Origin of the sequence: Streptosporangium sp. NBC_01469 (assembly GCF_036227305.1) — a bacterium.
GTDB lineage: Bacteria > Actinomycetota > Actinomycetes > Streptosporangiales > Streptosporangiaceae > Streptosporangium.
Genome location: NZ_CP109465.1, coordinates 7,581,631 through 8,504,376 on the forward strand (window position 1 = coordinate 7,581,631; position 922,746 = coordinate 8,504,376).

At 70.0% G+C, this 922,746-nt stretch carries 722 protein-coding genes, 7 tRNA genes, 8 pseudogenes and 3 riboswitches; of the genes and pseudogenes, 307 read left to right on the forward strand and 430 right to left on the reverse strand.

Features of this window, described 5'->3' with window-relative positions:
- Positions 1–71: 71 nt before the first annotated feature.
- The 9 genes from OG587_RS33325 (at position 72) to OG587_RS33365 (ending at position 14,109) form a co-directional block, all read left to right on the forward strand.
- Positions 72–227 carry a transposase gene (locus OG587_RS33325; protein ID WP_329430027.1) on the forward strand — a complete coding sequence of 52 codons (156 nt, stop codon included), beginning with the start codon at positions 72–74 and terminating at the stop codon, positions 225–227.
- A 1,492-nt stretch (positions 228–1,719) separates the two neighbouring features.
- Positions 1,720–1,962: an AbfB domain-containing protein gene (locus tag OG587_RS33330; protein WP_329082389.1), complete on the forward strand. Its 243-nt coding sequence runs from the start codon at positions 1,720–1,722 to the stop codon at positions 1,960–1,962.
- A gap of 153 nt (positions 1,963–2,115) precedes the next feature.
- Positions 2,116–4,845 carry a beta-L-arabinofuranosidase domain-containing protein gene (locus OG587_RS33335; protein ID WP_329082392.1) on the forward strand — a complete coding sequence of 910 codons (2,730 nt, stop codon included), beginning with the start codon at positions 2,116–2,118 and terminating at the stop codon, positions 4,843–4,845.
- Positions 4,846–4,886: 41 nt separating this feature from the next.
- Positions 4,887–6,884 (forward strand): family 43 glycosylhydrolase, encoded by a 1,998-nt coding sequence (locus tag OG587_RS33340; protein WP_329082394.1) that lies wholly within the window; start codon positions 4,887–4,889, stop codon positions 6,882–6,884.
- A gap of 16 nt (positions 6,885–6,900) precedes the next feature.
- The gene (locus OG587_RS33345; protein ID WP_329082396.1) at positions 6,901–8,400 is read left to right on the forward strand and encodes an endo-1,4-beta-xylanase; all 1,500 of its coding nucleotides are present in this window, start codon (positions 6,901–6,903) and stop codon (positions 8,398–8,400) included.
- 29 nt (positions 8,401–8,429) lie between these two features.
- Positions 8,430–9,884, forward strand: coding sequence for a non-reducing end alpha-L-arabinofuranosidase family hydrolase (locus OG587_RS33350; RefSeq protein ID WP_443075288.1), 1,455 nt, complete (start codon positions 8,430–8,432; stop codon positions 9,882–9,884).
- A 406-nt stretch (positions 9,885–10,290) separates the two neighbouring features.
- A complete protein-coding gene (locus OG587_RS33355) occupies positions 10,291–12,102 on the forward strand; it encodes a family 43 glycosylhydrolase (protein ID WP_329082398.1) in 1,812 nt (603 codons plus the stop codon).
- A 12-nt stretch (positions 12,103–12,114) separates the two neighbouring features.
- Positions 12,115–12,453 carry a cellulose binding domain-containing protein gene (locus OG587_RS33360; protein WP_329082400.1) on the forward strand — a complete coding sequence of 113 codons (339 nt, stop codon included), beginning with the start codon at positions 12,115–12,117 and terminating at the stop codon, positions 12,451–12,453.
- Between the two features lie 12 nt (positions 12,454–12,465).
- On the forward strand, positions 12,466–14,109 hold the full coding sequence (locus OG587_RS33365; protein ID WP_329082401.1) for a glycoside hydrolase family 27 protein: 1,644 nt from the start codon (positions 12,466–12,468) through the stop codon (positions 14,107–14,109).
- Positions 14,110–14,158: 49 nt separating this feature from the next.
- Here the strand turns inward: OG587_RS33365 and OG587_RS33370 are convergent, their stop codons facing one another.
- From OG587_RS33370 to OG587_RS33390, 5 genes are read right to left on the reverse strand one after another with little or no spacing between them, the layout of a single operon-like run.
- A complete protein-coding gene (locus OG587_RS33370) occupies positions 14,159–15,223 on the reverse strand; it encodes a glycoside hydrolase family 68 protein (protein ID WP_329082403.1) in 1,065 nt (354 codons plus the stop codon).
- Positions 15,220–16,074, reverse strand: a complete 855-nt coding sequence (locus OG587_RS33375) for an ROK family protein (RefSeq protein WP_329082404.1) — start codon at positions 16,072–16,074, stop codon at positions 15,220–15,222. Before OG587_RS33375 ends, OG587_RS33370 begins: the two co-directional genes overlap by 4 nt.
- On the reverse strand, positions 16,071–16,895 hold the full coding sequence (locus OG587_RS33380) for a carbohydrate ABC transporter permease (protein WP_329082406.1): 825 nt from the start codon (positions 16,893–16,895) through the stop codon (positions 16,071–16,073). The genes OG587_RS33375 and OG587_RS33380 overlap by 4 nt, the downstream gene beginning before the upstream one ends.
- Positions 16,892–17,782 (reverse strand): carbohydrate ABC transporter permease, encoded by an 891-nt coding sequence (locus tag OG587_RS33385; protein ID WP_329082407.1) that lies wholly within the window; start codon positions 17,780–17,782, stop codon positions 16,892–16,894. Before OG587_RS33385 ends, OG587_RS33380 begins: the two co-directional genes overlap by 4 nt.
- Before the next feature lies 1 nt (position 17,783).
- A complete protein-coding gene (locus tag OG587_RS33390) occupies positions 17,784–19,145 on the reverse strand; it encodes an ABC transporter substrate-binding protein (RefSeq protein ID WP_329082409.1) in 1,362 nt (453 codons plus the stop codon).
- Positions 19,146–19,252: 107 nt separating this feature from the next.
- Between OG587_RS33390 and OG587_RS33395 the strand changes: the two genes are divergently transcribed.
- The 4 genes from OG587_RS33395 to OG587_RS33410 all read left to right on the forward strand — a co-directional run bounded on the left by OG587_RS33395 (position 19,253) and on the right by OG587_RS33410 (position 25,339).
- Positions 19,253–20,287, forward strand: coding sequence for a LacI family DNA-binding transcriptional regulator (locus OG587_RS33395; protein ID WP_329082410.1), 1,035 nt, complete (start codon positions 19,253–19,255; stop codon positions 20,285–20,287).
- A gap of 124 nt (positions 20,288–20,411) precedes the next feature.
- The gene (locus OG587_RS33400; RefSeq protein ID WP_329082411.1) at positions 20,412–21,536 is read left to right on the forward strand and encodes a hypothetical protein; all 1,125 of its coding nucleotides are present in this window, start codon (positions 20,412–20,414) and stop codon (positions 21,534–21,536) included.
- Positions 21,537–21,683: 147 nt separating this feature from the next.
- Positions 21,684–22,871, forward strand: a complete 1,188-nt coding sequence (locus tag OG587_RS33405) for a tyrosine-type recombinase/integrase (RefSeq protein WP_329082413.1) — start codon at positions 21,684–21,686, stop codon at positions 22,869–22,871.
- A gap of 221 nt (positions 22,872–23,092) precedes the next feature.
- On the forward strand, positions 23,093–25,339 hold the full coding sequence (locus tag OG587_RS33410) for a site-specific integrase (protein WP_329082415.1): 2,247 nt from the start codon (positions 23,093–23,095) through the stop codon (positions 25,337–25,339).
- Between the two features lie 52 nt (positions 25,340–25,391).
- On the opposite strand, the gene OG587_RS33415 is transcribed toward OG587_RS33410, so the two are convergent.
- A complete protein-coding gene (locus OG587_RS33415; protein WP_329082417.1) occupies positions 25,392–27,851 on the reverse strand; it encodes an AIPR family protein in 2,460 nt (819 codons plus the stop codon).
- 144 nt (positions 27,852–27,995) lie between these two features.
- Between OG587_RS33415 and OG587_RS33420 the strand changes: the two genes are divergently transcribed.
- Positions 27,996–28,805, forward strand: a complete 810-nt coding sequence (locus tag OG587_RS33420) for a hypothetical protein (protein WP_329082419.1) — start codon at positions 27,996–27,998, stop codon at positions 28,803–28,805.
- A gap of 129 nt (positions 28,806–28,934) precedes the next feature.
- On the opposite strand, the gene OG587_RS33425 is transcribed toward OG587_RS33420, so the two are convergent.
- Both OG587_RS33425 and OG587_RS33430 read right to left on the reverse strand, forming a co-directional pair.
- Positions 28,935–29,567, reverse strand: a complete 633-nt coding sequence (locus tag OG587_RS33425) for a hypothetical protein (RefSeq protein WP_329082421.1) — start codon at positions 29,565–29,567, stop codon at positions 28,935–28,937.
- 214 nt (positions 29,568–29,781) lie between these two features.
- Complete coding sequence (locus tag OG587_RS33430; RefSeq protein ID WP_329082423.1) at positions 29,782–30,783, reverse strand: hypothetical protein; 1,002 nt, start codon at positions 30,781–30,783, stop codon at positions 29,782–29,784.
- A 492-nt stretch (positions 30,784–31,275) separates the two neighbouring features.
- On the opposite strand from OG587_RS33430, the gene OG587_RS33435 reads away from it, so the two are divergent.
- Both OG587_RS33435 and OG587_RS33440 read left to right on the forward strand, forming a co-directional pair.
- The gene (locus OG587_RS33435) at positions 31,276–32,583 is read left to right on the forward strand and encodes an IS256 family transposase (protein ID WP_329082425.1); all 1,308 of its coding nucleotides are present in this window, start codon (positions 31,276–31,278) and stop codon (positions 32,581–32,583) included.
- An 88-nt stretch (positions 32,584–32,671) separates the two neighbouring features.
- The gene (locus tag OG587_RS33440) at positions 32,672–32,839 is read left to right on the forward strand and encodes a hypothetical protein (protein WP_329082426.1); all 168 of its coding nucleotides are present in this window, start codon (positions 32,672–32,674) and stop codon (positions 32,837–32,839) included.
- Positions 32,840–33,210: 371 nt separating this feature from the next.
- Here OG587_RS33440 and OG587_RS33445 read toward each other — a convergent pair whose 3' ends face one another.
- From OG587_RS33445 to OG587_RS33455, 3 genes are all read right to left on the reverse strand, one after another.
- Entirely contained in the window at positions 33,211–38,256 is a 5,046-nt protein-coding gene (locus tag OG587_RS33445) for a hypothetical protein (RefSeq protein WP_329082428.1), read from the reverse strand.
- A 296-nt stretch (positions 38,257–38,552) separates the two neighbouring features.
- Positions 38,553–39,434 (reverse strand): IS3 family transposase, encoded by an 882-nt coding sequence (locus OG587_RS33450; RefSeq protein WP_329082430.1) that lies wholly within the window; start codon positions 39,432–39,434, stop codon positions 38,553–38,555.
- Complete coding sequence (locus tag OG587_RS33455) at positions 39,431–39,742, reverse strand: transposase (protein WP_329082432.1); 312 nt, start codon at positions 39,740–39,742, stop codon at positions 39,431–39,433. Before OG587_RS33455 ends, OG587_RS33450 begins: the two co-directional genes overlap by 4 nt.
- Positions 39,743–40,094: 352 nt before the next feature.
- On the opposite strand from OG587_RS33455, the gene OG587_RS33460 reads away from it, so the two are divergent.
- Positions 40,095–40,745 (forward strand): DCL family protein, encoded by a 651-nt coding sequence (locus OG587_RS33460; protein ID WP_329082434.1) that lies wholly within the window; start codon positions 40,095–40,097, stop codon positions 40,743–40,745.
- 113 nt (positions 40,746–40,858) lie between these two features.
- Here the strand turns inward: OG587_RS33460 and OG587_RS33465 are convergent, their stop codons facing one another.
- The 3 genes from OG587_RS33465 to OG587_RS33475 all read right to left on the reverse strand — a co-directional run bounded on the left by OG587_RS33465 (position 40,859) and on the right by OG587_RS33475 (position 43,269).
- The gene (locus tag OG587_RS33465) at positions 40,859–41,617 is read right to left on the reverse strand and encodes a sulfite exporter TauE/SafE family protein (RefSeq protein ID WP_329082436.1); all 759 of its coding nucleotides are present in this window, start codon (positions 41,615–41,617) and stop codon (positions 40,859–40,861) included.
- A gap of 717 nt (positions 41,618–42,334) precedes the next feature.
- Entirely contained in the window at positions 42,335–43,063 is a 729-nt protein-coding gene (locus tag OG587_RS33470) for a hypothetical protein (protein ID WP_329082438.1), read from the reverse strand.
- Positions 43,060–43,269 carry a hypothetical protein gene (locus OG587_RS33475; protein WP_329082440.1) on the reverse strand — a complete coding sequence of 70 codons (210 nt, stop codon included), beginning with the start codon at positions 43,267–43,269 and terminating at the stop codon, positions 43,060–43,062. Before OG587_RS33475 ends, OG587_RS33470 begins: the two co-directional genes overlap by 4 nt.
- Positions 43,270–43,490: 221 nt before the next feature.
- Between OG587_RS33475 and OG587_RS33480 the strand changes: the two genes are divergently transcribed.
- Complete coding sequence (locus OG587_RS33480; RefSeq protein WP_329082442.1) at positions 43,491–45,860, forward strand: SEL1-like repeat protein; 2,370 nt, start codon at positions 43,491–43,493, stop codon at positions 45,858–45,860.
- A gap of 639 nt (positions 45,861–46,499) precedes the next feature.
- On the opposite strand, the gene OG587_RS47350 is transcribed toward OG587_RS33480, so the two are convergent.
- The gene (locus OG587_RS47350) at positions 46,500–46,595 is read right to left on the reverse strand and encodes a hypothetical protein (protein WP_443075289.1); all 96 of its coding nucleotides are present in this window, start codon (positions 46,593–46,595) and stop codon (positions 46,500–46,502) included.
- Between the two features lie 910 nt (positions 46,596–47,505).
- Here OG587_RS47350 and ltrA point away from each other — a divergent pair.
- Positions 47,506–48,822: a group II intron reverse transcriptase/maturase gene (gene ltrA, locus OG587_RS33485; RefSeq protein ID WP_329082443.1), complete on the forward strand. Its 1,317-nt coding sequence runs from the start codon at positions 47,506–47,508 to the stop codon at positions 48,820–48,822.
- Positions 48,823–49,139: 317 nt separating this feature from the next.
- Here the strand turns inward: ltrA and OG587_RS33490 are convergent, their stop codons facing one another.
- Positions 49,140–50,513, reverse strand: coding sequence for an IS1380 family transposase (locus tag OG587_RS33490; protein WP_329082445.1), 1,374 nt, complete (start codon positions 50,511–50,513; stop codon positions 49,140–49,142).
- Positions 50,514–51,647: 1,134 nt separating this feature from the next.
- On the reverse strand, positions 51,648–52,787 hold the full coding sequence (locus OG587_RS33495; RefSeq protein ID WP_329082447.1) for an IS701 family transposase: 1,140 nt from the start codon (positions 52,785–52,787) through the stop codon (positions 51,648–51,650).
- A 752-nt stretch (positions 52,788–53,539) separates the two neighbouring features.
- Here OG587_RS33495 and OG587_RS33500 point away from each other — a divergent pair.
- The 5 genes from OG587_RS33500 (at position 53,540) to OG587_RS33520 (ending at position 58,065) form a co-directional block, all read left to right on the forward strand.
- A complete protein-coding gene (locus OG587_RS33500; protein ID WP_329082449.1) occupies positions 53,540–53,890 on the forward strand; it encodes a trypco2 family protein in 351 nt (116 codons plus the stop codon).
- Between the two features lie 502 nt (positions 53,891–54,392).
- Positions 54,393–55,706, forward strand: a complete 1,314-nt coding sequence (locus OG587_RS33505; RefSeq protein ID WP_329082451.1) for an HlyD family secretion protein — start codon at positions 54,393–54,395, stop codon at positions 55,704–55,706.
- A 64-nt stretch (positions 55,707–55,770) separates the two neighbouring features.
- Entirely contained in the window at positions 55,771–57,432 is a 1,662-nt protein-coding gene (locus tag OG587_RS33510; RefSeq protein WP_329082453.1) for a hypothetical protein, read from the forward strand.
- A gap of 119 nt (positions 57,433–57,551) precedes the next feature.
- A complete protein-coding gene (locus OG587_RS33515) occupies positions 57,552–57,872 on the forward strand; it encodes a hypothetical protein (RefSeq protein WP_329082455.1) in 321 nt (106 codons plus the stop codon).
- A 16-nt stretch (positions 57,873–57,888) separates the two neighbouring features.
- Positions 57,889–58,065, forward strand: coding sequence for a hypothetical protein (locus OG587_RS33520; protein ID WP_329082457.1), 177 nt, complete (start codon positions 57,889–57,891; stop codon positions 58,063–58,065).
- 386 nt (positions 58,066–58,451) lie between these two features.
- On the opposite strand, the gene OG587_RS33525 is transcribed toward OG587_RS33520, so the two are convergent.
- The 6 genes from OG587_RS33525 to OG587_RS33550 all read right to left on the reverse strand — a co-directional run bounded on the left by OG587_RS33525 (position 58,452) and on the right by OG587_RS33550 (position 61,939).
- Entirely contained in the window at positions 58,452–58,952 is a 501-nt protein-coding gene (locus tag OG587_RS33525; protein ID WP_329082459.1) for a hypothetical protein, read from the reverse strand.
- Complete coding sequence (locus OG587_RS33530) at positions 58,952–59,704, reverse strand: hypothetical protein (protein WP_329082461.1); 753 nt, start codon at positions 59,702–59,704, stop codon at positions 58,952–58,954. Before OG587_RS33530 ends, OG587_RS33525 begins: the two co-directional genes overlap by 1 nt.
- 125 nt (positions 59,705–59,829) lie before the next feature.
- On the reverse strand, positions 59,830–60,222 hold the full coding sequence (locus tag OG587_RS33535) for a hypothetical protein (RefSeq protein WP_329082463.1): 393 nt from the start codon (positions 60,220–60,222) through the stop codon (positions 59,830–59,832).
- Between the two features lie 118 nt (positions 60,223–60,340).
- Positions 60,341–60,586 (reverse strand): tyrosine-type recombinase/integrase, encoded by a 246-nt coding sequence (locus OG587_RS33540; protein WP_329094088.1) that lies wholly within the window; start codon positions 60,584–60,586, stop codon positions 60,341–60,343.
- 3 nt (positions 60,587–60,589) lie between these two features.
- Positions 60,590–61,369 carry a hypothetical protein gene (locus OG587_RS33545; protein WP_329082464.1) on the reverse strand — a complete coding sequence of 260 codons (780 nt, stop codon included), beginning with the start codon at positions 61,367–61,369 and terminating at the stop codon, positions 60,590–60,592.
- 264 nt (positions 61,370–61,633) lie between these two features.
- Entirely contained in the window at positions 61,634–61,939 is a 306-nt protein-coding gene (locus OG587_RS33550; RefSeq protein ID WP_329082466.1) for a hypothetical protein, read from the reverse strand.
- A 195-nt stretch (positions 61,940–62,134) separates the two neighbouring features.
- On the opposite strand from OG587_RS33550, the gene OG587_RS33555 reads away from it, so the two are divergent.
- Positions 62,135–63,279, forward strand: a protein-coding gene (locus OG587_RS33555) for an IS3 family transposase (protein WP_329083762.1) whose coding sequence is annotated in 2 segments (ribosomal slippage) — positions 62,135–62,348 and positions 62,348–63,279 — 1,146 coding nt in all. Because the reading frame shifts where the segments join, the coding sequence is not laid out codon by codon here.
- Positions 63,280–63,319: 40 nt separating this feature from the next.
- Here the strand turns inward: OG587_RS33555 and OG587_RS33560 are convergent.
- Complete coding sequence (locus tag OG587_RS33560; protein ID WP_329082470.1) at positions 63,320–64,159, reverse strand: IS5 family transposase; 840 nt, start codon at positions 64,157–64,159, stop codon at positions 63,320–63,322.
- Positions 64,160–64,620: 461 nt separating this feature from the next.
- On the opposite strand from OG587_RS33560, the gene OG587_RS33565 reads away from it, so the two are divergent.
- Together OG587_RS33565 and OG587_RS33570 are read left to right on the forward strand one after the other, a co-directional pair.
- A complete protein-coding gene (locus tag OG587_RS33565) occupies positions 64,621–65,460 on the forward strand; it encodes an IS5 family transposase (RefSeq protein ID WP_329082472.1) in 840 nt (279 codons plus the stop codon).
- Between the two features lie 33 nt (positions 65,461–65,493).
- Positions 65,494–65,940: pseudogene (locus tag OG587_RS33570) on the forward strand (transposase); the annotation flags it as partial.
- A 140-nt stretch (positions 65,941–66,080) separates the two neighbouring features.
- On the opposite strand, the gene OG587_RS33575 reads toward OG587_RS33570, so the two are convergent.
- Complete coding sequence (locus tag OG587_RS33575) at positions 66,081–66,335, reverse strand: helix-turn-helix transcriptional regulator (protein WP_329082473.1); 255 nt, start codon at positions 66,333–66,335, stop codon at positions 66,081–66,083.
- Between the two features lie 143 nt (positions 66,336–66,478).
- Between OG587_RS33575 and OG587_RS33580 the strand changes: the two genes are divergently transcribed.
- Both OG587_RS33580 and ligA read left to right on the forward strand, forming a co-directional pair.
- Positions 66,479–67,846: a hypothetical protein gene (locus OG587_RS33580; protein ID WP_329082475.1), complete on the forward strand. Its 1,368-nt coding sequence runs from the start codon at positions 66,479–66,481 to the stop codon at positions 67,844–67,846.
- A 561-nt stretch (positions 67,847–68,407) separates the two neighbouring features.
- Positions 68,408–70,516, forward strand: coding sequence for an NAD-dependent DNA ligase LigA (ligA, locus tag OG587_RS33585; RefSeq protein ID WP_329082477.1), 2,109 nt, complete (start codon positions 68,408–68,410; stop codon positions 70,514–70,516).
- A 94-nt stretch (positions 70,517–70,610) separates the two neighbouring features.
- On the opposite strand, the gene OG587_RS33590 is transcribed toward ligA, so the two are convergent.
- From OG587_RS33590 to OG587_RS47365, 15 genes are all read right to left on the reverse strand, one after another.
- A complete protein-coding gene (locus OG587_RS33590) occupies positions 70,611–71,087 on the reverse strand; it encodes a VOC family protein (RefSeq protein ID WP_329082479.1) in 477 nt (158 codons plus the stop codon).
- A gap of 37 nt (positions 71,088–71,124) precedes the next feature.
- Positions 71,125–72,684 carry an acetolactate synthase large subunit gene (locus tag OG587_RS33595; protein WP_329082481.1) on the reverse strand — a complete coding sequence of 520 codons (1,560 nt, stop codon included), beginning with the start codon at positions 72,682–72,684 and terminating at the stop codon, positions 71,125–71,127.
- Positions 72,681–73,673: a quinone oxidoreductase family protein gene (locus OG587_RS33600; RefSeq protein ID WP_329082482.1), complete on the reverse strand. Its 993-nt coding sequence runs from the start codon at positions 73,671–73,673 to the stop codon at positions 72,681–72,683. Before OG587_RS33600 ends, OG587_RS33595 begins: the two co-directional genes overlap by 4 nt.
- Entirely contained in the window at positions 73,661–74,575 is a 915-nt protein-coding gene (locus OG587_RS33605; RefSeq protein ID WP_329082484.1) for an LLM class flavin-dependent oxidoreductase, read from the reverse strand. Before OG587_RS33605 ends, OG587_RS33600 begins: the two co-directional genes overlap by 13 nt.
- A 98-nt stretch (positions 74,576–74,673) precedes the next feature.
- Complete coding sequence (locus OG587_RS33610; protein ID WP_329082486.1) at positions 74,674–74,829, reverse strand: hypothetical protein; 156 nt, start codon at positions 74,827–74,829, stop codon at positions 74,674–74,676.
- A gap of 44 nt (positions 74,830–74,873) precedes the next feature.
- Positions 74,874–76,049, reverse strand: coding sequence for an alcohol dehydrogenase catalytic domain-containing protein (locus tag OG587_RS47355; RefSeq protein ID WP_443075290.1), 1,176 nt, complete (start codon positions 76,047–76,049; stop codon positions 74,874–74,876).
- Between the two features lie 13 nt (positions 76,050–76,062).
- Positions 76,063–77,013, reverse strand: coding sequence for a hypothetical protein (locus tag OG587_RS33615; protein ID WP_329082487.1), 951 nt, complete (start codon positions 77,011–77,013; stop codon positions 76,063–76,065).
- Positions 77,013–77,477 carry a VOC family protein gene (locus tag OG587_RS33620; RefSeq protein WP_329082489.1) on the reverse strand — a complete coding sequence of 155 codons (465 nt, stop codon included), beginning with the start codon at positions 77,475–77,477 and terminating at the stop codon, positions 77,013–77,015. The genes OG587_RS33615 and OG587_RS33620 overlap by 1 nt, the downstream gene beginning before the upstream one ends.
- A gap of 71 nt (positions 77,478–77,548) precedes the next feature.
- Positions 77,549–79,258 carry a carbamoyltransferase N-terminal domain-containing protein gene (locus OG587_RS33625; RefSeq protein WP_329082492.1) on the reverse strand — a complete coding sequence of 570 codons (1,710 nt, stop codon included), beginning with the start codon at positions 79,256–79,258 and terminating at the stop codon, positions 77,549–77,551.
- A 14-nt stretch (positions 79,259–79,272) separates the two neighbouring features.
- A complete protein-coding gene (locus OG587_RS33630; protein ID WP_329082494.1) occupies positions 79,273–80,172 on the reverse strand; it encodes a class I SAM-dependent methyltransferase in 900 nt (299 codons plus the stop codon).
- A gap of 204 nt (positions 80,173–80,376) precedes the next feature.
- On the reverse strand, positions 80,377–92,118 hold the full coding sequence (locus OG587_RS33635) for a non-ribosomal peptide synthetase (RefSeq protein ID WP_329082496.1): 11,742 nt from the start codon (positions 92,116–92,118) through the stop codon (positions 80,377–80,379).
- On the reverse strand, positions 92,115–101,705 hold the full coding sequence (locus OG587_RS33640) for a non-ribosomal peptide synthetase (protein ID WP_329082497.1): 9,591 nt from the start codon (positions 101,703–101,705) through the stop codon (positions 92,115–92,117). The genes OG587_RS33635 and OG587_RS33640 overlap by 4 nt, the downstream gene beginning before the upstream one ends.
- A gap of 476 nt (positions 101,706–102,181) precedes the next feature.
- Positions 102,182–103,468, reverse strand: a complete 1,287-nt coding sequence (locus OG587_RS33645) for an MFS transporter (protein WP_329082499.1) — start codon at positions 103,466–103,468, stop codon at positions 102,182–102,184.
- A 518-nt stretch (positions 103,469–103,986) separates the two neighbouring features.
- Positions 103,987–104,493, reverse strand: a complete 507-nt coding sequence (locus OG587_RS47360; protein WP_443075642.1) for a transposase — start codon at positions 104,491–104,493, stop codon at positions 103,987–103,989.
- 19 nt (positions 104,494–104,512) lie between these two features.
- Positions 104,513–104,677, reverse strand: coding sequence for a winged helix-turn-helix domain-containing protein (locus tag OG587_RS47365; RefSeq protein WP_443075291.1), 165 nt, complete (start codon positions 104,675–104,677; stop codon positions 104,513–104,515).
- 475 nt (positions 104,678–105,152) lie between these two features.
- Here OG587_RS47365 and OG587_RS33650 point away from each other — a divergent pair, with 475 nt between their 5' ends.
- The 4 genes from OG587_RS33650 (at position 105,153) to OG587_RS33665 (ending at position 110,059) form a co-directional block, all read left to right on the forward strand.
- On the forward strand, positions 105,153–106,652 hold the full coding sequence (locus tag OG587_RS33650) for an ISL3 family transposase (RefSeq protein WP_329081150.1): 1,500 nt from the start codon (positions 105,153–105,155) through the stop codon (positions 106,650–106,652).
- A gap of 643 nt (positions 106,653–107,295) precedes the next feature.
- A complete protein-coding gene (locus OG587_RS33655) occupies positions 107,296–108,513 on the forward strand; it encodes a reverse transcriptase domain-containing protein (RefSeq protein ID WP_329082501.1) in 1,218 nt (405 codons plus the stop codon).
- A protein-coding gene (locus tag OG587_RS33660) for an IS3 family transposase (protein ID WP_329082503.1) occupies positions 108,396–109,528 on the forward strand; the annotation gives its coding sequence in 2 pieces (ribosomal slippage) (positions 108,396–108,597 and positions 108,597–109,528; 1,134 coding nt in all). Before OG587_RS33655 ends, OG587_RS33660 begins: the two co-directional genes overlap by 118 nt.
- A gap of 174 nt (positions 109,529–109,702) precedes the next feature.
- Positions 109,703–110,059: a group II intron maturase-specific domain-containing protein gene (locus OG587_RS33665; protein WP_329082505.1), complete on the forward strand. Its 357-nt coding sequence runs from the start codon at positions 109,703–109,705 to the stop codon at positions 110,057–110,059.
- Positions 110,060–110,323: 264 nt separating this feature from the next.
- Here OG587_RS33665 and OG587_RS33670 read toward each other — a convergent pair whose 3' ends face one another.
- The 4 genes from OG587_RS33670 to OG587_RS33685 are packed head-to-tail and all read right to left on the reverse strand — an operon-like array spanning position 110,324 to position 115,024.
- Entirely contained in the window at positions 110,324–110,812 is a 489-nt protein-coding gene (locus tag OG587_RS33670) for a hypothetical protein (protein WP_329082507.1), read from the reverse strand.
- Between the two features lie 40 nt (positions 110,813–110,852).
- Positions 110,853–113,240, reverse strand: coding sequence for a tyrosine-type recombinase/integrase (locus OG587_RS33675; protein WP_329082509.1), 2,388 nt, complete (start codon positions 113,238–113,240; stop codon positions 110,853–110,855).
- A gap of 37 nt (positions 113,241–113,277) precedes the next feature.
- A complete protein-coding gene (locus OG587_RS33680) occupies positions 113,278–114,369 on the reverse strand; it encodes an IS630 family transposase (RefSeq protein WP_329082512.1) in 1,092 nt (363 codons plus the stop codon).
- Between the two features lie 43 nt (positions 114,370–114,412).
- Positions 114,413–115,024 carry an IS630 family transposase gene (locus tag OG587_RS33685; protein WP_329082513.1) on the reverse strand — a complete coding sequence of 204 codons (612 nt, stop codon included), beginning with the start codon at positions 115,022–115,024 and terminating at the stop codon, positions 114,413–114,415.
- 398 nt (positions 115,025–115,422) lie between these two features.
- On the opposite strand from OG587_RS33685, the gene OG587_RS33690 reads away from it, so the two are divergent.
- The 4 genes from OG587_RS33690 to OG587_RS33705 all read left to right on the forward strand — a co-directional run bounded on the left by OG587_RS33690 (position 115,423) and on the right by OG587_RS33705 (position 127,659).
- Complete coding sequence (locus OG587_RS33690; protein ID WP_329094089.1) at positions 115,423–116,412, forward strand: helix-hairpin-helix domain-containing protein; 990 nt, start codon at positions 115,423–115,425, stop codon at positions 116,410–116,412.
- A gap of 645 nt (positions 116,413–117,057) precedes the next feature.
- On the forward strand, positions 117,058–120,240 hold the full coding sequence (locus OG587_RS33695) for a LamG-like jellyroll fold domain-containing protein (RefSeq protein ID WP_329082515.1): 3,183 nt from the start codon (positions 117,058–117,060) through the stop codon (positions 120,238–120,240).
- Positions 120,241–120,433: 193 nt separating this feature from the next.
- A complete protein-coding gene (locus tag OG587_RS33700; protein ID WP_329082517.1) occupies positions 120,434–126,517 on the forward strand; it encodes an RHS repeat domain-containing protein in 6,084 nt (2,027 codons plus the stop codon).
- A 377-nt stretch (positions 126,518–126,894) separates the two neighbouring features.
- Positions 126,895–127,659 (forward strand): S1 family peptidase, encoded by a 765-nt coding sequence (locus OG587_RS33705; RefSeq protein WP_329082519.1) that lies wholly within the window; start codon positions 126,895–126,897, stop codon positions 127,657–127,659.
- Positions 127,660–127,667: 8 nt separating this feature from the next.
- On the opposite strand, the gene OG587_RS33710 is transcribed toward OG587_RS33705, so the two are convergent.
- The gene (locus OG587_RS33710; protein ID WP_329082521.1) at positions 127,668–127,796 is read right to left on the reverse strand and encodes a hypothetical protein; all 129 of its coding nucleotides are present in this window, start codon (positions 127,794–127,796) and stop codon (positions 127,668–127,670) included.
- A 212-nt stretch (positions 127,797–128,008) separates the two neighbouring features.
- On the opposite strand from OG587_RS33710, the gene OG587_RS33715 reads away from it, so the two are divergent.
- The gene (locus OG587_RS33715; RefSeq protein ID WP_329082522.1) at positions 128,009–128,296 is read left to right on the forward strand and encodes a hypothetical protein; all 288 of its coding nucleotides are present in this window, start codon (positions 128,009–128,011) and stop codon (positions 128,294–128,296) included.
- 72 nt (positions 128,297–128,368) lie between these two features.
- Here the strand turns inward: OG587_RS33715 and OG587_RS33720 are convergent, their stop codons facing one another.
- The 6 genes from OG587_RS33720 to OG587_RS33745 form a co-directional block, all read right to left on the reverse strand.
- Entirely contained in the window at positions 128,369–128,923 is a 555-nt protein-coding gene (locus OG587_RS33720) for a sarcosine oxidase subunit gamma (RefSeq protein WP_329082523.1), read from the reverse strand.
- A 127-nt stretch (positions 128,924–129,050) separates the two neighbouring features.
- Positions 129,051–132,215 (reverse strand): 2Fe-2S iron-sulfur cluster-binding protein, encoded by a 3,165-nt coding sequence (locus tag OG587_RS33725; protein WP_329082524.1) that lies wholly within the window; start codon positions 132,213–132,215, stop codon positions 129,051–129,053.
- Positions 132,212–132,490 carry a sarcosine oxidase subunit delta gene (locus OG587_RS33730; RefSeq protein WP_329082526.1) on the reverse strand — a complete coding sequence of 93 codons (279 nt, stop codon included), beginning with the start codon at positions 132,488–132,490 and terminating at the stop codon, positions 132,212–132,214. Before OG587_RS33730 ends, OG587_RS33725 begins: the two co-directional genes overlap by 4 nt.
- 13 nt (positions 132,491–132,503) lie before the next feature.
- Complete coding sequence (locus tag OG587_RS33735; RefSeq protein WP_329082527.1) at positions 132,504–133,724, reverse strand: sarcosine oxidase subunit beta family protein; 1,221 nt, start codon at positions 133,722–133,724, stop codon at positions 132,504–132,506.
- A gap of 147 nt (positions 133,725–133,871) precedes the next feature.
- A complete protein-coding gene (locus tag OG587_RS33740) occupies positions 133,872–136,298 on the reverse strand; it encodes a GcvT family protein (RefSeq protein ID WP_329082529.1) in 2,427 nt (808 codons plus the stop codon).
- Between the two features lie 403 nt (positions 136,299–136,701).
- Positions 136,702–137,277: a hypothetical protein gene (locus OG587_RS33745; RefSeq protein WP_329082531.1), complete on the reverse strand. Its 576-nt coding sequence runs from the start codon at positions 137,275–137,277 to the stop codon at positions 136,702–136,704.
- 527 nt (positions 137,278–137,804) lie between these two features.
- Between OG587_RS33745 and OG587_RS33750 the strand changes: the two genes are divergently transcribed.
- Both OG587_RS33750 and OG587_RS33755 read left to right on the forward strand, forming a co-directional pair.
- A complete protein-coding gene (locus OG587_RS33750) occupies positions 137,805–138,143 on the forward strand; it encodes a hypothetical protein (protein ID WP_329082533.1) in 339 nt (112 codons plus the stop codon).
- Entirely contained in the window at positions 138,140–138,427 is a 288-nt protein-coding gene (locus OG587_RS33755; RefSeq protein ID WP_329082534.1) for a hypothetical protein, read from the forward strand. Before OG587_RS33750 ends, OG587_RS33755 begins: the two co-directional genes overlap by 4 nt.
- Positions 138,428–138,730: 303 nt before the next feature.
- Here OG587_RS33755 and OG587_RS33760 read toward each other — a convergent pair whose 3' ends face one another.
- The 6 genes from OG587_RS33760 to betA form a co-directional block, all read right to left on the reverse strand.
- The gene (locus OG587_RS33760; protein WP_329082535.1) at positions 138,731–139,726 is read right to left on the reverse strand and encodes an ABC transporter substrate-binding protein; all 996 of its coding nucleotides are present in this window, start codon (positions 139,724–139,726) and stop codon (positions 138,731–138,733) included.
- Between the two features lie 111 nt (positions 139,727–139,837).
- A complete protein-coding gene (locus OG587_RS33765) occupies positions 139,838–141,832 on the reverse strand; it encodes an ABC transporter permease (protein WP_329094091.1) in 1,995 nt (664 codons plus the stop codon).
- A complete protein-coding gene (locus tag OG587_RS33770; protein WP_329082536.1) occupies positions 141,832–142,956 on the reverse strand; it encodes a quaternary amine ABC transporter ATP-binding protein in 1,125 nt (374 codons plus the stop codon). The genes OG587_RS33765 and OG587_RS33770 overlap by 1 nt, the downstream gene beginning before the upstream one ends.
- Before the next feature lie 45 nt (positions 142,957–143,001).
- Positions 143,002–144,459 (reverse strand): aldehyde dehydrogenase family protein, encoded by a 1,458-nt coding sequence (locus OG587_RS33775; RefSeq protein ID WP_329082538.1) that lies wholly within the window; start codon positions 144,457–144,459, stop codon positions 143,002–143,004.
- Between the two features lie 86 nt (positions 144,460–144,545).
- Entirely contained in the window at positions 144,546–145,349 is an 804-nt protein-coding gene (locus OG587_RS33780; RefSeq protein ID WP_329082540.1) for an IclR family transcriptional regulator, read from the reverse strand.
- Positions 145,350–145,642: 293 nt separating this feature from the next.
- The gene (betA, locus tag OG587_RS33785; RefSeq protein ID WP_329082541.1) at positions 145,643–147,283 is read right to left on the reverse strand and encodes a choline dehydrogenase; all 1,641 of its coding nucleotides are present in this window, start codon (positions 147,281–147,283) and stop codon (positions 145,643–145,645) included.
- Positions 147,284–147,413: 130 nt separating this feature from the next.
- On the opposite strand from betA, the gene OG587_RS33790 reads away from it, so the two are divergent.
- Both OG587_RS33790 and OG587_RS33795 read left to right on the forward strand, forming a co-directional pair.
- Positions 147,414–148,214, forward strand: coding sequence for an IclR family transcriptional regulator (locus OG587_RS33790; RefSeq protein ID WP_329082542.1), 801 nt, complete (start codon positions 147,414–147,416; stop codon positions 148,212–148,214).
- An 808-nt stretch (positions 148,215–149,022) separates the two neighbouring features.
- A complete protein-coding gene (locus OG587_RS33795; RefSeq protein ID WP_329082544.1) occupies positions 149,023–149,880 on the forward strand; it encodes a hypothetical protein in 858 nt (285 codons plus the stop codon).
- A gap of 243 nt (positions 149,881–150,123) precedes the next feature.
- Here OG587_RS33795 and OG587_RS33800 read toward each other — a convergent pair whose 3' ends face one another.
- Positions 150,124–151,137, reverse strand: coding sequence for a hypothetical protein (locus tag OG587_RS33800; RefSeq protein WP_329082546.1), 1,014 nt, complete (start codon positions 151,135–151,137; stop codon positions 150,124–150,126).
- Positions 151,138–151,223: 86 nt separating this feature from the next.
- Between OG587_RS33800 and OG587_RS33805 the strand changes: the two genes are divergently transcribed.
- Complete coding sequence (locus tag OG587_RS33805) at positions 151,224–151,838, forward strand: TetR/AcrR family transcriptional regulator (RefSeq protein WP_329082548.1); 615 nt, start codon at positions 151,224–151,226, stop codon at positions 151,836–151,838.
- On the opposite strand, the gene OG587_RS33810 is transcribed toward OG587_RS33805, so the two are convergent.
- The gene (locus OG587_RS33810) at positions 151,827–151,970 is read right to left on the reverse strand and encodes a hypothetical protein (RefSeq protein WP_329082550.1); all 144 of its coding nucleotides are present in this window, start codon (positions 151,968–151,970) and stop codon (positions 151,827–151,829) included. The genes OG587_RS33805 and OG587_RS33810 overlap by 12 nt on opposite strands.
- A 108-nt stretch (positions 151,971–152,078) precedes the next feature.
- Here OG587_RS33810 and OG587_RS33815 point away from each other — a divergent pair, with 108 nt between their 5' ends.
- Positions 152,079–152,882 (forward strand): helix-turn-helix domain-containing protein, encoded by an 804-nt coding sequence (locus OG587_RS33815; RefSeq protein WP_329082554.1) that lies wholly within the window; start codon positions 152,079–152,081, stop codon positions 152,880–152,882.
- Complete coding sequence (locus tag OG587_RS33820) at positions 152,873–153,088, forward strand: DUF397 domain-containing protein (RefSeq protein ID WP_329082555.1); 216 nt, start codon at positions 152,873–152,875, stop codon at positions 153,086–153,088. The genes OG587_RS33815 and OG587_RS33820 overlap by 10 nt, the downstream gene beginning before the upstream one ends.
- Before the next feature lie 9 nt (positions 153,089–153,097).
- On the opposite strand, the gene OG587_RS33825 is transcribed toward OG587_RS33820, so the two are convergent.
- Together OG587_RS33825 and OG587_RS33830 are read right to left on the reverse strand one after the other, a co-directional pair.
- Positions 153,098–155,404, reverse strand: a complete 2,307-nt coding sequence (locus OG587_RS33825; protein ID WP_329082556.1) for an FdhF/YdeP family oxidoreductase — start codon at positions 155,402–155,404, stop codon at positions 153,098–153,100.
- A gap of 994 nt (positions 155,405–156,398) precedes the next feature.
- Entirely contained in the window at positions 156,399–157,475 is a 1,077-nt protein-coding gene (locus tag OG587_RS33830; RefSeq protein WP_329082558.1) for an ISAs1 family transposase, read from the reverse strand.
- A gap of 629 nt (positions 157,476–158,104) precedes the next feature.
- Here OG587_RS33830 and OG587_RS33835 point away from each other — a divergent pair.
- Positions 158,105–158,473: a hypothetical protein gene (locus tag OG587_RS33835; RefSeq protein ID WP_329082560.1), complete on the forward strand. Its 369-nt coding sequence runs from the start codon at positions 158,105–158,107 to the stop codon at positions 158,471–158,473.
- 210 nt (positions 158,474–158,683) lie between these two features.
- Here the strand turns inward: OG587_RS33835 and OG587_RS33840 are convergent, their stop codons facing one another.
- From OG587_RS33840 to OG587_RS33850, 3 genes are all read right to left on the reverse strand, one after another.
- Positions 158,684–159,814, reverse strand: a complete 1,131-nt coding sequence (locus tag OG587_RS33840; protein ID WP_329082561.1) for an aromatic ring-hydroxylating oxygenase subunit alpha — start codon at positions 159,812–159,814, stop codon at positions 158,684–158,686.
- 23 nt (positions 159,815–159,837) lie between these two features.
- Positions 159,838–160,185, reverse strand: coding sequence for a bifunctional 3-phenylpropionate/cinnamic acid dioxygenase ferredoxin subunit (locus tag OG587_RS33845; protein ID WP_329082563.1), 348 nt, complete (start codon positions 160,183–160,185; stop codon positions 159,838–159,840).
- Positions 160,186–160,403: 218 nt separating this feature from the next.
- Entirely contained in the window at positions 160,404–161,147 is a 744-nt protein-coding gene (locus tag OG587_RS33850) for a sulfite exporter TauE/SafE family protein (RefSeq protein WP_329082564.1), read from the reverse strand.
- 287 nt (positions 161,148–161,434) lie between these two features.
- Here OG587_RS33850 and OG587_RS33855 point away from each other — a divergent pair, with 287 nt between their 5' ends.
- From OG587_RS33855 to OG587_RS33865, 3 genes are all read left to right on the forward strand, one after another.
- Positions 161,435–162,184, forward strand: a complete 750-nt coding sequence (locus OG587_RS33855; protein WP_329082566.1) for a carotenoid biosynthesis protein — start codon at positions 161,435–161,437, stop codon at positions 162,182–162,184.
- Positions 162,185–162,254: 70 nt separating this feature from the next.
- Positions 162,255–163,724 (forward strand): phytoene desaturase family protein, encoded by a 1,470-nt coding sequence (locus tag OG587_RS33860; protein ID WP_329082568.1) that lies wholly within the window; start codon positions 162,255–162,257, stop codon positions 163,722–163,724.
- The gene (locus OG587_RS33865) at positions 163,721–164,890 is read left to right on the forward strand and encodes a glycosyltransferase family 2 protein (protein WP_329082570.1); all 1,170 of its coding nucleotides are present in this window, start codon (positions 163,721–163,723) and stop codon (positions 164,888–164,890) included. The genes OG587_RS33860 and OG587_RS33865 overlap by 4 nt, the downstream gene beginning before the upstream one ends.
- Here the strand turns inward: OG587_RS33865 and OG587_RS33870 are convergent.
- Positions 164,841–165,437 (reverse strand): glycerol-3-phosphate acyltransferase, encoded by a 597-nt coding sequence (locus tag OG587_RS33870; protein WP_329082571.1) that lies wholly within the window; start codon positions 165,435–165,437, stop codon positions 164,841–164,843. The two genes, OG587_RS33865 and OG587_RS33870, sit on opposite strands and share 50 nt — an antisense overlap.
- Positions 165,438–165,477: 40 nt before the next feature.
- Here OG587_RS33870 and OG587_RS33875 point away from each other — a divergent pair, with 40 nt between their 5' ends.
- Positions 165,478–166,122: a spheroidene monooxygenase gene (locus OG587_RS33875; protein WP_329082573.1), complete on the forward strand. Its 645-nt coding sequence runs from the start codon at positions 165,478–165,480 to the stop codon at positions 166,120–166,122.
- Between the two features lie 233 nt (positions 166,123–166,355).
- On the opposite strand, the gene plsX is transcribed toward OG587_RS33875, so the two are convergent.
- From plsX to OG587_RS33910, 7 genes are all read right to left on the reverse strand, one after another.
- A complete protein-coding gene (gene plsX, locus OG587_RS33880; protein WP_329082575.1) occupies positions 166,356–167,327 on the reverse strand; it encodes a phosphate acyltransferase PlsX in 972 nt (323 codons plus the stop codon).
- A gap of 154 nt (positions 167,328–167,481) precedes the next feature.
- The gene (locus OG587_RS33885) at positions 167,482–168,381 is read right to left on the reverse strand and encodes a phytoene/squalene synthase family protein (RefSeq protein ID WP_329082576.1); all 900 of its coding nucleotides are present in this window, start codon (positions 168,379–168,381) and stop codon (positions 167,482–167,484) included.
- On the reverse strand, positions 168,378–169,838 hold the full coding sequence (crtI, locus tag OG587_RS33890; RefSeq protein WP_329082578.1) for a phytoene desaturase family protein: 1,461 nt from the start codon (positions 169,836–169,838) through the stop codon (positions 168,378–168,380). The genes OG587_RS33885 and crtI overlap by 4 nt, the downstream gene beginning before the upstream one ends.
- Before the next feature lie 463 nt (positions 169,839–170,301).
- On the reverse strand, positions 170,302–172,026 hold the full coding sequence (locus OG587_RS33895) for a S8 family serine peptidase (RefSeq protein ID WP_329082580.1): 1,725 nt from the start codon (positions 172,024–172,026) through the stop codon (positions 170,302–170,304).
- A gap of 288 nt (positions 172,027–172,314) precedes the next feature.
- Entirely contained in the window at positions 172,315–172,635 is a 321-nt protein-coding gene (locus OG587_RS33900) for a protealysin inhibitor emfourin (protein WP_329082581.1), read from the reverse strand.
- Positions 172,636–172,696: 61 nt separating this feature from the next.
- On the reverse strand, positions 172,697–173,788 hold the full coding sequence (locus OG587_RS33905; protein ID WP_329082583.1) for a M4 family metallopeptidase: 1,092 nt from the start codon (positions 173,786–173,788) through the stop codon (positions 172,697–172,699).
- A gap of 137 nt (positions 173,789–173,925) precedes the next feature.
- Positions 173,926–174,165, reverse strand: a complete 240-nt coding sequence (locus OG587_RS33910) for a zinc-binding dehydrogenase (RefSeq protein WP_329082585.1) — start codon at positions 174,163–174,165, stop codon at positions 173,926–173,928.
- Between the two features lie 172 nt (positions 174,166–174,337).
- On the opposite strand from OG587_RS33910, the gene OG587_RS33915 reads away from it, so the two are divergent.
- From OG587_RS33915 to OG587_RS33925, 3 genes are all read left to right on the forward strand, one after another.
- Positions 174,338–174,754: a hypothetical protein gene (locus tag OG587_RS33915; protein ID WP_329082587.1), complete on the forward strand. Its 417-nt coding sequence runs from the start codon at positions 174,338–174,340 to the stop codon at positions 174,752–174,754.
- Positions 174,755–175,435: 681 nt separating this feature from the next.
- Positions 175,436–176,275: a metallophosphoesterase family protein gene (locus OG587_RS33920; RefSeq protein WP_329082588.1), complete on the forward strand. Its 840-nt coding sequence runs from the start codon at positions 175,436–175,438 to the stop codon at positions 176,273–176,275.
- Complete coding sequence (locus tag OG587_RS33925; protein ID WP_329082590.1) at positions 176,272–176,922, forward strand: 4'-phosphopantetheinyl transferase family protein; 651 nt, start codon at positions 176,272–176,274, stop codon at positions 176,920–176,922. Before OG587_RS33920 ends, OG587_RS33925 begins: the two co-directional genes overlap by 4 nt.
- A 91-nt stretch (positions 176,923–177,013) precedes the next feature.
- On the opposite strand, the gene OG587_RS33930 is transcribed toward OG587_RS33925, so the two are convergent.
- Both OG587_RS33930 and OG587_RS33935 read right to left on the reverse strand, forming a co-directional pair.
- Positions 177,014–177,658, reverse strand: coding sequence for a response regulator transcription factor (locus tag OG587_RS33930; RefSeq protein ID WP_329082592.1), 645 nt, complete (start codon positions 177,656–177,658; stop codon positions 177,014–177,016).
- A gap of 14 nt (positions 177,659–177,672) precedes the next feature.
- Positions 177,673–178,947, reverse strand: coding sequence for a sensor histidine kinase (locus tag OG587_RS33935; RefSeq protein WP_329082594.1), 1,275 nt, complete (start codon positions 178,945–178,947; stop codon positions 177,673–177,675).
- Positions 178,948–179,266: 319 nt separating this feature from the next.
- On the opposite strand from OG587_RS33935, the gene OG587_RS33940 reads away from it, so the two are divergent.
- Positions 179,267–180,799 (forward strand): alpha/beta fold hydrolase, encoded by a 1,533-nt coding sequence (locus OG587_RS33940; protein WP_329082595.1) that lies wholly within the window; start codon positions 179,267–179,269, stop codon positions 180,797–180,799.
- A 168-nt stretch (positions 180,800–180,967) separates the two neighbouring features.
- Here the strand turns inward: OG587_RS33940 and OG587_RS33945 are convergent, their stop codons facing one another.
- Positions 180,968–182,065 (reverse strand): lytic polysaccharide monooxygenase auxiliary activity family 9 protein, encoded by a 1,098-nt coding sequence (locus tag OG587_RS33945; protein WP_329082597.1) that lies wholly within the window; start codon positions 182,063–182,065, stop codon positions 180,968–180,970.
- Between the two features lie 213 nt (positions 182,066–182,278).
- On the reverse strand, positions 182,279–184,582 hold the full coding sequence (locus tag OG587_RS33950) for a polysaccharide lyase 8 family protein (RefSeq protein ID WP_329082599.1): 2,304 nt from the start codon (positions 184,580–184,582) through the stop codon (positions 182,279–182,281).
- A gap of 204 nt (positions 184,583–184,786) precedes the next feature.
- Between OG587_RS33950 and OG587_RS33955 the strand changes: the two are divergent.
- A pseudogene (locus OG587_RS33955) lies at positions 184,787–184,981 on the forward strand (DUF6082 family protein); the annotation flags it as partial.
- Between the two features lie 168 nt (positions 184,982–185,149).
- Here the strand turns inward: OG587_RS33955 and metH are convergent.
- Both metH and OG587_RS33965 read right to left on the reverse strand, forming a co-directional pair.
- Complete coding sequence (metH, locus tag OG587_RS33960; protein WP_329082600.1) at positions 185,150–188,839, reverse strand: methionine synthase; 3,690 nt, start codon at positions 188,837–188,839, stop codon at positions 185,150–185,152.
- Positions 188,840–188,853: 14 nt separating this feature from the next.
- Positions 188,854–188,929, reverse strand: a riboswitch (S-adenosyl-L-homocysteine riboswitch).
- A gap of 44 nt (positions 188,930–188,973) precedes the next feature.
- The gene (locus OG587_RS33965; RefSeq protein ID WP_329082602.1) at positions 188,974–189,276 is read right to left on the reverse strand and encodes a hypothetical protein; all 303 of its coding nucleotides are present in this window, start codon (positions 189,274–189,276) and stop codon (positions 188,974–188,976) included.
- Positions 189,277–189,483: 207 nt separating this feature from the next.
- Between OG587_RS33965 and OG587_RS33970 the strand changes: the two genes are divergently transcribed.
- On the forward strand, positions 189,484–190,524 hold the full coding sequence (locus tag OG587_RS33970) for a trypsin-like serine peptidase (protein ID WP_329082604.1): 1,041 nt from the start codon (positions 189,484–189,486) through the stop codon (positions 190,522–190,524).
- A 91-nt stretch (positions 190,525–190,615) separates the two neighbouring features.
- The gene (locus OG587_RS33975; RefSeq protein ID WP_329082606.1) at positions 190,616–191,062 is read left to right on the forward strand and encodes a MarR family winged helix-turn-helix transcriptional regulator; all 447 of its coding nucleotides are present in this window, start codon (positions 190,616–190,618) and stop codon (positions 191,060–191,062) included.
- 36 nt (positions 191,063–191,098) lie between these two features.
- Here OG587_RS33975 and OG587_RS33980 read toward each other — a convergent pair whose 3' ends face one another.
- Positions 191,099–192,265, reverse strand: coding sequence for a ThuA domain-containing protein (locus tag OG587_RS33980; protein WP_329082608.1), 1,167 nt, complete (start codon positions 192,263–192,265; stop codon positions 191,099–191,101).
- 66 nt (positions 192,266–192,331) lie between these two features.
- On the reverse strand, positions 192,332–195,217 hold the full coding sequence (locus tag OG587_RS33985) for a carbohydrate-binding protein (RefSeq protein WP_329082610.1): 2,886 nt from the start codon (positions 195,215–195,217) through the stop codon (positions 192,332–192,334).
- Positions 195,218–195,604: 387 nt separating this feature from the next.
- Here OG587_RS33985 and OG587_RS33990 point away from each other — a divergent pair, with 387 nt between their 5' ends.
- Positions 195,605–197,233, forward strand: a complete 1,629-nt coding sequence (locus OG587_RS33990) for a phospholipase D family protein (protein ID WP_329082612.1) — start codon at positions 195,605–195,607, stop codon at positions 197,231–197,233.
- Between the two features lie 75 nt (positions 197,234–197,308).
- Here the strand turns inward: OG587_RS33990 and OG587_RS33995 are convergent, their stop codons facing one another.
- Positions 197,309–198,364, reverse strand: coding sequence for a hypothetical protein (locus OG587_RS33995; RefSeq protein ID WP_329082614.1), 1,056 nt, complete (start codon positions 198,362–198,364; stop codon positions 197,309–197,311).
- A 541-nt stretch (positions 198,365–198,905) separates the two neighbouring features.
- Positions 198,906–199,913 carry a helix-turn-helix domain-containing protein gene (locus tag OG587_RS34000; RefSeq protein WP_329082616.1) on the reverse strand — a complete coding sequence of 336 codons (1,008 nt, stop codon included), beginning with the start codon at positions 199,911–199,913 and terminating at the stop codon, positions 198,906–198,908.
- A gap of 381 nt (positions 199,914–200,294) precedes the next feature.
- On the opposite strand from OG587_RS34000, the gene OG587_RS34005 reads away from it, so the two are divergent.
- On the forward strand, positions 200,295–204,041 hold the full coding sequence (locus OG587_RS34005) for an nSTAND1 domain-containing NTPase (RefSeq protein ID WP_329082618.1): 3,747 nt from the start codon (positions 200,295–200,297) through the stop codon (positions 204,039–204,041).
- Between the two features lie 209 nt (positions 204,042–204,250).
- Here the strand turns inward: OG587_RS34005 and OG587_RS34010 are convergent, their stop codons facing one another.
- From OG587_RS34010 to OG587_RS34050, 9 genes are all read right to left on the reverse strand, one after another.
- A complete protein-coding gene (locus tag OG587_RS34010; protein WP_329082619.1) occupies positions 204,251–205,054 on the reverse strand; it encodes an SAM-dependent methyltransferase in 804 nt (267 codons plus the stop codon).
- Between the two features lie 351 nt (positions 205,055–205,405).
- Positions 205,406–207,169 carry a discoidin domain-containing protein gene (locus tag OG587_RS34015; protein ID WP_329082621.1) on the reverse strand — a complete coding sequence of 588 codons (1,764 nt, stop codon included), beginning with the start codon at positions 207,167–207,169 and terminating at the stop codon, positions 205,406–205,408.
- A 144-nt stretch (positions 207,170–207,313) separates the two neighbouring features.
- Positions 207,314–211,276, reverse strand: a complete 3,963-nt coding sequence (locus OG587_RS34020) for a cellulase family glycosylhydrolase (protein WP_329082623.1) — start codon at positions 211,274–211,276, stop codon at positions 207,314–207,316.
- A 580-nt stretch (positions 211,277–211,856) separates the two neighbouring features.
- Positions 211,857–213,014, reverse strand: a complete 1,158-nt coding sequence (locus OG587_RS34025) for a hypothetical protein (protein ID WP_329082626.1) — start codon at positions 213,012–213,014, stop codon at positions 211,857–211,859.
- Positions 213,011–214,270: a glucarate dehydratase family protein gene (locus tag OG587_RS34030; protein ID WP_329094093.1), complete on the reverse strand. Its 1,260-nt coding sequence runs from the start codon at positions 214,268–214,270 to the stop codon at positions 213,011–213,013. The genes OG587_RS34025 and OG587_RS34030 overlap by 4 nt, the downstream gene beginning before the upstream one ends.
- A 2-nt stretch (positions 214,271–214,272) precedes the next feature.
- Positions 214,273–215,169: a 5-dehydro-4-deoxyglucarate dehydratase gene (locus OG587_RS34035; protein WP_329082627.1), complete on the reverse strand. Its 897-nt coding sequence runs from the start codon at positions 215,167–215,169 to the stop codon at positions 214,273–214,275.
- Positions 215,170–215,174: 5 nt separating this feature from the next.
- Positions 215,175–216,035, reverse strand: a complete 861-nt coding sequence (locus OG587_RS34040) for a carbohydrate ABC transporter permease (RefSeq protein ID WP_329082629.1) — start codon at positions 216,033–216,035, stop codon at positions 215,175–215,177.
- A complete protein-coding gene (locus tag OG587_RS34045) occupies positions 216,035–216,967 on the reverse strand; it encodes a carbohydrate ABC transporter permease (RefSeq protein ID WP_329082631.1) in 933 nt (310 codons plus the stop codon). The genes OG587_RS34040 and OG587_RS34045 overlap by 1 nt, the downstream gene beginning before the upstream one ends.
- Entirely contained in the window at positions 216,967–218,265 is a 1,299-nt protein-coding gene (locus OG587_RS34050) for an ABC transporter substrate-binding protein (RefSeq protein WP_329082632.1), read from the reverse strand. The genes OG587_RS34045 and OG587_RS34050 overlap by 1 nt, the downstream gene beginning before the upstream one ends.
- Positions 218,266–218,385: 120 nt before the next feature.
- Here OG587_RS34050 and OG587_RS34055 point away from each other — a divergent pair, with 120 nt between their 5' ends.
- The 4 genes from OG587_RS34055 to OG587_RS34070 all read left to right on the forward strand — a co-directional run bounded on the left by OG587_RS34055 (position 218,386) and on the right by OG587_RS34070 (position 223,119).
- Positions 218,386–219,162 (forward strand): IclR family transcriptional regulator, encoded by a 777-nt coding sequence (locus OG587_RS34055; protein ID WP_329082633.1) that lies wholly within the window; start codon positions 218,386–218,388, stop codon positions 219,160–219,162.
- A 1-nt stretch (position 219,163) separates the two neighbouring features.
- Positions 219,164–220,048, forward strand: coding sequence for an NAD-dependent epimerase/dehydratase family protein (locus OG587_RS34060; RefSeq protein ID WP_329082636.1), 885 nt, complete (start codon positions 219,164–219,166; stop codon positions 220,046–220,048).
- Positions 220,049–220,352: 304 nt separating this feature from the next.
- Complete coding sequence (locus tag OG587_RS34065; RefSeq protein ID WP_329082638.1) at positions 220,353–221,597, forward strand: ROK family transcriptional regulator; 1,245 nt, start codon at positions 220,353–220,355, stop codon at positions 221,595–221,597.
- 244 nt (positions 221,598–221,841) lie between these two features.
- The gene (locus OG587_RS34070; protein WP_329082640.1) at positions 221,842–223,119 is read left to right on the forward strand and encodes an L-dopachrome tautomerase-related protein; all 1,278 of its coding nucleotides are present in this window, start codon (positions 221,842–221,844) and stop codon (positions 223,117–223,119) included.
- Between the two features lie 106 nt (positions 223,120–223,225).
- On the opposite strand, the gene OG587_RS34075 is transcribed toward OG587_RS34070, so the two are convergent.
- The 4 genes from OG587_RS34075 to OG587_RS34090 all read right to left on the reverse strand — a co-directional run bounded on the left by OG587_RS34075 (position 223,226) and on the right by OG587_RS34090 (position 230,772).
- Positions 223,226–225,442 (reverse strand): S9 family peptidase, encoded by a 2,217-nt coding sequence (locus tag OG587_RS34075; protein WP_329082641.1) that lies wholly within the window; start codon positions 225,440–225,442, stop codon positions 223,226–223,228.
- Positions 225,442–227,229 carry an N-acetylglutaminylglutamine amidotransferase gene (locus OG587_RS34080; protein ID WP_329082644.1) on the reverse strand — a complete coding sequence of 596 codons (1,788 nt, stop codon included), beginning with the start codon at positions 227,227–227,229 and terminating at the stop codon, positions 225,442–225,444. The genes OG587_RS34075 and OG587_RS34080 overlap by 1 nt, the downstream gene beginning before the upstream one ends.
- Before the next feature lie 76 nt (positions 227,230–227,305).
- Positions 227,306–229,843 (reverse strand): carboxylate--amine ligase/circularly permuted type 2 ATP-grasp protein, encoded by a 2,538-nt coding sequence (locus tag OG587_RS34085; RefSeq protein ID WP_329082646.1) that lies wholly within the window; start codon positions 229,841–229,843, stop codon positions 227,306–227,308.
- Between the two features lie 386 nt (positions 229,844–230,229).
- Positions 230,230–230,772: a hypothetical protein gene (locus tag OG587_RS34090; RefSeq protein ID WP_329082648.1), complete on the reverse strand. Its 543-nt coding sequence runs from the start codon at positions 230,770–230,772 to the stop codon at positions 230,230–230,232.
- Between the two features lie 297 nt (positions 230,773–231,069).
- Here OG587_RS34090 and OG587_RS34095 point away from each other — a divergent pair, with 297 nt between their 5' ends.
- Entirely contained in the window at positions 231,070–231,693 is a 624-nt protein-coding gene (locus tag OG587_RS34095) for a class I SAM-dependent methyltransferase (protein WP_329082650.1), read from the forward strand.
- A 143-nt stretch (positions 231,694–231,836) separates the two neighbouring features.
- Here the strand turns inward: OG587_RS34095 and OG587_RS34100 are convergent, their stop codons facing one another.
- The 8 genes from OG587_RS34100 to OG587_RS34135 form a co-directional block, all read right to left on the reverse strand.
- Complete coding sequence (locus OG587_RS34100) at positions 231,837–232,298, reverse strand: cupin domain-containing protein (RefSeq protein WP_329082651.1); 462 nt, start codon at positions 232,296–232,298, stop codon at positions 231,837–231,839.
- Entirely contained in the window at positions 232,298–232,816 is a 519-nt protein-coding gene (locus OG587_RS34105; RefSeq protein WP_329082652.1) for a flavin reductase family protein, read from the reverse strand. The genes OG587_RS34100 and OG587_RS34105 overlap by 1 nt, the downstream gene beginning before the upstream one ends.
- Before the next feature lie 116 nt (positions 232,817–232,932).
- Positions 232,933–234,024, reverse strand: coding sequence for an LLM class flavin-dependent oxidoreductase (locus OG587_RS34110; protein ID WP_329082655.1), 1,092 nt, complete (start codon positions 234,022–234,024; stop codon positions 232,933–232,935).
- Between the two features lie 11 nt (positions 234,025–234,035).
- Positions 234,036–235,511 (reverse strand): oligopeptide/dipeptide ABC transporter ATP-binding protein, encoded by a 1,476-nt coding sequence (locus OG587_RS34115; protein WP_329082657.1) that lies wholly within the window; start codon positions 235,509–235,511, stop codon positions 234,036–234,038.
- Complete coding sequence (locus OG587_RS34120) at positions 235,508–236,524, reverse strand: ABC transporter ATP-binding protein (protein WP_329082659.1); 1,017 nt, start codon at positions 236,522–236,524, stop codon at positions 235,508–235,510. Before OG587_RS34120 ends, OG587_RS34115 begins: the two co-directional genes overlap by 4 nt.
- On the reverse strand, positions 236,514–237,638 hold the full coding sequence (locus tag OG587_RS34125) for an ABC transporter permease (protein WP_329082661.1): 1,125 nt from the start codon (positions 237,636–237,638) through the stop codon (positions 236,514–236,516). Before OG587_RS34125 ends, OG587_RS34120 begins: the two co-directional genes overlap by 11 nt.
- Positions 237,635–238,720: an ABC transporter permease gene (locus OG587_RS34130; protein ID WP_329082663.1), complete on the reverse strand. Its 1,086-nt coding sequence runs from the start codon at positions 238,718–238,720 to the stop codon at positions 237,635–237,637. Before OG587_RS34130 ends, OG587_RS34125 begins: the two co-directional genes overlap by 4 nt.
- A complete protein-coding gene (locus OG587_RS34135) occupies positions 238,717–240,249 on the reverse strand; it encodes an ABC transporter substrate-binding protein (protein ID WP_329082665.1) in 1,533 nt (510 codons plus the stop codon). Before OG587_RS34135 ends, OG587_RS34130 begins: the two co-directional genes overlap by 4 nt.
- 133 nt (positions 240,250–240,382) lie before the next feature.
- Between OG587_RS34135 and OG587_RS34140 the strand changes: the two genes are divergently transcribed.
- The 9 genes from OG587_RS34140 (at position 240,383) to OG587_RS34180 (ending at position 246,835) form a co-directional block, all read left to right on the forward strand.
- On the forward strand, positions 240,383–241,192 hold the full coding sequence (locus OG587_RS34140) for an IclR family transcriptional regulator (RefSeq protein ID WP_329082667.1): 810 nt from the start codon (positions 240,383–240,385) through the stop codon (positions 241,190–241,192).
- A 537-nt stretch (positions 241,193–241,729) separates the two neighbouring features.
- Positions 241,730–242,857, forward strand: coding sequence for a right-handed parallel beta-helix repeat-containing protein (locus OG587_RS34145; protein ID WP_329082669.1), 1,128 nt, complete (start codon positions 241,730–241,732; stop codon positions 242,855–242,857).
- Between the two features lie 368 nt (positions 242,858–243,225).
- On the forward strand, positions 243,226–243,429 hold the full coding sequence (locus OG587_RS34150; protein WP_329082671.1) for a hypothetical protein: 204 nt from the start codon (positions 243,226–243,228) through the stop codon (positions 243,427–243,429).
- Complete coding sequence (locus tag OG587_RS34155; RefSeq protein WP_443075296.1) at positions 243,423–243,656, forward strand: helix-turn-helix transcriptional regulator; 234 nt, start codon at positions 243,423–243,425, stop codon at positions 243,654–243,656. The genes OG587_RS34150 and OG587_RS34155 overlap by 7 nt, the downstream gene beginning before the upstream one ends.
- Positions 243,653–244,606: an NAD(P)-dependent alcohol dehydrogenase gene (locus OG587_RS34160; RefSeq protein WP_329082672.1), complete on the forward strand. Its 954-nt coding sequence runs from the start codon at positions 243,653–243,655 to the stop codon at positions 244,604–244,606. Before OG587_RS34155 ends, OG587_RS34160 begins: the two co-directional genes overlap by 4 nt.
- Before the next feature lie 118 nt (positions 244,607–244,724).
- Positions 244,725–244,901 carry a hypothetical protein gene (locus OG587_RS34165; RefSeq protein WP_329082674.1) on the forward strand — a complete coding sequence of 59 codons (177 nt, stop codon included), beginning with the start codon at positions 244,725–244,727 and terminating at the stop codon, positions 244,899–244,901.
- Between the two features lie 117 nt (positions 244,902–245,018).
- Entirely contained in the window at positions 245,019–245,405 is a 387-nt protein-coding gene (locus OG587_RS34170) for a YciI family protein (RefSeq protein ID WP_329082675.1), read from the forward strand.
- Positions 245,405–246,607 (forward strand): RNA polymerase sigma factor, encoded by a 1,203-nt coding sequence (locus OG587_RS34175; RefSeq protein ID WP_329082676.1) that lies wholly within the window; start codon positions 245,405–245,407, stop codon positions 246,605–246,607. Before OG587_RS34170 ends, OG587_RS34175 begins: the two co-directional genes overlap by 1 nt.
- Before the next feature lie 63 nt (positions 246,608–246,670).
- Positions 246,671–246,835 (forward strand): hypothetical protein, encoded by a 165-nt coding sequence (locus tag OG587_RS34180; RefSeq protein ID WP_329082677.1) that lies wholly within the window; start codon positions 246,671–246,673, stop codon positions 246,833–246,835.
- A 174-nt stretch (positions 246,836–247,009) separates the two neighbouring features.
- Here OG587_RS34180 and OG587_RS34185 read toward each other — a convergent pair whose 3' ends face one another.
- Positions 247,010–247,579 carry a TetR/AcrR family transcriptional regulator gene (locus OG587_RS34185; protein WP_329082678.1) on the reverse strand — a complete coding sequence of 190 codons (570 nt, stop codon included), beginning with the start codon at positions 247,577–247,579 and terminating at the stop codon, positions 247,010–247,012.
- Between the two features lie 97 nt (positions 247,580–247,676).
- Between OG587_RS34185 and OG587_RS34190 the strand changes: the two genes are divergently transcribed.
- Entirely contained in the window at positions 247,677–248,603 is a 927-nt protein-coding gene (locus OG587_RS34190; protein ID WP_329082681.1) for an NmrA/HSCARG family protein, read from the forward strand.
- Positions 248,604–248,764: 161 nt separating this feature from the next.
- Here OG587_RS34190 and OG587_RS34195 read toward each other — a convergent pair whose 3' ends face one another.
- Positions 248,765–249,142 carry a MerR family transcriptional regulator gene (locus OG587_RS34195; RefSeq protein WP_329082683.1) on the reverse strand — a complete coding sequence of 126 codons (378 nt, stop codon included), beginning with the start codon at positions 249,140–249,142 and terminating at the stop codon, positions 248,765–248,767.
- A gap of 110 nt (positions 249,143–249,252) precedes the next feature.
- Between OG587_RS34195 and OG587_RS34200 the strand changes: the two genes are divergently transcribed.
- Complete coding sequence (locus OG587_RS34200; RefSeq protein WP_329082685.1) at positions 249,253–250,326, forward strand: alkene reductase; 1,074 nt, start codon at positions 249,253–249,255, stop codon at positions 250,324–250,326.
- 439 nt (positions 250,327–250,765) lie between these two features.
- Here OG587_RS34200 and OG587_RS34205 read toward each other — a convergent pair whose 3' ends face one another.
- Entirely contained in the window at positions 250,766–251,215 is a 450-nt protein-coding gene (locus tag OG587_RS34205; protein ID WP_329082687.1) for a VOC family protein, read from the reverse strand.
- 180 nt (positions 251,216–251,395) lie between these two features.
- Here OG587_RS34205 and OG587_RS34210 point away from each other — a divergent pair, with 180 nt between their 5' ends.
- Positions 251,396–252,406 carry a helix-turn-helix transcriptional regulator gene (locus OG587_RS34210; RefSeq protein ID WP_329082688.1) on the forward strand — a complete coding sequence of 337 codons (1,011 nt, stop codon included), beginning with the start codon at positions 251,396–251,398 and terminating at the stop codon, positions 252,404–252,406.
- 52 nt (positions 252,407–252,458) lie between these two features.
- Here the strand turns inward: OG587_RS34210 and OG587_RS34215 are convergent, their stop codons facing one another.
- A complete protein-coding gene (locus tag OG587_RS34215) occupies positions 252,459–252,734 on the reverse strand; it encodes a hypothetical protein (RefSeq protein WP_329082690.1) in 276 nt (91 codons plus the stop codon).
- Between the two features lie 52 nt (positions 252,735–252,786).
- Positions 252,787–253,401: a TetR/AcrR family transcriptional regulator gene (locus OG587_RS34220; protein WP_329082692.1), complete on the reverse strand. Its 615-nt coding sequence runs from the start codon at positions 253,399–253,401 to the stop codon at positions 252,787–252,789.
- A gap of 97 nt (positions 253,402–253,498) precedes the next feature.
- Here OG587_RS34220 and OG587_RS34225 point away from each other — a divergent pair, with 97 nt between their 5' ends.
- The gene (locus OG587_RS34225) at positions 253,499–254,806 is read left to right on the forward strand and encodes an NADH:flavin oxidoreductase/NADH oxidase family protein (RefSeq protein ID WP_329082693.1); all 1,308 of its coding nucleotides are present in this window, start codon (positions 253,499–253,501) and stop codon (positions 254,804–254,806) included.
- 89 nt (positions 254,807–254,895) lie between these two features.
- Here OG587_RS34225 and OG587_RS34230 read toward each other — a convergent pair whose 3' ends face one another.
- The 7 genes from OG587_RS34230 to OG587_RS34260 all read right to left on the reverse strand — a co-directional run bounded on the left by OG587_RS34230 (position 254,896) and on the right by OG587_RS34260 (position 260,658).
- Complete coding sequence (locus OG587_RS34230) at positions 254,896–255,408, reverse strand: bacteriocin immunity protein (protein WP_329082695.1); 513 nt, start codon at positions 255,406–255,408, stop codon at positions 254,896–254,898.
- A 60-nt stretch (positions 255,409–255,468) separates the two neighbouring features.
- Entirely contained in the window at positions 255,469–256,038 is a 570-nt protein-coding gene (locus OG587_RS34235) for a dihydrofolate reductase family protein (RefSeq protein WP_030925166.1), read from the reverse strand.
- Positions 256,039–256,538: 500 nt separating this feature from the next.
- Positions 256,539–256,838 carry a hypothetical protein gene (locus OG587_RS34240; RefSeq protein ID WP_329082700.1) on the reverse strand — a complete coding sequence of 100 codons (300 nt, stop codon included), beginning with the start codon at positions 256,836–256,838 and terminating at the stop codon, positions 256,539–256,541.
- A 326-nt stretch (positions 256,839–257,164) separates the two neighbouring features.
- Entirely contained in the window at positions 257,165–257,509 is a 345-nt protein-coding gene (locus OG587_RS34245; RefSeq protein WP_329082701.1) for a site-specific integrase, read from the reverse strand.
- A 282-nt stretch (positions 257,510–257,791) separates the two neighbouring features.
- Positions 257,792–258,340 carry a hypothetical protein gene (locus OG587_RS34250; protein WP_329082703.1) on the reverse strand — a complete coding sequence of 183 codons (549 nt, stop codon included), beginning with the start codon at positions 258,338–258,340 and terminating at the stop codon, positions 257,792–257,794.
- Between the two features lie 330 nt (positions 258,341–258,670).
- The gene (locus OG587_RS34255) at positions 258,671–259,888 is read right to left on the reverse strand and encodes an MFS transporter (RefSeq protein ID WP_329082704.1); all 1,218 of its coding nucleotides are present in this window, start codon (positions 259,886–259,888) and stop codon (positions 258,671–258,673) included.
- A 173-nt stretch (positions 259,889–260,061) separates the two neighbouring features.
- Positions 260,062–260,658 (reverse strand): TetR/AcrR family transcriptional regulator, encoded by a 597-nt coding sequence (locus tag OG587_RS34260; protein ID WP_329082706.1) that lies wholly within the window; start codon positions 260,656–260,658, stop codon positions 260,062–260,064.
- A gap of 205 nt (positions 260,659–260,863) precedes the next feature.
- On the opposite strand from OG587_RS34260, the gene OG587_RS34265 reads away from it, so the two are divergent.
- Positions 260,864–261,922 carry an LLM class flavin-dependent oxidoreductase gene (locus OG587_RS34265; RefSeq protein WP_329082708.1) on the forward strand — a complete coding sequence of 353 codons (1,059 nt, stop codon included), beginning with the start codon at positions 260,864–260,866 and terminating at the stop codon, positions 261,920–261,922.
- 86 nt (positions 261,923–262,008) lie between these two features.
- Here the strand turns inward: OG587_RS34265 and OG587_RS34270 are convergent, their stop codons facing one another.
- From OG587_RS34270 to OG587_RS34315, 10 genes are read right to left on the reverse strand one after another with little or no spacing between them, the layout of a single operon-like run.
- The gene (locus OG587_RS34270) at positions 262,009–263,796 is read right to left on the reverse strand and encodes an ABC transporter ATP-binding protein (protein ID WP_329082710.1); all 1,788 of its coding nucleotides are present in this window, start codon (positions 263,794–263,796) and stop codon (positions 262,009–262,011) included.
- The gene (locus tag OG587_RS34275) at positions 263,793–264,569 is read right to left on the reverse strand and encodes an ABC transporter permease (protein ID WP_329082712.1); all 777 of its coding nucleotides are present in this window, start codon (positions 264,567–264,569) and stop codon (positions 263,793–263,795) included. Before OG587_RS34275 ends, OG587_RS34270 begins: the two co-directional genes overlap by 4 nt.
- Positions 264,570–264,622: 53 nt before the next feature.
- Complete coding sequence (locus OG587_RS34280; protein WP_329082714.1) at positions 264,623–265,627, reverse strand: ABC transporter permease; 1,005 nt, start codon at positions 265,625–265,627, stop codon at positions 264,623–264,625.
- Entirely contained in the window at positions 265,624–267,165 is a 1,542-nt protein-coding gene (locus tag OG587_RS34285) for an ABC transporter substrate-binding protein (RefSeq protein WP_329082716.1), read from the reverse strand. The genes OG587_RS34280 and OG587_RS34285 overlap by 4 nt, the downstream gene beginning before the upstream one ends.
- Complete coding sequence (locus OG587_RS34290; protein ID WP_329082718.1) at positions 267,153–268,103, reverse strand: class I SAM-dependent methyltransferase; 951 nt, start codon at positions 268,101–268,103, stop codon at positions 267,153–267,155. The genes OG587_RS34285 and OG587_RS34290 overlap by 13 nt, the downstream gene beginning before the upstream one ends.
- A 31-nt stretch (positions 268,104–268,134) precedes the next feature.
- A complete protein-coding gene (locus OG587_RS34295) occupies positions 268,135–269,328 on the reverse strand; it encodes an MFS transporter (protein ID WP_329082719.1) in 1,194 nt (397 codons plus the stop codon).
- On the reverse strand, positions 269,325–270,332 hold the full coding sequence (locus OG587_RS34300; protein ID WP_329082721.1) for a dipeptide epimerase: 1,008 nt from the start codon (positions 270,330–270,332) through the stop codon (positions 269,325–269,327). Before OG587_RS34300 ends, OG587_RS34295 begins: the two co-directional genes overlap by 4 nt.
- Positions 270,329–271,384, reverse strand: coding sequence for a PLP-dependent cysteine synthase family protein (locus OG587_RS34305; RefSeq protein WP_329082723.1), 1,056 nt, complete (start codon positions 271,382–271,384; stop codon positions 270,329–270,331). The genes OG587_RS34300 and OG587_RS34305 overlap by 4 nt, the downstream gene beginning before the upstream one ends.
- Entirely contained in the window at positions 271,381–272,190 is an 810-nt protein-coding gene (locus OG587_RS34310; protein WP_329082725.1) for a Rossmann-like domain-containing protein, read from the reverse strand. The genes OG587_RS34305 and OG587_RS34310 overlap by 4 nt, the downstream gene beginning before the upstream one ends.
- Complete coding sequence (locus OG587_RS34315; protein WP_329082727.1) at positions 272,187–273,437, reverse strand: ATP-grasp domain-containing protein; 1,251 nt, start codon at positions 273,435–273,437, stop codon at positions 272,187–272,189. The genes OG587_RS34310 and OG587_RS34315 overlap by 4 nt, the downstream gene beginning before the upstream one ends.
- A gap of 161 nt (positions 273,438–273,598) precedes the next feature.
- Here OG587_RS34315 and OG587_RS34320 point away from each other — a divergent pair, with 161 nt between their 5' ends.
- Positions 273,599–274,561: an endonuclease/exonuclease/phosphatase family protein gene (locus OG587_RS34320; RefSeq protein ID WP_329082729.1), complete on the forward strand. Its 963-nt coding sequence runs from the start codon at positions 273,599–273,601 to the stop codon at positions 274,559–274,561.
- Between the two features lie 237 nt (positions 274,562–274,798).
- On the opposite strand, the gene OG587_RS34325 is transcribed toward OG587_RS34320, so the two are convergent.
- Both OG587_RS34325 and OG587_RS34330 read right to left on the reverse strand, forming a co-directional pair.
- Positions 274,799–276,055, reverse strand: coding sequence for an MFS transporter (locus OG587_RS34325; RefSeq protein WP_329082731.1), 1,257 nt, complete (start codon positions 276,053–276,055; stop codon positions 274,799–274,801).
- Between the two features lie 419 nt (positions 276,056–276,474).
- Positions 276,475–277,281, reverse strand: a complete 807-nt coding sequence (locus OG587_RS34330; RefSeq protein ID WP_329082732.1) for a UTRA domain-containing protein — start codon at positions 277,279–277,281, stop codon at positions 276,475–276,477.
- Positions 277,282–277,842: 561 nt separating this feature from the next.
- On the opposite strand from OG587_RS34330, the gene OG587_RS34335 reads away from it, so the two are divergent.
- From OG587_RS34335 to OG587_RS34350, 4 genes are all read left to right on the forward strand, one after another.
- Positions 277,843–279,555, forward strand: coding sequence for an ABC transporter ATP-binding protein (locus tag OG587_RS34335; protein WP_329082734.1), 1,713 nt, complete (start codon positions 277,843–277,845; stop codon positions 279,553–279,555).
- Entirely contained in the window at positions 279,552–281,492 is a 1,941-nt protein-coding gene (locus OG587_RS34340) for an ABC transporter ATP-binding protein (protein WP_329082736.1), read from the forward strand. The genes OG587_RS34335 and OG587_RS34340 overlap by 4 nt, the downstream gene beginning before the upstream one ends.
- Before the next feature lie 404 nt (positions 281,493–281,896).
- Positions 281,897–282,481 (forward strand): DUF305 domain-containing protein, encoded by a 585-nt coding sequence (locus OG587_RS34345; protein ID WP_329082738.1) that lies wholly within the window; start codon positions 281,897–281,899, stop codon positions 282,479–282,481.
- Positions 282,482–282,718: 237 nt separating this feature from the next.
- Positions 282,719–283,789 carry a s-methyl-5-thioribose-1-phosphate isomerase gene (locus OG587_RS34350; protein ID WP_329082740.1) on the forward strand — a complete coding sequence of 357 codons (1,071 nt, stop codon included), beginning with the start codon at positions 282,719–282,721 and terminating at the stop codon, positions 283,787–283,789.
- Positions 283,790–283,965: 176 nt separating this feature from the next.
- Here the strand turns inward: OG587_RS34350 and OG587_RS34355 are convergent, their stop codons facing one another.
- Positions 283,966–284,097 carry a hypothetical protein gene (locus OG587_RS34355; protein ID WP_329082741.1) on the reverse strand — a complete coding sequence of 44 codons (132 nt, stop codon included), beginning with the start codon at positions 284,095–284,097 and terminating at the stop codon, positions 283,966–283,968.
- A 273-nt stretch (positions 284,098–284,370) separates the two neighbouring features.
- On the opposite strand from OG587_RS34355, the gene OG587_RS34360 reads away from it, so the two are divergent.
- Positions 284,371–285,798 (forward strand): Ig-like domain-containing protein, encoded by a 1,428-nt coding sequence (locus OG587_RS34360; RefSeq protein ID WP_329082743.1) that lies wholly within the window; start codon positions 284,371–284,373, stop codon positions 285,796–285,798.
- 238 nt (positions 285,799–286,036) lie between these two features.
- On the opposite strand, the gene OG587_RS34365 is transcribed toward OG587_RS34360, so the two are convergent.
- The 5 genes from OG587_RS34365 to OG587_RS34385 all read right to left on the reverse strand — a co-directional run bounded on the left by OG587_RS34365 (position 286,037) and on the right by OG587_RS34385 (position 290,415).
- On the reverse strand, positions 286,037–286,981 hold the full coding sequence (locus tag OG587_RS34365) for a sulfite exporter TauE/SafE family protein (protein ID WP_329082745.1): 945 nt from the start codon (positions 286,979–286,981) through the stop codon (positions 286,037–286,039).
- A 127-nt stretch (positions 286,982–287,108) separates the two neighbouring features.
- Complete coding sequence (locus OG587_RS34370; RefSeq protein ID WP_329082747.1) at positions 287,109–287,537, reverse strand: RrF2 family transcriptional regulator; 429 nt, start codon at positions 287,535–287,537, stop codon at positions 287,109–287,111.
- A 434-nt stretch (positions 287,538–287,971) separates the two neighbouring features.
- Positions 287,972–288,208, reverse strand: coding sequence for a hypothetical protein (locus OG587_RS34375; RefSeq protein WP_329082749.1), 237 nt, complete (start codon positions 288,206–288,208; stop codon positions 287,972–287,974).
- Between the two features lie 61 nt (positions 288,209–288,269).
- On the reverse strand, positions 288,270–289,106 hold the full coding sequence (locus tag OG587_RS34380) for an aldo/keto reductase (protein WP_329082751.1): 837 nt from the start codon (positions 289,104–289,106) through the stop codon (positions 288,270–288,272).
- Between the two features lie 49 nt (positions 289,107–289,155).
- A complete protein-coding gene (locus OG587_RS34385) occupies positions 289,156–290,415 on the reverse strand; it encodes an MFS transporter (RefSeq protein ID WP_329082753.1) in 1,260 nt (419 codons plus the stop codon).
- A 92-nt stretch (positions 290,416–290,507) separates the two neighbouring features.
- Between OG587_RS34385 and OG587_RS34390 the strand changes: the two genes are divergently transcribed.
- The 3 genes from OG587_RS34390 to OG587_RS34400 all read left to right on the forward strand — a co-directional run bounded on the left by OG587_RS34390 (position 290,508) and on the right by OG587_RS34400 (position 293,933).
- Positions 290,508–291,068: a TetR/AcrR family transcriptional regulator gene (locus tag OG587_RS34390; protein ID WP_329082755.1), complete on the forward strand. Its 561-nt coding sequence runs from the start codon at positions 290,508–290,510 to the stop codon at positions 291,066–291,068.
- Positions 291,069–291,238: 170 nt separating this feature from the next.
- Positions 291,239–292,321, forward strand: coding sequence for a hypothetical protein (locus tag OG587_RS34395; protein WP_329082757.1), 1,083 nt, complete (start codon positions 291,239–291,241; stop codon positions 292,319–292,321).
- A 265-nt stretch (positions 292,322–292,586) separates the two neighbouring features.
- The gene (locus OG587_RS34400) at positions 292,587–293,933 is read left to right on the forward strand and encodes a cation:proton antiporter (protein WP_329082759.1); all 1,347 of its coding nucleotides are present in this window, start codon (positions 292,587–292,589) and stop codon (positions 293,931–293,933) included.
- 17 nt (positions 293,934–293,950) lie between these two features.
- Here the strand turns inward: OG587_RS34400 and OG587_RS47370 are convergent.
- Together OG587_RS47370 and OG587_RS34405 are read right to left on the reverse strand one after the other, a co-directional pair.
- Positions 293,951–294,178, reverse strand: a pseudogene (locus tag OG587_RS47370) (DUF488 family protein); the annotation flags it as partial.
- Positions 294,179–294,255: 77 nt separating this feature from the next.
- Complete coding sequence (locus OG587_RS34405) at positions 294,256–294,651, reverse strand: RidA family protein (RefSeq protein WP_329094096.1); 396 nt, start codon at positions 294,649–294,651, stop codon at positions 294,256–294,258.
- A gap of 130 nt (positions 294,652–294,781) precedes the next feature.
- On the opposite strand from OG587_RS34405, the gene OG587_RS34410 reads away from it, so the two are divergent.
- Positions 294,782–295,756 (forward strand): helix-turn-helix transcriptional regulator, encoded by a 975-nt coding sequence (locus tag OG587_RS34410; RefSeq protein WP_329082762.1) that lies wholly within the window; start codon positions 294,782–294,784, stop codon positions 295,754–295,756.
- Positions 295,757–296,030: 274 nt separating this feature from the next.
- Here the strand turns inward: OG587_RS34410 and OG587_RS34415 are convergent, their stop codons facing one another.
- Genes OG587_RS34415 through kdpF form a run of 6 tightly spaced genes read right to left on the reverse strand, consistent with a single transcriptional unit; the run spans position 296,031 to position 303,993 of the window.
- Positions 296,031–296,699, reverse strand: coding sequence for a response regulator (locus tag OG587_RS34415; protein WP_329082765.1), 669 nt, complete (start codon positions 296,697–296,699; stop codon positions 296,031–296,033).
- On the reverse strand, positions 296,696–299,257 hold the full coding sequence (locus tag OG587_RS34420) for a DUF4118 domain-containing protein (RefSeq protein WP_329082767.1): 2,562 nt from the start codon (positions 299,255–299,257) through the stop codon (positions 296,696–296,698). The genes OG587_RS34415 and OG587_RS34420 overlap by 4 nt, the downstream gene beginning before the upstream one ends.
- Positions 299,254–300,090 carry a potassium-transporting ATPase subunit C gene (locus OG587_RS34425; protein WP_329082769.1) on the reverse strand — a complete coding sequence of 279 codons (837 nt, stop codon included), beginning with the start codon at positions 300,088–300,090 and terminating at the stop codon, positions 299,254–299,256. Before OG587_RS34425 ends, OG587_RS34420 begins: the two co-directional genes overlap by 4 nt.
- Entirely contained in the window at positions 300,091–302,223 is a 2,133-nt protein-coding gene (kdpB, locus tag OG587_RS34430; RefSeq protein WP_329082770.1) for a potassium-transporting ATPase subunit KdpB, read from the reverse strand. It lies immediately after the preceding gene.
- Entirely contained in the window at positions 302,223–303,884 is a 1,662-nt protein-coding gene (gene kdpA / locus OG587_RS34435) for a potassium-transporting ATPase subunit KdpA (RefSeq protein ID WP_329094098.1), read from the reverse strand. Before kdpA ends, kdpB begins: the two co-directional genes overlap by 1 nt.
- A gap of 19 nt (positions 303,885–303,903) precedes the next feature.
- On the reverse strand, positions 303,904–303,993 hold the full coding sequence (gene kdpF, locus OG587_RS34440) for a K(+)-transporting ATPase subunit F (protein WP_329082772.1): 90 nt from the start codon (positions 303,991–303,993) through the stop codon (positions 303,904–303,906).
- Positions 303,994–304,348: 355 nt separating this feature from the next.
- Here kdpF and OG587_RS34445 point away from each other — a divergent pair, with 355 nt between their 5' ends.
- Together OG587_RS34445 and OG587_RS34450 are read left to right on the forward strand one after the other, a co-directional pair.
- The gene (locus tag OG587_RS34445; RefSeq protein WP_329082774.1) at positions 304,349–304,822 is read left to right on the forward strand and encodes a carboxymuconolactone decarboxylase family protein; all 474 of its coding nucleotides are present in this window, start codon (positions 304,349–304,351) and stop codon (positions 304,820–304,822) included.
- Positions 304,823–304,947: 125 nt separating this feature from the next.
- Entirely contained in the window at positions 304,948–305,871 is a 924-nt protein-coding gene (locus OG587_RS34450) for an RNA polymerase sigma-70 factor (RefSeq protein ID WP_329082776.1), read from the forward strand.
- 157 nt (positions 305,872–306,028) lie between these two features.
- Here OG587_RS34450 and OG587_RS34455 read toward each other — a convergent pair whose 3' ends face one another.
- The 3 genes from OG587_RS34455 to OG587_RS34465 form a co-directional block, all read right to left on the reverse strand.
- Complete coding sequence (locus OG587_RS34455; protein WP_329082778.1) at positions 306,029–306,313, reverse strand: MoaD/ThiS family protein; 285 nt, start codon at positions 306,311–306,313, stop codon at positions 306,029–306,031.
- An 8-nt stretch (positions 306,314–306,321) separates the two neighbouring features.
- Positions 306,322–307,437: a WD40/YVTN/BNR-like repeat-containing protein gene (locus OG587_RS34460; protein ID WP_329082780.1), complete on the reverse strand. Its 1,116-nt coding sequence runs from the start codon at positions 307,435–307,437 to the stop codon at positions 306,322–306,324.
- 188 nt (positions 307,438–307,625) lie between these two features.
- Positions 307,626–307,952, reverse strand: coding sequence for a hypothetical protein (locus OG587_RS34465; RefSeq protein WP_329082781.1), 327 nt, complete (start codon positions 307,950–307,952; stop codon positions 307,626–307,628).
- Positions 307,953–308,065: 113 nt separating this feature from the next.
- Here OG587_RS34465 and OG587_RS34470 point away from each other — a divergent pair, with 113 nt between their 5' ends.
- Both OG587_RS34470 and OG587_RS34475 read left to right on the forward strand, forming a co-directional pair.
- Complete coding sequence (locus tag OG587_RS34470; RefSeq protein WP_329082783.1) at positions 308,066–308,419, forward strand: hypothetical protein; 354 nt, start codon at positions 308,066–308,068, stop codon at positions 308,417–308,419.
- Complete coding sequence (locus OG587_RS34475) at positions 308,406–309,062, forward strand: SGNH/GDSL hydrolase family protein (protein ID WP_329082785.1); 657 nt, start codon at positions 308,406–308,408, stop codon at positions 309,060–309,062. The genes OG587_RS34470 and OG587_RS34475 overlap by 14 nt, the downstream gene beginning before the upstream one ends.
- A gap of 102 nt (positions 309,063–309,164) precedes the next feature.
- Here the strand turns inward: OG587_RS34475 and OG587_RS34480 are convergent, their stop codons facing one another.
- The 13 genes from OG587_RS34480 to OG587_RS34540 form a co-directional block, all read right to left on the reverse strand.
- Positions 309,165–309,560 (reverse strand): nuclear transport factor 2 family protein, encoded by a 396-nt coding sequence (locus tag OG587_RS34480; protein ID WP_329082787.1) that lies wholly within the window; start codon positions 309,558–309,560, stop codon positions 309,165–309,167.
- A gap of 114 nt (positions 309,561–309,674) precedes the next feature.
- Positions 309,675–310,211, reverse strand: coding sequence for a PaaI family thioesterase (locus OG587_RS34485; RefSeq protein WP_329082789.1), 537 nt, complete (start codon positions 310,209–310,211; stop codon positions 309,675–309,677).
- A 34-nt stretch (positions 310,212–310,245) separates the two neighbouring features.
- The gene (locus OG587_RS34490; protein WP_329082791.1) at positions 310,246–326,289 is read right to left on the reverse strand and encodes a type I polyketide synthase; all 16,044 of its coding nucleotides are present in this window, start codon (positions 326,287–326,289) and stop codon (positions 310,246–310,248) included.
- Positions 326,286–340,043, reverse strand: coding sequence for a type I polyketide synthase (locus tag OG587_RS34495; RefSeq protein WP_329082794.1), 13,758 nt, complete (start codon positions 340,041–340,043; stop codon positions 326,286–326,288). The genes OG587_RS34490 and OG587_RS34495 overlap by 4 nt, the downstream gene beginning before the upstream one ends.
- 91 nt (positions 340,044–340,134) lie before the next feature.
- Positions 340,135–341,397 carry an FAD-dependent oxidoreductase gene (locus tag OG587_RS34500; RefSeq protein ID WP_329082796.1) on the reverse strand — a complete coding sequence of 421 codons (1,263 nt, stop codon included), beginning with the start codon at positions 341,395–341,397 and terminating at the stop codon, positions 340,135–340,137.
- A 166-nt stretch (positions 341,398–341,563) separates the two neighbouring features.
- Complete coding sequence (locus tag OG587_RS34505; RefSeq protein ID WP_329082798.1) at positions 341,564–341,977, reverse strand: RidA family protein; 414 nt, start codon at positions 341,975–341,977, stop codon at positions 341,564–341,566.
- Positions 341,978–342,016: 39 nt separating this feature from the next.
- The gene (locus tag OG587_RS34510; protein ID WP_329082800.1) at positions 342,017–342,754 is read right to left on the reverse strand and encodes a hypothetical protein; all 738 of its coding nucleotides are present in this window, start codon (positions 342,752–342,754) and stop codon (positions 342,017–342,019) included.
- Positions 342,729–343,268 carry a hypothetical protein gene (locus OG587_RS34515; protein WP_329082801.1) on the reverse strand — a complete coding sequence of 180 codons (540 nt, stop codon included), beginning with the start codon at positions 343,266–343,268 and terminating at the stop codon, positions 342,729–342,731. The genes OG587_RS34510 and OG587_RS34515 overlap by 26 nt, the downstream gene beginning before the upstream one ends.
- Positions 343,269–343,427: 159 nt before the next feature.
- A complete protein-coding gene (locus OG587_RS34520) occupies positions 343,428–360,242 on the reverse strand; it encodes a type I polyketide synthase (RefSeq protein ID WP_329082803.1) in 16,815 nt (5,604 codons plus the stop codon).
- A gap of 59 nt (positions 360,243–360,301) precedes the next feature.
- On the reverse strand, positions 360,302–362,197 hold the full coding sequence (gene asnB / locus OG587_RS34525) for an asparagine synthase (glutamine-hydrolyzing) (RefSeq protein ID WP_329082805.1): 1,896 nt from the start codon (positions 362,195–362,197) through the stop codon (positions 360,302–360,304).
- 201 nt (positions 362,198–362,398) lie between these two features.
- The gene (locus OG587_RS34530; RefSeq protein WP_329082807.1) at positions 362,399–362,611 is read right to left on the reverse strand and encodes a hypothetical protein; all 213 of its coding nucleotides are present in this window, start codon (positions 362,609–362,611) and stop codon (positions 362,399–362,401) included.
- A 150-nt stretch (positions 362,612–362,761) separates the two neighbouring features.
- Positions 362,762–363,832 carry a ParB N-terminal domain-containing protein gene (locus tag OG587_RS34535; RefSeq protein ID WP_329082809.1) on the reverse strand — a complete coding sequence of 357 codons (1,071 nt, stop codon included), beginning with the start codon at positions 363,830–363,832 and terminating at the stop codon, positions 362,762–362,764.
- A gap of 1,510 nt (positions 363,833–365,342) precedes the next feature.
- Positions 365,343–365,750, reverse strand: coding sequence for a RidA family protein (locus OG587_RS34540; RefSeq protein WP_329082812.1), 408 nt, complete (start codon positions 365,748–365,750; stop codon positions 365,343–365,345).
- Positions 365,751–366,402: 652 nt separating this feature from the next.
- Here OG587_RS34540 and OG587_RS34545 point away from each other — a divergent pair.
- On the forward strand, positions 366,403–367,488 hold the full coding sequence (locus OG587_RS34545) for a Gfo/Idh/MocA family protein (RefSeq protein WP_329082813.1): 1,086 nt from the start codon (positions 366,403–366,405) through the stop codon (positions 367,486–367,488).
- 83 nt (positions 367,489–367,571) lie between these two features.
- On the opposite strand, the gene OG587_RS34550 is transcribed toward OG587_RS34545, so the two are convergent.
- The 13 genes from OG587_RS34550 to OG587_RS34610 form a co-directional block, all read right to left on the reverse strand.
- A complete protein-coding gene (locus tag OG587_RS34550) occupies positions 367,572–368,948 on the reverse strand; it encodes a nucleotide pyrophosphatase/phosphodiesterase family protein (protein ID WP_329082814.1) in 1,377 nt (458 codons plus the stop codon).
- Positions 368,945–370,072: a metabolite traffic protein EboE gene (gene eboE / locus OG587_RS34555; protein ID WP_329082816.1), complete on the reverse strand. Its 1,128-nt coding sequence runs from the start codon at positions 370,070–370,072 to the stop codon at positions 368,945–368,947. The genes OG587_RS34550 and eboE overlap by 4 nt, the downstream gene beginning before the upstream one ends.
- A complete protein-coding gene (locus OG587_RS34560) occupies positions 370,072–370,929 on the reverse strand; it encodes a TatD family hydrolase (RefSeq protein WP_329082818.1) in 858 nt (285 codons plus the stop codon). The genes eboE and OG587_RS34560 overlap by 1 nt, the downstream gene beginning before the upstream one ends.
- The gene (locus tag OG587_RS34565) at positions 370,929–371,540 is read right to left on the reverse strand and encodes an EboA domain-containing protein (RefSeq protein WP_329082820.1); all 612 of its coding nucleotides are present in this window, start codon (positions 371,538–371,540) and stop codon (positions 370,929–370,931) included. Before OG587_RS34565 ends, OG587_RS34560 begins: the two co-directional genes overlap by 1 nt.
- Complete coding sequence (locus OG587_RS34570; protein ID WP_329082822.1) at positions 371,537–372,412, reverse strand: sugar phosphate isomerase/epimerase family protein; 876 nt, start codon at positions 372,410–372,412, stop codon at positions 371,537–371,539. Before OG587_RS34570 ends, OG587_RS34565 begins: the two co-directional genes overlap by 4 nt.
- Positions 372,409–373,302: an SCO3242 family prenyltransferase gene (locus OG587_RS34575; RefSeq protein ID WP_329082823.1), complete on the reverse strand. Its 894-nt coding sequence runs from the start codon at positions 373,300–373,302 to the stop codon at positions 372,409–372,411. Before OG587_RS34575 ends, OG587_RS34570 begins: the two co-directional genes overlap by 4 nt.
- Entirely contained in the window at positions 373,302–374,450 is a 1,149-nt protein-coding gene (locus OG587_RS34580; RefSeq protein WP_329082825.1) for an inositol-3-phosphate synthase, read from the reverse strand. Before OG587_RS34580 ends, OG587_RS34575 begins: the two co-directional genes overlap by 1 nt.
- 393 nt (positions 374,451–374,843) lie before the next feature.
- Positions 374,844–375,851: a sugar phosphate isomerase/epimerase family protein gene (locus tag OG587_RS34585; protein WP_329082829.1), complete on the reverse strand. Its 1,008-nt coding sequence runs from the start codon at positions 375,849–375,851 to the stop codon at positions 374,844–374,846.
- On the reverse strand, positions 375,848–377,008 hold the full coding sequence (locus tag OG587_RS34590; RefSeq protein WP_329082830.1) for a Gfo/Idh/MocA family protein: 1,161 nt from the start codon (positions 377,006–377,008) through the stop codon (positions 375,848–375,850). The genes OG587_RS34585 and OG587_RS34590 overlap by 4 nt, the downstream gene beginning before the upstream one ends.
- A 35-nt stretch (positions 377,009–377,043) precedes the next feature.
- Complete coding sequence (locus OG587_RS34595) at positions 377,044–378,105, reverse strand: substrate-binding domain-containing protein (RefSeq protein WP_329082832.1); 1,062 nt, start codon at positions 378,103–378,105, stop codon at positions 377,044–377,046.
- Positions 378,106–378,137: 32 nt separating this feature from the next.
- A complete protein-coding gene (locus OG587_RS34600; protein ID WP_329082834.1) occupies positions 378,138–379,166 on the reverse strand; it encodes an ABC transporter permease in 1,029 nt (342 codons plus the stop codon).
- Positions 379,163–380,692 (reverse strand): sugar ABC transporter ATP-binding protein, encoded by a 1,530-nt coding sequence (locus tag OG587_RS34605; RefSeq protein ID WP_329082836.1) that lies wholly within the window; start codon positions 380,690–380,692, stop codon positions 379,163–379,165. The genes OG587_RS34600 and OG587_RS34605 overlap by 4 nt, the downstream gene beginning before the upstream one ends.
- A gap of 221 nt (positions 380,693–380,913) precedes the next feature.
- Positions 380,914–382,227 carry an ROK family transcriptional regulator gene (locus OG587_RS34610; protein ID WP_329082838.1) on the reverse strand — a complete coding sequence of 438 codons (1,314 nt, stop codon included), beginning with the start codon at positions 382,225–382,227 and terminating at the stop codon, positions 380,914–380,916.
- A 243-nt stretch (positions 382,228–382,470) separates the two neighbouring features.
- On the opposite strand from OG587_RS34610, the gene OG587_RS34615 reads away from it, so the two are divergent.
- Positions 382,471–383,754, forward strand: coding sequence for an ROK family transcriptional regulator (locus OG587_RS34615; RefSeq protein WP_329082839.1), 1,284 nt, complete (start codon positions 382,471–382,473; stop codon positions 383,752–383,754).
- A 40-nt stretch (positions 383,755–383,794) separates the two neighbouring features.
- Here OG587_RS34615 and OG587_RS34620 read toward each other — a convergent pair whose 3' ends face one another.
- Entirely contained in the window at positions 383,795–384,010 is a 216-nt protein-coding gene (locus OG587_RS34620; protein ID WP_329082841.1) for a hypothetical protein, read from the reverse strand.
- Positions 384,011–384,316: 306 nt separating this feature from the next.
- On the opposite strand from OG587_RS34620, the gene OG587_RS34625 reads away from it, so the two are divergent.
- Positions 384,317–384,769, forward strand: coding sequence for a hypothetical protein (locus OG587_RS34625; RefSeq protein WP_329082843.1), 453 nt, complete (start codon positions 384,317–384,319; stop codon positions 384,767–384,769).
- 372 nt (positions 384,770–385,141) lie between these two features.
- Positions 385,142–385,645 (forward strand): NUDIX hydrolase, encoded by a 504-nt coding sequence (locus OG587_RS34630; RefSeq protein WP_329082845.1) that lies wholly within the window; start codon positions 385,142–385,144, stop codon positions 385,643–385,645.
- A gap of 45 nt (positions 385,646–385,690) precedes the next feature.
- Here the strand turns inward: OG587_RS34630 and OG587_RS34635 are convergent.
- From OG587_RS34635 to OG587_RS34645, 3 genes are all read right to left on the reverse strand, one after another.
- Positions 385,691–385,763 (reverse strand) — tRNA-Leu (locus OG587_RS34635).
- 134 nt (positions 385,764–385,897) lie between these two features.
- Positions 385,898–385,970 (reverse strand) — tRNA-Pro (locus tag OG587_RS34640).
- Between the two features lie 121 nt (positions 385,971–386,091).
- Positions 386,092–386,163 (reverse strand) — tRNA-Gly (locus OG587_RS34645).
- A gap of 764 nt (positions 386,164–386,927) precedes the next feature.
- Here OG587_RS34645 and OG587_RS34650 point away from each other — a divergent pair.
- Positions 386,928–387,902 (forward strand): alpha/beta hydrolase, encoded by a 975-nt coding sequence (locus OG587_RS34650; RefSeq protein ID WP_329082846.1) that lies wholly within the window; start codon positions 386,928–386,930, stop codon positions 387,900–387,902.
- Here the strand turns inward: OG587_RS34650 and OG587_RS34655 are convergent.
- Entirely contained in the window at positions 387,844–388,989 is a 1,146-nt protein-coding gene (locus OG587_RS34655; RefSeq protein WP_329082848.1) for a helix-turn-helix domain-containing protein, read from the reverse strand. The genes OG587_RS34650 and OG587_RS34655 overlap by 59 nt on opposite strands.
- Before the next feature lie 95 nt (positions 388,990–389,084).
- Positions 389,085–390,401, reverse strand: a complete 1,317-nt coding sequence (locus OG587_RS34660) for an FAD-binding oxidoreductase (RefSeq protein ID WP_329082850.1) — start codon at positions 390,399–390,401, stop codon at positions 389,085–389,087.
- Between the two features lie 205 nt (positions 390,402–390,606).
- Between OG587_RS34660 and OG587_RS34665 the strand changes: the two genes are divergently transcribed.
- Positions 390,607–394,065, forward strand: a complete 3,459-nt coding sequence (locus tag OG587_RS34665; protein ID WP_329082852.1) for a BTAD domain-containing putative transcriptional regulator — start codon at positions 390,607–390,609, stop codon at positions 394,063–394,065.
- A 36-nt stretch (positions 394,066–394,101) separates the two neighbouring features.
- Here OG587_RS34665 and OG587_RS34670 read toward each other — a convergent pair whose 3' ends face one another.
- Entirely contained in the window at positions 394,102–395,079 is a 978-nt protein-coding gene (locus OG587_RS34670) for an aldo/keto reductase (protein WP_329082855.1), read from the reverse strand.
- 89 nt (positions 395,080–395,168) lie between these two features.
- Positions 395,169–395,363, reverse strand: coding sequence for a DUF1918 domain-containing protein (locus tag OG587_RS34675; protein WP_329082856.1), 195 nt, complete (start codon positions 395,361–395,363; stop codon positions 395,169–395,171).
- Positions 395,364–395,528: 165 nt separating this feature from the next.
- Between OG587_RS34675 and OG587_RS34680 the strand changes: the two genes are divergently transcribed.
- Positions 395,529–395,840, forward strand: a complete 312-nt coding sequence (locus OG587_RS34680; RefSeq protein ID WP_329082859.1) for an ArsR/SmtB family transcription factor — start codon at positions 395,529–395,531, stop codon at positions 395,838–395,840.
- A gap of 26 nt (positions 395,841–395,866) precedes the next feature.
- On the opposite strand, the gene OG587_RS34685 is transcribed toward OG587_RS34680, so the two are convergent.
- The 6 genes from OG587_RS34685 to OG587_RS34710 form a co-directional block, all read right to left on the reverse strand.
- Complete coding sequence (locus tag OG587_RS34685; RefSeq protein ID WP_329082860.1) at positions 395,867–396,319, reverse strand: VOC family protein; 453 nt, start codon at positions 396,317–396,319, stop codon at positions 395,867–395,869.
- 39 nt (positions 396,320–396,358) lie between these two features.
- Positions 396,359–397,273, reverse strand: a complete 915-nt coding sequence (locus OG587_RS34690) for an ABC transporter permease (RefSeq protein WP_329082862.1) — start codon at positions 397,271–397,273, stop codon at positions 396,359–396,361.
- On the reverse strand, positions 397,270–398,481 hold the full coding sequence (locus OG587_RS34695; protein WP_329082864.1) for an ABC transporter permease: 1,212 nt from the start codon (positions 398,479–398,481) through the stop codon (positions 397,270–397,272). Before OG587_RS34695 ends, OG587_RS34690 begins: the two co-directional genes overlap by 4 nt.
- Positions 398,478–400,226: an ABC transporter ATP-binding protein gene (locus OG587_RS34700; protein WP_329082866.1), complete on the reverse strand. Its 1,749-nt coding sequence runs from the start codon at positions 400,224–400,226 to the stop codon at positions 398,478–398,480. Before OG587_RS34700 ends, OG587_RS34695 begins: the two co-directional genes overlap by 4 nt.
- A 1-nt stretch (position 400,227) precedes the next feature.
- Positions 400,228–401,337, reverse strand: a complete 1,110-nt coding sequence (locus OG587_RS34705) for a BMP family ABC transporter substrate-binding protein (protein WP_329082868.1) — start codon at positions 401,335–401,337, stop codon at positions 400,228–400,230.
- Between the two features lie 114 nt (positions 401,338–401,451).
- Complete coding sequence (locus OG587_RS34710; RefSeq protein WP_329082870.1) at positions 401,452–401,574, reverse strand: hypothetical protein; 123 nt, start codon at positions 401,572–401,574, stop codon at positions 401,452–401,454.
- Here OG587_RS34710 and OG587_RS34715 point away from each other — a divergent pair.
- Positions 401,573–402,058, forward strand: a complete 486-nt coding sequence (locus OG587_RS34715) for a ribosomal protein L7/L12 (protein ID WP_329082872.1) — start codon at positions 401,573–401,575, stop codon at positions 402,056–402,058. The genes OG587_RS34710 and OG587_RS34715 overlap by 2 nt on opposite strands.
- A 56-nt stretch (positions 402,059–402,114) precedes the next feature.
- On the opposite strand, the gene OG587_RS34720 is transcribed toward OG587_RS34715, so the two are convergent.
- Positions 402,115–402,870, reverse strand: coding sequence for a FadR/GntR family transcriptional regulator (locus OG587_RS34720; RefSeq protein ID WP_329082873.1), 756 nt, complete (start codon positions 402,868–402,870; stop codon positions 402,115–402,117).
- A gap of 103 nt (positions 402,871–402,973) precedes the next feature.
- On the opposite strand from OG587_RS34720, the gene OG587_RS34725 reads away from it, so the two are divergent.
- Together OG587_RS34725 and OG587_RS34730 are read left to right on the forward strand one after the other, a co-directional pair.
- Positions 402,974–403,843: a carbon-nitrogen hydrolase family protein gene (locus tag OG587_RS34725; protein WP_329082875.1), complete on the forward strand. Its 870-nt coding sequence runs from the start codon at positions 402,974–402,976 to the stop codon at positions 403,841–403,843.
- 2 nt (positions 403,844–403,845) lie between these two features.
- Complete coding sequence (locus OG587_RS34730) at positions 403,846–405,255, forward strand: APC family permease (protein ID WP_329082877.1); 1,410 nt, start codon at positions 403,846–403,848, stop codon at positions 405,253–405,255.
- A 67-nt stretch (positions 405,256–405,322) separates the two neighbouring features.
- On the opposite strand, the gene fdhA is transcribed toward OG587_RS34730, so the two are convergent.
- Positions 405,323–406,546, reverse strand: a complete 1,224-nt coding sequence (gene fdhA, locus OG587_RS34735) for a formaldehyde dehydrogenase, glutathione-independent (RefSeq protein WP_329082879.1) — start codon at positions 406,544–406,546, stop codon at positions 405,323–405,325.
- Positions 406,547–406,843: 297 nt separating this feature from the next.
- Here fdhA and OG587_RS47375 point away from each other — a divergent pair.
- Both OG587_RS47375 and OG587_RS34740 read left to right on the forward strand, forming a co-directional pair.
- A pseudogene (locus tag OG587_RS47375) lies at positions 406,844–407,017 on the forward strand (transposase); the annotation flags it as partial.
- 61 nt (positions 407,018–407,078) lie between these two features.
- Complete coding sequence (locus OG587_RS34740) at positions 407,079–407,318, forward strand: hypothetical protein (RefSeq protein ID WP_329082881.1); 240 nt, start codon at positions 407,079–407,081, stop codon at positions 407,316–407,318.
- 281 nt (positions 407,319–407,599) lie between these two features.
- Here the strand turns inward: OG587_RS34740 and OG587_RS34745 are convergent, their stop codons facing one another.
- Complete coding sequence (locus tag OG587_RS34745) at positions 407,600–408,259, reverse strand: potassium channel family protein (protein ID WP_329082883.1); 660 nt, start codon at positions 408,257–408,259, stop codon at positions 407,600–407,602.
- A gap of 93 nt (positions 408,260–408,352) precedes the next feature.
- The gene (locus OG587_RS34750) at positions 408,353–408,688 is read right to left on the reverse strand and encodes a hypothetical protein (RefSeq protein ID WP_329082884.1); all 336 of its coding nucleotides are present in this window, start codon (positions 408,686–408,688) and stop codon (positions 408,353–408,355) included.
- A 488-nt stretch (positions 408,689–409,176) separates the two neighbouring features.
- Between OG587_RS34750 and OG587_RS34755 the strand changes: the two genes are divergently transcribed.
- Entirely contained in the window at positions 409,177–411,021 is a 1,845-nt protein-coding gene (locus tag OG587_RS34755) for an APC family permease (RefSeq protein ID WP_329082886.1), read from the forward strand.
- A 218-nt stretch (positions 411,022–411,239) separates the two neighbouring features.
- Here OG587_RS34755 and OG587_RS34760 read toward each other — a convergent pair whose 3' ends face one another.
- Complete coding sequence (locus OG587_RS34760; RefSeq protein ID WP_329082888.1) at positions 411,240–412,097, reverse strand: alpha/beta fold hydrolase; 858 nt, start codon at positions 412,095–412,097, stop codon at positions 411,240–411,242.
- A gap of 46 nt (positions 412,098–412,143) precedes the next feature.
- Entirely contained in the window at positions 412,144–412,605 is a 462-nt protein-coding gene (locus OG587_RS34765) for a GbsR/MarR family transcriptional regulator (RefSeq protein ID WP_329082890.1), read from the reverse strand.
- A 419-nt stretch (positions 412,606–413,024) separates the two neighbouring features.
- Between OG587_RS34765 and OG587_RS34770 the strand changes: the two genes are divergently transcribed.
- Together OG587_RS34770 and OG587_RS34775 are read left to right on the forward strand one after the other, a co-directional pair.
- Positions 413,025–414,023, forward strand: coding sequence for an NAD-dependent epimerase/dehydratase family protein (locus OG587_RS34770; protein ID WP_329082892.1), 999 nt, complete (start codon positions 413,025–413,027; stop codon positions 414,021–414,023).
- A gap of 43 nt (positions 414,024–414,066) precedes the next feature.
- The gene (locus OG587_RS34775; RefSeq protein WP_329082894.1) at positions 414,067–415,218 is read left to right on the forward strand and encodes an FAD-dependent oxidoreductase; all 1,152 of its coding nucleotides are present in this window, start codon (positions 414,067–414,069) and stop codon (positions 415,216–415,218) included.
- An 80-nt stretch (positions 415,219–415,298) separates the two neighbouring features.
- Here the strand turns inward: OG587_RS34775 and OG587_RS34780 are convergent, their stop codons facing one another.
- The 7 genes from OG587_RS34780 to OG587_RS34810 all read right to left on the reverse strand — a co-directional run bounded on the left by OG587_RS34780 (position 415,299) and on the right by OG587_RS34810 (position 422,825).
- Complete coding sequence (locus OG587_RS34780; RefSeq protein ID WP_329082896.1) at positions 415,299–415,472, reverse strand: hypothetical protein; 174 nt, start codon at positions 415,470–415,472, stop codon at positions 415,299–415,301.
- A gap of 295 nt (positions 415,473–415,767) precedes the next feature.
- Positions 415,768–417,714 (reverse strand): SelB domain-containing protein, encoded by a 1,947-nt coding sequence (locus OG587_RS34785; RefSeq protein ID WP_329082898.1) that lies wholly within the window; start codon positions 417,712–417,714, stop codon positions 415,768–415,770.
- Positions 417,715–417,834: 120 nt separating this feature from the next.
- Positions 417,835–419,124 carry an L-seryl-tRNA(Sec) selenium transferase gene (gene selA, locus OG587_RS34790; protein WP_329082900.1) on the reverse strand — a complete coding sequence of 430 codons (1,290 nt, stop codon included), beginning with the start codon at positions 419,122–419,124 and terminating at the stop codon, positions 417,835–417,837.
- Positions 419,125–419,195: 71 nt separating this feature from the next.
- Complete coding sequence (locus OG587_RS34795; protein WP_329082902.1) at positions 419,196–421,604, reverse strand: excinuclease ABC subunit UvrA; 2,409 nt, start codon at positions 421,602–421,604, stop codon at positions 419,196–419,198.
- A gap of 109 nt (positions 421,605–421,713) precedes the next feature.
- Positions 421,714–422,124 (reverse strand): VOC family protein, encoded by a 411-nt coding sequence (locus OG587_RS34800; RefSeq protein ID WP_329082904.1) that lies wholly within the window; start codon positions 422,122–422,124, stop codon positions 421,714–421,716.
- Between the two features lie 5 nt (positions 422,125–422,129).
- Complete coding sequence (locus tag OG587_RS34805) at positions 422,130–422,588, reverse strand: helix-turn-helix transcriptional regulator (protein ID WP_443075643.1); 459 nt, start codon at positions 422,586–422,588, stop codon at positions 422,130–422,132.
- A gap of 141 nt (positions 422,589–422,729) precedes the next feature.
- Positions 422,730–422,825 (reverse strand) — tRNA-Sec (locus tag OG587_RS34810).
- A gap of 85 nt (positions 422,826–422,910) precedes the next feature.
- On the opposite strand from OG587_RS34810, the gene selD reads away from it, so the two are divergent.
- On the forward strand, positions 422,911–423,957 hold the full coding sequence (gene selD / locus OG587_RS34815; protein WP_329082908.1) for a selenide, water dikinase SelD: 1,047 nt from the start codon (positions 422,911–422,913) through the stop codon (positions 423,955–423,957).
- A 212-nt stretch (positions 423,958–424,169) separates the two neighbouring features.
- Here the strand turns inward: selD and OG587_RS34820 are convergent, their stop codons facing one another.
- The 7 genes from OG587_RS34820 to fdh form a co-directional block, all read right to left on the reverse strand.
- Positions 424,170–424,805, reverse strand: coding sequence for a maleylpyruvate isomerase family mycothiol-dependent enzyme (locus tag OG587_RS34820; RefSeq protein WP_329082910.1), 636 nt, complete (start codon positions 424,803–424,805; stop codon positions 424,170–424,172).
- Positions 424,802–425,005, reverse strand: coding sequence for a hypothetical protein (locus tag OG587_RS34825; RefSeq protein WP_329082912.1), 204 nt, complete (start codon positions 425,003–425,005; stop codon positions 424,802–424,804). The genes OG587_RS34820 and OG587_RS34825 overlap by 4 nt, the downstream gene beginning before the upstream one ends.
- A gap of 88 nt (positions 425,006–425,093) precedes the next feature.
- Positions 425,094–426,425: an RNA polymerase sigma factor gene (locus OG587_RS34830; protein WP_329082914.1), complete on the reverse strand. Its 1,332-nt coding sequence runs from the start codon at positions 426,423–426,425 to the stop codon at positions 425,094–425,096.
- On the reverse strand, positions 426,422–426,745 hold the full coding sequence (locus tag OG587_RS34835) for a YciI family protein (RefSeq protein WP_329082915.1): 324 nt from the start codon (positions 426,743–426,745) through the stop codon (positions 426,422–426,424). The genes OG587_RS34830 and OG587_RS34835 overlap by 4 nt, the downstream gene beginning before the upstream one ends.
- A 40-nt stretch (positions 426,746–426,785) precedes the next feature.
- Positions 426,786–427,889, reverse strand: a complete 1,104-nt coding sequence (gene nrfD, locus OG587_RS34840) for an NrfD/PsrC family molybdoenzyme membrane anchor subunit (RefSeq protein WP_329082917.1) — start codon at positions 427,887–427,889, stop codon at positions 426,786–426,788.
- A 166-nt stretch (positions 427,890–428,055) separates the two neighbouring features.
- Positions 428,056–428,838 (reverse strand): 4Fe-4S dicluster domain-containing protein, encoded by a 783-nt coding sequence (locus OG587_RS34845; protein ID WP_329082918.1) that lies wholly within the window; start codon positions 428,836–428,838, stop codon positions 428,056–428,058.
- The gene (gene fdh, locus OG587_RS34850) at positions 428,831–432,016 is read right to left on the reverse strand and encodes a formate dehydrogenase (RefSeq protein ID WP_329082920.1); all 3,186 of its coding nucleotides are present in this window, start codon (positions 432,014–432,016) and stop codon (positions 428,831–428,833) included. Before fdh ends, OG587_RS34845 begins: the two co-directional genes overlap by 8 nt.
- A 192-nt stretch (positions 432,017–432,208) precedes the next feature.
- On the opposite strand from fdh, the gene OG587_RS34855 reads away from it, so the two are divergent.
- Positions 432,209–434,821, forward strand: coding sequence for a helix-turn-helix transcriptional regulator (locus OG587_RS34855; RefSeq protein WP_329082922.1), 2,613 nt, complete (start codon positions 432,209–432,211; stop codon positions 434,819–434,821).
- Positions 434,822–435,071: 250 nt separating this feature from the next.
- Positions 435,072–436,037 carry a dienelactone hydrolase family protein gene (locus tag OG587_RS34860; RefSeq protein ID WP_329082924.1) on the forward strand — a complete coding sequence of 322 codons (966 nt, stop codon included), beginning with the start codon at positions 435,072–435,074 and terminating at the stop codon, positions 436,035–436,037.
- 208 nt (positions 436,038–436,245) lie between these two features.
- Here OG587_RS34860 and OG587_RS34865 read toward each other — a convergent pair whose 3' ends face one another.
- Positions 436,246–438,384, reverse strand: a complete 2,139-nt coding sequence (locus OG587_RS34865) for an amylo-alpha-1,6-glucosidase (RefSeq protein ID WP_329082926.1) — start codon at positions 438,382–438,384, stop codon at positions 436,246–436,248.
- A gap of 176 nt (positions 438,385–438,560) precedes the next feature.
- Here OG587_RS34865 and OG587_RS34870 point away from each other — a divergent pair, with 176 nt between their 5' ends.
- From OG587_RS34870 to OG587_RS34895, 6 genes are all read left to right on the forward strand, one after another.
- Positions 438,561–439,679 carry a LacI family DNA-binding transcriptional regulator gene (locus tag OG587_RS34870; protein WP_329082928.1) on the forward strand — a complete coding sequence of 373 codons (1,119 nt, stop codon included), beginning with the start codon at positions 438,561–438,563 and terminating at the stop codon, positions 439,677–439,679.
- Positions 439,680–439,754: 75 nt separating this feature from the next.
- Entirely contained in the window at positions 439,755–441,026 is a 1,272-nt protein-coding gene (locus tag OG587_RS34875; protein WP_329082930.1) for a sugar ABC transporter substrate-binding protein, read from the forward strand.
- 68 nt (positions 441,027–441,094) lie between these two features.
- Positions 441,095–442,204: a carbohydrate ABC transporter permease gene (locus tag OG587_RS34880; protein ID WP_329082932.1), complete on the forward strand. Its 1,110-nt coding sequence runs from the start codon at positions 441,095–441,097 to the stop codon at positions 442,202–442,204.
- Entirely contained in the window at positions 442,201–443,088 is an 888-nt protein-coding gene (locus tag OG587_RS34885) for a carbohydrate ABC transporter permease (protein WP_329082934.1), read from the forward strand. The genes OG587_RS34880 and OG587_RS34885 overlap by 4 nt, the downstream gene beginning before the upstream one ends.
- A 27-nt stretch (positions 443,089–443,115) precedes the next feature.
- A complete protein-coding gene (locus OG587_RS34890) occupies positions 443,116–443,346 on the forward strand; it encodes a zinc-ribbon domain-containing protein (RefSeq protein WP_329082936.1) in 231 nt (76 codons plus the stop codon).
- 168 nt (positions 443,347–443,514) lie between these two features.
- Positions 443,515–445,044 (forward strand): golvesin C-terminal-like domain-containing protein, encoded by a 1,530-nt coding sequence (locus tag OG587_RS34895; RefSeq protein ID WP_329082939.1) that lies wholly within the window; start codon positions 443,515–443,517, stop codon positions 445,042–445,044.
- Between the two features lie 141 nt (positions 445,045–445,185).
- Here the strand turns inward: OG587_RS34895 and OG587_RS34900 are convergent, their stop codons facing one another.
- The 7 genes from OG587_RS34900 to OG587_RS34930 all read right to left on the reverse strand — a co-directional run bounded on the left by OG587_RS34900 (position 445,186) and on the right by OG587_RS34930 (position 453,704).
- Positions 445,186–446,010 (reverse strand): carbohydrate ABC transporter permease, encoded by an 825-nt coding sequence (locus OG587_RS34900; protein WP_329082941.1) that lies wholly within the window; start codon positions 446,008–446,010, stop codon positions 445,186–445,188.
- On the reverse strand, positions 446,007–446,981 hold the full coding sequence (locus OG587_RS34905; RefSeq protein WP_329082942.1) for a carbohydrate ABC transporter permease: 975 nt from the start codon (positions 446,979–446,981) through the stop codon (positions 446,007–446,009). The genes OG587_RS34900 and OG587_RS34905 overlap by 4 nt, the downstream gene beginning before the upstream one ends.
- Positions 446,978–448,378 (reverse strand): ABC transporter substrate-binding protein, encoded by a 1,401-nt coding sequence (locus OG587_RS34910; protein ID WP_329082944.1) that lies wholly within the window; start codon positions 448,376–448,378, stop codon positions 446,978–446,980. The genes OG587_RS34905 and OG587_RS34910 overlap by 4 nt, the downstream gene beginning before the upstream one ends.
- A gap of 472 nt (positions 448,379–448,850) precedes the next feature.
- The gene (locus OG587_RS34915; protein ID WP_329082946.1) at positions 448,851–450,710 is read right to left on the reverse strand and encodes a substrate-binding domain-containing protein; all 1,860 of its coding nucleotides are present in this window, start codon (positions 450,708–450,710) and stop codon (positions 448,851–448,853) included.
- 106 nt (positions 450,711–450,816) lie between these two features.
- A complete protein-coding gene (locus OG587_RS34920) occupies positions 450,817–452,082 on the reverse strand; it encodes an enolase C-terminal domain-like protein (RefSeq protein ID WP_329082948.1) in 1,266 nt (421 codons plus the stop codon).
- A 25-nt stretch (positions 452,083–452,107) separates the two neighbouring features.
- Positions 452,108–452,983 (reverse strand): NAD-dependent epimerase/dehydratase family protein, encoded by an 876-nt coding sequence (locus OG587_RS34925; protein WP_329082950.1) that lies wholly within the window; start codon positions 452,981–452,983, stop codon positions 452,108–452,110.
- Positions 452,984–453,272: 289 nt separating this feature from the next.
- Positions 453,273–453,704 carry a DUF6223 family protein gene (locus OG587_RS34930; protein WP_329082952.1) on the reverse strand — a complete coding sequence of 144 codons (432 nt, stop codon included), beginning with the start codon at positions 453,702–453,704 and terminating at the stop codon, positions 453,273–453,275.
- A gap of 228 nt (positions 453,705–453,932) precedes the next feature.
- Between OG587_RS34930 and OG587_RS34935 the strand changes: the two genes are divergently transcribed.
- Together OG587_RS34935 and OG587_RS34940 are read left to right on the forward strand one after the other, a co-directional pair.
- Complete coding sequence (locus OG587_RS34935; RefSeq protein WP_329082954.1) at positions 453,933–455,060, forward strand: sensor histidine kinase; 1,128 nt, start codon at positions 453,933–453,935, stop codon at positions 455,058–455,060.
- The gene (locus OG587_RS34940) at positions 455,057–455,719 is read left to right on the forward strand and encodes a response regulator transcription factor (protein WP_329082956.1); all 663 of its coding nucleotides are present in this window, start codon (positions 455,057–455,059) and stop codon (positions 455,717–455,719) included. Before OG587_RS34935 ends, OG587_RS34940 begins: the two co-directional genes overlap by 4 nt.
- A 142-nt stretch (positions 455,720–455,861) precedes the next feature.
- Here the strand turns inward: OG587_RS34940 and OG587_RS34945 are convergent, their stop codons facing one another.
- Positions 455,862–456,911 carry an aldo/keto reductase gene (locus OG587_RS34945; protein WP_329082958.1) on the reverse strand — a complete coding sequence of 350 codons (1,050 nt, stop codon included), beginning with the start codon at positions 456,909–456,911 and terminating at the stop codon, positions 455,862–455,864.
- Positions 456,912–457,011: 100 nt separating this feature from the next.
- Here OG587_RS34945 and OG587_RS34950 point away from each other — a divergent pair, with 100 nt between their 5' ends.
- Positions 457,012–457,443 carry a MerR family transcriptional regulator gene (locus OG587_RS34950; protein ID WP_329082960.1) on the forward strand — a complete coding sequence of 144 codons (432 nt, stop codon included), beginning with the start codon at positions 457,012–457,014 and terminating at the stop codon, positions 457,441–457,443.
- A gap of 429 nt (positions 457,444–457,872) precedes the next feature.
- Positions 457,873–459,135, forward strand: a complete 1,263-nt coding sequence (locus OG587_RS34955; RefSeq protein ID WP_329082961.1) for an alginate lyase family protein — start codon at positions 457,873–457,875, stop codon at positions 459,133–459,135.
- A 117-nt stretch (positions 459,136–459,252) separates the two neighbouring features.
- Here the strand turns inward: OG587_RS34955 and OG587_RS34960 are convergent, their stop codons facing one another.
- Positions 459,253–460,566, reverse strand: coding sequence for a hypothetical protein (locus OG587_RS34960; RefSeq protein WP_329082962.1), 1,314 nt, complete (start codon positions 460,564–460,566; stop codon positions 459,253–459,255).
- A gap of 377 nt (positions 460,567–460,943) precedes the next feature.
- Between OG587_RS34960 and OG587_RS34965 the strand changes: the two genes are divergently transcribed.
- From OG587_RS34965 to OG587_RS34980, 4 genes are all read left to right on the forward strand, one after another.
- Positions 460,944–461,912, forward strand: coding sequence for an aldo/keto reductase (locus OG587_RS34965; protein WP_329082963.1), 969 nt, complete (start codon positions 460,944–460,946; stop codon positions 461,910–461,912).
- Between the two features lie 414 nt (positions 461,913–462,326).
- Positions 462,327–463,607, forward strand: coding sequence for a GTPase domain-containing protein (locus OG587_RS34970; RefSeq protein ID WP_329082964.1), 1,281 nt, complete (start codon positions 462,327–462,329; stop codon positions 463,605–463,607).
- A gap of 14 nt (positions 463,608–463,621) precedes the next feature.
- The gene (locus tag OG587_RS34975; RefSeq protein ID WP_329082966.1) at positions 463,622–464,431 is read left to right on the forward strand and encodes a hypothetical protein; all 810 of its coding nucleotides are present in this window, start codon (positions 463,622–463,624) and stop codon (positions 464,429–464,431) included.
- Positions 464,432–464,853: 422 nt separating this feature from the next.
- Positions 464,854–465,930 carry a methyltransferase domain-containing protein gene (locus OG587_RS34980; protein WP_329082968.1) on the forward strand — a complete coding sequence of 359 codons (1,077 nt, stop codon included), beginning with the start codon at positions 464,854–464,856 and terminating at the stop codon, positions 465,928–465,930.
- A gap of 55 nt (positions 465,931–465,985) precedes the next feature.
- Here OG587_RS34980 and OG587_RS34985 read toward each other — a convergent pair whose 3' ends face one another.
- Together OG587_RS34985 and OG587_RS34990 are read right to left on the reverse strand one after the other, a co-directional pair.
- Positions 465,986–468,220, reverse strand: a complete 2,235-nt coding sequence (locus OG587_RS34985; RefSeq protein ID WP_329094099.1) for a sigma-70 family RNA polymerase sigma factor — start codon at positions 468,218–468,220, stop codon at positions 465,986–465,988.
- A 48-nt stretch (positions 468,221–468,268) separates the two neighbouring features.
- A complete protein-coding gene (locus tag OG587_RS34990; protein ID WP_329082970.1) occupies positions 468,269–468,601 on the reverse strand; it encodes a YciI family protein in 333 nt (110 codons plus the stop codon).
- 290 nt (positions 468,602–468,891) lie between these two features.
- On the opposite strand from OG587_RS34990, the gene OG587_RS34995 reads away from it, so the two are divergent.
- Positions 468,892–469,581 (forward strand): DUF998 domain-containing protein, encoded by a 690-nt coding sequence (locus OG587_RS34995; RefSeq protein WP_329082972.1) that lies wholly within the window; start codon positions 468,892–468,894, stop codon positions 469,579–469,581.
- A gap of 135 nt (positions 469,582–469,716) precedes the next feature.
- On the opposite strand, the gene OG587_RS35000 is transcribed toward OG587_RS34995, so the two are convergent.
- Positions 469,717–470,127, reverse strand: coding sequence for a DUF998 domain-containing protein (locus OG587_RS35000; RefSeq protein ID WP_329082974.1), 411 nt, complete (start codon positions 470,125–470,127; stop codon positions 469,717–469,719).
- 54 nt (positions 470,128–470,181) lie between these two features.
- Between OG587_RS35000 and OG587_RS35005 the strand changes: the two genes are divergently transcribed.
- The 4 genes from OG587_RS35005 to OG587_RS35020 all read left to right on the forward strand — a co-directional run bounded on the left by OG587_RS35005 (position 470,182) and on the right by OG587_RS35020 (position 474,593).
- Entirely contained in the window at positions 470,182–470,616 is a 435-nt protein-coding gene (locus tag OG587_RS35005) for a hypothetical protein (protein WP_329082976.1), read from the forward strand.
- A gap of 557 nt (positions 470,617–471,173) precedes the next feature.
- On the forward strand, positions 471,174–471,989 hold the full coding sequence (locus OG587_RS35010) for an SAM-dependent methyltransferase (RefSeq protein ID WP_329082978.1): 816 nt from the start codon (positions 471,174–471,176) through the stop codon (positions 471,987–471,989).
- 577 nt (positions 471,990–472,566) lie between these two features.
- The gene (locus OG587_RS35015) at positions 472,567–473,223 is read left to right on the forward strand and encodes a gluconokinase (RefSeq protein WP_329082980.1); all 657 of its coding nucleotides are present in this window, start codon (positions 472,567–472,569) and stop codon (positions 473,221–473,223) included.
- On the forward strand, positions 473,220–474,593 hold the full coding sequence (locus tag OG587_RS35020) for a GntP family permease (protein ID WP_329082982.1): 1,374 nt from the start codon (positions 473,220–473,222) through the stop codon (positions 474,591–474,593). Before OG587_RS35015 ends, OG587_RS35020 begins: the two co-directional genes overlap by 4 nt.
- Before the next feature lie 103 nt (positions 474,594–474,696).
- Here the strand turns inward: OG587_RS35020 and OG587_RS35025 are convergent, their stop codons facing one another.
- The gene (locus OG587_RS35025; protein WP_329082984.1) at positions 474,697–475,491 is read right to left on the reverse strand and encodes an SDR family NAD(P)-dependent oxidoreductase; all 795 of its coding nucleotides are present in this window, start codon (positions 475,489–475,491) and stop codon (positions 474,697–474,699) included.
- Positions 475,492–475,676: 185 nt separating this feature from the next.
- Between OG587_RS35025 and OG587_RS35030 the strand changes: the two genes are divergently transcribed.
- The gene (locus tag OG587_RS35030; protein WP_329082985.1) at positions 475,677–475,844 is read left to right on the forward strand and encodes a hypothetical protein; all 168 of its coding nucleotides are present in this window, start codon (positions 475,677–475,679) and stop codon (positions 475,842–475,844) included.
- A 58-nt stretch (positions 475,845–475,902) separates the two neighbouring features.
- Here OG587_RS35030 and OG587_RS35035 read toward each other — a convergent pair whose 3' ends face one another.
- The 3 genes from OG587_RS35035 to OG587_RS35045 all read right to left on the reverse strand — a co-directional run bounded on the left by OG587_RS35035 (position 475,903) and on the right by OG587_RS35045 (position 477,862).
- Positions 475,903–476,412 carry a DUF4396 domain-containing protein gene (locus tag OG587_RS35035; RefSeq protein WP_329082987.1) on the reverse strand — a complete coding sequence of 170 codons (510 nt, stop codon included), beginning with the start codon at positions 476,410–476,412 and terminating at the stop codon, positions 475,903–475,905.
- 99 nt (positions 476,413–476,511) lie between these two features.
- On the reverse strand, positions 476,512–477,084 hold the full coding sequence (locus tag OG587_RS35040) for a carboxymuconolactone decarboxylase family protein (protein ID WP_329082989.1): 573 nt from the start codon (positions 477,082–477,084) through the stop codon (positions 476,512–476,514).
- A gap of 322 nt (positions 477,085–477,406) precedes the next feature.
- A complete protein-coding gene (locus tag OG587_RS35045; protein WP_329082990.1) occupies positions 477,407–477,862 on the reverse strand; it encodes a winged helix-turn-helix transcriptional regulator in 456 nt (151 codons plus the stop codon).
- Positions 477,863–478,007: 145 nt separating this feature from the next.
- Here OG587_RS35045 and OG587_RS35050 point away from each other — a divergent pair, with 145 nt between their 5' ends.
- Complete coding sequence (locus OG587_RS35050; protein WP_329082992.1) at positions 478,008–478,718, forward strand: SDR family oxidoreductase; 711 nt, start codon at positions 478,008–478,010, stop codon at positions 478,716–478,718.
- Between the two features lie 40 nt (positions 478,719–478,758).
- Here the strand turns inward: OG587_RS35050 and OG587_RS35055 are convergent, their stop codons facing one another.
- From OG587_RS35055 to OG587_RS35095, 9 genes are all read right to left on the reverse strand, one after another.
- The gene (locus tag OG587_RS35055) at positions 478,759–479,517 is read right to left on the reverse strand and encodes an MBL fold metallo-hydrolase (RefSeq protein WP_329082994.1); all 759 of its coding nucleotides are present in this window, start codon (positions 479,515–479,517) and stop codon (positions 478,759–478,761) included.
- A gap of 250 nt (positions 479,518–479,767) precedes the next feature.
- Positions 479,768–480,316, reverse strand: a complete 549-nt coding sequence (locus tag OG587_RS35060; RefSeq protein ID WP_329082995.1) for a hypothetical protein — start codon at positions 480,314–480,316, stop codon at positions 479,768–479,770.
- On the reverse strand, positions 480,313–480,780 hold the full coding sequence (locus tag OG587_RS35065) for a hypothetical protein (protein WP_329082996.1): 468 nt from the start codon (positions 480,778–480,780) through the stop codon (positions 480,313–480,315). Before OG587_RS35065 ends, OG587_RS35060 begins: the two co-directional genes overlap by 4 nt.
- 39 nt (positions 480,781–480,819) lie before the next feature.
- The gene (locus tag OG587_RS35070) at positions 480,820–481,602 is read right to left on the reverse strand and encodes a hypothetical protein (RefSeq protein ID WP_329082997.1); all 783 of its coding nucleotides are present in this window, start codon (positions 481,600–481,602) and stop codon (positions 480,820–480,822) included.
- A gap of 25 nt (positions 481,603–481,627) precedes the next feature.
- Positions 481,628–482,110 (reverse strand): hypothetical protein, encoded by a 483-nt coding sequence (locus OG587_RS35075; protein ID WP_329082998.1) that lies wholly within the window; start codon positions 482,108–482,110, stop codon positions 481,628–481,630.
- A gap of 48 nt (positions 482,111–482,158) precedes the next feature.
- On the reverse strand, positions 482,159–483,700 hold the full coding sequence (locus tag OG587_RS35080) for a hypothetical protein (protein ID WP_329082999.1): 1,542 nt from the start codon (positions 483,698–483,700) through the stop codon (positions 482,159–482,161).
- Positions 483,697–485,271 (reverse strand): pyridoxal phosphate-dependent decarboxylase family protein, encoded by a 1,575-nt coding sequence (locus OG587_RS35085; protein WP_329083000.1) that lies wholly within the window; start codon positions 485,269–485,271, stop codon positions 483,697–483,699. Before OG587_RS35085 ends, OG587_RS35080 begins: the two co-directional genes overlap by 4 nt.
- Positions 485,268–485,498: a hypothetical protein gene (locus tag OG587_RS35090; RefSeq protein WP_329083002.1), complete on the reverse strand. Its 231-nt coding sequence runs from the start codon at positions 485,496–485,498 to the stop codon at positions 485,268–485,270. The genes OG587_RS35085 and OG587_RS35090 overlap by 4 nt, the downstream gene beginning before the upstream one ends.
- Positions 485,499–486,126: 628 nt before the next feature.
- Positions 486,127–486,717 (reverse strand): phosphoribosylanthranilate isomerase, encoded by a 591-nt coding sequence (locus tag OG587_RS35095; RefSeq protein WP_329083004.1) that lies wholly within the window; start codon positions 486,715–486,717, stop codon positions 486,127–486,129.
- A 256-nt stretch (positions 486,718–486,973) separates the two neighbouring features.
- On the opposite strand from OG587_RS35095, the gene OG587_RS35100 reads away from it, so the two are divergent.
- Positions 486,974–488,008, forward strand: coding sequence for an aldo/keto reductase (locus tag OG587_RS35100; RefSeq protein ID WP_329083005.1), 1,035 nt, complete (start codon positions 486,974–486,976; stop codon positions 488,006–488,008).
- Between the two features lie 97 nt (positions 488,009–488,105).
- Here the strand turns inward: OG587_RS35100 and OG587_RS35105 are convergent, their stop codons facing one another.
- The 8 genes from OG587_RS35105 to OG587_RS35140 all read right to left on the reverse strand — a co-directional run bounded on the left by OG587_RS35105 (position 488,106) and on the right by OG587_RS35140 (position 501,559).
- Positions 488,106–489,761, reverse strand: a complete 1,656-nt coding sequence (locus OG587_RS35105; RefSeq protein WP_329083007.1) for a penicillin-binding transpeptidase domain-containing protein — start codon at positions 489,759–489,761, stop codon at positions 488,106–488,108.
- Positions 489,762–489,923: 162 nt separating this feature from the next.
- The gene (locus OG587_RS35110; RefSeq protein ID WP_329083009.1) at positions 489,924–490,742 is read right to left on the reverse strand and encodes a PIG-L family deacetylase; all 819 of its coding nucleotides are present in this window, start codon (positions 490,740–490,742) and stop codon (positions 489,924–489,926) included.
- Between the two features lie 267 nt (positions 490,743–491,009).
- Positions 491,010–494,813, reverse strand: a complete 3,804-nt coding sequence (locus OG587_RS35115) for an NB-ARC domain-containing protein (protein WP_329083011.1) — start codon at positions 494,811–494,813, stop codon at positions 491,010–491,012.
- Between the two features lie 742 nt (positions 494,814–495,555).
- Positions 495,556–496,062, reverse strand: coding sequence for a lytic polysaccharide monooxygenase auxiliary activity family 9 protein (locus OG587_RS35120; protein ID WP_329083012.1), 507 nt, complete (start codon positions 496,060–496,062; stop codon positions 495,556–495,558).
- Between the two features lie 276 nt (positions 496,063–496,338).
- On the reverse strand, positions 496,339–497,628 hold the full coding sequence (locus tag OG587_RS35125; RefSeq protein WP_329083014.1) for an aminotransferase class V-fold PLP-dependent enzyme: 1,290 nt from the start codon (positions 497,626–497,628) through the stop codon (positions 496,339–496,341).
- A gap of 181 nt (positions 497,629–497,809) precedes the next feature.
- Positions 497,810–500,035: a 5-methyltetrahydropteroyltriglutamate--homocysteine S-methyltransferase gene (gene metE / locus OG587_RS35130; RefSeq protein ID WP_329083015.1), complete on the reverse strand. Its 2,226-nt coding sequence runs from the start codon at positions 500,033–500,035 to the stop codon at positions 497,810–497,812.
- A gap of 109 nt (positions 500,036–500,144) precedes the next feature.
- A riboswitch (cobalamin riboswitch) is annotated at positions 500,145–500,356 on the reverse strand.
- A 193-nt stretch (positions 500,357–500,549) separates the two neighbouring features.
- Positions 500,550–500,744 carry a DUF397 domain-containing protein gene (locus OG587_RS35135; RefSeq protein ID WP_329083017.1) on the reverse strand — a complete coding sequence of 65 codons (195 nt, stop codon included), beginning with the start codon at positions 500,742–500,744 and terminating at the stop codon, positions 500,550–500,552.
- Positions 500,735–501,559, reverse strand: coding sequence for a helix-turn-helix domain-containing protein (locus OG587_RS35140; protein ID WP_329083019.1), 825 nt, complete (start codon positions 501,557–501,559; stop codon positions 500,735–500,737). The genes OG587_RS35135 and OG587_RS35140 overlap by 10 nt, the downstream gene beginning before the upstream one ends.
- Positions 501,560–501,736: 177 nt before the next feature.
- Between OG587_RS35140 and OG587_RS35145 the strand changes: the two genes are divergently transcribed.
- Both OG587_RS35145 and OG587_RS35150 read left to right on the forward strand, forming a co-directional pair.
- Complete coding sequence (locus tag OG587_RS35145) at positions 501,737–502,066, forward strand: hypothetical protein (RefSeq protein WP_329083020.1); 330 nt, start codon at positions 501,737–501,739, stop codon at positions 502,064–502,066.
- On the forward strand, positions 502,063–502,350 hold the full coding sequence (locus OG587_RS35150; RefSeq protein ID WP_443075305.1) for a hypothetical protein: 288 nt from the start codon (positions 502,063–502,065) through the stop codon (positions 502,348–502,350). The genes OG587_RS35145 and OG587_RS35150 overlap by 4 nt, the downstream gene beginning before the upstream one ends.
- Positions 502,351–502,932: 582 nt before the next feature.
- On the opposite strand, the gene OG587_RS35155 is transcribed toward OG587_RS35150, so the two are convergent.
- From OG587_RS35155 to OG587_RS35165, 3 genes are all read right to left on the reverse strand, one after another.
- Entirely contained in the window at positions 502,933–503,532 is a 600-nt protein-coding gene (locus OG587_RS35155) for a DUF6461 domain-containing protein (protein WP_329083021.1), read from the reverse strand.
- A gap of 66 nt (positions 503,533–503,598) precedes the next feature.
- Complete coding sequence (locus OG587_RS35160; protein WP_329083023.1) at positions 503,599–504,702, reverse strand: NucA/NucB deoxyribonuclease domain-containing protein; 1,104 nt, start codon at positions 504,700–504,702, stop codon at positions 503,599–503,601.
- 442 nt (positions 504,703–505,144) lie between these two features.
- The gene (locus tag OG587_RS35165) at positions 505,145–506,041 is read right to left on the reverse strand and encodes a hypothetical protein (RefSeq protein WP_329083024.1); all 897 of its coding nucleotides are present in this window, start codon (positions 506,039–506,041) and stop codon (positions 505,145–505,147) included.
- 304 nt (positions 506,042–506,345) lie between these two features.
- Here OG587_RS35165 and cutA point away from each other — a divergent pair, with 304 nt between their 5' ends.
- Positions 506,346–506,597, forward strand: coding sequence for a divalent cation tolerance protein CutA (cutA, locus tag OG587_RS47380; protein WP_443075644.1), 252 nt, complete (start codon positions 506,346–506,348; stop codon positions 506,595–506,597).
- A gap of 71 nt (positions 506,598–506,668) precedes the next feature.
- Here cutA and OG587_RS35170 read toward each other — a convergent pair whose 3' ends face one another.
- Positions 506,669–507,814, reverse strand: a complete 1,146-nt coding sequence (locus tag OG587_RS35170) for a helix-turn-helix transcriptional regulator (protein WP_329083026.1) — start codon at positions 507,812–507,814, stop codon at positions 506,669–506,671.
- A 141-nt stretch (positions 507,815–507,955) separates the two neighbouring features.
- On the opposite strand from OG587_RS35170, the gene OG587_RS35175 reads away from it, so the two are divergent.
- Together OG587_RS35175 and OG587_RS35180 are read left to right on the forward strand one after the other, a co-directional pair.
- Entirely contained in the window at positions 507,956–508,378 is a 423-nt protein-coding gene (locus OG587_RS35175; protein WP_329083028.1) for a hypothetical protein, read from the forward strand.
- Positions 508,375–508,590: a hypothetical protein gene (locus OG587_RS35180; RefSeq protein ID WP_329083030.1), complete on the forward strand. Its 216-nt coding sequence runs from the start codon at positions 508,375–508,377 to the stop codon at positions 508,588–508,590. Before OG587_RS35175 ends, OG587_RS35180 begins: the two co-directional genes overlap by 4 nt.
- 169 nt (positions 508,591–508,759) lie before the next feature.
- On the opposite strand, the gene OG587_RS35185 is transcribed toward OG587_RS35180, so the two are convergent.
- Positions 508,760–509,551, reverse strand: coding sequence for an MBL fold metallo-hydrolase (locus OG587_RS35185; protein WP_329083032.1), 792 nt, complete (start codon positions 509,549–509,551; stop codon positions 508,760–508,762).
- A 345-nt stretch (positions 509,552–509,896) separates the two neighbouring features.
- Here OG587_RS35185 and OG587_RS35190 point away from each other — a divergent pair, with 345 nt between their 5' ends.
- On the forward strand, positions 509,897–510,811 hold the full coding sequence (locus OG587_RS35190; RefSeq protein ID WP_329083034.1) for an SDR family NAD(P)-dependent oxidoreductase: 915 nt from the start codon (positions 509,897–509,899) through the stop codon (positions 510,809–510,811).
- Between the two features lie 171 nt (positions 510,812–510,982).
- On the opposite strand, the gene OG587_RS35195 is transcribed toward OG587_RS35190, so the two are convergent.
- Positions 510,983–512,470: a sulfatase family protein gene (locus OG587_RS35195; RefSeq protein ID WP_329083036.1), complete on the reverse strand. Its 1,488-nt coding sequence runs from the start codon at positions 512,468–512,470 to the stop codon at positions 510,983–510,985.
- 401 nt (positions 512,471–512,871) lie between these two features.
- Here OG587_RS35195 and OG587_RS35200 point away from each other — a divergent pair, with 401 nt between their 5' ends.
- Together OG587_RS35200 and OG587_RS35205 are read left to right on the forward strand one after the other, a co-directional pair.
- Positions 512,872–512,994 carry a hypothetical protein gene (locus OG587_RS35200; RefSeq protein WP_329083038.1) on the forward strand — a complete coding sequence of 41 codons (123 nt, stop codon included), beginning with the start codon at positions 512,872–512,874 and terminating at the stop codon, positions 512,992–512,994.
- Between the two features lie 109 nt (positions 512,995–513,103).
- A complete protein-coding gene (locus OG587_RS35205; protein ID WP_329083040.1) occupies positions 513,104–515,143 on the forward strand; it encodes a cellulose binding domain-containing protein in 2,040 nt (679 codons plus the stop codon).
- Positions 515,144–515,401: 258 nt separating this feature from the next.
- On the opposite strand, the gene OG587_RS35210 is transcribed toward OG587_RS35205, so the two are convergent.
- The 7 genes and pseudogenes from OG587_RS35210 to OG587_RS35235 all read right to left on the reverse strand — a co-directional run bounded on the left by OG587_RS35210 (position 515,402) and on the right by OG587_RS35235 (position 523,172).
- A complete protein-coding gene (locus tag OG587_RS35210) occupies positions 515,402–516,478 on the reverse strand; it encodes a DUF6461 domain-containing protein (protein WP_329083041.1) in 1,077 nt (358 codons plus the stop codon).
- 278 nt (positions 516,479–516,756) lie between these two features.
- Positions 516,757–517,626 (reverse strand): fibronectin type III domain-containing protein, encoded by an 870-nt coding sequence (locus OG587_RS47385; RefSeq protein ID WP_443075645.1) that lies wholly within the window; start codon positions 517,624–517,626, stop codon positions 516,757–516,759.
- 315 nt (positions 517,627–517,941) lie between these two features.
- Positions 517,942–518,931 (reverse strand): annotated as a pseudogene (locus OG587_RS47390) (glucuronyl esterase domain-containing protein); the annotation flags it as partial.
- A gap of 553 nt (positions 518,932–519,484) precedes the next feature.
- Positions 519,485–520,354, reverse strand: a complete 870-nt coding sequence (locus OG587_RS35220) for a hypothetical protein (RefSeq protein WP_329083046.1) — start codon at positions 520,352–520,354, stop codon at positions 519,485–519,487.
- Between the two features lie 74 nt (positions 520,355–520,428).
- The gene (locus OG587_RS35225) at positions 520,429–521,652 is read right to left on the reverse strand and encodes an RNA-guided endonuclease InsQ/TnpB family protein (RefSeq protein ID WP_329083048.1); all 1,224 of its coding nucleotides are present in this window, start codon (positions 521,650–521,652) and stop codon (positions 520,429–520,431) included.
- Positions 521,544–522,443 carry a S8 family serine peptidase gene (locus tag OG587_RS35230; protein WP_329083049.1) on the reverse strand — a complete coding sequence of 300 codons (900 nt, stop codon included), beginning with the start codon at positions 522,441–522,443 and terminating at the stop codon, positions 521,544–521,546. Before OG587_RS35230 ends, OG587_RS35225 begins: the two co-directional genes overlap by 109 nt.
- Positions 522,444–522,611: 168 nt before the next feature.
- Positions 522,612–523,172 (reverse strand): GNAT family N-acetyltransferase, encoded by a 561-nt coding sequence (locus OG587_RS35235; RefSeq protein ID WP_329083050.1) that lies wholly within the window; start codon positions 523,170–523,172, stop codon positions 522,612–522,614.
- A gap of 292 nt (positions 523,173–523,464) precedes the next feature.
- Between OG587_RS35235 and OG587_RS35240 the strand changes: the two genes are divergently transcribed.
- A complete protein-coding gene (locus OG587_RS35240; RefSeq protein ID WP_329083052.1) occupies positions 523,465–524,427 on the forward strand; it encodes an acyltransferase domain-containing protein in 963 nt (320 codons plus the stop codon).
- Positions 524,428–524,648: 221 nt separating this feature from the next.
- Here OG587_RS35240 and OG587_RS35245 read toward each other — a convergent pair whose 3' ends face one another.
- Together OG587_RS35245 and OG587_RS35250 are read right to left on the reverse strand one after the other, a co-directional pair.
- Positions 524,649–525,437: a hypothetical protein gene (locus OG587_RS35245; RefSeq protein ID WP_329083054.1), complete on the reverse strand. Its 789-nt coding sequence runs from the start codon at positions 525,435–525,437 to the stop codon at positions 524,649–524,651.
- A gap of 200 nt (positions 525,438–525,637) precedes the next feature.
- The gene (locus OG587_RS35250; RefSeq protein WP_329083056.1) at positions 525,638–526,570 is read right to left on the reverse strand and encodes a glycosyltransferase; all 933 of its coding nucleotides are present in this window, start codon (positions 526,568–526,570) and stop codon (positions 525,638–525,640) included.
- Between the two features lie 83 nt (positions 526,571–526,653).
- Between OG587_RS35250 and OG587_RS35255 the strand changes: the two genes are divergently transcribed.
- Positions 526,654–527,244 carry a TetR/AcrR family transcriptional regulator gene (locus tag OG587_RS35255; protein WP_329083058.1) on the forward strand — a complete coding sequence of 197 codons (591 nt, stop codon included), beginning with the start codon at positions 526,654–526,656 and terminating at the stop codon, positions 527,242–527,244.
- Between the two features lie 459 nt (positions 527,245–527,703).
- Here the strand turns inward: OG587_RS35255 and OG587_RS35260 are convergent, their stop codons facing one another.
- A complete protein-coding gene (locus tag OG587_RS35260; protein ID WP_329083060.1) occupies positions 527,704–528,363 on the reverse strand; it encodes a class I SAM-dependent methyltransferase in 660 nt (219 codons plus the stop codon).
- Between the two features lie 428 nt (positions 528,364–528,791).
- Here OG587_RS35260 and OG587_RS35265 point away from each other — a divergent pair, with 428 nt between their 5' ends.
- Complete coding sequence (locus tag OG587_RS35265; protein ID WP_329083062.1) at positions 528,792–529,859, forward strand: hypothetical protein; 1,068 nt, start codon at positions 528,792–528,794, stop codon at positions 529,857–529,859.
- 532 nt (positions 529,860–530,391) lie between these two features.
- On the forward strand, positions 530,392–531,216 hold the full coding sequence (locus tag OG587_RS35270; RefSeq protein ID WP_329083064.1) for a S1 RNA-binding domain-containing protein: 825 nt from the start codon (positions 530,392–530,394) through the stop codon (positions 531,214–531,216).
- On the opposite strand, the gene OG587_RS35275 is transcribed toward OG587_RS35270, so the two are convergent.
- A complete protein-coding gene (locus OG587_RS35275) occupies positions 531,213–531,593 on the reverse strand; it encodes a hypothetical protein (RefSeq protein ID WP_329083066.1) in 381 nt (126 codons plus the stop codon). The genes OG587_RS35270 and OG587_RS35275 overlap by 4 nt on opposite strands.
- Positions 531,594–531,644: 51 nt before the next feature.
- The gene (locus OG587_RS35280; protein WP_329083068.1) at positions 531,645–532,061 is read right to left on the reverse strand and encodes an NUDIX domain-containing protein; all 417 of its coding nucleotides are present in this window, start codon (positions 532,059–532,061) and stop codon (positions 531,645–531,647) included.
- A 440-nt stretch (positions 532,062–532,501) separates the two neighbouring features.
- Here OG587_RS35280 and OG587_RS35285 point away from each other — a divergent pair, with 440 nt between their 5' ends.
- The 3 genes and pseudogenes from OG587_RS35285 (at position 532,502) to OG587_RS35290 (ending at position 533,952) form a co-directional block, all read left to right on the forward strand.
- Positions 532,502–532,918, forward strand: coding sequence for a hypothetical protein (locus tag OG587_RS35285; protein ID WP_329083070.1), 417 nt, complete (start codon positions 532,502–532,504; stop codon positions 532,916–532,918).
- Between the two features lie 318 nt (positions 532,919–533,236).
- Positions 533,237–533,377: pseudogene (locus OG587_RS47395) on the forward strand (DUF4158 domain-containing protein); the annotation flags it as partial.
- On the forward strand, positions 533,323–533,952 hold the full coding sequence (locus OG587_RS35290; protein ID WP_329083072.1) for a Tn3 family transposase: 630 nt from the start codon (positions 533,323–533,325) through the stop codon (positions 533,950–533,952). The pseudogene OG587_RS47395 and the gene OG587_RS35290, both read left to right, overlap by 55 nt.
- 354 nt (positions 533,953–534,306) lie before the next feature.
- Here OG587_RS35290 and OG587_RS35295 read toward each other — a convergent pair whose 3' ends face one another.
- The 9 genes from OG587_RS35295 to OG587_RS35335 all read right to left on the reverse strand — a co-directional run bounded on the left by OG587_RS35295 (position 534,307) and on the right by OG587_RS35335 (position 543,152).
- Positions 534,307–535,542: an iron-containing alcohol dehydrogenase gene (locus tag OG587_RS35295; protein ID WP_329083074.1), complete on the reverse strand. Its 1,236-nt coding sequence runs from the start codon at positions 535,540–535,542 to the stop codon at positions 534,307–534,309.
- Position 535,543: 1 nt separating this feature from the next.
- The gene (locus OG587_RS35300) at positions 535,544–536,032 is read right to left on the reverse strand and encodes an Ldh family oxidoreductase (protein WP_329083076.1); all 489 of its coding nucleotides are present in this window, start codon (positions 536,030–536,032) and stop codon (positions 535,544–535,546) included.
- Positions 536,029–537,489 carry an NAD-dependent succinate-semialdehyde dehydrogenase gene (locus OG587_RS35305; protein WP_329083077.1) on the reverse strand — a complete coding sequence of 487 codons (1,461 nt, stop codon included), beginning with the start codon at positions 537,487–537,489 and terminating at the stop codon, positions 536,029–536,031. Before OG587_RS35305 ends, OG587_RS35300 begins: the two co-directional genes overlap by 4 nt.
- Positions 537,490–537,565: 76 nt before the next feature.
- Positions 537,566–537,739, reverse strand: coding sequence for a hypothetical protein (locus tag OG587_RS35310; protein WP_329083079.1), 174 nt, complete (start codon positions 537,737–537,739; stop codon positions 537,566–537,568).
- Positions 537,740–537,774: 35 nt separating this feature from the next.
- Complete coding sequence (locus OG587_RS35315) at positions 537,775–538,851, reverse strand: ABC transporter ATP-binding protein (protein WP_329083081.1); 1,077 nt, start codon at positions 538,849–538,851, stop codon at positions 537,775–537,777.
- Positions 538,851–539,918: an ABC transporter ATP-binding protein gene (locus OG587_RS35320; RefSeq protein ID WP_329083083.1), complete on the reverse strand. Its 1,068-nt coding sequence runs from the start codon at positions 539,916–539,918 to the stop codon at positions 538,851–538,853. The genes OG587_RS35315 and OG587_RS35320 overlap by 1 nt, the downstream gene beginning before the upstream one ends.
- Positions 539,918–540,829 (reverse strand): carbohydrate ABC transporter permease, encoded by a 912-nt coding sequence (locus tag OG587_RS35325; protein WP_329083085.1) that lies wholly within the window; start codon positions 540,827–540,829, stop codon positions 539,918–539,920. Before OG587_RS35325 ends, OG587_RS35320 begins: the two co-directional genes overlap by 1 nt.
- Positions 540,829–541,779: a carbohydrate ABC transporter permease gene (locus tag OG587_RS35330; RefSeq protein WP_329083087.1), complete on the reverse strand. Its 951-nt coding sequence runs from the start codon at positions 541,777–541,779 to the stop codon at positions 540,829–540,831. Before OG587_RS35330 ends, OG587_RS35325 begins: the two co-directional genes overlap by 1 nt.
- Positions 541,776–543,152: an extracellular solute-binding protein gene (locus OG587_RS35335; RefSeq protein ID WP_329083088.1), complete on the reverse strand. Its 1,377-nt coding sequence runs from the start codon at positions 543,150–543,152 to the stop codon at positions 541,776–541,778. The genes OG587_RS35330 and OG587_RS35335 overlap by 4 nt, the downstream gene beginning before the upstream one ends.
- A 441-nt stretch (positions 543,153–543,593) precedes the next feature.
- Here OG587_RS35335 and OG587_RS35340 point away from each other — a divergent pair, with 441 nt between their 5' ends.
- The 7 genes from OG587_RS35340 (at position 543,594) to OG587_RS35370 (ending at position 549,533) form a co-directional block, all read left to right on the forward strand.
- The gene (locus tag OG587_RS35340; protein WP_329083091.1) at positions 543,594–544,337 is read left to right on the forward strand and encodes a GntR family transcriptional regulator; all 744 of its coding nucleotides are present in this window, start codon (positions 543,594–543,596) and stop codon (positions 544,335–544,337) included.
- Between the two features lie 97 nt (positions 544,338–544,434).
- Complete coding sequence (locus tag OG587_RS35345) at positions 544,435–545,004, forward strand: DJ-1/PfpI family protein (protein WP_329083093.1); 570 nt, start codon at positions 544,435–544,437, stop codon at positions 545,002–545,004.
- A 19-nt stretch (positions 545,005–545,023) separates the two neighbouring features.
- The gene (locus OG587_RS35350; protein ID WP_329083096.1) at positions 545,024–545,845 is read left to right on the forward strand and encodes an alpha/beta fold hydrolase; all 822 of its coding nucleotides are present in this window, start codon (positions 545,024–545,026) and stop codon (positions 545,843–545,845) included.
- Positions 545,846–546,403: 558 nt separating this feature from the next.
- On the forward strand, positions 546,404–547,084 hold the full coding sequence (locus OG587_RS35355; protein WP_329083098.1) for a TetR/AcrR family transcriptional regulator: 681 nt from the start codon (positions 546,404–546,406) through the stop codon (positions 547,082–547,084).
- On the forward strand, positions 547,081–547,296 hold the full coding sequence (locus OG587_RS35360) for a ferredoxin (RefSeq protein ID WP_329083100.1): 216 nt from the start codon (positions 547,081–547,083) through the stop codon (positions 547,294–547,296). The genes OG587_RS35355 and OG587_RS35360 overlap by 4 nt, the downstream gene beginning before the upstream one ends.
- Positions 547,283–548,557 (forward strand): cytochrome P450, encoded by a 1,275-nt coding sequence (locus tag OG587_RS35365; protein WP_329083103.1) that lies wholly within the window; start codon positions 547,283–547,285, stop codon positions 548,555–548,557. The genes OG587_RS35360 and OG587_RS35365 overlap by 14 nt, the downstream gene beginning before the upstream one ends.
- 193 nt (positions 548,558–548,750) lie before the next feature.
- Positions 548,751–549,533, forward strand: coding sequence for a S1 family peptidase (locus OG587_RS35370; protein ID WP_329083105.1), 783 nt, complete (start codon positions 548,751–548,753; stop codon positions 549,531–549,533).
- Between the two features lie 24 nt (positions 549,534–549,557).
- On the opposite strand, the gene OG587_RS35375 is transcribed toward OG587_RS35370, so the two are convergent.
- The 4 genes from OG587_RS35375 to OG587_RS35390 all read right to left on the reverse strand — a co-directional run bounded on the left by OG587_RS35375 (position 549,558) and on the right by OG587_RS35390 (position 553,232).
- On the reverse strand, positions 549,558–550,868 hold the full coding sequence (locus OG587_RS35375) for a hypothetical protein (protein ID WP_329083107.1): 1,311 nt from the start codon (positions 550,866–550,868) through the stop codon (positions 549,558–549,560).
- A gap of 9 nt (positions 550,869–550,877) precedes the next feature.
- Positions 550,878–551,264 carry a hypothetical protein gene (locus OG587_RS35380; RefSeq protein ID WP_329083109.1) on the reverse strand — a complete coding sequence of 129 codons (387 nt, stop codon included), beginning with the start codon at positions 551,262–551,264 and terminating at the stop codon, positions 550,878–550,880.
- Between the two features lie 143 nt (positions 551,265–551,407).
- Complete coding sequence (locus OG587_RS35385) at positions 551,408–552,232, reverse strand: copper resistance CopC family protein (RefSeq protein ID WP_329083111.1); 825 nt, start codon at positions 552,230–552,232, stop codon at positions 551,408–551,410.
- A 568-nt stretch (positions 552,233–552,800) separates the two neighbouring features.
- Positions 552,801–553,232: a cold-shock protein gene (locus OG587_RS35390; RefSeq protein ID WP_329083113.1), complete on the reverse strand. Its 432-nt coding sequence runs from the start codon at positions 553,230–553,232 to the stop codon at positions 552,801–552,803.
- A gap of 364 nt (positions 553,233–553,596) precedes the next feature.
- Here OG587_RS35390 and OG587_RS35395 point away from each other — a divergent pair, with 364 nt between their 5' ends.
- A complete protein-coding gene (locus OG587_RS35395; protein ID WP_329083114.1) occupies positions 553,597–554,568 on the forward strand; it encodes a threo-3-hydroxy-L-aspartate ammonia-lyase in 972 nt (323 codons plus the stop codon).
- 244 nt (positions 554,569–554,812) lie between these two features.
- On the opposite strand, the gene OG587_RS35400 is transcribed toward OG587_RS35395, so the two are convergent.
- Positions 554,813–555,211, reverse strand: a complete 399-nt coding sequence (locus tag OG587_RS35400; protein WP_329083116.1) for a hypothetical protein — start codon at positions 555,209–555,211, stop codon at positions 554,813–554,815.
- Between the two features lie 219 nt (positions 555,212–555,430).
- On the opposite strand from OG587_RS35400, the gene OG587_RS35405 reads away from it, so the two are divergent.
- Positions 555,431–557,593: an ATP-binding protein gene (locus OG587_RS35405; RefSeq protein ID WP_329083117.1), complete on the forward strand. Its 2,163-nt coding sequence runs from the start codon at positions 555,431–555,433 to the stop codon at positions 557,591–557,593.
- 79 nt (positions 557,594–557,672) lie between these two features.
- Here OG587_RS35405 and OG587_RS35410 read toward each other — a convergent pair whose 3' ends face one another.
- Positions 557,673–558,623 carry a glucosyl-3-phosphoglycerate synthase gene (locus tag OG587_RS35410; protein WP_329083119.1) on the reverse strand — a complete coding sequence of 317 codons (951 nt, stop codon included), beginning with the start codon at positions 558,621–558,623 and terminating at the stop codon, positions 557,673–557,675.
- A 131-nt stretch (positions 558,624–558,754) separates the two neighbouring features.
- Between OG587_RS35410 and OG587_RS35415 the strand changes: the two genes are divergently transcribed.
- Complete coding sequence (locus OG587_RS35415; protein WP_329083121.1) at positions 558,755–560,872, forward strand: hypothetical protein; 2,118 nt, start codon at positions 558,755–558,757, stop codon at positions 560,870–560,872.
- 17 nt (positions 560,873–560,889) lie between these two features.
- Here OG587_RS35415 and OG587_RS35420 read toward each other — a convergent pair whose 3' ends face one another.
- Complete coding sequence (locus tag OG587_RS35420; protein ID WP_443075309.1) at positions 560,890–562,359, reverse strand: helix-turn-helix domain-containing protein; 1,470 nt, start codon at positions 562,357–562,359, stop codon at positions 560,890–560,892.
- Positions 562,360–562,743: 384 nt separating this feature from the next.
- Here OG587_RS35420 and aceA point away from each other — a divergent pair, with 384 nt between their 5' ends.
- On the forward strand, positions 562,744–564,036 hold the full coding sequence (aceA, locus tag OG587_RS35425; RefSeq protein WP_329083123.1) for an isocitrate lyase: 1,293 nt from the start codon (positions 562,744–562,746) through the stop codon (positions 564,034–564,036).
- Between the two features lie 239 nt (positions 564,037–564,275).
- Here aceA and mihF read toward each other — a convergent pair whose 3' ends face one another.
- Positions 564,276–564,584 carry an integration host factor, actinobacterial type gene (gene mihF / locus OG587_RS35430; protein WP_329083125.1) on the reverse strand — a complete coding sequence of 103 codons (309 nt, stop codon included), beginning with the start codon at positions 564,582–564,584 and terminating at the stop codon, positions 564,276–564,278.
- 163 nt (positions 564,585–564,747) lie between these two features.
- Between mihF and OG587_RS35435 the strand changes: the two genes are divergently transcribed.
- Together OG587_RS35435 and OG587_RS35440 are read left to right on the forward strand one after the other, a co-directional pair.
- A complete protein-coding gene (locus tag OG587_RS35435; RefSeq protein ID WP_326640877.1) occupies positions 564,748–564,921 on the forward strand; it encodes a hypothetical protein in 174 nt (57 codons plus the stop codon).
- 352 nt (positions 564,922–565,273) lie between these two features.
- On the forward strand, positions 565,274–565,561 hold the full coding sequence (locus OG587_RS35440; RefSeq protein WP_030909250.1) for an HU family DNA-binding protein: 288 nt from the start codon (positions 565,274–565,276) through the stop codon (positions 565,559–565,561).
- 546 nt (positions 565,562–566,107) lie between these two features.
- Here the strand turns inward: OG587_RS35440 and OG587_RS35445 are convergent.
- The 4 genes from OG587_RS35445 to OG587_RS35460 all read right to left on the reverse strand — a co-directional run bounded on the left by OG587_RS35445 (position 566,108) and on the right by OG587_RS35460 (position 570,867).
- Positions 566,108–566,842 carry a DUF7873 family protein gene (locus OG587_RS35445; protein ID WP_329083137.1) on the reverse strand — a complete coding sequence of 245 codons (735 nt, stop codon included), beginning with the start codon at positions 566,840–566,842 and terminating at the stop codon, positions 566,108–566,110.
- Between the two features lie 76 nt (positions 566,843–566,918).
- Positions 566,919–567,734 carry an ABC transporter ATP-binding protein gene (locus tag OG587_RS35450; RefSeq protein ID WP_329083139.1) on the reverse strand — a complete coding sequence of 272 codons (816 nt, stop codon included), beginning with the start codon at positions 567,732–567,734 and terminating at the stop codon, positions 566,919–566,921.
- Positions 567,735–567,818: 84 nt separating this feature from the next.
- The gene (locus tag OG587_RS35455) at positions 567,819–569,468 is read right to left on the reverse strand and encodes a serine/threonine-protein kinase (RefSeq protein ID WP_329094102.1); all 1,650 of its coding nucleotides are present in this window, start codon (positions 569,466–569,468) and stop codon (positions 567,819–567,821) included.
- A 241-nt stretch (positions 569,469–569,709) separates the two neighbouring features.
- Positions 569,710–570,867, reverse strand: a complete 1,158-nt coding sequence (locus tag OG587_RS35460; RefSeq protein ID WP_329083141.1) for an alpha/beta hydrolase — start codon at positions 570,865–570,867, stop codon at positions 569,710–569,712.
- 430 nt (positions 570,868–571,297) lie between these two features.
- Here OG587_RS35460 and OG587_RS35465 point away from each other — a divergent pair, with 430 nt between their 5' ends.
- The 5 genes from OG587_RS35465 (at position 571,298) to OG587_RS35485 (ending at position 576,385) form a co-directional block, all read left to right on the forward strand.
- Positions 571,298–571,963, forward strand: coding sequence for an ABC transporter permease (locus tag OG587_RS35465; protein WP_329094104.1), 666 nt, complete (start codon positions 571,298–571,300; stop codon positions 571,961–571,963).
- A 124-nt stretch (positions 571,964–572,087) separates the two neighbouring features.
- Complete coding sequence (locus tag OG587_RS35470; protein WP_329083142.1) at positions 572,088–572,873, forward strand: ABC transporter permease; 786 nt, start codon at positions 572,088–572,090, stop codon at positions 572,871–572,873.
- A 3-nt stretch (positions 572,874–572,876) separates the two neighbouring features.
- Positions 572,877–573,626 (forward strand): ABC transporter ATP-binding protein, encoded by a 750-nt coding sequence (locus OG587_RS35475; RefSeq protein ID WP_329083144.1) that lies wholly within the window; start codon positions 572,877–572,879, stop codon positions 573,624–573,626.
- A 438-nt stretch (positions 573,627–574,064) separates the two neighbouring features.
- On the forward strand, positions 574,065–574,895 hold the full coding sequence (locus tag OG587_RS35480; protein ID WP_329083146.1) for a helix-turn-helix domain-containing protein: 831 nt from the start codon (positions 574,065–574,067) through the stop codon (positions 574,893–574,895).
- Positions 574,892–576,385, forward strand: coding sequence for a HAMP domain-containing sensor histidine kinase (locus tag OG587_RS35485; protein WP_329083148.1), 1,494 nt, complete (start codon positions 574,892–574,894; stop codon positions 576,383–576,385). The genes OG587_RS35480 and OG587_RS35485 overlap by 4 nt, the downstream gene beginning before the upstream one ends.
- A gap of 143 nt (positions 576,386–576,528) precedes the next feature.
- Here OG587_RS35485 and OG587_RS35490 read toward each other — a convergent pair whose 3' ends face one another.
- Positions 576,529–577,005 (reverse strand): hypothetical protein, encoded by a 477-nt coding sequence (locus tag OG587_RS35490; RefSeq protein ID WP_329083150.1) that lies wholly within the window; start codon positions 577,003–577,005, stop codon positions 576,529–576,531.
- Between the two features lie 130 nt (positions 577,006–577,135).
- Between OG587_RS35490 and OG587_RS35495 the strand changes: the two genes are divergently transcribed.
- The 3 genes from OG587_RS35495 (at position 577,136) to OG587_RS35505 (ending at position 580,232) form a co-directional block, all read left to right on the forward strand.
- Positions 577,136–577,660, forward strand: coding sequence for an MFS transporter (locus OG587_RS35495; RefSeq protein WP_329083152.1), 525 nt, complete (start codon positions 577,136–577,138; stop codon positions 577,658–577,660).
- A gap of 42 nt (positions 577,661–577,702) precedes the next feature.
- Positions 577,703–578,446 carry a YcnI family copper-binding membrane protein gene (locus OG587_RS35500; protein ID WP_329083154.1) on the forward strand — a complete coding sequence of 248 codons (744 nt, stop codon included), beginning with the start codon at positions 577,703–577,705 and terminating at the stop codon, positions 578,444–578,446.
- 427 nt (positions 578,447–578,873) lie between these two features.
- Positions 578,874–580,232, forward strand: coding sequence for an ABC transporter substrate-binding protein (locus tag OG587_RS35505; RefSeq protein WP_329083156.1), 1,359 nt, complete (start codon positions 578,874–578,876; stop codon positions 580,230–580,232).
- An 81-nt stretch (positions 580,233–580,313) separates the two neighbouring features.
- Here the strand turns inward: OG587_RS35505 and OG587_RS35510 are convergent, their stop codons facing one another.
- From OG587_RS35510 to OG587_RS35520, 3 genes are all read right to left on the reverse strand, one after another.
- Positions 580,314–581,327, reverse strand: a complete 1,014-nt coding sequence (locus OG587_RS35510; RefSeq protein ID WP_329083158.1) for an ABC transporter permease — start codon at positions 581,325–581,327, stop codon at positions 580,314–580,316.
- A complete protein-coding gene (locus tag OG587_RS35515) occupies positions 581,314–582,399 on the reverse strand; it encodes an ABC transporter ATP-binding protein (RefSeq protein WP_329083160.1) in 1,086 nt (361 codons plus the stop codon). The genes OG587_RS35510 and OG587_RS35515 overlap by 14 nt, the downstream gene beginning before the upstream one ends.
- Positions 582,400–582,639: 240 nt before the next feature.
- Complete coding sequence (locus tag OG587_RS35520) at positions 582,640–583,848, reverse strand: LolA family protein (RefSeq protein ID WP_329083162.1); 1,209 nt, start codon at positions 583,846–583,848, stop codon at positions 582,640–582,642.
- Positions 583,849–584,010: 162 nt separating this feature from the next.
- Between OG587_RS35520 and OG587_RS35525 the strand changes: the two genes are divergently transcribed.
- The 5 genes from OG587_RS35525 (at position 584,011) to OG587_RS35545 (ending at position 590,494) form a co-directional block, all read left to right on the forward strand.
- The gene (locus tag OG587_RS35525) at positions 584,011–584,685 is read left to right on the forward strand and encodes a response regulator transcription factor (protein WP_329083164.1); all 675 of its coding nucleotides are present in this window, start codon (positions 584,011–584,013) and stop codon (positions 584,683–584,685) included.
- Positions 584,675–586,261, forward strand: coding sequence for a sensor histidine kinase (locus OG587_RS35530; protein WP_329083166.1), 1,587 nt, complete (start codon positions 584,675–584,677; stop codon positions 586,259–586,261). Before OG587_RS35525 ends, OG587_RS35530 begins: the two co-directional genes overlap by 11 nt.
- A gap of 59 nt (positions 586,262–586,320) precedes the next feature.
- Positions 586,321–586,965 carry a TetR/AcrR family transcriptional regulator gene (locus OG587_RS35535; protein WP_329083167.1) on the forward strand — a complete coding sequence of 215 codons (645 nt, stop codon included), beginning with the start codon at positions 586,321–586,323 and terminating at the stop codon, positions 586,963–586,965.
- 169 nt (positions 586,966–587,134) lie between these two features.
- Entirely contained in the window at positions 587,135–588,565 is a 1,431-nt protein-coding gene (locus OG587_RS35540) for a pyridoxal phosphate-dependent decarboxylase family protein (RefSeq protein ID WP_329083168.1), read from the forward strand.
- 150 nt (positions 588,566–588,715) lie between these two features.
- Complete coding sequence (locus OG587_RS35545; protein WP_329083169.1) at positions 588,716–590,494, forward strand: S8 family peptidase; 1,779 nt, start codon at positions 588,716–588,718, stop codon at positions 590,492–590,494.
- A 347-nt stretch (positions 590,495–590,841) separates the two neighbouring features.
- On the opposite strand, the gene OG587_RS35550 is transcribed toward OG587_RS35545, so the two are convergent.
- The 3 genes from OG587_RS35550 to OG587_RS35560 all read right to left on the reverse strand — a co-directional run bounded on the left by OG587_RS35550 (position 590,842) and on the right by OG587_RS35560 (position 593,448).
- Positions 590,842–591,459, reverse strand: a complete 618-nt coding sequence (locus OG587_RS35550; protein WP_329083170.1) for a VOC family protein — start codon at positions 591,457–591,459, stop codon at positions 590,842–590,844.
- Between the two features lie 188 nt (positions 591,460–591,647).
- The gene (folP, locus tag OG587_RS35555; protein ID WP_329083171.1) at positions 591,648–592,481 is read right to left on the reverse strand and encodes a dihydropteroate synthase; all 834 of its coding nucleotides are present in this window, start codon (positions 592,479–592,481) and stop codon (positions 591,648–591,650) included.
- 97 nt (positions 592,482–592,578) lie between these two features.
- Positions 592,579–593,448 (reverse strand): LysR family transcriptional regulator, encoded by an 870-nt coding sequence (locus OG587_RS35560; RefSeq protein ID WP_329083172.1) that lies wholly within the window; start codon positions 593,446–593,448, stop codon positions 592,579–592,581.
- Between the two features lie 726 nt (positions 593,449–594,174).
- Here OG587_RS35560 and OG587_RS35565 point away from each other — a divergent pair.
- Complete coding sequence (locus OG587_RS35565; protein ID WP_329083173.1) at positions 594,175–595,278, forward strand: neutral zinc metallopeptidase; 1,104 nt, start codon at positions 594,175–594,177, stop codon at positions 595,276–595,278.
- A gap of 356 nt (positions 595,279–595,634) precedes the next feature.
- Positions 595,635–597,491, forward strand: a complete 1,857-nt coding sequence (locus tag OG587_RS35570) for an LCP family protein (protein ID WP_329083174.1) — start codon at positions 595,635–595,637, stop codon at positions 597,489–597,491.
- Between the two features lie 311 nt (positions 597,492–597,802).
- Here OG587_RS35570 and OG587_RS35575 read toward each other — a convergent pair whose 3' ends face one another.
- Complete coding sequence (locus OG587_RS35575; RefSeq protein ID WP_329083175.1) at positions 597,803–599,872, reverse strand: spermidine synthase; 2,070 nt, start codon at positions 599,870–599,872, stop codon at positions 597,803–597,805.
- 171 nt (positions 599,873–600,043) lie between these two features.
- On the opposite strand from OG587_RS35575, the gene OG587_RS35580 reads away from it, so the two are divergent.
- Positions 600,044–601,402: a S8 family serine peptidase gene (locus OG587_RS35580; protein WP_329083176.1), complete on the forward strand. Its 1,359-nt coding sequence runs from the start codon at positions 600,044–600,046 to the stop codon at positions 601,400–601,402.
- Positions 601,403–601,680: 278 nt separating this feature from the next.
- Here the strand turns inward: OG587_RS35580 and OG587_RS35585 are convergent, their stop codons facing one another.
- The 6 genes from OG587_RS35585 to OG587_RS35610 all read right to left on the reverse strand — a co-directional run bounded on the left by OG587_RS35585 (position 601,681) and on the right by OG587_RS35610 (position 607,144).
- Positions 601,681–602,967 (reverse strand): cytochrome P450, encoded by a 1,287-nt coding sequence (locus tag OG587_RS35585; RefSeq protein ID WP_329083177.1) that lies wholly within the window; start codon positions 602,965–602,967, stop codon positions 601,681–601,683.
- Positions 602,967–603,572 (reverse strand): GTP-binding protein, encoded by a 606-nt coding sequence (locus OG587_RS35590; RefSeq protein ID WP_443075312.1) that lies wholly within the window; start codon positions 603,570–603,572, stop codon positions 602,967–602,969. The genes OG587_RS35585 and OG587_RS35590 overlap by 1 nt, the downstream gene beginning before the upstream one ends.
- Positions 603,553–603,912, reverse strand: a complete 360-nt coding sequence (locus OG587_RS35595) for a DUF742 domain-containing protein (protein WP_329083178.1) — start codon at positions 603,910–603,912, stop codon at positions 603,553–603,555. Before OG587_RS35595 ends, OG587_RS35590 begins: the two co-directional genes overlap by 20 nt.
- The gene (locus OG587_RS35600; RefSeq protein ID WP_329083179.1) at positions 603,909–604,319 is read right to left on the reverse strand and encodes a roadblock/LC7 domain-containing protein; all 411 of its coding nucleotides are present in this window, start codon (positions 604,317–604,319) and stop codon (positions 603,909–603,911) included. The genes OG587_RS35595 and OG587_RS35600 overlap by 4 nt, the downstream gene beginning before the upstream one ends.
- 83 nt (positions 604,320–604,402) lie before the next feature.
- The gene (locus OG587_RS35605; protein ID WP_329083180.1) at positions 604,403–605,851 is read right to left on the reverse strand and encodes a sensor histidine kinase; all 1,449 of its coding nucleotides are present in this window, start codon (positions 605,849–605,851) and stop codon (positions 604,403–604,405) included.
- 210 nt (positions 605,852–606,061) lie between these two features.
- Positions 606,062–607,144 carry a phosphotransferase gene (locus tag OG587_RS35610; RefSeq protein ID WP_329083181.1) on the reverse strand — a complete coding sequence of 361 codons (1,083 nt, stop codon included), beginning with the start codon at positions 607,142–607,144 and terminating at the stop codon, positions 606,062–606,064.
- Positions 607,145–607,582: 438 nt separating this feature from the next.
- On the opposite strand from OG587_RS35610, the gene OG587_RS35615 reads away from it, so the two are divergent.
- Positions 607,583–607,828 carry a hypothetical protein gene (locus OG587_RS35615; RefSeq protein WP_329083182.1) on the forward strand — a complete coding sequence of 82 codons (246 nt, stop codon included), beginning with the start codon at positions 607,583–607,585 and terminating at the stop codon, positions 607,826–607,828.
- 350 nt (positions 607,829–608,178) lie between these two features.
- Here OG587_RS35615 and OG587_RS35620 read toward each other — a convergent pair whose 3' ends face one another.
- Positions 608,179–608,910 carry an ABC transporter permease gene (locus tag OG587_RS35620; RefSeq protein WP_329083183.1) on the reverse strand — a complete coding sequence of 244 codons (732 nt, stop codon included), beginning with the start codon at positions 608,908–608,910 and terminating at the stop codon, positions 608,179–608,181.
- On the reverse strand, positions 608,907–609,701 hold the full coding sequence (locus OG587_RS35625; protein ID WP_329083184.1) for an ABC transporter ATP-binding protein: 795 nt from the start codon (positions 609,699–609,701) through the stop codon (positions 608,907–608,909). Before OG587_RS35625 ends, OG587_RS35620 begins: the two co-directional genes overlap by 4 nt.
- Before the next feature lie 75 nt (positions 609,702–609,776).
- Between OG587_RS35625 and OG587_RS35630 the strand changes: the two genes are divergently transcribed.
- Both OG587_RS35630 and OG587_RS35635 read left to right on the forward strand, forming a co-directional pair.
- Positions 609,777–610,451 (forward strand): TetR/AcrR family transcriptional regulator, encoded by a 675-nt coding sequence (locus tag OG587_RS35630; protein ID WP_329083185.1) that lies wholly within the window; start codon positions 609,777–609,779, stop codon positions 610,449–610,451.
- Between the two features lie 305 nt (positions 610,452–610,756).
- Complete coding sequence (locus OG587_RS35635) at positions 610,757–611,770, forward strand: ion transporter (protein WP_329083186.1); 1,014 nt, start codon at positions 610,757–610,759, stop codon at positions 611,768–611,770.
- Positions 611,771–611,778: 8 nt separating this feature from the next.
- Here OG587_RS35635 and rpsD read toward each other — a convergent pair whose 3' ends face one another.
- Positions 611,779–612,393, reverse strand: coding sequence for a 30S ribosomal protein S4 (gene rpsD, locus OG587_RS35640; protein ID WP_329083187.1), 615 nt, complete (start codon positions 612,391–612,393; stop codon positions 611,779–611,781).
- Positions 612,394–612,480: 87 nt separating this feature from the next.
- On the opposite strand from rpsD, the gene OG587_RS35645 reads away from it, so the two are divergent.
- The gene (locus OG587_RS35645) at positions 612,481–613,206 is read left to right on the forward strand and encodes a DUF2470 domain-containing protein (RefSeq protein WP_329083188.1); all 726 of its coding nucleotides are present in this window, start codon (positions 612,481–612,483) and stop codon (positions 613,204–613,206) included.
- Positions 613,207–613,519: 313 nt separating this feature from the next.
- On the opposite strand, the gene OG587_RS35650 is transcribed toward OG587_RS35645, so the two are convergent.
- Positions 613,520–614,098 carry a ClpP family protease gene (locus tag OG587_RS35650; RefSeq protein WP_329083189.1) on the reverse strand — a complete coding sequence of 193 codons (579 nt, stop codon included), beginning with the start codon at positions 614,096–614,098 and terminating at the stop codon, positions 613,520–613,522.
- Positions 614,099–614,615: 517 nt separating this feature from the next.
- On the opposite strand from OG587_RS35650, the gene OG587_RS35655 reads away from it, so the two are divergent.
- Positions 614,616–614,810 carry a CsbD family protein gene (locus OG587_RS35655; protein ID WP_329083190.1) on the forward strand — a complete coding sequence of 65 codons (195 nt, stop codon included), beginning with the start codon at positions 614,616–614,618 and terminating at the stop codon, positions 614,808–614,810.
- Between the two features lie 155 nt (positions 614,811–614,965).
- On the opposite strand, the gene OG587_RS35660 is transcribed toward OG587_RS35655, so the two are convergent.
- Complete coding sequence (locus tag OG587_RS35660) at positions 614,966–615,364, reverse strand: hypothetical protein (RefSeq protein WP_329083191.1); 399 nt, start codon at positions 615,362–615,364, stop codon at positions 614,966–614,968.
- Positions 615,365–615,478: 114 nt separating this feature from the next.
- Between OG587_RS35660 and OG587_RS35665 the strand changes: the two genes are divergently transcribed.
- From OG587_RS35665 to OG587_RS35680, 4 genes are all read left to right on the forward strand, one after another.
- A complete protein-coding gene (locus OG587_RS35665) occupies positions 615,479–615,844 on the forward strand; it encodes a hypothetical protein (RefSeq protein WP_329083192.1) in 366 nt (121 codons plus the stop codon).
- Between the two features lie 4 nt (positions 615,845–615,848).
- Positions 615,849–616,238, forward strand: a complete 390-nt coding sequence (locus OG587_RS35670; RefSeq protein ID WP_329083193.1) for a hypothetical protein — start codon at positions 615,849–615,851, stop codon at positions 616,236–616,238.
- A 70-nt stretch (positions 616,239–616,308) separates the two neighbouring features.
- Positions 616,309–616,575, forward strand: a complete 267-nt coding sequence (locus tag OG587_RS35675; RefSeq protein WP_329083194.1) for a hypothetical protein — start codon at positions 616,309–616,311, stop codon at positions 616,573–616,575.
- 301 nt (positions 616,576–616,876) lie between these two features.
- Entirely contained in the window at positions 616,877–617,476 is a 600-nt protein-coding gene (locus tag OG587_RS35680) for a hypothetical protein (RefSeq protein WP_329083195.1), read from the forward strand.
- A gap of 79 nt (positions 617,477–617,555) precedes the next feature.
- Here the strand turns inward: OG587_RS35680 and OG587_RS35685 are convergent, their stop codons facing one another.
- The 4 genes and pseudogenes from OG587_RS35685 to OG587_RS35700 all read right to left on the reverse strand — a co-directional run bounded on the left by OG587_RS35685 (position 617,556) and on the right by OG587_RS35700 (position 621,077).
- Positions 617,556–617,810 (reverse strand): hypothetical protein, encoded by a 255-nt coding sequence (locus tag OG587_RS35685; protein ID WP_329083196.1) that lies wholly within the window; start codon positions 617,808–617,810, stop codon positions 617,556–617,558.
- Positions 617,811–618,043: 233 nt separating this feature from the next.
- Positions 618,044–618,481, reverse strand: a pseudogene (locus OG587_RS35690) (winged helix-turn-helix domain-containing protein); the annotation flags it as partial.
- Positions 618,482–618,610: 129 nt separating this feature from the next.
- Positions 618,611–619,558: a prolyl aminopeptidase gene (gene pip / locus OG587_RS35695; RefSeq protein WP_329083198.1), complete on the reverse strand. Its 948-nt coding sequence runs from the start codon at positions 619,556–619,558 to the stop codon at positions 618,611–618,613.
- Between the two features lie 190 nt (positions 619,559–619,748).
- The gene (locus tag OG587_RS35700; protein WP_329083199.1) at positions 619,749–621,077 is read right to left on the reverse strand and encodes an ROK family protein; all 1,329 of its coding nucleotides are present in this window, start codon (positions 621,075–621,077) and stop codon (positions 619,749–619,751) included.
- 203 nt (positions 621,078–621,280) lie between these two features.
- Between OG587_RS35700 and OG587_RS35705 the strand changes: the two genes are divergently transcribed.
- The 10 genes from OG587_RS35705 (at position 621,281) to egtD (ending at position 632,032) form a co-directional block, all read left to right on the forward strand.
- Complete coding sequence (locus OG587_RS35705) at positions 621,281–622,498, forward strand: ABC transporter substrate-binding protein (protein ID WP_329083200.1); 1,218 nt, start codon at positions 621,281–621,283, stop codon at positions 622,496–622,498.
- 51 nt (positions 622,499–622,549) lie between these two features.
- Complete coding sequence (locus tag OG587_RS35710; RefSeq protein WP_329083201.1) at positions 622,550–623,485, forward strand: carbohydrate ABC transporter permease; 936 nt, start codon at positions 622,550–622,552, stop codon at positions 623,483–623,485.
- Entirely contained in the window at positions 623,482–624,330 is an 849-nt protein-coding gene (locus tag OG587_RS35715) for a carbohydrate ABC transporter permease (protein WP_329083202.1), read from the forward strand. Before OG587_RS35710 ends, OG587_RS35715 begins: the two co-directional genes overlap by 4 nt.
- Complete coding sequence (locus OG587_RS35720; RefSeq protein WP_329083203.1) at positions 624,327–626,180, forward strand: DUF2264 domain-containing protein; 1,854 nt, start codon at positions 624,327–624,329, stop codon at positions 626,178–626,180. The genes OG587_RS35715 and OG587_RS35720 overlap by 4 nt, the downstream gene beginning before the upstream one ends.
- A 226-nt stretch (positions 626,181–626,406) precedes the next feature.
- Positions 626,407–627,057 carry an RNA polymerase sigma factor gene (locus OG587_RS35725; RefSeq protein WP_329083204.1) on the forward strand — a complete coding sequence of 217 codons (651 nt, stop codon included), beginning with the start codon at positions 626,407–626,409 and terminating at the stop codon, positions 627,055–627,057.
- A gap of 51 nt (positions 627,058–627,108) precedes the next feature.
- A complete protein-coding gene (locus OG587_RS35730; RefSeq protein ID WP_329083205.1) occupies positions 627,109–627,423 on the forward strand; it encodes a zf-HC2 domain-containing protein in 315 nt (104 codons plus the stop codon).
- 132 nt (positions 627,424–627,555) lie between these two features.
- Positions 627,556–628,800, forward strand: coding sequence for an ergothioneine biosynthesis glutamate--cysteine ligase EgtA (gene egtA, locus OG587_RS35735; protein ID WP_329083206.1), 1,245 nt, complete (start codon positions 627,556–627,558; stop codon positions 628,798–628,800).
- A gap of 99 nt (positions 628,801–628,899) precedes the next feature.
- Positions 628,900–630,249 carry an ergothioneine biosynthesis protein EgtB gene (gene egtB, locus OG587_RS35740; protein ID WP_329083207.1) on the forward strand — a complete coding sequence of 450 codons (1,350 nt, stop codon included), beginning with the start codon at positions 628,900–628,902 and terminating at the stop codon, positions 630,247–630,249.
- Positions 630,250–630,966: an ergothioneine biosynthesis protein EgtC gene (gene egtC, locus OG587_RS35745; protein WP_329083208.1), complete on the forward strand. Its 717-nt coding sequence runs from the start codon at positions 630,250–630,252 to the stop codon at positions 630,964–630,966. It abuts the gene before it with no gap.
- Between the two features lie 85 nt (positions 630,967–631,051).
- On the forward strand, positions 631,052–632,032 hold the full coding sequence (gene egtD, locus OG587_RS35750) for an L-histidine N(alpha)-methyltransferase (RefSeq protein WP_329083209.1): 981 nt from the start codon (positions 631,052–631,054) through the stop codon (positions 632,030–632,032).
- A gap of 195 nt (positions 632,033–632,227) precedes the next feature.
- On the opposite strand, the gene OG587_RS35755 is transcribed toward egtD, so the two are convergent.
- Complete coding sequence (locus OG587_RS35755) at positions 632,228–633,088, reverse strand: aminoglycoside phosphotransferase family protein (protein ID WP_329083210.1); 861 nt, start codon at positions 633,086–633,088, stop codon at positions 632,228–632,230.
- A gap of 150 nt (positions 633,089–633,238) precedes the next feature.
- The gene (locus OG587_RS35760) at positions 633,239–634,081 is read right to left on the reverse strand and encodes an SDR family NAD(P)-dependent oxidoreductase (protein WP_329083211.1); all 843 of its coding nucleotides are present in this window, start codon (positions 634,079–634,081) and stop codon (positions 633,239–633,241) included.
- 341 nt (positions 634,082–634,422) lie between these two features.
- On the opposite strand from OG587_RS35760, the gene OG587_RS35765 reads away from it, so the two are divergent.
- Positions 634,423–635,028, forward strand: a complete 606-nt coding sequence (locus OG587_RS35765; RefSeq protein WP_329083212.1) for a helix-turn-helix transcriptional regulator — start codon at positions 634,423–634,425, stop codon at positions 635,026–635,028.
- Between the two features lie 297 nt (positions 635,029–635,325).
- On the opposite strand, the gene OG587_RS35770 is transcribed toward OG587_RS35765, so the two are convergent.
- Positions 635,326–636,867 carry a methionine--tRNA ligase gene (locus OG587_RS35770; RefSeq protein WP_329083213.1) on the reverse strand — a complete coding sequence of 514 codons (1,542 nt, stop codon included), beginning with the start codon at positions 636,865–636,867 and terminating at the stop codon, positions 635,326–635,328.
- Positions 636,868–637,186: 319 nt separating this feature from the next.
- Here OG587_RS35770 and OG587_RS35775 point away from each other — a divergent pair, with 319 nt between their 5' ends.
- Positions 637,187–637,420, forward strand: coding sequence for a hypothetical protein (locus tag OG587_RS35775; protein ID WP_329083214.1), 234 nt, complete (start codon positions 637,187–637,189; stop codon positions 637,418–637,420).
- A 182-nt stretch (positions 637,421–637,602) separates the two neighbouring features.
- On the opposite strand, the gene OG587_RS35780 is transcribed toward OG587_RS35775, so the two are convergent.
- Positions 637,603–637,893 carry a hypothetical protein gene (locus OG587_RS35780; protein ID WP_329083215.1) on the reverse strand — a complete coding sequence of 97 codons (291 nt, stop codon included), beginning with the start codon at positions 637,891–637,893 and terminating at the stop codon, positions 637,603–637,605.
- Between the two features lie 331 nt (positions 637,894–638,224).
- Between OG587_RS35780 and OG587_RS35785 the strand changes: the two genes are divergently transcribed.
- The 4 genes from OG587_RS35785 to OG587_RS35800 all read left to right on the forward strand — a co-directional run bounded on the left by OG587_RS35785 (position 638,225) and on the right by OG587_RS35800 (position 643,404).
- Positions 638,225–639,517 carry a hypothetical protein gene (locus OG587_RS35785; protein ID WP_329083216.1) on the forward strand — a complete coding sequence of 431 codons (1,293 nt, stop codon included), beginning with the start codon at positions 638,225–638,227 and terminating at the stop codon, positions 639,515–639,517.
- A gap of 196 nt (positions 639,518–639,713) precedes the next feature.
- Complete coding sequence (locus OG587_RS35790; protein ID WP_329083217.1) at positions 639,714–640,256, forward strand: flavoprotein; 543 nt, start codon at positions 639,714–639,716, stop codon at positions 640,254–640,256.
- Between the two features lie 402 nt (positions 640,257–640,658).
- Positions 640,659–641,990 carry a glycosyltransferase family 4 protein gene (locus OG587_RS35795; RefSeq protein ID WP_329083218.1) on the forward strand — a complete coding sequence of 444 codons (1,332 nt, stop codon included), beginning with the start codon at positions 640,659–640,661 and terminating at the stop codon, positions 641,988–641,990.
- Positions 641,991–642,231: 241 nt separating this feature from the next.
- Positions 642,232–643,404 carry an AI-2E family transporter gene (locus OG587_RS35800; RefSeq protein ID WP_329083219.1) on the forward strand — a complete coding sequence of 391 codons (1,173 nt, stop codon included), beginning with the start codon at positions 642,232–642,234 and terminating at the stop codon, positions 643,402–643,404.
- Between the two features lie 140 nt (positions 643,405–643,544).
- Here the strand turns inward: OG587_RS35800 and OG587_RS35805 are convergent, their stop codons facing one another.
- Entirely contained in the window at positions 643,545–645,089 is a 1,545-nt protein-coding gene (locus OG587_RS35805) for a S1 family peptidase (protein ID WP_329083220.1), read from the reverse strand.
- A gap of 407 nt (positions 645,090–645,496) precedes the next feature.
- Here OG587_RS35805 and OG587_RS35810 point away from each other — a divergent pair, with 407 nt between their 5' ends.
- Both OG587_RS35810 and OG587_RS35815 read left to right on the forward strand, forming a co-directional pair.
- Positions 645,497–647,104, forward strand: coding sequence for a S1 family peptidase (locus OG587_RS35810; protein WP_329083221.1), 1,608 nt, complete (start codon positions 645,497–645,499; stop codon positions 647,102–647,104).
- Between the two features lie 363 nt (positions 647,105–647,467).
- Positions 647,468–648,967 carry a S1 family peptidase gene (locus OG587_RS35815; protein ID WP_329083222.1) on the forward strand — a complete coding sequence of 500 codons (1,500 nt, stop codon included), beginning with the start codon at positions 647,468–647,470 and terminating at the stop codon, positions 648,965–648,967.
- Between the two features lie 168 nt (positions 648,968–649,135).
- On the opposite strand, the gene OG587_RS35820 is transcribed toward OG587_RS35815, so the two are convergent.
- The 5 genes from OG587_RS35820 to OG587_RS35840 form a co-directional block, all read right to left on the reverse strand.
- Complete coding sequence (locus OG587_RS35820) at positions 649,136–650,917, reverse strand: glycoside hydrolase family 71/99-like protein (protein ID WP_329083223.1); 1,782 nt, start codon at positions 650,915–650,917, stop codon at positions 649,136–649,138.
- Between the two features lie 149 nt (positions 650,918–651,066).
- Positions 651,067–652,587, reverse strand: coding sequence for an ROK family transcriptional regulator (locus tag OG587_RS35825; protein ID WP_329083224.1), 1,521 nt, complete (start codon positions 652,585–652,587; stop codon positions 651,067–651,069).
- A 150-nt stretch (positions 652,588–652,737) separates the two neighbouring features.
- Positions 652,738–653,148: a hypothetical protein gene (locus OG587_RS35830; protein ID WP_329083225.1), complete on the reverse strand. Its 411-nt coding sequence runs from the start codon at positions 653,146–653,148 to the stop codon at positions 652,738–652,740.
- A gap of 343 nt (positions 653,149–653,491) precedes the next feature.
- A complete protein-coding gene (locus OG587_RS35835) occupies positions 653,492–654,427 on the reverse strand; it encodes an SDR family oxidoreductase (RefSeq protein ID WP_329083226.1) in 936 nt (311 codons plus the stop codon).
- A 160-nt stretch (positions 654,428–654,587) separates the two neighbouring features.
- Complete coding sequence (locus tag OG587_RS35840) at positions 654,588–655,850, reverse strand: MFS transporter (protein ID WP_329083227.1); 1,263 nt, start codon at positions 655,848–655,850, stop codon at positions 654,588–654,590.
- A gap of 79 nt (positions 655,851–655,929) precedes the next feature.
- Here OG587_RS35840 and OG587_RS35845 point away from each other — a divergent pair, with 79 nt between their 5' ends.
- On the forward strand, positions 655,930–656,829 hold the full coding sequence (locus OG587_RS35845) for a LysR family transcriptional regulator (protein ID WP_329083228.1): 900 nt from the start codon (positions 655,930–655,932) through the stop codon (positions 656,827–656,829).
- Positions 656,830–656,960: 131 nt separating this feature from the next.
- Here the strand turns inward: OG587_RS35845 and OG587_RS35850 are convergent, their stop codons facing one another.
- From OG587_RS35850 to OG587_RS35870, 5 genes are read right to left on the reverse strand one after another with little or no spacing between them, the layout of a single operon-like run.
- Complete coding sequence (locus OG587_RS35850) at positions 656,961–657,557, reverse strand: DUF1349 domain-containing protein (protein ID WP_329083229.1); 597 nt, start codon at positions 657,555–657,557, stop codon at positions 656,961–656,963.
- Positions 657,554–658,546: a Gfo/Idh/MocA family protein gene (locus tag OG587_RS35855; protein ID WP_329083230.1), complete on the reverse strand. Its 993-nt coding sequence runs from the start codon at positions 658,544–658,546 to the stop codon at positions 657,554–657,556. Before OG587_RS35855 ends, OG587_RS35850 begins: the two co-directional genes overlap by 4 nt.
- Positions 658,543–659,553 (reverse strand): zinc-dependent alcohol dehydrogenase, encoded by a 1,011-nt coding sequence (locus tag OG587_RS35860; protein ID WP_329083231.1) that lies wholly within the window; start codon positions 659,551–659,553, stop codon positions 658,543–658,545. Before OG587_RS35860 ends, OG587_RS35855 begins: the two co-directional genes overlap by 4 nt.
- Before the next feature lies 1 nt (position 659,554).
- Positions 659,555–661,543, reverse strand: coding sequence for a N,N-dimethylformamidase beta subunit family domain-containing protein (locus tag OG587_RS35865; protein WP_329083232.1), 1,989 nt, complete (start codon positions 661,541–661,543; stop codon positions 659,555–659,557).
- Positions 661,540–662,730 (reverse strand): galactosyltransferase-related protein, encoded by a 1,191-nt coding sequence (locus OG587_RS35870; RefSeq protein ID WP_329083233.1) that lies wholly within the window; start codon positions 662,728–662,730, stop codon positions 661,540–661,542. Before OG587_RS35870 ends, OG587_RS35865 begins: the two co-directional genes overlap by 4 nt.
- Positions 662,731–663,037: 307 nt before the next feature.
- Here OG587_RS35870 and OG587_RS35875 point away from each other — a divergent pair, with 307 nt between their 5' ends.
- Genes OG587_RS35875 through OG587_RS35900 form a run of 6 tightly spaced genes read left to right on the forward strand, consistent with a single transcriptional unit; the run spans position 663,038 to position 670,808 of the window.
- The gene (locus OG587_RS35875; RefSeq protein ID WP_329083234.1) at positions 663,038–664,231 is read left to right on the forward strand and encodes a radical SAM protein; all 1,194 of its coding nucleotides are present in this window, start codon (positions 663,038–663,040) and stop codon (positions 664,229–664,231) included.
- 15 nt (positions 664,232–664,246) lie between these two features.
- On the forward strand, positions 664,247–666,328 hold the full coding sequence (locus OG587_RS35880) for a DegT/DnrJ/EryC1/StrS family aminotransferase (RefSeq protein ID WP_329083235.1): 2,082 nt from the start codon (positions 664,247–664,249) through the stop codon (positions 666,326–666,328).
- On the forward strand, positions 666,325–667,518 hold the full coding sequence (locus OG587_RS35885; RefSeq protein ID WP_329083236.1) for a hypothetical protein: 1,194 nt from the start codon (positions 666,325–666,327) through the stop codon (positions 667,516–667,518). The genes OG587_RS35880 and OG587_RS35885 overlap by 4 nt, the downstream gene beginning before the upstream one ends.
- Positions 667,519–667,562: 44 nt before the next feature.
- Positions 667,563–668,645 (forward strand): hypothetical protein, encoded by a 1,083-nt coding sequence (locus OG587_RS35890; protein ID WP_329083237.1) that lies wholly within the window; start codon positions 667,563–667,565, stop codon positions 668,643–668,645.
- Entirely contained in the window at positions 668,645–669,514 is an 870-nt protein-coding gene (locus OG587_RS35895; protein ID WP_329083238.1) for a phytanoyl-CoA dioxygenase family protein, read from the forward strand. Before OG587_RS35890 ends, OG587_RS35895 begins: the two co-directional genes overlap by 1 nt.
- Complete coding sequence (locus tag OG587_RS35900; protein ID WP_329083239.1) at positions 669,501–670,808, forward strand: MFS transporter; 1,308 nt, start codon at positions 669,501–669,503, stop codon at positions 670,806–670,808. Before OG587_RS35895 ends, OG587_RS35900 begins: the two co-directional genes overlap by 14 nt.
- A 427-nt stretch (positions 670,809–671,235) precedes the next feature.
- Here the strand turns inward: OG587_RS35900 and OG587_RS35905 are convergent, their stop codons facing one another.
- The gene (locus tag OG587_RS35905) at positions 671,236–672,438 is read right to left on the reverse strand and encodes an ROK family transcriptional regulator (RefSeq protein WP_329083240.1); all 1,203 of its coding nucleotides are present in this window, start codon (positions 672,436–672,438) and stop codon (positions 671,236–671,238) included.
- 146 nt (positions 672,439–672,584) lie between these two features.
- On the opposite strand from OG587_RS35905, the gene zwf reads away from it, so the two are divergent.
- From zwf to OG587_RS35955, 10 genes are all read left to right on the forward strand, one after another.
- The gene (gene zwf / locus OG587_RS35910; RefSeq protein WP_329083241.1) at positions 672,585–674,060 is read left to right on the forward strand and encodes a glucose-6-phosphate dehydrogenase; all 1,476 of its coding nucleotides are present in this window, start codon (positions 672,585–672,587) and stop codon (positions 674,058–674,060) included.
- 68 nt (positions 674,061–674,128) lie between these two features.
- Entirely contained in the window at positions 674,129–676,024 is a 1,896-nt protein-coding gene (edd, locus tag OG587_RS35915; protein WP_329083242.1) for a phosphogluconate dehydratase, read from the forward strand.
- A 151-nt stretch (positions 676,025–676,175) separates the two neighbouring features.
- A complete protein-coding gene (locus OG587_RS35920; protein WP_329083243.1) occupies positions 676,176–677,132 on the forward strand; it encodes a glucokinase in 957 nt (318 codons plus the stop codon).
- Positions 677,129–677,740 carry a bifunctional 4-hydroxy-2-oxoglutarate aldolase/2-dehydro-3-deoxy-phosphogluconate aldolase gene (gene eda / locus OG587_RS35925; protein ID WP_329083244.1) on the forward strand — a complete coding sequence of 204 codons (612 nt, stop codon included), beginning with the start codon at positions 677,129–677,131 and terminating at the stop codon, positions 677,738–677,740. The genes OG587_RS35920 and eda overlap by 4 nt, the downstream gene beginning before the upstream one ends.
- A 294-nt stretch (positions 677,741–678,034) precedes the next feature.
- The gene (locus tag OG587_RS35930; RefSeq protein ID WP_329083245.1) at positions 678,035–679,279 is read left to right on the forward strand and encodes a TIGR03118 family protein; all 1,245 of its coding nucleotides are present in this window, start codon (positions 678,035–678,037) and stop codon (positions 679,277–679,279) included.
- Positions 679,280–679,980: 701 nt separating this feature from the next.
- Positions 679,981–680,601, forward strand: coding sequence for an AAA family ATPase (locus OG587_RS35935; protein ID WP_329083246.1), 621 nt, complete (start codon positions 679,981–679,983; stop codon positions 680,599–680,601).
- Between the two features lie 67 nt (positions 680,602–680,668).
- A complete protein-coding gene (locus OG587_RS35940; protein ID WP_329083247.1) occupies positions 680,669–680,995 on the forward strand; it encodes a cupin in 327 nt (108 codons plus the stop codon).
- A gap of 391 nt (positions 680,996–681,386) precedes the next feature.
- On the forward strand, positions 681,387–681,761 hold the full coding sequence (locus OG587_RS35945; protein ID WP_329083248.1) for a hypothetical protein: 375 nt from the start codon (positions 681,387–681,389) through the stop codon (positions 681,759–681,761).
- Positions 681,758–682,216 (forward strand): hypothetical protein, encoded by a 459-nt coding sequence (locus OG587_RS35950; protein WP_329083249.1) that lies wholly within the window; start codon positions 681,758–681,760, stop codon positions 682,214–682,216. The genes OG587_RS35945 and OG587_RS35950 overlap by 4 nt, the downstream gene beginning before the upstream one ends.
- A 14-nt stretch (positions 682,217–682,230) precedes the next feature.
- Positions 682,231–684,300, forward strand: coding sequence for a tetratricopeptide repeat protein (locus OG587_RS35955; protein ID WP_329083250.1), 2,070 nt, complete (start codon positions 682,231–682,233; stop codon positions 684,298–684,300).
- Between the two features lie 48 nt (positions 684,301–684,348).
- Here the strand turns inward: OG587_RS35955 and OG587_RS35960 are convergent, their stop codons facing one another.
- The 3 genes from OG587_RS35960 to OG587_RS35970 form a co-directional block, all read right to left on the reverse strand.
- Positions 684,349–685,518 (reverse strand): hypothetical protein, encoded by a 1,170-nt coding sequence (locus OG587_RS35960; RefSeq protein WP_329083251.1) that lies wholly within the window; start codon positions 685,516–685,518, stop codon positions 684,349–684,351.
- Positions 685,515–686,015: an RNA polymerase sigma factor gene (locus tag OG587_RS35965; protein WP_329083252.1), complete on the reverse strand. Its 501-nt coding sequence runs from the start codon at positions 686,013–686,015 to the stop codon at positions 685,515–685,517. The genes OG587_RS35960 and OG587_RS35965 overlap by 4 nt, the downstream gene beginning before the upstream one ends.
- Before the next feature lie 143 nt (positions 686,016–686,158).
- Positions 686,159–686,650, reverse strand: coding sequence for an Lrp/AsnC family transcriptional regulator (locus tag OG587_RS35970; RefSeq protein WP_329083253.1), 492 nt, complete (start codon positions 686,648–686,650; stop codon positions 686,159–686,161).
- 113 nt (positions 686,651–686,763) lie between these two features.
- On the opposite strand from OG587_RS35970, the gene OG587_RS35975 reads away from it, so the two are divergent.
- Positions 686,764–687,234: a DUF2000 domain-containing protein gene (locus OG587_RS35975; protein WP_329083254.1), complete on the forward strand. Its 471-nt coding sequence runs from the start codon at positions 686,764–686,766 to the stop codon at positions 687,232–687,234.
- 134 nt (positions 687,235–687,368) lie between these two features.
- A complete protein-coding gene (locus tag OG587_RS35980; RefSeq protein WP_329083255.1) occupies positions 687,369–688,295 on the forward strand; it encodes an inositol monophosphatase family protein in 927 nt (308 codons plus the stop codon).
- 120 nt (positions 688,296–688,415) lie between these two features.
- On the opposite strand, the gene OG587_RS35985 is transcribed toward OG587_RS35980, so the two are convergent.
- From OG587_RS35985 to OG587_RS36020, 8 genes are all read right to left on the reverse strand, one after another.
- The gene (locus OG587_RS35985; protein WP_329083256.1) at positions 688,416–689,372 is read right to left on the reverse strand and encodes an ABC transporter ATP-binding protein; all 957 of its coding nucleotides are present in this window, start codon (positions 689,370–689,372) and stop codon (positions 688,416–688,418) included.
- Positions 689,357–690,169: an ABC transporter ATP-binding protein gene (locus OG587_RS35990; RefSeq protein ID WP_329083257.1), complete on the reverse strand. Its 813-nt coding sequence runs from the start codon at positions 690,167–690,169 to the stop codon at positions 689,357–689,359. The genes OG587_RS35985 and OG587_RS35990 overlap by 16 nt, the downstream gene beginning before the upstream one ends.
- Positions 690,166–691,032 carry an ABC transporter permease gene (locus tag OG587_RS35995; protein ID WP_329083258.1) on the reverse strand — a complete coding sequence of 289 codons (867 nt, stop codon included), beginning with the start codon at positions 691,030–691,032 and terminating at the stop codon, positions 690,166–690,168. The genes OG587_RS35990 and OG587_RS35995 overlap by 4 nt, the downstream gene beginning before the upstream one ends.
- Entirely contained in the window at positions 691,029–691,994 is a 966-nt protein-coding gene (locus OG587_RS36000; RefSeq protein ID WP_329083259.1) for an ABC transporter permease, read from the reverse strand. The genes OG587_RS35995 and OG587_RS36000 overlap by 4 nt, the downstream gene beginning before the upstream one ends.
- 76 nt (positions 691,995–692,070) lie before the next feature.
- Positions 692,071–693,618, reverse strand: a complete 1,548-nt coding sequence (locus OG587_RS36005) for an ABC transporter substrate-binding protein (RefSeq protein ID WP_329083260.1) — start codon at positions 693,616–693,618, stop codon at positions 692,071–692,073.
- A 260-nt stretch (positions 693,619–693,878) separates the two neighbouring features.
- Positions 693,879–695,255: a purine-cytosine permease family protein gene (locus OG587_RS36010; RefSeq protein ID WP_329083261.1), complete on the reverse strand. Its 1,377-nt coding sequence runs from the start codon at positions 695,253–695,255 to the stop codon at positions 693,879–693,881.
- On the reverse strand, positions 695,252–696,208 hold the full coding sequence (locus tag OG587_RS36015) for an isopenicillin N synthase family dioxygenase (protein ID WP_329083262.1): 957 nt from the start codon (positions 696,206–696,208) through the stop codon (positions 695,252–695,254). The genes OG587_RS36010 and OG587_RS36015 overlap by 4 nt, the downstream gene beginning before the upstream one ends.
- Entirely contained in the window at positions 696,205–696,666 is a 462-nt protein-coding gene (locus OG587_RS36020; RefSeq protein WP_329083263.1) for a nucleoside deaminase, read from the reverse strand. Before OG587_RS36020 ends, OG587_RS36015 begins: the two co-directional genes overlap by 4 nt.
- Positions 696,667–696,759: 93 nt before the next feature.
- Between OG587_RS36020 and OG587_RS36025 the strand changes: the two genes are divergently transcribed.
- A complete protein-coding gene (locus OG587_RS36025; RefSeq protein ID WP_329083264.1) occupies positions 696,760–698,265 on the forward strand; it encodes a PucR family transcriptional regulator in 1,506 nt (501 codons plus the stop codon).
- A 13-nt stretch (positions 698,266–698,278) separates the two neighbouring features.
- A complete protein-coding gene (locus OG587_RS36030) occupies positions 698,279–698,455 on the forward strand; it encodes a hypothetical protein (RefSeq protein WP_329083265.1) in 177 nt (58 codons plus the stop codon).
- Between the two features lie 37 nt (positions 698,456–698,492).
- On the opposite strand, the gene OG587_RS36035 is transcribed toward OG587_RS36030, so the two are convergent.
- On the reverse strand, positions 698,493–698,945 hold the full coding sequence (locus tag OG587_RS36035) for an Lrp/AsnC family transcriptional regulator (protein WP_329083266.1): 453 nt from the start codon (positions 698,943–698,945) through the stop codon (positions 698,493–698,495).
- Between the two features lie 110 nt (positions 698,946–699,055).
- Between OG587_RS36035 and OG587_RS36040 the strand changes: the two genes are divergently transcribed.
- Positions 699,056–702,544, forward strand: a complete 3,489-nt coding sequence (locus tag OG587_RS36040; RefSeq protein WP_329083267.1) for an indolepyruvate ferredoxin oxidoreductase family protein — start codon at positions 699,056–699,058, stop codon at positions 702,542–702,544.
- Between the two features lie 76 nt (positions 702,545–702,620).
- Here the strand turns inward: OG587_RS36040 and OG587_RS36045 are convergent, their stop codons facing one another.
- Entirely contained in the window at positions 702,621–703,685 is a 1,065-nt protein-coding gene (locus OG587_RS36045; RefSeq protein WP_329083268.1) for a LacI family DNA-binding transcriptional regulator, read from the reverse strand.
- A gap of 294 nt (positions 703,686–703,979) precedes the next feature.
- On the opposite strand from OG587_RS36045, the gene OG587_RS36050 reads away from it, so the two are divergent.
- Positions 703,980–705,269 carry an ABC transporter ATP-binding protein gene (locus OG587_RS36050; RefSeq protein ID WP_329083269.1) on the forward strand — a complete coding sequence of 430 codons (1,290 nt, stop codon included), beginning with the start codon at positions 703,980–703,982 and terminating at the stop codon, positions 705,267–705,269.
- A 78-nt stretch (positions 705,270–705,347) separates the two neighbouring features.
- Here OG587_RS36050 and OG587_RS36055 read toward each other — a convergent pair whose 3' ends face one another.
- The 13 genes from OG587_RS36055 to OG587_RS36115 form a co-directional block, all read right to left on the reverse strand.
- Positions 705,348–706,100, reverse strand: a complete 753-nt coding sequence (locus OG587_RS36055) for a hypothetical protein (RefSeq protein WP_329083270.1) — start codon at positions 706,098–706,100, stop codon at positions 705,348–705,350.
- 233 nt (positions 706,101–706,333) lie between these two features.
- Entirely contained in the window at positions 706,334–706,972 is a 639-nt protein-coding gene (locus tag OG587_RS36060) for an amino acid-binding protein (RefSeq protein WP_329083271.1), read from the reverse strand.
- Between the two features lie 94 nt (positions 706,973–707,066).
- On the reverse strand, positions 707,067–708,332 hold the full coding sequence (locus OG587_RS36065) for a right-handed parallel beta-helix repeat-containing protein (protein WP_329083272.1): 1,266 nt from the start codon (positions 708,330–708,332) through the stop codon (positions 707,067–707,069).
- Positions 708,333–708,514: 182 nt separating this feature from the next.
- Complete coding sequence (locus OG587_RS36070) at positions 708,515–709,546, reverse strand: methyltransferase (RefSeq protein WP_329083273.1); 1,032 nt, start codon at positions 709,544–709,546, stop codon at positions 708,515–708,517.
- A gap of 157 nt (positions 709,547–709,703) precedes the next feature.
- Positions 709,704–711,020, reverse strand: a complete 1,317-nt coding sequence (locus OG587_RS36075) for an MFS transporter (protein ID WP_329083274.1) — start codon at positions 711,018–711,020, stop codon at positions 709,704–709,706.
- Entirely contained in the window at positions 711,017–715,891 is a 4,875-nt protein-coding gene (locus OG587_RS36080) for a non-ribosomal peptide synthetase (protein WP_329083275.1), read from the reverse strand. Before OG587_RS36080 ends, OG587_RS36075 begins: the two co-directional genes overlap by 4 nt.
- Positions 715,891–716,565, reverse strand: a complete 675-nt coding sequence (locus tag OG587_RS36085; RefSeq protein ID WP_329083276.1) for a DUF6875 domain-containing protein — start codon at positions 716,563–716,565, stop codon at positions 715,891–715,893. The genes OG587_RS36080 and OG587_RS36085 overlap by 1 nt, the downstream gene beginning before the upstream one ends.
- Positions 716,562–718,046, reverse strand: a complete 1,485-nt coding sequence (locus tag OG587_RS36090; RefSeq protein ID WP_329083277.1) for an FAD-dependent oxidoreductase — start codon at positions 718,044–718,046, stop codon at positions 716,562–716,564. The genes OG587_RS36085 and OG587_RS36090 overlap by 4 nt, the downstream gene beginning before the upstream one ends.
- Positions 718,047–718,494: 448 nt before the next feature.
- Entirely contained in the window at positions 718,495–719,592 is a 1,098-nt protein-coding gene (locus OG587_RS36095) for a LacI family DNA-binding transcriptional regulator (RefSeq protein WP_329083278.1), read from the reverse strand.
- Positions 719,582–721,198 carry a glycoside hydrolase family 13 protein gene (locus OG587_RS36100; RefSeq protein WP_329083279.1) on the reverse strand — a complete coding sequence of 539 codons (1,617 nt, stop codon included), beginning with the start codon at positions 721,196–721,198 and terminating at the stop codon, positions 719,582–719,584. Before OG587_RS36100 ends, OG587_RS36095 begins: the two co-directional genes overlap by 11 nt.
- A 50-nt stretch (positions 721,199–721,248) precedes the next feature.
- Positions 721,249–722,127: a sugar ABC transporter permease gene (locus tag OG587_RS36105; RefSeq protein WP_329083280.1), complete on the reverse strand. Its 879-nt coding sequence runs from the start codon at positions 722,125–722,127 to the stop codon at positions 721,249–721,251.
- Positions 722,124–723,116, reverse strand: a complete 993-nt coding sequence (locus OG587_RS36110) for a carbohydrate ABC transporter permease (RefSeq protein WP_329083281.1) — start codon at positions 723,114–723,116, stop codon at positions 722,124–722,126. The genes OG587_RS36105 and OG587_RS36110 overlap by 4 nt, the downstream gene beginning before the upstream one ends.
- 24 nt (positions 723,117–723,140) lie before the next feature.
- Entirely contained in the window at positions 723,141–724,433 is a 1,293-nt protein-coding gene (locus OG587_RS36115) for an extracellular solute-binding protein (RefSeq protein WP_329083282.1), read from the reverse strand.
- A 365-nt stretch (positions 724,434–724,798) separates the two neighbouring features.
- Here OG587_RS36115 and pulA point away from each other — a divergent pair, with 365 nt between their 5' ends.
- Complete coding sequence (gene pulA, locus OG587_RS36120; RefSeq protein WP_329083283.1) at positions 724,799–730,672, forward strand: pullulanase-type alpha-1,6-glucosidase; 5,874 nt, start codon at positions 724,799–724,801, stop codon at positions 730,670–730,672.
- 201 nt (positions 730,673–730,873) lie between these two features.
- Positions 730,874–732,604: a carbohydrate-binding module family 20 domain-containing protein gene (locus tag OG587_RS36125; protein ID WP_329083284.1), complete on the forward strand. Its 1,731-nt coding sequence runs from the start codon at positions 730,874–730,876 to the stop codon at positions 732,602–732,604.
- 175 nt (positions 732,605–732,779) lie between these two features.
- On the opposite strand, the gene OG587_RS36130 is transcribed toward OG587_RS36125, so the two are convergent.
- The gene (locus OG587_RS36130; RefSeq protein WP_329083285.1) at positions 732,780–733,277 is read right to left on the reverse strand and encodes a hypothetical protein; all 498 of its coding nucleotides are present in this window, start codon (positions 733,275–733,277) and stop codon (positions 732,780–732,782) included.
- Here OG587_RS36130 and OG587_RS36135 point away from each other — a divergent pair.
- Together OG587_RS36135 and OG587_RS36140 are read left to right on the forward strand one after the other, a co-directional pair.
- A complete protein-coding gene (locus OG587_RS36135) occupies positions 733,276–733,743 on the forward strand; it encodes an NUDIX domain-containing protein (protein WP_329083286.1) in 468 nt (155 codons plus the stop codon). The genes OG587_RS36130 and OG587_RS36135 overlap by 2 nt on opposite strands.
- Before the next feature lie 75 nt (positions 733,744–733,818).
- Positions 733,819–734,694, forward strand: coding sequence for an AEC family transporter (locus tag OG587_RS36140; protein ID WP_329083287.1), 876 nt, complete (start codon positions 733,819–733,821; stop codon positions 734,692–734,694).
- Positions 734,695–734,846: 152 nt separating this feature from the next.
- On the opposite strand, the gene OG587_RS36145 is transcribed toward OG587_RS36140, so the two are convergent.
- The gene (locus OG587_RS36145; RefSeq protein WP_329094106.1) at positions 734,847–735,260 is read right to left on the reverse strand and encodes a TetR/AcrR family transcriptional regulator C-terminal domain-containing protein; all 414 of its coding nucleotides are present in this window, start codon (positions 735,258–735,260) and stop codon (positions 734,847–734,849) included.
- Positions 735,261–735,369: 109 nt separating this feature from the next.
- Positions 735,370–735,867: pseudogene (locus tag OG587_RS47400) on the reverse strand (GntR family transcriptional regulator); the annotation flags it as partial.
- A 96-nt stretch (positions 735,868–735,963) separates the two neighbouring features.
- On the opposite strand from OG587_RS47400, the gene OG587_RS36150 reads away from it, so the two are divergent.
- Both OG587_RS36150 and OG587_RS36155 read left to right on the forward strand, forming a co-directional pair.
- A complete protein-coding gene (locus OG587_RS36150; protein WP_329083288.1) occupies positions 735,964–736,575 on the forward strand; it encodes a GNAT family N-acetyltransferase in 612 nt (203 codons plus the stop codon).
- A gap of 97 nt (positions 736,576–736,672) precedes the next feature.
- A complete protein-coding gene (locus tag OG587_RS36155) occupies positions 736,673–737,506 on the forward strand; it encodes an alpha/beta hydrolase (protein ID WP_329083289.1) in 834 nt (277 codons plus the stop codon).
- 415 nt (positions 737,507–737,921) lie between these two features.
- On the opposite strand, the gene OG587_RS36160 is transcribed toward OG587_RS36155, so the two are convergent.
- Both OG587_RS36160 and OG587_RS36165 read right to left on the reverse strand, forming a co-directional pair.
- Positions 737,922–738,488: an SRPBCC family protein gene (locus OG587_RS36160; protein ID WP_329083290.1), complete on the reverse strand. Its 567-nt coding sequence runs from the start codon at positions 738,486–738,488 to the stop codon at positions 737,922–737,924.
- Positions 738,395–739,618 carry an RNA-guided endonuclease InsQ/TnpB family protein gene (locus OG587_RS36165; protein WP_329083291.1) on the reverse strand — a complete coding sequence of 408 codons (1,224 nt, stop codon included), beginning with the start codon at positions 739,616–739,618 and terminating at the stop codon, positions 738,395–738,397. Before OG587_RS36165 ends, OG587_RS36160 begins: the two co-directional genes overlap by 94 nt.
- A 22-nt stretch (positions 739,619–739,640) precedes the next feature.
- Here OG587_RS36165 and tnpA point away from each other — a divergent pair, with 22 nt between their 5' ends.
- Positions 739,641–740,057 (forward strand): IS200/IS605 family transposase, encoded by a 417-nt coding sequence (gene tnpA, locus OG587_RS36170; protein WP_329083292.1) that lies wholly within the window; start codon positions 739,641–739,643, stop codon positions 740,055–740,057.
- A gap of 15 nt (positions 740,058–740,072) precedes the next feature.
- On the opposite strand, the gene OG587_RS36175 is transcribed toward tnpA, so the two are convergent.
- The 4 genes from OG587_RS36175 to OG587_RS36190 all read right to left on the reverse strand — a co-directional run bounded on the left by OG587_RS36175 (position 740,073) and on the right by OG587_RS36190 (position 745,661).
- On the reverse strand, positions 740,073–740,480 hold the full coding sequence (locus OG587_RS36175; protein WP_329083293.1) for an ArsR/SmtB family transcription factor: 408 nt from the start codon (positions 740,478–740,480) through the stop codon (positions 740,073–740,075).
- Positions 740,481–740,589: 109 nt separating this feature from the next.
- Entirely contained in the window at positions 740,590–741,306 is a 717-nt protein-coding gene (locus OG587_RS36180; protein WP_329083294.1) for an MgtC/SapB family protein, read from the reverse strand.
- Positions 741,307–741,514: 208 nt separating this feature from the next.
- Positions 741,515–741,784, reverse strand: coding sequence for a hypothetical protein (locus OG587_RS36185; protein ID WP_329083295.1), 270 nt, complete (start codon positions 741,782–741,784; stop codon positions 741,515–741,517).
- A gap of 355 nt (positions 741,785–742,139) precedes the next feature.
- A complete protein-coding gene (locus OG587_RS36190) occupies positions 742,140–745,661 on the reverse strand; it encodes a S8 family serine peptidase (RefSeq protein WP_329083296.1) in 3,522 nt (1,173 codons plus the stop codon).
- 299 nt (positions 745,662–745,960) lie between these two features.
- On the opposite strand from OG587_RS36190, the gene OG587_RS36195 reads away from it, so the two are divergent.
- From OG587_RS36195 to OG587_RS36215, 5 genes are all read left to right on the forward strand, one after another.
- The gene (locus OG587_RS36195; protein ID WP_329083297.1) at positions 745,961–746,923 is read left to right on the forward strand and encodes an alpha/beta hydrolase; all 963 of its coding nucleotides are present in this window, start codon (positions 745,961–745,963) and stop codon (positions 746,921–746,923) included.
- A gap of 337 nt (positions 746,924–747,260) precedes the next feature.
- Positions 747,261–749,318: an N-acetylneuraminate synthase family protein gene (locus OG587_RS36200; protein WP_329083298.1), complete on the forward strand. Its 2,058-nt coding sequence runs from the start codon at positions 747,261–747,263 to the stop codon at positions 749,316–749,318.
- A 29-nt stretch (positions 749,319–749,347) separates the two neighbouring features.
- Positions 749,348–750,274 carry a glycosyltransferase family 2 protein gene (locus OG587_RS36205; protein WP_329083299.1) on the forward strand — a complete coding sequence of 309 codons (927 nt, stop codon included), beginning with the start codon at positions 749,348–749,350 and terminating at the stop codon, positions 750,272–750,274.
- Positions 750,274–751,560 carry an alpha-2,8-polysialyltransferase family protein gene (locus OG587_RS36210; RefSeq protein WP_329083300.1) on the forward strand — a complete coding sequence of 429 codons (1,287 nt, stop codon included), beginning with the start codon at positions 750,274–750,276 and terminating at the stop codon, positions 751,558–751,560. Before OG587_RS36205 ends, OG587_RS36210 begins: the two co-directional genes overlap by 1 nt.
- 595 nt (positions 751,561–752,155) lie before the next feature.
- A complete protein-coding gene (locus tag OG587_RS36215) occupies positions 752,156–754,282 on the forward strand; it encodes an alpha-L-fucosidase (protein WP_329083301.1) in 2,127 nt (708 codons plus the stop codon).
- 54 nt (positions 754,283–754,336) lie between these two features.
- Here OG587_RS36215 and OG587_RS36220 read toward each other — a convergent pair whose 3' ends face one another.
- The gene (locus OG587_RS36220) at positions 754,337–755,524 is read right to left on the reverse strand and encodes a DUF6716 putative glycosyltransferase (protein ID WP_329083302.1); all 1,188 of its coding nucleotides are present in this window, start codon (positions 755,522–755,524) and stop codon (positions 754,337–754,339) included.
- A gap of 130 nt (positions 755,525–755,654) precedes the next feature.
- On the reverse strand, positions 755,655–756,593 hold the full coding sequence (locus OG587_RS36225) for a hypothetical protein (protein WP_329083303.1): 939 nt from the start codon (positions 756,591–756,593) through the stop codon (positions 755,655–755,657).
- A gap of 275 nt (positions 756,594–756,868) precedes the next feature.
- Between OG587_RS36225 and OG587_RS36230 the strand changes: the two genes are divergently transcribed.
- From OG587_RS36230 to OG587_RS36270, 9 genes are all read left to right on the forward strand, one after another.
- Entirely contained in the window at positions 756,869–757,750 is an 882-nt protein-coding gene (locus OG587_RS36230; RefSeq protein WP_329083304.1) for an oxidoreductase, read from the forward strand.
- A gap of 15 nt (positions 757,751–757,765) precedes the next feature.
- Positions 757,766–758,344: a TetR/AcrR family transcriptional regulator gene (locus OG587_RS36235; RefSeq protein WP_329083305.1), complete on the forward strand. Its 579-nt coding sequence runs from the start codon at positions 757,766–757,768 to the stop codon at positions 758,342–758,344.
- A gap of 882 nt (positions 758,345–759,226) precedes the next feature.
- A riboswitch (cyclic di-AMP (ydaO/yuaA leader) is annotated at positions 759,227–759,365 on the forward strand.
- An 18-nt stretch (positions 759,366–759,383) separates the two neighbouring features.
- Positions 759,384–760,079, forward strand: coding sequence for a CHAP domain-containing protein (locus OG587_RS36240; protein WP_329083306.1), 696 nt, complete (start codon positions 759,384–759,386; stop codon positions 760,077–760,079).
- 442 nt (positions 760,080–760,521) lie between these two features.
- Positions 760,522–761,871: an ABC transporter substrate-binding protein gene (locus OG587_RS36245; RefSeq protein WP_329083307.1), complete on the forward strand. Its 1,350-nt coding sequence runs from the start codon at positions 760,522–760,524 to the stop codon at positions 761,869–761,871.
- Positions 761,872–761,954: 83 nt separating this feature from the next.
- Positions 761,955–762,932: a carbohydrate ABC transporter permease gene (locus tag OG587_RS36250; protein WP_329083308.1), complete on the forward strand. Its 978-nt coding sequence runs from the start codon at positions 761,955–761,957 to the stop codon at positions 762,930–762,932.
- Positions 762,933–763,024: 92 nt separating this feature from the next.
- A complete protein-coding gene (locus OG587_RS36255; protein ID WP_329083309.1) occupies positions 763,025–763,831 on the forward strand; it encodes a carbohydrate ABC transporter permease in 807 nt (268 codons plus the stop codon).
- On the forward strand, positions 763,828–765,252 hold the full coding sequence (locus tag OG587_RS36260; RefSeq protein ID WP_329083310.1) for a GH1 family beta-glucosidase: 1,425 nt from the start codon (positions 763,828–763,830) through the stop codon (positions 765,250–765,252). Before OG587_RS36255 ends, OG587_RS36260 begins: the two co-directional genes overlap by 4 nt.
- 34 nt (positions 765,253–765,286) lie before the next feature.
- Positions 765,287–766,294: a LacI family DNA-binding transcriptional regulator gene (locus OG587_RS36265; protein ID WP_329083311.1), complete on the forward strand. Its 1,008-nt coding sequence runs from the start codon at positions 765,287–765,289 to the stop codon at positions 766,292–766,294.
- Between the two features lie 81 nt (positions 766,295–766,375).
- Entirely contained in the window at positions 766,376–767,374 is a 999-nt protein-coding gene (locus tag OG587_RS36270; RefSeq protein WP_329083312.1) for a phosphotransferase family protein, read from the forward strand.
- A 48-nt stretch (positions 767,375–767,422) separates the two neighbouring features.
- Here the strand turns inward: OG587_RS36270 and OG587_RS36275 are convergent, their stop codons facing one another.
- Both OG587_RS36275 and OG587_RS36280 read right to left on the reverse strand, forming a co-directional pair.
- Positions 767,423–767,830, reverse strand: a complete 408-nt coding sequence (locus tag OG587_RS36275; RefSeq protein WP_329083313.1) for a YkvA family protein — start codon at positions 767,828–767,830, stop codon at positions 767,423–767,425.
- 156 nt (positions 767,831–767,986) lie between these two features.
- On the reverse strand, positions 767,987–768,595 hold the full coding sequence (locus tag OG587_RS36280) for a TetR/AcrR family transcriptional regulator (protein ID WP_329083314.1): 609 nt from the start codon (positions 768,593–768,595) through the stop codon (positions 767,987–767,989).
- Positions 768,596–768,726: 131 nt separating this feature from the next.
- Here OG587_RS36280 and OG587_RS36285 point away from each other — a divergent pair, with 131 nt between their 5' ends.
- Positions 768,727–769,497: an SDR family NAD(P)-dependent oxidoreductase gene (locus OG587_RS36285; protein ID WP_329083315.1), complete on the forward strand. Its 771-nt coding sequence runs from the start codon at positions 768,727–768,729 to the stop codon at positions 769,495–769,497.
- A gap of 63 nt (positions 769,498–769,560) precedes the next feature.
- Here OG587_RS36285 and OG587_RS36290 read toward each other — a convergent pair whose 3' ends face one another.
- Together OG587_RS36290 and sigK are read right to left on the reverse strand one after the other, a co-directional pair.
- Complete coding sequence (locus tag OG587_RS36290; RefSeq protein ID WP_329083316.1) at positions 769,561–770,346, reverse strand: anti-sigma factor; 786 nt, start codon at positions 770,344–770,346, stop codon at positions 769,561–769,563.
- Entirely contained in the window at positions 770,343–770,906 is a 564-nt protein-coding gene (sigK, locus tag OG587_RS36295) for an ECF RNA polymerase sigma factor SigK (RefSeq protein WP_329094108.1), read from the reverse strand. The genes OG587_RS36290 and sigK overlap by 4 nt, the downstream gene beginning before the upstream one ends.
- Before the next feature lie 121 nt (positions 770,907–771,027).
- On the opposite strand from sigK, the gene OG587_RS36300 reads away from it, so the two are divergent.
- Together OG587_RS36300 and OG587_RS36305 are read left to right on the forward strand one after the other, a co-directional pair.
- Entirely contained in the window at positions 771,028–772,245 is a 1,218-nt protein-coding gene (locus tag OG587_RS36300; protein ID WP_329083317.1) for an FAD-dependent oxidoreductase, read from the forward strand.
- 65 nt (positions 772,246–772,310) lie between these two features.
- A complete protein-coding gene (locus OG587_RS36305; protein WP_329083318.1) occupies positions 772,311–773,642 on the forward strand; it encodes a class II 3-deoxy-7-phosphoheptulonate synthase in 1,332 nt (443 codons plus the stop codon).
- Positions 773,643–773,728: 86 nt separating this feature from the next.
- Here the strand turns inward: OG587_RS36305 and trxA are convergent, their stop codons facing one another.
- The gene (gene trxA, locus OG587_RS36310) at positions 773,729–774,100 is read right to left on the reverse strand and encodes a thioredoxin (RefSeq protein WP_329083319.1); all 372 of its coding nucleotides are present in this window, start codon (positions 774,098–774,100) and stop codon (positions 773,729–773,731) included.
- 290 nt (positions 774,101–774,390) lie between these two features.
- Positions 774,391–774,825 carry a MerR family transcriptional regulator gene (locus OG587_RS36315; protein ID WP_329083320.1) on the reverse strand — a complete coding sequence of 145 codons (435 nt, stop codon included), beginning with the start codon at positions 774,823–774,825 and terminating at the stop codon, positions 774,391–774,393.
- Positions 774,826–774,872: 47 nt separating this feature from the next.
- On the opposite strand from OG587_RS36315, the gene OG587_RS36320 reads away from it, so the two are divergent.
- Positions 774,873–775,670 carry an MBL fold metallo-hydrolase gene (locus OG587_RS36320; protein WP_329083321.1) on the forward strand — a complete coding sequence of 266 codons (798 nt, stop codon included), beginning with the start codon at positions 774,873–774,875 and terminating at the stop codon, positions 775,668–775,670.
- A 313-nt stretch (positions 775,671–775,983) separates the two neighbouring features.
- Here the strand turns inward: OG587_RS36320 and OG587_RS36325 are convergent, their stop codons facing one another.
- From OG587_RS36325 to OG587_RS36335, 3 genes are all read right to left on the reverse strand, one after another.
- A complete protein-coding gene (locus OG587_RS36325) occupies positions 775,984–776,244 on the reverse strand; it encodes a hypothetical protein (protein ID WP_329083322.1) in 261 nt (86 codons plus the stop codon).
- A 471-nt stretch (positions 776,245–776,715) separates the two neighbouring features.
- Positions 776,716–777,501, reverse strand: coding sequence for a HAMP domain-containing sensor histidine kinase (locus tag OG587_RS36330; RefSeq protein ID WP_329094110.1), 786 nt, complete (start codon positions 777,499–777,501; stop codon positions 776,716–776,718).
- Between the two features lie 285 nt (positions 777,502–777,786).
- Positions 777,787–778,077, reverse strand: a complete 291-nt coding sequence (locus OG587_RS36335) for a hypothetical protein (protein WP_329083323.1) — start codon at positions 778,075–778,077, stop codon at positions 777,787–777,789.
- A gap of 161 nt (positions 778,078–778,238) precedes the next feature.
- Here OG587_RS36335 and OG587_RS36340 point away from each other — a divergent pair, with 161 nt between their 5' ends.
- Positions 778,239–779,300 carry a pentapeptide repeat-containing protein gene (locus OG587_RS36340; protein ID WP_329083324.1) on the forward strand — a complete coding sequence of 354 codons (1,062 nt, stop codon included), beginning with the start codon at positions 778,239–778,241 and terminating at the stop codon, positions 779,298–779,300.
- A gap of 104 nt (positions 779,301–779,404) precedes the next feature.
- Here OG587_RS36340 and OG587_RS36345 read toward each other — a convergent pair whose 3' ends face one another.
- The gene (locus tag OG587_RS36345; protein WP_329083325.1) at positions 779,405–780,241 is read right to left on the reverse strand and encodes an alpha/beta fold hydrolase; all 837 of its coding nucleotides are present in this window, start codon (positions 780,239–780,241) and stop codon (positions 779,405–779,407) included.
- A 166-nt stretch (positions 780,242–780,407) separates the two neighbouring features.
- On the opposite strand from OG587_RS36345, the gene OG587_RS36350 reads away from it, so the two are divergent.
- Complete coding sequence (locus OG587_RS36350; protein WP_329083326.1) at positions 780,408–781,097, forward strand: permease prefix domain 1-containing protein; 690 nt, start codon at positions 780,408–780,410, stop codon at positions 781,095–781,097.
- A gap of 71 nt (positions 781,098–781,168) precedes the next feature.
- On the opposite strand, the gene OG587_RS36355 is transcribed toward OG587_RS36350, so the two are convergent.
- Positions 781,169–781,498: a PadR family transcriptional regulator gene (locus OG587_RS36355; protein WP_329083327.1), complete on the reverse strand. Its 330-nt coding sequence runs from the start codon at positions 781,496–781,498 to the stop codon at positions 781,169–781,171.
- A 166-nt stretch (positions 781,499–781,664) separates the two neighbouring features.
- Between OG587_RS36355 and OG587_RS36360 the strand changes: the two genes are divergently transcribed.
- The 4 genes from OG587_RS36360 to cydC all read left to right on the forward strand — a co-directional run bounded on the left by OG587_RS36360 (position 781,665) and on the right by cydC (position 787,412).
- Positions 781,665–782,849: a cytochrome ubiquinol oxidase subunit I gene (locus OG587_RS36360; RefSeq protein ID WP_329083328.1), complete on the forward strand. Its 1,185-nt coding sequence runs from the start codon at positions 781,665–781,667 to the stop codon at positions 782,847–782,849.
- An 18-nt stretch (positions 782,850–782,867) separates the two neighbouring features.
- Positions 782,868–783,638 carry a cytochrome d ubiquinol oxidase subunit II gene (locus tag OG587_RS36365; RefSeq protein ID WP_329083329.1) on the forward strand — a complete coding sequence of 257 codons (771 nt, stop codon included), beginning with the start codon at positions 782,868–782,870 and terminating at the stop codon, positions 783,636–783,638.
- A gap of 16 nt (positions 783,639–783,654) precedes the next feature.
- Positions 783,655–785,472 carry a thiol reductant ABC exporter subunit CydD gene (gene cydD, locus OG587_RS36370; protein ID WP_329083330.1) on the forward strand — a complete coding sequence of 606 codons (1,818 nt, stop codon included), beginning with the start codon at positions 783,655–783,657 and terminating at the stop codon, positions 785,470–785,472.
- 188 nt (positions 785,473–785,660) lie between these two features.
- Positions 785,661–787,412, forward strand: a complete 1,752-nt coding sequence (gene cydC / locus OG587_RS36375; protein ID WP_329083331.1) for a thiol reductant ABC exporter subunit CydC — start codon at positions 785,661–785,663, stop codon at positions 787,410–787,412.
- Positions 787,413–787,629: 217 nt separating this feature from the next.
- Here the strand turns inward: cydC and OG587_RS36380 are convergent, their stop codons facing one another.
- The 8 genes from OG587_RS36380 to lon all read right to left on the reverse strand — a co-directional run bounded on the left by OG587_RS36380 (position 787,630) and on the right by lon (position 798,280).
- Positions 787,630–788,286: an acyl-homoserine-lactone synthase gene (locus tag OG587_RS36380; RefSeq protein ID WP_329083332.1), complete on the reverse strand. Its 657-nt coding sequence runs from the start codon at positions 788,284–788,286 to the stop codon at positions 787,630–787,632.
- Positions 788,287–788,781: 495 nt separating this feature from the next.
- The gene (locus tag OG587_RS36385) at positions 788,782–790,149 is read right to left on the reverse strand and encodes a S1C family serine protease (protein WP_329083333.1); all 1,368 of its coding nucleotides are present in this window, start codon (positions 790,147–790,149) and stop codon (positions 788,782–788,784) included.
- Positions 790,150–790,388: 239 nt separating this feature from the next.
- On the reverse strand, positions 790,389–791,924 hold the full coding sequence (locus OG587_RS36390; protein WP_329083334.1) for an acyl-CoA synthetase: 1,536 nt from the start codon (positions 791,922–791,924) through the stop codon (positions 790,389–790,391).
- Positions 791,925–792,145: 221 nt separating this feature from the next.
- The gene (locus OG587_RS36395) at positions 792,146–792,751 is read right to left on the reverse strand and encodes a hypothetical protein (protein WP_329083335.1); all 606 of its coding nucleotides are present in this window, start codon (positions 792,749–792,751) and stop codon (positions 792,146–792,148) included.
- Positions 792,752–792,920: 169 nt separating this feature from the next.
- Complete coding sequence (locus OG587_RS36400; RefSeq protein WP_329083336.1) at positions 792,921–793,577, reverse strand: methionine ABC transporter permease; 657 nt, start codon at positions 793,575–793,577, stop codon at positions 792,921–792,923.
- Positions 793,574–794,536, reverse strand: a complete 963-nt coding sequence (locus OG587_RS36405; protein ID WP_329083337.1) for a methionine ABC transporter ATP-binding protein — start codon at positions 794,534–794,536, stop codon at positions 793,574–793,576. Before OG587_RS36405 ends, OG587_RS36400 begins: the two co-directional genes overlap by 4 nt.
- An 89-nt stretch (positions 794,537–794,625) precedes the next feature.
- Positions 794,626–795,753 carry a Fic family protein gene (locus tag OG587_RS36410; protein ID WP_329083338.1) on the reverse strand — a complete coding sequence of 376 codons (1,128 nt, stop codon included), beginning with the start codon at positions 795,751–795,753 and terminating at the stop codon, positions 794,626–794,628.
- Positions 795,754–795,913: 160 nt separating this feature from the next.
- The gene (lon, locus tag OG587_RS36415; RefSeq protein WP_329083339.1) at positions 795,914–798,280 is read right to left on the reverse strand and encodes an endopeptidase La; all 2,367 of its coding nucleotides are present in this window, start codon (positions 798,278–798,280) and stop codon (positions 795,914–795,916) included.
- Positions 798,281–798,549: 269 nt separating this feature from the next.
- Between lon and OG587_RS36420 the strand changes: the two genes are divergently transcribed.
- Positions 798,550–799,863, forward strand: a complete 1,314-nt coding sequence (locus tag OG587_RS36420; RefSeq protein WP_329083340.1) for a sensor histidine kinase — start codon at positions 798,550–798,552, stop codon at positions 799,861–799,863.
- Between the two features lie 49 nt (positions 799,864–799,912).
- On the forward strand, positions 799,913–800,710 hold the full coding sequence (locus OG587_RS36425) for a response regulator transcription factor (protein WP_329083341.1): 798 nt from the start codon (positions 799,913–799,915) through the stop codon (positions 800,708–800,710).
- Between the two features lie 36 nt (positions 800,711–800,746).
- Here the strand turns inward: OG587_RS36425 and OG587_RS36430 are convergent, their stop codons facing one another.
- Positions 800,747–802,141: a VanZ family protein gene (locus OG587_RS36430; protein ID WP_329083342.1), complete on the reverse strand. Its 1,395-nt coding sequence runs from the start codon at positions 802,139–802,141 to the stop codon at positions 800,747–800,749.
- 282 nt (positions 802,142–802,423) lie between these two features.
- Between OG587_RS36430 and OG587_RS36435 the strand changes: the two genes are divergently transcribed.
- From OG587_RS36435 to OG587_RS36445, 3 genes are read left to right on the forward strand one after another with little or no spacing between them, the layout of a single operon-like run.
- Entirely contained in the window at positions 802,424–803,164 is a 741-nt protein-coding gene (locus tag OG587_RS36435) for an alpha/beta hydrolase (protein WP_329083343.1), read from the forward strand.
- On the forward strand, positions 803,157–804,296 hold the full coding sequence (locus tag OG587_RS36440; protein ID WP_329083344.1) for an acyltransferase family protein: 1,140 nt from the start codon (positions 803,157–803,159) through the stop codon (positions 804,294–804,296). Before OG587_RS36435 ends, OG587_RS36440 begins: the two co-directional genes overlap by 8 nt.
- A gap of 60 nt (positions 804,297–804,356) precedes the next feature.
- Complete coding sequence (locus OG587_RS36445) at positions 804,357–805,010, forward strand: biliverdin-producing heme oxygenase (protein WP_329083345.1); 654 nt, start codon at positions 804,357–804,359, stop codon at positions 805,008–805,010.
- 204 nt (positions 805,011–805,214) lie between these two features.
- On the opposite strand, the gene OG587_RS36450 is transcribed toward OG587_RS36445, so the two are convergent.
- Positions 805,215–805,586, reverse strand: coding sequence for a DoxX family protein (locus tag OG587_RS36450; protein WP_329083346.1), 372 nt, complete (start codon positions 805,584–805,586; stop codon positions 805,215–805,217).
- A gap of 91 nt (positions 805,587–805,677) precedes the next feature.
- On the opposite strand from OG587_RS36450, the gene OG587_RS36455 reads away from it, so the two are divergent.
- On the forward strand, positions 805,678–806,334 hold the full coding sequence (locus OG587_RS36455; protein WP_329083347.1) for a TetR/AcrR family transcriptional regulator: 657 nt from the start codon (positions 805,678–805,680) through the stop codon (positions 806,332–806,334).
- A gap of 65 nt (positions 806,335–806,399) precedes the next feature.
- Positions 806,400–807,032, forward strand: a complete 633-nt coding sequence (locus tag OG587_RS36460) for a TetR/AcrR family transcriptional regulator (protein ID WP_329083348.1) — start codon at positions 806,400–806,402, stop codon at positions 807,030–807,032.
- A gap of 121 nt (positions 807,033–807,153) precedes the next feature.
- Here the strand turns inward: OG587_RS36460 and OG587_RS36465 are convergent, their stop codons facing one another.
- Together OG587_RS36465 and OG587_RS36470 are read right to left on the reverse strand one after the other, a co-directional pair.
- Positions 807,154–808,266 (reverse strand): STM4014 family protein, encoded by a 1,113-nt coding sequence (locus OG587_RS36465; RefSeq protein WP_329083349.1) that lies wholly within the window; start codon positions 808,264–808,266, stop codon positions 807,154–807,156.
- 112 nt (positions 808,267–808,378) lie between these two features.
- Entirely contained in the window at positions 808,379–809,335 is a 957-nt protein-coding gene (locus OG587_RS36470; protein ID WP_329083350.1) for an STM4015 family protein, read from the reverse strand.
- A gap of 174 nt (positions 809,336–809,509) precedes the next feature.
- On the opposite strand from OG587_RS36470, the gene OG587_RS36475 reads away from it, so the two are divergent.
- On the forward strand, positions 809,510–810,937 hold the full coding sequence (locus tag OG587_RS36475) for an MFS transporter (protein WP_329083351.1): 1,428 nt from the start codon (positions 809,510–809,512) through the stop codon (positions 810,935–810,937).
- 3 nt (positions 810,938–810,940) lie between these two features.
- Here the strand turns inward: OG587_RS36475 and OG587_RS36480 are convergent, their stop codons facing one another.
- Positions 810,941–812,170 carry a cytochrome P450 gene (locus OG587_RS36480; RefSeq protein ID WP_329083352.1) on the reverse strand — a complete coding sequence of 410 codons (1,230 nt, stop codon included), beginning with the start codon at positions 812,168–812,170 and terminating at the stop codon, positions 810,941–810,943.
- A 95-nt stretch (positions 812,171–812,265) separates the two neighbouring features.
- Here OG587_RS36480 and OG587_RS36485 point away from each other — a divergent pair, with 95 nt between their 5' ends.
- Together OG587_RS36485 and OG587_RS36490 are read left to right on the forward strand one after the other, a co-directional pair.
- Positions 812,266–813,687, forward strand: a complete 1,422-nt coding sequence (locus OG587_RS36485) for an FG-GAP repeat protein (RefSeq protein ID WP_329083353.1) — start codon at positions 812,266–812,268, stop codon at positions 813,685–813,687.
- A gap of 198 nt (positions 813,688–813,885) precedes the next feature.
- The gene (locus OG587_RS36490) at positions 813,886–815,100 is read left to right on the forward strand and encodes an ROK family transcriptional regulator (RefSeq protein ID WP_329083354.1); all 1,215 of its coding nucleotides are present in this window, start codon (positions 813,886–813,888) and stop codon (positions 815,098–815,100) included.
- 33 nt (positions 815,101–815,133) lie between these two features.
- Here the strand turns inward: OG587_RS36490 and OG587_RS36495 are convergent, their stop codons facing one another.
- From OG587_RS36495 to OG587_RS36505, 3 genes are all read right to left on the reverse strand, one after another.
- Positions 815,134–815,649: a hypothetical protein gene (locus tag OG587_RS36495; protein ID WP_329083355.1), complete on the reverse strand. Its 516-nt coding sequence runs from the start codon at positions 815,647–815,649 to the stop codon at positions 815,134–815,136.
- Between the two features lie 43 nt (positions 815,650–815,692).
- Complete coding sequence (locus tag OG587_RS36500) at positions 815,693–817,234, reverse strand: alkaline phosphatase D family protein (protein WP_329083356.1); 1,542 nt, start codon at positions 817,232–817,234, stop codon at positions 815,693–815,695.
- Between the two features lie 278 nt (positions 817,235–817,512).
- Positions 817,513–818,346, reverse strand: coding sequence for a hypothetical protein (locus OG587_RS36505; RefSeq protein WP_329083357.1), 834 nt, complete (start codon positions 818,344–818,346; stop codon positions 817,513–817,515).
- A gap of 238 nt (positions 818,347–818,584) precedes the next feature.
- On the opposite strand from OG587_RS36505, the gene arfB reads away from it, so the two are divergent.
- Entirely contained in the window at positions 818,585–819,007 is a 423-nt protein-coding gene (arfB, locus tag OG587_RS36510) for an alternative ribosome rescue aminoacyl-tRNA hydrolase ArfB (RefSeq protein ID WP_329083358.1), read from the forward strand.
- 111 nt (positions 819,008–819,118) lie between these two features.
- Positions 819,119–819,565, forward strand: a complete 447-nt coding sequence (locus OG587_RS36515) for an NUDIX hydrolase (RefSeq protein WP_329083359.1) — start codon at positions 819,119–819,121, stop codon at positions 819,563–819,565.
- 130 nt (positions 819,566–819,695) lie between these two features.
- On the opposite strand, the gene OG587_RS36520 is transcribed toward OG587_RS36515, so the two are convergent.
- From OG587_RS36520 to OG587_RS36535, 4 genes are all read right to left on the reverse strand, one after another.
- Positions 819,696–821,084, reverse strand: a complete 1,389-nt coding sequence (locus OG587_RS36520) for a glycosyltransferase family 39 protein (RefSeq protein ID WP_329083360.1) — start codon at positions 821,082–821,084, stop codon at positions 819,696–819,698.
- A gap of 187 nt (positions 821,085–821,271) precedes the next feature.
- Positions 821,272–821,904, reverse strand: a complete 633-nt coding sequence (locus OG587_RS36525) for a hypothetical protein (protein WP_329083361.1) — start codon at positions 821,902–821,904, stop codon at positions 821,272–821,274.
- Between the two features lie 150 nt (positions 821,905–822,054).
- Complete coding sequence (locus OG587_RS36530) at positions 822,055–822,837, reverse strand: HAD-IIA family hydrolase (protein WP_329083362.1); 783 nt, start codon at positions 822,835–822,837, stop codon at positions 822,055–822,057.
- A gap of 187 nt (positions 822,838–823,024) precedes the next feature.
- Positions 823,025–823,924 (reverse strand): TIGR03619 family F420-dependent LLM class oxidoreductase, encoded by a 900-nt coding sequence (locus tag OG587_RS36535; RefSeq protein WP_329083363.1) that lies wholly within the window; start codon positions 823,922–823,924, stop codon positions 823,025–823,027.
- Positions 823,925–823,981: 57 nt separating this feature from the next.
- Here OG587_RS36535 and OG587_RS36540 point away from each other — a divergent pair, with 57 nt between their 5' ends.
- Positions 823,982–824,941, forward strand: a complete 960-nt coding sequence (locus OG587_RS36540; protein WP_329083364.1) for a phosphotransferase — start codon at positions 823,982–823,984, stop codon at positions 824,939–824,941.
- Positions 824,942–824,986: 45 nt separating this feature from the next.
- Positions 824,987–825,283, forward strand: coding sequence for a TFIIB-type zinc ribbon-containing protein (locus tag OG587_RS36545; protein ID WP_329083365.1), 297 nt, complete (start codon positions 824,987–824,989; stop codon positions 825,281–825,283).
- 164 nt (positions 825,284–825,447) lie between these two features.
- Here OG587_RS36545 and OG587_RS36550 read toward each other — a convergent pair whose 3' ends face one another.
- The 15 genes from OG587_RS36550 to OG587_RS36620 form a co-directional block, all read right to left on the reverse strand.
- The gene (locus OG587_RS36550; protein ID WP_329083366.1) at positions 825,448–826,410 is read right to left on the reverse strand and encodes a hypothetical protein; all 963 of its coding nucleotides are present in this window, start codon (positions 826,408–826,410) and stop codon (positions 825,448–825,450) included.
- Between the two features lie 296 nt (positions 826,411–826,706).
- Complete coding sequence (locus OG587_RS36555) at positions 826,707–828,158, reverse strand: bifunctional phosphatase PAP2/diacylglycerol kinase family protein (protein WP_329083367.1); 1,452 nt, start codon at positions 828,156–828,158, stop codon at positions 826,707–826,709.
- 171 nt (positions 828,159–828,329) lie between these two features.
- Positions 828,330–829,115 carry a polyphosphate kinase 2 family protein gene (locus tag OG587_RS36560; protein WP_329083368.1) on the reverse strand — a complete coding sequence of 262 codons (786 nt, stop codon included), beginning with the start codon at positions 829,113–829,115 and terminating at the stop codon, positions 828,330–828,332.
- A 224-nt stretch (positions 829,116–829,339) separates the two neighbouring features.
- Positions 829,340–831,340, reverse strand: coding sequence for a CehA/McbA family metallohydrolase (locus OG587_RS36565; protein ID WP_329083369.1), 2,001 nt, complete (start codon positions 831,338–831,340; stop codon positions 829,340–829,342).
- A gap of 353 nt (positions 831,341–831,693) precedes the next feature.
- Positions 831,694–832,335, reverse strand: coding sequence for a GTP-binding protein (locus OG587_RS36570; RefSeq protein ID WP_329083370.1), 642 nt, complete (start codon positions 832,333–832,335; stop codon positions 831,694–831,696).
- Positions 832,316–832,702 (reverse strand): DUF742 domain-containing protein, encoded by a 387-nt coding sequence (locus OG587_RS36575; protein WP_329083371.1) that lies wholly within the window; start codon positions 832,700–832,702, stop codon positions 832,316–832,318. The genes OG587_RS36570 and OG587_RS36575 overlap by 20 nt, the downstream gene beginning before the upstream one ends.
- Entirely contained in the window at positions 832,699–833,130 is a 432-nt protein-coding gene (locus OG587_RS36580; RefSeq protein ID WP_329083372.1) for a roadblock/LC7 domain-containing protein, read from the reverse strand. The genes OG587_RS36575 and OG587_RS36580 overlap by 4 nt, the downstream gene beginning before the upstream one ends.
- Positions 833,131–833,229: 99 nt before the next feature.
- Entirely contained in the window at positions 833,230–835,950 is a 2,721-nt protein-coding gene (locus tag OG587_RS36585) for a sensor histidine kinase (RefSeq protein ID WP_329083373.1), read from the reverse strand.
- Between the two features lie 212 nt (positions 835,951–836,162).
- Positions 836,163–837,830, reverse strand: a complete 1,668-nt coding sequence (locus tag OG587_RS36590; protein WP_329083374.1) for a prenyltransferase/squalene oxidase repeat-containing protein — start codon at positions 837,828–837,830, stop codon at positions 836,163–836,165.
- Entirely contained in the window at positions 837,827–838,801 is a 975-nt protein-coding gene (locus OG587_RS36595) for a terpene synthase family protein (protein ID WP_329083375.1), read from the reverse strand. Before OG587_RS36595 ends, OG587_RS36590 begins: the two co-directional genes overlap by 4 nt.
- Positions 838,798–840,156, reverse strand: a complete 1,359-nt coding sequence (locus OG587_RS36600) for a cytochrome P450 (RefSeq protein WP_329083376.1) — start codon at positions 840,154–840,156, stop codon at positions 838,798–838,800. Before OG587_RS36600 ends, OG587_RS36595 begins: the two co-directional genes overlap by 4 nt.
- A 507-nt stretch (positions 840,157–840,663) precedes the next feature.
- Positions 840,664–841,650 carry a methylmalonyl Co-A mutase-associated GTPase MeaB gene (gene meaB / locus OG587_RS36605; protein ID WP_329083377.1) on the reverse strand — a complete coding sequence of 329 codons (987 nt, stop codon included), beginning with the start codon at positions 841,648–841,650 and terminating at the stop codon, positions 840,664–840,666.
- A complete protein-coding gene (gene scpA / locus OG587_RS36610) occupies positions 841,634–843,817 on the reverse strand; it encodes a methylmalonyl-CoA mutase (RefSeq protein WP_329083378.1) in 2,184 nt (727 codons plus the stop codon). The genes meaB and scpA overlap by 17 nt, the downstream gene beginning before the upstream one ends.
- On the reverse strand, positions 843,814–845,658 hold the full coding sequence (locus OG587_RS36615) for a methylmalonyl-CoA mutase family protein (RefSeq protein WP_329083379.1): 1,845 nt from the start codon (positions 845,656–845,658) through the stop codon (positions 843,814–843,816). The genes scpA and OG587_RS36615 overlap by 4 nt, the downstream gene beginning before the upstream one ends.
- A 111-nt stretch (positions 845,659–845,769) precedes the next feature.
- Positions 845,770–846,540: a peptidoglycan recognition protein family protein gene (locus OG587_RS36620; protein ID WP_329083380.1), complete on the reverse strand. Its 771-nt coding sequence runs from the start codon at positions 846,538–846,540 to the stop codon at positions 845,770–845,772.
- A 272-nt stretch (positions 846,541–846,812) separates the two neighbouring features.
- Here OG587_RS36620 and OG587_RS36625 point away from each other — a divergent pair, with 272 nt between their 5' ends.
- A complete protein-coding gene (locus tag OG587_RS36625) occupies positions 846,813–848,312 on the forward strand; it encodes a serine/threonine-protein kinase (protein ID WP_329083381.1) in 1,500 nt (499 codons plus the stop codon).
- Here the strand turns inward: OG587_RS36625 and OG587_RS36630 are convergent.
- The gene (locus OG587_RS36630; protein WP_329083382.1) at positions 848,278–849,243 is read right to left on the reverse strand and encodes a DMT family transporter; all 966 of its coding nucleotides are present in this window, start codon (positions 849,241–849,243) and stop codon (positions 848,278–848,280) included. The two genes, OG587_RS36625 and OG587_RS36630, sit on opposite strands and share 35 nt — an antisense overlap.
- Before the next feature lie 70 nt (positions 849,244–849,313).
- Between OG587_RS36630 and OG587_RS36635 the strand changes: the two genes are divergently transcribed.
- The 4 genes from OG587_RS36635 to OG587_RS36650 all read left to right on the forward strand — a co-directional run bounded on the left by OG587_RS36635 (position 849,314) and on the right by OG587_RS36650 (position 852,210).
- Positions 849,314–850,198: a LysR family transcriptional regulator gene (locus OG587_RS36635; protein WP_329083383.1), complete on the forward strand. Its 885-nt coding sequence runs from the start codon at positions 849,314–849,316 to the stop codon at positions 850,196–850,198.
- A gap of 76 nt (positions 850,199–850,274) precedes the next feature.
- The gene (locus OG587_RS36640) at positions 850,275–851,399 is read left to right on the forward strand and encodes a DUF5925 domain-containing protein (RefSeq protein WP_329083384.1); all 1,125 of its coding nucleotides are present in this window, start codon (positions 850,275–850,277) and stop codon (positions 851,397–851,399) included.
- Positions 851,400–851,462: 63 nt separating this feature from the next.
- Positions 851,463–851,906, forward strand: coding sequence for a DUF1622 domain-containing protein (locus tag OG587_RS36645; protein WP_329083385.1), 444 nt, complete (start codon positions 851,463–851,465; stop codon positions 851,904–851,906).
- A complete protein-coding gene (locus tag OG587_RS36650; RefSeq protein ID WP_329083386.1) occupies positions 851,899–852,210 on the forward strand; it encodes a hypothetical protein in 312 nt (103 codons plus the stop codon). The genes OG587_RS36645 and OG587_RS36650 overlap by 8 nt, the downstream gene beginning before the upstream one ends.
- Here OG587_RS36650 and OG587_RS36655 read toward each other — a convergent pair.
- Positions 852,192–852,368 (reverse strand): hypothetical protein, encoded by a 177-nt coding sequence (locus tag OG587_RS36655; RefSeq protein WP_329083387.1) that lies wholly within the window; start codon positions 852,366–852,368, stop codon positions 852,192–852,194. The genes OG587_RS36650 and OG587_RS36655 overlap by 19 nt on opposite strands.
- A 1,070-nt stretch (positions 852,369–853,438) precedes the next feature.
- On the opposite strand from OG587_RS36655, the gene OG587_RS36660 reads away from it, so the two are divergent.
- The 7 genes from OG587_RS36660 to OG587_RS36690 all read left to right on the forward strand — a co-directional run bounded on the left by OG587_RS36660 (position 853,439) and on the right by OG587_RS36690 (position 864,360).
- Entirely contained in the window at positions 853,439–853,822 is a 384-nt protein-coding gene (locus tag OG587_RS36660; protein ID WP_329083388.1) for a histone-like nucleoid-structuring protein Lsr2, read from the forward strand.
- A 146-nt stretch (positions 853,823–853,968) separates the two neighbouring features.
- Complete coding sequence (locus OG587_RS36665; RefSeq protein WP_329083389.1) at positions 853,969–855,249, forward strand: M20/M25/M40 family metallo-hydrolase; 1,281 nt, start codon at positions 853,969–853,971, stop codon at positions 855,247–855,249.
- Positions 855,250–855,546: 297 nt separating this feature from the next.
- Positions 855,547–857,073, forward strand: coding sequence for a lipopolysaccharide biosynthesis protein (locus tag OG587_RS36670; RefSeq protein WP_329083390.1), 1,527 nt, complete (start codon positions 855,547–855,549; stop codon positions 857,071–857,073).
- Between the two features lie 57 nt (positions 857,074–857,130).
- Complete coding sequence (locus tag OG587_RS36675) at positions 857,131–858,303, forward strand: DegT/DnrJ/EryC1/StrS family aminotransferase (RefSeq protein ID WP_329083391.1); 1,173 nt, start codon at positions 857,131–857,133, stop codon at positions 858,301–858,303.
- Positions 858,304–858,589: 286 nt separating this feature from the next.
- The gene (locus tag OG587_RS36680; RefSeq protein ID WP_329083392.1) at positions 858,590–859,681 is read left to right on the forward strand and encodes a GNAT family N-acetyltransferase; all 1,092 of its coding nucleotides are present in this window, start codon (positions 858,590–858,592) and stop codon (positions 859,679–859,681) included.
- 20 nt (positions 859,682–859,701) lie between these two features.
- Positions 859,702–860,925 carry a DegT/DnrJ/EryC1/StrS family aminotransferase gene (locus tag OG587_RS36685; RefSeq protein WP_329083393.1) on the forward strand — a complete coding sequence of 408 codons (1,224 nt, stop codon included), beginning with the start codon at positions 859,702–859,704 and terminating at the stop codon, positions 860,923–860,925.
- A gap of 183 nt (positions 860,926–861,108) precedes the next feature.
- Positions 861,109–864,360 carry a BTAD domain-containing putative transcriptional regulator gene (locus OG587_RS36690; protein WP_329083394.1) on the forward strand — a complete coding sequence of 1,084 codons (3,252 nt, stop codon included), beginning with the start codon at positions 861,109–861,111 and terminating at the stop codon, positions 864,358–864,360.
- A 110-nt stretch (positions 864,361–864,470) separates the two neighbouring features.
- Here OG587_RS36690 and OG587_RS36695 read toward each other — a convergent pair whose 3' ends face one another.
- Together OG587_RS36695 and OG587_RS36700 are read right to left on the reverse strand one after the other, a co-directional pair.
- Positions 864,471–865,280 (reverse strand): ABC transporter permease, encoded by an 810-nt coding sequence (locus OG587_RS36695; protein ID WP_329083395.1) that lies wholly within the window; start codon positions 865,278–865,280, stop codon positions 864,471–864,473.
- Positions 865,277–866,227, reverse strand: a complete 951-nt coding sequence (locus OG587_RS36700; RefSeq protein ID WP_329083396.1) for an ATP-binding cassette domain-containing protein — start codon at positions 866,225–866,227, stop codon at positions 865,277–865,279. The genes OG587_RS36695 and OG587_RS36700 overlap by 4 nt, the downstream gene beginning before the upstream one ends.
- Positions 866,228–866,480: 253 nt before the next feature.
- Here OG587_RS36700 and OG587_RS36705 point away from each other — a divergent pair, with 253 nt between their 5' ends.
- Together OG587_RS36705 and OG587_RS36710 are read left to right on the forward strand one after the other, a co-directional pair.
- Entirely contained in the window at positions 866,481–866,801 is a 321-nt protein-coding gene (locus OG587_RS36705; protein ID WP_329083397.1) for a hypothetical protein, read from the forward strand.
- 47 nt (positions 866,802–866,848) lie between these two features.
- Positions 866,849–868,039, forward strand: a complete 1,191-nt coding sequence (locus tag OG587_RS36710; protein ID WP_329083398.1) for a DUF6745 domain-containing protein — start codon at positions 866,849–866,851, stop codon at positions 868,037–868,039.
- Here the strand turns inward: OG587_RS36710 and OG587_RS36715 are convergent, their stop codons facing one another.
- Genes OG587_RS36715 through OG587_RS36735 form a run of 5 tightly spaced genes read right to left on the reverse strand, consistent with a single transcriptional unit; the run spans position 868,040 to position 873,167 of the window.
- Complete coding sequence (locus OG587_RS36715; RefSeq protein WP_329083399.1) at positions 868,040–869,008, reverse strand: STM4011 family radical SAM protein; 969 nt, start codon at positions 869,006–869,008, stop codon at positions 868,040–868,042.
- Positions 868,995–870,281 (reverse strand): STM4012 family radical SAM protein, encoded by a 1,287-nt coding sequence (locus OG587_RS36720; RefSeq protein WP_329083400.1) that lies wholly within the window; start codon positions 870,279–870,281, stop codon positions 868,995–868,997. Before OG587_RS36720 ends, OG587_RS36715 begins: the two co-directional genes overlap by 14 nt.
- The gene (locus tag OG587_RS36725) at positions 870,278–871,084 is read right to left on the reverse strand and encodes an STM4013/SEN3800 family hydrolase (RefSeq protein ID WP_329083401.1); all 807 of its coding nucleotides are present in this window, start codon (positions 871,082–871,084) and stop codon (positions 870,278–870,280) included. The genes OG587_RS36720 and OG587_RS36725 overlap by 4 nt, the downstream gene beginning before the upstream one ends.
- Positions 871,081–872,253, reverse strand: a complete 1,173-nt coding sequence (locus OG587_RS36730; RefSeq protein ID WP_329083402.1) for an STM4014 family protein — start codon at positions 872,251–872,253, stop codon at positions 871,081–871,083. Before OG587_RS36730 ends, OG587_RS36725 begins: the two co-directional genes overlap by 4 nt.
- Positions 872,250–873,167 (reverse strand): STM4015 family protein, encoded by a 918-nt coding sequence (locus OG587_RS36735; RefSeq protein WP_329083403.1) that lies wholly within the window; start codon positions 873,165–873,167, stop codon positions 872,250–872,252. Before OG587_RS36735 ends, OG587_RS36730 begins: the two co-directional genes overlap by 4 nt.
- 438 nt (positions 873,168–873,605) lie before the next feature.
- On the opposite strand from OG587_RS36735, the gene OG587_RS36740 reads away from it, so the two are divergent.
- A complete protein-coding gene (locus OG587_RS36740; RefSeq protein WP_329083404.1) occupies positions 873,606–874,931 on the forward strand; it encodes a phytase in 1,326 nt (441 codons plus the stop codon).
- A gap of 134 nt (positions 874,932–875,065) precedes the next feature.
- Here the strand turns inward: OG587_RS36740 and OG587_RS36745 are convergent, their stop codons facing one another.
- The 4 genes from OG587_RS36745 to OG587_RS36760 form a co-directional block, all read right to left on the reverse strand.
- Positions 875,066–875,506 (reverse strand): ATP-binding protein, encoded by a 441-nt coding sequence (locus tag OG587_RS36745; RefSeq protein ID WP_329083405.1) that lies wholly within the window; start codon positions 875,504–875,506, stop codon positions 875,066–875,068.
- A 165-nt stretch (positions 875,507–875,671) separates the two neighbouring features.
- Positions 875,672–876,490, reverse strand: a complete 819-nt coding sequence (locus tag OG587_RS36750; RefSeq protein WP_329083406.1) for a DUF1206 domain-containing protein — start codon at positions 876,488–876,490, stop codon at positions 875,672–875,674.
- 37 nt (positions 876,491–876,527) lie between these two features.
- A complete protein-coding gene (locus OG587_RS36755) occupies positions 876,528–877,460 on the reverse strand; it encodes a Ppx/GppA phosphatase family protein (RefSeq protein WP_329083407.1) in 933 nt (310 codons plus the stop codon).
- Positions 877,461–877,490: 30 nt separating this feature from the next.
- Positions 877,491–878,189, reverse strand: coding sequence for a class I SAM-dependent methyltransferase (locus OG587_RS36760; RefSeq protein ID WP_329083408.1), 699 nt, complete (start codon positions 878,187–878,189; stop codon positions 877,491–877,493).
- A gap of 176 nt (positions 878,190–878,365) precedes the next feature.
- Between OG587_RS36760 and OG587_RS36765 the strand changes: the two genes are divergently transcribed.
- Positions 878,366–879,319, forward strand: a complete 954-nt coding sequence (locus tag OG587_RS36765) for an NADP-dependent oxidoreductase (RefSeq protein WP_329094112.1) — start codon at positions 878,366–878,368, stop codon at positions 879,317–879,319.
- Positions 879,320–879,754: 435 nt separating this feature from the next.
- Positions 879,755–881,593: a tetratricopeptide repeat protein gene (locus tag OG587_RS36770; RefSeq protein ID WP_329083409.1), complete on the forward strand. Its 1,839-nt coding sequence runs from the start codon at positions 879,755–879,757 to the stop codon at positions 881,591–881,593.
- 368 nt (positions 881,594–881,961) lie between these two features.
- Here OG587_RS36770 and OG587_RS36775 read toward each other — a convergent pair whose 3' ends face one another.
- Both OG587_RS36775 and OG587_RS36780 read right to left on the reverse strand, forming a co-directional pair.
- The gene (locus OG587_RS36775; RefSeq protein ID WP_329083410.1) at positions 881,962–882,963 is read right to left on the reverse strand and encodes a phosphotransferase enzyme family protein; all 1,002 of its coding nucleotides are present in this window, start codon (positions 882,961–882,963) and stop codon (positions 881,962–881,964) included.
- Between the two features lie 13 nt (positions 882,964–882,976).
- Positions 882,977–883,912, reverse strand: a complete 936-nt coding sequence (locus tag OG587_RS36780) for a class I SAM-dependent DNA methyltransferase (RefSeq protein WP_329083411.1) — start codon at positions 883,910–883,912, stop codon at positions 882,977–882,979.
- 278 nt (positions 883,913–884,190) lie between these two features.
- Between OG587_RS36780 and OG587_RS36785 the strand changes: the two genes are divergently transcribed.
- Together OG587_RS36785 and OG587_RS36790 are read left to right on the forward strand one after the other, a co-directional pair.
- Positions 884,191–884,610, forward strand: a complete 420-nt coding sequence (locus OG587_RS36785; protein WP_329083412.1) for a GlcG/HbpS family heme-binding protein — start codon at positions 884,191–884,193, stop codon at positions 884,608–884,610.
- A gap of 145 nt (positions 884,611–884,755) precedes the next feature.
- Positions 884,756–884,899: a hypothetical protein gene (locus tag OG587_RS36790; protein ID WP_329083413.1), complete on the forward strand. Its 144-nt coding sequence runs from the start codon at positions 884,756–884,758 to the stop codon at positions 884,897–884,899.
- A 195-nt stretch (positions 884,900–885,094) separates the two neighbouring features.
- On the opposite strand, the gene rbsK is transcribed toward OG587_RS36790, so the two are convergent.
- The 3 genes from rbsK to OG587_RS36805 all read right to left on the reverse strand — a co-directional run bounded on the left by rbsK (position 885,095) and on the right by OG587_RS36805 (position 887,962).
- Positions 885,095–885,991 (reverse strand): ribokinase, encoded by an 897-nt coding sequence (gene rbsK, locus OG587_RS36795; RefSeq protein ID WP_329083414.1) that lies wholly within the window; start codon positions 885,989–885,991, stop codon positions 885,095–885,097.
- Positions 885,992–886,073: 82 nt separating this feature from the next.
- A complete protein-coding gene (locus OG587_RS36800) occupies positions 886,074–886,721 on the reverse strand; it encodes a response regulator transcription factor (RefSeq protein ID WP_329083415.1) in 648 nt (215 codons plus the stop codon).
- Positions 886,712–887,962, reverse strand: coding sequence for a sensor histidine kinase (locus OG587_RS36805; protein ID WP_329083416.1), 1,251 nt, complete (start codon positions 887,960–887,962; stop codon positions 886,712–886,714). The genes OG587_RS36800 and OG587_RS36805 overlap by 10 nt, the downstream gene beginning before the upstream one ends.
- A 300-nt stretch (positions 887,963–888,262) precedes the next feature.
- On the opposite strand from OG587_RS36805, the gene OG587_RS36810 reads away from it, so the two are divergent.
- The 5 genes from OG587_RS36810 (at position 888,263) to OG587_RS36830 (ending at position 894,185) form a co-directional block, all read left to right on the forward strand.
- Positions 888,263–889,519, forward strand: coding sequence for an acyltransferase family protein (locus OG587_RS36810; protein ID WP_329083417.1), 1,257 nt, complete (start codon positions 888,263–888,265; stop codon positions 889,517–889,519).
- A gap of 72 nt (positions 889,520–889,591) precedes the next feature.
- A complete protein-coding gene (locus tag OG587_RS36815; RefSeq protein WP_329083418.1) occupies positions 889,592–890,332 on the forward strand; it encodes an SDR family oxidoreductase in 741 nt (246 codons plus the stop codon).
- A 127-nt stretch (positions 890,333–890,459) separates the two neighbouring features.
- Positions 890,460–892,952 carry a DEAD/DEAH box helicase gene (locus tag OG587_RS36820; RefSeq protein WP_329083419.1) on the forward strand — a complete coding sequence of 831 codons (2,493 nt, stop codon included), beginning with the start codon at positions 890,460–890,462 and terminating at the stop codon, positions 892,950–892,952.
- Between the two features lie 173 nt (positions 892,953–893,125).
- Positions 893,126–893,644: a DUF2087 domain-containing protein gene (locus OG587_RS36825; RefSeq protein WP_329083420.1), complete on the forward strand. Its 519-nt coding sequence runs from the start codon at positions 893,126–893,128 to the stop codon at positions 893,642–893,644.
- A 79-nt stretch (positions 893,645–893,723) separates the two neighbouring features.
- The gene (locus OG587_RS36830; protein ID WP_443075314.1) at positions 893,724–894,185 is read left to right on the forward strand and encodes a hypothetical protein; all 462 of its coding nucleotides are present in this window, start codon (positions 893,724–893,726) and stop codon (positions 894,183–894,185) included.
- Positions 894,186–894,259: 74 nt separating this feature from the next.
- On the opposite strand, the gene OG587_RS36835 is transcribed toward OG587_RS36830, so the two are convergent.
- From OG587_RS36835 to OG587_RS36860, 6 genes are all read right to left on the reverse strand, one after another.
- Positions 894,260–895,414 carry an alpha/beta hydrolase family protein gene (locus OG587_RS36835; RefSeq protein WP_329083421.1) on the reverse strand — a complete coding sequence of 385 codons (1,155 nt, stop codon included), beginning with the start codon at positions 895,412–895,414 and terminating at the stop codon, positions 894,260–894,262.
- A gap of 12 nt (positions 895,415–895,426) precedes the next feature.
- The gene (locus OG587_RS36840) at positions 895,427–896,845 is read right to left on the reverse strand and encodes a S41 family peptidase (protein ID WP_329083422.1); all 1,419 of its coding nucleotides are present in this window, start codon (positions 896,843–896,845) and stop codon (positions 895,427–895,429) included.
- Complete coding sequence (locus tag OG587_RS36845; RefSeq protein ID WP_329083423.1) at positions 896,842–897,897, reverse strand: ABC transporter permease; 1,056 nt, start codon at positions 897,895–897,897, stop codon at positions 896,842–896,844. Before OG587_RS36845 ends, OG587_RS36840 begins: the two co-directional genes overlap by 4 nt.
- On the reverse strand, positions 897,894–898,784 hold the full coding sequence (locus OG587_RS36850) for an ABC transporter ATP-binding protein (protein WP_329083424.1): 891 nt from the start codon (positions 898,782–898,784) through the stop codon (positions 897,894–897,896). The genes OG587_RS36845 and OG587_RS36850 overlap by 4 nt, the downstream gene beginning before the upstream one ends.
- Positions 898,781–899,173 (reverse strand): GntR family transcriptional regulator, encoded by a 393-nt coding sequence (locus tag OG587_RS36855; RefSeq protein ID WP_329083425.1) that lies wholly within the window; start codon positions 899,171–899,173, stop codon positions 898,781–898,783. The genes OG587_RS36850 and OG587_RS36855 overlap by 4 nt, the downstream gene beginning before the upstream one ends.
- An 814-nt stretch (positions 899,174–899,987) precedes the next feature.
- Positions 899,988–901,052 (reverse strand): sulfite oxidase, encoded by a 1,065-nt coding sequence (locus tag OG587_RS36860; RefSeq protein WP_329083426.1) that lies wholly within the window; start codon positions 901,050–901,052, stop codon positions 899,988–899,990.
- Between the two features lie 286 nt (positions 901,053–901,338).
- Here OG587_RS36860 and OG587_RS36865 point away from each other — a divergent pair, with 286 nt between their 5' ends.
- Positions 901,339–902,790, forward strand: coding sequence for a serine hydrolase (locus OG587_RS36865; RefSeq protein WP_329083427.1), 1,452 nt, complete (start codon positions 901,339–901,341; stop codon positions 902,788–902,790).
- A 75-nt stretch (positions 902,791–902,865) separates the two neighbouring features.
- Here the strand turns inward: OG587_RS36865 and OG587_RS36870 are convergent, their stop codons facing one another.
- From OG587_RS36870 to dusB, 3 genes are all read right to left on the reverse strand, one after another.
- Complete coding sequence (locus OG587_RS36870) at positions 902,866–903,846, reverse strand: TAXI family TRAP transporter solute-binding subunit (protein WP_329083428.1); 981 nt, start codon at positions 903,844–903,846, stop codon at positions 902,866–902,868.
- A complete protein-coding gene (locus OG587_RS36875) occupies positions 903,843–905,804 on the reverse strand; it encodes a TRAP transporter permease (protein WP_329083429.1) in 1,962 nt (653 codons plus the stop codon). The genes OG587_RS36870 and OG587_RS36875 overlap by 4 nt, the downstream gene beginning before the upstream one ends.
- Before the next feature lie 338 nt (positions 905,805–906,142).
- Complete coding sequence (dusB, locus tag OG587_RS36880) at positions 906,143–907,264, reverse strand: tRNA dihydrouridine synthase DusB (protein ID WP_329083430.1); 1,122 nt, start codon at positions 907,262–907,264, stop codon at positions 906,143–906,145.
- 91 nt (positions 907,265–907,355) lie between these two features.
- Here dusB and OG587_RS36885 point away from each other — a divergent pair, with 91 nt between their 5' ends.
- The 4 genes from OG587_RS36885 to OG587_RS36900 all read left to right on the forward strand — a co-directional run bounded on the left by OG587_RS36885 (position 907,356) and on the right by OG587_RS36900 (position 908,474).
- Complete coding sequence (locus OG587_RS36885; RefSeq protein ID WP_329083431.1) at positions 907,356–908,018, forward strand: amino acid-binding protein; 663 nt, start codon at positions 907,356–907,358, stop codon at positions 908,016–908,018.
- A 196-nt stretch (positions 908,019–908,214) separates the two neighbouring features.
- Positions 908,215–908,286: transfer RNA gene (locus OG587_RS36890), tRNA-Gly, on the forward strand.
- A gap of 25 nt (positions 908,287–908,311) precedes the next feature.
- Positions 908,312–908,382, forward strand: a tRNA-Cys gene (locus tag OG587_RS36895).
- Positions 908,383–908,399: 17 nt separating this feature from the next.
- Positions 908,400–908,474: transfer RNA gene (locus OG587_RS36900), tRNA-Val, on the forward strand.
- 345 nt (positions 908,475–908,819) lie between these two features.
- Here the strand turns inward: OG587_RS36900 and OG587_RS36905 are convergent.
- Positions 908,820–909,443: a hypothetical protein gene (locus tag OG587_RS36905; RefSeq protein ID WP_329083432.1), complete on the reverse strand. Its 624-nt coding sequence runs from the start codon at positions 909,441–909,443 to the stop codon at positions 908,820–908,822.
- Positions 909,444–909,795: 352 nt separating this feature from the next.
- Positions 909,796–910,308 (reverse strand): hypothetical protein, encoded by a 513-nt coding sequence (locus tag OG587_RS36910; RefSeq protein WP_329083433.1) that lies wholly within the window; start codon positions 910,306–910,308, stop codon positions 909,796–909,798.
- A gap of 293 nt (positions 910,309–910,601) precedes the next feature.
- Here OG587_RS36910 and OG587_RS36915 point away from each other — a divergent pair, with 293 nt between their 5' ends.
- The 7 genes from OG587_RS36915 (at position 910,602) to OG587_RS36945 (ending at position 920,878) form a co-directional block, all read left to right on the forward strand.
- Positions 910,602–912,278 carry a metallophosphoesterase family protein gene (locus OG587_RS36915; RefSeq protein WP_329083434.1) on the forward strand — a complete coding sequence of 559 codons (1,677 nt, stop codon included), beginning with the start codon at positions 910,602–910,604 and terminating at the stop codon, positions 912,276–912,278.
- A gap of 219 nt (positions 912,279–912,497) precedes the next feature.
- On the forward strand, positions 912,498–913,154 hold the full coding sequence (locus tag OG587_RS36920; RefSeq protein WP_329083435.1) for a hypothetical protein: 657 nt from the start codon (positions 912,498–912,500) through the stop codon (positions 913,152–913,154).
- Positions 913,121–913,939, forward strand: a complete 819-nt coding sequence (locus OG587_RS36925; RefSeq protein WP_329083436.1) for a nickel/cobalt transporter — start codon at positions 913,121–913,123, stop codon at positions 913,937–913,939. Before OG587_RS36920 ends, OG587_RS36925 begins: the two co-directional genes overlap by 34 nt.
- Positions 913,940–914,303: 364 nt before the next feature.
- A complete protein-coding gene (locus OG587_RS36930) occupies positions 914,304–914,744 on the forward strand; it encodes a hypothetical protein (protein ID WP_329083437.1) in 441 nt (146 codons plus the stop codon).
- Between the two features lie 232 nt (positions 914,745–914,976).
- Positions 914,977–919,191: a Pls/PosA family non-ribosomal peptide synthetase gene (locus OG587_RS36935; RefSeq protein ID WP_329083438.1), complete on the forward strand. Its 4,215-nt coding sequence runs from the start codon at positions 914,977–914,979 to the stop codon at positions 919,189–919,191.
- Positions 919,192–919,216: 25 nt separating this feature from the next.
- Entirely contained in the window at positions 919,217–920,509 is a 1,293-nt protein-coding gene (locus OG587_RS36940) for a M1 family metallopeptidase (RefSeq protein ID WP_329083439.1), read from the forward strand.
- Between the two features lie 54 nt (positions 920,510–920,563).
- Positions 920,564–920,878 carry an L-rhamnose mutarotase gene (locus tag OG587_RS36945; protein WP_329083440.1) on the forward strand — a complete coding sequence of 105 codons (315 nt, stop codon included), beginning with the start codon at positions 920,564–920,566 and terminating at the stop codon, positions 920,876–920,878.
- A gap of 251 nt (positions 920,879–921,129) precedes the next feature.
- Here OG587_RS36945 and OG587_RS36950 read toward each other — a convergent pair whose 3' ends face one another.
- Together OG587_RS36950 and OG587_RS36955 are read right to left on the reverse strand one after the other, a co-directional pair.
- The gene (locus OG587_RS36950) at positions 921,130–921,729 is read right to left on the reverse strand and encodes a dihydrofolate reductase family protein (protein WP_329083441.1); all 600 of its coding nucleotides are present in this window, start codon (positions 921,727–921,729) and stop codon (positions 921,130–921,132) included.
- Positions 921,730–922,219: 490 nt separating this feature from the next.
- Positions 922,220–922,696, reverse strand: a complete 477-nt coding sequence (locus tag OG587_RS36955; protein ID WP_329083442.1) for an ester cyclase — start codon at positions 922,694–922,696, stop codon at positions 922,220–922,222.
- Positions 922,697–922,746 lie beyond the last annotated feature (50 nt).

Here is a 922,746-nt window from a genome sequence, read left to right on the forward strand (position 1 = left end):
GAAGCGGTCCGCTGTCGGAGCGCGGGAGGTCGTCGATGATCGAGACGCGTGTCACATACCGACCGGCCTGAGTGACGTCGAGTGGGAAGCTCTTGCTCCGTCGATCCCGCCGGTCGAGGTGGGTGGGCCTCCGGCGACTGTATGAGCGGCGTGAGATCGTCAACGCACTGGCGTACCGGCTTCGGGCCGGGTGCGCCTGGAGGCTGCCGCACGGCTTTCCACCGTGACAGACGGGTCCATCGCCACTGGCGGCTGTGGCGGATCGAGGGTCGTTGGTCAGGAGATTCCGGCCGTGCCGCGAGAGCGAGAAAGCACTCGGCAAGACCGGCTTCCGCGCCGTTGGGTGGTGGAAGGGACCTACGCCTGGCTGGGCCGCCACCGCCGATCGGCCAAGGACCACGAGTGTCTGCCGACCACCTCGGAGAACACCGTCTATCTGGCTATGAGCTTCACCCTGCTCCACCGGCTCACCCGAGCACCAAACCTAACGACTTTTCAGACGTCCTCTAACTATCGGGAACACCCGACCGCGGTGTCTTTTCCCCGTATTCCAGCTGCCCCTCACCAACGCTAGGTCCGCGTTACGGCGGTGTCAATCGTTCACACGCCAGAAACTTACACAAGATCCAAGTAGGATTTCGGCTCTCCCCAAAAGCCACCATGCTCTCGCTGACGACAAGCTCGACCTCCGGTTCGAGAGCCCCCGCTCCGGACCAGGCTGATCGCCATGGCGGCCTTCGTGCGGTGCCCACCTCGATCAGCGGTCGGCGCCAAGCCGGTGACGGAGGTTCGTTGGCCGGGATCATATCGGAAGCGTATCGGGATGCCGCACGCTTCCTGATCATGACCGTTTTCGCTGTTCCTGGCCGTCGTGGGCGCTTTCCTTCGAGTGGCGGACCGGTCGTGATCCGACGGGTGTCGGAAGTCAACCGGACGGGGAGCCGCTACATCTGACAGCCAGGTCACGAAAATTGGCTGGATTCGGTCTGAAGTTTACGGTTGCCAAGTCGTAACTTCTGTGAAACTTTCACTTGCGCAGGCGCCGTTAGGTGATCTCTCTCCGGACGAATGTCCAGGCGGGGAAGCATGCCAACGGCAATGCCCAGGTCAGCGAAGCCCACAGCTCGTTGACGCCGGTCGACCAATCGGATGTACTCCGCGACATCACCCCCCTCAGGAGCAGGCCATGAAGATCTGGAACCTCGAATGTTAGCGATAACAATTCTTCGTGGCCGACGCCTGACCTCTGACCAGCCCAGGAGCATCGGATGCCTCTCCTCCCCGGACACCCGCCCGTCACGGAACCGCCGCCGGTCCCTCGCCGCATCGGCGGCCGGCCGTCCTCATGACGCCGGTCTTGGCGCTCGGCGCCGCCGCGCCGTCCGCCTTCGCCCTCAACGAGAGCACCCGCACCCGTGCATGCCCGTCGGCGGGAGAGCCGTCTGCCCGGTGCCGAAAGCCTCGGTGGACGACGGCCCGTCACCGTCCAGCGGCCAGGTCACCGCGCGCAGCGTCGGTCACGACGCGGCGACACCTCCGGCGGCTCGGTGAGCATCGGCTTCCAGGCCGATACAGCGGCGATACCGGTGAATCCTCACTATTCGCCCTCAACGGCCGGACCTGCGGTGTGACCTGACCTCACATCGCACCCGGGTCTCGTCACCTGCCAAAGGACGGGACCGAGCACCCCCGCCTGTACCCCCGGAGAAAGGAACACTCGTGTCCCTGAGCCGCAGGCAGTTCGGCAAGGCCGCCCTGACATCGGCCGCCCCCGCCACCACCGGCGTGGTCGGCTTCCCCCGGGTCGCGGGGCTCGCCGACGGGAACCGGTCGTCGTTCCGCTCCCACGACTTCCCGCCCCACCACCTGCGACACCAGGGCTACGTGCTGCGCATCGACCCCATCAGTTCGTCATCAAGCGCCGCCGACCACCTGGGCGCGACCTTCCGGGTTATCTCATGAGTGAAATGTTATCGCTAACACTTCGTCCGGGCGCGGCATCTCCGCACCGGAAGCCGTGGTCAACCGCTCCAACGACCTGACCACGTGAAACGGGTGGTCGACCGTGATGGCTTCGGCCGACCACCTCACCCCCCATCCCCAAGGAGCCTCCCCATGCCCTTGAGCCGTCGCCAGCTCTTTCGGGCCGCGGGCGCGACCGCCGCGCTCTCGGCCGTCGGCCAGGTGGTGGGCACGTCCCACGCCCTGGCTGCGCTCCCGTGGGTCAGATCCGAGATCGGTGCCCTAGCCTACGAGTTCGACCTCGGCCAGGTCCGGCTGACCTCCGGCCGCTGGCTGGACAACCAGAACCGCACTCTCAACTACCTGCGCTTCGTCGACGTCGACCGGCTGCTGTACGTCTTCCGCGCCAACCACCGCCTGTCCACCAACGGCGCGGCGGCCAACGGCGGCTGGGACGCGCCCAGCTTCCCGTTCCGGTCCCACATGCAGGGCCACTTCCTGACGGCCTGGGCGCAGGCCTACGCCGTACTCGGAGACACCACCTGCCGGGACAAGGCCAACCAGATGGTCGCCGAGCTGGCCAGGTGTCAGGCCAACAACGGCGCGGCCGGGTTCACCACCGGCTACCTGTCAGGCTTCCCCGAGTCCGACATCACCGCGGTCGAGAACCGCACGCTGAGCAACGGTAACGTGCCGTACTACTGCATCCACAAGACCCTCGCCGGGCTGCTGGACGTGTGGCGGCACATCGGCAACACCCAGGCCAGGACCGTGCTCCTCGCCCTCGCCGGGTGGGTGGACACCCGGACCGGCCGCCTGTCCTCCAGCCAGATGCAGGCGATGCTGGGCACCGAGTTCGGCGGCATGAACGCCGTGCTCACCGACCTGTACCAGATGACCGGGGACTCCCGCTGGCTGGCGGTCGCGCAGCGCTTCGACCACGCCGCCGTGTTCGATCCGCTCGCCGCCAACCAGGACCGGCTCAACGGCCTGCACGCCAACACGCAGGTGCCCAAGTGGATCGGCGCCGCGCGGGAATACAAGGCGACCGGGACCACCCGCTACCGCGACATCGCCGCCAACGCCTGGGCCATCACGATCAACGCCCACACCTACGCCAACGGCTCCAACAGTCAGGCCGAGCACTTCCGCGCCCCCAACGCCATCGCCGCGCACCTGACCAGGGACACCGGCGAGGCCTGCAACACCTACAACATGCTCAAGCTCACCCGGGAGTTGTGGACGCTGTCGCCGACCCGGGCCGACTACTTCGACTACTACGAGAACGCCCTGATCAACCACCTGATCGGCCAGCAGAACCCGGCCGACAGCCGCGGCCACGTCACCTACTTCACCCCGCTCAACCCCGGTGGGAGGAGAGGCGTCGGCCCGGCCTGGGGCGGCGGCACGTGGAGTACCGACTACAACTCGATGTGGTGCTGCCAGGGCACCGGCATCGAGACCAACACCAAGCTGATGGACTCGATCTACTTCCACAACGGCACCACGCTGTTCGTGAACCTGTTCGCGCCCTCCACGCTCAACTGGTCACAGCGCGGCATCACGGTCACCCAGACGACGTCGTATCCGGTGAGCGACACCACGTCGTTGCAGGTCATCGGCAATGTGAGCGGGTCATGGACGATACAGGTCCGCATCCCGGCCTGGACCCAGGGCGCGACGATCAGCGTCAACGGCGTCCAGCAGAACGTCGTCACCACCCCGGGCACCTACGCCTCGATCACCCGGTCGTGGACGTCGGGCGACACGGTGACCGTACGGCTCCCGATGCGGGTGGTCCTGAAGGCCGCCAACGACAACCCGAACCTGCAGGCCGTCACCTACGGCCCGGTCGTGCTGTCGGGCGACTACGGAAGCACATCCCTGTCGTCGGCGCCGACACTGACCCCCTCGACGATCGTCCGGACCAGCACCTCGGCACTGGCGTTCACGGCCACGGCCAACGGGGCATCGGTGAACCTGGGTCCGTTCCACGACGCCGCCAACCACAACTACGTCGTCTACTGGAACGCCACGGGGCAGGGCGGCGGGGGCGGCGGGGCGAGCTTCCGGCTGATCAACGCGGCCAGCGGGCTGGCACTCGGCATCCAGAACATGTCGACCGCCGACGGCGGCCTGGCGTTGCAGTGGACCGACAACGGCACCGCCGACCATGACTGGGTGCCGATCGTGGACGGCAACGGGCTGCGGTTCCGCAACGTCAACAGCGGCAAGGTGCTGGGCGTCGAGAACATGTCGACGGCCGACAACGCCCGGGTCCTGCAGTGGGGTGACACCGGCACCGCCGACCATCGGTGGACGATCACCGACGTCGGCGACGGCTCGGTCAAGATTCGCAACGCCAACAGCTCGAAGCTGCTGGGCATCCTGAACGGCTCGACCGCCAACGGCGCCCAGGCGGTGCAGGACCCCGACAACGGCTCGGCCGACAACCAGTGGCGGTTCGTGCCCAACGGCGCGCGCCGCGTCCAGAACGTGGCGACCGGCATGGTGCTCGGGGTCACCAACATGTCCACCGCCGACGGCGCGCTCGTCGTCCAGTGGGGTGACACCGGCACCGCCGATCACCTCTGGACGGCCGTCGTCGACACCGGCGGTTACCTGCGCCTGCGCAACTCCAACAGCCAGAAGGTGCTGGGGGTGGAGAACGCCGCCACCGCGGCGGGTTCCCGGGTCGTGCAGTGGGCCGACAACGGCACCGGTGACCACCGCTGGCGGCTGCGCTACGGGAGCGGCGCCACCTTCCGCATCCAGTGCGCCAACGGCGGCCGGGTCCTCGGCCTGGCCGGCACCGCCCAGGGCGCGCAGGTCGTACTCGCCGACGACAACGGCTCGAACAACAACCTCTGGAGGTTCTTGTGAGACGTGTGCTCGCGGTTCTCTCATCTCTGCTCCTCGTCGGCGTGTTTCTCACGATCCAGTCCGCGAACGCGGCGACCGTCGACACCAACGCCTGGTACGTGCTGGTCAACCGCACCAGCGGCAAGGCCCTGGACGTCTACAACCTGGCCACGGCCGACGGCGGCCGGATCACCCAGTGGGCCCGTAACAACGGCAACCAGCAGCAGTGGCAGTTCGTCGACTCGGGCGGCGGCTACTACCGCGTCAAGTCCCGCCATTCGGGCAAGGTGCTGGACGTCAGCGGCTTCTCCACCGCCAACGGCGGCGCCGTCGTGCAGTGGGCCGACCTCAACGGCACCAACCAGCAGTGGCGCCTGGCCGACTCCGACGGCGGCCACGTCCGCCTGATCAACCGCAACAGCAACAAGGCCCTGGAGGTCCAGGGAGCCTCCACCGCCGACGGCGCCAACATCGTCCAGTACGACGACTGGGGCGGCAACAACCAGCAGTGGCAGTTCGTCCAGGTCGGCACCGGACCGAACCCCACACCGACGCCGACCCCAGGCGGCAACTACACCAACCCCGTGGTCTGGCAGGACTTCGCCGACGGCGACATCATCCGGGTCGGCGACGCCTACTACTACTCGGCCTCGACGATGCACTACTCACCCGGCGCGCCGATCCTGCGCTCCTACAACCTGGTCGACTGGGAGTACGCGGGTCATTCGGTGCCCAGGCTCGACTTCGGCTCGAACGCCTACGACCTCAACGGCGGACGGGCCTATGTGAAGGGCATCTGGGCCTCGACGCTCAACCACCGGCCGAGCAACAACACGTTCTACTGGATGGGCTGCGTCGAGTTCAACCGCACCTACGTCTACACCGCCTCCGCCGTGGACGGGACCTGGACCAAGCGCTCACAGATCAACAACTGCTACTACGACGCCGGCCTGCTCGTCGACGACGACACCATGTACGTCGCCTACGGCAACGGCACGATCAGCGTCGCCCAGCTCTCGGCCGACGGCCTCAGCCAGGTGCGCGCCCAGCAGGTGTTCCAGACTCCCTCCAGCGTCGGCACCCTGGAGGGCGCCCGCTTCTACAAGCGCAACGGTTACTACTACATCTGGCTGACCCGCCCCGCCAACGGCCAGTACGTGCTGCGTTCCACCAGCCCGTTCGGCCCGTACGAGATGCGCCAGGTCCTGTTGAACATGCCCGGCCCGATCTCCGGCGGCGGCGTACCGCACCAGGGCGGGCTCGTGCAGACGCAGAACGGCGCCTGGTACTACATGTCGTTCGTCGACGCCTACCCCGGCGGCCGGGTTCCGGCCCTGGCGCCGATCAACTGGAGCACCGACGGCTGGCCGACCGTCCAGACGGTCAACGGCGGCTGGGGCGTCAACTACCCGAAGCCGAACATCCAGACCACCAAGACCGTGGCCTCGATGATCGGTCCGGACTCGTTCACCTCGGCCAGTCTCGGTCATCGGTGGGAGTGGAACCACAACCCCGACACCAGCCGCTTCTCCACCGGCAGCGGCCTGCGGCTGCAGACCGCGACCGTCACAGGCGACCTCTACAACGCCCGCAACACCCTGACCCACCGCATCCAGGGCCCATCGTCCACCGCGACGATCGAGCTCGACTACTCGACGATGAGCAACGGTGACCGGTCCGGGCTGGCGATGCTGCGCGACTCGTCGGCGTGGATCGGCGTCAAACGCGACAACGGCACCAACCGGGTGGTGATGACCAACGGCCTCACCATGAACAGCAGTTGGCAGACCACCGGAACCGGCACCGAAGCCGCGAGCGCCGGCATCTCCGGCGGCCGGATCTGGCTGCGCGTCAACGCCGACATCCGTCCGGGGTCCGGACGCCAGGCCCGGTTCTCCTACAGCACCGACGGCGTCACCTTCACCCCCCTCGGTCCGGCCTTCACGTTGAACAACGCGTGGCAGTTCTTCATGGGCTACCGCTTCGGAATCTTCAACTACGCCACCCAGTCTCTGGGGGGCGCGGTGACAGTGCGCCGGTTCGACCTCACCACACCATGAAACCGAAAGGCATCCCGTGACGAACCCTCCAAGCCGCTCGGCCCGGCCTTCCGGGCGCACACGGCTACGGAAACTCCTGTCCCTCCTGAGCGCCGGCGTGGTCGCCATCGGCGTGTCGGCGGCGATCTCCGCTCCGGCGGACGCCGCCTCCACGCTGGGCGCGTCGGCGGCCGAGAGAGGTGGTCGCTACTTCGGCGCCGCCGTCGCCGCCGGCAGGCTCGGCGACTCCACCTACGTCAACATCCTGAACCGCGAGTTCAACTCGGTGACCGCCGAGAACGAGATGAAGTGGGACGCCACCGAACCCCAGCGCGGTAACTTCACCTACACCAACGCCAACCGGATCGTGAACCACGCCCTGGGACAGGGCATGAGGATCCGCGGTCACGCCCTGCTTTGGCACTCCCAGATGCCCGGCTGGGCCCAAGGCCTGTCCGGCTCGACACTCCGCAGTGCCGCCATCAACCACGTCACCCAGGTCGCCACCTACTTCCGGGGCAAGATCCACTCCTGGGACGTCGTCAACGAGGCCTTCGCCGACGGCGGCTCCGGCGGCCGACGCGACTCCAGCCTCCAGCGCACCGGCAACGACTGGATCGAAGCCGCCTTCCGCGCCGCTCGGGCCGCCGATCCCGGCGCCAAGCTCTGCTACAACGACTACAACACCGATGGAATCAACGCCAAGAGCACCGGCATCTACAACATGGTGCGCGATTTCAAGTCGCGCGGCGTGCCGATCGACTGCGTCGGCTTCCAGTCCCATCTCGGCACCTCGGTGTCGAGTGACTACCAGGCCAACCTCCAGCGCTTCGCCGACCTCGGCGTCGACGTCCAGATCACCGAACTCGACGTCGCCCAAGGGTCCAACCAGGCCAACGTCTACGCCACCGTGACCCGGGCATGCCTGGCGGTGTCCCGGTGCACCGGCATCACCGTCTGGGGCATCCGCGACAGCGACTCCTGGCGCACCGGAGAGAACCCGCTGCTGTTCGACGCCTCCGGCAACAAGAAGGCCGCCTACACCAGCACGCTCAACGCCCTCAACGCCGGCAACAACCCCAATCCCACGCCGACCCCGGGCCAGATCGACACCAACGCCTGGTACGTGCTGGTCAACCGCACCAGCGGCAAGGCCCTGGACGTCTACAACCTGGCCACCAACGACGGCGCCCGCATCACCCAGTGGGCCCGTAACAACGGCAACCAGCAGCAGTGGCAGTTCGTCGACTCGGGCGGCGGCTACTACCGCGTCAAGTCCCGCCACTCCGGCAAGGTGCTGGACGTCAGCGGCTTCTCCACCGCCAACGGCGGCGCCGTCGTGCAGTGGGCCGACCTCAACGGCACCAACCAGCAGTGGCGCCCGGCCGACTCCGGCGGCTACCTCCGCCTGATCAACCGCAACAGCGACAAGGTCCTGGAGGTCCAGGGAGCCTCCACCTCCGACGGCGCCAACGTCGTCCAGTACGCCGACTGGAACGGCGCCAACCAGCAGTGGCAACTCGTCCGTATCGGATGAAATCGGAGCACACCGTGAAAATCAGACCCTTGGCCGTCATCACCGCGGCGGCCACGTTATTGGTGAGCCTCTTCGTGGCCATCCAGTCCGCCAACGCGGCGACCGTCGACACCAACGCCTGGTACGTGCTGGTCAACCGCACCAGCGGCAAGGCCCTGGACGTCTACAACCTGTCCACCAACGACGGCGCCCGCATCACCCAGTGGGCCCGTAACAACGGCAACCAGCAGCAGTGGCAGTTCGTCGACTCGGGCGGCGGCTACTACCGCGTCAAGTCCCGCCATTCGGGCAAGGTGCTGGACGTCAGCGGCTTCTCCACCGCCAACGGCGGCGCCGTCGTGCAGTGGGCCGACCTCAACGGCACCAACCAGCAGTGGCGCCTGGCCGACTCCGACGGCGGCCACGTCCGCCTGATCAACCGCAACAGCAACAAGGCCCTGGAGGTCCAGGGAGCCTCCACCGCCGACGGCGCCAACATCGTCCAGTACGACGACTGGGGCGGCAACAACCAGCAGTGGCAGTTCGTCCAGGTCGGCAGCGGGCCCAACCCGACGCCGACGCCGACGCCGCCCGGTACGTGCAATCTTCCCTCGACGTACCGCTGGACCTCGACCGGAGTGCTGGCGACCCCGAGGTCGGGATGGGTCTCGCTCAAGGACTTCACCGTCGCCCCCTACAACGGCAGGCAACTCGTCTACGCCACCACCCACGACAACGGCACCTCATGGGGCTCGATGAACTTCGGCCTGTTCACCAACTGGTCGGAGATGGCCTCGGCCAGCCAGAACGCCATGTCCTCCGCCACCGTCGCCCCCAGCCTGTTCTACTTCGCCCCCAAGAACATCTGGGTCCTGGCCTACCAATGGGGCGGACCCGCCTTCTCCTACCGCACCTCCACCGACCCCACCAACCCCAACGGCTGGTCCTCACCCCAAACCCTCTTCTCCGGAACCATCACCGGCTCCGGAACCGGACCCATCGACCAAGCCGTCATCGGCGACGGCACCACCATGTACCTGTTCTTCGCCGGCGACAACGGCAAGATCTACCGGGCCACCATGCCCATCGGCAACTTCCCCGCCAACTTCGGCACCACCTCCACCGTCATCATGAGCGACACCACCAACAACCTCTTCGAAGCCGTCCAGGTCTACAAACTCCAGGGCCAGAACCGCTACCTCATGATCGTCGAAGCCATCGGCTCCCAGGGCCGCTACTTCCGCTCCTTCACCGCCACCAGCCTGGGCGGCACCTGGACCCCACAAGCCGCCACCGAAAACAACCCCTTCGCCGGCAAAACCAACAGCGGCGCCACCTGGACCAACGACATCAGCCACGGCGAACTACTACGCACCAACGCCGACCAGACCATGACCATCGACCCCTGCAACCTGCAACTGCTCTACCAGGGACGCAGCCCCAACTCCGGCGGCGACTACGGCCTCCTGCCCTACCGCCCCGGCCTGCTCACCCACCAACGCTGACAGAGCGACACCCATCCGGCCCGAGCGTTCCCGACGCTCACCGCGAAGCCGTACACCCCACCGGGTGAGCCCGATCACGGCACGCCACCGGGACCGGATGAAGCCGAAACGGCGGGCTCGGCACAAGACCGAGCCCGCCCAGGTCACACGGAGACGTCAGCGCTCACATGACGACGGAACGCGGGATCGGGCACACGCTCCCCTGCCTGAGGTCCACCCTCGAAAGGATCACCATGAGATCCGCACCATCACGCCGCCCGCCTTGGCGCATGGGCCTGCCGGCCCAGACCGACTCTCCCTGCTGATCACCCCTTGAGCCGGGTTCCGGGCGCGGGGGAGGGAGCGCTCACCGCGCCCGGGACCCACTAACACCCCCCGTAGAACGCGTGTCCGAGGGAGACGACAGGTGAGACCTGCTCTGCGCACGGCCCTGTGCACCGTGGGCCTGCTTCTGGCGACCATGCTGTTCCCGTCCCCGGCCGGGGCGGACAACCCGATCGTGCAGACCATCTACACCGCCGACCCGGCGCCGCTCGTCCACAACGGCCGCGTGTACGTCTACACAGGCCACGACGAGGACGGCTCGACCTACTTCACCATGCGCGACTGGCGGGTGTACTCCTCCACGGACATGGCCAACTGGACCGACCACGGCTCACCCATGAGCCTGGCCACCTTCGCCTGGGCCGACGCCAACGCCTGGGCCGGCCACGTCATCTTCCGCAACGGGAAGTTCTACTGGTACGTGCCGGTGCGGAACCGGGCGACCGGCGGAATGGCCATCGGCGTCGCGGTCGGCGACAGCCCCACCGGGCCCTTCCGGGACGCGCTGGGCCGCCCGCTGGTCGAGAACGGCGAGATCGATCCGCACGCGTTCATCGACGACAACGGCCAGGCCTACCTGTATTGGGGCAACCCCCGCCTGTGGTATGTCCGGCTCAACACCGACATGATCTCCTTCTCCGGCAGCCCGACCCAGATCCCCCTCACGGCCGCGGGCTTCGGCGCGCGCAGCGGCAACGCCAGCCGTCCCACCCTCTATGAGGAGGGGCCCTGGATCTTCAAGCGCAACAATCTCTACTACAACGTGTTCGCCGCCGAATGCTGCTCGGAGTTCATCGGCTACTCAACAGCCCCCAGTGCCACCGGGCCGTGGACCTACCGGGGAACGATCATGCCCCGCCAGGGCGGCAGCTTCACCAACCACGCCGGGATCATCGACTTCGCCGGAGGATCGTACTTCTTCTACCACAATGGCGCCCTCCCCGGCGGGGGCGGTTACACCAGGTCAGTGGCCGTGGAGAAGTTCACCTACAACGCCGACGGCACCATCCCGACCATCAACATGACCACCGCCGGACCACCGCAGGTCGGCACCCTCGACCCGTTCGTCCGCCAGGAGGCCGAGACCATCGCCTGGGCATCCGGGGTGGAGACCGAAGCCTCCGGCGAGGGCGGCATGAACGTCGGCTTCATCGAGAACGGCGACCACATCAAGGTCAAGGGCGTCGCCTTCGGCACCGGAGCCTCCTCCTTCACCGCCCGCGTGGCCTCGGGCACCGGCGGCGGCCGGATCGAGGTCCGGCTCGGCAGTGCCACCGGCACCCTCGTCGGCACCTGCACCGTCCCCGGCACCGGTGGCTGGCAGAACTGGACCTCGGTCACCTGCCCGGTGTCGGGCGTCACCGGCACGCGCGACCTCTACCTCCGGTTCGCCGGAGGCGGCGGCTACCTGCTCAACCTCGACTGGTGGCAGTTCACCCCGAGCGGCGGCAGCGGCGGGAACCTGCTGACCAACGGCACGATGGAGGACGGCACGACGGGCTGGACCGGTTCCGGTGGCACCCTGTCCTCCGCCGCCGACGTGGCTCACGGTGGCAGCCGGTCCCTGCTCAACTCCGGCCGTACGGCCGCCTGGCAGGGCCCCCACCAGAACGTGACCGCGCAACTCACCAACGGCAGGAGCTACACCACGAGCGTCTGGGTCCGCTCGCAGGGCGGCACTCCCAGCGCGAAGGCGACCCTGACACTCACCGCGAACGGCACGACGAACTACGTCCAGCTCACCCCGGCGCAGACGGTCAACGCCAACGGGTGGACCCAGCTCACCGGCACCGCGACGGTCTCGTGGACCGGGACGCTGACCAATGCCTCCCTCTACGTCGAGACGGCCGCGGGCATCGACGGCCTCTACGTCGACGACGCCTCCTTCCAGTGACAGGAGTCGTACATGCCAGGACACCGATTCCAGGGGGAGGTCACCGTGCGCGCGGGCACCTCCGCGGTCAACGGCTGGACCGTCGGCTGGTCCTGGCCCGGTTCGCAGACCATCACCCAGAGCTGGGGCGACATGCGCTCGGGTTCGGGTGCCAACGTGACCGTTCGCAACGAGACCTGGAACGGTTCGCTCGGCACCGGCGCGAGCACGACCTTCGGCTTCCTCGCCAACGGCGCACCGGCCACCCCGGTGGCCACCTGCGCCGGCCTGCGATCCCGGCACGTTCTCCGGCCGAGCAACCCGTCGGGCCCACGGGGCGGTAACCCCGCAGGCTCGACCCCCATCCACTGAGGAGCGATGTCCATGAGAAGGAAACGAACGCGCGCGCTGCTGACCGCCGCGGTGTTGGCCATGGTGGCGGTCATCCCCGCCGTTCCTGCGCAGGCGCTGAACAACGGCGTGGGCCGAACCCCGCCGATGGGGTGGAACACCTGGAACACCTTCGGCTGCAACATCAACGAGACCCTGATCCGGCAGACGGCCGACGCCCTGGTCAGCAACGGCATGCGCGACCTGGGATACCAGTACGTCGTCGTCGACGACTGCTGGTTCGACCCCAACCGCGACTCCGCCGGGAACCTCCAGGCCAACCTGTCGCGGTTCCCGAGCGGGATGAAGGCGCTCGGTGACTACCTGCACGCCAGGGGCCTGAAGTTCGGCCTCTACCAGGCGCCCCTGGACAAGACCTGCGCCCAGTACTTCGGCGCCTACCCGGGCGCGACCGGCAGCCTCAACCACGAGGTCCAGGACGCCCGGCAGTTCGCGGCCTGGGGAGTCGACTATCTCAAGTACGACTGGTGCTCACCCACCGGCACCATCGACGACCAGGTGCGCACCTTCGCCAAGATGCGGGACGCGCTGGCGGCGACCGGGCGGCCGATCCTCTACAGCATCAATCCAAACAGCATCCACGACAAGACGGGCCCTCGGCGCAACTGGGGCGACGTCGCCAACATCTGGCGCACGACCGAGGACATCACCAACGCCTGGAACACGGGTCAGACCAACGGCTACCCGATGGGCATCCAGAACATCGTCAACGTCAACGCGCCGCTGTCGGGCTACGCCGCGCCGGGGCAGTTCAACGACCCCGACATGATGGTGGTCGGCCGGGGCGGCATGACCGACACCGAGATGCGCAGCCACTTCGCCCTGTGGGCCGTCATGGCCGCACCCCTCATCGCCGGGAACGACGTCCGCAACATGGACAACGCGACCGCCACGATCATGAAGAACCAGAACCTGACCGCCATCAACCAGGACCCGCTCGGCCTCCAGGCCACCCAGATCGGCAACGACGGAACCCGCCGCGTCCTGGCCAAACGGCTGAGCAACGGCGACGTCGCGGTCGCCCTGTTCAACCAGGGCGGCACCACCACCACGATCAGCACCACCGCGTCCGCCATCGGTCTGTCCGGCAACTCCTTCAACCTGCGTGACGCCTGGACGAACGCCGTCACCACGACCACCGGCGCCATCTCGGCGAGCGTCCCGTCCCACGGTACCGTCGTGTTCCGGGTCAGCGGCGGCACGCCCAATCCCACGCCCTCGCCTTCCCCGTCCGCATCTCGCATCCAGGGCGTGGGGTCGGGCCGGTGCCTCGATGTGACCGGCGCCTCCCAGGCCAACGGCACCCAGGTGAACATTTGGGACTGCAACGGCCAGAACAACCAGCAGTGGAGCTCCACATCCGCCGGTGAACTGCGGGTCTACGGTAACAAGTGCCTGGACGTCAACAACAACGGCACCGCCGACGGAACCGGCGTCATCATCTGGGACTGCAACGGCCAGAACAACCAGAAATGGCGCTTCAACACCGATGGCACCATCACCGCCATCGGTGCGAACAAGTGCCTCGACGTGCCCAGCAGCTCCACCGCCAACGGCGTCAAGCTCCAGATCTGGACCTGCAACGGCGGCACCAACCAACGCTGGACCAGCCTGTGATCTTCTCGTCCGCATGTCGCCGCCGGCGCCGTGAGCGGGTTCCCCGTCCTCAGCCGAGCGGTTCGAGCCGGGTACGGGGGCCTTCCAGGCGCAGTCTCAACATCGGGGCGGGTGTCCCGCCGAAGTGGGCCCGCTCGACCGGGCCCCGGTAGTCGAGGAAGCTGACCACGCGCAGGTCGTCGAGCACCATCCAGGCGTAGGCCTGGTCGGGCTGGGTTTGCGGGTTCCCGATGACCAGGCCGGAGCCGTTCAGGGGTTCGTAGGGGCCCTCCAGCGTCGTGGAGACGAAGCCGTACAGACCTGTCGGGGCGGCGCCCTCCGGTTCGAACGACTGGCGGTGGGTGCAGAAGAACAGGTAGTGCAGGCCGCCGTGGACCACGATGTGCGGGCGTTCGATCTCGCGGTTGATCCCGTCGGCGACCAGGAGCGGCGGGCGCAGCGGCCGGCCCTCGGCCTCCGGGCCGGCCAGCGCGACGGCGCCCATGTGGTGGTCGCCCCACGGGACGGAGGCGGCGATCAGCAGGTGGCCCCGGAACCAGGCCGGGTCGCGGAAGGCCCGGATCCTCCCCGGCCCGCCTTCGCGTTCGTCGGCCGGGAGGTAGAACTCGCCGCCGGAACGTACGATCTCCCGATGCTCGGCCGATCTCGGCTGCCCGGGCTCCCCGTCGAGCGGCAGACGTGCCTCGAACACCCGCTGGACGAAGGTGGGCCGCTTCTCGTCGCGGTGCCCGGTCACCGTGTAGAAGACCGAGACCGTGCCGTCCGTACGCCGGATCGCCGTGCCGGACCACTCGCGGCTGCCCGGTGATTCGCCGTCGGGGAAGAGGTTTCCGAGGTCGATCCACTTCCCTTCGTCCAGGCCGAGCAGGCGGATGCGGGCGACGTCGTGGCGGCCCTCCGGATGGCCGGCCGCCGGGGCGGTCAGGCCCATCCAGAGTTCGCGGCCGTCGAAGAGGGCGGTGGCACCGCTCTCTTCCTGGATCGGCCACATGTCCCACAGGTCCAGACCGGGCAGCGCCGCCTCGACGGGGCCGAGGATGGGCGGTGCGGTCATCGCCGGGTCCTCGGTGATCAGGTCGAGGTGGCGCCGCGTCCACCGGGTCGTCGTGCTCACTCGTTCTCGTTTCCGCTCAGGGCCGCTCGGGCCAGTTCCACCGCGCCGGTGATCCCGGACAGATTTCCGAGCCCCGGCGCGGTGATGACGGTGTCCAGGGGATAGCCGCCGGCCAGTTCGGTGGCGCGGGCCCGGACCAGGCCGAGCAGGCCGGGCCGGCCGCCGACCCCGCCGCCGATGATCACCGCCTGCGGGGACACGACGGCGGCCAGGTTGTGCACGGCCAGCGCCAGATACTCCGCCTCCAGTTCCCAGGGTTCGCCGTCCTCCAGTTCCTGCGCGGGCCGCCCCCAGCGCCGCCGCATCGACGTCCCCGAGGCCAGCCCTTCGAGGCAGTCGCCGTGGAAGGGGCACACGCCGGGGAAGGGATCGCGTGCGGTGTCGTGGGGCACCCGCATGTGCCCGGCCTCGGGGTGGGTGCGCCCGTGCAGCGGGCGCCCGCCGACGATCACGCCGACCCCGATGCCGGTGCCGACGGTCATGTAGGCGAGCGTGTGCAGCCCCCGCCCGGCGCCGTGGCGCAGCTCACCGATGGCGGCGCCGTTGACGTCGGTGTCGAGGCCGACCGGCACCCCGAGCCCCTCCCGGAAGGGCGTCACCATGTCGGTGCCCGACCAGCCGGGTTTGGGGGTGGTGGTGATGCGCCCGGCCGCCAGGTCGACCGGCCCGAAGGTGGCGACGCCGACCGCCGCCGGGGCGGGATGGCGGCGGAAGAAGCCGACGGCGGCCGGGATGGTCTCGTCGGGGGTCGTCGTCGGGACCACCTCGGTGGCCACGATCCTTCCGTCGGTGTCGGCGAGCGCGCACACCCATTTCGTGCCGCCGGCCTCGACCGCTCCGTACATGGTCATCCCTTCAGTGAACCCTGAAGCAGGGCCGTGACGAAACGCCGCTGGAAGATCAGGAACACCGCGAGCGTGGGTGTCAGGATGAGCAGCGAGCCCGCGCACAGCAGCGGGATGTCGGTGCCCCACTGTCCCTGGAAGGCCCCCAGAGCCCCGGACATGGTGCGTTGCAGCGGGTCGTCGACCAGCACGATGGCCAGCAGGAACTGGTTCCAGGTCCACAGGAACAGCAGGATCGCCAGCGACGAGGTCGCCGGGGCGGCCAGCGGCACGTGCACCCGCCAGAAGAGCTGCCAGGTCCCGGCGCCGTCGATGCGGGCGCTTTCGGACAGTTCCTCGGGCATGTTCACGAAGTGGGCCCGCATCCAGAACACCGAGAACGGCATGAACAGCCCGATCAGCGGCAGGATGATCGCCCACCGGGTGTTCAGCACGCCCATGTCGCGCACGAGGTAGTAGAGCGGTGTGATGATGCCCTCGAACGGCAACGTCAGCCCCAGCAGGAACGCCACGAAGACGAACCGCCGCCCGGGCATGCGCAGGTGCCCGATGGCGAATCCGGCCATGGTGGCCACGACCAGCGAGATCGGCACCACCCCGAGCACGATCAGCACGCTGGACTTGAGCAGCTCGGTCATCCGGGCGGCGGTGAACGCGGTGACGAAGTTGCCCCACTGCGGGTCGTCGGGCCATTCGAGACCCAGCGGGTAGCTGCCCGAGGGGTGGAGCGCGGTGACGAGGAGACTGACGAACGGCATCAGCGTGGCCGCCATCAGCACCAGCAGCAGCACCCGGCCGGTCCAGGCCTCACGACGATCGAAGATCATGATTTACGTTCCCTGGTGAGCCACTGGATCGGCAGGGCGCACGCGATCACCAGCACGGTGAGGACCACCGCGAGGGCCGAGGCGAGGCCGACCTGGCGTTCGGAGAAGGCCAGGTAGTAGATCTCCAGGCCGGGCACCATGCTGGCGTTGCCGGGCCCGCCCTGGGTCGAGATGTAGACGATGTCGAAGCTGGCCAGCGCGGCCACGACCGTGACGGTGACGCAGACCCCGATCTCCTGCCGCAGGCTGGGCAGGGTGATCGAGAAGAACTCCCGGAACGGGCCGGCGCCGTCGAGGCGCGCGGCCTCGTACAGGGCTGGGTCGATCTTGCTCATCCCGGCCAGCATCAGGAGCGTGCACAGTCCCAGGAGCACCCAGGCGCCGATCACCCCAACTGCCGGCAGGGCCGTCGAGAAGTCGCCCAGCCAGGCACGGGTGATCTTCTCCAGTCCGATGGACGTGAGGATCTGATTCACCAGCCCGGTCGAGGACAACAGCCAGCTCCAGGTGATCCCGGCCGCGACCAGCGGGATGACCTGCGGCAGGAAGATGACCGTGCGGGCCACCAGAGCCAGGCGGCTGGTGGCGATGCGACGGATCGTCGCCGCGATGACCAGCCCGAGCACGACCGGGACCGCGCTGAAGAACACGATCAGCTTCACCGCGTTGAGGATCGAGGCGAACAGGTCGGGGTCGGTGAAGACCCGCAGGTAGTTCTGCACCCCGGTCCAGGTGGCCACGCCGATGCCGTCCCACTTGTAGAGGGAGTACTGCACCGTCATGGCCAGCGGCTGGATCACGAACACGACGTAGAACGCGGCCGCGGGCAGCACGAACAACCAGCCGACCCATCTCGACCCGCTCCGCCGTTTCACGGCCGCCTTCACCTCAGCCTCCCTTGACCTGGCTCTGGTAGTCGGCCTGCACGCTCTTGAGCAGGCCTTCGGGGGTCTGCTCCCCGCCCACCAGCTTCTGCAGGTTGGGGGTCCAGCTCTTGGCGTAGATCGCGCCGGTGGCGTTGGCGATGAAGTCCATCGCGCCGTTGTCCTTCGCGATCTGCGCGCCCGCCGCCAGGGTGCTCTGGGTGACGCTGCCCTCCGCCACCGGCGGCATCGACCCGTCGGCCGGGCCCATCGGGTGGGAACCGCCGACCTCGACGCCGATCGTGCGCGCCTGCGTGTCGGTGGCGACCCAGTCGAGGAACTCGGCGGCGCAGTCGGCGTTCTTGGCGTTCGCCCCGATGCCGAACGCCAGCGGGGCCGACATGGTGGCCCGCTTGCCGCCGGCCTGGGCCGGTGGCATCAGGAAGAAGCCGATGTCGCCCGCCATCTTCTTGTCGAGGTTGCCCGACTCCCAGTCGCCGTTGAACATGAACAGGCCGTCGCCGTCGATGAAGCGGCTCATCATCGTGGCGTAGTCGACGGCGTTGACGTCCTTCCAGAAGTATCCGGCCTTGATCCACTTCTCCAGGTGCTGGGTCGCCTGGAGGTTGGCCGGGGTGTCGATGGTCGCGCCGGACTTCTGGTAGATCCAGTCGTTGATCGGCGCCGACGGGCCGTAGGAGGCCATCAGGTCCTGGAGCGGGAAGGCCAGGCCGCCGGTCGCACCGCCGTTGAACTGGGCGATCGGGACCAGGCCCGCGTCCTTGGCCTTGGCCAGGGCGGCGTCGAGGTCGGCGAGGGTCTCCGGCGGAGCGGTCATGCCGATCCGCTCGGCCAGCTTCTTGTTGTAGAACACGCCGGTCATGGAGAAGTTCAGGCCCATGGCGTAGAGGGAGCCCTCACCCCGCACGGCGCCGCCGGGCGCCAGGCGCATCTGTTCGAGCTGGGAGGCGGGCCACTTGTCCCAGCCGTAGACCTTGGCGTACCCGTCGAGGTTCTTGAGCAGGTTGTTCTTGACCAGTTCGGAGACCTGGGGCAGGCGCATGAGGTCCGGCGGGTCGTCGGCCAGCACGCGCGGGGCGTTCTGGGTGATCACCGCGAACTGGTCCTCGCGGATGTCCCAGGTGACGTTCGGATGTTGCTTGGTGAACTCCGTGGTGAGCGCCTTGGGCAGGGGGAATCCCGTTTCGAAGTAGCCCTTCAACGTCACCGGCGCGGTGCCGCAGGTAGGCGCGGCCGACAACGACGACGCGGCGGCCGTCGGCTGCGCGGTGCCGCTTCCCGGCGCCGCGCAGGCGGCGGCCAGGCTTCCCCCCAGGATGACCACCATCGCCACGCGGCTCCGGCGGGAGTGAACTCGATGAGACATAGTGCGTCTCCCTTTGCTAAATCGGATTAGCGATGCGATAGTCTCACCGCACGCATCCGACGGTGTCAAGGCCCCGTAACTCGGTTGGAATGTTGGAGGTCTCTGCCGTGAGTCGACGTCGGGTCACCTTGGCCGATCTGGCCCAGGCGGCCGGAGTGTCCCGTACCACCGCCTCGCTCGTGATGACGGGCAGGGGCCGTGAGCTGCGCATTTCCCACGACGTCGAGCAGAGGGTACTGCGTGCGGCGGACGAGTTGGGCTATCGCCCGAACGCGGTCTCCGTCGGATTGCGGACCGGAACGAGCCGGACGATCGGCTTCGTCTCCGACACCGTCGCGACATCCCGCCTCGCCGGAGACATGATCAAGGGCGCCCTGGAGGCTGCCCGCGAACGCGGCGTGATGTTGTTCATCGGTGAGACCGAGGGCGATCCCGAGCTGGAGCGCGGCCTGCTGCACGCCATGCAGGACCGCCAGGTCGACGGCATCATCCTGGCCGCCATGTACACCCGGACGATCAAGGTCCCGAAGGACATCGGCCCCGCCGTGCTGCTCAACGCACTGCCCAAGCCGGCCTCCGCCCTGCCGTCGATCGTGCCCGACGAGGTCGAAGCCGGTCGCTCGGCGGCCCGGGTGCTCCTGGAGGCGGGCCACCACGAGGACGTCTACCTGATCGGGGCCGGACCGAGGTCGCGCGACGTGCCCGCCACCAGCGTCGCGGCGGTGGAACGCCTGACCGGCATCGAGGAGGCCGGCCTGAGGATCGCCGGAGCCCGCGTCTGCGCCGACTGGCAACCCGAAGAAGGCCTGGCCGCGACCCGATCCCTGCTCGCCGACCACCGGCCCCGGGCGCTGATCTGCCTCAACGACCGGCTGGCTCTGGGCGCCTACCAGGCGTTGAGCGACGCCGGGCTCTCGGTTCCCGAGGACGTGTCAGTGGTGTCGTTCGACGACCACCCCATCGCGTCGTGGATGCGGCCCAAGCTGACAACCGTGGCATTGCCGCACTACGAACTGGGACGCAAGGCGGTGGAGGTGTTGTTCGCCCAGATGGGCGAAGAGACCGAACCCGGCCAGGTGCACCGGGTCACCATGCCGGTGAGACACCGGGAGTCGGTCGCGCCGCCGACCAGACCCTGCTGATCGGCTGAGGCGACGAACCAGCCGGTGCGGCCCTCGTCCGCGGCCGCGCTCGGGAGGGATGCTCCGGCTCGGGGTCGCGTTCCGCGAGCCGAAAACTGTCGGTGCCTGACGCGATGATGGGATCATGACCGACGCGCCCCCCAGCACTCTCTTTGCTGATCAGACTGCCTACACCGAAGCCGTTCAGCTCGCCCTGGACGCCGCCGCCGCTTATTACGGAGACGGCACGTCCACTCTGGACGACGACGCCTACGACCGGCTGGTCCGGGGCATTCAGGCGTATGAGGCCGAGCATCCCGACGAGGTGCTGCCGTCCTCGCCGACGGGCAAGGTGGCCGGTGGCGCGGTGGTCGGCGACGTGCCGCACACGGTGCCGATGCTGAGCCTGGACAACGTCTTCAGCGCCGAGCAACTGGCCGACTGGGCCGCGTCGCTGGAACGCAGGCTGGGCAGGCCGGTCACGGAGTGGAGCGTGGAGCCGAAGCTTGATGGGCTGGCGATCGCCGCGCGATACCGCGGCGGGCGGCTGGTGCAGTTGGTCACCCGGGGTGACGGCACCAAGGGTGAGGACGTGAGCCACGCGATCGGCACCATCGTGGGACTGCCCGACCGGCTGGCCGAGCCGGTCACGGTGGAGCTGCGCGGCGAGGTGATGATGACCGCGTCGCAGTTCGAGCAGGCGTGCGCCAAGCGCCAGGCACACGACGGCACCACGTTCGCCAACCCGCGCAGCGCAGCCGCCGGCACGCTGCGCGCCCAGGACCGGCCGTATATGTGCGAGCTGACGTTCTTCGGCTACGGCGCGCTGCCGTACCCCGACGACGTCTCCGAGCCGGCGGTGCGGCTGCGCGAGTCGCCGCACAGCGAGGTCATGGCGTGGGTCGCCGCGCAGGGGGCGCAGACCCCGGCCGTCACCGACGTCGGCGGGATCGTCGCCACCACCCTGGAGCAGATCCAGGAGCGGGTCGAGCAGATCGCCGCCAAGCGGGCCGAGCTGCCCTTCGGCATCGACGGCATCGTGATCAAGTGTGATCTCGCCGCCGATCAGGCACAGGCCGGCTTCGGCACCCGCGCGCCCCGGTGGGCGATCGCCTACAAGCTGCCCGCCACCGAGAAGATCACCAAACTGCTCGACGTCGAGTGGAACGTCGGCCGCAGCGGCATCATCGCCCCGCGCGCCGTGCTGGAGCCGGTTGTGCTCGACGGCAGCACCGTCACCTACGCCCCGTTAACTGAACTAACGAGATAGTTTTCCCAGTTCAGAGGCATACTTGTCTGATCTTTGCTAGCGTCCCGCTCCATGGCTGATTCAAGTACCGATCGGGACCTGGCGTCGTTAGCGGTACGGAGGGTGGGACGGCTCGCTCCAACGGGTGACCCATGGGAGCCGTTCCGTTTGCTGAACAGTAGCGGAGAAGTTGTCGAGCCGGTGGCGGCTTTCCTGCGCGAATTACAGGCCGAGGACCTGTCCGAGGCGACGTTGCGGTCCTACGGCAACGACCTGCTGCTGTGGTGGCGGTGGCTGGCTGCGATCGGGGTGCCGTGGAACCAGGTGACCCCGGCCGAGGGCCGGGACTTCGCCAGGTGGATGCAGATTGCAGATAAGCCGTCGAAGACGCACTGGCGTCGCCGTAATGGCCAGCCTGACGGGACTGACAAGCGTGGGCAGGGCGCGGCGAGGCCGCGAGCGGGAGCGGTGAACCCGGTGACGGGCAAGGCGCGGCCTGGCAAGAAGTTCTCCCGGGCGTCATGGGGGCATGCCGAGACGGTGCTGCGCCGGTTCTATGACTTCCATCTCGAGAGCGGGACAGGCCCGATCGTGAACCCGTTCCCGCTGGATCAGTCGCGGCGCGCAGGCCGCGCGAACGCCCATCACAACCCGATGGAGCCGTTCCGGCGCGAGCGGGCTGGTCGCTACCGGCCGCGATTACCATCCCGGATCCCCCGGCGGATCCCCGATGATCAGTTCAACGAGATCTTCGCCGCGCTGAAGTATCACCGCGACCGCGCCCTGCTGGCGTTCTGGGTCTCGACCGGGGCCCGGGCTGAGGAACTACTCGACTCCGTGCAGGCCGATCCGGATCCGGGCGAGCAGGTCATCAGCGTGACCCGCAAGGGCAGCGGGGCCACCCAGCTACTGCCAGCCTCGCCGGACGCGTTCGTGTGGTTACGGCTCTACCAGGAGGAGGCCTGGCGCAAAGGCGCTCCCCGAGGCCGCCGTCAGCCGCTCTGGGTCACGCTCCGGCGGCCCTTCCGGCCGCTGACCTACTCTGCCGCCCGCGCCATGTTCGCCCGCGCGCAGGAAGCACTGAGCTCGGACTGGACGATCCACGATCTCAGGCATTCTGCGGCCTGGCGAATGGCGCAGGACCCGAACATGGCGATCACCGACGTTCAGTGGATTCTCGGTCACACGAGCTTGAACACCACGCAGCGCTACACCCTCCCTAGCCAGGACGAAGTGATCGCCCACGCCCTCGCTCATCACGACCGCAGAAGACAGCAGTCGCTTACCCCGGTCGCGCCGCCGACCGCCGGCTACAACCCTCGCTCCCTGGACATCCTTTTCGGACGGGACACATGACGGCACGAACTGGCACCACAAGCGGACGATCCGTTAAGACCGGAACTTTCGGCTCATCCCTAAGCGGTGAGTCGATCAAGAAGCTGCGGGCGAAATTCTCCGCGAGGCAGCCGTCAGTCGTCTGGTCGGCAACCATGCTATCTGAGCAGCAGATCATCGATAAGTTTGACCGACATCCCCGCCGGACCGCCGACCCCACCCACAGTCAGAAAAGACGCGCAGTGAGACACCTGCTGCTATGGCTCAAGGGCTTCCCTGGTGAAACTTGGCAGCAGCGCTGGTGCGCGACACCTGCTCACTCGCTAGGACGGCGGTGGGAAGAGGAGAGCCATTCCTGGTTAGCAAGCCGGGGGACGGCCGCCCAGATCAGGTTCTTAACGGCCGGACTTCTTTGGCTCGTTTGTGCCGACGTTCTGCGCCCGGACCTGGAGTGGCTCTCGACGATCATTCGGTCCCGCTACTGGCAGATCGCGATGGCTACCTATCGAGATCCCTCTGGCTTCGATCGACTGAACGCCGCTGCTGATCGTCAGGAGATCGATGACAAACGAAGGCGTACAGCCCTCATCCAAATCGCGACCATCATGGCCGCCAAGGGCGGTAAAGTTGCCGATATCACCGTTGGTGACTGCCTGGAGCTACGCGATGCCGAGTCCCGCACGCGCGCGGGCAGCGGCAGGGGATACTTCTACGACCTCCTGCAGCATTTGGAGATCTTCCCCGCGGACGCGCCGCCCACGTTCCGGATGTTAGGCGCGCAGGCAGGCCAGGTGAGCCCGAAACAACTGGTGGACCGCTATGCCCTTGAGTGCGGCCCCGTCCGCGATCTGATCGTCGGATACCTGACCGAGCGCCAGCCCGTTATGGACTACAACAGCCTGCAACAACTCTCGCGGGCTCTGGCTCTGAACTTCTGGAAGAGCATCGAAACGCACCACCCGGGCGCCCGTTCTCTCCGCCTTCCTCCCGATGTCATCACCGACTGGAAGAGTAGGCTTCAGTTCAAGACAGTCCGGAGACGACAGTCTGACGGCAGCATCCGCGAGGTCACCAGCCCGCGGAGCAGCTACATCGACATGCTGACCTACGTCCGAGGATTCTACCTGGACATTGCCCAGTGGGCGACGGAGGACCCAGCTCGCTGGGGGCCATGGGCAGCACCCTGCCCCATCACCGCAGCGGAAATCTCCACCGGAAAACGTGATGCGAGGCGCAAAGCGCGGATGGACCAGCGCACTCGGGAACGATTACCCGCCGTCACCGCCCTAGCTCAGATCGCTCACCAGCAGCGCGTGGATGCACAGGCGCGCTTGGACGCACTTCGCAACGCAGCTCCCGGCCAGACCTTCACCGTCCTGAACGAGACCTTCGTCAAGGCTCTCGGAAACACCGGCCAAGCCACGGGAAGCAACTGCGCCTACGACGCTACCGGACGACTCCGGCAACTCGCCATGGCCGAAAACCGAGCATTCTGGACCTGGGCGGCGGTGGAAATTCTGCGTCACACCGGGATCCGCATTGAGGAGATGCTGGAGATCGGCCACCAGAGCATCACCCAATACGTCACCCCCGGCACCGGCGAACTGGTTCCCCTGCTCCACATCGCCCCTTCGAAAACTGATCAGGAACGCCTCTTAGTCGTCGACCTTGAGCTCGCCGACGTCCTCGCCATGATCGTTTCCCGGGTTCGGGATGACACGGGCACCGTTCCGCTGGTCTCCATCTACGATCTCCATGAGAAGATCTGGACCCCTCCGATGCCCATCCTGTTCCAGTGGCGAACTGGGGGAGAGAACCGCCCCATCACCCCAAGGATCATCCGCAGTGGTCTCGAGGAACTGCTGGTCGCTAGCTTCACCGATGCCACGGGGCAGCCCTTGCGATTCCAGCCTCATGACTTTCGGAGAATCTTCACTACTGAGGCGATCTTGAATGGGATGCCACCCCATATTGCTCAATTGATTTTAGGGCACAAGTCGATCGACACGACCATGGGGTACCACACGGTCTACCCCCAAGAAGTGATCAATGGCCACCGGGCCTTCATCGCCCGCCGCCGGACTATGCGTCCCAGTGAGGAATACCGAACCCCCACCGACGAAGAGTGGGAGGAGTTCCGCGGCCACTTCGAACGCCGGAAGATGGCTTTGGGTGATTGCGGTCGCGCCTACGGTACCTCTTGTCAACATGAGCACAGTTGCATTAAATGTCCGCTTTTGCGGGTCGCCCCAGCTGACCGACCCCGCCTGGAAGAGATCCGGGGCAATCTGATTGTCCGCACCGCCGAAGCCAAACACCAAGGATGGCTCGGCGAACTCGAGAAGCTGCGCATCTACTTGGCCTCCGCCGAGGGTAAGCTCGCTCAACTCGACGAGCGGGCCCGCCGGGCGACCACGATCAATCTCGGTATGCCGTCCTTCCCGGAAATCGCCGGGCAAACCGCCACGCTGCCCGGCCAACGACCATGATCCTGTCCTACTCCCGGAAGTATTGTGTGCGAAGACCAGCGTCAGCGCGACCTCAACTATCAGGCGCAGAATCGGCCTCGCCTTGCTCGGGTGCGCACCCTTTGCGGATCGCCTGCTGGGTAAGGTCAAGCGCTAGGAAGTCATGTGGCATGACGGGATACTGAGCGTTGGCCGCGCGGGCGATTTCGGCTTTGAAATCGCTCGGACTGTTCTTCGTTATGATGACCTTCACGGACACATAGGCCCTGGCCGCCATTTCGGGGGCCTCCTGCATCGCGGCGTGGATAGCCGCGACCGTCTGGGTTCCGTTGACGACACATGCGCCCGTGAGCTCAAGAGCGATCGGCATTCTTGGAGCATGGCTCCACTGGTGCCTTACAGCCGTCTCGCACAGCACAGTGATGCCGTTATTGAAGTACCAGAAGTTCTCTGGCTTAGTGGCCAGGGTGTCGACAATGCTCTGAGTATGGGTGCGGCGGAGCGTTGTGCGGATGTTCTGCGCGAATAAGCGGTCGTGATGCTCTTCATACCATTGGGCGACGTCGGCAACGGACATCTTTCCTTGGTATGCCTCGAAAGGATCGGCCAAGTGGATCCATTCCGTCATATTCGCGGAGACCTTAATTTCCGGTGCGATGTCATCTCGAATGGCTTTCCAGACGCGTCGAGCGTCCCAGACCTCGTAGTCCAGAATGTTACCGAAGGAGTTGAATTCCTGCTTCATGCGCTCAAGGCCAGCGACCGCGCCGGGGTCCAAGTGGGCATGGCCCACAGTCACTATGATCATTTTTATGGTGCAGGCGGGGTGAGCCAAAGCGTCCGCGACTTGGTCAGCGTGGCGTTGAAACTTCGTGTTGAATTGGTCATATTCCTCGGAAATGAGGAGTCGAAGCGCCTGCTCGAACTTCAACACGTCAGTGAGACCGAAGATCTTCCGCCCAGATCTGCCCCAGTCCCATTTGCTCTGGACTAGCAGGATCTCAGGCTGGCCGTCGGAGACCGCAATGGCGTCAAGACCATTGTCGTTGATTCCGTCGACAATAGAGGCTGCCGCCATCGCGCTCCCGCACCGGAGTTGTCGTCGTACGACGAGAGCGGCGAGCGCACGAGCAAGGAAGAACACATCCAGATCCGAGGACGACCCCATGTCGCCCATGTCGATCAGCCCGCTGAATTCCTTTTCCAATGCCCGACGGATTTGAAGGATTTCAAGAGGTTCACTATGTTTGGCCTTCTTCGCTCCTCGCCGGTCGCTGGGCTCTACACGCTGGAACTGCTGAAGGATCGCTTCGGCGAGGCGGGCTCCGCTAGGGGGCCAGTGTCCGTCTCTGAGGCGGCGGGTGAGATCGTCCTGACTCATGGAAAGCTGAATGACGCCTCGGGTGGAACCCTTTGGCGTCGCTACGCCCTTGGATATAGCATCACTGCGGGAGAGCAACGACTCCTGCAACAGCGAGTACATGCTTTCAGGCTCAGGTCGGATCGTGGAGAGTGAGCACACTAGCGTCAGCAACAGAGGATTCGGCCTTATCCAGGAAGTCGATGCGATCTGTCGCAGGAACTCCTCTTCCTCGTTATGGTTTCGCTCAGGTTCGTCACCCATGGACGCGAACCACGCGCGCACGAACGTAGCAGTCTGCCGGTCGTTGAATTCCTCTAGCGTGAAACGCGAGAAACCCGTCAGGCCGTGGCCAATTCGCTCGGCCTCGAGGGGACGGGAGGTGATCAGGATGCGAGCGAGCGGATGTTGCGTAGCGAAAGCGTCCACGATCGCAGTCGCACGCCGTGCCTCCTGAGGAATATCGGCCTCATCCAATCCATCGAAGATCACCAGGGGTGAGCCGTTGAGGAGCAGACGCTCGACGAAGCCGTGCGGGGGGCGTGCCTGTAGAGCCACCTCTAGTTCGAGTTCTATGAGCTCCGTGACGAGTGAGGGCAAGCTCGATGGCGGAACGAGGTCGCGGACCGACAGCAGGAACACCACATCATCGCCTCGTGCCGCATGGGTGTACATGAGATGTTCACACAGGGTGCTCTTACCGCTACCGGGAGCGCCTAGAAGGAGTGCCTTACCAATCCGTTCCTCGAACTCCGCCTGCTGCACCTCCTCGAATGTCTCACCAGAGCGATCGACAATTGTGAGGGGCACATAGATGTCACGGAGGCTGATCTCCGGATGGAGGCCAGGAACGGCCGGAATGAGGGACTCGTATCTACGGAGTACGTACCTACGGTAGAGATCGGTGTACTCGGTATCCCTGCGCTCCTCATCAGTGAGCACGGGAGGCGTGTCGGCGGCGGCCTCCCTCCATAACCGCTGGAACAGCGCGGTGTCGCCGTGCAGTGCGTCGACGATGCGCTGCACGACTTCCCAGCGGGGAACTACACGGCCCTTGAAGGCTGCGGCGATCGTAGTGTGACTGACCGCCTGGCCGGTCATATCGGCGAGTTTGCGAAGGGACGGGGCGCCAGCCGCCATGCGAAGGCTATTGAGCTCGCCGGCAAGAGCCACCAGGCCTTCATTCCGTGTGCTCGGCCTTCTATCGCGATCCATGCATCCCCCGGCCCGCAACTGTTGTAAAGTGTCCGACCATTACGATCTTTACACTACTCCTTCAAGCAAACCCATCACGTCGAACAGGCGGATACCCCCACCATGTCGGAGTCCATCGCACCACGAGACATCGCGCTGCGCGTCGTCTGGAGCTACATTCGGGCCAACGGTTGCCGGCCGACGGCTGGCGAGGTCGACCGGGCACTGTATCGGGATCATTCCGTCCGCACCGAGCTGGTCTCAGCTCTGCCTGCAGAGCTGTTCACGATCACTCCAGCTCCGGTCGACGGACGGGTCAACGACGACGCCCTGATCGGCGTGACGGTCGCAGGCGTGGACGCCACAGGTGAAGGCAGACGCGTGCTGGAACTGTTCCTCACAGCCATCCGCCAGGCCGCCGACAGGGAGAGGGAGTTCGAGCCTACTTTCCCAAGAGACGCGGCCAAACTCACCTCCGCGGACTTCTCCGCGTTCAACCTCCTGGCCAGTAGCGGAGCAGACGAGCTTCTCCCCTGTGTCGGAGAACTCCTTCGTGCGGAGCCGTGGGGTGGAACGTGGGTCGAAGAAGCGGAACCGATATGGACGTTCGAGATCGGTCGGGGCGTCCGCCGATTCGCGGAGGTGCCCGACCTCGCGACCTATCTTCGACTGCGTGGTCGGCGCCGTCTCGCGCCTAAGCCGCGGTTCGATTCTGCCTTCTGGACGGCCCTCGCCAGCGTTTTCACCATTCTCGGTGTACTCGTGGCGGCCTTACAGCAATGGCAAATCGAGCGAGCACTAAGCCTCGTGATCGCTGCGATGGCGACCGTGCTGGCTTTTCACCGACATCACCTTGACCGCTGGTCGTACATCTACACGATCCTCGCAGGCATCGCCGCTCTGTGGTTCGCCACGACGCTCCTTCATCGGTAGCGATTTGTTAAGCGGTTAAAGCGGCTGTCGATGAAGATAATGCGTCTCGAGTTCTATGGAGTTGGCTTGTTGACTCACATACCAGGTGGGTGCTCGGGGAGAGCAAGGCTCCACGAAACTCGGGGCTATTCACGTATCGGGGACCCACCGCTGCCATCTGACGTGCACGTCAACAATCTGCGACTCCGCAGCGACCGTCCAGGACGGCTGGCCGCAGCCGTGAGACGCGATCCACCCGGCACTGCCCTCGGCCACCTCGGCGATCGGGATGAAATCCGGCGACGCGACCACCTGAACCCTGACCTGTTCCTCGCCGAGTGTCCGCCACCGCACGAAGAACTGCTGGTGAGCGCAGCCGTTCATCGTCGCCGGGAACCCGTCGACGACAGCGGGCCCCTGGCCGCCAAAGATCCGCACCGATGTGGACCCTTCGCTGTCGTACCGATAGCCGGGGTAACTGACCGGCCAACCCGGCAGAGCCTCAAGACGACCAGTTTCAGTGACCACGCCCCCGCCCCCCCATTGGTTGTCGGCCTCCGCAGTAGGGGCAGCCCGGCGCTGATACAGCCAACTGAGGCCTGAGATGCTGGCCAACAGCAGGCCGAGGGCCACAGCGGTGACGCTGCTGATCTTGTCGGCCCGGTCAAGGCCCGCGTTGATCATTAGCCATGTGAACCCGGCACTGGCGACGAGCATCCCAACGACGGCCGCTGGCAGCAGCCAACGCGGATGGGTACCGGCCTGCGGCACGCTCTCGGGCACGAAATCCTCCGCCAGATCTATCGGGGTGGGTGTCGCGGTACACAACCGCATGCCGCGCGTGGCAGACGAACTAAACAAATAAGAAAGCGGCAACGGCAGTTGGTGGAGGTCATGAGTATGGTCGAGCCGCCGTGATGACGGATGCCAGAAGATCGCTTTCCAGGCCGAATCTGATCGTTTCCCAGGATCAACGAACTAGTCACCCAACTCTGTACTAATTGTCGTAGCGGCTGGTCACCACGAACGTCGTACTTTCGAGCGCATCGCCGCTAGGAGTCACCGCCCAACCCGCCAGTTGCTGAGCTTTCCCGTAACTAAGATTCAGCACTTCTATGAGTTCGGAGGCGGTAGGTGAGGTTGCTCGAACGCAGCGAAGAATTGGCTCTCCGGTTGCGGAACCGTCCTCATCCTCTGGGTCATCGGGTATCCACTGCCCGATCTCCAACTGCCAGTCGTTGCCATCATCGCTGGGCATTGGGGCGGAGATGTTGAGGAAGTAGCGGCCCGGTTCGTCCCATGGCTCATGTTCAATGAACAGAGAGCCGTCGATGATCAGGTTCGCCTCACCGTTGTTACATCGAGCATAGGCGTCGTAGAGGAGTCGTAGGTCATCAACTGCCCGTTCAAGGCGCTTGCGGGAAGCGCCGTGTTCGAGGTGGTCGAGGCGGGAGCGTTCGCCTTCCAGACAGTGAGGATCGCCAAAGAAGACGTTCCCCCGATTGCTATCGAAGGTGACAAACGGATTGTCAAACTCGCACAAGCGCATATCTTCCGTCTCCTCGGGGTCAAGGTTCCCTGAAGAACTGGTCAGTGCGCCCGCCTCCGCTTCGATCTCGGCTTCGACTGCGGTCCGGATAGGTGCGGGCACCGAAGACGTCGCAGCATCAAGATCGACCAGCGCCTGGTGAAGCAGTAGCTTCACGTACTCATACCAGAGGCTGTGCGCACCCTTCAGTAGATCCTCTCTCGCGTTCTGGTCAACGAGCGCGGCAAGGTGGTCGGCGGGATAGCGCGCCACACGCTCTCCGCGTTCGTCCCACACAGTGATAGGGACGGTGGCATAAGCGGAGATCCTGTTGAGTGCATTCACCAGAGGTGTTGCAAGCGCGGTGTTCTCCACGCTTGTCACGGTCACTGACCGAACGCCGTCCGGCGCACGATAGGTGGCCAGAATCTGCGCTTTTCCGCGATTCGCGTGCTGGGAGTAAATAGTCATGGAGATGTGCCCTTTCAGCCGAAAGGGCACATCAGGTCCAATCGACTCGAGGAGAGGAGGATGCGGTGCCTGGTCACACATGATGAGACCAGCACCTCAAAGCGTGTCGGCGGTGGCTCAGATCCAATTCCGAACTCCATACCTGCTCGAAAGATACGCGCCCTTGGCTATCGGGACAACCTGATCGCACTTTCCTGATCCTCGGCTGAGTGCCCCTCGTCCCAGGACGACTGCACCGTGATCTCCAAGATGCCCAGTCCCAGCACCATGGTGACCTTACGGGGTGATTTTCCATTCCGATCGCAGGTCGGAGTACGCCGCCTGCTACCAGGCCGAATGTCGTCGGTATGGGGATGGCTCAGTCGATGGGCTGGGTCGGTTGAAGTTGTCCCGTAGCTCGTAGAACTTGAAGTGGCGGTCCCCGCCTCGGGGCCTACCTGGTGGTAGGTCTCGGGCAATCGCCAAATCACTCCGAGCAAGGAGACGGGGACCGTGAGTAAGACCTACCAGACCAAGCGCCGGCATGCCCGGCAAGCCGCCGAAGACGTGGCCGTCCCACACACTGTGACCATGGCCATGCAGCACATCGCTGCCTCGATGAAGGACGGCCTGCTCGCACTGGCCGTGCAGTCCGGACTGGGGGTGATGTTCGCGCTTTTGGAAGAAGACGTCAGCGCCCTGTGTGGCCCGCGCGGCAAACACAACCCTGACCGCAGCGCGGTCCGGCACGGCCACGACGCCGGATCAGTGGTGCTGGGCGGGCGCAAACTGCCGATCCGCCGCCCCCGCGTCCGCACCGCCGACGGCACCGGCGAGATCGCGATCCCGGCCTATGAATTGTTCTCCTCCACCGAGATCCTGGACGAGATGGCCCTGGGCAAGATGCTCGGCAAGCTGTCGACTCGCCGCTACCGGCTCGGCTTGGAACCGGTCGGAACCAGCGTGGAGCAGGCCTCCACCGGCACCTCCAAATCAGCGATCTCGCGGCGGTTCGTCGCCGCTACCGAGCACGCCCTGGCCCAGATGATGAGTGCCGACCTCTCTGAGCTGGATCTGGCCGCTCTGATGCTGGACGGCGTGCACTTCGGCGAGCACACCTGCATCGTGGCACTCGGGATCGGCATCGATGGGACCAAGTACCCGCTGGCGCTGGTGGAGGGTTCTACCGAGAACGCCACCCTGGCTCGTGAGCTCATCGTCGGCCTGCGTGAGCGCGGTTTGGACGTCACCGGCCCGATCCTGGTGGTCCTGGACGGCTCCAAGGCGCTGCGCCGGGCCGTGCTGGATGTGTTCGACCATCCGGTGATCCAGCGCTGCCAGCTTCACAAGATCCGCAATGTCCGGGACAAGCTCCCTGAGAAACTACGCGCCGCCGTCGAGAAGCGGATGCGCGAGGCCTATCACGCCGACACGCTCTTGGCCGCCGAGGCCGGGCTCACCGCTCTGGCCGCCGAGCTGGACACAAAGTATCCCGGGGCGGCGGCCTCGCTGCGTGAAGGCATGAACGAGACGCTGACCGTCTTGCGGCTGCAGGTGCCGCCGACGTTGGCGCGTACGTTGCGCTCGACCAACCCGATCGAGTCGATGATTTCCATCTGCCGCGATCATGCTGTCAACGTCAAGAACTGGAAGAACGGGCAGATGGCCCTGCGCTGGTGCGCGGCCGGCATGGCCGAGGCCGCCAAGCAGTTCCGCCGTGTGAACGGCTTCCTGCATCTGCCCAAGCTCAGGGTCGCGCTCGAACGGCACGTCACGCCCCAGAATGCCACTTCAAGCTGCTATAACGAGAACGTCGCCTGATCGCGGGACCGCTCGTCAAGTTCCACGAGCCGCGGGACATCCTCGGGTCGGTTGCGCGCTTGACAATGCAGCCCCCGCAGACGCGCTTTTGGCCAGCTTCGAAACCGCCCGGCGGTTGCGCGATGACCTGGAGGAGCAACCCCTGTCAGCCGACCAGCGGATCGAGTGGATGGAGAAACTGACCAAAGCTAACAGCACCGCCGAGGCCAGCGTCGGTGCTCTGCAGCAGGTCGATGCGTTAATCCTCCAGCTGTAGTTCCGGCGAGGTCTGGAGGCCCAAGCCGTGCCCTGCGTGCCAGGTTGACCGCTTACAGATGCTCGGCGAGCGTACTGCCCGGCAACCGGTACAGCTCGATCTGGTGAGCGATCATGACGCGGACCGCCCTCGCCTCCTCCGTTCCAGGACTCCCCGCTCTGGACCGGCTGGCCTTGCTCTTCGCCCCTGGCGACCTGTCCGCCTATGGTGCGATCGAACGCAGAAGGCCACTCCCAATCTCTAGAGAGTGGCCTCTGACCTGGATGGAGGTAAGGGATTCAACCTTTGCCCCTTCGATGCGAACCCCAGTGGGCGTGCCGAGCCTGCTCGCTGGCTCCGCTCGGCCACTCACCAGCCGCGACGCACGACGCTCACACCGAGTAGCGCGCCAGCCTCTGGTTGCCCGCCACGACGAGGTGGTCAACCAGTCGCTGCCATTCATGCAAGTGGCCGAACGCTTCGGTGTGCGGATGAAGTTCGACGAGCCACTCGTCGAGCAACCGCGCCCGATAGACGCCAACATTGCGTTCCCGGACACAGATGTCCGCGACCCATCGGAGGCTGAGCTCAACTTGCTCCCGAATACTCAGCCTTCGAATCAAGCTGATGAGGTCGTTGAGGCACCGCCGGCTGCCATGGGCGAGCTGCACCCACTCCGGGATTGCCTCAAGCAGTTCCTCAGGAACGACCCAGTCGATCGGGTTTGCGTCGGTCTCGTTGAACAGGCCGTTGCTCCACACCAGCGGCTGTGGGATAAGAGCCGCAAGCGCCCACTCACCCCACGAGTGCTCGATGAACGGGTTGGGTTCAGTATCGGCGAACGTCATGACGTGCTTCATCACGGTGGGCCAGACTCCGCGAGCGCTCTCAGCCAGCGCCGCGGTTTCCGCACCTGCGGCGCTAAGCTGGTGCAGGAAGTTGCTGAGCAGGAAAGCGTTGCCTCTGAGTGCGGTCAAATGGCCGACCAGGGCATCTCTATCGGCGCCGCCGGAGCTGGTATGCAGGAGCGCACGGGCAGTGACGAGCGACTGCGCTTCACGGTCGTCCACCGACCATCCACTTTCGTTTTGGACCAACATCCCTTTGCGTTGGGCCTGGATGAGGACAGCGAGCTGCTCGGCGGCCTGCTTGGAGACACAGCAGCCCTCTGCAGCGGCAGCCCCATAGCTGCGGATGGCTGCGTCGAGGACAGGCGTATCGATGGAGTCGCCGTCCAAATCTGCGAGCCGTTCCGTGAGATCGCCGTCGATTCGCACACGGGTGCGGGTTTGGCCTTCGGCGTCCCACGGGCCGATCTCGGTACCGCGTGCCGCCTCTGTAACCCACTTGAATGCGATGGTGTGGATACACGGTTCGCCGGTACACGACGCCCGCCAGACGCTGTCGCATCCGCGCGCCAAATGCAGCCGCGTCTCCAGCGAGCTCTTACTGGCCACTGCTAGAGCGGCGGTGTTGACTTGAATCCGCGTAAAACCGGCGTCGGTGAGGGCGGTCTCAAGGACGGGGAGCAGAAGGCACGGGAGGGCGGTGGCAACCGCGCGGTCAGCACCGAAGTCGAAAACTTGCTCATCGTCGGTCCCGTCTTCGCAATCCTCAAAGCCGGACGCGATCGTCGTGATGAGTCCCACCGTGTAGGCGGCGTTCTCGCCGAACGCGGCGGGCTCGCCGTTAGCCGCGTACCGTATCGCCGTGGAAGCCACATGCGCTGCCCCGCGCGTCGGATCAGAAGCGGTAAAGGCAGATGGCGACTCAAGCAGGTCCTTCACCTGAGCGAGGTCAGCTGCGATCTCCTCACCCGTTGGCGGCACGTATCCAGTGCCGACGTTTCGGAGCGCAGCCCAGTAACGATTCTGGATGCGTAGCACGTTGCTGTTTCGTTCGTGCTCGCGTGCCCGCTCCGCCTGGGACTTCGCCAGTTCCTCCGGCGGGCTGACCTCGACCACCAGTTGCTCGTTTTCCGAGCGAACTTGGAAACGAGAGGCGTCCAAGCAGATGGCCCAGTTCGCGACATCGTCGGCCATTCCCACTTCCTGACCGGCAGCCAAGAGTTCCGTCCCGAGGCGGCGAAGCTCCTCGCGCCGCCTCTCGTCCCCACCTAAGACCATCACCATGCAGACATCGCGAAAGGTCCAAGTGCGACGCTCCGCGTTCACCAGACCGTCCGATGGTGCGCCTCGAAGCCCCATCTGCTCTTGAACCGTCCGCTCGAATTCCAGATGCCAGACAAGCGGCTCGCGAAGGAAGGAGTCAATGACGCCATCGGCCTTGCCCAGGTGGCGGACCATGATGCCTACGAGCAGCGCAGGCACCGCGAGGTTCTTGCAGCCATCAAGGAGCACTTCGACGACCCTGGATATCGAAGCGCCACGCTCGAGCCAGCCGTCGATGATGCGTTCCATCGCCTGGAGCGCACTCATGCACGGATACGGACCGCTAGATGCTCCCCGGTACCAGGCCCACATCTGAGCGTCGCCCATGTAGTTACGTGCCTCTCCGGAGATGCGCAGCGAAACTGTGTAGCTCTCGAAGTCGTCACCGGCAGGTGCTGAACCATATTCACGGCGCTTGGACAGGTTCTCGACCTGACGCCGAGCAGCGTGGTTCAATATCTTGTTGAGAAGCGCTGCCGATTGCACCGGATCGGCGTAGTTGAACAGGGACCAGAAGGCACCGAAGTAGAGCGCCGCAAACGGCGGCGAATGATGCCATCGTCCCTGATGTCTGCGGATGCCCCGGTCCCGGAAGCCCCAGCTGTTCGGAGTGTTGTCGATGTAGTATTCCTCGACGAGTTTCACTAGCAGGTTGATGCTGTGTTGGGCAATGCCTCGGGCGCTTAGCGGAGAATCGACGGCGGGCGCAAGATACTCCGGTGCATCGTCGGCAATCTCGGTGAGACAGCGTTCGATGTCGTCGTCGATGTCTAGGCCCAGAAGCGCGAGCAGTTCAACGAACTTCTCTTGCCTAAGCCTGTAGTCCAGGTTCCGCCGCCGGCGCCCGCGCTGACCGAGATTGCGGGACACAGCGCCGCTGTCGACCGTGAGCGGAACGTCTAGCCCTTCGCGTGTGGGAGGTGCCGATGTTTGGTGCGCTGTCCAGTAGGCGAGCAGCTTGCTTCGCAGAACCTCGCGGGTGATGTTCCCGGTGGGTTCATTCGCCACGATCATTGATTGGAGCCATCCAGCGGTGGTCTCGAAGGCACGCTCGGACAGCAGCCAAGGCGCATCGTCCTGCTCAAGCAGGACGCGGACAACCGCCTCACCACACTGCACTTCCGTCAGGCCGTTGACGGTGTGGCGCTGCTCGACCACCCGCATCACGTCTTCCAGACCTGGCGCGAAAGCCGAGGCGGCACCGGGCTGCACCGACTTCAAATACTCAAATGCCTGCGGCGACTCCAGCGCGGCCTCGATCGGCACATCTGCCCACCTGGCACCATGCTCGATGCCAACGGTCATAAACGCGGCTGCAGCCTGGGTGAAAGCCGTACTTGGGTCCGCGTTCCCTCGAACAAACTGACCATGGCATGCCAGCTGGGCAGCGGACATCGCCCAACGCGGTACGCCCGCCCTCTTAAGCATTCCAGTGATGTCCCTCGCGCGAAACAGAGTCAACGCGGTCGCGTACCGCCGCACCTCATCGTGAGCGAACTGCGGGCGCGAGTCGTAGACGCTCGACGGTGCGAGAAGGTGATCCCGTCGCAGCGCGTCCACTGCGGCGTGGTCCGGCGAAGGGTGCTGGCGAGCGACATCTGGTAGCTCGAGTTCGTCCTCGACAAGCGCCAGAAGCGCGCGTTCGCGGGCCTCCGGTGAACCGAATTCGGCGCTCTCGTTCCGCCGCACGAGACCCTTCCAGACAACTTCAAGGCAAGCCCAGTCGGTCATTGAACTGCCGAGCGTGAGGCCTGTGCGTGAGAGGAGATCAAGCACAACCAAACGTCTCAGCAGCGACTGCTCCGGCAGATCGCGCAGCAGCCCAACCATTTGCGGGATACCAGCGGCGATCGTGGCGATCTCAGCATCGTCGAGCACCGGGACCGTGAACGGGCGAGGATCGTTGTAGCTTCGCTTGACCTGGTCGGTGACGAACTCGACCGCAGTATCCGCCGTGACTACGACCAAGCCAACGTTGGCATGGCGAGCCTCGGAGGCGATCTCAGCCAACAACGGACCTTGCCCCTCCAGAGCACCGTCCGCGCCGTCAACCACAAGGACACGAGATGGAGCTGACAGGTCCTCCAGAAACTCCCGGAGGCCACGCCCAAGCACACTCGTCAGCTCGGGGACGCTGCCGGGAAGTCGCCGAAGATTCACCACAAGTGCCTCGAACGACTCCGCCTTTTCGGCCTCCAGTGACTTGACCACTGAGGAGACCAGACTGCTCTTCCCGGTGCCTGAGTCACCGCTGACGATGACCGCCTGGCTGTTCGCTCCGTTATTCAGCAGCGTATCGGCCAGCTGAACGTGCAGCTTGGCGCGGTTGATGGTGACCGATGCGCCGCCATCAGAGTCGGGGCCGAGCGTATACCGCACCGCCTCGTACGCATGACGTTTCATGCTGTCGAGGACAGCCCATCCTGGCTCGCGGCGGATAGCGGTCGCTTTGAGTAACGTGTGCACCTCTCGGCGAACCACTCTCATATCGACTGCAGTGCCGAGCGAGTCGAACTGGGTGCAGCAGACCGCGAGCCGGTCGCGCAGCCTGGCGCCGGTGAGCCCCTCCCGCACCAGCCGGTTCAACGAGTTCGCGATCTGCGACCAGTCCGACTCATCCGCCGCTTCGACCCGAAACTGGACGACCCACAGACGCCTCAGCAGCCGCCAGGTCAATAGACGCGCATTATCCTCGGTCGGCGTTGACAATCGGCCGTCGCTGACGAGGCTCTTGAGGTAGCCGTAACGATCTCGGGCCTTACCATCCCAGCGGCGTTCCGTGTGAAGCTGGGTGTAGAACGCGCCCTCGTCGGCGTTACCCCGTGCCAGCTCCGCCAACTGCTGAACCTGTTCATACTCGGCTTTCCAATCCGCCACCGCCACGACGACACGCGCACGCTCGTCGTCACCGGCTGCCTCGACTTCCAGCATCAGCGACGCGACCAGCTCACGAGTCTTCACATGACTGGTTACAAATTTCGGCGCCCTCCGGGCAGCAACGCTGAGCCGAACCTCATCGCCACCGGTACCCGCGATGACCAGTAGGTCGTCGACGTCATGTTCGGGATTCGTCTGGAACTCCACCCGCATGACCGGCAGATCGTCAGTCTCGGTCCGCCCCTCACCGAGCAGCCCGTGTGCCACATAGATGGCTGCAACACGATGCCCGAAAGTACTTCCCCCGCCACCGGCGGCATAGGGGCTACTCGCTTGTTTCCTTACCTCGGGCGCGCCGCAGGCCGAAGTGGCGGCTTTGGGCTCACTCACGTGCCGTACCTTCTAACTCCAACAGCGTGGGGACACTAAGACGGACAGAGCTTCGCCCGACGAAGCTTTCAGAGGCCTCAACGGCTCCTGGCATGGCGTGGTCATGACCACTGCCGGCCCAGCGTCCCATAACCAGCCACAGTTCGTAGTGCAGGAGCCATTCTGAGGTCCACGGCAGGATCGTGTCGGCCAGGAGCATGCTCTCCTTCCACTGCCCCGGCACGTACAACCACAGTTCGTCACCGGAATAGACCATTGAACTTGCTCCGCTTCGGCGGACACCATCGTTGTGGTGGTCAGGCCGCTGCGGCGGCCTCGTAGACGGCAGGGCTACGGTAGCCCAGGCTGCTGTGCAGGCGGTGCAGGCGGTGCAGGTTGTACCAGCCCTCGATGAACTCGAAGATCGCGCTGCGGGCGGCGGCTCGGGTGGGCCAGGGCTGGATGTCGAGGAGTTCTCCCTTGAGGGTGGCGAAGAACGACTCGGCCAGCGCGTTATCCCAGCACTGGCCGGTGCGCCCGACCGACAGCCGCACCCCTAGCTGCATGGCCGGCTGGGCGTAGGCGGCGCTCGTATATTGACAACCACGATCCGAATGGAAGATCACCGGCTTGCTCGGCCGACGACGGGCGCAGGCCTGCTGCAGGGCCTCGGCGACCAGATCGGTACGTAGGTGAGCGGCGGTCGCCCAGCTGACCACCCGGCGGGAGGCGATGTCGATGACGGTGGCCAGATACAGCCAGCCCTCCTCGGTCGGCACGTATGTGATGTCGCCGCACCAGCGCGTATCGATGGCCGCCGCGTCCGGCATGAAATCGCGCTCGATCAGGTCTGGCCGCAGGCTCGCGTACGGATCGCAGATCGTGCTCTGCCGCCGGCGGCGCCGATACTGTCCGGCCAGGCCGAGCGTGCGCATCAGCCGGGCCACCCGCCGCCTGCCACATCGCTGCCCGTCCTGCTGCAACTGCGCGTGCACCCGCGGTGCGCCGTAGCTGCCCCGCGAGCGCATGTGCACCTCGGCGATGCGCTCGGCCAGTTCCGCATCACGCACCGCGCGCGGACCGGGCAGCGCGCTGCGGCGCGAGTAGAAGGCGGCACGGGAGACTCCCAGCAGCTCACACGCCCGTTTGACGCTGTGGTCGCCCTGCTTCTCCGCCTCGATGAACGGGTGCACGCTCATCGGGTCTCCCTCACGAAGAAAGCCGTCGCCCGCTTGAGCACGTCGACGTCTTGGCGAAGCCGCTGGTTCTCCCGCCGCAACGCCTGCAGCTCCTGCCGTTCGCTGCTGGTCAGCCCGTCCCTGTCGCCGGCATCGACCTCGGCCTGGTGGACCCATTGCCGCACCGCGGTCTCGGTCAGATCGAAGTCCTTGGCCACCTGCCCTACCGAGCGGTCACCGCGCCGGCACAGCTCGACGATCTCAGCTTTGAACTCCGGCGTGAACGAGCGGCGAGGACGCGACTTCTTCTTCCCCACGCTCTCCATCATGGACATCCTTCCGGGGACGAGCCCCTGATCTCGAATGTCCGTCAAACCGGATCAAGCCCACGAACAGTGCCTCGCGGGTCAGCCCGGTGCGCTCGGCAACCATGCCGATCAGTTGGTCATCCGCTGTGATCATGACGAGGCTCTTCTTTTCGGCGCGGCCGCTGTTCGTGACGAGCCTACGGGCCCAGAAGGCATGGCCAACATCGAACGCACGATGAGGGCGTGTTGCTCTCGCAAGTTTTCAGCTGCCCAGCCTGAACCGAGCCCTAAAATGGGCGCAGGGCAAGCCGCGCGCCCCCGGGCCGTCGATGAGGTCCCACGCCTCCGCCGACACCGCAGAAGGGACGATCAAATGCCAGCATGCTGGATCGGTGATCGTGAATATCGGTCGAAGGCACAAGCCAGGGCGGCCGTGCAGGCCATCCTGCGCGATCACTCCCCCGGGACCGAGCTGACCGGCGAGCAGTTCAGCCTTATCCGTGATCTCCTCGACATGCACCCCCGCGCGGAGGCCAAGATCGGGCCCGGCGTGGCCGACATCCGGATCGTCGCCTTACCGCTCGGCGGACACCACGGGTTCGAGCTGATCCGCACCGATGGCACCCCAATGGACTTCTCCTACCAAGGCTGCCTGGACCACCCGAGCCCGCGGACCAAAGCCCACAACGCAATGCGGTTCGAGGTCGAGGAACTGAAAAGCGCCTATTTCGAAGAGCGCTACGAAGCGGGCACCTTCACCTCCGACGCCTCCGGAGTACCGTTGCGGCGCGACGACACGGACGTGAGCTACTTCCAAGGCCCGTCGTTCGCCCAGATCGCTGACGACTTCGCCGAGCTCGAAGGTGGCTGGTCCCAGATTCCGCTCACCCCGGCCGAGCAGAAAGGCCGTACCGCGCTGGCCGATCACGCTCAAGCCGATCGCTGGCGGGCCCGCTGGAAGGAGCGCGCCGTGCTGGGCTTGTTGAGGAGAGCGGAGAACAACTCCAGCGGCCAGCACATCTAGACGGCAACGGGCGGCCGGTGTAGAGCCGGATGCGACGTCGGTCGGCTTTCGGTGTCACCGACCGCTCCCGGTGTCATCCGTCGGCATCTGCTCCGACGCGGTCGGGCGCCCAGTCACAGGCTCCACAGTCCTTTGCCCAGCGTGGTGAGCCCACCGGTCAGCGCGAGCAGCAGCACGATCAGCCGGGCTGGCCTTTCCGGCACCCGCTGGGCGAGCGCTTGGCCGATCACCAAGCCTGCCGCGATCGCGGCCGCGATCAGCAGCCAGACCGGCGTGGTGAGCTGGGGCAGGCCCTTGGCCGCGACGGAGAGCGCGTTCACCACGAGTCCGTAGAACTGCGCGTTCGGCACGAACTCCCGCACCGTCCAGCCCACGTTGACCGCGTACAGGGAGACCACGGGGCCGCCCACCCCGGCCGAGGAATTCATGAACCCGCTCGCGGCACCGGCGGCCACCGCACCTGTGGCGCCGCGCAAGGCGGGCACCCGGGCACCCCACATCACCAGCATCGCAGCCACACTGACCAGCAGCCCCGTACCGGCCAGCAGCACTAGCTCGGGCAGGCGGGTGGCCACCCAGGCCCCGGCCGGCACCGTGCAGGAGGCCGCGACGACCAGCGGGATCATCGCGGCCAGGCGCACCTGACGCCAGGTGTCGGCGAGCCCGGCCGCACTGATGACAGCGGCCGCGCAGTTGGCGAGCACCACCCCCTCAGCGGGACCGAGCAGCATCACCAGGGCGGGCACCGCCACGAGCGCGAACCCGATCCCCGCCAGCCGCTGCACCGACGCGCCCACCACCACGATGACGCCCAGCACGACGACAACAGCCCAACTACTCGCCACGAACGACTCCTCGCGGGTGCTCTCCATCGTTCCGTCTGAGCGGATTGTCCAGGGGAATGTTCATCTCCCACAGGTGATTCACACCCCGTGCGCGGGGGGCGGGGGCATGCCCCTCTTTGGGCAGGTTCTCCGCCCAGCTCACGGCCGGTTTCGGCGGTGGCCGCCCACACGAGGTAACTTCCTCTGGAAGGGGCGCCGGATCAATCCTGGCCGAAGGCGGCCCTCGGCTCCGCAGCGCTCCAGGACGCGACGACCGCTGCACGCTACCGCGGGTGATGTTCTCCTCCGACGAGGAGAGCCACCCTGGGGCGGCCGGTGTGTAGCCGGGTGCGACATCGGTCGGCTCGCGATGGTGCTGACCGCTCCCCGGTGTCGCCCACCGTGAACGCCACGCAGGTCAGGCGCAAGTCACCAGCCGCAGGCGGGGGTGTTGGTTATCGTGGTGATGTTCTCCTCCGACTTGGAGAACCACCTGTGGGCGGCCGGCGTGCGATCGATGGTGCGTCAGGTGTCGGCCGCCCCTGGTGCCCCCACGAAAGCCGGTGTGCCCACAAGGGCAACGCAGTTGAGAAGAACATCGGCAGAGGCACACTGCTGTCGAGCGCGTCGCGCTCGATCTGAAACAGCAGGGAGCTGCCCCGGCTGGAGGGGGGGTGTCATCCCCCTTCCGGTGTCCTGTGTCGGCCGTCTCTTCCTGCCCGTCGTGGCGGCGGGGTCGCGGCCACGCCTGCGGCGAAGATCGCGCTAATCAGCGCCGCCACCTTGGGTTCCGCGTGGTCGACCAGTCAGTCCATATGGCCCGCACGGCTCACCCGGACGGCGCCTTCTCCCCTGCGGGGTGAAGGCGAAGGTGTCGCTGAGCGCTCCTGTTCCGTGGCGGATCGCAAGCAGAATGGGCTCGTCGTAGACCAGCGGACCAGCCGGCTCAGTACCGGCACCTGGGGCGGAGGCGGTGCCGTTCCACAGGTGGAAGAAGACCATCGGTGCGCCGGCCCGCTCGGTGAGGTAGCCGAGGGTTTTGCCGTAGCGGGGATTGGTGGCACCGAAGGGCACCGAGGGCGGACCGAAGGTCTCCAGCACCTCGCTGAGCGTCCGATCCCTGTCACCCCAGCCGTTCAGCTGTCGGTGCATCGCCGCGTATTCGGTGGCGCTGAGTATCCGGTCGGCGTGCAGCCACCCGCGCTCGTGGATGAACTCGGCGTACAGCGATGCCACAGCGCCCTCCTCCTCACCGGGCAGCAGGGCCTCGAGCGCTCCTCGCGCCCCGAGCGCGTTGAGGGCTCCGCGAGCTCGCATGCTCTGCTGCTCGGTGGCCCAGGCCTGCTCCTGGTGTTCGGCGTAAGCCAGGAGGTCAAGTAGCAGCCGCAGTGCGATCTCCCCGCCGTACATGCCCGGACGGCGAAGCGCCGCATTCAGCTCGTCGACGAGGTGGGCACGAATCTCGACGCTGGAGCGTGGCCCGGATGCCATCATGCCTCTATCTTCGCCGCGGCAGAGGAAGCGGGTGCGGCGGGAGGGCGACGCAGCAGCAGGGTGAGGGTCGCGCGGGCGTCGCGGCGCCGGGCCGGGGTGCGAGCGAACACCGACGCGGCGGCCAAGACGGTGATGGTGAGGCCGTACAGCAGGCCTCCGGCACCGAGCGCGATCGCGGCGGGCAGCAAGCCGGTCAGGACGTTCACGTGAGACGCTCCCGAAGGGGTTGGGCCCTGGCTGGGTAAGCGGGCCGGGGCGGATGGGAGCGACTGCAGCGGTCCGGCCGGTTTCCGGCGATCACTCCGCCTGGGTGCGGACGGGCCTCTAGGCTGGCAGGCATCGGGGAAGCGAGTATTCCGGTGGGGGTCCGGTCCGGACCGCTCACCGGACGTCCGACGTCCACGCACGCGCTTGCAGGAGCCGCTCGGTGCCAGCCACTCCCCCCGCCTCGCCTGCGGCCGGTGATGAGAAGCCGGAATTCTCCCGGGCACTGGCACAGCTATATGAGCAGGCCGGCGAGCCGACCTACGCCGAGCTGATCCACCAGGCCGCCGCTCAGCAGCCGCCGGTGACGATCGGGAAGTCCTCGTTGGGCGACTGGCTGAGCGGGAAGAGCATCCCCTCCTCGGCCCGGGTGGTGGAGGTGCTGATCGCCTGCTTACAGGCCAAAGCCACCCGCCGCGGCCACTCACCGATGGCGCCAGGCTGGTGGGAGGCGCAACGGACGCGAGCGCATCGGGCGCGCCACGCCAACCGTGGCGGACGTCCCGCCCGCCGCCCGGTGCCCGGCGACGACCCGCGCGCCGGAGGAGACACCCCGGCGCCGGGCGGGCTGGGGTGGCCGGTTAAGCAGGTGGATCCGATCGCGCTGGACCTGGGGGTGCATCCGGCGATCGACGCTGGAGCGGCCGCCGCCGGGCTGAGCGCGTTGCCCACCTACCTTCCCCGCGCCCATGACGCGGCGCTGGCCGCCGTGGTGGATGAGGTACAGGTTTGCGGGCGCAGCCGGATGGTGGTGCTGGTCGGCGGGTCCTCAACGGGCAAGACCCGCGCCTGCTGGGAAGCGATCCGTAGCCTGCCGGCACCGTGGTGGTTGTGGCATCCGATCAATCCCGGGTGGGCGCAGGCCACGCTGGCCGGCTTGGAGGCGGTGAAGCCGTACACGGTGGTATGGCTGAATGAGACCCAGCACTACCTCACTACCCCCGGTGATCCGGCCGGAGAACAGGTCGCGGCCGGGTTGCGCGAGCTGTTGCGCAGCCCAGAGCGGGGCCCGGTGCTGGTATTAGGCACCTTGTGGCAGTCCTACTGGGCGAAGCTGACCGCCGTTCCTCGTCCGGACGACCCGGACCCGCACGCCGGAGCGCGGGTGCTGCTGGCCGGGACCGCGATGGAGCTCCCGGAGGCGTTCACCGACGACGACCTCGCAACTGCGGCCGCAGCCGGGATGCTGGCGGATCCGCGGACAGCCGAAGCGGTGAAGCAGGCACCCAGCGGGCAACTGACCCAATATCTGGCGGGCGGGCCCGCACTGATCGAGCGCTACCGCACCGCGAGCGTCGAAGCCCGCGCGGTGCTGGAGGCGGCGATTGACGCCCGCCGCCTGGGGCACAGCCTGAAGTTGCCGCGCCTGTTCCTGGAAGAGGCTGCTGCCGGATACCTCAGCGACGAACAACACGACCTGCTGGCCGACAACTGGCTGGAGCAAGCGTTCGCCTACCTCACCGACCCGTTGCCCTGCCGGGGCGCCCGTGCTCCGCTGACTCGCATCAAAAACCGGCCCGGCCCCTCGACTGCGGCGGGGCAGCATGAGGACGAGCCGTCCTACCAGCTGGCCGACTACCTCGAACAACATGGCGCCCATACCCGCCGTTGGAAGTGCCCTCCTGCCGGATTCTGGGAGAGCGCCGCCCGCCACGCCAGCGCCACAGATCAAACCGCTTTGGCTAAGGCCGCACACAGCCGGGGCCGCTACCGCCATGCAGCGATCCTTTGGCACCGTGCCGCCGACGCCGGAGACACTCTCGCCCTGGACTACCTTGCTCAGATGCGGGCGCAGGCCGGGGACTGGGAGGAGGCCGAGCGCTTGGCTTGCAGGGCCGCCGACGCCGGAAACACGTCCGCACTGCACTACCTATCCTGGGCGCGGAAGCTGACCGGGGACAGGAAGGAGGCCTCTCGGCTCTACCGGCTGGCCACTGATGCCGAAGACCTCTCCGTACCACGCACCCTGACCCTGATGCAGGAACCGGCCGTGGATCAGCAGAGGGGAAAGCATCCGACCTTCACCGTATACACCTCCGTGCTCGGCAACCTGGCCAAGATGCGCAAAGAGGCAGGAGACCATCAAGAGGCCGAGCGGCTTTATCAGCTGGCCGCCGATGCTGGAGATACCTACGCACTAAGCAACGTGGCCGAGATACGGGAGCAGGCCGGGGACCGACAAGGCGCCGAGCAGTTCTATCAGCTGGCCGCCGATGCTGGAGACACCTCCGCGTTGTGGGCCCTGGCGCGGATGCGAGAGCAGGTAGGCGATGGGGCGCAAGCCGAGCGACTGGCCCGCAGCGCCGCCGACGCCGGAGATCCTTCTGCACTGCACAAACTGGCCCAAATGCGGGAGGCGGCTGGGGACCGTCGAGAAGCCGAGCGACTTTGCCGGCTGACCGCCGACATCGGTGATCCCCTCGCGCTGAAGGAAATGGCTGGGCTGCGACAGCGAGCCGGAGACGAAGAGGGAGGGGCACGTCTGGTGAGGTTCGGACTGGAGGCCGACGGCCGAATCGCCGATCCCTGGTGAAACAGTCGACCTCTTCTCCTGCTGCGGGAGCCAGTCGAGCGTGTCACAGGAGAAGACGAACAACGTTGAGGCAGCTGAGCGCCCTAACTGAGAGAGCACGGCGGCCGGTTACGGCTTCGCACTCCTGAAGCTCGCTGAGATGCGAGAGGCGGCGGGGGATCGCCAGAGAGCCGAGCGGTGTATCGGCAGGTGGCCAAGCAGAGGAGACTCCACCGCGCTGACAGGGGTGAGGCGGCTGTGAGAGAAGGCCGGTGACCAGGAGGAGTCCGAGCCACTGGTGACCGAGACGGTGGCCGGAACGGTGGCCGGGAAGAGCCCCGGCAACCTGCGGCCCGGTTCGGGCCCAGTCCGGCGCGGCCACTCGACGCGCCGACCGCCGGGAAGCGGCGAACCCGTCGAAGGCATCACTTCCGCGGGCGCGGATCAGTCCGCTGCCAGATGGTGAGGTTGTCCTCCTGCGTTGACGGCCCTTGAGCGACATTGGAACGGTCAGTGGCGTTAGTGGGCCGACTCGGGCGGAGTTACCTTCCTTCGCCTTCCTGAGGCGCAGGTGTCGTAGCCACCTGCACCTCAGGAAGACAAGAGGCAGTAACTCCGCTCGCGTTGGCTCCTTAATGCCACTGACCGTTCCAATGTCGATCAAGCCCCGATCCTGCACGCTGAGCAGCGCTGACTCGTGTACACAGGGTTGATCTTTTGAACTCGGCCCGGAGCTTTCTGCTCCAGCCGGGTCACGAGCCGTCCCAAGCCCGGGTAGCCGCGAAAACGCTAACTACCCGGTCTTAGGTCAACTTCAAAAAGGCGTGATGTGACCGCTTGTCACGGATGAAAACGTCGGATCTTAAGGGCCTTTGACCAGGCTCAAAACCGCTTACCAGTATCGGCTCTTCCGTTGTTCTCCGAGGTCGATGACCCGCCAAATAGTCATGGATGTTCACTGGTCGGGTTAGAACAACTTGTTGAGATGACGTAACGCTTAGCCTCGATCTTTCGTGCGCCCAGCAGAACGGGGAGGTGAAGCTGCGTGAGTAGCTGATCTTTCTGTTCGTAAGCTCGTCGTCGCCTGCCGGTGGAAGTCCGGTCCGGGTAGCTGCCAGGAGGCCCGGTAGCAGGCTGGCGGCTTCGTCTGGAAACGGGCGGGGTCGAAGCCCAGCGTCAAAGGCCCTGTAAGGGGGAGCGACGATGCGGTCCGTAGCATGAAGCGAAGCCTGCGGCGTCGTTAGAGGTCCCGGCTGCAAGGCCGGGAACAGGGAGAGCCGAGCCCCCGAATCCAGGGTGAAGGCCATGGAAGCGGTGTAGAGCCTGGAAGCGCAGCCGCGAAGAACTCCCCGGCGTATGGGGCGCGGAACGCATCGATGGTGGCGGCGGGAACTGGGGAGGCCCTCCCCGGCCCGGTGACCTGCGGAAGGTGTCACCGGAGCGACGTGCCTTATAACCGATGATCTCGGGAAGTGGGTGGCGTGCCGGGTGGGCGTCGGAGGCGGCCGTAGTACTGCTTGAGCCGACCGGACAACATAACCGGCGGTGAGGGAAGGGCCGCTGCTTCGTCGATGCGCAGCGTCTGTATGGAGGTGGCCCGGTGAGTGCCGGTTCGGCTAGTCCCGCCGCTTTGGGGTCGCGTGTTCCACGTGATCCGGTCCGTGCCTTGCAGCATGCGCTCTACCGGGCGGCCAAGGCCGACCCCGGACGAAGATTCCATGCGCTGGTGGACAAGGTCTATCGCAGAGACGTCCTTTGGCGCGGGTGGGCCGCGGTGCGCGCGAACAATGGCGCACCGGGCATCGACAAGATCACGCTGGCGCAGGTCGAGGAGTATGGCGTCGTCCGTCTCCTTGACGAGTTGGCCGCTGAGCTGAAGGAGGGGCGCTATCGGCCGTTGCCCGCGCGAAGGGTGCTGATCCCCAAGCCCGGGTTGAGGGATGAGTATCGTCCGCTGTCTATTCCTTCGGTTCGTGACCGGATCGTGCAGGCCGCTTTGAAGATCGTGCTCGAGCCGGTCTTCGAGGCCGACATGCTGGACTGTTCGTTCGGGTTCCGCCCGCGGCGGTCTGCGCACGATGCCCTGCAGGTGCTCGTTGATGAGTGCTATCGGGGCCGCCGCTGGGTGGTCGAGACGGACATCGCCAACTGCTTCTCGGCGATTCCGCATGTTGAGTTGATGCGAGCGGTCGAGGAACGCGTCTGCGACCGGAGCGTCTTGAAGCTGCTGCGTGCGATTTTGCGCGCCGGGGTGATGGAGGACGGGCAGGTCCGGCAGGCGGTCACCGGAGCTCCACAGGGCGGCGTTGTTTCACCCGTCCTGTGCAACGTCTACTTGCACCGACTCGATCGGGCATGGGACGAGGCAGACGGGGTTCTGGTCCGTTATGCCGACGACGCGACCGTCATGTGCTGGTCCCGTAGCCAGGCTGAGCGGGCGCTTGCGCGCCTGGTCAGTCTGCTGGCCGAGCTCGGGCTGGAGCCCAAGACGGCCAAGACTCGGATCGTGAACCTGCAGGTCGGCGGTGAGGGCCTGGATTTCCTGGGTTTTCATCACCGGCTGGTGCGTTCTCCTGGGTTGAACGGGAAACGGCCCGTGACGTTCCTGGCCCGCTGGCCCGCGGGCAGGGCCATGCAACGCGCGCGTGACCGGGTCAGGGAACTCACCCTGCGGTCGCGGTTGTTGTTGCCGGTCGAGGTGATTGTGGCGGATCTGAACCGGTTCTTGAGCGGCTGGGCCGCCTACTTCCGGTTCGGGAACTCCGCGAGGTACTTCAACGAGATCGGGAGCTATGCGCGGATGCGGCTGGCGCTGGTGATCGCCAAACGTCATCGGCGTTCGCGGGAGTTCGGCTGGTCGGTGGTCGCCTTCCAGTCCCCGAACCAACTCGGGCTGGTCACGCTGTCTGGAATGGTCGTCGCGCCCAGGCCCTTTCGGGACTGGCGGGGAAGACCGAATGCCGGCGGTGAACGACGTCGGTAAGCCGTGTGCGGGAGAACCGCATGCACGGTTTGACGGGCGGGGACTGGAAACGGGGCAATGAACCTGGCCACGGTCACTGGGGTGGCACAACCGACCGGGAAACCGGCGGAACATGAAGGCCTCAGGCCCTACCGCCAGGAGACGCTACCGCGCCAGTCCTCGACCCTACGTGATCTTTGTGTGGTCGGCTGAGGCATTCGGCTGAGAGTTATTTTCGCGTCTTGGTCAGCGTGGTGGCCCGGCTGTCGCGCCGGGTGGGCGGGGTTCCACGGGCCCGTGGGTGTCCTTTCTGGGGTGGTTGGGCGGATTGGTGCTGGTCAGGTTGGTGCGGGTAAGGCTTGCAGGCGGGTGACGGCGGTGATGATCTGTGGTGCCCAGGGCCAGCGGGTGGCGATGCGCAGCCGGAGCCGTCGGCCGCCGCGGACCAGGCGCCCGGCGATGGCGAACAGGCGCAGTCGCAGACGTTTGGGTTCCCAGCGGCGGGCGGGACCCTCCAGGGCGAGCAGTTGCGTCCACGCGATGAGGTCGCAGGCCAAGGCGACGATCTCGCACCAGATCTGGTTTGGGGCGAAGTCGTGCAGCGGCAGGTTGCGCAGGCCGGTGTCCTTGGCGGTGCGGATGCGGTCCTCGGCTCGGGCGCGGCGGCGATGTCGTAGTTCCAGTTCGGGAAGTTGCCCGCCAGGGGTGTTGGTGACGAAGCACGTGAAGCGGTGTCCGCCGGGGTCGGTGAAACGCGGCCGCGCACCGGGATGCGGGCGTTCTTTGCGGACGATGAGGCGCATCTTGGCGGGCCAGGAGGTGAGGTTGAGCATGGCGGTGATCTCGGCGACCCAGGCGCCGTGCCTTACCTGCCCCTCGGCGTCGTAGGCGGGGGTCCACGCTGTGGCGGGCAGGCGCAGGATCGCCGCTTCGATGTCGTCGGTGATGGTGAAGCCGATGGAGTACTTCAGCCACCGGCCCGGACGCGTCAGCCAGGTGAGGAACTCATGCGTGCCGCCGCCGGAGTCGGTGCGGATCAGGACCTGGCGGCGGCGGATCTTGGGGAGTTGGGCCAAGGCCAGGCGGGTGGCGGTGATGTGGTCGGCGGCGGTGTTGGAGCCGGCGTTGCCCGGCCGCAGCACGATGGCCAGTGCTTCTCCGGTACCGCCGCTGCCGTGGTCGGCGAAGGCGGTCATGGGGTGGAAGCCGAAGGTCTTCTTCCAGGTCGGGGTGGCGTTTTCCTTGTCGGAGTGGGCGATGACGATGGTGGCGTCCAGGTCGATGGGGATCAGGTGGCCGTCGGCTCCGGGCGCGGCCGGTCCGGTCAGGGTCCAGGCGTGTTCGCGGGCGATGGCGCGGGTGGTGCGGATCGCGGTGAGGGCTTTGGTGGTGTCGGTGGCGAGCCGGTCGATCAGCCGGGAGACGGTCGGATCGGAGGCGACGGGGCCGAACAGTTGTGGTTGGGAGCGCAGGGTGGCGATGTCGGCCAGGCAGTCGCCTCCCAGGGCGAGGCTGACGGCGAGATCAGCGATGATCTTGCCGGGGTCGTGGATCGCGCGGGCCGGTCGCCATCGCCGTAGTTGCTCTGAGAGGGCCTGGTCCAGGCCGGTGACGCGCAGTGTTTCCAGTAACAGCAGTGCGCCTGAGTGGGAGATGAGCCCAGAACCGTCGGAAGACATGACGATCTTGGGTCGCGAAGCGGTAGTCTTCACGTGAAAAGTGCCTCTTGAGCTGGTGTGGACGGGACCTTAGATAAGTCCGATCATCCCAGTTCAAAGGCACTTTTCTCATGTAAACGATCAAGGCCGACGATATTCGCCGTGAAAGCCCCAGGTTAGTGAGTCCGGGCCGATAAGTCCTTGGATGTCGGTGGTGCCGGCGAGCCGTTGCCCGCTCTGATGTCCTCACTTGAACGTTCATCAAGCATGGTGTCGTGAGGTCAGGAGCAGCGGGTGGACCAGCGGGGCGGGCAGCGGCCTAAACCGCCTGAGCCAGGCCCTGCTGTCTTATCGCCTGATCGGATGGTCGCCGCCCAGAACGGTGCGCGCGCCTGGGTGGGTCAAGCAGCAGCCGTGTCGGCGCGAGGGCTGGGGTGGGTGACGCCGCGAGCGCTGCTGGCGGGGTTGTGCGCCAGCGCGCTGGCTCCGCTGGCCGTGGTGGAGCCGGACCCAGAGGCGGCGGTAGCCGGGATCCTCGTGCTCGGCTCCGTCGGAGCGAACCTGCTGTCTGATGTCATCGGCGCCTCCCTGATCGCTGCCCGCGCCAGAACCCGAAGCAATATCCAAGCCGACCCACCCCCTCTCAGCGACGGTCCAAGCGACGCTGACAGTGAGGAGGCCGCCGCTGAGCTGGCCGGACGCATACAGCAGGTGGAGCAGGAGCTGGCCGCCCGTTTGGAGGAGATCTTGCACAGCGATGACGCCCGCGCTCAGGCGCTGGCCGAGACGCTGGCTGTGGTGCTGGGCGAGCTGCAGGTCACGCAGGTGGTGATCACAGAGGCGGTCGCCTCCGGCGATGAGCGGCTACTGGAGGAGATGGTCGCGGGATTCGCCGCGCTCGGCGAGCAGACGGCGGCGCTGACGCCGATGCTGGGACGGCTGGACGCGGCGGCCGGCCGGATCCAGCAGACCTTGTATCGCCAGGACGCCGAGCACCGCTTCGACCGCACCCAGCGTCAACGGCAAGAAGCGCTGCTGGTGGTGATGCGTGAGCAGCTGAGCGAGAAGCTGACCGCCCTGGAGCGTCGTCTTCGTACTGAGCCGGGCCCGCTGCCGGAGACCGAAATCCAGGATCGGGGCCGGTGGCGATGGCGGCGGCGGGGTGGTGTGAGCGACGGGGTGTCCATATCAGGGGCTGGCGCCGCTGTGTTCCAGGCTGGTCGTGATGGCCAGCAGCGCGTAGGCGATCATGCTGATCAGGCTCCATCGGTGCCAGGAGGTCCAGCTGGTGACCTGTCCCTGGTCCAGCCCGGTCAGGCCCTTGGCGGCTTGGAAGTCCTCCTCGATCCGCCATCTGCGACACACCATGCTTACCAGTTCGTGCAGTGGTTGGGGCGTGGCTGACCAGCACCGATAGAACGACAGGGTGCCGGTGTAGCGGTGGCGGCGGACCAGCAGGGTGCTCTGCCCGGCCTGGTGGTCGTCGGGAATGTCGTCGGCGAGCACGTCGATCATCGCCCAGTCGCAGTGGCGGTCGCCTTTGGTGCCGCTGCCGGTCCGCAGTCGCTGCCAGGACCGGGTGGGCAGGCGTTTGACCAGGTCGGTGACGGTGGAGGTGTCGGCCGGGGTCCTCACCCGGTGGTCGGTCTTGACGGCGATCACATAGCGGTAGGCCAGGTCGCGGATCGCCGTGCGGGTTTCCCGGCCGCCGTAGACCTCATCGGCGGTGCCCCAGGCGTCGCTGCCGCCGTCGGTGGGCAGGCGGGCGAGCATGTCGACGGCGAGTTGGGGCTTGGTCGCGAACATCACCTCCTCAGGGACCCCAGTCAGCTGGCGGCGTTCCTCGTCGGCTGCCCATGCGCTGGGCAGGAACAGGCGCCGATCGATCAGCGTGTGCCCGGCCGCCGTGGCGTACGACAGATGCACGGCCACCTGGCACAGGCCGACCCCACCCAGCGCGCCGGAGTACTGGCGGGCCGCACCGACGGCATCGGTGGAGGATTTCTCATCGCCGGTCGCATCGACGACGAGCACCATGTTCAGGTCGCCGAGCCGGTCGACCGCCCAAGTGGCGACCCGCTCGCGGACGGCGTCATCCTTCCAGCGGGCCCGGGACAAGAAATGGTGCAGCATGTGCGGGCCGCGGTGACCGATCGCCTCGCTCAGGGTCCAGCAGTTGGCCGTCTCGTTGACCGCCAGCATCGCTTTGATCATGTTCCGGCAGGTCAGCCGGGTTTCTCTGCGTGGGAAGCAGTCGGCGAGCTGGTCCATCAGCCCTTCGAAGCAGACCGGCCAGCGTTCATGCGTTACGGGGACCCCTGCGGCCACCGTATCTGGATTTTTTCTCACAAACGATCAGGATGCTGGTGGCCGTTCTCATGCCCGCAGTCACCCCCGCGATCATCACAGCCTCAAGATCCCGATCTACAGCTGCCGTAATTGATCTGGAGGATGCCGTGCGGGATTGTTCGGACCACGTTCACCGGGCTCAACGGCGCGTCACTTCAGAGATGAACCTGGATTGAGGCTGGCCTCGGAAGCCTGGCCAATGTTCATGGTCAGCGCGCTAGCCTGAGTTTCCCAGCTTTCATGATTGTTTTGCATGTCGGCGTTGCAAATACTGGTATTCGGGCTACTTGAGGTGTATTACCTAGATGTGGCTTCGGTCGTGGGTAAGCGGATCAGCGGGAAGACGTACTACTACCTGGTCGAGTCCGCCCGGATGGACGGCAAGTCGCAGATTGTGTCGTAGCAGTATCTGAGGAGCGCGGAGGAGATCGCGGCGAGATTGGCTGGTGCCCAGTCTGGTGCTGGTATCTGCTCTCAGCACAAGGGATTCGGTGACGTCGCGGCGGTGTGGGGCGTGTTGCAACGCCTTGACGTGGCCGGGATCGCCTTCTTGCTTTTATGACTAAGGACGGAGGACGATTACATCTGGTCCGAATCACATGACTAGTTTCGTGCGCATCAAGTCAGGGAATGAAAGTGATGCGGCGATCACCCACTTCGCTTGTTGCTCAGATTGTGCTTGCCGGCTCGTCATTCGGTGCTTCGGCGGCTAAGGAAATCGGAGGATCGTGATGTCTGAATGGTCTGATGGTCGACTCCGTCTGGCAGAGTATTTGACGGGATTACGCACCGAGCTGAGCAGGTCCCGCGCTGAAGCCGACAAGGACGATCTCAAGTTTGATGTGGATGTGGCCACGCTTGAGGTCGATATTGCGTATTCGCTCGCGCGATCCGAGGAGCCGGAATTTTGGGTGCTTGCGCCGGCACAGCAGGAGGCGAGGGACGAACCGGGATCCGCCAACCGGGACAGGCAGCGCCTCACCGTACGACTAACGCCGTGGCATGACGCAGCGTCGGGTCGCGAAACGTCCGAGCCCGTCTCGGCGACCTTGCCAGACTCCTCTTCTCCGGAAGGTCAATAAGATGGAACAGCAGGGAAAGAGCCCGGACCTGATTGGGACTTTCCGAAGAGCTGGATGCGGTCCTCTAAGCAGATATTCAATGGGTCGACGATATTCATCAGCACCCATATGCTTCACCATCCCCATCGCTCCTATCCTCGCCTACCGGAGCGCTTCGGGATGGATTCGATGAGACTCGGAGAGCCAAACGACCTTTGGAATTCATCGGCTTACTCGGTCACAGTGCGTGGGCTGAGATACCTCTGGGGATCAGCCGGAATCACCCAAAATCTGACATTCGAAAATCCGTTAATCCTCCACGTCGCGAACGATCGCGCGGGGGAGCCGGTCACGATCGGAACGCAGGTCGCAGCCGGAGCCAAGACAGACTTGGGAACGCTTCAGCCAGGTGAATACCTGTCGCTTCCGGTGAACGACATTTCGGGCGTCTACGCCGACTGCGCTCTCGATTCAATCGTGCACTGTTTGATTTACTGAGAATTCGCATGAAGGGAACGTCTCAATGGGCACTGCAAACGCTATTTCCATGATCGCGCAGCCGGTGCACGGATCTTACCTTTGCTTCGAAATTGGCGGCATTCTGAATACTTTCGATATCCATTTGGGCGACACCGTGAAAGCTATTCCGTATGACAAGCTTGCCTACTTGGTGAAGGCCTCAGGAACAATCGCTGGAGACCCTTCTCGTCTCGTATGCGATACAAACGGCGTTCTAAGTATCATTCAGCCGTTCTTGGTAGCCTCGCTTCGGAACGAGGACAGAAAAGCTTCTCTGGATAGCGCCGTCAATTCTCGACAGAATATCTATTTCTCGAAGCATGCGAATGCGAGTTCCCTGATTTCAACAATCAAGGGGTCTTACGACAAAGGGTCGCCAGCCTCGAATCCCAACCTGCTCGATCGGTTAAGCGACCTCGCGAACCAACAGCTGGGGGAACTGGACGAGGCTTATAGGACGGACGAGCGAACAGGCGTTGTGAAATCGACAAGCAGCTGCACTGTGTTAAAAACCGGAGGTAAAACCGGTTCGAATCGCGCCAGTAAATTTTACCAGGAAAGTGTGGGCCTATATACTGACCGTGGAACGGAGGTTCCTCGCCCCCTCCCAATCCCGTGGGAGGGGCACCCGGACCACATGTGGAGCGGATATCAGCCACGCTTCACCTCGTCTGAAAAAACCGGCGCGCCGGTGACAACGGGGGTCAATTTTGAAGAAACCAAGGGCTACAACAATGTGAAAGGAACGCAGTCCACAAACCATGTCGACTACGAATACCGAACTCCTTATATAGAAGCGCACGCGCGCGCTCTCCGTGCGCAAATCAGCCTAACAAATCAGCAATTTGCAGCATACATGTTCTCGCAGAACATTCCCTATTTGGAAACAATCTTTGCAAACGAACTTGGATCGGTAGACAATGATGTCTACCAACTTCAAATCGCGTTGTTACGGTCGTTTCTTATCTCGCCCATTGAGGGCGTTGTAACCGGTGTCTACAAGGGCCTAGGCGAGGCAGTGAACGCCGGTGAACCCGTGATCCGCGTCGAAGATAACAGCCTCGTCCATTTGTTGGCTAACCTTGTACATGTCGGTCCGATCCTGATTGGAGCGACCGCGACCTTGACAACGATGTTGGCGGGCGCTGGGAATCCAACAACATCCTTAAATGGGACCGTCGTTTCTGCGCGGGGACTGGATAGCGGCACGCGATGGGAAGTCATCATTAGGGTTAATAACGTTGACGCTGGTGGACAATACGTTCTTCCACTTGGCTACGTATTTGACCCGGAATACACAGACATTTCCATAGCATAATGCGACATGATCCGGGGCTGCTTAGTGCTGCCCGTAGAGAAGCTTTCGACGCGAGGAGAGTCTTATGTCTGGTGAGGGTGAGGGCGGCGGGGGAGGCGGCTACACTAGTACTGGATCAGGAGACTTTGGCGGGGGCGACATCGGCGCCATTCTTGGCTATTTGAATCATCAGAGTTTTGGCACAGACGGGGACCTCACCGGCAACGCAGGCTTCAGCGGCGATAACACCGGCCCCGTTGGCTCCAAGGTGCCAGAAAAGGACCAGGATCTCTCAGTCACGCCGATCGATGCCCTAACGATACCACCGTGGGAAATACGTGGAAAGCCGTATATACGGGACAGCCAGAACGACCGGTCTTGGGTAATCGGACCATACGGTGGCATGGGTGGACAGGCTCTTCTCGCTTTCGTCGGCGAAGAGGTCGATGCCTTTTCTGGCCTGCGTTTTGGCATAGACAATCCCGATCCCTTCACGGGTTTCCCTGCCTCTGATCCTTTTATCGGTGAATGGCCGGATCGTGCGAGAAACGTGACGGCGCCGTTCGCGGCTCTTCGGCAAACTAACCTGCTGTCGTCCCCTGACCTGCTGGCCGACAACGATGTGACGACTTGTAATCCCAACCGGACGTCATGCCTGCCGGAGGCGAAGAGCGACGCCAATCAATCCAGCCTTGCAACCTTGATCCAGGCCGACATGGACGAAAGCTATGTCGCGATCCAGGCCGTCATGGAGGGCAGGACGAAGATCGTCGGCGATACCGAAGTCGACATGCAGAAGATGGCCTCAACCGCCGCGCAGGTGGCGCGCAGCGACGAATACAAGCTCGGATTCATCGTCAACCAGCTGCGCGACCATCCACTCGAAATTCAGCACTCCGCTGTTCTCACTGGTCTGGGGCACTTAGTTGTGGGCAGCGCCGCTATGACGGCCTCGGGTTTCATCATCTACGGCTCCGGCGGCCTCGCGTTGCCGCTGGTTGGCGCAACAGGATTCGCCGCAGGCGCTGGCGAGGCTTTCTCGGGTTTGGCATTGGCCGCAAGTGGCGCGGACAGTACCGAAACGGTTCGAATGAGCGGTCAGCTCGACTATGTTTTTGCGCTGACATCGTCGCCCACCTCGCTGGTATTCGGAACCACTGGACTCGTCCTGAGCGGCGGGGATGTCGGCATATCCCATCGGTTTGCCATCGTCGGCGGCATTGCGGAAGGCATGACAGCCTTCCGCAGCGACCCTTCCAAGCTCTACTCGACCCTGTTGCCAGGCGTAGGAACGAAGACCGAAAAAGCCGCCTCTGCCCTTCTAGTCAAGGACGTGGCTGCGCTCGGCCACACGGGGGTGAGCGAAAGTATCAGCGTGGCTGCCGCGAAGCTGAACAGAGATTTCACGGTCGCTGATCTCCTGGGGATCGAAGCCTTCCGCGAGGAAATGGCGAGCACGGGCAGACTCGATCTCGCAGGTATAGCGGGTCATGAAGCGGCCGGAGCAGCGCCGCGCGGAGTGGATTTCTTCAAATACAATGGCGCTTTCCAGCAGGAGCTGAAGTTTCACGGTCCCTACACACCCCTTTACAGTCTCTTACTCGACAAGGCTTGGAACCAGAGCCTCACCTACAGCATCAAGTACCAAATGGAGACCCTCGCACGTGGTGGGGTGCAGTTAGTTCCTCTTCGATCAGTCAAGCATATATGGGTCAGCCCGACCGAGGCCATCAGACTCATACGATAGCCGAGCGCCGGCCGCAACCGCGTCGGAACACCGCACTAGAGTCGTCGCATTTTGACGATTCCGATCGATTCGAGTGCGGGTTTCACCCGATGAGATGACCAAGGGAAAAGGAGCACGCCGTGTCGCAATCGATTCGAATCCTCTACCGCAACCAGCGGGGCCGGATATGGCATAATTTTAACTGGGGTTCAATTACAAAGCGGTCGGCAGTTATTGTCACCGCGGCGGAGTGGTCCGCCGGACGGGACCCTTTCGACGCGACAGGCCGGCCAAATCCTGGCGACGCGGACGTCTATGTAACCAATATTGGCCCTCATGATCCGGAAGGTGATACCGGCGGCGTCGAGTTTTGTCTGCACGTCGATTGGCGCAGTCCTTTGCACGTGCAGGTGACGATCACCGTTCTCGACCCGATCGAGGATTTTATGGTTGTAGAATAGGTTGCTTTGGCCCGGCGTGAGCGGGTTCCTGCTCAAGGTCTCGCCGCCCGAGCAGTTCGTCGCGGCGGTCCGCACGGTGGCGGCGGGCGGTGGTCTGCTCGACCCTGCGGTCACGCTGCGTGTCATCGAGTCCTTCGCCGCAGCGTCGTTGCCGCGGACCTGTACCGCGCCAAATCGAGATCGGGGCCCGTGAGCTGTGTATTCACGGGTGAGGTCACGCGGCGCGACGGTGCTCGTTGATCGCGCCGCCAAGGATGCGTCGGCAGCGTACGAGCGTGGTGCCAGTCGGACGAGAGGCTCAGGCGGACGCGATCCGCCACCGCCCCACTCTAGGGCTCTCAGCCGTGTCGCCGCCACAGGCCCGACTGGCTGAGCAGGAGGCCGGCTCGCTGAGCGCGGCGCGCTCGGCGGCACTCAGCCAGCGCCGCACCCCCGAGGCGGGCCGCTCGACGACTCCGGAGCAGAACTCCAGAAATAGAGCAGCGAAGTTCACCCAGAACAGCGCCGCGAGATGCCCCGGCGGCAGGCTATCGCGCCGGGCCCTGGCCGGGCAGCGCCGGGAGGTTGCCGATGCTCTTGCTACTGCTCCTCGCCCGGGGCCGCCGCGGGCAAGGGCTCCACGGTGCTGCCGTCCAGTTGGGCGCGAGCGTCGACGGCGTGCCCGTTGCAGACTGGCTGCCTGGTGCCGTGCCGATCGCGCACCATCCAGCGGATGGGCTCGGGACACGGCAGACTCCGCCGGTCGGACTCCCAGGTGCGTGCGCAGGCGAAACACCCGGTCCAGCGGCCGCTGGGGATCAGCGTGTTGCCATGCTCGGGGCATACCCCCCAGGCGACGCCACAGGCCCCGTCAGGCCGGCCAGTGATCCGCGCCAGGTCCGATGCGGTGATCAGCAGGTCGTCGGCGAGACGCTGCAGCGTGCCAGGGAGGCCGAGCAGGCGAAACGATCGGCGCCGTACCTCCGTGTCTTCCTCGTCGTGCAGCAACTGGTGGGTGGCGTCGACGTCCGCGGCGAGCGTCTGCGCGCGGTCGGCCAACTCGCGCAGCGACGCGGGCGTGACCGGCGGCGTAACTGCCATCAGATCCCTCGCCGGTCGTTGAGCCGCACGGCCATCTCCCGAGCCAGCTGGCCAAGGGGCTCGCCCGGGTAGGTGCCCGCAAGCTCGTCCAGCAGGGCGGCCACCACGAACGCCTCTCCCCCGTCGAGAAGCGGGAGCCGGTCGGTGTTCTCCTCCCGGCCCATCCACTGGCGCAGGAAGTTCTCGTAGTCCGCGCGGGAGATGGGGCGCCCACTCGGGTCGATCGCCGCGGCGGTGACGGGCGGAGCCGCAGGGAAGGCGTACAGGCCGGCTCTGCGTCCGGCCCGCAAAAACCGCACGGCGTCCGACATGGCTTCACTGCGTTCCTCTGCGGTCAACTCCTGCCAGGACAACGCGGTGGAGTGCACGTCTTCGGTGGCGATCTGGTGACGGGCCATGGCGAGCCGCTCGGCGTCCTCGCGCTCGGTAGCGTCGGCGTAGGCGACGTTGACCATGAGGTGGACCTGTCGGCTGGCGCGGCCGGTGCCCTCGCAGTGCGCACACTGGTCGGGTCCTCCGCCCGCCGCACAGCGGCGGGTCGCAGTCTCGGCCTGCACCAGATCCCGCAGCATCGCCAGCTGGCTGAGGCGCAGCGCCATCGCACGCAGCTGATGCCCTGTCCCACGATCGTGGATCACCAAAGTCAGCTCCGGGGGATCTCCTTGCGGCGGGCGAGAGTCGGCCGAGCCGGTGTGCAACAGCTCGCGGAGTACTTCGGTCAGCTCGTGGATCACGCTGGCGTGGTCGCTCACGGGGATCTCCTAGTCGGGCATGTCCCGGCGATTCTGATAGTTACAGAAAGTTACGTGTGGTCGTGGCGCCGGGAGTGGGGGGCTACCAGGAAAAACTCTGCTCATTGGGGCCGGTGACGCAAGCGTCACCGGGCTATCCGCTCAATCGCCGGGCCGTCCCAGCCGTCGCGGACCAGGCCGGTACACCGCACGGCCAGATACCCCTCGATCTCGCGGGGCGTCCCGGTGAACACCAAATGATCCTCCGTAAGGATCTCCTCGGCGGGGGGTTCGACCCACGGGCACGCGCCCTCCCAGGAGATCGCGGAGCGCCGCTCTTCGCGAACGATGCCGTTGTCGACGGTGATGATCAAGGTTGCCGCGAAGGTGATGGCCGATCGGCTCTTCAGCACGATCCGCCGCCCGATCTCTTCGGGGCCAGCGTAGACGTATCTGGTTACTCCGGTTTCGTCGCGTTCACGGGGCGGCCGAAGGTGCTCCGGCCGGGCCCGGCCCGACAGGGGTGTCTCACGGGTCACGGGGTCTCTCCTCGGGTTACGCGCGGGCCGCCCCGGTGTCCCGGGCCGGCCTGTCTCACTCCATCTGAGGCAGTCTCATCCAAGCCTCCTCGCTCAGGGTGCAGAGAGAATTCTCCATTCACCAGCCGTAACTCTTTTGCAGCTTGTGAATCGGGTGGTCGGCGCCCACCACCTCGTCGCGCCTCCAGTACCGCAAGGTGGTGTCGGACGAGGCATGCTGCACGATGACCTGCACCTCCTGCACGGGAAGTTCCTCCAGCAGGCGAGTGATGGCAGTGGCCCGCAGCATGTGCGGGTGGAGCTTCGCAGCACGCGCCTCGGGGATGCCGCCGGCGCGGGCTGCTTGGCTTAGCCCGGTGGAGATCCATCAGCGGTCGACCGAAGAGCCGTCGTCCTGGGTGAACAGCGGCAGATGGCGGGCGCGCTGACGTAAAGGCGCGATCAAGGCCGCGGTGGCTGGCGGCACCGGCAGCTTGTGGTGGGTTCCGCCTTTGACCCGGATGGTGACGATGGTGTGCGTGCCATGACCGTCGGCGTCTGGTTGTTCGGTGATGTCGCCGACGGTGAGGTGCTGCAGTGATCCGGCTCGTGCTCCGAGCGCGGCACCCAGAGCCACCGCCGCGGCGCGGGCCGGGTCGATGAGGGCCAGCTTCATGACGCCGTCTCGCAAGGCGATCTGCTCGGTGCGGCTGAGCGGCAGGGTGCTGCCCTTGCGGGAGACCGGCGGCACCGATACCGCCTCGGCCGGGTTGTCAGCGATGACCTTCCGCCGGCGGGCATAGCGGTAGAAGCTCTTGAGGTTGTTGATTCGTTTGGCAACGGTCGCGGGCCCGAGCGGTTTACCGGGAATGCGTACTCCGGCCGACAGGGTGCCGGTAGCGGCGGCGTCCTGGTAGGCGACCAGGTGATCCTCGGTGACCGCCAACAGGCCGAGCCCCGGGGCAGCGCCCTCCAGCCACAGCAGAAACGCCGCCAGCGCCTCCAACCTGGTCTGGCGGGTACTGGCCGCTGTCGAATCGTTGAGCCAAGCCGCGGCGACCGGCCACGCCTCCTTCTCCAAGGCGTCGACCCGATCGACGGCGGCCGCGGAGACCTCCCCGCCGTCGCCACGCTGGCGGCGCGGTCGCAGCCCGGCGATCTGCCCCACGCTGTGCACTAGCGGAGCAGAGGCCGGCTCACCTCAGCGGCGACGCGACGGCTCAGCGTCCCTTCGGCTTCGCCGCCGGGGGCATGCCCTCGCGCAAACTGGCCGGGCAACTCCGGGGACCGCCGCCCGGCGGCCCCAGGCGGGGAAACCTCATGGGGCAGATACACCGCGGTGGGCTCGATCGGCGCGCTGCTCATAGGAGTTCCTCCCTCAGCCGAGTGCCCGGTACCTGCGCTCGGAGACCTCGGGGGTGTTCGCGCGACTTCACGGTGCTTCGGCCGGGAGAAGCGCGTTGATACGGTCTTCGTCGGCGCGCACTCGTGCGCGTTCTTGGGCCTCAGCCTCACCCGTGTGAGCCAAGGGGATACGGCAGCAGGCTACGCGAACCCGCCCCAGGCGATCAGGATTGGGCTTCAGCCGCCAGTTGGCCGTGGCGGGGCTGTCGAGGATCTCCTCAAAGCTCGCGCGCGGGTCGGCGTCGACGTAATGGCTGCTGATGCAGGCGGTCAGCCGGATAGCGGTCTCCGGCTTTCGGAGGTGGGGAAACTCCTCAGCCAGGGCGTCCACCACCGCGGTGGCGTACGCGAGGCCCCGCTGCTGCGCGCGCTTCTTCCCTATCCGCCACCTCAGAGGGCGTTTGATTTGCGTTGTTTGCCCTAGTGGAGTTGGCCCGGTTTGGTGGACACCTGACCTCTGGGGAACCCTGGTTCCCGAAAGAAGGAGTTCACTGTGCCGAACAACTATCCGCCGGAGTTTCGCCGGCAGATGGTGGAGCTGGTGCGCGCGGGACGGTCGCCGGAGGAACTCGCCAAGGAGTTCGAGCCCTCCGCGCAGTCGATCCGTACCTGGGTGCGCCAGGTCGACCTCGATGATGGCCGCCGCCAAGACGGCCTGACCAGCGCTGAGAAGGACGAGCTGGTCCGGCTGCGCCGTGAGAACAAGATCCTCCGCGAGGAGAAGGAGATCTTGCGTAAGGCCGCGGTTTTCTTCGCGCGGGAGACGGATCGGCCGAGATGAAGTACCGGCTGATCGATGCGGAGAAAGACCACCACGATGTCTCCCTGCTGGCCCGGGTGCTGGGTGTGTCGCGCCAGGGCTACTACGCCTGGGCCAAGCGCGGCCCGTCCACTCGCGCCTGTCGTGATGCCGAGCTGACTGAGAAGATCCACCGGCACCATACGGCCTCTGATGAGGTGTATGGGGCGCCGCGCATCCACGCCGACCTGCGTGAGATCGACGGGGAGAAGGTGGGCCGCAAGCGAGTGGCCCGGCTGATGCGTGCGGCCGGGCTGGCCGGTGTCTCCCGGCGTAAGGGCTGCCGCACGACGATCGCGGATCGGCGGGCTGCAGCCGCGTCGGACCTGGTGAAGCGGAAGTTCGAAGCGGACGAGCCGAACCGGATCTGGACGGCCGACATCACGTATGTGCCGACCTGGCAGGGTTTCGTTTATCTCGCTGTGGTCTTGGACGTGTTCTCCAGGCGGATCGTCGGCTGGGCGATGGCCGACCATATGCGGACTGAGCTGGTGACCGACGCGCTGGCGATGGCGATCCATCAGCGCCGCCCCAGCGCCGGGGTGATCCATCACAGCGACAAGGGCAGCCAGTACACCTCGATCGCCTTCGGCCAGCGATGCGAGCAGGCAGGAGTTCGCCCCTCGACGGGTAGGACCGGGACGTGCTTCGACAATGCGATCACGGAGAGTTTCTTCGCCTCGCTGGAGTGTGAGCTGATCGACCGGCGGACCTTCCGTACCAGATCAGAAGCCGAACGGGCCGTGTTCGCCTACATCGAGGGCTTCTACAACCCACGCCGCCGCCACTCCGCGAACGGCCAGCTCAGCCCCACCGAGTACGAACGCCGACACGCCCTTAAGAGCATTCAAGAAGACGGCTATGCTGCCGCGTAGCCGAAAGCCCTGACGTGTCTACTGAACCGGGGCAACTCCACTAGTACGTCCCTCGCCAGGTTGGTGTGGCTTCGTTGGTTATGCGCTTGCTGGTGTTGTCGATCATTGCGATGTGGATCATGGCTTCGGAACTGGCGGGTAGGGTCTCGTAGTCGCGGGCCAGGCGGCGGTGGAGCATCAGCCAGCCGAACGTCCGCTCGATGACCCAGCGGCGTTTGAGGACATGGAAGCCCTTGATGTCGGAGTTGCGGGGAACGACCTCGGCGTCGATGCCCAGAGCGGCGGCGTGTTCGGTGAACTGGTTCTTGAATCCGGCGTCGATCCAGGTCTTGGTGAGCGTGGGGTGGTCGGCTTTGGCCTGGTCCAGCACCTGCATACCGGCTTGATTCTCCGAGACCGAGGCGGCGCAGACGGTGACCGCCAGGAGCAGGCCGAGCGCGTCGGTCGCGACGCTGCGCTTGCGACCCACGATCTTCTTGGCCGCGTCCGTGTCCTGGGTCGTGGTCGGCGGGTTGGTGGAGGTCTTCACGCTCTGGGTGTCGATGACCGAGGCCGTCGGCTCCGCGTCGTGCCCGGCCTTCACCCGGGCCAGGCCGGTCAGATCCTGGTTGAGCCGCGCGAACATGCCCTCGTCGCGCCAAGCGGCGTAGTAGGAGTAGACGGTGGCGTGGGGCGGGAAGTCGTGCGGCAGGTACTTCCAGGCGATTCCCGTCCGGTTGACGTACAGGATCGCGTCGAAGATGTCACGGAGGTCTGTAGGGGCAGGGGCTCCAGTGGGACGTCGGTCGAGCCGGACCTGCCGCCAAGCGGTCAGGGTCGGTTCGATCAGCGACCAGCGGGCGTCAGAAAGATCGGAAGGGTACGCGCGTCGGGGGGACATACCCGAGCCTTACGCTTCGACCGCCATGGCTCTCCGCACCTGTCGAAACACGGCGCGTCCCGGGCAAGTCCACGCCAGACGGAATCTGGGTTAGGTCATCTAACGAAATGGACATCGAAGCGATCTCGCCTCGGCACATAGATGCACAGATTCCAGATGAACCCGCGCGAATGCTCCACTGGACATAAGCATCTAAGCCCTACAGTCCATGCCAAAACGCCCTCTTAGAGGGCGTTTATCTACGTTCTCTGGGGAGACGTCGCCTTTGAGGTTACTGATTTTTGGGGTGCTTCGTCCTGTAGAAGTGCATTTATGCGGTCCGCAGTGGCGACCGGAGCGCCCATTTGATTGTCATATGTAGCTCCGATTCCGTCTGGTTTATAGATGGCCCAGAAACTCCCAACCCGTCGTGGGGTGTCGAGGGGCATCGCCGATCATGCATTTCATGTAAAAGTTTTGCCATGACTGAACGGAAACCATACCCCAGCGATCTATCCGATGCCCGCTGGGCCTTAATCGAGCCCACCTTAACCGCCTGGCGGCAGGCCAGACTCGATCGCCGGCCCACCGGTCAACCGGCCTCGGTCGAACTACGAGAGGTCTTCAACGCGATCCTGTATATCAACCGCACGGGCATCGCCTGGAAATACCTTCCCCACGACTTCCCGTCGTACAACACCGTCTACGCCTACTATGCAGCCTGGCGCGATGAAGGAATCCTCGCACAGCTCAATTACGAGCTGACCGGGCTGGCCCGCGTCAAGGAAGGCCGCAAGGCCGAACCGACCGCGTGCGTAATCGATACCCAGAGCGTGAAGACCTCCACCAACGTGCCCCTCACCAGCCAAGGAACCGACGCAGGGAAGAAGATCGTCGGCCGCAAGCGAGGCATTGCCACCGACACGCTCGGCCTTATCCTCGCCGTGGTGGTCACCGCTGCCAGCCTCTCCGACAACGCCATCGGAATACGGCTACTTGACGAGGCCAAAGACACCCACCCGGCGATATCTAAAACCTGGGTCGACACCGGATTTAAAAACGCTGTGATCGAGCATGGAGCAAAATTGGACATTGACGTCGAGGTCATATCCAGAAAGGCCGAGCCCCGCGGCTTTCACGTCGTCAAACGCCGATGGGTTGTCGAACGCAGCCTGGGCTGGCTCATGCTGTACCGCCGATTAACCCGCGATTATGAGACCCTCCCCGCCAGCTCCCAAGCCATGATCCACATCGCATCGATCAACAACCTCACCAAGCGCATAACGGACGAGAGCACCCCAACCTGGCGAGGCACTTACTAGGACATAAGCCGCAATCTACTCAAATCAAATGCCCTCTTATATCGCTACATCACCCAGGGCCGCGCCGAAGGCAACCGCCCGCCCATCTCACCGCGCCACCTGGCCCGGCTCCTGCTCACCCGGCCCGGTAACCTCACCGGCAAGCAGCAGAACCTGCTCGACGAGCTCACCGCCACCTGCCCCGAGATGACCGACTTGGCCGGGTTGGTGCGCGCCTTCGCCGACCTGCTCCGACCGCGCGAGGACAACGCCGACCGCCTCGACGAGTGGATCACCGCCGCCCGCGCCGCCGAACTCCCTCACCTGCACGCCTTCACCCGCGGCCTCGACCAAGACCGCGACGCCGTCCGGGCTGCCGTCACCTTGCCTTTCCATAACGGCAGCACCGAAGGCGTGAACACCAAGACCAAGCGCATCATGCGCCAGATGCACGGCCGCGCCGGATTCGACCTCCTTCGCCACCGCATCCTCTTGGCCTAACGCTCCGTCACCACCGAAAGAGAGACAGAGCCGAAAACCGTACAGTCCCTATTTGATCTTCATTCCGATGCTAAGGCGGACTTTGATAATGATCGATGTGGTGGCGCTGCAGGCTGTCGTGATCGCCGAAGAAGGGGGCTTTACTCGTTGGGTGAGACGCCGTGTGCGATGAACAGTTCCTTGATTGGAATGTCGAGGGCGTCGGCGATCTGGAAGACGTTGTCCAGCCGGGGGCTGTACATGCCGTTCTCGATGCGGTTGATGGTTTTGCGGTCGACCTCGGCGAGTTCTCCGAGGCGTTCCTGGCTGAGTCCTTGACCTTCCCGCACGTCGCGCAGCCGCAGGCCGAACTGTCTGCGCAGCTCAGCGAGGCGTGGCGTGATCGGGGCGGGCACTTACCCACGGTGACGTGCATGATCCTCAAAGGTCTGTACCAAGTTTGGTACATATCACGGAGGGTGATCAGCGCCCGCCCCCGCCCAGCCGGGAAGCTGACGGCGACCCCTTTGCTCACCTCGGCAAACCTGAAGAGGCAACCATGATCACAACGGAGTCGCGTCGCCCCGCACGAACGGCCCCTTTGCCGCGCCGCAACCACCACGGCGGCCACTCACCCGCCTGGCTGCTGGTCCAAGCCGCCCAGCTGTCGTGGGAGATCAACTCCATCCTGTCCCTCATCCACGGCGCACGCCTCAACCTCACCGAAGAGCTCTCCATCCAGCACGAAGCGACCCAAGCCCTGATCAACGCCGCCCACGCCGGCGTCATCGTCGAATCCCGCCTGCCGCTGGCCCCCTCCTGGAGCAGCGGGGTGCCACGCCCGCGCTCGGTGTTCGCCCAAGCCCGCGAGGCCGGCAGCGACCCGCAGGCGGTCATCCCGGAGATGTACGCCCCCGCCAAACCCGACATCCCCGCCGAACACCTGCAGGCGCTGAGCGAGGCCTCTCGCCCCGACCTCTTCCCGCACGCCCAGTGCTCCGGTGTCAACCTCAAAGGGGTGCGCTGCGCCAAGCGCATCTTCACCGGCATCGGCGCCGAGCACTGCCACGTGCATCTGACCACCGCCGAACAGCAGCGGCGCGAGCAGCTGCGCGCCGCCCGCGACAAGGTCCGCCAGGCCGAAGAAGACGCCATCGAGTGCCAGCGGGTGACCTTGGCCCACGACTGGATCGACCGCTACGGCCGCCGCCCCCACCGAGTGGAGCTGCCCACGCTGCCATCGCGGCCGCATCAGATCACCCTCACCCACCCCGGCATCCCGCGGCCGGCGGATGCGCCTCATGCGGTCATCGGGGTGTACGAGACCGGCTGGCTGGCGATCTGCCCCCGCGCCGGTGAGATCATCCGGGCCTTCCTTGACGCCCCGCACACCTCAGTGCAGGAGATCGCCGCACACGCCGCGGCCCAGACCCCTGGACGATGGGACGACGGCGAGCAGTGGCTGACCTCCTGCGTCTGGGACGGCATCCAGCCGCCCCTGGACTGCATACCGGCTGCCGGTGAGATGCCCGAGTTGGACGAATACCCCGGCATTTACACGTTGCGGCTGCAGATGATCGGCGATGAACGCAGTTGGGCCCACTGGGACAGCGGATTCTCCGCACTGGTTCAAGCTTGCGGCCACCCGGAGGTGGAAACCATGGCGGATCTGCTGGCGTTCTGGCAGCACGTGGGCATCCTGACCCAAACCCAAACCCAAAGCACCGACACCGACTCGTGCGCCGAGCCACAGCTGATGATCGGGACAACGGTGCGCTCGCCCTGGCGGGTCCTGCACGCGGCGGGGCACCCCGAGGCTCCATACGCGCTAATGGGGGCGGTGCGCTTCCTGACCGAGGTGGCCACCCCGTGGGATCGCGAGATCTCTCCGGGGGAGGTCTTGGAGTTGGCCCGCGTCGCCATATAGAGGTGCACTGCGGGCATTGCACTAGGTTCTGTTTTGTGGATCGTCTGAGCCAGATCAGTAGGCAGGCGATGGTCACGGCCGATCGGCAGTGGGCGGCGAGTTTGTCGTAGCGGGTCGCGATGCCTTTGAAGTGCTGAGCCGATTGAAGCAACGTTCGACGACGTTGCGCCGCTTGTAGCGGATCGGGGCAAAGGCGTGGCGGCGGTGTCCGCGGCGAACTCGTCCGGCCACTTGATCGGCGCGCTCGGATATGGTCGCGCCGATCCCGCGTCAGCGTAGGTAGGTGCGGATGGCGCGGGAGCTGTAGCCCTTGCTGGCGGTTACATGAGTGGGACGAGTGCGTGGTCCGCCGGCGCGGGGCACGCGGAGGCCTGCATCACGGCCGTGGAATGGATGCAGTCGTTGATATTGCCGCCGGTGAGGACTGGTGATTGGCTGATACGACGGGCCGCCCCCTCCAGTGCGGCATCTCTCCGACGGTCATACCCGAGAGGGATACTCCGGCTCGGGGTCGCGTCCCGGAGGCCGAAAATTGTCGGTGCCGGGCGCGATGATGGGATCATGACCGACGCACCCCCCAGCACTCTCTTTGCTGATCAGAGCGCCTATGCCGAAGCTGTTCAGCTCGCCCTGGACGCCGCTGCGGCGTACTACGGTGACGGCACGTCCACACTGGATGACGACGCCTACGACCGGTTGGTCCGGGGCATTCAGGCGTATGAGGCCGAGCATCCCGACGAGGTGCTGCCCTCTTCGCCGACGGGCAAAGTGGCCGGTGGCGCGGTGGTCGGCGACGTGCCGCACACGGTGCCGATGCTGAGTCTGGACAACGTCTTCAGTGCGGAGAAGCTGGTCGACTGGGCCGCGTCGCTGGAGCGCAGGCTGGGCCGGCCGGTCACCCGGTGGAGCGTGGAGCCGAAGCTCGACGGGCTGGCGATCGCCGCACGATATCGCGGCGGGCGGCTGGTGCAGTTGGTCACCCGGGGTGATGGCACCAAGGGTGAAGACGTGAGTCATGCGATCGGCACCATCGTGGGGTTGCCCGCCAGGCTGGCCGAGCCGGTCACGGTGGAGTTGCGCGGCGAGGTGATGATGACCGTGTCGCAGTTCGAAGACGCGTGCGTCAAGCGCCGCGCGCACGACGGCACCACGTTCGCCAACCCGCGCAGCGCCGCCGCCGGCACGTTGCGCGCCCAGGACCGGTCGTATGTGTGCGAGCTGACGTTCTTCGGCTATGGCGCGCTGCCCGCCCCCGACGACATCTCCGAGCAGGCCGCGCGGCTGCGCGTGTTGCCGCACAGCGAGGTTATGGCGTGGGTCGCCGGGCAGAGCGTGCAGACCACTGACGCCACTCCGGTCACCGGAATCGTCGCCGAGACGCTGGAGCAGGTGCAGGAGCGCGTTGAGCAGATCGCCACGCTGCGGCCGAAACTGCCGTTCGGCATCGACGGCATCGTGATCAAGTGTGATCTTGCCGCTGACCAGGCGCAGGCCGGTTTCAGCTCGCGCGCTCCCCGATGGGCGATCGCCTACAAACTGCCCGCCACCGAAAAGATCACCAAACTGCTCGGTGTGGAGTGGAACGTCGGCCGCAGCGGCATCATCGCCCCGCGTGCCGTGCTGGAGCCGGTCGATCTAGAAGGCAGCAAGATCACTTACGCAACCTTGCACAATGTCGCCGACATCACCCGTCGGGGCCTGATGCTCGGCGATTCCGTGGTCGTCTACAAGGCCGGCGACGTGATTCCCCGGGTCGAGGCCCCGGTCGTGCACCTGCGTACCGGCGACGAGCGGCCGATCCCGATCCCGCGGGTCTGTCCGTTGTGTGGCGACGAGATCGATGCCTCCCAGGAGCGGTGGCGGTGCGTGCGCGGGCGCGCCTGCCGGGTGATCGCCTCCATCGGCTACGCCGCCGGCCGCGACCAGCTCGACATCGAGGGCCTGGCCGAGAACCGCATCCGGCAGATGCTGGACGCCGGGCTGATCGCCGACTTCGCCGACCTGTTCTTCCTCACCCGCGAGCAGGTGCTGGGCCTGGAGCGGATGGGCGAGACCAGCACCGACAACCTGCTCGCCGCCATCGAGCGGGCCAAGGCGCAACCGCTCAGCAGGGTCTTCTGCGCGCTGGGCGTGCGCGGCACCGGCCGCTCCATGAGCCGCCGCATCGCCCGGCACTTCGGCAGCATGGACGCCATCCGCGCGGCCGACGCCGAGGCGATCGAGGCGGTCGAGGGCCTCGGCCCGAAGAAGGCACCAGGGGTGGTGGCGGAACTGGTCGAGCTCACCGGCCTCATCGACAAGCTGATCAGGGCTGGGGTCAACATGACCCAGCCGGGCTGGACGCCCCCCGCCGCTCCTGACACCGATGCCAAGGCCGACACAGACACCAACGCGGGCCCGGAGCCGGGCGACGCGTCCGAGCTGCCGCTGGCCGGGATGTCCGTCGTGGTCACCGGCTCCATGAGCGGGGCGCTGGAGGCGCTGACCCGCAACCAGATGAACGAGCTGATCGAACGCGCCGGGGGCAAATCATCCTCCAGCGTCTCGAAGAAGACCAGCCTGCTGGTGGCCGGGGAGAACGCGGGCTCCAAGCGAGCCAAGGCCGAAACCCTGGGCGTGCGGATCGTCGGCCCGGAGGAGTTCGCCGGCCTCGTCGGTGAACTCCTCTGACCGGAACCGAAGCCACCGGAGCGGAGAGCGGACCAGCGGCCACAACCGTCGACCACGGGCTGGTCAGCTCACTCACGGGGGCCCTGATAGTCGTCTAATCCTGCTTTTCAAAAAGGAACGAAGCAGTAGGCCGGACTGAGCGCACCATCAGGGTCACGCCAGCGCCTTCTTGGGTGTCGAAGTAGGTGAAGCCGGTGCCGTTCGGTCTGCGTCCGCGCATCAGTGCCGCGAGGCCAAGCGCCAGTCCTGCACGCTCACTGCTTTCAACGTTTTCAACTGCAAAACCGATATGGAAGACGCCCTCACCGTGCTCGTCAAGAAATCTGCGCTGCGGACAGTCGAGCGGTGGCGGCTGGCACAATTGCAGCTGGATGTTATCGAGTTCAGCGCACTTGTACCGCAGGGTAAAGAATGCCGCGCGGTGAGGCACCGACAGCTCGGTCAGGGCCGCAGGATTCGCGAAGTCCGACCATGGGCCGATCCCCAGGCGTTCGTAATACTCGACGGCCTCCTCAATGTCGTGGACCACGATGCATACATGATGGAGCGCTCGGAACGGAGAGGTCATCATCGCATCCTTCTCTTCGTTGTTCGGACGATGGCGGGTTTCAGTCGAGAAAGGATGACTGGGACGGGACGACGGCTTCAATAAGACAGGGACCGGGCTCCGTCAGCGCCCTGCTCAGCTGTTTGGCGAGGTCATCGGCAGTGATCGCACGCGAGGCGGGTACGCCCAGGCCCTCGGCGAGGGAAACGAAGTCCAAGCCGGGCAGGCCAAGCAGGGCTCTTGCCCGCCCGTCCGTGCTGGGCCGGGTCCCGACGCGGCCCAGTTCCATGCCGAGGATGGCGTAGGAGGCATTGCTGAAGATCACCGTGGTGACGTTGAGACTTTCTCGTGCCTGCGTCCACAGGGCCTGCAAGGTATACATAGCGCTGCCGTCCGCCTGGAGGCTGATCACTGGTCGGTTGGGGCATGCGATCGCGGCGCCGGTGGCCAGCGGTATGCCCTGACCGATAGCACCGCCTGTGAGGGTAAGCCAGTCGTGCGGAGGGCAGCCGACGGTGGCCTGTGGCAGCCACCAGCCCGAAGTGACCGCCTCGTCGGAGACGATTGCGGCCTCCGGCATCAGGGCGCCGATGACGGCTGCGGCTTTCTGCGCCGTCAGCGCACCATTGGGCAGCCCGGGCCGTTGCGCAGAGATGGTGACTGGCCGCACACCCGGCGCAACAAGGTGTGCCAACTCCTCAAGTGCCATTGGCACACCACCCAGATCGAGTACGGCACAGCCCGTCGGTACCAGGTTGCTCGGTTTGTTTGGGTAGGCGAAAAACGACACTGGGGAGCGTGCTCCGGCGAGGACGAGATGCCGTACGCCCGTCAACTGGGCCGTGGCCTTTTCACCCAGGTAAGCCAGGCGCTCCACGAGCGGGATGCCTGCTCCCCGTTCCTGTCGGGCCGGGGTGTTCTCGGCCAGGATGCGGGCGCCGGTCGCCGCTGCGATACGGCTCGCCGCCTCAAGGCCCGGCCGCCGCATCAGATCACCCCCGATCAGCACGACGGTGTGCTTGCCCTCGCGGTTCAGCAGCCGAGCCGCCTCCTCCAGCACGTTCTCGTCTACCGCAGTGGTCTGACCGGGAGTAACTGGGGCGGCACACGCGCCGCGCGACCAGCAGACATCGGCGGGAAGGATCAAGGTGGCCACGCCACCGGTGGCTTGTGCGGTTGATCCAGCGGCGGCGATTGTATTGGCCGTGTCCTGACCTGCGTCGCGCACGCTAACGCAGCGACGCACCCATCGCGACACCGTCCCTGCAGCGGCCTCGATGTCGGACTCCAGCGGAGCATCGAAGACCTTGTGATGTGTGGCGTGGTCACCCACGATGTTCACGACCGGGGTGCCAGCCCTGCGTGCGTTGTGCAAATTGGCCAGCCCATTGCCCAGCCCTGGACCCAGATGAAGCAAGGTAGCTGCAGGTCTGTCCGCCATCCGGGCATAGCCATCGGCCGCCCCCGTCGCCCCGCCTTCGAAGAGACAAAGCACGCCACGCATCTGAGGGACTTCGTCCAGGGCTGCGACGAAATGCATCTCCGACGTACCAGGGTTAGTGAAACAGACATCCACGCCGCCGCCAGTGAGCGTTTCGAGGACCGCGCGCGCACCGTTCATAGGCACCAGTTTTCGGACTGCTCGGGAATCAGGAGTAATTTACCGACGGACCGGCGGTGCTCGAGATCCTCGTGCGCCGTGCGGGCGTCCGCGAGGGGATATCGGCGCCCAATGTGGACGCGCAGCTTTCCTGAACTCACCCAGCGCAGTACGTCACCGGCCCGCCACAGCAGTTCTTGGCGGTTAGTCAGGTAAGAGGGGATCAGGGTGGGACGGGTCAGGAACAGCCCGCCGCCCTCTAGGAGCCGCATCGGGTCGAAGGGCTCCACGGGCCCGCTCGCCCCTCCGTACAACACCATCAGACCGCGGGTACGTAGGCTCGCCAGACTGCCGTCGAAGGTGGCCCGCCCCACCCCGTCGTAAACCACGGGCACGCCCTCGCCGTTAGTCAAATCACGTACGGCCTTGGCGAAGCCCTCGTATCTGATCACTTCGTTGGCTCCGGCTTGCCGGGCCCGCTGCTCCTTTTCTAGGCTGGAGACCGTACCGATTACCCGTCCACCAAGCATCCTGACCATCTGGGTCAACAGCAGCCCTGTACCCCCGGCTGCCGCGTGAACCAGGACCGTGTCACCGGGTCGCACTTGATAGGTGGAGTGGGTCAGATAGTGTGCAGTCATACCCTGCACCATTGCCGCTGCAGCTATCTCCAAGTCCGTGCTCCCCGGAACCGGGACCGCCCGCGCGGCCGGGATGACCGCTTTGGTGGCGTACGACCCGAGAACCCCACTGGCCCAGGCCACTCGGTCCCCTACCTCGAAGTCCGTGACGTCAGCACCGACTTCGGCCACGACACCGGCGCCTTCGCGGCCCGGAACGAAGGGAACGTCGACCGCGTACCGGCCTTCGCGCTGGTAAATGTCGATGAAATTGACACCGGCGGCAGCGACGTCGATCAGCAATTCACCGGCGCCTGGCACCGGATCGGGATGCTGCCCGTATTTCAGTACCTCGGAGCCGCCCGCCTCGACCGCTGTTATCGCGTACATTCGTTCTCCCCATTTTTTCTCGACCCCTCCAGCTCAGTAGCCGCGAACTCCTCCAGCACCTCTTCACGAGCCTGATACGGAAATTCAGCCCGCGGCCATGGAACGACCAAATCAGTTATCCCAATCTCTTGGAAAAGACCCGACGCATCCCGATAACTTTCGACGGAGTCAAGTACTCCGCCAGCCGAGACTCCGGCGACTAGTAAGCGGCGCAACGACGCCGGATCGCGTCCGGCGGCCGCACAGGCATTGTCCACCTCTTGGAGGTGGACTTTGAGAAATGGCAGCAGCTGCTCGTAGCGTTCCGGACTTCCTCTGCCTGGCACGCCGGTGGTCACCCAGATCTCCGCGTGCCGAACAGCCAAGGCCATCCCTTTGGGGCCTGAGCCCGCGATAGCTAGAGGTACCCGCGGCCGCTGCACGAACCCCGGCTCCATTCGCACGCCCGCCGCCGTAAACCAGTCCCCACAGTACTCAGTGAAAGATTGCCGGAGCAATTGGTCGAGAAGTTCAACGAACTCACCGAACCGCGCCGCCCGCTCGACAGGGAGCAGCGGGTGATCTCCGCGTATACGGGTATCAAAACCCTCCGCTCCTGCTCCCACTCCGCAAATAATTCTGCCACCAGATATGTCGTCAAGCGCCATAAGTTCCTTGGCGAATTCTACCGGACTGCGGAAGTTTGGGCTGGCCACCAGAGGCCCTAGTCGTATTCGCGAGGTAACCATCGCAGCTGCGGTCAGTGTAGGTAGCGCCGGAAACCACGGCTTGTCTCTCAGCCACCGCCACATCAGGTGGTCGTAAGTCCAGGCGTGTTCATAACCCAATCGATCGGCCTTTTCCCACAAATCCCGGGCACGGCTCCAACGATGCTCGGGCAGGATTAGCACACCATGGCGCATCGGCGTTCTCCGTTCGAGCCCCCAAAGCGACCCCATCGGCCTAGAGTGAGGTATCCCCACGCCACTGACCGCTGTTGGTGGCATACTTTTTAATTTCGTCAGTATCGGGTCAGTACTTTCAAGGCCATACGTTCGTCCATGGCTTTGTAGCCTCCGAGCGCGCCGTCAAGACTGACCGTTAGATCGAAACCCGGCAACGGGTTTATCGCCCCATCTAGGATATCCGGCGGCAGTTCCGGAATGTAGGCTCGCACCTAAATGACGCCACGCAAAGCGATCTTCTGCTCGAAAAGCTCTTTCAGGGCCAAGTCCGGGTCCCTTCTGTGCGGCACGCCAACGCAGCCAATCGAGCCTCCTTCCCCTGCCGTCCACATAACTTGTTTAATCCACACCACCTTGATTGCCGCAGGGGCGCCCGACTGCGTATTAGCTCGTGCACGGCCTCGACTGCGGCGTCTCCGCGCTCTGCGAAAATGTCTGTCGCGCCGAATGTCCTGGCAATGTCCGTACGCACTTGGTGGCGCTCCAGAGCGATTATCCGGTCGGCGGCGAGACGCTTCGCGGCGAGAACCTTGCAGAGTCTGACTGCCCCGTCGTGCCGGGATGCGCCACCGCCGCAAGTGCGGCGTGATGACGGGTGCACAGCACGTTGGACAGGTAAAAAGTGCGGTGAGCAGTCGCTGGGGTGGAAGCCTGCCGAGCGCACTGTCTGCGTACGGCACCTGTACCGCTTCGCCCTGAGCGCCGTCCGATCCCGGCGTCCCCAAAATCCGTCGTGTTCGCAGGACGTGGTAAGGCCTTTCGTGCAGTAGCCGCACACGTCGTCCGACCAGACGAACGGCGCGATGACCGGGTCATCGACGGTGTAGTCCGTGACGCTCACGCCGGCTTCCTCAATAATGCCGAGGAATTTGTGCCCGATACGCCGACCCGGCTCACAAGGGGAGGCGCCGTGGTAAGACCACAAATCGGTTCCGCAGATACAGGACAGAACGAATCTCACCACCGCGTCGCTCGGGAACTGAATCATCGGGTCGAGTACCTCCTCACACGGATATCGTGTGAGGCGTGAATGACGGTGGCGTGCATGCGCATTGTCCTTCCTGCTGAAGTTTTGCCGACAATGACGCGGCGCAGTGCGGCACAGCTGCCTTGGGTTCATGGCCGCCGACGGCTTACATCGCCAGCCAGGGCCGGCTGGCATGAAAAGCGGGGCGAAAGGAGTCGAACACTTCATCCGCCGCGGCAAACAGCAACAGGACCTAGGAAACGCCCATGACGAGGGTCGCCCTGCGCGCTCCCATCCAGTTAAGAGGCGACCCAGGTGAATTGAGAGGGGAAGCCGTACCAGCCCCGCCCCGATCTGCGCAACGGGAGGCTCGATGTACCGGGTGAAGTAGATCGCGCTGCCCGAGACGTACGTTCTGAAGCCAATACTTGCGAGGAAGTTCACTATCGCCAGTGGCAAGAGCATTCAGACATGGCCGTCATGCTGCCGGGGTGGTGGCGACTTCAGCGACCTCGTGAAGGATACGGCCGATCCGCTTCTCGCAAACCGCCATCTCGGCTATCAGTAGTTCCTCGGGCCGGTCCTCACCATCGCGGCCGACCGGGTAGAGGCCGTGGCTGGCGACGTCCTGTGCCACTGCGCGCAGTCTACGCAGGAGTTGGGCGGCGATGCCGTCGTGGTCTATGGGGGCACGCAGGGTCAGGAAGAAGTTGTCATAAATGATCGCCATGCGCTCGGAGGGACGTACAACGGTTTCGGCCATAGCCTGCTGGAGCAGCGACTGTTTTCCAGGCACAAGCCGTGCGGCGACCCCGTCATGGATGACCTTGTGGATTGCCACGGCATGGGCGAGACCGACCGCCTCCGGCGCGTCTCCGCGTGCGGGGCCGCGCCCGCGGAACAGGCTGCGCACCGGGCCGAAGTCGGACGCCCAGGCCCCGCTGAAACTTCGGTGCTGGAGGAACATGCGCGGCCTGATCAGGGTCTGGTACAGGTCGAGTGGGCACGATCCGGTGTAGAGCAGCATGGCACTGTAGCCGTGCGTATACGTCTCTAGTTTCGCGAGCGCCGCACGGTCCGGAGCCTCCCGATCTCCTGTTAGTTTCAGCAGTTTTCCCATCAAATGCCAGATAAGGAAGGAAATTTGATGCCCTGTGATCCAGCGGAACCAAAACAGCTGGTCGTCCGTGATCTCGTCCGCGGTGGCGGGCGAAAACAGAGGTTCACTGTTCGCAAGGAGGCGCAGCTGAACTAGGGTGAGGTCCTGATCGTACGGGCGCACCATATGCAGGGCAGTGGTGGCGCTCGAGGCGATGTTATGGCCGACCGGTGGCATGGTCAACGGTTCCAAGCCGTAGGGGAAGTCACCGAAGTCCCATTCACCAGTGTGCAGATTTGTGGTGAGGGTGCCGTCGCTCGAACTCTTCATCAGCGACCGTCCGGTATGTAAGCGAGTTCGTATTCGAGGCCGTTCACGTCATAGAAGTAGAAGCTCTGCACCCCGTTGTCGTCGACAACGATCTCGGTGGGCAGATCGGGGCGAACAAACTTATAGTGACCCGACTTGTATAGGTCGATCCACTGACGGCGTTTGGCGATGAGATTGTCCGGCATATCAACTTGGATGCACACGTGCTGGAACAGATAGCCGTTTTCGTCGGCCTGGTTTCTGCTGTGGTCCGCGCGGTCGAAGAGGTGGAGACGCATGTCTCCGACGACGATCTCGATCAACCGGCCAATGCCCGGCAGTCTGTTAAGCGTGAGATCGGAGAACCGGTCTATTTCCCACTTCTTTTCGGCGCCGAGGAATTCCTGGTACCAGGCAAGACAGTTGTCGAGGTCTGCAGTCTGTACACCCAGATGGTGGATTTTGGGTTTGATCAGCTGATGCACTACGGTATCTCCCTTTCGGGGTACAACCGGTCGGGGCCGATTGCTCGTTCCGTTGCTGGCGCCGACATCCGTCAGACTTTGCTATAGAGCACTCCATCGGCCCAGACATGATCGGTTCGGCCCCATTCCATCGCGGAGGCGGCGTCCGGGAAAAATCCGCTGCCGTTCAGGTTGGCGCTCGTGTTACATAGGATCGGAATCCCGCTCAGCTCGTGGTAAGCGCACAGGATTTCGGCGAGAACCGGGTCGTCCTGCGGGCTAACGGTCTGCAGCCGAGCCGTGCCGTCGAGGTGGGTGATCGCGGGCACACGGTCCAGCCAATCTGGGCGAACATCGTGGTCGAAGAGCATGTATGGATCCGGCGTGCCGGGGTCGAAGATCTCGGGGGCGTGCTCGGTCAGGCATATGGGCGCCACGGGACGATAGTGCTCGCGACTCTTGATGTCGTTGAGAAGATCCTTCATGGCAGGGTCGTTGGCCGGCGCGATGATGCTGCGGGCACCGAGCGCACGGGGGCCAAGCTCGGCCCGTCCGCGCAGGAAGACCAGAGGCTTGCCGCTTTCGTGCAGGAGGCGGGCGACCTCCACCGGGGTGCATTCCCGGGTGCTCCAGCCTTCTGGGATCCGGGGCGTGGCGACCAGGTCCGGCCCCAGGCGCGCGTGCCACCGGACGGCCGAAACGCCCTTGGCATACGCGTACTCGGCGCACGCAGTGCCGATGGCGGATCCGGAGTCGTCAGGATATGGGGGCACCCAGACGTCGTTGAAGAGCGGGTGGGCGCGCAGAGCGCTATTCCACTTGATGTTCAGGGCGCAGCCTCCCGCGAAACTAAGGTTCCAGGGACCATCACCCTTCCAACGCCGGATCTTGTCGACGATCCGTTCGACCAGCAGCTCCTCCATGAACTGGTGCATGCTGGCGAGAACGTCCTCGTCCGACACCCCGAGCTCAGCGATGCGCTTGGCGGCATCGCTGAGGTAGGCGTGCACGTAGCGGTGCGAGGGCTCACCATTGCTGCCGCATCCAGTCACTGTGTTGCGGTACTCGGCGACGGCCTGGGTTGGCGCTTCGAAGTTCCGGTGGAAGGCATCACGGATAGCTTCCTGGACGACGTCCCTCGGCGTTCCGAGCGCGATGTAAGCCATCAGCTTGCCGGCAACGGAGAGGTCGTCGACGACTTGGGATCGGTCCTCCCCTTTGCGAACCCACGGCCCGAAGTACTGGGCTGCCATAGCGTACGAGTGGCCAATCAGTGGGAAGACCTCGCCGCCGTTCTCCACTGTGCCGCGCGCACCGTTCACGAAGTAAAGACGCGGGAAGCATCCTCCGTCCCAGACCAGCACGAAGGAGTCCTCACCACGCGCTGCGAAGGGGCTGGAACAGTAGGCGGCAGCAAAATGGCTCGACATGTGGACGTAGCTGTTGTAGGTCACCATGCCCCCGCCGATGGGGATTTGGCCGACCACGCCTGGACGGACCAAGCTGTTGATGGTGTCGTTCTCGCGGTAGGGCGCAACCTTCAGTTCCAGAGGCCTGCCGTGATCTAGCACGGAGAGACGGCCGAAGTCCACGCCATCCCAGCCGTCAAGGGCCCAGTTGTCAACGTCGGACACCTTGAAGCCGTGCTCGGCGAGGATCTCAGGGATGAGACGGAGATCGGCGACGGAGCTGTAGCGGGCGTTGTTCTCCCGCTTCTGCACTTCGATGTTGAACAAGAGCTTGTCGTCCTCCAACAGAGCTAGTCCACCGCTATGCGTGAGTTTGAGACCAGCTGTGATCATGTCGCGTCTCCCTACTAAGTGTTCATGCGGAGAAGGTTGGCATTGCGTACATTGGTGCGGGTCCGCTCCGTGCACCTCTCAAGGCCTGAGGCGTTGCCGGACAGCAAGGTGAAACCTGTGGGGCGCAGTTTGAGCTCGACGCAGTGCAGTTGGGCGCTAGCGTCCATGCCGACGAAAATTTCGCGCAGCCGCGTGTTCTTGAACAGGTCTGTGCTTGTGAAGGTCCCAAACCCGCCCTCGGACCAGTCACCCGAGTTAATGAGGCTGGAGCCGCCATCCCAGTTGATGCCGTGAACGACAGTCCAGTCGGTGCCGCCCTGGAAAAAATCGGCAGCTTCCTGGAACCGGTAGGCATTGACGATGGGGTGAAGATAGGCGTCAACGTCTGCAGCGAGTTGCGTTTCCGCCGATACCTCCGCGAAGGAGGTGCGGGTTCCGTACTGCTCTACCGAGAGAGCAAGCCCCAGGTCTTCCAGAACAGTTCCCGAGATATCCTCCGCAGAATTGTTCAGAAGGACATGAACGAGTTCCCGGCTCAATAAACGATCGAATTCACCATAAGGGTGATAGTACCAAGTGTACGCGATTCCGTCGTCTTCGAGATGCCGATAGAGCCATTGTACACCATTTGAGGGATCTGCCAGATGGTGAATTACTCCAGTACTCGTGATGAGATCGAAGCGGCGTCCCAGATGTTCGCCACCGATCTCGGCATGCTGGAAACTAACATTGTCGCAATTGTGGTTTTGGGCCAACTCGCGCGCCACGGACAGCGAGTGCTCGCTGAAGTCTACGCCGAGAAATTCCGTATCTGGGTACTGCATCGCCAGGCCGACCAGGCGATGCCCGGTGCCACATCCGGCGTCGAGAACCTGGAATCCATCCATGGAATGAATCACCAGATCCAGTCCCATGGCTAGATCATAGATGGGGTCTACGCTTGAACTCGGCAACGGGTAAGGGAATTGTTCGTACAGTGCACGCACATCATTTGAAGACGCGGATGGGGAAGTCATGAATCGACCCCTTTGGTTGCATGGAAACTTTCGAAGTCCGCTATCCCGTGAATATCTAAACAAGGATTCCAGCATTCCCGTAATGCGCTAATGCAGGCCGTTTTAAGTGCGCTTCACAATGGCCCTGGTAATCTCCTTGGCCATGGAACCCGCGTGGGCCGCGCGCATAAATGTGAGGTGGTCTCCCGGTGTCAGCCAGGCATTCAGCTCGGTGACGAAGGGCGACCAACTGTCGGCGATCGGTGCCGCCCAGGGCGAGCTCTCCGCCTGATAGAGCAGCACCGGGCAGGAGACCGTTGGGGGCTGGTAGTGAAACAGCGACCGGGTATGCGCCTCCATGGCCCTGAGGTGGTCGACCAGCCCAGACCGGCGCAGAGCGAGCATGTCGGCGGGCAAGTTCAGCTCAGTCATCAGCTCGACAACAGCCTCAGACCACTCCAGGTCGCCTTGTGCAACATCGGCTTCGGCCAGTCGCCTGAGCAGGTCGGTGGTGGCCAGGTAGTCCCGTTCGACGAGTTCCATGGCACCAGGAACGGGCAAGCAGGAATCCAGGGCGATGAGCAGATCGACGCAGTCACCGGCCTCCTCGATCAGACGGGTGGTCTCTATGGCCAGTGCTCCGCCGAAGGAATAACCAGCCAGCAAGTATGGCCCCGTGGGCTGGATCGCGCGGATCGCTTTCCAGTACTGGCGTGCCATCACCGCCACGTCCGCTTCCGGCTCGGCACCAAACGCCACGCTGCGGGACTCGATGCCGATGACCCGTACGGTCGAGGCCAGCGCCTCGGCGAGGTGCACATAGCCGCTGACGTTGCCCGCGCCCTCATGGAAGGCGAACAGCGTCCGTTCCGCCGTGCTCCGGTTGAGCATGACGGTGGACACGCGGGTGTCCAGTTCCGGCGTGACCGTTCCGAACACTGCGAACTGCTGTCCGGGGGCCGCTGTTTGCCGCACTACGATTGAAGTGCTCGACGTGCTGGAGGCACTGGAGGTAGCCGGTTCGCGGTGCTCGGTCGCACACGTCGCCAGTTCCGTAATCGTCGGGTTCTGAAAGAGCAGTCGCGGTGTGATCCTGACGCCGCCGCGACGCGCCTTGGCGATAACCTGCATGCCCAGGAAGGAATCGCCGCCGAGTTCGAAGAAATTGTCGTTCGCGCCGACTTGGTCGACCGTTAGTACCTCGCACCAGATCTCGGCAAGGAGTTTTTCGGCCGGTGTCGTGGGGGCTACATATCGAGTAGCCACCTCGGAGCGTCCGGCCTGGGGGGGCGGGAGTGCCTTGCGATCTACACCCTTGCCGTTGGCTGTAACGGGCAGTGCGTCCAGGAAGACGAACACGGTGGGTACCATGAAGTCGGGCAGCCCGCGCGCGCACCATTCCCGCAGATCAGAGACCACCGGACGTTCTCCGGGCGCGGCCAGGCAATACGCCACCAGGCGGCGCACGCCAGGGTCGTCCTCACGCAGCAGCACCACGCCGGCCGTGATCCGGGGGTGGGCGGTGAGCGTCGACTCGATCTCGCCCAGCTCGATGCGAAAGCCACGCAGTTTGATCTGGTCGTCTATGCGACCGAGGAAATCGAGCTGTCCGTCGGGTAGCCAGCGCACCAGGTCACCGGTCCGGTACATGCGTACAACCGTGTCATCAGAACGCGGGTCATTCACGAAGCGCTCATCCGTCAGCTCAGGCCGGTTCAAGTATCCGCGAGCCACCCCCTTGCCGCCAATCCAAAGCTCTCCGGGAACGCCGACGGGCGTCGGGCGCCAGGTACCGTCGACGACCAAAACATCGGTATTCGCCACCACAGCGCCGATAGGTACGGTCGCCGAGGGCTCGGTGAGTAGGCATGTGGTTATGTTGACGGTGGTCTCGGTCGGTCCGTAGATGTTGAACAGTGGCACGGACGTCCGCTCGAACCACCGTTTCACCGATGCCGGCAGGACCCGCTCGCCGCCCATGCTCATCAGGCGCAGCTGCTCACCGAGGTCAGCGGGATCGGTGAACTGAGATATCAACTCGTTCCAGACGAACGGTGGCAGCTGGCAGACCGTGATGTTCTTGGTCCGGATGGTTTCCAAGACCTTGGCCGGGGTCCAGTCGTCGCCACGGGGAACAAGCCGTGCCCCGGCGATCAGGGTTGGGAAGATCTCCCCTACCGAACCGTCGAAAGTCACCGAGGAGAACTGCAGATAAGCGTCCTCGGGCGAAAGCTGGTATTGGCGCTGCATCTCCTGCACGCGGTCGCTCATCGACCGGTGCTCGATCATCACACCCTTGGGCTTACCGGTGGAGCCGGACGTATAGATCACGTACGCGAGATTCTCCGGGCCGGCTAGTGGCTCAGGATCGCTCGTCGGAGCAGAGCCGAGCAGGGCCAGGTCAGCGTCTCGATCCAAGCAGAACAGTCGCACGGACGCGCCGGGGAGACGGCCGGTTAGGTGTTGCTGGGTGATGACGACGGACAGGGCCGTGTCCTCGATCATGAACGCGAGCCGCTCCGGCGGGTACTGCGTGTCAAGCGGCACGTAGGCCCCGCCGGACTTCAGGATGCCGAGCAACGCGACGATCATGTCGAGACCGCGCTCGAGGCACAGGCCGACCATCGCCTCGGGGCCGATTCCCAAGGCGCGCAATTGATGGGCCAGTTGGTTCGCTCGTTCGTTGAGCCCGCGGTAGGTGAGGGTCTCGTCGTCGAATTCGACGGCGACCGCGTCGGGCCTCTGGCGTGCTTGCAGCTCGATCAGCGCGTGCACCGGTACATCGTCGGGGTGGGGGAGCTCGGGCCCGTTCCATGCGGCGAGCTGTGCTTGTTCCGCTTCGGTGAGCAGCTCCACGGCGCCCACCTTCTTCTCCGGATCACCGTCAAGGATTTCGGCAAGGATCCGGAGAAGATGACTGGCCATGCGTTGCGCGGCCTCGTCGTCGATCAAGCCGCGGTCATGAACGATATGCAGGTCCAGCCGGCTGTCCGTATAGGCGGCTCCGAGCACCAGCGGATAGCCAGTCCGTTCAACGTAGCGCAGACGTCTGCGCGTGAGACCCTGCGGGAGATCGTCTTCGCTGAGCAGCTTCGGATAGTTCTCGAAAATGAGAATCGAGCGAAACAGCGACTTCTGGCTGGGGATCTCGCTCCACCGCTGGATGTCCACCAAAGCGCTGTACTCGTACTGGCGGAGCTCCACATGCCTTTCCTGCAGGGTCCGCAGCCAGTCAATCACGAACGCTTCGGCTGGCACAGCAGCGCGAACTGGAAGGGTATTGATAAACAGGCCGACCATTGACTCGACGCCGGGCAGGTCAGCGGGCCGCCCAGAGACGGTGGAGCCATAGAGGACGTCCTCGCTGCCGCTGTAGCGGGACAGTAGCAAGGTCCACATACCCTGAATGATCGTGTTGACTGTAAGGCGGTTGGTCTTCGCGAACTCACCGAGTCGGCCGGCGAGTTTAGCCTCCACGGTGAACTCCACGTCACCGAAGCCGGTCAGTTCGGTCTCGCGGTCAACACCCAGGGCCGTAGGCTCCGTGACGCCAGCGAGGTTGTCACGCCAGAACTTCTCGGCCTCCGTCTGCGAACGTTCCGCCAACCATGCGATGTAACGGGCGTACGGAACCGGGACGGGTAAAGTCGTGGCTTCACCGGTGAGTGCCGCCCGGTAGCGGGTGTAAAACTCCTGCTGGACCAGCTGGGCGCTCCACCCATCGAACAGCAGGTGATGGAACGACCAGACCACAACTGTCCGATTGTCGGCGACTCGTGCCACGACAAACCGCATCAACGGCGGCTGTGCCAGGTCGAATCCACGTCGCCGGTCGTCGTCGAGCAGCCGCTCCAGCCGCTGTTGTTGAGTGCCCGGGTCGGTGTCGCGCCAGTCGACCTCGTTGAAGGGGATCACGGCCCGTAGCCGCACCCTCTGCAGCGGGCCGCTATCGCCGTCCGTGGTGAATACGCTGCGCACAATGGTATGCCGGTCCACGACTTCCTGCCAGCTGCGACGGAAGCAGGCGACGTCGAGTGGCCCAGTGAACTCGTCAACGAACTGCACGACATAAGGGCGTACCTCGGATACGTCGGCCGTATCGGCCAGCGACTGGAAGAGCATGCCAGCCTGCATGGGGCTCAGTCCATACGCCTCGCGCTCTACCTCGTGCGGGTTCGCGACCGACGCTTCCTTCCTGGCTGCCTCGACGAGTGTACGAAGGGCGGCGGCCATGTCTTGCGCGAGCTTCGCCGCCGTCTGCGTCTTATGGACGTTCCTGCTGTAGGAGATGCTGAGCGACATGAGGCCCTCGTGAACGCTGGCAGTGATGTCGATCAGATGGGCACGCTCTCCGTCCGGGCCCACGGACCCTCCCCTGGGTTCGGCTTCGTCGGCCAGGCGACCAAAGCCGGAGGCCTCGCTGTCGAACTGCCCAAGGTAGTTGAAGCTGATCTCGGGCCAGGCCGCAGCACGCAAACTGTCCTGGGTCCGATCCGTGCCCCAGTAGCGCAGAATCCCGTATCCCACTCCGTGGTGGGGTACCTCCGCCAGTTGCTCTTGGACGCTCGCCAGGCACTCCACCAGGCCGCTTTGGGCCGCCAGGCGAAGTTCGATCGGAAAGATGCTCGTAAACCAGCCCACAGTGCGGGACAAGTCGACGTCGTCAAAGAGGTCCTCTCTGCCGTGGCCCTCCAACGCGACCAGGGCGGCTGGTTCACCCGTCCATGTCCGGATGGCGTGCGCGACAGCCGTCAGCAGTAGGTCATTAATCCGGGCATCGAAGACACGCGGCACATCGCGCAGCAGCGATGCGGTCTCGTCACTGTCCAGGGTAACCGCCACCGAGTCGAATGAGGCGATGGTGTTCTCGCCGGCGCGGTCTCGAGGAATCAGCGTGGCGCTGCGCGGCCGAGTCCAGTAGGCGAGCTCGCCGGACGCTGCGGCGGTGGTCGCATAGTGCTGGAGTCGGGCGGACCACGCTTGGTAGGAGGTGGTTTTCAAGGGGAGGATCACGCGCTCGGACGCTGCCAGAGAGCGGTAGGCGTCGGCTAGGTCTTGAAGCAGGATCCGCCAGGAGACTCCGTCGATGGCGAGGTGGTGAACCGCTAGTAGGAGCCGCTGCCCGCGCCCAGTTCCTAGGTTGAACAATGCTGCACGCAGCAGCGGACCTGACATCAGATCCATACCCTGCTGCACCTCGTTGGCCGCGGTACGGACCCTGTTCCATACGTCGGCCTCGGGCAGCATGGAGAAGTCGTGGCACGCAAGGTGAAAGGACACCTCGTTGGCGGCGTGGGTCTGGGTCCAGCCGCCAGGTCCTTGCTTGAACCTCAGCCGCAGCGCGTCGTGGTGATTCAGGAGAAGCCCGAGAGCCTCTTCCAGAGTCGCGGGATCGAGACCTTCGGTCTCCAAGAGCCGTGACTGGTTGAAGTGTGCGCGGTTCGGCATGTTCAGTTCGAAGAACCACTGCTGGATTGGGGTCAGCGCCGCTTCTCCGTGGACCGGCCCCTGCTCCGCCCAAACCACGGTGCCCTCTTCGGAGTGTCGTGCGATTTCGGCGACGGTCTGGTGTTTGAAGATCATGCGCGGGGTGAGATTCAGGCCGTATCGCTTGGCCCGGGAGATCACCTGGATCGCCAGGATCGAGTCGCCGCCGAGTTCGAAGAAGTTGTCGTGAACGCCGACCCGGTTTACGCCCAGGACCTCGGTCCAGATGCGGGCGATGGCCTCCTCAACCTCGGTACACGGGGCCACGAACTCCGTGCCCATGCGCGGCCGGGCTCCGCCAGGGGCGGGCAGGGCCTTTCGGTCTACCTTTCCGTTGCCGGTCAGCGGGATCTCGTCCAGGAATACAAACGTGCCAGGGACCATGTGGTCGGGCAGGGTCTGGCCGCACCAATCGCGCAGCGACGTAACGCTGGGCTCCGGGTAGTCAGCCGTCGGCACCGCGTAGGCCACCAGCCGCTTTTCTCCTGGTACATCCTCGCGTGCGACGACGGTGACGGTCTCCAGGCCGGGATGTTGGACGAGTGCCGTTTCCACTTCGCCGAGTTCGATGCGGTGGCCCCGGACCTTGACCTGGTCATCTAAGCGGCCGAGGTATTCAAGTTCACCGTCCGCCATCCACCGCACCAAATCACCCGACCGGTACAACCGCCGTGTCACACCGGCAAGCTCTCGCGTAACGAATCGCTCGGCAGTCAGCTCCGGACGATTGAGATAGCCGCGCGCCACCCCCGTACCGGAGATCCACAATTCGCCCGCCACACCGACCGGCGCCACCCGCCCAGCCGCATCCAGCACATACGCACCCGTATCCGCGAGTGGACGCCCGATCGGTGACAGCGCACCCCGAACCGAGTCTGTCTCTGTGATCTCCCGGGCCGTTACGTGCACCGTCGTCTCGGTGATCCCGTACATGTTCACCAGCCGCGGACCGTTTTCCCCAACTGCCTCCCACCAAGGACCCAGCCGAGCTGGCTGCAACGCCTCACCACCGAACACCACCAGCCGCAACGCCAGCCGACCGGCCCGCTCGGCCCCGATCACCTGCTGCAGCAGACCGAACGCCGACGGCGTCTGGTTTAGCACCGTCACCCCCCGATCCACCAATAGATCCGCAAACGCATCGGCGTTGCGCACCGTCTCCGCATCCACCACCACCAGTCGCCCGCCATACGTCAACGCGCCCCAGATCTCCCACACCGAGAAATCGAACGCGAATGAATGGAACAGCGTCCACACGTCCTCCGGCCCGAACCCGAAATCACCGTCCGTACCTCGCAGCCGGTTCACCACACTTCGGTGCTCCACCAGCACACCCTTCGGCACACCCGTCGAGCCCGACGTATAGATCACATACGCCAGATCATTCGGAGCGCTCTTTGATGCCGGGGCGTCGGCCGGCTCTCGGCCGATGACCGAACGGTCGGCGTCTAGAGCGACGGTCGTGAACCCGCCGTCTGGCAGCCTGTCCCGCAGGCCCGCATGGGTGACCACTACCGGTGCCGCGGTGTCGTCCAGCAGAAACGCCAGGCGCTCCGCCGGATACGCCGGATCCAAAGGCACGTACGCGCCACCGGCCTTCAATACACCCAGCAACCCAACTACAAGATCCAGCCCACGTTCCAGACACACCCCCACCAAAGAACCCGAACCAACGCCCAACCTTCGCAGATGATGAGCGAGCTGGTTAGCACGGATGTTCAACTCTCCATACGACAGAGTCGCTTCGCCATAGACGACCGCCGTCGCCTCGGGATGCTCCCGAGCCCGCTCCTGGACGAGGCCGTGCAGCGTCGCCGCATCGTCGATGCCGGTTACCGCCTCGTTCCACTCCACCAGCAACTGCCGGCGTTCCGCCACGCTCAGCAGTTCCAAATCGCCCACCCTGGCTCCCGGATCAGCCACCAGCGACGACAGCAGCTCACCGAAATGCCCAGCCAGCCGCTCAACCGCGGCATGCTCAAACAGGCTCCGGTCATAGGCGATGTTCACCTTGAGCCGCTCGCTGTCGTACACGATGGCGGTGATCGGATAACCGGTTCGCTCGACGTCTAAGCGGGAGATCCGGACGAGCCCATCGGGTAGTTCGTCGTCGCCCAATCCAGGGAAGTTTTGGAAGACGAGGATTGACTTGAAGAGCTGCTTGCCCTTGGGGACTGCGCTCCACCCTTGGGCGTCCACCAGTGAGGTGTACTCATACTGACGCAACTCCACATGCTGATCTTGGAGTTCATGCAGCCACTCGGCGACCGACAGCTCGACCGGGACCCGGGTGCGCACCGGAAGCGTGTTAATGAACAAGCCGATCATCGACTCAGCGTCGGACAGGCCGCAGTGACGGCCGGACACAATCGATCCGTGGACGATGTCGTCGCTACCGCTGTAGCGGGAGAGCAACAACGCCCAGGCACCTTGCACCACAGTGTTCATGGTCACCCGATGGGCCCGCGCAAACTCACCCAGCGCGACGGACGCTTCGGCGTCGAGCCGGAACTCCACGTCGTCGAATCCATGTTTGCCGGTTGGCCCGCCGATGCCGAGGTCTGTGGGATCGGTGAAGCTCCCAAGGCGTGCCCGCCAGAACTCCTCGGCCTGTTCGGTCGACTGCTCGCCCAGCCATTCGATGAAGCGCGCGTAAGGAACCGGGTCGGCGAGCCGCACGTCGGAGCCGTCACCGGACGTGCGGTATAGGACGAACACTTCCTTCATGACGAGCTGGGCGCTCCACCCGTCGAGCAGCAGGTGATGGAATGTCCACAGGACCATCGTTCGGTCACCCGTGAACCGCACCACCGTCAGCCGCAGCAGCGGCGCTGACCCCAGGTCGAATCCACGGACCCGGTCCTCCTCGACCAGTTCCTCAAGGCAACGCTTCTGCTCCGCCGTCGGCCGGGAACGCCAGTCCAACTCCTCGAAGGGGAGTTCCACACGACGCTGCACCACCTGCACCGGCTCGTCGAGCCCTTCCCACACGAACACACTGCGCAATGCCGAATGACGGTCGACCACCGCCTGCCACGCCAAACGCAGACGCTCCACATCCAAAGGCCCGACAAACTCATCGAGGAACTGAACGGTGTAGGGATGCACATCGGACGAGTCATACAGACTGTGGAAGAGCATCCCGGACTGGAGGGGGGAAAGTCCGTATCGGGTTGGCACAGGCCGCGGCAAGGCCTCCGCGTCCTGTGACTTGTCCGGGGTGGCTGCCAGCTGTTCCTGCTCGAAGATTTCGGCGACGGTCTGGTGTTTGAAGATCATGCGCGGGGTGAGATTCAGGCCGTATCGCTTGGCCCGGGAGATCACCTGGATCGCCAGGATCGAGTCGCCGCCGAGTTCGAAGAAGTTGTCGTGAACGCCGACCCGGTTTACGCCCAGGACCTCGGTCCAGATGCGGGCGATGGCCTCCTCAACCTCGGTACACGGGGCCACGAACTCCGTGCCCATGCGCGGCCGGGCTCCGCCAGGGGCGGGCAGGGCCTTTCGGTCTACCTTTCCGTTGCCGGTCAGCGGGATCTCGTCCAGGAATACAAACGTGCCAGGGACCATGTGGTCGGGCAGGGTCTGGCCGCACCAATCGCGCAGCGACGTAACGCTGGGCTCCGGGTAGTCAGCCGTCGGCACCGCGTAGGCCACCAGCCGCTTTTCTCCTGGTACATCCTCGCGTGCGACGACGGTGACGGTCTCCAGGCCGGGATGTTGGACGAGTGCCGTTTCCACTTCGCCGAGTTCGATGCGGTGGCCCCGGACCTTGACCTGGTCATCTAAGCGGCCGAGGTATTCAAGTTCACCGTCCGCCATCCACCGCACCAAATCACCCGACCGGTACAACCGCCGTGTCACACCGGCAAGCTCTCGCGTAACGAATCGCTCGGCAGTCAGCTCCGGACGATTGAGATAGCCGCGCGCCACCCCCGTACCGGAGATCCACAATTCGCCCGCCACACCGACCGGCGCCACCCGCCCAGCCGCATCCAGCACATACGCACCCGTATCCGCGAGTGGACGCCCGATCGGTGACAGCGCACCCCGAACCGAGTCTGTCTCTGTGATCTCCCGGGCCGTTACGTGCACCGTCGTCTCGGTGATCCCGTACATGTTCACCAGCCGCGGACCGTTTTCCCCAACTGCCTCCCACCAAGGACCCAGCCGAGCTGGCTGCAACGCCTCACCACCGAACACCACCAGCCGCAACGCCAGCCGACCGGCCCGCTCGGCCCCGATCACCTGCTGCAGCAGACCGAACGCCGACGGCGTCTGGTTTAGCACCGTCACCCCCCGATCCACCAATAGATCCGCAAACGCATCGGCGTTGCGCACCGTCTCCGCATCCACCACCACCAGTCGCCCGCCATACGTCAACGCGCCCCAGATCTCCCACACCGAGAAATCGAACGCGAATGAATGGAACAGCGTCCACACGTCCTCCGGCCCGAACCCGAAATCACCGTCCGTACCTCGCAGCCGGTTCACCACACTTCGGTGCTCCACCAGCACACCCTTCGGCACACCCGTCGAGCCCGACGTATAGATCACATACGCCAGATCATTCGGAGCGCTCTTTGATGCCGGGGCGTCGGCCGGCTCTCGGCCGATGACCGAACGGTCGGCGTCTAGAGCGACGGTCGTGAACCCGCCGTCTGGCAGCCTGTCCCGCAGGCCCGCATGGGTGACCACTACCGGTGCCGCGGTGTCGTCCAGCAGAAACGCCAGGCGCTCCGCCGGATACGCCGGATCCAAAGGCACGTACGCGCCACCGGCCTTCAATACACCCAGCAACCCAACTACAAGATCCAGCCCACGTTCCAGACACACCCCCACCAAAGAACCCGAACCAACGCCCAACCTTCGCAGATGATGAGCGAGCTGGTTAGCACGGATGTTCAACTCTCCATACGACAGAGTCGCTTCGCCATAGACGACCGCCGTCGCCTCGGGATGCTCCCGAGCCCGCTCCTGGACGAGGCCGTGCAGCGTCGCCGCATCGTCGATGCCGGTTACCGCCTCGTTCCACTCCACCAGCAACTGCCGGCGTTCCGCCACGCTCAGCAGTTCCAAATCGCCCACCCTGGCTCCCGGATCAGCCACCAGCGACGACAGCAGCTCACCGAAATGCCCAGCCAGCCGCTCAACCGCGGCATGCTCAAACAGGCTCCGGTCATAGGTTATTTCGGCCAGCAGTTGTTCCCTGGTGTGGCCGACGGCAATGGTGAGAGGGTAGCCAGTCCGAGCGATGCCCTTCTGGTGACGTACGGTGAGGTCTTCGGGAAGGTCGGAGTCGCCGATCACCTTCGGATAGTTCTCGAAGACGAGGATTGACTTGAAGAGCTGCTTGCCCTTGGGGACTGCGCTCCACCCTTGGGCGTCCACCAGTGAGGTGTACTCATACTGACGCAACTCCACATGCTGATCTTGGAGTTCATGCAGCCACTCGGCGACCGACAGCTCGACCGGGACCCGGGTGCGCACCGGAAGCGTGTTAATGAACAAGCCCACGATTGATTCCGCGTCGGTGAGTGCGGCGGGACGTCCTGAAACTGTGGATCCGTGGACGATGTCGTCGCTGCCGCTGTAGCGGGAGAGCAACAACGCCCAGGCACCTTGCACCACCGTGTTCACGGTCACCCGATGGGCCCGCGCAAACTCACCGAGTCGTTCGGCCAGTTCTGGGCCGAGGTTTCGCTTGACGTCACCGAAGTCGCTCTCAGCAATTGTCGCGCCGATACCGAGGTCTGTCGGAGCTTCGAAACTGCCTAGGTAGCGCCGCCAGAATTCTTCGGCGCGTTCCTTGGACTGCTCACTCAGCCATCCGATGTAGCGCGCGTAGGGGATGGGCTCGGCAAGTCGTGCGGGCGTGCCGTCAGTGGCGGCGCGGTAGAAGGCGAACACTTCCTTCTGCACCACTTGAGTGCTCCACCCGTCGAGCAGCAAGTGATGGAACGTCCACAGGACCATCGTTCGGTCACCCGTGAACCGCACCACCGTCAGCCGCAGCAGCGGCGCTGACCCCAGGTCGAATCCACGGACCCGGTCCTCCTCGACCAGTTCCTCAAGGCAACGCTTCTGCTCCGCCGCCGGCCGGGAACGCCAGTCCAACTCCTCGAAGGGGAGTTCCACACGACGCTGCACCACCTGCACCGGCTCGTCGAGCCCTTCCCACACGAACACACTGCGCAATGCCGAATGACGGTCGACCACCGCCTGCCACGCCAAACGCAGACGCTCCACATCCAACGGCCCGACAAACTCATCGATGGACTGGGCAACATAAGGGTTCGCGCCTGTTGAGTCGTACAGGACGTGGAACAACATTCCGGATTGGAGAGGCGTCAGCTTGTAGATGTTTTCGACGTTGGTCACTGTGAGAACCTTTCAAGAACTGACGCCAGAGCTGTCTCGTCGAGTCCCGCGAGGGGAAAACTTGCGGTCGAGAGCACGTTCTGGTTCTCACCGGATGTCTCGTCGACCAGATGCATCACGTAGCTCCGCAGGCTATCGGCGAGTGCTTCGATCGTTTTCTTGGCATAAAGGTCGGCCGCATAGCCGATCTCCAGGGACAGCGCTCCGTTCTGGAGCACGACGACCACATCGAGAATGTGATCGCGGGTACCTTCCCTGTCTATGTACGTCCTCGTGGATTCGGGGAGTTGGGCGTCACTGCCGAGCCCGGATGGGGGTTCACGGCGCGGGCAGTTGATGCTCAGCTTCACTGCAGGCCGTTGGTTTCCGCCTCCGCCGACGTGTAAGAGGCATCCAACGGTGCGAGTGAGATCCATGCCGTCGAGCGGATTTTCTCGGCCGCTCTCCAGTAGCCCGATCCTTACCGGCCCACCGGCCCAGTCGTGCAGCGCTGACTCCAGCGCCTTCAGGGTGATTTCGGTGAGACGGGGCCGATGTTCGTTTCCTGTGCCATACGCCAGCGATCCGATTTCGTCCGGTCCCAGGCGTATCCGCACGCACGCCGTGGAGGCGATGCCGTTCGCGCCGTCGTAGTCACGGGGCAGCGTAGTGTTCGAAGTCCCATGAGCGATCTCCCCGGCCAACCCCGCGATCTGTTGCGGCTGCTCTGCCAGTTGTGACGCCCACGACGTGAAGGATGTGCTCTTCAGCGGCAGTACGACATCCTTGCCGGAGGCCAACGCTTGGTAAGCGGTACTTACGTCCTCAAGAATGATGGGCCATGACTCCTCGTCGACCGCGAGTCGGTGGGCCACAAGGAGCAATTGCCCACCCCGGTCTACGCCCAAGTCGAACAGAGCGCTGTGCAGCAGCGGTCCTTCGAGTGGATTTAGCCCTGCTCGCAGTTGCTTGACCGCCTTTTCGATGGCCGCTCGTCCGGCGTCTTCCGTCCGGTCCGATAGGTCATGGTGAAGCAGGTGCGTAGAGGACTCCCGTTCGCTGGTCACACGCATGCGCCAGCCGTCCTGACCGGGAGTGAAGCGCAGTCTTAGAGCATCATGATGGTCGACGACCGCCGTGAGCGCCCGCCGCAGCAGTTCTGGGTCGAGCGCGGGAGTGGTGATCAAGCGAGCAGAGGTGTCGCGGTCCCTGCTGGGCTCCCCCCTGCCGAGCAGGGAGCGCTGGTACAGGGTTGGCGGAATGTTCCCAATCACCGACGTGTCTGCGACATCGCGAGGAGCAGTGTGCGCCACCAGCTCTTCGATCGTGGGGTGGCGGAACATCATCGGCGGCGTCAACTCAAGGCCGAATTTGCGGGCGCGAGCGATGACCTGGATACTGAGGATCGAGTCGCCGCCGAGTTCGAAGAAGTTGTCGTGGATTCCGACCCGATCCACACCGAGCACATCGGCCCAGGCCTGGGCTACCACCTTTTCCACTGGGCTGCGCGGTGCGACGTAACGCTCTTCGAGCTCTGGCCGCTGCCCCTCGGGCTCGGGCAACGCCTTGCGGTCCACTTTCTTGTTCGCCGTCAGCGGCAGCCGATCCAGGAAAACGAAGGAACTGGGCACCATGTACTCGGGCAGGCTCAGCCCGCACCACGCCCGCAGCGCAGTAACATCCGGCTGCTGGGTGCCCGCGTTCGCCACGCAGTAGGCGACGAGCCGCTTGGTTCCGGGCATGTCCTCGCGTACAACTACCACGGCGGAGTCGACAGCGGCGTGCCGCACGAGTGCAGACTCCACCTCGCCGAGTTCGATCCGATGTCCGCGGATTTTAACCTGGTAGTCCATTCGGCCCAGATACTCAACAGTGCCGTTAGGCAGCCACCGGACCCGGTCACCTGTACGGTAGACGCGCGCATCGGGGTCGGCGGAAAATGGATGGGGCACGAAGCGCTCGGCGGTGAGCTTGGGGCGATTCAGATAGCCACGAGCGACCCCCGCTCCACCAATCCATAATTCCCCCGGAACACCGATAGGGACCAGGTGCCCATACCTGTCCATCACGAAGAGTTCGGTGTTGGCGATGGGTTCGCCGATCGTGACGATCTTCGCATCGGGTTCAAAGTCCGCCGCGAGGGACCAGATCGTGGTTTCTGTCGGTCCATACAAATTGGTAACGCGGACAGCCCGTTGCGATAGGCGCCTTGCGAGGTCCAGGGAAAGTTCCTCTCCACCGGAGAGTATGTGGAGATCGCCGGGGTTCTCCGGCATGGTCTCCACCAGCATCTGCCATACCGACGGCGTCGCCTGCATGATGGTGATCTGGTGTTCCGTCAGGAGTGCCGCGAGCTTTTCCGGGGCGCGCGTCTGCTCCTTGCTTGCGATGACTACCCTAGATCCAGCGATAAGGGGGACGTATAGCTCCAGGTTGGCAATGTCGAACATGATGGTCGTGACGGACAACAAGCGATCCTTGGGCGTCACGCGAAGCCGGTCCCGTAGGCCGACGAGTAGGTTGGTGAGGGCCTTCCTGGGGATTCCCACGCCCTTGGGTGTGCCAGTGGAACCGGAGGTGTAGATGACGTAAGCGAGATCATCGGGAGTCGCCTCGCCTATCGGGTCCTCGATGGGCTGTTGCGCTAGGGTCATCGCGTCCGTATCCAGGCACACGATTTCGGCCCTGCTGTCCGGCAGCCGTCCGCGCAGGCTCCGCTGCGTTACGACGATGCTGGCTGCCGTGTCCTCTAGCAGGAACGTGAGGCGCTCTGCCGGGTACTCGGGATCCAATGGCACATATGCGCCACCGGCTTTCAACACACCTAGCAGCCCGACCAACATGTTCAGGCCGCGCTCAAGGCACACCCCGACCAACGAGCCAGCGCCGACATTCAACGACCTGAGGTATGCGGCCAGTTGATTGGAGCGCGTATTCAACTCCCCATATGAGAGCGATTGTTCGTGGCATACCACCGCCACCGCGTCGGGACTCTCCCGCACGCGCTCCTCGAAAAGGTCGGGAACACCGCGGTGCGCAGGAAAGGGGACCGCCGTGTCGTTCCACTCCACCAACAGTTGATGCCGTTCGGCGCCGGGGAGTATCTCCAACTCACTGACGCGCGCACCGGGGTCGGCCGCCGCAGAGGCGAGGAGCACGCCGAAGTGAGCAGCCATCCGCTCAATCGTGGTGCGGTTGAAGAGATCGGTGGAGTACTCGACACGGGCCGTGAGGCGGTGTGCGTCTTCGCGGATCGACATGGTCATATCGAGGGCGGAGGTGGCCGCTTCCAGCCGCAGAGACTCGGTGTCGAGGCCCTTGAACTCCCAGCTTTCCTCCGGAGTGTCCTGCAAGGTGAGCATCACCTGAAATAACGGGGTACGGGAGAGCTCGCGCTCAGGGGCGAGCTCCTCCACCAAGCGCTCGAAGGGAACATCCTGATTGTCGTACGCGTTGAGGGCGCGGTCTCTGACCTGCTTCAGGAGGTTACGAAAGGTCGGGTTGTCCGCGAGGTTAGCGCGCATGACGAGGGTGTTGACGAAGAACCCCACCAAGCCTTCGGTTTCCGCCCGGTTTCGTCCGGCGATCGGCACACCAACCGCCACGTCACTCTGACCGGAGTACTTACCGAGCAGGATCTGGAAGAGGCCGAGAAGCACCATAAACAACGTGCATCCCTCGCGCTGCGCCAGCTCCCGCAGTTCCTTCACCACCGATTCCGGGACGTCGAACTCGATGCTCGATCCGCGTCCCGTGCGGATCGGGGGCCGTGCCCGGTCTGTGGGCAGCTCCAACGGCTCCAAGCCGTTCAACTCATTGCGCCAGTAGTCGAGCTGGCGTTCGAGCGCCGCGCCGCGCAGACATTCACGTTGCCATATAGCGAAGTCGCCGTACTGCACGGGCAGCACGGCAAGATCTGCCGTCCGGTGCTCGCGAGCGGCCGCGTACAATTGGGGCAGTTCCTCCGAGATCAGCTTCATCGACCACCCGTCCGATACGATGTGGTGTAGCACGATCAGGAGTAGGCACTCATCGCCCGCTACCCTGACCAGCACCGCTCGCGTCGGTGGTGCCGTCGCCAGATCCATCGGTCGGAACGCCTCGCGCCGTACCACACCCAGCGGATCCAGCCCACCGTCCAGTTCCTCTAGGGAGAACTCGCCAGAGGCGTCTACCACCTGCCGCGGTTCGCCGTCCGTCCCAGCCACGAAGCGCGTGCGCAACACCTCATGCCGTTCCAGGAGTCCCGAGAAGGCGCGTCCGAGCGCGTCCGTGTCTAGGTCGCCGCGCAATCGGACGACGAGGGGCAGCAGGTACTCGGCTGAGTCGGTGAAAAGTTGGTCGAGGAACCAAAGGCGTTGCTGCCCGAAGGACAGCAGCAAGTCCCGATCGGCCATGCGCGGCACCAGGGGCACCGGATTCTCGCCGGCCGCCGCCGCATCCACCCGTCCCGCGAGCTTCGCGACCGTCGGATGTGCGAACAGCTCACGCACCGGCACGGCCACTTTCAGCTGGCTCGCGAGACCGTTTACGACTCGCATCGCTAGCAACGAATGGCCGCCGAGTTCGAAGAAGTTGTCGTGGATTCCGACCCGATCCACACCGAGCACATCGGCCCAGGCCTGGGCTACCACCTTTTCCACTGGGCTGCGCGGTGCGACGTAACGCTCTTCGAGCTCTGGCCGCTGCCCCTCGGGCTCGGGCAACGCCTTGCGGTCCACTTTCTTGTTCGCCGTCAGCGGCAGCCGATCCAGGAAAACGAAGGAACTGGGCACCATGTACTCGGGCAGGCTCAGCCCGCACCACGCCCGCAGCGTGGCCGCGTCCAAGTGACGCTCGGCCATGGGGACGCAGTACGCCGCGAGCCGCTTATCCCCGGGCTCGTTCTCCCAGTCGATCACCACGCAGGACGCCACGTCCTCGTGCTCCATGAGGACCGACTCGATCTCGCCTAGTTCGATGCGGATGCCTCGCACCTTGACCTGCTGGTCGATGCGGCCCAGGAACTCCAAAGTGCCATCGGGCAGCCACCGCACGAGATCGCCGGTGCGGTACATCCTGGCTCCTGGTGGACCGTTGGGGTCCGGCAGGAACCTTTCGTCCGTGAGTTCCGGGCGCCGCAGATAGCCGTGGGCAACGCCGATGCCGCTCGCATACAACTCGCCTGTCACCCCCGGTGGTACGAGGTGACCGTGTGGGTCGAGGACATAGATGCGCGTGTTTCCGACGGGCCGGCCGATTGGTGCGATGCCAGGCCACCGTGTGACATCGGCCGGTAGGGCGTAATCAGTTACGCCATGCGTCTCGGTTGGCCCATATCCGTTGTGCAGGACGCACCAGGGGTGGCGGGTGTGGAAGGCACGGGCGGAGTCGCCCAGCACATGTGTGTCGCCGCCTTGTGCGATGACACGCAGCTCAGGGAGTACGGCACCCATTACGTTGGCTGCCTTGTAGAACTCCTCCAAGACGAGATTTGGGGCATTGAGTTCGTGGATCGCGTGCCGCTCCAGCCACCTCACCAGCGAAGCAGGGTCAATGCGGACACTCTCTGGGGCGACGACCAGGCACTTCCCGTACAGGAGCGCGCTCAAGATCTCGTACGGGGCGATGTCGAAGCTGATTGTGGCGAACTGAGCTATACGGCCGTGCGGTTCACCGGGAGTCGCCGCACGCAGCCAGGACGTCAGATTCACCAGTCCTCGCCCTGGCATCACTACACCCTTGGGGTGCCCGGTGGAGCCCGAGGTGTACATGATGTAGAAGGGAGTATCCGGTGTGACGGGGCTGAGCCGCTCGCTATCGGTTGGGTTGGTGACGGGACGGGACGCGAGCGCCGCCACGCACTCCGGGTCATCCAGCACCATCCGGTGCGGCCCTGCCGGCAGGGCGGCCTGGACGGCCATGTCGGTCAGTACGCAGGAAGGCCGAGCGTCCTCGATCATGTAAGCGATGCGGTCGGCCGGATAGCCGATGTCGATCGGAAGGTAGGCAGCACCGGTCTTGGTGATCCCGATGAGGGCGGCGACCAGATCTACGGACTTGGGTAGGGCGAGGGCCACTACATGGCCGGGGCCGACGCCCATGGCGATGAGCCAGTGAGCAATCCTGTTGGATCGGGCGTTCAGTTCGGCGTAGGTGAGCTCGAGATCCTCATACACGATGGCGGGCGCGCCCGAGGCCGCCGCCACTTGGCGTTCGAAGAGGGCCGAAACACTGTCGGCGGGCACGGGGTGGTCGGTCTGGTTCCACTCCATCAGTAGTTGGTGCCGGTCGGCGTCGCTGAGCATATCGAGTTGGCTCAGCCGGTCCCCAGGGTTATCGACCACTCGGGCCAGCAGGTTCTCGAAGTGCCGGGCCATCCGCTCGGCCGTCGTCCGGTCGAAGAGGTCGCTGCTGTAGCTAAGCAGGCCCTGGAACGTGTCGTCGGCCTCCTGAAGGACCAGGGTGAGGTCGAACTGCGCGCCGTCCATGTCTGTCTGGAGCACGTTGCTCTCCAGACCGGGGAGGTCCCACACCTCATCCGACAGGTTCTGCGGGGTGATCATAGCCTGGAAGAGGGGGGTGCGGCTTAGATCCCGTTCCGGAGCGAGGTCTTCCACAAGCCGTTCGAAGGGGACATCTTGATGAGCATAGGCTCCCAGCGCAGATTCCCTGACCCGCTGCAGGAATTCCTCGAACGTCGGATCTCCTGACAGGTCGGCGCGCATTACAACGGTGTTCACGAAGAATCCGATCAGCCCTTCAACCTCGGCTCGGTTCCGCCCGGTCGCCGGTACACCAACAGCCACGTCCTGTTGGCCGCTGTATTTACCCAGAAGGAGTTGGAAGACCGCGAGGAACGCCATGAAGGGGGTCACGTCTGCGCGACGTGCCAACTGCCGTAGCGCGGCTGACACGGCGGCTGACACAGTGAACTCGACGCTCGCTCCGCTGCCCGAACGCTGTGGTGGCCGGGTCCGGTCGGTGGGCAGTTCTAAGGGCTGCAGCTCAGCCAGCCGGTCGCGCCAGTAATTGAGTTGACCATCGAGGAGTTCGCCGCTTAGCCGTGCGCGTTGCCAGACTGCGAAGTCCGCGTATTGGACCGGCAGGGCGGGCAATTGCGGTTTCCGTTTCGCGACGGCTGCTGCGTAGAGTTCCCCTACCTCCTTGGCCAGGACGTGGACCGACCAGTCATCGGAGACGATGTGGTGCAAGACCACCAGGAGTAAGTACTGGTCGGCAGCTTCTCTCACAAGGAGAACCCGCATCAGCGGTCCTTCCTCGAGGTCGAGGGGCCGCTTGGCTTCTTCGCGTACGAGCCGTAGGGCGTCCTCGTGGTCGTGGGCTTCTCGGCGCTCGATCGGTAACGCGCAGGCTGGGCCAATGAGTTGCCGCATTTCTCCGTCGAGGTCGGCGACGAAGCGGGTACGCAGCACGTCATGCCGCTGGAGCAGTCCAGCGAAAGCGACCTCTAGGGCTTCGAGGTCCACGGCGCCACGCAGGAGCACCAGCCGATGGGTGAGCAACTGGTTACTGTCCGGGGTGAGTCTGTGGAGGAACCAGAGGCGCTGTTGTCCGAACGACAGGGGAGCGTCCTGGTCGGGCTGCTCGCGTGGTACTAACGTGGCTATTGCCGAACTCGTCGAGTTCTCCATTCGCTCGGCGAGCGCGGCGACCGTGGGATAGGCGAATAGGTCTCCCACGAACAGTTCCGACCGCAGTTCACTCCCGATCTGGTTGATCACGCGCATCGCCAGGAGGGAGTGCCCCCCAAGATCAAAGAAGTTATCGTGGACGCCCACCGTGTCTACGCCCAGTGTGTCCACCCAGATCCGGGCGAGCGCAACCTCCGCTGAGGTACGTGGCGCAACGTACGTGTCGTCGAACTTCGCGCGTAGCCGGTTCGGCTCGGGCAGCGCCTGCCGGTCTACTTTTCCGTTGGCGGACAGCGGCAGTCGCTCCAGGAAGACGAAGCCATTGGGTACCATATGTGCCGGGAGCTGCTCTGCGACATGGCGGTGTAGCAAAGCGTGTAGCTCGGCTTCCTCGTCGGCCCCTTCGTCGATGACGTCGGCCGTCCTGTTCCGTTGCGTGCCCAGAGCGTCGCAGACCACATACGAGACTAGGCGCTTATCGCCGGGCCGATCCTCGCGCACCACAGTGACCCCCTGGGCCACGGCCGGATGTGACATGATGGCGGCATCGATCTCGCCGAGTTCGATCCGGTAGCCCCGGATCTTCAGTTGGTGGTCCATCCGTCCGAGGAACTCGATGTTCCCGTCCAGCAGCCACCGGACCAGATCGCCCGTACGGTAGACGCGCGCATCGGGGTCAGCGGAGAACGGATGGGCTACAAAGCGCTCGGCGGTGAGCTCTGGGCGGTTCAGATAGCCACGGGCGACGCCCGCTCCACCAATCCATAGTTCCCCCGGAACACCGACGGGTACCGGGCGGCCGTACCCATCCATTACAAAAAGTTCGGTATTCGCCATAGGCCGACCGATGGGCAGGGTAGTACCAGGCACCAGCTTCGTGGCGTCGACTTCATAGAGGGTAGCTCCCACTGTCGCCTCAGTAGGCCCGTACTCATTGATTAGGACGGTGTGCGCCGCACACCGTTTGATCACTACCTTCGCCAGATCCGAACTGAATGGCTCGCCCGCGACAACTAGGGTGCCGACATCCAATTGGGTGTCTGTCCCTGCCATGCGTTCCAGGAGTAGTTCAAGGTGGGACGGGGTGAGCTTCACTGTGCTGAACGACTCGCCCCGCTCGAAGGCTGCCGCGAGCATGCCTACACCAGCGGCACCTGGTGCCTCCATGACGACCACGGCCTCGCCTTGGAGCAGCGGCAGGAAGACAGAGGGGATCGGCAGGTCGAAGGCGATGGATGATAGGAGGACGGAACCGTAGCCTCGGCCGGTGCAAGGGAATGCTGCGTCGGCGCTGTGCAGAAAGTCCGCGAAGTTGCGATGGCTTACCTGAACGCCCTTGGGCGTCCCTGTTGATCCAGATGTGTAGATGACGTATGCAAGATCGTCAGGTCCAACCATCGATTCCACGTTTTTCTTGGACAGTGCGGCGACGGTGGGCCAATCACTGTCCATGCACACGACACGGTGCCCTTCGAAGGGCAGCCGCCGGCGCAGGCCCTCCTGACTTACGACAACTGAAGCTGCGGTGTCATCGAGCAGAAACGACAGACGATTCTCCGGATAAGTTGGGTCTAGGGGCACATAAGTAGCGCCCGCCTTCAGGACACCCAGCAGCGCGACCACCAGCGGAAAGCCATGCTCGACACAGACTGCCACCAGGCTCCCAGGGCCCACCCCCAGGTTCCCGAGGTGCCGCGCCAACTGGTTAGCCTGCGTATTCAATTCTCGGAAGGAAAGAGAGAATCCTTTGTCGACGACGGCCGTAGCCTGTGGTGTACGGGCCGCCTGCTCAGTGAACATTTGGTGCACAAGCGCGTCAGCCGGATACCTGGACTTAGTTTCGTTCCAATCCACCAGGATCTGTTGACGCTCGACTTCCGTCAGTATGTCGAGTGCGCCAACACAGGCGGTCGAGTCCGCAATGAGCGAAGCCAGCAGCGTTTCAAAGTGTCCAGTTACCCGCGCGGCTGCCATCGGGAGACCAAACATCTCCAGAGCGGCACTATTGAAGCGGACGGTACGGCCATCGGCGCTCAGGGCTACGGGCGGTGGGGATAAGAGGCCGGCCTGTGCCGGTTCTGTAAGCCACGCGCTAATGGAGGTATCGGCGTCTGGGAGGGCAGGAGCACCGTCCTTGTGGCCGCTGTACCGCGCAATCAGTAGAGCCCCAGCTCTCTCGATAACGGTATTCAGGGTCAGGTCAAGGGCGTGAGCGAACTCGCGTACTGCCTCCAGGAGTTGAGCCTCTAACGGCAAGAGGATTGATCCAGCGAAGCTTTCACTGCCCATAGCCATCGATCCGATAACCCCTTCTATGCATGAAAAGCCGTCCTCGCTGCGCACACAAATGTTTCACCCAATTTTTCCGGACATGGTCGTGTCGCACAACGAACAGTTTTCAATGATGATGCAGTTACCGGATTGAGAATCCGGCTGATTGTGATGGATCACTACGCAGCTGGTTGTTGTACTGCAGAGCACCGGTGCTTACCGAGCGCAGTCCGTGTCTGGCGACGGACCTCCCGCATATTGCGCAACGGCGACACAAAAATCGGTATGAAGGCCAAACAGGAAGCAGCCGCACAGACGAAAAGTGCTTCACGCGGCCCCAACCAACCGGCCGCTGCGCCGCCCAGCATGGAACCGATCGGCATTACACTCCAAGTGAGGAATCGCATTGTGGCATTGACCCGGCCGAGAAATTCATCGGGAGTCAAGACCTGAGTGCAGCTTACCTGAGTAACGTTGTATACGACAGTCATGAATGCGGTAATTCCGTTGGCGCAGGCCGCCAACCAGAGAGTCCAGCCAGATCCCGCAAAGGGAAGCGCTAGAGCAAAAGGGGATCCTAGGAAGAGGATCAACCACATGGCGGGGCCAGCACCGAGCTTCTCGGATATGCGTCGAGAAACAAAAGCTCCAAGAAGTCCACCTACTCCCGAGACGCTCAAAAAAAGACCGATCAAGCCGGGAGAAAGATTAAGGGTTCGCGCCAGAAAAAGCATGGTTACGGTATAGACGGCATAGGATGTCAAATTCAGCAAAGCAGTCGATCCAGCGATTGCGAGAAGTCGGGTGTTCCGACGGACCTGATAAAGGCCGGCCCTGATTTCCCGTAGCATTCGAGATTCTGTCTTGCGGACAGGCTCCTTTTCCACAGTACGAATCCGCAGGATGCATAGCGAGGAGATCGCAAGTCCGATACTGGTTACCACAAAGGAGACCGGCGCAGTGAGCAGACCCACCACTTGACCACCGATTGAGGGTCCACCTACTGCGAATACTTGTTGAACACCCGTTAGTTTAGCGTTACCTTCCAGCACCTTCTCTCGACCTATGAGGCTGGGTAGATAGCTTTGATAAGCAACATCGAAAAATACATTACATGCGCCAAAGAGCAGAACAATGATATAGAGCTGCCAGATTGAGAGGGAGTTCATCCACCAGGCAACAGGAATGAAAAATAGAATGAGCGCCCTTCCGAGTTGACATAAAACAAGAATGCTTCGCCTTCTCAGGCGATCAACCCACACTCCGGCCGGCAGTCCAACCAGAAGAAAAGGAAGGGTCAAAAATGTTGAAACCAGCCCTACTTCAAATTCGCCAACATTCAGCGCCATAACAGCAACGAGCGGGATTGCTATCCTTGCCACACTAACACTTGCTGCACTTGTGGCTGTAGCTGCAAATAGATTTCTAAATCCCTGATCGCTCAATATTCCCGAACGTTGAAACATGAATTTAACATATCAGCCACAACTAACGACATGCAAGTGATCCAAATCACACATGAGCCGACCTGCCACTGACTATAGGTTTGACAAGATCTTTCTCGTCACGTAAGATGCGCGGCTTTGCCCGCTGGGCCGACGCATCATTCCTTCGAAATGGACCATTTTGGCTTGACTTTCAGTCCATTCGCCACTTTTGGAGTCGATTTAACAACGGCTGTAGATCCAACGAGTAAAGCTCTGACCTGGAGTTTTGGTGTTTCGCTGACCGTAGCCAATCTCTGCCGTCACAGTCCGTATTGGCTCCAGCACTTTATGAGTGCTAAGAGGGGTCAGTCGAGTTCTTCTCCGATAATCAAGTCAAGCGGTTACGGTCGCTCTCGGTGGGTATATGAGGCATTCGACTGAGAGTTGATTGCGCTTCCTGGTCAGCGTGATGGCCCGGCTGGCGCGCTGGGTGGGCGGGATTCCAAGAGCCCGTGGGCGTCCTTCCTTGGTTACTGAGGATAAAAAGCGTGGTGTCGTCATGGTGGGGCGGGGACGAGTCCGGTGCCGATAAGGCAGCCGTCGAGGATGTCGTGGCGGTGTTGGAGTCGGCGTAAGCCTTGGCGGATTGCGGTGATCAGGTCGTGGGGGTCGGTGAAGGCGCGGTTGGCCTGGGTGGTGCGTCGCAGTACCGACCAGACGCCTTCCACGGGGTTGAGGTCGGGGGCGTAGGTGGGGAGAGTTGGTAGACGGTGAGCCAGTCCCGCTCGGCGATGTAGCGGCGCATCCCTGCGGTCAGGTGGGTGTTGAGGTTGTCCCAGACCAGCATGATCGGGCCGCCGAGTTGATGGTGGGCGGCCTGGATCAGGCCGCGTTAGTCGGTCCAGGCGAAGCTCTTTCGCCCGTCGGGGCGGGCGCCGGGACAGGGCCGGTAGATCAGGCGGGATGGCTGTCCGGGTTTGTAGCAGGCTAAGGCGGCTACCGATAATCGGTGCTGGGAGCGGCCGTGTACTCGCACGATCGGGGTGGCCCCGCGCCGGGACCAGGTCCTAGTGATCGGCGGCGTCATCGAGAACCCGGCCTCGTCTTCGAAGACGATCCATGCTCCAAGCGCCGCCGCGGTTCTTCCACCTGGGGCCATGTCTCCTTCATCCAGCCGGCCGCCGCCTCATCTCGCTCGGCAGCCCGGCGTGCCGGCACCTGACACGACCAGCCGTGCCGCTTGAGCAATGCGGCCCCCCTTGAATGGTGTAACTCTTGTGGAACCGTCGGCCGATCAACGTCTTGATTCGCTGCAGGGTCCAGGTCTGGTCCGGCCAGCCGTGCGTCACCAGCCCTTTGTTCAGTTCGGTCTCCAAGACGGTGAACAGCTCATCGCTCAGTAGTGGTAGCGAGGCCGGGCCGGTGGAGACCAGCGCCCGCTCGCCGCCTTGTGGCCAAGCTTTACGCCACCGCTGCACCGAACGCACACTTACCCGCAGATCATGGGCGATGACCGTGTTGTCCTGCTCGGCAACGAATCGCTCGGCCGCCTAAAACCGCAACCGTTCGCGGAAGGCCCACCGCTCGGCGGTCAGCCCGACCCTGGGGTCTGTCCAGTTACCGGTGCGCGGGTCTGTCCAGTTAACGGCTCTGGCACGAATCCGGTGGTGACGGAGTGTACGGGCTGGCAAGGTGACCTTGGTGTGCCTCGAAAGTCTTGAAGATGCTGTTCCCGCAGTTGGCCGACGTGGTCCTCGAGCAGGTGATCACAGAGCAGCAGATCGTGCGGGTACGAGCCCGAACACGATCGGTAGCAGCATCCTGCCCCGCCTGTGGAGTCCCGGCCCGGCGAGTGCACGCCTACCACACGCGGCGTCTGGCGGATGTGCCGGTCGGCAGCCACACCGTGGTCGTTGACCTGCGCGTACGCCGACTGGTGTGCGAGGCCCGCGGTTGTGTGCGGCAGACGTTTCGTGAACAGGTTCGGCAGGTGGCGGCTCGTTATGCGCGTCGTACTGTGGGGTTGGCCGCGCTGATCGTGGACCTGGCAGTGGTGCTGGCCGGTCGCGCCGGCGTGGCTGTGCTGGCCCGGCTGGCGGTGAAGGTCTCGCGGACCACGGTGCTGCGCTTGTTGATGAGCGTTCCCGCCCCCGCCGGGCCGGTGCCCGCAGTGCTGAGCGTGGACGACTTCGCGCTGCGACGAGGCAACAGCTACGCGACCTTGCTCATCGACGCGGTCACTCACCGCCGCATCGATGTGCTGCCTGACCGCAAGGCCGCCACATTGACCGCATGGTTACGCGAGCATCCCGGCGCCCAGGTCGTGTGCCGTGACGGCTCAGCCGCCTACGCCGAAGCCATCCGCCAGGGAGCACCGGACGCGGTACAGGTCAGCGACCGCTGGCATCTGTGGCACGGCCTGGCCGCCGCAGTGGAGAAGACCGTGGTCGCCCACAGCCGCTGCTGGCACACCGCAGGGCCCCGCCGCACCGGCGCGCTCACCGAACGGACCCGCCGCAAGCATGCGCAGGTCCACACCCTCCTCGACCAGGGCCTCGGGCTGGGCGAATGCGCCCGACACCTGGGCTGGGGATTCAACACGGTCAAACGCTACGCCCGCGCCGCCTCGGCCAACGACCTCCTGCGCCCGCCCAAGTACGGCGCCACTCTGGTTGATCATCACCGCGAGCATCTGCGACGCCGCTTGGCCGAAGAGCCCGGCGTGGCGGTCACCCATCTGCTGGCCGAGATCCGCGAGCGCGGCTACACCGGCAGCGCCAACCTGCTGGTGCGCTACCTCAACCAAGGGCGCGCCGACCCCGACCGCACCCCGCCCTCACCACGCCGGCTGGTCTCCTGGCTGATGAGCCGTCCCGACGACCTGCCACCGCATCGCCGCCGCCACCTGGAGGAACTGATCCCCGCATGCCCACACCTAACGGCCCTGGCCGCGCGGGTGCGCGAGTTCGCCGCCATCCTCACCCAGCGTCGCGGTCACGACCTTGACGACTGGATCAGCACAGTACGCGCCGATGACCTGCCCGCCCTGCACAGCTTCACCCTCGGCCTGGAAAAGGACAAACAAGCCGTCATCGCCGGACTGACCCTGCCCTACAGCAACGGCCCCATGGAAGGCACCAACACCAAGGTCAAGCTCCTGAAACGCCAAATGTACGGCCGAGCCGGCTTCGCCCTACTCCGACAGCGGATCCTGCTCTCCTAGCAACGCTCTGTCACCACCGGATTCGTGCCAGAGCCGAAAACCGTACAGTCCCGCGTGCCCGTGAGGCGCTGTGATTTGAGCGGAGGTGGGAGACCTTCGCCTTCGGCCTGTCGCAGCAGGTCGGTGGAGCTGAGGGCAGCCTGATCTGGGTGATGCCGGGGAGGGCGGGAGCAGCCCTGACAAAGCCGGGACGTGCCAGTACTGCCAGATGGTGCGGGTCCGGTGAGCGTGATGGAGAGGAGTACGAGAGGAACCGACGTCGTTAAGTCCCTCCACTGGACGCCTGCTCGAACCTGGTGGATGTGGGCAGGACGCGGTGCGCACCCGCTGGCCGAGGGCCGGAGGGGAACTCCTGGGCCGGTTTGCCATTGCCGGCAAGGAGGCCATGAGGAAGGTCTGCGGCGTACTCATGGCGAGACCGCAGGGACAAAGTCGGGCTCCTCCTTCGTCGAGCGAATCACAGTGAACACGGGAACCACCCGGTCGCAACTCCTGGCCGTGGGCATCCAGCCCACTGGCCGGGATAGGTGCATCGACCACTGAACGGGTCGGGTGGGGCGGAGCCGCCGTAGTAGTCCGAGGCCGGGAAAGCCGGTCACATGGCGAAGGGCGGTAGCGGTTTCGAGAAGGGATGGAGGCTGCAATGCCGAAAGACGCGCCGCCGAATGGCGGCGCCTGGCCGGAGGCGGTCCCGCTGGGGCCGAGTCGGCGGGTATCGGAGATGCAGGCCAAGCTTCACCGTTGGGCGGCGGCTGATCCGGTCCGCCGGTTCGACGACCTGTTCAACTTCGTGCATGACCCGGCGACGCTACTCGTGGCGTTCGATCGGGTCGCGGGCAACCGCGGAGCACGCACTCCCGGCGTGGACGGCCTGACGGCCACCGACGTCGAGGAGCGCATCGGTGTTCCGGGGTTCCTGGACGACCTGCGAACCTCTCTGAAGGATGGTTCGTTCCGGCCTTTGCCGGTGCGGGAACGTAAGATCCCCAAACCGGGTGGGTCAGGAAAGGTCCGTGCCCTCGGGATTCCGACGGTGGCCGACCGGGTCGTGCAGGCCGCGCTGAAACTCGTACTGGAACCGATCTTCGAGGCTGACTTCGAGCCGGTCTCTTATGGGTTCCGGCCCAACCGGCGTGCTCAGGATGCGATCGCTGAGATTCATCATTTCGGCACCCGAGGCTATAGGTGGGTGCTGGATGCGGACATCGAGGCGTGCTTCGACCGGATCGAGCATGCGGCCCTGATGGAGCGGGTGCGTTGCCGGGTGAAGGACAAACGCGTTCTGGCGCTGGTCAAAGCGTTCTTGAAAGCCGGGATCTTGACTGAGCTCGGTGAGAACAAGAGCACCACGACCGGGACGCCGCAGGGCGGCATCTTGTCTCCGCTGCTGGCCAACATCGCCTTGTCGGTGCTCGATGAGTATCTGATGGAGCCGTGGAAGAGCAGCGGGTCGATGTCGAGCGAGGGTAAACGCGGATACCGTCGCCGCAAGGGTCTGCCGACATGGCGGCTGGTCCGCTATGCCGACGACTTCGTCGTCTTGGTCCATGGGACCGAGCACGACACGCTGGCGGTGCGCGAGGACATCGCGAAAGTGCTGGAACCGATCGGGCTGCGGCTGTCACCTGGAGTTGGCCCGGTTTGGTGGACACCTGACCTCTGGGGAACCCTGGTTCCCGAAAGAAGGAGTTCACTGTGCCGAACAACTATCCGCCGGAGTTTCGCCGGCAGATGGTGGAGCTGGTGCGCGCGGGACGGTCGCCGGAGGAACTCGCCAAGGAGTTCGAGCCCTCCGCGCAGTCGATCCGTACCTGGGTGCGCCAGGTCGACCTCGATGATGGCCGCCGCCAAGACGGCCTGACCAGCGCTGAGAAGGACGAGCTGGTCCGGCTGCGCCGTGAGAACAAGATCCTCCGCGAGGAGAAGGAGATCTTGCGTAAGGCCGCGGTTTTCTTCGCGCGGGAGACGGATCGGCCGAGATGAAGTACCGGCTGATCGATGCGGAGAAAGACCACCACGATGTCTCCCTGCTGGCCCGGGTGCTGGGTGTGTCGCGCCAGGGCTACTACGCCTGGGCCAAGCGCGGCCCGTCCACTCGCGCCTGTCGTGATGCCGAGCTGACTGAGAAGATCCACCGGCACCATACGGCCTCTGATGAAGTGTATGGGGCGCCGCGCATCCACGCCGACCTGCGTGAGATCGACGGGGAGAAGGTGGGCCGCAAGCGAGTGGCCCGGCTGATGCGTGCGGCCGGGCTGGCCGGTGTCTCCCGGCGTAAGGGCTGCCGCACGACGATCGCGGATCGGCGGGCTGCAGCCGCGTCGGACCTGGTGAAGCGGAAGTTCGAAGCGGACGAGCCGAACCGGATCTGGACGGCCGACATCACGTATGTGCCGACCTGGCAGGGTTTCGTTTATCTCGCTGTGGTCTTGGACGTGTTCTCCAGGCGGATCGTCGGCTGGGCGATGGCCGACCATATGCGGACTGAGCTGGTGACCGACGCGCTGGCGATGGCGATCCATCAGCGCCGCCCCAGCGCCGGGGTGATCCATCACAGCGACAAGGGCAGCCAGTACACCTCGATCGCCTTCGGCCAGCGATGCGAGCAGGCAGGAGTTCGCCCCTCGACGGGTAGGACCGGGACGTGCTTCGACAATGCGATCACGGAGAGTTTCTTCGCCTCGCTGGAGTGTGAGCTGATCGACCGGCGGACCTTCCGTACCAGATCAGAAGCCGAACGGGCCGTGTTCGCCTACATCGAGGGCTTCTACAACCCACGCCGCCGCCACTCCGCGAACGGCCAGCTCAGCCCCACCGAGTACGAACGCCGACACGCCCTTAAGAGCATTCAAGAAGACGGCTATGCTGCCGCGTAGCCGAAAGCCCTGACGTGTCTACTGAACCGGGGCAACTCCACACCGGCCAAGACCCAGATCGCGCATCTGAGCGATGGGTTCGACTTTCTGGGGTTTCGCATCCAGTGGCGCCGCAAGAGGGGAACCGATAAATGGCACGTCTATACCTTCATCGCTGACCGGCCCATCCGGTCGTTGAAGGCCAAGATCCGTGCCCTGACCCACAGGAAGTCACAACAAGACCTGGGATCCGTGCTGATCAGGCTCAACCAGATCATGCGCGGCTGGGCCAGCTACTTCAAGCACGCCGTGGCCAAGGACCGGTTCTCCGCACTTCACCAGTTCGTGTGGTGGAGGCTGATCCGGATGCTGCAGGTCCGGCACCGCTGGAGCTGGAAGGACGTCCGACGCCAGTTCACCACCCCGACCGGGCGGTGGCTGCCCATCACGGCGGCGGGCGGGACCGAGTTGTTCGATATCGCCACGGTGGCGGTGACCCGCTACCGCTGGCGCGGCAACAACATCCCCAATCCCTGGAATTCACCCATATGACGGCAGAGACCGTGGAGAGCCCGTTGCGTTGAGAGGCGCACGGCGGGTTCGGCGAGCGGCTTGAGGAGACGGGTTCAGAGAAATCTGAACACCGCGCCTCAAGCCGACTCGACTCTGGCCCACTTTCGGTGGTGACGGAGCGTGTTAGCCGAGCAGGATGCGGTGGCGGAGGAGCGCAAAGCCGGCTCGGCCGTACATCTGCCTTTTGATCATTTTCGTTTTTATGTGGAATCTGTTTTGTCAAGCCGCGCCGATCGGTCGCGGTCAGTTGGGTGCCGGATCTCCGAACAGAACAACCTTGCTGACAACGGGATCGAAACCGAGGACCGGGTGTTCTTGGCTTCCGCCTTCCGAGGTCATCAGCACCGGCTTGCCGAGTTCGCTCCCGATCGCCCGCAGGAAGTCGCAGAGTGTGTCGACCCCTTGTTGACCTTGTAGTTCACGAAGATCGATATCGAAGTCGATCTCGGTCTCCGATATGAGCCGGAAGATCGCGAGCACGCCCGGAACGGGCCAGACTCGCAGCGACACCGTCTCAGCTTCGGGTGGACGCGCGAGCACTTCGGCTGCGGTGGGCAGCGGCAGCACCGTGTCGCCTTGCGAGTACTGCCACTGCCATCCACGCGTTCTAAGCAAGTCCAGGACGGTCTGCCAGTCCTCGACGGTGGCGTCCGGGACAAGGAGGTCCGGCAATGCGCCCATCAAGTCGGGATCGAAGAATTCCCTGACCTCGTCCCATCGGAGATCCGTCATGCCGTCATGCTGCCTGGTCGCGGGGCTTGCCGCAGCTTGATTACGTCGGCTTCTGGTTGACAGCGATGACCGGAAGCAGCGTTGCCTGGGCCGGAATATCGATCTGCCGCGGGGTCGCACCGGACGGCGTGGGGACGTCGGCGAGACGTTCCAGAAGCTGGTCAAGGGCGGCCTGGCCGTCGTCGACCGCGGCCCGCTCGTCGTCGGTGAGCGGGACGGTGGCAAGCATGCGCTGCAGATTGTCCTTAGCCTCCAGCAACAGAGCCTTGGAGGAGTCCTTCGGGGTGTAGAAGTCGCACTTGGCGCAGGCCATCCGGTGCGGGCACTGTTCGAAGAAGGTGTAGTTGCAGAACCCGTGTCCCAGGTCGTAGTACTGCCAGGGTTCTCCGACTGCCGCGGCTCCGCTCTCGACGGCGTCTCGGTCGATGAGGACCTCGATGGTGCGGACGTTGCGTTCGAAGTATCCGGCGTCGGTGTAGGCCCGCGTCAGCGTTGTCGGGGTGATCTTGGCGTAGTACTGGGTGGACTGCGGAGAGCAGTGGCCGAGCCAGGCTTGCAGCTCGAACAGCGTCATCGGCTCCTTGGCGTTGTAGAGCTGGCTGGCGATGGTGGAGCGGGCCCGGTGGCTGGTGATGTTCCCACGGACGTCGGCAGCCGGGACGCCGGCCTTGCGGCAGAGCATGGGGATGACGGTGTTGTTGATGTAGGAGGAGGAGACACGGCGGGCTCGGAAGGCGAACAGCAGGTTCACCTGCTCGCCGGTGCGGCGGTCGACGAAGAGCGGCTGGTCGGGGCGGACGGCCTGCCAGGCGTCGATGGCCTGGCCGAGGATCGGGTCGACAGGTTTGGTGAACGCGGTTCCGGTCTTGTGCGGGGGAACGTCCAGGAGGCAGACCGCGTTGCGGGCCAGGACCTGGTCGGAGTCGCCGGAGATTGGGGCGTCCTGGTGCTGCCAGCGAATGCATCCGAGGCGCAGCCGGGCGATCTCGTCGCTGCGCAGCCCGCTGAACAGCCAGGTCACGGTGATCGCGCGGACGAGCTCGATCGGATAGAAGTGCCCCGACTTGGTCTGCGGCAGGTCTTCCTGGTTGAGGTTCAGGCCCGCCCATAACAGCTTGGCCCAGATCTCGTCAGCGATCACGCGGGGGTTCGGGCCGAGCAGCGCAGCGATGCTGCGCGGGGTCGCCAGCGCGCGTTGCGGGTCGAAACGGCGGGGCAGCCACTCCCATTCCTGGCAGTCGGTGAAGAACCTGCGCAGCGCGGCGAGCTGCCCCTCCTTGCTGCTGGCTTCGAGCGGCTTGCCGACACGGTCTTTGAGACCGACGGTGCGCTGGACGTAGTCACCGACGTTCATCCGGTCGAGCGCGGCGACCCAGGCCGCGCAGGTCTGCCGGGTCCAGTCCGCCGGGTCGGAGGCGTCGGGGTGTTCGGCCTGGAGCCAGCGGCCGACTTTGAGCAGGTTGGAGCGGACGCCGCTGCAGGTGCGGGGCGTCAACGTCGAGGTGGCATGCCAGCGGTCGACCCACCGCTCCCATTCTGGCGCGCCGCCGGTGGCCCGGGCCGAGTGACGGCCGTTGCCCTGCCGGGGCGGATCGCAGAACCCCAGCGCGCTCACCGCCCGTTGCAGGGCGTGCAAGGTGTTCATCTGCGTGCCAGGCAGCAGACGCTCGCGCCGGACGCGATCGAATAGCTCAGTGGTCAGGTGGTCAATGTGAGGGCTGCGGTTGAGCAAGAACAGCCGGCAGGCCACCATCGGCAACAACGTGTCGTCGTCACGGCCAAGCCGGTAACCCCACTCGTCCAGGATGGCCCGAACCTGGGCGATCTCGTTATTCAATCGGTCACGCCCGAAGATCTGCCGGGCCAGGGTGAGGCCTTGGAAGCTGCCGAGGCGATCGAAGCCGGTGAACGAGCCCAGCAGGTAGGCGTGCGCCGCCAGGTAGGGGCGGACCTCGTCACCGGCCCAAGCGGGTGCGTTGCGATGAAAGTCGGTCTGGTCACGGCCGAGCAGGTGGGCCCATTCGTCCTCGGTCCAGCCCCAGAAGGTCCGGCCCTCCTTGGCGCAGCGCAGCAGCAACAGTGCGACGACATCCAGCATGGCGCGTCGCCGATGCTGCGTAACCGGGCCGTCCAGCCCGGCGTTGACGACCTCCAGCGGACGCAGGAGCCGTTTGACCGTCGTCCAGCCGGGCGCGGACCGGTCGTGATACTGCAGCCGCCGCAGGTTGCGGACACCGAGTTCGGCGAGGCCTCGCATCTCGTCGGCGCGAACCTCAACCGTCGTATCGAAGCGGTGATCGACAAGGGGTGAGTACCAGCGGGGCGCGGGAACCTCGGCGGTCCCGGGGAGCGCGGCCGTCACCGCGATGTTCCCGTCGTCGTGGTCGCTGTGGAGGCGTCGATGCCGGTGAGCATCGCGATGCGCCACGCATGAATGTGTTCCATGCTGCGGCTGAGCTTGTCGGCTAGTGTGCCGCGCCAGAAATTCGTTGTAGATATCGGGCGAGGGAGTCGAGGATCTCTTCGGCGGTCTTCTTCCATACGAAGGGCTTGGGGTTGGCGTTCCAGTCGGTGATCCAGGCGCGGATGTCCTTCTCCAGAGCCTGGACACTCTTATGGGCACCGCGGCGGATCTTCTGTTCGGTCAGGTAGCCGAACCACCGCTCCACCTGGTTGATCCAGGAGGAACCGGTCGGGGTGAAGTGCATATGGAACCGGGGATGGCGCGCCAGCCACGCCTTGACCGCAGGGGTCTTGTGGGTGCCGTAGTTGTCGCAGATCAGGTGGATGTCCAGACCTTCGGGCACGGTCTTGTCGATGGTGAGCAGGAACTTCTTGAACTCCACCGCCCGGTGCTGGCGGTGGAGTTCACCGATCACCACTCCGTCGGCGACGTTGAACGCGGCGAACAGGCTCGTGATGCCGTTACGGACGTAGTCGTGGGTACGCCGCTCGGGCATGCCGGGCATCATCGGCAGCACCGGCTGAGACCGATCCAGCGCCTGGATCTGGGACTTCTCATCCACGCACAACACCACCGCCCGCTCGGGCGGGTGGTGATACAGACCGACGACGTCGACGACCTTCTCGATGAACAACGGATCACTCGACAGTTTGAACGTGTCGGCCTGGTGCGGCTTGAGTCCGAAGTCCCGCCAGATCCGCCCGATGGTCGACTTCGACAGCCCGGACCGCTGGGCCATCGACGCCCGTGACCAGTGCGTGGCGTTCCTCGGCGTCTTCTCCAGCGTCGCCACCACCACGTCTTCGACCTGATCCAGCGTGATCGACGGCGGCCGGCCCGGACGCTCCTCATCCTGCAAGCCCTCCAGCCGCTCAGCCAGGAACCGGCGCCGCCACTTGCCCACCGTGCTCACATGGACCCGCAACTCGGCGGCCACCTCAACATTCGACCGGCCCTCCGCGCACGCCAGCACGATCTTCGACCGCATCGCCAGCACCTGCGAGGACTTCGCCCGCCGCGCCCAGCGCACCAGCGTCTCGCGTTCTTGTCCCGTCAGCTTCACCTCGGCCGTGGGCCGTCCAGTCCTTGCCACATAGGCATTCTAGACTTCTGAGCCGAATTTCTGGCGCGGCACACTAGCAGCGTTGCGTTGATCGTCTGAATCTAAGCAGTTCACCGATGACGGTGCCGTCGGCGACGTTGAAGGCGGCGAACAGGCTGGTGATCCCGTTGCGGACGTGGTCATGGGTGCGCCGCTCGGGCATACCCGGCAGCACCGGCTGTGAGCGGTCCAGGGCCTGGATCTGGGACTTCTCGTCCACGCACAACACCACGGCCCGCTCGGGCGGGTTGTGATACAGCCCCACGACGTCGACGACCTTCTCCACGAACAGCGGATCGGTCGACAGCTTGAAGGTGCCGGCCTGGTGGGGCTTGAGGCCGAAGTCGCGCCAGATCCGCCCGATCGTGGACTTGGACAATCCGCTTCGGGCGGCCATCGAGGTCCTCGACCAGTGGGTGACGTTCTTCGGCACCTGCTTCAAGGTCGCCACCACCACCTGCTCGACCTGATCCAAGGTGACTGAGGGCGGGCGGCCGGGGCGCTGCTCGTCCATCAGCCCCTCCAGCCGGAGCCGGACGAACCGCCGCCGCCATTTGGAGACCGTGTCGCGGTGAATCCGCAGGGTGGCGGAGATCTCGATGTTGTCCAGACCATCCGCGCACGCCAGCACGGTCTTCGACCGCATCGCCAGGACTTGTGAGGACTTCGCACGCCGGGCCCAGCGTTCTAACGTGGCACGCTCATCAGCGGAAAGCGTCACCGGAGTCTTGGGCCGTCCCGTCCTCGCCATGCAGCCCATTCCAGACTTAGCCGACGAACTTTAGACGCGGCACACTAGCTCTGGGGGCCACCGGCCTGCGCGGTATGCGAGCGGCACCCAGCCAAAACCGCTGGGGAGACGGCCCCCCTTACGACCGGGACACCTACACTGCAGCCACGGCGACCACCTGGGCCGAACTCAACCAGACACCCGAAGCGATCACCCGCCGCCTTTTCGGCCCTCTTCTTCGAGCCCTCAACACCGAGAGCTACTACTCGTCAGCTCTCACCGACCCAGACATCCAGTAGTTCAGAGAAGCCACTCTGCACAACGTCGCCGACATCACCCGCCGGGGCCTGATGCTCGGCGATTCCGTGGTCGTCTACAAGGCCGGCGACGTGATCCCCCGGGTCGAGGCGCCGGTCGTGCACCTGCGCACCGGCGACGAGCGGCCGATCCCGATCCCGCAGGTCTGCCCGCTGTGCGGTGACGAGATCGACGCCTCGCAGGAGCGGTGGCGGTGCGTGCGCGGGCGCGCCTGCCGGGTGATCGCCTCCATCGGCTACGCCGCCGGCCGCGACCAGCTCGACATCGAGGGCCTGGCCGAGAACCGCATCCAGCAGATGCTGGACGCCGGGCTGATCGCCGACTTCGCCGACCTGTTCTACCTGACCCGCGAGCAGGTGCTGGGCCTGGAGCGAATGGGCGAGACCAGCACCGACAACCTGCTCGCCGCCATCGAGCGGGCCAAGGCCCAACCGCTCAGCAGAGTGTTCTGCGCGCTGGGCGTGCGCGGCACCGGCCGCTCCATGAGCCGCCGCATCGCCCGCCACTTCGGCAGCATGGACGCCATCCGCGCGGCCGACGCCGAGGCGATCGAGGCGGTCGAGGGCATCGGCCCGAAGAAGTCGCCGTCGGTGGTGGCCGAGCTGGCCGAGCTCGCGCCGCTCATCGACAGGCTGGTCGCGGCCGGGGTCACCATGACCGAGCCCGGCTGGACGCCACCCGCCGCCCCTGACACCGGCACCGCCGATGCCGGTGCCGAGCCGGGCGGCGCGTCCGAACTGCCGCTGGCCGGGATGTCCATCGTGGTCACCGGCGCGATGAGCGGGGCGCTGGAGGCGCTGACCCGCAACCAGATGAACGAGCTGATCGAACGCGCCGGAGGCAAATCCTCCTCCAGCGTCTCGGCGAAGACGTCACTGCTGGTGGCCGGGGAGAAGGCGGGCTCCAAGCGTGCCAAGGCCGAGAGCCTGGGTCTGCGGATCGTCGGCCCGGAGGAGTTCGCCGGCCTCATCGGCCCGTTCATCTGACCAGGGCGTGCATCCGAGCTCACTCATGTCCTGTCTCTGGCGATGGAGATCGTCTGCCAGAGACAGGCGGATGGCACCATGCTTCGGGGCCACTCGCCCTCGGATCAACCCCCGAGGTGGCCGTTGGCGGAGTGGCTGTGGGGATTGTAGAACCCCTCGATACAGGCGAACACCGCCCGTTCGGCCTCGGAAGTCACTCCGCACCAGGTCGGGGATGTCGCGAAAGAGGAGTCCCTTGATCGAAGATTCGCGGATCAGGTCGTCCGGGCATGATTTTCGCGCTCATGTTCGCGTCCGATACGTTCGCGTTCGTCGGCTGGTTACTGTGCCGCCGCTCAGTCTCCTTGATCGGATGTGGGCATGAGCAGGGAGTGACGGAGACATCGCTCATCTGGCGGATATCTTCACACCACTCAGATCCCTGAAGAAATCTTTAAGAAGAATGACCAAAACTCTGGACGAACGGTTGGGGTCGAGTGAAGATTCGATCATCACTCGGAGATCGTGGAGACGCCGGGCAGGTGGTCCGTCCCGCGCGTAACTCCTGCTTACCTTGGGCGAGGACGTATGCGGGTACTGCCTGGGCTGCTCACAACGATGTTGATCATAGCACTCTCTCCGATGACATCCGCCCGGGCGGACGATGTGCCAGAGCCGCCAAAGACCGTCCAGGAGCAACCGGCGACCGAGAGTTCCGCGGTCGCGGCGGCCCTCCGCACCGGGCAGCCGGTCGAGATCGAGTCGATGCGTACGGAGACCCGCCAGGTCTTCGCCAAGCCGGACGGCACCCTCACCCTGGAGCAGAACGTACGCCCGGTACGCGTACGCCAGTCCGGCGGCTGGGTCCCCGTCGACACCACCCTCCGCCTCAACCCCGACGGCACGGTCAGCCCGGCGGCGGCGGCGGTCGGGCTGACGTTCTCCGGCGGCGGCGGCGTCCCGCTGGCCAAGCTGTCACGCGGCGCCAAGTCCCTGGAACTCGGCTGGCAGGGCACCCTGCCCAAGCCCACGCTGAAGGGCGACACCGCCACCTACGCCGAGGTCATGCCGGGCGTGGACCTCCAGGTCACCGCGGACGTGGATGGCTTCTCCCACGTCCTGGTGGTCAAGTCGCGAGCCGCCGCGGCGAGCATGACGGAGCTGACGTTCCCGCTGTCCGTCTCCGGCCTGTCGGTGGAGTCGGACAAGGCAGGCAACATCGAGGCCGTCGACAGGAACGAGGGCACGATCTTCACCGCGCCCACTCCGAAGATGTGGGACTCCGAGGGGATCACGAGCCCGCAGGCGCTCAAGGAGGGCCGCTCCCCCGAGGCCCGCGAGGCCACGATGGGCGTGGAGCTGACGGGCAGGCAGCTGCGGCTCAAGCCCGACAGGAAGATGATGACGGACCCGAAGACCCGGTTCCCCGTCTACCTGGACCCGTACTTCTCCGCCGCGCGCAACGCCTGGACCGCGGTCTGGAGCAACTGGCCCGGTTCCAACTACCTCAACTCCAGCGACGTCGCCAGGACGGGCCACGTCGACTCGCAGAAGAACCGCTCGTTCTTCCAGATGAACACCGGCTCGACCATCCACGACAAGCAGATCATCAAGGGGACGCTGCGCACGTACGAGACGTGGTCGTACTCGTGCAGCGCCCGCAAGGTCGAGGCCTGGGCGACCAACCCCATCAGCAAGAGCACCACCTGGAACAAGCAGCCCACGTGGGTCAGGCTGCTGTCCACGGTGAACGTGGCCAAGGGCTGGGGTCCGTCGTGCATGCCCGGCGGCGTCGAGTTCGACGTCACCTCGCAGGTCGTGGACGCCGCCGCCAAGAAGTGGCCCAACCTCACCATCGGCCTGCGCGCCACCAGCGAGACCGACGTGTACGCCTGGAAGAAGTTCAAGAACAACCCGAGCCTGGTCATCGAGTACAACTCGCTGCCCGCGAACCCGGTGGCCGCCGACGCCTGGTCGGACCCGGGCGGCCCCTGCGTCTCCGGGGATGCCCGGCCGATCATCAGCACCGCCACGCCGAAGCTGTGGGCCAAGCTGAAGGACGTCGACAACTCGGTCCGGGGCCGGTTCGAGTGGTACAACGCCGCCGGGGTCAAGACGGGCGAGTACCTCACCGCGACGGGCTCGACGGGCACCGCCTTCTACGCGACGATCCCGCTGAGCCTGTACTCCGACGGCGCGCTGATCCGCTGGCGGGCCCGCGCCGAGGACGGCAAGGCCAACAGCGCGTGGAGCCCGTGGTGCGAGGCCACCGTGGACGCCACGGCCCCCGGCAGGGAACCGGAGATCTCCTCGCCCCAGTACGCGGAGAACACCTGGAGCGACGGGGTCGGCCTCCCCGGCACGTTCACGTTCGCCCCGAACGGCGTCCCCGACGTCGCCGCCTACGTCTGGGGCCTCGACTCCGCGCCCAAGGCGGAGGTCGCGCCCGGCCAGGACGGCAATGCCACCATCGCGGTGACGCCGCGCCACGACGGCCCCAACGTGCTTTCGGTACGCAGCAAGGACCGCGCGGGCCAGCTCGGCCCGATCCGCACCTACGTCTTCAACGTCAACGCGGGCAAGGGCCCCAGCGGCCACTGGAAGCTGGACGAGGGCCAGGGCACCGTGGCGGCCGACAGCGTGGCGGCTCACCCAGCGACGTTGTACGGGGCGACCTGGACCTCCGGCAGGACCGGCACGGCGCTCAAGCTGGCCGGCACCTACGCCCAGACCTCCGGTCCCGTCGTCGACACCGGTCGCAACTTCACCGTCAGCGCCTGGGCCCGCCTGACCGGCACGGCCGCCTCCGCCACCGCCGTCACCCAGGAGGGCGGCAGGACGGGCGCGTTCTCGCTGCAGTACGTCAAGGCCAACGACCGCTGGGCGCTGACCGTGGCGGGCTCGGACACGGACGGCGCGCCGGCGGTGCGCGCCCTGTCCTCGGCCGCGCCGAGGCTGAACGAGTGGACCCACCTGACCGGCGTCTACGACTCGGCGGCGGGCCAGATCTCGCTCTACGTGAACGGCAAACTGGAGTCCACGGTCGCCGTCACGCCGCCGTGGAACGCCACGGGCCCCCTGACTATCGGCCGCGGGAAGGTCAACGGGGCGGCTTCCGACCACTGGTCCGGGGACGTCGACGAGGTGCGGGTCTACGGCCGCGCCCTGTTCGCCGACGAGATCACCGACCTGGTCAACAGCGCCGCCACGCTGGTCGGCCACTGGGAACTGGACGAGGAGTCCGGCTTGTCGGCGGCCGACGCCTCGGGCCGGGCGACGGCCGCGACGCTGTCCGGAGCCGCCTCGTGGACGTCGGGCTGGCTGGACGGCGCGCTCGCGCTCGACGGCGTCAACGGTTACGCCCAGACGACCGCGCCCGTGGTCAACACCAGGAACGGGTTCACCGTGGCCGCCTGGACCCAGCTCGACTACCTGCCCACCCGTGACACGACGGCCGTGGCACAGCCCGGCAGCAGGGCCGCCGGGTTCCAGCTCGGCTTCGACAAGGAGCAGGGGCGGTGGACCCTCGGTATGGCCACCGCCGACACCGACACCGCCGCCCTCGTCCGCACCCGCTCCGACGACATCCCCAACCCGTTGGAATGGACCCACATCGCCGGCGTGTACGACCCGCTGGCCGGTCAGCTCCGCGTCTACGTCAACGGACGCCTGTCCACCACCACCGTTACCAACCATCTGAGCGCATGGAACGCCGCCGGCCCTCTCCAATTGGGCCGGACCAAGACCGCGGGCGTCTTCACCGGCTTCTGGCCGGGGACGGTGGACGACGTCCGCGCATATGACGGTGTGTTGAGCGCCGAACAGATCGCCCAACTAGCCGCCCAGTAATTCCCGCACCACAACTCCCGCACCACACCCCCCAAACTGGGAGAGGTTCATGGATCTGCCGGATGAGTTAGAGCTGCCCGAATCCCGCTGGCATCGTGTTCCACCACCCGAAATCCCTGATCTTCCCGACTCCTCCTGGAACCTTTTCCAGGGCTCCAAGCTCGAGTCTTCCTGGCCACGCAGGCTCGCGACCGTGTTCTCCGTCCTCATGGTCGTGCCGCTGGTGCACGCCATGCCCGCCTCGGCCGCCGCCCGCCCGGCCCCGACCGTGCAGCAGGAGACGCCGGTCAAGGGCAAAGCGGTCCCGGTCCTGCCGGCGATGGCCGACCCCGTGCAGAAACAGGCATGGAAGACGCCACCGAACGTCACCTGGCCCAAACCTCAGAAGGCTGAGCTGGGCGGCGGCGCCACCACCCTGGCGGCCGACTTCCCGGTGAAGCTGGCCCCCCGCGAAGGGGAGGCCAGAGCGGCCGCGGCCGCCGAGCCGGTGAGCGTGGAACTGCTCGACACCGACCGGCTTGGCCTGACGATGCGCGTCTCCCCCGGCCAGGGCGTCGCGACGGCCAGGGCGGCGAAGAAGACTCGCCTGCAGGTCGACTACTCGGGCTTCCGTTACGCCTACGGGGGCGACTACGGTGCCCGGCTTCGAATGGTCAAGCTGGACGAATGCGCGCTCAACACCGCTGCGACGAAGTGCCCGCAGCCGCAGACGGTGAAGAGCGAGAACGACGCCAAGGCGGGCACCCTGACCGCCGAGGTCGAGACCGGCGCCGTGTACGCGCTCACGGCCGCCGCCTCCGGCCAGTCCGGTGACCACTCGGCCACCTCGCTGTCCCCCTCCGCCGACTGGAGCATCGGCGCCCAGACCGGCGACTTCACCTGGGGGCACGAGATGCGCACGCCGCCCGCGCTGGGTGGCGACGAGCCGGAGATCTCACTGGCCTACTCCTCGCAGAGCCTGGACGGCCGCACCGCCTCCACCAACAACCAGGCGTCATGGGCCGGTGACGGCTTCGAGCTGAGCCCCGGCGGCTACATCGAGCGCCGCCACAAGTCCTGCATGATCGACGGTAAGAAGACCGGCGACCTGTGCTGGGACCAGGACAACGCCACGCTGGCCCTCGGCGGCTCCGCCGTCGAGCTGGTCAAGGACGCCACGACCAAGCAGTGGCGGCCCAAGCGCGACGACGGCACCCGCATCGAGTACCTCACCGGGGCCACCAACGGTGACAACAACGGGGAGTACTGGCGCATCACCAGCGCCGACGGCACCCAGTACACCTTCGGCCTCAACCGCCTGCCCGGCTGGGTGACCGGCAAGCCGGAGACCAAGTCGGTCCAGACGGTGCCGGTGTTCGGCAACAACAGCGGCGAGCCCTGCTACTCCAGCACCCCGGCCAACGCCTGGTGTCAGCAGGCCTACCGGTGGAACCTCGACTACGCCCTGGACACCCACGGGAACGCGACCACGTACTGGTACGAGCGCGAGACCAACTACTACGGCCGCAACTCCAAGCCCGAGCTGGGCACCCAGTACGTCCGGGGCGCCTACCTCACCCGTATCGACTACGGCTACCTGCAGAACGAGCTGTTCACCAAGTCCCCGGCGGCCCGCGTGCTGTTCGAGGTGGCCGAGCGCTGCCTGCCCAGCGGCACCGTCACCTGCGCCTCCGACCAGCTCAAGAAGGAGACCGCCAGTCACTGGCCGGACGTCCCGTTCGACCAGATCTGCGACTCCGGTGTGAAGTGCACCGACCGCCTGGCGCCGACGTTCTTCACCCGCAAGCGGCTGACCAAGGTCACCACCCAGGTCCTCAACCGCTCCGGCCAGTACTACGCGGTGGACTCCTGGGCGCTGACCCACCAGTTCCCCGCCACGGGTGACGGCCTCAGCCCGTCGCTGTGGCTGGCCTCGATCCAGCAGACCGGTCACGTGGGCGGCACGATCGCGCTGCCCAAGACCACGTTCGCCGGCATCCAGCTCCCCAACAGGGTGGACGCGAACGAGGGCCGTGCCCCGCTGGTCAAGTGGCGCGTCCAGTCGGTCGACAACGGGACCGGCGGCGAGCTACGGATCAACTACGCCCCCGCCGAGTGCAAGCCGGGCGAACTGCCGGCGGCCGACAAGAACACCAAGCGGTGCTTCCCGCAGCGCTGGGCGCCGCAGAACGAGACCGAGGTGACCGACTGGTTCCACAAGTACGTGGTGTCACAGACGGTCGAGGTGGACCGCGTCGCGGCCTCGCCCAACGCGGTCACCAGCTACGAGTACCTGGACGGCGCCGCCTGGCACTACGCCGACAACATCCTCGTCAAGCCCGAGCACCGCACGTGGTCGGACTTCCGCGGATTCGGCCGGGTACGGGTACGCGAGGGCGACGGGCAGGACACCAAGCGCACGCTTACCGAGTTCCGGTACTTCCGCGGCATGCACGGCGACAAGCAGGCCGACGGCTCCAAGCGCAGCGCGCAGGTCGAGGACTCCGAGGGAGTCAAGGTGGACGACCTCGACCAGTACGCCAGTCTCGAGCGCGAGGAGATCCTGTACGACGGCGACGGCGGGGCCATCCTGAAGGCGGCCGTCGAGCAGCCGTGGTCGGTGAAGACCGCGGAGTCCACGCAGGGCGGCGTCACCAAGACCGCGTACGTGGTCGAGGCCAAGTCCATGGTGACCCGTACCGCGATGCCCGGCGGTAAATGGCGGCGTACCGGCGAGGAGCGCTCGTACGACACCAAGGGCCTGCTCACCCAGGTCGAGGAGAAGGGCGACCTGGCCTCGACCAACGACGACAGGTGCGTCAACTACACCTACGCCCGCAACGACGCGAGCTGGATGCTCGACTACCCCAGCCGCGTCCAGAAGGTCGCCGCGAGCTGCGGCACCACCACGTCCACGCTGATCTCCGACGAGAAGGTCCAGTACGACGGCAAGGCGTACGGCCAGGCGCCGAGCAAGGGTGATGTGACCCTGGTCCAGCAGCTCGTCTCCGGGGACGGCGCGACGATCACCGACAGCACCCACACCTACGACGTGTACGGTCGCGAGACCAGCGAGACCGACGCGATCGGCACCCAGTCCGTGACCGCCTACAGCCCGGCCACGGGCGCCCTTCCCAACGAGGTGACCGAGACCAACGAGCTCGGCCACGTCAACCGCACGATCCTCGAACCGGCCTGGGGCGAGCCCGTCGCCGAGGTCGACGTGAACAACCGCCGCGTCGACATCGAGTACGACGCGCTCGGCCGCCTGACCAAGGTCTGGCAGCCCGACCGCAGCAAGGCGGGCGAGCAGTCGCCCAGCACCGAGTACTCCTACGTCATGCGCGCCGACGGCCCCAGCGTCGTCACCACGAAGACGCTGCGCGCCGACGGCGGCTACACCGCCAGCCACGAGCTGTACGACGGCCTGACGCGCGAGCGCCAGACCCAGGAACCCGCGCCCAGGAACGACCAGACGCAGGATCCCGCGCTGCGTGACGGCCGCACGATCACCGACACCTTCTACAACTCGCTGGGCGAGCAGTCCAAGGCCAACACCGGCTACTTCGCCACCGGGGCGCCCTCCACCACCCTGCTGGCGGTGGCCGACACCGACGTGCCCACGCAGGTCGTGTCCGTCTTCGACGGGACGGGTGACGTCAACGTCCAGATCCTCAAGGCGAAGGGCGTGGAGAAGTACCGGGTCTTCTCCGAGGAGGAGGGCGACAGGGTTCACGTCACGCCGCCTCCGGGCGGCACGGCGACCACCCGCATCGGTGACGCCGAGGACCGCCTGCTCGAACTGCGCCAGTACAAGGGCGAGACCCCGACCGGCGAGTACGAGGCGACCAAGTACACCTACGACCACGCCGGACGGCTGTCCACGGTGACCGACCCGGCGGGCAACGTGTGGCGCCACCACTACGACGTGCGCGGCAGGGAGATCAAGACCGAGGACCCCGACAAGGGCGTCACCACGATGACCTACAACGACGCCGACGAGCTGATCAGCACCACCGACGCCCGCGGCAAGACCATGTGGTACGTCTACGACGAGCTGGGCCGCAAGAAGGAGCAGCGTGAGGGCTCCGCGACCGGTCCGCTGCTCGCCGAGTGGAAGTACGACGCGCTGGCCAAGGGCCACATGAACGCCAGCATCCGGTACGTGGGCGGGCAGGCGTACAAGGCGGAGATCAACGCGATCGACGCCGACTACCGCCCGCTGCGCGAGACCGTCACCATCCCCGAGCGGGAGGGCAAGCTGGCGGGCTCGTACGTGCTCAACACCCGCTACACGCTCGACGACCAGGTCCAGTCCGTCACCTTCCCCGCCGCGGGCGGGCTGGCGGAGGAGTCGGTCGCCTACACCTACGACGAGCTGAGCCAGCCGACCAAGGTCACCGGCCTGTCGCCGTACGTGAGCGCGACCCGCTACTCCAAGCTGGGCGAGACCCTGCAGTACGAGCTGGGCACCGGAGACAAGAAGACCTGGCTCACCTATACCCATGACGAGTCCACCCGCAGGCTGACCAGCATGCGACTGGACAGGGAGGGCACAACCGCGACCGACCTGGACCTCAACTACACCTACGACGCGGTCGGCAACGTCACCAAGATCGCTGATAGGGGGGCGAGCGGCCAGGACACGCAGTGCTTCGACTATGACCAGATGCGCCGCCTGACCTCGGCCTGGACGGGCACCGACGACTGCGCGAGCCAGACACCCACAGCCGGCAAGATCGGCGGCGTGGCGCCGTACGCGACCAGCTACGCCTACGACTCCATCGGCAACCGGACCAAGGAGACCAAGCACGCCTGGGGCGGCATGGGCGAGACGGTCCGCAACTCCACCTACCCGCAGGCGGGCGGCAAGCGGCCGCACGCGCTGCAGTCCGTCGGCACGGACCTCTTCGAGTACGACGCCGCGGGCAACACCACCAGGCGCAAGGTCGGCGCCGTGGACCAGGCCCTGGTCTGGGACGCCGAAGGCAACCTGGAGTCGGTGACGGAGGCGGGCAAGACCACGTCGTTCGTGTACGACGCGGAAGGCGACCGGCTGATCCGCAAGACCCCGACCGACGCCACGCTCTACGTCGACGACATGGAGCTGCGCTTCGACTTCGCCAAGGACGCCGTCGAGCAGACCCGCTACTACACCATCAACGACCAGCCCATCGCGGTGCGCACGCCGGACAACAAGGTCTACCTCCTGGCCAACGACCACCAGGGCACCGCGCAGGCCGCGGTGAACGCCGGCAACGGCGACCTGGCCGTACGGAGGATGACCCCGTTCGGCGAGAACCGGGGCGCGCCACCTCCGTGGTGGCCCGGGGAACGCGGATTCGTCGGAGGCACGCAGGATTCGACGACCGGGCTCGTCCACCTCGGCGCCCGCGAGTACGACCCCAAGAACGGCCGCTTCCTGTCGGTGGACCCGATCATCGACGATGTGGATCCGCAGCAGCTCAACGCCTACGCCTACGCCAACAACAGCCCCGTCACCATGAGCGACCCCGACGGGCAGTGGGTCTGGATCCCGGTCGCCATCGGCGTCCGGTTCGGGGCCCGCTACCTCATGAAGAAGGCGGCCGAGCGCGCCATCAGGCGGAAGATGCTCCAGCGCATCCGGGAGGCGGCCAGGAAGCGTGCCCTGGCTGAGGCCAGGAAGAAGGCCCTGGAGGATGCCAGGAAGAAGGCCCTGGCGGAGGCCAAGAAACGGGCCGCCGCCGAGGAGAAGAGGAAGCGGCTGGCGGCGGCCAGGAAGAAGATGGCCGAGGTGGCCAGGAAGGCGAAGGAGGCCGCGGCGAAACGAAGGGCCGCGGCCGCGGCTAAGAGAGAGGCGAGGAGGGCGGCTCGCGAGGCGGTCGCCAAGAGAAAGATGGCGCAGGCGGCTCAGAGGCGGAACCGCCAGGCCGGCAGGCTCCCCAGGGGAATCCAGGAGGCGCGCTCACGCGCGGCGAGGCGGCCGACCAGCCACAGGGCGGCGCGGCGGCAGTCACCGCCCAAGGCGAACCGGCAGCCGGCGCGGCCACGGCCGAGCCAGGTCTACCGGAACGACGGCTCCGCTCAACCGACCCAGTCCTACACCGTCTACGGCAACGGCCGGATGTATCCACAGGGGAGGCCACCGTCGAGCCTGCCGCGGAACGGCTCCGGCCAGGGTGAGAAGCAGATCTTCAAGCCGGAGAAGTACGAGATCGAGGCGAACCGGAGGGGAGGCGCGACCGCCGAACTCGGCGCCCGAGGCCAGAAGATCGCGGACAACATCATCGATCTGTTCGACACCTGGTTCGGTTAAATGAGCTGACAGCGCTTTCTTCCGCTGAACACTGACCGGCGCGGGGCCCTCGTGGTCCCGCGCCGGTCCCGTCTCAGCGGAGCACGTCAGCCGTCAGCCCGTGTCGCACGCCGGTTGCGCGTCACGGTCTCCTTGGCGTCACGGTCTCCATGGCTACGGCAAGCCGCTACCCGGTTGATCGTCGGGGCCTTGCGAACGGGGGCGCGATTCCACGCCGAGTGCCGAGATCATCGACAGCCGGAGCGGGCGTGGTACCGGCCGCGGACCGCGGACCGCCGGAGGCGGCTCGGCAAGCAGCGAGTAGATCTTTCTGCGCCCTGTATCAAATGCACCTCTCGGGCAGTTACAGTTCCCGCGTGCGTTTCATCCCTTTTGTCATGATTTCCGTTGCGCTCACCGCGACCGCCGTGTCCCCCGCCTCCCCCGCGCGGGCCATCACGAACGGCTCGCCCGACCTGACCGTTCACCCGCAGGTGGGAGCCATCATCGGCGACAAGCCGAACGGTGATGGCACCTGGTCCTACTGCACCGGCACGCTCATCTCGCCGACCGTCTTCCTCACCGCCGCCCACTGCTCGGAGCCGGGGCAGAAGACCGCCCGGGTCTCGTTCTCCAGCCGCTACCAGCCCGGGGACAAGGTCTACACCGGCCGCTACATCCCCGACTCGCGGTACAAGGACGAGTCCGATCTTCATGACATGGCCGTTGTCGTCTTCGGCACGGCGATCTCGGACATCGAGCCCGCCAGACTGCCCGCCGAGGGCCTGCTGGACCGCCTCGAGGCCGACAAGACCCTGAAGACGATGCGCTTCACCCCGGTCGGGTACGGCGCCATGGCAACGGCCAAGGGGAAGCGTAAGACGCGGCTGACCTACAACGACACCCGTCACCAGACGTCCATCTCCTTCGAGGATCTCACCCGCGGATGGCTCAAACTGTCGCTGGATCCCGCCAAGGACGACGGCAGCACCTGCTTCGGCGACTCGGGCGGCCCGAACTTCCTGGGAGGCCCCACCTCGGACCTGCTCGTGGCCACCACGATCAGCGGAGACGACGACGCGTGCAAGAAGACCAACTACGACTACCGCCTGGACACCCCTCAGGCCCGGAGTTTCCTCAAGAAGTTCGTCACGCTCCCCTGACCGGGTGATCACCCCGGCGGGACGCCGCCCCCTGCCGGGGACGGCATCGTCTTCGACACGCCCCGCGTCAACACCGACGACAACGCGAACGGCCGCGTCCACGAGCCGGTGACGACCTCGGCCTCCACCGACGTCACCGAGGTCACCCCGGCCCGGCACCGTGGCCACAGCTGTTCCGGCGACTCGGCCACGACCGGCAGACCGCCGAGATCCCGGCCCGCGTCCAGGCGACCGGCTCCCGCTTCGACGGAGCCGACGACTCGGCCCCGGACGGCGCCCTCACCCGGGCCGAGGTGAACGCGGTCCTCACCCTCTCGATCCGCCGATCCGAGCTCCTCCGGGCCCAGGGGTGGCCGACAACCAGATGGGGCTGGCGTCGGGTCTCTACAACTCGAACCGCCGGCTCGGGGTCGGCCTGTGCCTCGGCGTCGCGGTGGCGGTGGCGTCACTGGCCGCCGGGTCCGGACAGGGGATCTCCATCGGCGGGATCCAGACGGCGTTCTGGCTCTCCATCGCGCTTTCCGTGGTGATCGTGATCATCTCCGCGACCGTGCTGCCGACGGTGCGCACACCGGCTCCCGCCGCTCCGGCCGCTTCCGTCCCTGAGGCCAAGTCCGCCTCCGTGGCCGGCGCGTAGGTCTCCGCACGTTCGAGGGCCGGTCCCGGCACCCGCCGGGACCGGCCCTTCGCCGTTCGTCCGCGGATCGCATCAACCGCCCAGATACTCCCCCGCCGCGTCGAGGAGCCAGGCCGCGAGGTAACCCGCGAAGGACGAGCGTACGAAGATGTGGAACTCGTCGCCCTCGCCACGCGCGAGGACGACCTGGGCACGGGCGAGCGTGGTCTGGGCGCAGCGGCCGGGGCCGAACGCGCGGGGGTGCAGGTCGAGGGCGCAGCCGTGGGAGAGCAGGTCGCGGGTCCTGGGTCCGGTCACGAGCAGTACGGTCCGCTGGGCGGAGACGTCGGTGACGGCGGCGTGACCGGTTCCCGCGGCGGCTCGCAGGCGGGCCTCCAGACCGGTGTCGCCCGGAGGAGCGACGACCAGCCACTCGTCGGGGCCGAGCCACAGCACTCGGGTGCCGCTCACGGCCGTACCGGATGGTGGCACCTCGCCGCCGATACTCGCGGAGGTACCGGGTTCGGCGGGGAGCGGGACGCCGAGGGCGCGGGCGATGTCGGCGGCGGTGCCGCTCCCGGGCTCCACCCGCAGGTCGACCTGGGTGAGGAACGGCAGCTCCGCGATGCGAAGGTCCGGGCTCGACACCGGTCGCAACCGGGCGAGCGGGCTCAGCCGCCCGGACGGCTCCGTTCCCGGCGGTTCCGCTGCCGAGGGCTCCGTTACGGACCACCCCGCTCCGTACGGCGGGCTCGGTCGTGGCCCGGTCGGTGGCTCAGCCATCGCGGCGCGCTCCCTCGGGGTCGTAGAGGACGTGGTGGGTGACGGTGACGGGCAGCAGTTCCCGTCCGACGGGTACGTACAGCCGCTCGCCGACGCGTTCGCGCCCGCCGCTGACGAGGGCGAGGGCGAAGGTCCTGCCGAGCGCGGCGCTGCGGTAGCTGGAGGTGACGTGGCCGAGCATGGGGACCGGCGGCTCGGGCAGCCGGTCGACGGCCACCAGGTGGGAGCCCTCGGGCAGCAGGACGTCCGGGTCGAGCGGCAGCAGGCCGACCAGGTGTTTGCGGTCGGGCCTGGCGGTGTCGGCGCGGGCGAAGGAGCGCTTCCCGATGAAGTCGGCCTTCTTCTTGGACACCACCCACTCCATGCCGAGGTCGGCGGGGGTGACCGTGCCGTCGGTGTCCTGGCCCACGATGGGGTAGCCCTTCTCGGCCCGCAGCACGTGCATGGTCTCGGTCCCGTACGGGGTGACCGCGCCGGTGGCCTGGAGGGCCTTCCACAGGGCGAGCCCGTCCCAGGCACTGACGTTGATCTCGTACGCCAGCTCGCCGGAGAAGCTGATCCGGCACACCCGCGCGTCGAGGCCGGCCACCCGGGTGTCGCGCCACGTCATGAACGGGAAGCTCGCGTTGTCCACGGCCAGGTCGGGGGCGAGTCCGGCCAGCACCTCGCGGGAGCGCGGCCCGGCGAGCGCGACCGTCGCCCACTGCTCGGTGACGGAGGTGCAGTAGACCCGTAGCGAGGGCCACTCGGTCTGCAGCCACTCCTCCATCCAGTCGAGAACGGCGGCGGCGTTGCCGGTGGTGGTGGTCACCAGGAAACGGTCCTCGGCCAGGCGGATCACCGTACCGTCGTCGAAGACCATCCCGTCCGGGCGGCACATCACGCCGTAGCGGATCGAGCCGACCTTGAGGGTGCTCATCATGTTGGTGTAGAGCCGGTCGAGCAGTTCCGCGGCGTCCGGCCCCTGGATGTCGATCTTGCCGAGCGTGGAGGCGTCCATGGCTCCGGCGGCCTCCCGCACGGCCCGGCACTCGCGCAGGACGGCGGCCTCCATGTCCTCGCCCTCGCGGGGGTAGTACCAGGGCCGCCGCCACTGGCCGACGTTCTCGAACGGCGCCCCGTACGCCACGTGCCACTCGTGCAGCGCGGTGACCCGGACGGGGTCGTGCAGCGCTCCCCTGTCGCGCCCGGCGAGGGTCGCGAAGGAGACCGGCACGTAGGGGGCGCGGAAGGTGGTGGTGCCGAGCTCCGAGACGTCCACGCCGAGGACGTGGGCGACGACACCGCTGGTGAGCACCCCGGAGGTCTTGCCCTGATCGTGCGCGGTCCCCGCGGTGGTGTAACGCTTGACGTGCTCGACCGAACGGAGCCCGGCCCCGGTGGCGCGCATGACATCGGCGACGGTGACGTCGCGCTGCAGGTCGACGAAGTGGGTCCGGTAGTCGTCGGCGGGGACGAGCCACACGTGCTCGGCGGGGGTGGCCCCGGGTGCCCCTCCGGTGTTCGGGACCACCTCCGTGTCCCGCGCTCCCCCGGCCTGCGGGCCCTCCGTGTCCGGAGACCCCTCCCCTGCCCTCGGAGCCCCCGTGTCCTGGGGTGTCTCCCCCGCCCTCGAGGCCTCTGTGTCCGGGGAAGTTTCCCCTGTTCCCTGGACGGATGAGCGGGGGGCGGTCGAGGGCGCTCGGAAACCGGTCGCCTCGGCGGCTCGCGCCCCGGCGGCGGCGCCGTCCTCCAGACAGGCTGCCAGGGTGAGGAGCCCTCTGGCGGCCCCGGCGACCTCGACGGCCTGGCGGCTGCTCCCGGGGACGAAGGAGCCGAGCACCTCGTCGTAGCGGAGCGTCCCCCCGGCCTGGCTGAACAGGTGGACGGCAGGGTTCCAGCCGCCCGAGACGAGCAGCAGGTCGGCCTCGATCACGCGCCCGGTGGAAGCGACCGCCCTGGAAACGGCCATCTCAGAAGTGTCCGTTCCGGAAGCGACCATCCTGGAAACAGCCATCTCCGAAATGGCCCTCCCTGAAGCGGCCAGCCCAGAAGCGGCCGGTCCGGAAACGGCCGGTCCGGAAGGTGTGCCGTCCTCGGCGGGTCTTTCCGAGACGGTCACGGAGGTGACCCCGTGCTCGCCGTTCACGCGGGTGACGAAGTGACCGGTGAGCACCTCGGCACCGCCCAAGCCACCCAAGCCGCCCGGACCGCTCAAGCCGTCCAGACCGCTCAAACCACTCAAGCCGTCCAGGCTGCCCAGGCCCTGGGCGACGGCGGCGGCGCGCGTGTCCACGACGGCGGCGATCTCGACGCCCGCGGCGGCCAGGTCGCGGGCCGCGGCGTAGGCACTGTCCCCGGTGGTGAACACCACCGCGCGGCGGCCGGGCAGGACCCCGTACCGGTTCACGTAAGCGCGTGCCGAACCGGCGAGCATGACCCCCGGCAGATCGTTGCCCGCGAAGGCGATCGAGCGTTCGTGTGCGCCCGTGGCGAGCACGACGCGGCGGGCCCGGATGCGCCAGACGCGCTCGCGGGAGGAGGCGTTCTCTCCCCTGCGTTCCACGGCGACCAGGTAGTTGTCGTCGTAGTAGCCGAACACGCTGGTACGGGTGAGTACCCGCGTCTCCGGGTGGATCTCCAGCGCGGCCAGCGCGGTGGCGGCCCATGTCGTGCCCGGGACGCCGTCGACGGTCTCGCCGGTGTCGGGCAGGCTGCCGCCGGGCGAGGGACGGTCGTCGGCGAGGATCACCCGGGCGCCCGACCCGGCCGCCGCGGTCGCCGCCGCCAGGCCCGCCGGGCCCGCGCCGACCACCAGGACGTCGCAGTGCGCGTACACGCCGTCGTAGCGCGCCGGGTCGGGCTCGGCGGCGAGCCTGCCCCTGCCCGGCAGGCCGGTGGCCACCAGTCCGGCGTACAGCTCGACGACGGTGGCCTGGAGCATCGGCTCGGGGAAGGGCTGCTCGATCTGGACGACGGCGTTGGGCTCCTCGGTCCAGGCGGCGAAGATCCCGCGGGGGCGGCCCAGCGCGACGCTCGTCGCGACCGTGCGAACACCGTTGGCGAGCAGCGCGGAGGCGAGCGTGTCGCCCCGGTACCCCTCGTAGTCGCGGCCGTCGAACCGGAACGGCAGCGCCTCCCCGCGATGGCCCGCCCGGCGGAACGGCTGCCCGCTCACCGGCCCACCGGCCTTGGCTCGCCCGCGCGGTAGACGGCGTGGAACTCGTTGGTGGCGGTGTCGCGGACCGCGTTGAACCAGCGGCGGCATCCGGCCGCGTGGTGCCAGCGCTCGGCGAACGGCCCCTTCGGGTTGTCGCGGAAGAACAGGTACCGGGCCCACTCCTCGTCGGAGAGCGCGGCGGGGTCGCCGGGGTAGGCGACGTGGGCCTGCCCGCCGTAGTGGAACTCGGCCTCGTCCCGTGGCCCGCACCACGGACAGGGAATCAGCAACATCGGTCGGGCTCCTTCAGTGGGCCACCGCGGCGGCGCCGTGCTCGTCCACGAGCGCCCCGGTGGTGAATCGTTCGAGCGTGAAGGCGGCGTTGAGGGGATGCGGCTCGCCGTGGGCGATCGTGTGCGCGTAGCACCACCCGACGCCCGGGGTGGCCTTGAAGCCGCCGGTCCCCCATCCGCAGTTGACGTAGAGGCGGTCGACGGGGGTGAGCCCGACGACGGGCGAGGCGTCGGGGGTGACGTCGACCACCCCGCCCCAGGTACGCAGCACGTGGGCCCGCGCGAAGACGGGGAACAGCTCCAGCGCCGCCGCCATCTGCCGCTCGATGATGTGGAACGCGCCGCGCTGCCGGTAGGAGTTGTACGCGTCGATGCCCGCCCCCATGACCAGCTCGCCCTTGTGAGCCTGGCTGACGTAGACGTGCACCGCGTTGGACATGACCACCGTGGGGTGTACGGGCTCCAGCAGCTCCGAGACGAGGGCCTGCAGCGGGTGGCTCTGCACCGGCAGTTCCACCCCCGCCATCCGGCCGACGACCGAGGAGTGCCCGGCCGCGCACATCGCGACCCTGCCCGCGGCGATGCGACCCCTGCTGGTGCGTACGGCCTCCACCCGCCCGTCCACGACGTCGATGCCGGTGACCTCGCAGTGCTCGATCAGGTCGACGCCCATCGCGGCGGCGGCGCGGGCGAATCCCCAGGCCACGTAGTCGTGCTTGGCGATCCCTGCGCGCGGCTGGTAGGTGGCGCCGAGGACCGGGTAGCGCGTGTCGGGCGAGACGTTGATGATCGGGCAGACCTCCTTCACCTCCTCGGGGCCGAGCCATTCGGCGTCGACGCCGTTGAGGCGGTTGGCGTTGACCCGGCGGACGCCCTCCCTGACGTCCTGCAGGCTGTGCGCGAGGTTGAGCACGCCGCGCTGGCTGAACAGGAGCGGGTAGCCGAGATCCTCCTCCAGCCCCTCCCACAGCTTGAGCGAGTGCTCGTAGATGCCCGCGCTCTCGTCCAGGAGGTAGTTGGAGCGGATGATGGTGGTGTTGCGGGCCATGTTGCCGCCAGCCAGCCAGCCCTTCTCCAGCACGGCCACGTTGGTGATCCCGTGATTTTTGGCCAGGTAGTAGGCGGTGGCCAGGCCGTGACCTCCGCCGCCGACGATCACCACGTCGTAGGAGGCCTTCGGCTCGGGGCCGCTCCAAAGCCAGTCGGGGTGCTCGGGCAGCTCCTCGGTGCTCATCGTCGTCCTTTCTCGGTCCCGCCGACGGACCCCGGCGTGGTGGGTTCCGACGTGATGGGTGCCTGCGTCAAGAAACCCGGCGTCACGGACATCGGGTCCGCCGGGTTCACCGGGCGCATGGGCGTGTCCCTCCGTCCTGGCGGCCCGCTAGCCACGCAGGCGCTCCATCGCCGGGTCGTACAGCGGCTCCTCGGCGACGACGGCGGCCACCCGCCGGTCGAAGTAGCCGATGTGCAGCTCCCGCCCCGGCACGGACAGCGCGGCGGGCAGCCAGGCGTAGGCGATGCCCCTGCCTATCGTGTAGCCGTAGGCGGCGCTGGTGACGTATCCGACGGGGGACGCGCCGTCGTACACCGGCTCCTTGCCCATGACGACGGCGGCCGGGTCGTCGACGGTGAGGCAGGTCAGCCTGCGCCGGGTGGCCGCGCCGCGCTCGGCCACGGCCGCGCGGCCGATGAAGTCGCCCCTGTCGGCCTTGCGCACGGCGAAGCCGAGACCTGCCTCGTACGGGTCGTGCTCGTAGGTCATGTCGGTGCCGAAGGAGCGGTAACCCTTCTCCAGGCGCAGGCTGTTGAAGGCGCCGCGGCCCCCCGCGATGATCCCGTGCTCCTGTCCCGCCTCCCAGAGGGTGTCCCACAGCTTCGCGCCCATGTCGGCCGTCGTGTAGAGCTCCCAGCCCAGCTCCCCGATGTAGGAGAGCCGCAGCGCGGTGACGGGCACGGTGCCGACGTACGCGCGCGTGCCCCGGAAGTAGCGGAACCCGCCGGGGCCGAAGGCGGGACCGGCGAGCGGGGCCACGACCTCTCTGGCCCGGGGACCCCAGACGCCGACGCAGCAGGTTCCGGACGTGATGTCGGTGACGGTGACCGACCCGTCGGCGGGCAGATGGCGGTGGAACCAGTCAAGGTCCAGGTTGCCGTTGGCGCCGACCTGGAACAGGTCGCGGCCCAGCCGGGCCACGGTGATGTCGCTGCGGATGCCGCCGTCGTGGTCGAGCAGCAGGCAGTACGTGACCGAGCCGACGGACTTGTCGACGTCGCCCGTGGACATCCGCTGGAGGAAGGCGGCGGCCCCTCGGCCCGCGACCTCGATCCGCTTGAGCGCGCTCATGTCGTAGAGGGCCACGGTCTCGCGCGAGGCCTGGGCCTCGGCACCGACGATCGGCGACCAGTGGCGGGCGGCCCAGTCGTTGGGACGGGGGATGTCGCGGCCGTCGAGCAGGGGCGCGTTGGCGCCGTACCACTGGGGGCGTTCCCAGCCGGTGGCCTCCAGGAAGTACGCGTCCAGCTCGCGCTGGCGGGTGTGGAAGGGGCTGGTGCGCAGCGGGCGCAGGTTCTCGGCCGGTTGGAGCGGGTGGATGATGTCGTAGACCTCGACGAAGTTCTGGCAGTCGCGGGTGCGGACGTACTCGGGGGCCAGCTGGTGGGCCTCGAACCGGTTGACGTCGCACTCGTGCAGGTCGAAGGACGAGCAGTGGCCGTCGGCCAGCCACTCGGCCATGGCGCGGCCCACTCCGGCCGAATGGGTGACCCACACGGCCTCGGCCACCCAGAAGCCCCGCACGTCGCGCGACTGCCCGAGCAGCGGCATGTTGTCGGTGGTGAAGGAGAACAGGCCGTTGACGCCCGCTTCGAGTCCGGCCTCCCCGGTGGCGGGCAGCAGCGACCTCGTCTCGGCCCAGGCGGGGGCGAAGTCGTCGTCGGTGAACGGCAGCACCGACGGCATGACCTCGGCGTCGGCGATCGGGAGGATCTCCTCGGCGGTGATCGGCATCGGGCGGTGGCCGTAGTAGCCGATGCCGAGCCGCTCGAACCGCTCCCGGTAGTACAGGTCGGCGTCCTGGTGGCGCAGGATCGGCCGGACGGCCTCCTCGGCCTGCCCGGCGAGCGCGGGGAGGGGACCGGTCCAGGCGAGCTGGTGGGCGAGGGGGGTGAGCGGCAGTGCCATGCCGACCATGCCCGCGACCTTGGGGCCCCAGATCCCGGCGCAGCAGACCACGAGGTCGGCGGGGATCTCGCCCCGGTCGGTGACGACGGCCGCGACCCGGTCGTCCTCGACGCGGATGTCCAGCACCTCGTGCCGGTCGAGGACGCGGACGCCCCGTTCCCGTGCGCGCGCGAGCTGGACCTCGACGGCGCGCACGGCTTTCGCCAGGCCATCGGTGGGGACGAACAGCCCTCCGAGGACCCTGGCCCGGTCGAGCAGGGAGTGGCGCTCCACGCACTCCTGGGGGGTGAGCAGGCGCGCCTCGATCCCCCAGGCGACGGCCCAGCCGTGGCGGCGGTGCAGCTCGGTGAGCCGCTCGGGCGTGGTGGCCACCTCCAGGCCGCCCACCTGGAGGAAGCAGTCGAGGTCGACGAGCTTCTCGACGGTGTAGCGGGCCAGTTCCGTCATGGTCTTGGAAGGGTTGGTCTGGAAGACCAGGCCCGGCGCGTGGGAGGACGATCCCCCGGTGGCGGGCACGGCGCCCTGGTCGACGACGGTGATGTCGTCCCAGCCCCTGGCCGAGAGCTCGTCGGCCAGCGCCGCCCCGACGACCCCGGCTCCGATGATGACGACGCGCCGGCCCGCCATACCCACCTCCATCGTTGCGCATTCCGAAACGAAGTGCGCTTCCCGCAACAGATTGTCCTCCCGTCGACAACACTGTCAAGGACGGGCCGACGGTCTTCCACGGGAAACGGCGAACGGGAACAGCCGGGCCCGCTCCGTCCCCTCGCGTTCTGAATCGCTCCAGGTCTGATGGAGGCTCTGATGTGCCCCTGGTCTTGTAGAGGCGGGTTCTTGGATTCTTGTGCCACTCGTTGAGAGGAGAGTGGCATGGGACGGCGTGGCTACCCGTCGGAGTTCCGGCGTAAGGTGCCAGATCTCGTTGAGGCGGGCCGCAAGGTCACCGACGTGGCCCGTGACCTGGGCGTACGGTCCACGCCCGTCCACCGTTGTCCGCCCCCGTCCGGGGTCGTTGTCACCCAGTTGGTCACCCAGAACTGGCGCTCTCCGCAGGCTTTCGCGGCTCCTCCGCCCAGACGTCCCGGCCGTTGCTCCACAGCTCGGAGGCGTGATAGCCGAACCGGTCGAACAGTCCGTCGTCCTGGTAGCGGCGCAGGTGCATCATCGGCGAGTCGTGGCCGACGAGCTTGGCCAGGTGCGGCGTCACGAGCATCTCGGAGTCGAAGCGGAAGACGCTCATCGCGATGTGCTCGTCTCCGAAGCGCGCTTCGATGCCGGGTACGTTCCGAACCTGCTCGATCTCCGAGAGGGTGATCCGGATGCGGGTGGAGACCGTCAACGGGACGTTCTCCACCTCCTCCCTGCGGCGGGTGACCTCGCTGTCCGGGTCGCCGATCAGGAATCGGATCTTGCACCCTTGCTCGGCCTTGCGCTTGAGGACCTTGGCGAGGTTGGGGTGTTCCAGCCACAGGAAGTAGTTGGTGTACCCGGCGAAGACGATCTCGTTGCGGGCCGAGGTGATCAGGTTGCGCCAGATCGACTTGGGGCAAGCCGACCGATAGGGGTAAACGGTCAGAACCTCTCGATCCGGACCGGTCTTCACGGTGTTACGGATAGCCTCTGGCCACAACACGGACGTATCAACTCCTAATGCCTCGGCGGCGGCCAACTGGTGCCGGAGGTGCGGAACTCGTGCCTCATCCTGTAACCAGCGTTCCACCGTCTTAACATCCACCTCGCAACGGTCCGCCAGGTTCTGGTTGCTCAGCTTCGCCTCGAGCATGGCGCGGCGTAAGGGGACGTTGGCCACGGTGCACCTCGTGGAGTGAGGACGTCAGGGACGTTTTCGACTCTAACTTTGAAACGTCCTGGACGTCTCTGGAACGCGGCGGGTTCGTCACCCAAATGGAATGACGCTTACTCCATGTCAACCCCCGTAATTCTGGAAGACCTCCAGGCGGCTTTTCCCGGATGGTGTATTTGGCGTAGTTCTGCGGGTCGTTTGTGGGCCACCCGGAACGGTCGGCACCTTACCGACGAAGAGGTGAACCGTGGCCTCTATCGGACAATCGACGCCGACGACGTTGCCGAACTCGCCCAGCAGCTCCGCGACCAGGAGGGGCTGGAGTCATGAGCACCCTCGACAGGAAAGAGCCGGCTCAACGATGCCCGGCCGCCCTGGCTGCCGAGCGCCTGCGGATCGGCCTCGAACACTGCGGCGTCTCAGCCGACGTCCACCAAGGCCACGGCGTCTCCCTGCTCTCCGTCTGGACCAACCTCGTGGTCTGGACGGACGGGCTTGCCTACCGCTGGTGGACAGGGAAGATCTCAGCGAAGACGGGCCGCCGCTTGTACCGGGTCTACGGCGTGGACAACCCGATCACCGTCGCCCACTGCATCGCCCAGCGGTACGAAGAACTCCGCAAGGCTTCCCACTGGTCCAAGGGTGTCGCGGAGCGCACGTCGTGATTCTGCTCGATGAGTGCCTGAGTCCGCATGTGGTGATGCCGCAGCGAGATCACATCCGTCTGGATTGGCGAGAGCCGTACCCGACGCTTGAACGGGCACGCTCGGTGGCCTGGACCTGCTGGTGCCGCGCCACGGTCTACGAACTGTGCGAGGGCGGCGGTCGAGCGTTCGTCCGGCGAACCCTGCAGCTTGATGACGGCCATCAGGTCTATGAGACCTCCACCTGGCCGATCGGCGAAGCTCGGGCGATATGGACGGCGTTGCTGTCCGGAAGAGCCCGGTAAGACGGGCGTGGCGGCGTGAGATCTGGAGGGACCCATGTCGCCACGCCTCCCAAAGGAAGCAGATCAATCGATAACAAGATCGAGGGCATTTCACGGCTGGCCGGCCATCGGAACACGGTGGTCACGGAGGCCGTCTATCGAAAGTAAATCCGGCCGGTGCTCATACAGGGCGTGAAGGCCATGGATGACATCTTCGAGAGTTAGTCACTCACGCCCCGTTCCGAAGATCAGGAACGGGGCGTTTTGGCTGGTGGGCACTACTGGGTTCGAACCAGTGACATCTCGCTTGTAAGGCGAGCGCGCTCAGGAGGTGGGGAGCCAGGCTTTCACCTTGTCGGGGTTGTCGCCGACCCACTTCTCCGCGGCCTCCTCGGCCGTCATCTTGTCCTCGGAGATGTACTTGGCCACGAGGTTCTGGTCCTCGTTCGTCCAGGTGAAGTTCTTGACCAGGTCGTACGCCGGGCTGCCGGAGTCGGCGAACTTCTTGCTCACGATCTTGTCGAGGTCGTAGAGCGGGTAGTCGCAGGCCACCTTCTCCGCGTCGGCGTCGCAGCCCTCGGTGTACTCGGGCAGCTTGACCTTGACGAGCTTGACCTCCGACAGGAACCACTGCGGCTCGTAGAAGTAGCCGAGCATCGGGGTCTTCTGCTTCTCGGCCTGCCTGAACCCGGTGATGAGCGCCGCCTCGCTGCCCGCGTAGACGACCTTGTAGTCCAGCTTCAGGTTCTTCACCAGGGCCGCGTCGTTGGTCACGAAGGAGGGGTCGCCGTCGAGCAGCTGCCCCTTGCCCCCGGACTCGGAGGTCTTGAACAGGTCGGCGTACTTGTTGAGGTTCTTCCAGTCGGTGATGTCGGGGTACTTCTCGGCCATCCACGGCGGCACGTACCAGCCGATGACGCCCTTGTTGCCCGTCGATCCGGCCGAGACGGCGACCTTCTGGTCCTCGATGTACTTCTTCTTCAGGTCGTCGTGGGCCCAGTTCTCCACGATCGCGTCGACCTCGCCGGTGGCGAAGCCCTGCCAGGCGATCTCCTCCTTGAGGTCCTTCTTGGTGACCGAGCAGCCGAGGTCCTTCTCGGCCACGTGGGCGATGACCGCCGCGGTCGCCTCGTACCCGACCCACGGGTTGATGGCGATGTTGACCGTGCCGCACTCCTTCTTGCCGTCCGCGCTCGAGGCTGCCGGGGCGGCCCCTCCGTCGCTCTCGCCGACCTTCGCCCCGCCGCACGCGGAGACGAGGAGGCCGGTCGCGACCAGGAGCGCCATCGCCCGCGGTCGCCCGATCCTCGAAACTGTCACCAGGTCCTCCTGTATTGGTGTCGTGTGCCGTGTTCGGTTCCGCCCGGCGGGTGTCCGGCCGCGCCCGGTTTCTCGGTACGTCTCTCCCTGCTTCTCGCTGCTTTCAAGTTCTCAACGGGCGCCGTGCGCCTCGGCGTCGGCCCGCCGTGCCGCCGTCCTGGTGATGCGCTCCAGCATGATCCCGAGTACGACGATCGCCACGCCCGCGGCGAGTCCCTTGCCCCGCAGCTGCAGCTGGGAGAAGCCCGCCACCACGTCGTAGCCGAGCGCGCCCGCGCCGACCAGGCCGCCGACGACGACCATGGCGAGCACGTAGATGAGCCCCTGGCTCGCGGCGAGGGTGAGCGCGCTGCGCGCCATCGGCAGCTGCACCTTGGTGATGAGCTGCCAGGTGCTGGAACCCGCGGCCGTGGCGGCCTCCACCGCGCTCGGCGCCACGCCGCGGATGCCGTCCGCGGTGAGTTTGACCGCCACCGGGGCGGCGTAGACGACCGCGGCGATGATCGCGGTGATCCGGGTGGCGCCGAACAGGCCGAGGATCGGCACCAGGTAGACGAACGGCGGCATGGTCTGCCCGGCGTCGAGGACGGGCCGCACCACTTGGTCGACGCGGTCGCTGCGCCCCATCCAGACGCCGACCACCACTCCGAGGACCATCACCAGGACGGTGGCCACGAGCGTCGAGGCGAGCGTCACCATGCTGTCCTGCCACAGGCCGAGCCCGACGAGCAGGGCGACGCAGACCGCGGTGACGAGCACGACCCTGACGTTCGACAGGATCGCGGCGAACGCGATCAGCACGGCGCCGACCAGCCACCACGGCGAGCCGGTGAGCAGCGCCTCGAACGGGTTGAGCAGGCCGTAGGAGACGGCGTTCCTGAACGCGCCGGTGTAGACGGCGAGGTTGTCCTGCGCCCACAGGGTGGCCGCGTCGACCCCCTGACGGACGTACCGTCCTATGTTCGCCTCGCTCGGGAACTCCGCGGCCCACACGTAGACGTGGGAGAGGTAGGCCAGCACGCCGGTGACCGCCAGGACCGCGCCGATCTCCGCGCGGCGGCGGCCGGGTCCGCGCGAGCGTCCGGCCCGGTGCCGGATCTCGACGCGGCGCCCCGCGGCGGAGGTGACCCGGTCGAGCACGATGGCCATGACGACGATGGCCAGGCCCGCGTTGAAGGCACTGCCGACGTCGAGGGTCTCCAGCGCCTTGACGACGGTCTTGCCCAGGCCGGGGGCGTCGATCAGCGCGGCGATGGTGACCATGCACAGCGCGGCCATGATGGTCTGGTTGACGCCGACGATGATGGTCCGCTTGGCCAGCGGGAGCCGTACCTTCCTCAGTGACTGCCAGGCGGTCGAGCCGAGGGAGGCGCTGGCCTCCAGGGTGGCGGGCCGCACCTCGCGGATGCCGTGCGCGGTGATGCGGATCGCGGGCGGGACGGCGTAGATGACGGTCGCCACGGTGGCGCTCGCGGGGCCGATGAGGAAGAACAGGGTGAGCGGCGCGAGGTAGACGAACGTCGGCATCGTCTGCATGAAGTCGAGCAGCGGGGTGACCAGGCGGTTGAACCGGTCGTTCACCCCGGCCCAGACGCCGAGCGGGATGCCGATCAGCAGCGAGAGCGCGACGGCGGCCAGGGTGAGGGCGAGGGTGTCCATGCTCTCCTCCCACAGGCCCAGCAGGCCGAAGGAGGCGAAGCCGATCGCGGTCAGCAGGGCGACCCGCAGGTTGCCCCACAGCAGCGCGATCGCCGTGGCGAAGGCGACCACGCCCAGCCAGCCGACGACCGGCAGCGGGCGCCCGAAGGACGGCCGGCTGATCAGCGCCTGGACGAACGTGACGGACTCGTCGAGGAAGAGGCGGATGTAGTTGATGAAGTACAGGAAGAACGGGTTGTCGTTCCTGCTGTTGTCGATGACCTCGCTGCCCTCGTTGATCCGTACGTGCAGCGGGGTCAGTTCCGCGCCGCCGAGCTGGAAGGTGTCGCGGCCCTGGACGAACACCCAGATCAGCACCCATGCCGCGACGACGGCGGCCAGCAGGTAGCGGCGGGGCCAGGCGGGCAGGCGCCGCAGGCCACCGGCCGGGGTGGCCTGGGTGGCCATCACCTCTGCTCCCCGGACCTGACGGGCCCGGCGGGCCTGCCGGGGGTTCCCTCGGGAGCCGGCTCGGCGAGCACTCCGAGGACCTCCTCGGCGGTGACGACCCCCAGCAGCTCACCGCCCTCGACGACCTTGACCGGGCGCGTCGCGCGCAGGACCGTGTGCACGACGTCGCGTACGACGACGTCCGGCCCGACCTCCGGACCGTCCAGCGGTTCGTCCGGCCGGGGCGGGCGCATGATCCAGCGGGTGGTGAGCACGTTCGAGCGGGGCACGTCCCTGACGAACTCGCGCACGTAGTCGTCCACGGGCGCCCCGACGACCTCGTCCGGCGTGCCCATCTGGACGAGCTCGCCGTCGCGCATGATGAGGATGCGGTCGCCGAGCTTGAGCGCCTCGCTCAGGTCGTGCGTGATGAAGATCATCGTCTTGCCGACCTCGCGGTGCAGGCGGATGACCTCGTTCTGCATGTCCCGCCTGATCAGCGGGTCGAGCGCGGAGAACGGCTCGTCGAAGAAGAGCACGTCCGGGTCCACCGCGAGGGCCCTGGCCAGCCCGACGCGCTGCTGCATGCCGCCCGACAGCTGGTCGGGGTAGGAGTCTTCGGAGCCCGACAGGCCGACGAGCTCGACCATCTCCCTGGCCCGCTCGTAGCGGGCCGCCTTCCCCGTGCCGCGGATCTCCAGCCCGTAGGCCACGTTGTCCAGGACCCGCCGGTGCGGCAGCAGCCCGAAGTTCTGGAAGACCATGGCGAAGCGGTGGCGGCGCAGCTCGCGCAGCTGCCTGTCGCCCGCCTTGCGGATGTCCTCGCCGTCGAACAGCACCTCTCCGGCCGTCGGCTCGACGAGCCGCGTCAGGCAGCGTACGAGGGTGGACTTGCCGGAGCCGGACAGCCCCATGACGACGAAGACCTCCTGGGGCCGCACGCTGAAGGAGACGTCGCGGACGGCGGTCACGCAGCCCGTCCTCGCCCTCAGCTCACTCCGCGAGAGCTCCGCGAGCGGGGTCCCGACGATCCGGTCCGGACGCGGGCCGAAGACCTTCCAGAGACCTCGCACGTCGAGGACGGCCCGGTCCTCGCTCCGCGCGGCGGCTCCCGGCCGCACCTGCTGGGTCGGTGACGTCATGGTGGTGACCACCTCACGGGTCGTCTGGTGACGGGGGTTGGTCCGTCAGCTGCGGAACCACCGCTGCGGGCGGGGGCGGACGTTCTGCCACACGTGCTTGGTCTCCCGATACTCGGCCAAGCCCGCCGGGCCCAGCTCGCGGCCGATCCCCGACTGCTTGAAACCGCCCCACTCCGCCTGCGGGACGTAGGGGTGGTAGTCGTTGATCCAGACGGTGCCGTGCCGGAGCCGCCCGGCGACCCGCTGGGCTTTCCCCGCGTCCTGCGTCCACACCGCCCCGGCCAGGCCGTAGTCGGTGTCGTTGCCGAGGCGGACCGCCTCGTCCTCGTCGCCGAAGCGCTCGACGGTGAGGACGGGCCCGAAGGACTCCTCGCGGACCACCCGCATGCCCCGGTGACATTCGTCGAGGATGGTCGGCGGGTAGAAGTGGCCCTCGCCGGGGAGTCTCTCCCCGCCGCAGCGCAGCACCGCGCCCTCCGCGACGCCGGACGCGACGTACGCCTCGACCTTGGCCAGGTGCGCGGCGGAGATGAGCGGACCGGTCTCGGCCTCGGGATCGAAGGGGCCGCCGAGGCGGATGCGGGCGGCGCGGCGTACGAGCTCGTCGACGAAGGTGTCGTGCAGGGAGTCCTCGACCAGCAGGCGGGCACCGGCCGAGCAGACCTGCCCGGAGTGGAGGAACACCGCGGTGAGGGCGAAGTCGAGGGCGGTCTCGACGTCGGCGTCGGCGAAGACGATGTTGGGGTTCTTGCCGCCGAGCTCCAGCGCGACCCTCTTCACCGTGGCCGCCGCCGACGCCATGATCGTACGGCCGGTCGCGAGGCCGCCGGTGAACGAGACCATGTCCACGTCGGGGTGCTCGGCCAGCGGGGCGCCGACCTCGGCGCCCGCTCCGAGGACGAGGTTGCCGACGCCCGGGGGCAGCCCGGCCTCCTCCAGCAGGCGCATGAACATGATCGCGGTGGACGGGGTGAGCTCGCTGGGCTTGAGGACGAAGGTGTTCCCCGCGACCAGCGCGGGGGCGACCTTCCACGAGGCCTGCAGCAGCGGGTAGTTCCAGGGGGTGATGAGGCCGCACACCCCGACCGGTTCGTGGACGACGCGGCTGATCGCGTCGTCGCGGCCGGTGTCGATCACGCGGCCCGCGTCGGTCCCGGCGATGCCGCCGAAGTAGCGCAGGCAGGCCACCACGTCGGCGACGTCGTACTCGCTCTCGACGAGCCGCTTGCCGGTGTCGAGCGACTCGGCCCTGGCCACGTTCTTGACGTCTCGTTCGAGCAGGTCGGCGACCCTCAGCAGCAGCGCGCCGCGCTCGCGTTCGGGGGTGGACGCCCAGCTGCCCTCGTCGAACGCCGTGCGGGCCTCGGCGATCGCGATCTCGGTGTCGGCCCGGGTGGCCTCCGACACGGTCGCCACGAGCCCGCCGTCGGCCGGTGAGCGGATCTCCCGGTGGCCGCCCGCGACGGGATCCCTCCAGGTGCCACCGAGGTAGAGATCTGACACGAACGGCCGTCCTTCCGGCTACCGCATGATCCGTTGCGTATGACGCATCGGAATGCTTAACGAGGAACAGAATCGACCCTTTTTGTTCATGCAGTCAAGGCTTTGCGGTCTTCATTACCGTGCCAGCCCAATCGTGAGGAAACCTCATCCGCGGCCGCCATCACCTGCTCGGCCACCTTGGGGAGTCGCTCGGACGGCAGCCGGAAGGTCGGCCCGGACACGCTCATCGAGGCGACGACGGCGCCCTCGACGTTGAAGATCGGCGCCGCCACCGCGGTCAGGCCGATCTCCAGCTCGTCCGCGGCGGTGGCGTACCCGCGCCTCCTGACGGCGTCGAGTTCCTCGCGCAGCAGCCCGGCGTCGGTGACGGTCAGGTCGGTGAACGGGCGCAGCGGCCCGGCGGCCAGCTGCTCGAACCGCTCTTCCGGGGCGTGGGCGAGCAGCACCTTGCCGTTGGACGTCGCGTGCAGCGCCACCCGCCGCCCCGCCCAGTTGTAGGCCTGCAGGGCCGAGGGACCCGCCATCTGGTCGACGTACAGGGCCTCGTCCCGATCGAGGATGGCCACGTTGACGGTCTCGCCGACCGCCGCCGCGAGCCGCTCACCACTGGCGCGGCTCTCCCGCACCACGTCGAGCCTGACGGTCGCGGCGCCCGCGAGCCGGACGATCCCCACTCCCAGCCGGTACTTCCCCCGGTCGGCGGTCTGCTCGACGAGCTCGTGCAGCTCCAGCGTCATGACGAGGCGGAACGCCGTGGAGCGGTGCACCCCCAGCTCCGCGGCGATCTCGCTGACGCCCAGGTCGCCGTGCCGGGCGAGCAGCCGCAGGACGGACAGCGCACGGTCGACGGACTGCACCGCAGCGCCATCTCTCTCCAGCTCGTTGCTCATGACACAACTTTAAGCGGGTTACGCACAAGCTCGGCCTCCGAGACGCCCCGGCGCCTCGTAGAACTCCAGGGTCTCCTCCACCGACGCGCACGGCATCAACGGCACCGTCGTCTCGTTCGGCCGAACCGTGGCCTCACTCACGTCATCCCACCTTCCGGGGTCGTCCGACGAGGCTCGCACCCTTCGGTGAGACTCGCAGATGGATCGTTCCATCACGGAAGGCGGCCGGTTCAGCCGGCGACCTTCGCCGGGGTCACCGCCGGAGCGAGCCTTCGAGGCCGCGCGAGACGCGGTCAGCGGGGGGAGCCGTCGCGGTGCCGGTAGAAGTCGGCGTGCTCGGCGGCGAGCGGGGTGTTGCCCAGGATCAGGTCGGCCGCCTTCTCCGCCACCATCATGACCGGCGCGTAGATGTTGCCGTTGGTCACGTACGGCATCACCGAGGCGTCCACCACGCGCAACCCGTCGAGGCCGTGGACCCGCATGGACAGCGGGTCCACCACGGACAGGGGATCGACGCCCATCCTGGCGGTGCACGAGGGGTGCAGCGCGGTCTCGCCATCCCTGGCCACCCAGTCGAGGATCTCCTCGTCGGTCTCGACCCCGGGGCCCGGCGACAGCTCCCCCGCGTTGAACGCGTCCATGGCGGGCTGGTTCAGGATGTCGCGGGCGACCCGGACGGCCTCCACCCACTCGCGCCGGTCCTGGTCGGTGGACAGGTAGTTGAAGCGCAGTGCCGGGTGGACCTTGGGGTCGGTGCTCTTGATCTTCACCGAGCCGCGCGAGTCGGAGTACATCGGCCCGATGTGCACCTGGTAGCCGTGCCCGCCCGCGGGCGCGGAGCCGTCGTAGCGGACCGCGATGGGCAGGAAGTGGAACATCAGGTTGGGGTAGTCGACGTCGTCGTTGCTCCGGGTGAAGCCGCCCGCCTCGAAGTGGTTGGTCGCGCCGGGGCCGCTGCGCAGGAACAGCCACCGCGCGCCGATCAGCGGCCGGTTGCGCCACCTCATCGCGGGCTGCATCGACACCGGCTGCTTGCAGCCGTACTGGATGTAGACCTCCAGGTGGTCCTGGAGGTTCTCGCCGACGCCCGGCAGGTCGTGCACGACGTCGACGCCGAGGGCGCTCAGCTCCGCGGCGTTGCCCACCCCGGAGAGCTGGAGCAGCTGCGGGGAGTTGATCGCGCCGCCGCACAGGATCACCTCGCCCGCGCGGACCGTCCGGCCGTCGTACTCGACGCCGACGGCACGCTTTCCCTCGAAGAGGACCTTGGTGACGTGCGCCCGCGTCCTGACCTCCAGGTTGGGACGGTTCATGACGGGGTGCAGGTAGGCGCGGGCGGCCGACAGGCGGCGTCCCCTGCTGATGTTGCGGTCGAAGCGGGCGAAGCCCTCCTGGCGGTAGCCGTTGACGTCGTCGGTCAGCGGGTACCCGGCCTGCCGCACCGCCTCGAAGAAGGCGCCGAACAGCGGGTTGCGCACCGGCCCGCGCTCCAGCACCAGGGGGCCGCCCCTCCCCCGCCAGGAGTCGGCGGGGTCGGCGGCCAGGCAGTTCTCCATGCGCTTGAAGTAGGGCAGGCAGTGCGCGAAGTCCCAGGTCCCCATGCCCTCGTCGGCGCCCCAGCGCTCGTAGTCCATCGGGTTGCCGCGCTGGAAGATCATCCCATTGATGCTGCTGGAGCCGCCCAGCACCTTGCCCCTGGCATGGTAGATCCGGCGGCCGTTCATGTGCGGCTCGGGCTCGGACTCGTACTTCCAGTCGTAGAAACGGCTCCCGATGGGGAAGGGCAGCGCGGCGGGCATGTGGATGAAGACGTCCCACGGGTAGTCCGGGCGGCCCGCCTCCAGCACCAGCACCCGGTGGGCGGGATCGGCGGACAGCCGGTTCGCGAGGGCGCTTCCCGCCGAACCGCCCCCGACGATGACGAAGTCGTACATGTCTGCCTCGCCTCGTTCAAGCAGGAGGTAATGACCGAAATTGTAGCGAATAGCGCAATGCGCTGCACCATTCGCAACGATGATTGTTGCCTCGATGGCGTTCGTTGCTCTGAGCGCCTACAGTCCCGCTATGGGCAACGATCCCCTCGGCGGCCGTACCGCCGACAGCAGTGGCGGAGTCCAGTCCGTCGACCGGGCCATCACCATCCTGGAGATCCTCTCCGAGCGCCGCGAGGCCGGGGTGAGCGAGATAGCCCAGGAGATATCGGTCCACAAGTCGACGGCGTTCCGGCTGCTGGGCGCGCTGGAGTCGCGCGGCCTGGTCGAGCAGGCCGAGGAACGGGGAAAGTACCGCCTCAGCTTCGGGATCATCCGCCTCGCGGGCGGGGTGGCCTCCCGGCTCGACCTCACCCAGCAGAGCCGCCCCGTCTGCCGCCGCCTCGCCGAGGAGATCGGCGAGACGGTCAACGTCGCCGTCCTGCGCTCCCACTACGCGGTCAATCTGGACCAGGTACGCGGCCCGGCGGCGGTCACCACCCACAACTGGGTCGGGGAGCTCACCCCGCTGCACGCCACCTCCAGCGGCAAGGTCCTGCTGGCCCACCTGGACGAGGTGCACCGGGCCCGGCTGGTCGCCGCGGGCGGGCTGGAGCCGTACACCCCGAACACGATCACCTCGGCCGACGCGCTGGACGAGCAGCTTCTCCAGGCCCGCGAGCGGGGCTACGCCGTCACCGTCGAGGAGTACGAGATCGGGCTGAACGCCGTCGCCGCCCCCATCCGCTCCCACGACGGTGAGATCGTCGCCGCGGTCAGCGCCTCCGGCCCGGCCTACCGCTTCAGCGAGGAGCGGCTGCACGAGCTGGCCCCGGTCATGATCGCCGGAGCCCTGGACATCAGCCACCGCCTGGGCCACACCGGACGGGCCTGACCTCCCGGCGGTCACACCGGACGAACCCGCGGCCCACCGAGGCCGGAGTCGCGTTCCCGTCGACTCGCGTTCCCGTCGACTCCGTACGCGTCGACGGGAGAGCCCGGCTCCTCCACGTTCTCCGGCTTCCCACCCCGAAGGCGACAGGACCGGGAAGACCCCTCCTTCCCAGGTCGAACGATTCGCCCCTCGGGAAGGGGCAATGGATATGAGGCCGGAATCGATACGCGGATCCCCTGCCATATCCGTCCCCACTGACGGGGAGGCTCCGGCGCGCCGTCCCGAAGTTCCAACCTGACGTAAATCTCGGTTCTGCTCGAGAAAGAACCGGCGACGTTCGGATTGTTCGAACCGGCCTCGGCCCGCGAACTTCCATCGGGAAGTATTTCATGCCGGAAAGGAGGGTCCATGGTCCCCCACGCCCCCTCGACTTCGGCTATTCGACGGCGGGGCGAGGTGGCACCGATGCTCTCCGGCCAGGGCTTCAGATCTTGGCCCACTGCCGCCTTACCGGGATCCCGCCCCCAGGTCAACCCATCCCATGTGTATCCGTCTCGATCCGCGCCATCAGGTCGGCAGAGCCTCAACAAAGCCACCGCGTTCCGATTAACGGCGAGCTAACAACGCTTTTATACCCGGTGTTAAATCCCTGGACCATCGGCCCGAATTCTGCATATAACAAAAAGTGGCAGTTATATTGAAAGTCCGGTCGCGGCGGCACACACTCGGCGTTGAGAAGGCCCACCCCCCAGCTTTTGGAGCCTCAATGGACCGATCCGTAACCGGAATTCGCGGGCGTAGAAAAACGATGCTCCGGCGCCTCACCTCCGCCGCCGTCGCGATCCTCGCCGTGGCATTCCTGTGCGTGCCGCCCGCCAGTGCCCTCGCGCTGCCGACGCCGAAGGATCTGACCGCCTACCTCGACCTCGAATGCTTCAAGACCAGCCCGTACCAGCCGCCCGCCGCCACGCTCACCCTGCGGCACCTCAACCCCGTGCTCAGCACCCTGCCGACCGAGACCGTCATCCTCGGCGAGCGTCAGCAGCTGTGCGTCCCGGTCGCCAAGAACAACCAGACACCGCCGTCGACCGTGCTCAACTTCATCAGGTTCATCGACCTGGCCTGCTACAAGATCTCCGGCACCACGGTGACCACAGGGCTTGTGCTCAGCCACCTCAACCCGCTGTTCCAGAGCCTGCCGCGCACGCAGATCTCCATGAACACCCCGCAGCAGCTGTGCGTGCCGGTCATCAAGAACAACGTGTTCCCACCCGACGAGGTGCTGTCGCTCGTCCGCCACATCGACCTCAAGTGCTACGGCATCACCCCCAACACCTCGCTGAACCAGCAGCTGTCCCTGCGCCAGCTCAACCCCGTCCTGACCCCGATCATCCCCACGCACGGCGCGCAGGTCCTCAACGCCCGCCAGCTGTGCGTCCCGGTGCAGAAGGCCGGCGACAACATCCCGGAAGAGGTGCTCAAAATCGTCCGGTGGATCGACCTGGAGAAGTTCGACATCGTCACCCCGGCCCTGCCCGCGGTCTCGCTGAGCCTGCGTCACATCAACCCCGTCCTCGCCGGTCTCCCGCCCGAGCCGGCCGTCCTCAGCGGCGCCAGCCAGCTGGCCCTGCCGGTCGCCAAGAACGGCAACTTCCCCCCGGGCTGATCCCCTGATACGGAACCCCTGATATGGAGCCCCTCCACCCGTTCCGGTGGAGGGGCTTCGCCATTGCCCGGCCGCGAACGGGACGCCTTCGTCAACGGCGTGAAGACCGGCGGGTCCGACACCGGCCGAGGGCACCTCGCGGGAAACCCGCCGTCGTTCCGTGGCCCGCCGGCAGGGGACGGGACTGGATCCGGCGGCCCGTGGCGCCCCGGCCCCCGACAGGTCGGGGCGCGCGGGGGCGGTTCAGCGATCGCCCGGGGCGTCGGCGAACGTGGCGCCGATCTCCACCATCCGCTCGACCGCGTAGGCGGGGTCGATCAACGCCTCGGGGGTGTGGATGCCCGGCGCCACGGCTTCGCCGCGCAGGCCGAGCAGTCGTTCGACACCGAGGGCGACGCCGAGCGCGGTCAGGGGATTCTGCCCCGCCGGGTGGAGGAGGTGGCGGATCCTCCTGAGCGGTGCGCCCGTGTGATCCTCTCCTTCGAGGTCGATCCCGACCTCGGTGGAGGCGGGCCCGCCGCGGCGCCTGCCCGCGGACTCACCGACCGCGAACGCGAAGCTGACGTTCGGCGCTCCCGTCGCGACGGCCAGGCTCGGAACGTCAAGGGTGGGGATGAGCCGGCCGGGCAGGACGGTGCCGTCGACGCTGGAGACCTCCACCTGCGTGCCGGGGTCGCCGACCCAGCTGAAGACGCCGTCGCGGCGGACAAGCCCCGCCGAGGTGGCGGCCATCAGGCGTTCCATGTCCGCTGTCGCCGCGGGCCCGCCGACGTCCGACTCGTCCAGTACGGCGCCGACCCGGATGGTGTCGATCCGGCCGAACTCCCTGGCGAGGTCCAGTGTCGCGAGGACGATGACACCGGCGTACCAGTGGCTGGCCAGCAGGATCGGCGCGGCGCCGGCCCGCTGGCCGCCCGCGACGACCTCGGGGGCGATATCCGTCAGACCGCTGGAGAGGCTGAGGTACGGCAGCCCGCGGTCCTGCGCGTAGCGCAGTCCGTGCAGGTGGCTGTCCCACAGTGCCGCCACGACCGCCGAGTGGTCATGGCCTGCCGGGAGGCCGAGATCGCCGCGCCGCAGATCGATGGTCACCGCCGTCGCGGCGCCGAGCTCGTCGGCGACACGCCGCGCGCGGTCGAGATCGCGGCCGGCGATCGTCAGCGGCAACGTCGGGTACCACCGGCGCAGGACGGCGGCGGCCTCCGCGCCCGCCTGGCCCGAACCGCCCATGATCAGTACCGATTTCGAGTGTTCCATCGTGTTTTCCTCTCACGTCCCCGTTAAGCTACATTTTGTAACCTACACTTTGTAGCCTAGGCTGGACGGTAACGCAAGGGAGGGCGATGACCACCGCGACGACCCGCCTGTCCAAGCAGGCGAGGCGGGAGCAACTGCTCGACACCGCCCTGACGATCGTGCGCGCCCAGGGCGCCGACGGCCTCACCCTGCTCACCCTCGCGGAGGCCGCCGGGGTGAGCAGGCCGATCGTCTACGACCACTTCGGCACCCGGCCCGGCCTGCTGCTCGCGCTCTACCAGCGACTCGACGAACGACACCGGACCGCGTCGGCACAGGCGTTGCGGGAGGCCGCACCCACCCCCGACGAGATAGCCCGCGTCCTGAGCACCGCGTACTTCGTGTGCGCCACCGACATGCCGGAGTGGAACGCCGTCTCAGCCGCGCTGAAGGGAAATCCGGAGATGGAGGCGATCGAGCACGAGATGATCGACGGCTACACGGACCTGATGGCCGCGGCGCTGCTGCCGCACTCCGGCCTCACACCGGAAGCCCTTCGACTGCGCTGCGTCGGCGCGCTGGGCGCGGCCGAGGCGATCGCCACGGAGCTGCACCGGGGACGGACCACCGTCGCCGACGCGGTCACCGCGCTCACCGACCTGATCGTCGGCAGCATCGACACCGGGACCGGCCGATCGGCGATCGACGGTTCACGGCTGTAATCCACACCTCAGGGCGGACGCGACATTTCTCGGTTCGCGCGGTATCCACTTCTTCCCCAGCAGGAAAAGCCCGAAATTCATCGTGTAGCGATATTCGGTCAGGGCCACGCTCGCCTTGAGTGCCTCTTCCATGTTTTCTCTCTTCGCCTCGGATTTCGTATGTTCAGCGTGCCAAGACGCGACTACTCTTGGTAGCCGAATGGTTACGAAAGATACGAGCTGGAGTTCGCGGGTCTTTTGTTGAACTCCGACAAGGAGGGCATCATCTCCAATCTCTATACACCCCAGGCGATCTGGGGCAGGGAGCTGCGCCACTACCGGAAGGCGGCGGGCCTCACCCAGGGCCAGCTTGCCGAGCGGATCCACTTCAGTGAGTCCCTGATCAGCGGGGTGGAGACGGGACAACTCCCGGCCAGCCCGGAGTTCGCCGAGACCTGCGACGCGGTCCTCGGCACCGACAGCGCGCTGTCTCGGCTGCTCGACTGGCGCAAGGGGCAGGTCTTCCCCGCCTGGTTCGGGAGGTGGAGGGATAAGGAACAGGAGGCGACCGCGCTACGCGCCTATGAACCGCTCGTCTTTCCCGGCCTGCTCCAGACCGAGGCGTACGCTCGGGTGCTGCTGCGCGGAAACGAGACGGCAGTGGAAGCTCGTCTGGACCGTCAAAGCATCCTCACCCGGAAGGACCCCCAGCCCCCGACACTCCGCTGCGTGGTGGACGAAGCGGTTCTTCACCGCCCGATCGGCGGCCCCAAAGTGATGAAAGAGCAACTGGAGCACCTCATCTCGGCGGTCAATCCACGACTGAGCTTTCAGGTGATCCCTCATGGAATGCACTCGGGTTTGATGGGCGGATTCGCAATCGCCACACTGGACGGAGGAGGCAACGTACTGTATGCGGAGACGGCCGTTCGCGGCATCACCACGAGCGATCCGGAAGACGTCACGGCGGCCGTGGAGCGTTTCGAGGCAATCCGGACCGAAGCGCTGCCGATAAGCATGTCCATCGATCTCATCCAGAAAGCGGTATCAGAAAAATGGACCTGAGCAACGCCACATGGGTCAAGTCAAGTTTCTCCGGAGACAACGGCGGAAACTGTGTCGAGGTCGCGAACCTCAGGGACACCGCCGACCACCCCGACCTGATCGCCGTACGCGACTCCAAGGACCCCGAAGGCCCCAAACTCCTCTTCACCCCCACCAAGTGGAACGCCTTCCTCAACGGCGTGAAGGCCGACGAGTTCGGCGGCTGAGGTCGCGCCTCAGGCACCGTCCGCGGCACGCTTGACGAGTCTGACCACGACGCTCTTGGAGGTGGGGGTGTTGGAGGTCTCCGCGACCGAGTCGAGTGGCACCAGCACGTTCGTCTCGGGGAAGTAGGCGGCGCAGCAGCCGCGGGCGGTCGGGTAGGCGATGGCGCGGAAGGACTCCGCCCGGCGCTCGCCGTCGGGCCACTCGCTGACCAGATCCACCATGTCGCCGTCGGCCAGACCTCGCTCGGCCAGGTCGTCGGCGTGCGCGAAGACCACCCGGCGGCCGTTGCGCACGCCCCGGTAGCGATCGTCCATGCCGTAGATCGTGGTGTTGTACTGGTCGTGGCTGCGGACCGTCTGCAGCAGCAGCCGCCCCGGCGGGACCCGCAGCACCTCCAGGTGGTTGACGGTGAAGTTGGCCCTTCCCGTCGCGGTCGGGAAGCGGCGCTCGTCGCGGGGCGCGTTGGGCAGCGCGAAGCCGTCCGGGAGACGGACCCGCACGTTGAAGTCCTCGAACCCGGGGATCACCCGGGAGATGCGGTGGCGGATCACGTCGTAGTCGGCCGAGAACTGCTCCCAGGGCACGTGCGGATCGGCGCCGAACAGCTCTGTCGCCAGGCGGCAGACGATGTCCACCTCGGAGAGCAGGTCGTCGGAGGCGGGGGGCAGGTTGCCCCGCGAGGCGTGGACCAGGCCCATGGAGTCCTCGACCGTGACGAAGCGGCCCGCGCGGCCACCGCGCGCGACGTCGCGTTCGGTGCGTCCCAGCGTGGGAAGGATGAGCGCCTCCCGGCCGCACACCGCGTGGGAGCGGTTGAGCTTGGTCGACACCTGCACCGTCAGCCTGGCCCGGCGCATCGCCTTCTCGGTCACCGCCGTGTCGGGGGTCGCGGCCACGAAGTTGCCGCCCATCGCGACGAAGACCTTCGCCCGCTCCGACCGCAGCGCACGGATCGCCTCCACGGTGTCGAAGCCGTGGTGGCGGGGCGGCTCGAAACCGAACTCGGCGCGCAGCGCGTCGAGGAACCAGGTCGGCGGTCTCTCGTAGATGCCCATGGTGCGGTCGCCCTGGACGTTGGAGTGGCCACGGACCGGGCACACCCCCGCCCCCGGGCGACCCACGTTGCCGCGCAGCAGCAGGAAGTTGACGACCTCCCTGATGGTGGCGACGGAGTTCTTGTGCTGGGTGAGCCCCATCGCCCAGCACACGATGACCGACTTCGCGCCCAGCACCTCCCGTACGGCGTCCTCGACGGCCGGGCGGTCCAGCCCGGTCGCCTCCTCGACCTCCGCCCAGTCCAGGGAGCGCAGGTCCTCGGCCCACTTGTCGAAACCGTGGGTGTGGGTCTCGACGAAGTCGCGGTCGATCACGGTGCCGGGGGCGGCGTCCTCGGCCTCGAGCAGGAGCAGCGACATGGCCTGGAAGAGCGCGAGGTCACCGTTGAGGCGGATCTGCAGGAACCGGTCGGCCAGCGTGGTGCCCTTCCCCACCAGCCCGGAGGCCCGCTGCGGGTTCTTGAAGCGGAGCAGCCCGGCCTCGGGCAGCGGGTTGACCGCGATGATCCTGGCGCCGCCGCGCTTGGCCCGCTCCAGCGCCGACAGCATGCGCGGGTGGTTGGTGCCGGGGTTCTGGCCGACCACGAAGATGAGGTCGGCCCGCTGCAGGTCCTCCAGCGAGACGGTGCCCTTGCCGATGCCGAGGGTCTCGTTGAGCGCCGAGCCGCTGGACTCGTGGCACATGTTGGAGCAGTCGGGCAGGTTGTTGGTGCCGAACCTGCGCACCAGGAGCTGGTACGCGAACGCGGCCTCGTTGGAGGTGCGGCCGGAGGTGTAGAACAGCGCCTCGTCGGGGCTGTCGAGGGCGCGCAGCTCACGGGCGATGATGGCGAACGCGTCGTCCCAGGTCACCGGCACGTAGTGGTCGGACCCCTCTGGCCGGTGCATCGGCTCGGTGAGGCGTCCCTGCTGACCGAGCCAGTAGTCGGTGTGCCGGGCCAGGTCGTCCACGGTGTGCCCGGCGAAGAAGTCGCGGGTGACCCTGCGGACGGTGGCCTCCTCTGCCACCGCCTTGGCGCCGTTCTCACAGAACTCGGCCGGGCTGCGGTGCCCGCCCTCGGGCCAGGCGCAACCGGGGCAGTCGAAGCCCTCCTTCTGGTTGACCACGGCCAGGGTGCGCAGGGTGCGGCCGACGCCCATCTGGGCGTTCGCGGCCAGCAGCGACCGGGTCACCCCCGGGATGCCGGCGGCCCACTCCTTGGGCGGGCCGACCTCGAGGCCGTCCTCGTTGACGTCGTCGCGCGGAGCCTTCCTGGCCATCTCGCGCCTCCTTCCGCTCACCCCGACCCTCTCAGAAGGCGGGCCGCGCACACTATAGGCCCTCCGTTCGAATCGCGGTGCCGGGCGGTGCCGGCCGGGCGGTGTCGGTCAGTGTTGGTCGGCGCCATCGGCCGCGAGGTGACTCCGGGTGATCGTGTTCCGGTGCCGGCAGCCCCGGGCCCGGGCCGACGCCCCGCCGTCGCGGGCCCGGCTGTATCCGGTCCCGAGGCTCCATGGTTCCCGGTTGAGGTGCCGGTCCCGGTGGCCGGGGTTGTGTCCACGGAGGTGGTGTACGAGTTTCCCCAGGTAGTGGGCGTGGCGCCGTGAAATGAGGCCGTACATCCTTGCCTACTCCTCGGTCGACCATTCCACGCCTCCATCAGGGGATACGGGCCGAAGTGGCGGCGCGGCAGTGGTTTTAAGGAATAACCCCACAGTTCCCTGAGCCCTCCGTCGTCGCCATAGCTCCAGGACCTGGGCGTTCTCCGTACAGAGCACGCCGCTCCTGCGGTTGAAGGGATCTCGGGATCGGTGAAGCTTCTTCCTCTTCGTTGAGGTTTTTGTAGTGGTGATGAAGCCGAGGAGTCGTATGCCGGCCCCAGTCGAGGATGACTCGGTCCGGTGCTGGGCGCCGCCCTGGAGAGGACGCCTGCTCACGCGGGGGTTGGCTCCGTACACCAGCTCAGGCGCCTCAACTGCTCGCTGGGCCGGAGGGCCTCGCGTCGCCGGGTCCTGGGCGCCGCCCGGTGCCGCTCCGGGAACGGCTGACCGTAGACGGCCTGGGGTTCCCGCGAACCCAAGGGTGCACAACCTCCCAGACCACCCCAACAGTCTGGACTCGACCCTTGGGTTCGCGGGAACTCTGGGGTTTCCTGGGGGCCAGCCCAAGTACGAGAGAAAGGGGCAGCGTCCCGTTCCGCCCTGACGAAATTGCTGGTCAGTGGGTCACGGCCCCGGCATGTTGAAGATGTACTCGCTCGTGGGTGATTTGAGTTCATAGGTCGAACAGGGTGAGCAGGCGGCGAGCGTCGTTTCGGTAGTGTCGCCGGGCGTAGGCCATATTGACGTGTCCGACGTGGCGGAATGCGCCGGTGGCGAGATTTCTGCAGGTCGCCATCACCTGGGGTGGCGCACCGGTGCGGATCCGGCCGGCATCTTCGCCGAAAGTGACGTCTCGCACGTAATGCGCACGGGTTTCCACTCCCCAGTGCCCGCGGACGTAGGTGCCCAGATGGGCGGGTCCGGCCAGGTGGACGGGCAGGTTCGTGATGGCGTAGACCACCTCTTTGCTACTGCCCGAGCCGTGCAGATCGGCGACGTGCCGCACGATCCGCATGACCTGGACCACGCAGGGGAAGTCGATGCCGTCTGCGGGGGCGGTACGAATGGTGCGGCGTTCGCTGCGGCCGTGACCCCGGTCGATCTCGGTGTGCCCGGTACCGGCCCGTTCATGCTCGGCGTCGGTCCCATCAGCCAGTGCGGCCATCGTCGTGACCAGGAGCGCGGGCTGATTGTGCTTCAAAATCAGGACATAGTACGCGTCAAGGTCCTCGGCTAGGTGTCGGGCGGTCTCGCGGACGGTATGCAGCGCGTCGGCGGTCAGGACCGTGCCTGCCGGCTCCACTTCGGCTATCAGTGGTTTGAGTTCGGGCACCTCGCTGGTCTTGGTGTCGATGGCCCGCTGGGCGAGCGTCGTGTGGCGGGTGTGACAGAACAGCGACAGCAGTTGGGGACGGCGGCCGTCAGGGCGGAAGGTCCGCTCGCTGGGCGGCACATGCAGTCCGGTGAACGGATCGCGCCACACCTTCAGTTCGGCCAGTACTTCCTGCGGGCAGGAGTCGAAGGCCCAGTGCCAGACCGCGATGATCGAGTCTCCGCCGACCACGGCCACCCCGCACGCGGCCAGTGCCAGGATCGAGGCCAGCGGATGCCGGACGTTTCGGGTGGAGCGGTGGTCGGAAATCCGGCGGAAGCGGGCCAGCAACCCTTCGCGGGTCACCCGATCGGGCACCGATCCCGTTGTGTTGCCGCTCTCGATCGGGCTGATCAGCGATGATAGGGCCACGGGCACGGCTTCCTCCCGGATCGGTTGGTGTGAGAACCTCGATCTTCGGGAGCCGTGCTGCCCGTTTCCATGTCCAAAATGGATCAGTTATTACCAGCGTCGGAGGCACAGCCGTTCGCACGCAAGGAATCAAACCCGGTCAAAACTTCGAGATGCCGGGGCCATGGGCGCGACGGGGCTTGGCACACGATCTCGCAGAGATGTTCCTCAACTCCCTGCTCCGAAAAAGACAGCAGCGACGGATGGGTTCCGAGCTCGCACCGGGACCGACTCGGACCGTCGGGGATGCCTCGCGTCGTCGTTGCGCACCCGGATGACGTCGTCGCTCGGCGGCACGCCGACTCCTTCGTCGTCGGTGTGGTGTCGAGCGCCGTCGACCGTCACGGCGAGCACCGAAGTGGCGATCGCGAACGGTTCCAACGTCATGGCGAGCACCGAAATGGCGGCCGCTGAGACGGTTTCCAAAACCGGCCCTGTGCCCCTGTACGTCGGGCTGTAGCCCTCCCCGAAGGCCGACAGGCGGGTGATCAGCGCAGGCTGAAGCCCCAGGTGCGGGGCACCCTGGAACCTTACAGGTTTCGAGATCTTCCCCTCTGATCTTGAATGAAGCAATGCGACAGAGACTCAGCAAGCTAATGACTTTTGGGAAGACGCCCCGCGTCCTCGCGGCCGGTCTCGCGGCAGGTCTCGCGGCCAGCGCGCTGTGGACGGGTACCGCCCAGGCGGCCACCACGGTGAACTGCGTGGTAAACGCCGGAAATTCCGGGTGCATCACCGCCACCATTCCCGCGAGCAGCGCCCACAAGATCAACTTCTATGCGGAAGGCGGCTTCTTCTGCGCTCAGGCTGACATCCAGATCATCGACGCCGCCAACAAGGCGGTCGTCTACCACCGCCACATCGGCGCGGGGACGGTGAGCGGCACCGTAGGGGGCCTCTACGGGTCTTACTACCTCCGTGTCTACTGGAGCTGCGGCGGCGCCAGCGGGAAGATTTCCAACTGACCACTCAAGCACACCTGACCGATGCAGATCTTCTGGGCGGACCGCCGGCCCCGCCTTCTGGATCTGCTCCCGGGTAGCCCTCCCTGCCGACATGGTCCGGCGGGAAAACGCCGGACCATGTCGGCACCGTCGCGGGAGGGCTGCCAAGGGGCGCGAGGTGCAGGCGGCCGGGGACCATGGACTGAGGGCCTGCGGGCGTTCCTGTCGGCGTCAGGCGGGACCGGCCTCCAGTCTGCCGAGCACCCAGTCGTGGAAGGCCCCGATGTGGTGCTCGCTGGGCACCAGCACCCCACCCTGGGCGTACGCGCGGGAGTTCATCGCGGGCTGGCAGCGTTCGCAGGCCTCGAAGTCCTGCACATTGACACGGTGGAAGAGCTCGACGGACGGGCCGAGGTCCCTGCCCGAGTCCACGACGTCGCCGAGGAAGAGCCAGTCGCACTCCACGATCGTCCGGTCGGCCGCCAGCGGGAACATCCGGTGCAGGATCACGTGGTCGGGCACGAGGTTGACGAAGACCTGCGGCTTGATGGTGATCGCGTAGTAGCGGCGGTCCTGGTCCTCGCCCACCCCTGGGATGCGGTCCACTCCCTCGGAGCCGTCGACGGTGAACCCCTGGATCTCCTCGCCGAACTCCGCGCCGTGCCCGACGAAGGACTGCGCCGCGTACCCGTCGGCGAACTCCGGCAGCACCTCGGTGAGCTCGGGGTGGATGGTGGCGCAGTGGTAGCACTCCATGAAGTTCTCGACGATGAGCTTCCAGTTCGCCTTCACGTCGTAGACGATCCTGCGGCCCACCCGGAGATTGGCGATGTCGTAGTTCTCGATGGACCTCTCGTCGCCCAGCCTGTGCGTCGCCTCGGCGATCACGTCCGCCTCGAACGAGGGCGGCTCGTCGGACAGGCACACCCATACGTACCCGAGCCACTCGCGCACGTGCACATTGATCAGCCCGTACTCCACCCGGTCGATGTCGGGCATCCTGGTGAGGTTCGGGGCGGCGATCAGTTTGCCGTCGAGGTCGTAGGTCCACGCGTGGTACGGGCACTGGAAGGACCGCTTGACCTCGCCGGACTCCTCGGTGCGTATCCGGGCGCCCCGGTGGCGGCACACGTTGAGGAAGGCGCGGATCGAGTCGTCCCTGGCCCGGGTGACGAGGACGCTCTCGCGGCCCACCTGTACGGTCCTGAAGGCCCCGGGCTTGCCGAGGTCGGACGCGCGGGCGACGCAGAACCACATCGTCTCGAAGACGCGGGCCTGCTCCAAGGCGAAGATGTTCTCGTCGGTGTAGTAGCCGCCGGGCAGGGTGGCGATCACGCTGGGGGGCAGGCTTCTCGCGGTCACGATCTGCTCCTCTTCACGCGGTTCTACGCGGTGCTCGCGCGGACGCCGGGCGGCAGGTTCGGGGGCTCCTCGGAGGGGATGACGTAGACGGTGCCGTCCTCGACCACCACCCGGTGGGTGCGCAGCGGCAGTTTGGCGGGAGGAGAGCTCGGCCGTCCCGTCCGCAGGTCGAAACTCGACGAGTGCAGCGGGCACTCGATCTCACAGCCCTCCAGCCACCCGTCCGAGAGGGAGGCGTCCTGGTGGGTGCAGGTGTCGTCCACGGCGTAGATCTCGCCGTCCTCGGTGTGGAAGACGGCGATGGGCGGGTCGGCGTCGAGCCGGTGGGCCTCGCCCGGCGGAAGGGCCGCGAGGGGACAGGCAGGGATCATCGCAACAAACCCCAGTTTCGGAGGGCGGAACAGGCAGCGCTATACGCAACAGCGTGACCCCAGGAAATCCCGATGTCAAGGGTCGGTATCGGGGTCTCTCCCATGGTCACGCAGAGTTCCCGCCGCCGAATGCCGCCGACGTTCCCGGCGAGCGATCGGCGCGTCTCCGAGGCCCGGCCGCCGACGCGACCTCCACGGCATGAGTCCCCGCGGGCGGCTCACGCGTAGGCGTCGAGGCCCAGTTTCACCGCGACGAGCAGCCCGCAGGCGGCGGTGCCGAGCCGGAGCGCGCGGCCGGGCAGGCGGCGGGCGATCGGCGGCCCGAGCAGGCCGCCCAGGAAGAATCCCAGCGCGAGCGGCGCCACCGCCGACCACTGCACCGGGCCGAAGAGCGCGAAGGAGACCGAGGCCACCGCGTTCGCCAGCGAGGACACCACGGACTTGATCGCGTTGACCCTGACCGGCGTCTGGTCGAGCACGGCCGAGAGCACGGCGAACATCAGGATCCCGCCCGCGGCCCCGAAGTAGCCGAGGTAGACGGCGACGCCGAACAGCGCGGCGCGTGCCATCCAGCCGTCCTCGCCGCCGAACCCTCCCGCCGCCCTGGGCGGGCGGACCAGCAGCAGCGAGGCGACCACGATCAGCCAGGGCGCGATCACCTCGAACGTGTCGGAAGGGGTCATCAGCAGCAGCGCCGACCCCACCGCCCCGCCGATCAGGGTCATCGTGCCGAGCCGCAGCACCCTGCCGCCCTGCCCGGCGAGTTCGGGCCGCGACCCGAACGCCGCGCCCACCCCGTGGAACGTCAGCGCCACCGTGTTCGTGACGTTCGCGGTCAGCGGCGGCAGGCCGAACGCGAGCAGCGCGGGGTAGGAGACGATCGACGCCAGGCTCACCACCGTGCCGACCACCCCGGCCAGCGTCCCGGCCCCGAGCAGCCCCAGCACCTCAGCGACGTCCACGGGGGCACAGCCAATCACACGCCCCCGCGCCGCGAGACACCGCCCGCCCCTATGCCGACGCCATGGCGCAGGAGCACTTCAAGGACGGGCCCCTGTCGGGTGAGGGCGAACCCTCGTTCGCACCGGCTCCGGCCCGGACTCGCCGGAGATCGCGACGTCAAAGTGAATCTGACCGCGCCCGGCCGATCGAATGACCGTGCATGGGGCACAGCTATCAGGTGAGCAGCGGACGACCCGGGCGCGGCGCGGTGCGGGAACGGCCTTCGCCCGGGAGACCGCGAGCACGCGTGGCGAGCGTGCTCGGCGCGGCACTGCTGGCCGCGATGGTCGTCGCGCAGGTCGCCTCGGGACCGCAGCCCCGGCCGATCGTGCTGACCAGCGTGGTCGTCCTGCTGCTGGCGGCGAGCGCGCTGGCCTTCGCCTCCGCGACCCACTCCCCCGCCAGGGCCGTCGCGGCGTTCACGGCCGTGGTCGCGACCGGGTACGCCGCCGAGTGGGTCGGGATCAGGACGGGCGTGCCGTTCGGCGACTACCACTACACCGGCGTTCTCCAGCCCGCGCCCGGCGGGGTGCCGGTGATCGTGGCGCTGGCGTGGGGCGGCATGGGGCTGGCGGCCCACGCGGTGGCCGCCGCCGTCGCACCGGGGAGCCGGGCGGCGCGGATCGTCACGGGGGCGCTGGCCCTCACCGCCTGGGACCTGTTCCTGGACCCGCAGATGATCCGGCTGGGCCTGTGGGTCTGGCACGACCCCGGCCCCTACCGGGGCGTTCCCTTCAGCAACTTCGCGGGCTGGCTCGTCGTCTCCCTGCTGGTCATGGCCCTGCTGGAGCGCATGCCGGCCGAGCCCGCGGCGTGGAGCGCCGGGCTGGTGTCGATCTACACGGTGATGGCGGTGATGGAGACCATCGGCTTCGCGGCCGTCTTCGTCCCGCCGGACCCGCTGGTGGCCACGGCCGGTGGACTCTCGATGGGGCTGTTCACCCTGCTCGCCTGGAGACGCGGAAGACCGCCATCGCCCGAGGCAGAACGAGCGTGATGGTTACGACCGTCGCCCAAGACGGGACGAGCGTGACGAAGACGGCTTCACCCACCGGAGGGGGACGCGGATGCCTGAGGTAACGGTGATAGGCGGCGGCGTCGGGGGCATGGTCTCCGCCCTGCTGCTGGCTCGGCAGGGGCATCGGGTGCGCCTGTACGAGCGGCTCCCCCGGCTGGGCGGCAAGCTCGCCGAGCACACCAGGGACGGCTTCACCTTCTCCGTCGGCCCCTCCCTGCTCACCCTGCCCGGCGTCTTCACCGATCTCGGGCTGGAGCTCGACCTCGTGGAACTCGACGAGCTGTGCCACTACCGCTTCGCCGACGGCTCGACGCTGGCGGCGTACCGCGACCCGGCCCGGATGGCCGCCGAGGTCGACCGGCTCGCTCCCGGCGAGGGCCGCGCCTGGCTGGCCTTCCACGACTGGGCGCGGGGCTGCCTCGACGCGTCGCGCCGCACCTTCTTCACCGGGCCGCTCACCCGGCCGCCCACCGAAGCCCGCCTGTCGGACCTGCTGGCGGTGGCGCCGACCCGGACCCTCGACGGCCTGGCCCGCCGCTTCTTCACCGACCCGCGCCTTCGCCAGTACGTCGGCCGCTACGCGACCTACGCGGGCTCCAGCCCGTACCGCGCCCCGGCCGCGCTGGGGTGCGTCCCGGCGATCGAGCACGGCGAGGGCGGCTGGTACGTCCCGGGAGGGCTGCCCCGCATCGCCGACGCCCTGGCCCTGATGCTGGAGCGGGCCGGGGTGGAGGTCGTCCTGGGCGCGGAGGTGGCCCGGGTGCTCGCCGACGGCGAGCGGGTCAGAGGGGTGCGGCTCGCCTCCGGGGAGCGCGAGCGCGCCGACGTCGTGGTCGCCAACACCGACGCCGCGGCGTTGTACGGGCGGCTGCTGCCCGACCGGCGGCGGCTGCGGCGCATCGCCGGGCTCGGCACCTCCTCCTCGGCGTTCCTGCTGCTGGCCGGGGTGGAGGGCAGGACCGAGGGGCTGGCGCACCACTCGATCGTCTTCTCCGGCGACTACGAGCGGGAGTTCGGTGACATCTTCCGGCGGCGCAGGCCACCGGAGGACCCGACCGTCTACATCGGCTGCTCGGCCGTGGACGACCCGTCGCAGGCCCCGCCGGGCACCGAGAACTGGGTCATGCTGGTCAACGTCCCGGCCCGCGACCCCGGCCGGTGGCCGATGTCCCCCGAGGCGTACCGGGACCTGGTGCTCGACCGGCTGGCCTCCAGGGGGTACGACCTGTCGGGGCGGCTGCGCTTCGTGGACCTGTTCACCCCCGCCGACCTGCGCGACCGGTACGGCGCGTGGGGCGGCTCGATCTACGGCGGCGCCTATTCGGGCAGGCTCTCGCCCTTCCGTCGCCCCGGCAACCGGGGTCCCCGGCGCGGCCTGTACCTGGTGGGCGGTTCGGCGCATCCCGGCGGCGGGCTGCCGCTGGTCGCGATGGGCGCCCGCATCGTCGCCTCGCTCGTACGGGAGGACTTCCCCGCAGGTTCCCCGAGACGGCCCACCGTCGAGAGGGCGCGGCGATGAGACTCCTGACCGCGCTGCAGGCCGCCGCCGCGCTGGCCGTGGCGGTGCGGCTGGCCCGGGGGCGGAGCCGCCTGCCCGCGCTCGCCCCCGTCGGGACGGCGCCGCCGCGCGTCTCGGTGGTGATTCCCGCCCGCGACGAGGAGGCCCGCATCGGCCCGTGCCTGTCGGCGGTGCTCGCCGATCCGGACGTCGCGGAGGTCCTCGTCGTCGACGACGAGTCGCGCGACGGCACGGCGCGGCTGGCGTCCGGGCTCGGCGCGAAGGTCGTCACGGGGGCGCCGCTGCCCGAGGGCTGGGTGGGCAAGCAGTGGGCGCTGACGCAGGGGGTCGAGGCCGCGGGGGGTGACGTCGTGGTGACCCTGGACGCGGACGCCCGGCCCTCGCCGGGGCTGTTCGGCGCTCTCGCGGCGGCCCTGGGAGAGTACGACCTGGTGAGCGCGGGTCCCCGGTTCGTGTGCGAGGGGACGGCCGAGCAGGCGTTGCACGCCTCGTTTTTGGCGACGCTGGTCTACCGCTTCGGCCCGATCGGGCCGTCCGCTCCCCCGGCCCCGCACCGCACGATGGCCAACGGCCAGTGCACGGCCTTCCGCCGCACGGCGATGCTGGACGCCCGCGGGTTCGCGCGGGTACGCGGGCACATGGCCGACGACGTGGCGCTGGCCAGGACCCTGGCGGCGGACGGGTGGGCCGTGGGGTTCCTGGACGCCGGGGGCCTGCTGGAGGTCGACATGCACGATTCGGCCGCCGGGGTGTGGCGGGAGTGGGGGCGGTCGCTGTCGCTGCGCGACGTCACCGGGCCCGGCCGGCAGGCCGCCGACCTGGCCGTGATCTGGCTGGCCGCCGCGCTGCCCGTGCTGCGGCTGGCGGCCGGCCGTCCCACCCGGCTCGACCTGGGTCTGCTGGCCGTACGGCTGCTGCTGGCCGGTGCGCTGCGCGGCAGCTACACGCGGCCGGGTCCAGGCGTACTGCTCTCCCCGCTGCTGGACCCGCTGGCGGCCCTGCGGCTGACGCAGGCCACGCTGCGTCCGGTGCGCGACTGGCGGGGCCGCGCCTACCCGGCGGCCACGACGGCCTCCCGCCTCGGCTTCGGCGGGACGGACACGGGGCCGGGCCGGGTCACGACGGGCGGGCGCTCCGCGCCGCCTGACCGAAGCGCAGCCCGATGAGGCACATGAGCAGGCCGGTCCCGGCCACGTACGCGACCGGCGCGAAGAGCAGTTGGAAGAGCGGGATGCCGAAGACACCGACGCGCGCCCCGATCGCGAAGGACCGCGTCACCACGGCGACCGCGACCAGGGCGGCCACCCCGAGCAGGAAAGCCGGCGGGCAGATGACGGCGAAGCCACCCGCGAAGGTGAGGACCGACCGGCCGCCCCTGAACCCGGCGAAGACCGGCCAGGCGTGCCCGGCCATGGCGGCGGCCACCGCCAGATACACCGGCACCGCGCCGCCACCGCCCACCCCGCCGGGCCAGGTGAGGTGCGCGCCGCCGGCCCACAGGCCGAGCAGCCCCGCCAACGTGCCCTTGAGCATGTCACCCGCGAAGACCGGCGCGGCGGCCCGCCGGCCGAGCCGCTGCCTGACGTTCCAGAAGCCGGGGTTGCGGTCGCCGACCTCGCGGGGGTCGAACCCGTACGCGCGGGCGACCGGCACGGCGACCGGTACGGATCCGAGAAGGTAGCCGCCGATGACCGAGACGAGCAGAGGAACCATCGTTTCCTTCCATCTCACGAGATATGCGGATCTGGGGGCCATGCGGTACATGGCATTCGACCGGCCGGTGCTGGGGAGCACGCCGGGGCTGGTGTTCTGGCGGCTGCTCGGCTCCGGCCGCGGCGCGTCGACGAGCATGGGCGCGGACCTGCACCGCTGGGCCCTGCTCGCGGTGTGGCGCGACGAGCGGGCCCTGGACCGCTTCCTGGGCGACTCCCCGGTGGCGGAGCGCTGGCGGAGCGAGGCGCGGGAGTCCTGGCAGGTGCGGCTGGCTCCCGTCGCCTCGCGTGGCAGGTGGGACGGGGTGGACCCGTTCGGCCCCCTCCCCTCGGGCGCGCCCGGGATCGATCCCGGCGGCCCCGTCGCCGTGCTGACCCGCGCGTCGATCCGACCCTCCCGGCTGGTGGCGTTCTACCGCTCGGTCCCCGGGGTGGACCGCCTGCTGGCGGAGCAGGACGGCTGCCTGGCCTCGGTCGGCGTCGGCGAGTGGCCGCTGGCCCGGCAGGGCACGTTCTCGCTGTGGCGCGACGCCGCCGCGATGCGGACCTTCGCCCACCAGGGGTTGGCACACCGGCGGGTGATCGGCAGGACGCGCGCGGAGAACTGGTACTCCGAGGAGCTGTTCGCCCGGTTCTCCCCCTACGCCAGCGAGGGCACCTGGGACGGCGCCGATCCCCTGGCCTGACCCGCCCCGATCCGCCCGGCACCCCGGCCGAGATTCCGCTCCCGTCTGAGGGACGCGTTCCGCGACCAGGCTCAAGACCCCCGGCCCGCCCACGACCGCTCGACGGACGCGTTGGGCGGTGAGCTGCCAGCACCACGGGCGGGGACACCCCCCGACCACCCTCCCGGCGGACGCCTTCCCCGGTGAGGTACCGGCGCACGCGGGAACGCGAGCCCCCGGCCGCCCGCGCCCGCTCAACGGGCGGGTTCCGCGGTGAGATGGTCCCCGAAGCGGGTGACGACCCCGCCCTCGGCGAGGTCGTGCGCCACCGCGCAGGCGCGCGCGATCGTCGCCGCCCGCGAGGAGCCGTGCGCGACGACGACGGTGCCGCTCAGCCCGAGCAGCGCCGCCCCGCCGTGGGTCTCGGGGTCGTAGCGGCGGGCCACTTCCCGCAGTTCCTCGGCCCCGGCTATCCCCGAACGCGCCACCAGCGTCAGCGCGGCCCGTACGGAACCCTCGACGTTCTTGAGCACCACGTTGCCGGTGAAACCGTCGGTGACGATCACGTCGACGGTGCCCGCGAGCACGTCGTGACCCTCCACGTTGCCGTGGAAACGGAACGGCAGCCCGGGAAGCAGCTCTCCGGCCCTGCGGGTCAGCCGGTTGCCCTTGCCCGGTTCCGAGCCGATCGACAGCAGGCCCACCGACGGGTCTGCGACGCCGAGCACGAGCTGCGCGTAGGAGACGCCGAGCAGCGCGAACTGGGCGATCATCTCCGGTGTGGGGTCGGAGGTCGCCCCCGCGTCGATCAGCACGGTGGCGCCGCCGGTGACCGAGGGCAGCGCGATGGCCAGCGCGGGCCGCAGGACACCCGTGGCGCGGCCGATGCCGCGGATGGCGCACGAGACGACCGCGCCCGTGGATCCGGCCGACACGAAGGCCGACGCCGCTCCCCGCCGTACGAGGTCGCAGCCGACCGTCAGGCTGGTCGTGGTGGAGAAGACCGCTCCCGCGCCCCGCTCGGCCATCGGGACGACGTCCTCGGCGTGCACCACGCCGACCTCGGCGACGGCGCCGTGGCGATCGAGCTCGGCACGGATGTTCCCCGCCCTGCCCACCAGCACCACGGGGATCCCCAGCTCGCGCCGGGCCGCCACCGCCCCGGCGACCGTCTCGACCGGTCCGTGGTCTCCGCCCATCGCGTCGACGACCACAGGCTCCGACATCACACCCTCCCGACGGCGGCTACGACAGCGTTGAACGGTCTCTCACCGGACGCCCCCGCGCCCGGCGCTCCCGCACCGGACGACCTCACCCGTGGCGGCCTCACACCGGACGGCCTCACACCGGACGGCCTCACGACACGTCCGCCCGGCCGGTTCAAGGAATCTCGGCGATCAGGCGACGCTCGGCGCGGTCGGCCGCGGACGCCGCGAGCAGATGCCGCGCGAAGATCGCCAACCGTCGCCGCCGGGGCACGACGGCCCTCGCGCCGAGGACGTCGTGGCGGGCGGCCTCGATCCGGTCGAGGATGCCTCCGTACAGCTGGAAGGCGGCGCGAACACACGGCCGGGAGGAGGGGGTCAGCATGTCGAACCCCTCCTCGGCCCGCGCGTAGTGGTCCCTGGCCCGCCGGGTCTGGAAGGCCAGCAGCTCGCGCAGTGCCGGGGTGGGGGCGCCGCGCCCCAGGTCGGCCACCTTCACCCCGAACCCGTCCAGGTCCTCCAGCGGCAGGTAGACCCGGCCGCGTTCCAGGTCCTCGGCGACGTCGCGCAGGAAGTTGGTCAGCTGGAAGGCCAGTCCCAGCTGGCGGGCCGGTTCGCGGGCCTTGTCCTCCATGCCGGGCAGCGGTTCGAGGACGGGCAGCATCATGGTGCCGATCACCGCGGCCGAGCCCTCCATGTAGACGAGCAGGTCGTCGTAGGTCGCGTAGCGGGTGACGGTCAGATCGGTCCGCATCGAGCGCAGGAACGCGTCGATGTCGCCGTGGTCGATGCCGAAGGAGCGCACGGTCTGCGCGAACGCCGGGAGCACCGGGTCGTCGGTGGTCCCGCCGTCCAGGGTGGCGGCCAGCCGGGTGGTCAGGCCGTCGAGCGCCCGCGCCCTGTCGCCGGTCATCGTGAAGGAGTCCACGATCTCGTCGGCGTAGCGCGCGAAGCCGTACAGGGCGTGCACGTGCGGGCGCTTCCAGGCGGGCAGCAGCAGGGTCGCCAGGTAGTAGGAGCGGCCGTGACGGGCGTTGAGCCTGCGGCAGAGTTCGTAGCTGGCGGTCAGGGTCATCGGGAGGTCTCCAGTACGCGTTCCGCGGCGAGCCGGCCGGAGATCAGCACCGGTGGCACCCCCACCCCCGGCGCGGTGTACATCCCGGCGAAGTGCAGCCCCGGCACGCGCCTGGCCGCGCCCGCCGGCCGGAACCAGGCCGTCTGGGTGAAGCGGTGGTCCAGGGCGAAGGGGGTGCCCGCCGAGTGGCCGAGCCGCGCCCAGGCGGGCGGGTCGAGGGTGAGCCTCGGCGCGGAGGACAGGTCACCGTAGCCGAGGTCGGCGAGCCTGCCGAGCAGCCGGTCCTCCAGCCGCGGGGTGAGCCGGTCCCAGTCGGCGCCGCCGCGCAGGTTGGCGGTCGGTTCCAGCACGGTGAGAGTGGCGTGGCCGGACGGCGCGGCGCCGGTGTCGGACTCGGGGTAGGTGACGAGCAGGTTCGGGTCGGGCTGTGGCCGCCCGGCCCGCAGCGCGGCGAAGGTGGCGTCCCACTCCCTGCCGAAGTGCAGGGTGTGGTGCGCCTGCCCGGCCAGGCGGCGGTCGAGGCCGAAGTGCAGGACCAGGCAGGAGGGCGAGTAGCGGGGGCGGCGGAGCCGCCAGTCGCCCGCGCCCTTCGGGAGCAGCCCGGTGTGGGCGCGGGACAGGTCGCAGGCGACCACGACGTTCCCCGCCGCCAGGCGCTCCCCGGTGTCGAGCCTGACCCCGGAGACGCCGGAGGACCCGGCCTCGACCCTGACGGCGCGCACCCCGTACCGGAGGCGCGCGCCCGCCTTCTCGGCCAGCGCGGCCAGGGCGAGCGGGATGGCGTGCATCCCGCCGACGCGCGGGAAGAAGACGCCGCCGACGGTGTCCATGTGGGCGATGACCGCGTAGATCCCGAGTGCCTGCCGGGGTGGCAGGCCCACGTACAGGGCCTGGAAGGTGTGCGCCTTGACCAGCCGGTGGTCGGTGAGGTGGCTCCTGACGAGGGAGTCCAGGCTGCGGAAGCCGCCCAGGGCCGCCAGGCGCGCCAGGACGCGGGGCTGGACGAGGTCGCGCAGCCTCGTCATGTCGCGGTCGATGAACGCGGGCCACTCGGCGTCGAACAGCTCGCCGAGCCTGGCGCGGAAACGCCGGTATCTCTCGGCCTCCGCGGCGCCGCTCAGCGCGCGCACCCGTTCGGCCATGGCGTCCTGCCCGGCCACCACGTCCAGGTGGGAACCGTCGTGGTAACGCAGCCGGTAGTACGGGTCCAGGCGCCGCAGCGGGAGCGTGCTCTCCATGTCCTCCCCGGCGGCGGCGAAGACGTCGGCCAGGACCTCCGGCATGGTCAGCACCGAGGGGCCGGTGTCGAAGCGGTACTCACCGAGGACGGCCGTACCGCAGCAGCCGCCCGGCACGTCGTTCGCCTCCACGACCGTGACGTCCCGCCCGGCGGCGGCCAGCCGGACCGCGGCGGCCAGGCCGCCGAGACCGGCGCCGATCACCACGACCGGGCTCACGCGCTCCTCCTCGTCGCCGGGCTCCCCGGGCCCTTCACGCCCTCCGGCGGCGCACCGGCCCGGATACGGGCGGGCGGGGGCGCCTTACGTCCCGGATGGGGGTCCATCCGCTCACGGGGCCGATCGATCTCACGCGTGACGGCGGCCACGGGCATCACTCCTTCGCGTCCACAGAGGACTTCGCAAGCGAGACCGCGTCCGGATGCGTTTGTCCGACGGCAGGCGTACGACCCGACCGATGGCGACCGATGGCGTCTGACGATCCATCCCCGGACCGGGCCGCCGGTAAATCAACCCATCACGCAAGAAGGCGTAAAAACGGCACGGGGCCGGCGCCCGCCTTCCGCGCGGGCGCCGGCCCCATCCGGCCCGTCCAGCCGGTTCGACCGGTTCGACCGGTTCGGTTCGTACCGCCGGGTGCCCGGCGTCCGCCGCGATGCGGACGCCGGGCACCCGGTTCAGGTCAGCGGACCGCCCGGAGGGCGTCGACGATCCCGTAACCGTAGAAGCCGTTACGCAGCACGCTTCCCTCGCACGTGTGCGTCGAGGTCGCCGTGGTGCCGTCCGGCAGGTGCCTGGTGTAGGTGTAGGCGGGCGGGGTGGGGCAGGCCGTCCTGGTCGCGGTGCCCTTGAGGACCGTCTCCACGACGGCGGGGTGGAGCTTCTTTCCGCCGTGCACCCGGTCGCGCTGGCCGTACTTGCTCACGATCAGCGCGGCGACACCGGCGGCGCGGGGGGAGGCCATCGAGGTGCCCTGGAGATACTCGTAGTAGGCGCAGACGCTGCCCTTGCAGCTGCGGACCACGTTGGTGACGTTGGGCGTGCCGTCGGGGTTGAGCTGGCCGCGCGCCTCGGCCAGGGACTTGGGATAGGCCGCCAGCGTCGCCCTGGTGACGTCGCGGGTGTTGCCGGGGGTGTCGTAGACGTCGCCGCCAGGGGACGAGACGTCGACGTAGCCGTTGCCGTGGTCGGAGTAGTACGACTTGCGCTTGCTGATGCCGGTCGAGGAGACCGAGATCACGTGCTTGCCCTCGCTCGGCATGGAGACGCAGCTCGTGGGGATCGTCCGCGAGTAGGGCACCTCGCCGGGGACGCTGGCGAAGTCGGGGCTGGAGGCGTCGACGAGCGTCTTGGTGTAGTCGCTGGCGCCGTTGCCCGCCGCGGACACCAGGGTCACGCCCTTGCTGTACGCGTAGTCGAGCGCCCGCTGGGTGGCCTTGATGATCGTGGCCTGCTCCTGCCGATCGGCCGGGGAGTCCGCCGGGTTGTCGACGCAGTTGAACAGCCACGGGTCGATGTAGTAGCTCATGTTGACCACGTCGACGCCGACGTCACCGGCGTAGGTCAGCGCGTCGATGCTGGGCTGCAGGAAGAAGTATCCGGAGTCCTGGCCGGCCCGCAGGTTCACGATCGAGACCTTGGGCGCCACGCCCGCCGTGCCGAGCCCGTTGAGGGGCGAGGCGATGGACGACGCCACGTGCGTGCCGTGCTCGTTCTCGTCGACGTCCGCCGGGTCGTTGCAGGAGCGGTCCGGCTCCGCCTCACACGGGCCGTCGACCTCGTTGCCGTCGGCGTCGACGGGGATGTCGACGGTGAAGTTGCGGCTCAGCCGCCGGTTGAAGTTCGGCGCGATGTCGGGGTGGGAGCCGTCGACGCCGGTGTCGATGACGCCGACCAGCACGCCGGGGTCGCCCTGCTGGTGGCGGTAGGAGCCGTCGACGGTCGCGTGGATCTGCTTCATGTCCCACTGGAGCTCCGACAGCGGCTCCGCGGCAGGCGCGGGCCCACCGAAGGTGGAGGCGGCGGGAGCGCCGTCACCGGCCTTCTCCACGGCCCTCGCCTGCACGGTCGCGCGGCCGGCGGCTCCCCTCCTGGCGGAGGGCACACTGCCGATGGACCGGTTGTGGGCGATGTCGTCGATCGAGGCGGCGTCGCGCACCGCCTCGGCGAAGCGGGTGTTCGTCGTCTTGACGGTGGCGACGCCGACCGCGGTGTTCTCCTTGAGGATGTTTCCGCCCGCCGCCTTGATGGCCTGCTGGGCGTCCGCGAGGCGCGCGCCCTCCGTGTAGAGGACGACGTACTCGGCTTCCGCGCCCGGTTCGGCGATCACCTGCCGGGCCTGCGCCGGGGGCACCAACGCGGCTGCCACGAGGGTGACGACGGCCGCAGTGATGATGACGCGTTTCACATATACCTCCGTATATCCGAAGAGCTCCCCGCAAATGTGGTTTCATGCGCGCCAACAATCCAGGCATGCACACATTTGCCGCCAAGGTGTAATAAAGCCAACAGGCGCCCGGGAATCCCGCCGCTTCTGTGACCTGCACACATTGGCGAATCATGCCATCAGTGAACCGTTACATGGGAATACTCGCGCCAAAACCGGTGACAGCGTGGAGTTTCGTGTGGTCAAGCCCGCTTTGAAGCGGCCGGAACGAGCCTGAAGAGGCCGGGGCGGAGAGGCCGGGACGGGAGGTCAGCCGGGCGGGCCGACCCGCTCCTGCCGTCCCGGCAGCGAGGTCACGTACGAGATGAGCGCGCGGAGCGGGCCGGGGAGGTCGCCCTCGCGTGCGCGCGTCGTGAGCACGCGGCCGCCGTCCTCGACGGTCAGCTCGTAGTCGAAGCGGTCGGGCTGTCCCGCCGGGGAGCCCGGCCGCTCCGGCGTGCCGGACAGCCCGGCCCGCTCCACCCGGGCGCGCAGCTCGGCCTCCTCGTCCGGCGCCAGCGACGCGGAGTCGACCGTGGTGACCGTGACGAGGCCGGCGATGCCGCCACCCCGGACGATCGAGACCTTCATGGGAACGATCCTAGACCGGCCCGCGCGACCCGGCCGGTGCCGCGCCGCGACCGGCCCCTCCCTACAGGACCCCGACCTGCTGCCACGCGGCGCGTACCTTCCGCTGCTCGTCCCCGTCCGCGCCGAACAGCTCCCCGGCCACCTCCACGGTCGCCTCCGCGGCCTCCCGGAAGTCGGAGCGCGGCCGGAGCCGCTCGGTGAGCGTGACGTACCAGACGCGCCCGGCGCGCTCCCAGGCGTGGCCGCCGATGGCTGTGGCGGCGAGGTAGAAGGCGTGATTGGGGATGCCCGAGTTGATGTGGACGCCCCCGTGGTCGTTGGAGGGGTTGCCGTCGTCGGGCAGGTCCACGTAGTCGCGCATGTGCCCCGGCTGGCGGTCGCGGCCCCCGGTGGGGGTCGACCAGGCGGTGCCCGGCGCCTTCATCGACCGCAGGGCCGTCCCCCGCAGGGCGCTGCCCAGGATGCCCTCGCCGATGAGCCAGTCGGCCTGCTCCGCGGTCTGCCCCCGGCCGTACTGCTTGGCGAGCGACCCGAAGACGTCGGAGAACGACTCGTTGAGGGCGCCGGGCTGCTTGCTGTAGACCAGGTTCGCGGTGAACTGGGTGATGCCGTGGGTCAGCTCGTGCGCCACGATGTCGACGGCCTTGGTGAGAGAGCCCTTGGTGAAGACCTGCCCGCTGCCGTCACCGTAGATCATCTGGAAGCCGATCCAGGCGGCGTTGTCGTAGTCGGTCCCGTAGTGGACCGAGGAGACGATCTCCAGCCCCCGCCCGTCGATGCTGTCGCGCTCGAAGACCCGCCGGTAGAAGTCGTAGGTGACGCCCGCCCCGTCGTAGGCCTCGTCGACCGCCGCGTCACCGGACGGCTGGTCGCCCTCCCCGCGCCTCCTGCGCCCGGGGAGATCGAAGTCGCCGCCGTTCTCGACGTCGTAGACCGTGCGCACCATGCCGGGGGCGGGCTCCACGTCGGCGACGGTGAGACTGAGCTGGCGCAGCGCCCCGGCGAACGACGCGCGCTGCGCACGGGCGGTCTCCGAGGTGACCAGGGTCCTGAGCGCGGCCTCCCGCTCCTCGGGGGTTCCCTGTTCGGCGACCGCCTCGAGCAGGTCGGGGGGTGCGATGCAGCACGGGGGCATGCTGTCGTATGTCGTCATACGTCAAGAATCGCCGCCGTCTCCGGCGGGCGCACGGGTATGGCCTTACTCATATGGAAAGCCAAGGCCGCAAAAAAGGGTAATTAATCCCTTTGTTCGCTTTTCTCCCTATCCTTCGCACCCCGGTGTGACCGGGCTCAGAAGACCAGCACGACCTTGCCGGACAGCTTTCCTCGCAGGAATCGCTCATACGCGGCCCGCACGTCACGCAGGCCGTACCGCGAGTCGATTCGCGGTCGCGCCTGCCCCGCATCGACGATCGCGGCCAGTTCGGCAAGCCCCGCGCCGTCCTCGCGCACCTGGTTGACGGTGGTGCGTACCTTCCGATGAGTCGAAGGCCTCCCCTCGCTCCGCGTGACTCGGAGGGATGGTGTCATGGGCGTCCCACCTCGCGACCAGGAACAATGATCACGGCGGGGGCCGTCTCGCGTACCTGCGCGCGATCTCGCCCAACCTCACGATGTGCGGCCGGAGTACTATTTTTACCCAAATTTGGGATGTTCGGTATGGTGACTCGGTCAAGATCAAGTCACCCTATGAGGTTGAAACATGAACTATAAGAAGCTTGCGGCCGTCTTGCTCGGCTCCGCCGCTGTGACGGCCGCGCTGCTGACCCCGGCAACGCCCGCCTCCGCACAGGCGGGCACCGCACAGACCGGCGCGGCCACCACTGCGACGAGAGCCGCCACGGCGTTGGTCGAGCAAGCCAGCGTCAGATGCTCCAAGCCCAGTGGCAAGCGGGCCAACTACTCCTGGGGCGAGGGCACCACGACCGTGACCATTTACTTCAACAACCACTGCAGCCACAAGGTCAGTGTCAAGATCTCGTTCGAGAGGAAGGGCTCGAGCGGCCCCACGGTCTCCACGTCCCGCTGCATGACGGTGAACGCCAACACCAAGGGCAGCAAGAAGTTCTACGCCGCCCGCTACAAGCCCTATTCCGTGACCCGGGTCTCAAGCTGCTAGTTGGAACTTCCTTCCGTAGCCCACGGCTCGTACGGTCCGCGATCGAACCGGTTCGCGCGCAGGATGTCAGGAGTTCGAATCTCCTCAGCTCCACTCCGCGTCAGAGGCCATCTTCATGATCAGGAAGTGGCTTTTTTGATCTTGTGCAGCAGCAGGACACAGCGACGGCTACGTATCGGGGCTGTTCGTCGAGTCGGATGAACGCCATCCGTGTGCCCTTGGCGGGAGAGGCCGTCGTAAGGCCTGGCCGTCTTGATCCTCCAGCCCTCCGCCTGTCCCGGGGTCGCAGTCTTCGGGAATGAGGGGTGAGCCAGGACGGCGTTTCCAGGGCGCCCGGCCACCCCGGTGAGTGACAGTTCCGGCCCATTGGCTGGGGGACTGTCACCCACCGGGGCCGTGGACTCGCCGTTTCGCGGCGGGGTGGGGTGTGCCTCTGGGAGCGATCGTGAGAGGGTTCTTTTTGCTCGGCGATCACGGGTTCGTGACCGCGCCCGGGGATGCGGGCGAGACGGAGGCGGCGGTGTTTGGGAACGTGGCAACGAACGAGGAGAGAGCGGGGGCACTCACGGTGCCGATGCTCGGCGGACGGCCCGCGTCTGTCATCAGGCCCACGGCGGCCACCGGTTCACCCGGGACGGGACGCGTGCCGGGGGGCACCGGTTCGCGGAGGACGGGCCGCGCATGACGTCACTGCTGGCCATCAGCGACCTGCACATCGGCTACCAGGAGAACCGCAGCATCGTCGAGGAGCTGCGGCCCACCTCCGCCTCCGACTGGCTGCTGGTCGCCGGGGACGTCTCCGAGAAGGTCTCCGACGTCGAGTGGGCCCTGGGACTGCTCGCCGGACGGTTCGAGAAGGTGGTGTGGGCGCCCGGCAACCACGAGCTGTGGACCCATCCCAGCGACCCCGTCCAACTGCGCGGCGAGGAGCGCTACCGGCACCTGGTCGAGGTGTGCCGGAACCTGGGGGTGGCGACGCCCGAGGACCCCTACCTCACCTGGACCGGCCCCGGCGGCCCGGTCACCGTCGCCCCGCTGTTCGTGCTGTACGACTACACCTTCCGCATGCCCGGCGTGGCCACGAAGGAGGAGGCGCTCGCCCGCGCGTACGACAAGGGGGTGGTCTGCACCGACGAGATGCTGCTGCACCCCGATCCGTACCCCACCAGGGAAGCCTGGTGCGACGCCAGGATCGCCGAGACCGAACGGCGCCTGGAGGCCAGGCCGGCCGGGATCCCGACGGTGCTGGTCAACCACTACCCGCTGGTGCGCGAGCCCACCCTGATCCTGTGGCACCCGGAGTTCGCGATCTGGTGCGGCACCGAACGCACCGCCGACTGGCACCTGCGCTTCGACGCCGCCACGGTCGTCTACGGCCACCTGCACATCCCCCGGACCACCTGGCACGACGGTGTCCGCTTCGAGGAGGTCTCCTTGGGCTATCCCCGCGAATGGCGTCCCCGCTCCACCGCGCCCGGCCAGCTGCGGCGCATCCTGCCCAGCCCACAGCCCGTCGCATGATCGAGAAGATCCTGCCGCCGTGGGTGGCGAGCTCGGAGTGCTTCGAGGACCCGCCGGACGTCATGCTGTTCCCCGAGGAGGAGGCGGCCATCGTCCGCGCGGTGGAGAAGCGGCGGCGCGAGTTCCGCACCGCGCGCCACTGCGCCCGCCAGGCCATGGCCCGTCTCGGGGTGCCCCCGGCACCGATCCTGCCCGGCGAGCGCGGCGCCCCCGGATGGCCGGACGGGGTGGTGGGCGCCATCACCCACTGCGCCGGATACCGCGCGGCGGCCGTCTCCCTGGAGGCGCTGACCGTCGGCATCGACGCGGAGCCCCACGGGCCGCTCCCCGACGGCATCCTGCCCTCGGTCTCCCTGCCCGAGGAACGGGCCGCGATCGCGCGGCTCGACGACGGCGTGCACTGGGACCGGTTGCTGTTCAGCGCCAAGGAGAGCGTCTACAAGGCGTGGTTCCCGCTGGCCAGGCGCTGGCTCGGCTTCGAGGACGCCCACCTCGTCTTCTCCCCCTCCGGCACGTTCACCGCCCGCCTCCTCGTCCCTGGCCCCCTCGTGGAGGGCCGGGAGCTGACCGGTTTCACCGGCCGCTGGCTGGTGTCCGACGGCCTGGTCGTGACCGCCATCGCCGTACCCGGGAAACCCTCGTCCTGACCGCGTACCGCCCCGGCCCGCCGCCCGGTCCCGCGGGCACGCCGCGCAGGTGCTGACCTGGCTGCGCGACCACCGGTGAGGCCGCGGCGCGTCAGGACTCCAGGTACCGCAGCACGGCGAGCACGCGGCGGTGGTCGCTCTGCGACGGCGGCAGCCCGAGCTTGGTGAAGATGTGCGTGACGTGCTTCTCCACCGACCCGTACGACAGGAACAGCGCCTCGGCGATCGCGCCGTTCGACCGTCCGTCGGCCATCATGACGAGCACCTCGCGCTCCCGGGGGGTGAGGGTGTCGAGAGCGTCGGCGCGCCTGCCGGTCGCCATCATCCGGGTGACGACCTCCGGGTCCAGCACGGTCTCGCCCGCCGCGATCCGGGAGAGCGCCATCAGGAAGTCTCCGACGTCGGCGACCCGCTCCTTCAGCAGGTACCCCACCCCCCGCGAATCCTCGGCGAGGAGCAGGGTCGCCGAGCGCGTCTCCACGTACTGGGAGAAGACCAGCACTCCGACGCCGGGATGGTCGCGCCGGATGTCGATCGCGGCGCGCAGGCCCTCGTCGGTGTGCGTCGGCGGCATGCGCACGTCCACGACGGCGACGTCCGGCCGGTGCTCATCCACCGCGGCGCGCAGCGCGGTCCCGTCGCCCACGGCCGCGGCGACCTCGTGCCCCCGCGTGGTGAGCAGCAGGGTCAGCCCGGCTCTGAGCACCGCGGAATCCTCGGCGACGACGACGCGCATGCGATCTCCTCCGTTCAGGTGGGAAGCGGCACCTCCACGGTGACCACCGTAGGTCCTCCGGGAGGACTGTCGATCTCCAGCCGCCCGTCCACCACGCCCACCCGGGCCGCCAGCCCCGGCAGTCCCGTCCCCGGGCCCACCGAGGCGCCTCCCGTCCCGTCGTCGCCGACGTGCAGCCGCAGCAGGCCGTCGTGTCCCCGTACGTCGACGATCGCCCGCCGCGCGCCGCTGTGCCTGACCACGTTGGCGAGCAGTTCGGCGGTGCAGAAGTAGACGATCGTCTCCACCACGGCGGAGGGACGGCGGGGCAGGTCGACACGGAGGTCGACGGGCAGCGCGAAGCGCGTGACGAGCGTGGCGAGCGCGACCTCCAGCCCCTGGTCCAGTACGGGCGGGTAGATGCCGTGGATCAGCAGGCGCAGGTCGGCGATGATCTCCTTGGTGTCGCGGTGGGCGGCGTCCACCAGGTCGCGCGCCCGGTGGAGCCGGTCCTCCGGTGAGGAGTTGTCGGCGAGCTCGTCCTTCGCCATGCCCAGGCTCATCGCCAGCGCCACGAGGCGTGCCTGCGGCCCGTCGTGCAGGTCACGCTCGATCCGGCGCAGGGTCGCCGTGGAGTCCTCGGCCATCCGGGCCCGCGTCGCCTCCAGGTGGCCGACCCTGACCGAGGTCCTGGTCGGGCCGAGCAGGGCGCGCGCGAGGAACCGTTCGGGGAGCAGCGCGACCCGCAGCGCGAGGGGGGCGAGCGCGAGCAGCGGCAGACCCGCCGCGCCCAGCAGCAGGGCACCCGGCCAGGTGCCGGCGTGCGGGCCCCACGCGCCGATGGGTACCGGCGACCACCGGGCGGGGTAGGAGAGCAGAAGTAGGCCGCCGCCCCAGAACCCGGCGGCGGTTCCGAGGGCGAGCAGCGCGGTCAGGGGCTTGACCAGAAGGTAGGCCGCCGCCCGCCACCCCACGTCGTCGCCGAGTGCCGACGTGAACCAGCCGACCGGCCCCGGACCCGGCCTGAAGGGAGCGGGGGCCGGGGTCCGGACGTCCAGCAGCAGGCGGGCCAGGCCGAGGTGGACCGCCCCCAGATACCGGGCTCCCCTTACCGTGGCGGCCAGCATCGGGAGACCGACGAGTGCCGTCGACCACGACGCGGCCAGCAGCAGGGCGAGGATGAGGAGCAGGCCGACGACGGCCAGCGGCGGCGCGGCCAGCGTGTGGCCCAGCTCGCGCCAGACCCGCCCCGGCCTTGACCTCGGCTGCGGTTCCGGCCTCGGTGGGACCTGATCCGTCGCCGAGGACACCGGCGCCGGAAGCGGGGCGGGGGACGGAACCGGGGCGGGAATCGCCGGAGGGACGGGCTCGGGGACCGGGGACGAGGGTGGGGGCGGCACCGCCGGGGGTGGAGGGCCGGAGGGAGGGCGGCTCATTCCTCCAGCCTGCCGCACCCCGCTCCTGCGGGACATCCGGGGGGCCCGTGGGGGATATCCCGAGGTTTCCCGGCGGACGTCCCGGTGGCCCTCGGCGGACGGAGCCGCGACGGTGGAGGGGAGCCGGTGTTCCCGAACCGGCGGGAGACACCGTACGGCGCACCGGCCGCCGTCCAGACAGAAGGAGCCACGGATGTACGGAAAGATCGGATCGTTGTTCACCGGACTGGTCGCGGCGTCGGCGCTGCTCGTCCCGGTGGGAGCGCCCTCCCACGCGGCGGGATCGGCGCGGGCGTTCTCGCCTGCCACGGAGTCTGCGCGGGCTCCGGCCCTCGTGTCACCGGGAGCGGTCTCACGGCTGAAGTGGAAGGCGTGCGCGGGTGAGAACCTCCCGGAGGGGATCCGGTGCGCCACCGTCACGGTGCCGGTGGACTGGAGGAAACCGCGCGGGCGGAAGATCACCCTGGATCTGGCGCGGCTCCCCGCCACCGACCCGGCGAACCGGATCGGGAGCGTGCTGCAGATCCCGGGAGGACCCGGGGCCGAGGGAGTCACGGACCTGAAAGAGTCGGCGCCCGGCCTCACCGAGTTACGCCGCCGCTTCGACCTCGTCGGCTACAACCCGCGCAACACCCGGATCAGGGAGAGACTGCCCGCGGTGTGCTCGGAGATGGGTCCGCAGCTACTCGAACCCCGCGACCGTGAGGAGTACCGGGTCCTGGCGGCGCGCCTGGAGGCGGCGGCGCGCGAGTGCCGGGACGCGGACTCCAGCGGCCTGTTCGACAACCTCGACTCCCTGTCGGTGGCACGGGACATGGAGGCGGTCCGCAAGGCTCTGGGCGAGCGGCGGCTGAGCTTCATGGCCAACTCCTACGGAGGGGTGCCCGCCGCGGCGTACGCGCGCCTGTTCCCCGAGCGCGTCCGGGCGATGTACCTCGACGGGGCGGCCGACCAGGTCAACGGGTGGAGCGACCTGGCCCTGGCCCAGGCCCCCGCCGGCGAGCGGATGTTCGGGCGTTTCACCTCCTGGTGCGCGGCCGACAGCGCCTGCGCTCTGCACGGGGAGGACGCGGGCGCGGTCTGGCGAGCCCTCACCGAGAAGCTGGACCGCTCCCCGATCCCGATCTCGTCCCCGGAGTTCGGCGAGGGGAAACTGACCGGCTGGCACCTGAGGATGCTGGGCTTCCTGGCGAACCCGGGCCCGGACAACGCCGCGTGGGCGGCCTTCGCCACGGCGGTGGACAAGGCCCGGAACGGGGACGGTTCCGGTTTCGGGGAGTTCGTCATCGGCAACATGCGGGTCTGGACGATCCCGGCCCTGCGGGCGATAACCTGTCCCGACGACCGTGGCTTCACCGGCTACGCCCAGTTCCGCGACGTCTCCCGCCGGATGCGGGAGGCCTCCCCCAACCTGGGCGCCGCGCCGTTCGACATGCTGACCTGCGCCGGCTGGCCTCGGCCGGTCGCCAACCCGTCCCGCCCGCTGCCGGTCCGCGGCCTGCCGCCGTTCCTGGGGGCCGGGTCCTGGAGCGACTACACCATGACCGCGAGCCTGGCCGGGACCGTGCCCGGTTCGGTCACCGTCCGGTACGACGGTCCCGGACACGTCCTCTACATGCCGGGCAACGGCGGGCCCGCCAGCCGGTGCGTGATCGGGCACGCCACCCGCTACCTCGTCGACCTGACGCTCCCCGCCCTCGGCACCGTCTGCCGCCCCGGGGAGTGACGCCTCCCCGTCCCCTGCCGTCTCACGCGTTCCCTCCCGGGAGCGGTTCCGGAAAACGGTCGTGAGAAGCCGGCCGGCCCGCCAGGGGGCGCGGGCCGGCTCGGTGCCGGAAACCGGCCCGCCACCGGAAGGTGGCGGGCCGGATCGCGCGTGCCCGGCGGGAGGGGATCAGGTCGCCGTGCAGGTGAGGGTGGGGGTGCCGCTGGTGCCGGAGCCGAGGAATCCGAAGGTGGCGGCGGCGCCGGCGCCCAGTGAGCCGTTGTGGGCGACGTTGCGGGCGCTGACCGCAGACCCGCCGGCGGTCACGGTCGCGTTCCACGCCGAGCTGACCCGCTCACCGCCCGCGAAGGTCCAGTTCACCGTCCAGCCGGTGATCGCCCTGGAGCCTGCGGTCACGCTCACGTCGGCCTGGAAGCCGCCGGACCACTGGGAGGTGACGCGGTAGGTGGCCGAGCAGCCGCCGGGGACCGGGGTCGGGGTGGGCGTGGGGGTCGGGGTGGGAGTCGGCGTGGGCGTGGGGGTCGGGGTCGGGTTGGGGTTCGTACCGCCGGTGAAGTTGACGTCGCTGCAGAAGTAGTAGGACTGGTCGAGGTGGCTGGCCTGCCAGACGGTGTAGACGATGTGGTGGCCGGTACGGCCGGGCGCGTTCACCGGGATGGGCGTGGTGGTACCGGTGGGCCTGCTGCCCAGCTGGTTGACGAGTTCCAGGTCACTCCACCTCAGCGGCTGGGTCTTGGGGTTGAAGCCCTGTTTGGTGACGTAGACGCGGATGTAGTCCGCGCCGTGCGAGGCCTGGTCCAGCAGGTTCATCGTGAACGAGGCGGGACGGTCCACCGTCTTCCACGCGCCCACCGTGTCCATGGAGTTGTAGCGGCCGCCTTCGGTCCGGCCGCCGCTGCACAGCTGCCCGTCGGGGATCGCGGCCTGGTGATTGCCGCCGACGCCCTCGCGGAACAGCCCGTTCCAGTTCCACATCGCGTTGGTGTTGCTCTGCCAGGCCTGCCAGCACATGGGGTCCTGCTGGGCCATGGACGGGTTCTGGAAGTCACTCCCCCAGCGCTCCCAGCAGCCGTAGTTGCGCGAGGGCGGATCGCTGATCGAGCCGTGCGCCGCGGCGGGGGCCGCCATCACGGTGGTGAGCATGAGCGCTGTCGCGACCGCGACGGCGGCCGCGACAACCATCCGCCAGACCGGGGTCCGGTGGAGGGATGCGACGCCGGACACGTGGGCCTGGTCGCGCAGGAGTCGGAGCGTACGTGACCTCATCGGGTACAGGTCTCCTTTTCGAATGCCGGGGACGGGTCCTGGCGCGCCGAGTGAGGGAGGGGTCCTCACGCCAGAGAGTCCCCACCGTCGCCCAATCCGCATCGGGGGGCAATGGTGGCTCCCGGCTCTCGAAGGGGGACGGGCCCGGAGCTGGCCAAACCTCGCAAAGCGGATGAAAGGTTCATTTCCGAATGGTTTCCCTGGGGGCAGGAGTCAGACGCGCACCTCCGCGGTGTGGGCGTACCCGCGGCTGCCACCCACTTCCACCTTGAGCGCGGTCCTGGCCCTGCGCACGCTGCGGTCGCTTTCTCTGACCGATTTCACCGGCCAGGGCAACCTGATCTTCACCTCGTCGATGGTCCTGGACGGGTCGGACACCGCGAGCCGTACCCGCTTGCCGGCGCGGCGGACCAGCAGCGTGCAGGGGCCGTCGACGGCGAGCGGCCCATCCGCGGTCTCGACGGTCCCCGCACGCCAGAAGACGGCGGCGATCACACCGTCGCGCGAGATGGCCTGCACCGCCGCGGAATTGGCGAGGATCTCGATCCGCCCCTCATAGGCCTCCATCTGCGTGATGGAGGCATCAGGCAGTACGGCGTAGGCGTAGCGGGCCTTGCGGGGATCGACGCCGTGGTCGATGAGGATCGTCGTGTAGTGCCTGGTGACAGGGGATGTGTCGCCACCGGTGGTGGCGCCCTTGTCGATGTCGCGCCAGCGGCCGGTGCGCTCCTTGCGGATCACCTTCGCATCGGCGCCGTCGAGCAGCGCGTAGCCGGCCACGCCGGACAGGTGGATCCAGCCGTCGCCCCGGGTCAGCGGCGGATGCCGGTCGTGGGTGTTGCGGTTCTCCAGGATGGTCTCGACACGGCGGCCGTCGGAGGCGGTGATGCCGGCGCCGAGGGCGATCACCGCGTCGTCGAGCAGGAACCACGCCTTCTTGGCCCGCAGCGAGGAGCCACCGGCGATCAGCCTCATGGCGGCCACGCCGTACTCGCCGTCGAGTGCCACGCCGCCCGCCCACGGGGTGGGGGGCAGGCGACGGTGGTCGTGCGGAAGATCGGCGCGTCTGCGGGTGTCGACCGTCGTGCCCGGCAGCCGGTACGGGTCGATCGTGGGCCACAGGTCGTCGTTCCAGTGGGTGAGGTCGCCGGTGTAGAGGTAGGTCATGCCGTCGCCGGTGTACCAGCCGTGCAGATTCTCCCGATTCATGGCTTCGGCCGCGCCGATGCGCTTTGAGCTCATCGCGATCGCGTACGCCCAGGTGGGACGGCGGTGCACGACCCGGTCCATGTCGGCGAAGACGTACGTGCCCGTCGTGCGCGGGCCGACCGGCACCGATGGGTCGGCCAGCAGGGCCGTGGCCCTCGCGATGCTCGCCGGCGGTGCGAACGCGCCGTAGGGGGTGGCCTGGTTGCGGGTGAGCCAGCCTTTGACCAGCGGTCGCCAACGCCGGGCATGGCGCTCGGGCGCCGTTTCCAGCAAGGTGAGGACGGCCTCGACGGCCTTGTGTCCCGAGTGGTGGTCACGGTGGCCCTGCACCGAGATCTGCCGGCCGCGTACGCAGTCCATCATCAGCCCGTCGAAGACGAACGGCACGAACGAGCGATCCACGAGGTCGTAGACGTTACCGACGCCGGTGATCTCCCACGGTGACCCGGCGAGCATGGCGATCAGCTTGGCCACGCTCTCCAGGTAGTCCACGCCGTAGCTGCCGGTGTAGGGGTACACGTCGTGCTGGATGAACGATCCGTCACGGTAGAAGCCGTCGCCTGGGCCCCTTGTCGGCCGCAGCAGATCGGAGACCGCGTCCCTGGCCCGCCTGACGAGGCGTGCGTCGTGGGTGAGCACTCCGCGCATCGCCACCGCCATGGCCTTGCCCGCACGGTTGGCGCCGGTCTCGACGACGCCGGGGTGACTGACACGGCGCTCCGGGTCGGGGCACCAGCGGCGCAAGGGACGCAACCAGCGCTCGAGGCGGCCTGAGGGCAGGCCGTCGTACAGCAGGGCGCAGGTGTCGGTCAGCGCGCGGGGGACGCCGATCTCCCACCAGAACCAGTTGCTGCCCCGCCGGTCGAGCCCTTCGTGGTAGGCGTGCTCGTAGAGGAAGTCCAGCGCCCTGACAGCGGTCTCGGCGACCTGGCTGTCCCGATGCATGGCGGTGCCCGGCGTGGCCCAGGCCAGCGCCAGTGTGCGCATGCGGTTGTAGGAGCGGTTGAAGTTACCCGTCCGGGGGTCCGACAGCGGCAGGTCGGGCCACAGGCTCGGGCGACCGGCAGCGGGCTTCAGCTTACGCAGCACCGCATTGGCCGAACCCTCGAGCGCCCGCGTCCTGTCGGTATAAGCCCTGTCGGTATGAGCGGAGTTGTATGCCCCACCGGCCAGCAGGCTCACCCACCGCTCACGCGCGGCGTCGAACACGGCGGCGCCGACCGCCTCGGCCGGTCTCTCCCACAGGGCGAGACCGGCCACTGTCGCGGCGCTCAGCAGGGCGGACCGCCGACTGAGGGGGTGGGTCATGAGGACTCTTCCGGCGATAGAGCAATATCAAAAAAAGATCATAGGGCGACATACGAGTGGGCTGTTCAACTCCGGTGACGGTGAGTGGGCGTACGAACGTCGCCGGGAACACGCCGCACACCGACCTGATGCGGATGGCCACGGAGGACCCGGTGTGCCGGGCCTGCCGGGGCGCGTTCTTCACCTCCGAGAACACCGGCGAACAGCGCGCACATGTGCGTCAACATGATCGCCAACCACTGGCTGATGATGTGGGAGCCCCGCTCCATCACCGAGACGCACCCGCGCTCGATCGCCGACGTCGTCCTCGCCAGGCCTGTCGGCTGGAGGTTCTGGACCGATGCCAGGAAGAGACGACTGCTGAGCGCCGAAACCCACGAGAACGACACTTCACCCTGATCCTCGACGAGGTCCACCGCACGGTTCCCGCCCCACCCGCTCGAGCAGCCGTCTGATCCTCTCGCCCCTCCCCGACTTCCGCCGCGGGTCATCGGGATGAGGCGCATTCCCGTTCAGCCTCCCGCCGGTCGGGCCACCAGCGGGAGACAGCCCCCGTACCGTCAAGGATCAGCTCGGTTCGTAGGCGAGGTTGGGGCGCAGCCAGCGCTCGACCTCGGCAAGGTCGAGGCCCCGGCGCTGGGCGTAGTCCTCGACCTGGTCCCTGCCGATACGTCCCACAGTGAAGTAGCGCGACGACTCGTGGGCGAAGAGCAGCCCGCTCACACTGGCGGCCGGGGTCATCGCGAAGGACTCGGTCAGGCCCATGCCGAGCCGGTCGGCGTCCAGCAGGTCGAACAGCTCCCGCTTCTGGCTGTGGTCGGGGCTCGCGGGATAGCCGAGCGCGGGACGGATGCCGCGGAAGCGCTCCGCGTGCAGGTCCTCGATGAGGGGATCGGCGTCCGGCTCGTACCAGCCCCGCCGCGCCTGTAGGTGGATGTGCTCGGCGAACGCCTCGGCCAGGCGGTCGGCGAGGGCCTTCACCATGATCGACCGATAGTCGTCGTTCTGCGCCTCGTAGAAGGCCGAGAGCTCCTCGGCGCCGTGCACGGCCACGGCGAACCCGCCCAGGTGGTCTCCGGCCGGAGCCACGTAGTCCGCCAGGCTCCGGTTGGGCCGACCCTCGGGCTTGGCCGTCTGCTGGCGCAGCATCGGCAGCCGAAGACCCTCGCCGGGACCGTCGATCACGATGTCGTCGCCCTCGGAGTGGGCGGGCCAGTAGCCGTAGGCGCCCTTGGCCTGGAAGCTCCCCTCGGCGATGATCTGGTCGAGCATGGTGTTGGCGTCGTCGAAGAGCTCGCGGGCCACCGGCTGGTCCAGGATGGCCGGGTACTTGCCCTTCAGCTCCCAGGCCAGGAAGAGGAACTGCCAGTCGATCATCGCGCGGAGGGTGCCCAGGTCCGGCTCCACGACGCGGACGCCGGTGAAATCGGGGACGGGCAGGTCCTCGAAGGAGACCCGCTCGGGGTTCGCGCGGGCCTTCTCGACGGTCAGCAGGGGGGTGCGCTGCTTGTTCGCGTACTGCTCGCGCAGGCGCTCCTGGTCGGCGCGGTTGCTCGCCTCCAGTATCTGGGCCCGGCCGCCGTCCAGCAGGTCGGAGACGACGCCGACGACGCGGGAGGCGTCGAGCACGTGGACCGTGGGGTTTTCGTAGGCGGGGGCGATGCGGACCGCGGTGTGCTGGCGCGAGGTTGTGGCGCCGCCGACCAGCAGGGGCAGCTTCAACCCGCGGCGCTGCATCTCCGCGGCGACGGTGACCATCTCGTCCAGCGACGGGGTGATCAGCCCGGAGAGCCCGATGACGTCGGCTCCCTCGGCGAGCGCGGTGTCCAGGATGACCGAGGCCGGGACCATCACCCCGAGGTCGATGACCTCGTAGTTGTTGCAGCCGAGGACGACGCCCACGATGTTCTTGCCGATGTCGTGCACGTCGCCCTTGACGGTGGCGAGCACCACCTTGCCCTGGCCGCGGCCGGTGTCGAGGCGTCCCTCCAGCCGCGCCTGCTCCTTCTCCGCCTCCATGTAGGGCTCGAGGTAGGCGACCGAGCGCTTCATCACCCGCGCGCTCTTGACCACCTGCGGCAGGAACATCTTCCCCGCCCCGAACAGGTCGCCCACGATCTTCATCCCGTCCATGAGCGGCCCCTCGATCACCTCAAGGGGGCGTTTCCTGCTCTGGCGGGCCTCCTCGGTGTCGGCCTCGATGAAGTCGACGATGCCGTGCACGAGGGCGTACGACAGGCGCTCCTCCACCGGGGCGTCCCGCCAGGCCAGGTCCACGACGCGGCGCGTGCCGGAGCCGCTCACGGTCTCGGCGAAGGTGACGAGCCGGTCGGTGGCGTCGTCTCGCCGATCGAAGATCACGTCCTCGACGAGTTCGAGCAGGTCGGCGGGGATGTCCTGGTAGACCGCGAGCTGCCCCGCGTTGACGATGCCCATGTCCAGCCCGGCGCGCACCGCGTGCAGCAGGAACGCCGAGTGCATCGCCTCGCGCACGACGTCGTTGCCTCGGAAGGAGAACGACAGGTTGGAGATGCCGCCGCTGGTCAGCGCCCCCGGGCAGCGCTCCTTGATCAACGGCAGCGCCTCGATGAACGCCTTGGCGTACCCGTTGTGCTCGCTGATGCCGGTGGCGACCGCGAGCACGTTGGGGTCGAACACGATGTCCTCGGGGGCGAACCCGGCCCGCTGGGTCAGCAGGTCGTACGCGCGGGCGCAGATCGACACCTTGCGCTCGGCGGTGTCGGCCTGCCCCTTCTCGTCGAAGGCCATCACCACCACGCCCGCGCCGTAGTCGCGGATGATCCGGGCCTGCTCAAGGAACGCCTCCTCGCCCTCCTTGAGGCTGATCGAGTTGACGACGCCCTTGCCCTGCACGCACTTGAGCCCGGCCTCCAGCACGCTCCACCGCGAGCTGTCGATCATGACCGGGATGCGGGCGACCTCCGGCTCGGTCGCGATCAGGTTCAGGAAGGTGGTCATGGCCTGCACGCTGTCGAGCAGGTCGGCGTCCATGTTGACGTCGAGCAGGTTGGCCCCGCCGCGTACCTGCTCCAGCGCGACGTCGACGGCCGCCTGGTGATCGCCGCCCTCGATCAGGCGCCGGAAGCGCGCCGAGCCGGTGACGTTGGTCCGCTCGCCGATCATGACGAACCCGGTGTCCGGGCCGATCTCGAAGGGCTCAAGGCCGCTGAACCGGGTACGGGCCGGCGGTTCCGCGACCTTGCGCGGCGGGAGGCCGGACACGGCGGCCGCGATCCGCTCGATGTGCTGCGGCGAGGTCCCGCAGCACCCGCCGACGATGTTGACCATCCCCGAGGTGGCGAACTCGCCGAGCAGCGCCGCCGTCTCCTCCGGGGTCTGGTCGTAGCCGCCGAACGCGTTGGGCAGGCCCGCGTTGGGGTGGCTGGCCGTGTAGGTGCCGGCGAGGCGCGCCAGTTCGGCGACGTGCGGGCGCGCCTCCTCGGCGCCCAGCGCGCAGTTCACGCCGACCACGAGCGGTTCGGCGTGCCGGATCGCGCTCCAGAACGCCTCGACGGTCTGTCCCGACAGCGTGCGCCCGCTCAGGTCGACGATCGTCACCGAGATCCACAGGGGCAGGTGCGGGGCGACGTCGCGGGCGGCGGCGATCGCGGCCTTCGCGTTGAGCGTGTCGAAGATCGTCTCGATCAGCAGCAGGTCGACCCCGCCCTCGGCCAGCGCGCTGATCTGCTCGGCGTACGTGGCACGGACCTCGTCGAACGAGACCGCCCGGTAGGCGGGGTCCTCGACGCGCGGGGACAGCGACAGCGTGACGTTCAGCGGGCCGATCGAACCGGCCACGAACCGCCCGCCCGCCTCGTCCGCGGCCTGGCGGGCCAGCTGGGCGGCCCGCAGGTTCATCTCCCGCACCAGCGACTCCAGCCCGTAGTCGGCCTGGCCGATGCTCGTGGCGGTGAAGGTGTTGGTGGTGGTGATGTCCGCGCCGGCCGCGAGGTACTGCCGGTGGATGTCCAGGATGACGTCGGGGCGCGTCAGGTTCAGCAGGTCGGGGTCGCCGGTCACGTCGCGCGGGTGATCGAGGAACCGGTCGCCACGGTAGTCGGCCGGGGTGAGCGAGGCTCCCTGCAGCATCGTGCCCCAGGCTCCGTCGAGCACCAGGATCCGCTGGCCCAGCAGCTCCCGCAGGGCCTCCGCGCGGTCGCCGGCCCCCGGCGTGCCGTCCGCGGGACGCGCACCACCGGGCGCGTGCTCGTCGTCGTGCCTCAAGGATCCGTTCATCGGTCCACCTCCCGTCGTGGGAGGCGCCCTTACCGAAAGATCCAGACCGAGCGTGGCGGACCTGGGTCCGTCGCAGCGCCTCTCGGCCTTGGGATCAAGAATACCGAGCGCGGTAACAAGACGCCAAACATCGGTCATAAGTCTAGAAAAGTCTCACGATCTCGGTACGGCGGGCCGGAGCCCCGCCGACGCCGGGGCCGCGTCACCATCGCCACCACCGTCGGCTTCACCGTCGCCGCCGTCACCCGCCGCCGACGCGACCCCCAGGCTGCGAGCTGGTGGGCCGCGTAGCCGAGCCACGCGGAGGCACGAGTCCAGGCGGTGGGTTCCGGCAGCTTCCAGTAGTACCAGGAGGCGCCCTGGTCGGGCAGCAGCCGGACGCCCTGCAGCCGCTGGCCCAGCAGCCACACCAGCCCGGTGAGAACCGCGCTGGCCACGATCCCCAGGAGAAGGGTGCGGCTGGCGCTCGGGCAGCCCGGCGGCGGCCAGACCCTCGCCTCCCGTATCGAACATGTGATCTAAAACTCATGGAAACAGGGCCTTGCCCGAGGTTACGATCTTGCTGTTCGCCGGCCGGGTCGACCGGTCGGCTCTCCACACCGAACAGGGCGCGAAGACGCCCATGCCTGGATGGGAGATCAAGCTTGAGACGTGCACTGATCGTGTTGGGTGTCGGTCTGAGCGTGTTGGGTTCCACCGTCGTCGTCGCACCGGCACAGGCCGCGAACGTGGTGATGGTCCGGCTGGCCCCCACCGCGCCGGAGGCTCAGGAGGTCGCGAGGTTCTGGTTCGCCGACGGGGCCGCCAACCTGAGGAACGCCACACCGTACGCCGTGCGGACGGCGGCCGGCGGGGAACGCCTGTCCACGGACATCGTCCCGGCCGGTCCCCAGTTCTCCCTCCCACCCCTGGAGGGACCGGCCTCGCCGGAAGGGGCGATGCCCACGACCTTGGGCAAGGTGTTCTTCATCGGCGGCGACCTCCAGCCGCACTGGTGCACCGGCACGTCCGTGTACTCGAAGTACCGGAACATCGTCGCGACGGCGGGTCACTGCCTGCTGGACACCGAGGCCCCGGCCGGTCCGCTCGACAAGTGGGTCTTCGTCCCCGCCTACTCCGAGGGCACGGCCCCGTACGGCCTGTACGTCGGGAAGGCGAGCTTCGTGCACCAGGACTTCGACGACATCCGGGACTACGACCGCGACCTCGCCTTCGTCAACGTGTACCGCGGTGTCGCCTCCCCTTCTCCGGACGTGCTGACCAATGTCGGGATGCTGGCCGAGAACGTCGGCGCTCAGGGGATCACGTTCAACCAGCCGCTCACGCCCGCGGCCGACGTCTTCGGCTACCCCGCCGGTCCCCACCCCGACGGCGACCGGCCCTACACGGGCGAGACCCTCGAACGGTCGACCGGACCGACGTCCGCGATGGAGGTCACCGGCCTCCCCACGGACCGGCCCGTCGGCGTGGACTCCCCGTTCACCGGTGAGGGCTCCCTCGGTTCCTCGTGGCTGACCGGCTACACGAGCGACAGCCGCGTCGGCTATCTCAACGGCGTCACGATCAGCGTTTCCGACACCGACGGCGACGGCCGGTACGACACCGGCGTCTCACCGTACTTCGACACCGAATTGTGCCAGGTCTACCGGAAGGCCGAGTCCTTCTGGACCGGCGTCGTCGCCTAGACGGCCCCATGCCCGCCGCGTCCGCCCGGAGGGGCGGGCGCGGTGTCATGTCCAGGAGTTCCGCGGCCTTCGCGTCTGGGACAATGGGCGAGTGGCCGAGGGAGATGAGCACCGAGTCGCTCCGGATCCGCAGGCGATGCGCGCGGACATCCGTTCCTGGCCCACGGGCCGGCTGCTGTCGGTGGCCGCCCGCATGGTCGAGGGCCGCTTCCACGACTTCCTCACGGCGCACGGCCTCACGCACGCGGGCCTGATCGCCCTGCACCACGTCGTCGAGGGCCGGCTGGCGCAGCGCGAGCTCGCGACGCTGTGCCGGGTGACCGACCAGACGATGAGCCGGACGGTCGAGGGGCTGCACCGGGCCGGATACGTGGAGCGCGCGACCGACGAGCGCGACCGGCGGCGCGCCCTCGTCGAGATCACTCCCGCGGGCGGGAGGCGGTGCCGGAGACCGCGCGCCGCGAGGAGCGCGGCTCCGGCGTCCCGCCGGGGGCGGTCGGCGAGTACGACCACTTCCGCGGGCAACCGATCAGGTTGATCACGATCGTGAGAGGCACTCGCCGACCGCCGGGAACTACCTGGTGATGGTGAAGGTGTCCACGTCGAACAGCGAGCCGGAGCCGCCGCTGAAGGTCAGGAACACCGGCCCGGAGCCCGTCCCGGTGAGGTTGGTGGAGATGGTCCTGAAGGTGTCCCAGCTACCGGTGTTCGGCACGGTCACCGTGCCGAGCACCGTCCCGGTCTGCGAACCGGCGCGGACCCGGATGGTGCCGCCGGCACCCGCCGAGGAGACGCGGGCGCTGAAGGTCTTCGCCCCGGAGGCGTTCACCGACGCGTACCCGGCCCAGTCGCCGTTGTCGATGTAGCCCACCGTCCTGCCGCCGCTGGCCGTGCCGTGGCCGGCCGGCTGCACGCCGAAGTTGGAGGTGTAGGCCTCCCCCTCGACCGTGGTGGAACCGCCACCGCCGGTCCTCGGGCTGCAGTCGGCCGCGACCTGTCCCGCCGCGTACTTGATGCCGCCGAGGAGCAGGCTGCGGAAGGCCGGTTCCGCATAGGACTGGATGGTGTGGCCCAGGCCCGTGTAGAAGGAGCGGCCAGAACCCTGCGGGTGGCACCAGGTGATGGGGTGGTCACCGTTCATGGTGCCGCCGCTGTAGGTGCCCTCGTCGAGAGACTGCAGGACGCGCGCGGTGGAACGGGGGTTGGTGCGGTAGTTGTACCACTCGTCGCTGCGGCTCCAGGTGGCGCCGAGGTGCGAGGTGGCCGGGTGCGTGTTGTCCTCGGTCTTCACGGTGGCCTGCTGGATCGCGGGGTGGCCGCTGAACCAGGCGCCGACGAGCTGGCCGTAGTAGGCCCAGTCGTACTCGGTGTCGGCCGCCGCGTGGACGCCGAGGTAACCGCCGCCGCCGTTGACGTAGTTCTGGAAGGCGGTCTGCTGGGTGGCGTTGAGGACGTCACCGGTGGTGCTGAGGAAGACCACGGCCTCGTACGTGGCCAGGTTGGACGCGTTGAACGCGTTCGCGTCCTCGGTCGCGGTGACGGTGAAGCCGTTGGCGGTGCCCAGGTCCCGGATGGCCTGGATGCCGGTCGGGATGGAGTCGTGCCGGAATCCGGCCGTCTTGGAGAAAACCAGCACCTCGTACGGGGCGGCGGCGTGGGCCGCGGCCGGGACGAGCACGGTCGCGGCCGCCATGGTGGCCGCCGCGGCTGTCGCCAGCCCGCGTGCGATGAGACTACGCATCGCTGTCCTTTCGTGTGCGGGAAGATCCCCGGTGCGGCGGTCTCCCGCCGCACCGGGGATTCGTCACTACTTGGTGATGGTGAGGGTGTCGACGTCCAACAGGGCGCCGGCACCACCGGTGAAGGTCAGGAAGATCGATCCTGAACCCGTCCCGGTGAGGTTGGTGGTGACGTTCTGGAAGGTGTCCCAGCTACCGGTGTTCGGCACGGCCACCGAGCCGAGCACCGTCCCGGTCTGTGAGCCCGCGCGGACCTGGATGGTGCCGCCGGGACCGCCCGAGGAGACGCGCGCGGTGAAGGTCTTCGCTCCCGGCGCGGTCAGCGTGGTGTAGCCGGCCCAGTCACCGTTGTCGATGTAGCCCATGGTGGTGCCGCCGCTCGCCCCGGCGTGGCCGGCCGGCTGCACGCCGAAGTTGGAGGTGTAGGCCTCCCCCTCGACCGTCGTGCTGGTGCCGCCGCTGCCGCCGGTGTTCAGGGTGAAGGCGTCCAGGTCGTAGAGGTTGCCCTGACCCGTGACCCCCTTGAAGACGAGGAACAGCGTGGTGGTGCCCGAGGGCGCGTTGCTCAGGTTGGCCGAGACGTTCTGGAAGTTCTCCCAGCCGCCGGTGACCGGCACGGTGGCCGTACCGAGCAGCGTGCCGGTGGCCGACCCGGCCCTCACCTCGAGCGTTCCGCCGACACCGCCGGAGGCGACGCGGGCGGTGATGGAGGTCGCGTTGCCGAGCGCGTACGGCGTGAAGGAGATCCAGTCGCCGTTGTCGATGAACCCGGCGGTCTTGGCGCCCTCGGCGGGGCCGTGCTCGGCGATCTGGATGCCGGACTGGGCGCCGAAGTGCTCGGCCTGACGGTGGCGAGGCTGCAGGGTGCGGGTGTTCTCGGTGGTCAGGCCGCCCTTGTCGGTGTAGCTGGCGACGAAGACGCCGTAGATGTTCGCGGCGCTGTCGTGCTCACCGTCGGTCGGGACCGCGATGGTTCCCGAGCAGCCGTTCTTGCTGGTGATCTCGTGTGCGTGGCTGTCGTGGCCCAGCAGGTAGGTGACCTTGACCTTGGTGCAGTCGATGGTCCCGTCCTCGGGGTCGCTCACGTTGACCTGGAAGGGCACCGTGTCGCCGAAGGAGAACAGCTGCCCGTTGACGGGCTGGGCGAGGTTCACCGTGGGCGCGGTGTTACCGACCGTGATGGTCACGTTGGCCGTGCCGGTCAGCCCGCCCGAGTCCCGCACGGTCAGCGTCGCGGTGTAGGTGCCGTTGGCCGTGTAGGTGTAGGTGGGGTTGGCCGCGGTGGAGGTGGCTCCGTTGCCGAAGTTCCACGAGTAGGTCAGCGCGCCGCCCTCGGGGTCGGAGCTGCCGGCCGAGGAGAAGGTGACGGCCAGCGGGGCGGCCCCGGAGGTCCTGTTCGCGGCGGCCTTGGCGATCGGGTTGCGGTTGCTGCCCCCGATGTACTCGACGCGGAACAGCGTCTGGTTGCCGGAGCCGGTGCCGTAGTCGAGCACGTACAGGGCGCCGTCGGGGCCGAAGGTCAGGTCCATGACCTGGGTGCCGGTCCACGGGAAGGCCTCGATCACGCCGGGCGCGCCGGAGGCGGTGACCTCGATGGCCTTGATCCAGCGGCGGCCGTACTCGGCGGCGAAGAAGCGGCCGTTGAGCGAGGCGGGGAACTTGATGGCCGAGTTCAGGGCCGCGTCGTAGCGGTAGACCGGGCCGCCCATCGGCGACTCGGAGCCGCCGCCGAACTCCGGCGGGGAACCGGCCTCGCCGCCGTAGCGGATCCAGCTCGGCTTGGCCGCGGGCAGGGTGGGCAGGCCCGTGTTGCGGAACGAGTTGTTCGTCGGGCCGCCGGCGCAGTTGTACTTGGCCTGGGACGGTCCGGACGGGAAGGTGTACTCGTTGTAGGTCTCGGCCGTGGTGTTGGTGCCGGTGCAGTACGGCCAGCCGTAGTTGCCGGGGGCCGTGATGCGGTTGAACTCCACCTGGCCGCCGGGGCCGCGGGTGGCGTTGGCGCCGCCGGCGTCCGGCCCGTAGTCGCCCAGGTAGACGATGCCGGTGGCCTTGTCGACGCTCATGCGGAACGGGTTGCGGAAGCCCATCGCGTAGATCTCGGGACGGGTCCTGGCCGTGCCCGGGGCGAACATGTTGCCGCTGGGGATCGTGTAGGTCCCGTCGGCCTGCGGCTTGATGCGGAGCACCTTGCCGCGCAGGTCGTTGGTGTTGCCCGAGGAGCGCTGCGCGTCGAACTGCGGGTTGCGGTCGGTGCGCTCGTCGATGGGGGTGTACGAGCTCGACTCGAACGGGTTGGTGTCGTCGCCCGTGGTCAGGTACAGGTTCCCTGCCGCGTCGAAGTCGATGTCACCGCCCACGTGGCAGCACTGGCCACGGTCGTTGGGCACCTGCAGGACGACCTTCTCGCTGGCCAGGTCCAGGGTGTTGTCGGCCTTGAGGGTGAACCTGGATAGGTTCAGGTGTCCCTTCCACTGCTCGAAGGTCGCCGCGCTGCCGCTGGTGGGCGCGTCACCGCCGGGGGTGTTCAGCTTCGGCGAGTAGTACAGGTACACGTAGCGGTTGGTGGCGAAGGCAGGGTCGATGGCGATGCCCTGCAGCCCCTCCTCGTCGTGCGTGTAGACGTCGAGCTTGCCGGCGGTCGCGGTGGCTCCGGCGGCGGTCGTACGGCGGATCGTGCCGTCGCGCGCCGTGTGCAGGATCGACCTGTCGGGCAGCACCGTCAGCGACATGGCCTCGCCGAGCTCGCTCGGGCCGGTGGCGAGGGAGACCTGCTGGTAGTCGGAGGCCGGGATGTCGGCCATCGCGCGGGCCGCCGCGCCGGTGGCCGACCCGGAGGCCGCGGAGGCCGTCGATCCGGGGGCCGCGTGGGCCGCCGGGCCGGTGGCCGCGGCGCCGGTGGTGATGAGCAGGGCTGCGGTCAGCAGCCTGGCCCACGGCCGAGGGCGTGGGGACATTGAGGGTCCTTTCCTGACTTGGGGGGGTCAGTCAGGCAAGGCGCGCGCCGCCGCGCTTATGCCGCCGGCAACGCTGTTACGCGCTGCCGGTGATACCGGGTTTGTTCGTGCGGTGGTGCGATGATGCGCGCAGTCCCGGAGGGTGCCGTCTCCGGGAACAGAGCTGTGAGAACCAGCGGTGCTTGCGAGAACTAACAGTCTGCTTTTTTCGCGACTCGATGTACGAGTTACAGATTTTTAACACGCAAGCAACTTCGTGTAAACCCCCTGTCAGAGCTTCCCAGGTCAGTCCCCTGATACGGGAGCGCCGGGAGTGCCACCGTCCCGCGCCCGGGAGCCAGGGGACGGGAGCCGGACCGGTGATCGTCCTACCCTCAGGGTGAAAACATGCAAAAATCGGGTAGATCGGGCATGGTGCTCGAAGACAACTGGTTTCTTGACCGCGAGGAGCGCGGCAACCCGGCGTCCCGGATCGACACCCGGCACGACGGCGGGACCGCCTGGTCGCACGGCAACGCCGTGCGACCCATACCCCACGGCGCGCCCTACTTCACCGAGCTGCTCGCCCGCGTCCGCGAGCTGCGCTCCGGGGACCTGCTGATGTTCACCGACTGGCGCGGAGACCCCGGGGAGAGGCTGGACGGCCCCGGCACGGAGGTCGCCGACGTGTTCGCCGAGGCCGCTCGGCGCGGCGTCGTGGTCAAAGGCCTCCTGTGGCGCTCGCACTGGGACAAACTCTTCTTCAGCGCGGAGGAGAACCGCCACCTCGGCGACATCATCGAGGCGGCGGGCGGCGAGTGCCTGCGCGACATGCGCGTCCCCCTCGCCGGCTCGCACCACCAGAAGCTCGTGGTTCTGCGCCACCGCGACGACCCCCGGCGCGACATCGCGTTCGTCGGCGGCATCGACCTGTGCTGGAGCCGCCGCGACGACTCCTCCCACGAGGGCGACGCGCAGGCCGCGCCCATGGCCAAGGTGTACGGCAGCCGCCCGCCCTGGCACGACGTGCAGGCCGCCATCCAGGGACCGGCCGTCGGCGACGTCGAGACCGTCTTCAGGGAGCGCTGGGAGGACCCCCAGCCGCTGACCCGCAACCCCGTGCACCGCGTCGCCGACCTGGTCCGGCGCGAGGACACCCGGCCGGATCCACTGCCCCCGCAGCCGCCCGACCCGCCCGCCTGCGGCCCGCACGCCGTACAGCTCCTGCGGACCTACGCCCACCGCAGGACCCGCTACTCCTTCGCCCCGCGCGGAGAGCGCAGCGTCGCCCGCGGCTACCTCAAGGCCCTTCGCCGCGCCCGCAGCCTGATCTACATCGAGGACCAGTACCTGTGGTCCCCCCAGGTCGCCGAGTCCTTCGCCGAGGCGCTGAAGGCCAACCCCGAACTGAGGATGATCAGTGTCCTGCCGCTCCACCCCGACCAGGACGGCCTGATCAGCGGTGTCCCGCAGATCCTGGGCCGCAACCAGGCGCTGGACGTGCTGAAGCGCGCGGGCGGCGACCGGGTCGCGGTCTACGGGGTCGAGAACCGGGAGGGCACCCCGGTGTACGTCCACGCCAAGGTCTGCGTCATCGACGACGTGTGGTCGACCATCGGCTCCGACAACTTCAACCGGCGCTCCTGGACCTACGACTCCGAGCTGACCTGCGCGGTGCTCGACGAGACCCCCGACGGCCGCGAACCCCTCGACCCCGGAGGGCTCGGCGACGGCGCCCGCCGCCTGCCCAGGGACCTGCGGCTCACCCTCGCCCGCGAACACCTCGACCGGCACGGAGGCTCCGACGCGGACCTGCTCGACCCCGCCTCCTTCTTCGACGCCTTCGCCTCCTCGGCGGCGGAGCTCGAACGCTGGTACGCCGGGGGCCGCCGGGGCCCCCGCCCGCCCGGACGGCTACGCACGTACGAGGTGTCACGGATGTCCCCGTGGACCACCGCCTGGGCCACCCCGTTCTACCGGTTCCTCTGCGACCCCGACGGCCGCCCCCGTGCCATGCGCCGCGCCGGGAACTACTGACACGCGGTCCGCGGGCGGTCGCACGGTCAGGTGCCGCCCGACCGCCCGCGTACCCGGCCTCTCGGGCCGGTACGGCTAGGGCAGGCCGTTCCTGTCCTTGTAGTCGTTCCAGACCCGCACGCAGTAGGCGTGGCGCCAGTCCCCCGAGGGCAGGTGACGGCAGGCGTAGGCGGCGCTGATGCCGGCGCTCCCGCCGCCTCCGGTGGCCGGCGGCCTGCTCCTGGAGGCCGAGGGCGACGGCGACCTGGTGACCGGTGCGCCCGTCCTGCCCGCCCGGGGCTTTGACCTGCCCTCCTGCGCCCCGGAACCGGAACGCGACCGTCCCGCCGTCCCGGCGTCCCCGCCGGTGTTTCCCGCCCCCCTCCCGGTGCTTCCATTCCCCCGCCCGCTCTCCTGCCCGGCGCTCCTGCTTGTCCGCCCGCTCTCCTGTCCGGCGCCTCCGGTCCCCCGCCTGGTGCCGCTCTCCGGCGTGGCGGCTCCCGTCCCTCCCGACCCGGCGGCGGCCCGTGCGGAGCCGCCGCCCTCGCGGTGCCGGCGGGCCCGATCGACCGGCTTGACCGGCCTCTTGACAGACTTGGCCCGTTCCACCCGCTCGACCCACTCGTCCCGGGTGTTTCCGGCGGCGGCGGAAAGGGCGCGTTCCGCCGGAAGCACCCGCACCGGGTCACGGCCCGGGATTCTCCTCTCCCCGCCGGCCCCCTCCGCATCCGATCCCCTCCGGCCCTCGGGAGCCCTCCGCTTCCCCGCCGGAGCCTTCGCGTCCACCCCGGCCGCCACCGGGCCCCGCGAGGGTGTGATCACTACGTCGTGCCCCTCGAAGCGGCGTTCCCCCGGAGGCGCGGGCGACGTGCCCGCGGTGGGCACCCCCTCCCACGGGGACCAGCCGGACGACCAGACGCCGACTCCCGCGGCGGCGAGGAACCCGGCGATCAGCGCGGGCCTCAGGAGCTGGTCGCGCGAGAGCCGCGACCACGGCCGCCGCCACGGGCTGGGAGGCGGGGGCATGGAGAACGGCCTGCTGTCGAGGTATGTCCGGGAGCGATGGACCGGTGAACACGTGACAGCGTTGTCGGCGTCGTCGGCGTCGTCGGCGTCGTCGTCCTTCCGGTGCCGCGCGGGCCCGCGCGGCACCCTCGCCCCCTCCCCCTCGCGCCGACCCGGCCACTCCACGGGAAGCGCCTGCCCCGCCGGCGTCCGGGACTCCGGAGGCCGTAAGGGCCGCGGGACTTCGGCCGGCTCCGGAGGCCGTACGGATCGTGGAGGTTCGGCCGGCTCCGGAGGGCCCGGAAGTCCGGTGGCGTGCGGCGGCTCGGCGGGCGACGGGGGCTGCCGGAGCGGCGGGTCGCTGTACGGCATGCGTCCCCGCGGTCTCGCCCTGAGGCCGTGGCCGTGAGTCCGATCGTGCTCACCGTGCATCTCGCCTCCCGTGTCGCGTCTGCCTCCCCACCCTGGCAAAATCACCCACTGTATGCGGCCGATGACAGTACGGTCTTACCGATCTGTTATCAGCACCAGTCCGCAAAGACAAAGAAATGCGGTGAAAGACGGCCCTTACCGAGATCTTCGATCTCCATCGGGCGGCGACGGCACTCCCCGCCCGCGCGGTGATCTCCCGTGCGCGACGACCTGCCGGTTCGTGACGCCGGGAGAACCCTCCCGCCGGGCGGGCCGGTCAGCGTCCGGCCATCATGTCCGGCGATTTCCGCAGGGTGTGCCGGTAGGTCGCGGGCGGGGCGCCGTACGCGGCACGAAAGATCCGGTTGAAGTGCGACTCGCTGGTGAAACCCCAGCGAGTGGCGATCACGCGGACCGGCAGGCCGTCCTGCGCGGGATCGGCCAGGTCCCGGCGGCAGCGTTCGAGCCGGCGCCGCCGGATCCAGTTCGCCACGCTGAGTCCCTGCTCCTCGAACAGCTTCTGCAGATACCGGGTGGAGATGGCGTGGGCGGCGGCGATCCGCGAGGGCGACAGGGCCACGTCGCCCAGATTCCGCTCGATGAACGCCTGGACGCGCACGGTCAGGACCGCCCGGGAGGCGTCCAGCTCCCCGGCCCGCCCCGCGGCGAGCCGCTGGGACAGCAGGGCCGCCACCAGGTCGAGGACGACCATGGAGACCTGGACGGCCTCGGCGGACGACAACGGGTCACGCTGCTTGATCAGCTGGTGGAGGATCCCGGACAGCAGCGCGCCGACGCCGTCCTGCCCCGGCAGCCGCACCGCCGGGAGCCGTGCGACCTCGGTGGCGGCGAGGGGCAGGATCTCCTGGGGAAACTGCAGGATCAGGCCGTCCGCCGGTTCCCCTGGACACCCGTTCCGCGTGCGCGCCGGATCGTCGGCCACCATCCAGGCGTCGAAGGGGAGAGAGGTGTCGTACAGGACCAGATCCGTCGGTGCGAGCCCCGCGCCCCGGGCCTGCCTCCAGGGCTCGGGGGATTCAGCGAGGGGCAGCGACAGCTGGTACAGGCCCGGCCCCGGCCGACGGACCCGGCGCCGGGCGTGCCGCGCCTCGAACGAGGCGTGGCGCACCCACGTCAACCGCACCGCGCCCAGGTCGACCAGGTGCATCTCGGCCCAGAAACAGTGCCCTCCGAAGCCGGGTGCCCCCGCGTGGACCACCGGCCCCGCGACGGCCCCCCGGCCACCGAAGCGTTCACCCGCGGGAGATTCGTCGAGGCGCGTCATAAAGAAAACCCCCTGTTTTCTCGCAGCCTTCTCATGGGACCCCTGTGCTCCGCGACGAGACTGTGTCGTGCGGATACCTGTGTCCCTGTGTAGAGGCGGACGGATTGTTTGGCACCCCGTTTCACCGGCCCAAACAAAAACCATCGCCGGATGCGCGCACCTGCCAGGCCGTGGGCCGGGGAGTCGGAATCGTGAATGTGCGGGCCGGAGTCGCGGCGGGTGAGCCACACTTTCCGGTGTGGGAGCCGAACGCGCGGGCATGCGGGTCGAGGAGGTGGCCGGTGCCGGTCGGGGTGGCGCGGTTCTCACGCCACGCCGGCGTTCACCGCACGCGGGTCGTCTTTCTGTGACGGTCGGGCCGAGCGAAGGAGAACATCGGGAGTGAGCCGTCGTGAGGTGCCGGTGGATCCCGCGGCCGGGCCCGTCCAGCGTTTCGCCTACGAGCTGCGAAAGCTGCGGCAGGAGGCGGGTCCCGTCACCTATCGCGAAATGGCCCGGCGGGTGGACTACTCGGTCACGACGTTGTCGCAGGCCGCCGCCGGTGAACGTCTGGCGTCACTGCCGGTCGTTCTCGCCTATGTGCGGGCGTGTGGCGCCGATCCCGCGGAGTGGGAGGCGCGCTGGAGAAAAACCGCCGGGGAGGTCGTCGCCGAGGCCGTCTCCGACGACGTGACCGACGCGCCGTATCTGGGACTGGCCTCCTACCAGGCGCGGGACGGCGACCGTTTCTTCGGGCGGGATCGCCTGGTGGCCGAGCTCCTGGAGCTGGTGGGCCGCCACCGGTTCACCGGGCTGTTCGGCCCCTCGGGCAGCGGCAAGTCCTCCCTCCTGCGAGCCGGCCTGGTGCCGGCCCTCCGGCTGCCGTCCGGCGGGGGGAACACCGGGATCCAGGTGCTCACCCCGGGCGACCGCCCCCTGACGACCCACCGCGACCGCCTCCTCGCCTGCGGGAACGGTTCCGAGGCGGACGGGGCCGACCCCGAGACGGGCGAGACCGATTCCGGGACCGGTGGGGACGGACCCCGGACCCTGGTGGTGGTCGACCAGTTCGAGGAGCTCTACACGCTCTGCGGTGACCAGGACGAACGTGCCGGGTTCATCGACCTGCTGCTCGCCTCCCGCCGTCCGGGGAGCCGGTTCCGGGTGGTCGTCGCGGTGCGGGCCGACTTCTACGGGCGATGCGCCGAGCACCGCGAGCTCACCCTGGCCCTGCGGGACGCCACCTTGCTGATCGGGCCGATGAGCCGGCAGGAGCTGCGGGAGGCGATCGTCAAGCCGGCGACGGGCGCGGGCCTGATCGTGGAACGGGAGCTGAGCGCGAGGATCGTCGAGGAGGTCGCCGACGAGCCCGGCGGCCTGCCGCTGATGTCGCACGCCCTGCTGGAGACCTGGCGCCGGCGCCGGGGCCGGGCCCTGACCCTGGCAGGGTACGAGGCCGCCGGTGGTGTCAGCGGCGCGATCGCGCACACCGCCGAGAAGGTCTACACCCGGCTGTCGCCCGCCCAGGCCGTACACGCCAGACGTGTCCTGCTGCGGCTGGTCAACCCGGACGGGGAGGGCCGGCACACCCGGCGCCCGGCCGTCCGCGCCGAGCTCGACCCGGGCGGGTCGGCCGACACCGCGCTGGTGCTGGAGCAGTTGGCCCAGGCCCGGATGATCACCCTGTACGAGGACACCGTCGAGATCGCGCACGAGGCGCTCATCGCCTCCTGGCCACGACTGCGCGAGTGGATAGACGGCGAGCGCGAGCGGCTGCGCCTGCAGCGCGACCTCACCGAGGCGGCCAGGACCTGGGAGGAGCTGGGCCGCGACCCCGGCGCCCTCTACCGGGGGACGCGCCTGGCCACCGCCGGTGCGCTGCTCACCCGGCAGGAGGACCTCACCGTACCGGAACGCGCCTTCCTCACCGCCTCCAACCGGGCGGCCTCGCGCGCCGAGCACGCCGCCTCGCGACGGAGAAGGCTGGCGCGCGTCGCCGTCGCCGCGCTGGCCGTCCTGACGGTCATCGCCTCGGCCGCGGCCCTGACCGCCGTCGAGGCGGCGGGCCGGGCCGACGCGCGGGAGAAGGAGGCCCTGTCGCGCCTGGTGACGATACACAGCGAGGGGCTCGCGGACACCGACCCGGTCCTGTCGGGCCTGCTGGCCGCCGCCGCGTGGCGTTTCCTGCCCACCGACGAGGCCCGCTACGGCATGGTCACGGCCCTGGCCACCTCCGTGAAGGGCGTCCTGAACGGTCACACCGCCTCCGTCACCGCGGTGGCGTTCAGCCCCGACGGCAGGACACTGGCCACCGCAGGCCAGGACAGGAGCGCCCGCCTGTGGGACGTGGCCACCCGCCGCCCGATCGGCGCGCCCCTCACCGGCCACGACGGCTGGATCACCGCGCTGGCGTTCAGCCCCGACGGTAAGACGCTGGCCACCGCGGGCGGTGACGGCACCGCCCGCCTGTGGGACCTCGCCACCCGCCGCCCGATCGGCGCCCCCCTCACCTCCCGGACCGGCCGTCCCGGTCTTCTCACGACGGTGGCGTTCAGCCCCGACGGCAGGACGCTGGCCACCGCCGGGGTCAACGACGCCATCCGGCTGTGGGACGTCGCCACCCGCCGCCCGGCGGGCCTCTCCCCCACCGGGCACGGCGACTGGACCAACGCGCTGGCCTTCAGTCCCGACGGCAGGACGCTGGCCACCGCGGGCGGCGACGGCACCGCCCGCCTGTGGAACCTAGCCACCCGCCGCCCGATCGGCGACCCCCTCACCGGGCACGGCGAGCGGATCAACGCGGTGGCGTTCAGTCCCGACGGCAGAAGGCTGGCCACCGTGGGCGGTGACGGCACCGCCCGGCTCTGGGACGCCGGCACCCGCCGCCCGGCCGGGCCGCCCATCACCGGCCATCCCGGGGCGCTCATCGCGGTGGCGTTCAGCCCGGACGGCACCACCCTGGCCACCGCGGGCGGCGACGGCACCGCCCGCCTGTGGGACGCCGGCACCCGCCGCCCGGTCGGACCGCCGCTGACCGGGCACACCGCCACCGTGACCGCGCTGGCGTTCAGCCCGGACGGCACCACCCTGGCCACCGCGGGCGGCGACGGCACCGCCCGCCTGTGGGACATCGTCGTCCGCCGCCCGGTCGGACCGCCGCTGACCGGGCACACCGCCACCGTGACCGCGCTGGCGTTCAGCCCGGACGGCGGGCTGCTGGCCAGTGCCGGTGGCGACGGCACCATCCGGCTGTGGGAGGCGGCCGCCCACCGCCCGGCCGGGCGACCGCTGACCGGTCACAACGGCCCCGTGACCGCGCTGGCGTTCACCCCGGACGGCGGAGGGCTGGCCACCGTCAGCGGCGACGGCACCGTCCGGCTGTGGAACACCGTCGGCCGCGCTCCGGCCGGCATCTCCTTCGCCGGTTACGTCGGTATCGCCGAAGGAGTGGCGTTCGCCCCGGACGGCCGGACGCTGGCGACCACCGGAGACGACGGCACCACCCGATTGTGGGACGTCATCACCCGCCGACCCATCGGCCCGCCCCTCACCGGACACACCGGCCCCGTCACCTCGGCCGCGTTCAGCCCCGACGGCCGGATACTGGCCACCGCCGGAGACGACGGCACCGCCCGCCTGTGGGACGTCATCACCCGCCGACCCATCGGCGCCCCCCTCACCGGACACACCGGATCCGTCACCGCCCTGGCGTTCGCCCCGGACGGCCGGACGCTGGCGACCACCGGAGACGACGGCACCACCCGATTGTGGGACGTCATCACCCGCCGACCCATCGGCCCGCCCCTCACCGGACACACCGGCCCCGTCACCTCGGCCGCGTTCAGCCCCGACGGCCGGATACTGGCCACCGCCGGAGACGACGGCACCGCCCGCCTGTGGGACGTCGCCACCCGCCGACCCATCGGCGCCCCCCTCACCGGACACACCGGATCCGTCACCGCCCTGGCCTTCAACCCCCACGGACACGCCCTGGCCACCACCGGCGACGACGGGAGCGTCCGGCAGTGGAAGGTGGACATGCCGTTGGACCCGCTCTCGTCGATCTGCGCGGTCGCGGGGCGCTCCCTCACACCGGTGGAATGGCAACGGTACGTACCGGGCCAGACCTTCCAGAAGACCTGCCCGTGACGGGCCTCGCGAGGACGGCGAGGGGGACGGCGCCTGGCGGAGGCCGCGAAGGCGCACAGGAAGGTGCTCACACCGTCGCGGACCGTGTCGGCGAGGTCGTCCGGGCTGACCGGGCCTTCTCCCTGCGGGTGACAGCCCAGTCCCTTTACAACGTAGATTTTTAAGATGGAGGAACGGGGAGGGCCTGCGCAGGCCCTCCCCTTCGAATGTCAGCGCTTGTAGGCGATCCCGCCGTACATGAGCTGCTGGCCCACGGTCAGCCTTCTCGGGACGGATCCTTCTGGCCGCCACAGGGGCAGCGGGACGAGGCCCGGTTCGAGCAGTTCGAAGCCGTCGAAGAAAGCGGTGATCTCCTCCGGCGTCCGGAACCGGCCGGTACCGAGCAGCGCGAGATACTTCTGCTCCGCGTCGCGCGACTCCTGGGTGGAGGCGCAGAAGTGGGTGATGAAGAGGTAGCTGCCCGAGGGGACCGCCGCCATGTAGGCCTCGACGATCCCTCGGGGGTCGTCGTCGTCGTGCAGGTGGTGCAGGACACCGACCAGCATCACGCCCACCGGCCGGTCCAGGTCGATGAGCCGCTTGACGGCCGGGTCGGCGAGAATCGCCGCCGGGTCGCGCAGGTCGGAGGGGACGACGGCCGTACGGTCGTTCTCGGCCAGCAGTGCCCGCCCGTGGGCCAGCACCATCGGGTCGTTGTCGACGTAGACGACCCGCGACTCCGGATTCGCGCCCTGCGCGACCTGGTGGGTGTTCTCCACCGTCGGCAGCCCCGAGCCGAGGTCGATGAACTGGGTGACGCCCTGTTCCGCCAGGAACCGCACCCCCCGGCCGAGGATCTCCCGGTTGTAGGTCGCCACGTCGTAGATCTCGGGGACGACCTTCACGATCTCGGCGACGAAGGCGCGGTCGACCTCGAAGTTGTCCTTGCCGTTGAGGACGACGTCGTAGGCCCTGGCGATGCTCGGTCGTGTCGTGTCGATGCCGCTGTTCCGCTCATCCCGCTTGTCGGTCACAGGGGTCCTTCCTCGCGATCTCGGGGCGATCGGGATGATCATATGGCCTTAAAGGCCGATGTAGGCGACTTTTCGACTATGACCGAGGTCTGGCATCCGGACATCCCGAATCCGTCACCGACTCCTTTTCCCGGACGTGCCCCCGGGTGCCGCTCTATGGATCTTTGCCAGCGGCTCGACGGTCCTCGTCCACGTAAAGCGTCGGACCTGACGGATGAGAAGTGAAGACGACCGACGCCGTTATGTATATGCGGCGAAAAGCGTTGAATGACCGATCTGGCCTCGGGATCGGGAAAGGCCGCCTCCGACGATCGGAGGCGGCCTTCGGCCCGCGCGGGCGGACCGGGTGGATCAGGGGGTGACCGGAATGTTGGTCAGCCCGGAGCGGGCGTTGGTGACGGTGTTGGAGGAGTACACGACGTTGGGATTGCCGCTGCACTTGGAGGTGGAGGTGATCCTGATGGCGTAGGCGCCCACGCCGCCCAGGTCGGAGCGGTTCGCCCGCCACACGTTGCCGCAGCCGTTGGCGAACGACGGGGTGGTCGACGGGTTGTGGGTCTCATAGCCGTTGACGAAGGTACCGGGAGAGGAGAAGGTGCCGGTGTTGCCCTCGATCAGATAGCCGATGCCCTTCGCGTCGATCCAGGAGTCGGCCGAGTTCTGTCCCGATATCCCTCTGCCGTTGAAGGTGTTGCCCCGGATGACGCCGTCGAAGGTGCCCTCCTTGATGTCGACGTGCTCGGCGGCGACGTTGGGGCCGATGACGTTGTTGAGCACCTTGACCCGGTCGCTGCGGTCGACCCCGCCGGAGTTCCCGTGGCAGGACCAGTTGGAGTTCGCCGAGCCGATGTAGACGGCCTCCCCGTATCCGGCCTGCACCAGGCCGGTGTTGTCGATGCGGGAGTTCTGGATGACGCCGTCGTAGGAGGACCTACGGAAGTGCACGGCCTCGTCGTCGGTGTGGTGGACGTAGACCTGGTCGATGGTCACGTGGTGGGAGTTGTCCAGGACGATCCCCTTCTTGGAGTCCTTGACGGTGAAGCCGGTCAGCTTCCAGTAGGGCGCGCCGTACAGCCACAGGCCGTAGCCGGAGTCCCACCCGTTGCCGGGAGCGGGGCATGAGGGGGCCGTTCCCGACGGGCCGTCGTTGACCAGGACGGCGCCGGCCGGCCCGGTCAGCGTGATCGGCGCGGACGCCGTACCGGCGCGCTGGGTGGCGAAGGCGCCGCGATATTCGCCGGCCGCCAGGCGGATCGTCTGCCCCGGCTGGGCGCCGGCCAGCGCGGCGACCAGCTGCGCGGAGGTGGCGACGTCCACCGTCGAGCCTCCGCCGCCGCTTCCGGTCTGGGCGGTGACGGCCGCGCCGGCCGCCGAGCGGTTACCCGCCGCGTCGCGGGCACGGACGGTGTAGGTATAGGAGGTCAACGCCGTCAGACCCGTGTCGGTGTGACTCGTACCGGCCACCGTCGCCACCAGCGTGCCACCCCGGTAGACCTCGTAACCGCTCACCCCGACGTTGTCGGTCGCCGCGTTCCAGGCCAGCGACACACTGTTCGCCGTCGTCCCCGTCGAACGCAGGCCGCCGGGCACGCTGGGGGCGACGGTGTCGCCCCCGCCCCCGGCCGGGGAGCCGTAGACCTCGAACTCGTGCAGCGAGTAGCCCCAGGCGGTGCCCCGCGCGGTGCCGTACACCCGCACGTAGCGGCCGGTCCCCGACACCGTCAGGTCGTCGATCGTGCCGTCGCCCGAAGTGGTGGAATACACGCTGGTCCAGTCACTGCCGTTGGGAGAGACCTCGATCCGGTAGGCCGAACCGTAGGCCGCCTCCCAGTCCAGCCGCACCCGGGAGATCGTGTACGAACCCCCCAGGTCGACCTGGATCCACTGCGGGTCACTGCCCTCCGCCGACGCCCACCGGCTGGAGGTGTTCCCGTCCACCGCCAGGCCCGCCTCCAGGCCCGCGGCCTCGATGGAGGAGGCCGTCGCGGGCCTGCCCTGGGACACCAGCGAGTCGGCCGACGTCCGAGACGAGCTGGATGCGATCGCGGCCGTCGGCAGTGACGCCGCCAGCGCGACCACGAGTGCGAGGGTCCTCGCACGTGCACTTCGTTTCACGAATGCTCCGATTCCTCCGGCGCGCCGTGGGCGCGCGGGTCGTACCGCGTATCGCGGTCGGAATTTCCTGCTGACTTCCGGGTGGTTCGCGCGAGGGCGCGTCCGTCAAGGGGCGCCCTCGCGCGTTCCGTAGGACTTTCCGGATCAGAAGTCGTCGGCGGTGCGGATCCGGTCACGGATCCAGACGCCGGCCTCCTTCAACCTGCTCGTCCCCGCGTACGGGCCGTTCGGGCAGGTGCCCGCGGTGAAGACCGCGCCGGTACGGGAGTCGTCGGAGTAGTTCCAGTTCGTCCAGCTGATCTTCTTCTGTGCCATCAGGTCCAGGTACTGCTGGGACCTGCTGAAGTTGTTGCCGCCGTCGCCGGAGGCGGTCTGGGTGCCGAACTCGGTCACGAAGATCGGCAGGAGGTCGGCCGCCCGGGACAGCGCGTTCAGGTACTCGGTGCCGTGCGAGGCCGCGTAGAAGTGGAAGGTGTACATGATGTTCGTCCCGCTGACCGGGTTGGCGCGGATGGTGTCCGTCGCGTCGCCGTCACCCGAGACACCGAGCGAGGACCAGTCGGGGGTGCCGACCAGGATCGGGGCGTCGGGGTCCTGCTGGCGGATCACCGGGACGAGCTGGTTGGCGTAGTTGCGGATGACCGACCAGGTGACGGACGAGCCGTTCGGCTCGTTCGCGATCTCGTAGATCACGTTCTTCTTGCCGTTGTGCCGCTGGGCGATCTCGGTGAAGAACGTCCTGGCCCGGCTGAGGTTGTAGTTCGGGTCGCCGGGGGTGAGCATGTGCCAGTCCACCAGGGCGTACATGCCGCGCGCGGTGGCCATCTCGATCAGCTGGTGGACCCGGTCGGTGAACGCCCTGGGGTTGGTCTCGTAGCCGCCCTCCTGGATGTACATCGAGATCCGGAGGATGTCGGCCTTCCAGTCTGTCGCCAGGGCGTCGAGCGAGGCGTTGTTGAGGCACTGGTCGTACCACTGGATGCCGTGGGTGCTCATGCCGCGCAGCTGGATCTGCTTGCCGGCCTCGTTGCACAGCCGGTTGCCGCACACCCGGAGCTGGCCGTTGGCCGCGGCCGGGGTGCCGCCTCCTCCGCCGCCGGTCGTGGTCTGGGCGGTGACGGCCGCACTGGCCGCCGAACGGTTGCCCGCCGCGTCGCGAGCACGGACGGTGTAGGTGTAGGACGTCGACGCCGTCAGGCCGGTGTCGGTGTGAGTGGTGCCGGACGCCGTGGCCACCAGCGTGCCACCCCGGTAGACCTCGTAACCGGTCACCCCGACGTTGTCGGTCGCCGCGTTCCAGGCCAGCGACACACTGTTCGCCGTCGTCCCCGTCGAGCGCAGGTTGCCCGGGACGGAGGGGGCGGTGGTGTCGTCGCCGGGACCGCCGCCGTTCGAGCGGCCGTAGACGTCGAACTCGTGCAGCGAGTAGCCCCAGGCGGTGCCCCGCGCGGTGCCGTACACCCGCACGTACCGGGCGCTCCCCGACACCGTCAGGTCGTCGATCGTGCCGTCGCCCGAAGTGGTGGAGTAGACACTGGTCCAGTCGGTGCCGTTGGGAGAGACCTCGATCCGGTAGGCCGAACCGTAGGCCGCCTCCCAGTCCAGCCGCACCCGGGAGATCGTGTACGAACCCCCCAGGTCGACCTGGATCCACTGCGGGTCACTGCCCTCCGCCGACGCCCACCGGGTGGTGGTGTTCCCGTCCACCGCCAGACCGGCCTCGAACCCCGGCCCCTCGATGGACGACGCCGTGGCGGGCTTGCCCCTGGAGATGAGCTGGTCCTCGTTGCCTCCGCCGCCGCTTCCGGTCTGGGCGGTGACGGCCGCGCCGGCCGCCGAACGGTTGCCCGCCGCGTCGCGGGCGCGGACGGTGTAGGAGTAGGAGGTCGACGCCGTCAGACCCGTGTCGGTGTGACTCGTACCGGCCACCGTCGCCACCAGCGTGCCACCCCGGTAGACCTCGTAACCGCTCACCCCGACATTGTCGGTCGCCGCGTTCCAGGCCAGCGACACACTGTTCGCCGTCGTCCCCGTCGAACGCAGGTTACCCGGGACGGAGGGCGCCACGGTGTCGTCGCCGGGGTTGCCGGGACCACCGCCCGACCTGAGGAAGAGCGAGCCCGAGGCGTCCGTCATCGTGGCGTTGACCCCGGAACCCGGGGAAGCGGTGTAGTTCACCGTCTCCCGGCTCGCCCAGTCGGGGATGGTGGCGCCGTTGACCGCGAGGTGCTGGAACTTCGACGGGTCCGACGCGGAGCTGCCGAACTGGTAGACGCGCTGCCGGTCGGCGTAGTACGGCTGGTACGCCCCGCCCTGCGTGGTCTGCTTGGTCAGGTCGTTGTTGTAGAAGACGTTCTGCGGGCCGCTCGACCCCGACCACTTGGCCGCCTTCGGGCCGGCCGCCCACCAGATCGGCCACCAGGAGGAGTCGTCCGGCGTGCCGCCGCCCTCGTCGCCGCAGTTGGTGCGGCAGTTCTTCGAGGCGTGCTGGAACGGCACGGCCACCTTGTTGTTCTCGAACAGGTTGCGCCGCTCCCAGCCGCCGTGGACGTTGAGGTCGGAGTCGAAGTCGTTGCCGACGACGACGTTGTTCGAGGCCGACCACTGGAACGTGAAGTGGCGCAGGTTCCGGCTGGTGTTGTAGGCGTACAGGGAGTCCCAGACGCGTGAGCCTCGGAAGTAGCCGTTGCCGCCCTTGCCCTTGTTCCACGAGCCGTCGAAGGACGACTCCTGGACCTGGATGTTCTTCGCGCTCTCGGTGACCACGGCGTGCGAGCCGGTCATCTCGGTGCCGACCCGGCGGATCCAGCTGTTGGCCGCCCACTTCAACACGATGCCGTGCATGGCGTACTCGGGGGCCATGTTCCCGTAGTCGTGCACGGCGTCGGCCCGGTTCAGGTTGTAGGTGCCACCGCCGAGCTTGGGCATGTTGGTCATGTCCTGGGTGATGGTCAGGTCCTCGATCCCGACCCCCTGGACGACCTTGAGCGGGGTGACCCGGCTGGGGTAGACCGTCCCGGCGATGGCCGCGGAGCCGTCGGAGGTGGAGTCGAGGGGGAGGTCGTACTCCAGGGGTTTGTCGATGGTGACGTTCCGGCCGGCGGTGTCGACCGCGGTGATCTGGAAGATCTGCTGCCGCATGTGCAGGTTCATGTACTGCGCGGTGTTGGTGACCGTCTGCTGCTGGTAGAACTTGACGCTGTTGGCGGCACCCACCCACAGGTGGCCGCCGACCTTGAACCGGCTCATGTCGGCGCTGGTGGCCAGCCTGATCACGTTGGTTCCGATGGCCGAGGCCTCCCGCAGCGGGACACCGGTGGCCCAGTGCTGGTTGGCGCTGCCCTCGAAGATGTCCTTGCGGTTGGCGGGCGCGGAGGCGTACTCGGCGGCGTACCTGCTCGCCACCTCCCTCGTCTGCACGCGGAGCAGGCCGCGGCCGGGCCAGGTCCAGCCGCCCTTGCCCGAACCGTGCGTCGCGCCGTCCTCGTCCCAGTCGCTCCCGTCGGCTGTGAGTGTGTCGTAACGGGTGTTGGCGTCCGGGCGGAAGACGAGGACCGTCCTGCCCATGCCCGCGCCCTTCAGCACCAGGTAGTCGGCGTCCAGGCCGAGCTGCCTGGTGACGGTGATCCGGCCCTCGGGCAGGGTGATGGACGACAGCCGGGTGTAGCCCGCCGCCGGGCTGCAGGCGGTCCGGATCTGGTCGATCGCGGCCTGGAGGCCGCCGGTGGCGTCGGAGCCGTCGGCCCGTACGCCGAACTGGGCGGCGAGTTCGGCCGCGGTGATGTGGCAGGCGGCGTCGGGACTGGCCTGGGCGGCCTCCGGCAGGGCCACGCCGCCGCGATAGCCCGCCTTGCTCCAGTCCGGCAGCCCCGGGACGGGCGCGCGGCGGTTGGCGGCGGTCAGATCGGGAATCGCGGCGGCGCCCACCGCGGGAGCGGCGGCGGCGCCCGCGGGGGCTGTGGCGGTCGCGGCGGTCGCGGCCTGGGAGGCCGTGCCGACCAGTGACGGTACGGCGATCGTGAGCACCGTCGCGGCGATCGCCACCAGTGAGCGGCGGCGTCTTGGACGATCTTGAGTGGGGGGTAGCGGGTGCACCTTACGTAACATTGGCGCTCCTGGCGGAGGGGGATGGGGGGTGCGGGCGAAAGCCCCGAGAAGGGCAGGGCGTTTCCCCGGGCATTCCTTCGTTAGGAAGGTTTCCTAACTATGGCGGAGCGTAAATGGCCGCTCGCCGTTACACAAGAGGCAATCTTTCGGTAGGACCGCGTTCCGTGTGGCGTGCGTCATCGAGCCGCCGGCGGACGGCAGGCGAGAGAATCGGATCGACCCGGAGGGGTCGCGAGAGTTCCGGGCAGGCTCACGCCGACAGGGCACGCAACCATTCCGAGCTGCGGCGATGGCCGTACGGCGGGCATGCCAAGGGTGCGTGTCGCCCGCGAAGGCGTCGGGTCCGCCCGGCGGGCGCGTCAGGGTGCGTGTCGCCCGCGGGGGTGTCGAGTCCGGCCGGCGGCCGGGCCACCGGCGCCGGATGGTCGAACGAACCGTCTCCCGGCTGTTCGGCTACCGGCGCCTGTCATTCCGGTATCACATGGTCGGCCTTTCTCACGTCGTCGCGGCCATGACCTGTCGCGGGCGTCGTTTCCGTCTCACCGTGTGTGACACGGTCCGATCCCGGAGGTCGTGGAGGTCACGGCGCGCCGGGGTTTGCAGTGTTTGCAGTGTTTGCGATATTCGAACACGCGTTTTGGCCGGCCCCGGATCCGAAGGAGCGCAGGGTGTCGGTGATCGTGGCCAGACGGGATCGGGAGGCCAGGCCCGCGTGGTAGACGTGGATCTCGCCGGCTCCGGCCGAGTGGTAGGCGGCCAGGGTCTCCGGATTCAGGGTGGCGGGTGGGAGGGCCAGGACGGACGCGCCGAGGCGGGTGCCGGGGGCGGCCAGGGCGCGAAGCCGCCGGAGGCGCGCGGTGCCGGAGGCGGGGTCGTCCCAGCAGTTGGCGACGAGGACGTCGGCGCTCGGGGCCGCGGAGACCTGGCTGAAGGCGCCGGCGGCCCAGGGGTGGGGGTTGGCGTGCAGGGTGACCGGCAGGCCGGCCGCCTCCAGCCGCAGCGTGTGCTGCAGTTCCCGGCCGAGGCCGGCACGCAGCTCCTGGACGACAGGGGCCAGATCGCCGAGGGCGGCCTCGACCGACGGGGAGGCCGTGTCGACTCCGGTTCGAACCCGCTCACGGGTTCCCGCCGGGTAGCGCCGGGCGCAGACCGTGCAGAAGCACAGGGACAAGAGGTCGAGCTGAGCCGCGGTCCAGTCGGCGCCGTCGGTTTTCTCGTGCGTGCCGGCGTGGCGGACGCCGAGCGGGCCGCAGGCTTCGAGGACGAACCCGTCGGGGGCGCCGAGTTCGGCGATCTCCCGGACCAGGATCCGGCAGTAGTCGACGACGTCGGGGTGGGACGGGCACAGGGCGTAGGGATAGCGGTCGCCGAAGGCGTTCCGGACGGCCAGGGACGGGTGGGCGGTCCCGAGGTGGGAGTTGTGAGTGAGGACGGTCCAGGCGTGGACGGCGAGTCCCGCCGCGCGCAGCGCGTCCGCGGCCTGGACGAACGCGTCGGGGGCCGTCCAGGTGGGGGCCGCGGGGACGAGCCTGCCCCAGGAGCCCGCGCGGACGGGGACGTAGAGGGCGGGCCTGGCCTCGACGAGCCGGTGGGCGGGGTGGAACGGGGTGGCCGCCCGCACCGAGTGGTACGAGGCGGCCAGCGCCACCGTGTCCGCGCCGAGCCGGGCGAGGCGTTCGGGGGCGGAGGGGTCCCCGACGACGTCCCAGGGGTAGGCGTAGATCACTTTCACGGTCACCAGCGGGGCCGTACCGGGGAGAAGTCCGGCTGGAACATCCGCATGTAGGAGGTGTCGTCTCGTTCGGTGAGCCCGCAGGCGAGGTACTGCTCATGCATCGCCTCCAGGGCGTCGCGGTCGAGTTCGATGCCCAGTCCGGGCCCGGACGGCACGGGGACCGCGCCGTCGACGAACCGCAGCGCGCCCGGCCTGACGACGTCCTGCCCGGCCTGCCAGGGCGTGTGGGTGTCGCAGGCGTGGGCGAGGTTCGGCACGGCCGCGGCGAGGTGGGTCATCGCGGCGAGGCTGATCCCGAGGTGGGAGTTGGAGTGCATGGACAGTTGCAGGCCGAAGGTGGCGCAGAGCCGGGCGAGCTGGGTGCTGCGGACGAGCCCGCCCCAGTAGTGGTGGTCGGACAGCAGCACGCCGACGGCCCCGTCCCGGATGGCGGCCGGCAGGTGGTCGAAGGTGACGACGCACATGTTCGTGGCCAGCGGCATCGGGACTCGCGCCGCCACCTCGGCCATCCCGGCGAGCCCGAGGGTCGGGTCCTCCAGGTAGTCGACCGTCCCGGCCAGCTTGTGGCCGACGTCGATCGAGGTGGGCACCGACCACGCCCCGTTCGGGTCGATCCTCAGCGCGGCGTCCGGGAAAGCCTCCCGCAGCGCGAGGACGGCGTCGATCTCCACCTCGGGCGGGAAGACACCGCCCTTGAGCTTGATCGACCGGAAGCCGTACTCCTCGACGAACATCCGCGCCTGCGCGATCAGGCCGTCGGCGTCGAGCGCCGCCCCGAACTCGTCGTCGGGCTCGCCGGGGTGCGCGGCCCACTTGTAGAACAGGTAGGCGCTGTAGGGCACCCTGTCGCGGACGGGTCCGCCGAGCAGGTCGCAGACGGGACGGCCGAGGGCCTTGCCGCGGATGTCCAGGCAGGCGACCTCGAACGGGGAGAACACCCGGTCAAGGGTCTTCTCCCTGGTCGCGACCCCGGTCAGGCCGTGCTTGTCGGTCACGACGTCGCCGCCGACGACCCGGCCGACCGCGGCGTAGAGGGCGTGGTGGTGGTGGACGTCGATTCCGACGAGTCGCCGGGCGGCGGCCTGGACCTTCGTGAGGTGGGCGAGGTCACCGTAGGTCTCGCCGAGCCCGCTGAGGCCGTCGTCGGTGTGCACCTCCACGATCGTGCGCAGCGCCCAGGGCTGGTGCACCCCCGCGGCGTTCAGCAGCGGCGGGTCCCGGAACGCGACGGGCGTGACGCGGATGTCGCTGATCAGCATGGTCACGCCCCCACGATCCGCAGGCCGGTGCCGATCAGTTTTTCGAGGAGGGCGACGTGCTCGGGCGCGGCGTCGACCAGGGGCGGTCTGACCGGGCCGGCGTCCAGGCCCCGCAGCCGCACCCCGGCCTTGACCAGCGAGACGGCATAGCCCGGGACGAGGTCGCGCAGCTCGACGAGCGGCCCGTAGAACTCCCGGAGCAGGTCCGTGACGAGCGTGTCGTCGCGGGCGGTGACGGCCTTGTGGAAGGCGAGCGCGATCTCGGGGGCGAAGCAGAACACGGCGCTGGAGTAAAGATCGACCCCGAGGGCGCGGTAGGACAGGACGGTCATCTCGGCCGTGGGCATGCCGTTGAAGAAGGTGAAGCCGGGCCGGTCGACTGCCAGGATGATCCGTTGGAGCAGGTCGAGGTCGCCCAGGCCGTCCTTGAAGCCGACCACGTTGGGGACGGCGGCGAGCTCGGCGACGGAGCCGGGGGTGAACCGGGCGTTGCCCCGCTGGTAGACGATGATCGGCAGGTCGGTGGAGGCCGCCACCTGCCGGACGTAGGCGACGAGCCCGGCCGGTGGCGCGTCGACCAGGTAGGGAGGCAGCAGCAGCAGCCCGGCGGCGCCCTGCGCGGTGGCCTGGGCGGCGAACTCGCGGGCGAGGGGCAGCGCGCCGCCGGTCCCGGCCACCACGGGTACCCGTCCGCCGGTCGCGTGCACGCTCTCCCGGACGATCCGGCCGTACTCGGCGGGGTCCAGGGCGTTGAACTCCCCGGTGCCACACGCGGCGAACACCGCGCCGGCTCCCGCCGTGACCCCGTTTCCCACGTGTTCGGCCAGTGCCGGAAGATTCGGCTCACCGTCGGGGCCGAACGGGGTGACGGGAAAGAAGAGGACACCATCGAGGTCCACGGTTTTCAACCCTTCACGGCGCCGGCGACCAGTCCCGAGAGGAACGCGCGCTGGAACGCCAGATAGACAATCAAACTGGGCAGCAGGGCGAGGAGGGCTCCGGCGAGCAGCGCGCCGGGCCCGACGAGCGGGTCGGAGCGCAGGGAGGCGAGCGCCACCGTCAGGGTGTAGTCGTCGGGGGTGCGGGCGACGATCAGGGGCAGGAGATACTGGTCCCAGATCATGTTGAAGCCGAAGATGACGATGACGCCGATGCCCGGCTTGCACAGCGGCAGGATGATCTGCCCGAAGATCCGCAGTTCGCTCGCGCCGTCGCAGCGGGCGGCCTCCTCCAGCTGGCGCGGGATCTCCTTCATGAACTCACTGAGCACGAAGATGGAGAAACCCCAGCCGCCCAGGGGGAGGATCACGCCGAGCAGGGTGCCGCGCAGGTCGAGGCCCAGGACGGGCAGGTCGCCGATGACCAGGGACAGCGGGATCGCGATGACCTCCTCGGGGAGCATCATGGTCGACAGGATCGCCAGCAGCACCAGCGCCTGCCCGCGAAACCTCCTGCGCGCCAGGGCGTAGGCGGCGAACACGCTGACGCTCACCTGCAGCAGCAGCGCGCCGCCCGCGATCACGACGGAGTTGAAGAAGTACCGCCACAGGCCCTGCTCAGCGGCGACCTGGAAGTTCTCCAGGGTCGGATCGCGGGGGTAGAGGGACATCCTGCTGGGGTCGGCGGCGTTGTCGAACGCGCCGGCGAACACCGAGACGAGCGGCCCGCAGAAGACGACGAGGACGATCGCGTAGAGCAGGACGCGCAGGCCGGTGGCGACGGGGTGCTTCCTTCCCCAGCCCCAGCCGAGCGTGGTCTCGAACATCAGATCTCCTTTCGCCTGCGGTAGAGGGTGACGCAGACGGTCAGGGTGAGAATGCCGAGGAACAGCAGGACCGAGGCGGCCGAGGCGAACCCGATGTCGCCGGACTGGAAGCCGAGGGTGTAGATGCGGGTCATCACGACGTCGGTGGAGCCGGCCGGGCCGCCCGCGGTCAGCACGAACACCTCGGTGAAGATCCGCAGGCCGCGGATGCACGCGAGGGTGACGAGGATGGTGACGACCGGCCGCAGCGCGGGCAGGGTGACGAAGCGGATGCGCTGCCGGAGGCCCGCGCCGTCGAGGGCGGCCTGCTCGTAGAGTTGCCGGTCGATTCCGGCGAGACCCGCCAGGATGATCATCATGTCGTAGGGGGCGTGCTTCCAGATGCCGACGACGCTCACCCACCACAGTGCGGAGTCGGGGTCGTCCAGGAAGCCCTGCGGGCCGATCCCGAACCAGCCGAACACGTTGTTGAGCATGCCGTCCGCGGCGGGGAAGTAGAGCAGCCGCCAGACCTCGCCGACCACGGCGATCGCCGAGACGACGGGCAGGAACGCGGCCGAGCGGACGAACCACAGCGTGCGCGCCCTGCCTTCCAGCAGCAGGGCCAGGCAGAACCCGATGAGCATCGCGCCGCCCGTCTGCACCACGGCCAGGTAGAGGGTGTGGCCGATCGCCGCGCGGAAGCTCTCGTCGGTGAAGACCTGGCGGTAGTTGTCCAGGCCGACCCACTCGTCGCCGAGGAACGGCTGGACCTTGAAGAAGCTGAGCCAGACCCCCTTGGTCATCGGGATGTACTTGAAGTACAGGAAGATGATCAGCGCGGGGGCCAGGAACAGCCAGGGCAGGAGCCCAGGGCGGCCGGGCCCGCGACGGCGTGGGGAGGCCCCCGGGCCGCCGGCGGCGGCCCGGGGGCGGGACGTGGTCAGCGTCATCAGCCGGCCTTCTGCTTGGCCAGTTCGGTCTTGAACGAGCCCGCCAGCTTGGTGAGTTCGGCCTGGACGTCGGCGCCGCAGTTGGCGAAGATCGAGTTGAGGGTCTCCGACGCCTGCTGGCGCAGGGGTGTCCAGTTCGGCACCTGTGGGAACAGTCGCCCGTTGTCCCGGTAGATCTCCTTGATCGTCGCCCACCGCTCGTCCTTGCGCTCGGCGACGACGTCGACGGTCGTGTTGACCGGGAGCCGGACCACCGGGTTCGGCTGGTTGGTGTTCATGCCGATCCGCTGGCCCTCGGCGCTGATGAGGAACTCGGCGAGCTGCTTCTGCTGCGGCTGCAGCTTCGAGCCCGCCATGAGGTAGATGTTCTCGCCCTCGCCCAGCACGCCCTGTCCGCCGGGACCGGCCGGGGAGGGGATGACCTCGTACTTGTCCTTGCCGAGGCTCTTGTCGAAGCGGCCCATCATCCAGGGGCCGGTGAGGTAGACGCCTGCCTTGCCGGTCTCGAAGAAGGGGTGGGCGTCGTCGGTGATGAGGGTGAGGGCGCCGGGGACCACGACCTTGTCCTTGCAGAACAGGTTCTGCATCCACTTCACCGCCTCGACCGACCGGGGCTGGTCGATGGCGGGGGTGAACCTGCCTCCGGACTCGGTGAGGAAGTCGCCGCCACCCTGCCACAGGTAGGAGGAGGCCCACCAGGCGGTGTAGCCGCGCTCGGTGGAGGCGGGGACGAGCATGCCGTAGGTGTCGTCCTTGCCGTTGCCGTCCGGGTCGTCGTTCTGGAACGCCCTGGCGAGGGCGTCGAGCTCGGCCCAGGTCCTGGGAACGTCCTTGCCGAGCTTCTCGCGCCAGTCCTTACGGATGAACGTGGCCACCGCCTGGGTGGAGAACGGAACGCCGTAGTACTTGCCGTCCGCGGCCCTGGCCTGGTTCCAGGCCCGGTCCAGGGTGTCGCCGGCACCGGCGATGCCGGTGCGGTCGACCGGGGTGATCAGGCCCTGGGAGAGGCCGGTGCCGAGCAGGCTGACGTCGTTGATGACGACGTCGGGCAGGTCCCTGGCGGCGGCGGCTTCCTGGATCTTGTTCTCGAAGTTCTCGTAGATCGGGACGTAGGTGACCTTCACTCCGGTCTTCGCGGTGTAGGCCGCGATGACCTTCTTGTAGACCTCCGCGGAGGCCGGCGTGGATCTGGTCCACAACTCCAGGCCGGTGGCCTCGGACTTCGACTCTGATCCGCACGCCGTGGTGGCGAACAGGAGCAGGGTGAGCCCGGCGATGATGCGTCGGGGGGCGGGCATCTACCACTCCATTCACATATGTAAACCGTGGTTTAGGTTGTGAACAACGTGCCGCAACTGTAAAAATCACTAACAACGCTGTCAATAGGTGTATGAAGCCGAGCCGGTGAGGGGTGTGGGTTGTCAACAGGTGAGCATCCGGCCGAGAAACGTCCCGTCAAATCAGCCGATCGGACGATCGAGCTGCTCGAAGCACTGGCCCGGGCGGAGCGGCCTGTCACGCTCACCGAGCTTCAACGGGATCTCAGCTATCCGAAGTCGAGTCTCTACATGCTGCTGCGGACCCTGATCGGCAGAGGCTGGGTCGAGACCGACCGGCACGGCATGACGTACTCCGTCGGAGTACGGGCCCTGCTGGTCGGCACCTCCTACCTCGACCGCGATCCCGTCGTCAGGGCGGCGGCGGTGGTGCTCGAGCAGGTCCGCGCCGACATCAACGAGACCGTCCACCTGGCCCGCCTCGACGGGGCCGACGTGGTGTACCTCGCCAGCCGCGAGTCCCTGCACCACCTGCGGTTCACCTCCCGCGTGGGCCGCCGGCAGCCGGCCTGGGCGACCGCGCTGGGCCGCGCGGTCCTGTCCATGCGCGACGACGGTGAGAAGCACATCCCCGACGTTCTCGCACCGCTGACCAAGCACACCGTGACCAGCCGCCCGGACCTGATACTGGAACTGGAGAACGCCCGGCTGCGCGGCTACGCCGACGAGAAGGAGCAGAACACCCCCGGCCTGGGCTGCGTCGCGGTGCCGCTCCCGTACACCTCGCCGGTGACCGACGCGATCAGCGCGTCCGTCCCGCTGGTACGGCTCGACGAGACACACCACGCGCAGATCGTGACGGTGCTCAGCGAAGCGGCCCGCCAAATCGTCCAGCTCTTCCGGCAGGAGGCACTCTGACGTGCGGATCCTCCTCACCGGCGCGGCCGGCGCGGTGGCGACCGCGCTCCGGCCCCGGCTCGCCAGGTCCGGCCGGACGCTGCGGCTCGCCGACGTCGTCCCGGTCGCGCCGGTCGCGGCCGGTCAGGTCGGCTCAGTCGAGCCGGTCACGCCGGTCACAGCCGGTCAGGTCGGCTCAGTCGCGGCCGGTCAGGTCATCCCGGTCGCGGCCGGTCAAGCCCGCGAGGAGACGATCCTCGCCGACCTGACCGACGAGAACGCGATGGCCGAGGCGATGAAGGGCGTCGACGCGGTCGTCCACCTGGGCGGGCTGAGCCGCGAGCATCCTTGGGCGGACATCCTGCGCGTCAACGTCCACGGCACGCAGGTGCTCCTGGAGGCGGCCCGCCGGGAGAACGTCCGGCAGGTCGTGCTCGTCGGCAGCCACCACGCGGCCGGGTTCCACCCCCGTCCGGACGCCCCCGACGGCCTCTCCCCCAGGCCGGACACCTACTACGGCTTCAGCAAGGCCGCGATGGAGGCGCTCGGCAGTCTCTACCACGACCGGTTCGCGATGAACGTCGTGGCGATCCGGCTGGGCTCGTGCTCCGAACGGCCCCGCGACCTCCGGGGACTGTCGACCTGGCTGTCGCACGACGACTGCGCCCGGCTGGTCGAGGCGTCCCTCACCGCCCGGGGCTTCCACCTCGTGTGGGGCATCTCGGCCAACACCCGCCGCTGGTGGTCGCTCGACGCGGCTCGCGCCCTCGGCTACGCCCCGCGCGACGACGCCGAGCTCCACGCCCCGCGGCTGCTGGCCGAGTTCGGCGAGCCCGACCTGACCGACCCGGTCCAGAACCTGGTGGGGGGCGCGTTCTGCGGCCGGGAACTCGGCGCCTTCTGGTGACACCCACCTCTCCCCACGGCCTTCTCCCCCGCGGCTTTCTCGCCGGGCCCGCGGCGGCGGGCGGCACTCGGCGCGGGCAGCGGGTGACGGGCAGCGGGCAGCGGGCAGCGGGCAGCGGGCAGCGGGTGACGCCCGGCGCGAGAGACCTCACCGGCCGAGGCAACGGGGAAATGCTCCCGCGGCCACCGGCCGGTGTTCCCGCGGTGTGACAGGATCTGTTCCAGTGCTCTCGGCCGGCGTGGCCGCCCCGCCCCGCCGTCGCGGCGCGCAACGATGGCAGGCCCCGAGTCGTCAGGACCCCACGATGCTGAAAGCCGGTCCGTCCCAGGAGGAGATTCGCCGGCACAACCTCGGCGCCCTCCTCCGGCACGTGCACCTGGGCGGCCCGCTCTCCCGTACGGCGCTGGCCGACCGGATGGGCCTGAACCGCAGCACGATCATGGGACTCACCGGCGAGCTCACCTCGGCGGGCCTGGTCCGCGAGGAGCTCCCCAAGGACACCGGCAGGGCGGGCCGGCCGTCGCTGGTGGTCCGCCCGGAGTCCGGCCGGGTCCACGTGATGGCCTTCGACGTCCGGGTGGACCGGCTGGTCGCGGCCAGGGTCGGGCTGGGCGGAACGGTGCTGGACCGCAGGGAGGCGGTACGGCCGCGCGCCGGGGCCGACCTCGACGACGTGGTCGGCACCCTCGCCGGGTTCGCCCGCGAGATGCACCGCGAGACCCCCTCGGACTCGGTGTGCGTCGGGGTCGGCGCGGCCTACTGCGGCATGATCCGGCCCGGTGACGGGATGGTGCGCTTCGGGCCGAACATGGGCTGGGTGGACCAGGCCTTCGGTACCGAGCTCGGCCACCGGCTGGGGCTCGGGCTACCGGTGGCCGTGGGCAACGAGGCCCACCTGGGCGCGCTGGCCGAGCACGAACGCGGGGTGGGCGTCGGCTTCCAGAACCTGGTTTACCTGCACGGGGACGTCGGCGTGGGCGGCGGGATCATCGTCGGCGGCAAGCTGCTCGACGGCGACGGCGGGTACGGCTGCGAGCTCGGGCACATGATGGTGAACCCGTACGACGGGCGGCCCTGCGGGTGCGGCTCGCGCGGCTGCCTGGAGGCGGAGGTCGGCGAGCAGGCCCTGATCGACGCCGCGAGCCGGTCCGCCGAGCTGTCCGGCCGCGAGGGCGCGCGGGCCGTGGTGGACGCCGCCGGCAGCGGGGACGTCGCGGCCCAGGACGCGCTGCGCCGGATCGGCGACTGGCTCGGCATCGGGGTGGCGAACCTGATCAACCTCTTCAACCCCGGCCTGGTGATCTTCGGCGGGATGCTGCGCGAGGTCTACCAGGGCTCGGCGGCCCAGGTCCACAACCGGGTGGAGGCCAACGTGCTGGTGATCTCCCGGGAGAGGGTACAACTGCGCACCGCCGCTCTCGGGGACGACGCCACCCTCATCGGCGCGGCCGAACTCGCCTTCTCCGACCTCCTGGCCAACCCCCTGGAGGTACTCGCCCACGGTGTCGCCCGGACCGGGCCCGGCACACCGCCGATCCGCTCATTGTGAGGCTGGGACCGTGTGAGCAGGAGGACATCGAATCTCCTCCTCGGGTGAGGAACAGACCGTTCGCCTTCATGATGGGTCGCCGAAGGGAAAAGGTGGCCGGGCTCCGAAATAACCACAAGACCCACGACGAGTCCGCCGCCTTCCCGTCGAATTAGCAGTGGATCGCCATTTCCTTACCTGGTGGGTGCAATGACCTGCTGGAAACCCGAGTGATCTCTGCTGGGGAGGAAAGGGCGTTCCGCGTATGCTCCAGATCTTGATTTGCGTCAAGGGCAAGACCGCATCCACATCTCGCCCGAACGGGCGTGGACGGCCTTCCGCCCCGCGGTGTCGCTTCCAGGACCACCTCGCGACGTTCCGTAGCGGAGCATCGACTCATCCTGAGCAGAGGGGGAATACGGTCATGGCGGCAAACGATCACAAAGATGCCGGGGAGCAGACCGACCGGCCGTTCGGCACGCTGGAGTTGGTGCACGCCTTCAGGGAAGGCCCGATGCCGACCGGCGTCACGGTGTCGCACACTGGCCGGATCTTCGTCAACTACCCGCTCTGGGGCGACGACGTCGCCGCCACCGTGGTCGAGCTGCGCGACGGCGAGGCTGTGCCGTTCCCGGACCAGGCGTGGAATGCCGGGTCTGGTGACTTGTCCAAGAGGCTGGTGTCGGTGCAGAGCGTGGTGATCGATCCGGCCGACCGTCTGTGGATCCTGGACACCGGCAGTCCGCTGTTCAAGCCCACCGAACCGGGCGGCCCCAAGCTGGTCTGTGTGGATCTGCGGAGCGACACCGTGGTTCGGGTCATCACCTTCGAACCCGATGTGGCGCCGAGCACCTCCTACCTCAACGACGTCCGCTTCGACCTGCGCAAGGCAGCCGAGGGCGTCGCCTACGTCACCGACTCCTCCGGCAACGGTCCCAATGCCGTCGTCGTGGTGGACCTGGCGACCGGACAGGCATGGCGGCGACTGGACGACCACCCCAGTACCAAGGCCGAAAGCCCGCCCGCCTACCTGCCGATCGTCGAAGGCCGCGTCTTCATGGAACGCCCGAAGGACGGCCCGCCCAAGCCGGTCCTGATGGGCGTCGACGGCATCGCCATCTCGGCCGATGGCAAACGGCTGTTCTACTGCCCGCTCATGTCACGGCACCTGTACAGCGTGTCGGCCGACGTCCTGGCCGACCGCTCGGTCAGCGAGGAGGAGGTGGCGGCCACGGTCGTGGACGAGGGAGACAAGGGCGGCTCGGCCGACGGTCTGGAAACCGACGACGCCGGACGCGTTTACATCACGAACTGGGAGCACAACGCCATCATGCGCCGCCTCCCGGACGGAACCTTCGAGACTTTCGTGCACGCCCCGAGACTGCTGTGGCCCGACACCATGTCGGTCACCCAGGGACACCTCTATGTCACCTCCAATCAGCTTCACAGGCAGGCGGATTATCAGAACGGGCAAGACCTGCGCCGTTACCCCTACGCGCTGTTTCGCACGCCGATCGACGCCGGCCCCGTTCGGCTGCTCTGAGAGCTCCGCCAGGATCCCGTTCCGCCACGCGGACCTCCAGGATCACCTCGCGTCCCGATACGGTCAGCGGGCCGACCGATTTCCGGGAACCGGAAGGGCATGAGCGTCACGCCGGGTCGGGGACCGCCAGGTGCCATCTGAGCCATTCGACGACGTTCTTGACGAAGGTCACCCGGTTGGCGATCTGCCGGATCTCGTGTCCCTCGTCCTCGAACAGCAGGAGCTCGCAGGGCACCTCACGGGCCCGCGCCGCCTGGAGCACCTGCTCGGCCTCGTACAGGGGGACGTTGGTGTCGCGGGCACCGTGCACGACCAGCAGCGGGGCGGCCAGCCGGTCGAAGGAGTGCAGGGGCGACAGGGCCCGCAGCAGGTCGCGGTCGGCGACGGGGTGGCCGTACTCGCTGACGGCCGCCGCGGCGATCCACGGCTCGGTCCGCTCGTAGAAGGTCTCGAAGTCCGCCATGCCGCAGACGTCGACTCCGGCGCGGAAGAGGCGCGGGTGGGTGACGAGGGCGGCCAGCGTCAGGTAGCCGCCGTACGAGCGTCCCATGCAGGCGATCCTGGCCGGGTCGGCGAGGCCCGCCCGCGTCAGCTCCAGGGCGCAGTCGGCGACGTCGTTGATCGCGTCGAAGCGGAGGGCGTGGTTGTCGGCGTTGCGGAAGGCCCGCCCGAACCCCGACGAGCCTCGGATGTTCGGCGCGAGCACCCCGATCCCGGCGGCCAGCAGGTTCTGGAACAGCGGGTTGAAGGTGGGCCTTTCCTGGCTCTCGGGACCGCCGTGCAGGTAGACGACGAAGGGCGCGGGTCCACGGGCGCCCGGGACCCGGTAGAGCCAGCCGGTCAGCTCCATGCCGTCGCCCGCCTGGAAGCGCACCAGCTCCGCGCCGGCCGCGTCGGGGATCCGCCCGGATCCCGCGATCCGCCGGTAGCCGCCGGTCGCCAGGTCGCAGAGCAGCACGTGGGAGGGGTGGCCGGGCCCCTCGGCCGCCAGGACGGCCAGGCTGCCGTCCAGGGACACCCTGATCGAGGACACCACCTCGGCGGGCAGGGGCGGGAGCGGGCGCGTCTCGCCGGTGTCCAGCTCGATCACCTCCAGCTCCGAGCGGCCGGAGTCGTTCCACACCAGGACCGCGAGGCCGCCGTCGGCGCTCAACGCGAACTGGTCCAGCTCTGCGTCGGAGCGCTCGGCCAGCACGACGCCCACACCGTCCTCGCCCACCGCGACCAGCGCGGCCCGGTCGCGGCCGACGTCGGACAGCAGGTAGGCGGTCGTCCCGTCCGGAGAGAGGATGCCGTAGTCGGTGGTGCCGGTCAGCCCGGCCAGCAGCGGCCGCTCCCCGTGGCCCGGCAGGTCACCCGCGGCCTCGTCGGGAAGGCTCGCGGGGAGGCCGGGCGGGACGTCGGAGAGATGTCCCGGCGTGAGATCGGCGCGGATCCCGGCGGGAGGACCGGAGGAGAGGTCGTGGGGAAGCCCCGGCGCGAGATCCTGGGGAAGATCGTGCTGGGGGTCGCCGGGAAGGCCCGGGACGAGAGCGCCGAAGACGGTCTGGCCGGGCGCCCCGTGGGCGGAAAGGTCACCGGGGCCGAGAAGACCCGGGGCGAGGCCTCCGGGACGTACGGGCGAGAAACCCGCGGGATCGCCGGGACGGGCGGCCGAAAGGCCCGCGGGATCGCCGGGATGAGCGGGAGGAAGGTCCCCGGAAAGGGCGGGAAGGTCGGCCACGTACATCCGGCGCACGCCGCGTGGGCCGCGCCGCAGCAGCATCCGCCGGTGGTCGCGGCTGACCGCGGCCGGGTGCATGAGGGCCCCGCCCGCGATGACCTCCCGGCTTCCGGTGCCCGCGTCGATCAGCACCGCGTCCGTACGACCCGACGAGGAGACCTCCGCGACGAGGAGGACCTCTCCGTGGCCGGTCCAGCGCACGAACGCCGCCGAACCGCCCTCGGGCGCGGACAGCGGGCGCAGGTCGCCGCCGTCGGGCCTGACCGTCCATACCTGCGTGTGCTCCCCGCCTCCCGGTACGACGAGGACGGCCAGCCGCCGGGCGTCGGGGGACCAGCTCACGTCGGCGACGGGCTCGGATCCCGTGTCGACCGGCCGGGCCTCCGGGTTCTCCCCCTGGGGCTCCTCCGGGGTCCGGCCCGGGAGCCACGCCTCCAGGTCCCTGCCGAGGGGCTGGATCCAGACGCGCGGCGAGCCGTCCCTGTCGCCGACGAAGGCGACGGCGCTCAGGTCGGGCGCCAGCGCGGGCGCCCGGCAGCTCCAGGCGGTCAGGCCCGTACCCGTCGAGGGGCGGGAACGGGCGCCGAGAATTTCGGTCATCAAACTCCTTGTGCCTGCAACCACAGCTCCAGGAGTCCGAGTTGCCACAACGCGTTGGCACCCAGGGTAGTGCGGTGTTCGTCCGGAGCCGCGAGCAGCTTGTCGACGTACGGCTGGTCGAACAGGCCGCGGGACCTCGCGGCCGGATCGGTCAGCGCGTCCCTGACGAGTTCCAGGAACGGGCCGTGGATGTGCCTGATGGCGGGGACCGGAAAGTATCCTTTGGGCCGGTCGATGATCTCTGCGGGCAGCAGCTTGCGGGCGGCGTCCTTCAGGACGCCCTTGCCGCCGGAGGCGAGCTTGAGCTCAGGCGGGCAGGCCGCCGCCAGCTCGACCAGTTCGTGGTCGAGGAACGGGGTCCTGGCCTCCAGCCCGAAGGCCATGGTCATGTTGTCCACGCGCTTGACCGGGTCGTCGACGAGCATGACGTTCGTGTCCAGGCGCAGCGCCGCGTCGAGCGCGGTGTCCGCGCCGGGCCGCGCGAGGTGGCGCCGGACGAAGTCGCCGCTGACGTCCTCGGCCGGCATGTACTCGGGTGACAGGATCGCGGCCAGCGTCCCGTGCGAGCGGTCGAAGAACTCCCTCTCGTACGTGGCAGCGGCGTCCTCGCGCGACACGCCGGCGAGCGGCGGGTACCAGCTGTAGCCGGCGAACACCTCGTCGGCGCCCTGGCCGGACTGGACGACCTTGACGTGCTTGGACACCTCCTCCGACAGCAGGTGGAAGGCGACGCAGTCGTGGCTGACCATCGGCTCGCTCATGGCCGACACCGCGTTCTCCAGGGCGGGCAGCATGCGGGTGTCGTCGACGGGGATGCGGTGGTGGTCGGTGCCGAATTCCCTGGCGACCAGGTCGGAGTAGGCGAACTCGTCCCCCTGCTCCCCTCCCACCGAGGGGAACCCGATGCTGAAGGTCGACAGGCCCGCCTGCCCCTCCTCGGCCAGCAGCGCGACGATCAGGCTGGAGTCCAGGCCTCCGGAGAGCAGCACGCCCACGGGCACGTCCGCGACCATGCGCCTGCGCACGGCCGTCCGCAGCCGGTCGAGCACGGCCTCGCGCCACTCGTCCGGGGTGAGCCCGGCGTACTCGGGCAGGGCCGACCGGGTGTGGAGCGGCCGCCAGTAGAGGTGGTCGGTGACGGTGCCGTCGGGCTCGACGGTGCGTACGGTGGCCGGGGGGAGCTTGCGCACCCCGGCGAGGATGGTGCGCTCGGCGGGCACCACCGAGTGGAAGGTCATGTAGTGGTGCAGGGCCACCCGGTCGATGCCGGTGTCCACCCCTCCCCCGGCGAGCAGCGCGGGCAGCGACGAGGCGAAGCGCAGCCGCCCGGCGTCCTGGGAGACGTACAGCGGTTTTATCCCCAGCCGGTCGCGGCCGAGGGTGAGCCTGCCGGTGTCGCGCTCGGCGACCGCGAAGGCGAACATGCCCTTGAAGCGGTCGACGCAGCCGCCTCCCCAGCGGTGGAAGGACTTCACCAGCACCTCGGTGTCGGAGGTGGAGAAGAAGCGGTAGCCCAGGCCCTCCAGTTCCCCGCGCAACTCGCGGTAGTTGTACAGGCACCCGTTGAAGACCCCCGTCAGGCCCAGGTCGCTGTCCACCATCGGCTGGGCGCCCCGGTCCGACAGGTCGATGATCCTCAGGCGCCGGTGGCCGAGGGCTACCGGCCCCAGCGACCACAGGCCCGCCCCGTCGGGCCCCCTGTCGTGCATCACGTCGTTCATCCGGGCCACGGCGGCGACGTCCGCCGGGCGGCCGTCGAACCGGAGCTCACCGCTCAGACCACACATCGAAACCCCCCGGTGACCGGCTCACCGCTCCGGTCACCCATCGCACACGTCTCACATACCGGGCCCACGCCTGAGCTCACCGCTCGGGCCGCGCCTCGGCGGTCCCTCTCTGGAGCCAGGTGTCCTTGGAGCCACCTCCCTGGGAGGAGTTGACGATCATGCTGCCGGCCGGGGCGACGCGGGTCAGCGCCGTCGGCGGCACCGTCGCCGTCTCGCCGAAGCAGACGAAGGCCCGCAGGTCGACCACGCGCGGGCTCAGCCGCCGCCCGTCGAAGGTCGGGTGCGTCGACAGCCGGATCGTCTCCTGGGCGACCCAGCCCTCGGGCGCGGCGAGGATCGTCTTCCTGACCTGTTCGAGCTCCTCGGCGGAGGCGTCGGGGCCGACGACCACGCCCTGCCCGCCGAACCCGTCCACCGGCTTGACGACCAGCTCGGCCAGCCGGTCGAGCACCTGCTCGCGGTCCTCGGCGTCGCGGCACAGGTAGGTGGTGACGTTGTCGATGAGGGGCCGCTCGCCCAGGTAGTACTCGATGAGGCGCGGCACGTACCGGTACAGGCACTTGTCGTCGGCGACGCCGTTGCCCGGCGCGTTGGCCAGGACGAGCGCGGAGCGCTCGACGGCGTCCATGATCTCCAGACCGAGGTGGCCGTCGAGCAGCACGCTCTCGTCGATCCTGCGGTAGAGCACCTCGATCCTGCGCCCGTCGATCTCCAGGTAGCCGTTCTTGAAGGACAGGTCGGCCGGTACGGCCAGGACCGCCCCCAGCTCCTCGGCGAGCATCCTGTGCTCGTAGTAGGCGGAGTCCTCGGGTCCCGCCGAGACCACGGCGAGGGCCGACGGGTCGCCGGATCCTGCCGCGAGCAGCGCCTCCCGCAGTGTCCGCAGGCCCTCCATCGGGTCGGCGACCCCGTCACCGGGAACGAGTTCCGGCATCAGCTCAGTGATCAGCCGCCTGTTGGTCACGGCGTACCCGAGGCCCGAGGGCACCCGCAGGTTGTCCTCGAGCACCGCCCAGCGGCCGACGTTGTCGCGGACCAGGTCCAGCCCGGCCACGGCGCAGCGCACGGTGCCCTGCGGCACCCTCCGGCCGGGTTTGCGGTAGCCGGGGGACTCGTCGACCACCCACGCGGGGATGGTGCCGTCCCGGATGATCTCGCGCCCGTCGTAGATGTCGTGCAGGAACGCCTCCAGCGCGCGCACCCGCTGCGGCAGGGCCCGCTGGATCCCGGCCCACTCCCCGGCCTGGACCAGCCGGGGGACCAGGTCGAACGGGTAGATCTGGCTCTCGCCGCCCCCCTCGACCTGGAAGGTCATGCCGTTGCGGCGCTGGTAGGCGTCGCGCTTCTCCTCCCGGTCGCGCAGTCCCTCGGCGCCCAGGCGGTCGAGGGCCCGCAGCACCGGCTGGTAGGACTCGCGCACCGTGCCCTCGATGATCGCCTCGTCGCCGGGGGCCTCGTAGCCGTCGAGGAGACTGGTGTGCATCCTCGGCGTCGGACCGCCGAAGGCGGCCTCCCACTCCTCGGACCGCGTCTCGGCGATGACGAGGTCGACCACGTCGGCCAGCCGGCCGCTGCGGGCGTACGCCTCGCGCTGGCGGGCCGCGGAGCTGCCCCTGGCCAGCGACTCCCGGGCCAGGGAGGTGACGAGCTCCCAGTCGCCGCACTGCTCCAGCTGCGGGCGCAGGCCGTTCACCATCCGCCGGATCACCTCGGCGGCCGGGGCCGGGGTGCCGTCGACCGGGTCGACGAGATCGCCCTCCAGCCCGGAGCGCGACGCCCGCCACGACGCGGCGCGGACCATCTCCAGCCGGACCGTGCGCTCGGGGCCGTTCTGCGCCGCCTCCAGCTCCCTGGCCACCAGCGCCCTGAACAGCCCGGCGATCAGCACGATGTCGCCCACGCGGGGGCAGGCGTCGCAGACCCGCAGCTCGATGGTGGGCAGGTGTGCCGAGGGCCGGATGTCGAAGTAGATCATGCCGGGGTCGGTGATCACCCCGGAGGCGACGAGGTCCCGCACCACCTGGTCGTACTCGGCGGCCGACTCGAACCGGGGCACGGGACCGGCGGTGGGCCAGCGCTGCCACAGCAGCGGGCGGTAGCTGGCGTACCCGGTGTCGGAGCCCAGCCAGTACGGCGAGCTGGAGCTGAGGGCGAGCAGCGGGGGCAGCCAGGGGGCGAGGCGGTGGGCGACGGCCACGGCCAGGTCGCGGTCCTCGACGTCGGCGTGGAACTGCGTCCCGCAGATCAGCTGCTCGCGGGTGAGCAGCTGATAGTCGGCGAGCATCTGCTCGTAGCGGGGATCGGGGGAGATCTTCAGCGCCTCCAGATCCACCAGCGGCACGCTGCCCGCCGCCACGATGCCCAGGCCGAGGCCGTCCGCCGCCTGGATCACCGTGCGACGCAGCGCGGTCAGGTCGTGCCCGAGGTCCTCCAGGTGCATGAAGGGCCTGCTGTTGGCCTCGACCACCGAACGCTGCAGCTCGTGGGTGAAGCGCTCCGCCGGCAGTTGCTCCAGCAGGACTCCGGCCCGTGGGACGAGGTGCCGGGTGTCGACATCGACGACGTGAAACTCCTCTTCGACACCGACCGCGATCGGCCCCGCCAGACCCGCCATTTCATCACTCCTGAAGTACGCCGGATTCATCGGGTTTTTTATTCTTTGCCCGAAAAAAGGAGTTCCGCACTTCACGGGGCACTTTGGGCGAAAGTGAAACCGTGAACTCGTTCCCCGCGCTCGAGACAGACCCGCTTCCCCTCCGGCGGAAGGACTCACCTTTTCACCCGGAAGATCTCATAAGTATTCGGACGGGACACCACCGATGATCGGCGGGCCGGACACCCCGGCCCCGGCCGAGAGGCTCGGGCCGAGAGGCTCGGGCCGAGAGGCTCAGTCCAGGAGGCCCCGTCCGATGATCTCAGTCCAGGGATCTCGGGCCGAGGGCGGGTGCGGCCGTTCACGCCCGGCCCGGCAACCGAGGGTGACCAGAGAGTGACCAGAGCCTACGCGGGCTGCGGCCCGGCCGGGGACCCGTCGTGTCCTGACGGCCCGGCTTCCGGCCGCTCCCGCACCGGGGACGCCCCGGACGGGTCCGAGGGATCGGAGGTGCCCGGGAGCGGCCCGGCCCCGTCCGGCCGCGACTCGATCATGCGCGGTGGCCGGGGCGCGTCCTCCGGCGGCGGCCCGAACGTGTCGGGAAACGCGCGGATCCCGAGCGCCTCCGGGCGCTCGCCCGACGGGTCGGGCGGATCGAGGAGCTGCCGCATGGGCGGGCTGTCGAGGAACGTGGAGACCGCGTCGACCACCCCCTCCCCCAGGGGACGGAACGCGTCGACCACGGCCTGGGCGGGCGGCCCGAGGCGGGTGCCGACCTCTTGAAGGAGGTCTTCCAGCACCTGCGGCAGCGGCGGCACCGGCAGGCCGAGCTGGGGCTTCGGCCGCGCCTTCTCCGGCGGCGTCCAGCGCATCGAGTCGTCGCTCATGGCGAGCCATTCGTCGACGGCGCCGTCGATGGAGTCGAGCACGTGATCGGAATCGTCTGGCATGGCGGCTCCCCTCATGACCGGGATCCGATAAGACGACGGTACCTCGCCCACCCGCCCCCGGGCAGGGGCGGGTGGCAACCGTCACCGGTGGCGGAGCGGGCCCGCCGCCGTGATATCCGTTCCCGACCGGCGGACCGGCACCTGTACGGCGGCTGTACGGCAGCCGTACGGCGGCGGAAGCTCGATCATCAAAGCCCGTTAATCTGGCATAACCCCCTCAACAGGGGGAATAAGCTGTCGATGCTCTCTCAAACTCGTCCTGCCGGTAGTGACACGCTCACATTCCTCGGTGCGATCATGCGTAACCCCCATCAGCTGGGGGCGATCGCTCCCAGTTCGAAGGCCGTCGCACGTCTGGCGGCCTCGATCGTTCCCACAACCCCCGGAGCCGTGGTCGTCGAACTCGGCGCCGGCGGCGGTGTGATCAGCGACGCGATCCGCGACCGCCTTCCCCCGGGGGGACGGCAGCTCGCCGTGGAGGTCAACGAGGGCATGGTGGACCACCTGCGGCGCAGCAGGCCCTGGCTGGAAGTGATCTCCGGTGACGCGGGTGACCTCGGCAAGCTGCTGCGGGAGGCCGGGCTGTCCCAGGCCGACGCGATCGTCTCCTCGCTTCCCTGGACCCTGTTCGAGGAGGCCCAGCAGAAGCGCGTTCTGGAGGAGATCGCGGCCTCCATCGTCCCCGGCGGCTCCTTCAGCACCATCACGACGCTGACCGTGATGCCCTTCCAGCGCTTCCGGAACTTCCGCGGCCTCATGAACAGCACGTTCGCCACCGTCGCCACCCTGGGCCCGATCTGGCGCAACATACCGCCCGCCCTGGTGTACGCCGGGGTCGTGGCGGACGACCGGCTGGCCGGGGAGGTGGCCGGCGGCTGGGCGGCCGACGGGCGACCGGCCGGGGACACCGGCGGCGAATGAGGCGAACGAGGCGAGTGAACGGCCGGCCGGAGACCCGTCCGGCGGCCGGATGAGCGAGGAGCTGCGGCCGGGATGATCGGCCGGGGACCGTCCGGCGGGCACGTGGTCACCTCACGGTGACGACGGCCCGCCGTGGCCCGTCGTCACCGCGAGGTCAGGACCGGTCCCGTCCAGGTGAGGTCGTCCAGGTTGACCACGATGGCGTCCTGGGTGCTGCGGGCGATGACCACGATCGCCTCCAGGTCGGGGTCGGGGTTCTCCTCCCTGTGCGGGACGAAGGGCGGCACGAAGATGTAGTCGCCCGGTTTGGCGTCGATGCGCACCTCGACGGGCTCCTCCCCCTCGATGTCGGCGAAGACGAACGAGGGGTTGCCGCTGACGACGTAGATGGCGGTCTCGGAGTCGCCGTGGTGGTGGTTCGCCGAGGCGGTGGCGGGCGCCACGTGGGTCTGCCCCATCCACAGGCGGCTGGAGCCGACGGTGGCGCCGCTGATGGCCGCGCGGCGGCGCATGCCGCCGGTCTGGGCCGTCTCGGAGGTGAGACCGCCTGGCCCGATGTGATGCAGGCGGCGGTGGAACGGGTCTTCGGGAAGGACGATCGGCATCAGTCGCTCCTGGTTCGGTCGGAAGGGTGCGGCGCGAGCGCGCCGAAACTTCCATCGTGGTACAGCAGCGGAGGGTGGGCGGGATCGGTGTGCCCCTCCACGACCCGGCCGACGACCAGCCGGTGGTCCCCCGCGATGAACCGCTCCTGGGTGCGGCAGAGCAGCCACGCGGCCGCCCCGTACAGCAGCGGCTCCCCTCCGGGGAGAGATTCCCAGCGCTCCGGGTCGGCGAACCTGTCGGCGCCCTTCCTGGCGAACAGCTCCGCCACGTCCCGCTGGTCTCCGGCGAGAATGTGGACGACGAACCCGTCCGCGTCGCGGATCGCCGGCCAGCTCGACGAGCCGACCGAGATGCCGAACGACAGCAGCGGCGGGTCGAGCGACATCGAGGTCAGCGAGGTGGCGGTGAAGCCGACGGGACCGGGGGCGGTGATGACGGCGACCCCGGCGGCGTGCCTGCGGAAGGCGGACAGGAAGACGTCTCGCGGCTGGCCGCCGCCGACCGCCTCCGCGCTCATCGAGGTACCTCCCGTGCCGTGTCCGGGGTGATCGGTTCGCCGGGAGTACCCGGCCCTGCCCGGCCTGATGCGGCCGGGCTGCTCGGGTCCTGCCCCCTTGGCCGCGCGGGTCGCGCTCACGCGCCCACGCCCGCGGGTTCGCGCCGCTCGGCACCCTGCCGGAGCAGCGGCACCAGCTCGTCCCCCCACCGCACGACGTCGTCCACCGGGTCGAAGCCGCGGATGAGGAAGGTCGTGACGCCGAGGTCGTGATACTTCAGCAGCGCCTCGGCGACCTGCTCCGCGGTGCCGACCACGGCCGTGGAGTTGCCGCCGGGACCGATCAGGTTGGTCACGCCGTACCAGAGCCGCTCGTCGTGCACCTCCCGCTCGGCGCCCTGCTCCTGGAGCCTGGCGGCCCCGACGGAGGTGGACTCGCTCTTCCCCTTGCCCCAGCGCAGCCCGCCGCCGGAGGTCCGTTCGGCGGTCGCCGCCCTGATCCGCTCGGCCCGCTCCCAGGCCTCGGCCTCGGTCGCGGCGACGATCGGCCGGGTGGACAGGCTGAAGGTGATCTCGCGGCCGTGCCTGGCCGCCTCCTCCCTGACACGCCGGATCCGCTCGGCGGTCTCGGCCAGCGGCTCGCCCCACAGCATGTAGACGTCGGCGTGCTCGGCCCCGGTCTGGACGGCCGCCGGGGAGGCTCCGCCGAAGTAGAGCGGGATGTCGGCCCTGACCGAGCTGTACGCGCCCTCGAACCGGTAGAACTCGCCCTCGTGGTCGAACGGCTCGGCCGAGGTGAGCGTACGGCGCAGCACGGACATGAACTCGCCGGTACGCCGGTAGCGGGCACCGTGGTCGAGGAAGTCGCCGTCGCGACGCTGGTCGGCCTCGTCGCCGCCGGTGATGTGGTGGATGGCGACCCTGCCTCCCCCGGTGAGCTGGTCGAGGGTGGCGAGCTTCCTGGCCACCACCGTCGGGGCGACGAAACCGGGCCGGTGCGCGATCAGCACGCGCAGCCGCTCGGTGGCGTGCAGCACCGACGCGGCGACGGCGAACCCGTCGGGTGAGGAGGACCCGTAGCCGATCAGTACCCGGTCGAACCCGGCGGCCTCGTGAGCGCGGGCGAACCGGGCCAGGTAGGGAACGTCGATGGGCGGGCCGTCGATGAAGGACCCGTGGGTCTCTGAGAAATCCTTCGTACCGACCATGCCGAGAATCTCGATGGACATGCGTGTGCTCCTTAACGGGCGACGAAGCGGGAAACGGCACCGGCGACGGACTCGGGGACGGGACCGGCGGCGGGGTCCTGACCGGAGCCGGAACCGGGGGGCGGGGTGGACTCGGGGGCGGGGACGGGACCGGAGGCGAGCTCAGGACCGGAACCGGAGGCGGGGACGGGGACGGGACCGGAGGCGGGGACGGGACCGGAACCGGAGGCGGAGGCGGAGGCGGGACCGGAGGCGGAGGCGGAGGCGGAGGCGGAGGCGGAGGCGGAGGCGGAGGCGGAGGCGGAGGCGGACTCCGGAGCGGAGCCAGGGGCGGGACCGGGGACGAGGTTGAGGTTGAGGGCGGGACCGGGGATGGGCTGGGGCGCGGCGGCCTGGGCGGGCCAGGTGCCGGCGTGGTGGCAGGCGACCGCGCGCCCGCCCCGGACGACCGGCTCGGGAACGACCGAGCAGGCCTCCGTGGCGAACGGGCAGCGGTGGGCGAAGACGCAGCCGCCGGTGGCACCGACACCGGTCGGTGCCGCCCGCAGCCGCTCCAGGGAGTGGCGGGCGATACCGGCGACGCGCGGGGCGGAGGCGACGAGCAGCGCGGTGTAGGGGTGGCGGGGGTCGTCGAAGACCTCGCCGATCGGCCCCTCCTCGACGATCCGGCCCCGGTAGAGGACCGCGACCCGGTCGGCGACGCCCGCCAGGGAGCTGAGGTCGTGGGAGATGACGACGACACCGGCGCCGAGCCGCCCGCGCAGGTCGTCCAGGAGTCGCAGGATGTGGTTGCGGTTGGAGGCGTCCAGCGCGCTGACCGGCTCGTCGCAGATCAGCAGTGACGGCTCCGACACGATCGCGCGGGCGATCGAGACGCGCTGCCGCTGGCCGCCGGAGATCTGGCCGGGCGTCCTGGTCGCGAGGGCGGGGTCCAGACCGACGAGTTCCAGCGCCGCCCGTACCCTGGCCGCGCGCTCGGCCGGGGGAACGCGCCGCACGGCCAGGCCCTCGCCGACGACGGTCCCCACGCTGTGGTCGGGGTCGAGCGAGCGGAGCGGGTCCTGGAAGACGAACCGCACCTTCCCGGTACGGCGGTGTGCCCGCAACGCCTTCCCCCTCAGTGAGGAGATCTCGACGCCCTCCACCTCGACGGAACCGGAGTCGGGGTGGACCAGGCCGACGACGGTCCTGGCCAGGGTCGTCTTGCCGGAGCCGGTCTCCCCCACGATCCCGACGATCTCCCCGGCCCGGACGGTGAGGTCGACGTCGCTGAGGATCCGCACGGCGGGCCTGCCGAGCGACACGTTCACCCCCCGCACGGCCAGCAGCGGCGCGCTCACCTGACCGGTCACGGAAGCACTCACGGAACCGGTCGCGACGTTGTTCGCGGAGCCGGTCGTGGAGGTGTTCGCCGAACCAGTCGCGGGGGTGCTCGCGGGGCCGGTCGCGGGGGTGCGCTCGGGGCCGGTCGCGGAATCGGTCGTGGAGGTGTTCACGGAACCGGTCACAGGTCCGTCCCCCATGCTCCGGCGCCGGCGGTCACCGCGTCGCGGCCCGCCGCCTCCGGGCGCAGGCAGCGGACCTCGCGCCCGCCGGGATGGGCGGTGAGGGGAACGGGAGCCGCCGAGCAGGCCTCTTCGGCGAAGGCGCAGCGGGCGGCGAAGCGGCAGCCCGGCAGGGAGGCGCCCGCTGGTGGCGGCTGACCGGGGATGACCTCCAGGGTCCGCCTGCCCCAGTCGCCGACCGAGGCGACCCGCAGCAGGGCCTCGGTGTAGGGGTGTCCGGGCCGGGCCAGGACCTCCCGCGTCGGCCCCGACTCGACGATCTCGCCCCCGTAGAAGACGATGATCCGGTCGCAGAGCGCCGCGATCACCGCCAGGTCATGGGAGACGCACACGATCGACAGGCCGCGCTCGGCGCGCAGCCGGGCGAGGAGTTCGAGCACCTCTGCCTGGACGGTCACGTCGAGCGCGGTGGTGGCCTCGTCGGCGATCAGCAGTTCGGGGTCGCAGGAGACGGCGATGGCGATCAGGACACGCTGGAGCATGCCGCCGGACAGCTCGTGCGGATACTGGCCGTGGACACGGGCCGGGTCGCGCAGGCCCATCGCGTCCAGCAGTTCGACGGCGCGATCGCGGGCCGCGCGCCGTCGCAGTCCGAGCTTGACCCGCAGCACCTCGGCGAGCTGGCCGCCGACCGGCAGGGACGGGTTCAGGTAGGAGGCCGGGTCCTGGAAGACCGCGCCGATCCTGCTCCCGCGGATCCCGAGCCACTCCCTCCGGCTCGCTCCCGTCAGGTCGTGGCCACCGAACTCGATCTCGCCCGAACTCACCGAACAGCCGGGAGCCAGAGCGCCGAGGACCGCGCGGCAGGTGAGGGTCTTGCCGCTGCCCGACTCACCGACCAGGCCGACGGCCTCGCCGGGGGCGACCTCGAAGGAGACGCCGCGCACGGCCTCGGCCCGGCCTCCCGAGACGGTCACGCGCAGGTCGCGCACGCTCAACAGCGCTTCAGCGGGCATGGAGCTCCTCGCTCTCGTCGATGCGGAGGCTTTCGGGATGAGTGCCCTCCACACGGGGACTCTCGGTACGGAGGCTCCCGGCGCGGTGACTCCCGGTACGGAGGCTCCCGGGGTGAGTGCCCTCTGCCCGGAGGCTCCCGGTGCTTTCTGCGTGAGTGCCGTCAGTGCCGTCAGTGCCGTCAGTGCCGTCAGTGCCGTCAGCGCTGCCAGCGCTGCCAGCGCTGCCAGCGCTCTCGGCGCTCTCGGCGCTCTCGGCGCTCTCGGCGCTCTCGGCGCTCTCGGCGAGGAGGCCATCCGTGTGAAGGCCGGTCGTGTCGCGTACCGCGTCGGCGAGGGCGTTGAGCGCGCCGACGGTCAACATGATCACGAGGGCGGGCGCGAGCGGGGCCAGTGGCCGCTGGTGGAGATAGCCCAGGTCGCTGGCGAGCATCCCGCCCCAGGTAGGGGCGGGGGGTTCGACACCGATGCCGAGAAAGGCGAGGGAGGAGACGACCAGCAGCGCCGCCGCGGACGCCCCGGCCGCGGTCACCGCGACCGTCGGCAGCACCTTGCCCGCGATGTGGGTGCGCAGGATCCTGGAGCGGGACGCGCCGAGCAGTTCGGCCGCCTCGACGTACTGGGCCCGGGTGAAACCCAGCGCCGCGGTGCGGGTGACCCGGTAGAACACCGGCGTGAGCAGCAGCCCGATGGCGGCCATCGCCTGGTGCAGGCCGTTGCCGAGGATCCCGGCGACGGCGATGGCGAAGATGACGAACGGCAGCGTAAGCAGCGCGTCCACCAGCCGCATCGTCGTCCACTCGAAGACCCTGCCGAAGAACACCGAGGCCAGGCCGGGGATCGCGCCCAGGACCAGCCCGACGGCGACCGCCTCCGCCGCCCCGGCGACCGAGAGGCCGGTCCCGGCGAGCAGCCGGCTGAGCACGTCGCGGCCGAGGTAGTCGGTGCCGAGGAGGTGCTCCCCCGACGGCCCCAGCAGGCGCAGCCCGGGGTTCTGCGCGATCGGGTCGTACGGGGCGAGCACACCGCCGAACACCGCGACGAGGAGCACGGCGGCGAGGATCGCCACGGACAGCTTGACGGAGGGCAATCGCCACGCCCCGCGGAAGGAAGTCATCGCGCACCCCGCAGCCTGGCGACGGCCGCGTTGACGGTGACGTTGGAGACGAGCACCAGCGCGATGGTGGCGAGCAGCGCGCCCTGGATCACCGGGACGTCGTGCTTGAGCGCGGCCTCGCCGGTCAGCTGGCCGAGACCCGGCAGGGCGAACACCGCCTCGGTGACCACCGCGCCGCCGATCAGGCGGGGGATGTGCACCCCGAGCACGGTGAGCGCCGGGCCCGCGGCGTTGCGCAGCGCGTGCCGGAACAGCACCCGCCGGGCCGGGAGTCCCCGGACCACCGCGCCGGTCACATAGTTCTCCCGCAGCGCGGCCACCAGGCCGGTACGGAGCTGCCTGGCGAGGTCGGCGGCGGCGTCGAGGCTGAGCGCGATCGCCGGGAGGGTGATCAGCCGCAGCCATTGGACGGGATCCTGGGAGAACGGCACGTACCCGCCGGAAGGGAACACCGGGACGATCACGGCGAAGAGCACGATCAGCCCGATGCCGACGACGAACGCCGGCAGGGTGGAGGCGACCGCGCAGACGGCGGTCACGATCCGGTCGAACCTGCCGCCGTTGCTCACCGCCGCCCCGATCCCGGCCGCGCCCCCGGCGACGACCGCGATGAGCACGGCCAGGCCGGTGATCGACAGGTCGACGGGGAGACGCTGCGCGATGCTCTCGGCGACCGGGATCTGGGTGAACCAGGAGCGGCCCAGGTCTCCGGTGAGGGCGTTGCCCAGCCAGGTGACGTACTGCTCCAGGAACGGACGGTCGAGCCCGAACTCGTGGCTCATCCTGGCGATGTCCTCGGGGGTCGCGGTCTCCCCCAGTACGGCCGCCGCCGGGTTGGCGTCGCCGAGCGCGCCCAGCCCGTAGGTGATGAAGGTGGAGGCGAGCGCCACGACCACCAGGGCGGCCGACCCGCGCGCCACCGCGCGCCACCGGGCCCTCCCCGCCGTACGACGGGTGCGGGGGGCCGGGCCCGCCGTCACGACGGGCCGGCGGATCTCTCCGCCCTCCCCGGCTCCCCTGTTCTCCCTGTCTTCGCGGGCTCCCCGCGCGGTCGCGGGGGCGCGTGATCCCAGCGCGGTCACGGGTTCGCCACCCGGACGCCGTCGAAGCGCTGCACCGCGAGGTTGGCGGGAAGCTCGGAGACCCTGGGGCTGCGGGCGAAGATGCGCGGCGTGGTGAACAGCCAGACGTTGGGCAGCTCCTTGACGCCGATGGCGACCGCGTCCTGGACGGCCTTGGCGTAGCCGGGGTCGTCCGGCGGCGTGGTGCGGATCCTGTCGAACTGCTCCAGCAGTGCCTTGGGCGTGTTGCGGCCGGGGTTCATCAGGCCCTCGGGCCCGTAGACGACGCCGAGCGCCTGCAGCGGCGACTCGCGGCCGACGAAGCCGTCGGGGGCGAGGGCCACGTTGTGCTGGACGTAGACGAGCTGGGTGTGCTGGGCCGGGGCGATGAGCTTGATGGTGGTCCTGATCCCGGCGGCCTTGAGCTGCTCCTGGACCTGCTCGGGCAGGCCCTCGGGGGTGGCGGTGGTCAGCGGGATGTCGACGCCGTTGGGGAACCCGGCCTCGGCGAGCAGCTTCCTGGCCTTGGCGGGGTCGTACGGGTAGAGGTTCTCCAGCCCGGGGTTGTAGCCGAGGTGGCCCTTGGGGAACGGCTGCGTGTTGACCTCGCCGACGCCGAAGCCGGAGGTCTCCAGCAGGGCCGCGCGGTCGACCGCGTACTTCAGCGCCTCGGTGACCTTGGGGTTGTCGAACGGCGCGATCCTGTTGTTGACGTCCAGGACCCGGACGGTCAGCGACGGGATGAGGTCGACCTTCAGCCCGGCCGCCTTGGCCGCGTCGATCTGGGCGGCGGGCAGCATCGCGACGTCGAACTGGCCGGACTGGAGCCCGGCGACGACGGTGGCGGGCTCGGAGACGGTCTTCAGCTCGAATTTGGCCAGGTGGATGTTCGCGACGTCGTAGTAGGACGGGTTGCGGTCCAGGTTGGCGTGCGAGCCGGGAACGAGCTGAGTGAGGGTGAAGGGCCCGGCGCCCGCGGGCTTGGCGCCGACGGCCTTGGCGTCCGCCTCGAAGGCCCGGGGGTTGACGATCATCCCGGTCTTCCCCGCGAGCAGGTTGGGGATCTGATAGTCGGGCCGGTCGAGCAGGATCCTGAACTCGGTGGGCGAGACGACCTCGATGTCCTTCACCCCGCGCAGCTGGGAGGCGATCAGCGAGTCCTTCTGGTCCCGGCCGCGCAGGACGCTCCTGCGCACGGCCTCGGCGTCTAGCGGGGAGCCGTCGGAGAAGGTCAGCCCGGCCCTGAGGGTGAAGGTGACGCTCTTTCCCCCGTCGGCGTACTTCCAGGCGGTGGCCAGGCCGGAGACGGCGTCGCCCGTGTCGTCCAGACGGGTGACGGCGCTGTAGACGAGGGACAGGGCGTTCACGTCGTTACCGGCGCTGGAGGTGACCGGATCCCACGTTGTGGGAAGAGTCCAGCCCCACTTGAGGGTGCCTCCCTCGCTGCCGGAGCCGGTGGTGGCCGACTGGGTGCCGCCGCCACAGGCGGTCAACGCGAGAACGACCGAGACGAGCAGGGCCAGCGGTCGCAGAAGCCGACGGACAGGCATGACGGGGGTCCTCTCAGGGAAACGAGCCAGATCCCACATGGCAAGATCTTCATTCCACATAGTAGTAATACCCCAAAAACCCGTCAAGAGTGTAGGGAATAGCTTTTCACCCTAAGCTGGGATGGTGGACCTGATGAAGCCGAAGCTTGAAGACGCCACCCGCAGGGGCACCCAGGCGATCGAACGCGCCATCGCGGTGCTGCGCGCGTTCGAGCGGTCGGTGACCCTCTCCCCCACCGAGGTGGCTCAGCGCCTCCACCTGTCGGTCAGCACCGCCCACCGCATCGTCCGCGCCCTGCACGCGGCGGGGATGCTCGGCCAGGACCCGGTGACCGAGCGCTACCACCTCGGGATCACCACCGCCACGCTGGGCCGCCTGGCCCTGGAGCGCCTCGGCGCCACCACGATGCTCCCCGAGCTGGAGGCCCTGCGCGACCTGACCGGGGAGGCCGTGAACCTGGGCGTGCGCATCGGCGACGAGGTGGCCGTGCTGCTCCAGGTCCCCTCGCGGCAGCCGCTCCGCTACGAGCAGGAGCCCGGCCAGCGCAACCCGATCCACGTGTGCGCGATGGGCAAGGTCCTGCTCGCCTTCGGGGATCCCAGGGTGGGCATGGAGGAGCCCTTCGCCCGCTACACCGACACCACGATCACCACCCGCGCCGGGCTGGAGACCGAGCTCGACCGCATCCGCGCCCGGGGCACGGCCATCAACTTCGAGGAGCGCGTCGCCGGGGTCCGGGCCGTGGCCGTGCCGGTCCACGACGGCCACGGCAACGTGCTGGCCGCGCTGGCCATCCAGGGCCCGGCCGTACGGCTGGGCGACGACCGGCTCCCCGAGCTGACCGCCCGGCTCGCCGCCACCGCCCAGCGGCTCAGCTCCGGCCACGACCTCCACGTCGCCTCACCCGCGCACGCCTCACACGTCACCGCGGGCGGCTCCTGAAACGCCTTCCAGTACTTACCGGTCATGTCACCAACCCGCCGGCGTCACGTAACGGCTCTGGACATGACCGTCGAGCGATCGCCGGCAGACGGGCGGCCGTCCCGCCCGGACAGGTCCGGCCACGGCGGCCCAGCGCATCGGCGTGCGGGTGCCGTACCCTCCGCTGAGAATTCCGGGTGGGGTGCGGCTCGATTGCCGGCGAAGACCGCAGCACGGTAACCGATATTTCCTCGATCTTGCAGCGGCCGCCGGTGAAAGCATCCATGATTGCAGCGTTGATCATCCTGGTATGACCGGCAGGCGGTGTTCGTGGTGGAGCGGGCGGGTTCGGTACGGCGATTGCCGTTCGTAGCGGAGCCGTGCGATGGCGAATCGTTCTCGTCGCGGGTGGGTCGGATCGCTGAGTAGTACACGCGTTCCGGGTAACACCGACCTTTGATCATCGGTAAGCGTCACCTCAAGAGTTTTCGCAACAAGGCAAGTCTTGTGTTCCCGGTGAAGTAATCGTCTGTCGACCCCCGGAAAGGGAGACGAGTTATGAGGATCGATATCAAGTTAGGCGCCGGGCTGGTGGGCCCGCTGGTCATGGCCACGGGGCTCTGGCTGGTGACCGGTGGCAACGAGGGCATGGACCTTGGGAACGGCGCCGACACCGGCGGTTACGGAAACAACGGCGGGTACGGCGGGGACAGGGAGGCGAGCGACCTCAAGGGCTTGAGGATGGTGTCCGTGTCCGCTCCCGCACCGGTCACGACCGTGCCGACCGGCCCCGGCACGGTGCGCTGCCCGCGGCCGACCAAGACCGTCGGCAGCGCCGACGAGCTCCAGCAGGCGGTCAGGGCGGCTCGGGCGGGCGACGTCATCCGACTGCGTCCGGGCACCTACCAGGGCAAGTTCGTCGCCCAGAGGTCGGGAACACGGGGTAAGCCGATCTTTCTGTGCGGCAACGCCCAATCGGTTCTGGACGGCGGCGGCATCAAGAAGGGCTACGCCTTCCACCTCGACAAGGCCAGTTTCTGGCGGTTGGTGGGCTTCACCGTTCAGAACTCCCAGAAGGGCGTCATGGCAGACAGGACCAACGGCTCGATCATCCAGGGCCTCACCGTGCATGACATCGGCGACGAGGCCGTCCATCTGCGCAATTTCAGTACCGGCAACATGGTGCAATACAACAAGATCTACAACACTGGCCTGCGTCGTGCGAAGTTCGGCGAGGGCGTCTATCTCGGATCGGCGGAGTCGAACTGGAAGCAGTACTCCGGCGGGCAGATGGACAGGAGCGACAACAACCTGGTGCGCGGAAATGTGATCCGGGCCACGGCTGAGGCCGTGGACATCAAGGAAGGCACCAGCGGGGGCCGCATCGTCGGCAACATCTTCGACGGGTCGGCACTCGGCGGGGACAAGCTCAACGACTCCTGGGTCGACGTCAAGGGCAACAACTATGTGATCGAGGGCAACACCGGAAAGAAGACGCCACAGGACGGCTTCCAAACCCACGAGATCGTCGATGGCTGGGGCACCGGCAACGTCTTCCGCAAGAACAGCATCGATCTCGCCGGCGGCAGGGGCGTCGGCATCAACGACACCGTGGGCGGCAACACGATTGCCTGCGACAACAAGGTCATCGGCGGTCAGCTCACCAAGAAGGGCAGCTGTTCCTGACGCTCCGGCGGCGGCATCGAGCTGAGGTGGGTCGGCGGATTCGCCTGCGTCGTCGCGGACGCCGCCGACCTCGTCGTCTACGACGTAGACATCACAGTCTTCCCCGCGCGTCGGGTAAGCAACAGTTCTTGAGTTGAGGGCGTTGGACCCTCCTCGCCTTGCACGCTCGCTGCCTGCGAACTGCGTCTTCTTCCGATGAGGGCGGGCCGGTGCGACCTGCGCCGTCCGGGGCCGACCGTGGACGTCTTGTAGCAACACCGCGCCGGGCGCCATGGCGTCGCCGACCGTGTGTGTAAATAAACTTTGACATGGTGTCCAGGGTGCTTTACATTGGTTGATGTCAGCTTTGTTTTACATGAGGAGCGGGCATGGCCTTCGAGGAAAAGCGCGCCTGGGTGATGATCGTGGTCTCCGTCAGCGCGTACACGATCTACGTGGCGACCGTCCTGAGCCGGGCCGGCAACGGCCCGCTCACCGACGTCGCCTACACGGGAACTCTCGTGCTGTCCTCGGTGCTCAGCTCGTTTGCCAAGATCAGGGCGTACCGCAAGGGCGGCTTCCAGACGTGGTGAAGCCGACGCGGGTCACCAACGCGATCCGGGCCCTGCGGTTCGCGCACGACGAGATGACCCAGGCCGAGCTGGCCGACCGGGTCGGCGTCACCCGCCAGACCATCATCGCGATCGAACAGGGTCGCTACTCCCCCTCGCTGGAGATGGCGTTCCGCATCGCCCGGGTGTTCCGGGCCGGACTCGACGACGTCTTCCAGTATCCCGACACCGAAGGAGACCCCTCATGAGGGCGATCGTCCAGGACGAGTACGGCCCGCCGCACATGCTGAGCCTCGGCGAGGTCCCGATCCCGACGCCCGGCGCCGGCGATGTGCTGATCCGGGTGCACGCGGCCGGCGTCGACTACGGCGTGTGGCACATCATGACCGGGCTGCCGCTCGTCGCCCGCCTCGGCATCGGCCTGCGCCGGCCCCGCAACCGCGTGCCCGGCATGGACGTGGCCGGCGTCGTGGAGTCCGTCGGCGCCAACGTGACCGCGTTTCGCCCCGGCGACGAGGTGTACGGCGAGGCGACCGGCGCGTACGCGCAGTTCGCGCTCGCCCGCCCGGGCAAGCTCGCCCGCAAGCCCGCCAACCTGAACTTCACCGAAGCGGCGGCCGTACCCGTGTCAGGGATGACCGCGTTGCGGGCCGTCGGCCAGGTCACCGCCGGCGAGAAGGTGCTGGTCATCGGCGCCGGCGGCGGAGTGGGCAGCTTCGCGACGCAACTCGCGGTCGCCGGCGGCGCCCACGTCACCGCCGTGTGCAGCACCGCCAAGGCCGACCTCGTCCGGTCGCTGGGCGCCCGGGCCGTCATCGACTACACGCGCGAGCCGCTCACCGGGACGTACGATCTGATCATCGACATCGCGGGCATCCGGCCGCTGGCCCTGCTGCGCGGGCTGCTCACCGAGCGCGGTCGGCTCGTCATCGTCGGCGGCGAGGGCGGCGGTCGGTGGTTCGGCGGGATCGGCCGGATGCTGGCCGCCCGGCTGATCACCCCGTTCACGCGCCAGCGCCTGGACGCGCTGATCGCGCTGACCCGCACCGCCGACCTGGACGCGCTGCGCGACCTCATCGAGGCCGGGGCCGTGCGACCGGCCGTCGGGCGCACGTACCCCTTGGCGGAGGCCTCCGCCGCGGTGGGTGACCTGGCGGCGGGCAACGCGCCCGGAAAGCTCGTCATCACGGTTGACTGACCCCGGGGCGCCGGGATCAACATCGCTCATGTACGTGGCAATGGATCATGTATCACGTACATGAGCCGCCGGCCGCCGTGGTCGAGCAGGCGATTCGCTCCCCGTCAGAGACCTGGAGGTGGCGTCGCAGGCGCACGGGTCACAGTGCGACGTCGGCGTCCCCGGCGCGGTCCTGCTGCGCATGGCCGCCGAAGACCCGTCGTGCGATGGCATCCTGGTCAACAGCGCTACTGAGCTGACCAGCATCATCAGCAGCGGGGCGTCCGCGTCAGCCATCGCTCAGGGGCCGGTCTGACGGGATCGGCTGTGTCGCGGCGAGAGATTTCTCCGGGGCCGTGTCGATCAGCGGGCCGCTCGTTCGACGTATGGGGGCGAGGGCCGAGGGGCGGCCCCGCCGGACGAGGAGAACGCGATGCCGAAATACCTGCTGATCATGCGGGGCACCGATGAGACGAACGCGGCCATGATGGCTGATCTCGACGAGATGATGGCCACGACCCGCCGGTTCATCGAGGACATGATGAAGGCCGAGGTCCTCGTCGCGGCCGAAGGGCTGGACGATCCGGGCCGGGGCGTCGTGGTCGACTTCAGCGGCGAGGCGCCGGTGGTCACGGACGGGCCGTACGGCGAGACCAAGGAACTGTTCGGTGGCTACTTCCTGCTCGATGTCGCCACGAAACAGGAGGCGGTCGAGTGGGCCAAGCGGGTTCCGGCGGTCCGCGGGTCCAAGATCGAGGTCCGGCGGGTGGCCGGGGCCGACGAGGTCCCGCAGGGCAGCGAGAGCAGCGGCCAGATCTGATGGGTACGGCCGACGTCGAGGCCGTCTGGCGGATCGAGTCCGCCCGGATCGTCGCCGCGCTGACCCGGTTCACCGGCGATTTCGGGCTGGCCGAGGACGCGGCCCAGGAGGCGGTGGCCGAGGCGCTGGTGTCGTGGCCGCGTGCCTCTCCGGCCAATCCGGCCGGCTGGCTGATGGCCACGGCCCGGCGGCGGGCGATCGACGCGATCCGCCGCCGGACCGCTCTCCAGGACCGATACGCCCTGCTGGCGGCCGACCGGGAAATCGACCCCGACAAGATCGACGACGACGTCCTGGCGCTGATGTTCGTCAGCTGCCACCCGGTGCTCTCCCGCGAGGCCCGGGTGGCGCTGACCCTGCGCGTGGTCGGCGGCCTGTCCAGCGAGGAGATCGCCCGCGCGTTCCTGGTACCCGTGCCGACCGTGCAGGCCCGCATCACCCGGGGCAAGAAGACGATCGCGGCGGCCGGGGTGCCGTTCGAGCTGCCGCCGGCCGGCGAGCGCCGGGAACGGCTGGGCGGCGTGCTCAGCGTCCTCTACGTGATCTTCACCGAGGGGTCGACGGCCACGTCGGGCGACCGGCTGCTGCGCCCCGACGTCGCGTACGAGGCGATCCGGCTGGCCCGCACGCTGGCCGCGCTGCAGCCCGACGAGCCGGAGGCGCACGGTCTGCTCGCGTTGTGCGAGCTGACGGCCGCGCGCTTCCCGGCCCGGACCGGCCCGGACGGCACGCCGATCCTGCTCGAGGACCAGGACCGGCGGCTGTGGGACTTCTCGGCGATCCGCCGGGGGCTGGCCGCGCTGGCCAGGGCCTCGACCGGCAGCCTCGGCCCCTACGGCCTGCAGGCCGCGATCGCCGCCGCCCACGCGTCGGCGCCCTCGGTCGAGGCGACCGACTGGGACCGGATCGTGCTGCTCTACGAGGCGCTCGGCCGGGTCGCGCCCTCGCCGGTGGTCGAGCTCAACCGGGCCGTCGCCGTGGCCATGGCCTCGGGTCCGGCGCAGGCCCTGGCCATCGTGGACGAGCTGATCGCCTCGAACCGGCTCCCCGGTTCGCATCTGGTTCCGACCGTACGCGGGGAACTGCTGGCCCGCCTCGGCCGGCGACCGGAGGCGCGCGCCGAGCTGGAGCTGGCCGCCAGGCTGTGCGCCAACCAGCGCGAACGCTCAGTGCTGCTGCGCAAGGCGGCCGCGCTGGACTGACTTCCTCGGCTCGACCGTCCCGTCAGGACGAAACTCGCCGGTGTAGGCGTACAACCCGCCGGTGTGCTGCAGCAGCATCCGCACCGTGATCCGCCGGTCCAGCTTGACGAGGCGTACGGGCTCGACAACCCCGTGGGGAAACGGCCGGCCAAGACAGCGACGTTCCTGGAACGCGTCATCGTGGACATGATCGAGTCGGCCGACCGCTGGCGCCCCCTCCTGACGTGATCAGGAAATCGCCTTCCGCGACGTAACAGCCGGCGAACTCGGCCGTGACGTCGTCGCCTTCGACGCGGCCGCGAGGCCCCCGACGGAGCCTCCGACGATCAGCGTTCCGAAGGCGTCCCGTTCGTGCGTCCCTTTTCCCCGACTCGCATTTCCCAAGTAACCGGCGCGGATCGCTCACCCTCGAAGGGGGCTGATTCCCGTGATGGTCAGGCCGAGCAGCCGCTTCGCCTCGGCCGCCGGGTCCGGGTCGTTCTCCGTGGCCAGGGCGATGCCGGTGACCAGGGCGAGCACGTCCGTGACGGTCACTCCCGGGGTCAGCGTGCCGGCCTCCGCCGCACGGCGGACCAGGAGGTCGCCCGCCTCGGTGAGCTGCGCCGACGCGCAGTGCTCGTGTGCCACGTCGGGGTCGCTCACCCGGTCCCTGGTCAGGGCGATGGCCAGCCCCCGGATGGTCGCGGCGGAGGCGGTGACCGCGTTCAGCCACTCCAGCAGGGCGGCGCGGGTGTCGGGCCGGGCGGTCAGGTCGCGGGCGTGGGCGCACAAGGTCTCGACGCGCTCGCGAAAGACCGCCTCCAAGAGGGCGTGGCGGGTCGGGAAGTGCCGGCGCACGGTGCCCGAGCCGACTCCCGCGAGGCGGGCGATCTGTTCCAGGGACGCGTCGGCGCCGTGGACGGCGATCTCCTCCTCGGCCACGGCGAGCAGGCGCGCGTAGTTGCGGCGGGCGTCCGCGCGCTGGGACGGCATGGGCTTCACCTCGATGTTGCTAAGCGGCGGGGGCCTCCGTATTGTAGCGACCACAGAAGCGGCGGGGTCCGCCGTTTAATGCCGTCGTAGGAGTGCCATGTCTGCTGATTCCGCTCCCGTCCTGGTCACCGGCGCCACCGGGCAACAAGGGGGCGCCACCGCGCGGGCCCTGATCGCGGCGGGTGTTCCCGTGCGGGCGCTGGTCCGCGACCCGGCGACCGACCGGGCCAAGGCCGTCGAGGCGCTCGGGGCCGAGCTGGTGACCGGCGACCTCGACGACCGTGACTCGCTGGTCAAGGCCGCGGACGGTGCCCGTGCCGTCTTCTCGGTGCAGATGCCCGTGATGAAGGAGGGTGTGCTCGACTTCGACGGTGAGCTGGGCCAGGCCGTCAACCTGATCGAGGCGGCGAAGGCCGCCGGAGTGCCGCAGTTCGTGCACACGTCGGTCTCCGGCGCGGGTCAGCACACGCGGGCCCCCGGCTGGGCCGATGGCCGCTGGGCGGCGCTGGAGCCGTACTACAACACCAAGAGCGGCATCCAGGATCGGGTGCGCGAGGCCGGCTTCCCCCACTGGACGATTCTCAAGCCGGGCTGGTTCATGGAGAACTTCCTGCCCGCCGCGGCCTACCTGTTCCCCCGAGGCGTCGAGGGCGGGCTGGTGACGGTGCTACGGCCCCAGACGCGGCTCTCCCTCGTCGCGGTCCAGGACATCGGCCGGGCCGCCGCCGCCGCGATCGCCGAACCCGAACGGTTCGACGGGGTCGAGCTGGAACTGGCCGGCGACTACCTGCCGATGACAGAGATCGCCGAGGTGCTCTCCGCCGCGCTGGGCACCCCGCTGGCCGCGCCCGACCTGACCGAGGAGGAGGCGCTCGCCGCCGGCATGCCGGTGTGGGCGGGGGTCCCGCACGAACGCATGAACGTGGCCGGGCAGCCGGCCCGGCCGGAGTTCGCGCGGGCGCTCGGCATCCCGCTCACGACCTTCCGGGAATGGGCGCACGAACGCCTGCAGGAAACCCGGTAGCAATCGCGGAAAATCCAACGAACCCTGCTCCGACCTGGTCTCTCACGAAAGGCGGTCCCACTCGCCCGCCCCACGTTGCGGTAAAGACGTTGCAGGTCGAAGCAGGGTTCGTTGGATTGGCGGCCAGCACTCTCGGCTACCCGCTGGGCTGCCGGCGGTGGTCAGCCGGCCAGCGGTACCCGCAGCTGCTCACGGTGCGCTCGGTTCGTGGCCATCAGCCCGTCGAGTGCGTCGCGGGTGCGGATGAGGTCGCCGATGTGCGCGGAGAGCCGGTCGCGCTCCTGTGCCATCCGTTCCAGGGCGGCGTCGGAGTTCTCCGTGCTGGGCGAATCGGTGCACGGGAGCAGTTCGGCGATGGTGCGGCTGGACAGACCCGCGGTGTACAGACGCTGGATGAACGCGACCCGCTCGACCTCGTCGTCCGTGTAGTGCCGCTGTCCACTGGAGCTGCGGGTACTGGTCAGCAGCCCCTGCTCTTCGTAGTAGCGCAGCGACCGGACACTGACCCCGGTCCGTGACGCGAGCTCACCGATGCGCACATCGCCCTCCCACTGTGATCTGCGACACAAAGCTTGCCTCTGACATGGGTGTGAGCTTCTAGCGTACTCGCCGTACCCGCAATCCGGGATCGACGACCACGGAGGACGACGTGACGACCCTTTTCGACAGCTATCGACTCGGCGACCTGACGCTACCCAACCGGATGGTGATGGCCCCGATGACACGAGTCCGGGCCGCCGTCGGCGGTTTGGCGACGCCGTCGATGGCGACGTACTACGCTCAGCGCGCGACGGCCGGGCTGATCATCTCCGAGGGCGTGCAGCCGAGCCTGATCGGACAGTCCAACCCGGGCACGCCGGGACTTCACACCGATGAGCAGGCCTTCGCGTGGCGCCCGGTGACCGCCGCCGTACACTCCAACGGCGGGCGGATCTTCGCTCAGATCATGCACGGTGGACGAGTTTCCCATCCCGCTACCACCGGTATGCAGCCGGTCGGACCCTCGGCGGTCCCGGCCATCGGCGACGTGTTCACCCCATCCGGGCCCCGGCCCGCGCCGACGCCACGCGCCCTGGACACCGCCGAGGTGCCCGAGCACACCGAGTCCTACGGCCAGGCCGCCCGCCGTGCCGTCGAGGCCGGCTTCGACGGCGTGGAGTTGCACGGCGCGAACGGCTACCTGATCTCGCAGTTCCTCTCATCGAACGCCAACCTGCGCACCGACCGCTACGGAGGCTCGGTGACCAACCGGATCCGGTTCGCCGTCGAAGCGGTGTCCGCGACCGCCGAAGCCGTCGGCGCGGCCAAGACCGGGATACGCCTCTCCCCGGGCGGGACGTTCTGGGGCGTGCAGGAAACCGATGTCCCGAAGCTGTACACCGCGCTGCTGACCGAGCTGTCCCACCTCGACCTGGCCTACGTCCATCTCGAGGCCACCGCCGACGAAGAGGTGCTGATCGGGCTGCGCCGCGCGTGGCCGGGCACCCTCGTCCTGAACCCGGTGCTGCCGATGGGCCCGAAGCAGACCGGACGGGCCGAGGCCGACCACTGGCTCGGCCTGGGCGCCGACCTCATCAGCTTCGGCCGCGGGTTCCTCGCCAACCCCGACCTGGTCGAGCGGCTGCGTACCGGCCTCCCCATCGCTCCCGTCGACGAGGCGACGTACTACCAGGGCGGTGACGCGGGCTACCTGACCTACTCGACATACCAGTACACCGCCTGATGTCGCTCCGCCGCCAACCGAATCACGCGGCCTCGTCCGTCCCTGCGCGGGTCACCTACGCGCCACGCTGCAACAGGACAGCCGCGCGGTGCGGCCCCGTCTCGCGGGGCACCGGCGGGTGTTCGGCGCTGGTTGCCATGCCCGGACAGTCCGCGCTTGCCCGCGCTCTTTGGCTGAGGGCTTCGTGTCGCGCTACCCACCCACGAGCGGACCGGCCGCCATCATGGCGTCTGGCGCGACATCGTGGTCATCAGCGCTTGGGCAGCGGCCCGGTGAAGGACAGCGCGTTCAACCTCAGGAGTTTCTCCTCCTACATCCTCGACCTCGTGGCCGACGTGCCGAACCTCCTGCGTCTGACGCCTCCGGGTCTTCCGTAGTGCCACCCGAAGCTCAGTACTCAGGGACTTTGCGCTCCTGCCGGTGGTCGTGGGCAGGCACGTCAGGTGGCGACGTCGAGGATCCAGGTGACGCCGAAGCGGTCGGTCAGCATCCCGAAGCCCGGGGCCCACCGCGAGGGGCCGTACTTCTCGATGAGGTCGGCGCCGTCGGTGAGCTTGTCCCACAGCGCGCCGACTTCCTCGGCGGTCTCGCCGCGGACGGAGACGAAGAACCGCTCGCCGGTCAGCGTCATGCCGTGCTCGCGGGTGGTGGCGGCGGGCGCGGCGGCGGCCGGTGCCTGGCTGGGTACGTCGTAGGCCATGATGCTGAAGCCGTTGTCGGCCGTGACCTGGCCGAAGACGATCTTGTCGGCGTCGGGCAGTTCCTTCGGCATGCCGAAGCCGCCGTAGGCGATGGTGGTGAGGTGGCCGCCGAACACGGTCTGGTAGAACTCCAGCGCCGCGCGGGCGTCGCCGCGGAAGTTCAGGTGGGTGGTGGTGGAGATGGCCATGCTGGTGACTCCTCGCTGATTTTCCGGGCGCGGTACGCCCGGTATGGGGTGTTAGGTCTCGTTTGAGAGAACCAGGGAAGGGGTGTCGGACGGCCGAATCGGCTGGCTGACCGGCTCGAGACGAAGATTCGCAGGGGTAGGTGACAGGGTGTGGCACCTACCGTGGGCAGAATCAGGTTCATGCCGAAAACCTCTGCCCGACTGCTGGCCCTGCTGTCTCTGCTGCAGACCCGCCGGGACTGGTCCGGCACGGTGCTGGCCGATCGCCTGGGCATCAGCCTGCGCACCGTGCGCCGCGACGTCGACCGGCTCCGCGAGCTCGGCTACTCCATCGCCGCCGTCAAAGGCCCTGACGGCGGCTACCGGCTCGGCGCCGGCACCGAACTACCCCCGCTGCTGTTCGACGACGAACAGGCCGTCGCCCTCACCATCGCCCTGCAGATCGCCGCCACCACCCCCGGCAACGGCCTCGCCGAACCCGCCGAACGGGCGCTGAACACCATCCGGCAGGTCATGCCCTCCCGGCTCCGGCACCGCATCGACGCGCTGCGCGTCACCGCCGTCGAACGACCCCTCACCCGGCCGGCCACCCCGGTCGACGGCGACGTGCTCCTGAGCATCAGCGCCGCCGTCCACGCCCGCGAGATCCTGCGCTTCGACTACGGTGGCGAGGCCACGGACAAACCCCCGCGCCGCGTCGAACCCCACCACGTCATCACCTGGGACGGACGCTGGTACCTCATCGCCTGGGACCTCGACCGCGACGACTGGCGCACCTTCCGCGCCGACCGGATCACCCCGCGCACCCCCAACGGGCCCCGGTTCACCCCCCGCGTCCTGCCCGGAGGAGACGCCGCCACCTTCGTCACCGGCACGTTCCGCGGCTCCGGCGACGCCTTGGGCAACTGGCCCTGCCAAGGCACGGTGATCCTCGACCTGCCCGCCGCCACCGTGGCCCTCTACACCCGCGACGGACTCGTCGAGGAAATCGGCCCCTCCCGCTGCCGGCTCACCCTCGGATCCTGGTCCTGGCCCAGCCTCGCCGCCGCCATCGCCCGCTACGACGCCGACATCGAAGTCATCGGCCCCGACGGACTCACCGACGCCTTCGAACACCTCGCCCGCCGATTCACCAGAACCACAGCCGGCCACGACATCACATCACCGACATCGCGTGAAGTCGCGGGGTAACGGGTTCGCGACGCCGAGGTCAGCGCCAGTAGTCACGTTCGGGCAGGCGCAGTCAGACGTCGGGCGGCCCGATGACCGCGCGAGTGTCAATCATCCGTAAGCCCGCATAGGCGCAGGAGTAGGCCACCGCGTTGTACCGGTAGAGGCAGGAAAAGAAGACCTCCAGGGGCCCGTCGTCCTCCCACGGGGTTCCGCCCGGGTGAAGGTCCCAGCCGACGATCTCACCGTCGCGAAGGATGCTGCCTTGACTGCCGCTCGCCGGGTTGTCGAACAGGTCCGGTTCTGAGCCGGCCAGGCTGAGGCGTCCGGGAGACCAGCCACTCATCATCGGCCTCCAAGGAGCGGGCTAACGCCGGAAAAACTCCCCGGATCGATCTGTTTCACTGCGCCGTGTTGGTAGGCGGCAGACCCTCGATCACCATGAATTTCGCCGCCTCGATGGTGGCCCGGACCACGCGGGCCACGTACGCATCGGTCCCTTCGTCGCTGCCGGGGTGCACATTGCCCGCGACGATCAGGGAGCTGAGGCCGTGGGTGAGTGCCCATATGCCGGTGCATAGTGCGGTTGCTTCCTCGATGTCGCAGGATGCGTCGAGACCGACGGCTCGCACGATGGCTGCCTGAACGGCGTCCATTGCCGTCCGTACCGAGGGCCGAGTGCTGCACACGCTGCCGCCCATCAGCCGGAACATCTGTGGCCGTTCCAGAGCGAACTGAACTCCCAGTTGCACTACGGCGACCAGACGATCCCGGGCGGTCTGCCCGTTGGCCACGGCGATGCGGTTGACCAGGTCCGCGCAGCCGTGCTCAGCGAGGGCCGCGAGGAGGTCGTCCTTGTCGGTGAAGTGGCGGTAGGGCGCGTTCGCCGAGACTCCTGCGGCTCGCGCGACGGATCGCAGCGAGAGCCTGTCGGCCCCTTCGACCTCGACGAGTTCGGCGCCTGCCCGTAGCAGGGTTGCGGGCAGGTCGCCGTGGTGGTAGCTCTGGCGACTCATGTTGACATCATACACATTGCTTCATAATGTGTGCCTCGTCAACATTGGGCGCACTGTCCCTGGGCAGCGCATATCGCCGCACGAGATGAGGACACCCATGACGGATGCCGGGGCGCCGCTGGCGCTCGCACACGGTCAGCCGCTGCCGAACCGGATCGCCAAGCCGGCCATGGAGGAATTCCTGGCCGACGAGGAAGGTCTGCCTAGCGAAACCATGGTCCGGCTCTACCAGCGCTGGGCCGCGGGCGGGGCGGGCCTGCTCATCACCGGGCACGTCATGGTCGACCCCCGAGCGATGGCTGACCCCCGCGATGTCGCGCTCGTGGAGGGCACGCCGCTGGAACCGTTCCGACGGTGGGCCGAGGCCGCGAAATCCGGCGGTGGCCGGGTGTGGATGCAGATCAACCATCCAGGCCGGATCGTGCAGACCGGCCCTTGCGGCACTGCGTGGTCGGCATCGGATGTGCCAGTCGATCTCGGGCGGTGGTCCCGCATGTTCCCGCGTCCCATCCCCATGACACCGGAGCAGATCGCGTACACCGTCGACCGGTTCGCCTCCACTGCGGGGCTGGCGCAGGAGGCAGGGTTTGACGGAGTCGAGATCCACGCCGCACATGGCTACCTGCTCAGCCAGTTTCTCTCCCCGCGCACCAACCGGCGCTCGGACGCGTGGGGCGGTCCGCTGGAGAACCGGGCCCGGCTCCTGCTCGACGTGGTGACCGCCGTGCGGGAGCGCGTCGGAGACACCTTCTCGGTGGCCGTGAAGATCAATACTGCGGACTTTCAGCGCGGGGGCTTCGCCGAGGACGATGCCCGCGGCGTCGTCACCATGCTCGCCGAACGTGACGTGGATCTGATCGAGCTCTCAGGCGGGTCGGTGGAGAGCCTGGCTACCCTGGGCTACCGAGCCGACGGCCGGACGCTGGCGCGCGAGGCGTACTTCTTGGAGGCCGCCGGGCAGATCCTCGCCGAGGCTACCGTGCCGATCATGCTTACCGGCGGAATCCGCCGGTTGACGACGCTCCACCGGGTCATCGAGGGTGGCGCGGATGTCGCGGGCGTCGGCACGGCCCTCGCCGTGGATCCCGACCTGCCCCGTCGCTGGCTGGCCGGCGAGGAGGCCGAGGCGACCCCCGTGCAGGTCCGCTGGCGGGACAAGACCATCGTTGCTGCGGCGACCTTGGCCATCGTGCACCGCCGGTTCGTGGACCTCGCCCGCGGCGGCGAGGCGCACCGCATTCCTCGTCCGGTCGCGGCGTTGATGGCCGACCGTCTTCAACTGCGCCGCACCGTGCGTCGCCAGCGAGCCCGCCGACAGCTGCCGAAGCCCCGTAAGTTCCGTCGTTGTCAGGTCCGCTGCATGGTTTCGGGGGAATCCGGCGTGACCTGCGGCTCGACAAGTTAGTCCGGACGGGGGGCTCATGGTCGTCCGGACTAACTTGTCGGTTTCTGCTGTCCGTTCCCAGGTGATCTGTTTCAGCTCCTGGCCCGCGCTCACAACGCGATGGGGCGATACTTGAGAGCGGCTTCAACAATCTCCTCGGCTGTGGCGTCCTGTAATTCTTCCGGCGGCCAGAAGATCAGATCACTGACGCGTGGATGGAGCACATTGGCCTCTAGCAGGCGTAGGTAGAAGTCGGAGTCCGGGTCTGCCTCCATGATCCTGCGGACAATTTCGGCGAGTTCTTCCTGGGTGATGTCCGATACCTTGAGCCGCTCCGGGCGGGCGGTGGCTATGTACGTGAGTTGCGGAGGCGTTTGTTGCTGGGGCAGGGAAGGCGGCTTCGTGTGGTGAGGGGTGATGTCGCCGAGTTTTGACGGCAGTGGGGTTCTTGCGGTGGGAGAGTCGGTGTGCTTCTCCCGTTTGGGGCCCCATGCGCATATCGGCGACCAAGGTCGAGCTGTATACGGCGATTCGCAACGTTTGCCCTGTCCGCTACCGGCACCTCGGGGCGATGTCCCCCGTCGATATGTCCGCGCGTTCGGGGGCACGGCCAGCGCGGCCAACGCGACTCCGAGCCGTCGTTCCGTCGCGAGGGAGCGGCCAACGTGCCAGGATAAATCATGTCAAGCCGTAACTCGCGTGGGCCGGTATCGCAGGGCGACCGCCCCCGACCGGAACTCACGGCGGTCCACGGGCTCGAGCTGGATGCGCTCGCGCAGACCGGCGAGCAACGTCGGCCCGTGTCCGGCAAGGACCGGCTGCACAAGGAACTCGTACTCGTCGATCAGTCCCAGATCTGCCAACGCCAGGGGGAGCGTCACGCCACCCACCCACAGGCCCTCGCCTGACTCCTGCTTGAGCCGCTGAACCGCTTGCCCGAAGTCGCCTCGCACCAGCTCGGCATTCCAATCGACCGCGCTCAGCGTGCTCGACACAACGTACTTCTTCGCCCGGTCGATGGTCTCGGCGAACGGGATCTGCCACTCATCCATCCAGTCAGGCCACGTGTCCGTGGCCGGCTTCCGCCACGCCGACTCCATCATCTCGTAGGTCACCCGGCCGAATAGCAGGGCATCGGCTCGCTCCATCTCAGCGGTCCAGTAACGCATCGACTCCTCGTCCGGGGGGAGCCCTGCCTCGTGATGGCAGCAGCCGTCGAGCGTGACGTTGATCGAGTATCGAAGTGGTCTCATCTCGTTGCTCTCCCTTGATGCGCGCAGCGCGTTTTCACCGGACGTCTACTTAGACGACTGTCGGCGCCATTTCTCATCGGCGCCCGATCCCACCTACTCAACACCGTCGTGATGCGAACCAGACCGCAGACTGAGCGCGCGACCGATTCGGGCGCTCGGGGCGTTCAGGTTCACAACGGGACGGCGCTCATAACGCTCGACTTCGATGCACGGTGCCACGTCACCTACCGTCGGCTCAGGGCCAACGACGAACGTCGCAAACGTTGCCTGACGCGGCACTAGCTGCGATAACGCCAGCTTCTACACACTTCTCGGCATCCGCGAGGCCATCCACCACGCCGGCGGCAGCCTCATCCTGGCCAATCCCAGTCCACCCGTCGAACTCGCACTGTCTCGAAGCGCCCTGCGAGACCTACTGCCCCTCCACGACATCCTCGCCAAACAGCCACCGCCCGGCCACCCAGACAGCCCGGAGTGACGTCAAAACTCACCGACATTGATCAAGGAATCGGCCCCCAACCGCCTCCCGAAGTCAGCGACAAACGCCTCCCGAAGAACCCAACACAGCCACGGGCGGCATCCCGGGCGAGGTCCTCCAGTCTCTGCGATTCCCAGTACGCGGCGAAATCCGACGGCTCGTAGGTGTGTCCAGTCTGCATGTTGAACGCGGCGACGGCCTCGCGTGCCTCCATCAGCCTGCCGGTTTCTATAAGTTCCGCGATCCGGTCGATCTCCCTCCCCAACTGCTCCTGGCGCTCCTGGGAGACAGACGGGGGAAGCAGCTCCGGTCGTAGATCCATGCCAGGCATTCTGCATGCCTCATGTACGCGGGACTACCACCCGGATGCCTCACCTCTGCAGATCGCACCGGCAGCGCGTGGATGATGACGAGTCCGCCGAGGGGTCGCCGTCGGCCCCATCTCGCGGGTTACCGGCAGGTGTTCGGCGCCGGTCGGTATGCCCGGTTGATCCGTCCTTGCCGACGACCCCCTGCCCCACCAACTCGCCGACGTCGAGCGCCTCTTGGCCGACCTCGCCGCGACCGTCCCGGCCGGCTGCTGCCTGGTCTGCGCCCAGCCCCTGGCCGCGATGAACTTCACCACCGCCAGGATCCGCCGCTACTGCTCTACCTGGTGCAGCCAGCGCGCCCGCGGGATGTTCCAGAGGGGAACGGGCGGGCCGCCCGGGCGGTTTTGGGGGTTAGTAGTCGAGGGCGCGGTCGACCAGTTCGGCGACTTCGGTGGGGGGAGGCGCGGAAGTAACGGGCGGTGGTCCCAATAGAGGTGTGGCCGAGGAGGGCTTGGACCTGGGCGTGGTCGGCGCCTGCTTCGCGCAGTCGGGTGGCGTAGGTGTGGCGCAGCCGGTACGGGCGCAGACCGGGTAAGTCGGCGTCCTTACCGACGGCGCGCACGATGTCGGTGACGCCGTCGACCGACAGCCGTCCGCGCCGGCCAGCAGGTGCCGGCGCCAAGCGGTGACGGCGGCTTCGGCGCCGACCAGGTCGACGAACGCATCCGCGTGCTCAGCTGCCCGCGCGAGCAACCACTCCCGGTAGGCGAAAGCCTGGCGCCGGCGGGGAGTTTTTCCGGCGTTAGCCGTGCCTCTGCCCAGAGGTTATTTGGAGAGATCCTGCCGGGACTCCCCGGATAACCTGACTTACCCAGAAACCTCAGAGACGGAGGGTCGAAGACCCCGAGGAGGCGTGAGCGGTCGACGTTTCGCCTTGCGCTCGGCATCACGGACGTCCTGCAAGTCAGCGGAAGTACGCGCCGGCCGCCGGGGTCGCCAGGAGGATGATGACGAGGAGCGAGCCCAAGGTCGCCAGAGGAAAGCGTGCCAGGACGAGGGGGCGCAGCCAGGAGGGGAAGCCGGTGTTCGCAGCGGCGATCACGGCTCGTACGTCGATGTTCCGCACGGTGTGGTCACCGGACTTCCTGAAGGCGGCCTCGGTATAGCGGGTGGCGAACACCTGGCCGGCGGTGACGAAGCCGACGCCGAGCAGAACGACCGGCTCGATGATCCACGACAGGATGCGGCCGGTCCCGTTCGCGGCGAGGTTGAGCAGGGCCAGCGCCGTCAGGCACCCGGCGATGCCGAGGGCGAGCGCGAATTCCCAGGCCTGCTCTTTGAACCTGATTCCGTGCTGCGCGAGGATCGCGGGCGGGCGGCCCTGCCGGACGATTTCCGCTTCGGCCGCGCGCTGGGCGCTACCTCCGGTGATCCAGGCGGCGATTGGGACGATGAGGAAGGTCGCGGCGAGCAGGAGCTGCAACGTGACGGCGACGGCGACGGGAAGCGGCATGGTGAACCTCCGGGGGCGAACGTGCGCTGAGTTCGAACGGGCACCACATCGACTTGCACTAAGTTCAAGCCGAACGTAGGCATCTCTTGAACAAAGTGCAAGAGATTTTTCGAACTAGGCACAGGACGACTCGGATGCCCTGGCGTAACCGCGTACCGCGCGACACGCCGATCACCGAACAGATCGTCCGTACCGCGATCGAGTCGCCGACCTCGCCGCGGGAAGATCGCGGAATGTGCGCCTGAACCAAAATCTCCCCGGGACCGCAGAGACCCCGTAAAGAGGGCCGTCGTGCTCCACGACCCCCGACACGCGATCTTCATCGACCTTCTAAACCACCTGTTTGCGGATGTCCGCAGCGAGCCCCTCCCGGGTGGCGGGCGCGCTGGACGCGGGTGCGGACCCGGCGGCGGAGCGGCGGGTGAGTTCGGGGAGGAGTGCCAGGATCCCGAGCGCGGCCAGCGCGGCACCGAACCACAGCGGGGCTCGCAGGCCGAAGTTGTCGATGGCCACTCCCCCGGCAAAGGAGCCGATGATGACGCCGAGGGTGATGAAGGAGGAGTGCACGGTGTTGACCAGTGGCCGGGTGTTGCCGGCTCGCTGGACGCGGATGGCCATCGCCGGATTCATGGTGACGCCGACCAGGCCGATGCCGAGCATGAACACCACGGCGGGGACGCTGAGGTGGGCCAGCAGCGCGAACCCGGTCAGGAAGATCAGGTTCAGGGCCAGCCCCCACAGCTGGACGCCGGCGGTGTGCTTGTCGGCGAGGCGTCCGACGATGTTGTTGCCGATCACGGTGGCGGCGCCGTAGGCGATGAGCAGAAGCGGGACGGCTCCGGCGCCGAATCCGGTGACCTGGGTGAGGATCGGGTTGAGGTAACTGAAGGCGGAGAAGGTCGCGCCGATGATGAGGGTGCTGGTCGCGAGCGCCAGCCACAGTCTGGGGTTCCTGAAGACACGCATCTCCTGCCGGAAGTCGCCACCGTCGCCTTCCGCACGCTCCAGCCGACGTACGCCGATCATCGTGGCGAGCGCGGCGAGGACGGTCAGGGCACTGATGGCCCAGAAGGCGGCGCGCCAGCCCAGACGCTCTCCGATCAGTGTGGACAGTGGCAGCCCCAGCAGGGTGCCCACCATCAGCCCGTTCATGACCATCGCGATGGCTCGGCCGCGTACCTGCGGAGGTGTCAGCTGAATCGCCAGTGAGACGGCGAGTCCGAAGAACGCCTGGGAGGCGATGCCGCTGATGATCCGCGCCGCCATCATGACCGGGTAGGAGGGGGCGGTCGCGGCCAGCAGGTTACCCGCCAGGAAGATCGTGAACAGCACCATGAGTGCCGGTTTGGGGCACAGTTTCAGCACCGCGATGGTGAGGAGCGGCCCGCCGGCGGCCATCGCGACCGCGAAGGCGGTGATGAGATAGCCGATCTGCGGGATGGTGGCGTTCAGTCCGTCGGCCATCTGCGGCATCAGGCCGGCGACGGCGAACTCGCTGGTCACCATGGCGAAGATTCCGAGGGCCAGCAGGTATACGGCACGGGGCATGGTAGGGGCTCCTGTGTCGGTGAGTTTTACATCGATCGATGCAAAATGAGGGCATGCGGACGCGGCACGGACGGCCCGCGGCGCGCCGGCGGGGATGGGGCGGGTCAGGACGTCAGAGACAAAGGGTCAAAGCGTCAGGAGGGTCAAAGGACCAGGGGGCAGGGGTCGAAGCGTCATGGGGTCAGGGTGTCCACCGCCGTTGCCGCGATGGCCTCCAGGACGGTGCGGTCGGCGCCCCCCTGGGCGGCCACCCGGATTCCCGCGATCACCGCGTTGAGGAACCAGGCGAGCGAGTCCGGGTCTCGCGGAGAGGTGATGTCGCCATCGCGCTGCCCGGTCGCGATGACGGTCTTGAAGCACTCCAGTCGCCGGGCCATGTCGCGATCCAGCAACCGGGCGATCTCCGGGTCGCGTCCGGCGAGTTCCACCGTGGTGTTGACGGTCAGGCAGCCGCGGCCGTGGCCGTCCCGCCGGTTCGCGGACTCGATCTCGAGGATTCCGGAGAGCAGCGCGCGGATCCGCTCGACGGCCGACCGCTCCCGGTCCTCCAGGATCTCCAGTTGGGAGGCGGTCGTGGTGTCGATGTAGCGGGTCAGCGCACGCTTGAAGAGTTCGCGCTTGCTGGTGAAGGCGTTGTAGACGCTGCTGCGGTCCAGGCCGAGAACGTCGCACAGGTCCCGGGTCGAGGTGGCCTCGTAGCCGTTCGCCCAGAAGACGCGCATCGCGGCCTCCAGGACCCGGTCCTCGTCGAATGTCCGCGGTCGAGCCATACGGGCACGCTACACGTTTTACATCGATCGATGCAATATGGAACCCGGCCCTCTGCCATCCACTCCGAAGACGTGCTTGCCCCGCGCTCGCGCCTGCCCGGCCATGGCCGCGGCGGCGACCGGGCGGCCACCGACCAGGTAGGGGGAAGATCGATCTCAGGTGGTCGACAGAAATAAACCTCTGCTCCGCCTGGTTGCCGCCTACATGGCTGATGACGACATCCGCGGGACGGCCCGCGGCTCCTCCGAGGTACCCCTGTCGATCCTGGAGCTGGCGACCGTCGGTTCGGGAGTGACACCCACCGAGACCCTGGCGGCGAGCACCGAGCTGGCCAGGCGCGCGGAGGAGTGGGGCTACCACCGGATCTGGGTGGCCGAGCACCACGGCATGCCGTCCGTGGCAAGTTCCTCGCCCGCCGTGTTGATCGCCCATCTGGCCGCCGCGACCAGGAGCATCCGGCTGGGGTCCGGCGGCGTCATGCTGCCCAACCACGCCCCGCTGGTCGTCGCCGAGCAGTTCGGCACCCTGCACGCGCTGCACCCGGGCCGCATCGACCTCGGGCTCGGCCGGGCCCCCGGCACCGACCCCGCCACGGCGAGGGCCCTGCGCGGGCGGCACGGCCTGGACGCCGACGACTTCCCCGAGCAGCTGGCCGAGCTGACGGCCTTCCTGGACGGCACGTTCCCGCAGGGCCACCCGCTGGAGCGGGTCGTCGCGGTGCCCCGCTCCCCCGAGTCGGGCCGCCCGCCGATCTGGCTGCTCGGTTCCAGCGGCTTCAGCGCCCAGCTCGCCGGGATGCTCGGCCTGCCTTTCGCGTTCGCGCACCACTTCAGCGGGAACAACACCATCCCGGCCCTGGAGCTGTACCGGTCGTCCTTCGAGCCCTCCGCCGTCCTCGACCGGCCGTACGCGATGATCGGCGTCTCCGCGATCGCCGCCGACACCCCCGAGCAGGCGCTGCGCCTGGCCCGCTCCGGCGGGCTGTCCATGCTGCGGCTGCGGCGCGGGGCGCCGCAGCCGATCCCCACGCCCGAGGAGGCCGAGAGCTACCCGTACAGCCCGATGGAGCGGGACTTCCTCGACGACTACCTGTCCAAGGTGGTGATCGGGGACGCCGTCGGGACGCGGCAGGGGTTGGAGGATCTCCGCAAGCGCACCGAGGCCGACGAGTTGATGATCACCACGATGGTCCACGATCCCGCCGCCCGGACCCGCTCCTACGAGCTCGTCGCCCAGGCGTACGACCTCACCGGCGGTTCCTGACCGGGGGCGCCCGTCCCCGAGTGCCGCCCGCCGCCTTCGTCTCGGCCCCTCCCTCCGCGCGCTCGGCGCCGGCCCGGCCCTGTCCTTCAGCCACCCGCCCGGCCCTCCGTCCGCACCGCCCTGCCGGGCCGGGTGTCGCCGCTCCGCGGGGTCTCGGAGCGCGGGGTCTCGGAGCGCGGGGTCTCGGAGCGCGGGGTCTGGAAGTACTCGTGGGCACCGTCGCGGGCGTCGTGGGCCGACGTCGCCGGTGACCACCAGAACGCCTCGGCCCCCTCCTCCACGACCCTCCCCCCTGAGAGGATCACGACGTGGTCCGCCAGCCGCGCCACGACACCCATGTCGTGGCTGATCAGTACGAGGGTCAGCCCGGACTCTCGGCGCAGTTCGTCGAGCAGGTCGAGCACCCCGGCCTGGGTGATCGTGTCCAGCCCCGAAGTGATCTCGTCGCAAACAAGGACCTCGGGGGAGGCGAGCAGCGCGCGGGCGAGCGCCGCGCGCTGGAGCTCCCCTCCGGACAGCCCGGTAGGTCGGCGGGCCGCCGACGCGGCGCCGAGCCCGACGCGTTCGAGCATCTCCAGCGCCGCGTCCCGCGCCGCACCGGACCTCAGGCCGCGCAGCCGCACGGCGGTGCGGCTCACCTGGTCGGCTACCGTCCGGTTCGGGTCGAAGGAGGCGTGCGCGTCCTGGAAGACATACTGAACGCGGGCCACGTCCTCGCGCCGCCGCCGTGACAGTGCCCCCGCCAGCGGTCTCCCGTCGAGCAGCACCGCTCCCCTCGCGGGCTCGTGCAGCCCCGCGACGCAGCGCGCGAGGGTCGTCTTCCCGCTTCCCGAACGCCCGACCAGCGCCAGGCACCGCCCGGCGGCCACCCGCAGCGACACGTCGTGAAGCACCGGCACCGAGCGGTGCCTCGCCGTCAGTCCGACGACGTCGAGCCGGACCGGCCCCGGCACGGCGTTCCGGGGTGACGCCGCCTGCCGGGAAGGCCGGCCCGCCTCACCGGAGAACAGGCCCCATCCCCGGCCCGTGGACGAGTTCACCGCACCGGGAGACGGAACCACCTCCCCGGAGGACGGACTCCCTTCCTGACCGGTGGACGAGCTCATCGCACCGGGAGACGGAACCACCGGACCGGAGGGCGGGACCGCCGGGAGCCGGGCGGCGAGCAGGCGTCGGGTGTAGTCGTGCCGGGGCCGGGCGAGTACCTCCCCGGCCGGACCGCTCTCCACCGCCCGGCCGCCGCGCAGTACGACGACATGGTCGGCGAGCGTGCGCACCACGTCCAGGTCGTGGCTGAGCAGGACCAGCGCGATGCCCTGCCGTACGAGGTCCGCCAGTGCGTCCACGACCTCCCGCTTGGTGATGGCGTCCTGGCCGGTGGTGGGCTCGTCCGCCACGATCGCCGACGGCGCCGTCAGCAGCGTCTGGGCGAGCACCAGGCGTTGCTGCTGCCCGCCGGAGAACTCGTGCGGGTAGCGGCGCGCCACCCCTTCACCGGCGGGCAGGTCGACGCGGCGGAGCACGGACGAGATCCGGTCCGCCACGGATCCGTTCATCACGGCCCCGCCAGGCACGGCCCCACCAGGCGCGTGGCGCCCGGCGACCTCGCGCAGCACCGCGCCGGCGCGGCGGACCGGATTGAGCGCGGACGCGGGGTGCTGCGGCAGGTAGCCCACCGTCCCGGCCACCTCGACCGTCCCCGACAGGACCACCCCGGGCGCGTGCTCGCCGAGCAGCGCCCGCCCGATGGTGGTCTTGCCACTGCCCGAGGCCCCGACCAGGGCGAGCACCCGGCCGGGTGCGAGCTGGAAGGAGACGCCGTCGACCAGCGTGCCGCCACCGGCTTCGGCGCGCAGTCCCACAACGCGGATCACGCGATCTCCCCCCTGCGCCGCACCCCGTCGAAGAGCAGGTTCAGCCCGACGGACAGCGCCACGATCAGCAGCGCCGGGACGAGCACCGCCCAGGGCTGAAGGAACATGCCGGTCCGGTTGCGGTCGACCATCACCGCCCAGTCGCCGGAGTCCGGGGAGACGCCGACGCCCAGGAAACTCGCCGTCGCGACAAGGTAGAGCGCGCCGACGACGCGGACGCCCAGGTCGGCCAGGAGGGTACGGAGCATCGACCGGCCCACGTAGCCGACCGCCCGGCGCCACCAGCTCTCACCCTGGAGCCGCATCGCCTCCATGGCGGGCCTGGCGGCGATCTCCAGGGCCGCCGCGCGGGATATCCGGGCCACCTCCGGCAGGCTGATCACCGCGACGATGACGACCAGGGTGACGGGTCCTGGCGGAACGGTGGCGGCGAGCAGGATGAGCATCAACAGCGAGGGGACGGCCAGCAGCAGGTCCAGAGGTCTCATCAGCAGCTCGTCGAGCCACCGCCGCCGGGTCATCGCGGCCAGCAGCCCCAGCGGCGTGCCCACCAGGAAGGCCAGGGCGGTGGCGGCCAGGGCGACCACCACGACCGTACGACCGCCGAGAAGCACCTGCCGCCACACGTCCCGGCCGACGAAGTCCGTGCCCAGGAAGGGGCCGGAGCCGAACGGGACACCGCGAAGACCCGGCTCGCCCGCGAACCACGGACCGGCGAGGGCGATCACCAGCGGCACGCCCAGCAGCACCCCGCCCGACCCCCACCTCGGCACCGGCCCGGATCCCCGCTCAGATCCCCGCTCCGGCCCCGGTTCCCGTCCCGGCCTCATGTCGCACCCGCCGCGCGCGGGGCGAGACGGAACGCGGCGACGTCGGCGGCGAGGTTCACGACCACGGTGGTGGCCGCGAAGACCAGGGCGAGTCCCTGGATCACCGGAATGTCGCGGGCGGAGACCGCGCTCACCAGGGAGGTGCCGAGGCCCGGGATGACGAAGACGGCCTCCACGGTGATCACACCGCCGAGCAGCCAGTCGGTGGTCCTGGCGAGCTGCTGCACGGCCGGCGCCACCGCGTTGGGCAGGGCGTGCGCCACGACGACTCTCCGGCCCGAGAGCCCGAGCCTGCGGGCGTGGCGGACGTACTCGGAGCTCAGAGCGTCGATCATCCCGGCCCTGACCAGCCTGCTGATCGAGCAGATCGGCCGGGCGAGCAGGACCAGGAGGGGAAGCACCAGCACGGCCGGCTGTGCGAGCAGGTTCGGGCCGACGCCCACCGCGGTGGGCGGGAACCAGCCGAGCCGCAGGGCGAACAGCGCGACCAGAAGCACGGCGAGGGCGAACTCCGGCACCGAGTACAGGGCGATGCCGGCCGAGGTGAGGATCCGGTCGAGCAACCGGCCCTCGCGGATCGCGGCGACGACGCCCGCGGCCACCGCCAGCGGCACCAGGAGCAGCAGGGTGATCGCGGCGAGCTGGAGGGTCGGCCCGCCGGCGTCGGCGAGGAAACCGGTGACCGGGCGCCCGGCCGTCAGCGACGTGCCGAGGTCGCCGCGGAACAGGCCGAGCAGCCATTCGGCATAGCGGACCGGCGCGGGCCGGTCGAGCCCCAGCTCCTGGCGGATCCGCTCGATCCGCACCGGGTCGGGCGTGTCCCCGGCCAGCACCACGGCGGCGTCTCCCGGCAGTGCCTCGGTGAGGGCGAACACCAGTGCGGTGACCGCCACGACCTGGGCCAGGCCGAGCAGCAGGCGCCGTGCGGCGTACCCGGGCAGGCTCCTCCGGCCTCCGGAGCGGGAGTACCAGGACGACGGGGCGAGTCGGAGGTGCGTCAAGCCAGCCACACTTTGTCGAACCGGGCCCAGTCGAGGGTGTTGGCCGGGGCGTCGGCGACGCCCCCCACCCCGGGCGCGGTCGCGACGAGCCAGTCGGCGAAACCCCAGACGAGGTAGCCGCCCTCGGCGTGCTGGGCGCGCTGCATCTCGGCGTACACGTCGCGGCGCGCCTTCTCGTCGGCGAGCGAGACGGCCTTGGCGTAGAGCTCGTCGAACTCCGGGCGCTTCCACTTCGTGATGTTGGTGGTGGACGTGCTGAGCAGACGCTGCGCGAAGTGGGACTCGATGGGCATCGCGCCGGACCGGAAGCAGCACAGCGTGCCCTTGTCGAGGACGTCCTTCCAGTAGGTGTCCTTGTCGCCCACCGCGACCTCGACGTCGAGACCGGCCTGGCGCATCTGGTCGGCGAAGACGCTCGACGATTCGACGAAGCCGCTGGCCGCCGCCGATGTGTCGAGCCGCACCTTCAGCCCCTTCGCACCGGCCTTCTCCACCAGCCACCTGGCCTTGTCCAGGTCACGGGCACGCTGCGGGATCTCCTCGGCGTAGTACTGGTAGCCCCTGCCGAAGAGGTCGTTGCCGATCTGCCCGGCGCCGGCCAGCACGGTGTCGACCAGTTCCCTCCGGTCGGCCAGCAGGAACATCGCCTCGCGCAGGTTCCGGTCGTCGAAGGGCGGGCGGTCGAGTTTCATGGCGAACGCCTGCATGCCGCTGTTGGTGAGCCGGGTGACGGCCAGGCGGTCGTTGCCCCGGTAGGTCCTGGCGGTGGTCGCGGTGATGTCGTGGGCGTAGTCGGCCTGTCCGCCCAGCAGGGCGTTGACCCGGGCCGACTCCTCGTTGGCGATCAGGTACTGCAGCTCGTCGACATGGGGCGCGCCCTCCCAGTAGTCGGGGTTGCGCTTGAGCAGCAGGGAGCGGCCAGGTTCAAAGGAGCCGAAGGTGAACGGGCCGGACCCGATCGGTTTGGTGAAGTCCTCGGCGCCCTCGGGGACGACGAACACGCCGAAGGCGGCCAGCACGTTGGGGAACTCGGCGAACGGCTGCCTGAGCGCGAACTCGACCGTGCGGTCGTCGACGGCCCTGCTGGCGGCCAGGTCGATGACCGCCAGGGTGGACCTGGCGCGGAAGGCGCGGGCGGGGTCGGCGATCCTGGCGTAGCTGTAGAGGACGTCGGCGGCGCGCACCGGCCTGCCGTCGTGGAAGGTCGCCCGGCGCAGGGTGACCCGCCACGTGGTGAGGTCGGCGGAGGGTTCCCAGCGCTCGGCGAGGCGCGGCACGACCGACAGGTCGGGACCGTAGTCGGCGAGCTTGTCGAACAACGCCTTGGACCGGGACGCCTCGACGAACAGGTTGGACAGGTGCGGGTCCAGGGTCTCCTGGGCTCCGCCCCCCGCGAACGCGACACGCAGCCGGCCCCCCGCGCGAGGCTTGCCCGCCGTGGTGCCCCCGGCGGTGGGACCGGTGCCGCACCCGGCGAGCAGGGCGGCGGACAGCCCGGCGGTGGCGCCGAGGAAGCCGCGGCGATTCAGGGAGTGCATGGGAGAGGGGTCCTTTCATCGGTTGTGCCGGTTGTACGGCCGGCCGCGCGAACAGCCGGACGATCGGCGCTGACATCGGCTCTGACATCGGCTCTGACATCGGCCGGGCAGGCGGCCGGGCAGGCGGCCGGACGATTCCCGATACGGTCGTGTGGGCCGCCGGGCGGGGGACGCAGGCGGGCCACGACATGGAGCCGGTCGCCGGACAGGCCGTCCGACGGCGGCGCACCGGGGGTCCACGGGGGTTGGGTGCGCGGTCCCGGCCCGCCGAACAGGGCCAGTACCTCGAAGCCGGCGACGTCGAGGAAGTACTCCAGTTCCCGGGGGAAGAGCAGCCTCCAGGCCGAATACTGGTGCAGCGGCCCGGCGCGGCCCGGCCACTCCCAGGTGCGGTGCCGGCGCAGCAGCTGGGCGGCATGGTCGATCCACAGGCGGGTGCGGGAGGTGTACGGCACGCCCTCCCAGAGCACGGACCCGGTGACCGTCCCCTCCAGCAGCTCGGTGTTGCCGAGGAAGAACGCGCCGTTGCGCATCTCGGCGACGAGCAGCCCGCCGGGCGCCAGGTGCGCGCGGCAGCGGGACAGGAACGCGGTCAGGTCGGCGTTCTCGTGGCAGTAGAGCAGCGCGCTGTCCAGGCAGGTGACCACGTCGAACCGGCGGCCGAGGTCGAACGACCTCATGTCGGCGTTGACGAACTCCACACCCGGATACCGGCCGCGCGCGTGGGCGAGCATCGGCTCGGAGACGTCCAAGCCGGTGACGGTGTAGCCGTCGCCGGCCAGGTGACCGGCGTCGCGGCCGGTGCCGCAGCCGATGTCGAGCAGCCGGGTCCCGCCACCGAAGCGACGGGCGAGGTCGTCGGCGAACCGGGCCGCGAGATGACCGGGGTCGGGGAACCGCAGCTCGTACAGCTCGGGGTTGTCGGTCAGGAAGTTCACGGCCGCGCCGTCCTCTCCGGTGCCGGGAAGTTCACGGCGCCTTCTCCGCCGCCGGGAAGTTCCCGGGGGAACCGCTCTCCGGCACACCGGCGCGGCGCACCGCGATCGCGGAGCCCAGCCCGAGCGCGGCGCAGAGCGGCCAGGCGAGCCAGCCCGCCGTGTCGCCCGCCCAGCCCACGACGACGTTGCCCACCGCGGCGACCAGGCCCGAGGCGAGGTAGAACATCCCGAAATAAGTACCGATGACGCCCTCCCTGCCAAAGGAGGGAATCAGCTCCAGCACGAACGGCTGCGCGATCATCACTCCCAGGGCCAGCCCGAACACGGTGAACAGCACCGGGGTCAGACCGGGCAGCAACGGGGCGAGGAAGGCCGCGCCCATCACCGCCAGGCCGAGCGCGATGGCGGTCCCCCCGCTGAGACGGTCCCGCAGCCACCGGGTGACCCGTACCTGCAGCAGCAGGGTGGCGACGGTGGAGACCAGGAACAACGCCGCCACCGAGGCGGCGGAGCCGGTGACCTCCTCGGCCCGCATCGGCAGGATCAGGTAGAGCTGGTTCTGCAGGGCGAACATCCCGCTCAGCGCCAGCGTGAAGGCGACGAACCGGCGGTTGGCCAGGCACTCCCGCCAGTCGGCGAGCACCGACCCCCCGCCGGGCGGCACGGGCCGCGACGGCAGCGTCAGCGCCTGTGCCACCGTCAGCCCGGCGAAGATCAGCGCTGCGGCGACGGCCGCCACCCGGAAGTCGACCAGCAGCAACGCGCCGCCCAGCAGCGGGCCGAGCAGCGCCCCGGTGCTGGCGAACACGTTGAACAGGGAGAACGCCTCCGCGCGGCGGTCGCCCGCCTCGACGGCCAGGTAGGAGCGGACCGCCGGGTTGAACAGCGCCCCGGCCAGACCGGACAGGACCGAGGCGCCGAGCAGCACGGGCAGCGAGCCGCCGAACGCGAAGAGACCGAAGCCGACGGCGCGCAGCGCGCACCCCGCGATGATGACCGTGCGAGCACCGAGCCGGTCGGAGGCCGTCCCGCCGATCAGGAACAGGCCCTGCTGGCTGAGGTTGCGCACACCGAGCACCACCCCGACGGCGGCGGCCGACATGCCCAGGCTTCCGCCGAGGTAGCCGGCGAGATAGGGGATCAGCAGGTAGAAACCGGTGTTGACGCCCATCTGGTTGACCAGCAGGAGCCGTACGGACAGCGGAAAGGACCGGAACGTCCTCATGTCGCCGGCCGCACGCCGAGGCCGGGGAGGCCGGAGAGCCGCAGCACGCCGTCCTCGCCGCCGATACCGGTCCAGGGGTCGCGCTCCAGCAGTAAATGGCCGTCGAGGTCGACCCAGCGGGCCTGCCCGGCCAGGTGGGCGGCGGGGGCGATGCCGAGCGAGCTGGACACCAGGCAGCCGAGCATGACGTCCATGCCGTGGCGCCGCGCCGCGTCGATGACGCCGAGCGCGGCCAGCACGCCGCCGCACCGGGCGAGTTTGACGTTGACCCCCCGGACGGCTCCCGCCAGCCGCTCGACCTCGGCCACTCCTCCGGCGTCCTCATCGGCTATCACCGGCATCGATACCCGCCGGCCGACCCAGGCGAGCAGGTCGGGACGGCCCGGCGCGATGGGCTGCTCGACGGCGTCCACGTAGGGCATCCGCTCCAGCAGCCGGACGGCCCGCTCGGCGCTCCAGGCGCCGTTCGGGTCCAGCAGCAGGCGCGCTCCGGGGGCGGCTCTCCTGACCGCCTCGATCCGCGCCACGTCGTCGGCCGGGTCGGGCGACCCGGCCTTGACCTTCAGCACGGTGAAACCTCGGTCGCGCAGGTCACGGGCGGCTCCGGCCGCCCGCTCCGGCCCGCAGATCCCGATCGTGTACGCGGTGGGCACCGGCCGCCAGGAGGGGGATCCGGTGAACCGGTGGACGGGCAGCCCGTCGCGCTTGCCCGCCAGGTCCAGCAGGGCCGCGTCGAGGCCGGCGAGCACCCCCGGCGGGCACGGCAGGTCCGGCAGCTCCGCGAGGAGTGTCTCCGGGTCGGGCCGACCGGCCACCCGCTCCAGCGCGGCCGTGATTCGGGGCACGTCCAGCCCGAGGTAGGCGCTGGACACGATCTCGCCGTACCCGGTCACCCCGTCGTGGCGCAGCGCGATCCGGACGGCGTCGCGCGCGGCCATCACCGAGCGGGAGATGCGGAAGGGCTCGCGCAGCCGCAGCGGGACCACCTCCCAGCCGAGCCTCATGCCGGGACCTCCACGGCGCGCAGCGGGTCGGCGACCCGGCGGCAGCGCGCCCAGCCCGTCACCTCGACGGCATCGGAATCGGCGATCTCCAGTGGCCGGGTCACCGGATGTCCGGCCAGCCCGCGGGAGCGCCGGTAGTCGTCGTTGAAGATCGAGTCGAGGTAGCGGTGCGGCCCGTCGGGGAAGACGGTCACCACCCGCGCGCCCGTCTCCACCCGCGCGGCCCAGGCCGCGACGAGCGCGACGGCCCCGGTACTCCAGCCTCCGGTGACGAAGGCGTGCCGGGCTAGGCGCCGGCAGGTGTCGGCGGCCTCCGCGGGCCCGACCCAGTGCACCTCGTCGAACTCCTCGTAGGCGACGTTGCGCGGGTGGATGCTGCTGCCGAGCCCGCGCATGAGGCGGGGGCGCGCCGGCTGCCCGAAGATCGTCGAACCGACCGTGTCGACCCCGATGAGCCGTACCTCCGGCCAGTGCCGGCGGAGTTCGGAGATCACGCCGGCGCTGTGCCCGCCGGTCCCGACACTGCACACGAGCACATCCGCCGCGCCCAGCTGGGCGACCAGCTCGCGTGCCAGCGAGGCGTACCCGGCGCGGTTGTCGGGGTTGTGATACTGGTTCGGCCAGTACGCGCCGGGCAGCCGGTCCATGACCCGGTCGAGCCGGTCCAGCCGGGCCTGCTGCCACCCGCCCACCGGGTGCGGCCGGTCGACCGTCTCCAGCCGTGCCCCGTACGCGGCCAGCAGTGCCCGCATGCCCGGTTCCAGCTCGGCGTCGACGACGAGCACCACCGGGTGGCCCAGGGCCTGGCCGGCGAAGGCCAGCCCGACGCCGAGGGTGCCGCTGGTGGACTCCACCACCGGCGCCCCCGGCCGGAGCTCGTTCCTGGCCCGCGCCCCGAGCAGCATCGACACCGCGGCCCTGGCCTTCATGCCGCCCGCGCCGAGGCCTTCGAGTTTGGCCCAGAAGCCGGGATGGGCGTGCGGCAGCGGTGTCCCGATCCTGGCGACAGGGGTGTTGCCGAGCAGGGTGAGCAGGTCCGGTGCGGAGGTCACCTGGCTCCTTCCGACCGATAGCGGTAGATGAGGGTCGGGCCGCCGTCCAGCCAGAAGAACGGGTACGGCTCCGCGGAGAGGGCGGTGACCCCGGCGCCGACGAACCGCCGGAGCACGGCGCTGCCGGTCTGGGCGAAGAGCACCAGGGGCTTGCCGGTGTCGCGCGCGTGGCGCAGCAGCGGATCGAAGGTCCCGTTTCCCAGCGTCATTCCGGAGGCGAGCACGGCGTCGCAGCCCTCCAGCGCGGCCCCGGCGTCGGTGACGTGCGGCTCGCCCCATTCGGTCTCGCCGCCCCGCAGGTCGCACGGCACGTAGCGGAGGCCGCGTTCCCGCAGGCGGTGCAGGAGCGAGTTGACCACGCCGACCACCAGTACCCGGCCCCCGGCGGGGACGGGGAGGAGGTCCACCACCATGGCGGCCCGGGCCATCGACTTGTCCAGGGAGGACCCGGCGGGCACGGCCACGGCGTCGGCCGGGTCGTGGGGATGCTCGCGCATCAGGTAGGCGTCCAGGGCGGCCGTGCGCACCGCGGCCAGCGGGTGCGACAGCAGCGTGGCCACGTCGCGGCCCACGCAGTCGTACACCACGTCGTCGGGTATCGCGTCCGGTTCCACCGCGCAGGACCCGACCGCCTCGCCGAGCCGGAGACTGATCACGTGGTTGCGGTAGCCGCGGCCCCGGGTGGCGTGGTGCGCGCCCTGCTTGGTGACGAATCCGACGCTGATCCGCTGCCGGGCGGGGTCGGAGCCCGCCCGGCAGGCCAGCACGTCCGCGACCAGCCCGCCGAGCCCGGCCGACGGCTTCACGCGTACTCCACGGTCAGGCCGGCCACGAGTTCCTCGGCCCGGGATCGGGCGCCGGAGCCGGCGGTGTCCGCGACCATCACGTGGCCGAGGTAGCCGTTGTTGCTCGTCGGCTCCCCCGCGCGGAATCCGGCGGTCTTGACCTGCCACTCGACGACGTCGCCGGCCTCGGCGAGCCGCCGGGTGCCGTGGACCGCCGAGAGCGTTCCCGGCCCCGGGGGCAGCAGGAAGGCGATGGCCGCGCTGCGCACCCCGGTGTCGGCGGGTGCCAGCCAGGGCCGCTCTCCCAGCGCGAGCTGGGCGTAGGCGGTCGGTATGTCCACGCCCGTCACCCGGCGGACCAGCTCGGTGATCTGGTTTCCCGCGGGCCGGGGATTGATCTCGACCACCCTCGGCCCGTCCGGGGTCAGCTTCAGCTCCGTATGGGCCACGCCGTGGTCCAGTCCGACCGCGGCCAGCGCGGCGAGGGCGGCCTCTCCGGCGGACCGCACCGTGCCGGGGTCGAGCGCGGCCGGGAACATGTGGCCGCTCTCCACGAACCACGGCTCGCCGGTGAGACTCTTGTCGGTCATGCCGACGATGCCGGTCTCGCCCTCGAAGGCCACCGACTCGACGCTGATCTCGGGGCCGGTCAGGACCTCCTCCAGCAGGACGACGGGCAGCCGCCGCTGCTGTCGCGCGTTGACGGGGAATCCCTCCAGCGCCAGGTAGGCCTCGCGAAGCTGCTCCCGGTCGTCCACTCTGCGCACGTACATCCCGGCGCACAGGTCGACCGGCTTGATCACCAGGGGGTAGCCGATCTCCTCGGCGCGCGAGGCCGTCTCGGGCCAGCCGCCCGTGACGGCGAAGGCCGGTCCCGGCAGCCCCGCCTTCCGCAGCGCCTCCCGGGTGAGGTCCTTGCGGTAGGCCCGCTCGACGGCCTCGGGACCGGCCCCCGGCAACCCCAGGTGGGCGGCGAGCCGGGCGGCCGTCGCGAGGTAGTAGTCGCACGAGGAGATCACCCCGTCGAAGCCGAGGGCCTCGTGCAGCCGCTCGACGTACCTCAGCAGGGCCGGGACGTCGTTGGTCTCCGCGGTGACCACGTTGTCGGCGGCGAGCAGGGGGTGCGCGAGGGCCCCTGACGGGGCGCGCAGGTAGTGGTGCAGATCGCGGGTGAGGAAGGTGAACCGGTGACCCGCCTCCCGGATCGCCCTGGGCAGCAGGGAACTCATCGATCCCACCCAGCTCTCGACCATCAGCAGATGCCCCAAGACAGCCTCCTTCATCACAAGACCAGATGGAAGGAATGATAATCACTTTCATTTTCTTTGCAACACGATAAGACCCCTTTGATCCGGATCTGATGCATCTGCGCCGGTAAAGGCCTCAATCTCCACCGAAACTGCACAGGTGACCACTACGCTCCGGGTGCATGATCAGATCGAGATGGGTGAGCCTGCTGGTCTGGTCGGCGGTGCTGCCCTTCGCGGCCTGGGCGCTGCTCAGGGCCGGCGGGTGGACCCCCGTCTGGCAGTGGGTCGCCCTGGTGGCGTTCACGCCGTACGTGGCGGCGGCCTCGGCGATCCCGCTGCTCCTCGCCCTGGGCCTGCGCCGCTGGGCGGCCGCGGCCCTCGCCCTGGTCACGAGCGCGGTGCTGGCGACGACCGTGCTCCCCCGCTACTTCGGCGACGGCGACCGGCCCGCCGCCGACGGGGGGCGGCTGCGGGTGCTCGCCGCGAACCTCGCCGTCGGCGCGGGCGACACCGACGTCCTGATGAGGCTCGTGCGCTCCCTCGACCCGGACGTGCTGGCCCTCCAGGAGGTCACCCCGGCCGCGCGCGACCGTCTGGAGGCGGCCGGGTTGCGCGAGCGCATGCCCCACGTCGTGGACCGCGCGGTCGACGGGGTGTGGGGCTCGGGCATCTACTCCAAGCACCCCGTCACCGAGAGGCCACTGATCGCGCTGGGCAGGTTCCGGCAGGCGCGAGGGGTGATCAGGCACCCGAGCGGCCACGAGATCGAGGTCGTCTCGGTCCACCCCTGCGCGCCCCGGTACGGCGACAGGGTGCCGTGCTGGGAGCAGGGACTGCGGGCGCTGCCCAGGGCGGGCGGGCAGCTGCGGGTTCTCGCCGGGGACTTCAACGCCACCCTCGACCACCGGCTGGTGCGCGACCTGCTCGACAGCGGCTACCGCGACGCGGCCGACGTCACCGGGCACGGCCTGACGGCCACCTGGCCGCAGCAGGGCTGGGAGCCCGTCCCCGGCGTGACCATCGACCACATATTCGCCGACTCGCGCATGGCGATCAGGACCTTCGGCGTCCACCACCTCCCGGACACCGACCACCGCCCGGTCTTCTCCGAGCTGGGCCTGCCCCGCTTCACGAAGCGCTGAACCCGGCTCGATCCGCCACGCCGACCCCGGCCGGGACCGCCCGCACGGGCCGGTGAAGAGGCGGGCTCCGGCCGGGACCGCCCGCACGGGCCAGTGAAAGGGCGGGCTCCGGCCGGGACCACTCGCACGGGCCGGTAGGGGCGGGCTCCGGCCGGCGCGGGGCCCGCCCCTCACCGGTTCGGGCCGATCAGCCAGGACCGGCCCGAACCGACCGACCCGACCGGCCCGCCTCACGCCTCACGGATCGCCGAGCGGGGCCCGGACGGTCTCGGCCCTCCGCGAGCGGGACCCGCCGAGGAACAGGACCAGGGCGAGGACGGCGTACGGCACCGCGGAGGCGGTGAAGATCGCGGCGTGACCGGTCAGCGCCGAGGCCGCGGCGTAACCGCCGTAGACGAGGACGGCGCCCACTTCGGTGCCCACCCCGGCCAGCGAGGTCACGGTGGCGCGGGCCGGGCCCGTGATGCTCTCCTGCAGCCGCACGTCGGCCAGCACGCTCGCCATCTGGAAGACGCAGAAGGCCACCGCGAGGGCGACGAACCCCGCCGCGACACCGCTGACCGCGCCCGCGCCGAGCGCCAGCGCCCCGAACGCGAGGAGCGCGGCGAACTCCCGGTCCGTGAAGCTCCGCCCGGCCGCCGCGAGCAGGCCACCGGCCGCGATGCCCACGGAGACCAGAAGCACCAGGAGCGGCACGACGTGCGTGGCGACGCCGGTGCCGATCGCGAGCAGCGGGGTGTACTCCTCCAGCGACCCCCACAGGGCCGTCACCGCCGGTACCAGCAGCAGCGCCCGGCGCGTCGACCGGTCGGCACGCGCCGCCCGTAGCCCCTCGCGCAGGATCGCGGCGTAGCCGCCCTCCGGCGTCTCCCCCTCACCGGCCGCCTCGGCTTCCCTGCCGGGGCTTACGCGATGCTCGGGAAAGGCCAGCGCGGCCACCGCGGCGAGCACACACGCCAGGACGCTGCCCGCGGCGACCAGCGAGTAGCCGCCCACGGCGAACACCGGGGCGGCCACGGCCATGGACACCATGGCCGCGCCCGTGCCGACCGCGCGGGCACGGCCCATGATCGCGGCATAGCGGCCGGCCGCGCCCAGGTGGTCGAGCTCGGTGTAGACCAGCGCCTCCAGTGCGCCCGACTGCAGCGCTCCCGAGGCGCCCCACAGCACGAAGCCCACGGCGAACACCCAGTAGGAGGGGGCCGCGCCCCACAGGCCGAAGCCGACGGCGGCGAGCAGCGGCGCCAGGGCGAGCAGCGCGCGCCGCGAGACGGCGTCGGCCCACACCCCCGAGGGAACCTCCAGCACGACGGAGGTGACCGACCAGATCACCAGGAGCGAGGAGATCTCGGCGGTCGACAGACCCGTATCGACGAACAGCAACGCGTAGAACGGGTAGAACAGGACGAACTCATCAAGGAGGGTGTAGGCGTAGAGCGTCGCGGCCAGGCGCTTCGCACGCCCTTCGGGCGCACGGGAAAAAGAAGTGGTCATGAGGTCCTTCTCGCGGGGACTGTGCGGACTCGGGATGCTCGGCATCTCCGGAGGTCCACGGCAGCTCGCGCCGGACCGACCGATCGTTGAGGATCAATGTCGCCAGGTCATACCGCAGACCCTACAACCGCCGCGTCCACTACGACCTCCCCTTTTTCCCGGCCCTCGTCTCCGGCCTGCTCCGGGCTTCCCCGGGACATCGCGCATGCCGTGTGGCCGGGGCGGAGGCGCTCCGGGCTTCTCCGGGCGGGACACCTCCAGCCGCAGGCGCGGCGTCGTGCTCTCGCCGTCGCGGATGTCGCGGGCACGGCGCGCGGCGCGCGGCCGGGCCCGCCCCGTCTCCGTCCGTCCGTCCGTCCGGACATGACCGGCTCCGGCCGGGCAGGAAACCGGCCGGGTGGAAAATCGGCCGGGGCCGGTCAGAACTCGTCGTGCCCGGAGACCTGGCCGATCGGGAAGACGTGCCTGTTCGCGGCGCAGATGGTCTCCAGGACGTGAACGGGCGTGTCCTCGTCGGAGTAGCTCGCGCGCAGGACCTGGACGACCCACTCCCCCGGTTCGAGCTCCAGGGTCTCGTACTCGAAGGACGTCGGCGGGCGGGCCGTCAGGTTCTCCTCGGCGTGGCCGAAGGTGTGGCCGAGGGCGATCAGCGCCGACTGGAGTGACGGTTCGACGAACCCGGGCTCGGCGAGGCGGGTCCCCCCGAACAGGTCCGCCCGGAAGTAACTGGTGGCGACGCGCACCGGGATCCCGTCGGCCGTCATCATCTTCCGGCGGGCGATCACCTCGGCGCCCGGTTCGACGCGCAGGCAGGCGGCCACGTGTTCACCGGCCGGCTCCGGGCCCACGTAGAGCATTCTGCGGCCCGGCGTGACGCCCTGCCTCTCCGCCTCGGCGAGGAACAGGGACGCGGAAGCCCGCACGGCGGGGTCGGTCGGCAGCGCCCGCCGTACCAGGACCCTCGGCGCGCGGACCGCGGGTCCCTCAGGGGCACGCGCCGCCGGCCCCTTCCTCATCTGGGAGATGCGGCCCGGGGACACACCCAGGCGGGACCCTATGTCCTCCAGGCTCATCCCGGAGTCACGGGCCTCGGCGATCGCCTGGCGACGCATCTTCGCCGCCTCCGCGACAAGCTCCTGCTCCTCGGCCATGAGACGGCTCAAAACCAGCGCGCGCTCGATAGGGTCGCTCAGCTCGGAAACATCGTGCAGCGTCTTCAGGTCCATCGGGGGCCGCCTCCTCGCGCTCGACACCACCGGGCATTTTAGCCCCCCTATTACGGCGCTGCGACAATGCCCGTCCCAGCGGGCCGGAAAGGCCGTCGCCCGCGCCCGTCCCGGAACTCGAACCGTTTACTCCGGAAGAGGATCCGTGGTCAACGGGCACTCTGGCCTGGAGGTCACATCATGCCGACCGTCAAATCAGTTGCCGACGCCGTACCCGGGTGCGGAAACTGGATGGTCGCCCGTGTCACGCGGGTGGCGGTGATCCGACGGGGCGCCCACCGGGAGCGGTGGCACGGGTGAGACCGGCTGAGAGGGGATGGCGTTCCGGCCTGCCATGCCCCGGACGGCTCTCACCCCGTCAGAACACCGTGAGGAGCGTGCCGCCTGCCGATGCCCCCTGACACCGGAACCACCACAGCCAGTGCCAACAACGCAGACAATACAGACAACACAGACACCCTGGCCACCGACACAGCGTCCTCGACGTCCTCGACATCCTCGACATCCCCGGCCTCGCGGCCCCTCCCCGCGCGCCGTGCCGGGGCGGGCTCCCTGTGGCGGTTGAAGTCCTACCTCCGCCCGTACGTCACCCGCCTGGTCGCCATCTGGGTGCTGTCCTTCGCCGCGGTCGCGATCGGCATCACCATCCCGCTGATCGGCAGGGAGATCATCGACGGCCCCGTCGCCCGGGGCGACACCGGGGCCGTGGCACCCCTCGCACTGCTCGCCCTGGGACTGGGCGTGATCGAGGCTTTGCTCGTCTTCCTGAGGCGGTGGCTGCTGGCCGCCGCCGTCCTCGGCCTGGAGACCAGCATCCGCGACGACCTCTACGGCCATCTGCAGCGGCTGCCGATGGGATTCCACGCCTCCTGGCAGTCGGGCCAGCTGCTGTCGCGGGCGACGACCGACCTGTCGACGATCCGGCGCTTCCTCGGCTTCGGCCTGCTCTTCCTCGTGCTGACCACCGTCCAGATCGTGACGGTGACCGGGCTGCTGCTCCACATGTACTGGCCGCTCGGGCTGCTGGTCGTCGCCTCGGCGGTGCCGATCGTGATCACCACCCTGCGCTTCGAGCGCAGGTACATCACCATCTCCCGCCGGGTCCAGGACGAGCAGGGCGACCTCGCCACGGTCGTCGAGGAGTCGGCGGCCGGCATCCGTACCATCAAGGCGTTCGGCCGAGGGCCGTACGTCTCCGGGGTCTTCGAGGAAGGAGCGCTGAAGGTCTACCGAACCTCGATGGAGAAGGTCCGTCTGTCGGCCAGGTTCTTCACCTTCCTCGAGGTGATCCCGAACATCACCCTCGCGCTCGTGCTGCTGCTCGGCGCCCTGGCGGTCGGCTCCGGCACGCTGACGCTGGGCACGCTGGTGGCCTTCGCCACCCTGATGCTGCAGCTGGTCTGGCCCGTCTCCGCGCTCGGCTTCATCCTGACGATGGGCCAGGAGGCGATGACCGCGGCGGACCGGGTGATGGAGGTGCTCGACACCGAACCGGAGATCGTCGGGGGCACCGGCGTGATCGAACGGCCCCGGGGGCACCTGCGCTTCGAGGGGGCGGGCTTCACCTTCCCCGGCGACGAGGACCCGGTGCTCCGCGACGTCTGGCTGGAGGTACGGCCGGGAGAGACCGTGGCGGTCGTGGGCGCGACGGGTTCCGGCAAGACCACGCTGACCTCCCTGGTGCCGCGACTGCACGACGTCGGCACGGGCCGGGTCACGATCGACGGGGTCGACGTCCGCGACCTGCCGCTGCCCACGCTGCGCTCGATGGTCGCCACGGCCTTCGAGGAACCGACGCTGTTCTCGATGAGCGTGAGGGAGAACCTCACGCTGGGGCGGCACGACGCGAGCGAGGAGGAGATCGCGGAGGCGCTGCGGATCGCCCAGGCCGGGTTCGTCCACGCGCTGCCGTGGGGGCTGGAGACCCGGATCGGCGAGCAGGGCATGTCCCTGTCCGGTGGCCAGCGCCAGCGGCTCGCGCTGGCGCGGGCGGTTCTCAGCCGTCCCAGAATCCTCGTGCTGGACGACACGTTGTCGGCCCTGGACGTCGAGACCGAGGCCCTGGTGGAGGAGGCGCTCCGGCACGTGCTGCGCGAGGCGACCGGGATCGTCGTCGCCCACCGGGCCTCCACCGTACTCCTCGCCGACAGGGTGGCCCTGCTGCTCGACGGCACGATCGCGCACGTCGGCGAGCACCACGAGCTCATGGCGAGCGTGCCCGAGTACCGCGCGCTGCTGTCGGCGGACCCGGACGCCGAGGAGGCGCGGCTGTGAGCGTGTCCGAACCTTCCACCGAACCTTCCGGGCCCGCCGAACCCGCCACCGGACCTTCAGGACCCGCCGCCACGGACCCTTCCGGCGCCGAGGCCGCGAACGGGTCCCGGGAGTGGCGGGGGGTCGCGGCGGAGAACCAGGACGAGCTGTCGGCGCAGGTGTCGTTCCTGCTGCGCGACAGGTCCAGGCGGCTGCTCGGCGACCTGCTGCGCCCGTACCGCAGGGAGATCATCCTGCTTGTCGCGATCATCGTGACCTGCAACGTCGCCTCGCTCTCCATCCCCTACCTGGTAGGGGTGGGCATCGACGCGGGCATCCCGCCGATGGTGGCCGGTGCGGGACCGCGGACGCTGGTGACGGTCGTCGCGGCGATCCTGGCGGCGGCGGCCGTCCAGCTGGTGACCCGGCGGATATTCCTCAGGATGGCCGGGCGCATCGGCCAGAGCATCCTGCTGGAGCTGCGGCGGCGGGTGTTCGTCCACTTCCAGAGGCTGTCGCTGTCGTTCCACGAGGACTACACCTCGGGCCGGGTCGTCTCCCGGCTCACCTCCGACATCGACGCCATCTCCGAGATGCTGCAGTCGGGTTTCGACGACCTCGTCACCGCCGTACTGACACTGGTCGGCACGGCGGTCCTGCTGCTCGTCCTGGACGTCCACCTCGGCGTGGTCGCGCTGCTGCCGCTGCCGGTCCTGATGCTGTTCACCGGCTGGTTCCGGCGGCAGTCGAGCATCATCTACCGCAGGACCCGGGAGACCGTGGCCCTGGTGATCGTCCACTTCGTGGAGTCGATGGCCGGCATGCGCGCGGTCCAGGCGTTCCGCGGGGAGCCGCGCAACCAGGAGATCTTCTCCCAGCTGAACGTCGACTACCGCGACGCCAACCGGCGGAGCATGCACCTGATCGCGATCTTCTCACCGGGCGTCAAGCTGATCGGGAACGTGACGATCGCGGCCGTCCTCCTCTACGGGGGCACGCTGGCGATCCAGGACGAGGTCACGGTGGGCGTGCTGGCCGCCTTCCTGCTCTACCTGCGCCAGTTCTACGAGCCGATGCAGGAGATCAGCCAATTTTATAACACGTTCCAGTCCGCCGGGGCCGCGTTGGAGAAGCTCTCCGGCGTGCTGCAGGAGCGTCCCGTGGTGGCCGAGCCCGGCGACCCGGTGACGCTGGAGCGGCCACGCGGGAGAATCGAGTTCCAGGGCGTGGAGTTCTCCTACCTGGACGGCACCCCGGTGTTGCCCGGGCTGGACCTGGTGGTCCCCGCCGGGCAGACCGTGGCGCTGGTCGGCACCACCGGGGCGGGCAAGACCACGCTGGCCAAGCTGGTCTCCAGGTTCTACGACCCGGTGGCCGGGCGGGTGCTGCTGGACGGGGTCGACCTGCGCGACCTCGGCGAGGAGTCGCGGCACGCCGCGGTGGTCCTGGTCACCCAGGAGAACTTCCTGTTCAGCGGTTCGGTGGCGGACAACATCAGGTTCGGCCGGCCGGGCGCGAGCATGGCCGACGTCGTGGCGGCGGCCCGCTCGATCGGCGCCGACGCGTTCGTCTCCGCGCTTCCCGAGGGGTACGACACCCAGGTCGGCAAGCACGGCGGCCGGCTGTCGGCCGGGCAGCGGCAGCTGGTGGCGTTCGCCAGGGCGTTCCTGGCCGACCCGGCGGTGCTGATCCTCGACGAGGCGACGTCCAGCCTGGACGTCTCCAGCGAGCGGCTGGTGCAGCGGGCGATGCGGACGATCCTGGCGGAGCGGACGGCTCTGATCATCGCGCACCGCCTGTCGACCGTCGAGATCGCCGACCGGGTGCTGGTGATGGACGGCGGCAGGATCATGGAGGACGGTCCGCCCGGCGAGCTCGTCGGGCGGGCGGGCCGCTACGCCGACCTGCACCGCGCCTGGCTCGACAGCATCTCCGACCACCGCGACGTCCCCGGCTGACCCACCCGGCGGCCGGGGACGCTCCGTACTCCCGCGTTCCCGCGCCCGCCAGGTCCCGGCCCCGCGTCGCCTCCCATCAGGGCGGCGCGGGGCCGGCCCGTCGGCGAACGGGTGCCCGGGAACCGGGGCATGGCCGGGCCGGAGCACACCCCGAACCGGAGCACATCCGAAACAGAGCGCGTCCGGGAATCGGGGCCCGTCCCGAGCCGGAACACATCCGGAACCGAGCACCTCCCGAGCCGGAGCACGTCCGAAACCGAGCACCTCCCGGGCCGCGATCCGGCGTCCGGAATCCGGCACGCGATTTACGACGGACCCTGAACCCCGGGAACGGTGCCCGCGTATCTCAGGACGGAACGGCACGAATGGTCCTTCCCACCCGCAGGAAAGGGGCAGTGATTTCGATGAGCACCCGGCGGTCGCGCAAACGACGGTCCCTGACCGCCACCTTGCTGGTCTCCGCCATACTGGTCGCCGGGTGCTCGTCAGCGGCCGTGACCACCGGAACCCCCATCCAGGCGGTGGGACTGGCCGGTGATCGGGCCGACGCGGACGTCCGTTTCTCCCAGGAGATGATTCCGCACCATCGCCAGACGATCCAGCTCGCCGACCTGGTGGCCGGCCGGAGCGAGAGCCCGTACGTGCGCGACCTCGCCGCGAAGATCAAGAAGAAGGAGTCCGCCGACATCGACCTGATGTCCGGCTGGCTGCGGTCGTGGAAGGTCGAGGTACCGGCGGAGGGCGACCACGCCGCGCACAACATGCCGGGCATGCTGTCCGCCACCCAGATCTCCTCCCTGGAGGGACGGTCGGGTGCCGCCTTCGACAAGCTGTGGCTGAGCGTGCTGGGCAAGCACCTCAACAGCGGTGTCCAGATGGCCCAGGTCGCGATCGCGCTGGGCAGGCACCGGCCCACCACCCAGCTGGCGGAGAAGATGGTCACCGAGCAGCGCGCCCAGATCACCGAGATCGGCAAGAAGCTCGCCTGAGTCATCTCCGGCTGGTGGCCGAGTCGACTCGGCGTCCACTCGGAGTCCACTCCGGGTCGTCGTTCACTCGGACGGCGGGCCGTCCGGGAGCGACCCGTCATCCGGGGATACGAAGCCCCCAAAAAGGGGCATAAGCGCGAGGCACAACCGGGTCGCGGTGATGGCGGTGACGCCAAGCGGCGCCCGGTGTGGCGAGCAGAGCGGCGGCAGACCGCCCGATCCCCCGCTGGAGGTCTCATGAGCACGCCCGGAAGGCGCCCTGTCCTCGCGGACTCCGTCCGGATCACCGAGGACGCCGTGGAAATACTCGACCGCCGCGTCTATCCCTTCGAGCACCGCTGGGTGCGCTGTGCCACCAGCGAGGAGGTCGCGGTGGCCATCGAGCGGATGGTCACGCAGAGCACCGGCCCCTCGTTCGCGGCGACCGCCGGGATGACGCTGGCCGCCCGTGAGGCGCGGGGCGAGCCGCCGGGCCTGGCTGCGGCGCGGCTGCGCAAGGCGGGCGACCGGCTCATCGCGACCCGGCCCACGAACAACCACATCCGCGACGCCGTCGAGACCGTCCTGGCCGCCACGGTGGACGGGCCACTGCCCGAGGCGTACGGGGACGAGCTGGTGGAGGCCGTGACCCGGGCGGCGGCCGAGCACGACGCGGCCTACCTGGCGAGCAGCGCGGCCATGGGCAGGCACGCGGCGGCGCTGCTCGACGACGGCGCCCGCGTCCTCACCCACTGCTGGGCCGACGCCTACCTGATAGCCACCGTCGAGGCCGCGCAGGAGGCGGGCAAGCGGCTGGAGTTCATCTGCACCGAGACCCGGCCCTATCTGCAGGGGGCGCGGCTGACCGCGCCGACGCTGGTGGAGATGGGTTACCGTCCCACCCTCATCACCGACGGGATGGTCGCCTCGGTACTGTCCGACGGGCTCGCCGACGTGGCACTGACCGCGGCGGACCGGGTGACGATGGACGGGCACGTGGTGAACAAGGTCGGCACGCTCGGGGTGGCGCTGGCCGCCCGCGCCTTCGACGTCCCGTACTACGTGGTGATCCCGGCGCCCGATCCGCAGGCTCCGGGTATCGACGACGTCGTCATCGAGCAGCGGAACGGCGACGAGGTCCTGCACGTTCTGGGGAGGCGCACCGCGGGCGAGGGCGTGACCGGCCACTACCCCGCCTTCGACGCCACGCCGCCGCACCTGGTGACGCGGATCGTGACCGAGCACGGCGCCTATCCCGCCGACCGCGTGTCGGAGCACTTCGGGCCCGTGGGGCGTTCCGGGGCGCCGAACGGCACCGCCCGCCCGTGACGGGCGACACCACCCGCCCATGACGGACGGCATCGCCCGCCCGTGACGGGCGATGCCGCCCGCGCATGACGAACAGCACCGCCCGCTTCTGACGGGCGGTGCCGCTCGCGCATGACGAGCGACATCACCCGCCTGTGACGGCGGTGCCGCTCGCGCCTGACAAACAGCACTGCCCGTCACGCGCGTGACGGGCAGTGCCGCTCGCGCATGACGGGGAGTGCCGCTCGCGCCCGTCTCAGCCCGAAGGCGCGGACGATCGTCTGCTGGACGGCGTGTCCCTGGCACCCGCGCACGACGCCCTCCCGCACGGCGGGCACCCGGCGACCCGCCCCCGGACCGCGCGACGAGCCTCCACCACGGGACGGCACATCGTGAAACGAGCGGAACAGTGGGCACGTTCGGCGCCGAGCGCGATCACGGACGAGGTCCCCCAGACACTTCCGGCGATCACGGGCACACCCGGGATGCGACACGGGGACCACTCGCACACCTGGCGTGACAGATCGACCACAGAGAGTAGTGTGCGCTGTGAAGTTGATCTACGAGGACATCCCTCACGACAGAATGGGAGTTCAGCGTTGGTGTCACAACGATCGAGATCCGCGCTCGTCGCGTTGACCTGCGCCCTGCTGGCACTACTGGCCGCACCGGGGACGCCGGCGGTGGCCGACACCGGTGCGCACACCGCCACCACCGCACGGCAGGCTGTCACGGGAGCCGCCACGCCCTGTGTCCGGCCGGGGCAGACGACCTACCCCGTGGACTACTACTGGAAGAACGTGCTCGGCATGAGGCTGGGCAACGGGTCGGTCTCGGTCAACACCTCCCCATCCCTGTGGGGCGGGCAGATAACGCCGGGCGGTACCTTCACCCTCACGCTGGCGCACCGCACGGCCCAGTGGCCGTTGCTGGTCAGGAGCTACACGACCACGTGGGACCTGTCGTCACTGCTGGCCTACGCCGACGTCGTCGGCCAGTCGGGGGCCGGCACCATCAGCGGCACCACCCTGACGATCGCCTCGTCGGGTACCAAGACCGACCCGTCCCCGAAGGTCATCACCTTCCAGGTCAGGCAGGGCACCGTCGGGGGCGCCATGACCATCCGGCCGACCGGGATCAGCAGCGTCATCGCCGCTCCGGGCCAGCTCGGGAACAACACGCCCGCCCCGCCGATCCAGATCGCCGACGGGCAGTCCATCTCGCCCACCAGGGCCGCCGACGACACCGTCACCACCAAGCAGGGCACGGCCGTCAGCGTGCCCGTCCTGACCAACGACACCGCGACCGCACCGACGATCAGCGGCGTCACCCAGCCTGCCAACGGCACCGCGACGATCTCCGGCGGCAACGTGGTCTACACACCCGCCGCGGGCCTCGGCGGCACCGACACCTTCACCTACACCGTCACCACCGCCTGCGGAACCAGCACCGCCACGGTCACGGTCACCGTCACCTGCGCCTACGCACCGGTCAACCTGGTCAACGGCAGCTTCGAGGCGCCGCCCGTGGCCACGATCGACTGGTCCATCTCCGACGCCTCCGTCAACCCGGGTGTCGGCTGGCGTACCACCGCCACCGACAACAAGCTGGAGTTCTGGCGGGGCGGCGCGAGCGGGGTCCCGGCGGCCGACGGCCAGCAGTTCGCCGAGCTCAACGCCAACCAGGTCTCCACGCTCTACCAGGACGTACCCACCGTTCCGGGAACGCCGATGACCTGGTCGCTGTATCACCGAGGCCGCCTCGGTACCGACGTGATGCGGGTGCTCATCGGCGCACCGGGCGCGACCGTGGCCCAGATCCCCGCCGGAGCCTCCTCCCCGGACATCTCCGACGACGACACCGCCTGGCGCCAGTACACCGGGGTGTACGTCGTACCTCCGGGGCAGACCATCACACGGTTCGCCTTCGACTCGGTGTCGGCCGCGGGCGGCACCCCGACGGCCGGCAACTTCCTGGACGGTGTGATGTTCCAGACGCCGCCCTGCCTGCCCATGACCAAGCGCCCATGACCAGAAGCAGGTGAGGGCGGAACCCCGAGGGGGCGCACCGCGGCCCGACCGACCGCCGCCCCGCGACCGCCCGGGTCCCTGACCGTCACACGCGGCACCCGGCCGGAAACCGGCCGGACGGAAGCGGACAGGAACGGGACGAGCGGCAGGGCTCCTGCCGTACACGGCACGAAGGCCCCTCTCGCCGAAGCGAGAGGGGCCTTCGTGCGTACGGCGCACCCGGAGGGCGCCGTCGGGATCAGCTGGCAGTGCCGGCGGTCTCCTGCTCCGCGGCGCGGCGCCTCTCCTCCTCCTCGATCGCCTCGACCGTCTCGTTGTCGCGGTCGCGGCGGTACTCGCGGACCGAGTAGGCGATGGCGGCGGCCCAGATGACGGCGATGGCGATGTAGGCGATGGTCTGGACGCCGCTGGAGGCGTCGATCCAGTCGCTGCGCAGCAGGGTCCGGACGTTGGTCAGGATGATGACACCACCGACGGCGGAGCCCAGGATGCGCGGCGGGATGTGGCGGACCAGCCAGGCTGCGATGGGGGCGGCGATGACGCCACCGATCAGCAGGACGGCGACCCAGGAGAAGTTGATGTTCTCGGAGCCGATGCCGATGAAGAAGCCGATGCTGGCGGCGATGGCGACCAGGAACTCGCTGGCGTCGATGGAACCGATCACCTTGCGCGGCGCCAGGCGTCCGCTGGCGAGGATCGCCGGGGTGCCGACCGGGCCCCAGCCGCCGCCACCGGTGGCGTCGACGAATCCGGCGACCAGGCCGAGAGGCGCGAGGAAACGCTTGCGCAGCGGCTTGCCCAGGTTGCCGCGCGGGAGACCGAAGGCCGTGAACCGGATCAGGACGTAGAGACCCAGCACGAGCAGGATGATCGACATGACCGGGGCCGCGACCTCGGTGGAGAGGCCGGACAGGAAGGTCGCTCCCGCGAACGCGCCGACGGCGCCGGGAACACCGATCTTGGCGACGACTTTCCAGTCGATGTTGTTGAAACGCCAGTGGGAGATGCCGGAGGCGAGGGTGGTGCCGATCTCGGCGAGGTGAACGGTGGCCGAGGCGGCAGCGGGGTTGGTGCCGATGGCCAGGAGCAGCGTCGTCGAGGTGACACCGTAGGCCATGCCGAGGCTGCCGTCGACGAGCTGTGCCGCGAAGCCGACCAGGCCTAAGAGGATGAGCGCACGCACAACGCCCCCCTTCCTGTTTTTCCTACTCTGTTGATAGGAATTATGGTGATTGAATGCCAAGGCCGCGTCAAGTCACGTTTCGAGCAAGGCGTCTCAAGGTATGGGAATCTTCATCCCACGTGCAGGGTCAGCCCCTGCGTCGCCTGCCCGCCTCGGCCACCGGCGACAGGAGAGCGGCCAGGCTGACGGTGTCGACGATGGCGCTTATGGAGGTCTCGATGTTCAGCCACACGGTACGCAACCGCACCGCCTCCCCGAAGTACGCCACGTCGCTGGTCGGCAGCCCCCTCACCGAGGTCAGCTCGCCCGCGACGGCGCGCAGGACGTCCCCGACCGAGATGTCGACGGGCGGCCGGGTGAGCGTGAAGCCTCCCTCGTGACCCCGCTGGGCGAAAACGAGGTCGGCGCGGCGCAGATCGGTCAGGATGCCGCGCAGAAAACTCGCCGGTATCTCCTGCGCCTGGGCCATCGTCTCCGACTTGACCGGGGCGGGATCGCTCAGCGCGATGACCAGCATCGCTCTTATGGCGTAGTCGCTCCGGGCCGTGATGTGCATCCGAAAGTCCCCCCGACGGTGCGCCTCTGCCTCTGACCGATGGCCTCATGTGGGCCGGTCTCGATTAAATCTACTATCTCTATAGGTTAACTGTGAATTATTCTCGCGGTCAGGCATGCCGGCGAGAGCTCCACTCATCCCTCCGGGCGCGCGGACGACCCCGCGTCAGGGGTACGCACTCCCGGGGCGCGCGTGTTCTCGCAGGTGGGGGCCCGAACCGGCGCGGGGACGGCCGGAGGCGTTCGCCGTGAAGCGTGAAACCGGAGGGCCGGAACCGGGGCGGAGGCCGTCGAAGGCGTTCGCCGTGGAGGCGGAGGCGGCGCGGCAGCCGGGCGTCGTGGGCGGCGGCGGCGGTGTTCGTCCTGCCGGCGCCCCCTGCCGCTGCGGCGTGCGACCCGGCGGGGCGCACGCCGCAGCGAGGCGAGGGCGATCTCTCAGCAGCAGCCGGTGCTCGCCGCGGCGCTGACCGTCTGGGGCCGCCCGTCGGCCTTCTCCGCGCTCGGGCCGCAGACACACGGGGCCGCGGGCTCCTGGATGGCGCTCACGGACTTGCCCAGGACGTCGGCGTCGGCCTTGACGACGTAGACCTCCTGGCCGGTGGCGCGGGCTCGCCTGCTGCTCGCGTACGGCATCTGGCTGAGGAGGGCCGGGCACAGGCGGAGGGCTGACATCCTCACCCGTGACCGGGCTCGGCTCCGCGGGCCGTTCCGCCGGACGACTTCCCGGGAGAGGTCAGTGGCCGACCGAGTCGGAGTCGGTCGCCGCGGCCTCGCCCCGGTCGAGGGAGGACAGCTCCGCGACCTCCGCTGGGGTGAGGGTGAAGCCGAAGACGTCGGCGTTGGCCCGCATCCGCTCTGGGCTGGACGACTTCGGCACGGTGATCAGGCCGAGCTCGATGTGCCAGCGCAGCACGATCTGGGCGGGGGTCCTGCCGTGCCGCTCGGCGGCGGCCGTGACGACCGGCTGTTCCAGCAGGTCGCCTCCCTGCCCGAGGGGCCCCCAGGACTGGGTGGCGATCCCGTGCTCGGCGTCGTAGGCGCGGGGCTCGTCACGGGTGAAGAACGGGTTGAGCTGGATCTGGTTCACGTCGGGCACCACGCCGGTCTCGGCCAGCAGCCGGTCGATGTGGGCCGGTTTGAAGTTCGACACGCCGATCGCCCGCACCCGGCCGTCCCGCAGCAGCTTGACCATGCCCTTCCACGCCTCCACGTAGCGGTCCTCGCGCGGCAGCGGCCAGTGGATCAGGTAGAGGTCGGCGTGGTCGAGGCCGAGCCGGTCCAGGCTGGCCTGGTACGCCTCCTGCGCGGCGTCGTACCCGTGCCACTCGCCGTTCAGCTTGGTGGTGACGAACAGCTCCTCCCTCGGCACGCCACTCGCCCGCAGCCCGCGCCCCACCCCGGTCTCGTTGCCGTACGCGTAGGCGGTGTCCACCAGCCGGTAGCCCATCTCGACGGCATCGGCCACCGCGACCTCCGCCTCCTCGTCCGACATGGGCCATGTGCCCAGGCCGACCTGCGGGATGTCCGCGCCGTTGACCAGCTTCACCGTTGGGATGTCCAGAACAGTCATGGTGGACAGCCTTCCACGGCGGCCCCGCCTGGCCGCCGCCGGGGAGCGGTCACGCCGGGCGCGCCGCCACGGGGAGACGGTCGCGGACGAGGAACGTCCCGGCCAGAGCCGCCAGGGCCAGGGCGGCGAGGACGATCCCGTAGTACGTGGTGAGCTCGGTGAGGGGTAGGTGGCCCGCGGCGATCCCGGCGACGGTGGCGGGGATGCTCATGGCGAGGTAGCTGACGATGTAAAAGGCGGCCATCAGCCCGGCCCGCTCGTGCGGGGCCGCCGCCGGCAGCAGGGTGCGCGCGGCGCCCTGGAAGCCCGTGCCGAAGCCCAGTCCGGCGACAACCGTACCCGCGAAGAACAGCACTCCCGAGCCGGTGTTCACGCCGAGCAGCGTCACGATCACCCCGAGGGCCAGCAGCACGGAGGCCACGCGCATGGCGCGCAGGGCGGGGACCGCCCGCATGGCGAGAATCGCGACGGTTCCACTGAAGGTCAGCGCGGAGACCAGCAGCCCGCCCACCACGATCGACTTCGAGCCGGTGACGCCGCGGGCCAGGGACGGCCCCAGGGACAGGTAGAACCCGCCGAGCGCCCACCCGGCCACGGTGATCGGGGTGACCATCAGCAGGACCCTGCGCGCCCCGGCGGGCACGCTGACGTGCGGGCGCAGCGAGGCCAGCGCGCCCGCCCGGCGACCGGCGGACTCCGGCAGGAGGAGGATCGCGGCGCCCTGCAGCACGAACGCGACGATCAGGACGACGAACACCGTCCGCGTCGGCGCGGGCAGGTACTGCACGAGCAGGCTCGATCCCAGGCCGCCCGCCGCCAGGCCCAGGGCGGGGGCCACGCTGTTGATCAGCGGGCCGCGTGTCCGGTCGGCGTCCAGCAGGCCCGCTCCCAGCGCCCCGGTCGCGGCCCCGGTGGCGAAGCCCTGCAGGACGCGCGCGACCACCAGGGCGGGCACCCCGTCGGCGGAGGCGAAGATCGCCATCGCGACCGTTTCGAGCGCGACCGCCCCGAGGATCACCGGGCGGCGCCCGACGTGGTCCGACAGGGAGCCGACGGTGAGCAGGGCCATCAGCAGGCTGACGGCGTAGACGGCGAAGACCGCGGTCAGGACGCTGGAGGAGAAGCCCCAGTACCCCTGGTACACCGCGTACAGCGGGGTGGGCGCGCTGGCGGCGGCCATGAACGTCGTCAGGGTCACCGCCAGGAGCACCGCGGCCGCGCCGCTCCCCAGGCGGACCCGGCGGGCGGGCGACGTCGACGTCGCGGGGGACGTGGGAGAGACAGCGGACGCAGGGGACGCGGAGGGCATGGGAACTCCCGAAGCTTTAAAGCAAAGGATTTGCGTTAGCAACGTACACACCTGGGGCCACTGAAGCAAATATTTTGCGTTAAGATCGGCTCATGGGTACGAGGCAGGCGGTTCGCACCGGGGGCCGGAGCGCGCGGGTGCAGCAGGCCGTCCACGACGCGGTCCGGCAACTTCTGACCGAGCGCGACCGCGCCGACCTGACCGTGCCCCTGGTGGCCGCCCGCGCGGGCGTGACCCCCTCGACCGTCTACCGCAGGTGGGGTGACCTGCAGGAGCTGCTGGCCGATGTCGCCCTGGAACACATGCGGCCCGACGGCCCCCCGACCGACCTCGGGAACCTGCGCGACGACCTCGCGGCATGGGCCGAGGAGTGGCTGGAGGAGATGTCCTCCCCCACCGGGCGCGCGGTCGCCCGCGACGTGGTCGCCGGCGACGGCGGCGGCAGGAGCACCGGGCAGTGCTGCGCGTACGCCAGCAGCCAGATCGAGGCCGTCCTCACCCGCGCCGCCGGGCGCGGCGAGGACGTGCCCGCGCTGGACGCGGTGCTGGACCACGTGCTCGCGCCGATGATGTACCGGGTCCTGTTCATCAGCGACTCCCTCGCGCCCGGATACGGCCGCGCCCTGGTCGACACCCTGCTGGGCCCCCGATGACGGTTGAGTAGGGGGCTACTCAGGTATCCCGCGCCCCGCACGGTCCATCATCGCCCTACCGGGCGAAGGAGCCGTTCGTGGCGAGCCGTTCACGACAAGACACGAACCCCCTGAGGCGCGTCCCGTCCCGGTGGAGAACCAGCATCCCTCTCCCCGGTAAGGAAGTGGTCATGGAGGAGGCGCCCACGCTGCGCGTGCGACTGGAGAAGAGGTCCGCGGGCCGGCACAGGGTGACCCTGGAGGTGCCGCATCGGGACCCGGGACGGCGGTGGAGCGCGTCCTGGCCCGCCCGGCTGTTCGGCGTACCGGGCGAGGGAACACCGGCCGGCGAGCTCCCCGACGACGGGTTCACCGTGCCGGGGGAGGTCCTGCGCGCGGTCGGCGGGGCACTGGAGGCGGGCGGGAGCGACGGGACCCCCCGGCTCTGGCTCGACGTCCGGCAGCCGCGCGGCCACCTGCACCTGCTTCCCTGGGAACGGCTGCTGTCGACGTCGCTGGCCAGGACCGTCCTGCGCACGCCGTACCTCACGCCGCGCCCGCCGACGCCCGGCGACCGGCCGCGGGTGGTGCTCTGCGCCGGCGGTCCCGTGTTCGCGCCCGACCTGGCGGACCTCGCCGAGCAGTGGCACGACGGCACCGGCCACCGGGCGAGCGTGCACGTGTTCACCGGCCGGGACTGCGCGGGGCGGGTACGCGGGCTCGTGGCGGGCCGTCCCGGCGTCGTGGTCCACGACCCGCCGGTGGCCCTGGCCCCGCGTCCCGGTGACCCGTGGCTCAACTGGATCGGGGCGGCACTGGCGGGAAGGCCGGTGGACGTGGTCCATTTCGTGGGCGCGGGCCGGCTCGCCGGCGACCGTGGCGAGCTGGTGTTCCCCGGCTCCCCCGCGGGCGACGGCGTGACACGCGCCGTGGACGGGGCACGGCTCGCGCGGTTCGTCGGTGACGTGGGCGCCTGGTTCCTCGCCCTGACGTCGCCGCCGTCCGCCGGCTCCCCTACCGGGCTCGTCGGGCTGGCCGACGCCGTCGCCCGGACGCGGCCCGCGACGGTGCTGGTGCACGACCTCGGCCTGGACCGCACCGGCGAGCTCCCCGGCATCCTGAAGATGATCTTCCGGGGCGACGCTCCCGACGGGCCCACCCCCGCGGTCACCTGCTGGGCGCGTCCCGCGGACCGCGAGGTCGCGGCCCGATCGGCGCGGACGGGAGACGGGCACTCGGCACCGATCCACTCCGCGGCCCGGCGGGGGGCCTGAGCGCGGGGCCGCGCCCCTCCCGGCCGAGGCGGGACTCCCCGCTCCGGCGACGCCTCCCGGTTTCCCTCGCCTCCGCCGATTTCCACAGGTGAAACGCGATTGGCCGTGTGATGTCCCCCACAGGACATGCGACACACGTGACGACGCATATTTCAGGCGACTCTTCAAGAATTGATTGCCGATCTTCGTCTTGTCAGGCTCTACGTCGTACCGTCCTGACTGGGGAGACAGGGTGGTGCCTTGTGAGAGACCGAAGGGGTCTGTCGTGCTCATCCCGCTCGCGGCGCCGGTGGCGCCGATCGCCGCGCACCAACTACTGATCTTCTTACTCCAGGTCGGGCTGCTCCTGCTGCTCGCCCTCGTCTTCGGTCGCCTCGCCAGGCGGCTCGGCATGCCCGCCGTCGTCGGCAAGTTGTTCGTCGGCGTGCTCCTGGGCCCGTCGTTCCTCGCGCATGTCGCGCCGGGCCTGTCCACCTGGCTGTTCCCGCAGGACAGCGCCCAGTTCCACCTGCTCGACGCGGTGGGGCAGATCGGCGTGCTGCTGCTCGTCGGCATCACCGGAATCCACATGGACATGGGGCTGATCCGGCGCCGGGGCGCCACGGCCGCCGGTGTCAGCGCCGGCGGGCTGCTGGTGCCGCTCGCGTTCGGCATCGGCGCCGGCTTCCTGCTCCCGGCCACGCTCGTTCCCGCCGGAACGGAGACGCTGGTCTTCGCGCTCTTCCTCGGCGTCGCGATGTGCGTCAGCGCCATCCCGGTCATCGCCAAGACCCTCATGGACATGGGGCTGCTCCACCGCAACGTCGGGCAGCTCACGCTGGCCGCGGGAATGATCGACGACGCGTTCGGCTGGTTCATGCTGTCGATCGTGTCGGCCATGGCCACCACCGGCCTGCGCGCCGGGAACGTGCTGATCTCGCTCGCCTGCCTGCTGGCGGTCGTGGTCTTCGCGCTCACCCTGGGCCGTCCGCTGGTACGGCACGCGTTTCGGCTCACCTCCCGGGGCGAGGACCCCGGCTCGTCCGTCGCGACCGCGGCCGTGCTGATCCTGCTCGCCGCGGCCGCCACGCACGCGATGGGGCTGGAGGCCGTCTTCGGCGCCTTCGTGTGCGGCATCCTGATCGGCTCCGCGGGCGGCGTCTACCCGGCGCGGCTCGCCCCGCTGCGCACGGTGGTGCTCTCCGGATTCGCGCCGATCTTCTTCGCCACCGCCGGGCTGCGCATGGACCTGACCTCCCTGACCGACCCGATGGTCCTGCTCGCCGGGCTCGGCATCCTGGCCGTGGCGATCATCGGCAAGTTCGTCGGGGCGTACGCGGGAGCGCGCGCCAGCAAGCTCAACCGGTGGGAGGCGCTGGCGCTGGGCGCGGGGCTCAACGCGCGGGGCGTGATCGAGGTGGTCGTGGCCATGGTGGGCCTGCGGCTGGGCATCCTCAGCATCGAGGTCTACACGATCATCGTGCTGGTGGCGATCGTGACCTCGCTCATGGCGCCACCGATCCTGCGCTGGGCCATGGCCAGGGTGGAGCAGACCGCCGAGGAGGAGCTGCGCGGGAACGAGCAGCTCGCCTGGGCGAAGCAGTCCCCGGCGAACAACTCGGAACCGCTGTAGGGCGTGTTCTGTGGATCGTGGTCGAGCCGGCGTAACTCGGTGGTCGGAGCGAGCTCGGGGTGGTGCTCGTAAGCGATCCCGGCATGAGCGAGGGCCGCCTGCAGCCGGAGTGAGTTCGCCCAGGCGTACTCGGATCCACGGACACCACGGCGCTGACGTACGTCGAGCAGCAGACGGACGTCCGCCTGCCGCAGCCGTTGCGGAAAGGACTCGCCGTCGAAACCGTAGACGCCGATTGTCACCATTCTGAGCACCGGAAATCACCCACCTGCCTGCTGATGGTGCCGCCTCCGGCAGCCCTGCCGGAGGCGGCGAGGTCGCATCACGCGACGGCGGTCCCCTCGAGCTCGACCATCAGGTCGGGGATCGCCAGCCGTGTCACTCCGAGCATCGTGGTGGACGGTGCCACCCTGGCGGCGCCCAACCGCGACGCCAGCACGCCGTAGTGCTGGAAGAGGCGATCGACGTCGGTGGTGTAGACGTTGAGCCGGACGAGGTTCGCGAGGGACATGCCGGCCTCGCCGAGCACGGCCTCCACGTTGTCGAGGCTCAGCGCCAACTGCGCCGCCATGTCATCGGCATGCTGGGGCTTGCCGTCGCCGCTCATCGCGGTCTGCCCGGAGACGTACAGGGTCCGGGTGTGCCCGGAGACGATCTCACCCTGGTTGTACCCCAGCTCCGTCGACCACGCCCACGGGTTGACCGCCGTTCGCTGCATCGCCACATTCGCTCCATTCGATTCGTCGACATCACGTATGTCGATCGGCTCGGTAGCCTTTTGGTCGCGTTGATGAGCCTCCCAACCAATCACGACATCTTGTGTCGTATATTCCGGTTAAAGTTCTCGCATGCGCGCCGACCGGTTGGTCTCGCTGGTGCTGCTGCTGCGGCAGTACGGTCGGCTGTCAGCGGCGACGCTCGCCCGCGAGCTGGAGGTGTCCACCCGCACCGTGCTGCGCGACATCGAGGCGCTGTCCGCAGCCGGCGTCCCGGTCTACGCCGAACGCGGCCGGCACGGCGGTTTCGCGTTGTTGCCCGGTTTCCGGACCGAGCTCACCGGGCTGAATCCCGACGAAGCCCTTGCCCTGCTGGTCGCCGGATCGCGGCGCGGCGCGCAGGCATTCGGCCTCGGCTCGGCGCTCGCTTCGGCGATGCTCAAGGTGGTTGACGCGCTACCCGAAAGCTATCGGGACACCGCGGCCGGCGCGGCCGAGCGATTGCTCATCGACCCGGAGACCGACCTCCTCTCGCGTCGGCTGGTCGATGAGGAGGTGCCCGACGCCATAGCGGCCGAGGTCCTGCGCGCGGTGTTCGCCGGACACAGGCTGCGGATCCACTACGCGGCTGTGGACCAGACCCCGAAGTGGCGCACGGTGGACCCGATCGGCCTGGTCACCATACGTGACCGGGGCTACTTGCTGGCCACGAGGTCTGGCGCGGACCGCACCTACCGGCTGTCCCGGGTCTTGGCCGCCGAGGAACTCACCGAACCCGCGCAGCGACCAGACCGGGTCGATCTGGACCGGGCCTGGCAGGAACGCAGCACGCGGTTTCGGGCCGGCGGCGACCAGGTCTCCGTGCTGGTACGGGTGGACCCGGCGCGGCGGGAGGACCTGCTGGGCACCGCGCTGGCCGTCCGCGCCGAAGAGGCCGACTCAGACGGCTGGCTGCGGCTGGAGGTGACCTTCCAAGATCCGAGGCACGCCGAATGGGCGCTGTGGCAGCTCGCCACGAACGCGGAAGCCCTGGCACCGCAGTGGTTGCGCGACTCCCTGCGCAGCCGCGCCGCCGCGATCGCCACCCGCTACGGAGTGTCATCCTGAGAGCCGTCGCCTTCCACGACTGGGCGAGGAGATCGACCGCCTGGCCGACGAGGGCGAGGGCGGGGACGACGTCAACTGGCACCGGGCCCTGGACGCCTACGACGCGGCCAAGAACGCGCTGGCCGCCGCCCGCGACATCGACGAGGTCAAGGCCGTCGACCTCATCGTGGCCCGGGGGCGCGACGCCCTGAGGGGACGCCCCGCACGGTAGGAGCCGGCCTTACGGCGGGGACCCGCGGGGATCTGGCACGAGCCCGGGACCTCGGAGACCTCTTCAGGGCTGGAAGCGGTACCCCATGCCGGGCTCGGTGAGCAGGTGGACCGGGCAGGCCGGGTTCCGTTCCAGTTTCTTGCGCATCTGGGCCATGTACTGGCGCAGGTAGTGGGTCTCCCTGAGGTATTTGGAACCCCAGACCTCCGTCAGCAGCTGCCGCTGGGTGATGAGCTTGCCGGGGTTGCGGACCAGGATCTCCAGCAGGTGCCACTCGGTGGGCGTCAGCCGCACGCCGTCGGAGACGGTCTTGTCGACCAGGTCCACGACCCGGTCGCCGATGCGGATCTGGGCGAGTTCCGCGTCGTGCAGCGCGGTGCGCCGGGAGACGGCCCGGATGCGGGCGAGGAGCTCGTCGATGCCGAACGGCTTGGTGACGTAGTCGTCGGCTCCGGCGTCCAGCGCGTCGATCTTGTCGGATCCTCCCGTACGGCCGGAGAGCACGATGATCGGGACGGTGGTCCAGCCGCGCAGGCCGTGGATGACGTCGATCCCGTCGAGGTCGGGCAGGCCGAGGTCGAGCACGACCAGGTCGGGGTGCCAGTCGGCGGCCTGTCGCAGGGCCCCGCCGCCGTCGGGGGCCACGGCCACGTCGTAGTGGCGCGCGGCGAGGTTGATGCGCAGGGCGCGCAGGAGCTGGGGCTCGTCGTCGACGACGAGGACGCGGGTCACGGTCGTTCCAGCGCGGGACGCGCCCGCGAGCGGGAGGAAACGGGAAGTGTCAGGATCATGGTGAGACCACCCCCTGGTGTCTCGTCCGGTAGCAGGGTGCCGGCCATCGCCTCGGCGAGCCCCCGGGAGAGCGCGAGGCCCAGGCCGACGCCGGTGTGGTTGTCGCGGTCGCCGAGCCGCTGGAAGGGCATGAAGACCCGGTCGTAGGCGTCGGGCGGGATGCCCGTACCGCGGTCGACGACGCGGATCTCCACGTGGTCGTCGTACTCGCTGGCCGTGACGAGGACCTTCCGGTCCTCGGGGCTGTAGCGGACGGCGTTGGACATGAGGTTGACCAGGATCCGTTCCAGCAGCGCCTGGTCGGCGACGACCTCGGGCAGCTCGGCGGAGAGGTCCGTCTCGATCCGCCGGGAAAGGTGGCCGAGGTCGTCGACGGCGCGCGGCACGATGTCCTCGAGCGCGGTCGGCTCCAGTGTCAGCCCGAGCACCCCCGCCTGCAAACGGCTCATGTCGAGCAGGTTGGCGACCAGGCGGTCCAGCTTGGCCAGGGACTCGTCGGCGGTGGCGAGCAACTCCTCCCTGTCCTGCGGCGACCAGTCGATGCCGGTGTTGCGCAGGCTCTCCACGGCGGCCTTGGCCGAGGCGAGCGGGGTGCGCAGGTCGTGGCTGACCGCGGCGAGCAGCGCGGTGCGCATCCTGTCGGCCTCGGCCAGCGGCCTGGCCTGCTCCGCCTCCGCCGCCAGCCGGTCCTGCCTCAGCGCCACCGCAGCCTCGGCGGCGAACGCCTCCAGCACCCGCCGGTCGGACGCCTCCAGCAGCCTGCCCCGGATGGCCAGGACGAGCCGCTCGTCGATGACCACGTCGGTGTCCGCGCCCCCCGGGCAGGTGCAGGGCGCGTCACCGGCGGTGGCCACGATCCGCCACGCCTCGGGGTCGGACTGGTCGTCGGGAGCCGGGTCGTCGGTGCGTTCCAGCAGGGTGACCGAGGCCAGCCCGAAGGTCTCCCGCAGGCGGGCGAGCAGCGAGGCGAGCGCGTGTTCGCCGCGGAGCACGTGCCCGGCCAGGGTGGAGAGGACCTCGGCGTCGGCGCGGGCGCGGGCCGCCTCCCGGGTACGGCGGGCGGCGACGTCCACGACCGCGCTCACCATGACGGCCACCAGCACGTAGACGCTCAGCGCGAACAGGTTCTCCGGGTCGGCGATGGTGAAGCGGTCGACCGGCGCCGTGAAGAAGTAGTTGAGCAGCAGGAAGCCGAGCACGGCGGCGGTGACGGCCGGCCACATGCCGCCCGCCAGGGCGACCACGACCACCATGAGCAGGAAGAGCAGTATGTCGCTCGGCAGGTTCACGTCGCCGCGGAAGGGATGCAGCGCCAGCGTCAGGAGCGGCAGCCCGAGGATCGCGAGGAGCCAGCCCGCCACCCGGCGGGTGCGGGTCAGCGCGGCCCGCGACGGAGCGCGCTCGCGCCCTCTCTTCACCCCGCCGTGGGTGATCATGTGGACGTCGATGGACCCGGACCGCGCGGTCGTGGTCACCCCGACCCCCCGGGAGAGGATCTGGGCGAACCGGCCGCGCCGGGACGCCCCCAGCACCAGCTGGGTGGCGTTGACGCCGCGTGCGAAGTCCAGCAGGGCGCTCGGTACGTCGTCGCCGACGACCTGGTGGTAGGTGCCGCCCAGGTCCTCCACCAGCGTGCGCTGGCGGGCCGTGCTCGCCGGATCGGCCCCGGTCAGGCCGTCGGCGCGCGTGACGTGTACGGCCAGCAGGTCGGCTCCCTTGCTCCTGTCCGCGATCCTGGCGGCCCGCCGTACCAGCGTGTCGCCTTCCGGGCCGCCGGTCAGCGCGACGACGACGCGCTCGCGCGCCTCCCAGGTGCCCGCGATGCCGTGCTCGGCGCGGTAGCGGTCGAGCTGGTCGTCGACCTTGCCCGCCACCCACAGCAGCGCCAGCTCGCGCAGCGCGGTCAGGTTGCCGACCCTGAAGTAGTTCGACAGCGCCGCGTCGACCTTCTCCGGCGCGTACACGTTGCCGTGCGCCATCCGCCGCCGTAGCGCCTCCGGGGCCATGTCCACCAGCTCCACCTGGTCGGCGCGGCGCACCACCTCGTCGGGTACCGTCTCGCGCTGGATCACCCCGGTGATCTCCTCGACCACGTCGTTGAGCGACTCCAGGTGCTGGATGTTGACGGTGGAGACGACGTCGACGCCCGCGTCGAGGATCTCCTCGATGTCCTGCCAGCGCTTGGCGTTGCGCGAGCCCGGCACGTTGGTGTGGGCCAGCTCGTCGACCAGGGCGACCCTGGGCCTCCTGGCGATGACGGCGTCCACGTCCAGCTCGGTGAACGCGCTCCCCCGGTAGGCCATGCTCCTGCGCGGGACGACCTCCAGGCCGTCGAGCAGCTCCGCGGTGCGGGGGCGGCCGTGGGTCTCGACGAGGCCCACGACGACGTCGGTGCCCCTCGCGAGGCGGCGGCGGCCCTCGCAGAGCATCATGTACGTCTTGCCGACGCCCGGGGCCGCCCCGAGATAGACGCGCAGCCGCCCCCGCCCCCTGTTCATCGGTCGAGGGCCAGGTTGAGTTCGAGGACGTTCACCGCCGGTTCGCCCATGAAGCCGAGGGGGCGGCCGGTGGTGTTCGCCGCGATCAGCCGTCTCACCCTCTCCACGGGTACGCCGCGCTCCCTGGCCACCCGGGCCGCCTGGAGCTCGGCGTACGCGACGGAGATGTCCGGGTCGAGGCCGGAGCCACTGGCGGTGACCGCGTCGGCGGGCACCACGGCCCTGGCCGTACCGCGGACCGGGACGGTGCGCCCGGCCGCGTAGTCCTCGCCGGGCCTGCCGCACTCGACCCTGACGCCGCGGTACTCGGCGACGAACGGGGTCGCGGGGCAGGCCTGGTTGACGCTGACGACCCGGGTGGGGGCGCCGACTGTGGGGAAGACCTTCAGCACGGCGCCGACGCCGTCGGGCGTGCAGTACGGCCGGGCGCCGCTGACCCCCTCCAGCTCCCCGACGGCCCTGGAGCGGGCGCAGACCTGGGTGAGCAGGCTCTGTCTCCCCTTGGCCCCGAGGATGTCCACGACGTCCTCGGGCCCGAGGTTGCTCGCGGCGGTGGCGAGCATGTCGTAGCCGTCACCGGCCACCGACGGCCGGCTCTGGAAGTAGCGGCCGACCGGTTCGCCACCGGCGCCGGTGAAGCTCTGGCCGACGATCGCGCTTCCCACGTCCCTGCCGTCCTTCTGGACGAGGGAGCCGTTGGCCCCGGCGTTGAACACGGTCTGGGCGACGCCGGTGACCACCAGCGGGTAGACGGCCCCGGTGACCAGGGTGAGGACGAGCAGTGCGCGGAGCGCGGCGAGATGCCGGCGGATCCAGCTGGGCAGGCGTTCCATTTAAGACATCCCCGGAAGGAACTGGATGAGCAGGTCTATCAGCTTGATGCCGACGAAGGGCACGACGATGCCGCCCAGCCCGTAGACGTAGAGGTTGCGGCTGAGCAGCTTCGACGCGCTGGAGGGGCGGTAGCGCACGCCGCGCAGGGCGAGCGGTATCAGCGCCACGATGACGAGCGCGTTGAAGACGACCGCGGACAGGATCGCCGACTGCGGGCTGGACAGGCGCATGACGTTCAGCGCGTCCAGGCCCGGGTAGACCGCCGCGAACATCGCGGGAATGATCGCGAAGTACTTGGCGACGTCGTTGGCGATCGAGAAGGTCGTCAGCGCGCCGCGGGTGATGAGCAGCTGCTTGCCGATCTCGACGATCTCGATGAGCTTGGTCGGGTTGGAGTCGAGGTCGACCATGTTGCCGGCCTCCTTCGCGGCCGAGGTGCCGGTGTTCATCGCCACCCCGACGTCGGCCTGTGCGAGCGCGGGCGCGTCGTTGGTGCCGTCGCCGGTCATCGCGACCAGCCTGCCGCCCTCCTGCTCCGACCTGATCAGGGCGAGCTTGTCCTCGGGCGTGGCCTCGGCGAGGAAGTCGTCCACCCCCGCCTCGTCGGCGATGGCCCTGGCCGTCAGCGGGTTGTCGCCCGTGATCATGACGGTGCGGATGCCCATCCTGCGCATCTCGTCGAAGCGCTCGCGCATGCCCTGCTTGACGACGTCCTTGAGGTGGACGACCCCCAGGACGCGCGCCTTGCCCTCGACCACCTCCCCGACGACCAACGGGGTGCCGCCGGAGCCGGAGACGGCGTCGACGATGCCGCCGACCTCGTCGGTGGGGTGGCCGCCGTGCTCGCGTACCCACTTCATGACGGCGGTGGCGGCGCCCTTGCGGACCTGGCGGCCGTCGAGGTCGACGCCGCTCATCCGGGTCTGCGCGGTGAACCCGATCCACTCGGCGTGGACGAGCTCTCCGGGCCCGCGCTCTCTCAGGCCGTACGCCTGCTTGGCGTAGACCACGATGGAGCGGCCCTCGGGGGTCTCGTCGGCGAGGCTGGCCAGCTGCGCGGCCGTCGCCAGCTCGTCGGCGGAGACGCCGGGGGCGGTCAGGAACTCCGACGCCTGCCGGTTGCCCAGCGTGATGGTGCCGGTCTTGTCCAGCAGCAGGGTGTTGACGTCTCCGGCGGCCTCGACCGCCCGGCCGCTCATCGCGAGGACGTTGCGCTGGACCAGCCGGTCCATGCCCGCGATGCCGATCGCCGACAGCAGTGCCCCGATGGTGGTCGGGATGAGGCAGACCAGCAGCGCGACCAGTACGACGCCGGTGACGCCGTCCCCGGTCAGGGCGAGCGAGTCCGGTACGCCGGGGTTCTGGGCCTTGGCGTAGATCGCCAGCGGCTGCATGGTCGCGACGGCGACCAGGAAGATGATCGTCAGGGCGGCCAGCAGGATGTTGAGGGCGATCTCGTTGGGCGTCTTCTGCCGGTTCGCGCCCTCGACCAGGGCGATCATCCGGTCGATGAAGCTCTCGCCGGGCCGCTGGGTGATCTGGACGACGATCCGGTCGCTCAGCACCTTCGTGCCGCCGGTCACCGCCGACCTGTCGCCGCCCGACTCGCGGATGACCGGGGCGGACTCGCCGGTGATCGCCGACTCGTCCACCGAGGCGATGCCCTCGACCACGTCGCCGTCCCCGGGAATGATCTCCCCGGCCTCCACGACGACGAAGTCACCCCGCAGCAGTTCGGGGGCTCCGACGACGTCCCACTCGGTGGAGTCGCGTCCGCGCAGCCGCCGCGCCGTGGTGTCGCGCTTGGCGGCGCGCAGGGTCGCCGCCTGGGCCTTGCCGCGCCCCTCGGCGACGGCCTCGGCCAGGTTGGCGAAGATCACCGTCAGCCAGAGCCACACCACGGTGGCCCAGGCGAAGAAGGACGGGGTGAGCACGGCGAGCACCGTGGTGAGGGCCGCGCCGATCTCGACGATCAGCATCACCGGGTTGCGCCAGAGCGTGACCGGGTTGAGCTTCCCGACCGCCTCGGGCAGCGACGTGACCAGCTGCTTGGGGTCGAGGAGGCCGCCGCCCACCTTTCCGTCCCTGGGGGCGGGGGTACGGCCCGGCGCGTCGAGCGTCTGGGGGGACATCACTGGATTCCTTCCGCGAGCGGTCCGAGCGCCAGGGCGGGCAGGAAGGTCAGCGCGACGAGGATCACCGTCACGCCGACGACCATGCCGACGAACTGCGGACGGTGGGTGGGCAGCGTGCCCGCCGAGACGGGCACCGGCGCCTGCCCGGCCAGGGATCCGGCCAGGGCGAGGACGAAGACGATCGGCAGGAAGCGGCCGAAGGCCATGCACAGGCCGAGGGCCACGTCGTACCACGGCGTGTTGACGGTGAGGCCGCCGAACGCGGAGCCGTTGTTGTTGGACGCGCTGGTGAAGGCGTACAGCACCTCGGAGAAGCCGTGCGGGCCGCCGTTGAGCATGCTCGCCCGCTGTTCGGCCGAGCCCATCGCCAGTGCCGTGCCGGTCAGCACCAGCAGCGGCGTGACCAGGAAGTACATCGCGGCGAACTTGATCTCGCGGGAGCCGATCCTCTTGCCCAGGTACTCGGGGGTGCGGCCGACCATGAGCCCGGCCACGAAGACCGTGATCACGGCGAGGACGAGCATGCCGTACAGGCCCGCGCCCGCGCCGCCGGGGGCGACCTCGCCGAGCATCATGTTGAACATCGTGAGCATGCCGCCGAGCGCGGTGAACGAGTCGTGGAAGGAGTTGACCGCCCCGGTGGAGGTGAGCGTGGTGGCGGCGGCGAAGGTGCCGGAGTTGGGCACGCCGAAGCGCACCTCTTTGCCCTCCATCGCCGCGCCCACCGCCTGCGGGACCGTACCGCCGTGGGCGACCTCCAGCCCGGTCAGCAGCGCGACGCTCGCCAGCGCCAGGGTTCCCATGATCGCGACGATCGCGTAGCCCTGCCGGGTGTCGCCGACCATGCGGCCGAACGTGCGGGGCAGCGCGAACGGGATCAGGAAGATCGCGAAGATCTCGAACCAGTTGGTCCAGGCGGTGGCGTTCTCGAACGGGTGGGCCGAGTTCGTGTTGTAGAACCCGCCGCCGTTGTTGCCCAGCTCCTTGATGATCTCCTGGCTCGCCACCGGGCCGCCGGTGATCGCCTGGGTGCCGCCGGTCAGGGTGGTCACCTCGTGCGGGGAGGTGAAGTTCTGGATCAGGCCGCCCGCCAGCAGCACGACCGCGCCGACGAGGGCGAGCGGCAGCAGGACGCGGACGGTGCCGCGGACCAGGTCCACCCAGAAGTTGCCGAGCTCCTCGGTCTTCTTACGGGCGAAGCCGCGGACCAGCGTGATCGCCACGGCCATGCCCACCGAGGCGGACACGAAGTTCTGCACCGCCAGGCCGGACATCTGCACCAGGTAGCCCATGGTCGACTCACCCGAGTACGCCTGCCAGTTGGTGTTGGTGACGAAGCTGACGGCGGTGTTCCAGGCGACGTGGTCGGGCACCGGGGCGAAGCCCAGCGACAGGAACAGCCTGTCCTGCAGCCGCTGCAGGCCGTAGAGGAACAGGACGGAGATCGCCGAGAACGCCAGCAGCGCGCGGGCGTAGACGCCCCACCTCTGCTCGGTGTCCGGCCGGACGCCGACGAGCCGGTAGATCACGCGTTCGGCGGCGAGGTGCCTCGTACCGGTGTAGACGCGGTACATGTAGTCGCCCAGCGGCCGGTGGACCAGCGCGAGGGCGGCGACGAGGGATCCGATGAACAGGATCCCGGCCATGGTCGAGGACATCATCGGAAGCGCTCCGTCATCAGAAGCGCTCCGGGAAGAGCAGGGCCGCGACCATGAAGATCACCAAAGCGGCGACCACGACCAGACCGGTGGCGTTGACGGCGTTCACAACCGTTCCACCGCCCTGACGACCAGCCCGAGGATCACGAAAACCGCGACCGTCAGGGCGACGAAGATGACGTCTGCCATCCCCACTCCTCGAATCCGGGGTTTGTCCGTCACCACCCGACGGGTGGGACATAAGTAAGAAAACCGCTGTTTTCCGCCCTTCTTGCGTGTCTTGACGGGTTCCATACGCCCCGGCCCCAAGGCTTGACGCCTCCCCTACGCGAGCCCTGGACACCCTCCCCGGACGGCCTTCCGGGGGCTGCCGGGAGACACAGGTCACATCCGTCCGTGTCACAGGGGGCCGGGCTACCTCGTCTCAGGAGGTGTAGCCGTCAACGACCGCGGAGGAGAACATCATGGACGCGCGACTGAACTACTTCGCCGACCCGAGCGTCGGCAAGGTCATCAAGCACTTCATGTCGGCGGGCAAGGCGCTCAAGGACCTGCCGCTGCCGGCCACCACGCAGGAACTGGTGGCGCTTCGGGTGAGCCAGATCAACGGCTGCGCCGTATGTCTCGACATGCACACCAAGGAGGCCGCCGCCGCCGGCGAGACCTCGGTGCGGCTGAACCTGGTCGCGGCGTGGCGGGAGGCCACGGTCTTCACCGAGGCCGAGCGTGCCGCGCTGAGATTGGCGGAGGAGGGGACCCGGGTCGCGGACGGGGCCGGCGGGGTCGGCGACGAGGCGTGGGCGTACGCCGCCAAGCACTACGACGAGGGGCAGCTCACCGCCCTGGTGATCCTGATCTCCTTCATGAACACGGCGAACCGGCTGAACATCATCACCCGGCAGCCGGCCGGCGACTACGTGGCCGGGCAGTTCCACTGAACGGCGCCGGCAGCCGCCCCGGGGGCCGGCTGCGGGCTTCGAGCCTCCGGCCCGGGGCGTCGCCCTGGCGTGCCGGTGACCAGGATGATCATCAGAAGACGCCCGCGCCGGCGAGAGGGGTTCAAGTGAGCGAGGTCGAGGAGTTCGAGGAGCTGCGGCCGCTGCTGTTCTCGATCGCCTATCGGATTCTGGGCAGTGTGGGTGAGGCCGAGGACGCGGTGCAGGAGACATGGCTGCGCTATGACGGCCTGGAGACCCGGCCCACGTCGACCAAGGCCCTCCTGTCGGCCGCGGTGACGCGGATCTCGATCGACGTGCTGCGCTCCGCGCGGGTACGGCGGGAGGAGTACGTGGGCCCCTGGTTTCCCGAGCCGCTGCTGAGCGATCCGTACCAGGATCCGGCGCGGTCGGTGGAGCTGGCCGACTCGGTGTCGATGGCGGCGTTGCTGCTGCTGGAGCGGCTCAGCCCGCTGGAGCGGGCGGTGTTCGTGCTGCGGGAGGTGTTCGGCTTCGGCTTCGACGAGGTCGCCACGGCGGTGGGGCGGTCGGAGGCGGCGTGCCGGCAGCTGCTGGTGCGGGCGCGGCGGCACATGGAGGCCGGGCGGCCGCGCTTCGAAGCGGTCCGCGAGGAGCGGGAGGAACTGGCGTCGCGGTTCTTCGACGCCCTCCGCGAGGGCGACGTCGCCGGCCTGCGCGACCTGCTCGCCGCCGACGTGTCGATGGTCGGTGACGGCGGCGGCAAGGCCCCGCAGCTGGCCAGGGCCGTCGTCGGCGCCGAGAACGTGGCCCGGCTGCTCGCCCTCCTCTTCCCCCGGATGGCCCGGGTCGACGTGACGTTCGAGCCGCACGAGGTCAACGGCGAGCCGGGCGCGATCTTCCGCGACCGGGACGGCAGGGTGCTCCACGTCCTGGCGCTCGATGTACTCGACGGGCAGATCCAGACGATCCGCTCGGTGATCAACCCCGACAAGCTCGGGCACGTGGGCCCGGTGGCGGACGCCTGGGCGATCGACCGCGAGGTGAGACAGGCACGCCGGCACGCGGAATGACCGCGACGGCCGGGCCGGTGGTGTGGCGGGACATGTGGTCCGAAGGCCCGTGGACGGCGCGGGTGTCGACGATGCCCGGACCCACCTGGCACGCCTCGGCCACGATCGGCGCGCACAGGCCGGCGGCGAAGTTTTCCACGGGGGGCGGTGCCGGTGCCTACCCGCCCGCCATGGCACCCACGACCATGAACGGCTCGGCCCCCGTCGCGACCGGCTCGGGCAACGGGGCGTCCGGCGGCTCGTGGGACAGGTCTCGCTCGCAGGCGAAGAACCGCACGAACGGTCGGCGCCGCTGCGTGACGTGATCACGGATCGTCCCGCGCAACATCGGATAGCGGGCCTCGAGCGCGTCGAGGACCGAGCGTTGCGTGGCCTGCCCCCGAATGTGGAGCGTCACCTCGCTCTCGACCCGCGCGAGGTTCCGCAGATGCGCAGGGAGCACGACACGGATCATGGCAGCGTCTGGACTTCGACGGACAGCACGGCCGGAAGATCCCGGGCGATGGGCGCCCAGCCGTCGCCGGCGTCGGCCGACGCGTACACCTGGCCGCCGGTCGTACCGAAGTAGACGCCGCACGAGTCCAGCGAGTCGACGGCCATCGCGTCGCGCAGCACGTTGACGTAGCAGTGGCTCTGCGGCAGCCCCCTGGTGAGCGGCTCCCATTCGTTCCCGCCCGTCCGGCTGCGGTAGACGCGCAGCCTTCCCTCGGGCGGGTAGTGCTCCGAGTCGCTCTTGATCGGAACGACGTAGACGGTGTCCGGCTCGTGCGCGTGGACCGCGATCGGGAATCCGAAGTCGCTGGGCAGGTCACCGCTGATCTCGTACCACGACCCGCCGGCGTCGTCACTGCGCATGACGTCCCAGTGTTTCTGCATGAAGAGCACCTCTGGACGCGACGGGTGCGTCGCGATGTGGTGGACGCAGTGGCCGACCTCGGCGTCCGGGTCGGGAATGCCCTCGGACCGCAGACCGCGATTCATCGGCTGCCAGCTCTTGCCGGCGTCGTCCGTCCTGAACACACCCGCGGCCGAGATCGCCACGACGATACGCCCGGGATCACGCGGGTCCGGGACGATCGTGTGCAGGCACATCCCACCGGCACCCGGCTGCCAGGAAGGCCCCGAGCGATGCTCGCGCAGCCCGGACAGCTCCTGCCAGGTCTGCCCGCCGTCCGTCGAGCGGAACAGGGCCGCATCCTCGACCCCGGCGTAAACCGTGTCCGGATCGGTCGGCGACGGCTCGAGATGCCAGACCCGGGTGAACTCCCACGGGTGCGGCGTGCCGTCGTACCACTGGTGAGTGCCGGGGACGCCCTCGTACCGGAACTGGTTGCCGACCGCCTCCCACGTCGCGCCGCCGTCGTCGGAACGCTGGATCAACTGCCCGAACCAGCCGCCGGACTGCGACATGTACAGCCGAGACGGGTCGGCGGGGGATCCCGTGAGGTGGTAGATCTCCCAGCCCCCGAAGTGGGGGCCACTGATGTCCCACCGCTCGCGCCTGCCGTCCGACGTCAGGATGAACGCGCCCTTGCGCGTGCCAACCAGTACGCGTACACCACTCATCGGCGTTCCTCTCCGGCCTTGGCGCCGATCCGTGTCGGCACCGCGGCCACATTCCCGATCGTCCGAGCGGGATCGGAGCCGGCTCCGTCCACGACATGCCCGCCACGGTCGTGGCTACCGACGCTACGACAGCCCCCCGACAAAACCGCCGCCCAACACTCGCTGGAACCCCGTCGGTGCCGAGGTGGTTAGTGGCTGTGGTCTTTGCGGGGGCGGTTGAGCAGCAGGTCGGCGGCGCGGGCAAGGACCTGAGCTCGGGTGCGGTCGCCGTGGTCGGCGGCGAGGAAGTGCGCACCGATCGCCACGCAGAAGGCGAGCATGCTGCGGGCCTCGACCTCGTCGGCATCGGAGCAGAAGGTGCCGATCATCTCGCGCAGCAGCGCCATGCGCCGGTTGTCCACCCGTCGCAAGCGCTCGGCGACCGCCTCGTCGCGCCGGGCCCAGTCTCGGATCGCGAGGTCGATGGGCAGCAGGCGGTCGCTGGAGAAGGTGAGGACGCCCGCGCGGGCGATCACCGGGCACCGTGGCCGGATGGCAGATCGGCGAACGGGGCGAAGACTGGATCCGGCTCAAGGCCGCTTCCTGGTTTCTGACCGGCAACCTCCTTGTACAGACAGCCGATGGGCGGGTGTCACTGGGGACCTTCCTGCGCTATGACCGGCGCCTGGGCCATGGCGTGTGGCCTCCCCTGTCCGCCGTCCATCGCCGACTGGTACCCGGGCTGCTCCGCGACACCGCGGCAAGGATCGCACAGCTCACGGAGCGAGCCGCCTTCGCCGACGCGAAGGCCGAACTGTCCGGCGGGCTGCCGCGGCGGATGCGCGGAGACAGGAGCGGGGAGGAGTCCCTGCGCCACGGTGAACGGATCGGCCCCTACCTGACCCGCCTGCGCGGCCTCGCCTTCGAGCAGGGCAGCCGAGTCCGGTGCCGCCAGAGCGCCGCGATCCTGCGGGAAAGGCGGACCTCTCATGCCCGGCTGTGACTACCTGCGCTACGTCGCCCTGGGCGACAGCCAAACCGAAGGGCTCGGCGACGGCGACGACAGCACCGGCCCGCGCGGATGGGCCGACCGGCTCGCGGTGGGCGGCCCCACTCTCCAGTACGCCAACCTGGCCGTACGCGGACACCTCGCCGCCCAGGTCCACGCCGAACAACTTGGCCCCGCCCTCGCCCTGCGCCCCGACCTGGCCACCGTCGTCGCCGGAGTCAACGACCTGCTCCGGCCCCGGTTCGACGCCGACGAGGTGGCCGGCCACCTGGAGGCGATGTTCGCCGCGCTCACCGCACAGGGCGCCCACGTGGCGACCCTCACCTTCCCCGACATCGCGAGGATCACCCCGCTCGCCCGGCCGCTCAGCCCCCGTGTCGCCGCGCTCAACCACCGCATCCGCGCCGCGGCCCACCGCCACGGGGTCGTCGTCGCCGAAACCTCCCACCACCCGGTCGTCACCGACCCGCGACTGTGGAGCCAGGACCGGCTCCACGCCGGCCCCCTCGGACACGAACGGATCGCCGCGGCCGTCGCCCACGCACTCCAACTGCCCGGCAGCGGCGATTCCTGGACCCACCCCCTGCCCTCGCCGGTGGTCACCCTCTCCGGCCGCGTAGGGACCGGAGGGATCTGACGGCCGGACCGATCCGTGTGGGACGGGCGAGCCCCCCGGGCCGGCCGGATCGGCGGCGACGTGGACGTTCATCCCCGACGACCGCTCGACGAAGGACGCGCCTCAGCGGGCGGGCGCCGGGGTGATCTGGAACAGGGCGGCCTTCCATTCGCCGTCGCGGCGGGTCAGCGCGGTGGTGGCGAAGACCTTCATGGTCTGCTTGTCCGTGCCGTTGACGAGCACGTCGATCTCCACGGTGACGGTGTGGACCGCGCCGCCTTCGCCCAGCACGGTCACCCGGTGGTCACTCAGATCCGTGCGCGTGTACGGGTTGCGGTTCTCGGCGAACCCTTTCAAGATCGCCTCCCGGTCGTCCACGATCCCCCACGGCGACACGCTCAGTGGCACCTCGGTGAGAAAGCGGTCGTAGAACTTCGCCTCGCCGTTCCTGTTGGCCTCCCAGGCCCGTTCGGACAGTTCGATCAGCTCACGTTCGATCGACTCACGCTCAGGGCCCATCGCCGTACTCCCTCTCACTTGACACCGGTTTAACCGGTGTCAGTGTTGCACTTGATCCACGACCCTGGCAAACGCCATGGAGCTCGCCCCGCTCGGTTGAACTCCATGAGGGTGTCACCGGTGATCGTCAGCTACCCCCATCCTCAGAAAGCTCGCGGTGGCATGCGCGTATCGCCGCCCCGAAGCGTCCTCCAGCCAGGACTCGGCGGTCGCCGTCGACCGGCCCATGTGAAGCGTCCGCGCCACCGCACGCACCGGCCCCGATTCCCGGGACAGCCGCCGGATGAAATGCAGGTTCATGTTCACGGTGCTCACCATCGACCCGTCCACCAGCGACGACTGGACGGCGATCCACATCGCGGCGTCCAGGCAGGAGGCCGCCACTCCCCCGGCGACCAGGCCGATGACGTTCTCGTGCCGCTCATCCGGCACGAGTTCCACGACCACCCGGCCCACCTCGGCCTCCACGACCCGGAAATTCAACAGCTGGGCTATGGGCGGATTCGGCAGAGCTCCGGAGACCATGCTCTTCAGCAGTTCGTCCCGCGACAGCTGGGACGCGCGCAGAGCGACCGCACGAGGGTCGGCCCAGCTGACCTCGAGCGTCCTCGTATCATCGCCCGTTCCCGCCGGAACGCTCCTATCCGTCATCTCACAACCTTCTCGTCGAGCTCGTCGGGGACTGTCAGGCGATGGTCTTGTCGATCAGCGCGAAGATCTCGTCAGCCGTGGCCGACTCGACGTCGGCGGCCGTGACCTCCACCGTGGGGGCACGCTCCTCAAGCACTTCGGCGACGAGTGCCCGGATCTGCTTCGCCAAACGCGCCTTCTCGGTACCGGACGTGATCTCCGACAGCAACGATCGCAGCGATTCGACGTGATGGTCGAGGGACGTGTCCGGTCCCGCGTCCTCGATCCGCGACAACATCAGGTTCGCCACCGCCGCCGTGGTGGGGTAGTCGAACACCAGGGTCGACGGCAACGACAATCCCGCCGCCTTCGCCAGCCGGTTCCGGAACTCGACCCCGCCCAGCGAGTCGAATCCGAGCTCCATGAACGGCGCTCCGGCGGGAATCGTCTCGCGGGACGCATGACCGAGTACCGCGGCGGCCTGGTCGCGGACGAAGTCGACGAGGACGGCCTCTCGTTCGTCCCGCGGCGTCGAGGCGAGCTTCCGCGCCAGTTCCCCGGCGCCGTTCGCCTGCCGCTCGGACGCCGGCACGAGTCCCCGCAGGATGGAAGGCAGCAGTCCGTCGCGGGCTTGAACCGCCAGCCGTGCCCGGCTGAACCGCACCCCGGCCACGACAGGCCGTCCAGCACCGACCGCCAGATCGAACAGCTCCAGCCCGTCGTCGTCGCCGAGCGCGTCCAGGCCCAGCCGTTCCAGCCGCGACAGCCCCGCCTCCCCCAGCCCGCTCGTCATGCCCGAGTCCTGCCGCCACGGGCCCCACGCCACCGACACGGCGGGCAGGCCGCTGCCGACGCGGCGGCGGGCCAGGGCGTCGAGGAAGCTGTTGGCCGCCACGTAGTTGCCCTGCCCCGGTGAGCCGAGCAGAGCCGCCGCCGAGGAGAACAACACGAACGCCGACAGGTCGTGATCTCGGGTCAGCTCGTGCAGGTTCACCGCGGCGTCGATCTTCGGCGCCAGCACCCGGTCCACCTGCTCCGCGGTCAGGGTCTCGATCGTGCCGTCGTCGAGGACGCCGGCGGAGTGCACGACCGCGGTCAACGGGTTCTCGGCGGGTAGCGCGGCCAGGAGATCCCTGAGCGCCGCGCGGTCGCTCACATCACACGCCGCCACGTCCACCTCGGCACCCGCCTCGCTCAACAGGGCCACCAGTTCGGCGGCGCCGTCGGCCGCCATGCCCCGCCGCGACACCAGCAGCAGCCGCCGCACGCCGTGGGCACCGACGAGGTGGCGAGCCACCACCGCGCCCAGGCCACCGGTACCGCCGGTGATCAACACGGTTCCGGACCCGAACGACACCTCTCCGGCGGCTCCGCCGACACGCGTGAGCCGTGGCACCAGCAGCCGCCGTTCACGAAGCATCAGCTCGGGCTCGGCGGTGCCCAACGCCCGCGTCACCGTTTCGGCGGAGAGGTCACCGTCGTGATCCAGAAGCGTGATGCGATCCGGATGCTCGGACTGTGCGCTGCGTACCAGCCCCGCCACCGCGGCCGCGACCGGCGTCGGCACCTCTCCGGGCAACGCCGCCGCGTTCCGGATGGACACCACCAGCCGTACCCCGAGGAACCTTCTCTCGGACAACCATTCGCGAAGCATCCGCAAGGCCGCCTGTACGGCTGTGTGCGCTGTCGCGGCGGTCTCGTCACCATCGGGGCACACCGAGTCGGCCGCCCACACCACCGCGTCCGGAACCGACTCCGCCGCCGCGAGTTTCGCCGGATCGAAGTGCCGGTCCGCGACCCCGGCCACCGTCGCCGATCCGAGCACCGCGAGTGACGGAACCTGCCGTGGGGCACCGGAAGTGTCGGCTTCGACCCACTCGACGTCCAGCAGCGACCCGTTCGGGCGTCGCGTCATGCCTCCCAGCGAGCGTGCCTCGACCGGACGCGCGCGCAGCGACTCGACGGTCAGCACCGCCGATCCGGTCTCGTCGACCAGCTCGATCCGGGCCTCGTCATCGCCCGCGCGGACAATCCGGGCTCGTACCGCCGATGCGCCGGTCCGGTACAGCCGGACCCCGGCGAACGAGAACGGGAGCGGAAGCCGTCCCGGCGGCATCGCCTGTGCGAGACCGTCGATCACGGCATGCAGGCCGGCGTCGAACAACGCCGGATGGATACCGAAGCCCACCGCCGACGCGCGGGTGGTGTCGTCCAGCGCCACCTCGGCGAACACCTCGTCTCCGCGCAGCCACGCCGCCGACACTCGCTGGAACGCCGGTCCGTACTCGAAACCGAGATCCGCCAGGCGGCCGTACAGGTACTCACCGTCCAGGGGTTCGGCGTCGACCGGTGGCCAGCTCGCCACCGTGGGGGCAGGCCGCCCGGTCGCGTCAGCCGGTACCAGTACCCCTCCGGCGTGCAGCAGCCACTCCTCGTCGTCGGCGACCAGGTCGACGCTCGCCGCTTCTCGCCGGGAGTGCACCGTGAACTCACGGCGTCCCGAGGCGTCCACCGGACCGACGCGCAGCTGCACGTCCACGGCCGTGTCGGCGGCCAGCAACAGCGGCGCCTCCAGCAGCAACTCCTCGATCATTCCCGTACCGAGCCGGTCGCCGGCGTTCAGCGCCATCTCCACGAATCCGGTGCCCGGCAGCAGCACCGACCCGAGTACCGCGTGGTCGGCGAGCCACGGGTGGGTGCGCCACGACAACCGGCCGCTGAACAACCACTCGTCCCGGCCCGCCACACGTACCGCCGCCGTCAGGAACGGGTGGTCGAGCGCGGTCAACCCGGAACGGCTCACGTCCCCGGTCGCAGGCGGGTCGGGCTCAAGCCAGTACCTCTCGTGCTGGAACGCGTATGTCGGCAGCGGCACCCGCGACACCCCGCGGCCGGCGAACAACGGCGCCCAGTCCACCTCGACCCCGGAGGTGTGCGCCTGCGCGAGGAAGGTCATGAACTGCTCGGCCTCGTCATGACCGCGCCGTGCCGCCGCGGCCACCAGCGACCGCGCCTCGATATCCTCCGGAAGGCACTGCCGGGTCATCGCGGCCAGCACCGCATCCGGCCCGACCTCCAGAAAGCGCCGCACCCCCGAAACGACAAGCCCCTCGACGCCCGGCGCGAACCGCACCGCCGCCCGCACCTGCCGCACCCAGTACGACGGCTCCAGCACCTCATCCCCGGCAACCTCACCGGACAGGTTGGACACCACCGGAATCCGCGGCTCGCTGTAGGTCAACCCCTCCGCGACAAGCGCGAACTCCTCCAACATCGGCTCCATCCGCGCCGAATGAAACGCATGAGACACCCGCAACCGCGACGTCTTCACACTCCGGCCCGCGAACCACCGCTCGATCTCACCGACCGCGTCCTCATCACCCGACACCACCACCGAAGCCGGCGCGTTCACCGCCGCGACCGACACCCGATCACCGAACCCGGCGATCGCCGCGACCACCTCCCCCTCGGCCGCCGCCACCGCGAGCATCGCCCCACCCTCGGGCAGAGCACCCATCAACCGACCCCGCGCCGCCACCAGAGCACACGCATCCTCCAGCGACCACACCCCGGCCATATACACCGCGACCAGCTCTCCGATGGAATGCCCGATCACCACATCCGGGGAGACCCCGAACGACTCCAGCAACCGGAACACCGCCACCTCGAACGCGAACAACGCCGCCTGCGTGAACTCCGTCCGACCCAGCACATCCCCGCCGCCCTCACCGGCGAACATCACCTCCTTCAACGAGCAGCCGAGCAGCGGATCGAACCCGGCGCACACCTCGTCCAGCGCGGACGCGAACACCGGGAACGCCGCATACAACCCGGCCCCCATGCCAGCTCTTTGCGCCCCCTGACCGGTGAACAAGAAAGCCGTCCTGCCCGAGCCGGCCACCCCCTCAGCCACTCCGGACGACACCGAACCGGCAGCGAGTTCGGCCAGCCGCGCCAACACCTCACCACGGCCACCGCCGACAACCGCACCCCGCCACTCCAGCCGCGCCCGCGAAGACACCAGCGAATACGCCACATCGGCCAGATCCACCTCAGGATGATCCGCCAACCACCCACCCAACCGCACCGCCTGCGCCCGCATACCGGCCTCACTCCTGGCCGACACCAGCAACGGCAGCACATCACCGGCGATCGGCGTTCGGGGGGCAAGCCCATCGCCGTCCACGACCGATGCCGCAGGCTCCGCCGGTGCCTCTTCGAGAATCAGGTGCGCGTTGGTGCCGCTGATCCCGAACGAGGACACGCCGGCCCGGCGTACCCGGTCCCCGACCGGCCACGGCTCGGCCTCGGTCAGCAACCGCACCGAACCCGCCGACCAGTCCACATGAGACGACGGCTCGTCCACATGCAACGTCCGCGGCAACACCCCGTGACGAAGCGCCTGCACCATCTTGATCACACCGGCCACACCCGCGGCGGCCTGCGTGTGCCCGATGTTCGACTTCAACGACCCGATCCGCAACGGCTCGTCGCGATCCTGCCCGTACGCGGCGATCAACGCCTGCGCCTCGATCGGATCACCCAGCGTGGTCCCGGTACCGTGCGCCTCGACCACATCGACGTCGACAGGCGTCAGACCGGCGTTGGCGAGCGCCTGCCCGATCACCCGCACCTGCGAAGGCCCGTTCGGCGCGGTCAAACCATTACTCGCACCATCCTGGTTCACCGCGCTACCACGAATCACGGCCAGAACATCGTGCCCAAGCCGCCGCGCGTCCGACAACCGCTCCAGCACCACCACACCGACACCCTCGGACCACGCCACACCATCGGCCGAGGAAGAGAACGCCTTGCACCGCCCATCCGGGGACAGCCCCCGCTGCCGGGAGAACTCCACGAACAGCAACGGCGTCGACATCACCGTGACACCACTGGCCAGCACGAGAGACGTCTCGCCCTGGCGCAACGCCTGACACGCCAGATGCATCGCCACCAGCGACGACGAACACGCCGTGTCGATCGTCATCGCGGGCCCTTCCAGACCCAGGCTGTACGCCACCCGCCCCGACACCACACTGCCCGCCGAACCAGTCGCCACATAGCCTTCGGAGGCCGACGCCGCTGAGCGAGCGGTGTGTTCGTAGTCCTGGTACATCACGCCCGCGAACACACCGGTGTCACTGCCCCGCAACGACATCGGGTCGATCCCCGCGTGCTCCAGCGCCTCCCACGACGCCTCCAGCAACAACCGCTGCTGCGGATCCATCGCCGACGCCTCACGCGGCGAGATACCGAAGAATCCCGCGTCGAAATCACCGGCGTTACGGAGGAATCCAGCCTCACGGGTGTATACGGTGCCCGGCTTGTCCGGATCCGGATCGAACAGGTGGTCCAGATCCCAGTCGCGATCCGATGGGAACGTGCCTATCCCGTCGCCACCGGATGCGACAAGATCCCACAGCTGGTCCGCTGACTCGACACCGCCGGGATACCGGCAACTGATCCCGACGATCGCGATCGGCTCGTCCACCCGCGCACGACGCGCGACCTGCCGAGCGCCGGTACCCTCACCCTCGATCCGAGAGCGCAGGTACTCGGCCACCGCCACCGCGGTCGGGTAGTCGAACACCAGCGTCGACGGCAACGACACTCCGCTCGCCTGTGCCAGCCGGTTCCGGAACTCCACCGCACCCAGCGAGTCGAAACCGAGCTCGCTGAACGGCACCTCCGCACCGACCGCGTCCGCGGAGGCGTGTCCCAGCACGGCCGCCGCGTGTTCACGGACGCCGTCGAGAAGGATCGCGTGGTAGCCGTCCCGAGGCGCGGCCGCCAGGCGCTGTGCCAGCGTCGCGGCCCTCTCGGCGCGGCGTGCCGAAACCGGTGCCACCGACCGCAGAACATCGGCCAGTGACTCGGCGCGGGCCTGGACCGCCAGCGTCGCGAGGTCGAACTCGACACCGGCCACCGCTGCAGCACCGGCCCGTAAGGCCTGGCTGAACAGTTCGAGGCCGTCGGCATCGGCCAGCGGGCGCAATCCCATTCGCTCAAGCCGGGCCAGGCCGCCCCGGCCCAGGTCGCGGGTCATCCCGCCGTCTGAATTCCACGGCCCCCAGCCGATCGACACCGCGGGCAGCCCGGCCTCGGTGCGGCTCCGCGCCAGGGCGTCCAGCACGCTGTTGGCCGCCGCGTAGTTCCCCTGGCCGGGCGAGCCAAGGATGGCGGCGACCGAGGAGAACATCACGAAGGCGGACAAGTTCATGTCCCGCGTGAGTTCGTGCAGGTGGAGCGCCGCCTCGGCCTTCGGCGCCAGTACCCGGTCCACCTGCTCGGCGGTCAAGGACTCGATGGTGCCGTCGTCCACGACACCGGCAGCGTGGATCACCGCGGTCAACGGGAACTCCGCGGGGATCTCGTCCAGCAGCGCCCGTACCGCATCGCGATCGGACACGTCGCACGCGGCCGCTCGCGCCCGTGCGCCGAGGCCGGTCAGCTCCATCACCAGCTCGGCGGCGCCGTCCGCCCGGTCACCTCGGCGCGAGACCAGCAGCAGGTTCGCCGCACCGTGCACGGTGACCAGGTACCGGGCCAGGCGAGCACCGAGTCCGCCGGTGCCGCCGGTGATCAGGACCGTACCCGCCCCGAGAGTGGTTCCCGTCTCCACGGCCGGTGTGGCGCCGCGCATCAGACGCGGCACCATGAGCCTGGTGCCCCGAACCACGACCTCGGACTCGCCGACGTCCATGGCCGCCGACACCACGTCGGCGGACACCTCGCCGTCGTGATCGAGCAGGACGATCCGGTCGGGATGTTCCGACTGCGCGCTACGCACCAGCCCGGACACGGCCGCCGCCGTGAGGTCGGGCTCCTCTCCCGGCAGCGCGACCGCCCCTCGGGTGACCACCACCAGCCGGGTGCCGGCCAGACGGTCTTCCGCCAGCCAGGCCCGTATCGTTGACAGGGTCGTGTGCACACGACCACGCATCACGTCCGCCATCGACCGGTCCGCGGTCTCGGTGCCGCCGTCGACGGTCCACACCAGAACGTCCGCGGGGACCTCGGCGCGGGCGGCGTCGGCCGGGCCGGTGTGGTACTCGACGGCGGCCGTCACGTCCGGCGAGGCGATCGCGGCGATGCGCAGCGCGGATGTGGCGGCAGGTTCGGCGTCGATCCACCGCAGTTCGTACAGCGGTGCCCGGCCGGCCGTACGGGTACCGCCCAGCGTCTTGGCGTCCACCGCGCGAGCGTGTAGCGCCTCGACCGTCGCCACGGTGGCCCCGGCTTCATCCACGGCCACTATCCGCACGGTCTCGGCGCCGGTGCGGCTGATCCTCGCGCGGACGGCCACCGCCCCACGGCGATGCACCCGCACACCGGTGAACGAGAACGGCAGTGGCACCCGCCCCGCGGGCATGTCCCGCGCCAAACTGTCGATCGCGGCGTGCAGCGTCGCGTCCAGCAGCGCCGGGTGTACTCCGAACCGCGCCGCCGTGTCGCCGGTGGTGTTGTCCAGGGCGACCTCGGTGAAGACGTCCCGATCACGGTGCCACACCGCCCGCACGCCCTGGAAGGCCGGGCCGTACACCACGCCCAGTTCGGCCAGGCGGTCGTACAGGTCGTCCACCGAGACCGGATCCGCGTCGAGCGGAGGCCAGGTGTCCTCGTCGGCGCCGGGGTCACCGGCATCGGGAGCCGTGGCCAGGACACCGTTGGCGTGCGAGATCCATTCGGTGACATCGGCGTCACCGTCGCCCGTGGTCGGCGCCGAGGCGGCACGAGAGTGGATGGCGAACGACCGGCGGCCGTCGTCGTCGGCGCGGCCCACGGTCACCTGCACGTCCACCGCTTCGTCGTCGTCGAACACCAGCGGCGACTCCAGCAGCATCTCGTCGATCACCGCCGCGCCGAGGCGTTCCCCGGCGGCCAGTGCCATCTCCACGAATCCCGTGCCCGGCAGCAGCACCGACCCGAACACCGCGTGGTCGGCGATCCAGGGGTGGGCGCGGAGTGACAGCCGGCCGGTGAACACCCACTCGTCCTTACCGGCCACCGGCATCACACCGGTCAGCAACGGGTGACCGAACCGATCACCGGCACTGTCGGAGCGTGGCTGCAACCAGTACCTCTCGTGCTGGAACGCGTATGTCGGCAGCGGCACCCGCGACACCCGGCGGCCGGCGAACAACGGCGCCCAGTCCACCTCGACCCCGCCGGTGTGCGCCTGCGCCAGGAAGGTCATGAACTGCTCGGCCTCGTCATGACCACGCCGCGCCGCAGCGGCCACCAACGACCGCGCCCCGACATCCTCCGGAAGGCACTGCCGGGTCATCGCGGCCAGCACCGCATCCGGCCCCACCTCCAGGAACCGCCGCACCCCCGAAGCAACAAGCCCCTCAATACCCGGAGCGAACCGCACCCCCGCCCGCACCTGCCGCACCCAGTACGACGGCTCCAGCACCTCATCCCCGGCGACCTCACCGGAAAGGTTGGACACCACCGGAATCAACGGCTGACGATAGACCAGCCCCTCGGCGACAGCCGCGAACTCCTCCAGCATCGGCTCCATCCGCGCCGAATGGAACGCATGAGACACCCGCAACCGCGACGTCTTCACACCCCGGCCCGCGAACCAGCCCTCGACCTCACCGACCGCGTCCTCATCACCCGACACCACCACCGAAGCCGGCGCGTTCACCGCCGCGACCGACACCCGATCACCGAACCCCGCGACAGCCGCGACCACCTCCCCCTCGGCCGCCGCCACCGCCACCATCGCCCCACCCTCAGGCAAAGCACCCATCAACCGACCCCGCGCCGCCACCAGAGCACACGCATCCTCCAGCGACCACACCCCGGCCATATACACCGCGACCAGCTCACCGATCGAATGCCCGATCACCACATCCGGGGTGACTCCGAACGACTCCAGCAACCGGAACAACGCCACCTCGAACGCGAACAACGCCGGCTGCGTGAACTCCGTCCGACCCAGCACACCCCCGCCGCCCTCACCCGCGAACATCACGTCCTTCAGCGAGCAGCCGAGCAGCGGATCGAACCCCGCGCACACCTCGTCCAGCGCGGACGCGAACACCGGGAACGCCGCATACAACCCGGCCCCCATGCCGGCTCTTTGCGCCCCCTGACCGGTGAACAAGAAAGCCGTCTTCCCCGAACCGACCACACCCGACACCACACCCGACGACACCGAACCGGCAGCGAGTTCGGCCAGCCGCGCCAGCACCTCACCACGGCCACCACCGACAACCGCACCCCGCCACTCCAGCCGCGCCCGCGAAGACACCAGCGAGTACGCCACATCGGCCAGATCCACCTCAGGATGATCCGCCAGCCACCCACCCAACCGCACCGCCTGCGCCCGCATACCGGCCTCACTCCTGGCCGACACCAGCAACGGCACCACGGTGGCCACGTCGGTGGTCGGTGTGGTGGCGACCAGGTCCGAGGCGGGGGGTTCCTCCAGGATCAGGTGCGCGTTGGTGCCGCTGACCCCGAAGGACGACACCCCGGCCCGGCGTACCCGGTCCCCGACCGGCCACGGCTCGGTCTCGGTCAGCAACCGCACCGAGCCCGCCGACCAGTCCACATGCGACGACGGCTCGTCCACGTGCAACGTCCGCGGCAACACCTCGTGACGAAGCGCCTGCACCATCTTGATCACGCCACCCACACCCGCGGCGGCCACCGTGTGCCCGATGTTCGACTTCAACGACCCGATCCGCAACGGCTCATCGCGATCCTGCCCGTACGCGGCGATCAACGCCTGCGCCTCGATCGGATCACCCAGCGTGGTCCCAGTACCGTGCGCCTCGACCACGTCCACATCCGCGGGCGACAATCCCGCGCTCGCCAGCGCATGAGCGATCACCCGCTCCTGCGAGGGACCGTTCGGCGCGGTCAGACCATTGCTCGCGCCATCCTGATTCAGCGCGCTACCACGGATGACGGCCAGCACGTTGTGCCCACGCCGCCGCGCGTCCGACAGGCGCTCCAGGACCACCACGCCGACGCCCTCGGAAAACGCCACACCATCGGCCGAGGACGAGAACGCCTTGCACCGCCCGTCCGGAGAGAGACCCCGCTGCCGGGAGAAGTCGACGAAGATGTCGGGCTCGGCGGCCACGGTGACACCACCGGCGAGCACCAGGGAACTGTCCCCCTGGCGCAGCGCCTGGCACGCCAGGTGCAACGCCACCAGCGACGACGAGCACGCGGTGTCCACCGTCACCGCAGGCCCTTCCAGGCCGAACGCGTACGCCACCCGCCCCGAGATGACGCTGTGCGAGGTACCCGTCAGCCGGAACCCCTCCAGATCGCCGACCACCCGATCCGCGTACCCCGACGCGCACGCACCGGCGAACACCCCGGTGTCGCTGCCCCGCAACGACGTCGGGTCGATTTCCGCGTGCTCCAGCGCCTCCCACGACGCCTCCAGCAGCAACCGCTGCTGCGGATCCATCGCCGACGCCTCACGCGGCGAGATACCAAAGAACCCGGCATCGAAATCGCCCGCACCGCTGAGGAATCCGCCTTCGCGGGCGTACACGGTGCCGGGCTTGCCCGGATCCGGGTCGAACAACCGCCGCAGATCCCAGCCGCGATCGGACGGGAACCCGCCGATGGCGTCCGCGCCCTCGGCGACCAGACGCCACAGCTGCTCGGGCGACTCGACTCCACCGGGATATCGGCAGCTCATCCCCACGATCGCGATCGGCTCGTCCGAGGACACCCGCCGCGGCACCGGCCGCGACCGGATCTGCGTCTGCTCGCCCTCGATCAGGGAACGCACCAGTTTCGCCACCGCCGTGGGGGTCGGATAGTCGAACACCAGGGTCGACGGCAACGACAGCCCGGTCCCCTTCGCCAGCCGGTTCCGGAACTCCACCCCACCCAGCGAGTCGAAACCGAGCTCGGTGAACGGTATGTCCACCTCGATCGCATCGGAGGAGTCATGGCCCAGCGCCGCCGCCGCGTGCTCACGGACGAACTCGACGACCAGCGAGTCCCGTTCGTGTTCGGCCGCCGAGATCAGCCTGTGCGCCAACGCGCCCGCCGTACCGGCACGCCGCGCCGGTACCGGGACGAGCCCGTGCAGGACGGCGGGCAGGAGACCGGCTCTCGCCTGCAACGACAGTGCCGCGCGATCGAGGTCGACCGCGGCGAGCAGTGGTTCGGCGGCGGCGACCGACAGATCGAAAAGCCGCAGGCCGGATTCGGCGTCGAACGGGCGCAATCCCATTCGTTCCAGCCGTGCGAATCCGGTCCGGCCGAGGCCGCCGGTCATGTCGCTGCGCTGCTGCCATGGGCCCCACGCCACCGACAGGGCCGGCAACCCGGCGCTGTGCCGGTGTCGCGCGAGCGCGTCGAGGAAGCTGTTCGCCGCGGCGTAGTTGCCCTGGCCGGGTGATCCCAGCAGCGCCGCCGCCGACGAGAACAGCACGAACGCCGACAGGTCCCGGCCGAGGGTGAGTTCGTGCAGGTTGATCGCGGCGTCGACCTTCGCCGTCAGCACACGATCCACCTGTTCGGCGGTGAGGTTCTCGATGGTGCCGTCGTCCAGCACACCGGCCGAATGGATCACCGCTGTGAGCGGATACTCGGGCTCGATCGAATCCAGCAGAGCCGCGACGGCGGTCCGGTCGGCCACATCACAGGCGGCTACCCGGACCCGGGCGCCGCGATCGATCAACTCCGCCACCAGTTCCGCGGCGTCCTCGGCCTGGTCACCACGCCGTGACACGAGCAGCAGATGGCGCACACCGTGCACGTCGACGAGGTGCCGGGCCACCAGCGAACCCAGTCCGCCGACACCACCGGTGATCAGCACGGTGCCCGATCCGAACGACGGCCCCGCGTCCGCTACGGGCACACGTCCGAGACGCTGGACGTACAGCCCGCTCCCGCGAACCGACACCTGTGGTTCGTCCACGGCCAGCGCCGTCGCGATCGTGTCCGCCGTGACCGCGTCGGCGTGGTCGATCGACACGATCCGGCCCGGATGTTCGGACTGCGCGCTCCGCACCAGTCCTCGGACGGCGGCCGCGGCGAGATCCGGGGACTCACCGGGCAGACCCGCTCCGTTCCGGGTGACCACCACGAGTGCCGATCGTGCGAAGCGCTCCTCGGCCGGCCAGGCGCGCAACACGGCCAGCGCCGCGTGCACCCGGGCGCGTACCTCGGCCGCGACCGGTCGATCGTCCTCGGCCGATTCGCCGCCGACGGTCCAGACCACCGCGTCGGGCGCGTCCTCCTCAGGGTCCCAGGACGCGAGAAGCGCGTCCAGATCGGCGTATCCGTGCTCGATCCCAGGCACGGGCGCGATCCCGAGCGACACCATCCGCGGCCGGGTCACCGGTGCGGACGGCGCCACCTCCACCCACCGCGGCAGATGCAGTGCCTGCCGGGAGTCACGATGGGTGTCGCGCAGGGTGTCGGCATCGATCGGGCGGGTGCGCAGCGCGTCGACGGTCACCACCGCCTCGCCGACCTCGTCGAACGCCGCGATCCGGACTCGTTCCCTGCCGACACCGCTGATGCGGACCCGGACAGCTGCGGCGCCGGACCGGTGCAACCGTACTCCGGCGAACGAGAACGGCAGCGGCAGCTTCCCCTGCTCCCATTCACCGATCAGTCCCAGGCCGTGCAGTGCCGCGTCGAACAGCGCGGGATGGATACCGAACCTGCCCGCCTGCTCGGCGGTGGTGTCGTCCAGCGACACCTCGGCGAAGACCTCGCCGTCACGCCGCCACGCCGACGTCACCCCCTGGAAGGCGGTGCCGTAGCCAAAACCCATCCCGGCGAGGCGGTCGTACAGCGCCTGGCCGTCGACCGGTTCCGCGTCCTGTGGCGGCTGCGGATCGTCGGCCCATTCCGGTGATTCGGCGCCGGCGGCCGGGGTCAGCACACCCTCCGCGTGGAGCACCCACTCGGCGGAACCACCGTCGCCGGGGGCGGCGCCGGTGCGGGAGTACACCGTCAGCGCGCGCCTCCCACGGTCATCGGGTTCGCCGACGGCGACCTGCACGTGGACGTCGTCCTCACCGTCGACGACGAGCGGGGCCTGAAAGGTGATCTCCTCGACGACGGGGCAGCCGAGTTTCTCTCCCGCGCACAACGCCATCTCGACCATCGCCGTGCCCGGCACCACCACGGTGCCGAACACCACGTGGTCGGCGAGCCACGGGTGGGTTCTGTGGGTGATCCGGCCGGTGAACAGCCACTCGTCCCGGCCGGCCAGCTCCGCCGCCGCACCCAGCAGCGGGTGGTCCGGGAACACCAGACCGGCATGTGTGACGTCACCGGCGCCGGCGCCCGGCGCCTCGGTCTGGACCCAGTACCGCTGCCGCTGGAAGGCGTACGTCGGCAGGTCCACCCGGGACACGGCCCGATCCGCGAACCACGGCTCCCACCGCACCGGCAGACCGGCCGAGTAGGCCTGCGCCATCGCGACCGTGAACTGCTCGGGTCCGCCCTGTTCCCGTCGCAGCGACCCCATGATGCTCACCCTGTCGGCCACTCCCGCCGCCTCGGCGGTGGCCATCAGCCCGACCGTGAGCACCGGATGGGGACTGGCCTCGACGAAGCCCGTGAAACCGGACCGCATCAACGTCGCGGAGGCGGCGGCGAACCGGACCGGTTCACGAAGCGCCCGATACCAGTACTTCGCGTCCAGCTCCGAGGTGTCGAGGTAGTCGGCGTACACGGTGGAGAAGAACGGCACCGTACCCGGCCTCGGGGTGATCGGCGCCAGCTCACGCAGCAGCCGATCGCGGAGCCGTTCGACCGCCTTCGAGTGAGAGGCGTAGTCGACCGGAATCCGTCTGGCCCGCACGCCGTCCCGTTCGCACGCGGCGAGGAGTTCGTCCATCGCGTCCAGGTCCCCGGACACCACGGCCTGCACGGGACCGTTGACCGCGGCCAGCGAGAGCCGGTCGCCGAACGGCTCCAGCCGCGCCCGGACGGCCTCCTCGCCGAGACCTATCGAGGCCATCGTCCCCGTACCGGAGAGTTCGTCGGCGACGGCGCGGCTGCGCAGGGCGACCACCCGGGCCGCGTCGTCGAGGGTGAGCGCGCCGGCCACATACGCCGCGGCGATCTCTCCTTGTGAGTGGCCGATGACCACATCGGGTTCGACACCGTTGGCCTGCCACAGCTTCGCCAGCGACACCATCACCGCGAACAGCGCCGGTTGGACCACATCGACCCGGTCCAGTGACGGCGCGCCGTCCGCACCGTGGAGCACCGCCGTCAGCGACCAGTCCACGTACGGAGCCAGCGCGGCCTCGCATGCCGCCATCGATTCCGCGAACGGGCCACCGGCCGCGAGCAGACCGAGCGCCATCCCTCGCCACTGGCTGCCCTGTCCCGGGAACACGAAGGCGACCTTGCGTGTCGTCGCGCGGCCGGTTACCACATTGTCGGCGGCGCCGGCCGACTCCGGTTCGGCCAGCGTCGCCAATCCGGCGAGCATCCCGTCCCGATCGCCCGCCACCACCGCGCCACGCCACTCCAACGAGGCGCGGGTGGTCAGCAACGAGTAGGCGATCTCGTCCACACTCACTTCGGGACGTTCCGCCACCCACTGCCGCAGCCTGGCCGCCTGCGCGTGGAGCCCGGCCTCGGTTTTCGCCGACACCAGCCACGGGGCGGTCCCCGGCATGGCGGTCCGCGCCACGAGAACGGCGGGTTCGTCCGCCGATTCGGGGCCGGCGGGGTCGTTGGGGGCCTCCTCCAGGATCAGGTGGGCGTTGGTGCCGCTGGCGCCGAACGAGGACACGCCGGCCCGCCGCACCCGCTCCCCGGCCGGCCACGGCTCGGCGTCGGTCAGCAACCGCACCGATCCTTCCGACCAGTCCACATGCGGGGTGGGGGCATCCACGTGCAGCGTGGCGGGCAGCGTCTCGTGCCGGAGCGCCTGCACCATCTTGATCACGCCGCCGACACCGGCCGCCGCGGACGTGTGCCCGATATTCGACTTGAGCGAGCCGACACGCAGCGGATCTCCGGCCCGGCCTCGGCCGTAGGCGGCGATCAGCGCCTGCGCCTCGATCGGATCACCGAGGGTGGTGCCGGTGCCGTGCGCCTCGACCGCGTCGACGTCGGCGGGCGTCAGACCGGCGTTGGCGAGCGCCTGGGCGATCACCTTCTCCTGGGAGGGACCGTTGGGCGCGGTCAGACGGTTGCTGGCACCGTCCTGGTTGACCGCGCCGCCGCGGATCACCGCCAGGACGCGGTGTCCTCGGCTGCGCGCGTCGGACAGCCGCTCGACCACTAGCATTCCCAGGCCCTCGGAGAACCCGGTTCCGTCCGCCGCCGCGGCGAACGCCTTGCACCGCGCGTCCGGCGACAGGGCGCGCTGACGTCCGAACGCGATCAGCAGGGTCGGGTCGGACATCACGGTGACGCCCCCCACCAGCACCAGTGACGTATCCCCCTGGCGCAGCGCCTGGCAGGCCAGGTGCAGGGCGACCAGGGACGACGAGCACGCGGTGTCCACCGAGATGGCCGGGCCCTTGAAACCGAACGTGTACGCCACGCGGCCGGACAGGACGCTGGCCGAGACACCCAGGTAGGCGTGGCCCTCCGATTCAGCCGTCAGGGCCGGCGAACCCACGCGGTGACCATAGGCCTGATGAATGACGCCGGCGAACACACCCGTGTCGCTGCCACGCAGTGACGCCGGGTCGATTCCGGCGTCCTCCAGCGCCTCCCACGCCGATTCCAGGAACAGGCGTTGCTGCGGGTCCATCGCCGCCGCCTCGCGCGGGCCGATCCCGAAAAATCCCGCGTCGAAATCGCCCGCCGCGTCCAGGAAGCCGCCTTCTCTGGTGTAGACGGTTCCCGGCGAGTCGGGGTCGGTGTCGAACAGCCGCTCCAGGTCCCAGCCTCGGTCGGGCGGAAAGGGCCCGATGGCATCGGTTCCGGACGCGACCACGTCCCACAGCTGCGCGGGGGTGGCGACGCCACCGGGATAGCGGCAGCTCATGCCCACGATCGCGATCGGTTCGCGGGAACGCTCCTCAAGCTCGTGGATCTGTTTGTTGGCCGCGCGAAGATCTCCGGTGAGCTTCCTCAGGTACCGGCTGAGCCGTTCCTCATTACTCGTGCTGGGGGTGCTCATGCTGGGCCAAACTCCTTGTCGATCAGATCCAAGAGTTCGTTGTCGGAATGGAATTCGAGATCGTGGTAATCGCCGCCCGGCCACGGGGCCAGGTAGGTGCTGAGGCGGTCGTTGACACCCCGCAACCCGGTGACGGTCTCGTCGTCGCCGCCGTTGTTGGCGATGATCCGCTCCAGCAGGGCGTTGAGCCGGGCGATGTCCCCCTGGATCGCGGAGTCCGGCTCCTCGGGTGCCGTGACGACGGTCCGCTCCAGCAGATAGCCGGCCATCTCGCCCGCCGACGGGTAGTCGAACACCAGCGTCGACGGCAGCGACAGCCCCGTCACCTTGGACAGGCGGTTGCGGAACTCGACCCCGCCGAGGGAGTCGAAGCCCAGCTCGTCGAACCCGCGATCGGGCCCGATGTCGTCGGCCGACCCGTACCCCAGGACCACCGCCGCCTGTTCCCGCACCAGTTCGAGGACGACTCCGCGCCGCTTCGCCTCCGGCACACCATGCAGCCGCTCACCCAGCGAGGCCGGGCCCTTCGAGACCGCTGCCGACGGTCGTCGTGATCGGACGAATCCGCGCAGCACCGCCGGTACCGAAGCGGTCTGCGCTTCCAGCCGCAGATCGTCGGCGTCGAACCGCAGCAGTGCCGGTACCGGATCCGGCGCGGACAGCGCCAGGTCGAACAGTCGCAGGCCGTCGACCTCGTCCAGCGGGTGCAGACCCAGCCGCGCCAGTCTGGCCACCCCGGTCCGATCGAGGCCACCGGTCATGCCGATGCCCTGCTGCCACGGCCCCCAGGCGAGTGACACGGCCGGTAGCCCTTCGGCCCGGCGACGCACCGCCAAGGCGTCCAGGAAACCGTTCGCCGCGGCGTAATTGCCCTGTCCCGCCGAACCGATCAGACCGGCGATCGAGGAGAAGAGCACGAACGCCGACAGGTTCGCCTCGCGGGTCAGCTCGTGCAGGTACCACGCGGCATCGGCCTTGGGTGCGAACACCCGATCGACCTGGTCAACGGTGAGGGTGTGCACCGTGCCGTCGTCGAGCACACCGGCGGTGTGAACGACGCCGGTCAGTGGACGGTCCGCGGGCACGGCGCGCAACAGGTCGCGCAGCGCGTCGCGGTCTGTGACGTCACACGCGGCGATCCGGGCCTCCGCGCCGGCTCGGGCCAGTTCGGCCACGAGTTCCGTCGCGCCGTCGGCCTGTTCGCCGCGCCGGGACACCAGCAGCAACCGGCGCACCCCGTGCTCGGCGACGAGGTGACGGGCCAGGAGCGCGCCCAGCCCGCCGGTGCCGCCGGTGATCAGCACGGTCCCGGTTCCGAACGACACCGGCGCGGTGGCCGAGGACGACGCGGATTCCAGGCGCGGCACCAGGATGCCGTCGCCGCGTACGGCCACCTGCGGCTCGCCGGTCGCCAGCACGGCCCGTACCGAGTCGCCCCAGACATCCGAGCCGCCGGGTTCGCCGCTGTCGAGCAGCACGATCCGTCCGGGATATTCGGTCTGGGCGCTGCGGACCAGTCCCCACACCGAGGCCGCCGCCATGTCCGGCACCTCACCGGGCAGGGCCGCCGCCGCACTCGCGGTCAGGACGATCAGCTTCGACCGCGCGAACCGGTCGTCGGTCAGCCAGCGTCGGACCGTGTGCAGGGCGTCGTTCACCAGCTCGTGGGTCGCCGCCGTCGTATCGTCCCGCCGCACGGCGGCCGCCGCCCACACCACGGCATCCGGTACGGCGGGGGCCGCGGCGAGCGCCTCCAGATCCGGATACCGGTCCTCGATTCCGGTCACCGCTGTGGCGCCGAGCACCGCCATGCCGGTGGCGGGCGGGCGTTCGGCCTGGGCGGTGACCTTCGTCCACTGCAGTCCGTACACTCCCGCGCCGCCTCCCGGCAGCGCGGCACGGAACTGCTGGACGTCATAGGAGCGCATGACCACCTCGTCGATGGACACCACCGGGTTCCCGTCCTGATCGACGGCCACGACGGCGATCGCCTCGCTGCTGCGCCGGACGGCCATCACCCGCAGCGTCTTCACCCGCGACGTGGTGTGGAATCGTGTGCCACCCCAGCGGAACAGAAGTTTGCCCTCGGCCGGGTTGCCTTCGTGGTCCGGCCAGATCAGGCAGGCGAGCCCGGCGTGCATCACCATGTCGAACAGCGCCGGATGCAGCTGGAACCGCTCGGCCGGGGTGTCCGGGTCCAGGGTGATCTCGGAGAACACCGTGTCACCGCTGTGCCATGCCGCGTCGACACCGATGAAGGACGTTCCGTACTCAAGTCCGGCGGCGCGCGCCACCTGGGCCGGAATCCAGTCGGTGGCGACCGCTTCGGCACCGACCGGCGGCCACGGCTCGTCGCGGAGCATGTCCAGGAGCCCGGTGTCGGCGGGCCGGCTCCCGCTCAGCGCGCCACTGGCGTTGCGACTCCACTCGCCGGCCGCCCCGTCGGCGGCCCGGCGGTGGTGGAACGTGAACGGCCGGCGCCCCGACGAATCCGGTTCCTGGACGAGGACCTGGAGTTCGACGTCGCCGTCCTCCGGCGGGAAGATCGGTGCCTCAAGGGTGAGTTCGTCCACGGCCGGGCTGCCGATCCGGCGTCCGGCGACCAGCAGCATCTCCATGAGGGCGGCACTCGGGACCAGCACGACACCGTAGGTGGTGTGATTGGCGATCCACGGGTGGGTGCGCAGGGAGAGCCGCCCGGTGAACAGCCACGCGTCCCGGTCGGCCACCCGCACCACGTCGGTGAGCAGCGGGTGCTCCGATGTGGCATGGCCTTGCCCGTCCGGGGCTGGTTCGAGCCAGTACCGCTGGTGCTGGAACGCGTAGGTGGGCAGAGACACCGCCGACGCGGGACGACCGGTGAACACCCGCGCCCAGTCCACCTCGACCCCGGCGGTGTGCGCCTGCGCCAGGAAGGTCATGAACTGCTCGGCCTCGTCATGGCCGCGCCGTGCCGCCGCGGCCACCAGCGACCGCGCCTCGACGTCCTCCGGAAGGCACTGCCGGGTCATCGCGGCCAGCACCGCGTCCGGCCCGACCTCCACAAACCGCCGCACCCCTGAAGACACCAGAGCCTCGATACCCGGCGCGAATCGCACCGCGGCCCGCACCTGCCGCACCCAGTACGAGGGATCGAGCACCTCGTCCCCGGCGACCTCACCGGAAAGGTTGGACACCACCGGAATCCGCGGCTCGCTGTAGGTCAACCCCTCCGCGACAAGCGCGAACTCCTCCAGCATCGGCTCCATCCGCGCCGAATGGAACGCGTGACTCACCCGCAGGCGGCTCGTCTTCCGGCCCACCCCCACGAACCAGCCCTCGACCTCGGCGACGGCATCCTCATCACCCGACACCACCACCGAAGCCGGCGCGTTCACCGCCGCGACCGACACCCGATCACCGAACCCCGCGATCGCCGCGACCACCTCCCCCTCGGCCGCCGCCACCGCGAGCATCGCCCCACCCTCAGGCAGAGCACCCATCAACCGGCCCCGCGCCGCCACCAGACGACACGCATCCTCCAACGACCACACCCCCGCCACATGAGCCGCGACCAACTCACCAATCGAATGCCCGATCACCACATCCGGGGAGACCCCGAACGACTCCAGCAACCGGAACAACGCCACCTCAAACGCGAACAACGCCGGCTGCGTGAACTCCGTCCGCCCCAACACCTCCCCGCCCTCACCGGCGAACATCACCTCCTTCAACGAACAACCCAGCAGCGGATCGAACCCGGCACACACCTCGTCCAACGCCGCCGCGAACACCGGAAACGCCCCATACAACCCGGCCCCCATACCGGCCCGCTGCGCCCCCTGACCGGTGAACAAGAAAGCCGTCTTCCCCGAACCGACCACACCCGACACCACACCCGACGACACCGAACCGGCAGCCAACTCCGCCAGACCCGCCAGCAACCGCTCACGATCCCCGGCGACAACACCACCCCGCCACTCCAGCCGCGCCCGCGACATCAACAGCGAACGCGCCACATCCACCACATCGACATCCGGACGCCGAGACAACCAGTCACGCAACCTCGCCGCCTGAGCACGCAACGCCTCCGCACTCTTACCCGACACCAGCAGCGGCACCGGGAACACGTCACGCTCGACGATGGCCGCGGAATCCTTTTCCCGCTGTTTCTCACCCACCGCCACCGGCACAGCAGGTGCCTCTTCGATGATCACGTGCGCGTTGGTGCCGCTGACCCCGAACGAGGACACGCCGGCCCGGCGCACCCGGTCCCCGACCGGCCACGGCTCGGCCTCGGTCAGCAACCGCACCGAACCCGCCGACCAGTCCACATGCGGCGACGGCTCGTCCACGTGCAACGTCCGCGGCAACACCTCGTGACGGAGCGCCTGCACCATCTTGATCACACCGGCCACACCGGCGGCCGCCACGGTGTGCCCGATGTTCGACTTCAACGACCCGATCCGCAACGGCTCCCGATCCCCACGATCCTGGCCGTACGCGGCGATCAGCGCCTGCGCCTCGATCGGGTCACCCAGGGTGGTCCCGGTGCCGTGCGCCTCGACCGCGTCGACGTCGACAGGCGTCAGACCGGCGTTGGCGAGCGCCTGCTCGATCACCCGCACCTGCGAGGGGCCGTTCGGCGCGGTCAACCCGTTGCTCGCACCGTCCTGGTTCACCGCGCTACCACGGATGACGGCCAGAACGTTGTGCCCAAGCCGCCGCGCGTCCGACAACCGCTCCAGCACCAGCACACCGACGCCCTCGGAGAAGCTCACGCCATCGGCGGAAGCCGAGAACGCCTTACACCGCCCGTCCGGAGAAAGACCCCGCTGACGCGCGAAGTCCACGTACAGATACGGGCTGGCCGCGACCGTCACACCACCGGCGAGCACCAGCGAACTCTCTCCCTGGCGCAGCGCCTGACACCCCAGATGCAATGTCACCAGCGACGACGAACACGCGGTGTCCACCGTCACCGCCGGCCCTTCCAGGCCGAACACATACGCCACCCGCCCCGAAACCACACTGTGGGTGGTGCCGGTCAGCCGGAACCCCTCCAGATCGCCGACCACCCGATCCACGTACCCGGACGCGCACGCACCGGCGAACACCCCGGTATCACTGCCTCGCAACGAGGCCGGGTCGATCCCGGCGTCCTCCAGCGCCTCCCACGACGCCTCCAGCAACAACCGCTGCTGCGGATCCATCGCCAGCGCCTCACGCGGCGAGATACCGAAGAACGCGGCATCGAAATCAGCCGCGCCGCTGAGGAATCCGCCACCGCGACTGTAGACAGTGCCGGGCTTGTCCGGATCCGAGTCGATCAGCCGCTCCAGGTCCCAACCTCGGTCGGCCGGGAAAGCCGTGGTCGCGTCGATTCCGGACACGACCAGCTGCAACAGCTGCTCCGGCGTTTCCACGCCACCGGGGAAACGGCAGCTCATGCCGACGACCGCGATGAGTTCGTCCGCTCGTACCCTGCGCGACGCCCGGGTCACCCGGGGCCTGGAGTCCGTCCCCTCGATCTTGGAGTACAGCAGGGTCGCGACGGCCGTGGCGGTGGGGTGGTCGAAGACGAGGGTGGACGGTAGCGACAGCCCGGTCGCCTTGGACAGCCGGTTCCGGAATTCGATGCCGCCGAGGGAGTCGAATCCCAGTTCGTCGAACCGCTGATCGGGGTTGACGTCCTCGGCGGAGCCGTGACCCAGTACCGAGGCGGCATGCTCGCGCACCAGTTCCCGCACCACCTCCGCCCGTTTGGCCTCCGGCACCTGGCTCAACCGCGCGCCGAGTGAACTCGATGCCGCGGCCGTCGGCCTCGTGGCGCGGCGCACGAATCCGCGCATCACCGCCGGTACCGCACCGGCCTGGGTCTCCCGCCGGAGTTCGGCGGCGTCGAACCGGATCGGCACCAGGTGCGCGTCGCCGCGGGCGACGGCCTCGTCGAACAGCCGCAGGCCTTCGGTCTCCGCGATGGGATGAAGGCCGAGCCGCTCCCAGCGCGCGACGGCGGTCCGGTCCAGCGCGCCGGTCATGCCGTTGCCCTGGTTCCAAGGTCCCCAGGCCAGCGACGTCGCGGGCAGTCCTTCGACTCGGCGCCGACGTGCCAGCGCGTCGAGGAAACCGTTGGCCGCCGCGTAGTTGCCCTGTCCGGCCGAACCCAGTTGCGCGGCCACGGACGAGAACAGCACGAAGGCCGTCAGATTCGCCTCGCCGGTCAGCTCGTGGAGGTGCCATGCGGCGGCGGCCTTCGGGGTGAAGACCCGCTCCAGCTGTTCGGGCGTGAGACCCGCGATGGTGGCGTCGTCGAGAACGCCTGCCGCGTGCACCACACCGGTCAACGGGTGATCCGGGTCAATGGAGGCCAGCACGGCCCGCAGGGCCGTTCGGTCGCCCACGTCGCAGGCCGCCACGCGCACGTGGGCACCGGCCTCGGTCAGTTCGGACACCAGTTCCATCGCGCCGTCCGCCGCGTCTCCGCGCCGGGACACCAGCAGCAGCCGCCGGACTCCGTGGGTGGCGACCAGGTGGCGCGCCACGAGCGCGCCGAGACCGCCGGTGCCCCCGGTGATCAGCACGGTGCCGGTCCCGAACCGCTCACCCGGCTCGGACACGGGATGCCCTGTGCTCCGGGTCAATCGGGGCACGAGCAGCGTTCCGCCGCGCGCCGCCGCCTGTGTCTCGTCCGCACCGAGGACCGCACCGACGAGTGCCGGATCGATCGCGGTCGCCGCCGGATCGACATCGATGAGGACGAACCGGCCAGGATTCTCGGATTGGGCGCTGCGCACCAATCCCCAGATCGCCGACGCGGCGAGATCCGACGCCTCGCCCGCGAGCCCGGCACCGTTCGCGGTCACCACGACCAGTCGCGAATCGGCCAAGCGGTCCTCGGCCAGCCACGCCTGCACCGTCGCGAGTACCGTCTCCAGGTGCCGCCGGATGTCCGCCGGATCGCCGGTGGTCGTGCCGGCCGCCGGATGCCAGATCACGGCGTCCGGAATTACCTCTGCCGTGATGAATTCGGCGGGAGTCGAGTATTCGGCTTCGACTCCGGCCACCGGGGTCGATCCCAGCACCGCCATCCGCTCCGCCGGCACCCTCACCACGGCTTCCGCGGCCGGAACCCACTCCACCTGGTACAGATCGGTGTCACCACCGGACAGCGTGCCGCGTAGCTGTTTGACGTCGTAGGGACGCATCACGACCGCGTCGACCGAGACCACGGGTCGCCCGGAATCGTCCACGGCCGCCACCGAGATCGTCTCCGGCCCGCTCGCCACGGCGAGGACCCGCAGTGCGGTCGCCTTCACCAGCGGCTGGTGCAGTCGTGCCCCACCCCAGCGGAACAGCAGTCGGCCGGTATCCGAATCGCTGTCCTGATCGTGCCAGATGAGCCCGGCCAGGCCGGCGTGCATCACCAGGTCGAGCAGCGCCGGATGCAGATCGAACCGTTCCGGCTCCGGTGCGGCGGCCACATCCAGGGTGATCTCCGAGAAGACGGTGCCCTCCCGCTGCCACGCGGCGTCGACACCGAGGAACGCGGGACCGTATTCGAGTCCCGATCCCTTCGCGATCCGCTCCGGAATCCAGACGGTGTCCACGGGTTCGGCATCGACCGGCGGCCACGGCTCATCCCGCAATCGCTCCAGCAGAGTGTCGCCGCCGAGCCAGTCACCGGCGAGTACTCCACTGGCGTTGCGGACCCATTCGCCCGCACCGCCGACGACCTTGCGGAAATAGAAGGTGAACTGCCGCCGCCCGGTCGAGTCCGGCTCCTGCACCGCCACCTGGAGTTCGACCTCGTCGCCCTCGGACGGCAGGATCGGTGCCTCCAGCGTCAGTTCCTCGACGACACCGCAGTCGATCCTGTTGCCCGCCACGAGCAGAAATTCGACAAGGGTCGCGCTCGGCACCACGACGGTGCCGTAGGTCATGTGGTCGGCGACCCAGGGGTGGGTGCGGAGTGACAACCGGCCGGTGAACACCCACTCGTCCTTACCGGCCACCGGCATCACACCGGTCAGCAACGGATGATCGAACCGATCACCGACACTCTCAGCGCGCGGCCGCAACCAATACCGCTGATGCTGGAACGCGTATGTCGGCAGCGGCACCCGCGACACCCGGCGGCCGGCGAACAACGACGCCCAGTCCACGCCCACACCGGCGGTGTGCGCCTGCGCCAGGAAGGTCATGAACTGCTCGGCCTCGTCATGACCGCGCCGTGCCGCCGCGGCCACCAGCGACCGCGCCTCGATATCCTCCGGAAGGCACTGCCGGGTCATCGCGGCCAGCACCGCGTCCGGCCCGACCTCCACAAACCGCCGCACCCCTGAAGACACCAGAGCCTCGATACCCGGCGCGAATCGCACCGCGGCCCGCACCTGCCGCACCCAGTACGAGGGATCAAGCACCTCATCCCCGGCGACCTCACCGGACAGGTTGGACACCACCGGAATCCGCGGCTCGCTGTAGGTCAGCCCCTCCGCGACAAGCGCGAACTCCTCCAACATCGGCTCCATCCGCGCCGAATGAAACGCATGCGACACCCGCAACCGCGACGTCTTCACACCCCGGCCCGCGAACCACCGCTCGACCTCACCGACCGGATCCTCATCACCCGACACCACCACCGAAGCCGGCGCGTTCACCGCCGCGACCGACACCCGATCACCGAACCCCGCGATCGCCGCGACCACCTCCCCCTCGGCCGCCGCCACCGCGAGCATCGCCCCACCCTCAGGCAGAGCACCCATCAACCGACCCCGCGCCGCCACCAGAGCACACGCATCCTCCAACGACCACACCCCCGCCATATGAGCCGCGACCAGCTCACCGATCGAATGCCCGATCACCACATCCGGGGAGACCCCGAACGACTCCAGCAACCGGAACACCGCCACCTCGAACGCGAACAACGCCGGCTGCGTGAACTCCGTCCGCCCCAACACCTCCCCGCCCTCACCGGCGAACATCACCTCCTTCAACGAACAACCCAGCAGCGGATCGAACCCCGCACACACCTCGTCCAACGCCGCCGCGAACACCGGAAACGCCTCATACAACCCAGCCCCCATACCGGCCCGCTGCGCCCCCTGACCGGTGAACAAGAAAGCCGTCTTCCCCGAACCGACCACACCCGACACCACACCCGACGACACCGAACCGGCAGCCAACTCCGACAAACCAGCCAGCAACTCCTCACGATCACGACCGAGAACCGCACCACGCGAATCCCACTGCGCCCGCGAAGACACCAGCGAGTACGCCACGTCGGTCAGATCCGCGTCAGGGTGATCCACCAGCCATCCACGCAGCCTCGCCGCCTGCGCCCGCAAACCGGCATCACCCTTACCCGACACCAACCACGGCGTCGGGGACACGTCACGCTCGACGATGGCCGCGGAATCCTCTTCCCGCCGTTCCTCACCCGCCGCCACCGGCACCGGCACAACGGGCGCCTCTTCAACGATCACGTGCGCGTTGGTGCCACTGATCCCGAAGGACGACACGCCGGCCCGGCGTACCCGGTCCCCGACCGGCCACGGCTCGGCCTCGGTCAGCAACCGCACCGAACCCGCCGACCAGTCCACGTGCGGCGACGGCTCGTCCACATGCAACGTCCTCGGCAATCGCTCGTACCGCAACGCCTGCACCATCTTGATCACACCGGCTACACCGGCAGCCGCCACGGTGTGCCCGATGTTCGACTTGATCGACCCGATCCGCAGTGGCTCGTCGCGATCCTGGCCGTACGCGGCGATCAACGCCTGCGCCTCGATCGGATCACCCAGCGCGGTACCGGTGCCGTGCGCCTCGACCACATCCACATCCGCGGACGTCAACCCGGCACTCGCCAGCGCATGAGCGATCACCCGCTCCTGCGAGGGACCGTTCGGCGCGGTCAAACCATTACTCGCACCATCCTGGTTCACCGCGCTACCACGAATCACGGCCAGAACGTCGTGCCCAAGCCGCCGCGCGTCCGACAACCGCTCCAGCACCACCACACCGACACCCTCGGACCACGCCACACCATCGGCCGAGGACGAGAACGCCTTACACCGCCCATCCGGCGACAACCCCCGCTGCCGCGAGAAGTCCACATACAGATACGGGCTGGCCGCGACCGTCACGCCACCGGCGAGCACCAGCGAGCTTTCCCCCTGGCGCAGCGCCTGGCACGCCATGTGCAACGCCACCAACGACGACGAACACGCGGTGTCCACCGTCACCGCAGGCCCTTCCAGGCCGAACGCATACGCCACCCGTCCCGAGATGACGCTGTGCGAGGTGCCCGTCAGCCGGAACCCCTCCAGATCACCGACCACCCGATCCGCGTACCCCGACACACAAGCACCGGCGAACACCCCGGTATCACTGCCCCGCAACGACATCGGGTCGATCCCGGCGTCCTCCAGCGCCTCCCACGACGCCTCCAGCAACAACCGCTGCTGCGGATCCATCGCCGACGCCTCACGCGGCGAGATACCAAAGAACCCGGCGTCGAAATCGCCCGCACCGCTGAGGAATCCGCCTTCGCGGGTATAGACGGTCCCTGGCTTGTCCGGATCGGCGTCGAACAATCCCTCAAGATCCCAGCCACGATCGGCGGGGAACCGGCCCATCACGTCCCGGCCCCCCGCGACCACGTCCCACAGCTGCTCGGCGGATCCCACACCACCGGGAAAACGAGCCCCCATCCCGACAATCGCGATCGGCTCCTCCGACGACACCCGCCGCGACACCCGCCGCTGCCCACCGCCGGTTCCCGCGATGCGCGCGTGGAGCAGCGCCGCGACCGCGGTCGCCGTCGGATGATCGAAGATCAGTGTTCTCGGCAACGGCACACCGGTGCCCCGCATCAGCCGATTCCACAGCGCCACACCGCTCACCGAGTCGAACCCGAGATCCGTGAACGGCAGTTCGGGATGAATCGATCGGGCCGATTCGTGGCCGAGCACGGCGGCGGCGTGCGCGCGCACGACATCGAGGACGACCGTCTCGCGCTGGTACTCGGGGGTCGCCAGCAGCTGACGCGCCAGCGGCCCGTCCGCCCACGCCGCGGCCTGCCCGTCGTCCTCGGGAACCGGCGGTTCCTCGGGTGCCCCAACGGGTTGGACCGCGTCGACGGCGATACCGGCGGTGGCCGACGCGCCGTTCCAATAGGTACGGCGCTGGAACGCGTAGGGCGGCAGATCGACCCGCGATCCGCCGGAGACCAGCGCCCGGAGGTCTACCCGCAGGCCGGCGCAGTAGGCGCGCGTCAGCGCGGCCGTGAAGCGCCGCGGTCCGCCCTCGCCCCGCCGCAGCGATTCGATGACGCTGACGCGACCATCCGCGCCCATCGCCTCGGCCGTCACGCCGATCCCCATCGTGAGCACCGGATGCGGACTGGCCTCGACGAATCCCGTGATCCCAGACTGGATGAGCGCGGTGGCGGCATCCGCGAAACGGACCGGTTCCCGCAGCGACCGGTACCAGTATTCGGCGTCCAATCCGGCCGTGTCGAAACGATCGGCGAAGACCGTGGAGAAGAACGGCACCGTCCCGGACCGGGGACGGATCGGTGCCAGCTCCTCAAGCAAACGGTCCCGAAGCCCTTCCACCGCTTTGGAATGCGATGGGTAGTCCACCGGAATCCGGCGGGCCCACACCCCGGCGCGGGCGCAGTCGGCGAGGAAGTCCTCCATCGCCGCGACCTCACCGGCGATCACACTCTGCTGCGGCCCGTTCACGGCTGCCAGCGACAGCCGATCGCCGTAACTCGACAACCGTTCCCGGACCGCGTCCGCGCCGAGCCCGATCGAGGCCATACCGCCCTGCCCGGCCAGTTCCTCGGCGACGGCCCGCGACCGCAGCGCCACCACGCGGGCGGCGTCCGGCAGCGAAAGTCCTCCGGCGATGTAGGCGGCCGCGATCTCGCCCTGGGAGTGGCCGATAACCACATCTGGCTCGACCCCGGCGGCCCGCCACATCCGGGCCAGAGACACCATCACCGCGAACAGCGTCGGCTGGATGACGTCCACCCGGTCCAGCGAGGGTGCGTCGTCCGCGCGGCGCAGTACCCCTGTCAACGACCAGTCGACGTACTGTGCCAGGGCGGCTTCACATTCCGCGATGGATTCCGCGAACACCCCGCCCGCGTCCAGCAGGCCGAGTGCCATCCCCTCCCACTGGCTGCCCTGCCCGGGAAAGACGAAGGCGACCCGGCGCTCCGCCGCCTGCTCGGTCGTCACCTCGACGACGTCGGCGGGCACCGCCGGGTCGGCGAGGGCCGCCAGCCCGGCCAGGAGCTCGTCGCGATCCCGTCCGGCGACGGCACCCCGCCACTCCAGTTGCGCGCGGGTGGTCAGCAGCGAGTGCGCCACGTCGGTGGCATCCAGCTCCGGGTGGCGGATCAGCCACTCCCGTAGCCGCGCCGCCTGGGCGTGCACGCCCTCCTCGGTGCGCGCCGACACCACCCAGGGCCGCACATCCGCGGCGCCGTCGGCCGCAGGTTCGGCCACACCCACCTGGGGGGCCTCCTCCACGATGACGTGGGCGTTCGATCCCCCCATGCCGAACGAGGACACGCCCGCGCGCAGGACCGTGTCCGCCGACCAGGTCTCGGCGCCCGTCACCACCCTCAGGCCCAGCTCATCGAGCGGAATGCGCGGATTCGGCGTCTCGAAGTTCAGGCTGGCGACCAGTTCCCGGTGCTTCAGGCAGAGCACGGCCTTGATGAGGCCGGCGATGCCGGAGGCACCTTCGAGATGCCCGATGTTCGTCTTGACCGATCCGACGGCCAGCGGCGCGTCCTGCGTCCGGTCCGCGCCGTAGGTCGCGCCGAGCGCCGCGGCCTCCACCGGATCACCGGCGGGTGTCCCGGTGCCGTGCAGTTCGACGTACTGCACCGACGACGGTTCGACACCGCCGGCGGTCAGCGCGGCTCTGATCACCGCGGCCTGCGCGTCCTGGCTCGGGGCGCTGAGTACCCGGCGTTCGTTGCCGGTGTTGATCGCGGTCCCGCGGATCACCGCGTGGATCCGGTCGCCGTCGGCGATCGCCCGCGCCAGCGGTTTCAGAACGACGATGCCACCACCCTCGCCACGCACGAACCCGTCGGCGTGCGCGTCGAACGTGGAGCACCTGCCGAGCTCCGACCGCGCGCCGAACTGGTCGATCCGCGCACCGCTGGTCGGCGACAAGATCAGGTTCAGGCCACCGGCCATGGCCAGGTCGCTCTCACCGCTGCGCAGGCTCTCGCAGGCAAGGTGCACCGCCACCAGCGAGGATGCCTGGGCGCTGTCGACCACGATGCTCGGGCCGCTGAACCCGAAGTAGTTCGAGATCCGGTTCGCGATGATGCCCCGCCCGACACCCCACAGCGAGTGCCTGCCGACCCCCTGCCCGCCCTGGGAGGCCAGGATCTCCGCGAAATCCGTGCCGGTGCAACCGAGGAACACCCCGCAGCGCGGGACGTCGTGGGTCGTGGCTGCCATGCCCGCGTCCTCAAGTGCCTCCCAGCCCAGCTCCATGGCGAGCAGCTGCTGTGGATCGACGGCGCGCGCCTCGTTGGGTGAGACACCGAAGAAGTCCGCGTCGAAATCACCGACGGTGTCGAGAAAACCGGCCCGCTCGGTGATGCTTCCACGTCCGGGCCGGACGCTCCCGATCTCGTCGCGCCCGTCCCGGAGCAGCTGCCAGAAGCTGTCGGGATCGGCCGCGCCCGGCATTCTGCAGGACATGCCGACGATGGCGACGTCATATGCCGATCCGGTCATCTGTAGCTTCCTTTCCACAGTGCGCACCGCGCCGCCCCGCCGGGGAGGTCCAGCGGGCGGTCGATGTGCGGTAGAGCTGAATTCGACGAGATCACTTGGCGAGTTCTGCCACCGAGGTGTCGGGGCTGGCGGCCCGGGTCTTGCGGGCGGCGATCGCCGCGCGGGCCAGATACGTGGGCGCGAACAGTGAGAACGGCGACCGGCTGCGAGTCACCACTCCGGCGTAGCGTTCGGCGACCTTCACATCCGATACCGCGCCGGCGAGGATCATCCGGATCACCGGCGGCAGCACCTTTCGCTTGCTGAGGTCCGCGATCGTCAGGTGGTGGCCGAACAGCTGACGGCGGTGCCGCCGCTGATAGCCGCGCAGGGCCTTGTCCACCGCGGCACCGTCGCCCGCGCGCAGCGCACCGGTGACCGCGTCGCACAACCACTCCGCGGACTGGAAGGCGAACCCGCAACCGACTCCGCTCACGGGGTCGTTCACCATGGCGGCATCGCCGATGAGCGCGAGACCGGGAGCCACGATCCGCCGCCGGTTCATGTTCGGATAGTCCCGGGTTCCGACGACGTCGCTGACCCGCTCCGCATTGGACATGTCCGGCGCGTCGGGCAGGTTACCGAAGGCGCCGAGCAGGAATTCCTCCCGGTCCTTGTCGAATTCCGCGATACTCCGCTTGTCGGGGGCCACGGCCATGACCGTCGTGCCGTCACCGAAGCTGGCCAGGAGAAAGATGTCCGGCATGACGAACCAGGCTCGCAGGGTCTCGGTCGGCCGGATCTCGACGTTCCGGTAGTGGGCGAAGAAGATGAAGCGGCCGTTCTCCGACTCCTTGCTCTCCAGGCCGGCCAGATCCGCGACCGTCGACGAACGCCCGTCCGCGCCGATCACCAAGCGGCTGCTGAACAGCTGTTCCTTGCCCTGCACCTTGGCGACGACCCCGTTGACCCGTCCGTGCGGACCCCGCGACAGCTCGAAGGCCTTGGCGCCCAGCACCATCTCGACCCCGGGTGTCTCCGCGGCCGCCTGCCGGACCAGCGGATCCAGCTTCGCTCGCTGCAGGTTGTAACCGTGTTCCTGCCGGTCGGACGCGCCCGAGTCGAGGATCCAGCCGAAGTCGCCGTGGAACGCGTCGTAACACGGCATGCCACCCGCGTCTGCGATCTTCTTGTCCAGCCCGAGGCGCTGCAACGTCGGCAGGGCGCTCGACCGGATGGTGGCGGTGCAGAGACGTTTGTAGTAGTTGGGGTCCTTGTGAGTTTCCAGCAACGCCACGCGAAAGCCGGCGCGGCCCAACAGAATTGCCGCCGAGCATCCGGCGAGACTGCCACCGACGATCGTCACGTCGTACATAGCGAAATTCACCTGATCCGTCGAGATTGGTATGGGGATTTTCAGGGCCTTTTCGATTGAAGCCGAATAACAGCGGCGACGACGTCGAAAATGGGCAGCACAAGACAACCAGCGATACTCAATGCGGCGGCGCCGGGTCCGCTCTCGGTGTTACCTTGACGATCGGCTATCGATCGGCAGATTCGACGACGGCGACACCGTCGACTTCGATCAGATGCTCCGGGGTGAACAGGCTGGCCACGCCGACCAGTGTCACCGCCATTTCCGGAAACGAGTATTTCCGGCTCGCCGCCTCACCGCCCGCGGTCAGTTCACTGAACAGCTCCGCCTTCCAGTTCACGACGTAGAACCGAACACTGACCAGGTCTTCCGCCTGTGCACCTGCCGCCTCGACCGCGCGGCAGAGGTTGATCAGCGCCTGCTCGGCCTGAGCGGCGAGCCCGCCGGGAACCACTGCCCCTGATTCGTCGACGCCGACCTGACCGGAAACATGAACGATGTCGCCACGCGCTCGCGTCGCATGACTGAAACCGGGCGCAGGCGGTGGAGTGTTCGGGGGGTTGAACGACAGCACGGCCATTTCGAAATCCTAACGAATCGATTAGGTCGGGGACAGTGGTCACGAATGATGGGTGCCGGGCCGGCGCAATTCCTCTGCGGCGAGTCTCGCCGCCGCCGCGGGGTCACGACCGTCCCATGTGCCCGAGGACTCGACCATGCGGAATCGCGCCGAGAAGTTCTGGGTCTGCCATTTCGTCAGCGACGGCTTGATGACCGCCTTGTGCGCGGGCGATTTGCGGTAGGCGAAGTCGACGAGATCGGCTTGGCTTCGCCAGATCGACAGGGTGCTGGTCGCGGTGAAGTCGTCGGCGATGCCGAGCTGCGCGATCAACCCGTCGTCGTCGGTTTGCTCGTCCACCACACGTTTGTTGTTCATCAGGAACGACGGCACATACCTGGTACGGACGCGGCTGTAGGTCATCGACAGCACCGGCTCGGCATCATCGTGCGGTATCGGATCCACTTCGGGTCGCCACCCTCGCCAGGTGCCGCGCCCGACCCTGGTCGGGCGCAGCGAGGCCCGCCAGACCTCGCGAGCCCGGTCGGTGAACATCTCCATCGAATGCGACTGCTCGAATTCTTTCAGCGCCTCATCCGATTCGAATACCGTGAACAACGCCCAGCGCCGGAAGACGGGCGCGCCACCGATCGGTGGTCGCAGGTTTCCCGTTCCGAACACTCGGCCCTCGACGAAACCGGGCACGCCACGGATATCTTTGTTGATGCGCGATATCCGGGTTACCAGTCTGGCCCATCCGCGCGGCGGATAACTAGCGAGAACGATCGATACGGGCATTTCCGGCCTCCTCCGACGGACCTTCGCTCGCCATCTTCTCGGCGAGCTTCTTGAAGGTGCGGAACTGCTTGTGCACCATCACCAGTTCGACCCACGGGAAGAGGTACTTCCGCACCTGGTACAACCCGGTCGACTTCGCGAACCGGCTGGGCCGGTCGTGCACGGTCATGATCATCCGGAGCCGGCACCCCTCCGCCTCATCGGAGTCCGCGACCCGGAAGGTGCAGCACGTATTGCCCCAGAACCAGCGCAGACCAGGCCGGACCTGCACCGTGATGTGATGGTCGCGCTCGAATCCGACCACCTCGAAGAGCACCAGGATCCGCTGGCCGATCGCCAGGTTGTCGGCGCCGAGTGTGAGTTTCCGAGGGCTGGTGCGACCGAAGTTGTCGACCCAGTCGTAACTGTAGGGAGCGACACGCATCTGGCAGAGCCAACGCCACACGATCGCGCGATCCGCGTGAACCGTGATACCCCGATAGTACGTATCGAGGGGCGCCGGAACGTATTTCATACATTCTTCTGTTCCGATTCGCTCGGCTTCCGTGGTGCCCCATGCGCGTCGAACGAAGTGGATGTCGTCGAACTTCCGCCTCAGCCAACGGCGCGCCGCACCGCCTCGTCCCGGGCGCTGATCACGGTTAATTGTCATGGTTTCCGTTCCACAATCATCTTATCGGCGGATTGTCGAATCGAGCCAGCTTCGTATGCGCGTCGCCGTGAGCGGTGATTCCTCCTCGATGATCGAAAAATGGTTCGCGTCGATTTCCACCACCGAGCCGGTGTGCTGCCAGGCGGGCACCGGCTCGGGGATGTGGGTGCCGCCCAGTGCGGCGGTCGCGCGCAGATTCAGCGTGGGCGCCGAAATGGGCAGCGGCCTCCGCTCTCCGTAGATGCGCACGTAATTTCCCATGGCGACAAGACCGTGGTCGTCGACCAGCGTCATCGCCTGTTCGTGATCCAGCAGCGCGCCGAGCGCGTCGGCGAGCACCGCGTGGTTCAGGTCCATGTCGTCCGGCGAGTAGGTGTCGATCATCACCACCCCGGCCGCCGCGGTGCCCTGTTCCTCCAGCCGGCGTGCCACCGCATGCGCCATCGCACCGCCGATCGAATATCCGACGAGTACCAGCGGCTCGCGAACCAGATCACCGGCGACGCATGCCGCCAGGTACTCGATCGCGCTGTCCCACGACCGCGGCACCGCCTCTCCGGGACTCGTTCCCGGCAGCCGCAGCACGGACACCGCGTGGTCGGCGCCGAGCTCACGGGCCAGGCGGGCGAACTGGTGCGGACCCGACCCGGCCAGGAAGGACGGGACGCAGACCAGCGACGGCGCGGAGGTGCCCCGGGACAACGGCATCGCCCCGGGCCGGCGGCTCAGTTCGTCGACAGTCTCGAACGAGGGGACCAGTTTGGAACTCTCGATCAGCAGCGGCATGGCGGCGTTGACCTCACCCCGCCGATGAGCGGCGAGAACCAGTTCGGTGATGGTTCCCCGCGCTCCGGCCGTTGGCCGTGTCACCTGCCCGGTCACCTGCCCGCCGCTGTCGGCGTCCTCGATCCGGGAGAGCACGAACTTCGCGACCTCACGCACCGTCGGGTGGTCGAACACGAGAGTGGACGGCAAGGTGAGTCCGGCGGCCTTGGCCAACCTGTTGCGAAACTCTATGCCGCCGAGCGAGTCGAATCCGAGTTCGGTGAACGGCGCCTCAGGATCGATCACATCGGCCGAGCTGTGTCCGAGCACCGCGGCCGCCAGAGCACGGATCTCATCGAGGGCGTGGCGTTCACGGTCGTGGTCGGAAACGTTCGTCAGGCGCTGCGCCAGCGAACCGCTCTCGATCCGGTGTTCCCGTGCCGGCACCCGGACGATGCTGCGCAGCATGCTGGGCAGCATCCCGCCGAGGGCGAGTGACGCCAGGGCCGCGTTGTCGAGGAGAGCGGTCAGGACGACCGGCTCGTCCGTCGCCAGCGCACCGTCGAACAAGGCCATCCCCTGTTCCGCGCCGATCGGATTGAGACCGAGGCGAGTCCGGATCTGCCGCGCCAGATGCTCGCTGCCCGCCCGTCCCAGCACTTCGGCCATGCCGACCTTCCAGAGCCCCCACGCCAGGGAGTGGGCGGGCAGGCCCTCGCTGTGGCGTCGCCTGCTCAGCGCGTCGAGGACGCAGTTCGCCGCGGCGTAATTGCCCTGCCCCTGGCCGCCGAGCAGTGGTGCCGCCGAGGAGAACACCACGAAAGCCGACAGCTCGCAATCGCGGGTGAGCTCATGCAGATGCAGCGCCGCGTCGACCTTGGGCGCCAGCACCCGGTCCACCTGCTCGGCCGTCAAAGTCTCGATCGTGCCGTCGTCCAGTACGCCGGCCGCGTGCACGACCGCGGTCAAAGGCGCGTCGGCCGCGATGGTGCCGAGCAACCGCCCCAGTGCCTCCCGGTCGGTGACGTCGCATGCCGTCACTCGCGCGGTGGCGCCCATCTCGGCCAGCTCCGCGACCAGATCGTCCGCGCCGGCGGCGGCCCGGCCGCGCCGCGATACCAGCAGCATGTGCCGCACCCCGTGCGCGGTGGCGAGGTGGCGGGCGACCACCGCCCCCAGACCACCTGTACCGCCCGTGATCAGTACCGTTCCACCGCCGAACGACACGGCGGCATCGCGTGACCTTGTGGTCCGGCTGAAGCGAGGCACCAGAAGACCACGTGGACGCACCGCGACCTGGGCCTCGTCGATGCCCGTCAGCGTCGCCACCGCGTCCGCCGTGAGGCCGGAGACCTGATCCACCACCACGAATCGGCCGGGGTGTTCCGACTGTGCGCTGCGCATCAGGCCCCACACGGCGGCGTCCGGCAAGTCCGGCGTTTCCGTGGGCAAGCCCGCGGCGTTGCGGGTCACGACCACGAGCCGGGTACCGGCCAGCCGATCCTCGGCGAGCCAGCCGCGCAACACCTCAAGCACGGCGTTGACCCGCGCACGCGTGGCCTGTGCCAGGTCATCGGTCACCGGGCAGGATTCCTCGGCGTGCCAGACCACGATGCCGGGAATCGTCTGGGCGGCGACGAGGTCCGCCACGGTCGCGTAATTCTGGTCGACTCCGGGTATCCGGGTCGATCCCAGGACCGCCGTCGTCGCCGCGATGGCATGCGCCGTCGCCGCGGCGGGAGCCTCGATCCACTCGATGCCGAACAGCGCCGGACCGGCGCCGCCCCGCGCGCTGTTGATCATCCCGGCATCGACCGGACGCGCCAGCAGGGAATCGACCGTGAGGATCGGGGCTCCGGTGTCGTCGACGGCGTCGATGCGCACCTGCTGCCCGCTGTGGCGTATCCGGGCACGCACGGTATGGGTGCCACGGCGGTACACCGTGACTCCGGAGAAGGAGAACGGCAGCGGTATCCGTCCCGAGCCGGCGTCCTGAGTGAGCGCGTCGATGGCGGCGTGCAGCGTCGCGTCGAGCAGGGCCGGGTGAATACCGAACCCGGTCGCGCTCGCGGCCGTGGCATCGTCGAGCGAGACCTCGGCGAACACCTCGTCACCACGTGTCCACGCCGCGAGCACCCCCTGGAACACCGGGCCGTAGCCGAATCCCAGGGCCGCCAGCCGGTCGTAGAGGAACTCGCGGTCCACCGGATCGGATCCCGCCGGCGGCCAGCTGTCACCGCCCCACACCGGCCTGTCGGCCACATCGGCGGGGACCAGCACGCCGCTGGCATGCGACGCCCATGCCACCGGGGCATGCGCGCCGAGTCCCGGCTCGGCGGGTGAGTCGTCGACCGCGCGGGAGTGGAGCGAGAACCGCCGGTTCCCCTCCTCGTCAACCGGGCCGACGGTCACCTGGATATCGACCGCTCCCTCGTCGTCGAGTACCAGCGGCGACTCCAGCAGCAACTCCTGAACCGATTCCAGGCCCAGGTGGTTTCCGGCGGCCAAGGCCATTTCCACGAATCCGGTGCCCGGCAGCAACACCGACCCGAACACCGCGTGATCGGCGATCCACGGATGGGTCAGCAGCGACAACCGGCCGGTGAACACCCACTCGTCCTTACCGGCCACGGGTACCACACCGGTCAGCAGCGGATGGCCGAACGAACCACCGGCGACCCCGTCGGGGGTGGGGTGCAGCCAGTACCTCTGACGCTGGAACGCGTAGGTGGGCAACGCGACGTGTGACGCCTGACGACCGGCGAACAACACATCCCAGCGAATATCGACACCCGCCGTGTGCGCCTGGGCCAGGAAGGTCAGGAACTGCTCGGCCTCGTCGTGGTCGCGCCGTGCCGCCGCCGTCACCATCGACCGCGCCGATATGTCATCGTCCAGGCACTGACGGGTCATGGCTGTGAGGACAGCGTCCGGCCCCACCTCCAGGAATCGGCGCACTCCCAGCGCGAAGAGGGTTCGCACCCCGGGCGCGAACCGCACCGCCGCGCGCACCTGCCGCACCCAGTACGACGGCTCCAGCAACTCATCCCCGGCGACCTCACCCGAAAGATTGGACACCAACGGAATCCGCGGCCTGCCGTAAGTGAGACCCGCAGCCGTAGCGGCGAACTCCTCCAGCATCGGCTCCATCCGCGCCGAATGGAACGCATGAGACACCCGCAACCGCGACGTCTTCACACCCCTGCCCGCAAACCAGCCCTCGACCTCACCGACCGGATCCTCATCACCCGACACCACCACCGAAGCCGGCGCGTTCACCGCCGCGACCGACACCCGATCACCGAACTCGGCGACAGCCTCGACCACCTCCCCCTCGGCCGCCGCCACCGCCACCATCGCCCCACCCTCAGGCAAAGCACCCATCAACCGACCCCGCGCCGCCACCAGACGACACGCATCCTCCAACGACCACACCCCCGCCACATGAGCCGCGACCAACTCACCAATCGAATGCCCGATCACCACATCCGGGGAGACCCCGAACGACTCCAGCAACCGGAACACCGCCACCTCAAACGCGAACAACGCCGGCTGCGTGAACTCCGTCCGCCCCAACACCTCCCCGCCCTCACCGGCGAACATCACCTCCTTCAACGAGCAGCCCAGCAGCGGATCGAACCCGGCACACACCTCGTCCAACGCCGCCGCGAACACCGGGAACCCCGCATACAACCCGGCACCCATACCGGCCCGCTGCGCCCCCTGACCGGTGAACAAGAAAGCCGTCTTCCCCGAACCGACCACACCCGACACCACACCCGACGACACCGAACCGGCAGCCAACTCCGACAAACCAGCCAGCAACCGCTCACGATCCCCGGCGACAACACCACCCCGCCACTCCAGCCGCGCCCGCGACATCAACAGCGAACGCGCCACATCCACCACATCGACATCCGGACGCCGAGACAACCAGTCACGCAACCTCGCCGCCTGAGCACGCAACGCCTCCGCACTCTTACCCGACACCAGCAGCGGCACCGGTACGGCAACATCGTCGTCGGCCGAGTCCACTACGGCGGTGACGGCGGGCGTTTCGATCCGACGGGCCGAATCGGGTTCCGGTGCCGTCGACGCAGGCGCCTCCTCAAGGATCAGATGCGCGTTGGTGCCGCTGATCCCGAACGAGGACACGCCGGCCCGGCGTACCTTCCGGCCGACCGGCCACGGCTCGGCCTCGGTCAGCAACCGCACCGAGCCGGCCGACCAGTCCACATGCGGCGACGGCTCGTCCACGTGCAACGTCCTCGGCAACACCTCGTGACGAAGCGCCTGCACCATCTTGATCACGCCACCCACACCGGCGGCGGCCTGCGCGTGTCCGATGTTCGACTTGATCGACCCGATCCGCAACGGCTCGTCGCGATCCTGCCCGTACGCGGCGATCAACGCCTGCGCCTCGATCGGATCACCCAGCGCGGTACCGGTGCCGTGCGCCTCGACCACATCCACATCCGCGGACGTCAACCCGGCACTCGCCAGCGCGTTGGCGATCACACTCTCCTGCGACGGGCCGTTCGGCGCGGTCAACCCGTTGCTCGCGCCGTCCTGGTTCACCGCGCTACCACGGATGACGGCCAGAACGTTGTGCCCAAGCCGCTGGGCGTCCGACAGACGCTCCAGCACCACCACACCGACCCCCTCGGACCAGGCCACACCATCGGCCGAGGACGAGAACGCCTTACACCGCCCATCCGGGGACAGCCCCCGCTGCCGGGAGAACTCCACGAACAGCAACGGCGTCGACATCACCGTGACACCACTGGCCAGCACCAGCGACGCCTCGCCCTGGCGCAACGCCTGGGCCGCCATGTGCATCGCCACCAACGACGACGAACACGCCGTGTCGATGGTCACCGCCGGGCCCTGCAGCCCAAGGGTGTACGCGACCCGGCCGGACACCACGCTGCCCGCCGAGCCGGTCGCCAGGTATCCCTCCGCCGCCGCAGCCGACCGCACCGAGTATCCGTAGTCCTGGTACATCACACCGGCGAACACGCCGGTGTCGCTCCCCCGCAACGACGTCGGGTCGATTCCCGCGTCCTCCAGCGCCTCCCACGACGCCTCCAGCAACAACCGCTGCTGCGGGTCCATCGCCGACGCCTCACGCGGCCCGATACCGAAGAACGCGGTATCGAAATCGCCCGCGCGGCTGAGGAATCCGCCTTCGCGGGTGTATACGGTGCCAGACTTGTCCGGATCCGGGTCGAACAACCGCTGCAGATCCCAGCCGCGGTCGGACGGGAACCCTGTGATCGCATCCGTCCCCGAGGCGACCAGATCCCACAGCTGCTCCGGGGATTCGGCACCGCCCGGATACCGGCAGCTCATGCCCACGATCGCGATCGGTTCGTGTACCCGCGCCCTGCTCACGACCCGCCGGCCACCGGTGGCCGCCCCATCGACACGAGAGCGAACGTATTGCGCGACCGCCACCGCCGTGGGGTAGTCGAACACCAGCGTCGACGGCAACGACAGTCCGGCGGCTTTCGCCAGCCGATTCCGGAACTCCACCGCGCCAAGGGAGTCGAATCCGAGCTCGCTGAACGGCACCTCCGGACCGATCGCGTCCGACCCCGGATGCCCGAGCACCACCGCGGCGATCGACCGAACCTCGTGGAGTACCGTCTCGTCCCATTCGGTCTCGGGTACGTCGGCCAGGCGCTGCATCAGCGAACTGTGCTCTGTCCGCCGTCCATGTGCCGGAACGTGAATGATGGTGCGCAGCACCGCGGGCAGCAGACCGATCCGGGCGAGCGAGGCCAGTGCGGCGTTGTCGACGGCCGCCGTCAGGAGCAACGGCTGGTCCGTGGTCACCGCCCTGTCGAACAGCTCCATCCCCTGTTCCACCGACAGTGGGACCAGCCCGAGGCGCGTGCGGATCTGCTGGGCCAGGTGCTCGTTGCCCTCGTGCCCGAGAGCCGCGGCCATGCCGACCTTCCACAGCCCCCAGGCAAGGGAATGCGCGGGCAGCCCCTCGCTGTGGCGCAGACGGCACAGGGCATCCAGAACAGCGTTCGCCGCCGCGTAGTTGCCCTGTCCCTGGCCACCGAGGAGCGGCGCCGCGGAGGAGAACAACACGAAGGCCGACAAGTCGAGTTCGCGGGTCAGCTCGTGCAGACTCCACGCGGCGTCCACCTTCGGCGCCAGCACACGGTCAACCTGCTCGACGGTCAACGTCTCGATCGTGCCGTCGTCGAGCACACCGGCCGCGTGGATGACCGCGGTCAGCGGACGCTCCGCGGGAATCGTTTCCAGCAGTTCGCGCAGTGCCTGGCGGTCGCTGACATCACAGGCCGCGACCCGCGTGTCCACCCCGTACGCGGCCAGCTCCGTCACCAGTTCGGCGGCACCGGAAGCCTCCGCACCACGCCTGGACACGAGCAGCAAATGCCGCGCCCCGTGCGCCGAGGCCAGGTGCCGGGCCACGATCGCGCCGAGTCCACCGGTGCCGCCAGTGATCAGCACCGTGCCGGCACCGAAGCTCGACCGTGCCTGCCCGGACTCCCGCGCCGGTGCGACGCGAACCATACGCGACACCAACAGGTTCCCCGCGCGGACGGCGACCTGTGGTTCGTCGATCCGCAACGCGGTGTGCACCGCGTCCACCGGCAAGCCCGCGTCGTCCCGATCGATCAGCACGATCCGGCCCGGGTTCTCCGACTGCGCACTGCGCACCAGACCCCACACCGCCGCGGCGGCGAGATCGGGGACCTCATCGGGCAGACCCGCGGCGTTCCGGGTCACGACGATCATCCTGGACTCGGCGAAACGTCCGTCGGTCAGCCATACGCGCAGCGTCGCCAACGCCGAGTGCACCTCGGCGCGAACGGTCTCTGAGACATCGCCGCTCGACGGCTTCGAACCGCCGACCGACCACACGATCACATCCGGCGCACCGCCGGGATGCTCCGCCGCCGCCAGGTCCGCGAAGTCCGCGTAGTGCTCGTCGACCCCGGGGGTCGGCGAGCCGATACTCACCGACCGCGTGCCGATGTCGCCCACCGGCTCTACCGATGGGGCCGCGACCCACTCGAACGCGAACAGGGGGCTACGGCCGCCCACTCGGGCGCTGTCCAGTGTCCGCGCGTCGACCGGGCGGGCGAGCAGGGCGTCGACGGCCAGTATCGGCGCACCGGCGTCGTCGGCGAGGTCGACACGTACCGTCTCGGTCCCGGAGCGCCTGATCCGGGCGCGGACCGAATCGGCCCCACCCCGATACAGGCGGACACCGGCGAAGGAGAACGGCAACGGCAGCCGCCCCTCCGGCAGGTCCGCGATGAGGCCGTCGATGGCCGCGTGGAACGTCGCATCGAGCAGCGCCGGATGAATACCGAAGTTCGACGCCCGCGCGCCCGAGGTCTCGTCCAACGACACCTCGGCGAACACCTCGTCGCCGCGCGTCCACGCCGAGGTCACTCCTTGGAACACCGGTCCGTAGCCGAAGCCCGACTCCGCCAGCCGGTCGTACAGCGACTCCGACTCCACCGGCGTGGCTCCGGCGGGCGGCCAGTCCTCGCCGGTCCATGTCGTGCCGGCGGTCTCGTTCTCGGCGGCGAGCAGCCCCGTCGCGTGCAGTTCCCACACACCCGAGCCGGTTCCGACGGCGTCCGCGTCGGCACCGCGGGTGGCGACGGAACGCGAGTGGATCGAAAAGCCACGCCTGCCCATGTCGTCGAGTTCGCCGACCGTCAGCTGGACGTCGACCGGACCGGCGCCGTCGAGCACCAGTGGCGCCTCCAGCACCAGCTCCTCGACTACCGGAACCCCCAACTGAGCTCCGACGGTCAGGGCCAGTTCCACGAATCCGGTGCCCGGCAGCAGCACCGACCCGAACACGACGTGGTCGGTCACCCACCCGTGCAGCCCCGCGGACAGCCGGCCGGCGAACAACCACTCGTCCTTACCGGCCACCGGCGCTGCCGCACCAAGCAGCGGGTGGTCGAGCGAGATCAGACCCACTCGTCCCAGATCCCCGAGAGCCCCGGCGGCCGGTTCGAGCCAGTACCTCTCGTGCTGGAACGCGTAGGTGGGCAGAGACACCGCCGACGCGGGACGACCGGTGAACACCCGCGCCCAGTCCACCTCGACCCCGGAGGTGTGCGCCTGCGCCAGGAAGGTCATGAACTGCTCGGCCTCGTCATGACCACGCCGCGCCGCCGCGGCCACCAACGACCGCCCCTCAACCTCCTCCGGCAAGCACTGCCGGGTCATCGCGGCCAGCACCGCATCCGGCCCGACCTCCACAAACCGCCGCACCCCCGACGACACCAGAGCATCAACACCCGGCGCGAACCGCACCCCGGCCCGCACCTGCGACACCCAGTACGACGGCTCCAACAGCTCATCCCCGGCAACCACGCCGGACACATTGGACACCACCGGAAACCGCGGCTCGCTGTACGTCACACCCCGTGCGACAGCCGCGAACTCCTCCAACATCGGCTCCATCCGCGCCGAATGGAACGCATGGCTCACCCGCAACCGCGACGTCCGGACACCCTGGCCCGCGAACCGCCGCTCAACCTCACCGACGGCATCCTCGTCACCGGAGATCACCACCGAGGTCGGACTGTTCACCGCCGCGATCGACACCCGATCACCGAACCCCGCGACAGCCTCCACTGCCGCCGCCTCGGTCGCCGCCACCGCCACCATCGCCCCACCCTCAGGCAAAGCACCCATCAACCGGCCCCGCGCCGCCACCAGACGACACGCATCCTCCAGCGACCACACCCCCGCCACATGAGCCGCGACCAGCTCACCGATCGAATGCCCGATCACCACATCCGGCACCACACCGAACGACTCCAGCAACCGGAACAACGCCACCTCGAACGCGAACAACGCCGGCTGCGTGAACTCCGTCCGCCCCAGAAGATCACCGCCACCGAACATCACATCCTTCAACGAACAACCCAGCAGCGGATCGAACTCGGCACACACCTCATCCAGCACGGACGCGAACACCGGGAACCCCGCATACAACCCGGCACCCATCCCGGCCCGCTGCGCCCCCTGACCGGTGAACAAGAACGCCGTCGTCCCCGAACCGACCACACCCGACACCACACCCGACGACACCGAACCCGCGGCCAGCTCCGCCAGACGCGCCAGCAACTCCTCACGATCACGACCGAGAACCGCACCACGCGAATCCAGCTGGGCGCGTGACCGGACAAGCGCACGACCCACATCCACCGGATCGACCTCAGGCCGATCCACCAGCCACGCGCGCAACCGCGCCGCCTGCGCCCGCAAACCGGCATCACCCTTACCCGACACCAGCCACGGCACCACGGTGACCGGGGCAGCGGGCGACGTCGCGGCGACCGGCCGTTCGGCGGGGGCTTCTTCCAGGATCAGGTGCGCGTTGGTGCCGCTGATCCCGAACGAGGACACGCCGGCCCGGCGTACCCGGTCCCCGACCGGCCACGGCTCGGTCTCGGTCAGCAACCGCACCGAACCCGCCGACCAGTCCACATGCGGCGACGGCTCGTCCACATGCAACGTCCTCGGCAACACCCCGTGACGAAGCGCCTGCACCATCTTGATCACACCGGCCACACCCGCGGCGGCCTGCGTGTGCCCGATGTTCGACTTCAACGACCCGATCCGCAACGGCTCGTCGCGATCCTGCCCGTACGCGGCGATCAACGCCTGCGCCTCGATCGGATCACCCAGCGTGGTCCCGGTACCGTGCGCCTCGACCACATCGACGTCGACAGGCGTCAGACCGGCGTTGGCGAGCGCCTGCCCGATCACCCGCACCTGCGAAGGCCCGTTCGGCGCGGTCAAACCATTACTCGCACCATCCTGGTTCACCGCGCTACCACGAATCACGGCCAGAACATCGTGCCCAAGCCGCCGCGCGTCCGACAACCGCTCCAGCACCACCACACCGACACCCTCGGACCACGCCACACCATCGGCCGAGGAAGAGAACGCCTTACACCGCCCATCCGGCGACAGCCCCCGCTGCCGGGAGAACTCCACGAACAGCAACGGCGTCGACATCACCGTGACACCACTGGCCAGCACCAGCGACGCCTCGCCCTGGCGCAACGCCTGGGCCGCCATGTGCATCGCCACCAACGACGACGAACACGCCGTGTCCAGAGTGACCGCCGGGCCTTCCAGCCCCAGGCTGTACGCCACCCGCCCCGACACCACACTGCCCGCCGAACCGGTTACCCGGTATCCCTCGGCGGACGAATCCACCGGCTGCTCCGCGAATCCGTAGTCCTGGTACATCACACCGGCGAACACACCGGTGTCGCTGCCCCGCAACGACGTCGGGTCGATCCCCGCGTCCTCCAAGGCCTCCCACGACGCCTCCAGCAACAACCGCTGCTGCGGATCCATCGCCGACGCCTCACGCGGCCCGATACCGAAGAACCCGGCGTCGAACTCCGCCGCGCTCGACAGGAATCCACCCTCCCGGGTGTATACGGTGCCGGGCTTGTCCGGATCGGGGTCGAACAACCGATCCAGGTCCCACCCTCGATCCGACGGGAATCCCGTAATCGCATCCGTCCCCGAGGCGACCAGATCCCACAGCTGCTCCGGGGATTCGGCACCGCCCGGATACCGGCAGCTCATGCCCACGATCGCGATCGGCTCGTCCATCCGCGTCCTGGACGCCCGACGCCGGGCGCCCGCCCGCTTCTCCGTACCTTCGATCCGGGATCGGACGAACGTGGACACCGCCAGCGCGGTCGGGTAGTCGAACACCAGGGTCGACGGCAGGGTCAGTCCAGTGGCTTTGGCCAGCCGGTTCCGGAACTCCACCGCGCCAAGGGAGTCGAATCCGAGCTCGCTGAACGGCACCTCGGGGCCGATCGCCTCCGCCGAGTCGTGTCCGAGTACCGCCGCGGCCTGTGTGCGGACGAAGTCGAGCACCGCGGCGTCTCGCCGGTCATCGGAGATCGTCGCCAGCCGCTGCGCCAAAGCCGCGTCCGCGGCCGTGCGCCGCGCGGGAACGGGCGCGAGCGTACTCAGGATGGCGGGCAGCAGGCCGGACCGCGCCTGGGCCAGCAGCGCCGGACGGTCGAGGTCGACGAGGGCGAGCAGCGGGGCGCCGTCGCCCGGAGACAGGGCCCGGTCGAACAGTCCCAGGGCGTGCCGGTCGTCGAGCGGACGGATCCCCAGCCGCTCCATTCGTGCCAATGCCGCGCGGTCCAGATTTCCGGTCATACCGCTGTTCGGGCTCCACGGGCCCCAGGCGAGCGACACCGCAGGAAGCCCTTCGGTGTGCCGCAGCTGTGCCAGCGCGTCGAGGAATCCGTTCGCCGCCGCGTAGTTCCCCTGTCCGGCCGCACCGAGCATCCCGGCGACCGATGAGAACAGCACGAAGGCGGCGAGATCGTCCGTGCGGGTCAGTTCGTGCAGGTTCCAGGCCGCGTTGACCTTCGGTTCGAGTACGCGAGTCACCTGTGCGGCGGTCAAGGTCTGGACCGTGCCGTCGTCGAGAACACCCGCGGCGTGCACGACACCCTTGAGGCCGTGCTCCGGCGGGATGGTGTCGAGCAGATCCCGAAGTGCCGCACGGTCACCGACGTCGCAGGCGGCCACTCGTGCGTCGGCCCCGAGCTCGGTCAATTCCCGTACCAGGTCCGCGGCCCCGTCGGCCTGTTCGCCACGGCGGGACACGAGCAACAGCCGCCGGACACCGTGGGAGGTCACCAGATGCCGGGCCACCCGGGCTCCGAGTCCGCCGGTACCACCGGTGACCAGCACCGTGCCCGAACCGAACGCCCCGGCCGCCTCGCCCGCCTTGCCCGGCGCCGAGCTCGTTTCGGCGACGCGAGGAACCAACAGCCGGTGCCCGCGCACGGCCACGTGGGTTTCCTTCAGCGCGAGAGCGGCCGACACCGTCTCCGCCGCGAGTTCGCCGCCATCGTGGTCAAGCAGGACGATCCGGCCGGGATGCTCCGACTGCGCGCTACGCACCAGCCCGGACACGGCCGCCGCCGTGAGGTCGGGCTCCTCTCCCGGCAGCGCGACCGCCCCTCGGGTGACCACCACCAGCCGGGTGCCGGTCAACCGGTCTTCCGCCAGCCAGGCGCGCAGCGTCTTCAGGGCCTCACGCACTCGGTCATGCGTTGCCGCCACGACATCGACGCGTTCCGCGGCGTCGCCGGCCTCGATCGGCCACAACACACGGTCCGGAATCGCCTCGGCGGCGACAAGGTCCGCCAGGTTCGGGTAGCGGCGCTCGATCGCGGGCAGGGCGCCGCCCAGCACGGCCGTCGACTCAACCGTCGAAGACGCGTCCGGAGCGGCCGCCTCGATCCACCGCACGCCGAGTACGGTGCCGCGCCCATCGCCGTGGGCGACGTCGAGCGATCGGACGTCGATCGGCCGCGCGAGCACCGATTCGACGGTCAGAACACCTGCCCCCGTCGCGTCGACGGCCTCGATGAGGATCTTGTTCGCGCCGGTGCGGACGATCCGTGCCCGGACCGAGTCGGCGCCACGGCGATGGACGTGCACGCCGGAGAACGAGAACGGCAACGGCAGCTGTCCGGCGGGGAGGTCCCGCACGAGCATGTCGATGGCGGCGTGCATGGTCGCGTCGAGCAGCGACGGATGGATTCCGAACCGCGAGGCCTGCTGTGCGGTGGTCTCGTCCAGCGAGATGTCGGCGATGATCTCGCCGTTGTCTCGCCACGCGGCCGTCACACCCTGGAATGCGGGCCCGTACCTGAATCCCAGCTCCGTCAGCCGGTCGTAGAGCGCGTCACCGGTGATCGGTTCGCCCATCTCGGGCAGCCAATCCTCGCTGTCCGGCGGCGCCACCGCGCCTGATTCGGAATCGGCCAGGACACCCTCGGCGTGCGACGTCCACCCGGCGCCGTCCGCGTCACCCTCGACGCGGGAATGGACGGCCACGGGCCGGGCGCCATGGGCGTTCGCGGCGCCGACGGTGACCTGCAGTTCGGTCGCGCGGTCGTCGCCGAGGATCATCGGCGCCTGGAACGTGAGCTCCTCGATCACCGAGCAGTCGATCATGCTGCCCGCGCACAACGCGATCTCCAGCAGAGCCGCCGCCGGCATGACCACCGTGTCGCCGACCACGTGGTCCGCGATCCAGGGGTGGTTCCGCCGCGAGACGCGGCCGGTGAACAGCCACTCGTCCCGGCCCGCGAGTTGCACCGCCGCACCGAGCAGCGGATGGTCGGGGAACACCAGCCCCGCCTGGGTGACATCACCGATCCGGGCGTCCGCCAAAGCGGGGTCGTGCCAGTACCGCCGGCGTTGGAACGCGTAAGTGGGCAGGGAAACCCGGGCAACCTCACGCCCGGAGAACAGCGGCGTCCAGTCAACGTCCACACCGGACGTGTGCGCCGCGGCGAGTAAGGACAGAACCCGCTCGGCCTCGTCCTGGCCGCGCCGCGTGGCCGCCGCGACGAGCGACCGTGCCTCAGCCTCCCCTGGCAGGCACAGACGGGTCAGCGCCGACAGGACCGCATCGGGCCCCATCTCCAGGAACCGCCGCACGCCCAGGTCGCGGAGGGTCTCGATACCCGGGGCGAACCGCACCGCCGCCCGCACCTGCCGCACCCAGTACGCCGCGTCCAGCAGCTCCGCTCCGGCGACGGCACCGGACACGTTGGACACCACCGGTATCCGTGGCGGATGGTAGGCGATCCTCCGGGCGATCGACTCGAACTCGTCGAGCATCGGTTCCATGTGCACCGAATGGAAGGCGTGGGAGACCCGCAACCGTGACGTCTTGTGTCCCTCGGCGGACAGCCGCCGCTCGATCTCGGCGACCGCGTCCTGGTCGCCGGAGATCACCACGGCCGCGGGCGCGTTCACCGCGGCGATGGACACCCGGCCGTCGAATCCGGCGATCGCCTCGGCCGCCGCGGTCTCCGGGACCGCGATGGCGAGCATCGCACCCCCCTCGGGCAACGCCGCCATGAGCCGTCCCCGCGCGGCGACCAGCGCGCAGGCATCCTCAAGCGTCCAGAGCCCGGCGATGTGGGCGGCGACGAGCTCTCCGATGGAATGCCCGATCACCACATCCGGGGTGACACCGAACGACTCCAGCAGCCGGAACAGCGCCACCTCGAACGCGAACAACGCCGGCTGGGTGAAGTCGGTCCGATCCAGCAGATCGCCGCCCTCGCCCCCGAACATCACGTCCTTCAGCGAGCGGCCGAGCAGTCGATCGAACTGGACGCAGACCTCGTCCAGCGCGGACGCGAACACCGGGAACGCCTCGTACAGACCGGCCCCCATGCCGGCTCTTTGCGCACCCTGGCCGGTGAACAACAGCGCCGTCTTCCCCGCCTCGACGGCCCCCGCGACCGCACCGGAGGACGTCGAACCGGCGGCCAGTTCGGCCAGGCGCGCCAGCATTCCGTCCCGGTCCGCGGCGACCGCCGCACCGCGATGGTTGAGGTGCGCCCGCGAGTTCACCAATGAGTAGGCGACCTCGGCGAGGTGCGCCTCCGGATGGTCGAGCAGCCAGCGATGCATCCGCTGCGCCTGCGCCCGCAGCCCTTCCTCGCTCTTGGCCGACACGGGCCACGGCATCACGTCGGTGGCGATCGCCACCGGAGCGGCGGCCTCGGCGGACGCCTCGCCCGGACGCGGTCCGGCATCGGTCGCATCGCCGTCGGGCGCCTCCGGCTCCACCGGCTTCGCGGGCGCCTCCTCAAGGATCACATGCGCGTTGGTGCCGCTGATCCCGAACGACGACACCCCGGCCCGGCGCGCCCGGTCGGCCGCCGGCCACGGCTCGGTCTCGGTCAGCAACCGCACCGAACCCGCCGACCAGTCCACATGAGACGACGGCTCGTCCACGTGCAACGTCCTCGGCAACACCCCGTGACGGAGCGCCTGCACCATCTTGATCACACCGGCCACACCCGCGGCGGCCTGCGTGTGCCCGATGTTCGACTTCAACGACCCGATCCGCAACGGCTCGTCGCGATCCTGCCCGTACGCGGCGATCAACGCCTGCGCCTCGATCGGATCACCCAGCGTGGTCCCAGTACCGTGCGCCTCGACCACATCCACATCCGCGGACGTCAACCCGGCACTCGCCAGCGCCTGCCCGATCACCCGCACCTGCGAGGGACCGTTCGGCGCGGTCAACCCATTGCTCGCGCCATCCTGATTCACCGCGCTACCACGGATGACGGCCAGCACATCGTGCCCAAGCCGCCGCGCGTCCGACAGGCGCTCCAGCACCAGCACGCCGACACCCTCGGACCAGCCGACACCGTTGGCCGAGGAAGAGAACGCCTTGCATCGGCCGTCCGGCGACAGCCCCCGCTGACGGGAGAACTCCACGAACAGCAACGGCGTCGACATCACCGTGACGCCACCCGCCAGCACCAGCGACGCCTCGCCCTGGCGCAACGCCTGACACCCCAGGTGCAACGCCACCAGCGACGACGAACACGCCGTGTCCAGGGTGACCGCCGGGCCTTCCAGCCCCAGGCTGTACGCCACCCGCCCCGACACCACACTGCCCGCCGAACCGGTGCCGACATATCCCTCGGTGGCAGTCGATTGCGCGGCGAATCCGTAATCCTGGTACATCACACCGGCGAACACACCGGTGTCGCTCCCCCGCAACGACGTCGGGTCGATCCCCGCGTCCTCCAACGCCTCCCACGACGCCTCCAGCAACAACCGCTGCTGCGGATCCATCGCCGACGCCTCACGCGGCCCGATACCGAAGAACCCGGCGTCGAACTCCGCCACGCTCGACAGGAATCCGCCCTCACGCGCATAGGACGTGCCTGTCTTGTCCGGGTCCGGATCGAACAACCGGTCCAGATCCCAGCCTCGGTCCGGCGGGAACTCCGAAATCGCGTCCCGGCCCGAGGCGACCAGGTTCCACAGCTGGTCCGGGGATTCGACGCCACCCGGATACCGGCAGCTCATGCCCACGATCGCGATCGGCTCGTCCATCCGGGCCTGAAGCCGCTCCAGCCCATCACGAGTCTCAAGAAGTTCCAGCGTTACTTTCTTCAGGTATTCCAGAAGCCGGGTTGACGACTGATCCTCAACAACGTTTTCGTTCACGACCTACCCACACCTGATCTTCGAAGTTCGACGCTGGGACCGTGCCCGTCCGGAAGTGCTCAGGACAGTGGGCTCATATCCACCTGGTATTCCTTGATCCAGGCGTTGGCTCGAAGCACGCTTTCGGTGCGCAGGCGGTTCCAGGTTCCACCGCCGGCCGAATCGGTGCCGTCGATGATCTGCTGTGCCGCCTCGGGGTTGATGAAGGGACGAATCGGTTCGTCGTCTCCGTTGTCCACAATGCTCTTCAGGCCCTTGCGGAGCATTTCGTCGTATCCGGTGTCGAGCGTCGCCGGGAAGGCCGATTTCGGACGCTGGAGCACCGACTCCGGCAGAAGATCGCCCGCGGCCTCACGCAGCAGCCACTTTCCGACGCCGTTCCGGCTCTTCATCGACCACGGAACGTTGAACATGTACTCGATCAGCCGGTGGTCGCAGAAGGGGACCCGGACCTCAAGCCCCAGGGCCATGCTCATGCGGTCTTTCCGGTCGAGCAGTGCCCGCATGAACCGGGTGAGGTCCAGGTAGTTCACCTCACGCATGCGTGCGTCCCGAGGTGATTCGCCGTCGAGGCGGGGAACCTCGGCCAGCCCCTCGGCGTACATGCCGCCGAGCCGCTCCATCATGCCCGTCCGCTCAATCACGTCGGAGCTGAACAGACTGAACGGGCCCGGTGTCCCCCGCAGCACCTGGAAAGCCATCCAGGGGTATATCGGAATGTCGAGAACCTTGTCGTCGTGCACCCACGGGTAGCCCCCGAAGACCTCGTCGGCGCCTTCGCCGGATATCGCGACGGTGCAGTACTCACGCACGGCGCGGAACAGCAGATAGAGCGAGACGTCCATATCGCCGAGATGGTTGGGCAGATCCCATGACGCGAGCACCTCGCGACGGACATCCCGGTCGCTGAGCCCATGTGTGTCGACGGCCACGGACTTGTGCAGGCAGCCGACGTAGTCCACCACCTGCTGGATGAACGGGCCGTCATCGGTGGTGCGCAACCCGTCCGCGGCGGCGTTGAAGGAGTCCGAGTACCCCACGAAGTCGATCGAGAACGAATGCAGGACGTCGTCGCCGTTCACCTGGGCGGCGAGCGCGGTGAGCAGGCTGGAGTCGACACCTCCCGACAGGAGCATGCCGAGCGGGACATCGGACACCAGCTGTCGCTCGACGATGTCCTCCATGAGCGACCGCACCTTCGCGACGGTCGTCTCCAGGTCGTCTTCGTGGGGCCGGGCCTCCAGCCGCCAGTAACGCCGCTTGTCGATCCCGTTCCTGCTCACCCGCAGATACTCACCGGGCTGCAGTTCGTACATCCCGTCGAACAGCGTCTGCCCGCTCATGTTCGCCTGGAGCATGAGGAAACTACTGAACCCGTCCGGGTTCACCTTCCGGGGTACCGCGGGGTTGGCGAGAATCGCCTTCGGCTCGGAGCCGAAGGCGATGCCGTGTTTCGTCGGGTAGTAGTAGACGGGCTTCACGCCGACCCGGTCCCTGACCAGCAGCAACTGCTCCTTTTCCGTGTCCCAGATGGCGAACCCGAACATCCCGTTGAGGCGGTTCACGAAGTCCTCGCCCCATTCGAGATAGGCGATGGCGACAACCTCCGTGTCGCTGTTCGTCGTGAACCTGTGTCCCTTGGCCGTGAGCTCACGTCGCAGTTCGCGGAAGTTGTACACCTCACCGCTGTAGACCAGGACCGCGTTGCCCCGCACCATCGGTTGTGCCCCGCCGGCGGGGTCGATGACGGCGAGCCGCCGATGGCCGAGCGCCGCGTGCGGCGCTATCCACGTGCCGCCGTCGTCGGGCCCGCGCAGTGCCATCGTCTCCGTCATCGCCTCGATTGTCGCGCGGTGCAGGCGAAGATCCGACTCGAAATCCACGAAGCCGGTTATTCCACACATGATTAAACCTTCCGACAATCGAGCCACGCCCAGCATTCGACGCAACGACATTTATTCGAGCAGCGAGATTCTTCGAAATACCCCCGGCGGCAAACGGTTCACTCCAGAAACTACCCGAGTAACACCGGCCGGAACAGGAGTCCGCGTAGCCGTTCAGCTGTTTGCGCGGGCGCACTCGACTCGATTCAGAGCGGCACGAGCGATTTCGCGCGCCATCTATCCCATACCGGATACACCAAAGCTCATCTCGGCTCAGGTGTCGACAATACGGCCACGCCACCATCGGGCGAACCGAATGCTTAACCCAGATTTAACCAGCGGATCCGCCTGCCAGGATGACTCGAAAGCGAGGCCGGCCTTGGCCGGGCAGTCGTTAATCAGGTGGGGCCGGCATCGAATCTTCTTGAGTCCGCGTTTGATTATTCCGGGCGGGCCGGTCACATCCGGGTTGACGAAATTGGTCATGGCACGTTTCGGAAGCGACCGATGACCTCGGCGGAATTGAGCTCGGGGGGCGCAGGCGGGCGGCTGGACGATGCGCGGCCAGGTGCGCCGGCACCCGCACCGACCAGCCGTTCCGGCCCGGCGGCTTGGACACCTGCGAGTCGAATCCGGTTAAGCGCCGACGTCCCGGGAATTGACACGTTCGGTCAGTGACTCCGCCAGGATCTGCCAGCCCTTGGCCTGGTGCCGCGCCAGCTCCGCGAGCATCGGTGCGCAGTGGATCGGAAGGTTCGTCGCCATCGACGTCCAGTCCGCCGGATGTGATGTCGAGACATCCAGCATCCGCAGCATTTTTCGGCCCACCTCGGTGAACCTGAGCGAAGGATCGGCTCGCAGCCGCTGGACCACGACCGACAGGTCCGGGAGCTCCGGGCGCACCCCGCTGGAACGTTTCTCGACCGCGCGGCCGCCGGACTCACCGTCCCGGGTCCGTCCGTCGTCCGGCCCCGTCGCCTTCCCCTGTTCCTCTTCGGCACCGCGCAGCTGTCTTCGCACGTCCTTCGCCGTGGTGAGCGAGATGCTCGCGGCGAGCGCCACCTCCCGCGCCGATGTCTCAGGATTCGCTTCGAGGAAAGCCAGCGCACGACTACGACCTTCGGCCGCCGCGATCGGGTAGGCCACCCCGTCACGCCCCAGTCTCACTGAGGTCGGGTGCGGAATTTCCGCACCCGGCCTTCTCCGGAGCGCGGCGATCGTCTTGTCCGACAGGCCCGCGACCTCACCCAGCCGCCGGTTGGACCAGTCCGGGAAGTCGGTGAGCATGCGGATGGCCGCGGCCTTGCGGTCGGCCAGGGAGAGCGGCAGACCGTGGCCACTGTTCAGCCGGACCGCCAGCACGAAGGCTTCCCGCTCATCGCCGTTGAAGAACACGACACTCATGAACGAGGCGCCGCCGCGCTCAGCGGCTCTGAGCCGATGCACGCCATCGATGACCGTCATTGTTCTTCGGTGAACCACTATCGGCGGCAGATCGGAGGAAATCTCAGCGAGTGCACTGATGTGCCGTAGGTTCTCGCCAGTCGTTCTCGGCGAACCCGAGACGCGGATTCGGCTTATCGGAACTTTAACGATCTCAGATAGAAGTCCACCATGGCATGAGTCAGGGTGGACCACGTCGAGCGGTATCAATTTTTTTGCGGCTGCATAAACTGGATCCATCGATTCTTCCTTCCTGACGATCAAGGAATCAAGTCAGGCGGCCTGATCATTCACAGGACGAGCACAGGAAGAACCGCAAGATAAGTGCAGCGATTCGGAGAACACATACAACAAGCTACATGACATCGAGCCTGCCCCTCGTGACGCGATGTGGAGAACTGTCCTACTACATTGCCAGGACCGTCGAAGCAACGCAAGTACCCCCTTTGGAATCATCTGCCCCGCCATGACAAGGCTCCTGTGGCCGGCGCCGTGACAGGAAGTTCCCGATAATAGTCATGACACTGCGTGGAAAATTACTCTCTGCAGTCGGCACGGAAATCACCGATCGCCGATCACCGATTCACCATGAAACAATTTTTCTCACTGATTTTCAGCTGATGTTTACGCATGCGAAATGAGCGAGAAACGGGGGCAGCGCAGGCGAGGTCGCTGATTCGGCTGGGGCCGGAGGGTGTCCGCGGGGCGGTCCAGCGTCCGGTTTCGGCTGAGGCCGGGAGAGTGCGCCACGAAACGGTCCAGCGTTCGGCGAGTAGCGCGAATCCACGTTCGCCGAGGCGGCGCGGGGCGCGTAACGGATGGTTGCGGATGCGCTCCCGATGCCGAGGACGTTGCCGTCGGCCGGCCGCGTGAACGATGTGTGCACGCCGTGACCTGTGCCCTGGCAACCGGGATCGGCGAGGATCGGCGGGGCGCACGGTGCGGGCACAGGGGATCGGCGGGGCGCACGGTCCGGGCAGGGGATCGGCAGGGCGCACGGTCCGGGCACAGGGGATCGGCAGGGCGCACGGTCCGGGCAGGGGATCGGCGGGGTGCACGGTCCAGGCACAGGGACAGGTGGCGGGCAGGAGGTGAGCGCGGGCGGCGGCGTCGACGTCAGCCGCGAGATGACCCGCGCCAAGGACCTTCGGTCTGCCGAGGGCTTTTCGCGCCTCGGCTCGCGGTGCCTCTGACAGAGGGTAGCCGCGAGTTCGGGCGGCCTGTTCGTCCTCAAGCAGGTGCTCGCGGCCGAGACCTGACTTCATGTCGGCCCCGCGCGGCTCCCAACGGCGCGCAGAGGGCACTCACAGGGCACGGACAGGGCACAAACACCACCTGTCCGAGCCCTTCACATGTCCGGCGGGCGCTCGTGTTCGCGGCGAGGCCCGTGCCGATGTGGCCGCGGCGCTGCTCAAGGGCGGCCATCTGGAGCGGCCGTGGCCGACGGGCGCCGGGCGCCGGCTGCCTGGACCGGCCGGGGAGCCGCACGCCCGGCCGATCGATCCGCCCCCAAGGGAGGGCTTGATCCATTCATGTGACGTATGAAGCGGTTTACCCCTTTGAAAAGGCTGCGCTCCGTCATGGACGCGACTCTGTGCGCCGACCGCGCCGGCATCCCGGCGCTACTCGCCGCACGACCTCCCGCCATGGGCCACGGTCTACGACTACTTCGCCCTCCGGCAGAAGGAAGGCACCTTCGCCCGACTCAGCGGCCTGTCGCGTCGACCGGCCCGCACCGCCGCAAGAGGAGTCGCGAGACGCGTCGTGTCTCCGGCTAGTCCAGCACCGCGATGGCCTCAACCTCGACCATGATGTCCGGCTCGCCCAACGCCGAAACACCGAGCAGCGTGATGGGTTTCACCGGGTCCACCCCCAGCTTCTCGGCGGCACGGGCGACCCCCTCGCCCAGCAGCGGGTACTTCTCGGGGCTCCAGTCGACGACATAGATCGTCAGCTTCGCCACATCGTCGAACGATCCACCGATCTCGGTCATCGCCCTGCCGATGTTCAGATAGGCCTGCTCCACCTGCGCGGCGAAGTCACCGGCGCCCACCGGACGACCTTCGGCATCGCGGGCCACTTGGCCGGCCAGGAACACGATCCTGGATCCCTCCGCGATCGAAAGCTGCCGATATACATCTGGTTTCGGCAGCCCATCCGGATTGAACAGCTTAATGGCCATAATCACTCTCCGTTGTCGTCGTGCGCGTCTTCGCCGAACAATAGCAACGTTGCGCACCGTTGCGCCATGTCGAGGATCAAGGACCGGGGGCGCACTCCCCGCCGATTCCCCGAACTGCCCATATGGCGAGAGTACGGAATCGGCACGGTTTTCTCAGCACGTCATTTCGGTCATTCGGGTAGTTGAGGGATCAAGACTAAAGTTATAGGGAGACACGCGGACATATGCATAGCACCCTCCAGGCCGGCCTCGAAGGTCGCTCCCCGGTCCAGACTCGTGATCACGGGTAAGGCCTCGAGGCGACTCCGGACACTCTTGACGTCGCACGATTTCAGGACCTCGTAAGTCGTGCGACGGAGATAGGCGACGCCGGGGAGGGCGCCGTTTCATCCTGAAGCCGCAGGTCAAGGCATCCGATCAGAAAACACCGTCATTGGCGGCAAAGCTGGTATTCACCTGGTTTCCGCGTCGAGAAATTCAACCCCCACACGGCGTACATCGAGACCGGAGCCGGAGCGGTGGACCGAACCGCTCCGGAGGTGCGTGAACGATCCAAGTAGTCTCCTGTTCGATACCCACATCGTGACGCGCGGGGCCTGACGACTCGTCCGGCCAGGTTGCGACGTGGACACCCCTTTTTCAAGGAAGTGTGATGAGTTCACAGTCAGCGGGCCGTTTCGGTCTGGTCGGCAGCGGGTGGCGTTCGGAGTTCTTCGTGCGCCTGGCCAGGCAGTTGCCGGAGCGGTTGTCGGTGTCCGGCGTGGTGACCAGGTCGCGTGAGCGCGGCGCCGAGGTCGAGGCCGCCTGGGGGGTGCCGACGTTCCGTTCCGTCGGGGAGATGCTCGCGGCCGGACGTCCCGAGTTCGTCATTCCCTCGGTGCCGTGGCCGGTCACCCCCGAGGTGACGAAGGAGCTGGTGGAACTCGGCATGCCGGTGCTGGCGGAGACGCCCCCGGCGGCCGACCTGGACGGGCTGCGCGACCTGTGGTCGGTCGTCGGGTCCAGCGGCTTGGTGCAGGTCGCCGAGCAGTACTCGTACATGCCGGGGCACGCGGCGAGGCTGGCGCTCGTCCGCGAGGGGGTCATCGGGCAGGTGACCTCCGTGCAGATCTCCTCGACGCACCTCTACCACGCCGTGTCCCTGATCCGGCACCTGCTCGGGGCCGGTTTCGGCGAGACCACGGTGACGGCCAGGTCGTTCACCGCCCCGCTGGCCGACCCGCTGTCCAGGGACGGCTGGACGGGCGACTCCACGCCGAAGGAGGCGGCCACCACGATCGCCACCCTGGAGTTCGCCGAGGGGATGGGACTCTACGACTTCACCGACAACCAGTGGTGGAACCCGCTGCGCGCCCGGCGCGTCGTCGTCCGGGGATCGCTGGGCGAGATCGTGGACGACCGCGTGGTGCGCCTGGCCGACCCGAGGACCCCGGTGGAGTCGCAGCTCACACGGCGCCAGACCGGGATCGACCTGAACCTGGAGGGCCGCGAGCTGGACCACATCAGCTTCGACGGGCGCGTGGTCTACCGCAACGACCACCGGGGCGCGCACTTCTCCGAGGACGACCTGGCCGTCGTCTCGCTCCTGTGCCGGATGACGTCCTGGTGCCGGGGTGAGGCCCCGGAGCCCTACTCCCTGGCCGACGGCTGCCAGGACCATCTGATCGGCCTGGCGATCGAGGAGTCACTGCGTACCGCGACCGGTGTCACCACCGGCCGCGAGGCCTGGGCACGGTAGGCCCGAAAAAAAGCGAGGTGGAGAGCGCCGCCCGCCCGGCGGGGGGTGAAAGGCACAGGCGGGCGGCGCCGTTCAGGGGCGGCTCAGCTCAGGGAGAGCCGGAGCAGCAGATCCTTGACCTCGGTGGCGGCGATCCGGTCGGCGGCCACGGACGGGTCCGAGCAGAGCAGCACCGGGCCGTCGAGGGGGTTGTCGGGCAGTCGGCCGTGCGAACCCCGGATGGCGCGGGCGCCCGCGTCGAGGCCGACCACGTTCATCGTGTAGCGCATGCCGGTCTTCTTGCGCAGCAGCGCCATACCCGCCCTGCGCTTGGCGGCACCGGGGTCCGCGGGGTCGAAGAGCAACTCGGCGGGATCGTAGCCCGGCTTGCGGTGGATCTCCACCAGGTTGGCGAAGTCGGGGGCGTGGGCGTCGTCGAGCCAGTAGTAGTAGGTGAACCAGGCGTCGGGCTCGGAGACGAGAACCAGCTCTCCGGCGCGGGAGTGCGCCAGCCCGTTCCTCGCCTTGCCCTCCTCGTCGAGCACCTCGGCGACCCCGGGCAGGCCGGCGCAGAGCTTGGCGACGGCCGGGATGTCGGCGGGGTCGGCGACGTAGACGTGGGCCACCTGGTGGTCGGCGACGGCGAACGCGCGGGACGTCCAGGGGTCGAGATACTCCATGCCGTCCTGGGTGTAGACCTCCAGCAGTCCCTCGGTCCGCAGCAGCCGGTTGATGTCGACCGGGCGGGAGACGTCGGTGATGCCGTACTCCGACAGGGCCACCACGGTGGTCCCGCGCGCGGCGGCGGCGTCCAGCAGGGGGGCCAGCACGGTGTCGAGCTCGGAGGCGGCGGCGGCCGAGCGCGGGTCGGACGGGCCGAACCTCTGCAGGTCGTAGTCCAGGTGCGGCACGTACGCCAGGGTGAGGTCGGGGTTGTGGTCCTTCATGATCTGCTCGGTGGCGCGGCAGATCCAGGTGGACGAGGCGATTCCCGCCCCCGGGCCCCAGTAGGTGAACAGCGGGAAGGTGCCCAGCTTTCCGGTGAGCTCATCGTGCAGGCCCGGCGGGTAGGTGTAGCAGTCGGGGTCCTTGCGCCCGTCGGCCCGGTAGATGGGTCGGGGGGTGACCGTCCAGTCGACGTCGGCGCCCATCGCGTACCACCAGCACACGTTGGCCACGGTGAAACCGGGCCGCTCGCGCCGGGCGGCGTGCCACAGCTTGTCCCCGCCGACCAGCGCGTTGTGCTGGCGCCACAGGAAGACCTCGCCGAGCTCGCGGAAGTACCAGCCGTTGCCGACGACGCCGTGCTCGGTGGGGGCGACGCCGGTGAGGAAGGTCGACTGGGCCGAGCAGGTGACGGCGGGCAGCACGGTGCCGAGTTCGGCCTGGAAACCGCCGTCGGCGACGGCGCGCAGCCTCGGCATGTGCGCCAGCAGCCTCGGGGTCAGCCCCACTACGTCGAGGACCAGCAACGATGTCATGCTTTCACTCCAAGGTCGCGCATCTCGGCGCGGGCGAAGTCCAGCTCGTCGGCGATGCCGGCCGCGAGCTGGCCGGGGGTCTGCGGGCGCAGCGCGGGTGGCAGCACGCCCCAGGTGTAGGTCTCCACGTCGAAGTGGTCGCAGAGCGGCTCGGAGCCGCCGACCAGCTCCGCGAGGGCCTCGCGGAGCACCGGAACGGTGGTGCCGAGCGGCGCCTCCGGTGCGACGTGCAACGGTACGTGGTAGTGGACCCGCCACGGTCCTGGCAGCTTCCGCTCGAACGCCTCGTCGAGGTCGTCGGCGTCGTCGCCGGCCGCGTTGCGGGTCTGGTGCAGGAAGCGCGGCTCGACGTACTCGCGCAGGGTCTCCGGGTCGTCGCTCTCCAGGGCCGCGGAGACCTGGACCTTGACGATGGGCAGGCCCGCCTCGGCGTACCGGCGCAGCGCGTCGGCGGGCCGCTCCCAGGCGCACGCCAGGTGGGCTAGGTCCAGGCAGATGCCGAGCCGGTCGGTGTCGACGCCGGACAGGGCGCGCACGGCCTGATCGGTGGTCTCCACCACGCAGCCGGGCTCGGGTTCGAACGCCACCCGGATGACGCGGCCGGTGGCGGACTCGACGGCGGCGAGCCCGGTGGCGAGCTCGTCGAGCCTGCGCGTGGCACGGTGGGACATGTCCTCGTCCCAGGGGTCGCGCCAGGCGAGCGGGAGCGTGGAGATCGATCCCCTGGCGGCGTCGTCCGGCAGGAGGACGGCGAGGATCCGCGCCAGGTCGAGGGTGTAGGTGAGCCGTTCGGAAGTCGTCCAGTCGGGGTGGTAGACCGCGTGCTTGACGACCGGGTCCTGGAACGAGCGGTAGGGGAAGCCGTTGAGCGTCACGACCTCCAGCTCCCGCGCGTCCAGCTCGCGGCGGAACCCGGCCAGCAGCGCGGGGTCGGCGGCGAGCGCGGCGGCGACGGGCGCGGCCAGCCAGAGCCCGAGCCCCAGCACCTCGGTGCCGAGGCGGGCGCGGATCGGCACCGCGTACGTGTCGAGCTGCTCGACGATGCCGTCGAGGTCCTCGGCCGGGTGCACGTTGGTGCAGTAGCTCAGGTGCAGCGCCCGTCCACCGGGGTGGCGTAGCCGCATCAAGACCCTCCGCGCTTGATGGAGCTGCCCTCGAAGGTGGGTTCCGCCGCCCCGGCACCGACGCCCGACAGGTCGAGGCGGCCCGACTGGGCGTAGAACTCCACGGGGTTGCGCCACAGCACCCGGTCGACGTCGTCCTCGCTGAACCCGGCCTCCAGCATCGCCCTGCCGGTCTCCAGGGTGAGCAGCGGGTCGGACACGCCCCAGTCGGCGGCGGAGTTGACCAGCACCCGCTCCAGGCCGTGCTCGCGCAGGATCTCCACCATGCGGGGCGGCGACATCTTGGTCTCGGGGTAGATGGAGAAGCCCATCCAGCAGCCCGAGTCGTGCACGATCCCCGCGGTGACCTCGTTGAGGTGGTCGACGGCGACCCGTCCGGGCGCGATGCCGGACGCGGCGACGACGTCGAGGGTGCGCTGGGTGCCCTTGGCCTTGTCGCGGTGCGGGGTGTGCACGAGCGCGGGCAGCTCGTGGTCGACGGCCATCGCGAGCTGCCGTTCGAAGGCGTCGTCCTCGTCGGGGGTCATCGAGTCGTAGCCGATCTCGCCGACCGCGACGACGCGGTCCTTCTCCAGGTAGCGCGGGAGCAGGTCGAGCACGGGCCGGCAGCGCGGGTCTCCGGCCTCCTTGGGGTTCAGCGCGATGGTGGCGTGGTGCAGGATGCCGAACTGCCCCGCGCGGTACGGCTCCCAGCCGATCAGCGAGTCGAAGTAGTCGGTGAACGAGCCGGGGTTGGTCCGGGGCTGGCCCAGCCAGAAGGCGGGCTCCACGATGGCGAGCACCCCGGCGGCGGCCATCCTGGCGTAGTCGTCGGTGGTGCGCGACGTCATGTGGATGTGCGGGTCGAAGATCCGCATCAGGCCTCCTTCTCGCTGGTCAGACGGTCGAGCAGTGCGATCGCGTCGTCGGGGGTGTGCCGCCCGGCCGCCGCGCGTTCCTCGGCGAACGCGGCGAGCATCCCGGCCAGCTCGGCGTCGGCCCGCTCCTCCAGCCGGTCCACGGCGGCGAGCGGCACGCCCATGAACACGCACTTGAGCACCGCCTGCCGCCACATGGTCTGGTCGAGGTGGCCGGCGTACGGGCCGAGGGCGGCGGCCACGAGGCGGGTGTCGTTGGTGCGGATCGCGTCGTGCAGGAGCGGCACCGCCTCCGCGCCGACGGGCAGCATCGGCAGGGCCTTGAGGACGGCGCGCTTCTCGTCGGCGTCGCCGTACCGGTAGAGGTCCGCGACCTGCCCGGCCACCGCGTCCGGCGGCAGCGCGGCGAGGAGGACCGCCCTGGCCGCCTCGTCGGCGGTCCAGCCGGGGGCGTCCGGCAGCGGTGCCCGTCCGGCGCGCCGTCCCGCGGAGGCGAAGTGCCGCGTGACGCTCCCGGGTTCGGCGGCGACGCCCTCCCGGGCGGCGGCGAGCCACTCCTGGTCGAGGGCCGCCAGCAGGCTGTCCGTCCGGGTGCTCGGTTCCGGTGTCATGCGTTCGTCCCTTCGGCGGCGGCGCGCAGGAAGTCCAGGGATCGGGCGGCCACCTGCGGCGCGGCGTGCGAGTGGCGGGGCAGCTCGACCGCGACCAGGCCCCGATAGCCGCACTCGGCCAGGGCGCGCAGCACGGGAGGGAAGTCGATCTCCCCTTCCCCGAACTCCAGGTGCTCGTGCACCCCGCGGCGCATGTCGTCGATCTGCACGTTGACCAGGTGGCCGGCGACGGCCGTGACGCAGTCGGGGACCGGGTCCGGTTCGAGACAGCGGCAGTGGCCGATGTCCAGCGTGATGCCGAACCCCGGCGGTTCGCCGAGTTCGGCGTGGAGCTTCCGCCATCCGGCGATCGTCTCGACGAGCATGCCGGGCTCGGGCTCGAAGCCCAGCGGCACACCGGCGGTGTCGGCCTTCTCGGCGATCCGGGCGCAGCCGTCGACGAGCCTGGCCCAGGCCGTGGCCTCGTCGACCGTCTCCGGGCGGACGCCCGCCCAGAACGACACCGCCTCGGCTCCCAGGTCGGCGCCCATCGCGACCGCCCGGCTCAGGAAGTCCAGGCGCGTCTCGCGCTCGTCGTGCAGCAGCGTGGGGGCGTGCTTGCGCCACGGGTCCAGCAGGTAGCGGGCCCCGGTCTCGACGACCACGCCGAGGCCGAGGTCGCGCAGCAGGTCGGCCACGGCCGCGACCCTGCGCGCCACCCCCTCCTCGTACGGGTCCAGGTGGTCGTGGTCGAGCGTGAGGGCGACCCCCTGGTAGCCGAGGTCCGCGATGACCCGGAGCGCGTCGGCCAGCCGGTGGTTGGCGAACCCGTTGGTGCCGTAGCCGAACCTCGGCCCGGCACCCGTGCTCGTTTCGGTGCTGCCGGGGCTCATGTGGGGGACACCTTCCTGGCGAGGGCCCGGCCGAGCGGGACGGCCGCCGCGACCGCGATGCCCTCGCGGATGGCGCCGCTGCGGGCGACGAGCGCGCCCTGCAGGGCGGGCAGCGCGACGATGCCGGTACCGACGGCGGCCCGCAGCCGGGAGGCCGACGGCTCGGCGACCGCCTGGGCCTGGGACAGGCCGAACCTGGCGGCGTACCAGCCGGTGAGCCCCGCCTGCACGGTCCGCACCACCTGTGCCGCGCGCGCGGTCTGCGGCTCGCGCGAGGCGTCGCCGCGCCCCAGCACGGTGGCCACGGCGAGCGCGACGGTGCCCGCCAGGGTCGCCGCGGGGAGGCTGCGGTCGGAGCCGGACACCTCGGCGCGCGACAGCGCGGTGAGCAGGTAGGTGTGGGCGGCGACGGTGAGGGCCGAGGGCAGCGCGTCCGCGACGCTCCGGCCCGGGGTCGCGCCCAGCAGCACGTCGAGGCCGCGGCAGAGCGCCATCGCCAGCGGCCCCGCCGCCGTGTTCTTGGCCACCAGGTCGTACGACCAGACGGCGGCGGCGAGCGGGACGGCGACCGCCAGGGCCCGGCGACCGCCGGAGAGCCCTGCGGCCGCCAGACCGGCGACGGTGAGACCCGCGGCCACCTTGAGCGCGGCGTCCGGCGACACCCGGCCGGACGGGATCGGCCGCTCCGGGCGTTCCACCGCGTCCAGGTGGCGGTCGGCCCAGTCGTTGGCGGCCATTCCCGCCCAGTACAGGCAGACCGAGGAGCAGGCCAGGCCGAGGGTCCTGCCGCCGAGCACCTGCCCGGCGGCGGCCCCGGCGACGACGTCACCGGGTACGGACAGGGCGGCGGGGGCACGCACGAGCTCGGCGAGGTCGCGCAGCGACGGCATCAGACCGGTTCCTCTCCGCCGAGGGTGCCGGCGAACTCGCGGAGCACCCGCCACTGGTCGGCCAGCGCGTGCGGCACCGCCCCGAGCGGGTCCTTGAAGAAGAAGGCCAGCTCGCCCAGCGGCCCGGTGCGGCCGGAGCGGTGCGCCGCCGACGTGAGCCTCGCCAGGTCCAGGACCAGGGGCGCGGCGAGGGCGGAGTCGCAGCCGTGCCAGGTGAACTCCATGCGCATGGGCGTACCGAGGAAACCCTCGAAGGTGACGAGGTCCCAGGCGGTCTTGAAGTCGCCGATGTCCTCCACGTATTCGATGCGGGTCTCGCCCTGCGGGGTGTAGCCGAGCGTCTCGCCCAGCACCCGCTGCTTGCTCGCGGCCTTGGCGGCGTTGGCGGCGGGATCGGCGAGGTTGGCGCCGTCTCCCCCGCCGAGGAGGTTCATCCCCGACCAGGTGCGGACCCGGAGGTTGCGCTGGGCGAACATCGGGGCGAGCACCGACTTGACCAGCGTCTCACCGGTCTTGCCGTCGTGGCCTCCGTACGGCAGCCCCATCAGGCCGGCGAGCCGGTCCAGGGCGGGCAGCCGGGCGCCCGTCGACGGGGTGAAGTCCACGTAGGGACAGCCCGCGCGTAAGGCGGCGTACGCCGTCAGGGCGCTGGGCGGCAGCAGGTCCCGCGAGGTCGCCAGCTCGGCCTCCAGCAGCTCCAGGTCGGCGTGGGCCGGATGGGGCGCTGGGAACGGCTCGGTGGTCGAGACGTTGATGACGACGACCCGTTCCAGGCCGTGCCGCAGCCGGAACTCGGTGATGTCGGCGCCGATCAGCTCCGCGGTCGCGGCCTGGTTCTCGGCGAGCGGCACCTGCCTCAGGTTCTCCTCGACCCGGGCGAGCTCGTCGCGCAGGGGCTCGAGCAGCCGGGCCGGTATGATCCCGGCTCCGGCCAGCGCGGCCGCCTTCTTCTCCAGCGGGGTCGGCACGATGTCGTGCCCGCCGAACACCAGGTCTCCCAGACCTGGCAGTCCGGCGCCGCGGAACTCGGGGAGTTCCGTCACGCAGCCCGTCGGCTGGGCGAGACCGGCGCGCACCGCTAGCGCTCCGATGATGCTCGTGACGGCGACGGACCCTCGTGCTCCTACCAGCCACACTCCCGTACGCATCTGGCCTCCTGTGGTGAGTCGACTCCTGGGGGATGACGGTTTTCATCCGCCCGGCCGAGACCGGACGGCGCCGATGACATCACCATTGCGGCCGTCCGGTCGGAGGGGATGTCACGGCGGGTATTACGTGGTCGTTAAAACGGAGGAGACGACCCCGCGGCGGGCCGGACCGGGTAGTCCGACCCGCTTGTGCAAGGAATCGTACGTTATGCGGATATTACGGATATATGTCTCAGCGCTATATGTTTCCGTCAGACCAGCTCAACCTGCGAAATTCAGTCAGAGAGTCCCGTCAGAAAGTTCAGTCCGAGGAGTTCGGCCTGGGAATTTCAGTCTGGGCTCCGGTCCGAGTCCGGTCTGCGGAGTACGGTCAGAGATTCGCTCCGGGGGGTTTCAGTCCGAGGAGAAGGCGGCGTCGAAGGCGGTGGAGGGCGGGGTGATGGCGTTGAGTTTGCGGATGACGGCCAGGGCGTCGGGGGCGCCGTCGAGGCGGTCCATGCCGGCGTCCTCCCACTCGATGGAGATCGGTCCGGCGTAGCCGATCGCGTTGAGGGCGCGGAAGCAGTCCTCCCAGGGGACGTCGCCGCGGCCGGTGGAGACGAAGTCCCATCCGCGGCGCAGGTCGGCCCAGGGCAGGTGGGAGGCGAGGCGGCCGCGGCGGCCGTCGCCGGTGCGGACCTTGGCGTCCTTGCAGTCGACGTGGTAGATGCGGTCGGCGAAGTCCAGGATGAAGGCGACCGGGTCGATCTCCTGCCACACCATGTGGGAGGGGTCCCAGTTCAGGCCGAACGCGGGGCGGTGGCCGATGGCCTCCAGGGTGCGCACGGTGGTGTGGTAGTCGTAGGCGATCTCGCTGGGGTGGACCTCGTGGGCGAAGCGGACGCCGACCTCGTCGAAGACGTCGAGGATCGGGTTCCACCGGTCGGCGAAGTCGGCGTAGCCGTCCTCGATCATCTGGGGCGGGACCGGGGGGAACATGGCCAGGGTGTGCCAGATGGAGGAGCCGGTGAAGCCGACCACGGTGTCGACGCCGAGTTTGGCGGCGGCGCGGGCGGTGTTCTTGATCTCTTCGGCGGCGTTGCGGCGGACCTGTTCGGGGTCGCCGTTGCCCCAGAGGCGGGCGGGCAGGATGCCCTGGTGGCGGGCGTCGATGGGGTTGTCGCAGACGGCCTGGCCGACCAGGTGGTTGGAGATGGTGTAGACGGACAGGTTGTGCTTGGCGAGCAGTTCCTGCTTGCGGGGGATGTAGTCGTCGTCGCTGAGGGCTTTGTCGACCTCGAAGTGATCGCCCCAGCAGGCGATCTCCAAGCCGTCGTATCCCCAGCCCGAGGCCAGGCGGCAGACCTCCTCGAACGGCAGGTCGGCCCACTGGCCGGTGAACAAGGTGATCGGCCTGCTCATGTCCCCTCCACAGATGTAAGACGGCTCTGGTCGGCGGCGCTGCGCTCGACCGCGGCCAGCACACGCTGAACGTTCAACCCGTCGTCGAACGACGGCGCCGGAGCGATACCCGACGCGATCGCCTCGACGAAGTCCTTCACCTCGTGAGTGAAGGTGTGCTCATAACCCAGGCCATGACCCGGCGGCCACCACGCCCCCGCGTACGGATGCCCCGCCTCGGTGACCAGCACCCGACGGAAACCCGCCTCCTCGGCAGGCAACGCGTGATCGTGGAACCACAACTCGTTCATCGCCTCGAAATCGAACGCCACACTCGCCTTCGACCCGTTGACCTCGATCCGCAACGCGTTCTTACGCCCCGTGGCGAACCGGGTCGCCTCGAACGACGCCAACCCACCACCACTGAGCCGACCCACGAACAACGCCGCGTCATCGACGTCGACCTCACCCATCTCCGCGCCCGAACCGTTGCCGGTATCGGCCGACAACCCGGCCGACACCCCGGCCAACGGGCGGTGCGTGATGAACGTCTCGGTCAACCCCGACACCTGCGTCAACCTCTGACCGGTGATGAACTGCGCGGTGTCGATGATGTGCGCGCCGATGTCACCCAGCGCCCCCGAACCGGCCAGCTCCTTTCGCAGCCGCCACACCAGCGGGAACTCCGGATCGACGATCCAGTCCTGCAAGTACTGCGCCCGCACGTGCCGGATGGCGCCCAGCCGGCCCTCGGCCACCCAGCGGGCGGCCTGAGCGATGGCCGGCACCCGACGGTAGTTGAACGCCACCATCGCATACACCCCCCGCTCAGCCGCTGAGCGCGCCGCCGCCGCCATCGCCTCAGCCTCGGCGACCGTGTTCGCCAGAGGCTTCTCACACAACACGTGCTTACCGGCCTCCAACGCGGCGATCGCGATCTCGGCATGCGAGTCACCCGGCGTGCAGATGTCCACCACAGCCACGTCGTCGCGGGCGATCAGCTTGCGCCAGTCGGTCTCGGTCGCCGCCCAGCCCATCTGCTCGGCCGCCGCCGCCGTCCCGTCCGCCGACCGGCCGCACAACGCGGCCATCACCGGCCGGGCCGGCAGATCGAAGAACGCCGACACACTGCGCCAGGCCTGGGAATGCACCCGGCCCATGAAGGCGTACCCGACCATGCCGATCCCCAGCGTCGGCCCATCGGATTGACTCATCAGGACTCGAATCCCAGCGGCAGGTACTCGGCCACGTTCTCCTTGGTGATCGTCTCCGACGCCAACGTGATCGATTGGGGCACCTGGTTCTCCAGCAGGTCACTCATGCCCTTGCCCTGGGCGATCAGACGCGCCAGCTTGATCGCCGAGGACGCCATCGTCGGGCTGTAGGTCACCGTCGCCTCCAGCACCCCCGACCCGGCCTGGATGTCACGCATCGCGTTCGCCGACCCGGCGCCGCCGACCATGAAGAACTCGCTGCGCCCGGCCTCCTTGATCGCGGCCAGCACCCCGATCCCCTGGTCGTCGTCGTGGTTCCAGATCGCGTCGATCTTCTTGTGCGCCTGCATCAGGTTGGCGGCCACCTTGGTACCCGACTCCACGGTGAACTGCGCGTCCTGCTTGGCCGTCACACTGAACCCATACGTCTTCAGCGCGTCCTCGAACCCCTTGCTGCGGTCCTGGGTCAGCGGCAGGGTCGCGATGCCCTGGATCTCCAGGATCACCGGGCTGGCCACCCCCTTGTCCTTGAGCTTCTTACCGATGTAGTGACCGGCCGCGACCCCCATGCCGTAGTTGTCGCCACCGATCCAGGTCCGGTAGGAGAGCTTGTCGGGGAAGACCCGGTCCAGGTTGATCACCGGAATACCGGCGTCGGAGGCCTGGCGGGCGATCTGGTTGAGCTGCTGGCCGTCGTTGGGCAGGATCACCAGCGCGGCGACCTTGGCCGCGATCAGCGACTCCACCGCGGAGATCTGCGCGTTGATGTCGTTGGTCGGCTCGACCGGCTTGAACTCGATGTCGGAGTACTCCTTGGCCGCGGCCTCGGCGTTCTTCGCGATCGCGGCGATCCAGCCGTGGTCGGCCGCGGGCGCCGAGAAACCGATGACGACCTTCTCACCGGGGGCGTCGTTCCCGCCGGTCGCGGCCGGAGCCGGCGCCGGAGCCGAAGCCGCCGCCGGAGCCGCCGCCTCGTTACCCGTGCACGCCGTCACCAGCGCACCCGCACCGATAACCGCACCGCCGACGAGGAAACCCCTACGAGCTAATGGGTTGGACATGTGATTTCTCCTTGATATTTAAGGGATGACGATCAGGTAGGGGAACGTAGGGAACGTCGCTGGAGCAGCACGGCCGCCACGATGATCAGGCCCTTGGCCACCAGCTGGTCGCTGGTGTTGAGCCCGTTGAGGATGAACAGGTTCGTGATCACGGTGAAGATCAGCAGACCCAGGATCGACCCGATGATCGATCCCCGGCCGCCGGTCAGCAGCGTGCCGCCGATGATGACCGCGGCGATCGCGTCCAGCTCGTACAGGTCCCCGTGGGTGGAGGAACCCGTCGTCGTCCTGGCCATGATCAACACCGCCGCGATACCGCAGCACAACCCCGACAGCCCGTACAACATCACGGTGTGCCGGCGCACGTCGATACCGGCCAGCCGGGCCGCCTCGGGGTTACCGCCCACCGCGTAGGTGCGCCGGCCGAACGTGGTGCGGTTCAACAGCACCCACCCGGCGATCACCACCAGCGCGAAGATGTAGACCAGCAGCGGAATGCCCAGCACCCGGCTGGTCGACAGCTCCACGATCATCTCGTTGCCCTGCTGCACCAGCTGGGTCCGCCGGTCCGACATCCGCTGCGCCAGCCCCCGGGCGGCCACCAGCATCGCCAAAGTGGCGATGAACGGCACCATCCGCCCGTAGGAGATCAGCAACCCGTTGACCAGGCCCGCACCGGTACCGACCAGCACCGCGCACACGATCATCACGAACGGGCCGTAGGACTGGGTGGCCAGCGTGGTCGCCCACACCGACGCCAACGCCATGATCGCGCCCACCGACAGGTCGATACCCCCGCCGATGATCACGAACGTCGCACCGACGGTGATCACCCCGATGGTCGCGGCCAGCGACAGGATGCTCACCATGTTGGAGGTCGTGGCGAAGGTGTCGGGCACCGTGAAAAGGCCCACCGCCGCCAGCAACACCAGCGCGACCACCAGGCCCAGGTGCGGGACGTTGCCCAGCCTGGCCAGCGGCCCCTCCCCCGCGACGGGTTTACGGGCCTGCTTATCAACTCGCACCTGCTCGTCCACAGACGGCAGCCGAGGCTCGCTCATACCGGACTTCCTTCCATGATCATGTCGAGGACGGCGTGCTCGTCCAGCTCACCGGCACCGGCCTCACGAATGACCCGGCCCTCCCGCAGAACCAGCACCCGATCGGCCAGCCCCAGCACCTCGGGAACCTCGCTGGAGACCAGCAACACCCCGATCCCCTCATCGGCCAGCCGCCGCACCACCGCGTACAACTCCGCCCGAGCCCCCACGTCCACCCCGCGGGTCGGCTCGTCCAACAGCAACAACTTGCGGTTGTTCAGCAACCACCGGGCCAGCACCGCCTTCTGCTGGTTACCGCCCGACAACGTCTTGATCGGCCGCTCCGGATCAGCGGGCCGGATATCGAGGGCCTGCACCATCTCCCGCGCGTCGGCCGCCTCCCGGCGCCGGTCCATCCAGCCCAGCCGCGAATACCGGCCCAGACTCGCCAGGCTGATGTTGCGCGACACGCTCTGGTCCAGCAGCAACGCCTGAGCCTTACGCTCCTCCGGCGCCAGACCCATACCCAGCCGCACCGCACCCGTCGTGCCACCACCCCGGCGCACCGGCTTACCCTCCAAAACCACCTGACCGGAGAACCGCCGCGCCCCGTACACCGCCTCGATGATCTCCGAACGGCCCGAACCGACCAGACCGGCCAGCCCCACGATCTCCCCCGCCCGCACCGAGAACGACACGTCCGAGACGCGGCCGGGGATGCTCAGGTCACGGACCTGCAGCACCTCCGCCTTGCCCTCGTGGCTGCCGGGGGCGGGTCGCTTGGGGAAGACGTACTCGACGTTGCGGCCGGTCATCAGCGACACCACCTGCGAGGTCGGCGTCTCCTTCGCCGGCAGGCCCACCGCGACCGTCCGGCCGTCCTTGAGCACCGTCACCCGATCCCCGATCTCGCGGATCTCCTCCAGCCGATGCGAGATGTAGACCACCGCCACCCCTTGGGCGGTCAACTCCCGGATGATCCGGAACAGGTTGCCCACCTCGTCATGGGCCAGCGCCGCCGACGGCTCGTCCATGATGATCAACCGGGTGTCGTGCGACAACGCCCGCGCCATGCTCACCACCTGCTTGGCCGCCGGAGACAGTCGCCCCACCTCCGTCGACGGACGGATCTCCCCGTGCCCCAGCCTGGCCAGCAACTCCCGCGTCGCCCGCGCCGCCTCACCCCGGCCCACGAACCCCATCCGGGACGGCTCATGACCCAAGAACACGTTCTCGGCCACACTCAACCCGTCCACCAGGTCAAGCTCCTGATACATCGTGGAGATCCCGAGCCTGATCGCCGTGATCGGGCTCGACAACCGCACATCCTCACCGTTCAACGTGATCGTCCCCTCGTCGGGCTGGTGAGCGCCCGCCAAGGTCTTGATCAAAGTGGACTTCCCGGCACCGTTCTGGCCGAGCAGGCAGTGCACCTCGCCCGCGCGGACCTCCAGGTCGACGCCGTCGAGGGCGCGCACTCCGGGGAACTGCTTGACGATTCCTCGCATCACGAGGAGGGGTGCCGAGTCGGTTGACGGCTCCGGCATGGGGGGCCTCCGTGGATCTTTACGACAGAATCTCGATGGGAACTTCGCTGGAAACTTCGATGAAAGAGAGTGAAGGGGATCCCGCCCGTCCGGCCGGGCCGGACAGCACCAGCGTGGCGCCGCCGAGGTCGGCGTGAACGACGGCGTCACGAATCCGGTTCTCCGGTCGGACGGACGGGATGTTTGGGGGGCGATACCGGGTTCTCACGAGGTATGGCGTCTCATTCGCGCTCCTTCTCGGGTGCCGGTGCCGCCAGGCGGACATCGATGGCAGTGGGGTTGGAGAGCACCCTCTCCGTGACGATCCCGGCGGCGCCGCGCGAGGCCGCGCCGAAGCCGAGGTCGGAGGCGACGAAGTCGCAGCGGGCGACGGATCCCTCCACGCCCAGCCGCTTCAGCTCCGCCTGCGCCACGGGGATGAGCCGGTCGGCGAGCTTGGCGAAGTAGCCGCCGATGACGATGACGCGCGGGTTGAAGAGGTTGACCAGTGTGGCCGAGCCTCGCCCGAGCCAGCGGCCCACCTCGCCGATCGCCAGGTCGACCCGGGGATCGCCGGCGGCCCAACGCAGCTCGATCTCGGCCAGCCGCTCCTCCGGGTCGCGCATCACTCCGTCGTGCATGCCGTAGGCGTGGTCGGGGGTGGCCATCCGGACCAGCGCGGCCAGGCCGACCTTCGTCTCCCAGCAGCCGATCCGGCCGCAGCCGCAGCGCTCGCCGGAGGGGTCGACCATGACGTGGCCCACCTCTCCCGCGAAACCGTCGGCGCCGCTCAACAGGCGCCCTCCGGAGATCACGCCGCCGCCGATGCCCACCTCGCCGGTGAGGTAGACGAGATCGGACGTGCCGGAGGCGACGCCGCCGGTGAACTCGGCGAGGGCCGCGAGGTTCGCGTCGTTGTCCACACTGATCGGCACGTTCGGGGGAACGCCGGCGCGTACCAGCCACTCGGCCACGGGGACGCCGTACCAACCGAGGTTGGGGGCGACGTCCACGGTGCCGGTGGCGGTGTCGACGAGACCGGGAACGGCCACGGTGATCCCGGCGACCCTGACCTCCAGGAGGTCGAGCTCGGCCATGGCCTCCCCGATCACCCGGGCCAGCTCCGTCAGGGAGCGGTCGGAGTCGCACCCCATGGCGTCGAAGCTCACCCGCCGGTCGATCAACACCCGGCCACCCAGGTCGGTGGCGAAGGCGGCGATGTAGTCGACGTTGACCTCGAGGCCGAGGGCACCGACACCGGACCCGTCCAGGGCGAGGGCGAGCCCGGGGCGGCCGACGGCGCCCGCGTGCTGCGGCCCGATCTCCTTGAGGAGGCCTCGGGCCTGCAGCTCGCCGACGAGGCTGGTGACCGTGGTCTTGTTCAGCCCGGTCTCCATGGCGACGACCGACCTGGAGCGCGGGCCGTACTCGCTGACGTGACGCAGCACCAGGGACAGGTTGGACCGGCGCACCGTGGCCTGGTCGGCGGGGGTGCCGGCCGACCTGTTCGAACTCGTCGAACCGCCGTTGCGACTGCCGGTCCAGCTACGGTGCACGTCACTCCCCTCAATTAATTTGCATGACTGGCCGAATTAAAGGCTCAGTTGCGACGGGGGCGCAAGGTCCGAAACGTTTCAATCTACGTAACGTTTTCGTAACACGGTCGCGCGTTTAGCACGTGTATGTCACGTGAACGACAGATACCGAGTTGTTACCGGCTCCGTAGTGCGCGACGGGACACCTCTGTGTTACAAATCCAATTAATTTCTATCCGATACAAATAAAAACCAGGTGGCCGCGTGATCCAGGAGCAGCACCAGGCCCGTACGGTGGGCGGCACGCCCCAGGCCGCGGGCCACGCCTCGCTCCGCCGGACGAACCTCTCTCTGGTCCTGCGCCACCTGCGTGAGCACGGCTCCACCTCCCGGTCCGACATCGCGGAGGCCACGGGCCTGCACCGGGCCACCGTCTCCAACCTGATGGTCGAGCTCCTCGACCGGCGGCTGGTCCAGGAGGTGGGCGTCGACCACGCGGGCGCGGTCGGCCGCCCCAGGCGGGCGGTGGCGCTGCACGGCGCGCACATCGGCGCCCTCGGGCTGGAGATCAACGTCGACTACGTCGCCGCCCACGGCGTCGACCTCGGAGGCAACGTCTTGGTCGACCGCCGCCTGGGCTTCGACGCGGCGGGCAGCGGCCCCAGCCGCTCGCTCCGCGAGCTCGGCCTGACGGCCCGCGAGGCCATCGAGGAGATGACACGCGCCGGGGCCACCCCCGCGGGCATCGGGGTGGCGGTCCCCGGCCTGGTCGACGTCGACCACGGGGTGGTGGCCTTCGCCCCCAACCTCGACTGGCACGACGTGCCGCTGGCCGCCCGGCTGTCCTCCGCCCTCGGCCCGCTGCGCGTGCCGGTGACGGTCGACAACGACGCCAACCTCGCCGCCCTGGCCGAGTACACCTCGGGGGTCGCGGCCGGTACGGCCGACATGGTCTACCTCACCGGCGAGGTCGGCGTGGGCGGCGGCATCATCGTGGACGGCAGGCTGCTGCGCGGGGCGGACGGCTTCTCCGGCGAGGTCGGGCACCTGCCGGTCGACCCGAGCGGCGGGCGCTGCGGCTGCGGGCGGTTCGGCTGCTGGGAGACGAAGGTCGGCCTGGCCGCGCTGGTGCGCATGGCGACCCCCGAGCGGGCGTACGGACCGGGCTCGGGCCCGGTGCCCGACCCCGAGGAGCGGGTGGCCGAGATCGCCCGCGACCTGGCCGCCGGCGACCAGCAGACGCTGGTCGCGGTCGCGGAGGTCGGCCGCTGGCTCGGGCTCGGCGGCTCGATCCTGGTCAACCTCTTCAACCCACGTGTGATCGTCGTGGGCGGTTACTTCGCCACCCTGGCCGGATGGCTGCTCCCCTTCGCCCAGGCCGAGCTGGAGCGCCTGGTCGTCGCGGGCCCCGCGGCCCGCTGCCGTTTCGTCGCCTCCGACCACGGCTTCGGCGCGGCCTCCCGGGGTGCCGCGAACGTGGTGATCAACCAGATCGTGAACGACCCCACCGCGATCATGTGGCCCGTACCGCAGCCCTCCGGGTCCTGAGGCTCGCGGTCCCCTCGGGACGTGCTCTCCCCGGGAAAGGTCAGAGCACGTCCTCCCGCAGTCGCGGGAAGACCTTGGAGACCTTGACCAGGAGACATTCGCCGTAGGTTCCGGTGAAGCCGTAGGTTCCGGTGAGGGCGCGCAGGTCCTGGCCGTCCCAGCGGGCACGGCCGCCGCCGGCGACCTCCCGCGAGAGCAGCGAGGGCTGTGCGGAGGGCCGCTGGTTCGTGGCGTTCACCTGCGAGATCGACCGCACCGAACACACCCCGACCAGGCCGGCCCCCGCTCACCAGGCACATCATCGGACGGATCCCGCAGGACGTGCCAGCCGTCGGCTGGAGTGGTGTTACCGGATGCTCCGGAAAGCACCACGGCTCCGGGCCGCCTGAATTACCCGCATAAATCATCATCAACTCCGCGCGAACTTGCGGGCCGCATCCCGCATCTAATCACGCGGAACATGATCCCTTGGAGGGCGTCGATCCGGCTCGTCTCACGGTGAGAAGCGGCCGGCGGCGGCCGCCTGACGGGGTCCGACACGCGAACACGCTGGAGGAAGTCTGTGAAGAGAACGTTGGGTGTCGCGCTCGCCGCCGGGGCCGTACTCGTTTCCATGGGGGTGACCGCTCCGGCCGCGTCGGCGCGGAGCGCCGTGGTGTCCAAGAGCGTGGCCTTTTCCGCCAAGACCTTCACGGTGAACGGGCAGGTGCGGGCCAGGCTGAGGAACGGGGTTGTCACCTGGCACAAGAACACCGCCGACGGGTTCCGCTGGGTGACGATCAAGGCTCAGATCATCGACACCGGTCCGGGCGACGGCCACTGCGCCAGGCTGAGCACGGACGTCCTCGGGGACACCGACCCGACCGCGAAAGAGTGCAACGGAGTGTGGACCACCCGGACCCTGAGGACCCATGAGCAGTCCTCCGTCTACGTCTACCTCTACACCAACCCGAATCTGCAGGGCTCCTCGCTCCGGACGATCGGCTGGTCCGTCACCAAGCCTGCGGGCTTCTAGGAGGGGTACGGCCGGCACGGCCCCCGCGTTCCGGCCGTACCCCATGAGTGGCTTTGTCAACGCATGGGCGGCGGCGATGTGATCCCGTCCAGAGGCTCCGTCGTATCAACGAGGTGTTGAGGATGGATCCGTGGCCGACCGGCGCAGCCGAGCCCAAGGGGTGCGGTATCGGGCGAAGCCGGCCACGAGAGCGAGGGCGAGAAAGAACGCGCCGCCGTCGGTGATCACGGTGGGCAGGATGCCGGCCGGACCGTACAGCTCGATCGAGCTCCGGTAAACCACCGGGGGGATCACGCCGAACGGACCGGCTGAGGACCGGCGTGCGAGGGGCCGGGCCGCGAGACGGGGGCGACCTCTTCTACGATCGGGGACGTGACCTCCCCGATCTCACGTTCCACTGCCCGGATCCTGCTGGTCGACGCCGACGACCGCCTCCTGCTGTTCCGGTATCCGGCACCCGCGAGCTGGCCCGTCGAGCACTACTGGATCACGCCGGGCGGAGGGGTGGACGACGGCGAGACGCTGGTCGCCGCAGCGGTCCGCGAGCTGCGCGAGGAGACGGGACTGGACGTCACCGAAGAGCGCATGGGGTCCGTCGTGGCCCGCTCCTCCGGCCTCACCTGGTTCGGCGACGTCCGGATCGCCGCCGTCGACTCGTTCTTCTTCCTGCGCGTCGACGGCCACACCGTTGACGCCTCTGGACAGGAGGAGCTGGAGCGCTCGGTGATCTCGGCGCACCGCTGGTGGTCCCGGCACGACCTCCTGACCACCCGTGAAACGGTCTTCCCCCTGAATCTGGGGGCCCTGCTGCCCGGTTTCCTCGCCGGTGACCTCCCCGCCGAGCCCATCCCGCTGCCCTGGCACCTCGACGAGTAGTGCCCGGCCGACGGCGGGCGGGTGCCCGCCCACCGCCGTGTCACGTGCCGCCCCAGGGATTCGAACCCTGATCACCCAGGTCCTGAACCTGGTGCCTCTGCCGTTGGGCCAGAGCGGCCGGGCGTGCCGTACGGCACGCCGGTGTCACGATGTCGCCTGCGTCGCTGTGCTTCTTGTGTCGCCGTGTCCCGTGCTTCTCGTGTGGCCGTGTGGCCGTGTCGCTGCTCCTTGTGTCGTCGTGTCGTCGTGTCGTCGGAACGGCAGGGCTCGAACCTGCGGCCTTCCGGTCCCTGGCCGGATGCTCTTCCTGCTGAGCTACGCTCCGTCACGCGTCCGGGCCGGTTGGCGTGGGCCGTACCGGACGCGCCGCGGGCCTGCCGACCGGGCGGGGGTCGCCACTCCCCTCGCCGAGTCCCAGTCCCATTGCCCCTCTCCTGCGAGGGCAGAGCCGCAGCGGGGGTTCGAACCCCGTCCTGCCGGGTGGAAGCCGGCTGCCTTACCGATTCGGCCTCTGCGGCGTGTCTCCCGGGATCTCCCGGAGGTGAATCCTTTCGCGCCTTCCCGGAAGGAGGCGTGAACGGATTCGCGTTCAATGTGCTGCACTGTGGATTTGTGGAGAGCGGGAAACGGGCTCCCGCGGACGGCGGCCGAAGCGGTCTCACATGGTTCCGGAAATGCTCTGGAAATGGAGAAGCCGCCTGGACCAGTGTCTCGGGCGGCTCGGCGGTTTCCCTCGTAAGGGTTATCCACCTGGCCGTCCGGGAACCAGGACACCGCCTCTGATCAGCGGAAACGTCTCAAGACTTCCCCGCCACACCGGTGATGCGCCGTGCTTCATCGTCGGTCCTTTCCAAGGTGTGGAGCGGTTGCCCCGGCCTTTTCTCCATTGAAGGGCAAAGGTGGTCTCCGAGGCCAATGGTTTTATCCGTGTTTCCCTGGGCGGTGTTTTCCGCGGCCGGCCGATGTGGAATTCACCTGCCGTCGATTTCCCGCGCGCAAGGCCGGGCCGTCTCTGCGATCTCCCCGCCACGGGCCCGTCTCACCGGCCCCCACCCGCGCGGGCGCCCACGGTCTCGGGCCGCTCCGAGTGACTTCGAGCGGCTCTGCGGTCGGAGCGGAGTCACCGGCCCCACCCGCGCGGGCGGCAGACCGCCGGTTGGCGGGTGGCGGGCCCCTCATCGCGGCCACCTTTCGGTTGTGGGGCGGCGCGGGCTCACGCATGATCGATGGAAAGAGCCGATCGCGCGAACCGGCGTCCCCGTCTTCTGATTAGGTGAGTGACATGGCACTTCATCCGAATATCGATCCCGGACTGGCCGCCGCCCTCGAGGCGACACCCCTGCCCGCCGTGGACATGGGCTCCCTGCGAGTGGAGGACCTGCCCGGCATCCGTCTCCAGATGGACGCGGCGCGTGCGGCGATGGCCCCGCTCGCTCCGGACGAGCGGGTCACGATCGAGGACCGTATGGTCCCCGGCCCCGACGGCGATCCCGACATCCGGCTGCGGATCTATCGCCCGGCCGCCGGGCAGGAGGGGGCCGTCCCCGGCCTGTACTGGATCCACGGCGGCGGGATGGTCATCGGCGATGTCGAGATGGAGGACACGCGCCTCAACGAGTACGTCGCCGAGCTGGGATGCGTGATCGTCTCGGTCAACTACCGCCTCGCGCCGGAGAACCCGGACCCGGCGCCGGTCGAGGACTGCTACGCGGGCCTGGTCTGGACCGCCAAGAACGCCGCCGAGCTGGGCATCGACCCGGAGCGCATCGCGGTGGGCGGGATCAGCGCGGGAGGCGGTCTCGCCGCGGGAACCGTGTTGCTCGCGCGCGACCGCGGCGGCCCGGCCCTGGCGTTCCAGCTCCTGATCTGCCCGATGCTGGACGACCGCAACACCACCCCCTCCAGCCACGAGTTCGTCGAGGCGGTCGTGTGGAACCGGGGGGCGAATCTCCTGGGCTGGAAGGCACTGCTGGGTGAGCGGGCGGGCGGCGACGACGTCTCCCCGTACGCGGCCCCGGCCAGGGTGGCCGACCTGTCGGGCCTGCCCCCGGCGTACATCGACGTCGGCGAGCTGGAGGTCTTCAGGGACGAGTGCTTCGACTACGCCCTGCGGCTGGTGCGGGCGGGCGTCTCCACCGAGTTCCATCTCTACCCGGGGGCCTTCCACGGCTTCGACGGGATGATCCCCGAGGCGGAGATCAGCCGCCGGGCCGCCGCCGAGCGGGTGGTCGCGCTGCGCCGGGCCCTGCTTCGCTGACGGCGGGACGCAGGCGTACCAGCCGCATGGCCAGGTGAGCCCGGAGCCTGCCCGCGGAGTCGGCGAGGGAGAAGCCGAGAACGGCCTCCGCCCGCGCGATGCGCGCGGCCAGCGAGCTGTGGTGCAGGTGCACGGCGACGGCGGCCCTGCGGACCGTGCCCTCGGCGCACAGGGCGCGCACCGCCTCCAGCGCCTCGGTGCCGTACGGCCGCCGGGAGAGCTCCTCGACGGCCCGCACGTCGGCCAGGGCGGCGATCTCCTCGTCCGGCACGTGGGTGGCGAACAGGGCCAGCGCACCGAGACCGGCCCAGTCGACCACCCGGTCCGCCGGGTGCGGGCCGGTGAAGCGCAGGGCGGTGCGGGCCGCCGCCCAGGATTCGGCGGCACCGGCACCGCGCGTCTCCGGCCCGATGCCGACGCGCCAGGTGTCCGGCACCCCTGGCAGCTCTCCGGGCCCGCCGATCGCGGGGCTGACCAGCAGCGCCACGGTGTCACCGAGCCGGGCGGCGCGAACGTGGCGGTCGGCGACCCGCAGCCGGCCGGCCACGTCGGCCCCGTCGCGGCCCTCCCGATCGTCGTCGGCGAGAACGGCGAGCACCTGCAGCGGGGTGGCGGGGCCGAAGCCGAGCAGCCGCAGGGCGCGCGCCCGTTCGGCCTCCCCGGCGTCGGCCGACAGGACCAGCTCCACCAGGGCGGGGTCGGTGCCGGCCTGGGCCTGGGCTGCGGCCCGCTCCAGGATGACCTCCGCCGCGCCCGCGAAGCGCTCCAGGACGATCTCGTCGAGGCCGTGCGCCGGCCCCTCACGCTCCATCCACACGGCGCCGAGCTCCGAGCCGAGCCGGCGGTGGATCGCCGGGCCCGGCGGCTCCTCGCACGGCTCGGGCGCCCCGCCGGGAGCGACCCGCGTCCGCCTGCCGGTGACCGCGTCGACGAGGCCGACCGGGCACTGCGCCAGGCGTGCGGTGGCCTGGAGCAGCACCGGGACGCCGGCGTGGTTCCGCACCAGCACGTCGAAGTAGGCGATGACGCGGACGGCGCTCTCCGCGTCGGAGTCCAGCGCCGACAGTCGCAGCAGTAGTCCCTGCACGGCTCCACACTAGGTCGCCAGGTCGCCGCCCGCATTCCCGGCCGGAACAGCGCACCCCAGACAGCGCGCACCGGGTGACGGATCGGACGGCCCGCTCAGCGCAGCACCGGGTAGTTGGCGCGGATGAGGCCGTGCGGGTCGCGGGAGCGCTTGAGGTCGCGGAGCCGGGCCAGCACGTCGACGGGGAACGCGGCCGCGGCCCGCTCACCGGGGCTCAGAGAGGTGTAGGGCTTGCGTCCGCTGGTCAACGGGACCAGGGCCGTGGAGATCTCTTCCTGACGGGCCCGTACGGCGGCGGCGGCCTCGGGCGAGGGCGCGAGGCCGAACATGCCCAGCATGTAGGGCTCGGCCAGGTGCCCGCAGGCGCCGCCGTCCCGGGCCGGGCGGGACAGGGCGCCGCCGAGGTGGCGGATCTGCACGCTCAGCAGCGGGGCGATCGGCGCGGCCAGCAGCGCCGCCGCGACCGCGTCGTCCAGGCCGGTCAGCAGTTCTCCCCGGTTCACCCCGGCTCCGGGGGCGAGGGGCTCGGCGCAGACGGAGCCCAGCTCGGCCACCGGCAGCGGGCCCCGGCTGTCGGAGATCACTCCGTCGATCTTGTCCAGGCTGCGCAGCAGGTCCTGGGCCTCCCCCGTCTCGCCCAGGAACGTCACGTCCACGGCGACCATGGGCGCCGCCCCGGGGAAGTTCAGCAGGTCGAACCAGACGCTCAGTTCCTCGGGGGCGTCGGCGGTGATCTCCCGGAACGCCTGGAGCACGCGCGGGGCGCTCTCGCCGGGCCACAGGACGCGTCCCCCGTACAGGTGCGGCGCCGGGTGCAGGTCGAACTCGACGGCGGTCACCAGGGCGAAGTCGCCGCCTCCGCCGCGCAGCGCCCAGAACAGTTCGGCGTCGGAGGTGGCGCTGACCGTGGCCCGCACGCCGTCGGCGCCGACCACGTCGAAGGCGCGCACGCTGTCGGCGGCGAAGCCGTGGCGGCGGCCGAACCAGCTCAGGCCCCCGCCCAGGGTGTAGCCCACCACGCTGGGTCCCGGGGAACTGCCGGCCAGCCCGGTCAGCCCGTGCGGTCCGGCGGCGGCGAGCACCTCGTTCCACCTCACCCCCGCCCCGACCCGTGCGGTGCGCCGTTCCGGCCGCACGTCCACCCCGCCCAGCCGCCCGGTGCGCAGCAGGATCACGCCCTCCACGTCGCCGCTCGCGCCGTGTCCCAGGGGCTGGGCGGTCACGCTCAGCCCGGCCAGGCGGGCCCAGGTGACCAGGGCGGCCACGTCGTCGGCGTCCTCCGCCTCGACCACCGCCAGCACCGGCTGGTCGACCGCCATGTTCCACGGCCGCCCGGCCCGCTCGAACCCCTCGTCACCGGCCGCCAGCACCGGCCCCCTGACCGCGCGCCGCAGGTCGTTCCCGATCGTCATGATTGTTTTTCTCCCTTTCGCCGGACCCACTGTCGAACGACCGGGCTGGGATCGAGCTGAGGTCGAGCTGGGATCCGGGCATGGACCGTCGGCCACCACGGCGTGGAAGGTGGTCGCGCCGGACAGGCCTCGGTCGCCGGATCCACCGGCCACGGAATTGACGGTGGGAGAACGTAGGCTTCCGGCTGCCATGGAAGGAGGACGCATGCCGACGAGCCTGACCTTCCGGCTGTTCGGCCCGCTGGAGGTCGCCGACGAGGCCGGTCACCCGCTTGACCTCGGCACCAGGAAGCAGCGTGCCCTGGTGGCGATGCTGGCGCTGGAGCCGGGCAGGGTGGTCTCGCTGGACCGCCTGATCGACGAGCTGTGGGCGGGTGAGCCGCCCTCCGGCGCGACGAGGACCCTGCAGGCCTATATCGCGCACCTGCGCAGGGTGCTGGAGCCCGGCCGCAGGCCGCGTACGCCGCCGAGGGTGCTGCTCACGCGCGAGCCGGGATACCTGCTGGCCGTTACCCCGGGCCAGGTCGACCTGGCGCGCTTCGCGGCGGGCGCGGAGGAGGGCCGCAGGGCGCTGGCGCGCGGCGACCACGGCGAGGCGCGCCGGGTGCTGGAGGAGACGCTGGGGCTGTGGCGGGGTGAGCCGCTGGGTGAGTTCGCCGGTCAGGAGTTCGTCCGGCCCGCCGTCGCGCGGCTGCGCGAGCTGCGCGACACCGCCGTGGAGGACCGGTTCGAGGCACGGCTGGCGCTGGGCGATGGCGGCGCCTGCGTGCCGGATCTGGAGGCCCTCGCCGAGGCCCACCCCTACCGGGAGCGGCTCTGGGGGCTGCTGGTGCTGGCGCTGTACCGGGCCGGCCGGCAGGCCGACGCGCTCGCCGCGCTACGCCGGGTTCGCGCCCTGCTCGCCGACGAGCTCGGCATCGAGCCGGGGCCACAGTTGCGGCGCCTGGAGCGGGCGGTGTTCGAGCAGGCCACCGAGCTGGAGATCTCCGACGCCGATCCCGGCCTCCCCGGTCACCGGCGGCCCCCCACCGCACCCGGCCCGCCTCCCGGTCAATGGCGGCACCCCGCCGTCCCCGCGCCGCTTCCCGGTCACCGGCGGTCCCTCGTCGCACCCGCCCCGCTCGCACCGGCCCCACCCTCCGCCCCGGCCCCGGCCGGGACCGCGACCGCGACCGCGACCGCGACCGCGACCGGGGAGCTTGTGGCCGGTGAGACCCTGGTCGCCAGGGAGGCGCAGCTGCGCCTGGTGGCCGAGCGGCTGGCCGCGGCGCGGCGCGGGGACGGCGGGGTGCTGCTGGTGACCGGGGAGGCCGGGATCGGCAAGACCCGGCTCGCGCTGGCCGCGGCCGACGAGGCCGCGGGCCGGGGGTTCCGGGTCGCCTGGGGACGCTGCGTGGACGGCGCGGCTCCCGCGTTCTGGCCCTGGACCCAGGTGCTGCGCGAGTGCGGCGGGACGAACCCGTTCCCCGGCAGGGCGGCGTCAGCGGACGGCGGCCCCGACCCCGACGCCGCGCTGTTCGAGCTGTACGAGCGGGTGGCGGCGACACTGACCTCCACCGGCGGCCCGCTCCTGGTGGTCCTGGAGGACCTGCACTGGGCCGACGCCTCCTCGCTGCGGCTGCTGGCCTTCGTCGCGGGCGAGCTGGCCCGCCACCCGGTGCTCGTGGTGGCGACCCTGCGTCCCGAGCCGGGCGACCACCCCGCGCAGTTGCGCGACACCCTCGGCGCGCTGTCCAGGGAGCGGGGGACCGAGCGCGTGGAGCTGGCCCCGTTCGGCGCCCGGGACGTGTCGTCGTACCTGCGCCTGCGGCGGGTCCCCGAGGATCCCGGGCTGGTCGGCGTGCTGCTGGAGCGGACCGGCGGCAACCCCTTCTACCTGGGCGAGCTGCTGCGCCTGCGTGAGGGCGAGGGCGAGGGCTGCCTGGCGGCCGGACTGCCCGCCGGGGCGCGCGACGTCATCGAACGCCGGGCGGCCAGGCTTCCCGAGGAGACGCGGGAGCTGCTGCGGGCGGCGGCGGTCACCGGGCGCGAGGTGGAGATCGACGTGCTCGAGGCCGTCACGGGCATCCCCGCCGAGCGGGTGATGGCCCTGCTGGAGCCGGCGGTGGCGAGCGGGCTGCTGACCGAGCCGCCCGGCGGCCCCGACTACCGCTTCTCCCACGCCCTGGTGCGCGACGCGCTGCTGGCCGGGCTCGGCCGCCTGGCGCGGGCCCGGCTGCACCTGCGTACGGGCGAGTGCCTGGAGGCCAGGCCGGGCACCGAGCCCGCCACGCTGGCCCATCACTTCGCCTCGGCCGCCAGGGTCGGCGGCGCGTCCAGGGCGGTGGAGCACGCCTCCCGCGCGGCCGGGCGGGAGGCGGCCCAGCTCGCGTACACCGAGGCCGTCGAGCTGTGGGAGCTGGCCCTGAACTCGCTGCCGGCCGACGGCGGCGACGGCAGGACCAGGTGCGCGCTGCTGACCGAGCTGGGGCAGGCCCGCCGTACGGTGGGAGACGCCACGGTGGCCCGCCGGGACCTGGACGAGGCGATCGAGCTGGCCCTGCGGCTGGGCGACAGAAAGGCCCTGATCTCCGCGATCACCGTCGCCGGCGGGCTCGCCCTGTGGCTGTGGCGCCCGTACGGGGTGGTCGACGCCGCGATGGTCGCCGTGCTGGAGAACCTGCTGGCCGGGCCGCTCGACGACCGCGACCGGGCCGCGCTGCTGGGCACCCTGGCCGTGGAGCTGCACTACGGGGGTCCGCGCCGCGCCGAGGGCGAGCGGCACGCGGCGCGGGCCGTGGAGATCGCCCGCGGCCTGGGCGACCCCGCGCTGCTGGCGCGGACCCTGAACAACTACCTGCTCTCCTGCTGGGTGCCGGGCCGCAACCCCGAGCGGCTGCGGGCCGCGGAGGAGATGCTGGCCCTGCCGCGCCTGCCGCGCGCCACCGAGCTGGTGGCCCGGGTGTTCCGGATGGCCTGCCTGATGCGCGCCGGTGACCTGACCGGCTGGGATCTCGACCTGGCCCGCTGCGAGCGACTGGTCGAGGAGGTACGCCGCCCCGAGCTGGAGGCCATGGTCCGCATCGCCCAGACCGGCAGGCGCACCCTCGAAGGCCGCTGGGCGGACGCGGAGTCGCTCGCCACCCGTTTCGGGAAGATGGGGTACGGCTCCAGCGTCTGGGGGCAGGAGTTCCGGCTGCTGTTGACGACGTTCACCTGCGATCGGGGGCGCGGCCGGGTCGCGGAGACCCTCGACGGGCTGCTGGCCTCGGCGGAGGACCCGTCGCTGGCGCCGCTGCGCCCGATCGCGGTGCTGGCCGCCCTCGACTCCGGCCGTCCGGATCTCGCCCGCGAGCTGATCGCCCGCTGGGGCACCGAGGTCGCGGACGACTGGATCGCCGACTTCCTCATCCCCGTCTGGGGCCTGGTCGCCGCCGAGCTCGGTGTCCCCGACCCCGGGGAGCTGTACGACAGGCTCGCCCCGCACGCCGACCAGCTGATCGTCGCCGGGACGGGCAGCGCGGCGTGGGGTTCCACCCACCTGGTCCTCGCCGAGCTGGCGGCGCGGCTGGGCCGCGCCGGCCGGGCTCGTGAGCACGCCCGCGAGGCGGCCGAGACGCACCGGCGGCTCGGCCTGGCCCACCTGGAGGAGCGGAGCCTGCGGCTGCTGGCCCGCCTGAGCTGATCCGGCCTGTTCCGAGCCGTTCCGGCCGCCGGTCGGCTACCAGCGCTGGTGGACCTGCGGGCGGATCAGCTCGTCGTAGATCTCCCGCACGCCCGCGAGGGTGGCCTCGGGCAGCGGGTCCACGGCGGCGGCGGCCGCGTTGGCGCGGGCCTGCCCGGGGTTGCGGGCACCGGGGATGACCACGGAGACGCCGGGCTGGTCGATGATCCAGCGCAGCGCGAACTGCGCCATGGTGGTCTCCGGCGGCACCAGCGGGGCCAGGCGGCGGACCGCCTCCAGGCCGGTGGCGAAGTCGACCCCGGAGAAGGTCTCGCCGACGTCGAAGGCCTCACCGTGCCGGTTGTAGGTGCGGTGGTCGTCGGCGGTGAAGACGGTGGACTCGTCGTACTTGCCGGACAGCAGGCCGCTGGCCAGCGGGACGCGGGCGATGATGCCGACCCCGGCCTCGGCCGCCGCCGGGAGCACCTTCTCCAGCGGCTTGAGCCGGAAGGCGTTGAGGATGATCTGCACGGTGGCCACGCCCGGCCGGGCGATCGCGGTCAGTGCCTCGTCGCAGGTCTCCACACTCACCCCGTAGGCGGCCACCCGGCCCTCCTCGACGAGCGTGTCGAGGTCGTCGAAGACCCTGTCCGTCGCGTAGACCGGGGTGGGCGGGCAGTGCAACTGCACCAGGTCGAGGGTGTCGACGCCGAGGTTGGCGCGGGAGCGGTCGGTCCACGCCCGGAAGTTGTCCAGGGTGTAGGCCGACGGCTCCTGGGCGACGCGGCGGCCCATCTTGGTGGCCACGGTCAGCCCCGGCCTGTCCTTGATCAGCCGCGAGACGATCTGCTCGCTGCGCCCGTCGCCGTACACGTCGGCGGTGTCGACGAAGGTGACTCCGGCGTCCACGGCGGCGTTGAGGGTGGCCAGGGCCTCGTCCTCGCCGACCTCACCCCAGTCGGCCCCCAGCTGCCACGCGCCGAGCCCGACGACGCCGACCTGCCTGCCTGTTCTGCCCAATTCGCGCTGTTCCACATCAGCGATCGTAGCCCGCACCGCACGGTCGGGAACCACCGGCACCCGGGGGCGGCAGGCCGGCGGGACGGTACCGCGCGGGGTCCGGCCTACCTCGGAACGCCCGGCACGATGTGGGCGTCGGGACCGGGGAAGACGAGGCTTTCGTGCTCGTCGCCCTCCCAGCGGACCACGTAGGGCGGGCTTCCGTCCTCGTTGCGCAGCTCGATGATGAATCCGATCTTGCGGGGAGCGCCGTCGTGGGCGCTCTCCACGATCAGCTTGTCGCCTACGGTTGCCTTCATGGTGGCCTCCCGGATCAACAGGGTGCCGGTTCTCCGGCCATCCTCCCCTTCCATGGCATCACCCTGCGGCGTATTCGTCCAGGTGGGAGGCGCAGTAAGGCCGGCCGGAAGGCCTCGTCGGCTTCAGACTTTACTTATATAAGTCGATACTGAGACAGTGAGGCCATGCACGCGCTTGACGTTCTCGGCGATCCGGTCCGGCGCCGGATCCTGGAGCTGCTCGCCGACGGCGAGCGGGCGGCCGGTGAGATCGGCGCCGTGGTGCAGGAGGAGTTCGGGATCTCACAGCCCGGCGTCTCGCAGCACCTGCGCGTGCTGCGCGACAACGGTTTCGCGACCGTACGCGCCCAGGGAACCCGGCGGCTGTACGCCGTCGACCCCGCCCCGCTGCGGGAGGTGGACAGGTGGCTCGACCGCTACCGGCACTTCTGGAACCAGCACCTCGACGCCCTGGGCACCGAGATCGCGCGGGGTTGAGCCTCTCCCCGCAGGTGGACTCCCGCTCAGGAGGGGTCCGCCCACAGTTTGCGTACCGTGGCGAAGACCCGCTGGTTGTGGGAGATCTCGACGACGTTCCCGTCCGGGTCCTTCAGGGCGCAGATGTAGCCGACCGGGCCGGGCATGTCACGGGGCTCCCAGTGCAGGCTGCCCAGCTCGCGCGCCCGCTCGGCGGTCTCCTCCACGTCGGCGCGCTCGGGCACCTCGATGCCGATGTGCGCGAACGGCGTCAGCAGCCCCAGCCTCCCGCCCCTGTCCTTGTCGAAGGAGACGAGCACCAGGACCATCGGGGTCTCGGCCTGCCCGTCGTTGGAGAGCCAGGCGCTCTCGCCGTCGGCGTCCCGGAAGCGCTCGACGACCACCAGCGGCGTCAGCGACGTGTAGAAGGCGATCGCCTTGTCGAGATCGCCCGTGGGCAGGGCGACGTGCGTCCACCGTGCCCGGGTCAGATCACTCATGAAGATCCTCCACTTCCTCCCCCTCGGTCTCCGGGAGCCTCAGGTGGAGCCCCGTTCGAAGGGCCGTCCCAGCGCCCCCGGCTCGCGGCGCCGGTTCGTGAAAAGCAGCATCGCGAGCAGGGCGAGCAGGTACGGCGCCACTATGAGCAGTTGCGAGTTCAGCGTCAGGCCCAGCGCGGGCAGCGCCAGGCGCATGGCGTCGGCCAGGCCGAAGATCACGCAGCCGAGCAGGGTGCGTCCCAGCCGCCAGCCGCCGAAAATCACCGCCGCGATGACGATGTACCCACGTCCGGCCGTCATGTTCTGGTTGAACGAGCCGACTTCGCCGACCGCGAGGTACGCGCCGCCCAGCCCGGCCAGCGCACCGCACCACAGCAGGGCCTGGCGGCGGCGCGCGTTGACCCGGATGCCGGTGACGTCGGCGGCCTGCGGCCGCTCGCCGACCGCCCGCAGCTCCAGGCCCCACCTGCTGCGCTCGACCAGCCACCAGGTCAGCGGGATGATGACGACCAGCAGGTAGACCGGCCAGCGCTCGACGAACAGCGGGGGCCCGATCAGCGGGATGTCGCGCAGCCAGGGAACACTGACCTGCGCCACCTGGTGGGAGTCGAAGTCACCGATCGTGATCAGATAGCCGGTCAGCCCGAGGACGAGGGCGTTGAGCACCAGGCCGACCACAAAGGTGTTGATCTCCAGCCGGTGGGAGAGGTTGCCGTGGACGAGACCGGTCAGGAGCCCGATCAGCACACCGGCGGCCAGCCCGATGGCGGCACTGCCGGTGGCGCTGGCCGTGGCGACGGAGCCGAACGCGGCGCCCAGCATCATCGCCTCGACGGAGATGTTCATGGCACCGGCCCGCTCGGCGAGATACTCCCCGCACGCCGCGAAGGCCAGGGGCACGGTGAGCCGTACCCCGCTGGACAGGATGGTGGAGACGTCGTCCGCGGCGATCACAGGGCGGCCCCCTCGGCGACGGGCACGGACCGGTGCCCCGCGTGCGCGACGCGGGCACCGGTCTCACGGCGGCGGATCACGGCGATGACGGCGGGCGGGGCGACGAAGGCCAGCACCAGCAGGACCTTGACCACGTCCACGATGAACGGGGGCACGCCGGTCGCGGCGAGGAAACCGCCGCCGGAGCGCAGCACGCCGAACAGCAGGGCGAAGAGCACGGCCGGCACCGGCCGGTTGCGGGCGACCAGGGCGACCAGCAGGCCGTCCCAGCCGATGTTCATCGCCATACCGGGCTGCAGCCGGTGGACGCCGACCGGGCTGGTCAGCAGCACGGCCCCGGCCAGCCCGGCGAAGGCGCCGGAGACGGCCAGCGCCGCGCCGCCCAGCGCGCCGACGCGTACCCCCGCGTGCCTGGCGGCGAGCGGGTTGAGTCCGAGCATGGTGAGCCGGAACCCCCACCGGGTGCGGGCGATCGCCGTCGCGACGACCACGGCTCCGGTCACCGCGATCAGCAGGCCCCCGTTGACCTGCAGGTCCGGGTACTCCCCGATCGAGCCGAGCAGGGCGCTCTCCGGCAGCGGGTTGGACTGCGGCGCGACGACGGCGTCACCGACCCGCGACTCCTGCAGCAGCCACGGCGTGTTCACCGCGAACGCGACGAGCTGCTGGGCGACGAAGGTCATCAGCAGCGTGCTGACCACGACGTTGACGCCGCGCAGCCGGTACATCAGCGAGCTGAGACCGGCCCACGCGCCCCCGGCCAGCGCGGCGATCGTCAGCACGACCACCAGCAGCGCCGGACCGGTGACCGCCAGGCGCAACCCCACCCAGGCGGCGAAGAGGGCGCCGACGAGCACCTGGCCCTCCTGCCCGATGTTGAACACGCCGGACCTGGCGCTGACGCACGCGCCCACGGCGACGAGCAGCAGCGGCGCCGCGTACAGCAGGGTGGAGGTCCAGGCCGTCCAGTCGGCCACGCTGCCCTGGAAGAGGGCTCGCACCGACGCGAGGGGGGATCCGCCGGTCACGGCGATCAGCAGCGATGACAGGGCGAGCGCCACGACCACGCCCGCGACGGTCGCCAGGCCGGTCTTCCAGCCTGACCCGCCGGGGTTCCGGGCGAGAAGTGCGAGCAGGCGACGGCCGGACGGGTCCCGGCCGGGGTTTCGGGGGGCGGTACCGGCGGGGTTCCGGGGGGTTCCGTTCACGCGGCCACCCCGCCCACCAGCATTCCGAGCCGCTCGGCCGTGGCCTCCCCCGTGGAGAGGACGCCGGTGATCCTGCCCGACGAGATCACCGCGATCCTGGAGGCCAGCGTCAAGACCTCCTCCAGCTCGGTGGAGATCAGCAGCACGGCCACCCCCGCGGACGCGACGTCGCGCAACCGCCGGTACGTGTCCTCGACGGCGCCCACGTCCAGCCCGTACGAGGGCTGGGCCACGACCAGGGCGGCTGGGCGGGCCGAGAGCTCGCGGGCGAGCACGACCCGCTGCCGGTTGCCTCCGGACAGGTCGCGCGCCGGGGTGTCCATCGACGGGGTGACGATGCCGAACTCGGCCACCAGGCGCCGGGCCACGGCGTGCGCCTTCCGCCGGTTGAGGAACACCCGGCCGCTCACGGCGTCCAGCGACTTCATGACCAGGTTCTCGGCGACGCTCATGTCCAGCACCAGCCCGGAGCCGTGCCGGTCCTCGGGCACGACGCCGAGGCCGGCGGCGTGCAGCGCGCCCGAGCGGTTCAGGTCGACCGGCCTGCCGGAGATCTCAACCGACCCGGAGTCCGGTACGACGAGCCCGGACAGCAGGTCGCCCAGGTCCGACTGGCCGTTGCCCTCGACCCCGTACAGGCCGACGATCTCGCCGGGGGCGACGTCCAGGCCGAGATCGGACAGGACGGGCACGCCGTCGACGGTGAGGGTCAGACCGCGCAGCCGCAGCGCGGGTTCCCTGGGTTCCGTGGGCTCCGTGGGCTCCGTGGGCTCCGTGGGCTCCGTGGGCTCCGTGGGTGTCGCGGGTTCCGTGGGTGTCGCGGGTTCCGGGAGACCCGCCCTTTCCGCGCCCGCCTCACCGGTCCCGGTCTCACCGGTCCCGGACTCAGCCGTCACGGCCATCCCGGACCCGGCCTCACCGGTCGCGGATCCGTACGTCCCGGAGGGTTCGGCCGACGGCAGACCGAGGGCGGCGGCCTCGGTGCCCGGGGAGATCTCCCTGCCGACCATCTGCCGGGCCAGCTCCCGCGGGCTCGTCTCCGCGGTCGCGCTCCGGAAGACGACCCTCCCCCCGCGCAGTACGGTCACCCGGCCGGTAGCCGCGACGATCTCGTCCAGCTTGTGGCTGATCAGGATGACCGCGCGGTTCTCCGAGCGGACCACGCGGCGCAGCACGCCGAACAGTTCGGCCGACTCCGCCCGGGTCAGCACGGATGTCGGCTCGTCGAGGATGAGCACCGACGGGTCCCCGCGCAGGCACTTGATCAGCTCGACCCGCTGCCGCTCGCCCGCGGAGAGCCGCGCGACCCTGGCCAGCGGGTCGACCGGCAGGCCGTAGCGGCGGGAGATCTCCAGCACCTGGTCGCGGGCTGCGGCCCTGTCGATCCTCCCGGTGTCGCCCAGGATGACGTTCTCCCAGACCGTCAGCGGGTCGATCAGGCTGAAGTGCTGGTGCACCATGCCGATGCCGAGCGCCGCGGCCTCCCTCGGACTGCCGATGTCAACGGGCTCGTCATGGTGCAGGACGGTTCCGGCGTCCCGCCGGACGAGTCCCAGCAGGATCTTCATGAGCGTCGACTTGCCGGCCCCGTTCTCGCCGAGCAGGCCGTGGATCTCGCCCCGGTACACGTCGAGGTCCACGGCGTCGCAGGCGACGACCGGACCGTAGCTCTTGCTGACTCCCCGCAGCCGGAGCGCGGGCACCGGTGGCGGGGCGAGCTCCCTCGCCCGTTCGTCCTCCGCCATCTCAGGAACCGAGCCTCTTCACTTCCGCCTTGGGGTCGATCTTCCCGCTCCCGACGTCGGCGATGAACGTCTCCAGCCTCTCCTTCTGCTCGGGGGTGGGCTCGCAGATCTTCACGGTGGGGAACGGATCGACGCCGAGCTTCCAGACCTTCTCCACGCCCATCCGCAGCTTCGCCACGGCGAATTCCTCCAGCGCGGCCCTGAAGTAGTCTCCGGGGCTGAAGAGCACCGAGATGTCGAAGGTGGGCCCGGTGGAGGCGCACCGGTCGGTGCCCGGGGTGAGGGTGAGCACGCCGTTGGCGTTGGCCAGCTCCGCCGACGCGTCGGTGGCACCGCCCAGGTAGGGGTAGACGACCTTGACACCCTGGCTGATCTGGGCCTGGGTGGCCTCCTTGGCCTTGGCCGAGTCGTTGAGGTCGCCGCTGTAGGTGACCGTCAGCGTGGCCTCGGGGACCACCAGCCGGATGCCCGCCCTGAAGGCCCTGGCCGCCGTGGTGGTGAAGTCGACCTCGGGACCGGTCACGAACCCGGCCCTGGTCTCGCCCTTCTCCTTCATGAGCAGGCCCGCCGCGTACCCGGCGGCCAGCAGGCTCTGGTTCGCCTCGTCGGTGGAGAGCATGATCCTCGGGGTCTGCGGGATGTTGTCGGACGAGGGCACGTACCAGGCGGTGTTCGCGCACACCGGCTCCTCGGAGGCGGGGATCGCGTCCCTGAGGTCCGCGGCGCCGAGGGCCACCATGTCGACCTCCTGCCTGCAGAGCGCCCGCGCGGCGCTGAGCGCCTCGCTGGTGTTGACGCCGCCGCGCTTGATGATCGTCCAGCCCTTCGAGGTGGCGAACCGCTCCGCCGTGTCCACGAAGCTCTGGTAGTAGCCCTTGTCGTTGATGTCACCGGGGCTCAGCACCCCGATGACGACCTTGCCGTCGCCGTTGACGTCCGGCTGGCCCGCGAGCACGGTGCCGCCGTCCGTCTTCGCCCCCGTGCCGGCCGGGGCGGGGGAGGCGGCCCGGGGCGCCGTGGCGTCGCCGCTCGCGCACCCGGCGAGCGCCACCGTGGCGAGACAGGTGGTCAGCGCGGCCGTGACCCGGCCCGTTCGATGGTATGCGGCCATGACGATCCTCTCGATCTGATGCGCACGCGCCGCCCACCGGGCGCGAGCGGGGAAGGGACCCTGGTCGCGGGCAGGGGGTACGGGGTTGTCGTGGACAGGTTGGGACGCTGCCATTTAACAGCCGTCACCGCTCGTCGTGTCCACCGCCTGCCGGATGAGGCGGAACTCTCCGGCGGCGGATACCGGCCCGTCGCCGCCCCGCACGACCCGCGCGGATCCGGCGTACGATGCGGACATGCCGAACCTCGGGCCCGTGGAGCTGCTGATCGTCGCCACCGTGCTCGCGGTGATCCTGATGATCGTCATCGGTGTCGTCATGGCGGCCAGGAAGGGGGGCCGGGCGATCGCCGGCGTCCGTGCGCCCGTCATGCCGCCGACGCCCCAGGGGCTGCACGAGACCGTCACCCGGCTGACGCGCCAGGGGCGCAAGATCGAGGCGATCAAGGAGCTGCGCCAGTACACCGGGCTCGGCCTGAAGGAGTCCAAGATGATCGTCGACGCCGTGGCCATGGGGCACGACCTGTGGGGCCACCACCTCATGGCCCGCTTCCAGCCCTCCCGCCCCATGGTCTCCCCGAGCGCCGGTGTCTCCGGTCCCGACCTGGCCACTCGCGTGCGCGAACTCAAGGCCGCGGGCCGCACCGAGCAGGCCATCTACCTGGTACGCGGCGAGACCGGCATGGGTGAGCACGAGGCCGAGCTGTTCGTCGGAACCCTCTAAACCCCCCGGAACCCTCTCCCTAGCCCCTCCGGAAGCCCCTCCGGCCCCCGGAGCTCTCAGCCCGGCTCGGCCGGGTGGTCCCCGAGGCCGACGAACATGGTCCGGTGCAGCACCTCGACGTGGCGGCGGGTGATCTCGACCGCCTTCAGCGGGTCGCCCGCGGCCAGGGAGGCGACGAGCTCGGCGTGCCCTCGGTTGGACTCGCGCAGATAGTCGAGGGGGAAGGGCAGGTAGTAGCGGTAGAGCTCCCGCACGACCGAGCCGTACTGCTCCGCCGCGGGTGGCAGGCCGGTGGCCGCGGCCACCGCCAGGTGGAAGCGCTCGTCGCAGGGGCGGAACTCGGCCCAGCTGGAGGCGCGGTCCATGCACGCCACCAGTTCCTCCAACTCCTCCAGCTCCTCCGGCCGCCGCGGGCCCGGGTTCGTCGCGGCCAGGTGCGCGATGCCGCACTCCAGGAGCAGCCGCTGGTCGATCAGCCGATGGACGTCGGCCGCGGCCGACCGGTAGGCCTCGATCTCGCGCACCCCGCCGGTCGCGGGCCGCTCGGACACCATGGTGCCGCCGCCGCGCCCGCGCCGCCGCTTCAGGACACCCTGGTCACAGAGTGAGACGAGTGCCCTCCGTACAGTGATCTCACCGACGCCGAGGGCGCGGGCGATCTCGCCGACGGGCGGCAGCCGCTCCCCCGGCCTCAGCAGGCCCAGCTCGACGGCCATCGCGATGCGGGCACGGACCGTGTCGAGCGCGTTGAGCCGCCGGATGCCGACCAGGGCGGGGGCTTTGAGCACTATGAGGGGGCTGCCGGACGACATGTCACCACCGTACTCGCCGAAAAATAGATCATAGTGATCAAAATTGCTCTAAATGCTCATAATGAGATATTTTTTTATTTCGTAGCCGGGAAGTAGGTACGCCATGTCACGTCCCTTCTCCATAGCGCTCGCCCAGGCGGCTCCCCGGCGGGCCGGGGAGCCGATCTCGGGCTTCGCCCGAGAGGTCGAGGAGCTCGCCGGGAGCTTTCCCAGGGTGCGCTTCGTGGTCTTCCCCGAGTTCCACCTGCACGGCACGCGCGGCCCGGCGAGCGAGCGGGCCGCCGAGTTGGAGGCGTCCGCGGAACCGCTGGACGGGCCGCGCTCGAAGGCCCTGGCCGAGCTCGCCGGGGATCTGGGGATCTGGCTGGTGCCCGGCAGCGTGTGCGAGCGCGGTCCCGACGGCGCGTTCTACAACACGGCCCTGGCCTTCTCTCCCGAGGGCCGGCTCGCCGCCTGGTATCGGAAGATCTTCCCCTGGCGGCCGTACGAGTCGCACCGGCCCGGTGACCGTTTCGTGGTGTTCGACGTCCCGGAGGCGGGCCGGTTCGGCTTCGCGATCTGCTACGACATCTGGTTTCCCGAGGTCGCCCGCCATCTCGCGTGGATGGGCGCGGAGGTCATCGTCAACCCGGCCCTGACGACGACCTGCGACCGCCCCCAGGAGCTGGTGCTGGCACGCGCCGGCGCGATCGTGAACCAGGTGTACGTCGTCGGCGTCAACACGGCCGCCCCGGTGGGCACCGGGCACAGCCTGGTCGTCGACCCCGAGGGCCGGGTCAGGACCGAGGCGGGCGAGGCCGCCACGGTGCTCACCGACGTCCTCGACCTGGACGACGTCACGCGGGTCCGCAGGTACGGCACCGCCGGCGTCAACCGCATGTGGAACCAGTTCACCGAGGCCGACCAGCCGATCGACCTCCCCCTCTACCAGGGACGAATCGATCCTTCCCGCTGGACTCCAGCGGGAGGCTGACCATGCGACCCAACGAACCGACTCTGAGGCGCGCTCTGACGCTCGGCGAGGTCGCGATGTTCGGCCTGGCCTACATGACGCCGCTGATCGTCCTGGGCATCTTCGGCATCGTGTCGGAGACCACCGGCGGCGCGACCGCCGTCGCGTACGCGCTCGCGCTGGTGGCCATGCTGTTCACGGCCTTCAGCTACGGCAAGATGGCCGCGGTCTACCCGATCGCCGGATCCGCCTACACCTACGTGCGGCGGACCATCGACGCGCGGGCGGGCTTCCTGGTGGGCTGGGCGGTGCTGCTCGACTACTTCTTCCTGCCCATGGTCATCTGGCTGATCGGCGGCGCCTACCTGTCTGCGCAGTTCCCCGGCGTCCCGTCGTGGGTGTGGATCGTCGCGTTCATCACCGTGACGACCACGCTCAACGTGATCGGCATCAAGGTCGCGGCCAGGGTGAACCTCCTGCTGATGACCTTCCAGATCACGGTCCTGCTCTTCTTCGTGCTGCTGTCGATCGGCTACGTGGCCGGCTCGTGGGGGCCCGGCGCGGTGTTCGACACGGCGCCGTTCGTCAACCGGGCCACCACGGTCTCCAACGTCGCGGCGGGGGCCGCCATCGCCGCCTACGCCTTCCTGGGCTTCGAGGCCGTCACCACCCTCGCGGAGGAGACCATCGAGCCGGAGAGGACGATTCCCCGGGCGATCCTGCTGACCGCGTTCCTCGGCGGCATGATCTTCATCGTGGTCGCGTACTTCACGCAGCTCGTGCATCCCGGCGGCGTCTTCGAGAACTCCTCGTCGGCGGCCTTCGAGATCGCCAGGATGATCGGCAGCAGCCTGTTCGGCGCGGTCTTCCTGGCCGGCCTGGTCGTCGCCCAGTTCGCCTCCGGCCTCGCCGCGCAGGCCAGCACCTCGCGGCTGCTGTACGCGATGGGGCGCGACGGAGTGCTGCCCCGTAAGGTGTTCGGCTACCTCTACCCCAGATGCCGCACGCCCGTGTTCGGCCTGGTGATCACCGGCGCCACCGGCCTGATCGCACTGCGGCTGGACATGGCCACCTCCACGTCGTTCATCAACTTCGGCGCCTTCACCACTTTCGCCTTCGTCAACTTCAGCGTCATCGCCCTCTACTTCAGGGAACGCCGCGCGGGCCGGCCCCTGGGGGTGATGCCGTACGTCCTGGCCCCGGCGATCGGGGCGGCGGTCAACCTGTGGCTGCTCAGCCAGCTCGACGCTCACGCCCTCACCCTCGGCCTGATCTGGCTCGGCCTGGGGGTGATCTACCTCGCCTACCTCACCCGCATGTTCCGGCTTCCCCCGCCCGACCTGGAGTTCGTCGAGGAGGCGCCCATCACCGCGGGCACCGGCGACGACCAGCCCCGCTTCGACGACCCCTCCTCGTGGAGGCGTGAAACGTGAGGGTGGCGCGGCCCCGGCCGGGCCGCCTCGCGCGTGTCGGTCCGCCCGATGATCCGTACGAAACCGCCTAGCCCGATGTCCCGAGCAGGCCGTTCGGGTCGAGCACGAACTTGGACGCGGCGCCCTGGTCGAACTCCTCGTACCCCTGGGGTGCCCGGTCCAGCGGGATCGGCACGGCGTTGACCGCCTTGGCGATCTGTACCCTGTCGTGCAGGATCGCCTGCATCAGGTAGCGGTTGTAGCGCATGACGGGGCACTGGCCCGTGCCGAAGGTCAGCGACTTGGCCCAGCCGAGGCCGAGCCGGATGGAGAGCGACCCCTGCTTCGCCGCCTCGTCCCGGGCACCCGGGTCGCCGGTCACGTACAGGCCGGGGATGCCGAGCGCGCCGCCGGCGCGGGTGATCTCCATGAGCGAGTTGAGCACGGTGGCGGGCTGCTCCTCGCCGGAGTCGATACCGTGGCCGTGCGCCTCGAAGCCCACGGCGTCGACGCCGCAGTCGACCTCGGGCTCGCCGAGGATCTGCTCGATCTGCTCCTTCGGCTCGCCCCGCGACACGTCGACGGTCTCGCAGCCGAAGCTGCGGGCCTGCTCCAGGCGCTCCTTGTTCAGGTCGCCGACGATGACCACGGCCGCCCCGAGGAGGAAGGCCGAGACGCCCGCGGCGAGCCCGACCGGTCCCGCGCCCGCGATGTAGACGGTCGATCCGGGCCGCACCCCGGCGGTGACGCAGCCGTGGAAGCCGGTCGGGAAGATGTCGGTGAGCATGGCCAGGTCGAGGATCTTCTCCATCGCCTGGCCCCTGTCGGGGAACGTGAGCAGGTTCCAGTCGGCGTAGGGCACCAGGACGTACTGCGCCTGCCCGCCGACCCAGCCGCCCATGTCGACGTAGCCGTACGCCGAGCCGGGCCGGTCGGGGTTGACGTTCTCGCAGATCCCGGTCTTGCCCTCCTTGCAGTTGCGGCAGCGGCCGCAGGAGATGTTGAAGGGGACGGAGACGAGGTCGCCCACCTTCGTGAACTCCACGTCCGGGCCGAGCTCGACGACCTCACCGGTGATCTCGTGGCCGAGGACGAGGCCGACGGGCGCGGTGGTACGGCCACGGACCATGTGCTGGTCGCTGCCGCAGATGTTCGTCGCGACGGTCTTGACGATCGCGCCGTGCGGTACCTTGCGGCCCACGTTGGCCGGGTTCACCCCGGGCCCGTCCTTGAGCTCGAACTCGGGATAGCCGATCTCCTGGACCTCCACCTTGCCCGGCCCCTGGTATGAGACGGCCCTGTTGCTCGGCATGACGTCCTCCCTGCTTCCTCGTGGTGCCCTTCCGCGCGACGCCGGCGGAGTAGCCGGTCGCCGTCCGCGAGGGGACGTGAGGGGGACGGTGACGGCCGAGTCCGACCCAAAGGTGATTTTTCACCCTTTTTCACCATATACCTGTTGGTCACAGCGGCATCGGGGAGCCGTACCCTCCTCGGACACCAACCAAATCCCCAGGGGATTCACCAGGCGGTGCGGGATCGAGGTTCACCTCGGCCCGCACTTTCTTGTTCTCGGGATCGAATTCGGCGCGTAGGTCGATACTTCGTCCGCATGGTCCTGGAAGGCAGTCGCACCGTCGCCGAGGTGGCCCGCGAGTTCGGGATTCACGACACCACCTTGGGAAATTGGGTGCGTGTCTACAAACACCAGCACGATGGGGAAGAAACGCCGTCGTTGTCGGGGCCGGAGCGTGCGCGGCTGCGCGACCTGGAGCGGGAGAACCGCGAGCTCCGGGAGAAGGTGCTTTCCCTGAATCTAAGGCGGCCTTCTTCGCGGGCGAGACTCGGTGAGGGCCAGGTTCGAGCTCATCGACGCGGAGAAGGCCGACCATGCGATCGCGAAGATGTGCGCGTGGCTGGAGGTGTCGAGGTCGGGGTACTACGAGTGGCGCGATCGGCCGGCCTCGGCGACCACCCGGCGGCGCGCGCACCTCGCACAGCTGATCGGGCAGATCTTCGTCGCCGAGCATGAGACCTACGGCTACCGTCGCGTGCACCGGGAACTGGGCCGCCGCGGCGAGGAGTGATCATGCCGAGCAGCATGCGGATCAGGGTTGCCTTGCCCGCGCCGTTGAGCCTCAGCAGGGCGTAGATCTCCGCCGGCTCGACCCGTAAGGAAGACCTCGTCGACCGCGAGGACCTGGCCGTAGCGTTTGGTCAGGTCGGCGGCCTCGATCGTGGACACCGGCTCACTCTCTCCTGAATCGGCGCCCGTTGGTAGGGCCTGATCGTGGTGGACCCCGGAGGGCTGGCGGTTCAGCAGCCAGCGGGCGCCGGGGCGAATCGTGTCGTTGCCCCAGGGATGCGGTCAGCTGTCAGGCCGTTGGGTGAAGGCGTTGATCCGCTCGGTGTGGCCGCAGATGAGGATGACGTCGGCGGCGGACAGCTCAGTGGTCGGAGAGGCGTGGGTGAACTGCCCGTCTTCGTGTTTGACCGCGATCAGGGTGATGCCGTACCGATCGCGTAGGTGGAGGGCCGGCAGTGCGACCCCGAGCCGATCCAGTGGCGCTCTGAGCGTGGTGATGGTGAGGTTCTCGTCGGACGGCATGCGGTCTGGAGGTTGCCCGTCGAGCAGGTGCGCGAGGCGTACGCCCGCCTCGCGTGCGGGGGTGAACACCTGGTGAGCGCCGATCCGGCGTAGGAGCCGCTCGTGGGCAGGGCCGACCGCTTTGGCCCAGATCTCGCCGATGTTCAGCTCTACCAAGGCGCTGACCAGCAGGACGCTGGTCTGCAGGTCGGTGGCGGTGGTGACGACCACCCGCCGGTAACCTGCCACGCCGAGCTTGCGCAGCACTGCGGGATCGGTGGCATCGGCTACGGCGCACGTCACACCGGGTCCTTTCGCGGCGTGGGCCGCCTCGCGCCGGGTGTCGATGGCCAGCACCTTGACACCTCGCCGGGTCAGCCGTGTCGTCAGTGAGCCACCGAACCGGCCGAGCCCTACCACCACGACCGCGTCCCGGTTCATCTCACCCGCACCTTTCGCGCCCGGGGCTTGCCCGCCGCCTGGTCTACGGCGGCCGAGATCGGTGCCTTCCGACAGGAGGCGGGGCGGGGGGTCTCAGGCACCGGGTCGCCGTAGCCGCGCGCGTCCGGTCACGGCGGCGACCACCAGTAGTGCGCCGCACAGGCCCAGGCCCAGCGTCGTCATCGCGGCCAGCGCCGAGCCTTCCTCGATCGACAGGGATGCCAGCCCGGCCAGTCCCGCCGCGACCCCCGCGGCCGTGATCCACGGCTCGATCTCCTCGTGGGTGATCGCCCACGACCGCGCGTCTCCCAGGCCGATCCTGGCCGCCAGCCCGCCCCAGCCACGCACCGGCCCAACGTTGACGCGCCGGGCGAGAGCGAACAGGGCGAGGCCGACGCCCAGCAACCACAACCCCGCGACCTCGTTCACGACACCCTCCAGCAAGCGGTGGATCCTGGCCCGGCGACACCTCACGACGTCGCCCTTTGCGGTCCCATGGTGAGCCGGTCTCCGGGCCCATCACCATGGCTTTGACGCGATCCATACGCCTTTGCCGGATTTCCTGACGCCTTTACCGGCGGCACCGCGCCACATTTTCCAATGCCGTCTACAAGGTGGCGGGGTCCGGGGGTCCCGTCTTGGTTCCCGCGGATTTCCTCGCGGTGAGCCGTTGCCGGGCGCCGAGGGCCCTGGAGCGCAAAAGCGCCCCGCGTGTCCGGCCCGCCTGATCACCGGGCCGGGAATGGGCGGCCGCTTCGAATCCTGGCCTCTCCTCACGCGGTGAGCCGTTGCCGTCACGTCACCGTGGGGAGCGCATGGTTATTCACGGCAAAGGCGTCAAAGGGTCGTATAGGTAGACGATTGCCTCCTGGGTGGGGGGTGACGATGAGGTGTAGCCCTCGTACAGGAGTGACGTGATGTCCGCGCTGTTGACCCCCGCTCGCCCCCAGGAGCCTCCCGATCCCCCCGATAGCGGTGATCGGCACCGGCTGACGGTCACCGGCGGCCTGGCGGCCCTCTCTCTGGACGCGATGGCCTCGGTGGCCTACGGTCCTGAGGCCATCGTCTTGGTATTGGCCGTGGCCGGTGGTGCGGGGCTCGGTTTCACCCTCCCGGTCACGCTGGCCATCGCGGCCCTGCTGGGGGTGCTGACCTTGTCCTACCGGCAGGTCGTCGCCGTCTTCCCCGAGGGCGGGGGCGCCTACGGTGTGGCCACAAGGCACCTGGGACGACGGGCGGGCCTGGTCGCGGGCGCCTCACTCATCGTGGACTACGTCTTGAATGTGGCGGTCTCGGTCGCCGCCGGGGTCGCCGCGCTGACCTCGGCCTTTCCCGAGTTCCTCCCCTACACCGTGTGGCTGTGCCTGGCCGTGCTCGCGGCGATCACCGCGATCAACCTCAGGGGCATCACCCGCAGCGCCCGCGCCTTCATCGCGCCGGCCGTCCTCTACGTCGGCGCCATCGCGCTGGTGATCGTGGTCGGCCTGATCCGCCACGAGCCCGCCGTCTACGCCGAGCACACGCCCCACGCCCTGCAGACGGTCGGGGTGTTGCTGCTGCTCAAGGCGTTCGCCAACGGCTGCGCCTCGCTCACCGGCGTCGAGGCGATCGCCAACGCGGTGCCCTCCTTCAAAAAGCCGCGGGTCAAGCGGGCCCAGCGCGCGGAGGTGGCGCTCGGCGCTCTGCTGGCCGTGATGCTGATCGGCATCGCCGTCCTGATCGAGAAGTTCAAGATTGCCCCCGCTGAGGGGGTGACCGTGCTCTCGCAGGTCACCCAGGCGTCACTGGGAGATGGCCCGCTGTTCTACCTGGTGCAGTTCTCCACGGTCGTGCTGCTCGCGCTGGCCGCCAACACTTCCTTCGGCGGCCTGCCGGTGCTGGCCCATCTGCTGGCCAGGGACAACAACCTGCCGCACCTGTTCGCGTTACGCGCCGACCGGCACGTGCACCGGTACGGCATCGCCTTCTTGACCATCACCTCGGCCCTGCTGCTGCTCCTGGCCCGGGGCGAGATGAACCTGCTGGTGCCGCTGTTCGCGATCGGGGTGTTCGTCGGCTTCACCCTTTCGCAGGCCGGCATGGTCAGGCACTGGCTTGGCGACCGGCCCGCGGGCTGGCGGTGGCGGGCGGCCCTCAACGGCTTCGGCGCGCTGCTGACCTTTGTCGCCGCCATCGTGGTCACGATCTCCAAGTTCACCGAGGGCGGCTGGCTGATCGTGGTCGCGATACCGCTGGTGGTGGCGGCCATGCAATGGGTCAACCGCTCTTACGCTCGCATCGGCGAGCGCCTGGAACTGGGCAAGACCCCCCTGCCGCCGCGGCCGCGCCGCTCGCTCGTGGTGGTGCCGGTGCACGCGATCACCCGCCTGACCTGCGAGGCACTCGCCGCCGCGCTCTCCTTGGGCGACCGGGTGGTCGCGGTCAACATCACCCACCCCGAAGACGAGCCGCAAGCCCGGAAGTTCGTCGAGGACTGGGAACGCTGGCACCCCGACGTCGAACTGGTGCAGGTCTTCGACGCCCACCGGCGGCTGGACACCCCCCTGATCGAATACATCAACAGCGTGCCCGACCGGCACGTGTTCGTCCTCATCCCCGAGATCGAACCCGAACACCCCTGGCAGCGCATCCTGCAAAACCAGCGCGGCGCGGTCCTCGCCCAAGCCCTGCGCCGGCGCAGCGACGCCGTCGTCTGCCGGATGCGTTTCCGGATGAGGGCCACCGCCCACCATCACAGCCAAGGCGCCGGTCCGGTCTGGTGACGGACTACCGGCATCACCGTCGGCCGGGCCACGGCCTGTGGCGCCGGAACACCGGAGCCGCTGCTCAACGCGCAGGCGGGGATGACCACCGACGCCCGGGCCAGACAGTGCGAGCCAGACGGCGGCGCGGCCGGGGTGACCACTTTCCCCTGCGGGAGCCGGTGAGGCTAGATGGCCCTGTCCTGGTTTCGTGGAAGTACGGTGATCCGCAGTGCTTTCTACCCGGCGGTGAGGAACTCCTCGATCCGTGCCGCGATCGCGGGATAGTCGGGGGCGAACCAGATCATGTGGCCATCGGCCCGGCTTTCCACCAGCTCGGCCCCGGGGATGGTCGCGGCGAGGGATTCGGCGTGGGCGAAGGGGACCGAACGGTCGGTGCGGCTGGCGATGACCAGGGCCGGCTGGGTGACCTGCCCGGCGCAGTCGGGCACGGCCAGCATGTCGTTGACGAAACCCTCCCCCGAGCGCATCAGGGTGAACAACGCGATCAGCTCGGCCCGGTCGCGCTCGCTCAGGCCGGCCACGACGTGGCGGACGGGCCGGGTGGACAGGTCGCGCAGCAGCAGCCGCAACCCTGCTTGCGGTGCGACGCGCATCAGCAGGCGGACGGCCGCCCAGGTCGCGGCCTCGGCGCTCACGTTGAACACCAGGCGGCCCCCCAGGCGGGTGCGCCGGTCCGGCCAGGGCAGGAAGGCGACCGCGCTTTGCAGGATCACCCGCTCCACCAGGTGCGGATGACGCGCCGCCATGGTGAGCGCGGTGCGCCCGCCCGCTGAGATGCCCACCACCGCGGCGAGTCGGCCGATGCCCAGGTCGCGGCACAGGTCGGCGGTGACGTCGGCGAAGGCGGCCGGGGTGATGCCGGTGGCCAGGGGCGTGCGGCCGTAACCGGGGCGGGAGGGGATGAGTACCCGATACCCCGAGGTGGTGAAGACCTCTTCACCCAGGATCAGCCCGGCCCGCATGTGGCCCCCGTGGAACACAACGACCACCTGCTGCCCTTCGCCGTCCAGCCGGTACTCCACCACGCCTGCCGCCAGGCGGGCAGTGATCGTGTCTTGCTCCGAGGCCGTCATAAATCGTCATGCTCGCATATCCGCTCAAGACGGAGAGGGACCCTGATCAGCCGAGCTGTTGCTGTTGCCAGCGGTGCAGCAGGGTGGGGATCTCACCGAGCATGAACTGGTAGAAGTCGCGCATCTGGATCAGTCGCCGGTGGGCAGGGTCCTCCGGCGCGGTGGTCTTGATCCCGATTTCGGCGGCGTGGAGCATGGTCTGGGTGAGGGTGTTCTGGGTGGAGAACAAGGTGGCCCAGGCGTCGTCGCGCATCCGGTAGTGCTCGCGGCGGCTGCCGGGGGCCGGCAGCCGCTCAAGCAGGCCAACTGACAGCAGTGACTTGAGAGCACCGGAGACCGAGCCGGCGCTGACGCCGAGCTGGTCGGCGATCTCGCCCATAGTGACCGTCTCCTGGTCGGTGAACAGGAACACCGCCAGCGTCCGCGCGGCCATGCGCTGCAATCCGCCCTCGGTCAGGGCCAGGGCCAGCCGTTCCGCGGCCTGCCACTGCTCTTTCCTGTCGTCCACGTGCCACCTCCTGTGGATCACAGGGTAGCGGAGAAACATTAGTGTTCAGAAATTTCCGAAAGTTCGCTATGTTGCTCACTATCGGACTTCGTGAAGAAGACCGGTGGTGTGCCGGGAAGCCTGGTCGGCGATGGAGATACAACCGCCTCGACCAGGAGATGACCCCGATGACCAGCCCAGCGGCCCGTACCGGCCTACGGCGCGAGTGCGTCCCCGCACCGCTCGGCCACTCACCCACCGTTTCGGGCGCGGCCACCGGATCAGGTCGCACATCTTCAGCGGCGTCCAGCCTCGCTTCGGCTGCGCCGCGGGAGCCCGCGAGCCATCGGCGATGCGAACGCTGCGCCCGTCACGCCACGAAACCTTCCCCAGCCACGATCGCCTCTCGGCGTTGTGGCTTCCCATCTCTGTGGAGCGTCATGAAACTACTTGTCCTCGGCGGTACCCATCACGTGGGACGCGCCATCGTGGAAACCGCGCTCGGCCGCGGCGATGAGGTGACCGTGCTCAACCGGGGCATCAGCCGCCCACCGGCCCCCGGCACCCGAGCCCTGATCGCCGATCGCACCGACACCGAAGCCGTCCACACGGTGCTGGGGCAACAAGCCTGGGACGCCGTCATCGACACCTGGGCGTGGGCGCCGCGCGTGGTCCAAGACAGCGCGCGGCTCCTGGCCGACCGGGCCGGACACTACGGGTACGTCTCCAGCCGTGGAGTTCACCGCTGGCCCTGGCCACCGGCCGCGGACGAACACGCTCCGCTGGTCGACGGCGACCCGGCCGGCGACGACAACACCGACTACGCCGCCGCCAAGCGCGGCGGGGAGTTGGCCGCCATCGAGGCGTTCGCCGAGCGCGCCCTGCTGGCCCGGGCCGGAATGATCCTGGGGCCGTATGAGGACGTCGGCCGCATCCCGTGGTGGCTGCGCCGTCTGGAAAGAGGCGGCCGGGTGCTGGCCCCCGGCCCGGCCGACATGCCGTTGCAGTACATCGACGCCCGCGACATGGCCGCCTGGATGCTCATCGCTGCCGAGCGCGGCATCGGTGGCGCCTTCACCGTGACCGGCCGCCCGGGTGCCGTCACGATCGGAGAACTGCTGGAGACGGCGCTGGAGGTGACCGGGTCCGACGCCGAGCTGGTGTGGGCGCCCGCAGAACTGCTGCAGGCGGAGGGCTTGACGCTGGGTATGGAACTCGGGCTCCGATTCCCGCATGACCCCGCGCCGACCGGCCTGCACGACGCCGACGTCACCGCCGCCTTCGCCGCAGGACTGACCTGCCGCCCGCTGCGGGACACGATCACCGACACCTGGGCCTGGCTGCAGGCCGAAGGAGATCCCACACCGCGCCCCGACGCACCCTCGCCGAATACCTGGCTCGATCCCGCCAAAGAGCAGCACGTTCTCGACCGGCTCTGAGGCCAACCCAGATCGTCACCCAGATAAACAGCTAAGGAGCCTCATGCGCGTCATCATCATCGGAGCAGGCATCGCCGGCCTGGCCGCCGCTCTGCGGCTGCGCCAGATCGGCTGGGAAAGTCTCATCATCGAGCGTGCGCCCCAGCGTCGCGGCGGTGGTTACGGGGTTGCCTTCGGCGGCATCGGCTACGACGCCGCCGAGCGGATGGGCATCCTGCCCGCGCTCAAGGACAAGGCCTTCATCACCAAAGAGCTGGTGTATCACAAGGCCAACGGGGAGCGGAGCTTCTCCCTGACCCGCGAAACCATCGCGGCCACCATGGGCAACCGGTCGATGAACATCCTGCGCGGCGATGTGGAGACCGTCTTGTACGAGGCGGTCCGCGACACGGCCGAGATCCGTTTTGCCACCACCATCGATGCCGTCGACCAGGACGAGCGGGCGGTGCATGTCACCCTCAGCGATGGCACGATCGAACACGCCGATCTGCTCATTGGCGCCGACGGCCTGCATTCGGCCACGCGCGCGCTGGCCTTCGGCCCCGAAGAGGACTATCGCCTCGATCTTGACCACATGGTCGCCGTCTACATGCTCAAAAAGCGGCCGGCTGCCATCGCGGAGGGAACCACCGGCACCCTTTCCGCGGGCGGCCGCACCGTTGCCGTCATCAGCGTCGCAGACGGCAGGAATGTCGCCTTCTTCGGCTACCGCACCGATCGCAGCGCCGGCACACTGGCCGACGGCCCGCACAAGGCGCTGCCCCGCATCTACGGCGACATGGGCTGGGTGGTGCCCGAGGTTCTGGCGGGCCTGCAGACGGCGGATTCCATCTACTTCGACACGATCAGCCAGATGGTGGTTGACACGTGGAGCCGTGGCCGGGTGGTGCTGCTCGGCGACGCCGCCTGGTGCGTCACGCTGTTCGCCGGATACGGCTCCTCGCTCGCCGTCGGCGGCGCCGACCTGCTGGGCACCGCACTGGAGAGCAACCCGGGCGACATCCACGCGGCCCTGGCCCAATGGGAGGCCGGGCTCCGCCCGGAAGTGGAGAAGAAACAGAAGCTGGGCCGCCGGGTCAAGGGCGTCTACGCCCCCGCCAACCCCTTCGTCCTGTGGCTGAGCCAGGTGCCCCTGCGCCTGGCATCCCTGGGCCCGGCGCGCCGCTACATGGCGCGCCGCTACATCAAGGGCTGAACACCAACCCGGGCTCACCGTCCCGTTCCTACCAGACCCCACAGTCCAGGGTCGGTGAGGTCGCCGCGTGCTGGCGGTACTCACCTTCCTCCAGTCGCAGCGTCCTTCGACAACCGGTCGAGAACCTGGTCGAAGACCGTGACGTCCTTCTCGTCGAGACCGGCGTTCAGCCGCTGGTCGAAGGCCATCGCCGCACCTCGGAGCCGATGGAACAGGGTCTGGGGGTCTAGGTCCACGTGTTTGGGGTCGGTCATGACTCCAGCATCGCGAGTAGGTGCTGAACTGCTTGAGGTCAGCTCGGGCCAGGATCCTGATGATCGCTGGGCTCACCGGTTCACCTGCCATGAGCTGCGGCTTCAGGATGAGAAATGCTCCCGCTTGCTGTCGTGATAAGACGAACCCAGCAGTTGGCCTGAGAAGTAGCCATCCCGGCTCGCCCCTCCCGGCCGACGAGAAACTCGGTCGAGACGGCCCATTGGGATTTGGTTGGTGTCGGCCCGGAAGACCTCAGCCCGCCGGGCCCGGCGACCGGTGCGATGCCGGGAATCGCTATCCGGCGGGAGGCCGGCAGCGGCGGTGGATCTCGTCGACCCGCTCGGTGAGCCCCCTGCGGTCGAGGTGTTCCAGGAGCGGCACCGCGACCCTGCGGCTGGTGCCGAGGGCCCGCCTGGCCTGGCTGACCGTGAACGGCTGCGGCAGCCGGGCGAGCACCCGGCCGGCCAGGACATCCGCGCCGGGCAGCAGCACGATCCCGTCGGCCACCCGGAGCAGCGTCCCCGCCCGGACGGCGGCCGCCAGCTCGCGGGGCCCCAGCCCCAGCTCGGCCAGCCTGCCCGCCTCCGGCGCCAGGAAGGGGCGCGCGGACAGCTCGGCACCGAGTCGCTCGACGGCCCGGACGACCGGCGCGGGCAGCACCGCACGGTCGGCGGGGCCGCTCACGATCCGCCCGGCGTCGAGGGCGAGCGGAGGGCGCACGAGCGCCACGACCAGCCGCCGCTCGGGCAGGGCGAGCTCGTGACGGGCCGCCTCCACCGGCATGCCGGGCTCCAGCGGACGCGCCGAGGCGTGGCGCCGCACCGCCTCGGGGAGGCGCTCCCCCAGCCGCGACCAGTGCGCGGGATCGGCGTGCCAGTCACCGCACACCGGCCTTCCCGGGACACATCCCATGGCGACCAGGTCACCGGTACGCAGCAGCAGGTGGGTCCTGAGCAGGGAGGCCGCGTCCGGCGGGGCCGTCGCCAGCTCGGCCGCCCGCTCCCGCGCCGCACCCCGGCGGCGCAGTCCCGGCGGGCGCGGGTCGAGCACGCTCGCCCGCGCGAGAACCCGCACCTCACCCCGGTCGCGCCCGGGATCGCGCAGCAGCAGCACATCGCCCGCGTGCAGGGGGAGCCGCCCGGCCAGGCGTAGCCGGGCGATCCGCCCGCCGAGCGGCCGCAGCGCGCACACCACCGCCGCGGAGCCGATGTGCGCGGTCAGCCGCCCCGGAAGATCACCGGCGTCCCAGTCCCCGGCGCGCCCCACACCGCCGGACGGCAGGGGGTTCCGCTCCCGGGATCCCCCCGGCCGCTCCGGCCCGCCGCCTCCGGAGCCGCCGGGCCGCCACGGGTCACCGCCTTCGTCCCCGTCCGCACCGGGCCCGCCGGCCTGCCACGGGTCGCCGCCTCCGGCTCCTGACGGGCTCAGGCGCACGTCGACCAGGTCGGTGTAGGTCCACCCGCCCGGGGTGACCAGGGCCAGGCCACGCCCGGGGGCGCCCTGGCCGCGCAGGTTGAGCGCGACCCTGGCCACGCCGGTCACCGAGGTCACCGGCTCCTTCAGGCACTCCAGCGCCCGTACCCGCGCGGGCACGCCGTCGAGATCCAGCTCGTCCCCGGCGGTGATCGTGCCCGCGGGCAGGGTCCCGGTCACGACCGTGCCACTGCCGCGTACGGTGAACGCCCGGTCGATCCACAGTCGCACCGGCGCCCCGGGATCGGGTACGGGCAGCCCGGCCACCAGCCGGTCCAGGGCCCGCCGCAGCTCGTCGAGGCCCTGCCCGGTGCGCCCGCTCACGGCCAGCGCCTCGGCCCCGCCCAGGCCGCCCGCCGCCAGGCGGGCCCGCGCCCGCTGCACGGCCGGCGCGGGGTCGGCGAGGTCGGCGCGGGTCACCACGAGCAGGCCGTGCCGCACCCCCAGGGTCTCCAGCGCCACCAGGTGCTCCTCGGACTGCGGCATCCAGCCCTCGTCGGCCGCCACCACGAACACGACGGCGGGCGCGGGGCCGACCCCGGCCAGCATGGTGGCGAGAAAACGCTCGTGGCCGGGTACGTCGACGAAGGCCAGCCGCTCCCCCGAGGGCAGCTCCGTCCAGGCGTAACCGAGCTCGATCGTCAGCCCCCGCCGCCGCTCCTCGGCCAGCCGGTCGGGCTCCATCCCGGTGAGCGCCCGCACCAGGGTGGACTTACCGTGATCGACATGGCCCGCCGTGGCGACGACGTGCATCAGCCGCCGACCCACGTCACACGCGTCAGCCGGCCGTCCGGGCGACCGTCCGCACCACGCGGCGACCGGCCACCCCCGCCACCGTTCACACCACGCGGCGACCGGCCACCCCGGCCACCGTCCGCACCGCGCACGTCAACCCCCCACCCCGAGGACGGCCCGCAGCACGTCGTCGTCCCGGTCGGCGGGCACGGCACGCAGGTCGAGCAGCAGACGGCCGCCCTCCACGCGGCCGACGACCGGAGGCTCCCCGGTCCGCAGCGGCACGGCGAACCGCTCGGGCAGGCTGATCGCGGCGCTCGGCAGCGTCACGCCCGGCGCCCCGCCGCCGCCCACCGCCGCCTCCCCCGGCACGGCCCTCGCGTCGACCCCGGCCTCGGCCAGCCTGCCCGCGAGCGCGGCGGCGCGCTCGCCGAGCAGTCCGACATCGGCATGCAGGGCCTGATGGACGGGGGTGGCGGGGCCGCGCAGGGTGGCCTCCAGCGCGGCCAGTGCCAGCTTGTCCACCCGGAGCGCGCGGGCCAGCGGGTGTCTCCTGCACCGCTCGACCAGGTCGCGGCGGCCCAGCAGCAGACCGGCCTGCGGGCCGCCGAGCAACTTGTCGCCACTGGCGGTGACCAGGTCGGCCCCGGCCGCCAGGGCGCTCGCCGCGTCGGGCTCGCCGGGCAGCAGCGGCTCCCGCGCGAGCAGGCCGGAGCCGATGTCGGCCACCACGGGCACGCCGAGCGCGGACAGCTCGGCGACCTCGACCGAGCCGGTGAAGCCCTCGATCAGGAAGTTCGACGGGTGGATCTTGAGGACGCACCCCGTCTCCGTCCCCACGGCCGCCCGGTAGTCGGCGTACGAGGTGCGGTTGGTGGTGCCCACCTCGCGCAGCCTGGCGCCGGTGGAGACGAGCAGGTCGGGGATGCGGAACCCGTCGCCGATCTCCACCAGCTCGCCTCGGCTGATCACGATCTCCCGCCCGGCGGCGAGCGCGGTGGCCACGAGCACGAGCGCGGCGGCGTTGTTGTTGACCACGTGCACGTCTCCCGCGGCGGGCACGGCCCGCGCGAGCGCGGCCATCGTGCCCCGTCCCCGGCGGGCGCGGGCTCCGGTGGCCAGATCGAACTCCACGTCGGCGTAGCCCGCCGCGGCGGCCGTGGCCTCCACCGCCGCGGCCGACAGCGGCGCGCGGCCCAGGTTGGTGTGGACCAGCACCCCGGTCATGTTGATCACCGGCCGCAGGCTCGCCGGGTACGGCGGGAGCGCCGCCACGGCCGCGTCCGCGACCTCCCCGGGATCGAGCCCGCCCTGCCGCGCACGCCGCTGTGCCCGCACCACGGCGTCCTTGACGACCGTCCGCCCGAGCCGCCCCGCCGCCGCGACCAGCCGCGGGTCGGCGAGGACGGCGTCGGTGCGCGGCACGAGCCTGCGTGGGTCCACTCTCCGAACATAGGCGGAGACGGACCGGAATCGAATCCGCCTGGCCGAGGACCCCGGCCAGGTCAGGCGGGTCAGGTGCCGACGTAGGCCGCGAGGTGCTCGCCGGTGAGGGTGGAGCGGGCGGCGACGAGGTCGGCGGGGGTGCCCTCGAAGACGATCCGGCCGCCGTCGTGACCGGCGCCGGGCCCGAGGTCGATGATCCAGTCGGCGTGCGCCATGACCGCCTGGTGGTGCTCGACGACGATGACCGACTTGCCGGAGTCGACGAGCCGGTCGAGCAGGCCGAGCAGTTGCTCGACGTCGGCGAGGTGGAGGCCGGCGGTCGGCTCGTCGAGGACGTAGACGCCGCCCTTCTCTGACATATGGGTGGCCAGCTTGAGCCGCTGCCGCTCGCCACCGGACAGCGTGGTGAGCGGCTGGCCGAGGCTGAGGTAGCCGAGCCCGACGTCGGCGAGCCGGGTGAGGATGGCGTGTGCGGCCGGCGTGCGCGCCTCTCCGGCGCCGAAGAACTCCCCGGCCTCGGTCACCGACATCGCGAGCACCTCGCTGATGTCGCGTCCGCCGAGGTGGTGGTCCAGTACCGACGCCTGGAACCGCTTCCCCTCGCACTCCTCGCAGGTGGTGGTGACGCCGGCCATCATCGCCAGGTCGGTGTAGACGACGCCGGCGCCGTTGCAGCCGGGGCAGGCGCCCTCGGAGTTGGCACTGAACAGCGCGGGTTTCACGCCGTTGGCCTTCGCGAACGCCTTGCGGATCGGGTCGAGCAGTCCGGTGTACGTCGCCGGGTTGCTCCGTCGCGAGCCGCGGATCGCGCCCTGGTCGATCGAGACCACACCCCCGCCGGCCGGGATCGACCCGTGCACGAGCGAGCTCTTGCCGGAGCCGGCGACGCCGGTGACGACGACGAGCACCCCGAGCGGGATGTCGACGTCGACGTCGCGCAGGTTGTGCGCCGTCGCACCGCGGATCTTCAGCGCGCCGGTGGGCGTCCGCACCGTCTTCTTGAGGGCGGCCCGGTCGTCGAAATGGTGGCCGGTGATCGTACCGCCGGTCCGCAGCCCCTCGACGGTGCCCTCGAAGCAGACGGCGCCGCCCGCCGTACCGGCGCCGGGACCGAGGTCGACGACGTGGTCGGCGATCGCGATCGTCTCCGGCTTGTGCTCCACGACGAGCACGGTGTTGCCCTTGTCCCGCAGCCGTAGCAGCAGGTTGTTCATCCGCTGGATGTCATGGGGGTGCAGGCCGACGGTGGGCTCGTCGAAGACGTAGGTGACATCGGTGAGCGAGGAGCCGAGGTGGCGGATCATCTTGACGCGCTGCGCCTCGCCGCCCGACAGCGTGCCCGCCGGCCGGTCGAGCGAGAGGTAGCCCAGCCCGATCTCCACGAACGAGTCGAGGGTCCGCGCCAGCGTGGCGAGCAGCGGCGCCACCGACGGCTCGTCGAGGTCGCGGACCCATCCGGCCAGGTCGCTGATCTGCATCGCACAGGCGTCGGCGATGTTGATCCCGCCGATCCGCGAGGAGCGGGCCGCCTCGCTGAGCCGGGTGCCGTCGCACTCGGGACAGGTGGTGAAGGTGACCGCCCGGTCCACGAACGCCCGGATGTGCGGCTGCATCGCCTCCCGGTCCTTGGACAGGAACGACTTCTGGATCTTCGGGATCAGCCCCTCGTAGGTGAGGTTGACGCCGTCGACCTTCACCTTGACCGGCTCCTTGTGAAGGAAGTCGCGGAGCTCCTTCTGGGTGTACTCGCGGATCGGCTTGTTCGGGTCGACGAAGCCCGACTCTGCGTAGACCCGCACGGTCCAGAAGCTGTCCGACTTCCAGCCGGGGATGGTGAAGGCACCCTCGGCGAGCGACTTGGAGTCGTCGTAGAGCTGGGTGAGGTCGATGTCGGTGACCGCGCCCCGGCCCTCGCAGCGCGTGCACATGCCGCCGACGCGGGTGAAGGTCGCCTTCTCGGTCTTGCGATCACCGCGTTCGACCGTGATCGCACCGCTCGCCCGGACGGTGGCGACGTTGAAGGAGAAGGCCTGCGGCGAGCCGATGTGCGGCTGCCCGAGCCGGCTGAAGACGATGCGCAGCATCGCGTTGGCGTCGGTGGCCGTGCCGACCGTGGAGCGGGGGTCGGCGCCCATCCGCTGCTGGTCGACGATGATCGCGGTCGTCAGCCCTTCGAGTACGTCGACCTCCGGCCGCCCCAGCGTCGGCATGAAACCCTGCACGAAGGCGCTGTAGGTCTCGTTGATCATCCGCTGCGACTCCGCGGCGATCGTGCCGAACACCAGGGAGCTCTTGCCCGAGCCGGAGACGCCGGTGAACACCGTCAGCCGGCGCTTCGGGATCTCGACGCTGACGTCCTTGAGGTTGTTCACGCGCGCCCCGTGTACGCGGATCAGGTCGTGGCTGTCGGCGACGTGCGGCTCGGGCGGCTGCGTGCCCGTCCTCGTGTCCGTACTCGCCGTGCTCGCCGTGTCCATCGTGTCTCCATCTGTTACGCGGGACCGCCTTCGCGGTCTCCGTCGGCGTCGTGCGCGGGCTCCTTCACGGTGCCGCCCGTACGGGTCATGGCTGCGGCGGCCGGACGGCTCAGCGCAGCTCCTGGATGCGGATCAGGTTGCCCGCGGGATCGCGGACGGCGCAGTCGCGAACGCCGTACGGCTGCTCGATCGGCTCCTGGACGATCTCGGCGCCGCCGGCCTGCATCCGCTCGAAGATGCCGTCGAGGTCGGCGGTGGCCAGGACGATGCCGGCGTAGGTGCCCTTGGCCATCATCTCGGCGATGGTGCGGCGCTCGTCGTCGGTGACGCCGGGGTCGGCGACCGGCGGCTGCAGGACGATGGACGTGCCGGGCCGGTCGGCGGGGCCGACCGTGATCCAGCGCATCCCCTCGTATCCGACGTCGTTGCGGACCTCGAAGCCGAGGAGGTCGCGGTAGAAGGCCAGGGAGGCACCCGGGTCGTCATGCGGAAGGAAACTCGCGTGAATGGTGATGTCCATGGCGGTCACGCTAGACGTGACCCGGTGACCGGCGCTTCTCGATTCCTGACCGGTCTGGTCATCTGTTTCACCACGCACGACGGCATCCCCGCCGTCGCGCCCGCCGCCCGGCGCCGGTAGACGCTGGGCGGCACCCCGACCAGCTCGGTGAAGCGGGTGCTGAAGGTGCCCAGCGACGAGCAGCCGACCGCGAAACAGACCTCGGTGACGCTGAGGTCGCCACGACGCAGCAGCGCCATCGCGCGCTCGACGCGCCGCGTCATCAGGTAGCCGTACGGTGACTCACCGTAGGCGAGCCGGAACTCGCGGCTGAGGTGCCCGGCCGACATGTGCGCGCCGCGGGCGAGCGCCTCGACGTCCAGCGGCTGCGCGTACTCCCGGTCGATCCGGTCGCGGACCCGGCGCAGCCGCGCGAGGTCGCTCAGGCGCCGCGCCGGGACGGGTCTGCTCGTCACATGCGAGATAGTACGTCGCGCCTGGGTTTCCCAGCGCCGCCGGCGTCCCACTCCGTGCCCGCTCCGTGCCCACTTCGTGCCCACTTCGTGCCCGCTCCGGCGCCTGGACCGGCGCCTGGACCGGCGCTCCCGGCTCAGGTGTTCGCCACCTGGCGGAGGCGGACGGGAATCGAACCCGCCAGGCCGAGAACCTCGGCCTCGACGATTTTGAGGACCGCGGGGGCCACCAGGCGCCCATACGCCTCCGAGGGAGAACATACCCGCGAGCGGGTACGTGCACTGGGACGGCATGCCGGACGGCGGCATGCGGATCCACCAGGGGGAATGCGGCATGGCGGAGACCACCGCGGAGCGGGGCGCCTCTCCTCAGGGGCCGGGCGCGGTGCGGCTGACCCGGTACGCCCACGGGGGCGGCTGCGCCTGCAAGATCCCGCCCGGCGAGCTGGAGGCCGTCGTCGCGGGGCTGCTGGAGGAGGCGGACGGGCCGCGCCCGCGCTTCAACGGCGAGCTGGTCATCGGGTTGGACGACGGCGACGACGCCGCCGTGGTCCGCGTCGAGGGCGGCCGGGCGATCGTGGCCACCGCGGACTTCTTCACCCCCGTGGTGGACGACCCCCGCGACTGGGGGCGGATCGCGGCGGCCAACGCCCTGTCGGACGTGTACGCGGTGGGCGGGGAGCCGCTGGTGGCGGTGAACCTGCTCGGCTGGCCCCGGGACGTACTGCCGATGGAGCTGGCCGGGGAGGTGCTGCGCGGCGGCCTGGAGGTGGCGCGGGCGGCGGGCTGCCACGTCGCGGGCGGGCACAGCGTCGACGATCCCGAGCCGAAGTACGGGATGGCCGTCACCGGGCTCGCCGATCCCGGGCGGCTGCTACGCATCGACGGCGGCCGGGCGGGCCTGCCGATCTCCCTGACCAAACCGCTCGGCGTCGGCGTGCTCAACACCCGGCACAAGGCGACCGGCGAGGTCTTCCCACAGGCGGTGGCCGCGATGACCACGCTGAACCGCGACGCCTCCCGGGCCGCGCTGGCCGCGGGCGCCGGGTGCGCCACGGACGTGACCGGGTTCGGCCTGCTCGGCCACCTCTACAAGCTGGCCAGGGCGAGCGGCGTCACGGCGGTGGTCGACGTGGCGGCCGTACCGTACCTGGCCGGGGCCCGCGAGGCCGTGCGGGACGGCTACGTCAGCGGCGGCACCGGCCGCAACCTGGCGTGGGTGGTGCCGCACCTGGACCCGGGCCGTTTCGGCGAGGAGGACCTGCTGCTGCTCGCCGACGCCCAGACCTCCGGCGGCCTGCTCGTGGCGGGCGAGATCCCCGGCGCACCGGTCGTCGGCGAGCTCGTCCCCCGCGAGGGCCCGCCCCTGCGGCTGCGCTGACCCACCCGGCCCGGCCCGGACGCGACCCGACCCGACCCGACCCAAGCCAGACCTGACCGGGCCTGACCGGGTCGGGCCAGGCCGGGCCAGGCCCGGCCGGGGCAGGCCGGGGCAGGCCGAACCCGAGCCAGGCCCCGGATCAGCCCGGATGGACCAGCCCGGACCGAGCCGGTCCGGGCCCGGGCACGCCGGTCCGGGCGACGAAGTGGCCGCTACGCGACGAACCGGTGACTCGGCTCGCCGCGCAACCGCCCCTCCGGCAGCTTCCGGCCGCACAGGACCAGGATGAGATCCTGCGCGGCTCCGTACATCGGCGTCCCGTCCCCGATGGACCAGTCGAGGTCGTCGGCGCGCAGTTCGATTCCCCGGATGTCGACCCCGAAGAACTTGAGGCTCTTCGACGCCTCGAAGCCCCCCAGGACGATGCGCAGCCGGTCCTCGGGGACGCGCCGGTCGAGGCCCAGGGGCACGGTGAAGTCCAGGCCGTGGATCACCTCGTGGGTCAGCGCGCCCTCGAACCCGCCCCCCGGCGGCTTCCACGCGTAGTCCGCGTTGTCCCTGAGCAGCGCGGCGAGTTCGCCGGACGACAGGGATGCCGCGTCGCGCCGGGCGCTCCGGTCGGCCATCCTGTTGAAGTTCCCCCGCGCCCTGAGCATTCCGATCATGAAGCGCGCGGCCGAGTAGTGGAACGGCATCGTCATGTGGGCCACGACCTCCCGTACCCGCCATCCGGCGCACAGGGTCGGCTCGTCCCACGTCCGCCCCGGCAGGCCGGTGAGCACGTCCGCCAGGTCGCGGCGCTCGGCGGCGATCGCCCTCCTGACCTCGGCCTCCGTGGCCCCCGTCATCGCCGCTCCCCCGATCGCGTGAGCCCGGCGGCCCACTCCCCCGGCCGCCGGATCCCATCGCCCGCCGGTTTTCCCGGCGGGCGGACCGACCGGCCGCTGAACACTCCGATCGCGAAGACCGTCGGCGGGTCGTCGCCCGGCCGGCCGGAGGCGACGGCGATGCCGTCGCGCGGAGTCGCCGCGTCCCTTGGTATGTCCATCGGTGTCCTCTTTTCCAGGTTCCCGGGAGTTCCGGGAAGGTGTTCGCCCTACCGACGAACGAACCTGGCGCCAACGGACACCCTGGGACTACGAACCGGCCACCTCGGCGAGCCGGCGGCCGAGGTAGCGGCGTTCGGTGTCGGTCGCCGCCAGCTTCAGCGCCTCGCGGTAGGCGGCCTCGGCCTCCGCGGCGCGGCCCAGGCGGCGCAGCAGATCGGCCCGGGTCGCGGGCAGCAGGTGGTATCCGGCCAGCGCCCCCGACTCCCGCAACGCCTCCACCAGTTCCAGTCCCGCGGCCGGTCCCGCGGCCATCCCCACCGCCACCGCCCGGTTCAGCTCCACCACCGGAGACGGCGTGAACCGCGCGAGTTGCCCGTACAGCGCGGCGATCTGCGCCCAGTCGGTGCCGGCCGCGTCGGTCGCGGTGGCGTGGCAGGCGGCGATGGCGGCCTGCACCTGGTACGGGCCCGGGTGGCCGCGCCGCAGGGCGCGGCCGAGCAGCGCCTCGCCCTCGGTGATCGCGGCGGTGTCCCACAGGCCGCGGTCCTGCTCCTCCAGGGTCACCAGGTCACCGGCCGCGTCGAGCCGGGTGGCGCTGCGGGCGTCGTGCAGCAGCATCAGCGCCAGCAGCCCCGCCGCCTCGGGTTCGTCGGGCATCAGCCGGGTCAGGACGCGGGCCAGCCGGATCGCCTCGGCGCTGAGGTCGGGCCGCAGCAGGTCGGCGCCCGCCGTGGCCGAGTATCCCTCGCCGAACAGCAGGTACAGCACGGCCAGCACGGCGGGCACGCGCTCCGGCAGCAGGTGCTCGGGCGGCACCCGGTACGGGATCCCGGCATGCCGGATCTTCAGCTTGGCCCGGAGCAGGCGCTTGGACATCGTCTGCTCGCCGACCAGGAACGCCCTGGCGATCTCCGCGGTGGTCAGCCCCGCCAGGGTGCGCAGGGTGAGCGCGACCCGAGCCTCCAAGGCCAGCGCCGGGTGGCAGCAGGTGAACATCAGCCGCAGCCGGTCGTCCGGCACGCCGCCGCCGTCCTCCGGCTCGGGTTCGTACGACATGGCGGCCACCTCCCGCAGCTTGGCGGCGCCGACCGCTTCGCGGCGCAGCCTGTCCACGGCGCGGTTGCGCGCGACCGTGGTGAGCCACGCACCGGGCCTGCGCGGAACCCCGTCCTCGGCCCAGCGCCGCAGGGCCAGCGCGAAGGCGTCCTGCGCGCACTCCTCGGCGAGGTCCCAGTCGGCGGTGATCCGGATCAGGGTCGCCACGACCTGACCCCACTCGTCCCGGAACGCCTGGGCGACCGCCGCCTCGACCTCCGTCGTCATGCCGGCCGGGCCGGTCGTACCGGCCGGGTCGGTCGTAGCGGCTGGGTCAGTTGTACCGTTCGGGTCGGTCGTACCGGCCTGGTCCTCCCCGGTCACGACGGCAGGAGCGGCCGGATCTCGATCGAACCGTAACCTGAGGCCGGGTGCTTCGAGGCGATCTCGATGGCCTCGTCGAGATCGGCGCACTCGATCATGCAGAACCCGCCCACCTGCTCCCTGGTCTCGGCGAACGGGCCGTCGGAGAGCAGGACCGCGTCGTCGCGTACCCGCACGGTCGTGGCGTCGGCCGGTGGCCGCAGCCCGGCGCCGCCCCGCAGCACCCCGCGACGTCCCATCTCCTCGGTCCACCCGCCGCAACCGTCCATGGCATGGGCCTCCGCGGTCTCGTCACCGCAGATCAGCAGCATGTACTTCATGGCCCCGATGGTAGACGGTCATGGTCTCGCCAAGTGGCCGTCAAGCCCCCAGCTCAGGGGCCTTGGCGGCCTCCAGGCGCTCCCGCTGCGGCACCACCGTGTACTTCGGGTCGGCGGCCGAGGCCCTGCCCGCGGCCAGGACGCCGAAGCGGGTGCAGAGAGCACCGGCGGTGAGGGCGAGACCGGACAGCGCGCCGAGGGCACGGCCGCGCCCGGCGACCGTGGCGAGCAGGGCGCCGCCCACCGTGAGGGCGCGGGCCGTCCGCATCAGACGGCCTGACCTGCCCAGCCGGTACGACTCGCCGACCAGGCCGAGCCGGTGCTCCATCACCGCGCCCGCGACCGTCTCGACGGCGGCGCCCAGCACGGCGGCGGCGCGGGCCGGGCCCGCCTCGCGGCGCGGAGTGGCCAGCATGGCCACGGCGCCCGCGCTCGCCAGCGCGCTCCCGGCGAACAGGAACGGCAGCTCACGGTGGGCCTCGTGCCAGGCGGGCACGGCGGTGTCGGCGACGAGCACGGCGGTGTAGGTCGACATCAGCGGCCCGGTCAGCACCGCCGCCAGGGCGGCCGCGTCACCGGCCGCAGGCAGAATCCGGGCGATCCGGGCGATCCGGGCGATCCAGCAGGGAAGAGCCACAGCGATTTTGGCGTGCGGGACGGGGACGGTTCGCGCGGCCCGGACGGCGGACGAGGCCATGATCCTCGCGGGTGGAAAGCCGGTGATCCCCGGGCCGTGCGGGACGGCGACGGCGGAGACGGCCGCGAGGGTCGTCAGACCGCTGTGGGCCGCGAGGAGCCAGGAGCCGACGCTCATCGGCGAGGTGGGCTTGAACACGCGCAGCATGTTGAGGAAACGCTCCGGCCTGCCGAGCTCGGCGACCAGGAAACCGGCCCCGGCCGCGGCGCCGGCGGCCGCGGTGACCCTGGCGGTGAGCGCGAGCCGGTCTCGCCCGGTGAGCGTCGCCACGGCGGAGATCACCGACGCGGCACCGGACGTTCCGCCCAGGTAGAGGTAGAGCGGCATGTGGGGTTCGTGCCAGATCGGGGATTTGATGATCGGCTGCCCGTAGTAGGAGCGGAACTCGGCCTCGGGCACCATCATCTCCTCGCCGCGCCTCACCGCGACCACCCCCGTCCTCTCCACGGACGTCCACGACCGCCCACGCGGCCCCCGAACAGGCGTGCCACCGCTGCCTCCCCGTCCCGGGCGACAACACCCCGACCGCGAGGAAACCCGTACGAGCGCATCACCGCCCCCTCCCCACCTCCCGCGACAACACCCCGACCGCGAGGAAACCCGTATGAGCGCATCACCGGATCCTCCCCCCGTCCAGGAAGGACACCGCCACCACCCCGACCATGGAGAGCGCCGCCCCCGCCGCCCAGCGCCACATGGCGGGCAGGTCCCTCGTGGTGACCACCGGGTCGGGCGGCAGGCCGTACACCTCGGGCTCGTCGAGCAGCAGGAAGAAGGCCCCGTCCCCGCCCACGCCGTCGCCGGGGTCCGCCCCGTACAGGCGGGCCTCCGGCCTGCCCTCGCCGTGCAGCAGCTCCACCCTTTCCCGGGCGCGGGCCCGCAACTCGTCCAGCGGCCCGAACTGGATGGAGTCGGTGGGACAGGCCTTGGCGCAGGCCGGTTCCAGCCCGCCGAGCTGGCGGTCGTAGCACATGGTGCACTTGAACGCCCGGCCGTCGCGCTCCCTGCGGTCGATCACGCCGTACGGGCAGGCGGGCACGCAGTAGCCGCAGCCGTTGCAGACGTCGGCCTGCACCACCACCGTGCCGAACTCGGTGCGGAACAGCGCCCCGGTCGGGCAGACGTCCAGGCAGGCGGCGTGCGTGCAGTGCTTGCACACGTCCGACGACATCAGCCATCCCTCGACGCCCTCCTGACCGCTCCCGCCGCCCGGCTGCTCGATGAAGGCCACGTGGCGCCAGGTGTCGGCCCCCAGGCTCCCCGTGTTGTCGTACGAGGTGGCCCGGAAGACGAACCCGTCGTCGGGAACGTCGTTCCACTCCTTGCAGGCGACCTCGCAGGCCTTGCACCCGATGCAGATGCTCGTGTCGGTGAAGAACCCCATCCGCTCAGCCATCGCGGTACTCCTCGATCAGGTCGAGCAGCGCCCTGCCCGTGGGGCGCCTTCCGGGTCGCAGGTCGCAGGTCATGGCCTTGCCCTCCTGGATGTAGACGTTCGGGTCGAGCACGATGGGCAGCAGGTCGTTGACGGCGTCGCCGGTCACCAGGCCGCCGCTGCCCCAGCCCCAGTGGTAGGGGAGGCCGATCTGGTGGATCGTCCTGCCTTGCAGGCGCAGCGGGCGGACGCGCCCGGTCACCAGGACGCGGGCCTCGATCGCGGAGCGGGACGTCACGATCGTCGCCCAGCCGCCGTTGACGAGTCCCAGCTCGGCGGCGAGCTCCGTCGACACCTCGCAGAACAGTTCCGGCTGCAGCTCGGCGAGGTAGGCCAGCGGGCGGCTCATGCCTCCGGCGGTGTGGTGCTCGGTGAGCCGGTAGGTCGTGAGCACGTACGGGAAGCGCGGCGAGCCCGGCGGGTTGTAGGGGCTCTCGGGACGCCGGTAGATCCGGCGCGCCGGGTTGGCCCGCTGCCCGTACAGCGTGTTGCGCACCGGCGACTCGTGCGGCTCGTAGTGGGCGGGCAGCGGCCCGTCCGCCAGGCCCGCCGGGGCGAACAGCCAGCCCTTGCCGTCGGGCTGCATGATGAACGGGTCGGTCCCGGCCAGCGCGGCCTCGGCCAGGGCGCCCTCGGGCGGCAGGTAGCCGGGCGGTTTGTCCCTCTCGCAGTCCGGCACGTCGAGACCGGTCCACTCCCCCTTCTCTCCCTTGTCAGGGTCCCACCACACGTAGGCCTTGCGCTCGCTCCACGGGCGGCCCTCGGGGTCGGCGGAGGCCCGGTTGTAGAGGATGCGCCGGTTCGCGGGCCAGGCCCAGCCCCACTCGGGCGCGACCCTGCTCTGCTCGCCCCCGGGCCTGCGCCGGGCCGCCTGGTTGACCTCGTCGGCGTGGACCCCGCAGTAGATCCAGCAGCCGCACCGGGTGGAGCCGTCGGGCTTGAGCTCGGTGTACGCCGACAGGGTCCGCCCGTCGGGGCCGGTACCGTTGATCTCGCGCAGCACGGCCCGCGCCGACGGGTCGGCGTGCTCGCCCTCCTCGGGGTAGTCCCAGGTCAGCTCGCGGACCGGCCGGTCGATCTCGTCGTCGGTCATCCGCTCCCTGATCCGCTTGCCGAGGTGGTAGTAGAACGACAGGTCGCTGCGGCAGTCGCCCGGCGGTTCCAGCGCCTTCTCCCGCCACTGCAGCAGCCGCTGGGTGTTGGTGAAGGTGCCGTCCTTCTCCACGTGGCTCGCGGCGGGCAGGAAGAACACCTCGGTGGCGATGTCCTCGGTGCGCGTCTCCCCGGTTTCGAGCTCGGGGCCGTCCTTCCAGAACGTGGCCGTCTCCACCAGCGTCAGGTCGCGCACCACCAGCCAGTCGAGGTTGGCCAGGCCCCGGCGTTGCGCCCGGCCGCCCGAGGAGCCGACCGCCGGGTTCTCACCCACCACGAAGTAACCCTTGACGGTGCCGTCGATCTGTCCCATCACGGTGGTGAAATGGCCGTGGTCGCCGGTCAGGCGGGGCAGGTGGTCGAAGCGGAAGTCGTTCTCCTCGGTGGCGGCGTCGCCCCACCACGCCTTGAGCAGGCTCACCATGTAGCAGCGCTTCCTGCCCCAGAAGCCGGTGTCGGCCCCGGCCTTGGCCAGGTAGTCGTCGAGTCCCTCGTGCCGGTGGGCGTGCGGCATCGGCAGGTATCCCGGCAGGAGGTTGAACAGGGTGGGGATGTCGGTGGAGCCCTGGATGCTGGCGTGGCCGCGCAGCGCGAGGATGCCGCCGCCGGGGCGGCCGATGTTGCCCAGCAGCAACTGCAGGATCGAGGCCGTGCGGATGTACTGCGCGCCCACGGTGTGCTGGGTCCAGCCGACCGCGTACACCCAGGCGGTGGTGCGCTCCCTGCCCGAGTTCGCGGTGATCGCCTCGGCCAGTTCGGCGAAGCTCTCCGGGGGGATGCCGCACAGTTCCGACACCATCTGCGGGGTGTAGCGGGCGAAGTGCCGCCGCAGGATCTGGTAGACGCAGCGCGGGTGGCGCAGCGTCGGGTCGGCGGGCGGCCTCGACGGCGCGGCGGCACCGCCGGAGCCGTACTGCTCGGGGCCCGCCGCCTCGGCGTGGTGGAGTCCGCCCTCCAGGTGCTCGCCCGCGACGCGTCCCGTTCCCTCGTACGACCAGCTCGACGGGTCGTAGGCGCGCGTCTCCGGGTCGAAGCCGGAGAACAGTCCGTCCAGGTCCTCGGTGTCCCTGAAGTCCTCGGAGACGATCGCCGAGGCGTTGGTGTAGGCCACCACGTACTCGCGGAAGTCCAGCTCGTTGACGAGCACGTGATTGATCAGCGCGCCGAGCAGGACGATGTCGCTTCCCGCCCGGATCGGCAGGTGGCGGTCGGCGATCGCGCTGGTGCGGGTGAAGCGCGGGTCGATGTGGAACACCTTCGCCCCGCGCGCCCTGGCCTCCACCACCCACTGGAATCCCACCGGGTGGCATTCGGCCATGTTGGAGCCCTGGATGACGATGCAGTCAGACTCGGCCAGGTCCTGCTGGAAGTCCGTGGCACCGCCACGCCCGAAGCTGGTCCCCAGACCGGGGACGGTGGAGGAGTGTCAAATGCGGGCCTGGTTCTCCACCTGGATCGCGCCGAGGGCGGTGTAGAGCTTCTTCATCAGGTAGTTCTCTTCGTTGTCCAGCGTCGCCCCGCCCAGGCTCGCGATGCCCATGGTGCGCCGGACCGTCCTGCCCTCGTGCTCCTGCTGCCAGGTCTCCCGCCGGGTCCGCACCACCCGGTCGGCGATCATGTCCATCGCCGTCTCCAGGTCGAGCGGCTCCCAGTCGGTGCCGTGCGGCCGCCGGTAAAGAACGCGCGTCTGCCGGCCGGGGTGGGTGACGAGCTGCTTGCTCGCCGATCCCTTGGGACAGAGGCGCCCACGCGAGATGGGCGAGTCGGGGTCGCCCTCGATCTGGGTGACCCGGCCGTCCTTGACGTAGACCAGCTGGCCGCAGCCGACCGCGCAGTACGGGCAGATCGACCGCGCGACGCTGTCGGCCTCCTCGGTGCGGGGCCGCAGCGCGTCGGTGCGCGCCGAGCGCGCGGCGTCGCCCCTGGCGTCCTCTCCCCTGAGCTGCCGGACCACCGGCCAGCGGGAGATCCTTCTCCCCCACGTCACGTTCCGGGCCCTACCCCGGCCCCACCCCCGCCAACCACCTCCCCCGGCACGCCCGCCCCGGCCTGGCCCGCCCCGGAATCCGAGTCGCGGCGCCCCGGCGATGTCGTACGCGCCGGGGCCGGGCGTGATCGTCGCGGTCACCTTCGCCTACGGAACCCGGTGTGGGATGCCGGTAAATTTGTACTATTAGGCGTGAAACTGCTGTGGCCGTTGACCGGCCGGTCGGAGGAGCTGCGTTCGGTCGAGAACACGGTCTTCAGCCGGGACGAGCCCCGGGGCGTGGCGCTGGCGGGGGCCGCCGGGGTGGGAAAGACCAGGCTGGCCCGCGAGACCCTGAGCAGGGCCGGGAAACGAGGTCTGACCACGTTCTGGATCGTGGCGACCGGCTCGTCCAGAGGGCTTCCGCTCGGCGCGTTCGCGCCGCTGGTGGGAGCGGTCAGTGGCACTCCCGCCCAGGTGATCCGGCAGGCGGCCGACGCCCTGACTCCCCGTACCCCCGCGGGGGTGATGATCGGGGTGGACGACGCCCACTTGCTCGACGACATGTCCGCGATCCTGATGCACCACCTGGTGATGCGGCGGATGGCCACCGCGGTCGTCACAGTGCGCACGGGAGAGCCGGTGCCGGACGCGGTACGCGCGCTGTGGAAGGACGGGCACCTGGAGCGGATGACGGTGCGCCCCCTGTCGAAGACGGAGACCGGCACCCTGCTGGAGACGGTGTTGGGCGGGCCGGTCGACCAGCTCGCCGGTGGCCGCGTCTGGGCGGCCACCCGCGGCAACACGCTGTTCCTGCGGGAGCTCGTCATCGGGGAGGTCGACGCCGGCCGGCTGCACCGGGTGGGCGGGGTCTGGCGCTGGGCGGGGGCACCCGAGCTGTCGCCTGCGCTGACGGAGCTGGTGGAGGCCCGGATGGGCCGGCTGCCCGAACCCCTGCGCGCCGTCGTCGAGTTCCTCGCCCTCGGCGAGCCGCTGGGCACCCCCCTGCTCGGCCGGCTCACCTCCCCGGAGGCGGTGGAGGAGGCGGAGACCCGCGGTCTGGTGCAGGTGGAACACGACGGGCGGAGGCTGCAGGCCCGGCTGGCCCACCCGTTGTACGGCGAGGTGCGACGCGCCGGTATGCGAACGCTGCGGGCCCGCAGGCTGCGAGGTGAGATCGCGACAGCGCTGGCCGGTACCGGCGGGCGCCGCGCGAACGACACCCTCCGCCGCGCCGTGCTCGCCGTGGACTCCGACCTCACCGCGGATCCCGCGCTGCTCGTCGAGGGCGCGGGGCACGCGGCGCGGTTCTACGACCTCATGCTGGCCGAGCGGCTCGGCCGGGCGGCGGTGCCCGCTGGAGGCGGTTACCGGGCACAGCTGCTGGTCGCGTCGGCGCTCATCGGCCTGACCCGCTTCCACGAGGCCGACGTGGAACTGGCCGTGCTCAGGACGCTGGCCACGACCGAGGATGAGCGGATCAGGGCTGTCCTGCACCAGGTGATCAACCTGGCGTGGATGACCGCCCAGCCGGTAGAGGCGATGGAGATCCTGGCCGAGACCGAGGGGGGTGTGGCCGACGAGGCGGCCCGGCTACGGCTCGCCGGGCTGCGCGCGGCCCTGGAGTCGACCCTCGCCCGGCCGGAGGTGGCGGTCACCCTGGCGACGGCCGTGCTGGCCTCCCCGGAACCGCCCGGGGAGGCCGTCGTCCTGGCGAGCTACGGGCTCACCATCGCGCTGGGCGTGCTCGGGCGGGCCGACGAGATCGGCGCGGTCGCCGCCCAGGGCTTCGCGGCGGCGTCCCGCTCGGCGGAGGTGGCGTACTTCCGGATCCCACTGGCCGCCATGCAGGTGCTGGGGCTCAAGGCGGCGGGCTATCTGCGGGAGGCGGCGGAGGTCGCCCATGAGTGCAGGGCCGAGAACAGCGAGGCCGCGTTCTCGTCGGAGGTCACCGGCGTCCTGGTGGGCGTGGTGGAGCTGGACCGGGGACGGGTGGCCGGCTCGCTGCGGTGGCTTCGCGAGGCCCGCGCCGCCATGGCCGCCTACGGGCAGGCCGGTGGATGGATGCACGGCTGCCTGATCGGCCTCACCCGCGCGCTGGCGATCTCCGGCGACGTCGCCGCGGCCAGGCAGGCGCTGGCGGACCTTCTCGCGCAACGGCATCCGACCCTTCTGTTCATGGAACCGGAGATAGGACTGGCCCGCGCCTGGATAGCCGCCGCCGAAGGCGCGGTCAGCGGCGCCGTCGCCCTCGCCCACGAGGCGGCGGCCCTCGCGGCTGGCCGCGACCAGCCCGCCCACGAGGTGCTCGCACTGCACACCGCGGTCTGCTTCGGCGATCGCACCGTCGCCGGGCGCCTGGCGAAGCTGGCCGACCGGGTGGACGGCCCTCGCGCCCCCGCCGCCGCCGCGCACGCCGCGGCGCTGGCCGCGGACGACGGCCACGCGCTGCACGAGGCGTCCCTGCTCCTCGAACAGATGGGGGATCTCCTGTCAGCGGCCGACGCGGAGGCGCAGGCCGTGCTCGTCCACACCCGCCATGGCCGGCGCGGCGCGGCCCTCGCCTCCGCGGCCCGGTCCCACCGGCTCGCCCTGGCCTGCGAGGGCGCCCGCACCCCGGCGCTGGCGGTGGCCGCCCGACCGTTGCCGCTCACCCCCCGTGAGCGTGAGATCGCCACCCTGGCCGACCAGGGCCTGTCCAACCGGGACATCGCCGAACGGCTGGTCGTGTCCGTGCGAACCATCGAGAACCACCTCTACCGGATCAACATCAAGCTCGGCACCACCAACCGCTCGGAGTTCGGGGCGTTTCTCCGCGACAGCTGAACGGCGCGGGAGCCCGCCGGCCCATCGGGTCGTTCATCGGGCCGAGACCGGCGAGGAGCGGCCGGGCATGACGCCGTCCTCGTCGGTGAACTCGACGTCGTCGACGAGCACTCCGGCCAACGGCGCCGGGGCCGGTTTTACAGTGGCTTTCACCTGTTGGCGGCGGGCCCGAAGACCGTGAGCGGTGACCGGCGACGGCGCGTGGCCCGGCTTTGCCGTGGCTTTCACCGGCCGGTCCTACCGTGTGCTGGTGACGTCTTTTCACCGGTACCTCGCGGAGGAGGTCGCGGTCGACCACGCCGAAGGGCTCATCCCCCGGCGTGAGGCGCTGCACCGCCTGACCCTTCTCGGGCTGGCGGCACCCGCCGCCGGCGCACTGCTCGCGGCCCGGGGAACCGGCCGGGGGAACGCGACCACCCCGGCCGGCCCGGGAGCCGGTACGCCGTCCGCCTCGGCGACGTCCGGCGCGGCGTCCGGTACGGCGGCGTCCGGTACGCCACCGGACGGGGCCCCACCCGCGGGCCCCCCGCCCCTTTCGACCGAGGAGATCATCTTTCCCGGCGCCGAGAGCGGCGTCACCCTCCGGGGCGCCTGGGCGGCGCCCGCGGATCCGCGGGGCGCGGTGCTGGTCATCCACGAGAACCGCGGGCTCACCGACCACATCCGGTCGGTGGCCGGGCGCCTGGCGGCCGACGGCTACTGCGCGCTCGCCGTCGACCTGCTCTCCCGCGAGGGCGGGACCGCCTCCTTCGAGGACCCGGCGCAGGCCACCGCGACACTGGGACGCCTCTCCCCCGAGCGCTTCGTCTCGGACATGAAGGCCGCCCTGGGCGAGCTGGAGCGAGGCGCCCCCGGCAAGAGGCTCGGCGTCGCCGGTTTCTGCTTCGGCGGCGCCATGACCTGGCTGCTGCTCTCCTCGGACGAGCCGCGCCTGTCGGCGGCCGTCCCGTTCTACGGCCCGCTGCCCGACGACGCCGACCTCTCCGGGTCGAGGGCCGCCGTCCTCGCGATCTACGCCGAGCGGGACGACCGGGTCAACGCCACCCGCGACCAGGCCAGGACCGCTCTGGAGAGGGCGGGTCTGGAGCACGAGATCGTGACGTTTCCCGGCGTCAACCACGCCTTCTTCAACGACACCGGCCCGCGGTACGACGCCGGCGCCGCCGCCGAGGCCTACCGGCGCGTCCTGGACTGGTTCGGCCGCCACCTGGGCTGACTGTCCCGTCGCCCGCCGCCGACGACCGGCGACAGGCGCCGTGGGGTCGGCGGTCGCCCGCTCCCGCCGCCACCCGGCCCGAGCGTCTTGTCACCCACCCGCCGCCGACGATCGACGACTCGCGGTGGCGGTCGGCGGTCGCCCGGTCTGGACGTCCCGTCGGCCGGGCGCGCCCGCCCGCCTCCGCGGCCCGGCGGGCGCGCCCGGCTCATGTCCGGGCCCGCTCGGTGGAGATCCCCCCGGGCAGGCCGGTCACGACGACCTCGCCTTCCCGGTCGACGGCCGCGCTCACCTCCGCTCCGGCGACCCGCAGGCCGCGTACGGAGACCGCGCCCAGGGGGGCGCCGGCGAGCGGGCGCAGCAGCATCCGGCCCTCGGGCACGTCGGGGTAGAGGCCGAGTGCCGCGTGCACGACGGTCACCGCGGCGGCGGCGGACCACGCCTGCGGGCGGCAGGCGGCGGGGTAGGGCACCGGGCGCCCGAGCGCCGACCGGTCGTCGCCGCCGAACAGCTCCGGCAGCCGGTAGCCGAACGTCTCGCCGGCCGCGAGCAGCCCCTCGGCGAGGGTCGCCGCGTGCGTGGCGAATCCGGCGCGGGCCAGCCCGGCGACCACGATCGCCGTGTCGTGCGCCCAGATCGACCCGCAGTGGTAGGACAGCGGGCTGAAGCCGCCCGCGTCCGCCGACATCGTCCGCAGGCCGAAGCCGCCGGCCATCTCCGGGGAGACGAGGAGGTCGGCGATTCCGGCCTCCTCGGCTTCGGTGAGCAGGCCGGTGCCGAGCAGGTGCCCGATGTTGCTGGTCAGCGCGTCGACCGGGCGCTTGTCCCGGTCCAGGGCCAGGGCGGGGAACCTCCCTCTCGGCCCGTCCACCCAGAACCGGGCCCGGAAGCGCTCGGCCAGCGCCGCGGCGTGCTCGCGCCAGCGGGCCGCGCCGGGGCGGCCGAACGCCTCCAGCAGGTCGGCACCCTGCCAGGCCGCCTGGTGGGCGTAGCCCTGCACCTCGACCAGGGCGATCGGCGGCTGGGCCTGGCGGCCGTCGTGGAAGCGCAGCGCGTCGCCGGAGTCCTTCCAGCCCTGGTTGGCCAGGCCCCGGCCGCTGGTGTCGACGTACTCGATGAAACCGTCCCCGTCGGGGTCGGCGTGCCCGCCGAGCCAGCCGAGGGCGGCCTCCAGGTGGGGCAGCAGCGCGGCGATCTCCGCGGTGGGGGCGCCCCAGCGCCAGGCGTCGTGCAGCAGGCTGATCCACAGCGGGGTGGCGTCGATCGTGCCGTAGTAGGCGGCGGGCAGGTGCAGGCCGTTGCCCTCGACGGCGAACTCGTGCCGGCGCAGCTCGTGCATGATCTTCCCGGGGGCCTCGCCGGAGCCGGGATCGACCTTGGTTCCCTGCCTGCGGGCCAGTGTCCTGAGGGTGCCCATGGCCAGCTCCGTGCCGAGCGGCAGCAGCATGCGGGCGGCCCAGATGCTGTCGCGGCCGAAGAGGGTGAGGAACCAGGGCACTCCCGCGCCGAGGAAGGTGTCGCCGGGGGTGGCGGTCTCGGCCAGCCGCAGCGAGCGCAGGTCGTCCATGGACTGCTCGAAGAGCCTGCTCAGCCGGTGGTCGGTGGCGACGATCCGGGGTGCCCCCTCCCCCACCGCCCACTCGGCGGGGCGGTCGGGCGCGATCACCACGGCCTGGGGGTCGCGCACCTCGACCCTCCAGGACAGGGTGACCCGGCCGCGGGGCGCCAGTTCGACCGGCCAGCGCAGGAAACCCGTGCGCGCGTACTCGGCGAACTCGGCCCGCGCGCCCGTACCGGTCACCACGACCCGGACGCCGCCGGAGTTCCAGGAGATCTCACCGGACGCGGTGCACTCGGCCGCGGCCTCCGCGGTGTCGCCGCCGGACTTCACCACCTCGATGGGTGCGAAGTCGCAGCCCAGCTCCAGGCTCACGACGGTGGCGACGGGGACGCCGGCGCTGGAGACGATCTCGACACGCTCCTCCATGCCCCCCGGTACCACCTGCCGGAATCGCTCGATCCGTACAGTGGGATCGGGGGCGGGATCACCCAGCCATCGGGCCAGCGCGACGAACCTGGTGGCACCGGGCCCCTGCGGGGCGTGGCCGACGGTCTCGAGCTCCCGGCCGTCGACCGTCAGGATGGCCTGCGACAGGGCGCGGGAATCCGCATGGAACACGCCCTGGACACCGGCCGGGCGGATCTGCCCGTCGCCGCCGCTCAGCGCGACGGTCGGCGCCTGCACGGTGCTGACGAGGTCGTGCAGCAGGGGCTGGAGGCGGTAGGCCGCAGTGGAACCGGCCGCCGTGACCGCCTGAGGGGTGGGGGATGAGGCGTCGTCGAGCACGACTGACTCCCTGAGATCGTGTCGAGCCGGTGACGCCTTGACAGACGACGGCCGGGGGGTGCACATTGCGAAACACTCTCTTTACTTGAACGATCCAACCATTACGCTCCGTTTACTTGAACGATCCAATCATGCACTATGCCCCTTTGAGCGTTCAAACCCTCAGAAAGGTTCACATGGCCACGAAGGTGACGATCACTGACGTCGCGCGTCGCGCCGGGGTGTCGCGCCAGACGGTGTCGAACGTGCTCAACAGCCCGGAGCTGGTCCGCGAGGAGACCCGGGACCGGGTGCGGGAGGCCATCGAGGCGCTCGGCTACCGGGCCAGCCAGGCCGCGCGGCAGATGCGGACCGGCCGCTCGCGGCTGATCGCCACGCGTATCGAGCCGGACCGGGACGGGATCAACGGCTCGGTCCTGGACCGGTTCCTGCACGGGCTGACCGCGTCGGCGGCCAGGGCCGGATACCGGATCCTGCTCTACGCGGCAGGCGACGAGCGTTCGGAGATCGACACCTTCGACGACCTGGTCGGGAGCCACGAGCCGGACGCCTTCGTGCTCACCAGCACCTATCACGGCGACGGCCGCCCCGCGTGGCTGCGCGAGCGGCGGCTGCCGTTCGTCACGTTCGGGCGGCCCTGGGGAGAAGCGGGCGGGGAGGTGGCCGACGATCCGGGGCACCCCTGGGTCGACGTGGACGGCGCGGCGGGCACCGCGGCGGCCACCCGCCACCTGCTCGACGCGGGTCACCGGCGGATCGGGTTCCTCGGCTGGCCGCCCGGTTCCGGCGTGGGCGACGACCGCAGGTCCGGCTGGGCCAGGGCCCTCACCGGCGCCGGGATCGACCCGGACGGCCTGGACCAGGCCACGGACGACGGGGTGGCCGACGGTGAGAAGGCGGCCCGCGACCTGCTGCGCGCCGAGCAGCCGATCACCGCGCTGGTCTGCGCCAGCGACTCGCTCGCCCTCGGCGCGCTGCACGCCGTCCGCTCCCTCACGGCCTCGGGACAGCTGACCGCCTCGGGACGCCTGACAGCCGAGGGACGTCTCACGGTCGCGGGCCAGGCCGGCGGCGAGGAGGGCCTCCCGGTCCGCGTGATCGGTTTCGACGACACGCCGGTGGCGAAGGCGGTGGGGCTCAGCAGCGTCAGCCAGCCGCTGGCCGAGGCCGCGGCCGGCTGCGTCGGCCTGCTCACCCGGCTGTTCGACCCGCCCTCCCCCGGCGCCCCCGAGGCCGGTGGGCCTCGCACACACGTACTGCTCCAGCCGTCCCTGGTCCTCCGGCAGTCGTCATGACCCGGCAGTCGTCATGACCGCATGACCACCTGACCTCTCCTTCAGATCACCCCCCAGGAAGATTGGAAAAGCACGATGAAACAGCCGATCAAGCAGCACAGCCTCCGTACCGCGGCACTCGCCGCGCTCGCCGTGGGCACCCTGGCTACCTCGGCCGCCTGCGGCAGCGGTTTCGACGACTCCGCCGGGCAGAGCAGCGCCCCGCAGAGCAGCGGGCCCGCCAGCCTGCAGGTGCTCATCGGCTCCTCCGGCGACGCGGAGACGAACGCGCTGCGCGCCGCGGCCCAGACGTGGTCGGCGTCCTCGGGCAGCACCGCGACGATCACTCCCGCCCAGGACCTGACCCAGCAGCTCGGCCAGGCCTTCGCCGGGAGCAACCCGCCGGACGTGTTCTACGTCGACGCCGCGCGCTTCGCCGACTACGCGAGCGTCGGGGCGCTGGAGCCGTACGCGGACAAGATCTCCGACGCCGCCGACTTCTACCCCGGCCTGCGCGAGACGTTCACCTACAACGGCACCTTCTACTGCGTGCCCAAGGACTTCTCCACGCTGTCGCTGATCGTCAACGACGACCTGTGGAAGAAGGCCGGGCTCACCGACGCCGACGTGCCGACCACCTGGGAGCAGCTCACCGAGGTCTCCAGGAAGCTCAAGGACAAGCAGCCGGACGTCACCCCGCTGGTCATCGGCGACACGCGCGACCGGGTCGGCGCGTTCATGGTGGAGGCCGGCGGCTGGATCGTCAGCCCCGACGGCAAGAAGGCGACCGCCGACACCCCGGAGAACGTCGCGGGCCTGAGCTACGTGCAGGGCCTGCTGAAGGAGAAGCTCGCCCAGTTCCCCAAGCAGCTGGACGCGGGCTGGGGTGGCGAGGCCTTCGGCAAGGCCAAGGCCGTGATGACCATCGAGGGCAACTGGATCAAGGGCGCGATGAAGGCCGACTACCCGGACGTCAAGTACAGCGCCCACGAGCTGCCGGCCGGTCCCAAGGGCAAGGGCACCCTGTCCTTCACCACCTGCTGGGGCGTCGCCGCCAAGAGCAAGTTCAAGGAGCAGGCGATCGCCTTCGTCGAGGCGATGGCCAAGGCCGACCAGCAGATGGCCTTCGCCAAGGCGTTCGGCGTGATGCCCTCGCGCCAGTCGGCCAAGGACGCCTTCATCCAGGCCTTCCCCGAGGACGCGCCGTTCGTCGACAGCGCCGAGTACGCCCAGGGGCCGGTCAACGCCCCCAAGATGGACAGCGTGCTGGCCGACTTCGACACCGCGATCCAGCAGCTGCCCGCGGGTGACCCCAAGAAGATCCTGGCGAACCTGCAGAAGAACACACAGGCCGCGCTCGGCAACTGAGTCAGACCGGCGCGCGGCCCCGGCCCGGACGGGTCCGGGGCCGCGCGCCGGACGTGAGGGAGACTGACGTGGCCGAGACAACGACCGCACCACGGCGCCCCGCGCGCCGCCTTGGCGACAGGGCCAGGGAGAACATCGCGGGCTGGCTCTTCGTGGCGCCGGTGGTGGTGATCCTCACCGTTTTCTTTCTGGTGCCGATCCTGATGGCGCTGTGGGTGAGCCTCACCGACTGGAACGGGCAGGGCAGCCCGTTCCGCGCGCAGGTGCCGTTCGTCGGCGTGGACAACTACACCAAGCTGTTCACCCAGGACGACCTGAGCCGCCTGAACTTCATGACGAGCCTTCGCAACAACTTCTACTACGTGCTGATCGTGGTGCCCGCCCAGACGATCCTGGCACTCGGCCTGGCGCTGATCGTCAACCGCCGGATGCTCAAGGGCAAGATCTTCTTCCGCACCGCCTTCTTCTTCCCCTCGGTGACCAGCTCGGTGGCGATCAGCGTCCTGTTCCTGTTCATCTTCAGCAACTCCGGCGCGGTCAACAAGCTGCTCGCGATCGTCGGCGTCGGCGGGCCCCCGTGGTTCTCCGACGCGCGGGGCGTGCTGCACCTGCTGCTGGGCTCCGTCGGCCTGGTCGATCCCGAGGCGCCCCCCGAGGCGCTGACCGGCGGCGGCCCGTTCGGGCTCTCGTGGTGGGACTGGCTGTCGGGTCCCAGCGTGGCCATGTGCACGATCATCATCCTGGTCGTCTGGACCACCTCGGGCACGTTCATGCTGATGTTCCTCGCCGCGCTCCAGGACATCCCGGTCACCCTGGAGGAGGCGAGCATGCTCGACGGCGCCAACTCCCGCCAGCGCCTGCGCCACGTGACGCTGCCGATGCTCAAGCCGACCCTGTTCCTCGTCCTCACCCTCGGCCTCATCGCCACCTGGCAGGTCTTCGACCAGGTGTACGTGATGAGCCAGGGCAAACCCGCGAAGACCACCCTGACCCCGGCCTTCCTGTCGTACCAGACGGCCTTCAAGGAGCTGGACTACGGCACCGGCGCCGCCATCTCGTTCGTCCTGTTCGTGCTCATCGTGGTGCTGGCGGCGTTCCAGCGGTGGGTCATGCGCGACAGGGACGCCAAGGACGGCGGGACCGCGAAACGCCGCGCGCCGCGCCAGAGGAGGACATGATGCCCGCGGCCAAGACTCGCGTCGTCCCCGCCCGCCCCGAGGGGCGGGGCGGGATCGGCTCGCTGCTCTCCAGTTTCGGCGGGTACGCCGTCCTGGTCTTCTTCTCGCTGGTCTTCCTCTACCCGTTCGTCATCCAGGTCGCCAACTCGTTCAAGACCGAGCCCGACGCCGCGGCCAACCCGCTCTCGCCGATCCCCGACCCGGTGACGCTGGCCGGTTTCGAGCGCGTGTTCGTCGACACCGGCATGCCGCTGTGGCTGGGCAACTCGCTGCTGGTCACCGTCGTCATCACCGTCGGCCGGGTGTTCCTCGACTCCCTGGCCGGATACGCGCTCGCCCGGCTGCGCTTCCGGGGGCGCAAGGCGCTCTTCACCGCCATCGTCGCGATCATCGCGGTCCCGGGGGTGGTGCTGTTCATCCCGAAGTTCCTGGTGCTGAACCAGCTCGGCATCTACGACAGCTACACCGCGCTGATCCTGCCGATCATCGCGGACGCGGCCGGGGTGTTCATCATGAAGCAGTTCTTCGAGTCGATCCCGGTGAGCGTGGAGGAGGCGGCGCGGATCGACGGGGCGGGCCGTTTCCGCATCTTCTGGTCGGTGGTGCTGCCGATGGGACGCCCCGCCGTCATCACCCTGACGATCATCTCCTTCCAGAGCAGCTGGAACGAGTTCCCGCACACCCTGGTGGCCGTCCAGGATCCCAGCCTCTTCACCCTGCCGCGCGGCCTGGCCGACCTGGTCAGCGGCTCCCTCGGGACCGGCAGCCAGTATCCGCTCAAGCTCGGCGCCGCGGTGCTCGCCACCATCCCGGTCGCGATCATCTTCGTGATCTTCCAGCGCTACTTCATCCGCGGTGCCAACGAGGGCGCGGACAAGGGATAGCGGACCCGTATCGGGTATGTGTGGGTGATGCTCATCTTCGGTTTGCGTACGGTGGCCCATCGGCTCGGGGTGGTGACCCTGGTCTGCCGCAACTGCGGCAACGCGGCGGCGCAGGTGCTGTCGCGGCGGGTCACCAAGTTCAGCCTGTTCTTCATCCCGCTGTTCCCGGTACGGACGAGACACGAGATGCAGTGCACCTTCTGCGGGGCCTCGTACCCCGTCTCCAAGGACGAGGCGAACCGGCCGGCGGTCCGCTGACACCCCCACCCACCTGCGCATATAGCGGCCTATCAGATTAAAGAAGGGATTTGCCGGAAACAAACAAAGAAGTGTTAATTATTTACACTTGTCGTGTTTCTGCTTTACGGTGCCGAATCAGCCGGTGTCCGAATGGGACCCGGACCCCCGATTCCCCGAGGAGGCTCCGTGCAGAACGCCCGGCCGCGCCCGTACCGCCGGTCAGCCGCGATCCTGTCCGCCGTTCTCGCCGTCCTGCTCCTCGCGCCCGCCCAGGCGGCGAGTGCCCGGTCGGCGGGCCCCCTGGCGGACGCCTTCGCTCGCGCCGCCGCCGCGTACGACGTGCCGCGCGACCTGCTCGTGGCGCTCGCGTACGCGGAGACGCACCTCGACGGGCACGACGGCGAGCCGAGCGCGAGCGGCGGGTACGGGGTCATGCACCTGGTCAGCAACCCCGCCGTGCGCGCCCTGGAACGCGCGGCCGAGCTCACCGGCACGCCGTCGGCGACGCTGAGGAAGGACGACGCGGCCAACATCCTCGGCGGCGCCGCGGTGCTGCGCTCCCACGCCGACGCGCTCGGCCTCGACGCCGCCGCCAGGAAGGACGCCGGGCGGTGGTACCCGGCCGTGGCCAGGTACGGCAACGCCTCCGGCTCCGAGACGGCCAGGCTGTACGCCGACACCGTCTACGATCTCCTCGGCAGGGGCGTCCGGGCCACCGTCGCGGGCGGCGAGGTCGTCACCGTCGCGGCCGTGGAACTGCAGGCGGACCGCGGCGTCTACGAGGGCGTGCGGGAACTGGCCGCCAAGGCCCCGAGCCAGGACTACCCGGCCGCGAGCTGGGTGGCCGCCAACGCCGGCAACCGGGCCGTCGCGAGCAGGCCGGGAAGCTCCAAGATCGACCGGGTCGTCGTCCACGTCACCCAGGGGGCGTACGCGGGCACGATCTCCTGGTTCCAGAACCCCGCCGCGAAGGTCTCCGCGCACTACGTCGTCCGCTCCTCCGACGGCGACGTCACCCAGATGGTCCGCGACAAGGACGTCGCCTGGCACGCCGGGAACCGGTCCTACAACACCAGGTCGATCGGGATCGAGCACGAGGGGTTCGTCAACAACGCCTCCTGGTTCACCGACGCGATGTACCGCGCCTCGGCGGCCCTGACCCGCGCCCTCTGCGACAAGTACGGCATCCCCAAGGACCGCTCGCACATCATCGGGCACAACCAGGTCCCCGGCGCCACGCACACCGACCCCGGTTCCAACTGGGACTGGGCCAAGTACATGCGGTACGTCACGGGAAACACCGCCCCCTGGTCCGCGACCGTCGACAACTCCACCTCCGGCGCGTTCACCGCGAGCGCGAACTGGACCGCCTCCACCGCCACCGCCGGGCGCCACGGCCCCGACCACCGGCAGGCCAAACCGGTGACCTCGAGCGACGTCGCCTGGTACCGGTTCGCCGTCCCCGCCGCGGCCACCTACCAGGTCGAGGTCTGGTACCCGGCCGCCCCCGGCCACAACGGCTCCGCCCCGTACATCGTCGCCACCTCCGCCGGGAGCAGGACGGTCTACGTCGACCAGCGCGCCGGTGGCGGCGCCTGGCGAAGTATCGGGACGTTCGCCCTGAGGGCCGGGACGTACAACGCCGTCGGCGTCAGCCGGTGGACCTCCGGCACGGGACTCGTCGTCGCCGACGCCGTGCGCCTCACCCGGCTCTGAGCTCCCCGGACCGTACGCCCCACCCGGCTCCGAGCTCCCCGAACAGTCGCCGACGCCGTACGCGTCAACCGGCTCCGAGCCCCCCTGGCAGGCGGGCGGCCCGCCCCACCCCGCCGGAGGCGGGCCGCCCTGCCCTGGGGATCAGCCCTTGACAGCCCCCACGAGGCCGTTGACGAAGTAGCGCTGCAGGAGGAGGAAGAGCGCGATGACCGGGATGACGATGATCAGGGACGCGGCCATGACCTCGTTGTAGTGCGGCACGTTACCCGACAGCAGGGTCTCCAGGCCGAGCGGCAGGGTGTAGAGGGAGGGGTCGTTGAGGGACACCCGCGTCAGGACGTACTCGTTCCAGGTCGGCACCGCCGTCAGCACCGCGACCGTGATGAGGGTCGGGCGGGCCAGCGGCAGGTAGACCGACCAGAAGATCCGGAACTCCCGCGCCCCGTCCGCACGGGCGGCCTCGCGCAGCTCCCGGGGGATCGAGCCGAAGCCGTTGGTGAGCAGCAGCACCGTCAGCGGGGCGGTGCCGTTGACGAACGGCAGGACCAGCCCCAGGTGCGAGCCCAGGATGCCGAGGTCCTTCTCCAGGATCACCACGGGGAGCAGCACCGTGATGCCCGGGACGAACAGCAGCGAGACGAAGAACCAGAAAAGCACCTTCCTGCCGGGGAAGTCCAGCACCGCGAAGGCGTACGAGGCGAGGCTGTAGACCACCAGCACCCCGACGACGGTCATCGCGGTGACCTGGAGGCTGTTGAGGAAGTAGTCGAAGAAGTGCAGGCGGCTCCACGTGGACACCAGGGTGTCCAGGGTGGGGTTCTCCGGGATGAGGTTGCCGCTCCGCAGGATCTCCTCCCTGGTCTTGAAGGCGCCGGACAGCATCCACAGGAACGGGTACAGGCTGATGAGCGCGTACACCACCAGGGCGGTGCGGGCGATGGTCTTCACGATGCGCGACCCGATCATCGGATCCTCCTGAGCAAGCGCGCGTTGACCAGGGTGAGCAGCAGGGCGCCGGCGAAGAGCATCCAGCCCAGCGCGCTGGCCATCCCCAGGGTCTGGGCGAGTTCCTTCATGAACGAGAGCCGGTAGACCTGCAGGCCGAGCACGTCGGTGTGCCCGCCGGGCCCGCCGTTCGTCATGATCAGGAAGATCTGGAAGCCGTGCAGCGCGTCCCGCACGCCGAGCAGCACGATGGCCGCGGTGAGGGGGGTCAGCAGCGGCCAGACGATGCGGCGCAGCACCTGGCGCGGCGCGGCCCCGTCGATGTGCGCGGCCTCGATCACGTTGGGGTCGATGGCCTGCAGCCCGCTGAGGTAGAGCAGGGTGGCGACGGGAACGCTCGACCAGACCAGGACCAGGATCAGCGTGGGAAGCGCGGTGTCCGGATTGCCGAGAAAGCCCTGCGGCTGCGACAGGCTGCCCAGGCCGACGGACCGCAGGAGCACGTTGATCGCCCCGTCCGGCTCCAGCACGTAGCGCCAGGCGTAGTAGACCGCGATGCCGGTCGTGACGTAGGGCAGGAAGTACACCGAGCGGAGCACCCCGCGCAGCCGCCGGACGGAGTTCAGCGCGACCGCGAGCGGGAGCGAGATGGCCACCGTGAGCGCCGGGACGGCCACCATGACCTGGAAGGTGTTCCAGGCGGCCCGGCGCAGCTCGGGGGCGAGCACCGGGTCGACGTACAGCAGGTCGAGGTAGTTCTGGAAGCCGACCCAGATCCACTCGGGGGTGAGCCCGTTCCACTTGGCGAAGCTCAGCGCCAGGCCGGTGCCGATGGTGTAGACCCCCATCAGCAGGAACAACGCCACCGCAGGCAGGACGAAGGCCCACCCGGTCAGCCACCGCCCCCAGCGGCCCCGGCCGCGACCGGGGCCGCGGCGGGGCGACTCCACAGGGAGCCGCCCCGCGCGATCCTCAGTGGTGAGGGTGCTCACTGTGTGGACTTCCACATGGAGCCCATGACCTTGTCCATCTCCGACCCGGCCTGCTGCGGGGTGACCTCCTTTAGCGGCGTCAGCCTGACCATCAGGTTCCCGGGCTTGACCTGGTCGTAGTCGGAGGGGAAGAGGGTGGTGTCACCGGCGTCGTAGGTGGCCTCCGGGGCGCCGGTGAAGTACTTCTGCAGCGACGCGAGGTCGGGCCCGAGCAGAGTCTCCGCCTCCGTGCCCAGGTCGGTCGCCGGCAGGTCGAGCGAGGTCTTCGCGACGATGCCCGCGCCCTTGGGCGAGGTCACGAAGTCGAGCCACTTGACCGCCGCCTCCCGGTTCTTGCTGGTGGCGGTGACGCCGAGGGAAGTGAGCGCCAGGGGCGCCATCACGATCTCCTTGTTGAGTCCCTCGGTGGACGGCGGGATCGGGAAGGCGAGCACCTTGTCGGGGGTCATCCCGTTCTGCGCGAGGAACGCCAGGGTGAAGGTTCCTCCGACGTTGAAGGCGGACTTGCCCTGCGCGAAGGCGACGTCCGCCTCGTCGATGCCGAGCGATGTCGTACCGGGCATCCAGTACGGGGTGAGCTTGCTGTACAGGTCCAGCGTCTTGACCCCGTCGGGCGAGCCGAAGCCCTGCGCGGTGCCCTTGGCGAACAGCGCCCGGAACCTCTCCTTGCCCAGGTAGGAGTAGGCGAGTGGCTGGTAGGCCCAGTTGTAGCCGGTCTGGCTGACCTTCAGGCCCAGGGAGAGGCCGCCCTGCTTCGGGTCCTTGTCCGTGGTCGTCTTGAGCGCGGCGAGGAAGTCCTCCCACGTCTTCGGCGGCGTGTCGGGGTCGAGTCCGGCGGCCTTCAGCTTCTCCTTGTTGGCGTAGACGATGCCGAACGCGCCGGCCGTGAACGGCACGCTGAACAGAGTGCCCGCCTTGACCTGCTTGTACGGCGAGTCGTTGGCCGCGAGGTCGATCCGCTGCTGGGTCATCAGCCCGGCATCGCGGGTGGTCGGCAGCAGCCGCTGCTTCCAGGCGTCGGAGACGTCGGCGGCCAGATCGACCAGCAGCCCCGAGGAGCCCATCTCAAGGTCCTCGCCGCCCGCGTGCATCTCCAGCACGTCCGGCAGGTCGCCGGTCTGCGCGGCGCTCTGCACCTTGCTGACGAACACGTCGTCGGGGGTGACCGCCTCGATGGTGACGGAGATGCCCGTCTCGCTCTTGAACTGCTCGGCCGCCTTGGTCAGGGCGTCGGCGTGAGTCCGCTTGAACGTCCACATCTTCAGCGTCTGGCCGGCCGCCTGCCCGCCCTGATCACCGGTCTGGCCACCGCTCTGCCCGCCGCCCGCGCAGGCGGCCGCGGTGAGTCCCACCGCGAGCGCCAGTGCGGTGGTGAGGACCCGCTTGCCTGCTCTCATGTCGATTCCTTCCCCACTGCTGCGATGCGTGCGGCACGGTCCGCACAGGACGGTCCGGTGCTCAGGTGTCTGGCGGGCTCCGGCACCCGGCGGGCGCGGTCAGGTGATCGGTACGGGCCGGTTGGCATCGGCATCGTCACTTCCTCGGGGGGTCGCGGAGGATGAGTCCGGGCTCTCGCCCGTGCCCCGGCGGGAATCCGGATCACGAGGCGATGTCCACGCAAATCGTTAAGATTTAAGATTGGTTCCGAAACTTACACGCAACACAGCGCGTGTCAAGGGTCACACCGGAGCGAAGGAGGGACGGCCGGGCACCCGGCCATGCGCCCGGCTGGTCGCGGCGGAACACGGTGCGGCCGGGGCGGCCCCGGCGAGGACGACGCCGCCGCTCCCGGCCGGGGCCTCGCGGGCACGCCAGCGCACCCCGGCCGCACGCGCGACGAAGCGTTCGGCAGCACGTACGACGGCGTGTTCAGGCCGACCGGCGGCGAACCAGCCGGGCCGGGATGACCGTCTCGGCGGAGGACTCCGCCGTCCCGCCCCGCAGCCGTTCCAGCAGGCGGCGGGCACAGGCCTGGCCGATCTCCCTGGCCGGGTTGGCCATGGTGGTCAGTCCCGGCGAGACGAGGCTCGCCGCCTCGATGTCGTCGAACCCCATGACGGCCAGGTCCGCGGGCACGCGCAGCCCCCGTTCCCCGGCCCTGTCGAGCGCGCCGATGGCCATGATGTCGTTGGCGCACAACACGGCGTCCGGGGGGTCCGGCAGGTCGAGCAGCCGGGCGGTGCCCGAGGAGCCGCCCGCCCGGCTGAAGTGCGTGTGCGCCACGAGCCGGGGATCGGCGTCCGCGCCGGCGGCCAGCAGCGCGGAACGGTAGCCCGCGACGCGCTCGGCCGCGGGCCCCTCCGCGTGCGGGCCACAGACGAAGCCGATCCTGCGGTAGCCGCGTTCCAGCAGGTAGCGGGTGGCCTCGGCGGCCCCGCCCTCGTCGTCGCTGTGCACGACGTCGACACCGGCCTGGACCAGGCGGCCCCCGAGCCGCACGACGGGGATGCCCGCCCCGATGACGGGCAGCAGGTCCTCGGCGTGCGTGTGGAAGACCGCGAAGGCGAGGCCGTCCACCTGCCGGGCGATCATCTGCTCGATGGCGGCGCGCTCCATCTCCCGGTCGCCGTCGGTGTTGCTGATGATCTCGTCGTAGCCCGCCGGTCCCAGCACGTCCTGAAGCCCGCGTGCCAGCGCCGGGTAGAAGGGGTTGGTGATGTCCGGGATGATCAGCCCGATCGTCTGGCTCCTGCTCGTGCGCAGTCCCCGGGCGAGGACGTTGGGCCGGTATCCCAGCTGGTCGATCGCCGCCAGCACCCGCCGCCGCGTCTCCTCGGCCACCGGCCGGCGCCCGTTCAGCGCGTGCGACACCGTCGTCGCGCTCACCCCCGCGAGCTGCGCGACCCTGGTGATGCTGGGACGGTCGCCGCGGATCGGCGCGGGGACGCCCCGTCCTCCGGCGCCGGCCTCCCCGCCTCCCGCCGGAGCCCGCCCGTCCGCCCCTCGCGCGGGCCTGTCCGCCCCTCGATCGGGCCCGCCCGCCTCGTTCGCCGGGAGCCGCGCCGCCTCCCCCGGCGGGACCCTCCGCGATCCGCCACGCGCGAGGTCCGGCGGGGCGTGGTCGGACGGGTCTCGGTCCGGCGAGCCGTGGTCGGGCCGGTCATGGTCCGGCCGGTCGCGGTCCGGCGAGTCGCGGTCCGGCCGGTCACGGGAAAGCAGGTCGAGTGCCGCGCCCAGCTCGCGGCGCCCGAGGGTCGCCGCGTCCTCGAAGGCGGCGCCGGCGGCGATCCTGAGCAGGGTGGACTCCCAGACCTCGCGGACGGCCGCCAGGATGAGCGCGGCCACCACCCCGGCCCCGAGCCCTCTTCCCGCACCGGGTTCCTCCGCGCCGGCACCGGACTCGATCGCCTCGCGCAGCGCGCGTTCCTGTTCCGCGAACATCTCCCTGGAGTACGAGCGCAGCGCGGGACTGTCGCGGTAGACCCGCGCGTGGACGGCGACCGCCCCGGCGTCGGCCACGCCCTCCCCGGCGTCCGTCGCGGGCCGGGACATGACGCGGCGGATCGCGTCGACGGGCCGCTCCCCCGTCACGCGCTCCCGCAGGGCCCGCTCGGGAGCGGGCCACCCGAGCGGGTCGGTCTCGAAGAAGATCTGCTCCTTGACCGGGAAGTGGTTGAAGACGGTCTTGGCCGAGACGTCGGCCACCGCCGCGATCTCGGCCACCGTCACGCTCTCGAAGCCGCGCTCGGCGAACAGGCGGCGGGCCGTGCCCGCGATGGCACGCCGCATCTCCCCTTTCCTCCGCTCACGCCGCGTGGGGGGTCGCTCCTCGGAGGGTGCCGGGACCATGGGCAGATCTTACATCGACACACTCCTTACACCCACTATAAGTTTCTCAGGGCGGCTCGATGCCGCCGTCGGGCCGGCGCACCCGGGCCGACCAGCGCTCGTGGAGGTGCTCCAGCGGCGGATACTTGGCCGCCAGCGTCTCGTCCAGGTCGACCCCCCAGCCGGGCGCGTCGTTCGGGTAGAGGTATCCGTTGACGGGGCCGATCGTGCCGGGGAAGACCTCGTGGACGGCCTCCGGATAGATGTGCCCCTCCTGGATCTGGAAGGCGGGGGTGGTCACGTCGAGCGCCACGTTGGCGGCGGCGCCCACCGGCGAGACGTCCGCGGGCGAGTGCCAGGCGGTGCCCACGCCGGTCAGCTCGCAGAGCGCGACCAGCTTGCGGGCGGGGGTGAGCCCGCCCACCGACGAGACGTGCAGCCGCAGCAGGTCGACGCCGCCCTCGCGGACGATCCTGGCCGCGTCGGCGACGGAGCTGAGCTGTTCGCCCGCCGCGATGGGCATCGGGGCGGCCTCGCGGACCTCGGGCAGGCGGTCGTAGAACTCCGGCGCTATCGGATCCTCCAGGAAGAAGAGCCGGTACGGTTCGAGCGCCCGCGCGAGGGCGATCGCCTGCTTGGGAGTGAGCCGCGAGTGCACGTCGTGCATCAGGCCCGGCTCCTCCCCCAGCTCCCGGCGGGCCCGCTCGAACAGCTTCGGGGTGTCGCGCAGGTAGCGCTGCACGTCCCACCCGTCGGGGTACGGGGAGCCGGGATAGCCGCCCGGCGAGCCCGGCGAGCCGTAGTGGCCGAGCCCAGGCGCCCCCGCCTGAAGCCGCACGTGGCGGTATCCGGACGCCAGGATCGCCTGGGCCTCCTCGATCGTCTCCTCCACGGTGGCCGCGCCCGCGTGCAGGTAGGTGTCGGCCGCGGCGCGCACCCGCCCGCCGAGGAGTTCGTACACGGGCATGCCCGCGCGCTTGCCCGCGATGTCCCAGAGCGCCTGGTCCACCCCCGACAGAGCGCTGTTCAGGACCGGGCCGCCCCTCCAGTAGGAGGAGAAGTGCACCATCCTGGTGATGTCCTCGATGTCGGCGGGGTGGCGGCCGATCAGGAGGGGGCCGACGTGGTGTTCCACTGCGGCGGCCACGGCGTGGAACCGCTGGGTGAAGGTCGCGCAGCCCAGGCCGTACAGGCCGGGATCGCTGGTGTCGACGCGGACCACCACGAGGGGCACGCCCTCGGGGGCGGTGACGATCGGCCGCACCCCCGTGACGCGGAGCGCGTCCCTGGCGGGCCAGGGGGCCTGGGTCTCGGGCATGGGAAGGGATGTCATACGGCCTCCGGTACGGGAAGAGGGGTCACGCGGTCTCCGCCGCGTCCGGCATGGGAAAGGGATACCGGACGGTGAGGCCGAGCAGGCGGCGGGCCTCTCCCAGGTCGATCGGGACGGCCCTGCCCGGCAGCTGCGCCCGCCGCTCGACTCCGGGGTGGAAGCGGTCGAGCAGCTCCTCGGTGGGCTGCGGGGCCAGTGTCTCCTCGGCCGTCACGAAGATCGCGCGGTAGCCCTCGATCGGCCGGGTGAGCGCCTGCCAGGTGGCGAGGGCGGCGTCCCTGCCGTCGAGGTAGGTCCACAGCTCGGCGGCGCCGGAGCCGGGGTCCTCCGCGTACTCCTCCGCGCGCTTGTCGAGCTTGTCCCCCGGCCCTCCGAGCAGGGGGAAGCGCAGCGCGACGACCGTCATGCCGTAGCGGCGCGCCATCATCGCCCCGGTCGCCTCGTCCGCCTGCTTCGACAGCCCGTACGGGTCCTCGACCTGCAGGGGAAGCGCCTCGTCGATCGGCAGGTAGGCCGGGTGCAGCAGGCGCGAGGCCCAGGGGAAGCCGAGCACGGAGTAACTGCTCGCGATGGCGGCCCGGCGCACCCCCGCCTGGCCCGCCTCCTCCAGGACCACGAAGGTCGCCCGGGTGTTGCCGCAGAAGACCTCCTCCGGCGTGCCGAGAACCGGGGCCGGGATCGCGGCGAAGTGCGCGACGGCGTCCACGCCGTCGAGCGCGTCGCGCACCGTCGCCGGGTCTCCCACGTCCCCGACGATCACCCGGCCCGCCACCGGCCCGCCCGGGTCCCGGAGGTCGAGGGCGGTGACGGCCACGCCCCGGTGCGCGAGCAGGTCGAGCATCAGACGCCCCAGCCTGCCCGCGGCCCCGGTCACCAGGACCCGCCGGGGAACGTCACTCATGCGTCACCACCTGCGGCGGAAGGGACGCGTCCGTATCGCAAATCGATTTGTACACATCGGTTCAGCTTGCTACCCCGCCATTGCCGTGTCAATAGCGGCACACCCCGGGCGCGTCCGGGACACGCCCGGGGTCGCGCGTCCGCTTCCGGCGTTCGCCGATCACGGCGCCGCCGGGTCAGGTGAGCCGATCGCCGGGCTGTGGCGGCCCGGCCAGGGCGGATCCGCGGCGGAGCACCCCCGAGAGGGGAAGGGACCACACCACGGGCGCCACCCCGGCACCGTGACCGGGTCAGCGGGTCGGCGTGGCGCGCCGGGAGCGTGCCAGAGCGATCCCGCCGAGGACCATGGCGATCAGCCCCACCACCAGGGCCACGAAGCCCCCGACTATTCCGTAACCGGTGCCGGGCCCACCGTCGGCGGCGGCCACGACCAGCCCGCCGACGACCGCGCCGGACAGCCCCGCCACCAGGGCCACGACGGCCCCCCTTCTCCCGGAGCCGGTGCCGATCCGACCGGCGGAGCGGGCCAGGGCCAGCCCGCCGACGACCACACCGGCCACCCCCAGCAGCGCGGCCACCAGGGACCACAGACGCCCGGCGGTCAAGGTGTACGCACCGGCGGGGTCCAGCTGGACCGAGGCGTGCGCGGCCGCCGGTACGGCAAGCTGAAAACCTCCGATCAGGGCGGCTCCGGCCACGGCAAGCACACGTCGGACTGACATGAGGCACTCCTTCTCCTACGACTGGCCGCTACGACTGGACACCGTCCGATCATGTCCGCCGGCCCCGACACCGGTCGTCCCGCGGACGGACTCACTTCGTGCTGCCGCAAACGGCGCACCCGGTTGCCGCACGCGCCGCAGGCGCCGCGAAGGTACCGCGTACGTGGTAGGCGACCGCTCATCCGCGAGCCGGATTCGCCCTCGGCGGCATCCGGGTAGGTTGCGCGCATGAGCACAGGACGGTTCGGCGTTCGGGCCGGTGTCGGGGATTGGGTGATCGCCGCAGGCGTGGCGGCGGCGCTGCTGGTCACCGGGCTGTCCGGGCAGCGCTCCGCCACGGGCCTCGACGTACTCGGCTACGCGCTGCTGGCGGCCGGCGGCCTGGTGCTGGCCGCGCGCCGCCGGGCTCCGGTTCCCGTCCTGGCCGTCACCGGGCTGTGCGCGGTGGGTTACCAGGCGGCCGGTTTCGACGTGCCCGCCGTCGCGTACCTGTTCGCGGTGTACGCGGCCGTACGGGCGGGACACCGCGCCGTCACGGTGGCGGCGAGTGTGGCCATGCTGGCCGCCCTCCCCCTCGCGGCCCTGGCCTCGGGCCTGCACGACACGGGCGAGGCGTTCGCGCAGGCCCGGGGCGCCCTCGAACTGGCCTGGCTGATCGCGGCCGGTGCCGCGGGTGAGGCGCTGCGGCAGGCCGAGCGGCGGGCGGACGAGGCCGAGCGCACCCGGGAGGAGACCGCGCGGCGCCGCGCCGACGAGGAGCGGCTGCACATCGCGCGGGAGCTGCACGATTCGCTCACCCACCAGATCTCGATCATCAAGGTGCAGGCCGAGGTCGCCGTCCACGTGGCCCGCAGGCGTGGCGAACAGGTGCCGGAGGCCCTGCTCGCGATCCAGGAGGCCGGACGTGAGGCGACCCGGGAGCTGCGCGCGACCCTGGAGGCGCTGCGCGACGACGACACGACCCCGCCGCGTGGCCTCGACCACGTCGCGGAACTGGTGGAACGGGCTCGGACGACCGGGCTGGACGCGACGCTGACGATCGAGGGACGACGACACGACGTGCCGGCCGCGGTGGACCGGACCGTCTACCGGATCGTCCAGGAGTCGCTCACCAACATCGCCCGTCACGCGGACGCCGCCACGGCGTCGGTCCGGATCGACTGCCGTCCGGACGCCCTCGCGATCCGCGTCGACGACGACGGCAAGGCCACACCCGGCACCGCCACGGTGCCCGGCGTCGGACTGCTCGGGATGCGCGAACGGGTCACCGCCCTCGGCGGCCGGCTCCGGGCGGAGCCGCGCGGCGAGGGCGGCTTCACCGTCCAGGCCGAACTCCCCGTGGAGCGGACCCCGTGATCCGTGTCCTGCTGGTCGACGACCAGCCGCTCATACGCAGCGGATTCCGCGCGCTCCTCGACCTCGAGGACGACATCGAGGTGGTGGCCGAGGCCGGCGACGGGATGGAGGCCCTCGCCCTGGCCAGGGAACACCTGCCCGACATCGCCCTCGTCGACATCCAGATGCCGGTCGTCGACGGCGTCGAGGCGACCCGGCGCATCGCCGCGGACCCGGCCCTGGCCGGGGTGCACGTCGTCATCCTGACCAACTACGGCTTCGACGAGTACGTCTTCAACGCGCTGCGCGCCGGCGCGGCCGGATTCCTCGTCAAGGACATCGTGCCGGAGGACTTCCTGCACGCCGTACGCGTCGCCGCGCGCGGCGACGCCCTGCTCGCACCGTCGATCACCCGCAAGCTGATCAACCGGTACGTCGCCCAGCCCCTCCATATGGGAACGGGCACCGAGCTGGAAGGGCTGACCAACCGCGAACGCGAGGCCGTCGCCCTGGTCGCGCGGGGCCTGTCCAACGACGAGATCGCCGACCGCATGGTGATCAGCTCACTGACCGCGAAAACCCACGTCAACCGGGCGATGACCAAGCTCCACGCCCGGGACCGCGCACAGCTCGTGGTCCTCGCGTACGAATCCGGCCTGGTGGTCCCGCGCGACCGCTGACCTCGACGGCCCGGATACCTGCTCGTTTCGGCGGTGCGCGAAGCGCCGTGGACGGCGCTGGGCACCGGCCGCCGTCGGCCCCGGACCGGCGAGATCACCGCCGCGTACGGACGCCCACGGCGGACGTCGCGAAAGATCGAGGTCAGCTCGCGGCGCGTTCCGTGAGCGGGCGCCGCCGCTGCGCGGTGTCGGTCAGCGCGGGCGGGCGCCAGGCTCCGTCGGGGCGGTACAGGTTGGTCCCGGGCGGCACGATCTCGTCGATCCGGTCCAGGGTCGCGTCGTCGAGGGTGAGCGAGGCGCCCTTCAACAGCCCCTCCAGCTGGTCCATGGTCCTCGGCCCGGTGATCACCGAGGTGACGCCGGGATGCGCCGCGGCGAAGGCCACGGCGAGTTCGGGGAGCGAGCAGCCGATGTCCGTCGCGAGTTCGACGAGCTTCTCGACGACGTCGAGCTTGGCGGCGTTCTCGGGAATCGAGGGATCGAAACGCGCCGGCGTGAGCGAGGCGCGGCCGGTGGAGAGATCGATGGGCTGCCCCTTCCTGTATCTGCCGGTGAGGAACCCCGAGGCGAGCGGGCTCCAGGTCAGCACCCCCATCCCGTACCGCCGGCAGACCGGGAGCACCGCGGCCTCGATCCCCCGGGCGATCAGCGAGTAGGGCGGCTGCTCGGTCCTGAAGCGCTGGAGTCCGCGGCGCTCGGCGACGTTGTGCGCCTCGACGATCTCCTCGGCGGGGAAGGTCGAGCAGCCGAAGGCGCGGATCTTCCCCTGGCGCACGAGGTCGCTCAGCACGGAGAGCGTCTCCTCGATGTCGGTCGAGTGGTCGGGGCGGTGGATCTGGTAGAGGTCGATCCAGTCGGTCCCCAGGCGCCTGAGGCTCTCCTCGACCTCCTTGAGGATCCAGCGCCGCGAGTTGCCGCTCCGGTTGGGGCCCTCCCCCATCCTGAAGTGCACCTTGGTGGCGAGCACGACGTCGTCACGGCGCCCCTTGAGCGCCTTTCCCACGATCTCCTCCGACTCACCGGCGGAGTACATGTCCGCGGTGTCGACGAAGTTGACGCCTCGGTCGAGAGCGGCGTGGATGACGCGGACGCAGTCGTCGTGGTCGGGGTTGCCGACGGCGCCGAACATCATGGCTCCGAGGCAGTGGACGCTCACCTCGATACCGGTGCCGCCGAGGACGCGGTAACGCATAGGCCGTGCTCCCTTGATGGTCGTTCCGGACGTGATGTCGCGACGCCCCGCATCGTAGGATCTAGAGTCGACTCTAGGTCAAATCCGTATCCTGGACGGCATGGGCACCACGGATCTGAGCATCGGGCAGGTCGCCGAGCGCACGGGGTTGAGCGTTCACGCGCTGCGCTTCTACGAGCGCGAGGGCATCCTGGCCAACCCCGTACGGCGTGACTCCGGCGGGCGCCGCGTCTACGGCGAGGACGACGTGGAGTGGCTGACCCTCTGCATCGTGCTCCGCGCCTCCGGCATGCCCCTGCCCGCGATCCGCCAGTACACGGACATGGTCAGGCGGGGAGACGGCAACGAGGAGGAGCGGCTCGCCCTCCTGCGCCTGCACCGGGAGCGGGTGACCGCCCAGATCGGACAGCTCACCCGCTGCCTGGACCTGATCAGCTACAAGGTCGGGGTGTACGAGGACATCCTTGACCAGGGCACCGCCGGCCACGAGTGCGTCGCACCGCCGCCACCGGAGAACGAGCAACAGTTCTAGCACCGCCACCACCACGCCACCACCGAGCCCGCCTCCGTCCACACCATTCACCGCCCCCGGTCTCCGGTCTCCGGTCTCCGGTCTCCGGTCTCCGGTCTCCGGTCTCCGGTCTCCGGTCTCCGGCAACAGCGTCGGCTCACCGCACCACTCCGCGGCCCCGCGGCGGCGAGCCGTCGCACCGTCCACCCGCCCGCGTCGATCCCGCGCCACCGGCCCATCGGCCCATCGGCCCCCGGGGTTCCCGCGCGGGGCTCCGGCACACCCGGGGGAACGCCATAAGGGTTCCCGATGCGAGCTTTAAATGTTAGGAAACTTTCCTAAAAATATTGACGGATCGCTGTCGGGATCGGTTGGATAGGCGGTCATCAAGGCCCCCGGCCGAGACCTCTCGCCACCCCCTTGGCCTGTCAGGCCAGCGAGGAGCTCCACATGCTCAGACGCATCCGAACGACGGCAGCCGCGATCCTGGGCGCCGCGGCTCTCGCCGTCACCCCCCTCGCCGCCCCCGCGGCCGGTGCTGCGCCACTGCCGAACCTCCCGGCCGCGCAGGCGAAGGGAGCGCCACCACCGAACCTTCCGGCCGCGTCGGCGAAGGCCGCCCCGGCGACCTTCACCCACCCGGGAGTCCTGGTCAGCAGGTCCCAGCTCGACTTCGTCCGCTCGAAGGTCAACGCCGGCGCCCAGCCGTGGAAGGGCGCCTTCGACCAGATGATGGGACATTCCCTGGCATCTCTGTCGCGGACTCCCAAGCCGCGCGCGATCGTGGAGTGCGGCTCGTACTCCAACCCCAACAACGGCTGCACCGACGAGCGTCAGGACGCGCTCGCCGCGTACACCATGGCGCTGGCCTGGTACATCACGCAGGACAGCAGGTACGCCCAGAAGGCCATCCAGATCATGGACGCCTGGTCCGCGGTGATCAGGGACCACACCAACAGCAACGCCCCGCTGCAGACCGGGTGGGCCGGGTCCTCGTGGCCCAGGGCCGCCGAGATCATCCGCTACACCTACACCGGCTGGTCCGCCGCCTCCGTCAGCCGCTTCTCCACCATGCTGCGCACCGTCTACCTGCCGAAGATCATCAACGGCTCCAACAGCAACGGCAACTGGGAACTGAGCATGATGGAGGCCGCGCTCGGCATCTCCGTCTTCCTCGAGGACCGGGCGAGCTACGACAAGGCCGTGGCCAAGTTCCGCGGGCGGGTGCCGGCCTTCATCTACATCTCCTCCGACGGCGCGCTCCCCAAGGCACCTCCGGGGAGCGGCATCGACACCCGCGCCGAGATCATCAACTACTGGCAGGGCCAGTCCACCTTCATGGACGGCCTCACCCAGGAGACCTGCCGCGACTTCACCCACACCGGGTACGGGCTGTCGGCCATCTCGCACTTCGCCGAGACCACCCGCATCCAGGGGCAGGACCTCTACCCGGAGATCAGCGAGCGGCTGCGCCACGCGCTGGGCATGCAGGCGAAGTACCAGCTCGGCGCCGCCGTGCCGTCCTCGCTGTGCGGGGGCGCCCTCCACCTCGGCCTGGGACCGATCACCGAGGTCGGCTTCAACGCCCTGGGCAACCGGATGGGCATCGCCATGACGAACACCCAGCGTCTCACCGAGCAGCAGCGCCCGGCCGGGACGAACGTCCTCTTCGTCGCCTGGGAGACCCTGACCCACGCCGCCAACCCCAACTGACGCCGATTCCCCGAGGGGCCGGCCGACCGGGCCGGCCCCTGCCGCGCGTGCGGACCTCCCTCGTCACCCACCCGCCGCGGCCCGGCGACGTCGAGGGTCCGCCACCGGCTCGTCCGGTCAGTTCGTACGCCGCACGCGGATGCCGTGGGCGTCGGCCCGCTGGACACCGCCGACGTCCACGTTGGAGATCCGGATCAGGCCCTCGACCTTGCCCTTCTTCCCGTTGCCGGTCAGCTTGACGATGAGCATTCCCGGGTCGCTCCCGTGGGAGGAGTGCGGGTCGCCGGAGAGCGGGTTCGGCCCCCGCGTCGAGGCGAAGGCCCATTTGTGGTCCGGCGAGACGGCGAAGAGGTCGACCGTCGGGTCCGCGCTGAACGGTGAGACGAGGTTGACGGTGCCGACGTGGGCGCCGGTCGCCCCGTTGAAGACCTCGGCGACGTTGGCGTCACGGTCGCCGGCCCACACGTGATGTTCCCCGGCGGACACGAGGACGCCGTGGGCGTCGCGCTCGGGCGAGTCGTCGTTGAAGAGCGACTGGACCGCCGGGGTGTTGGGCGGATTGGCGGGCGAGTAGCCGCTCATCGGCAGCCGGAAGACGCTGAACTGGTCGAGGTTGGCGGGCGTACCCCCGCCTCCGTTGCCGAAGACGCTGCCCTTGGCCTCGATGAACCCGCACCCGTTCGCGGGAATCCTGGTCGTGTCGTACTCCGCCACGATCGACATCGGCGTCGTGTGCCAGTCGACCACGAGCATCCCGCCGCCCCGCAGGCTGACGAAGACCGGGCCGTTGTCCGAGGCGATGAACGGGCAGATCGGCGCGTTGTCCGGACGGAGCTGGGGTGACTGGCACGGCGCGCCGTTCGGCGTGGTGCAACCGGCCAGGTCGATCGTGGCGGCCGGCTGCTGGACGAAGGTGCCCGAGGCGTAGTCGGTGCTGACGCGCTCCAGCCTCTTGCCGTTCTGGTTGGAGATGATCAGATACCTGTCGTCCTCGGTGGGCCAGAGGGCGTGAGCCTGCCGTACCCCTCCCACCCCGGCCTCGGTGATGAGACAGGTGAGCGGCTGCCGGGTGCGGGCGTCGAAGACGACCACGTGGCCGCTGGCGACGAAGGCGAGCGCGGCGTGGGTGTCGGCCTTGTTGAAAACGATCATATGGGGGCGTACGGGCACGCTGCCGGTTCTCGCCAGGCACAGGGACGAGGTCGCGCCGCCCAGATCTATGACGTCGACGGGCTGCGCGGCCGACAACCGGCGGGTGACGTCGCGGCCGGAGTACACGCTGACGGTGCCGCCGTGGGCGAGCCCGTTGGTATTGGACTGGTCGACCAGCCAGACCTCGTACGACTTCTCGGCCGCCACCTGAGACGACGCTCCCGCGCCCAGGACGAACAGCGCCAGTACCGCGACGACCACGACCCGCCACTTCCCCATGACCCCTCCAAAACCGCTCCGGTCGGAGTATCTCCCGGTATCCCTGCAGAGCACTTGTTTCCTACTTTTAATCCCATGCCGCCATAAGTCCAGTAATTGCCTAATTTGACAAGAAGGCAGGTCAAGACCCTTCGCGCGCGAGAGCAGTGGGTGGCCATTGGGGAAGCGACCAAACCTCGAAAGGGCCGAAAAGAAGATATAACACCATTTCGATATATGAAGTTACAGACGGTCCCGGCGATGGTAACGACAGGCAGCACGGCGGCGGCACGGCACGGCATGGTGACGGCGGTCGGTGACACAGCGCGGTGCGGCGGAGGTCACGGCGCCTCGTCGCGCCCGGCCCCCTCAAAGCCGCTGTCGATATATTGGCCCCCATGAACGCGCTGGTCCGACGCCCACTGGGCCAGACCGCCCTGTCCGTGACACCGCTTGGCCTGGGTCTGGCGGCCCTCGGCCGCCCCGCCTACATCACGCTCGGCCGCGCCGAGGACCTCGGCGACGATCGGGACGTCGCCGCGATGCGCTCGCGTACCTGGGCCGTGCTCGACGCCGCGTGGGCCGCGGGCGTGCGCTACCTCGACACGGCGCGCTCGTACGGGCGGGCGGAGGAGTTCCTCGCCGGGTGGCTGCGCGAGCGCGAGATCACGCCGGGAGCCGTCACGGTCGGCTCGAAGTGGGGATACGCCTACGTCGGTGACTGGCGGCTGAACGCCGAGCGGCACGAGGTGAAGGAGCTCACCGCCGACCGGCTCCGCGTCCAGCTGGAACAGACGCGCGCACTGCTCGGCGAGCACCTGTCGCTCTACCAGATCCACTCGGCGACGGTCGAGAGCGGTGTGCTCGACGACGAGGGCGTGCTCGACGGGTTGCGCGCGCTGCGGGCCGAAGGGGTCGCGATCGGGCTGTCGACGAGCGGGCCGCGCCAGGCGGACACGATCGAGCGGGCGATCGGAGCCGGGCTGTTCGACACGGTGCAGGCGACGTGGAACCTGCTGGAACGCTCGGCCGGCGAGGCGCTCGGGCGGGCGCGCGAGGCGGGGATGGGTGTGATCGTCAAGGAGGGCGTGGCGAACGGCCGGCTGACCGCTCGCGCGGCACCCGCCGCGCTCGTGGCCGCCGCGCGCGAGCGGGACACCACGCCGGACGCGCTCGCCTTGGCGGCCGTACTGGCCAGGCCGTGGGCGGGGGTGGTGCTGAGCGGCGCGGTCTCGGCCGGGCAGCTGCGCGACAACCTCGCCGCGGTCGGGACCGGGTGGGACGCGGAGCTGGACGAGCGGCTCGCCGGTCTGGAGGAAGACCCCGAAGGCTACTGGGCGGGGCGGGGCGCACTGCCCTGGAGCTGACGGCACCGGGCGGCGACGACCGCCTTCGCCGGTTCGCCAAGTCCCTTGGCGAACCTGACAGCCTGCTGACGCTCGCCGGGGACGCGGCCGATGACGACGCCCTCCGGTCGGCCCATTGGTTCACCCCTTCAATCACCAAAAGTCGGAAATATCCTGAAAAAATGGGATAGTAACGTTTCCGTTCGCCATCGATTTCCTGGCACTCCCGGCGGGCCTTTCCGCGATCCATGTCACGAGCCGGCACGATGTCCACCCCGTGAACGGAATGATCTGATCAGGTCACATCCTCGATACGCCGGGATCCCGCTCCTTGACGGCCCACTTGTCACACAAGAAAGATGACTATCCGGGGGACGGTGAACACGATCTTTTCATAGTCGACGTTGCGTAAACGCAGTCAGGCGGCGCGGGTCCATGCCTCTTTTCGTGGTGTTCCTCATCCTGGTGGTCATCGTCGTCATCGCCGTCGTATGGCGAAGACTCGCGGTCCAGCGGACGGAGGCTCTGGCCGCGAGAACCGAACTCAGCGAGATTGCCCGCCAGGAGCTGCTGCCCACCGTCAAGGTCGTGGCCCTGGGCGCTTCCGGGGCAGGTAAGACCGCTTTGCTGGCGAGCATGTTCCACCGGTTGCAGACGCCCGCGTACACCGACTACTACCTGAAGCTCCCGCACGACCAGATGACCGTGCTCAACAGGGCTTACCGGCGGGTCAGCGACCCGGCGGGGGGATGGCCCGACAGCACGCGGACCGGGGAGACGCGCGAGTTCACCTTCACGTGCATAGCCCACGTGGACGGCGATCACCATGAGGTGGCGCAGATCAACTACCTCGAGTACGCCGGTGAGCTCCTGACCGAGGAGCAGGAGGGGGGAGCCTCCGAGCAGCGGGCTCTGGTCGAGTACGTCGACTCGGCCGCCGCGGTGCTGATCCTCCTGGACGGCTTCCGCATCAAGCAACTCCTGGAGGACTCCCCCGACGGCGCTCTCCACCTGGAGAGCGCCCTGACCGCCTACGTCAATCTGATATTCGCGAAGACGTATCCGGTCCATTTCGTCATCACCAAATGGGATCTGCTCAGCGAATCGGAGGAGCATGACGACCAGCGGCTGCGCATGGTCCGCGATCTGCTCCTTTCCTACCCGGCCTTCGCGTCGCTGGTGCGGGCGAAGAGCCGGCAGCGGGTCGTACGGCTGATTCCGGTCAGCGCCGTCGGCCGGGGATTCGCGAGGGTCGACGAGAACGGCCACGTGGTCAAGAATCTCGATTCCAGAGTCCGGCCCGCCTACGTCGAGCTGCCGCTTTCCGTGGTGATACCCGACGTCTTCCACCAGCTGTCCCATACGCTTGAGCAGACCGCGAAGGAAAAGATGTTCGCGGAGGTCGAAGACCGGATCAAGCTCGATTCACGTGATTTCCTCGCGCACATGGGCCAGCGGTTGAGCCAGCCGACGGCGCGGGCACTGCGAGCGGCCTTCTCCGTCGTTCCCGGGGTCAGCGGCGGCGACCAGCTTCTGGACCTGTGGGTGCAGTGGTCCAGCCGCCCGCTGGCCGAGCGCCGCGACAACCTGCTGAGCCAGCTGGGCGCCGCCAACAAGGAGGCCGCGCTGATCTACGGTTCCCGGCAACGAGTCCTGGACGAGTTTCAGCGGCAGGTCAGCATATTGGAAGCGAAGTTCCCGGCCTCCAGACTGTGAAGGAGAACACGGCGGTGAGCGGCGGCGAAGACGGCCGGACCTCCGGGTGGCTCTTCCTGTACGCCCGCGGAAGGAAACGCGGTTACCGGATCCTGCTGGCCCCGGACTTCCTCATCGAGCAGGAGGAGCACGGCTGGCTGGGCGAGCAGGTGGGGCGGGCGACGAACCCCCCGGCCGGATTCGGCGAGCTCACGACGCCGAGCGGTGTGCCGCTCCTGGCGCTCGTACGCCGTGAGAACCCGACGCCGGCGGATCTCGGCCTGACGGACGACCCGTCGGACCGGGGGAAGACCCTCGACGAATTCGGCCGCGTACTGAGTTTCTCGTACGGGCTGGTCTGCCGGCCCGGCCGCGTACCGACGGTGACGGAAGCCGCCCTGCGGCGCGCCCGCGACCTGGTGCTGGAGGTCTACCGGGATTTCCTGGACGGCGAGGAGGCTTTCCGCACCCGCCCGTCAACCGCTCTCGGCCTGAGCGCGACCGCCCCCGGAGCCGTCACCCCCGCGACCGGTGCCGCCGCCCGTACGCCCACGGCCGAGGTGGCCGCCCCCGCGCCCGTCCCCCCGCCCGCCCCCGGGACCGGGGCCCGCGGACCCGCGGCCGGAGTGCCCGGCGCGCCTCGCCCCTCATACCGCGGTCTGATCACCGTGATCGCCGCGATCGTTCTCATGATCGCCGCCGCCGGAATCCTGCTGTGGTCGCTCAGGCAACCGCCCGAGCCGCGGGTGCCCGCCGCCTGCGCGGAGGTAGCGGAGGTACGGGTGACGGCGACTCACGACATCCCGTGCCCCACCCCGAGCATCACCGGCCCGTCCCGGCGCTAGACGACCTCGCCACCCGCCGCACACTTCGCGGCGATCCGACGGGGCGGACCCCCCGCACCGGCGCGCCGGTCGTTCTCTCACGCCAGGCTCCGACGCCGGGATCCGACAACGGCCCTCAAAAGAGGGAAGCGGCAGCACGACCACCCGCCGAGGCACCCGTGGCCGGTGGCGTTCCCCTCCTGCCGACGATCACCTTCACCGCCGGTTGCGTACCCGGCTCCGGTCGCTAAGATCCTCGGTTATGACGTACTCGTTCTTCTTCAACCTGCGTTAAGCCCCCGTCGGCGAAGCGAGGCACACCCCGTCGTCGACGACGCGGGGCGGCGTGGCGCCGTCCCGGGCTGACGTGGGAGAAGAACGATCACTATGCGCATTCGCGCGAGTTTTCTCACCGCACCGCGTCCCAGCGCTCTCGCCGTCTCGTGACGGCGGCGCGCCTGGTGGCGCGGTGCGTTCACGGGCTGGAGTCGACGGTCGCCGCCGAGATCCTCCAGCTCGGACTCGGAACGGTCACCCATCTGGGGCATCGCGAAGTCCACTTCCGCACGTTTCGAACAGGACCGCGAGCCGTCGGGCTGAGCACGGCGGACGACGTGTTCCTGCTCGCCGCGCAGCGGCCCGACATCGGCACGACCAAGAGGGATCTCACCGTGCTCGCCCAGCTCGCCGACACCGTGGACCTCGGCACGCTGATGCGATTGCGGGAGGAGCAGGGAGGTTCCGGCGCGGCCACCGGGGTCGAGGTGTCGGCGTCCTTCCTGGGAAGGCGCACCTTCAACCGGTACGACGCCGAGGACGCCGTCGGCCAGGCCCTGGCACGGCGGCTGGGGATCGGTTACCACTCGCGACGGGCGGGTGCCGGACCTCCGCCCGCCCACAGCGGGTGGCGGCTCACCCTCGACGGCACGCGGGCCACCCTCATGCTGAGGATCACCGACCGGCCGCTGCATCGGCGTGCCTACAAACGGCGCTCCATCCCGGGAACCCTGCATCCTCCGCTGGCCGCCGCGATGGCGCGGATGGCCGATATCCACCCCGGCCACACGGTCCTCGATCCCTGCTGCGGCGCCGGAACCCTGCTGATCGAAGCCGGGCTCCACCAGCCTCGGGCCCGTTTCCACGGCTTCGACCTGGCCTCGGAGTCGTTACGGGCGGCGGAGGAGAACGCGGCCGGGCTGCCGATCTCCCTCGACCAGGCCGATGCCGGTCACCTGCCGCTACCGGGCGGTGGCATCGACCGCGTCCTGTGCAATCCCCCCTGGGGCGGCCAGGTCGCCGCTCAGGGCCAGCTCTCCGCCTCCTCCTCGCACTGGTGGGCGGAGCTGCGCCGTGTCCTGGCGCCCGGCGGCATGGCCGTGGTCCTGCTTCCGGACGCCGGTGACATCGCGGCCGGGATCCGGCGGCGGTTCGTCCCGCTGCGCGTCCAGCGCGTCCGGGTCTCCGGCGCGCAGCCCTTCCTCGTCCAGTTCGCGGCACCCGCCGAGCAAGGGGGGCCGTGAAGGATGGGGGCACGTGCCATGCCGTCCGTGCGGGAGGAGGTCGCCGGACGAAGCCCTATCGGGTCCTGAGCTGGTCGAGGGTGTAGCCGGTGGCCCGCTTGAACAGGTATTCGGCCCGTTCGTAGGAGAGCCTGCGCCGGCCGGTCTCCGGGCACAGGTCGGCGGGTGCGGGAGGCCGGCCGGGGCCGGGCCTGCGGTCGGACAGGAACAGCGGGCCCCGGCGGCGGCCCGCGACGAGGTACGGGATGAGCTCGGCGGTACCGGAGCGCCAGTGGATCCAGCCGGATCCGGTGGCCACCTTCCCGCGCATCCCCGCCAGGTCGAGGCCCTCGACGTTGAGCGAGAGCGCCGAGCCCGCTCCGGCCGCGCTCTCGTGGAGCAGCAGCCACAGGGCGCGCTCGCGCGGGGCGATGTCCGGGCGCTCCCAGAGCGCCTCAACGTGCGGCCGGTCGATGGGGCGGGTGCGCCCCCTGGGCTCGGGCCTGCGCCCAAGCCCGGCGGCCAGGTCGCCGGGCACGCCACCGGTCAGGCCGCGGTCCGGCTCACCGGCCGACGGGTCCTGGGCGGCGTTCCAGGCGCAGAAGGAGCGTACGGCCCCGCGGTGGCGGTTCCACGTGGCGGGGGCCGCGTTTCCCCACGCGTCGGCGAAGACCTCCGCGACCCGCTCGGCGCTCACGTCCGGCAGCGGGATGTCGTCTCCGAGATCGCGGCGCAGCCGGTTCATGGTCTGGCGGTAGGAGCGGACGGTCGCGGCGTCCAGGTCGTCACGGGCGAGGAAGGCGGTCGCGGCCTCGGCCAGGGTGACGGCCCTCCCGGGCCCGGCCTTTTCCGGTGTGATCCCTCCCGGTGTGCCCCCTCCTGGCGTGGCCTTCCCCGGCACGACCGTCCCCGGCCGGCTTGTCCCGGGACCGGCCACCGCTCCCGGCCCAGCCGCCCCGGAACCGGCTGTTCCGGGACCGGCTGTTCCGGGACCGGCTGTTCCGGGACCGGCTGTTCCGGGACCGGCTGTTCTCCGTGCGGCGATGTCGGCGCAGGCCGCGGCGCGTTTCGTGAGGACCATGCGTTCCGGCACGTTGAGGGTGAGGTCCGCGGCGCGTTCGAACTCCCGCCCGGCCTCCTCGTGGCGGCCGAGCCTGGTCAGCAGATCGCCGCGCACGCTGGGCAGGCGGTGGTAGCCCCTGAGCGCCGGTTCGCCGACCAGCGTGTCGGCGAGCGCCAGACCCGCTTCCGGGCCGCGGGCCATGGCGAGCGCGACCGCGCGGTTGAGCTGCACTACCGGCGTGGGCAGCACCTGGGCGAGCGCCTCGTAGAGGGCGGCGATCTGCGTCCAGCCGGTCTCCTCCGCCGTACGGGCCCGCGCGTGGCACGCGGCGATGGCGGCCTGCAGCACGTACGGACCGAGAGGCGCGCCACACTGCCTGGCGCGCAGCAGGGCCGTGAACCCCCGGCGGATGAGGAGCTGGTCCCAGCGCCCGCGGTTCTGCTCGTGCAGCGCGACGGGCGCTCCCGACGGCCCCGTCCTGGCGGCCAGCCGCGACGCCTGGAGCTCCATCAGCGCGACCAGGCCGTGCACCTCGGCCTCGCCGGGCGCGAGTCCGGCGAGGAGGCGGCCCAGGCGCAGCGCTTCCTGGCAGAGGTCCTGGCGCATCCAGTCGTCGCCGGCGCTCGCCGCGTACCCCTCGTTGAACACCAGGTAGATGACCCCGAGCACCGATGACAGGCGCACCGCCCGGTCCGGACCCTCCGGGACCTCGAAGGGGATCCGGAGGGCGGCCAGGGTGCGCTTGGCCCGGACGACGCGCTGCGCGACGGTCGGCTCGGAGACGAGGAACGCGCGCGCGATCTCCTCGGTGCGCAGGCCGCCGAGCAGCCGCAGTGTCAGAGCCACCCGGGACTCGGCGGGCAGCGCCGGGTGACAGGAGACGAACATCAGGCGCAGGACGTCGTCGCCCACCTCGTCGTCGAGGGCCGCGTCGATGTCGGCCTCGGCGGTCCCGGCGGTGTCCTGCCGGGTGGCGAGATCTTGGGCGAGCTGCTCGTGCCGGAGGCCGAGCCGCTCCTCGCGGCGCAGGTGGTCGATGGCGCGGCGCTTGGCGACGGCCATCAGCCAGGCGCCCGGGTTGTCCGGGATGCCTGCCCCCGGCCACTGTTCGAGGGCGGCCAGGAGCGCGTCCTGCGCGAGCTCCTCGGCCAGCCCCACATCGCCCACCATCCGGACGAGCCCGGCGACGATCCTCGCCGACTCCATCTTCCAGACCGCGTCGACCGCGCGGTGGGCGTCCCCGGACATCACGTGCTCGATCAGAGCACCCGCCCGGCGGGGTACGCAAGCGTCCGGTCAGCTCTCCGGGCCGAAGACCTGCTGGATGTCCCCCTCACCGTCGCCGACGATCCTCCAGAAGCGCCGGGCCAGCTCGACGGCCTCCTCCTTGGAGCGCGCCTCGACGAGCGCGAAACTCACGATCGCCTCCTTCGCCTCGGTGAACGGCCCGTCGGTAACGGTGATCTCACCGCCGGAGGACGAGATATGGGTGCCGGCCGGGTCCAGGCCGCCGGTCGCCAGCAGCACTCCCGCCCGGGTCATCTCCTCGATGAAGGCGGCCATCTCGGCGTGCATCGTCTCGGTCGGGGGTGCCATGTCGCCGCCCTTGGTCGTCATCAGGAACCGCATCGCCATATCTCCTTCGGGTGGTCAGGTGACCGATCCTCGCCGGTCCTCGGCTACGCGTCGAACGAACCGGGCGGAAATCGACACGCACCGTCCGACCAGGACGATAGCCGGATGTGACAGGGAATGCCATACGACAGGGAATGCGTACCAACTCCACGTATTCGCAGCTCAGGGGTGCGGCGGAGGGGGGCGTCGATTCCCGCTCCTCTCGTTCGACGCGTCAGCGAGGCCGGGGCGAACCGGCGGACCGAGAACGGCGACGGACCCCGTCGCGCCGAGAGGAAACAGACATGACCGCCATCCAGCCCGGCCCCGCCGCCGCTTCCGCCACCGGTTCCGACCGCGGCTCCGTCACCCCCACGACGCGCGTCCTGCTCGCCTGCTCCGTCGCCGCCGCTCCCCTCTTCGCGATCGTGTCGCTGGCGCAGGCCTTCACCCGCGAGGGCTTCGACTTGACGCGCCACCCCCTGAGCATGCTGAGCACCGGCGACCTCGGCTGGCTCCAGATCGCCAACTTCCTGCTCAGCGGCGCACTGACGGTCGCCGGTGCGCTCGGCCTGCGCCGCGTCCTGCGCGGCACGCCCGGCGGTACGTGGGCGCCCCGGCTGATCCTGGTCAACGGCGTCGCGACGGCAGCCGCCGGTGTCCTCGTGATGGACGCGGGTGACGGTTTCCCCGTGGGCACCCCGCTGGGCCAGCCGTCCACGATGAGCTGGCACGGCGTCATGCACATGGTCACCGGGTCCATCGCGTTCACCGCGCTCATCGCCGCCTGCTTCATCCTGGGCCGCCACTTCTCCCGCGCCGGACGCCCCGGTTTCGCCACGGCCTCACGGCTCAGCGGCCTGGTCTTCGCCCTCGGCGACGGCTGGGCGATGTCAGGCGGGCACGCCGGTTCCCTGACCCTGGCCGTCGGCGCGATCACCGCGATGGTGTGGGTCTCCGTGGTGGCGGCGGACAAGTGGGCCGCGCTCGGCTAGGCCGCGCACCAGGAACACCGCCGCGGGCCGGGGCTCCCTCGCACCGCGAGGGAGCCCCGGCCTGTCCCGCTCCGGGCGGGCAAGGTCTCCGGCTCTAGGTACGGGTGGCGACGGCCGCGTCCGGAAGGCCGCGCATCACGCGGGCCGCCAGAGCCGCCACGAACGCGAACAGGACCGCCGACGCGAGCACCAGTCGTACGCTGGGCCCTCCGGGTCGGACCACGCGGTGAGCAGCACGGCCGCCACGGCGGCCGCGACGCACACCGCGACCCAGCCCCACCGCCTGAGCGCGGCGAACCGGCGCGCGAACACCGGGCATCCCACGGTCATCCCGCCGACCGTCGGCATGGGCCCGAGACCATGCAGGGCACCGTGCCGGCTGATCTCGGGTGCCCCGGCCGGCGCGCCCGGCGGGAACCCGGCGCCCGCGTCGGTGACGAAGACCCCATCCACGATCAGCCCGGCCCCGAGAAGGCCGACCAGCAGCGGGCCCCAGGTGCCGCTCGGGCCGGGACGCGACGCCCGCCACCCGCCGTACGCGCTCAACCGGATCCGTGGGGAGCCACCCTCACGGATCGGTTTGCCACCTTCACGGATGATGTGCGGGTCGGCACCTTCCGGCTGGCGTGGTTCGCCGTTCTGGTGAGCCGGCCGTTCGCGCTGCTGCTCGCCCTGACCGGCACGACGGGCGGCCCGCTCTGGTATCTGCTCGGCGAGTTCGTGCCCCGGGCCGGATGGGCGGTCACCGTGCTGGCCTTGCTCAGCCATCGACAGGTGATCACACCCGGCCGCTTGCTGGGCCGTACGGGCGCCGCACTGGTCCTGTTCACCGGCCTGGCGGTGACCGCCGGAGAGTTCGCGAAGCAGGCCCTCGTCCAGCTGACCAACCTGTTTCTCCCCGAGGCTGAGCTCTTTGCGAGGCTACCTGGGCTCGTGCTTGGCACGCTCGGCATTCTCGCGGCGGCGATCCCGCTGCTGAGGGCCGACCACCTCGCCGAGCCCGCGTCTCCGGTGGTTTCCGTGCGCGAGGACTGACAACGGGCCGGCGTTCTCGCCCCTCTCTCCACCGGCGAATCCACGCTTCGTGGGAACGGGCGAGTGTGGCGGGCTCGCGGGTCGATCGGCGAATGGAATGACGACCTGGTCGTCATCGACGACATCACCGGCGCGGCCGCCGGCACCGAACGGCCCCGGCGATCGGGTTTCCCTGCCCTTGGACCGCTCATTTGTTTTCGCAGAAATATTCGCATAAACGCGTCCTCTTTCGGGTGCCCGTATTGTCGACCTACTTCTACCCCGAGATCCCGCCGCCTTCGCGGTGAGACGACGGGATCACGAAGCGAATGCGCAGAGAAGCGGGTGTGGAGAGAAGCGGGCACAGACGTCCCGCGGCGAGCGAATTCCCCTCGATCGCCGCGTTTTCGTGACCGGGGACACCGGCCGCCTCCACCTCACCCGCGGCCCGGAATCGCGTATGGATCGTTTTAACGACCGCTATGGATGTCGAGATGATTTGCCGTGAACATCACGGTTGTGATCAACTACCTTCTACCTCATTTGATGCGAATACCTCATGAACGGACCCCACCCCCATGAGTACCCCTCGCGAATCCGACTGGCAGCCCGTGGAGCTCGATGCCGATCGGCCGCATTCGGCCCGCATCTGGAATTACTGGCTGGGCGGAAAGGACAACTATCCCGCCGACCGCGAGGCCGGGGACATGGTCGAGCAGCTCATCCCCGGCATCGTCGACTCGGCCCGTGCCGACCGGGCGTTCCTCGGCCGCTGCATCCAGTACCTCGTCGCCGAGACCGGGATTCGCCAGTTCCTCGACATCGGCACGGGCCTTCCCACCGCCGACAACACGCACGAGGTGGCGCAGCGGATCGCCCCGGAGTCCCGGGTCGTCTACGTCGACAACGACCCGCTGGTCCTGGTTCACGCCCGCGCCCTGCTCGTCAGCAGCCCGGAAGGCGCCACCAACTACATCGACGCCGACCTGCGCGATCCCCACCACATCCTGCGGGCGGCCGCGGAGACCCTCGACTTCACCAAGCCCGTCGCGCTGATGCTGCTGGGGATCCTGCACCACATCACCGATTACGGCGAGGCCCGGAAGGCCGTACAGGAACTGGTCGACGCCGTCCCCTCGGGCAGCCACCTGGTGATCGCGCACGCCACCGCCGAGGTTCACGGCGACGCCATGCACGAGGCGATGCGGCGGTTCATGGAGCGGGGCGGCACCCCGATCGTGGCCCGCGGTCGCGACCACCTCACCTCGTTCTTCGACGGCCTGGAACTCCTGGAGCCCGGCGTGGTCTCCTGCTCGCGATGGCGTCCGGAACACTCCCCGTGGGGTGAGGCCGCGGAGGTGTCCCAGTTCTGCGGCGTCGCCCGCAAGCCCTGACATCCCCTCCGCCGAACTCACCGAACTCGCCGAACACTCGGAACTCGGAACTCGGAACTCGCCGAAATCTTCGAGGGTCCGAGGGCCGACGCCCATCCCCTCGCCCCGGCCCCCCGGAGCCGCCGCCGGATCTCATGATCGGGCCTCCCCGTGCCGCCAGGATCGCCCTGCCGAGCGGGTGACGAGGCCCGCGGCCGGCTCCGCGGGGCGCGGCGCCTCCCGGCCGCGCGACCGCTCGCGTCGCCGCGATGACGCCGACGCGCCTACGAGCCATCGGCCTGTCCCCCGGCTCCAGGACGCCGATCATCGCCCGGGACACCCTTGGTGCGGAGCAGGCTCCTCCGACTTCCGGCACCCGACCGGCGACAAGATCATCCGACGCGGCCGGCGAACCGAGTTTATTCAGGACGCTCAGGTGCAGTCCCATAGTCGTCCGGCCACCGCCTTCCCGCAGTAGCCAACCATCACAAATGGTGACATATCTTCACAAAAGCATGATTTCTTAACCTCAACTCTGGGTTGCGGTACCACTGACCCAGTCAGGCTGTCGCGAAGATCGACATGGGAGGCCCTCTCCATGAACCCCGCTCAGGATCCCGCCTCACCACCCCCGGGCGCCGCGCTGCTCGTCGTCATGGGTGTGACCGGTTCCGGCAAGACCACCGTGGGCGCCGCCCTCAGCCAGCGGTTACGGGTGCCGTTCGCCGATGCCGACGACTTCCACAGCGAGGCCAGCATCGCCAAGATGTCGGACGGGATCCCCCTTGACGACGAGGACCGGCTGCCCTGGCTGCGCGCGATCGGCGCCTGGCTCGGCGAGCATGCGGCCACCGGCGGCGTGGCGAGTTGCTCGGCGCTCAAGCGGAGCTACCGCGACATCCTGCGCGAGGCCGCGCCGACGGTGAGCTTCGTCCATCTCCACGGTGAGATGGACGCCGTACGCCGGAGAGTGGCCGGCCGCCCGGGGCACTTCATGCCCGCCTCGCTGGTCGAGTCGCAGTTCAAGACCCTGGAAACCCTGGAGCCCGACGAGCGGGGGATCGTCCTCGACTTCTCCTCACCCGTGGACGAGCTCGTGGACGCCTACCTCGCCGCGACGGCCCGGACGCCCTCGACGACGACGGCCGCCCCTCGGACGGGACCGAACCCGCCGCCCGCCGACTCCGCCGACCCGGCCACCCCGGCCGCGCCTCAGGACCGGGGCCGGGACGACGAGGCCGGGAGCACGAGGTGAGCCCTCTCCTGACCGCCCTCGCCGCGCCCGCCGCCACCTCCCCCGGCAGGCTCGTCCCGGCCGCGCTCGTCGGCATCGCGCTCATCGTCGTACTGATCACGTACTTCAAGCTGCACCCCTTCCTGAGCCTGACCCTCGGCTCGCTGGCGGTCGGAGCCGTCGCGGGCCTGGCGATGACCGACACCATCGCCGCCTTCACCGACGGGTTCGGCAGCACCGCGGCCGGTGTCGGCACGCTCATCGCGCTCGGCGCGATGTTCGGCAAGCTGCTCGCCGACTCCGGCGGGGCCGACGAGATCGTGGACACGATCGTCGGCCGGTCCAGCCCCCGATCCCTGCCCTGGGCGATGGCCGCGGTGGGCGCGCTGATCGGCCTGCCGATGTTCTTCGAGATCGGCCTCGTACTGCTGATGCCGGTCATCTTCCTGGTCTCGCGCCGCTCCGGCGTCTCCCTGATCCGGGTGGGCATACCCGCGCTCGCGGGCCTCTCCGTGATGCACGGGCTCGTCCCTCCGCACCCGGGCCCGCTGGTCGCCATCGACGCCCTCAGGGCCGATCTCGGCATCACGCTGGGCCTGGGCGTGCTCATCGCCATCCCGACGGTCGCCATCGCCGGGCCGCTGTTCGCCAAGTACGCGGCCCGCTGGGTGGACGTACCGGCACCGGAGCTCTACGAGACCCGGCCCCCGGCGGAGGACACCCGGCGTCCGTCGTTCGGTGTCACCCTCGCCACCGTGCTGCTGCCGGTCGTGCTGATGATGGGCAAGGCCCTCGCCGACATCCTCACCACCGAGGGCGACGTCCTGCGCACCGTGCTCGACTTCCTCGGTACGCCGCTGGTGGCGCTGCTCATCGCCGTCATCGTGGCGATGTTCACCCTGGGCCTCGGTGCCGGCATGGACAGGAAGGCGATCGCGAAGTCCCTGGAGCAGTCGCTGCCGCCGATCGCGGGCATCCTGCTGATCGTGGCCGCCGGCGGCGGTTTCAAGCAGACGCTGATCGACACCGGGATCGGCGACCTCATCGCCACGTGGGTGGAGAACAGCGGTCTGTCGGTGCTGCTGCTCGCCTGGCTGGTCGCCGTGCTCATCCGGCTGGCCACGGGCTCGGCGACCGTCGCGACCGTCACGGCCTCGGGGATCCTGGCCCCGCTGGTCGCCAACCTCAGCGTCGGGGAGACCTCACTGCTCGTGCTCGCCATCGGTGCGGGCTCGCTGTTCTTCTCCCACGTCAACGACGCGGGCTTCTGGCTGGTCAAGGAGTACTTCGGGCTCACCGTGGGCCAGAACATCAAGACCTGGTCGGTGATGGAGACGATCATCTCGGTGACCGGCCTGGTCTTCGTCCTGATCCTGAGCCTTTTCATGTAGCCTTCGGGCCCTCACGACCTTCGTGGCCTTCGCGCCGGGCCGCCCAAGAGGTGCGGGACCCCGCACGAGGCGCCGCACCGGCTCCGTGCCGACTCCGTGCCGCTCAGGGGACGATGGCGTCGACGTATCCCCCGTCGACGCGCAGGGCTCCGCCCGTGGTGGCGGAGGCCTGCGCGGAGCTGAGGTAGACGACCATGTTGGCGATCTCCTCCGGCTCGATCAGCCGTTGCAGGAGTGACTGCGGGCGGTGCTCCCGCATGAAGACGCGCTGGGCCTCCTCCCAGGGCAGGTTCCGGTCGACGAGCTCGTAGACGAACTCCTCCACTCCGCCGGTGTGGGTGGGACCGGCGATGACGGAGTTCACGGTGACGCCGCTGCCCGCGGCCGCCTTGGCGAAGCCGCGCGAGACGGCCAGGAGCGCGGTCTTGGACATGCCGTACTGGATCATCTCGATGGGGGTGACGATCGCGGAGTCGCTGGCGATGTACTGGACGCGGCCCCAGGAGCGCGCCACCATCCCCGGCAGGTAGGCGCGGGTGAGGCGGACCGCCGCCAGGACGTTCACCTCGAAGTAGCGGCGCCACTCGTCGTCGGTGATCTCCAGAGGGGCCTTCGCCCCGAAGATCCCGAGGTTGTTGACCAGGATGTCGACCTCCGGCAGGAGGTCGACGGCGTGGTCCGCGCCCTCCTGGGTGGCGAGGTCCGCGGCGAGCGAGACGACCCGCGCGCCGGGGATCTCCGCGCGCAGCGCGTCGGCGGCGGCCTGGACCTTGTCGGGTGTGCGGCCGTTGACGGCCACCGTCGCGCCCGCCCGCGCGAGGCCGACGGCGATGGCCGCCCCGATGCCCTGGGTGGATCCGGTGACCAGTGCCGTCTTGCCGGTGAGATCGATATGCATGCGTCACGTCCTTGGAACCCGGCGTGGAGCGGCCCTCCGATGCGGGCGGGCCCTTCACGACCTGGTGATATGTCGTCCAGCTGATCCGGTGTTCGTTCCCGTGTCCGCCGGGGTGGAACGCGCGGACAGTGATCATTTTCCGGGGAACGGATCCGGGCGGCGGCGGTTTTCCCGATAATGCGCTCATGTCTCCGTTGGGCACCGCCGCGTACCAAAGCGAAACCGGCCTCCCGCCGCTCGTGGCCCGCGCGGTCGCGGCGGCCGATCGGCACGGGTTCGCGTTCTCCTGCCTCCCCGAGCAGGGCCGCCTGCTGCGCACCCTCGCGGGCGGCGCCACTGACCTCCCCCGTTGACCGGCGTACGGCGCGTTCCCGGCGGTTCCGGGTGGCGCGGGCGGGTGGGAGCGATCTCTCAGTGGTGGTAGGCGTGGATGATGGCGTGTCCCCTGCCCCGGCCGATGATCCACTTGTTGATGGGCGTGGTGACCAGGAAGGCCACCAGGAGGGCGAAGGCGAGGGCGCCCCAGAAGAGGCCCGAGGTCAGTCCCGCGTCCATGGCGCCGGGAACCGCGACCATGACGGCGTTGTCGACGATCTCCATGACGAGGATGGACAGGGTGTCGGCCGCCAGTGCCAGCCGCAGGGCCTTGCGCCAGTCGACGCCGGCCCTGCGCAGCCCGACCAGGGTGAGCGCGTAGCCGAAGAAGAAGGCCAGCGCGATGGCCAGGGCGAGGGTGGGCACGTTCGGCCATCCCAGAGCCGTGCCGATCACCATGCCGAGCACCTCACCGATGGCGCACCCGGTGAGGCAGTGCAGGGTCGCCGACGCGGCCACCCGCCAACCGGCCTTCCGTGGGTGATGGCCGGGTTCATGGTGCCCCTCACCCGCGGCATGGCTCACGTGCTGCACCGGTTCGGACATCACGGCCTCCTTCTCCTCCGTCGCTCTCTCGCTGACACCCGCTTAATTTATACCTCTAGGGGGTATATGACAACGATCGGAGCGCGAGCGGGCCCGAACTCACCCGCCGGCACCGTCCCAGGCGAAGGCCTGGAACGGCGGGTCGAGGGGGGCGTCGATCAGCCGGTTGGCGAAGATCGAGATGGTGTACGCGCCGACGCCGAGGACGACTTCGAGGGCGTTCCGCGCGCTGTAGCCCGCGTCGAGGAACGCCCGCACCTCCTCGTCGCCAACCGCCCCCCGATGGTCCATGACGGCGAGGGTGAACGACCGGAGCGCCTCCGCCCGCGCGCCCGGGAGGGGCTTCCCTGCCCGGAGCGCCTCGACGACCTCCGGCGGGGCCTCCAGCCTGACCAGCGTGGCGGTGTGCATCGCCACACAGACATGGCAACCGTTGCGGGTGGCGACCGTCATGACGACGATCTCGCGGTCGACCGGATCGAGGGTGGTCTGCTCGAAGGCGGCACTCGCCGCCAGAAACCCCTTGAGCAGCTGCGGGGAGGTGGCCATCCGGCCGACCGCCGCGGGGACGTAGCCGAACTTCCGCTTCACGCCCTCGACGGTGGGGCGGGCGTCGACCGGAGCGCTCTCCGCGGTGTGGGTGACGAAAAGGGCATGGACATCGGTGGACACGAGGCCTTCTCTCTGGATTCTCCGAGCCCTCGGAACGCGGGCTCGACGATCGCGCATCACGGCGATATCGTCAATGAAGTTGTCTATATAGTAAATGTGATTGACGATATTGGCAATGAGAGGCCCCTCGCGGGAAATCACCGAGGCGCCCCGGGCACCCATGGGGCGACCTCCGCCTCGACGGCGACGGCGCATGCCGCCACCGTCGGCAGGCACCCGCACATCGCGAGACGCCCGGTCGGCACACCGGCGACCCCGCCACGCCCGGACGGGAATCCGTGCCCGGCGGGCCACTTCGGAGAGTTCGGAAGGCGCCGCCCGCTCAGGGGTCGACGAAGACGAAGTCGACGTCCTCCTGAGGTACGAACGCGCCGGTGTCGTCGACGAACGCGACGCGCACCGGGCGCCCGGAGGACCGGCTGCGACGCAGCACCGAGGGACCGGCCTCGTGGGGCCGGTTGACGTCGCCCCACTGCTGGAGCGAGGCGAGCACCGTCACCAACTCCTCTCCGGCCGGGGACAGGTGGTAGCTGTGACGACCCCTGGCCCCCGGCTCCCGGTAGGGGCGGCGCTCCATGACGCCCGCCTCGACCAGCGCGTTCAGCCGATTGGTGAGCAGGTCGGAGGCGATGCCCAGGGAGTCCCGAAAGTCGGCGAACCGGGTCAGGCCCGCGCGGGCGTCCCGGACGATCAGCAGCGTCCACCGCTCACCAAGCACCTGCAAACTCCGGGCGATGGAGCAGCGCGGCTCGAGCGCGCGGTCCGTTTTCGTGGGCATGGTCCCATTCTATGCGAGGTTGGGTTTTCCAACCCAGAGTGCTAAGTTGGATATACCAACTCAGCATCCGGGACTTTCCCCGGTGCCCCGTGACGCGGAAACCGTCTCGCGGCGTCCTCGCCCATCAACCACGGTAAGGAAAATCATGCAGATCAACGGCTCTGTGGCCCTCGTCACCGGCGCCAACCGGGGGCTCGGCGAGCGATTCGTCCGGGCACTGCTCGAAGGCGGCGCGTCGAAGGTCTACGCCGCCGCGCGCAACCCCGACACGATCACCACTCCCGGCGTGGTGCCCATCGCGCTGGACGTCACCGACCCGGCGGCCGTACGCGCGGCGGCCGATCTGGCGCAGGACGTCACCCTGCTGATCAACAACGCCGGAAGCTCCACCGGGGCCGGGCTCCCCGACGGGGACCTCGACGCCTTCCGGCTTGAGATGGAGACCCACTACTTCGGCACGCTCGCCATGAGCCGGGCCTTCGCCCCCGCCCTCGGCCGCAACGGCGGCGGAGCGGTCCTCAACGTCCTGTCGGTGCTGTCCTGGGTCTCGTTCCCGGGCATCGCGGCCTACTCCGCGGCCAAATCGGCGGCCTGGTCCCTGACCAACGCGCTGCGCGTGCAGCTCGCCGAGCAGAAGACGCTGGTCACCGCCCTGCATGTCGGATACATGGACACCGACATGGCCGCGAACGTCGACGCGCCCAAGAGCGATCCCGCGGTCGTCGCCCGCACCGCCCTCGACGGCGTGGAGGCCGGGCTGTACGAGGTCCTCGCCGACGGGATCAGCTCGAGCGCCAAGGCCGCGCTCTCCGGTGACCTCACCGCGCTCTACCCGCAGCTGCCCGCGCTCCGCTGAACGGCGCCGGTTCCTCCCGTACGGCGATCGGGGAAACCGGTCACAGGTCTCCGTCTCCCAGGGGCACCGGTCGCCCCGGGGCGGGGGAGACGAGCAGGTGGTCGAGATCGGCTTCGGAGAACGCCGCGCGCACGTCCGCCTGGTTCTCGGTGAAGTGGGTCCAGCCCTCGACATGGAGCGGCACGACCTGCCGGGCTTTCAGCAGGCGCGCGGCGATCACCATCTCGGCGGCGTTCAGGGTGAGCCGCTCGTCGATCATGGGCGTGCGGACGGCGCCACCGAACAGCAGCGCGACGTCGACGGCCGGGAACCGCCCGGCGATGAGCTCCACGTACTCCAGCGAGGCGTTGTCCCCGCTGATGTAGACGGTGGGCAGCCCGTCGCCGGTGAGCACGAAGCCGGTGACCTGGCCGACGATGGGCTCGCATCCCGGCGGGCCGTGCAGGGCGGGAACCGCGGTGACGCGAACCCGGCCGACGTCGTGGTGCTGCCAGGGGCGCATCGGGGTGACCCCGGTACGCGCGGCGGCCTCGGGCGTGCTCAGGGTCAGCGGCACGGTGGACATCGTCTGGCGACCCAGCCTGTCCAGGTTGTCGGGATGCTGGTCGTGGCTGAGCAGCACCAGGTCCACCCGGCCGACGTCGGCCGGCGAGAGGGCCGGCCCGATGGTCTTGGTGAGCGTGAGCGGCCCGACGGGATGATCTCCCGGCGGATCGAAGGTCGGATCGGTGAGGATGCGCAGCCCACCGATTTCCAGTAGGGCCGTCGGACCGCCGATCACGGTGATGATGGTCGCCATGGGCGGCTCCGTTCGCTGCGCGGTCGGGCATCGTCCGGATCACGCTAGCCGAGCCGGGATCCCGCGCGTCCCGGACACGCCGGACCCACACGGCCCCGTGCATGACCGGTGATGGTCCCGGCTCCGCCCGTACCGATGACGGTCGTCCCGCGCCCGCGGGATCGGGCCGCGCCGGTCGGTCATGGCCGCCGCCCCGGCGGCGGCCATGACCTCCACTCTCACCGCACCGCGCTCACGGCCCCGAAGACCGTCAGACGGGAAGCACCCGCAGGGCGGGATAGCGGACCGAGTTCAGGTACAGCTTGTCGGTACCGTGCTCCTTCTCCAGCTCCAGGACGAACCGGTAGCGGTAGAGCCCCGGCCGGGCCTCGCTCATCACCGCCCCGGCCCAGTAGTAGTAGACGGCGGTGTACTGGTCGCGCATCCGGTCGGGAGCGCCGTAGACCTTGAGCTCGGTCATGATCCGGCGTTCGGCGACGTCGTCCTCGTCACCCTTCTCGATGTCGAGGAAGACCAGGTTGTTGATCTTCGGCATCGGGGGCCAGGTGCCGTCCGCACCGCGGTGCATGTCGATCGGGCGGATGATCCAGTTGATCACCTGCCCCTGCTTGCAGATGGTCTCCAGGTGGTCGCTGCCCTGCCCGACCCCGCCGACGCTGTTGTCCATCATGTAGAGGCAGCCGTCCAGGGACTTCGTCGCGGCGGCCCTCTCCATGTCGACGAGGGTCACCACGTTCAGCTGGACGGAGTTGAGCTGGCCGCGATCGGCGAAGTCCGTGGCCGCGTACGCCTGGGTCATCGGCCTTCCTTTCCCTCGTTGGCGGGACCGGTCAGGGTCGGCCGGGCGGTGGGGGTGAACGGCGTGCTCACGGTGCCGAGCAGGAACGAGAGCCGGTACGGGACCGGTTCGGTGAGGTCCTGCTTGATCTCCGCCGTCCAGAACACGATGTCGGTGCCGGGATACACCTTCTGTGTGGGCTCGGCGATCCGCGGGTCGATCTCGATGTCGCTGAGGGACACGTAGGTCTCGCACTCCAGCGGGATCACGTTCCACAGCAGGATGTCGCCCTTGCGTACCCGGCTGTGCAGCGCGGGGGTACCGAAACCGGTGGACCCCGCGGTCTTGTTCGTGTCGTAGAAATAGAGGTTGTCGTCCAGGTTCTCCGACGCCAGCGCGGCCACGGGGTCGACCACCGCGGTGATCGTCACGGGCCGGACGGGCCGGGCGGGCTGGCGTTCTGGCTGCTTGGTCCTCGGGGGCATGTGGCTCCTCCGCTCGAAAATGCTCCGGCTCGGATCGAGTCAGCCGACGGCCGGGACGGGCGGGAGGGGGAGCGCGCCCAGTCCGGCACCGGTGAACCCGTTGCGCTTCGGATCGTTGATGATCTTGAGGCTGGACTCGCAGGTCAGGTCCACGGACTCCCAGACCAGCTCGTCGTTCCGCTCGACCAGCTCGTGCAGCTGGACGTGCACCGTGTACGCGTAGACCCCGGGCCGGCTCGTGTCCACGGTCGCGGCCCAGTACCAGCCGTCGTAGATCATGTCGGGCGACCCGTACTGGGCCGGGTACATGATCTTCTCGCTGACGGCCTCGCCGGTGATGTCGGTGATCACCGGAGCCGGATAGTTGTACGCGCCGGCGCTGCTCGTGGTCTTACCGGTGACGTCCAGCAGCTTGGCCTCGGTGAGGCCGCGCCCGCCGCCCGGCTTGCGGGCGCGCTTGCCGACCCGCCGCTGCAGCCGCTTGAGATCGGCGTCGCTCACGCCGTCCTCGCCACTGAGCGCGGCCAGCTCGTTCAGCGTGCGCCGGTCGTCGGCGCGCTCCTGCTCGGCCAGGTAGTTGCGCGGCACCGTCGGGGGGATCGACCCCAGCGCCGCGGGCAGCCAGTTCAGCACCTGCTCGGTCGCCTGCGACCCGTCGAGGAAGTGGGTGCCGGGCACGATCGTCACCAGCTGCTCGGTACCCACCCCGGCCGAACCGAACAACTTCATGTTGTCGAACCAGTACGTGTTGCCGTCGAGTGACCGCGTCCGGAGCGCGTTCTCGACGTCGAAGAGCACGATGATCCCGTGTTGCTGGGCCATGAAACCGCCTTTCGCAGAACGTGGCTCACACGCGCAGCAGCGCGGGCGAGTCGATGTGCAGCACGCTGTTGGGTCCCTCGTGGAGCCTGAGGGAGAGCCGGTACCGGTACGGGACACCGGGCGTCATGTCGTAGGGCACGACGCCCTCCCACACCAGCAGGTCGTAGTTCTCGCGCCCGTTGGAACCCGTCGCGTCGGCCCCCGTCCCGGACACCACACCGGGTGCCGGAACGGTGGAGGGCACGGCCTGGTCGGCCGGATGCGGGACGGCCGCACCGGACAGGAACTCGATGGCCTGGATCTCGACCGGAGTCTGCACGTCCACGTGGATGGGCGTCCACTGGACGACCTGTCCCGGGGCCACCGCCGTGACGAGGTCGGGGGTCCCCTGGTGCTTGCTCCCCGCCGGGCTGTCGTCGACCAGCGAGATGTTGCCGTTGTGCAGCGTCCGGTCGGACAACGCCCCAACGGCGTCGACCATCACGACGATGCTGATCCTCTGTTTCATCGATCCTCCCTTGTCGGATGTCATTCGGGCGTACGGGTCACCACGTGCTCAGCCCCGGTCCCTGACCAGCGGCGTCTTGCCGACGGTGGTCCGCTCGATCTGCGGTGAGGAGCGTGGCACGAACAGCAGCCGGAACCCGTATCCGGTCTGCTCGATGGCCGCCGCGTTGGCTTCGCGGTCGTTGAAGAGCGACAGGGAGCTCGGCAGCGCCTGGGTGAACAGCTGCCGCGTCCCGCTCGGGCCGAGGGTGTGCTCGACGGCCGCGGCCGTGCCCTCGGCGTCGTCCACCGCCACCAGCAGGGTGAGGGTCCGGTCCTCGCGGTGGTTGTGGAACTGGACCTCGTGCGCGACCAGGTCCAGGTCGACGCCGGTCGTCGAACGCAGCCGCCCGCGCAGGGCCGCGTAGGCCAGCGTCGCCGAATACTGGCTGTCGTTGAGGTGCAGCACGTCGGCGGTGCGCCCGGCGAACTCGAATCGCTCGGTGCGCAGCCCGGGACCGTTCAGGGCGGGGCGGCGGATCATACGATCGCCGAGCTTGAGCCGGAGCAGCGGCGTCTCGTCGGCGTGCAGCCGGGTGACGACCAGCTCGCCCTCCTCGCCTTCGGCGACGGCACGGCCTTCCTCGTCCACGATCTCCACCAGGTGCAGTCCCGGCACCGCGGAGAGCGCGGGCGAGGCGTGGTCGAGCTGGAGCCCGACGCACTCGGCCTGGGTCGCGGCGAAGTAGCTGAGGATCGACACGTTGGGGAAGAACTCCTGCAGCTCGTCGCGCTTGCGCTGCGGCAGGGAGCCGCTGCCGTACATGGCGACCCGGAAGCTCGCCCTGGCGTGCGGGGGCAGGGCCGCTCCCAGCTCGGGCAGGAGCGCGATGCCGGCGGTGATGCCCATCAGCGCCTTGTGGCCCGGGTAGGAGAACATGTGCTCCAGCACCGGCGCGCTCACCGGTCCCGCGCCGATGTAGTTGACCTCCGGGACGTGGGACAGGACGCCGCCGACCATGGTCCCGCTGCTCCACATCTGGTAGTCGGCCAGGGTGGTGAACAGCCAGCGCGGCGCGGGGCCGCGCAGGTAGCGGCCGAGCTGGTAGGCGCCCATGAACGCCCCGGCGATGCGGTAGGTGTCGCGCAGCTCCCGCAGGGAGTACACGATCTCCAGGGGCATGCCGTCACCGGTGCCGCCGCTGGCCACCACCTCGAACCCACCGCGGTCGAGCGGCACGACCATCCCGGCCCGCGCGCCCATGAACATGTCCCGCTGCACGGTCTTGTCCGAGAGAGGGATCCGCTCCCACTCGGACATGTCCGCGGGGGCGTCGCGGATCCCGAAGTAGTGCAGCCGCTCGCGCCACAGCGGGTTGAGCAGGGCGACGCCGACGAGCTGCTGAAGCCGGCGGAACACCAGCGCGTTCTGAAGGTCGAGCGGGGCCTCGCAGTACGGGACTCCGGTGAGCCGCCCGCACTCCTCCAGCTTCCCCGCGAACGACGGCAGCCGGGTGACGTCGTCCACCGAGCGGGGCCGCAGCTCCTCCTCGGGGATCAGCCGTGCCGCCAGCTCCGTCGAGGTGGCGATGTCCAAATCCGTCATGGTCATGAATGACTCCCGTTCCGCTGGTCGTGCCGGGTCGCGGCGCTCGCGCGCAGCACCCGTTGCCCGATGTCCCTGATCTCGGCGATGAGCATGGCCAGGTGGTCGGCGTCGATCAGGTGGTTCATCACCACCACGCGCAGCGCCGCCACCCCGTCGATGTCGACCTTGGATATGAAGAAGCGCCCGCCGCCCCGGATCCGGTTGCGGATCTCCAGCTGCAGCCGGTGCACCGTCGCCGGTTCCAGGCCGTCCGGCCGGTACCGGAAGCACAGGATGTTGGACTCCGGCTCGTGCGCCACGGCGAAGTCCGGCTCGGCGGTGAGCATCCGGTACGCCTGCCGGGTCACCGCGCACAGCCGGTCGATCCTCTGCGCGAACAGTGCCGGGCCGTAGACCGACCAGACCGTCCAGAGCGGCATGATCATCGGGCGTTTCGTGCACTCGAAGTTCTTGTCCGCGCTGTCGTAGGCGCTGTAGACGTCCGGTTCCTCGTCGAAGACGTAGCTGGCGCGCTGCCGGAACGCGCCGCGCGCCGCCGCGCCGTCGCGATAGAAGAGCAGCGTGCACGGCGCCGGCATGAACAGCATCTTGTGGGCGTCCCAGGTCAGCGAGTCGGCCTGCTCGATGCCGCGCAGCCTGTCTCGGTGCCGGTCCGACAGCAGCAGGCTCGCCCCGTGCGCCCCGTCCACATGGAGCCAGAGCCCGTACCGGCGTGCCACGGCCGCGAGCTCCTCCAGCGGGTCGAAGGCGCCCATCGACGTGGTCCCGGCCGAGGCCACCAGGCAGAACGGTCGCAGACCGCGCCGGTGCGCCTCGTTCAGCGCCGGGCCGGCCAGATCGGGGCGGATCCGCCCGGCCCGGTCGACCGGGAGCCGGACGATCTGCCGTTCGCCGATACCGAGCACCCCGGCCGCCCGGGTCACGCTGTAGTGGGCCTCCTCGCTGACCGCGATGGCCGGGGGGCCCGACATGCCGCCGGCGCCGCGCGTCCAGATCTGCGGGAAGGCGCGGTTGCGGGCGGCCAGCAGCGCGGTCAGGTTGGCCAGGGAGCCCCCCGAGGTCGTCACCATGGCGAACCGGTCGCGGTCCCAGCCGATGAACCGGTTGAGCTCCTCGGCCATGAGCCGCTCGGCGACGTTGGGGAGCTGCCCGGCCTCGTAGAAGGAGGAGGGCTGGTTGACCACTGAGCCGACCAGGTCCATAAGACTGGCCAGCGGCACCACACCGGAGAACTGCCGTCCCATGTAGCCGGGTGAGTAGACCGGGATGCCGGTCCCCGTGTACAGGTCGACGATCTGGCTCACCCGGTCGGCGTCGAAGTCGGCGACGCGCTGCCGTTCCGGGGTCATCAGCTCCCGCGCGGCCTTCAGCAGCACCGCCGGATCGAGGAGGTCGAGTCCCCGGACCGACCGGTCACCCAGATACGTCGTCAGGCGGCCGACGATGTCCACGGCGCCGTCGTGGAAACGTTCGGGGTCGAAGGCCGCGGCGAGGCCCGGCGTGGGTGACCGGGAGCCTTCGCCGGTCGTCGGCTCAGGAAAGGAACTCTGGACATCGGAAAGCGAACTCGTCATGGAGGAGCCTCCAAATGATCCGGCGTCGAGAACGCCCGCATGGTCACGCTTGGACGAGAATTCGGACATGACGAATTGAACTCCAGGACGATCACATGAAGGTTCTCGTGAATAAATGCTTTATCTGCGGTGATGCGTCGAGCGAGAAAGAGACCCCCGACATTCGGGACACGAGCGGTATTCGTGCCGTCGCCGGACCGTTTCAGCAGGTTGGAACGATCCAACATCGGAGGGAATGTCGATCGATGATGATGGGAGATGGCACGAGAGGACCTCGATGCCCCTGTTCACGCCCTGTTAAAGCAGTTCGAAACAGTCTGGCGACGTTGTCGCCGACGATCAGGATCTAGAGGAGACCCGTCGTGGACGAATCGCGATTAATTCGATCTGAAATTCGCCAGCCGTATACGTTGGCACGCCCGTCATGTAAGCGAGCTAATCATTGATGACAGGAGAGGCGCAAGACCTCGGATGCAGGTGGAGTGGCAGATTCCGGCCACAGTTACTTACGTTCGGGGATTGAGGTGCGGGGATGGGTGGCGAGTCTAAGTTGTTTTGGGGCTTATGGGTTTTCCCCACACGGGGATTAAGATCGACACATTCAAGGCCGCCGTCTCAGAGAGTGATACTATTGACAGAATATTCTTATCTAATGTGACCGTATTCGTAAAAATGCGGCTAAAGTCCCAATAGGGCGATATGTCGGTTTTGTCTGGCATGCCGCCCTGAGAGGGGACCTCTCTCACATTTTCAGGCGGCGCCAGGCCCGCCGAGGCTCTGGACGGCATCACTCCCGAACCGGCCGTCCGGCCCGGCACGGGTGATCGCCGGTGACGGCGGGCCCGGCCGTGACGCTCAGGCGCCGCGGGCGGCGGCGACGAAGTCCCTGATGAGGCCTGGGTCCTTCACCCCGGGCGCGACCTCCACACCGCTCGACACGTCGACCCCCCAGGGCTGCGCGGCGGCGATCGCCTCGGTCACGTTCGACGGGTCCAGTCCCCCGGCCAGCATCCAGCGGCCCGCCGGGCGCCCGCGCACGGCCGCCCAGTCCCACGGTTCCCCCGAGCCCGGCCTGGGCGCGTCGACGATGAGCAGGTCCTCGTCGAGAGCGCCGCAGCGCAGGTCGGTGCTCGCGGCCCCGGCGCGGACCAGCGTGACGCCGAGGTCCTTCAACGCGGTGAAGTCCTCGTGCGGGTGGTCACCGTGCAGCTGGACGGCGCGCAGCCCCGCCTCCAGGGTGGCCGCCCTGACCTCCACGGAGGGCTCGCCGGCGAACACCCCCACGGTCAGCACGTGCGAGGGCACCGCCGAGGCCAGCTCCCTCGCCCGCGCGGGGGTGACCCGCCGCGAACTCCTGGTGAGGACGAATCCGATGGCGTCGGCTCCCGCCTCGACGGCGGCCGTCACATGTCCGGGCTCGCGCAGCCCGCAGATCTTCACGTACACCCTGTGTACGGTAGCCCGTTCCTCGCTGTGTCCGGATCGCGGCGGGGTTCCCCCCTCCGGGACCGCCCCTGACGTCATCCGCCACAGGGGTGGGTCCATCGTCCGGAGAGCGCGCTCCCGGCGAAGGAGAGATTCGGGTGACACACCGGGCGACAACGAAACAGACCGTTCCGCTTTTCCTTTCGGGGTTGACCTGGAGCCCACTCCAGCGGGAAAGGTGGAAGCCGTGAATCCCGACGAGTTTGGAGAGCGGACAATGAGGCGGATCATCGGTCGCAGCGGCATCGAGACCAGCGCGCTCGGCATGGGGTGCTGGGCGATCGGCGGCCCGTGGAAGGGCGGCGACGCCCAGTTCGGCTGGGGCGCGGTGGACGACGACGAGTCGATCCGCACCGTCCATCGGGCACTCGACCTCGGGGTGACCTTCTTCGACACCGCGAGCAACTACGGCGCCGGGCACAGCGAGTCGGTGCTGGGCCGGGCGCTGGCGGGGCGCCGTGACGAGGTCGTCGTGGCCAGCAAGTGGGGCTGGACCTTCGACGAGCGAACGCGCGAGGCCGGCGGCTCGGACAGCAGCGCCGCCTACCTGCGCGAGTGTCTGGAGGGGTCGCTCCGGCGGCTCGGCACCGACTACATCGACCTCTACCAGCTCCACATCAACGAGTTGCCGGTCACCGAGGCGCTCGACCTCATCGACACGCTCGAGGACCTGGTGGCCGACGGGCGGATCCGGGCGTACGGCTGGAGCACCGACAACGCCGAGCACGCCAGGGCCTTCGCGATCGCGGGACCGCACTGCACCGCCGTCCAGCACGACATCTCGGTGCTGCGGGACGCGGCCGACGTGATCGCGGTGTGCGAGGCGACCGGCCAGGCGAGCGTCAACCGGGGTCCGCTGGCGATGGGCCTGCTCAGCGGCAAATACCACGACGGCCGCACGGTGGGCCGCGACGACGTGCGCAGCCAGGGCTTCGACTGGCAGATCTACTTCAGGGAGGACGGCGCGGCCGTGCCGGAGTGGCTGCCCCGCATCGAGGCCGCGCGCGAGCTGCTCACCTCCGGCGGCCGTACGCTCGCCCAGGGCGCCCTCGCCTGGCTGTGGGCGCGGAGCGAGACGACGATCCCGATTCCGGGGTGCCGCACCGTCGCGCAGGTCGAGGAGAACGCCGGCGCGCTCCAGCACGGGCCGCTCGGCCGGGACGAGTTCGCCCAGCTGGAGGAGGTGCTGAAGGATCTGCGAACCACCCCCGACGCGAAGCCTCTCGGCGAGGAGCCCTCCCTGAACCACTGAGCCCGCCGGGCCGTGGCGCCCGGTGGTCGCCGCGCCCGGACGGATCGGCACCGCGCGGAGGTGACGTGGGTGATGCAGGCGACGTTCCCGGAACGCCTCAGAGGGCGTTCAGGAACCTCGCAGCGATCGGTGCCGCGACCTTGCCCCCGGCGCCGCCGTGCCGGACGAACACCGCGAAGGCCAGGGAACCCCGGTAGCCGATGAACCAGGCGTGGTCCCCGCCGTTATCGACCTCGGCGGTGCCGGTCTTGCCGGCGGTGTCCGGCGGGAGCCCGGCCTGCGAGGCCGTTCCCTGGGTGACCACGGCGCCCATCATCGTCCGCAGGCTCGCGGCCACCCCCTCGTCCAGCGGCACGGGAGGCGGCGAGTCCGCGGGGGGCTCGTCGGTCGTGATCGCGGGTTTCCAGACACCGCTCGCGACCGCGGCGGCGACCTCGGCCATGCAGAGCGGGCTGGCCTGCACCGAGTTCTGGCCGATGGCGTCGGAGCCGAGCTCGTCGGGGCTTCCGTACGGCTGGATCCGGCAGGAGCTCAGCCCCGGCTTCTCCTTGAAGCCGAACCGGTCGGCCGCCTCGGCGCGCAGCCGGTCGTCGCGCAGCCGCTCGTACGTCTGCTGGGCGAAGGTGGTGTTGCAGGAGAGCGCGAAGGCCGTGGTGAAGGCCACGCTGCCGTGGTCGATGCCGTCGGAGTCGGTGAAACTCCTGCCGTTCGGGATGGTGTAGGCGGCCGGGCAGGCGACCGGCGACTCCGGGGTCAGGCCGCCGCGAAGCAGTGCGGCGGCGGTCACGACCTTGAACGTCGAGCCGGGCGGGTAGAGGCCGCTGAACGCCTGCTTGCCGCCCAGCGTGTCCGCCACCGCGCGCACCTGGGCCGTCTGGACGTCCACGGCCACGATCGCGGCGGGCTGCCCGACACCGTCCAGGGCGCGGGCCGCGGCGGCCTGCACGGGCTGGGAGATCGTGGTCCTCGTCCCCGAGGTCGGCGGGAGCGGTGAGTCCAGCAGCACCTGGCCGGAGGGCTCCTCCTCCAGTCTCAGGTCGATCACCGTGTCACCCAGCCCGGTGAAGTAGTCGCCGGCCCTGCTGTCGCGGGGGAACGGCTCCCCCTCGCGGGTCAGCGTGGCCGGGCGCCGGACCTCGGTCTCCTTCAGCCGTATGCTCCCGCCGCCCTTGAGCGAGGGGTGCATCGTCTCGGGGGTCCAGCGCACCTTCCACACCCCGAACCGCTGTTCCAGGCGCAGGACGGAGGCGAACGGCCAGTCGCCCAGCCCCGTGACCTGCCGTACCCCTTTGAACGACATCTCGGCCGCGTCCTCGCTGTGGCGACGCAGATCGCCGGGGGTGAGGGACAGCGACGAGACCCGCAGGTCGGCGTCGAAGCCGCGGTGCCGAACGCCGAAGTCGGCCGGGGGGTCGACGACCATGCCCGTCATGGCGATGAGGTCACCCCCCTGCCAGGCGGTGAAGTAGTTCGTCACGGTCGTCTCCGGACCGCTCTGCGGGTTCGGGGTGGCCGGGGTCAGCGTGATCAGGTTCGGTGGCGGCGAGACGGGCAACGGGGTGGGCGACTCCCCCGCCCGCACCGCGTTCGTCCTGACGTCCGGGTCATCGGACTCGTCGGGGTCACCCGACGGCGAGGGCCGCGGCGAGGGCGAAGCCACGACGGCGCCGGGGGCGGCCACCACCCCGTACACGCCGAAGACGAGGATCGCGGCCGCCGAGATGACCAGCGCGAGGAGCCGTCGATCACGCATACCGTTTACTCCCCCGGGTTTGCAGATTTGCATACCAGAGAAAAGATCGTAAAGGCGACAAGAAGCGGTCAACCAGGTTTTTCCGGACTTCGGTATGACACCGTATCCCACGACGCCCCCGGGAGCAGTCCCCGCGGAGAAGTCTTGTCGGAGGCCGTCCCGCTAACGGAGGCCGTCGAAAAGGTCGTCCTCACGGTCGGCCGCGGCGGAAACGCGGTTGATGTGGCGGATGAAGGTCTCGTGCTCGAACACCCGGTACTGGGCCTCGGCGGGCATGCGCAGGAAGAAAATGCTGTCGCCCTGGCTCGCGTGCGCCTCCAGCGCCTTGAGCTTCCGCTCCACCTGGGCGGACACGTCGACCACAGTGGTGATCTGCTCCTCGGGGACGCCGAAGTCGTCGGAGGGCTCGAAGTCCTCCGGGGCGTCACCGGTCGAGCGGAGATACTCGAACAGCTCGGCCATCCGCTCGCGGGACACGGCCGTGTAGTAGAGCTTGCCGGGAATGCCGCTGGCCTCGGCCGCCGCGAGGGCGACCCGGTGGGCCTGGATGTGGTCGGGGTGGCCGTAGCCGCCGTTCTCGTCGTAGGTCACGACGACCTGCGGGCGGTAGTGCTCCATCAGCGCGACGAGCCGACCGACGGCCTGCTCGAAGGGCACGTTGGCGAAGGACTCCGGCGCCTCGTTGGCGGCCCAGCCGACCATGCCCGAGTCGCGGTAGCCGAGCAGCTCAACGTGGGAGATCCCCAGGTGGGTCGCCGACTCGCGGAGCTCCTCCAGCCGCAGCGCGCTCACCGCCGCCTCGTCGTGACCGGCCTCCCCCGGCTTCACCCCGCCGGGGCCGTCGCCCTGCTCGCCGTTCGTGCAGGTGACCAGGACGGTGCGGACACCCTCGTCCGCGTACCTGGCGAGGATCCCGCCGGTGCTGATCACCTCGTCGTCGGGATGGGCGTGAACGGCCATCAGCGTCAACTTCTCATCCATGATTTCTCACCCATTCGCGATAAAAGCCCTGCGGACCGGCCCACTCTACGGTGGCCGTCCGACAGCCAGGAGCGGCAGGCGGGTCACCGGGACCGGCGGACGCCTTCGGCCCGCGCGTCGGAGACTCCGGGAGGCGGGAGCCGGCGGTCACGGCATCACCGTCCCCACCGAGCCACTGATGGTGGCCCGCCGACGCGGCCTGGTCGTGGAGGTCACCGACGGCACCACCGAACAGGACTACCGCTCGTCGCCGACCCGCGCCGGCCGCTATTCGGGCGGGGGGTAGAGGTCGAACCCGTACAGGCCCTGGTCGCCACCCGCGGCTATGGCGAGACCGCCGGGGAACCAGGCCAGGCAGTTGAGGCCCGCCTCGACCCGCGCTCCGGCGGCGGACGACTCGCCGTATCTGTCCCAGACCCGGATGCTGCCGTCGTCGGAGCAGGTGGCGAGCAGGTTGCTGTCCGGGGAGATGGCCACGCCGCGGATCCTTCCCTCACCGCCGGACAGCCTCGCCCGCTCCGTGCCGCCCGCCGACCAGACACGGGCGCTGCCGTCGTCGAAGCAGGCGGCCAGCCAGGTGCCGTCGGGGGCGATCGTCACCCCCCGGGCCGGTCCCGGGCATCCCTTGAGCGAGGCCCGCGCCTTCCCGTCGGCTCCCCACAGACCGGCCGTGCCGTTGGCGGAGAAGATGGCGAACCACCTGCCGTTCGGCGCCACGGTGATCTCACCGATGGCCTCCACCCTGCTCCTCAGGGCGGCGTACCTGCTGCCGTCCGGTTTCCAGAGCTGGATCCTCCCGTAGATGGACAGGGTGGCGAGCCAGGCACCGTCCGGGGAGATGAGGAGGTGGGCCGTCGCCCTGATGTTCGCGACCAGGACGGCGCGCTCGGTGCCGTCGGCCCACCACACGCGGGCGGTGCCGTCTTCCGAGCAGGTGGCCAGCCAGGTGCTGTCGGGGGCGATCACCACCTCGCGCACCGGCCCGGTGTGACCGGTCAGCACCGCCCTCCTGCTGCCGCCCGCGCCCCACAGCCGTACGGTCCGATCGGCCGACCAGGTGGCGAGCCAGGTGCTGTCGGGGGCGATCGCGACTCCCCGCAGGCGTCCCGGGTGTCCCGTCGGGATGGCCCGTCTACGGCCACCGGCTCCGCGTATCCGGACGACGTGATCGGTGGACCAGACGGCCAGCCACGTCTTGTCCGGCGAGACCGCGCCATGGTGACCGTTCTCGAGGGGAACGGTGAGGGTCGCCCCTTCTATCCTGTCCTCGTTCCAGAGTTTCACCGACCCGTCACCGGAGTGGGTGGCGATCCAGCTTCCCTCGGGGGAGATCGTCACCTGGCGGACCGTCCCGGTCCGGCCCCTGCGGCTCTGCCGGGCGGCGCGCTCCGACTGCCAGATCCGGATCGTCCCCTCGTCGGAGCAGGCGGCCAGCCAGCTGCTGTCGGGAGCGATCACCACCTGCCGAACCGTCCCCGCATGACCCGTCAGCGCGGCCCGCTCACCACCGTCGGCCTCCCACAGACGCACACTCCGATCACCGGAAAGCGTCGCCAGCCAGCTGCCGTCCGGAGCGATCACCACCTGCCGAACCATCCCCGCATGACCCGTCAGGACGGCCCGCTCACCACCGTCGGCCTCCCACAGACGCACACTCCGATCACCGGAAAGCGTCGCCAGCCAGCTGCCGTCCGGAGCGATCACCACCTGACGAACCGTCCCCGCGTCACCCGTCAGGACGGCCCGCTGCCTGCCGTCGGCCTCCCACAGACGCACGGGACCGGTGGAGGCCCAGGTGGCCAGCCACGAGCCGTCGGGAGAGATCCGCATGCCCGATCCCGCCCCGGTGTGCCCCGTCAGGACGGCCCGCTCGACGCCGTCGATCCCCCACAGGCGCACGCTCCCGTCTCCGGAGCGGGTCGCCAGCCACGAACCGTCAGGGGAGACGACCAGCTTGGAGACCTTGCCGATCGGCCGGTTCCTGCCGGAGACCTTCTCGTCCTCCTGGCTCCAGCCGCGCATCCTCAGGATGTCCTTCAGCCTTCGCGGCTTGGTTCTCACCCTGATCCGGCTCCTGAGGATCAGGAGCCTCCTCCCGCCGGGGCTCCAGAGACCGACCCCGCCCGTCGCGGAGAGGGTCGCCAGCCACGAACCGTCGGGCGCGGCCACCATCCCGGCGAACTTGCCCATCCCCCTTCTCAGGACGGCACGCCTGCTCCCGTCGAAATTCCAGAGGCAGGCCTTCCCGCTCGCGGAGAGGGTGGCCAGCCACGAACCGTCCGACGCGGCCACCATCCCGGCGAGCCTGCCGATCCCGTTTCGCAGGACGGCCCTCTCGGTGCCGCCGATCCCCCAGATCTGTACCCGCCTGCTCCCCGAACGGGTCACCAGCCACGAACCGTCCGGCGCGACGGCGACCTCGTGAACCGGTCTGCCGTGGGTGGCCAGCGTTGTCCGGGTGGTGCCGTCGACCTTCCAGACCTGCGCGCCGCCGTCGCGGGCGTGCACGACGAACCGCGACCCGTCCGGGGTGACCGACACCTCGTTGAGCCGTCGCGTCGCCGAGGTCAGGGTACGCAGGAGGCAGGTGGCGCCGTCGTCGGGCAGCGGCCAGCGGGCTCTCAGGAAGGTGGTCTCGCTCTCCTGGCTGTAGCGCTCGACCGACGCCCGCATCGGCGGGAACGCGTAGAGGCGGGCCAGCAGGTTCGCGGTGGAGACGGCGTCCGACTCGAAGGGGGTCAGCAGGTGGGCGCTGCGGGCGATCAGCCGTCGGACCCCGGCGACGGAACGCGAGGTCGACAACGCCAGATCCGACTCCGCCGCGGCCACCCCGAACGCGCGTACGCGGGTGACGAACCACCGCACATCGTGCAGCAGCGATTCCAGCTCCCGGTATCTCCTCGCCTCGGAGAGATGGAACAGCAGGTGGTCCCAGAGGTAGGGCACGGTCCGGGGCAGCCTCCACCATTCGGCGTCGGCGGTGAGGTCGTCGTCGGGTATCAGGTTTCTGGCCTCGTCGAGGAGGTCGCGGTTGGCGGCCTCGGCGCGCTCCTTCCCCAGGCCGTCCTCCGAGCGGACGGCGGAACGGACGACGTCGTGAATCGTGATCGACGGCGCCGTTCCGCCCGCGTGGCGCCTGCTGATCAGCTCTAGGTCCTGAAGCCTTCCGCAGAGCCGTTCGGCCTGCTTGGAGGTGAGGCCCGCGGTGCCGCGCCAGAGAAGCTCGACGACGGCGACCGGTATCTCGACATCCTCGGGGAAGACGCCCAGTTCCAGGAAGCGGGCGCGGTCGAACGCGCCGAGGGCCTCGAGGCTGTGCTCCACGGCGGCGAGCACCGCGGTCTCCCGCTGGGAGGCGACGGTGACGTCCAGAACGGCGGGAACGGTCCGGCCGAGCCGCTCGGCCGCCCGGCGGGCGGCGACGTCGGCGTTCGTCCCCGCGCCGTGCTCGTCGCGCAGCCGCGCGTTCACGAGGGAGAGCAGCAGCGGCCACCTCCCCGTCAGGCCCACCAGGTCGCTGACGACGCCGGGGTTCATCGGCGGCAGTCCCCGGCTCAGCAGCTGGACGGCCACCCGCGGCGCCATCTCGTCGACGATCATCGCGATCGCCTTCGAGGGCAGCGCCCTCGGCAGCCGGGTCGTCACCAGCACCCGGGACCTCACGGCCGCGGACAGGAAGGGTCTCAGCTGCTTGGGGTTCCACACGTCGTCGACCACCAGCAGCACGTGGCCCCGCTCCGCCAGGGCCTCGGCCATCCGGTGACCGGCCTGCTCTGGGCTGGAGAACTCCGGCCGGACGCCCAGCACGGCCTCCGTGACGTCGTTGGCGAGCGCCGCGATGTCGGCACCGGCGCGGTCGCGGCCCACCGTGACCCATATGACGCCGCCGCCGAAGCGTTTCCGCACCTCGTCGCTGTGACACGCCTCCACGGCCAGGGAGGTCTTGCCGAACCCGCCCGCCCCGGCGAGGCCGGTGGTCAGCCCGACCGTGCCCGAGCCCCTCATCGTCAGGGTGGAGACCACGTCGTCCAGCTCGGTTCTCCTGACCCACCCCGCCTGCCTTTCCGGCACCAGGAGGAGCCCGCCACGCGTGCGCGATTCCATCATTTTCGGCGTCAGCCATGTCAGCAGGACGACAAGGGAGGCGGTTAATCCGAAAATAACAACCCATTCGATCCTGTGCGCGACGACCGTGTCCGGCAGATATTCTTCGACCATTCGCACCGGAAGTCCGACCAGAATTCCAAAAACCACCAGAATCGCCGCGGCGACATCGGCGATTCTTTTTGTGCGACGAGCCACCGACCACCTCTGCAGTGCCGACCCCTGCCCCGACGGGCGCCGGGAACCCTGGACGCACGATATCTGTTCCCCATTGACCTTGAGTTGAATCACCGAGGTTCTGGCAATTAAAGCGCACACGAAAAGCCACGTTGCACAGTTTGAGCTGCTATGTCCACGACGTCGCGTCCGCCATTCCGGCCCCCATTCAAGGTAGATCCTTTTCCGTGACGGCGCGGTCGCCCCCGGTGACCTCTCCCGAATCGTCCAAAAAGAGGTCGGCCGGGGAAGGTGGTGAAACGACGAAACCGCCCCCGCGCCCACCGGGCCGGAGACGGCGCGGGACGCCGTCGGGCCGCGGAGGGCGCGGGAGCGGTTCGGGTGGTTCGGGTGGTTCGGGTGGTTCGGGTGGTTCGGGTGGTTCGGGTGGTTCGGATCTACCGGGTCAGGCCTCTCCGGTCAGACCGGGTCGAATCTGTCGGACCTGTCGGATCGAATCGGTCGGATCGGGCCTGTCAGATCGGGTCGCGGGTCAGCGCTGCAGGTCAACGCAGGAGTAGAAGGCGTTGGCGGTGTCGGCGATGTTCCAGACCGCGAGGACCTTCAGACGGCCGGTCCTGTTACCCAGGTTCACGTTGTGCGAGACGGTGGCGCCGGGCTGCCTGCCGCCGTCGTCGAAGACCGCGATCCGGGTGTTACCGACGTAGTACTCCCACGTGCTGGTGGCGTGGCGGGCGGTCAGCACCCAGTTGAAGGTGACCGAGTTGCCGACGCTCGTCGCCGGCCAGCCCTTGCTCTCGTTGCTGAGCTGGGAGAACCGGGCGATGTTGGCGTGGCAGCTTCGCAGGCCCTTGGGACCCTCCACGCTCTGGGGCTCGTAGATGATGTCGCCGCAGCCGGAGACCCGGCCCTGGGCACACATGGCCTGACGGCTCGGCGGCGACGAGATGTAGCCGTGCGCGTTGGCGGGTGAGGCGATGAACACGGTCGAGGCGATGGCGATGATCGCCATCGCGAGGAAGGTGACCGTTCTGCGCATGTCCTGCTCCTTCGCTGGGGGGTGACTCAAATATAAAAGAAACTTTCCTAACAGTAAACATTTGAGTCATGGAAGATTCGGGAACCCGTCAGATCTCCGGACCCCGCCGTTCAGGCGCGCGCGCCTGCTCGGACACCCCTGTCGTCCGGACGTGCGCCCGCTGGAACATCCCTCTCGTCCGGGCGTGCGCCCGCTCGGGTACACGTCCGCTCGGGTACGCGTCCGCTCGGACACCCCTCTCGTCCGGGCACGTGTCCGCTCGGGCAACCCTCTCGTTCAGGCGCGCATCCGCCGCGCGATGTCCCGTACCGCCACCGCCAGCAGGTCGACGTCGTCCCGGCTGGTGAAGAGCGCCGGCGTCACCCGTACGCAGTCGCCCCCGACCGGCCCGCCGCGGCGCACCGTGAAGATCCGGTACCGCTTCATCAGGTCCGTGGTGATCGCGACGTTCTCGGCCTCCGACGTACAGCCGGTGATCCGGAACGCGGTGATCGTGCCGTACATGGCGGGGTCCTCGGGGGTGAGGATCTCCAGGTTGTCGATGTCGAGCACCTGGCCCACCCAGCGGTCGCGCAGGAAGCGCAGCCTCGCCTGCTTGGCGGCGGCGCCGAGGGCGTCGTGGAAGTCCAGGGCGGTGCCGGTCGTCAGGACGGGGGCGACGTCCAGGGTGCCGGCGTGCACCCGCGAGCGGATGTCGCCGCGCGGGAAGGTCTCGTCGCGGAAGGCGGTGTCGATGTCCGCCAGGCGGCTCTCGCGGATGTAGAGGAAGCCCGCCCCCAGCGGCACGCCCATCCACTTGTGCAGGGAGAACCCGGCGAAGTCCGCGCCCAGGTCGTCCATGGTGAAGTCCAGGTGTCCCCAGGAGTGGGCGGAGTCGACGATCACGTCGATGCCTCGCTCGCGGGCCATCTCCACGATCTCCCGTACCGGAACCACCAGCCCGGTGCGGTTGTTCATGTGGCTGAGCAGCAGCAGCCTGACCTTCGGATGCTCCAGGAACGCCCTGGCGTAGGCGTCCAGCACGGCCTGACGGGTCGCCGGTTCGGGGATGACCAGCTTCTCCACCCGGACGCCGCGCCGGTCGGCCAGCCAGTTCATGGCGTACTGCATGCTGTGGTAGTCCAGGTCGGCGTACATCACCGAGTCGCCGGGACGCAGCCGCCGGTAGCCCGCGATCAGCAGCTGCAGGGCCTCCGTGCCACCCCGGGTGAGGGCGATCTCCTTGACGGAGACCCCGAGCATGGTCGCGATACGCTGCCTGACCTGGTCGGCCCGGTCCTTGTAGGTGGTGCGCAGCAGGTAGGAGTTCAGCTCGTTGAGATGGTCGGCGTTGCGATGGTAGGCGCGGCGCACCGGCTCGGGCATGACCCCGTAGTAGCCGTTCTCCAGGTTGACGAAGTCCTTGGTGACCCGATACTCCCGCGCCACCCCGTGCCAGAAGCCCTCGTCCCCGGCGAGGCGCTCGGGGGTCACACCGGCGGGAGCGACGGGCGAGCGGTGGGCCGGTGAAGAGGGGACGGCCAGCGCACCCAGCCCGGCGACCATCTCACGCCTGGACAAGCTCATGGGAACCACTCCACACCGATCAGCGAGAGGCCGCGGCACGGCCCCGACCTGTTCCAACGGATCAGTCCCAGTGTGCGCGGGGCGGACTCCCCGGGCGGGCATCCGTACCGCTCAGGCGTGGCGTGGCGGTGAGGCGGGGGTGTGACCCGGGCGGGTCACACCCCCGCGAACACGATGACCGTTAGACCGTTTCCGCCCGGACGCGCAGGGCCGCCTCGACCATGTTCCTGAGGCTGGCCTCCGTCTCCGGATAGCCGCGGGTCTTCAGGCCGCAGTCGGGGTTGACCCAGAGCAGGGCCGGATCCACCGAGGCCGCGGCCGTACGCAGGGCGGTCTCGATCTCCTCGACCGAGGGCACCCTGGGCGAGTGGATGTCCCACACGCCGGGCCCGATGCCGCGCGCGTAGCCGAAGGCGCGCAGGTCGTCCAGGAGTTCCATCCGGGAGCGGGCCGCCTCGACGCTGGTCACGTCGGCGTCCAGGTCGCCGATCGCGCCGATGATCTCCCCGAACTCCGAGTAGCACATGTGGGTGTGGATCTGCGTACTGTCGGCCACCCCGCTGGTCGCCAGCCGGAACGCGTCGACGGCCCACTCCAGGTAGGCCTCGCGGTCGGCCCGCCGCAGCGGCAGCAGCTCGCGCAGCGCGGGCTCGTCGACCTGGATGATCCTGATGCCCGCCGCCTCGAGATCGTGGGTCTCGTCGCGCAGGGCGAGCGCCACCTGCCTGGCGGTCTCGCCCAGCGGCTGGTCGTCGCGGACGAAGGACCAGGCCAGCATGGTCACCGGCCCGGTCAGCATGCCCTTGACCGGCTTCTTCGTGCGCGACTGCGCGTAGGAGGCCCAGCGCACCGTCATCGGCTCGGGACGGGAGACGTCGCCGAACAGGATCGGCGGGCGGACGTAGCGGCTGCCGTACGACTGCACCCAGCCGTGTTCGGTGGCGGCGTAGCCCTCCAGCATCTCGGCGAAGTACTGGACCATGTCGTTGCGCTCGGGCTCGCCGTGCACCAGCACGTCCAGGCCGATGTCCTCCTGCAGCGCGATGACGCGGTCGATCTCGGCCTCCATCCTGCGCTCGTACCCGGCCCTGTCGATCTCGCCCGAGCGCATGGCGGCGCGGGCCTGGCGCACCTCGCCGGTCTGCGGGAAGGAGCCGATGGTGGTGGTGGCCAGCGGCGGCAGGCCCAGGTCTGCGTTCTGCACGGCGAGCCGCTCGGCGTGCGGGGCGCGCGGGGTGCCCTTGCCCAGGGCGTCCAGCCTGGCCCGCACCCGGGGGTTGAGGAACCGCTCCGTGACGCTCTCCCCCGCGATGACCTCCTCGCCGTTCAGTGCCCTGCCGATCCGTACGACCTCGTCGACCTTCTGCCTGGCGAAGGCCAGCCGCTCGCGCAGCCGCGGGTCCAGCGAGGCCTCGGCGTCCAGGTCGAGCGGGACGTGCAGCAGCGAGCAGGAGGTGCTCACCACCAGCCGGTCGCTCAGTCCGAGCAGCGCGGCGCAGGTCGCCAGCGCCTTCGCGGTGTCGGTACGCCAGACGTTGCGGCCGTCGACGACCCCCGCGACGAGGGTCTTGCCGGGCAGCCCGCCAACGGCGGCCAGCGCCTCCAGGTTGCCGGGCGCCGAGACGAAGTCCAGGCCGACGGCCTCGACCGGGCCGCGGGCCAGGATCTCCAGCGCGGGCCCGATCTCACCGAAGTAGGTGGCCACCAGCAGCCGGGGCCGGCTGCTGAGCGCGCCCAGCCGCGCGTAGGCCCGGCGCAGCGCGGCCAGCTCCTCGTCCGTACGGTCGGCGGCCAGCACCGGCTCGTCCAGCTGCACCTCGGCCACCCCCGCCGCGGCCATCCGTTCCAGCAGCTCGGCGTAGGTCTCCAGCAGGCCGTCCAGCAGCCGTAGCGGCGCGAAGCCGGGCTCGGTGGACTTGGCCAGCAGCAGGAACGACAGCGGCCCGACCAGCACCGGCCGGGTCTCGACGCCCAGCCGCCGCGCCTCGGCGTACTCGGCCAGCGGCTTGCTCCAGTCGAGCCGGAACCGGGTGTCGGGGCCCAGCTCCGGAACCAGGTAATGGTAGTTGGTGTCGAACCACTTGGTCATCTCCAGCGGCGCCACCCCCTCGGCGCCCCGGGCCATCGCGAAGTACGGGTCCGCGGCCCCGGCGAACCGCTCGGGAACCGCGCCGACCAGCGCGATCGTGTCCAGCACGTGGTCATACAGGGAGAAGGTGTTGGACGGCACCGCGTCCAGCCCCGCCTCCGACAACTCCCGCCACGCCCGCTCCCGCAGACCCACGGCCGTCTCCTGAAGGCCCACGGCATCTGCGCGCCCGGCCCAGTAATCCTCCGTCGCCCGCTTCAACTCGCGACGACCCCCGATACGGGGATACCCCAAAATGGTCGTGGTGACCTGACTCATGGCGTCCTTCCCTCGGCTCATGCCATGCCGACCCACGGCCACGCGGAGGAACACACGGGAAAGACGCATCCCAGGCCCTCCCACGAGGCCACGGATCACCGCGCACCGGACGGCACACGGGCGGCTGGCAGGTCTTCGGACTCGCGGGCACCACACTCAACCCCTACTGACCGTCGCTTCCCAGATGCCACGCACCCAGTGCCAATGACGGCGTTCGTTCCCACTCACCGCTGCGGGGCAGTCCCGGAATCACACCGGGTTCCCTCTTACGACTCCCAGCACGAAGACGGCGCCGGGAGAACCAACCGCACCACGAGCATAACCCGCCCCCACCCCCCGGCAGAGCCACCACCCGACGTCTCGAAGAGGCAGGGACCGCACCACAGTCACCTGGAACGCAGGGAAGGAAAGAAGGCCGTCTTCAGCGATGCCGCCGCAGAAGAAACGGACTCGCCCCGGAGGGAGGAGAAAGCCTCGGAGGAGACGGCGGTCGCCAGCCCAGTGAAGGAACGGCTTAGATCGTGTCCGCTTTCACCGAGGCGATGAAGTCGGCCCATACCTCGGGGGTGAACGCCAGGGCGGGGCCGTTGGGGTTCTTGCTGTCGCGGACGGCCACGATGCCGGGGAGGTTGGTGGCCACCTCGACGCAGTCGCCGCCGTTGCCGCCGCTGCGGCTGCTCTTGAACCACCGGGCATCCGTCAGGTCCATGATTCCATCGCTTTCTCCATCAAGGCCACCGAGGCGGACTGCGGCAGGGCGCACGCCCGTAGCGCGTCGAGCTGGGTCAACAGGGTCTCGATCTCGGTGGGACCGTTGACGATCTGACCTTCGGCTGCGGTTTCCAAATAAACTATATCGGGCGATCCTTTGAAGCTGGCGATCACGAAAGCTCCAGTCAGACCGGCGTGCGCGCCCACGTCGAGCGGGATGACCTGGATGGTGATCCGGGGCCGCCGGACCAGTTCGAGAAGCTGTTCCAGCTGCTTGCGCATGACCTGCGGGCCACCGACCGGACGGATCAGCACGGCCTCGTCGAGGGTGGCCCAGAACATGGGCGGGTCCGGCTTGGTGAGGATTCGTTGGCGCTCCATGCGTGTGGCGACCAGTTCCTCCACCTGCTCGTCGGTGTCGCCTGGTCGTCCTGCCCTCAGAACCGCCCGTGCGTAGTTCTCGGTCTGCAGCAGTCCTGGAACGAGGACGGGCTGGAAGCTTCGCAGGGTTCGGGCTTCCCTCTCCAGTTCGACGAACGGCCGGAACCACACGGGGTAGACGTCTCTGCCGATCAGGGGCCACAGGCGAGCAAGGGCACCGTCCGTCTCCAGCACCTCGTCACACTTGGCCGCGAACTCTCTCGTCGGGGCGCGCTTGGCCGTCTCGATGAGCCCGACGAGGGAGGTGGAGTAGGAGATCCTGTGCGCCAGTTCCTTCTGGCTCCATTGCGCTTGTTCCCGGTATTTGCGCAGTTCAGAACCCCAGTAAGCAAGAACGCTGGCGTTCGCGTCCAGCTCGCTCGGTGAGGGCATCTCCGCTCCCGTCCTTCATGGCTCTACATGAATCGTTGCGGGTCCTACATGAGACGCAACTGAATGTGCGGATTCACCGTTGGAGTCGCACACCTACCGAACGTAGTCGCCTGGCGACAGGCTTGGAAGGGGAATCCGACCACGCGCATCGACCGCGCCGAGAGGAGACGGACAACGATGATCGCTGCCGCTCTGCTGACCGGAACGCCTGCCGTCCATGCTGCTGACCAGCTGAGTAACGCGCTGGAACAGCACGGGATAGTCACTGACGTTCATGGCGGCTACGGCGTCGCCGTGGTGTCGGTCTGGGTTGATCTTCTGGTCTGGACCGACGGCTTCGTCTATCACTGGTGGGCGGGACAGTTCTCGGGTCGGAGTCGCCGACGGCTCTACACGGTCTACACCGTGGACAACCCGGCCGCCGCCGCCCGCTGCGTTGCCCACCGATACGAGGAACTACAGCAGGGCTATCCGGTGTCGCCACTGCTTCATGGAGACCCGTTGTGATGCTGCTGGAGGAGTGCCTGAGTCCGCACGTGGCCATGGCGCAACGCGATCACACGCGGCTGCAGTGGCGGCCTCCGGATCGGATCGCTGATCGGGTAAGGCCGGTGAGCTGGACCTGTGTATGCCGCGCCACGATCTACGAACTGTGCCAGGGCGGCGGGCAGGCGTTCATCCGGCGAACCGTTCAACTCGACCGCGAGCACGAGATCCATGAGACGTGCCGATGGTCTTTCCCTAAAGCTCGGGTGATCTGGGCGGCACTGCTGTCCGGTAGAGCCCGGTAGAACGGGCGTGGCGGCGTGTGCTTCGGAGGGACGGCGTCGCCACGCCTGCCAGGAGCCACCATGCAGGCTCCTGGCCCATTCCTCCCCCGCCCCCGATAACTGCCAGATCGTGTGGCCCGACCGAGGGGTCAACTCCGTCTTCGCGTGTCCGTTCCCCACGACGTACACCGGTACCCCACACCTAACAGGTACAGACGGAGTTGACGCCGAGGGACACGAACACTCCGGTAACGGGGCGGGGGAGTCACAAACAGCAACCCGGCCCCTGATCTGGCACTTATCAACGATCACTGCAAGCTGGCTGCATCGAAATAGCTCTGATCGTTTGCTAGGTACTCGTCGGAGTTCGCCGGACGTGGGCGGGCGGCGGGCGAGAACGACCCCAGGCCGCAGCGCAGCCCGCCGGGCCGCCAAGCCGGGCGGGCTCCGGCCGAACAGACAACCCAATCAAAAAGCACACGCTTTAAGAGAGCGGTGATCGTTCAACTGGCATATGGGCTGCGAGCTGCACGAACGGCTTCTGCGGTTAACGACCCTCCCAAGATCATCCCAAAAATGCTCCGCAATCGGGCCCCGTCACCTTCAGGTCAGTCCAATGCGAGAGTGCACCGCCTCAAGCCAGTCAGCGGCCATGTCTGTTTCCGTTATGCGGCCGATCAACGCCAGGGCCGAGCTGATACTCTCGTCCTCTTCCACGGGGTTGTCCTCTTCACTGACCTGAAAGCGCAGCCCATCCATCAAGTGATCGAGCGCGTGCGGGTCGCTGCCGTGCTTGGAGTCGGGCCAGGTGGGTCGGAAAGAGACGATGATGTCCCCGTCCCGGATGTACTTGAAGCGGTCATGGCCGTTGATGTCCATGCTGAAGTTGAGAGCGTGATGGCCTCCTTCGGTCAGCGACAGCAGGAAAGCGTCGTCTGAACGTGCCGGCAGGATGCCCGTCCAACCTCCGGCCTCGGCTACCCAGAGAGAACCGTCGTCGCCGTTGTGGTCGAGGATTTCGCTCAAGTGGCTCGGGACGCGGGTGGAAAGGTTCAAGGAGAAGGCTTGGGCGAGGGTGTCGAGATCCGCTCCCTTGATCCAAAGGGCGCTGAATCCCAGCGACCACAGGTCCATGTCGTGATCGAGTTCATCGTTGAAGAGAGTCGAGACCAGAAGGTCGTGCAGGTACGTCGGCGACCGCATGACACCTCTCGATTGTAGGTGCGCCAGAAGGGGGCATCCCGGAGACGCCCCCTCCTGACTGTGGAGTTATGACGGTGGCGCGCCCGCGCGGATTCTGACCCAGAAGGCATTGGACGGCCAGTTGCCCGCGCCGCCTTCACGGGAGCTCGAAGTGAAGACGCGATAACGGGAGTAGAAAGCTCCCAGATCGAAACCGGCGGCTCCGTTGTGCGCCTCGCTCACCATGCGAAGTGAGGCGTTGAACGTAGGCGTCCAGACATTGTTGACCATTTTGCCCTCGACGCCAATCGCTTGGAAGGTGGAGCGGAACGGATACTCATCACACTCCTTGCCCGGACCGTTCCCACTGAGGTTCGGACAGTACCAGGTCATCTGGGTGCGGTTCTTCCCGTTCAGCAGCACGCCATCGGGGGCGAGCTCGCTGTTCGCCCGCCTGGTCAAGGGGGGCCTGGGTATCACGTCGTAGTTGCCGGGGAACTTCTTGGTGATGGGCTGGCCTTGCCGATCCAGCTTCGGCTCGGTCGCCTGCGGGTTTTGGAAGGCGTCCCTGATGTGTCTCGCCACCTCTCCACGGAAGGGATCTTCCGTATACATGGTGTAGACACGGTCGGCGCCGAGAATTCTGCATCCGCCGGTGTGTCCGGGCCAATAGAAGTCGCCATTGGACCTGCGCGCCGTATAACTGAGTCGAATGCTGTCGCAGCGGGCGACGAAGGGAAAATCGCCCTTTGGCCGAGTGGGGATCTGCTCGGTCCCGAGGTGGTGCCACAGCTTGAACGGTTCCGGATCGAGGAAGTCGATGCTAACCCCTGGGTAGAGCTTGGGGCGCAGTGTGCAGTTGCCCCACTTGGGGCCCTGGGACCGGAAGACGAATGCGGTCTGGCCGTTCTGCTTGAAGTTGCCGATCGTGGCGATTCTCTTTCCGTCTTCAGGGCCGGCGATCATGTCGCAGTCAGAGTTGTCGGACCCTGCGGCCTCCACCCTGACTGTGATGTTGCGCCCGTCGAGCGCGTTTGTCTGAACGCAGTTGGCGCCCACGACGATGAGTTCGCTGATGTTGATCCAGATACTGATGTCTCTGGCCTTCAGCTCAGGGTTGTTCTGCCCGTGGACGACTGGCCCGTCCTTGGTGGTGCCGAGGTTGGTGTACATGATGACGTTGACGGTCATCCTGACGCCTTGCGACTTGGGGCACGGCGTCTTCGGGAGCCCGGTCAGCAGGTCGACTTCCCAGTCGCCCCATCCTGCGATCCGGCTGTAGCAACCGGTGTAGGGGCGCAGGACGGTCCAGCCGAATCCGTGCCAGGGGCGCGGTGACTTGAGAAGCTCCGCACAGTCCGTTTTCTGGGCCCTTCCGACGCGTACGCCCATGCTGCTCGTTCCAGCAGGACTGCCTTGACCGCAGGGGCAGTCCCTCGCTCCGCTACCCGGCACAAAGCATTCGCTTCCTGGGTTCCCCGAGAACCGTAGATCACTTTCTGCTAGGCCAGGAACGCCAGCGAATTGACAAGCAAAGCGATCTCTCCGGCATCCATGGCGGCCGACGAACTTTTTTTGAAAAGCTACCCTTACCTCCTGATACACCCCGCGCCAAAGGCAGTCCGTGGACGGCTCAGTCCACCTCTGGCGCAACGTCAATAATGCGCACCGAATGAACCTTTGGGTTCTTTGTCAACGACTTGATCACTCCCGGGTAGTTCATAATGGTGAACCCATACACACGACCTTTACCGGCATAGTCGCGAAGCTCCGCCAGGTCGAGCCCAAGCTCATCTAGTACAGGTTCATCCTCCGGCCGAAGCAGAGACACCCAGCGTTGAAATTCACGAACCCTGGACACGCTTTTTTTCCCTGCATATATATCGAACCCACCGATCACACCCGGATAGGGAAACGACCAGCCAACAGGCTTGTTTCCTTGCCCTGGCGAGAGAATGACAACCTCACCAATTCCAATGTCGTGTAATTTCCTGGCCTCTTCCTCGCTCAGCGGCTCCCGTAACTCAACCAGGGCATGAACGATATGCTTCAGTGGGCGCAAACCCTTGATAAGGTCGACCGTCTGACGGTTTTCGGTGCCCGCATCCCCACCACCAAAGGAATTGAGAAGTTCCGTCAAGTACCACGATCCGGGGTGCGGTATGCGGATTTCCCCCGATGGTTCTTGTCGAAACTCGGTATCCATTCCAGGGAAATCATAAGGCCAACCGCTCACAACTCTAGGACCCACCTTCACCATCAGGGAACCACTGAACGACGGCGGCTTGTCATCAGGTGGCGAGTCGAGCCTGCACTCATCAGCAGGTGTCAATTTGTATTCCATACGATAGTCAGGGTTCGCAACAGAAAAACCCATCAATATGACACGACTGAAGCGCGCACAGTCCATTGCCTCGATATCGGACCCCGGCGACTTCTCTCCTGCTGTACAGGACGCCACAAGCAGCATCGCACAGGCGGCGATTCCAGCAATTACCAGTCTTTTCAAGACCATCCCCACCCCAATCATCGACCAATCATCTTGATCGATCCTTCAGTACGTGGTCCACACCTTCATATCCCCTACGGGCTAATGTCACGATTTCGTGACCTATCCCAGTCGTAGGATCACCATCCACTCACAGTTCTCTGCATGGGTGGTCATTTTCTCGTCGAGCAGACTCCGCCATGTTGGACCGGACGTCCGAGGTCAAGCCCTCATTCGCATGGACCTGCTCCCGGTGACCTTCCACGTCCGCTGGTTGCCCTATCTGCACACGCCGGCTTGACCTTGGGTGGCTGGTCTGGCATCCCTTGTGGTGTCCGACGAGGAGGTGACCACTCTTCTACCTCAACCATGCATCCCCTCATCTCTGAGGAGGACCGGGGTCCAGGGGCGGAGCCCTTGGACTGAAGAGTGGCAGATCTTCCTGAGGACGACTGCGGAGCGCTACCCGTCATTGGAAACACATTTGATATCCGAGCATCCCTGGGACAACCCCGAGGTGACCTTCACATCGATTGACGGTGGATCGGCTCCGTACTTGGAATGGCTGAGCAAGACGACAGCGAACCCTTCTGGGTAGAGCTGAATCGGCAACGCATCGCCACTGCTCGCAGGATTACGAAAGAACAAACGCATTATGGGGGGCCGTTGTCATACGGCGGATGGTGAGACTTCGGGGGAAATCATGGATTGCAGGTGTTCGCGCGCCTGCCGTATCTCCGGGGTGGCGTTCCATTTGAGGGACGCTTGGAGTATTTCATGAACCCGTTTGTTGACTCTCGCCGAAGCGACGAACGGGAGCGCTCGCGCCAGTTCGTTCATCCGATCGGCCGCGAAAGACGGATCGGAAGCCCTCAGTGCCGTTTGTATCTGCCGTCCCAGGTATTGCGCCCGGAAAAGCGGTGACCACTGCCCGATCGTGCCGGCTGCCTCATTCAGCAGTGTTCCGGCTTCCCCGTACTCGCGAAGGTGGCTCAGTCCTATGCCGACGTCACCTGCCAAGGCGGCTTCCCCAAAGGGAGAAAGCCCTCCGACATTGAGCGCACGATCGAGCGCGTCCCGGGACGCTGCTTTCTGCTCCGGTATGAGCGCCAGGGAACGCCCAAGCCTCATGCTCAAAGATGCCTGCTGGCTGCTGGTGATATCCGGGACCTGTAGTCCTCGCTGAGCGTAGGTGACCCCTCGGGCATGATCACCTCGATAGAGACTGACTCGGCTCAAGCTGTCGTACGCGCGGGCCTGGCTCTTGAAGTCCTGCGCCCGGAGTGCGAGGTCAAGCGCGATTCCGCCGGTACGGTCGGCTTGGGCTAGCTTCCCGGCGTCATACAGAACGAGGGTGACCTGGTACATAATCTCGGAAACCGATTTTTGCAGGGGCCGCTCGCTGACGTTTTTCAATACCCGATCGACGTGCTGCATGTGGCTCGACACACGCGACATGAGCGGAATTCCGCCAAGCTCATACCGGCTGCGAGCAAGTGACGTGGCCAACGTGTTCACATAGTTGGCGTCTTGATAGGGGTTCGCGCTAGTAGAGGGAACGAAGATAACGGATGCGGCTGCTGCCAGAAATTCCCTACGTTCCACGGACTCCTCCACTTTGGGCGATATACGTATTTCCCAGCCTACGCGCGCCAGTAGGTTGACGGCCTTGGCCATGCCGGTGTCCTTCTGACCTCGGGACATCTCGGAGACCCATGCCTGGGAAACACCTAGTTCACGGGCGAGATCGGTCTGGGTCCACCCTTTCTGCTCCATGATCGCTTTAAGGGCCTCTGGGAAAGTCCGCACATCCACTGAGTGAGCGTATCGCTGTGAGCGATCTCTCCCCTAGCGCTCCTATCGCTGTAAGCGATGCCCTTGCTGGTGCTCTCAGAAACGGGTCGGAACCATGAGGGCCCCAAAGAGCGCGCACCTGTGAGAGGAAAGGCGGGTGTTATGAGAGTGACGCAAGGCGAAACAGAGGGGCAGAGCGAAAACCAGCGTGGCGACGAGTGCGGCGAGGTGATCACCGACGCTACAGCGGAAAGCCAGGACAGGGCTCTGGCCGTCGTGCAACGACTTCTCACCGAACATGGCATTCGTGCCCACCGCCACAACACGATCAGCCTCGGACTCTACGGCAACCATGTAGACCTCCCCACCTGGCCGAACCGACCTGACTCCCGGACGTGGGTGAAGCGGCATCCGCCTGAACTCGCGGTGATCGGTCCTCATGGTTGGCGCGACATCACGGTGACCATGGGGTCACGCTCGGGGTGCTACCTGGTGTCCATCCGCAACGGTCCCGATCTTCAGACCGTCGGGCGGGAACAGCCGGAAAAGGTGGTCGACCTGATCCTGGCTGCCCGGGAGACGTGACCGTGTACGGCTGGGTCATCCTGGGCGATGCGGCCACGAAGCGAGTCAACAGCCAAGAGATCATCGCCACTGCCGGGAAGTCGGGTGACCTCGGGGCGGCCATCAGGGCTTGGGAGGACGACGAACGTCACCGGATGGTTCACGAACTGGGAAACCTCGGTCGCCTGGTCAACGACGCGCTGGACCGGCTACGACAGGCCAGGGACACCTGATGCGGCGGTCAGGTAGGCCACTCTCGCTGTTGGTAGCCATGTCATCCGGTGGCGACCCGACCCGAGCGCAGGGCCACCAGCCCGAGCATCGAAAGCGGGGCGGCGGGGGCCGACCGTCCGCGCCAGGCGGGCGCGGGACAGGATCGGCTACAGGTTCCTCACCTCCCGGTCAGCCCCGGTCGCCCAGGTCCAGGTGGTCGGCCAGCCCGGCGGCGGTGAAGGCGGCCACCAGCTCGTCGCGGCCCTCGGTGAAGTGGGCCCAACTGTCGTAGTGGACGGGAACCACCTGGCGGGCGTCGAGGATCCTGGCGGCCTCGGCGGCTTGGACGCTGTCGAGGACGATCGGTGCGCCGTCGAAGAGGGCGGGGAAGCGGGGAGCCCCGGCGAAGAGGATGGCGGTGTCCACCGGGCCGAAGCGCCCGGCGATCTCCTTCACCACGTCGAGTGAGGCGTTGTCGCCGCTGACGTAGATCGTGGGCAGGCCCTCCCCGGTTAGGACGAATCCGACGACCTGGCCGGTGAGCGGTTCGACCTCCTCGCGTGCGCCGGGCCCGTGGATGGCGGGCACGCCCGTCACGGTGACCGTGCCGCCGCCGGGGCGGTCGAGCTCGATCGACTCCCAGTCGGCCAGCCCCCTGGTCCCGTTTCCCAGGCGCTGCCCGCCCTCGGGCGTGGTGAGGGTGAGCGGGACGTCGGCGAGCAGGGCCCGGCCGGAGGTGTCGAGGTTGTCGGGGTGCTCGTCGTGGGAGAGCAGGACCACATCGACGCGGCCGAGGTCGGCGGGGCCGCCGGAGGAAGGCGCGGTCTTGGTCAGGATCCTGCGGCCCTCCCGCTGGTAGTCGCCGGGCGCGTCGAAGGTCGGGTCGGTGAGAAACCTCAGCCCGCCGTATTCGAAGAGGGCGGTCGGGCCGCCGAAGACGCGGACGGGAACCTGCCCATGGGGTGTACCGGTAGCGGCCACGAAAAACTCCTCACGAATGAAGGATTGCCTATCCGTGAAGTGACGATAGTTGTTTCCCACCGATGAACGCAGCTGCACGAACACCTTAGGGCGTTATTCGCCGCCCGCATTGACGGGCTTCCCACCTCGCCCGCCGCTTTGTCCGCCGTCAATGACGCGCTGAGCGGGGCCCCCACGGCCGCCGCCACTGATGCTCCTCCCGCTGCGGCGACCGTGCCCGCGCCGCCCGCGCCTACGCCCGGCGTGCCGTGGCTCACCTGCCGACCTAGACAAATACGAGCAAAAACTTGTATCTTCCAAAAAAAGCGATTGATAACTCGCATTATTCGCTCTGGAGGATGGAAGATGGCAGAAATCGCAGGCGCCGCTGTCGACCGGCGCTCGATGCTGGCGGCGGCGGGCATGGCGGGGCTCGCGGTCGTGGGAACGGCCGGGCGTGCGGAAGCCAGGGCCGAGCCCGTTACCTCGGGGGTCTCCGCCAGGCGGTTCGAGAACAAGGTCGTCATCATCACGGGTGCGACCTCCGGCATCGGGCGGGCCACCGCGCTGGCCTTCGCGCGGGAGGGCGCGAAGGTCGGTTTCTGCGGGCGCCGCACGCAGCTGGGACGCGAGGTGGAGCAGGAGATCCGCAGGGCCGGTGGCGAGGCCGCCTACGTCAGGGCCGATGTCCGGCGGGAGGACGAGGTGCGCGGTTTCGTCGACCGGATCGCCGGCAAGTACGGAGGGCTGGACATCGCCTTCAACAACGCCGGCGTCAACTGGTTCGTGGAGCTCGAGCAGATCTCGCTTGAGCAGTGGAACGACCTGATGGCCACCAATGTCACCGGGGTGTTCCTGGCGATGAAGTACCAGATCCCGCACCTGCTCAGGCGCGAAGGCGGGGTCATCGTCGTCACCTCCTCGGTGGCCGGCACCGCCACCCGGCCCGGCGGGTCCGCCTACGCCGCCAGCAAGCGGGCGCTCGCCGGGATCGTTCAGGCGGCGGCGCTCGACTACGGGAAGAAGAACATCCGCACGGTCGCGATCGCTCCGGGCACGATCCGCACCCCGATCTTCGAGGTGAACCGCCCCGCCGGAATGAGCGACGAGGATTGGGAGGTGGAGATCGTCAAGTGGGGCAAGGCCAACGTCGACGCCCTCGGGCGGATCGGCCGGCCCGAGGAGGTCGCCGCCTCCGTCCTGGCCGCGGCGCAGCCCGGGCAGAGCTTCCTGACCGGCACCGAGATCATTGTCGATGGCGGGATGACCGCCGGCCTGTAGGCGCTCGGCCATCGGCCGGATCGCCTCGTCTCGCCCGTCCGGCATCGGCCCAGACCGCGCGTGCCACTGCCTTTCCTGGCCGTTCGCTGGTTCTCGGTGTCTCTCTGTGAGGATCAGCGAGCCGCCGCTCCGCGTGGCCTCCACGCGGAGCGGCCGACTCCTTGGTTCGGCTCAGGGCTGCGGTCCGGGCACCGGTGTCCACTGCCGGCACACGTCACCGGCACACGTGCGCAGGGTCGCGAGCCGGTTGGCCAGCGCCTGCCGCGTGGTGGCGTAGCGCGGGTCGTTGTGCACGCTTACGAGCTCGTACGGATCCTGCTGCAGGTCGTACAACTCTCGTTCGCCGGTCGAGTGCTCGACGTACTTCCACCGCGGAGCGCGCAGACCGGCATACCACCGGCCGCTCTGCTTGGGACCGGTCTCGATCACGATGCCGCGCGCGAGGGACGCGGTGTCGTCGGCGATCGGCAGCAGTGAGCGGCCGTCGACGGTCACCCCGGCGGTCGCGCCCGCGGCGTCGAGAATCGTCGGCGCGAGGTCGACGTTGGCCGCGATCGTGCTGACGTGCTTGCCCGCGGGCAGGCCTGGCCCCCTGATGATCAGTGGTACCCGGATCGACTCCTCGTAGGGCACCGTCTTGCCGCTCTGGATCCGGTGCTCGCCCTGCATCCAGCCGTTGTCCGAGGTGAACACGATGAGCGTGCCGGCCAGCTCGCCGGACGCCTGTAGCGCCGCCACGATGTCGGCGACCGCGTCGTCCACGGCGAGGAGCGACTCCAGGCGTCCCTTGAGCCGTACGTCCTCGATCCGGTCCTCGTTCGCGGGGGTGATCCGGGGCCTGTTGCGGATGGCCGCCGGCTTGTCGGAGACGTCCGCCTCGTCGTAGCTGGGGGGCTTGGGCAGTGTCACGTTCTCCAGGTCGCCGCGGTGCCGGGGCGCGGGGCGGGGATTGCGCTGGGACAGGTCCGACCCGTTGGCGGCCCCCTCGCCGTGTGGCGCCAGCGGTGCGAAGGACAGGAAGAACGGCTCACCGGCCGGCGCCTTGCGCCTGATGTAGTCGACGGCCTTGCGAGCGTAGACGTCGGTCTGGTAAAGCGCGGGATCCTCCACGTCGGCCGCGCCGTAGGTGCGCAGGACGCCGTTCTCGTTGAGCGTGTAGCCCCACATGCGGTAGGTGCTCGGGTCCACCGAGCCGTACCACTCGGCCCAGCCGGGCGGGATCTCCGTGGGACGCGCGCGCCCGTAGCCGTTGAGGAACTTGCCGATGTGCGCGGTGTCGTAGCCCGCCCGACGCAGCCAGACCGGCAGGGTCTCCGCGGCGGGCAGCTTCTCGTACCCGCCGTCCGGCGGCTGGTTGCCCAGCACGCCGTGGTTGTGCGCGTACTGCCCGGTGAGAAAAGTGCTGCGCGACGGGCAGCACAGAGAGTAGGACACCACGCTGTTGTCGAAGGTGGTGCCCGGCGTGGCGAGCAGCGACCGTACGTTGGGCAGGTGCCGCAGGGCGGACACGTTCATGTCGTCGACCATGATGACGACCACGTTGGGCTTGGCCGCCAGTGCGCCGGCCGGCGCGCCGGCGGTGGTCACCGTCAGCGCGGCGACACCGGCCAGGGCGAGCAGGGTCGCGCCGAGCTGACGTCGACGCGGGCGTGCGAACATACGACTCCTTCGGGGCAGGACAGCGGACATCGCGAGCCCGTGGAAACGGGGGCGACTGGTACGGCTCGAAGGGGAGAACGGTCTCGGGCGCCGGAGCGCCGGCGTGCTCAGCCGGTGAGACAGCGGGCAGCACCGACTCGCATCAGGTCAACGTGCAACCGTCTCGCCAGGACGATCTCAGTCGGCATGCTAAAAGCGTCGCATCCACCACCAGAACGTGCAACACCCACTAAACAGGTAGATTTATCGGCTTTTTTCTTCGACGGGTCGGCCCCCGAGGAGGAACCGGATCGTGGCGGGTGGTGCCGACGCCGTACGGGGCGGGATCACCCGAACCCCGAGAGCCATCACTCCTTCTCGTGAACACGAGCTCGCGGCGCCCGCAGGTCGTCGGAAGGACGGTGACGACAAGCGCCGCCACGGCCAGGGCCAGGAGCACCGCGGAGATCGGCCGGACAGATCACCCCGCGATCGACGCCCGCCCCGGCATGGCACACAGCGCCCAGCCGGGCGGGGTGGCGTGAAAGTTTCACCGCCGGTTGACGGATATGGGACGACCACTGACGATCATGTTGCCTCCGGGTCAGGGAGGAGGTGTCGAGTGAACGCCACTATCCGTTGCGAGGTGCACCGATGCCAAGAAGCCTGTTACGGGCCACGTCCGCCGTCCTGCTGACGCTGGCCGTCCTGAACGTCCCCACAGCGCGCGCCGACGAGGTCGTCCCGGTCGAGGTGACCGTGAACGCCCGCGCCGCGCTCGCCACCGTCCCGGAAACGGGCATCGGCACCAACCACGCGATCTGGGACACCCGTCTGGGCACCGGCGAAACCGCCGACCTGCTCAAGAACGCGGGCATGAAGCTGCTGCGCTATCCCGGCGGCTCGTACTCCGACATCTACCACTGGGCCGACCACACCGCCCCCGGCGGCTACGTGGCTCCCGACACCGACTTCGACACCTTCATGCGCGGCGTGCGGCGCACCGGAGCGCAGCCGATGGTGACCGCCAACTACGGCACCGGTACGGCGGAGGAGGCCGCGGCCTGGGTGCGGCACGCCAACGTCACCAAGGGTTACGGCGTCAAGTACTGGGAGATCGGCAACGAGAACTACGGCAACGGCCACTACGGCGCCGCCTGGGAGGCGGACAACCACGCAGACAAGAGCCCTGCCGAGTACGCGCGCCATGTCGTGGCCTACTCCGACGCGATGAAGGCCGTCGACCCGACCATCAAGATCGGCGCGGTGCTGACCACGCCGGCCAACTGGCCCGACGGGATAGTCGCCGAGGGCGACGCCGGAACCTGGAACGAGGTCGTCCTGTCGGCCGCCGGATCGAAGATCGACTTCGTGATCCTGCACTGGTACCCCGGCGCCCTCGACAGGGCCGCGCACGTTCCCGACATGATCGACCTCACCCGCCGGCAGATCGCGAGGCACGCGGGGCCCGGCGCCGAGCGGATCGGCATCGCGATGACCGAGTTCAACACCGGGTCGAGCAGCGGTGGCACGACGACCCAGCCCGGCGCGCTGGCCGCCGCCGACGCCTACGCGACGCTGCTGGCCAACGGGGTGTTCACGGTCAACTGGTGGAACGTCCACAACGGCATCGGCAGCGTCACGCAGGTTGAGGGGCACACCGACTACGGCGACTTCGGCCTGCTGTCGAGCGGGACGTGCACCTCCGACGGCGGCGTCTGCGAACCGGCGGTGAACACGCCCTTCGCGCCGTACTACGCGCTCCAGATGGTGAGCAGGTTCGCCCGCCCCGGCGACCTGTTCATCCGGGCCGCGACCGGCCAGGCGAAGGTCGGCGTACACGCCGTGCGCCGCCCCAACGGCGATCTGGCCGTCCTGCTGATCAACACTTCGTCCGACACGTCCTACCCCGTCACGATCGGCTACTCCGGCTTCAGCCCGGCGTCCGGGGCTCCGACCGTACTGACCCACACCAACGGCGCCACGAGCATCACCGCCTCGGCCACGGGCAGCGCGACCGGCCAGACGCTGCCACCGCTCTCGCTGACCACGATCGTCCTGCGTCCCGCCTCCCCCCAGACCGGCCTGCCGGGCACGCCGGGGCAGCCGGCGGCCTCGGCCGTGGCGGACAGGACCGCCACGATCTCCTGGCCCGCCGCCTCCGCCGGCGCGCGCCCGATCGTGAAGTACGAGGTCCACCTCCAGAACGGAGCCGTCAGCGAGCAGCTCGGCGAGACCACCGGGACCTCGTTCACCGCGGGCAACCTGAAGCCGGGCACCCGCTACACGGTCAACGTGATCGCACGGGACAGCGGCGGCGGCGTCTCGTCGCCCTCCGCGCCGCTGACGTTCACGACCGGCACACCCGCCTCCAGCTCGTGCTCGGTACGCCTCACCAAGCAGTCCGACTGGGCCAGCGGGTACGTCGGCGCCATCGACATCACCAACCACGGCGCGCCGATCGACGGCTGGACCCTGAACTTCAGCTGGCCCAGGACGTGGCAGAGCCTGGGCAGCGGCTGGAGCGCCGTCTGGACGCAGAACGGGCGGGACGTCAAGGTCGTCAACGACTCCGGCAACGGCTCGCTGCCCACCGGCGCGTCGACCACGATCGGCTTCGTCGGCAACTACAGCGGCCCGAACACGCTACCCGCCGTCTTCACCCTCAACGGAACCGTCTGCACGACCCGGTAACGGCGGCCGGGGCCGTCTCCTGTAAGAACGCTCATGAACGGCCCCCGCCCCGTGCCGTCTTCCCGGCGGCCACCATTTCAGATCGGGCCGGCGCGGCCCGGACCAGCGGGCCGTAGGTTTCGCCCGTGCGCTCCAGGCCCACCGCATGACCAGAAATCCTTAAGATCAGGCGCTACGGTGAGGAGAGATCGAAAATCCTCTCAAAGTGAGCCGATAGCGAGGTTCCGGCAACGCGGTGGACGGCCTCATCCCGATCGATCACGGGTTCTCACCCTCGGCGAGGAAGTAGGCGACGGTTCCGAGCGCGTGGTGCCGGGCGATGTCGCCGTTTTCCTCGCTGAGGTAGGTGCCGCCGGTCATGTTGACGACCTGTAGCGCCAGCGAGGACAGCTCCTCGTCCGGGTTCAACGCCAGGCTCAACGCCGCGACCGCCGCCCCTTTCACCACCCACCGGCCGTAGGTGGTGTCATGGCCCGGTGCGATGAAACTGTCACGGCTGTCGGCGGGACACGCGTGGTAGGCCTCCACTGACCGCCTGCTGTAGTCCGCCCGAAGGGCGTGCAGCCGCGCGACCACCTCGCCGGAGCGCGCGCCGTTCGCGATCAGGCGTAGAGCCTCCTCGACCAGGGGGCCGTCGATGCCGGCGGTGGTCACCGCCAGGCCGGCGGCGATGTTCACGATCTCCGGCAGCTTGTCGGGCGTGGGTTCGGCGACGATCCGCGCGACGCGGGGGTCGACGGCCGCGATGGCCGTCATCCGCTCGTCGACCCGCAGCGCCACCGGCGCGGAGACGGTCACCGGACGCAACGGGTAAAGGGCGTGTGGCCGGGCCAGCCAGTCCGCGTCGATCCTGATCCCGGACAGCTCCTCACCCACGGCGAACGCGGCGACCCGCCAGTCCGCGTGCCAGTCCGCCTCGCTCACCGACAGCCCGTCGAGCCACTCCCGGCCGCGGGCGCCGTCCAGATCGAGGGCGTCGAACGACGCGACGACCGCGCCGTGGCGGACGTAGCACACGAAGGTGGCCATGTTGACGGTCCACGCGACGCGGTACGCCTCCCCCTCGGTCGCGATCCCGCTCAGCAGCGCCTGGCTCATGCCGCGGAACACGAACGGCTCGACGAGCACGGCCCACTCACCGTGCCGGGCCACCAGCATCACCCCGGTGGCGTCCTCATCCAGCTCCTCCAGGTCCTCCCAGGCCATGCCGAACAGCCCGTCGACGGTCTCCTGCTCCGCCGTGCCCGGATCGCCTCCGAAGCTCCGCACCACTTCGTCGAGGTCACCGGTCCTGACCCAGGTGACGCAGGCGGTCTCGACGTCGATCTCAGCCATGTGAATCCTCTGTGCAGGAAAGGTGAAAACGGCACACGCGCCACCTTCACCCGGGCGATGACCTATTACGGCGGGTTGGAGCCGATAATGTCAGCTCCGATGCCGTCGATCGTACAGATCATGTGATCGAGCTCCGGAACTTCCTCTGCCGACGAATCGATGACGACGACAGCCGGGCGCGACCGGCCCCGCCAACCGCGAGGCCCTCTCGGTGGCGGGTGGGTGGTGCCTGGCACGCCTGTCCCCCGGCCCGCGGCGGGCCGGGGGGTGACCGGCTGTCAGGCGCAGATGTATCCGGACGGAAGCGCGGTGTTGCCGTTCGGGCGGCTCACCTGGAAGCCAACGCTGGTGGTGGCGGCGCCGGGGGCGAGGGAGCCGTTGTGGGCGGCGTTCCTGATGGTCACGGTCTGCCCGCTGACGGTGGTGGTGCCGTTCCACGAGCCGGTCAGCGTGTGCCCGGACGGCAGCGTGAAGGTGACAGTCCATCCGGTGATCGCCGAGGTGCCGGTGTTGGTGACGGTCAGCGGCTGGATGACGTACCCGGTGCTCCACTGGGTCTGCACGGTCGGGACGGCCGCGCAGTTCCCGGTGGACGTGCCGGGTTGGGTGGTGACCTCCGCGGTGTTGGAGACCGGCGAGACGTTGCCCGCGGCGTCCCGCGCCCTGACCTGGTAGCGGTAGGTGGTGTTCGGGGTCAGGCCCGTGTCGCCGAACGAGGTCGTGGCCGAGGTGCCGGCCTGGGTGAACGTGCCACCGCTCGCGCCGGGCGCGCGCAGGATGTCGTAGCCGGTGACGCCGCTGTCGTCCGTCGAGGCCGTCCAGCTCAGGGTCGTGCCCGTGGACGTGGTTCCCGAGGCCGCCAGACCGGCCGGGGCCGTCGGCGGCGAGGTGTCGCCGCCTCCGGTGGTCGTGGTGAACGTGACCGGCTGCGAGTTGCCGGACAGGTTGCCCGCGACGTCACGCGCCCGCACGTACACCTGGTACTGGGTGTTCGCGGTCAGCCCGGTGAGGGTGATCGAGGTGGTGGTGGACTGGCCGAGTTGCGGGTCGGTGGCGCCCTGCTCGCGGTGGACGTTGTAGCCGGCCAGCCCGGAACCGCCCTGGTCGGTGGACGCGGCCCAGGTCAGCGTGGCGCCGGTCGCGGTCACCGCGGACGCGGCCGGGGTGCCCGGCGTGCTCGGTGGCGTGGTGTCGCCGGAATTGCCGAGGGCCGGGGTCTGCCAGTCTCTCCACTCGGACAGGTTGCCGCTCGCCCTGGAGGAGATCCTGATCGCGCCGGGAGCGTTGCCCGTCCTCAGCAGGAACTTCTGGATGTTCTGCTGCAGCGGGGTCCTCCACTCGGACCTGTTGGCGCAGTGGCTGCCGTCCTGGACGTCGGACCAGTAGGTGATGTTCTCCCCCGCGCCGAGCGCCTTGTAGACCTCCGCTCCGCCCAGGGCCGCCACGCTCGCGGACCGGGGGCCCAGATTGGCGATGTGGGGGTTGTCCATGATGAACAGTCCTCGCGGGGCGACCATGGCCACCATCTGGTGGGTGTCAACCGGCAGCCTGGCCGGGCTGCTCGTGAAGGAGCCGAACGCGTCACCCAGCCACGGCTGTTCTCCGTAGGCGCTGCTCAGGCTCTGGGCGCCCTCCCCGGGAATCCCGCGGAAGATGGGGACACCGGCGCTCCCAGACTCGATCGGCATGGTCAGGGCGATGCGCTGGTCGAACGCGCCGACCACGAAGGCGCCCTTCCCGAACCGGGAGCATCCCGTGACGCCGGTCGCGTCCGCCCTGAGAACGCTGCCGTCCGACTGCTCGATGACGTCGATGATCCGGCTCACTCCCCAGGCCCAGGCGAGGAGCAGCCCCGTGCTGCTCGAGGAGCCGTAGACGCTGTAGAACGCGCCCTGCTTGTTGTTGCGCGGCGTGCCCTCTCGCCCGACCGCGTAGGGGTCGTAGCTGATGACGGCGGCACCGGCCGCCCTGATCGCGGCCGTGTCCGCTCCGAATCCTCCCAGGACGACGACGGCCGGGAAAGGTCCCGAACCGCTCGGCAGCGAGACACTCGCGGAGAAGCTGGAGCTCCTGCCGTTGTGGTTCACGTTCACCGTGATGCCGGTTCTGGAGACCGTCCCCGTGACACCGGCCGGCTTCGCGGGCTTCTCGCCGTAGACGAACTTCTCCGCCAGCCTCTTGATCTCCTCCCGTCGGCACCGCCACTCGGACGTGCTGGAGATACGCGTACCGTCCAGCTTCCTGAAAGGATCGGGAAGCCTGGAGTTGGTGGGCAGGGATCCCGCGTCGGGCAGGCCGGCCACCGCGCAGTCGGCACCCTCGTTTTCAACTCCAGCAGCCGCGGCGGCCTCGGGGGGCGCCACCGTCACCGCTCCGGCGATCGAGAGCGCCGCCGCCACCGCCAGCGCGACGACCCTCGAACGGATCCTGGAGCGGGCCAGACTGATGATCACTAGGGCTCTCCCTTCCGGGTGGGGTGTTGGCGCCCAGTCTGAAAATCTGCCCGAAATATGTCAACGAGATATCGAAATATTTCGAAAGCGGGATTCTTGCCACTGCCTTGAACTGGAAACTTGTCAACGCCGATGCCGAAACTTATGGAAATAGCTGAAAGCCAGACATGTTCGGCTCTGCTCAACCTGCTATCCCGAAACTTTCGGCCCAGCCCGGCGTACGGTCTCCGCGCATCCGACCGGCCGTCGGCACACGTTCCCTGGGTGCCGGCGCGCATGACGATGGAACTGTGAGTTCGGAACCGAAGCCGCAAAGACCGCGGGTCGAGCGTCCCAAACCGGGATATCACCAAGCTCAAGGGGCCGGGTGCGGGCATCACCCACGACCTTGTACGTGATGCCCAACATCTACTTCATTGCTGCGGGGACCCCGGGGGTCCGGAGAGGAGCTGTACAGCGCCGACCCGCTCTGGGAAGGCTTAGCCGTTCCTCAGACCCCGGACTTCACGCGCATCGCTCCTGGCGAGACCGGGCGACAGGGGAACGCCTGCTCTCAGATCTGCTCGCTTTCCAGGTCCTCCAACGAGAGCCCCGCGTCGGTCAGCCGCCTGTTCAGCAGTTCGACGAGCTCTTCGTCCTGCCGCACGACCCTCCACGCCTCACGCCGCCCGACCTTGGGCTCCTCACCCTCCTTCGGCCGGTACCGATCGCCGCCGCGCCAGAGCGCGACCGTCCGGACCGCCTCGCGGGTGAACGGGGTACCGCGCATGGTCTTGCCCGTCGCCTGGAACAGCACGGTCCACACCCCGGGCAGGGCCGCGACGAACGCCTCCTCGAACACGCCGGGCGCGGCCTCCGGCAGTGCGATGCTCGCGGCCACACCCGTCGGGTCGGTGACCACCGCCCGCACCTCGGCGCGCTGCGACACCGGGACGTCGTACTCGGAGAGCGTGACGCGGAGCCGCGACTCGGCGCCCGGCTCGAAGGAGTCCTGCCGGACCTCGGCATGCATGCGCAGGTCCGAGGACGCGTGGACGAGCAGGGTGCCCCGCAGCCCCTCGCGGAGGATCTTCCGAGCGTCTTCGCGGCTGAGCTTGCCGTCTCCGGAGATCGCCTTCCTGACGGCCTGTCCCGACAGGTGGAACCGTGCCAGCCACTGCCCCGCGCGCGGGTCGGCCCCGATGGGGACCGGCAGCGTCAGCCGGTAGTACACGACCTGATCGGCAAGTTTGAAGTAATTGCGTCCGGTCAGCCTCGACACGAAGGCGGGGTCGACCACGTCCCCGTCCGGCGTGATCAGAGTCATCTCCACCAGCCAGGGGTGCTGCGTCAGGAACATGACGTCGGTGACGAAGTCCGTCTCGGCCAGGAGGAAAGGGACGTCCACGGTGGTGTCCGGGGCCACGGTGACCGGCGGATCCACGACGATCTGGTCGTTCTTGACGCCGGCGAGGACCTGCAGGAAGTACTTCGCCAGTTTTTGACATCCACTCCGCCTTAAAGGACGGAGATTCCGGTCTGCCGCGTGTGCGGCTCCTGGCGGGTTACCGCTTCTTCGCGCGGTGCCGGGATCGCTCCCGGTCCTACCCGCGCTCCACAGTCGTTTAGTCTCTCCGCCTGCCCGGCGGCGAGAATGTTGACCGCGGCGTTGATGTCCCGGTCGTGGCCGGCCCCGCAGGGGCAGGTCCAGGACCGGACGTTCAACGGCATCGAATCGGTGATGGTCCCGCAGGCCGAGCACAGCTTCGACGACGGAAACCAGCGGTTGATCTTGGCGAAGTGGCGGCCATACCTGACGGCTTTGTACTCCAGCATGGCGACGAACTGCGACCAGCCCGCATCATGCACACTCTGCGCCAGCCTCGTGCGCGCGAGACCGGACACGGCGAGATCCTCCACATACACCGCTTGGTTGTCGCGGATCAACGTGGTGGACAACGTGTGGGCGAAGTCGCGGCGCGTGTCGGCCACCTTGGCGTGAGCCTTGGCGACCTTCAGCTTGGCCTTGGCCCGGTTCGCCGATCCCTTCTTCGTTCGGCTCAACGCCTTCTGTGCCTTGCGGAGCTGCTTGGCCGCCCGCCGCAGAAAGCGCGGGTTGGCGATCTTCCGGCCATCGGAGGTGATCGCAAAATGGGTGAGACCCAGGTCGAGGCCGATCTCGGGACCCGTCTCGGGCAACGGCTCGTTTGAGGTCTCGACGACGAACGACGCGAAGTACCGGCCCGCCGAGTCCTTGACCACCGTCACCGATGACGGGTCCGACGGCAGGGTCCGCGACCAGCGCACCTCCACCTCACCGATCTTCGGCAGCCGGAGTCTCCCACCCGCCGTGACCGTGAATCGGGCATTCTTCGTGAACCGGACCGCTTGGCGGGAGTCCTTGCGGGATCGAAACCGGGGTGGGGCAATCGTGCGGCCCCTGCGTTTGCCGGACAGGGAGGCGAAAAAGTTGCGGTAGGCGGTGTTCAGATCCGCGAGCGCCTGCTGCAAGAGCACGGCCGACACCTCGCCCAGCCATGCCCGCTGCGGCGTCGCCGTGGCCCGCGTGATGACGTGTTTGGACAACTCCCCATCCGAGATGTACGGCAGGCCCCGCATCCGGGCGTCCTGCCTCAGGCGCAGCCCGTCGTTGAACACCGTCCGCGCGCACCCGAACGCCCGCGCCAGCGCTTGACGCTGACCCTGCGACGGGTAAAGGCGGAAGTTGTACCTGAGCTGCACGGATCAATTGTGCGTCCATGCGCCGTGGCGTGCAGGGAATCCACAGAGATGAGGTGGCAGTTGCCGGCGACACCCGCCATACCCTCACCGTTGTCCGCCGCTCCGGTGGCCGCGGAGGCGCAGCACATGCCGTGGTCCGCGCTCTCACCGGTGTTGGTCGCGTCGTTGTCGGCCACCATCCCGTTGAAGTCGAACAGCCGCGCGATCTTCGAGGTGCCGTCGGTGAGGGTGACCGCGACGCTCGGGTGCCCGGCGTCGACGCCGTGGTCGACCCGCTGAGCCCGGCCCGGCGACACCTCCCGGACCACGTTGTCCGGCTCGTCGCTCTCCTGGCGCAGCTCCGGCACGCGCAAGACCACGACCTGCTCGTCGTCGAAACGGATCAGCCGCGAGGCGCCGCCGTTCAGCCTCTCGACATCGCGCACCGTGTCGTCCTCCCCGGACGGACGGTTGAGCCGTACACCGACGGCGTCCAGGATGGGCTGGAACGGGACGCGCACCCGGCCCCGGTTGTAGTGCGGCCATCCGGCCGGTCCCAGGACGAACTGCTCGACGCCGTCCGGGCGTGTGGGGTAGCCGCCGCCGATCTCGCGGGAGTCGGGCGCGTAGCCCTGGGCGATGACAACGATGGTGGCCGGTTCCGAAGGGGGAACATCGAAGCGCGCCTGCCCCTTGCGGTCCGTGGTGACCGTCACCTGTTCTCGCGAGCTGTCCACCCGGGTCACCCGGGCGTCCATCACGGGCGTGCCGTCGTGGGACGCGACCGAGACCGTCAGTGCCGATGCGTTCATACCTGGCCCCCACGTCTGTCAGCGCTTACGCAAAGCCGACGATAGGGATAGTGCTAACACTATGACAAGAAACCTAAACAGAGCGCAACCATCTATCTGGCGGCCGCCTCCCTGGCCGGCGCGGACCCGGGTCTCCTGGTCCGAGGGCCGGTGTGCTGGATACTGAGATCAGATTCGGAACATGGACAGGGGAGCCGTGCAGAGGGCCTGCTCAGCGCCGAACTCCTCGAACGTGCTGATGGGGCGAAAGCCAAGGCGGGCGGCGAGTTTCAGAGATCGCTTGTTCGCGGTCTGGGTCACGAGCAAGACCGGCTGGTCGGGGAGTTCGTCAGCCGCGGCGCGCAACGCGGCCGTCGCGGCCTCGAATGCGAACCCCGCACCCCAGGCGCTGCGCCGCAGTACATAGCCCAGTTCCAGTTTCTCGCCATCCTCGGTGACATGCCCAGGGCTGTCGGTCGACCGGCGGGCGAGCATCAATGTTCCGATAAACCGGTTCGTCGTGTTGTCCGCGATGACATAGTTGCCGGGCCTGGATGTCGCGTTGGCGATTGCCGCGTCGAAGCGCTGCTCGACATCACTCCGAGGCTGGGGACCACCGATGTATGCCTGAACCTCGGGATCGGTCGAGAGCTCGATGAATCCTTCACGGTCGGCATCGTGCAACGCTCTGCGAAGCAGGAGCCGTTCCGAAGGGACCTCCGTGGCAGATAGCGTGCGCAATTGGCTCATAGGCCCAGGAGCCTAAAACACGGGCCCCTTGCCTGAGCTACCGCACTCGCCGCACCACGACGCCTCATCGCGACGACCCATCACTGATCAACCGCTTCCCCCGCCCTCGAAGACCGTCGCGCTGGTCCCGGCCATCCTCGGCATGCTCGCCTCTACTTGCCTGACGTGCCTTAACGACCTCCATGCGGCTGACCGGCAGGTTCGCTTGACAACCCCGGACAACGATCGAGCGGATCGTGCCGCCGCAGCCGGCGCTGACCGGCGGCGGGAGGGGCCCGGTAGGATCGTCCGCGTGGATCTGGACGCCATCGCCGCCAGGCTCGGGGTACCCGTCGAGGACGTCGACCGCGTGCACCGGCTCGCCGGCGACCGTCCGTCTGCTCCGCTGCCCGCCAAGGCCGACGCGCCCGCGATCCTCGACCGGCTCGCGGTGCGGCCGGACGACGCCGCCGAGATCATGGCGGGCTGGCCCGATCCCGACTCTCCACTGTGGACGCCGGAGCTGCGCTGGCTGCTCGACCGCTCGATCGCCCTGGTCCGCGCCGATCTCGGGGGCCACAGCTGGCTGTCGCCCGGTCCGGAGTTGCCGCGCGAACGGGGCCCCGCCTGGCGGCATCTCTACGTGTACGCGTACCTGGCCCTGGTCGACGTTGTCACGGGATACCACCGCGACCACGGCATCGCCGATGCCGTGTCGTGGGTGACCCTCGCGGACCTGGGCCGCAACCTCGCGATCGACCGGCGGATGCACCGCGAGGGCTGGCCGGTCATGCAGGGCTGGCTGACGCTGCACGCGCGCGGCGGCATCTACGAGCTGGGCCGGCTGCAGTACCACCGCGGCGGCACCACCCCCACCATCGACCTGCACATCCCCGAGTCAGGGCCGATGACCCCGGAGACGGTCGCGGCGTCGCTCGACGAGGCCCGCGTGTTCTTCCCGCGCCACTTTCCCGACGAGCGCTACACGGCGTTCTCCTGCGGCTCGTGGCTGCTCGACCCGCAGCTGCTGGAGTACCTGCCCGGGGACTCCAACATCGTCCGGTTCCAGCGGAGGTTCGAGCTGGAGCCCTACCAGGAGCCGGAAGGGCTGGACGCCGACGTCGAGGTGCTGCGGTTCGTGTTCCGCACCCTGACCACGCCGCTCGACCAGCTGCCGCGCCGCACCGTGCTCCAGCGCGCGATCGTCGACCACCTGAAGGCCGGCCGCCACTGGTACGTCCGCCGCGGCCGCTTCCCGATCCGGCCGCACTCCTGATCTTGTTTCTGTGGCGGTGCTCTTGGCCGGCCGTGGTTCGCTCAGGGGAGCTTGGGAACCAGTGTCCAGACGTTGCCGGTCCGGGGAGTCCGAGGTTGATCAGGATTCGCAGGTTGAGGGCGGCGGCACGGGTGTGGAGCAGCCCACTCACCCTGCGCATCCACCACTGTGGCCTCATTCCAGAAGGAACAAGGCCAGAACGCAAGACCTTCAGCGGCCTTCTAGGGGAGGCGAACGACCGCGACGCCGTGTTGGTATTCGCCGAAGCTCCAGCCGGCGATGAGGACGGCTCCCAGCTGTTCGACGGCGCCGCCGCTGGGGGGCCATTCGTCGGCGGCGAGATAGAGGGCGCCTGAGGAGACGGCGTCCGCCTCCTCCACGCAGTGGAAGCGGAGGTGGTCGCGAAGGGCCTGGTTCCGGACGGGACGGAGGGCCTTCTCCCATCGCGGTTCGGCTTCTTCCACGTAGCCGTCGTCGCCACCCATGGGGATGAGGTGGTCGGGGCCCCGGTGGGTGAACGTGGCGGCGCGCAGGGCGTCCCGGAGAGTGCCGTCGGTGGCCAGGCGCAGGGTCGCGGTGATCGAGTAGTGGAAGTTGTCAAGATCCTCGGCGGTCAGGTCGACGCCGTGGCGAACCAGGAGCGGGGACAGGTCCGCGCCGCGGATCAGCAGGTCGACGCCCTTCAGGGCGGCGGCGGCGCGGACGTCGTCGGCGAAAGCGCCGGAGAACGGGCCGTCGAGCACCTCCGCGTCGAAGTGGACGAACGAGTCGCTCAGGTCGAAGTGCCAGGCGAAACCCTGGTGGTCCTCGTCCAGGTAGACGGGGTCGGGGAGCGGCCTCGGCGTCGGGTCGGCGAGCGCGGCGGGGCTCAGCCAGCCGGCCGGAGGTGCCATCTCGTTGAGGACGTCCCCGCCGTAGTAGACCGCGTACGTCGCCTCCGGGTCATAGTCGGCGAGCCTCCTGCCCAGCAGGATCCCGAACGCCTCATCCAGTTCCTCGTCCCAGCCCATGTCCGCCTCATTGCCGTAGGAGTGAAACGTGTATTGTGCCGGATCTCCCCACCTCGTGAGGGAGATCGAGCGGAACGCCGCCGGCTCCCACGGGGCCGGGCATCGTCAGATTCGGATCGCCCGGCTTGAGGTGCTCCAGAGATTCCGGACAGATCACTCGCTAGGATGGCGAAACATGCCAAAAGGTTCCGGGCGTAGGTTCAGCCAGGAGTGAGCGGTGACACCGATCCGAAGCGCCGTTTCCGCCGGTCGGCCAAACGTGTTGGACGTTCGGCGGCTGTCACCCTGTTCGGCGGCCGGGCCCGCGGGTGACTTGGAGCTGGTTCACCGCCTCGACGACGGGCGCCGCGCCGTCCTCTGCCGAGACTCCGACCGACAGGGCCTGGGCCCGCTGCCGAGACGAAGACCGGCGGGGGCCCCGATGTCAGGAAGTCGCGCAGCACCGGATCCGGCTGCCAGCCTCGCGGTTGGAGCGGCCACCAGTAACCCGTGATCTCCAGCCCCGGCCGCCAGTCGGCCGGGCGCGGCACCACCAGCGGGCTGACCCCGTGGAAGACCGGCCAGCGCGTGTCCTCCCGGCGCCGGTAGAGGGCGCGCGGGGTCATCGGGGGCAACCCGAGCCGGGCCCGCATCTTCGTGCTCATCCCGGCGAGCAACGGGCCGGCGGCGGGCGACTCGAACGCGAGCCGGGCCGTCCTGCGGTTTCCCCACCGTCCGAGCGATTGACGGAACAGGCTCATGACCGGCGGAAAGTCGCCCGTGGGATCTATCGGCTGCAGGTGCACCCCCATGCTCGGCACGCCCATCGCCTCGGCGACGTGACAGCCCTGCGCGCCCGCCATGCCCAGCAGGAGCAGGTCTGCCTCCTGCTCGGCGATCTGGGTCAGGCCGTCCATGAGCTGCTCGCTGTACTCCTTGAACGCGCTGATGGAGAAGCGGCCGGTCAGTGCGGGGAGCGGATCTCCGGGAAGTGGCAGATACTCCAGGCCCGCATCGGTCACGAGCTCCGCGTACGGCTCGTGCGCGGCGATCGCCACCTCGTGCCCGGCCTCGCGTAAGCGCATTCCCAGTCCCGTGTACGGCGCCACGTCCCCCCGTGTGCCGACCCCGACGATTAAAACTCGCATCCGCATCCCCTCGCTCGTTTATCATGCACTCGCATGATAAACGGGACGAGCAGGCTTTTCCATGCACTCGCATGAGAAAGTAGTGGGGTATGCCGAAGATCGTCGACCACGACGCCCGGCGACGGCACATCGCCGAGGCCGTGCACCGCATCATCCACGACAAGGGCATGAATAACGTCAGCCTCAGGGAGGTCGCCGCCGAGGCCGGAATGTCCATGGGCGCGGTGCAGTACTACGTCACGACGAAGGACCAGATGCTGCTGCTGGCGCTGGAGCACATCGGAATCTGGATCGGCAACCGGGTGGCAGCCGTGGCCGCGCGCCGGTCCACGCCGCTCGACCTGCTGCGGGACACCGTGCTGGAGCTGTTGCCGCTGGACGACGAGCGCAGTTACCTGAACCGCGTCGGGCTGGCGTTCCAGGCGAGCTCGGTGGTGGACGACGACCAGGCGGCGGCGATGCGGCTCGGGGTGCCGCTCCTGCTGTCCTTGTTCGCCGAGCAGATCAGGGCCGCCCAGGCCGCCGGGCAGCTCACCGCCCACCTGGACGCAGACAAGGAGGCGAGCATCCTGTATGCCTTCGCGCAGGGCATCGTGAACGCCACCCTGGTCGGGCACTACACACCCGAGGAGGTCGCGGCGTTGCTCGACTACCACTTGGCACGGCTTCGCGCGGGGTGACGGTCGTAGCGGGAATCTCGGCCGGTCCAAACCGTAACCGATTTCCGAGTTCAGCTCGAAGGCCTGCCGGCACCTGCGCCACGCCCATGAGTAGGACGGCCCGGACGACCAAGGCCCATCTCACCGACGTCCGACGGTTCTACCACCCAGCCGCCACAAAACCTGGGAACCGCCATCTGTAGCCGGGGGTCGCGACACGAGGCCAACCACCGCTCACAGATGGGCCACCCATTGTCCGGTCTCAATGAATTGCGACAGGCAGGGCGCCCCTGGTCAGCGAATTGACATCTTTCTTGAGAGGAATCGGGATGGCAGCCAGGTGGGCAAGTGGGCAGCTTAGGGCGCCTTGGGGTGGCATCTCGATAATCTTGTCATTGAAGGGATCTGTGGTCAGGGTTGTGACAGGTTGAATGAGACGCGGTCCGAGGTTGTCCCATCGAAGGTGGCAGTTTCTTGGGGTCAGGCCCGGTTTCCTGCTCCCCAGTAGAACGGCCCAGAGGTCGAGTGAATCTTGATGCGCCATCCGATCTGCTCGAGCTGTCGTTCGAGGTCCGGCGGGCGGTGCGGGACTTTGACGATCCGGTAGGCGGTCCCGTCCATGAGCTGGCGTTGTATGGTCGCGGATTGCTCACCCTCGATGAGTTCGTCGGCGGTACGGTAGCCGTCGTCGACGAAGAACACCCGCCCCTCCGGTTTCAGGCAGTCGGCCACCAGCGACCAGAATGACGCGAAGCGTTCGGGCGGAACGTGCGACAGCCAGAACCCGAAGAAGACGACGTCGTAACGACGGTCCGGCTGCCAGCGGAACAGGTCGGCCGACACGAAGCGCACCCGCTCGTCCTCGCTCACCCGCGTCGAGGCGATGGCGAGCATTTCTGGAGACGCGTCCACGGCCGTGACATCGGTGGCGTGCTGGAGCAGTTGGGCGGTCCATCTGCCTGGACCGCAGGCGAGTTCGAGCACGCTGCCGGTCGGCCGGAACGCATCGAGCGCCGCCAACAGCTCAGAGGTTCCGGGAAAGGGTAGAGCGTGGCGCTCGTATTCTGCGGCAATCGCCCGGTAGTAGACGACCTGTTCGTCTAGTAGTTCTTGCAGGTTCCCGCCATCAGCCGATTTCATGGATCGACTATCACAAAATCATTCGGCGGGTTGCAACACCGACAAGGTCGACGTCTTAAGAAGAGGTCTTGGGGTTGGGACAGCACATGGCGAGGGGACTGTAGAAAAAACGGCTCCGCCACCACCGGATTCGTGCCAGAGCCGCTTGATTGACAGACCCCATGTCAGCGAAGATGACAGTGACCGACGCTGTGACCTGCTCACTGTCAGACAGCTGTGCGTGACCACTCGTCGGGCGAGTCGTCGAAGTTGGCAGTAGCGGATGATCTTGCAGTGCATGTGACCGCGCGGCCGCCCCAATGAGCAGGACTTCGCCCCATCACCCTCACGCCCGGTGGATACGGTCGGGCGACAGGTCCGGACTCGCTACCTCCTGCCCTGCCGCATGCAAACTTTTCCTCTGACAGGCGCGTCTCACCCTTATGGGAATGTTGTTTCGCGGCACCGCCGCAGCCGTCGCCTTTTTCGTCGCCGCCGGGCCGGCCGCCGCCCACGCCGTGGCACCGGCCGGTCAGTGGAGCGTCGTCCATGACCACCGCCGTGACTCCTACGACGCGGTGACGGTGACGCCGGGTGGGGCCGTCTGGGTCGCCGGGACGAGGCTCCCGGATCGCGGATCGAGTCGCACCGAGTCGCTCCTGCTCAAGGGCGGCCGGTCCACCTTCAAGCGGGTCACCGGGCCGGACTTCCGGGTGAAACGGCTGACGTCGGCGTCCGACACCAGGGTCTGGGCGTTCGGCGCGTCGCGGTACGCCCGGTGGGACGGCAAGCGCTGGCAGGTCAAGCGATGGCGCTATGGCCGGGTGGATCGGGCGTACGCCATTGGCGAGAACCTGTGGGTCATCGAGAACTCGAATACGTTCCCCGCGGCCGGTGACGCCGGGTGGAAGGCGCGGTCCACGCTGCGGCGCCTGGCCGGGTCGGTGTGGCGCAAGGTCGACACGCCGATTGTGGTCAAAGGACTCGACGGCAAGTGGGCGGCGGGCTCGGCGCGGGGCAAGGCGGCTCTGGCCCGCTGGACCGGCACGGCCTGGCGCGCGGTCGCGCTTCCCGCGATTCCGTCCGCACGCTCGGGCCAGATCTCGGAGTTGACGGATGTAGCGGTCGACGGTGAGACCGGCCGGGTGATGGCCGTCGGCTGGGTCGCCTGGCCGTGCGGCGGTGCGAAGCGCTCTTTCTGCGGTGAGACTTTGCTGCTGTCGGGCTATCTGGGCGGCTTTACCTTCGAGGTCCGCAGTGAACCGGGCATCCAGCCGCGCGCCCAGGCGGAGCCCGACGGCAGAGGCGGGGCCTGGGTCGTCTACGACGCCAAGGGCGGGGGCAGCGGGTTTCTGCACATCGGCGCCGACAGCGTCGAGCCGGGCGCCTTCCCGGCTCCGCCGAACCAGAACGCGTTCGTCCGTGACCTCGCCATCCAGCCGGAGAGCGGTTCCGTCTGGGCGGTCGGCGCGGCACCTTCTGGCCGCATCGGTTTGATCTGGGCTCACGGCCGCTGAGCCGGCTGCGGCGATCCAAACCATGCCTGGCCGCTGCTGCCGCCAGAAGTCGCCGCCGAACTGAAAAGCCTGATCGCCTCACACATCTCCGTGGTCGCGACGACGCCGTACGCCAGTGGGCGAACATCGCCAGACAGCCCCCGCACATTGAGCCCCGGTGACTCGACGATTGTCCACGACGGGCATCCGATCAACCCAAGAGGCGAACGACTCGTCCGGCTGCGGCTCAACCACCAACGCCAGGCGCCGGAGGAGGAAACCGACTCTCATCTTCGACTCCTCACTATCAAGTCGACTCTCAAGATCCACGCCGAACTCTCAAGTTCGACGGCCCCAGACAACTTCTGTCTGGACCCAGCGAAGATGACAGTAGGATCTGCTCCTGACCTGGACACTGTCACTTAGATGGGTGTCGAGATGTTGGTGCTCGCGTCATCGAAGTCGGCAGTGCGCAGCCGAAGATCGAGTGCCATGAATGTGCGTCGGTTGGGCGCTGAGGCTTCAGGGCTCGAACCTGTCTAGTCTTGGAGCCATGGGGACCGTGGAGGAGGAATCGTCCCTCGCCGCGTTCCTGAGGACCGTGAACGTCGGCGATGTCCTCACCGGGACCGTCGCAGAGATCACGCGATCGGGAACGACCGTGCTTCTCGACGCTTTCGCCGGCGCTCCAGTCGGTGTCATCGGCCCGCTCGATCTTTCCTGGGGGTCCTTTGGAGGCTCGGCCGCCGACATCCTTGAAATTGGCGGCCGGGTCTCTGCCGAGGTGATCGCCGTTGATCTCCCCGGGCGACAGGTTCGGCTCTCGCGGTCCGCGACCGAGAACCCCCAGCTATGGGCCTATCTGAAGTCACTGCGTCCGGGACAGCGGCTGTCCGGCATCGTGGCGGCCATCGAACGCTTCGGCGTCTTTGTCAATCTGGACGACAGACCCGACCACCCCGTCTTCCCCGGCGTCGGCTTCATCACCATGCCCGAGCTGTCCTGGCACCGCTTCGAGGATCCATCCGAGGTCGTTTCCGTGGGAGAGCACATCACCTGCGAAGTCCTCGTCTTCGACACCCATAACGGCGAAGCCCGCCTATCGCTGCGCGCCACCCAGCCGGACCCGTTCCAGCAGTTCGCGCGCCGCGTTCACGTGGGGCAGGTCCTGCACGGCCCGGTCACCAAAGTGGTGCCCTTCGGTGCCTTCATCCGTTTGGCAGACGGCATCGAAGGCCTGATTCACCTCAGCGATCTCACCGCCCCGACCCCAGAGGTGTCAGGCGACGCGGTTCAGGTCGGCGACGAGGTCACCGTGATCATCATCGAGATCGACACGCTGCGGCGTCGGCTCGCCCTGTCTCGCCCGATGGTCTAGGAACCACGGGTGTCCGATGCCTCCCGGGCAGTGAGGAATTCATCCAGCAGCGTGAACAGGACCTGGATGACCTTGGCCTCCTCCTCACGGGTCAGTTCCCACTGCTCCCACCCGTCGGGGAGAGCGATATGGCGCACCTGCCCAAGCCAGCCATGGTTGCAGTCCTGGCCTCGCCGAGCGACCAGCCACTCCCGCCAGCCGCTCAGACCAGGACCTCCATGACGCAGCGCGTGCTGGTCATAACCGTCCAGGAAGCCCTCGACCCCAGTAAGCCTCGATCCCACCACGAACATGCCCAACCGCTTGGCCACGTAGGTGAAGTACTCACGTTCGCTCATCCCCGCCGGGCTCGCCGTCACCGATCCGCCTCCTGACACACCGCCAACTCGATTCTGCCGATGAGCGCCCCCCTGGCCTCCGGAGCGACGTCACGTGACGAGCACGGCGGTGAGCATCGAGAGATACGACTCATGGGCGAGACGCAGGCTGTCAAGGTCGGACGTCTCGAACCACGCCACAGCGTCGTGCTCGTCCGGCGCGGCGTTGACGGGTGTTCCGGCCCACCTGTCGACCAACCAGATCTGCATGTCGAACGTCGCGGTCCGGATCTCACGCATCGGCGGGCCGGACGGCTCCGATGTCGTGATTCCCAACTCCTCCCGAAGCTCGCGGACAAGGCTCTCTTTCGGATCCTCCCCCTTCTCGACATGACCGCCCGGCAGGTCCCACACATCGGGATACCAACGGCGTCCGGCGCTTCGATGACACAGCAACACCCGATCGCCGTCGCGAAGAACGGCCGTCACAATCCGGACCGGACCGGAGTCGCCAGCGGACATCGCCATCGGCACATTCTGCCCCATGCGGATCTGCCGCGGACAAGGCGCTGTCGAGGCCAGTCTCGGCCCCTGTCCCTTTCAGGCCGGGATCTCTTAGAGCGCCTGCGGGTGCGGGCGGTCTCCAGGGAGTCGCTGATCAGGGTGGCCGGCACGCTGGCCCCCAGCGAGCCCGCCACGTGACGGCACGCCTGTGGGCTTGTCGGTTTCCGGCGGGCGACCGTAACCACCAGACGTTGGGGAGGCAACAGCCACCTCCGAACCCTCTGGCATACGGCTTTCACCTTAATTTCAGCCGAAGGAAGCAGGACGGATTCATCAGTGCAGCTCAACGTGGCCTGTTTGACTCGAATCCCTGCCCGGCCTTGTCCGGCTACGGCGATCTCATCAGAATCAGTTCAGCCTTCAACTAATTAGTCGGAGGCTCACTTGTACGGATGAGGAGAGGCATGAAGCGCACCATCTTCGTTCTCATCGGCGTCCTCGGCGCCATGCTCATCGGCATCAATCCCGCGTCCGCGGCCACCTCCGCGGTCGACTGTTCCACTGGCGGGTACACGCGGGCGTACAACAGCTATATCCCCTCCAACATGGAGCGAGGGGCCATCGACGGGCGCAGCTACAACATCGGCGGCCCGTTGTCGTACGACTACGAGATCTGCCTCGACATCCCAGACACCTCAACGTTCACGATCGAAGTGCGGATCTGGAACAACGGCACACAGACCGCCTTCGTGGACGACCGGCCCGGTGACAAGGTCTTCCGCTTCTCGCTCGCCCCGAACAGCTTCTGGCAGGTCTACGGCACGCTGACGGGGCCCGGCAGCACCTACCTCTACTACACCTGGCACGAGAAGCGGGTCTAGTTGCAGTGGGTCCAGCCGTTCTGCCACGCCGCCTTGGTGAAATCGCCGCCCCGGACGACGCACTTCTTCTTCGCTAGGAGGCGGATCGGGCCGGCGTAGGCGGTGTAGCGGCCCCAGCCGTTACCGTGGGCGCCCTTCTGGGGGTCGCCGTAGTACTCGCCGTAAATCGGGCATATATGGCTGAATGGCTTCTTTGCTGGTGGTCTTGGGGCCTGGCTGGAGGTCGTTCGTGGCGACGCGGGTGTTTGCGGATGAGGAGCTGGAGCGTCTACGGGGGTTCCCGGAGATCGGCCGGGAGGAGTTGTTTCGTTCTTCACCCTGACCTCGGCTGATGTCGCGTTCGTTGATCCTGGGTGGGGGCCGGCGGACCGGCTTGGGTTGGCGGTCGCGTTGTGCACGTTGCCGTGGCTGGGGTTCGTCCCGGACAAGGTGTCGTTGGCGCCGCCGGTTGCGGTGGCCAGGCCGGCCACCCGGCTGGGCGTCGATCCGGGCGAGTTACGGTCCTACGGCCGGCGGGGTCGCTGAAGTTCGGCCACGCCACCGCATCCCTGCTGGTCGGCAAACTCTCCGCATCCAGCCGGCAGAACGCGCTGGCGGCGGCGCTGAAGGAGTACGGCGCGCTGCGCCGCACCATCTACGCCGCCCGCTACCTGGCCGACCCCGCCTACCGGCGCAAGATCTCCCGCCGGCTCAACAAGGGCGAGTCGCTGCACGCGCTCAAACGCGACCTGCTGTACGCCCACGAGGGCACCATCCGCGGCCGCCATCTGGAACAGCAGAGTGAACAGGCGTGGTGCCTGACCCTGTTCACCAACGCGGTGGTCGCCTGGACGACCGAGTACTACGGCCTGGCGGTGGAGTCGATGCGCGAGGCCGGGCGGCGCATCAATGATGAGGTCCTGGCGCACATCTCCCCGGCACACAGCGAGAACATCAACTTCTTCGGTTCCATCGAGGTCGACGTCGAAGGCGAGCTGGCCCAGCTCGGACCCACGGGGTACCGGCCGTTGCGCGTGCGCGACACCCTGTTTTGACGCGCAGGGGCCCATCCGGGCAGACGGGCGACGAGGCCCGAAGCACCGGCCACCTGTTAGGCGGGTAGTGAAATGATCTTGGGATGGTGGCCGGCCTGGTCGGGGCCGGGAGCAGATGCGATCACGATTCGGTTGTTCACTCGCGTTGATCTATCCGCAGCGGAATGATGACGTTATGTCACCGCGTGGAGCGAGGTGGGCCGGTGGGTTTGTGGCTGTTGTGACCGTGGCCGGCCTGGTGGGCGCGCAGCCGTGCGCCAGGCCTGGGAATGGGCGGCTCCCATTAAGGTGTAGCCGACAATTCCGATACCCAGGGTGGGGCAGGGAACTCGTCGTCATGTGAAAGGCCCGTCACTATCTCTGCTCCGGAGTCAGGACGTGTCGGGTCCGGTCCCCGATCCAGGCCGCTTCGAGGATCGCAGTCAGGCTGGCGGTGTCGGTCGGGCCTGGATGGTTCTGGATCAAGCGGGTGACGCCACTGGCCATCTCCGCGAAGCGCGGGAGGTCGGCGCGTGCCACACCGATGTCCGCCAAGGTGGTAGGGATGCCGATGTCGGCAAGGAGCCCGTCGAGCCAGGTGAGGAACGTATCTGCGGCCTCGGCATCCGAGGCGTCGGTCACGTCGAGCCCGCACACCCCGGCGAGGATGGCCAACCGGTCGCCGATGGCATCCCTGGCCGCGTCCAGCGCGTAGGGCAGCAGCAGCCCGACGCCCAGGCCGTGCGGCGTGTGGGTGGCTGCGCCGATGGGGTACTGGAGGGCGTGCGGAGCCGCGTTGCCCGCGTGGGAAAATGCGAGCCCGGCCAGCATGGACCCATAGGACATGTCCGCGCGCGCGTCCTTGTCGCCTCCGTCCCTGACGACACGGGGCAAGCTGCGGGCGATCCGCTCCGCGGCCAGGAGCGCGTAGTGATCGGTGATCGGGTTGCGGCCGAGGAAGACCTGCTCCACCGGGTCGCGCGGTCCGTGGGCCCGGGGTCGCGCGGTGTAGCTCTCCACCGCGTGACAAAACGCGTCGATGCCGGAGTGGGCAGTGACGGTCGCAGGGCAGGTGTAGGTGAGCTCGGGGTCGACGATGGCGAAGTCGGGCACGATGTGGACGCTGGAGACCCCCACCTTCAGCTCGCGGTCCGGGTCGGTCAACACCGAGACGGGCGTGAGCTCGGAGCCGGTGCCTGACGTCGTCGGGACCGCGACGAGAGGAATCGTCGGCCCCGGCACCTTCGACTCGCCGTAGAAGTCGCGCGGCGTCCCACCGTGGCGCCGGATGACGCCGACGATTTTGGCGAGGTCGATCACCGTGCCACCCCCGATGGCGAGGATTACGTCGGCGTCCACCTCTGCGGCGACCGAGACGGCCAGGGCGACATCGGCGAGTGGCACGTCCGGAGTCGCGTCGGCGAACACCCCGACGACTTCGACCTTCTCCCGCACGGCGGCCACGATCTCGGCCACGCCCGGCTGCCCCAGAAGAACCCGGTCGGTCACGATGAGGACTCGCGAGCCACACTCGGCCACCACTCGTGGGATGTTCTGCGCGACCCCTTCGCCCACTATCAGCTGGCGTGGTCCGCGGACGGTCTCAAGCATGTCAGTGCCTCTCTGGAACGTCGGCGGTGATTTGCTGGGCGGACGTCCAGGTCACCTGCGAGACCGGAACGGCGTCGGCAAGCTTGGCTGCCGGGTGGCGCAGGCGCGCGCCGGGCTCCCAGACTCGGTCGTGCCCGGGCGCCCTCGGCTCCATCGCGATGAAGACGTCGCCCTTGGTGGGCGGGCCAGTCGGGTCGAGGGTCCCGCGGACATCGTCGCCAAGGGCGGTACGAGTCAAGGTCGCGACCAGCACCTCGATCATGAGCCCGAGGGCGTAGCCTTTGGGACCGCCGAAAGGGCTGATCGCCCCATCCACCGCCGCGGCCGCGTCTGTGGCGCGCACACCGGCGGAGTCGACGGCGTCCCCGGGTGCCGGCGGATTCGTGCCGACCATGGCCCGGGTCCCGCCCCACGGGTGGAGGCCGGTCAGGTCATGTGTGCACAGGGCGCGGTGATCCTCGGCGGGCACCCGGAGCAGCGGGCCGGTCACGGTAGGTCGATCGCCGCGTAGGTGACGTCGAGGTACTCAAGGATGCCCTCGTGCGACCCCTCCTTGCCGATCCCGGACTGCTTCACGCCTCCGAACGGAGCCGACGGGTCCGAGATCAGACCACGGTTGATGCCGACCATCCCCGTCTCCAGCCCCTCGGTGAACCGGAGCGCCCGCTGGAGGTCACGGGTGAAGACGTATCCGACCAGGCCGTGCTCGGTGTCGTTGGCCTTCGCCATTACCTCGTCGTCGGACGTGAACGAGATGATCGGCGCCACCGGGCCGAAGATTTCCGCCTCCAGCATCCGCGCGTCTTCGGGCACGTCGACGAGGACCGTAGGCGGGTAGAAGTGGCCCGGCCCATCCGGACGCTCGCCGCCCACCAAGACACGGGCGCCGCGATTGACCGCGTCGGTGACGAGCTCGTCGATCTTGGTGACCGAGGCCTCGTCGATCAACGCCCCGACGTCCACGCCGTCGTCGAGACCATGGCCCACCGAGAGCGCGCCCATCCGCTCGGCGAAGCGCGCCGTGAACTCCTCGCGCACCGGCTCCTCGACGTAGATTCGGTTGGCCGCGATGCAGGACTCCCCGATGTTGCGCATCTTGGCCACCATGGCACCGTCGAGCGCGACGTCCAGGTCCGCGTCGGCACACACGATCAAGGCCGCGTTGCCGCCCAGTTCCATGGAGGTGCGCAGCACGTTGTCCGCCGCCTGTCGTAGCAGCACGCGCCCGACCTCGGTCGACCCGGTGAACGAAAGCTTGCGGGTCCGACGGTCGGCCAGCAGTGCTGAGACCACCTCGCCGGCACGCTTGGTTGTCACGACGTTGACGACGCCCGGGGGAACGCCGACCTCCTCCATGATGCGGGCCAGGAACAGCATGGTGAGTGGCGTCTGGGCCGCTGGCTTGGTGATCGTCGTGCAGCCCGCCGCCAGCGCAGGAGCGATCTTGCGGGCACCCATGGCCAACGGAAAGTTCCAGGGTGTCACGAAGACGCACGGTCCGACCGGCTTCGGCACGGTGAGGATGCGATACCCACCAGCGGGAGCGGTGTTGTAGCGCCCCTCGACGCGCACCGCCTCCTCGGCGAACCAACGGAAGAACTCGGCGCCATAGGCCACCTCTCCCCGAGCCTCGGCGAGCGGCTTGCCCATCTCGAGCGTTATCAGCCGGGCGACCTCCTCGGATCGCTCGGTCAGTGCCCGGTACGTCGCGGTCAACAACTCTGACCGTTTTCGCGGCGGGGTCGCCGCCCACTCCGCCATTGCCTTGCTCGCCACGTCCAGAGCGGCGAGCCCGTCAACGACGCCGGCGTCCGCCACCTCGGCGATGGTCTTGCCGGTGGCCGGGTCCTCGACGACAAAGGTGGCTCCGCCGGCGGCATCGCGCCAGGCGTCGCCAATCCGGAGCCGCCGGTGCTCGGGGGCCAGGACGTTCATCGGGTCACTCATTGCGTCGCCTCCTGTGATGTTCTTGGTGATGTTCAGCGTGACCTCGGCGATCGCGCCACGCGCGTTGACGAACGGGTCACACGGCCTCGTCGGGGTCGAGGTCGCCGAGCGGGTCGAACGTGGCCGTTAGACCTGGGGCCCTGGCTGCGGGGCGACGCCCCGCGCCACCGATCGCCTTCTCGGGCCATGGCTGCTTCAGCGTCGTCAGGCCGTGCTCACCGGTGACGGTCCGCCGAGGCTCGATCGCCACGTGCGGGCGCATGTTGACGTCGCCGCCCTGCGCGGTTACCTCCCGGCCTCGGACAGCGCCAGCCCGGTGCCCGCATCGAACAGGTGCGCACGGTCCAGGTCGACCGTGACAAGCAGCCGCTCGCCCGGCGTACCGGTGACGGTGGGTCGTGCCTTGACCTTGAGGATCTCCGTCCCCACTCGGACGTCGACCACCGTTCGGTCACCGAGCGGCTCAAGGCCGTAGAGCTCACCCGACAACGACGCGTTCCCACGCTGCTCGACGGACAGGTCCTCCGCGCGCAGGCCCAGCAGCAGCGGACGACCGTCCTCAGCCGTGGTCCAGCGGGGCCGCGGCAGCGTCCAGCCTTCCGCCCCGACCAGACGATCTCCCTCGGCGTGGCAGGCGAGCAGGCTGATCGACGGGCTCCCGACGAAGCCTGCGACCCACTGGTTGGCCGGCCGCTCGTACACCTCGGTCGGCGTTCCGACCTGTTGCACCTTCCCCTCCTTGAGGACCGCGACCTGGTCGGCCATGGACAGGGCCTCGACCTGGTCGTTGGTCACGTAGACGAAGGTCGCCCCGAGGCTCCGGTGGATGCGGGTGAGCTCGGTGCGCATCTCGACGCGGAGCTTGAGGTCGAGGTTCGTCAGCGGCTCGTCCATGAGAAACGCGCGCGGGCGACGGACCAGCGCCCGGGCCAGGGCGACACGCTGCATCTCACCGCCCGACAACTGCGCGGGACGACGCTGCAGCAGACGTTCGATGTGCAGCAGGCTCGACATCCGCTCGACGGCGGCGGCGACCTCGCTCGAAGAACAGCGGCGTGCCCGCAGCGGCGAAGCGATGTTCTCGTACACCGTGTGTCGCGGGTAGAGGGCGTAGCTCTGGAAGACCATGGCCAGGTCGCGTGCGGCCGGGGTGTCACCGGTGGCGTCCCTCCCGTCCAGATGCACCGACCCGGCGTCAGGCCTGTCAAGGCCGGCGATCGCTCGCAGGGTCGTCGTCTTGCCTGCCCCGGAGGGCCCGAGCACGACGAAGAACGAGCCGTCCGGCACCTCCAGCGTCACGTCGTCCAGAGCCTGGACTTTGCCGAAGGACTTGCACAATCCGTGCACTGCCACGGTTCCCATCAGGCCACCAGCTCTTCCGTGCTCACGTCGTAGACCACCGGGGGCCCGCCGGTGTGCCGCAGCCCGACCGGTGCGTCAGCGGCGAAACGGACAGTCGGTGGCATCCGAACCCGTACGTCGCGCTGGCCGCCGTGGTCAACCACGTAGATGATTTCGTCGCCCAGCCACTCCGCCGAGACCACGCGGGCCGGGACCGAACGTTCCGCCCCTGGTTCTGTGACTTCCAGCGCCTCCGGCCGGACGCCTGCGACCAGGCGACGGTCGCGCGGCAGGCCTGGCGGTGGCGTGAGGACCAGTCCGCTCTGACTGCGCAGCTTCCCGTCGGCCACCTCCACCTCGATCAGGTTCATCGGCGGGGAGCCGATGAACGCGGCGCAGAAAAGACTCGCCGGACGGTCGTAGACTTCCAGCGGCGTGCCGATCTGCTCGACGCGGCCCTTGTTGAGGATGGCGATTCTGTGACCGAGCGACATCGCCTCGACCTGGTCGTGGGTGACGTAGACCATCGTCGTCCCCAGCTCCCCCTGCAGGTGCTTGATCTCCGTGCGCATGTCCGCCCTCAGCTCCGCGTCCAGATTGGTGAGAGGTTCGTCCATGAGGAATGCGCGCGGTCGTCGCACCAGGGCGCGAGCAAGCGCGACGCGCTGCTGCTCCCCGCCGGACAGCCGGTGCGGTCGCCGGTCCAGGAGCGGACCAAGCCGCATCAGCCGGGCGGCCTCGTCGACCCGCTCGTGCACCTCCGACTTGGGCAGTCCCTCGGCCCGCAGTGGGAACGCCAGGTTGTCGCGGGTTCTCAGATGCGGGTAGAGAGCGTAGAACTGGAACACCATGGCGATGTCGCGCTCGGCGGGCGGCAGGTCGTTGACCAGCGTGTCGCCGATGCGGATGTCGCCCGTCGTCTGCCTCTCCAGGCCGGCTATGGCCCGCAGCGTGGTCGTCTTGCCGCAACCCGAAGGGCCGAGCATCACGAACAGCTCGCCGTCGCCGACGGACAGGTCCACGTGATCAACCGCGACCGTCCCGTCCGGGTAGCGCTTGTGCAGGGCGGTCACCTCGATGCCCGCCATCAGCGTCGCACCGCCCCGAGCGTCACACCAGCGATGAGGTGCTTGCGCACCAGGTAGGCGAAGACGAGCACCGGTAGGGCGAACACCACGGAGGCGGCGGCCACGAGACCCCAGTCCACAGTGGTTCCACCGATGAGACCGGCGATGGCGGGTGGGGCCGTCCGCACGGTGTCACTGGAGGTAAGGAAGATGGCGAACACGAACTCGTTCCACGAGAAGATGAGGGCGAAGACCGCCGTCGCGGCGATACCGGGCACGAGCAGGGGAAGGGTGAATTTCCAGAACGCCTGCAAGCGGGTGTAGCCGTCGAGCATGGCGGCATCCTCGTACTCCGCAGGCACCTCGTCGACGAACCCCTTCATCATCCAGATCGTGAACGGGACGTTGAACGCGGCGTAGATGAGGATCAGGCCGAGCTTGGTGTCGATGAGTCCGAGTTGGCGGTACATGAGGAAGATCGGGATCACGACCACCACGGGCGGCATGAAGCGGGTGGACAGGATGAAGAACAGCTGGCCCTTCTTGGCCTTCACGGAGAAGCGCGAGTAGGCCCAGGCCGCCGGGACCCCCAGCACGGTGGCCAGCACCGTGGAGACCCCGGCGACCACGACGGAGTTGAGGAACGCGACGGACAAGGTCGAACGACCGCCGCCGGAGGCGACGAACACGTCCTTGAAATGGTCCAGAGTGACCGTGAAGTCGAAGAACTTGGCCGGGATGGCGTAGACGTCCCGGTTCTCCTTGATGGACGTCTCGATCATCCACAGCACCGGGAAGAGCATCACGACGGCCAGCACGGTCAGCAGCGCGATCTCCAGCACGGAGCTGCCCCGAAAACCGAAGCGGCGCGCGGCGGGCGTGCGATCCCGGACAGGACCTGGGGACACGGCCTCGTCGACGGAGAGGGCCATCAGTCCTCCTTGAGCTTGTTCAAGTAGCGCAGGTAGAGCTGCGTGAGGACGATGACGATGACGACCATGAGGATCCCGTACGCCGAGGCGGTTCCGGTGTTGAAGCCCAGGAACGCGACCTTGTAGACGTGGAACGACAACGTCTCGGTGGAGACCCCCGGACCCCCGCTGGTGAGGATGTAGACGAGGTCGAACAGCCGGAAGGCCTCGATGGCCCTGAACAACACGGCGATGAGGAGTAGCGGCCACACCAGCGGAAGAGTGATGAACCGGAACCGGAACCACTCGGACGCCCGGTCGATCGAGGCGGCCTCGTACAGGTACTTGGGGACCGCGGTAAGACCCGCGAGTGCGATGAGCATGATGAACGGCGTCCATTGCCAGGTGTCGACCACGATCAGGGAGATCAATGCCGTCCGCTGCCGGGTGAGCCACTCCACCTGCCCCAGGCCGAGCGAGCCGAGCATGCTGTTGATCACGCCGAACTGCGCGTCGAGCATGAATTTCCAGAACAGCCCGACCACGACCTGCGACAGCATCATCGGAACCAGGAACAGAGTGGTCAGCAGTCCTCGCCCATGCGTGCGCCGTGAGATCAGGTAGGCGATGGTGAATCCGAGCACGGTCTGCAGGGCGACCGCGCCGACCACGTAGATCAACGTCGTGAAGGCCCTCAGGTGGACCTGCGCCGACGTCAGGATGGCGGTGTAGTTCTCGAACCAGACAAAATGGGCCGGCCCCCCGCGGGTGGCCGAGTAGTCGGTGAAAGACAGGTACAACGCCCACAGCAACGGGAACACCGACATTGCGAGCAACAGCAGCAGCGCCGGGGAGATGAAGGCCACGGCGAGCCCGCGGTCGCTCAACCGGCGGGACCACCCCGGTGCGGGCGGCGTCGCGGACGCCACCTGCCCGGGGTGGTCGGTCGTCAGAGGGACGGGGTCACTCACAGTCCGCCGCCGCCCTTGCGGTTGCCGGAGTCGAGTACGCCCTGCTGCTCCTTGGCGATGTCGTCGAGCGCGTCCTTCGGCGTCTTCGCGCCGTTCAGAGCCGCGTTCACGTTGGTGTTCTCGATGTCGACGAGGCGCGCGTACTCGGGCACGTTCCACATGTCCCGCATCCGCGAGACCGAGTCGGCGTACACCTGGTTGAACGGCCCGGCATTGAGGAACTCGGACGACTCCAGGGCGTCCGTACGCGCCGGCACGCCACCGGCCGCGGCCCACTTCTTCTGGATGTCGGCCTGCTCGAACCACTTCATGAAGTTCAGGGCCTCCGCCTGGTTCGCCGCGGGGGAGTAGGCCGACACGTGCATCCCCATGCCGCCGAGAGGCACCAGGTTCGTCTTCTGGCTCGGCAGGGTGGCAAAACCCAGCTTGTCGAGAATCTGCTCCCGCGTGGTGCCGAGCGTCGACTGCTTCGGGTCAAGCAGGCCGCCGCTCGCGGCGATCCAGTTGAACGCGATGCATGCCTTGCCCTGGGCGACCGCCGCGTTCACCTCGTCGATGAACCAGTTGCCGGAGCCCTTGGCGGTCAGCGGCTTCATCTTGTTGACCAGGACGTCCATCGCCTCCTGGCCCGCAGTGTCGTTGATGACGCCCTCGATCTTGCGCGTCTTGGAGTCCCAGAGGTTGCCGCCGTAGACGCCGTTGACCGTGTTGTAGGTTACGGCCGCGGCGTCGGAGCCGTTGGCCTGGTGGAAAGCCAGCCCGCTGACGCCAGGGTTGTCCGCCTGGCACTTCTCGGCGACTGAGATCATCTCGTCCCACGTCTGCGGTGGCTTGTCGCCGATCAGGTCCTTGCGGTAGATCATCGTCCAGGTGTCGCCGAGCAGCGGCAGTCCGTACATGCTGGCGTTTTCGTCGCGCTTGCCGGTCTCCGCCTGGGGGTACTGGCCGTAGGCCGCCAGGAGGTACGGGTTGTAGGCCTTGACGTCGATGTTCTTCTTGACGAAGTCGGTGAGGTCGAGGATGTTGCCGTTCGTCACGGCCTCGCCGATGTGCTGCGAGTCCAGGATCGGGATGTCGAAGTCGGTCTTGTGCGCTGCGAACTGGGTGAACATCGCGTCGTGCCAGTTCGCGTTCGGCACGGTGTTGACCTTGATGGTCACGTTCGACCGCTCTTTGGTGTACTCCGCGTTCGCGAAGGCTTCCAGCGCGTGGGCGGGGGGCCAGTCGAACCAGATGAAGCTGAGGGTCAGCGGGTCCTTGGTGAGCTCCGGGATGGTCGCCGGCGCCTTGGGGGCGCTCGCCTTCGCGCCGTCGTCCTGGCCGCAAGCCGCCATGGTCGTGGCCACCAGCATGGCCGCCGTCGCCAGCTGCACCTTTCGACGGGGAACGGACAGTCGTCCTGTTCGCTGTGGATACCGCATCTTCTTGCCTGCTTTCTGGGGGGTGGGCCTCTGGAGCCTTGCTGCGTGCTTCGCCGAGCGGTTGCTGGGTTGTTCAGGCGTGTTGCCGGCTGTCGCAGGGGCTGACCCGCAGACCGGCGTCACGAGTACGCCGCGATGTAATGGGGCTTCAGGCAGTCGAGAAGTCCTTCGGTCCTGGTGCGGCCCGGTGGCGAATCGAGTAGGACGTCGAGCATGCTCATGGGAGCTCCAGCTGATCGAAGCGGAGCGATGGCGGGCGGTTCCGCGATGGGTGAAGGATGGGTGGCATCCGCCACCTTTCCTATACGATCCGAATGGGAGCGTCAATATCCCGCAGCGTTGCGACCGATGTCAACAAGTTCTCGAAGACGCAGGAAAGGACCTCACGTCACGATGGACGACGAAGTGATGATCGCGCGGCGCCGTGAGGCCATGACGGGCGGAACGCCGCCGGGAAGATCTCGCGGCCGGCTTGCCGACGAGGTGTACGACACGCTGCTCGGACAGCTGATGTCGCTACGGATCGAGCCTGGCTCCCGCGTCACGATCGACGCCCTGGCGCGAGAGCTGGGGGTCTCGCAGACGCCGATCCGAGACGCTCTGAACCGCATGGAGGCCGAGGGCCTGGTCGTGCGTGTGCCCCATGCCGGCTATCGCATTCCCCCCCAGATCACCCGTGACCGATTCGAGGACATGCTTGAGATCCGCCTGCTCCTCGAGCCGGCGGCGGCGCGCAGATCCGCCGAACGCGCATCCTCGAAGCAGGTGGCCGGTCTGCGACGAATGCTGGAGGAGATGGCGGAGCTGGAGGGGGGCGACGGGCCCATGGCCTATGGCGCCTTCGGGCTACGCGACGCCGCTTTTCACGATCTCGTCGCCCTGAGCGCGGGGAACCAGGTCATCCGCGAAGCGCTCGCCCGCCTGCACACGCACGTGCACCTGTTCCGGCTTCTCCACGACACCCAGGTCACTCACCTGGCCATGGCCGAGCACGAAGAGGTTCTGGCCGCGATCGCCGCGCGTGACCCCGACGCCGCCGCCTACGCCATGCGTCGGCACATCCTGCTGTCCGGCGAGCGGTTCCGACGATTGTTCGACGAGGCCGAGGGCGCGGACGGAATGGCGGTAAAGGCTTGACGGGCGGGCTGGGCCGAGGAATGCTAACTCAACCGGATCGGATCGGATCGGATCGGATCGGATCCACCTCACCCGCTCCAGATGCGAGGAGAAGCAGGTGCCCAGAGCGCTGCTCCTGACCGGCGACGCCGCCGAGGAGCTCGACACCATGTATCCCTACTATCGCGTGCAGGAGGGCGGCTGGGACGTTGACGTCTCGTCACGGACGATGCGTGACGTTCAGCTGGTCATCCACGAGTTCGACCCCAACTCCGACGCCTACGTGGAGAAGAACGGCCGGAAGTTGCCGGTCGACGTGCCCTGGGCCGAGGTCGACGTCGAGCGCTATGACGCCCTCATCATCCCTGGGGGACGTGCCCCCGAGTGGATCCGGGTCGACGCCGACGTCAGGCGCATCACCGAGCACTTCTTCGCGCGCGACCTCCCGATCGCGCTGGTGTGCCACGGCGCGCAGGTGCCAGCTGTGTACGGGCTGCTGAAGGGTCGAAAGACGGCGTGCTTCCCCCCCATCACCGGTGACATGGAGAACGCGGGCGCGACGGTCGTCGACGCTCCCGACGTCGTGGACGGCAACCTCGTCTCCTGCCGGGGGTGGCCCGACATGCCGCAATTCGGCAGGGCGATGATGGAGGTCTTTTCGAAGTCCGTCAACTCCGCATCGGCATGAGCACACCGGACCTGTCTCGGTGACGGCACTTCGGACCGTCACAGTCGACGGCTCCCCCGTCCACGTCCTGGAGAGCGGCACCGGGCCCGCGGTGCTGATGCTGCACGGCTCCGGACCCGGTACGACCGGATCCGGTGCCTGGGCGACGACGGCACAGGCGCTGGGCACGTCCTGGCACCTGGTGGCCCCTGACCAGGCCGGGTTCGGCCGTACACCAATCCCGGCGGGCTCCAGGGGTGGGCTCCGGCTGTGGACGGAGCAGGCCGCGGGCCTGATGGATGCTCTCGGTGTCGAGCACTACGCCGTGGTGGGCCACTCCATGGGCGGTGCCGTGGCGCTGGCGTTGGCGGCCGCGCGTCCCCAGCAGGTCACCCGTGTCGTGGCGGTCTCGACGATGGGCGCCCCCGGGGCGCCGCTGTCCGCCGAGCTCGACGCGCTCTGGGCCGCCCCCGCCGGCCCGCTCGGGGCACGAGACATGTTGAGTCGCCTCGTCCTCGACCAAGCGCTCGTGACCGAGTCGGCCGTCGCTGCCCGTGCGGCCGCGATGCGAGCCGGGGCGGCCGCATTCGCGTCGTTGTTCCCTCCACCCAGGGCACGTTGGGCCGACGAGCTCACCCTCTCGGCGCAAACGCTGGCAGGGATCCGCGCGCCCGTGCTGCTCGTCCACGGCGCCGAGGACCGAGTCACCCCGCTCGGGACGGCAGCCCTGCCCCTGCTCGAACACCTGGCCGATGTCCGTCTGTACGTGCTCGGCCGATGCGGGCACGTGCCGGCGCTCGAGCACCCGCACGACTTCAGGCGACTCCTGTCGTGCTTCCTCGGCCGGGAACGAGGTCACTGATCGCTGCGACAGGTCCGCAGCCCGTTGATAATGATCGTTGGGGCCTGGAAGGGTGCGTTCCGGTTGAGTGTCCTGTGATCCTGCCCCCGGTTCCAGAGCCCTGTCTGGTTCAGTGGGCTGCCGGTTGTTCCCGAGCAGACGGCGGCGGTGGCCAGGGCGGCGTTTCGACACGGGTCGCTGGCGATGCGGGTCCGTCGAGATCGGTTGATCGCAAACACTCCCGCTAACGATCGCGCCGCATTGCAACAGGGCAGGTACGCGTGTGCGGGACAGGCCACGCGGCCGGCCAACTGGCCCCCACCGCTATCCGATCAACCCAAGAGGCGAACGACTCACCCGGCTGCGGCTCGACCACCAACGTCAAACGCCGGGGGATACGGCCAGATGCCACGGGCTGAACCTCCTGTCGTACACGCGTCTACTGCCATCCCCGATGACTCACTGCCAAGTCCACTGACAACTCGTGTGCCGTACTGACATCTGCAAGGGCCCCAGACAACTTCCCCGGGGACCCACACCACTGTTGACATATCAAATGAACGTTCTTTTAATTGATGTATGGGGCGTATCGCAGGCGTCACCGCCGCCGAGACACGCGAGCGGCTGCTGGGAGCGGCGGCCGAGGCCTTCGCCCGGCGAGGCTATGACGGCACGCGCGTGGCCGACATCGCCGCGGCCGCGGGGGTGAGCAACGGCGCCCTGTACGCGCACTTCGGCTCGAAGGCCGAGTTGCTGGTGGCCGCGCTGCGCGCGCATGGGCCGCAGCTGCTGGCCAAGTTGTTCGCCGCCGATCCGGACCGGTCGATCACGGAGCTACTGGCCGCCGCCGGCCGCGGGCTCCCGCGCCGGCGCGACGCCCACGGCTATCTCATCGTCGAGGCGCTCGTGGCGGCACGCCGTGACGAGGACGTCGCCCGGCCGATGCGCGACTACGTCGGCGAACGCGCCGAGCGGCTCGCCGGGCTCGTCCGCGCCGCCCAGGACGGCGACGAACTGGACGGCGCGCTGTCGCCGGACGCGCTGTCACATTTCTGTCTGCTGCTCGCGATGGGCAGCGCGCTCGTCACACCGGACCTGCACGCGGTCGACGAGGAGGAGTGGGCCGCATTGCTCACCCGTATCGTCGCCGCCCTGGCACCCGCCGACAGCACGGCACAGACCTCGGCGCCCGCCGACAGTACGGCTGCACAGACCTCGGCGCCCGCCGACACCGCAGTACAGAGGGGAGCTCCACGGTGAAAGTAAAGATCAACCCCGAGGGGTGCCAGGGACACGGTCGCTGCTACGCCCTCGCCCCCGGCCTGTTCGGCGAGGACGACGAGGGCTACGGGCATGTCGTCGGCGACGGCGTCGTACCGCCGGACGAGGAGCAGGCGGCGCGCCGGGCGGCGGCGAACTGTCCGGAAAGAACGATCGAGATCCTCCAGGAGGCGCGACATGACGGTCGATGACCGCTTCGGCCAGCAGGAATTCACGGAGAGGCTACGAGACCGCCCCGACGGCGTGCGCAATGAGGTGATCACCGGACCGGTCTCGGACTGGGCGACCGACTTCTCCCACACCGAGCCGGAGTGGGCGGCCGACCCGTACCCGATCCAGGACGACCTGCGGCAGCGCTGCCCGATCGCGCACACCGACCGGTTCGGCGGCGGCTGGCTGCCGACCCGCTACGAGGACGTCGCGGCCATCGCCTACGACACGGAGCGCTTCTCCTCCCGGTCGGTCATCATGAGCAACTTCCGGCCGCCACGCGAGGTGGCGCCGGTGGGCGGCACGCCGCCGATCTCCTCCGACCCGCCCTTCCACCATGACGCGCGCAAGCTGCTGCTGCCGATGTTCACCAAGACGGTGGTCGCCAGGCAGGAGCAGGCGACGCGAGCGTTCTGCCACTCGCTCATCGACGCGCTGGAGGGGCAGGACGTCGTCGACGCCGCCCGTGACTACGCCCAGCACATCCCGATGCGTGTCATCGGCGACATGCTGGGCTTCCCGCCCGAGGACGGGCCACAGTTCCGTGAATTCGTCGAGAACGCGCTGGAGGGCGTCAACCTGCCGCCCGAGGAGCGCATCCCCCGGATGGAGAAACTGTTCAACTACCTGCTGGCGCAGATCCGCGACCACGTCGACAACCCGCGCGACGACCTCACGACCTACCTCGTCAACGCGGAACTGTACGGCCAGAAGCTGGAGTCGCTCCACGTGGCGGGCACGATGGCGCTGCTGCTCATCGCCGGCATCGACACGACGTGGAGCGCGATCGGCGCGTCGCTGTGGCACCTGGCCAAGACACCGGCCGACCGCGAGCGCCTGGTCGCCGAGCCCGCCCTGCTGCCGACCGCGATGGAGGAGTTCCTCCGGGCCTACGCGCCGGTCACGATGGCGCGGCTGGTCAAGGAGGACATGCACTGGAACGGCGTCGACATGAAGGCCGACGACTGGATCCTGCTGTCGTTCCCGGCGGCCAACCGCGACCAGGCCCAGTTCGACCGGGCGGACGAGGTCGTCATCGACCGCGAGGTCAACCGGCACGCCGCGTTCGGCCTGGGCATCCACCGCTGCGTGGGCTCCCACCTGGCCCGCATGGAACTGCAGGTCGCCCTTGAGGTCTGGCTGGAGCGGATCCCGGACTTCAGCCTCGACGACCCGGCGGCGGTGACCTGGGCGACGGGCCAGGTCCGGGGACCGCGCACACTACCGCTCCGCGTCGGCTGACCGCGGCCCGGGGCGTATCCGCGTTGAACAGGAGCGTCGCCACCCGGGCTCATCCGGCCCGCGTGGCGACCGGCGTTCGCGGCCGGAATCGACGGCGGCTGCATTAGGGTGACGATGTCCGTATCGCACGACCAATCGGCGATGTGGAGCGACCTCCCCCCTCACGCTTCGAAAGAGGCCGAGGAGAGATCACATGTCCCGCAGCCATATCGCCACCACGGGGTGCGTCCTGGCGATCACCGCGCTCGCCCTGACGACCCTTCCGGCCGTCGCCGCGCACTGGGCGGCAGGCGCCGCACTCGCCCTGTCCCCCCTTCCCGCCCTCACCAGGCCCCGGACGGTGGGCACCGCGCTCGCCCCGCCTCCCCGCCCCCCCGTCACCCCGACCAGAAAACCGAGCGCCCCCGTCGTGGTGAGCCCGCCGCCGGGAGTCATCGAGGCGCTCCAGCGCGACCTCGGTCTCACCAGGGAGCAGGCCGAGGCCCGGCTGCTCAACGAGGCCCGGCTGGCACCGATCGAGGCACAGTTGCGCGAGGAGCTCGGCGACCATTTCGGCGGCTCCTGGTTCACGGGGATCATCGCGCAGACCCTCGTGATCGCCACCACCAGTGCCGGCGACGTTCCGAGGATCGTCTCCGCGGGCGCCAGGGCCAAGGTCGTCCGCGCGTCACTGGCGACGCTCAGGGCACTCAAACAGAAACTCGACGACACCCTGCCCGCCCACCCGACCTCCGGGAGCGTCCGCTACGTCGACGTGCAGAGCAACAAGGTCGTCATCCTGTCCAGGTACGCCGCGGCGACCCGGAACATCGTCAAGTCCATCGGAGTGGACACGAGCATGGTGGTCGTGGTGGCCTCCAAGGAGGACCCGCGTCCTTGGGACCTCCCCACGACGCCTGCCACGTCGGCTCCGAGGCCGACCCCGGCACCGGCCTCCACCGATCCCGTCCGGTCCGGTAGCGGGACGGTCCGGTAGCGGGACGGTCCGGTAGCGGGACGGTCAGCCCGCGAAGAGGAGGAACAGGCCCACCACCGTGTAGACCACCATCAGCACGAGAAGGGGGATCTGCCCGATGACGGCGGTCCGGCGCGGGAACAGGGCCAGCGCGCGGTCGTGGGCGAGTACGGTGCCGAGCACGTGGCCGACGATGATGACCGTCACCTGAAGCATGGCGATCCCGGCGGGGGAGGTACCGATCGCCTGGACGGTCCACCCCGCGGTGCCCAGCCAGTTGGCGCCGGTGTCCAGCGGGTCGGAGAGCAGGGCGAGGGTCCGCTGCCCTTCGAGGAGCAGGAGGGTGAAGTAGTGGGCGACCACATACCCGACGGCGATCGGGACGACCGCGTGGGCGAGCTCGCCCGCCGTCGTCCCCGGCTCCGCCGCACCCCAGCGGCCGGCCAGCGCGGTCGCCCCGCGGTACGCCGCGAGCACCAGGCCGATGACGGTGAGCAGGCCCACCGTCCCCGTGACCGGCGCCGGCACCGAACTCTCCTGCACGAGGCGCACCCAGATCGGGGCGTTGGAGAGACTGTCGTACATGGTGGAGCCCAGAAGCACCACCACCAGCACCGTCAGCCCCGGCACCGGCCGGAGCCCGGCCATCCCGTCGAGCGAGTTGCGCCAGGTCACGACACCGTCGGGGCGCCTGGCCACCGGGGCGAGCCGGCCGACGAGGGTGCTGTAGACCTCGAACGCGTCCGCGTGGTCGAACCAGCGTGACCCGAAGAGCACCGCTCCCCCGAGCATGAACACGACGTACACGGCGAGCCAGGCCCCGATGACCGGCAGGGTGGCCCGTTCGGGGGCGACCAGTTCCAGCCAGACGAAGGCCAGGAGACCGCCCGCCGCGGGCCAGTAGCCGATTCCCTCCGGCAGCGGGCGCATCCCGGTCTCGGGGTCGCGTCCGAGTCCCCGGCAGGCCAGCAGGTGCAGCGTCCGCAGCGGGTTGAGGACCGGCCACACCGGCCCGAACAGCAGCGAGAGCGGCACCAGGCCAACCCAGAACAGGACGTAGAACACTCCCGCGGTGGGGTTCTCGACCCGGTCGGGGCCGAAGAGCAGGCCCACGCAGAAGTACGCCCCGGCGACGAGCCCGGCGACGCGCCAGAACCACGGCCACGCCCGCGCGGAGACCGTCTTTTGGACGAGGGCGGCGAGCGGGCGGCGGACGCCACCGCCCAGCCGCGGCTCGGTCCACAGGGCGCCCAGCGCCACGAACGACACCAGCAGGGCGAGGATCGCGCCGATCAGCGCGGCCTCGAAGGGGATCGGCAGGTCCTGGCGGCCGCCGATGCCGTGAGCCAGGAGCATCACGCGGGCCTAGCGCACCACGAGCTGGAAGAGCTGCAGCTTCGAGTCGTGGGTCTCGACCTCGAACAGCCCGTCCTTGTCGGCGACGAACTCGATCGTCGCGGGGGTGCCGGGCTTCAGGTCCGCCGCCTTGTCGTAGCCGTGGACGTGTGCCACGTCGGCCGCGTCACCGGTCACGGTGATCCGTACCGTCTGGCCCTTGGCCACGTCGATCCGTCCGGGCGGGGGCGTCACCTGCCGTCCGGCGATGGTCACCGTGATCTCCTTGACCGTCGAGGCGCCGGGGGCCGCGGTGGGCGAGCCGCAGGCCGTGGCCGTAAGCATGGCCATCAGCAGGGTCACGCCGAGCATGAGTGCGGCGAGCAGCGGGCGACGGCGGGCAAGGGGGGACTTCATGGCTGTTCTCCTGGGGGGTGGGGGTGTCAGGCCGGTGCGAGGGGCGGCGAACCGGCGTGGGGGCGGGGGCGGGGAATCGGTACGGGGGCGGCGGTGTCGGCATCGTGTCTGCATCGCGTCGGCGGAGCCGGAGTGCGGGCAGGTCAGCGTCGCTTCGCGGTCTTGACCGCCTTGGCGCTCCGCGGCTTGCGCGACGCGGCCGCGGACCGCCCCGGAGGCCTTCTCGCGGGCGGCCCGGTGGAGCGTCGCCGGACCTCCGCGCCACGGGGCGACGGCCGCCGGGCCGCCCGGACCACCATGAACCCCGCTCCGACGACGAGGACGGCGGGCAGTAGCCACACCGACAGGTCGAAGCCCGAGGTGGCCTGGGGCGCGTTCGAGGCCGCGGCCTGGGGCGTGGCCTGGGAGGTGACGGGCGCGGCCGGTCCGGCCGACGCGGTGGTGCTGGGTTCCACCGTGGCGAGCAGCGCGGGGTCGGGCTCGTTCGTGGGGGCCTTCCAGCCCTTGGGCGCCTTTGACATCGGGCCCTCGTAGGTGAACCGGACCTCTCCGGTCACCTTCTCGCCGTCCGAGGCGACCGACACGTAGCGGGCGACGTACAGGCCCTGCTCCGGCCAGTAGGCGACCGGGACGGTCGCCGGGAACCCGGTGTGGTAGAGGTTCGGCTGCCACTTGCCGTCCACGAGGTTGTACTCCGTGACCGGCTCGTCGAGGCGCTCGGGCTGCCCGTGCGACCACGGCTCGTCGACGCGGGCACCGCTGGGGGTGGTGACGGTGAAGTACGCGTTCGAGGCGGGCTTCTCGGTGAAGTAGAGCGCGAGCGACTCCATCGGCTTGGTCACCGTGCTGTCCTTGGCCGGCGTCGACATCGCGAGCTGGCCGTGCGCGGACGCGGGCGTCGCGAGGGCGGTCAGCGCGACGCCGGCGACGACGGCCAGCACAAGCAGCTGGCCCAACCAGCGCGCCATCGCCACCTCTGCTCTCACTGGAAGGCCCACTGTCCACGGGGACCGCGGACGATTCCCACCACCCAAGGTCAATTCTCGTCGAGAGTAGCCGCTTTTGTCCCATATGAACAGAACTTGGGCGCGCATCCAACCGAAGAGCGCCAAGGATTGTGAGCCACGCCGTCCCGTGCCCGCCCCACGGCGACCGGCGGCTCCCGGCAGCCCGGCGACCAGGGGTTGAGAGCGCTGTACCGTGGCAACCACCGGAAACCGTCAACCGGGCACTCCAGGTATACGCCTACCTGGAGTGCCTGCGCGCCGAAGGCGGAACCGTACTGATCCGCAGACCAGGACAAGACGAACTCGAAGTGATCAACTTCCTGTGACGTGCCGCTCTTACCTCGCCTTGAAGGACGGGGCCTGCGCCCTTTAATGAGCCAGATCAACTCCGTCCGGGGCGTGCTCCACTGCGGCGTGAGCCCCGGCGGCCGGGCCCCACCTCGGCTCGCGCGTCCTCCGGGACGCGCGAGCCGTACCACTCCGGATCACGCCACCGCGACCCGGCCCTCCGGGGGCGCGCCGGCCGATCTCAGTCGTCGACCCAGCCGTGGGACCGGGCGAACGCCAGAAAACGGTGCCTGACCTGCCCGATCTGCGCGCCCGTCAGCGTGGGCGCGTGCTCGATGAGCAGCTCGGTCACCGCCCCGCTGAAGGACTTCGCCGACAACACGTCGCACACACCGTCGTCGTCGCCGAGTTGCTGCGAGGAGACGGTGGCCGTGGGAGCCACGGCCGTGACCGGCCGCCGGGCCGGCGGCGGATCCAGAAGGCTGACGGTCGAGACCTTCAGGCCGCGCTCGCCCTCCATCACCTCGTACTCCACCCGCATACCGGGCTGGACGACATGCCTGCTCTCACCGAAGTCGTTGGCGTGGAAGAACACATCCTCGCCCCCGCCGACAGCGGCGATGAAACCGTACCCGCGCACCTCGTCGAAACGAAGGATCGTACCGACTGCCACCACAACACCACCTGCACAGAGAATCGCACCGCTTCGCGCTCACCTTCCGGAACTGTCCGGCCGGTGAGTCCGGCCTGCCTGTCACGCCGGACGACCCGATGCTAGACCGGACGACGCGCCGTGTCCCCGTCGATTCCGTACCGCCGCTCCACAGGTCCTCTCATCAGATCGCCTCACGCGCCGATTCCGTACCGTCGCCTCATGACGCCGTCTCACGAAGCCGTCTCACGAAGCCGCGAACGGTCACGCGCCGGCACCGTCGCCGGCGGCACGCGAACCCGGCACCGGCACCCCGGCACCCCGCCCGTTCGACGAGAATGCCAGGCTTCGAGTCCGTAGCCGTGCCGACCGAGGAGAGCAGCCGATGTCCCAGTCACCGACGTCACCGACCTACGACGACGTCCTGAGCGCCGCCGCCCGCATCGCGCCGCAGGCCCACCGCACCCCCGTGCTGAGCTCACGCAGGATCAACGAGATCGTCGGCGCCGACGTGGTGTTCAAGTGCGAGAACTTCCAGCGGATGGGGGCCTTCAAGTTCCGCGGCGCGTTCAACGCGCTGTCGCGGTTCACCCCCGAGCAGCGGCGCTCCGGTGTGGTCACCTACTCCTCGGGCAACCACGCCCAGGCGATCGCCCTGGCCGCCGGGCTGCTCGACATCCCGGCCACGATCATCATGCCGCACGACGCACCGGCCTCGAAGGTGGCCGCCACCGAGGGGTACGGCGGGAAGGTCATCCGCTACGACCGCTACACCGGGCACCGGGAGGAGATCGGCCGCGCGCTGGCCGCCGACCGCGGTCTCACGCTGATCCCGCCGTACGACCACCCCCACGTGATCGCCGGTCAGGGCACCGCCGCCAAGGAGCTGTTCGACGAGGTCGGGGACCTCGACGCGCTCTTCGTACCCCTGGGCGGAGGCGGGCTGCTCTCCGGTACGGCGCTGTCGGCCCGCGCGCTGTCACCCGGCTGCGCGCTGTACGGCGTCGAGCCGGAGGCGGGCGACGACGGGCGGCGGTCGCTGCGCCAGGGCTCCATCGTCCAGATCGACACGCCGAAGACCATCGCCGACGGCGCGCAGACCCAGCAACTGGGCACCCACACGTTCGAGATCATCCGCCGCGAGGTCGACGACATCGTCACCGCCACCGACGCCGATCTCGTCGACGCCATGAAGCTCTTCGGATCCGCCATGAAGATCGTCGTCGAGCCCACCGGATGCCTCGGCCTGGCCGCCGTCCGCGGCCTCGCCGCCCAGCTGGGCGGGAAACGGGTCGGTGTGATCGTCAGCGGGGGCAACGTCGACCTCGACCGCTACGCGTCACTGCTGGCCTCGTGACCTTCCGCCCGCCCGCGTCCCGAATCTCCCACGGAAACGAACATGTCAGCGGGCAGGCCGGCAACAGGCCGTCGGATCTCGGGTGTTCTCCGAAGAGGGCGCGGGTCATCGAGGGCCACCGGGTTCCCGCGCGTCGCCGACCTTCACACGGAGTATCGCCGCGAGGGCGTTCGAGCCTGTCGCCATAGACGGATCACGAACGTTCTCGTGCTGTTTCCACGGGCGATCCCGCGGTCTCGGTCGTCTAGCCTTGCTGGTTCTTCCCGCCGGGTTCCGCGCCGAAGGTGATGGGCCCGGAGAAATCACGCCCCTGGAAGACGGGGCCGTGGACCGTGGCCTCGCCCGCGATGACGTTCGTCGGTCCGTCCAGCCGCGTTTCCTCCCGGACTTCACCCAGCCACGCCTCCAGATCGGAGGCGAATACCGGATCCTTCCGCGCGCGATCGACAATGGTCCCCGACACTTCCCGGACCGCCGGCTCGTTCTCCGGAGTGGCCAATAGCAGATCAAGGGCCGCCTTCTCCTCGGAATCACCGCCAAACGCCTTACGAACGATCTCGGTAAGACCGGTCCACGCCTGTTTGCCCGCTTCTCCCGCCGCTCCGGTGACCAGAGTCGTGATGGCTGAGACGACAAGTGTCATGGACAGAGCATCCATTATTTCCCTTTTCATGCTCGAATGGCTGATGGTGCACCTTGTTGTGTGTCGCCACCGCGCGACGCCGGCGGGTCAGGAGGCCGGATCACCGCGGCTCAAGAATATTATGTATGTGGTACGCCTATCGGTGCGACCGTAGGTTGAGTAAGGTTCCTATTCAATCTGTCCCGTAGAGACGCGGGTCATGGCCGAAACTCACTCAGGATGACCTCAGACCCTCCCTCAGCCAGGGAATCCAGCCACGATATCCCGATCAACGAGCTGTCGGGGTCATCGGTTCACGGCCCGGTGATCCAGTCCCGTTCCATCAGCGGTGGCATCGAGATCCACTACCATGCCGCCGCTGCCACCGTCGTGATTCCCCGGCAACTTCCGGGGGTAACAAGTCATTTCACAGGCAGAGAGGCGGAGATCGCCGAACTCAACCGGCTGCTCGACGTCTCCGTGACGAGTGTCAGCGCTGTGATGATCTCTTCCCTCGGCGGTATGGCGGGGATCGGGAAAACGAGTCTGGCGGTCTACTGGTCACGCCTCAACGCGGACCGTTTCCCTCATGGCCAACTCTTCGTGAATTTACGGGGTTTTGAGCCAATCGGCGTTCCCATGGAGCCGGGTGAGGCGCTTCGCGGCTTCATCTCCGCATTCGGAATCCGGCCGGAGAACATTCCTCTGGAACTTCCCGAGCAGATTTCCCTTTACCGCTCGCTGCTCGATGGCCAGCGCGTTCTCGTTGTTTTGGACAACGCCATAAGCACCGATCAGGTTCGCCCCTTATTACCCGGGTCACCCTCTTGTCTGGTAATCGTGACGAGTCGGCACCAACTGGCGGCACTCGTCGCGAGTGACGGGGCCAAGCCACTGACCGTGAAGTTGCTCAGCGAGGAAGAGGGGATCGGTCTCCTCTCACGCTATTTGGGCGCCCGGCAGGTGGAGAACAACATGGAGTCGGCGGTGACGCTCGTACGCCTGTGCGGCAGGCTTCCCCTGGCCCTCAGCATTGTTGCCGCACGCGCGGCCATCTACAATTGTTCTCTTGACTCCCTGGTCGCGGACCTCCGAGCCGAGCAAGACCGTTTGTACACATTGGATCTGCATGACGGCGAGAGAACAAGCGTGAACGCGGTTTTTTCATGGTCATATCGGAGTCTCACTCCAGACTCCGCCCGGTTCTTCCGTCTTCTCGGCCTCAACCCCGGCCCTGACATCAGTCTCGCCGGAGCCGCCTCTCTCACCGGCCTCTCGATACCCCGGGCACACGGGCTGCTCGACAGCCTCGGCCACTGCAATCTGATCGACGAGTTCACACCCGGCCGTTACCGGATGCACGACCTGCTGCGTGTCTTCGCGCTTGATCGGACCATGCGGGAGGATGACGAAGGATCAAGACGGGAGGCGATCAGGCGGCTGTTGGATTTCCTGCTGATCGCCGCGACCGCCGCCGATCGCATACTGAGCCCCAACCGTGACCGGATCACCGTCCCGCCACCGTCTCCCGGTGTCGTCAGCCTTCGCTTCTCGGCCTACGAGGAAGCCGTCGGCTGGCTGGAGTCCGAGCACACCAGCCTGATCGAGACCCTGCGCCGCGCCGGACAGAGTGGTCTCGACACCCACGTGTGGCAGCTGGCGTGGACCCTGGGGGTTTACTACGACCGGCGCGGGCATGCCACCGATCGGGCGCGCACCGGCGAACTAGCCCTGGCCGCCGCCGACCGGCTGGGCGACCTGGAGGCTCAGGCCCTCATCCGGACCAGCATCGGCTCGGCCTACTCGCGGCTGGGCCAGTTCGACGAAGCGACCCGCGAGCTCAGCCGTGCGCTGGCCATTCTCAGGGATCTCGGTGCCGAGGTGCACGAAGCGAACGCTCTTATCGCCCTGGCCATCGTCGACGAGGAGAGAGATCACTACTCCGAGGCCAAGGTTCATCTCGCCACCGCTCTGAACCTGCACCGCAAGCACGACAACAGGGCCGGTGAGGCACACGCGCTGGAGAACATGGGCTGGTGCCACGCCCACCTCGGAGAACACCGGCAGGCACTGGACACGTGCAACGCGGCGCTGACGCGCTTCCGCGAGCTACGCGACCGGGACGGCGAGGCCGACACCCTCGACAGCCTGGGCTATGTCCACGCCGGGATCGGGGAGTACGAGCAAGCCCTGGTCCACTACCGCGCGGCCCTGAAGCTCTGGCAGGAAATGGGGAACCGCTACGACGAGGCCGATGTCCTGACCAGGGTCGGCGACTCGCAGGCGGCACTTGGCGACCACGCCTCCGCACGGAACTCCTGGCAGCTGGCCCTCACCATCTTCGATGATCTGGCACAGCCCGACGCCGAACTGCTCCGCGCCAAACTCGCCGAATCCCCCTGAGAGCCGGGCCGGAGACGCCGAAGACAGGGCGTCGCGGTTCACCCGATACACCCTCACCCGTTCGTGACCGACGGCGTGGTCAGCCGCCGGGCCGGTAGGCCGGGATCGTGACCATCGGGGGGCGTTCGGCGACGGCGACGTCCCGGACGCTCACCTGGTGGCCGTTCGCGCCCCGGCGGAACTGGGCCAGGCGGGGAGAGGGCCGGTGCAGGGAGACCATCATGTTCTGGCGCTCCAGGCGCGACCAGGAGGTCTGCAGGATCTGGGCGGCCATCCCGCCGAGCGCCTCCGTCGACTGGTGGGAGTGCACCCGGCGGCCCAGGTCGACCTGGGCCAGGGCGTCGAGACCGGCGAGGTCGAGCAGGTCGATCAGCAGGGCGAGTTCCACGCCGTAGCCGGTGACGAACGGGACGCGCTCCAGCACGGACCTGCGCCCGGCGTACTCCCCCGCGAGGGGTTGCACGAACCCGGCCAGCCGGGGCCAGTGCAGGTTGAGCAGGGGGCGCGCGACCAGCTCGGTGACCCGCCCGCCGCCGCTCTGCACGTTCTGCAGGGGCCGGTCGTAGCAGCCCTTGACGTAGACCACCGCCGGGTCGGCGAGCAACGGGCCGAGCAGCCCGGTCACGAAGGACGTGCGGAACTCGCGCAGGTCGGCGTCGACGAAGACCAGCAGGTCGCCGGAGGTCGCGGCGAGGGACTTCCAGAGCGCCTCGCCCTTGCCGTCCAGCGGTTTGAGGTCGGGCAGGACCTCGTCCTGGGCGACCACCCTCGCCCCGGCCCGCGCGGCGCGTACGGCGGTCTCGTCGACGGAGCGGGAGTCGATGACCACGAGTTCGTCGACGAGCGGCACGGCCTCCATGAGGTCGCGGCGGATCGCGGCGACGATCTCCCCGACCGTGTCCTCCTCGTCTCGGGCGGGCAGCACGACACTGATCGTCGTCTCACCCTTGGCGCTCAGCAGCTCCGGCAGCGCCCAGTCCCCCGAGGATGAGGTGCGCCCGCGTAGCCATGCCTCGACCTCAGGCAGCACGACCCACCCTTTCCATCACCTCGGTAGTTAGGGGTATCACCTTATGTGGCGCCGATTCCCGACACCTACCGGCTCCCGTCCCCGCCACGCAGGTGGGAAGATCAGTCCAGTCCGGAACGAGGGGGGACGGCATGAACCCGGTAGCCGTGATGCGGGCGGCGCGCGGCGTCCGCGACGAGCTCGACAGCTTGATGGGCGGCGCCTCCGGCGAGCTTCGCGACCGGCTGGATCCGCTGCTCGCCGAGGCGGGCAGCCGGCCCCCCGGCCAGCTGGCCGACGCGGTCATCGTGCTCGTCGCCGAGTACGGCCCCGCCTGGGAGCGGCTCACCGCGCTGCTGAGCCTGGACCGGGGCCTCACCGCCGAGCAGGTGCTTCCCATGCTCTCCCAGGGACCGGGCGCCGCGCCCCAGGAGGGCGGCGCGGGCCCCACTCCGCCCTCCTGGGGCGCGGCACCGCCTCAGAACGGTACGGACCCCTCCGGCTGGGATCCGGACGACTTCCCGTCGACCGCCTCCCACACTCCCGACTGGATGCTCCCCGACGCGGGCGGGCAGGGGCGTCCGATGCCGGGTTCCGGGCAGGCGCCCCAGAACGGGAGCGAGGCCGCGTACGACGACGGGTACGGCGACATGCCCTCCACCGGTGCCATGAGCACCGACTGGATGCACCCCGACCAGGCGGCCGACCCCGCCGCCCCCTCGTCTCCGCCGTCCCGGGAACCACAGGCGGCGTCCCCGGAAACACCTCAAACGCCCCCGGAGCCACCGTCCCGGACATCCCAGGCGCCGTCACCACGGGTCCCGCCGCCCCAGACCCCGGCATCGGCGCCGCCGGAACCGGCACCGGCACCGGCCGATCCGCCCGCGGCGCCGCCTCCCGCCGAGGGCCGGGGTCCCTCGGTTCTCAACCGGCTGACCGGCGCCTTCCGCAGGCGGCGCAAGGAGCCGCCCGCCCCGGCGCCGGGGCCCGAGTGGGAGGGGATCCCGCTGATCGAGGCCCCCGCCGAGGCGGTCGCGGGCTGGGGCGCCGAGGTGACGATCGGCGTCGCCCCCGGCCCGGGGCGGAACGGCACCGCGACACCGCGCGAGCCGATCGACCTGGACATCCAGGTCGTCGCCGAGGGCTTCGACGCGCCCGGCGGCTGGCGGGTGCGGCTGCGCGCCGACAAGGCGTCGTCGTACCCCGGCGCCGTGGTCAACCTCGTCGCCCTCGCCCAGGAGGAGCCGGAGGCGGCCCGGCAGATCCAGGTGACCTACGCGGTACGCGGCCAGGTGATCGGGTTCGGCCTGCGGGCGGTCACGGTCCACGGCTCGCCCGGCAGCCTCGGCGGGCACGAGGCGCTGGAGCCGGTCTCGGGTACCCGCATCCGCCCGGCCCTCATGGGCGAGCCCGCGGACGTCACGGCGATCATCGTCCACGGCGACCGGCCGGGACGGCTGTGGTGGACCTACCAGTCGCCGCACTTCGTCACCCCCGACCGGGCCGAGCGCTGCGACCTCGGCACCCGGGCCTCGGAGTTCGGCCGGCACCTGACCGGGCGGGGCCGTCTCTCCGAGGACCTGGGACGGGAGGTCGGCTCGCGCGTGCCGTGGGGTTTCTGGGATCTGCTGAACGCGGTGGCCGGCCGGGTGGCGCCGCGCCGCCCGAACGTGCTGATCCTCTCCCAGGAGCCGCACGTGCCCTGGGAGCTGGCCGTGCTGGAGCAGCCGTACGATCCCTCGCTGCCCCCCTACCTGAACTGCCAGACGGTGACCGGCCGCTGGCCCCTCGGCGGACGGCGTCCCGAGCTGCCCCCTCCCGCGAACGCGCGGGCCGACCGCGTCGCGGTGGTCTACGGCGAGGCTCAGGCGCATCCGCTGGTGACGGAGTACGGCGCCACGCAGGTCTCCCCCGCGCTCGGCGACGTCCTGGGCGTGCTCGGCCAGGGTCCCGACATCATCCACTTCACGGACGGCGGGTCCGCGTCCGAGGCGCTGGGCTACGAGCTGCCCGGGGCCCCGTTCGTCTTCCTGGAGGAGCCGGGGGACACCCAGGCGTTCCTGATCGCGGGCGCGAGCGGGGTCGTCGCCCCGCTCTGGCCCGCCGGCGGCGGTCTGGCGCCGGAGTTCTACCGGCGCTGCTTCGCCGGTGAGCCCCCGGCCGAGGTGCTGCGGTCCATGCGCGCGCAGGCCCCCGACAGCGCGGGCGCCTACCGCTTCCACGGCCACCCGGCCCTGACGCTGCGCCGGACGGCCCCGCCCGCGGGGTGACGCCGGGCCTCTCGTGTTCAGCCCGCGGCGTGGCGCTCCAAGAAGGTGTAGACGTCGGCCTCGTCCACCCCGGGGAAGGATCCGGGCGGCAGCGCGGCCAGGATGTGGGAGTTGCCGCGGGCCGAGGGCCAGGCGTACCCCTCCCAGCGCTGGGTCAGCTCGGCGGGCGGGCGGCGGCAGCAGTCTCCGGTGGGGCAGCCGGACTTGGTGCGGGTGGTGGTCTCCCGGCCGCGGAACCAGCGCGACTCCCGGTACGGGACGCCGAGGGTGATGGCGAAGTCGCGCTCGCGCGAGATGTCGACGTGGGCGAGGCAGAAGTAGGTGCCGGTGGGCGAGTCGGAGTACTGGTAGTGGACCGAGAAGCGGTCGGGTGACAGGAAGACCTGGCGCCCCGACCACTGCAGGCACATGCGCTGGCCCTCGATCGCGCCCTGCTCGTCGGCGGGGAAGACGATGCCGTCGTTCTCGTACGCCTTGTAGATGATCCCGTCGGCGTTGTTGCGGACGAAGTGGCAGACCAGGTCGAGGAAATTGGTGGCCAGGTTGGTGAAGCGGTGCGCGGCCATCTCGTAGGAGACGGCGAACACGTCGCGCAGGTCCTCCACGCTCAGCGCGCGGTCCTTCTTCGCCTCCCGCAGGTACGGCACGGCGGCGGCCTCGGGCATCAGGACGGCGGCGGCGAAGTAGTTGGCCTCGGTCCGCTGGCGCAGGAAGTCGGCGAAGTCGCGGGGCCTGTGGTGGCCGAGGGAGAGGTGGCCGAGGGTCTGCAGCAGGATCGTGCGCGGGGTGTGCATGCCGACCTGCTCGTGCTTGACGTAGATGCGCCGGTTGCGCAGGTCGGAGATGGAGCGCACGGTGCGCGGCAGGTCCTGGACCGTCTGGACGGTGTAGCCGAAGTGGCTGACCAGCGCCTGGACGGTGCTCTGCGACAGCGCGCCCGAGCGGTAGCCGACCGCGGCGAGCGCCTCGGCGGCGGCCTGCTCGATCTCCGCGAAGTAGTTGCCCTGCTCGCGCTGCTTGCGGCGGAGCTCGGCGTTGGCGGCGCGGGCCTCCTCGGGGGTGGCGGTTCCCCTGGCCTGGCGTGAACGCAGCTCCCCGTAGAGGCCGAGGATGTGTTCGAGCACGTCGTTGGGGACGCGGGCGGAGATCTTCAGCCTGGCCAGGCCGAGCCCGGCGTACAGGGGGTCGCGCTGCGCCTCCTCCAGGGCCATCTCCAGCTGGGCCCGCCGGTTGGGGGCCTGCCTGCGGAGCAGCTCCTCGATCGGCACGTTGAGCGCGGCGGCCAGGGACTTCAGCAGCGACAGCTTCGGTTCGCGTTTGCCGTTCTCCAGCAGGGAGAGCTGGCTGGGCGCGCGGCTCACGCGTTCGCCCAGGTCGGAAAGGGTGAGGCCGCGCTGCTTGCGCAGGTGTCTCAGCCGCTGGCCGAACGCGATGAGATCAAGCTCCTGCGTCAAGGAAAGCGGTTCTTCACCCACCAAAGATGCCATGACCCGATGCTAAACGAAATTTCCGAGGAAATTTCATCTCCTGGCGGGTCTCCGGGGCGGATGTCGCCGTACTCGTACCCGCGTCGCCCGCCGGGGCCGTCCTCGCGATGGGTTCCGGCCCGGCGGTTCGAAGATCATCACGCCCGCGCACCGGAACGCCGATCTCCCGCGCGCCCCCGGTGGCACCCCTCGGACACCTGGCCTCAGCACAAGAATTGGTCTAGTCCATAGGGAAAACTATTAACTTCTTCTCATCTGAATACCGGTGAGTATTGATCGAAAGAGAAGAATTTCCATTTTTTCGCCCGACTCGACCTTGTTTGGCTGTTTCGTCGAGGCACACACTCGAAGTAGGCCACCCAGGGGACGAAAAGGAGTTACCCGATGAATGATCGCCTCAAGGGAGCCGCAGACGAGCTGCGGCGCGAGTGGGAGACCAACCCTCGCTGGAAGGGGACCGAGCGGACCTACACGGCCGAGGACGTGGTTCGACTCCGGGGTTCCGTCCAGGAGGAGCACACCCTCGCCCGGCTCGGCGCCGAGCGGCTGTGGGACCTGCTGAACACCGAGGACTACGTGCACGCCCTGGGCGCCCTGACCGGCAACCAGGCCGTGCAGCAGGTAAAGGCCGGGCTCAAGGCCATCTACCTGTCCGGCTGGCAGGTCGCCGCCGACGCCAACCTCGGCGGCCAGACCTACCCCGACCAGAGCCTCTACCCGGCCAACTCGGTCCCGGCCGTCGTGCGGCGCATCAACAACGCGCTGCTCCGCGCCGACCAGATCACCTGGTCGGAGGGCGACCGGGACGCGCCGCACTGGCTGGCGCCGATCGTGGCCGACGCCGAGGCCGGCTTCGGGGGCGTTCTGAACGCCTTCGAGCTGATGAAGGGCATGATCGCCGCGGGCGCCGCAGGCGTGCACTGGGAGGACCAGCTCGCCTCGGAGAAGAAGTGCGGCCACCTGGGCGGCAAGGTGCTCATCCCCACCGGCCAGCACATCAGGACCCTCGGCGCCGCCCGCCTCGCGGCGGACGTGCTGGGCGTGCCGACCCTGGTCATCGCGCGGACCGACGCCCAGGCCGCGACCCTGCTGACCACCGACGTCGACCCCCGCGACCAGGCGTTCACCACCGGTGACCGTACCGCGGAGGGCTTCTACCGGGTCCGCAACGGCGTGGACGCCTGCATCGCCCGCGGCCTGGCCTACGCGCCCCACTCCGACCTGCTCTGGATGGAGACCTCCACCCCGGACCTGGACGTGGCCCGCGAGTTCGCCGAGGCCGTCAAGGCCGAGTATCCCGACCAGATGCTGTCCTACAACTGCTCGCCCTCGTTCAACTGGAAGAAGCACCTGGACGACTCGACCATCGCCAAGTTCCAGCGCGAGCTCGGCCACATGGGCTACAAGTTCCAGTTCATCACGCTGGCGGGCTTCCACTCACTGAACCACTCGATGTTCGACCTCGCCCGGGGCTACGCCGAGGACGGCATGACCTCCTACGTCGAACTCCAGGAGGCCGAGTTCGCCTCCGAGGCGCGCGGCTACACCGCCACCCGCCACCAGCGCGAGGTCGGCACCGGATACTTCGACCTGGTCAGCACGGCCATCGCACCGGACTCCTCCACCACGGCCCTGAAGGGCTCGACGGAGGAGCAGCAGTTCGCGGAGGCTCACTGACCCTCCGGACCGAGCCCGCCCGGACGAGCTCGACGACCAGGTCGCCGGCCAAGCGACCGACGGGCCCCGCCGCATGGGTCTCCCCCGGATCCGTGCGGCGGGGCCTCCCCGTTCCCCGTCCCGATGTCACGTGTTCCGTGTACCGGCCGTACCGGCCCCTCCCCCACCCCGTTCTCCACGGCCCGCCTTCCCGGGAGCCCTCCTCCCGGGAACGGCGGACGGCGGACGGCGGGGGCATCTCAGCGGCCGACGGCCTCGATGAGCTTGCGGCGCTGCTGGGTACCGAGGCCTCCCAGACGGCGCGCCTCGTCCACGTCGGCCTGTTCCATCAGCTGGGCGGCCTTGACCGTTCCGACTCCGGGCAGGGCCCGGAGTGCCTGGGACACCTTGATGCGCTTGGCGATGTCGTCCTCACGGCCAAGCAGTTGCTCCAGGCTGAGCGCGCCGTTCTTGACCTCGGCGAGGAGCTTGGCGCGAGCTGTGCGGGTCTCGGCGGCCTTGACCAGGGCGGCCTGACGCTGTTCGGGGGTGAGCTTGGGCAAAGCCATGGTGTTTTCTCCCTGATGACGGTAATTCCAGCGTCCTGCTACCCAAAGCAACCCGGTTAATCATCGGAGGACATAGAGATAGATCCCCGACATACATACTGTGCATCACGATATGCCTGTTTGGTTACCCCGCCCTTACTCGGTTCTCCGTAGCCTCGGGCTCATGGGTATCTGGCGTAGCCCTCAGGGCATCGAGGTTGAGGCGATCGTGGTCCACGACGGCCCCTGTCTGCTGGTCACCCGTCGGATCGACGGACGACGGGTCCTCGTGGCGTACTGCATGAGCATCCGCGAGGTCGGAGAGCACGTCGACCTCGCGGAGCTGGTCCCGGCGTAGCCGGACCCCGCGTGGACGAACGACCGATACCGGATCATGTCCGAGTCTTGTTCGGTACGCGTGTCAACTTCTGCGACCACTGGGGCGTCGAGTAGTCAGGGAGGCTCGATGGATGTTCTGATCGGCCTCGTTGACGAAGATCTCCTCCTGGAGCTCATCCTCGTCGAGGCACTGCACACGGAGGCGGAACGGCTGGCCGCCCGGCCCGACCGCTGAACGAGGACGGGTGCCCGCCACCTGACGGCGGGCACCCGCGCCGCCCGCGCGAAGGGGCGCCGTCGCGGAGAGCGCGATGGGGGCGAGTGGAGGACGGGGCTCGATTCACCGGGTGGTGATGGCGTTAACTGTCCCCATGAACAAGCGCGAGCTGATCGAGAAGGCCGCCGCCGAGGCCGGGCTCACCCGGAGGCAGACGGCCGCGGCTCTCGACGCGATCCTGGGGACGATCCAGACGGCCGTGGCGGCCGAGGACAAGGTGGCGATTCCCGGGTTCGGGTCCTTCGAGATCGTGCACAAGCCCGCCCGGACCGGGCGCAACCCACAGACCGGGGAGCCGCTGGAGATCGCGGAGACCTGGACGGCGAAGTTCAAGCCCAGCCCGGGGTTCATGGGCCTGATCCGCCAGCGCAAGAAGGACTGACCTCTCCGGGCCCGCACCGGCCGCCCGAGGCCGCACCAACCGAGGCGTCACCGTCCGAGGCGCCAACCAACCGGGACGTCACCGTCCGAGACGCCACCGGCCCGCGGCGCGACTCTCCGGGACACGGGCGGGGAGGGTCTGAAAGCGGAGGCGGGAAGGCGGCGGCCCCCGGGGAAGTATCCATTCCCCGAGGGCCTGGAGTGCCGCCATATCGCGGCACCGGCACGTTTAAGGATCCGGGTCACTCATGATGAGGTCGCACTCTGCCATTAAGTTATAGACGCACGTGGAGCGTCCAGCAGGATTCGAACCCGCACTCGACCATCGTTGCCCGCATCCGTTCGATCCGGCGCCCGGCGGCGAATGCTGAATCTGGAGCGAGAGCCTGAGCTTGAGCGGCTGCCTCTACCATTTGGGCTATCCCCGGCCCGAAGGTGCCGGGAGAGGGACTCGAACCCCCACTGTGGCCGCGTGTCAGTCTGACGGTTCAGTTTCAGCTTCCGCGCTTTCGCGCATCCCCGTGCTCCAACGGGGAGTCCTGTGATCTTACCCGAGCAGGTAGCCCAGCACCTTCTCACCGACACGCTGGTAGGTGATCTCGGTGCCGTTGGCCTCCTCGCGGGCGAACTTCACCGCGTTCTGCAGCCTGCCGACCCGCTCCAGGAGCTCGTTGACCCGCTTCTGCGGCACGGCTCCAGAGAAGGTGACCTTGGTCCAGAAGCCGACGACGATGTCCTCGTGGTAGACCTCGACCTGGGCCGGGTGCTTGTCGGTGGCCTCCGCCTTGACGTGGTTGCGGGGCACCTTCTTGGTACGGGTCGTCTTGACCGGCTCGGTCCGCCAGCAGTCGGTTGACTGGTCCAGCGTCCAGGCTTCGGCGGCGTCCAGAATGGGCAGCTTGGCGATGAAGGTGTGCAGGTCGACCAGCTGCTTCTCCAGGAACAGCAGGTAGGTGACGGGCACGTCCTCCAGGAGGGTGGAGCCGTCGACCTTGACGTCGGCCCGCGCGGAGCAGTTGGCCCAGTCCTTGGTGGCGGTGACGTCGAACAGCCGGGTGAGCGCGGCGCCCACCTGCTTGAGCAGATCCTCACCCTGCACCTGCACCCGGGTCGACTCCGGGGGCAGCCGCTCGCCCTCGTCGTCGATGGGCTGGTAGGTCCGCGAGAGACCCGACAGCAGGGCGTTCTTCTGGATCGTGTGGTAAGCCTCGGTCACCTTGCGCTGGGTGTCGGACTTGACGCCCTTCTCCACGGCGAGGATCTGGTTCAACTTGGTCGCCATGCGTGACACCGTACCGGGAAGATCACCCGCATAACACCGCTTTTCCCGCAGATCACCCCGCCCCGCCGCGAGATCTTCAGCCGCGTACCGCGCGGGCGGACCAGCGGCCGTCGAGGTGGTCGACGCGCAGCGGGCGTCCGAAGCACTCCGACAGGTTCTCCGCGGTCAGGATCTCCGCCACCGGCCCGCCCACCTGGACGCGGGCGTCGCGCATCAGCAGGGCGTGGGTCGTGGTGGCCGGGACCTCCTCCAGGTGGTGGGTGACGGTGACCGTGGTCAGCGCCGGGCGGGTCGCCGCCAGGTCCTCCACCGCGGTGATCAGGTCCTCGCGGGCGGGCAGGTCGAGCCCGGCGAACGGTTCGTCCAGCAGCAGGATCACCGGATCGGCCATCAGCGCCCTGGCGATGCGGACACGGGCCCGCTCCCCCTGGGAGCAGACGCGGAAGAGCCGGTCCGCGAGGTCCTTGCAGCCCAGGTCGGCCAGCAGGTGGTGGGCGCGCTCGTGCTCGGAGGGCCCGTAGCGGTCCCAGAGCGGAGCGCTGGTCCCGGTGTGGCCGGTCAGGACGACGGTGTGCGCGGTGGCCCCCTCCTCCTCCAGCAGCTCCTCGTCGACGAGCCGCTGGCTGGCCGCGACGAGGCCGATGTGGCGGCGCAGCTCCCGCAGGTCGACCCGGCCCAGCCGCTGGCCGAGCACGGTGACGGCCCCCTCGGTGGGATGGCGGACGGCGGCGGCCAGTGACAGCAGCGTGGTCTTCCCCGCCCCGTTGGGACCGAGCACCACCCAGTGCTCTCCGTATCCGACCCGCCAGTCAATGCCGTCCAGCAGGGTACGGCCGACCACCCGGACCCCGACGCCGCTCAAATCCACCGCACCGGACACAGGCTCGCCCATCGGTATCCCCCTCCGCCTCGACTCGCGGCGCTCACTTTAACCGATGCACCGATATCTCCCTATAAATCGTCCGAAAAGCATGCCTCACCCCATCTGGATGGAGGGTCCGGGGGTGGGCTGCGGGGTGATGGTCGTCCCCGAGGGGGCGGGGGCGGTGGGTGTCGGAGACGGGCTCTCGCCATCGCCGGTCTGCGGGATCTGGGTGAAGGAGGGCCTGGGGCCGCCCGAGGGCTTGGGGCCGCCCGAGGTCGTCGGGCAGTCCCTGCCCCTGCCCCTGCCCTTGGCGGTCGCGTCCGCGCAGTCCCGCGGATCGTCACCGTCGTCGGACGAGTCGCCGGAGCCGCGGGGGCCTCGGGGACGCTCCGGCGCCGGATCCTCCCGGTCGTCGCGGTCGTCACGACCCGTGGTGGGCAGCGAGACGGTTCTGGTGGTGGTGATCTGGACGGTGGAAAGGGTGGTCGGCGTCGATGCCGGCGGCCTGTCGGGGAGCGGGCGGGTGCCGTCACGGAAGATGGAACCGGAGGGGGTGCCCTCGGCCGGGAGGACGAGCGGCACCGGCTCGGGGATGCCGGAACCGGTGGCCGAACCGGACCCGCCGCCACCGGTCGCGGCGGCCACGGTGACCGCCGCCATGGAGACCGTGGCCAGTGCCGCGAAGCCGGCCTGCGACAGGTGCGCGCCCTTGCGCGGCGCCCTGCGGGACCCCCTGCCGGAGATCTCCGCCGGGACCGAGGGCTCGTCGTGAAGCGAGGAGGGGAACGCGAGCGGGGCGGACAGGTGCGACGAGGATGACGGAAGTGACGAGGGCGGGACCGCGAGCCGTACCCTCCCGGCCCCCGGGGTGTAGGGCACCGGCGTCCAGATCTCCGCCAGCACCTCCGCGACCGCCTCGCGCAGATCCCAGGGGGCGCCCACGCCTCCCGCGGCGAGCAGCGCGCCGAGCAGGTCGGCGGCCCTGGGCCGCTCGGCGGGGTTCTTGGCCAGGGACGCCTCGACGGCCGGGCGCAGCAGCGCGGGCACCGAGGCCACCCTCGGCGGCTCGACCAGGATGCGCCGGGTCAGCACGTCCGCCTCACCGGCGCCGAAGGGGTGGTGGCCGGTGGCCGCGTAGGCGATCAGGCAGCCCCAGGCGAAGACGTCGGAGGCGGGCAGCGCGAGCCCGCCGGTGAGCCGCTCGGGGGCGACCCAGCCGGGACTGCCCATGACCTGCCCCGCCTGCGTGTGCGCGGCGAGCACGTCGACGTCCCTGGCGATACCGAAGTCGATCACTCTCGGGCCGGTGTCCGACAGCAGCACGTTGCCGGGCTTGAGGTCGCGGTGGACCAGCCCCGCCTCGTGCACCGCGACCAGCGCGGCGGCCACCCCCAGGGCGACGCCGTACGCCAGGTCGGGGGTGAGGGGGCCGTGCGCGGAGACCACCTGGGACACCGCGGGGCCGGGAACGTACTCCGACACCAGGTAGGGGCGGTCCCTGTCGGTGCCGTCCTCGATCACCGCGGCGGTGCAGAAAGGCACCACTCTCCGGGAGAATTGCACTTCTTCGGCGAAACGGGCGCGGAGCGTGGCATCGTTGAGATGCATCGGGTGCGGCGTCTTGAGCGCCACCACCCCGCCCTGCGGATGTTCGGCCAGGTAGACGATGCCCATCCCACCCACTCCGAGGCGGCCGAGCAGAAGGTAGCGGCCGATGATGACCGGGTCCCCGACGGTCAGCGGCCGCACACCGGTCGGCATGCCGTTCACAGGACCTGCTCCCCCACGTGCCATCCTCGTTGAGCCTCTCGTGCGCGGGCTTCGGCAAGCACACTGTGGCGGGATTTGGGCGTCCTTCGCTCCCGACCGGCCAGAAGGGATATGAGAGGTAAGGCGAATGATCCCTCAGGGTAAGGAATCCATGGTGTGAAGGATGCCCTCGGGGCTGGACGGGACGGTGTGACCAGCGGGAGAGGCCCGCGGCGTCTCGCGGGCGTACGCCTCAGGCGGCGGCGGAACCGGGGCGTGCGGACCGCTTCCGAAGAACCGGAGCGGCGACGTCCTCGGGGGCGAGGTCCGGCGCGGGAAGATCGGGGACGGGAAGACCCGGCAGGAGAAGGTCCGGTCCGGAAAGGTCCGACGCGGCGAGGTCCGACGCGGCGAGGTCCGGCATCGCGAGGCGCCGCTTCGAGCCGTCCCGGACGGGCAGGAGGTCCTGGGCCGCGGTGAGGAAGCGGGCGATGTGCGGATACACCTCGCGGGCCTCGGGGACGACGTCGGCGAGGATGGCGAAGACGTGCGGCATGCGGGGCCACTCCTCGTAGGTGACCGGCACCCCGGCGGCGCGGGCCCGCTCGGCCACGCGGCGGCCCTCGTCGCGCAGGACCTCGGTGGAGCCGGTGACGACCATCAGCGGGGGCAGGCCGGTGTAGTCGCCGAGGACCGGGGAGAGCAGGGGGTCGTGGGGGTCGAGGCCCGCGGTCCAGCGGCGGGCGAGCCAGTCGACGCGGCCGGCCGGGATCATCGGGTCGAGCAGCCGGTTGACCCTGCGGGGCGCGCCGGTGAGGTCCGCCCACGGGGAGAGGCACACGGCGGCGACCGGCAGCGGCATGCCCCGGTCGCGGAGCGCCAGGAGCGTGGCCAGGGTGAGGTGGCCTCCGGCGGAGTCTCCGCCGAAGACGACGTCGGCGGGGTCGTACCCGTGCTCCAGGAGACATCGGTAGGCGGCGATCGCGTCCTCAAGGGCCTCGGCCGGCCTGTGGACGGGGCCCTGACGGTAGTCGACCGCCAGCACCGGGCGCCGGGTCGCGGCCGACAGGCGCCAGGTGATCGGCCGGTGGGTCGCCGGGGAGCAGGCGAAGTAGCCCCCGCCGTGGAAGTAGAGCAGGACCTTGTCCTCGTCGAGGTCCTCTCCCGCGCGGACCCACTCCCCCGGGCACGGCCCCGTCTCGTCGGGGGTCACCTGTACGTGGACCGGCAGGCGGAACGGTACCCTGCCCGCCAGTGCGACGATGCGAGAGGCCGCGGCGACGCCGACGTCGTTCCTCAGCAACAGGTCGGAGATGGGCTTGAAGGTGCCACGCATGATCGCGTTGAGGGTGGCGGCCTGCCAGCTGAAGGGGTAGACCGGACTGACGTCCATATCAATCTCATCGCGCATGGGGGACCTCCACAAAAGGACATTCCCCCCAGAGTGGTCTTCTATCGGCGATTGAACATATCGGGAAGATTACAACTATGTATCATACGGGTACGCATCACTCTCGGTACATATTCGAACGCTCAATGTAATCACATCCGGAGGCCCATCCGGATCGGGCCGTACCGGCGGCCGGTCTCCCGCCGCACTCCGCCTTGGGGCGCCTTGGGGCACCTTGGGGCACCTTGGGGCACCGCCGAAAATCCGTTGCCCCTCCCCGGAGCGCCCATGAGGATAGGAGGGTTGTCCTGACACCTTCCGGGAGGCAGCCTTCCTGATCTACGCGCGCATCGCCGGGTACGGCTTCCGCCGCCACTCCACCTATCGTGCCGCCGCCGTCGCCGGAGCCTTCACCAACACCGTCTTCGGCATCCTCCGCGCCTACGTCCTGATCGCCCTCTGGGAGGCCCGCCCCGGCCTCGCGGGATACGACCTCACCGACGCCGTCACCTTCTGCTTCCTCAGCCAGGCCTTCATCGGCCCCATGCAGGTCTTCGGCGGCGGCCTGGAGCTCTCCGAGCGCGTGCGCAGCGGGGACGTCGCCCTCGACCTGCTCCGCCCCGCCTCCCTGCAGATGTGGAACCTCGCCGACGACCTCGGCCGGGCCGCCTACCTGTTCCTCGTACGGAGCCTGCCGCCCACGGCCGTCGGCGCCGCGCTGTTCGGCCTCGTCGTGCCGGTCGACCCGCTGACCTGGCTGTCCTTCGCGGCCGGTTTCGTCCTCGCGGTGGTCGTCAGCTTCACCCTGCGCTACCTGGTCGCGCTGTCCTCCTGCTGGGTCATCGACGACCGGGGGGTGCAGACGATGTCGCTCGTGATGACCTTCTTCTTCAGCGGCATGGTCCTGCCCCTCAACCTCTTCCCCGGCTGGCTCGGCACCCTGGCCGAGGCACTCCCCTGGTCGGCCATGGTCCAGGTCCCCGCCGACATCTACCTCGGCAAGCGCGACGTCCTGGAGGCCCTGGCGTTCCAGGCCGTGTGGGCGATGGCGCTGCTGGCCCTGGGCGCCCTGGCCACGAACGCGGCCCGCAGGAAGGTCGTGATCCAGGGTGGGTGACGACGGAGGCGGAAACACCGGGGACCACGGGGGCGCCAGGGGCCTCAGGGGCCTCAGGAACCCCGGGCCCGTCACGCGGGAGGCGGCCCGGGAAAGCCGGCGACGCCACGGGAGGCGCCCGACGGTGAGGACGTACCTCCTGCTGGCCTGGACCTGGCTGAGGGCCTCGGCACAGTACCCGGGATCGTTGATCATGATGATGCTGGGCTCGTTCGCGGTCAACGCGCTGGACGTGGCGGCGATCTGGGTGATCTTCGAGCACACCGGATCGCTCGGCGGCTTCGAACTGGCCGAGGTGATGTTCCTGTACGGCACCGCCGGCCTGTCCTTCGCGCTGGCCGACATGCTCTTCGGCAACGTCGACCGGCTCAGCCAGCACATCAGGAGCGGCGGCTTCGACACCATGCTGATCCGCCCGGCGAGCGCGTTCACGCAGATGGCCGTCGACCGCTTCGGGGTGCACCGCTTCGGCAGGGTGACCCAGGCCGCCGTCGTGCTCGCCCTCGCCCTGCCCCAGCTCGGTCTCTCCTGGGGCAGGGCCTGGATGATCCCGCTGATGGTCGTGTGCGGGCTCGTCATCTTCACCGCGATCTTCACCCTCGGCGGAGCCATTCAGTTCCTGCTGACCGACGCCCCCGAGGTGGCCAACGCCTTCACCTACGGAGGCGGCACCCTCACCCAGTACCCCCTGAGTGTCTACGGCTCCGAGCTCGTCAAGGGTGTCACCTTCGTCGTGCCACTGGCGTTCGTGAACTGGCAGCCCGCGCTGTTCGTGCTCGACCGCGACGATCCCCTCGGCCTGCCGTACTGGCTCCGCTTCGCCTCGCCCCTGGCGGCCGTCGTCCTGGCCGCCGTCGCCGCCCTCGCGTGGCGGGCGGGCATCCGCCGCTACCGCTCGACGGGAAGTTGACACATGATCGAACTCGACCGGGTCGGCCGCTCGTTCACCGTGGGCCGCCGCAGGACCAAGAAGACCGTGCACGCCGTACGGGACCTGTCGTTCACCGTGGAGGCAGGGGAGTTCGTCGGCTACCTCGGCCCCAACGGCGCGGGCAAGTCCACCACCATCAAGATGCTCACCGGCATCCTGGCCCCGACCTCGGGCAGCATCCGGGTGGCCGGGCTCGATCCGACCCGCCGCCGCACGGCGCTGGCGCGCAGGATCGGGGTGGTGTTCGGCCAGCGGACGACCCTGTGGTGGGATCTGCCGCTGCGGGACAGTTTCGAGCTGATCCGACACCTTTACAAAGTAGATCAACTGGACTTCCGGCGACGGCTGGCCGAGCTGACCGAACTCCTCGGCCTCGCCGACTTCATGACCACCCCGGTCCGCCAGCTCAGCCTCGGCCAGCGCATGCGCGGCGACATCACCGCGGCCCTCCTGCACGACCCCGCCGTGCTGGTGCTCGACGAGCCCACAATCGGCCTGGACGTGGTCAGCAAGGCCGCGATGCGCGACTTCCTGCGGCGCCTCAACGCCGACCGGGGCACCACCGTCCTGCTCACCACCCACGACATGGGCGACATCGAGAAGCTCTGCCGCCGCGTGATGCTGATCGACCACGGCAGCCTGGCCTTCGACGGCACCCTCGACGACCTGCGCGCCACCGCTCCCGAGGGGGATTCCATGGAGGAGGTGGTCGCCCGCCTCTACTCCGGTTGATTCCCGGGGGCGGCGGAACCGGCGGCGCGCGCCCCGCACGGGCGCTCAGGGCGCCTGAGACCTACTACGAATCCCCGCCGAAATATATGTGATGTTTGTCACATATCGATGATCGCCGCGGGACGCGGGACACTCCCCGTCAAGCGGTTGAGGCCACCTTGACTCACACGGTCTTCTCCATACACAAAACCGATCCCGGGGAAGCGTTTCCCATCTCCCTTTACCACTGGAATCCCCTATGCGTAGCCGCAAATGGCCTCAGGGGGTGCGGGTAAAACGCGATCAGAAAAGGCCGGGTGATCGCCGCCCCGAGCAAGCCGATCGTCGGAGATGATCTACCGAAAGTGGCTCCGAGCAGGGGGTTCGTCGACCCGGAGATGGCTTTCATGGGAGTGATACTGCCACCTTGTCAAATGGGTTCTGACATACCGTAATGCTATGGACAGCGACAAGCTCCTAGGTGAGTTCCTCCGCGCCCGGCGTGAACTCATCACCCCTGAACAGGCGGGCCTCCTGCCGTCGGGTTCCCGGCGGACACCGGGGCTGCGCCGGGAAGAGGTGGCGATGCTGGCCGGGGTCAGCACCGACTACTACATCCGCCTGGAACAGGGACGGGAACGTCACCCCTCCGATCGAGTGCTCTGCGCCCTCGCTCAGGTTCTCAACCTCAGCGCCGACGCCGCGTCGTACCTGCACGAGCTGGCGCACCCCCGGCCGCGGCAGACCGGGGACATCCGCCAGCCGGACCAGGTCAAACCGGCGCTGCTGCGGCTGATACGAAGCTGGCCCTACACACCGGCGATCGTGACCGGCCGCTGGATGGACGTGCTGGCCTCGAACCAGATGGCCGACGCCCTCTACGACAGGCTGGAGCACAGGGACAACCTGCTCCGGCTGATCTTCCTGAACCCCGTCTCCCGCCGGTTCTACCGGGACTGGGAGGAATCCGCCCGTTCCAAGGTGGCCCAGCTGCGCGCCATCGCGGGCGCGGACCTCGACGACCCGTACCTGACCGACCTGGTCGGCGAGCTCTCGCTCAAGAGCACGGACTTCCGCCGCCTGTGGGCGCGCCACGACGTGTCCACCGAGAACGTCGCGACCAGACGCTTCCGCCACCATGACGTCGGTGACCTGACGCTCACGTACGAGCTGTTCAACGTCAACGGCTCCCCCGGCCAGAAACTGATCGTTTTCCAGGCCGAGCCCGGAAGTCCTTCCGCGCACGCCCTGGACCTGCTGGGTAGCCTCGCGGCGCTGACGTCGTCATGAAGGGGTCGCGCCTGCGCTCGATCCAAGCGCGTTACACGATCATCACGACGATGCTGCTGCTGGTCATCCTCTCCCTGGTGGGGACGAGCATCGACATGGCGATCCGCTACCGGATCCAGGACGACATCTTCGGCAACACCGAGCGGGTCGCCAGCCAGTGGAGCGCGCTGTCGCGGATCGGCAACATCCCCGATCCGATCCCCGTCTCGGCTCCGGTCGACCTCGTCCAGCTGGTGAACTCCCACGGCGTGGTCGTGAACTCCAGCAGGCAGGCCATGGGCATGGCGCCGATAAGCGCCACCCGCCCCCCGCCCGACGACCGGTTCCAGCAGCTGACCGAGGGCTCCCTCATGGTCATGGCCATCCGGGTCTCCCCCGCGGCCGACTCCCCCGTGGTCTACGCGGGCCTCGAGGAGCCCGCCATCCTGCACAAGCACCACCTGGAGTACTTCATCAGCGCGGGTGCCCTCGTCCTCCTGGCCCTCGCGGCCTGGATGACCTGGTGTGTCGTGGGACGGACGCTACGGCCGGTGGCGGCGATCCGGGCACGGATGTCCGAGATCACGGTGAGCGACCTGAGCCTGCGGGTGCCCATCCCGCCGGGTGAGGACGAGATCGCGCTGCTCGCCCGCACCGCCAACCAGACCCTGGCGCGGCTGGAGGAGGCCGTGGAGCAGCAGCGCCGTTTCGCCTCCACCGCCTCCCACGAGCTCAGGACGCCGATCGCGGGCCTGCGCGTGCAGCTGGAGGAGGCACTGCTCTACCCCGACGACACCGATCCCCGCGAGACCATCCGGGGGGCGCTGACGGCCAGCGGCCGGCTGGAGGCGATCGTCAACGACCTGTTGCAGCTGGCCAGGCTGCGCGCCGCCGACCCGGCGCCGCAGGAGCTGATCGATCTCGGCGCCCTCGTGTCGGAGGAGGCGGCCCAGGGCACCGGGATCCCGGTGCGGGTCCACGTGGCCGCCCGCGTATGGGTGCACGGTTCCCGGATCCAGCTGATCCGGGTGGTGGGCAACCTCCTGAGCAACGCGCGGCGGCACGCCGACAGCCGCGTCGAGGTCTCCGTCGGCTTCGAGGACGGCAAGGCCGTCGTGGCCGTGGTCGACGACGGCGCCGGCATCGCGCCCGCCGACCGCGAGCGCGTCTTCGAACGCTTCACCCGCCTGGACGACGGGCGGCTGCGCGACTCCGGCGGCAGCGGGCTCGGCCTCGCCATCTCCCGCGACATCGCCCACGCCCACCAGGGCACCCTGCTGGTCGAGGACTCGCCGCGAGGGGCCAGGTTCGTCCTCCGGCTCCCGCTGTCGGACGCGCAGCCGCTCGGGACCGATCCGGAGGCGCAGCGCAACGGTATGGCCAGGAGGGCCACCGGCAAGGAGAACACCGCCAAGGAGAACACCGCCAAGACCACCGGCAAGGGGAGCGGCGGCAGGGAGGACGCCGACAAGGAGCACCCGGCCCACTCGGCCGGGCACCAGCGGCGGTGACAACGTTGGCGGGACGACGCCCGGGAGTGCCCGGAAGTGACGGTGTGACGGCCCGGGAGTGACGGGCACGGAGTCCGGTGGTCGGAAGTTCGGCCGACGCGGGTCCGGTGATCGGGACCCAGCGGGCGCGAGACCCGGAGAACTCAGCGATAGCCCTGCTCGCCGGACTCCTCGTACTCCTCCTCGTCGCCCCGGAACCGAGGCGCCCAGCGGGAGGGCATCAGTACCGGCAGGAACAGCAGGATGCCGAGGAGTGTGTAGACACCGGTGGTCAGCAGCAGGCCCATGCCACGACCGGCCTGCAGGAGCACCTCGTGGAAGGTCGGGTCGTCGGGCACCAGTCCCATGGCGCGCCTGACGTCCAGGGCGTAGACCACGGTCCAAGCGAGCAGGACCATCGACGGCACGAAGGTCGCCAGCGGGGAGACACGACCGGCGACCACCAGGCCGACCAGGAGGCCGATCCCGGCCATCACCCCGAGGGCGATCCAGGTCTTCGAACCGCTCTCCGTGGGAAGGGGCACCAGGCTCGCCGCCGCCTCCTGCACGGCCCAGCCCGCGCCGAAGAGGAGCACGGCCGCCACGACCAGTCCGACCAGCAGCCCAACGACGTGCCGCATCGCCACCACCTCGGCTTGAAGGACCTGTCACGGTCGCGGCAACCATAGCGACAAAAACTTCAAAACGGCAGACGTGCCGGGACGTGAGAACATATGGGTCACCATGCGCGCCCGCCTCCCATTACGCCTCATGCGCGCGGCCACCTTCTCGGCCGTCTGCCTGGCACTCGCCGTCCTCGGCCACGTGGCCGCGGGCGGTTCGTGGCCGCGGCCGTGGGCGGTGGCCGCGGCCGGGGCGGCGGTCATGGCGATGGCCGCGCTGCTCGCGGGACGGGAGCGGTCCACGGTGACGATCAGCGCCGGGCTCGCCGCCCTGCAGCTGTCGCTGCACGAGGTGTTCGCCCTCGGCGGCGCCGCGGGGATCTCGCCCCCGCATCCGCATGTCAGGGGACTGGGCGAGAGCCTCGGCATGCTCGTCGCGCACCTCACCGCGACCATGATCACCGGCTGGTGGCTGGCCCGTGGCGAGAGCGCCCTGTGGGCGATGCTCCGTTCGGCCGGCCGCCGCCTCGGCGCCATGTTCCTGCTGCTGCGGCCCCCCGCGACCGTCGCCCCTGCCTCCCGCCCCGCGCACGCCCCGGTCACGCCCGTTCCCGCGCGTGCCGTCCTTCGTCACTCCGTCAGCCGGCGCGGTCCTCCGCTTCCCGCCGCCTGACCCGCCCCCGGAAAACCCCGAACCTCGAAGTGGAGAACCCCCATGTCGCTTTCGCATGCCTGCCGTCGTCTGGCCGCCGTCACCGCGGGTGTCACCGCCCTCACCCTCGGCCTCGCCCTTCCCGCCCTCGCGCACGTCTCCATCAATCCCGGAACCGCCCAGCAGGGCGGTTTCACCAAGGTCGCCTTCCGGGTCCCGAACGAGCGTGACGACGCCTCGACGACCAAGCTCGAGGTGACCTTCCCCACCGACCACCCGCTGGCCTTCGTCTCGGTCAAGCCCGTGCCCGGCTGGGACGTCAAGGTGGTCGAGGGCAAGCTGCCCAAGCCGATCACCACCGAGTACGGCGAGCTCACCGAGGCGGTCACGAAGGTCACCTGGTCGGGCGGGAAGATCGATCCCGGCCAGTTCCAGGAGTTCGAGGTGTCCATGGGCACGCTGCCCACCGACACCGACCAGCTCGTCTTCCCCACCACCCAGACCTACAGCGGCGGCGAGGTCGTCAAGTGGGCGGACGAGCCCAAGGCCGACGGCTCCGAGCCCGAGCGCCCGGCCCCGACGCTGAAGCTCACCCCCGCCTCCGCCGAGGGAGACGGCCACGGCGCCTCCGCCACCCCCTCGGCCGCGGCCCCGGCGGTGTCGGCGCCGTCGGTGGCCCCCGCAGCCGCCTCCTCCTCCGAGAGCTCGGACGGCACCGCCCGCCTGCTCGGCGGGGCCGGGCTGGCGCTCGGGCTCGTCGGGCTCGTGGTCGGTGCGCTCGGCCTGCGCCGCGGCCGCGCCTCCTGACCTCGCACTTCGATCATCCGATCGCCTCGTGACCACCTTCTGACAACCCTCTGATCGTCTTCTGATCGCACGCGGGACGGCCCCGGGAAACTCCTTCCCGGGGCCGTCCCGCGTTTCCCGCCACCTGCCCGCCGCCGCTCGCCCTTTCCCGGCTCCTCGCGGCTCCTCGCGGAAGAGTGCGGCACCACGAACCCCGCCGGTCCCTCACCGCGGAACCGACGCGGCGGCGCGGCGGCGCGGCGGCGCGGCGGCGCGGCGGCGCGGCCAGAAACGGGAGGTCCGGCCGCGCATTACGGAAATGTTTCCAGCTCAGGGCAACGTTCTACAGGTGTGTCCGCCGTATCGCGCCCCCCGTCCCGTACCCTCTCCTCCTTCTCCCGCGCCACCACAGGTTTCGAACGTTCCCGCACTTCCCATGGAGGTCCTCATGCGGCCCACCACGCGCGCGACCTCGGTCGCCGCGCTCTCTCTCGTCCTGCTCACCCTGGCGGCCTGTGGCGAGCCGCCCGCCCCCCGCCCGCAGCCCCCGGCACCGGAGATCGGGGCCGCCGACATCGAGAGGGCCCTGGGGACCGAGACCACGCTGACGTTCTGGTCGTGGGTCCCCAACATGGAGAAGACGGTGGCGCTGTTCGAGCGGAGATATCCCAAGGTCAAGGTCAACCTGATCAACGCCGGCCGGTCCAGGGCCGAGTACACCAGGCTCCAGGCGGCGCTGAGAACCGGCACCGGTATCCCCGACGTGGCGCAGATCGAGTACTTCGCACTGCCCCGCTTCGCGTTCTCCCAGGCCGTGTCCGATCTCAACATGTACGGCGTGGAAAGGCTGAAGAAACGGTTCAGCCCCTCGGCCTGGGACCAGGTGGACCTCAACGGCAGCGTCTACGCGGTCCCGCAGGACACCGGCCCGATGACCATGATCTACCGCAAGGACGTCTTCGACCGGCTCGGCCTGAAACCGCCGGCGACCTGGGACGAGTTCGTGACGGTCGCCGAACGGATCAGGAAGAAGGACCTCCGCGTCTTCATCACCAGCGTCGACCCGACCGACGCCGGCGTCGCCGACAGCCTGATCTGGCAGGCGGGCGGACGACCCTTCGCCATCGAGAACGCCACGACCATCCGGATCGACCTGCAGGACAAGGGTGCCAGGCGGTGGGCGAGGCTGTGGACGAGGCTGTCGCGGGAGAAGCTCGTCGACCCGGCCGTGAACTGGACCGCCCCGTGGTGGAAGAAGATGGCGAGCGGCAGGTACGCACTGTGGATCACGGGCGCCTGGGCCCCCGGCGTCATCGACGGCGCGATCCCGCGGACCAGGGGCGCGTGGCGCGCCGCGCCTCTCCCCAGCTGGGACGCCAGGAAACCGGTCAACGCGGAGAACGGCGGCTCCGGCGTGGCCGTACTCTCGCGGAGCAGACACCAGCTTGCCGCCTACGGCTTCGCCCGGTGGCTGGACTCCGCCCCCGAGGCGGTCAGGTCGCTGAGCGCGGTCTCCGGGGTGTTCCCCGCGACGACCGAGCTGATGAGAAGCCGCGAGTTCCTCGACGTGAAGATCCCGGTCCTGGGTGGCCAGCGGGCGAACAGGCTGTTCACCGAGGGCTCCGCGCAGGTGGCGAAGGGCTGGCAGTACCTGCCGTTCCAGCTCTACGCCAACAGCGTCTTCGGCGGCAGCGTGGGACGGTCCCTCTCGGACGCCACCGACCTCAACGCCGGCCTGAGGGCCTGGCAGTCACGGATCGGCGCCTACGCGCGGCGGCAGGGCTTCCAGGTCTCCCCTGAAAGATGAGATCTCCCACCGGCGGGCTCGACGGCGCCCGCGTGCCGTGGGTGCCCCGCCCGGGACGGCGTCCGGGGCGGGGCGGGATGATCAGGCGGTGATGTCCTTGCCGGTGAAGCGGGCCCAGGCGACGGAGCCGAAGACGACGACGTAGGCGGCGAAGACCAGCAGGCCCTGCCCCATCTCGCCGGTGGCCACCGGGTCCCGCAGGACGCCGTCGAAGCCGCTCCACCACTGGGTGAGCAGGTACGGCTGGATCACGGACAGTTGCGGGATGACCCCCAGCACCTGGGCCACGATGACGACGACCACGGTCGAGGCGATGGCTCCGATGGACACCTCGGTCAGGGTCGACAGGGCGAGCGCGATGGCGGCCAGGGCGGCCATGCCCGCGGAGACGTACAGCACGACGACACCGATCCGCAGCACGCCGTCGAGGAAGGGGATCGTCCCTCCCGACAGCAGCGTGATCGGACCGGCGGGGAAGAGCAACAGGCCGACGAGCAGCGCGGACAGCGCGACCGTGGCGACGGCGGCCAGGCAGAAGACGACCACGCTCGTGTACTTGACGGCCAGCAGGCGGGTCCGGCCGGCCGGGGCCACGAGCAGGTAGCGCAGCGTGCCGATGCCCGCCTCCCCCGCGATCGAGTCTCCGGCGACGACCGCGACGGCGACCGGCAGCAGCAGCTGCACCAGGACCGAGAGCGCGGCGAAGGTGAGGAAGAGCCCGTTCCCGGTGACCTGCTCGAAGATCGCCGACCCGCCGCCCCCACCTCCCTCGTCCTCCATGGATCCGCCGAACATCCACAGCGCGATCCCGATCAGCGCCGGGATCACGGCGAGCACGGCGAGCATGGCGAGGTTCCTCGGCCGCCGGAAGATCAGGCCGATCTCCGAGCCGAGCAGCCGCAGCCACGCCCGGGGGGCGCCCACCGCCCGCGCGGGCGGGATCCGCCCCCCGGAGGCGTGCCCGCCGGAGGGCGGACCCGCCGCCGTGGCGGGTTCCCCGGAGACGGCGCGTACGGCGTTCTCGGTGAGCGCGGCGTTCTCGGCGCGTACGGCGTTCTCGGTGGGCACGGCTTCCTTCCCGCTAAGCGTCGACATCGAATCCCTCCCCGGTCAGGCCCACGAACATGTCCTCAAGGCTGGGCCGCTGGACGGCGAGGCCGCGGACGGCGACGCCGTCGGCGACCAGGGCGGCGCACACCCGCTCCGCCGCGCCGGTTCCCAGCGCGGCGCTGACGTCGCCGTCGCCGAGGCGGATCTCCGACAGGCCGAGCCCGGCCAGCACGGCCGCCGCCTCGACGGTGTCGGGGGTCTCCACCCGGATCCTGACCGTCTCCCCCGCGCGCAACTCGGCGATGGCCCCCTGGGCGACGAGCCGCCCGGTCCGCATGACGGCGATGTGGGAGCACATCTGCTCCACCTCGGCCAGCAGGTGGGAGGAGACGAACACCGTCGTCCCCTCGGCGGCGATCTCCTTGACCAGGCCACGCACCTCGCGGGTGCCCTGCGGGTCCAGACCGTTGGTCGGCTCGTCGAGAATGAGGAGTTCCCTCGGACCGAGCAGCGCGGCGGCGATGGCGAGCCGCTGGCGCATGCCGAGCGAGTAGGCCCGGTAGCGTTTGCGGGCCGCGGCGGCCAGGCCCACCCGTTCCAGCGCGTACCCGATCCTGGCCGAGACGGTGCGCGGGTCGGCCGACGGGTCGGCGGCGTCGTAGCGGCGCAGGTTGGCCTCACCCGACAGGTAGGGGTAGAAGGCCGGCCCCTCGACCAGGGCCCCCACCCTCGGCAGCACGCCGCCCGCCCCGCCGGGCATCGGCGTGCCGAGCAGCTGCCAGTCTCCCGCCGTCGGGGACACCAGGCCGAGCAGCATGCGGATCGTGGTGGTCTTGCCCGAGCCGTTGGGGCCGAGGAAGCCGAACACCGACCCGCGGGGTACGGCCAGGTCGAGGGCGTCCACGGCCACCTGGCCGCTCCCGAAGCGCTTGGTCAGCCCGCTGGTGACGATGGCGAACCCCCCGCCGGCGGCGGAATCGGGCGCGGGTCTCTCGGCCGTCAGCACGGCACTCCCGGCCGTCCCGCCGCCCCGGACCTCGCCGGTTCCGTTCTCCGGGGCTCCGCCGGTCCGGTTCTTCCCGGTCCCGTTGTTCCCCGCGTTCTGGACGATCGGCACTTCTCCCCCACTGCTCGTCGGTCGCGGGACGGCCACGCGGCCGTCCCGCCTCGTCTCGCGCCCTGGACGTTCACGGGCGCCCACGAACACCCATGAACGTGCTGTGTTTCCCGAACGCCCGGCGTGGCCCGGACGGCGTCCCCGATTCGCGCCGCCGGGCCCCGCCCCCGGATCCCGCACGCGGGATCCGGGGAGAACCGCCGGGAACCCGACGCGGGCGTCGGGCTCCCGGCACCGGGCTCACTTCCTACCGGCCGCCTCGGACAGCTTCTCCGGGGTGACGGCGCCGACCAGCAGGCGGCCGTCGTCGGTCAGCAGCGCGGAGACCAGCTTGGTCTGGATGACCTTGCCGCTACCCCACGTGCCGCTGATCGGCTTGGCCGACTTCAGCAGGGCGTCGGTGATCGCACCGGCGTCCTGCTGTCCCGCGGGGGCCTCACCCCGCGGTGCCGAGGTCAGTTTCTCGATCTCGGAGGCGGGGACCACGGCGACCGTGGTCCAGCCTTCGCCGACGGTCCTGGTCTTGTCCTTGATCTCCTCGCCTTCCTTGAGCTTCTCGCCCTGCCGGGCTCCGTGCTCCCCGGCGAGCTCGCCGATCGACGCCTCCTCGACCTTGGCGCCCGCGGGCGGGGTGAAGGTGAAGTTCTCCGCGGCGGGCGGGGAGAACGTGACCGAGGTGAAGCCGACCTCGAAGGCGGGCTCGGCCGCGTTCCTGGCGTACACCTGGATCCGCAGCGGGACGAAGGTCTCCCCGTCCAGCGCCAGCTTGACCTCCTTGACCAGGGACGAGGTGTCCTTGGGGGCGAGGACGAGCTGGTAGGCCGCGCGGTCGGCGACCTTCTCGGTGTTGGTCACGCTGACCGCGGTGTCGGCCCCGATCCGTCCCAGCAGCTGCTGGGCGAGCTGCTGCGGTGTGGTCGCCGTGGGCAGCGCCCGGTGCGCGGCGTCGGCCCCGTCGCCCGGCCCCCCGTGCCCGAGGCCCTTCTCGCCCCCGGTGCCGTCCGCGGTCCCCGTCTTGATGCGGGTGGCCTTGTTGGCGTCGCTCTGCCACATCCACACCTGGTCGCCGTTGACGATCAGGTCGGTCTCGCTCATCCGGCCGGGGAGGGCGAAGCGGACCTTGTCCTCGCCGCCGTACCAGACCTTGAGCTCGTGCGAGCCCGCCAGCAGGGCCGCGGGCGAGGATCCGCCCATGCCCGATATCCCGGGCAGCCCGGGTAGCCCGAGCGAGGCGGTCTGCATGACGGTGCCCGACATGGGCTTCAACCCGGCCTGGCTCGCCTGGGCGGCGCCGGCCAGCAACTGCTCGGCGGTACGCTCCGGCAGCGTGGGATCCCCCTGGACGGCGGCGATGACCGGTCCGGCTCCGATGGCCCCGGTGACCAGCGCGATCGCGGCGACCGGCACGGCCCACCTCACCGCGCGGCCCCGTCTCGCTTGCTCAGACATCTCATTCCTCCACGGTATGCCGTCAATCCCTGTCGACAGCAGCCTGCGCTACAGGTCCTGTGCCGAAGCTGAGACAGACTGAGAGGGCTCACAGGATTCTCAGCCGCCTCTCAGGCCGGGTGGTCGAGGATGGACACGTTCTAGGTGGTGAAAGGGGCAGTCATGCGGATTCTCGTCGTTGAGGACGAGCGGAGGATGGCCGCCGCCCTGCAGCGTGGTCTGCAGGCCGAGGGGTTCGCGGTCGACCTCGCGCACGACGGGGAGGACGGCCTGCACCAGGCCAGGTACGGCGAGTACGACGTCGTGGTGCTGGACATCATGCTGCCCAGGATCTCCGGCTACAACGTCTGCAAGCAGCTGCGGGCCGAGGAGAACTGGGTTCCGATCCTGATGCTGTCGGCCAAGGACGGCGAGTACGACATGGCCGACGGGCTCGACCTCGGCGCCGACGACTACCTGACCAAGCCGTTCTCGTACGTGGTGCTGGTGGCCAGGCTGAGGGCGCTGCTGCGGCGCGGGGCGAACCGGCGCCCGTCCGTGCTGAGGGCGGGGGATCTGGCGCTCGACCCGGCGCGGCGACGCGTCACCAGGGGCGAGACGCCGGTGGAGCTGACGCCCAGGGAGTTCGCGCTGCTGGAGTTCCTGCTCCGCCACCACGACGAGGTGGTCTCCAAGACGGAGATCCTGGAGCACGTCTGGGACACCTTCGACACCGATCCCAACGTGGTCGAGGTCTACGTCGGCTACCTGCGGCGCAAGATCGACGTACCGTTCTCCAAAAACGCGCTGCAGACGGTGCGGGGAGCGGGATACCGGCTGGCCGGCGATGGCGGCTGATCCGGCCCCCCGAAACCACCGGGACCTCCGGGACGTCCAGGAGCGGCCCGCCGGCGGGGCGGGCACGGGTTCCCGTACCGGCGCCGTCTCCCCAACCGACGCGGTCGCGCACGGGGGAGGGCGCGCGGTCGGCAGGTGGCGGCGCAAGAGCCTGCGCTTCCGGCTGACGGCGGTCGCCTCGGCCGTGCTGGCGGTGGCGCTGGTGGTCTCGGCCTACGTGATGATCACCGTCCTCGGCAACGCGCTGCTGACCACCATCGACGAGTCGATCTACCAGCGGGCCAGGGAGACGGTCTCGCTGGCCGACGCCGGGCGGCTGCCCGACGAGATGACCTCGCCGGACGGCACGCTCCTGCAGGTGATCGACGGCGCGGGGCGGATCACCCACACGACCACCGGCACCGACAGGCTGGTGCCGCTGCTGGACGCCGGGGAGCGGGCGGCGGCGATCGACGGGGGCGAGGCGCGCTTCCTGGACGGCAAGCCGTACGGCATCCCGCACATGCTCCGAGTCCGGGTGCTCAGCGCCGACCGGGGGCAGACGGTGATCGCGGCACGTCCCTTCAGCGAGGTGCAGACCAGCATCTCCACGGCCGGGCACGTGCTGATCGTCGGCACGCCGCTGCTGCTGGTCCTGCTCGCGGGGGCGAGCTGGGTGATCATCGGCGGGACCCTGCGGCCGATCGCGGCGCTGCGCCGGGGCGCGGACGAGATCACCGACACCGCCCGCTCCCGCCGCCTGCCGGTGCCCGAGGCGCGCGACGAGGTGCACAGCCTGGCCACGACGCTGAACGCGATGCTGGCCCGGCTGGAGAAGGCCGGCATCCGGCAGCGGGCCCTGGTCTCGGACGCGGCGCACGAGCTGCGCAGCCCGCTGGCGAGCATCCGGCTCCAGCTGGAGGTGGCACTCGGCCACCCCGAGGGGCAGGACTGGCGGGAGACGGCCGAGGGCGTACTGGAGGACACCATGCGCCTGTCCAGGCTCGCCGAGGACCTGCTCTCGCTGGCCCGCCTGGACGAACGCGGCGGCACGCCCGCGCGGGGCGAGCCGGTGGAGCTGGACCAGCTGGTCCCGCAGACCGTCGAGCGGTACGGCGAGGCCGTCACGGTGCGGATCGCCGGCCAACCGGATGCCGACCGGCCGGACAACGCGCCGGGGAGCGGACCCGGCGTGATCACCGGCGGGCCGGAGAGCGGGTCCGGCGCGGTCACCGGCGAGCCGGAGGACAGGCCGATCAGGGTCACCGGGGACGCGCTGGATCTGGGCCGGGTGCTGGTCAACCTGGTCGACAACGCGCTGCGGCACACCTCGGCCCCCGTGGTGGTCGAGCTGCGGGCCGAGGGCGCCGACGCCGTGCTGACCGTCACCGACGACGGGCCCGGCATCCCCGAGGCCGACCGGGAGCGGGTGTTCGACCGGTTCACCCGGCTGGACAGCGCGCGCAGCCGCGACGAGGGCGGAGCCGGGCTGGGCCTGGCCATCGTGCGCGAGACGGTCAACGCCCACGGCGGCGCGGTCCACCTGGAGGACGCCTCCCCGGGCCTCCGCGCGGTGGTACGGCTTCCGCTATCTTGACCGAGGCTTGTGAATCACCCGCTTGGCCGGGCGACTGATCGGGACCTAGCGTCACATTCATGACTTCCGGTGACGGCAGCCGGCGAGAGCTGATCCTGCGGGTCGCCACCAACCTGTTCGCCGCGCTGGGGTACGACAGCACGTCCGCGAGCCAGGTCGCCGAGGCCGCCGGCCTGAGCGTCGAGGCCCTCGGCGCGGAGTTCGACGGCAAGCGGGAGCTCTACCTGGAGATCATGGAGCGCGAGTACCGGGCCGAGCGGGTGTCCCTGGTGGAGGCGCTGGAGGGGATCTCCGCGGTGACCCCCGAGCAGACGGCGCTGGTGATTCACCGGGTCGTCGACCACTACCTCGACTTCTGCCTCGCCCATCCCGAGTTCCCCTCCCTGTGGATGCACCGGTGGCTCGCGGACGCCAGCGACGTCACCGAGCTGGAACGGAGATACATCCAGCCGCAGATCGACCTCGTCTCCAGCGTGATCACTCCCGCGATGAAGGCCGGACATGTGGACGCCGACGTCGACATGAAGTACGCCTTCTGGTCGGTGGTGTGGTGCGTGCACGGCTTCTGCCAGGGCGGGGTGCTCGACCGGGACGGCAACCGCCAGGACGCGGAGAATCCCGCCGTGCTGCGGCGGTTCCGCACCTACCTGCACCAGATGGTCCACCGCGTCGCCGCCCTGCCCGGCTCCCCTCCCTCGTCCTGACCGCGGCTCCCGGAGGTCGAAGCGGCCGGACCCTCATCCGGCCCACCGGGCCGCGGCGCCGTCGGATCATCCTCGTACGGCACGATTCGTGTGATGCTGGCACTTCCCCGGCGGCCCCCTGCGGGCCGCGTCCTTCCGGCCCGCGCGAGCCGTACCCCCGAGGAGACCGATGAGCCTGCCTGACAAGGGCCGCAGCACCGAGGAGCTGCTGGCCGAGATCGCCCGCCTCAAGCGGGACGACCTGCCGGTGCGCGGCGGCAAGGTGACCGCGTACGTCTACGACACCGGACGGCCCGAGGTGCACGAGGCCGCCGCCAGGGCCTACTTCGAGATGCTGGAGGTCAACACCCTCGACCCGACGGCCTTCCCCAGTGTGGTGGAGATGGAGAAGCAGGTCGTCGGCGCGGTCGCCGAGCTGCTCGGCGGAGGCTCGGGCGTCTTCACCAGCGGCGGCACCGAGTCGATCATGCTGGCGGTGAAGGCGGCGCGGGACGCGCGGGAGACCGGGGGGCGCCCCCGGATGGCGGTCCCGGTGACCGCGCACCCGGCCTTCCACAAGGCCGCGCACTACCTGGGGCTCGTGGTGGACGCCGTGCCGGTGGACCCGGTGACGTTCCGCGCCTCCCCCGGGGGCGTCGAGGCCGCGATCACCGAGGACACCGTCCTGGTGGTCGCCTCGGCGCCGTCCTATCCGCAGGGCGTGATCGACCCGGTCGCCGAGATCGCCGGGATCGCCGCCGCGCGCGGCGTGCCGTGCCACGTGGACGCCTGCGTGGGCGGGTGGCTGCTGCCGTGGCTGCGCGAGGCCGGGGCGGACATCCCGCCCTTCGACCTGTCGGTACCCGGGGTCACGTCGCTCTCCTGCGACCTGCACAAGTTCGGCTACGCGCCCAAGGGCGCCTCGGTCGTGCTGTTCGCCGACCCGGCGATGAGGCGCAGGGCGTACTTCGCCTCGGCGTCGTGGCCCGGCTACACGGTGATCAACGCCACCGTGCAGAGTTCGAAGTCCGCGGGCCCGCTGGGCGGGGCGTGGGCCACCTTCCAGGCCCTGGGCCGGGAGGGCTACCTGGAACTCGGCCGCACCACCCTGGCGGCGGCTCGCGAGCTCCGCGAGGGCATCGCGAAGATCCCGGGGCTGCGGGTGCTCGGCGACCCGGAGTCCGCGCTGGTCGCCTTCGGCCCCACGGAGGGAGAGGGCGGGGTGGACGTGTTCGTGCTGTCGGACGAGGCCAGGAAACGCGGGTGGTTCCTGCAGCCGCAGCTGTCCTACGCGGGTATCCCGGCCAATATCCACATCACGGTGACCGGGGTGACCCTGCGGGGCGTCGAGGCGATGCTGGAGGTGATCGCGGAGGCCGTGGAGGCGGCGCGCGAGCGGGGTCCCGCGGAGTTGCCGGAGGGACTGGTGGAGCTGGTGGCGGGCCTGGATCTGGACACGCTCGACGACGCCGCCTTCGGTGAGCTGGCGACGGCGGCCGGGGTGGACCTGGGGGGCTCGGGGCAGCCGGAGATGGCCGTGGTCAACGCGGTTCTCGACGCCCTTCCCGCCGACCGGCGAGAGGCGATCCTGATTCGCTTCCTTTCTGTTATCTACTCCTGATTCCCCACGCACAACTACATAACAAATTGATTTACTTGAGTCATGATATTGCGGTAAATATCATGCTGGCTGACGATGGGGACGCTCCACCGCCGCCCGGGATCCCCGACCGGGATACCGGGCCCACCCCCCTCCAGGAGGTCCGCGAACATGAGCAAGGCCCCCGCCATCCGATTAGCGGGCTTGGTCGCCGCCGCACTCCTGCTCGCCCTCGGGTCGGTCACCCCGGCCTCGGCGCGGCAGCACACGGGTCCCACGGGTCCCACCGGTTCCATCGGTTCCATCGTCAAGGCGGACAGCGCGACCGCGCTCGCCGACAGCTACATCGTGGTCCTCAAGGGCCAGTTCAGCCGCGCCGACCGCGACCGCAGGGCGCGCGAGGTCACCGAAGGCGAGGGCGCGCAGGTCAGCGCCGTCTACCAGCGCGCCGTCAACGGCTTCGCCATCCGGGCCAGCGCGGAGCAGGCCCAGCGGATCGCCGCGCGGCCCGACGTCGCCTACGTCGAGCAGGACCAGGAGTTCACCCTGGTCAACCAGGCCGTGGCCTCGTGGGGCCTGGACCGGGTCGACCAGCGGAACCTGCCGCTCGACGGCAACTACACCGCACCGAACACCGGTTCCGGCGTGCGGGCCTACATCATCGACACCGGCATCCGGGTCACCCACTCCGACTTCGGCGGGCGGGCGCAGGCCGGACGCGACGTCTACGACGACGACAACGACGTGGCCGACTGCAACGGCCACGGCACCCACGTCTCGGGAACGGTCGGCGGCGGCCAGTACGGCCTCGCCAAGGCCGTCACGCTGGTCGGCGTGCGGGTGTTCGGCTGCGGCAACAGCACCTCCACCTCGATCATCATCGAGGGCGTGGACTGGGTCACCGCCAACGCGGTCAAGCCGGCCGTGGCCAACATGAGCCTGGGCGGCAGCGCGAGCGCCACGCTCGACACCGCGGTCTCCAACTCCATCGCCTCCGGCGTCGTGTACGCGCTCGCCGCGGGCAACGAGAGCACCAACGCGTGCACCCGCTCCCCCGCGCGGGTGCCCGCCGCGATCACGGTGGGCGCCACCACCAGCACCGACGCCCGCGCGTCCTACTCCAACTTCGGCACCTGCCTGGACCTGTTCGCGCCCGGTTCGGCCATCACCTCGGCCTGGAACACGAACGACACCGCCGCCAACACGATCAACGGCACCTCGATGGCCTCCCCGCACGTCGCGGGCGCGGCGGCGCTCGTCCTCAGCGGCAGTCCCACCGCCACCCCGGCACAGGTACGCGACACGATCGTCACCAACGCCACGCCCGGCGTGGTGACCAACCCCGGCACCGGATCGCCGAACCTGCTGCTGTACGTCGGCGGCGGCGGCGGCCCCGGGCCCGGCCCCGAGCCCACCGTGGTCTACTCCGACGACTTCGAGGCCGAGCGCGGCTGGACGGTCAACCCCGGCGGCACCGACACCGCGACCACGGGCCGCTTCGAGCGAGGCGACCCGGGACAGACGTCCAGCGGCGTGATCACCCAGCCCGGCACCACCCCCAGCGGCACGTACGGCCTGGTCAGCGGTGCGGCGGCCGGGGCGAGCGCGGGTGACGGCGACATCGACGGCGGCGTGACGAGCGCCCAGTCGCCGGCGATCACGCTGCCCGCGAGCGGGACGCTCACGCTGTCCTTCTCCTGGTACCTCGGCCACCTGAACAACGCGAGCAGCGCGGACTACGTCCGGGTCCGCGTGGTCGGCACGACCACCACGACCGTGCTGAACCAGGCCGGAGCCGCGTCCAACCGCGCCGCCGCCTGGGCCACCGCCACGGCCAACATCTCCGGCCACGCCGGGCAGGTCGTCCGGGTCGTCGTGGACGCGGCCGACGCCTCCGGGGCGAGCCTGGTGGAGGCCGGGGTCGACGACGTCAAGATCACCTCACAGTAGACCTTCCTGGAGTGCGAGGCGCGCCCCCGCCTCGCGATCGGGCCACCCGTTCCCCCCCACGGGTGGCCCGATCCGTTTCTCCCCGAGGGTCCGGCCCGTCCCTCCCCGGGGCTCGGCCGGACCTATCCCCCCACCGCGTCCGGCCCGTTCTCACCCCGGCCAGGCGCGGCCCCTCCCTCCCCGGATCGGCATCAGGCCGGGCCCGACGCCGATCCGGTTCGCCCCCCGGCCGGTCAGGACGACGGACGATGCTCTACGCATCCCGTTCCACAGTCTCCGGCGCACCCGCGCCGCGAGCTGCCGCGTAAGCGGCACGGGAATCCTCCACATTCATGTGGAGGAGCACGTCAAGAGAGCCTGATCCCGCCGACCACGGCCACCAGACGGGGCTCGTCACCGGCGGCCACCTCCAGCTCGACCCCGAGCGCGGCCAGGTTCGCGGCGACGGCCGCGGGGTCGGGGTGGAGGGCGGTGAGGGAGGTCAGCTCCACCACGGGCAGACCGCGCTCGGCGGGGTGCGTCGTGGCTCTCCAGTCGATCAGGAACGGGACCAGGCCGTCGCCGGTGTCGCCGGGCGACGACGTGAGGCGCCACTCCAGCAGTTCCCCCTCCGGGGTGCGGCGCGACATCGGGTGGACGTCGCCCGGCTCGTAGCCGCGCTCGCGGGCCCGTACGACGGCCGCGTCGAGGTCGGCCGGGTGGATCGCCCAGGTGACCAGGCGCGGGCCGGGCAGCAGGTCGAGACCGAACGGCCGGGCGAGGCCGGGGTCCGGCTGGTCGGGATCCGGACCGATGATCTCAAGGTAGCGGCGCCCGCCCAGGCCCAGCAGGTAGTTGCGGGTGCCCAGGCCCACGTGGCGCCCGCCCTCGGCGGGCTCCGCGCCGAGCAGGCCGGCGAGCTCCCGTACGGTCGCGTACAGGTCGGGGGTGGCGTAGACGAGGTGGTCGAGCAGTTCTTCCGGCATGGGTCGGGCTCCCGTCCGTGCTTGCGGCGGGCGGCTCGGCGCCCGCGGGAGAGGTGTACTCGCGGTGCGAGGCGAGGCGGGCGTCGTCATCGGCGTCGGCGTCGTCACCGGCGCGGAGCGGCGACGGCGTAGGGGGCGAGGACGGCGTGGGGGGCGTCACCGGCGGCCTAACCGGCACGCTGTCGCCGTCACCGGCGCAGTCTCCCGACGGTGGCCAGGGCCGCGCGGGCGGACGCGGCGTCGTGGACGCGGAAGACCCGGGCGCCCTGCCAGGCGGAGACCGCCAGCGTGGCCATGGTCCCGGCGTGGCGCTCGTCCACCGGCAGGCCGCCGAGGGTCTCGCCGACGAAGTCCTTGTTGGAGACCGCGACGAGCACCGGCCAACCGGTGGCGACCATCTCGTCCAGACGGCGGCTGACCTCCAGGGAGTGCCAGGTGTTCTTGCCGAAGTCGTGCGCCGGATCGATGAGGACCGACTCCCTGGGCACTCCCGCGGCGACGGCGCGCTCGGCGAGGTCGACGGTGTATCCGATGACGTCGGCGACCACGTCGGCGTAGGCGATACGGTGCGGGCGGGTTCGCGGGGTCACGCGTCCGGCGTGCGCGCAGACCAGGCCGATGCCGTGCTTGGCGGCGACCCCGGCCAGCTCGGGATCGACGCCGCCCCAGGTGTCGTTGAGAAGGTCCGCGCCCGCCTCGGCGACGACCTCGGCGACCTCCGCGCGCCAGGTGTCGACGCTGACGATGAGCCGGGGGTGACGACGCCTGACCTCGGCGACCAGGTCGGCCACCCTGCGGATCTCCTCGGCGGGATCGACCTCGTCGCCGGGACCCGCCTTGACGCCGCCGATGTCGACGATGTCCGCGCCTCCCGCGACGGCACCGTCCACCGCCTCCAGGGCGGCCGCGAAGCCGTACGTCCTTCCCCTGTCGAAGAAGGAGTCGGGGGTGCGGTTGACCACCGCCATGATCGCGAACTCGCCGGGCCGGAACTCACGGCCGCGCAGGCGCAAGATAGTCATCGAGACCGAGCCTATAGCCCGGTGTCGGAGAGGACGGCGCTCCCACCTGCGCCGCCTCTGGGGGAAAACTGGGGAGAACTGATGAGCCTCGGGGCTCCTACGCGGCCGACCCACTTTCGGCCACGGACAGGAACTCCTGGGCGATGGCGGGCAACCGCCGTCGCGCGTGAACGATGGCGATCACCCGGCGGACCGAGGGATCGAGGGTGCGGACCACGAGCCCGGCGCGGGCGGCCTGCTCGGCCATCCCCCGGTACCAGAGCATCGAGGCCGTACCCGAACGGACGGTGCTCAGCCAGTTGCCGCGCTCGTCGAGCTGCGTCGCCACCACGGGGGCCACACCGTGCTTGGCGAAGAGCGCGTCGAACTCCCTGCGCCGGGAACTGCCGGGGACCGGCAGCACCAGCCGCATGCCGTTGAGTCTCCTCATCGGCACCGGGTCGGGCAGGTCCACGCCGGGCGGGGAGATCAGCACGATCTCCTGGCGCTCCAGCGGGTGGCTGACCAGATCGGTGGGGACGGGCAGGTCCGTCAGGCCGAGATCGGCCCGCTGGTCCCTGATGGCGCTCACCACGCCGTCCCGCCCGTCACAGCGGACGATGTGAATGCGTACCCCGGGATGTTCGGCGGTGTACGCGGGGAGGAGGCGTCCTGCCAGCCCCGGTTCGAGGCTGGGTATCGAGGCGATGCGGAGCTCCGCCTCGGACGCGTGGCCGTGCGTGGACAGTGCCTCGATCTCGCGGACGGCGTCGAGTGCCTCCCGGGCCAGCTTGACCACCCGGCGTCCCTGCGCCGTGACGACCACGCCACGTCCGGAACGTGCGAACAACGTCATCCCGAGCTCTCGTTCCAAATCCCTGATCGCACGGGAAAGGGCAGGTTGTGCGATGTACAGCGACCTGGCCGCGTCGGTCATGGTGCGATGCTCCGCCGTCGCGACCACATAGCGGAGCTGCTGCAGATTCATGACTTGAAGCTAGGTCACGAGCCCTGGATCGGTCCGGTACATCGCGGAGATCACCTCGGATGATTTCGGAATGTAATCGAATGCAGCGACATCCGTGACGGATGATAAATCAGTATGCTTACGCCCCAAATTCGGCAAAAGTCCGGACCTGCAGCTCATATCGGACGCTCGGGTTAACGGGGAGACAGCGTGACAGGCAACGGGCACCACCCTCCACCGCCCCCTCCACCTCGGGGGCAACCATCTCAGGGACCACCCGCGTGGGCGGCTCAGGGCCACCCTCAGCCGCCGCCACCGGGATATCCACCGCATCCGCCACCGGGACAGGGGCACCCGGCGCCGGGGGATCAGGGATACCGGCGACTACCCGTGTACCCGGGACAGGGCCAGGGAAGTCCGCCGGCACCCCCACCGGGACAGGCGGGATATCCACCGGCACCACCACCGAGACAGGGAAACCATCCAGCGTCGCCGCCGGGGCACGGGAGCCACCCGGCGTCGCCGCCAGGACAGGGATTCCCTCCCGGATACGGGTACCCGCCCGCCCCCCGGCAGCCACCCCCGCCGCCGCCCGGCCGGGGACACCCACCCCAGGGACCGCCGCAGGGCCACCCCCAGCCGCCGCCACCGGGATATCCACCGTCGTTCCCGCCCCCGCCGGTGCGTCCACGGCAGCCACCGCCGGGACAGGGTTACCCGCATCCGCCCACGTGGCCCGGGGGCCAGGTGCCGTACGGCCATCCGGCCCCGCCACCGCCGCCGGACCCCCGGCAGCGGCATGCCTACCCGCCGCCGCAGTGGCAGCCGCAGCGCCCCCGCTCCGGCGGCGCCGGGCCGATCCTCGGCGGGATCTTCGGCGTGGTCGCGCTGCTGTTCGTCGGGCTCGTCGTGATGGGCGCGGTGGCCAAGAACAGCCGCCGCTCGGATCCGGTCTCGCCGGTCGCGATCCCCCCGCTGCCCACCTTCCAGGACAGCAGGCCGTCGTACACGCCCACCGCCGAGCCCGCGCGGACCGCGTCCGCCGAGCCGAGGCGGACGACGGCCTCCTCCGACATCTCGGAGGACACGATCGCGCCCCCGGCCAAGGTGCGGACGCTCAACACCAGCCTGGAGAACAACACGCTCTATCGGGCAGGCGGGCTTCCCCGGGTGAACTGCCCGGCGGGATCGGCCAGCATCTACAGCCACAGCCAGCTCAAGGCGCTGATCCTCAGGACGTCCAGGTGCATGGACAGGGGCTGGTCCCAGATCATGCGCAAGCAGGGCATGAACTGGCGCCCGCCCGGCTACGCCCTCACCGCGACGAAAGGCCGCGGCGCCTGCGGGGACTTCCCCTCGCCGGGCAGCATGGTGCCGTACTACTGCCCGCGCAACACCACCATCTACGCCTCGACCAGGGCGATGGTGCGGGGGGTGGGCGACTCCGGCGGGTACGGCTCCATCACCGACTGGCACGGCGGGGTCATCAGCATGATGGCGCACGAGTACGGGCACCACGTGCAGCAGATGTCAGGGCTGTCCAACACCTGGTGGCAGAGGTCGCTGCGCTCCAGCAGCCGGAGCGGGAAACTCGCGCTCAGCCGCCGGTTCGAGCTCCAGGCGACCTGTTTCGGAGCGATGTTCATGCGCTCGGTCGCGGCCAGTTACCCGGTGACCCCGGCCCGGCGCAACACCCTCTACTACTTCTACTCCCGCGTGGGCGACTGGCCCGGCTATCCCCGTGACCACGGCTCTCCGGCGAACAACAACAGGTGGTTCCGCCAGGGCTACGAGAAGAACAAGGCGTTCCAGTGCAACACCTGGCTGGCACCGTCCTCGTCGACGTCTTAGCCACGTCACGACTTAAGGGATCATTAACCACAGATTAGCTATCTGTCTGTCATGTCCAGGTATGGGGACTAGAATCCTGGCAAATTCCGTTCAATCGGGGAACCTTGGCTGTTTTGCCAGGTAGACCGGGGCAAAACGTAGTAGGAAGCGGTGTGACGATGCGCCTTGGGCAAGACTCGGGGGATCTCGCCGGCGACAGTGGGAAACGGCGCCCCCGGCGCCGCAGCGGAGGCTCAGGCGCGGGTCGGGGCGGCGTGCAAGGTCCGGCCGAGACACAGCCCTCCTCTGGCCCACCCGGCCCGCCAAAGGCCCAGGGCGCTCCCGCCGCCGGGCAGGAGGCGCCCAACGGGCTCCGGATGGTCCAGAGCGCGCCGGACGGGCGGGGGACGCCTCCCCCGCAGCCCCTGCCCGGCGTACGGGGCGCCGCCAACGGGCAGGACGCGCCCCCCGTCCAGGGCGCGCACAACGGGCAGGGGACGCCTCCCCCGCACGACGTACGCAACGGGCAGGCCACGCGCAACAGGCAGGAAACCCTCCCGCCCCGGGATGCGCCCGAGAGCCAGACGACCTCCCCCTCGCAGGCCGGAACGGGCACGCGGCCCGCTCCGGCCGCGGGGCCGGTTCAGGGGCCGGGGCCGGTCCAGGCCCAGGGAGCGGTCCAGACCGGGGGGCCCGCCGGATCTCCCCCCGGCCCGCCCGGACCTTCCGATCCTCCGGGCCCTCCCGGGAAGCGGCCGCGGTTCGCCAAGCCGCTGACGGTCGGCGCGCTCATCGGCTGGACCGCGCTGTCGGCGCTCCTCCCCGGCGCGGCACACCTGCGGTCGGGACACCGCCGCACCGGGTACATCCTGCTCACGATCTTCGGCGCGCTGCTGCTGGCCATCCTGGTCGGCGCGCTCGTCCTCAGCGGTGAGGGGAACGCGGGTTTCCTCGCCCGCGACAGCACGCTGATGACCGGGGCGGTCCTGGCCATCGCCGGCGCGATCGCCTGGTTCCTGCTGGTGCTCTTCTCCTACGTCTCCCTCGGGCCCGACCGGCTCAGCGGCAGGGGGCAGATCGTGTCGGGCATCGCGGTCGGCGTGCTGTGCGTGTCGGTGATGGCGCCGTTCGCACTGACCGCGAGCACCGTGATGACCGGCAAGGAGACGGCGAACGCCATCTTCGAGAGCGCCTCGGGCAACCCCACGGCCGTCCCCGTCAAGCACGAGGACCCGTGGGGCGGGCGCAAGCGGGTGAACTTCCTGCTCGTCGGCGGCGACGGCGCCGGGAACCGGGAGGGTGTGCGGACCGACAGCATGACCATGGCCAGCGTGCACGTCGCGACCGGCAACACCGCCATGTTCAGCCTTCCCCGCAACCTCCAGCACGTCCGCTTCCCGCCCGGTACCGCGCTCGGCAAGCGGTTCCCCAACGGCTTCATGCGCGAGCTGCCCAACGGCGGCCTGCTCAACGAGGTCTGGCAGTACGCCGAGGACCACCCCGAGCTGATGCCCGGAGTCAAGGACGGGCACCGAGGCCCCCGTGCGCTCATGGACGCCATCGGCTTCACGCTCAACCTGAAGATCGACTACTACGCCCTGGTGAACATGTTCGGCTTCGCCCACCTGGTGGACGCCATCGGCGGCCTCAGGATCAGGGTGGAGCGCGACGTCCCCTGGGGTGGCCTCTACGGCACCGCCGGGACCATCAAGGCCGGATACCGGAAGCTCTCGGGCGAGGAGGCGCTCTGGTACGGGCGTTCCCGTGTCGGCAGCGACGACTTCTCCCGGATGGCCCGCCAGCGCTGCGTCATCGGCGCCTTCGCCCAGCAGGCCACCCCGTCGGTCGTGCTCACCAACTTCGCCAAGATCGCGAACGTGGCCAAGAAGATGGCCAAGACCGACATCCCCCGCGAGCTGCTGGAGCACATCATCGAGCTGGGGCTGAAGGTCAAGGACGCGAGGATCGTCAGCCTCCAGTTCGTGCCGCCGGAGTTCTACACCGGCTCGCCCGACTGGCAGAAGATCCGTGCCGCGACCGCCAGGGCGCTGAGCCAGTCGCTGCGGCCCGCCCGCCGCCCCCAGGCCGCGACGGCCTCTCCCGGCACGAGCGGTGTGGCGCCCGCCGCCACGCCCAAGCCCTCCAGGACGGCGGTGGCAGCCTCTCCGAGCCAGACGCCCACCCCGAACGGCAAGGGCGAGGCCGAGTCCCTGGACGAGCTCTGCGGATTCTGACCGCCCCGCGCGGCCGACCACGCCTCTGAGCCTCTGAGGTTCTGGGGCTCTGGCCGCCCCGCACGCATGTGGCCCGCCCTCCGCGAAGGAGGACGGGCCACAACGCTTTCCCCCGCGCTCTTCTGGTCCCCCGGGCTCCTCGGAGCCGAGGAGCCTCGGACTCCGAGGCCCTGGGGCTTTAAAGCTCCAAGACTCCTCGGCTCCGAGGCCCTGGGACTCCAGAGCTCCGGAACTCCGGGCCTCCGAGGCCCTAAAACTCCGGGACCCGAGACCCGAGGCTCCAAAGCTCCGGGTCCCGAGGCTCGCCGGGCTCAGCCGACCTTGGCCGCTCCGGCCGTCCCGACGCCCCCGGCGACCCCGCCGGTCCTGGGCAGCAGGGCGAAGGCGCCCAGATAGATCAGGCCCGCCGCGATCAGCAGCGCCTGGTAGCCGATGATCAGCGCCAGATACTCCAGGCAGCCGCCGACCATCGCGCCCAGCAGGTTGGCCCCGAAGGACACGGTGGCGTCCGCGGAGTCGGCGAAGCGCTTGGCGAACACCACGTTGGCCGCGAAGATCGGCAGGAACGCCACGACCACGGCGACCACCGCGCGCACCGGTAGCGGCAGGCCCAGCAGCCAGGAGTTGGGCACCAGCCAGGCCAGGACCAGCCCGGCGAGCAGCACGCCGTACATCACGGGCAGGGACGGCATCCTGAAGCGGCGTGTCACCTCCACCGCGGCGAGCACGGCGACCAGCACCCCGCCGAACACGATCGCGTTCACCACCCAGGTGGTGCCGAACAGCAGCGCGAACCCGGTGATGCTCTTGGTCTCCAGCAGCAGGAACGCCACCCCGAGCAGGAAGAGGTCGGCGTACGGGCGCATGCGCCGGTAGGGGCCGGCGACGGCCCGGACGGCGAGCAGGCTGACGATGAGGATCAGGCCGAGGGTGATGATGTAGATCTGCGGGATCGTCCGGTCCTTCAGGTACAGGAAGGGCCGGTCGTCACTGGCCGGCGGCGGGGTGTCGGCGGTCGCCCCCGCCCACTCGGAGCCGCACCGCTGCGCCGCGGTGGTCAGCCCCGCGGTGATCACCGCCTGCTGGCCGGTCTCGCTGACGATGTCGACGCAGGGTTTGTGGCCGAAGGCGGCCTGCATGGTGGAGCCGAGGCGGTCCACCAGCCAGGTCTCGCGGTAGTAGTTGTACATCGAGAAGGCGCCGTCGGGCTTGAGGTGATCCTTGGCCGCCTCCATCGCCTGCTGGGTGAACAGGTAGCTCTCCAGCCGCAGCGAGCTCGCCCCGGAGACCAGGGTGAGCGAGTCGGGCAGCGCGAAGAGGATCAGGTCGTACTTGTCGGAGGTCCGTTCCAGGAAGGCGCGGCCGTCGGTGACGTGGGTGGTGACCCGGGGGTCGTCGTAGGGTTTGTCCGGGTGGTAGGAGCGGCCGAGTTCGAGCAGCTTGGGGTCGATCTCCACGGCGTCCACGTGCTTGGCGCCCTTCGACAGCGCGATGGACACGTCGGTGCCGCTGCCCGCACCCACGATCAGCACGTTGTCCAGCTTGCCGGAGGCCGCGCGCTCGTACGGGAGGGCGTACTGGCGCTCCCACTCCAGGCGGCTCTTGGCCGGGGTGGCCTGCTGGTGCGGGATGCCGTTGACGTCGATGTTCATCAGCGGCACGTCGTTCCAGTAGCCGCGCACGTAGGTCACCTTGTAGTAGGGCGACCACAGCGCCCCTGCCGTCAGTGTCTCCGTCGCGAGGACACCGACGACGATCAGCGACGGCACGAGCAGCGCCGCCCGGGCCCAGACCCTGCGGGGCCAGAGCAGCACCGCGTAGGCGATCGCGGCGATCGTGCCCCACACCACCGGGGGCGCGCTGAGGAACGACAGCGCGGTGAACAGCCCGATGCCGCTGAGGCTGCCGATCAGGTCGTAGCGGTAGGCCTCCAGTCGTTCGAGCTCGGGGAAGCAGCGCCCGACCAGCTCGGCCGGGCCCATCAGCACGATCGCCGCCGCGGCGAAGATCACCGGCAGGATCAGCCAGGCGGGCGGACCACTGGCGCTCAGGCTCGTCCAGTACAGGACCCCCTCGGTCTGGCGGTCCACGGTGACCGGGAAGAGCCACACGACCAGGACGAGGACGGCCAGCACGATCGGCGAGTAGTACGGCTGCCGAGTGCTGCGTCCCACCCGGAGGAAGCCGAGCCCGATACCGAGGAAGGACCCCAGCAGGACGAAGTTGGTGAAGTAACTCAGATGAACGATGTTCGACCCGGTCCACCGGATCAGGGCCAGTTCCAGGAAGAGCATGAAGCCACTGGCCACTATCAGTCTGGGCCGCGTGCTCAGCCAGTGGGTGTGCCGGACATCGGGGCTGGGGGGTGGCTCTGCGGTCATGACCCCCAACGCTAGTGACCGGCACCCGCGCAGGGAAGGAAATCCGCGCCTGTCGTTTGCGTGGGTTACATCCTATGAGGCCAGATAGAGGGTGCTTTCAGCGGCTGGACGCGGCCGAGGTGGATGCAGGAACGTGGTGGAACCCGATCCCCTCGAGCCCCGGTGGTGCACATGCGGGTCCTGCTCCAGCTCCGTCCCTCCCCCGACGTCGTCGCGGCCGTGGCCGACCCCGCGGTGAGCACACCGGCGGCCGACGTCGCCGACGCGCTGCCCGGGGTCGTCGTGGACCCCTCCTTCACCCCGGTCGTCGTGCCCCGCCCGATTCCCGCCATCGGGGGCGACCCCCTCTCGCTCAACCAGCCGCTGACGTTCTCCTTCGCCGACAACGAGGCCTCCGTCCTGGTCCGCGGGGAGATCTCCGACGACGAGATCTCCACCCGGATCACCCTGCTGCCCTCGCTCCGTCCCGACGTCGTGGGGGTCTTCGCCGACCCGGTGATCGAGCGGGGTCTCACCTGCGGCGGAACGCCCCCGGTGGGCGACTGGCGCGACGTGGAGCGGCTGCTCCACGTCGCCGAGCTGGCCCGCGAGGGCCTCGACGGCTCGGGCGTCGCGCTCGCGGTGCTCGACACCGGCATCAACGCCGCGCACGTGGCCCGGACCCTCGACCGCGGCGTGACCCTCGACGCGCAGCGCAGCTGGAACCCGTCCGGAGTGCGGGGCAGGGCGGGCGAGTTCCCCGTCGACCACGGCACGATGTGCGCCTTCGACGCGCTCGTCGCCGCCCCGAGGGCGTCGCTGATCGACGTGCCCGTGCTGCTCTCCCGGCGCCCCGGCGGCACCGCGCTGGACGGCCTGCTGTCGGACGCGGTCGCGGCCTTCGCCCACCTGCGCACCGTCCTCGAAGCCCAGCCCGCAGCCTCGCGCTCCCTGGTCGTCACCAACAGCTGGGGCTCCTTCTCCCCCGACTGGGACTTCCCCGCGGGCCATCCCGGCAACTACTCCGACAACCCGGCCCACCCGTTCAACCTGATCGTCTCCAGCCTGGAGCGGGCGGGCGCCGACGTGCTGTTCGCCGCGGGAAACTGCGGGCGCGACTGCCCCGACGGCCGGTGCGCGTACGCCAACCGGCCGATCACCGGCGCCAACTCCCACCCGCGCGTCCTGTCGATCGGCGGCGTCGACGTCCGCCGCGAGCGGGTCGGCTACTCCTCGCAGGGTCCTGGCCGCCTCACCGCCCGCAAGCCGGACCTCTGCGCCTACACCCACTTCTCCGGCTCGCTGGCCTTCGGCGCCGACGAGGCCGACTCGGGCACCTCGGCCGCGTGCCCCGTCGCGGCCGGGCTGGTCGCGGCCGTACGCACCCTGTGGCCCTCCTCCCGTCTGTCACCCGCCCAGCTGCGCACCCTGCTCCGGCGCACCGCCGACGACCACGGCGACATCGGGTTCGACCACGACTACGGTTACGGCGTCGTCGACACCGCCGGGATGCTCGCCTCGTTGCGACGCCGCGCGAGACGCGTGGCGTGAGTGCATGCTCCTGATCACCGTACGGCTCCCGCCCGACGCGACGGCGGAGACCTGTGCCGGGTCAACGACGCGTGGGCGGTCTCGCCTGAAGGGGCTCTCGCCGAGGGTGCTCAAGGTCTCCTGCTTTCCTCTTGGGGAAGGACTCCAGGCTCGTCTCGTCGGCCGAAGGGCTTGGGTATCCGCCGTGACTCCTCATCCACGCGGATGCGGGAACAGCTTCGGCCGGCAGGTACAGGCATGACGCCGTTTCGTCAGATCACGGCGCCAGGGCAGGACCATTACATTCTGCCCTTGGAGTATCCGGGGCTGAACTCGACCGGCAGGGCGGCCAGGCCGCGCATCTGGATGGACGTTCGCCAGACGAGCGACTCGGCCGCCACCGTCAGCACCATGTCGGGGAGCCGGTCCAGGAGCACCTCGACAGCGGTGTAGGCGATCACCTCGGCGAGTTCCGGCGCCGGATGCGGGCACCCGTGCTCGCCGTAGCCGAAGGACATGTGTGCCTGGTTGCCGCCGGAGCCGCTGTAGGAGTCCGGCCGCACCTGCGGGTCGGCGTTCGCGGCGGCCAGGCCGAGGACCAGCACGTCGCCGGCCCGGATACGCTGTCCGCCGAGCTGGGTGTCGTGCACTGCCCAGCGGCCCAGGCTGTTCTGGCTGGGCGAGTCCTCCCACAGCACCTCGTTGAGCGCCTGGCCGGCGCTACGTCGGCCGCCCGACAGGGTCACGGCGAACCGCTCGTCGGTCAGCATCAGCCGCAGGGTGTTGCCGATCCAGTTGGCGGTCGTGTCCTGGCCCGCGGTCATCAGCAGGATCAGGTCCTGGATGAGCTCCTCGTCGGCGAGCCCCGCGGGGTGTGCCAGCAGGCGTGACGGCAGGTCCGGGCCGGGGCGCTCCCGCTTGCCGTCGAGCAGGCGCCGCATCAGGGCCTGCACCCGCTGGTAGGCCTCCATGGCGCCCTCGCCGCCGTTCAGCGTCGCCCCCACATCGCCGGCCAGGCGCGAGGCTTCGGCATCGGGCAGGCCGAACATGGAGGCGACGGCCAGCAGTGGCATCGGATGGGCGTACTGCGTCATCAGGTCCACTCGGCCGTGGCCGGTGAACGTGTCGATCAGGCCGTCGGCGATCCGCTCACACTGGGTTCTCAGCTCGAACTGGTCGACCGCGGCGAGGGCGTCACCGATGGCCCCGGCCCGCCGCTGGTGCTCGGCTCCCTCGGTGAACAGCAAGGAGGGCTGGTAACCGACGTATGCCATCAGCGGCCAGTCGGGCGGGATGCGATCCCAGGCGTTCCAGCGGCGCGAGTCCCGGGCGAACAGCTGCGAGTTGCTGAGGACGTAGCGGAGCTCGCGATACCCGATCACCAGCCATGCGGGCACATCGCCTTCGAGCAGGATCGGGACGACGGGCCCGTGCTGTCGCCTCATCTCCCGGTACGTCTGGGCCGGATCCTGGTGGAACCGGGTCCCGTACAGGGGGACGGCGCCCTGGTGGGCGGGGCAGCCCGCGGGCGCCTGCGAGCCGGAGAAGCCGGATGCGGGGTCGGGCGTGTGGAAGACGTTCGTCATCAGGTGCCCTCCCGGGCGGAGGACAGGGTGTACAGGTGCTTGACAAGGGCGATCAGCACCGCCTTGCTGGAGTCGCGCCGGCGGGCGTCGCAGTCGATCAGTGGAACATCATCGGAGAGGGACAGCGCCTCCCGCACCTGTTCCAGGGGGTGAACCGGTTCGGCGAAGTTGTTACGGGCCACGATGAACGGCATGCCGTGGTGTTCGAGGCGGTCGATGGCGTACCACGAGTCGGCCAGGCGGCGGACGTCCACCAGGACGACCGCCCCCAGAGTCCCCGAGAACAACCGCTCCCAAAGGAACCAGAACCGCTCCTGGCCCGGCGCCCCGAACAGATAGAGCACCATCTGCTCGTTCAGGCTGATGCGGCCGAAGTCGAAGGCCACCGTGGTCGTGCTTTTGGCCGCCACACCGGTCGCGTCGTCGACTCCGATGCCCGCCCGCGTCATGGTCTCCTCTGTGCTCAGTGGGCGGATCTCGCTCACCGAGCGGACCATGGTCGTCTTGCCCACACCGAACCCACCGACCACCACGATCTTGAGCCCGGTGTTCGCCGTGCTCAGTAGTGGTGTGCGGACGAGTTGCTCAGAGTTTCTGGAGTCCAACGAGCACCTGCTTCAGGAGTTCGGGGTCGGGCAGTTGCGCCCTGGTGGGAATCGGAGGCGGGCGGCGAGCCGTGATACGGCCGGAGTCGATCAAGTCACCCAGCAGTATCCGCACGACGCTGATCGGCAGACCCAGCTCCGAGGAGATCTCCACAACCGCCATCGGGCGGACGCACATCTGGAGGATCCGGGCATGTTCGGATTGCATGCCCGGTGCCGGGTCACACTCGCTCACGATGAGGGTGACCAGGTCCATGCTGCTGTGGTCGGCGCGGCTACGCCCGCCCGTGACGGTGTACAGCCGGTCTGGATTCTCGCTGTTGACTCGCCGCGACGTCATATCTGCCGGTTCGGCTCGCGTGGTGGCGCGGTCAGATACTCGCCGATCTGCTCGACCAGCTCGTTCATGTTGTGCCCGATGAGGCCCGGGTCGGCGGTGTCCGTCGCCACGACGGCGAGGTGCGCGCCGTCGCCCGCCTCCACGATGAACAGCAGCCCGCCATGGAACTCCGTCATGGACTGACGCACCCCTCCGGTGCCGTCGCCGAACTCGATGGACGCGCCATGAGACAGGCTCTGGATGCCCGACGCGATGGCGGCCAACTGGTCGGCCCGGTCCACGGACAACGCGCGGGTGTGGGACAGCTTGAGGCCGTCCTTCGAGAGCACCAGGGCGTATCGGGTCTGTGGTGTCTTCTCCAGGAGGTTCTCCAGCATCCAGGTGAGTTCACGCTCTGAGGTTCTCATCGGAATCCGGGACGGTCATCCGGGCGTCGCCGCCGGAGGGACGGCCCCTCCCTCCAATCTGTTTGGTTGTCTTGTTGGGATCGTCACAGTGTGTCATCCTCTGCCCGAGGAGGGGGACCGCCACCGGTTCCAAGGCTGGCCTGACGAAAGGCGCTGAATCCCGCTCCCGGATCGGAGCGCGGCTTCCTGGGCTTGGGCGGCGGCGGCGAGGGGTCGGGCTCGGAGGACGAAGAGGCCGCGGCGAGCGTCTGCCCGCGGGGGCGTTTAGGCAGCCCGTACAGCTCGCCGTCCCCCACGGGCGCGGCGGGTTCGCTCTCGGCGGGCCTGGGGGCGGCCATGCGCGGCGTACGGACGCTCTCGGCGGCCCTGGGAGCGGGCGTGGGAGTGGCCGCGCGCGGCGCACGGACGCTCTCGGAGTGGGACGTCTCCGCTACGGGATCCCGGGCGATCTGCATGATCAGCCGCTGCGGGATCATGACCACGACTCCGGTGCCTCCCCGCGAGGAGGGGCGAAAGGAGATCGTCAGGCCGTGCTTGCGAGCCAGGCAGCCCACGACCGCCAGACCCAGCCGTGTACCGGACAACGTCGTCAGGTCCAGCGGTTCGGACGAGACGGCCCGCCTGGCGCGACTCAGCGCGGCGGGACTCATGACCAGACCGCAGTCCTCGATGGTGACCACGACGCCCGAGGTCACCTCTTCCACGTACACGTGCACCTCCTCGGAGGGAGGTGAGAAGGTGGCGGCGTTGTCCATCAGTTCCGCGAGCGCATGCATGACGCCCTCGGCGGCGTACCCGGCGACGGAGACGGCGCTGGCGGAGTGCACACGTACCCGCTGGTAGGCGCTGATCCGGCCCACCGCTCCGCGCAGGATGCTCTCCATCACGATCGGCTTGGTCCAGCGCCTGCCGGAGCGGGCACCGGTCAGCACCGCGATGCTGTCGGCCAGGCGGCCCGCCTGCGCGGTGCTGTGGTCCAGCCTCAACAGGTCACCGAGAACTTTCTCGTCATGCCGGTCCTCCATCTCGCGCAGGTCGGCGAGCATGCTGGTCGCGAGCGCCTGGACCCGGCCCGCGGCGTTCGCGCACGCCGACATCGTAGCCGCGCGCATGCGCTCGCCCTTGCCGATCTCCTGCGCGAGCATCCACATGATGCGCTGCTGAGCCAGGCCGCGAGGCTGCGGAATCTCGGCGAGCGCGGTCTCCGCCGACGCGCCCTCGCGCAACCGATGCACCAGCGCGGGAAGGGTGTGGTCAGCCAGCCAGGCGATCTCCCCGTCCGCCCCGGCGAGACGGTCGCGGAGCAGGCGTCCCTGCAACATGCTGTACGCCGCGAAGGTTACGGCGACGCACAGCAGGAGGGCGATGACGCCGAGACTCCACGCCAGGAGTGCCCGCCCGTCGACCGGCGCCATGGCCACCGCCCACAGCCAGATCACCCCGGTAATGATCAGAGCGCCCAGCATGACAAGGAAGGCCTGGCCGGCCGGCGAGAGCCCCGCCTGGCGGCGAGTAGGTATTCGTACTGACATCAAGCAATTCCTCGTCGGCAGTCGGTGACAGAGGGTGAGCCGCCCAGGTCTAGCAAAGGCCGAATCAAATGATTTGTCCGGCTTGAACGTCTTGATCGAATCGTAGCGAAGATCATGATGTTTGGTGAGCCGTTAGTCACCATTTGCGGTAAATGCTCGTCAAACAGGACTCTCACGTGCGAAAACAACGCTCCGGTGGCTGCGATCCTGTCAGGAGACAGCGTCAACGGCCCCGAGCGTGTCCAGATCCAGGATGGCGTTCGACGCGCGCTCGAGGATACCCAGGCTGATCGAGTCGGGCTGGAACTTCGGCTGGATCGCGCTACGCCCGATGGACAGCAGCCAGCCGAAGTAGGACCAGAACATCTGCTGGCGGTAGGAGAGCCACGCGGCCTCGAAGTCCGGCGCCGCGGCACCCGTCTCAGCGAGCCTGTCCAGATAGAAGGCCAGCAGCTCCCGCTCCCAGTTGCGCCTGTCGGCCACGGCCAGCCCGGTCGCGATGGTGTACGACACGTCGAAGGCCCAGGTGCCCCGCATGACGACCTGCCAGTCACCGAAGCCCAGCAGCCCGTCCCGGGTTTTGTAGACGTTGGCGATGTGCGAGTCGCCGTGCAGAAACGTCAACGGCCCCTGGGCAGCCAGCTCCAGCGAGCGCCAAAGCGCCCGGTAGAGGTCCTCGTGGATGGCCATGATGCCGTCGGGCATCACGGCCATCGCCCGCTGGACGCCGACGTCGCCGCGCTTCTTCAGCCCGGCGAACTTGGCGAGATTGCCGACGAACGTCTGAGGTGTCTTGCGCAGGAAATCGTGCCGGTCCAGCTCGGGGTCGTTCCAGTAACGCCCGTGCCATGTGGCCATGCTGGTCAGCAGGTTCTTCATCTCGTCGAAGGAGATCGGCGTCTGGGGCGTGCAGAAGGTCGCGCCCTTGGTCGCGACGATGTCCTCCATCAGCGCGATCGAGCGGCCCGACCCCGGATCGACCGCCCCGTGATAACCGTGCGGTGCCTCGATGTCCAGGTGGGGCCGGATATGGGCGTAGAAGCCCGGCTCACCCGTCAGTACGTCGGCCATCCCCAGCAGGAGACGCTGGGCCCAGCTCCGGCTCGTCTTGGCGAACAGCTCCGTCGGCAGACCCGCCTCCCTGCCCGCCCCGTTGTAGGTAACCGTGGCCCGCCAGCGGCTCGACGTGCCGCTGCTGACGTCCTCCATGTCGTACGACTCCACTGCGGCGCCGGGATGCGCACGACACAGGACCGCGGTCAGCCATTCGCGGGTGACATCCTTCGTCCGCACCGGCACATCTCTCGCACTGGTCGCGCGTTGTGGGGTGAGGTGCTCCCAAAGAGTATGACCGCCGAACCGCACGATTCCCTTTGCCACCGCGAGCCCTGGGTTGTCCGCACGCGCACCGGCGTTCAAGATCGTCTCCTTAGATCGGGGGACTTGCAAAGCGATCTTGCTCCTTGCGGAGTATGCCGGATTACTCCGCTTACAGCCACCTGAACGACTCACCGGCGCGCCGGTTGTCCGACGCTGAAAGCCGTCCTGGGCCGATGCGCATCCCGATGACCGGGCGTCCGCGCTCACCGGTCGTAACATGCCGGTTCCGGTCAGCGGGGACGGCGCGGGTCGCAGGCGTAGCAGCCGGTCCATGAAGGTCCCGACGCGTCCTCGACACCGCCGGAACGCTCGCCTCGTTGCGCCGCCGCGCCAAACGCGTAGCGTGAGTGCATGCTCCTGATCACCGTACGCCTCCCGCCCGACGCGACGCTCGCGCAGGCCATGCGGCGTCTGGAGTTACCCGAGGAGGAGGTCGACACCGACTACGGCCTGGTGCTCATCGACCCCGACCAGGGCCTGTACGGCCTGCGGGTGAGCGAGTCCGCCGCCCGCCGGGTCGTTCCCGGGGCAGGCGGGGGCCCCTACTCCGACCCGAAGATCGAGCCGTACGGCCCCCCGGGTCGAGATCTTCCCTGAACGTCACCGAGGCCACCGCGGACCGGATCCCGGACCACCATGACCACCGGGCGGAACATCATGTCGAGATCTTCCCTGAACGTCACCGAAGCCACCGCGGACCGGATCCCGGACCACCATGACCACCGGGCGGGACGTCATGTCGAGATCTTCCCTGAACGTCACCGAAGCCACCGCGGACCGGATCCCGAACCACCATGACCACCGGGCGGGACGTCATCCGGGTCCGGGAGGCGCCGGTGACACCGCCCCGCCCCCGCGGTTCCCGTCCTTCCTCGGCTCTCCTTTCCTCGGTTTCCCGCCCGGCGGTGACGTCACGGCTCCGGGAAGGCCTGCCGTGAGACGGACGGTCAGGCGTTCTCCCGATTGAAGACGCGGGTTCCGATGACGACGCAGAGCACGGACAGGATCACGGTCACGGCGACGCCGAGGCCGACGGTCCCGTTCACGTAGTGGCCGTTGAACAGCTCGCGCATGGCCTCCAGCACGTAGCGGAACGGCGTGGCGCGCGACAGGACGTCCAGCCAGCCCGGTGCCATCGACATCGGCAGGAACGCGCCGGACAGCAGGACCAGCGGGACGATCGCCGTACTCATGATCGGCGCGAACGCCTCGGGGTTCATGACGAGCGCGATCGCGTTGGACAGCGCGGCCAGGCTGACGCCGAGCAGGATCATCATCAGCAGCGCGACCAGCACGCCGAAGATCTCCGCGCGCAGGCCGAAGGCGTAGCCCACCACGATCAGCATGATCGACTGGATCACCAAGGTGAGCGAGCTGGCCAGGACACGGCCGAGCAGCAGGGAGACGCGGTGCGCCGGAGTGACCCGCAGCCGTTCCAGAACCCCGGCCCTGGCGTCCATGACGATGCCGAACCCGGCCAGGCCCGAGCTGAACAGCGCCACCTGGATGAGCAGGCCGGGGATGAGCGTCTCCCAGGGGCCGATCGTGACGAACAGCGGGCCGAACAGCACCAGGTAGAGCAGGGGCTGCAGGACTCCGAAGATGATCCCGGCCTTCTGCCGCAGGGAGATCCGCACGTTGTGCCGGAAGATCAGCCAGGTGTCGCGGACGACGCTCATCGCTCCCCACCCGCCGTGTGAGTCGCCTGCCGCTCGCCGTCCGTCCCGGATGTGCCCGGCGGATCGTCTCTCAGGGAACGGCCGGTGATGGACAGGAAAACCTCGTCGAGAGTGCCGGTGCCGCCCTTGAGCTCGGCCGGGGTGCCCTGGGCGACGATCACGCCGTCGTCGATGACGAACAGGCGGTCGGCGAGCGCGTCCGCCTCGTCGAGGTAGTGCGTGGTCAGGAAGACCGTGAGGCCGAGCCCGTCGCGCAGGCTTCTGATGTGATCCCACAATGCGGCCCTGCTCTGCGGGTCCAGGCCCGTGGTGGGCTCGTCGAGGAAGAGCAGGTCGGGGTCGTGGACCAGGCCGAAGGCGAGGTCGAAGCGGCGGCGCTGCCCGCCGGAGAGCTCCCCGCCCGGCCGCTCCCGCAGCTCGGTGAGCCCGAACCGCTCAAGCACCCCTTCGACCCGTTCGCGCGCCTCGGCCAGGCGCATGCCGTACAGCATCGCGTGCAGTTCCAGCTCCTCCCCCACCGGGTTCGACAGGTCCACCCCGCCGCCCTGGGACACGTAGCCGATGCGCCGCCGCACGCCCCTCGGGTCCGCGAGCAGGTCGTGGCCCGCGACCGTGGCGGTGCCCCCGGTGGGACGTACCAGGGTGGTCAGCATTCGCATCGTGGTCGTCTTCCCCGCGCCGTTCGGACCGAGGAATCCGACGATCTCCCCGGCCTCCACGACCAGGTCGACGCCTCGGACGGCCTCCACGCCACCGGGAAAGGTCTTGCTCAGCGCTGATGTCTTGATCATTTGATCGCCTCCATTTTTACATTAACACCAATTTTGGAGTCACTGCAAAATTTGTTCGGCACCTAGAATGGGCCCATGAGCGAGGGCCTGCGCGAGCGCAAGAAACGGGAGACCAGGCAGCGCATCTCCGACATCGCCACGTGGCTGTTCGTGACGAAGGGCTTCGACAACGTGACGGTGGCCGAGGTCGCCAGAACCGCCGACGTGTCGGTCAACACGGTCTTCAACTACTTCCGCACCAAGGAGGACCTGCTCTTCGACCGGCAGGGAGACGTGGAGGACCTGCCGAGCAGGGTCGTACGGGAGCGGAGACCCGGCGAGAGCCCGCTGGAGGCGCTGCGCCGCGACTTCCTGGACGCGCTCGACACCCGCCACCACCGCTACGGGTTCCACGAGGGAAGCGACGCCTTCACGCGAATGGTCTCCCGGAGTCCGTCACTCAACGCCCGGCTGCGGGAGATGAACGAGGCGCGGGAGCGGGCCCTGGCCAGGACACTCGCCGACGAGGCCGGTGCCGAGCCCGGCGACCTCACCCCCGTGTTCGTGGCCGCCCAGGTCAGCGCGGTGCTGCGGCGGCTGATGACCCACGCCGTCGAGCGCATGCTGGCGGGCGAGACCATCGACGCCATCGCCCCGGACCTGCGACGGCACGCCGAGCGCGGCTTCGAGCTGCTGGAGTCGGGCATCGGCGACTACTGCGTCCGCCCGCAGGACACCCCCCGGGCCGTCGCGACCGGCGAACCGGCCTAGCTCCCGCGACCGGAGGCCCACGGGGCGGAAGGCGGCCCGCGCGACATGCCGGGTCGGACGGCCCGGCATGTCGCGCGGGCCGGGGAACGCCGGGGAACGCCGGGGAACGCCGGGGAACGCCGGGGAACGCCGGGGAACGCCGGGGAACAACGTGTACGGCACACGTTTTCGGGACGCGCGATATTTCCGGTCGGCGAAGATCAGGTGGCCGAAATATTTCACGACATCAGCGGCGGATCCGGAACTTCACCGGTCCGTTATGATCTTGGCTTGTCCTTGGCCGCCCCGATCCCCGGGAGCCCCCCGTGCCACCGCGCGAGCGTCTCCGCCGCCTGCTCGAAACGAACCGTTTTCAGCAGATCCTCGTCGCCGTCATCGTGATCAACGCGGCCACACTCGGGCTGGAGACCTCGGTGACGGCCGTCGAGCGGTACGGCACGGCGCTCACCGTCGTCGACCACCTGGCGCTCTACATCTTCGTCGCCGAACTGGCCGCCAAGCTCTATGCCTACGGCTGGCGGTTCTTCCGCAACCCGTGGAACCTCTTCGACACCGCGATCGTGGTGGTCTCGCTGTTGCCCACGGCGGGCGGGCTCTCGGTACTGCGCGCGCTACGGATCCTGCGGGCACTACGGCTGATCTCCGTGGTGCCCAGCCTGCGCCGGGTGGTGACCGCGCTGCTCACCGCGATGCCGGGGATGAGCTCGATCGTGCTGCTGCTGGCACTGGTGCTCTACGTCACCGCGGTGATGGGCACGAAGCTCTATCACCTCACCGCGCCCGAGTACTTCGGCGACCTGCCCACCTCGCTGTTCACGCTGTTCCAGATGATGACCGGGGACGCCTGGTCCGACATCACCCGCGAGGTGATGGCCGAGCACCCGTCGGCGTGGGTGTTCTTCGTGGTGTTCATGCTGGTGTGCACCTTCGTGGTGCTGAACCTGTTCATCGCGGTGGTGGTCAGCGCGATGGAGGAGGAGCACGCCGAGGAGTCCGTACAGGCGACCGAGGAGTTGGGCAGGGCGGTGCTCACCGAGCTGGCCACGCTCCGGGCCGAGGTACGGGAGCTGCGGGACCGGGTCCCGGCACCGCTGAACGGCGGTCCGGGCCCGGCCGCGAAGGGCGGCACGGACGCACCAAGAAACGGCGGTTCGGGTTCGAAGGGCGCGACGGCGAACGGTGGCGCGAGTTCCGGAGGAAAAGGCGGCTCAGGCTCGAAGGGCTCGAGCACGGGATCGGGATCGGGCTCGAAGGGCACGGCGAACGGTGGCGCGAGAAAGCCCGCCACCCGGGGGGCGGCGGGCCGGCGCCGCGGATAGGCGCCAGGTCAGCGCGAGTAGAACTCCACCACCAGCTGCTCGTCCACCGGGACCACGATCTGCTCGCGCAGCGGGCGGCTGAACAGGGTGAACCGGAGGTCGGCGTGGTTGACGTCGAGGTAGGCGGCGATCCGGTCATCCGCGTACACGCCCTCGGAGGCGGCGACGAAGGGCTGCATCCGGCGTGACTTCTCGCGCACCGCGACGACCTGGCCCGGCTTGACCAGGTAGCTGGGGATGTCGACCTTGCGGCCGTCCACGGTGATGTGGCCGTGGGCGACGTACTGACGGGCCGCGTAGATGGACGAGGCGAGGCCCGCGCGCAGGACCAGGGACGCGAGACGCGTCTCCAGCAGCACCACCAGCTCCGCGCCCGCACGCCCGGTGCCGCGCAACGCCAGGTCCCAGTAGCGGCGCATCTGCCGCTCGGAGACGTCGTAGTACCAGCGGAGCTTCTGCTTCTCCATCAACCGCAGCCCGTAGTCACCGGTCTGCCGCCGGTTGGTCTTGCGACCGTGCTCACCCGGCGGATAGGGGCGCTCCTCGAAGTATCGGACGGCCTTGCGGGTCAGCGGCACGCCCGCCCTCCGGGACAGGCGCACCTTCGGTCCGGTGTAGCGCATGCTCACTCCTCTATGGTTAGGTTTACCTTAGTTAGGCAAGGCTAATCTTACACAGCAGTATCTCCCGACCTCAAGGAGAGCCGGTTCATGCAGCCCGTCACCGCTCCGCCGATCCCCGAGCGGGTCCGCACCCTCGCCGCCACCGCCGCTCCCACCCACGTGTCCATCTCCGGAGCCACCGGCCCCGCGACGGCCGCCAGGGGCGGCGTGGACGGCGCCGGCCGCCCCGTGCTGCTCGTCCTGCCGGGCGACCCGCTCTATGACACGCGGGACGAGCCCGTGGTGACCGTGGATCTGACGTCGAACCGCTCGCTGGGAGAGCACGAACTCTCGCGCGGCCTGCTCAAGGTGCAGGGCTGGGTGCAGGCGGTACCCCGGGCCGAGGTGAGGGAGACGGCGGTGGCGATCGCCGAGCGCTGCCCCGACGAGGCTCTGTTCGAGGTGCTGGAGGGGATGGACGGCCCCCGGCTGGTACGCGTCGACGTCGGCAGGGTGATCTATCTCACCGGACCGGAGTCGGGCGTGCTGGACGCCGAGGAGTATCTCGGTGCCGCCCCCGACCCCCTGATGGGCGATGCCGAGCGCATGCTCCACCACATCAACGACTCCCACCGCAGGCAGCTGGAGACCGCGCTGGGCTCCCTGCTCGCCGCGCCGGTGCCGGAGGCCTGGCTCTGGGAGCTCGACCGCTTCGGCGCGACCGTCCGCTGCGGCGTCGACGACCCGACGCTGATCCGGCTGCCCTGGCCCTCGCCCATCACCGACGCGGAGTCCCTCGAACACGCCGTGCGCTGCCTGCTCTGCCACCACTGACGGAACAGGCGGGAGCGCTCCCCCGGTCGCCGGTCGCCGGTCGCCGGTCGCCGGTCGCCGGTCGCCGGTCGCCGGGAGGAACGTCCACGGGCGGCCGGGTGTTACCGAAGAGCGGCCGGAGGGGCCGGGAAATTGTCGTTGGAACGACCGGCCAACGGCTTTTCAACGACCGGGATGGCGACGCTCTATCGCGTGGCCATTTCCGACTTCGACCGGAAATGGCCACCAGATCATTCCACGCAAAATCATCCCGAGAGCGAGACTATTCCCGGGATTAAATCATCCCGGAGGAAATCGCCCCGGGAACGGAATGTCAGCCCTCGGACACCACCTCGCTGGTGTTCCGGATCACCTGGTCGACGAACCCGTAGTCTCTGGCCTCGGTGGCGGTGAACCAGCGGTCGCGATCCCAGTCCTCCTCGATCCGCTCCAGGGGCTGGCCGGTGTGGAAGGCGATCCGCTCGCGCATCATCTGCTTGGTGTAGAGCATCTGCTCGGCCTGGATGGCGATGTCGGCGGCCGTGCCCCCGAGGCCCCCCGAGGGCTGGTGCATGATCACCCTGGCGTGCGGCAGGATGTAGCGCTTGCCGGGAGCGCCCGAGCAGAGCAGGAACTGCCCCATGGACCCCGCGATGCCCATGGCCACGGTGGCGACGTCGTTGGGGATGTACTGCATCACGTCGTAGATGGCCATTCCGGCCGGCACCGAGCCACCGGGTGAGTTGATGTAGAGCCAGACGTCGCGCCGGTCGTCGTCGGCGGAGAGCAGGAGCAGCTCCCCGCAGATCCGGTTGGCGACCTCGTCGTTCACCTCGCTGCCGAGCACGACGATCCGCTTGCGCAGCAGCCTCTGGTACAGCTGGTCTTCGGGGACGATCTGGGGACCGCTCATGTCTTCCACCTACTCCGAACCCGGGGTTTGCGAATAACGAATACCCGCGACCATAGTCCCGCCGGGGACCGCGTTTTCCGTTCGTTCGCTGTCAGCGCTTTCCGCTGAAAGCGCAGCGTCCTTCATTCCGTTTTCCCACCGGACCCGGCCGTTCCCTGGTCGGACCCGGCTGTTTCACGGCCGGGACCCGGGCGTTTCCCGGGCCGGACATGCCCTGCCTCCGGCGAGGGGCGGGTTCAGCCGTACAGGTGACATCCGGCGGTGGAGGCGGCCCAGGACCGGGACCGGGGACGAGGTCAGGCGTGGGGACGGGACGGGACGGGCGCGGGGACGGGCGCGGGGACGGGCGCGGGGACGGGACGAGGTCGGGCGCGATCACGCACCCGCCCTCGGTCGCCCTCGGCGGGCGTTCGATGCCGGATCGGCCGGACTCGGGACCGAGCATGTTTACCCCCTCCTCCCAAGGAGAGGGGATCCACTGCATGGACAAAACTCCACAAACGGGAGGGACGACACCATGGGTGCCGACGACAAGTTTGCCAACAAGGCCGAAGAGCTCGGGGGCAAGGTCAAGGAAGGCGCGGGACGCGCCACCGGCAACGAGCGACTCGAGGCCGAAGGCAGGACCGACCAGGCCGACAGCCACCTCAAGCAGGCCGGGGAGAAGCTGAAGGACGGCGCGAAGAAGGTCAAGGACGCCTTCAAGAGCTGATCTGAGGCTGTAGGCGGCGGCGGGGCCCCGGGTTCTCCGGGGCCCCGCCGCCGCCTACAGCCTCCGTCTCGGCAGAGAAGATCTTGGACTGGAGCGGACCCCGGCCAGGGCAGGTTCACGGTTCCCAAGAAAGCCGATACCCGGGAGGCCGGGACTCAGGAAGCCGGGCCGACCTCCGGCTTCGGTGTGCCGTTGCCCGACGTGTCCTTCCTGCTCTCCTCGCCGCCCTCGGCCCCGTTCTCGGCGTTCTCGGCGTTCTCGGCGGCCTCGGCGGCCTCGGCGGCCTCGGCGGCCTCACCGTCCTCGGCGCCGTCCCCGGTGCCGGTCCCGCCGTCGGCCCCGGCCTGGACCTCGGCCTCGCCCGCGCCCTCGGGACTTTCCTCTTCCGGAGTGCGGCGCGCGTCGTCGGGGTCCGCCAGGAGCGGCCGCTCGGGGAAGGTCGTGTCCGCCCCCGACCGCTCCGCCACGACCCGGGTCTCGCCGTCGACGCCTCGCGGACCCGCGGGCGGCGGGTCCTGCTCTGGAATGTCACGCTCGGCCGTGTCTTCGCTCACCTCAGGAGTGTCCGTCATGCCGACCCCCTCCCCTGACAAGGCCCGAATATGTCGCCGCGCAGGCATGGGGCCGGTGAGCCGGGTAGGGAAACCCTCGACGAAGGGAGCGAGATCATGACGGTCACCCGGTTTCAGGATCTGCCACTGGCCGAGCACGACAGGGCCTGGGACGGCGAAGCGGCCGAGAAGCGCGTCCGCTCGTGGTCGGGCGCCGAAGAGGAGCCCAACGCCCGGTATCGAGAAGCCCACGTCTGGTACGACGGCGACGAGCCGGACAACTTCGGGAGCTACAAGCTCCCCATCGCCGACGTGATCGGCGGCAGGCTCAAGGTGGTGCCGCACGCCGTACGGGCCGCGGGAGGGATCCTGCAGGGGGCTCGGGGCGGGGTCAAGGTGCCGAAGGAGGACCTCGGCCGGATCAAGGCCCACCTGGCCAGGTACTACGCCAAGATGGGCGAGACCGCCCCGTGGGACTCCTGACGGGATGACGCGTTTCGCGTTCGGCTTCGACCCGGCCTGGCGGATACCGCTGCCGCTGGTCGGGGTGGGCCCCGGCAGGGCCTTCGCCGAGGTCCGCGGCGGCGAGTTCTCGATCCGCTTCGCTCCCTGGTCGCTGCGCACCCCCCTGTCCAATGTCGCGGGCGCCACCGTGACCGGCCCGTACGCGCCGTGGAGGGCCATCGGGCCGCACCTGTCGCCGGCCAACCGCGGGGTGACGTTCGGCACCAACACCGGGCGGGGCGTGTGCGTCCGGCTCCACACCCCGGTGCCCGCTCTGGCACCCGGCGGCTTCCTGACCCACCCGGGCGCAACCGTGACGGTCTCCGATCCCGAAGGACCGGTGAAAGCCCTCGGGCAGTCACGCGAGACGTGAGCCGGACACATGACGGAGGGGCATCCGGGTAAAGGGTGCGCTCCGACCAAGGAGGGAAAAGGAGGGAAACATGACGGCCGAAGGACAGATGCCGGAGGAGACTTCCGCGAACGGGAGGCCCATGGTCTCGGCCACCCCGCGCGACGTCGTCCACATCCGCCTGGGCTCGTTCGCCCTGATAGCGGTGATCGGCCTCGGGGTGCTCGGTCTCGTGGCCGGGATCACCTGGCTCACCGTCGCGATGGCCGTGCTGGCCGTGATCGCGATCGCGGACATCGCCCTGGCGGTGCACCGGCAGTCACGTGCCGCGCCGGGCACGACGACGGAAGCGGGCTGAGCCGCCACCGGCGGCTTTCCGGACACACTCGCCGGGCGTCCCCCTTCCGCCCCCCGCACGGCGCGGGACATGAGCGGGCCACCTGACGGACGACGCCCCCCGTACGACGGGGGGCGTACGCGAGAAGCCACCCGGTGGAGGACGGCCCGGTGGACGTTCCCGGCCAGAGTGGAGCGAACATCACGACGATCCCGTCCCGCTCCCGCCGGGCCGCCTCACCGGTCCTCCCCACGCCCCAAGCCTGCGACGGCCCGCGCGACGGAGGCCGGTAAGCGGTGCGGCACGTGCCCGGAAGGCGCCCATGCCCCCGACCGTCCCCTCCGCCGGCCTCACCGCCCGCCGCCCGGCGTTCGTCATGCCGCCTCCGCTCCGCAGGGCCGTCCTGACCCTGCACGTGGCGATCTCGGTCGGCTGGCTCGGGCTCGACCTGGGACTGCTCAGCCTCGGGACCACCGCCCTGACGACCGGGGACCCCGAGCTGTTGCGGGCCTCCTACCTGGCCATGGACGTCTTCGGTGACACGCTGATCGTCCCGGTGAGCCTCGGCGCGCTACTGACCGGCGTGCTGCTCTGCCTGGGCACGCCGTGGGGGCTCGTCAGGTACCACTGGGTGCTGATCAAGCTGGTGACCACGCTGGCCGCGACCACCGCGTCCATCCTGGCGCTGCGCTCCCACATCGGGACGGCCGCCGCCGCGGTGTCGAAAGTCCCGCCCGCGGAGCTGCTCTCCCTGGATCTCGGCGGCGTGGACCGCGTCCTGGTCATCGCACCGAGCGTCGCGCTGGCCCTCTACCTGCTCAACGTGGTGCTCTCGGTCTTCAAGCCGTTCGGCCGGACGCCGTACGGACGGCGGCGACCGGCCGGGCCTCGGCGGGCGGCGGCGACGCCACCGGCGCCGTGACGGCGAACGGCGCCGGGCATGGTGACCACGCCCGGCACCGCCGTGCCTCAGTCATTACCGTCTTCTACCGTTTCCGGGCTTACCAGTGAGTGTGGAAGACAACGGGGCGGTAGAACGACTGGAAGCCAAGAGGCGCGTAATTGTTGTAGAAACCGAAGGGCGCATACCGGGGGTAGAAGCCGAAAGGATTGAAGGGGTCGTAGATGTCGCGGCCGGTGACCACCGAGGCCTGCTGGGTCGCCGCGCTCGCGCCGGCGGGCTGGGCCGACACCGTCATGCCGACGATCAGGGTGGAAGCCGCCAGGGTGCCGGCGACGAGAGCATGCTTGAACATGAGAAATCACTCCGTGTCTGATGATTGAGCCCGGCATACCGCCAGGACTTACAGGGCGCCGACCAGATTTCCAGGAAATATGCTGAATCGACGTCACGTAAGACGCTAGTTCAGAGGTATTACGACCTTCGCCCCAGAAAGGACAAAGCCTTGGTCCGGGATCATTCCGGGAAGGAAAGGCGGAGGTTACACCGGAGTGGAGATCAGGAGCCCGCCGGGGATCCGTGCCCCGTCCGTCGTGCCGTCCGGCGCATCGGTAGCTGGAAGCGGCCGGTCCAGCCCAGCCGGTCCAGCAGATAGGCCACCCCGCGGGCGGTGTAGGACACCTCGAACCTCTCCGCGATCAGTACGGCGACGCGCGCGGCGGTCCAGTGGCCGTCGTCCCAGCCGTGGGCGGCGGCCCCCTCCTCCAGGACCGCCTCCAGCCGCTCCAACTGCTCGTCGGTGAGCTTGCGGCCGCTACCGGCACCCTTGGAGACCAGCGCCGCCCTGCCGCCCCGCCTCCAGAGCGCGTACCACTCGTAGGCGGACTTCCGGGTGATTCCCAGCAGCCGGGCCACCCGCGCCGGCGCGATCTCCCCCGCGAACATGTCCGCCGCCCGGAACCTCAGCCTCTCGCGCCTGGCCCGCTCCTGCGCGGACAGCCCACCACCCCTGTCTGAATATCTCATACTTTAAGGCTCTCACCTGGGCAAATAGGATCTAACAGGCACCCAGCCCATGTCACCCCCGCGTTTCCCCATCGAGGCAGGGCCAGCGGGACGGAGCCGGCGAGGCAGGGCCGGCGAGACGGGGCCTGCCTAACTCGCGAAACCGTCCAGGGCCGCGAGGACCTCCTCGCGCATGGTGTCGCTACCGGTGTGCCCCGAGTCGTCCACCACGACGAGACGCGCGCCGGGCCAGACCCGAGCCAGCTGCCAGGCGTTCTCCAGCGGGGAGCCCAGGTCGAAGCGGCCGTGGATGAGCACGCCGGGGATGCCGGTCAACCTGTGCGCGTTCCGCAGTAGGACGCCCTCCTCCAGCCAGGCGGCGTGGGAGAAGTAGTGGCTGCAAATGCGGACGAAGGCGAGCAGGGCGGCGGGCGGCCGGTCGCTGTAGATGTTCGGCTTGCCGTTGACCTCCAGGGAGATCACCGCGTCCTCCCAGGCCGTCCAGTCGTGAGCGGCCCTGGCGCGCACGGCGGGGTCGGGGTCGGACATGAGCCGCGCGTAGGCGGCGAGCAGGTCACCGTCGCGCTCGCCCTCGGGGACGCCCTCGCGGAAGCGCCGCCACTGCTCGGGGAAGAAGCGGCCCACCCCGTGGTAGAGCCAGTCGATTTCGTAGCGGCGGGTCATGGTGACGCCGGTGAAGACCATCTCCGACACCCTCTCGGGATGGGCTTCGGCGTAGGCGAGCATGAGCGTAGAGCCCCACGACCCTCCGTGGAGCAGCCACCGGTCGACGCCGAGGTGCTCGCGCAGCCGTTCCATGTCGGCGACCAGATGGTGGGTGGTGTTGGCGGTCAGGTCGGTGGCCGGGTCACCGGCGTGCGGCAGGCTCCGGCCGCAGTTGCGCTGGTCGAACAGGATGACGCGATAGCGCTCGGGATCGAAGGCGCGGCGCTGACCCGGCGTGCAGCCGGAACCGGGGCCGCCGTGGACGACGAGCGCAGGCTTGCCCTCGGGGTTCCCGCAGACCTCCCAGTAGACGAGATGTCCGTCGCCGGTGTCGAGGTGCCCGTGGTCGTAGGGCTCGATCGGGGGATACATCGCCCCAAGATACAACCGCGCCACCACGTTCCTCCGGGATGCCGACGGCCCCGAATCGGCGAGGTACCTCCCAGGTCGGCGGGGTACCTCCCCTGTGAGCGGGCCACTACCGGATCAGCGGGACACCCTCCCGCGATCGGGACTCTCCCCGGTGATCGGGACTGTCCCGGACGGGCGAGTCTCTTCGGGATCAGCGGGAGGCGGGGATCCGCGCGGAGGGGTGGGCGTTCAGGAACTCGTCCAGGACGAGGGTGGCGGCCCCGTGGGCGACGGCGTCGGGACCGAGGCGGCCCAGGACGATGGAGGTCGCCGCGTACGGCTGGGACAGGGAGTTCTCGGCCGAGGCGGCGCGGATGTCGTCGAGCAGGTGCCGGCCGAGCAGGAGCCCGAGCCAGCCGCCGATGACGATCCGCTCGGGGTTGATGAGGTTGATCAGGTTGGACAGGCCGACGCCCAGGTAGGTGACGGTCTGGGTGATCACCGGCGACCTGGACTCCACCAGGGCGGCCAGCTCGGCCTGCCAGTCGGTCGTCCGCGTGGGCACACCGGCGCGGTCGAGGATGCCCTCGGCCCCGATGTAGGCCTCCAGGCAGCCGCGTCCGCCGCACCGGCAGATCCGGCCGTTCACCACGATCTTGGTGTGGCCCCACTCCCCCGCGCTGCTGCTCACGCCGCGGAAGGTCACGCTGTCGGAGACGATGGCGGCCCCGACACCGGAGCCGATCAGCACGATCACCGCGTCACCGGATCCACGGCCCGCGTCGGCGACGTCGGCTCCCGGGCCACCGGATCCGCCGGAACCGGGTGCGGCGCCGGCGAGGCCACGCCCGGCGCCGCCGGAGCCGTACCCCGGGCCGATCCCGCGCGCCGCGCCGTCGCGGCCCGGGTCGCCGCCCCGGCGAGGGGCCGACCACAGCTCGGCGCGACCCAGCGCCTTGGCGCCGTTCTCGACGAACAGCGGGAGCGTGGTGCCCGCGCGTAGGAGCGCTCCCAGGGGCACGCCGTCCCAGCCGAAGGTCCTGGTGTGGATGAGCGCGTCGGGACCGCCCTCGACGATGCCGGGGACGCCCACGCCCACGCCGAGGGCCTGGCCGGCGGGGACGCCCGCGTCGTCGAGGACGACCTCGACCCCGGCGAGGATGTGGCGCACCACGAGCTCGATCTGGTGCCCGGCAGGGCGCAGGGCGTACTCGACCCTGGCCCTCTCGTTCATCTCGAGGTCGAACAGCTCGACGCGCACGTGGGTCTCGGCGACGTCGACACCGATCACGTAGCCGTACACGGGGTTGACCCGGAGGATGGCGCGGGGGCGGCCGCCGTCGGACTCGGCCTGGCCGGCCTCGACCACGATGTTCTCGGCGAGGAGGTCGCCCGTCATGCTGCTGACCGTGGCGGCGCTGAGGCCGGTGAGCCTGGTCAGCTCGTTGCGGGTCACGGGGCCACTGAAGTAGAGCGTTCGCAGAAGCATGGCCCGGTTGCCCTTGCGCACGTCGCGGACCGTCCTGCGCTCGGGCCTCACGATGGCCTACCTCCCCATGTCACGGCACATGGTAGTTGAAAATCCGAAGATATTCGTCCGGCCCCGGGACCCCCGGACGCCCCCCGCCCCACGGGTGACCTACGCCCGTCTTTCCTCCGTGTTACCAAAGCGTTTCTTAAGGGGACTGAACTTTTTTCACATCTTACATTATCGTCCGTTGCACCCCCCATCAGGAGGAAGAAATGATCAGGAGAGTCACAGGGGCTGCGGCCGGTATGGCACTGCTCGCCGGACTCGTCGCTTGCGGCGGCGACAACGGGACGGCCTCGGAGGCCACGACACTGACCTACTGGATGTTCCAGGACCGCACCCCGCAGGCAGGGGAGGTCGTCGAGAAGCTGCGCACCGACTTCGAGAAGGCCAACAACGTCACCGTCAAGATCGTCAAGATCCCCAAGGACGACTACAACACCAAGCTGGGCAGCGCCGTCGCGGCCGGGACCGTCCCCGACGTCGGCATCCTGGACCAGCCGCTGGTCGCCAGGTTCGCGCTGGACGGCACCATCAAGGAGGTGCCCGCCGGTACGGTCGACGAGAAGATCTTCTACGAGGGCGCCCTCAACACCAACAAGGTGAACGACAAGCTCTACGGGCTGCCGCTCGACCACACCGCGGTGGCGCTCTTCTACAACAAGACGCTGGTGCCGACGCCTCCCAAGACCTGGGACGAGCTCAAGGCGACCGCCGCGAAGATCCACCAGGCCGACTCGAAGATCGCGGGCATGGTGGTACCGAAGGGTGACGGCTACGGCGGCTGGATGTGGCCGGGCTTCCTCGGCGCCGCCGGAGGCTCCCTCGTCGACGAGAAGAACAAGAAGATCCTGTTCGACCAGCAGCCCGGAGTCGACGCGCTCCAGCTCTGGGTCGACCTGCTGCCCTCGTCGCCCCGGCAGATCACCGACTCGGACAAGCCCTTCGAGAACGGCCTCGCCGGAATGATGATCTCCGGTCCGTGGGACGTGGCCACCATCAAGGCCGACTTCCCCGACCTGCAGTTCAGCACCGCCCCGCTGCCGTACAAGACCGAGCCCGCCGGCAACATCGGCGGCGAGAACGCGGTGGTCTTCAGCAAGGGCAAGAACGCCGAGCTGGCGTGGAAGTGGCTGACCTTCCTGACGAACGCCCAGAACAACACCACGCTCGCACAGGCGCTGGGGGGCTTCCCGACCAACATCGAGGCGGCCGAGCGGGACGCGGCCACGTTCGGGCCCGACCAGGCGGCGTTCCTGGAGCAGCTCAAGGTCGCCCAGGCCAGGCCCGCCCTGCCGGAGTGGATCCAGATCAACGACGAGATCATCGCACCCGCCCTCGAGGCGGCGCTGAGCGGCAAGGTCACCTCCCAGCAGGCGCTGACCGAGGCCGCGGACAAGACGCGCGCGCTGCTCAAGTGGAACGGCTAACGCGAAAGCGAGGCAAACGTGGCATCTCCGGTGCTGGCTGACAAGCCCGCCGTGACGCCTCCTCCCGGGCGGCGACGCCGTCGCCCGGGTTTCGGGCGACGCGACCACGTCATCGGGTGGCTCCTGATCGCCCCCGCGGTGATCTACTTCGTCATCTTCCTGCTCTACCCCGCACTGGCCGCCCTCTACTACAGCTTCACCGACTGGAACCTCCGGACGGCGCCGAACTGGGTGGGCCTGTCCAACTACACCGACCTGCTGTTCGACGACGTGAAGTATCCGCACTTCTGGAAGTCGATCCAGGTCACCCTGCAGTACACGCTGATCGCCGTACCGCTGACGCTGGGCACCGCGCTCGTCCAGGCGCTGCTGATCAACGCGATCCGCCGGGGTTCCAACACGTTCCGGCTGCTGCTGTTCCTGCCGGTCGTGACCGCGGAGGCGGCCGTGGGCGCCATCTGGCGGTGGCTCTACGACCCGCAGTACGGCCTGGTCAACACCATGATCGGGCTGGTCGGCATCCCGCCGCAGAACTGGCTCAACACCCCCGACCTGGTCATCCCGGCGCTGTCGTTCATCGCCGCCTGGCAGTGCGGCATCTCGATGATCATCTATCTCGCCGGGTTGAAGGGCATCCCCGACTCGATCCGCGAGGCGGCGATCATCGACGGCGCGGGGCCCGTCCAGCGGTTCCGGAAGATCGTGGTGCCGATGCTGCGGCCCACCACCTTCTACCTGCTGGTCACCGGGGTGATCGCGGCGCTCCAGGTCTTCGGCCTGGTGTACGTGATCTTCTCTGGCGGCGGCGGCAGGAGCGTCACCGGTGGTCCCGAGCAGTCGGGCCTGACCTACGTCCTGCACCTGTACCTGTTCGCGTTCCGCTACGACGCGATGGGCGCGGCCTGCGCGATGTCGTTCATCCTGTTCGTCTTCATCATGATCATTACTGCGCTGCAGTTCAAGTTCGTCAAGCAGGAGGCGTCGTGAAGGCCGCGAGGAAAGTACGGCTCGCGCCCATCTACATCGCGCTGGTGCTGCTGGCCCTGGTGTCGGTCGTCCCGTTCCTGTGGATGCTGGCGACCTCGTTCAAGCACGGCTCGGACGTCTACACCAAGGTGCCCAGCCTGCTGCCGCTCGACCGCAAGACCGGCGAGTTCTCCCCCACCCTGGAGAACTACGAGCACGTCCTGCAGGTCAGCGGGCTGGGCCAGGCGTTCGTCAACAGCGTCTGGGTCTGCCTGATCCTGGTGCCCGCCAAGCTCCTCGTGGACGCGCTGGCCGCCTACGCCTTCGCCAGGATCCCCTTCCCCGGCAGGGACAAGCTGTTCGTCGTCCTGCTCGCGGGCATGATGGTCCCCACGATCACGCTGCTGGTGCCGCGCATCCACGTCACCCAGGCGCTCGGCATGTTCGACTCCGGGTGGGGCCTGATCCTGCCCAACGTGGCCTCGGTGCTGGACATCTTCCTGCTGCGCCAGTTCTTCATGTCGCTGCCCTCCGAGCTGGAGGAGGCGGCGCGGATCGACGGCGCGGGACGGATGCAGATCTTCTGGCGCATCATCATCCCGCTGTCGAAGCCGGTGCTGGCGGTCGTGACGATCACCAGCTTCATCTTCCACTGGAACGACCTGGTCTGGCCGCTGGTGGTGCTCAACGACCCCGAGCTCTACACGCTGCCGCTGGCCCTGCAGCAGCTGGCCAGCAGCGAGTCCGGGCGGGCGTACTACATCATGGCGGGCGCCGCCCTGGCGGTCATCCCGGTCATCGTGGTCCTGCTGATCTTCCAGCGCCGCATCATGCAGGGGATCGCGTTCACCGGGCTCAAGAGTTGACCCCTCCGCCGGCCGGGGGCGGGGCGCCGCGCGACCGCGAGGACATGCGCCGGCTCGTGACCGAGCTGACCGAGCCGCTGGTACCCCGCTTCAGCCCCGGGCGGGCGCGCCTGCGGCTCGGGGCCAACGCGGCCCACTACGGCGACGAGGCCGCCGAGCTGGAGGCGTTCGCCCGCCCCCTGTGGGGGCTGGCGCCGCTGGCGGCCGGAGGGGGATCCTTCGGGCACTGGGAGCTGTGGCGGCGGGGTCTGGCCTCCGGGACCGACCCCGGGCACGGGGAGTTCTGGGGGGCGGCGACCGACGTCGACCAGCGGCTGGTGGAGACCGCCGCGATCGGCCTGGCGCTCGCCCTCGCCCCCGAGGCCGTGTGGGACCCGCTGAGCGGCGCGGAGCGGGACAATCTCGCGGCCTGGCTGCTCCACTCCATGACCCGCGAGACCGTCGACAACAACTGGCGGTTCTTCCCGGTGCTGGTGGGGCTCGGGCTGGACCGGGTCGGGGTGCGCTTCGACCCCGCGCCCAACCTCGCCCGGCTGGAGCGCCTGGAGTCCTTCGCCCTGGGCGGCGGCTGGTACGGCGACGGCCCCACCGCGCAGCGCGACTACTACGTCCCCTTCGCGATGCACTTCTACGGCCTGATCTACGCCGCCCTGGCCGGCGACCGCGACCCGGGCCGGGCGGAGCGCCTGCGCGAGCGGGCGGCGGCGTTCGCGCTCGACTTCCAGCACTGGTTCACCTCTGACGGGGCCGCCGTGCCCTTCGGCCGGAGCATGACCTACCGCTTCGCGCAGGGGGCCTTCTGGGGCGCCCTGGCCTTCGCCGGGGTCGAGGCCCTGCCGTGGGGGGAGGTGCGGGGCCACCTGATGCGGCATCTGCGCTGGTGGCTGCGGCGGCCGATCCGTGACTCCTCGGGCCTGCTGACCCTGGGGTACGGCTACGCCCAGCCCGCCCTCGCCGAGCAGTACAACGCCCCCGGCTCCCCGTACTGGGCGCTGAAGGCGTTCCTGCCGCTGGCCCTCGCCGCCGGCCACCCCTTCTGGGCGGCGGGCGAGGAACCCGCGCGGGAGCTCCCCGAGACCAGCGTCCAGCCGCAGGCCGGTGTCGCGCTGATGCGGTGCGAGGAGGGACGGCAGGTCGTCATGCTGAGCGCGGGGCAGCACCACACGTGGGTGCGGCACGGCGCGGCGAAGTACGCCAAGTTCGCCTACTCGACGTCCTTCGGGTTCAGCGTGCCCGCCGGCTCGTGGGGGCTGGAGCAGGGCGCCTTCGACAGCACCCTGGCCCTGAGCGACGACGGGGCGCACTGGCGGCCCTGCGAGGTGCCCGGGGACTTCTCGGCGCGCGACGGCCTGCTGCACGCCCGGTGGACGCCGTGGCCGGACGTGGAGATCGACACCTGGCTGCTCGCCCGTTCCCCGTGGCACGTGCGGGTGCACCGCGTACGGTCGGGGCGTGGGCTGCTCTCGGCCGAGGGGGCGTTCGCGGTCGACCGCGACCCCGTCGCGCACCGCGTCGCCGAGGGGCCCGGCCACGCCCGTCTCGACTCCCCGGCCGGGCTGTGCGTGATCGAGGACCTCGGCGGGACGCCCGGAGCGGGAAGGACCGGGGAACTGGTCCGTCCCCTGCCGGGAACGAACGTCGTCGTCCCGCGTACGGTCATCCCCACGCTGCGCGGCGAGCACGAGCCGGGCGAGTACTGGCTGGCCTGCGCGGTCCTCGGCCTCTCCGGTTCCGATCATCCCGGATCCGGGCTCCCCGGCGGCGAAGGGCCCGCGGACTGGCCGGAGCCGCCCGGCCTGGAAGGCGTCCTGGCGCTCCTCCCCGGCGGTCACCCCTTCGGGACCGGCTGACCGGCCTACGGCGAGCTCGCCTCGTCCCGAAAAGGTGTCGAACCAGGTCAGAGCGGGAATTTCCTCCCAGAGCCACCATTTCCCCCGGCGGCACCCTCGACCGAAAGGGTGCCACGACGACCGGGATGCCGGACGGAGCGCCGCTTCGCCACGACGACCCGCGAGCGCCGCGCGTCGACCGCGCGCGTCGCGGGTCTTCCAGATGCCCCACCGGGAGGAGGCGAGCGTGGAGTCCTTCACAGACGGCACGTTGCCCTCGGACGATGTCGTCGTCGCGGCCCTGCGCGCCGGAGACGAGGCGATGTTCACGGCGCTGCTGGACACCTGGTCGCGGGGGATGCTGTGGCTGGCCCGCGCGCACGTGTCCACCAACGACTCGGCGGAGGAGGTCGTGCAGGACACCTGGCTGGCGGTGATCCGGGGCATCGAGGGCTTCGAGGGCCGCTCGTCGGTCAAGACCTGGGTCTACCGGATCCTGGTCAACACGGCCAGGAGGCGAGGCGTGCGCGAGAACCGCACGGTGCCCTGGAGCAGCGCCTTCGAGCCGGAGAGGCAGACTGTCGACCGCTCGTGTTTCCAGGGGGCGGACGACCCCTTTCCAGGACATTGGAAGGATTTTCCCGCCGCCTGGCCGACCCCGGAGAGCGAGGTGCTCGCCGCCGAGGTACGCGGCCGGATCGCCGCCGCCCTGGCCGAGCTGCCGATCAGGCAGCGCATCGTGATCACGCTCCGCGACGTCGAGGGATGCACCTCCGAGGAGGTCTGCGAGATCCTGGCGATCTCCGCCGCCAACCAGCGCGTCCTGCTGCACCGCGCCCGCACCGCGGTGCGCGGGCGCCTGGAGGATTACTTCGAGACGGCGAGACGGCCGGCGTAGCGCGGACGGCGCGACAGGTCCGGTTGTCGGGACGGTGAGGTGGTCAGGATTGTGAAGCGGTTCAGCTGCGAGGAGGCGGTGGAACTCGTCACCGCCTTCCTGGAGGGCGCGCTCGACGAGCCCACCCGGTACCGGTTCGAGGAGCACCTGGGCGGCTGCGAGGGCTGCGAGCGCTATCTCGGCCAGCTCCGCGCCACCGTCGAGGCCCTCGGCCGCCTCCGGACCGCCGAGACCGCCGAGACCCCCCAGGCCGCCGAAAGCACCGAGACCACCGGCGCCACCCCCGGCCCGGCGCGGCCGGGAGGCCTGCCGGAGAGCACGCGCGACCGGCTGCTGGCCGCCTTCCGCGACCGGCGGCGCACCTGAGCCGCCGAAGACCCCACCGCCTCCCCGTCGCGGGGACGCCCCGCCGTCCCCCGCGCCCTCTGTAACGCCTGAGCGCCTCCCGGCTCTATAAATCCATACATACCTTGATATATCAGGCGAAAGGGGATGGGGATGACCGGTCTGGCGACCGAGGACACACTGATCCGGAACGCCTCGGATGTGGAGACCTTCGCGCGACGCTGCTTCCTCGGCTCCCCCGGAGACCGGGTGGGGATCGAACTGGAGTTCCTGGTCTTCGACCGCATGGACCCCGCCCGCCAGGTCCCGCTGGCCAGGATCGCCGACGCCCTGCCTGCACTGCCCGGCGGGAGCCTGGTGACCTTCGAACCGGGAGGCCAGCTGGAACTCTCGGGGCCGCCCGGCTCGCTACCGGGCGCGATCGCCCTTCTCTCCGCCGACGTGAACGCGGTGCGCCGGGCACTGCGGGACGCCGGCCTGGCGCTGGGCGGGGTGGGCCTCGACCCGCTGCGGCCGGCCAGGCGGCAGCTGCGCCTGCCCAGGTACGAGGTGATGGCGCGGTTCCTCGGCACGCCGTACGGGTCGCTGATGATGTGCTCGACGGCGTCGATCCAGGTCAACCTGGACCTGGGCGACAGGCCCGCGACGCGATGGGAACGCGCCCACCTGCTGGGGCCCGTCCTCGTGGCCGCCTTCGCGAACTCGCCGCTCAGCGAGGGCCGGCCGTGCGGGTGGATGTCGGGGCGCCAGGCGGTGTGGGAGCGGCTGGACCGCACGCGGACGGCCGCCGTCCCGGCGGGCGGCGACCCCGGTGCCGCGTGGGCGGAGTACCTGCTCGACGCCCGTCTCATGGCCACCCGCGACACCACCGGGAACGGGGACGGCGCGGAGTCCTACCGTCCGGTCCTCGACGGCTCGACCTTCCGCGACCGGCTGGCCCGGCCGGAACACCCGCCGACCCTGGCGGACCTGAGCTACCACGCCACGACGCTCTTCCCGCCCGTACGGCCGCGCGGCTGGCTGGAGATCCGCTATCTCGACGCCCAGCACCCGGCGCGCTGGCCGGTGTGCGCGGCGGTGACCCACGCCCTGGTGACCGACGACCGCGCGGCCGACGCGGCGCTGGCCGCGGCCGGGCCGTGCGCGGGGATGTGGTCGCGGGCGGCGCGCCACGGCCTGGCGGATCCCCGGCTGCGGAGGGCCGCCGACGCCTGTTTCCGTGCCGCCCTCGCGGCGCTGCCCCGGCTGGGGGCGACCCCGGCCCTGGTCTGCGAGGTGGCCGCGTTCGCCGACCGCCACGTGACACGCGGCCGGACCCCGGCCGCCGACCTGCTGGATCTGGTGAGAGGACCGGAAGGGCGCCTGCCGGACTGGCTGGCCGAGGAAGGACGGATCTGAGTTCTTCCCGGAACCGGCCCGGAAGGGTCCAGGACCGGTTCGAGACCGGATCGGGAGCTCGGGTCGGAAGAGCCGGGGTCTCCACGCTGGAGGTATCTGATGAGCGACTTCAAGGAACGGATCGCCGCCGAGCTGACCGCCGCGCGGAACCGCTCCATGGCCTACACCGACGCCGAGGACGACCTGCTGGTCAGGCAGCACTCGCCGCTGATGTCACCGCTGGTGTGGGATCTGGCCCACGTGGGCAACTACGAGGAGCTGTGGGTGCTGCGGCAGGTCGGCGGGATCACCCCGCTCCGCCCGGAGATCGACGACCTGTACGACGCGTTCAAGCACCCGCGCGCGGACCGCCCGTCCCTGCCCATCCTGGAACCGGTGGAGGCGCGCCACTACATCGAGGGCGTGCGCGGCCGGGTGCTGGACGTCCTGGACACGGTCGACCTGCACGACCCCGACCCCCTGCGGCGGTACGGCTTCGTCTTCGGCCTGGTGATCCAGCACGAGCACCAGCACGACGAGACGATGCTCGCCACCCTGCAGCTGTCGGGGCGGCCTGGCCTGGTCCGCGACGGCGACCTGCCGCCCGGCGGACCGCCGGGCTCCGACGAGGTGTTCGTCCCCGCGGGCCCCTTCATGATGGGCACCGACACCCAGCCGTGGGCCTACGACAACGAGCGCCCCGCCCACCGGCTCGACCTGCCCGGCTACTGGATCGACAGGCTGCCCGTCGGCAACCGCGCCTACGCGGACTTCATCGAGGACGGCGGCTACGACGACCCCCGCTGGTGGGCCCCGGACGGCCTGCGCTGGCTGCAGCGGAGCCGCGCCTCCGCCCCGCTGTTCTGGACCCGGGACGGCGACACGTGGTGGCGTACCCGTTTCGGCAGGACCGAGCCCGTGCCCATGGACGAACCCGTACAGCACGTGTGCTGGTACGAGGCCGACGCCTACGCCCGGTGGGCGGGAAGGCGGCTGCCCACCGAGGCCGAGTGGGAGAAGGCCTGCGGCTGGGACGCCGAGGCCGGGCGGGCGCGCACGTATCCCTGGGGTGAGGACACCCCGGGGCCCGGCATGGCGAACCTCGGGCACAGGGCGGCGCGGCCCGCGCCGCTCGGCGCCTTCCCCGCGGGGGCGGGCCCCTACGGCGCCGAACAGATGATCGGGGACGTGTGGGAGTGGACCGGTTCGTGGTTCCTGCCGCACCCCGGCTTCCGCAGCTTCCCCTACCGCGAGTACAGCGAGGTGTTCTTCGGCTCCCGGTACCGGGTGCTGCGCGGCGGGTCCTGGGCGTCCGACCCGTCCGTGGTCCGCACCACGTTCAGGAACTGGGACCGCCCGGCCCGCAGGCAGATCTTCTCCGGCTTCCGGTGCGCCCGCTCGGCCTCCCCCGAGCACTCCCCCGGACACTCCGCGCGGCGCTCCCCGGAACGCCCCGCGGAGCGCGGGTAGATGTGCCGCCACGCGTCCTGGCTGGGCGCTCCCCGTACCCTCTCCTCGCTGATCCACGAGCCGATCCACGGCCTGCTCCGGCAGTCCCACTCCCCGCGCCTGCAGCGCCACGGCACGATCAACGCCGACGGCTTCGGCATGGGCTGGTACGACGCCGCCCGCGCGGAACCGGTCCGCTACCGCCGGACGATCCCCGCCTGGACGGACGCCAACCTGGCGGGCCTCGCGGGGACGGCCCGCTCCGGCTGCCTGCTGGCCGCCGTACGGTCGGCCAGCGCCGGGATGCCGATCGAGGAGACCGCGACCGCGCCCTTCACCGACGGGACGTGGCTGCTCAGCCACAACGGCCGCGTCGCGCGGGAGGCGGTCAGGGAGCTCGCCGACGACGCGGAGAGCTCCTGCGACTCCGCGTGGCTCGCCGCCGCGGTGTTCGCCCGGCGGCGGGCGGGCGATCCGCTCGGCGAGGCCCTGTCGGAGGTCGTCACCCGCGCCGGGCTGAAGGATCCCCGCGCCCGCCTGAACCTGCTCGCCTGCGACGGGATGTCGATCGCCGCGACCGCCTGGGGCGACACGCTCTTCCTCCGCCTCGACGGCCACCCGCGCGACGGCGTGCTCGTGGCGAGCGAGCCGCTGGACGACCGGCCCGGCTGGCTGGCCGTGCCGGACCACACCCTGGTCCTCGCCTCACCCGACGGGGTGCGCGTCCAGCCCCTGTGACCGGGCGGGGCGAGACCGCGGGAAAGCACAGCACCCGGCCACGGACCGGCGAGCGGGATCGTGGCCCACACACCCAGGAGGCCCCGTGTCCGTCAGCCAGTCAGCCATCCGCCTGGTCAACCATCTCGGCCGCGACCATCTTCGCCAGGCACTCGAACACGACGTCCGCGCCGGGCTGACGTCGACGCCGAAGTGGCTACCGCCCAAGTGGTTCTACGACGAGGCGGGCAGCGAGCTGTTCTCCCGCATCACCCGGCTGCCCGAGTACTATCCCACCCGCCGCGAGCTGGACATCCTGCGCAGGGAGGCCCTCGACATCGCCGTGCGCGCCGGTGCGGACACCCTGGTCGAGCTCGGTTCCGGGACCAGCGAGAAGACCGTCCTGCTGCTGGACGCCCTCGCCGCGACGGGGACGCTGCGCGCCTACACACCGGTGGACGTCGACGCGGCCACCCTGGGCGAGGCCGCGCATCGGCTCGCCTCCCGATACCGGGGCCTGACCGTGCGCGCGATCTGCGCCGACTTCGAGGCGCACCTGGCCCTGCTGCCCCGTACGGGACGGCGGATGGTGGCCTTCCTCGGCGGGACCGTCGGCAACCTGACCCCGGCGGCGCGCGAGGTGTTCCTGAAGGAGCTGCGCGCCACGCTCCGCCCCGGCGACACCTTCCTGCTCGGCGCGGACCTGGTCAAGGACACCGACCGGCTGGTCGCGGCGTACGACGACGTGAGCGGGGTGACCGCCGCCTTCAACCGGAACGTCCTGCACGTGATCAACAGGGAGCTGGACGCCGACTTCGAGCCGGACGCCTTCGACCATGTCGCGCTGTACGACGCGCGGCACGAGTGGATCGAGATGCGGCTGCGCGCGAGCCGCGCCATGCGCGTGCGGATCGGCGACCTCGGCCTGCGGGTCTCCTACGCGGCCGGAGAGGAGATGCGGACCGAGATCAGCGCCAAGTTCCGCCCCGAAGGACTGCGGCGGGAGCTCCTCACGGCCGGTTTCGGGATGATCCGCCAGTACACCGACCCGACCGGCGACTTCACCCTCGTCCTGGCCCACCCATGACCGCCACGCCGCGCCCGTGCCGCCAATCCGTTCCGCCCCTCCCCGGAGGCCGGACGGCGGAGCATTCACCTGTCCAGGGTGTTCTCGTGCCTGCCACCCTGAATGCCAACGGGCGCCAGGCCCTTGGCGCTGAGAATGATCATAAGTTCACAGCACTCCTCGACTCCGTGCTCTATCGGGCGCCGCATAACACCTCTAGGTGAGAAGCACCTGGTCGAGGACGTGATCGCCGATGGCCGCCATGCCGGGGTTGTCGGCCGAGTAGGCGGCCAGAGCGGTGCCCATGGCAAGGGCCCAGCCCTGTGCTCGCTTCCAGGTCACCTCGTCGGCGTCCACGCGTGATCGGAAGACCTCGCGCGCGTTCTCGTCGAACACCAGCCACGCGGCGGCCAGATCGGTGGCGGGATCGCCGCTGGTGAGATCGCCGAAGTCCAAGACAGCCGCCAGCCCTTCCCCGTCGAGCAGGAGGTTTCCCGGATGCGGGTCGCCGTGGAGCCAGAGCGCGGGGCCCTGCCAGGGCGGGAGGACTGCCAGTTTCTCCCAGAGGGGGAGGAGCTCAGCCGATCGGGGAATGGACCGCAGGCGTTGCCGTACCGCTTCGTCGCGGGCGGCGAGCGGGACACCGCGAACGGGGTTACGCGGTGCGTCAGGCGGTGCGGGCCGGTGGAGGCCCGCCATGAAGTCGGCCAGCGGGACGGCGATGCCGGAGCGGTCGGACGGCGGCACATCGGCGACCATGCGGCCCTCGAACCAGGGCGCGATCGTCCACGGCCACGGGTAGCCCTCGCCGGGCACGCCGACCCTGACGGGTACGGGCAGCGCGACCTCGACGTACTCGGCCAGAACCGGCAGCCAGCGTTGCTCGTTGACGATGAGATCGACGGCGACCCGGCGGCGCGGCAGTCGTACGGACAGGTCCGTCCCCAGGCGGTAGATGACGTTGTCCCAGCCGTTGGCGACGAGGGTGAGCGGGCCCACCAGGTCCGGGTACTGCGCGCGGATCAGGCGGTCAACAAGGCCGTCGTCGATGTTGGTTTCCGCCGCCGGGGTGTTCATGGCGCAACGATAGTGCGGCATGGCCTTGGCATCGGCGAGCACGACCACCAGAAGATCGACAAGACCGACGCGGAGATCCTGTTCAAGCTCCAGCGGAGCCGGTAGGCGGCCCGGCGCTCCCCGTCGGAACGCGCCGACTTTCCGCTCTGCTCAGTCCGTCATGCCCACCACGGCGGTGTGGTGGCCGAGGTGGGCGGTGGCATCCAGATCCGTGGCCACCGCGGTGAGCTTCGCCCGGATGGCGGAGATCGCGTCCTCGCCCAGCGCCAACCGCAGCGGAGGCTCCGGCAGATCGAGTGCGGCCAGGACCGCGCGAGCGGCCTTGTCCGGGTCTCCCGGCTGGTTGCCGTGAGAAGCCGTCAACGCGGCCCGTGCCGGGCCCACCGTGCCCTCGTATCCGGAGATCGGCGGGCTCAGGCGTAGCGCCGATCCGGCGAACCCGGTCCGGAAGGCTCCCGGCTCGACAATGACGACGTTGATCCCCAGTGGCCCGACCTCGGCCGCGAGCGCCTCGCTGGCCTGTTCCAAAGCCCCCTTGGCCGCGCAGTAGGCGCCGGCGCCGGCGAAAGACAGCAGGCCGCCCATGCTACTGACCTGGATGATCACCCCACTGCGCCGCTCGCGCATCTGCCGCAGCACCAACCGGGTCAGCCGCAGCGGAGCGTGGAACATCACCTCGAACGCATCGCGGACCTCCTCCTCCGTGGTCTCCTCGATCGCGCCGACGATCCCGTAGCCGGCGTTGTTGACCAGCACGTCGATACGGCCGGTGTCCTCGACCGCGCCCCGGCAGGCGGCGGCGTCGCGCACGTCCAGTTCGACGACCGTCACCCGGCCCGGGTGCTCGGCGGCCACCTCGTCCATGCTCCGCGGCCGGCGGACGGCGGCGACCACCACGTCGCCGGCCGCGAGCGCGGCCCGGGTGAAGGCGGCTCCAAGGCCACTGTTGGCGCCGGTGATCAACCATCGGCGAGGGCTCGGGACGGTGCTCACTGGAGATCCCTTCTCGGTTCGCCTCTGGCCGGATGCCCGAGGCGCTGTGATCACGATGCCCCCGCCGCCGTTACCGCGGTATGGCCCAAAGGTGGAAAATCAACTCATGGCAGACGCGCTCGACGGACCGCTTCCCGTTCCCCGCTCGTTGCCGGCCGGCGAACCGATGGCGGTCGCCGACTATCGGCGTCTGGTCGGCGTGCTGGAGGCGGTCGACCGGACAGCGGACCTACGGGTGTTCCAGGAACGGCTGGTGCGGGCCCTGCGGAGCTGGTTCGGCTACGCCGGGATCGCGGTACTGCACGGCGGCACCCTGCGGGAGGCCATAGAAAGCGGCTGCGGTGTCCAGGGGGGGTTATTCTCCGCGCTTCCTGGCCGACTACACCGCCCGCTGGGTGGACGCCGACCCGTTCCGCACCGAGCGGGCTCGCCGGCTGCTGACGGCCGCCGATGTGGTCACCTTGGACGAGGTGGCACCGGATCGGGAGTACGCAGAGCGGTTCCTGAGGTCGTATGGGATCACCGGCAAGGTCGCCACGATGATCGACGGCGGACCGGCCGGGGTACTCTACGTCGGCATGGCGATGCGCGACACCCCGCACGTGCCCGCCCGCGACCTGGCGGTGCTGCGGGCGCTGCGGCGCCACCTCACCCCGCTGGCCGTCGAGCAGCTCACGCGTCACCGCGAGCAGATGGCCTCCCGCGCCGACTGGCGACTGACGCCCCGGGAGTGGGAGGTCGCCCGGCTCGCCGCTCAGGGCTTGACCAACCGGGGGATCGCCGACCGCCTGTTCGTCGGGGTCGATACCGTCAAGAAGCACCTCAGCCGGGTCCTGGACGAGACCGGCTGCGCCAGCCGCGTCGAGCTCGCCGCTCGCTGGCGGCAGTGGGAACATCCCAGTGGAGCGAGGAACGGCACCGCGACGGCCGACATCTATTCCGGGTGAGCCACTGACGCCTCCTTCGCGCAAGCATGGCACGGAAGAAAGGGCCGGGTGATTCCGAACGACCTCGGGCGCCGCCGTCCGGGCTTACTCTGCCTTGCGCAGGTCAACGCCCTGGGCGTTGGCAAGGTCTACACGGAGCGGACCACCGGCGCGGCCTCGCGTCCGCGTTGGCGACGTCGCGATCCGCTGGCGCGGCACCCCGGCCAGGTCGGCAGCACCGGGCGCCTACGCCGTGCCCGGACCGTCAGGCGGCGCTCGGCCGCCTGCGCTCCCGACGCTGTCGTGTCCCGGTGAGGGTCAGAACGCGGACCCCGGCTCCGGGACGGTGATCCTCCGGAAGAGCGGGCGCGGTTCGGGAAGCCCGCCGTCCCTGGCCGTGAACTGCCGGGCGATGCGGTCGGCGGTGCCGGGCAGGAAGGGCGCCAGGTGCTCGCCCAGCGTCTCGCACGCCCGGACGAGCGCGGCGAGGACGGCGTCGAGCCTGGACGCGGCGCCGGAGTCGCCGTCGCGTTCGGCCCCGGCCAGTTCCCAAGGCCGGGCGTGGTTCACGTAGCGGTTGGCCTCGTCGACGACGGCCCAGACCGCCGCCGTGGCCCGGCGGAACTCGAAGTCGTCCAGGGCCGAGCGAATGAGACCGGGTGCCTGGCGGCAGGCCGTCTGGAGATCTTCCCCTCCCGGCGCGCCGATCCCGGCCTCCGTCCGGGGAACGTGCCCGTCGCGGTAGCGGTGGACCATGACGACGACCCGGTTGACGAGGTTGCCCAGCCCGTTGGCGAGTTCGTCGTTGGCGCGGGCGACGAGCCGGTCGATCGTGAAGTCGGCGTCCCCGACGCGGGGCACCTCGCGAAGCAGCCACCAGCGGACGGCGTCGGTGCCGTACTCCCCGGCCAGGGCGGCCGGATCGACCGTGACCCCGCCGGACTTGCTGATCTTTCGGCCACCGGCGGTGAGGTAGTCGTGCACCACTATGTCCGTGGGCAACGGCTGCCCGGCCGACAGCAGCATCGCCGGCCAGTAGACGGCGTGGAAGCGCAGCACCCCCTTGCCGACCAGGTGGACACGGCGGTCGGCGCCGGTCCACCAGCGGTGGTAGTTCTCACCGCCGATGCCGTAGTCCAGGGCCGTGACGTAGTTGCCGAGCGCGTCCCACCACACGTAGACGACCTGGCCGGGGTCGCCGGGAACGGGGATCCCCCACCCACGGGCGCGGGCGGTCGACCGGGAGATCGAGAAGTCCTCCAGGCCACCGGCGATGAAGCCGAGGACCTCGTTGCGGCGTTCGGCGGGCTCGACTCTCAGGCGCCCGCCGGAGACGAGGTCGTGGAGCCGGTCGGCGTAGCGTGAGAGGCGGAAGAACCAGTTCTCCTCGGCGACCCGCTGCGGCTCGACGCCGTGTTCCGGGCAGCGTCCGCCGGTGAGCTCGGCCGGGGTGTAGAACTGCTCGCAGCCGACGCAGTAAAGACCCTCGTAGTGCTTGCGGTAGAGGTCACCGGCATCGGCGCAGGCCCGCCAGAGCCGCTCCACCCCGACCCGGTGGCGGGGGTCGCGGCTGGTGCGGATGACGTCGTCGACCGCGAGCGCCAGCGGCTCGCGCAGCGCGACGAACGCCTCGGCGTTACGGTCGACGAACTCCTGGACAGGGACACCGGCCGCCTCGGCGGCCAGCACGTTCTTCAGCGAGTTGTCGTCGGTGCCGGTCTGGAACCGCACCCGGTCACCCCGCGCACGGCGGAACCGGGCGAGCACGTCGGCCTGCACGAGCTCCAGCGCGAATCCCAGGTGGGGACGGGCGTTGACGTACGGAATGGTGGTGGTGACGTAGATGTGCGGTGTGGTCATCGGAACCTCCGGGAGAACAGGGGCTCCGACCGGAGAAAACGCGTCGAGGCCCCGTGACAGGGCCTCGGAAACGATCGTCCGTGCGGCGTCAGCGGCCCCGTGAGCGGGGCATCATCACCTGACAGGCGGACGCGTTCATGCGGTCAGGCTAACATCCGCCACCCGGCACGAGCAGGCGGTTTTACCGCGGACCGGTGATTGAACGAGCGCCAAGCCAGGCACCTCGGGTCGAGGACCCTCGCGGTGCCGATCCTGAGAATGTCGGTCGGGTACGCCATGCTCGGCCGCACGTGTCCCCCACTTCTCGTCGAGGAGTCTCGTGGTTGCCACTGAAGAGGCCGGATGGTTCGGTGTCGGCTGGAAGGACTGGAGGGACCTCGCGCTGATCCGAGCCCGGCTCGACGCCGGTGCCGACCCTGACGCCGTCGTGCACTATCACGAATGGCCATTGCACGCCGCGGCCCAATGCGGCGAGCGAGAACCAGGGGAGCATCGCCCGCTGTCGCAGGGCGAAACATCCGTGTTTCCGGGTTTCCTAGAAGAAGTTCGATGAAGGGAACGGGGGCGGAGAAGGTCCCGGCAGGCGGAGAGAGGGAAGAAGGACGCCGCGGTCGCATGGGGTGGGCCGCACGGCGTCGGCTCTGCTGCCTGCCGGGACGGTGAAGAGCACGACGAGGCGGCAGTGACGCTCTCCAGCACCCTCCAGGCCGGAGGACACCGCCCCGTCGCGCCCGCCTATCGACCGGCGTAGTCGGCCAGCACCTGGGCCGCGCCCGCCACGTCGTTGATCGGGTGGCGTTTTTCAGCCGACTGCCAGGAGTAGAAGGCGCCGCCGTAACCGACGAACACCCACACCGGCAGGCCCACCTGAGGACGGGGAATCATCAGCGCGGTGTCGTTGTCACGCAGTTCGGTCCGCACACCGAGGCGCAGGAGCGCCTCCCGCAGAAGGGTGAGGGCGAGGGCGTCGCTGTGCCGCTGTCGCTCGTAGAGGCGAGTCGCGGCGGCCTGCATGATCGAGTTCAACTCGCACCCCTTTCGACCTGGCCGGTCGCGAGGCAGTCGAGCCATTCCCGTTCGGGATCATCACTGCCGCATCGACGAGAAGGGCGGGCGCGAACCGCGCGGCCTGGTTCGACGTCTCCGCCACACAGGGCAGGAACGTGGCTCGCCGGTCTCCTCCGGAGGGTCACCATTGCCATCTCCTCGAATTCATCCGCGCCTCCTGCGACGGAAAGCGGGCTGACGTACTGTGGTTGCTCGATGACAAGTCCACCGCCGAGCCGAGAACTACAGGACCCCCAAACGAACCCCTGAATTCCCCCTCTTGAGCCCCCAGCCGGGAGGAAGGCCCTAGATGTCCGAAAACATTCCCAACGTTCAACTCCGGGCGTGGCGTAATGAGCACCGCTTGACACGCGCAGAACTGGCCGACCGGATTAAAGCAACACCAATTGGCATCAAAGAGCACCTGGCGTGCGATGAGGAACGCATCCGGCGCTGGGAGGCCGGAGAGGTTCGATGGCCCCATTCGCCCTACCGGATCGCCATCACTCAACTAACCGGACTCCAGCCGGAAGACCTGGGATTCCGTCCGAACAGACGCGGAGTCGGCCAGCTCATCGAGACCACCAGCATCATTCCCATAAACGCGTTGCGGGCCGAGGCCGATCTGTACGGGACCATGGAGCTCACCCAGAAACTCCAGGCGTCCGACGCCGGAACCGGCACGCTCGAAGCACTCGCCGAAGCCGCCGATCTCCTCTGCCGCGCCTATCCGATCGTTTCGGCCGCCATGTTGCGCGACCGGACCCAGAAGCGCCTCGCCCAGGTAAACGGCCTGCTCGGCAGACGGATCACCCTCGCCCAGCACCGCGAACTCCTCGTCATCACCGGATGGCTGACAGCCTTGCTCGGGTGCGTTCACTACGACCTGGGAGAGCGAGAGGAGGCCGAGACCGCCCGCTGCGCCGCCTACGAGATGGGCCGCCAGGTCGGACACGGCGAACTCATGGGCTGGGCTTATGAGATGTCGGCGTGGTTCGCCCTGGTCGAAGGTCGCTACGAAGACGTCGTCACTGCGGCCCGCACGGGCCAAGCCGTCGCCGGTCACTCCAGCGCCCAGGTTCAACTCACCCTGCAAGAGGCCCGCGGACTGGCCCGAATCGGCGACCGCCGCGAAGCAGACAAGGCCCTCACCCGAGGAGCCGACACCCTCGCCAAGCTCCCACTCCCCGGCAACCCCGACCACCACTTCGTGTTCGACCACGCCAAGTGGGTCTTCTACGCCGCCACCGCCTACACCTGGCTCGGCGACGACGAGCGCGCCGAGGAACACGCACTTGAGACAATTCAGATGCACACGCGCCCTGACGGCACATCCAATGCCCCCATGCGTGTCGCCAACGCCCACATCGACCTCGGCATCATCCATGCCCGACGCGGAAATCTTGATGCTTCGGTCGAACAGGGCATGGCCGCATTCGACATCGATCGCCGTTCCCTCACGGATCTTGTCAGCCGGGCGGGAGATCTCGATCGTGTCCTGCGTCAGCGTTACCGACGCGAAGCCTTGGCCGAAGAGTTTCATGAGCGTTGTTCAACCGCTCGCCGAGCCCTCACCAAAAGACATCCCGAGCTTCTCGATTAGTTCGAAGCGGTCCTGCGCCTGCTCGGTGACCGTGACCGCTCGGATTCGTTCGCACCGGTATTGGTGAAACAGATCGGCTTCTGAGGCGATTGCCAAGGATGTATTCGTCGCCGCAGAGCCGTGACATCCTCGTCACAGCCCCGATCGGCGTCCGCCGCGAAGCCCGTGAATACGCCGCGTCCCTGGGAGTGATCGCGTGACCGAGTCCGGCAAGGTCCTCTACGTCATCGTGTGCGCGGCCGGTGCCGCCCGAGACGTCGGCCGTCTCGTCGCTCTCGCCCAGGACGGGGGCTGGATCGTCCAGGTCGTCGCGACCCCGTCCGCGCTGGATTTCGTCGACGTCCCCGCCTTGGAGAGGCAGACCGGCCGCCCTGTCCGCAGCCGGTACCGCAGGCCGGACGAGCCCAAGCCCCCGAGAGCCGACGCGATCATCCTCGCCCCCGCCACATACAACACCGTCAACAAGTTCGCCCAGGGCATCGCCGACACCTACGCCCTCGGCCTCCTCGCCGAAGCCCCCGGACTCGGCATCCCCGTGGTCGTCCTGCCCTTCGTCAACAGCGCCTTCGCCTCACGTACGCCGTTCCAGCGAAGCGTCGAAAGCTTAAGAGCCGAAGGTGTCCCCGTCCTGCTCGGCCCCGGTCAGTTCGAACCGCACGCCGCCGGGAGCGGAGACGAAAACCTGGAGACCTACCCCTGGGCTCTCGCTCTCGAAGAAGTCGAGAGACACCGTCACTAGCAGGCACAAGCCCGGCATCGACCACTCCTGGCAGGCCGAGGAGGACTCCACCGTGCTGACCGTCCGCCGGCCATCGGCGGCCGGCGCCTGAAAGCGCTGGTCGAGTCTCTCGATCCGTGGCCTCCGGCGATGACAGACAACAGGGGGCGTCGGCGGTCACGGGCCGGGGACGTTGGCGCTTCGGTACCGTCGAAGGCCTGCGGCTCCGGGCAGCGCCTGCCGGTGCCGGAGCCGTCGCCAGGCTGTGGCAGGCGCACCCACAATCCGGGACCTGTTCGCACTTAAGCATCTTTTGCAACCTTCCATCTCATCGAAGCGTCTAGAAGGTGAAAGCGGGGGAACGCGCCACGGGGACTGACAGGTGCGTGAGCCCGGAAGCAGGCGAGAAGGGGATCCCTACGGGTGCGTGCACTGGCAGGCAAGGGAAAAACGGCCGTTTACCAGCTTTTCAAAGCCCGCAACCGAAGGCGCGAACGGACCGCGCCACCCCCGTCCACGCACCGGATCAGCATCCTGATCCTGCACGCGTACGGCATGGGCGGCACCATTAGAACGGTCTTCAACCTGGCCGGGTACCTGGCCTCGACCGGGCACGACGTGGAGATCGTCTCCATCCTCAAGGAGGCGGAGGAGCCGTTCTTCCCCGTCGACCCGAGGGTGAGGTTCCGCTTCCTCGACGACAGGCTGGTCCCGCGGACCGGCCTGCGCGGCCGGCTGTCGAAGATGCCGAGCAGGCTCATCCCGCCGCAGGAGGCCGCCTACCACCGCTTCAACGTGTGGACCGACCTGCGACTGGCCCGATGGATCCGCTCGGTCGACACCGGCGTCATCATGGCCACCAGACCCGGGCTCAACCTGGCCCTGGCCCAGCTGGCCCCACCGGGCGTCATCACCATCGGCCAGGAGCACGTGGGCCTGCGGGGACAGCCGCAGGAGATGCAGGAGCTCGCCAAGCGTCGCTACCGCAACTTCGACGCGCTGGTCACCCTCACCAAGGCCGACACGCGCGACTACCGCGAGACGCTGCGGCGCAAGCCCAGGAAGCTGGTCAGGATCCCCAACGCCGTGCCACCCATGACCGGCGAGATCTCCAAGCTGGAGAACAAGGTCGTGGTCGCCGTCGGCCGCATGACCAGGCTCAAGGGCTTCCACCGCCTGATCACCGCGTGGGAGACCGTGGCCGCTGCCCACCCCGACTGGACCCTGCGCGTCTTCGGCGCGGGACCGCAGGAGGACAACCTGCGCGCCCAGATCGCCGAGGCGGGGCTGCAGGGCAAGGTCGAGCTGCCGGGCCCCACCGCCGACGTCGGCGCCGAGTTGGAGAAGGCCTCGATCTTCGCGCTCAGCTCCCGCCACGAGGGTTTCCCCATGACGATCCTGGAGGCGATGGCCAAGGGACTGGCGATCGTCAGCTTCAACAGCCCGCACGGCCCCAAGGAAATGATCACCAACGAGGTCGACGGGCTGCTGGTCAAGCCCCGCACCAACGCCAACCTCGCCGCCGCCCTCATCCGCGTCATCGAGGACGAGGAGCTGCGTCACCGGCTGGCCGAGGGTGCCCTGGCGACCGCCGCCACCTACGACGTGAGGTCCGTCGGCGCCAAGTGGGACGCCCTTCTGGAGGAGCTGCTGGCCCGCCGCAACGGCACCTACGTCAAGCCTGCGCCTGCCGTACCGCCCCCTATCGGGGAGCCGACGCCCGAGACGGTCTCCCCAGAGGTCCTTCCTGGATGATCGCCTTGAGGTTGACCACCCACATGACATCGCCCGTGCCTCTCGCAAGGAGCGTTCGCCCACCATCGGCGTGGCTCTGGGCCGAGGCGTCCGCCGAACCCGGCGGGTCGAAGGCGACGCTCACTCCAGTGGCGGGTCGAACAGGCGCCGCCCCTCGTCCAGGACGGCGAACAGGCGCGATGCACCACCCACGCGGGGTGCGGGGATTCTCGCGGAGCACTCACCTGTCTAGGGTGTTCTCGTGTCCGCCACACTGAATGCCAAGAAAACCCGCACCGCGCTGCGCACGTCGGCGCGCGTCTCCCTGGAGATGCTGCTCGTCGTGCTGATGACCGCGGTGGGCCTGTGGATCCTGGGCCGGATGTGGTCTGTCATCTGGCCGCTCGTGATCGCCCTGCTCCTCACCACGCTGACCTGGCCCGTGACCCGCTTCCTGCGCCGGCACGGCTGGCATCCCACCCTGGCCGCCTCGGTCGTGACCGTGCTCTTCCTCCTGGTCGCCGCCGGCATCATAGTGCTGATCGCCGTCCCGGTGGCGTCCCAGGCCGGCGACCTGGCCACCGGCGTGAGCAACGGCATCCAGCACCTGCGCGGCTGGGCGGCCGGGCCGCCGCTCAACATCGGCGACGACCAGGTCAGCACCGCGTTCGACACCGCGGCCAACCGCATCCAGTCCAGCGTCGGCAGCATCGTCACCGCCGCCGTCACCGGAGTGGGCACCGTGGTCAACGGCCTGGTCACCACCGTCCTGGCGCTCTTCCTCATGTTCTTCTTCCTCAAGGACGGCCCGCGCTTCCTGCCCTGGCTGACCCGCCAGCTACCCGGCCGCCTCGCCACGGACGTGCCGGCCGTGGCCGCACGCGGCTGGGACACCCTCGGCTCGTTCGTACGCTCCCAGGCCTTCGTGGGCCTGCTCGACGCGGTCTTCATCGGTCTTGGCCTGTGGATCGTGGGCGTGCCGCTGGTTCTCCCCCTGGCCGTCCTGACCTTCGTCTCGGCGTTCGTCCCCATCATCGGCGCCCTGTTCGCCGGCTTCGTCGCGGTCCTCATCGCGCTGGTGTCCAACGGCCCGACGGACGCGCTGATCGTGCTCGCCATCATCGTCGCCGTGCAACAGCTCGAGGGGAACGTGTTCCAGCCCATGGTGCAGAGCCGCGGCCTCGGCCTGCACGCGGCGGTGATCCTGCTGGCGGTGACGCTGGGCGGCAGCCTGGCGGGCATCGTGGGCAGCCTGCTCGCCGTACCGGTCGCCGCCCTGATCGCCGTGCTGTGGAACTACCTCCGCGAACAACTCAGCGACCCGCCCCAAGAGCCGGACACCGACGAGCCAAAGACCGACGAGCCAAAGACCGATGAGCCAAAGACCGATGAGCCGGACACCGGCGCATCCGTCCCCGTACAGAAGCCCGCCTGACGCACGGGCCGAACGCCTGCGGACGGGCCGCGCGCGGGCGGACACGATGTCCGGGACGCGGTACCCGGCCTGGTCCCGGCAGCCGCGGCGCCGACGCCCACTCGCGGCCCGCCCACCTCGTTTTTCGTACGGTCCAACCGTCACGGTTCTTCGTGCCCAAGGGTGTAGGGGCCTGAGCCGACCTCGGCGAACACCCGATAGCGGTATCGTCCCGGCGTGCCGAAGTAGGTGATCTGCTCGTAGGAGTCCAGATGTTCGGAGGCGGCGACGGCGATCCAGGCCCTGCCGTTCCACTTCTCCAGGTAGAGGTCGCGGTCGCGGCTCGGGTCGTCGGACAGGCAGGCGGAATAGGTGCCGGTGACGGTCGTCACGAAGCCTCGGTCCTGTGGCCAGTAGGCGGACCGCCGGCTCTTCAGCGTGCCGGTGAAGACGCGCGGATAGCTGGTACACGTGCCCGGACCCGGCAGGGAGAGCTCCTCGACGGTGAGGTTCAGGCCGTAGGCCGTGAGAATTTCGAGGATCGGCTGGAAATAGGTGACCCCGCCCGAGGCACAGTCGCCGGAGCCGCCGGAGGTGATCCCCTGAGCCTGCTCGAGGGAGATGAAGGATCCGCCCGAATCGCCGGGTTCGGCGCAGACGGTGGTGCGGGTCAGGCCGTAGACGGTGCCCCGGGGGTAGGTGACGCTGGCGCCGCGCTGTGCGATGGTGCCGCAGTGCCAGCCGGAGCCGGAACCGGAGTGGCAGACCGAGGAACCCTCGACGGCGGCCCTGAAGCCGCGGACCTGCACGGTGCCACCGCTGTCGTTGCCCACCAGTGGCCGGGGGTTCCAGTCGTCGTTGACCTTGACCCAGGAGAAGTCCTGGCCGGGGAAGGTCGAGGCTTGGACGGTGCCCTGGGGGCGTCGGTTGTAGCCGACGGTGGCGCTGCCGGGTGTGCCGCAGTGCCCGGCGCTGATGAATCCTTTCTGGGTGTCTTTGGTCACTGAGAATCCGACCGAGCAGCGGGTCGTGGCGCCGACGTAGTAGGCCTGGCCGCCCACCAGGTCGGTCTCCGTGTGGGCTTTCCGGTGGGCGCGCAGCAGCCGGGGGCGCTCGGTCGAGGCGATCACCTGCACCGCGTCCGGGTCGACCTTGGCGGTCTTGACGGCCGCCTGAGCCGCCTTGGGATTCTCCGTCAGGATGACGACCTTGTTGACCCGCACGCCGACGTAGCGCACGCTCGCGGTGGTGCCGCGCTCTCTGATCAGGGCCGCGTCCACCGCTGCCCTGATCGCTCTGAGCTCGATCAGCGACCGGCCGACCAGCAGTGGCCGGGCGCCCAGCTCGGCGATCTGGGAGACGTCGGTGGAATCGGTGGTGGCCACCACCAGGGTCTGCGCGACGTCTCCGGCGAACCAGGAGCCGCCGAAGTGGTCGCCGACCCATCCGCGCAGGTTCGTCTCGATCGGGGTCAGGCGGGCCTCGTTGAGCAGGCGCGTCCTGGCTTCCTCCTCGGTGAGGCCGATGTCGCGTGCGATGGCCTCCAGCATGCCCGGCGGGGGTTTCCCGGCGAGGTCGGTAAGGTCGGCGGCCGGAGTGCCGGGGGCCCGTGCCGTCGGGCGGGTGGCGACCGCCGGGGCGGCTGTCAGGGCAAGAGCGGTGATCGCCAGGACACATCCCGGGACGATGACATGTCTACGGGCCATGACTCTCTCCTTGACCTCGACCTTTCAGGCATGAGGGGGAGAGCACTCCGCGTTACCGTCGAACATGTGGTGCCGGGCATCGCCACCCTAGTGCAGCCGTCGCCGTCAAGGTCGTCAACACGCCTGCCGAAATGTGCGGCCGGGTCGGGCCGGGGCGCTCCGCCGTGATCGCTCGCGGCGGAGCGCCCCGGCCCGACCGGACACCCCTTTCTCCTGCGGGGGCGCCTGTCAACGGGGATGGGCTCGCCCGGCACTGCCCCGGCCGAGAACGATCTCTGCGTGGCGTACGGCTTCAGAGACGTTGGCCGATAACGGTTGCGTTAAAGTGGCGGTGCTCGTATCCCGTGCCCGACGATGCGACACGATCTCCCCCTCATGCCTGAAAGGTCGAGGTCAAGGAGAGAGTCATGGCCCGTAGACATGTCATCGTCCCGGGATGTGTCCTGGCGATCACCGCTCTTGCCCTGACAGCCGCTCCAGCGGTCGCCACCCATGTCCTGACAGCCGCCCCGGCGGTCGCCACCCGCCCGGCGGCACGGGCCTCCGGCGTTCCGGGCGCCGATCTCGCCGGGAAACCCCCGCCGGGCATGCTGGAGGCCATCGCACGCGACATCGGCCTCACCGAGGAGGAAGCCCAGACGCGCCTGCTCAACGAGGCCCGCCTGACCCCGATCGAGACGAGCCTGCGCAGACGGATCGGCGACCACTTCGGCGGCTCCTGGTTCGTGCCGCCCCGCGCGCAGACCCTGATCGTGGCCACCACCGATCCCGCCGACGTCTCCCAGATCGCCGCGCTGGGCGCCCAGCCACAGGTGGTCAGCCGGTCACTCGCCGACCTGAAGGAGGTGAAGGAGAAACTCAGCCAGAACCTACCCATCTTGGCGAAACTGAGCAGCGTGCGCTACGTCGGCGTGCGGGTCAACAAGGTCGTCATCCTGACGGAGAATCCCAAGGCGGCTCAGGCGGCCGTCAAGACCGCCAAGGTCGACCCGGACGCGGTGCAGGTGATCGCCTCGACCGAGCGCCCCCGGCTGCTGCGCGCCCACCGGAAAGCCCACACGGAGACCGACCTGGTGGGCGGCCAGGCCTACTACGTCGGCGCCACGACCCGCTGCTCGGTCGGATTCTCAGTGACCAAAGACACCCAGAAAGGATTCATCAGCGCCGGGCACTGCGGCACACCCGGCAGCGCCACCGTCGGCTACAACCGACGCCCCCAGGGCACCGTCCAAGCCTCGACCTTCCCCGGCCAGGACTTCTCCTGGGTCAAGGTCAACGACGACTGGAACCCCCGGCCACTGGTGGGCAACGACAGCGGTGGCACCGTGCACGTCTACGGAGCCAAAAAGGCCATCCCAGGCGCTTCGGCCTGCCTGTCCGGATCCGGCGCCGTCATCAACTGGCGCTGTGGCACCATCCAGCAGCACGACGCCGACATCACCTACCCCCAGGGCGTCGTCAAGCATCTGATCCGCACCAGCGCCTGCGGCATCCCCGGCAACTCCGGCGGCTCCCTCATCTCCATCAACCAGGCCCAGGGAGTCATCTCCGGAGGTTCCGGTGACTGCGACCTGGCCGGATTCACCTACATCCAGCCGATCCACGAGATCCTGTCCGCCTACGACCTGACCCTGATGGTCAATGACGTGGAACCCATCGCGACCGCGGGCACCTGCCAGGCTTACCGCACCATCATCAACGGCACGCTGAAAAGCCCCCAGTTCGCCTACCAGCCCCGCAACCGGTACTACCATACGGCCGTCAACGCCGACCACTACGGCTGCCTGGAAAGCAACCCCGGCAGTGACTTCGACCTCTACCTGCAAAAGCAGAGCGGTTCCGACTGGGTCACCGTCGCCTCCGCCGAAAGCTCCAACCCCTTCGAAGAGCTCAGATACAAGGGCACACCCGGCGACTACCGTTACCTGGTGCTCGCTTCCAGCGGGACCGGCCCCTACACCCTGGGCTACACGGAGGTGAAGCAGTCCGGGTCCGGTGGCGGCTCGCCCCCTTGACCCTCGCCCTCCCGAGCTTCGTGGGCGTGCGGTACGCACGGTCACCGAGACCCGTCCGAACCACCCGGCCGGGTGGGCCGCGACGAAGGCGGCGAAGCCACGGATCGGGAACCTCCACCGACCCCGGATCCCCCCGAGATCGTCATGTCCGCCGAAGGTCCGGATGTCGTCTCACCCGCCAGGGGTCCCGCCGCCGGGACACGGATCCGTCTCGGAATCCCTACCGCGCGGCGCGTGGTTTTCGCGGCCTTGAACGGCAACCGCTGAATTAAGGTGGTGGCGTTACCCACATCGCATGATCAACCTGTGATGCGTGGCGTCCTCCCCTCACGCCCGGGAAGCCGAGGTCGAGGAGAAAGATCCATGTCCTACAGACGTGCCGTTACCACGGGATGCATCCTGGCGGTCACCGCCATCACCCTGACAGCCACCACAGTCGCCGCCAAGCCGCAGGTGCAGAGCCCCCGAGCCGCTCCGTCCGGCTGGAAACCGCCGCCCGACATGCTCTCCGCACTCCAGCGCGACCTCCAACTCACCAGCGAGCAGGCCCAGATCCGCCTGCTCAACGAGGCCCGCCTGGCACCGATCGAGGCGAGACTCCGCAGCCGGATCGGCGGGGATTTCGGCGGCTCCTGGTTCACCGGAACCGTCGCGCAGACCCTGGTGGTGGCTACCACCGACCCCTCCGACATTCCTCAGATCATCGCCGCGGGCGCCCAGGGCGAGCTCGTCAAGCGGTCGTTCTCCGAGCTCGACACGATCATGAACCGTACCGACATCAAGCTGCCCAACCATGTGCACGGGGGGAACGTGCGCTTCATCGACGTCAGGAACAACAGGGTCGTCGTCCTCACACCCGTTCCCCTGCAGACCGAGGATCTCATCCAGGCCTCGGATTTAGACGCCAGCGCCGTGCGCGCGGTGGAGTCCGCCGAGCGACCCCGGCTCCTCGGCGACATACGAGGTGGTGACGCCTACTACGTCGGTCCCACGAGTCGTTGTTCGGTCGGTTTCTCAGTGACCAGCGGGACTCAGCAGGGTTTTGTCAGTGCCGGTCACTGCGGAAAGGCGGGTGACGCCACGACCGGCGCCAACCGGGCCAATCAGGGCGTTTTCCAGGGGGCGAGCTTTCCGCTCAACGACTACTCCTGGGTCGCGGTGAGCGCGGACTGGACGCTCAAGCCGGTGGTGAACAACGCCAGTGGCGGAACCGTGAGTGTCGCGGGCTCCAGGGAGGCCATCGAGGGTGCCTCGGTCTGCCGGTCCGGCTCCACCACCGACTGGCACTGCGGCATCATCCGGCAGCGCAACGCCAGCGTCACCTATGCCCGGGGCACGGTCTTCGAACTGACCCGTACCAGCGTCTGCGCCGAACCGGGCGACTCGGGCGGGTCCTTCATCGCCGTGGACCAGGCGCAGGGCGTCACCTCCGGCGGTTCGGGCGACTGCGACGCCGGCGGTGTCACCTACTTCCAGCCGATCGGCGAGATCCTCACCACCTATGATCTGACCCTGGTGACCGACAACGGCGCCATCCCGCCGGAGCCCGGCGTCTGCGCCGCCCAGCCGAAGCAGGTCATCGGCACCCTCGCCGCCGGTCAGAAGGCCTACCAGCCGAACGGCCGCTACTACCGAACGACCGTCGCCGGCTCTCACATCGGCTGCCTGGACGCCGACGACGGCGTCGACTTCGACCTCCACCTCCAAAGGTGGGAGAACCGAACCTGGACCACCGTCATGACCTCCGAGGGCCCGAATCCGGACGAGAGGATCGACTACATCGGCCCAGCCGGTTTCTACCGCTTCCAGGTGGTCTCCTCAAACGGCTCCAGTTCCTACAAACTGGGGTACAAGTCACCGTAACCCGATCTCACTCCATCTCCCCGCCTCTTCGCCTCCCTCCACCGCGCCGGGCCGGGTGTCCGGTGGCGCCCACCGCGACGCCGCCTGGCGCACGGCGCCCGGCCGGTGACATGGTCCTGCCGGGGTACGGCGCCGTGGCGGGCGCCGTACCCCGGCCGGGGTCGGGGATCAGGAGTTGGTGACGGTGAGGTCGTCGATGTAGGCGGTGAAGGCGCCGGCGGTGCCGCTGCGGTCGTAGCCGACGAGGATCTTGTCGATGGTCTTGCCGTTCAGCGCGGAGCCGAAGTCGCTCTGGATCCGCGTCCACGAGCCGACCGTGCCCTTGGCCGTGCCCGGGTGCATGTCGGCGCCGGTGGTCGTGGTGGCGGAACTGTCGCGGAGCGTGGTGCCGTCCGTCATCGCGAAGTCCACCGCGACGTTGCGGCCGCCCGCGTCCTTCGGCAGGAAGGAGTACTGCAGCTTGGTCGCGGCGGTCACCGGGATGTTCACGTCGAACACCTGGAAGTAGGCGTGCGAGGCCGCGGTGGAGGCGGCGCTGCCCCGGATGCGCAGGGCGGACGAGCCGATCTGGTTGTCCTCGCCGGTCGCGATCGCGAGCGACTGTCCGGTGACGTTGGTGGTGCCGCCGCCGCCCGGTGTGTTCGTCCACGTCGGCTGGGCGTCGGTCCCCTGCTCCACGCTGGTGCGGAAGAAGACCGGACCGGCGCTGAGCGGGATGGGCACCGTGGTCACCAGCGGGTCGAGACCGGTGATCATGCGGGTGGCCCTGCCCGCCAGGCGCAGGTAGAAGTCCGACGACACGTACTTGCCGTCGGCGCTGTTGGTCAGGAAGTACTGGTTGGTCGGCACCTGCGAGGAGTCCTCGGCGCCCGGCGCGAGGGCCGTGCCCTCGTCGTACTCGTCGAACATCGCGATGAACGCCTGCGGCACCCCCGCCCGGCGCACGCTGGTGGCCTGCTCCCACATGAAGTCGCCGGACCGGCGCGGGATCATGTTGCGCGCGCCGCCGTTCCAGTTGGACCAGGCGAAGCCCGGGTAGATGACCGGCTGGTACGCCTGGCCGGTCGCGTTCAGCGCGTCACGGTCGCCCGTGAGCAGGCCGTTCGTGTCGCCGACGTACCCCACCATCCACGGCGAGATCATGTCGAACGCCCGGTACACCGGGGCGAACCCGGGCTTGCTGCCCCCGCCCGTGCGCCACTCACGCGGCACGCCGCCGATGACGTACAGGCCGCGGTCCTTGAACCAGCGCACGATGCGCTCGGCCTGGGCGGCCGTGCCGGGCCGGTCGGGGAAGCCGAAGCCCCAGATCTCGACCACGGGCTTGCCGTTCTCCCTGGCGTACGCCGGAGAGTCGGTGAGGTGGAGCTGACCTGTGACCACGTCGGTCCAGTCCCGGGTGAGGACCTGCTCCACGTTGGCGTCGGTCAGGCCGCTGACGTCGTACTCGACGTAGAACCCGCGCCCGTACTTCTCGGCGGCGTCCCTCGCCCTGGAGGTGATCGTGTTGCGGACCTGGGCGTTGGCCGAGCCGGGGGTGGCGACGTCGCTGCCGAAGCGCTGGATCGCGGCGCCGTCGATGCCGTGCTGGCTCATCCACTGGAAGTGCTGGTCGACCACGGCCGTCGGATAGGAGGAGAAGAGCGTCGCGGGCTGGCCGTCGCCGAGCGCCGCGTACCCGGTCTGGTACCTGGCCGAGGCGGGGTACTTGCTCATGTCCGGGTAGAGCTCGAAGGTCTGGTTGCCCGGTGACGGCTGCGTCCCGCGGGACCAGTGCCGCCAGTTGTTGAGCGGCGAGCCGTCGCCCGCGGCGTTGAACCACCCCTGGTAGCCCGCGTAGACCTTGTTCTTCACGGTGGGGGGTGCGGCGGCCTGGGCGCCGAGGGCCGGGGTCGTGGCCGACCAGCTCAGGGCGGTCGCGAGGAGGGAGACGGCCAGCGCCGCTCTCATTAGGGGTTTGTGACGATTGTTCACGATTGGCCTTTGATGGGGGGTGAGGTAGGTTACGGATATGTAAATCCATTGGATTGACTATGTCAATCCACGGCGAAACCCCGTCATCGTCCCCAGTAAAGTTCCCGCGTCGCCGGCGGGTACGGTCACACGGCGTCCGGGTGCGCCGTTCGCGTCCGTGAGCCCAGGCTGGGCGTGAACACCTCGTGGAACACGCTGGACGCGGCCCCCACCGCCGCCGCGGCCCGGTTGAGGTGCGACTGGGCGACCTCCACCTCGCGCAGGTGCCTGGCCATCGGGAACCCGTTGACGGCGGCGGCGATCTGCCGGTGGTAGATGTCGGCCACGGTGGGCAGGACGGCGGGCCCGCCGATGATGAGCAGCTCGACGTCCAGCAGGTCGATGAGCCCGGCGGCGCCCAGGCCGATCACGCGGGCCACCTCCTCGATCACCGTGACCGCCCGCAGGTCGCCGCCCGCCGCGGCCGCGCAGACCCACTCGTAGGCGGCGTCACCCGGTGGGATCACCATGCCCGCGGCCCTGGCACGCTCCACCACCGTGGAGGTCGGGGCGCACTCGGGGACGAGTTTGGGGCCGCCCTCCGGGGTGAGCCAGCCGGTCGCGATCGCGCACAGCTGGCCGACCTCGCCCGCGTTGCCCGTGCGTCCCCGGTAGACGTCGCCGTTGAGGAAGGCGCCGCTGCCGACACCGGCGCCCAGGTAGAGGTAGACGAAGTCGTCGGCGCGGTCGGCCGCGCCCAGCCAGCGCTCGCCGATCGCCGCCGCCGTGGAGTCCTTCTCGACGACGACGGTGACGTCCAGCCGGGTGGCCAGCTCGGCCTTGAGCTCCACGTGCTTCCAGTCCCGGAACAGCGGCGGATCGAGCAGCAGCCCGGCGCGGCTGTCGAGCGGGCCCGGCACGGCGACCCCCACCCCCAGCAGGGCCTCGGAGGCGGGGCGGGCGGCCTCGGCCGACTCCAGTGCCAGGCGGGTCATCTGCGCCAGGCACCACTGCGGGTCGGGCTGTTCGGGCAGGAGCAGGTGCCGCTGGTCGAGCAGGTCGCCGCACAGGTCGACGGCGACCACGGTGATCATCTTCGGGTCGAGGTGGACGCCGATGGCCGAGCCCGCGTCGGGACGCAGCCGCAGTGGCACCCGCGGCTTGCCCGCGCCCCCCAGCCGGCGGGCGTCCTCGGTCAGCAGGCCCGAGGTCAGCAGGTTACGGGTGATCCGCGACACCGCCTGCGGCGTGAGGCCGGTGCGCTCGGCGATCTCCACCCTGCTCGTGGACACGGCCTGCCGGATGCTCTCGATCACCAGCTTCTCGTTGTAGGAGCCGAGGGCGAGCTGGTTGAAGGCACGAGGCGCCGGGCGCGCCCCGGTCTGCGGCCCGAACCGGCCTCCCCCACCCTCCCGCCGGCCCAGCAGCGGCTCGGCCTGGGCCGGGCGCCCGGCCCGCGAGCGGCGCTCGGGACCGCCTCCGAGGGGCTGCCGCGCACCCGGACCGCTCACGCCGGAAGCGGGCGCCCCGCCCGGCGCGCCACGGGTGGGACGCCACCCCGCGTCGCGGGCGAGGGGCGGACGTGACGGCGCGCTCCACGGTGAGGTGGACGGGCTCTCCGAATCCGCCGCCCGCACCGGCTCGCGTTCCCCGTCCACTTCACCCATGCACTCATCCAACACCCTCCCCGCGCCGACGAAAAGCGCCGGTTCCTCCGCGTCCCGCCCCGGCCAGAGCGGGACGGCCCTGGCAGCGCGGGACGGCCCTGGCAGCGGGCGGGAGCGGACACGATGGGCGCCCGCGCCGCGCCCGGGTCGTCAGACGGCGCTCGGGCGCCTGCGCTCCCACCAGAGAGCGGCCCCGGTGACCACCGCGCCGACCCCCTCCCAGATTCCGACGCCGATGAACCTGGCGGGGGCGGCGCCGGTCACCACCAGGAGGGTGAAGACCGCGAACGTCAGCAGGCGGAACGGCACCGTCCACAGGAAGAAGGGCCGGTAGTCGGCGGCGGCGGCCAGGAGGTAGTAGACGCCCATGTTCACCGCGGCCATCGAGGAGGCGGCGAGGTACACCTTCGTGTAGTCGCCGGAGCCACGCGTCCGCGGCACCTCGAAGCCGAGGAGGGCGAGCATGGTGTCCGGCGACACCAGGCCGACGACGCCGAGTACCACGGCGAGGAGGCCGAAGACGGCCATCGTCCAGCCAGAGAGGGAACGCGGGAGTCGCATGGCGGATCCTCCGGATACCAGGTCGGCGATCGGGTGAGGGGTGGCCTCTCAGCGATCTTAGAATCACCGCATATGCCAACCGGCTCTACAGAGTGCACTGAAGTCGGACAGAGCCTCCTCCACGTCTCCTGATCGATACCGAAGGTACGCCGGCGCCGGGTCTGTTCGGGACCCCCGGGCAGGGCGCGGCGACCCGGGTCCGGGCCGCCACCTCAGCCCGGCTCGACGCGCACGGCGGCGGCTACCGTGCCGACTGCCGCACCACCGTGGGCAGCCCGGCGGACAGCGATGAGGCGGCCCGTCCCTGGGCGCTCCCGGCCGGCCTGACCGGGCTGAACCTCATTCACTGAGCCGGATCTTCCGCCCCGCCGTCACCCTCTCGGCCGGACCGGGCGGCGACGTCAGGGGGCGAGGTGAACGCCGCGGCGTGGTCGCGGACGAAGTCGGCGATGTCGCGCGGGGGGTGGCCGAGAAGGCCGGCGAGCGTATCGGTGGTGAAGTCTCCCCAGCCGGAGGCATACGCCCGCGCGTACTCCTCGAGCATGTCGACGATCCATTTCGGAACGCCGTAGCCGAGCAGTGTCCCGCGCTTGGCGTCGTCGCCGACCGGCAGGTACGTGACGGACCTGCCGAGAGCGAGACTCAGCCGGTCGGCGACCTCGTCGAACGTCAGGGAGCGCGGGCCGGTGAGGGTGTAGGTCTCGCCGTGGTGGCGATCGGGGTCGTCGAGGAGCACGCGGGCGGCGCACTCGGCGATGTCGCGTACGTCGATCATGCCGATCCGCGCCGAGGCCATGTTCAGCGAGAACGTGCCGGTGGCGGAGATGTCGCCCGCCTCGTTCAGCAGATTCTGCATGAACCAGTGTGGGCGCAGGATCGTCCAGCGCATGCCGCACCGTTCGATCTCCCGGTCGGACAGTGCGTGCAGCCTGCCGCTGCGGTTCGGCGCGTCGTGGGCCGCGCCGACGACGGACAGGCGCACGATGCGCTCCACACCGGCCTGACGCGCGGCCCATACGGCGTTCATGCTGTTCTCCGGAGCGCGCGGACCGTTCGGGGTGAGCAGCCACAGGTCCTGCACGCCCTCGAAGGCGGGCGGCAGAGACCGGGCGTCGTCGAGGTCACCGACGAAGACCTCGGCGCCCAGCTCGTACGGGCCGTCCGCTTTCGACTCTTCGCGGACGAGAGCGCGAAGGTCCACCTCGGCCCCTTCCAGCGCCCTCATCAGTGCGGTGGACACGGTTCCGGTGGCTCCGGTGATCAGTACGGTGCGTGACACGCTCATTCTCCCTTGGGGTTGTCGGGTTGTGGGGGTACGGACCAGGTCGCGTGGCACGGCGGTGACCCGGTGGCCGCGGGCGAGCGTCTCGGCCACCGCGCGGCCTCCCTCGTTCCCCGCCGCTCCGAACGCGGCGACGCGCGTGGTCCGGCTCCCTGGATCAGGTGGTCGAGGCGGCCCGTGCCGGGTCGTCGCCCCGGTGAACCGGGGTTTCCGGGGGCCTGCCCGCCGCCCGGCGGACGGTGACGCGCTCCAGGACCCAGAGCGCGACGGTCCCGGCCGAGAGGGTGGCGCCCAGGACGCACACGCCGGTCCAGCCGCCGTTCACCCAGACCACCGAGGTCAGCGCGGAGCCCACCGCGCCGCCGAGGAACAAGGAGGTCATGAAGGCGGAGTTGATCCGGTTGCGGGCCTCGGGCCGGAGCGCGTAGAGGACGTTCTGGCTGCTGTTGAGCACCGCCTGGTGCGCCAGGTCCAGCACGATCACACCGGCGAGCAGCCAGACCAGCCAGCGCTCCCCCGCCGCGATCACCGGCCAGGACACCAGCAGCAGGACCGTTCCGGCACCGGTCACGATCTGGACGTGCCCGCGGTCGGCCAGCCGCCCCGCCACCGTGGCGGTCAGCGCGCCCACGACACCGACCAGGGCGAACATGCCGATGGCCGACTCCGACCAGTTGTACGGCGACCGCACCAGCAGGAAGGTCAGCGCCGTCCACAGCACGCTGAACGAGGCGAGGCTCAACGCGCCGATGCCCGCCCGCCACCGCAGCAACGGCTCGTACCGGAACATCGCGACCGTCGAGCGCAGCAGCCCCAGGTAGGACAGGCGCCCGTCGTCCCCGCCGAGCCGGGGCAGGAAGACACGCAGCAGCACGGCCATCAGCACCATCAGGACCGCGTTCACCCAGTAGACCGTCCGCCATCCGCCCAGCTCCGACAACGCCCCGGACGCGGTCCGCGCCAGCAACAGGCCGAGCATCAGGCCGGTCATCACCGTACCGACCACCCGGCCGCGCTCGGCCGGGTCCGCCAGCGTCGCCGCGAACGGCAAAACCACCTGCGCTCCGACCGAGGTCAGCGCGGTCAGGGCCGTACCGACCAGGAGCACCGTGCCGTTGGGGGCGGTGGCCGACACCAGCAGGAACACCGCGGTCACCGCGTAGAGCGACACCGCCAGCCGCCGCCGCTCCACCAGGTCGCCGAGCGGCACCAGCAGGATCAGCCCCAGCGCGTACCCGCCCTGCGCGGCCGTCACCACCAGCGCCGCCAGTGATGGCCCGACCCCCAGCTCCCGGCTGATCAGGTCGAGCAGCGGCTGCGCGAAGTAGTTTCCCGCGACCGCCAACCCGGTCGCCACCGACATGAGAAGGAGCAGCCCGCGCGACAGGCCGCCGTTCGTGTGAGGTCTCGTCGCCGTCATGCCCCCAGCCTCGACGACAGACGATCAATGAGTCCAACACATGTTTGTCATCGAACCGATCGTGTATCACGATTGATCAATGGAGCTTCAGCAAATGCGCTACGTCGTCGCCGTCGCGGAGACGAGCAACTTCACCCGCGCCGCCGAGCAGTGCCTGGTCGTCCAGTCCGCGCTGAGCCACCAGATCGCCCGCCTGGAACGTGAGCTGGGTGCCAAGCTGTTCGAGCGCACCAGCCGTCGCGTCCGGCTCACCCCCGCCGGCGAGGCTTTCCTCCCCGCGGCCCGCCAGGCTCTCGACGCCGCCGAACGAGCCCGCGCCGAGGTGGCGGCCGCCGCCGGCGAGATCCGGGGCCGGCTCGCCGTCGGCGCCATTCCCACCGTCGCGGCGGTCGATCTCCCGACCGCGCTGCAGCGTTTCCACCTGCGGCATCGGCAGGTGCGGATCAGCCTCCGCTCGGGCGCGAGCGAGGAGCTGATCGAACGGGTGCGGCAGGGCACCCTGGACGCCGCGTTCCTGGGGCTGCCGGTGGGCGTACGCCCCAAGGGCGTCCGTGGCCGTGAACTGGCGCGCGGTGACCTCGTCGCCGTGGTGGCGCCCGGCCACCCGCTGGCGGGCAGGGAACGCGTGGACCTGCATCAGCTGTCGGACGAACCGTTCGTCGACTTCCCGCCGGGCACCGCCGCGCGGGCCCAGTCGGACGGCGCGTTCGCGGCGGCCGGAGTCCGGCGCGAGGTCGCCTTCGAAGTGACGAACATGGACTTCATGGCTCGCCTGATCCGGCAGGGCCTGGGCGTCGGGATGCTGCCCGCCGCCTTCGTGCCCGAACTCCCCGATCTGCCCGTCCTCCAGCTTCGCGACGCTCCCGCCCGGATGGAGCACCTCATCTGGAGTCGCTTCCCGCCGTCCCCCGCCGCCGCGGCGTTCCTGTCCGTCCTCGGTATTCCGGCGGCGGAACTCTCAGAATCGCCGGACCCGTGACCTCGGGTGTCCGGCGAGACGGCGGCAGGCCGGGCCGGCCGGTGACGGTCCCGCTCCAGCCGCTGAGGGGAGGGGTGGCCGGAAACCGTCCCGGCGCGGCGACCCGGATCGCGGCCCAACGGGGAGGCGGGCTACTCGCCGCCGCGCAGTTCGGACAGGCGCTTGGGCGAGTACTCGATGTCCTCGAAGCGCACGGTGCAGCCGTCGCCGGTGGGGCTTTGGGCGAGGAAGCCGACCTCGGGGTCACCGTCGAGCGCGAAGTATCTGATGAGGTTCCAGAAACCGGACTCGTCGGCGACGTGGAAGGCGAAGGCGGAGCCGATGCGGGAGATCCGCAGCCGGATGTCCCGGCTGTCCATGGTCACGGAGTTGCAGTCGTCGGACACCCCGCGGGTGACCACCGAGACGATCGTGGGCCTGCCCTGCGGGGAGAGCTCCAGGCAGAACTTGGCCCACCGGTCGTCGTCGGCGTACAGCAGCAGGACGGCCGCGTCGTAGGTGGACAGCAGGTCGAGCCTGACCCGCGCGCTGAGGGTGAAGTCGCCGTCCAGGCGGCCGACGAGAGCGGGGGCGTTGGCGTAGCGGTTCGGCTCCCCGGGGTCGGAGAAGAGGTCGGTGCCCGCCCCCGCGCTGATGGAGAGCGCGTCGCCGTCGGCGCTCCAGTCCTCGGGCCGGTTCAGCCAGCGCAGCGGCGTGGGAAAGGCGGGCAGGGAGACGGGCTCGTTCACGGCTGTTCCTCCAGAGGGGTTGCGAGCGCGTAGGCGGTCGCGATGAGACGGTCGACGGTGTCGGCGTCGCGGACGGTGCAGACCGGGTCGGTCCCGTCCCTGACGCTACGGGCGAAGTCGGCCATGAGGGGGAGATGCGGGTTCTCCGGCGGGGGAAGGAACTCGTCGACGGCGACCCCGTCGACGATCCCGCGCACGGTCCCCGAGTCGAGGGGGTCGAGCTCCAGGTGGCCGCCGTCGAAGGACAGGTGAAACCGGTCGTGGCGGGCGCCGGGCACCCACGCCGCCTCCAGGTCGGCCACGCCTCCCGACGGCCAGGCCAGCCCCACCCGGGCGAGGCGCTCCCCGCCCAGGTCGAAGGGCAGGCCCGTCCGCGCGCCGGTCACGACCGGCTCCCCCAGCAGCCAGCAGAGCAGGTCGAGGCGGTGACTGCCCACGTCGGCGAGCACTCCCCCGCCGGAGATCGCGGGGTCGGTACGCCAGAGCCTGGGGTCGTCCGGCCCCGGGTCGAAGTGGCTCCGGAACTCCACGACCGCGTGGTGCACGGCACGCCCGCGCAGGATCTCGCGCACCCGCCCGAGCGCGGGCGCGAGCCTGCGGTAGTAGGCGACGCCCACGTGGGCGGCGGCCAGCTCGGAAACCGTCTCGCGGTGGCGGGCGCCTCCCGCGTGGGCGGTGGCCGGCTCGGGCGCCGTCCCGCCGAGCGGCTTCTCCACCAGGACCGGCAGGCCCGCCCGCGCCGCCGCGACCGCGAGGGGCAGATGGGCCGCGACCGGCGTGGCGACGTAGACGACCTCGGCCACGTCGAGCAGATCGGTGTAGTCGGACGTGCCGAAGGCGCCGGGGAAACCCCCGAACTCCTCGCAGGTCGTCCGGGCCCGCGCGGCGTCCCTGCCCCACACGCAGGCGACGGTCTCCCCCAGGGAGAGCAGGGCGGGCAGGGCCTTCCTACGGACGATGTCGCCGTATCCGGCGATCCCCCATTTCACTCCAGGTCCGGACGTATAGCGATCTTCAGGGTTTCCGGGGGCGGGGTCTGGAACGGCGCGGCGCTTCCGGCCGGGTGCAGGGTGGGGCTCTCGGAAAGCCGGTCGAGGGCGTCCTGGAGCCGTTCCAGCGGGTAGACGGCGGTGAGGATCGCGTCGAGGCGCAGGCGCCCGGTGAAGGTGGCGGCCAGCCGCTCGGCCACCCGCATCGCCTCGGCCCTCGCGGTGTCGGTCGGTTCGGCGGAGCTGTGCACCCGCAGCCCCTTCTTCTCCCACTTGACCATGTCGAAGGTGACGTGGGTGTCGATGTGGTGGGTGCCGAGGAAGACGACGAGACCGTTCTGCCGGACCAGGTCGACGCAGGCGTTGGCGGTGTGCGGGGTGCCGACCGCCTCGATGGCGACGTCGAACTCCGTCCCCAGCTCCTCCGGTACGGCCTGCGGCGACTTCACCAGCGAGGTCCGGTCCGCGCCGAGGAGCGTCGCGCGCTCCAGACGCCAGGGGTCCAGGTCGGCGACGGCGATCTCGGCCGCGCCACGCAGCCGTGCGACCTGCAGGGCCATCAGCCCGACCGGCCCCTGCCCCAGGATGGCCACCCGGTCGCCGAGCCGCACCCCCCGGGTCGCGTGCACGGCCAGGGGCAGCAGTTGCAGGATCGCGCCCTGCTCGAAGGGCACGTCGTCGGGGAGGACGCCCACGCTGACCTCCCTCGCCGCCGCGTACTCGGCGAACCCCGAGGTGAGCGGGGTGCGGACGAACACCCGCCGCCCCGGCGCGACGCGGGTCACCCGCTCTCCCACCGCCTCGACGGTGCCGGCGACCTCGTGGCCGAAGCAGCCGGTCGCACAGTGGTCGCGCAGGCCGAAGTAGTGATAGTAGGCCAGGTCGCTGCGGTTGCAGACGGTGCAGGCCCCCACCCGGACGAGCACGTCGCCCGGTCCGATGGGCGGGATCGGCGCGTCGCCGTCCAGCCGGATGCGGTGTCGGCCGACGAGTTCGATCCGGCGCACGTCACTCCTCGTTTCCGGTCTGCGGATGTCCCGTGGTCCCGCCGTGGACCAGTTCGCGCCAGAACAGGTCGCCGCCCGGCGTGGCGCCGACGAGCCTGCCCGCGGTGCCGGTCAGCGTGACCAGCCCCGGGGTGGCGCCCCAGGGGGTCCATCCGTCGCCGCCCGGCGTCCTGACCCGCAGTTCCCCGTCGCGGGTCAGCCCGATCAGCCGTCCCCCCACGTGGGCGAGCGCGACGAGCGCCGGCCCGGCGTCGCCCGCGCGGGTCCACGGCCCGGACCGTCCGGCGGCGAGCGGGCGCCACCACAGCTCGCCGTCGGCACCGGCGGCGAACATGGTCTGGTCGACGGGGGCGATCCCGACCGCCCCCGGCGGGGCGTCGTACAGGTCCCTCCAGGGCGCCCGCCCGGTCACCGGCTCGCGGGCGACGACGCGCCCGTCGGCGTGCAGGCCGTACAGGAGAACGGGTGAGCCGGGCGTCGCCTCGCGCGGCGCGGTCAGCGCCACCAGGCCCGGCGCGGGCTCGATCCGCCGCCACCTCAGGTTCTGGGTGCGGTACGGCCGCACCCAGAGATCGCCGTCGGCACCGGCGGCGAAGAGCTGTCGCTCGCAGGCGGCGAGCGCGAGCGCGGCCGCTCCACCGCCCATCGGCTCCCACCAGCCGGGTGCGCCGGCGAGCCTGGCGAGCACGTTGCGGGTGACGCGGTCGACGACCGGGTCGTCGAGGGCGTCACCCCAGCCGATCGTGGCCGCGTTGAAGACGGTGCCCGCCCCGCGGCGCATGATGCCCATGGTGGCGTGGCCGCCCTGGCCCAGGTGCCGCCAGTGGCGCAGGTCGGCGGTGGCCAGGATGGCGAAGTCGGCGGGTGTGCCGTCGGCGCCGGTGGCCAGCGGGACGCCGTCGACCTCCGCGTACTCCGCGGCGTCGGTCTCGTAGCCGACCGCGCCCCTGCCGAACGTGTCGCCGTCGCGCAGCCCCGTGCCCTCGAACACCCAGTGCTCGGCGAAGCGCACCGTGTACGCCTCGGACTTCATGGCGTCCATGTCCTCCCAGCAGCCCGCGCCGCGCCGGAAGCTCACGCCGGTCAGGCTGTTCTCCGGCCGGCAGACCGGGGATCCCGACCACTCCACGGTGACCAGGCTCGGATCGATCGCGGCCATCGGGTCGAGCAGGGCGTCGCGGTGGCACACCATGGTCCGGCCGTCGTCCTCCAGCCGGACCTGCCACCAGCACGTGTTGCCGCCGAAGAAGGCGATGTTCCCCCCGGCCGCCACGAAGGACTCCGCGGCGTCACGCATCCGCCGGGTCCAGTACTCGTCGTGCCCGGGGATCACGAGCAGGCGGCGGTCGCGCAGCAGCGTGTCCGGATCCTCGTGCAGGTCCAGGTTGGAGCAGTAGTCGGCCCGGATACCGCTGCGGCTCAGCCACCGGTAGAAGTGGTCCTCCCAGTTGCCCGCCGGTCCGCCGCCGGGGCGGTCGAAGGTGACCCGGCCGGCCCGTTCGGGGCTCTCGGTGGGATACAGGCCCTCCCCGGGCACTCCGGCCCCGTTGTACGCCTGCCAGGTGAGGAAGGGCACCGACACCAGGATCGCCCCGCCGGTCCGCGGTTCGCGGGGCCTGACGACGAAGTAGGTCTCCTCGTCCGGGCCGTCCGGGCTGTCCGGGCCGTCGGGGGTGCCGGGAATGTCGGAAGTGAACGCCACGGCGTAGAGCGAGCTGGGCCAGCCGCCGGGGACGTCCAGGGTCCACCAGGGCCCGGAGGCGTCCAGCTCGGCCCTGACCTCGCCGGTCACGGCGTCGCGCACCCGGGCGCGGCAGCCGACCGCCCCGCGCTCGCCGTCGGCCACCGGGTCGCCGGCGGCCGGGTCATCGGTCGGATCGGTCGGATCGGTCGGATCGGTCATCAGGTCATCGGTCGCCAGGCGGAAGCGTAACGATCCGCCCTGCGGCACCGACGTGCGCGCCGCGTAGGCGCGAACGGCCAAGGTCATCCCCTGGGACCTCGCAGGTCGCCGTACCCACCGGCGACGGTCCAGCTCAGCGGGTCGATGTGGGCGTTGAACGGCACCCCGTCCAGGGTCATCTCCGGACGCGGGTGGGCCAGGTGCAGCAGCGGGTCGTCGAACCGGGTGAACCGCCCGGCCAGGCTCAGCCGCGCCACGACGTCGTCGTCCTCGCCGCCCCAGCCCTGGTACCGCTCGTCGAACCCGCCGATCGCGTCGAAGATCGTGGTTCTGGCCCAGAGGCAGGCCCCGGGCGGCTCCTTCAGCACCAGCGAGCGCACGGCGTCGAGCGGCACGTCGGCCTCGTCCCGCTCGCAGCGGCGGCGGATGGCGGCGGTGGAGGACTCGGGGTCGAGGCAGAACATGCGGCGGTAGGGCAGGAAGGCCGAGAGCTCGGGCTCGCGCGCCATCCGGTCCAGGTTCCGGCTCAGGAACCGGCGGTCCACCAGGATGTCGGTGTCCAGCACGCAGATCACCCCGGGCTCGCCCGGGGTGGCGCGAACCCCGACGTTGACCGCCCAGGACTTGTTGAAACGCCCGTCGTGCCGCGCGAACACGTAGTGGTCCACCAGCGGTTCGACGGTGTCGCGCCAGGTGGGCGCCGAGTCGGACTCGACCACGGTGACGCTCACCTCGCCGCCGTGACCGTCCTGGTCTCGCAGGGCGGCCAGGCAGGCCAGCAGGTTACGGGCACGGGCGCCGCCGACACGGTCCCGGAAGGGGATCACGATCACGGCCCGCGTTCCCGCCGGTCGTGTCTGCGGCGTTCTCGGCCGCGTCCAGGCGGAGACGTCGGCCACCGACACCTCGGCGGCGGAGCGGTCGGCCAGCGGGCCGTTGTGGTAGTCCACCAGCACATGCGCGTCGGCCGCGGCGATCAGCTCCGCGAAGCGCGCGCGGTCGGCGGGTGAACGCTCCAGCAAGGGGACGAGCGCGCCGGCCAGGGCGGTCTCCAGCTCGCGGTCCCCGGGGGAGGCTGCGAAACGGCGCAGGTCCTCCGCGGCGGGCTCCCCGGCCACGAAGTGGGCGAGGGCGCCGGCCACCGCGTTGTAGTGCGGGCCGCTGATCTCCCACCAGTCGGCGGCCACCATGGGAACCGACGGATCGTTGGCGAGGAAGGCGTAGGCGGCCAGCCTGGACCCGAGCGTCCGTGTGTCCGGTAAGGAGTCCGGCATTTGGGGTGACGCTATTGGGGTTTCTGTCATGCCGTTTCCCTCCACCTGCACGAATTCCCTTCGGCCGCGCGATTGTCGAACCGGATGTACCGTACCGTGCCCAAAAATGCCTCACAAGGGGACTTGACCCGCTTTAGGATATGTTTTAATCTCCCCGGAGAGCGCTCCCACGGCCGGAATGCCACGCCCTTCGGCCTGAGCTCGGCTTACCCGAACACGTATCGAAACGGCGTCCACCAGCGCGCCGGCTTTGGCACACAAGGACCGGGTTAATCGAAATCCTCACCTGGTCGAACGGGGGACGGAAATGTCGGACGAGAGCTACAGGTCGGCGAGACCCACCAACGGCGACGGTCTGGCGGAGGTCACTCTTGACCAGGCACACGCCCCCGACAAGGTCCTGGCCCACGAGGACCTGCTCAGGAAGTTCGTCAACGGGGAGAGCTTCCGGCCCGTCCATATGCGCATCGGCATCATGGGCGCCTGCAATATGCGCTGCAATTTCTGCAACTTTCACTCGCCGAACGAGGAGAATTTCTATGATCTCTTCTCCTTCAAGGACGCCATTCCCACCGACAAGAGCGTCAAGCTCATGCGGGAGTTCGCCGAATCCGGCGGCCGGGCCGTCACGTTCTGCGGCAGCGGGGAATGCACGATTCATCGCGGCTACACGGAGATCTGCAATTCCGGGCACGCGGCCGGGCTGCGCATCGGCCTGATCACCAACGGCTCCCGCCTGCATCGGGACGACATCGCCGACTGCGTGGTCAACACCCACACCTGGGTGCGCATCGGCCTCAACGCGGGCACCGAGGCGACCTTCAACGACATCACCCGGGACCGCGAGCAGACGTTCAAGTCCTTCCTCGGCTCCGTCCGCAGGTTGCGCGACAACGCCGTCGATCCGGAGTTCCGTATCGGGTTCAACTTCGTGATCACCATGCAGAACTACCGGGAGATCTCGCAGGCCGCCCGGATAGCGCGCGACTCGGGGGCCCACTACGTCCGGTTCGAGCCGGAGTTCTACAGCTCGATGGGTCACGAGACGATCGAGCAGGTCATGGCGGAGGTCTCCGCCTCGCTCGACGACGTCTCCACGCTGTCGTCGGAGGAGTTCGAGGTCTCCGTGCCCAAGCTCGACCGGGGGCCGATGGACCAGGTGGAGTCCGTCGAGGGCGACTTCGACCACTGCCACTACAGCCGTTTCGTCACGGCCGTCGGCGCGGACGGTCATCTCTACCCCTGCCCCCAGGTGCACCTGAACAGTCGCTATCGTATCGGCAACGTGCTCGAGGACGGCTACCTCTCCGTCCTGGAGGGCGGTCCCAGGGCCGAGTGGGAGGCAAGCAATCCGCTCAGGACCGACCTGTGCAAATCCTGCTTCTACCGGCCGCAGAACGAGCTGCTCGAATGGCTGCGCAAGGGGCGGATCAAGCTGGACGACGCACTCAACACGTACCGCGTCGAGGTTCCGCAGGCGCTCCACGCCGACTTCGTCTGAGATCCGAGGCTCGCGTTGACGTCGATCGACCGGTTCCACCATCTCGGCCACTCCCCGGTCGATCCCGTCCCCGGCTCTCCCGCGCCGGACCAGGCCGTCCGCAACGGCCAGGTGCGCAGAGCGGTGGCCCGGCTGGCCGCCACCCGGCAGGTCTCCCTTCGCGTGCGCTCCACCCGCAGGCAGGAGGGCGCGGAGCCACGGGTGGACCACTACCTCTTCGAGCACGAAGGGCGTCGCGAGCTGCGCGCGGTCATGCTGACCCCGCCGGGCCCGGGGCCGTGGCCCGCCGTACTGGTCTGCGCGGGACGCAACGCGACCCTGGAACGGGTCACCGGGCTCCTGCCCCCCGACCACCCCGGCCGCGACGTCGCCGCCCACCTGACCGGGGCCGGATTCCTCACGCTCACCCTCGACCACGGCCTCGACCGGTGGGCCGAGCCCGCCACGCTGGGCGGACGCGACCCGGGCGACGTGCTGGACGGCACGTTGCGGCTGCGCGGCGGGAGTCTCCTCGGCGCGATGGCGGAGGACGCGGGAGCCGCGCTCGACTGGCTCCGCGCGCATCCGGACGTGGCCCCCGGACGGGTCGGCCTGTTCGGGCACAGCATGGGCGCGGCGGTGGCGCTGCACGCCGCGCTGCTGCGGGAGGAGCCGCTCCCGCTGTGCGCCGCCAGCCACCTGGGCACGTACGAGACGATGATCGGCCGGTCGCTGGCCTGGAACCAGTACGTCGCCCTGCCGTCCATCCTCCGCCACGCCGACCTCCCCGACCTGTACGCGGCGCTGGCCCCGGCTCCCCTGCAGATCCAGTACGGCACGGCCGACGGACGCCTCGATCCCGGCGACGCCAAGACCGCCGGCGAGCGGATCGTGAGCGCCCACGACACGGCCGAGATCCTGCCGCTGCCCATGGGCCACGGCACCGGCCTGGCCGAGGCGGCCGACTTCTTCACCCGCTCCCTGGCCGAGCCCGCCATCGGTGCGCCGGACGTGCCCGCGGCCAGGGTGGGTTTCGACGTCCGGGCCCGCCTGGACATCCTGGACCTGGTCGACGACGCCCTGGCCACCGGGTCGCTGACCCTCGGACCGCGCGGCGCCCGGCTGGAGGCGCTCGCGAGCCGGGAGATCGGGCGCGGCACCGCGGCAGTGAGCTCGGGCTCCTCGGCCCTGGAGATCGCCCTGCGGATCGTCGGGGTCGAGGGGCGCACCGTCCTGGTCCCGGCCAACACCTTCTTCGCGACCGCGGCCAGCGCCGTCCGCGCCGGTGCCCGGGTCGACTTCGTCGACATGGAGCCGGACGGTCTCGGCATGGACCCCGCGGGGCTGCGCGCCGCTCTGGCCGCCCACGAGGACGTGGCCGCGGTCGTGCCCGTGCACATCGCCGGGGTCATCGCCGACTCGCTGGCCGAGGTGCTGGCCGAGTGCGACAGGCAGGGCGTCGCCGTCGTCGAGGACGCCGCCCACGCCCTCGGCTCCTCGCTGCACGGGCGCCAGGCGGGCACCTTCGGCCGGCTGGCCGCCTTCTCCCTCTACCCCACCAAGATCATCACCAGTGGCGAGGGCGGCCTGCTCAGCGCGGACGGGGCCGACCTGAAGCGGATCACGCATCTGCGCGACCACGGCAAGCGGTCCTTCGAGGAGAACCTCCACGACGACCTCGGCAGCAACTGGCGCATGAGCGAGCTGCACGCGGCGGTGGGCCTGACCCATCTGGCCCGGCTGGCGGAGGTGCTGGCCGAGCGCACGGCGCTGGCCGCCCGGTACGACGACGGCCTGGCCTGCGTGCCCTCCCTGACCCGTCCCGCCGTGCCGGCGGGGTGCGCGACGAACCACTACAAATACCTCGCCCTGCTCCCGGAGGGCGTCGACCGCGCGGCACTCAAACAGAGGCTGCGCGCCGAGGGGGTACGGCTGGCGGGCGAGGTGTACGACGTCCCGCTCCATCGCCAGCCCTACTTCGCCCGGCGCTTCGGGGAGCGGTCCTTCCCGCACGCCGAGGCGTTCACCTCCCGCCACATCTGCCTGCCGCTCTTCCCCGGCATGACGGGCGCCCAGCAGGAGCGGGTCGTCCGCGCGCTGCGGGACGCGCTGTCGTGACCGGCGAGACGGTCCTGCCCTTACTGCGCGCGGGACGGTGGTACCGGTCGATGGACACCGTGCCCGTCCCCGGGGGCCCGCTGCTCTCCCTGGCCCCGGAGATCCTCGTCCGCGACGACGGCGCGCGCCTGCGGGCACGCCGTGCCGCGACGACCGTGCCGCCGCGCGCCCGGCGCCTGGAGCTGCTCCGCGAGGCCGTCGCGCTGTTCCGGCACGGCCGCGTACCCGTCGAGGCCCTGGGCGTCCAGGACGCCGGGGGGTTCGAGGAGGCGATGCGCGCCACGGCCGGCCTTCCCCCCGCCCTCGTGCGGCGCTGGTCGGCGATGCTCGGCGAGCGGCTGGAGGAGCTCGCGGCGGACGAGCACGCGGACGAGCACGACACCGGCGGTCTCACCCTGGTCTCCCTGCCCGCCAACACCTTCACCTGCCTGGAGGGGGTGCTGGAGGCGGCGCTGTCCGGCGCGGCGGTCTGGATCCGCCCCAGCAGGCGCGAGCCGCTGTCGTCGGCCCGCCTGGTCGGGGCCCTGCTGAGCGTGGGCTGGCCGCCCGAGACGCTGGGCTACTACCCGAGCGCGCCCAAGACCCTGCCCGCGATGATCCGGGCGACCGACCGGCAGATCGTCTACGGCGGCGACGGCCTCGCCGCCGAACCGGCCCTGGACACACCGTCCCTCGACCTGCGCGGGCCCGGCCGGGCCTGCGTGATCGTGGGCGCGCGGGAGCCGGTGGACCCGGAGGACCTCGCCGACAGGATCGCGCGGGACGCGGGCCGCTTCTGCACCAGCGCGTCCACGGTGGTCTGCCTGCGGGCGGCCGAGGCCGACGCCCGGGAGGTCGCGGCGGTGCTCGACGGCATCTCCCTCGACCCGCCGGACCCGCGCCGGCCGCAGGCGTCGTGGGCCGAGGCCGACGCCGCGCGGATGGCCGCGTTCGTCTCCGACCGGCTCGCTCCCGGCGGGCGCGTGCTCACCCGGCGGCCGCTCGTGGTCAGGTCGGGCGGGATGACGTTCCTGGCGCCCACCCTCATCCATGTCGACGACGTCGGCCACCCCCTCGTCGGCTGCGAGCTGCCCTTCCCCCTCGCCGTCGTCGTCTCCACGGACGAGGCGGGAGCGCGCGGCGTCGCCGCCGGGTCCCGCTTCGTGCACCCGGCCTGCTTCGCGACCGTCCCTGAAGGAGCGTCGTCCTGAACCCGAGCACTCACCTCCCGCCTGTCGGCTCCCTGCTGGACGCCATGCGAGAGCAGATCCCCCCCATGCGCGAATCCCTCGACGAGTGGACGGTACGCATGATGAGCTGGCACTTCGGCGAGGAGAGCGGCTCACCGTTCTGGCTGGCGCGCAGGAGCCGCCTGCCCTTCGACCCGATCCGCGACGTCACCGACTACGCCTCCCTGCGCCTGTTCGGCCTGTTCGACAAGACCGACCTGCGGGGGGTGAGCGCGCGCGACCTCGTGCCCCGGGGCTTCGCCGGGCGGCCGTTCCGCGTCGTGGAGACCGGCGGGACGTCCGGAGCGCCGTACCGGGTCGTCGACGTGACCCGCGCCATCTACGACGTGCGGATGTACCGCGTCATGCTGGAGGCCCGCGGCCTGCTCGGCGGCGACGTCCTGGCCATGACGCCCAGCGGCCCGCACGCCTACGGGCACTTCGTCAAGCTGCTCGGCGACAGCTGGGGGGCGGCCGTCTTCTCCGTGGACTTCGACCCGCGCTGGGTCAAGCACCTGCTGCGCGCCCCCAACGCGGGCGCGGGCGGTGCCTCCGGTGCCGACGCCTACGTCGACCACCTCGTCGCGCAGACGGCGGACATCCTGCGGGACGAGCGGGTCAGCCTGCTCTTCACGACCGCCAGGCTGCTCATGTCGCTCGCCCCCGCGCTGGACAAGCCCCTCGCGGAGTACGGCGTCCGCGCGGTGTGCACCGGTGGCACCTCCTGCTCCCCCGAGGAGGCGCGCTATCTCCGCGAGGAGTATCTGGACGGGGTCCAGTGGATCGACACCTACGGCAACACCCTCGCCGGACACGCCCTCCAGGGGGACGCCCCCTCCCCCGCCGAGCCACACAGCTACCACCTGCCGCCGCCCTTCGCGGTGATGCACGTTGTCCGGCCCGATGACGTGTGGCAGGAGGTCGCCGAGGGCGAGCGGGGCCGGATCAGGGTGGTGACCCTCCTGGAGGACCTCTTCCTGCCCAACCTCCTGGAGCGGGACAGCGCGGTCTCCGCCCCGCCGCACCCCTGGTTCCCGTGGCCCGGGGTGGCGCGGGTGGGGCCCTACGAGGCGGAGGACGCCGACCAGATCACCGAGGGGGTCTACTGATGCCCGGAGACCGGCGAGCCGTCTCCTCCAACGGCGTGCCCATCCCGTTCACCGACGACCTGTTCGCCCCGCTTCCCGACAGCGGCGCGCTGCTCGGCGATCCCGAGGCGCTCAGACGGCGGTTCCACGACGACGGGCTGGTGCTGCTGCGGGGGTTCCTCGACCGCGAAACGGTCCTCTCGCTGCGCGGGGCTTACCTGTCGGCGTTTCCCGAGGGCCTGCTCAAGCCTGGTTCCACCCCCGAGGAGGGGGTCTTCTCCGGTCGTCCGCCGGAGGGGCTGCCCTCGCACGGGGTGAAGGACCACCCGGCCTACGACTTCGTGCGTACGGAGCGGTTCACCTCGTTCGCCCGGCAACCGGCCCTGACGGAGCTGGCCGCGACCCTGCTCGGCGGTCCTGTCCGGATCCTGCCCCGGGGCATCCTGCGCCACTTCTACGCGGGCTCGCTCCGGGCCTCCCGCGCCCACACCGACCACGCCTACATGTCCCAGGGCAGCGACCGCGTCCTGACGATGTGGATACCCGTCGGCGACTGCCCGATGGAGACCGGCGGCCTGGTCTATCTGGAGGGCTCGCACCGGGAGTCCCCCGAACGGTTCGACGCGGCGCGGCTCACGACCGACCGGGCCCACGACTCCCGGCCGATCAGCCACGACCTCCAGCTGACGGCCCGCGTCGTCGGCCGGCGCTGGCTGTGGAGCGACTACGAGGCGGGTGACCTGACCGTGCACAGCCCGCACGTGGTGCACGCCTCCCTCGACACCGTGACCGACGTCATGCGTGTCTCCGCCGACGTGCGGTTCATCCGCGCGGAGGACCGGGTCGACCCCCGGTGGATGAGAGAGTGGGCCGGCGATGACGGCGCCTGAGAACACCACCGAGCCCGCGTCGGGGGGACGCCCCCCGGGGGAGACGCCCGGCGTGGACTCCCCCGCGGACGAGCCGTCCGGGACGCCTCCCGGTGCGGTGATGTCGCGGGCCGCGGGCCGGACCCGCCTGGCCGCGATGTCCGCGTTCCTGATCGTGGGGCTCTCGTACGCCAGCTTCCTGATCAGGGTCCCCTCGCTGAAGGTGGAGCACGAGCTCTCCGCCGGGCAGCTCGGTCTCCTGCTCGTCGTCCCCTCCGTCTCGGCGCTGATCGCCATGCAACTCGCCGGCGGCCTGGTGGCCCGGTACGGCAGCGCGCCGATCGCCCGGGTGACCGGGGTGGCGCTGCCGCTGTCCCTGGTCGGCCTCGCGCTGGCCGGTGATCCGATCCAGCTCGCCGTCGCGCTGGTGGTCTTCGGTCTGATCGACGGGCTTCTCGACGTCTCCATGAACGCCCACGCCATCGCGGTCGAGCGCGCCCACAAACGGCCCGTGATGAACCGCTGCCACGCCGCCTGGAGCATCGGCGCTATGGCCGCCTCCGTGCTGGGCGGCCTCGCCATCCAGGCCGGTCTCTCCCCCATGACGCACTTTTTGTGGCTGGGCGTGGCCGTGGCCCTCCTCGCGCTGGTCACCGGGCTGTGGATGCTGCCGGCCTCGGCCGACCGGCACCCGAGCCGGGAGGGTGAGAAGAAGGTCCGCGTGAAGTGGCGGGACGGGTGGACCCCGCGGGTGCTGATGTTCGGCGCGATGGGCGCGGTCATCCTGATCGTCGAGGGCGCGGTCGGCAACTGGAGCGGTGTCTTCCTCCTGGAGGATCGCGGTGCCACCCTCGCCGTGGCCTCGCTGGGCTACACGTTCTTCAACCTGTGCCAGACCGCCGGCCGCCTCGTCGGAGACCGCCTGCACGAGCGGTACGGCGCGCCCGCCCTGGTCAGGGTGAGCGGCGGCATCGCCCTGTGCGGCCTGGCGATGGTCGTGCTCAGCCCGGGTATCGTCGTCGCGGTCGCCGGCTTCGCGGTGGTGGGAGTGGGCCTCTCGGTCCTGCTACCCCTCATCTTCAGCGCGGTGGGGCACGGCGGCGCGGAGGGCCTCGGCGCCGCCGCGGCGCTGGCCAGGTTCACCACGCTGACCTACTCGGGGCTGCTGCTGGGCCCCGTTCTGGTCGGCTGGTTCGCCGAGTTCGTGGGCCTGGCCCTGACGTTCGCCGGGCTGCTCGTCCTGCTGGCGCTGGTGGTTCTCAACGCCAGGGCCACGGGCACGGCCGACCGGAGGGAGACCCCGCAGGAGGCTTGACGTGCTCTTCGGCATGAATGCCGAGGATTCAGCCCGTGTCACTCGCGCGACACCTCTGTGGCTTCCTGCTTCATCGACCTGAGCCATCGAGATGGTCTTATCGGGTCTCCACAGGCTTTCGAGTCCTCACGAACTCCGTTCCCGCACGCCCGGCGGTACCTGACTCGAGCAACGTACCAGGCACCAATCCGCCGTGGCGGCGAATCGGCGCCTGTCCCGCCATGCGAGAGGATTCGCTTCACCTCCGGCGTGAACATCGGAGCACTGCGGACGAATCCGGTAGCGGGCGCGGAAGACATGGCGGCGCGGGAGGCGAGGGAGGCCCGCGCCGCGACGTGCCGGGGACCCGGCTCGGGCGCGGGTCCGGTTCGAACGCTCAGGCACGGGACCGGTTCGGGCGCGAGAACACCTCAGGCGCGGGACCGGTTCAGACGAGGGAGCGGACGGAGCGCAGCGGCTGCCAGCCCGCGGAGTCGACGGCCTCGGGCGACAGGATGTGGTCCAGGACCATGTGGGCGCAGCCGATGATCCCGGCGCTCGGGCCGAGCCGGCTGCGCTCTATCCGCAGGTTGCGGGTGGCCAGGGCCGTCGAGCGGCGGTGGATGACCTCGCGGACCCCCGAGACCATCGGCTGGAAGGTCTCCGCGACGTCGCCGCCGAGGACGACCACCGAGGGGTTGAGCAGGTTGACCGCGCTGGCGACGACCTCGCCGAGCATCCGGGCGGCGTTGCGGACCACGGTCATGGTCTCCGCGTCCCCGGCCCTGACCAGGCTCACCACGTCGGCGAGGGTCTTGACCTCGTACCCCCTGGCACGGAGCTGGCGCAGGATCGCGGTGCCGCTGGCGATGGAGTCGACGCAGTCGATGTTGCCGCAGCGGCAGAGGACTCCCCCGCCGTCGCGGACCGGGATGTGCCCGATCTCCCCCGCGGCGCCCAGCGCCCCCCGCAGGATCTCGCCCCCGGCGATCACCCCGGAGCCGATCCGGGTGGAGACCTTGATGAACAGCAGGTCGTCGGCCTCGCCCGCGTAGATCTCGCGGTGCTCGCCGATCGCGATGACGTTCACGTCGTTGTCGAGGAAGACCGGGACGGGGAAGCGCTCGGCGATGATCGGCGGGATGGCCACGCCGGTCCAGCTGGCCATGATCCGGGCGCTCTCGGTGCGGCCGGCCGCGAACTCCACCGTGGCGGGGACGCCCAGGCCGACCCCGCGGATCAGCGAGGCGGGGCGGTCGCCGAGCAGATCGCTCCAGGTCTGCATGACCAGGGGCAGGACGACGTCCGGGCCCTCCTCCACGTCCACCGACAGGGCGGTGCCGGCCAGCACCTTGCCCGCGAGGTCGCAGACGGCGATCTGCGCGCGGCTCGCGCCCAGGGAGCCGACCAGGACGACCCCGCCGGAGGCGTTGAAGGCCAGGCGGGTGGGGGGGCGGCCCCCGGTGGAGGGGCCCTCGCTGTCCTCCACGACGAGGCGCCGGTCCAGCAGCTCGGTGACGCGCAGGGACACGGCCGGTCTGGACAGGCCGGTGACACGCCCTATGTCCGCGCGGGTGACAGCCTCACCGGAGCGGATGAGGTGCAGCACCTCACCGCTGGTGGCCAGCGCGGCAGCGGGACGTCGAGGCATCCGCCAAGTGAATCACACCCACTTAGGAAATGAAAACTTCCAACTTTCTCATCTCAAATTACAAAACTCCGCTTGTGTAGAGCGCAAGATCTGGCTAGTGTCCGGTCTATCCCTAATTTCGGTAGATCACCACGGAGCGCCGACCCATGTCCGAGACCCCGCAACCCGCCGACCTCATCGTCTTCGGCGGCACAGGCGACCTCTCCATGCGGAAACTCCTCCCGGCGCTCTACCACTCCGACCGGGACGGACGCCTCTCCCCCGAGACCCGCGTGATCGCGATGTCCCGCGGCGGGCTCGACGACGCCGACTTCCGCGGCAAGGTGGACGCCGAGGTGCGCGGCTCGGTGCCGGTGGACGACCTCGGCACCTGGCAGCGCTTCCTCGGCCGCCTGCACCATGTCACCGTCGACATCAGCGGCCAGGACCCCACCGGGTGGGCGAGGCTCGCCGGGATGCTCGGCGGGCACGAGCACCGCGACCGGGTCTTCTACCTGGCCAGCCCGCCCATGACGTTCGGCCCGTTCTGCCGGGAGGCGCACCGCGCCGGGCTGGTCACCCCCGCCTCGCGGGTGGTGCTGGAGAAGCCCCTCGGGCGCGACCTGGCCAGCGCGCTGCGCATCAACGACGAGGTCGGCGCCATCTTCGACGAGCGGCAGATCTACCGCATCGACCACTACCTGGGCAAGGAGACGGTCCAGAACCTCCTCGTGCTCCGGTTCGCCAACGCGTTCCTGGAGCCGATCTGGAACTCGCTCTGGATCGACCACGTACAGATCACCGTCGCCGAGACCGTCGGCACCCCCGGCCGCCGCGGCTACTACGACCACGCGGGCGCGCTGCGCGACATGGTGCAGAACCACCTGCTCCAGCTGCTGTGCCTGGTGGCGATGGAGCCGCCGTCGCGCAACGACCGCGAGTCGATCCGCGACGAGAAGGTCAAGGTCCTGCAGTCGCTGCGGGCCGTCACCGGCGGCGAGGTGGACCGTTTCACCGTACGAGGCCAGTACACGGCGGGCGAGTCAGGCGGCGTCGCGGTGCCCGGCTACCTCGACGAGCCCGACAACACCGCGCCCACCGAGGACTCCCACCGGGTGGAGACCTTCGCCGCGATCCGCGCCGAGGTGAAGAACTGGCGCTGGGCCGGGGTGCCGTTCTACCTGCGTACCGGCAAGCGCATGCCGTACCGCTGCTCGGAGATCGTGGTGCAGTTCAAGGACGTGCCCCACTCGATCTTCCCGGGCAGCACGCCGAACCGGCTGGTGCTGCGGCTGCAGCCGAGCGAGGGCATCCAGCTGAACATCATGGCCAAGGAGCCGGGCGCGGGCGAGGTGGCGCTCAAGCCGGTCCCGCTGGGCCTGAGCTTCGCCGAGACCTTCACCGGCCGGGTGCCCGAGGCCTACGAGCGGCTGCTCATGGACGTCCTCACCGGCAACCCGACCCTGTTCATGCGGCGCGACGAGGTCGAGGCCGCCTGGCGGTGGATCGATCCGATCCTCGACGAGTGGGAGTCCCGGGGCACCGTGCCCGAGCCGTACCCGGCGGGCAGCGCGGGACCCGCCGCGGCCCACGAGCTCGTCGGCCGCAGCGGCCGCGTCTGGCACGAGGGAGGGCTGGCGTGAGCGCGCGAGCCAAGTACCCGGACCCGAACGACCGAGAGAACCACGCCGACCACGACCGAGGAGGCCGGATGCATCCCGTGATCCAGGAGGTGACCGACCGTCTGGTCGAGCGCAGCCGCCCCAGCCGCACCGCGTACCTGAGGCGGCTGCACGCCGAGGCCGAGGCGGCCCGCCTGCGCGGTCCCGCCAGGGCGAGCCTGGGCTGCGCCAACCTGGCGCACGGCTTCGCCGCCGTGGGCGAGAGCGACAAGCGGGACCTGCGCGCCAACGTCAAGCCGGGCGTGGCGATCGTGTCGAGTTACAACGACATGCTGTCGGCGCACCAGCCGTACGAGGCCTACCCGGCGATCCTCAAGGCGGCCGTCAGGAAGGCGGGCGGCGTCGCGCAGTTCGCCGGGGGCGTGCCCGCGATGTGCGACGGCGTCACGCAGGGCCGGGCGGGCATGGAGCTGTCGCTCTACAGCCGCGAGGTCATCGCGATGGCCACCGCGATCGCGCTCTCGCACGACATGTTCGACGCCTCCCTCATGCTCGGCGTCTGCGACAAGATCGTTCCAGGCCTGCTGATCGGCGCGCTGCACTTCGGCCACCTGCCCGCGGTGTTCGTCCCCGCCGGGCCGATGACCTCCGGCCTGCCCAACAAGGTCAAGGCCCGCACCCGGCAGCTGTTCGCCGAGGGCAAGGTCGGCAAGGACGAGCTGCTCGACGCCGAGGCGAAGTCGTACCACTCCCCCGGCACCTGCACTTTCTACGGCACCGCCAACTCCAACCAGGTCATGATCGAGGTCATGGGCCTGCACCTGCCCGGCTCGACGTTCGTCAACCCGCGCACCGAGCTGCGCGAGGCCCTGACGAAGGCGGCGGGCAGGCGGGCGGTCGAGCTGACCGCGCACGGCGCCGAGTACACCCCCGTCGGCGAGGTCGTCGACGAGAAGGCGATCGTCAACGCCTGCGTGGCGCTGCTGGCGACCGGCGGCTCGACCAACCACACCATGCACATCGTCGCCATCGCCGCGGCGGCCGGCATCGAGCTCCTCTGGGACGACCTGGCCGCGCTGTCGAAGGCGGTGCCGCTGCTCACCCGCATGTACCCCAACGGCCAGGCGGACGTGAACCACTTCCAGGCCGCGGGCGGCATGCAGGTGCTCATCGGCGACCTGCTGGACGCCGGGCTGCTGCACGGCGACGTGCTGACGATCGCCGGGCGCGGGCTGGACCACTACCGCTCGGCCGCCGAGCTGAAGGAGGGCGAGCTGGTCTGGGAGGAGCGCACCGAGGGCAGCGGTGACCTCGACGTGCTGCGCCCGGTCTCCGACGCGTTCTCCGCCGACGGCGGCATCCACATGCTCGACGGCAACCTGGGCCGCGCGGTCAGCAAGGTCTCCGCGGTCAAGGACGAGCACCTGGTCATCGAGGCCCCGGCCAAGGTCTTCGACGACCAGCTGGAACTGCTGCGCGCCTTCGACGCGGGTGAGCTGGACGGGCAGGACTTCGTGGCGGTCATCCGCTACCAGGGGCCGAGCGCGAACGGAATGCCCGAGCTGCACAAGCTCACCCCGCCGATGGCGGTGCTGCTGGACAGGGGGCAGCGGGTCGCGATCGTCACCGACGGCCGCATGTCCGGCGCGTCCGGCAAGGTCCCCGCGGCCATCCACCTGTCGCCCGAGGCCGCCGACGGGGGCCCCATCGCGCTGGTGGTGGACGGCGACCCGATCCGCCTCGACGCCGCCGCCGGAACCCTGGAGCTGCTGGTCCCGGCCGAGGAACTGGCCGCCAGACCCCTGCGGGGCGCGCCGCTCACCGACGCCCAGTGGGTGGGGACCGGCCGCGAGCTGTTCGGCGCCTTCCGCCGCGCGGCGGGCCCGGCCGAGCGCGGCGCGGGCGTCTTCGCGCTGAACGGCCACGCCGAGGCCGTCGCGAACGGCACCCGCCCGGCGACCGCCCCGAGCGGAATCCGGGCATGAACGCGCACACCGTCTCCTTCGCACGGTCCACGAGACCCGCACGCCCCTTCGCACGGTCCACGAGACCCGCACGGCCGCCGGTCGTACGGCCCGTGAACCCCCTGAACCCCGTGTGGCCCGCCACGGCCGCACGGACCGCGAAGGAGATCTCGTGAGCCTTCCCTGGCTCGTCGCCGACATCGGCGGCACCAACGCCCGGTTCGGGCTGGTCACCGAGCCCGGTGGACAGCCCGAGGCGGTGGCCGTGCTCGCGGGCGCGGAACACGATGGCCTTCCCGAAGCCGTAGCCGCCTATATCGCAGATCATGCGGGCGGAGTTCAGCCGGGAGCCGCGTGCGTCGCGATCGCGGGGCCCGTGGAGGGCGACCGCTACCGGCTCACCAACGCCGGGTGGACAGGGTCGGTACGCGACCTGGGCGTCCCGAACGCCTGGCTGCTCAACGACTTCGAGGCCCTGGCCGCGTCCCTGCCCTACCTGCGGGGCGACGACCTGGTCTCCCTGGGCGGCCCCGAGCCCTCGCGCGGCGTCAAGGCCGTGCTCGGGCCCGGGACGGGCCTCGGCGTGGGCGGCCTGGTGCCCGCCGCCGAGGGCTGGGTGCCGATCCCCGGGGAGGGCGGGCACGTCACCGCGCCCGTCCTCGACAGGCGGGACCACGAGATCGTCCGGGCACTGCGCGAGGACGGCCTGGAGCACGTGGTGGCCGAGCACCTGCTGTCCGGGCCGGGGTTGTCGCGCCTGCACCGGGCACTCGCGCTCGTGCACGGGACGGACGCGCCTGCGCTGTCCGCCTCCGACATCGTGACCCGGATGGACGACTCGCTGTGCGCGGAGACCATCGAGGTCTTCTGCGCCATGCTCGGCACCTTCGCCGGGAACGTCGCCCTCACCCTCGGCGCGCGGGGCGGTGTCTACCTGGGCGGCGGCGTGCTGCCGCGTATCGTGGACCGGGTCCGCTCCAGCGACTTCCGCCGTCGCTTCGAGGCCACCCCGACCATGAACGACTACCTTTCCGGCATCGCCACGGCGCTGATCGTGGCCCCCCAGCCCGCCCTGACCGGCGCGGCGGCCTGGCTGAACCAGCGCCTGTCCACCCTGGAGTTCGCATGAGTCTGCTCGACATCGCCCCGGTCGTCCCGGTCGTCGTGATCGACGACCCGGAGACCGCGGTCCCCCTGGCCCGCGCCCTGGTCGCGGGCGGCCTGCCGGTCATCGAGGTGACCCTCCGCACCGCCGCCGCCCTGGACGCCATCGCGCGCATCGCCGCCGAGGTGCCGGAGGCGGTGATCGGCGCGGGCACCGTCCGCACCCCGGCCGACGTGGCGGCCTCCGTGGCGGCCGGTTCGAAGTTCCTGGTCAGCCCGGGAACCACCCCGGGTCTGGTGGACGCCATGGAGGTGAGCGGGGTGCCGTTCCTGCCCGGCGTGGCGACCGCGTCGGAGGTCATGGCCCTGGCCGACCGCGGGGTGACCGAGATGAAGTTCTTCCCCGCCGAGGCCGCCGGCGGCCTGCCGTACCTGAAGGCGCTCGGCGGCCCGCTGCCACAGGTCAGGTTCTGCCCGACGGGCGGCATCAAGCTCGCGACGGCCCCCGACTACCTCGCGCTGCCGAACGTCGGCTGCGTCGGCGGGACCTGGCTCACCCCGGCCGACGCGCTCGCCACCGGCGACTACCCGCGCATCGAGAAACTGGCCGCCGAGGCGGCGGCCCTGCGCTGATCCTCCCCGCCCGGCGGGGTCTCGCAAGACTGATTCTCCCCGCCCGGCGGGGTCTCGTGCGACCCCGCCCGCGCGCCTTCCCCTCCCCCGGCTCGCACGCGGCCCCAAGGCGCCGTGACCCGGTGTGACGCTCGTGGAATCCGGCCCGCGACCGCCCTTCCCGGCGGCCGCGGGCCGCCCTTTTCCGCTCCCCCGACTCCTCCCAGGTCCGGGCCTTTTGGAAACGGACTGAACCGCGCACGGACCCCACGCGTATCTCGCGGCGAAAGGCACTCCCTCACAGAGGAGCCATGAATGCGAGTACGCATCGTCACGATCTGCGCCACGGTTCTGGTCATGGGCGTCGCCGGTACGGCGTCCGCCGGGACCCATCAGGCGCAGGCCGGAGCGAAACAGACCAAGGCTGGAAGCGGTCCGGAGAACGCCGGCAAACAGACCCTCAAAAACCATTTCTCGGTCACCAACCTGGTCTCGGACGTCAGCGGACGGGCCGCGGTCACCGACCCCACGCTGGTCAACCCGTGGGGACTGGCCATGGGCAAGACCCTCTGGGTCTCGGCCGCGGGCACCGGCCTGGCCACGGTCTACTCCGGCGGCGCGGGCACCGTGAAGCAGGAGAAGACGCAGGTCCGCGTCCCCGGCGGCAGGCCCACCGGGCAGGTCGTCAACATGGGCGAGGAGTTCGTCGTCAAGGGGCCCGGTGGTTCCGGACCGGCCACGTTCATCTTCGCCAGCCCCAGCGGGGCGATCACCGGCTGGAACGCCGAGGCCGACCCGGACGACGCGATCATCAGCGCGTTCGTCAAGGGCGCCGACTTCAAGGGCCTGGCCCTGGCCCAGACGAACCGGGGGGCGATGCTGCTGGCCGCCGACTTCGCCCACAACCGGGTCCACGTCTTCGACGGCGACTTCGACCGGATCTCGATGGGCCGCCGCGCGTTCCAGGACCCCGGCATGCCGGAGGACTACGCGCCGTTCAACGTGGAGGTCGTGGGCAACTCCATCCTCGTCGCCTACGCCAAGCGCGACCCCGCGACCGGCAAGTCGGTGGCCGGGCAGGGCAAGGGGTTCGTCAGCCAGTTCAACGGCTCGGGCCGGTTCGTCGGCCGCTTCGCCGCGCGCGGAGCCCTCAACGCGCCCTGGGCGATGACGCTGGCCCCCAAGGGGTTCGGCGCCCACTCCGGGGCTCTGCTGGTCGGCAACTTCGGCGACGGCCGGATCAACGCCTACAACCCGCGCAACGGCCGCCCGCTCGGCCCGCTGCGCTCCTCCGACGGCAAGGCCATCACCCTGAGCGGCCTGTGGGACCTGGAGCGCGGTACCGAGACCGTCGGCGGCACGAACGCCCTGTGGTTCAGCGCGGGCAGCGACGGCGGCACGCACGGCCTGCTCGGCCTGATCAGGCCCGGTGGAGCGGCCACTCCGACGACCTCCCCCACGGGCAACGCGTCCCCCTCCCCCTCCTCCTCGCACTCGAGTTCCCACAACTCGAACAACTCCGGTTCCAACAGCTCCAACAACTCCGGTTACAACTACTGACAGATCACCGACGGGCGTCAGTGCCCGGGGTTTCTCCGGCGGCGCCGGCACCCCCCACACCAGCGGACCGCGAGGCCGAGCCGACAGGCCGGCCCGCGCGGATCGCCGGAGGGGTGCCGGCGCCGCGGCGCGTCCGGGCCGATGACCGGAGATCCGGCCTCCCGCCCCCTCCGCGGGGTCCCACCGCGGCGGCGTCCGGGAGAGTCACCCCTCGGTGAACGCGAGATCGCCCGGCTTCCTTTAACCTTGAACGAACGAGGGGAGTACTTCCCAAGAGCCGGCCCGGTCAATACGGACGCCCTGTGGCGTCCCCGGGCGGTCGCCCGCGAGGTGCGGGTGAAGGAGACCTCGAATGGCCGAGCGCATTCGAGGAGCGAACATGCCCCTGACACTCCACTCCCCCTCTGGACACCACCTCACCGGCGTGCCCCCTCCCCTCCGGCTTTCCCTGGTCCTCCGGCGCGACGCCCCTCCTCGCCGTACCCCCACCGCGACACGCCCCGGGGCCGTCGCCGGCCCGTACCGTGCCGGCCGTCGCACACCGCCATCTCCGGACGCGCCTCACGAGTAGCCCTCGGTCCGACCTTCGCCAGATTCGTCCCCTCCGGCGACCGCCGGATCGACGGCCAACTCGATTCCGCCACTGGAAGGCTGCGAGACGCACTATGAGAGAAGTCCCCCATACCAGCGAGGTGCACGTGATGGCGACCACACCGGCCAGCCGGTCCTCCGTCGAGGATCTGCGCTATCCGGCGGGATCGCTGGTGCTCCTCGCGGGGATACCCGGCGCGGGCAAGAGCACCCTGCTCGACCGGCTGTACGGGCTGCGCGGCGACGAGCGGAAGCCGGTGCGCGCCGGTGAGGCCCGCGTCATCGACTCGCGCCAGTCCCGCAACTGGTGGGCCCGCTACCTGGGCCCGATCCCGCCGAGAGCCCGCATCCCGCTCGTGCACACCACCCACGTGGTGCGGATCGCCCGCGCCCTGCTGAAGGGTCACGGCGTCGTCGCGCACACCCGCGGCACGTGGCCGCACATCCTGTACGGGTTCGCCTGGCTGGCCCGCAGGGTCGGCAGCGAGGTCCACCTGATCCTGCTCGACGTGGAGCCGAGGCTCGCCCGCGAGGGGCAGCTCTCGCGCGGCCGGGTCGTCACGAGCGCGACCTTCGCCCGGCACTGCCGCCGCTGGCGAGTGATCATCGACCGGGCCCGCACCGGCTCGCTCCCCCCGGCCGCGAGTGTCACGATCCTCGACCGTCCGGCCGCGGACCTGCTCAGGGCCATACGCTTCGACGAGCGGCCCTCAGCGCGGCGGGACGGATGACTTTACCTTCGCCTGGCTCTGCGCCTCGCCCGCCCCGGGCAGGTTCAGAGCGACCGGGAGGAACCCAATGATCGACGTACTGGCTCTCGCCGAGGAGCATCTCACCCTCGCCAGGGCGAGCGCGCACGGCCGCAGCGCCCACACCTACCTCAACGAGGGCACCCTGCGGCAGGCGGTCATCGCGCTGACCGCGGGAACGGTCCTCGGCGACCACGAGGCCTCACCGGCCGGGAGCCTGCACGTCCTGCTGGGACGGGTCCGGCTCGTCGACGACGGGCGGACCGTCGAGCTCGGCGCGGGGCAGAGCGCCCCGATCCCGCGGCGGCGGCACTCGCTGGAGGCCGACGAGGAGTCGGTGGTCATCCTCACCAGCGTCATCAACATCGGCGGCTGAGGGCTCGTACGGACCCGGCCCACCCCTCGCCGGGCGGGAGGGTCATGGGCGGGGCCCGTCGTGGCCCGCACGGGCGGATCCCGGCACCCGCACAACGGTGTGACGGGCCGGGCCGCCCATCCCGCGACGCGTCAGACGCACCCTCGCACCGATCTGCGCGAACGGGGAGAATCAAAGAAACGGCCTTCGCACCCCGGACGTGGGGGCATGGGGCGGCACTTTTATCCGCGCGCCTGGAACGGTCCTCGCACGCCGAACGTGGGGAAACCGCGCGGCCCATTGTCGTCTTTGTCGTCTCTGTCGCTCCCGTGGTTCGATGCCGTTATCGTCATCACCTGACCACGGACAGGCGCGAACCGCGCCTGCAGCCCCCCGGAGCCGGAGGTCTCAGATGCCCGTCGAGGCGAGGGGAAACCCGCCCGATCCCGGCCGTGCCGAGCGCCCCGGCGGTGTCCCGGCACGTGGCCGGAACGCCGCCGTCCGATCGTTGCGGTCGAGGATCGCGGCCCTCCGCAGGGCCGGTGCGGCGGGACCGAGGAGACCGCTCCGGCCCCGGCGGTTCCGGTTCCCGAGGCGGACCGGCGGGGAACGGGGCGGGGGCCGTCCGTACGAGCGGATCGTCGCGATCGCGATCGGCCTGTCCACGATCACCGGGGCGTCCGCCTCGTACGCGGCGGTACGGCTGAACTCGCAGGCCGTCGACGCCGACCGGCAGGCCGTGGTGGAGACCATACAGGTGCGGACGGCGGGCGTGGTGGGCACATGAGCAGCCGCTCGAAGGGCGGCCAGGCCGTGCAGTACCGGACCCTCCACGCCCAGGCCGACGCGATCGAGGCCGTCGACCCCGACGAGGCCAGGATCCTCCGCGACCTCGCCGACGGCCTCCTGATCGACCAGTACATCGACCGCCGTTACCTGCCGGGCGCGGGCGCCGCCGCCAAGTGGGACTACGAGATGAGCGAGGCCGCGGTGGTCCGGGGCCACGAGATCTTCACGGTGCCGGGCGACCAGCCGGTCCGGACCGCGCGACGCGCCGACGCCCTGCACGACCGGGTCGGCCATCTCACCCTCACCGTCGTCGGCACCCTCGGGATCGTGCTCCTGCTGACGGTCGCGCGCCTCGTCGCGCCGCGGTGGCGCGATCGGCTCCTGCGGGTCGCCCTCGGCGGCTACGGGCTGCTCACCGCCCTGGCCCTGTGGCTCTCCCTGGCCCCGATATGACAGAGGACCCCGGCGTGACGGAGAACCCCGGCGTGACAGAGGACTCCGGTAGGACAGAGGACTCCGGTGGGACGGAGGAGGAGTTCGACACCCCGTTCAAGCGCAGGCTCGCGCTCACGATGACCGCGGTGGGCCTGCTCGCCGGAGTGCTCACCTACCTCGGCGGGCAGGCGGGCGCCCAGGAGGACAGGAACGCCCGCGAGGCACAACGCGCCTCCGTCACCGCGCTGGCCGCGCAGGCCGGGGCGACGGCCGACTCCATGGAGAGCACCGCCAACCTCGGCGCCGCCACCACCGTCAAGCGCCGTCACGACATCGAGTCCCTCCGGGCCACGCTGCTCGGCGAGCAGGAGCGCGAAGCCGTCGCCGACCGGCTCCGGCAGGCGTACGGCAAGCTGGACGGCGTCTCCCCGCTGCTGGGCGGCGACGCGGTCGCCGCCCAGCGCTACCTCTCCGATCTCAACAGGGAGGCGACCGTGGCGAGCCTCCTGCAGGAGGCGACCCAGGAGACCGCGAGTTCGTGGGGCGACAGGAGCAACACCTACTCCGCGGGGACCGCCCTCCTCGCGGTCGCGCTGACCCTGTTCGGCCTGTCCCTGACCGTCGGCGAGGCCAACCGGCGCCACCTGGTGCGGCCCGCCGCCGCGATAGTGACCGTCACCGTCGCGGGCACCCTCGTCCTCCTCGCCGTACCGCCCGTCACGACGCCCCGCGCGGCCATCGTGGCCGTGGCCGAGGGCGACCGTCTCGCCGGGCTGCGCGAGCACGAGGACGCGATCGCCCAGTACACCCGGGCGATCGCCCTGCGCGACGACTACGCGGTCGCCTACGAGCATCGCGCGAGCTCCCGCGTGATCGCGGCCAGCCCCGAGCGTGCCACGTCGGCGTTCGTGTTCAGCACGGCCTCCCGCAGCGCGTACGAGGCCGCGGTGGCGGACATGACCAAGGCGGTGGAGTACGGCGGCGACGAGAAGTACACCGCCATGGTCAACCTGGGTGGCTTCGAGATCCACCTGGCCGACTACGAGGCGGCCGAGGAGCACAGCCGGGCCGCCATCGCGCTCAACCCCGGTCCGCCGATACCCCGGATGAACCTGCTGCTGGCCCTGCTCGGCCAGAAAAAAACCGCCGAGGCCAGGCGGGTGGCCGCCGAGCTGCTCCGGGTGATCAGGAGCCGTCCCGACCCCACCGAACGCAACGAGCTCTACGCCGCCACCCGTACCACCCTCGACCTGGTGTCCGCCCAGCGCGACCACGCCCGGCCCCTCGCCCAGGAGATCAAGGGTGAGCTGGTGCGCGTCCAGGGCGAGGAGCTCGCCCCGAACGCGCGGCCCGCGCCGTCGGCCCGGATCCCGGCGATCCAGGTGACCGCGCAGGGTTCCGTGATCCAGGCGACCCTCTCCTACGAGGGCATGTTCAAGGGCGCCAGGATGGCCTCGATCGTCTACTACCGGGCACAGCCGGGCGACGAGTGGCTCCAGCGCTCCGACCTGGTCAGCATCCAGCCCTGGCAACTCGAAGAGCCCTCGGACACCACGTCCTGGACGGTCGTCGACGCCGCCTGCCCCGCGACCGGCGAGTATCGTGTCGAGTTCTACGCCGAGGGCCGCCTGCTGGCCAGTGCGGGTGCCACCCGGTCGACCGGCACCGGCGTCGGCCTGACCGGGTACTCGGACTGGGCCGGTGGCCTGACGCTCTGCCGCCCCGACGGCTGGGCCCTCTCCCACGAGAAGGCCGGCACCGCCGACCTGACCTCCCCGGACAGGCTCCACCACCTGGCGGTCAGGGTCCTTCGCATCGCCCCGCCCACCTCGGCCGCGTCCCGCGCCCGGACCCTGAGCACGGTCCGCGAACAGCTGGAGCGCACCCTCCCCGCCCGTCCGCTGAGCGCCCGGCCCCCGGCCGACGCGTTCTTCGGTGGTTTTCCCGGCACCGCCTGGCAGCTGACCCTCCCCGACGCCGAGGTGGCCTATCTCTGGGCGTCCCTCGACGACACCGGCAGGCTCCGCACCTTCGTCGCCCGCTTTCCCGAGAACAACACCGAGATCCTGAACAACGTCCTCGGCTACCTCCGCTTCGTCTGACCGGCTCTTCCGGGGGAGGGATCCCGCGGGGCCGGAACGACCCCGTGATCACCAGGCCGCCCCCATCGCCTGCCGCGGCGAGCCCCGGAGTCGTGGATCCGCGGGACCGTGGTGGGCCAGGGCGGTGATTCGCCAGTCGTCCCACCTGCTCAGCGGGAAGACGTCACCCATGAACAGCACGTGCTGCCCGGTGGCGTCGTAGCGGATCAGGCTCCACCGGGCGGCGACCCCGTCGCCACGGCTCGCGGTGACCAGCCCGCGGATCCTGCCTCCGCCCGTGACGGGGTACTCGTCGATGCGGTAGTGCTGTACCCGGCCCATGGGCGGCTGGGTGCGGCCGATCAGCATGGTGCGGCCGTCCGGGCTGATCGTCGCGGCCGTGACCTCCTGCCCGCCGGCCACGACGCGACCGGCCGCGAGCGTGGTGCCGGCGACGGCGGTGTCCAGGACCCGAGCCTCGGACTTCATCACGAAACCGAGCGTGCGGCGATCGGCCGCCCACGAGAGGTGCTCGATCTGTCCTGCGGCGTTCGTCGTCCAGGCGCGTGTCGTCCCCGCGAACAGATCGACGACCGCGAGCCGGGCCCCGGGGCAGAAGCGCAGCGTTTTGTCCTTACCGCACACCTTGCCGTCGAGGCTGTAGGCCAGCCGGGTGCCGTCGCCGGTGACGGCGAGGGAACTCGCGGCCGTACCGGTCACCGCGGGGATCACATCGTGGGTCAGGTCGGCCACCTTCCCCTGCCCGTCGACCCGCACCCGGTGGAAGCGGGTGGTGCTCACCTGCGTCCGGCGGGACGTGACGCTCCGGGCGACGTAGAACGCCGCGCCTTCGCCGGTTCCGGCGAGCAGGTACCCACCGGGATCCCGGAAGCTCCCCTCCGGGGTTCGCGGCACCCCGACCCGATCGATGATCTTTCCGGTACGCGCGTCGCGGACCGTCACCCCGTCGTTGTCGGCGACCAGCAGGAAGCGCGGGCCGGAGGAGACCGTCACCGCGGGCTCCACCGGGGCCGGGCCTCGCATTCCCGCCGAGACGGCCACGCTCACGGCCACGACGACGAGGGCGGCCATCAGCGGGACCGCCAGGGCGAGCCCGCGCCGGCGGGGGGCGGCTTCCACCCGCACGGCGTCCTCGTCGGGACGCAGGGCCTCGGCGCGGACAAGGTCCGCGCCGGCGGCGAAGGCGTCGCGGAGCCGGTCTTCGATCCGCGGGCTCATCGGGTCTCCTCCAGTTTCACGGCGAGTGCCCTGAGGGCTCGAAAGATGGTCGACTTCACCGTTCCGCGGCTGACCCCCATGGCCTCGGAGATCTCCGCCTCCGACAGGTCGAGGTAGTAGCGCAGCACCACGGCCTCGCGCTGGCGGCGCGGCAGCGCCCGTACGGCCAGAAACACCTCACGACGCGTCTCGCCCAGCAGGGTGGCGGCCTCCGCCGACCAGAACGGTGTTTCCCGGTCACCGGTGAACCTGCCGATGATCGCGCGCCGCCGGTGAACCATGCGGCACCCGTTCACCACGGCGGCCCGCAGGTAGGGCAGTATCCGGCCGTGGTCGGTCAACCGGCCCCAGCGGCGCTGAAGCGCCGCGAAGGCGTCCTGAACGACGTCCTCGGCCGTTTCCTCGTCCCCCACCAGCAGGAACGCCAAACGGACGAGGCCAAGCCTGTGGGCCAGGAACAACTCGGCCACGGCGGCGTCCCCCGGAGCCGTGTCCACCGGTGGCTCCGCCGCCGGTGGCGGTTCCACTACCGCTCGTCGAATCTGAGATTGCATATCTCTTCCATGCTCGACCCGCCGTCCAGGTTGCCTCGGATGCCAGGGAAACGTCTCCGGCGCCAGAGCCATCACCTCGCGCACACTCAGCGCCGGCCGGTCCGTGGCGGGCTGGGCCGCTCGGGGGGCAGGACCTCGACGGAGGTCTTGCGGATGTGGTCGTAGACCAGCGAGGTGCGGACGTCGGCGATGTTGCGGTGCCGGGAGACGTGGTCGAGGACGAAGTCGCGCAGGTGGCCGGTGTCGCGTACGGCCACCTGGATGATGAAGTCGTCGCCGCCGGACACCACGAAGATCGCGATGGTCTCGGGGAGCGCGGCGACATGGTCGCGGAAGCCCTCGACCGCCTCCCTGATCTTCGGATGCAGCCGGACGTTGATGAGCGCCTGGACCGGACGGCCGATGGCGGCGAAGTTGACCTCGGCGTGGAAGCCCTCGATCACCTCCCTGTTCCGCAGGGACCGCACCCGCTCCAGGCAGGTCGAGGGCGCGATGCCGAGCCGCTCGGCCAGCTCGCGGTTGGTCTGGCGGCCGTCGCGCTGGAGTTCGGCGAGTATGGCCGTGTCAAGTTCGTCCACGGACACATCTTCCCAGAAATCTCCGAACTTCCTTCGGAAATAGCACAGATGATTTGTGAAGCCTACGGAGAGGCTGCGAATCTCCTCTCACAAGTTCGGAGAGAGGAACGCGGATGACCATGCCGGCCGACTGGATCGACACCCTCGACCGCCGGACCGACCTGCCCACCCGGCGGCTTCCGGTGAAATGGGTGATCGTGATCGACCATGACCTGCCCAGGGGCCTGCAGGCCAACGCCGCCGCCTGCCTGGCCGCGTCCGTGGGCGGCGCCGTTCCGGCGATCCTGGGGTCGGCGGGCACCGACGCCTCGGGCCACACCCACGCCGGGCTGCCCTGGACCGGGTGCACGGTGCTGGCCGCGCCCGCCGACGTCGTCCGCCGGATCAGGAACGAGGCCGCCGGGGAGCCGGAGCTGGTCGTCGCAGACATGGCGGCCATCGCGCAGCGGACCAATGTCTACGACGAGTATCTGGCCGGCCTGGCCCACGCCGACGGCGAGGACCTCTCCTACTACGCGGTGAGCCTGCTGGGCCCGCGCCAGACCGTGGAGCGCCTCACGGGCAAACTCCCGTTGCTGCGCTAGCCGGTGGTTTGTCAGGGCGGGGCGTAGAGGTTGAGGGGTCGTCCTGCGGTGACGGCGGTGTTCATCGCTGCGACGATGTCCCCTCCGGGGATCGAACCACCCTTGGAGTTACGCTGACAACGGAGGTACACGCAGTGCCCGAGGCCCGGCTTCCGAGCGTCGCCGAAGATCTCACAGCTCTGGTATCCACGCTGATCAGTGAGATTCGCCCTCAACTGATCAGTGCCGCCCTCTCGGGCGAGCATGCCGACCGCACGAACGCCCGGCACACGGACAACTTCCTGTCCGACTACGACCTGCTCCTCCACGACCGCTATCGGGAACTGCTCTCAGAGATCTTCCCGTCCTTCGTCTACGCCAGCGAAGAGGCCGACCCGCAGGTCATAGGCGACGACCCTGACCCCGACCTGTGCGTCCTCGTGGACCCGCTGGACACGAGCGAGATGGCTGTCCGCTCCCTCTACGGCTACACACACGTCATGGTCTACTCGCGGAGCCTCGCACGTCCGATCGCCGCCGTGGTGGGCGACATCTTCCATCACCTTCAGATCTACACCGCGGCTCGTGACGAGGCCGGCCAGGATCACGCGTTCCTGCGCGAGCAGAGCGGCGCCGCTCATCCCCTCCGGCCGAGGCAAGCCGTGCCCGTACAGGAAGCCCTCATCACCAACTTCCTGATGAAGCCCGACCGCTTCCAGGCACTGGCCCAGCAGAACCGCCTGATCGGGGAACTGAACCGGCCTGCCGACAACGGGAACAGCCGTGGCCGCATCGGTGTGGACTTCGGCTCCATCAGCTTGTGCCATGTCGCCGCCGGCTTCACGGACGCGACGATCGAGTTCTCGAAGGGCTTCGCGATCTGGGACCTGGCCCCAGGCCACTACATCCTCAGCGCGGCCGGCGGGACCGTCATCGACCTCCAGGGCAAGCCCATCTCACTGAACTATCGGCTCGATACCTTGAGCGATATCGCCGAGGCGATGGACCGACGCCAGATGTTCATCGCGGCCACTGACTCAACGCTCGCCGACGAGATCGCCGGAGTGCTGACAGAGGAATGAGACACGCCGGCTAAGGACAGCGGCCCCAAGTTTCCACGCCTCCCGTACCTGGCGCTCCCCGGGTCCGGCTTCTGACGGGTTAGTGGGCGGCGGATTCGGCAGGACGGCGGGACGGGCCGGTCAGGTGGCGGGGAGCCTCGGCACGCTGTCGATCAGGCGCCGGGTGTAGGGGTGGCGGGGAGAGCCGAGCACGGTGGCGGTGTCGCCCTGCTCCACGATCCGGCCGCGTTCGAGAACCGCCGTGTGGTCGCAGAGCATCGCGACCACGGCGAGGTCGTGGGAGACCATCACGACGGTGAGCCCGTGGCTCTCGCGCAGTTCGGCCAGCAGGTCGATGACGCGTACGCGCGTGGAGACGTCCAGGGCGCTGACGGGCTCGTCGGCGAGCAGGACCCGGGGCTCGCACACGATGGCCCGCGCGATGGCGACGCGCTGGCGCTGCCCGCCGGAGAACTCGTGCGGGTAACGGCGCGCGGCGTCGGCCGGCAGCCCGACGGCTTCGAGCGCGGCGGCGACGCGCAGGTCCGCGGCCGAGGAGTTCCACCGCGACGCCGGTACCAGACCGAGCGAGCGGAGCGGTTCGGCGACGATCCTGCCCACGCGCTGCCGCGGGTCGAGCGAGGAGTACGGGTCCTGGAACACGGTCTGCACGCCGCGGCGGAACGCGCGCATCCGCCCGCGGTCGCGCGGCGAGAGCGGCGTCCCGTCGAAGAGGATCCGTCCCTCGGTGGGTACGGCCAGGCCGAGCAGCAGGCGCAGCAGCGTCGTCTTGCCCGCCCCCGACTCTCCGACCAGGGCCGTGCTGCGCCCCGGCAGCACCTGGAAGGAGACGTCGGAGAGCACGGGGGCCGCCGCCCCGCGGTAGGCGAAGCCCACCTGGCGCGCCTCCAGGATGGGCTGGACCACCGCGTCGGGGACGGGCCCGGCCGACGCCGCCCCCGCCCGAGCGGACCCGGCGGACCCGGCGGCGTCCGGGGAGGACCCGTCGGTCGTGCCGGCAGCGGACTCGGGGGGCCCGGCGAGCTCGGACGGCTCGGATGGCTGGTCCGGGGTGGGCCGGGTCAACGGTTCGTCCAATCCAGTGCGCTGTCGAGGTGCCGGGCGCCCGCCACCAGTGACCGGGTGTACGGGTGGCGCGGCGCGTTCACGATCTCCCTGACGGTTCCCGACTCGACGGCCTCGCCGTCCTTGAGGACGAGGACGCGGTCGGTGATCCCGGAGACGACCGCGAGGTCGTGGCCGATGAACAGCAGGGCCATGCCCCGGGCGGTGACCAGACCGCCGAGCAGGGCGAGCACCTCCGCCTGCACCGTCACGTCGAGAGCCGTGGTCGGCTCGTCGGCGATGAGCAGCGCGGGTTCGCAGGCCAGGGCCATCGCGATGGCGACGCGCTGACGCTGGCCGCCGGAGATCTCGTGCGGGTACGCCCGTGCGACGCGGCCGGGTTCGGCGATCCGGACCTCCTGGAGCGCGGCGGCCACGGCGGCGCGCAGGGCGGCGCCGCGCAGCCCTCGCCGGCGCCTGATGGGCTCGGCGAGCTGGCGGCCGACCCTCATGAGCGGGTCGAGTGCCGTCAGCGGCTCCTGGAAGACAACCGAAACCGCCCGGCCGCGCAGCCCGTTCAGGCGCCGCTCGGGAGCGCCGACGACCTCGGACGGACCCGTTCCCGGCGGGTCGAGCACGACGCTGCCGGAGACGGTCATGCCGGACGGCAGCAGGCCCATGATCGCGAGGGCGGTCAGGGACTTGCCGGACCCGGACTCGCCGATCAGGCCGAGCCGCTCGCCCGGGTCGATCGTGAAGGACAGGTCCCTGACGAGGTCGCGGCCGTCGGCGGAGCGCACGCGCAGTCCCGTGACGTCGAGCAGGCTCATCGGGTCCTCCGCCGGGTCGGGTCGGCCACGTCCCGCAGGCCGTCGGCGATCAGGTTCACCCCGACGACGAGCACGACCAGCAGCACGCCGGGGGCGACGGCGCCGACCGGCGCGGTGAGCACGGTCGCCTGGGCCTCCTCCAGCATGCGTCCCCAGGAGGCGTTCGGCGGGGGCGGGCCGAGCCCCAGGTAGGACAGGGACGCCTCGGCCAGCACGGCGAGGCCGAGCTGGAGCGCGAGGTTGACCAGCAGCGTCGGCCAGATGTTCGGCAGGACGTGCTCGGTCACCACGCGCGGCCAGGAGGTTCCCGAGGTGCGCGAGGCCGTGACGAAGTCCTGGGCCAGCACGCGCTTGACGAGCACCCGGGTCAGCCTCGCCACGACCGCGGACATGCCCAGCCCGATCGCCAGGACCGCCGAGCCGAGCGACGCCGAGCGCACCGCGACGACGAGCATGGCCAGGAGCAGGATGGGGAAGGCGATGAGGATGTCGAGCAGCGCCGAGAGCGTGTCGTCGAGCCACCGGGTGGCGAACCCGGCCGCGAGACCGGCGAGCAGGCCGAGGACGCCGCCGAGCAGGACCGATCCCACCCCGACCGTCAGCGCGATCCGCGCGCCGATCATCAGCTGGGTGAGCAGGTCCCGGCCGAGCTTGTCGGTGCCCAGCGGGTGGGCGGCCCCCGGGGGCATCAGCCGGTCTCCGGAGGTGTCATCCGGGGCGTACGGGAGCCAGAGGAGGGAGACGACCGCGACGGCGACGACCAGGCCGGCGAGCACGCATCCGATCACGAGCGTCGTGGACCGCCTCGGCCGGGCGGGGGCTTGCGGCGCCGGGGCTTTCAACGGGGAGGCCGCGGTGTTCATCGGGGGCCTCCGGAGACGGTGCCGCGCAGCCGGGGGTCGATGAGCCGCTGGGCGAGGTCGGCGGCGAAGCCGATCAGCAGGACCGCGAAGGTGCTGACGAACAGGATGCCCTGGATCACCGGGTAGTCGTGCTGGGCGATCCCCTTGACCAGCATGCCGCCGAGGCCGGGGAGGGCGAACACGCTCTCGACGACGACGGCCCCGAGGAAGGTCGTGGCGAGCTCGATCCCGAGGATGGAGACGACGGGCACCGCCGCGTTGCGCAGGCCGTGCCGCCACATCGCCCCGGTGAAGGAGGAGCCGAGCGCCCTGAAGGTCCGCAGGTGGTCGCTGCCGAGCACGTCCAGGGTGGCGGAGCGGACGTAGCGGATGAGCGAGGCCGACATGACGAGGGCGATCGTGACGACGGGCAGTGCCAGCGAGGTGAGGGCCGCGACCGGGTCGGCCCAGTCGTCCCTCGGGAAACCGCCGGCCGGGAACATCCTCAGCCGCAGCGCGAACACCGTGACCAGCAGCATCCCCACCCAGAAGGCCGGGACCGCGATGCCCAGCTGGGACAGCCCGCTGAGCAGGGACCCGTACCAGGTGCCCGCGCGGTGGGCGGCGACGAAGCCGACCGGCACGGCGACGGCCACGGCCAGGAGGAAGGACAGCAGGGTGAGCGGGACGGTGACGACCAGGCGGGAGGCGATCTCCGGGCCGACCGGGAGAGTGCTGACGAACGACTCGCCCAGGTCGAGGGTGACGAGTTGGCCGAGCCAGGTGGCGAACTGCTCGGGCAGCGGGCGGTCGGAGCCGATCTGCCGGCGGGCGGCCTCGATCTGCTCGGGGGTGGCCCCGACCGACAGCAGCGCGTTGGCGGGGTCGCCGGGCAGCAGGCGCAGCAGCAGGAACAGCACGACGCAGGCCAGCAGGAGCGAGACGACGAGGAACGCCGCCCGCCGCAGCAGATAAGTGATCATGGGAGAGGACTCGGCGCCGGCCGGCCCGCCGCGCGGGGCGGCGGGCCGGGTCGGCGGGGTGCGGCGGTGCCGGGCATCAGCCCTTCTTGATGCCGTAGGCGTGGAACTGCGAGTTGAGGCCGTTGACCGGGTAGCCCGACAGCGACGACGAGGCCACCACGATCTGCGGGTAGAGGTAGAGCCAGTCGCTGGCGGCGTCCTCGGCGATCAGCCGGTTGGCCTGCTTGAGCAGCTCGGCCTGCCTCTCGACGGTGTCGGACTTCTCCGCGTCGTCGACCAGCTTGGTCACCTCGGGGTTGTCGTAGCCCCAGTAGAAGTCGGGGTTGCCGTACCAGACGACGTCGCGGTCGTTGACGTGCTCCTGCAGCGTGGCGGTGAAGTCGCGGTTCTTGAACACCTTGGTGTACCACTCGTCGGCGGTGATGACGTTGATCGTCACGTTGACGCCGATCTTGGCCAGCTCGCCCTTGATGAACGTGGCCGCGGTGGGGTGCGGGTCGTAGTTCGGGGTGTCGAGCGTGAAGTCGAACCCGTTCGCGAAGCCCGCCTCGGCGAGCTGCTTCTTGGCCAGCTCCACGTCGTAGGGGTCGACCGAGGTGAGGTCCTCGTACCACGGGTCGGTGGGCGGGACCATCGAGCCGATCGGCGTCCCGTAGCCGCCCCAGACGGAGTCGAGCAGCTTGCGGTCGTCGATGGCGGAGCTGACGGCCTTGCGGACGAGCTTGTTGTCGAACGGCTTGACCTTGTCGTTGAAGGCGAGCAGGAGCTTGGTCGTCGACCGGCCGTCGTTGACCTTGTAGTTCGGGTTGTTCTTGAACTGCTCCAGCGCGTCCGGGCTCTGCTCGCTGGTCACGACGTCGACGGCGTCGGTCAGCAGCGCGTTGTTGAGCGCGGTCGCCGAGGTGAAGTAGTGGAACACCACGCCCTTGTTCGTCGGGGCGGTGCCCCAGTAGCCGTCGAACGGCGTCAGGCTCAGCGTGGAGCCGCGCTTCCACTCGCCGAGCCGGTACGGGCCGGTGCCGTCCTCGGACGTCGCCAGGTCCTTCGCCGCGTCGTTGACGATCCAGACATAGCTGAGGTTGTAGACGAAGGAGATCGACTTGTCCTTCAGCTTCACGACGACCGTGCCGTCGTCGGGCGTCTCGATGCTCTTGACGACGGCGAAGCTGCTCTTGCGGGCCGACTGCGACTCCTTCGCGGTGACCCGCTCGATGCTGTTCTTCACGTCGGCGGAGGTGAGGGGGTCGCCCGAGTGGAACTTGACACCGTCGCGCAGGGTGAAGGTGTAGGTGAGGCCGTCGGAGCTGACCTCGTGGCTCTCGGCGAGCAGGTTCTCGACCTTGCCCTCGTCGGTGAGCCTGAACAGGCCCTCGTAGACGTTGCCGTTGAAGGCCTCCGTCGTGCCCTGCCCGCCGCCGCCGGTGTTGTCGAGGTTCTGCGGCTCGTAGAGCGAGCCGACCTCGATCGTCGCGGCCGGGTCGAAGGCGGGCGCCGCGCTTCCCCCGGAGCCGGAGCCGGAACCGGAACCGGCGCCGGAGTCAGGGCCGGGGCCCGAGCCACAGCCGGCGAGGACCAGCGTGGCCGCGATCACGGCTCCGATGAACGGCGTCGTCTTCCTGTTCACTGTGTCTCTCCTGCTGGCCGTCCGCGCCACCGGACCGCACGGGAGACACGGGCATGATCGACGATGCTCGCGGGGGCCGGTGCGGACGCGGTTTCGGACAGCTCACTTCGTTGCGGTCGGCGAGGGCTCGCCGGGAGGGTTTCGTGCGGTACGCCGCCGACGACAGGCTGGGAACACGTCGTCAGCGGCTTCTCAGCTAACCCTACAGAAATAGTAGGCTTTGTCCAATTTCGGACAAAAACCGGCTTTACGGCCAGCCACTATCGGCGAAGTGGTACGAGCCCCAGGTAGACGGCCGCCGAGATGAGGAAGCCGACCGCGAACGCGACGTCGCCGACCGCCGGGACCCGTTCGGGAACCAGCCCGACGTACAGCTCCTGATTGGAGAACAGCCACACCGACAGCACGACGCCGGTGACCATCGCGATCGGACCGGCCGGGTTACTGTGCCGCCTGTCGTACAGCAGCGGCCCGAACTCCCGGCCCCGGCGCAGGTAGGCGTCGACGAGGACGATGCCCAGCCACGGCCCGATCCAGTAGGAGATCACCAGCAGGAACGACTCGTACTTGTGCCCCGCGTCCTCCAGCCCGGCCAGCGCGACCAGGAACCCGATCACCCCGCAGGCCAGTGCCGTGAGCGCCCTGCGGAGCGTCAGCGGGAGCCGTACCCCCATGGTGAGCAGGGACATCGCGCCCGAGTAGACATTCAGCGCGTTCGCCGAGATCGCGCCGAGGGTGATCGCGAGCAGCGCCAGGGCGGCCACCGGGCCCGGCAGGTGCCCGGTGAACGCGGTGGTCGGCTGGCCGAGGGCGTCGCCGCCGATGGTCACCGACGCGGCGCCCACGATCTCCAGGATCACGCAGGGAACGAACACCCCCAGCCCGGCGTACAGCCCCACGGCCCGCCTGCTCGCGTCCGGCGGGAGGTAGCGGGTGTAGTCGGCGGCATAGGGATTCCAGCCGGCCGCGTAGCCGAAGGTGGCGCCGACGGTGAGCAGGAAGCCGCCGAGCCCGCCGCCGCTGCCGGCGAAGCCCGGTTGCGCCTTCGACAGGATGACGACCGCAGTCACCGCGAAGATCATCGCGAGGACCGGGAACGCGTAGCGCTCGAAGGCCTGCACGAGGTTGTGCCCGAAGAACCCGAGCACCACCATGACCGCGACCACGATCACCAGGCTGAGCCAGGTCGGCAGGCCGGTGAGGGTGTTGAGCGCGAGCGCGCCGCTGACACTGTTGACCGCGAACCAGCCGATCCCGGCCGCCACGGTGTTCAGCGCGGAGGGGATCAGATTGCCCCAGTAGCCGAAGGACAGCCGCCCGAGGACCATCTGCGGCACCCCCGCGGAGGGACCCCGCGCCGAGAGCACGCCGTGCGAGAGCGCGCCCAGGCCGGTGCCGAGGGCGACGGCCAGGGCCGCCTGCCAGAAACTCAGCCCGAACGCGGCCACCGCGAGCACCCCGAGGAAGATCGTGGCGAACTCGAGGTTGGGCGACATCCAGGTCCACAGCAGCTGCCGCGGCCTGCCGTGCCGCTCGGACAGGGGGATGAACTCGACGCCGCCGGGCTCGACGGCGGCGATCCTGTCGCCGTACTCGCCTTCGCGCACCGCGACGCCGGGGGGCTCCATCACTCTCATACGGTTATCGCCTTCAGCTTCTCAAGGAGGTAGTCGGACGCGCGGACGGGCTCGTACGAGACCCTGCCGATGGGCGGGCCGAGGGACTCGACCTCGGCGAGGGGGTCGCACTCGTAGAAGTAGATGAGTGAGACGAGCTCTTCGTCGGGGGCCGAGGGGTCGGGCGGGAGCACGCGGTGCCGGGTGGAGCGCCATCGGTCGCCCGTCCAGCGGGCGAGCAGGTCGCCGATGTTGACGGTGAAGGAGTCCGCCACGAAGGGGGCGTCGATCCACTCCCCCTCCAGGGTGAACACCTGCAGCCCGCCGACGCCCGGCTGGCGTTCCAGGACGGTGACAGTGCCGAAGTCGGTGTGCGGGCCGATCCTGAACTGCCCCGGCTCCGGCTCCCCCACCTGTGACAGCGGCGGGTAGCGGTTGACGTTCATGGTGTACGTGGGATGCGTCGCCCGGGAGGTGAAGAAGTCGTCGGGGAGGCCGAGAGCGGCGGCGCAGATCACCAGCAGCTCGTCGGCGAGGGCCCGCATCCGGTCCAGGTAGCCGGTGACGAGCGCCCGCAGCTCGGGGACCTCCTCGGGCCACACGTTCTCCAGGAACCACTCCGCGTCGATCGCGGGGTCGCCGATCGGCCGGTCGGCGCCGACCGCGAACGTCTCCTTGAGGTCGGGCGGCGTGGGCGTGCCCTCGGCGTACCCGTTGGCCTCGACCCCGGGTGGCAGCCACCCCCGCTCTCCGACGGTGGCCGCGTAGCGGTTCTTGACCTCGTACGGCAGGGCGAAGAAGCGCTTCGCCGCCGCGCGGACCTCGGCGCGGAGCTCAACCGGGACGCCGTGCCCGGTGACGAGCAGGAAGCCGATCTCCCGCAACGCGGTGTCGACCTGGGCGGCCACCTTCTCGCGGTCGCCCGCGTCGCCGTGGAACCAGGGGGTGAGATCGATGATCGGGACTGATTTCATTGGTCCTCTCCGATGTCCTCGTTCCACAGGGCGGGGTTGGCCGCGATGAAGGCGGTCATCAGCTCGGCGCACTCCGGAGAGTCGAGGACGAGGACGTCCACGCCGTGCTCGGCGAGCCATTCGTGCTGGCCGGTGAAGGTCCTGCTCTCGCCGACGATCAGCCCGGTGATGCCGAACTGGCGGATCAGGCCGCTGCAGTACCAGCAGGGCGACAGGGTCGTCACCATCGTGGTTCCCCGGTAGGTCCGCTGGCGGCCCGCGTTCCTGAAGGCGGCGGTCTCGCCGTGGACGGACGGGTCGCCATCCTGGACGCGACGGTTGCGGCCCCGGCCGAGCAGCCTGCCGTCGGCCGCGAACAGCGCGGCGCCGATGGGGATGCCCCCTTCGGCGTATCCCTTCACGGCCTCCTCGAACGCCACGCCGAGCATCGCGGCCGGACTGACAACGTCGCTGGTCATGAGCTCACTATCCCCCTCGGGACAAGGTTCGAGAACGGACAGACCGTCCGTACTATGGCTGCCTGGAACGGACAATCCGTCAAGGGATCACGAATGCCGCTGACGTTGCGCGAACTGCTCTCCTTCGAGGTGCTCCGCGAGGCCCGCCCCGAGGTGCTCGCCGGGGAGGGCTCGCTCGACCGCGTGGTGCGCTGGGTCCACTCCAGCGAGATCTACGAGATCGGGCCGCTGCTGACCGGCGGCGAGCTGCTGCTGACGACCGGGCTCGGGCTGGCGGGCACCGACGCGGGCGCGCGACGGCACTACCTACGGGAAATCGCCGCGCGCGGGGTCGCCGGGATCGCCCTGGAGCTGGGCCGCACCTTCCCCGAGACGCCCCGCGAGCTGGTGGAGGAGGCGCGCAGGCAGGAGCTGCCGTTCATCGTCCTGCGCTCGGTGGTGCCGTTCATCCGGATCACCGAGGACGCCAACACCCTGATCGTCGACTACGCGAGCAGGCGGCTACGGCTCGGCGACTCGGCCACCCGCGCCCTCAACGAGGCGCTCATCGCCGGAGCGGGCATCGCGGGCGTGCTCGCGACCGGGGCGCAGGTGATCGGCGCCCCGCTGGTGCTGGTCTCGGCGGGCGGCGCGCTCGTGTCCGCGCACGGCGTGGACGGCGACCGGGAGGCGTGGCAGGCCGTCGAGCACACCGCCTGCGAGGCCCCGGTCACCCTGCACGGGCAGCCATGGGGGCGGCTCGTCGCGGGCCCCGGCTCGGCACTGCCCGCCGAGGACCTGTCCATCGCGCTGGAACGGACGGCGGTGGCGCTGGCGCTGGCCATGCTCCGCACCGGCAGCCCGCCGAGCGAGCGGGACCGTCAGGTCTCGGCGCTGCTGCGGGACCTCATCGAGGGCGGCGCCGAGGCCGGATCCTCCGTACGGGCGATGATGGCGGGCTTCCATCCGGCACCCGACCACGTGCTCGTCGGCGTCGCGGCCGACGCGCTGGAGACGGCGGCGGCGCTGGCGGTGATCGACCGCGCGGCCCACATCCTGCACACCCCCGCGCTGCGGGGGCGGCTGTCCCGGCTGGTGCTCGGCGCCCTCTCCGTGCCGCGCGCGGTGACCGACGCGGTCGGCGCGGCGTCGCAGGCGCTGGACGAGGCCCTGCGGCGGGTGAGCGCGCCGGAGTTGCGGGTCGCGGTCGGGTATCCGGCCGCCGACCTCGGCGAGCTGGGCGGCTCGCTGCGCGACGCGCGGGCCGCGCTCGGCCTGCGCCCGGCGGCGCGCCTGGTCAGCACCCGCGCCCTCGCCCTGGACCTGGAGCTGACCCGGCACGGGGACGGCGGCCACGCGGCGGACCTGGTCCGGCGGACGATCTCGTCGCTGGTGGACTGGGACGTGGCGCACCGGACGAACCTGGTTGGCACGCTGGAGGTCTTCCTCCTGCACGGGTGCAGTGCCACCCGCGCGGCGGCCGTGCTGCACCTCGGCCGCCAGTCGTTCTACCAGCGGTTGCAGCGCATCGAGGCGCTGCTGGGATACACGGTGACGGATCCGGACGTGCACGCCGCGCTGCTGCTCGCGACGGCGGCCCACCGGATCGCGGGAACTTGACATCCTCCTCCGCTTGAAGGCGGGGGATTCCAACGGCACCCGCGTGGCGCTGTACACCTTCGTTTCCGGGTTCCTCTCCGCCGAGACCCGCGGGGCCCTCACCGAGCCCGGCGAAGCGCTGGACGCCGACAGCACCTTCGAGGTCGCCGTCGACCTCATCGTCGCCGGCCTGGAGGGCAGCCGCCCCTGAGGCGCCCGCGCCTACCATCGGGAGCGGAGGCGCCGGTTCACAGGGGCAGGATGCCGCCGGGTTTGAGGGCTTTCATCGCGATCTGGGAGGTGAGCTTGTCGAGACCGGGCAGGCGGCCGAGCTTCTCCAGGCAGAGCTGGCTGTAGGCGTCCATGTCGGGCACCGCCACCCGCAGCACGTAGTCGGGGCGGCCGAACATGCGCAGGCACTCCACCACGTCGTCGATCTCCATGACGGCTGCCTCGAAGGCGGTGACCGTCTCGGCGTCCTGTCCCTCAAGCTCGACGTAGGCGACGACCTGGAAGCCCCGCCCCACGGCCGCCGGGTCGATCACGGCGCGGTAGCCGGTGATCACTCCGGCCTCCTCCAGGTTGCGGACCCGGCGCAGGCACGGCGAGGGGGTCAGCCGCACCCGCTCGGCCAGCTCCAGGTTGCTCAACCGCCCCTCCACCTGCAGGAGACCGAGAATTGCGCGATCTGTCACATCCATGACATCGGATGCTAACGAGGCGCTTCATCCTTGGAAAGATTGACATCGAATTTTGTTCTACCTGGCATAACCTTGCGGCATCGCAGGAGCGCCGACGACGGGACAGAACCATGACGATCTTCGCAGACGCCCGTGAGATCTCCCCCGACGACCGCTACCTGCTCGACGAGGGCCAGGTCTTCATGACCGGCACCCAGGCCCTGGTGCGGGTGATCATCGACCAGATGCGCGCCGACAGGGTCGCGGGCCTTCGCACCGGCACGATGGTGTCCGGTTACCCCGGCTCCCCGCTGGGCGGCTTCGACCAGGAGCTGGCCCGCTCGCGCCACCACACCGAGCCGCTCGGCGTGGTGCACCGCCCCGGGCAGAACGAGGAACTCGGCGCCACCGCCGTCTGGGGCAGCCAGCTCGTGCCCGCGCTCCCCCGCCCGCGCACCTCCGGCGTGCTGGGCGTCTGGTACGGCAAGGCGCCCGGCGTCGACCGCGCGGCCGACGCGTTCCGGCACGGCAACTTCGTCGGCGCCCACCCCGAGGGCGGCCTGATCGCGCTCTGCGGCGACGACCCGACCTGCAAGTCCTCCACCCTCCCCTCGGCGACCGAGGGCACACTCGCCACGCTGGGCATGCCGATCGTCCACCCCGGCAGCGTCCAGGAGCTGCTCGACCTGGGACGCCACGCGATCGCGGCGTCCCGGGCCAGCGGCCTGTGGGTCGCGGTGAAGGCCGTCTCCAACGTCGTGGACGGCACCGGCACCGTGAACGTCGGGCATGGCCGGGTCGTCCCGGTCATGCCCGACGTCGAGTACGAGGGCAGGCCGTACCGGCACGTGCCGGACGCGACGCTGCTCACCCCGTGGTCGCTGGAGATGGAGCGCACGCTCGTCGGCCCGCGTCTGGACCTGGCCCGCGCCTACGCCCGCGAGAACGGGCTCAACCGCGTCACCGCCGACCCCCGCGACGCCTGGCTGGGCATCGTCGCCTCGGGAACCGCCTACTACGACGTCCGCGAGGGCTTCCGCAAGCTCGGCGTCACACCGGAGGAGGCCGGGATCCGCCTCCTGAAGATCGGCATGCTCTGGCCGCTGGACCCGGAGATCGTCCGGACCTTCGCCCGGGGGCTGTCGGAGATCCTCGTCGTGGAGGAGAAGGCCCCGCTGCTGGAGACCTCGGTCAAGGACATCCTGTACGGGACCGCCGACGCCCCCCGCGTGCTGGGCAAGCTCGACGAGAACGGCGAGCGGCTCATCCCCCGGCACGGTGCCGTCGACGCCGACCTCGCCGCCAAGGCCATCGCCTTCCGGCTGCGCCGCCGGGGCCTGACCGGCCTCGGCGAGCAGGTGGCGAAGGGGCTCTCCATCATCTCGCGTCCGGCGCCGCTGACGCTGCTCACCCCCAAGCGGACCCCCTTCTTCTGCTCGGGCTGCCCGCACAACCGTTCCACCGCCGTCCCCGACGGCGCGCCCGTCGGCGCCGGGATCGGCTGCCACACGATGGTGGTGCTCAACCGCGAGGGCAAGGGCACGCTCACCGGCCTGACCCAGATGGGCGGCGAGGGGGCGCAGTGGATCGGCCAGGCTCCGTTCACCGACACCCCGCACATCTTCCAGAACCTCGGCGACGGCACCTTCCACCACAGCGGCTCGCTCGCGGTCAGGGCCGCGGTCGGGGCGGGCGTCAACATCACCTACAAGCTGCTCTACAACAGCGCGGTCGCGATGACCGGCGGCCAGACGATCACCCCGGCCCTGTCGGTGCCCGACCTGACCCGCTGGCTGGAGACCGAGGGAGTGCGCAGGATCGTCGTCACCACCGACGAGCCCGAGCGCTACCGGGGGGTCAGGCTCGCGGGCATCGCCGAGGTCCGCGACAGGACGGCGCTGGAGGACGCCCAACGCGAGCTGGCCGCGATCCCCGGCGTGACCGTGCTCATCCACGACCAGCAGTGCGCGGCCGAGAAGCGGCGGCTGCGCAAGAAGGGCGACCTGCCCGACCCCGCCAGACGGGTGGTGATCAACCAGCGGGTCTGCGAGGGCTGCGGCGACTGCGGGCAGAAGTCCGAGTGCCTGTCCGTGCTGCCGGTGGAGACCGAGTTCGGCCGCAAGACCGAGATCCACCAGTCGTCCTGCAACAAGGACTACTCGTGCGTGGAGGGCGACTGCCCCTCCTTCCTGACCGTCCTGCCCGCCAGGGGGAAGGCCGCCTCCAAGAGGCGCGCACCGGTACCCGCGCCGCCGGACATGCCCCTCCCCGAGGCGCGCACCGGGGAGACCTCGATCAGGCTGGTCGGCATCGGCGGCACCGGCGTGGTGTCGGTCGCGCAGATCCTCGGCACCGCCGCGATGCTCGACGGCAGGCGGTCGCGGGGACTCGACCAGACCGGCCTGGCCCAGAAGGGCGGCACGGTCGTCTCCGACATCCTCATCTTCGACGGTGACGGCGACCGCTCGGCACGGGGCGGCGCGGCCAGCGTGGACGCCTACCTGGCGCTGGACCTGATCGGCGCCACCGACCCCGCCCACCTGGCCGCCGCCGACCGCGACCGGACCGTGGCGGTGGTCTCCACCAGCCTGGTGCCGACCGGTTCGATGGTGCTCGACCCGTCCACCCACCTGACCGACGTGGGCTCGCCGATCGGCGCGCTGGAGTCGCGGACCCGGCGCGAGCTGAACGTCTACCTCGACGCCGAGGAGATGGCCCAGGCGCTGTTCGGCGACCACATGCCGGCCAACACGATCATCGTCGGGGCCGCCTGGCAGCGCGGGCTCATCCCGCTCGGCCTGGAGTCGATCGAGCGGGCCATCCGCGCGGGCGGCGGCCGGGCCGCCGAGCGGACCGTCGCCGCCTTCCACTGGGGCCGCGCGGTGGTCGCCGCCCCCGAGGCCGTCGCGGCGGCGACCCGTCCCGCCGTCCCGGCCGCGCCGCTCCCCGCCCCGGAGGCGGTACGCCTGGTCGGCACGGTCGCCGAGCCCGGTACCGAGCTGCACCGGATCCTCACGGTCCGGGTGCCCGACCTCGCCGCGTACCAGAACGCGCGTTACGCCGCCCGGTACGCCGACGCCGTCCGCGCGGTCCTCGCCAGGGAGCGGGAGGTCTCGCCCGGCACCTCCGCCGTCACCGAGGCCTACGCCCGGCAGCTGCACCGGCTGATGGCGTACAAGGACGAGTACGAGGTGGCGCGCCTGCACCTCGACCCGGCCGAGCGGGCGCGGATCGCCGCCGAGTTCGGCCCCGGCGCGAGGGTCTCCTACAACCTGCACCCGCCGTTCCTGCGCGCCCTGGGCATGAGGCGCAAGCTCCGCCTCGGCGCCTGGTTCGACCCGGCCTTCCGCCTGCTGTACGGCATGCGTGTGCTGCGCGGCACCCGTCTGGACCCGTTCGGCCTGGGCGGGGTGCGCGGGACCGAGCGGGAGCTCGCCGCCGAGTACACCCGCGACGTGCACCGCGCGCTGGACCACCTGCGCCCGGAGACCGGGGAGCGGGTCCGCGAGCTGGCCGAGCTGCCCGAGGCGATCCGCGGCTACGAGCACGTGAAGCTGCGCAACGTGGCCGCCTACCGCGAGCGGGTGGCCGCGCTTCTCGACGGGCTGCGCGAGGGCTGACGACGCTCGCCGGCCACGCTCGCACCCGGCCGGCCGCGTCCCCCGGCGGTCGACCGGGGGTTCGAGCCCGCCGAGGCTAACGGTTGACCAGGGGGCCCGAGCCGGTCGAGCGGCGGACGACGAGCTCGGGCTGGAACATCAGCTCGACGTGTTTGGCGCGGACCCCGTTGATCTCCTCCAGGAGGGTCGCCACCGCCGCCGAGGCCATCGCGCCGATGGGCTTGCGCACGGTGGTCAGCGGCGGGTCGGTGAACGCGATCAGCGGCGAGTCGTCGAAGCCCACCACCGACACGTCTCCCGGCACCGACAGCCCGCGGTCGCGGCAGGCCCGGATCGCGCCCAGCGCCATCAGGTCCGAGGCGCACACGATGCCCGTGCAGCCGCGCGCCAGCAACTGCGCCGTCGCGACCTGTCCACCCTCCACGGAGAACAGCGAGTGCGAGATCAGCTCGTCGACGTCCGTGACACCGAGCAGCTGGGACATCGCCCGCCGGTAGCCCTCGATCTTCCTGATCACCGGCACGAACCGGCGCGGCCCCACGGCCAGGCCGATGCGCTCGTGGCCGAGGTCGGCCAGGTGCTGGACGGCCAGCCGGGCCGCGGCCCGGTCGTCCGGGGAGATGAACGGCGCCTCGACCCGCTCGCTGTAGCCGTCGAGCAGGACGATCGGCAGCCCGCGTTCGATCAGGCGGGTGTAACGGTCCATCTTGGCCGTGGTGTCGGCGTGCAGCCCGGAGACGAAGACGATGCCGCTGACCCCCCGGTCCATCAGGAGTTCGGTGAACTCGTCCTCGGGGGCGCCTCCGGGCAGCTGGGTGCACAGCACCGGGGTGTAACCGTGCTGGGTGAGCGCCTTCTCGATGGCCTGGGCGAACACCGGGAAGATGGGGTTGTCCAGCTCCGGGGTGACCAGGCCGATCAGCCCGTTGCTGCGCTGGCGCAGCCGCTGCGGGCGCTCGTACCCCATCAGGTCCAGAGCCGTCAGCACCGCCTGCCTGGTCGACTGCGACACGCTGGGCTTGCCGTTGAGCACCCGGCTGACGGTGGCCTCGCTCACCCCGGCCTGCGCGGCGATGTCGGCCAGCCGGATCGTCGTCCCGTCGGAGCGGGAGCGGGAGGTCTGCGCGAGCTCGCCGTCCATCAAGCAGTCACCCCACCATGCGGCTGAACCGGGCACGAACCGATCGGCATCCGGCACTCTCTATGAAATTCGTTTCTGCAACTTTTCGCAAATTGTAACATTTCAACCTTCGTACTGGCGCTCCGGTAAAGGCCCGATGTCACACTGACCGTTACGCCCGGGAACGGAGAAGTAACCATTAGATGAGCAATTTCTAACGACATCTATGGACACACGGGCAAGTGTCGCGATGTACTACCTCATCAATCACACGGCTGGGATCCGGGCGGGGGCGTCCGGGAGGAACGAGCGCGCATGAGTACCGTCGTCCTCGACAACGTGAGCAAGGTATACCCGGGTGGATACCTCGCGGTCGACCGCATGAGTCTGCGCGCGGAAAACGGGGAGTTTCTCGTCCTGCTAGGTCCCTCGGGCTGCGGTAAGTCCACCTTACTCCGGATGATCGCGGGCCTGGAGGAGGTCACCGACGGGGACCTGTGGCTGGGCGGCACGCTCGCCAACGAGCTCGCTCCCCGCGACCGCGACGTGGCCATGGTGTTCCAGAACGGCGCGCTCTACCCGCACCGGACGGTACGCGGCAACATCGCCTTCCCCCTGGAGATCGCCAAGGCCGACCCCGCGCTGGTCAGGGAGCGTGTGACGGAGCTGTCCAAGGCGTTGCACATCGACGACACCCTCGAACGGCGCCCTGGAACGCTCTCCGGTGGCCAGCGCCAGCGCGTGGCGATGGGCCGCGCGATCGTCCGCCAGCCCTCGCTCTTCCTGATGGACGAGCCGCTCTCCAACCTGGACGCGGGCATGCGCACCGAGCTCCGGATGGAGATCTCGTCGCTGGTCCGTTCCCTCGGGGTGACCACGATCTACGTGACGCACGACCAGGTCGAGGCCCTCACCCTGGCCGACCGGATCGCCATCATGAACCGCGGTGTCCTACAGGACCTCGGCACTCCCGGGCAGGTCTACAACGACCCCGCGACCGCCTTCACCGCGGCCTTCCTCAGCTCCCAGCAGATCAACCTGCTCGCGGCCACCGTCCGCACCCCGCAGAACCAGTTCATTTTGCTGGACTTCGGCCCGCACCAGATCATGATCCCCTGGACCGATCCCAGGGCGTACGTCATCTCCCAGCACGTGGGCCACCAGATCATCGTCGGCCTGCGCCCCGACTGCCTGGCCCCGGTCCCCGACAGCTTCGAGGGGCCGACCTTCCTCGGCCGCGTCCGGGCCCTGGAGTACCACGGCCACGAGTGGCTCGCCTACGTCGAGAGCGGGCTGGCCTCCGTGGCCGTTCCCGAGCCTCCCGACCCCCGGCAGAAGGCAGGCGGCCTGGGCGTCCCCCTCGTCGGCGGGCGGATCCGCTCGGTGCTGCGGCGGATGATGCCCAGCGCCTCGTTCGACGAGGACGCCGAGCCGCAGCAGGAGCAGGAGCAGGTCAGCGGCCACCACCGCCGGGCCGACCTCATCGTCCGCCTGGGCTCCCGCCCGGTCTGGCGGGCCAGAGAGCCGGCCCGGGTGGGTGTCGACGTCACCCGCCTGATGCTCTTCACCATGGACGGCGCCCGCATCGACCCGCCGCAGCGGTGACGCGACACCGCCAACGACATGGCGGGACGGCGGCCGTACGGGGCCGGGGGGCCTGTCGCGCGGGGTCCCGGGCGCCGGTCAGACCGTCGTGATCGTCTCACCGATCCGGTCGAACAGTTCCTGCTTGCCCTCGGCGTCGGTGCTTAGCGTGACGATGCAGGTCTTGTTCCCGGCCGGCACGTAGTACTGGGTGCCCCGGACGTCGACGCCGTTGGTCGCGAACGAGTAGACGATCCGCGCCGCCTCCCTGGAGCCGATCCGCACCTTCCTCGCCTCGATGACCTTGGCGTTGAGCTGTTCCAGCTGCTTTCTGGTGTCCCTGAGCAGCTGTTCCGTCGAGATCTGCCGCCCGGCCTGGCAGAAGGCGTTGAGGTTGGTGGGAAATCCGTTCATGGAGGTCTTCGCCGAGTCCGCGTCCGACGCCCAGAGGCCGTTGTTGTCGACCAGGGTCTGCAGGCTCTTCTTGGCCTGCTCCAGCGTGGGGCCCGACAGACCGCTGTTCCTCAGCCCCTTGTCGAGGTCGTCCTTGGTCAGGTCGAGCGCGACCCAGTCCTTCGGGACCGCGACGACGACGCCGTTGGCCGGACCCCCGATCTGCTTGAACCCGTCGGGCACGGGTACCGCGCTCCCCGCGGGACCGGTACCGGGAGCGGTGCTCGCGCCAGGCCCGGCGCTCTGCCCGAGACCGGGGCTTCGCGTGAGGTCGGAGGCCCACGCCGGGACAGCGGGAGCGGCGTCCGTGACGGTCGGGCCCCCGCTCCCGCAGGCCGTGCTCGCTCCCAGAAAGAGCCCCAGCAGGCTCATCGTCACGACATGGTGGCGCTTAGGCATCAGGCTGCCCTCCTCGCGGACCCGCGGGGCCCGGTACCGATACGACCTGCGGCGTCTATCGGGGGGAGATCTGATGCGGGTGTGCGCGGCGGCCACCGTCCCGCCGGGCGGACCCCGGCCGCCCGCGGTGGGCGGGACCGGGCACGACGGGTGGGAAGGCACGGTCACGGGAGTGGCGCCAAGCCACTCCTAGCCTTCCTACCCCATAACCGACATATCGGAAACGCTGGAATTCAGGAGGTACGCCCCATGATGGAGACGACCTCCAGGACGCGCATGGCACGGTCCAGCTCCGCACGATGGAAGGGCGGACCGTCGGTCCTGGCCAGGACCAGGTGCCGGCTCGTCCCCGGCACCGGGAGGCTCATCAACTGGTACCGCCCGGAACCGAGGACGGCGGGCCGCAACGTGGCGAGATCGGCCGCCTTGACACCGACGAGACCACCCGTCTCGTCGAGGACCTCCGGGGCCTGCCAGCTGCGGTGGACGAGCTCTCCGCTCTCCGGCGACACGATCACCGCCCACTCGGCGCTCACCAGGTCGGGCACGGCGTCCACGAGGGTGGCGAAGGCCCTGCCCGGGTCGGCGGCGACGTGCTTCAGCAGGTCGTAGTCGGGCGCGGCGCCGGGGATCTCGCGGGTGGGCCAGACCCCCTCGACGCGCATCCCCGGGACGCCCGAGAGCCGGTCCCTGACCGTCTCCGCGTCCACGGTGCCGGGCCAGGAGACGGTGAAGTCGTCCACCGCCCTGCCGACCTCACGTTCCAGGACCGTCACCTGGAGGATGTCCGCACCCAGCGTGCCGAGCACCCGGGCCGCCTGGCCCAGGGCGCCGGGCCTGTCGGGAAAGGAAACACGTAGCCGCAACATCATGCCGATCACCTCGCTCTGCGCACCAGACTGTCCTAGCCAGGTTTCACGAAGGTTCCGGGGAGATGTCCAGAATAAGACCCGAAATGCGTAAAAATCAGGACTGGTAGGCCCCGGCGGCGGGGGCCGCGGACAGCGCGGCGCCGGAGAGGTCCCGGGCGAGGCCCGCCCCTCCGTACCAGGTGGGGCCGAGCTTGACGCCGCGGCCGAGCGCCGGGGAACCGGGGCGCAGGCGCAGGTCCGTCCGGCTCCTGAAGCGGGGGTCGGCCACGATCGACCGGGGGCCGAGCTTGAACTTGAGGGAGCGGCCCTTGTAGACGCCGGCGTTCTCGTCGGCCCCCTTGCCGTCCTCGAAACCCACCTCGCCGCCGACCACGATGATGTTGTTGCGCAGCCTCAGGATTCCCGGGGAGCAGCCGTCGTGGCAGGCCCAGCCGAGGGTCTTACGGGCGGGCAGGTAGACCGAGTTGTGCACCGCGACGGTGCCCTTCACCGGCCCGACCACGTGGCGGGGGCCGCGGGTGATGAGGAAGGAGCCCCTGCGCGAGGAGGTGACCACGTTGTGGGCGAAGACGTTGTCCCCGGCGGTCTTGCCCTTCTCCGCGCCGAGCTCGACGAAGGTCTCGTTGTTCCTGGCGACGTTGTGGGTGATCCGGTTGCGGTCGCCGTTGAACACCTCGACGGCGGCGCCGTCGGTGCCGTAGTCCTTGCTGCTCGCGTAGCTGCCGGTGATCGTGTTTCCGGTGACGAGGTTGTCGTCGCCGTTGAGCAGCACGCCGAAGGCGCCGGAGTCGTCGTCACCGCCCTCGTCGTTGACGCTCATGCGGTTGTTGTCGCTCAGGACGCTGTTCTTGACGACGTTGCGCGCGCCGTCGAAGAGGACCCCGGCGATGTTGCGGTCGGCGATGACGCGGTCGAGCTCGTTGCGGCTGCCGACGACCTCGAAGCCGGACCACTGGCAGTTGCTGGCCCGTATCCCCACGATCCGCACGTAGGAGCCCGAGATCACCACGCAGGCCGCGTCCCTGCCGCTGATCCTCGGGGCCGCGCCCTTGCCGTACGGCTCGACCGAGATGGGGCTGGCGGCGGTGCCCCGACCCGACAGCGTCAGCGCGCCCGGCCAGCTGCCGCCGCGCTTGAGGCGCACGGTGTCACCCGGGCTCAGGGTGGCGGCGTTGACGTTGTCCAGGCTGCGCCAGGCCACCGCGGCCGAGGTCCCGGCGGCGGAGTCGTCGCCGGACCTGGAGTCGACGTAGTAGACGGTGCCCGCCGTGGCCGCGGTGGCTCCGGGCACGGCGACGAGCATGCTTCCCGCCATGAAAACCCCCGCCACGGGAGCGGCCAACGGCCTCGTCGAGTTCATAATGGTACGCTCCATCGCCGTTACCGCCGGTACGTCAGCGCAGATCTTCGCACACCCGGGGTTCCCTCAGCGGTCGGAGTGACGGACGTACAGCAGACCGTTACATCCGTTTCACTTCCGCGAGCCGGGAGAGCCGCGCGCGGAGCCGGGGAGGCCGGGTCCCGGGGCGCCGCCCGCGCGGATCACGCCCTGGTGGCGACTGTCAGAAGGTGGGCCGGGGAGCGTGTCAGGACATACTCCCTCGGTTCATGACAACCGGCCTCGGCGAGCCATCGGGTGACCGTCTCCGGGGAGTACAGGCGCCCGCCCTGGGTGTGGTGCAGGTTGAGCTCGAAGAGCGGGGTGAAGGCCCGCGCCGCCGCGTCCCCCGGATGGCCGGGATCCCGGTCGAGCACCAGCGCGACCCCGCCGGGGCGCAGCGTGCGCGCCGCCGCCCGCAGCAGGGCCGATGCCTGCTCCTCGCCGAAGCCGTGCAGCAGGTTGAACAGCAGCACGGCGTCCTGGTCCCGGTACGGGAGATCGCCCAGGATGTCCCCGGCGAGGAGGGTGACGCGGCCGGCCATCCCCGCCGAGTCCACCGCCGAGCGGCCCGCCTCGAGCCCCGAGGGCAGGTCGACGACGGTGGCGCGCAGATCAGGGCGGTCGCGGCAGTAGGCGATGCTGTAGCGGGCGTGCCCCCCGCCCAGGTCGAGCAGCCGGGAGGAGCCGTCCGGCAGGGGGACGACGGCGGCGATCTCCTCCGCCAGCCATCCCGCCTGGTCCTGGAGCAACCGCTGGAAGCGGGCCAGCACCTCGGGGCGCCCTGCCATCCAGGTGTAGAAGTCCGCGCCGCGCCTGCCGGAGCGCACCGACTCCTCCAGCCCGCCCCAGAGCCCGGCCAGGACCTCCTGCCAGAACAGCAGCGTGTTGCCGTACCCGCCGAGCAGCGGGCGGGACACGGCGGTCAGCGCGTACCCGCCGGGCTCGGACGTCACGTATCCGGTCGCGGCGAGCGCGCCGAGCAGGACGCGCAGGCCGTCCCGGTCGGCGCCGAGCCCGGCGGCCAGCTCGGGCAGGTCTCTGGGCCCGTCCGCCAGGGCCTCGAACAGGCCGAGCCGGACCCCGGCCGCGGCGGCGTGCGCCGACATGGCGCCGATCACGTCGAGATGGGGACCGGGCGCCTCTCCGCTCTCCAGGTAGCGGCGGGCGTCCTCGGGTGTCAGGTGCAGCGGCATCGGACCTCGTTCGTAAGGGTCGCGGTTCGTGGGGGGGTGCGGTTCGCGGGGTCGCGGATTCGTGAGGGGTACGGGTCGTAAAGGGTGCGGGTCGTAAGGGGTGCGGGTCGTAAGGGGTGCGGGTCGCGGAGGTCGCCGTTCGTGAAGTCGGTAGGGGTCAGGAGACCGGGGCGGGTGCGGCGTCCGTCCTGGGCGCGTCGGGGATCTCGCGCTCCAGGCGGCGGAGCCGGGGAAGGACGAACGTCGTGACCGCGAGGGCGACGAGCAGGAGCCCGTCGATCAGGAAGATCAGGGCGGTCCCCCTGCCGGGGCCCGTCCCGATCAGTTCCCCGACGCTTCCGGCGAGCGCGCCGCCCGGCATCAGCAGGGGTCCGGTGAGATGCTCCGCGGCGGGCGCGGCGCTCAGGAAGGCGATGGGCGTCGCGCACTGTCCCAGGGTGCGCGCCGTGGCGAGAACCCGGCCGAGCGCCCCGGCCTCCGTCTTGACCTGCAGGACCGTCATCACACAGCCGTTGACCACCGGCAGGATGAACAGGAACGCGGGGGCGACCACCGCGATGAGCGCCACCGAGGGAGACAGGCTGTGCGCGGCCAGGGCGAGCCCGCCCGCTCCCATGAAGAGACTCATCCCGGTGATCCTGCGGCGCGGCCCTCCCCACAGGCCCATGACCAGGCTTCCCGCGAACAGTCCCGCCCCGCCGGCGAACACCAGCACCCCGAGCGTGGCGGGCCCGGTGAACGACAGGATGAGCGGGCGGATCAGCACCCCCGCGACGGCGAACACGAGGTTGAACGCGGCGAAGAGCGCCACCAGGGGGAACAGCCCTTGGGTGCGCAGGTACCGCAGCCCGAAGAGCAGGTCGGTGCCCAGCGAGGGCGGGCTCGCGACGGTCTCGGGCCGGGTGGCCGACCGGGGCAGCCGGGTCGCCAGGACCACGGCCGTCGCGACGGCGAACGACAGGAGGTCCAGCAGGAGCACGCCGCGCAGTCCCACCACCTCCAGCAACGTCCCCGCCACCACCGGGGCCGCGATCTGCAACCCCCAGCTGGCCTGCATCAGCCCGTTGGCCCGCCCCAGGTGGCGTTCGGGGACCAGCAGCGGCGTCATCGCCTGGTAGACGGTGAGGTGGAAGGTCCCGCAGATCGCGCCGACCGCGGTGGCGACGTAGACGTGCCACACGGCCAGGCTCTGCGCCTGGACGATCAGCAGCAGCGCGACCGTCGACAGCGCCGCCCCGCAGTCGCTCAGCACGAGCACCCACTTCCTGTCGAAGCGGTCGACGATCACCCCGGAGAAGGGGGTGATGAGGATGCCGGGCAGCGTGGCGCAGAGCAGGGTGAGAGCGAACTGGGTCTCGGATCCGGATTCCTGGTAGACCCAGACGCTGAGCACGAAGCCGGTGAGGCTGGAACCGATCACCGACACCAGCTCGGCGGACCAGATACCGGCGAACCTGAGCGCGTCGGCTCTCAACGAAACCCTCCTTCTTCATACATTTCACTGGAAGTGTCGACAAACAGCTCGGTGGGCCTCTCGCCGGAGGTCCCGGTGGACTTCTCAGCGAAAGGCCCGGCGGGGGCTCCGGTGGGCGTCCCCGAAGACGCCTCGGGAAAGGCCCCGGCAGGTATTCCCGGAGACGCTTCGGGAAAGGCTCCGAGGGACGTTTCGAGGAACGCGAGATAGCGACCGATCAGGGTGGGATCGGGCGGCGGGCAGGCGAACGAGCAGTCGAACCTCGGTCCGCGCGGCCCCGGCGGCTCCTCGCCCAGATCGGCGGCGAACGGCCCCATGGCGACCGGCTCGCCCTCGGCGGAGCGCCGCAGGATCTCCGCCCGCCAGCGCTCCCAGGAAACCCGCTCGACGTCGTAGCCGTGATCGAGCAGGGCCGCCGCCATCTGCCGGTAGGTGATCCCCTCGGCGTCGAAGTAGTGGAAGTCGCGCCCCGCCGACCTCGGGTCCAGGAGCCTGGCGGCGATGGCGGCGGCGAGGTGGTCGACGGGGATGACGTCCTCGGTGACCGGTATGTCGGGCACCATACGGAGCTGGACGAACGTGGCGAGCAGCCGGTTGAAGTAGTCTCCGGGGTCGCCCCGGCCGGTGAGACTGTGGCCGCCGACCCTCGCGGGCCGGTGGACCGTCACGGGCAGGCCGTGCTCGCGGGCCCGCCGCGCCGCCGCGTCGGCGACCCACCTGCTCTGGTAGTACGGGGACCCCAGCCCGGCGGGGTCGTCCGGGGCCTCGTCCTCGGTGATCGGGCGGTCCCGGCCCGCCCAGCCGAGATACACGCCGAGGGTGGAGACGGTGTGCAGCGGGGTCGGCCTCAGGTGCGCGGCCAGCCGGACCATCTCGACGGTCCCGCCGACGTTCACGGGGCCGAGCATCCGGTACGGCTGAACGAAGTTGACGACCCGCCCGGCGTGGCAGATCAGGTCACTCCCCTCCGCCACGGCGTCGTAGACGTCGGGCTCCAGCCCCAGCCGGGGCGCCGTCAGGTCCCCCGCCAGACCGGTGACCCTTTCCCGGTAGCCGGGCCTCCAGAGGCCGTGCCGGGTCAGGACCTCACGGACCCGGTCGGTGGCCGCGTGCTCGTCCCTCGCCCTGACCAGGCACATCACCTCGGGAACGCCCCGGTCGAGCAACTCGGCCAGCAGGTGTGCCCCCAGAAGGCCCGTCGCTCCCGTCAGCAACACCCGTCCGGGCCACTTCGCCGCCGCCCCGCCCGGCGCGGAGCCGATCGAGCCGGGGACGCCACGCGCACCGGACGCGAATCCGGATACGCCATGCGCGTTCCCCCGCACCCCGGACACGGGACCGGACGTGCCAGGCGCGTCCCCCGGCACACCGGACGCGCCACGCTCATCCCCCGCCACGCCGGACACCTCGCGCGCGTCCCTCCGTACGCCGCGCGTCAAGCCGAGGGCGTCGCGCACGTCGCCGGGCAGCACCGCCAGCGCCCTCAGGTCGTCGTCGCCGAGGGCGGGTTCCGGCGTGGCCGCGGAGGCCGCGAGCTCCGCCAGGTCGGCCGCCTCGAAGAGGGCCCCCAGGGAGATCTCGGCCCCGGCCTCCTCGCGGACCTCGCCGAGCACCCTGGCGGCCAGCAGCGAGGACCCGCCGAGGGCGAAGAAGTTGTCGTGGCGTCCCACCCGGGGAACGCCGAGTATCCGGGCCCACACCCCGGCCAGGGCCGTCTCCAGCGGGCCGCGCGGCGGGACGTGTCCGGGCGCGTCCCGCGAGGCGGCCGGGAGCCGCCCGGTGTCGATCTTCCCGTGCGGCGTGCGCGGGATCTCGTCGAGCGGGACGAGCACGGCGGGCACCATGTGCCGGGGCAGCCGCTCGCGCAGGAAACCCCGCAGTTCCTCGGGGTCGGCCGTGCGCGGCGCCACGTAGCCGATGAGCCGGTCTCCCTCGGGGGAGGCCACGACGGCCGCGTCCCGCACCCCCGGGTGCGCCACGACGGCGGACTCGACCTCGGCGGGCTCGATCCGGTAGCCGTTGACCTTCAGCTGCCGGTCGGCCCGCCCGAGGAACTCCAGCGTCCCGTCGGCCAGGTATCTGGCCAGGTCCCCGGTCCGGTACATGCGGGCCCCCTCGCGCCCGGCGTGGGGGTCGCGGACGAACCGCGCCGCGGTCTCCTCGGGCCGGGCGACATAACCCCGGGCCAGGCAGTCACCGCCCAGGTGGAGCTCGCCCGGCGTGCCGGTGGGCGCCAGGCCGCCCCTGCGGTCGAGGACGTACGCGCGGACGTGCGGCAGCGGGCGCCCGATCGGCAGGTGTTCCCGCCCGGCCGCCTCGGCGCCGTCGCGGGTGCGGTGCACCGTGGCGCACACGGTCGCCTCGGTCGGGCCGTAGTGGTTGAACAGCTCGACCCGGCCGCCGGTGGCGGCGGCCCAGGCGCGGACCGCCCAGAGCGGCACCCGCTCACCCCCGACCATCATCGTGGTGACCGGCCAGTCGGCGGGCACCGCCCCGGGCGCCAGCACGGCCGCCCACCCGCGCCACAGGGAGGCCGCGGTGTCGACCGCGGTCACACCGTGCCGCGCGCAGAAGCGCACCAGCTCCGGCCCGTCCAGCAGGACGGGGTCAGGGTGCAGTACGACGGCGGCCCCCGAGCACAGGGCCGGGAACACGTCCCCCACCGAGGCGTCGAAGGTCAGCGGCGGCAGCATCAGCACCCGCCCGCCGGGCCCGAACCCGTGGACGACGCGGAACGCCTCGGTCAGCCGGGCGAGGGTCCCGTGGGTCACCATCACCCCCTTGGGCCGTCCCGTGGACCCCGACGTGTAGATCACGTACGCGAGGTCCTCCGGTCCCACGGACGGCACCTCACCGAGGTCACCCGTGTCATCCGGGCTACCGGCGTCACCGGGGTCACCCGCGGGACGCCCGGAGCCCCGCATGGCTCCGTGCTCACCGCCGACCCCGCCGTCCTTGACCCCCTCACCGTCCTCGAAACCTTCGGCTCCCTCGGCATCGCCGACATCCCCTGAGGCCCCGACGGTGAGAACAGCGCCGAGGTAGCCCGCGAGCGCGTCCCGGTGCCCGTCGGAGGTGACGGCGGCGACCGCTCCGGCCTCCAGGAGGATCCCGGCGATCCTGTCCGGCGGGTCGGCCGGGTTGAGCGGCAGGTAGGCGGCACCCGCCTTCAGCGCGGCGAGCAGGGCGACGACGGCGTCCCCGCCGTTCGGCAGGACGACGGCGACGACGGATTCGCGCCCCGCCCCCGCCTCCCGCAGCCGCGCCGCCAGCCGCGCCGAGCGGCGTTCCAGCTCGCCGTAGCCGATCGTCCCCGCCTCCGAGACCAGCGCGGGAGCGGTGGGGGCCTCGGCCGCCCACCGGGCGATGAGATCGTGGACCGCCGTGAAGTCCCCGGCGGACCGGGGATCGCGGGGCTCCGGACCGCCGTCGGACGTGCCGCCCGGGGACCGCTCACCCCCTGAGAGGCCGCCGTCGGACGTGCCCCCGTCCAAAGACCGCTCACCCCGCGAGAAGCCGCCGTACGAGGCGTCCGGGGTGGCGGGGTGGTGGGCCTCGTCGTGGAGCGGGATCTCCCAGACCCGCAGATCCGGCGTGGCGGTGAAGGCGGACAGGAAGACGACGACGTGGCGCAGGAACCGGTCGACGGTGTCCTCGTCGTAGAGGTCGGCGGAGTAGTCGGCGTGCAGCTCGATCCCTCTCTCGCCCGCGCTCACGACGAGGGTGAGGTCGAACCGGGCGCCGGGGGAGGACTCGTCGAGTTCCCATGTCTCCACGGTGATGTTCGCCGCCCGCTCGGCGGACCCGCCCCCCTCCCCCATGACGAGCAGTGTCTGGAAGACGGGATTCCTGCGCAGGTCCCGGGGTGCCCCGGCCAGGTCGGCGATCTCCTCGAACGGCGTCGCCTGGTGGCCGAGCCCCCTGATGACCGAGCCGCGCACGGCGCGCAGGAGCTCGGCCAGGGTGGGGTCGGCCCGCAGGTCCGTCCGTACCGGGATGAGGTTGATGTAGCAGCCGACCGAACCCTCCAGCTCGATCAGGTGCCGGTTGACCAGGGCGGTCCCGACGACCACGTCCTCCTCGTCGGAGCACCTGGCCAGGGTGGCGGTCATCGCCGACATCACGATGACGAACGGGGTGACGCGCCGCGCCCTGACGAGGGCGTACAGGTCCGCCGTCAGGTCGGCGGGCAGGCGCAGGGACCGGCGGGCCCCGCCCAGTACGGGTTCGCGAGGCCGGGCCCGGTCCTGCGGGAGGGTGGTGACGGCGGGCGCGCCGGACAGGTGCTCTCGCCAGTGGGCCAGTCCCGCCTCGCGCCCCGCCTCGTCCTGCCCGGCGAGCCAGGCGGCGTAGTCGGGGAACTGGGCGGACACCGGCCCCGGCGGCTCCTCTCCTTCGACCAGGACCCGGTAGTGGGCCCAGAGGTCCTCCTCCAGGATCCCGAGCGAGGGTGCGTCGCACATGATGTGGTGCAGGCACCAGCTCAGGATGTGCTCGTCGGCCGCGAGCCTGACCAGCACGGCCCGGTGCAGCGGGGCGCCGTCGAGGGTGAACCTGCGCGAGAGCACGTCCCTGACGATGTCGCGCGCCCGCTCCTCGTCGGGCGCGTCCACCACCCGCAGTTCGGGCCCGCTCTCCCGTACCACCTGGGCGGGTCCCTCGACGATGACCAGGCGCAGCGCCTCGTGGCGGCCCACGACGGCGGTGAAGGCCGCGCGCAGCGCGTCCGTGTCGAGCGGCCCGGTGAGGCGCTGGAAGGTCCAGCAGACGTAGGACGCCCCGCCGGGCCCGGCCCGGTCGAGGAACCACAGGCGTGCCTGGGCCGGGGTGAGCGGGATGGGCGCCGCTGGGTCACGGCGCGCGATCGGCATCACTCGGCCCCTTCCATGATGGTCTCCATGACGATCTCCCGCAGGTGGGCGGGCACCCGGCCGTCGAACCGGGTCAGGTACGCGCGGCGGTGGGCCGGGTCCCCCCACAGGAAGGGGAGGTCCGTGGCGACCATGTGGCGGATCGCGAGCAGCGGCACGGGACCGGCCAGGGGACGCAGCAGCGGGTTCCACAGCCCCGGCTTGTCGGGCGGCCCGTCGTGGAACTCCCCGATCATCAGGCCCTCCTCGACGAAGGCGTTCTTCAGCGCGTCCTGCGCGCCGTCGACGAGCGCCAGGCGGTCGCCGAGGCCGGGAAGGAGCAGCAGGATGGTGGTGAACACGGCCTCGGGGCCGTCCAGCGGCGCGAGCGCGGTGAACCAGGCCCGGTAGGGCTCCACCGCGGCGACGACGTCCTCGACGGTCTCGGCGGCGCGGTGGCCCGCCTCGGGCACCGCGAGGTAGAACCTGCCCCTGCTCAGCGAGCCCTGGGCGTACGGGCAGACCGGGCCGTTGCGGCCGAGGTCGGGGTGGGGGCGGCACAGGTAGGTCTCGGCCCAGTCCACGACGGCCCGCAGCGCGTCCCCGTGGGCGAGGACCTCGGGCGGCGGTGACGGGGCGTCGAGGTCCGCGACCTCGATCAGGCGGAGCGACGGGTCGCCGGGGTGCGCGATCACGGGGACGTCCTCCGCGGGGAAGAGGTGATCCGTACGGCCGCCAGGGCGGCTCCCGCGGCCAGCGCCGCGCCCGACCAGCGCAGCACGCGGTCCTGCCGGTGGGCGCGGCGCAACGCCTCGCCGTATGGCATGTCGGTGTGCGAGACCATGGTGTAGAGCGGTCGCCACAGGGTGGGGAAGGCGCGGTTCAGCGCGAGGTCGGCCTGCCTGCGGGCCAGCCGCAGCGGTGACCGGGTGCCGTCGCGCAGGTCGGCGAAGTTCTGTTCGGACAGGTCGGCCAGGATGTCGGTGTGCGGTCTGCGCAGCCGTTGATACTCGTCGAACGCGGCCGCGCGGTCGCCGGGGTGCCGGGCGAGGCAGCCGTCGAGCACCAGGCAGTCCTCCAGGGCCGAGTTCATGCCCTGGCCGTAGAACGGGTAGACCGCGTGGGCGGCGTCGCCCGCCAGGACCACCCGGTCGGCGTGCCGCCAGCGTGAGGTGCGGATGGTCACCAGGTTTCCGACCGGGTTGGCGGCGTACTGCGCGGCCAGGTCGGGCACGAGGTCGACCATGCCGGGGAAGACCCGCAGGAAGAAGTGGGTGACGTCCCGCTCCCCTTCGAGTTCGGCGAAGCCGGGGGCGCCGGAGTGCGGCAGGAAGAGCGTCGCGGTCAGCGAGCCGTCCACGTTGGGGTGGGCGACGATCAGGGCTTTCTCTCCGGGCCAGACGTGCAGCGCCTCCAGCGGGACGCGGGAGCCGCCGCCGGGGGCCGCGGGGATCGTGAGCTCCTTGTACCCCCATTCGAGGAACTCCTGGCGGTAGTCGGCGGCGAGCCCGCGCTGCATGGCGGCGCGTACGGCGGAGAACGCCCCGTCGGCGCCGACCACGAAGTCCGCGCGGGCGTCGCGCGTCTCCCCGGTGATCGCGTCGGCCAGGGTCAGGTCTCCGCTCTCGCGGTCGACTCCCGTACAGCGGACGCCGAAGAGGTGCCTGACCCCCTCGTGTTCCGCGGCGCGCTCGACGAGGAGGGTGGTCAGCTCGTCCCTGCGGACCGAGTGGAGGATCTCCCCGGGGTCGGTGCCGTACGCCTGGAAGGCCGCCGGCCTGCCCGGACGGTGGATCATGCGTCCCCGCATGGGCACGAGCCTGTCCCCGAGAGCGTTCCAGAGGCCGACGTGCCGCAGGGCGCGGATGCCGCGGGCCGACAGGCCCAGGTTGATCGAGCGTCCCTCGCCGTCGCCCTTGCCGTCGCGCGGGTCGGGACGCATGTCGTAGACGTCGACCGGGTGGCCGCGGCGGGCGAGGAGGATGGCGAGCAGCGATCCCGCCGGGCCCGCCCCGACGACCGCGGCCCGTGCGGTCCGGTCGGCGGGGGTGGCGGTGACGGCGTGGGTCTCGTGGCGGCTCGGGTCGCCGGTTGAGCCGGGTAGGCGAGGTGAGCCGGATAAGCCTGGCGAACTGGATAAGTCGGATGAGCCGGGTAAGCCGGAGACGTCCTTCACGGTGTCCCCTCCGGCTCGACTCCGCGACACGAGGGCGTGCCCACGCGGTCGCGGATCGGGAAGACGGGCCGGGACGGGTCGGCGGTCATAGCGATCTGGGCGGTGTCATGCACACTCAAACCGGCCTCCTGGGGCGGGCGCGCGAGATCGGCGAATCGAACGAGAGTGAGGTCCCGGACCGCGGGGGCCCGGATCAAACACGTGCCGAGCGGAAGAACCGGCGGCTCTGGCGGCCTTCGCGATGTTCGAGAGGACCGGCGGCTCTGGCGGCCTTCGCAATGCCCGGGAGGACCGGCGGCTACGGTCCTCGCGGTGTTCCGGAGGACCGGCGGCTGCGGCGGTCCTCGCGGTGTGAGGATCTCGGAGTATAGAGATCGGCGACCATGCCGGGGAAGCCCGTGACGGTGGCAGAAACGGACCGTTGCGAAATGTCAGCGGGCGGGCGCGATCAGCGAACGATCTTGGGCCCGGAACCCGTCGAGCCCCGCACGATGAGTTCCGGCTGGAAGATCAGCTCGGAGTGCTGGCCGGGCGCGCCCGCGACGGCCTCCAGGAGGGTGTGCACGGCGGCGGTGACCATCGGCTGCACGGGCTGGCGCACGGTGGTCAGCGGCGGGTCGGTGAACGCGATCAGCGGCGAGTCGTCGAACCCCACCACCGACACGTCTCCCGGCACCGACAGCCCGCGGTCGCGGCAGGCCCTGATCGCGCCCAGCGCCATCAGGTCCGAGGCGCACACGATGCCCGTGCAGCCGCGCGCCAGCAACTGCGCCGTCGCGACCTGGCCGCCCTCCACGGAGAACAGCGAGTGCGAGATCAGCTCGTCGACGTCCGTGACACCGAGCAGCTGGGACATCGCCCGCCGGTAGCCCTCGATCTTCCTGATCACCGGTACGAACCGGCCGGGGCCGACGGCCAGACCGATGCGCTCGTGGCCGAGGTCGGCCAGGTGCTGGACGGCCAGCCGGGCCGCGGCCCGGTCGTCCGGGGAGATGAACGGGGCGGGCACGTCGGCGGCGTGCCCGTTGAGCAGGACGATCGGCACGCCCTGCCCGATCAGCTGGGTGTAGCGGTCCGAGCGCGCGGTGATGTCCGCGTGCAGCCCGGAGACGAAGATGATGCCGCTGACCCCGCGCTCCACCAGGATCTCGGTGAACTCGTCCTCGACCGCCCCGCCGGGCAGCTGGGTGCAGAGCACCGGGGTGTAGCCGTGCTGGGTGAGCGTCTTCTCGAAGGCCTGGGCGAAGGCCGGGAAGATGGGGTTGTCCAGCTCGGGGGTGACCAGGCCGATCAGCCCGTTGCTGCGCTGGCGCAGCCGCTGCGGGCGCTCGTACCCCATCAGGTCCAGAGCCGTCAGCACCGCCTGCCGGGTGAGGGCGGACACGCCCGGCTTGCCGTTGAGCACCCGGCTGACCGTGGCCTCGCTCACCCCGGCCTGCGCGGCGATGTCGGCCAGCCTGGCGGTGCCGTTCCCGGCGCCGGGTCCGGGTCCGGCGCCAGGGCCGGTGCCGTTCCCGGCGCCGAGCTGGCCGGTGCTAGGCGACATCGGGTTCCCACCAGACGGCGGAGTCGGGGGCGAGCCGTACCACGCCGCCCTCGACCGCCGTCTCCGCGCTGGCCAGCAGGATCCGCCCGAGGGCGGGCAGTTCCACCGGGTCGCCGGTGAGGTTGACCGTGCAGGCGAACCCGTCGCCCCTCGCGAAGGCCAGGGTGCCCTCCGGGGATTCGAGCCAGGTCAGCGGGGCGTCGTCGAAGGAGCGGCGCTCGCGCCTGATCCGCAGCGCCTCCCGGTAGAGGTTGAGCGTGGAGACCGGGTCGTCGAGCTGGGACGCGACGCTGAGCGGCCCCCAGGAGGACGGCATGGGCAGCCACGTCCCCCCGGCGCCGGGCAGGCTGAAGCCGAAGTGCGGCTCGCCGTCGGCCCACGGGAGCGGCACCCGGCAGCCGTCGCGGCCGTCGTCGGGGTTGCGCAGGCGCTGCGGGTCGCGCAGGAACTCCTCCGGCAGGTCGAGGACCTCGGGCAGTCCCAGCTCCTCCCCCTGGTAGACGTAGGCCGAGCCGGGCAGGGAGAGCGTCAGCAGGGCGGCGGCGCGGGAGCGGCGCAGGCCGAGTTCGCCACCGCCGTACCGGGTGAGGTGGCGCTTGACGTCGTGGTTGGACAGCACCCAGGTGCAGGGCGCGCCGACCAGCCCGGCCGTCGTCAGCGACTCCTGGATGACCGCGCGGAACGCGGTGGCCTCCCAGGGGGCGACGAGGAAGTGGAAGTTGAACGCCTGGTGCATCTCGTCGGGGCGGACGTAGTTGGCCAGCCGCCGCGAGGACGGCGCCCACGCCTCGGCGACGCCGATCCGCTCCCCGGGGTAGGAGTCGAGCAGTTTGCGCCAGGCCCGGTGGATCTCGTGCACGCCGTCCTGGTCGAAGAACGGCACCACCTCGGTGCCGATCATCCGGACCTGGTCGGCGTGGCCGACGTCGGGCAGGCCGTCCGCCTTGACCATGCCGTGGGCGACGTCGACGCGGAAGCCGTCCACGCCCATGTCCAGCCAGAATCGCAGGATCGACTCGAACTCCGCGTGGACCTCGAGGTTCTCCCAGTTCAGGTCGGGCTGCTCGGAGGCGAACAGGTGGAGGTACCACTCGCCGTCGGGCAGCCGGGTCCACGCGGGGCCGCCGAAGACCGACTCCCAGTCGTTGGGCGGCAGCTCCCCTCCGGCACCCCTGCCCCGGCGGAAGATGTAGCGCTCCCTGACGGGGTCTCCGGGGGGCGCCGCCAGGGCCTCCAGGAACCAGGCGTGCCGGTCGGAGGTGTGGTTGGGCACCACGTCCACGATGACCCGCAGGCCGTGCCGGTGCGCGTCGTCGATCAGCGCCCCGGCGTCGGCCAGCGACCCGAAGATCGGGTCCACGTCCCGGTAGTCGGCCACGTCGTAGCCGAAGTCGGCCATCGGCGAGGTGAAGAACGGGGTGAGCCAGATCGCGTCGACCCCGAGGTCCGCCAGGTACGGGAGCCTGCCGCGCACGCCGAGCAGGTCCCCCACGCCGTCGCCGTTTCCGTCGGCGAAGCTGCGCACGTAGACCTGGTAGATCACCGCGTCGCGCCACCATCGGGTGACGGTTCCGGCAGTACGGTCCGCCCGGACAAGCTCGGTCATATTAAATCCCCCGATCGGATGACATATCAGGACGTAATAGCACGACGGTGTTACGACTTCGTGGCACCGGCGGTAAGCCCGGCGACCAGATGCCGCTGGACGAGCAGGAAGACCGCCGCCGCCGGGACCGCGATCAGCACCGCCGCGGCGGTGAGCAGGCCCCAGTCCGACCAGTGCTGGCCGACGAACTGCTGGAGCCCGATGCCGAGCGTGCGCTTCTCCTCCTGCGACATGAACACGGTGGCGTAGGCCACCTCTCCCCAGGCGGTCATGAACGAGTAGAACGCGGTGACCGCGAGGCTCGGCCTGGCCAGCGGCAGGATGACCCGCCAGAACGCGCCGAACGGCGTCAGGCCGTCGACGAGTCCCGCCTGGTCGATCTCGCGCGGGATGGAGTCGAAGTAGCTCTTCATCATCCACGCGCAGAACGGCACCGCCACCGTCATGTAGGCGATGACCAGGCCGGGGATCTGGTTGAGCAGCCCGAGGCCGGCCATCAGGTTGTAGAGGGGGACGATCAGGATCGCCACCGGGAACATCTGGATGACGAGCAGCGTCCACATCACCCCGCGGTAGCCGGGGAAGCGGAAGCGGCTGATCGCGTACCCGGTCGTGGAGGCCAGGAAGACGCCGATGACCGTGGTCAGCCCGGCGACGATCACCGAGTTGAGCAGCCAGGTCGGGAATTGCGTCTCGGTGAGCACCCGCGCGTAGTTGTCCAGCGAGGGCTGGTTGAAGATCTCCAGCTCGCTGGAGAGCCAGCCGTCGCGCGGCTTGAGCGAGGTCAGGACGAGCCAGACGATCGGGAACAGCGAGACGGCGACGGCGGCGAGCAGGGTCGCGTGCAGCAGGATCGACTTCCCCGCGCTGCGTTCCCCGCGCCCCCGGACGCGCCCGGCGGTGGCCGTGGCGCCGGTGGTGGTGCTCACCAGACCTCCCCTTGCTTGCGCAGCGAGCGCCGGTAGACCACGGCCAGCACGACGAGGAGCAGGAGGATGATCACTCCCCATGCCGCGGAGTTGGAGTAGTTGCGGACGCCGGTGAAGGCCTCACGGAACGCGTAGGTGACCAGGATCTCGGTGGAGCTGCCCGGCCCTCCCCCGCTGATCAGGTAGATCACCGGGAACATGTTGAACGTCCAGATCGTGCCCAGCAGGACGACCGTGCTCGACACGGTACGCAGGCCGGGAATCGTGATGAAGCGGAAGCGCTGCCACGGCGTGGCGCCGTCCACCTCCGCCGCCTCGTACAGCTCACCGGGGATCGACTGGAGCCCGCCCAGCACGGCGACCATCATGAACGGCACGCCCATCCAGACGTTGACCGCGATGACCGCCATCTTCGCCGTGGTCGGGTCGTCGAGCCAGCCGACCGCTCCCAGGCCCGCGGCCCTGAGCATCGCGTTGATCACGCCGAAGTCGCTGTTGTAGAGGTAGCGCCAGATGAACGCCGAGACGAAGCCCGGGATCGCCCACGGCAGGATGAGCAGCAGCCGGTAGGCCGAGCGGAACCTGACCTTGCGGTTGAGCAGCAGGGCCAGGCCGAGGCCCAGGCCGTAGTGGAACGCCACGCAGACGACGGTCCACACGACCGTCCAGGTCAGCTTCTCCCAGAACAACCCGCTGGTCAGGATCGCGACGTAGTTGTCGAACCAGACGAACTCGTAGGTCGAGGGGATGACGTTGACGCCGATCGTCCGGCCGATGTTGGCCTCGGTCGCGTCGGTCAGCGACAGGTAGACGCCCCTGGCCAGCGGCCAGCCGACCAGCAGGGCGGTGACCAGGATCACCGGGGCGACCATGGCCCAGGCGTACCAGTGCCTGCCCGTCACCCGCCGGAACGGGCCGGGCTCCTTACGGCGGCCCCGGCCGCGGGCGCCGCCGGCACCCGCGGCCCGGTCCCTGGCCGTGCTGTTCACACGCCCAGTCGAGAGCGCCACGGATCAGCTCCAGTCCTTGAAGATGCCTCGGTACTGGCCGTCGACCTTCTTGAGCATGTCCTCGGGGGTCGCCGTGCCGCCCACCAGCGACTGGTAGCCCTCAAGGAGCGGCTGGAAGAGCTGGCCGCCCTCGGGGATCCACGGCCGCGCGGTCGCGGTGTCCATGATGGGCTTGAAGACGGCGACGTCCTTGTTGGCCTGCACGTCGGGGTTGTCGTACGCGGAGACTCGGGTCGGCAGGAGGCTGATCTCCTTGGCGACCCTGGCCTGGGACTCGGGGGTGCTCATGAAGCGGACGAACTCGTAGGAGGCGTCCAGGTTCTTGGAACCGGCGTAGATGGCCAGGTTCCAGCCGCCGGTGGGGGCCCCGGCCTTGACCGAGCCCGCCGGGACGGGCGCGATGCCCAGGTTCTCCTTGTCCTTGAACTCCTTGCCCTGGTAGATCTCCGACAGCGCCCACGGGCCGTTGTAGATCATCGCGGTCTTGCCGTCCTTGAGGGCGGTCATCGCGTTGGCGTAGCTGTCCTGGATCGCGGGCTTGGGCGCGGCACCGGAGGCGATCAGGTCGGAGACGGCGGCCATCGCCTTCACGTTCGCCGGGGAGTTGACGGTGATCTTCTTGTTCTGCACGTCGAGGAGGTCACCGCCCTCGCCGTACATGAAGGGCAGCAGGAAGTAGGAGTCGACGTTGAGCGCGAGGCCACTGGCGCCGGTCTTCTCCTTGACGTCGAGCGCGGCCTGCTTGAGCTCCTCGACCGTGGCGGGGGCCTTCTCGTGCCCGGCCTCCTTGAGCAGCCGCTTGTTGTAGATGAGCGCGAGGGTGTCGGTGACCTGCGGGACGGCGTACGTCTTGCCGTTGTACTTGGTGCTGCTCAGCGGCCCCGGCAGGAAGTCCGACTCGTTCTCCACGGCGCGCGTGCCCTCCAGCGGCTGGAGGTAGCCGAGCGAGGCGAACTGGGAGGTCCAGGCGACCTCGGAGCGGATCACGTCCGGCGCCCCCGCACCCGCCTGCGCCGCCGTCTGGAACTGGTTCTGCGCCTGGTCGGAGGGGACGTTGACGTACTTGACCTTGATGCCCGGGTACTTGGCCTGGAACTCCTTGATGAGCGCCTGGAACGTCGGGCCCTCGCTGTCGGGTCTGACGGTGTCCCACCAGGTGATCTCACCGGTGATCTTCGACGGGTCCGTCGCCGCGGGCTGGGTGGGGGCCGCCGTGCCGGCGTCACCGCCACCGCAGGCGGAGACCGCCAGGGCGAGGGCCGCGACAATCGTCGCGGCCGAGAAGGCTCGCCGCATGTTCTTCTCCTCGTGTTCAAGGGGGCGGCCGGGACCGAAGAGCCGTCCGGCCGGGTCTGGAGTACGCCGGACGTTACGCCGACATGAATCCCATTGGAAGAAGTTTCTGCAAGAGTCTGCAAAGTCGTTACAAAGCCGCCCAAAGCTAAGGACTTACCCGATCCTCCACTTAAACCATGGGCGGCGATATCACCACTTCAAGGCCGATAAGTCATCTTTTGTACGTTTTGGACTCTCGATTGGGTCCCTTCCGGACGCCCCCGAATTACCGGGATTCAGAAAATTGCCGCAAGGGATTGCACAGACCATTCCTAGTGAGTAACTTCCGGGCAATACCCCCGAAACAACTCCCGTGGAGGCCCCCCGTGGTCTGGCCGCTCCCCCCACGGCGCGCGAGAACGACCCTTCTGACGGGTGCCGCGCTCGCGGTGGCCCTGGTCACCACACCCCTCGCCGCCGCCCCGCTCCCCGCCGCCGCGTCCACCTCCCCAGCGTCCTCTCCGGTGTCCGCGACCCTCTCCGTACCGGCCTCCGCGGCCCCCGCGTCCGCGCGGGCGCGCGACACCGGCCCCGTGGTGTCCGCGCTCAGCCGCACCGCCGAGCCCTCCGACAGGGACCTCGCGCGCGACGCGCTCCGCGCCGACCTGAGCCGCGAGCGCTTCTACTTCGCGATGACCGACCGGTTCGCCAACGGCGACACCGGCAACGACCGGGGCGGCCTGTCCGGCGACCGGCTCACCACCGGCTTCGACCCCGCGCACAAGGGCTTCTACCAGGGCGGCGACCTCAAGGGCCTGCTCGGCAAACTCGACTACGTCAAGAACCTGGGCAGCACCGCGATCTGGATCACCCCGGCGTTCGTGAACCGTCCCGTGCAGGGCACCGGCGCGAACACCTCGGCCGGCTACCACGGCTACTGGATCACCGACTTCACCAGGATCGACCCGCACCTGGGGACCAACGCCCAGATGAAGGAGCTGGTGCGCGAGGCCCACCGGCGCGGGATGAAGGTCTTCTTCGACATCATCACCAACCACACGGCCGACGTGGTCGACTACACGGAGAAGACCTACTCCTACCGCTCCAAGGGCGCCTACCCCTACGTCGACACCGGCGGCGTGCCGTTCGACGACCGCGACCACGCGGGCAGGGACACCTTCCCGAAGGTGGACACCGGCTCGTTCCCGTACACGCCGGTCGCGCCGAGGAACGTCAAGACCCCGTCCTGGCTGAACGACCCGACGATGTACCACAACCGGGGCGACTCCACCTTCAGCGGCGGCGAGAACGACGAGTACGGCGACTTCTTCGGCCTCGACGACCTGTGGACCGAGCGCCCCGAGGTCGTCAAGGGCATGACCGACATCTACCGGACGTGGGTGCGCGACACCGGCCTCGACGGCTTCCGCATCGACACCGCCAAGCACGTCAACATGGAGTTCTGGGAGAAATTCTCCCCGGCGCTGCGCGGCTACGCGGCCCAGCAGGGCAACAAGCGGTTCTTCATGTTCGGCGAGGTCTACTCCGGCGAACCCGCCTTCACCAGCCGCTACTCCACCCGGGGCGGCATGAACGCCACCCTGGACTTCCCGTTCCAGGAGGCCGCCCGCTCCTTCGGCGGCGGCACGGCGGACGCGTCCAGGCTCGCCCGGCTGTACGCGGGGGACGACTACCACACCGACGCCGACGGCAACGCGTCGTCGCTGCCGACCTTCCTCGGCAACCACGACATGGGCCGCATCGGCCGGTTCGTCGCCCAGGACAACCCCGGCGCCCCCGACTCCGAGCTGCTGCGCAGGGACCTGCTCGCCCACGAGCTGATGTACCTCACCCGGGGCCAGCCGGTCGTCTACTACGGCGACGAGCAGGGCTTCACCGGCAAGGGCGGCGACCAGGACGCCCGCGCGTCCATGTTCGCCTCCAGGACCGAGAGCTACCTGAGCGACGACCTGATCGGCACCGACTCCACCCACGCCAAGGACAACTTCGTCCCCTCCCACCCGCTCTACCGGGGTATCTCCGCCCTGGCCGCGCTGCGCGACGCCCACCCGGCCCTCGCCGACGGCGCCCAGATCGAGCGGCTGGTCTCCGGCGGCGTCTACGCCTTCTCCAGGATCGACGCCTCCCGGCAGGTCGAGTACCTGGTCGCGGTCAACAACGCCGAGCAGGCCGCGACCGCGAGCGTACCCACCTTCTCGGCGGGCGCGGCCTTCACCAGGGTGTACGGCGAGGGCGCCGCCACGCTCACCACCGGCACGGACACGAAGCTGGCGCTCACCGTCCCCGCCCTGTCGGCGGTGGTCTACAAGGCGCCCGCCAAACTCGCCGCCCCGGCCTCGGCCCCGGCCATCGCGATCGCGCTGCCCGGGACCGAGATCGGGGGCACCGCCGAGGACGGCCGGATCCCGGTCGTCGCGACCGTGCCGGGCACCGGATTCGACCAGGTCACCTTCGCCGCCAAGGTGGGCGAAGGACCTTGGAGGGCGATCGGCACCGACGACGCCCCCAACGCCACCCCCTCGGGTCGCGCCTTCCGGGTCTTTCACGACCTGCGCGGCATCGCGGCGGGCACGAGGATCTCGTACAAGGCCGTGGTGAAGGATTCGGCGGGCCGGTTCGCCTCGGCGGGCGCGCAGGCGACCGTCGGCGCCGAGCCCGCCCCCGAGGAGCCCGGCGCGGTCAAGCGCGACTGGCTGGTCGTGCACTACCAGCGCCAGGACGCCGCTGACTACGACGGCTGGGGCCTGCACGTCTGGGGCGACGTGGAGAACCCGACCGAGTGGGCGACCCCGCTCCCGCTGACCGGCGAGGACTCCTACGGCCGCTTCGCCTGGATCAGGCTCAAGCCGGGTGCCACCAGCGTCGGGATCATCGCTCACAAGGGTGACGAGAAGGACGGCGGCGACCGGATCGTGAACCCCGCCAGGAACGGCGAGGTCTGGCTGGCGAAGGGGAAACCGGAGACGCACCTGTCCCGCGCGGCGGCCCAGGGGTACGCGACCGTCCACTACAGCCGCCCGGACAAGGACTACGACGGCTGGGGGCTGCACCTGTGGGGCGACGGGCTCGCCGACGGGGTGCCCACCGAGTGGGCCGCGCCGCGCCCGCCGGACGGCGTCGACTCCTACGGCGCGTTCTGGAGGGTGCCGCTGAAGGACGCCTCCGCCCCGGCGAACTTCATCGTGCACAGGGGCGACACCAAGGACCCCGGGCCCGACCAGTCGTTCACCCCGGCGCTGCGGCCCGACGCCTACGTCGCCTCGGGCGTGGCGAAGGTCCACCCGAGCCGGGCGGCGGCCGAGAACGTCGCGATCCTGCATTACCACCGGCCGGACGGGAACTACGACGGGTGGGGACTTCATCTGTGGGGTGATGTGGCCGCTCCCACCGAGTGGGGCGCGCCGCTGCGACCCGCGGGCGAGGACGGGTTCGGCGTGCACTTCCGCGTCCCCCTGACCGAGGGGGCGAAGACCGTGAACTACATCATCCACAAGGGCGACACCAAGGACCTTCCGGACAACCAGTCGCTGGACCTGACCGCGACCGGCCACGAGGTGTGGCGGGTCGCGGCCACCGAGGGCCACCTGCTGCCCCAGCCCTCGGCGCGCGGGGCCGATGCCGACCTGTCGAAGTCGTCGGCGCACTGGATCGACCGCGCCACCGTCGCCTGGAAGATCGACGCCGTCGCCTCGAACCGCTACTCCCTCGCCTTCTCCGCCAAGGGCGGCATCACCTACGACAAGGGGGACCTGACCGGCGACCTCAGGCTGATCCGCCTCGCGCCCGGCGCGCTGACCGAGGCGCAGAAGGCGAAGTGGCCACACCTGGCCGGGCACGCCGCGTTCACCGTCGACCCGCGCGACGCCGACCTGGTGGCCGAGGCCACCCGCGGCCAGGTCGTGGCCGTCGAGCGCGACGCCTCGGGCGCGCTGCTGACCGCCACCGGCACGCAGCTGCCCGGCGTGCTCGACGACCTGTACCCCAAGGCGGCGACCGCCGAGCTCGGGCCCTCGTGGAGCGGCGGCACGCCCAGGCTGTCGGTCTGGGCGCCGACCGCGGCCAAGGTCGAGCTGGCGCTCTACCGCGGCTCCTCCGGCGGCGACCGCACCGTCCACCCCATGCGCCGCGACGACGGCACCGGCGTCTGGTCGCTGCGGGGGCAGCGGGACTGGAAGGACCGCTACTACACCTTCCTGGTGACGGTCTACGTGCCGAGTGAGGGCAAGGTGGTCGTCAACGAGGTGACCGACCCGTACAGCCTGTCGCTCTCGGCGGGCTCGGGCCGCAGCCAGCTCGCCGACCTGTCCGACCGGGCCCTGCGGCCCGACGGCTGGTCGTCCCTGGCCAAGCCGAAGGCCGTCCCCCAGCGGAAGGCGTCGATCTACGAGCTGCACGTGCGCGACTTCTCCGCCTCCGACACGACCGTCCCGGCGGCCGAACGCGGCACGTACGCGGCGTTCACCGGCGACTCGGCGGGGATGCGGGAGCTGCGCGGGCTGGCCGGGGACGGGCTGACCCACGTGCACCTGTTGCCCGTCTTCGACATGGCGACCGTCCCCGAGAAGAAGGCCGACCGGACCGAGCCCGCCTGCGACCTGGCCTCGATGCCCCCCGACTCCGAGGAGCAGCAGGCCTGCGTCGCGCTCACCGCGGCCAAGGACTCCTTCAACTGGGGCTACGACCCGCTGCACTACACCGTGCCCGAGGGCTCCTACGCCGCCGAGCCCGACGGGTCTTCGCGGATCAGGGAGTTCCGCGGCATGGTCGGCGGGCTGAACAAGGCCGGGCTGCGGGTGGTGATGGACGTGGTCTACAACCACACCCACGCCGCCGGCCAGGACCCCACCTCGGTGCTCGACCGCCTCGTGCCCGGCTACTACCACCGGCTGCTCGACGACGGCACGGTGTCCACCTCCACCTGCTGTGCCAACACCGCGCCCGAGCACGCCATGATGGGCAGGCTCGTCGTCGACTCCGTCGTGACGTGGGCCCGCGAGTACAAGGTGGACGGCTTCAGGTTCGACCTGATGGGCCACCACCCGAAGGCGAACATGGTCGCGGTCCGCGCGGCCCTGGACAAGCTCACCGTCGCCCGCGACGGCGTCGACGGAAAGTCGATCATCCTGTACGGGGAGGGCTGGAACTTCGGCGAGGTGGCCGACGGCGCCCGCTTCGAGCAGGCGACCCAGGCCAACATGGCCGGCACCGGCATCGGCACCTTCAGCGACCGGCTGCGCGACGCGGTGCGCGGCGGCGGCCCGTTCGACGCCGACCCCCGCGTGCAGGGCTTCGGCTCGGGGCTCGCCGGGGCGCCCAACGGCTCGCCGGCCAACGGCGACGAGGGGCAGCGGCGGGCCCGGCTGCTGAACTACCAGGACCTGATCAAGGTCGGGCTCGCCGGCAACCTCCGCGACTACACCTTCACCGCCTCCAGCGGCGAGGAGGTCAAGGGCTCGGGGGTGAGCTACAACGGCTCCCCCGCCGGGTACACCGCCTCACCGGACGAGGTCGTCACCTACGTGGACGCCCACGACAACGAGACGCTGTTCGACGCGCTGGCGTACAAGCTGCCACCGGCGACCGCGATGGCCGACCGGGTGCGCATGCAGTCGCTCTCGCTGGCCACGGCCGTCCTCGGGCAGGGCACCTCGTTCGTGCACGCGGGCAGCGAGCGGCTCCGCTCCAAGTCGCTCGACCGCAACTCCTACGACTCGGGCGACTGGTTCAACCGGCTGCTGTGGGACTGCTCGGCGGGCAACGGCTTCGGCGCCGGGCTTCCCCCGAAGCCCGACAACGAGGACAAGTGGCAGTACGCCAGACCGCTGCTCGGCGACCCGGCGCTGAAGCCGGACTGCGCGGCGATCGGCGCGGCCCGCGCCCGGTACGGGGAGCTGCTGAGGATCCGCTCCTCCTCGCCGGTCTTCGGCCTCGCCACCCTGGCCGAGGTGCAGAAGCGCCTCACCTTCCCGACGAGCGGCACCTCGGAGACCCCGGGTGTCGTGACCATGCACCTGGACGCCACCGGGATCGACCCGCGCTGGAAGTCGGTCACCGTCGTCTTCAACGCGACCCCCGAGGCCCGGCCGCAGACCGTCGCCGCGCTGAAGGGCACCCGGGTGACGCTCCACCCCGTCCAGACGGCCGGCGACGACGCCGTCGTGAAGCAGTCGACGTTCGACCCCGCCACGGGCACGCTGACGGTCCCGGCCCGCACGGTCGCCGTCTTCGTCCAGCCCTGACGGAACCCCTCTGTGCCAAGCCCTGACGGAACCCCTCTGTGCCAAGCCCTGACAGAACCCGCACGAAACTCCACGGAACTTCTCGGAACCCTCCGGGAAGTTCCCGTACAGCCCCGCACAGCCCCGTAAAAGCCGCCGGGCCGGGTGTTGCAGCACCCGGCCCGGCCAGGGAACCCGTCCATCGATCCTGGAGGCCCCCTCGTGAAACCCTACAGAGTCGTCGTCGCCACGGCGTTGAGCGCCCTGGTGGGCGCCGCCGTGCTGGTACCCGGCGCGCTGAGCGCCCCGGCCCAGGCCGCGCCGCCCACCCCCGGCCCGATCGTGAAGCTGTGGAACTGGAACTGGAACTCCGTCGCCAGGGAGTGCGTCGACGTCCTCGGCCCGGCCGGGTACGCCGCCGTGCAGGTCTCCCCGCCGAGCGACTCGATGTCCCGGGGCGGCTCGGTCTGGTGGGACATCTACCAGCCCGCCCGCTACACCCTCACCAGCAAGTTCGGCGACGAGAACGCGTTCAGGAACATGGTGAACGCCTGCCACTCCGCCGGGCTCAAGGTGCACGCCGACGCCGTCATCAACCACATGACCGGCCAGGGCAGCACCAGCTACGGCGGCTACACCTTCGGCAAGTACGACTACCCCGGCCTCTACTCCGCCGCCGACTTCCACTCCCCCGTCTGCGGGATCAACGGCTCCGATTACGTCAACGACGGCTGGCGGGTGCAGAACTGCGAGCTGGTCGGCCTGTCCGACCTCAACACCGGCTCCGAGTACGTCCGCGACCAGATCGCGGGCTACCTCAACAGGCTCACCTCCCTCGGCGTGGACGGCTTCCGCGTCGACGCCGCCAAGCACATCAACCCCGGCGACCTGGCCGCGATCAAGGGCAGGCTCACCGGCTCGCCGTACATCCACCAGGAGGTCATCCAGGGCGACGGCGAGGCGATCAGCCCGAGCCAGTACACCGGGATCGGCGACGTGCACGAGTTCGTGTACGGGCGCAAACTCAAGGAGCAGTTCAACGGCGGCCAGATCAGGAACCTGCAGTCCTTCGGGCAGAGCTGGGGCCTGTCGGTGCCCGGCGACAAGGCCGTGGTGTTCATTGACAACCACGACACCGAGCGCAACGGCTCGACCATGAACTACAAGTACGGCGACGCCTACCGGCTGGCCAACGTCTTCATGCTCGCCTGGCCGTACGGCACGCCGAGGGTCTACTCCGGGTTCACCTGGAGCAACGGCGAGGCCGGACCGCCGTCGGCAGGCGGCGGCTTCGCCACCGACGCCAACTGCGGCAACGGCCAGTGGACCTGCTTCCACCGCCAGATGAACGGCATGGTCGGCTTCAACCGCGCCGTCCAGGGCACCACGGTCGGCAACTGGTACGACAACGGCAACAACGTGATCGCCTTCAGCCGAGGCGCGAAGGGCTGGGTCGCGATCAACAACGAGGGCGGGAGCCTCACCCGCACCTTCTCCACCGGCCTGCCCGCCGGGACCTACGCCAACGTCGCGGGCGGCGGTTCGGTGACCGTCGGCGCGGGCGGCTCGGCCTCGGTGACCGTTCCCGCCAGGGGCGCGGTCGCCATCCACACCGGCGCCTCGGGTCCCGGCCCCAGCCCGACGCCGACGGTGAACCCCGGCCAGGTCGCCACCACGTTCAACGCGACCGTGACCACGAACTGGGGCCAGAACGTCTTCGTCGTCGGCAACGTCGCCCAGCTGGGCTCCTGGAACCCGGCGAACGCGATCGCCCTGTCGTCTGCCGCGTACCCGGTCTGGCGGGCCACGGTGAACCTGCCGCCCGGCACCGCGGTCCAGTACAAGTACATCAAGAAGAACCCCGACGGCTCGGTCACCTGGGAGAGCGACCCCAACCGCTCCTTCACCACCCCCTCCGGCGGCACCGCCACCCGCACCGACTCCTGGCGCTGACCTCCAGCTGGCACCGGCCCCGGCCGGTGCCAGCCGCTGACCTGCGCTGAGTTGCGATCGCCACCCCTTGAACCGGTGCCGGTCAGAGGCCGGTGCCGGCTCTCGACCGACGCTGGCCTCCGATCGGCAACACCTGCCGGCCTCACCGAACCGGCTTAGCGTGTGATCAGTTCCGTTACGTGGTGGTGCGGGGGACGATCTGGGAGATGCGCTGGTGGGACAGGCCCAGCAGGCTGCCGATGTCGCGGGTGGTCCAGCCCTGTTCGATGAGAGTGCGGGCGGCGTTGCGGACGGCGTCGCGCTCGGCCTGTTCAGCGTAGAGGCGTGCGACGCGTGCGTCTGAGACGGCCTTCCGTGCGTTCGCCGCCTCCGGGTCGGCGGGGGTGAAGTGAAAACCGGCGGTACCGGGGTCGGGGGCGAGCAGGTCGAACACGCGCTCCATGGCGTTGTCCGCGGTTTCTCTCCAGGTCGCGCCCTGAACCTGGATGACGTGGCCGTCCGGGAGGTCCTGGACGGTGGCGGTCCAGCGCTTGCCGGTACGGGTGAGGGTGGCGTGGTAGTCGGTCGTGACTTCGAGTTCGAGCTGGTCGAGGTCTTCGGGGATGTCGGACTGGTCGAAGATCGCTTCGCTCCATGTGGTCGTGGAGGGACCGTAGGCCGCCGGAAGACCCATGGGACGAGTCGAGTTCTGGAACGACCCGAACGCGCCGAAGGCCAACACCCTGGTTCCCGCCTGCGGAACCGTCACCGTTGACGACACCGGCCGCATCCTCTTGCAGCGCAGGCGCGACACCGGCCAGTGGGCGCTGCCGATGGGCAAGATGGAGATCGGCGAGACGCCCTCACAGTGCGCCGTACGCGAGACCCAAGAGGAAACCGGGATCACCGTCGAGCCGGTGAGCATGCTCGGGATCTACTCCGATCCCGGTCACATCGTCGCCTACACCGACGGGGAGGTTCGCCAGGAGTACGAGGTGATGCTGATCGCCCGACCGGTCAGCGGTCAGCCGGGAGCCAACGACGAGGCCAGCGACGTCCGATGGGTGGCGCCCGAAGACCTCCAGACCCTCGATATCCACCCGACCCAGTGGCGCCAGCTCAACGACTACCTGAACGGCGCGTACCCGCATATCGACTGAGCCGCGTTTCCGGTTCCGGTCCGGGAAGGGACCGGGCTTCCCGGGGAGCGCGAGAACCCGGCTACGGTATGCCGAGTGCCGTCGGTTATCGCAGCATTCATCCCTATATGGTTTATTGGCGCTCTCGGCTGGCTGGCCGCTCGGTTCGAATGGGCGAGCGTCCACATCCGGCAGGCATTGACGAGGTTCGCGTTCATCGTCGCGATGCCCGCGGTGCTGTTCACCACGCTCAGCCGTACCCCGCTCGACCAGATCCGGCCCGGCCCGCTGCTCGCCTTCGCGATCAGTACCTTCGCCGTCGGCCTGCTCGCGCTCGCGCTCTTCCGCGGCGAGCTGCCGGAACGGGTGATCGGCGCGATGTCGTCGGCCTACGTCAACGCCGGCAACCTCGGCATCCCCGTCGGCCTGTACGTCCTGCACGACGCGACGTTCGTGGTGTCGGTCCTGATCTTCCAGGTCCTGATGGTCTCCCCGCTGATCTTTCTCGGCCTCGGGGCCGGGCGCGCGTCCTTTCTCGCCCCGCTGCGAACGCCGATCGTGGCGGCCTCGTTCCTCGGCCTGGGCGTTTCAGCCCTCGGCTGGCGGCTGCCCGAGCTCGCGCTGAGGCCCCTGGAGATCCTCGGCGGCGCCGCGGTGCCCCTGGCGCTCTTCTCGCTGGGCATGTCCCTGAACGGCTCGGCCGTCTCCTGGCGCGGGACGGGACCGGCGGTGATACTCAAACTGCTGGTCCAGCCGCTGGTGGCCTTCCTGGTCGGGCGTTTCCTCCTCCACCTCGACGGCCCGGCGCTCTTCGCGGCCGTCCTGTTCGCCGGGCTTCCCACCGCCCAGAACACCTACGTGTACGCTGCCGAGTACGGTCGCCCAACCGACCTGCCCCGCGACGCCATCCTCGTCTCCAGCGTCCTGTCCCTGGGCACCCTGTCCGTCATCGCCTTCCTCGGAGCCGCCTGATCCGGGGCCGCGTAATCCGGGGCCGCGTGATCCGAGACCACCTGGGGAGATCCGCACCGGGATCGGGGCTCGGCGCTCGGGTCGTGGGAGTTGATGGACCTGATCGAGTGCGGCGACAGCCGCCCGTCCTCAGCACCTCTGACGAGACAGGACTACGGGCGCGTTCGAGTCTGATCCTCCACCAGGGCGACGAAACCATCGAGATGGCGCGCAAGGCTGTACTCGAACAATCCGTCCACGTCCGGCACTTCTTCCCCGGTAAGCGCGGCCAGCAGCGGAAATCGTCCGGAGTGGCGGAGTTCGTCGGCCCGCTTCCGCTGTGTCAGCCACCACCGGTCGAGCGTCACACCGGTCTCCTGCTCGGCTTCGGCCTCATCCGCCATGGACAGCGCGACGGTGAGGACCAGTGCGGGCAGAGTGAGCGCCTCGCGAATCCGTGTCGTCATGGGCAGTCCGAGCCCGTCGAGTGCACGCAGGGTCCACTCGGTGTGCGCCATCACGTTGGGCACCAGCAACGGGCGAATGAACGAGATGGCCCCGGGCAGCCAGAGGTGTCGCCGGCACAGCTCCCATTTGCAGGCGGGAGATCAGTTCGAGCTTGGCTCGCCAACCGTCCGATCCCGGGACGGGTAGCTCTGGTTCGCCGAAGACCTCGTCGGCCATCTGCGTCACCAATTCGTCCTTGCTCGAAACGTGCCGGTACAGCGACATCGGACCGACACCGAACTCGGCCGCGAGTCGCCGCATGGACACGGCGTCGAGTCCCTCGATGCCGGCGATCGCGATGGCGGTGCGGAGAGTTCGCTTCCGGTTCAGTGCCTGCTTGGGGACGCCGGCCCGCGGTGGTCTGAGGGGAGTGGTCACGCCGACCGGCTGCTTCTGACCCGTGAGGGTGCTGACCACCGTGCCGGCGCCGACCTTCGTCTCGACCAGCCCGTCATCGCGGAGGGTGGCCATCACTCTGGTCGCGGTCGCGACCGCGACGCCCCATCGCCGGGCGATCTCCCGGATGGAAGGCACCCGATCTCCGGGCCGCAGGTCGCCGGCCAGGATCCGGGCACGGATCTCCGCGACGATCTGCCGGTATGGCGGTATGGCGGTATGGCGGTTCCGGTCGCCGCGTTGACGACGGCATGGAGCCCCCGACCTCCCAGCGAGGTTGCCGTCCGGCAAAAGTGTACTAGTTCAATCTCTCAGCACTAGTTCACTTTAACTGGCTGAATCCCCAAATCATGCCTACTTGTCCAGCCAACCCAATACGCTGTACCCATGACAGTCAATACACCGTACGCATCCGTGCGGCGGGCGGATGACGCAGACCGGCAGGCGGTGTTGGACGTCCTGACCGAGGCGTTCATGAACGATCCCCTTGTCTGCTGGCTCTTCCCCGAGGCGGGCCAACGAGGTCGTCTCCAGAGGCACCACTACCGCCCCCTGCTCACCCATCCCGCCGCCGAGGCGTACCTGGCCGGCCGTCGCGAGGGCGCCTCGGTATGGCTGACGCTGGCCGCGGGCCAGACGCCCTACGAGGAGCCCCCGGACGCGCCCGAGGCGGGCCGGGAGACGGTCTTCGGTGAGAACGGCGCGCGATTGACGGCCCTGGGCCAGGCGCTGGCCCCACGGCACCCCGATCGCGAACCGCACCTCTACCTCCCGTGCATGGGGGTGATCAGCGGGCGGCAGGGCGCCGGACTCGGTTCGGCGATGTTGCGGCACCGACTGGAGCGAGCGGACACCGACGGGCTCGCCGCGTATCTGGAGGCGAGCTCGCCCAGGAGTCGCGCCCTCTACCGGCGGCATGGATTCGAGGATCTCGGCGAGCCGGTTCGCGTGGCGGACAGCCCACTCCTGTGGCCGATGTGGCGCCCGCCGCACCGTTGACCACCGGCTCACACCACCCGTCCGACAGACAGACAGACAGAAGGAGATAACTTCAATGACGACGAACCGCGAAGCCGATCGGCGACCGGCGACCCTGGTGTTCATCCACGGCACCAACTCCTCGGCGGCCTGGATCTCGGGGCTGACCAACGAGCTCACCCTGCGCGGGCACCGGTGCGTGGCCGTCGACCTTCCGGGACACGGCAGCGAGGCGTTCTATCCCCGCTCCTACCAGGCCCCGCAGGACCTCGAAGCGCTGGCGACCGAACCGTCGCCGCTCGCCAAGATCACCATCGACGACTATGTCGAGCGCGTCGTGGGTGTGGTGCGCCGCGCCCGCCGCCACGGGCCCGTGATCCTTGTCGGCATGAGCCAGGGCGGCGTCACCCTGAGCAGGGTCGGCAACGTCATCCCCGAACTGCTCGAGCGGGTTGTCTACGTCGCGGCGTACTGCTGCGTGGACCTGCCGAACATGACCGCTTACCTCGAAACACCGGAGAACAGCGAGAGCCTGCTCCCCCAGGTGACCGCGGCCATGGTCGCCGATCCGGCGGTCCTGGGGGTGAGCCGGCTCAACTGGCGCTCAGCCGACCCGGCGGTGTTCCAAGGCGTCAAGCAATGCCTTGCCGGAGACTTCACCGACGAAGGGGTGAGCCGGCTGCTCGCCATGCTGGAGCCGGACGAGACCGCCGGCATTCCGCTGGCCGAAGCCCGGGGCGAAGCACACACCTGGGGCCGGATTCCCCGGACCTATGTGCGCCTCACCCTCGACCGGCTGATTCCGTTGGCGTTGCAGGACCGATTCATCGAAGAGGCCGACCGTCTCACTCCGGACAACCCGACTGACGTGCGAAGCGTCGCCGCACCCCATGTCGGCCCGTTCGACCGGCCCGAACTGGTGGAGATCTTCTCGGAGCTCGCCGGCCGCTGACCCTGCGGCCCGGAGACCGGTCAGCGCAGGCGCCAGACGCGGACGGTCCACCGCCCGATGACCGGCGCCCGGGGCCGCCGGACGGGATGGTCCACGAGCCGGCCCCCGCCAGGCTCGCGACTTCTCCCGCAGCCGGTACGACACCCGCGAGGAGTGGCGCCGGAGTCATCGGAACGGTGATGAGGATGGATCCAGCCCTTCCACGCCGGCCCCCGTGGATCGGCGGGACGGGTCTTCCCGAACGCTAGGCGGGGGGCGCGGCGGGAAGCATGAGTAGCCCCTACTCATCCCACGGGATCCTCAGCCAACAAACCGTGCAAACAGCCACATATCCACACTGAAGGCCCAGGATGAGCTGGATCGTTACCCGCGGCCGGGCGGGCCACGGACGGCCACGGAGGCCGCCGCCCGGCGCCTAACCGAGCGGCAGCGTCTCGCCCGATTCCAGCAGGGTCTTCAGGTTCGACAGGATCTCGGGCCAGCCCTCACTGACACCCTTGATCATCTCGCTGCCCGCGGCGAGGCCCTCGTGGGTCACGGTCAGCTTGACCGTGGCCCCACCGGCGGGCTCGATCTCGAAGGTGATCTTCGAGATCGGCTCCTTCCTGAGCTCGGCGAGCTTCTCGTCGCTCCAGCCGAACAGCTCGGCCACCTCCCGCTCGTAGTTGTGCCAGGTGTACGACAGGCGCTTGCCGGGCTCGGCCTCGAGCACCCGCTGGCCCCAGTCGTGGAACTCTCCGTCCGCGGAGACCTTCCACTCGATCGGGGCCCCCGGCGTCCAGTCGGATCGCGGGCCCCCGCCGCCGAAGTAGCGGCTGATGAAGGCCGGGCTGGTCAGGGCCTCCCACAGCCGGTCGGGAGTGGTCTCGATTTGACATCCACTCCGCCCTAAAGGACGGAGATTCCCGTCTGCCGCGCGTGCGGCTCCGGGTGGGTTACTGCTTCTTCGCGCGGTGCCGGGATCGCTCCCGGTCCTACCCACACTCCACAGTCGTTTAGTCTCTCCGTCTGCCCGGCGGCGAGGATGTTGATCGCGGCGTTGATGTCCCGGTCGTGGGTGGCACCACATCCGCACGTCCACGACCGGATGGTGAGCGGCATCGAGGTGGCGATGGTGCCGCACGCCGAGCACAGCTTCGACGACGGGAACCAGCGGTTGATCTTGGCGAAGTGGCGGCCGTACCTGACGGCCTTGTACTCCAGCATGGCGACGAACTGTGACCAGCCCGCGTCGTGCACGCTCTTGGCCAGCTTGGTGCGCGCCAGAGCGGACACCGCAAGGTCTTCCACGTACACCGCTTGGTTGTCGCGGATCAACGTGGTGGAGAGCTTGTGTGCCCAGTCTCGGCGTGTGTCGGTCACCTTGGCGTACGCCTTGGCAACCTTGAGCTTGGCCTTGCCCCGGTTCGCCGAGCCCTTCTGCGTGCGGCTCAGCGCCTTCTGCGCCCTGCGGAGTTTCTTGGCCGCGCGCCGCAGGATGCGCGGGTTGTCCACCTTCTCGCCGTCCGACATCACCGCGAAGTGCGTCAGACCCAGATCGATACCAATCTCGGGGCTCGTCTCGGGCAACGGCTCGTCGGAGGTCTCGACCACGAACGACGCGAAGTACCGGCCCGCCGAGTCCTTGATCACCGTCACCGAGGATGGGTCCGACGGCAGCGACCGCGACCAGCGAACCGGCACATCCCCGATCTTCGGCAACCGCAGGCGGCCCGACTCGGTGACCGTGAACCGGGCGTTCTTGGTGAACCGGATCGCTTGGCGGGAGTCCTTGCGCGACCGAAACCAGGGCGGGCCGACTTTGCGGCCCTTGCGCTTGCCTGCCAGGGAAGCGAAGAAGGTGCGGTAGGCGGTGTTCAGATCGGCGAGCGCCTGCTGAAGGATCACGGCTGAGACTTCGCCCAGCCACGCCCGCTGCGGGGTCTGCTTGGCCTGAGTGATGATCCGCTTGGACAGATCCCCGTCCGAGATGTATGGCAAATTCGCCGCGCGGGCATCGGCCCGCATACGCAGCCCGTCGTTGAACACCACGCGGGCGCACCCGAACGCCCGTGCCAGCGCGGCACGCTGGTCGCCGTCGGGATACACCCGGTAGTTGTAACGAAGCCGCACCCGTTAATTCTATCGTTGGTTTATGGCCGAACACGAAGACATCAGGACCGGCAGGCACTGCGTTTTTGCCCTGCATGCGCATTTGGTCTTCGTGACCAGGTTTCGGCACCGGGTGTTCACCGACCCCCACCTGAGCAGGATGGAGGAGATCATGCGGGACGTGTGCGCCGACTTCGAGACCGAGCTTGCCGAGTTCAACGGCGAGAACAATCACGTCCACCTATTGATGAACTTCCCGCCCAAGATCGCCCTGTCCAAACTCGTCAACTCGTTGAAGGGCGTATCCTCACGCAGGATGCGCACCGAGTTTCCCGAGCCGGCCCGTCACTGTTACCGGGCGAACAGGCTGTGGTCGGGCTCATACTTCGCCGGGTCGGTGGGCGGCGTACCGATCAGTGTCCTGCGCCGGTGCATCGAGCGGCAAAACCGCCCGGCTTAGGGCACGCTCAGGCCCTCAGAGGGCCTTCCCGCGCGGGCCTTCGCCCCCGGCCTGAAGGCCGGAGCACTGACCCGCATTCTGGTAGCTGATGTAGACGAAACTGGTCTCGGACACGTCCGTACCCTCCAGGGCTTGTTTCAGGTCGGCGAGCGCGCGCGCCCGCTCGCGGTCGTAGCGGCCGATCCACCGATCGGCGAGCTCGTTGATGGGCGCGGCGTTGAGGTAGTGGAACTTCTCCCTGCCGCGTCTGACCGTCTCCACCAGACCGGCCGCCTCCAGGACGGACAGGTGCTTGGTCACGGCCTGCCGGGTCATGTCCAGCCCCGCGCACAGCTCGCGCAGGGTCTGGCCGTTGTGCCGGTTGAGGCTGTCGAGCAACCTCCGGCGACTGGTGTCGGCGAGGGCCTTGAATACCGCGTCCATGCTGTCTCACAGAGTTAGGCAACCATCCGGATGCATGTTCGGATTCAAGCAACCTTTCGGTTGCCTGTCAATGCGGGCGTCCGTCCCGTCCCCCTCAGGACCTTCCGTTTCAGAGCGCCGCCGCGTCGGGGTCCAGGCTCACCACGGCGAGCACCCCGTCGATCCCGGAGAGCGCCGTGGTCAGCTCCGTTAGCGAGCCGACGCCGTGCACGGTGAGCGAGAGCGACACGGCCTCCGGGGTCCGCCTCCCGGGGCGCTGGTCAACGGACAGCTCGTCCACGCCGAATCCCCGGTGCGTGCATTCGGCCAGTGCCGACCGCAGCACGCCCCGCCCCTCAAGGTAGGTCAGCTGGAGCCGCGAGGGTGCGTACTTGGACCGAGGGAGCCTGTCGGCCAGCGGCGTGAGGACGAACACCGTCACGAAGTACCCCACGGTCACGACGATCGCCAGCAGCCACAGCCCGGCCCCCGCCGCCATGCCCACCCCGGCGGTGAGCCAGACCGCCGCGGCGGTGGTGAGGCCGCGAACCGCGTCACCACGAACGAATATCAGGCCCGCGCCGATGAAGCCGATGCCGGACACGATCTGGGCGGCCACGCGGGACGGATCGAGAGTGACGTTCTCCCCCAGGACATCGGCGAAGCCGTATTTCGACACCAGCATCATCAGGGCGGCGGCGAAGCCGACCAGGGTGTGGGTGCGCAGGCCCGCGCTCTTCTGGCGGACCTCCCGCTCAAGGCCGATCCCGGCCGAGAGCACGAAGGCGAGGAACAGCGCCCCCACCTGTGTCCAGCCCTGTCCGGCGAGTTCACCGAGAGGGGCCATCACCATCACCCCCGGTCCCCGTCCAGGGCCCGGTCCCGGTCCCGGTCTCGATTCCGCGGCCAGGTGAGGGCGTCCTTGCGACCGGCCCCGGTAAAGACGTTTCCGGCATCGACGCCGGTAAAGGCGTTTCCGGTACCGGTGAAGGCGTTTCCGTTCCCGGTAAAAGCGTTTCCGTGCCCGGTCGCGGTGAAGGCGTCCCCGGTACCGGTTACGCCGCCTCGGCGGCCTGCCCGGCCTGCCGCAGGATCGGGAACCGTCGCTGTTCCGACAGATAGTGGCCGAGGCCGACGACGAGCGCGACGGGCCATTCGATGACTCCCAACGTGCCCAGCGCGCCCAGCACCCCGTAGAAGACCAGCCGGTCCGGCGGCGGCAGGGTCAGCGTGCCGATCACCGGCAGGGTGATGTGCGGCGGCTGTTCCTCGTTCGCCCGGCCGCGCGTCCTGCCATTCGAAGCGGCGGTGGTTTTCCTGACCATGGCGGCCTCCGTGAATCACGACACACCACGCCAATCCCCGGCCCCGCATGCCCTGTAACGCCGTTTGGCCAGGACTTTGCCCGTCCCACCGGCCCGCGGACCACCCGGCCCGCGGACCACCCCACTCCGGGCCGGCCGCCCCCGGACCACCCGGCTCCGGACGGACCGACCCCGGACCACCACCCCGCGAACCACCCGGCTCCGAACCGGCCGCCGCCGGACCACCGGCCCGCAAATCACCGTAAGCAACTGCAAACAACTGCAAACAACCGTAAACAGCTGCGAACGGCCGCGAAACGAGCACGGCCCGTCCCGCGGAGAAGAGCGGGACGGGCCGTGCAGGAGGTTCAGGCCGCTACGGGGTGGCCTTGTCGGGACGCTCGGAGATACGGACGCTGTTGAGCACGGTGTCGCCGATCCGCTTGGCGAACCGCACGTTGAGCTGGCCGTCGGTGACCTTCACCGTGTACTGCCGGGTGGTGGCGGTGTACGCGCCGGTCTCCAGGGCGAGGTCCAGCGCGGGGATCGCGAGCTGACCCTCGACGATGACGTCGAAGACGCGCTGGCCCTCGCGCTTGCCCCGGGTCTCGGCGAAGCCCAGCTCGACGGCGTAGGTGCCGTTGGGCACCTGGTCGAACCGGTACTCCAGCATCCCCTCGCGGACGCTCCTGAACAGCGCCTGCTCGGTGGTGCCGGTGATCGTCCTGCTCGCCGTGTTCGTCTTGGTACTGGTGCCGACGTAGCCGTGACCGCCGGTGCTGTGCTTGCGGTCCGCGGTCCAGCGGTCACCCGTGGCGTCGACGACGTCCTTGGTGCCGCCCACCTCGACGGCGACCTGGTGCTTGGGCACCACGATCGTCACGAGGATCTCGATCTGCGGGTTGCGGCCGCTCGCCGAGCGAACCAGCAGCTTGCCGGTGCGTACGGTGCCGGGCTGGACACCCGCGCTGGAGGCGGTCACCTTCAGCGTCACCGACTTGCCCTTGGCGAGTTCGCCGGTGGCGGGGGTCACGCCCAGCCAGCCCTGGGCGGGGTCGGTGACCACGGTGTAGGCCGTGGTGACGCCCAGGTTGGACAGTTCGACCGTGCCCGTCCTGGTGGTCTCCGCCGGCTGCACCAGGGTCAGCTCGGCGACCGAGGCCGTCACCTGGCCGGTGGCCAGCGCGGTGTCGGCCAGGGTCCGGGCTCCGGCGGTGACGGTGACCTCCTGGGTGAAGGTCCCGTAGTTCTCCTTGGAGACCTCGACCTGGTAGTCGCCCAGCAGGATCTGCCCGAGGAACGTGCCGTCCGCCCCGGTGGTGAAGGTCGCCACGTCACCGACCTTCACCGTCGCGCCCGCCAGCGGCCCGCCGTCGTTGGCGTCGGTGACGGTGCCGGCCAGCAGTCCGTGCCGGCTCGCGCCGAAGGTCAGGCTCTGGCCGTCGCCGATCGCGGCGCTGTTGAAGGAGTACTGCAGCGCGTCGGTGCCGTCCGCGTTCTCGACGCCCACCGTGGCACCGATCCCGGCGTCGCGCTCGCTGTCGACGCTGTCGTAGCGGTATCCGACCGAGCCGTTCTCACCGAGCAGCGCCGAGAACGAGACGCGCTGGGTGGCGTCGGCGTAGAAGCGGGCGTTGCGCCACTCGACGACGAAGGTCCGGTTCGGCGCGGTCCCGACGGTGGCGGTGTAGATGCCGGACTGGTCGTCCAGCACGAGGTCGTCCCAGTAGGGGTAGAGCGCCGCGTTGGGCGCGCCGGTGGCGGGCAGGGTCACGTTGCTCGCCAGGGCGGCGCTTTCCCTGAAGGACAGGAACCCGTTGGTGCTGACCCAGGCGCCGGTGTAGCCGGTGCCGTAGAACGGGAAGGTGAACGGCAGCGCGATCTGCTGGACCGCGTCGTCGCCGGTGAGCGCGCTCTTGGCGGTGCCCGCGACGTACGCCTCGGCGGCGCTGTCACAGGTGTAGCCGAAGGTGTCGGTGCGGCGCGGCAGGTCGACGTCCTTGGTCAGGTCGCCGTTCACCGTGATCGGCACGGTGAGCTCTCCCGCGCACCGGGAGCCCGGGGCGACCTTCAGCTGGTAGTCGCCGTTGGGCAGCGTGAGCCGATAGCGGCCCGCCGCGTCGGCGACCGCGGTGGCCGGGGTGCCCACCGCGGTCAGCGTGGCACCCGGCTCGGGGGTACCCGCGGCGGTGACCGTGCCCGAGACCGCGCCCGAGGCCCGCTGCGTCAGCGACACGTCCTGGGTGACCGTCTGGTCGGCCACGACGGTGACGGTCACGGTGGTGGCGTCGTCGTACCCGAACTTCTTGACCGTGAGCTCGTAGTCGCCGGCCAGCAGGCGGGGCAGCGCGTACGTGCCGTCCTGCGCGGTGGTGGTCGTGCGGTTCAGCGGACCGGTGACGGTGACGGCCGCCGCGGCCAGCGGCGTGCCGCCGGCGGTGACGGTGCCGGTCAGCCCGCCGAGCTCACCGGCGGGGGTGGCCTGGACCGCGGCGAACGCGTCGAGCCTGCCCTCGCCCCAGACGTTGTTGTCGGCGGCGGTGCCGCCGCAGCGCGTGTCGTTGACGTCGATCGCGGTCCGGTCGAGCAGTTCCCGCGTGGTGGCGATGTCGCCCAGCAGGGCGGGAGAGGCCGACCACATCAGCGCGACGGTGGCCGCCAGGTGCGGCGCGGCCATCGACGTGCCGGAGTTGGCCGCGTACCCGCCGTTGGTCACGGACGAGCGCACGTTCACGCCGGGGGCCGCGAGGTTGGGCTTGATCTCGCCGTTCTCGCCGGAACCCCGGGTGGAGAAGGTCGCGATCGTGTTGTTGACGTCGAACGCGCCGGCGCTGTAGCTGGCGACGTACTGGCCGGGCGAGCCGCTGGAGTTGCAGCCCGCGTTCGTGACGTTGCCGTTGGCGAAGACGGGGAAGATGCCCGCCGCGACCCAGGCGTCGACGGTCTCCTTGTACCAGGGGTTGAAGCCGCCGCCGCCCCAGGAGTTGTTGACGATGTGCGGCGCCAGGTCGGGACGCGGGTTGTCGCCGTTCAGGTCGGTGGGCGCGAGCACCCACTGCCCGGCGGCGAGCAGCGAGGCGTCCGAGCAGGTGGTGGACTCGCAGCCCTTGGCGGCGATCCACTTCGCGCCGGGGGCGACGCCGATGGTGTTGGCGCCGCCGTCGTCGCCCACCATGGTGCCCATGGTGTGGGTGCCGTGGCCGTTGTTGTCGCACGGCGCGGTGCCGGAGCAGATCCCGGCCGGGTCGAACCAGTTGTAGGCGTGGTCGACGCTTCCGTCGGCGTTCTTGCCCCGGTACTTGGCGGCCAGCGCGGGGTGGTCGAACTGCACGCCGGTGTCGATGTTGGCCACGACGATGCCCTCGCCTCGGACGCCGAGCTCGCCCCAGACCCGGGGGGCGTTGACGCGGTCGATGTTCCACTCGATCGCGTTGATCTTCGCCACCTCCTTGCCGGGCAGCGGCTCGGGCACCTTGGTGACCTGGCTGGGCTCGATCCGGTCCACCTCGGGCCGCTTGGCGATCTCCTCGGCCAGCTTGGCGTTGCCGGTCACCTGGATGGCGTTGGCGATCCAGAAGGAGGTGAAGTCGGCGCGCTCGGCGGTGAGCAGCTTACGCAGGCCCGCCTGCGACGAGGTGGCGAGCTCGGTCTTGGCCTGGAAGACCTGCTCGGCCTTCTCGGTCTTGGTCTTCGCCCTGCGGGCCGCGCTGAGATCGGCGTCGCTGTTCAGGCGTACCCAGAAGGTGGCCTTGTCGTCCGCGGCCAGATCCGCCAGCACGGTCTTGTGAATCTTGTCTGGGGCGAGTGCGGCCTGGGCCACGCCCTGAGGAAGCACGAGCACGAGAGCGGCGGCGATCCCGGCCAGGACCGATCGCCGGCGTCGAGGGGTGTTTGACACGCATTCTCCTTCACTCCGGGCGAGAGCTTCCCGCCGGGCAAAGCGACGCGGGGTGCACACGATCTTTACAACCCACGTGGAGAATCTTGAATAGATCTTGTGCAATTTTCAAGCTTTCGGGTTACTAAAGCGCCATATGTCACCAGAATTAACATGATTGGACGGTCCCAATCAGAGAGCCCTCTCGGTCGCCGCGGGCTCCCGCGCCTCCACCGGGCACGCCGCCTCACCGCCCCTTCCCGGAGCCGGTACGGCATGTGGGCTTCACGCGATCGGCGGGACACGGGAGGATTGGCGGCGTGAACCGCACCGCTGTACGTCTGGGAGTGCTCCTGCTGGCCGCCGTCGCGGTCGCGGCGGTGCTGCTCGCACTGCTGCCACCGTCCTCGACCGGCACGTACGGCGAGGAGGACACGCGAGCCTCCGCCGTCGCGGTGAAGAAGCTGGGCGAGCGCGACCACGAGCTCACCGTCACCTCCGCCGCGCTCGGCCGCGAGGGCAGGGTCAGGGTCCTGCTGCCCGAGGAGTGGACGCCGGACTCGGGTCCGTGGCCGGTGCTGTACCTGCTGAACGGCTGCTGCCAGTCCGGCTACGACACCTGGGTCACCAAGGGCGGCGCCGCGGAGCTCACCTCGGGCTACCGCGCGCTCGTGGTCATCCCCGAGAACGGCCCCGTCGGCTTCTACTCCGACTGGCGCGAGGGCCCCGGCTGGGAGACCTTCCACCTCACCGAGGTCAGGGCCGTCCTGGAGCGCGACTACGGCGCCGGGGACCGGCGGGCGGTGGCGGGGCTGTCCATGGGCGGGTTCGGGGCGATGTCGTACGCGGCCCGCCACCCCGGCATGTTCCAGGCGGCGGCCTCCTTCTCCGGCGTGCTGCACACCCGCGACGGCAACGGCGGCGTCGACTGGCTGCTCGGGCAGTACGGCGAGGAGTCCGTGAAGCTCTGGGGCTCCCCCCAGGATCCGGAGTGGGCCGCCCACAACCCGGCCGACCTCACCGGCGCGCTGCGCGGGGTGCGGCTCTTCGTCTCCAGCGGCGACGGCGCCCCCGGCCCGCTGGACGACGCCTCCGAGGCGCGGGACGAGGGCGAGGCCTCCCTGCTCCTTCAGGCTGTGACCTTCGTCGAGCGGGCCAAGGCGAACGGCGCCGAGGTGGCAGTCGACTTCTACGGCCCCGGCACCCACTCATGGCCATACTGGCGCCGCGGCCTGGAGCGCTCGCTCCCCATGCTCATGGGCTCCATCGGCGCGGCCGTCTGAGGACCCGCGGATCACCGCGACCGATCGGCGCTGCCGTCTGAGGATCCGCGGGTCACCGCGAACGATCCGCCGACGACCCGCCGACGATCCACCGATGACCGGCCGATGGCCGGTGCCGCCCGGTCTTCGCCGCCCGGTATGGCCGGTATGGAAGGTGCCGCGCGTGCTGTCCGGTGCCGTCCGCGGCACCTCCAGGCTGGGGCTCCCGGTGGCGCGGAAAGTTAAGACGGGCGACTCTGGACGTTCAGCTCAGACACCCCTTTCCGGTCACCCTCGTGGCTAGGTTCCTATGACACCCCAGCTCAGGGGCGTTCGCCGTATGTCATGAGGAGCCACCTTGCGAGTCCTGGCCGTTGTCCCCGCCCGTGGAGGTTCGGTGGGGGTTCCCCTGAAGAACCTGGCCGCGGTGGGCGGCAGTCCCCTGGTCGCCCGTGCGGTACGGGCCTGCGTGCGCGCCGAGCTGGTCGACGAGGTCGTGGTCAGCACCGACCACGAGGGAATCGCCGAGGTGGCCCGCGCCGCGGGCGCGACCGTGATCGACCGTCCCGGAGAGCTGAGCGGCGCGACCGCCTCCAGCGAGTCCGCCGTGCTGCACGCGCTCGACCACGTGTCCGAGGCTCCCGAGGTGGTCATCCTGGTGCAGTGCACCAGCGCGTTCATCGACCCCGCCGACCTGGACAGCGCGATCTCCAAGGTCCTGGACGGCAGCGCCGACGTGGTGTTCTCCGGGCTGGAGACGCACGAGTTCCTGTGGAGCGCCAGCGGCGCGGGCGTCAACCACGACCCGTCCCACCGCCCCCGCCGCCAGGACCGCGAGCCGAACTTCCGCGAGACCGGCGCGTTCTACGTGATGCGCGCCGAGGGCCTGCGCGAGCACGGCCACCGCTTCTTCGGCTCCGTCGCCGTGCAGCAGGTGCCCTCGCGCCACGCCATCGAGGTCGACACCCCCGAGGACCTGGAGATCGTACGGGCACTGGCGCCCTTCGTCGACGAGCCCGAGCCGATCGACGTGGACGCGGTGATCACCGACTTCGACGGCGTGCACACCGATGACCGCGCCTACGTCGACCAGGACGGTCGCGAGATGGTCGCGGTCAGCCGCTCCGACGGCATGGGCATCTCGCTGCTGCGCCGCTCCGGCGTCAAGCTGATGATCATGTCCACCGAGCACAACCCGGTGGTCGCGGCCCGCGCCCGCAAGCTGGGTGTGCCCGTCCTGCAGGGCCTGACCGACAAGCGGACCGTGCTGCGCGACTGGCTCGCCATCGAGGGGATCGACCCGGCCCGCGTCGCGTATGTCGGCAACGACGTCAACGACCTGGGCCCGATGAGCGACGTCGGCTGGCCCGTCACGGTCCCCGACGCCCACCCCAAGGTCCGCGCCGCCGCCAGGACCGTGCTGACCAGGCCCGGAGGCGCCGGGGCCGTACGGGAGCTGTGCGACCGCGTCCTCGCGGCCCGCCCGGTGAGTGAGGTCGCGGTCGCCCCCGCGCCCCGCGCCGAACTGCGGCTCACCCCGGTCGCCAAGCCCGTCCAGATCGGCGACGCGCTGGTCGGCGCCGGCCAGCCGGTCTACGTGATCGCCGAGATCGGCATCAACCACAACGGCGACCTGGACATCGCGCGCAGGCTCATCGACGTGGCCGCCGAGGCGGGCTGCCAGGCGGTCAAGTTCCAGAAGCGCACGCCGGAGATCTGCGTGCCGCTGGAGCAGCGCGACCAGATCCGGCAGACGCCCTGGGGCGAGATGACCTACATGGAGTACAAGATCAGGACCGAGTTCGGTCTGAAGGAGTACACCGAGATCGCCAAGCACTGCCAGGAGCGCGGCCTGGACTGGTTCGCCTCCCCGTGGGACGTGCCGTCGGTGGAGTTCCTCGAGTCGATGAACGTGGTCACCCACAAGATCGCCTCGGCGAGCGTGACCGACCTGGAACTGCTCCGCGCGCTCGCCTCCACCGGCAAGCCGCTCGTCCTGTCCACCGGCATGTCCACGCTGGAGGAGATCGACCGGGCGGTGGAGATCCTCGGCACCTCCAAGCTGGTGATGATGCACGCCACCTCCACCTACCCCCTCCCCCCGGAGGAGGCCAACCTCCGCGCGATCGTCACCCTCCAGGAGCGGTACGGCGTGCCGGTCGGCTACTCGGGCCACGAGCGCGGCCTGCAGATCTCGCTCGCGGCGGTGACGCTGGGCGCGGTGACCGTGGAGCGGCACATCACGCTCGACCGCACCATGTGGGGCTCCGACCACGCCGCCTCGCTGGAGCCGGCCGGCCTGGAGCACCTGGTCCGCGACATCCGGATCATCGAGACCGCCCTGGGCGACGGCGTCAAGCGTGTCTTCCCCGGCGAGGAGGCTCCCAAGTCGCGCCTGCGCCGCGTCACCGTATGACCCTCTGATTCGGGAATGGGAAGAACAACTTGATCAAGCTGTCCGTCGTCGTCCCGGTGCGGGACGCGGAGGCCTACATCGGTGACGCGCTGACCTCGCTGGTCAGGAACGCGCGCAGGGACTTCGAGTTCATCGTGGTGGACGACGGATCGGCAGACGCGACCGGGCAGATCGTCGAGGACTTCCGCGACGACCTGCCCGGTCTGGTCGTGCTGCACAACGACACGCCGGTCGGGCTGGCCGACGCGCGCAACCTCGGGGTCTCCCTGGCCTCCGGCCGCTACCTCACCTTCATGGACGGCGACGACTGGCTCGCGCCCGGATACCTGGAGAACCTGGTCGGGGCGATCGAGCGGCTCGGCTGCGACTTCGTCCGGGTCGACCACGTCCAGGTGGAGGGCAGGAAGCGGGTGATCCACCGGGCGCCGCTCGCCACCCGGGAGGTGGTGCTGAAGCCGCGCGACCACATCCTGCCCGCCCGGTCGAAGACCATGGTCGACTACCCGTACGCGTGGGCGGGGATCTACCGCCGCGACCTCGGCGAGCTGCTGACCTTCCCCGGGCACCTGCACACCGCCGAGGACAGGCCGTGGATCTGGCGGCTGCACCGCGGCGCGGGGTCGTTCGCGGTGGTGTCGCTGGCCGGGCTGTTCTACCGGCGGATGGTGACGGGCTCGCTGACGCAGATCGGCGACGCCAGGCAACTGCACTTCTTCGACGCCTTCGACATGGTCTTCGAGGGCCTGGAGGAGGAGTTCACGCCCAAGGCGGTACGCATGTTCCGCGCGCTCCTCGCCCACCACCTGGAGATGGGCGAGCGGTTCTCCCCCGAGCTGCGCGCCCGTTTCGAGGAGCGCGGCGCCGCGACCCTGAGGCGGTTCCCCGCGGACCTGCTCGCCGAGACCCGCCTGGATCCGGAACGCGACCAGATCCTGCAGAGACTCCTGGAGGGCTGATGACGCAGCTGTTCTACGCCTCGACTCTGTTCGGCGCGATGACGCTGGCGGCGGCGATCGACGACGGCCGCTTCGGCCCGCGCGAGGGACGCCGGATCCTGCTGGTGTCCAACAACGCGGCCATTCCCGAGATCACCCCGTCCCTGGACGAGACCCCGGGATTCGCCGCGCTGCGCCCGCGCTTCGACGAGGTCCACTCGTGGAACGAGATCGTGGCCCCGCTGCACCCCTCGGACTGGAGGGCGCGCGTCATCGAGGTGCCGATGCTGAGCCGCCTGATCGGCTCGCGTCTGTCCCTGGGCGACGGGCCCGCCGAGCTCATCCTGGAGTCCGTCGCGGTCCCCCCGAGCAGGACCCTGGGAGGGCTGGTCAAGGACTGCCCGATCTCGGTCTACTCCGACGGCCTGATGAGCTACGGCCCGACCCGCGACCCGCTGCCGCTGGAGATCTCCGGCCGGATCACGCGCCTGCTCCACCTCGACCTGGTCCCCGGTCTGACGCCGCTGCTGCTGTCGGAGTACGGGGTTCCCGCCGAGACCCTCCCCGACCGGGCCTTCCTCGACGTGATCGGGAGGGCCGATGGGGAGGCCGGCGACGCGCCCCCGGGCCGGGCGATGATCCTCGGGCAGTACCTGTCCGCCCTCGACATCGTCACCCCCGACGAGGAGGCGCGGCTGCACGCCGACATGCTGCGCGGCCTCGTCGCCCGGGGGTTTCGCGGCGTGCTGTTCAAGCCCCACCCGGCCGCCGGGCGCAGGCACGCCCAGCAGCTGCGCGAGACGGCCGCCGAGCTGGGCGTCGAGCTGGACGTGGTGGCGGAGACCGTACCGGCCGAGTCGTGTTTCGCCACGCTGAGGCCCGAGCTCGTGGTCGGCTGCTTCTCCACCGCCCTGATCACCGCGAGCCGCTACTTCGGGCTCCCGGTGGCGACGGTGGGCGGCGAGCTGGTCCTGGAGCGGCTCACCCCGTACGAGAACAGCAACCGGATCCCGGCCACCGTCACCGACGCCCTGCTGCCGCGCCTGTCGGCGGACGGCTCTCTGGAGGAACCGCCGCCGGTGGATCTTCCCGCCCTGGTGAGCGCGGTCGGCTACTGCATGCAGGCCGAGGTGTACCCGCAGCTGCGCGAGAGCGCCGCCGCCTATCTGGAGGCGCACGGCCCGGCCCGCTACTTCAAGCGCCAGCGCCTCGGCGCCCTGGACCTGATCGCCCCCCAGGCCGCCCCCCGGGAGCGCAGCCCCCTGGGCAGGCTCCGCAACCGCCTGTCGAAGGCGTTCCCCCAGTAGTGCTTCGTCAGGTGGTCAGGGCGGTCGTCGCCGGCAGGTGGGGCATGGCCGGTCCAGGTGGGTGACCGCCTTGGTCCGCTGATCCGAGCGGGCCGGCGGGGTGAACACCTCAGCGGCGAACGTCTCCGGCTGCCGGCGGATATGGGCGAGCCGTTCGGGGGTCAAGCCCGCATCGAATCACCCCGCAGCCAACCCGGCCGGCCACAACAGCCTGACCTGGCAAAAGCACCACCAGGACCTGGCTTCAAACGCGTTGTCGTCGTGGTTCAGGCCGACGACCAGCGTGGAGCAGAACGTCCACGCACCCGACGATCATGAGGCTCTCAGATCGCTCAGAGATCAACTTTGAAAACAGAGCCTAGAGCCCAGACATCCCATCTATTTTCTCGGTGCGGTCACGGTCAATGCCAGCCTAAGGCCGAATTAGTCGAGGATAAGCGCCTGGGTTCGTCCTAACAACCCCAGTTTCGCACTTGACAGGTCGGATGTTTCAGGAGATCAATAGTGCACCGCACATTTCGTCCGGTTCGCTGTGGCCTGTAGCGGCGTGCATGCCGCGGCGAGCTGACCTCATCCAGCCACCAGAGAGGACTCCATGCGGTCGACATTCCTACGAGCAGCCCTGTCCCTGCTCGTCGCACTGACGGCGACGGTCGTCATACCGCCATCGCCGGCGGTCGCCGCCGCGCCCGGCGACAACTACGTCGTCGATGACGCGCTCAGCTCAACGCGCACCCGCTGGTTCGACGAATCACGCTTCGGCATGTTCATCCATTTCGGCACGTACGCCATGTACAAGGGCCAATACAACGCGTGTCGCGAGGTCGAGTGGATCAAACGGCAGTGCAACATCCCGTGGAGTGAGTACGAGGCGAAGGCCGCCACCTTCAACCCCACCGCGTTCGACGCGAACGCCATCGTGCAGCTGGCCAAGCAGGCCGGCCAGAAGTACATCGTCATCACCGCGAAGCACCACGACGGATTCGCCATGTGGCCCACCGGCGTCAACCGGTGGAACCTCCGCGACCATTCCGGCTTCTCCCGCGACCTCCTGCGCGAGCTCAAGACCGCCGCGACCGCCAACGGCATCAAGCTCGGCTTCTACTACTCGATCTGGGACTGGCACGACCCGGACTTCGTCGGCAACTTCCCGGCCTACGTCACCAAGATGAAGGCGCAGCTCCGGGAGCTGGTGACCGGCTACGACCCCGCCGTGCTGTGGTTCGACGGCGAATGGGCCGAGACCAACCCCACCAACCCGTGGTCGGCTCAAAACGGCGAGGATCTGGAGCGGTACGTCCGGGGCATCTCACCGCAGGTCATCATCAACAACCGGGTGGGCAAGCGCCGCGCCGTCGACGGTGACTTCGGCACCCCCGAGCAGGCGCTCGCCGGTTCCCCGCCGTCGATCCAGCTGCAGGAATCCTGCATCACGATCAACAACACCTGGGGGTACGCAGCCTGGGACACCAACTTCAAGTCACCGACCACGATGGTGCGCGACCTGGCGACCCTGACGAGCAACGGCGCCAACCTGCTGCTCAACATCGGTCCCACCGACACCGGGGCGGTCACCGCCGGACAGGCCGACGGCCTGCGCGGCATCGGAACGTGGATGGCCGTCAACGGGGCGGCCATCACCGGCGCGGGCCACACGGGCCTGGTCAGCCAGCCGAGCTGGGGCCGCGTCACGCGTAAGGGCAACAAGCTCTACCTGATCGTCAACTCCTGGGCCGGCACCCTGCACCTCAGCCAGCGTTCGCCGTTCACGGTCACCGGCGCGCGGGTGCTCGGCAGCACGTCACCCGTGACCGTACGGGCCGCCGGAGACGGTTACGACTTCCTGCCCAGCGGCGGCACCACCAACGCCATCGCCACCGTCATCGAGGCCGACATCACCACCCCCGCGCCCACGGCGGCCGGTACCGGTTCCGGGCTCAAGGCGGAGTTCTGGAACAACGCCACGTTCACCGGCACACCGGCGGTCACCCGGACGGATCCGACGGTCAACTACGCATGGCGTTTCGGCGGCTCCCCGGCGCCGTCGATCGGCGTCGACAACTTCTCCGGCCGCTGGACCGGCTCGATCGAGCCTCGGTACTCCGAGCGCTACACCTTCACCACCGCCTCCGATGACACCGTGCGACTGTGGATCGACGGACAACCGGTCATCGACAACAACACCCCGCACACGGCGGCCGTCGACCAGGGCAGCGTGACCCTCGTCGCCGGACGCCGCTACGACATCCGCCTGGAACACACCGAACGCAGCAGCGAGGCGTTCATGAAGCTCGCCTGGGCCAGCCCCAGCACACCGGCCCAGATCGTGCCGCAGTCGCAGCTGTACCCCACCGTGGGTACGGTCCAGCGGTTCAACGACAACGTGGCCACCTACAGCGCCGGCTGGGCGGCCAGCAGCGGCCGGGGTTTCGGTGACTACAACGACGACGTGCGGTACACGACCACCAACGGCGCGTCGTTCAGCTACACCTTCAGCGGCACCGGCATCGACTTCCTGTCGGAACGCAACTCCGACCAAGGTCTCGTGGACATCTACCTGGACGATGTCCTCAAGGCCACCGTCGACACCACCAACGGCACCCGTCTGACCCAACAGGTCATCTACGGCGTCCGCGGGCTGACGCGGGGAACGCACACCTTGCGCGGCGTCAAACGATCAGGCACCTACATGCTCGTCGACCGCTTCGACGTCATCCCCTAGATGTGCGGACCTCCGGGCGGACACCACGTCCGGAGGTCCGTACACCTCCGGCTCCTAGCCGAACGCCTTGAGGTAGCGGCGCATCCGGCGCTTGGCGCGGTAGCCGACGCGCAGCACGTTCGGCGGTACCTCCACGCGCATGCGGGCGCGACGGCGGGCGGCGGCGTACTCGGGACCCTCCAGCAGGGACTTCGCCGGGACGAGGCGCCCGGAGCGGGCCTGCCCGACCAGGGAGACCATCCGCGACACCCAGTCGCTCTCGCCGCCGGGGTGGAAGTAGTTGACCTTGCACCAGGCGTCGTCCGGGTCCAGGAAGCGCCCGGCCGAGAGGTCGTCGAGGGTGCCGAGCAGGCCGCTGTCCTCGAAGACCAGGTTGATCATCTCGGCGCCCACCCCGAAGTCCGACAGCACCAGGAGCGGTACCTCCTGGGCGATCGCCTCCAGCGCGGCGGTCGAGCTGACGGTGACGAACCCGGCCGCGTGGGCCAGGTGCTCGTGCATGGGACCCACCGCGAAGCGCACGGCCTCGGCGCGCACCCGGCCCTCCTCGGCGAGCGACTGCCACAGGCGCTGGTAGTGGTAACGCTCGTTGTGGGTCTGGCGCTCGGTGTCCAGGGCGCGGAGCTTGACGACGACGTCCAGGTCCGGCCGCCGTCCGGCCAGCTCGGCCAGGGAGAGCAGGACGCGCTCGCGCTCCTCCCTGCGCTTGGGCACCTTGGCCTGGGTGGCGAACACCACCCGGTCGCGCGGCCCGGTGGCGGGGATCTCCGCGTCACCGCGCAGGAACGGCAGCCGGGCCAGCCCGACCTGGCCGCCCCCGCCCAGCCGGCCGCCGATCTCCGAGAACTCCTCGACCTCCCGGCCGCTGTGCAGCACGAACAGGTCGCACCCGCTGCGAAACAGCCACGCCTTCTCGGTGGCGGGGACGGAGATGCCCGGCAGCCCCGAGACGAACACCGGCCGGGGCCGCAACCCGGTCAGCACGTCTCCGACCAGCACGTCCACCACGGGCCCCGTACAGGCGACGAGCACCACGTCGGGCCTGAAACGCTCCGCGGCCCGGCGCAGCGCGCGGGCCGACAGCACGGGCGGATCGGCCGCCGAACCCGCGACGGCGGCGTGGATCTGCGCCGGCGACGGGGTGATGGGGGTGCGGATGACCGCCAGCTCCGTCTCGCAGCCCGAAGGCAGGTCCCTCAGCAGGCAGGCCGCCCACTTCAGGTAGGAGTCAGAGTCGGCCACGGCCAGGACCTTCAAAGAGAACCTCCGACGGGGAATCCCCCGGTTTCGTGTGTGGAGAGGATTCGTTTGTGGAGAGGCGGCACGGCGCGCGTCCCGCGAGCGGCGAGCCCGCCGGGCCCCGGCCGAGGGGTCATGGCCCGGTGACCCCCGTGTCGTGATGGGCGAACCTCGACAGGTGGGAGCGGAGTGACGGCGCCGCCTCGGCCGTCCACCACTCGTCGGGGACGTCCACCGTCTCCACGGCGACGCCCCGGGCCGAGAGCAGGACCCGCAGGGAGGTGACCGCGGTGGACGGCAGGCTCAGCACCCGCTGCTCGGCGGCCAGGCCGCGCAGGGTCATCTCGGCGGGGATCCCGCCGTCGTAGACGGTGATCCCCGGCTGCTCCCCGACCCGGGCGAGGTCGCCGGGGTCCTCGCGGCGGTGCGGGAAGTAGGCCACCGGCTCGGCGGAGCCGAGCCCGGCCAGCCAGGTGAAGTAGCGGTCGCGGTGGATCAGGCCGTTGCGGACCAGCGAGGTGCCGAGGACGACGGTGCGCTCCTCGGGACGGGGCCTGCGCAGCGGCTGGGACCGCAGCCAGGCGAAGTCGTGGGTGACCAGCTCGGCTCCCCTGGCGCGTACGGCCTTCGCCAGGTCGGGGGGCACGGGCAGCGCGGTGAAGATCGACAGCCGCCCCGAGCGGGCGGCGGCGCGCAGCCTGAGCCCGGCCGCCGTGGCGAGGACGGTCCTGAGCCTTCCCGCCTTCCCCCTCGCCCTCAGCAGGGGCGTTCCCACCCTGCCGGTGAGCAGCTCCAGGAGCCTGATGGTGGCGAGCCCGTCGTCGACGATCACGATCCGGCCGGGGAGCGCGGTGAGCCAGCGGAACTGGACCTTGCCGGAGAAGGCGTCGCCCACCGCCCAGATCTCGCCCCGGCGCGGCCGGGGCATGTCCGGCGCGGCCGCGGTGAGCTCCAGCCCCCTCGGCAGGGTGAGACGGCCGAGCTCTCGGCCCGTCACGGCCAGCGGGCGCAGCTTCGCCCGGGGCACGAGGTGGCTGCGGGCACCGAGCAGCCCGGCATGGTGGGCCTCCACCGCACAGAGCATCTGCAACGGGGATTCCACCCAGGCAATGGCCGAACCCTGCTCCCGCGCGTGGTCTCGACCGTCCTCCACGCCGGGCGATGACCCGTTCACGACTGCCACAACCTAACCCGGTGGCCTTAAGCGCCCGGGAACTGCGGGTGAACAGCCGACCACGCGCGCTTGCCGATGATCTTATCGACCTTTACCGTGGTGTACGGAACCGTTTCGTACACCACATGATCCATCCCCCGATTCGTCCGTCGATCCGCCACGAGGAGCGAGCGATGTGGACACCCGACAAGATTCCCGACCTGACCGGCTCCGTCGCGGTGGTCACCGGGGCGAGCGGCGGCATCGGCGTGCCGACGGCACTCGAACTGGCCAGGCACGGCGCCCGCGTCGTCCTGACCGCGCGCGACGCGGACCGGGGCCGGGCCGCGCTCGACACGGTCCGGACGGCGGCGCCGGAGGCGGCGGTCGAAGTGAGGGCGCTCGACCTGGCCGACCTCCGCTCGGTGCGCGCGTTCGCCGAGACGGTCGACGGGCCGCTCGACCTGCTGGTCAACAACGCCGGAGTGGGCCCGATGCCCCGGCGGACCACCGTCGACGGTTTCGAGACCCAGTTCGGCGTCAACCATCTGGGGCACTTCGCCCTGACCGGGCTGCTCATGCCGCGCCTGCTGGCCGCCCCCGCCGCCCGGGTGGTCACGGTCTCCAGCGACGCCCACTCCGTCGGCGCGATCGACTTCGACGACCTGGCCCTCGACCGCCGGTACGGCAGGTTCTCCGCCTACGGCCGTTCCAAGCTGGCCAACCTGCTGTTCGCCCTGGAGCTGCAGCGCCGTGCCGACGCCTCCGGAGCGGCCCTGCTGAGCCTGGCGACCCACCCGGGCATGACGGCCACCGGCATCATGAAGGCGGGCGCCCTCACCCGCCCCGTCAACGCCCTGCTGCGCCTGCTGTTGCAGCCGCCCGCCAAGGGCGCCCTGCCGTCCCTGTACGCGGCGACCTCTCCCGAGGCGAGGGGCGGGCAGTACGTCGGGCCGGGGCCGAAACCGCTGCGTCCCTCACCGAAGGCGCTGGACGCGGCCGTGGCCGCGAGGCTCTGGGAGAGGTCGGAGGAGCTGACCGGCGTACGATTCTGGGAGATCAGACAGGACTCGTGAACCACCGGAGGCACCTTGCGTCTCGATCCCGCGCGGGAACGGGCGATCCTCGACGCGACTCTGGAGCTGCTGTCCGAGGTCGGATACGACCGGATGTCCGTCGACCAGATCGCCAGGCGGGCCAGCGCCAGCAAGGCCACGATCTACCGTCGCTGGCCGGGCAAGGAGGCGCTGGTCGTGGACCTGATCTGCAACCACCTCGAAATCGAGGTCGCGCCGCCGCCCGACACCGGATCGATGCGCGGGGACCTGATCGAGGTCGTGGACGGGTTCTGCCGGATCCTGGAGCGGAAACACGCGATGATCTTCGGCCTGTTCCCCGCGCTCCTCACCTCCCCCGACCTGGCCGCCGCCCTGCGCGACAACGTGCCCCGCGCCGACATCACGGGCACCACCCCGCTGCTCGACCGCGCCAGGGAGCGCGGCGAGCTGCCGGGACCGGTGGACCCGGCGGAGCTCAGGAAGGTCACCGAGGCGCTGGTGTGGTACCGGCTGTTCTTCACCGGAAAGCCGCTGGACCGGGAGTTCGTCGAGGAGACGGTCGACCGGTTCCTGCTCCCACTGTTCCGCGCGTGGTCCGGCTCGGAGATCTGAGATCTGAGATCTGAGACCTGAGACCTGCGGACACGGGGCCGTGAGCTCGAGGACTTGAAACCCGGAGCGCCCGGCGCCCGCTCCGGCGCGAAGGCACGAAGGCACGAAGGCACGAAGGCACGAAGGCACGAAGGCACAAGAGCGCGGAGGCACGAGAGCGCGGAGGCACGTTTCCTCGCTCCCGGCGGGCGGCGAACCCCTTTCGGAGACGCGTTCCCTCGCCCCGCGCGCCTTTACCGTTCGCGGGCGGCGAGGCCTCCCGGAAAGCGTGTTCCTTTACCTTGCGCTTTTACCTTCGCGGGCGTCGAGCCCTTTCGGGGGCGCATTCCTTTACCCTTCGGGCGGCGAGACCCGCCGACGACTCCATCTCACCCTCCTGAGCTGCGAAAACCCCTCAGGACGCGGCCACGAGCCGCCGGATCCCAGGGTGTGGCCCCCAGCTCTTCCATGGGAGAACCCCTACCATCCGTATACTTTTTACTATCGAATACTTGTTCGATAATATGTCGGGCGCATCACCGTCGATCGGGGGCTCCCTCCTCGCGCGATAGCACCCCCCACCCGACGCCTCGCAGGCGGGTCCGGAAAGCCTGGATCGCCGTGGACGCAGGGGATTCCGGACACCGTCCCGCCCGCAGAGGGAAGGCGCGTCCGGCACCGGACGAGCATGATCCACTCCCTGTCCCGCGCCGGGTAACACCTCGCCGTACCGCCTTATTTCGGACGTACCGCCAAGTCAGGGCAATGTGTCCTACTTGTAATCGTCTGTCCTGTTGGCGTACGTTCGTCCTGTTCATGGCAATTGTCTAGGTCTATCCAGGTCTGCGCATTGCCGTCACATTGCCCGACCGCGCTCCACCCGGCGGAACCCTCCGCCATCGGTGAGCACGGCCGCCGAATCCGCGAGGTTTGCGGAACCGGGGAACCACGTTCCTGGGGTGAATCAACGCACTCGTGCGTCGTAGGGCACTTCCCAGCCCGAACCCGTCAGCTAACCCGGTAGGCGGAATGGAAGCGAAGCAAGGAGTCGAACCCCCGTATGACTAAGCATCGCCTCATCTCCACCCCCCGTGCGGTGTGCGCCGTCCTGGGCGCGTGTGCCGTCCTGGCGACCGGCACCACCGGCGTAGCTCTGGCCGACGGTCACGGCGTCGTGAACGCACCGCCCGTCGACGCCAAGGCCCAGAGTTCCAAGTCCGCGAAGACCCCGCTCCAGATCGCGGCCGAGAGGCTCCCCAAGGTCTCCGCCGCGCAGGTCCTGGACCTCGCCTCGAAGCAGATCGGCGTCCGCGAGAACGCCCAGGGCGGCGGGACCAAGTTCCACTCCTGGTACATGTCGACCCCTCGCGCCAAGGAGACCCTCGCCCGCGACGGCGGCAACACCGTGTACGACTACGCCAACGCCCCCTGGTGCGCGATGTTCGTCTCCTGGGTCGGCGAGATGGCCGGCATCCGCCCCACGATGGGCTGGGACGCCTACACCGTCGCCCACGCCAAGTGGTTCAAGAACAACGGACACTGGGGCACCATCCCCACCCCTGGCGCGGTCGTCTACTTCGACTGGGCCGGCGGCAAGAGCATCGACGGCATCGACCACGTCGGCTTCGTGAAGAAGGACAACGGGGACGGCACGATCACCACGATCGAGGGCAACACCGGCAACGGCGACGTCGAGCAGCGCGTCAGGCCCGTCTCCCAGGTCGTCGGCTACGGCTACCCGGTCTACTCCAACTGACCCGCACCCGCCCCGCGCCCCCCACGGCGCGGGCACCCGGCTCCCCCGCCGGTGAACGCGGGCCGGTCCGCACGCTCCCAGGGGCACCGCTCGAACGAGCGGTGCCCCTGACGGCGTTCCGTCCCCCGCCGCCTCCACTCTCCCCGCGAGCCCCCACACGGACACGAAATGCCCCGACTGTATGTCCATGAGATGGGAGCGCTCCCAATAACCCGTATGGGTGGTATATCCCCACTTCATGCTGATAGTCCCACCTAAAACAGCCGGATGTAACGGTTGAGTTTCGGCATATTGACGTCCTGGTTGCCCATCGTCCACTCTTCGTGGGAGCGCTCCCAAAGCACATTGAGGAACGACCTCGTCGCGAGGACCGCGTTTGTCGGGGACCGGTCCGCGATGTCGCCTCCCAATGATTCGGGCGACCACCTGAGAGGGGTCCGGAATGTTGAACAACAAGCGGCACGGCAGGCTCGCCGCCGTCGCGGTCATGGCGGCCACCGCCCTGGCCATCACGTCGTGCAGTTCCAGCGAGCCCGCCGAGCCCGCCGCGGGCGGTAGCTCCGCCGCCGCGGCCGAGCCGGTGACCATCACCGTGCACACCTTCGGCGGCGGTGAGAACTTCGGCTACGACAAGGCCGTGGAGACGTGGAACGCGGCGCACCCGAACATCCAGGTCAAGTACCAGAACCTGACCGACCGTTTCGAGGACGTCTACCTCCCGCAGCTGCTCCAGCGTCTGCAGGCCGGCAGCGGCGCGGCCGACATCATCGCCCTGGACGAGGGCGCGATGGGCCTCATGAAGGCCCGTCCGCAGTTCTTCACCGACCTGGCCGAGTACGGGCTGGACAGCCGCAAGGCCGACTTCCCCGCGGCGAAGTGGGACAACGGCATCAACGCCGACAGCAAGCTCTTCGCCCTGGGCACCGACATCGGTGGCATGACCATGTGCTACCGCAAGGACCTGTTCGAGAAGGCGGGCCTGCCCACCGAGCGCGAGGAGGTCGGCAAGCTATGGCCGGACTGGAACGCCTTCATGGAGGTGGGGAAGAAGTTCCAGGCCGCCAACCCCGGCAAGACCGATCCCAAGTTCATCGACGGCCCGAACACCCTCTACAACGTGATCCTGTCGCAGGAGGCGCCGAAGAACGGCAACGTCTCCTACTTCGACAAGAACAACCAGCTCGTCATCGAGACCAACCCGGCCATCAAGACCTCCTTCGACACGGTGAAGAGCTTCAGCCAGGCGGGCCTGACCGCCAAGCTCGCCTCGTTCTCCCCGCCGTGGAACGCCGCGATCAAGAAGGGCGCCTTCGCCACCATGGGCTGCCCGGCCTGGATGCTCGGCGTGGTCTCCGGCGCGGCCGGTGACGACAACAAGGGCAAGTGGGACGTCGCATCCGTGCCCGGCGGCGCGGGCAACTGGGGCGGCTCCTACCTGGCCATTCCCAAGCAGAGCAAGCACCCCAAGGAGGCCGCCGAGGTCCTGAACTACCTCACCGGCAAGGAGGGCCACATCATGGCCTTCCAGGAGGCCGCGGCCTTCCCGAGCTCCCTCCCCGCGCAGCAGGACCCGGCGGTCGCCGACCTGAAGAACCCGTTCTTCAACGACGCGCCGACCGGCCAGATCTTCGGCGCCTCGGTCAAGGACCTGCTGCCCGTCTTCCTCGGAGAGAAGCACGCCCAGGTCAAGACCTCGGTGGAGAAGGTCCTCGAGGGCATGGACCAGGGCTCGGTCAAGTACGACCAGGCCTGGACCAGGTTCCTCGAGGCCGGCGTCAAGGCAGCGGGCTGATCCCCGTACCGACCCGCATCGGCCCGGCTGCGGCGATCCCGCGGCCGGGCCGGTCGCCTGCCCCCGCTGAAAGGCTCAGACCGATGACACTGCACGTCGACTCCCCGGCCGCCCCACCTCGGCCCGGCCCCCGCCGGCCGGCGGGGCGCCGCGGACCGGAGCGGGGCAGTGGGTGGGCCCGGTTCGACCTCCGGGCGACCCCCTACTTCCTCATCTCCCCGTACTTCCTGCTTTTCGCGATCTTCGGTGTCTTCCCGCTCGGCTACACCCTCTGGGTCTCGCTGCACGAGTGGGAGCTCGCCGGGGACAAGACCCTCGTCGGCCTCGACAACTACATCGAGCTGATCACCGATGAGGCCTTCTGGAACGCGGTGGTCAACACCCTCGGCATGTTCGTCATGTCGACGATCCCGCAGCTCGTCCTCGCCCTCCTGCTGGCCAACGCGCTCAACAAGCGCATCCGGGGACGGCTCTTCTTCCGCCTCGGCGTGCTGCTGCCGCTGATCACCTCCGTCGTCGCCGTCGCGGTGGTCTTCACCCAGCTGTACGGGCGCGACTACGGCATGATCAACTGGTTCCTGAGCTTCTTCGGGGTCGACGCGATCAACTGGCAGAACGAGAAGTGGTCCTCGTGGATCGCGATCTCCACGATGATCGACTGGCGCTGGACCGGCTACAACGCGATCATCCTGCTCGCCGCGATGCAGACCATCCCCAAGGACCTCTACGAGGCCGCCGCCATCGACGGTGCCTCGCCCAGGCGGCAGTTCTGGCAGATCACCATCCCGATGCTCCGCCCGACGATCATCTTCACGGTGTTCATCTCCACCATCGGCGGCCTGACGCTGTTCACCGAGCCGGTCATGTTCGACGGCAACCCGACGATGAGCGGCGGCGCGACCGGCCAGTACCAGACCGTGGCGATGTTCATCGTCAAGGAGGCGTTCCGCGACTTCGACTTCGGCTACGCCGCGGCCGCGGCGTGGCTGCTGTTCGCGCTGATCCTCGTCGGGACGCTCATCAACTACTCCTTCACCCGCCGTATCGGGGGTTCCAAGTGACGGTCACCCAGCTCCGGCGGCCTCCCGCGCAGCACTCCAGACGGCCTTCCGGCCCGTCGGCCGCGCGGAACCGCATCTGGGACGCCGGCCCGATGACGAAGGTCGTCCTGGCCCTCGCCCTCGTGCTGTCGGCGTTCCCCATCTACTACATGTTCATCATGGCCACCCGGACCAACGAGGAGGCCATCGACGTACCCCCGCCGCTGCTCCCGGGCGGCCACCTCGGTGAGAACATCGCGCGGCTGCTGTCCACCGAGGATGCCTACTTCGTGACCGGCCTGGTGAACTCGGCCATCGTCTCGGTCACCGTGACCGTCTCGGTCGTGCTGATCTCCACCCTGGCCGGCTTCGCCTTCTCCAAGCTGCGCTTCCGGGGCAGCAAGATCCTGCTGGGCCTGATCCTGCTGACGATGATGGTCCCGCTCCAGCAGATGGGCGTCGTACCGCTGTACGAGCTCATGGTCACCCTCGGCTGGACCGGCCAGCTGAAGGCGGTGATCCTGCCCTTCCTGGTCAACGGCTTCGGGGTCTTCATGATGACCCAGTACGCCACCCAGGCGGTGCCGGACGAGCTGGTCGAGGCGGCCCGCGTCGACGGCGCCTCCACCATGCGCATCTACACGAGCGTCATCCTCCCGGCGCTCCGGCCGGGGATGGCGGTGCTCGCCCTCCTGGTCTTCATGCAGACCTGGAACGAGTTCATGTGGCCGTTGATCGTGCTGAACCCGGACAACCCGGTGGTTCAGACGTCGATCGCCGCGCTCAACCAGGCGCACGGAACCGACTACGTGATGCTGTTCACCGGCACCGCGGCATCGGTCCTGCCGCTGTTCATCGTTTTCGTCGCGTTCGGCCGCCAGATCGTCGGCGGACTCATGGAAGGTGCGGTCAAGGCGTGACCACGCAAGAGACGCGGATTCAGACCCCGGATCTGGTGTTCCCGACGAACTTCGTCTGGGGCGCGGCCACCTCCGCCTACCAGATCGAGGGCGCGGTCTCGGAGGACGGCCGAGGCCACTCCATCTGGGACGCCTTCGTCAAGCAGCCGGGACGGGTGGTGAACGGCGAGCACGCCGACATCGCCATCGACCACTACAACCGCTACCGGGACGACGTGCGGATGATGGCCGAACTCGGCCTCGGCGCGTACCGGTTCTCCATCTCCTGGCCCCGGATCCAGCCCGAGGGGCGCGGCGCCGTCAACCCCGGGGGCATCGACTTCTACAGCCGCCTGGTCGACGAGCTCCTCTCCCGGGACATCGACCCGTGGGTGACGCTCTACCACTGGGACCTGCCCCAGCCCCTGGAAGACGCGGGCGGCTGGCCGTCACGGGACACGTCGAAGCGCTTCGCCGACTACGCGGCGGCCGTGCACGACGCGCTGGGCGACCGGGTCGCCAACTGGAGCACGGTCAACGAGCCCTGGTGCTCGGCGTTCCTCGGGTACGCCTCGGGTGAGCACGCCCCCGGGCGGCGCGAGCCCGACAAGGCCGTGCACGCCGCCCACCACCTCCTGCTCGCGCACGGCCTGGCCGCGCAGGCGATCCGGGCCCAGCGGCCGGAGACCGTCATCGGCGGCTGCGTCAACCTGTACGCGATCTCGCCCCAGACCTCCTCCGAGGCCGACCAGGACGCCGCCCGCCGCATCGACGGGCTGCAGAACCGCTTCTTCCTGGACGCCCTGCTCAAGGGCGAGTACCCGGACGACGTCCTGGAGGACCTCGGCCGGCCCGCGGGGCTCGTCCACGACGGGGACATGGAGCTCATCTCGGCGCCGCTGGACAAGCTGCTGATCAACTACTACAGCCGCTTCACCGTCTCGGGCACCCCGGGCGGTGCCGCGTCGGCCGCGGCGGCGCCCACCGACACCGGGTCGCCCTGGGTCGGCAGCGAGCACGTGTCGTTCGTCGGGGGCGGGCGGCCCGTGACGGCGATGGGCTGGGAGATCGACCACTCGGGACTGCTGGAGGTCCTGCACCGGCTGGCCGCCGAGTACCCGCGCGTCCCGCTGGTCATCTCCGAGAACGGCGCGGCCTTCGACGACGTCGTGGGCCCCGACGGCGTCGTCCACGACCGCGACCGGGTGGACTACCTCGACGCCCACCTGCGCACCTGCCACGCCGCGATCGAGGCAGGGATCCCGTTGGAGGGTTACTTCGCCTGGTCCCTGATGGACAACTTCGAGTGGGCGTGGGGGTACGGCAAGCGGTTCGGGCTGGTCCACGTCGACTACGAGACCCAGGTCAGAGTTCCCAAAGAGAGCGCTCTCTGGTATGCCGGGACCATCAGGCGTGGAGGCCTGAGCGGTCCGGCAGAATAGGGGCCGGGAAATTCACCACTGGGGGCGTACACACATGAACGGCGACCGTCGTCCGACGCTTGAGGCGGTCGCGGCCCTGGCCGGCGTCGGCCGGGGCACGGTGTCGCGGGTCATCAACGGCTCGCCGAAGGTGAGCGAGAAGGCTCGCGACGCCGTGCTGCGGGCGATCCAGGAGCTGGGCTATGTGCCCAACCGGGCGGCCCGCGCGCTGGTCACCCGGCGCACCGACACCGTGGCGCTGGTCGTCTCGGAGTCGGAGCTGAGGGTCTTCGACGAGCCGTACTTCGCCGGGACCATCCGCGGCATCGGCTCGGCCCTGTCCGAGACCGGCCTGCAGCTGATCCTCGCGATGGCGCAGTCGGAGCAGGAGCACGAGCGGCTGGAGCACTACCTGACCGGGCAGCACGTCGACGGGGTGCTGCTGATCTCCCTGCACGGCGCCGACCCGCTGCCGGGACGGCTGGAGACGATGGGCGTGCCGACCGTCATCGGCGGCCGGCCGGTCGGCCTCACCCCCTACAGCTACGTCGACGTCGACAACCGGGCCGGGGCCAGGCAGGCGGTCAAATACCTGCTGGGCAGGGGCCGCCGCCGGATCGCCACCATCGCGGGCCCCCAGGACATGGGGGTGGGCGTCGACCGGCTCGCGGGCTACCGCGACGCGCTGCTCGCGACCGGCGTGGGCGAGATCGTGGCGTACGGCGACTTCAGCGAGGAGAGCGGCATGGCGGCGATGCGCAAGCTCCTCGCTGAGAACCGCGATCTGGACGCCGTCTTCACCGCCTCCGACCCGATGGCGCTGGGCGCGATGCGGGTGCTGCGCGAGGAGGGCAAGTCGATCCCCGGCGACGTCGCGGTGATCGGCTTCGACGACTCCCCCGCCGGGGCGCACTCCTCCCCCGCGCTGACCACCGTGCACCAGCCCACCGAGTCGATGGGCCGGCAGATGGCCCACCTGCTCGTCGCCCGCATCAACGGCGAGCACCTGGAGCAGCCGGTGGTGATACTGGACACCCACCTGATCGAGCGCGCCTCCGCCTGACCCTTTTATTACCTGGCTTATCCTTGCCCGGCACGCCCCGCCGTTCCCCCCAGGCAGCACCGAGGCAGGACAAGGTAGGAAATGGACAGCAGGACGAAACGCCCGCTCGCGCCCGCCGAACTCGACGCGCTGGCGCGGCGGGCCCTGGGCGTCGGACTCTCCTCCGCCACCGAGCTGACCGACGGCTTCGCCAACGCCGTGTGGCGGCTGGCCCTGCTGGACGGGCGCGAGGTGGTCCTGAAGCTGTCGCCTCCGCCCGAGCTGGAGCAGCTGCGCTACGAGCGCGACCTGCTGCGTACCGAGGCCATGGTCTACGATCTGGCGGGCCCCGCGGGGGTGCCGGTTCCCGAGCTGGTGCGCGCCGGGTTCGACGATCCGGTGCTGGGCGGCGACTACCTGGTCCTGTCCGCTCTCGACGGGGTGCCGTGGAACCAGGCGAACCCGGCGGAGGCGGACCGGCGTGCCCTGCGCGAGGAGCTCGGCGGTCACCTGGCCCGGCTGAACGCGATCACCGGCGACGTCTACGGCTACCCGTACGCGGGACTGACCGGCGGCACCTGGCGGGAGGCGTTCCTGACGATGACCGGCGCGATCCTGGCCGACGCGGGCCGCTACGCCACGCCGCTGCCGAGGCCGGTGTCCGAGATCGCGGCGGCGATCGAGGCGGGCGCGGGCGCGCTGGACGAGGTCGTGACCCCCTGCCTGGTCCACTTCGACGTGTGGCCGGGCAACGTCTTCCTGACCCGCGACGAGACGCCGCGCATCCAGGCGATCATCGACCACGAGCGGGCCTTCTGGGGCGACCCGCTGGCCGACTTCGTCACCCCGACGATCTTCGGCGAGCTGGAGGAGTCCGACCCGATCGTCGCCGGATACCGTGACGCGGGCGGCGTCGTGGAGTTCACCGGCCCCGCCCGCACCCGGATGGCCCTCTACCGCCTCTACCTCGCCCTGATCCTCCTGGTCGAGAACGGCCCCCGCCAGTATCCGGAGAAGGAGTACGCCCCCCTCCGCGACCGCGCCGCCGCCTCCCTGCTCAGAGCCCTTGGCGCCCTCGACGTGCTCTCGGCGAGGCCGTGACCCGGGCCGATCCGTCAACGTGCCGACACCGGGAAACGCGGCTCCCGGCTATCGAGGCCCCCCGACGAGGCGCCGGACGACGGCCAGCCCCTCCGGCGTGCCGGGCCAGTGCCCGGCCAGCGCGTCGGGACCGGCACGCCTGACGACCGACCTCAGGACGAGGGCGACGACGATCGCGTCGTCGGCGTAGCCGAGCACCGGGACGAAGTCGGGGATCAGGTCGATGGGCAGCGCGAGGTAGCCCAGCAGCAGCCACAGCCTGACCCGCACCCCGCGCGGCAGGCCGTCGTCGCGCGCGAGCCTGGCGACCAGGCGGAGCAGATCGGGCAGCAGGCGCAGCGTCTCGCCCAGCGCGCCGCCCCTGGGACGCGCCATCACCAGGAAGGCGGCCAGAACCAGCCAGAGCAGCAGCAGGCCGCCCGCGATCCCCGCCGTCACCTTCCAGACCTCGGCCACCTTCGGCCCTCCTCGTTCTCGTCGGTTCTCGTCGCCCGGCGAACGGCCCCGGATACCGAAAGGGGCACGGCCACGGCCGGAGGCCAGGGTACGCGTCCCCGGGGGGCGGTCCTGGGCGGGAGGGACCCGGGCCGTCAGGGCCCGCGACGGAGAGGGTCAGGCCGCCGCGGCCCGCAGCGCCGTCAGGGCCGCGTCCAGCGCGGCGCGCAGCGGCTTGATCGACCGTGTCGTCTGGGTCAGCAGCAACCCTCCCTGAAGCGCCGCGAAGATCGCCAGGGTCAGTGTCTCGGGGTCGGCGTCGGCGCGCAGCAGGCCGGTGGCGCGCATGCGCGTGAGCCCCGCCCGCAGGTATCCGCACCAGCGGTCCATGTGCGCGGCCACCTCGGCCGCGCGCTCGGGATCGCTGCCGATGAGCTCGCTCGCCATCGCCCCGATCGGGCAGCCCCAGTGTGGCTGCGAGCCGTAGTGCGCGATGACGGCGTCGCGCCAGCCCTCCCACGCCTCCCAGGTGTCGAGCGTGTCCAGGAACGGCCTCTGCGCCTGGAGCACCCGCTCGGCCTGGAACGACGCGATCGCCGCGACCAGCTCGCGCTTCCCGTCCGGGAAGTAGTGGAACAGCTGGCTCTTGCTGGTCGCCGTCCCGGCACGGATGTCGTCCAGGGTCGTGCCGCCGACCCCGCGGGCCAGGACCAGGTCGGCGGCGGCCTCGACGATGCGGGCGCGCGTGAGCGCCCCCTTGACGGTGAACTTCGCCGTGGTCGACATGTCCACAGCATAACCTCCTGGACCGGGCGGTCCAATCAGCTGATACGGTATGGACCGAGTAGTCCAAAATGGGTCGCCGGTGGACCACCGCGACCCGGCGGTCCACCGTGAGAGAGAACAGGAGCACCCCCGTGGGTAGAAGACTTGACGGCAAGACGGCGCTCGTCACCGGCGCCACGAGCAACATCGGGCGCGCCGTCGCCACCGCGTTCGCCGCCGAGGGGGCGCACGTGGTCGTCACCGGCCGCGACGCGGAACGCGGCGGGGAGGTCGTCGCGCGGATCCGCGCGGCGGGAGGCCGGGGCGACTTCGTCGCCGCGCACCTGGACGGCTCGCTCCGGGCCTCCCACGACCTGGCCGCCGAGGCGGACCGCGTGCTGGGCGGCCGCATCGACATCCTGGTCAACAACGCCGGCATCTTCCCCGGCCGGACGACCGCCGACACCGACGAGGCGACCTTCGACGAGGTCTACGCCGTGAACGTGAAGGCGCCCTACTTCCTCACCGCCGCGATCGCCCCGGCGATGGCCGGGCGCGGCAGCGGAGCGATCATCAACCTCGGCTCCTGGGTCGCCCGCCTGGGCATCCCCGTCGGCACCCTCTACAGCTCGACCAAGGGCGCGATGGAGACCCTGACCAGGGCGTGGGCGGCGGAGTTCGGCCCCTCCGGCGTACGCGTCAACGCGATCTCACCCGGAGTGATCTACGCGCCGGCGCCGGACCAGACCGGGGTGCATCCGGCCGAGGTCATGATGAGGGGCACCCCCGCCGGGGGCATCGGCGCCCCCGACGCCATCGCGCACGCCGCCGTGTACCTCGCCAGTGACGAGGCGGCCTTCGTGCACGGCACGGTGATCGACGTCGACGGCGGCCGCGTCGGCGTGGCCGTCATCGCCGCGTAGGGGCGCCGCCCGGAGCCGCGGCCGACCGTGCCGGCCAGGTCGGTCAGGTCGCAGGAAGGCCGGTCAGGTCGCGGGAAGGTCAGCGATCATGATGGGGGTCGTGGTGGGCCGGTCGGAGCCCCCGGCGGGCTCGACGGTCAGGCCGACCCGCTCGTCACCGCGCAGCGGGGTGGCCAGGACCGGGACGACACCGCCGTCGGCGGTCCGCTCCAGCAGTCCCGCCGAGCGGACGCCGTCGCCGCCCATCAGCCACAGCTCGTAGACCCGGGAGCCGGGCAGCGGCGGCAGGCCGCCGGCGGTGAAGAGCATCCTGCCCTGGGAGGGCGCCATCACGACGACGCCGGTGCCCCCGGAGGAGACGCGCTGCCTCACGGTCCGCGCGTCGGGGGCCGCGATCACGGCGACGATCTGCCGCAGCTCGTCGCGCTCCCTGGCGGCGTCGACCGCGGCGACGCCGAGGACCACCGCCGCCGCGGTCGCCACCGCGGCCAGGCCGGTCAGGATCCGCCCGCGCCACCGGGAGCCCGAGCGCAGTGGCACCACGTTGTCCCGCGCGGACCACTCAGACCACTCGGACCACTCGGGCGGCGCAGGCGGCGCGGTCCGGCGCTCCAGGATCGGCGGCTCCTGCCGCACCTCGGCGATCCGCGTCATGACCCGGGCCTTCATCGCCGCGGAGGGAGGTTCGGCCGCGCCCAGGGCAAGCCGGGCCGCGGTCTCGGACAGGCCGCGCACCTCGACGGCGCAGGCCTCGCACCGGGACATGTGCGCCTCGAAGAGCGCCACGTCCCGTTCGGGCAGCGCGTGCAGCGCGTACGCGCCGGAGAGGGTGTGGAGGTCGTCGTTCACTTTTCCACCCCCATGCAGTCGCGGAGCCGCACCAGGCCGTCGCGCATCCTCGTTTTGATCGTACCCAGCGGCACCCTGAGCAGCCCGGCCACCTCCGGGTAGCTGTAGCCGCCGTAGTAGGCCAGGGTGACGGCCTGTTTCTGCAGGTCCGTCAGGCCGCCGAGGCAGCGGCGCACCCGCTCCCCCTCCAGCCGGGTGGTCACCGTCTCGGAGACCTGGTCGTAGGGGACCTCCCCGGACATCCTGGAGACCCGTTCCTCCCTGTCGGTGGAGGCCTGGGCGGAACGCACCCGGTCGACGGAGCGGCGGTGGGCCATCGTCATCACCCACGCCAGGGCGCTGCCACGGGTCCGGTCGTACCGGGAGGCGGTACGCCAGACCTCGACCAGGACCTCCTGCGCCACCTCCTCGGCCTGCGCGCGGTCACGCACGACCCGCCGCGCGAGGCCGAAGACCGGCCCGGCCAGCAGATCGTAGAGCCGCTCGAAGGCCCGCTCCTGCCCGAGGGCGACCTGGGCCAGCAGGTCCTCCAGGCCGGGGGGACCGTCGGGATCCGGCATTCCCGCGGGGTCGCGTTCTGTCCTCACACTCCGCCATTCGACACTGGATTGGGGGTGGATTGCCAGCGAACCTATTTTCTTCCGCCGGATCCTGTGTCAGAATTTCATTAGGTGATGAATTATGAGACGAAACACATGCGTGATCGCCGGGGGCGGCCCGGCGGGGGTGATGCTCGCACTGCTGCTGGCCAGGGCCGGCGTCGAGGTGACGCTCCTGGAGAAGCACAACGACTTCCTGAGGGACTTCAGGGGCGACACCATCCATCCTTCGACCCTCCAGATCCTCGACGAGCTGGGCCTGGCCGAGGAGTTCCACCGGCTCCCGCACCGCAAGGCGTACGGGATGGAGATCCACACCGACGACGCCACGGTGCCGGTCGCCAACCTGAGGGGGCTTAAAGGCAAATATCAGTACATTGCCTTTGTTCCGCAGTGGGAGTTCCTCGACCTGCTGACCAACGCCGCCAGGCGGTACCCGAACTTCCGCCTCATCATGGAGGCCGAGGTGCACGGGGTGATCCGCGAGGGCGACGCGGTGCGCGGGGTGCGCTACCGGGACCCCTCGGGCGAGCACGAGCTGCGCGCGACGCTCACCGTGGCCGCCGACGGCCGCCACTCCGACGTACGCCAGGCCGCAGAGCTCGTCCCCGTGGAGCACAGCGCCCCCATGGACGTGGTCTGGTTCCGGCTGCCGCGCGAGCCCGCCGATCCCGGCACGACGTTCCTGCGGGTGTCCAACGGCCACATGATGGTGGCGATCAACCGCGAGACCTACTGGCAGCTCGCCTACCTGATCCCCAAGGGCGGCTTCGAGGCCCTGCGCTCCTGGGGGATCGAGGCGCTCCGCGAGCCGGTCGCCAGGCTCCTGCCCTTCCTGAAGGACCGGGCCGGGCTGCTGCGGGACTTCAAAGAGGTCAGCGTGCTGTCGGTCGCGCTCAACCGGCTGCGCCGCTGGCACCGTCCCGGCCTGCTGGTGATCGGCGACGCAGCGCACGCCATGTCGCCGGTCTTCGGCGTCGGCATCAACCTGGCCGTGCAGGACGCGGTCGCCGCCGCGAACCTGCTGGCCGGGCCGCTCGCCGCCGGGGCCGAGATCCCCGAATCACTGCTCGCGAGGGTCCAGCGGCGGCGCACCCCGCCCACCGTGATCACCCAGTTCGCCCAACGTGCTGTCCAGAACCGGGTGATCCGGCCGGCGCTAACCGAGCGCTCCCGGCCGGTGCGGCTGCCGCGCGACATCTCCCGCCTTCCGCTGATCGGCTTCCTGGCCAGGCGTTTCGTTGGCCAGGGTGTCCTTCCGGAACACATCTCCAGCCCGGTAGAATCTCATCAGGTATAAAGTCCTTCTCACTACGTGGACAATCGGGTCTGTTCGAACAGCCGGTTGCAATAACCTGGTATGTCGTGAGCATCAACCTCGATTCCTGGCGGCAGCTGCCTGCGGCGCAGCAGCCCGAGTGGCCTGACCGCGGCGAGCTGGACAAGGTCGTCACCGAGCTGAAAGGCCTTCCGCCCCTCGTCTTCGCGGGCGAGTGCGACAACCTCAAGGCCGACCTCGCGGCGGTGACGCGGGGCGAGGCCTTCGTCCTCCAGGGCGGAGACTGCGCCGAGACCTTCGGCGGCGCCACCGCCGACGATGTGCGCAACAAGCTCAAGACGCTGCTCCAGATGGCCATCGTGCTGACCTACGCGGCGAAGGTCCCCGTGGTGAAGATCGGCCGGATGGCCGGGCAGTTCGCCAAGCCGCGCTCGAAGAACTCCGAGATCCGTGACGGCGTCGAGCTGCCCGCCTACCGGGGCGACATGGTCAACGGCTTCGACTTCACCCCCGAGTCCCGCGTCCCCGACCCGTGGCGGCTGCTGCGGGCCTACCACTCCTCGGCGGTGACGCTCAACCTGGTCCGTGCCTTCACCAAGGGCGGCTACGCCGACCTGCGCCAGGTGCACGCCTGGAATCAGGACTTCGTGATCGAGTCCCCGGCCGGCAAGCGCTACGAGCAGCTCGCTCGCGAGATCGACCAGGCGCTGGCCTTCATGCGCGCCTGCGGGGCGGAGCCCGAGGAGTTCCACACCGTCGAGTTCTACTCCTCGCACGAGGCGCTGATCCTCGACTACGACCGGGCACTCACCCGGATCGACTCGCGGACCGGCCGCCCGTACGACGTCTCGGCGCACATGGTCTGGATCGGCGAGCGCACCCGCCAGCTCGACGGTGCCCACGTGGAGTTCTTCGCCAGCATCCGCAACCCGATCGGCGTCAAGCTCGGCCCGACGACCAGCGCCGAGGACGCCCTCGCGCTGATCGAGAAGCTCAACCCGGACAACGAGGCCGGACGTCTGACCTTCATCACCCGGATGGGCGCGTCGAAGATCCGCGAGCACCTCCCCGAGCTGGTGGAGAAGGTGACCGCGAGCGGCGCCCAGGTGGCGTGGATCTGCGACCCCATGCACGGCAACACCTTCGAGGCGCCCAGCGGCCACAAGACCCGCCGTCTGGACGACGTCCTGAACGAGGTGGCGGGCTTCTTCGAGGTGCACCGCGCGCTCGGCACCCACCCGGGCGGCGTCCACATCGAGTTCACCGGCGACGACGTCACCGAGTGCGTGGGCGGCGGCGCCGAGATCGTCGAGGACGACCTGGCCAGGCGCTACGAGACGGCCTGCGACCCGCGCCTCAACCGCGGCCAGTCGCTCGACCTGGCCTTCCGGGTGGCCGAGCTCTACCGCTCGGTCTGATACCCGGGCCGGTCTCCGGTCATGCGAAAGCCCCGCGCCATCGGTTCACCTGTCTCCGGCGGCGCGGGGCTTTCGCGATCCGGGCATCAGCCCTTCTGGGCGCCCAGCTCGTTGGCGAGCTCGGCGCGGATCGCCTCCATGTCGAGGGCGCGGACCTGACCGATGAGGTCCTCAAGGGCGGGCTCGGGCAGCGCGCCCGGCTGGGCGAAGACGACGATGCCGTCACGGATGGCCATGATCGTCGGAATCGAGGTGATCTCGAATCCCTGTGCGAGCGCCTGCTCGGCCTCGGTGTCGATCTTGCCGAACTTGATGTCGGTGTGCTTCGCCGACGACTTCTCGAAAATCGGTCCGAAGGTGCGGCACGGTCCGCACCAGGCCGCCCAGAAGTCCAGCAGGACGATCCCCTCGTCGGCGATGTCGTTGAAGTTCTTCTCGGTTACCTCGATGGTGGCCACCGGTGGCTCCTCCTGTCGTTCACGTCTGTATGGCTGGCATAACCACTTCCCCTCCCCGCGCATTCCATCCCGCCATCCCGCCGGGCACGGGAATCCGCCTGAACGAGGTGGGACGGCTGGGGCCCATGGGGTCGTACGCCGGCTCCGCTCCAGGTCCGGTCGCCGGGCACCTTGGCGGGCACGGTGTGGCGGTCAGCCCTCCGCGGATTGACGTTGACACCGCGCACCAGCGCCACGGGTCGCATCGGGCATGTCCTTTCAGCGGCCGCCGACGACCGGCCCTGCGTTTCTCACCTGCTCCCCCCGTCAGGTACGCGCGGGTGCAGCCGCGAAATCCGCGGCCTTTCGAAGCTGCGCTTGAAGTCGGGGCACGCCACGAGCGGTTCGTGCGTACACGTCGAGGCGTGGCGGAGACCGTTGCGCATCCGGGTGAGCCGGGCGATGTCCTCCTCCAGTTCCCGTGCCTTGTCAGCCATCCGCGTGCGCAACTCGGTGTCGTCGGGCGTGGCCCGCAGAAGCCTGGCGATCTCGGCGATCGTGAACCCGGCACCGCGGGCGCAGGCGATGAGGGCGAGGCGCTCAAGGACGTCGGGCCGGTAGGTACGGCGCAGGCCGTTGCGGCCGGCCGAGGCGATGAGGCTCCTGTTCTCGTAGAACCGCAGCGCCGAAGGCGCCAGCCCGGAACGCTCGGCCACCTCGGCGATGTCCAGCAACGTCTCCACCACCACACCTCCTTGACTTGAAGCACGCTTCAAGTCGCATGCTATCAACCATGAACATCCACCACCTCAACTGCGGGTCCGTACGGCAGATCGAGGCGACCTACGACGGCCCGCTTCCCGCACACGCCGTCAGCCACTGCCTGCTGGTCGAGACCGACTCCGACGGACTGGTCCTCATCGAGACCGGCCTCGGCCTCGACAATGTCCGCAACCCGGGCGGCACCCTCGACACCGACTGGGTCGAGATGGTTCAGCCCGTACTGGCCGAGGAGGAGACCGCCGTACGCCAGATCGCCCTGCTGGGATATTCACCCGACGACGTACGCCACATCATCGTGACCCACCTCGACGTCGACCACAGCGGTGGCCTGCCCGACTTCCCGGACGCCCAGGTCCATGTCCTCGCCGCCGAGCTCGAAGCGGCGATCGTCGAGGCGCCCAATCCCCGCTACCGCCCCGCCCACTGGGCACACAACCCGAAGTGGGTTCCCTACACCCCCGAACCGGGCGAGGAGTGGTTCGGGTTCACCTCCGTCCAGCCGAAGGGCCTGCCGCCGGAGATCCGGCTCGTCCCGCTCGGCGGTCATACCGCCGGCCACACCGGAGTCGCCGTACATGAAGGCGATCGCTGGCTCCTGCACTGCGGTGACGCCTACTACTATCACCGGGAACTGGAGACCGATCCGCACCCGCACCCCATGCTCGACATCGTGCAGACCAGATCGGAAGTCCACCGCGACCTGCGACTCGGCACCCAGGCCCGGCTGCGCGAGCTCGTCCGCGACCACGGCGACGAGGTCTCGGTCTTCAGCGCCCACGACCCGTGGGAGCTGGACCGTTACCGCTGACCCTGGACACGGCCCGAACCGCTCTCGAACAGGGCGCGTCCTTGGCACCGTCCGTTCCCCCGTCTGGACATGGTGATCGTCGGGTGGCGTCGCCCGGTCGGCTCGTGCTCAGCCCGGTCGGGCAGACCCGATCCCCGCTTCCCAAAAATGCAATGTTTCCCCCTGCCGCGAACCAACAATACAAAAACAGAACAGCGATCGACAATGGTTGTCCAGATCGAATCGCCGCGCACTCTCCGGCTTTGAAACCCAAATCCCCTTGGGTATTGTTCAGTATTGGCACAACAATTCAGCAGGGGGAATCATGTCTGTTTCAACCGAGCACCACCCACATGCCGGACACGACCACCGGCATGGTGAGGGCTGCGGCCACGCGGCGATCCCGCACGGCGGCCACATCGACTACGTTCACGAAGGGCACCTGCACCGACTCCACGATGGCCACACCGACGAGTGCGACTCGGCCACCCATGTCGAGCACGCCAGGCATGATCACCAGCATGGTGAGGGTTGCGGCCACGTGGCGATCCCGCACAACGGCCACATCGACTACGTTCACGACGGTCATCGCCACGCTTCACACGAGGGGCACTGGGACGATCACTGACGCGCGGGCGAATGTCGCGGTGGCCACAAAATCCGTGAGAGCACGGCCGGGTTTCCCTAATGGTTGGGAAAGCGCCACAAAAACCCGGCCAATGTCATCTTTGAGTAGATTCGCCGCCAAGCCGGTGGCAGAAATCCAGCGCATGGGCGAACGGGCGCGTTCAGGCGCCCTGGACCGATGAGCATTCATGTCAGAAGTCGGATCGTCGACATGTCGAAGTCGCCGCACATACACGACTCTCGCTCCCGCCGGTCCGCACCGGTTTCGCGCGGCCGGCCCGGCACACGTTCGCCGTCGCCCCACGGGCGCGGGCACTTTTCGCCATTTTCACCGGGCGGCCAGCGACCCTGCGCAGCTCCCACGTCAGCTACACCCGGTTCGCGCCGCTCATCGATCCCTCCAGGGGGCGTGGGAACATGCCGCGAGTTCAAGCTCGCGTCAGTGGGACTCCGTCAGAGGCAGGCGCAAAACGAAGCGGGCGCCCTGGGGAGAGTCCTCGACCCGCAGGGATCCGTGGTGAGCGTGCGCGATGTCGCGGGAGATGGCCAGGCCGAGCCCGCTGCCGCCGGGGTCGCGGCGACGGGCGTCGGCCAGGCGGGTGAAGCGTTCGAAGACGCGCTCGCGGTCGGCATCCGCGATGCCGGCGCCGTCGTCGCTCACCGACACGACGGCCTGGCCGGACACCGGTTCCACGACCATCTCGACGAGGCTGTGCGCGTGACGGCGCGCGTTGGCCAGCAGGTTGTCCAGGACACGGATCAGCTGGATCCGTGAGCCGTGGACCCACACCCCGGGGAGCACCCGGATCCGTACCGGCACGCCAGGAGTCCGCGGCGCCGTCTCCTCGGTCACCAGTGCGCCCAGATCAATCGGCTCGGAGAGCGCCGGTTGCCCGGAATGGAGGCGGGCCATCAGCAGCAGGTCATTGACGATCGTCTTCAGCCGGTCGGTGGCCGCCGGCGCGGCCCGGATGCTCTCCTGCGGATCGACGTCGCCGGGGTAGGTCAGCGCCTCCTCCAACTGGACACGCAGCCCGGCGAGCGGGGTCCTGAGTTCGTGGGAGGTGGTGGAGGTGAACCGGCGCTGCTTGCTCATCGCCTCCTCCAGCATGGTCAGGGTCTGGTTGACGGTACGGGCCAGCCGGGCGATCTCGTCCCTGCCCGCGGGGGTGGGCAGGCGCAGGCTCAGGTCGCCGGCGGTGATGGCGGACATCTGCCGGCGAATCGCTGTCGCCCGGCGGGATCGGCTCCCGCGAGTGCCGTGTGGTGGTCTGTCGTGACGGCCGCGTCGGCGGACGTGGTCATTTCCTTACCCCCGTTGTGCCGTGGCGGGGGCCGGTGACGGTTGGGGATACGGTGACGATGTGAGGGGGCAAGAGGCCTGTACGGTCGGCTTCGTGCCGAATATACGTAGCCCAGAGCCCTGTTGACCTCACCGTTATGTAACCCCCGGCTGGAGAACCCTCGTTTACCAGCCGTTCCACCAAGCTGGAGAACGTTCGTTCTGCCGTCAAGAAAACGCCAAGTGGATCATGAGCTGCGAGAGTTCCTCGGCGACGGTGCCCCTGACGCGAAGAGGAAGGATGCCATAGAACTTCTCCGGCGCATGGCACCGGCCCCGCAGCCGCCTCGAACCCCGTAGGGCGGGCGTCAGCTCGGTGATGGCGGCACCGCCGTGGACCTGGCTGATGACGACGGTGCCCGGTGCCGCCAGGGCCGGGGCTGAGGCGAGGGCGGCGACGCCGGTGGTGGCGAGGCCGGCGGCCACGAGGGCGGCGAACGCCCGGGACAAAGCACGCATGAACCGGAGCTAAGGCCCCTCGCACTGCCGAACGCTCACATGTAACTGGATAGAGGGTGAAATCGCGAATCTTGGCACTTAATGGCTATCCAGCCCGGCCAGATATGGCTTTCCTTGACTTAGAAGTCGCTTGTCCCGCCGTCTGCGGGTATCACTGGAACATGAGAACTCTGGACGTGGGTTGGGTCACCTGCGCCGCCTCCCCGGAGTGCGCCGGATCCGCGCGGCAGCCGTACGGGCGCTGCCTGGCCCATCTGGACACCGCCGAGCTCGACGAGGTCGTCCACGGCCTTTCCCCCGGCTCCGCCGTCGACCTGCGGGCCACCGTCGTCGGCAGGGATCTGCTGGAGCGGATCCTCACCGCCACCCGAGGGCGCCTGGGCCGGGCCCGGTTCGACTGGGCGACCTTTCCCGAGAGCGTGCGCTTCGGCGACATCGCGTTCGGCGGGGACGTCTCGTTCGACCACGCGCACTTCCGGCGCCTCGCCTCGTTCTTCAACGCCCGTTTCGCGCGCAACGCCTCTTTCAGGGAGGCCAGGTTCGACCGGGGGCTGTCCCTGCACGGTGTCGCCATCACCGGGCACGCGGCCTTCGACCGGGTCTCCATCGACGGTGACGCCCTGTTCGGAGGGGCCCTCTTCAACCGGACCGCGTCGTTCGAGAACGCCGACTTCCATGGCTTCGTCACCTTCGACGGCACCGGCTTCGCGGGCGACGCGACCCTGAGGGGGTGCAGGTTCCGCCGTACGGTGTCCTTCCGCAAGACGAGTTTCGGCGGGCTGGCCGGGTTCGACGGGGCGCGTTTCTCCTCGGGCGGCTACCTCGCCCCGATCTCGGTCGGCCGCCACCTGACCCTCGCCGGGGCGTGGGCGGGCAAGGGCCTCGACGTGACGACGGGCGGGTGCTCGGTGGACCTGCGGCGCCTGGAGGTGGGCGGGCGGCTCACCGTCCGGCTCGACGACGCCGAGGCCGACCTGGAGGGGGCGACCCTGCACGGCCCCGCCACGGTACGGGGCCGGGACGGCGCCCGGGTGACCTCGCTGCACGAGGTGGACGCCGAGGAGCTGGAACTCGCCGACCTGGACCTCAGCACCTGCCTCTTCACCGGCATCCGCCATCCCGAGGGGTTGCGGATGAGCGGCTGCGCACTCGCCGTCGTCCCGCGCGGGGCGCGTCTGGGGTTGCGCTGGTGGTCCCTGTGGCGCGCCCCCGACCACGGGTGAGCCCCTTTCGCAAAACCGCGCGGCCCGCGGTGGTCCGGCCGGCGGACCCGTAGCCGGGCCGAGGAACGGTACGAAGAGCCGGGGTACGGCGCGGAGAGCCGGGGCTAGGAGATCGGGCGGGTGGTCTCCCCCGGGCCGGTTCCCGCCAGGAAGGTCGCGACGTCTCCGGCGAACCGCCTGCTGCGGAAGGCTCCCAGATGGCCGAGGCCGGGATAGGTGATCAGGCGGCCGTCGCGGGCGCCCTCGGCGGTCTCCCTGAAGAGCTCGATCGGGTAGTCCAAGTCCTTCTCGCCACCGATGATCAGGGTGGGGGCGACGAGGTCGGCGAGGCGGCCGGTCAGGTCGAACCCGTCCTCCGCGCGGGCGAAGGCGAGCATGTCGCGAGGGTCGTCGGGGCGCGCCAGCGGATCCAGCAGCCACAGCAGCGCCCCGGCCAGGGCCCGCCCGGCGGGCGAGGCGGCGGCCGTGACCGCCTGGTGCTGCAGGCCGCGCCGCCCGGCGGCGACCGCCTCGGTGTAGCGGCGCTGGAGCCGCCTGACGCGCGGCGTGAGTCTGTGCGCCGCACCGGCCACGACCAGCGCGCGGACCACGTCCGGGTGGTCGGCCGCCATCTGCAGCGCCACCGAACCCCCCGACGACAGGCCCATCACGTCGACGGGTCCGTCGAACTCCGCGCGGAGGGCCTCTGCGTGCCGGGCGGCGATGTCGGCCATGGTGGTTCCGAGGACCATGCCGGGAGCGCGGCCGACGGCGTACACCCGGAAGTGGCGGGCCAGCGGGGCCAGCACCCGCAGTTCCACGCCGCGCGCCACCCCGGTCGGGTTGGTGTGGGCGGGGGTGAACCAGCGCAGCACGACGAGCGGCGCGCCGTCGCCGAAGGCGTAGTAGGGCAGGCCGTTGGCCAGGGTGCCCTCCCGCACCTCAAGGTCCCTGATCCTCACGACAAAACCTTCCCTCCCGCCGGTGTCGCTGGGTTCGAGCGTATTCGCAGGTGGGCGTAGGTCGGCTCGGGGTGTTCTCAGGGTCGTCCCCGATGCGCCGGTCCCGGACGGGAGGCCAGGATGGGAAACGCATACCCTGGATGGAAATCGGGCGACTGGAGAGCACATGGCAGGCACCGGGGTCATCGAGGATTACGTGACCGGGCTCAGCCGCACTCTCAGGGGTCCTCGGCGACCGAAGCTCGACATGATCACCGAGGCGCGCGACAGCCTGCTCGACACCGCCGAGGCGCTGGAGGGCGGCGGTCTGAGGCGCGAGGAGGCCGAGCGGGCCGCCGTCGAGGAGTTCGGGTCGATCCGCGAGATCGCGCCCGGCTATCAGGAGGAGCTGTCCAACGCGGCGGGACGGAGGCTGGCCGCCCTGCTGTTCGTCAGCGTGCCGCTCACCGCGATCATGTGGAGCGTGATCTGGAAGATCTTTCCCTCCGCCCCGACGGCGTACGAGAGCATGCCGGACTGGTTCGTCCCGGTCGCCCGCGGTGTGGACATGCTCCAGATGTTCATCGGGGTGATCGGCGGGCTCACGCTGTTCGCGCTGCGCAGAGGCCTGCGCAGGATCAGGCGGCCCCGGCTCGTCACCCGGTCCCTGGCCCTGTTCGTCTGGGCCATGCTGCCGGTCATGCTCGTATCGTGCGGGGCGCTGATGTACGGCTCGCGGGGTTCGGCCGACTTCAGCGGCTATCCGCCGGGGGTGGGCGCGTCGCTGGTGAGCTACGCGATCTGGCTCCTGCAGTTGTACGGGGCCTTCCACTGCCTGAGGGTCACCCGGCGCGAGCCCGCCCCCGCGACCGCCTGAGCCCCGCCCCGCGCGCCGGTCATCGCGCGTGGCGCCGGGGAATTTAAAGGCCGAAGAGGCCCCGCGAGGCGTCAGCGGGTGGTGCGCGGCTCCAGGACGCTGCCGATGACTCCGGCGAACTCCCGCCAGGCGGAACGCTCGCCGGCGAGGGCCGTGCGTCCCGAGGAGGTCAGCCGATAGGTGCGCCGCTTGCGCCCGCCCACCGTGGCCCACTCGCTGGCCAGGTATCCCGCCTGCTCCAGCCGTCGCAGCGCCGGGTAGACCGTGCCCGTCGGCACGTTCAGCGCGCCGCCGCTGCGCGCCTGGAGCGCCTCGATGATCGCGTAGCCGTGCAGCGGCTCGTGCTCCAGCACGGAGAGCAGCAGGGCGTCCATGTGACCGCGGAGCGCGTCGGTGTTCACCCGGTCACCTCCACCCGCCGAGCGGGTCCTACATCACCGCGTCCGGCGGTTCGTTCGCTTCGCTCGCTCACGTCGTCAGCCTACCTCTCGTATAGGCATGCTACATGTAGACGTTCTACATGTAGAGTGTCTATAGGTAGACAGACATAACAACGGAGGTGAGACCGTGGACGTGCTCGACCTGGCCCGGACACAGTTCGCCGTGACAGGGAGCCTCCACTTCCTGTTCGTCGTGCTGACCCTGGGCCTGGCCCCCCTGATCGCGATCATGCACACCCGCTACGCCGTCACCGGCAAGCCGGTCCACGAACGGGTGACCCGCTTCTGGGGCCAGATCTACGTGATCAACTACGCGCTCGGCATCCTCACCGGGCTGGTGATGGAGTTCCAGTTCGGTATGAACTGGAGCGGCCTCTCGCACTACGCCGGGGACATCTTCGGCGCGCCGCTCGCGATCGAGACGCTCGGCGCGTTCTTCCTGGAGTCCACCTTCCTGGGCCTGTGGATCTTCGGCTGGCACCGGCTGCCCAAGTGGCTCCACGTGGCGTGCATCTGGGTGGTGACGCTGACCGCCTACGTCTCCGCCTTCTGGATCATGGTGGCCAACTCGTTCCTGCAGAACCCGGCCGGAGCCGTGGAGCGGGACGGCCACCTGGTCCTGACCGACTTCGGCGCGCTGCTCACCAACCCGACGCTGATCATGGCACTGCCGCACGTACTCGGCGCGGGCCTGTGGACCGGCGGTTTCGTGGTGATGGGGGCCAGCGCGTACCAGCTGTTCCGGCGCACCGCCGAGCGGGAGTTCTTCACGAGCTCGCTCCGCACGGGAGTGATCACCTCGCTGGTCGGCTCGCTGATCACGGTCGGCTTCGGCCACGCCCAGTTCTTCGTGGTCGAGACGGTCCAGCCGGGCAAGTTCGACGGCGGGGGCCTGGCCACGCTGTCACTCGGCTTCATGATCATGATTGGCGAGCTGCTCAACCTCCTCATCGTGCTCATGCTGGCGCCGACCGTGTACTGGCTGCCGCGCTGGCGCCGGCTACACCCCGTGCTGATGGCGATCACCCCACTGCCGTTCGTGGCGGCGATTCTCGGCTGGCTGGCCAGGGAGTCCGGCCGGCAACCCTGGTTGATCAACGGAAAGCTGACCGTCGCCGACGCCATGTCCCCCGGGCTCACCTCCGGAATGGTCACCGTCTCGCTCATCGCCTTCGGCGGCGTGCTCGCCCTGCTCGCGGTGATCGACTACGTGCTGATCGCCCGCACTGTGCGGCGCGGTCCCGCCGCCGTCACCCTCGGCGCGGACGCGCCGGCCGACCCCACCGAGCGCGCGCACGCGCTCAGCCACTAGAGCTTCTAGGGAGAGACCGTGGACATCCTCTGGCTAGGCGTGTTCGCACTCCTGCTGATCGGCTACTTCGCCCTGGAGGGCTTCGACATCGGCCTGGGCATGCTGCTCCCCGTACTCGGCAGGACACAGCGGGACCGGGACGGGATCGTCGCCGCCATGGCGCCGTTCGTCCTGGCCAACGAGGTGTGGCTGGTGGCCGTGGCGGGCGTGCTGTTCGGCGTGTTCCCCTCGATCGAGGGAGATGTGCTGTTCGGCCTCTATCCGCTGGTGGTCTCCCTGCTGGTGTCGTGGATCGTGCGCGACGCCGGGCTCTGGTTCCGCCGCCGCGCCGACGGGGGCGCGTGGCGGGCGACCTGGGACTGGGCGATCGTCGTCGGCTCGTACGGCCTGGCGCTGAGCTGGGGCATGGCCCTGGTCGCGGTGGCCGGCGGCCTGACGGGATCCGCGATCAGCCTGCCGGGACTGGCGGGCGGGCTGGTGGTGGCCGCGCTGCTCGCCTTCCACGGCTGGACGTTCGCCTCGTGGCGGCTGCCAGGCCGGGTGACCGGCGCGCGCCGCACCGGGCGGGCGCTCCTGCTCTCCGCGTGCGCCGCCGCGGCGCCCGTCGCGGTGCTGCTCGCCGTACTCGCCCCCTGGCTGCTCGACCGTACGGCGCCCGCCGGGACGCTAAATGTGTTGAGTGTCATGATTCTGCCCTTCGCGCCGGTCATGGTGGGTGGGCAAGTATGGGTGTGGCGGACGTTCGGCCCCGGGCGCGCCGCCTCCGATCGGGTTCCGTCGTTCTTCTGAGCTCCCTAGGGTTGGCATGCACAAGGATCTCGTACGGCTGGCACTGGGCGAGCGGGCCGTCCGCCGTCACCTGGCCGTGTGCCTGGCCGCCGCCGTCCTGACCGGGCTGCTCGTCCTCGTCCAGGCGGAGCTGCTCGCCGGGGTGCTGTCCGGGCGGTTCGCGGCCCCGGCCCTGGTCCTGCTGGCGCTGGTCGTCGGCGTCCGGGCGCTGCTCACCCTGGGGCAGGGGATCGCCGCCGGGCGCATGACCACCGGGGTGAAGTCCGCCCTGCGGCACCGCCTGCTGGCGCGGCTGCGGGATCTGGGCCCCGTCAGGCCGGCCTCCCAGCGCTCGGGCGAGCTGGTGACCCTGACCGGCCGGGGTCTGGACGCCCTCGACCCCTACCTGTCGGGCTACCTGCCCGCGGTGGCCGTCGCGGGCGTCGTGCCGATCGCGGTGCTCGTCCGGTTGTTCACCGCCGACCTGGCCAGCGCGGTGATCGTGCTGGTCACGCTGCCGCTCATCCCGATCTTCGGGGCGCTGGTCGGCATGCACACCAAGGCCGTGACCGAACGCCAGTGGAAGGCCCTGTCCCGCCTCGGCGGGCACTTCCTGGACGTGGTCAGGGGCCTTCCCACGCTGCGCGCCTTCGGCAGGGCCCGCTACCAGGCGGAGGTGATCCGGCGGGTGGCCGACGCCCACCGGGTCGCGACGATGCGCACGCTGCGGGTGGCGTTCCTGTCCTCGCTGGTGCTGGAGCTGGCCGCGTCCCTGTCACTGGCCCTGGTCGCCGTCCCGGTGGGCCTGCGGCTGCTGTCCGGTTCCCTGGACCTGTCGACCGCGCTGCTGGTCCTGCTCCTGGCACCGGAGGCGTACCTGCCGCTGCGCAACATGGGTGGCAGGTTCCACGCGGCGATGGAGGGGGTAGCCGCCGCCGACGAGGCGTTCTCCGTACTCGACGGCGAGACCGGGGCGGCGAAGGTCTCGGGGACCTCAGAGGTCCCTGAGGTCTTCGAGGTCTTCGAGGTCCCCGAGGTCTCCGAGGCGGGGCTTCCGCGCGACGGGCAGGCGGGCACGCGTACGGCGGCGGGAACCCCGCGGAAACCGGGACCTGGACCGGAATCGGGACCGGCGCCGGGATCCGGGGCGGGAAGGGCGCCGGAGATCCGGCTGGAGCACGTCACGGTGCGCTACCCGGACCGGGAGGAGGCCGCGCTGGAGGACGTGTCGCTGGTGATCGCGCCCGGTGAGCGGGTGGCGCTGGTCGGCGAGAGCGGAGCGGGCAAGAGCACCCTGCTCCACCTGCTGCTCGGCTTCGTCACCCCCTCGGAGGGCAGGGTGCTGGTCGACGGTGCCGAGATCGGTGACCACGACTCCTGGCGCGCGCGACTGGCGTTCGTACCGCAGCGCCCGCACCTCTTCGCCACCTCGGTGGCCGACAACATCGGGCTCGGCGCCCCCGGCGCGACCATCGGCGAGATCAGGGCCGCGGCGCGGGCCGCGCAGGCCGACGAGTTCGTCACGGCGCTGCCGGAGGGGTACGACACCGTGCTCGGCGAGCGGGGGACGAACCTGTCGGCCGGGCAGCGGCAGCGGGTCGCGCTGGCCCGCGCGTTCTGCCGCCCGGACGCCGGGCTGCTCCTGCTGGACGAGCCGACCGCGCGACTCGACGGCCGCAGCGAGGGCGCGGTCGTGAGCGCGACCCGCGACCTCGCCGAGGGCCGCACCGCCGTGATCGTCGCCCACCGGCCCGCGATGATCGACCTGGCCGACCGGGTGATCCGGATCGCCGACGGCCGCGTGGTGGCCGGGGAGAGACCCCGGGCGGGGACACGAGAGGAGATCTCCTCGTGACCGACGCCGACGGGATCCCGGCGGGCCGAGCGGGTGGACGACCGGCGCCCCGGACAGACGAACGACCGGTGGACCGAACCGACGGGCGACCTGCGGGCCGGACAGACGAACGGCCGACGGGCCGAACCGGCGGGAAGCCGGTGGACCGGACCGGCGGGCGGCCGACGAGCCAGACCGACGAGGAGCCTGTGAACCGAACCGGCGGGCGGCCGACGAGCCGGACCGACGAGGAGCCGGTGGAGCGGACAGGTGAGCGACCGGCGAGCCGGACCGGCGGGCGGCTGGTCCTCGCGGCGGCGGCGGGGGCGGCGGCCGAGCTGGTCGGGCTCGGGCTGATCGGGTCCGCCGCCTGGCTCATCACCAGGGCCGCCGAGCAACCGCCGCTGGCGGCGCTGAGCGTGGCGATCGTCGGGGTGAGGGCGTTCGCGACGACCAAGGGCGTCTTCCGCTACGGGGAGCGCCTGGCCGGTCACGACGTGGCTCTGCGGGCCCAGGCGACGACCAGGGAGCGGCTCTACCAGGCGCTCATCCCCGCGGGATCGCTGAACCAGCGGGGGGCCGACCTGCTCAGCCGCATGGTCGACGACACCGACGCGGTACAGGACCTGCTCGTACGCTGCCTGCTCCCGGCGATCGCGGCGCTGGTCACCGCCGTGGCCGCGGTGGTGATCGGGCTGTTCCTGCTCCCGGTGGCGGTGCCGGCGCTCCTGGCCGGGCTGCTGGTGGCCGGGGTGCTGATCCCGGCGGGCACGGCCGCCGCCGCGCGGCGCTGGTCGGCGCGGATCGCCCCGGCGCGGGCGGACCTCGCGGCCCGGGTCGCCGACCTGGTGCACGGGGCGGCCGACCTGGCCGCCTACGGGGCGGACGAGCGGGCACTGGCCGCCGCCGCCGAGACCGATGCCCGGCTGGCGGCGCTGGAGCGCAGGCAGGCGCGGGCGAACGCGGTGGCCTCGGCCCTGGGCCTGCTCACCCAGGGGCTGACCGTGGCGGCCGTCGTCCTGCTGGCGAGGAACTCCGGGGCGGGAGCCGTGACCACCGCGGTGCTCGCGCTGATCTCGCTGGTGTGCTTCGAGCCGGTGCTGCCGATGGCCGCGGCAGGGGAGCGGCTGACCGGGGTGCTCGCCGCCCTGCGCCGCCTGCGGGAGGTGGGCGCGACCCCACCGGCGGTGGCCGACCCGGCCGTTCCCGTCGCGGTCCCCGACGGGCCGCCCACCGTCGACGTCGAGGACCTGGTGGTCCGGCACGGCCCCGGACTTCCCCCCGCGCTGGACGGCGTCAGCCTGACCCTCACCCCCGGCAGGCGCGTCGCCCTGGTCGGCCCCAGCGGCGCGGGGAAGAGCACCCTGCTGTCGGCCCTGATGCGCCTCGTCGAGCCCGAGTCGGGGACGATCCGGATCAGCGGGGTGGACGTCCGGGAGCTGGCCGCCGACGACACCCGGCGGGTGATGACCGGGCTCACGCAGGATCCGTACGTGTTCCAGACATCGGTACGGGACAACCTGCGGCTGGCGGGCCCGGAGGCCGGTGACGGTGAGCTGGCCGAGGCGGTGCGGCGAGCACGCCTGGACCGGTGGGTGGAGCGGACCGGCTGGGACGCGGTGCTCGGGGAGGACGGGCGTACGGTGTCCGGGGGCCAACTGCAGCGGCTGGCTCTGGCGAGGGCGCTGCTGCACGACCCGCCGGTGCTGCTGCTGGACGAGCCGGCCGAGGCTCTGGACGAGACGACGGCGGACGCGCTCATGGCCGACCTCCTGGACGCCACCCACGGCCACACGACGCTGCTCGTCACGCACCGCCTGCGCGGGCTGGAGCCGATGGACGAGATCGTCGTGCTGGAGAACGGTTCGGTGACGCAGCGGGGCACCCACCGGGAGCTGGTGTCCGCTCCCGGCTACTACCGCGACCTGTGGCGGTCGGAGGCGCTGACCGCCGGGCGCTGAGCACCCCCGAAGCGCTTCCTGACCGCGTTCGAAGAGCCGCGTTCAAAGCCACCCGGGTGGGGGCGGAACTATGGGCGATACCCGCCCCCACCTGCGCATACGGTCCACGGCGATCCACCGTCGTCCTACTGTCCGGTAGAGCCCGGTAGAACGGGCGTGGCGGCGTGTGCTTCGGACGTACCGGCCGGCACCTGCCTACGGCCTTCCACGTCGCCTCTCAGCCCCGAGCGGCGGCACAACCGCCGTGACAATCAGTCTCCATTTCCGGAACAGGGGGCGCGTTTTCCAGAAAATCCCTGGTCGAGGTGATGTAGGCGGAGCAGAGAAGCTTGCCGAGGCGCGCCGCTTGGCCATCGCCTAATCGCCGGGTAGGAACACCCATCGCATTCACGCTGCGCTCCAGGGCCACGCCCGAAACCGCTACCACCGCTTCGCCGTGCCGATCGACCCAGCGGAACGCCTTCCAGAGCAGCGCACGAGCGAGGGGGCCGAGACCCGCCGCCACGGTACGAGACCCGCCCCGGCCGGTGGCCAGGCGGCTCAGCTCCCAGATGGCCGGATCACGAGGAGCCGCACCACCGCGCAACGTCTCGGAAAAGACCTCGGGGAGCATGTAACGGCCGTCGGTGGGCAGCAGCCGGCAGCACCCCGTGACCTCCTGGCAGTCCACCCGATAGCTGATCACGTAGACCGGATCGCAGTCATCGTAGAAATCGCGTTCCATGCCGTGAACGCTGTCGACGTCCCAGCGCAGGCGCTCGTAGAACACTTCGTGCCGCAAGCGGAACATACCATCGAGCAGCCACGCCGGCAGTTCGCCCGCGCGGCCGACGATAATTCGCTGGGCGCACAACCTCGGTGGCGGATCGTCCACGAGAACCCCTGAGAAATGACCGGCTTTCCCGCCGATTACTTTTTCTCCTTGTTCGTGGCATCCCGCTGTTCGGATTGGCCGGGCTGTCGCTTGCCGGTCTCGCCCGGTGCCACCGCACGACGGAGGTCGGAAGCGCCAACACGCCGACCGGGTCCGGCTGGGAAGAGCCCAACAGCCGTTCGTACCATTTCAGGGCCGCCGCGTATTCGGTGACCGGAATTCCCGCGTACAGATCGAAGGCCGTTCCGCGATCATACGGGCTTCGTCTGGCCCCATGACCCCGCCGGATCCGGCCGCGCCCACATCTTCGTACACACCCGGCTCAGCTGACGAACGGCGGCCGCCATATCAGGAGATTCGAACTCCTGGCATCCTGCCCGCGAAGCGAGAGAGCGGTATCTCGGGAATCCCCGGACGACGGGGCCCGGACATGAACGCGCCGCCGGGGTCGTGGCACATGTCCACGACCCCGGCGGCGCGCCCGCCCCTGAGCCGTTACTCGCCGGTCTTCTCGGCGAGGGTCACGGTGACGGTGCCGGGCCGCCCGTCGCGGACGTAGGCGATGGTCACCTGCTGGCCGGGCTTGAAGCCGCGGACGGCTCCGACCACGGTGGCGGCCTCGTCCACGACCGTGTTGTTGATCTTGGTGATCAGGTCGCCCTGCTCGATGCCCGCCTTGGCCGCGGGGCTTCCCTCGGTGACCTGGCCGACCAGGGCGCCGCCCGCGTCCCCGGTGGCGTCGGTCACGCTCACGCCCAGGAAGGCGTGGGAGACCTTGCCGCTCTCGATGAGCTGCTGGGCGACCTGGTTGGCGGTGGTGATGGGGATGGCGAAGCCGACGCCGATGCTGCCCTCCCCGCCGTTGGTGGCGATGGCGGTGTTGATCCCCACCACCTGCCCGGCCGCGTTGACCAGCGCCCCTCCCGAGTTGCCGGGGTTGATCGCCGCGTCGGTCTGGATGGCGCCGCCGATGGTGGTGCTCCCGCTTCCGCTCTGCTGCTGCCTGCCCCAGCCGGGCGGGAGCTGCTGCTGGCCCTGGTCGCCGCCGACGGTCAGGGTACGGTTCAGCGCGCTGACGATCCCGGCGGTGACCGAGCCGGACAGGCCGAGCGGGCTGCCGATGGCGAGGACGGAGTCACCCACCTTCAGCCGGTCGCTGTCGCCGAGCGAGGCCTTGGTGAGGCCGGAGACGCCCTCCGCCTTGATGACCGCGAGGTCGGTGGCCGGGTCGGTGCCGATGATCTTCGCGGTGGCGGACTTCCCGTCGCTGAACTTGACGGTCACCTGGCTGCCCGGACCCCCCTGGCCCCCAGCCTCCACCACGTGGTTGTTGGTCAGGATCAGGCCGTCGGCCGACAGGACCACCCCGGACCCCTCGCCCCCACCGGCGGCGGTCCTGATCTCGATCGACACCACGGAGGGCTGGACGGCCTGGGCGATGTCGGCGACCGTGGTCACGTTGCCGACCTGGCTGACCACCGGGCTGGACGACGAGACCTGGGCGGTGGCGCTGCCGTTGAAACTCGTCGCGACGAAGGCCCCCGCGACTCCGCCACCGACGGCCATGGCCGCCAGTGCGAGACCGGTGCCTATCCTCTGCCCGGCGGTGAGCCGTCCTCGCTGCGGGGGGACCGCCCCCGGTCCCCCCGCTCCCCCGTATCCCCCGGGCCCCCCGGCCCCTCCGGGCGCCTCGGCGGCGAGCTGTTCCGGCACCGGGTGGATCAGCGTCGGCTGCGGCCCGGTGTCGGCGCCGGCACGGTAGGCGCCGGCGCGCGGCGGAACCTTGCCGAACTGGGTCCAGCCGTCGTTCCCGGGGGTCGCCTCGGCCGGTGTGCCCTGCTGCTCATTCCTGTTCGGGTCCATGTCTTCCCCCAAGTCCTACATCCCCCCGGTTCGACGGGGCGGAAGCCGGTGCTCACCGGTTAGGGAAAACAATGCCCGACCGCACGTAAGCCCAGGTTAAGAGCCTGAACGCGATGATCGGAATCCTCTGACAACGGCTTTATCCGCCGTGCTCAGCGAGGGTCACGATCATTGGAAATCACCGGGCGAATACTTTGCGGCCACCCCTCGCGGACCCCGAAGACCTCCGCCGGGCAGGCTCAGGAGGGGGTGGGCCAGTACTCGTCGCGCAGGAGGCGCTTGTAGAGCTTTCCGGTGGGGTGCCTGGGCAGTTCCTCGCGGAAGTCGACCGACCGGGGACACTTGTAGGGCGCGAGTGCCGAGCGGCAGTACTCGATCAGCTCGGCCTCCAGCTCCGGGCCCGCCAGGTCCATGGAGACCGGCTGGACGACGGCCTTGACCTGCTCGCCCATCTCCTCGTCGGGGACGCCGAAGACGGCCACGTCCACCACCTCGGGGTGGACGGACAGCACGTTCTCGGCCTCCTGCGGGTAGACGTTGACCCCGCCGGAAATGATCATGTAGGAGCGGCGGTCGGTGAGATAGAGGAAACCCTCCTCGTCGAGGTAGCCGATGTCCCCGAGCGTGGTCCAGCCCCGGCCCTTGGGATCGCGCGAGGCCCGCGTCTTGTCCTCGTCGCCGTGGTAGACGAACCGAGGGCCGTCGGAGAAGTAGACCGTGCCGTGCTCGCGCGGCGGCAGCTCCTCGCCGTCCTCGTCGCAGATGTGGACGACGCCGAGCATCGGGCGGCCGACCGTGCCCCGGTGCGCGAGCCAGTCCTGCGACCCGGCGTACAGGAGGCCGTTGCCCTCGGTACCGGCGTAGTACTCGTGGATGATCGGCCCCCACCAGTCGATCATCCGTTCCTTGACGGGGACGGGGCAGGGGGCGGCGGCGTGGATCGCGCAGGTCAGCGACGACAGGTCGTACCGCGCGCGGGTCTCCTCGGGCAGCTTGAGCATCTTGATGAACATGGTCGGCACCCACTGCGAGTGGGTGACGCGGTGTCTCTCGATGAGCGCGAGCGCCTGCTCGGGATCGAACCTCTCCATGACGACGAGCGTGGCGCCCATCCGCTGGAAGCTCATGCAGTAGCGCAGCGGGGCGGCGTGGTACAGCGGCGCCGGGGAGAGGTAGACGCTGTCGGCGGAGGGCGCGAACAGGAACCGGATGAGCTGCAGCAGCGCCCCCGGGGTGTCCAGCGGAGCCTTGGAGAGGTTGGGCTTGATGCCCTTGGGCCGTCCGGTGGTGCCCGAGGAGTAGAGCATGTCCGCGCCCTGGCACTCGTCCTCGACGGGGGTGGCGGGGTGGGCCGCGACGGCCTTCTCGTACGAGTCGAAGCCGGGGGCCACGCCGTCCAGCATGAGCCGGAGCCCGACGCCCGGCGTGAGGTCCGCGATGGAGACGGCCACGTCCGCGAGGGCGGCCGAGGAGACGAAGACCCTGGCTCCGCAGTTGTCGACGATGTAGGCGAGCTCGTCGGTCTTCAGGCGTGAGCTGATCGCGGTGTAGTACAGGCCCGAGCGGTGCGCGGCCCACGCGACCGCCAGGAACAGCGGGTGGTTCTCCAACATGAAGGCGACGTGGTCACCCGGCCGCAGCCCGGCGGCACGGAGGAGGTGGGCGAGGCGGTTGGACTCCTCGTCCAGCTCGCGGTAGGTGACGACCCGCCCGGAGTCCGCCATGATCACAGCGGGCTTGTCCGGCGAGACTGCTGCGATCGCTCCCGGGTGCATGAAACCGAACATTACTCGGCGAGAAGTTCGGTGAGAAGTGCCCGCGCGGCCGGGCCCCCGGCGCCGGTCTCAGCCCCTTCCGAGGCCTTCCGAGGGCTCCCCCAGGCTCCTCCCGGACCCTTCCGAAGCCCTTCGGAGGCCGTGCGCGGCTGGGCCGCGACCTCGCGGACGAGATCGCGGCCCAGTGGCGATCAGGCCCTGCGGGGGCCTGACCGTATGGATCAGGCGTGGCTGTAGATGTGCTCCCAGCCACTCTGGTAACCGTTGGGGTGCCCCTGGTCGCCCCGGCTCACCTTGACGTAGATGTGCTCGGCGTCCTTACCGGAGAAGGAGTAGAAGCCGGGCTTCTTGGAGCAGTTCTTGAAGCTCTTGAAGGTGGTCGAGCCGTCGAAGCCCACGACCTTGAAGGTCTCCCACGCACAGAAGTGCTTGGGCTTGCTCCACCACTTGTGGTTGGTGAGCTTGCTACCGACGGTGTAGTGGTATTCGTGCTCCCACTTCCACGCGCGCTTCTTGAACCACTGCTTCACCCACTTGCACTTCTTTTCACCCTTGTACCAGGTGCACTTCTTGACGATCTTGGAATACTTCTTCCAGTACCAGTGCTTCTGTGATTTCTTCTCCACGGCGACCTTGCCTTCGGCCTCCGCCTTCTCGTCACCGGAGTAGTACGGTCCCCAGCTGTCGACGAAGAAGGGGGCCGCGGAGGTGGTCGCGGCGACGGTCTGGACGGGGGTCACGGTCGCGGCGCTGGCCATCGCCGGGGTAGCCGTGGTGAGCAGGGCGGCGACACCGGCGCCCAGGATGATTCGGCTGGCGAATCGCATTTCGAGGGGTTCCTCTCGGGAGTGAGGATTTTGACACCCAAGTTGTACGACGCGCCGATTGCCCGTCACTTTCACTTCACTTAAAAGACAAGGCCACGCCAATGATCAAATCAGATTACTTACCGGACAAATCATGAAATAAGGGTAAATGATCAGTGTGGCAATCCGGTCAGTTACGCGCGAGACGACGGGCGACCGTATCACCCAGGGTCTGCACGAGCTGCACGACGACGACCAGCACGACAACGGTGACAATCATGAGCGTGGTCTCGAAACGCTGGTAGCCGTAGCGGATGGCCAGGTCCCCCAGCCCTCCCCCGCCGATCGCCCCGGCCATCGCCGAGTATGAGATCAGCGCGACCACGGTCACCGTGAGCCCCGCGACCAGGCCGGGCATCGCCTCGGGCAGCAGGACCTTGCCGACGATGGTCACCCGCCCGGCCCCCATGGCCTGGGCGGCCTGCACCTTGTCCCTGCCGACCTCGCGCAGCGCGGTCTCCACCAGCCGGGCGAAGAACGGCGCCGCGCCGAGCGTCAGCGGGACCACCGAGGCGATGGTGCCGATGGTCGTGCCGACGATCAGCCTGGTCAGCGGGAGAATCGCGATCATCAGCACGATGAAGGGCAGCGAGCGGCCGATGTTGACGATCAGCCCGAGCACCCGGTTGAGCGCGGGCGAGGGGAACAGCCCGCCCCGGTCGGTGGCGACCAGCGCCACCCCGAGCGGGAGGCCGAGGATCACCGTGAACAGGGTCGACCACAGGACCATCTGGACGGTCTGGCCGGTCGACTCCAGCAGCAGCGGGAACATCTCTTCCCAGGTCATCGGGCCTCCTCGACGAGCAGGCCGCGTTCGGCCAGGTAGGTGAGCGCGGCGGCGCGCTCGTCACCGGTGACGAGCAGGCGCAGCCGTCCCGTCGAGAGGCCCGCCACCTCCTCCAGCGCCCCGCCGAGGATGTTGACGTCCACGTCGAACTTGCGGACCACCTGCGAGACCACCGGCTCGCCGGCCTGCCCGGTGAAGGTGATCGTGACGTGCCCCGGCTCCGGCTCCGGGAGGGGGAACAGCTCCGCGGCGAGCCTGGAGCCGGGCCTGGAGATCAGCTCGGGGATGGTCCCCGACTCCTCGACCAGGCCGTCCCGCATGATGGCGACCGAGTCGCAGATCGACTTCACGACGTGCATCTCGTGGGTGATCAGCAGGATCGTCAGGTTGAGCTCGCGGTTGAGGCGCTTGAGCAGGGCCAGGATCGACTGCGTGGTACCGGGGTCGAGCGCCGAGGTGGCCTCGTCCGAGAGCAGGACGGGAGGGCTTCCGGCCAGCGCGCGGGCGATGCCGACCCGCTGCTTCTGCCCGCCCGACAGCTGCGCGGGGTGCGCCCCGGCCTTGTCGGCCAGCCCGACCAGCTCCAGCAGCTCGGCCGTACGCCTGACGCGCTCGGCCTTGGCCACCCCCATGACCTCCAGCGGGAAGGCGACGTTCCCGGCGACCGTGCGGGAGGAGAGCAGGGCGAAGTGCTGGTGGATCATCCCGATCCGCTGCCGGGCCCTGCGCAGGTCCCCCTCGCCCAGGCCGGTCAGCTCCTGCCCCGCCACCGAGACGGTGCCGGAGGTGGGCCGCTCCAGGAGGTTCACGCAACGCAGCAGCGTGCTCTTTCCGGCACCGCTCTGCCCGAGAACGCCGTATATCTCACCCTCGCGGACGTGGAGATCCACACCGTCGACGGCGACCATCTCTCGGCCCCGATCCTGATAGACCTTCCGCAGGCCAGACACATCGATCACAGCTGGTCCCCAACGCGCCCCTCATTTGCCCTCATTCCCGACATGTTATGTGAAACCGATCACCCGTCACGAACATTCGTCTCCGGTCACTACCGGTACGGGTCCCGCAGGGGGACGACCCGCTGAGCGAAATCCTCCTTGATCGCCCGCATCCGCTCCCCGGGCGCGTAGAAGCGGCCCTTGGTCTCCCCGTACGGCGTCAGCCAGCCCTTGGCCGCCAGGTCGCGCAGGTCCCTGGCCGCCTGCCCCTGGCTGAGCGACTCGTCCAGCTGGTATCTGCTCCGGCGCAGCCGCCGGTTGACGAACACCTCGTAGAGCGCCGAGACGGTCCGGGTGTTGAGCCCGTCGGCGTCGACCCGCTCCTCCAGGAGCATCCACACCTCCCCCGCCTCGGCGAGCCTGCGCCCGACCCGCTGAGCCTGGAGGTGGTGGGCGCGCAGGCAGAAGCGCACCCAGTGCAGCGTGTCCCCGTGCGGGCTCCAGTGCCGCCGCTGTATCTCGGCCAAAGCGTCGTAGTAGTCGTAAGTGTTCCTGTCCTGCCCCAGCCACTCTTCGATGGAGGAGAACTCCGGGGTCGTGATCCGATCTCTGCCGAGCACGAGTGTCTGGAGCGCCCGCGACATGCGGCCGTTGCCGTCCCGCCAGGGATGGACGCTCACCAGGTTGAAGTGGGCCATCGCCGCCCGCACGTAGCTCGGCGCCTCCAGGTCGCCCTCGTTGAGCCAGCCGACCAGCTCGGCCATGAGCTCCGGCACCCGTTCGGCGTCGGGCCCCTCGTAGACGACCTCCCCGGTGGCGGAGTTACGGACGTAGATGCCACCGGGCCGCACCGCGCCCGGCGTCTTGTCGTGGTGGTGACCGATCATCATGAAGTTGAGCGCGTGGAGCAGGCCGGCGTCGAACGCGAAGACCGGCGCCCGGGAGAGTATCTGGATGTAGGTCAGCGCCTGCTGATACCCGGAGATCTCCCTGGCGACCGCGGCGGAGGTGTCCAGGGGCTCCTCACCGGCCATGATGGACTCGATGTCCTCGACGCTGGCCCGGTAACCTTCGATCGAGTTGGAGCCCTGGATGGCCCGCGCCTGGAGCTGGCGCCGGAGCTGGCCGTCCCAGCGGTGGGGCTCCGCGAGGCGGTATTTCAGGTCGCGGCGCAGCTCTTCGATCTCGCCGAGGACCGCTTCGTCGACGGCCTCCAGAGGAGGCGTTCCGTACAGCATGGAGCCCATGCCAGCATAGACGAATCATTTGGTCAAGCGACTTAATGATTCGTCCATTTATATTCGTTACGTCTGTTCCGTCCGAGAGTGCCCCGGCCCGGACACGGCGAGACGGCCCGCCCTCTCCGAGGAGAGAACGGGCCGTCCCGGAGGGCACGGGTCAGGCTGCGGCGTGCTCGGCCACCTTGGCCGAGGTGAGCGCGATCTCCAGGACCTCGCGCACGTCGCTCACCGTGTGCACGGTGAGCTCGTCGCGGACGGCCTGCGGGACGTCGTCCAGGTCGGGCTCGTTGCGCGCCGGGATCAGCACGGTCGTGATGCCCGCCCGGTGGGCGGCCAGCAGCTTCTGCTTGACCCCGCCGATCGGGAGCACCCGGCCGGTGAGGGAGACCTCGCCGGTCATCGCCACGTCACCGCGGACCTGCCGGCCGGAGAGCAGCGAGGCCAGGGCGGTGATCAGGGTGACGCCCGCGGACGGGCCGTCCTTGGGAACGGCTCCGGCCGGGAAGTGGACGTGCACCGAGCGGTCCTTGAGGGAACCGACCGGCAGCTCCAGCTCCGCCCCCCGCGAGCGCAGGTAGGAGAGCGCTATCTTGGCCGACTCCTTCATGACGTCGCCGAGCTGGCCGGTCAGGATCAGGCCGGTGTCGCCGGTCTCGGGGTCGGCCAGGGACGCCTCCACGTAGAGGACGTCACCGCCCGCCCCGGTGACCGCCAGGCCGGTGGCCACGCCGGGCACCGCCGTACGCTGGCTGGACTCGGGGAGCGAGGACTCCGGCACGTTGCGCGGGCGGCCCAGGTAGGGGACCAGGTCCTCCACCGTCACGGGCAGCTCGCTCTCGCCGAGCGCGACGTTGGCCGTCACCTTGCGCAGGATCCTGGCGATCGAGCGCTCCAGGGACCGGACCCCGGCCTCCCTGGTGTACTCACCGGCGAGCTTGCGCAGCGCGCCCTCGCCGACGGTGACGTCCTCCGCGGTGAGACCGGCCTTGTCGAGCTGGCGCGGGAGCAGGTGGTCGCGGGCGATCGCGACCTTCTCGTCCTCGGTGTAGCCGTCGAGCGTCACGATCTCCATGCGGTCCAGCAGCGGGCCGGGGATGGCCTCCAGCACGTTGGCGGTAGCCAGGAAGAGCACGTCGCTGAGGTCGAGCTCCACCTCCAGGTAGTGGTCGCGGAAGGTGTGGTTCTGCGCCGGGTCGAGCACCTCGAGCAGCGCGGCCGTCGGGTCGCCCCGGTAGTCGGAGCCGACCTTGTCGACCTCGTCGAGCAGCACGACCGGGTTCATCGAACCGGCCTCGCGGACGGCCCGGACGATCCGGCCGGACTGGGCGCCGACGTAGGTGCGCCGGTGACCGCGGATCTCGGCCTCGTCGCGCACGCCGCCGAGCGCGACCCGGACGAACTTGCGGCCCATGGCGCGGGCCACGGACTCGCCGAGGGAGGTCTTGCCGACCCCGGGGGGACCGGCCAGCGCCAGCACGGCGCCGCTGCGGCGCCCGCCGACCACGCCGAGGCCCTTCTCGGCCCTGCGCCCGCGGACGGCCAGGTATTCGATGATGCGGTCCTTGACGTCGTCGAGGCCGGTGTGGTCGGCGTCGAGGACGGCGCGGGCCGCGGCGATGTCGTAGGAGTCCTCGGTCCGCTCGTTCCACGGGATGTCGAGGACGGTGTCGAGCCAGGTGCGGATCCAGCCGGTCTCGGGAGACTGGTCGGAGGTCCGCTCCAGCTTGTCGACCTCCTTGAGCGCGGCCTCGCGCACCTTCCCGGGCAGGTCGGCGGCCTCGACGCGGGAGCGGTAGTCCTCCTCCTCGGAGGAGGTGTCGCCGTTCAGCTCGGCGAGCTCCTTGCGGACGGCGGCGAGCTGCTGGCGGAGCAGGAACTCGCGCTGCTGCTTCTCCATGCCCTCCTGGACGTCCTTGCGGATCGTCTCGGCCACGTCGAGCTCGGCCAGGTGCTCGCGCGACCACTCGACCAGCTTCTCCAAGCGGTCGGCCGGGTCGGCGGTCTGGAGGATCTCGGCCTTGCGCGGGGTGCTCAGCCAGGGGGCGTACCCGGAGTTGTCGGCGAGGATCGAGGGGTCGTCCATCTGGTTGACCGCGTCGACGACCTGCCACGCGCCCCGCTTCTGCAGGATCGTGGTGGCCAGGGCCTTGTACTCCTTGGCGAGCTCGTGGGCGCGCTCACCCGCCGCGACGGCGGGGATGCGGGTGGCCTGCACCCACAGGGCCGCGCCGGGGCCGGTCGTGCCGGTGCCCACGCGGACCCGGTCGACACCGCGCACCACGGCCGCAGGCTCCCCTCCGGGGAGCCTGCCCACCTGCTCGACGATCGCCCTCACGCCCACCGAGCCGTATCGACCGTCGATCCGGGGAACGAGAAGGACCTCGGGCTTGTTGTCAGCGAGAGCCTGTGCCGCGTCGATCGCGGCCCGGACTTCGGTCTCCGACAGGTCAAGCGGGACCACCATGCCCGGCAGCACGACCTCGTCGTCGAGCGGCAGGACCGGGAGGATCAAGCTCTCACTCATGTGAACTCCAAGGGTTGAGTTATACACACTCAATTAATGGGAGCCAGCGAATGTTCCCGAGGTTGAGCGAGTTCGCTGTGAGCGATCGTAATCGTGTAATCGTTACTTTTAGTCATATTTTCCGACACTTTTTGTCACTCACCGTCACCATGTGACACCCGCGAACATCCGGACGGTCTTCCGGACACCCCGGTGGCTCCGTGGGGTGACGCCGAGATGTCGTCCCACGGTGGGACGCGGAGTACGTCCACGCTGCCTAGGCTGTTCCGATGACTCCCAGTCCCGCGCGGCAGTCCCTCGCACGGCGCACGCGGAGGGTGCGGGAGACCGCCGTAGGGCTGACCCACCCGCTCACCGAGGCGCTGGCGGCCGGCGCGTCCGATCCGGCCCGCCCCCGGCCCCGTGCCCGCGTCCGCGTGCCGAGAGCGCTTGAACTGCTGCCGTTCCCGACGATCGACCTGGTCCTGCTGGGCGACCTGCTGCTGACCTTCGCACTGTTCAGTTCCGGCCTGTCCTACCTCGAGAGCGAGGCGGCCGAGGCGCGCTCGCCCCTCGACCGGGAGGGGCTCGTGTTCGCGGCCCTGGCCTTCTCCCTGCCGCTCGCGCTGCGCGACCGGTGGCCGCTGGCCGCCTGGCGGTCCGCGGCCCTGCTCATTCCCCTCGGGACGGTCGTCTCACGGCAGTTCCTCAGCAGTGGCATCCCCTACACCGCGGCCGCCGCGGTCATGTACATGCTCGTGGTCTACTCGGTCGCGGTCCGCTGCGAGCGGCACATCACCGTGGGGGTGTGGATCGTCTCGGTCCTTGGCGCCTGGATGATCCATCCCGACTCGATGGCCGTCGTCACCGGCATGGTCACGGTGGCCGTCCTGTTCGGCTACAACGTGCGCGCCCGGCGGCTGGCCGCCGGGCTTCTGGCTCTGGAGGAGCGGCGCAGCGAGCGGGCGCTCGCGGCCCAGGCCGCGCTGGAGGAACGGGCCAGGATCGCCAGGGAGCTCCACGACGTCGTCGCCCACCACATGTCGGTGATCGCCATCCAGGCCGAGGCCGTCCCGCTGCAGGCGTCCGGGGACGCGCGGCGCCTGGAGGAGGGGCTGAAGGAGATCCGCGCGCTGTCCCTCGCGGCCATGACCGAGATGCGCCGCGTGCTGGGCGTCCTCAGGGAGGAGGACGGGTACGCCGACACCGCGCCGCAACCGGGCCTCGGCCGCCTGGAGGAGCTCGTCGGCACCGCGCGCTCCGCCGGGCTCACCGTGACGCTCAAACTGATCGGCGACCTGATGGGACTGCCCACCGCGGTGAGCCTGTCCGCCTACCGGATCGCCCAGGAGTCGCTCAGCAACGCCATGCGGCACGCCCCCGGCTCGACCGTCCTGCTGAAGATCGTCCGGTACGGCCCCGAGCTGCACGTCCAGGTGACGAACAACGCCGGGCACCGCTCCCCCGAGGAATCTGGACACATGGGACACGGTCTGATCGGGATGCGGGAACGGGTGTCCGTGCTCGGCGGGAAGCTCTGGGTGGGGCCGACCGGGACGGGCTTCGCGGTCACCGCCATACTGCCGATCACCGAGGACGCGTGACCTCCTCCCCCGGGCCGGAACCCGGGGTCTCCACACTCAAGGGGATTCGATGACGATCCGGGTGCTCATAGTCGACGACCAGGGCATGGTACGGACCGGTTTCACCGTGTTCCTGAGCTCGCAGCCCGACATCGAGGTCGTCGGCGAGGCCGCCAACGGCGCCGAGGCCGTGGCGCGGGTGGCCGAGCTGCGGCCCGACGTGGTGCTGATGGACGTGCGCATGCCGGTGATGGACGGCCTGACCGCCACCCGCCGCATCCTCGCCCCCGACGCCTACCCCGTTCCCGTCGTTCCCGTCGTTCCCGTCGTTCCCCCCGCGCCCTCGGCCGCTCTCGGACGGCCGGGCGCCGACCCCGTCGCGCCCGCGGGCTCCCCCGCGTCCTCCGGCCCGCCCGGCGATCCCGGCGCGCGGCCTTCCGTGCCGAAGGTGCTGATCCTGACCACGTTCGACCTCGACGACTACGTGTACGAGGCGCTGCGCGCGGGGGCCAGCGGCTTCCTGCTCAAGGACGCCTCCGCGCAGCAGCTGGCCGAGGCGGTCCGGGTGGTGGCGGCCGGGGAGGCGCTGCTGGCGCCCTCGGTGACCCGGCGGCTGATCGCGGAGTTCGCCCGCGTCGGCCCGAGCCGCCCGCGCGGGCGCCTGGACGACATCACCGAGCGGGAGACGGAGGTGCTCGCGCTCATCGCGCGGGGCAGGTCCAACCAGGAGATCGCCAAGGATCTCATGCTGTCGGAACAGACGGTCAAGACCCACGTGGGCCGGATCTTCGCGAAGCTGAACCTGCGCGACCGCGCCCAGGCGATCGTCCACGCCTACGAGACGGGCCTGGTCCGTCCGGGCGAGTGACACCCGCCGGCATCCGGCCGCGCGGGCGTGAAGCCGTCAGCCGTCCCTGGCGTCGATGACGGGATTCCAGCTGATGTCCGGCCGGTTCCCGTTGGGGAGGGAGCCCTCGACCTGCCAGACCGGTATCAGGTACCCGGAATCCTCGTCGAAGTAGTGAGAGGCGGTGACCGACGTCACGGAGGCCATCTCGGGAGTGGCACCGGCCCCGACATCCTGGGCGATCGTGATCGCCGCGCGGGGGGAGATCGTCCCGACGGATCGAACGAGTTCGACGGGTATCCGCGCGTCGTCGAGCCCGACCAGTTCTCCCTTCTCGCCGAGGGTGACGGAGACCTTGCCCCACAGGCGCGTGTCTCCGCCGTGCTCCCGGCTCGCGTAGTCGAGGTGCAGGTAGCCGTCCTCCCAGTCATCGCCGACACCGAGGTAGGTGAGCGTGCCGACATCGATGCCGTGATCCGCGAGGTGGGCACGCGCCAGCGGCAACCCCGCCTTCTCGTCGGGAACCCCGGCGGGATCGGGATTGGCACCGGCGCCGGAGTCGAGGAAGAGGCTCCAGGTGCCGTGGGAATGAACCACGAGCCGCATGGCGGCCTCACCGGAACACATCCACGCCTCCCCCTTCTTGACGCAGTCCCCCTTGACGCCGACCTGGCGTCGCAGCCTCGCCAGAGTCGCCTCCTGGGTCTCGGCGGGCGCGAAGCGGTAGAGGTTCGCCTTCGCCCCCTGCGCCGGGATCGAGCCGGGAAGGCGCACCCCGGAGGGGCGCAGGTGCCCGTAATAGACGACTCCGGTCCGGTCTCCGGCGTTGAGCGCGACGACGGTCACGAAGGGGGCCACCACGCCGAGGATCGTCACCGCGGCCGCCGTCACGCGCCATGTCGTCACGCGGGCCCGTTCCTCGGAGGCTCGCGCCCGGTCCACGACGGCGCGGACGACCACGACGATAGCGGTGCCCAACGCCACTCCCGCGGTGTTGGCCAGCACGTCGTCGATGTCCGCGTTGCGGCCCGTGGCCAGCTGGAGTGCCTCGGTCGCGACCGAGAGGGCCAGCCCGCCGAGGAACGCGAACCGGACGCGCTCCCACCTCCCCGGGAACACCAGGGGGAACAACGTCCCGATCGGCACCGTGATCAGGACGTTCAATGCGACCTGCACGAAACTCTCCGCGTTGGCGAGTCCGTATTCCGTCGCGAGGTAGAAGGAGTGCAATGGTCGTAGATTGAGCAGGTCTCCCAGCCCATTGCCGAATTCCATGAATTGGGTGACATAGACATAGGTCACCACCGATCCGGTCAGGAGGAACTCGGCGACGATCCGTGCCCCCCGAAGCCGCCCCCGGCGTCGCGTGACGAGGAGGATTCCCAGGTAGACGAGCACGGAAGCCAGCACGACAATCGGAAGGATCCTCGCGACCTCCAACGCGTAGTCCACTGGATATGTCCCATCTCACGGAATTGCGCTCACGATTCGGCCTCAGCGCGGAACGTACGGCCTCACGGCAGAAGATACGTCAGCAATACGCAGATACCTGCGGTTCGCCGTTTCCGGGGTCTCGGACACCCGGAGGGTTCAGATCGTGACACCGTGACGCGGCCCGTCAGCCCCCCTCGCTCCCGGGAGGGACGGAGAAGGTGACCGCCCCGGGGTGACGCGGGTTACGGGCCGTGATTCCTAGCGTTCTGCCTGGTTCCTCAGACCGGACAGGAGGCTCGCATGTTCCGCCGCACGCTCGCCGTGGCCACCGCCGCGTCGCTCGCCTACGTGACGGTCCCGCCGCCCGCGGGCGACCGGGTGGTGCGGGTCTACGGGGACCTCGGCACGGCCGAGCACGTCGCGGTCGTCGTCCCCGGCTCCGACACCACGGCCGCCACCTTCGACGGTGGCAGGGCCAAGCCGTACAGCACACCGGGGGGCGGGGCGCGGGCGCTGCTGGCCGAGGCGCGGGTGCTGGACCCCGGGGCGAGGCTGGCGGTGGTCGCCTGGCTCGGCTACGACAGCCCGGCGACGCTCAGCCTCGGCGTGCTGACCGGCGAGGCCGCCGAAAGAGGGGCCGCCGACCTGCGGCGATACATCACCGGGACGCTCGGGGGAAAACGGGTCAGCCTGCTGTGCCACAGCTACGGCTCGGTGGTGTGCGCCGGGGCCGTGCCCGGTTCCGGGGTCGCGGACACGGCCGTCTTCGGCAGCCCGGGGCTGGGCGTCTCGTCGGCCGCCGAACTGGGCGGCACCCGGCTGTGGGTGGGCAGCGGCGCCCGCGACTGGATGCGCGGGGTGCCCAAGCTCAGGATCGGCCCGCTCGGATTCGGGCCCGATCCCGCCGGCCCGGCCTTCGGCGCCCGCCTGTTCGGTACCGGTTCCGCCGGGCACAGCGAGTATTTCGAACCGGGCGGCGAGTCCCTGCGCAACCTGACCCTGATCGCGCTCGGCCGTGGCGGCGAGGTGTCCCGTGGCTAGCCTCGCGGCCGGGATCGAGGCGGCGACGCCCGGGAGCAGGGACCGTGGGGTGGACGCGCTGCGGGCGCTGGCGATCGCGGGCGTGGTGCTGGGGCACTGGCTGGTGACGGCGTGGGACCGGGGCGCGGCGGGGGCCGTCCACATGTCCAGCCCGCTCAGCCACCTGCCGGAGTTCACACCGCTGTCATGGGTGTTCCAGACGCTGGCGGTGTTCTTCCTCGTCGGCGGCTACGCGGCGGCGCGCGGCCTCCGCTCGGCGGCGGCCCGCGACCAGGAGGCCCATGACCCGGGGACCTGGGTGCGGGCCAGGATGGGGAGGCTGCTGGGGCCGGCGGTGCCACTGGCCCTGATCTGGGCAGGGATCGCGGTGGGGATGGCGCTGCGCGGGACCTCGGCGGGAACGATCAGGGCGATGGTGGTCCCGGCGATCGGGCCGCTGTGGTTCCTCGCCGTCTTCGCCGCGCTGACCGCGGCCACTCCCCTCCTCCTGCGCGCGCACCCGGTCGTCACGGCCGCCGTGGCGTTCGCGGTCGTGCTCGGGGTGGATCTGGCCAGGTACGGGCTCGACGCCCCCGCCTGGACGGGGTGGGCGAACCTGGCCGCCGGCTGGCTGGTGCCATACGCGCTGGGGATCGCCTGGGCGGGCGGGCTGCTCGCCTCGCGACGGGTGGCGGTGGCGCTGCTGGCCGGCGGGGCGGCCGGGGCGGCGCTGCTGGCCGGCGGGTTCGGGTATCCGGCGAGCATGGTGGGCGTGACCGGCGCCGCGGTCTCCAACCTCAGCCCGCCCAGCCTGGCCGGGGTCTGCTTCGGGATCGCCCAGGTGGGGCTGGCGCTGCTCGTACGCGCGCCGCTGGCCCGGCTGATGCGACGTCCCCGGTGGTGGGCGGCGGTCGCGCTGGCCAACCTGTCGGCGATGACGATCTTCCTGTGGCACCAGAGCGCGGTGATCGTGATCGCCGTCGCCGCCCTGCGCTTCGGCGACGTGCCCGGCCTGCTCGCCGCGCCCGACGAGCCGGTCTGGTTGCTGCACCGGCTGGCCTGGCTGCCGGTGTTCGCGGCCGTTCTCGCGCTCGCCTGGCTTCCGGGATCGGTGCGCGGACGATTTAATGACAGGGTGTCGTCATCGGCTTGACGAGGTGGCACGGTTTTTGTGACACTGCGTCATAAAAGGTTCCCTCGTCGCGGAGTGATCATGAGCGATTCGCCCTTCTCGGAAGTCCTCAGGAACGCCACCTGGGGTGATCACGAGTCCGCCGAGGACGAGAGCTACCTCAAGGCACTGATGGCGGGCAGCCTCAGCCCCGAGGCCTACGGCGAGATGGTCGCCCAGCACTACTTCGCCTACGTGGCCCTGGAGAGCGCCTCCCGCTCGCTGGCCGCGGATCCCGTCGCGGCGCCGTTCGTCCTCCCCGAGCTCTACCGGGAGGAGGCGCTGGTCCGCGACCTGGAGACGATCTACGGGTCCGGTTGGCGAAGCAGGATCGAGCCCTCCAAGCCGACCCTGACCCTGGTCGCCCGCATCAACCAGGTGGCCACCTGGCCGGGCGGCTACATCGCCCACCACTACACCCGCTACATGGGCGACCTGTCCGGCGGCCAGTTCATCCGGATGGAGCTGCAGAAGATCTACGGCTACCAGCCGGGCGGCGGCGTCGACTTCTACCTCTTCGAGGGGATCGGCAGCCTGCCCCGCTTCAAGAACGAGTATCGGGCCCGGCTGGACGCCCTTCCCCTGAACGAGGCGGAGAAGGGGCGGCTGATCCGCGAGACCAGGCTCGCGTACCTGCTCAACACCGAGGTCCTGGGCGAGCTCGGCCGGGTGGCCCGGTCCGAGCTCGTCGCCTGATCCCGGACGTCCTCCCAGCGTGGAGACGCCCGGTACGGAATTCCGTACCGGGCGTCTCCACGTCCGGCGGCCTCGAAGGCGCATGACCCGAGGGGCGAGGGGCCCCGAAGGCCGGGATCTCGAAGGGCTCCGCGGGGCCGCCGAATCCCGGAACGGCGCGGAGACCCGGAAGGCGAGGGACCTCCGGAAGGCTTGAGGGAGCCCTCAGAAGGCGTAGGGCCCGAAGCGGCCCCAGGCCACGAAGGCGGCCAGCACGAGGAACACCACGTTGATCGCGATCCCCGGATACTCCTTGCGCCGGAGGTGCACGGCGATGGCACCGATCATCGTGATCACCAGGCCGACGGCGGCGAGCGGGGCCAGGACGGGCAGAATGCCGGTGGCGGCGGGCAGGATGAGGCCGATTCCTGCCAGCAGCTCAAGGATCCCGATGGTCCTGACCTGCCCGTCCGAGAAGCTCTCCACCCACGGCATCTGGCCGGACAGATCCTGGCGGGACCTGGTGGACTTGACGAAACCCGCGAGGAGGAAGACCGCGGCGAGCAGGATCTGCGCGATCCAGAGGGCGACGTTCATGACGACTCCGAGAAAATAAGTGAAGGCGGCCCTTCGCTTCGGGCCACCGTAGCATAACCGCAGGTTGGCCTTCACTTTGTAGAATCGATTCATGGACGCGTGCAAACGGCGGGGATTGCGCAAGGACGCCGAGATCAACAGGGAACGGATCGTGGCGGCGGCGCGCGTCGCTTTCCGTGAGGGCGGGCTCGACGTGCCCCTGGAGGAGATCGCCCGCCGGGCCGAGGTGAACATCGCCACCCTCTACCGGCGCTTCCCCGACCGCGAGGCACTCATCGAGGCGATCCTGGCCGACCGCATGGCCGAGTTCGTCGAGGCCGCCGAGGCGGCGGAACGCGCCGACGACCCGTGGGAGGCGTTCGCCGGACTGGTCGAGCACATCTGCGGGATGCAGGCCGCCGACCGGGGGGTGACCGAGGGCCTCACCTCCTGCTTCCCCGGGGAGGCGCTGGAGGCGCCGAGGGCGCGGGCGCTGGCGGCGGTCGACCGGGTGATCGGGCGGGCCCGTCGCGCCGGGACGCTGCGCGCCGACTTCACCGGCCAGGACCTGATGCTGATCATGATGGCCAACGCCGGGGTGCTCGGCTCCACGCGCTGCGCCGCCCCGGAGGCGTGGCGGCGGCTGATCGGCCTGATCCTCGACGCGTGCCGCACCGGCCGCGCCGATCGGATCGCTCCCCCGCTCCCCCCGGCCCCCAGCGCCGAGGACATGCGCAACGCGATGCTCACGGCCCGGCCTCATCGCTGACCTCGCCGCGAGGGACCGCACGGCGGCGTCTGACCGAGGTGCCGGTACTGTGCGACCATGGGGCCATGCCCCGGATTTCGGCCGCGACCATCGGCGAGCACCGCGCCCAGACCCAGGATCGCATCCTGCGGGCCGTCTCCCGTCTCTCGCGGAACCAGGGCATCGACGCCATCTCCATGACCGACGTGGCGAGCGAGGCCGAGATCACCCGCACCGTCCTGTACAACTACTTCCCGGACAAGGCGGCGCTGCTGCTCGCCTTCACCGAGCGGGTGACGCACTACTTCATCGACAGCTACGAGCGGGAGCTGCCCGACCGCGCCTCGCCCGCCGAGCGGCTGCGGGTCTTCGTCAGGCTCCAGCTCGACGGGCTGCTCGCCCACCCCCACCCCGGCCCCGCCGACCTGTCGGCGGCACTGGGCCCCGACGCCTACCAGCGCCTGGCCGACCACGTCGAGCCGATGCAGCGCATCCTGACGGGCATCATCGACAGCGGCGTGTCGTCGGGCGACTTCCAGGTCCCCGACGTGGCCGCCGCCGCCCGGATCATCCTCGCCGTCATCGGCGCCGAGCGGGTACCGCTGCTCAGCGGCGAGGTGACGCCCGAGGAGGCCGAGAGGATCGTCTCGGGTTTCGTGCTCCGCGGCCTCGGTTCCCGAAGCGTCCCGGATTCCCCTGGCTCCCCTGACGGAGTCTGAGCCCCGCGGGAACGGCCGTCACCCGGCGCGCGGCACGGACCCCGCGCGGCGAGGTCCCGGCAGCGGCCGAGGAAACGCTCGTACGGAACCCGGCTCGGAGGGCATGGCTGTCCCACCTCGTTCAAGTCACGCCCCCGCTCCGCCGCCGAGACCGCCGGGGTGTGTGCCGGGCGAAGATCGCGCGGACCTGGGCGCCGTACGTGTCGAGGCCCTCGGCCCCGCCGCCGGGCAGGCCCTCCAGCCCGGGAAGCAGGTCGCCGAACGCGTTCACCTCGGCCACCGCGAACTCCCGCCAGTCGACCCCGATCATCAGGTCGACCCCGACGGCGAGGCTCCCGGGGAAGCAGGCCGCCGCCCGCGCGCAGATCTCCAGGGCCCGCTCCCACCCCCGGGGGCCGAGAGCGGCCGTGACGGCGCCCAGATCACCCCGTACGCCACCGAGGTGGAGGTTGGTCATGGGGCCGCGGCCCGCGCGGACGACCGCGTGGGTGGGCGTGCCGTCCACGACGACCACCCTCAGGTCGATCGCGCGCCCGCCGAGGCTCGCCTTGGGAAACCAGCGCTCGACGTGGAGGCCGTCCGGGGCCAGCAGTCCGACGATCGCCGCGAGGTCGGGCTCGTCCTCGTAGCACCTGACCCTCAGGGAGTTGTGCAGCTCGCCGGAGGCCAGCTCCGCCGAGGTCACCGCCCTGACCCGGCGGCCCGACGCGTGCAGGGCGATGACGCCGGAGGCCGACGAGCCGTGGGCCGGTTTGACGAACACCCGGCCCCAGCGGGCCTCGCCCATCCGCTCGCGGAGCTCGGCGTAGCCGCCGACCGGCCCGGCGAGGGCCGGCGGCACCGGCACCCCGGCCGCCGACAGCCTGGCGTGGCACAGCCGCTTGTCGAACATCACCGAGACGTCCTCGACGTCGGCGAGCAGCACCGCCCCCGGCGTCGCGGCCACGGCCCGGCGGACCCGGGCGGCCCCGGCGACGAACCCGGCGTACCAGCGGGCGCCGCCGCCGACCCGGGACGGCTCGCCGGGGCCGCGCAGCAGCGCGTCCGCCTCGGCGTCCTCCCCCGGCGAGTCGATCCGCACGAGCGTCTCCGGCGCGAGCCGGATCTCCTCGCCGCGCAGCACGGACGTCCACGGCACGACGGCGGGGCCGTCCAGCCCCTGCCGGGCGCAGGCGTCGGCGAACATGGTCACCCGCCGGTCGCCCGGCGTGCCGACGACGGCGAGGGCGGTCACCCGGCGACCGCGACACGCCGTGTGGCCGAAGACCGGTCGCGACCGTGCCCGCCCACCTGGGGCCCGCTCACTCGGAACCCGCCCACCCGGGACCCGTCCACCCGGAACCCGCTCACTCGGCGACCGCGACGTAGCGCCACTCGCCGTCGGGCTCCCTCTGGTCTGACACGTCGAGCTGGACGCCGGAGCCGGAGAACGCCGAGGTGAGGCGCTCGACCATGGCGTCGGTCAGGTAGTGGTGGTGCAGGTCCAGGCGTTCGAGGTGGGTGAGGGGCCGCCCCGACAGCAGGGCCTCGGCGCCCTCGTCGCCGAGCACGCCCATCGACTGGGCGAGCGACTCCAGCCGGGCCACGACGGGGGCGGAGGCGACGAGAGCGGCGACCTCGTCCTGGATCTCGCTGTTCTGCAGCCCCAGGTGCCTGAGCGCGGGCAGCCGCTCGCCGGACAGGATGTTCTCCAGGTCGGCCGCGGTGGTCTCGCCGCCGTACTCGCTCGTGCCGAGCCAGGCCTCCAGGTATTCGAGCGCGGGGAACTCGCTCATGCCGACCGCCCTGACCACGGAGGCGGGCAGCCCGCCCGCCTCGAAGCGCAGCACCCTGAGGTGCTCGTGCCCGACCGGCCGCAACTCCAGGCCCGTCCCGCCCCGGACCTCCAGCCGCTCCAGCGACGGGAAGGACTCCAGCAACGGCGTGACGTCGCTCTGCTGGATCCAGGAGATCTCGCACTCCTCCTGCGGCATCGCGGCGAAGAAGAGCGAGCGCAGCGCGGGGAAGCGCGCCGCGTTCTCCGTCAGCAGCCGGATGGGCCCCGACGCGTCCTTCTCGTAGGCCTCGGCCCAGCCTCCGACGATGAGCGCCCTGACCTCGGTGGTGTCGACGGTCTCGGTGAAGCGCGCGAAGTGCTCCTCGAAGGTCTCCTTGGCGTTGTAGACGTGGACCGAGACCCGCCACGCGGCCTCGCCGGCCGGGGGCATGGGGGCGCCCGGGGGACGCAGGCTCACGATGGGCAGGCCCGCGTAGTCTCCGCGGTAGAGGCCGTCGACGTCGTCGTTGAACTCGCTGTACTCCATCAGAGGCTCCCCGTCAGGCTCGGCTGTGACCAGACCGTCCTACCAGAGGCGCGCCCCTCTCGGAGTCGCGAACGCGGCCGGACGGGTGCGAGGGCGGTCATCGAGGTGACCGCCCCCTTCCGGAGCCTCCGGCGCCGGTCAGAGGGGTGCGTAAGGTCGGCGATGATGAGCAGCATGGACAATGGTCACATCCGTTTCAACTCCGCGACGGGTCGCTGGGTTCTCCTGACCACCGTGCTCGGCTCCGGCATGGCCATGCTGGACGGCACGGTCGTCAACGTGGCCCTGCCCGCGCTCGGCGCCGATCTCGGCGCCGACATGGCGGGGCTGCAGTGGACGGTCAACGCCTACACCCTCACGCTGGCGGGCCTGATCCTGCTGGGCGGATCGCTCGGCGACCGGTACGGCAGGCGCAGGGTCTTCCTGGTCGGCGTCGTCTGGTTCGCCCTCGCGTCGGCCCTGTGCGGCCTGGCGCCCAACGTGGAGACGCTGATCTCGGCCCGTGCCCTGCAGGGCGTCGGCGGGGCGCTGCTCACCCCGGGATCCCTCGCCATCATCCAGGCGTCCTTCGACCGCGATGACCGGCCCCGGGCTATCGGGGCGTGGTCGGGCCTGGGCGGGGTTGCCGCGGCCGTCGGCCCGCTGCTCGGCGGGTGGCTGGTCGAGACGGCCGGATGGCGCTGGGTGTTCCTGATCAACCTGCCGCTGGCGGCCCTCGTCGTGGCGGTCGCCGTACGGCACGTCCCGGAGAGCAGGAACTCCGAGGCCACCGGCCGGTTCGACGTCCTGGGCGCGGCGCTGGCGGCACTGGCGCTGGCCGGGATCACCTACGGCCTGATCGACCTGGCGATCGTCCCGATCACGGTGGGCGTGCTGCTGGGCGCGGCCTTCGTCTGGCTGGAGATCAGGCGCTCGCCCGAGGCGCTCGTACCGGTCGAGGTCTTCGCGTCGAGGGTGTTCACCGCGGTCAACGTCGTCACCTTCATCATGTACGCCGCGATGGGCGTGGTGTTCTTCCTCCTGGTCGTCCAGCTGCAGGTGTCGGCGGGCTTCTCCCCGCTGCTGGCCGGGACCTCGATGATCCCGGTGACGATCCTGATGCTGCTGCTGTCGTCGCGCGCGGGCGAGCTGGCCAAGCGGTTCGGGCCCCGGCTGCCGATGACGGCCGGCATCCTGCTCTGCGCCGGGGCCCTGCTGCTGATGTCGCGGATCGGCCCCGGCTCGTCGTACGTGGTGGACGTGCTGCTCCCGACGGCCCTGTTCGGGCTGGGCCTGTCGGCGGCGGTCGCGCCGCTCACCGCGACGGTGCTGGCCACCGCCGCCGAGCGCCACGCGGGGGTGGCGAGCGGCGTCAACAACGCCGTCGCCAGGACCGGCGGGCTGCTCGCGGTGGCCGCGATCCCCCCGCTGGCCGGGCTGACCGGCGACGCCTACGACTCCCCCGAGATCTTCACCACCGGGTTCCACACGACGATGCTGGTCAGCGCGTCGATGCTGGGCGTCGCGGCGCTGCTCACCTTCCTCACCATCCGGGAGAACGTGCTGATCCAGGCGGAGCCGAAGCTGGGCTGCCCGGTGACGGCCCCCCAGCCGGGCAAGTGAACCTCAGAAGGTGAACGCCTGGCTGCGGACGCTGTTGTCGAAGTTGGACACCAGCAGGTCGGGCTCGCCGACCGAGCGGATCTCCGGCAGCCGGGTGAACAGCTCGCGGAACATCGCTTTGATCTCCTGCCTGGCGAGGTTGGCGCCCAGGCAGAAGTGCGGTCCGGGACCGCCGAAGCCCACGTGGGGCTTGGTGTCGCGGGTGATGTCGAACCGGTCGGCGTCTGGGAAGACCGTCTCGTCGCGGTTGGCCGAGCCGTAGAAGAGCACGACCTTGTCGCCCGCCTTCAGGTGCAGGCCGCGCAGGTCGTAGTCCTCGGTGACGGTACGGCGGAACTGCATGATCGGTGAGACGTGGCGGACCATCTCCTCGATCGCGCCGCCGATGTGCGCGTCGAAGTCGCCGGCCAGCAGCCGCCGCTGCTCGGGGTTGTCGGTCAGCAGCTTGATGCCGTGCGCCATGGTGTTGCGGGCCGTCTCGTTGCCCGCCACGAGCAGCAGCGTGAAGAACGATCCCAGCTCGCGGTCGGTCAGCCTCTCGCCGTCGACGTTGGCGGTGACGAGCGCCGAGACGAGGTCGTTGCGCGGCGCCTGCGAGCGCTCCTTGCCGAGGTTGATCACCAGGCGCTGCAGGGCGAGCAGCGCGAGCGTGTTCTGGGCGGCCATCCTGACGGTGTGGGCCAGGCTGGGCCGCACGCCGGAGTAGGCGGTGGAGACGTCGACGTGCTGGTGGACCCTGGCCCGCACGTCGTCGGGGACGCCCATCATGTCGCAGATGACGTGGATGGGAAGCTTGGCGGCCACCTGGCCGACGAAGTCGCCGGGCCCCGAGGCCGTCACGTCGTCGACGATCCGCGCGCACGCGGCGTCGATGTCGCCCTGCAGATTGCCCAGCATCTTCGGGCTGAACGCGCGGGAGACGATGCGGCGGAGCCGGGCGTGCCGGGGGTCGTCCATGTTGACCATGGACTCGCCGAACACGTGCTTGACCCAGCCGGGCGGCTCGGGGCTGGTCACCCCGGGCTCGCTGGAGAACACCTTGGCGTTGCGGCTGGCCTCCACCACGTCGGCGTGCCGGACCAGCGCGTAGAAACCCTTGCCCGAGCGGAGCAGCGGGACCCGCTTCTCCTCGAAGAACACCGGCTTGTCGAGATCCCGAAGCCGCGCGAACGCCTCGTGCCGCTCCTTGAGCGGCCGCCGCCAGAATCCCAGGTCGGCCAGGTCGATTTCCATGCCGCCAATCCTGGCATGTTCTTTACGCGTACCGGCCACTTGAATTTCATGTCCCGGTGGGCCGTGTGTCCGAATCACCGGAAACCATCACAGGTATGAGAGCCGCGCTCCTCACCTCCGCAGTCCTCGCCTCCCTGCTGGTCCCCGCCTCAGCTTTCCCGGCCCACGCGTCGGCCGGCGCCTGCTCCGGCGTACCCTCCGACTTCGACGGCGACGGGCGGGCCGATCTCGCGGTCGCCGCGCCCTACACCCGCTCCGGCGACCACGCCCGCGCGGGGGCGGTCACCGTGCTGTACGGCATGCGTACCGCCGGGGAACTGACCCAGGACGGGGCCGGGGTGCCCGGCGAGAGCGAGACCGGGGACTCGTTCGGCTCGGCGCTGGCGACCGGTGACTTCGACGGCGACCGCTGCGCCGACCTGGCCGTGGGCGTCTCGGAGGAGGACCGCTCCCGGCCGGGAGAGGACGGCGACGGCGCCGTGCAGCTGTTCCACGGCTCGCCCGGCGGCCTGCGGCCCGGCAAGATGATCGACGCCGGGGACCTGGGCCGCAAGCGGGAGCCGGGCCGGTTCGGCGCCGCGCTCGCGGCGGGGGACCTGGACGGCGACGGCGACGACGAGCTGGTGATCGGCGCCCCCGGGCTGGGCGGCGGCGCGGTCGGGGTGTACGGGCTCAAGGGGCGCAAGCCGTACATGATCACGCAGGAGACCGGCTGGGTGGGGCAGCGCGAGCGGGAGACCGACCAGTTCGGCGCGGTGCTCGCCACCGGGGACTTCGACGGGAACGGCCGGGCCGAGATCGCCGTGGGCGCCCCCGCGGACACCGTGCTGAAGAACGGCCAGGGCTCGGTCACCGTCCTCGACGTCCGGCGCCGCAGGGCGACCATGCTCACCCAGGACAGCCCCTGGATCAGCGGCCTCGCCGAGGTCTGGGACTTCTTCGGCACCGCCCTGGCCACCGGCGACTTCAACGCCGACGGCCGCGACGACCTGGCGATCGGCGTGCCGGGCGAGGGGCTCAGCAGCAACCAGCGGGCGATGGACTACGGCGACGGCACCGTGCACGTCGTCTACGGCTCCCGCTCTGGGCTGCGTACGGCGGTCTCCGAGGCCTGGTCGCAGCGCTCCGTGAAGGGGGAGCCGCGCTACTTCGACCGCTTCGGCGCCGCCCTCGCCGCCGGGGACCTCAACGGCGACGGTGACGACGAGCTGGCGATCGGCGTGCCGGGCGAGAACGCCGTCCAGGTGCTCGCGGGAACCCGCTCCGGCGGCCTCACCAGGAACCACAATCTGCTGGTCACCGGCGAGGGCGGCGACTTCGGCGGAGCCCTGGCCACGGTCACCGGCCGCGGCCTGGTCGTCGCCGCCCCGGGCAGCGGCAGGCTCACCCTGCTGCGCGGAACCGTGCGGAAGGGCTCCTACCCGGGCATCCGCCCGTCGACGGCGAAGACCCTGGCCAGCGCCCCCAAGGACACCCTGTTCGGCTACACCTTCGCGAGCCCGTCCTCCCCGCGGTAGGGGCCCGCGGTGGACCAGCGGTGGAGGTCTGTGGTGAACCTGCGGTAAAAGCCCGCCGTGGAGAGGCGCCGCCTCCCCGCGGTGGACGGCTCCCTTTTTAATTCGCGGCTCAAACCGGCCTGATCGATACGAGCTTCCACCACCGGCGGAAGAAGATTGTCAGCCGCTTTTTTCACGTCGCTACCTAAGATGATGGACATGTTCGACGCACAGCAGAGGACCGTCCGCGACCTACGCCGGGGCAACCGAGCCATCGTTTTGCGCGCCCTCTACTTCGAGGGACCCGCCAGCCGCCAGGAGCTCAGTGAGACCATCGGGCTCAGCCCCGCCACCGTGAGCAACGTGACGGGAGACCTGCTCGCGAGCGGGATCATCGTCGAGGCCGGTCTGGCGGACTCCGACGGGGGCAGGCCCCGCGTGCTGCTGCGGGTCAACACCACCCACGGCTACGCCGTCGGCGTCGACGTCGGCGAGACGCACGTGCGCGTCGAGCTCTTCGACCTGGACATGAACCGGCAGGCCAGGGCCGAGTACGCGCTGCGCCCGGCCGGGCACGACGTCGATCTGGTCGTCCGCCACATCCTCGCGGGCATCGACGTGGTCCTCGGCGAGAGCGGGGTGCCCAGGGAGCGGGTGCTCGGCGTGGGGGTGGGGGTTCCGGGGGTCGTCGAGATGGGGTCCGACGCCCTGATCCACGCCCCGACCTTCGGGTGGGACGCGGTGCCGCTCGGCAGGCTGCTGCGGGCGGGCACCGACCTGCCGCTCTTCGTGGACAACGGCGCCAAGTCGATGGGGCAGGCCGAGCTGTGGTTCGGCGTCGGGCGCATGGCCAGGCACGCCGTGGTGGTGCTGATCGGCTCGGGAGTCGGGGCGAGCATCATCACCGACGGAGCCACCTACCTGGGGGCGAACAGCAGCGCGGGCGAGTGGGGCCACACGAAGATCATGGTCGGCGGGCACAGGTGCCGCTGCGGCGGCCGGGGCTGCCTGGAGGCGTACGTGGGGGCCAGGGGCATCCTGGAACGTGCCGGGGTCTGGACGGAGACCGTCGACGAGCAGGCCGCGCTGGCCGAGCTGGTGGCCGCGGGCTCCCCGGTCATCGACGAGACCGTCACCTACCTGGGCGTCGGGCTGGCCAACCTGATCAACCTGTTCAATCCCGAGCGGATCATCATCGGCGGCTGGGCCGGCGTGCTGCTCGGCGAGCACCTGCTGACGAGGATCAGGAAGGTCGCCGCGGACAACTGCCTGGCGCAGCCGTACAAGACGGTCTCCATCGGCCTGGGGCGCCTCGGCGTCGACTCGGTCGCGCTGGGCGCCGCCACCCTCGTGATCGAGGATCTCCTGCAGGCGAGCCCGGCCCCCAAGCCGAACGGCGTCTCCGCGCGCCCCCGGAACCGGGCCGGGATCTGATCCCGGCTCCCGGAATCCGGGGCGGGAGCGAGGTCAGCGGATGCGCGTGCTGGCCTTGATCTTGCGGCCGATCTCCTTTCTGAGCTTGCGGATGTCGGCGTCCCCGTCGGACGTGGCGATCACGCCGAACGCGGCGGTCGCCGTGCCCCGGCGCGAACCGGCCCAGGCGCGGATCCGCACGGTCGTCGAGTCGCCCTTGTCGAGGGAGGTGATCCAGCACGACAGGTCACGGCCCTTCACCGTGCATTTGACGCTGCGCGGCTTGGAGACCACCTTGATCCTGCGGAAGCGGTTCGAGAAGTCCCCGATGAGCGCCACGTAGCGCTGGCCACTGGCTTTCCTGTTACGGACCTTGACCGAGTAGACGAGGGATTCGCCCCGGCGGACGTGCGCCGGGAAGGCGACCGTGTACCCGATGGCGGAGGGCGCGACCGCGGGTGCGGCGGATAAGGCGGATCCGGCGGCTGTGGCGGGGGTCGGGGAGAGGAGGGTGCCGCCCAGCGCCGCGGCGAGAGCCGCGGCGGTGAGCCTCGCGGTGAGGGGACTCATAAGCGGCATCATCCACCAAATTTTCTGGAATTCCTCTCACGTTTCAGGTCAGTGACGCCTGTCCTGACGGCACGGTGAACCGGGCGCCGGTCTTCGCGGGGGCGCCGCGCCTGCTGATGTAGTCGAGCGTGCGGAAGTCGGCCTGCAGCGCCTCCGGGGTGACCCGGCAGACGATGTAGCCGCGCCGCTGGTCGAGGTAGGAGATGTGCGGGTTCTCCGCGACCGTCTCGGCGATCCGGCCCTCGTCCCGGTAGCCGTCGCCGTCGCTGGCGATCGAGGAGGTGACGAGCTCCACCGCCACGCGGGGCGAGTCGGGGTCGTCGAAGTCGAGTCTGAGGTCCGCCGCGTGGTGCATGTGCGCGTCGCCGGTCAGCACGACCGGGTTGGCCGCGCCCGAGTCGCGGAAACCGGTCAGCAGCCGGGTGCGCTCGGCGGCGTAGCCGTCCCAGGAGTCCATGTTGACCTCGGTCCCCGGCCCGACCTTGGAGTCGCGCTGGGCCATCAGGATCTGCTGGCCGACCAGGTTCCAGCGGGCGCCCGAGCTCGCGAGGCCGTCCAGCAGCCAGCGCCGCTGGTCCTCGCCGAGAAGGGTGCGGCCGGTCGCGAGCCGGTCGTCGCAGCCGGATCTGAGCCCGTCCTCGCACGCCTGGTCGTCACGGAACTGCCGGGTGTCGAGCAGGTGGAAACGGGCCAGCGGCCCCCAGTCCACCCGGCGGTGGACCCGCATCGACGCCCCTCCGGGCACGCTCGTCCTGCGCAGCGGCATGTTCTCGTAGTAGGCCTGGAAGGCGTTGGCCCTGCGCCGGGCGAACGCCGGGGCGCCGGAGCTGGAGACGTCCCCCGCCCAGTTGTTCTCGATCTCGTGATCGTCGAAGGCCACCAGCCACGGCGCGACCGCGTGCGCCGCCTGCAGGTCGGTGTCGCTCTTGTACTGCGCGTGGCGCATCCGGTAGTCGGCCAGCGTGGCGCACTTGCCCCAGGTGTGCTGCCGGACGCTCCCGCCCAGCGCCGTGTATCCCTGGGGACCGTACTCGTACATGTAGTCGCCCAGGTGCACGACCAGCTCCGGGTCCTGCTCGGCCAGTCTCCGGTACGCCGTGTAGAAGCCGTGCTCGTAGTGGGCGCAGGCGGCGACGGCGAAGGTCAGCGGGGAGAGGGCGGACGGGGCCGTACGGGTGCGGCCGGTCGGCGACAGGTGGCCCTCGGTGCGGAAGCGGTAGAAATACTCCCGGCCGGGCTCCAGGCCGTCGACCTCGACGTGGACGCTGTGCGCCTGCTTCCAGCGCGCGGTCTCGGTGCCCTCGCGGACCACCTTGGAGAACCGCTCGTCGGTGGCGAGCTGCCACTCGACGTCCACGTCCCTGACCGGCATGCCACCCCGGCCGTTCAGGCCGAGCGGGTCGAGGGCGAGCCTGGTCCACAGCACGACCCCGTCCTTCGACGGGTCGCCGGAGGCGACGCCGAGGGTGAACGGGTCGCGGGCGAGGGTCCGGGAGGGGCCGAGCCCCGCCCCGGTCAGCAACAGGCCGCCCGCACCCGCGGCGGCGACGGAAAGGAACACTCTGCGTGACGGCTTCTGCTCCACGTCATCAGTGCAGCCGTTTCAGCTTTCCCTGCCGTGGCCTGCGAATCAAGGCGAGATGAACAGCCGTTGCACAGACAAGTGCCTTACCCACGGTGATTGAACAACGGCCGACCTTCGGGCGACATCGTGGCGAAGGGCCGGCCTCCCGCCGGTGGCCGCGCGGCACCGGCGGTGACGGCGGCCCGGGACGGTGAACGGGAGCCGCGGCGAACGCGGACGACGGTGAGCCGGAAACTCGGCGGTGGCCCGGACCGGCGAGGTGGGAAGTAAGGGCGAGGTCAGCGCAGGTAGGGCTTGAGGTGGGGGTTGAGGGCGCCGCAGCCCAGGTATTTCTCCACGGTGTGGAAGTCGAGCCAGTCGAGGTTGACCAGGGACTCCTGGTCGACCCCGGTGAAGCAGGCCCTCAGCCCCGGCGGAATCGCCGCGATGTCGTCCTTGTCGGCGATGTTGACCCACCGCTTGACCTTGCGTGGCCGCTCGCCCCAGCCGTTGACCGGGGCGGGCATCAGGCGCTCGAAGATCACGTTGCGCATGCCGAGCGGGCTGCCGAGGGTGATCAGCAGATCGACCTCCAGGTCGGGGTTGGCCCAGAGCGTCTCGTACGTCACCACGCTGCCCAGCGAGTGCGCGATCACCACCTTGGGGCGGTTGCGTCTGATCACCTCGGCCACGGCCGCCCGGGACTTCGCGCGCGCCTCGCCCCCGGCGGCCATGTAGGCGGCGACCTCGGGGCAGAAGAGCCTGGCGAAGTCGGCGGCGTTGACCTCCAGCCGGTCCAGCAGCCAGCCGGCCATCCGGTGCAGGGCGCCGGTCAGCCCCTCCCCCACCGCGTCGAGCTGCTTGGCCCAGGCGACGAAGACCTCCTGGGCGCCGACGTCCATGCTCTGCACCGCGCGTACGGAGTCGTCCTTGCTCTCGCCCAGCAGGTGGGCGTAATAGGCGATCTCGGTGACGTAGCGTTCCTTGGCGTGCGGCTTGCCGCCGGTCAGGCCCTTGTGCAGGTAGCGGTCCCATTTGTCGCGCATCGCGACGGCGGCGCCGGTGACCGAGTTACCCGCGTCGCGGTAGTAGCGGTATTTGCCGATGCCGTGCACGCCGACGATGGTGTCCATGCGCCCCCGCCTCCTGCTTTCGGATTCCCTGTTTTCGTGGATGTTTGACAACACGTGCCCCCGGGCAACTGTGGCGGAAGAAAGCCCCGCCCCACAAGGCCGAGGCGGCTCCGGCGGAGACTGCGGCGACCCCAAAATCATCAACAGGTATCAAACTGGGCATAAAACCATTTGATCCACGCTTATGGCTCCTCGATACCCTGGCAACACACCCCCTCTTGTGAAGGAAGTCACCGCCATGCCCGGTCCGCTCCAGATCAGCGGCTCGGTCTCGGTCCCCGAGGCCGAGCTCGGCTGGCGGTTCTCCCGTTCCTCCGGCCCCGGCGGCCAGGGGGTCAACACCACCGACAGCCGGGTCGAGCTCAGCTTCGACCTGGCCGCCACCGAGACGCTGGGTCCCGTCTTCAAGGCCCGCGCCCTCGAGCGCCTCGGTCCCCGCCTGGTGAACGGGGTGATCACCATCGCCGCCTCGGAGTTCCGCTCCCAGCTGCGCAACCGCGAGGCCGCCGAGATGCGCCTGGCCCAGATCCTGCGTGAGGCGATCGCCCCGCCGCCCAAGAAGCGCCGCCCGACCAAGCCGAGCAGGGGCGCGGTCGAGCGGCGGATCACCGCCAAGAAGCAACGCTCCGACCTCAAGCGCCTGCGCAGGGACCACGACTAGACCCTCCTTCCCGCTCGCCGCGAGGTGGCCGACCGTCCGTGCCGTACGGAAATCCCGGATCCCCGGGCCCGGATACGGTTCGTGTCGCCGGGACGATGACACAATGACCCCATGTCTGCTGTCGTGCCGAGCGTCCGCGCCGTCCTCCTCGACGACGACCGGCTGGTGGTGTTCCGGCGCACGGTCCCCGGCAAGGAGCTCTACTGGTCCATTCCCGGCGGTCACGTCGAGCCCGAGGACGCCTCCCTGGAGCACACCCTGCACCGCGAGGTCATGGAGGAGCTGGGTGCCGTCGTCTCCGGCGTCACCCCGCTGACCACCCTGGAGTGCCTGCGCGACGAGGGGGTCAAGACCCAGCACATCTACGGCTGCCGCCTGGTCTCCATGGATCCCGCGCTGCGCTGCGGCCCGGAGTTCGACGACCCCGCCTGCGGCGAGTACGAGGTGGTACGGCTCCCGCTCGACCCGGCCGAGATCTCCGCCATCAACCTCGTCCCCCCGGAGCTCGGCGTCTACCTCGCCGACACCGTCACCCGCCTGCCCGTCCTGATCGCCTGACCTCGCGCGCGGAGATCCGGGCCGGTCGCCTTCCGCCCGGCCCCGCGTGCGAAGGCCGGGGCGGCACCACGCCGGCGGCCGGTGCCCGGCGCCCGCGCGTGACGGCCAGGGAAGACGGGGTTCTCCGAGGTCAGCGCCGTTTGCGGACGTAGAGACCGATCCACGAGTACCCGAAGTCGTCGGTGGACCTCAGGGCGAAGTCGCGGTTGGCCATGAGGGCCAGATAGCGCTCGTCGTCCTCCACGAACGCCCTGTTCATGTGCTTCCTGCCGCCGGTGACCAGCCAGACGCGCTCGACACCGTCCAGGGCCGCCGTGAGCTGCGCGGCGGTCCTCGGCGTACGCCGGTCGGGAGCGTAGGTGAGGTCGCGCAGGTTCCGGTACGCGTCCTCGTACACGGCGCTGAACAGGCGCCTGTACTCGTCCACGTAGAGCACGGCGTCACCGGGGCGCTGCCTGGCCAGCAGCGTGGCCGCCATGTCGCGCAGGTTGTCGGGCCGCGTGTCCGGCTCGCGGATCGTCAGGTGCGTCGGGACGGTCAGCGCCGCGACGAGGACCAGCCCGATCCAGCCCAGCGCCCGGGGCCGCAGGGCGTTCAGGCCCGCGCCGGCGAGCAGCGTCATGGCGGGGACGGCGAAGAGCACGTACCTCGGGTTGTAGACCGGATGGACCAGGGAGATCGCCATGGACACGAACGGCAGCAGCGCCCAGGGCAGCGCGACCGCCGTCAGCCGCCCCCCGGAGAACGCCCCGACGACCATGAGGGCGACCAGGAGCAGTGCCACCCACACGTTGCCCGCGACCTGCTCCCCGAGCCAGGGGAGGTCACTGGGCTTCGGCGGCTTCAGCCACGACAGCTGGGTCTCGCGCTGGCCGGCCGCCAGGAGCGCGAGCGGGGCGATCCCGGCCCCGGCCACGGCCAGCGCCCCGGCGAACCGCACGACATCGGGCCGGGACGACGGTGACGACAACGACGATGACGACGCGCGGCCCCACAGCACCGTCACCACGTGCGCGACGACCAGCAGCAGGGCGTAGACGTGGAACCAGCCGAGCAGCACCAGGCAGGCGCCGTAGGCCAGGTACCACCGGCGGCTCGACCGCCTCGTCGCCTCGATCAGCACCCAGGTGGCCAGGACGGCCACCGCCGTCACGATCGCGTAGCTGCGCACCTCCTGGGCGTACCGGCTCACCATCGGCAGCACGACGTAGAGCGACGCGGCGAGAAGGCCCGCCCCCGGGGTGGCGAGCTTCCTGCCCAGGACCGCGATGCCGTACGCGGCGGCGGCCGTGGCGACGACCGAGGGCAGGCGCATGGCCAGCTCGCCGGTCGAGAGCGCGGCGACCGGCCGGAGCAGGAGATAGTACAGCGCGTGCACCCGGTCGATGCTGTCGAGCAGGTGCCACAGGTCGCCGATGGGCATCGCGGCGGCCAGGGTGCTGACCGACTCGTCGCGCCAGAACGAGGGCGTGGTGATGCCCCAGAGCCCGATCAGCATCGCCGCCACCGCGGGGATCATCTCCGGCAGGCGGGATCGCTCACGGGGTCGAACTCTGTCCTTCTCCACAACACCCATCACATCGCGCTATTTCACACCATGAACGCGACCGATGCGACGCCCGGGCGGATCGCCCCCGGCCGCGGGCGGGCCGGACAGGCCGTGAACCGGTGGCGCCGAGGACGCCAACGGCACCCACGGTACGCGGCTAGGAGCGGCGGTCCTCCATCTCCCACAGGTGGTCGACGACGTGCCAGGCGATGCGGCGGGCGGCGTAGCGGGCGGGCCAGCCGCCGGGGACCGGCGGACGGCCGTCGGAGGGCCGGGACAGCACCGCGACGAGGTCGGCGCGCATCGCCGCCAGGGCCGACGGCTCACGGACGGGCTTGTGGCGGACACCGATCTTGCGGGCGTACGCGCGCTCGGCGTTGACGACGTGGGCGGCCATCTTGTCGCGGTCCCTGCCACCGCCGCGCGGGCCCTTGCGCAACTCCTCCGGCGAGGTGCTGGTGGTCTCGCCGAAGAGTTCCCAGGCCGCCCCGAGCAGCGCGACGGTCCGGCCCGCCTCGGTCTCGTCCACCGGCTCGGCGTCGAGTGACGGGATCGCCTCGATGGCCCCGAAGTCCGTGGTGGTGCCGCCCTTGGCCCGCTCCACCACCACCGGGTCCTCCGGCTCGAAGACCAGCCCGGCCCGCTCCGCGACCACCCGGTAGCGCGGCGCGTACGTCATCAGCGCATCGAGCGCCTCCTCCTCGGACCGGCCGATCCGGCACCACCCCGGCCACTCCACCGAGCAGGCGAAAACCTTCTTCGGGCCGATCTCCAGGTAAACACGCGTCATGGGCGACAGCATGGCACCCATACCTGACAGCCCACGGCAGGAATGTCCCCGTCAGCGAGAACCCGGAGCGGGAACGACCGTGAGCCCACCCCGATCCCCTTATGCCGATATTTCCAGCGTTCCGGACACTCCCGCCCGGCCGGGCGGACCCTAGTCGATCAGCTCGATCAGGTCCGCGACCGAGTCGACCACCATGGACGGGCGGAACGGGTAGCGATCGACCTGGTCCTTGCTGACGACTCCGCTGAGCACCAGGATCGTGTGCAGCCCGGCCTCCATGCCGGAGACGATGTCGGTGTCCATCCGATCGCCGATCATGGCGGTGCTCTCGCTGTGACCGTCGATGGCCCGCAGCGCGCTGCGCATCATCATCGGGTTGGGCTTGCCCACGAAGTAGGGCTCCACCCCGGTCGCCTTGGTGATCATCGCGGCGACCGCGCCGCAGGCGGGCAGCGACCCCTCGTTCGACGGCCCGACCGGGTCGGGGTTGGTGGCGATGAACCGGGCACCGCCCTCGATGAGCCGGATCGCCCGGGTGATCTGCGTGAAGCTGTACGTGCGGGTCTCGCCGAGGACCACGTAGTCGGGGGCGATGTCGGTCAGGACGTAGCCGACCTCGTGCAGCGCGGTGGTCAGGCCCGCCTCCCCCACCACGTACGCCGAGCCGCCGGGGCGCTGGCCGTCCAGGAACTTGGCCGTGGCCAGCGCGGAGGTCCAGATCGACTCCGGCGGGATCTCCAGACCGGCCGCGCGCAGCCGTACGGCCAGGTCGCGCGGGGTGTATATCGAGTTGTTGGTCAGCACGAGGAACCGCTTGCCCGACTCGCGCAGGCGTCGGATGAACTCGTCGGCACCGGGCACCGGGTGTCCCTCGTGGACGAGGACCCCGTCCATGTCCGACAGCCAGCACTCGATCGGCTTGCGCTCGTCCACCGTTCTCCCCTGTTTGGGCCGGGTACGTACCGGAACAAGAATGACAGGGCCGGGTCGGTCACGCGTCATCAGACCCGTACATCGGAGCATCGCGGAGGTGAACGGTCGTCCACGCGGGCCTCGGGCCACCGCGCGGCCCGCCGGATCCGTTCATCGATCGGCCCCGTACGCCGGGCCGGACGCCCGGTCAGGGCGCGAGTGCCTCCAGCGCGGCCTCCGCCCTGCGCATCGACTCCCCGGGGTCGGCGTCGGGCGATCCGATCTCCGGGTCGAAGTTGAGGTCGTGGAAGACCTCGGTCACCCCCTTGGCCGCGAGCTCGTCGACGTCCCGCCTGATCTCCTCGAACGAGCCGGTCAGCGGCTCGCGGCCGGGCGCTCCCGGAGGACGGACCCGGGTGGCGCCCCGGGTGACGAAGCGCAGCGCCTCGGGATCACGCCCGGCGGCACGAGCCGCCTCCTTGACGATGGAGATCCTCTCGCCGATGCGGCCGAGGTCCTCGCGGCTCGAACTGATCCAGCCGTCCGCCAGCCGCCCCGCGCGCCTCAGCGCCACCTCGGCGGAACCGCCCAGCAGGATCGGTGGCACGACGGGCGGCTTGGGGCCCTGGTGCACGGGGGGCAGCTCGTAGAACTCGCCCTTGTGCTCCACGGTCTCCTCCGTCCACAGGCGCCGCAGCAGCGGGACGTACTCCTCCGCGCGCCGCCCGCGCCGCTCGAGCGGCACCCCGGAGGCGACGAACTCCTCGGGCAGCCACCCCAGGCCGAGCCCCGCGTCCAGCCGCCCGCCGGAGAGCGCCTGCAGGCTCGCCAGCTGCTTGGCCATCAGCGCGGGCGAGGCGAACGGCATGTTGAGCACCGCCACCCCCAGCCGGACGCGGCTCGTGAGGCCCGCCAGGTAGGCGAGCGTGACCACCGGGTCGTGCACGTCGCGATAGGCCGGGCCCATGGGATGGCCCTGCGGGTAGAGCAGGCGCTGGAAGGTCCACAGCTCGTGGTAGCCGAGATCCTCGGCCCCCCGGGCGACCCGCGCCATGTTGCCCGGCGTCGCCCAGGACCCCGAGACCGGCGCCGCGAAACCAATCCTCATACCTCGCACTTTATTCCGCCGGTGGGCGGGACCGCCGACCGGTGGTTCACTTGCCGGATGGACAGCGAGGACCTGATCGACGAACTGCGCCGGATCGGCGCCCGGTACGGCGGTGTGCCCGGCACGGTCCTGCCGACCAGGCCGGACGTGATCATCGTGCGGGCCGGTTCCGTGGTGGTCAAGGCGCACGCGCCGGGTGCGGAGCGGGAACCGCTGGTGGAGCGGATGCGGGCCACCGCGCACCCGGCGCTGCGCGGGATCATGCTCGAACCGGTGACCGAGGAGGTCATCACCGCCGGGGATCGGCTGGTCACCGTCTGGCCGGCCGGGACGCCGGTGGACCACGCGGATCCGGACGCGGCGCCCTGGGAGGCCGCCGCCCGGCTGCTGGCCCGGCTGCACGCCGTACCGGCTCGGGCACTGCCCCCGCTGCGGGCCGCGGGAGGACCGGCGCGGGTGGCCTCGACCGTCGCCCGCCTGGGCGACCGCTCCGCCGCCGAGCTGGCGGTGCGCCGGGCCTTCACCTGCCTGCCCTCCTCCTCACCCGCCGGTACGAACTCCGCCGTCGCGGCTCCCGGCGGCTCCCTCGGTACGGCTGGTGGTTCTTCGGGTACGGCTTCCGGCCTGACCCACGGCGACTGGCACATGGGCCAGATGGTCCGCGCGCCGGACAGGTGGATCCTCATCGACGTCGACGACCTGGGCCTCGGCGACCAGGCCTGGGATCTGTCCAGGCCCGCCGCCTGGTTCGCGGCCGGATTGCTGGAGCCCGAGGTGTGGCAGCGCTTCCTCGGGGCCTACCGCGCCGCGGGCGGGGTCGCCGTCCCGCCGGACGGCGACCCGTGGGGACGGCTGGAGATTCCGGCGCAGGCGATGACCGTGCAGCTCGCGGCGGCCGCGGTGGCCGCCGCGGAACGGGCGGGGCGTCCACTGGACGAGGTGGAGGAGATGCTGGTCGAGGCCTGCCTGAGGATTGTCCGGCATCGAAGCGCCTGCCATAGTGTGCCCACGCAGTAGGTTGTGGTTACTCGGTTACCACGCCAGAACAAGGAGACCAGCCAGATGCAGTGCCCCAAGTGTCGGGGCGCCATGCGCACCTATGAGCGCAACGGCGTCCACATCGACCAGTGTGAGAGCTGTCGCGGAATCTTCCTGGACTACGGCGAGCTCGAGACGCTGACCCGCATGGAGAGCCAGTGGTCGCAGCAGTCCCACGCAGCTCCGCCGCCTCCCCCGCCGCCGCCCGTGCACGGCGCTCCCGGCTACGGCGCTCCCGCCTGGGGTGCACAACAGCACCACGGCGGCCACTACGGCCACCACCGCCAGCGCAGCTGGGTCGGGATGCTCTTCTCGACCTGATCGGCCGAGGCGACACCGAGACCGCGGCCTCGTCACGAGGTCGCGGTCTTCGCGTTCCCGGCGGCCCCGGTTCGCGGCGCCCCCGCCGCCTCGCGGCCTTGCGGGGGTACCGTCGCCCCGACGGGAAGGACACCCCACCGCCCGGCCACCGGCGAGGAACGCGGTCAGGCGGGGAAGTCGCCCGGCTTGACCTTCTTGGGCTTCACGGTGCCCCCGCTCACGGCGTGCAGCGTGATCGTCCAGTCGGTCCAGCGGATCTGGGTCGCGGTGTTGACGGTCCTGAACCGCACGGTCTTGCCGAACTGCTCGAAGGTGCACGACCGGGTGAAGGTGCGTGCCTTCGCGTCCCAGTCCTCGCCGAGGGTGTAGTAGATCTTGTAGCTGCCGTCCCGCACGCCCCGGATCTTGAAGTTGGACTTCTTTCTGACGTACACGGTGACGGCCTTCTTCTTACCGCGTACCAGGACGACGACGGCGTCCTGCTTGGTGCCGTTGCGCAGTTCGAGGTAGGCGCGACCCGGACGCCCCTCGGAGGCGATGAACCTGCCGTTGGACAGCCGGCGATCGCGCTCCTTGGCCGCCTTGACCGGGATGACGCTCGCCGGATACCCGCTCAGCGTCTTGGCGACGTCTTCCACGTCGGACAGCTGGTCCGCCTGGGCCATGCCGGTCAGCACGGCCGGGCCGGTGCACACCCGCTGCTCCTCGGCGTCCTGGCGGGCGGTGTCGAAAGAGGTCCGCAGCCGGCCCAGGGCCTCGACGTAGCTGTCGTGCTGGGCCTTCACCTCGGCGGGAGGGGCGAGGGCGGACAGCCGGGTCACCGCGCCCTCCACCGCGCCGGAGGTCTTCTGCAACTGCTTGCCGAGGGTCTTCAGCCCGCCGGTCGAGGCCAGCTTCTTCACCGCGTCGCGCACCGGGCCGCGCGCCTCCTCCAACTCGGCCCGGTATTCGTCGGGCGTCAGCGTCGCGGCGGCGGGCGAGGAGATCGGGGCGCCGGATCCCTGTCCCGTCCCCACCGTGCCGCCCGCGGTGGCCGGGCCGACCACGGGATCGCCCGGGGACGAGGTGCAGGCGGTCAGGGCCACCAGGGTGACCATGGCACAGGCGAGCAAACGGGGGGAAGTCACCTGCACAACTATCGCCGGATCGATCACTGGGCGTCAAACAGAGCCGGGGAATCGGCAATCTCTGACAGCGCCCCCTCCCTGCCCACGGACAGCCGCCGGGTGACGCGATCGATCCGGGGAACGGCGGGCCGTGACCGATGACGAACGTGATTGATCCCGGGAACGGCGGGCCACGGCCGACGACGAACGCGACCGATCCCCGGAACGGCGGGCCGCAGCCGACGACGAACGCGACCGGGACGTCGGAAAGGCAGGCCGCGGCCGACGACGAACGCGGCGGGGACGTCAACCGAAGGTCAGCCGGCCGGCCGGATCACGAGGAGCGACCGGGGGCGCTTGGTGAACTCCACCTCGCCCGTGACCGTGAACGTCTCTCCGTCGCGCGCCAGCGGCAGCCGTCCCGAGGGCGCGGAGACGCGCAGCGTGTCGGCCTGCCACTGCTGGTAGTGGCGTGACAGCTTCACCCGTCCCGCCAGCAGGCTGAGGAACACCCGCAGCCGGGGCAGCCGGTCGGCGGCGCCGAGCACCCGGATGTCCAACAGGCCGTCCTCCAGGCGCTGCCTCCTGGCGGGGGCTCCGCCGCGCGCCTCGTAGCGGCAGTTGCCCACGAACACCATCCAGACGCGCCGGGGCACACCGTCCACGACAAGATCGACGGGTTGCGCGCCCCCCGGGCCGAACACCTCGGCCATCGCCCAGAGCAGCGCGGGCCACTTGCCGATCCGGCTCTGCCTCCGTTCCCTGCGCTCCACCAGCGCCGGGTAGACGCCCACGCTGGCGGTGTTGACGAACGTCCGGCCCGCGACCTCACCGACGTCGACGGCCACGAGGTCGCCGCTGCGGTAGGCCGTCACGGCCTCCTCCGGGGTCTCCACCCCGAGCGCGCGGGCGAACCGGCCGTGCGTGCTCGCGGGAACGACCAGCAGCGGGGTCGCCCCGCCCGCCGTCTCCTGGGCCGCCAGGTTGACCACGGTGTCTCCCCCGGCCACCGCGAGCACCTTGGCCCGCGAGGCGGCGTCGCGCACGGCGGCCCCGAGGTCGTCGCCCGGTGCCACCTCGACGACCTTGGCCCGGGGGAAGGCCACGCGCAGCGCCTCGGCCGTTCCCGCGACGGCGTCGGCGGAGCCGTCGACCACGGCGATCGCCCCCTCGCCCTCCGGGTCGAGCCGCGCGGACGGCGCCGTGAGGGCGGCGCGCGCCTGTCCCGCCTCACCGGCGTCGGGCCAGATGCGACGGGTGATCAGCCCCGCCGCCACGCCGATCCCGGCTCCGACGAGCACGTCGCCGGGATAGTGCACACCGGTGTAGACGCGGGAGAAGCAGACGGCCGCCGCGAGGAGCGCGACGGGGACCGCGACCACGCGGGGCGCCTCCAGGGCCACGGCCGCGGCGAAGGCGCCGGCGGAGGCGGAGTGTCCCGAGGGGAACGACGCCGACGCGGGCATCTTGATCAACCGGCCGAGCGGGAGCCCCTCGGCCGACGGCCTGTTCCTGCGGAAGGCCTGCTTGCCGACCAGGTTGACCAGCGGGCTGGCGAGGCTGACCGCGAGCAGCCCCCTGGTCGCGGCCCGGCGCAGGGGCCGCCGCCCGCTGACCGCCAGCGCCCCGGCCACCCCGGCCCACAGGAGCGAGTTGTCGGCCGCGCGCGACAGCGCGGGAACGACGCGTTCGAGACCGGGCAACCTCGCGCCCGCCACCATGGCGAACACCCGCCGGTCCAGCCTGCTCAGCCGCGAGCCCAACCGCATGCGCCGCACCCTCCTGCGATGACGAAAAACAATGACGAACCGCAACGACCAACTGCCGCGACGAACGCACGGACAGCCATTCGATTCTGCCGCGTGCCCCCGCGCCCGGCGCGTTTCCGCCGCTCCCATAGTTCTCACCGGAACGGCGCCGACGACGCCTGCCGCGCCCCGCTACTCGTCCGCGGCGCCGCCCGCCGGGGAGGAGAGCACCGGCTCGTGGCCCCTCGCGGCGAGTTCGGCCTCGATCGCGGCGCAGACCGTCTCCGCGACCGTGACGCGGGCCAGGCGCTTGTCGTCGCCGGGGACCACGTGCCACGGCGCCTTCTCGTGGTTGGTGCGGGCGAGCATCTCCTCCACCGCGACCTCGTACTGCGGGCGCTTCTCGCGATTGCGCCAGTCCTCGTCGGTGAGCTTCCAGGCCCGGAGCGAATCGCCGGCCCGATCCTGGAAGCGCCTGAGCTGCTCCTCCTCGGAGACGTGCATCCAGAACTTGACCATGATCATGCCCTCGGCGGCGAGGGTCCGCTCGAACTCCACGATCTCCCCGTACGCGCGGGACCACTGCTCCTCGGTGGCGAAGCCCTCGACCCGCTCCACCAGCACCCGGCCGTACCAGGAGCGGTCGAGCACCGCCATCCCGCCCCAGCCGGGCAGGACCGGCCAGAACCGCCACAGGAAGTGGTGGCGCTTCTCGTCGTACGTCGGCGCCGCGAACTGGGCGACGCGGACGTGGCGCGGGTCCAGCGGGCGCACCAGCCGCTTGATGGCCCCTCCCTTGCCCGAGGCGTCCCAGCCCTCGAAGACCACGCACAGCGGCGGGCCGATGCGCTGCTCGCCGACCTGGCCGCCGAGCATGAGCCGCAGACGGAGCAGGCGGTCCAGCGCGGCGTCGAGGCGCTCGGAGGCCTCCTTCTTGGAGAGTTTCTGCGAAAGGTCGACCTCAGACAGGCGGTTCATGCCGACAAGCCTCGCATGTCTCCGCTCACCTCATGCCGACAAGCCTCGTATGTCCCTGGCTCGCACGGTCCAGGGGAGCGGCCCGGATCTCGCCGCGCGGCGCCGGACCGGGTGCCCTCACACCGGGTGCCCCGGGCGGATTCCGGCGCACGGTGCCTGGCCGAGCGGGACGGGACCGGAGCCGGGCCGGGCAGGACAGGGACGGGTGTGGCCGCCGCGTGCCGTCAGGCCAGGCGGTCCCGGTAGATCTCCCTGGCCCGGCCGATCAGGACGAGGTGGTCGTTGAGCTGCCCGGCGGTCTCGAAGGTGCCCTCCTCGCGCAGCAGCGTCTCCAGGGTGTCCAGCCACTCCAGGCACCAGCCGACGTCCTCGGCCCTGGCCACGTGACGGCCGCCCACATCGAGGTAGACCGGGCTGGTGTGGGCGTACACCTCGCCGGTGAAGGACCGCTCGTGCGGGCCGCCGGTGGCGACGGCGACGACGTAGGTGGGGTCGCCGACGGCCAGTTCTGCGGTCAGCTCGCCGGGCGGTCCCTCGGCCAGCACGCCGTCGGCGGTGCGGATCTCCAGCCGCTCCACCTCCGGGCCGACCGACCTGGCGGTGATCGTGATCCGCTCGCCCGGTGACAGGTCCAGGGTGGCACCGGGGCCGTGACCCGCGGCCGACAGCTCCAGCCAGGGTCCCGTGGTGCCGAAGGTACGACCCCGCCTGACCGCCTCGGCGAACGACGCGGCGGTCAGCGGCCCGTCCACCCGGGCGTAGACGCGCGCCCAGCCGGGCGGGTTGGACTGGTTTCCCCGCCGGGCGAAGGAGACCATCGCGTCGGTGCCCGCGGTGACCGCGATGCGGTTGCCCGCCCCGATCAGGCGCCGGTAGACGGCCGCGGTCGCGGTGATCGAGGTCTGGCTGAGCACGTCCAGGGTGTCGACGAGGCCGAGCGCCGCGTCGGCGACGATCTCCCGGGAGGAGCAGTTGCGCCCCCGCTGCAGCGCCTTGTCCGGAGCGTCGGTGTCGGCGAACGGCGTGTGGAAGGGATGGCTGTAGCCGGTGACGGCCCCCAGGTCGCGGAGCTCCTCGCAGGCGACGCTGTTGGGCGGCCAGTCGGCGGTGCCGAGGAAGCCGGTGTGGAACCGCGAGGGCGGGGCCGAGACGCCGAAGGCGTAGAGGTGGCCGAGCAGGTCGTTGCGGTACTCGACGCCGATCCTGGCCACGTGGGAGGCGTCGGACCAGGGCAGGTCCCGCCCGGCCCAGTGTTCGAGCGCCTCGGAGTCGTAGACCCGCTCGGAGGAGACGTTCCCGGCGACCAGGTTGAGGACGTGCAGGTCCTCGCCGTGCTGCATGATCCCCGCGAGTTCGGGCGTGCCGACCATGTCGCCCGCCCAGTTGAGGTGGACGTGCATGTCGCCGCCGTACCAGCCGAGAGCGGCCGCGTCGTAGAGCCGTTCGGGGGTCAGCTCGACGAGGGTCTCCCCGCCAGGCTCCGGGGTGACCGTGACCTGGGCGGAGCCGTACTCCATGCCCCTGGACACCCGCACGGTCAGCGCCTCGGCCGGGACGTCCAGGATCAGGTCGTCCCCGTGGAAGTAGGGCATCACGTGGTAGTCGTGCCGGTCGGGGGCGCCTTCCGGGTACCAGCCCTGGCCGTGCTCGCCGTACACGCTCCACTTGCACGGCAGTCCCGCGCGCACCCGCAGGCGGGCCGCGGGGGCGGGGCGGGTCAGGGGCGACAGGTCGACCGGTACGCCGTCGGCGACCACCTCGCTCCGGCTCGTGATCTTGATGAGCCGGGCGCCGCCGGGACCGACCACGTGCGCCCGCCCGTCCACCAGCACGGTGGCCGGCTCGGGTCTGGTGGAGTCGACCAGCAACGTCGTGCGCAGGGGCCTGCCGTCCAGCACGGCCCGCGCCCGTGCCCGCAGCGCGGTTCCCCCGTCGGTGAGGCGGAGCGCGGCGAGGTTGTCGAGCACCCTGCCCGCGAGGACGCCGCGGACGACCTCGTCCATGTCCAGCTCGTCGAGCCGGTCCCTTAGCTCCTCGAACGGCGCCCCGGGGTAGCGGGCGCCGAGCATTCCGTAACAGACCTCCCAGAAGCTCGTCGTGCCCATCAGGTAGGCGTCGGTGGCCATGGACTTGACGTAGAAGATGGGATCCTCACCCCAGGTGACGCCGTGCTTGTCCAGCAGCGCCCGGTATTCCCCGAGCGCCCGAGCGACGCTGGGAGGCATGTTCGGATCGTCACACATAGGTCTCCCCGCACGTGGAACGCCAGGTGATCGCCGCTATCGTGACACGCCGGGCACGGGCTGTTGCGGGCAGAAGTCAAGTGGTGAGGGATTCGTCCCTACCAGAGGGACAAAAACGCTCCCGGGGCGGTGAGCATCCTTCCCGGGAGAGGACGACACGTCGGCGAGTCGCGGTCCGCTCCGGAGGCCGGCGCGTCCGCGAGTCGCACCTCACCCCGGGAGAAGCCGTCGCGTCAGCGAGTCGCGGCCTGCCCGTGAGCGGCCTGCGGGGCGCGATCCGCTCCGGGAACCGGCGCGTCCGCGAGTCGCGCCTCACCCCGAAAGAGGCCGGCGCGTCAGCGGGTCGCGGTCCGCTCGGTGGGCGGTTCGGCGCCCGCCGTCGGGGACGTCGTGCCCAGCCGCATCCGCATCGCGTGCTCGACGAGGGCGATGAGCACCTTCTTGCCCGACTCCCGCTGCCTGGCGTCGCACAGCACGATCGGGATGTCCTGGTGCAGGGTCAGCCCGAGCCTGACCTCGTCGAGCTCGTAGCGACGGGCCCCGTCGAAGCAGTTGACCGCGACGATGAAGGGCGTCTCGCGCCGTTCGAAGTAGTCGAGCGAGGGAAAGCAGTCGGCGAGCCTGCGGGTGTCGGCGAGGACCACCGCGCCCAGCGCGCCCAGCGCGAGCTCGTCCCAGAGGAACCAGAAGCGCTCCTGACCGGGCGTGCCGAACAGGTAGAGGCGGTAGTCGTCGCCGATGGTGATGCGGCCGAAGTCCATGGCGACCGTGGTGGTCTGCTTGGTCTCCACGCCCGACAGGTCGTCGACGCCGATACCCCGGTCGCTCAGGGTCTCCTCGGTGCGCAGTGGCTCTATCTCCGAGACCGCGCCGACCAGCGTGGTCTTGCCCGCGCCGAACCCGCCGGCGACCAGAATCTTGATCGCCTTGGGCAGCTTCACACGCCCGGCGTCGCGACTAGAGCGCACGGAGTCCATCGAGCACCGCCCTGTACAGCCTCTCGTCGTGCATGTCCGTCTCCGAATGCGGTTCTTGCATGGCGATGAATCCCTGGTCGAGCAGGTCGCTGAGCAGGACACGGACCGTGCCTGCCGGAAGGTTCGTATGGGCCGCGATCTCCGCGACCGACTGGGCCAGCTGGCAGAGCCTGACGATGGCCAGGCACTCCGGGTCCAGGCCCGGCTCCCTCGACGAGACCTGCCGGATGGTCACCACCAGGGTGATGAGGTCGAACCTGCCGCGGCTCGGTTCGGTCCTGCCTCGCGTCAGGACGTACGGCCTGACGATCGGCCCCGCCTCGTCGCCGACCCACTGGCTCTCTGGCTGCTCGTCGAAGATGCTCATCGTGGACCGTCGCCCCTGAAGGAGGAGTCTGCCGTCCTGGTGGGAGAGGTGAGGTACTGACCCACCCGGGTGACGAGCATGGCCATCTCGTAGGCCACCAGACCGACGTCGGCCTCGGCATTGCAGAACACCGCCAGGCAGGCTCCCTGCCCCGCCGCGGTGACGATCAGGTACGCCGTCCGCATCTCGATGATGGTCTGGCGCATCGGCCCGCCACCGACCCGGTCACTGACTCCCCTGCCCAGACTCTGGATCGCCGATCCGACGGCGGCCAGATGCTCGGCGTCGGCCGGGGAGAACCCCGCCGACGCGGCCAGCAGGAGCCCGTCGGTGGAGAACACGATCCCGTGCTGAGCTTCATCCACCCGCGAGACCAGGTCGTCCAGCAACCAGGCCAGGTCCGTGAAAGATCCTGTTCCCTGCACCACTCGTTGTCCTCTCCATCTGCCTGCCGACGTTCCGTCGCCGGTTCCTGGCGGCTCATCGGCGCCTGCCCGGCACCCGCGACCTGAGATCATCCACTGGGGTCACACCGTCGTCCCGCCCTCGTCCGCGGTATCGCCGTCGCGATCGAGCAGGTGGGCGGCTTCGTCGCGGCCTCGGCGCGTACCCGCCTGGAAGGACGACATGGCCGCGCGGATCATCTCCGGCGAGCGCTCGTCGTCGGCGCCGTCGGCCGGGGGCGGCGGGACCTCCGGCTCGTCCTCCTGCAGGGGGGCGGCGAGGTGGGTCTGGGGAACGCGCCTCGGGAGGCCACCCGGCGTGTGACTGCTGTCGGGCGGGGGCAGCACGGGCGGCAGCGACGCCCCGGAGCCGCCAAGACGCGCGTCGAGGTCCCCACCGCCGGGAACGCCCTGCGAGGCGGGAGATCCGGGGTTCGTGAAGTCGGGCAGGCGGCCGGGCGCCCCGGTCTCGGGCATCTGCCTGAGTGCCGCGGGATCGGCGAAGCGGCCGGGGAACGTCGGGTCGGCGTAGCCCTCCGCGGGCGTGGAATCCGCCGAGTGCCGTCCGGAGGGTGCCTGGTCGGCGCGGCCTCCGGCGAGGCCCGGATCCGTGGAACGGCCGGGCGGCGGGGTGAAGAGATGCCCGGGGTCGGCGGAGCCGCCGGATGAGGGGGGTCCCGAGGGGTGCGACCGGCCGTTGGCGGGCTGCTCGGGCTCCCACGCCTCGGGCCTGGCGCCGGGAACGTGCTCGCTGATGATCTCTCCCTCCGCCTCGACGGCCCGGACGGGGCCACCGGTGATACCCAGCGGGTCACCCACCCGGCCGCGGACCGCGGCGACCGCGGAGGTGGTGCCGTTCATCTCGGTGGTACTCGCCGGGCGCGCCTGCGGCACGCCGACGCCGATGGAGGTCCCCTGCTCCTCCTCGCTGACCAGTTCCTGCGGGATGAGGACGACGACGGTCGTGCCGCCGTACGGGGAGGACTTGAAGGTCACCCGGATGTCGTGCCGTTCGGCCAGGCGGCTGACGACGTACAGGCCCAGGCGGGCGTTGCCGGAGAGCTTGAGCTCCGGCGGGTTGGCGATCCGCTCGTTGGCCTCCGCGATGTCCGCGGGGCTCATGCCCAGGCCCCGGTCCTCGATCTCCAGCGCGTAGCCGTGGGCCACGAGGTATCCGCCGACCTGCACCGTCGTGTAGGGCGGGGAGAAGGAGGCCGCGTTCTCGACGAGCTCGGCGATCAGGTGGATGACGTCGCTCACGGCCCTGCCGTCCAGCGAGACCTCTCCCAGGGGCATCACGTCGACCCGGGTGTAGTCCTCGATCTCGGCGAGGGAGCCGCGGACCACGTCGATCATCGGGACCGCGTCGCGCCAGGCGCGGCCCGGCGCCGCGCCGGAGAGCACGAGGAGGTTCTCCGCGTAGCGGCGCATGCGGGTCGCCAGGTGGTCGAGCCGGAACAGGTCGCGCAGCTCCTGCGGATCGTTCTCGCGCCGCTCCATGACGTCGAGCACGCTCAGCTGGCGGTGCACCAGCGACTGGGTGCGACGGGCGAGGTTGCGCAGGATGTCGGCGATGTCGCGGCGCAGCTGGGCCTGCTCCACGGCGACCTTGATGGCGGTCCGCTGCACGGCGTTGAACGCCTGGCCGACCTGCCCGATCTGGTCGTCTCCGAACTTGAGGGGAGGGGCCTCCGCCGCGACGTCCACCACCTGGCCGTGGCCGATCCGCTCGACCACGGCGGGCAGCCGCTCGTTGGCGAGTTCCCAGGCGGCGGCCCGCAGCTTCTCCAGCTGCTGGACCAGGGCGCGGGCCGTGGTGATGGCCAGGACGACCGAGGCGATGACGGCCACGAGGCCCAGGCCGCCGGCCAGCGCGAGCCGCACGATGACGCCGACGGCGACCGGGCCCGACCGCTCGACCACTCCGCTACCGGCCGTGAGCACGGCCTCGGTGAACCTGGTCTGCGCGGGCTGGGCGTCGGAGCTCCACCGCGTGACGTCGATCACTCCGGCCGACACCACGTTCGGGTCCTCGATCAGCTGGTTCTCCATGACGCGCAGCCGGGTGAACTGCTCGCCGGCGACCATCCGCCGGTGGGCCTCCTGGTCGGCGACGGGCAGCTCGGCCACCGCCTGGTCGGTGAGGAAGCGCCGCGTGCCGACCATCTGCGTGAACCTGACCTGCTCCCCCTCGGCGAACCGGCCCGCCGTCAGGGCGCCCATCACCAGGGCGTCCTCCTGGGACAGCATGTCCCTGGCCCGGTTCATCGCGATGAGCGTGCGGGTGTCCTTGGCGAGTTCCTCGTCGTCCAGCGTCGCCAGCGAGTCGTAGACGCGGAAGATCGAGTCAACGATGTCGGTGAACTCCGTGGCCGTCCAGGTCCGGTTGACCCGGCCGGCGTCGATCGCCTTGCGCGCGGCGGGCAGACTGTCCATCAACCGGCGGGTCTCGCCGATGCGGCGCTCCAGGGCGGGACTTCCCAGCAGTTCCACGCCGCCGCCGCCGGTGAGTTCCCGGAAGTTCGCGTCGGCGGCGTCGGTGCGCTTCCGCTGGGAGGCCATCGCCTCGCGCCGCTGGCGTTCCCCGCCGATCGAGCCCAGGGTGATCGCGGTCAGCCGCCGCTCGGCCTGCAGCTCGACGATGAGCCGCTCGCTCGGGTTGGCCACCTCGGTGTTGAGGGTCGCCACGCCCAGCATGTTCAGACCATCACGGACCGTTACCCATGCTGTGAACGCCCAGAGCGCGGTGAGCGACACCAGAAGTGCCGTGACCTTGGTCCGCAAGCTCGCGTTACGCAAGCGCATGGTATCCACCCCGGGAAGCAGAAAGAAAATAGACGGCATTTTTCGTGGCGGTTGACACAGACTGGTCAAACAGGTCAAACGGTCGCCACATCGCTGGGATCAGCAGGACATCCCACATCACACCCGCCGAACCCTAGCAATGTCACTAAAAACCCTCAAGGCGGATAGAGTAGATGCGCCCTTGTGTCCTGTTTTGAATTCACGGTCAATTTTCAATACGAGTCATCCTCGGGAATGGCGAGCGCGCGTCGCGCCAGGTGAAGCGCGCCCAGAACGGCCGCCCTGACGATCGCCACCGGCAGGTACAGGTCCTTGTCGACCCAGAGCGACGGCGCCCGGCCGTCGCGGGCGGCCAGCAGATGGCGGTATCCGCGCTCCACGGCCTCCCGCCACCGCCCGTCCCGCGCCGCGCCGGCCAGCAGCAGGGTCTGCAGCGCGTAGGCGGTCTCCTCGGCGGTGCCCTCCCAGCGGCCCCACGACCCGTCCTCGCGCTGGGTGCCGAGCACCCAGTTCACGGCGTCGCCCACCGCGCCCGCCGACTTCCCGCCGCCGAACTCGCGCAGCGCGATCGCGCAGCAGGCCGTGGCGTAGTACGGCGAGACGTGCCAGCGGTCCGTCCAGTTGCCGTCCACCTCCTGGCGGTCACGCAGCCACGCCGCCAGCTTCGCGACGACGGCCGCGTGCCGGGGCTCTCCCCCGCGGCGGCGCAGGTACTCACCGAAGGCGTCGAGCACGTGCGCGTTGGTCGTCGGGGACATCCCCTCCTCCCCGCGCCAGGTGCAGAAGTGGGTCTCCAGCTCGAACGGCCACAGCCCCTCCGGCTCTCGCGGCTCGCCGAGCAGCGCCAGCGCGTACAGGGCGACGGAGGTGGTGTCGGCGTCGGCGGGCAGGCCGGGACCCGTGGCGACCCCCTCGGGGCCGAGGCCGTCCCGCAGGCTCGCGACCAGCTCCGGCGGCACGTCCACCGGGATTCCCGCACGCCGCAGCCAGCTCAGCGTCCAGCCGCGCTCGAACACGGCGATGGGGAGGGCGCACGGCATCGGCCCGCCCGAGGAGGCCACGACGGCCTCCAGGTACCGCCGTACGGCCGCCTCGTCCCCGGCCCTCCGCGCGGCACGCTCCTCGGCTCCGGCTCCGGCTCCGGCTCCGGGGTCGGGCGGCGCGGCCAGCCAGGCCGCGCTCGCCCCGGGCGAGGCCCCGACGGCCGCCATCCCGCCGGGCATCGGCGTGGGGAGGATCCCGGAGGCGGCCGTCGCCTCCGGGCCCGCGACCTCGAGGGCGTGGACCAGTTTCTGCGGGATCGGCGCGCCCGACACCAGCCACGCCCTGACGGCCGCCAGCTTGGCGCCGCTCATGCCCGGGGGCGGTTTCGGCCCCTCTCCGTCGAGGTGACCGTCGATCAGGGCGAGCAGGGACGCCACGATGAGCTCGATCGCGGGCGTGTCCGGCGGCCAGGTCGCCTGGAAGGACCAGTTCCAGATGGCCTCCAGCCCGCGGTCGGCGGCCTTGGCGAGGAGGGCGTGGCCGGAGGAGGTGTCGCGCCCGAGCTCGGCGAGGAGTGCCTCGACCGCGCTCAGGGTGGGGACGAGGGCGTGGTCACCGGCCGGCGACCAGCCGCCGTCCGGCCGCTGGGTGGCGAGCAGGAACTCGACCCGCTCGGCGTGCCCGGTCAGCCACGGCGCCAGGCTCACCACCCGGCCGGTCTCGTACGGGGAGGCGGACACCTGGCCCCATGGCTCGGCCAGCAGCCCGGCGACCAGTTCGCGTGCCTCGGCGGCCACGTCGGCCCCGGCGTCGATCTCCACGCGCCTCTCGGTACGGATGCCGACGCCGGCCTCCGTGCCGGGTTTCGTGAGGGTGAACAGGCGGTCGACGCTCATAACGTCCCCCAGTAGTCACCGAACTGGTAGAAACCAGCGCAGAAGTCCATCTGCCGTTCCATGTAGCCCGCCAGCTCCGGGTGGGCGGTTCGCAGCGGGGCGACCAGCTCCCGGCTCCGGGTCGCGAGCCCGGCGATCCGCCGCTCCACCTCCGCGCGGTCCACACCGAGCAGCAGGACGTTGAGATCTCCCCAGGCGACGTCCCGCTCGTAGGTGCCCAGGTCGTTGAGAAGGCGGATGACCCGTTGCACGGCCCAGCCGGCCTCGCGCAGCGCGTCGACGTCCGCGACCGCGCCGGGGCCCGTGACATGGATCCAGTGGGCGGCGAACGCGTAGGAGAAGCCGAGGTTGTCGGCGTTGCCGAGATACTCCTCGTAGGTCGGCGTGACCTTGTCGGTCTTCCAGCGCCACTCCGTGAGCATCCCGCCCAGCATGCGCTCCAGCTCGTCGCGCCAGACCGGCCCGAGCTCGGGGAACGCGGGCGAGGCCGCGAGCTCGTCGCGGATGTCGCCGAGCATGCGGGTGAGGTCGTCACCGGGGACCGGCGGGGCCCCGCCGGCCACGTCCAGGCACCGCCGGGCGATGTCCTCCACCTCGGGCAGCGAGGTCGCGACGTAGTCGACGAGCCAGTCCAGGCCGAACGCCCAGAGGGAGACCTTGTTCGCCATCCGCAACTGCTCGGCGCCGAACCAGGGGCCGCCGAACGCCATGGCCAGCGAGAGCGTGCTGTACAGGGCCGCGTCGAACGGCTTGGCGGAGAACAGGCCGGGATAGGTCTCCGCCCACTCGCGCATGTCCCGCTGGGACCGCCCGGCGCGGGCGCAGATCGCCCCGGCCTCCCTGGCGTCCGACCGGACACCGGGATCGAGCCGGGCATCCGAACCGGACCTGAGGCCGGGATCGGACGGGACGTCGGAATCGGACCGGGCATCCGAACCGGACCGGACGCCGGGATCGGGCTGGATTGTCATCGCAGGGCCCCGCTCCGGTCACGTCCGTTGAAGGACACGCCCAGCGCGACCTTCTGCCGGGGACGCAGCGAGGCGGCCCAGCCCGTGTCGAACGGCCCCGGGGTGCGCACCGACATCCGGAACCGGCTGAGGATGCTCGCGACCACGAGCGGCGCCTCGACGTAGAACAGGGGCTCGCCCAGGCACCTGTGCGGGCCGCCCCCGAAGGGGAAGTAGGAGTATCTGTGCCTGCGCTCCTCGCCCTCGGACTTCTCCGGCGCGAACCGCTCGGGGTCAAACTCGTCCGGGCGCTCCCAGAACTCCCCCAGCCGCTGCGTGGCGTACGGGGTGACCAGCACCGACGATCCGGCCTTGATCTGTACGCCGCCGATCTCCGCGTCCTCCACGACCCTGCGGGGGAGAAACCAGCCCGCCGGGTACAGGCGGAGGGTCTCCTGCAGGACCATGCGCGTGTAGACGAGGCGGGGAATGTCCTCGGGCACGGCCGGCCCGTCGCCGACCACCTCGTCGATCTCCGCCTGGAGCCTGGCCGCCACGTCCGGGTGCTGCTCGAGCAGCAGCCACAGCCAGGTGAGGACCATCGCGGTGGTCTCCGACGACGCGGCGTACACGCTGACCAGCGCGTCGCGGATCTGCTTCTCGGTGAGCTTCTCACCGTTCTCGTCGACGGACCGGCAGAGCACGGAGATGACGTCGACGTTGTCGTCGGGTTCGGCCATCGCCTTTCTCACGACGGGGAACACCACGTCGTCGATCGACTGGACGGCCTTCAGAAAGGTCCGGTCGCCGGGTATCCGCATGAAATACGGCATGAACGGCATGAGAATTCGATAGACGAGCGAATAGGACGCCTGTTCGAAAGCGGGGATAATGCGTTCCCCGTCCTCCCGGCTCAGCTTGTCCCCGAACAGCACCCGATTGACGATGTAGCTGAGGATCCTGGACATCTCCGTGGCCGCGTCGAAGTCCCGCCCCGACCGCACGTACTCGTCCCATTCCTCGACGCGCCCGGCGACGCGCCTGGACACCTCGTCGGCGATCGTGGCGACGTACCGCGCGGTGAACAGGGGCTGCAGGACCTTCCTGCTGTTCTGCCAGTGTTCGCCGTCGCTCATGATGCTGTGCCCGAAGAGCCGCTCCAGGGGCCGCCAGAACATCCCCAGGCGCTGGTGCTTCGTCCATTCGAGACGCATTACCTTCTGGACGTGGTCGGGATGGGTGATCAGGTATGGACGGAAGGGTCCCAGTTCCAGTCGGAGGACCTCTCCCCGCGCCTCCCGCGCGAACTCGGCGAGCGCGCCCGCCGGTTCGCGGAGGAGCTTCGGCAGGGCCCGGTGCAGCGGAATGGATCTCACCCGACGGCCGGGACGGGCGTGCACGTCCATAGACATAGGTAAACGTCTCCCACCTCGTGTGACGTGAATTCACGCAGCACGAGACAACCGCCCGCGCGGGTGAGCGCGGCGGTGTTCGAAAACGGGACATCCCACATGTCCCGCTCCCACCCGGGGCGTGGATCAGGACTGGTCAACCAACAGATCAGGACCGATCGGCCGACAATCCCCTGGGACGCTCCGGGCCTCCTCGCCTGTCTCATTCTGCGTTTTACACGCTAAAGCGCATCACATCACAAGATTAGTTAATCTTCGCACGAAGTATCACATGACCCGATAGAAGTGATCAAGCGCGTATAGAATATAAATCTTGCCACTTCCGGACACGAGTCTCGTTAACATGTGCTTAACATGAGCGCTTAAATGGCGGATCAGCCGCTAATCGTGCGATGACCTGGAGTGACCCAGAGTGACGGAGGGCTCGCGCCCGGATCCGTCAGCCGCCCCTGGTGAAGGCCACGAGGACCGTCAGCCACCCTTGGTGAAGGCCGCGAGGATGCGGTCGGCGGCCAGCGACGGGGTGAGGGCACCCTCCTGGACCTCGCGTTCGACCTCGCCGACGATCGCCGCGACCTCGGGGTGCTCGCGGAGCCGGGTGAGCAGCCTGTCGGTGATCAGGGCCCAGGTCCAGCGGACCTGCTGGTGGCGGCGGCGCTCGGCGAGCTCCCCCGAGGCCTCCAGGGCGTCGCGGTGCCGGACGACCTGCCGCCAGAGCTCGTCCAGCCCGCTGCCGGTCAGCCCGCTACAGGTGAGCACCGGGGGCGTCCGCTCCGCGCCCAGCAGGCGGAGCGCTCCCGCGAGCTCCCTGGCGGCCTTGCGCGCGTCCAGTTCGTGGGAGCTGCCCTCGGAGCCGTCGGCCTTGTTGATCGCGATCACGTCGGCCAGCTCCAGCACCCCCTTCTTGATGCCCTGGAGCTGGTCGCCCGTCCTGGCCAGGGTGAGCAGCAGGAAGGTGTCGACCATGTCGGCCACGGCGGTCTCGGACTGCCCGACGCCGACGGTCTCCACGAGGACGACGTCGTATCCGGCCGCCTCCACCACGACCATCGCCTCGCGGGTCGCCCTGGTGACCCCGCCCAGGGTGCCCGAGGTGGGCGAGGGGCGGATGAAGGCGGCCGGATCGACCGCCAGGCGGGACATCCGCGTCTTGTCGCCCAGGATGCTCCCGCCCGTACGCGTCGAGGACGGGTCGACGGCGAGCACCGCCACCCGGTGCCCCTCCCCCGTCAGCCGGGTGCCGAGCGCGTCGATGAACGTGGACTTGCCTACACCGGGCACGCCGGTGATGCCGACCCTGCGCGCCGCGCCGCCGAGCGGGGTCAGCTCGACGAGCAGCCGCTGGGCCAGGTCCCTGTGGTCGGCCCTGGACGACTCCACCAGCGTGATCGCCCGCGCGATCCACGCCCTGGACCCCTCCTTCACCCCCTGGACGTAGTCGTCAAGCGTCCGCGTCATGGCCCAGCCGGGTGAGCAGGTCCGCCAGCAGTCCCCGGGCGGCGTCGGCGATCACGGTGCCGGGCGGGAAGATCGCGCTCGCGCCCGCCGCGCGCAGCGCGTCGAAGTCGCCCGGCGGGATGACCCCGCCGACCACGATCATGATGTCGTCGGCGCCCAGCGCGGCCAGCGCCTCGCGGAGGGCGGGTACGAGCGTGAGGTGCCCGGCGGCCAGCGAGTTCACGCCGATCACGTGCACGTCGGCCTCGACCGCCTGGCGGGCGACCTCGTCGGGCGTCTGGAACAGCGGGCCGACGTCCACGTCGAAGCCGAGGTCGGCGAAGGCCGTGGCGATCACCTTCTGGCCCCGGTCGTGGCCGTCCTGGCCCATCTTCGCCACCAGGATGCGGGGGCGGCGGCCCTCCAGGCGCTCGAACTCGGCGCAGGCCGCGCGGACTCCGTCCACGCCGGATCCCACCTCCTCGCGATAGACCCCGGTGATCGTACGGATCTGCGCCGCGTGCCGCCCGAACACCCGCTCCAGCGCGTCGGAGATCTCCCCGACCGTGGCCATCGCACGGGCCGCCTCGATCGACAGCGCGAGGAGGTTCCCGTCGCCCGCGGCGCCCTTGGTGAGGGCCGTGAGCGCCTCCTCCACCCGGCCGGGATCGCGTTCCTCGCGCAGGCGGCGCAGCTTGTCGAGCTGCTGGGCGCGTACGGAGGTGTTGTCGACCTTGAGCACGTCGATGGGCTCGTCGGCGTCCGGCCGGTACTTGTTGACGCCGATGACCGGCTGGCGCCCGGAGTCGATGCGCGCCTGGGTGCGGGCGGCGGCCTCCTCGATGCGCAGCTTCGGCAGCCCCTGGTCGATCGCCCTGGCCATGCCCCCGGCGGCCTCGACCTCCTCGATGTGACCCCAGGCCCTGGTGGCCAGCTCGTGGGTGAGCCGCTCGACGTAGTAGGAGCCGCCCCAGGGGTCGATCACCCGGCAGGTGCCCGACTCCTGCTGCAGCAGCAGCTGGGTGTTGCGGGCGATCCGCGCGGAGAAGTCGCTGGGCAGGGCCAGGGCCTCGTCGAGGGCGTTGGTGTGCAGCGACTGGGTGTGGCCCTGGGTCGCGGCCATCGCCTCGACGCAGGTGCGGACGACGTTGTTGTAGACGTCCTGGGCGGTCAGCGACCAGCCGGAGGTCTGCGAGTGGGTCCGCAGCGAGAGCGACTTGGGATTCCTCGCCCCGAACCCGGCCACCAGCCGCGCCCAGAGCAGCCGTGCCGCCCGCAGCTTGGCGACCTCCATGAAGAAGTTCATACCGATGCACCAGAAGAACGACAGGCGCGGCGCGAACCTGTCGACGTCCAGGCCCGTCTCGACCCCCGCCCGCAGGTACTCCACCCCGTCGGCGAGGGTGTAGGCGAGCTCCAGGTCGCACGTGGCCCCGGCCTCCTGGATGTGGTAACCGGAGATCGAGATCGAGTTGAACTTCGGCATCCTCTCGCTGGTGTACGCGAAGATGTCGGAGATGATCCGCATCGAGGGGCCCGGCGGGTAGATGTAGGTGTTGCGGACCATGAACTCCTTGAGGATGTCGTTCTGGATGGTCCCTGCGAGCTGCTCGGGGGCCACCCCCTGCTCCTCGGCGGCCACGACGTAGAGCGCGAGCACCGGGAGCACCGCGCCGTTCATGGTCATCGACACGCTCATCCTGTCGAGGGGGATCCCGTCGAACAGCTGCCGCATGTCGTAGATGGAGTCGATGGCCACGCCCGCCATGCCGACGTCCCCGGCCACGCGCGGGTGGTCGGAGTCGTAGCCCCGGTGGGTGGCCAGGTCGAAGGCGACGGAAAGGCCCTTCTGCCCGGCGGCCAGGTTGCGCCGGTAGAAGGCGTTGGACTCGGCCGCGGTGGAGAATCCGGCGTACTGGCGGATGGTCCAGGGCTGGTTGACGTACATGGTCGGGTACGGGCCGCGCAGGTAGGGGGCCGCACCGGGGTAGGTCTCCAGGAAGTCGAGCCCGGCCAGGTCGGCGGCGGTGTAGAGCGGCTTGACGCCGATCCCCTCGGGTGTCTCCCACACCAGGTCCCCGGGATCGCTCCCGGTGGCCTCCCGCACGGATCGCGCCCAGCCCGCCAGGCCGGGGCCGGGAGCCGCCGGTCGCGTGCCGAGCTCGATGTCGGAGAAGTCGGGAATCATCGAGCCACCCCCAGGTCGTCGAAGGTCGTCCGGAGCACGGCGAGCGCGTCGCATCCCACGTAAAGGTTGGCGTCCACGCCCTCGAAGTCTCCCTTCCCCGCCAGCCACACCTTTATCGCCCCCGCGCCTCTCAGCGCGGCGGCCACCGCCTCGGCGTGCCCGGCGTACAGCCGGTCGCTGGAGCACAGGCAGGCGATCCTCGCCCCGCCGGCGGCGAACGCGGCGGCGATCTCGCCGGGATCCGTGACGGCGCCGCCGGTCACGGTGGCGATGCCACCCGCCTGGAACAGGTTGGCCGCGAACGACGCCCTGGCGGTGTGCGAGGCCACCGGGCCGATGGTCGCCAGGAAGACCCTGGGCCGGGTCTCCTGGGCGTCGGCCAGGTCGCGCAGCGCCTCGAACTCCTGCGCGTAGTGCACCCCGGTGCTCCCCGCGGTGCTCCCCGCGGGCCTGGCCCGCCTGCTGAGCGGCCTCTCGGCCAGGTCGGGGAACTCGCTGACGCCGGTGATCGGGTCGCGGCGCCTGGCGATCCCCTCCGAGTGCCGCTCCCAGGTGGCGGCGAGCCGTCCCGCGACGAACCCGGAGGCGAGGGCGTCGGCCATGCCCCCGGCGCGCTCGATCTCCTGAAACCACTCCCAGGCCTTGACCGCCAGGTCCTCGGTGAGCCGCTCCACGTAGAAGGAGCCTCCGGCCGGGTCGATCACCCGGGCCACACCGGCCTCCTCCACCAGCAGCGACTGGGTGTTGCGCGCGATGCGGCGGGCGAAGGCGTCCGGCAGGCCGAGGCGGGCGTCGAAGGGCTGCACGGTCACCGCGTCGGCCCCACCGGCCCCGGCCGCGAAGCAGGCGAGCGTGGTACGGAGCATGTTCACCCACGGGTCGCGGGCGGTCATCATCGCCGAGCTGGTCACCGCGTGCTGCCGCTGCGCCGCGCCGGGAACGCCGGGAACGCCGGGAACGCCGGAGACACCGCACACCTCGGCGACGCGCGCCCAGAGCCTGCGGGCGGCCCTGAGCTTGGCGACGGTGAGGAACTGGTCGGCGGTGGCGGCGTACCGGAACTCCAGCTGCCCGAACGCCTGCTCCATCGCGAGGCCCGCGCCGGTCAGGGTCCGCAGCGCGGCGACCCCGGCGGCGACGGAGCAGCCGAGCTCCTCCGCGTCTCCACCGCCCGCGTCGTGGTACGGCGTGGCGTCCACGACGACCGCCCTGAGCCCCGGGTGGTCCCCGACGCAGCGGCGGGCCAGCTCGATCGCGGTCCGCTCGTCGGCGAGGACGTCGGCGCCCAGGTTCCCGGTGAGCGTCCCGGACCCGCCGAGTGTCCCGGACCCGCCGAGCCCCCCGGAGGCCCCGGACCCGCCGGGCGCCGCGGATCCCCGTTCCCCGGCCAGCGTGAGAAGCACCTCGGCCGCCTCGCGGGTCCGCTTGCCCGCGTCGAGCGTGACCGAGATCAGGTTGAGGTGGACCCGCTCCAGGGCGCGGGGCAGGTCCTCGGGGTCGAGGGCGAGCCACAGCGAGTTCACGCCGTTCTCCAGGTCCGCGAGGATCGCCTCGGGATCGGGCACCTCGTGGCGCTGCCGCACCTCCCAGCCGCCCTCGGGACGGGAACCGCGGAGGTAGGGGGCGGCTCCGGGAAGGCCGGGATCGCCGGGCAGGTCGGACGCGTCGTAGATCGGCGCGATCGTCACGCCGTCGTAGGTGGTGGAGGCCAGCGCCTCCTCCGGAGAGCCGGTCTCGACCCCGGACTTGCGCAGCACCCCGAGCGCCAGCTCCCGCCACCGGTCACGGGTGACCGGTGGGAACTCGGCGGCCGATCGAGACTCCTCAGGCGGCACGGTCATGCACCGGATCCTAAGCTCCGCCCCGCCGGGAACTCCCCCCGGGTTCCGGACGGATACCAACACTGGGGTCAATAGGGGGGTCGACGGGGGAGTTCGAGGAGGGAAGGGCGGTCAGGTGACGGGCTCCTGCCAGGCGGCGTCCCAGGTGGCGCGGTCGACGGCACCGGTGACGGGCAGGCCCTTCTCCTTCTGGAACTTCCCGCAGACGTCGCCGGAGCCGGGGCCGTACAGGCCGTCGACGTCGATCGCCCATCCCCGGTCGCGCATCTGCCGCTGCCAGGTGCGGACGTCCTCGCCCTTCATCACCGGCGGCTGCTTGAGCGTGCGGCCGGGGAAGGAGGGGTGCGGCTCCGGCGGCTCGGCGGGACCTCCGCCGGGGCGGGGGGCGCCCCGCTTGACCCACGCGTACAGAGGTTCGCCGGGGCAGCTGGTCGAGTAGCCGTCGCGGTGGCCCTTGATCTCCTTGCCCGCGCCGCCCTTGTCCCTGAGGTACTCAATGGCGTCGAGGATGCCGTGCAGGACGTTGTCGGTCGGCTTGGTGAACCCCGAGGAGCCGACCAGGCCGAGCACCGCGTAGTGGTCGCTGTTGAGCCCGGCGCCGTTGGCGGCCGGGACGTTGCGCGGGCCGCGGCCCTCGAAGACCTTCCGATGCGGACAAACCAGCATGGAATAGCCGACATCAATCCAGCCGTTGCCGTCCATGTGGTGGCTCTGGATGGACTTCACCAACGCGACGCACTTGGCATGGTCGTTCACGATGTCCGGGCTGACCTGGCCACCCGTGTAATGGACCTTCACTCCCTTGGTGGAGCTGAGCTTGCTGTAGGAACCGCGCGGCTGGCGGGCGCCCCACTCACGGCGAGTAACGAGATCGATGGCCACGGAACGTCTCCACTGTCTGAGTGATGTTGCCCTACCGGAGCGTAATGGTTGGCTCGGCACCATATGGGGCCGTTAGACCAACTGATCCCTTGTCACAGCGTGATGTGGAAGCACTCCGGATAGTCGTCGGGCAGCGAAGCAGTCCCTCTGACCACGGCCGGACGCCCTAAACCCTCGGTCACACCCGGGCCTGGACCCGTTCGCGCCCCTGCCATACCACGCGTTCACCCACGACACCCCCCATCGCGGACGGGACGGATAGCCTTGCCCCCATGGTCGCGACCCCCCTCACCCCTGACGACCCGGTCCGCCTCGGCGTGTTCCAGCTGGCCGGAAGGCTCGGCGAGGGCGGCCAGGGCGTCGTCTACCTCGCGCACGCGCCCAGCGGCGAGCGGGTCGCGGTGAAGGTGCTGTTCCGCGGCGACACCACGTCGCGGGCGCGGCTCGCCCGCGAACTGTCCGCCCTGGAGAACGTCGCGCCCTTCTGCACGGCGCGCGTGCTGACCGCCTCCGTGGACGGCCCCCTCCCGTACGTGGTCAGCGAGTTCGTCGACGGCCCCTCCCTGGAGGAGCGGATCCGCGAGCGGGGCCCGCTGCGCGGCGGCGAGCTGGAGCGCCTGGTGGTCGGTACGGCGACCGCGCTGGCGGCCATCCACGCCGCCGGGGTGGTGCACCGCGATTTCAAACCCGCCAACGTGCTGCTCGGCCCCGACGGCCCCCGGGTGGTCGACTTCGGCATCGCCAGGGCGGAGGGCGCGGCCACCACCGCCTCCGGGCTGATCGGCACCCCCGCCTACCTGTCCCCGGAGCAGATCCACGGGGCGCCCGCCTCGCCCGCCTCCGACGTGTTCGGCTGGGCGGCCACCATGCTCTGCGCGGCGAGCGGCAGACCTCCCTTCGGCGCCGACACCGTACCGGCCGTGCTGAACCGGATCATCAACCACCACCCGGACCTGTCGGTCCTGCCCCCCGCCTTCGCGGGACTGATCGCCTCCTGCCTGGACAAGGATCCCGCCCGCCGCCCGACGGCCCGCGCGCTGATGGTCGGCCTCGTCGACCCGGGCGCGGCCAACCCGTCCACCGAGTCCATCGAAAATCTAGCCAGGATCGGCAGCCGGATCGCCGCCCCTCCGGGACAGTCGGCTCCGAGGCGGTCGGCGCTCACGACCCAGGAGTCCCGCCGTGGCCCGCGGGGGATCGTCACCGGCGCGGTCCTCGTCACGGTGTCACTGCTGATCGCTGCGGGGATCGCCGCCTGGCTCGTTCTGGGCGCCCCCGAGACCGTCGTCGGGGACACCGATCGGGCGACGTCTTCGCCCTCGTCACCTTCGCCCTCGTCACCTTCGTCCGCGCCGCCCTCGCCGTCCGCGTCCGGGATCGACGTCCCGTCCACTCCGGAGCCCTCCGGCGCGAAGAGGTCGGCCCCGCCGGGGAACGGGGGCGAGGTCCCCGCCTCCTTCGCCGGAGCGTGGGCCGGCGACGGCGTCACCTCCACCAACCCGTTCTCCTCCGGGAAGAAACGGATCGAAGTCACACTCAGGGAGGGCGACGACGGAGCCGAGTGGGCGGAACCGGTCAACAACTGCAGGGGGCGGATCACCCTGACCAAGGTCACCTCCGACGAGCTGACCTTCACCCTCGGCTCCGGCACCGGCTGCATACCCGGCACCGTGTGGCTCAGGCGCAAGGGCGACGCCCTGACCTACACCTGGAAGGACGTCCCCGGCCCCGAACTGGTCACGGAGACCGGCGACCTGACCAGGAACCGATGACGCCCTGGCCGGTCATGATGCCGGCGACGACGATCACCGCCCCCACGGGCTGGTTCCACGTCAGCGTCTCGCCCAGGACGAGCACCCCGAGGACGACGCCCACCAGCGGGGTCAGGTAGGTCACCGTCGAGGCGGTCGTCGCCCCCCAGCTGGCGATGACCGAGGTGTTCCACACGTAGGCGAGACCCGTGCCCAGGACGCCCAGGGCTGCCAGGCTCGCCACGACAGGGAGGTCCAGGCGTACGGGACCGGTGGCCAGCAGCGGGCTCAGCGCGAGCATGATCAGGGTGGCCAGGCTGACCTGGGCGGCGGCGATGGTGGGGGCGTCGTGGCCGTACGCGAGGACGAAGCGCCGCGTGTAGGCGAAGGAGAGGCCGTAGCAGAACGTCGCCCCCAGGCAGGCGGCCTGCGCCCACCAGGGACCGGTCTCCGCGTCCAGGTTCCACGGGGCCAGTACGACGACGACCCCGGCGGCGCCCAGCAGCAGGCCGAGCACCCCGGCCGCGCCGAGGCGCTCCTGCCGGAGCGCGGCCAGGGTCACGAGCATCGTCATCAGGGGCGTCGTGGCGTTGTAGATGCTGGAGAGCCCCGAGGGGATGTACTGCCCCGCCCAGGCGAACAGCAGGAACGGCACCACGCACAGCATCAGGGCGACCACTCCCATGTGCGCCCAGAACACCGGCCGCCTCGGCCACCTCCGGCGGGTGACCAGCATGATCACGTTGAGGGCGAGCGCCCCCAGCGCGAGGCGCCCCAGCACCGTCTGGGCGGGAGAGAGGCCGGTGAGGGCCACCTTGATGAACAGGAAACTGGCCCCCCACGTCAGGGCGAGGGCCAGATACTGGGCGAGCACGGACCGGCCCGCGGAAGGCGGCGCGGTGTCCGTCGTCGGCGCAGGTGGGGGCGTTGAGACGGTTCCTTCACGGGTCACGGGAGCAGTCTCGCCACCGCCCGGATCATGTGTCCAATGAGTTGTCTCCGAGGTGTGATGAGATGTCCTCATGAGTGCGACGGTCGCGCAACTCCGCGTCTTCACCGCCGTGATCGCGAACGGCGGCTTCGGCGTAGCCGCCGAGGAGTTGGGCATGTCCCAGTCGGCGGTCTCCCACGCGCTCGCCGCCCTGGAGCGCGCCCTCGGCGCCCCGCTGGTGCTGCGGCATGGGAGCGCACGCCCCACCGCGCTGGGCGCGGCGATCCTGCCGCACGCCCAGGCCGCGCTCGCCTCGGTCACCGCCATCGACGAGGTCGTCTCCTCGCACCTGGGACAGTACGCGGGGACCGTCCGCGTCGCCGCCCCGCCCACGGTCTGCTGCGGGCTGCTGCCGCAGCTCATGCGGACGTGGCGCGCGGAGCTCCCCGGCGTCGAGGTGCAGGTCTTCGAGGGCGACGACGACGAGCTGTCCCCCTGGCTGGAGACCGGCGTCGTCGACGCCGCGATCCTCGTCGACCCGGTGCCGCCGCCGCCCGCGCACGTGGTGGTGGGCCGCGACGCCTTCCACGCGGTGGTCCGCGCCGACCATCCCCTGGCCGGGCAGGAACACATCACGATGGCCGAGCTGGTGGAGGATCCGCTACTGGTCTCCAAGGGGGGCTGCGAGCCCCAGACCCGCGCCCTGTGCTCCATGGCGGGCGTCCCCTACACACCCGCCCAGCACGTACGCGAACTCGGCACGCTCATCGGCATGATCGCCGCGGGCATCGGCGTCTCCACGGTTCCCGACCTCGGCCGCGGCCTCCTGCCCCCGGGGCTCGTGATGGTCCCGCTGAAGCCGTCCCTGGAACGCGCCCTGGTCCTCACCGGCCCGCTGACCCGCCCGCCGAGCCCGCTGGTCGACGCCCTGCTCCGCGTCGCCCCCGAGGTCCCCGCACCGCCCCCGCTCCCCTGAGCCCGGCCGGGGCGGGCAGGGCGAGGCGAGCTAAAACCCTTCGACCGGCGGGCGCCCCGCGAGGATCATTGGCGCCATGTCCGTACTCAAGGAGGTCAACTTCCAGCCGGAGCCGCGCCCGGTGGAGCTTCCGATGAAGATCTGGCTCGACGACGGCGACGCGGCGGTGGACGTGATCGACGCGCTCGCGCTGTCGCCGTTCGCCACCGGGGCCCAGCCCTGGTCGTGCACCGCGAGCCTGGAGCGGGTCCGTCCCGACGCCTCCCTCGCCCCCGCCTCGGGAACGCTCGTCCGGGCGGCCTCGGAGAAGGACGGCCGCGACTCGCGGCTGCTGTGCGGGGAGGGCTGGACGCTGCGCGTGGTCCGCTACCGCAACCGCGCCGCCACGGTCAGCGTGACCGCGGTCGACGAGGGGTTGGCCCGCTCGTTGATCGAGGAGGTCACCAGGGACGCCGAGGAGCCCGCCCCCGAGAGCGACCACGTCAAGATGGGCTTCTGGTGGCAGGGTCCCCGGGGCAGCCGCCGCTCGGAGAAGCCGATCACCGCCTCCCCCTGGTCGGAGGTCTCCGGAAACTACGCCAGGTCGGTCAGCGAGCCGCTGTCGCGGCTGATGTCGGTCACCCCCTCCGAGGCGCACGGCCGACTGATCCTGCTGCACGGCCCGCCGGGCACCGGCAAGACGACGCTGCTGCGTACGCTCGCCCACGAGTGGCGGTCGTGGTGCCAGGTCGACTGCGTGCTGGATCCGGAGCAGCTGTTCCACTCCCCCGGCTACCTCATGGAGGTCGCGGTCGGCTTCGACGACGACGATGACGGCGACGGAGGCGGTGACCGGTGGCGGCTCCTGGTGCTGGAGGACTGCGACGAGCTGATCAGGTCCGGCGCCAAGGAGGCCACCGGGCAGGGCCTGTCGCGCCTCCTCAACCTGACCGACGGGCTCCTCGGCCAGGGCCGTGACGTCCTGGTGGCCATCACCACCAACGAGGACCTGGCCCACCTGCACCCCGCCGTCACCCGTCCCGGGCGCTGCCTCGCCCAGGTCGAGGTCGGCGCCTTCCCCTACGACGAGGCCGCCCGCTGGCTCGGCACCGCCGAGGGGCTCTCCCCCTCTGGCGCGACCCTCGCCGAGCTCTTCGCCCTGCGCGACGGCGTCCTCAACCGCACGTCGGCCGCCCCGGAGAACACCGGCCTCTACCTCTGAGCCCCGCGGACAGGACGGCGACCGCGGGCGCATGGGCGGGAGGCCACCGGGTAACAGCAGCGCATGCTTGATCTCCTACCGGAGGAGACCCTCCGGCAGCTCGTCAACCTCCTGGTCCGCCTCGTCGAGGCGGCCGGGGCCGTCGTCATCTTCGTCGGCGCCGCGATCGCGTTCGTGCGGTTCGTGCTGGTGGCCGCACGGCGGCACGACGACGGGTTCATCGCGGTGCGGCTGTTCCTGGGACGGTTCCTCGCGCTCGGCCTGGAGTTCCAGCTGGCCGGCGACGTGCTGCGGACGGCCATCGCGCCGAGTTTCCCGCAGATCGGGCAGCTCGCGGCGATCGCGGCCATCCGCACCGCCTTGAACTTCTTCCTGAACAGGGAGATCGAGCGGGAGGGACGCACGGTGAACGACGCGCGCGGGCGCGGATCGCTGGACGCCCCGGGCGGGCACGACTCGCCGGACGACCCCGGCGGGCGCGTCCCGCCCGGTACCGGGAATGGCTGACCTGGTCCGGACGCTCGTCCCCCTGATGGTCGTCATGGGGCTGGCCGCCGCGCTCGCCGTCCTGCTCTCCGGCGGCGGTGCCGGCGGCGCCCTGGCGGTGCTGCTCGACTTCCTCCTCGCGGCCGGGCTCCTCCGCCTCTCCCAGGCCCAGACCTGGGCGGCGATCATCACGGCGGCGCTCACGGTGCTGGTCCGCAAGCTCGCCGTCGCCGGGTTCTCCGCGCACACGGCGAGACGGCGGCCACCCGGCCGCCGTCCCACCGCCCCCACCCCGAGCGGGCGGGATCAGGGCCGTACGAGATAGTCGTGCGGGCGGCCGGCCCCCGATGGGGAAGCGGCGGCCATCCGGGCGGCGAGCACGTGCTCGCGGGGGCCGCGCGAGCCCCGGTGGTCGTACCGCCACGGGCAGGTGCGCGCCCCCTCCGCCGTCCGCACCAGGCGGACGCCGCCGTCGGTGGTCACCTCGGCCGAGCCGGGGCCGCCCGGTCGTCGGATCTCGGACCCCCGAGTCCGGGTGTCCGGGGTGGGCGTCCGGGCCCGGGGCGCCGGATCCGGTCAATGCCCCTATCCGATCTCCCGCAGGCTCTCGAACAATTCGTGGAACGCCGGTTGATTGATCCGGACGGACGATGGAACGGGCCAATGACCGCCAAGGAGCAAACGACGTCTCCCGTCCGCCCTCCCCCACAATGCGAGACGCCCGGAATCATACGGTCCGCAAGGCGAGTCTTGCCTTACCTGAGAGTATCGAGACCGCACCCCAATGTGACCGCCCGTGTACCGGCATCCGGCGCCTTCGAAGGTGCCGGATGCCGGTACACGGGCGGGCCGCGCACATTCCGGGCGCGGAGAAGTCATTTGTCCTCCAGAATCCCGGAACGCGTTCGGTTACGGACATCCGGCGTGCGTGAATTGTCCACCGGGCATCCCTGGACGACGCGCGCGGAACCTCTCCGCCCCGCCCCGCCCCGAACCCGGCCCGGTCGCCCGTTCCCTTCGTACCATCTCGCCCCTGCGAGTATTGTGAACAGTAAAAAGGGGACGAAGAACCCAGTTGGCGGCCAAGAGGGGCAGCGGAGGGAGGCCGGCGCACCCGACACGGCGGCGCCGGGGAAACGAACGGCAGTGGACCGACGGACCGGAGTGGCCCCAAGTGGCGGAAGTCGTTTTTTTTCGGGGCGGCCGACACGGAAACCACCCGGAGGTCATGAAACTTCAAAGCGCTCCGCCGCCCCTTCAGGAAAACCCGCCGGGGTGACCGACAGATCTCGGCATACAAGACGCCAAGGGGCCCGGCACCGCCGTCGTTTTTAATCCCCCGCGAACGGGAAGCATTTCCCAATGACGTGGAGACGCCGGAGTTCGGTCTTGAGTAATTAACCTGAGAGGGTGGATCTCCGGCGGACAGGGGTTTCCCGAGCGCGACGGCGAAAGGAGGGACTAGAGTTTTGCGCGCGGGGAAGAGACGCGGGAACCATCGTCGGCCGGGTTCACAGCCGCGCGCTCCGGCGCCAAGATTAAGGAGTCACACAATGGCACGTCAGCAAGTCGTCACGTTCACCGATGACATCACCGGCAAGAAGGCGGACGAGACCGTCTCGTTCGGCCTCGACGGCACCGCCTACGAGATCGATCTGAGCTCGAAGAACGCCACGAAACTTCGCGAGGCCCTCAAACCGTTCCAGTCCGCCGCCCGCAAGGCGAGCACCTCCCTGGGCCGCAAGGGCAGGACGAAGGGTTCCGGTGGCAACCGCGAGCGGAGCGCCGAGATCCGGGCGTGGGCGAAGTCCCACGGGATCGAGGTGAGCGAGCGCGGGCGCATCGGGGGAAAGGTCGCCGAGGCGTTCGCCGCGGGCGACCCCAGCGTGGCCAAGGGCTCGACCAAAAAGACCCCGCAGGCCGCGCTCAGCGAGTGAGACAAGCTCCCGGGCCCTTGGAGGGGTAGCGGCGTCGTAGCCGGCCGGGAGTGCTCGAAACGAACACCCGAGGTGCTTTTTCCAACCCGGAGGGGTATGCACCTTTGATCAAGATTTGGGTTCTTGGCTCCGGGGGGCGTTCGTCGATGAGTGAGGTCGCGCAGATCTGTTCGGATCTGATCAGGTTCGATACCACCAACCCCGGCCCCGGCGAGCGCCCGGCGGCCGAGCACGTCGCCGCCCTGCTGTCCGACGCCGGGATCGAGCCGGTGGTGTTCGAGTCGGCCAGCCGCAGGACCAGCGTGGTCGCCAGGATCCAGGGCGACTCACCCGAGGCCCTGCTGATCCACGGCCACCTCGACGTGGTCCCCGCCCAGCCCTCCGACTGGCGGATCCACCCGTTCTCCGGCGAGGTCTCCGGCGGATGCGTCTGGGGCCGGGGCGCGGTCGACATGAAGGGCACCCTCGCGATGACGCTCGCCCTGGTCCGCGACTGGGCCCGGCGCGGGGTGCGGCCGGACCGGGACGTCGTGCTGGCCTTCCTCGCCGACGAGGAGGCCACCGGCGAGTACGGCGCGCGATACGCGGTGCGGCACCACCGCGAGCTGTTCGACGGCTGCACCGACGCGATCAGCGAGTCCGGCGGCTACAGCGTCGAGGCCGGGGGCGCGCGGATCTACCCGGTCGCGGTGGGCGAGCGCGGCACCGCCTGGATGCGGCTCACCGCGACCGGCGTCGCGGGCCACGGCTCCCGCCCGCCGGTGGACAACGCGGTGGCCGAGCTCTGCCACGCCATGTCCAGGATCGCCTCTCACCGCTGGCCGGTGCGGCTGACGCCCGGGGTGGCGGCGCTGATCGAGGACCTGTCGGCCATCCTCGGCGAGCGCATCGACCTCGACCGGCTGGAGGAGGAGGCGCGGCGGCTCGGCCGGATCGGCGACCTGTTCGGGGCGCAGATCCGCAACTCGGCGAACCCGACGATGCTCCAGGCGGGCTACAAGGTCAACGTGGTCCCCGGCACCGCCGAGGGCCACGTTGACGGGCGGTTCCTGCCGGGACACCGGGAGGAGTTCCTGGAGACGATCGACCGCCTGCTCGGCCCCCGGGTGACCCGGGAGTTCGTCAACATCGAGGACGCCCCCTCCGCCCCGATGGACTCGCCGTTCTTCGACCGGCTTCGTACAGCCCTGGTGGCCGAGGACCCGGCGGCGCGACCGGTGCCGTACGTGATGTCGGGCGGCACGGACGCGAAGTCCTTCGCGGGGCTCGGCATCAGGGGCTACGGCTTCGCCCCGCTGATGCTCACCCCGGACCTCGACTACTTCGGCATGTTCCACGGCGTGGACGAGCGCGTCCCCGTCGAGGGCCTGGAGTTCGGCGTCCGCGTCCTGAACCGCCTCCTCACCTCCTCCCGTACCGCGCCCTGAACGCCCTCCCACCACTCCAGCCCCAACCCCCCGAAAACAGGGCACTCTCCATCACAATCAGGCCCTGCCGGGGACTTCCGGATACATGCCGGACACGGCCCGCCTGAAACTGGGGCATCATGACTCACGTGCCGATTCTCATGTACCCCTCGGTGACCGGCAGGTCTCGTGACGAGACGCGAACGCCGGTGACACGCCCTTCGGGGCCCACCGGCGAGGCCATCGTTCCATCCCGCCCGAGCGATCCGCGGCACTCCCGCACCGCCTCCGGGATCGGCGCGGACCGGGAGCACCGGGGTGAGTGAGCACGGCACCGGACGGCACGCCAGGCCCGGCAGCGGCATCCCCGCGCCGGGCACCCGGCCGGACGTTCCCGGGTCCCCGGTGAACACGGCCACCGGTCTCCGTACAGCCGACGGCAAGGTCGCTGCAAGCGGTCCGGCCGACGATGACGGCGTGACGCGCGACGGGAGCGACCAGGCGACGGGCCGGACGGCGACCGAGGAGCGCGGGACCGGCCTGATGGACCGCCTGCGCAAGGACCTGAGAAACCCCCTGTTCCTGCAGGGCTACGCGCTGATGATCAATACGGGGATCACCGCCGTGCTGGGCCTCGGCTACTGGTTCCTCGCCACGCACCTGTACACCGCCGCCGCGTTCGGTGAGGGCCAGGCCCAGATCAGCGCGATGCGGCTGTTCTCCTCCCTGACCGGGCTCGCCTTCGCGGGCGCCCTGGCCAGGTTCATCCCGGTGGCCGGGCGCCGCACCGCCGAGTTCGTCCTGCGCGGCTACGCGGTCGCCGGGGCCACCGGCCTGGTGGCGGCGCTGGGGTTCCTGCTGACGTTGCCGCTGTGGGGATCGGTCTACGCCGACCTCGGCGGGCTCGGCCCGGGACTGTTCTTCCTCGCCTCGGTGCTCGTGTGGACGATCTTCACCCTCCAGGACGTGACGCTGGCCGGGCTGCGCAACGCCGTCTGGGTGCCGGTCAACAGCCTGGCGTTCGGCCTGGTCAAGATGGGCCTGCTCGTCGCACTGGCGTACGCGCTGCCGCAGGGCGGCGTCTTCGGCGGGATCTTCGTCTCATGGATCCTGCCGACGGCCATAGCGCTGATCCCGATCAGCTGGCTCATCTTCGGTGTCATCATCCCCAAGCACGTCAAGAACACCGAGGTGAGCGCCGCGAACCCGCCGCGCCTGCGCGAGGTGGGGCGCTTCCTCGCCGGAGACTTCCCCGGCGCGTTCTCCATCCTGCTGATCCTCTACCTCGTCCCGGTCATCGTCGCGGGCTGGCTCGACGACGCGCCGACGTTCGGCTATTTCTCGATAGCCCACACACTGGGCTCCATGGTCGGGCTGCTGGCGGCCAACATGGCGGTCTCGCTGACCGTCGAGGGATCCTTCAACGCCGCCCAGCTGGCCCAGAGCGTGCGCAACGCGCTGCGGCGCACCTTCCTGATCGTCGGGCCGGTCATCGCGGTGGTCGTGATCGGCGCGCCGCTGATCCTGGGTGTGTTCGGCCCGGGGTTCGCCGAGGCGGGCTCACCGCTGCTGCGCCTGATGGCGATCGCCGTGCTCCCCCAGACGGTGATCGAGATCTGCCTCAGCATGCTGCGCGCCCAGAGCGAGGCGCGCAAGCTCGCCCTCGTCCAGATCGGGATGGCCATCCTGGTCCTCACCTCGATAGCGGTGCTCTTCCCCCACTTCGGGATCGCCGCGGTGGGCTACGCCATGCTCGGCAGCCAGCTCCTGGTGGCGCTGCTGATCTTCCCGAATATGCGCAGGGTGATCAACCATGGCAAATCATCGCAGGTGGCCGCCGGTTAGGACGACACGCGCTTCCGGGTTTGCGGTCATCATGTCGTACGTGATAGACGGTCTCCAGTGACTCCTGAGCACATTGTGGCGAAGCGGACACATCGCCTCTGCCTTCCGCTGCCCTCCAACCGTCTGGGCCTGTATCTGGCCCTGCGGCACTGGTGCAGTCCCGGCCAGCGGCTGCTGATGTCACCGCTGTCGGCGGACGAGATCCTCTTCCTCGTGCTCGCGGCCGGGCTGCGGCCGGTCATCGCCCCGCTCTCCCTCGACGACGGCAACATCGACGTCGACGCCGTCGATCTCGACACGGTCGACGCGGTGCTGACCACCAACCTGTACGGCCTGCCGGACCGGGTGGCCGCGTTCGGCGGCAAGATCCTGATCGAGGACGTCGCGCACGCGATCGAGACGAGCGTGAACGGCAGGCCGATCGGCACCTTCGGGGTGGCCGGCGTGTTCAGCCTGTCCAAGCACGCGGGAGCGGGCTCCGGCGGGGTGATCGCGGTCGAGCACCTCTCGGACCTGCGCGCCCTGGAGCGCGACCGTGACCGGTTGCTGCAGCCCGGCGTCTTCAGGAAGGAGATCCACAGCGTGCTGACCTCCGCGGGCCGGCACGCCGCGCTGCGCCTGAACATGGTCCGCCCGGCGCTGCGGGCCATGCGCGCGCTCGGCATGGAGGAGGAGCGCGAGGGATACCGCATCGCCCCGCGCCCGGCGGACCTGCTCAGGGCGATGGAGTACGCGCCGCAGCAGCTGCCGGCGTTCGACTCCTGGGTCCAGGCCGATCTGCACGACTACCGGGCCAGGCGGGGCCACCTCTCCCGCTGGTACCAGTCGAGGCGCCTGCACGCGCTGCCCCGGCAGCGGTCGCGGCGGATCGCCGGCGTCTCGGCGCTGGCCGCGCTGCCCACCGTGGCGCCGGCCGTCCGCCGCCACCTGGACCAGCCGCTGTTCCGGGTCCCGCTGCTGGTCTACGGCCGTGACGGGGCCATCGCCGAGCTGGAGCGGCACGGGGTGGCCACCGGATACCTCTACGACCCGCCGTACGACGGCTACCTGCCCGAGTTCACCGACCCCTCGCCGGAGCCCGAGGTGGCGCGCTGGTGGGCCCGGCACGTGCTGCCGGTCGACCCGCTGTACGCCCACCGCGCCCTGCCGGTCATCGAGCGGCTCATCCCCGCGGTTCCCCCGATGCCGCCCAGGGTGCCCCCGGGGCCCGCGTCCTTCGACGTCGCGTAGCGAATCCGTCGCATAGCGAATCTATCGCGTAACTAAGCGAATAGGACAATACCCCGATAGATTCGGCGTATCGGGTGGCGCTTTGGGGGATCGGGGGATCGGTCGCCACCCGGTTCTGGGATGGTTTCCACGTGCCGTGACGCACAACACCTTGTGCCCGTCGACTGGATCTCTCCCCTGCTCCGACGATGTCCAGCCTGGGGGGCCAGGCTTCGAGAAAGGACCACCGTCTCGTGAACGGTAGGTTTGCGCACACCGCCGGTCGCCCCGGCGCGGGGGGCTGCGCATGAGAGTCAGCGTCATCCGGCCCGCGGAGCTGGGTCCGGCCGAGATCGCGGCGTGGCGGGGGATGCAACGCTCCAGCCCGCACCTGGACAACCCCTTCCTCAGCCCGGACTTCACGATCGCGATGGGCGAGGTCCGCGCGGAGGCGCGGGTGGCGGTGATCACCGAGTCGGACGGGCCCGTGGGGTTCTTCCCCTTCGAGCTGCACGGTGGCGGGGTGAGTGCCGCCCTGGGCGGGTGGGTCTCGCTCTCCCAGGGGGTCGTCCACCGGCCCGGCGCCGAGTTCGACTCTGACGCCCTGCTCAAGGCGTGCGGGCTGAGCGTGTGGGAGTTCGGCTGCATGGTCGACCGTCAGCCGTGGTTCCAGCCGTTCGAGACGCTCAGGCAGGAGGCCGTGGTCCTCGACTTCGCCGACGGCTACCACGCCTTCCTCGACGAGCTGCGTGCACGCTCCCCGAAGTTCCTCAAGTCCACCCTGTACAAGGAGCGGAAGCTGGGCCGCGACGTGGGCGAGGTCACCTCCGAGTTCGCGGTGGGCGACCCGGAGCGGTTCCGGCTGCTGCGCGAGTGGAAGTCCGCCCAGTACCGGCGGATGGGCCGCCCCGACCGCTTCGGCAAGACGTGGGTCGTGGAGCTGGCCGAGCGCCTGTACGCCGTCGACACCGACGACTTCGCCGGGCCGCTGTCGATGCTGTACGTCGGCGGCAGGCCCGTCGCGGGCCACTTCGGGCTGCGCACCGGCACGACGATGATCGGCTGGTTCCCCGCCTACGATCCCGAGTACGCCAAGTACTCCCCCGGCCTGATCCAGCACCTGCACATGGTCGAGGCCGCCGCGAAGCTCGGGATCACCTCGCTGGACCTGGGCATCAGCAACGGCTCGGAGTACAAGGACGCGCTGTGCAGCAGGACCGTTCCAGTCACCGAGGGCATCGTGCGCCGCCGGTCGGCGGGCGCGGCGGCGCACTGGCTGCGCACCGAGCCGGTCCGCCGGGCGCGGCGGTTCATCCTCGACAGCCCGGTCCTGTACGGCGCCGCCGACAGGGCCATGAAGCGGTACGGTCGGCTGCGCACCCGGGGGAAGAGCCGATGAGCCGACCGAAGGAGGGCCCGATGAGCGGGCGCCCCGCCACTTCCGGCCGCACGGAGGACCGCGCGGACGGCCGCCGCGTGCTCGAGGCGGCCATGCGCGACCGGATCGGCCGGGAGTGCCTCCACGTCCCGTCCGCCCGGTTCGGCCTGCTCCTGGCACTGCGCCACTGGTTCAGGCGCGGCGACAGGGTGCTGATCTCGCCGACGAACTGCGAGACGGTGCTGTTCGTCGTGCTGGCCGCCGGGCTGGAGCCGGTGATGGCGCCGGTCTCCTGGCGCGACGGCAACATCGACGTCCCCGCCGTCGACTGGACCGGCCTCGCCGGTGTCGTCACCACGCACCTGTACGGCCAGCCCGACCGGGTGACCGAGCTGCGGGCCGAGTGCGACCGGCGCGGCGTGATCCTCCTCGACGACGCCGCGCACGCCATGCAGACGACCGTGGACGGCCGCCCCGCGGGCACGTTCGGCACGGCCGGGGTGTTCAGCCTCGCCAAGCACGGGCGGGCGATGTCCGGCGGGTTCCTCACCGCGGAGGACCCGGCCGCGCTGCCCGAGCTGGCGCGGGCCAGGGACGAGCTGCTGCTCCCCGGAGGGGCGCGTGCCCAGCTGCTCGGCACGCTGCGGCCCGTGCTGCGCGAGACGATCTACCGCACCGGGCTGGTCAGGCCGATGTGGCACGCCCTCAAGGCGCTGGGGCTCGTGAGCTGGACCGGTCACCGCTGCCCGCCCCGCGAGGAGGAGCTGCGCGCGGTCGTCGCCGCCGACCCGGTCGACCCGCGCGCCATGGACCACTGGCTACGGATCGACCTCGACGACTGGCGGATGCGCCAGGGGCCGCTGCTTCGCGGCTACCACCGCTCCCGGTTCCGGGTGATCGATCGCGAGCGGGAGCGCCGGGTGGCCGGGGTCGAGCTGCTGCGCGCCCTGCCCTGGGCGGCCGAGGGCGTCCGCGACGCGGCGCCGCAGCCACTGCTGCGGGTGCCGCTGCTGGTCGAGGACCGCGACGAGGTCGTCGCCCGGCTGGAAAGCCGGGGCGTGGTGCCCGGTTTCATCTATGATCCGCCGCTGGACGACTACCTGGAGCTGGTCCCCGCGGGGCCGACCCCGGAGATCGCCCGCTGGTGGACCGGCCACGTCCTGCCCGTCGACCCGCTCCGCGCCGCCCGCATGGCCGGGCTGCTGACCGAGCTGGACGTCCGCCCGGCCACCCGCCCGTTCACGGCGTCGCGGCGGCCCGGCTGAGCGGCTGAGCGGCTGAAGGTCCCCGCGCCCCGTCCGGGCGGGGCCGGGCGGGTCCCGGATCTCCGCGGAGAACGCGCTCGTACGGCGTCCGGGCCGCCCCGGGCCTCCTCCCTCCGGGGCGGACGGCGCCCCGCTCGCGCGCCCCCGTCCCGGACACGCCGGGATAGGTGGCAGAGTGGCTGCGTGCGCGTGAGCATTCTGGGGCCGCTACGGGTCGTGGCCGCCGGCGAGGCCGTCGAGATCGGGGGGACGCGGCTTCGCGTGCTGCTGGTCAGGCTGGCCCTCGGTGCCGGGCGCGTCGTCACGGTCGAGGAGCTGTCGGAGGCGCTCTGGCCCGACGACAGGCCCGGGGATCCGGTGAACGCGATCCAGTCACTGGTCTCCCGGCTGCGCCGGATTCTGCCCGACGCGTCGGCGCTGCGCTCCGACCACGGGGGGTACCTGCTCGACGTGCCGCCGGACGCCGTCGACGCCCACCGGTTCGAGCGGCTGGCGCGCGAGGGGCGGCGGGCGCTGGGGGACGGGAATCCGGTGACCGCCGCGAACCGGCTGCGCGAGGCGCTCGGGCTCTGGCGGGGACCCGCCCTGGGCGAGGTCGCCACGGTCCCGTTCGCCGTGGCGTACGCGGCAGGCCTTGAGGAGGCCCGGCTCGCCGCGACCGAGGACCGGGTGGAGGCGGAGCTGGGCTGCGGACGTCACTCCCCGCTGGTGACCGAGCTCCAGGAGCTCACCACCCGCCACCCGCTGCGGGAGCGGCTGCACGGCCTGCGGGTCAGGGCGCTCTACGCCGCCGGGCGCCAGGCGGAGGCGCTGGCCGCGTACGAGGAGTTCCGCCGCCGGCTCGCCGACGAGCTGGGCGCCGACCCGGGGCCGGAGCTGCGGGAGATCCACCTCGCCGTGCTCCGCGCCGACCCGGCCCTGCGCGCCGCCCGCGACGAGCCGCCGGCCCGTACGGGTGCGCGCGGCAACCTGAGGGCCGCGTTGACCACCTTCGTCGGCCGGGCCGCGGAGATCGAGCGGATCGGCGCGCGGCTGGACGAGGGGCGGCTGGTCACGCTGGTCGGCCCCGGGGGCGTGGGCAAGACGCGGATCGCGACCACCGTCGCCGCCGGGATCTCCGGCCGGATGCCCGGTGGGGCGTGGCTGGTGGAGCTCGCGCCCGTCACCGACCCCGCCGACGTGGCGCAGGCCGTGCTCGGGGCGCTCGGTTTCCCCGCCCCTGCCCTGGCCGACGTACGGGCCAGGCCGGCCGACACGATGGCCCGCCTGGCGGAGCTGCTGTCGTCCGCCGAGACGCTGGTGGTGCTCGACAACTGCGAGCACCTGGTCGACGCCGCCGCGCGCCTGGCCGACGACCTCCTGGGGCGCTGCCCGGGGCTGCGGATCCTCGCCACGAGCAGGGAGCCGCTCGGGATCCCCGGGGAGGCCCTGTGCCCGGTGCCTCCGCTCGGCCTGCCCGAGCCCGGCGCCACGGCCGAGGAGGCCCTGGCGGGCTCCGCGGTGCGGCTCTTCGCCGACCGGGTGGCCGCCGTGCGCCCGGGGTTCGCCGTCACCGACGGCAACGTGGACCTGGTGACGGAGATCTGCCGGAGGCTGGACGGGCTGCCGCTCGCGATCGAGCTGGCCGCCGCCCGGCTGCGTTCCCTCACCGTCGAGCAGCTCGCCGCGCGGCTGGACGACCGCTTCCGCCTGCTCACCGGGGGGAGCAGGGTGGCGTTGCCCCGGCACAGGACGCTGCGCGCGGTGGTCGCCTGGAGCTGGGACCTGCTTGACGACGACGAGCGCCGCTTCGCGGAGCGGCTCGCGGTGTTCCCCGCGGGCGTCACGCCCGAGGCCGCCGAACGGGTGTGCGCTCCCCCGGAGCCGCCCGCCGGGCGGGGATCCGCGGTTTCGGAACCCGCCGCCGCTCCGGCACCCGGTGTCGAGCGGACACCCGCGTGGCGCGAGCCGGTCCTGGACCGGCTCGCGGCCCTGCTGGACAAGTCCCTGCTGCAGTTCGCCGAGGGCCCCCGCTACCGCATGCTGGAGACGATCAGGGAGTACGCGCTGGAGCGCCTGGCCGAGGCCGGGGAGGTCACCCGGCTCAGGAGGGCGCACGCCGCCTACTTCCTCGAACTCGCCGAGACGGCGGAACCACACCTTCGGGGCCCCGACCAGCTGTTCTGGATTGGCGGGCTCGTGGCGGAACGGGACAACCTCCTCGCCGCGCTCCACTTCGCCGCCGACTCGGATGACGCCGACACCGCGATGCGGCTCGCCGCCGCCCTGAGCGTCTTCTGGACGATCCTCGGCAACGGCGCGGAATCCGTCGGGTGGCTGCGCCTCGCGCTCGACGTCCCCGGCGAGTCACCGGAGGTGGCGCGGGGGATCGTGTCGGCCATGTACCTGCTCAACCGGGCCACCTCCGGTGGCTACGCCAAACTGGAGGACGGCATCGATCAGCTGGAGGAGATCTCCCGCGCGACCGCCGGTCACACCGAGCACCCGGTGCTCGCGCTCCTCGAACCCGCCCTGGCGCTCTTCACCGACGACACCGAGGCGGGCCTGGCCGCGATCGAGCGGCGCCTGTCGCACCCCGACCCGTGGACGCGGGCGATGCTGCTGTCGATCCGCGCCTCCATCCGGGAGAACGACGGCGACATGGCCGGGATGCACGAGGATCTCGCCGTCGCCGTCGCCGCGTTCCGGGAGATCGGCGACCGGTGGGGGCTGGCCACCGCGCTGAGCCCGCTGGCCGAGGCGGACATGGCGTTCGGGGATTTCGACGGTGCCGTGGCCGCGCTGGAGGAGTCGATCCGGCTCCTGCGCGAACTGAACGCCAACGACGACGCCGGCCACCAGCGGGTCTGGCTCGCCACCGCGCGCATAAGGCAGGGCGACACGGAGCGGGCGCGTGCCGAGCTGTGGGAGATGACCGAGCCGGGATCCCACGACTGGTCCATGCGCAATGTCGCGTTCGCCCGGCTCAGCCTGGGAGACATGGCGCGTCACGAGGGTGACCTGGGAGAGGCGGCGCTGCAGTACGACGCGGCCGGGGCCGCGCTTGGGGGGATGCCGTTCGTCGTGCCGCAGTTCCGCGCCCTCTTCCTCTCCGCGACGGCGTACCTGGCGATCGAGCTGGACGATCCCGCGACCGCCGGGCGGCGGATACGGCAGGCGTTCGCCGAGGCGCTCGAAGCGAAGGACATGCCGGTCGTGGCCAGGGTCGGTGTCGCCGCCGCCACCCTGCGGGCCCATCTCGGCGACGCGGCCGGGGCCGCGGAGTCCCTCGGCGCCACCGACGTCCTGAGGGGAGCGCCGGACCACCACCCCGACACCGCCCGGCTCGCCCTGCGGTTACGCGGGGAGCTGGGCGACGCCGGGTACGAGGCCCGCCACGGCCACGGCCGCGGGCTGGACCGCGGCGCCGCCCTCGATCGCGTACAAATCCGGTAGGACGGCGGGTGCGGACCGTCGGGCCCCGGTACCGGGCCCGGACCGCGTGACCCCGGCGGCCCCCGGCCTTCAGGCCAGGACCACGAGCGGTACGCCCCCGGCGCGGGTCCTCAGGTGCGGCGGCGGTAGGCGCGGACCGCCAGGGGCGCGAGCACCGCGAGGAGGCCTGCCGACCACAGCAGCGTCCTGAGGACCGGCCCCGCCACGGGCCCGCCCAGCATCAGGCCGCGCGCCGCGTCCATCATGCCCGCGACGGGATTGACCCTCACCCACGCCTGCAGCCAGCCGGGCAGCGTCTCCAGCGGCGTGACCATGCTGGTGCCGAAGGTCAGCGGGAACAGCACGAGGAACGAGGCGCCCTGCACCGCCCCCGGGCTCCGCATGAGCATGCCGATCAGCACGAACCCCCAGCTCGCGCAGAAGGCGAACACGATCGTGAGCAGGCACGCGGCCAGCGCCGACAGCGGGTCGGTCTGGACGCGGAAACCCAGCAGGTGGCCGAACCCGAGCAGGACGACGATCGCCAGCACATAGCGGATGAGGTCGCCGAGCACCGAGCCGATCAGCGGGGCGGAGCGGCCGATCGGCAGGCTGCGGAACCGGTCGAAGACGCCCTTGTCGATGTCGGTGTTGAGGTTGACGCCGGTGGCCATCCCCGCGAACATCACCGTCTGCACCATGATCGCCGGTAGCAGGAACCGCAGGTACTCGTGGGTGGAGCCGGCCACCGCGCCACCGAGCAGGTAGACGTACACCACGACGAAGATGACCGGCTGGAGTGTCACGTCGAGCAGTTGCTCGGGGGTGCGGAGTGTCTTGACCACACTCCGCCTGGCCAGGGCGAGGCTGTGCCTGAGCAGGGCGAAGGGCCGCTCCGCGGTGCGCGCGGGGACCAGGGCGGGGCTGTCGGTGAGGGTCATGCCGCGTTCTCCTCCACGGTGTGGCGTCCGGTCAGGGTGAAGAAGACCTCGTCGAGGCTGGGCAGGCGCAGGGAGAGCTCGGTCACGCCGATGCCCTCGCGGTCCAGCCGTCGCACCACCTCGGTGAAGGCCGCGTCGCCGTCGACCGGCACGGTCAGCACGCCCCGGCTGGGCGACTCCGGGGCCCGCCCGGCGACCGCGCCGACGATGGCGGCGGCGTCGGCGAGCCGGGCCTGCTCCGCGGGTCTCACCATGATCGTCTGCCCGCCGACGACGCGTTTCAGCTCGGCCGGGGTGCCGTGCGCGATGACCTTGCCGTGGTCGACGACCGAGATGTCGTCGGCGAGGGCGTCGGCCTCCTCCAGATACTGCGTGGTGAGCAGCACGGTGACGCCGTCGGCGACGAGGGAGCGGACGATGTTCCACACGTCCTCGCGCTTGGCCGGGTCGAGCCCGGTCGTCGGCTCGTCGAGGTAGATGACGTCGGGACGCCCGACGAGGCTGGCGGCCAGGTCGAGGCGGCGGCGCATCCCCCCGGAGTACGTCTTGGCCGGGCGCCCCGCGGCCTCCGCGAGGCCGAACTCCTCCAGCAGCCGCGCCGCGCGAGCCCCGGCCTCGGCCCTGCGCAGGTCGAGCAGCTGCCCGATCAGGACAAGGTTCTCGGTGCCGGTGAGGTCCTCGTCGACCGAGGCGTACTGGCCGGTGAGCCCGATCAACCGGCGGACCCTGGCGGCGTCCCGTACGACGTCGAGCCCGCCGACGCGGGCGCTGCCCTCGTCCGGGCGCAGCAGCGTGGCCAGGACGCGCACGGCGGTGGTTTTTCCGGCCCCGTTCGGCCCGAGGACCCCGAGCACGGTGCCCGGCCGGGCGGCCAGGTCGATCCCGGCGAGCGCTGTGGTCCGGCCGAAGCGTTTGACGAGCCCCTCGGCCTCGAAAGCGTGAAGCACTGGTTCCTCCAATGGTGATGACCCGTGCACACTCCCCCGGGCCGCTGTCAGACGGCGCACATATCGCTGTCACCCGCGACGCTCCACGCACGAACCCTTCGCGAGATACGGCCGTCGCGTTCCGGACCGCACCGGTGATCGGGAGTGTGCCCGCCGCGGGGGTCACGCCGGCCTGTCGCGCGAGCGGATCGACGGGCGCGGCGGAACTGTCGGTCGCGTCCCCTACCTTTCGAGCAACGACGAGGAGGTTCCAGTGTTCCGTCAGGGAGACATCCTGATCATGCCGGTCGCCGGCGAGTCCGTGCCCGCGCACCTGGTGGCCGCGCCCCGTGACGAGCGGGGCCGGCTGGTGCTGGCGCTCGGCGAGGCGACGGGGCACGCGCACGCCGTACCGGGGGCGGGCACCCTGCTCGTGGGGCGCGGTTCCGGTGCGCCCGAGTTCCTTCACCTGCCCCAGGGCGGTCGGCTGGTGCACGAGGAGCACGCCACCATCTCCCTGCCCAAGGGATGGTTCCGGGTCGTACGGCAGCGCGAGTACGTGCCCGGCTCCTACGCCCGGTACGTCGCCGACTGACCGGCCGGTCTCGCCCCGCAACCCTCCCCAGACAGCCAAGGAAGCCCATGCGCACCCCTGCCCTCTCCCCCGAGCTGGCCGCGTCCCTCGCCGACGCCGTGACCAGGTGGGATCCTGTCGCCCATGCCACCGGTCCGGCGGATCGGCCCGCCGCCGAGGAAGGGGTCCGTGCCGCCTACCGCGGCGCCGGGCTCCCGGAGCCCGAGCGGATCGTCTGGTTCGCCTCGCCGGCCCAGGGCGCGGTGGCCGCCGCCGTCCTCACCGGCTCCGCGGAGGACCGCGAAGCCGCCCGAGAGGCCGGGGGTCTCCCGCCGGCGCTCCTCGGGCTCGATCCCGGGTCGCCCGTCCGCGATCTCGTCAGGACCAGGCCGTGGGAGCACGTCCGCGCCCAGGCCCTCTCCCTCCTCCCGCCCGCCGGGTGGGCGGCGGCCTGGGAGTTCGTCGGCGACGGCCTCTGGCCGAGGGTCAACCGGCTGGCGCGCGAGATCCGCCACGGCATCGGCCGGTCGGCGGCCGCGCCCGAGGTGACCGGCCCGCCCGCCGCCGGCCGTGCCGGCGGGAGTGACGGGTCCGGCGGGAGTGACGGGGTCGAGGCGCTGCTGCGCCGCGCGGCCCTTGACGCGGTCCTCGGCCAGCACGACGCCCCCTGGCTCGCGTTCTTCGACGCCCTCGGGGAGAGCACCGAGGTCGATCTCACCCCGCTCGGCGGCGTGATGCGCGTGTCGAGGGAGGCCGGCTGGTGGTGGCCGTTCGAACACGTCGTCCTGATCTGCGAACGCCCGGCCGAGCTGCACCGCGACGACCTGGGCCGCCTGCATCGCGCGGTGGGGCCGGCGCTGGCCTTCCCCGACGGCTTCGCCCTGCACGCCTGGCACGGCATGCCCGTCCCCGCGGAGTTCGGCGCCGTGATGGCCGACCTGTCGGCGCCGCGCATCGGGCAGGAGCCCAACGCCGAGCTGCGCAGGGTGATGCTCGAACACTACGGGTTCGACCGCTACCTGAAGGAATCCGGCGCCGAGGTCGTCCAACGGGACGACACCGGAGTGCTCTGGCAGGCCAGGTTCCCCGACGACGAGTCCCTCGTCATGGTCGAGGTGGTCAACTCGACACCGGAGCCCGACGGCACCAGCCGCACCTACTTCCTCCGGGTGCCGCCCTACGTCACCACCGCCCGTCAGGGGGTCGCGTGGACCTTCGGCCTGTCCGCCGAGCAGTACGAACCGCGGGAACAGACCTGATCAGCGCGGCCAGCCGGCCGGGATGCGTTCGAGCAGGCCGCCCGCGAAGACGCGGTGGAGATCGAGCGGTTCGAGATGCACGTATCCGATGTGGCAGTCGCACACGGGAAGCGGGCACGGGCGTGGGGCGAGCGCGCGCAGAGCCGACCCGTCGTAGAGGTTGCCGATCGGCCGCTCGACGAAGTGACACCGCCGCACCGTGCCCTCGCCGTCGACCGACACCACGCTCCGGCCGGTACGGCAGGGCAGTCCGAGGCTGCGGTGCGGCCTCCTGCTGTAGTCGAACAACGGGTCGATCCCGGTCCAGGCGGCCGCCTCCCGCTCGGTGTAGGCACGCCCCTCGGCGGCGTTGATCCACAGATACACGTCGTCGGGGAGCTCCGCCCGCAGTCGCCTGGCCGGCTCGGCGTGGTCGGGGACGCCGACCACGCCGACGCTGAAGCGCACCCCGTAGGCGAGCAGCTCCCGGCATCGGGCCAGGAACCGGTCGTGCGTCACCTGGCCCGGATGGTAGGTGGCCCAGAGGGCGAGCGTGTCCAGGTCGGCTTCGGCGAGCCACCTCAGCCGGGTGCTCAGGTTGGTCTGGATGGCCACCCTGCGGATGTGGGCCAGGTGGCTCAGCTCCACCATCGCGGTGCGATACCACGATCTGACGAGCCCCTCGCCCCACGGCGTGAACAGCACCGAGACGGGGAAGTCGCGCGCCGCGACCCAGGCGGTGAAGCGAGCCAGCGCCTCCCGGTCTGCGCGCAGCCGGTCCGGGCTGTCGCGCCGCTTCGCGAAGGGGCAGTACGCGCAGTCGTAGTCGCAGCTGGCCAGCGGGCCCCGGTAGAGGATGGTCAGCTCCTCGGGCTTCGGGACGTCGCCCGCCGGGGACGCGTCCACGTGCCGCGGTGTGATGTCCCAGATCGACAGCGGCGCCCGCCCGGAGCCGGTCACCGGCCCGTCCGGAGGGTCAGCGGAGATCATAGGAGTCCATGAGGTCGCGGGCCCGGTTGGAGAACAGGGCCGGCCCGATGGCGTCGGAACGGGCCAGTCCTTCGGGCGTCAGCCGTACGCGGGTGGAGTCGTCCGTCACCCAGCCGCGCTCCGCGAACGCGTCGAGGGCGAAGTCGTCGAGGACGTCGCCGCCGAAACGCGTCCGGTAGGCGGCTCGGTCGAGCCCCTCGGCCTGCAGCAGGGACTGGATGAGGTGGCGCCGGCGCTGTTCGAGGTCGTCGAGCGCGAAGCCGACGTTGGCGACGCCGAACGCGGTGCGCGGCAGCCGGACGAAGTCGTCGATGATCGCGCGCACGTGCCGCACACCCACGGCGTACTCGAAGGAGTAGTGCAGCCGCGACGTGTAGGAACGGGCGCCGCAGCCGAGACCGACCATGCCGTCGCTCTGGCAGCGGTACTCGCTGACCGACTCCGTGCCGGGCAGCCGGAACATCCGCATGGACACCTGCTCGTACCCGGCGGCCAGGAGGTGGTCGCGGCCCTGGCGGTAGAGGCCGAGCCGCTGGTCGTCCCAGGCACGGCCGAGGACGCCCAGCCCGGTGAGAGGCCGGACGTACAGCGGGTAGAGATAGATCTCCTCCGGGTGCCAGGCGAGGGTGGCGTCGAGGGAGTGGCGCCAGGTGTCCGGCGTCTGGCCGTCGATGCCGTAGATCAGATCGATGTTGAGCGTGCGGAACGCGGCCTCGCGGATGGCGGTCAGCGCGGTCTCGACCTCGGTGCGGCGCTGCGGTCGCAGGGCGGCTCTGGCCTCGGTGTCGATGAAGCTCTGCACCCCGATCGAGATCCGGGTGGTGCCGCGTTCGGCGAGCACCGCCAGACGATCGGGCGTGGCGGTGGCCGGAGAGGTCTCGATCCCGAGCGGAGTGGTGGAGAAGTCGGCCCCCATGGTCTGCTCGGCCAGGTCGAGCAGCCTGGCCAGCTCGGCCGCCTCCAGATAGGTGGGGGTGCCGCCGCCGATCGCCGTGGTGACGAAACGCGTGTCGTCCGGCAGCGCCTGCCGGACGGCCTCCGCCTGGCGCCGGAGCGCGTCGAGGTAGGAGGTCACCAGCTCCGCGGGGGCGCCGGTCCTGGTGAACAGGTTGCAGAAGCCGCACCGCATCTCGCAGAAGGGCACGTGCAGGTAGAGGGAGAGCGCGTCGGTGCGCTCCTGCGCCCAGACCTCGCGTAGCGGGGGCCGCGGGTCGAGCGGGCGGTAGGCCGTCTTGTGCGGGTAGGCGTAGACGTACCCTTCGTAGGGCCTCACGACCACTCTCCCGGCTGGAGGACGAACTCGCCGTAGGGAACCGTCCACACCACCTCGTGACCGATGCGGTGACCGACATATCCGTCTTCACCGTACGCGGTGCCGTGATCGGAGCAGATGATGACCAGGCATGGCCGTCGCGCGCTCATCAGCGCGAAGAGACGGCCGACGTGCCGGTCGACGTACTCGAGGGCGGCGGCGTGCGTCGCGCGGGTGTCGCCGGCCGCCCCTGGCAGGTAGAAGTGGTTCGGCTGATGCAGTGCCGACACGTTGACGAGCAGGAACACCGGCTCCGCACGGTCGCCGACCGACCGCTCGGCACACCTGATCTGTTCCTCGAACGAGGTCGGCGAGGTGACCCCGAACGCCGGCCGCCAGTGCGACTCGGCGAACAGCGAGGGCAGCGCGGTGCCCAGCGGTGTCAGCTTGTTGAAGAACCCGACACCGCCGACGCACACCGTGTGATAGCCCGCCTTGGCCAGCCCGCCCGGCAGGTCGGCGGCGTCGAAGACCCAGGTGCCCTCGGCGGTGGTCTCGCTGCCGGGGAAGGCGGCGGCGAACAGCCGGGGATGCGGGCCCGGAGCAATCGGGGTGGGCAGGAAACCGGCCAGGATCGCCGCGTGCGCGGCGTAGGTGAAGCTGCCCGGCGAGTGCCGCCGCTCCCACCCGCCGCCCGGCAGCACGCCCGCGAGCGTGGGGAGCCGCCCCTGCGCCAGCAGCTCGGCCGCGACGTCGTAGCGCAGGGTGTCGAGGGTGAGCAGCAGCACGTCGTGCGTGCCGATGATCGCGCCCATGTCTCTCATGCCGCGCTCCGGAGCGCGAGGATGTGGGCCACCTGCGCGGCGTGGCAGTCGAGGCCGGCGGCCCCGCTCCCGGGCAGACCGGTGAGCCTGGGCAGCAGGTCGCCGAACGCGTTCACCTCCGCCACGGCGAAGCGACGCCAGCCGATGCCCACCATGAGGTCGACCCCGACCATGACGGAGCCGGGGAAGCAGGCGGCCGCCCGCGCGCATGTCCGCATGGCCCGCTCCCACCCGGCCGCCCCGAGCCGGGCCCGGACCTGATCGAGATCACCGCGGGTGCCGCCCAGGTGCAGGTTCGTCATCGGGCCACGGCTGGCACGGACGACGGCGTGCGTGGGCCGTCCGCCGACCACGACGACGCGGAGGTCGAACACGCGCCCGTCCACCGACGCCTTGGGGAACCAGCGCTCCACGTGCAGCCCGTCGGGCGCGAGCGTGTCGATGATCATGGCCACGTCGGCCTCGTCGGTGTAGGCGCGCACGCGCAGCGAGTTGTGCAGCTCCGGCCCGACCCGCCCGGCGGCCTCCGGCCGGGGGCGGACGAGCTCGACGGAACTGATCGCGTGGATCCGCGCGGCCCGGACCTGGAGCGCCACGATTCCCGAGGCCGACGAGCCGTGCGCCGGTTTGACGAACACCCGGCCCCAGCCCGATCGGGCCATGAGGTCGCGCAGGTGGGAGTAGCCGGCGATCGGTTCGGGCAGGGCGGGCGGCACGGGCACGCCGGCGGCCAGCAGCCGGGCGTGCGAGCGCCGCTTGTCGAACATCACCGCGATCTCGTCGACGTCGCCGAGCAGCCGGGCACCCGGTGTCCGGGCCACCGCCCGACGTACCCGCTCAAGGCCACGCACGAACGCGGCGTGCCAGGACGCTCCGCCGCCGACCCGGGTGGGCGCGCCGGGGCCACGCAGCAACCCGTCGGCCACGGGGTCCTCGCCGGGGGAGTCGACGCGGACGCGTGCCCGCTCCGGGATGCCGAACCCGGCCCCGGCGAGCACGTCACGCCAGGGGACGACGAGGGGCTCGGGCAGGCCGTGCGCGCGCAGGGCGTCCCCGAACAGGGTCACCCGCCGGTCGCCGGGCGTGCCGACGACCACGAAGGGCGCCGCCCGCGTGCGGCGATCGTCGGTGGACGCGGGTCTTTCCGGCGCGGTGCCGAGCACGGTCACTCGGACACCTCGATGAAGCGCCAGTCGCCGTCGATCCCCCGCTGCTCGGACACGTCGACCTCGACACCACTCAGGGCGGCCACGACCTTCTCGGCCATCTCGCCGCTCAGGGAGTGATGCCGCAGGTTGAGCCGATTGAGGTGGGTGAGCGGCTGCCCGGACAGCAACGCCTCGGCCCCCTCGTCGGACAGGACGCCCATGGACAGGTCGAGCGACTCCAGCCGCGCCACGATCGGCGCGGTAGCGACGGCGGCGGCCACCTCGTCCTGTCGCGCGCTGTTCTGCAGGCCGAGATGCCTCAGCGCGGGCAGGCCGCCGCCCGCGAGGATCGCCGCCCAGTCGTCCGGGCCGGAGTCGCCCGAGTAACTCTCCGTACCCAGCCACATCTCCAGGTGCCGCAGCGCGGGCAACGTGGACGCGCCGACCGCCCTGACCACCCCGGCGGGCAACCCGCCCGACTCGAAACGGAGGGTCTTCAGCGCGGCGTGCACGACGGGCCGGAGTTCGAGGCCGTCGCCGCCGCGCACGTCGAGTCGTCTCAGCCGGGGATACGCGGTCAGGAGCGGGGTCACGTCGGACTGCCCGATCCAGGAGATCTCGGACTCCTCGCTGACGTAGTCGCCGAGGAAGATCGCCTCCAGCGCGGGAAGGCGGGGCGCGGCCTCGACGAGCAACCGGATCGGCTCGTCGGCCCGGTCGTTGTCGTGCGCCCATCCCCACGTGCCCACGACCAGCGCCCGCACGGCGGCGCAGTCGGCCTCGTCGAGCAGCTCCCGGATGGCGTCGCCGATGGGCGCCTCACCGCCGGAGGGATCACCGCTGAGGCGCCACGCGGCCTGCGACGCGGGCGTGTCGTCGGCGTCGAGGAAGCGGACGGGAAGGCCGTGGAACTCGGTGAGATGCTGATGGATCACGGGGGACTCCTCGGTACGGGCAGGAGGTCAAGTTCTAGCAGCCGGCGCCGACAGATATGGACCCGGCGGCACCGCCGCCGATCGGGTGACGCGAGCACGGCCGGGAACCCCGCCGTCTCCGTACCCCGTCGCCTGCCGGACCTGATCCCGGAGCCCCGCCCCGGCGAAGTGGCCGTGGCGTCTCTCGGAGCCACCCGCCGTCAACGCGGTCAGGTGGCAGGGAGCTCGGCCGAGGGACCGCCGCCACCGGCCAGGACGCGGCGGTCACGATTCGAGCGTCGCGTTCGCCCGCCTGCGGAAGCCGCGACGCGACGGTCCGTGCGCGAACCCTTCACGACATGCGGCCGTCGCGTTCTCCTCCCGTCAACTCCCCGTTGCGCCGGTTCCACAACGATCAAAAGGACATTTCTTCACATACCTCACACGCAAGGAGGCGCCATGCGTTCACGAACTCGCTTCTGCCTGGCGACGCTGGTGCTCTGCCTGACCGGACCGGCGATCGTGCCCGCCGCGCAGGCCGACGGGATCCCCACGGTCAAGCCCCGGGTCGAGACCCCCGCGCTGTTCGACGACGGCGCCGGCGGCAACGCCAACGGCGACGACCCCGCGATCTGGGTGCACCCCACCCGCTCGGCGCGGAGCGTGGTGATGACGACCGCCAAGGAGGGCGGCCTGTACGCCTACGACCTGAGCGGCAGGCAGCTCCAGCACGTCCCCGCCCCCGCCGCCCCCGGCGAGGACGACGAGCCCGGCCGGTTCAACAACGTCGACCTGGTGTACGGCCTGCGCCTGTCCGGCGGCGCCAGGGCCGACCTGGCCGTGGTCTCCGACCGGGGCCGCGACCAGATCCGCTTCTACGCCGTCGACAGGGACCGGGCGGGACGCGGACGGGCACCGCTCACCGACCTGACCGACCCCGCCGTGCCGCATGTGTTCAACACCGGCCAGGAGCAGGTCAACGAGGCGCGGACCGCGTACGGCCTGGCCACCTGGCAGGACGGGAGCGGCACCTACGTCCTGGTCAGCCAGCGGCACCAGACGCGCGTGGCGCTGCTGAAGCTGACCGCCACCGCGCACGGGAAGGTCGGCTACCGGGTCGTCCGCACCCTGGACCTGCCCTCCTCGTTCCGGCTGCCGAACGGCACGACCTGGACGCCGTGCCTGGAGCCCGGCGAGCTGCCGCAGGTCGAGGGCATGGTCGTCGACGGGGAGCGGGACGTGCTCTACGCCGCCCAGGAGGACGTGGGCATCTGGCGGATGCGGGCCGACCTCACCGGCGCCCCGGCGCTGGTCGACAGGGTCCGCGAGTACGGCAGGCCGGGCGTCTACGACCCCGAGACAGAGGAGTGCGCGCCGGGCGCGGACCCCGGCTACGGCGGCAGGCACCTGGCGGCCGACGCCGAGGGCCTGACGATCTATCACGGTGACGGCGGCGACGGCTACCTGCTCGCCTCCGGCCAGGGGGACAACACCTTCGTCGTCTACGACCGCAGGCGCAACGGTTACGTCGGCCGGTTCAGGGTCGGCGCCGGCAACGGGCTGGACGGCGTCGAGCACAGCGACGGCTCGATGGTGGTCAACGTCCCGCTGGGCCGGTTCGACCGGGGCCTGCTCGTGACGCACGACGGTGAGAACACCCCGAAGGCACTCGACGAGAACGGCGAGACCAGGGAGAACACCAACTTCAAGTTCGTCGGGTGGGGAGACGTCGCCGACCGGCTCGGCCTCGACGTGGACACCCGGAGCTGGAACCCGCGGGACTGACGGCCCCTCCTCCAGGGCCCGGTGCGGTCGTCCCCGCATCGGGCCCGCCGGATTCCCGGCCGGCGCCGGCGTTGGTATCGGTATCGGTATCCGCACCGGTGACGGATTCCCGCCGCCCCGGGCGGGGCCGGGACTCAGCGGGCACCGGCCAGGCTGCCCGCGCGCATCCCCGCCATCTCCAGCACCAGCTCGAACCAGACCTTGTTGGAGCCCGCCTCCCTGACCATGCCCCAGCGATGGGACAGCGCCTCCAGCAGGGGCAGACCCCGGCCCCCTGTCGCGTCGGCCGAGGCGCGGCACACACAGGGGGCCTCGGAGGAACCCTCGTCCTGAACGGAGACGCGCACACCCGTCGCCGAGTAGGCCACCGTGACGGTGAACGCCCCGCCGTCCCCCGATCTGGAGTGGACCACCGCGTTGGTGGCGATCTCACTGGTCAGCAGGACGCAGTCGTCGTGGAGGGGGTGGTCTCGCCCCAGGGTCATCGAGACCAGGCGGCGGGCTCTGACCACCTGGTCCGGGGAACCCGCCAGGCGGAGAACCCATTCACTGCCGTCGTACTCCGACGAGTCCATACCGCCCCCTCCGATACCGTTTCACTGATGGGAAGACGCGGAGCTCGGCGGAGAAGATGTCGCGGAAAAGTAGGAATGCGATCACTTACCGGATAGACAGGTAAGGCTTGCCAGAGGACCCTTCACCTGCGTGTCCGCACCTGCCGTACCGTGCGGTTCCATCCGTCACACGCGGTGCCAGCGAGCCTCGAAGAAACAGTAGACCGCGAACAGCAGCAGACCGATCGCGACGACACCGAGCAGCCACGGACCGGCCGGGGTCTCGGCCAGCGAGCGCAGCGTCGAGTCGATGCCCTTGGCCTTGTCGGGGTCGTAGGTAACCGCGGCCTGGATGACGAAGACACCGGCGACCGCGGCGATCACGCCTCGGGCGATGTAACCGGCCATGCCGAGCTTCTCGGCGAGCTGCCGCGCCTTCGCGGGCATCTCCCCGGTGCGCAGGTCCTTGAGGAACTCCTTCTTCCAGCCCTGGCGGATCCAGTAGGCTCCCAGGCCGATCAGGCCCAGGCCCACCAGGCCCACGATGAACTGCCCGGCGGGCAGGTCCATCAGCGTGGCCGTGATGTCCTTCGACTGGGCATCCATCGAGGCGCCGGAGTCGCCGCGCAGCAGCACGCCGAGCAGCGTGGCCACGATCAGCGCGTAGACCGCCACCCGCGCACCCGACTCCACCCGGTCCTTGGTCCGTCCCCGGCCGATGACGGCCTCCGACAGCTGCCAGACGACCAGCGCGGCGAACCCGACGACCATGAGCCAGAGCAGGAACGTGCCGAACGGCTGCTCGGCCACCGTCTCGATCGCGCCGGTCTTGTCGGCCTCCTTGCCGCCGCTTCCCCCGCCGAAGGCGATCTGCAGGGCGAGGAACCCGATCAAACCGTAGAGGACACCCCGGCAGGCCAAGCCGACCCGCGCCAGCCTGTCGAGCGTCTGACTGTTGGCCGCTCTGCGAGCGGCACCTTCCACGTGAGCCTGAGGGCTGTTCATAACTACCCGCTCTTACCTGTGAACACCCAGGTAAACCTCACCGTTCGGGCATCGCGTCCAGCCGCCGCAGGATCACTCCCTCGCGCAGCGCCCAGGGGCACACCTCCAGCTGGGTCACCCCGAACAGGTCCATCGCGGCGTCGGCGACGATCGCCCCGGCCGGCAGCTGCGGCGCCCGCCCATCGGAGACCCCGGGCAGCTCGGCCCGCTCCCGCGTGTTCATCCTGATCAGGCGGTCGGTCCAGCCGACCAGGTCCGCGTGCCTGAGCACCCGGCGCACGGACGGCCCCTCGTGCGAGGGCGCCGCCCCGGCGATCCTGGCGAGCTGCCGGAACGTCTTGGACGTCGCCACCGCGTGGTCGGCCTGGCCGTACCGGGACACGTTGCCCACCGTGCGGGCGATCTCGGCCCGTACGTGCCTGCGCAGCGCCCGCACCTCGTCGGCGGGCGGCGGGTCGGCGGTGAAGCAGTCGCGGGTGAGCCGACCCGCCCCCAGCGGGAGCGACACCGCCGCGTCGGGCTGCTCGTCGATGCCCGAGGCGACCTCCAGCGACCCTCCGCCGATGTCCAGCACCAGCAGCCGCCCGGACGACCACCCGAACCAGCGGCGCACGGCCAGGAACGTCAGTATCGCCTCGTCCTGGCCGGACAGCACCTCGATGTCGACCTGCGTGTCGGCCTTGATCCTGGCGAGGACCTCCTCGCCGTTCACCGACTCCCTGACCGCGGACGTCGCGAAGGCCATGAGGTCCTCGACGCCCTTGTCCTCGGCGAGCCGCAGCGCCTCCTCGACGAACCCCCGCAGCCGCGCGGCGCCCCGCGCGGACAGGCGGTTGCCCTCGTCCATGTGCTCGGAAAGCCTCAGGTCCTCCTTGTGGGAGTACGCTGGCAGCGGCCGGGCCCCCCGGTGCGCGTCCATCACCAGCAGATGGACCGTGTTGGAACCGATGTCGAGAACGCCCAGTCGCATGGGATGAAGTTACTACTCCCGCGAGCCCCGTCAGCCCGGGGTCCGCGTGTGGACGCTCACCGCGTATCCGCCGCCGTCGTAGGGCGCGCCGTCCCACGTGGCCAGGCGCCGCAGCGGGGAGAGGCCCGACGTCCGGCACCAGTCGTCGTAGTCCGCCAGGGTGACCGTCGCCGAGGCGAGCGGGAGATGCGCGGCGTCCAGCCCGAACCCGCTCACCAGCAGCCCGCCGGGCCGCAGCAGCGCCGCGAGCCCCGCGACGGTCCGCGCCTCGGTCCCGGGGGCGAGCAGGGGGATGACGTTGCCCGCGGCGACGACCATGTCGAAGCCCCCGCCTTTCTCCCCCTTCCGGCCGGCGTCGCCCCGGCCGTCCCGCACGGCCTGATCCGCCCGACCGGCGAGCTCCATGGAATCGCCGAGCCCGCCGAGGTCGCTGAGGTCGGCCAGGATCCAGGGCAGTCGCGGCGCGGCCCGCCGGGCGACGTCGAGCATGGACGCGTCGAGATCGACGCCCACGCAGTCGTATCCCAGCTCGGCGAGCCGGATCGCCACCCGCCCGGTGCCGCACCCGGCGTCCAGCACCCGCGCGCCCGGCGGCAGCAGCTCCGCGCACAGCCGCGCCTCGCCGTGCATGTCCGCCCCCGACTCGGCCAGCCGGGCGAACCTCTCCGCGTACCGCTCCCCGGCGTCGCCCCCCGCGATGTCCGCCCAGCGGCTCCTCGGCTCTCTCATCGCACCAGGGTCTCATCCCTCCGCGACAGCCGGATGCGAGGGCGTCCGGCACGGTACGCGGCAGGGCAACCGGGTCGCCGGGGGCCGGAAAGGTAGCGTGATCCGCGCCGCCCCTCGCGGGCGGCGACACCTGAGGGAAGAACGGCAGGAGACCGGGGAGAGCCATCGTGACCCTTATGCGAGCGATCAGCCAGGACACCTTCGGCGGCCCCGAGGTGCTGCGCCGGGTCCGTGTGGAGCGCCCGGAGCCGCTGCCCACCGAGGTGCTGGTACGGGTCGTCTCGGCGGGGGTGAACCCGGTGGACCTCAAGACCAGGGCGGGCGCGGGCATGGCCGGCGTCCTGGGGGACCCGCCCTTCGTCCTGGGCTGGGACGTCTCCGGTGTCGTCGAGGAGACCGGCTTCGGGGTGAGCTCCCTGGAGGTGGGGGACGAGGTGTACGGCATGCCGTGGTTTCCGCGCCAGGCCGGTGCCTACGCCGAGTTCGTGACCGCGCCGTCGCGGCAGTTCACCCGTAAGCCGCGCTCCCTGGGGCACGACCAGGCCGGCGCCGTGCCGCTCGCCTCGCTGACCGCGTGGCAGGTCCTGGTGGACACCGCGAAGGTCGCCCCGGGACAGCGCGTCCTCGTCCACGCCGCCGCGGGCGGCGTCGGGCACCTCGCCGTCCAGATCGCCAAGCACCTCGGCGCTTACGTGATCGGCACCGCCCGCGCCGGCAGGCACGACTGGCTGCGCGGGCTGGGGGCCGACGAGCTCGTCGACTACACGGCCGTCCGCTTCGAGGACGTGGTGCGCGACGTGGACGTGGTCGTCGACCTGGTCGGGGACGAGCACGACGCGACGAGCACGCGCTCCCTCGACGTCCTCCGCCCCGGCGGGCTGCTCGTCCCCGTGCCCTCGGGCGCCTCCCCCGACCTGCTGCGCGCCGCCGGGGCGCGGGGGCTTAGGGCCCGCGCGTTCCTGGTGGAGCCGGACGGATCGGCCCTGGCCCGGATCGCCGAGCTGATCGACGGCGGGGGGATCGCCCCCGAGGTCGAGGAGGTGTTCCCGCTCGACGAGGCCGCCGCGGCCCACGAGCGGCTCGGCGGCGGCCGCGCCAAGGGAAAAATCGTCCTGCGGGTCGCCCCCTGACGCCTCCCCACCACGCGTACGACGCCGTCGCGACACCGCCACGACGCGGGCGGACGGCGCGGCACGGCGGACGGCGCGGGTACGTGACGGTACCGGCTCCGGGCGGGCACGGATCCCGGGCGGGACGCGCCGGTTTGGCCAACACCACCGCGCGGCGCCTGTCCAGAGGCTTGTCCGGATCCGGCCACGATAAGAAATAGATCTTGTCAGTATGGGCGACTGCTGCGAATACTTGCAATTTGTTCTTATTCGCGAGGAAGGCCGATAATGAAGCGCGTCATTGTTCACAAGCCTGGCACCATCGCACTCAGCGGCACCGCCAGCCCTAAGCACGTCGGCTGACACAGAATCGCAGAACCGGCGTCCAGCGATGGGCGCCGGTTGCCCGGCAGAGCCATATCATCAAATATCGACTAATCGAGTTAAAGGAGTCCGGTGAGCCGGGGATCACACCCGCAGGAAAGCCCGTCTCTTCCCGCACCGCCGCTGCCCGCGGTGGACGCGGACCGGCGCCTGCGCGGGCCGTACACAGCGGGGGGCGCGATCGTCTCCGCCCTGCTGCCCGCGGCCCGGCCCGAGCTCGTCGCCCGCTACGACATCGAGCTGCGCGCCGTCGCACCTGACCTGCGCGATCTGATCCCCGCCCGGCGCCGGTCGGTGGCCGCGAGCCTGCCCGGTGCGGAACGTATCCTGGTGCACGCGCCGCGTCGCACGCTGCGCCTGGCTAACGGCCTGGCCGAGTTCGTCCATGAGCACCTGTCCGAAACCGGTCCCCGCACGCTCGTCGTCGAGAACGTCGACCTGGCCGACCCCACCGATCTGGAGCTCCTGACGGTGCTGCGGCGCCGCGTCCCCGGGGAGCTGCTGACCGTGGTGACCCACGAGCGGGGCGCCCACGAGGAGACACCCGGCGCGGAACGGCACGACGCCCTCGCCGACGAGCTGGAGAGGGAGGGGACGGTCGGCGCGCGAATTGGAGCGATCCCGTACCACCGCGAGCGCGGCGGCGACCCGTCGAAGGCGGTGAAGGCGTTCCTGTTCGCGGTGCAGTGGTGCCTGGACGAGGGCTACCACGACGCCGTGGTGGATCTCGGCGAGCGTGCCCTGCGCCTCGCCGGCCCCGACGACGACCCCGGAACGTGGTGGCGGCTCCTGCACAGCACCGCGACCGCGCTGGCCGCGCTGGGCCGCGAGGACGAGTCGGAGGCCCTGTTCGACCTGGCCAGGCGCGAGAGCGTCTCCCCCACCGTCCATGCCTCGGCCGCCTACGCCACCGGGATGCTGAAGGTCCGCCACCGCGACCGGGCCCGGCGCGACCCCGAGGCCGCGCTCGCGCTGGTGAACCAGGCGATCGCCATCTCCTCGCTGCTGCCCGACCCGCGCGAGCGGGCGTTCAAGCTGGGGTTCGACCTCAACGGCCGGGCGCTGGTGGAGGTGCGGCGGGGCCGTCCCGCCAAGGCGCTGGAGCTGGTCCAGGAGGCCGTCGCCCTCGCCGACCGCGACCTGCGGCCCGGCGAGCACCCGATACACCGGCTGGTGCTGCTGGCCAACAGGGCGCAGCTCGCCGTGATGCTGGGCCGTCCCGAGGAGGCGCTGGAGGACCTGGACGCGGTGATCGCGGCCGACCCCGGCTATCCCGACTACTACATCGACCGGGGCAACCTGCTGCATCGGCTGGGCCGGATGGACGCGGCGGTCGCCGACTACGAGACGGCCATGCGGGTCGGCCCGCCCTTCCCCGAGCCCTACTACAACCGGGCCGAGATCCGCTTCTCCGCGGGTGACCACCGGGGCGCGCTCGCCGACCTGAACCACGCGCTGGAGCTGGACCCGGAGTTCGTGGACGGCCTGGCCAACCGGGCGGGGCTGCTGGCCGCGCTCGGCGAGTACGCCGCGGCCAGGGCGGACGCGGAGACCGGGCTGGCCATCGATCCCGCCAACCCGTACCTGCTGTGCGCGCTGGGCCAGGTGGAGACCGCCGAGGGCCGCCACGACAGGGCGCGCACCGCCTTCGACCGGGCCCTGGAGCTCGCCCCCTCGCTGGCGGCGGCCTGGGCGAACCGGGGGCTGCTGGCGTTCGAGACCGGCGATCCCGAGGGAGCCGTCGCGGACTTCACCCGGGCCCTCGACATCGGGGAGGACCCCGCCCTGCTGTTCAACCGGGCGATGGCGCTGCGTGCCGCCGGACGCGACGAGGAGGCGGTCGCCGATCTCACCCGCGCGCTGGCACTGGCCCCGGACGACGAGGACATCAGGCGCGAGCTGAAGTCCTGACCCCGTACGGCCCCGGCCGGAGCGGCGGCGAAGGCGCGGGAAAACATTCCGGATTCGGAGCCGGGAACGGGAAAGTCACGCACGGTAAGGCGGCGTGCCCGTCCGGGAAAATCCTGTTATCCGAATATCCGTCATACACACGGTGATGCGCGCGTGCTGTTTCGTATTCGCCCTCCGGTATCCCCGGGATCGGGGGCGGGTAGGAGCGATTTCCCGATGTCCGGTCACCGTGTGCCACGCCGCCGGACACCCCGTACGCGAATGCCGCGCCCACGCGGGATTCGCGTACGCGGAGAGTGACGTGCGACGGGCGGCGGCCAACCGACGGGCAGCCGACGGGGCAGCCGACGGGCAGCCGACAAGCAGGGTCAGCGGAGCGAGCCGCCGAGATAGCGTTCGGCCAGCTCGCAGGTGCCCTCGGTGTAGCCGGAGCCGAGTTCCGCGGCGATGTCGGCGCCGGTGTGGGTGCCGATCCAGGCGACCAGCAGCAGGCGGCGGAACATGACGAACGTCCAGATCTCGGCCTCGTCCCCGGCCGGGAGGTCCAGGACCGTGCGGTAGCCCCGCACCCACGCGTCGACCAGCTCGGGGACCTCGGGGCGGTGCTCGACGAAGCTGACCGCCGCGGCCAGGTCGTAGAGGTGCCAGCCGAAGCCGCAGTCGTCGAAGTCGATGACCGCGGGCGGGTTCTCGTCCTCCACGAGGAGGTTGGCGGCGCGCAGGTCGGCGTGGATCAGGCCGTAGCGTCCGGGACCGCGGCCGAAGCGGTGGAGCCGCTCGCGCAGCTCCTTGTCCAGCCGCCCCAGCACGGCCCGCGCCTCGGTGTCCATCCCCAGGCCGTCCTGCCAGCGGCCCCAGCGCGACTCGGCGCCGAGAGCTGCCTCGTGGTCCCAGTGGAAGCGGGTGAAACCCTCGGGCGGGGACCACCCGCGCGCGTGGCGGTGCATCCGCGCCGTGAGGGCACCGAGCCGCTCGAAGCCGGGCACCGGGTCGTCCTGGGACGGCTCGGCTCCGGGCAGGAACTCGAACATCACGCAGTCGCGCGGCTCGGGGCCGGGGACGGTCAGCACCCGGGAGCCGCCGGGAGCCGGGATCACCCTGGGGGTGCGGATCCCGGCCTGCTCGCGGAGCGCCTCCAGCCAGGCCAGCTCGGACAGGATCGCCGGGGTGGAGTGGTAGCCGAGCCGGTGCACCCGCAGGATGGACCGCGTCCCCGCGGCCGGGTCGTCCACTCGGTAGGTGGCGTTCTCGGAGACGTTGACCAGGGTGACCTCGGCGTCGGGCAGGCCGTGGATCCGCGTCGCCGCGCGGGCCACGTCGTGCACGCGGGCCAGCACGTCGCCCCCGGCGGACAGGTCGTGGACCCGCATCGGTTCCTCCAGATCAGTCGCGCGAGGCGCCAGATCCTATCCGAGATTCCCGCGCGGGATCCGGCGCCGCCCGCCCGGCCTCGCGGCCGGGGTCTCCCCGATGCCGCGCTCCGGAGGGGGCGGGGTCCCGTACGGCCTCGCCGGGCCGGTCAAGTTCCCGTACGGCCTGCTCCCCGGAGGTCTCCGGCCCCGGGAAGGTGATGCGGATCTTGGACTGCCGGTGCGGAAGCCGCTCCCAGTCGTCCATGAGGGTCGCCCGGAGCCCGCACTCGGCGGCCAGGTCGAGCAGGGTCTCGGCACGGTAGTAGAAGTCCTCGCGCAGGACGTGGTGCTCCCTGCCCTCGGTGCGGTCGAAGGTGAAGTCGAACCAGCCTCCCGGCCTCACGATCCGGCCGACGCTCCGGAGGCACTCCTCGATCACGTGGAGCGGGGAGTGGGAGAAGACGCTGTGGGCGTGGACGACGTCGAACGCCTGGTCCGGCAGGGCGGCGAAGCGCAGGTCCTCGACCGGCAGGAGGTGGGGGAACCTGCCGCGCAGGTCGTAGGTGACCAGGGTCTCCTGGGCGGCGATCAGGATGTCCGGGGAGATGTCGATGCCGTAGTAGTTTCCGGGGTCGAGGTAGCCGATGAACAGGCGTCCGGCCCGCAGGTTGCCGCAGCCGATCTCCAGCATGCGGTGCTCGGGCTTCAGCCCGTGCCGCACCAGATAGTCGAACTGCATCTTCCCCAGGGCGGCCCAGCGCCGGTACGACCTGCTGCCCACGGCCGCGTGCGGGTTGCGCGCGGTGTCGGACCTCATGACGGCCCGGTAGTACGCGACGTGGCCGCGGTTGCCCAGACGCAGCCAGGTGTCCCTGGTCAGCCGTCTCAGGTGCCGGGGCACCCGCCCGGGATGGCCGAGGGCGTACCTGATCTGGTGAACGACGCTCGCGCGGTTGTGACTGTGCATGCCTCTCCCCACGTCGGGACGACACCTCGACGATCCCGCCAGACGAGATCGTAGCCCGGAGCGACGGTAACATCACTCTTGGCGAGGATCGTCGGAATGTCGCCTCGCGGTGCCACTTTCCTCGCGGGACGACGGTCCCGGCTCGCGCCGGTCCTCCGGAGGGCCCGCGCGGGCGTCGCATCGTTATGACACCTCGCAGCACCCGAACGGCGGCGCACGCGCATCCGGCCGTCCACGCCGACGACCTTCGGAACGGTTTCGAAACGGTGGGGAGACCGGTGAACCTGGAACTCGCGCTGCGCATGTGCGAGGCCGCGGTGAAGCAGGCCGCGCGGGAGGGTGCCCTCATCTCGGTCGCCGTGGTCGACGCGGGCGGGCACCTGGTCGCGTTCCAGCGGATGGACGGCGCACGGATCACCGGGCCCGTCCTCGCCCCCGGCAAGGCCTACACCGCGGTGGCCCACCGCATGGCGACCGCCGACCTCGCGCCGTTGGTCCTGCCAGGAGGCGAGCTGTACGGCCTGGCCGGTGACCGGTACGTGTGCTTCGGCGGCGGCGTACCGCTCGGGGAGTCCGGCGACGGGCGCGGGGTGAGCCGGGTGAGCCGGGTGGTGGGCGCGGTCGGCGTCAGCGGCGGCACCGTTTCCCAGGACATCGCCTGCGCCGAGGCCGCCGCGGCCGTCTGGGAAGGCGCATAGACGGATATATCGACAAAAAGAGGGGCGATGGAAATCGCCCCTCCCGTGAAACAGAAGCGCGGCGTGTTACCTCCGCCGACCGCGGGGCAGTGAGGGCTTGCCCCGGACGATGATCGTCTGGGGATGACCCCCTTGGAGGATTCTCGTGGACGTTCTCGTGCTGCTCGCCCTGGTCTGTTTCCTGGCCGCCACGATCTGGTCCGCCATCAGCCGGTCCTGGCCGATCGCGCTGCTCGCCGCGGGGGCGTTCCTGCTCACGCTGTCGGAGACGTCCCTCATCAACGGCTAGGCGATATCAACGGCCAGGCGATCCTCCGTCCCCCGGCGCGTCCACGTCCCGCTCACCGGGGCGTCGCGACCGCCCGTGAGCGGGCCTTCGAGCCACCGGCGCGCCGAGGTCCCGGCCGCGGGGCGTCGCGCCCGGGACGCGGCCGGAGAGAAACTCACCGGGACGCGGCCGGAGAGACCCGCCGACGCGCCGGTCTCAGGCGTCGGCTCCGGCGAGGCTCCGGTCGATCTCGGCGCGGGTCGGCATCGAGGTGCTGGCACCCGCGCGCTGGACGGAGAGCCCCGCGGCCGCAGTGGCGAAGCGGACGGCCCGGTCGGCGGGCTGCCGCTCGACGCGGGCCGCGGCGAGGGCGCCCACGAAGGTGTCCCCCGCGGCCGTGGTGTCCACCACGGGCACCCCGGGGGCCTCGACGCGCACGGCGGGCCCATCGCCCGAGGCGGTGAGCGCGCCGCGCGACCCCAGGGTGATGATCACCCAGCCGACCGCGCCCCTCAGCTCCTCCAGGGCGCGCTCGTGATCGGCCAGTCCGGTGATCGCGGCGGCCTCGTGCTCGTTGGCCACCAGGATGTCCACGGCCTCCAGCAGCTCCGCGGGGAGCGGCTGGACGGGCGCGGGAGTGAGGACCACGGTGGTCCCGGCCGCGCGGGCGGCCCTGGCCGCGGCGGTGACGGCCTCGATGGGGAGCTCCAGCTGCAACAGCAGCATGTCGGAGCGGGAGATGACCTCGATCTCGGCCTCGGAGGGGGCGGTCACGGTCCCGTTGGCACCGGGGACCACGACGATCGAGTTGCCGCCGTCGCCGTCCACCACGATCTGGGCGATGCCGGAGGGGCCGGGGACCGTGCGCAGGTGCGTCACGTCGACCCCCGCCTCGGTGAGCGTACGCCGCATCTCGGTCCCGAAGTCGTCGTCGCCCACCGCCCCGAGAAAGGCGACCCTGGCTCCCGCCCGCGCGGCGGCGATGGCCTGGTTGGCGCCCTTGCCACCGGGGACCGTGCCGAAGGCGCGGCCGGTCACGGTCTCGCCGAGCGCGGGGGCGACGTCGACGTAGGCCACGAGATCCATGTTGGCACTGCCGAAGACCGAGATCACTGTTCCTCCTCGCGGTCGGGAACGCGGGCGTGAGAGCGCCGATACGGGAAAGCGGGTGCGGGAACGCGCGTGGCAGCGCGGGTCAGGAGCGCAGGTAGGCCAGGACCGCGAGGACGCGGCGGTGCTGGTCGCCGTCCTCGGCGTACAGGCCGAGTTTGGCGAAGATGCTGCGGATGTGCTTCTCCACGGCCCCGTCGCTGACCACCAGCTGGCGGCCGATGGCCGGGTTGGACCTGCCCTCGGCCATCAGGCCGAGCACCTCGCGCTCTCGCGGGGTGAGCTGGGCGAGGGGATCGTCGCGGCGGCGTCGCACCATCAGCTGTGCCACCACCTGGGGGTCGAAGATCGTACCCCCGGCCGCGACCGTGCGCAGGCCCCCCATGAAGTCGTCCACGTCCACGACACGGTCCTTGAGCAGGTATCCCACCGCGCCCCTGGCGTCGGCGAGCAGGTCGTCGGCATAGGACACCTCCACGTACTGGGACAGGATCAGCACCGGCGTGCCCGGAACCCTCCGGCGCGCCTCCACCGCCGCCCGCAGCCCCTCGTCGGTGAAGCCGGGCGGCATCCGCACGTCCACCACCGAGACGTCGGGCCGGTGCTCGGCGACGGCCGCCACCAGCCGGTCGCCGTCCCCCACCGCCGCGACCACCTGGCAGCCGAACTCCTCCAGGAGCCTGATCAGGCCTTCCCTGATGAGCACCGCGTCGTCGGCCACAACTACCCGCACGGAACCTCCGCCACTATGACCGTCGGCCCTCCGACGGGTGAATCGACCGCCAGCTCGCCGTCCACCGCCTTCAGGCGGTCGCCGAGACCCGACAGGCCATGCCCCTTGGCGACATGGGCGCCGCCGACCCCATCATCCCCGATCGTCAGCATAAGAAAGTCCCCCGTCCTGCTCAGCGTCACGGTACAGATCGTGGCCTGGCTGTGCTTGGCGACGTTGGTGAGGGATTCGGCGACGACGAAGTAGACGGTGTTCTCCACGGCGGCGGGGAAGCGCCCCACGACCTGGACGTCCAGCTCGACGGGGATGGTGCAGCGGCCGGCGAGCGCGGCGAGCGCCGGGGCCAGGCCGCGATCGCTGAGGATCGGCGGGGCGATGCCGCGCGAGAGGGCGCGCAGCTCGTCCAGGGTCTCGCGGGTGGAGGTGATCGCCTCGCCGAGCATCTGCTCGACGGCCCCCGGGTCTCGCTTGAGCTGGCGCTGGGCCCGCGACAGGTCCATGGCCAGGGAGACCAGGCGCTGCTGCGGCCCGTCGTGGATGTCGCGCTCCAGCCGGCGCAGCGCGTTGGCCTCGGCCGACACCGCGGCGGCCCGGCCCTCGGCCAGGTCGTCGATGCGGTCGTGCAGCTCGGCCACCCCGGTCAGCATCGCCCTGCCGAGCCCGGCCTGGACGAGCGCGGCGCCCCGCACGATCACCGGGAGGGTGAGGGCGAAGAGCACGCCGACGGTGGTGTTGATGATCACCTCGGCCCACAGGCCGTTGCCCAGGCCGAGGAGCCTGCCGAGTCCCCCGTCGTTGCCGGGGATGGCGTAGACGATCCACCCGTAGAGCGGGTAGGTGAGGCCGGTGATCGTCCCGGCCCACCAGACCACCGCCAGCACGAAGGTGACGATGGAGATCGGGAAGGCCACGATGCCGTAGAGCAGGTCGAGCCACGACTGGCCGTTGGTGAACGGGTTGATCATCCTGCGAAACCATCCGGCGTTCTCCGGAGCGGGCCGGTATCTCGGCCGGGCGACGGGGCGGCCGAGCACCTCGGGCAGCCAGCGGCGCTCGATGTCCGCGAAGCCCCGGGCGACCAGGAGGGTCGTCGCGAGGATGGGCAGCCCCACGAACGCGACTGCCGAGCCGACCCCCGCGGCGAAACCGGCCACCATCAGGGCGAACCAGATGATGGAGAGCGGAAAGCCCACGACCAGGTAGCGGGTGTCGGTGCCGATGCGGCTGAGGAGGGTTCTCATGCCGCCAACGCTACGAGGACCGGACCCGTTGATCGACCCTGCGTGCCCGCATACCGGGGTGGGGCCAGCACTACCCCGGCCGGTGGGGGGATCGGGCGAGAAGACTGCTGCACGCGTCACTGTGCCGCCGGGCTCCCGGAGGGAGGCTTCTCACATCACCACACCTGAGATCTTCGCTCTCCCTCCCTGAGAATCGAGACCCCCTTGACCACCGTGATCACCTCCCGCCCGGCAGTGCGTCCGGCAGCGACTCCGAGACCTCGTACGGCAGCGCCCGCCGGGCGCGACCTGTTCATCGACGTGCTTCGCGTGTTCGGCATGGCCCTGGTGGTGCTCCAGCACTGGAGCATGCCGCTGCTCTCCTTCGCCGACGGCCGGATCTCCACCGGCAACGCGCTGGCCACCGGGAACGGGTGGATGATCACGTGGATCAGCCAGGTGATGCCGCTGGTGTTCTTCGCGGGGGGCGCGGCCAACGCGATCAGCCGGCGGAGCGCGGCGCGGCGCGGCGACACGACCCCCGCCTGGCTCGTGGGGCGCCTGCGCCGCCTGGCCTGGCCGGTGATCCCGCTGGCCGCCGTCTGGCTACCCCTCCCCCACCTGCTCCTCGCGCTCGGCGTGCCGGAGCAGCCGGTCATGACCGCCTCGCGGCTGGCCGGACAGCTGCTCTGGTTCCTGGCGATCTATCTTGTCGCGGTGGCGGTGACCACGCCGATGCTCAGGCTCAACATGCTGTACGGCTGGCGGGTGCCGGCCGTGCTGGCGGCGGGGGCCGTGGCGGTGGACGTCCTGCGCTTCACCAGCGGCCTGGACATCGCCGGTTTCCCCAACATCGTGCTGGTCTGGCTGGCGGTGCACCAGCTCGGCTTCCTGTACGCCGACGGCCGGCTGGGCCGTCCCCTGGTCCTGGCCCTGGCCGGGTACGGCCTGGGCGCGGCGCTGACGGCCTTCGGCCCCTACCCGCTCAGCATGATCGGGATGCCGGGGGCCGTCTCCAACATGGCGCCGCCCACGGTCGCGCTGCTCTCGGTCGGGGTGGGCCAGATCGGGCTGGCGCTGGCGCTGCGCCGGTGGATCGTCTCCCTCGCGGGGTGGCCGGGCGTCTCGCGGGCGCTGGGCTGGGCCGGCGGCCGGATGATGACCCTCTACCTGTGGCACATGAGCGCGCTGTTCGTCATCGTCTCGGTGGTCGTGGTGGGCCTGGGCATCTCCACCCCCGAGCCGGGCACCTCGGCCTGGCTGTCCGGCTGGCCGCACTGGCTGCTCATGCTCGCTCTCGCGATGTGGCCGCTGCTGCGGGGGTTCGCCCGGTTCGAGACGCCTCCCGCGACCGGGCCGTACACCGGCGGGACGGCCAGGGCGCTCACGGCCTGCGCGCTGGTGGGGCTGGGCCTGCTCACGCTCACGGTGGCCGGCTTCGTCCCGGGGACGGCGCCCCTGCTCGGGGCGGGCGCGATCGTGGCGGGCCTGGCGCTCACCGGCTCCTCCCGCCGTACCTCGCCCGTCTCGCGTGCGGGCGAGCCCGCCGGACGGCTCCGCGTCCCGTCCCCCCTGTAAAATATATGGACAGTGTGTTCATAAACGTGTATATGTACATGGTGTACACAAGTTTGCGGAGGGAGATCGATCATGAGCACCGCACCGGCTCGCGTCGCCATCGTCACCGGAGGTTCCCGAGGCATCGGCCGCCAGGTCGTGGAGCGGCTCGCCGCCGACGGTCACGCCGTCGTGGTCAACTACGCGACCGACGACGCCGAGGGCCAGGCCGCGGCCAAGGAGGCCTCCTCGGCCGGAGGCAGGGGCCTCGCCGTACGAGCCGACGTCAGCGACCCCGCCGCGGTCTCCGCGCTCTTCGACACGGCCGAGGAGACCTTCGGCGGCGTCGACGTCGTCGTCCACGCCGCCGGGATCATGAGCCCGCCCGTCCCGGTCGCCGACCTCGACTTCGAGGCGCTGGACCGCGTCCTGCGCGTCAACGTACGCGGCACCTTCGCCGTCGCCCAGCAGGCCGCCAGGAGGCTGCGCCGGGGTGGCGCCCTGATCACCTTCTCCACCTCGGTCATCGGGCTCGCCCTTCCCGGCTACGGCGCCTACGTGGCCTCCAAGGGCGCCGTCGAGGGCCTCACCCTCATCCTCGCCCGCGAGCTGCGCGGCAGGGACGTCACCGTCAACACCGTCGCCCCCGGGCCCACCGCCACCGCGCTCTTCCTGGACGGCAAGGACGAGGAGACCGTCGCCAGGATGGCCGCCCAGCCACCGCTGGAGCGGCTGGGCCAGCCCTCGGACATCGCCGAGGCCGTGGCGTTCCTGGCCGGCCCCGCCCGCTGGGTCAACGGACAGGTACTTCGCGTCAACGGCGGAATCATCTAATTTGATCATCATTTATGCCGAAAAAAGCAGCCATAACTACACAAAGTCACGCACTTTACCTGGAATGTAAGGTGATCCACAGCCGCCGCCGGTCCGACCACCTCAAGTTCTTCGGCAGTATTGAACCGTGAGCCTCGTAGACCGCCTGCCAGAAGAGATCGACGCCGACCCCGATGCCATCTTCGACGCCTTCGTCGAGTGGAACTCCGAGCGGGGGCTGACCCTCTACCCGGCGCAGGAGGAGGCTCTTATCGAGGTGGTGTCGGGAAACAACCTGATCCTGGCCACCCCGACCGGCTCGGGCAAGAGCCTGGTCGCCGCCGGAGCCCATTTCACCGCGCTGACCAGGGACGTGCGCACCTTCTACACCGCGCCGATCAAGGCGCTGGTGTCGGAGAAGTTCTTCGACCTGTGCGCGGTGTTCGGCACCGAGAACGTCGGGATGATGACCGGCGACGCGAGCGTGAACCCCGGGGCGCCGATCATCTGCTGCACCGCGGAGATCCTCGCCAACGTCGCGCTGCGCGACGGGGCCAAGGCCGACATCGGCCAGGTGGTGATGGACGAGTTCCACTTCTACTCCGAGCCCGACCGCGGCTGGGCCTGGCAGGTGCCGCTCCTGGAGCTGCCGAACGTCCAGTTCATCCTGATGTCGGCGACCCTGGGGGACGTCACCAGGTTCGAGGAGGACCTGACCCGGCGCACCGGCAGGTCCACCGCGGTGGTGAAGAACGCCGAGCGCCCGGTCCCGCTGGTCTACTCCTACCGGCTCACCCCCCTCCACGAGACGCTGGAGGAGATGCTCACCACCAACCAGTACCCCGTCTACGTCGTCCACTTCACCCAGGCCTCGGCCATGGAGCGGGCGCAGGCGCTGATGAGCATCAACATGTCGACCAAGGCCGAGAAGGAGGCGATCGCCTCCATGATCGGCCACTTCCGGTTCACCACCCGGTTCGGCAAGGCGCTCTCCCGGCTGGTGCGACACGGCATCGGCGTGCACCACGCCGGGATGCTCCCGAAGTACCGCCGCCTGGTGGAACGCCTCGCCCAGGCGGGCCTGCTGAAGGTCATCTGCGGCACCGACACGCTCGGCGTCGGCGTCAACGTCCCGATCAGGACCGTGCTGTTCACCGCGCTGTCGAAGTACGACGGCAACAAGGTGCGGCGGCTGCGCGCCCGCGAGTTCCACCAGATCGCCGGGCGGGCCGGACGGGCCGGATTCGACACCATCGGCTACGTCGTCTGCCAGGCCCCCGACCACGTCGTGGAGAACGAGAAGGCCCTGGCCAAGATCGGCGACGATCCCAAGAGGCGGCGCGGGTTCGCCCGCAAGAAGCCGCCGGAGGGCTTCGTCGGCTGGAGCGAGGAGACCTTCGAGAAGCTGCAGACCGCCGAGCCCGAGCCGCTGAACTCCCGGTTCAAGGTGAGCAACGCCATGCTTCTGGCGGTGATCAACCGTCCCGGCGACTGCTACGCGGCCATGCGCCACCTGCTCACCGACAACCACGAGGACCGCAAGTGGCAGCGGCGGCACATCACCCAGGCCATCGCGATCTACCGGTCGCTGCTGGCCGGAGGCGTGGTGGAGAAGCTGAGCGAGCCCGACGACCACGGCCGGATGGCCCGCCTCACCATCAACCTGCAAGAGGACTTCGCGCTGAACCAGGCGCTGTCCACCTTCGCGCTGGCCACCCTCGAACTGCTCGACATGGAGTCGCCGAACTACGCCCTGGACATGGTCTCGATCATCGAGTCCATCCTCGACGACCCCCGCCAGATCCTGTCGGCGCAGCTCAACAAGGCGCGCGGCGAGGCGGTGGCGCTGATGAAGGCCGACGGCATCGAGTACGAGGAGCGGATGGAGCTCCTGGCCGACGTCACCTACCCGATGCCGCTGGCCGACATGCTGCTGGGCGCGTACGAGACCTACCGGCGCGGTCACCCCTGGGTGGGCGACTACACGGTCAGCCCCAAGAGCGTCGTCCGTGACATGTACGAGCGGGCGATGACCTTCGCCGACTACGTGCAGTTCTACGAGCTGACCCGCTCCGAGGGCACCGTGCTGCGCTATCTCGCCGACGCCTACCGCACCCTGTCGCGGACCATCCCCGAGCACCTCAAGACCGAGGACCTGGTCGACCTCATCGAGTGGCTCGGCGAGCTGGTCCGCCAGGTCGACTCCAGCCTCCTGGACGAGTGGGAGCAGTTGCAGAACCCGACCGGGGAGCTGGAGGCGCCCTCGCTGGAGGAGAGCACCAAGCCGGTCACCGCCAACACCCGCGCGTTCCGGGTGCTGGTCCGCAACGCGATGTTCCGCCTGATCGAGCTGGCCTCCCTGGAGAACGAGCAGGAGCTGGAGCAGCTCGCCCCCGACGTCGACTGGGGCGCCGCGCTCGACGCCTACTACGACGACCACGAGGAGATCGGCACCGGCCCGGACGCCCGCGGCCCCGGCCTGCTCCGCATCGAGGAGGAGAAGGAGTTCTGGCGCGTCCGCCAGGTCGTCTCCGACCCCGCGGGCGACGGCGACTGGGGCATCGACGCCCAGGTGGATCTGGCCGCCTCCGACGAGGAGGGCCGCGCGGTGGTCCACGTCATCGGCCTGAACCGCCTCTGACATCCCCTGGCGCCTTCGGCGGGAGAGGCGGCCGGTTCACGGCCCGAACCGGCTCCGGCCACCCGGCTCCCCCGCCCTCCCCGCCACACCCGGCGCCGGAGACGACGGCCAAGGGCTCGTCCCGGCTGTCCGCGGGCGCAGAAATATCAGGCGGGACCGGCAAGAATGGCGGGATGAGCGACGACGCGATCAGGCAGGTGCTGGGTCTGCTGTACCAGGAGGACACATTGAAGGTGCTGGCCGCCCTGGTGCTGGGCGGCAAACCGGAGGAGGAGCCAGGCCTCGACGGGGAGGCGGTCAGGCGCGCGCTGGACCGCCTGGAACGCGGCGGGCTGGCCGTACGGGGAGAGGGCGGCGAGTGGGAGGCGCGGCGCGAGCGTTTCCGTGAGCTGCTGCACGCCACGGCCAGGCCCGCCACCCCGGCCTCCCCCGAGGAGAGGGTTCTGCAGTCCTTCCTCGTCGAGGGACGGCTGCGGGCGATCCCCACCAAGCGCGACAAGCAACTCGTCGTGCTCGACTACGTGGTCCAGGTCTTCGAGCCGGGGGTCCGCTACCCGGAGAAGGAGGTCAACGTCGCGCTGCGCGCCTTCCACGACGACTACGCGGCGCTGCGCCGCTATCTGGTCGAGGAGGGCATGCTCAGCCGGGCGAGCAACGTCTACTGGCGCAGCGGCGGCTCCGTCGAGGCCTGAAGGCGGGTGGCCAGCGTCCGGAGGTGGTCGATCAGCTCGGGCGGCTCCCGTACGGTGAAGTCCAGGCCGAGCTGTCGACGTGGTCGCCGGGATCGACGCCCCGGTCGCGGCGACGATGGTCCCGGCGATCGTGAACCGGCTGCGGCACCTGGTCACCATCGGCCTGGGGTATCTCAGCCTGGACCGGCCGACGCCCACCCTCTCCGGCGGGGAGTCACAGCGGATCAAGATGGTCAGGCACCTGGGCAGCAGCCTGACCGACATGACGTACATCTTCGACGAGCCGACCATCGGGCTGCATCCGCGCGACGTGACGCGCATGAACGAGTTGCTGCGCGAGCTGCAGGACAAGGGCAACACCGTGCTCGTCGTCGAGCACGACCGCGACGTCATCGAGATCGCCGACTGGATCGTCGACCTCGGCCCCGACGGCGGCGACCGGGGCGGCGCCGTGATCTTCGAGGGCACGCCGTCGCACCTCCTCGACGAGCGGGACTCCTTCACCGCCGAACACCTCCGCCGCGACCTGGCCCGCCCCTGAGGCCTGTCCGACGATTCAACGGTGCGGTCCACGATGTCGCCACCGGTCGGACGGCGACGCCCCGCCGTACGGCTTCAGGGGGTGCCGCACGTCGCGGGGCAGAACTTCACCTCCGGGGAGCGCGACGACGGCCCCTCCAGCAGGGGCTGCGGCCGCGACTTCAGGTGCCGGTCGAGGAAGGCCGCCACGTACGTGCGGGTGAGCTCGGCGGAGCGCGCCGCGGACAGGGCGCCGGGGGCGGGCCTGATGCCGAGGGCGCCCGACAGCAGCGGCAGGTCGGTGAAGGACTGGTGGTCAGTGCCCGACAGCACGAGCCAGCGCTTCCACCCGGTCAGCCGTTTCCAATCGCGGTCCCAGGAGGTGTCGCGGCCCCCGGGGACGTGCTGCGGCGCACCGATGAACATGAACGGCCGGGAGAACCCGCTCTTGGGAATCCGGGCGTAGGTGGTGCCGTCCATGTCGATCCCGGCGCGCACGCGGGAGTCCTTCAGCATGGCCGCCATGGCGGCGGCCCCGCCGATCGACTGGCCTGCCATCGCGATTCGGGAGCGGTCGATCAGGCCGGAACCGTCCCACTCCGACGGCAGCCGATCGAGCACGAAGGAGACGTCGGCCGCCCGGCCCTGGACCACTCTCGGGCCGAATCCCGGGTCGGTGTCGCTGTCGCAGGCGAGGCACTCGGCGACCCGCCCGTCGGGGAAGGTGGTGGCGTAGCTCTCGTGGGTGTGGTCGATCCCGGCCACGACGTACCCTCGGCTGGCCAGATCCTCGGCCAGGGACGTGAGGGTGCTCACCGGCTTGGTGAAGCCAGGAGAGAGCACCACGAGCGGGAGCCCGCGCCCTGCCGGGTCGGCGTCTTTGACGGCGTTCGTGCGTGTCTTGCTCAGTGTGTCGTACGGTGCGCCGGTGACCCTGGAGCCCTTCAGGAGGAGTTCCGATTCCTTCGGCGTCATGTACGGCGCGCGCTCCCCGTCGCGCCGCTTGGCCGGATACCACAGGGTGACCTTGAGCTCCCTGGTGTCGACGTCGAGGTCCCAGGGATCGGGGCGGGAGGTGTCCGTCAGATACAGGGTGGTGGTGCCGACCGGCCGGGGGCCGGTGGGGGCGGGCAGGGTGGCGGGGCCGGTCGGTGTGGCCGACGGGGCGGCGGCCCGGGGCGGCGTGGGCGCGGAGCAGGCGGACGCGGCCAGGACGACCAATCCCGCGGCCACCGCCAGGAGCTGTCTCATGGAGAGGTCCATTCACATGTGCAGCAAGGTCAGGGCCTTGGCCAGCGCGGGGTCGCGCCCGGCGGCCGCGTCCTTGGGGGTCAGGGGTACGTAGTGGTCGGGCGGCACGCCGATCTTGTCGATCACCTCGCGGTTGGGCCCCAGGTGGTGTCTGTCGGGGAAGCTCAGGAGGGTGTTGTCGGCGAGCAGGTACGGCTGCGCCGGGCCGGAGACGACGCCGGCGGTCCTGGTGCCGACCAGCCGGCCGATGCGCAGGTCCTTGACCGCGGAGCTGAAGTGCTCGCACGCCGAGGCGCAGCCGCGGTCGACGAGCACCACCAGCGGCAGGCCGAGCAACTCGACGGTGTCGTCGGTCCGCGACGCTTCGCACCTGGCGTCCACGGTGCACTGGTAGGCGGTGACCTTGCCGTGGACGAACGCGCTCACCAGCCGGGTCGCCTCCACAGGGCTGCCGCCGCCGTTGCCGCGCAGGTCCAGCACGACACCGGACAGGGTCCGGCCGGTGCGCAGCCTGGAGACGGCCTTGAGCACCCGGTTCGCGGAGTCGGGAGCGAAGGCGGTCATCCGTACGTAGGCGATGTCGTCTTCCAGCAGCTCCGATCTCACCACCTGCAGGGTGGCCAGGTCCCGCTGGTAGAGGCCGGGCTTGAGCGTGACGCTCCAGCGGCGGCCGGTGGCCTGCCGCAGCAGCCGCAGCCGCACCGGCCGCGCGTCGGGGTACTGCGGGTAGAGGGCGGCGATCGCGGGGGTGGCCTTGCCGTCGATGAAGGGCGCCGATTCGTTGACCGCTTCGATGATGTCGCCCGGGCGCAGGCGGGCGGCCTGGGCGGCGCCGCCCTGCACCGTGGTGACGAACAGCGGGGGGAGGGCGACGCCGAGGTTGGCGTCCGCCTGCGGGCCGTTGACGTTCGCGGCTATGCCCAGGCCGTAGCCGTCGCCGTCGTAGTGATCGGGGTGGCGCTTGACGTCGTGCGCCCAACGGGCGTGGTTGTCGCCGAGGGCGGCCACGACGGCCTCCAGGGTGACGACGGCCAACCGGTCGCGCAGGTCGGGGACCTGGTCGGTGATCTTCCGGAAGACGGTCTCGAAGGCGGCCCAGTCGGCTTTGCGGTCGCCGGTCAGCGCGGGCATGGTCGCCTCGGGCACGTCGCGCCCGTCGCGGTTGAGCTCCTGGGTCAGGGCGATGAACCCGGCCATCAGCAGTGAGCTGGCGTCCAGGGTGGCGCCGCTGTAGTAGGTGCCCAGAATGCAGAAGTACGCCTGCTCGATGACCTCGATCGTGGTGGCCGTCTCCACTGCCGGGGGGCCTTGGGGGCGCGCGCAGACCGTCGCGCCCGCCGTGCTCGCCTGGATGCGCGGCGGCGCCGGCGCGGTGCAGGCCGTCGCCAGCAGGAGGGCGAGCCCGGCGGCCGCGGTCCTGACGGCGGTCATGACAGGCGCCTTCGGACCCACCAGAAGCAGAACCACGTGAGGCCGGCGGTGAGCAGGGCGTAGATCCCGGTCTCGATCCACTGGAAGGGCCAGAAGCGCTCAAGGGGCTGGTAGGTCGCCTGCTGCCGGTAGCCGAGCCGGTTGATCTCGGCCACGCACGTGTCCATGCCCTGTCCCGCTCCCGCTCCCGCCCCCGGCGGTGCGCAGGGTCCCGACGTGGTGGAGAGCTTGACGGCGGCTTCCGTGCCGCTCGGGCGCCCGGACGGATCGACGAACTCGCTGGACAGGACCCAGGCGCCGGCGTGGCCGGGGACGGCCGACTCCAGCATGATGTGCACGAGCTGGGTTTCGTCCCGGTTCACGCCGATGCCGTCCACGTTCGTCTTGCCGAGTTCGAAGGCCGACGTGACCGGGGGCATCAGGTGGGGCCGGACCAGCAGTGGCATGGCGATCTGGATCACGGTGAAGAGCGCCAGGGTGAGGGCCATGGCGGCCAGCGTGCGGCGGGCGAGCATGCCCACGGTCACCCCGAGGACGAAAGCGAAGGCCGCGTACCCCATCGGGGCGATGCCGCGCGCACCGAACACCAGAGGAGCCATCAGGGCCAGCTCCGGAACGGCCGACTTGTCCAGGGGATCGGACCACCAGGTCACCGCGAGGCCGCACACGCCGGCGGCGGCCATGGCGACCAGGCCGGTGAGCGTGAGCTTGACCGCCAGCCAGCGGCCGCGGGTGATGCTCTGGTTCCACACCAGAAGATGCGTGTTCGCCTCCAGCTCGCGGGTGATCATCGGTGCTCCCCAGAAGAGCCCGACCAGCGCCGGCAGGAGCAGCGCGACGAGGCTGACGGCCGTGAAGGGCAGCTGGTACTTGTCGAAGAAGCGGTCGTAGAAGCGGTCGCAGGTACTGTCCTGCGTACAGGCGGCGATCCCGGTGGAGTATTGGGAGGCCAGGTCCGGCCCGGTCAGGGCCAGGACGGCGATGAGTGCGACGAGCAGGGCGGCCATCATCGCGGCCGAGCCGCGGAACTGACGCCAGGTCAACCAGATCATCGCTGCACCTCCAGGGCGGCTCGCCGGTTCTCGGCGGTGCGCTTCTCCATGTAGGCCAGGACGAGGTCCTCCAGACCGAGCTGGGTGACCGTCCAGGCGGGGTCGAGGATCGGGGCGTCGGTACGGACCACGTACGTGCTCTGCCGGTCGGTGTGGCGCACGGAGACCACGTGCTGGTCGGCGGGAAGCCGGTCGGGGTCGCGGCGCGGGCCGGTGAGCCGGTGATGGGTGGCCAGCAGCCTGTCGACCTCTCCGGCGACCTGGACACGGGAGTCGACCAGCACGATCAGGAAGTCGCAGGTCCGTTCCAGGTCGGAGACCAGGTGGGAGGAGAGCACGACGCTGAACTCGTGCTCGACGGTGGCCTCCATCAGCCCCTGCAGGAACTCGCGGCGGGCCAGCGGGTCCAGCGAGGCCACCGGCTCGTCCAGGATCAGCAGCTCGGGCCGCTTGGCCAGGCCCAGGGTGAGGGCGAGCTGGGCACGCTCGCCGCCCGAGAGCTTGCCCGCCCGTTGGGTGGGGACGAGGCCGAGCCGTGCGATGCGCTCCCGTGCCATCGCGGCGTCCCAGCGGGGGTTGAGCCGGGCACCCAGCCGCAGGTGATCCGCGATGGTCAGCCCCGTGTAGACGGGGGTGTCCTGAGCGACGAAGCCGACCTTGGCCAGTTGTGCGCGACCGCTGACGGGACGGCCGCCCAGCACGGTGATGCCGCCCGCCGTCGGTTCGAGCTGGCCGCTGGCCAGCTTCAGCAGCGTGGTCTTGCCGGCTCCGTTGGGGCCCACCAGTCCGACGACGTGGCCTGCCGGGATGTCGACGGTGCACTCGCGCAGCGCCCAGCGCTTGCCGTACCGCTTGCCCAGTCCCTGGGCTTCTAAGACAGCGGTCACGCTATTTCCTCCTGAGCGGTGGTCCGAAAGGTGGTCGTGAAGAGGGCCTCGATGCTCTCGTCGTCGAGGCCGGCCCGGCGGGCCTTGGCCAGCCAACGCTGTAGCTCCAGCCGCAGCGGGCCGTGCGCGGCCAGCGAGGTGTTGGTGAGGGTCGCCGTCACGAACGTCCCCACCCCCGGCCTGGCGGCGACCAGGCCCTCGTGCTCGAGCTCCCGGTAGGCCTTGAGGACGGTGTTGGGGTTGATCGCCAATTGCGCCACGGCCTCCTTGACGGTCGGCAGCTGGTCGCCCTCGCGCAGGAGGCCGAGTCGTAGCGCATGCCGTACCTGCTGGACCAGCTGCATGTACGGCGAGACGCCGGACTTCGCGTCCAGATGGAACTCGATCACCGGTTCCTCCATTTATCTACTGTCCTAGTACTTTAGATTATTACATGTATGGAACTTGTTAAGAAAGCACTCGGGGGCAGCTCACCCCGGTCGGCGACCGCCTCACCACCTGGATCGAGTACTGTCTCGATCCAGCGGTCCGCGGAGTCCGCTCGCCGGAGGTCGTCGGCGAGATCGCCCGGCACCCGGAGCGGTTTTCCGCCCGGATCACCGACCGGCTCGGCACGACCGCTCGCGGGCGGTCACCGTCCGTGAGATGACCGCCTGGCGCGACCACCTGGCCACCGCCGGAAGGTGAGCGAAAGACAGCACCGCGACCCCCTCTGATGGGGGTGAATCGAGAGTGTTTTGCCTGGTCAGGCAGACTCGATTCGGTAAGCCGCCGCCAGGTGAGCGCTGACTGCCTCTGGGCCGTCGAGCCCCAGGGTCAGACCGTGCCCCTGGCTGGTGACCGGGAGGGTTGATCTCTGATGAGATGTCGGACCTGCGGATTGTGTCTTCGGCGCACATGCGGTCCGCCCCGGGGGGCGCAACCTGGTCGAAGGGTGTTTCTGCAAGCTCAAACAGCGGCGGGTCGCGACCACCCGTTTCAACAGGCTTGTCGGCCGTTGTCGCGCAGGCGCCGTCATCGCGTCCTTGATGCTCTGGCTCCGCCAGGCCGAATTGTCAGACGGGTTCTGGCGCGTCCGGCCATGGCGACGTCCGAGGCGGGCGTCATCCGAACCGGAACCTCGCGGAACCCTCCCCGCGACGTGCGGCGCCCGCGGCGTGTCCCCTCAGCGTCTCCTCAGCTCCCCCGGCGCCCCAGTGCCCATCAAGGGACGCAGGTGACGCGGACGCGAGACCAGGAGGTGTTGGCGTACCCCTTGGGATTCCACACGTGCCGGGGCGATTCCGGCTGGGTGGCCCCGCCACTGTCCCAGGCGCGGGCGACGATCACGGTCTCGCCCTTCCCCAGGTCGGCGGTGGCGTGCCAGTGCCGCCAGGCCCAGGGGCCCACCTGCTCGCCGAGGTCCGCCTGGATCCAGCTGTCGCCCCCGTCGAGGGAGACGTCGACGCGGGCGACGGTACGTCCGTCTCCGGCGTAGGCGTAGCCGGTGATCCGGGTGAGGCCGGGCCGAAGGCGGGCGCCGTCGCCGGGGCTCAGGATGGCGGTGTTGAGGACGACGGGTCCCAGGGAGATGCCGTCACCGGGCCCCGCCTTGGCGGGGTCGGCCTCGGGAGGCAGGAGGCGGTAGGCCGTGGCCTGGAAGTAGTTGTCCGACGGTTCCCTCCGCGCGGTGACGCGCTGGAGCCATTTGACGCTGCGGGCGCCGATCCAGCCGGGGACCACGACGCGGAGCGGGGCGCCGTGGGCCCGGGGCAGCGGCCGGTCGTTCATGGCCCAGGCCAGCAGCACCTGCCCGCCGACGGCCTTGGCCACGGGCACGGAGCCGCCGTAGGGCTGGGCCGGATCGGCGAGCTCGGAGACGTCCGGAGCGGCGAAGGCGATGTGCGCGGCCTCGGGGAGCAGTCCGGCGCGGGCGAGGACGTCGGCCAGGCCGACGCCGCTCCAACGGGCGGTGGAGGTGGCGCCGGGCCCCCAGGGATCCTCACCGGGAATGTCGCGCACCTCGATCAGACCGGCACGGCGGTTGCCCGCGCACTGCAGGGTCGCCACCAGGGTCCGCTCGGGGAACCCGGAACGCAGGTCCTCCAGGGACAGCGTCAGCGGGCGCTCGACCAGGCCGTCCACGGTCAGGCGCCAGGACCCCGGATCCAGGTCGGGGATGGGGCCGTGGTTGCGGCTGTAGAAGGTGTCGAGCGGGGTGAGGATGTGATCGGCCAGGGCGCACGGCGGAGCCTCGGCGTTGTACGGCTCGGTCCCGTGGACCACCATGTCATCTCTTTTTCCCCATATACCCACGTAGTCCGGGGTACCCGGGAACGGCGGCACGACACGGCCCCGGCCGAGACGGGAGGCAAGCTTGGGCATCCCTGGCACCGCGCCGGGTACGGGCCTGCCTGCGGGAACACGCCCGTCCCGGGTGGGCCGCGGGAGCCGGGTCAGGGCCGCTGACAAGCGGAATCCGCGCGGCGGAGGACGGAGCCTCCGGCAAGGCATGCGGACCCGAAGATCGAAAACACCTGAAAGAGTGAGCATCCATTGGTTATGATCATGAACCATGTCAATTTTCCGAACCGGAACGAGTCGGCGCGCCGCGGTCGCGCTGGTCACCGCCTCGGCGCTGCTGGGCGCCGCGGCGCCGCCCGCGCAGGCCGCCCGGACCGCCCACACCACCGACAGCGGCGAGTTGGCCGGCTTCCTGCGGGACGCCATGACCGAGCTGCGCTTCGAGGAGGTCCTCGACCTGGCCCCGCCGGGATCCCCGCAGGCCCGAGCGCTCGCCAACGTGACCGAGAAGGACGCGAGAACACCCACCGACTACGCCCGGCTGTTCGCGAACGCCGCCGACCCCGCGCCGATCGTCCAGCAGCCGCAGCTCGACGTGACGGTCCTGGAGCTGGACCAGCGGGGCCGGCCGGTGTCGTCGGGCACGGTGCTGATGAGCCCGCAGTATCCGCAGGGGATCGTCGTACCGGTGGACCGGAACTTCCGCACGACCCAGGTGCGATGGCGGCAGTGGGACGACGCCGGGTGGTACGCCAACCAGGGCCGGGGAACCATCGACGTGGTACCGGGCCGGGAGAACGCGCCCATCGACTTCATGCTCCCCTACCCGGCCTCCGTCCTGAAGCTGATCGTCAACTTCGGGGTGCTGCGGCTGGTGGACAAGGGTGAGATCAAGCTTGAGGACACCTACGACTACCAGCCCACGGCGATCAGCTCGCTGTGCGGCGGCCCGAGCAGCAACACCGTAGGCGCCTACATGGACGCCTCGATCACCTCCTCCTCCAACGCCGCGTCCTGCGCGCTGGTGAAGCTGCTGCACGACCGCGGCGCGGTGGACGAGCTCAACAAGACCTTCCAGGACCTGGGCCTGGAGACCATCCAGCTGAAGAACACCAACCCGGCCAACGGCGGCCGCTGGTCCAACCCGGTCACGATGAGCTCGCTGGACACGGCCAAGCTGCTCGCGCTGGTCAACGGCGTACGGGGCATCGCGTGGACCGCCCCCGGCGGCAGGCCGGTCACCGGTGAGGTGCTGAGCCCCGCCTCCCGCCAGCTGTTCAGCAGGCTGCTCGGCGAGCAGGGCTTCAACGACATGCTCTCCACCACGAACCGATGCGGCGACGCGTACCCTGCTCCGGGCATCCCGCAGCGGGTGGCGTCGCGCTGGGTGGCCGCCGACGGCTCGGTGACGGTCGCGGGCAACAACTTCGGCCGGGACGTACGGCCCTGCAACGCCCAGGCGCAGGTCACGTTCGCGCACAAGACCGGCTGGGTCGGCAACTCCGGGGCCGACGCGGGCATCGTCAAGTCCCTGCCGGGCAAGGACGGGCGCCACTACGTCGTCGTCGCGTTCACCAACCTCGGCACCCAGTACGTCGACGCCAACCGGCCGGCCACCCAGCCCGGCGTCTTCCCGGTCACCTACACCGAGAAGCTGGCCCGGCTGGGTCTGGCGATCGACCAGTACCAGGCGGCCTCCCACGGCCACCGCGCCAAGGGCTGAGCACCCCCACGCACCCCCACCGGTCCCGGGGCCGACCTCCTCGTTCAGGTCGGCCCCGGGACCGTGGGGCCCCGCTCAGCCGTAGTACTTCCGCGCGCCGTCGTGCAGGGGCACCGGATCGGTCTTCGGCGCGTTGTCGCGGGTGATGTCCCTGGCCGCGGGGTGGACCTTCTCCAGGTCCGCCTTGCGGTCGAAGAGCAGCTTCGTCAGGCTTCCGGCCAGGGCGGGGTCCATCTTCTCGTTCACGACGAGCAGGTTGGGCACTGAGATCGTGGACACGTCGGCCGGGGTCTCGTAGACGTCCTTGGCGATCGTGCCCGCGGCGTACACCTGGCCGTGCTCGGCCCGCATCGCGGGCAGCACCCCGTCCAGCGGGACGAAGGCGACCTGGTCCTTGAGTGAGGTCAGCAGGTCGGTGAGGCCCGGCGTGGGCAGCCCGCCCGACCAGACCAGCGCGTCGAGGTCGCCGTCCTTGACGGCCTGCACGCTCTCGGGCAGGCCCAGCGACTGGCGGGTGACGTCCTTGTCCGGGTCGAGCCCGGCGGCCCTCAGCAGGCGCAGCGCGATCACCTCGGTGCCGGAGTTGGGCGAGCCGGTGGAGACCCGCTTACCCTTGAGGTCGGCGACGGACCTCACGCCGGAGCCGGTGGTCGCGACCACCTGGGTGTAGTTGTCGTACAGGCGGGCGACGGCGCGGATCGGCTGGGGCGCGGTGAAGGCGCCCTTGCCCGCGACGGCGTCGGCGGCGGAGTCGGCGAGGGTGAAGGCGAGGTCGGAGTCGCCCCTGACGACCCGCTGGATGTTCTCCACCGAGGCGCCGGTCGCCTCGGCCGTGGCCTGGTATCCGGGGAGGTTCTTGCCGATCTGGTCGGCCAGGCCCCCGCCGAGGACGTAGTAGACGCCGGTGGTGTTGCCGGTGGCGATCGAGAGCCGCTTGCCCGCGGCGCCGCTCTGGCCCGCGCCCTGTCCGGCCTGTTCGGCCGACCGGTCGCCGCCGCACCCGGCGAGGAACAAGGCTCCGGCCGCCAGCAGGACGGCCACGCGTTTGACGGTCAATGCACTGCCTCTCTTTTGCGCATCACCAGATGGAGGGAGACGGCCACGATCAGGAGACCCGCCCCGGCGAGGGCGGGCAGCGGCGACAGGAACAGCAGCAGCACCGCGGCCACCGCGCACAGCACCCGCTCGACGGGCCCGGCCGGGCCGAGCAGCCGCCCGCCGGTGGCGGCGGCCAGCGCGGCGACCGCGAGCGCCGAGACCCCGGTGGCCGCCAGGATCTCCCCGATCGAGCCCTGGGCCAGCAGCCCGGCCCCCCCGGGGGTCAGCACGAAGGCGAACGGCACCAGGAACGCGGGCAGCGTGTACTTCCAGGCCGCCATCATGGTCCGGTAGGCGTTGCCCCCGGTGATGGCCGACGCCGCGAAGGCCGACAACGCCGTGGGCGGGCTGACCTCCGACAGCACGGCGTAGTAGAAGATGAACATGTACGCCTCGGCCTGGCTGACGCCGAGATCCGTCAGCGCGGGCCCGATGATGACCGCCGCGATGACGAACGACGCGGTCACCGGCACGGCGAGGCCGAGCACGAGCACCGCGACCGCGCACAGCAGCGCGGTGACGGCCAGGATCCCGCCCGAGGCGCCGACGATCAGCGAGCTCGCCTTGAGTCCGAGACCGGTGAGCGTGACGACGGCGACGATCAGCCCGGCGGCGGCGCAGGTCGCCGCGACCGGCAGCACCCCGGTCGTCCCCGCCGCCAGGGCCCTCGCCGCCCTGCGCGGGGTGAGGGCGTGCTCCCTGTCGAGGAAGGAGAGCGCGACGGCGAGCAGCGTGGCGTACACCACGGCGCGGAACGGCGACTGGCCCAGCGCCATCAGGACGACGATCACGAAGAGCGAGCTGAAGTGGTAGCCGAACCGCCTGACCAGCGGCCAGAACCTCGGCGCGTCCACCTCGACGGCCCGCGTCCCGTACTTGCGGGCGTCGATCTCGATGGCCAGGAAGATGCCCAGGTAGTACAGGACCGTGGGGATGGTGGCGTACAGCAGCACCGTGAGGTAACTCACCCGCATGTACTCGGCGATGATGAACGCCGCCGCGCCGAGCGTGGGAGGCGACAGGATCGCCCCGATGCCCGCCGCCGCGAGCACTCCCCCGCCCTGCTCCGGCGGGTATCCCGCCCTGCGCAGGATCGGCCAGGCGACACTGCCCACGCTCACCGTCGTCGCGACGCCCGAGCCGCTCACCGTGCCGAGCAGGAACCCGGCGAGGGTGACCGTACGGCCCGGCGCGGAGCGCGAGCGGCGGAACGCGGCCAGGGAGACGTCCACGAAGAACCTGCCCGCTCCGGAGTGGTCGAGGACCGCGCCGTAGACGGTGAACAGGATGATGTAGGTGGCCGCCACGTCGAGCGGCACCCCGTACACACCGTCGGTGCCCATCACGAACGAGACGACGATCCGGTCGAGGTCGTAGCCGCGGTGCCCGACGACCCAGTCGAAGGGCAGGTAGCCTCCGTAGTAGGCGTAGAGGGCGAACGCGACGCAGACCGCGGGCAGTATCCATCCGACGGTGCGGCGGCAGGCCTCCAGGACGAGCAGCACGATGACCGTCCCGGCCACCACGTCGAGGGTCGTCGGCTCGAAGGCGCGCCGGATGAAGTCGTCGAAGACCACCAGCGGGTAGAGGCAGGCCACGAGCGCGAGCAGGGCCGCCGCCCAGTCCACGACACCCGGCCGGTCGGTGCCCCGCCGCCCCGGTTTGTAGCAGACGAAGGTGAGCGGCAGCACGACCGCGAGGAAGAGCATCCGGTACGGGAGCACGGCGCCCGGCCGGAAGGCCCGGTACAGGACGTAGAGCGACAGCCCGAGGGCGACCAGCGTGACGGCCCCGGCCACCCAGCCCGACAGCCGCCGGGCGGGCCGTTCCGCGTCGAACTCCGCGATCAACTCGTCCGCCGACGCGGTGTCCGTTGTCGTACCGTCCGCTGATCCCGCCGATGTGGTACCTGTCAAACCGCCGTCTCCACGTGTGAGCCGCGAGCCTTGACCGCACAGTACATAGATCGCTGACGCCCGTCCGTCAGGGCGCGGTCACATTCGCGTCACACCTGCCGTGCGGGACGCACCGGCCCGCACGGAACGCACGAAGAGCGCGGAATGTCCGAAAAGAAGGACCGAAAGCTGGAGTGACCGGAAAGGAATCGCCGGGGCGAGAAGACCCGAGACCGCCCCGGGGCTGTCCCGGGAACCCCGCCGCCGTCAAGCCGCTGTCCGCCGTCAAGCCGCTGTCCGCCGTCAAGCCGCTGTCCGCCGTCAGCCGCCGTCGGTGCCGTCGGTGCCGTCAGCCGCCGTCAGCCGCCCGAGGTGTCGGTCTCGGCGTCGGCGCTGGGAACCGCGAGGTCGTAGGGGTCGTCCAGCCATCCGGCGGGCAGGTGAACGCGGTCGCGCGGGTTCGTCTTGCCCCGGGGGGTGTCCACGCCGTCGGGCCACGGCTGGGCGGCGTCGAGCTCGGCGAGGCCCTCCCGCAGGCCGGAAAGGCTCTCCGAGGTGGCCAGGCGGCGGCGGAGCTCGGCGCCGACGGTGAAGCCCTTGAGGTACCAGCCGACGTGCTTGCGGAAGTCGACCACGGCGTGCCGCTCGCTCTCGAAGCACTCGGCCATCAGGGTCGCGTGCCGGTCCATGGTCGCGGCGACCTCGCCCAGCAGGGGCCGGCTCAGCTCGGCGCCGCCCTCGCACATGGCCGCCAGATCCGCGAACAGCCACGGGCGCCCCAGACAGCCCCGGCCCACGACGACGCCGTCGCACCCGGTCTCGTCCATCATGCGGCGCGCGTCGGCGGCGCTCCAGATGTCACCGTTGCCGAGCACCGGGATCTCCGTCACGCTCTCCTTGAGCCGCGCGATCGCCTCCCAGTCGGCGGTGCCACCGTAGTGCTGGATCGCGGTGCGGCCGTGCAGCGCGATCGCGGAGACGCCCTCCTCGACGGCGATCCGCCCGGCGTCCAGGTAGGTCAGGTGGTCGTCGTCGATGCCCTTGCGCATCTTCACGGTCACCGGCAGCGTCCCGGCGTTGCCCACGGCCTCGCGCAGGATCGCCCGGAACAGGTTCCGCTTGTACGGCAGCGCGGAGCCACCGCCCTTGCGGGTCACCTTGGGCACCGGGCAGCCGAAGTTGAGGTCGACGTGGTCTGCCAGGTCCTCCTCGGCGATCATGCGGACGGCCCTGCCGACGGTCACCGGGTCGATCCCGTACAGCTGGATGCTGCGGGGGCTCTCCTCGGGCTCGAACCGGATCATCTTGAAGGTCTTGGGATTGCGCTCCACCAGCGCCCGCGTCGTGATCATCTCGCAGACGAACAACCCGCCGCCCTGCTCCCGGCAGAGGGTCCGGAAGGGCGCGTTGGTGATCCCGGCCATCGGGGCGAGAACGACCGGCGGCCATACCTCCAGCGATCCCAGTTTCAACGACTCCACCTGGCTTTTCTACCGCACTGCGACGAGCAGGACGAATCATCGCTGGGTATGGTGTCTCTGGCGTAGATCAACGTGACACGGGAGGCCGCGGATGCTACTGCGACTGCGGATCGCACTGCCCGATCAGCCGGGCTCCCTGGGGAAGGTGACCCGTGTCCTCGGTGTCGCGGGCGCGGACATCACCCAGGTGGTCGTCCTCGACCGCGGCGAGGGCCGGGCGCTGGACGACATCACCGTCTACTGGCCGGACTCCGCCTCCAGGGAAAGCCTGATCGAGGGGCTGGAGAGCGTCCCGGGAGTGACGATCGAGGGCATCTGGGGCACACGCGAGGCGCCGGGAACCTACCCCGAGCTGGAGATCCTCAAGTACATCACCACCGCGGGCGACCGCGCCCTGGCCACCCTGCTCGACTCCATGCCCGTGCTGTTCAGCGCCGACTGGGCGGCGGCGGCGACCGAGAGGGCCCCCCGCACGGTCGTCCACTCCAGCTGGCGCGCCCCCGAGCAGGTGCCCTTCCCCGACGAGACCCCCGTCCGCCCGACGGCCTTCACCCTCGACTCCGGCCTGCACGTGATCGCCGCCCCGCTGCCCCCGCTGGCCCTGACCTTCCTGCTGGCCCGCACCGACGGCCCCGCCTTCCACCGCATCGAGGTGCACCGCCTCACCCGCATCCTGGAAATCTTCCTCACCCTGCCCGCCGTGGAGCGCGTCGTCACCCGTCAGCTGCGCCGCCCGGCCGAACATGACGGCTGAGCAAGCCGCCCGGCCGCACCGGACGGTTCAACAGGGCGGCCGAACGCCCGCCCGGCCGGACCCGCCGCACGGGTGCCCGCGGGCGGATTCACCCGACGGCCACGGGACCGGCGGCTGAACGCGCGGTTACGCAACCGCCGGGAAAACCCGCTAGAGTTCTCTCGTCGCCACCGGGTACGAAACCCGGGGGAAACACGCGGAAGTGGCTCAGTGGTAGAGCATCACCTTGCCAAGGTGAGGGTCGCGGGTTCGAATCCCGTCTTCCGCTCGAAGGGTCTTCGGGCTCTCACTCCGGTGGAGTGGCCGAGAGGCGAGGCAACGGCCTGCAAAGCCGTCTACACGGGTTCAAATCCCGTCTCCACCTCTGGTCCTTCCCCATGCGGACGATTAGCTCAGCGGGAGAGCACTTCCCTGACACGGAAGGGGTCACAGGTTCAATCCCTGTATCGTCCACCACCACCCGTCAACGGGTAGCTCGAACAGAATGGCCGTCAAAGCCCCAGCTCAGGGGCCTTGGCGGCCTTCTGGCTTTTCGGGTTGATGCCGGTTGTTCCGGGTTGTTGTCAGTACCGGTGCTGACGTTGTGCTGACCTCGTGATGGCCTCGCCCCCAAGAGCCCCCTTGGCTACTCAGCGGATTCAACTGGTCGTCGCAACATCTCGTTCAGTGAGGCGTTCGCCCAGGTCACCGTTCACAGAACTCCTCTCACAATCGGAACGTTCTGAAAGACGGTTCTGAGACGCTCAGGACCTGCGCGAACGCTCTACTTTGCCCCCGGTGAAGCCGACCCGAGCGGGAGGCCTAGCACGTTTGCAAAGGCAGGACGCGGGCTGCGCCCTCGACGTCGATCTCGCCGGCCACGGAGAGGGCCAGGTGGGCGAAGGCGGGGGCCAGCCCGGTCAGCGCTTCGAGGGGGTCGCCGCCCGTCTCGTACTCCTGGATCTGCAGGCTCTTGATCTTCAGGCTCTCCAGCCGGGGCAGGATGGGGGACCCGGCGAGTGCTTCCAGGGTACCGAGGTCGCCGGCGTCGAACTCCGCGCGACTCAGGTCGAGGTGCCGCAGGGCTGGGTAGCCGGCCGGGTCGAGCTCGTCGAGCTGCTCGACCGGGCACTCGGTGCCAAAGACGTCCGAGCGGATCTCCAGAGCCAGCGTGACGACGCTGGGCGCCCTGCGCGGGAAGACCGCGCCGTCGAGGTGCAACTCCAGCTGGCGCAGGCCGGCCGCGGCCGGGTCGGTGAGCAGCGCCTCGATCAGCGCGGCCTCCCACTGCTCCGGGTCGGTCGCATCCGCGCCGAGCCGCTCCACCAGCGCATGGCGGCCGGAGACCGTGTCCGGCGCCAGCCGGAACACGGCCTCGTCGAGCCGGTCTCCGGACCAGGTGAGCTGCCAGGAGCGGTCGGTGCGCAGTCCGTCGAAGTCGATCACCACGGCATCGTAGGCAACGGGTACGACACTTTCAGCCGTCCCGGCCCTTCCCGCCCACGGTCGTGAGCACTCCGCGGTCGCCGCTCTGGCAACGGCCGAGTTGCGCGACTCGGCGTTCGAGCCGGTGCAGACCGCACGCCAATGAGGCGCCCGATGTAGTTGAGGCCCTTCGGCGTGACGTACAACGTGTAGAACTCGCTCGATCACCCATCGCTGTGCGAGTAGTCGCTCTCCGGCGCCTTGAAGCGACCGGCCTGGAGGTGGCGGGCATGGACGTCCCGCACGGCGCGGGGAGGCTGGGCGACGCCGCGCTCCGGACGTGGCCCCGGCCCTGCTCCGGTGTGAACAGGATTCATCTCGCCAGGGGGAGCGCCGAGCCGTCCATCGGGCCGCCGGGACTGTAGACCACGCACATGACGTCGCGGTCGCCGTCGGCCCAGGTCTCCCGGGTCGGCAGGATCGGGTAGAAGTTCAGTCCCGAGGCCGATTCGCCGCTCCAGTGGCTGTCGAATCCGCGCCGGCAGCTCCGCCACGCGAACGCGTTCAGCGCGACCGGATCCCATTCGCCCTCGGGAGCGTGCACGAAGCCGTACGACTGGTTGGCCGCCTGCTCGTGGCAGGGCGTGTACAGCACGACGACCTCGGCCGCCTCCCCGGAGTAGGCCGGGTCGGTGAAGCACTCCCCCGCCTCGATGTGCAGGATCCCGCTCGTCCGCACGGTGACGAAGGTCTCGTCCTTGATCCTCGCCCCCGTCGCCCCCGTCGTGGTCGGCGGCGGGAACAGCGTCCCGAGCGCCACGAGGCCGAGAAGCAGGGTCCAGCGGCGGGCGGGCCGCCGGTCACCGGCCTGGCGGGGGACGGTCAACGGGACATCCTGTTCCTGGGGAAGCGGCTCTTCACCCGGGGAGCGATTCCGCTGTTCGACGGCTGGTCGGCCACACCATAGGCGGGGGCCACGGAACGCGCGGGCAACGGAGGGTGACGAACGCGCGGACTTCCGGCGACATCGGCGGTGCGGCCGGGGTCACAGGTTTCCGAGGGAACATGTTCATCCGGACGCAATGCTCTATCAAGGCATTTGATGATCTTTTCTGGCTCAATACGGACGTCCACCGCACTCCCTCGGTGGAATGTGATTCCTCCCCCGGAAATGAGCTCATGATGGGCGAAGTCAACATGCCCCGGCCCACCGGATCCCGGCGAACGAAGCTGACCGCGGCGGGCGCGGGCGTGCTGCTCCTCGGCGGCCTGGCGTTCGGCCCGGTGGCTTTCGGCGCGGCCGCGCCGCCGAAATATCCCGCCGCCGACATCCACAAGCCCTCCCCCGTGCCCGACCGTGTCATCCTGACCCCGACCACCACCCCGTCGTCCAGCCAGAAGGTCACCTGGCGGGCCGTGGCCGACGCCGAGTCGGCGCAGGCGGAGATCCTTGAGGCCCCGCGCGCGCTCGGCGAGGTCGCGCCGGCCGCGGGCGCGGTCGTCAACGTCAAGGCTTCCGTCAGCACCCCGGTCAACACCACCCTGGGGTACGCCTCCACCTACCACACGGTGGAGTTCACCGGCCTGAAGCCGAACACCCGGTACACCTACCGGGTCGGCGACGGCACCAACTGGGCCGAGTGGAGCGACTTCACGACCGCGGCGGCCGACCTGCAGCCGTTCTCGTTCATCTACTACGGCGACGCGCAGAACTACATCGACTCGGCGGTGCCGCGAGTCTTCCGCCAGGCGTTCGCCGACCGCCCGCGGGCCAAGGTGATCGTCAACGCCGGCGACCTCATCGACTCCGCGAACAGCGAGGAGCAGTGGGGCCAGTGGTACAAGGCCGCCGGCTTCATCGACAGCCAGGTCAACAACATCTCGATCCCCGGAAACCACGAGTACAGCGGCGGGCTGTCCACCTTCTGGCGGCCGCAGTTCCCCTATCCGGACAACGGGCCGGGTAACCCGGAGCTGAAGCAGACCGCCTACACGGTGGACTACCAGGGCGTGCGCTTCATCGGCCTGGACTCCAACGTGCAGGGCACCCCGGCCCTGATGGCCGCGCAGACCACCTGGCTGGAGGGCCTGCTCAAGGACAACCCGAACAAGTGGACGGTGGTGACCTTCCACCACCCCGTCTACTCCACCACCGGCACCCGCAACAACCCCGTCGTACGCGCCCAGTGGGGCCCGCTGTTCGAGAAGTACGGCGTGGACCTGGTCCTGCAGGGCCACGACCACTCCTACGGCCGGGGCAACGTGGCGACCGCCCGCAAGTCGGTCACGGTCAACAACGGCGTCGCCTACGTCGTGTCCGTCTCCGGCGGCAAGATGTACGAGCTCAACAACGGCGAGAACTGGACCGGCAACGGCGCCGAGGTCGTCAGCCGGAGCGAGAACACCCAGCTCTACCAGCTGATCGACGTCGAGGCCGACCATCTCACCTTCGAGGCCCGCTACGCCAACGGCGAGCACCACGACGGCTTCGTCATCCGCAAGAACAGGGCGGGCGAGCGCACGGTCAACGAGGTCCGCACCCCGGAGAACACCGTCGGCGAGCAGGTCACCGTCGACAGGACCACCGTCGGGACGCGTGATGAGCTCAAGGTCTCCGCGTACGGCTACGACCCGGGCGAGCGCGTGTCCGTCTTCCTGAAGAAGGCCGACGAGCGCGACAAGGGACACGGGCACGACAGGGACGACTCGATCGGCGTACGGACCGCCGACGAGCTGGGCCGCCTGACCTACACCTTCAGGCTGCCGAGCAAGGTGAAGAAGGGCAGCACCTACGTGGTGTACCTGGACAGCGCCAACCAGAAGATCACCAGTCCGGTCATCACGGTCACCAGGTAGTGACCTCTCCGGGCGCGGGGCGGCCGTACCGGCGGCCCCGCGCCCGGAGGTACCGGCGCCACGCCGGGGTCATGCCGTGGCCCCGGCGTGGCGCCTGGGTCATGCCGTGACCGTGCCGTGGCCGTGCTTCGGCCGTGCTTCGGCCGTGCCGGAGTCGTACCGACGTCATGCCGCAGTCATTCCGGAGTCGCGCCGAAGTCGCGCCGGACAGGAGATCCGTTGAGAATCCACACCCGTGTGCTGGCGGGCGCGCTGCTCGTCTGCGCCCTGGGCGGCTGGGCCGCACCGGCCGCCGCCCACCCCTTCGGGCCGCCGTCCACCGCGCGGATCGGGGCCGACGGCTCGCGCGTGACCATCTCGTGGTTCGCGGCCGAGGACGACTGGGTCGCCCTCGGCCAGTCGGTCGGGGCGTTCGAGGACCCGTCCACCGGTACCGTGTCGACGGAGCTGACCGGTGAGCAGAAACTGGAGCGGTCACCGGCCGTGCGGGACTACCTGCTGGACCGGATCACGGTCGCCCAGGGCGGCCAGCGGTGTTCGAGCCGGCTGGAGGAGCTCCGGGCGCTGATCACCGAGGGCGCCCGGTTCGTCTTCGACTGCCGGGGCCCGGTCACGCAGGTGGACGTCACCGTCGCCGCCCTGACCGACCTCAACGAGGCGTACCGGACGATGCTCGTCGCCGAGACCCCCGCGACCCCCGGGCAGACGCTTCTCACCGGGGCCGAGAGCACCCGGCGCCTGACCTTCTCCGGCGCGGGCGGGGGTGGCATGCCCGCGGGGACGACGACCGTCGTCGTCTCCGCCGCCGTACTGCTGGCCGGAGCGGGGGTGTCCACCGCGTTGTGGAGACGGCGCGGGACGGGCGGGCGGGCGTGACGGAGTTCGGCGGCTTCGAGAGCCGGTTCGTCGCGCTCTTCGACAACAGGGGCGTCTTCTGGGCGATCCTCACCGTCGCGCTCGTCGCCGGAGCCCTGCACGCGGTCGCCCCCGGCCACGGCAAGAGCGTCACGGCGGCCTACCTGGTCGGCACCCGGGGCGGCTACCGCGACGCGCTGCGCCTGGGGGTCATCGTGGCGCTGATGCACACCTTCTCGGTGCTGGTGCTGGCGTTCGCCTGGGTGGGACTGAGCGGCGCCGCGAGTTTCGGCACGAAGAACGTCACCGCCTGGATGCAGGTCGCGGCCGGACTGATCACGATCGGCGTCGGCGCCCATCTCACCTACCGCCACCTGCGGGGATGGAACCGGCACCGGCTGCAGACCCACCACGGCCATGGACACGGGCACGGGCACGGGCACGGGCATGGGCATCAGGTCGAGGACGGGACAGACCCCTGGTCACGCCGGGGCCTCCTCGCGCTCGCCCTCTCCGGCGGGTTGCTGCCCTCGCCGTCGGCCTTCGTCGTCCTGATGAGCGGGCTGCTCACCGGCCGGGCCTTCGACGCCGTCGTGCTCGTCGCCGCCTTCGGCCTGGGGATGGCCCTCACCCTGACCGGCGTGGGCGTCGTGACGATCCGGGGGTACGCGCTGCTGGCCCGGGGAACCCGCCGGTGGTCACCGGCCTCCACCGCGCTGGCCTGGGCTCCGGCCGCCGCCGGAGTCGCGGTCTCCTTGGCCGGCGGCCTCTATCTCGCCGTGGCGATAAGCGTCTTGACCGGCTGATCGTCTGACATCCTCCCCCGCGTGAACGGCGGCATCGGACCGCCGGCCCGATGCCACCCGAGACGGGAAAACGTGACGTCCACCCGTCGGTTCGTCCCCGTGGCGTGGCCCCGAACCTCGGGAGGGCCGGAAGGGGCGGCCCCCGGCCGACACTCGCGTGCCGCGGTCGGCACTCCGCCCGGCGCGTCCCACCTCCGTCCCAGTACGGGACGGTCTTCGCACGTCAACAGCATGATCATTTCCCATCGTCCCAACCCTCCCACCGCGATTGCGAGACGAGTTCGCGCGTTGCCACGCTGACTGACGCTGATCCACTTTGTCGACCGCGATCACGCGGTTTCCCACCGTCCACACATGGAGCGACATGAGTCTGAGCGTCCGTCCGATCGTCCGCAATCTCCTGCTGGTACTGGCGCTGGTCACGTCGCTGATGACCTTCCAGGCGACCGCCGGGGTCTCGAGCGCCCACGCCAGCGACTGCGAGCGGGTCCCGCCGGTCGCCGGGGCCGTGTACTGCGGGGTCGTCCACAACAAGACCCCTTATAAGCTGGTGGCGGCCTCCTACGACCTCAAGGGCGGCAACTGCAACGGCACCGACTGCGGCGCATGCGCCGTCCCGGCGGGTTCCAACTCCACGGCCGCCTGCGGGCGGCTGTTCAAGGACACCGACGCCGTGACCTTCCCGTCCCGGGCCTGGTACTTCAAGGGCGTCAGGAAGTCCGCCAACCAGTACGCCAAGATCGACAGCATGACGGTGCTCGACTGCCGCGGGTCCGGCACCCCCCAGTGCACCGAGAAATCGTGAAGGTCCCGCACGAACGGCCACCGGCGGCCGTCGGCACGTGGTGATCGATCAGAGGTCACAGGCGCGCGACCGGAGGGGCGTCAACAACGGGAGGCTCCCCACAGCCATCTGGGTGAAAGATGCCTGAAAGGGAAGATTCATACGGGGTATGACAGCACGGACGAAACGCGTTAACCCCGTGCACGTAGGCTGTCCCGGGCCCATAGGGGCGCCGTACACATGGGGGAAGACAGTGATTCCGTTACCAGCCGACACCGGCATGCCGTCGCGAGCACTCCTGCCGGGAGGGACCGCACCGCAGGCCAGGACGTTGCTGGACATCCTCGACCAGACCACGCGACGTCATCCCCACGCACTCGCCCTGGACGACGGGCGGACCCGTCTCGACTACACCGAACTGCGGGCCGAGGCGGGCCGGATGGCCCTGGAGCTGCGGGCGGCCGGGGTCGGGCGCGGCGACCGGGTCGGGGTGCGGATCCCGTCTGGCACCGTCGGCCTGTACATCGCGATCGTCGCCGTGCTCACCGCCGGGGCCGCCTACGTCCCGGTGGACGCCGACGACCCCGAGGAGCGGGCTGACCTGGTCTTCGGCGAGGCCCGCGTCCGCGCCGTCATCGGCGACGGCGGGAAGATCGCTCCCTACGGGGACCCGTACGAGCACCTGGTCGCCCCCTCTTCCGGCGACGACGCGGCACGCGGGACCGGCCACGGCAAGCACACCGGCGGGCACGGTGGTGAGCACGGCGTCGAATGTGAGATTCGCCACCCCGACGGCCACACCGGTACCCCGGACTCCGGCTCCGAGCGCCCCTCCTCGGGGCCCAGGCTCACCGGCGGGTCGGAACTCGACTACGCGGCGGAGCTGCACGGCGCGGGCCCCTACGACGGGCGTCGGCACGACATCGGAGGCGCCCCCGGAAACACCGCCGCGCCGCTCTTCCCCGCGGCCCGCGCCAAGGACCCGGTCACGGAGCGTGACAGGGGCGCGGTGACGAGCCACGGCAAGGACCCGGTGACGGGCAGGGACAGGGAGCGGGACCGGAGCCGGGGCAGCGGCCGGCCGGGGCCCGAGGACGACGCGTGGATCATCTTCACCTCCGGGTCAACCGGCAGACCCAAGGGCGTGGCGGTGACCCACCGCAACGCGGCGGCGTTCGTGGACGCCGAGGCGCGGCTGTTTCTCACCGGGGAACCCATCGGGCCCGGTGACCGGGTGCTGGCGGGGCTGTCGGTGGCGTTCGACGCCTCCTGCGAGGAGATGTGGCTGGCCTGGCGGTACGGCGGCTGCCTGGTGGCGGCGCCGCGCGCGCTGGTGCGCACCGGCATGGACCTGGGGCCGTGGCTGCTGGACATGGGCATCACGGTGGTCTCGACCGTACCGACCCTCGCGGCGCTCTGGCCCGTCGAGACGCTCGACGACGTACGGCTGCTGATCTTCGGCGGTGAGGCGTGCCCGCCGGAGCTCGCCGAGCGGCTGGCCGTGCCGGGACGCGAGGTGTGGAACACCTACGGCCCGACCGAGGCGACGGTGGTGGCGTGCGCGGCGCCGCTGACCGGGGAGGGCCCGGTGCGGATCGGGCTGCCGCTGGCGGGCTGGGACCTGGCCGTCGTCGGCAAGGACGGCGAGCCGGTGGCCATGGGCGAGACCGGCGAGCTGGTCATCGGCGGGGTCGGGCTCGCCAGATACCTGGACCCGGCCAAGGACGCGGAGAAGTACGCGCCGCTCGCGTCGCTCGGCTGGGAGCGCGCCTACCGCAGCGGCGACCTGGTGAGGGCCGAGTCCGAGGGACTGATCTTCGTCGGGCGGGCCGACGAGCAGATCAAGCTCGGCGGGCGCAGGATCGAGCTGGGCGAGGTGGACGCGGCGCTGCAGGCGCTGCCCGGGGTCGCCGGGGCGGCCTCGGCGGTCCGCACGACCGGCGGCGGGCACCAGCTGCTCGTCGGCTACGTCGTGCCCGGCGAGGGGTTCGACCAGGAGGACGCCAGAGACCGCCTCCGACACTCCCTGCCCGCCGCGCTGGTCCCAAGGATCGCCCTGGTGGACGAGCTTCCGACGCGCACCTCCGGGAAGATCGACAGGGACGCCCTGCCCTGGCCGCTGCCCAAGAGGACGGGCACGCCCGACGCCGGGGTGCCGGACGTCGACCCGTGGGTGGCCGAGTGCTGGATGGACATCCTGGGCGGCGTCGACGGCGACTTCTTCGCCGAGGGCGGAACCAGCCTCGCGGCGGCGCGGCTGGTCTCCACGCTGCGCACCCGCTACCCGGCGGTCACCGTCGGCGACGTCTACGACAATCCGACGCTGCCCCAGCTGGGCAGGCACCTGTCGGCGCTCGACGCGCCGGAGATCGTGACCACCGACCGGATCGTCACGCCGATGCCGCGCCGCGCCGCGATCGCGCAGGCCGCGCTCACCGTGCCGCTGCTCAGCGTCGGCGCGCTGCGCTGGGTGGTGGCGCTGGCCGCGCTGAACAACCTGGTGGGCCTGCCCTGGGCCCCGGTCGTCTCGTGGTGGTGGGTGCTCGTGGGCGCGCTGCTGTTCGTCAGCCCCGCGGGGCGGATCGCGCTGGCCGCAGGCGGCGCCCGGCTGCTGCTGCGCGACCTCAGGCCCGGCACGTACCCCCGGGGCGGCGGCACGCACCTGCGGCTGTGGTTCGCCGAGCAGCTCTCCGAGCGGCTCGGCGTGGGCGAGGTGTCCACCGCCCCGTGGCTCACCCACTACGCGCGGGCGCTCGGCGCCCAGGTCGGCGACGACGCGGACCTGCACTCGATGCCGCCGATCACCGGGATGCTCAAGCTGGGCAGGTACGCGGCCGTCGAGCCCGAGGCCGACCTGAACGGCTACTGGATCGACGGCGACCAGGTGCACGTCGGCGAGATCAAGATCGGCGCCTCCGCCACGGTCGGCGCCCGTACCACCCTGTTCCCCGGCACGAAGATCGGCAAGAACGCCCAGGTCGCGCCCGGTTCCGCGGTGGCGAGCTCGGTGCCCTCCGGGGAGCGCTGGGCGGGCGTGCCCGCGAGCCGGATGGGCAAGGCCCGGCCGCCGGCCGCCGACCGCCCGCCGCGCTCGTGGCACTGGGCGACGGTCTACGGGCTGTCCGCGCTGGTGCTGAGCGCCTTCCCGGTGATCGCCGCGCTGCCCGGCCTCGCCGTCCTGCTGCGCGACGGCGCGCCCTCCCTGGCCTCCGTCCTGTACGGGGTGCCACTGGCCACCGTCGTGTCGGTGGCCACCCTCGCCCTGCTGACCGTGGTCTCGGTGCGGCTGCTGTCGGCCGGCCTGCACGCCGGGCAGCACCCGGTGCACAGCCGCCAGGCCTGGCAGGCGTGGGCGACGGGCCTGCTGATGTCGATGGCGCGGGTCTGGCTGTTCCCGCTGTACGCGAGCATGGTCACCCCCGCCTGGCTGCGCGCCCTGGGCATGAAGGTCGGCCGGGACGTGGAGCTGTCGACGGTGCTGGCGCTGCCGTCGATGACCTCGGTCGGTGACGGCGCCTTCCTCGCCGACGACACGATGGTCGCGCCGTACGAGCTGGAGGGCGGGCGGCTGCGGGTGGACCACGTGCGGATCGGCAAGCGCGCGTTCCTCGGCAACTCGGGAATGACCGCGCCGGGACGCAAGGTGCCCAAGGACGGGCTGGTCGCGGTGCTGTCGGCGGCGCCGAAGAAGGCGAAGGCGGGCTCGTCGTACCTGGGGATGCCCCCGGTGGAGCTGCGCAGGGCCGCGGAGGAGGGCGACCGGAGCCGCACCTACGACCCGCCGCCGAGGCTGAGGTTCGCCCGCGCCGCGGTCGAGGTGTGCCGCGTGGTGCCGGTGATGTGCACGGTCGCCGTGGCCGTGCTCGTCGCGGCGGCCGTGGAGTGGCTGGCGGGGGCGTACGGCTTCGCGGCGGCGGCGGTCCTGTCGGGTGTGGCGGTGCTGGGCGGCGGGGTGCTCGCCGCGGCGACGGCGACCGTGGCCAAGTGGGTCCTGGTGGGCCGGATCTCGGTGGGCGACCGGCCGCTGTGGAGCTCGTTCGTGTGGCGCAACGAGCTGGCCGACACCTTCGTGGAGGTGCTGGCCGCGCCCTGGTTCGCCCAGCGCTGGCTGGGGACGGCGCCGCTGAACCTGTGGCTGCGATCCCTGGGGGCGCGGGTGGGCAGGGGCGTGTGGTGCGAGACCTACTGGCTGCCCGAGGTCGACCTGGTCAGCCTGGGAGACGGGGTGTCGGTGAACCGGGGATGCGTGTTGCAGACACACCTGTTCCACGACCGCGTGATGAGCATCGATACTGTCGTCATGCGGGACGGATCCACACTCGGACCCCACGGGGTGGTCCTGCCCGCGGCGACGATCGGGGAGAACACCACGGTCGGACCGGCGTCCCTGGTGATGCGCGGCGAGTCCGTGCCCGCCGGGACCCGCTGGTTCGGCAACCCGATCGCAGCGTGGGCCCGGCGAAGATAGCGCGCGAAGAACAGAGGAAGCCGGTGTGGCTCTGAGCACGACCTCCATCCCTCAGCTGTATTTCCCCATGCACGGCGACGACGGCTACCGGGTGGAGCACTACGACCTGACCCTCGACTACCGGGTGGGCCCCAACCGCCTGGGCGGGGTGGCCCGGATCTCCGCGGTGGCGCTGCGGCAGCTCACCCGGGTCGCCTTCGATCTCGGCGCCCTCCGGGTGAGCGGCGTGCTGGTCGACGGCGCGCCGGTGCGCTTCACCCACCGCGGGGGCAAGCTGCACCTGTCGCCCGCCGGGCTGCGGCCGGGCCGGTTCACCGTCGAGATCCGCTACGCGGGCACCCCCCAGCCGGTGAGCAGCCACTGGGGCGGGCTCGGCTGGGAGCAGCTCACCGACGGCGTCATCGTGGCCAGCCAGCCGATCGGGGCGCCCTCGTGGTTCCCGTGCAACGACCGGCCCGACGACAAGGCCACCTACCGGATCTCGGTCACCACCGCCTCCGCGTACCAGGTGGTCGCCAACGGGGAGCTGGTCTCGAAGCGGCGGGCGGCCTCGACGACCACGTGGGTGTACGAGCAGGCCGAGCCGATGGCCTCCTACCTGGCGAGCGTGCAGATCGGCCGCTACCAGCAGGCCGAACTCGGCCCGGGGATGCGGCTGTTCTTCCCCGTCAGGTACGCCTCGCGGGTGCGCCACGACTTCGAGCGCCAGGGCCGGATGATGGAGGTCTTCCGCGAGCGGTTCGGCCCCTACCCGTTCGGCTCCTACACCGCGGTGGTCGTGGACGACGAGCTGGAGATCCCGGTCGAGGCGCAGGGCATGTCGATCTTCGGGGTGAACCACGTCGACGGCAGGCGGGGCGAGGAGCGGCTGGTGGCCCACGAGCTGGCCCACCAGTGGTTCGGCAACAGCCTGACGGTGGCCGACTGGAGCGGCATCTGGCTGCACGAGGGGTTCGCCTCGTACGCGGAGTGGATCTGGTCGGAGAGTTCCGGCGGCCTGTCATCCGATGACCACGCGCAGCGCTGGCACCGGCGCCTCTCCTCGCTCCCCCAGGACTTCGTGCTGGCCGACCCCGGCCCCCGGCGGCTGTTCGACGACCGCGTCTACCGGCGCGGCGCGCTCACCCTGCACGCGCTCCGGCGCACCATCGGCGACGAGTCCTTCTTCGCCCTGCTCAGGGAGTGGACGGCCGGGCACCGCCACGGAACCGTCACCACCGGCGCCTTCACCGCGCTGGCCACGCGCCGCACGACGCTGCCGCTGGACAAACTGTTCGCCGGCTGGCTGCACGACCGCCGCCTGCCCGCCCTCCCCTAGCCCTCATACATCGGATGACTGCTATAACGGTCTACAACTTCGTGGAGGTACGGCATGCGCGTCGCGTTGCACACCCGGGTCAAGCCGGGCAGGGAGTCCGAGTACGACCAGGCACACCGGGAGGTGCCCGCCGAGCTGGCCGAGGCCATCAGGAGGGGCGGCGCGCACGAGTGGACGATCTGGCGCAGCGGCCAGGACCTGTTCCACGTGATCGACTGCGACGACTACGAGGCACTGCTGTCGTCGCTGGCGGACCTGCCGGTGAACATCACCTGGCAGGCCCGGATGGCCGAGCTGCTGGAGGTCGTGCACGACTACTCCGGGGAGGGCGCCGGCAAGGGCCTTCCCGCGGTGTGGCGGCTGCCCTGACGCCTTTCCGGAAACCACGCCGGAAGACCTGAGGCACCTCGGGAAGGCCCGGCGCCCTCCGGAGAAGAGGGCGGTCTCCGGATCCCGGGCCAGGTGGGCGGCCAGGAGCGGGCGGGCCGCCGGTGGCAGGCGGATCGGCTCTGGTGAGGGTGCCCAGCAGGCGGCCAGGTGCTCGCGGGCGATCGGCGGCAGCGGGACGGTGCGGTTGGAAACCGGTCGCTGATCAAGGCTCCGACCCGTCCGTTACCCTTCTACCGGGTCACCCGGTACGTCAGGTGGGCGACGAGGCTGGTGCCCGCAGGGTCACCGATGGGTTCGAGAGTGATGTTCCCGAGGTTGTCGAGCAGCCGCTCGCCTCTGCCGAGGATCACGGGCGCAACGTGCAGGCGCAGTTCGTCGATGATCCCTGCCGCCAGATACTGGTTCACCGTCTCGGCACCGCCGGCGACGGCGACGTCGCGGTCGCCGGCGGCCTCGCGCGCCTGGGCCATCGCCGCCTCGATCCCGTCGGTGACGAAGACGAACGTCGTGCCACCCTTCATCGTCAACGGCTCGCGCGGGTGATGGGTGAGGACGAAGACCGGCCCGTGGTACGGCGGCTCCTCACCCCACCAGCCGCTCCAGTCCAGATCCCAGGCGCCGCGGCCGGGGCCGAACATGTTGCGGCCCATGATGAAGGCCCCGGCCGCGGTAATACCCTCGATCACCGCGGTGTGCCGCTCGGGCTCCTCGAACATCCACCGATGTAGGCACTCCTCCGCGCCCTCACCGAGCGGGTTGGCCAAGCTCTGGTTCGGTCCTGCCACGAAGCCGTCGAGGGACATCGCTATGTCACACGTGACCTTGCTCATCTCGCTGCCTCCCGCGTTCCGGCGCCCGTCTGGCACCTTCACCAAGGAGTCGGAGTCAGCCGTCGTTCCTCTACATGCCGGCCGGAATCTTTTTCAAGATGGTGGTGCACGGCGGCCAAAGCGTGCTGCGCGGCCGCCGCGACGTCGACGGCGGGATGGAGCGCCGACGTCATTACTCGGTGACACGCCGACGACGAAGGAGTTGGCGTGGCGTCGATCGCCGCCGGCCACGGCGAGCACCGAAGTGGCGATCGCGGACGGTTCCAAAAAACGCACCAGCGCCGTGGTCTTGGCCGATGGCACCGATAGCCCCCTGTGTGAGAGGTACCCCGGTGGTGATCTACCTGTGGGAGCTCATATTCCCTGGAGTAATCCGCCCGGTAAGCTCATGTGCCGGCCGGAAGGCTCCCGGGCGTACGACATCGGCAGGGCACCATCCTCGGCGAGCTCGTCGCCGGTGCGCTCGCCCGTACCGGCCTCCTGCGAATCCTCAGTCGCCGGGCGATGCCCGTCCCTCGCCGGCGGATGATGAGCGATCGTCGAAGGCGAGTTCGCCACCAAGCTGACTGTACAGCTCCAGCTGGTCGTAGTAGATCCGATAAGCGATGATCTTGTCGTTGCCGACGGAGCAGGTGCTGGTGCCGCGAACGGCGACAGGACGGCCCGTTCCGTCCAGCACACCTCCGCCGGGCAGCATGAAGGGCCCGTCATGCGTGCCGGTGAGCAACCATTCGATCACCGCGGGATCGGCGCAGAACACCGTGTGCCAGACCGTCATGCGCAGGTCCGGAAACCCTTTGAAGATCTCCTCGTAGAACGAGGCGATCTGATCGTGTCCTTCCGCGACGCCCTCCGGGGTCACCAGGACCCCGTCCCGGCTGTGGCACTGAAGAACACGATCCAGATCGTGGGCGTTGAAGGCCTCCAGCAGCTTGTCCTTGAGCGCGCGGGCGTCGCCCATGGTCATCACCCCTTCGGTAGGGACCCTTCCGGCGACGGACACGCCGTCACGGTGAC

What these genes read in the sequence shown, in the direction of transcription:
- OG587_RS36435 (WP_329083343.1), top strand. Translation starts at nt 802,424, where the DNA reads ATGTTCCGCCGCACGCTCGCCGTGGCCACCGCCGCGTCGCTCGCCTAC.
- OG587_RS36060 (WP_329083271.1), bottom strand. Translation starts at nt 706,972, where the DNA reads ATGATGTTGCGGCTACGTGTTTCCTTTCCCGACAGGCCCGGCGCCCTG.
- OG587_RS34215 (WP_329082690.1), bottom strand. Translation starts at nt 252,734, where the DNA reads ATGATGAGTGGCTGGTCTCCCGGACGCCTCAGCCTGGCCGGCTCAGAA.
- OG587_RS35125 (WP_329083014.1), bottom strand. Translation starts at nt 497,628, where the DNA reads ATGAGCTTGTCCAGGCGTGAGATGGTCGCCGGGCTGGGTGCGCTGGCC.
- OG587_RS36460 (WP_329083348.1), top strand. Translation starts at nt 806,400, where the DNA reads ATGCCCCGGATTTCGGCCGCGACCATCGGCGAGCACCGCGCCCAGACC.
- mihF (WP_329083125.1), bottom strand. Translation starts at nt 564,584, where the DNA reads ATGGCTTTGCCCAAGCTCACCCCCGAACAGCGTCAGGCCGCCCTGGTC.
- OG587_RS34145 (WP_329082669.1), top strand. Translation starts at nt 241,730, where the DNA reads ATGAGGATCGATATCAAGTTAGGCGCCGGGCTGGTGGGCCCGCTGGTC.
- OG587_RS35685 (WP_329083196.1), bottom strand. Translation starts at nt 617,810, where the DNA reads ATGTTCAAGCATGCTCTCGTCGCCGGCACCCTGGCGGCTTCCACCCTG.
- OG587_RS34800 (WP_329082904.1), bottom strand. Translation starts at nt 422,124, where the DNA reads ATGGACATCACCATTCACGCGAGTTTCCTTCCGCATGACGACCCGGGT.
- OG587_RS36350 (WP_329083326.1), top strand. Translation starts at nt 780,408, where the DNA reads ATGGCAGGCACCGGGGTCATCGAGGATTACGTGACCGGGCTCAGCCGC.
- OG587_RS34255 (WP_329082704.1), bottom strand. Translation starts at nt 259,888, where the DNA reads ATGCCCCGTGCCGTATACCTGCTGGCCCTCGGAATCTTCGCCATGGTG.
- OG587_RS33465 (WP_329082436.1), bottom strand. Translation starts at nt 41,617, where the DNA reads ATGGAGAGCACCCGCGAGGAGTCGTTCGTGGCGAGTAGTTGGGCTGTT.
- OG587_RS33800 (WP_329082546.1), bottom strand. Translation starts at nt 151,137, where the DNA reads ATGGAACACTCGAAATCGGTACTGATCATGGGCGGTTCGGGCCAGGCG.
- OG587_RS36425 (WP_329083341.1), top strand. Translation starts at nt 799,913, where the DNA reads ATGACGATCCGGGTGCTCATAGTCGACGACCAGGGCATGGTACGGACC.
- OG587_RS35585 (WP_329083177.1), bottom strand. Translation starts at nt 602,967, where the DNA reads ATGACGAACGTCTTCCACACGCCCGACCCCGCATCCGGCTTCTCCGGC.
- OG587_RS34505 (WP_329082798.1), bottom strand. Translation starts at nt 341,977, where the DNA reads ATGGCCGTGCTGTCGTTCAACCCCCCGAACACTCCACCGCCTGCGCCC.
- OG587_RS34300 (WP_329082721.1), bottom strand. Translation starts at nt 270,332, where the DNA reads ATGAGGCTCGGCTGGGAGGTGGTCCCGCTGCGGCTGCGCGAGCCCTTC.
- OG587_RS35455 (WP_329094102.1), bottom strand. Translation starts at nt 569,468, where the DNA reads ATGCCGACCGGTGTGCGGCCGCTGACCGTCGGGGACCCGGTCATCATC.
- OG587_RS35630 (WP_329083185.1), top strand. Translation starts at nt 609,777, where the DNA reads ATGAGCGAGGGCCTGCGCGAGCGCAAGAAACGGGAGACCAGGCAGCGC.
- OG587_RS35100 (WP_329083005.1), top strand. Translation starts at nt 486,974, where the DNA reads ATGAGGCGGATCATCGGTCGCAGCGGCATCGAGACCAGCGCGCTCGGC.
- arfB (WP_329083358.1), top strand. Translation starts at nt 818,585, where the DNA reads ATGCCCGGTCCGCTCCAGATCAGCGGCTCGGTCTCGGTCCCCGAGGCC.
- OG587_RS35510 (WP_329083158.1), bottom strand. Translation starts at nt 581,327, where the DNA reads ATGTCGACGCTTAGCGGGAAGGAAGCCGTGCCCACCGAGAACGCCGTA.
- OG587_RS35010 (WP_329082978.1), top strand. Translation starts at nt 471,174, where the DNA reads ATGAGTACCCCTCGCGAATCCGACTGGCAGCCCGTGGAGCTCGATGCC.
- OG587_RS35960 (WP_329083251.1), bottom strand. Translation starts at nt 685,518, where the DNA reads ATGAGCCCGCGGATCGAAGACCGGCTCCGCGACGCCTTCGCCGCCGGC.
- OG587_RS34330 (WP_329082732.1), bottom strand. Translation starts at nt 277,281, where the DNA reads ATGGACCTGAAGACGCTGCACGATGTTTCCGAGCTGAGCGACCCTATC.
- OG587_RS36585 (WP_329083373.1), bottom strand. Translation starts at nt 835,950, where the DNA reads ATGCGCTTGCGTAACGCGAGCTTGCGGACCAAGGTCACGGCACTTCTG.
- OG587_RS35355 (WP_329083098.1), top strand. Translation starts at nt 546,404, where the DNA reads ATGGGGCGTATCGCAGGCGTCACCGCCGCCGAGACACGCGAGCGGCTG.
- OG587_RS33600 (WP_329082482.1), bottom strand. Translation starts at nt 73,673, where the DNA reads ATGTACGCGATAACAGCGGTCGAGGCGGGCGGCTCCGAGGTACTGAAA.
- OG587_RS36480 (WP_329083352.1), bottom strand. Translation starts at nt 812,170, where the DNA reads ATGGAAATCGACCTGGCCGACCTGGGATTCTGGCGGCGGCCGCTCAAG.
- OG587_RS35305 (WP_329083077.1), bottom strand. Translation starts at nt 537,489, where the DNA reads ATGAGTGACCCGATGAACGTCCTGGCCCCCGAGCACCGGCGGCTCCGG.
- OG587_RS34135 (WP_329082665.1), bottom strand. Translation starts at nt 240,249, where the DNA reads ATGCCTGTCCGTCGGCTTCTGCGACCGCTGGCCCTGCTCGTCTCGGTC.
- OG587_RS36535 (WP_329083363.1), bottom strand. Translation starts at nt 823,924, where the DNA reads ATGAGGATTGGTTTCGCGGCGCCGGTCTCGGGGTCCTGGGCGACGCCG.
- OG587_RS36320 (WP_329083321.1), top strand. Translation starts at nt 774,873, where the DNA reads ATGAACATCCACCACCTCAACTGCGGGTCCGTACGGCAGATCGAGGCG.
- OG587_RS36665 (WP_329083389.1), top strand. Translation starts at nt 853,969, where the DNA reads ATGAGTGAGGTCGCGCAGATCTGTTCGGATCTGATCAGGTTCGATACC.
- OG587_RS33730 (WP_329082526.1), bottom strand. Translation starts at nt 132,490, where the DNA reads ATGTTGCTGATTCCCTGTCCGTGGTGCGGGCCACGGGACGAGGCCGAG.
- OG587_RS36640 (WP_329083384.1), top strand. Translation starts at nt 850,275, where the DNA reads ATGTCCGTACTCAAGGAGGTCAACTTCCAGCCGGAGCCGCGCCCGGTG.
- OG587_RS33645 (WP_329082499.1), bottom strand. Translation starts at nt 103,468, where the DNA reads ATGTTTCAACGTTCGGGAATATTGAGCGATCAGGGATTTAGAAATCTA.
- OG587_RS36445 (WP_329083345.1), top strand. Translation starts at nt 804,357, where the DNA reads ATGAGCGATTCGCCCTTCTCGGAAGTCCTCAGGAACGCCACCTGGGGT.
- OG587_RS36450 (WP_329083346.1), bottom strand. Translation starts at nt 805,586, where the DNA reads ATGAACGTCGCCCTCTGGATCGCGCAGATCCTGCTCGCCGCGGTCTTC.
- OG587_RS35820 (WP_329083223.1), bottom strand. Translation starts at nt 650,917, where the DNA reads ATGAGAGCGGCGCTGGCCGTCTCCCTCCTCGCGACCGCCCTGAGCTGG.
- OG587_RS36245 (WP_329083307.1), top strand. Translation starts at nt 760,522, where the DNA reads ATGTTGAACAACAAGCGGCACGGCAGGCTCGCCGCCGTCGCGGTCATG.
- OG587_RS35545 (WP_329083169.1), top strand. Translation starts at nt 588,716, where the DNA reads ATGAGCAAGGCCCCCGCCATCCGATTAGCGGGCTTGGTCGCCGCCGCA.
- OG587_RS35135 (WP_329083017.1), bottom strand. Translation starts at nt 500,744, where the DNA reads ATGGACCTGACGGATGCCCGGTGGTTCAAGAGCAGCCGCAGCGGCGGC.
- OG587_RS33360 (WP_329082400.1), top strand. Translation starts at nt 12,115, where the DNA reads ATGCCAGGACACCGATTCCAGGGGGAGGTCACCGTGCGCGCGGGCACC.
- OG587_RS34550 (WP_329082814.1), bottom strand. Translation starts at nt 368,948, where the DNA reads ATGACATCGTTGCTGGTCCTCGACGTAGTGGGGCTGACCCCGAGGCTG.
- OG587_RS33820 (WP_329082555.1), top strand. Translation starts at nt 152,873, where the DNA reads ATGGACCTGAGCAACGCCACATGGGTCAAGTCAAGTTTCTCCGGAGAC.
- OG587_RS35440 (WP_030909250.1), top strand. Translation starts at nt 565,274, where the DNA reads ATGAACAAGCGCGAGCTGATCGAGAAGGCCGCCGCCGAGGCCGGGCTC.
- OG587_RS35770 (WP_329083213.1), bottom strand. Translation starts at nt 636,867, where the DNA reads ATGACCACACCGCACATCTACGTCACCACCACCATTCCGTACGTCAAC.
- OG587_RS35595 (WP_329083178.1), bottom strand. Translation starts at nt 603,912, where the DNA reads ATGACGTCGCGGCGAGTCAACAGCGAGAATCCAGACCGGCTGTACACC.
- OG587_RS34500 (WP_329082796.1), bottom strand. Translation starts at nt 341,397, where the DNA reads ATGTACGACGTGACGATCGTCGGTGGCAGTCTCGCCGGATGCTCGGCG.
- OG587_RS36050 (WP_329083269.1), top strand. Translation starts at nt 703,980, where the DNA reads ATGAGTACCGTCGTCCTCGACAACGTGAGCAAGGTATACCCGGGTGGA.
- OG587_RS33580 (WP_329082475.1), top strand. Translation starts at nt 66,479, where the DNA reads ATGATCACAACGGAGTCGCGTCGCCCCGCACGAACGGCCCCTTTGCCG.
- OG587_RS35665 (WP_329083192.1), top strand. Translation starts at nt 615,479, where the DNA reads ATGACGGTCACCCGGTTTCAGGATCTGCCACTGGCCGAGCACGACAGG.
- OG587_RS35375 (WP_329083107.1), bottom strand. Translation starts at nt 550,868, where the DNA reads ATGCTCCTGGCTCACGGCATCGGCGGCCGCCAGGACCTGCCGATCCCC.
- OG587_RS34920 (WP_329082948.1), bottom strand. Translation starts at nt 452,082, where the DNA reads ATGACATCCCTTCCCATGCCCGAGACCCAGGCCCCCTGGCCCGCCAGG.
- OG587_RS35260 (WP_329083060.1), bottom strand. Translation starts at nt 528,363, where the DNA reads ATGAAATCGGCTGATGGCGGGAACCTGCAAGAACTACTAGACGAACAG.
- OG587_RS34565 (WP_329082820.1), bottom strand. Translation starts at nt 371,540, where the DNA reads ATGACACCGGAACCGAGCACCCGGACGGACAGCCTGCTGGCGGCCCTC.
- OG587_RS33925 (WP_329082590.1), top strand. Translation starts at nt 176,272, where the DNA reads ATGATCGAGAAGATCCTGCCGCCGTGGGTGGCGAGCTCGGAGTGCTTC.
- OG587_RS35445 (WP_329083137.1), bottom strand. Translation starts at nt 566,842, where the DNA reads ATGGCGACCAAGTTGAACCAGATCCTCGCCGTGGAGAAGGGCGTCAAG.
- OG587_RS35255 (WP_329083058.1), top strand. Translation starts at nt 526,654, where the DNA reads ATGCCGAAGATCGTCGACCACGACGCCCGGCGACGGCACATCGCCGAG.
- selD (WP_329082908.1), top strand. Translation starts at nt 422,911, where the DNA reads ATGGCGGAGACCACCGCGGAGCGGGGCGCCTCTCCTCAGGGGCCGGGC.
- OG587_RS34680 (WP_329082859.1), top strand. Translation starts at nt 395,529, where the DNA reads ATGCACGCGCTTGACGTTCTCGGCGATCCGGTCCGGCGCCGGATCCTG.
- OG587_RS35325 (WP_329083085.1), bottom strand. Translation starts at nt 540,829, where the DNA reads ATGGCCCTCTCCGTCGACGAGGCCGTGTCCCCAGGTCCTGTCCGGGAT.
- OG587_RS36400 (WP_329083336.1), bottom strand. Translation starts at nt 793,577, where the DNA reads ATGACCTGGGAAGAGATGTTCCCGCTGCTGCTGGAGTCGACCGGCCAG.
- OG587_RS36625 (WP_329083381.1), top strand. Translation starts at nt 846,813, where the DNA reads ATGGTCGCGACCCCCCTCACCCCTGACGACCCGGTCCGCCTCGGCGTG.
- OG587_RS34285 (WP_329082716.1), bottom strand. Translation starts at nt 267,165, where the DNA reads ATGCACTCCCTGAATCGCCGCGGCTTCCTCGGCGCCACCGCCGGGCTG.
- OG587_RS33875 (WP_329082573.1), top strand. Translation starts at nt 165,478, where the DNA reads ATGCGGTACATGGCATTCGACCGGCCGGTGCTGGGGAGCACGCCGGGG.
- tnpA (WP_329083292.1), top strand. Translation starts at nt 739,641, where the DNA reads ATGGCCGAACACGAAGACATCAGGACCGGCAGGCACTGCGTTTTTGCC.
- OG587_RS34475 (WP_329082785.1), top strand. Translation starts at nt 308,406, where the DNA reads ATGCCCGGCTGTGACTACCTGCGCTACGTCGCCCTGGGCGACAGCCAA.
- OG587_RS36865 (WP_329083427.1), top strand. Translation starts at nt 901,339, where the DNA reads ATGTCAATTTTCCGAACCGGAACGAGTCGGCGCGCCGCGGTCGCGCTG.
- OG587_RS33420 (WP_329082419.1), top strand. Translation starts at nt 27,996, where the DNA reads ATGTCGGAGTCCATCGCACCACGAGACATCGCGCTGCGCGTCGTCTGG.
- OG587_RS36780 (WP_329083411.1), bottom strand. Translation starts at nt 883,912, where the DNA reads ATGCACAGTCACAACCGCGCGAGCGTCGTTCACCAGATCAGGTACGCC.
- OG587_RS36815 (WP_329083418.1), top strand. Translation starts at nt 889,592, where the DNA reads ATGAGCACCGCACCGGCTCGCGTCGCCATCGTCACCGGAGGTTCCCGA.
- OG587_RS35120 (WP_329083012.1), bottom strand. Translation starts at nt 496,062, where the DNA reads ATGCGCAGAACGGTCACCTTCCTCGCGATGGCGATCATCGCCATCGCC.
- OG587_RS34590 (WP_329082830.1), bottom strand. Translation starts at nt 377,008, where the DNA reads ATGGTCGGGTACGCCTTCATGGGCCGGGTGCATTCCCAGGCCTGGCGC.
- OG587_RS34385 (WP_329082753.1), bottom strand. Translation starts at nt 290,415, where the DNA reads ATGCCCTCCGCGTCCCCTGCGTCCGCTGTCTCTCCCACGTCCCCCGCG.
- OG587_RS34580 (WP_329082825.1), bottom strand. Translation starts at nt 374,450, where the DNA reads ATGCGTACGGGAGTGTGGCTGGTAGGAGCACGAGGGTCCGTCGCCGTC.
- asnB (WP_329082805.1), bottom strand. Translation starts at nt 362,197, where the DNA reads ATGTCGTTGCGTCGAATGCTGGGCGTGGCTCGATTGTCGGAAGGTTTA.
- OG587_RS36495 (WP_329083355.1), bottom strand. Translation starts at nt 815,649, where the DNA reads ATGAGTCCCCTCACCGCGAGGCTCACCGCCGCGGCTCTCGCCGCGGCG.
- OG587_RS34250 (WP_329082703.1), bottom strand. Translation starts at nt 258,340, where the DNA reads ATGCCGCTTCCCGTCGCCGTCGCCGTCACGTTGCAGCTCCTGCTCGCC.
- OG587_RS36395 (WP_329083335.1), bottom strand. Translation starts at nt 792,751, where the DNA reads ATGCGATTCGCCAGCCGAATCATCCTGGGCGCCGGTGTCGCCGCCCTG.
- OG587_RS34530 (WP_329082807.1), bottom strand. Translation starts at nt 362,611, where the DNA reads ATGACCAATTTCGTCAACCCGGATGTGACCGGCCCGCCCGGAATAATC.
- OG587_RS36560 (WP_329083368.1), bottom strand. Translation starts at nt 829,115, where the DNA reads ATGAACCGCCTGTCTGAGGTCGACCTTTCGCAGAAACTCTCCAAGAAG.
- OG587_RS34825 (WP_329082912.1), bottom strand. Translation starts at nt 425,005, where the DNA reads ATGGACATACCAAGGGACGCGGCGACTCCGCGCGACGGCATCGCCGTC.
- OG587_RS35405 (WP_329083117.1), top strand. Translation starts at nt 555,431, where the DNA reads ATGACCTCAGACCCTCCCTCAGCCAGGGAATCCAGCCACGATATCCCG.
- OG587_RS33910 (WP_329082585.1), bottom strand. Translation starts at nt 174,165, where the DNA reads ATGACACCATCCCTCCGAGTCACGCGGAGCGAGGGGAGGCCTTCGACT.
- OG587_RS34885 (WP_329082934.1), top strand. Translation starts at nt 442,201, where the DNA reads ATGATGCCCGCGGCCAAGACTCGCGTCGTCCCCGCCCGCCCCGAGGGG.
- OG587_RS34390 (WP_329082755.1), top strand. Translation starts at nt 290,508, where the DNA reads ATGGGTACGAGGCAGGCGGTTCGCACCGGGGGCCGGAGCGCGCGGGTG.
- OG587_RS33650 (WP_329081150.1), top strand. Translation starts at nt 105,153, where the DNA reads ATGCTGTTCCCGCAGTTGGCCGACGTGGTCCTCGAGCAGGTGATCACA.
- ligA (WP_329082477.1), top strand. Translation starts at nt 68,408, where the DNA reads ATGACCGACGCACCCCCCAGCACTCTCTTTGCTGATCAGAGCGCCTAT.
- OG587_RS35035 (WP_329082987.1), bottom strand. Translation starts at nt 476,412, where the DNA reads ATGTCCGAACCGGTGCAGCACGTGAGCCATGCCGCGGGTGAGGGGCAC.
- OG587_RS34675 (WP_329082856.1), bottom strand. Translation starts at nt 395,363, where the DNA reads ATGAAGGCAACCGTAGGCGACAAGCTGATCGTGGAGAGCGCCCACGAC.
- OG587_RS36825 (WP_329083420.1), top strand. Translation starts at nt 893,126, where the DNA reads ATGAGCGACGACGCGATCAGGCAGGTGCTGGGTCTGCTGTACCAGGAG.
- OG587_RS35810 (WP_329083221.1), top strand. Translation starts at nt 645,497, where the DNA reads ATGGCCCGTAGACATGTCATCGTCCCGGGATGTGTCCTGGCGATCACC.
- OG587_RS34210 (WP_329082688.1), top strand. Translation starts at nt 251,396, where the DNA reads ATGCCGAAAACCTCTGCCCGACTGCTGGCCCTGCTGTCTCTGCTGCAG.
- OG587_RS34380 (WP_329082751.1), bottom strand. Translation starts at nt 289,106, where the DNA reads ATGACTGTTCTGGACATCCCAACGGTGAAGCTGGTCAACGGCGCGGAC.
- OG587_RS35110 (WP_329083009.1), bottom strand. Translation starts at nt 490,742, where the DNA reads ATGGATGAGAAGTTGACGCTGATGGCCGTTCACGCCCATCCCGACGAC.
- OG587_RS35475 (WP_329083144.1), top strand. Translation starts at nt 572,877, where the DNA reads ATGATCGAACTCGACCGGGTCGGCCGCTCGTTCACCGTGGGCCGCCGC.
- OG587_RS35245 (WP_329083054.1), bottom strand. Translation starts at nt 525,437, where the DNA reads ATGGGCTGGGACGAGGAACTGGATGAGGCGTTCGGGATCCTGCTGGGC.
- OG587_RS33605 (WP_329082484.1), bottom strand. Translation starts at nt 74,575, where the DNA reads ATGCGCCATGGTGTGCTAATCCTGCCCGAGCATCGTTGGAGCCGTGCC.
- OG587_RS35705 (WP_329083200.1), top strand. Translation starts at nt 621,281, where the DNA reads ATGATCAGGAGAGTCACAGGGGCTGCGGCCGGTATGGCACTGCTCGCC.
- OG587_RS34770 (WP_329082892.1), top strand. Translation starts at nt 413,025, where the DNA reads ATGAAACTACTTGTCCTCGGCGGTACCCATCACGTGGGACGCGCCATC.
- OG587_RS33705 (WP_329082519.1), top strand. Translation starts at nt 126,895, where the DNA reads ATGATTTCCGTTGCGCTCACCGCGACCGCCGTGTCCCCCGCCTCCCCC.
- OG587_RS34835 (WP_329082915.1), bottom strand. Translation starts at nt 426,745, where the DNA reads ATGAAGTACATGCTGCTGATCTGCGGTGACGAGACCGCGGAGGCCCAT.
- OG587_RS36455 (WP_329083347.1), top strand. Translation starts at nt 805,678, where the DNA reads ATGGACGCGTGCAAACGGCGGGGATTGCGCAAGGACGCCGAGATCAAC.
- OG587_RS33985 (WP_329082610.1), bottom strand. Translation starts at nt 195,217, where the DNA reads ATGTCCCCACGCCCTCGGCCGTGGGCCAGGCTGCTGACCGCAGCCCTG.
- OG587_RS33750 (WP_329082533.1), top strand. Translation starts at nt 137,805, where the DNA reads ATGAGCACCCTCGACAGGAAAGAGCCGGCTCAACGATGCCCGGCCGCC.
- OG587_RS33565 (WP_329082472.1), top strand. Translation starts at nt 64,621, where the DNA reads ATGACTGAACGGAAACCATACCCCAGCGATCTATCCGATGCCCGCTGG.
- OG587_RS34710 (WP_329082870.1), bottom strand. Translation starts at nt 401,574, where the DNA reads ATGTCCGCATCGTACGCCGGATCCGCGCGGGTCGTGCGGGGCGGCGAC.
- OG587_RS34650 (WP_329082846.1), top strand. Translation starts at nt 386,928, where the DNA reads ATGGCACTTCATCCGAATATCGATCCCGGACTGGCCGCCGCCCTCGAG.
- OG587_RS36930 (WP_329083437.1), top strand. Translation starts at nt 914,304, where the DNA reads ATGAGTCTGAGCGTCCGTCCGATCGTCCGCAATCTCCTGCTGGTACTG.
- OG587_RS36650 (WP_329083386.1), top strand. Translation starts at nt 851,899, where the DNA reads ATGGCTGACCTGGTCCGGACGCTCGTCCCCCTGATGGTCGTCATGGGG.
- OG587_RS36150 (WP_329083288.1), top strand. Translation starts at nt 735,964, where the DNA reads ATGACAGTCAATACACCGTACGCATCCGTGCGGCGGGCGGATGACGCA.
- OG587_RS35675 (WP_329083194.1), top strand. Translation starts at nt 616,309, where the DNA reads ATGACGGCCGAAGGACAGATGCCGGAGGAGACTTCCGCGAACGGGAGG.
- OG587_RS36265 (WP_329083311.1), top strand. Translation starts at nt 765,287, where the DNA reads ATGAACGGCGACCGTCGTCCGACGCTTGAGGCGGTCGCGGCCCTGGCC.
- OG587_RS36680 (WP_329083392.1), top strand. Translation starts at nt 858,590, where the DNA reads ATGAGAGTCAGCGTCATCCGGCCCGCGGAGCTGGGTCCGGCCGAGATC.
- OG587_RS33595 (WP_329082481.1), bottom strand. Translation starts at nt 72,684, where the DNA reads ATGAACGGTGCGCGCGCGGTCCTCGAAACGCTCACTGGCGGCGGCGTG.
- kdpA (WP_329094098.1), bottom strand. Translation starts at nt 303,884, where the DNA reads ATGTCCTCGACCATGGCCGGGATCCTGTTCATCGGATCCCTCGTCGCC.
- OG587_RS35270 (WP_329083064.1), top strand. Translation starts at nt 530,392, where the DNA reads ATGGGGACCGTGGAGGAGGAATCGTCCCTCGCCGCGTTCCTGAGGACC.
- OG587_RS35550 (WP_329083170.1), bottom strand. Translation starts at nt 591,459, where the DNA reads ATGCCGGAAGAACTGCTCGACCACCTCGTCTACGCCACCCCCGACCTG.
- OG587_RS33625 (WP_329082492.1), bottom strand. Translation starts at nt 79,258, where the DNA reads ATGATCACAGCTGGTCTCAAACTCACGCATAGCGGTGGACTAGCTCTG.
- OG587_RS33795 (WP_329082544.1), top strand. Translation starts at nt 149,023, where the DNA reads ATGCTCCGGCGCCTCACCTCCGCCGCCGTCGCGATCCTCGCCGTGGCA.
- OG587_RS34045 (WP_329082631.1), bottom strand. Translation starts at nt 216,967, where the DNA reads ATGACGCTGACCACGTCCCGCCCCCGGGCCGCCGCCGGCGGCCCGGGG.
- OG587_RS34050 (WP_329082632.1), bottom strand. Translation starts at nt 218,265, where the DNA reads ATGCCCGCCCCCCGACGCATCATCGCCGGGCTCACCCTGCTCCTGTTC.
- OG587_RS34515 (WP_329082801.1), bottom strand. Translation starts at nt 343,268, where the DNA reads ATGAAATACGTTCCGGCGCCCCTCGATACGTACTATCGGGGTATCACG.
- OG587_RS34705 (WP_329082868.1), bottom strand. Translation starts at nt 401,337, where the DNA reads ATGGCCGCATACCATCGAACGGGCCGGGTCACGGCCGCGCTGACCACC.
- OG587_RS35995 (WP_329083258.1), bottom strand. Translation starts at nt 691,032, where the DNA reads ATGAACACCGCGGCCTCCCCGTTGAAAGCCCCGGCGCCGCAAGCCCCC.
- OG587_RS34000 (WP_329082616.1), bottom strand. Translation starts at nt 199,913, where the DNA reads ATGACGCGCCTCGACGAATCTCCCGCGGGTGAACGCTTCGGTGGCCGG.
- OG587_RS34105 (WP_329082652.1), bottom strand. Translation starts at nt 232,816, where the DNA reads ATGAGCGCGGAGGCGGTCGGCGGCGGCCAGCCGCGAGACGTCTTCCTG.
- OG587_RS35045 (WP_329082990.1), bottom strand. Translation starts at nt 477,862, where the DNA reads ATGCCCACGAAAACGGACCGCGCGCTCGAGCCGCGCTGCTCCATCGCC.
- OG587_RS35815 (WP_329083222.1), top strand. Translation starts at nt 647,468, where the DNA reads ATGTCCTACAGACGTGCCGTTACCACGGGATGCATCCTGGCGGTCACC.
- OG587_RS34960 (WP_329082962.1), bottom strand. Translation starts at nt 460,566, where the DNA reads ATGGGGAAGTGGCGGGTCGTGGTCGTCGCGGTACTGGCGCTGTTCGTC.
- metE (WP_329083015.1), bottom strand. Translation starts at nt 500,035, where the DNA reads ATGAGTCAGGTCACCACGACCATTTTGGGGTATCCCCGTATCGGGGGT.
- OG587_RS36695 (WP_329083395.1), bottom strand. Translation starts at nt 865,280, where the DNA reads ATGACCCTCACCGACAGCCCCGCCCTGGTCCCCGCGCGCACCGCGGAG.
- OG587_RS36515 (WP_329083359.1), top strand. Translation starts at nt 819,119, where the DNA reads ATGTCTGCTGTCGTGCCGAGCGTCCGCGCCGTCCTCCTCGACGACGAC.
- OG587_RS35825 (WP_329083224.1), bottom strand. Translation starts at nt 652,587, where the DNA reads ATGGGTGAAGTGGACGGGGAACGCGAGCCGGTGCGGGCGGCGGATTCG.
- OG587_RS36725 (WP_329083401.1), bottom strand. Translation starts at nt 871,084, where the DNA reads ATGAGAGACATGGGCGCGATCATCGGCACGCACGACGTGCTGCTGCTC.
- OG587_RS36685 (WP_329083393.1), top strand. Translation starts at nt 859,702, where the DNA reads ATGAGCGGGCGCCCCGCCACTTCCGGCCGCACGGAGGACCGCGCGGAC.
- OG587_RS33655 (WP_329082501.1), top strand. Translation starts at nt 107,296, where the DNA reads ATGCCGAAAGACGCGCCGCCGAATGGCGGCGCCTGGCCGGAGGCGGTC.
- OG587_RS36575 (WP_329083371.1), bottom strand. Translation starts at nt 832,702, where the DNA reads ATGAGCATCTTCGACGAGCAGCCAGAGAGCCAGTGGGTCGGCGACGAG.
- OG587_RS35395 (WP_329083114.1), top strand. Translation starts at nt 553,597, where the DNA reads ATGTCCCAGTCACCGACGTCACCGACCTACGACGACGTCCTGAGCGCC.
- OG587_RS34080 (WP_329082644.1), bottom strand. Translation starts at nt 227,229, where the DNA reads ATGTGTGGTCTGAGCGGTGAGCTCCGGTTCGACGGCCGCCCGGCGGAC.
- OG587_RS35575 (WP_329083175.1), bottom strand. Translation starts at nt 599,872, where the DNA reads ATGACCGCAGAGCCACCCCCCAGCCCCGATGTCCGGCACACCCACTGG.
- OG587_RS34325 (WP_329082731.1), bottom strand. Translation starts at nt 276,055, where the DNA reads ATGACCACTTCTTTTTCCCGTGCGCCCGAAGGGCGTGCGAAGCGCCTG.
- OG587_RS34600 (WP_329082834.1), bottom strand. Translation starts at nt 379,166, where the DNA reads ATGAGCGAGCCTCGGCTGCCGTCTGTGGACGAGCAGGTGCGAGTTGAT.
- OG587_RS35155 (WP_329083021.1), bottom strand. Translation starts at nt 503,532, where the DNA reads ATGCGGTCGCCGACGTACCTGCACGACCTTCTGGTCTCGACTCTCTTC.
- OG587_RS36470 (WP_329083350.1), bottom strand. Translation starts at nt 809,335, where the DNA reads ATGGAGTACAGCGAGTTCAACGACGACGTCGACGGCCTCTACCGCGGA.
- OG587_RS34345 (WP_329082738.1), top strand. Translation starts at nt 281,897, where the DNA reads ATGAGCACCCGGCGGTCGCGCAAACGACGGTCCCTGACCGCCACCTTG.
- OG587_RS35490 (WP_329083150.1), bottom strand. Translation starts at nt 577,005, where the DNA reads ATGCGGCACGTCGTTGGGCTGCTGGTCGGACTGGTCGTGGCGGCCGTG.
- OG587_RS34125 (WP_329082661.1), bottom strand. Translation starts at nt 237,638, where the DNA reads ATGACTTCCTTCCGCGGGGCGTGGCGATTGCCCTCCGTCAAGCTGTCC.
- OG587_RS36070 (WP_329083273.1), bottom strand. Translation starts at nt 709,546, where the DNA reads ATGCCGCTGCACCTGACACCCGAGGACGCCCGCCGCTACCTGGAGAGC.
- OG587_RS35580 (WP_329083176.1), top strand. Translation starts at nt 600,044, where the DNA reads ATGCGGGTCCTGCTCCAGCTCCGTCCCTCCCCCGACGTCGTCGCGGCC.
- OG587_RS33810 (WP_329082550.1), bottom strand. Translation starts at nt 151,970, where the DNA reads ATGGAAGAGGCACTCAAGGCGAGCGTGGCCCTGACCGAATATCGCTAC.
- OG587_RS36955 (WP_329083442.1), bottom strand. Translation starts at nt 922,696, where the DNA reads ATGACCATGGGCGACGCCCGCGCGCTCAAGGACAAGCTGCTGGAGGCC.
- OG587_RS33670 (WP_329082507.1), bottom strand. Translation starts at nt 110,812, where the DNA reads ATGACGGATCTCCGATGGGACGAGGTCAGGGAATTCTTCGATCCCGAC.
- OG587_RS34575 (WP_329082823.1), bottom strand. Translation starts at nt 373,302, where the DNA reads ATGCCGTCGCTGCGCGACCTCGCCGAGCTCGTGCGTGCCCCCGCCGCC.
- OG587_RS35830 (WP_329083225.1), bottom strand. Translation starts at nt 653,148, where the DNA reads ATGCGACTCCCGCGTTCCCTCTCTGGCTGGACGATGGCCGTCTTCGGC.
- OG587_RS35485 (WP_329083148.1), top strand. Translation starts at nt 574,892, where the DNA reads ATGAAGGGGTCGCGCCTGCGCTCGATCCAAGCGCGTTACACGATCATC.
- scpA (WP_329083378.1), bottom strand. Translation starts at nt 843,817, where the DNA reads ATGATTCCCGACTTCTCCGACATCGAGCTCGGCACGCGACCGGCGGCT.
- OG587_RS36115 (WP_329083282.1), bottom strand. Translation starts at nt 724,433, where the DNA reads ATGCGGCGAGCCTTCTCGGCCGCGACGATTGTCGCGGCCCTCGCCCTG.
- OG587_RS34120 (WP_329082659.1), bottom strand. Translation starts at nt 236,524, where the DNA reads ATGCCCGCTGAAGCGCTGTTGAGCGTGCGCGACCTGCGCGTGACCGTC.
- OG587_RS36505 (WP_329083357.1), bottom strand. Translation starts at nt 818,346, where the DNA reads ATGGACACCATCGTCGGCGTGCACGGCATCGGCAAATACCGCTACTAC.
- OG587_RS35165 (WP_329083024.1), bottom strand. Translation starts at nt 506,041, where the DNA reads ATGATTGGGGTGGGGATGGTCTTGAAAAGACTGGTAATTGCTGGAATC.
- OG587_RS34020 (WP_329082623.1), bottom strand. Translation starts at nt 211,276, where the DNA reads ATGTTACGTAAGGTGCACCCGCTACCCCCCACTCAAGATCGTCCAAGA.
- OG587_RS35620 (WP_329083183.1), bottom strand. Translation starts at nt 608,910, where the DNA reads ATGAGCGTCGTCCGCGACACCTGGCTGATCTTCCGGCACAACGTGCGG.
- OG587_RS33335 (WP_329082392.1), top strand. Translation starts at nt 2,116, where the DNA reads ATGCCCTTGAGCCGTCGCCAGCTCTTTCGGGCCGCGGGCGCGACCGCC.
- aceA (WP_329083123.1), top strand. Translation starts at nt 562,744, where the DNA reads ATGAATGATCGCCTCAAGGGAGCCGCAGACGAGCTGCGGCGCGAGTGG.
- OG587_RS35205 (WP_329083040.1), top strand. Translation starts at nt 513,104, where the DNA reads ATGCCAAGAAGCCTGTTACGGGCCACGTCCGCCGTCCTGCTGACGCTG.
- OG587_RS34820 (WP_329082910.1), bottom strand. Translation starts at nt 424,805, where the DNA reads ATGACGGGGGCCACGGAGGCCGAGGTCAGGAGGGCGATCGCCGCCGAG.
- OG587_RS36335 (WP_329083323.1), bottom strand. Translation starts at nt 778,077, where the DNA reads ATGCGTGCTTTGTCCCGGGCGTTCGCCGCCCTCGTGGCCGCCGGCCTC.
- sigK (WP_329094108.1), bottom strand. Translation starts at nt 770,906, where the DNA reads ATGCCGGATCCCGACGGTCCCCCCGGCCTGGAGGACCTGCTGGCCCAG.
- OG587_RS33460 (WP_329082434.1), top strand. Translation starts at nt 40,095, where the DNA reads ATGCCAGCATGCTGGATCGGTGATCGTGAATATCGGTCGAAGGCACAA.
- OG587_RS34075 (WP_329082641.1), bottom strand. Translation starts at nt 225,442, where the DNA reads ATGACCGAAATTCTCGGCGCCCGTTCCCGCCCCTCGACGGGTACGGGC.
- OG587_RS34945 (WP_329082958.1), bottom strand. Translation starts at nt 456,911, where the DNA reads ATGCGTTACCGCGTCCTCGGCGGCACCGGTATCGAGGTGAGCGTCCAC.
- OG587_RS33865 (WP_329082570.1), top strand. Translation starts at nt 163,721, where the DNA reads ATGAGACTCCTGACCGCGCTGCAGGCCGCCGCCGCGCTGGCCGTGGCG.
- OG587_RS34265 (WP_329082708.1), top strand. Translation starts at nt 260,864, where the DNA reads ATGGCTGATGACGACATCCGCGGGACGGCCCGCGGCTCCTCCGAGGTA.
- OG587_RS36100 (WP_329083279.1), bottom strand. Translation starts at nt 721,198, where the DNA reads ATGACCGAGCTTGTCCGGGCGGACCGTACTGCCGGAACCGTCACCCGA.
- OG587_RS36180 (WP_329083294.1), bottom strand. Translation starts at nt 741,306, where the DNA reads ATGGCCCCTCTCGGTGAACTCGCCGGACAGGGCTGGACACAGGTGGGG.
- OG587_RS33780 (WP_329082540.1), bottom strand. Translation starts at nt 145,349, where the DNA reads ATGAGCAACGAGCTGGAGAGAGATGGCGCTGCGGTGCAGTCCGTCGAC.
- OG587_RS34900 (WP_329082941.1), bottom strand. Translation starts at nt 446,010, where the DNA reads ATGATCGGGTCGCGCATCGTGAAGACCATCGCCCGCACCGCCCTGGTG.
- OG587_RS36645 (WP_329083385.1), top strand. Translation starts at nt 851,463, where the DNA reads ATGCTTGATCTCCTACCGGAGGAGACCCTCCGGCAGCTCGTCAACCTC.
- OG587_RS35080 (WP_329082999.1), bottom strand. Translation starts at nt 483,700, where the DNA reads ATGACCATGACGGATTTGGACATCGCCACCTCGACGGAGCTGGCGGCA.
- OG587_RS34095 (WP_329082650.1), top strand. Translation starts at nt 231,070, where the DNA reads ATGCGTAACCCCCATCAGCTGGGGGCGATCGCTCCCAGTTCGAAGGCC.
- OG587_RS34030 (WP_329094093.1), bottom strand. Translation starts at nt 214,270, where the DNA reads ATGCTGATCAGCGACATCCGCGTCACGCCCGTCGCGTTCCGGGACCCG.
- kdpB (WP_329082770.1), bottom strand. Translation starts at nt 302,223, where the DNA reads ATGTCCCCCCAGACGCTCGACGCGCCGGGCCGTACCCCCGCCCCCAGG.
- OG587_RS34205 (WP_329082687.1), bottom strand. Translation starts at nt 251,215, where the DNA reads ATGGCCATCTCCACCACCACCCACCTGAACTTCCGCGGCGACGCCCGC.
- OG587_RS35600 (WP_329083179.1), bottom strand. Translation starts at nt 604,319, where the DNA reads ATGAGAACCTCAGAGCGTGAACTCACCTGGATGCTGGAGAACCTCCTG.
- OG587_RS35280 (WP_329083068.1), bottom strand. Translation starts at nt 532,061, where the DNA reads ATGGCGATGTCCGCTGGCGACTCCGGTCCGGTCCGGATTGTGACGGCC.
- OG587_RS36135 (WP_329083286.1), top strand. Translation starts at nt 733,276, where the DNA reads ATGGGACGAGTCGAGTTCTGGAACGACCCGAACGCGCCGAAGGCCAAC.
- OG587_RS35900 (WP_329083239.1), top strand. Translation starts at nt 669,501, where the DNA reads ATGACGGCGCCTGAGAACACCACCGAGCCCGCGTCGGGGGGACGCCCC.
- OG587_RS36755 (WP_329083407.1), bottom strand. Translation starts at nt 877,460, where the DNA reads ATGCGACTGGGCGTTCTCGACATCGGTTCCAACACGGTCCATCTGCTG.
- OG587_RS33630 (WP_329082494.1), bottom strand. Translation starts at nt 80,172, where the DNA reads ATGGGACTGGATCTGGTGATTCATTCCATGGATGGATTCCAGGTTCTC.
- OG587_RS36095 (WP_329083278.1), bottom strand. Translation starts at nt 719,592, where the DNA reads ATGTCGCCTAGCACCGGCCAGCTCGGCGCCGGGAACGGCACCGGCCCT.
- metH (WP_329082600.1), bottom strand. Translation starts at nt 188,839, where the DNA reads ATGAACGGATCCTTGAGGCACGACGACGAGCACGCGCCCGGTGGTGCG.
- OG587_RS36240 (WP_329083306.1), top strand. Translation starts at nt 759,384, where the DNA reads ATGACTAAGCATCGCCTCATCTCCACCCCCCGTGCGGTGTGCGCCGTC.
- OG587_RS33915 (WP_329082587.1), top strand. Translation starts at nt 174,338, where the DNA reads ATGAACTATAAGAAGCTTGCGGCCGTCTTGCTCGGCTCCGCCGCTGTG.
- OG587_RS36130 (WP_329083285.1), bottom strand. Translation starts at nt 733,277, where the DNA reads ATGGGTCTTCCGGCGGCCTACGGTCCCTCCACGACCACATGGAGCGAA.
- edd (WP_329083242.1), top strand. Translation starts at nt 674,129, where the DNA reads ATGCATCCCGTGATCCAGGAGGTGACCGACCGTCTGGTCGAGCGCAGC.
- OG587_RS34595 (WP_329082832.1), bottom strand. Translation starts at nt 378,105, where the DNA reads ATGTCCAACCCATTAGCTCGTAGGGGTTTCCTCGTCGGCGGTGCGGTT.
- zwf (WP_329083241.1), top strand. Translation starts at nt 672,585, where the DNA reads ATGTCCGAGACCCCGCAACCCGCCGACCTCATCGTCTTCGGCGGCACA.
- plsX (WP_329082575.1), bottom strand. Translation starts at nt 167,327, where the DNA reads ATGTCGGAGCCTGTGGTCGTCGACGCGATGGGCGGAGACCACGGACCG.
- OG587_RS34445 (WP_329082774.1), top strand. Translation starts at nt 304,349, where the DNA reads ATGGACGCGCGACTGAACTACTTCGCCGACCCGAGCGTCGGCAAGGTC.
- OG587_RS35025 (WP_329082984.1), bottom strand. Translation starts at nt 475,491, where the DNA reads ATGCATATCGATCTCACCGGCAAGACGGCACTGGTCACCGGATCCACC.
- OG587_RS34755 (WP_329082886.1), top strand. Translation starts at nt 409,177, where the DNA reads ATGTCCGCGCTGTTGACCCCCGCTCGCCCCCAGGAGCCTCCCGATCCC.
- OG587_RS33765 (WP_329094091.1), bottom strand. Translation starts at nt 141,832, where the DNA reads ATGGCCACCCAGGCCACCCCGGCCGGTGGCCTGCGGCGCCTGCCCGCC.
- OG587_RS35870 (WP_329083233.1), bottom strand. Translation starts at nt 662,730, where the DNA reads ATGCCGGACTCCTTACCGGACACACGGACGCTCGGGTCCAGGCTGGCC.
- egtC (WP_329083208.1), top strand. Translation starts at nt 630,250, where the DNA reads ATGTGCCGCCACGCGTCCTGGCTGGGCGCTCCCCGTACCCTCTCCTCG.
- OG587_RS34955 (WP_329082961.1), top strand. Translation starts at nt 457,873, where the DNA reads ATGCTCAGACGCATCCGAACGACGGCAGCCGCGATCCTGGGCGCCGCG.
- OG587_RS35650 (WP_329083189.1), bottom strand. Translation starts at nt 614,098, where the DNA reads ATGAGCGGTCCCCAGATCGTCCCCGAAGACCAGCTGTACCAGAGGCTG.
- OG587_RS35295 (WP_329083074.1), bottom strand. Translation starts at nt 535,542, where the DNA reads ATGCTTGAGACCGTCCGCGGACCACGCCAGCTGATAGTGGGCGAAGGG.
- OG587_RS36555 (WP_329083367.1), bottom strand. Translation starts at nt 828,158, where the DNA reads ATGCGGTTGGGCTCGCGGCTGAGCAGGCTGGACCGGCGGGTGTTCGCC.
- OG587_RS35840 (WP_329083227.1), bottom strand. Translation starts at nt 655,850, where the DNA reads ATGACGGCGACGAGACCTCACACGAACGGCGGCCTGTCGCGCGGGCTG.
- OG587_RS36255 (WP_329083309.1), top strand. Translation starts at nt 763,025, where the DNA reads ATGACGAAGGTCGTCCTGGCCCTCGCCCTCGTGCTGTCGGCGTTCCCC.
- OG587_RS36590 (WP_329083374.1), bottom strand. Translation starts at nt 837,830, where the DNA reads ATGAGCGTCGACCGCCTGTTCACCCTCACGAAACCCGGCACGGAGGCC.
- OG587_RS33735 (WP_329082527.1), bottom strand. Translation starts at nt 133,724, where the DNA reads ATGAGCACCGAGGAGCTGCCCGAGCACCCCGACTGGCTTTGGAGCGGC.
- OG587_RS36175 (WP_329083293.1), bottom strand. Translation starts at nt 740,480, where the DNA reads ATGGACGCGGTATTCAAGGCCCTCGCCGACACCAGTCGCCGGAGGTTG.
- OG587_RS33740 (WP_329082529.1), bottom strand. Translation starts at nt 136,298, where the DNA reads ATGGCGGGCCGGCGCGTCGTCATCATCGGAGCCGGGGTCGTCGGGGCG.
- OG587_RS36055 (WP_329083270.1), bottom strand. Translation starts at nt 706,100, where the DNA reads ATGCCTAAGCGCCACCATGTCGTGACGATGAGCCTGCTGGGGCTCTTT.
- OG587_RS33590 (WP_329082479.1), bottom strand. Translation starts at nt 71,087, where the DNA reads ATGATGACCTCTCCGTTCCGAGCGCTCCATCATGTATGCATCGTGGTC.
- OG587_RS33945 (WP_329082597.1), bottom strand. Translation starts at nt 182,065, where the DNA reads ATGAGGTCACGTACGCTCCGACTCCTGCGCGACCAGGCCCACGTGTCC.
- OG587_RS36885 (WP_329083431.1), top strand. Translation starts at nt 907,356, where the DNA reads ATGCTACTGCGACTGCGGATCGCACTGCCCGATCAGCCGGGCTCCCTG.
- OG587_RS34725 (WP_329082875.1), top strand. Translation starts at nt 402,974, where the DNA reads ATGTCACGTCCCTTCTCCATAGCGCTCGCCCAGGCGGCTCCCCGGCGG.
- OG587_RS34660 (WP_329082850.1), bottom strand. Translation starts at nt 390,401, where the DNA reads ATGACGATCGGGAACGACCTGCGGCGCGCGGTCAGGGGGCCGGTGCTG.
- OG587_RS34240 (WP_329082700.1), bottom strand. Translation starts at nt 256,838, where the DNA reads ATGGATCTACGACCGGAGCTGCTTCCCCCGTCTGTCTCCCAGGAGCGC.
- OG587_RS34480 (WP_329082787.1), bottom strand. Translation starts at nt 309,560, where the DNA reads ATGGGCCCTGAGCGTGAGTCGATCGAACGTGAGCTGATCGAACTGTCC.
- OG587_RS35535 (WP_329083167.1), top strand. Translation starts at nt 586,321, where the DNA reads ATGACTTCCGGTGACGGCAGCCGGCGAGAGCTGATCCTGCGGGTCGCC.
- OG587_RS34375 (WP_329082749.1), bottom strand. Translation starts at nt 288,208, where the DNA reads ATGTCAGCCCTCCGCCTGTGCCCGGCCCTCCTCAGCCAGATGCCGTAC.
- OG587_RS36340 (WP_329083324.1), top strand. Translation starts at nt 778,239, where the DNA reads ATGAGAACTCTGGACGTGGGTTGGGTCACCTGCGCCGCCTCCCCGGAG.
- OG587_RS35175 (WP_329083028.1), top strand. Translation starts at nt 507,956, where the DNA reads ATGAGAGTGACGCAAGGCGAAACAGAGGGGCAGAGCGAAAACCAGCGT.
- lon (WP_329083339.1), bottom strand. Translation starts at nt 798,280, where the DNA reads ATGAGTGAGAGCTTGATCCTCCCGGTCCTGCCGCTCGACGACGAGGTC.
- OG587_RS36860 (WP_329083426.1), bottom strand. Translation starts at nt 901,052, where the DNA reads ATGGTGGTCCACGGGACCGAGCCGTACAACGCCGAGGCTCCGCCGTGC.
- rpsD (WP_329083187.1), bottom strand. Translation starts at nt 612,393, where the DNA reads ATGCGCTACACCGGACCGAAGGTGCGCCTGTCCCGGAGGGCGGGCGTG.
- OG587_RS34235 (WP_030925166.1), bottom strand. Translation starts at nt 256,038, where the DNA reads ATGAGACCACTTCGATACTCGATCAACGTCACGCTCGACGGCTGCTGC.
- OG587_RS36915 (WP_329083434.1), top strand. Translation starts at nt 910,602, where the DNA reads ATGATGGGCGAAGTCAACATGCCCCGGCCCACCGGATCCCGGCGAACG.
- OG587_RS35540 (WP_329083168.1), top strand. Translation starts at nt 587,135, where the DNA reads ATGAGCCTGCCTGACAAGGGCCGCAGCACCGAGGAGCTGCTGGCCGAG.
- OG587_RS35250 (WP_329083056.1), bottom strand. Translation starts at nt 526,570, where the DNA reads ATGCGGATGCGAGTTTTAATCGTCGGGGTCGGCACACGGGGGGACGTG.
- OG587_RS35160 (WP_329083023.1), bottom strand. Translation starts at nt 504,702, where the DNA reads ATGACCGTCAACGTCATCATGTACACCAACCTCGGCACCACCAAGGAC.
- OG587_RS35680 (WP_329083195.1), top strand. Translation starts at nt 616,877, where the DNA reads ATGCCCCCGACCGTCCCCTCCGCCGGCCTCACCGCCCGCCGCCCGGCG.
- OG587_RS35070 (WP_329082997.1), bottom strand. Translation starts at nt 481,602, where the DNA reads ATGGCCCAGCAACACGGGATCATCGTGCTCTTCGACGTCGAGAACGCG.
- OG587_RS36525 (WP_329083361.1), bottom strand. Translation starts at nt 821,904, where the DNA reads ATGACGCGTGTTTACCTGGAGATCGGCCCGAAGAAGGTTTTCGCCTGC.
- OG587_RS35195 (WP_329083036.1), bottom strand. Translation starts at nt 512,470, where the DNA reads ATGTTCGCACGCCCGCGTCGACGTCAGCTCGGCGCGACCCTGCTCGCC.
- OG587_RS35525 (WP_329083164.1), top strand. Translation starts at nt 584,011, where the DNA reads ATGCGGATTCTCGTCGTTGAGGACGAGCGGAGGATGGCCGCCGCCCTG.
- OG587_RS33940 (WP_329082595.1), top strand. Translation starts at nt 179,267, where the DNA reads ATGTACGGAAAGATCGGATCGTTGTTCACCGGACTGGTCGCGGCGTCG.
- OG587_RS33380 (WP_329082406.1), bottom strand. Translation starts at nt 16,895, where the DNA reads ATGATCTTCGATCGTCGTGAGGCCTGGACCGGCCGGGTGCTGCTGCTG.
- OG587_RS35520 (WP_329083162.1), bottom strand. Translation starts at nt 583,848, where the DNA reads ATGTCTGAGCAAGCGAGACGGGGCCGCGCGGTGAGGTGGGCCGTGCCG.
- OG587_RS36010 (WP_329083261.1), bottom strand. Translation starts at nt 695,255, where the DNA reads ATGAGAGTGATGGAGCCCCCCGGCGTCGCGGTGCGCGAAGGCGAGTAC.
- OG587_RS34085 (WP_329082646.1), bottom strand. Translation starts at nt 229,843, where the DNA reads ATGGCGGGTCTGGCGGGGCCGATCGCGGTCGGTGTCGAAGAGGAGTTT.
- OG587_RS36540 (WP_329083364.1), top strand. Translation starts at nt 823,982, where the DNA reads ATGGACAGCGAGGACCTGATCGACGAACTGCGCCGGATCGGCGCCCGG.
- OG587_RS33930 (WP_329082592.1), bottom strand. Translation starts at nt 177,658, where the DNA reads ATGCGCGTCGTCGTCGCCGAGGATTCCGCGGTGCTCAGAGCCGGGCTG.
- OG587_RS35945 (WP_329083248.1), top strand. Translation starts at nt 681,387, where the DNA reads ATGCCCGTCGAGGCGAGGGGAAACCCGCCCGATCCCGGCCGTGCCGAG.
- OG587_RS36485 (WP_329083353.1), top strand. Translation starts at nt 812,266, where the DNA reads ATGAGAGCCGCGCTCCTCACCTCCGCAGTCCTCGCCTCCCTGCTGGTC.
- OG587_RS34780 (WP_329082896.1), bottom strand. Translation starts at nt 415,472, where the DNA reads ATGACCGACCCCAAACACGTGGACCTAGACCCCCAGACCCTGTTCCAT.
- OG587_RS35480 (WP_329083146.1), top strand. Translation starts at nt 574,065, where the DNA reads ATGGACAGCGACAAGCTCCTAGGTGAGTTCCTCCGCGCCCGGCGTGAA.
- OG587_RS35950 (WP_329083249.1), top strand. Translation starts at nt 681,758, where the DNA reads ATGAGCAGCCGCTCGAAGGGCGGCCAGGCCGTGCAGTACCGGACCCTC.
- OG587_RS34795 (WP_329082902.1), bottom strand. Translation starts at nt 421,604, where the DNA reads ATGGACACGGCGAGCACGGCGAGTACGGACACGAGGACGGGCACGCAG.
- OG587_RS36745 (WP_329083405.1), bottom strand. Translation starts at nt 875,506, where the DNA reads ATGGACTCGTCGGAGTACGACGGCAGTGAATGGGTTCTCCGCCTGGCG.
- OG587_RS33980 (WP_329082608.1), bottom strand. Translation starts at nt 192,265, where the DNA reads ATGCGTAGTCTCATCGCACGCGGGCTGGCGACAGCCGCGGCGGCCACC.
- OG587_RS33470 (WP_329082438.1), bottom strand. Translation starts at nt 43,063, where the DNA reads ATGATGGCATCCGGGCCACGCTCCAGCGTCGAGATTCGTGCCCACCTC.
- OG587_RS35065 (WP_329082996.1), bottom strand. Translation starts at nt 480,780, where the DNA reads ATGCCCCCGAGGACCAAGCAGCCAGAACGCCAGCCCGCCCGGCCCGTC.
- OG587_RS36520 (WP_329083360.1), bottom strand. Translation starts at nt 821,084, where the DNA reads ATGATCCCCGCGGTGGCGGCGATGCTGATCGGGCTCTGGGGCATCACC.
- OG587_RS33615 (WP_329082487.1), bottom strand. Translation starts at nt 77,013, where the DNA reads ATGAAGAGTTCGAGCGACGGCACCCTCACCACAAATCTGCACACTGGT.
- OG587_RS35030 (WP_329082985.1), top strand. Translation starts at nt 475,677, where the DNA reads ATGTCTCCGTTGGGCACCGCCGCGTACCAAAGCGAAACCGGCCTCCCG.
- OG587_RS34870 (WP_329082928.1), top strand. Translation starts at nt 438,561, where the DNA reads ATGGCCACGAAGGTGACGATCACTGACGTCGCGCGTCGCGCCGGGGTG.
- OG587_RS35505 (WP_329083156.1), top strand. Translation starts at nt 578,874, where the DNA reads ATGCGGCCCACCACGCGCGCGACCTCGGTCGCCGCGCTCTCTCTCGTC.
- OG587_RS35235 (WP_329083050.1), bottom strand. Translation starts at nt 523,172, where the DNA reads ATGAGCCAATTGCGCACGCTATCTGCCACGGAGGTCCCTTCGGAACGG.
- OG587_RS36805 (WP_329083416.1), bottom strand. Translation starts at nt 887,962, where the DNA reads ATGAGAACCCTCCTCAGCCGCATCGGCACCGACACCCGCTACCTGGTC.
- OG587_RS33430 (WP_329082423.1), bottom strand. Translation starts at nt 30,783, where the DNA reads ATGACTATTTACTCCCAGCACGCGAATCGCGGAAAAGCGCAGATTCTG.
- OG587_RS35370 (WP_329083105.1), top strand. Translation starts at nt 548,751, where the DNA reads ATGTCCCGCAGCCATATCGCCACCACGGGGTGCGTCCTGGCGATCACC.
- OG587_RS33455 (WP_329082432.1), bottom strand. Translation starts at nt 39,742, where the DNA reads ATGATGGAGAGCGTGGGGAAGAAGAAGTCGCGTCCTCGCCGCTCGTTC.
- OG587_RS34890 (WP_329082936.1), top strand. Translation starts at nt 443,116, where the DNA reads ATGCTCATCTTCGGTTTGCGTACGGTGGCCCATCGGCTCGGGGTGGTG.
- OG587_RS36035 (WP_329083266.1), bottom strand. Translation starts at nt 698,945, where the DNA reads ATGGATGTGACAGATCGCGCAATTCTCGGTCTCCTGCAGGTGGAGGGG.
- OG587_RS35050 (WP_329082992.1), top strand. Translation starts at nt 478,008, where the DNA reads ATGCAGATCAACGGCTCTGTGGCCCTCGTCACCGGCGCCAACCGGGGG.
- OG587_RS36565 (WP_329083369.1), bottom strand. Translation starts at nt 831,340, where the DNA reads ATGCCTCCCAGCGTCGCTCGGGCGCTCGGGGAATACCGGGCGCTGCTG.
- OG587_RS33400 (WP_329082411.1), top strand. Translation starts at nt 20,412, where the DNA reads ATGACCGACGCGCCCCCCAGCACTCTCTTTGCTGATCAGACTGCCTAC.
- OG587_RS33790 (WP_329082542.1), top strand. Translation starts at nt 147,414, where the DNA reads ATGGGCAACGATCCCCTCGGCGGCCGTACCGCCGACAGCAGTGGCGGA.
- OG587_RS34420 (WP_329082767.1), bottom strand. Translation starts at nt 299,257, where the DNA reads ATGAACAGGGGGCGGGGGCGGCTGCGCGTCTATCTCGGGGCGGCCCCG.
- OG587_RS36385 (WP_329083333.1), bottom strand. Translation starts at nt 790,149, where the DNA reads ATGGACCCGAACAGGAATGAGCAGCAGGGCACACCGGCCGAGGCGACC.
- OG587_RS34040 (WP_329082629.1), bottom strand. Translation starts at nt 216,035, where the DNA reads ATGTTCGAGACCACGCTCGGCTGGGGCTGGGGAAGGAAGCACCCCGTC.
- OG587_RS34490 (WP_329082791.1), bottom strand. Translation starts at nt 326,289, where the DNA reads ATGAGCACCCCCAGCACGAGTAATGAGGAACGGCTCAGCCGGTACCTG.
- OG587_RS35895 (WP_329083238.1), top strand. Translation starts at nt 668,645, where the DNA reads ATGCCCGGAGACCGGCGAGCCGTCTCCTCCAACGGCGTGCCCATCCCG.
- OG587_RS36660 (WP_329083388.1), top strand. Translation starts at nt 853,439, where the DNA reads ATGGCACGTCAGCAAGTCGTCACGTTCACCGATGACATCACCGGCAAG.
- OG587_RS34775 (WP_329082894.1), top strand. Translation starts at nt 414,067, where the DNA reads ATGCGCGTCATCATCATCGGAGCAGGCATCGCCGGCCTGGCCGCCGCT.
- OG587_RS33375 (WP_329082404.1), bottom strand. Translation starts at nt 16,074, where the DNA reads ATGACCATGTACGGAGCGGTCGAGGCCGGCGGCACGAAATGGGTGTGC.
- OG587_RS35145 (WP_329083020.1), top strand. Translation starts at nt 501,737, where the DNA reads ATGATCGCTGCCGCTCTGCTGACCGGAACGCCTGCCGTCCATGCTGCT.
- OG587_RS33560 (WP_329082470.1), bottom strand. Translation starts at nt 64,159, where the DNA reads ATGTCCCCCCGACGCGCGTACCCTTCCGATCTTTCTGACGCCCGCTGG.
- OG587_RS33770 (WP_329082536.1), bottom strand. Translation starts at nt 142,956, where the DNA reads ATGACGTCACCGACCCAGCAGGTGCGGCCGGGAGCCGCCGCGCGGAGC.
- OG587_RS34950 (WP_329082960.1), top strand. Translation starts at nt 457,012, where the DNA reads ATGGGCACCACGGATCTGAGCATCGGGCAGGTCGCCGAGCGCACGGGG.
- egtB (WP_329083207.1), top strand. Translation starts at nt 628,900, where the DNA reads ATGAGCGACTTCAAGGAACGGATCGCCGCCGAGCTGACCGCCGCGCGG.
- OG587_RS33365 (WP_329082401.1), top strand. Translation starts at nt 12,466, where the DNA reads ATGAGAAGGAAACGAACGCGCGCGCTGCTGACCGCCGCGGTGTTGGCC.
- OG587_RS35530 (WP_329083166.1), top strand. Translation starts at nt 584,675, where the DNA reads ATGGCGGCTGATCCGGCCCCCCGAAACCACCGGGACCTCCGGGACGTC.
- egtA (WP_329083206.1), top strand. Translation starts at nt 627,556, where the DNA reads ATGACCGGTCTGGCGACCGAGGACACACTGATCCGGAACGCCTCGGAT.
- OG587_RS36230 (WP_329083304.1), top strand. Translation starts at nt 756,869, where the DNA reads ATGTGGACACCCGACAAGATTCCCGACCTGACCGGCTCCGTCGCGGTG.
- OG587_RS35210 (WP_329083041.1), bottom strand. Translation starts at nt 516,478, where the DNA reads ATGGCTGAGATCGACGTCGAGACCGCCTGCGTCACCTGGGTCAGGACC.
- OG587_RS33920 (WP_329082588.1), top strand. Translation starts at nt 175,436, where the DNA reads ATGACGTCACTGCTGGCCATCAGCGACCTGCACATCGGCTACCAGGAG.
- OG587_RS34370 (WP_329082747.1), bottom strand. Translation starts at nt 287,537, where the DNA reads ATGCACATCACGGCCCGGAGCGACTACGCCATAAGAGCGATGCTGGTC.
- OG587_RS34220 (WP_329082692.1), bottom strand. Translation starts at nt 253,401, where the DNA reads ATGAGTCGCCAGAGCTACCACCACGGCGACCTGCCCGCAACCCTGCTA.
- OG587_RS33905 (WP_329082583.1), bottom strand. Translation starts at nt 173,788, where the DNA reads ATGACGACATACGACAGCATGCCCCCGTGCTGCATCGCACCCCCCGAC.
- OG587_RS35670 (WP_329083193.1), top strand. Translation starts at nt 615,849, where the DNA reads ATGACGCGTTTCGCGTTCGGCTTCGACCCGGCCTGGCGGATACCGCTG.
- OG587_RS36945 (WP_329083440.1), top strand. Translation starts at nt 920,564, where the DNA reads ATGCGCGTCGCGTTGCACACCCGGGTCAAGCCGGGCAGGGAGTCCGAG.
- OG587_RS35140 (WP_329083019.1), bottom strand. Translation starts at nt 501,559, where the DNA reads ATGCCCTCACCGAGCGAGCTGGACGCGAACGCCAGCGTTCTTGCTTAC.
- meaB (WP_329083377.1), bottom strand. Translation starts at nt 841,650, where the DNA reads ATGACGCGGACGCTTGACGACTACGTCCAGGGGGTGAAGGAGGGGTCC.
- OG587_RS35655 (WP_329083190.1), top strand. Translation starts at nt 614,616, where the DNA reads ATGGGTGCCGACGACAAGTTTGCCAACAAGGCCGAAGAGCTCGGGGGC.
- OG587_RS34970 (WP_329082964.1), top strand. Translation starts at nt 462,327, where the DNA reads ATGCCTCTTTTCGTGGTGTTCCTCATCCTGGTGGTCATCGTCGTCATC.
- OG587_RS36950 (WP_329083441.1), bottom strand. Translation starts at nt 921,729, where the DNA reads ATGAGCAAGGTCACGTGTGACATAGCGATGTCCCTCGACGGCTTCGTG.
- OG587_RS33870 (WP_329082571.1), bottom strand. Translation starts at nt 165,437, where the DNA reads ATGGTTCCTCTGCTCGTCTCGGTCATCGGCGGCTACCTTCTCGGATCC.
- OG587_RS36765 (WP_329094112.1), top strand. Translation starts at nt 878,366, where the DNA reads ATGCGAGCGATCAGCCAGGACACCTTCGGCGGCCCCGAGGTGCTGCGC.
- OG587_RS35105 (WP_329083007.1), bottom strand. Translation starts at nt 489,761, where the DNA reads ATGCGTGATCGACGGCTCCTCGCGCTGGTCATCTCGGCGGCCGCGATC.
- OG587_RS34585 (WP_329082829.1), bottom strand. Translation starts at nt 375,851, where the DNA reads ATGAGCAGGCCGATCACCTTGTTCACCGGCCAGTGGGCCGACCTGCCG.
- OG587_RS35905 (WP_329083240.1), bottom strand. Translation starts at nt 672,438, where the DNA reads ATGCCTCGACGTCCCGCTGCCGCGCTGGCCACCAGCGGTGAGGTGCTG.
- OG587_RS35400 (WP_329083116.1), bottom strand. Translation starts at nt 555,211, where the DNA reads ATGACACTTGTCGTCTCAGCCATCACGACTCTGGTCACCGGAGCGGCG.
- OG587_RS34570 (WP_329082822.1), bottom strand. Translation starts at nt 372,412, where the DNA reads ATGAGCCCCGGCAGCACCGAAACGAGCACGGGTGCCGGGCCGAGGTTC.
- OG587_RS34110 (WP_329082655.1), bottom strand. Translation starts at nt 234,024, where the DNA reads ATGTCCATCGAGATTCTCGGCATGGTCGGTACGAAGGATTTCTCAGAG.
- OG587_RS35060 (WP_329082995.1), bottom strand. Translation starts at nt 480,316, where the DNA reads ATGACCCAGGCGTACGCGGCCACGGACTTCGCCGATCGCGGCCAGCTC.
- OG587_RS36635 (WP_329083383.1), top strand. Translation starts at nt 849,314, where the DNA reads ATGAGTGCGACGGTCGCGCAACTCCGCGTCTTCACCGCCGTGATCGCG.
- OG587_RS34225 (WP_329082693.1), top strand. Translation starts at nt 253,499, where the DNA reads ATGACGGATGCCGGGGCGCCGCTGGCGCTCGCACACGGTCAGCCGCTG.
- OG587_RS36185 (WP_329083295.1), bottom strand. Translation starts at nt 741,784, where the DNA reads ATGGTCAGGAAAACCACCGCCGCTTCGAATGGCAGGACGCGCGGCCGG.
- OG587_RS35460 (WP_329083141.1), bottom strand. Translation starts at nt 570,867, where the DNA reads ATGCGCGATGAGATTGATATGGACGTCAGTCCGGTCTACCCCTTCAGC.
- OG587_RS33885 (WP_329082576.1), bottom strand. Translation starts at nt 168,381, where the DNA reads ATGACCCTGACCGCCAGCTACGAACTCTGCCGCAGGCTCAACGCCCGT.
- OG587_RS35930 (WP_329083245.1), top strand. Translation starts at nt 678,035, where the DNA reads ATGCGAGTACGCATCGTCACGATCTGCGCCACGGTTCTGGTCATGGGC.
- OG587_RS34070 (WP_329082640.1), top strand. Translation starts at nt 221,842, where the DNA reads ATGCTCCAGATCTTGATTTGCGTCAAGGGCAAGACCGCATCCACATCT.
- OG587_RS34875 (WP_329082930.1), top strand. Translation starts at nt 439,755, where the DNA reads ATGAAACAGCCGATCAAGCAGCACAGCCTCCGTACCGCGGCACTCGCC.
- OG587_RS35230 (WP_329083049.1), bottom strand. Translation starts at nt 522,443, where the DNA reads ATGAACGCATCGGCACTGACGGTCTCGGTCGCGTCCCACGACGGCACG.
- OG587_RS35495 (WP_329083152.1), top strand. Translation starts at nt 577,136, where the DNA reads ATGCGCGCGGCCACCTTCTCGGCCGTCTGCCTGGCACTCGCCGTCCTC.
- OG587_RS35845 (WP_329083228.1), top strand. Translation starts at nt 655,930, where the DNA reads ATGGAGCTTCAGCAAATGCGCTACGTCGTCGCCGTCGCGGAGACGAGC.
- OG587_RS36420 (WP_329083340.1), top strand. Translation starts at nt 798,550, where the DNA reads ATGACTCCCAGTCCCGCGCGGCAGTCCCTCGCACGGCGCACGCGGAGG.
- OG587_RS34425 (WP_329082769.1), bottom strand. Translation starts at nt 300,090, where the DNA reads ATGGAACGCCTGCCCAGCTGGATCCGCCGGCATCTCGCCGCGCTCCGC.
- OG587_RS35015 (WP_329082980.1), top strand. Translation starts at nt 472,567, where the DNA reads ATGAACCCCGCTCAGGATCCCGCCTCACCACCCCCGGGCGCCGCGCTG.
- OG587_RS33860 (WP_329082568.1), top strand. Translation starts at nt 162,255, where the DNA reads ATGCCTGAGGTAACGGTGATAGGCGGCGGCGTCGGGGGCATGGTCTCC.
- OG587_RS35615 (WP_329083182.1), top strand. Translation starts at nt 607,583, where the DNA reads ATGCTCCTGATCACCGTACGCCTCCCGCCCGACGCGACGCTCGCGCAG.
- OG587_RS34965 (WP_329082963.1), top strand. Translation starts at nt 460,944, where the DNA reads ATGAACGCGCTGGTCCGACGCCCACTGGGCCAGACCGCCCTGTCCGTG.
- OG587_RS33500 (WP_329082449.1), top strand. Translation starts at nt 53,540, where the DNA reads ATGTCTGAATGGTCTGATGGTCGACTCCGTCTGGCAGAGTATTTGACG.
- OG587_RS34985 (WP_329094099.1), bottom strand. Translation starts at nt 468,220, where the DNA reads ATGTCCGGGGACGCCCACCGCGCGGTCGACGCGGTCTGGAAGATGGAG.
- OG587_RS34930 (WP_329082952.1), bottom strand. Translation starts at nt 453,704, where the DNA reads ATGTCAGTCCGACGTGTGCTTGCCGTGGCCGGAGCCGCCCTGATCGGA.
- OG587_RS34185 (WP_329082678.1), bottom strand. Translation starts at nt 247,579, where the DNA reads ATGCCGTCCCAGCGCGCGGACGCCCGCCGCAACTACGCGCGCCTGCTC.
- OG587_RS33510 (WP_329082453.1), top strand. Translation starts at nt 55,771, where the DNA reads ATGTCTGGTGAGGGTGAGGGCGGCGGGGGAGGCGGCTACACTAGTACT.
- OG587_RS33640 (WP_329082497.1), bottom strand. Translation starts at nt 101,705, where the DNA reads ATGGCAGCCGCGCGGGTAACTGGACACTTTGAAACGCTGCTGGCTTCG.
- OG587_RS35645 (WP_329083188.1), top strand. Translation starts at nt 612,481, where the DNA reads ATGCAGCCCGTCACCGCTCCGCCGATCCCCGAGCGGGTCCGCACCCTC.
- OG587_RS34170 (WP_329082675.1), top strand. Translation starts at nt 245,019, where the DNA reads ATGCCGAAATACCTGCTGATCATGCGGGGCACCGATGAGACGAACGCG.
- OG587_RS36065 (WP_329083272.1), bottom strand. Translation starts at nt 708,332, where the DNA reads ATGAACTCGACGAGGCCGTTGGCCGCTCCCGTGGCGGGGGTTTTCATG.
- OG587_RS36710 (WP_329083398.1), top strand. Translation starts at nt 866,849, where the DNA reads ATGCGCACCCCTGCCCTCTCCCCCGAGCTGGCCGCGTCCCTCGCCGAC.
- OG587_RS35975 (WP_329083254.1), top strand. Translation starts at nt 686,764, where the DNA reads ATGACCATGCCGGCCGACTGGATCGACACCCTCGACCGCCGGACCGAC.
- OG587_RS34720 (WP_329082873.1), bottom strand. Translation starts at nt 402,870, where the DNA reads ATGTCGTCCGGCAGCCCCCTCATAGTGCTCAAAGCCCCCGCCCTGGTC.
- OG587_RS35190 (WP_329083034.1), top strand. Translation starts at nt 509,897, where the DNA reads ATGGCAGAAATCGCAGGCGCCGCTGTCGACCGGCGCTCGATGCTGGCG.
- OG587_RS35940 (WP_329083247.1), top strand. Translation starts at nt 680,669, where the DNA reads ATGATCGACGTACTGGCTCTCGCCGAGGAGCATCTCACCCTCGCCAGG.
- OG587_RS33900 (WP_329082581.1), bottom strand. Translation starts at nt 172,635, where the DNA reads ATGAAGGTCTCGATCGTCCGGGGTGGCGGCATCGCCGGCCTCGTCACG.
- OG587_RS35420 (WP_443075309.1), bottom strand. Translation starts at nt 562,359, where the DNA reads ATGGCATCTTTGGTGGGTGAAGAACCGCTTTCCTTGACGCAGGAGCTT.
- OG587_RS34910 (WP_329082944.1), bottom strand. Translation starts at nt 448,378, where the DNA reads ATGAGAGCAGGCAAGCGGGTCCTCACCACCGCACTGGCGCTCGCGGTG.
- OG587_RS34065 (WP_329082638.1), top strand. Translation starts at nt 220,353, where the DNA reads ATGCTGAAAGCCGGTCCGTCCCAGGAGGAGATTCGCCGGCACAACCTC.
- OG587_RS35380 (WP_329083109.1), bottom strand. Translation starts at nt 551,264, where the DNA reads ATGAAGTCCCCCCTTGCCCGCCGTCGCCCGCTGCTCGCCGCACTCATG.
- OG587_RS36570 (WP_329083370.1), bottom strand. Translation starts at nt 832,335, where the DNA reads ATGGACTCCGTGCGCTCTAGTCGCGACGCCGGGCGTGTGAAGCTGCCC.
- pip (WP_329083198.1), bottom strand. Translation starts at nt 619,558, where the DNA reads ATGTATCCCCCGATCGAGCCCTACGACCACGGGCACCTCGACACCGGC.
- OG587_RS36715 (WP_329083399.1), bottom strand. Translation starts at nt 869,008, where the DNA reads ATGATCTCCGCTGACCCTCCGGACGGGCCGGTGACCGGCTCCGGGCGG.
- OG587_RS34685 (WP_329082860.1), bottom strand. Translation starts at nt 396,319, where the DNA reads ATGAGTGATCTGACCCGGGCACGGTGGACGCACGTCGCCCTGCCCACG.
- OG587_RS35570 (WP_329083174.1), top strand. Translation starts at nt 595,635, where the DNA reads ATGGTCCAGAGCGCGCCGGACGGGCGGGGGACGCCTCCCCCGCAGCCC.
- OG587_RS36250 (WP_329083308.1), top strand. Translation starts at nt 761,955, where the DNA reads ATGACACTGCACGTCGACTCCCCGGCCGCCCCACCTCGGCCCGGCCCC.
- OG587_RS33845 (WP_329082563.1), bottom strand. Translation starts at nt 160,185, where the DNA reads ATGATCCCTGCCTGTCCCCTCGCGGCCCTTCCGCCGGGCGAGGCCCAC.
- OG587_RS36390 (WP_329083334.1), bottom strand. Translation starts at nt 791,924, where the DNA reads ATGCACCCGGGAGCGATCGCAGCAGTCTCGCCGGACAAGCCCGCTGTG.
- OG587_RS36840 (WP_329083422.1), bottom strand. Translation starts at nt 896,845, where the DNA reads ATGACCGCCGTCAGGACCGCGGCCGCCGGGCTCGCCCTCCTGCTGGCG.
- OG587_RS35055 (WP_329082994.1), bottom strand. Translation starts at nt 479,517, where the DNA reads ATGGCGACCATCATCACCGTGATCGGCGGTCCGACGGCCCTACTGGAA.
- OG587_RS35085 (WP_329083000.1), bottom strand. Translation starts at nt 485,271, where the DNA reads ATGACGAGTTCGCTTTCCGATGTCCAGAGTTCCTTTCCTGAGCCGACG.
- OG587_RS34760 (WP_329082888.1), bottom strand. Translation starts at nt 412,097, where the DNA reads ATGACGGCCTCGGAGCAAGACACGATCACTGCCCGCCTGGCGGCAGGC.
- OG587_RS34150 (WP_329082671.1), top strand. Translation starts at nt 243,226, where the DNA reads ATGGCCTTCGAGGAAAAGCGCGCCTGGGTGATGATCGTGGTCTCCGTC.
- OG587_RS34510 (WP_329082800.1), bottom strand. Translation starts at nt 342,754, where the DNA reads ATGCCCGTATCGATCGTTCTCGCTAGTTATCCGCCGCGCGGATGGGCC.
- OG587_RS34995 (WP_329082972.1), top strand. Translation starts at nt 468,892, where the DNA reads ATGACCGCCATCCAGCCCGGCCCCGCCGCCGCTTCCGCCACCGGTTCC.
- OG587_RS36410 (WP_329083338.1), bottom strand. Translation starts at nt 795,753, where the DNA reads ATGCTGTACGGAACGCCTCCTCTGGAGGCCGTCGACGAAGCGGTCCTC.
- OG587_RS34410 (WP_329082762.1), top strand. Translation starts at nt 294,782, where the DNA reads ATGCGCGCCGACCGGTTGGTCTCGCTGGTGCTGCTGCTGCGGCAGTAC.
- OG587_RS35625 (WP_329083184.1), bottom strand. Translation starts at nt 609,701, where the DNA reads ATGATCAAGACATCAGCGCTGAGCAAGACCTTTCCCGGTGGCGTGGAG.
- OG587_RS36080 (WP_329083275.1), bottom strand. Translation starts at nt 715,891, where the DNA reads ATGCCGATCGCGCGCCGTGACCCAGCGGCGCCCATCCCGCTCACCCCG.
- OG587_RS36595 (WP_329083375.1), bottom strand. Translation starts at nt 838,801, where the DNA reads ATGACAATCCAGCCCGATCCCGGCGTCCGGTCCGGTTCGGATGCCCGG.
- OG587_RS36615 (WP_329083379.1), bottom strand. Translation starts at nt 845,658, where the DNA reads ATGACCGTGCCGCCTGAGGAGTCTCGATCGGCCGCCGAGTTCCCACCG.
- OG587_RS33825 (WP_329082556.1), bottom strand. Translation starts at nt 155,404, where the DNA reads ATGGCCAGGAAGGCTCCGCGCGACGACGTCAACGAGGACGGCCTCGAG.
- OG587_RS35865 (WP_329083232.1), bottom strand. Translation starts at nt 661,543, where the DNA reads ATGACCTTGGCCGTTCGCGCCTACGCGGCGCGCACGTCGGTGCCGCAG.
- OG587_RS36300 (WP_329083317.1), top strand. Translation starts at nt 771,028, where the DNA reads ATGAGACGAAACACATGCGTGATCGCCGGGGGCGGCCCGGCGGGGGTG.
- OG587_RS34460 (WP_329082780.1), bottom strand. Translation starts at nt 307,437, where the DNA reads ATGAGTGGTGTACGCGTACTGGTTGGCACGCGCAAGGGCGCGTTCATC.
- OG587_RS47355 (WP_443075290.1), bottom strand. Translation starts at nt 76,049, where the DNA reads ATGCTCTTGCCACTGGCGATAGTGAACTTCCTCGCAAGTATTGGCTTC.
- OG587_RS35450 (WP_329083139.1), bottom strand. Translation starts at nt 567,734, where the DNA reads ATGGGCGAGCCTGTGTCCGGTGCGGTGGATTTGAGCGGCGTCGGGGTC.
- OG587_RS35890 (WP_329083237.1), top strand. Translation starts at nt 667,563, where the DNA reads ATGCGAGAGCAGATCCCCCCCATGCGCGAATCCCTCGACGAGTGGACG.
- OG587_RS34545 (WP_329082813.1), top strand. Translation starts at nt 366,403, where the DNA reads ATGAGTTCACAGTCAGCGGGCCGTTTCGGTCTGGTCGGCAGCGGGTGG.
- OG587_RS35560 (WP_329083172.1), bottom strand. Translation starts at nt 593,448, where the DNA reads ATGAATCTGCAGCAGCTCCGCTATGTGGTCGCGACGGCGGAGCATCGC.
- eda (WP_329083244.1), top strand. Translation starts at nt 677,129, where the DNA reads ATGAGTCTGCTCGACATCGCCCCGGTCGTCCCGGTCGTCGTGATCGAC.
- OG587_RS34100 (WP_329082651.1), bottom strand. Translation starts at nt 232,298, where the DNA reads ATGCCGATCGTCCTTCCCGAAGACCCGTTCCACCGCCGCCTGCATCAC.
- OG587_RS34350 (WP_329082740.1), top strand. Translation starts at nt 282,719, where the DNA reads ATGAGCACGCCCGGAAGGCGCCCTGTCCTCGCGGACTCCGTCCGGATC.
- OG587_RS35755 (WP_329083210.1), bottom strand. Translation starts at nt 633,088, where the DNA reads ATGAACACCCCGGCGGCGGAAACCAACATCGACGACGGCCTTGTTGAC.
- OG587_RS35935 (WP_329083246.1), top strand. Translation starts at nt 679,981, where the DNA reads ATGGCGACCACACCGGCCAGCCGGTCCTCCGTCGAGGATCTGCGCTAT.
- OG587_RS34090 (WP_329082648.1), bottom strand. Translation starts at nt 230,772, where the DNA reads ATGCCAGACGATTCCGATCACGTGCTCGACTCCATCGACGGCGCCGTC.
- OG587_RS33950 (WP_329082599.1), bottom strand. Translation starts at nt 184,582, where the DNA reads ATGACCCACCCCCTCAGTCGGCGGTCCGCCCTGCTGAGCGCCGCGACA.
- OG587_RS35785 (WP_329083216.1), top strand. Translation starts at nt 638,225, where the DNA reads ATGTCCGAAAACATTCCCAACGTTCAACTCCGGGCGTGGCGTAATGAG.
- OG587_RS36760 (WP_329083408.1), bottom strand. Translation starts at nt 878,189, where the DNA reads ATGAGAGAGCCGAGGAGCCGCTGGGCGGACATCGCGGGGGGCGACGCC.
- OG587_RS34405 (WP_329094096.1), bottom strand. Translation starts at nt 294,651, where the DNA reads ATGCAGCGAACGGCGGTCAACCCGTGGGCGTGGTCGACGGAGCTGGGG.
- OG587_RS36015 (WP_329083262.1), bottom strand. Translation starts at nt 696,208, where the DNA reads ATGAAATCAGTCCCGATCATCGATCTCACCCCCTGGTTCCACGGCGAC.
- OG587_RS35285 (WP_329083070.1), top strand. Translation starts at nt 532,502, where the DNA reads ATGAAGCGCACCATCTTCGTTCTCATCGGCGTCCTCGGCGCCATGCTC.
- OG587_RS34175 (WP_329082676.1), top strand. Translation starts at nt 245,405, where the DNA reads ATGGGTACGGCCGACGTCGAGGCCGTCTGGCGGATCGAGTCCGCCCGG.
- eboE (WP_329082816.1), bottom strand. Translation starts at nt 370,072, where the DNA reads ATGCGGCTACGCCACCCCGGTGGACGGGCGCTGCACCTGAGCTACTGC.
- OG587_RS34700 (WP_329082866.1), bottom strand. Translation starts at nt 400,226, where the DNA reads ATGGCGGAGGACGAACGGGCGAGGGAGCTCGCCCCGCCACCGGTGCCC.
- OG587_RS35990 (WP_329083257.1), bottom strand. Translation starts at nt 690,169, where the DNA reads ATGAGCCTGCTCGACGTCACGGGACTGCGCGTGCGCTCCGCCGACGGC.
- OG587_RS34605 (WP_329082836.1), bottom strand. Translation starts at nt 380,692, where the DNA reads ATGCCGGAGCCGTCAACCGACTCGGCACCCCTCCTCGTGATGCGAGGA.
- OG587_RS36280 (WP_329083314.1), bottom strand. Translation starts at nt 768,595, where the DNA reads ATGTCGACCACGGCGAAGTTCACCGTCAAGGGGGCGCTCACGCGCGCC.
- OG587_RS34915 (WP_329082946.1), bottom strand. Translation starts at nt 450,710, where the DNA reads ATGCGGCGTGCCATCGCGGGCACGGCCCGCCGCCTGTTCGCCGAGCGC.
- OG587_RS34730 (WP_329082877.1), top strand. Translation starts at nt 403,846, where the DNA reads ATGCGACCCAACGAACCGACTCTGAGGCGCGCTCTGACGCTCGGCGAG.
- OG587_RS34190 (WP_329082681.1), top strand. Translation starts at nt 247,677, where the DNA reads ATGTCTGCTGATTCCGCTCCCGTCCTGGTCACCGGCGCCACCGGGCAA.
- OG587_RS35875 (WP_329083234.1), top strand. Translation starts at nt 663,038, where the DNA reads ATGTCGGACGAGAGCTACAGGTCGGCGAGACCCACCAACGGCGACGGT.
- betA (WP_329082541.1), bottom strand. Translation starts at nt 147,283, where the DNA reads ATGTACGACTTCGTCATCGTCGGGGGCGGTTCGGCGGGAAGCGCCCTC.
- OG587_RS34845 (WP_329082918.1), bottom strand. Translation starts at nt 428,838, where the DNA reads ATGGCTGAGCGGATGGGGTTCTTCACCGACACGAGCATCTGCATCGGG.
- folP (WP_329083171.1), bottom strand. Translation starts at nt 592,481, where the DNA reads ATGACTATCTTGCGCCTGCGCGGCCGTGAGTTCCGGCCCGGCGAGTTC.
- OG587_RS34485 (WP_329082789.1), bottom strand. Translation starts at nt 310,211, where the DNA reads ATGACGGATAGGAGCGTTCCGGCGGGAACGGGCGATGATACGAGGACG.
- OG587_RS33805 (WP_329082548.1), top strand. Translation starts at nt 151,224, where the DNA reads ATGACCACCGCGACGACCCGCCTGTCCAAGCAGGCGAGGCGGGAGCAA.
- OG587_RS36000 (WP_329083259.1), bottom strand. Translation starts at nt 691,994, where the DNA reads ATGATCACTTATCTGCTGCGGCGGGCGGCGTTCCTCGTCGTCTCGCTC.
- OG587_RS35500 (WP_329083154.1), top strand. Translation starts at nt 577,703, where the DNA reads ATGTCGCTTTCGCATGCCTGCCGTCGTCTGGCCGCCGTCACCGCGGGT.
- OG587_RS33990 (WP_329082612.1), top strand. Translation starts at nt 195,605, where the DNA reads ATGCAAAAATCGGGTAGATCGGGCATGGTGCTCGAAGACAACTGGTTT.
- OG587_RS35365 (WP_329083103.1), top strand. Translation starts at nt 547,283, where the DNA reads ATGACGGTCGATGACCGCTTCGGCCAGCAGGAATTCACGGAGAGGCTA.
- OG587_RS36045 (WP_329083268.1), bottom strand. Translation starts at nt 703,685, where the DNA reads ATGGACGGCGAGCTCGCGCAGACCTCCCGCTCCCGCTCCGACGGGACG.
- OG587_RS34560 (WP_329082818.1), bottom strand. Translation starts at nt 370,929, where the DNA reads ATGCGGATCTTCGACCCGCACATCCACATGACGTCGCGCACCACCGAC.
- OG587_RS36270 (WP_329083312.1), top strand. Translation starts at nt 766,376, where the DNA reads ATGGACAGCAGGACGAAACGCCCGCTCGCGCCCGCCGAACTCGACGCG.
- OG587_RS34665 (WP_329082852.1), top strand. Translation starts at nt 390,607, where the DNA reads ATGCCGACGAGCCTGACCTTCCGGCTGTTCGGCCCGCTGGAGGTCGCC.
- OG587_RS34260 (WP_329082706.1), bottom strand. Translation starts at nt 260,658, where the DNA reads ATGGCTCGACCGCGGACATTCGACGAGGACCGGGTCCTGGAGGCCGCG.
- OG587_RS35315 (WP_329083081.1), bottom strand. Translation starts at nt 538,851, where the DNA reads ATGGGAACCGTGGCAGTGCACGGATTGTGCAAGTCCTTCGGCAAAGTC.
- OG587_RS34295 (WP_329082719.1), bottom strand. Translation starts at nt 269,328, where the DNA reads ATGAGGACGTTCCGGTCCTTTCCGCTGTCCGTACGGCTCCTGCTGGTC.
- OG587_RS36025 (WP_329083264.1), top strand. Translation starts at nt 696,760, where the DNA reads ATGCCGCTGACGTTGCGCGAACTGCTCTCCTTCGAGGTGCTCCGCGAG.
- OG587_RS33505 (WP_329082451.1), top strand. Translation starts at nt 54,393, where the DNA reads ATGGGCACTGCAAACGCTATTTCCATGATCGCGCAGCCGGTGCACGGA.
- OG587_RS33835 (WP_329082560.1), top strand. Translation starts at nt 158,105, where the DNA reads ATGACTTTTGGGAAGACGCCCCGCGTCCTCGCGGCCGGTCTCGCGGCA.
- OG587_RS34140 (WP_329082667.1), top strand. Translation starts at nt 240,383, where the DNA reads ATGAAGCCGAAGCTTGAAGACGCCACCCGCAGGGGCACCCAGGCGATC.
- OG587_RS34495 (WP_329082794.1), bottom strand. Translation starts at nt 340,043, where the DNA reads ATGACCGGATCGGCATATGACGTCGCCATCGTCGGCATGTCCTGCAGA.
- OG587_RS33525 (WP_329082459.1), bottom strand. Translation starts at nt 58,952, where the DNA reads ATGGCAGTTACGCCGCCGGTCACGCCCGCGTCGCTGCGCGAGTTGGCC.
- OG587_RS34745 (WP_329082883.1), bottom strand. Translation starts at nt 408,259, where the DNA reads ATGAACCGGGACGCGGTCGTGGTGGTAGGGCTCGGCCGGTTCGGTGGC.
- OG587_RS35265 (WP_329083062.1), top strand. Translation starts at nt 528,792, where the DNA reads ATGTTGTTTCGCGGCACCGCCGCAGCCGTCGCCTTTTTCGTCGCCGCC.
- OG587_RS35340 (WP_329083091.1), top strand. Translation starts at nt 543,594, where the DNA reads ATGGACGACGAAGTGATGATCGCGCGGCGCCGTGAGGCCATGACGGGC.
- OG587_RS36750 (WP_329083406.1), bottom strand. Translation starts at nt 876,490, where the DNA reads ATGAACAGCCCTCAGGCTCACGTGGAAGGTGCCGCTCGCAGAGCGGCC.
- OG587_RS36040 (WP_329083267.1), top strand. Translation starts at nt 699,056, where the DNA reads ATGACGATCTTCGCAGACGCCCGTGAGATCTCCCCCGACGACCGCTAC.
- OG587_RS33685 (WP_329082513.1), bottom strand. Translation starts at nt 115,024, where the DNA reads ATGCGGTCGAAGACCGTGCTGGCGTGCGCGGATGGTCTGGACAACATC.
- OG587_RS34990 (WP_329082970.1), bottom strand. Translation starts at nt 468,601, where the DNA reads ATGCGGTTCCTGATGACGACCAAGGGCGGCGACATGGCACCCCCGACC.
- OG587_RS34320 (WP_329082729.1), top strand. Translation starts at nt 273,599, where the DNA reads ATGATCAGATCGAGATGGGTGAGCCTGCTGGTCTGGTCGGCGGTGCTG.
- OG587_RS34925 (WP_329082950.1), bottom strand. Translation starts at nt 452,983, where the DNA reads ATGAGTGACGTTCCCCGGCGGGTCCTGGTGACCGGGGCCGCGGGCAGG.
- OG587_RS35075 (WP_329082998.1), bottom strand. Translation starts at nt 482,110, where the DNA reads ATGAAACAGAGGATCAGCATCGTCGTGATGGTCGACGCCGTTGGGGCG.
- OG587_RS34395 (WP_329082757.1), top strand. Translation starts at nt 291,239, where the DNA reads ATGGAGGAGGCGCCCACGCTGCGCGTGCGACTGGAGAAGAGGTCCGCG.
- OG587_RS35320 (WP_329083083.1), bottom strand. Translation starts at nt 539,918, where the DNA reads ATGGCGGGCATCGAGGTGACCGCCCTGCACAAGCGCTACCCGGACGGG.
- OG587_RS36020 (WP_329083263.1), bottom strand. Translation starts at nt 696,666, where the DNA reads ATGACCAGCGACGTTGTCAGTCCGGCCGCGATGCTCGGCGTGGCGTTC.
- OG587_RS35605 (WP_329083180.1), bottom strand. Translation starts at nt 605,851, where the DNA reads ATGTCAGTACGAATACCTACTCGCCGCCAGGCGGGGCTCTCGCCGGCC.
- OG587_RS35090 (WP_329083002.1), bottom strand. Translation starts at nt 485,498, where the DNA reads ATGTTGGATCGTTCCAACCTGCTGAAACGGTCCGGCGACGGCACGAAT.
- OG587_RS36545 (WP_329083365.1), top strand. Translation starts at nt 824,987, where the DNA reads ATGCAGTGCCCCAAGTGTCGGGGCGCCATGCGCACCTATGAGCGCAAC.
- OG587_RS34540 (WP_329082812.1), bottom strand. Translation starts at nt 365,750, where the DNA reads ATGGCCATTAAGCTGTTCAATCCGGATGGGCTGCCGAAACCAGATGTA.
- OG587_RS36835 (WP_329083421.1), bottom strand. Translation starts at nt 895,414, where the DNA reads ATGAGACAGCTCCTGGCGGTGGCCGCGGGATTGGTCGTCCTGGCCGCG.
- OG587_RS33450 (WP_329082430.1), bottom strand. Translation starts at nt 39,434, where the DNA reads ATGAGCGTGCACCCGTTCATCGAGGCGGAGAAGCAGGGCGACCACAGC.
- OG587_RS36740 (WP_329083404.1), top strand. Translation starts at nt 873,606, where the DNA reads ATGCGTTCACGAACTCGCTTCTGCCTGGCGACGCTGGTGCTCTGCCTG.
- OG587_RS34935 (WP_329082954.1), top strand. Translation starts at nt 453,933, where the DNA reads ATGAGCACAGGACGGTTCGGCGTTCGGGCCGGTGTCGGGGATTGGGTG.
- OG587_RS35435 (WP_326640877.1), top strand. Translation starts at nt 564,748, where the DNA reads ATGGGTATCTGGCGTAGCCCTCAGGGCATCGAGGTTGAGGCGATCGTG.
- OG587_RS35415 (WP_329083121.1), top strand. Translation starts at nt 558,755, where the DNA reads ATGAACCCGGTAGCCGTGATGCGGGCGGCGCGCGGCGTCCGCGACGAG.
- OG587_RS36490 (WP_329083354.1), top strand. Translation starts at nt 813,886, where the DNA reads ATGTTCGACGCACAGCAGAGGACCGTCCGCGACCTACGCCGGGGCAAC.
- OG587_RS36775 (WP_329083410.1), bottom strand. Translation starts at nt 882,963, where the DNA reads ATGCGGGTCCACGACCTGTCCGCCGGGGGCGACGTGCTGGCCCGCGTG.
- cydD (WP_329083330.1), top strand. Translation starts at nt 783,655, where the DNA reads ATGCACAAGGATCTCGTACGGCTGGCACTGGGCGAGCGGGCCGTCCGC.
- OG587_RS36210 (WP_329083300.1), top strand. Translation starts at nt 750,274, where the DNA reads ATGACGCAGCTGTTCTACGCCTCGACTCTGTTCGGCGCGATGACGCTG.
- OG587_RS35385 (WP_329083111.1), bottom strand. Translation starts at nt 552,232, where the DNA reads ATGGCGCGCTGGTTGGGCCAGCTGCTTGTGCTGGCCGTCGTCGCCGGC.
- OG587_RS33390 (WP_329082409.1), bottom strand. Translation starts at nt 19,145, where the DNA reads ATGTCTCATCGAGTTCACTCCCGCCGGAGCCGCGTGGCGATGGTGGTC.
- fdhA (WP_329082879.1), bottom strand. Translation starts at nt 406,546, where the DNA reads ATGCCGAGCAACAGGGCCGTCTCATACCAGGGGCCGGGCAAGGTGGAG.
- OG587_RS34160 (WP_329082672.1), top strand. Translation starts at nt 243,653, where the DNA reads ATGAGGGCGATCGTCCAGGACGAGTACGGCCCGCCGCACATGCTGAGC.
- OG587_RS36845 (WP_329083423.1), bottom strand. Translation starts at nt 897,897, where the DNA reads ATGATCTGGTTGACCTGGCGTCAGTTCCGCGGCTCGGCCGCGATGATG.
- OG587_RS36215 (WP_329083301.1), top strand. Translation starts at nt 752,156, where the DNA reads ATGCGGTCGACATTCCTACGAGCAGCCCTGTCCCTGCTCGTCGCACTG.
- OG587_RS35805 (WP_329083220.1), bottom strand. Translation starts at nt 645,089, where the DNA reads ATGGCCCGTAGACATGTCATCGTCCCGGGATGTGTCCTGGCGATCACC.
- OG587_RS34715 (WP_329082872.1), top strand. Translation starts at nt 401,573, where the DNA reads ATGCCGAACCTCGGGCCCGTGGAGCTGCTGATCGTCGCCACCGTGCTC.
- OG587_RS36475 (WP_329083351.1), top strand. Translation starts at nt 809,510, where the DNA reads ATGGACAATGGTCACATCCGTTTCAACTCCGCGACGGGTCGCTGGGTT.